The sequence below is a fragment of the Pseudomonas sp. 273 genome (assembly GCF_029201425.1).
GTDB lineage: Bacteria > Pseudomonadota > Gammaproteobacteria > Pseudomonadales > Pseudomonadaceae > Pseudomonas > Pseudomonas delhiensis.
Map to the genome: position 1 here is coordinate 4,167,763 of NZ_CP116775.1, position 913,480 is coordinate 5,081,242.

Here is a 913,480-nt window from a genome sequence, read left to right on the forward strand (position 1 = left end):
CCCTGCCAGGACTTCTCCGTAGCCGGCATGCGCGCCGGCCTGGCCGTGGCCAATCTCTACGCCTACCGCGCAACGGACCCGCGCGAGCTGTGGCGGTGCGCCGATCCGGTCAGTCCGGAAAATGACAGGCACCTGACGGAGCTGGGCGCCGAGTACGGCGACATCGTTTGCGCCTGGGGCTCGCACGCGAGGCCGGAGCGAGTCGCCGCAGTGGTGGGTCTCCTGCTGGCCGCCGGCGCGCGCCTGTGGTGCCTCATCACCAACAGAGACGGCAGCCCGAAGCACCCGCTCTACATCAAGCGTGACCAGCCACTGGTCGAGTGGCAGCCGCCAGCACCGCTCCAGCGCTAACCCCCCATTCAGCACCACCCCCGCCCCTACGGTGAAAACCGCATGGCTGCTGAGCCTGGCCCTCGATAAGGCCGGGTTCGCTCCTACGGCACCACCAGGGTATGCACCTCCTTTCCACCATCGCTGGCCGCCCGCGCCGGCGCGATGAGGTATTGCCCATGGAAAGCGAAATTCTTTCCGATGAGGAACTGGCCGAGATCACCGGCTACAAAGCCATGGCCTGGCAGCGCCGCTGGCTGAAAGAACGAGGCTGGACTTTCGTTGAAAGCCGCGGTCGCCGCCCTCTGGTAGGTCGCCAATATGCACGCATGAAACTGGGCATTCCGCCTGAGACGACCATCATGCAGACGTCGGCACTGCCGGCAACGACCTGGACGCCTGACTTCTCCCGGGTGAGCTAAATACGACCGCGCAACAAGGAAAACCGTGACCTTCCGCCAGGCGTGTACCGGCGGAAGCGCACGCGCAAGAACGGAAAAGTCTGGGTTGGCTACTACTACGAGGATGTGGACGGCAACGAGCGCCCTTTGGGCACCGACCTTGATATGGCCAGGATCAAGTGGGCTGAGCTGGTTGCCAAGGAGAAGCCGGCCGACCTGCGGATCATGGGTGCCATCTTCGACCGCTACATCCGCGACGTGTTGCCAGGCAAGGCGCCCAGGACGCAGAGCGACAACCTGAATGAGATCAAGCAACTCCGGAAGCTGTTCGACGAAGCTCCCATCGACTCCATTACGCCGGCGATGGTCGCGCGTTACCGTGATGCCAGGAAGGCGAAGGTCAGGGCGAACCGGGAAATCGCCACCCTCTCGCATGTCTTCAACATGGCCATCGAATGGGGGCTTACTGGCAATGCAAATCCTTGTCGTGGTGTGCGCAAGAACAAGGAGAAACCGCGCGACTTCTACGCCAGCGATATGATCTGGGACGCGGTCTACCGCAAGGCGGTGCCGGAGTTAAAGGACGCTATGGACCTGGCCTATCTCACCGGCCAGCGGCCGGCGGACGTGCTATCCATGCGCAAGAGCGATATCGATGGCGACTACCTGCTGGTCAAGCAGGCGAAGACCGCGCACAAGGTGCGGATCTTGCTGCGCATCGACGGTGTGGAAACGAGTCTTGGCAGGCTGCTCAAGCAGATTGCCGCCAGGAACGAGCAGTTCAGCAGTCCGTACCTGATCATCAGTGCCCGGGGCAGGCGCGTCGGCGCCTCCATGCTCCGAGATCGCTGGGAAGCAGCCCGTGAGGCGGCCCAGCAAGCGGCCATCGAGGCGGGCGATCCGGAGTTCGGCGCCATCGTCCGGAACTTCCAGTTCAAGGACATCCGGCCGAAAGCGGCAACCGAGATCAACGATCTGAAGGAAGCAAGCCGGCTGCTTGGGCACACAGAGGAGGAGATCACCAAGAAGATCTACATTCGCCGCGGCGCGGTGGCAAGGCCTGCAAAATAGGCGACAGTTTCGGAACTCGTTCCGATTCTTTTCGGAACTCCTGCCATTTTCAGCCCCATCATCGAGCCTTAATGTAGGTCGCCGAAAATGAAAAGGCCCTGAAAAATCAGGGCCTTGAAGATGGCGGAAGTGTAGAGATTCGAACTCTAGGACAGTTGCCCGTCGACGGTTTTCAAGACCGTTGCCTTAAACCACTCGGCCACACTTCCTTTCGGGGGCGCATAGTACCGGATCGCAACACACTGTCAAACTCTGATCCTACGCCTGACAGGCGGGTTTGGTATCATCACTGCAACTATGGTCACGGAATCCCATTCCGCTTACAGGAGTGTCTAGCCATGCAAGAACGGCAATATCTCAACCCCGCCGCGGCGGAGCAACGGGAAGTCAGCGGAGTCCTGCGCAACACCTACGGCCTGCTGGCCATGACCCTGGCCTTCAGCGGCCTGGTCGCCTACGTCTCGCAGCAGCTGCGCCTGCCCTACCCGGGCCTGCTGCTGACCCTGGTCGGCTTCTACGGCCTGTTCTTCGCCACCCTCAAGCTGCGCGACAGCGGCTGGGGCCTGGTAACCACCTTCGCCCTCACCGGCTTCATGGGCTACACCCTCGGCCCGATCCTGAACCTGTACCTGGGCATGGCCAACGGCGCCAACATCATCGCCTCGGCGTTCTTCATGACCGCCCTGGTGTTCTTCGGCCTGTCCGCCTACGTGCTGACCACCCGCAAGGACATGAGCTTCCTGTCCGGCTTCATCACCGCCGGCTTCTTCGTCCTGCTGGGCGCCATCCTGATCTCCTTCTTCGTCCAGATCAGCGGCCTGCAACTGGCGATCAGCGCCGGCTTCGTGCTGTTCTCCTCGGCGGCCATCCTGTTCCAGACCAGCGCCATCATCCACGGTGGCGAGCGCAACTACATCATGGCCACCGTCAGCCTCTACATCTCCATCTACAACATGTTCATCAGCCTGTTGCAGATCTTCGGCATCATGGGCAGCGACGACTGACGCTTCCCGGCAACACCGGAAAAGCCCGCTTCGGCGGGCTTTTTCCTTTTCCGGCGCAGCAAAATCCCCGCACTGGCCTTATCATCGCGTTGTAATCCGCCGACCGGCCCATGCCATGAAATTCGCCATCGCCCTCTTCGCTCCTCCCCACTCGCCCGCCGCCCGGCGCGCCCTGCGCTTCGCCGAGGCGGTGCTCGCCAGCGGCCACGAGATCGTCCGCCTGTTCTTCTACCAGGACGGCGTGCACAGCGCCTCGAGCAACCCGGTGAGCGGCCAGGACGAGCTGGACGTGGCGGCGGCCTGGACGCGCTTCGTCGGCGAGTACCGGCTCGACGCCGTGGTGTGCATCGCCGCCGCCCTGCGCCGTGGCGTGCTCAACGCCGAGGAGGCCGCGCGCTACCAGCGCCCGGCGGCCAACCTGCAGGCGCCCTGGGAGCTGTCCGGCCTCGGCCAGTTGCATGAAGCGGCGCAGTTGGCGGACCGCCTGGTCTGCTTCGGAGGCGACTGATGGCCAAGTCCCTGCTGATCGTCAGCCGCCAGGCCCCGTGGAGCGGCCCCGGCGCCCGCGAGGCGCTGGACATCGCCCTGGCCGGCGGTGCCTTCGACCTGCCCATTGCCTTCCTCTTCCTCGACGATGGGGTATTTCAGCTGGCGCCCGGCCAGGCCCCCGCCAGCCTCGAGCAGAAGGACCTGCAGGCCAACCTGCAGGCCCTGCCGCTGTTCGGCGTCGAAAGGCTCTACGCCGCCGCCCGCAGCCTCGCCGAGCGCGGCCTGCCCAGTGCAGGCCTGAACCTGGCGGTGGAAGTGCTGGACGACCTCGCGCTGCGCCAGCTGACCCAGCAATACGACCAGGTGATCACCCTCTGATGAGCACGCTGCATCTGCTTTCCCACTCCCCGTTCGGCGATGGCCGCTTCGACAGCTGCCTGCAGCTGCTGTCCCACGACGACGGCCTGCTGCTCAGTGGCGATGCCGTCTACGCCCTTGCCGCCGGCAGCGCCCCGCGCCAGCGCCTGGAGCACCTGTCCAACGCCTGCTTCGCCCTCGCCGAGGACCTGCAGGCGCGCGGCCTGCAGGCACAGCTGCCGGCCAACCTGAAGGCGCTGGACTACCCCGCCTTCGTCGAACTCTGCACCCGCTACGACAAGGTCAACGCCTGGCTATGACTACCCTGATGGTGGAAGGGCGCGGCATCGCCCTGGACAAGGACGGCTACCTGCAGTACCTGGACGACTGGTCGGTGCCGGTCGCCGAGGCCCTGGCCCAGCAGGAAGGCCTGCACCTCTCGCCGGAGCACTGGGAAATCCTCCACCTGCTGCGCGAGTTCTATGCGCAGTTCCAGCTGTCGCCGGCCAACCGCCCGCTGATCAAGTACGTAGCCCAGCGCCTGGGCGCGGAAAAGGGCAGCAGCCTGCACCTCAACCTCCTGTTCAAGGGCACCCCGGCCAAGCTTGCCGCCAAGCTCGCCGGCCTGCCGAAGCCGACCAATTGCCTATGACCGCCGCTCCCCTCGTCCTGCAGACACCCGCCGAACACCCCTTCGCGCAGTTCGTGCGCATCCTCGGCAAGGGCAAGCGCGGCGCGCGCAGCCTGACCCGCGAGGAAGCCCGCGAGGCCCTCGGCATGATCCTCGATGGCCAGGTCGAGGAGGCGCAGCTGGGCGCCTTCCTGATGCTGCTGCGGCACAAGGAGGAAAGCGCCGACGAGCTGGCCGGCTTCACCGAGGCCGTGCGCGCCCGCCTGGACGCACCGCGGATCGCCGTCGACCTCGACTGGCCCAGCTATGCCGGCAAGAAGCGCCACCTGCCCTGGTATCTGCTGGCCGCCAAGTGCCTGGCCGGCAGCGGCACGCGCATCCTCCTGCACGGCGGCGGCGCGCACACCGCCGGGCGCCTGTACACCGAGCAGTTGCTGCAGACGCTGGACATCCCGCTGTGCCGCGACTGGAACGCGGTGGGCGAAGCGCTCGACCGCGGCGGCCTGGCCTTCGCCCCGCTGCTGGACTGGATGCCGGTGCTGCAGCGGATGATCGACCTGCGCAACACCCTCGGCTTGCGCTCGCCCATCCACTCCCTGGTGCGCCTGCTCAACCCGCTGGGGGCCACCTGCATCCTGCAGAGCATCTTCCACCCCGGCTACCAGGAGACCCACCGCGAAGGTAGCCGCCTGCTCGGCGACCGCGCCATCGTGATCAAGGGCGAAGGCGGCGAGATCGAGATCAACCCGGACAGCCCGGCGCACCTCTACGGCACCGAGGCGGGCCAGAGCTGGGACGAGGAATGGCCGGCCCTCTCGGCGCTGCGCCACGTCAAGCCGGAGCGGCTGGAGCCGCAGGTGCTGGCGGAGGTCTGGCGCGGCGAACGGGAAGACGCGTACGGCGAACTGGCGGTGGTCGCCACCATCGCCCTGGGCCTGCGCGGGCTGGGCCGCGACCGCGAGGCGGCCTTCGCCGAGGCCCGGCAACGCTGGGCTGCCCGTGACAAATCGATCGGATAGATAGTTTCCACCCTGTTTTTGCAGCGATCCATCGATGGCAAGGGCGTAGACTGGCTCCCATACCCTTTCATGAGGAGCCAGTCATGGGACAGCTCATCGATGGCCGCTGGCATGACCAGTGGTACGACACCAGCAAGGACGGCCACTTCCAGCGCGAGAACGCGCAACGCCGCAACTGGGTCACCGCCGACGGCGGCGCCGGCCCCAGTGGTGAAGGCGGCTTCCGCGCCGAGGCCGGGCGCTACCACCTGTACGTCTCCCTGGCCTGTCCCTGGGCGCACCGCACACTGATCTACCGCCAGCTCAAGGGCCTGGCCGGGCTGATCGACGTCTCGGTGGTCAGTTGGCTGATGCTGGAGAACGGCTGGACCTTCGACCGCAGCCTGGGCTCCACCGGAGACGCCCTGGACGGCCTGGAGTTCCTGCACCAGCGCTACACCCGCGACGACCCGCACTACACCGGCCGCGTTACCGTGCCGGTGCTGTGGGACAAGCAGCGCAAGCGCATCGTCAGCAACGAGTCGGCGGAAATCATCCGCATGTTCAACTCGGCCTTCGACGGCCTGACCGGCAACGATCTGGACCTCTACCCCACGCCGTTGCAGGGCGAGATAGACGCGTTGAACGAGCGCATCTACCCGGCGGTGAACAACGGCGTGTACCGCGCCGGCTTCGCCACCACCCAGGCGGCCTATGAAGAGGCCTTCGTCACCCTGTTCGAGGAACTCGACTGCCTGGAGAAGCGCCTGGGCGAGCGGCGCTACCTGGCCGGCGAGCACCTGACCGAGGCCGACATCCGCCTGTTCACCACGCTGGTCCGCTTCGACGCCGTGTACCACGGGCACTTCAAGTGCAACCTGCGGCGCCTGGCGGATTACCCGAACCTGTCCGGCTGGCTGCGCGAGCTTTACCAGTTGCCGGGGGTGGCGAGCACGGTGAACTTCCAGCACATCAAGAACCACTATTACGGCAGCCACCGCACCATCAACCCGACCGGCATAGTGCCGCTGGGGCCGCAGCAGGACTTCAGCGGGCCGCACGGGCGCGTGCACCTGCCGGGCCAGGGGATTGCGCGCAAGGGTTGAAGGCGCAACGGCCTTGAACCTCGGCGAGGCCCATGCGGCATGGCGATGGGTATCGCTTCGCTCCACCCATCCTACGGAATCGGCGCTTCGGGTTCGGCCACGGCGTTGGCGGCAAGAACGGCAACGGCGTACAACCGCGAACGGTTGTACGCCCTACGGGTGGGCCTGGCGTAGGGCGCCTAACGCCTCCGGCGTTATCCGCCGATTGACCTTGGCCACATTCCGCTCGGTGCCGGGTACGGAGCCGCCGTCGGAGGCGCGCCAGGCTCGACCACGGAGTTGCCGACAAGAAAGGTGTAGCGGCGTACAACCGCGAACGGTTGTACGCCCTACGGGTAGGCCTGGCGTAGGGCGCATAACGCCTCCGGCGTTATCCGCCGTTTGACCTTGGCCGCATTCCGCTCGGTGCCGGGCACGGAGTCGCCGTCGCAGGCGCGCCAGGCTCAACCACGGAGTTACCGACAGGAAAGGTGTAGCGGCGGATAACCGCGAACGGTTATGCGCCCTACGGTCAGGAATTCGGCGCCTCAGAGCGGCTTGTCGATGCCGTCGTAGATCTTCTGCAGGGCGTCCAGGCGTTCCTGGTAGCGTTTCTTCAGGCAGGCCTTGTTGCTGCCGCAGGCGCGGCGCTGGTCCAGCCAGGCCAGCTGGGCGTCGCCCATGTTGCCGCGCATGCCCATGGCGAACAGGCCGCTGAGCAGGCGGTAGGTGGTGGCCATCTGCACGTCCAGCTCGGACAGTTGGCGGTCGGCGCAGATGGCTTTTTCATCGGTGTGGCGCGCCTTCCTGCAGTCGAAGCTGGCGGCGCCGGCCGGCAAGGCCGCGGCAGCCAGGGCGCAGGCCGCGCCCCAGGCCATCGTAGCGCGCCAGGCTTTCATCGCTGACCTTCGAACCAGGCGAGCTTGTCGCGCAGGGTGACCACCTCGCCGACTATCACCAGCGTCGGCGCGTGCACCTCGTGCTCGGCGACCAATTGCGGCAGATTGGCCAGGGTACCGGTGAACACCCGCTGGTGTTCGGTGGTGCCCTGCTGGATCAACGCGGCGGGCGTGTCGGCGGAGCGGCCGTGGCGCACCAGCTCCTCGCAGATCACCGGCAGGCCCACCAGGCCCATGTAGAACACCAGGGTCTGGCCCGGGGCCACCAGGTCGTTCCACGGCAGGTCGCTGGTGCCGTCCTTCAGGTGGCCGGTGACGAAGCGCACCGACTGGGCGTAGTCGCGGTGGGTCAGCGGGATGCCGGCGTAGGCCGCGCAGCCGCTGGCCGCGGTGATGCCCGGCACCACCTGGAAGGGGATGCCGTTGGCCGCCAGCTCGTCGATTTCCTCGCCGCCGCGGCCGAAGATGAACGGGTCGCCGCCCTTCAGGCGCAGCACGCGCTTGCCCTGTTTGGCCAGCTCGACCAGCTTGCGGTTGATCTCGTCCTGGGGCACCGCGTGGTCCGCGCGGCGCTTGCCGACGTACAGGCGGTCGGCGTCGCGGCGGCACAGTTCGAGGATGGCCGGGGCCACCAGGCGGTCGTAGAGCACCACGTCGGCCTGCTGCATCAGGCGCAGGGCGCGGAAGGTCAGCAGGTCCGGGTCGCCGGGGCCTGCGCCGACCAGGTAGACCTCGCCACGAGCTTCGGCCTGGCCTTTTTCCAGCTTGTCCGCCAGCAGGCGCTCGGCTTCCGCCGGCTGGCCGGCGAGCATGCGTTCGGCCACCGGGCCCTGGAACACCTCTTCCCAGAACTGGCGGCGCTGTTGCAGGTCCGGCAGGCGCCGCTTGACCGCTTCGCGGAAGCGGCTGGCCAGCCCGGCCAGCTGGCCGTAGGTGGCGGGGATCCAGGTTTCCAGCCGTGCCCGCAGCAGGCGCGCCAGCACCGGCGCGTCGCCGCCGCTGGAGACGGCCACCAGCAAGGGCGAGCGGTCGACGATGGCGGGGAAGATCACGCTGCACAGCGCCGGCGCGTCCACCACGTTGACCGGTACGCCGCGGGCGTGGGCATCGCGGGAGACCTGGGCGTTCAGCGGCTCGTCGTCGGTGGCGGCGATGGCCAGCACGCAGTCGGCCAGGTCGCCCTCGGCGTAGCGGCGTTCGAGCAGTTCGCCAGCGCCCTGCTCCACCAGTTCGCGCAGCTCGCTGTGGACCTGGGGCGCGACCACCCGCAGCACGGCGCCCGCGCTGTCGAGCAGGCGCGCCTTGCGCAGGGCGACCTCACCGCCGCCGACCAGGAGTGCGCGACGCCCGCGCAGGACGTGGAACAGCGGCAGCGCATCCATCTCAGCCGATCACCTCGATGCCGCCCATGTAGGGCTTGAGCACCTCGGGGACGCGGATGCTGCCGTCGGCCTGCTGGTAGTTCTCCAGCACGGCGACCAGGGTGCGGCCCACCGCCAGGCCGGAGCCGTTGAGGGTGTGCAGCAGTTCCGGCTTGCCGGTTTCCGGGTTGCGGAAGCGCGCCTGCATGCGGCGGGCCTGGAAGTCGCCGCAGTTGGAGCAGGAGGAAATCTCGCGGTACTTGTCCTGGCTCGGCACCCAGACTTCCAGGTCGTAGGTCTTGGCCGCGCTGAAGCCCATGTCGCCGGTGCACAGCGCCAGCACGCGGTACGGCAGCTCCAGGGCCTGCAGCACCTTCTCGGCGTTGCCGACCAGGCTTTCCAGGGCTTCCCAGGACTTGGCCGGGTCGACGATCTGCACCATCTCGACCTTGTCGAACTGGTGCTGGCGGATCATCCCGCGGGTATCGCGGCCCGAGGCGCCGGCTTCGCTGCGGAAGCACGGGGTGTGGGCGACGAACTTCAGCGGCAGCTCCCGGGCGTCGAGGATCTGCCCGGCGACGATGTTGGTCAGGGAGACTTCGGCGGTGGGGATCAGGTACAGGTCGGCCTCGCCATCGCGGCCGATCTTGAACAGGTCTTCCTCGAACTTCGGCAGCTGGCCGGTGCCCTGCAGCGCCGGCGCCTGCACCAGGTACGGGGTGTAGGCCTCCTCGTAGCCGTGCTCGCGGGTGTGCAGGTCGATCATGAACTGCGCCAGGGCGCGGTGCAGGCGGGCGATGGGGCCGCGCATCAGGGCGAAGCGGGCGCCGGACAGCCGCGCGGCGGTCTCGAAGTCCAGCCAGCCGTGCTGCTCGCCGAGGGCGACGTGGTCCTTGATGGCGAAGTCGAAGCTGCGCGGGGTGCCCCAGCGGCGCACTTCAAGGTTGTCTTCCTCGTCCGCGCCCACCGGCACCGACTCGTGGGGCAGGTTGGGGATGGTCAGCAGCAGCGCATCCAGCTCGGCCTGGATCACGTCCAGCTCGCGCTTGCCGGCTTCCAGCTCGTCGGCCATGCGGTTGACCTCAGCCTTGAGCGGCTCGACGTCCTCGCCACGCTTCATGGCCTGGCCGATCGACTTGGAACGCGCGTTGCGCTCGGCCTGCAGGGTCTCGGTGCGGGTCTGCACGGACTTGCGCTGGTTCTCCAGCGCCTCGATGCGCGCCACGTCCAGGGTGAAACCGCGGGCGGCGAGGCGGTCGGCCACTTCCTGCGGCTGGGTGCGTACCAGTTTGGAATCGAGCATGGTCTGTTCTCGTGTCTAGTGTCGGCGGCGCTCGGGCGCCGCTCAGGATTTTCTGCGTTTTCTCGGGCTGGCCCGGTCCAGGACCGCCAGGTGCTTGAGCTTCTCGCCGATCTTCAGTTCCAGGCCACGGGGCACGGGCTGGTAATACTGGCGCGGTTCGAGCCCTTCAGGGAAGTAGTCTTCCCCGGCGGCGTAGGCGTCGGGTTCGTCATGGGCGTAACGATACTCCTCGCCGTAGCCGAGGTTCTTCATCAGTTTGGTCGGTGCGTTGCGCAGGTGCAGCGGCACTTCCAGCGAGCCGTTCTCGGCGACGTCGCGGCGTGCCGTGTTGTAGGCGTTGTAGACCGCGTTGCTCTTCGGCGCGCAGGCCAGGTAGACGATGGCCTGGGCGATGGCCAGTTCGCCTTCCGGGCTGCCCAGGCGCTCCTGCACGTCCCAGGCGTGCAGGCACAGGGTCAGGGCGCGGGGGTCGGCGTTGCCGATGTCCTCGCTGGCCATGCGCACCACGCGGCGGGCGATGTACAGCGGGTCGCAGCCGCCGTCGAGCATGCGCGCGTACCAGTAGAGCGCGCCGTCCGGGCTTGAGCCGCGCACCGACTTGTGCAGGGCGCTGATCTGGTCGTAGAAGGCCTCGCCGCCCTTGTCGAAGCGCCGGCGGCTGTCGCCCAGCAGGTTCTGCAGCAGCTCGGGGCTGATCTCGCCGCCGTCCTCGGCCAGGTCGGAGGCGTTCTCCAGCAGGTTGAGCAGGCGCCGGCCGTCACCGTCGGCGGCGGCCATGAGGATGGCGAAGCTTTCCTCCGGCAGGCTCAGGTGGCGCTTGCCCAGGCCCTTGTCCTCGCTCAGCGCGCGCTGCACCAGCTTGCGCAGGGCGGCCTCGTCCAGGCTTTTCAGCACGTAGACGCGGGCCCGCGAGAGCAGTGCGTTGTTCAGCTCGAACGAGGGGTTCTCGGTGGTGGCGCCGATGAAGATCAGGGTGCCGTCTTCGACGTAGGGCAGGAAGGCGTCCTGCTGGCTCTTGTTGAAGCGGTGCACCTCGTCGACGAAGAGGATGGTGCGGCGGCCGTACTGCGCGGCCTGCTGCTTGGCCATCTCCACCGACTGGCGGATTTCCTTCACCCCGAGAGCACCGCGGAGATGGTCTCGAAGTGGGCGTCGGAGACCTGCGCCAGCAGCTTGGCCAGGGTGGTCTTGCCCACCCCCGGCGGGCCCCAGAAGATCATCGAGTGCAGCGCGCCCTGCTCCAGCGCCTCGCGCAGCGGCTTGCCGCGGGCGAGCAGGTGCTCCTGGCCGACGTATTCGTCCAGGCTGGCGGCGCGCAGGCGCGCGGCCAGGGGCTGGGCTACGGGTTCGGAACGGAACAGGTCCACGCTGCTACCTCACAGGCGCCGGCGGCGCCCGCTCACTCCTGGATGACGTCGACGCCCTTGGGCGCCTCGAAGACGAACTGCTTGGCGTCCACCGGCTGGTTCATCTTCACGTCGAAGAACAGGATGTTGGTGCGCTGGCCGACGCTGTCGATCAGCTGCATGTCGTTGACCACCCCGTTGCGGAAGGAAATCCGCAGGTTGTCGAACAGGGTGTCCTTGTCCTTCGGCTTGAGGATGAAGTCGACCACGTTGCCGCCGTCCTTGCTGGTGATGTCGAAGCTCTCGTGGATCTTCGAGATGTCGCCGGAGAGCAGCAGCGCCGGGGTCTGGGTCAGGCGCTGGTCGAGCTTCTGGATGGTCACCTGCTGCAGGTCCGGGTCGTACAGCCAGATCTTCTCGCCGTTGGAGATCAGCAGTTGCTCCTGGGGCGCGTCGGTGTGCCAGCGGAACAGGCCCGGGCGCTTGAGCGCCAGGTTGCCGGCGGTCTCCTGCAGGCGGGTGCCGCTGCCGTCCAGGGTCAGCTGGGAGAAGCGCGCGCTCAGGGTCTGGGCCTTGCTCAGCATCGCACTCAGGCGCTGGGTGGCGGCATCGTCGGCGTGGGCCTGGATGCCGGCGACGGCCAGCGCGGCAAGCACGAGCATGCGGATCAGTCGCATGGAAATCCTCGATCAGTCGCGGATGGGGGCCGGCGCGGTCACTTCGCGCGAGCCGTTGGAATTCATCGGGGTGACCACACCGGCCATTTCCATCGCCTCGATCATGCGCGCGGCGCGGTTGTAGCCGATCTTCAGCTTGCGCTGCACCGCGGAGATGGAGGCGCGGCGGCTCTCGGTGACGAAGCGTACGGCCTCGTCGTACAGCGGGTCGTCCTCGCTACCCTCGCCACCTTCACCGCCGCCGCCACCTTCGAAGCTGCCGCCACCGCCTTCATCGGCGCCAGCAAGGATGTCCTCGATGTAGTCGGGCGCGCCGCGCAGCTTCCAGGCCTCGACCACGCGGTGCACCTCGTCGTCGGAGACGAAGGCGCCGTGGACGCGGATCGGCAGGCCGGTGCCCGGCGGCAGGTAGAGCATGTCGCCGTGGCCGAGCAGTTGTTCGGCGCCACCCTGATCGAGGATGGTCCGCGAGTCGATCTTGCTCGACACCTGGAAGGCGATGCGGGTCGGGATGTTGGCCTTGATCAGGCCGGTGATCACGTCCACCGAGGGGCGCTGGGTGGCGAGGATCAGGTGGATGCCCGCGGCCCGCGCCTTCTGCGCGATACGGGCGATCAGCTCTTCGACCTTCTTGCCGACGATCATCATCATGTCGGCGAATTCGTCCACCACCACCACTATGGTCGGCAGCGTGTGCAGCAGCGGCGCCTCGTCTTCCATGCTCTCGCGGCGGTACAGCGGGTCGGTCAGCGGCGTGCCGGCCTCCTCGGCGTCCTTCACCTTGCGGTTGAAGCCGGCCAGGTTGCGCACGCCCATGGCGGCCATCAGCTTGTAGCGCCGCTCCATCTCGGCGACGCTCCAGCGCAGGGCGTTGGCCGCCTCCTTCATGTCGGTGACCACCGGGCAGAGCAGGTGCGGGATGCCCTCGTAGATCGACAGTTCGAGCATCTTCGGGTCGATCATGATCAGCCGCGCATCCTGGGGCGTGGACTTGAACAGGATCGACAGCAGCATGGCGTTCACGCCCACCGACTTGCCCGAGCCGGTGGTACCGGCCACCAGCAGGTGCGGCATCTTCGCAAGGTCAGTGATGACCGGGTGGCCACCGATGTCGTGGCCCAGGGCCAGTGGCACGGTGGACTTGTGCTCGTCGTACTCCGGCGACATCAGCACTTCGGAGAAGCGTACCATCTGCCGGTCTTCGTTGGGGATCTCGATGCCCACGGTGGTCTTGCCGGGGATGACCTCGACCACCCGCACGCTGATCACCGCCAGCGAGCGCGCCAGGTCCTTGGCCAGGTTGGAGATGCGGCTGACCTTCACCCCCGCCGCCGGCTGGATTTCGAAACGGGTGATCACCGGGCCCGGATGCACCGACTCGACCACCACCTCGACGCCGAACTCCTTGAGCTTGATCTCCAGCAGGCGCGACATGGCCTCCAGCGACTCCGGGGAGTAGCTGCGCTTCTTCTCGCCGGCCGGGTCGAGGATCGACAGCGGCGGCAGGGTGCCTTCGACGGCGGTGTCGACGAACAGCGGCGCCTGTTTTTCCTTGAGCACGCGCTTGCTGGGCTCGGCGGGCTTGGGCGGCGGCGGCGCGTCGATCTTCGGCGCCGGGCGCTTCTCGCGCTCCTGCACGCTCTTGGCCAGGGCCTCCTCGCGCTCGATCAGGCGTTCCTTGACCTTGGCCTGCTCGCGGCGGTCCGGCACCACGGGCGCGGCCACCTCGGCGACGCGCTCGTCCACCTCGCGCAGTTGCGCGACCAGTTGCCGGTGCTCGCTGCGCGCGCTCCACCAGCGGTTGAAGGCGTTCTGGATCAGCTCGAAGAGGTCCAGGGTGATCTTCCCGGTGACGTCCATCACCTGGAACCAGGACAGGTCGGCGAACACGGTCAGGCCGAACAGGAACAGGGCGATGAACAGCAGGGTGCTGCCCTGCACGTTGAGGGCGTTCAGCGCCAGCTGGCCGAGGCTCTCGCCCACGGCGCCGCCGGCGGAGGCCGGCAGGTGGCCGCCACCGATGTGGAAATGGATGTAGGCCAGCGCCGAGCCGGAGAGGATCAGGAACACCAGGCCGATCAGCCGCCAGGAGAACAGCCAGCCGCTGAACTCCCAGGACATGTGGCGCTTGCGGAAGATCTGCCAGGTCTTGACCCCCAGCAGCAGCGGGAACAGGTAGGCGAAGTAGCCCAGCGCGACGAAGAGGATGTCGGCGCTCAGGGCCCCCAGGCGACCAGCGGCGTTCTGCACCTGCTCGACGTGGCTGGAATGGCTCCAGCCCGGATCGGACGAATCATAGGTGAGCAGCGCCATCCACAGGTAGAGGCAGAGCGCGCCGAGCGCGATCAGGGCCCCTTCCTTCAGGCGAATGTGCAATTGCTGACGCCAGGCTGCGGCGTGGCTAGCGGTGGTCGAGTCCTTCAAAACGCGTCTATTCCTGCGCACTGGGCGCGTCCGAGAGTCATCTGGCGACAAAACGGGCCTATTGTACGGCTTTGGCCGCTCGATGCCACAGGGCCCGCCACGGCGCCTTTTGCCGCCTTTTCCAGGTTCGGTGTAGCATAGCCCACCAAGGTTTCACGGCAGCTCAATTGGAGCATGCATTCTCTTACGTGACAAAGGCTTATGGAGTCTTTTTATGAGTGAAGTCAAGCATTCGCGCCTGATCGTCCTGGGCTCCGGCCCGGCGGGTTACACCGCTGCCGTGTACGCCGCGCGGGCCAACCTCAAGCCTGTTGTCATCACCGGCATCCAGCCCGGCGGCCAGCTCACCACCACCACCGAGGTCGACAACTGGCCCGGCGACGTCGAGGGCCTGACCGGTCCCGCCCTGATGGAGCGCATGGAGCAGCACGCCAAGCGTTTCGATACCGAGATCGTCTACGACCACATCCACACCGCCGAGTTGCAGCAGAAGCCGTTCATCCTCAAGGGTGACAGTGGCACCTACAGCTGCGACGCGCTGATCATCGCCACCGGCGCCTCCGCGCAATACCTGGGCATGGCTTCGGAAGAAGCCTTCATGGGCAAGGGCGTCTCCGCCTGCGCCACCTGCGACGGCTTCTTCTACCGCAACCAGGTGGTCTGCGTGGTCGGCGGCGGCAACACCGCGGTCGAGGAAGCGCTGTACCTGGCCAACATCGCCAAGGAAGTGCACCTGATCCACCGCCGCGACAAGCTGCGCTCGGAGAAGATCCTCCAGGACAAGCTGTTCGAGAAGGCGAAGAATGGCAACGTGCGCCTGCACTGGAACACCACCCTGGACGAAGTCCTGGGCGACGACATGGGCGTGGTCGGCGTGCGCCTGAAGGACGTGAACAGCGGCGAGACCCGCCAGTTGGACCTGGCCGGCGTGTTCATCGCCATCGGCCACAAGCCCAACACCGACCTGTTCACCGGCCAGCTGGAAATGCGCGACGGCTACCTGGTGGTCAAGGGCGGCGGCGAAGGCAATGCCACCGCCACCAGTATCCCCGGCGTGTTCGCCGCCGGCGACGTGGCCGACCACGTCTACCGCCAGGCCATCACCTCGGCGGGCGCCGGCTGCATGGCCGCGCTGGACGCCGAGAAATACCTCGACGACAGCCACTGACAGGCCCGGGGAGGGCCCCGCCCTCCCCTACCCCGCCATGCTCAGCTGGCTTTCCCGCGGCAATTTCGACTTCCCGCCCCTCGACCAGGCCCTGCACGAGCCCAACGGCCTGCTCGCGGCCGGCGGCGACCTCGACCCGCGCCGCCTGGTGGCCGCCTACCGCCACGGCTGCTTCCCCTGGTACCAGGACGACCAGCCGATCCTCTGGTGGTCGCCGGACCCGCGCACCGTGCTCTTCCCCGACGAACTGCACGTCTCCCGCAGCCTGGCCAAGTGCCTGCGCCAGGGCCGCTACCGGGTGACCTTCGATACCGCCTTCGACCAGGTCATCGCCGCCTGCGCCGCCCCGCGCGACTATGCCGACGGCACCTGGATCACCCAGCCGATGCAAGACGCCTATCGCCAGTTGCACCGCCAGGGCATCGCCCATTCGGTGGAAAGCTGGGACGGCGAGCAGCTGGTCGGCGGCCTCTACGGCCTGGCCATGGGCCGGCTGTTCTTCGGCGAGTCCATGTTCAGCCGCGCCGACAACGCCTCCAAGGTGGCATTCGTCACCCTGGTGCAACATCTGCGCGCCGCCGGGTTCGTATTGATCGACTGCCAGATGCCCACCCAGCACCTGCACAGCTTCGGCGCCCGCGCCATCAGCCGCGCCGACTTCGCCAGCCACCTGCGCCGTCATCTCGACGAAACGCCGCTCTGCGACTGGCGTTCGCAAGCGGACTCGCGCGGACTGGCATAAACTTGCCAGAGGGTTATCGCGGGGGTTGACCATGACCGAACTGGCCCGACTGAAGTTCTACGCGACGCAGCCGCACCCATGCAGCTACCTGCCCGAGGAGCAGGCCACCACTCTGTTCCTCGATCCCAGCCAGCCCATGGATGCGCAGCTGTATGCCTCGCTGTCGGAAGTCGGTTTCCGTCGCAGCGGCGAGCACCTCTATCGCCCGCACTGCCAGCACTGCACCGCCTGCATCCCGGCGCGCATCCCCGCCGGCGGCTTCCAGCCCAACCGCCAGCAGAAGCGCATCATCAAGCGCAACGCCGACCTCAAGGTGCTCAAGCGCCGCCCGGCCTTCACCGAGGAGTACTACGCGCTGTACATGCGCTACATCGAGCAGCGCCACGCCGACGGCGACATGTACCCGCCCAGCCGCGACCAGTTCAGCACCTTCCTGGTGCGCGACCTGCCGTTCAGCTGCTTCTACGAGTTCCGCCTGCAGGGCCGCCTGCTCGCCGTGGCGGTCACCGACGTGCTGCCCAACGGCCTGTCGGCGGTCTACACCTTCTACGACCCCGACGAGGAACGCCGCAGCCTGGGGCGCTACGCCATCCTCTGGCAGATCGCCGAGACCGAGCGCCTGGGCCTGTACGCGGTGTACCTGGGCTACTGGATCAAGAACTGCCGGAAGATGAACTACAAGACCCAGTACCGGCCCATCGAACTCTTCGTCAACCAGCGCTGGGTGGCGCTCAGCTGAAGCCGGTGCGCCGCTTCTGGCGTATGACATGGATTTCAGGCACAATACTCGCCTTTTTTCAGGCCACCCAGGCCATTCATAGACACCGAGGGCTCTACTGCATGTCGAAAGAAGACAGCTTCGAAATGGAAGGCACTGTCGTCGACACCCTGCCCAACACCATGTTCCGCGTGGAGTTGGAGAACGGGCACGTCGTTACCGCGCACATCTCCGGCAAGATGCGCAAGAACTACATCCGCATCCTGACCGGCGACAAGGTTCGCGTCGAACTGACTCCCTACGACCTGAGCAAGGGTCGCATCACCTACCGCGCACGCTGAGCGCCGAGCGCAAGGTGAAACCGGGCTCCGGCCCGGACGAATAGCAAAACGCCCGGCATTGCCGGGCGTTTGCGTTTGGGCCGAAAAGCCGACCGTCAGGCCGGCTCCGCGGTGACCACCTCGTACTCGAAGACCAGCTCGCCGTCCTTCAGGTCGATGTGTGCCACGCCGCCGTGCTCAGCCAGTTCGCCGAACAGGATCTGCTCGGCCAGGGGCCGCTTGATCTTGTCCTGGATCAGCCGCGCCATCGGGCGAGCGCCCATCTGCGGGTCGTAGCCCTTCTCCGCCAGCCAGTTGCGCGCCGTGTCGCTGACCTCGAGCTGGACGCGCTTGTCCTCCAGCTGCGCCTGCAGCTCGGTGAGGAACTTGTCGACCACGCTCTTGATCGTCTCGTGGCTGAGCCGGCCGAACTGGATGATGGTGTCCAGGCGGTTGCGGAACTCCGGCGTGAAGCTCTTCTTGATCACTTCCATGGCATCGCTGGTGTGGTCCTGCTGGCTGAAGCCGATGGAGGCCCGTGCCGCGGTTTCCGCGCCGGCGTTGGTGGTCATGATGACGATGACGTTGCGGAAGTCCGCCTTGCGCCCGTTGTTGTCGGTCAGGGTGCCGTGGTCCATCACCTGCAGCAGCAGGTTGAAGACTTCCGGGTGGGCCTTCTCGATCTCGTCCAGCAGCAGCACGCAGTGCGGCGTCTTGGTGATGGCCTCGGTGAGCAGGCCGCCCTGGTCGAAGCCGACGTAGCCCGGCGGGGCGCCGATCAGCCGCGATACCGTGTGCCGCTCCATGTACTCGGACATGTCGAAGCGCACCAGCTCCACGCCCAGCGCCTTGGCCAGCTGGCGGGCGACTTCGGTCTTGCCCACCCCGGTGGGGCCGGCGAAGAGGAAGGAGCCGACCGGCTTGTCCGGCGACTTCAGGCCCGCCCGGGACAGCTTGATGGCGGTGGACAGCGACTCGATGGCCGCGTCCTGGCCGAACACCGTCAGCTTGAGGTCGCGCTCCAGGTTGCGCAGCAGCTCCTTGTCCGAACTGGTGACGTGCTTGGGCGGGATCCGCGCGATCTTCGCCACTATGTCCTCGACCTGGGCCACCTCGATGCGCTTCACGCGCTTCTCTTCCGGCTGCAGGCGCTGGTAGGCGCCAGCCTCGTCGATGACGTCGATGGCCTTGTCCGGCATGTGCCGGTCATTGATGTAGCGTGCGGCCAGCTCGGCGGCGGCGCGCAGGGCCTCGTCGCTGTACTCGACGTGGTGGTGCTGCTCGAAGCGCGGCTTGAGCCCCTTGAGGATGCCCACGGTATCTTCCACCGATGGCTCGGTGACGTCGACCTTCTGGAAGCGCCGCGCCAGGGCGCGGTCCTTCTCGAAGATGCCGCGGAATTCCTGGAAGGTGGTCGAGCCGATGCAGCGGATCTCGCCCGAGGAAAGCAGCGGCTTGAGCAGGTTGGACGCGTCCATCACCCCGCCGGACGCCGCGCCGGCGCCGATGATGGTGTGGATCTCGTCGATGAACAGCACCGCGTGCGGGCGCTTGCGCAACTCGTTGAGCAGCGCCTTGAAGCGCTTCTCGAAGTCGCCGCGGTACTTGGTTCCGGCCAGCAGCGCGCCCAGGTCCAGGGAATAGACCACGCTGTCGGCCAGCAGGTCCGGCACCTGGCCGTCGACGATGCGCTTGGCCAGGCCTTCGGCGATGGCGGTCTTGCCGACGCCGGCCTCGCCCACCAGCAGCGGGTTGTTCTTGCGCCGCCGGGCGAGGATCTGCGCCACGCGCTCCACCTCGGATTCGCGGCCGACCAGCGGGTCGATGCGGCCCTGGCGCGCCAGGTCGTTGAGGTTGCTGGCATAGGCGTCCAGCGGGTGGCTGGAAGTGGAGGACTCGCCGCCCTCCTCGTCCTGCATTTCCTGGTCGCTTTCCTGGTGCTCGGCATGGCCGGGCACCTTGGAGATGCCGTGGGCGATGTAGTTCACCACGTCGATGCGGGCGACGCTCTGCTGCTTGAGCAGGAACACCGCCTGGCTCTCCTGCTCGCTGAAGATGGCCACCAGCACGTTGGCGCCGGTCACTTCGCGCTTGCCGGAACTCTGCACGTGGAACACCGCGCGCTGCAGCACGCGCTGGAAGCCCAGGGTCGGCTGGGTCTCGCGGTCCTCGTCGTGCTGCGGGATCAGCGGCGTGGTGGAATCGATGAATTCCTGCAGATCACGACGCAGCTTGTCCAGGTTCGCCCCGCAGGCGCGCAGCACGGTGGCCGCCGCCTCGTTGTCCAGGAGCGCCAGCAGCAGGTGCTCGACGGTCATGAACTCATGCCGTTTTGCCCGCGCTTCCTTGAAGGCGAGATTGAGGGTGACTTCGAGCTCTCGATTCAACATGGCTTCACCTCGCTCCAAACATCCGCATCAGCTTTCTTTCTCAATCTCACACAACAGTGGATGCTGGCTCTCCCTCGCATACTGATTGACCTGCATGGCCTTGGTCTCGGCGATGTCACGGGTGAACGTGCCGCAGACCGCCTTGCCCTGAGTATGTACGGTCAACATGACCTTGGTCGCCTGCTCCCGGTTCATGTTGAAGTACAGCTCCAGTACCTCTACCACGAAATCCATCGGCGTGTAGTCATCGTTGAACATGATGACCCTGTACATCGGCGGAGGTTTCAGGGCCGGCTTGGATTCCTCGACCGCGAGCCCGGCCCCCTCTTCCTCGAGGGGATCGGGACGGTCCTGATTGAATGTTAGTCGAATCTGGCTACTTGCATGCATGCTGGAATAAATGGGTTCGCAACGTGGGAATTAAAGGCCTGAGTGGAGTTTGACCTGAATCTCAGGCGCGGACGAGAGCGCCTTGACTAACCCCAAAACGGTGTTACAAACAAAGGATACCCCACAGCGGGTATCAGGCGTTCTGCGGCCCTGGAATCTCTAGGGTTGGAGCGGAATCGTAGTGGATGATACTCCAGCGATGGAGTCCTTTGCAGAGGGATATCAGCATGCTCAGCGGTAAGGTCAAGTGGTTCAACAACGCCAAGGGCTATGGGTTCATCCTGGCCGACGGCCGAGATGAGGACCTGTTCGCTCATTACTCGGCGATCCAGATGGATGGCTACAAGACGCTCAAGGCCGGCCAGCCGGTCAGCTTCGAGATCCTGCAAGGTCCGAAGGGTCTGCATGCGGTGAACATCCAGCCGATCGGCGCCAGCGCTCCGGCCAGCACCGCCCAGGCCAGCCCCAGCAGCGAGGTGCAGAGCATCACCGCAGAAGCCTGATCCCCCTGCCCGCCATTACCGGCGAAGCAAATGAAGAAAGGCCGGCGAGCACCGGCCTTTTTTCGTTGTCTCACGCCTGTTACATCTTGGCGATCATGGCCTCGCCGAACTCCGAGCAGGACGCCAGCTTGGCGCCTTCCATCAGCCGCTCGAAGTCGTAGGTCACGGTCTTGGCCGCGATGGCGCCGTTCATCCCCTTGATGATCAGGTCGGCCGCCTCGCTCCAGCCCATGTGCCGCAGCATCATTTCGGCGGAGAGGATCAGCGAGCCCGGGTTGACCTTGTCCTGCCCGGCGTACTTGGGCGCGGTGCCGTGGGTCGCCTCGAACATGGCCACCGAATCCGACAGGTTGGCCCCGGGGGCGATGCCGATGCCGCCCACTTCCGCCGCCAGGGCGTCGGAGAGGTAGTCGCCGTTCAGGTTCAGGGTGGCGATCACGTCGTATTCGGCCGGACGCAGCAGGATCTGCTGCAGCATGGCGTCGGCGATCACGTCCTTGACCACGACGTTGCGCCCGGTCAGCGGATTCTTGAACTGCATCCAGGGGCCGCCGTCCAGCAGTTCGGCGCCGAACTCCTCGCGGGCCAGCTCGTAGCCCCAGTCCTTGAAGGCCCCCTCGGTGAACTTCATGATGTTGCCCTTGTGCACCAGGGTGACCGAGCTGCGGTCGTTGTCCACGGCGTACTGCAGGGCCTTGCGCACCAGGCGCCGGGTGCCTTCCCGGGATACCGGCTTGATGCCGATGCCGCAATCCTCGGTGAAGCGGATCTTCTTGACGCCCATCTCCTCGGTGAGGAACTTGATGATCTTCTGCGCCTCGGGCGAGCCGGCCTTCCACTCGACGCCGGCGTAGATGTCCTCGGAATTCTCGCGGAAGATCACCATGTCCACGTCGCCGGGCTTCTTCACCGGGCTGGGCACGCCCTCGAACCAGCGCACCGGGCGCAGGCAGACGTAGAGGTCGAGCTGCTGGCGCAAGGCCACGTTGAGGGAGCGGATGCCGCCGCCGACGGGGGTGGTCAGCGGCCCCTTGATGGACACCACGTAGTCGCGCACGGCCTCCAGGGTCTCTTCGGGCAGCCAGGTGTCCTGGTCGTAGACCTGGGTGGCCTTCTCGCCGGCATAGACCTCCATCCAGGCGATCTTGCGCTGGCCCTTGTAGGCCTTTTCCACGGCTGCATCGACGACGTCGATCATCACCGGGCTGATGTCCACGCCGATGCCGTCGCCTTCGATGTAGGGAATGATCGGGTTGTTCGGTACATTCAGGGAATTGTCGGCATTGACGGTGATGCGCTCACCTGCGGCCGGCACCTGGATCTTCTGGTATCCCATGCTGAACTCCGTGTTGTGGTTGAACCCTGTTGCAGCCCCTGAGGGTAGCCCAGTTGCCCGCCCCTAACCACAAACTTATGCCTTAGTCTAAAAGCCGCGGGTGCGTCACCCCGCCGCGAGAGTGGTATACTGCGCGCCGTGACTTCACAGTCATCGAGGCCCGGGCCGTCTGGGACCAGACCCCTCCCCTCGCAACGGCCACGTCGCCACCCTGACGCGGTCGTACAACGCTCTACTGGCGCCCCTATATCCCCGCGGCAATTCTCGAATGCCGGCACCTTGCCGTGTCGGACGAAAGCGCCCACCAAGGCGTATCGAGACTCTGTGCGCGCCCAGCAAAGAAGAGAGTCATAGTAGATGTCCAACCGCTCGAAGATCACCTACACCTTCACCGACGAAGCACCCGCCCTCGCCACCTACTCGCTCCTCCCGATCGTCAAGGCCTTCGCCGCCTCCGCCGACATTGACGTCGAAACCCGCGACATCTCTCTTGCAGGACGCATCCTCGCCGCCTTCACCGACAAGCTCGGCGACAAGGCCATCGAAGACGACCTGGCCTACCTGGCCAAGCTGGCCACCGCCCCCGACGCCAACATCATCAAGCTGCCGAACATCAGCGCCTCGGTACCCCAGCTCAAGGGCGCCATCGCCGAGCTGCAGGCCCTGGGCTACGCCGTCCCGGACTTCCCGGAAGACCCGCAGACCGACGAAGAGAAAGACACCCGCGCCCGCTACGCCAAGGTCCTGGGCAGCGCCGTGAACCCGGTCCTGCGCGAAGGCAACTCCGACCGCCGCGCCCCGGCCGCGGTCAAGGCCTACGCCCGCAAGCACCCGCACAGCATGGGCAAGTGGAGCATGGCCTCGCGCTCCCACGCCGACTACATGCGCGGCGGCGACTTCTTCTCCAGCGAGCAGTCGGTCACCATCCCCAAGGCCGGTGAGGTCCGCATCGAGTTCGTCGGCAAGGACGGCAAGGTCGAGCTGAAGAAGACCCTGAAGATGCAGGAAGGCGAAGTCCTCGACAGCATGTTCATGAGCTGCAACAAGCTGCGCGCCTTCTTCGAGAAGACCCTGCAGGATTGCAAGGAAACCGGCGTCATGTGGTCCCTGCACGTCAAGGCGACCATGATGAAGATTTCCCACCCGATCGTCTTCGGCCATGCCGTGACCGTCTACTACAAGGACGTGTTCGACAAGTGGGGCCAACTGTTCGAAGAGCTGGGCGTGAACCCGAACAATGGCATCTCCAGCGTCTACGACAAGATCAAGTCGCTGCCCGCCTCGCAGCAGGAAGAGATCCTCCACGACATCCACGAGGTGTACAGCCACCGTCCGGAAATGGCGATGGTCGACTCGGTCAAGGGCATCACCAACCTGCACATCCCCAGCGACGTGATCGTCGACGCCTCCATGCCGGCGATGATCCGCAACTCCGGCCAGATGTGGGGCAAGGACGGCAAGCAGAAGGACACCAAGGCGGTGATGCCGGAGAGCACCTACGCCCGCATCTACCAGGAGATGATCAACTTCTGCAAGACCAACGGCGCCTTCGACCCGACCACCATGGGCAGCGTGCCGAACGTCGGCCTGATGGCGCAGAAGGCCGAGGAATACGGCTCCCACGACAAGACCTTCGAGATGGAAGCCGACGGCACCATGCGCGTGGTCGACGCCGACGGCAAGGTGCTGATGCAGCACGAAGTCGAAGCCGGCGACATCTGGCGCGCCTGCCAGACCAAGGACGCCCCGATCCGCGACTGGGTCAAGCTGGCCGTCACCCGCGCCCGCCAGTCCAACACCCCGGCCATCTTCTGGCTGGACCCGGAGCGCGCCCACGACAACGAGCTGCGCAAGAAGGTCGAGCTGTACCTGAAGGACCACGACCTGACCGGCCTGGACATCAGCATCAAGGGCTACAACGAAGCCATCCGCACCAGCATGGAGCGCATGATCCGCGGCCAGGACACCATCTCGGTGACCGGCAACGTACTGCGCGACTACCTGACCGACCTGTTCCCGATCATGGAACTGGGCACCTCGGCCAAGATGCTCTCCATCGTTCCGCTGATGGCCGGCGGCGGCATGTACGAGACCGGCGCCGGCGGTTCGGCACCCAAGCACGTGCAGCAACTGGTGGAAGAGAACTACCTGCGCTGGGATTCCCTGGGCGAGTTCCTGGCCCTGGCCGTGTCCCTGGAGGAAGAAGGCATCAAGACCGGCAACGCCAAGGCCAAGGTCCTGGGCAAGACCCTCGACGAAGCCACCGGCAAGCTGCTGGACAACAACAAGTCCCCGGCGCGCAAGGTCGGCGACATCGACAACCGCGGCAGCCACTTCTACCTGGCGCTGTACTGGGCCCAGGCCCTGGCCGCGCAGAACGACGACGCCGAGCTGAAAGCCCACTTCACCCCGCTGGCCAAGACCCTGACCGAACAGGAAGCGACCATCGTCGCCGAACTGAACGGCGCCCAGGGCAAGGCCGTGGACATCGGTGGCTACTACCGCTCCAACCCGGAGAAAACCAGCCAGGTGATGCGCCCCAGCGCCACCTTCAACGCCGCCATCGACTCGCTGAACTGAGCCGACGGCTAGCGTGACCGACGAAAACCCCGGCCTGGTGCCGGGGTTTTTCATTTCAGGGCGTTAGCGCATACGTTTTTCGGCTTTTCGTAGGAGCGAGCTTGCTCGCGAACTGTGCTACCCGGTTGCTTCGGTGCCAAGCAGAACTCCGCTCCCTCTCCCCAACCCTCTCCCTGAAGGGAGAGGGGGCTAGTCCGTGCCGGCTGGGAGCATGGTTTTAGCCGGATACTTCAGGAGCTGCCGGCGAACTCAGGAGTATCCGAGCATACCGATCGGTCCCCTCTCCCTTCAGGGAGAGGGCTAGGGAGAGGGTTGCGGAGTCAACCCAACACACCGCACCCGCCGGGAGGCACTGTTCGCGAGCAAGCTCGCTCCTACAAAAGCCTCCACCCAACACCGCCCCGCCCTCCAGCGTTATCATGTCCATTTCCCCCGGAGGACCACCCATGCGCTGGCAACCGCACATCACAGTCGCCACCATCGTCGAGGACCAGGGCCGTTTCCTGCTGGTGGAGGAAACCTCCCACGGCAAGGCCGTGCTGAACCAGCCCGCCGGCCACCTGGAGGCCGACGAGAGCCTGCTGCAGGCCGCCGTGCGCGAAACCCTCGAGGAAACCGGCTGGGAAGTCGAACTGACCGCGGTCACCGGCATCTACCTCTATACCGCGCCGAGCAACGGCGTCACCTACCAGCGCGTGTGCTTCGCCGCCCGCCCGCTGCGGCACCGCCCGGAGCTGCCGCTGGACGACGGCATCATCGGCCCGCGCTGGCTGACCCGCGAGGAGCTGGAAGCCCGCAGGGACAGCTGGCGCAGCCACCTGGTAGCGCGCTGCATCGACGACTACCTGGCCGGCGGACGCTTCCCCCTGGCGCTGATCCGCGATGCCGAACTGCCCGTGCCGAACCCGGCCTGATAGAATCCCGCTTTTGCACCGAAGCCCGCGATAGCCTGCCATGTCCGATTCCAGCCCCACCTCCCCCGTCCAGCCCGGCAAGGGCCGCGTCATCGTCGGCATGTCCGGCGGCGTGGACTCCTCGGTTTCCGCCCTCCTGCTCAAGGAGCAGGGCTACGAGGTGGAAGGCCTGTTCATGAAGAACTGGGAAGAGGACGACGGCACCGAATACTGCACCGCCATGACCGACCTGGCGGACGCCCAGGCCGTCTGCGACCGCATCGGCATCAGGCTGCACACCGCCAACTTCGCCGCCGAGTACTGGGACCACGTCTTCGAGTACTTCCTCGCCGAATACAAGGCCGGGCGCACGCCGAACCCGGACATCCTGTGCAACCGCGAGATCAAGTTCAAGGCCTTCCTCGACTACGCCCTGGCCCTGGGCGCCGACCTGATCGCCACCGGCCACTACGTGCGCCGCCGCGACATCGACGGCCGCACCGAGCTGCTCAAGGGCCTGGACCCGAACAAGGACCAGAGCTACTTCCTCCACGCCGTGGGCGGCGAGCAGATCGCCCGCACGCTGTTCCCGGTGGGCGAGCTGGAGAAGCCGGAAGTGCGCGCCATCGCCGAGAAATACGGCCTGGCCACGGCGAAGAAGAAGGACTCCACCGGCATCTGCTTCATCGGCGAGCGCCGCTTCAGCGACTTCCTCAAGCAGTACCTGCCGGCCCAGCCGGGCGACATCGAGACCACCGACGGCACCGTCATCGGCCGCCATGCCGGGCTGATGTACCACACCATCGGCCAGCGCCAGGGCCTGGGCATCGGCGGCATGAAGAACGCCGACGACAGTCCCTGGTACGTGCTGGAGAAGGACCTGGCGCGCAACGTGCTGGTCGTCGGCCAGGGCAACGACCACCCCTGGCTGTTCTCCCGCGCCCTGCACGCCTCCGGCATCTTCTGGGTGAACCCGCTGGAGCTGCCCGAGCCACGCGCATTGCGCGCCAAGGTGCGCTACCGCCAGGCCGACCAGGACTGCCTGCTGGAGCGCACCGCCGACGGCTACCGCGCGGTGTTCGACCAGCCGCAGCGCGCCGTCACCCCGGGCCAGTCCGTGGTGTTCTACGACGGCGAGGTGTGCCTGGGCGGTGGCGTGATCGAATCGGCCGAGCCGGCCTACCCCAAGGAGCGTGCATGAGCGAGTTGCGCGACCAACTGATCGCCCTCGCCGGCGTCTTCGAGGCCGCCGCCCTGGTGGACCGCCTGGCCCGCACCGGGCAGATTCCCGAAGCCCCGCTGGGCTGCATGCTCGGCAGCCTGCTGGTGCGCGAGCCGAAGACCACCCTGGACGTGTTCGGCGGCGACATCCACAACCTGCGCGAGGGCTTCCGCGCCCTGGCCAGCGCCCTGGAGCGCGACCCCAACAGCCTGCAGCGCGAACCGCTGCGCTACGCGCTGTCGCTGATCGGCCTGGAGCGCCAGCTGGCCAAGCGCGACGACATGCTCGACCTGATCGGCTCGCGCCTGGACCAGGTGCAGCAGCAGGTGCAGCACTTCGGCCTGGTCCACGAGAACGTCATCGCCTCCTGCGCCGGCCTCTACCAGGACACCCTGAGCACCTTCCGCCAGCGCATCCAGGTGCACGGCGACATGCGCTACCTGCAGATCAACGCCAACGCCGCGCGCATCCGCGCCCTGCTGCTGGCCGGCATCCGCTCGGCGCGCCTGTGGCGGCAGCTGGGCGGCAACCGCTGGCAAATGGTATTCAGCCGGCGCAAGCTGCTGGGCGAACTGCGCCCGATCCTGCGCGGCGCCGACTGAAGCCGCCGGGGCGCCCGCACGGGCGCCTTCCGTATGGCAGCAAGTACGGGCGAAGGCGCGCCCATTCGTGTATGATGTGCGCCCTTTTCGTTGACCGACAGCCACGAGAACGCCCCATGCAGCTTTCCTCCCTTACCGCGGTTTCCCCCGTCGACGGCCGCTACGGCAGCAAGACCAGCGCCCTGCGTCCGATCTTCAGCGAATACGGCCTGATCCGTTTCCGCGTCCTGGTGGAGGTCCGCTGGCTGCAGCGCCTCGCGGCGCACGCCGGCATCCCCGAGGTCGCGCCCTTCTCCGGCGAAGCCAATGCCCTGCTCGACAAGCTGGCCGAGGACTTCCAGCTGGAGCACGCGCAGCGCATCAAGGAAATCGAGCGCACCACCAACCACGACGTCAAGGCCGTGGAGTACCTGCTCAAGGAGCAGGCCGCCAAGCTGCCGGAACTGGCCAAGGTCAGCGAGTTCATCCACTTCGCCTGCACCAGCGAGGACATCAACAACCTGTCCCACGCCCTGATGCTGCGCGAAGGCCGCGACCAGGTGCTGCTGCCGCTGATGCGCCGGATCGCCGAGTCGATCCGCGAGCTGGCGGTCCAGTTCGCCGACGTCCCCATGCTCTCCCGCACCCACGGCCAGCCGGCCTCGCCGACCACCCTGGGCAAGGAACTGGCCAACGTGGTCTACCGCCTGGAGCGGCAGATCAAGCAGGTCGCCGACGTCGAGTTGCTGGGCAAGATCAACGGCGCGGTGGGCAACTACAACGCCCACCTGTCGGCCTACCCGCAGGTGGACTGGGAAGCCAACGCCCGCGAGTTCATCGTCCATGACCTGGGCCTGGCCTGGAACCCCTACACCACCCAGATCGAGCCGCACGACTACATCGCCGAGCTGTTCGACGCCATCGCCCGCTTCAACACCATCCTCATCGACTTCGACCGCGACGTCTGGGGCTACATCTCCCTGGGCTACTTCAAGCAGAAGACCGTGGCCGGCGAGATCGGCTCCTCGACCATGCCGCACAAGGTCAACCCGATCGACTTCGAGAACTCCGAGGGCAACCTGGGCATCGCCAACGCGATCTTCCAGCACCTGGCCAGCAAGCTGCCGATCTCCCGCTGGCAGCGCGACCTGACCGACTCCACCGTGCTGCGCAACCTCGGCGTCGGCTTCGCCCACAGCGTCATCGCCTATGAAGCCAGCCTCAAGGGCATCGGCAAGCTGGAGCTGAACGCCGCGCGCATCGCCGAAGACCTGGACGCCTGCTGGGAAGTCCTGGCCGAGCCGGTGCAGACCGTGATGCGCCGCTACGGCATCGAGAACCCCTACGAGAAGCTCAAGGAGCTGACCCGCGGCAAAGGTATCAGCGCCGAGGCCCTGCAGGTGTTCATCGACGGCCTCGACATGCCCGCCGAAGCCAAGGCCGAGCTGAAGAAGCTGACCCCGGCGAACTACATCGGCAACGCCGCCGCCCAGGCCAAGCGCATCTGACATGCACTGAACATTTGCACGCCCGGCTGTGCCGGGCGTTTTTGTTTCAAGGACTTACATATGAATCCTGCTATTCCTCTTCAGCTCCTGGGCGGCATCAGCGCCGATGAATTCCTCCGCGACTACTGGCAGAAGAAACCCCTGCTGGTGCGCCAGGCCATCCCCGGTTTCGAAAGCCCGCTGGAGGCCGACGAACTGGCCGGCCTGTCCCTGGAAGACAGCGTCGAGTCGCGCATCATCCTCGAACACGGCAAGACGCCCTGGGAAATGCGCCGCGGCCCCTTCAGCGAGGACACCTACAAGGAACTGCCCGAGCGCGACTGGACCCTGCTGGTGCAGGCCGTCGACCAGTTCGTGCCGGAGGTCGCCGAACTGCTGGAGCACTTCAAGTTCCTGCCCAGCTGGCGCATCGACGACGTGATGATCAGCTATGCCGCGCCAGGCGGCGGCGTAGGGCCGCACTTCGACAACTACGACGTGTTCCTGCTGCAGGGCCATGGCCGCCGCCGCTGGAAGATCGGCCAGTTGTGCGATGCCGACAGCCCGATGCTGCAGCATGCCGACCTGCGCATCCTGGCCGACTTCCAGCAGAGCGACGAATGGGTGCTGGAACCCGGCGACATGCTCTACCTGCCGCCGCGCGTGGCCCACTACGGCATCGCCGAGGACGAGTGCATGACCTACTCGGTGGGCTTCCGCGCGCCCAGCGCCGCCGAGGTGCTGACCCACTTCACCGACTTCCTCGCCCAGTTCCTCTCCGACGAGGAGCGCTACACCGATGCCGGCATGGCCGCGGTGAAGAGCGGCGAGGACCAGCACAAGATCCAGCGCGACGCCCTCGACCGCCTGAAGAACCTGCTGCAGGAGCACATGAGCGACGAACGCCTGCTGCTCACCTGGTTCGGCCAGTTCATGACCGAGCCGCGCTACCCGGAACTGGTGGCCGGCGAGGAAATCGACGACACGGACCTGCGCCAGGCCCTCGAGGACGGCGCCGTGCTGGTGCGCAACCCCAGTGCACGCCTGGCCTGGAGCGAAGTGGACGTCGGCCTGCTGCTGTTCTCCAGCGGCCAGAGCGTGGTTCTGCCCAAGACCATGGAGCCGCTGCTCAAACTGGTCTGCTCGGCGGACGCACTGCACAGCGACAACCTCGGCCAATGGCTGGGCGATGAGGATGGGCGTAAGCTGTTGGCAGAATTGGTCAAACAGGGCAGTTTGGAGTTTGCCGATGAGTAACAAGATCAGGGTTCGCCTGGCCGACTGGCAGAAGGACAATGCCGACCTGCGGCGCATCCGCGAAGCGGTCTTCATCGCCGAGCAATCGGTGCCGCCGGAACTGGAATGGGACGCCGAGGATGCGGAAGCCGTGCACTTCCTCGCCTTCGAGGGGGACTACGCGATCGGCACGGCGCGCCTGCTGCCCGACGGCCACATCGGCCGGGTGTCGGTACTCAGGGACTGGCGCGGGCTGAAGGTCGGCGACCTGCTGATGCGCGCCGCCATCGAGGAAGCCGAGCGCCGCCAGCTCAAGCGCCAGCTGCTGACCGCCCAGGTCTACGCCATCCCCTTCTACGAGCGGCTAGGCTTCAAGGTGGCCAGCGGCGAATTCCTCGAAGCCGGCCTGCCCCACGTCGACATGGTGCGCGAAAGCGCCTGAGGAAACCGCGATGAAAGACGCCCCGGAACCTGAAGGCATCGACTTCCATTCCCCGGGGCGTTTTACCGTGCACAACCCGGAACCCGAGCTGCCGGCCTCCCGCCCCTGGGAGCCGGCGCCCTTCCGCCTCGGCGACGACAGCGGCCTGCAGCGTTTCGGCGAACCCGAAGCGGCCCGCGCCCACGCCCTGGCGCTGATGCAGCAGGCCCAGCGCAACCTGTGCCTGTACAGCCCGGACCTGGAAGCCTGGCTGTACAACCACAGCAGCATCCAGCAGGCCTGCACCCGCCTGCTGCTGCGCCACCCGCAGAACCGCCTGCGCATCCTCCTGCGCGACAGCACCCGCCCGGTCAAGGAAGGCCACCGCCTGCTCAACCTCAGCCGGCGCCTGTCCAGCAACCTGCACATCCGCCTGCTCAACCCGGACTACCCCAGCCCGGAACAGGCTTTCCTGCTCGCCGACCAGTTCGGCCTGCTGCTGCGAACCGAACCGGCGCTGCCCGCCGGCCACGCCCACTACAACGACCCCGGCCGCGTCCGCCAGTTGCAGGCGCAGTTCGACCAGGCCTGGGACACCAGCCGGTCCGACCCGAACCTGCGGAGCTTCCTGTTGTGAGCCATCGCCGAACCGCCCTGCTCCTCGCCTGCGCCATCAGCCTGGCCGCCCAGGCCGCGCCGCGCACCGAGATCCTGCCGCTGAGCTACCGCACCGCCGACGAAATACTGCCGGTGGCCCAGCAGGTCCTGGGCAACGAAGGCCGGGTGACCGCCTACGGCAACCAGTTGGTGGTCAACGCCGAGCCGACGAAGATCCGCGAACTGCAGCAGGTGCTGGAGCAACTGGACACCCGCCCCCACCGCCTGCTGATCAGCGTCGACACCAGCGACTCCAGCCAGCGCAGCCGCAGCGGCTACTCGGTGAACGGCTCGGCCAGCGTCGGCAACGTCGAGATCCAGAGCGGCCGCGGCGAGGTCCACGGCCGCGACCAGGTGCGCATCATCGACAGCTCCACCGCCAGCCGCAGCGGCGGCGTGCAGCAGGTCCAGACCACCGAGGGCTCGCCGGCGCTGATCCAGGTCGGCCAGAGCCAGCCGGTGTACAACGTCGGCGTCGGCCCCTACGGCCAGGTCTACAGCCAGACCCAGTACCGCGACGCCAACCGCGGCATGTACGTGACCGCCACCCTCAGCGGCAACATCGTCCACATCGACCTGGACACCCGCAACGACCGCTTCAACAACAGCGCCCCCGGCGCCATGGACACCGCCGGCACCAGCACCCGTCTCAGCGGCCGCCTCGGCGAGTGGATCGAGGTGGGCGGCACCAGCGAAAACAGCCGCAGCGACCAGGGCGGCCTGACGCGCAACTACAGCACCCAGGGGCGCAGCGACAGCAGCCTGCGGGTGAAGGTCGAAGTGCTCGACTGAGCCTTCCGGAGGTGACCGGGGAGTCCTCCTTAGACCTTCGTGTAGTAGTCCAAAAAAAACACTACAAAACGTTTGACGAACGTTTGTTCGAAAGGCATGATGGCCTCGCTCCCGCTAACCAGGGGCCCTGAACCGGGCCTCCGGGCCGAGGCCACAGCCCACTCGTTGTGCCGGTCCGTGTTGTTACAGCCCACAAGGCGAAATGACGAGGTTGCGACTGGCAAGAAGTTGTCCTGAGGGACGGGGAAGCAAAGAACGTATCAGCAAGATGGTCGAATGCAGCCATTCGCCCTCGCCCAACGGCAGCCACGAGCCGGCAAGCGATCCCGGATGCCATCGCTGCGATCATCTACCTGTTCGCCCGCTCCACCCCCTCTCCCTCTGCGTCAATCCTTCCAGTCGTCATTTCGCCATCTGCGGCGAGCAACCCGCTCCACTACCGTGACTACACACAGGTCTGGCGTGGGAAGTCGGTGCTCAACCAACACATTTTTTGAAGGATTGTTGACCATGTCCGCATATCAGAACGACATCAAGGCCGTTGCCGCCCTGAAAGAGAAGTTCGGCAGCAGCTGGAGCGCTATCAACCCCGAGTCCGTCGCCCGTATGCGCGCCCAGAACCGCTTCAAGACTGGGCTGGACATCGCCAAGTACACCGCGGCCATCATGCGCAAGGACATGGCCGAGTACGACGCCGACGCTTCCGTCTACACCCAGTCGCTGGGTTGCTGGCACGGCTTCATCGGTCAGCAGAAGCTGATCTCCATCAAGAAGCACCTGAAGACCACCAACAAGCGCTACCTCTACCTGTCCGGCTGGATGGTCGCCGCGCTGCGTTCGGACTTCGGCCCGCTGCCCGACCAGTCCATGCACGAGAAGACCGCGGTTTCCGGCCTGATCGAAGAGCTCTACACCTTCCTGCGCCAGGCTGACGCCCGCGAACTGGACCTGCTCTTCACCGCCCTGGACGCCGCCCGCGAAGCCGGCGACAAGGCCAAGCAGGAAGAAATCCAGAACCAGATCGACAACTACGAAACCCACGTGGTACCGATCATCGCCGACATCGACGCCGGCTTCGGCAACCCGGAAGCCACCTACCTGCTGGCCAAGAAAATGATCGAGGCCGGTGCCTGCTGCATCCAGATCGAGAACCAGGTTTCCGACGAGAAGCAGTGCGGCCACCAGGACGGTAAAGTGACCGTTCCGCACGAAGATTTCCTCGCCAAGATCAACGCGGTTCGCTACGCCTTCCTCGAGCTGGGCGTGGACGATGGCGTGATCGTCGCCCGTACCGACTCCCTGGGTGCCGGCCTGACCAAGCAGATCGCCGTGACCAAGCAACCGGGCGACCTGGGCGACCAGTACAACTCCTTCCTCGACTGCGACGAAATCAGCGCCGCCGAGCTGCAGAACGGCGACGTGGTGATCAACCGCGGCGGCAAGCTGCTGCGTCCCAAGCGCCTGCCGTCCAACCTGTTCCAGTTCCGCAAGGGCACCGGCGAAGACCGTTGCGTGCTGGACTGCATCACCTCGCTGCAGAACGGCGCCGACCTGCTGTGGATCGAAACCGAGAAGCCGCACGTTGGCCAGATCAAGGGCATGGTTGACCGCATCCGCGAAGTCATCCCGAACGCCAAGCTGGTGTACAACAACAGCCCGTCGTTCAACTGGACCCTGAACTTCCGCCAGCAGGTGTTCGATGCGTTCGTCGCCGAAGGCAAGGACGTTTCCGCCTACGACCGCGCCAAGCTGATGAGCGTCGAGTACGACGAGACCGAGCTGGCCCAGATCGCCGACGAGAAGATCCGCACCTTCCAGCGCGACGGCTCGGCCCACGCCGGCATCTTCCACCACCTGATCACGCTGCCGACCTACCACACCGCGGCCCTGTCCACCGACAACCTGGCCAAGGGCTACTTCGCCGACCAGGGCATGCTGGCCTACGTGAAGGGCGTGCAGCGTCAGGAAATCCGCCAGGGCATCGCCTGCGTCAAGCACCAGAACATGGCCGGCTCCGACATCGGCGACAACCACAAGGAGTACTTCGCTGGCGAAGCCGCTCTGAAGGCCTCGGGCAAAGACAACACCATGAACCAGTTCCACTAAGGACAGGTTCATCCGGTCCCTCGGGGCCGGGATGCGGCCCGGCCGCAAAGGTGTAGCTCCAGAAAAACGCCGTTCCCCCAGGGGAACGGCGTTTTTTCATGTCCTGCGCGCGAAAATCGCGGGCAGGGCCCGCTCCTACAGTTGCCACGCGGCATGGCATCCCCCCTTTTTCCGCAATAGCCGGACGTCCAGGCGCGTTTCGCGGATGAGATCCGCTCCTACGACCGCCCCCGACCGTAGGGCGTATAACCGTTCGCGGTTATCCGCCGCTGGCCGTGCTACCGGGGCGTCTGGCGTGGCCGGTGAATCCAATCGCGGACGGAGTCCGCTCCTACGTCCGTGCTTCCTGGAACTGTAGGAGCGGACTCTGTCCGCGATTTGGCGGATAACGCCGTAGGCGTTATCCGCCCTACGGGTTTCCAGAGAAACAACCGAGCGCACCGGAACGCCCCTTCAGAAGGCCGAGCGAAACCGGCGCTCAGGAGGTCATGCGACATGGATGTCGCGAGAGCCCCGATGGGCTACAGGGACGTACCCTCGGGGCGGGCCTCCGTGGCGGGGGAATTCGCGAGGGTAGCCCGGCTCCATCGGGCCCGTATGCGGGGCAAGCCTTTTTGGTTCCTTTTTGCGGGGGTGGCCTTCCACCGTTTGACAAAAGGGACTCGCCCGAGGGGGCGAAACGAGAGACATCAACGCACTCGGAGCGGCGCGCTACACCCAAACCCGACATCTTTTGGTTCCCGCGTTCGCGGGAATGACGAGATTAGGTTGGGTGCCTAGGCCAAGGTTCGCAAGCAAGCTCGCTCCTACGCCGCCCCCACCCGCACCACATCCTTGTAGGAGCGCGCCCTGCGCGCGAAATCGCGGACGGAGTCCGCTCCTACGGGCCCGCCGTGAGGCACGGCGCGTCCTGCGCGCCATACGCGCCCCACCCCGCAACGGCTCATTGGGAAATTCCCGACGACAATTGACGCCCATAAACCCATAAAACGGCCGACAATAAAAAGTACGACGCCTATATGTAGTAAAGTTACGGATAAACGACACCGCGAATGATAATATTTATCATTTATAGAGCAACAGAAATACTTTCTTCTTATCTGCAAAAGTGCCATTCGACCAAAGCCTCACCCGCGCCAGCCCAGGCGCGGAGCGGCCTGCAGCCGCGGGCCGGACAAAAATGCAAAAGGCTTTTGCCGGATTTGGAAGCATCTGTTTGTGTTAGAAAAATTTACTTGCCGGAGGCTTTGGGCATAAAATTGGAAAGATCACTCGAACCCTTAGCTCGCTATCTTGAGCCCTAGGTTCATGCAGACGGGCAAATGCCCGGAATCCAAGACCACCGCTAATTTTTGTAGGAAGGAGTATCGGCATGCCCAACCCAGCTGAACTTGCAGCTCAACACTGGGGACTCGCCGCCTTCCTTCTAGGCGTGGTCGGCCTGCTGGCCTTCATGCTAGGGGTTTCCTCGCTGCTGGGCAGCAAGGCATTTGGTCGCAGCAAGAACGAGCCCTTCGAATCCGGCATCGTTCCCACCGGCAGCGCACGCCTGCGCCTGTCGGCAAAATTCTATCTGGTCGCGATGCTCTTCGTGATCTTCGACGTCGAAGCCCTCTTCCTCTTCGCCTGGTCCGTGTCCGTCCGTGAAAGCGGTTGGGCCGGTCTGGTCGAGGCCACCATTTTCATTGCAATTCTGTTGGCAGGTCTTGTCTATCTATGGCGGGTCGGCGCGCTCGATTGGGCGCCGGCGGCTCGTCGCGAGCGGCAGGCGAAGCTAAAACAATGAGGCTTTGGCGATGCAATACAAACTTACCCGGATCGACCCCGATGCGGCCAACGATCAGTACCCGATCGGCCAGCGCGAAACGGTAGACGACCCCCTCGTAGAGGGGCAGGTCCACAAGAACATCTTCATGGGCAAGCTCGAGGATGTTCTCAACGGCGCCGTCAACTGGGGTCGCAAGAACTCGCTGTGGCCCTACAACTTCGGCCTGTCCTGCTGCTACGTGGAGATGACCACGGCGTTCACCGCGCCCCACGACATCGCCCGCTTCGGCGCCGAAGTGATTCGTGCGTCGCCGCGCCAGGCGGACTTCATGGTCATCGCCGGCACCTGCTTCATCAAGATGGCCCCGGTCATCCAGCGCCTGTACGAGCAGATGCTGGAACCCAAGTGGGTGATCTCCATGGGCTCGTGCGCCAACTCCGGCGGCATGTACGACATCTACTCGGTGGTCCAGGGGGTCGACAAGTTCCTCCCCGTGGACGTCTACATCCCCGGCTGCCCGCCCCGCCCCGAGGCGTTCCTGCAAGGCCTGATGCTGCTGCAGGAATCCATCGGCCAGGAGCGTCGCCCGTTGTCCTGGGTGGTTGGCGATCAAGGCATCTACCGTGCCGAAATGCCTGCCCAGAAGGACCTCAAGCGCGAACAGCGCATTGCGGTCACCAACCTGCGCAGCCCCGACGAAGTGTGAAGCGGACCTCCACGAGAGGCCCTTCTTCACTCCACCGTTGACCGATAGCGACCGAGACCATGACCGCAGACTCCGCTCTGTACATCCCGCCTTACAAGGCGGACGACCAAGACATAGTCGTCGAACTGAATTCCCGCTTTGGCGCCGAGACCTTCACCGTCCAGGCCACCCGCACCGGCATGCCGGTCCTGTGGGTGAGCCGCGAGAAGCTGATCGACGTCCTCACCTTCCTGCGCAACGTACCCAAGCCCTACGTGATGCTCTACGACCTCCACGGGGTCGACGAGCGCCTGCGCACCCACCGTCGCGGCCTGCCGGGCGCAGACTTCAGCGTGTTCTACCACCTGATGTCGCTCGAGCGTAACAGTGACGTGATGATCAAGGTGGCCTTGTCCGAAGGCGACCTCAACCTGCCCACCGCCACCCGTATCTGGCCGAACGCCAACTGGTACGAGCGTGAGGTCTGGGACATGTACGGCATCCACTTCAACGGCCATCCGCACCTGGTCCGTATGCTGATGCCGCCGACCTGGCAGGGCCACCCGCTGCGCAAGGACTACCCGGCGCGCGCCACCGAGTTCGACCCCTACTCCCTCTCCGTCGCCAAGCAGGAGCTGGAGCAGGAGGCCCTGCGCTTCAAGCCCGAGGACTGGGGCATGAAGCGCCACGGCGAGAACGAGGACTTCATGTTCCTCAACCTCGGCCCGAACCACCCGTCCGCCCACGGTGCCTTCCGCATCATCCTGCAGCTCGACGGCGAGGAAATCCTCGACTGCGTGCCGGAGATCGGCTACCACCACCGCGGCGCCGAGAAGATGGCCGAGCGCCAGTCCTGGCACAGCTTCATCCCCTACACCGACCGCATCGACTACCTCGGCGGGGTGATGAACAACCTGCCGTACGTGCTCTCGGTGGAGAAGCTCGCCGGCATCAAGGTGCCGCAGCGCGTCGACGTCATCCGCATCATGATGTCGGAGTTCTTCCGCATCCTGAACCACCTGCTGTACCTGGGCACCTACATCCAGGACGTGGGCGCCATGACCCCGGTGTTCTTCACCTTCACCGACCGCCAGCGCGCCTACAAGGTGGTCGAGGCCATCACCGGCTTCCGCCTGCACCCGGCCTGGTACCGCATCGGCGGCGTCGCCCACGACCTGCCGCGCGGCTGGGACAAGCTGGTCCGCGAATTCCTCGACTGGATGCCCAAGCGCCTCAACGAGTACGAGAAGGCCGCCCTGCAGAACAGCATCCTGCGCGGCCGTACCATCGGCGTTGCGCAGTACAACACCAAGGAAGCCCTCGAGTGGGGCACCACCGGCGCCGGCCTGCGCGCCACCGGTTGCGACTTCGACCTGCGCAAGGCCCGCCCCTACTCCGGCTACGAGAACTTCGAGTTCGAAGTGCCGCTGGCGGCCAACGGCGACGCCTACGACCGCTGCATGGTCAAGATGGGCGAGATGCGCCAGAGCCTGCGCATCATCGAGCAGTGCCTGAACAACATGCCCGAAGGCCCGTACAAGGCCGACCACCCGCTGACCACGCCGCCGCCCAAAGAGCGCACGCTGCAGCACATCGAGACGCTGATCACCCACTTCCTGCAGGTTTCCTGGGGCCCGGTCATGCCGGCCAACGAAGCCTTCCAGATGGTCGAAGCGACCAAGGGCATCAACAGCTACTACCTGACGAGCGATGGCAGCACCATGAGCTACCGGACCCGCATCCGCACGCCCAGCTTCGCGCACCTGCAACAGATTCCGTCGGTCATCAACGGCAGCATGATCGCCGACCTGATCGCCTATCTGGGCAGCATCGACTTCGTTATGGCTGACGTGGACCGCTGATCATGAGCACCATCATCCAGACTGACCGTTTCGCCCTGAGCGAAACCGAGCGCTCGGCCATCGAGCACGAACTGCACCACTACGAGGACTCCCGCGCGGCGTCCATCGAAGCCCTGAAGATCGTCCAGAAGGAACGTGGCTGGGTGCCGGACGGCGCCATTCCGGCGATCGCCGAGATCCTCGGCATCCCCGACAGCGACGTCGAGGGCGTGGCCACCTTCTACAGCCAGATCTTCCGCCAGCCGGTGGGCCGCCACATCATCCGCGTGTGCGACAGCATGGTCTGCTACATCGGCGGCCACGAGTCCGTGGTCGGCGAAATCCAGAAGCAGCTGGGCATCGGCCTCGGCCAGACCACCGCCGATGGTCGCTTCACCCTGCTGCCGGTGTGCTGCCTGGGCAACTGCGACAAGGCCCCGGCGCTGATGATCGACGACGATACCCACGGCAACCTCGAGCCGTCGGCGGTCGCCAAACTGCTGGAGGCCTACGCATGACCGTCCTCACCTCCTACGGCACGCCCAACCGCACCGCGCGCGCCGCGGAAACCCACCCGCTGACCTGGCGCCTGCGTGACGACGGCGCCCCGGTCTGGCTGGAGGAATACCAGGCCAAGAACGGCTATGCCGCCGCGCGCAAGGCGCTGGCCGAGATGGCCGCCGACGACATCGTCCAGACCGTCAAGGACTCCGGCCTCAAGGGCCGCGGCGGTGCGGGCTTCCCCACCGGCGTGAAGTGGGGCCTGATGCCCAAGGACGAATCCCTCAACATCCGCTACCTGCTGTGCAACGCGGACGAGATGGAGCCCAACACCTGGAAGGACCGCATGCTCATGGAGCAGCTGCCGCACCTGCTGGTGGAAGGCATGCTGATCTCCGCGCGGGCGCTGAAGGCCTACCGCGGCTACATCTTCCTGCGTGGCGAGTACGTCGACGCGGCGCGCAACCTCAACCGCGCCATCGACGAAGCCAAGGCCGCGGGCCTGCTGGGCAAGAACATCCTCGGCAGCGGCTTCGACTTCGAGCTGTTCGTCCACACCGGCGCCGGCCGCTACATCTGCGGTGAAGAAACCGCGCTGATCAACTCCCTGGAAGGCCGCCGCGCCAACCCGCGCTCCAAGCCGCCGTTCCCGGCCGCCGTCGGCGTGTGGGGCAAGCCGACCTGCGTCAACAACGTCGAGACCCTGTGCAACGTCCCGGCCATCGTCGCCAACGGCGTCGAGTGGTACAAGGGCCTGGCGCGCCCGGGCAGCGAAGACATGGGCACCAAGCTCATGGGCTTCTCCGGCAAGGTGCAGAACCCCGGCATCTGGGAACTGCCCTTCGGCATCCCGGTGCGCGAGGTCTTCGAGGACTACGCCGGTGGCATGCGCGAGGGCTACAAGCTCAAGGCCTGGCAGCCCGGCGGCGCCGGCACCGGCTTCCTGCTCCCCGAGCACCTGGACGCCCTGTTCTACGCCGGCGGCATCGCCAAGGTCGGCACCCGCATGGGCACCGGTCTGGCCATGGCGGTGGACGACAGCATCAACATGGTCTCGCTGCTGCGCAACATGGAAGAGTTCTTCGCCCGCGAGTCGTGCGGCTGGTGCACCCCGTGCCGCGACGGCCTGCCGTGGAGCGTGAAGCTCCTGCGCGCGCTGGAACGTGGCGAAGGCCAGCCCGGCGACCTCGAGACCCTCGAGCAGCTGGTCAACTTCCTCGGCCCCGGCAAGACCTTCTGCGCCCACGCACCGGGCGCCGTCGAACCGCTGGGCAGTGCCTTGAAATATTTCCGTCCCGAGTTCGAAGCGGGCGTCTCCCGCCAGGCTCAGGCCGCGCCGCAACCGCAACGCGTCGGCGCGTAAAGCTTTGGATGCCGGGCCCGCGGGCCCGGCGATGTTCCGTCGTAGCGCCGCGGCTCGCCGCCGGCCCGACGGAGCCGTGATTTCCCTTAGCCAAGCCCGCTGACAACGGGCCAACGAAGAACTTGAACCATGGCCACTATCCACGTAGACGGCAAGACGTTAGAAGTCGATGGGGCGGACAACCTGTTGCAGGCCTGCCTGTCCCTCGGACTCGACATCCCCTACTTCTGCTGGCACCCGGCGCTCGGTAGCGTCGGCGCCTGCCGGCAGTGCGCGGTCAAGCAGTACACCGACGAGAACGACAAGCGTGGTCGCCTCGTCATGTCCTGCATGACCCCCGCCACCGACAACACCTGGATCTCCATCGAGGACGAGGAGGCCAAGGCCTTCCGCGAAAGCGTCGTCGAATGGCTGATGACCAACCACCCGCACGACTGCCCGGTGTGCGAGGAAGGCGGCCACTGCCACCTGCAGGACATGACGGTGATGACCGGCCACAACAAGCGCCGGTACCGCTTCACCAAGCGCACCCACCAGAACCAGGAGCTCGGCCCATTCATCGCCCACGAGATGAACCGCTGCATCGCCTGCTACCGCTGCGTGCGCTACTACAAGGACTACGCCGGCGGCACCGACCTGGGCGTCTACGGCGCTCACGACAACGTGTACTTCGGCCGCATCGAGGACGGCGTGCTGGAGAGCGAGTTCTCCGGCAACCTGACCGAGGTCTGCCCGACCGGCGTGTTCACCGACAAGACCCACTCCGAGCGCTACAACCGCAAGTGGGACATGCAGTTCGCCCCGAGCATCTGCCATGGCTGCTCCAGCGGCTGCAACATCAGCCCCGGTGAGCGCTACGGCGAGATCCGCCGCATCGAGAACCGCTACAACGGCTCGGTGAACCACTACTTCCTCTGCGACCGCGGCCGCTTCGGCTACGGCTACGTCAACCGCGAGGACCGCCCGCGCCAACCGATGCTGGTGCTGAGCAAGCAGAAGCTGAGCCTGGACGGCGCCCTCGACCAGGCCGCCGCCCTGCTCAAGGGCCGCAAGGTGATCGGCATCGGCTCGCCGCGCGCCAGCCTGGAAAGCAACTACGCGCTGTCCGAGCTGGTCGGCGCCGGCAACTTCTACAGCGGCATCGCCGCCGACGAGCTGCAGCGCCTGCGCCTGGTGCTCAAGGTCATGCAGGACGGCCCGCTGCCCTCCCCCACCATCCGCGACATGGAAGACCATGACGCGGTCTTCGTGCTCGGCGAGGACCTGACCCAGACCGCCGCCCGCATCGCCCTGGCCCTGCGCCAGTCGGTGAAGGGCAAGGGCGAGGACATGGCCGCCGCGATGAAGATCCAGCCGTGGCTCGACGCCGCGGTGAAGACCATCGCCCAGCACGAGAAGAACCCGCTGTTCATCGCCAGCCTGGCCGAGACCCGCCTGGACGACGTCGCCGCCGAGTGCGTGCACGCCGCCCCCGAGGACCTGGCCCGCCTGGGCTTCGCCGTGGCCCACGCGATCGACCCGAGCGCCCCGGCCGTGGCCGGCCTGGAGCCCGAGGCGCAGGCCCTGGCCCAGCGCATCGCCGACGCCCTGGTGGCCGCCAAGCGCCCGCTGGTGGTATCCGGCGTATCGCTGCGCAGCAACGCCCTGATCGAAGCCGCGGCGAACATCGCCAGCGCCCTGAAGCAGCGCGAGAAGAACGGCTCGCTGAGCCTGGTGGTCCCGGAAGCCAACAGCCTGGGCCTGGCCCTCTTCGGCGGCGAATCCGTCGAAGCCGCGCTGGAACAGCTGACCTCCGGCGCCGCCGACGCCGTGGTGGTGCTGGAGAACGACCTGTACCGCCGCGCCGACGCCGCCAAGGTGGACGCCGCCCTGGCCGCCGCCAAGCTGGTGATCGTCGCCGACCACCAGAGCACCGCGACCGCCGCCAAGGCGCACATCGTCCTGCCGGCCGCCAGCTTCGCCGAGGGCGACGGCACCCTGGTCAGCCAGGAAGGCCGCGCCCAGCGCTTCTTCCAGGTTTTCGACCCGACCTACTACAACGCCGACAACCTGGTCCGCGAAGGCTGGCGCTGGCTGCACGCCCTGCACAGCACCCTCGAGGGCAAGCACGTCGACTGGACGCAGCTGGACCACGTGATCGACGCCGTGGTCGCCGCCAAGCCGCAACTGGCCGGCATCCGCGACGCCGCGCCGAACGCCGCGTTCCGCATCAAGGGCCTGAAGCTGGCGCGCGAGCCGCACCGCTACTCCGGGCGTACCGCCATGCGCGCCAACATCAACGTCAGCGAGCCGCGCACGCCGCAGGACATCGACAGCGCGTTCGCCTTCTCCATGGAAGGCTACTCCGGCAGCACCGAGCCGCGTCAGCAGATTCCCTTCGCCTGGTCCCCGGGCTGGAACTCGCCGCAGGCCTGGAACAAGTTCCAGGACGAGGTCGGCGGCCACCTGCGCGCCGGTGACCCGGGCGTGCGCCTGATCGAGGCCAAGGGCGAGGCCCTGTGGTTCAGCGACGTACCGGCGCCGTTCCACACCCCGGCCAGCCAGTTCAAGGTGGTGCCCTTCTACCACCTGTTCGGCAGCGAGGAGAACAGCTCCCGCGCCGCCCCGGTGCAGGAACGCATCCCGGCGACCTACGTGGCCCTGGGCCGCGAGGAGGCCGAGCGCCTGGGCCTGGCCGAAGGCAAGCTGCTGCGCCTGAAGGTCGCCGGCCACGAGCTGCGCCTGCCGCTGCGCATCAGCGAAGAGCTGGGCGCGGGCCTGGTCGCCCTGCCGGCCGGCCTGGCCGGTATCCCCGCCGGTGTGTTCGGCGGTGTCGCTGAAGGTCTGCAGGAGGCTGCCCAATGAGCTGGCTGACACCCGCCATCGTCGACATCATCATCGAGGTCATCAAGGCCATCGTCATCCTGCTCGCCGTGGTCGTCTGCGGTGCGCTGCTGAGCTGGGTCGAGCGCCGCCTGCTGGGTCTCTGGCAGGACCGCTACGGTCCCAACCGGGTCGGCCCGTTCGGCGCCTTCCAGCTCGGCGCGGACATGATCAAGATGTTCTTCAAGGAAGACTGGACGCCGCCGTTCGCCGACAAGATGATCTTCACCCTCGCCCCGGTCATCGCCATGGGCGCGCTGCTGATCGCCTTCGTGATCATCCCGATCACCCCCACCTGGGGCGTCGCGGACCTGAACATCGGCATCCTGTTCTTCTTCGCCATGGCCGGCCTGACCGTGTACGCGGTGCTCTTCGCCGGCTGGTCGAGCAACAACAAGTTCGCCCTGCTCGGCAGCCTGCGCGCCTCGGCCCAGACCATCTCCTACGAGGTGTTCCTGGCCCTGTCGCTGATGGGCATCGTGGCCCAGGTCGGCTCGTTCAGCATGCGCGACATCGTCGAATACCAGGCCCAGCACCTGTGGTTCATCATTCCGCAGTTCTTCGGCTTCTGCACCTTCATCATCGCCGGCGTCGCCGTGACCCACCGTCACCCGTTCGACCAGCCCGAAGCCGAGCAGGAACTGGCCGACGGCTACCACATCGAGTACGCCGGGATGAAATGGGGCATGTTCTTCGTCGGCGAGTACATCGGCATCGTGCTGATCTCGGCGCTGCTGGTGACGCTGTTCTTCGGTGGCTGGCACGGCCCGTTCGGCCTGCTGCCGCAGATCCCGTTCATCTGGTTCGCCCTGAAGACCTCCTTCTTCATCATGCTGTTCATCCTGATCCGCGCCTCGCTGCCGCGCCCGCGCTATGACCAGGTGATGGCCTTCAGCTGGAAGGTCTGCCTTCCGCTGACCCTGATCAACCTGCTGGTGACCGGCGCCTGTGTGCTGGCCGCGGCCCAGTAAGGAGAACCACCATGATCAAAGAAATCCTGCACATCGTGCATGGCACCTACACCCAGCTGCGCAGCCTGGTGATGATCTTCGGCCATGCCTTCCGCAAGCGTGACACCCTGCAGTACCCGGAAGAGCCCGTGTACCTGCCGCCGCGCTACCGCGGCCGCATCGTCCTCACCCGCGACCCCGACGGCGAGGAACGCTGCGTGGCCTGCAACCTGTGCGCCGTGGCCTGCCCGGTCGGCTGCATCTCGCTGCAGAAGGCCGAGACCGACGACGGCCGCTGGTACCCCGAGTTCTTCCGCATCAACTTCTCCCGCTGCATCTTCTGCGGCCTGTGCGAGGAAGCCTGCCCGACCACCGCGATCCAGCTGACGCCGGATTTCGAGATGGGCGAGTTCAAGCGCCAGGACCTGGTGTACGAGAAGGAAGACCTGCTGATCTCCGGCCCCGGCAAGAACCCGGACTACAACTTCTACCGCGTCGCCGGCATGGCCATCGCCGGCAAGCCCAAGGGCAGCGCGCAGAACGAGGCCGAACCGATCAACGTCAAGAGCCTGCTGCCGTAAGGAGACGTCGCGTGGAATTCGCTTTCTACTTCGCCGCCGGCGTCGCCGTGCTGGCAACCCTGCGGGTCATCACCAACAGCAACCCGGTGCATGCCCTGCTCTACCTCATCGTTTCGCTGCTCGCCGTGTCGATGACCTTCTTCAGCCTCGGCGCCCCGTTCGCCGCGGCCCTGGAGATCATCGTCTACGCCGGCGCGATCATGGTGCTGTTCGTCTTCGTGGTGATGATGCTCAACCTGGGCCCGGCGATCGCCGAGCAGGAGCGCAAGTGGCTCAAGCCCGGGGTCTGGATCGGCCCGGGCGTGCTCTCCGCCGTCCTGCTGGTCGAACTGCTGCTGGTCCTGTCGCGCAACCCCAGCGGTGCCGGCATCGGCCACACCACCGTGGACGCCAAGGCCGTGGGCATCAGCCTGTTCGGCCCCTACCTGCTGGTCGTCGAACTGGCCTCGATGCTGCTGCTGGCGGCACTGGTCGCCGCCTTCCACCTCGGCCGCCACGACGCGAAGGAATAACACCATGAATGCAATCCCCCTGGAACACGGGCTGGCACTCTCCGGCGTGCTGTTCTGCCTCGGGCTGGCCGGCCTGATGGTCCGGCGCAACATCCTGTTCGTTCTGATGAGCCTGGAAGTGATGATGAACGCCGCCGCGCTGGCCTTCGTGGTCGCCGGCAGCCGCTGGGGCCAACCCGACGGCCAGGTGATGTTCATCCTGGTGCTCAGCCTGGCCGCGGCCGAGGCGAGCATCGGTCTGGCGATCCTGCTGCAACTGTATCGCCGCTTCCATACCCTCGATGTCGACGCTGCCAGCGAGATGCGCGGATGAACCTGCTGCCCCTCACCTTCCTGTTCCCCCTGGTCGGCTTCCTGCTGCTGTCTTTCTCCCGCGGCAAGTGGTCGGAAAATCTCTCCGCGCTGGTCGGCGTCGGCTCGGTCGGCCTGTCCGCGCTGTCCGCCTTCTGGGCGATCTGGAGCTTCCACAGCGCCCCGCCGGAAGGCGGCGCCTACACCCTGGTGCTCTGGCAGTGGATGAACGTCGACGGCTTCGCGCCGAACTTCGCCCTGTACCTGGACGGCCTGTCGGTCACCATGCTCGGCGTGGTCACCGGCGTCGGCTTCCTGATCCACCTGTTCGCCAGCTGGTACATGCGCGGTGAAGCCGGCTACTCGCGCTTCTTCGCCTACACCAACCTGTTCATCGCCAGCATGCTGTTCCTGGTGCTGGGCGACAACCTGCTGTTCCTGTACTTCGGCTGGGAAGGCGTGGGCCTGTGCTCCTACCTGCTGATCGGCTTCTACTACAGCCACGTACCGAACGGCAACGCGGCGCTGAAGGCCTTCATCGTCACCCGCGTGGGCGACGTGTTCATGGCCTTCGGCCTGTTCATCCTGTTCCAGCAGCTGGGCACCCTGAACATCCAGGAACTGCTGGTGCTGGCGCCGCAGCACTTCGCCCAGGGCGACCTGTGGGTGAGCCTGGCGGCCCTGGCGCTGCTCGGCGGCGCGGTCGGCAAGTCCGCCCAGCTGCCGCTGCAGACCTGGCTGGCGGATGCGATGGCCGGCCCCACCCCGGTTTCCGCACTGATCCACGCGGCGACCATGGTGACCGCGGGCGTGTACCTGATCGCCCGCTGCCACGGCATCTTCACCCTGGCTCCGAACGTGCTGGAGCTGGTCGGCGTGGTCGGTGCCGTCACCCTGGTCCTGGCCGGCTTCGCCGCCCTGGTGCAGACCGACATCAAGCGCATCCTCGCCTACTCGACCATGAGCCAGATCGGCTACATGTTCCTGGCCCTGGGCGTCGGCGCCTGGGACGCGGCGATCTTCCACCTGATGACCCACGCCTTCTTCAAGGCCCTGCTGTTCCTTGCCTCCGGTGCGGTGATCGTCGCCTGCCACCACGAGCAGAACATCTTCAAGATGGGCGGCCTGTGGAAGAAGCTGCCGCTGGCCTACGCCAGCTTCATCGTCGGTGGTTCGGCCCTGGCCGCCCTGCCGCTGCTGACCGCCGGCTTCTACTCCAAGGACGAGATCCTCTGGGAAGCCTTCGCCAGCGGTCACCAGAACCTGCTGATCGCCGGCCTGGTGGGCGCCTTCCTGACCTCGATCTACACCTTCCGCCTGATCTTCATCGCCTTCCACGGCGAGCAGAAGACCGAGGCCCATGCCGGCCATGGCATCAGCCACTGGCTGCCGCTGTCGGTGCTGATCGTGCTGTCCACCTTCGTCGGCGCGCTGATCACCCCGCCGCTCTCCGGCGTGCTGCCGGAAAGCGCCGGCCATGCCGGCGGCGAAGCCCAGCACAGCCTGGAAATCGCCTCGGGCGCCATCGCCCTGGCCGGTATCCTGCTGGCCGGCCTGCTGTTCCTCGGCAAGCGCCGCTTCGTCAGCGCCCTGGCCAAGAGCGCGCCGGGCCGCTTCTTCGGCACCTGGTGGTACCACGCCTGGGGCTTCGACTGGCTGTACGACAAGCTGTTCGTGAAACCCTACCTGCTGATCTGCCGCCTGCTCGGCCGCGACCCCATCGACCAGACCCTGGTCCTGGTGCCGCTGTCCGCCCGCGGTGGGCACACCCTTCTGAGCCTGACCGAGAACGGCCGCCTGCGCTGGTATGCCGCTTCCCTGGTCGGCGGCGCGGTGCTGCTGCTCGCGCTGCTACTGGCCTAACGCATTCACGAAAGAGATCGAGCCCGTCATGATTCTGCCCTGGCTAATCCTGATCCCCTTCATCGGCGGCTTCCTCTGCTGGATCGCCGAGTACACCAGCAAGACCCTGCCCCGCTGGGTCGCGCTGGGTTCCATGACCCTGACCCTGGCGCTGAGCCTGTGGCTGTGGCACACCGGCGACTTCCACCTGGCGCCCGCGCCGGGTGGCGAGCCGCAGTGGACCGCCCAGTTCCAGCTGCAATGGATCGAGCGCTTCGGCATCAGCGTGCACCTGGCCATCGACGGCCTGTCGCTGCTGATGGTCGCCCTCACCGGCCTGCTCGGCGTGCTGTCCGTACTGTGCTCGTGGAACGAGATCCAGCGCCGCATCGGCTTCTTCCACCTGAACCTGCTGTGGATCCTCGGTGGCGTGATCGGTGTGTTCCTCGCCGTCGACCTGTTCCTGTTCTTCTTCTTCTGGGAAATGATGCTGGTGCCGATGTACTTCCTCATCGCGCTCTGGGGCCATAGCTCGGACGACGGCAAGAAGACGCGCATCTACGCCGCCACCAAGTTCTTCATCTTCACCCAGGCCAGCGGCCTGGTGATGCTGGTGGCGATCCTCGGCCTGGTGTTCGTGCACTACAACAGCACCGGCGTGCTGACCTTCAACTACGCCGACCTGCTGAAGACGCAGATGAGCGAGCACGTCGAGTGGCTGCTGATGCTCGGCTTCTTCGTCGCCTTCGCGGTGAAGATGCCGGTGGTGCCGGTGCACTCCTGGCTGCCGGACGCCCACGCCCAGGCGCCGACCGCCGGTTCCGTGGACCTGGCGGGCATCCTGCTGAAGACCGCCGCCTACGGCCTGATCCGCTTCGCCCTGCCGCTGTTCCCCAACGCTTCGGCGGAGTTCGCCCCGATCGCCATGACGCTCGGCCTGATCGGCATCTTCTACGGCGCCCTGCTGTCCTTCGCGCAGACCGACATCAAGCGCCTGGTGGCCTACTCCAGCGTGTCGCACATGGGCTTCGTGATGATCGGCATCTACTCCGGCAGCCCGCAGGCGCTGCAGGGCGTGGTGGTGCAGATGATCGCCCACGGCCTGTCCGCCGCCGCGCTGTTCATCCTCTGCGGCCAGCTGTACGAGCGCCTGCACACCCGTGACATGCGCAAGATGGGCGGCCTGTGGTCGCGCATCCCGTACCTGCCGGCCGTGGCGCTGTTCTTCGCCACCGCGTCGCTGGGCCTGCCGGGCACCGGCAACTTCGTCGGCGAGTTCCTGATCCTGCTGGGCACCTTCAAGGTGGTGCCGGTGATCATCGTCATCGCCACCTTCGGCCTGGTGTTCGGCTCGGTCTACTCGCTGATCATGATCCACCGCGCCTACTTCGGCCCGTCGAAGGCGGACACGCCGATCGCCGGCCTGAACGCCCGCGAACTGAGCATGGTGCTGGGCCTCGCCGCCCTGCTGGTCCTGCTCGGTGTCTACCCGCAGCCGGTCCTCGATACCTCCGCCGCCACCATGCATGGTGTGCAGCAGTGGTTCGACGCCGCCCTTTCCACCCTTGCCGCACGGTAGCCGCGAAATGACTTTCACGATCCAACACTTCATCGCGCTCCTGCCGCTGCTCGTCACCAGCGCCACCCTGGTGGTGGTGATGCTGGCGGTCGCCTGGAAACGCAATCACCGCCTGATCGCCACCCTCTCGATGATCGGCCTGAACCTGGCGCTGGTCTCGATCCTCTGGGCGATCAAGGCGACACCCATCGTCGTCACCCCGCTGCTGCTGATCGACAACTTCGCGCTGTTCTACTCGGCGCTGATCCTGGTCGCCGCCCTCGCCTGCTCGACCCTCGCCCATGCCTACATGGAGAGCTACCCGGGCAACCGCGAGGAGCTCTACCTGCTCCTGCTGCTGTCCACCGCCGGCGGCCTGGTGCTGGTGGCGGCGCAGAACCTGGCCGGCCTGTTCATCGGCCTGGAACTGCTGTCGGTACCGGTCTACGGCATGGTGGCCTACGCCTTCTTCAACAAGCGCAGCCTGGAAGCCGGCATCAAGTACACCGTGCTGTCCGCCGCGGGCTCGGCCTTCCTGCTGTTCGGCATGGCCATGCTCTACGCCGAAGCCGGCACCCTGGACTTCGCCGGCCTGGGCAGCGCCCTGGCCGAAGGCACCGTGCACAGCCCGCTGCTGACCATCGGCGTGGGCATGATGCTGGTGGGCCTGGGCTTCAAGCTGTCGCTGGCGCCCTTCCACCTGTGGACCCCGGACGTCTACGAAGGCGCCCCGGCCCCGGTGGCGGCGTTCCTCGCCACCGCCGCCAAGGTCGCCGTGTTCGCCGTGCTGCTGCGCCTGTTCCAGATCGCCCCGGCGGCCCTGCACAGCGGCGTGCTGCACGTCGCCCTGGCGGTCATCGCGGTCATCTCGATCCTGGTCGGCAACCTGCTGGCGCTGACCCAGAGCAACCTCAAGCGCCTGCTCGGCTACTCCTCCATCGCCCACCTGGGCTACCTGCTGATCGCCGTGGTGGCCAGCAACGGCCTGGCCGTGGAGACCGTCGGCGTCTACCTGACCACCTACGTGGTCACCACCCTGGGCGCCTTCGGCGTGGTCACCCTGATGTCCACCCCCTACGGCGGCCGCGACGCCGATGCCCTGTTCGAATACCGCGGCCTGTTCTGGCGCCGCCCGGTGCTGACCGCGGTGATGACCGTGATGATGCTGTCCCTGGCCGGCATCCCGCTGACCGCCGGCTTCATCGGCAAGTTCTACGTCATCGCCAGCGGCGTCGAGTCGCACCTGTGGTGGCTGGTCGGCGCCCTGGTCCTGGGCAGCGCCATCGGCCTGTACTACTACCTGCGCGTCATGGTCACCCTGTTCCTGGTCGAGCCGAACATGAAGCGCCACGACGCGCCCCTGGACTGGGCCCAGCGCGCCGGCGGCATCATGCTGGTGGCCATCGCCCTGCTGGCCTTCTTCCTCGGCGTGTACCCGCAGCCGCTGCTGGACATCCTCCAGCACTCCGGCCTGGCGGTCGCCGCCGCCGGCTGATAGCCAGAGCAGCAAAGAAAAACCCCGCCTCGGCGGGGTTTTTTGTTGCCTGCGAAACGCTGTTCGTACGCGCCGGGATTGTTCTTCGTAGGAGCGGATCTTATCCGCGACTCCGCCGGCAAGGTCGGCGCTCATAATTACCGAGCCCTCCCCTACCCCGCCAAATCCTCGGTTTCCTCGCGGCCGGTGAACAGGTCCCAGCTGGCGATGAACAGCGCGGCGATCAGCGGGCCGATGACGAAGCCGTTCAAGCCGAACAGCGACATGCCGCCGAGGGTGGAGATCAGCACCACGTAGTCGGGCATCTTGGTGTCCTTGCCCACCAGGATCGGGCGCAGGATGTTGTCCACCAGGCCGATCACCAGCACGCAGAAGAGGATCAGCACCACGCCCTGCCAGATCGCCCCGGTGAGCAGGAACCAGGCCGCCACCGGCACCCACACCAGCCCCGCGCCTATGGCCGGCAGCAGCGACAGGAAGGCCATCAGCGTGCCCCACAGCAGCGAGCCCTGGATGCCGAGGAACCAGAAGATCAACCCGCCCAGCGCACCCTGGGTGGCGGCCACGGCGATGTTGCCCTTCACCGTGGCGCGCACCACGGTGGTGAACTTGGTGAACAGGTGCTGCTTGTGCTCGTGGTCCAGCGGCACCGCCTGCTTGATCCGCCGGCCCAGGGTGCGGCCGTCGCGCAGCAGGAAGAACAGCAGGTAGAGCATCACGCCGAAGCTGATGACGAAGTCGAAGGTGTTCTGGCCGATGCTGAAGGCCTTGGTGGCGACGAACTGGCTGGCCTGCATGGCGCCGCTGGAGAGCTTCTCCTGCAGGCTCGACAGGTCGCCCAGGTCGAAGCGCTCCAGCCACTGGTGGGCCCACGGCGGCAAGGCGGCAAAGGCCTGCTGCACCAGGCCGGCGGGGTTCAGCTGGCCGGATTTCAGGCTCTGGTAGAGGTTGGCGCCCTCCTGCACCAGCGAGCCGGTGATGAAGATCACCGGCAGGATCACGATGAGGATGCAGGCGCTCAGGGTGATCAGCGCCGCCAGGTTCCTGCGCCCGCCCAGGCGCGCCTGCAACCGGCGGTGCACCGGGGCGAAGATGATGGCCAGGATGGTGCCCCAGAACACCGCGCCGTAGAACGGCAGCAGCAGCCAGGCGAAGGCGATGCTGACCACCGCCAGCAGTATCAGGAACGTCCGGTTTTCCAGTTTCGAATCGAGCATGTGCAATCCCATCTGCCGAGAGTGGCCTGCACATTAGTCAGCAGATGGGTGGCGAAGTGCAACCCGGCGCGAGACTGGCGCTCCAGAGGCCCAGCCGACGGACGGCAGCAATGTCTGTAAAGAAAATCGCACAGCCGCCGATATTTCCGAACACCCCCAAGGTTCCCGCAGAGGACACCCCCATGCCTTTTCGTCGCCTCTCCATCCAGTGGAAGATCACCCTGCTCGCGGGCCTGTGCCTGCTCGGCGTGGTTTCGCTGCTCGCCGGTCTGTCGATCTACCGCATGCAGCACAGCACCGCGCTGGTGAAGGAATCCAGCACCCGCATGCTGGACGACGCCGCCGAGGCCCGCCTGCGCGCCCGCGGCGAGATCCAGGCGATGCGTATCCAGCGCTACTTCAGCGACGCCTACCGCTACGCGCAGAGCTTCGCCCGGCAGGCCCTGGCCATGCGCCAGCTCGCCGCCCAGCGCGGCTTGGACACCCTGGCCCTGCGCGAGGAACTGAACCGGCAGATGCGCGACGCGGTGGCGGCCAACCCCGAGCTGCTCGGCCTGTACCTGGCCTTCGAGCCCGACGCCCTGGACGGCCGCGACGCCCAGGCCGAGGGCCGCACCGAACTCGGCAGCAACGAGAAGGGGCGCTTCTCGCAATACTGGGCCCAGGCCACCCCCGGCCAGCTGGAGGCCGAGCCGATGGACGAGAAGATGCTCGCCGACACCAGCCCCGGCCCCAGCGGCGCGGCCTACAACGCCTGGTACACCTGCCCGAAGGCCGCCGGCAAGACCTGCGTGCTGGAGCCCTACGTCGACGAGGTGGGCAACCGCAAGATCCTCATGACCAGCATCGCCCTGCCCCTGCAGGTCGACGGCAAGCTGGTCGGCGTGCTGGGGGTGGACATCGCCCTCGACCGCCTGCAGGAAATCGCCCGTGAAGGCAGCCAGGAACTCTACGAGGGCCAGAGCCGCGTCGCCATCATCAGCCCCGCCGGCCTGCTCGCCGGCTACAGCGCCGACGCCGGCAAGCTCGGCAAGAAGCTGCAGGAGGTCTACCCCGCCCAGGGCGGGCAGTTGCTGCAACTGCTCGGCGCCGGCCAGCACAAGGTCCTCGAACACGACGGCGAGTTGCGCGCCCTGCAACCGCTGCGCCCGATCCCCGAGGCCGAGGCCTGGGGCGTGCTCATCGACGTGCCGCTGCAGGCCCTGCAGGGCCCGGCGGTGAAGCTGCAGCAGGAGCTGGACCAGCAACGTACCCAGGGCACCGTCGTCGAACTCGGCCTGGGCCTGCTCGCCGCCCTGCTCGGCCTGCTGCTGGTATGGCTGACCGCCCGCGGCGTGACGCGCCCGATCCTCGGCGTGGCCGGCATGCTGCGCGACATCGCCAGCGGCGAGGGCGACCTGACCCAGCGCCTGAAGTACCAGGGCCAGGACGAACTGGGCGAGCTGGCCGGCTGGTTCAACCGCTTCCTCGACAAGCTGCAGCCGATCATCCGCGACGTGAAGGCCTCGGTGCAGGACGCCCGCGCCACCGCCGACCAGTCCGCTGCGCTGTCCACCCAGACCAGCGCCGGCATGCAGCAGCAGTTCCGCGAGATCGAGCAGGTGGCCACCGCCTCCCAGGAAATGAGCGCCACCGCCCACGACGTGGCCAACAGCGCCGCGCAAGCCGCCGATGCCGCCCGCGGCGCCGACGGCGCCACCCGCGACGGCCTGGCGGTGATCGACCAGACCACCCGCGCCATCGACGAACTGGCCCGCGACATGAGCCAGGCCATGACCCAGGTCGAGGGCCTGGCCGCCAGCAGCGAGCAGATCGGCTCGGTGCTGGAGGTGATCCGCGCCATCGCCGAGCAGACCAACCTGCTGGCGCTCAACGCTGCCATCGAGGCGGCCCGCGCCGGCGAGGCCGGCCGTGGCTTCGCGGTGGTGGCCGACGAAGTGCGCAACCTGGCCAAGCGCACCCAGGACTCGGTGGAGGAAATCCGCCAGGTCATCGAAGGCCTGCAGAACGGCACCCGCGAAGTGGTCAGCGCCATGCACAGCAGCCACCAGCAGGCCCAGGGCAGCGTCAGCCAGGTGGAACAGGCGGTGGCCGCGCTGCGCCGCATCGGCGAGGCGGTGGGGGTGATCAACGACATGAACCTGCAGATCGCCAGCGCCGCCGAAGAACAGAGCGCGGTGGCCGAGGAGATCAACCGCAACGTGGCGGGCATCCGCGACGTGACCGAGTCGCTGTCCGGCCAGGCCCAGGAATCGGCGCAGATCAGCCAGTCGCTGAACGACCTGGCCAACCACCAGCAGGGGTTGATGGGGCAGTTCCGGGTGTGATCGGCGGGGACGCCATACCTGTAGGAGCGAGCTTGCTCGCGAACAGGATTTCCCGGCGGCTACGGCGTTGGGTGTAAGAGCGCCCTCTCCCCAACCCTCTCCCTGAAGGGAGAGGGGGCCGTTCGGAGTGGGCGGACGATGCGGCGTCAGCCGGCGAGTTCGTAGGGCGCATAACCGTTCGCGGTTATCCGCCGCTGGCCGGAACCCCAATACCTCGGCCCCACACCCATCCTATGAAGGGCGCCTCGGCACAGGTCGACAAGCCCGCCCGTGTTTTCCTGAAACCAACAAAAAACGCCGTTTCCCATGACGGGAAACGGCGTTCTTCCTCGAACCGCGGGCCATGGGCCCGCCGGCATTACAGGCAGAGCTGGCGGTTGGACGCCTTGAGGAATTCCTGCTTCAGGTCCTCGTAGGTGTGCACCGCCGGGAACTGCGGGAACTCGCGGATCACGTTCTCCGGCGCATGGAACAGGATGCCGGCGTGGGCTTCGCTGAGCATGGTAGTGTCGTTGTACGAGTCGCCGGCGGCGATCACGCGGTAGTACAGGCTCTTGAGGGCGATCACCGACTGGCGCTTGGGGTCCTTCTGGCGCAGCTGGTAGCCGACCACGCGGTCGGTCTCGTCGGTGACCAGCTTGTGGCACAGCAGGGTCGGGAAGCCCAGCTGGCGCATCAGCGGCTGGGAGAACTCGTAGAAGGTGTCGGAGAGGATCACCACCTGGAAGCGCTCGCGCAGCCAGTCCACGAACTCCACCGCGCCTTCCAGGGGCTTCAGGGTGGCGATCACTTCCTGGATGTCGGCCAGCTTCAGGCCGTGCTCGTCGAGGATGCGCAGGCGCTGCTGCATCAGCACGTCGTAGTCGGGGATATCGCGGGTAGTCGCCTTGAGCGCTTCGATACCGGTTTTTTCAGCGAAGGCGATCCAGATTTCCGGGACCAGTACCCCTTCCAGGTCGAGACAGGCGATTTCCACGAACGATTCCCCGCAGGTTTGGACAGAAGGCGGCACTCTAGCGGCTCGTCCGGGCCGGCGCAACGCGGTGCTTATACCCAAAGAATACAGTCGACCTTCCTGATGGTTATTTAGGGGCATATCCCTGCCTTTGTTAAGATCGGCAGTCTTATAGCGCACCGCGCAAGTACAAGTGGAAAACCGCCTGATGAGTCATCCGTTCGACGTCGCCGAAATAGCCGCGACCTATGCCAGCAAGTCCCCCCAGGACGTCCTCAAGTTCGCCTTCGAGCACTTCGGCGACGACCTGTGGATCTCCTTCAGCGGCGCCGAGGACGTGGTGCTGCTGGACATGGCCTGGAAGATCAACAAGAACGTCAAGGTGTTCAGCCTGGACACCGGCCGCCTGCACCCGGAGACCTACCGCTTCATCGAGCAGGTGCGCGAGCACTACGGCATCGCCATCGAGGTCATGACCCCCGATCCGCGCCTGCTGGAACCCTTCGTCAAGGAAAAGGGCCTGTTCAGCTTCTACAAGGACGGCCACGGCGAGTGCTGCGGCATCCGCAAGATCGAGCCGCTCAAGCGCAAGCTCGCCACCGTCAGCGCCTGGGCCACCGGCCAGCGCAAGGACCAGAGCCCGGGCACCCGCAGCCAGGTGGCGGTGGTCGAGGTGGACGGCGCCTTCTCCACCCCGGAAAAGCCGCTGTACAAGTTCAACCCGCTGGCCAACATGAGCAGCGAGGAAGTCTGGGCCTACATCCGCATGCTGGAGATCCCCTACAACAGCCTGCACGAGCGCGGCTTCATCAGCATCGGCTGCGAGCCCTGCACCCGCCCGGTGCTGCCCAACCAGCACGAGCGCGAAGGCCGCTGGTGGTGGGAAGAAGCCACCCAGAAGGAATGCGGCCTGCACGCCGGCAACCTGATCACCAAGGGCTGAGGCCGTCGCCGGCGGGTTTTCCGCCGGCGCTCCAGCGCTTAAGGTAGGCCCTGCCCCTACCGCGAGAGGAAAGCCCCATGCGCATCACCATGGTCAAGAAGGTCCTGGCCGACGGCGAGGACTGCGGCAAGTGCAAGGACGTGCAGCAGCGCCTGGAGAACGGCGGCTACCTGCCGCGCATCGACCGCGTGCTGGTGGCCGACGAACGCAACCCGGGCAGCGCCGGCTGGATGGTCGCCGCCCAGTACGGCGTGGACAGCGCGCCCTTCTTCGTGGTGCGCCACGACGACGGCCGCGAGCAGGTGTTCACCGTGTTCATGAGCTTCCTCCACGAGATCCTCGAAGGCCGCGGCCCGGCCCCGCAGGATTCGCCCGAAGTGCTGGCCGAGCTGGCCCGGCGCGACGACCTCGACCGCCTCTGAGCCCACCCTCTTCATCCCCTCTTAAGCCCGCCTTCAGGCAGCGATGCCTATCGTGGCCCAGCGTGCCCTACTCCAAGAATCGAACATGCCCGACCCACTGCTCCCCGCCCCCGGCATCAGCCTGCTGGAGGCGCTCAACCGCCAGTCGTTCCTCGCCATCAACGCCACCGCGCAGACGCCGGCCTGGCTGATCGAGATCGCCCGCTTCGCCGCCACGGTGCCGCTCTACCTGCTGCCGCTGGCGCTGCTGGCCCTGTGGTGCCGGGGCGACCAGCGCCTGCGCAGCCAACTGCTACGGGCCCTGGGGGTGGCCGTGCTGGCGCTGGCCCTCAGCCTGCTGATCGGGCTGCTCTGGCCGCACCCGCGGCCCTTCGCCATCGGCCTGGGGCACGCCTGGCTGGCCCACGCCGCCAACGCCTCCTTCCCCAGCGACCACCTGACCCTCTTCGCCGCCTGCGCCCTCAGCCTGCTGTTCGACGACGTCTGGCTGCCCGGCGCGCTGATCGGCGCCGTCGGGCTGGCGGTGGGCTACGCGCGGGTCTGCCTGGGCATCCACTACCCGCTGGACATGCTCGGCGCGCTGGCCGTGGCGGCGGTGAGCAACAGCCTGGTCTGGTTGCTCTGGCAACGCCACGGCAGCGTACTCACAGCCCGGGCCGAGGCGCTGTACCGCCGCGCACTGGCACCGGCCATCAGCCGGGGCTGGCTGCGTCACTGAATGCATCAGGCGATCGGCATGGCTTCGCTCGTGAGCCTGGCCTCTCGTCATTCGCACGAACGTAGGGCGCATAACGCCTATGGCGTTATCCGCCGAATCGCGGACAGAGTCCGCTCCTACAGGTGGAATGCCATGCCTCATGGCGAACTGTAGGAGCAGGCCCTGCCTGCGATTCGCGCGCAGGGCGCGCTCCTACATGGGAATAGCGAGGGTGGAGCGGCGGATAACCGCGAACGGTCATGCGCCCCACGCTCCCGCCGGGGCCTGAACGAAAACGCCCGGCCGAAGCCGGGCGTCGCGGGGTGGCGTCGCCTCAGTAGACCGGCAGCTCGATGCCTTCGAACAGCTCGTCCAGCTCGGCCTTGTTGTGGCACTGCACGGCCTTGGCCAGCAGCTCGCGGGTCAGGTGCGGGGCGAACTTCTCGATGAAGTCGCACATGAAGCCGCGCAGGAAGGTGCCGCGGCGGAAGCCGATCTTGGTCACGCTGGACTCGAACAGGTGGCTGGCGTCGAGCATCACCAGGTCGCTGTCCAGCTTCGGGTCCACCGCCATGTGGGCCACGATGCCCACGCCCAGGCCCAGGCGCACGTAGGTCTTGATCACGTCGGCGTCGGCCGCGGTGAACACCACCTTGGGCACCAGGCCGCGCTGGTTGAAGGCCTCGTCCAGCTTGGAGCGGCCGGTGAAGCCGAACACGTAGGTGACGATGGGCTGCTCGGCGAGCAGTTCCAGGGTCAGCTTCGGCACCTTGGTCAGCGGGTGGCCCTGGGGCACGATCACGCAGCGGTTCCAGCGGTAGCAGGGCATCATGATGAGGTCGCCGAACAGCTCCAGGGCCTCGGTGGCGATGGCGAAGTCGACGGTGCCGTCGGCGGCCATCTCGGCGATCTGCATGGGCGTGCCCTGGTGCATGTGCAGGGACACGTCCGGGTACTGCTTGATGAAGCCGCTGATCACGCCCGGCAGCGCGTAGCGCGCCTGGGTGTGGGTGGTGGCGATGGACAGGGTGCCCTTCTTCTCGTTGGAGAATTCCTGGGCGATCTGCTTGATGCTCTCGACCTTGCGCAGGATCTCGCCGGCGGTGTTGATGATGCGCTCGCCGGCCGGAGTGACGCGGGTCAGGTGCTTGCCGCTGCGGGCGAAGACTTCCACGCCCAGCTCGTCCTCCAGCAGGCGGATCTGCTTGCTGATGCCCGGCTGCGAGGTGTACAGGCTCTGCGCAGTGGCGGAAACGTTCAGGTCATGGTGCGCGACTTCCCAGATATAGCGCAGTTGCTGGAGCTTCATGGAGATTCCTCGAAATGGATGTCGCGGCCCGCGACCCGGGCTCTGCTTTTATAACCATATTAATGGTTTGAGGAATAAAGTTAGACGTTTTTTTCGAGCTTGCCTACTACGCCCCCCATGGCGCGCCCCCGGCCACCCCCGGGCGCCGGGAAAAACGCGAGGCAGAGCGCCCCGTCCGTTCGTCGCGCAACCGCCTCAGCTGCGGTGCTGCAGCATGGGCACCAGGTACACCGGCACCTCCGCCAACTGCACCACCCGTGCGGCAGTACGCCCCAGGGGCGTGTTCATACCCTCGCCATGGCTGTGGCTGCCGGCGACTATCAGGTCCACCTGCAGGCGCTGCGCCTCGTCCAGGATCACCTGCGGCGGGTCGCCCTGCAGCACGCGCACCGAACGGATCATGCCCGCCTCCCCGTGCAGCTCGCCGAGCTCGTCGCGAAAGCCCTCCATCACCCGCCGCTCGATATTGCCCATGACGGTGCTCAGGCCGCTGCTGCGCAGCTCGGCGAGGGTGTCGGCATCCAGGTAGGTCTGCAGCACGGAATCGGCGAACAGCCCCATCGGCTCCACGGCGTGCACCACGTGAATCTCGGCGTCGTAGGCGCGGGCGAGGGACATGGCGTGCTGGAGGACGTACGGGGCGTAGAGACCAAGGTCGGTAGCGTAGAGAATCGATCGGATCATGCGGCCTCCTACTGCCTCGGCGGCGGGCCTCTGAGCAGAGTAGCAGCAAGCGGCCGAGGCCGCGCTAGCTGGCCGTCTGCGGCTCGTTGCTCACGCCGTGGGGCACGTGGCCGGTGGCGACCACCTCCCTGGCCCGCTCGCAGTGCCCGGGCTGGTCGTCGAAGAATACGTCGGCGCTGAAGGCCTCGAGGAACGCCGACTTGTCCAGGCCGCCGAGGAACAGCGACTCGTCGAGGCGGATGTCCCATTCGCGCAGGGTGCGGATCACCCGCTCGTGGGCCGGCGCCGAGCGCGCGGTGACCAGGGCCGTGCGGATCGGGCAGGACTCCTGGGGGAAGGCCTGCTGCACGCGGTTCAGCGCCGCCAGGAAGGGCTTGAAGGGGCCGCCGCCCAGTGGCTCGCGGGCGGACTCCTGCTCGCGGGTCTGGAAGGCCTCCAGGCCGCCCTGCTGGAACACCCGCTCGGCCTCGTCGGAGAACAGCACGGCGTCGCCGTCGAAGGCGAAGCGCAGTTCGCCGCCGGTCTCGCGACGGGCCCCGGCGGAGAGGATGGTGGCCGCGGCGAAGCCGTTCTCCAGGGCGCTGCGTACGTCTTCGACGTGGGTGGAGAGGAACAGGTGGCAACCGAACGCCGCCAGGTACGGGTAAGGGCTGCGCCCGCCGACGAAGGCCGCGCGGGAGATGCCCAGGCCGTGCTGCTGGATGGAGTTGAACACCCGCAGCCCGGTGTCGGCGCTGTTGCGCGACACCAGCACCACCTCCACCAGTTGCCGGCCGAGCATCTCGTTGAGGCCCAGCAGCTTCTGCACCAGGGCGAAGGCGTCGCCGGGCTGCAGCACCTCGTCCTCGTGGACGATCTGGTACTGCCGGTAGGCCTCCACGCCCTCGGATTCGTAGATGCGGTGGCTCTCGTCGAGGTCGAACAGCGCCCGCGAGGAGATCGCCACCACCAGCTTGTCGCCCAGCCCCTTGCCCATTGCCCGTTCCCCCGTGGTGAATCAGCGCGCCTGGTTGCGCGCGTCGATGAAGCGTAGCGCCCGTTGCAGCGCCTCGATGCGCGGCATCGCCGCCCCGGCGGCGGCCGCCGCGGCCAGGGGCGCGTCGTAGATGGCCTGCAGCTCCAGCGGCCGGCGCTGGGCGAAGTCGTGGTACATGCTCGGCAGGTAGTCGGGCATGCGCTCGGTCGCGCTCAGCATCGCCGCCGGGTAGCCGGCCGGCAGCTCGTGGCCGCAGGCGGCGGCGCCGGCCATCACCTCGTCCATGATGGCGGCGATCAGCGCGCGGCTGTCGGCATTGGCCATCAGCGCCCGGGTGCCGCTGTCGAGCAGCACCGACAGGCCGTTGTAGGGGATGTTCCACACCAGTTTCTGCCAGCGCGCGTGCTCCAGCGCCGGCATCGCCAGGGAATCCAGCCCGGCCGCGCGGAACAGCGCCGCGCCCTCCTCGGCCAGGGCCTGGCCGGCGGCGGCATCGGCGGCCGGCCCGCTGTGGTAGCCCAGGTGCACCGCGCCCAGGGCCTGGTGCTCGATCACCCCGGGGGCGGAGCGGTGCACGCAGATGTAGCAGAGCCCGCCCAGCAGGTGCAGCGAGTCCGGCAGCAGCGGGCGCAGGCCCTCCTCCACCGCCAGGCCGTTCTGCAGCAGCAGGACCTTGGCCCCCGGCGCCGCGGCGCGGGCGATCAGCGGAGCCAGTTCGGCGTTGCTGGTGGTCTTGGCGCCCACCAGCAGCCAGTCGCACGGCGGCAGCTCGGCGACGTCGTGGTAGGCCTGCACCGGCGCCAGGCTCAGCGCGCCATGCACCTGGCTGTTCAGGCGCAGGCCGTGCCCGGCCACCGCGGCGTATTCGCTGCGCAGCAGGAAGTGCACGTCGAAGCCGGCGCGGGCCAGCATCAGGCCGTAGAAACCGCCGATGGCGCCGGTGCCGATCACGCCGATGCGAACGGGGGAAACAGTCATTCAGGGCAACTCCTCGGGAATGCGCCGGGCCGCGGCACGCAGGGCCTGGGCCAGGGGGCCGGCGCGCAGGGGCGCGTCGAGGCGGCCATGGAAGGCCCCGTTGCGCACCAGGAACAGCGCCGGCAGGTGGAAGACTTCGTAGCGCTCGACCAGGCCGCCGTTGCGCCCGGCATCGACCCAGCACAGGCGCTGCACCGGCAGCCCCATGCCCGGCAGCTGCGCGCGGGCCCAGCGGCAGGAGGCGCAGCCCTCGGCGCTGAACACCAGCAGCGAGTCGCCGGGCAATTCGAGCAACCGGTGATCGGCGTCCAGGTCGGTGAGTTCGAACGACGGCACTATACTTGGCTCGATGCCAACACCAAAAAGATTGCAGTCGGAGCCTTCCGTCATGCGACAGTTCCTGCGTCACCCATGTGATCTACCGGTGGAGCTGGTGGTCCGCAGGCAGCTCTTCCTGCCGCGCCAGCGCCTGTACAATATCAGCCTCGGCGGGGTCGCCTGCAACGCCCCGCGCGGTTTCCGCCGCGGCACCGCGGTCGAGCTGCGCATCCCGCTGCTGGGCGACGCCGCGCGCTACCCCGGGGTGGTGGCCTGGAGCCGCAAGCTCGTCGACGACTACCTGGTGGGCGTGGCCTTCCTCGACGAGGACACCCTGTTCCGCGCGCGCATGGTCGAGCAGGTCTGCCAGATCGAGCACTACCGGCGCCAGCGCGAGCGCGAAAGCGGGCAGGCGCAGCCGCTGGAGGACACGGCGCTGGAGTGGATCGCCTGCAATGCCGCCGACTTCCCCCTGTTCTGCGCCATCTGAAACGGCGCAAAACCCCGTCGTCCGGGCATTTTCCCGGTGCCTGCCCATTGTCGAGCCGGCGTCCGACGCGTTAAGGTTCGACTTCCCCTTAGCGAGATTCATGCCTGCGCCCCATCGCATGGGGGTTCCTGGCGGCCGGCACCCGTGACCTGACTGAGTACCACGATGGCTGATTTACAGATCGACGACCTTAACGTTGCCTCCAACGAGACCCTGATCACGCCGGAGCAGCTCAAGCGCGAAATCCCCCTGACCGAAGCCGCCCGGCAGACCGTCGCCCATGGCCGCCAGGTCGTCCGCGACATCCTCGACGGCAAGGACCACCGCCTGTTCGTGGTGATCGGCCCCTGCTCCATCCACGACGTCAAGGCCGCCCACGAATACGCCGAGCGCCTCAAGGTACTGGCCGCCGAGGTCGCCGACAGCCTGTTCCTGGTGATGCGCGTGTACTTCGAGAAGCCGCGCACCACCGTGGGCTGGAAAGGCCTGATCAACGACCCCTACCTGGACGACTCCTTCAAGATCCAGGACGGCCTGCACATCGGCCGCCAGCTGCTGCGCGACCTGGCCGAGATGGGCCTGCCCACCGCCACCGAGGCGCTCGACCCGATCTCCCCGCAGTACCTGCAGGACCTGATCAGCTGGTCGGCCATCGGCGCGCGCACCACCGAATCCCAGACCCACCGCGAGATGGCCTCCGGCCTGTCCTCCGCGGTCGGCTTCAAGAACGGCACCGACGGCAGCCTGACCGTGGCGATCAACGCCCTGCAGTCGGTCTCCAGCCCGCACCGTTTCCTGGGCATCAACCAGGAAGGCGGCGTGTCCATCGTCACCACCAAGGGCAACCGCTACGGCCACGTGGTGCTGCGCGGCGGCAACGGCAAGCCGAACTACGACTCGGTGAGCGTGGCCCTGTGCGAGCAGGAGCTGACCAAGGCCAAGGTGCCGCTGAACGTGATGGTCGACTGCAGCCACGCCAACTCCAACAAGGACCCGGCCCTGCAGCCGCTGGTGATGGACAACGTCGCCAACCAGATCGCCGAGGGCAACAACTCCATCGTCGGCCTGATGGTGGAAAGCCACCTGGGCTGGGGCAGCCAGCCGATCCCGAAGGACCTCTGCCAGCTGCAGTACGGCGTCTCCATCACCGACGCCTGCATCGACTGGGAGACCACCGAGAAGGCCGTGCGCAGCATGCATGCCAAGCTCAAGGACGTGCTGCCCAAGCGCCAGCGAGGCTGAAGCGCAAGGCAATGAAAAACGCCGGGCATTGCCCGGCGTTTTCATTGGTGCTGGCGGCTCAGGCCATGCGGTCGGCGTGGCGCGGGTGGCGCTCCAGGTAGCGCTCGACGTAGGAGCAGGAGGGAATCACGCTGTAGCCCTTGCGCTCGGCGTACTGCAGCGCGTGCTCGGTGAGCGCCGCAGCGATGCCCCGGCCGCGCAGGCTGTCCGGCACGAAGGTGCGGTAGATGTCCAGCGTCTGCTTGCCCAGATCCATGTAGGCCAGGTAGGCACGATGACCGTCCACCGTCGTGACGAACTGGTGGCTGGACTCATCATGATGGATGGACAACGACTCACTCACTTGCACTCTCCTCTTGCGGGTCTCACAACTCGACCCGCACCTGATTGATCTTGTTCAGGCGGAGGTTCATCTCGGCCGAGCCCGTCCCCATGAGGACCGTGATATAGACTCGTCCGTTCTCCACCTTGTGCAGTACACCCTGGTAATAGGCACCATCGAAGGTGATGAACTGCAGGCGCTTGCCGGTGTACTGGGCAAGGCTGTCGATACTGACGAAGCCATATTGCTGCGTTCTCTTCTCCGACTCAACCGTTTCTTCGGCTGAAATCTTGTGGGCGGCCGAATCGACGGTGATCTTCTGCTTCAGCGGGTCGACCCAGGCGAAGCCGACCGGGCTCACCGCCTGCTGGTTCACCAGCAGCACCGGGCGCAGCATGCCGACCACGTCCTTGGCCTCGAAGAACTGCAGCCCGCCCCAGGTCATGCCCTCGGTGGGGTTGAGCTCCAGGCGCAGCGACTGCGGGTCGGCCAGGTAGCGGGCGTAGGCGTCGAGCAGCGGCGGGTCCAGCGCCACGCGCTGGCTGCGCATGGCCTTGTCGAACTGCGCCAGGGCCTGCTTGAGGTACTCCTCGCGCTTGATGCCCAGGCGCGCGGCACAGAACTCCTGGACCTTGCGCTGGTACTGGTTGTCGTCCAGCTCGACGGTCACCTGGGACACCCGCGGCGGGTTCACGCGCATGTCGCCGGGGCGTTCGGAGACGTTGCTCAGGGACATGCCGACGCGGGTGTCGAGCATGCCGCGGGCGTCCGAGCGCAGGTTGAAGGTCAGCTTCTGCGCGCCGGGTTCGAACAGGTACGAGAACTCGATGTCCGACTCCAGGGTGCGGTAGCCCATCTGCAGCAGCTCGTCGGAGCCGATGTTGCGGATGTTGCCGCAGGCCACCTCGCTCATGGCGGTGAACACGCTGCTCTCCGCCGGCTGCTCGTACAGCGCCTGCATGAACGGGCCGTGCACCTGCAGCTCGACGCCGGTGAGTTCCATGGCCATCTGCTTGGGCAGCTTGCCCTCGGCCAGGCGCTCCTTGAAGCTGAGCAGCTCGCGCAGGCCGTTGAACCTGAGCTGGGCATGGGCCACCTTCAGGCTGTCGCGGGCGGCCGGCACGCGGATCTCCACGTTCTTCAGGCCGACGCGGCCGTCGAAGGAAGAGGAAATCCCGCCGTAGGTGATCTCCACCATCGGCGACAGGCGTGCCACGGCGTCGTCGACGATGCTGCGCACGGACAGCCACAGCGACACCTTGATGATCAGCGCCACGGCCACGATGCCGAGCAGGCCCCACTTGAGCAGTTTCGACATTCGGAAGGACTTCCTTGTATGCGGATTGATACGGACGGCGGTGCTGGCAGCTTAACAGCACGGCCCGCGCGCCTCCATGCGCCGCCCGCCAAATTCGCCGGCTCGCCCGCCGGAGAGTGAAGCCCGTCGCAAAACCGCGGTGACCGGCCGGTCGGACACAGCGCTTTACGGTCGCCGTGGCCGCCAGTATGTTCTGCGCCACGCCCCTTTTCCCGGATGTCCTGCCATGAGTGAACTGATCAGCTATCAACTCGACGACGGCGTCGCCACCCTGACCCTCGCCAACGGCAAGGTGAACGCCATCTCCCCCGCCGTGATCGAGGCCTTCAACCAGGCGCTGGACCGTGCCGAGCAGGACCGCGCGGTGGTCATCCTCACCGGCCAGCCGGGCATCCTCTCCGGCGGCTACGACCTCAAGGTGATGACCTCCGGCCCGGAGAACGCCGTGGCCCTGGTGGCCGCCGGCTCGACCCTGGCCCGGCGCATGCTGGCCCACCCCTTCCCGATCATCGTCGCCTGCCCCGGCCACGCCGTGGCCAAGGGCGCCTTCCTGCTGCTCTCGGCGGACTACCGCATCGGCGTCGACGGCCCCTTCCAGATCGGCCTGAACGAAGTGGCCATCGGCATGACCATGCACCACGTGGGCATCGAGCTGGCCCGCGACCGCCTGCGCAAGTCGGCCTTCAACCGCTCGGTGATCAACGCCGAGATGTTCGCCCCGCAGGAAGCCATGGCCGCCGGCTTCCTCGACAAGGTGGTGAGCCCCGAGGAACTGCTGGACACCGCCCGCGCCGCCGCCCAGCAGCTGAAGAAGCTGAACATGACCGCGCACCGCAACACCAAGCTGAAGGTGCGCCGGCAACTGCTGGAAACCCTGGACCAGGCCATCGAGCAGGACAAGCAGCACCTGGCCTGAGGCAAGCGCCCCAATAGGCGCAACTGCCTTGCCGACAGCGCCGAGGTGCTTCTCGCAGGATGGGTTGAGCCTTGGCGAAACCCATGCGGCCATGGCGATGGGTATCGCTCCGCTCAACCCCTCCTACGCCGCCCCCTTGCAACCCGTAGGGCGCATAACGCCTACGGCGTTATCCGCCGCCGCCGTCGGGCACCGGCGTTCCGGCCGGCGGCGGATAACCGCGAACGGTTATTCGCCCTACGGTCGAGCATGGTCGTAGGACCTTGTCCGCGATAGCCGGACATCCCGGCGCGATTCGCGGATGAGATCCGCTCCTACGCTACCCCACCCACGCCGTTCCCCTGTAGGAGCGCGCCCTGCGCGCGATATCGCGGGCAGGGCCCGCACCTATGGAGCTCCTCGAATAGTTACGAAAAAGGCAAAACTGATTAAGCCCGTTCGGTCTTTTTCAAAAATTATTGCGCGTTAACCTATTGATGAACCCACAGGAAAAGCAACCAACGAGGTGTTCATCATGAAACTGCAACTGATCGCCACTGCCCTCCTCGCCAGCGCCACCCTGCTCGGCGCCCAGGCCGGCTTCGCCGAAGAATCGCCGCTGATGCAGAACCGCATGGTCAACCTGAACCAGGCCGCCCTGCAGCACAAGGCCGAGCAGACCGCCCACCAGCAGCACGACGCCCCGGCCCACCAGGGCTGACCGGCCGCCCGCCGGCACTCCGACGGCCCCGCACGCCCCGCTTCCGGGACGCGCCAGGCCGCCGGCCGCGCCTCAGCCGAGTTTCTCGTCGGCAGCCACGCCCTTGCGATAGACCGCATAGACCAGCACCGGGATGTCCAGATGGCCGAGATACCTGTCCAGCAACGGTCGCACATCCTTCCAGTCCAGCCCGCCGACGCCAGTGGCCAGGCAGGGCAGCGCCAGGCTGCGGACTCCCTCCCCCTCGACGAACTTCGCCAGCTCCCGCAGGCAGTGCCCGACGTTCTCCAGGCTGGCCTTGGCTGGCTTGGCGCTACGCCCGCTGCCCTGCATGTCCTGGGTCAGCAGGTTGACGATGCCGCGGGTCGAACCATCGGCGTCCACCCCCGACCAGGCCCAGATGGAGCCCGGCGCGGGCGCCGAGGCGTGCGCCGCATGACGGTAGTCGCGGACCAGCGACGGCCAGCGCTCGCGCAGGGCCAGGGCCAGGCCGCTGTCGAACGGGTCCTGGGGCGCGATGCCATGGGCGATGACCTGGGCCTTGCTCAGCAGAATGTCGCCTTCAACTTCTCGGATCATGAATCTTTCCTTGCTCGGTGGGGTACCTCGGAAGCCTTGTCTTGCGCTCCCGTCTATCTTCACGTTACGCCTGGCCGCACCGCGGACCTTGACCCGCATCAAGGCCGCATCCCCCTCGCGGCGCGGGGCGAAACATCAATTCCACCGATAGTTGAAAGCAACGAACATCGTTATTCCATCGACGAGACTGCTGGGAAACTGGCCGCAATCCCACTTCCGGCAGCCATCGCCATGCACCGCTCCACCGCCCGTACCCTGCGCAACGGCGCCCTCGCCAGCATCGGCCTGTACAGCATCCTGGTGCTCGTGGCGCTGGCCCTGAGTGGCGGCTTCCAGGGCAGCCGCAACGTCCAGCCGGAAGGCGTGGACAAGAACGCGCTGTTCCAGCGCTTCAACCAGGTGCTGCCCAACGCCCTGGCGGTCCTGCAGCAGAGCCTGCGCCCGCACTCCTGAGCCCCGCGCTGGCGGCCTGCGCCAGCTTGCCCATACTTTGCAGATCGCCGCCGGTGCCCGCCGGCACCGCCCGCCTCCGCCTGCCGGGAGAACGCGCCATGGGTCGAGTCGTCGCATCCGCCGTCTACTGCAAGGGCAAGAAGGTCGCCGATATCCCGCTGGAGGCGGGCTATCGCTGGGCCTGCCAGCCCGACCACTTCGTCTGGACCGGCCTGCAGGAACCCACGCCGGAAGAGCTGATGAACCTGCAGAAGCAGTTCAACCTGCACGAGCTGGCCATCTCCGACGCCCTGGAGAAGCACAGCCGGCCGAAGCTGGAGACCTTCGGCGACGCGCTGTTCATGGTGATCTACTCGCCGGTGCGCGCGGACAGCCGGCTGATGTTCGTGGAAACCCACCTGTTCGCCGGCATCGGCTACATCATCAGCGCCCGCCACGGCTTCTCGCAGTCGTACTCGCAGGTGCGCCAGCGCTGCGAGGCGCGCCCGCTGCTGCTGGCCCACGGCACCGACTTCGTGCTCTACGCCCTGCTCGACTTCGTGGTCGGCAACTACGAACCGGTGGTGGAGGAAATCCGCGGCGAGATCGAGGTGCTGGAGCAGCGCGCCCTGCGCACCTCGCTGAGCCAGGAGGAGATCGAGCGCATCTACGGCCTGCGCCGCGAGGTGCTCAAGCTGCGCCACTACGCGGCGCCCATGGTGGAAATCTGCCAGGAGCTGCAGCGCCTGGACTTCCCCTTCATCGACAAGCAGATGCGCCCGTACTTCCGCGACGTGGCCATCCACGTCAACCGCCTGCTGGAAGACCTCAACTCGCTGCGCGACATCGCCAGCCAGACCATCGAGGTCGGCCTGCTGCTGGAGTCCTCGCGGCAGAGCGTGGTGCAGCGCAAGTTCGCCGCCTGGGCGGCGATCCTCGGCTTGCCCACCGCGGTGGCCGGCATCTACGGGATGAACTTCGAGTACATCCCGGAGCTGCACTGGCACTACGGCTACTTCCTGGTGATGGGCCTGCTGGTGATCGGCTGCATCGGGCTGTACGTCAGCTTCAAGCAGGCGGATTGGCTCTGACCTGCCGGCCGCGCCGAAGCGCTTGCATACCTGTAGGAGCGGATTTATCCGCGATGGGCCTGGCACCGCCGGGTAGCTGGATCGCGGACGGAGTCCGCTCCTACGCTCGAGTTCCGACGTGAATGAAAACGCCGCTCCGGGGAGCGGCGTTGGTGGGGCGCGGCGGACTCAGGCGGCGTTCTGCTCGTCCTTCTTACGGCCCAGCTGGACGAAGCGCATCATCCACTCCGCCACCGTGGCGCCCTGATGCTCGCGGTCGAGGCTGTCGACGCCCTTCTGGTACACCGGTTCGCTGAAGATCTCCCGGCGCAGGTCGAGGATCGCCTGGGAGTAGTCGGCGACGAACTCCGGGTGGCCCTGGAAGCACAGCACCTGGTCGCCGATGGCATAGGCGGCGTTCGGGCAGAAGTCGCTGCTGGCGATGCGCCGGGCGCCCTCGGGCAGCCGGGTGACCTGGTCCTGGTGGCTGACCAGCAGGGTCAGGTCGTCCAGTGCCGGCTGCATCCACTGCGGCTGTTCCTCGATGCGGTAGTCGTGGATGCCCACGCCCCAGCCCTGGTCGGCGCGCTCGGTCTTGCCGCCGAGCAGCAGGGCCAGCAGCTGGTGGCCGAAGCAAACGCCCAGCAGCTTGTCGCCGCGCTCGTAGCGGGTCAGCAGGTAATCCTTGAGCTTGCGGATCCAGGGTTCGTCGCCGAAGGAGTCGTACTTGCTGCCGGTCACCAGGTAGGCGTCGTAGTGCTCGCTGTCGGGCGGGTAATGGCCCTCCACCACGTTGTACACCTTGAACTCGGCGGGCACCGGTTGCTTGGCGAACAGCTGCTGGAACATCCAGCCGTAGCCGGTGTACTGGTCGATCAGCTCGGGACGCAGGATATCGGTTTCCAGAATGCAGATTTGCAGCGACATGTAGTGGTGGGTTCCTGATGTTAAGCGGGCACGAACGCGCGTTTTCTTAACAAACTGCACGCTCCGTGAAAACTACACACTGTTTTTTCACGATACAAGATGGCAAAGCCATTCCATGCGTCGGAATTTCAGGGGAAATACCCGAAAAAACGCCGCGCATCAATGCCGGCGGGAACGATGGCGACCGACTGCTCGGTCGCCCCGCGCCATCGCCTGTGCCTGCGCCGTCTCCAGCACCCAGGCGTACTCGCCCTGCAGGTTGCCCAGGGCCATGGCGTGGACCTGCCCGGCGCTGTGCGCCGCGGTGTTGGGTCGTCGGGCATGGCGGGTCCGGAGGCGATGGGTTTCGCTGCGCTCTACGCCATCCTACGGTGCTTGCCGGCAAGAAAAAACCGGCCGTGGGGGGCGGTTTTGCTGCATTGGCGTTTTTCGTAGGAGCGAGCTTGCTCGCGAACGTGCTACCCGGTGGCTCCGCTGCCAAGCCCACCTCTGTTCCCTCTCCCTAACCCTCTCCCTGAAGGGAGAGGGGACCGTTCGGTGCGGTCTGGTTTTCCCGAGTCAGCCGGCAGCCTCGGTGGTTTCCGGAGGAAACCATTCCTTCTCTCGGCACGGTCTAGCCCCCTCTCCCTTCAGGGAGAGGGCTGGGGAGAGGGGCAGAGTCAATCCAATGCACCATAGCTGCCGGGAAATGCCGTTCGCGAGCAAGCTCGCTCCTACGAAAGTCCCTCAGAAGGCCTCGCCGCGTGCCGCCTTGTCCAGCAACAGCGCCGGCGGCTCGAAGCGCTCGCCGTACTGCTCGGCCAGGTACTGGGCGCGGGCGATGAAGTCCTGCAGGCCGTACTGGTTGATGAACTGCAGCGCGCCGCCGCTCCAGGCGGCGAAGCCGATGCCGAAGATCGAGCCGATGTTGGCGTCGGCGGTGGAGCGCAGCACGCCCTCCTCCACGCAGCGCACCGTCTCGATGGCCTGGACGAAGAGGATGCGGTCGCGCACGTCCTCGGCCGGGATCATCCCGTCGGCCTTTTCGAAGTGCTGCTTCAGTTCCGGCCACAGGTGCTTCCTGCCGTTGGCCGGGTACTCGTAGAAGCCGCCGCCGGCCGCCTTGCCCGGGCGCTTGTACTCGTTGAGCATCAGGTCGACCACGGCGAAGGCCGGGTGCCGCGGCAGGGCCTTGCCCTCGGCTTCCAGGTCCTTGCGGGTCTGCTCGCGGATGTGGCTCATCAGGCTCAGCGAGACTTCGTCGCTGATCGCCAGCGGGCCCACCGGCATGCCGGCCTGGCGCGCCTGGTTCTCTATCATCGCCGCCGGCACGCCTTCGCCGAGCATGGCCAGGCCCTCGTTGGTGAAGGTGCCGAACACCCGCGAGGTGAAGAAGCCGCGGCTGTCGTGGACCACGATCGGGGTCTTCCTGATCTGCAGCACGTAGTCGAAGGCGCGGGCCAGGGTGGCGTCGTCGGTCCTCTCGCCGCGGATGATCTCCACCAGCGGCATCTTGTCCACCGGGCTGAAGAAGTGCAGGCCGATGAACTTCTGCGGCTGCGCCACGGCCTGGGCCAGGCCGGTGATCGGCAGGGTCGAGGTGTTGGAGGCGATCACCGCGTCGGGCAGCGCGGCTGCCTCGGCGGCGGCGGTGACCTTGCCCTTGAGCGCGCGGTCCTCGAACACCGCCTCGATGACCAAGTCGCAGCCCTCGAAGTCGGCGTCACTGGCGCTGGGCTTGATGCGGGCGAGGAAGGCGTCGCGCTTCTCGGCGGTCATCTGGCCCTTGCCGACCTTCTTGTCCAGCAGCGCGGCCGAGTAGGCCTTGCCCTTCTCCGCCGCCTCGATGGAGACGTCCTTGAGCACCACCTCGATGCCGGCGGCGGCCGAGACGTAGGCGATGCCCGCGCCCATCATGCCGGCGCCGAGCACCCCGACCTTCTTCGTCCGGTACTGCGGGTAGCCCTGCGGGCGCGATTTGCCGGCGTTGATCTCGTTGAGCTGGAACCAGAAGGTGCCGATCATGTTCTTCGCCACCTGGCCGGTGGTCAGCTCGGTGAAGTAGCGCGCCTCGATCAGCTGCGCGGTGTCGAAGTCGACCTGGGCGCCCTCGACCGCGGCGCACATGATCTTCTCCGGCGCCGGGAAGCAGCCCTTGGTCTTGTCGCGCAGCACCGAGGGGGCGATGGCCAGCATCTGCGCCACGTTGGGGCTGGACGGGGTGCCGCCGGGAATCTTGTAGCCGGCGCTGTCCCAGGGCTGCTTGGCGTTGGGATTGGCGGCGATCCACTCGCGGGCCTTGGCCAGCATCTCCTCGCGGCTGCCGGCCAGCTGGTGGATCAGCCCGGCCTTGAGCGCCTGCTCCGGGCGCACCTTCCTGCCTTCGGCGAGGTACGGCAGGGCTTTCTCCAGGCCCAGCAGGCGCACCATGCGCACCACCCCGCCGCCGCCGGGCAGCAGGCCCAGGGTGACTTCCGGCAGGCCCAGCTGCACGTGGCTTTCGTCCAGGGCGATGCGGTGGTGGCAGGCCAGGCAGATTTCCCAGCCGCCGCCCAGGGCCGCGCCGTTGATGGCGGCCACCACCGGCTTGCCGAGGGTCTCCAGGCGACGCAGTTGGCCCTTGAGCACCAGGATGCCTTCGTAGAAAGCCTGGGCGTCGGCCTTGGTGACCTTGATCAGTTCGTTGAGGTCGCCGCCGGCGAAGAAGGTCTTCTTCGCCGAAGTGAGGATCACGCCGGCGATGGCGTCCTTCTCGGCCTCCAGGCGGGCGACGGTGGCGGCCATGGCCTCGCGGTAGACCGCGTTCATGGTGTTGGCGCTCTGGCCGGGCATGTCCATGGTCAGGACGACGATGTTGTCCTGGCCCTTCTCGTACTGAAAAGCGTAGCGGATGGCGTCGGTCATTTCTTGTTCTCCGGCCTCAAACCCTTTCGATAATCGTCGCGATACCCATGCCGCCGCCCACGCAGAGGGTGGCCAGGCCGTAGCGCAGGTTGCGCCGCTCCAGTTCGTCGAGCAGGGTGCCGAGGATCATGCAGCCGGTGGCGCCCAGGGGGTGGCCCATGGCGATGGCGCCGCCGTTGACGTTGACCTTGCCCTCGGGCACGCCCATGTCCTTCATGAACTTCATCACCACCGAGGCGAAGGCCTCGTTGACCTCGAACAGGTCGATGTCGTCGACGCGCAGGCCGGCCTTGGCCAGGGCCTTGCGGGTGGCCGGCGCGGGGCCGGTGAGCATGATGGTCGGGTCGGTGCTGGTGACCGCGGTGGCGACGATCCGCGCGCGGGCCTTCAGGCCCAGCTCGCGGCCCTTGGCCTCGGAGCCGATGAGCATGGCGGCGGCGCCGTCGACGATGCCCGAGCTGTTGCCCGGGGTGTGCACGTGCTCGATGCGCTCGACGTAGCTGTACTTGCGCAGGGCGGTGGCGTCGAAGCCCATCTGGCCCATCATCTCGAAGCTCGGCTTGAGCGCGCCGAGGCCTTCCAGGGTGGAGTCGGCGCGGATGAATTCGTCGTGGTCGAGCAGGACGATGCCGTTCTGGTCGGTGACCGGCACCAGGGATTTCGCGAACAGCCCCTCGGCGCGGGCCTTGGCGGCCTTCTGCTGGGAGCGCAGGGCGAAGGCGTCGACGTCGGCGCGGCTGAAGCCTTCCAGGGTGGCGATCAGGTCGGCGCCGATGCCCTGGGGCACGAAGCTGGCGTGCAGGTTGGTTTCCGGGTCCAGCGCCCAGGCGCCGCCGTCCGAGCCCATGGGCACGCGCGACATGGACTCCACGCCGCCTACCAACACCAGGTCCTCGAAGCCCGAGCGCACCTTCATGGCGCCCAGGTTCACGGCTTCCAGGCCCGAGGCGCAGAAGCGGTTGATCTGCACGCCCGCCACCTGCTCGTCCCAGTCGGCCACCAGCGCGACGGTCTTGGCGATGTCGGCGCCCTGGTCGCCCACCGGCGTCACGCAGCCCAGGACGATGTCGTCGACCTGGGCGGTGTCCAGCTGGTTGCGCCGCTGCACCGCGCGCAGCAGGCCTGCCATCAGGTTGACCGGCTTGACGCTGTGCAGCGCGCCGTCCTTCTTGCCCTTGCCGCGGGGCGTGCGCACCGCGTCGTAAATCAATGCTTCGGTCATGGCGTTCTCTCTTGGAGTGCTCTCTTGGCGTAGAGGTCACGCAGGCAGCGTGTCGGCCTACCTTAACCGCGTGGCGACGGCCGGCAATGACCGGATCGCTCAGGCGGATTGACCCCCGCGCTCAGCCCAGGCGACCGGCGGTCGCCTGGCGCACCGCTCTGGGCAGCGCTCCGACGGGCGGTCGGATGGGCGGTCGGGCCGCAGGCCAGAGCCGTCACCGCCTTGTCATATAGATGGAATATGCCTGGAACCATAGGATTTGCTGCCAGATCGTCTAAGCCCGCGCCAGCCGGGGCTTAGACTGAAATTTCGCAGTACCTATGGGACGTCGCTGCCGGGTCTTGCCGGGGCGGCCGGTATGCAAAGCCAAGGTCGCAGCCACCCGCGCCGGGTCGTAACGAGCGCGCGGGGGCGGGCCAACAACAAGAAAGGCGGAAGAACATCATGATGGATCAACAACCGAAGAAATGGCGGCAGGCCAGCCTGATCGTCTTCGTTACCGCAGTGGTGCTCATCATCCCCAACCTCAGTCGCCTGGTCGGCTAGCCAACCGTCCGCCTGCTGCTGCGAAGCCGGCGTCGCCCGAGGGGCCGCGGCCCTCGCAGCACAGGTGGCAGTGCCGTTCGTCGGCATCCTCTGCTATGTTTGCGCAGCCCATCGCTGGAGCCCGCCCATGCGCTTCATCCTGCCGCTGCTGATCCTGCTCTGCCCCACCGTATTCGCCGCCGAACTCACCCTGGAGCTGCCCACCGGCACGCGCACGCTGAGCAGCGCGCAACTGCTGTCCAACGCCCAGGCGCGCAGCATCGAGATCAAGGACGACGTGGCCTACAAGCGCACCATGCACTACCGCGCGGTGCCGCTGGCGGCGCTGCTGGAGGGCGTGGACGGCCGCGCCCACGTGCAGGCCGTGGCGCTGGACGGCTTCGCCGCCGAACTGCCGGCCGCGCCGCTGCTGCAGAAGGAAGGCGCGCGGGCCTGGCTGGCCATCGAGGAAGAGAAGAAACCCTGGCCGCCGCTGGGCCAGGGCAAGCCCTCGGCCGGGCCCTTCTACCTGGTCTGGAGCGACCCGCAGGCCTCGGCCATCGGCCCGGAGCAGTGGCCCTTCCAGGTCAGCACCCTGCGCGTGCTGGACTCGGTGGAAATCCGCTTCCCGGCCCTGCTCCCGGCCAAGGACGCCAGCGCCGACGTGCAGGCCGGCTTCGCCCTGTTCCAGAAGCACTGCCTGGCCTGCCACCGCCTGAACGGCGCCGGCGACGCCCAGTTCGGCCCGGACCTGAACCAGCCCCACAGCCCCACCGAGTATTTCGCCAAGGACTTCCTCCACGCCTACATCCGCGACCCGCAGAGCCTGCGCCGCTGGCCCCAGGCGAAAATGCCCGGCTTCGCCCCGGAAACCCTCAGCGACACCGAGCTGGACCAGCTGATCGACTACCTCGCGCACATGGCGGCGCTGCGCCAGGCGCTGATGTAAGGCCCCGGACGAAAAAAGGCGGACGTCCCCAGGGGGCGTCCGCCTTCTTTTTTTCGCACCCAAGGCAGCGGAAACGCCGCCCCTACCGCCTCACAGCTTGGCGATGGACACCTCGGTGGACTTCACGAAGGCGATCACTTCGCTGCCCACGGCCAGTTCCAGCTCCTTCACCGAGCGGGTGGTGATCACCGAGGTGACGATGCCGGCGGCGGTCTGCACGTCGATTTCCGAGAGCACCGGGCCTTCGATGATTTCCTTCACGGTGCCCTTGAACTGGTTGCGGACGTTGATGGCTTTGATGGTCATGGCGTTTCTCCTATGGGGAATGTCGGTAGTGCACGGATGAACGGTGGATCAGAGCGCCCAGCGCAGTTGCGTGGGCAGTGGGGACACGGGTTCCGGTTCGGGCGGCAGCGGCGGCAGCGCCAGCACGCGGTCGAGCACCTCGGCTTCCAGCGCGGCCAGGCGCGCCGAGCCGCGGGAGCGCGGGCGCGGCAGGTCGACCGTGAGGTCCAGGCCGATCTCGCCCTCCTCGATGAGGATCACCCGGTCGGCGACGGCCACCGCCTCGCTGACGTCATGGGTGACCAGCAGCACGGTGAAGCCATGGCGCTGCCAGAGGTTCTCGATCAGCCGCTGCATCTCGATGCGGGTGAGCGCGTCCAGCGCGCCCAGCGGCTCGTCCAGCAGCAGCAGGCGCGGCCGGTGGATCAGCGCACGGGCCAGGGCCACGCGCTGCTTCTGGCCGCCGGACAGGCTGGCCGGCCATTCCCGGGCGCGGTCGGCCAGGCCCACCGCTTCCAGGGCTTCCAGGGCCTGCTTGCGCCAGTCGCCCTTGAGGCCCAGGCCGACGTTGTCGATCACCCGCTTCCACGGCAGCAGGCGGGCGTCCTGGAACATCAGGCGGGTGCCGTCGCGGGCCTCCTCCAGGGGCGCGGAGCCGGCCAGCAGCTGGCCGTCGCTGGGGGCGTCGAGGCCGGCCAGCAGGCGCAACAGGGTGCTCTTGCCGCAGCCGCTGCGGCCGACGATGGCGACGAACTGGCCGGCGGGGATGCGCAGGTCGATGCCCTTGAGCACCTCGCGCTCGCCGAAGCGCTTGACCACGCCGTCCAGCGCCAGCGGGATGCCCTGCTTGAGGTTCTGCGGTGTGCTGAGCGCATTCATGCCGCACCTCCCTTGGCCTGGTAGGCCGGGTGCCAGCGCAGCCAGACGCGTTCCAGGCCACGGGCGGCGAGGTCGGCGAGCTTGCCCAGCACGGCGTACAGCAGGATCGCCAGGACCACCACGTCGGTCTGCAGGAACTCCCGGGCGTTCATCGCCAGGTAGCCGATGCCGGAGCTGGCGGAGATGGTCTCGGCGACGATCAGCGTCAGCCACATGAAGCCCAGGGCGAAGCGCACGCCGACCAGGATCGACGGCAGCGCGCCGGGCAGGATCACCTGGCGGAACAGGGCGAAGCCGGACAGGCCGTAGCTGCGCGCCATCTCCAGCAGCCCCGGGTCGATGTTGCGGATGCCGTGGTAGGTGTTCAGGTAGATGGGGAACAGGGTGCCGAGGGCGACCAGGAAGATCTTCGCCGACTCGTCGATGCCGAACCACAGGATCACCAGCGGGATCAGCGCCAGGTGCGGCACGTTGCGGATCATCTGCACCGAGCTGTCGAGGAAGCGTTCGCCCCACTTCGACAGGCCGGTGACCAGGCCCAGGGCCAGGCCGATGGAGCCACCGATGACGAAGCCGATGGCGGCGCGCCAGGTGCTGATCGCCAGGTGCTGCCAGAGCTCGCCGCTCTTCACCAGTTGGTAGCCGGCTTCCACCACCGCGCTGGGCGCCGGCAGGATGCGGCTGGAGAGGAAGCCCCCCTCCACCGCCACCTGCCAGACCAGCACCAGGGCCACCGGCAGGGCCCAGGGCGCCAGGCGCTGGGCCACTTGGTTGAGAGTATTTGTCTTCATGTCTTGTGCTTCTCCGGGTTGCTCGCGGGGTTCGCGAGCAAGCTCGCTCCTACAAAGTCGACTTCAGCTCTGCGCGGCCTGCTTGGGCAGGATGTCGTTGGCCACCATCTCGCCGAAGGGGCTGACGTAGCCGCGGGCTTCGGGCTGCTGCGGGCGGGCCAGCTGCAGGTGCGGGAACAGCAGTTCGGCGACGCGGTAGGACTCTTCCAGGTGCGGGTAGCCGGAGAAGATGAAGGTGTCGATGCCGAGGTCGGCGTATTCCTGCACCCGCGCGGCCACGGTCGGGCCGTCGCCGACCAGCGCGGTGCCGGCGCCGCCGCGCACCAGGCCGACGCCGGCCCAGAGGTTCGGCGAGACTTCCAGGTTGTCCTTGCTGCCGCCGTGCAGGGCGGCCATGCGCTGCTGGCCCACCGAGTCGAAGCGGGCCAGCGAGGCCTGGGCGCGGTCGATGGTGTCCTGGTCGAGGTGGCTGATCAGGCGGTCGGCGGCCTGCCAGGCTTCCTCGTTGGTTTCACGCACGATCACGTGCAGGCGGATGCCGAAGCGCACGCTGCGGCCGTGCTTGGCGGCCTTCTCGCGGACCTGGGCGATCTTCTCGGCCACCGCGGCCGGCGGCTCGCCCCAGGTCAGGTACAGCTCGACCTGTTCGGCGGCGAGGTCCTGGGCGGCTTCCGAGGAGCCGCCGAAGTACAGCGGCGGGCGCGGCTGCTGGATCGGCGGGTAGAGCAGCTTGGCACCCTGCACCTGGATGTGCTTGCCGGGGTAGTCCACGGTCTCGCCTTCCAGCACGCGGCGCCAGATGCGGGTGAATTCGACGGAGGCCTCGTAGCGCTCCTCGTGGTTCAGGTGCAGGCCGTCGCCGGCCAGCTCGTCCGGGTCGCCGCCGGTGACCAGGTTGAACAGCGCCCGGCCGCCGGACAGGCGGTCGAGGGTCGCGGCCTGGCGCGCGGCCACGGTCGGCGAGATGATCCCCGGGCGCAGCGCGACCAGGAACTTCAGGCGCTGGGTCACCGGGATCAGCGAGGCGGCGACCAGCCAGGAATCCTCGCAGGAACGCCCGGTGGGGATCAGCACCCCGCCGAAACCGAGGCGGTCGGCGGCCTGGGCCACCTGCTGCAGGTAGCCGTGGTCGACCGCGCGGGCGCCCTCGGCGGTGCCAAGGTAATGGCCGTCGCCGTGGGTGGGAAGGAACCAGAAGATGTTGAGGCTCATCGCTATAACTCCAGAGTGAGCGCGCCGGCGTGGCGTAGCCGCGCGATGATTTGTTTAACGTTCGCAGTTTTTTGTAGGAGCGAGCTTGCTCGCGAACCCGCCCAGCTTCAGAGCGGCAGGGAAATCCGTTCGCGAGCAAGCTCGCTCCTACAGGTTCAGTTGCTGGTGGCTACCTTGGCCGGCGGCGTCCAGACCACGTCCTTGATGCTCAGGGCCTTGGGAATCAGCTTCAGCTGGGTGAAGGTGTCGGCGATCTTCTGCTGCTTGGCCGTCACTTCCGGGGTGATGAACTGCGCGCCGTAGCCCTGGCGCTTGACCGCGGTGAGGGTGATGTCGGCGGGCAGGCCGAGCAGCGGGGCGACCTGTTCGGTGACCTGCTCGGGGTTGTGCTGCGACCACTCGCCCACCGAGCGCACTTCTTCCACCAGGGTGGTCAGCACCTGCGGGTGTTCCTTGGCGTAGGTGCGGGTGGCCAGGTAGAACTGGTGGTTGTCGGCCAGGCCGCGGGCATCGACCAGGGTGCGGGCGTGCAGCTGCTTCTCGGCGGCGGCCTGGTACGGGTCCCAGATCACCCAGGCGTCGACGGCGCCACGCTCGAAAGCGGCACGGGCGTCGGCCGGGGGCAGGTACACCGGCTGGATGTCGCTGTATTTCAAGCCGTTCTCCTCCAGGGCGCGCACCAGCAGGTAGTGCACGTTGGAACCCTTGTTCAGGGCGACCTTCTTGCCCTTGAGCTCGGCCACGGACTTGATGGGGGAATCCTTGGGCAGCAGGATCGCCTCGCTGGTAGGCGCCGGCGGCTCGTTGGCCACGTACACCAGGTCGGCGCCGGCGGCCTGGGCGAACACCGGCGGCGTCTCGCCGGTCACGCCGAAGTCGATGCTGCCGACGTTCAGCCCTTCCAGCAGCTGCGGGCCGCCGGGGAACTCGGTCCACTGCACCTTGATGCCCTGCTCGGCCAGGCGCTTCTCCAGCGTGCCGCGGGCCTTGAGCAGCACCAGGGTGCCGTACTTCTGGTAGCCGATACGCAGGGTACCGGGTTGTTCTTCGGCTTGGGCGCCGTGGGCCAGGGCCGCGATCAGCAGGGCCGCCAGTCCACCACGCAAAGTGAGGTTGCGCATTGCTTGCTCCTTCGTCGTCGTGTGCTCGCCGGACCTGCGCTCCCGTTGGCGGGATGCTGAGGACCTGGTTTCTTGTCGTCTGGCAGTCACGCACCTGCCTATTCGAGGCTCGGTAGCGCTCCACGCTTCTTCTTGCAGCTTGCCGCTTGCAGCCTGCAGCCGCCTCTCTCAAATACTCCAGCGCGCCTTCAGCAGCCGCTCGTTGAGCAGGTTCGGATCGATCGGCCGGGGCCGCCGCGCCAGGGCGCCGTGGAACTGTTCAAGGGATTCCAGCAGGCGCTGTTCCAGCACCGGCGCCAGCTGCGCCGGGCTATCGGCCGTGGCGTAGGCGATCTGCGAATCCTCGGCGAACACGCCGTGCAGCATCTCCTGGGCCTTCAGCGCCGCCAGCACCGGCTTGAGCGCGTAGTCCACGGCGAGCATGTGGGCGCTGCTGCCGCCGGTGGCCAGGGGCAGCACCACCTTGTGGCTCAGGGCGCGCTCGGGCAGCAGGTCCAGCAGCACCTTGAGGGCGCCGGCGATGGAAGCCTTGTACACCGGGGTGGCGATCACCAGGCCGTCGGCCCGCGCCACCTGCTCCAGCAGCTCCAGCACCTGGGGGCTGTCGAAGCGGGCATGCAGCAGGTCCTCGGCGGCGAAGTCGCGCACCTGGTAGGAACGCACCTCCACCCCACGCTCGTGCAGCCACTGCCGGGCAACGTCCAGCAGGACCGCGGAACGGGAACGATGGCTGGGACTGCCGGCGAGGGTGACCACATACATTGCACGCTTCCTTATAACTGAAAGAGCCGGCTTGAAGCCGGCTCGCTAACCAACGTGCATAGACCTTAACAGGGGTTTTTATATTCCAATAAATGTTATTTATTCATTTGCTTATAGCTAAAGGCTACAAGCGGCAGGCTGCAGGCGGTGCTCGCTCCTGCTTTGGCCTGCCGCCTGCCGCCTGCAGCCCTAGATGACGTGGGAATGCTGCAACTCCGTCAGCGCCTCCCCCCTCAGATACGCCAGCTCCACCGCGCGGCGGTCGCGGGGGCGTTGCAGGGGGACCGGGAACTCGCGGCGCAGGCGGCTCGGGGTGCCGCCCAGGAGCAGCACGCGGTCGCCCAGGTAGAAGGCTTCGTCGAGGTCGTGGGTGACCAGCAGGATGCTGATGTCGTATTCCAGCGCCAGGTCCTGGATCAGGTCCTGCAGGCGCAGGCGGGTGAAGGCGTCCACCGCGCTGAAGGGTTCGTCCAACAGCAGCACCTGGGGCCGGCCGTAGAGCCCGCGGGCGATGGCCGCGCGCTGGGCCATGCCGCCGGAGAGCTGTTTGGGCAGCAGGCCGCCCTTGCCTTCCAGGCCGACGTCGTGCAGCAGCCGGGCGATACGCGCATCGTCAGCCAGCCAGCCGTCGGCGAAACCGACGTTCTGCGCCACCGTCAGCCAGGGCAGCAGGCGCGGCTCCTGGAACACCACGCCGATGCCGCCGCCGCGGCCGCTCTCGCCGTCCGGGCCGAAGCCCAGCAGCGGGTTGCGCTGCAGCTGCCCGGCGAAATCGGCGTCCAGGCCGGCGGCGATGCGCAGCAGGGTGCTCTTGCCGCAGCCGCTGGGGCCCAGCAGGCTGACCACTTCCCCCGGCGCCAGCGCCAGGCTGACGTCGTCGAGCACGCGCAGGCCGTTGAAGCTCTTGCGGATGTTGCTCAGTTCCAGCAGCGCGCTCATGCCCTATCCTCCAGCCCTTCGAAGCTGTCGCGCCAGGCCAGGGCGCGCCGCTCCACGGCCTTGAGCAGGCCGTCGCTGAGCTTGCCGAGCACGGCCAGCACCAGGATGGCGGCGATGACGATGTCCGGCCGCGAGGTCTCGCGGCCGTCGCTGAGCAGGTAGCCCAGGCCGCGGGTGGCGGCGATCAGCTCGGCGGCGACGAGGAACATCCAGCTCAGGCTGAGGGCGCCGCGCAGCCCGGTGAACAGGCTCGGCAGCGCCGCCGGCAAGAGGATGCGCCGTGCCAGGGCGAAGCTGGACAGGTGGTACAGCCGGCCCAGCTCCACCCACTTGCGGTCCACCCCGCGCACCCCGGCGACCAGCGCCAGGTACACCGGGAAGAAGGCGCCGAGGGCGATCAGCACCACCTTGGGCGTCTCGTCGATGCCCAGCCAGAGCAGCAGCAAGGGCACCCAGGCCAGGCTGGGGATGGCCCGCAGGGCCTGGAAGCTCGGCTCCAGGTAGGCCTCGGCGCGGCGGCTGAGGCCGACCCAGGTGCCGATCACCAGGGCCGCGAAGGAACCGATGGCGAAGCCGCCGGCCACCCGCGCGAGGCTGGCACCGATGTGCTGCCACAGCTCGCCGTGGGCCAGTTGCCAGAGGGTCAGGGCGACGCTGCTGGGCGCCGGCATCTGGTTTTCCGCCAGCCAGCCGGCGCGCACCGCGATCTCCAGCGCGGCGCACAGCAGCAGCGGCAGCACCCAGGCCCGCCAGCGCAGCGGGCGCGGCCGCAACGACAGCACCAGGCGGCGGCTACGGCCAAGGTCGAGGGGCTGGCTGGGCACGCCCATGGTTCACTGCGCCCTGGCCAGCGGTTGCTTGCCGATGACCTCGCCGGCCAGTTGCGGGTCGATCAGTTGGTCCACCACCTTGGCCACGTCGGTGCCGGGGCGTACCAGTTGCTCATCCACCAGGATGGGCGCGGCGGCCTTGAGCGCGGCGACCTGCTCGGCGCCGGGCAGCGGCTGGCTGAAGTCGGTGCGCGAGAGCTGCAGCCTGGCGACCTCCAGCGGCAGCCTGGCCTCTTCGGCCAGCAGCCTGGCGGTCTCCTCCGGATGCTCGATGGCCCAGTGGCGGGCCCGCTCGTAGGCGCCGATAACCTGCTTGATCAGTTGCGGCTGCTCGCGGGCGAAGCGCTCGGTGACACTGAGCACGCCATAGCTGTTGAAGTCGACGTTGCGGTACAGCAGGCGCGAGCCGGCCTGCAGCTCGCTGGCCGCCATGTGCGGGTCGAGCCCGGCCCAGGCGTCCACCTGGCCGCGTTCCAGCGCGGTACGGCCGTCGGGGTGCTGCAGGTGGACGATCTCCACGTCGCCCTTGCCCAGGCCGGCGCTCTGCAGGCTGCGCAGCAGGAACAGGTAGGGATCGGTGCCCTTTGTGGCGGCCACCTTGCGCCCCTTGAGGTCGGCCAGGGACTTGAGCGGCGAGTCCTTGGGCACCACCAGCGCGGTCCATTCCGGGCGCGAGGCGATGTACACGGTCTTCAGCGGGCTGCCGTTGGCGCGGCTGAGTACCGCGGCCAGCCCCGCGGTGGAGGCGAAGTCCGTGCTGCCGGCGTTGAGGTATTCCAGCGAGCGGTTGCTGCCCTGGCTGAACACCCAGCGCACCTCGGTGCCCTCGGGCTTGAGCGCCTGCTCCAGCCAGCCGAAGTGCTTGAGCACCAGGCTGGTGGGCGCGTAGTAGGCGTAGTCCAGGCGGACTTCCTTCGGGGTTTCGGCGTGAGCGGCGGAAGTGAAGGCACCGAGCGGCAGACACGCCAGGAGAGCGGCGGTCAGGCTGCGGCGCCAGGTGGACGGACCCATGGTCGATCTCCTTGGCGGCGTGGCTGACGTCTTCTCCCCGTGTGGCGGGCAAGTCAGAGCGGAAAGAAAGCGCGGCGCGGGGCCGGGCGGGAACAGAAAAAAAGGCGGCCGGCGAACCGGCCGAATACCCTACTCGTGGTTTGGAACAGGTGCGGCCGCGCGGGGCAGCCGCGGGAAAATCAGCGGTTGGGCTGCGGCGTCAGGCGCAGGTACGGCTTGACCGCGCGGTAGCCTTTGGGGAAGCGCTGGCGGATTTCGTCCTCGTCCTTCAGCGAGGGCACGATGACCACCTCGTCGCCGTCCTGCCAGTTGCCCGGCGTGGCGACCTTGTGGTTGTCGGTCAGTTGCAGCGAGTCCACCACCCGCAGGATTTCGTTGAAGTTGCGCCCGGTGCTGGCCGGGTAGGTGATGATCAGGCGCACCTTCTTGTTCGGGTCGATGACGAACAGCGAACGCACGGTCAGGGTGTCGTTGGCGTTCGGGTGGATCAGGTCGTACAGCTCGGAGACCTTGCGGTCGGCATCGGCGATGATGGGGAAGTTGACCACGGTGTTCTGCGTCTCGTTGATGTCGTCGATCCACTTCACGTGGGACTCCACCGGGTCCACCGACAGCGCGATGACCTTGACGCCGCGCTTGGCGAAGTCGTCCTTGAGCTTGGCGGTCAGGCCCAGCTCGGTGGTGCACACCGGGGTGAAGTCCGCCGGGTGGGAGAAGAGGATGCCCCAGCTGTCGCCAAGCCACTCGTGGAAACGGATGCGGCCTTCGCTGGATTCCTGTTCGAAGTCGGGGGCGATGTCGCCGAGACGCAGACTCATGGGTTGGGCTCCTGGTTCGTGTGGGTTCACTATGCACAAGGCCGGAATTCATTAAAAAGAATATATTTTGATTTTCTTATAACCAAACAGATATATAGTCGACCAGCCTCGTGCCGCTGGCCATTGAGCATAGCCGCCAGGGCCCCCGCCGCCGTCCATTCGTCGCCTGCGCCACGCCGCCGCAGGGCCTGGCTACACTGAAATCATTAACCCGCAGGTGTGGGAGGTGTCTTCATGTTCGGTAAAAGAGTGACTGACGGCGAGCCGGGCACCCACTATCGCAGCGACCGGATCAGCGCGGTCAATGGCCAGTATTTCTTCTCGACCCGCGAGGGCACGCTGGAAGGGCCGTTCTTCACCCGCTTCGATGCGGAACGCGAGGTGATGCAGTACATCAGCCGGATGCAGCAGGCCGCCGGGTTGTATGCGCGGGTGGCGCAGTAGGTGTCGTTCGGTTTTTTAGGCGAGTCATGAACCCCGGCCAGGTGCCGGGGTTTTTCTTTGGGTGTCTTCCGGGGGCAGGTTCTTTTCGTAGAAGCGAGCTTGCTGGCGAACGGAGTCTCCCGGGTGTATTGGTGCATCGGCTGACCTCCCTTCCCTCTCCCCAGCCCTCTCCCTGAAGGGAGAGGGGGCTTGTCCGTGCCGAGAGAAGATTTGGCGTCAGTCGGAAACTTCGCGGCAGCCGGCTAACACCGAAACACCCGAGCACACCGAACGGTCCCCTCTCCCTTCAGGGAGAGGGTTAGGGAGAGGGCGTTCTTCAGGACGCACGCCGAACCTGGCCGGCAGAGCACCATTCGCGAGCAAGAGCTAGGCGCCCCCCTCGCTCCTACGAGAAAAGCCCGCAACGAAAAAAGCCCCGGCATCGCTGCCGGGGCTTCGCTATCGGCCCTCCTGCGTGGGGACGGCCGCCAGGCTCAGCGGACCGCTTCGAACAGGCCGGTGGCGCCCATGCCGCCGCCCACGCACATGGTCACGATGCCGTAGCGCAGGTTGCGCCGCTGCAGTTCGCGCACCAGGTGGCCGACCTGGCGCGAGCCGGTCATGCCGAAGGGGTGGCCGATGGAGATGGAGCCGCCGTTGACGTTGTACTTCTCGTTGTCGATGCCCAGGCGGTTGCGTGCGTACAGGCACTGCGAGGCGAAGGCTTCGTTGAGTTCCCAGAGGTCGATGTCGTCGATCTGCAGGCCGCGGGCCTTGAGCAGTTTCGGCACCGAGAACACCGGGCCGATGCCCATCTCGTCCGGCTCGCAGCCGGCCACGGTGAAGCCGCGGAAGAAGGCCCTGGGCTTGAGGCCCAGCTCCAGCGCCTTATCCAGGCTCATCACCAGGGTCATGGAGGCGCCGTCGGAAAGCTGCGAGGCGTTGCCGGCGGTCACCGAGCCGTCCTCGGCGAACACCGGCTTCAGGGAGTTCAGGCCTTCGAGGGTGGTGTCCGGGCGGTTGCAGTCGTCGCGGTCGACCACGCCTTCGACCACCTTCTTCTCGCCGGTGGCCTTGTCTTCCACGGCGTAGCGCACGTTCATCGGCACGATTTCGTCGTCGAACAGGCCCTCGGCCTGGGCGCGGGCGGTGCGCTGCTGGCTCTGCAGGGCGTAGAGGTCCTGTTCCTCGCGGGTGACGTTGTAGCGGCGGGCGACGATCTCGGCGGTCTGCCCCATGGGGTAGTAGATCCCCGGGAATTCCGCTTCCAGGCGCGGGTTGACGAAGTGGTCGGTGTTGCGCGACTTGGCCGTCAGGGTGATGGACTCGACGCCGCCGGCCACGATGATGTCGCTGCAGCCGGAGGCCACCTGGTTGGCGGCGATGGCGATGGCCTGCAGGCCCGAGGAGCAGTAACGGTTGAGGGTCATGCCGGCGACGTGGATGCCCAGCTTCGACAGCACCGCGGCGTTACGGCCGATGTTGTGGCCCTGGGCGCCCTCGTTGGAGCCGGCGCCGACCACGCAGTCGTCCACCAGCAGCGGGTCCAGCCCGTTGCGCGCCAGCAGCGCGTCGATGCAGTGGGCCACCATGTCGTCGGGCCGGGTCATGTTGAACTTGCCGCGGAAGGACTTGGCCAGGCCGGTACGGACGCTGTCGACGATCACCACTTCACGCATGGGAAACCTCGTTGCTTGTTGTTCGATTGGGGAGGTGCAGTCGGCCAAGCATAGGGCTAGGAAATGGCGGGATGCGACGATCATTCATCGCGGATATGCGCAGCCATCCCCCAGCGGATACGCGACCGCCGCCCTGGGGCGGCGGTCGCGGGCGCCCTTGCGGCGCGGTCAGACGGTGTCCACCTTCACCGCGTGGTCGGTCAGCAGGCCATTGAGCACCGTGTGGGTGTCGCCGCTGGAGACGATGGCGCCGCCGCTGTGGCCGGCGTACTTCGCCACCAGGTCGACGTTGACCAGGTCGATGGTCTGGGTGGTCGCGCCCCCCGTCGCGCCCGTGGGGTTCACCGAGATGGTGGTGGTCGCGGTGGTGGCGTTGACCGAGAAGGTCAGGTACTGCGCCAGCGAATCGGCGGTGGCGTGCTCGCCCTGCAGCAGGTCGGCCAGGTTCAGCGAGTCGCCCTCGCCGATGTTGAAGTCCTTGATCACGTCATGCCCGGTCTCGCCCTTCTGCCAGACGAACTGGTCGGCGCCGGCGCCGCCGGTGAGGATGTCGTCGCCCATGCCGCCGAACAGGATGTCGTTGCCGTCGCCGCCGAGCAGGGTGTCGTTGCCGCCCTGGCCGAACAGCAGGTCGTCGCCCTTGCCGCCTTCGAGGGTGTCGTTGCCGCCGCGGGTATCGCCGGCGACGTTGAGCTCGTAGGCGTGGGCGACGATGTAGTTGGTCAGCTGGCTCTGGGACGGCGCGGCGCCGCCGTTGGCGGCGCTCAGGTAGTCCACCAGGCCCTGGTAGCCGGCGCCGTTGTGGGTGCCGGCGGCATGCCCGGTCCAGCTCAGGGCGTCGGTGTTGATCACGTCGCCGAAGAGGATGTCGTTGCCGTCGCCGCCCACCAGGTGGTCGTGGCCCACCGCCTGCGGCGAGCTGTTGGTGAAGCCTTCCTGCAACGCGGTCTGCAGCTGTTCGGCGGTATTGATGACCTGCGGCTGGCCGACGTTGGCGGTGAGGTCCGGGGTGTTGCCGGTGAAATGCAGGGTGGCGGTGCCCGTGGTGCTGGTGTTGTCGAAGAACTGCAGGATGCCGCTGTTGATGCCGTCGCCGATGCCGATGGCGTTCACCGACACATGGTCGCTGCCGCTGAGCACTCCGCCGCCGTTGAGCATGCTGTTGGCGACGTCCAGCGCGTCCTTGATGTCGTGGTAGTTGGTGACGGTGCCGCTGTTGCTGCTGTCGCCGATGTAGGTGGTCGGGTTGCCGTCGGTGAGGAAGAACGCCAGGTTGATGTAGTCGTGGGCCGCGTTGGCGCCCCCGGCCACGGTGGCGTTGAACCAGTCGACGGTGGACTTCAGCGCCGCCTCGTAGTTGGTCCCGCCCACGGCGCCGAGGCTGTTGATGGCGCTGATCAGGGTGGCGACGTTGGTGCTGTTAAGGCCGTGCACCTGGGTCAGGGTCGAGCCGTCGGCGAAGGACACCAGGGCCAGGTTGATGGTGCCGTCGTGCCCCTTGATCTGGTTCAGCAGGTTGATCAGCGCTGCCTTGGCCAGGGCCATGCGGCTGAGCCCGGCGGTCCCCGAGGCATCGGCCATGCTGCCGGAGGTATCGATGATCAGCGCGATGTTGTAGTTCTTGCCCGGCACCGTGGTGGTGCTCACCCCGCCCACGTCGCCGATCAGCACGTCGTTGCCGAAGCTGCCGGCGATGGTGCCATGGTCCGGCCCGAGCGGGCTGGGCACGGTGTGGGTGGTGGTGGAGCCGTCGACGTCGCTGGCGTTGCTGCCCACCACCAGGATGGGCGCGCCGTATTTCAGGCAGATGTCGAGGTTGGCCGTGGCGGTGTCGCCGTCGCCATCGACGATGGTGTACTGGAACGACTCGCTGATCTGCCCGCTTTCCGGGAAGCTCACCCCGGCCTTGACCGCATAGGTGTAGTCGCCCATGTGGTGGCCGCCGCCGTCCTTCAGGTACAGCGTCAGGGTGCCGCTGTCGGTGCTGATGGTCAGCAGGCCGCTGCTGGCGTTGTAGCTGCCGGTGGCGTGGCTGGCATTGGGGTCGAGGTTGGTGAGGTTGCCGTTGGCATCCACCGCGAAGGTCTCGCCGCCGATGCTCACCTGGGTGATGCGCACGGTGCCGTCGGCGCTGGCCGGCAGGTCGTTGGCCAGCAGGTTGCCGCTGACCGCGTCGAGGTGGCTGAGGTTGACCAGGGTGGCGCCGAGGTCGCCGGGGTCGGTGACGATGACCGGCGTGCCATGGCTGTCCACCCGCACCAGGTCCTGGTCGGTGATGGAGGTGCCGACGCCGACGGCGAAGGCCTCGACGTTGTTACTGGTGCCGTTGTGCGCGGCGAGGAAGTTCTGCCAGTTGTCCAGCGCGGTGTTGGTGCTACCCGTGGTGGGCTCGCCGTCGGAGATGAAGTACACCCGGTTGATGGCCGAGGGGTCGGCCCCCGGCGCGTTCAGGTCGGCGCCGATGCTGGTCTGGGCGCGCTCCAGGGCGGCCTGGTAGTTGGTGTTGCCGCCGGCCTGCAGGTTGTTGATGGCGTTCACCAGGCTGGTGTAGCCACTATCGCCGGCGTCGTCGAAGCTGTAGTGGCTGGCGGCGCTGGCCGAGGAGGCGAAGCTGATCAGCGAGACCTGGACCAGCAGGCCCATGGACGCGTACTCGTGCAGCATGTTGATCAGCGCGGCCTTGGCCTGCGCCAGCTTGCTGCCCTGCATGCTGCCGGAGACGTCGAGCACCAGGGTCAGGTTGACCGCCGGCGGCGGCTGCACCAGCAGGCACGGCGGACGGTCGTCCACCGCGGTGGGGCCGTCGTCGGCGAAGCCGATCTTGTTGCCCAGGTCGAGGGTCTGGCTGCTGCTGGCCTTGTCGCCATCGTAGTCGGTGATGCTGGCGGTGCCTTCCAGGCCGACCAGACCGGTCTTCAGCCAGGCCACCTGGCTGTCGTAGTTGCCGGAAGCCCCCGGCCCGTCGTGCTGGATGGCCGAGTACTGGGTGAGGATCACCTTGCCGCTGTTACCGTCCAGGCGCAGGTCGAACACGGTGTTGGCCGCGGTCACGCCCTGCAGGCTGGTGGCGGTGCTGCCGACGATCTTGCCGCCGACGTCGTACAGGTGGATGCTCGCGTTGCCGCTGCTCAGCCCGCTGTCGGCGCCCTGCCCGGCCAGCAGCTTGAGGCTGTAGCTCCAGCTCACCGCGGAGGCCGGGGCGTCGGCGCCGGCACTCTGCGAGGTGATGACGAAGGCGCCGGTGAAGTCGCCGCTGGCGGTGTCGAAGTTCGCGCCAATGGTGTCGGCATCCTGGGTCTGCACCACCACCGCCTGGCCACCCAGGCCAACGCTGATGGACGGGCCGTCGTCGGCGAAGGCCACCTTGTTGCCCAGGTCGAGGGAGGCCGTGGAGCTGGCCTTGTCGCCATCGTAGTCGGCGATGGTCGCGGTAGCGTCCAGGCTCACCAGGCCGGTGCCGAGGAAAGCCTGCTGCGCAGCATAGTTGCCGGTGGCGCCGGGCAGTGCGTGATCGATCTCGGCGTATTGCGTCAGGGTGACGTTGCCGCTGCCATCCACCTTCAGGCTGAAGATGGTGTTGCTGGCGTTTACCCCGCCTTCACTGCTGGCGGTACTGCCGATGATCTGGCCGTTCTGCTCGTACAGGTAGATCTTCTGTCCGGTGCTGTTCAGGCCTGACTGAGTGCCTTCGGCCACGTCCAGTTTCAGCGCATAGCTCCAGCTCACCGAGGCCGGGGTATCGGCGCCGGCGCTTTGCGAGGTGATGGCGAAGGCGGCGGCGAAGCTGGTGGTCGCAGTGTCGAAGTTGCTGCCGATAGTGTCCGCGTCCTGTGTATGCAGCAGCACCGGAGCTTTGCCGCTCAGGTCGATGCAGATGGAGGGGCCGTCGTCGTCGAAGGCCACCTTGCCGCCCAGGTCGATGCTGGCGCTGGACGAGGCCTTGTCGCCGTCGTAGTCAGTAATGGTGGCGGTAGCGTCCAGGCTCACCAGGCCGGTGCCGAGGAAAGCCTGCTGCGCGGCATAGTTGCCGGTGGCGCCCGGCAGCGCGTGGTCGATCTCGGCGAACTGCGTGAGGGTGACGTTGCCGCTGCCGTCCACTTTGAGACTGAAAATGGTGTTGCTGGCGTTCACACCACCTTCACTGCTGGCGGTGCTGCCAACGATCTGGCCGTTCTGCTCGTACAGGTAGATCTTCTGCCCGGTGCTGTTCAGGCCTGACTGGGTGCCCTCGGCCACGTCCAGTTTCAGCGCATAGCTCCAGCTCACCGAAGCCGGCGTATCAGCACCGGCGCTCTGCGAGGTAATGGCGAAGGCGGCGGCGAAGCTGGTGGTCGCAGTGTCGAAGTTGCTGCCGATAGTGTCCGCGTCCTGTGTATGCAGCAACACCGGGGCTTTGCCGCTCAGGTCAATACAGATGGAGGGGCCGTCGTCGTCGAAGGCGACCTTGTTGCCCAGGTCCAGGGACGCCGTGGAGCTGGCCTTGTCACCATCGTAGTCGGTGATGGTGGCGGTAGCGTCCAGGCTCACCAGACCGGTGCCGAGGAAAGCCTGCTGCGCAGCATAGTTGCTGGTGGCGCCGGGCAGTGCGTGATCGATCTCGGCGAACTGCGTGAGGGTGACGTTGCCGCTGCCATCCACTTTGAGACTGAAAATGGTATTGCTGGCGTTCACCCCGCCTTCACTGCTGGCGGTGCTGCCGATGATCTGGCCGTTCTGCTCGTACAGATAAATCTTCTGTCCGGTGCTGTTCAGGCCTGACTGGGTGCCCTCGGCCACGTCCAGTTTCAGCGCGTAACTCCAGCTCACAGAGGCCGGGGTATCGGCGCCGGCGCTTTGCGAGGTGATGGCGAAAGCTGCGGCGAAGCTGGTGGTCGCAGTGTCGAAGTTACTGCCGATAGTGTCCGCATCCTGGGTATGCAGCAGCACCGGGGCATTGCCACTGAGGCCTACGCTGATGCTCGGGCCGTCGTCATCGAAGGCCACCTTGCCGCCCAGGTCGATGCTGGCGCTGGACGAGGCCTTGTCGCCGTCGTAATCGGTGATGGTGGCGGTGGCCTGCAGGCTCACCAGGCCGGTCCCCAGGGGCGCCTGTTGCGCCGCGTAGTCGCTGGTCGAACCCGGCAGCGCATGGTCGATCTCGGCGTACTGGGTCAGGGTGACGTTGCCGCTGCCGTCGACCTTCAGGCTGAAGATGGTATTGCTGGAATCCACTCCGTCTTCGCTGCTGGCGGTGCTGCCGATGATCTGGCCGTTCTGCTCGTACAGGTAGATTTTCTGCCCGGCGCTGTTCAGGCCTGACTGAGTGCCCTCGGCCACGTCCAGTTTCAGCGCATAGCTCCAGCTCACCGTGGCCGGGCCGTCGGCGCCGGCGTTCTGCGAGGTGATGGCGAAGGCCGCGGCGAAGCTGGTGGTGGCGGTGTCGAAGTTGCTGCCGAGGGTGTCGGCGTCCTGGGTCACCAGGCTGCCGAGCTGCGCGGTGCTGGCGCCGATGCCGATGCTCGGCCCGTCGTCGGCGAAGCCGATCCGGCCGCCCAGGTCCAGGTTCTGGCTGGCGCTGGCCGGGTCGCCGTCGCGGTCGGTGATGGTGACGCTGCCCTGCAGCTGCACCAGGTCGTTGCCGAGGGAGACGTGCTGGCTGTCGAAGCCGCTGGTGTCGCCCGGCAGGGCGTGGTCGATGGCGGCGTACTGGGTCAGGGTGACCTTGCCGCTGGCGGCGTCCACCGCCAGGGTGAAGACGGTGTTGGCGCCGCTCACCGCGCCGGCGCTGGCGGCCGTGGAGCCCACCACCACGCCGCCGATCAGGTAGAGGTGGATGCCCTGGCCGCCGCTGCTGAGCCCCGAGGCCTCGCCCTGGCTGGTGACGTTCAGGCTGTAGTGCCAGGCCACGCTGCCGGCGCCGTCGGCGCCATAGGCCAGGGTGGCCTTGAAGGCGCTGGCGAAGTCCGCCGAGACGCTCTCGGAGGCGCCGCCGCGGGTGCCCTCGTCATGGCTGAGCAGGCTCGGCGCCTCGCCGCCCAGGGCCAGGCCGGCGGTGGGGCTGTCGTCGTTGACGAGGATGGCCAGGCTGCCGCTGGCGGGCGTGCCGTTGCCGTCGGTCAGGGTGTAGGGGACGTTGAGGGCGATGTCGTCCTCGACGCCGTGCTGCGGGTGGTCCAGCGGCTGCTGCAGGACCAGTTCGTAGGTGCCGTTGGCGAGGCTGGTGAGGGTCAGGGTGAAGACCGTCTGGCCATTGGCCGAGGCGGTCAGCACGTGGCCGTCGGGGCTCACGCTGTAGCTCAGGGCCACGCCGCCGGAGGTCAGCGCCGGCAGGCCGGTGGTGCCCCAGGCGAAGCTCCCGGGGCCATCGGGGCCGAAGCTGTAGCCCAGGCTGCCGGAAGCGCTGGCGCCCACGCCGGGCAGGTCGTCGTTGCCCTGGATGCCGCCGGGCAGGCCGTCCTCATCCACCACGGTGGCGGCGTTGCCCGCGCTCGGCACGCCATCGACGGGTGGCGCCGGCGGTTCCGGTGGTGTCGGCGGCTCGGGCGGGGGCGCCGCCTGGGCCTGCTCGGGGCTGGGCACGCCGTCGAACAGCCGCGGGAACAGCGGGCCGCTGGCCAGGGGCCCGGTGGGGAAGCCGATGTCCGGATCGACGCGGCCGCCGGTCTCGGTCAGCAGCACGAAGGAGTGCCCGCCGCCGGCCTTGGCGTTGCCGCCGGCGGAGAACGACGGACCGGCCGCGGTGGCCTCGGCGACCTGGCTCGGGTCCTGCCCGGCGGCGATGGCCGCCTGCAGCGCCTTGACGTCGGTGAGGTCCTGCTGGCTGGGCGTGGCCGGGGCCTGCGCCGGCGCGCTGTCCGCGTACTGGTGGTGGGCGGCGGCGACCAGTTGGCTGCTCATCGGCATCGAACTGTCGCGCCCCAGGGTGAGCTCGCCGCCACCGGCGATCGCCACGGCCACGGCACCTTCGTGCCCGGTCACCAGTTGTTCGCCGACGAACAGCTTGTCGCCCTGGTGCAGGATGCGACGCGAACCATCCGCGGCCACGGCGAAGACCTCGCCCACCGCCTTGCTGACGATACCTACCAAGCTGGCCATGACTGCATCCTCCGCTCACCGCCCGGCGCCGCCTCCGGCGGCACCCAAGACCTCCGAGTTGGCCATGCCGTCGATGGCGCGCAGTGATGCGTAGAGGGAAGCTGAAGCCTGGAGGCGCTTTGGCATCAAAAAGCCAGCGGATGAATCCGCCATTTTTTTGACCACGCTTGCTTCGACACTTCGCGGAACGCCCCGCCCTAGCCGCCTGAAACGTACATGGCTGTATCTGCAAGCCCTATTCGTCCCCATAGCCAAGAAAAATCAGGGTTTGCGGGTTTTACAATGTGCCGGTTTTCATAGGTGGCATAAGATTTTTTCTGAATATGGGATGTGAAAAATTCTTCTGAGCTTCTCGAAAAGTTGTTCTTAGCTCTGATGTTACAGGCGTGAAACGCTTGATATCAAAAATAAGCCAAGTTTTTGGCGAATTGAAAGAGCATCGAAGTCGAGAACACCAGGAGAACGCCATGCGCAGTCGTAACGCGACGCTATGGAGCGGTGTATTTCTGGCGGCCACCTGCGCTCAAGCCCACGCGATGAGCCTGACCCAAGCCATACAGAGCACCCTGCAATATCACCCGGAGATCAGCCAGAGCATGAACAGCCGGCTGACCGCAGACCAGGAACTGAAGATCGCCCGCGGCGGCTACCTGCCCACCGTCGATCTGCTGCTGGGTTACGGCCGCGAAGGCGTCGATAGCCCCTCTACCCGTCAGGAAGGCAACCACAACAAGGAGACGCTCAACCGCGGCGACGCCGAGATCCGCCTGCAGCAGATGCTGTTCGACGGCTTCGGCACGCCCAACGAGGTGGCGCGCAACGAGGCCAACGTCAATTCCAAGGCGTTCCGCGTCCTGGGCACCTCGGAAAACGCCGCGCTGCGCACCGTCGAGGTCTACCTCAGCGTGCTGCAGCACCGCGAGATGGTGACCCTGGCGCGCAACAACCTGCAGGCCCACCAGCGCATCGGCGACCAGATCCACCTACGCAGCCAGCAGGGCGTCGGCAGCACCGCCGACAACGACCAGGCCACCGCGCGCCTGGCCCTGGCGCAGAACAACCTCTACACCGAGGAAGTCGACCTGCGCGACGCCGAGGCCAACTTCTACAGCGCCGTGGGCAAGCAGCCGGACGAGCTGGAGACGCCCTCCACCGTCAAGGCCCTGGTGCCCGCCAGCATCAACCAGGCGCGCCAGGAAGTGCTGAGCAACAACCCGCTGCTCAAGTCGGCCCAGTCCGACGTCAACGCCGCCGAGAAGCAGTACGAGGCGGCCAAGGCACCCTTCTACCCGCGCTTCGACCTGGAACTGTCGAAGGCGGCGAACAACAACGTCGACGGCGAAGTGGGCCACTACAACGACTGGGAAGCCCAGGTGGTGATGCGCTACAACCTGTTCAACGGCATGCGCGACAAGAACCGCCTCGGCGCCACCTCACACCAGATCGACGAGGCCAAGGACATCCGCGACAACGCCCTGCGCCTGCTCAACGAGAACCTCTCGCTGGCCTGGGACGCCATGGAGAACGCCACCAAGCAGACCGGCCCGGCGCGCGAGTACGCCGACTACACCCGCAAGGTCCGCGAGGCCTACCAGCAGCAGTTCACCCTGGGCCAGCGCACGCTGCTCGACCTGCTGGACAGCGAGAACGAACTCTTCACTGCCAACCGCCGCTACACCCAGGTGCGCTACACCGAAGAGTACTCGCGCTACCGGGTGCTGGCCGCCATGGGCGCCCTGCTGCGCTCGCAGAACGTAGTGCCGCCCCACGAGGGCGTGGCGCTGTCCGACGTGAAGACCGAAACACGCCTGCCCGACATGAAATGAGGCCCTGCCCGCCCCCGCCCGACGCCGGCCCCGCCGGCCGGCGGCGTTTGCGGGGCGCGGCGGCCCGCACGGGGCTCGAAGAAGCCCGGGAGAAGTAGCGTGACCATGATCATCCAGGAGCGCGGCAGCCCCGCCGCGGACGATCCCCGGCTGAGCCACGACGACCCCCTGCTCGACGGCCTGCTGATCCTCTGCCGCCTGCACGGCTGCCCGGTCAGCCGCACCAGCCTGAGCGCCGGCCTGCCGCTGCCGCAGCAACGCCTGAACGCCGAGCTGCTGCCCCGCGCCGCGGCCCGCGCCGGCCTGCAGGGGCGCCTGCTGCGCCGCGAGCTGAAGGCCATACCGGCGCTGAACCTGCCGGTCCTGCTGCTGCTCGACGGCGGGCGCAGCGCGGTGCTGCGCCAGTGGGGCGCGGACGGCCAGGCGCTGATCCTGCCCTGCGAGACCGAGGGCGGCGAGCAGTGGGTCAGCACCGAGGAACTGGCCGCGCAATACAGCGGCCTGGCCCTGTTCGCCCGCCCGCGCCATGAACTGGAGGCGGCGCGCCAGCCGCTGGTGCCGCGGGTGGAGGCCTGGTTCCGCGACACCCTCAGGCTGTCGCGCTGGCTGTACACCGACGCCCTGGTGGCCAGCCTGCTGATCAACCTGCTGAGCATGCTGGTGCCGCTGTTCGTCATGCAGACCTACGACCGCGTGGTGCCCAACCAGGCCGTCTCCACCCTCTGGGTGCTGGCCAGCGGGCTGCTGCTAGGCACCCTCTTCGAACTGCTGCTGCGGGTGCTGCGCTCGCACCTGCTGGACATGGCCGGGAAGAAGACCGACGTGGTGCTCTCGGCCACCCTCTTCGAGCGCATCACCGGCATGGCCATGAAGTACCGCCCGGCCACGGTCGGCGGCTTCGCCCAGAGCATCCACGACTTCCAGGGCCTGCGCGAATTCCTCACCGCGCTGACCCTCACCAGCCTGATCGACCTGCCCTTCTCGCTGCTGATGATCCTGGTCATCGGCCTGCTCGGCGGCAGCCTGGTGGCGGTGCCGCTGCTGGCCTTCCCGCTGACCATCGGCTTCGCCTACCTGATCCAGGTGCGCCTGCGCGACACCGTGCAGAAGAGCCTGACCCTCGGCGCCGAGCGCCAGGCCCTGCTGATCGAGACCCTCGGCGGCCTGGAGACGCTCAAGGCGTGCGGCGCCGAGAGCGAGCGGCAGTACCGCTGGGAAGCCACCCACGGCGCCCTCACCCGCCTGGACAACCACGCCCGCTTCCTCGCCACCCTGGCCACCAACGGCACCCTGTTCGTCCAGCAGTTCGCCGGCATGGCCATGATCGTCTGCGGCGTCTACGCCATCCTCGACGGCCAGCTCAGCGTCGGCGCCCTGGTCGCCTGCTACATGCTCAACAGCCGGGTACTGGCGCCGCTGGGGCAGATCGCCGGGCTGATCACCCGCCACCAGCAGGCGCGCCTGACCATGAAGAGCACCGACGCGCTCATGGCCCTGCCCCAGGAACGCCAGGCGAGCCAGCGCCCGCTGGAGCGCACCCAGCTGCACGGCGCGCTGGAGATGCGCCAGGTGGAATTCCGCTACCCCGAGCAGAACGCCCCGGCGCTGAGCCAGATCGGCCTGCGCCTGGCCGCCGGCGAGAAGGTCGGGCTGATCGGCCGCAGCGGCTCGGGCAAGAGCACCCTGGCGCGCCTGCTGCTGGGCTTCTACCAGCCGGACCAGGGGCAGATCCTGCTCGACGGCCTGGACCTGCGGCAGATCGACGTGGCCGACCTGCGCCAGCAGGTGGGCTACGTGGCCCACGACCTGCCGCTGCTGGCCGGCAGCCTGCGCGACAATCTGACCCTCGGCGCCCGCTACGTCAGTGACGCGCGCATGCTGGAGGTGGCCGAGCTGACCGGCGTCAGCGAACTGGCCCGGCAGCACCCGGCCGGCTTCGACCGCCCGGTGGGCGAGCGCGGCCAGCTGCTGTCCGGCGGCCAGCGCCAGGCCGTGCTGATGGCCCGCGCGCTGCTGCTGGACCCGCCGATCCTGGTGCTGGACGAACCCACCAGCGCCATGGACAACAGCAGCGAGGAAGCCCTGCGCCGGCGCCTGCAGGCGTGCTGCGCGGACAAGACGCTGCTGCTGGTCACCCACCGCACCTCGATGCTCGCGCTGGTGGACCGGCTGATCGTCCTCGACGCCGGGCGCATCGTCGCCGACGGGCCGAAGGACGCGGTGATCGAGGCATTGCGCAAGGGCCACGTCGGCCCGGCAGCGGGGTGAAGCCATGAGCAGCATGCAACCGGCGCCGGGCTACCTGGGCGCACGCAGCGACACCGAGTTCATGCCCGAGGTCCAGGGCACGGTGCTGGAGGACTCGCCGCTGGCCGCGCGCATCACCCTCTGGGCGGTGCTCGCGCTGCTGGTCTGCGCGCTGGCCTGGGCGCACTACGCGCACCTGGAGGAAGTCACCAAGGGCGAAGGCAAGGCGATCCCCTCCAGCAAGGTGCAGACCATCCAGAATCTGGAGGGCGGCATCGTCTCGGAAATCTTCGTCCACGAAGGCCAGGTGGTGGACAAGGGCCAGACCCTGCTGCGCCTGGACGACACCCGCTTCGCCTCCAACAAGGGCGAGACCGAGGCCGACCGCAACGCCCTGGAGGCCCGGGTGGAACGCCTGAGCGCCGAGGCCGAGGGCCGCGAGCCGGCCTTCTCCGCCCCCTGAAGCAGACCGCGCCGCAGGTGGTCGACGACCAGCTGCAGCTCTACCACAGCCGCCAGGCGCGCCAGGCCAGCGAGGTGAGCATCCTCCAGGAACAGCTGCGGCAGAAGACCCAGGAACTGCAGGAGTTCCGCGCCAAGGCCCAGCAGTACCGCTCCAGCCTCGGCCTGGTGCAGCAGGAGCTGAACATGTCGACGCCGCTGGTCAAGAGCGGCGCCATCTCCCCGGTGGAACTGCTGCGCCTGCGCCGCAGCGTGGTGGAGATCAACGGCGAGCTGAACGCCACCACCCTGGCCATCCCCCGCGCCGAGGCGGCCATGCAGGAAATCTCGCGGAAGATCGACGAGTCGCGCCAGGGCTTCCGCACCGACGCCCTGAAGGACCTCAACGAGGCCCGCACCGAGCTGAACAAGCTCACCGCCACCAGCCGCGCCATCGACGACAAGGTCAGCCGCACCACCGTGGTGTCGCCGGTGCGCGGCATCGTCAAGCAGCTGAAGATCAACACCATCGGCGGCGTGGTGCAGCCGGGCAGCGACATGGTGGAAATCGTCCCGCTGGAGGACAACCTGCTGGTGGAAGCGAAGATCCGCCCGCAGGACGTCGCCTTCCTCCACCCCGGCCAGCCGGCCACGGTGAAGTTCAGCGCCTACGACTACACCATCTACGGCGGCCTGAAGGCCAAGCTGGAGATGATCAGCGCCGACACCATCACCGACGACAAGGGCAACGCCTTCTACCTGATCCAGGTGCGCACCGACAAGAACCACCTGGGCCCGGACAACAAGCCGCTGCTGATCATCCCCGGGATGGTGGCGACGGTGGACATCATCACCGGCGAGAAGAGCGTGCTGGACTACCTGCTCAAGCCGGTGCTCAAGGCGCGCTGGGAGGCGTTGCGGGAGCGGTGAGGGGGTGCTTTTGCTCTTCGTAGGAGCGAGCTTGCTCGCGAACCGCATGGCACCGCGTTTGTTCGCGAGCAAGCTCGCTCCTACGAAGAGCATCTCGGCGCAGGCTGCAAGACAGTTGCTCCTACGGTTCCAGGAAGCACGGTCGTAGGAGTGGACTCCGTCCGCGATTGGATTCACCGGCCACGCCGGACGCCCGGTGGCACGGCCAACGGCGGATAACCGCGAACGGTTATTCGCCCTACGAGTTTGCCGGCTGACTCTGCGTTATCCGACAGCTCGGGACAGCCCCCTCTCCCTTCAGGGAGAAGGTTGGGGAGAGGGGACGGACTTCGCTCTGGCACTTCTGCCAACCCTGACTCCGCTCCCCCTCCCTAACCCTCCCCCGCAAGCGGGAGAGGGGACCGTTCGGTGTGGCGCGAAACCACGAAGCTCCCGGGTTCCCACGTAGGGCGCATAACGCCTACGGCGTTATCCGCCGAATCGCGGACAAAGTCCGCGCCTACGGTTCCAGGAAGCACGGACGTAGGAGCGGACTCCGTCCGCGATTGCCCCCCGCCACACCAAACCCTCCGGTGGCACAGCCCTCCCCCGCTAGATGTTGTACTCCGGCGGCGGCGCCGGCAGTTGCGCCAGCAGCTCGTGCAGCCCCGCCGACCACTGCTTGCGGATGCTCGCGTAGTAGGCGTCCTCCTCCGTCACCCGGTAGCCCGCCGGGACGATCAGGCTGTCGCGGTGGTACACCAGCAGGTCCAGCGGCATGCCCACCGAGAGGTTGCTGCGGATGGTCGAGTCGAAGGACACCAGCGCGCAGCGCAGGCCTTCGGCCAGGCTGGTGGTGAATTCCAGGTTGCGGTCGAGGATCGGCTTGCCGTACTTGCTCTCGCCCAGCTGCAGGAAGGGCGTGTCTTCCGTGGCCTGGATGAAGTTGCCCTGGGGGTAGATGCTGTACAGCTCCGGCGGGCCGCCGGCGATCTGCCCGCCGACCAGGAAGGAGCAGCTCAGGTCGGTGTTGCCGGCCAGGGGCGCGGCGTCGCGGGCCACCACCTCGCGCACGGTGGCGGCCACCAGGGCGGTGGCCTCGTAGAGGGTCGGCACGCTGTGCAGGTTGGCCTGGGCGGCGTCGCCCAGGCGTTGCTTCAGCAGGTTCACCACCGACTGCGAGGTGGCCAGGTTGCCGGCGCTCTGCAGCACGATCAGGCGCTCGCCGGGCACGCCGAAGGTGAACAGCTTGCGGAAGGTGGCGATGTGGTCGATGCCGGCGTTGGTCCGCGAGTCCGAGGCGAACACCAGGCCCTCGTCCAGGCACATGGCTACGCAATAGGTCATGGGATGGCCTTCTTCTGGGGTGCCCGGGGAATACTAGACCACCGGGCGCCTTCGCCCTGCCCCGTCGGGCTCACTGCTGGCCGCGCAGCAGCGGCGCCACCACCACCCGCGCGTGCATCTGCTCGCCCAGGCCGCTGCCGCGGCGCATGCCGCGCACCGGGCAGGCGTCCAGGTAGTCCAGGCCCACCGCCAGCTTCAGGTGGCGCTCCGGGCGCGCCAGTTCGTTGGTCACGTCGAAGCTGTACCAGGCATCGTCCAGCCAGGCCTCGGCCCAGGCGTGGTTGGCCAGGTCCTGGTCGCTGCCGCGGTACAGGTAGCCGGAGACGAAGCGCGCCGGGATGCCCAGGCTGCGCGCGCAGGCGAGGAAGGCATGGGTGTGGTCCTGGCAGACCCCGGCGCCACCGGCGAAGGCCTCGGCGGCGGTGCTTTCCACCCCGGTGGAGCCCGGCTGGAACGGCATCTGCGCGTGCAGGGCGTGCATCAGCCTGATCAGCGCCGCGCGGTCGCGGGCCTCGCCGCACTGCGCCAGGGCGAAGGCGCGCAGGGCGTCGTCGGGGTGGTCAGGCGGGTGTGGCGCAGGAACGGCAGCGGCGACTGGGCGTCGTGCTCGGCCTCGCGGCTCTCGTCGATCTCCACCAGGCCGCGGGCGCGGATCACCACGGCCTCGTGGGGTTCGTCGATGCTCAGCACGTGCAGCACGTTGCCGTAGGGGTCGCGCTGGGCGCGGGCCGGGCGCGGCAGCGTGAGCTCCCAGCTGAGCACGTGCTGGCGCTCGCTTTCCTGGGGCGTCAGGCGCAGGTACTGGATGCTGGCGCGCACCGGGTCGTCGTAGCGGTAGGTGGTGTCGTGGCTGATGGCGAGTTTCATACGGCCTCCAGATAGGAACTGTGGATTGCCCGGGCCAGTTGGCGGACCAGCAGGATGAAGTCGGTGAGCCAGGCGTGCAGGCCGTCGCCGAGGATCTCGTCGATCGCCGTGTAGCGCAGGCGCGCGGCCAGCTCGGCGGCCAGGCGCTGCGCCGGCCGGCCGTTGTCGCCGGGCAGGGTGGATAGGATGCCGTCCAGTTCCTCCACGCAGGCTTGCAGGGAACGGGGCACCTCGGCACGCAGGAGCAGCAGTTCGGACACGTGGCGGGCATCGGGCGAGCCACGGTAGATCTCGTTGTAGGCTTCGAAGGACGACAGCGCGCGCAGCAGCGCGCTCCACTGGTAGTAGCCGCGCGCCGAGGTGTCGCTGACCTCCTCGGCCTCCTCGCCGAGCAGCTCGTAGCGGGCGTCGAGCAGGCGCAGGGTGTTGTCGGCGCGTTCGATGAAGGTGCCCAGGCGGATGAAGCTGGAGGCCTCGCCGCGCATGATGGTGCCGTAGGTGGCGCCGCGGAACAGGTACGAGCGCTCCTTCACCCATTCGCAGAAGCGGCTGATGCCGTAGCGGCCCAGGCCCTGCTGGGCGATGCTGCGCATCTCCAGCCAGGTGGCGTTGATGTTCTCCCAGATGTCCGCGGTGATCCGCCCGCGCACCGCGTGGGCGTTGCCGCGGGCGGCCTGCAGGCAGCGGTAGATGCTCGCCGGGTTGTCGGCGTCGAGGGCGAAGAAGTGCAGCATGCGCTCGGGCTGCATCTTCCCGTGGCGCTCCAGGTAGTCGTCCATGGTGCCGGTGATCAGCAGCGGCATGGCCAGCTCGTCGGCGCCGCCGCCGCGGTCGTCCGGCGGCATCAGCGACAGCGAGTAGCTCACGTCGAGCATGCGCGCGAGGTTCTCCGCGCGCTCCAGGTAGCGGGACATCCAGTACAGGTCGGCTGCGGTACGGCTCAGCATCTCAGTCCTCCACCACCCAGGTGTCCTTGGTACCGCCACCCTGTGACGAATTGACGACCAGCGAGCCCTCGCGCAGCGCCACGCGGGTCAGCCCGCCGGGCACCAGGCGCGTCTCGCGGCCGGACAGCACGAAGGGCCGCAGGTCGATGTGCCGCGGGGCGATGCCGCTGTCGACGTAGGTCGGGCAGGTCGACAGGCACAGCGTCGGCTGGGCGATGTAGGCGTGCGGGCGGGCCTTGATGCGTTCGCGGAAGGCCTCGATCTCCTGGTTGCTGGCCGCGGGGCCCACCAGCATGCCGTAGCCGCCGGAGCCCTGGGTTTCCTTGACCACCAGTTCCGGCAGGTGCGCCAGCACGTGGGACAGGTCCTGGGGCTTGCGGCACTGCCAGGTGGGTACGTTCTTCAGGATGGGTTCCTCGGACAGGTAGAAGCGCACCATGTCGCCGACGTAGGGGTAGATCGACTTGTCGTCGGCCACCCCGGTGCCGATGGCGTTGGCCAGCACCACGTTGCCGGCGCGGTAGGCCGCCAGCAGGCCGGGCACGCCGAGCATCGACTCGGGGTTGAAGGCCAGGGGGTCGAGGAAGGCGTCGTCCAGGCGCCGGTAGATCACGTCCACCGGGCGCGGGCCGGCGGTGGTGCGCATGTACACGCGCTCGTCGCGGACGAACAGGTCGGCGCCCTCCACCAGCTCCACGCCCATCTCGCGGGCCAGGAAGGCGTGCTCGAAGTAGGCGCTGTTGAAGCGCCCGGGGGTCAGCACCACCACGCTGGGGTTGTCCAGCGGGCTGGAGCTGCGCAGGGTCTCCAGCAGCAGGTTCGGGTAGTGGTCGATGGGAGCGATGCGCTGCGCGGCGAACAGCTCGGGGAACAGCCGCATCATCATCTTGCGGTCCTCGAGCATGTAGCTCACGCCGCTGGGGGTGCGCAGGTTGTCCTCCAGCACGTAGTAGCTGCCGTCGGCGTCGCGCACCAGGTCGACGCCGGCGATATGGGCGTAGAGGTCGCGGTGCAGGTCCAGGCCCTGCATGGCGATCTGGTAGCCCTCGTTGGTCAGCACCTGCTCCGCCGGGACCACCCCGGCCTTGATGATGCGCTGCTCGTGGTAGAGATCGGCGAGGAACATATTCAGCGCCCGCACCCGCTGGATGCAGCCGCGCTCCACCACGCGCCATTCGCTCATGGGAATGCTGCGCGGGATGGTGTCGAACGGGATCAGGCGCTCGGTGCCCTGCTCGTCGCCATAGAGGGTGAAGGTGATGCCGGCGCGGTGGAACAGCAGGTCGGCCTCGCGCCGGCGCTGCTCCAGTGTCTCCGGCGGTGCCGCCGCCAGCCAGCGGGCGAATTCGCGGTAGTGCGCCCGGCACTGGCCATTCGCGTCATACATCTCATCGTAGAAAGTGCGGGACATGCCGAACTCCTTGTCGCCACCAGTACTCTTGCCATCGCAAGCCCCGTGCCATCGAAACAAAGCCTTTTGCTTCAATGACTTGCAAAACACGCCCAGCCCTGGTGCGCCAACTTGGTGCAGCCGGCGCGGGCAACGGGCCGGCACCGCCCCGTTTGGCGCCAACCGGGTCAGTCTAGGCCAGCGGCGGCAACCGGCCCGCCGGACTTGGGCCTATGCTTAGCCGGAACGGCGGCCGTGGGCTTGTAGCCCCCGCAGGGCGCGACTAGGCTGCCAGAGATGTCGATCTGCCATGACATGATGCTGTCGCCCAGGTGCCCCGCCCGCGGTGCGGTACGGCCGCAGAGGCTCCTACCCCCTTACAGGAGTCCGACCATGCCTTCCCCGAAATTCGCCCCCTGGCCTTCGCCGGCGTCTGCGCCCTGGCCAGCGCCGCCTCGCAGGCCGCCCAGAGCGGCGCGCCCGAGGGCGCCCTCGACATCATCGCCTGGCCCGGCTACATCGAGCGCGGTGAGAGCGACAAGAACTACGACTGGGTGACGCCCTTCGAGAAGGAGACCGGCTGCAAGGTCAACGTGAAGACCGCGGCCACCTCCGACGAGATGGTCAGCCTGATGGCCAAGGGCGGCTACGACCTGGTCACCGCCTCCGGCGACGCCTCGCTGCGCCTGGTCTACGGCAAGCGCGTGCAGCCGATCGACGTCAGCCGGATCCCCAACTGGAAGAACGTCGACCCACGCCTGCAGGACGCGCCCTGGCACACCGTCGCCGGCAAGCACTACGGCACGCCCTACCAGTGGGGGCCCAACGTGCTGATGTACAGCACCAAGGTCTTCCCCAAGGCGCCGGAAAGCTGGAGCGTGGTGTTCAAGGAACAGCAGCTGCCCGACGGCAAGAGCAACAAGGGCCGCGTGCAGGCCTACGACGGGCCCATCTACATCGCCGACGCCGCGCTCTACCTCAAGGCCACCGAACCCTCCCTGGGCATCCAGGACCCGTACCAGCTCACCGAGGACCAGTACGCCGCGGTGCTCAAGCTGCTGCGCGCCCAGCACGCGCTGATCCACCGCTACTGGCACGACGCGACCGTGCAGATGAGCGACTTCAAGAACGAGGGCGTGGCCGCCTCCGGCTCCTGGCCCTACCAGGTCAACGCCCTGCAGGGCGAGAAGCAGCCGATCGCCTCGACCATCCCCGCCGAGGGCGTCACCGGCTGGGCCGACACCACCATGCTGCACGTCGACGCCAAGCACCCGAACTGCGCCTACAAGTGGCTGAACTGGTCGCTGGAACCCAAGGTGCAGGGCGACGTCGCCGCCTGGTTCGGCTCGGTGCCGGCGGTGCCGGCCGGCTGCAAGGAAAGCCAGCTGCTCGGCGCCCAGGGTTGCGCCACCAACGGCTACGACCAGTTCGAGCGCATCGCCTTCTGGAAGACGCCGCAGGCCGAGGGCGGGAAGTACGTGCCCTATAGCCGCTGGACGCAGGATTACATCGCGATCATGGGCGGCAGGTAGCGCTCCGGCTTTTCGTAGGAGCGAGCTTGCTCGCGAACGGGGTCTGCCGGTGGCTTCGGCGCCAGGATCAAGAGCACCCTCTCCCCAGCCCTCGGCTGCGCGCCCCGCCCTGAAGGGAGAGGGGGCTTGTCCGTGCCGAGAGGAGGAATGGCTTCAACCTGAAACCACCGGCGTGTCCGGCTAACTCAAGAACATCCGCGCACTCCGAACGGTCCCCTCTCCCTTCAGGGAGAGGGGATCTCGCCTCGCACAGAAGCCCCCGGCAACCGTAGCCTTGGTTACCGGCCCACTCGGGTTCGACCCTGGGTGTAACGGCGTACAACCGCGAACGGTTGTACGCCCTACATCTGGATCCAGCCCGGCGCTGCCCCATGCACTACCCTGTTAGAGCACACCAGCCACGCGGGTAGCGCCATGACCACAGCCGTCCAGTTCACCGAGGTGAGCCGCCACTACGGCGAGGTGAAAGCCGTCGACCGGGTGTCCATCGAGATCCGCGATGGCGAGTTCTTCTCCATGCTCGGCCCCTCGGGTTCCGGCAAGACCACCTGCCTGCGGCTGATCGCCGGGTTCGAGCAGCCCTCCTCCGGCTCCATCCGCATCCATGGCCAGGAAGCCGCCGGGCTGCCGCCCTACGAGCGCGACGTGAACACGGTGTTCCAGGACTACGCGCTGTTCCCGCACATGAACGTGCTGGACAACGTCGCCTATGGGCTGAAGGTCAAGGGCGTGGCCAAGGCAGAGCGCCTGAAGCGTGCCGAAGAGGCCTTGAACATGGTCGCCCTGGCCAACTACGGCAGCCGCAAGCCGGCGCAGCTGTCCGGCGGCCAGCGCCAGCGCGTGGCCCTGGCCCGGGCCCTGGTGAACCGCCCGCGCGTGCTGCTGCTGGACGAGCCCCTGGGCGCGCTGGACCTGAAGCTGCGCGAGCAGATGCAGGTGGAGCTGAAGAAGCTGCAGCGCCAGCTGGGCATCACCTTCATCTTCGTCACCCACGACCAGGGCGAAGCGCTGTCCATGTCCGACCGCGTGGCTGTGTTCAACAAGGGCCGCATCGAGCAGGTGGACACCCCGCGCAACCTGTACATGAAGCCGGCCACGCCCTTCGTCGCCGAGTTCGTCGGCACCGCCAACGTGCTGCGCGGCGACCTCGCCCGGCGCCTGCTCGGCGAGGCCGGGGCCTGGTCGCTGCGGCCGGAGCACGTGCGCTTCGGCCAGGCGCGCGAGGGCGAGCTGCAGGTCGCCGGCACCCTGGTGGACGTGCAGTACCTGGGCGCCGCCAGCCGCTACGAGATCGCCCTGGACGACGGCGGCCGGCTGGTGGCCGCGCTGCCCAACGGCGAGCGCGAGGAGCTGCGCCCGCAGCCCGGCGAGGCGGTCAGCGCCTGCTGGGCGCGCAGCGCGCTGGTGCCACTGCGCGAGGAGCCGCTGCCATGATGCGCGCGGTCTCCAGCTTCCTCTACCGGCGCGGCAACCTCTACCTGCTGATGCTGCTGATCCCGCCGCTGCTGTGGTTCGGGGTGATCTACGTCGGCTCGCTGTTCGCCCTGCTGTGGCAGAGCTTCTACACCTTCGACGACTTCACCATGGCGGTGACGCCGGAGCTGACCCTGGCCAACTACAAGGCGCTGTTCAACCCGGCCAACTACGACATCGTGCTGCGCACCCTGGGCATGGCCGTGGCGGTGTCCCTGGCCAGCGCCGTGCTGGCCTTCCCCATCGCCTACTACATGGCGCGTTTCGCCGGGCCCAAGGAGAAGGCCTTCTTCTATATCGCGGTGATGCTGCCGATGTGGGCCAGCTACATCGTCAAGGCCTACGCCTGGACGGTGATCCTGGCCAAGGGCGGCATCCTCTACTGGATCATCGAGAAGCTGCACCTGCTGGGGCCGCTCAACCTGCTGCTGGACGTGCCCGGCGTGGGCGGCAACACCCTGTCCACCTCGCACCTGGGGCGCTTCTGGGTGTTCACCTACATCTGGCTGCCGTTCATGATCCTGCCGATCCAGGCCGCCCTGGAGCGCCTGCCGCCGTCGCTGCTGCAGGCCAGCGCCGACCTGGGCGCGCGGCCGCGGCAGACCTTCGCGCAGGTGATACTGCCGCTGGCCTTCCCCGGCGTGGTGGCCGGCTCGATCTTCACCTTCAGCCTGACCCTGGGCGACTTCATCATCCCGCAGCTGGTCGGCCCCAGCGGGCTGTTCATCGGCACCATGGTCTACGTGCAGCAGGGCTCCATCGGCAACATGCCGCTGGCCGCGGCGTTCACCCTGGTGCCCATAGTGCTCATCGCCATCTACCTGTCCATCGCCAAGCGGCTGGGGGCCTTCGATGCACTCTGAACGAGCTTCCTGGCCCCTGCGCCTGGCCGCCTGGGGTGGGCTGGTGTTCCTGCACTTCCCGATCCTGGTGATCCTGCTGTACGCCTTCAACACCGAGGAGTCGGCCTACAGCTTCCCGCTGCAGGGCTTCACCCTGCGCTGGTTCGCCGAGGTGGCCCAGCGCGGCGACGTGCTGGAGGCCATCTGGCTGTCGGTGAAGATCGCCTGCGTCGCCACCCTGGTGGCCATGGTCCTCGGCACGCTCGCCGCCGGCGCGCTGTACCGCCGCGACTTCTTCGGCAAGGAAGGCATCTCGCTGATGCTGATCCTGCCCATCGCCCTGCCCGGCATAATCACCGGTATCGCCCTGCTGTCGGCGTTCAAGACGCTGGGGATAGAACCGGGCTTCCTGACCATCGTCATCGGCCACGCCACCTTCTGCGTGGTGATCGTCTACAACAACGTGATAGCGCGCTTCCGCCGCACCTCGTTCAGCCTGATCGAGGCCTCCATGGACCTGGGCGCCGACGGCTGGCAGACCTTCCGCTACGTGGTGCTGCCGAACATCGCCACCGCCCTGCTGGCCGGCGGCATGCTGGCCTTCGCGCTGTCCTTCGACGAGATCATCGTCACCACCTTCACCGCCGGCCACGAGCGCACCCTGCCGCTGTGGCTGCTGAACCAGCTCACCCGCCCGCGCGACGTGCCCATCACCAACGTGGTGGCCATGCTGGTGATGCTGGCGACCATGCTGCCGATCCTCGGTGCCTACTACCTGACCCGCGGCACCAGCGACGTGGCCGGCGGCGGCAAGTGAACAGGCCCCCGCCCGGCGGGGGAGCAGCCACCGAACCAGAGGAGCCCGCCATGCAAAGCAAACTGCTGATCAATGGCCAGTTCGTCGCCGGCGAAGGCGAGAAGCTGGACATCCTCAACCCCTCCACCGGCGAGGTGCTGGGCCGGATAGCCGAGGCCAGCGAGGCCCAGGTGGACGCCGCCGTGCGCGCCGCCGACGCGGCCTTCGACGGCTGGTCGCAGAGCACCCCGAAGGACCGCGCGCTGCTGTTGCTGCGCCTGGCCGACCGGATCGAGGAACACGCCGAGGAACTGGCGCGCCTGGAATCGCAGAACTGCGGCAAGCCCTACGCCGCCGCGCTGAACGACGAGATCCCGGCCATCGCCGACGTGTTCCGCTTCTTCGCCGGCGCCTGCCGCTGCCTGCCCGGCTCGGCGGCCGGCGAGTACCTGCCCGGCTTCACCTCGATGATCCGCCGCGACCCGGTGGGGGTGATCGCCTCCATCGCGCCCTGGAACTACCCGCTGATGATGGCCGCCTGGAAGCTCGGCCCGGCCCTGGCCGCCGGCAACTGCGTGGTGCTCAAGCCCTCGGAGCAGACGCCGCTGACCGCCCTGCGCCTGGCCGAGTTCATCGCCGAGCTGTTCCCCGCCGGGGTGGTCAACCTGGTGTTCGGCCGCGGCCCCACGGTGGGCAGCCCGCTGGTCAGCCACGCGCTGGTGCGCATGGTCTCGCTGACCGGCTCGGTGGGCACCGGCAAGAGCATCATCCGCAGCGCCGCCGACAGCGTGAAGCGCCTGCACATGGAGCTGGGCGGCAAGGCCCCGGTGATCGTCTTCGACGACGCGGACCTGGCCGACGTGGTCGAGGGCATCCGCACCTTCGGCTTCTACAACGCCGGGCAGGACTGCACCGCGGCCTGCCGCATCTACGCCGGCAAGAAGATCTACGACAACTTCGTCGCCGACCTGGCCAGCGCCGTGTCCAGCCTCAAGACCGGCCTGCAGGACGACCCGGCCACCGAGCTGGGCCCGCTGATCACCGCCAGCCAGCGCGAGCGCGTGTCCGGCTTCGTCGAACGGGCCAAGGCCAGCCCGCACATCCGCATCGCCACCGGCGGCAGCGCGGTGGCCGGCCAGGGCTTCTTCTACCAGCCGACGGTGGTGGCCAACGCCCAGCAGGACGACGAGATCGTGCGCAACGAAGTGTTCGGCCCGGTGGTCTCGGTGACCCCGTTCAGCGACGTCGAGCAGGCCATCCGCTGGGCCAACGACTCCGAGTACGGCCTGGCCAGCTCGGTGTGGACCCGCGACGTCGGCCGCGCCTCGCGGGTGGCGGCGCGGCTGCAGTACGGCTGTACCTGGGTCAACACCCACTTCATGCTGTGCAGCGAGATGCCCCACGGCGGCTTCAAGCAGTCCGGCTACGGCAAGGACCTGTCGATGTACGGGCTGGAGGACTACACGGTGGCGCGGCACATCATGATCCGGCATTGAGGCCGGCTATCGCGGACGGGGTCCTACGCCATGCCCCACCTGTAGGAGCGGGCCCTGCCCGCGATTCGCGCGCAGGGCGCGCTCCTACAGGTTGAAGCTGAACTACGCATTCATGCCGGACAGCCCCCTCTCCCGCTTGCGGGAGAGGGTTGGGGAGAGGGGACGGCGTCAATCCGCGGCACGGTGCCGCCGGTGAACGCCCTTCGCGGACGGAGTCCGCTCCTACGCCATGCCCACCTGTAGGAGCGGGCCTTGCCCGCGATTCGCGCGCAGGGCGCGCTCCTACAGGTTGAAGCTGAACTTCGCATTCATGCCGGACAGCCCCCTCTCCCGCTTGCGGGAGAGGGTTGGGGAGAGGGGACGGCGTCAATCCGAAGCACGGTGCCGCCGGTGAACATTATTCGCGGACAAGGTCCGCTCCTACAGGGTCACGATGCAAGGCCAATCCGTAGGAGCGGGCCCTGCCCGCGATTCGCGCGCAAGGCGCGCGTTTCTCGGTGTCAGAGATCGATCACCAGCCGCGGCGTGCGCGAGCGGGAGACGCAGAGCATCAGGCTCTGCTGCGAAGCCTTTTCGTCGTCGCTCAGGTACTGGTCGAAATGCTCCGCCTCGCCTTCGAGGATGGCCGTCTCGCAGGTGCCGCAGACGCCCTCGCGGCACAGGCACTCGACCTTGGCCGCCTTCACGTTCTCGATGGCCTGGAGGATGGTCATGCCCTCCTCCACCCGCAGTTCGCGGCCGGAGCGGGCCAGCACCACGGTGAAGGCGGCGCCTTCGGCCGGGGCGGCGGCGAACTGTTCCCAGTGCACGCGCTCATCGCCGATGCCGGCCGCTTTCGCGCCTGCGATCACCGCGTCGATCAGCGGCTTGGGCCCGCACACGTATACATGTGCATCCTCGGCCAGGCCGGCGAACAGCGCCGCCAGGTCGAGCTTGCGCGCCAGGCTGTCGATGTAGAAGCGCACGTGTTCGGCGTGCGGGCCCTGCTCCAGCTCGGCCTGGAAGGCGCCATGCTCCGGGCTGCGGAACGCGTAGTGCAGCTCGTAGGGCGTAGCGCCGCCTTCCAGGTCGTGCAGCTGGGCCAGGAACGGGGTGATGCCGATGCCGCCGGCGATCAGCACGTGGCGGCCGGCGCCGGGGTCCAGGGCGAACAGGTTGTTCGGGGTGGAGATGGTCAGCCGGGTGCCGACCTCCACCTGCTGGTGCATGAAGGCCGAGCCGCCCCTGGACTGCTCTTCCAGGCGCACGCCAATCTGGTAGTGGCTGAGGTCGCGCGGGTCGCTCATCAGCGAGTAGGCGTTGCTGAAGGTACCACCTTCGGCGTCCTGCACGATCACGTGGCTGCCGCCGCTGAAGGCCGGCATCGGCTGGCCGTCCTCGCGCACCAGGGTGAAGCGCCTGATCAGCGGGGTCGCCTGTTCCACCGCGCTGACGCGGACGCTGAACATCTCGTATTTGTTGGCCATCATTCACCTCGACTGCATCGGCGCGCGGCAGGCCCTGCCGCGCGCCGGAACCCGTTGCCCGCTCAGACGGCGAGGCACAGGTACTTGATTTCCAGATAGTCCTCGATGCCGTACTTCGAGCCTTCGCGGCCCAGGCCGGACTGCTTCACCCCGCCAAACGGCGCCACCTCGTTGGAGATCAGCCCGGTGTTGATGCCCACCATGCCGTACTCCAGGCGCTCGGCGACCTTGAACACGCGGCCGAGGTCGCGGCTGTAGAAGTAGGCGGCCAGGCCGTACTGGGTGGCGTTGGCCAGCTCGATCACCTCGGCGTCGGTGGAGAAGCGCACCAGCGCCGCCACCGGGCCGAAGATTTCCTCTTCCAGCAGCGCCATGCCCGGGCGGATGCCGGCCAGCACCGTGGGCTCGAAGAAGCCGCCGCCCAGTTCGTGGCTGCGGCCGCCCAGCACCAGCTCGGCGCCCTTGCCGACGGCGTCGTCGATCAGGCTGCGCACCTTGGCCACCGCCTTGTCGCTGATCAGCGGGCCGACCTGGGTGCCCTCGGCGCCGCCGTGGCCGACCTTCAGCTCGCGCACGCGCTCGACGAAGCGGGCGGCGAAGCGCTCGTACACCGCGTCGTGCACGTAGAAGCGGTTGACGCACACGCAGGTCTGCCCGGCGTTGCGGTACTTGGCGACCAGCGCGCCTTCCACCGCCGCCTCGATGTCGGCGTCGTCGAAGACGATGAAGGGGGCATTGCCGCCCAGTTCCAGGGAGACCTTCTTGATGGTCTCGGCGCACTGCCCCATCAGCAGGCGGCCCACCGGGGTCGAGCCGGTGAAGGTCAGTTTGCGCACCAGCGGGTGGCCGGTGAGCTGCGCGCCTATGGCCACGGCGTCGCCGGTGACGATGCTCAGCAGCCCCGCCGGCAGCCCGGCGCGCTCGGCCAGCTCGACCAGCGCCAAGGCGCTGAACGGCGTCTCGTTGGCCGGCTTGAGCACCACGCTGCAGCCGGCAGCCAGGGCCGGGGCGACCTTGCGGGTGATCATCGCCGCCGGGAAGTTCCACGGGGTGATGGCCGCGCACACGCCGATGCCCTGCTTGATCACCAGCAGGCGCTTGTCGTTGCTCGGGCTGGGGATGACGTCGCCGTAGATGCGCTTGCCTTCCTCGGCGAACCACTCGACGAAGGAGGCGGCGTAGCGGATCTCGCCCAGGGCCTCGTGCAGCGGCTTGCCCTGCTCGAAGGTCATCAGCCGGGCCAGGTCGTCCTCGTTTTCCAGCAGCAGCTCGAACCAGCGGCGCAGCACCTGGGCGCGCTCCTTGGCGGTCTTCGCGCGCCAGCCTTCCAGGGCGGCGTCGGCGGCCTCGATGGCGCGGACGGCCTCGGCGCCGCCCATCAGCGGCACCTGGCCCAGCAGCTCGCCGGTGGCCGGGTCGGTCACCGCGACGGTGCGGCCGTCGTCGGCGTCGCACCAGGCGCCGGCGATGTAGGCCTGCTGGCGGAACAGTTTCGAATCGTTGAGTTTCACGCAAGTCTCTCCAGGCGCCGCCGCCGGCCGCGCGGGCCGGCGGCGGTCAGCCTCAGGCGTCCAGGTGGGCGACGGCGATCAGGTTGTGGAAGTGGGCGATGCCGTGCTCGCTGATGCCGCTGCGCTGCTTGTCCACCATGATCCGGCCCTGGCCGCGGTAGCCGCGGGACTTCAGGCCCTTCTGCACGCTTTCCACCAGGCGCAGGTCCTCGGGGCGGAACACGTCGCGGTACCACTCCACCAGCACCTTCTGCTCCTCGGTCAGTTCCTTGTTGAGGAAGTAGATGTCGTAGTGCTGCAGGGTGGTCTCGGCGTCCACCGGGAACTCGTAGATCACGGTCATGAAGTTGGCGCCCGGCGGCACGTTGAACATGGTGCAGGGCCAGGCCCAGAAGCCGGCGAAGGACGGGTCGGTGACCGACTCGTCGACCTTGAACGACTGCTCCGAGGACTTGGCGATGCCGTACTGCAGCGACCAGTTGCCGTGCAGGGTATGGCCGTACTGGCCGACGTCCACCGAGTCGGCGAAGCTGGGGTGCGCCGGGCCGCAGTGGTAGCACTCCATGTAGTTGTCGACGATGGACTTCCAGTTGGCCGGGGTGGTGGTGACGAAGCGCGCCGCCAGCTGCAGGTCGTCGATCACCGCGCAGGCCTGGCGCATGCGCGCCTGGAGGCCCGGCAGTTGGTCCTCGACGCTGCCGGCATCGTTGTCCATGTTGATGAAGATGAAGCCGGCGTATTCCTCGACACGCAGCGGCACCAGGCCGTAGTCGCCCTTGTCGAAACCCTGCACGGCGTCGCAGTTGCGCACGTGGGTCAGCTCGCCGTCGAGCTTGAAGGTCCAGGCGTGGTACGGGCAGGCGATGACGTTCTTGGCCTTGCCGCTGCCTTCCAGCAGCTGGTGGCCGCGGTGCGGACAGACGTTGTAGAAGGCCCGCAGCACGCCGTCGCGGCCACGCACGACGATGATGCTTTCGCCGATCACCTCGCGGGTGATGTACGCGTTGTTCTCCGCCACTTCGCTGCGGTGCCCCACGCAGATCCAGCTGCGGGCGAAGATGGCTTCCTTCTCGTGCTCGTACACCGCCTTGCTGGTGTAGAAGTGCGCGGGGATGGTAAAGGCTTCTTCGTGGTTGGTGCAGAAGTCGGCTGGCAGGCGTTGGAAGTCGTTCATCGGTTGGTCTCCGGTGTCGGGCACGGGCGTAGCCGTGCTTTTTACTTATTGGTTAACGGATATCTACTGGTTAACAAGCCGGGCAAAAAAATTTGCCGCAAGGTGCCCGCCTCCGCTCGGGAGGCGGGCCGTATCGCTTACTGCGCGGGCGCCGCGGCGGCCACCGGTTGCGGCTCGGCGTGGGGTTCCTCGCCGGCCAGGCGGGTGGCCTCTTCCTCGATCAGGTGCGCCGGCATCTGGCCGTAGTCCTGCACCATCCACTTGAGGAAGCCGTAGATCTTCACCAGCAGGATCGCCATGAACGGGATCGCGGTGAGCACCACGGCCGTCTTCATGGTCGACAGCGAGGCCTTGGCGAAGAGCATGGCCAGCGGCACCAGGGTCAGGGTCACGCACCAGAACAGCCGGTGGGTCGGCGTCGGGTCGTCGCCTTCCTGCAGGTTGCGGGTGCTGGTGGCGGCCACCGCGTAGGCCGCGGCGTCCATGTGCGAGGCGCAGAACACCGCCATGATGAACAGGTACACGGCGAGGAACGCCTTGCCCATCGGCAGGGCCGCCAGCAGCGCTTCCACCGCGCTCTCGCCGCCGTGCTCGCTGAGGATCTTCGGCACGTCGATGGCGCCGCTGATGAACTGGTGCATGCTGTAGCTTTCCAGCGCGCCGAAGAAGAACCAGCAACCGAAGCTGCCGCCCATCAGCAGGGCGAACACCACTTCCTTGATCTGCCGGCCGCGCGACACGCGGGTCACGAACATGGCCACGCCGGGCGCGTAGGACACCCACCAGAGCCAGTAGAACACCGTCCAGTTGCGGGTGAAGGCGCCATCCCCCGCCGGGTCGGTGAACAGGCTCATGTGCACGTAGTTCTGGATCATCAGGCCGATGGAATTGGCCGTGTTGTTGATGGTGAACTGCGTCGGGCCGACCAGCAGCACCACCGCGGCGAACACCAGGGCGCCGTAGCAGACCATCTTGCTCAGGTGCTGCAGGCCGCCGTCGATGCCGATGTAGGAGCTGAGCGAGAAGAGCACGGCGATCACGCCGATCACCATCAGCTGCACCATGAAGGTGTCGGGCGTGCCGACCAGGCCGGAGAGGCCGCGGGTAAGCGTCGAGGCGGTCAGCGCCAGGGACACGGTGAGCGCGCCCATCATGGTCAGCAGGAAGATCAGGTCCACCGCGCGCCCCACGGGCCCCGTGGCCTTGAAGCCGGTGACGGCCTCGACGATGGAGGCCAGGTTCAGGCCGCTCTTCTTGCGCACGTGGAAGTGGTAGGCCATGGCCAGCGAGGCCAGCGCGTAGATCGACCAGGCGCTGATGCCCCAGTGGAAGAACGAGTAGCTGACGCTGTATTCCAGCGCCTGGGCCGACTCGGGGACCATGTTCAGGCCGGGGGTCTGGTAGTAGTAGGCCCACTCCATCACGCCCCAGTACAGGGTCGAGGAACCCATGCCGGCGCAGATGAACATGAACACCCAGGTGGCGGTGGAGTATTCCGGCTTGCCGCTCCCCAGGCGGATGTTGCCGTACTTGCTGAAGGCCAGGTACAGCACCACCAGGGAACTGCCGAACACCAGCAGCTGCACGCTGGTGCCGAAGGTACGGGTGGAGAGTTCGAACAGGGTGTTGGCCAGCTGCCCGGACTGTTCCGGGAAGGCGGCCAGGCCGACCACGGTGAGCAGCACGGCGACAAGGCTTACGGTTATCAGGAACACATCAATCTTTTTGTTCTTGTGCGACATCAATCGACTCCTGGAGCAATGGAAGTCTCCCCGCCCGCGGGTAGGCAAATCCCGTCTGTGGGAGGGAAGGGTTATTTCGTTCGGCTGGGCTTGTTCTCCTTTCTGTTAACCTTAAGTTAACTAAAATCCAATGGTTAACAGTTTGCCTGTAACTCCTCTTGCCTGCAAGCCTGAGGCGCAGGTCTCACGCGGCTTTCCGGATGATCGGCGGCCCGCGTCCGTCGCGCGGCGGGCCGCCAGGGCGCACTCAGCCGGCGACGCGCGCGGCGATGGCCTCGCCCACTTGCTGGGTGGAGCGCTGGCCGCCCATGTCGCGGGTCACCTCGCCCGCGGCGATGACCTGCTCGATGGCCGCGAGGATGTCGTCGTGGGCGGCGCGGTAGCGCGCGTCGCCCTGGCCGAGGAAGTCCAGCATCAGCGCGCCGGACCAGATCATGGCGATGGGGTTGGCGATGTTCTGGCCGTAGATGTCCGGCGCCGAGCCGTGCACCGGCTCGAACAGCGAGGGGAAGCGGCGCTCGGGGTTGAGGTTGGCCGAGGGCGCGATGCCGATGGTGCCGGCGCAGGCCGGGCCGAGGTCGGAGAGGATGTCGCCGAACAGGTTGGAGGCCACCACCACGTCGAAGCGCTCCGGCTGCAGCACGAAGCGCGCGCAGAGGATGTCGATGTGCTGCTTGTCCCAGGTGATGTCCGGGTACCCGGCAGCCATGGCCGCGGTGCGCTCGTCCCAGTAGGGCATGCTCACGGCCATGCCGTTGGACTTGGTGGCCGAGGTCAGGCGCTTGCGCTCGCGGGTCTGGGCCAGGTCGAAGGCGTACTTGAGGATGCGGTCGACGCCGCGGCGGGTGAACACCGACTCCTGCAGCACGAACTCGTTCTCGGTGCCCTCGAACATGCGCCCGCCCAGGGAGGAATACTCGCCCTCGGTGTTCTCGCGGATCACCACGAAGTCGATGTCGCCGGGCTGCTTGTTGGCCAGCGGGCACGGCACGCCGGGGAACAGGCGCACCGGGCGGATGTTCACGTACTGGTCGAACTCGCGGCGGAACTTCAGCAGCGAGCCCCACAGGGAGATGTGGTCCGGCACCTTGTCCGGCCAGCCGACGGCGCCGAAGTACAGGGCGTCGAAGCCCTTGAGCTGCTCGAACCAGTCGTCGGGCATCATCTTGCCGTGCTGCAGGTAGTAGTCGCAGCTGGCCCACTCGAAGTGCTCGAACTCCAGCGCCAGGCCGTGCCTGGCCGCGGCCGCCTGGACGACGCGCAGGCCTTCGGGGAGGACTTCGTTGCCGATGCCGTCGCCGGCGATGGCGGCGATGCGATAGGTCTTGCTCATGCTGGGCACACTCTTGTTGGTATCAGGGCTGGTTGGTATCAGGGCTTGTTGGGTGTAGGGAAAGCGTGCTGCCCATGCTATAAGCGCCAATAGAAAACATAATCCCGCCATCCATGGATTCTTAAGACACGAATCGTGAACAATCTGCCGAACCTGGAAGACCTCGCCGTCTTCGTCCAGGTCGCCAGGCGCGCGAGCTTCGCCGCCGCCGCCGGCGAGCTGGGCATGTCCACCGCCTTCATCAGCAAGCGTATCCGCCTGCTGGAGCAGAACCTCGGCGTACGCCTGCTGCACCGTACCACCCGGCGGGTGTCGGTGAGCGAGGACGGCGAACGCGTCTACCACTGGGCGCTGCGCATCCTCGACTCGGTGCAGCGCATGGGCGACGAGGTCTCGGCGCTGCACCGCGAACCCAGCGGCCAGCTGCGCATCGCCAGCAGCCTGGGCCTGGGCCGGCGCTTCGTCGCCCCGGCGCTGTCGGAACTGGCGGCGCGCTACCCGCAACTGGACATCCGCCTGGACGTCCACGACCGCCTGGTGGACCTGCTGGCCGAGGGCGTGGACCTGGACATCCGCGTGGGCAACGAGATCGCCGCCAACCTCATCGCCAAGCCCCTGGCGCGCAACCGCCGGGTGCTCTGCGCGGCCCCGGAATACCTGGAAAGACGCGGCACGCCGCGCAGCCTGGCCGAGCTGACCAGCCACGACTGCCTGGTGATCAAGGAGCGCGACCACCCCTTCGGCATCTGGCACCTGGAAGGCCCGAACGGCGAGGAAAGCGTGAAGGTCACCGGGCCGCTGTCGTCCAACCACGGCGAGGTGGTGCACCAGTGGTGCCTGGACGGCCGCGGCGTGCTGCTGCGCTCCTGGTGGGACGTGCACGACAGCCTGGCCGACGGGCGCCTGGTGCAGGTGCTGCCCGAATACCAGCAGGCGGCGGACATCTGGGCGGTGCACGCCTCGCCCCTGGCCAGCTCGGCCAAGGTGCGGGTGGCGGTGGAGTTCTTCCGCCAGTACTTCGCCGAGCGCTACACGCTGCCGGAGGGCTGAGCGCAGCGCGGGTTTCAAGCCGATCGCGGACAGAGTCCGCTCCTACGACCGTGCTTCCCTGGAATTGTAGGAGCGGACTCCGTCCGCGATTGGATTCTCCGGCCACGCCGGACACCCCGATGGCACGGCCAACGGCGGATAACCGCGAACGGTTATTCGCCCTACATTGCCCCTCCACGCGGAACCATCCGGTGGCACGCTCGTAGGGCGCATAACGCCTACGGCGTTATCCGCCATCGGACACCGGTGTTCCCCGGCAGCCCCCTCAAACCTCCGGCAACGCCCAGTCGATCGGCGTCTTGCCGTTCTGCTCGAGGAACTTGTTGGTCCGGCTGAAATGCCCGTTGCCGAGGAAGCCGCGGTAGGCCGACAGCGGCGACGGGTGGGCGGACTTGAGGATCAGGTGCTTGCGCGGGTCGATCAGCTTCTGCTTGCTCTGCGCGTGGGAGCCCCAGAGCAGGAAGACCACGCCGTCGCAGCGCTCGTTGACCACCTCGATCACCCTGTCGGTGAAATGCTGCCAGCCGGCCTGGGCATGGGAGCCGGCGCGGGAGTGCTCCACCGTCAGCGAGGTGTTGAGCAGCAGCACGCCCTGCTCCGCCCAGTGCTGCAGGTAGCCGTGGTTGGGAATGGGGATGTTCAGGTCGCGCTGCAGTTCCTTGTAGATGTTCTGCAGCGACGGCGGCGCCGGCACCCCCGGCTGCACCGAGAAGCACAGGCCGTGGGCCTGGCCGGGACCGTGATAGGGGTCCTGGCCGATGATCACCACCTTGACCTTGTCCAGGGGGGTGGAGTTGAGCGCGTTGAAGATCAGCGGGCCCGGCGGGTAGATCACCTTGCCGGCGGCCTTCTCCCTGCGCAGGAATTCGCCCAGCTCGCGCATGTACGGCTTGTCGAACTCCTCGCGCAGAGCACTCTTCCAGCTCTCTTCCAGTTTGATACGATCGTCGCTCTCGGTCATGGGACACCTGATGGAACATGGCCGCCGCACCCTAAGAAAAGCTCCCGCCCCTTGTCAATGCGGCATAGTCCATGGATCCCTCGGAAAGCTCCCCTGCCATCCCCCTGCCGACGCCGTGCGCTTCGCGCTGTACAACCGTTTCCTCAAGGGCGAGGCCAAGGTGCCGCAGATGCCCGAGGCGCACCTGCGCGTGCGCCGCCTGCTGGGCGATGCACGCACTTCGCTGGAGCAGCTGGCGCGGGTGATCAACGCCGACCCGCCGCTGGCCGCCTACCTCATGCAGTTCGCCGAGAGCCCGCTGCTGCGCGGCGCGCGCCCCTGCGCCTCGCTGCGCGACGTTTTGGCGCGCCTGGGCACCCGGCGCCTGGGCAACCTGGTGCTGGGCTTCTCCCTGCGCAACCTCTACATCGGCAAGGAGCGCATCCTCCAGCAGATGTTCCGCGCGCGCTGGAACGCCGCCCGCGAGCGCGCCGCCTACAGCGCCCTGCTGGCCCAGCACGGCCGGGTGGCCGAGGCCGACGACGCCATCCTCGCCGGCCTGCTGCAGGACGTCGGCAGCCTGCCGCTGCTGGCCGAGCTGGAGCGCTGGCCGGACTACCCGCGTGACGCCGAGTCGCTGCAGCGCCTGTGCGAGCAGCTGTCCGGCGACATCGGCGTGGTCATCATGACCGTCTGGAAGCTGCCCACCCTGACCATCGAGTGCGCCCGCCAGCGCACCCGCTGGACCCGCGAGCACAACGGCCCGGCCGACCTCGCCGACCTGGTGCAGGTGGCCGAGCAGCTGCGCGACCCGGCCCTGGCCGGCGACGCCCTGGCCGAGCTGCCGGCGTTCCGCCGCCTGGCGCAGGCCTGCCCGGCGCTGCAGCAGCCGATCCCCCAGCTGCGCAAGCAATTGGCAGAAGAAGTGAAGCTCTGGCAGCGCCTGCTGGCCGGCCGCTGAGCCGCCCTACCCCTGGTGCAGCGCCCGGTAGTGACTGGGCGCCATCCCCACCACCCGCTTGAACAGCCGCGAGAAGTAATAGGCGTCGGCGTAGCCGAGCTGCTCGGCCACCTGGCGCACTTCCAGGTGGCCCTGGTCGAGCAGGCGGCAGGCGTGGGTCATCTTCAGCCGGATGAAGTCCTGGATCGGCGCCTGGCCGGTCAGGGCGCGGTAGGTCTTGGCGAAATGGAAGCGCGACAGGCGGAACTGCGCGGCCAGCTCGTCGAGGTTGAGGCTGCTGTCCAGGTGCTCGCGCATCAGCGCCTGCACCGCCTCGATGTCCAGCACCGCGCCGGACTTCAGCCGCGCCCGCACCGGGCGCAGCGCCAGGGAGGTCAGCAGGGCCTGCAGCAGGTGCGCGGCATGGATGAAGTGCGGCAGGCTCAGGCCCTGGCGGCGCAGCGCCAGCAGCGCGTCGAACTCCCCGCGCAGGCGCGGCTGCACGCCCACCCGCAGGCGCGGCGAGGAGCCCAGCGGGCGCAGGAACTCCTCGGCCAGGGCGCCGTCCAGGTGCACCCAGTAGATCGACCAGGGCCGCTCGACCGCCGCGCCATAGGCATGCACGCGCCCCCGGGGCAGCACCAGCAGGTCGCCGGCGAGCACCTCGAATCGTCCATCCACCGTCTCCAGCCAGCCCTCCCCGGCGCTGCAGTAGATCAGCAGGTGGTCGTCCGGCGCCTGGCGCTCCATGCGGTGCCCGGCGGCGGCCGGGTAATAGCCCAGCGCCAGCGGGTAGCAGGCCTGGCCCAGCGGGTGCCGCGCCAGGGCGCGGCGCAGGCGCGGCGGGGTGATGAAGCGGACGCCCTGCTGCGGCAGGGGCCAGGCCGAGAGAAGCGGGCTGCCGGACATGCGGACGAGTACCTCGATGAAGTCGATCCAATGCCAAGATCGTCCATCCCCGGGGCAAGATCGTCAATCCACAGCGGGGCCCGGCTCGCGCTATAACCGTGGCAGGCTGTCCCACTTCACAAGAACAAACCGAGGAAGCTCCATGGAATTCGATCTCAGCGAAGAACAGCGCCTGCTGGTGGAAAGCGCCAGGGCCTTCGCCCGCCACGAGTTGGCGCCGCACGCCGCGGACTGGGACCGCGAGCACCACTTCCCGGTGGACGTCATCCGCCGCGCCGCCGAGCAGGGCTACCTGGGCCTCTACATCAGCGAGGACGACGGCGGCCTGGGCCTGTCTCGGCTGTCCGCATCGCTGATCTTCGAGCAACTGGCCGCCGGCTGCGTGGCCACCACCGCCTACATCACCATCCACAACATGGCCACCTGGATGCTCGCCAGCTTCGGCGACGCCGCGCTCAAGGAGCAGTGGCTGCCCGGGCTGATCGGCGGCGAGTCGCTGGCCTCCTACTGCCTCACCGAGCCGGACGCCGGCTCCGACGCCGCCCACCTGCGCACCCGCGCCCGCCGCGACGGCGAGGAGTACGTGCTGGACGGCGCCAAGACCTTCATCTCCGGCGCCGGCTCCACCGACGTGCTGATCGTCATGGCGCGCACCGGCGCGGACGGCGCCAAGGGCATCTCCTGCTTCCTGGTGCCGGCCAACGCCGAGGGCATCCGCTACGGCCGCAACGAGGACAAGATGGGCTGGAAGGCCCAGCCCACCCGCACCATCACCTTCGAGGGCGTGCGCATCCCGGCGGGCAACCGCATCGGCCCCGAGGGCCAGGGCTTCGTCTACGCCATGAAGGGCCTGGACGGCGGCCGCCTGAACATCGCCAGCTGCTCCCTGGGCGCGGCCCAGGCGGCGTTGGAGCAGTCGCTGCGCTACGTCGAGGAACGCAAGCAGTTCGGCAAGGCCCTGGCCGAGTTCCAGGCCCTGCAGTTCAAGCTGGCCGACATGCTCACCGACCTCACCGCCAGCCGCCAGATGGTGCGCCTGGCCGCGCACAAGCTGGACCACAGGGACGCCGAGGCGACGCTGTACTGCGCCATGGCCAAGCGCTTCGCCACCGACCGCTGCTTCGCCCTGTGCAACGAGGCGCTGCAGCTGCACGGCGGCTACGGCTACCTCAACGACTACCCGCTGGAGCGCTGGGTGCGCGACAGCCGCGTGCACCAGATCCTCGAAGGCACCAACGAGATCATGCGGGTGATAGTCGCGCGCCGCCTGCTGGACCAGGGCGGCATGCTCGACCGTTTGCTGTAGCGCCTTTGATCTTCGTAGGAGCGGATTCATCCGCGATCGGCGCCGCGCCGTGGCCATCGCGGACGGAGTCCGCTCCTACGACAAGACGTGCAGCCCCGTAGGATGGGTCGAGCGAAGCGATACCCATGCCACGAAAAGCACCGCGCAGATAAATGGAAAAAACGCCCGGCCACGCGGTCCAATCCGAACGCAACGGACATGGACGCCCAGGCCCGGGCCCCCTAGAGTCCCCGCATACACCGGCGCCGGCCACGGCCCGCGCCCTGCCAAGGAGAACCCCATGAGCACCGCCGTCGAACCCTACAAGCCCGGCCACTTCGACCTGACCCACAAGCTCACCGTGGAGAAGCACGGCCACACCGCGCTCATCACCATCAACCACCCGCCGGCCAACACCTGGGACCGCGACTCGCTGATCGGCCTGCGCCAGCTCATCGAGCACCTCAACCGCGACGACGACATCTACGCCCTGGTGATCACTGGCCAGGGGCCGAAGTTCTTCTCCGCCGGCGCCGACCTGAACATGTTCGCCGACGGCGACAAGGCCCGCGCCCGCGAGATGGCCCGGCGCTTCGGCGAAGCCTTCGAGGCCCTGCGCGACTTCCGCGGCGTGTCCATCGCCGCGGTCAACGGCTACGCCATGGGCGGCGGCCTGGAATGCGCCCTGGCCTGCGACATCCGCATCGCCGAGCGCCACGCCCAGATGGCCCTGCCCGAGGCCGCGGTGGGCCTGCTGCCCTGCGCCGGCGGCACCCAGGCGCTGGCCTGGCTGGTGGGCGAAGGCTGGGCCAAGCGCATGATCCTCTGCGGCGAGCGGGTGGACGCCGACACCGCCCTGCGCATCGGCCTGGTGGAACAGGTGGTGGACAGCGGCGAGGCGCGCGGCACCGCCCTGCTGCTGGCGGCCAAGGTGGCGCGGCAGAGCCCGGTGGCGGTGCGCACCATCAAACCGCTGATCCAGGGCGCCCGCGAGCGCGGCCCGAACACCTGGCTGCCGGAGGAGCGCGAGCGCTTCGTCGACCTGTTCGACGCCGACGACACCCGCGAGGGCGTCAACGCCTTCCTGGAGAAACGCGAACCGAACTGGCGCAACAAGTAAGGACCGCCCCATGAACGTACTTTTCGAGGAACGCCACGGCCTGCACGGCTTTCGCATCGGCATCGCGACGCTGGACGCGGAGAAGAGCCTCAACGCCCTCAGCCTGCCGATGATCGAGGCGCTGCTGCAGCGCCTGAAGATCTGGCGCGACGACCCGCACATCGCCTGCGTGCTGCTGCGCGGCGCGGGCGCCAAGGCCTTCTGCGCCGGCGGCGACGTGCGCAAGCTGGTCGACGCCTGCCGCGAGCACCCCGGCGAGGTGCCGGAGCTGGCGCGGCGCTTCTTCGCCGACGAATACCGCCTCGACCACCTCATCCACACCTACGGCAAGCCGCTGATCTGCTGGGCCCACGGCTACGTCATGGGCGGCGGCATGGGCCTAATGCAGGGCGCCGGGGTGCGCATCGTCACCCCGTCCAGCCGCCTGGCCATGCCGGAGGTGAGCATCGGCCTGTACCCGGACGTCGGCGCCAGCTGGTTCCTCGCCCGCCTGCCGGGGCGCCTGGGGCTGTTCCTCGGCCTGGGCGCCACCCAGATGAACGCCCGCGACGCGCTGGACCTGGACCTGGCCGACCGCTTCCTGCTCGACGGCCAGCAGGAGGTCCTGCTCACCGGCCTGGTCCAGCTGAACTGGCGCGAACAGCCGGAGGTGCAGCTGCACAGCCTGCTCCGCGCCCTGGAGCACGAGGCCCGCGGCGAACTGCCCGAGGCCCAGCTGCTGCCGCGCCGCGAACGCCTGGACCAGTTGCTCGACGTGGCCGACGCCAGCGACGCCTGGCAGGCCCTGGCCGCCGTGCAGAACGACGCCGACCCGCTGCTGGCCAAGGCGGCCAGGACCCTGGCCGGCGGCTGCCCGCTGACCGCCCGGCTGGTCTGGGAACAGATCCGCCGCGCGCGCCATTCGTCGCTCGCCGAAGTGTTCCGCATGGAGTACGCCATGAGCCTGAACTGCTGCCGCCACCCGGAGTTCGCCGAAGGCGTGCGCGCCCGGCTGATCGACAAGGACAACACGCCGCACTGGCACTGGCCGGAGATCGCTGCCATACCTGAGGCTGTGGTGGACGCGCATTTCGAGGCGACCTGGGAGGGCGCGCACCCGCTGGCGGACCTGTAGCCCCCGCCCCCTCCCCGTAGGAGAGCCTCGCGGCGTTCACCCTGGCAACCAGAGGAGAACGCGGATGAAACAGATAGCCTTCATCGGCCTCGGCCACATGGGCGCGCCCATGGCCGCCAACCTGCTCAAGGCCGGTTACCTGCTGCGGGTCTTCGACCTGGTGCAGAGCGCCGTCGACGGCCTGGTGCCGCTGGGCGCCAGCGCCGCGCGCAGCGCCCACGACGCGGTGGACGGCGTCGACGTGGTGATCACCATGCTGCCGGCCAGCCAGCACGTCGAGGGGCTCTACCTCGGCGAGCAGGGCCTGCTGCAGCACATCGCCCCCGGCACCCTGGTGCTGGAATGCTCGACCATCGCCCCGGCCTCGGCGCGCAAGGTCCACCACGCGGCGGCCGAACGCCGCATCCCCATGCTCGACGCACCGGTCTCCGGCGGCGTCGGCGGCGCCGTGGCCGGCACCCTCACCTTCATGGTCGGCGGCGACGCCCAGGTGCTGGAGAAGGCCAGGCCGATCTTCGCCGCCATGGGCCGCAACATCTTCCACGCAGGGCTCGACGGCGCCGGGCAGGTGGCCAAGGTGTGCAACAACCAGCTGCTGGCCATCCTCATGATCGGCACCGCCGAATCCCTTGCCCTGGGCGTGGCCAACGGCCTGGACCCGCTGGTGCTGTCCGAGATCATGCGGCGCAGCTCCGGCGGCAACTGGGCGCTGGAGGTCTACAACCCCTGGCCCGGGGTGATGGAGAACGCCCCGGCCTCGCGCGGCTACGAAGGCGGCTTCCTCAGCGCGCTGATGGCCAAGGACCTCGGCCTGGCCCAGGAGGCCGCGCAACTCACCGGCAACAGCACGCCCCTGGGCAGCCTGGCCACCAGCCTCTACCGCCTGCTGCTCAAGCAGGGCTTCGGCGACAAGGACTTCTCGGTGGTGCAGAAGCTGTTCGACCAGGGATTGTGAAGCGCAGCTTACGAGTGCATGGCGGCCCGGCCGGTTTTTCCCGCGCCGGGCGTGGCCGATCATGGGCGCCTTCCCGCCGTGCTACGGCCTTTCCCACGGAGTCGCAAGATGAAGATCGCCCTGATCGGTGCCACCGGCCACGTCGGCCATTATTTCCTCGAAGAAGCCCTGCGCCGCGGCCACGAGGTGACCGCCCTGGTCCGCGACCCGGCGAAACTGGCCGGCCGCGCCGGCGTCAGCGCCGTGCAGGCGGACGTCTACGACGCCGCGCAGGTGGCCAGGGCCGTCGCCGGCCATGACGTGGTCATCAGCGCCTTCAACGCCGGCTGGGGCAACCCGGACATCCGCGCCGCCCACGCCCGCGGCAGCCGCGCCATCCTCGAAGGCGCCAAGGCCGCCGGGGTGAAGCGCCTGCTGGTGCTCGGCGGCGCCGGCAGCCTGGACATCGTCCCCGGCCAGCGCCTGGTGGACAGCCCGGAGTTCCCGGAAGCCTGGAAACAGGGCGCCCTCGGCGCCGCCGACGCCCTCGACCAACTGCGCGGCGAAAAGGACCTGGACTGGGCCTTCCTCAGCCCGGCCATGCTCCTGGAAGGCGAACAGCGCACCGGCAAGTTCCGCATCGGCGGCGACCAGGTGCTGTTCGACGCCAAAGGCGAAAGCCGCATCTCCCTCCCCGACCTGGCCGTGGCCATGCTCGACGAGGCGCAAACCCCCGCCCACCATCGCCAGCGGTTCACCGTGGCCTATTGAGCGGAACAATGTAGGAGCGGGCCCTGCCCGCGATATCGCGCGCAGGGCGCGCTCCTACAAGGGAACACCGCGGGCGGGGCGGCGTAGGAGCGGATCTTATCCGCGAATCGCGCCGGTGGTTCCGGCCATCGCGGACAAGGTCCGCTCCTACGGGGAAATGCCGTGCCTCACGGCGGACTGTAGGAGCGGGCCCTGCCCGCGATTCGCGCGCAGGGCGCGCTCCTACAAGGGAACACCGCGGGCGGGGCGGCGTAGGAGCGGATCTTATCCGCGAATCGCGCCGGTGGTTCCGGCCATCGCGGACAAGGTCCGCTCCTACGGGGAAATGCCGTGCCTCACGGCGGACTGTAGGAGCGGGCCCTGCCCGCGATTCGCGCGCAGGGTCCGCTCCTACAGGGGAATACCGCGGGTGGGGCGGCGTAGGGCGAATAACCGTTCGCGGTTATCCGCCGCCGGCCGGAACACCGGAGCCCCACGCCGATGCGCCCTTCGTAGGAGCGAGGGGGACGCCTAGTTCTTGCTCGCGAACCGCATGGCACCGCGTTCGTTCGCGAGCAAGCTCGCTCCTACGAAAAGCCACGCGATCACCCCTCGCGCTGCGCCGGCGTGGCGATGTCGAACCAGAAGTCGAAATCGTCCAGCATGCCGAACAGCTTGGCCAGCAGCAGCGGGTTGCCCGAGCTCTTCAGCTTGCCCTGGGCGATCAGCACCAGCGGGTTGACCTCCTTGAGCAGCAGGCGGTTGAGGTCGGCGCGGTCGATGGTCACCGTCTGCCCGGCGTCCTCGCTGCGCACCCCGCGGATGTTGTTCAGGTGCGAGTTCTTCAGCTCCAGCAGGTATTCCTGGCCGATGTCCGGCAGCACCAGGTTGATGGCGAAGTCCTCGCCCTCGGCCTTGCCGGCGTTCAGGCGCACGCCCAGGTAGTCGAACAGCAGGCCGGTGTCCATGGCCGCCAGGGCGTCGGCGCTGGAGGTCTTCAGCGGCGGCAGGTCGCGCGGCACGCCGTGGCGCAGCTCGTCCGCCGCGGCCAGGTAGCTGTTGCGCCAGCCGGCGTTCTCCGCCTGGTAGCCCAGCTGCTCCAGGGCGTCGGCCTGCAGGCGGCGGGCGGCCTGGTTGCCCGGCTCGGCGAAGACCAGCTTGTTGACCACCTCCACCACCCAGCGGTACTCGCCCTGGTCGAAGGACTTCTGCGCCATCTGCAGCACATGTTCGGCGCCGCCCATGAACTCCACGTACTTCTTCGCCGAATCCTCCGGCGCCAGCGGGTTGAGGGTGGCCGGGTTGCCGTCGTAGTAGCCCAGGTACTTGTTCACCACCGCGCGCACGTTGTGGCTGACCGAGCCGTGGTAGCCGCGGTTGTACCACTCGTTGGCCAGCTCCGGCGGCAGCTGGAAGCGCTCGTGGATCTGGTTGATGGTCACGCCCTGGTTGGCCAGGTGCAGGCTCTGGTCGTTGAGGTAGCCGTAGAGGTCGCGCTGCTTCTCCAGGGTGCGGACGATGTCGTCGTGGCCCCAGCGCGGCCAGTTGTGCACGGCGAACATCACCTCGGCCTGGTTGCCGTAGCGGTGCAGCGCCTCGTTGATGTACTTGCTCCAGCCCAGCGCGTCGCGGGTCTCGGCGCCGCGCAGGGTGTAGAGGTTGTGCAGGGTGCCGGTGACGTTCTCGGCCATCAGCAGCGCCTTCTGCTTCGGCAGCCAGACGTTCATCTCCGACGGCGACTCGGTGCCGGGGGTGTTCTGGAAGGCGAGGTCGACGCCGTCGATGCGCAGTTGCTCGTCGGGCTTGTCGATGGTGCGGGTCGGCGCGATCAGGCTCATGGGGCCGTGGGCCACGGCCTTGCCGATGGCCATGTCGACCAGGCCGCGCGGGCCCTGGGGCAGCTGGGTGCCGTACTGGTAGGTGGCGCGGCGCAGCATGGCGTTGCCGGCCAGCACGTTCTCCTTGATCGCCGACTCCATGAAGCCCTTGGGCGCGATGATCTGCACCTCGCCCTTGTCCACCTGCTCCTGGCTCACCAGGCCCTTCACCCCGCCGAAGTGGTCGACGTGGGCATGGCTGTAGATGATCGCCTTGATCGGCTTCTGCCCCAGCTCCTGGCTGACCAGGGCGTAGGCCGCCCTGGAAGTGGCCGGGGTGGTCAGGGTGTCGATGACGATCCAGCCGCTGTCGCCCTGGACGAAGGTGATGTTGGCCAGGTCGAAGCCGCGCACCTGGTAGATGCCGTCGGCGACCTTGTACAGCCCGTACTTGAGGTTGAGCAGGGCCTGGCGCTGCAGGCTGGGGTTGATGCTGTCGATGTCCTGGCCGGCGTCGAGGAAGCCGAAGCCGCCCAGTTGCCAGGCCACGCTGCCGTCCTCGTTGCGGATCACCAGTTGTTCCGGGCGCTTGATCAGGCCCTGCTCGACGCGGGCGAAGTCGGCGCGATCGCTGAACGGCAGCGCCTCGCGCACCTTCTGCTGCAAGGCCACGGTGAAGGCGCTGGGCGGCTTGGGCGCATCGGCGGGGTCGTCGGCGGCCAGCAGGATGGGCGACAGGCCGGCCAGCAGGACGGCGGCGGAAAGGCGCAGCATGGAAGACTCCGGTTCTTGTTATGGGAATGCCTGGCACTATGCCGGCAGGCATGCTCATAATTCCAATGCATTCCTTTATCAATTCCGATGCAAATCAAGCATGACCGACCTGCGCCAGCTCCGCCATTTCGTCGCCCTCGCCGAACACGGCCACTTCGCCCGCGCCGCCGAGGCGGTGAACCTCAGCCAGCCGGCGCTCTCGCGCAGCATCCAGGCCCTGGAAAGCCAGCTCGACTGCCGCCTGCTGGACCGCAACCCGCGCGGCATCAGCCTCACCGCCCACGGCCGGCTGGTGCTGGAGCACGCCCGCCGGCTGCTGGCCGGCAGCCGCGCGCTGGACAACGCGGTGAGCCAGCTGGGCAACCTGGAGGCCGGCGAGCTGCGCCTGGGCGCCGGCCCCTTCCCCGCCGCGCGCCTGCTGCCGCAGACCCTCGCGGCCTTCAGCCGGGCCCACCCGCGGGTCAGCGTGGCGCTGGCCATCGAGAACTGGCAGGTCCTGCACCGGCGCCTGCTGGACGACGAGCTGGAGCTGTTCGTCGCCGACTGCCGCGAACTGCAGGACGACCCGCGCCTGGATATCCACCCGCTGCGGGTGCACGACAGCCTGCTGTTCTGCCGCCCCGGCCACCCGCTGCTGGCCCGCGGGCCACTGGCGATCGACGACCTGCGCGCCTACCCGCTGGCCGGCCCGCGCCTGCCGCGCGACGCCCAGCAGCGCCTGGCGCACACCCTGGGCCACGAACAGCCGCTGGACGTGCAGTGCGACGACGTGCTGATGCTCAAGGAACTGGTGCGCGGCAGCGACGTGCTCTGCCTGGCGGTGGCCGACGTGGTGGCCGCCGACGTCGCCGCCGGGCGCCTGGCCACCCTGGCCTGGCCGCGCCAGGCCGGCGACGCCGCGCTGCGCGGCTCGGCCTACGGCCTGGTGCGCCACGCCAGCCGCAGCCTGTCGCCGGCGGCGCAGGCCTTCGTCGAACGGCTGCTGGAGGTCGACGGCCAGCCCACCGAGGGCCCGGCGCAGAACGACTGACGGCACCCTCGGGTGCCGTCAGCGATGGCATCAGCGACGCCAGTAGTAGCCGGGGGCCGGCGCGTAGCGCGGCGGCGGCGGAGGCGGCGCGTAGTAGCGGTGGCCGCCGCGCCAGCCACCGTGGTCGTGTTCGTAGACCACGCAGCCGGACAGCGGCAGGAACAACATCAGGGCAACGAGAAGACGACGCATGGCTAACTCCTGATCGGCATCCGCTTCGAATCAGCGGCTTATACGATCAGACCCGACGCCCCGGCGGCGGTGCCCGGCCGCAGGGTAAAGCTTATGTAAATCACCTATTTACCTCAGGGCAGGCAGGTGCAGGACGCCGAAGAACAGCACCTGCAGGCGTTCCAGCCAGGGTTGCGGGCGCGCCTTCAGGCGCCGGCCCAGCAGCAGCACCTCGCCGGCGTGCACCACCAGCAGCACGACCGAGAGCAGCAGCAGCGGGCGGTACAGCTCGCCGAAGGGGTACAGCAGGTTGACCGCGGCGGCCAGCCAGAACATGGCCAGCGCGCCCTTGGCGAAGGACAGCAGGTGCGACATGGGCGACTCCGATGGAGTGGATGGTCCGCGCAGTCTGCCGCGGCGCGCACGCCGGCCGACACCGACTTTCGACTGGCGCACCAGGATGTGGCGGCGTGCTTCATCAGGGCGCATGGCGGGGCGGCGAAACCCTCTTCGCGGCGGAGCCGGCCCTTCTGCCATGGGCCCTGCGCGAAGTTGGCACGCCCCTCGCTTTGTCCGCGACGTGCAGGAATCGCCCGCCAACGCGGGCCGGCGGCACCACAATTCGAAATGGATGGCTAGGGTTCCGGCTCGCGCAGCGAGCGACTGGTCCGAGAGCCATCGACCTCCAGCGAGGTTACACGGCGGGACAAAAGCCCGGGAGAAGAGCGCGACATAGCCGCCCGACTCCTGCCCGCCCGACAACCAACCGGAGGTTCCCCATGCGCAAGCCCCGTCTGCCCGCCCTGCTCGCCGCAGCCCTGACAGCCCTAAGCCTCGGCGCCTCCGCCGCGCCCAAGGACAGCTTCAACCTCTGCTGGACCATCTATGCCGGCTGGATGCCCTGGGAATACGCCGCCAGCCACGGCATCGTCGACAAGTGGGCGAAGAAGTACGGCATCCACATCAAGGTCACCCAGCTCAACGACTACATCGAGTCGATCAACCAGTACACCGCCGGCCAGTTCGACGGCTGCACCATGACCAACATGGACGCCCTGACCATCCCCGCCGCCGGCGGCGTGGACTCCACCGCGCTGATCGTCAGCGACTTCTCCAACGGCAACGACGGCATCGTGGTCAAGGGCGAGGGCAAGAGCGTCGCCGACCTCAAGGGCCTGGACATCAACCTGGTGGAGCTGTCGGTGTCCCACTACCTGCTCGCCCGCGCCCTGGAATCCGCCGGGCTGAGCGAGAAGGACATCAAGACCGTCAACACCTCCGACGCCGACATCGCCGCGGCCTTCAACACCGACCAGGTGCAGGCGGTGACCACCTGGAACCCGATGCTCGCCGAAGCCCGCGCCAAGCCCGGCACCAGCGAGGTGTTCGATTCCAGCAAGGTGCCCGGCGAGATCATGGACATGATGGTGGTCAACAGCCAGACGCTGAAGGACAACCCGGCCCTGGGCAAGGCCCTGGCCGGCGCCTGGTTCGAGACGGTGGCGCTGATGAAGGCCGAGGACGCGCAAGGCAAGGCGGCCCTGGAACACATGGCCAAGGCCTCCGGCACCGACCTCGCCGGCTACCAGGCGCAGCTGGCCACCACCAAGCTGTTCGCCACCCCGGCCGAAGCCCTGGCCTTCGCCACCAGCCCGGCGCTGGCGGAAACCATGCAGCGCGTCGCCAGGTTCTCCTTCGCCCACGGCCTGCTCGGCGAGGGCGCCAAGAGCGCCGACGCGGTGGGCATGAGCTTCGCCGGCGGCGCCAGCTACGGCGACGCCGGCAACCTCAAGCTGCGCTTCGACCCGAGCTACGTGCAGCTGGCGGCCGACGGCAAGCTCTGACGCGCCAACGCTCACGCTTTTCGTAGGAGCGAGCTTGCTCGCGAACGCCCCCGCACCCAAGGCATCAAGCGGGTTCGCGAGCAAGCTCGCTCCTACAGGAAGCAACCCCCGACAGACAGGTAGGGAACCATGCGCCTGATCAACCTCCACCCCCAGCGCGGCGGCCGCCTGTTCCTGGTGCTGCTGCCCTTCGCCCTGCTGCTGTTCGCCTACCTCACCGGCTCGGCGACGCGGCTGGCGGAAAACCCCAACGACAAGCTGCTGCCCAGCGCCGCGCAGATGGTCGACGCCGTCGAGCGCCTGGCGTTCAGCGAAGACAAGCGCACCGGCGAAGTGCTGTTCTGGGGCGATACCGGCGCCAGCCTGCAGCGCCTGGCCCTGGGCCTGGGCATCGCTGCCCTGCTCGGCCTGGTGCTGGGCATCGCCGCCGGCAGCGTGCCGCTGTTCGGCGCGCCGCTGTCGCCGCTGCTCACGGTGCTGTCGATGATCCCGCCGCTGGCGATCCTGCCGGTACTGTTCATCGTCTTCGGCCTGGGCGAGCTGTCCAAGGTGGTGCTGATCGTCATCGGCATCGCCCCGTGCATCGCCCGCGACATCGAGCAGCGCGCCCGGGAAATCCCCGGCGAGCTGCTGATCAAGGCGCAGACCCTCGGCGCCAGCACCTGGACGCTGATCCTGCGCGTGGTGCTGCCGCAGCTGCTGCCGCGCCTGCTGGTCTCGCTGCGGCTGATGCTCGGCTCGGCCTGGCTGTTCCTCATCGCCGCCGAGGCCATCGCCGCCACCGACGGCCTGGGCTACCGCATCTTCCTCGTGCGCCGCTACCTGGCCATGGACGTGATCCTGCCCTACGTGCTGTGGATCACCCTGCTCGCCTGGCTGATGGACTGGGCCCTGCGCCTGCTCACCCGGCGCGCCTTCCCCTGGTACGAAGGAGGCAAGGCATGAGCTTCATCGACGTGAGGAACGTCTGGCAGGAGTACGCCGACAACGTCATCCTCGAACGCCTGAACCTGAGCGTCGCCGAGGGCGAGTTCTGCACCCTGGTCGGCGCCTCCGGCTGCGGCAAGTCGACCTTCCTGCGCCTGCTGCTCGGCCAGGAACGCCCCAGCCGCGGCGAACTGCTGCTGGACGGCAAGCGCCTGGCCGCCGAACCCGACCCGAGCCGCGGCGTGGTGTTCCAGCGCTACTCGGTGTTCCCGCACCTGAGCGTGCTCGACAACGTCGCCCTGGGCCTGGAACTGCCACGGGCGAAGCTGCTCGGCCGGCTGTTCGGCGCGGCCAAGCGCCAGGCCCGCGAGGAAGCCGCCGCGCTGCTGCAGAAAGTCGGCCTCGGCCACGCCCTGGACAAATACCCCAGCGCGCTTTCCGGCGGCATGCAGCAGCGCCTGGCCATCGCCCAGGCGCTGGTGATGAAGCCCCGCGTGCTGCTGCTGGACGAACCCTTCGGCGCCCTCGACCCGGGCATCCGCAAGGACATGCACGAGCTGCTGCTGCAGCTCTGGCAGGAAACCCGGCTGACCGTCTTCATGGTCACCCACGACCTCGCCGAGGGCTTCAGCCTGGGCACCCGCCTGCTGGTCTTCGACAAGGTCCGCCACGACCCGCAGGCGCCCAACGCCTACGGCGCGCGCATCACCTACGACATCCCGCTCAACGCCGACCGCCGCCTCGCCCGCAGCCAGCTCCCCGCGCCCCTGGCGGCGCGCCTGGAGCAGCCGGCCGCGCCGGTGATCACCCCGGCCTACTGAGGAACCCCCATGCCCGCATCCCTCGCCCTGCGTCCCACCCTCTACGAAGAAACCGTCCCCGGCGGCGGCCACACCTCCTTCGTCCTCAAGCGCGGCCAGCTGCTGCGCCTGACCGACCTCGAAGGCGGCGGCAACCTCAGCCTGCTGCTGTTCAACGCCCAGGAGAAAAGCGAACGGCTGAACCTGCCCGACAGCCTCAAGGCCCAGCACACCGCCAGGCTGACCGCCGGCCACTGCCTGTACTCGGACATGGGCCGGGTGCTGGCGGCCATCACCGCCGACAGCTGCGGCTGGCACGACAGCTTCGGCGGCGTGCTCAACGCCGCCGAGGTGCTGGAGAAGTACGGCCAGGGCCGCTACCAGGAACTGCGCAACGGCTTCCACCGCAACGGCGTGGACAACCTGCTGGTGGAAATGGGCAAGTGGGACATGCGCCTGCAGGACCTGCTGATGTGCCTGAACCTGTTCAGCCGGGTGGACGTCGACGCCGACGGCTGCTTCCGCTTCGCCGCGGGCAACTCGCAGGCCGGCGACTACGTCGAGCTGTACGCGCCGATGGACACCCTGGTGGTGCTCACCGCCCTGCAGCACCCGCTGGACCCGAACCCGCAATACGCGCCCAAGCCCATCGGCCTGAGCTGGCACAAGGTCGAGTCCGACGGCATCAGCGTGCTCTGCCGCACCTCGCGCGCGGAAAACGGCCGCGGCTTCCACAACACCGAACGCCTGTTCATCTGATTGGAAGAGACAGAGGACACTTGCATGCCCATCACCCACAGCGCCAAGCACCCCGAAGCCGCCGTCTCGCGCACCCCGATCGCCGCCGGCGAACCCAGCCTCACCGAACTCAAGGCCGGTCAGACCCTGCGCATCCTCGACCTGGAAGGCAACCAGGCGGTCGACACCCTGTTCTACAACGCCGGCAACCCGCGCGAGCGCTACGACGTGCAGCGCACCCTGCGCAAACAGGGCAGCGTCTACCTGTCCACCGGCAGCGTGCTCTACTCCAACCTCGGCAACCCGATGCTGACCATCGTCGCCGACACCTGCGGCCGCCACGACACCCTCGGCGGCGCCTGCGCCCAGGAAAGCAACACCGTGCGCTACGCCCTGGACAAGCGCTACATGCACAGCTGCCGCGACAACTTCCTGCGCGCGGCCCTGCACGACGGCCGCCTGGGCAAGGCCGACATCAGCCACAACATCAACTTCTTCATGAACGTGCCGGTCACCGCCGAAGGCGGCCTGACCTTCGAGGACGGCATCTCCGGCGCCGGCAAGTACGTCGAGCTGCTCGCGCACATGGACATCATCGTGCTGATCTCCAACTGCCCGCAGCTGAACAACCCGTGCAACGGCTGGAACCCGACGCCGGCGGAGTTGCTGGTATGGGACTAGGGCGGCGGCAAGCTGCAAGCGGCAGGCTGCAAGCGGTTCGGCGCTGGTTGTGGCTGCTGTGCCAGAGCCGCTCGGGACAATGCAGCCCCGCGCTCCGAACCGCCCTTCGTAGGAGCGAGCTTGCTCGCGAACAAGCTCCCCTGACACCCCGGCGCTAATCCGGTTCGCGAGCAAGCTCGCTCCTACAAAAGCGTCAGCTCCACGGACGACCGTGGTGCACACCGACTGACGGCGGGACGGCCCGCCACCCCATGGGGATTTCCTCATGTTCGACAAGCTCCTGATCGCCAACCGCGGCGCCATCGCCTGCCGCATCCTGCGGACGCTTCGTGAACTGCGCGTAGGCGGCGTGGCGGTCTATGCCGAAGCCGATGCCGCCAGCCTGCACGTGCAGCAGGCCGACGAGGCCTTCGAGCTGGGCGCCGGCCCCGCCGCCGGCACTTACCTCGCGGTCGAGAAAATCCTCGCCGCCGCCCGCGAAAGCGGCGCCACGGCCATCCATCCCGGCTACGGCTTCCTCTCCGAGAACGCCGCCTTCGCCGAAGCCTGCGAGGCCGCCGGCATCGCCTTCGTCGGCCCCACCCCGGAGCAGTTGCGGCTATTCGGCCTGAAGCACACCGCCCGCGCCCTGGCCCGCGAACAGGGCGTGCCGATGCTCGAAGGCACCGACCTGCTGGAAGACCTCGACGCCGCCCTCGCCGCCGGCGAGCAGGTCGGCTACCCGGTGATGCTCAAGAGCACCGCCGGCGGCGGCGGCATCGGCATGCGCGTGTGCCGTTCGGCGCAGGAACTGGTGGACGCCTTCGACGCGGTGAAGCGCCTGGGGCAGAACAACTTCAGCGACGCCGGGGTGTTCATCGAGAAGTACATCCAGCGCGCCCGCCACCTGGAGGTGCAGGTGTTCGGCGATGGCGCCGGCGAGGTCGTCGCCCTCGGCGTGCGCGACTGCTCGGTGCAGCGGCGCAACCAGAAGGTGCTGGAGGAAACCCCGGCGCCGAACCTGCCGGCCGGCATGGCCGACGAACTCTGCGCGGCGGCGATCAAGCTGGCCAGGGCGGTCAGCTACCGCAGCGCCGGCACCGTGGAGTTCGTCTACGACAGCGAGGCCGAGCGCTTCTACTTCCTCGAAGTGAACACCCGCCTGCAGGTGGAGCACGGCGTCACCGAGCAGGTCTGGGGCGTCGACCTGGTGCGCTGGATGATCGAGCTGGCGGCCGGCGAACTGCCGCCGCTGGGCGAACTGGCCGCCGCACTCGAGCCCTCGGGCCATGCCATCCAGGCGCGGCTGTACGCCGAGGACCCGGGCCGCGACTTCCAGCCCAGCCCCGGCCTGCTCACCGCGGTCGCCTTCCCGCCGGCCGACGGCCAGGCCCTGCGCATCGACACCTGGGTCGAGGCCGGCTGCGAGATTCCGCCTTACTTCGACCCGATGATCGCCAAGCTGATCGCCTGGGCGCCCAGCCGCGCCGACGCCAGCACCGCGCTGGACCAGGCCCTGGCCGAAACCCTGCTGTACGGCGTGGAAAGCAACCGCGCCTACCTGCGCCAGATCATCGCCGACGCCCCCTTCGCCAGCGGCTCGCCCTGGACCCGCTGCCTGGAGGGCCTGCGCTACCGCGCCGAGACTCTCGAAGTCCTCTCCGCCGGCACCCAGACCAGCGTCCAGGACTACCCCGGTCGCCTCGGCTACTGGGCCGTGGGCGTGCCGCCCTCGGGGCCGATGGACGACCGCGCGCTGCGCCTGGGCAACCGCCTGCTGGGCAACCCCGAGGGCGCGGCGGCGCTGGAGATCACCCTCAGCGGCCCGACCCTGCGCTTCAACACCGACGCCGTGGTGGCCGTCACCGGCGCGCCCCTCGCCGTGCAGCTGGACGGCCGCGAACAGCCCATGGACACCAGCCTGTTCATCCCCGCCGGCACCACCCTCAGCCTCGGCGCCATCGCCGGCGCCGGAGCGCGCAGCTACCTGTGCCTGCGCGGCGGCCTGCAGCTGCCGGACTACCTCGGCAGCAAGAGCACCTTCACCCTCGGCCAGTTCGGCGGCCACGGCGGCCGCGCCCTGCGCGCCGGCGACGTGCTGCACCTGGCGCCGCTCTCCGACGCCCGCCATGGCCAGAGCCTGCCCGCCGAACTGCGCACCGAGCTGCCGGCGCTGCGGCGCATCCGCGTCATCTACGGCCCCCACGGCGCGCCGGAATACTTCACCCCGGCGTACATCCAGACCTTCTTCGCCACCGCCTGGGAAGTCCACTTCAACTCCAGCCGCACCGGCGTGCGGCTGATCGGGCCGAAACCGGAATGGGTGCGCGACAGCGGCGGCGAGGCCGGCCTGCACCCGTCGAACATCCACGACAACCCCTACGCCATAGGCGCGGTGGACTTCACCGGCGACATGCCGGTGATCCTCGGCCCCGACGGCCCCAGCCTGGGCGGCTTCGTCTGCCCGGTGACGGTGATCGAGGCCGACCTCTGGCAACTCGGCCAGCTCAAGGCTGGCGACAAGGTGCGTTTCGAACCCGTAGACATCCCCACCGCCCGCGCCCTGGCCGCTCTTCGTAGGAGCGAGCTTGCTCGCGAACCCGATGCCGATGCCGAACCGTTCGCGAGCAAGAGCTGGGGCGCCCCCCTCGCTCCTACAAGAGCAGCAGCGCTGACCTCCCCCATCGTCCTCGACCTCGGCCAGGCCGACACCCGCCTGGTCGCCCGCCTCGCCGGCGACACCCACCTGCTGCTGGAGATCGGCCAGCCCGAGCTGGACCTGGTGCTGCGCTTCCGCGCCCACGCGCTGATGCAGGCCCTGGAAGCCCTGGCGCTGCCCGGGGTGATCGACCTCACCCCGGGCATCCGCTCGCTGCAGGTGCACTACCAGCCCGAGACGCTGTCCCTGGCGCAACTGCTGGAAACCGTCGCCGGGCTGTGGGACGAAGTCTGCGCGGCGCGCGACCTCAAGGTACCCTCGCGGATCGTCCACCTGCCGCTGTCCTGGGACGACCCGGCCTGCCAGCTGGCCATCGAGAAATACATGACCACGGTGCGCAAGGACGCGCCCTGGTGCCCGAGCAACCTGGAGTTCATCCGCCGCATCAACGAACTGCCGGACCTGGAGGCGGTGTACCGCACGGTGTTCGAGGCCAGCTACCTGGTCATGGGCCTGGGCGACGTCTACCTGGGCGCCCCGGTGGCCACCCCGCTGGACCCGCGCCACCGCCTGGTGACCACCAAGTACAACCCGGCGCGCACCTGGACCGCCGAGAACTCGGTGGGCATCGGCGGCGCCTACCTCTGCGTGTACGGCATGGAAGGCCCCGGCGGCTACCAGTTCGTCGGCCGCACCCTGCAGATGTGGAACCGCTACCGCGAGGTCGCGGCCTTCGCCGGCAAGCCCTGGCTGCTGCGCTTCTTCGACCAGATCCGCTTCTACCCGGTGAGCGCCGAGGAACTGCTGCGCATCCGCCGCGACTTCCCGCTGGGCCGCTACCCGCTGCGCGTGGAGGAAAGCGAGCTGTGCCTGGCTGACTACCAGGCCTTCCTCGCCGCCGAAGCCGACAGCATCGAAGCCTTCCGCGGCCACCAGCGCGCCGCCTTCGACGCCGAGCGGCAACGCTGGATCGCCTCCGGCCAGGCCCACTTCGACAGCGAGGAGGTCGCCCCCGAACTGGGCGAAGACGCGCCCCTGGGCGCCGGCCAGCACGCCATCGAAAGCCACGTCGCCGGCAACCTCTGGCAGGTGCAGGTGGCCGAGGGCGCCAGCGTCAAGGCCGGCGACACCCTGGTGATCCTCGAGTCGATGAAGATGGAGATCCCCCTGACCGCCCCGCGCGACGGCGTGGTCCGCGAGGTCCGCGTGCAGCCCGGCTCGCCGGTGCGGGCGGGGCAGCGGGTAGTGGTGCTGGAGGAGGCTTGAACAGGCGCGCCAAGCAAGAGCAAAGAGCCCCTCTCCCCAGCCCTCTCCCGCAAGCGGGAGAGGGAGCCGTTCGGAGCGGGGGTGAAGATTCGATTCATCCTGCAACCACGGCCCGGTCCGTGGTTCGAACCCGACACCACGCCGAGCCGCTCTTTCCCCTCTCCCTTCAGGGAGAGGGCCGGGGAGAGGGTTGCCGGCCCAGAACTGGAATCCCGAGCATGCCCCACACCTTCGACCTCCGCCTCGCCACCCTCCGCGCCGCCTACCGCGAAGGCCGCGCCACCCCGCGCCGGCTGATCGCCGAGCTGCGCGACAGGGCCGCCGCGCTGAACCCCGACTACCACCTGTTCATCCACCTGCTCACCCCGGCGGAACTTGAGCCCTACCTGGCCGCGCTGGACGGCCGCTCGCCCGACGAGCTGCCGCTGTACGGCATCCCCTTCGCCATCAAGGACAACATCGACCTGGCCGGCATCCCCACCACCGCCGCCTGCCCGGCCTTCGCCTACGTCCCGGAAGCGTCGGCCAGCCTGGTGCAGCGCCTGGTCGAGCTGGGCGCCGTGCCCCTGGGCAAGACCAACCTCGACCAGTTCGCCACCGGCCTCAACGGCACCCGCTCACCCTACGGCGAATGCCGCAACAGCGTGCTGCCGGACTACCCCTCCGGCGGCTCCAGCGCCGGTTCCTCGCTGGCCGTGGCGCTGGGCGTGGCGAGCTTCGCCCTGGGCACCGACACCGCCGGCTCCGGCCGCGTGCCGGCGGCGCTGAACAACCTGGTGGGGCTCAAGCCGAGCAAGGGCCTGTTGTCCAACCACGGCCTGGTGCCGGCCTGCCGCACCCTGGACTGCATCAGCTACTTCACCGCCACCGCGGCCGAGGCCAGCGAACTGCTCGCCCTGACCGCCCGCCACGACCCGCGGGACGCCTACAGCCGCGCCAACCCGGCGTGGAACGACGGCAGCGCCTTCGGTACGCCCAGGCCCTTCCGCTTCGGCGTACCGCGCGCGCAGGACCTCGAGTTCTTCGGCTGCACGCAAGGCCCGGCGCTCTTCGCCCGGGCCATCGAGCAACTGCGCGGCATCGGCGGCACGCCGCTGGAAGTCGACTTCTCGCCCTTCCTCGAAGCCGCCCGCCTGCTCTACGAAGGCCCCTGGGTGGCGGAGCGCTACAGCGTCGCCGGCGAGCTGATCGAGCGCGATCCCAACGCGGTGCTGCCGGTGATCCGCGCCGTGCTGGAAAAGGCTCCCGGCGCCAGCGCCGTGCAACTGTTCCGCGCGCAGTACCGCCTGCAGGAGCTCAAGGCGCATTGCGACGCGATCATGGCCGAGCTGGACTGCATGCTCACCCCCACCATCGGTCGCCCGGTGCCCCTCGCCGAGCTGCACGCCGAGCCGGTGCTGCGCAACGCCGAACTGGGCTACTACACCAACTTCATGAACCTGCTGGACTACGCCGCCCTGGCCCTGCCCAGCGCCTTCATGGCCAACGGCCTGCCCTGGGGCCTGACGCTGTTCGGCCGGGTGTTCAGCGACCAGTACCTGCTCGGCCTGGGCGACGCCTTGCAGCGCGCCAGCGAGCTGCCCCTGGTCGGTGGCAACACCCTGGCCGGCCCGGCGCCCAAGGCCCCGGCGCGCAACGACCACGCACGCCTGGTGGTGTGCGGCGCGCACCTGGACGGCCTGGCGCTCAACGGGCAGTTGCGCCAGCGCGGCGCGCGCCTGCTGCAGGCCACCCACAGCGCGCCGGCCTACAGGCTGTATGCCCTGGCCGGCGGCCCGCCGCTGCGCCCGGGCATGCTGCGGGTGGCCGAGGGCGGCGTGGCCATCGAGGTGGAAGTCTGGGAGCTGCCCAGCGCCGAGCTGGGCTCCTTCCTCACCGGCATCCCGGCGCCCCTGGGCCTGGGCAAGGTGGAGCTGGCCGACGGCAGCTGGGAGACCGGCTTCATCTGCGACGCCTGGGGCCTGGCCGGCGCCGAGGACATCAGCGCCTGCGGCGGCTGGCGCGCCTGGCTCGCCAGCCGCGGCTGAGCGCCGCAGTGGAGCGCCGCCGTGGGAGTCGCTAGAGTGGAAGAGTGACCGCCCCCACTCCACCGGATGAACGCACTCGCAGGATGGGTTGAGCCTGCGAAACCCATGCTGCCGTGATGATGGGTATCGCTTCGCTCAACCCATCCTACGAAAAGCGATTCGGTGCAGTCGGCAAGACAGTTGCTCCTACGAGGTGCTCCATGCCCACGCTCAGCCATCACGACGCCCAGCAGCGGGTCAATGACATCCACGCCTTCACCCGCGAGCTGCAGCGCCTGGGCGAGGAAGGCGCGCTGAGCCTGGACGCGGCCCAGCGCGAGGGCCTGCAGGCGCACCACCTGCGCCTGCTGGACAGCTATCGCGAACAGTTCGACATCGACCGCGACAGCCAGGACAGCCGCCTGTCCCTGGGCATGCGCATCGCCTCCTTCCTCGGCGCGCTGGCCCTGGCGGCCAGCCTGTTCTTCCTCTTCTACCAGTTCTGGGGCCTGTTCGGCGAAGCCGTGCAGGTGGCCATCCTCATCGGCGCCTCGCTGCTCACCCTGCTGGCCACCTTCTGGCTGCAGCGCCGCGACGCCTCGGGCTACTTCGCCAAGCTGGCGGCCATGCTGGCCTTCGCCGCGCTGGTGCTGAACATCAGCATGCTCGGGCAGATCTTCAACATCACCCCGTCCGAGCGCGCCCTGCTGCCCTGGGCGGCCTACGCCCTGCTGCTGGCCTACCTGTGCGACGCGCGCCTGCTGCTGGCCACCGGGCTGCTCTGCCTGATGGGCTTCATCGCCGCGCGCATCGGCACCTGGAGCGGCGTCTACTGGCTGGACGCGGGCGAGCGCCCGGAGAACTTCTTCCCCGCCGCCGTGCTGGTGTTCCTGGTGCCGCTGGCGTTCGAGCAGCGCCGCTTCGACGGCTTCGCCGCGCTGTACCGGGTGTTCGGCCTGCTGGCGCTGTTCGTCCCCATGCTGGTGCTGGCCAACTGGGGCAACGGCAGCTACCTGCCCTTCGCCCCGCACCGCGTCGAGGGGCTGTACCAGGTGCTCGGCTTCGCCTGCGCCGCCGCGGCCATCTGGCTGGGCGCGCACCGCGAGTGGCCGGAGGTGGTCAACACGGGCCTGGCGTTCTTCGTCATCTTCCTCTTCACCAAGTTCTACGACTGGTGGTGGGAGGTGCTGCCCAAGTACCTGTTCTTCCTCGCCCTGGGCGTGGCGGCGGTGCTGATCCTGCTGTTCCTGCGCTACCTGCGCAACGCCCACGGCCTGCTGGGAGGACGCCTGTGATGAACTTCACCCGCAACCACGGCCTGCTGCTGGGCCTGGGCCTGATCCTGCTGAGCAACGCCGCCGCCCTCGGCGCCGCGGCCTGGAACCGCAGCGGCGAGCCGGACAGCCGCCTGAGCCTCGGCGAGCGCGAGCTGCAGCGCAACAGCGACTGGCACCGCGAGAACAGCGGCGTCAGCCTGCGCCTGCTGTGGCGCATCCCGGGCGACGAGGCCAACGCCGCCTGGGCGCCGCGCATCCCCTGGAGACCATGCGCGCGCTGGGCTTCCAGGTGCCCGGCAAGGTCGACCGCGACAGCGCCCTGGCCTTCGACCGCCAGCAGGCCCGCGACGCCCTGCTGGTGCTGGAGCTGGACGGCCCGCTGTACCAGCGCGAGCTGGGCCTTGCCCGCGAGCGCCTGGCCCAGGCGGAGAAGCGCCTGGCCGCCAGCCCCGACGACGTGCACCTGAAGAGCGAACGCGACTTCCAGCGCAACGCCCTGGACAACGAGGAACAGCGCGCCAGCCGGCTGTTCCTGGCCGACGCCGGCACCGACCTGCAGGCCCTGCGCCAGCGCTACCCGGACCGCCAGCGCTACGCCATCGTCCACGGCCAGGTGCGGCCCATCTCGCTGTACCGCAACCGCGCCTGGGCCCTGGGCGGCAGCGCCAGCACCGAGGGCGTGCGCGCGCTCAACGTGCCGCAGCGCTGGCACGACGAACTGGAGGGCCTGGCCCCGCGCGCCGAGCAGCGCGCGGCCCAGGAGCAGCCACAGCCCTTCGGCGCCGAGGTGGCCTTCGGCCAGCGCCTGGAACCCTGGATCGAGCAGATCCAGGCGCGCTGAGTGGGCCTGGCCAGGTGCCAGCAGGACTTTGGGCCTAATACCTATTGCACATTGCGCCACCGCGCCAGCGGGCTAAGGTGAAACACAGGCCCTGCCGATATCCGCGACGGAGCCCGTGCCAGTTGTAATGTCTCGAGGACTGCTCCCTTCCTCCCAGCCCCGCCACCCGGCGGGGCTTTTCTTCATGGCCTGGCACTCCCCTTGCTAGAGCTTCCCCGGCACGGCCCAACGGCGGGTCCGTCCACCGACACCGGCGTCCCTTCGCCCGCCCGTCGCGGCGCGAAGCGGCGCCTTTTTGCCCAGAGGTAGCGATGACCGACATTACCGCCAAGCTGCACCCACTGGCCTGGGTCGCCGGTTCCGATGCACCAGAAAAGAGCGTGCTCGACCTGGGCTTCATGGCCCTGAGCGACGCCGCCTCGCTGATAGTCGCGGCCACCCAGGGCTTCGCCCAGCCCTACGGGCTGACGCTCAACCTGCACCGCCAGGGCTCCTGGGCCATGCTCCGCGACGGCCTGCTCGGCGGCCAGCTGGATGCCGCCCATTGCCTGTACGGGCTGGTCTACGGCGTGCAACTGGGCATCGGCGGGGTGCCGGCCACCGACATGGCGGTGCTCATGGGCCTGTGCCAGAACGGCCAGGCGATCAACCTCTCCGCCGCCCTGCAGCGCGACGGCGTGACCAGCGCCGATGCCCTGCGCCAGCTGGTCCTGGGCCAGGGCGCGCGGCTGACCCTGGCGCACACCTTCCCCACCGGCACCCACGCCCTGTGGCTCTACTACTGGCTGGCCAGCCTGGGCATCCACCCGCTGCGCGACGTCGACACCCTGGTGGTGCCCCCCACGCAGATGGTCGAGCACCTGCGCGCCGGGCGCATCGACGGCTTCTGCGCCGGCGGGCCCTGGGGCGCCCTGGCCATCGACGAAGGCATGGGCTTCACCGTCGCCACCAGCCAGTCCATCTGGCCGGACCACCCGGAGAAGGTTCTGGGCGCCACCCGCGCCTTCGTCGAGGAATGCCCCAACGCCGCCCGCGCCCTGGTCATGGCCCTGCTCGACGCCAGCCGCTTCATCGAGGCCAGCGAAGAGAACCTGCGCGGCACCGCCCAGCTGATCAGCGGCAGCGACTACCTCGACGCGCCCCTGGCGAGCATCGAGCCACGCCTGCTCGGCCACTACCAGGACGGCCTCGGCCACGCCTGGAAGGACGCCCACCCGCTGCGCTTCCACGACGCCGGGCGGGCCAACCAGCCCTGGCTGTCCGATGGCCTCTGGTTCATCACCCAGTTCCGCCGCTGGGGCCTGCTGCGCGGGGAGCCGGACTACCAGGCCGTCGCCGCGCAGGTGCAGCAGCAGGCGCTGTACCGCGAGGCCGCCCGGGCCCTGGGCATCGACGTGGACGAGCGCGGCCTGCGCAGCTCGACGCTGATCGACGGCAAGCCCTGGAACGGCGAGGATCCGGCCGGCTACGCCCGCGGCTTCGCCCTGCACGCCCTGAACGACGCCTGAGGGAGCTGCGAAGATGCGCATCCTGCTGATCAACGACACCGCGAGCAAGGTCGGGCGCCTGCACGCCGCCCTGGTCGAGGCCGGTTTCGAGGTGCTCGACGAGTCCGGCCTGAGCGTCGACCTGCCGGCGCGGGTCCAGGCCCTGCACCCGGACGTCATCCTCATCGACAGCGCCTCGCCCGGCCGCGACGTGCTGGAGCAGGTGGTGCTGGTGAGCCGCGACCAGCCCCGGCCCATCGTCCTGTTCACCGACGAGCACGACCCCCAGGTGATGCGCCAGGCCATCCGCTCCGGGGTCAGCGCCTACATCGTCGAAGGCATCCAGGCCGCGCGCCTGCAGCCGATCCTCGAAGTGGCCATGGCCCGCTTCGAGAGCGACCAGGCCCTGCGCGCCCAGTTGCAGGCCCGCGAGCAGCAGCTGGCCGAACGCAAGCGCATCGAGCTGGCCAAGGGGCTGCTGATGAAGATGAAGGGCTGCCCCGAGGAAGAGGCCTATACCCTGATGCGCCGCCAGGCCATGAGCCGCCAGCAGAAGCTGGTGCAGGTGGCCGAGCAGATCATCGCGATGCACGAAATGTTGGGGCACTGACACGCGGCCAGTGGCCAGCGGCGGCACCGCGCGATCACCGCGCCAGCGCCGCTGCTGGCCCAGCCCGCGAGCGAAGCGGCCTATGCTGCTGCCGCCCCGCCCCACCGGCGGAGCCAGCATCCGCTTCCGCCGCCTACGCGGAAGCCCGCAGTGGGCGTGCGCGGCCAGGCACCCGGACGCCCATCCGTCAGCGCCGGCGCGCCGGCCCGAAAGAGGCACCCCATGCTCGACATCAGTACCTGGAACCTCAGCGTTCCCACCGACCCCAGGCCCACCGAGGTCACCACCCAGCAGATCGCCCGCGGCTACCAGAGCCACTTCTTCACCCGCAACAGCGCGCGCATGAGCTTCTGGGTGCCGGTCACCGGCTCGCACACCTCCGACAGCGTCTTCCCGCGCAGCGAACTGCGCGAGACGCTGCCCGACGGCTCCATCTACAACTGGTACTACCGCGCCGCCGACAACGAGCTGCGCGCCACCCTGGCGGTGGAGCAGGTGCCGTCGAAGAACAAGGTGATCATCGGCCAGATCCACAGCAAGTCGCCCTACAGCAACGACGGCGAGCCGCTGGTCAAGCTGCAGTACCACTACATCCCCGGCCAGGAAAGCGGCCGCATCGAGGCCCTGGTGCGCAACCACCCCGACGATTCCGCCGTGGTCAACGTGCCCCTGCTCAACGGCGTGCAGCTGGGCGAGCGCATCACCTACAGCCTGCGCGTCACCTCCTCGGGCAACCTGGGCATCCGCGCGCGTAGCGCCGACGGCGCGGAGAACTACTACAGCAAGGCGCTCAGCAGCACCTGGTCGAAGCAGCTGCTGTACTTCAAGGCCGGCGCCTACATCGCCGACAACTACGGCCCCAGCGACGAGGGCGCGCGGGTGACCTTCTACCACATCAACATCGCCCACCGCTGAAATCACCCGCGGGCAGGATGCCCGGGCGGGCCGCCAGGGCCTAGAATCGGCGCCTTCTTCCACCGCTTCGCGCAAGGTACCCATGGCCCGCCTCGACCTGCAGTTCCCCGAGGAACTGTTCTGCTACCAGACCCAGCTGACCGTCCGCGTCACCGACATCAACGGCGCCCGCCACCTGGGCAACGACTCCATGATCTCGATGATCTCCGAGGCCCGCGCCCGCTTCCTGTTCGACTTCGGCATCAGCGAGGGCGTCGGCGCGGACGGCATCGGCATCATCGTCACCGACCTGGCCACCACCTACCGCGCCGAGGCCCATGCCCGCGACCGCCTGCTGTTCGAGGTGGGCGTGATGGACTTCAACAGGTATGGCGGCGACATCATCTTCCGCATCAGCCGCCCGGCCGACGGCACCCTGGTGGCCATGGCCAAGTCCGGCTTCGTGTTCTTCGACTACCGCCAGCGCAAGGTGGTGCCCATGCCCGAAGCCATGCGCACGGCCTTCCCGGCGGTCAACCGGGTGGACTGAGCGCCCCATCGGCGGGCACCGGGCCCGCCCCGGCGCCCCCTTCTGGTTCGCCCGCGCGCCGGGCGGCCGGCCAGGTACCCGATTCCACGCCACTTGCGCGGTTGGCCCGGCCCTTGCTGGAGCCCCTGCGGTGGCGATCAACGGCGATCCCCCATTCACACGACAAAGGCGTCGCATCCGCACCTGCCCCCGGGGTAGTGCGCGGAGCGACGCCTTTTTCGTTTCACCCCGGCGCAGGGGTGTGCGGGACCTGAACGAGACGCGCGACCGCCGCTGATGGCGGCGCCACGACCCCCTCTACCGTTGCTGACGAGGTACCCCCATGAACACCAGCTTCTGGAAAGCCGGCCACGCGCCGACGCTGTTCGCCGCCTTCCTCTACTTCGACCTGAGCTTCATGGTCTGGTACCTGCTCGGCCCGCTGGCCGTGCAGATCGCCGCCGACCTGCAGCTGACCACCCAGCAGCGCGCCCTGATGGTCGCAACGCCGATCCTCTCCGGCGCCCTGCTGCGCTTCGTCATGGGCCTGCTGGCCGACCGCTGGTCGCCCAAGCGCGCCGGCCTGTTCGGCCAGGTGATCGTCATCGCCAGCCTCGCCGGGGCCTGGAGCCTGGGCATCCACAACCTGGAGCAGGCGCTGCTGCTGGGCGTGCTGCTGGGCATGGCCGGCGCCTCCTTCGCCGTGGCCCTGCCGCTGGCCTCGCAGTGGTACCCGCCGCAGCACCAGGGCAAGGCCATGGGCATCGCCGGCGCGGGCAACTCCGGCACCGTGTTCGCCGCGCTGTTCGCCCCGCTGCTGGCCGCCGCCTTCGGCTGGCAGAACGTCTTCGGCTTCGCCCTGATCCCGCTGCTGCTGACCCTGGTGGTGTTCGCCCTGCTCGCCCGCAACGCCCCCGAGCGCCCCGCGCCCAAGGCCCTGGGCGACTACCTCAAGGCCCTGGGCGACCGCGACAGCTGGTGGTTCATGTTCTTCTACAGCGTGACCTTCGGCGGCTTCCTCGGCCTGGCCGCCACCCTGCCCGGCTACTTCCACGACCAGTACGGCCTGGACCCGGTCACCGCCGGCTACTACACCGCCGCCTGCGTCTTCGCCGGCAGCCTGATGCGCCCGCTGGGCGGCGCCCTGGCCGACCGCATCGGCGGCATCCGCAGCCTGCTGGCGATGTACACGGTGGCCTCGGTATGCATCGCCGCGGTCGGCTTCCACCTGCCCAGCGCGGTGGCCGCCCTGGCCCTCTTCGTCGCCGCCATGCTCAGCCTGGGCGCCGGCAACGGCGCGGTGTTCCAGCTGGTGCCGCAGCGCTTCCGCCAGAGCATCGGGGTGATGACCGGGCTGATCGGCATGGCCGGCGGCATCGGCGGCTTCTGCCTGACCGCCGGCCTGGGCGCCGTCAAGCAGGCCAGCGGCGACTACCAGCTGGGCCTGTGGCTGTTCGCCGCCCTCGGCGTGCTGGCCTGGTTCGGCCTGCACGGCGTCAAGCGGCGCTGGCGCACCACCTGGGGTAGCGCTGCGGTGACTGCGGCGCGGGTGTGACAGGCGCGGCCGGTGAATCCAATCGCGGACGGAGTCCGCTCCTACGACCGTGCTTCCTGGAACCGTAGGAGCGGACTCCGTCCGCGATTCGCCGTCGTTGAAAACGGCGGACCGGGAATGACGAGGTGAAAGGATGATGCCGATCCCCCAGGCCACTCCGAACGGCCCCCTCTCCCTCTGGGAGAGGGCTGGGGTGAGGGCTCGGAGTCAACCTGATTCACCGCAGCCCAACCCCCTTCGCGAGCAAGCTCGCTCCTACGAAGAGCACGCACCCCCCATGACCTTGCAACTGACCATCGCCCAGGCCAGCGCCACCGGCCCGCGGGCGGAGAACCAGGACGCCCTGCGGGTGGTGACGCCGCCGGCCGACCTGGCCGCCAGCAAGGGCCACCTGTTCGCCCTCGCCGACGGCGTCAGCCAGTGCGCCGATGGCGGCCTGGCCGCGCGCCTGACCGTGCAGGCGCTGGCCAACGACTACTACGCCACCCCGGAGACCTGGGCCGTCGCCCAGGCCCTGGACCGCCTGCTGCTGTCGCAGAACCGCTGGCTGCAGGCCAACGGCGGCGGCCAGCCGCTGCTCACCACCCTCACCGCGCTGGTGCTGCGCGGGCGGCGCTTCACCCTCGCCCACGTCGGCGACTGCCGGCTGTACCGCTGGCGCGACGGCGCGCTGGAATGCCTGACCGCGGACCACGTCTGGGAGCAGCCGGGCATGCAGCACGTGCTCAAGCGCGCCCTGGGCCTGGACCAGCACCTGGTGGTGGACTACCGCGACGGCGAGCTGCGCGGCGGCGAGAGCTTCCTGCTGGCCAGCGACGGCGTCTGGGCCACCCTGGGCGACACCGGCATCCGCCGCATCCTCGGCGACGCCCGCGAGCCGCGCGGCGCCGCCGAGGCCCTGGTCAAGGCCGCGCACCTGGCCGGCAGCCAGGACAACGCCAGCGCCCTGCTGGTGCGCGTCGACGCCCTGCCCGCCAGCGGCCTGGGCGACACCCTGGCGCAACTGGAGCACTGGCCGCTGCCGCCGGAACTGCGCGCCGGCCAGGCGTTCGAGGGCTGGCAGGTCGAGGGCCGCCTGGCGCAGTCGCGGCAGTCGCTGATCTACCGGGTGCGCGACGCCCAGCAGCGCCCCTGGCTGCTGAAGACGCTGCCGCCGGCGCTGCACGACGACCCGCGGGCCAGCCAGGCGCTGCTGCTGGAGGAATGGTTCCTGCGCCGCGTGCAGGGCCGCCACTTCCCCGAGCTGCACGGCCTGCCGCAGCGCCAGCACCTGTACTACCTGATGCGCGAGTACCCCGGGCAGACCCTGGCCGAGCGCCTGGGCCAGGGGCACCTGCCGCTGGCCGAATGGCTGTGCCTGGCGCCGCGCCTGCTGCGCGCCCTGGGCCAACTGCACCGGCGCAACATCCTGCACCGCGACATCAAGCCGGAGAACCTGCACCTGGGCGAGGACGGCGAGCTGCGCCTGCTGGACTTCGGCCTGGCCTACTGTCCGGGCCTGTCCGGCGACGAGACCCACCAGCTGCCCGGCACGCCCTCCTACCTGGCCCCGGAAAGCTTCCAGGGCGTGGCCCCGGCGCCGTGCCAGGACCTCTACGCCGCCGGCGTGACGCTCTACCGGCTGCTCTGCGAGCGCTACCCCTACGGCGAGATCGAGGCCTTCCAGCACCCGCGCTTCGCCACCCCCACGCCGGCCAGCCGCTACCGTCCCGACCTGCCGGCCTGGCTCGACGCCTGGCTGCTGCGTGCCGTGGCCGCCGACCCGGCGCAGCGCTTCGAGACCGCCGAGGAAGCCCTGCTGGCGCTGGAACAGGGGGAGCGCCAGGCCGGCCTCGGCCAGTGCCCGCGCGCCCTGCTGGCGCGCAACCCGCTGGGCTTCTGGCGCGGCCTGGCGCTGGCCTCGCTGCTGCTCAACCTGCTGTTGCTGGCGTGGCTGCTGCACCGTCCCTGAGCACGCACCAGTTCGAGCCGCCTGCGCCTCATCGCGGTGCAGGAAACCCCCGCCGCAGCCTGGAACCCCCAGGAATTCCGGCCCCCGCTAACCTGGCACGACACCTGCAACGGCACTGGCAACAATCTACAAAAGCGCGTCCCTCAACGAAGAGGCTCGCACTTCCCGATCGATCGGGACTTGGACAAAGGCGTCCTCGCCGGGCAACCGGCGGGACGCCTTTTTTGTTTTCCGCGATTCCTGGAGCCACTCCCATGAAGAAGCTCAAGCTCGTCCTGATCGGCAACGGCATGGCCGGTATCCGCACCCTCGAGGAACTGCTGAAGATCGCGCCGGACCTCTACGAGATCACCGTGTTCGGCGCCGAGCCCCACCCCAACTACAACCGCATCCTGCTCTCGCCGGTGCTGGCCGGGGAGCAGACCTTCGAGGACATCGTCCTCAACGACCTCAACTGGTACGCCGACAACGGCATCCGCCTGCTGCTCGACCGCAAGGTGGTGAAGATCGACCGCCGCCTGCGCAAGGTCTTCGCCGCCGACGGCAGCGAGGCCGAGTACGACCGCCTGGTGATCGCCACCGGCTCCAACCCCTTCATCCTGCCGGTACCGGGCAACCGCCTGGAGGGCGTGATCGGCTATCGCGACATCGCCGACACCCAGGCGATGATCGAGACGGCGAAAACCCACAGCCACGCCGTGGTCATCGGCGGCGGCCTGCTCGGCCTGGAGGCGGCCAACGGTCTCAAGCAGCGCGGCATGGAAGTCACCGTGGTGCACCTGTCCGACTGGCTGCTGGAACGCCAGCTCGACCGCACCGCCGGCAAGCTGCTGCAGTCGGCCCTGGAGGCGCGCGGCATCCGCTTCCGCCTGAACACCGTCACCGACGAGCTGGTGGACAACGGCGACGGCCGCGTCTGCGCCGTGCAGTTCAAGGACGGCGACGTGGTGGCCGCCGACCTGGTGGTGATGGCCGCCGGCATCCGCCCCAACACCGAGCTGGCGGAAAGCGCCGGCATCCCCTGCAACCGCGGCATCCTGGTCAACGACACCCTGCAGACCTACGACCCGCGCATCTACGCCATCGGCGAATGCGCCAGCCACCGCGGCATCGCCTACGGCCTGGTGGCGCCGCTGTTCGAGCAGGCCAAGGTCTGCGCCAACCACCTGGCCCAGTTCGGCTTCGCCAGCTACAAGGGCTCGGTGGTCTCCACCAAGCTCAAGGTCACCGGCATCGACCTGTTCTCCGCCGGCGACTTCATGGGTGGCGAAGGCACCGAGACCATCACCCTCTCCGACCCCATCGGCGGCGTCTACAAGAAGCTGGTGATCAAGGACGACGTGCTGGTCGGCGCCTGCCTGTACGGCGACACCGCCGACGGCGGCTGGTACTTCCGGCAGATCCGCGAGAACCACAACGTGGCGCAGGTCCGCGACCACCTGATGTTCGGCGAGAGCAGCCTGGGCGACGCCGGCCACCAGGGCCAGAGCAGCGCCGCGAGCATGCCCGACAGCGCCGAGGTGTGCGGCTGCAACGGCGTCTGCAAGGGCACCATAGTCAAGGCCATCCAGGAGAACGGCCTATTCAGCGTCGACGAGGTGAAGAAGCACACCAAGGCGGCCAGCAGCTGCGGCTCCTGCGCCGGGCTGGTGGAACAGATCCTGATCAGCACCGTGGGCGGCGCGGCGGACGTCAAGCCCAAGAGCGAGAAGGCCATCTGCGGCTGCAGCGAACTCAACCACGGCCAGGTGCGCAAGGCCATCCGCGAGCACCACCTGACCTCCATGGCCGAGGCCATGCGCTTCATGGACTGGAGCACGCCCAACGGCTGCGCCACCTGCCGCCCGGCGCTGAACTACTACCTGATTTCCACCTGGCCGGGCGAGGCGAAGGACGATCCGCAGTCGCGCCTGATCAACGAGCGCGCCCACGCCAACATCCAGAAGGACGGCACCTACTCGGTGGTGCCGCGCATGTGGGGCGGCGTGACCAACCCGGCCGAGCTGCGGCGCATCGCCGACGTCGCCGACAAGTACCAGGTGCCCATGGTCAAGGTCACCGGCGGCCAGCGCATCGACCTGCTGGGGGTGAGGAAGGAAGACCTGCCGGCGATCTGGAAGGACCTCGACATGCCCTCCGGGCACGCCTACGGCAAGTCCATCCGCACCGTGAAGACCTGCGTGGGCAGCGAGTTCTGCCGCTTCGGCACGCAGAACTCCACCCAGCTGGGCATCGACCTGGAGCACGACCTGTTCAACATGTGGTCGCCGCACAAGGTCAAGCTCGCCGTCTCCGGCTGCCCGCGCAACTGCGCCGAGGCCGGCATCAAGGACATCGGCATCATCGGCGTGGACTCCGGCTGGGAGCTGTACATCGGCGGCAACGGCGGCATCAAGACCGAGGTGGCGGAGTTCTTCGTCAAGCTCAAGAGCGCCGACGAGGTCCGCGAGTACAGCGGCGCCTTCCTCCAGTTGTACCGCGAGGAAGCCTTCTACCTGGAGCGCACCGTGCACTACCTGCAGCGCGTGGGCATGGAGCACATCAGGAAGGCCGTGCTGGAGGACGCCGAGAACCGCAAGGCGCTCAACGCCCGCCTGCAGTACGCCCTGTCGCTGGAACAGGACCCCTGGCAGCAGCGCATCGAGCAGCCGCAGCTGAAGAAGGAATTCGAGCGCATCGCGCTCAAGCAACTGGAAACGGCCTGACCGCCCTCGGGAGAACAGCATGAACTGGCAAGACATCTGCGCCCTGGAAGACATCCAGCCGCTGGGCTCGCGCGTGATCGCCGGCCCCCGCGGCGACATCGCCCTGTTCCGCACCGCCGACGACGAGGTCTTCGCCCTCGACGACCGCTGCCCGCACAAGGGCGGGCCGCTGTCCCAGGGCCTGATCTTCGGCAAGCGGGTGGCCTGCCCGCTGCACAACTGGCAGATCGAGCTGGACAGCGGCAACGCCGTGGCCCCCGACGTCGGCTGCGCCCACCGCCACCCGGTGAAGGTGGAGAACGGCCGCGTACTGCTGGCCCTGAAAGACCTGGCCGCCTGCGCCTGAAGCGGCCGCGACACGGGAGAGCCCCATGAGCGAACGCCAAGTCACCGCCAGCACCTGCTGCTACTGCGGGGTGGGTTGCGGCGTCCTGATCGAGCACGACGGCGAGCGCATCCTCGGCGTGCGCGGCGACCCGCAGCACCCGGCCAACCTCGGCCGCCTGTGCAGCAAGGGCTCCAGCCTGCACCTCACTGGCGACCGCGCGGCCCGCGCACTCTACCCCGAGCTGCGCCTGGGCAAGGCCCTGGCGCGCGCCCGGGTGGACTGGGACAACGCCCTGGAGCACGCCGCCGGGGTGTTCGCCGAGACCATCCGCGAGCACGGCCCGGACAGCGTGGCCTTCTACGTATCCGGGCAACTGCTCAGCGAGGACTACTACGCCTTCAACAAGCTGGCCCGCGCCCTGGTCGGCAGCAACAACATCGACAGCAACTCGCGGCTGTGCATGTCCTCGGCGGTGGTCGGCTACAAGCGCAGCCTCGGCGCCGACGCCCCGCCCTGCTGCTACGAGGACCTGGAACAGAGCGACTGCGTGCTGATCGCCGGCAGCAACATGGCCTACGCCCACCCGGTGCTGTTCCGCCGGCTGGAGGCGGCCAAGGCGGCGCGGCCGCAGATGAAGGTGATCGTCATCGACCCGCGGCGCACCGACACCTGCGAGCTGGCCGACCTGCACCTGGCCATCCAGCCCGGCACCGACGTGGCGCTGTTCCACGGCATCCTCCACCTGCTGCTGTGGGAGGGCTGGGTCGACCGCGCCTACATCGAGGCGCACACCCAGGGCTTCGACGAACTGAAGAACCTGGTGCGCGACTACGGCCCGCTGGCGGTGGCGGAAATCTGCGGCATCGCCGTGGAGGATTTGCAGCGCTGCGCCGAGTGGATCGGCCGCACGCCCAGCTTCCTGTCGCTGTGGTGCATGGGCCTGAACCAGTCCAGCGCCGGCAGCGCCAAGAACAGCGCGCTGATCAACCTGCACCTGGCCACCGGGCAGATCGGCCGCCCCGGCGCCGGGCCCTTCTCCCTCACCGGCCAGCCCAACGCCATGGGCGGCCGCGAGACCGGCAGCCTGGCCAACCTGCTGCCCGGCCACCGCGACGCCGGCGATGCCTCGCACCGCGCCGAGGTGGCGGACTACTGGGGCGTCGAGGCACTGCCGGAAGCCCCCGGGCTGACCGCCGTCGAACTCTTCGAGGCGGTGCGCGCAGGAAGCGTCAAGGCACTGTGGATCGCCTGCACCAACCCCGCGCAGTCCCTGCCGGACCAGCAGCGCGTGCGCGAAGCGCTCCAGGCCTGCCCCTTCGTGGTGGTGCAGGAAGCCTTCGCCACCAGCGAGACCTGCCGCTACGCCGACCTGCTGCTGCCGGCCGCCAGCTGGGGCGAGAAGGAAGGCACCGTGACCAACTCCGAGCGCCGCGTCAGCCACGTGCGCCGCGCCGTGCCGGCCCCCGGCGAGGCCCGCGCCGACTGGTCCATCGCCTGCGACTTCGCCCGCCGCCTGGAGCGCCGGCTGCGCCCCGGCCGGCCGAGCCTGTTCGACTTCGCCGGGCCCCAGGCGCTGTTCGACGAATACCGCCCGCTCACCCGGGGCCGCGACCTCGACATGGGCGGCATCAGCTACGCCCTGCTGGACGCGCGCGGCCCGCAGCAATGGCCGTTGCCCGAGGGCAGCGGCCAGGGCCTCAAGCGCCTGTACGCCGACGGCAACTTCGCCACCGCCAACGGCCGCGCGCGCTTCGTCGCCGAGGCCTACCGCGCGCCGAAGGAGCGCCGCGAAGCGCGCTACCCGCTGACCCTCAACACAGGCCGATTGCGCGACCAGTGGCACGGCATGACCCGCACCGGCACCGCCGCCAGCGCCTTCGGCCACGTCGAGGAAGCCTGCCTGGGCCTGCACCCGGCGGAGCTGCGCCGGCGGCGCCTGGAGGACGGCCAGCTGGTGCGCCTGAGCAGCCGCCGCGGCAGCCTGGTGCTGCCGGTGCAGGCCGACGCCAGCCTGCTGCCCGGCCAGGCGTTCCTGCCCATGCACTGGGGCGAGCGCTTCCTCAAGGGCCTGGGGGTGAACGCCCTGACCCTGCCGGCCTTCGACCCGCTGTCGCGGCAGCCGGAACTCAAGCACGCCGCGGTGGAAGTCGCCGCCGTCGAACTGCCCTGGCAGTTCTATGCCCTGGTGGAAGGCGAGGTGCAGCAGCGCTTCGAGGCCCTGCGCCCGCTGTTCGACGCCCTGGACTACGCCAGCTTCACCCTGGTGGGCCGCGAGCGCCCTGCCCTGCAGGTTCGCGCCGCCCACGCCGAGGCACCGGCGGCCGGCTGGTTGCAGCAGGTCGATGCGCTGCTCGACCTGCTCGACGGCCCGCTGCTGGCCTACGACGACCCGCGCCGCGTCCAGGGCAAGCGGGTGCGCCTGGACAACGGCCGCATCGGCGGCCTGCGCCTGGCCGGCAGCAGCATCGCCAGCGATTGGCTCAAGGCGCTGTGGCTGTCCGGCGAAAGCGACGCCGACCTGCGCCGCAAGCTGCTCGCCCCGCCCGGTGCGCAGACCGCTGCGGCCAGCGACAAGACCCTGTGCAACTGCAGGAACGTGCGCCTGAGCCAGGTGCGCGAAGGCATCGTCCGCGGGCTGGACCTGGACGGCCTGAAGCGCGAGCTGGGCTGCGGCAGCCAATGCGGTTCCTGCGTTCCCGAAATACGGCGGTTGCTGGCCAGCGAAGCCGGCGCCCTGGCCGCCAATGCCTGAGGAGATGAAGATGAGCGGAAAAGTCTGGTTGATCGGCGCCGGCCCCGGCGACCCGGAACTGCTGACGCTGAAGGCCGTTCGCGCGCTGTCCGGCGCGCAGGTGGTGCTGCTCGACGACCTGGTCAACCCACAGCTGCTGGAGCATTGCCCGGCGGCGCGGGTGGTGCGCGTGGGCAAGCGCGGCGGCTGCCGCTCCACGCCCCAGGACTTCATCCAGCGCCTGATGCTGCGCTATGCCCGCCAGGGCTACCGCGTGGTGCGCCTGAAAGGCGGCGACCCCTGCATCTTCGGCCGCGGTGGCGAGGAAGCCGCCTGGCTGGAAGCCCGCGGCATCGCCTGCGAACTGGTCAACGGCATCACTGCCGGGCTGGCCGCCGCCACCACCTGCGGCATTCCCCTGACCCTGCGCGGCATCAGCCGCGGCGTCAGCCTGGTCACCGCGCACACCCAGGACGACAGCGAGCCGAACTGGGCGGCGCTGGCCCGGGCCGGCACCACCCTGGTGGTCTACATGGGCGTGGCGCGCCTGACGGAAGTCCGCGACGGCCTGCTGGCGGGCGGCATGCGCCGGGGCATGCCGGTGGCGATGATCGAGAACGCCTCGCTGCCGCAACAACGCGAATGCCGCAGCAGCCTGGCCGCGATGCTCGACGACGCCGCCGCCTTCGGCCTGCGCAGCCCGGCCATCCTGGTGATCGGCGAGGTGGCCGCCGAGGCCGCCCAGGCGCTGGCGCGCAGCGCCTGAACGCAATGCCGTTCATCGGGATGACGCCTGCGTTCAGCGAAGGCGCCCAAGCCTGGCTCCGCCCCCTCTCCCCAACCCTCCCCCGCAAGCGGGAGAGGGGGCTGTCCTGAGTGGCCGGGAAATAAGGCGCCCTCCTTTCCCTCATCATTCCCACGAACACCGTAGGGCGAATAACCGTTCGCGGTTATCCGCCGTTGGCCGTGCTACCGGGGCGTCCGGCGTGGCCGGTGAATCCAATCGCGGACGGAGTCCGCTCCTACGCCCGTGCGTCCTGGAACCGTAGGAGCGGACTCTGTCCGCGATTCGGCGGATAGCGCCGTAGGCGTTATGCGCCCTACGGGGAGCCCGGGAGCTTCGCGGTTTTGCATCACGCCGAACGGTCCCCTCTCCCGCTTGCGGGGGAGGGTTAGGGAGGGGGGCGGCGTCAGAGTTCGCGAGCAAGCTCGCTCCTACGAAGAGCCGTGCTGCTCTTGCTTTTGGATTTCCAGAGAAACCTCCGAGCGCACCGGAACGCCCCTTCAGAAGGCCGAGCGAAACCGGCGCTCAGGAGGTCATGCGACATGGATGTCGCTAGAGCCCCGATCAGCACAAGGACGTGCTGTCGGGGCGGGCCTCCGTGGCGGGGGAATTCGCGAGGGTAGCCCGGCTCCATCGGGCCCGTATGTCGGGGCAAGCCTTTTTGGTTACTTTTGTGGCGTTTGACAAAAGTGACTCGCCCGAGGGGGCGAAACAAGAGACATCAACGCACTCGGAGCGGCGCGCTACACCAAGCCCCCAAGCCAATTGGGTTCCCACAGGCAAAGAAAAACCCGGCCTAGGCCGGGTTTTTCCTGGAACTCAGACCAATTACTGCTGCTTGGCCTGGGCTTCCACTTCGGCTTCTACGCGACGGTTGACCGCGCGGCCTTCAGCGGTGGCGTTGTCGGCAACCGGACGGCTCTCGCCGTAGCCAACTGCGTTCACGCGGCCGCCTTCCACACCGTACTCGTTGACCAGTACGTCACGAACGGCGTTGGCACGACGCTCGGACAGTTTCTGGTTGTAGGCGTCGGTGCCGACGGAGTCGGTGTGGCCTTCAACGGTGGTGCTGGTGGACGGGTACTGCTTCATGAAGTCAGCCAGGTTCTTGATGTCAGCGTAGCTGTTCTCTTTGACCTTGGACTTGTCGAAGTCGAATTTCACGTCCAGCTGGACGCGGACGACTTCAGCGACGGCCGGGCAGCCGTTGGCGTCAACGGTGACGTTGGCCGGGGTGTTCGGGCACTTGTCGACGTTGTCGCAGACGCCGTCGTGGTCTTCGTCGGAGCAGACTTCGGCAACCGGTTCCGGAGCCGGGGCAGCCTTGCCACCGCCGAAGTTCATGCCGACGCCGACGCCAGCCATCCACTCGCCCTGGTGGCCGTTGTCACGCTTCTCCAGGCCGTACTGGCCGTCGAGGCTGGCCTTGGCGAAGAAGTTCTCGGTGAAGTAGTACTTCAGGCCGGCGCCGATGTTGGCCATGGTCAGGTTCTGACGGCTGCCGTTTTCGCTGTTGACGTTGGTCAGGCTCTGGTGGCCCAGGCCGGCGGACACGTACGGACGCAGGCCAACACCCGGGGTGCCGAAGTGGTAGATGGCGTCCAGGGAGGCCAGGTTGCCATGGACCTTCTTGTTGCCGGACTCGTAGGTGCCACGAATGTCGTGGTACTCACCGTAGGACAGAGCCAGCTCGACGTCGTCGGTCAGGAAGTAGCCGACGGAACCGCCGTACAGGTCGCCGTTCTTCATGTTGCGGGTGCTGTCAGTGAAGTAGCGCTTGCCGAAGGCTTCGGCTTCTACAGCGCCTTGGCCTTGAGCGAAAGCATTCACGGCGGAAGCGGCGATCATGGAGCCGATCACGACGCCCAGGGTGTTCTTCAGTTTCATCCGTTAAATCCCCATCTTGGTGGTCAGTAAGCCGATGACTGCCCACAAAAGGCAGGCCATACAACTTGCGGGCAAGTTTATCAGAACTTGCGAATTAGAGAGACAACATTTGCCCAACTATGTTTCGGATATTCCCGAAAACTTTTCACGGAGCCGATCGAGTGCCCGCTTGTATCGCATCTTGGTCGCACTCAGGCCCATGTGCATGATGTCGGCGATCTCCTGGAATTCCAGCTCTGCGACAAATCGTAGCACCAGGATTTCCCGATCAATGGGGTTGACATATACCAGCCATCGGTCCAGGCCACCCCGCTCCTCGACCTTCGGCGCCTTCTCCTCGGAGGCCTCCTCGATCGGGTCCAGACTCAGCGCATCGAGCAGGCGGCGCTTTCGTCTTTCCTTGCGATATTGGGTAATGCACTCGTTGTAAGTGATGCTATACAACCAAGTTTTGAACTTCGATTTGCCCTCGAAGTTCTTCAGGCCATACAGCACCTTCAGCATCACTTCCTGGCACACGTCATCGGCGTCCCGATCGTTGCCCAGATAGCGCGCGCAGACGTTGAACAGCGTGCGCTGGTATCGGCGCATCAGCTCCTCGTACGCCCGGGTGACGTGGAACAGCTCGTCATGGGCGCGCTCCACCAGCTCCTCGTCGGTCAGCTGGCGCGGGTCGTAGCGCTGGGACAATGGTTGCGGCTTGTTCAAGTCGGGTCGGGCCAGGTCATGTCGGCCGCCGACGCGGCTTTCGCGAAGCGGCGTCGGCGTTGCACGGGATCATCTCAGCGGCTGGTCACACGGCGCTCGAGGAGCACGCGGTTGGCAATGGACACCAACTCGCCCTCATCAGTCATCAGAATAGTCTTGATGGTGCCGATTTCTTCGATGATGCCTTCGACATCGTCCACTTTCACCTCTTGCCCGACCTGGTACAGCTCGCGCACGTAGATGCCGGCGATGATCTGCCCGGCGATCTCCCGGCTGCCCAGGCCCAGGGCCAGGGCGGCGGCGAGGCCGACGGTGATCAGCACGATGGCGATGATGTAGTTGAGCAGGTCGGTCTTGACCTCGAGCTGGCCGATGGCCACCGAGATGCTGATGATGATCACCAGCCACTGGGCCACGCGGCCCAGGCCGCCGGCGTATTCCAGGCCGACGCCTTCGGCGGCGCCGCGCACCACGCTGTTGAGCAGTTGCGCCAGGAGCACGCCGACGATCAGCACCAGGGCCGCGCCGAACACCTTGGGCAGGTACAGGGCGAGCACGTCGAGGGTGGCGGAGACGCGCTGCAGGCCGAGGGACTCGGCGGCGGACACCAGGAACACCAGCAGCACGAACCAGTAGACGATCTTGCCCACCAGGGTCGAGACCGGCACCTGGATGCCCACGCGGGCCATCAGCTTGGTCAGGCCGGTGCCGCCCATCAGGCGGTCCAGGCCGAGCTTGGCCAGCAGCTTGGACAGCAGGGTGTCGAGCAGCTTGGCCACGACGAAGCCCAGCAGTACCACCACCAGGGCGCCGAGCAGGTTCGGGATGAACCCGGCGAGCTTGCCCCACAGGGTGTTCATGGCGGTGAGCAGGCTTTGCGTCCAGATATCGAATTGCATCTTCAGTCGGCCTTGTCAGCGGAAGGGCGGAATTCTGCGTGCGCCGGGACACCGGCGCAAGGTGGGCGGCACCGCGGCTCACGCCCAGGCTCAGGGCTTCCAGCCAGTGGCCCATGAGGCTGAACAGATCGCCGGCGCCGACCTGGCGGTTGGCGGTCTTCAGCACGCGACCCAGGCGCGCGTCGTCCTCCGGCGCCTGGGCCGGCATGCGCAGCAGGTTGCGCAGGGATTCTTCGAACGGGTCGTGCATGCACAGCTCTCCTTCGTGTGCTGCCTTGACGCGGCACAGGCACCGGAAGTCACATCACAGCCAGCGCAGGCGGCGGAAGACCCACCACTGGAAACCGGCCACCCCGACCAGCAGCACGCAGGCGATGGGAAAGCCGTAGGGCGCGCTGGAACCGGGAATACCGCCGACATTGATGCCCAGCAGCCCGGTGATGAAACTCATGGGCAGGAAAAAGCCGGTGATGATACCAAGAATGTACATGGTCTTGTTCATCCGCTCGGTGATCCGCCGGTGCTCGGCCTCCTGGATCAGCGAGATGCGCTCGCGCACCAGCTCCAGTTCTTCGAGGTTGCGCGTCAGGCGGTTGTACAGCTCATTCCAGTAGTCGGCATCGTCGGCCAGCGTCCAGGACAGCTTGATCCGCGTCAGTTGCGCGTAGATGTCACGCTGCGGCGCCAGGTAGCGCCGCAGGCCCGCGGAGCGCCGGCGCAGGGCGCGCAGCTCGGCCTGGTCGGGCACGTTGCGCTCATCTTCCTCGATGGCCTCCTCCATGGCGTCGAGTTCGTCGGCCAGGCCGCCGATCAGGGTATCGATGCGGTCGGTGAGGTAGTGCGCCAGGCTCAGCACCAGTTCCGAGGCGTTCTTCGGGCCGCGCCCGGCGGCCAGGTCGGTGCGCAGGTCGGCCACCGCCTTGAGCGGGCGCAGGCGCAGGGAGATCACCCGCTGCTTCTCGGCGAACACCCGCAGCGAGACCATGTCCTCGGGCACCGCGCCGGGGTTGAGGTTGACGCCGCGCAGGAACAGCAGCAGGCGTTCGGCGCCCAGGTCCAGCAGGCGCGGGCGGGTCGCCTCCTCCAGCAGCAGGTCGCAGGTGAACTCGTTCAAACCGCTGGATTCGCGCAGCCAGGACTGCGCCTCGGGGACGCCGCGGTCCCAGTGCACCCAGAGGCTTTCCTCGGGCTTGAGGTCGATCAGGTGCAGCTCCGCGCGGCTGATCTGCCGGCCACCGCCGCGGCCATCGAGGACGTAGCCATAGATGAGCCCGCGCTCGGTTCCGCTTTCGTATTGCTGCATTACGTGTTCCATGAGGTGCCGGGCGCCGCCGGCAGGTGCGACCATTGACCGGCGAAGGCGCCCGGCGTTCAGCTCACTCGGGCATTTTCAGAGCCTGGGGGAGACGATGATGCCGTTGTTGTCGGCATAGACGAACTCGCCCGGGCGGAAGGTGATGCCGCCGAAGGTCACGGCCACGTTGAGGTCGCCGATGCCGCGCTTATCGGTCTTCATCGGGTGGCTGGCCAGGGCCTGCACGCCCAGGTCGGTCTGCGCGATCACGTCGACGTCGCGGATGCAGCCGTAGACCACGATGCCTTCCCAACCGTTCTTCGCCGCCTTCTCGGCCAGCATGTCGCCCAGCAGCGCGCGGCGCAGGGAACCGCCGCCGTCGACCACCAGCACCTTGCCCTTGCCGTCCTTGTCGACCTGGTCCTTGACCAGGGAGTTGTCCTCGAAGCACTTGATGGTGACGATTTCGCCGCCGAAGGAGTCGCGACCGCCGAAGTTGCTGAACATGGGCTCGACGACCTGGACCAGGTCGGGGTAGGCGTCGCACAGATCAGGGGTGACGTATTGCATGGAGAGACTCCTTGGAGTGTCGGGATGAACGGGCAGCGGACCGGCAAAGCGGCGATGACGCCCGGAATGACCGGAACCTGGCTTGGCGCCACAGTCTAGCGACTGTCACGCCATCCGCCTACGCCCGCCGCCCTGCCCCGCGGCTTTGCGGCCGCCAGGCGGACAAGGTAGGAGCGCGCCCTGCGCGCGAAATCGCGGGCAGGGCCCGCTCCTACAGGCTGCCGGGAAACACGGTATTGCTCCCCCGTAGGAGCGGACCTTGTCCGCGATAGCCGGAGGTTCAGGCGCGATTCGCGGATGAGATCCGCTCCTACGCCACCCCACCCACGCCATTTCCCTGTAGGAGCGCGCCCTGCGCGCGAATCGCGGGCAGGGCCCGCTCCTACAGGCTGCCGTGAGGCATGGCATTTCTCCCGCAGGAGCGGACTCCGTCCGCGATTGGATTCACCGGCCACGCCGGACGCCCCGGCGGCACGGCCAACGGCCCCACCCACGCCATCCCGTAGGGCGCATAACGCCTACGGCGTTATCCGCCGTTTTCGCCGGACACCAATTATCCGCCCTGCGCCGCCCCACCCGCGCCATTCGCCTGCCGGGGCAGCGCCTGGTGTTGCAGCCAGTGCAGGACCTGCGGCCAGACCTCGCGCTGGGCAGCCTTGCTCACCAGCATCTCGACGTGCCCGAAGTTTTCCGAAAAGCCCTGCCGGCGCCCCAAACAGAGGTATTCGCGGACCTCGGAGCCGAACTGCTCGAACAGCTTGCGGCAGGCCCAGGGCGGGTCCTGGCGGTCGCCCTCGGCGCTGACCGCCAGCACCGGCGCCCGCACCTCGGCCAGGCCGGCCCACCAGTCGTTGCCGCGCTCGCCGAAGCGGCCGAACAGGCCGTACCAGCGCAGGGCCTCCAGGGCCAGGCCGATGGGCTCGTCCTCCGGGCCGCGGCGCAGGCGCGGGCCGGGGATCACGCCCATGCGCTTGAGCAGGAAGCGCCCGCTCCAGGCCACCGGCGGCAGCTTCAGTGCCCAGTAGTCGCGGCTGACCTGGCTGCCGAACAGCGCCACGCTGGCGACCTGCTGCGGCGCCAGGTAGCCGCCGCCCAGGGCCGCGGCCAGGCTGGTGCCGCCCAGGGAATGGCCGATCCAGTGCGGCGCCTGGCCGCTCTGCTCGACGACGAAGGCGGCGATGGCCGGCAGGTCGAAGCGCGCGTAGGCGGCGACGCTGTTGCGCGAATAGTCGAGGTTGCGCGGCGACAGGCCGTGGCCGCGCATCTCCGGTATCCATACGTCGAAGCCGGCGCGCGCCAGGTAGGGCCCAAGGCCGATGGCCCTGGGCGAGTACCAGAAGCGCCGGTTGGAGAAGCTGCCGTGCACCAGGATCACCGGCACGCCGCGCTGCTCGCGGTCCGGCAGGCCCAGGCGGGTCAGCGCCAGCTCGACGCTGGGGTCCGGGCTGTTGTTGGGTTTCAGGCGGTAGACGTCCTCGGTGAGGTCGCCACGCAGTTCGGCGCTGACGAGCGCCACGGGGAAGAGTCGGCTACTGCTGTGCATATCGTTGAATGAGCTGGCACGAAAAAGGGCGGGTGCAAGCACCCGCCCTTCCTGAACCCGGAGGTCCGGTTGGCGTCAGGCCTGGCCTTCGGCCAGGAAGAACCAGGTGTCGAGCACCGAGTCGGGGTTCAGCGACACGCTCTCGATGCCCTGTTCCATCAGCCACTTGGCCAGGTCCGGGTGGTCCGAGGGGCCCTGGCCGCAGATGCCGATGTACTTGCCGGCCTTGTTGCACGCCTGGATGGCGTTGGCCAGCAGCTTCTTGACCGCCGGGTTACGCTCGTCGAACAGGTGCGCGACGATGCCGGAGTCGCGGTCCAGGCCCAGGGTCAGCTGGGTCAGGTCGTTGGAACCGATGGAGAAGCCGTCGAAGAACTCGAGGAACTCGTCGGCCAGCAGGGCGTTGGACGGCAGCTCGCACATCATGATGACCTTCAGGCCGTTCTCGCCGCGCTTCAGGCCGTTGGTGGCGAGCAGCTCGACCACCTGGGAGGCCTCGCCGAGGGTACGCACGAAGGGCACCATCAGCTCGACGTTGGTCAGGCCCATCTCGTTGCGGACCTTCTTCATCGCCCGGCATTCCAGCTCGAAGCAGTCGCGGAAGGATTCGCTGATGTAGCGCGAGGCGCCGCGGAAGCCGAGCATCGGGTTCTCTTCTTCCGGCTCGTAGAGCTTGCCGCCGATCAGGTTGGCGTATTCGTTGGACTTGAAGTCCGACAGGCGCACGATGACCTTCTTCGGCCAGAAGGCCGCGGCCAGGGTGCTGACGCCCTCGACCAGCTTCTCGACGTAGAAGCCGACCGGGTCGTCGTAACCGGCGATGCGCTTCTCGACGCTGTCCTTGATGTCCGCCGGCAGGCTGGCGAAGTTCAGCAGCGCCTTGGGGTGCACGCCGATCATGCGGTTGATGATGAATTCCAGGCGGGCCAGGCCCACGCCCTCGTTGGGCAGCTGGGCGAAGTCGAAGGCGCGGTCCGGGTTGCCGACGTTCATCATGATCTTGAACGGCAGCTCGGGCATGGCGTCCACCGAGTTCTGGCGCACGTCGAAGCCCAGTTCGCCTTCGTAGATCAGGCCGGTATCGCCTTCGGCGCAGGACACGGTGACGCGCTGGCCGTCCTTCAGCACCGCGGTGGCGTTGCCGCAGCCGACCACGGCCGGGATGCCCAGTTCACGGGCGATGATCGCCGCGTGGCAGGTACGCCCGCCGCGGTTGGTGACGATGGCGCTGGCGCGCTTCATCACCGGTTCCCAGTCCGGGTCGGTCATGTCGGAGACCAGCACGTCGCCCGGCTGCACCTTGTCCATCTCGGAAACGTCGTGGATCACCTTGACCGGGCCGGCGCCGATGCGCTGGCCGATGGCGCGGCCTTCGACCAGGACCTTGCCCTTCTCTTTCAGCAGGTAGCGTTCCATGACGTTGGCGCTGGAACGGCTCTTCACGGTTTCCGGACGGGCCTGGACGATGTACAGCTTGCCGTCGTCGCCGTCCTTCGCCCACTCGATGTCCATCGGGCGCTGGTAGTGCTTCTCGATGATCAGCGCCTGCTTGGCCAGCTCGGTGACCTCGGCGTCGCTCAGGGCGAAGCGCGCGCGGTCGGCCTTCTCCACGTCGACCACCTTGACCGACTTGCCGGCCTTGGCTTCGTCGCCGTAGATCATCTTGATCGCCTTGCTGCCCAGGTTGCGGCGCAGGATCGCCGGGCGGCCGGCCTCCAGGGTGGGCTTGTGCACGTAGAACTCGTCGGGGTTCACCGCGCCCTGCACCACGGTCTCGCCGAGGCCGTAGGCGCCGGTGATGAACACCACGTCACGGAAGCCGGACTCGGTGTCCAGGGTGAACATCACCCCGGCGGTGCCGGTTTCCGAGCGGACCATGCGCTGTACGCCGGCGGACAGGGCGACCAGCTTGTGGTCGAAGCCCTGGTGCACGCGGTAGGCGATGGCGCGGTCGTTGAACAGGGAGGCGAAGACTTCCTTGGCCGCGCGGATCACGTTGTCCACGCCGCGGATGTTCAGGAAGGTCTCCTGCTGGCCGGCGAAGGAGGCGTCCGGCAGGTCCTCGGCGGTGGCCGAGGAACGCACGGCGACGGCCATGTTGGCGTTGCCGCCGGCCATCTCGGCGAAGGCCTTGCGGATGTCGGCGTCCAGCTGGGCGGGGAACTCGGCGTCCATCACCCACTGGCGGATCTGCGCGCCGGTCTTGGCCAGGGCGTTGACGTCGTCGACGTCGAGGGCGTCCAGGGCGGCGTGAATGCGGTCGTTCAGGCCACTCTGCTCGAGGAAGTCACGGTAGGCCTGGGCGGTGGTGGCGAAGCCACCGGGCACGGAAACCCCAGCACCGGCGAGGTTGCTGATCATTTCGCCCAGGGATGCGTTCTTGCCCCCCACATGTTCGACATCATGGACGCCGAGCTTATCGAGGGAAACTACGTACTCTACCAAGGTGATCTCTCCACTGAATGTTGGAAAAGCTCAAACGGGCCACCGCGACGCTGCCCCTTTTCTGGCCGACGCCAGAAAAATAAGTGACAATGCCCCGGCAGGAGGCCTTGCAAAAGCGCGGCCTATCATACTCAGGATTCTTTCCTACATTAAGGCCCGCAGCGCAATGAAACGTACGGCTTTCTTCATTTCCGACGGAACCGGCATCACCGCCGAAACCCTCGGCCAGAGTCTCCTTGCGCAGTTCGAGAACATCCATTTCCACAAACTGACGCGGCCGTACATCGACACCGAAGAAAAAGCGCGCGTAATGGTACAGCAAATCAACGCGGCTGCGCAGGCGGACGGTGCCCGCCCGATCATCTTCGACACCATCGTCAACCGTGAGATCCGGGCGGTCCTGGCCCAGTCGAACGGCTTCATGATCGACATCTTCTCGACCTTTTTGTCCCCTCTGGAGCAGGAATTATCCGCGGACTCCTCGTATTCCGTCGGAAAATCCCACAGCATCGGCCACAATCCGCACTACATGGAGCGGATCGACGCGGTGAACTTCGCCCTCGACAACGACGACGGCGCCCGCACCCACTACTACGACAAGGCCGACCTGATCCTGGTCGGCGTGTCGCGCTGCGGCAAGACGCCCACCTGCCTCTATATGGCAATGCAATATGGCATTCGTGCGGCGAACTACCCGCTGACCGAGGAGGACATGGAGCGCCTGCAGCTGCCCAACGCCCTCAAGCCCTACAAGGGCAAGCTGTTCGGCCTGACCATCGACCCCGACCGGCTCACCGCCATCCGCAACGAGCGCAAGCCCAACAGCCGCTACGCCAGCTTCGCCCAGTGCGAGTTCGAGGTGCGCGAGGTGGAGAACCTGTTCCGCCGCGAGAACATCGCCTACATCAACTCCACCCATTTCTCGGTGGAGGAGATCGCCGCCAAGATCATGGTGGAGAAAGGCGTCGAGCGCCGCCTGAAGTAGCCCCGCCCGGCCCTGTGACACGGCTCACGCTGCCGCCCGCCGGGGCCCGGCGGGTGTCGTCACACGGGACCTGCGTGCTAGAATCGCGCCCCCGCATCCCTCCTGGGGGCCCACCCGCCCAGCCAAGGATGACTCGCCCGCAGGCCGTGGCGTTTGCCGGATGCCCCCGTTCACTGGCCTACGGCCCCCAGCGCTCAGGACTTATGAGACTCAAGCCCACAGCCCTGCTGCTCCTGCTTTTCCTGGCAGCCTTCGGCGGCCCCGCCGGCGCCGCCGGCAAGACCGTCTACGGGCTCATCGAATACGCCCACGTCGGCCAGCTCGACCAGGTGCTGGCGGCCAAGCTCGACACCGGCGCCAAGACCGCCTCCCTGAGCGCCCGCGACATCAAGCGCTTCAAGCGCGACGGCGAGACCTGGGTGCGCTTCTACCTGGCCACCGACACCGCCGACAGCCAGCCGCTGGAGCGGCCGCTGGCACGCATCAGCAAGATCAAGCGCCGCCACGGCGACTTCGACCCCGACGAGGACAAGGCCTACACCGCCCGCCCGGTCATCGAGCTGGACGTCTGCCTGGGCAGGCTGCGCCGCACCATCGAAGTGAACCTTACCGACCGCAGCGCATTCCAATACCCCCTGCTGATCGGTTCCGACGCGCTCAAGCGCTTCGGCGCCCTGGTCGACCCCAGCCTGAAATACGCCGCCGGCCAGCCCGGCTGCCCCGTTGCGAAACCTGCCGAGTAAAGCCCATGCGCTCCATCAACCTGCACCTGAAGATCCTGATCGCCATCCTGGTGGTCCTGGGCGTTTCCATCACCGCCTACCAGATCTTCATCCTCGGCATACCCATGACCGAGGCGGAAACCGACGACCTGTGGAACATCGACGCCAAGGTCGAGTTCGTCGCCACGCCGAAGACCCCGGTCAAGGTGCAGATGTTCGTGCCGCCGCTGACCCAGGGCTACGTCAGCCTCAACGAGAGCTTCGTCTCGAACAACTACGGGGTGAGCATCAACCGCGCCGACGGCAACCGCAAGGTGACCTGGTCCTCGCGCCGCGCCAACGGCAAGCAGACGCTCTACTACCGCCTGGTGCTGACCAAGCGCTTCAGCGGCGAGCAGCCCAAGGAGAAAGGCCCGATCTTCCGTGACAGCCCGCCCCTGGAAGGCCCGGAGAAGATCGCCGCCGAGGCGCTGATCGCGCCCATCCGCCAGCATTCGGCGGACATCGAGACCTTCGTCAGCGAAACCATCAAGCGCGCCAACAACCTGGCCGACGACAACGTCAAGCTGCTGCTGGCCGGCGACACCAGCCTGGAGAAGCGCTCCTACATCGTCGAGACCCTGCTGGCCCAGGCCCACGTGCCCATGGAGCGCGTGCACACCCTGCGCCTGCTGGCCAACCAGGCGCAGAGCCCGGAACTGTGGCTGCGCAGCTACAACGGCAAGGACTGGCTGTACTTCAACCCGGAAACCGGCGAACGCGGCCTGCCCGCCGACCGCCTGATCTGGTGGCTGGGCGACGAGCCGCTGCTGGCGGTGGAAGGCGGCAAGAAGGCGCTGATCAGCTTCAGCCTGAACAACAGCGAGATGAACGCCATCCGCCTGGCCAAGCTGACCAACGAGAACACCGACGCCTCCTTCCTCGACTACTCGCTGTACGGCCTGCCGCTGTCCACCCAGCAGACCTTCCAGATCATGATCATGATCCCCTTCGGCGTGCTGGTGATCCTGGTCCTGCGCAACCTGATCGGCATCCAGACCCTCGGCACCTTCACCCCGGTGCTGATCGCCCTCGCCTTCCGCGAGACCGGCCTGCAGTGGGGCATCGGCCTGTTCACCGTGATCACCGCCCTGGGCCTGTCGCTGCGCTCGTACCTGGAGCACCTGAAGCTGCAGATGCTGCCGCGGCTGTCGGTGGTGCTGACCTTCGTGGTGGTGATGATCGCCGCCATCAGCCTGCTCAGCCACCGCCTGGGCTTCGAGAGCGGCCTGTCGGTGGCGCTGTTCCCCATGGTGATCCTGACCATGAGCATCGAACGCCTGTCGATCACCTGGGAAGAACGCGGCGCCGCCCACGCCATGAAGGCCGCCATCGGCACCCTGTTCGCCGCGGCCCTGGCGCACATCCTGATGCGCGTGCCGGAGCTGGTGTACTTCGTGTTCACCTTCCCGGCGGTGCTGCTGCTCCTGGTGGCCTTCATGCTGGCAATGGGCCGTTACCGCGGCTACCGCCTGACCGAGCTGTTCCGCTTCAAAGCCTTCCTGAAGGACTGAGCCATGTTCGGCCTGATCAAGCGGTGGAAAGCCCTGGAAGCCAAGGGCATCATGGGCATCAACCGGCGCAACGCGGACTTCGTGCTGAAGTACAACAAGCGCCACCTATACCCGATCGTCGACGACAAGATCATCACCAAGGAGCGCGCCATCGCGGCGGGCATCCACGTGCCGGAGATGTACGGGATCATCTCCACCGAGAAGGAGATCGAGAAGCTCGACAGCATCATCGGCGAGCGCAACGACTTCGTCATCAAGCCGGCGCAGGGCGCGGGCGGCGACGGCATCCTGGTGATCGCCGACCGCTTCGAGGGCAACTTCAAGACCGTCTCCGGGCGCATCATCAGCCGCGAGGAGATCGAGTACCAGCTCTCCAGCATCCTCACCGGCCTGTACTCCCTGGGCGGCCACCGCGACCGCGCGCTGATCGAGTACCGCGTCACCCCCGACCAGATCTTCCGCAGCATCAGCTACGAGGGCGTGCCGGACATCCGCATCATCGTCCTCATGGGCTACCCGGTGATGGCCATGCTGCGCCTGCCGACGCGCCAGTCCAACGGCAAGGCCAACCTGCACCAGGGCGCCATCGGCGTGGGCGTGGACCTGGCCACCGGCATCACCCTGCAAGGCACCTGGCTGAACCGCAAGATCGCCAAGCACCCGGACACCACCAACGCGGTGGACGGCGTGCAGCTGCCGCACTGGGACGGCTTCATGAAGCTGGCCGCCGGCTGCTACGAGCTGTGCGGCCTGGGCTACATCGGCGTGGACATGGTGCTGGACCAGGACAAGGGCCCGCTGATCCTCGAACTCAACGCCCGCCCCGGCCTGAACATCCAGATCGCCAACGACTGCGGCCTGACCGGCCGCGCCCAGGCGGTGGAAGCCCACCTGGTGGAGCTGCAGGCCAAGGGCGTGCAGGAAACCCCGGAAGAGCGCGTGCGCTTCTCCCAGAAGCTGTTCGGGCACGTGCCGACGCGGGAGATCTGACGTAGGGCGAATAACCGTTCGCGGTTATCCGCCGCCATCCGTGCCACCGGGGCGTCCGGCGTGGCCGGTGAATCCGATCGCGGACAAGGTCCGCTCCTACGGGGGAGCAATACCGTGTTTCCCGGCAACCTGTAGGAGCGGGCCCTGCCCGCGAAATCGCGCGCAGGGCGCGCTCCTACATGGGAATGGTGTCGGTGGGACGGCGTAGGAGCGGATCTCATCCGCGAATTGCGCCTGAACCTCCGGCTATCGCGGACAAGGTCCGCTCCTACGGGGGAGAAATACCGTGTTTCCCGGCAATCTGTAGGAGCGGGCCCTGCCCGCGAAATCGCGCGCAGGGCGCGCTCCTACATGGGAATGGTGTCGGTGGGACGGCGTAGGAGCGGATCTCATCCGCGAATCGCGCCTGAACCTCCGGCTATCGCGGACAAGGTCCGCTCCTACGGGGGAGAAATACCGTGTTTCCCGGCAATCTGTAGGAGCGGGCCCTGCCCGCGAAATCGCGCGCAGGGCGCGCTCCTACATGGGAATGGTGTCGGTGGGGCGGCGTAGGAGCGGATCTCATCCGCGAATCGCGCCTGAACCTCCGGCTATCGCGGACAAGGTCCGCTCCTACGGGGGAGAAATACCGTGTTTCCCGGCAATCTGTAGGAGCGGGCCCTGCCCGCGAAATCGCGCGCAGGGCGCGCTCCTACATGGGAATGCTGTCGGTGGGACGGCGTAGGAGCGGACTCTGTCCGCGATTTGGCGGATAACGCCGTAGGCGTTATGCGCCCTACGAACTATCGCGAACGCGGGACCCCAAGCTCGCTCCTACAGTCCCGGGCCAGCCGCGGCGCCCCTCACCGCACCACCGCCAGCTCGAACCCACCCTGGTCCGCGTGCTCGCGCACCTTCATGCCTTCCCCGTTCACCGCCAGGTTTTCCAGCGGCCGCTTGTAGGGCTTGTTGTCCAGGGTCTGCAGGGCGCGGTCCTCGTCGGTGGTCAGCAGCAGCACGTAGCGCTCGCCCTGGTTGGCGCGCACCGGCACCGTGCCTTCGATGAAGGCGTAGCGGTACCAGGTTTCCGGGTTGAGCTTGTACACCGCGTCGCTGACCAGGCGCGTCGGGCGCTTGCGTTCGTCGAGGAACAGCAGCGACGGGTAGACCACCTGGTGGTTGGAGAAACTGCGCACGCGCAGGCCGTAGACCTGCTGCGAGGCCGGCAGCTTCATGGCCACGTAGTAGCTCTTGCCCATGGGGAAGTCGAAGCTGGGGGAGAACTTGTTGAGCTCCTCGTAGCGCGGCTCGTCGGCGTTCAGTTCGGTGAACTCGCCGTCGGCTATCTGCTCGCAGCAGCGCCGCTGCAGGTCCTGGTAGAGGTCGTCGAGGGTCTTGCCGCTGCCCTTGAGCAGGGCCTTCATGGCGTCCGTCTGCTCGCCGCTGCCATCCAGCCCGGGCAGGGCCTGCGGGCGCTGCTTGAACTGCACCTCGCGGCCTTCGGTGAAGGCGATCTGGCTGCGGCGGATGCCGTCGGCGCGGTCCTGGGCGGTGATCGGCGAGTTGTGCATGCGGCCCTGCTCGTCGACCCAGGTGTAGTACGGGTTGCCGTTCTCGCTGCGGACGAAGCCCTTGTCCTCGTAGGCCTCGGCGTCGATGTACTCGGAGGAGTGGTCGCCGTTGGGCAGCACGTAGTCGCCGCGCCCGGCGGGCACCTGGTTGCCGGCGTAGAAGCTGTTCTGCAGGTTGCCCTGGCCATCCACCCAGGTGAAGTAGCGGCGCTTGCTCTCCCCCGCCGGCGCGCTGCCGGGCCAGAGGGTGCCGCCGTCGTCGCGCTGGCGGGCGCGGTCGCTCTGGTCGATGCGCTTGGCCGCCTGGCGCTGCTGCTGGCCGTAGCCGGCGTCGACGAAGGTGTTGTGCACCTGGCCGCTGTCGTCGATCCACGACAGGTAGCGCCCGGCGTCGGCCAGCGCCGGCAGCGGCGCGGCCGCCGTGGCCAGCAGGCAGAGGAGCAGGTGGCGGGAACGCTGCATCCGTCCGGTCCTCAGAAGGTGGTGTTGTAGGTCAGTGCGAAGATATAGGCCTTCACCGTGGTGTGTACATCCATGCCGGCATAGGGGTTGTAGACCAGGTTGTCGATGCCGGTGCAGGTCAGGTTGCAGCTCTGCCCGTTCTTGATGCTCTGCTTGGAGACGAAGTAGTTGAAGCCCAGGTCGATGTTGGTGTCCTTGTCCCAGCGGTAGCCCAGGCCCAGGCCGTACAGGTCGGCGTCGCCGATGGGCACCAGGGCGTCGGCCTTGCTCTTGGGGATCGCCGAGGGCCGGTACTCGTAGCCGGCGCGCAGCTGCAGGCGGTCGTTGACGTCGTACTGCACGCCCATGGCGTAGCTCCAGGTGTCGCGGTAGCCACGGTCGAGGATGATGCTGTGGTCGGTGGCGCCGTTGGGCGCGAAGTTCTTGGCGATGCGCAGCAGGTCCAGTTCCTTGTCGAACTCGATCTCCAGGTTGTTCCAGTCGCTGTAGCCGCTCCACTTCAGATCGAAGTTGAACTGCCAGTCGTCGAACGGGCGCAGCTTGATGCCGGTGGAGAAGTTGTCCGGGTTGGTCATCTTCAGCGTGGCCACGCCGTGCTCCTCGTCGGCGTTGCCGTAGGGGAACAGGGGGCTGAGGAAAGCGCCGAACACCGAGTTCTGCAGGCCGGACCAGAAGCCCTGCCAGTCCTTGGTGTAGTCCACCCGGTACTTGCCCTTGAGCTTCATGCGCGACTCGCTCTGGTACACCGCGCCCCAGGCGAACCAGTCGTTGGGCTCCCAGAGCACGCCGAGGTTGTAGCTGGGCGAGAGGGTCTGCTGCATGTCCAGCTTGAGGTTGGCCAGGGTGTCGTAGGGGCCGATGCGGCCGCCGCAGACGTTGAACACCAGCTCGACGATCTCCTGCGCGCCGGGCACGCAGGTGGTGTCGTGGAGGGTCTGCAGCAGGCCGGTGAGCAGGCCCGGGTTGCGGAAGTCGGTGTCCAGGGCCATGGCCTGGTGCGAGAAGCCGATGGACAGGCCGAACGACAGGCTGTCGTTCATCTGGTAGCCCACCGAGGGCGAGAAGTAGGTCAGCCGCTGCAGCGACACACGGCGGCCGTCGTAGCGTCCCGGGTCGCTGTCCGAGTCACGCGAGTAGCCCAGCGCCTGCGGCGTGTAGACGTTGGTGGCGAAGGTGAACTTGGAGCCCGGCGGGTTGATCGACAGGCCCGCCAGGGGCGCCACCAGCATGGGCACGTCGGTCATGCCGCCCAGGCCGGGCAGGTACATGGTCGGCGTCATGGTGCGGCTGTGGGAGTTGGCCACCGGGTCGTCGCTGACGCCGAAGGTGCTCTCGCCGTAGTTCGGCGGCGCGTGGAAGCCGGCGCGGATGTCCATCACCCCGCTGACCAGCTTCACCGTGGTCTGCCGGCCCTTGAGCTTGGTCAGGGCGGCGGGGTTGTAGTGCACCGCGTCGATGCCGGTGGAATCGGCGGTGACCGCGTTGCCCAGGGCCATCGCCTTGGGGTTGCCGATGGTGATGTCGTTGGCCAGTTGGGCCTGGGCCGGCAGAATCCAGCCAAGCCCCGCCCCTGCCATCGCCAGCAACAGTGGCGAAATGCGCTTCGTCATGGGAACTCCGCTCGCCGTTTAGTCGGGCTTCAGGCCCTTGATATCCAGGGGCAGGGAAACCCCCAGCAAGATATCCGGTGAGTCTTCGGTCAAGCCGAAGCCGGCGTTCACGTTGACGATGTAGTCAGGCGAGGTTCGCAGGCCGAGCGAGAAGTTCATGACCGCGCTGGTCTGCTCGGGAGCCTCTACCGTGCGGGTGTCGAAGTGGTAGCGGCTCTTCATCTGGTAGGCCATCTGGTAGGAGGTGGCCAGGGACACGTCGTAGGACAGCGCGTAGGCCATGCCCATGGCGAAGTTCAGGGTGTCGCCCGGGGTGACCTTGTTCAGCTCCTCGCCATACTGGTTCTGGTGGATGTTGTCCACCTTCAGGTTGTAGGTGTAGCCGAGCGAGCCATAGAGCACGACGGGGTCGATCACGTAGGACATGTTGGCGCCCACGCCCAGGCTGTAGTAGCCGTTGCCGGTGGAGACGTCGTTGTCCGGGTTCATGTCGAACGGGCTGTCGCCGGTGGGCAGGCCGAGGGTGGCGTAGAAGGTGGTGACCGGGCGCCCGCGCATCGCCGCCCAGGGCTGCCAGCGCAGGGTGGCGGAGATGTCGCCGAGGCTGTAGGCGTGGATGTCGCGCTCGGTGTCGTACTTGGCCACGAAGGGCAGGCGCAGGCTGAAGGTCAGGTTGTCCCAGACGCCGTAGTCGAAGGTGAAGGAGTTGGTGAAGGTGTGCTGCGCCTCGCTGGTCGCCAGCACGCTGTAGACGCTCTCGCCGGTGCGCACCTGCTGGATGCGGGTGTCGCGCATCATCGAATAGTCCAGGCCGTAGGTGAGGGTCCGCTCGCCCTTCTTCAGCAGGGTGTAGCTCTTCTCCGCCGCCTGGAACACCTCTTCCAGGGCCTTGGCGCTGTCGGCATCGTCGGCCTTCTTGGCCAGCGCGTCACGCGCCTGGTCGACCGAGCCTTCCTCGGCAGGCGCCGGGCCCGAAGCCAGCAAGGCCAGTATGGCGGCGCACGCATACCCCCTGAATCTCATGATGCAATCCCCTGGTCTTGTTCTTATGGAAGGATGGAAACGCCGCTCACTTGCTGCGTATGAATTGCACGTCGCCCTTGGACGCGGCCTCGATCATCCGGTTGCTGGTGAACTTGCTCATCTCCGGGAACTCGCGGAAGGCCAGCAGGCTCACGGTGCGGTCGTCCACCAGGCGCAGGTCCTGCTCCTTCAGGGCCAGGGCGTTGTGCGGTTCCTGGCCGCCGGGGTAGATGACGAAGAGCACGTTCTGGTCCCAGATGGCCTCGAAGCGGCTGCGGGTGAAGCTGATGTTGCCCAGGGCGGGATCGGCGACGAAGACGTGGTCGTTGTAGACGTCGCGCACCACCACGAAATGCTTGAAGCCGCCGTAGTGGATGGGCACCAGCGCCGGGTGCTCCAGCGAGTCCAGGTCGGCGAACTCGGCGCGGAAGCCGCCGCTCTTGTAGCCCAGCGCGGCCGCGTAGCGCTTCATGTCCAGCAGCGAGAAGCCGCGGCGCTGGACGATCTTGTCGGCCTCGCCGTACTTCAGCAGGCCTTCCATCACCTGGCGTTCCTGCAGGTTGCGGCCCAGGTAGTAGTCCAGCAGGGTGGTCAGCGCCGCCGATCCGCAGCTGTAGTCGTAGGCCTGGCGGATGACATTGCGGAACTGCACCTGGCTCATGGGTTCGAGCTGCACGGACTCGCGGAAGGGGCCGTTGGGCGTGAGCTGCTGGGTGATGTTCACCGTGCCCTGGGATTGCGGTTTGGTGTCCACCGTCTGGGTGAAACCGAACAGGCCGAGCAGGCTTCCCAGCAGTATCTCGAACATCCCCTCTCCTCTCTCCTGGAAAAACCCTTGCCGGCACGGGCCGGCAAGGGGATACGCGTCACACGACCGATGGATCAGTGGCCCCAGATGCGGACCTGGGAACCGGCCATGTTCAGGTTGGAAACGGTCAGCGAACCGATGCTGGCGGCGCTGGTGTCGCCCACCTTGATGGCGCCCACCGAGACGTCGCCGGTCATGCCCGGCAGGCCCAGGGCCAGCTGCTGGGTGTCGGCGGTACCGATCTTGGTGGTGACCACGTCGACGGTCAGCGGGTTGGCGTCGTCGATCTTCAGGGCGGTGCCGCCCGGGCCGGTCAGGGTGATGTTCTCCAGGCGCAGGGAACCGGACTTGGTGTCGTCGATCTTGTCGGTGTAGACCACCGCCCCGATGCTCGCCTTGAAGTCACCGGCGATGCTGATGCCGTCCTGGCCGGTCACGCCGGCGAGTGCGGAGTCGTCCATGGATTTGAGATCGGCATGGGCCAGGAAGGGAGCGGCCAGAACAGCGCTTGCAAGAACCAGTTGTTTGATTTTTTTCATTCTTGTTTCTCTCCAGTGTTCAGGTGGGATTGCCCCAGGGCACTGCAGGAGGCGTCCTGCCCCGCTGCAGGTTGGCCGGCCAAGCCGACCCTCCAGACCCGCGCCGTCTTCCCTAGGTGCCGCGGGCATGGATTCGTGAAGCACCAGGCTTCGCGTCCTGTTTTCCAAGCTACTGGCCAACCCCCCACCTGCCAGCCCATCCAAGGGATGGAGCCGGACGATCCCCGCGCATCAGGCTTCGCTGAGCAATCCCAGGCTCTTGCCCTTGAGTACCGCCTGGGTGCGGCTGCGCACCCCCAGCTTGGCGAACAGGTTGTGCAGGTGCCACTTGATGGTGGCCTCCGACAGGTGCACCGCCTGGGCGATATCGCGGTTCGAAAGCCCTGCCGCCACCAGCCGCAGGATTTCCCGCTCGCGATGGCTAACATCCTGATTTTCCTCGAAACCTGCAGGGTCCACGGACAGCCTGCGGCACTGTTCGCGGAGCAGTTCGGCCACCCCCTGCCAGGCCGCCGCGCGCTTGGGCTCGGCCTCGCGCCAGGCATCCCAGAACGGCAGCAGCCAGACGGCGTCGTCCTGGAACAGCCGGCGGTAGCCCAGGTTCCAGGCTTCCTCGAGGGTGGGGGCGAACAGGGCGAAGGCCTTTTCGCTGTTACCTTTCTGCCAATACGCCACAGAAAGTAACAAGGCCAGGCGCAACCGCCGGTCGCGCTGGTAGGGCGAGGCGTTCGCCGCCAGCGCCGATTCCAGACGCTGCTGGGCGCGCTCGGCGCGCCGTTCCGACAGCGCCACCCGCGCCTCGGCCAGGGCCAGCGCGGCCTGGGCGTCGGCATAGCGTTCGGTGGAGAGGCCCGACAGGTGCCGCGCCAACTGCAGGCAGACGCGCTCGGCCTCGTTCGGCCGGCGCAGCCACAGCAGCAGCTGCACCTTGCAGCCCATGGCCAGCGCATAGACGCGTTCGTAGCCCGGCGACTGCAGGCCGGCCAGCCATTCGTCGAGCTGCGCCAGGCCCTGTTCGGCCTCGCCGGCGAAGAACCGCGCCTTGGCCATCACCAACTGGCCGCGGCTGATCAGCTCCATGGGCGTGGCGACGTCGCGCCAGGTGGTGGCCAGCGGCAGTTCAGCGAGGATGGCGGCATGGCGGTCCTGCTCGTAGAGGATGTCGGCATAGGCCAGGGCCAGCGGCCCGCCCACCCGGCTGCGCCGGCCGAAGACGCGCTCGACGCGGCTGCGCGCGCCCTCGGCGATGGTCCGGCCGCGCTCCAGCTCGCCGCTCTCCTTGCAGATCAGCGCCTCGATCATGCTCGCCACCACCTGCAGGTACTCGCTGTCGGCCATGCGCAGGCACTCGCGGGCCACGCCGATGGCGCCGGCGGCCTCGGCGTAGTCGCCCAGCAACGCGTGGGCGGCGGCGAGGATGCAGGCCAGGCTGGCGCGGAACACCGGCTGGTTGGCCGGCACCAGCGCCAGCCACTGGCGCGACACCTTGAGGCTGGCCTCCAGCTTGTCCTGGTACAGCAGCACCAGGGCCTTGAGCACCTGGGCCACGGCCAGCAGCTCGGCCAGGCCGAAGTTGCGCGCCTTGCCCTGCCCCATCAGCAGGCGGGCGCTGAGTTCCTCGATGAGCGCCTCGGCCTCGGCGAACTTCTGCTCGAAGGCCAGCTGCCAGGCGTAGAAGATCTGGAACACCGGGTGCTCGCGGATCACCTCGGCGGGAATGCCGCCGAGCATGCCGAGGATGCTGTACACCCGGTTGCCGGCGATCAGCCGGGCGCCCTGGCGCTCCAGCAGGTCGGCGGCGAAGGCGTAGTCGCGGGCGCGCAGGGCGTAGCGCACGGCGCGGTCGGCCATGTCGCGGCTTTCGCACCAGCGCGCGGCGGCGTTGAGCAGCGGCGTGGGGTCGGCGCTGCGGGTCAGGCGGCCCTGGAGGAAGTCGGCGAACAGGTGGTGGTAGCGGAACCACTCGCGCGCATCGTCCAGGGGGATGATGAACAGCTGCTCGTTCTGCAGGCGCATGAGCATGTCCAGGCCGTCGCGGCGCCCGGTCAGGGCGTTGCACAGCTCGGCGCAGAACTCGTCGAGCACCGAGGTCTGGTCGAGGAACTGCTGCAGCGCCGGCGGCAGGCTGGCCAGCACGTCCTCGGCGAGGTAGTCGGCGATGTCCCGCTCGGTGCCCGACAGGCTGCGCAGGAAGCCTTCGCGGTCGCTGTGCCGGGCCAGCGCCAGGGCGGCCAGGTGCAGCGCGGTGATCCAGCCCTCGGTGCGCTTGTACAGCAGGCCCAGCTCGGCGTCGTCCAGCTGCAGGCCCTTGAGTTCCAGCAGGTAGGTGTCGGCTTCCTCGCGGGTCAGGCGCAGGTCGGCGCCGTTGAGGCAGAAGGCCCAGGGCGCCAGCGCCGGCTCGTCCACCAGGAAGCGCGGGCGATAGCGGGTGCTGGTGACCAGGCGGACATTGTCCGGCAGGTGCTCGATCAGGTAGCGCGCCCCCGGCTGCAGGGCCGGGTGGCGGATCTGGTGGAAGTCGTCGAGGAACAGGTAGATCGCCCCGTCGATACGCTTGAGGTCGGCGAGGAAGGCATCCAGCAGCCCTTCCAGCGGCAGGGTCATGTCCGACTGCAGCAGGTTCGAGGTGTTGGCGCCGAAGCCGGGGGCGACGCTGCGGATGCTCTCCACCAGGTACTGCAGCAGGCGCTGCGGCTCGCTGTCGCCCTCGTCGCACGACAGCCAGGCGACCAGCGCGCCGCTGGCCAGCAGGCGCTCGCGGAACAGGCTGAGCACGGTGCTCTTGCCGAAGCCGGCCGGCGCGCTGAGGATCAGCGCGCGCTGCTTGCGCGCCGCGAACAGGCGGTCGATGAGCGCGCGCCGCGGCAACAGCAGCGTACCCTCGGTGCGCGGCGGGAACAGCTTGGTGCGCAACAGCGGCAGGGGCGGCTGCTGGGAATTGAGTGTGGTCATGTCAGAGCAGGCTCAGTTCGCGGGCACGGCGAATCGCTTGGGTCCGATTGCGCACCTTGAGTTTCTCGTAGATGTTGTGCAGGTGCCATTTGACGGTGCCCAGGGCCAGCGACAGCTGCTGGCCGATCTCCTCGTTGGAGAGGCCCTGGGCCGCCAGGCACACCACTTCCCGCTCGCGGTCGGTCAGCCCTTCCTCGAGCACGTCCTGTGCCTTGCGCGTTTCCTGGCCGGGCCAGAGCCCCAGCAGGCTGCGGATGAACACCTGCAGCGCCGGCTGGCGCTCGGTGGCCTCCAGTTGCTGGAGCATCAGGCGGATGCCCTCGCCCTCTTCGATGAACAGGCTGCGCACGCCTTCGCGCTCGGCGCCCACCAGGCACTGCCCGAGCAGGCTGTTGGCGCGTTCCTGGTAGCCCAGGCGCTGGTAGCTGAGCGCCGCCAGCAGGTCCAGGCGCAGGCGCTGCAGGCCGTGCCAGTTGGGCTGCAGCAGGCCGCGCAGCTGGGTGATCTCGTGCAGCGCCTCGCTGAAGTGGCCGCGCGCCTGCAGCAGGCGCACGCGGCTCAGGCCGCGCACCCAGAGCACCGGGTTGAACGGCCCCTGGCGGTAGGAGGCGGCGAGCTTCTGCCAGTCGATGCCGTTCAGGCGCTGTTCGGCGCGCTTGCAACGGTCCGCCGCCGGCTCCTGGAGGATCAGGTTGATCTCTTCGCCCACTGCCATGGCGAAGATGCGCCAGGAATGGTTGCGCGAGGCCAGGCTCTGCATCAGCCCGAGAGTCGCCTGGGCCTCCTTGCCGCGCCCCTGCAGGCGCTGCACCCGCGCCAGGCACTGCATGCCCTGGGCATAGAGGTCGATGGGGTTGATCACGTCGACGCGCCCCAGCGCCCAGCGCAGGCGTTCTTCCAGGCCGTCGACGTCCATGCGGTAGTAGGCGGTCAGGCCCTCGGTGATGGCCGGCAGGGCCAGCGCCTGGGAACGCCGGTCGAACAGCGGCACGGCCTGCTGCTTGACGCGCTCCACCAGCAGCTGCGCCTGCTTCACCTGGCCCTGCTCCAGGGCCAGCATCACCTCGATGGTGGACAGCTGCATGTGCAGGTAGCGGCCGTCGAGGAAGTGGTTGCGCTGCTGCGCCAGGCCCATCAGGCGGCGCGCCTGCTCGGGCTGGCCGTGCATGACCTGGGCGAAGGCGGCGACCAGCAGCACGGCGCATTCGAGGAAGGCCGAGTTCTGCCCCAGCTGGCTCTCCACCCGGCGGGCCAGGGCGATGCACTGCTCGAGGTCGTCCTTCTGCAGCGCCAGCACGGCCTTGACCGCCAGCGCCGAGAGGTACTGGTCGCCCATCGGCGTCTGCGGCTTGCCGTCGCTCCAGCGCGCCAGCAGCTCGTCGAGCATGCGGTTGGCCTCGGGCAGGCTCAGCTCGCTGGCGCGGGTCCAGACGTCGCTGAGCACCAGGATGGGGTAGCGCGCGGCGATCTCGTCGGGCACCTGCCGACGCCAGCGCGAGATCAGGTACAGCTGGCCACGGTTGATCAGCTCCAGGCCGTAGCCGTCCACCAGCGCGGCGAGCATCTCCGGGTCCTCGGCCAGGCAGGCGTGCTCGATGGCCAGGGTCGGCATGTGGTGGTTGGTGAACCACAGGCTGGCGTTGAAGTGCAGTTGCTTGAAGCGCTCCGGCTCGCGTTCGCGCAGGTGCGCGCGGAGGAAGTCGGCGAACAACTGGTGGAAGCGGTACCAGTGGCGCTCGCGGTCCAGCGGCATGAGGAACAGCTGCAGGCTGTCCAGGCGCTCCAGCAGGGCCTGGCCGTCCTGGCGTCCGGTCAGGGCGTTGGCCAGCTCGCCATTGAAGCGGCTCGCCACGCTGAGCGTCAGCAGGCTGTCGCGGATGTCCTGGGGCAGGCGTTCGAAGACGCTGCGCAGCAGGTAGTCGCCGACCTCGGCGGGGCCGCCGCCGAGCCCGGCCAGGTCGCGCTGGGCGCCGGCGGGTGGCTGGCGCAGCCACAGGCCGAACAGTTGCACGCCCATCACCCAGCCCTCGGTCCGGGCGTACACGGCCTTCAGGCAGGCCTCGTCGAGCTCCACGCCGCCACCGCTCAGGTATTCGCGGGTCTGCGCCTCGGAAAGCCGCAGCTCTTCCACCCCCACTTCCAGCAGCAGGCCCTTGGCCCGCCAGGTGGCGAGGTTCAGCGGCGGCTGCGAGCGGCTGCCGATGGCCAGGGTCAGGCCCGGCGGGGCGTACTGCACCAGGCGGTTGAGGCCGGCGAAGATGTCCGGGTGGGTGATCCGGTCCAGGTCGTCGAGCACCAGCAGCAGCGGCACGTCGACCCGCAGCAGGTCGCAGAGCAGGCTTTCCATGACCGCCACGGCCGGCACCCGCAGCGTATTGTGCAGGTAGGCGGCGGCATCTGCGCCGACGTCCGGCAGGCTGGCGGCCAGCGCCTCGGTGAGCTTGCCGCAGAAGCGCCCGGGGTCGTCGTCGGAGCCCTCAAGGGAAAGCCATACCACCTTCTGCCCCTGCGCTTCGCGGCGCTCGGCGAGCAGGGCCAGCGCGGCGCTCTTGCCGAACCCGGCGGGGGCGCTGAAGAGCAGGACGCGATGCTGGGTGGAACGCTCCAGGGCAGCCTGGAGCTGGGGGCGGTACTGGTATTCGGCAGGCACCCCGGAGGATGTCGATCTGGTACGCAGAAGGCTGCCGGCTGCGGTTTTTAGCACTACGTCCACGGCCTCTATCCCTGTTTCATTATCGTTGTGGTACGGAGCATGGCTTCCGCGGGATAATCCAATTCTTATCAGAATGCTTACCTTGCGTAAACCGAAGAGAAGGGCTCTAGCATCGACTCTTCGGGCGTGCGCAAGAATGGCTCTCAGCCTAGCCCAGGGTTCCTGTTCCTACCTATGTCCCGCTACTTCGTACACCCGCTCCCCTACCGGGAAGACCCGACGGCGCGCTTCGCCCGTATCGCCGGCGCGCCCGGCGCCGTGCTCCTGGACGCCGGCAGGCCTGGCGCCAGCCGTGGACGCTATGACCTTATGAGCGCCTGGCCATTGGCAGAACTGGCACCGGCCGCCGACGAATCGGCCAAGGCGTTCTTCGCCCGCCTGCGAACGGCGCTGCAGAGCCTCGGACAGGCCGAAGCGGCGGAAGTGCCGGACCTGCCATTCGTCGGCGGGCTGATCGGCTACCTGGGCTACGACCTGGGGCGGCGCATCGAACGCCTGCCGCAGCACAGCCGGGACGACATCGGCCTGCCCGACGCGCGGGTCGGCCTGTACGCCTGGGCGCTGGTCACCGACCACCAGCTCGGCAGCAGCCAGCTGGTGTTCCACCCGCACCTGGAAGCCGCCGAGCGCCAGCGCCTGCTGGCGCTGTTCGAGGCCGACGAGGCGCCGGCGCCGCTGCCGCCCTTCCGCCTGCACGCCGGCTTCCGCCCGGACCTGAGCCGCGAGCAGTACCGCCAGGCCCTGGAGCGGGTGCAAAGCTACATCCTCGCCGGCGACTGCTACCAGGTGAACTACACCCAGCGCTTCCGCGCGCCCTGCAGCGGCGCGCCCTGGCAGGCCTACCTGGCCCTGCGCGCGGCCTGCCCGACGCCCTTCGCCGGCTACCTGGGCCTGGGCGAGGGCGCCATCCTCAGCCTGTCGCCCGAGCGCTTCATCCGCATGCACCGGCGCCAGGTGGAGACGCGCCCGATCAAGGGCACCCGCCCGCGCGGCCGCACGCCCGCGGAGGACGCGGCCAACGCCGAGGAGCTGCTGGCCAGCCCCAAGGACCGCGCCGAGAACCTGATGATCGTCGACCTGCTGCGCAACGACCTGGGGCGCAGCTGCACGCCCGGCACGGTGCGGGTGCCGGAGCTGTTCGCGCTGGAGAGCTACCCCAACGTGCACCACCTGGTCAGCAGCGTGACCGGCGAGCTGGCCGCCGGCAAGGACGCCCTCGACCTGCTGCTGGGCAGCTTCCCCGGCGGCTCCATCACCGGCGCGCCCAAGGTCCGCGCCATGCAGATCATCGACGAGCTGGAGCCGAGCCGCCGCGGCATCTACTGCGGCAGCCTGTTCTACCTGGACGTGCGCGGCGAGCTGGACAGCTCCATCACCATCCGCACCCTGCTGGTGAAGGACGGCCAGGTCAGCTGCTGGGGCGGCGGCGGCATCGTCGCCGATTCGGACTGGGAGGCAGAGTACGCCGAGTCGCTGACCAAGGTGGACGTGCTGCTGCGCACCCTGGAGCGCCTCGGCGACTGAGCGCCGGGCGGCGTGCCCTAGGCCGCGGCCCGCCTCGGCAAGGCCACCCGCACCCGCAGCCCGCCCAGCTCGCTGCCCTCCAGCGCCAGGCTGCCGCCGCAGGCCTCGGCGATGTCGCGGGCGATGCCCAGGCCCAGGCCGTGGCCGGCCACCTGCTCGTCCAGGCGGGTGCCGCGTTCGAGCACGCTGTCGCGCAGTTCCTCGGCGATGCCCGGGCCGTCGTCGTCCACCAGCAGGCGGTAGCCGTCCTCGCCCTTCTCCACCTGCAGGCGCACCTCGCCGGCCGCCCACTTGCAGGCGTTGTCCAGCAGGTTGCCGAGCAGTTCCAGCAGGTCCTCGCGGTCGAACGGCAGGCGCAGGCCGGGCTCCGCCGCGCAGGTGATGCGCAGGTGCTGGCCGTGGATCAGCTGGAGCATCTCGCGCAGGCTGGGCAGCTCGGCGTCGCAGTCGAAGTGCGCGCCGGGCAGCGCCTCGCCCACCAGGCGCGCGCGGCCCAGCTCGCGGGCCAGGCGCTGGTCGATCTGCTCCAGCTGCTCCTGCAGCACCCGCTTCAGCTCCGGGTGCTGCTGCAGTTCCTCGCGCTCGGCCAGGCTGATCAGCACCGCCAGCGGCGTCTTCAGCGCATGGCCGAGGTTGCCCAGGGCGTTGCGCGAGCGGCGCAGGGTTTCCTCGGTGTGCTGCAGCAGGTGGTTGACCTGCTCCACCAGCGGCTCCAGCTCCTGCGGCACCTGGGTGTCCAGTTGGCTGCGCTGGCCGTCCTGCAGCTGGGCGATCTGCTGGCGCACCCGCTCCAGCGGGCGCAGCGCGCGGCGCACCGTCAGGCGCTGGAAGAACAGGATCAGCAGCAGCGCCAGCACCCCGGCGCCCAGGCCGATGTTGCGCAGGCGGTTGAAGCTCTTGAGGATCGGCGTGTAGTCCTGCGCCACGCTGATCCGCAGGGTGCGGCCGTAGCGCTTGTAGTCGCCGCGGAAGACCAGCAGGCGCTGGCCTTCCGGGCCCTTGGCCAGGCCTTCGCGCAGGCCCGGGTGGTCCGGCACCTTCAGCTCGTGGTCCCACAGCGAGCGGGAGCGCCAGTCGGTCTGCTCGAAGTGGATCTGGAAGTAGCGTCCGGAGAACAGCCGCTCGTAGGCGCCGTCGACGCGCTGCGGGTCCAGCTGCAGCCCGGCCGGGCCGCGGATGATCGCCACCAGCAGGCTTTCCGCCTCGTCCTGCAGGCCGCTGGCGAGGTAGCGGCGCAGGCCCTGGTCGAACAGCCAGAGCCCGGCCTGGGCCAGCGCCAGGCCGATCACCAGCAGCACAGCAGCGAGGCCGAAGCCCAGGCGCCGCTGGATCGAGATCAAGCCGCGCCCCCGGCGCTGCCGGCGAAGCGGTAGCCCTGGCCGCGGCGGGTTTCGATGATCTCGCGGCCGAGCTTGCGGCGCAGGTGGTTGATGTGCACCTCGATGACGTTGGAGTCGCGCTCGGTCTCGCCGTCGTAGAGGTGCTCGGCCAGGTGCGACTTGGACAGCAGCTGGCCCGGGTGCAGCATGAAGTAGCGCAGCAGGCGGAACTCGGCGGAAGTCAGGTCGACCTCCCTGTCGCCCTGCAGCACGCACTGGCGCGCCTCGTCCAGGCGCAGGCCGCCGGCCTCCAGCTGGGCCTGGTTGGCCACGCCGTGGGCGCGGCGCAGCAGGGCCTGGATGCGCAGGAAGAGCTCCTCGGGGTGGAAGGGCTTGGTCAGGTAGTCGTCGGCGCCGGCCTTCAGCCCGTCGATGCGCTCGGCCCAGGAACCGCGCGCGGTGAGGATCAGCACCGGGGTGGCCAGGCCCAGGCCGCGCCATTCGCGCAGCACGTCCAGGCCGGGGCGGCCCGGCAGGCCGAGGTCGAGGATGATCAGGTCGTAGGGCTCGCTGGCCCCCTGCACCGCGGCATCGCGGCCGTCGGCCAGCCAGTCCACGGCGTAGCCCTGGCGGGCCAGGCCGGCCAGCAGTTCGTCGGCGAGGGGGACGTGGTCCTCCACCAGCAGCAGACGCATCAGTCGTCTTCCTTATCCTTGAGGATGCGCCCGTCACGGGCATCCAGTTCCAGTTCGCGGACCACGCCACCGGGGGTGAGCAGCTCTATCTCGTAGATGTAGGTGTCGTGCTCCTTCTCAAGCTCCGCCTCGAGCAGGCGCGAGCCGGGGTAGCGCTGCAGCGCCGCCGGCAGTATCGACTCGAAGGGGCGGATCACCCCTTCGCGGGTCAGGCGCAGGGCCTCGTCCTGGCTGAGGTCGTGGGCCAGCGCCGGCCCGGCGACGCACAGTGCGGCGAGCAGGGCGTAACGCAGAGGATAGGTCATCAGTGGTCCTGGCGGTCCTTGAGCACTTCGCCGCTCACCGCGTCCAGCTCGACGTCCCATTTCACCCCCTGGGCGTCCTTGACGTCGACCTTGTACAGGTAGCGGCCGTGCTCCAGTTCAAGCTCGCTATCGTACACGGTTCCGCCGGGGTGCTTGCCCAGCGCGGCCTGGTTGAGGCGCTGGAAGTCCTGGATGGTGCCGGCGTCGCGCAGGCGCAGGGCCTCGTCGGGGCCGATGTCGTGGGCCAGCGCCAGGCTGGAGACGCCGAGCAGGCCGGCGGCGGCGATCAGGCGGGTAAGGGTGTGCATGGGGAAGACTCCTGCGAATTGCCAATGTCCGCAGGCTATCGAATAGCCATTAATCCAAGCTGAATGGGTGCGGGATGGATCATTCACCGGATGAAGGATGCTGCCTAGGAAAATACAGCGCTTATAATCGCCGCCTCGCCGGAGAGAGCCCCATGACCGCCATCCACATCAAGTCCCCTGCCCTCGTCCTCAAGGCCGGTGCCCGCGCCCTGCGGCGCATCCGCGAACGCGGCCTGGCGCCCGCCGACGTCGGCATCCTCCCCGGCGCCGCCGGCGGGCCGAAGGCGCTGGGCATCCAGGGGCTGGACCTGGCGCTGTTCGGCGAATGGCTGCCGCGCGCGCCGCGCGAGCGCTCGCTGATCGGCGCCTCGATCGGCTCCTGGCGCTTCGCCAGCGCCTGCCTGCCGGACGCCGCCGCCGGCATCCGCCGCCTGGGCGAGCTGTACACGCAGCAGCGCTTCTCGCGCAACGCCGACATCGCCGAAGTCTCGGCCAGCTGCACGCGGATGCTCGACGACCTGCTCGCCGGGCAGGACGCCAGCGTGCTGGCCAACCCGCACTACCGCCTCAACGTGGTGGTGGTGAAGAGCCACGGGCGCCTGGCCGACGACGGCAAGCGCACCCTCGGCCTGGGCCTGGGCGCGGTGATCCGCGACAACCTGCTCGGCCGCCGCCACCTGCACCGCCACTTCGAACGGGTGATCCTCCACGACGCGCGCCTGGCCCCGCCGCTGGCGCCGCTGCAGGACTTCCCCTCGCGCTGCCTGCCGCTGGACCAGGGTAACCTGCGCCATGCCCTGCTCGCCTCCGGCTCCATCCCCATGGTCATGCAGGGCGTGCGCGACATCCCCGGCGCGGGCCCAGGCACCTACCGCGACGGCGGCCTGCTCGACTACCACCTGGACCTGCCCTACGAGACCGACGGCGTGGTGCTCTACCCACACTTCACCGACAAGGTCATCCCCGGCTGGTTCGACAAGGGCCTGCCCTGGCGCCGCGGCGACGCCACCCGCCTGCAGGACGTGCTGCTGCTCGCCCCGTCCCGCGAGTACCTGGCCCGCCTGCCCCACGACAAGCTGCCGGACCGCAAGGACTTCAAGCGCTACCTGGGCGACGACGCCGGCCGCGAGCGCTACTGGAACAAGGCCATGGACGAGAGCCGCCGGCTGGGCGACGAATTCCTCGAACTGGCCGACGGCGGCCGCCTGGGAGAAAGGCTGGTCCCCCTGTAGGGCGCATAACGCCTACGGCGTTATCCGCCGTTCGGCCTTGGCCATACGCCGGGCAAGGAGCCGCCGTCAGGTTCAACCATGGAGTGGCTGGCAAGGAGGTGTAGCGGCGGATAACCGCGAACGGTTATTCGCCCTACGTCCATGGTGGGCTTGGCGTAGGGCGAATAACGCGAAGCGTTATCCGCCGTTTGACCGCGGCCCCATCCCGCTCGCTGCCGAGCACGGAGCCGCTGTCCAAGCCGCGCCAGGCTCAACAGGGAAGCACGTACGTAGGAGCAACTATCTTCTGGGCTCCCTCGTTCACGGGGGTGACTGGATCAAAATTCGCGTCTCCCATGTCGCCCCATTGTAGGAGCGGGCCCTGCCCGCGATTCGCGCGCAGGGCGCGCTCCTACAGGGGAATGGCATGGCTCGGGCAGCGTAGGAGCGGACTCCGTCCGCGATGGACCGCGCCCACACCCCACAGGATGACTCCCCTACCCCGGCTGCCCGTCGATCCGAGCCTTCCACAGCATCGGCCCGTAGTACCCGGCGAAGATCAGGAACGCCAGCGACCAGCACAGCGCTGCCAGCTGCAGGCCGCCCAGCGGCAGCCACCACACCACCACCACCCGCGCCAGCACGCCCAGGTTGAGCAGGGCGAAGCCCCAGGCCATCGCCTTCGGCGGCTGCAGCGCGCGGCCGGTGTGGCCCAGGCTGACGCGGGCGATCATCGCCAGGATCAGCCCGCCGACGCCGCCCACGGTCAGCGCGTGCAGCGGCAGGCTGGACGGCAGCGCCGCGCCGGCCGCGGACGCCGCCAGGCCGAACAGCGCCAGGGTCATCCAGGCATACGCCAGGTGCAGCGACCACAGCAGCGGCACGCTCCACAGGTCGCGGTCGTACCAGCGCCACAGGCGCACCAGGTGGCCCAGGCCGAGCAGGCCGAACAGCACCGCCAGCAGCGGCCCCGGTTGCAGGGCCGGGCCAGTGGCGCTGAGCACCGCCAGCAGCGCGCCGCCCAGCAGCAGCGCCCAGTCCAGCCACGGCCAGGCCGGCACCTGGGCGGTACGCCCCAGGCCGCGCTGGGTGAAGAAGGGAATCACCCGCCCGCCGATCAGGCTCATCAGCGCCACCACCAGCCACAGCGCGGCCAGGACGCCGCCACGCTGCCAGGCCTCGTTGCCCAGCGCCTGGCCGGCCATGACCTGGGCATCGGCCAGGGTCAGCAGGACCAGCACCATCAGCACCGGGTAATTGCGCGTCTGCCGCACCTGGTAGAGGCTGCGGCCGACGAACCAGGCCAGCGCCGGCGGGAAGGCCAGCTCCAGCACGGCCGCCAGCCACCAGGGCGCGCCCAGCAGCCAGGCCAGCCGCGCCGCCAGCCAGAGCAACGCCAGGTTGCGCAGCGGCGCGCCGCTGAGGCCCGGGCGGCCGGTCCAGGTCTGCACCGCGGTGAGCAGGAAGCCGGCGATGATCGCCAGGGCGAAGCCGAACACCATCTCGTGGCGGTGCCAGCCCAGCCAGCCGCCCAGCGGCTGCCACCCGGGCAGCCAGCCGGCCAGCGCGGCGAGCCAGAGGAAGATGGCGAGCGCCGCGAACAGCGCCCCGCCGAGGAAGAACGGACGGAAACCCAGCCGCCACAGCGGCGGGATCGCCAAAAGAACCTTGCGATCAACCAACAGCACAACAGACCTCCCAGCCCGGTTGGCGCATCTGCCGCTGGGCGATCAGGCGCAGCACGTAGCCCAGCTTGATGGCGGTCGGCCCGAGGACGGTCAGGGCGTGGGCGGCCACCAGTTGCGGCAGGTTGAGGAAGGCGTCGATGAAATAGGCGCCGAAGATGCCTCCCAGCAGCATAGCGGCACCTGCGCTGAGCAGGGCGTTGGAATGGCCGAGATTGCGTTGCGGACAGGAGAAGAAACCTTTCATCACACACCTCCGGTAGTACAGGGTGGCCGGCCCGCGGGGGCCGGCCGGTCTTGCGTCAGGCCTCCAGCGCGCTGGCGGGGCCGAAGAACTCGTAGTGGCACTGCTTTTCGGGCACGCCCAGCTCGCGCAGGTGGCGCTTCACCTGGGCCATGAACGGCTTGGGCCCGAGGAAGTAGGCGTCCAGGTCGCGCTGCGCCGGCAGCCAGTTGCTCAGCAGCTGCTGGCTGATGAAGCCCTCGGCATCGGCCTGGTCCTGCTCGCGCGGCTCGCTGTAGCAGAAGAAGTGCAGCAGCGTCGGGTGCTTGCGCGCCTGGTTCTCGATGAACTCGCGGAAGGCGTGCACGCCGCCGTGGCGCGCACAGTGGATGAAGTGCACCACGCGGCCGGCGTCCAGCGCCCGCTGCAGCATGGCCAGCGACGGGGTGATGCCGACGCCCGCGGTGATCAGCGCCAGCGGCTTGTCGCTGTCGCCCAGGACGAAGTCCCCGGCCGGCGGGAACAGGTCGATCTCGTCGCCCTCCTGGACCTGGTCATGCAGGTAGCTGGAAACCCTGCCTTCGGGCTCGCGCTTGACGCTGATGCGGTACTCGCGGCCGTTGGCCGGGGCCGACAGCGAATAGTTGCGGCGCACTTCCTCGCCATCCAGCTCCAGGCGCAGGCCGATGTACTGGCCCGGCTCGAAGTCCAGCAGCGCGCCGCCGTCCACCGGTTGCAGGTAGAAGGAGACGATCTCCTCGCTCTCGGCCACCTTGCGCGCCACGCGGAAGCGCCGCGCACCGCGCCAGCCGCCCTCTTCGGCGGCATTGCGGGCGTACACCGACTCCTCGGCGCCGATCAGGATGTCGGCCAGTTGCTGGTAGGCCGCGGCCCAGGCGGCGATCACCTCGTCGGTGGCGATTTCCTCGCCGAGCACCTCGCGGATGGCCCGCAGCAGGCAGGAGCCGACGATGGGATAATGTTCCGGGAGAATCTGCAGCGACACGTGCTTGTTGACGATCTGCCCCACCAGCGGGCCGAGGCGCTCGAGCTCGTCGATGTGGCGGGCGTACATCAGCACGCCGTTGGCCAGGGCCCGTTGCTGGTCGCCGGACGCCTGGTGGGCCTGGTTGAAGAGCGGGCGCACCTGCGGGTACTCGGTCAGCATCAGCTGGTAGAAGTGCCGGGTCAGGGCTTCGCCACCGGTTTCCAGCAGCGGGACGGTCGCCTTGATCAGGGTGCGGTGTTCGTTGGACAGCATGCGGATCTCCTTGGAACGCAAGACAGGGTGGGATCTGCCTGGGATATTTCAGGAAGCATGCCAAGGTCGCAGCCCAGTATTCCCGGGACTTTCGCCGCAACAGAAGTCATAATGACCAGCATTCATTCGAGTCATATGGACTGCCTAGAGGTCAAAATGACCAGAAACCCCTTGCTTGCCACCCTGCTCCCCCTGGTCGACGACCTGTCCCGCGAGTTGCCCGACGAGGAACGTTACCGCCGCCTGCTGGAAGCCCTGCGCGAACTGCTGCCCTGCGATGCCAGCGCCCTGCTGCGCCTGGAAGGCGAGCAACTGGTGCCGCTGGCGGTGGACGGCCTGAGCCCGGACACCCTCGGCCGCCGCTTCAAGATCGCCGAACACCCGCGCCTGCGGGCCCTGCTGGAACGCCCGGGGCCCACCCTGTTCGACGCCAACTGCGGCCTGCCCGACCCCTACGACGGCCTGGTGGAAGGCGTGCACCTGGAAGTGCACGACTGCATGGGCTGTCCGCTGTACCTGGACGAGCAGCCCTGGGGCCTGCTGACCCTCGACGCCCTCGAGCCCGGGCGCTTCTCCAGCGGCGACCTGGACAACCTGCAGGCCTTCGCCAGCCTGGCGGCCGCCACGGTGAAGGCCAGCCAGCGCATGCTCGACCTGGCCCTGCGCGCCGAGCACGAGCAGCAGCGCGCCGACGCCTACCAGCGCGCCGCCGGCGAGGCCCCGCGCGAGCTGGTCGGGCAGAGCCCGGCGCACCGCCAGCTGGTGGACGAAATCAAGCTGGTGGCCGGCAGCGACCTCAGCGTGCTGGTCACCGGCGAGACCGGCGTGGGCAAGGAACTGGTGGCCCAGGCCATCCACCAGCGCTCGCTGCGCCACACCCAGCCGCTGGTCAGCCTGAACTGCGCGGCGCTGCCGGAAACCCTGGTGGAGAGCGAACTCTTCGGCCACGTGCGCGGGGCCTTCTCCGGCGCCGTGGGCGAGCGCCGCGGCAAATTCGAGCTGGCCGACGGCGGCACCCTGTTCCTCGACGAAGTGGGCGAGCTGCCCCTGGCGATCCAGGCCAAGCTGCTGCGCGTGCTGCAGAGCGGCCAGCTGCAGCGCCTGGGCTCGGACCGCGAGCACCGGGTGGACGTGCGCCTGATCGCCGCCACCAACCGCGACCTGGCCGCGGAAGTGCGCGCCGGGCGCTTCCGCGCCGACCTCTACCACCGAATGAGCGTCTACCCACTGCACGTTCCGCCGCTACGCGAGCGCGGCAACGACATCCTGCTGCTGGCCGGCTACTTCCTCGAGCAGAACCGCCCGCGCCTGGGCCTGCGCAGCCTGCGCCTGAGCGCCGAGGCCCAGGCCGCCCTGCTCGGCTACCCCTGGCCGGGCAACGTGCGCGAACTGGAACACCTGATCGGCCGCGCCTCGCTCAAGGCCCTGGCCGCAAGCCCCGAGCGCCCGCGCATCCTCACCCTGGAGCTCGACGACCTCGGCCTCGACCAGGGCCTGCCGCTCCCCGGAGCCGACAAGGCCACGCCCACCCGCGAACTGCCGAAACCCGGCGTCGAACTGCGCACCGCCCTGGACGACTTCCAGCGCCAGCTGGTCGCCGCCAGCCTGCAGCGCCACGCCGGCAACTGGGCGGCGGTGGCCCGCGAACTGGGGGTGGACCGGGCCAACCTGAACCGCCTGGCGCGGCGGCTGGATCTCAAGTGAGCCGCGCCTGAACTATCTTTCCAGGCGCATAGTCCCGCTTCGAGGAGCCCCGCCATGCGCCACCTGCTCGTCGCCCTGCTCGGCCTCGTCCTGGCCGGCTGCATCTCGCCCAACCAGGGCCGGCCGCTGCATTTCGACGAGTTCCCCAGTGCCGAGTACCAGGCGCTGCCGGTCCACGGCAATGGCAGGATCGATGGCCGCGCCTTCCTCCGCACCCGCGCTGGCACCCTGAAGCCGGCGGCCGGCAAGGACGTGGCGCTGATCCCGGCGACGCGCTACATGGCGCCGCTGTACAAGGCCTACCAGGAGCGGCGGCCGCTAGGCGAGCCCGATGCCCGGGCAAAAATTTACACCCGCACGGTGCGCGCCGATGCCGAGGGCCGCTTCAGCTTCGGCCAGGTGCCGGCGGGGCGCTATTACCTGAGCTGCGAGGTGACCTGGGAAACCAGCGGCGCCAATGGCCCAACCACGGTGGGCGCGACCGTCATGGCGCCGCTGACCCTGCGCGAGGGCGAGGAAGTCCAGGTCGAGCTGACGCGCTGACCTGCCGACGGGGGTATGCCCGGCCGCTCGGCAAAGTGGGTACAATAGGCGGTTGCAATTGCCCACTGATGATCTGAAGGCCACCTCTTGGAACTGTTCAAGGAATTCACTTTCGAGTCCGCCCACCGCCTGCCCCATGTCCCGGAGGGCCACAAGTGCGGCCGCCTGCACGGCCATTCGTTCCGCGTGGCGCTGTACATCGAGGGCGAGGTCGACCCGTATACCGGCTGGATCCGCGACTTCTCCGAGATCAAGCAGATCTTCAAGCCGATCTACGAGCAGCTCGACCACAACTACCTGAACGACATCCCCGGCCTGGAGAACCCCACCAGCGAGAATCTCTCGCGCTGGATCTGGCAGCAGGTCAAGCCGCTGTTGCCGGAGCTGTCGCGGGTGCGGGTGCATGAGACCTGCACCAGTGGGTGTGAGTATCGCGGGGACTGAGGTCGCGCGACGCGCTGTAGGAGCGAGCTTGCTCGAGAACCTTGGCCCCCGCACCTCCCTTAACCTTGTCATTCCCGCGAACGCGGTAACCCAGTGGCTTGGGGGCTTGGTGTAGCGCGCCGCTCCGAGTGCGCTGAGATCTCTCGTTTCGCCCCCTCGGGCGAGTCACTTCTTTCAAACGCCAAAGAAGTAACCAAGAAGGCTTGCCCCGACATACGGGCCCGATGGAGCCGGGCTACCCTCCCGAATTCCCCCGCCACGGAGGCCCGCCCCGACAGCACGTCCCTGTGCTGATCGGGGCTCTCGCGACATCCATGTCGCATGACCTCCTGAGCGCCGGTTTCGCTCGGCCTTCTGAAGGGGCGTTCCGGTGCGCTCGGATATTTCTCTGGAAACCCGTAGGGCGCATAACGCCTACGGCGTTATCCGCCATCGTCGTCGGGCATCGGTGTTTGGGCCAACGGCGGATAACCGCGAACGGTTATTCGCCCTACGAGTTTGCCGGCTGACGCTACGTTATCCGCTTGCTCGGGACAGCCCCCTCTCCCTTCAGGGAGAGGGCTGGGGAGAGGGGACGGACTTCGCTCTGGCACCTCTGCCAAACCCTGACTCCGCTCCCCCTCCCTAACCCTCCCCCGCAAGCGGGAGAGGGGACCGTTCGGCGTGATGCGAAACCGCGAAGCTCCCGGGTTCCCACGTAGGGCGCGCCAAATCGCGGACAGAGTCCGCTCCTACGGTTCCAGGTAGCACGGGCGTAGGAGCGGACTCCGTCCGCGATTGGACTCACCAGCCGCGCCGGACATCCCTGTGGCACGGATGGCGGCGGATAACCGCGAACGGTTATTCGCCCTACGTGCACGTCCACGAAAAAGCCCCGCACTCAGCAGGCTGTGTGAAAACCCGAGCGGCTCTTCGAAGAGAGCGTTCCTACGTGAAATCTGAAGAGGCTTGGCTATTCAGCCAATCCAGAATCCGCGTAGAAACGCGAAATCCAGGTTGTTTTTTAACCAGCGGGACCGATCCTGAGGTTTTCACACAGCCTGACTCAGGCGGGGCTTTCTTTCATGGGGCAAGCCTCAGCGCGCCGCGGTGCGGCCGCCCTTCTTCTTGCCGCCGAGCAGGTGCGAGAACACCGCGTGCAGGTCGCCCGAGGCGCTGTCGCCTTCCAGGTTCAGCTTGTCGTCGATGTGCGCCATGTGGTGCATCATCAGGGTCACGGCCTTTTCCTTCTCGCCTTTCTCGATGGCGTCGAGGATTTCGTTGTGCTCGTCGAACGAGCAGTGCGAGCGGCCGCCCGCCTCGTACTGGGCGATGATCAGCGAGGTCTGCGACACCAGGCTGCGCTGGAAGCTGACCAGCGGGGCGTTCCTGGCCATCTCCGCCAGCTTGAGGTGGAACTCGCCGGACAGGCGGATACCCGCGCCACGGTCGCCACGGGCGAAGCTGGCCTGCTCCTGCACCACCATCTCGCGCAGCTCGGCGTTGGCGTTGTCCACCGCCAGCTCGGTGATGGCGCGCTCGACGGTGCGCCGGGCGAAGAGTATCTGCCGGGCCTCGTCGATGCTCGGGCTGGCCACCACTGCGCCGCGGTTGGGGCGCAGCAGCACCACCTGCTCGTGGGCCAGGCGCGACAGGGCGCGGCGGATGATGGTGCGGCTGACGCCGAAGATTTCGCCCAGCGCCTCCTCGCTCAGCTTGGTGCCGGGCGCCAGGCGCTGTTCGAGAATGGCGTCGAAGATGTGCGCGTAGACGATCTCGTCCTGCGTGCCGGTACGGCTCTTGCCGTTGCGCGCCGGCTTCTTGATCTGTTGCAGCGGGTCGGTCATGGATCCTCAACCTTGTTGGGCGGACCGGCGGCCTGGGCAATCCGCTGCCAGGTACGCGGGCGCGACGAAATGATGGCCACCAGTGTACACAAAATGCCCAGCGCCGCGCACCCGGCGCATCCCCCTTGCCCTGCGGCATTCGGCCGTCCCCGCTGTACAAATTCTGCGCAATGTCGGGACGAATTTTCCGATGAATTGTTTGGAAGAAGCCGAGCGATAGGTACGAAACATTATTTGATTTTTTTGTATACAACCTCATAATCGCCGGCGTGACTTCCTGACTCGCAAGTCAAGAACACGCCCTCACAGCCTTCCGCCGAGCCAGGGACGCAGGTGAACCAGCCGACGGCAAGGACCAACAACAAGAGCGTTGAGGAGTACCCGCTGTGGAAAGCACCAAACAAGAACAACAAACCGCTGTCGCCTCCAGCCCACCCGCCACCGGCCTGCTCGAACGCCTGTTCAAGCTCAGCCAGCACGGCACCACGGTGAAGACGGAACTGGCCGCCGGCCTGACCACCTTCATCACCATGGCCTACATCATCTTCGTCAACCCCAACATCATGGCCGACGCCGGCGTCGACCACGGCGCGGCCTTCGTCGCCACCTGCCTGGCCGCCGCGCTGGGCTGCTTCCTCATGGGGCTGTACGCCAACTGGCCGGTGGGCCTGGCGCCGGGCATGGGCCTCAACGCCTTCTTCACCTACACCGTGGTCAAGACCATGGGCTACAGCTGGGAAATCGCCCTGGGCGCGGTGTTCATCTCCGGCGTGCTGTTCATGGTGCTGACCTTCTCGCGCATCCGCGAATGGCTGCTCAACAGCATCCCGCCGAGCCTGCGCTTCGCCATGGGCGCGGGGGTCGGGCTGTTCCTCGGGCTGATCGGCCTGAAGACCGCCGGCATCGTGGTCGCCAGCCCCGCCACCCTGGTGCACCTGGGCGACCTGACCAAGCCCGGCCCGCTGCTGGCGGCGATCTGCTTCCTGATGATCGCCGTGCTGGAGTACCGTCGGGTGTTCGGCGGCATCCTCATCAGCATCCTCACCGTCACCGTGGCCGGCATCGCCCTGGGCCTGGTGCAGTTCGGCGGGGTGTTCTCCATGCCGCCGAGCCTGGCGCCGACCTTCCTGGCCATGGACATCGCCGGTGCCTTCAACGTGACCATGATCAGCGTGATCCTGGCCTTCCTCTTCGTGCACATGTTCGACACCGCCGGCACCCTGATGGGCGTGGCCCAGCGCGCCCACCTGGTGCGCGAGGACGGCCGCATCGAGAACCTGTCCAAGGCGATGAAGGCCGACAGCGCCTCCAGCGTGGTCGGCGCCGTGCTCGGCGTGCCGCCGGTGACCAGCTACGTGGAAAGCGCCGCGGGCGTGGCCGCCGGCGGCCGCACCGGGCTGACCGCGGTGACCGTCGGCGCGCTCTTCGTCGCCGCCATGTTCTTCGCCCCGCTGGCCGGCATGATCCCCGCCTACGCCACTGCCGGCGCGCTGATCTACGTGGCCATGCTGATGATGGGCGGCCTGGCCCACATCGACTGGCAGGAGCACACCGAGACCATCCCGGCCATCGTCACCGTGATCATGATGCCGCTGACCTTCTCGGTGGCGGACGGCATTGCCCTGGGCTTCGTGACCTACGTGGCGATGAAGGTCTTCACCGGCCGCCACAAGGACGTGACCGTCAGCCTGTATGCACTCTGCCTTATATTTGTAGCCAAATTCATCTTCCTGTAATCTGGACGAGCCCCGCCACGGCCCCGGCGCACACACGCCGGGGCCTTTGCATTCGAGAGTCCGCGATGAACCTGGAAACCTGGCTGCTCTACAGCAGCGCCGCCCTGATCGTGATCCTGATTCCCGGCCCGCTGTCGCTGCTGATGGTCAGCAACAGCCTCAACTACGGGCTGCGCCGTTCGCTGCCGGCCTTCCTCGGCGGGGTCAGCGCCTCCATCTGCCTGCTCAGCGCCTCGGCCCTGGGCCTGGGCGCGCTGCTGCTGGCCTCGGAGAAGCTGTTCAGCGTGCTCAAGGTGCTGGGCGCGCTCTACCTGTTCTACCTGGCCTGGCAGAGCTGGAAGGAGTCCCGCGTCGCCGGCCAGCCGCGCGCCGCCGAGGAACTGCCGGTCAACCCGGGCTTCCGCAGCCTGTACTGGAAGGCCTTCGGCCTGGGCGCCAGCAACCCGAAGGACATTCTGTTCTTCGCCGCCTTCCTGCCGCAGTTCCTCAGGGCCGACCACCCGCTGTGGCAGCAGCTGCTGGTGATGATCCTCACCTGGGCGCTGCTCGACTTCGCCTGCAAGCTGTTCTACGGCCTCAGCGCCCGCGGCGCCGCGCGCTTCCTGCGCTCGGGCAAGGGTCAGGCCTGGTTCAACCGCGGCAGCGCCGCGCTCTTCGCCACCGCTGGCGGGGCTTCGTTGCTCAGCCGCTGAGGCCCATAGAACCGTTCGCGAGCAAGCCCGCGCCTACGAAAAGCACTGGCACCTGTAGGAGCGAGCTTGCTCGCGAACAGTGTTTACCGGCAGCAATGATGTTTAGGGTTAACTCCGCCCCCTCTCCTTGGGAGAGGGGGCTGTCCGGCGCGAACGAGAGGTTCGGCATCAACCTGTAGGAGCGGGCCCTGCCCGCGATTTCGCGCGCAGGGCGCGCTCCTACATGGGAACGCGGTGTAGGTGAGGCGGCGTAGGATGGGTGGAACGAAGCTCAACCCATCCTACGAAAAGCACCTCGGCGCAAGGCAACCGGCCCCATGGTACAGGCAAAAAAAGACCCGCCGAGGGCGGGCCGATGGGACTCCACGAAGAGTCGGGGTGGGAAGCCGGGTGGCGGGCTAGCTGCCGCGGTAGGTCGAATAGCTGTACGGCGAGATCAGCAGCGGCACGTGGTAGTGGTCGCTTTCCGAGGCGATGCCGAAGCGCAGCACCACCTGGTCGAGGAAGGCCGGTTGCGGCAGTTGCAGGCCACGGGCGCGGTAGTAGTCGCCGGCGTTGAACAGCAGCTGGTAGACGCCGGGGCGGAAGTCCTCGCCCTGCAGCAGCGGCTCGTCGCAGCGGCCGTCGTCGTTGGTCACGCGGGTGGCGACCAGTTCCAGCTGCTGGCCTTCCACGCGGTAGAGCTCGACCTTGATGCCATGGCCGGGGCAGCCGTGGGCGGAATCCAGTACGTGCGTCGTCAAACGTCCCATGGGCTCTGGGCATCCCCGGCGCGGCCGGCGGACGCCGTCCTCCTTCTCGGTGTGGTGTGGGTTGCACCCCGCAGGCGGCGGCCGGCCGGGTGGGTTGGATGGGACGAAAATACGCCATCACATAAATATTGTATACAAAAAACTTGCTTCCACGCCCCGAAACGGCGCCACCGCCCCAGCATGCGGCATTCCGGTCCGCTGCCGGCACGCTTGAGGCCGGAGGCCGCCGAGCTGACCAGTTGGGCAGGTAATTTGCTTGCTCTGCCTACGGATGCGGATGACGACGGATGGCGAAACTGGGGTGCGGGATTGCATTTACATTCGGCCACACAACTTGTATACAATATCTCGCAACACGGTGGCGCACGCCCTACCGCCCCGCGCCGCCCCCAACAAGAAGGAACACTGCAGTGAGCGCTGACTACCCACGCGACCTGATCGGTTACGCCGACAACCCTCCCCACCCGCACTGGCCGGGCGACGCGCGCATCGCGCTGTCCTTCGTGCTCAACTACGAGGAAGGCGGCGAGCGCTGCATCCTTCATGGCGACAAGGAATCCGAGGCCTTCCTCTCCGAGATGGTCGCCGCCCAGCCGCTGCAGGGCGCGCGCAACATGAGCATGGAGTCCCTCTACGAATACGGCAGCCGCGCCGGCGTCTGGCGCCTGCTCAAGCTGTTCCGCAAGTACGACCTGCCGCTGACCATCTTCGCCGTGGCCATGGCCGCCCAGCGCCACCCGGACGTGATCAGGGCGATGGTCGCCGCCGGCCACGAGATCTGCAGCCACGGCTACCGCTGGATCGACTACCAGTACATGGACGAGGCCCAGGAGCGCGAGCACCTGCTGGAGGCCATCCGCATCCTCACCGAGCTGACCGGCGAGCGCCCGCAGGGCTGGTACACCGGCCGCACCGGCCCGAACACCCGGCGTCTGGTGCGCGAGGAAGGCGGCTTCCTCTACGACTCCGACACCTACGACGACGACCTGCCCTACTGGGACCCGGCCAGCACCGCCGCCAAGCCGCACCTGGTGATCCCCTACACCCTGGACACCAACGACATGCGCTTCACCCAGGTGCAGGGCTTCAACAAGGGCGACGACTTCTTCGAATACCTCAAGGACGCCTTCGACGTGCTCTACGCCGAAGGCACCGAGGGCGCGCCGAAGATGCTCTCCATCGGCATGCACTGCCGCCTGCTGGGCCGCCCGGCGCGCCTGGCCGCGCTGGAACGCTTCATCCAGTACGTGAAGGGCCATGAGAAGGTGTGGGTCGCCCGCCGCGTCGACATCGCCCGCCACTGGTACGAGAAGCACCCGTTCCAAGCCCAGGAGAAACAGGCATGAGCCGCTTCCAGACACTGACCCCGGCCAGCCTCGGCCGCGCCGCCTTCGTCGCCGCCTTCGCCGACATCTACGAACACTCCCCCTGGGTGGCCGAGAAGGCCTACGACCTGGGCGTGGACGAGAGCCTCAACGACATCGAGAGCCTGCAGCAGCGCATGGCCGACATCCTCCTGTCGGCCAGCCATGAGGCCCAGCTGGCACTGATCAATGCCCACCCGGACCTGGCCGGCAAGGCCGCCGTGCGCGGCGAGCTGACCGCCTCCAGCACCTCCGAGCAGGCTGGCGCCGGCATCCACGAATGCACCGCCGAGGAGTTCGCCCGCTTCAACGAGCTCAACGACGCCTACAAGGCCAAGTTCGGCTTCCCCTTCATCAAGGCGGTGAAGGGCAGCGACCGCCACCAGATCCTCGCGGCCTTCGAGCAGCGCATCCACAACACGCCGGAGCAGGAATTCCAGACCGCCCTGGCCGAGATCAACAAGATCGCGATGTTCCGCCTGCAGCAGCTGTGAGCGCGCAGGACCGGACTAACACGTCACCAAGGAGAACAAGATGAGAACCTACAACGCTCCCTTCGAGAAATTCGTCAACCTGGCCGACGAGCGCCTGGGGAGCAAGGTGATCAGCGTCACCGACGAATGGTTCGCCGCTGCCAGCCGCATGCTGCAGCCCACCCCCGCGGTGTGGAAGGAAGGCGTCTTCGACGACAACGGCAAGTGGATGGACGGCTGGGAATCCCGCCGCAAGCGCTTCGAGGGCTACGACCACGCGGTGATCCGCCTGGGCGTGCCGGGCTCGATCAAGGGCGTGGACATCGACACCAGCTTCTTCACCGGCAACTTCCCGCCGTCGGCGTCCCTGGAAGGCTGCTTCGTGGCCGAGGGCGACCCCAGCGACGACACCCAGTGGACCGAGGTGCTGCCCTCCGTCGAGCTGCAGGGCAACAGCCACCACTACCACGAGATCAGCGACGAACGCCCCTACACCCACCTGCGCCTGAACATCTACCCGGACGGCGGCGTGGCGCGCCTGCGCGTGTACGGCATTCCGTTCCGCGACTGGGCCAACCAGAACCCGAACGAGCAGGTCGACCTCGTCGCCGCGCTGAACGGCGGCCGCGCCCTGGCCTGCTCCGACGAACACTTCGGCCGCATGAGCAACATCCTGAACCCCGGCCGCGGCGTGAACATGGGCGACGGCTGGGAAACCGGGCGCCGCCGCACCCCGGGCAACGACTGGGTGATAGTCGCGCTGGGCCACGCCGGCATCGTCGAGAAGATCGTCGTCGACACCCTGCACTTCAAGGGCAACTACCCGGAAAGCTGCAACATCCAGGCGGCCTTCGTGAAGGGCGGCACCGACAGCCAGATCGCCACCCAGAGCCTGTACTGGCGCGAACTGCTGCCGAGCCAGAAGCTGCAGATGCACAACGAGCACACCTTCATCGAGCAGATCAGGGAACTGGGCCCGATCACCCACATCCGCCTGAACATCTTCCCGGACGGTGGCGTCAGCCGTCTGCGCCTGTTCGGCAAGGTGGCCAGGTAAGCGCAACACCTCCCCCGTCATCCCCGCGAACGCGGGGATCCAGAGACACCGGGCTCCCGCGTTCGCGGGAGTGACGCAAGGGAAAGCGGTCCCCGGGCTCGCCCGGGCACAGAACAACGAACACAAGTGACCAGCCATGCGTACCCTGAAGATCGAACCGTTGACCAAGGAAGCCTTCGCCCCGTTCGGTGATGTCATCGAAACCGAAGGCAGCGACTACTTCATGATCAACAACGGTTCCACCCGCCGTTACCACAAGCTCGCCACGGTGGAGACCGCGCAGGCCGAGGACAAGGCGATCATCAGCATCTTCAGCGCCGAAGCACTGGAGATGCCCCTGCGCATCCGCATGCTGGAGCGTCATCCGCTGGGCAGCCAGGCTTTCATCCCGCTGCTCGGCAACCCTTTTCTGGTCGTGGTCGCGCCACTTGGCGACGCACCTGTACCGGGCCTTGTCCGCGCCTTCCTGAGCAACGGAAGGCAGGGCATCAATTACCACCGCGGCGTCTGGCACCACCCGGTGCTGACGATCGAAAAGCGGGATGACTTCCTGGTGGTCGATCGCAGCGGTTCCGGCAACAACTGCGACGAGCATTTCTTCACCGAGGACGAGCAACTGCTCCTCGACCCCCAACTAAACTAATAAGAGAGGCCCGTCCGCCGCGACGCCGGTGGCCGGGCAAGAGGTAATGACTGTGGAAGCACATCTCATCGAATGGGCGAACCTGCTGGTTCGCTGGATTCACATGATCGTCGGCATCGCCTGGATCGGTGCCTCGTTCTACTTCGTCTGGCTGGAAAACAACCTCAACCGCGCCAACCCGCGCGAAGGGCTCTCCGGAGACCTCTGGGCGATCCACGGCGGCGGCATCTACCACCTGGAGAAATACAAGCTGGCACCGCCGAAGATGCCGGACAACCTCCACTGGTTCAAATGGGAGGCCTACTCCACCTGGCTCTCGGGCGTGTGCCTGCTGACCATCGTGTTCTACCTGAACCCCAGCCTGTACCTGGTGGCCCCGGGCAGCGACCTGGCGCCCGCCGCGGCCGTGGCCATCGGCATCGGCTCGCTGATCGCCGGCTGGTTCATCTACTCCACCCTGTGCGACTCGCCGCTGGGCAAGACCCCCGCCCTGCTCGGCGCCATCCTGTTCGCCCTGCTGGTGCTCGCCGCCTACCTGCTCAGCCAGGTGTTCAGCGGCCGCGGCGCCTACCTGCACGTCGGCGCGATCATCGGCACCATCATGGTCGGCAACGTGTTCCGGGTGATCATGCCGGCCCAGCGCGCGCTGGTGAAGGCCATCGAGGAAGGCCGCGAGCCCGACCCGGTGCTGCCGGCCAAGGGCCTGCTGCGTTCGCGGCACAACAACTACTTCACCCTGCCGGTGCTGTTCATCATGATCAGCAACCACTTCCCGAGCACCTACGGCAGCCACTACAACTGGCTGATCCTGGCGTGCATCGCGGCGCTGGCGGTGATAGTGCGGCACTACTTCAACACCCGCCACAACGGCAACGGCATGGCCTGGGCCCTGCCCGCCGGCGCCGTGGGCATGATCGCCCTGGCCTTCGTCACCGGCCCGACGCTGCAGAGCGCCGCACCGACCAGCGCCAGCGCCCCGGCAAAGGTCGAGTACCAGCCGCTGCCGGAAACCGCCATCGGCGGCAAGACCGCCGCCGAGCGCGCCAAGGAAGACAGCGAGAAGGCCGCCGCCCCGGCGCAAGCCCCGGCCCAGGCGCAGGCCAGCAGCGCCGGCGGCAATGGCGACTTCGAGAAGGTTCATCACGTCATCCAGGAACGCTGCACCGTGTGCCACTCGGCCAAGCCGACCAGCCCGCTGTTCAGCGCCGCCCCGGCCGGCGTGATGTTCGACACGCCGCAGCAGATCCAGGCGCAGACCGCGAAGATCCAGGCGCTGGCCGTGGCCTCCCAGGTCATGCCGCTGGGCAACATCACCCAGATGACCCAGGAAGAGCGCAACCTGATCGGCTCCTGGATCGCCAGGGGCGCCCAGACCAACTGAGCCACCGCGGTTCGCCGGAACCAGGAAAACCGCACCTTCGGGTGCGGTTTTTTTATGCCCGCAGGCTTTTCGTAGGAGCGGACTCCGTCCGCGATTCCTCCGGCAAGGCCGGCGCCCGATGTTTCGCCTGCACCGCCCAAGCCATGTAGGAGCACGCCCTGCGCGCGAATCGCGGACAGAGTCCGCTCCTACAGGAACACCGACTCCACGGAATAAAACTGTAGTCCCACCCGACCTACGGCTACATCCCGCCAAGACCACGTAACACGCGGCCTAGAGCGACCCGAAACCCGTCATTCACAAGCCGACTAGCTAGTTGTATACAAAAACATATTGAAGCGAATACACATCGACGCTATAAAGTCCCGCACCGCTTCACCCGCACGGCCCCGGGGGTGTGGCGAGCCAGTACTACCCGGTCGCCGAGCCTGATCGGCGCCCACCAGTGACACAACAATAAAAATCGAGGTGTTGCATGTCCGAGGTAACTGAGCGCCACGCTGCCGGCTCGTCCGCCGACCAGCGTCTGCCGTTGCTGCAACTGCTGCTGGTGGGATTCCAGCACGTGCTCCTGATGTACGGCGGCGCCGTGGCCGTCCCGCTGATCGTCGGCCAGGCCGCCGGCCTGTCCCGCGAGGAAATCGCCTTCCTGATCAACGCCGACCTGCTGGTCGCCGGCATCGCCACCGTGGTGCAGTCGCTGGGCATCGGCCCCGTCGGCATCCGCATGCCGGTGATGATGGGCGCCAGCTTCGCCGCCGTCGGCAGCATGGTGGCCATGGCCGGGATGCCCGGCGTGGGCATCAACGGCATCTTCGGCGCCACCATCGCCGCCGGCCTGTTCGGCATGCTCGTGGCGCCCTTCATGAGCCGCATCGTGCGCTTCTTCCCGCCGCTGGTGACCGGCACCGTGATCACCTCCATCGGCATGTGCCTGTTCCCCGTGGCCATCAACTGGGCTGGCGGCGGCAAGGGCGCGGCCAACTTCGGCGCCCTGGAGTACCTGTTCCTGTCCAGCCTGGTGCTGGCCGCCATCCTGCTGGTCAACCGCTTCCTCAAGGGCTTCTGGACCAACGTCTCGGTGCTCATCGGCATGCTGCTGGGCTACGTCGTCGCCAGCGGCATGGGCATGGTCGACCTGTCCGGCATCGACGCCCGCCCGGCCTTCGAGGTGGTCACCCCGCTGCACTTCGGCGCGCCCAGCTTCCACCTGGCGCCGGTGCTGTCCATGTGCCTGGTGGTGCTGATCATCTTCGTCGAGTCCACCGGCATGTTCCTCGCCCTGGGCAAGATCACCGGCGACGAAATCTGCCCGCGCCGCCTGCGCCGCGGCCTGCTGTGCGACGCCACGGCGTCCTTCTTCGCCGGCTTCATGAACACCTTCACCCACTCCTCCTTCGCCCAGAACATCGGCCTGGTGCAGATGACCGGGGTGCGCAGTCGCTTCGTCACCGTCGCTGCCGGCGGCTTCCTGATCCTCCTGAGCCTGATGCCCAAGGCCGCCTACGTGGTCGCCTCGATCCCGCCGGCGGTGCTGGGCGGGGCCGGCATCGCCATGTTCGGCATGGTCGCCGCCAGCGGCATCCGCATCCTCCACGAGGTGGACATCGTCGACCGGCGCAACCAGCTGCTGGTGGCGGTGAGCATCGGCATGGGCATGGTCCCGGTGGTGCGCCCGGACTTCTTCGCCGCCCTGCCCGCCTGGATGGAGCCGATCACCCACAGCGGCATCGCCATGACCGCGATCTGGGCCGTGCTGCTCAACCTGCTGTTCAACATCCTCGGCGAACGTGGCCGCGACGCCCTCTGCGGGCACCACTGAAGCCGACGCTTTCGGCGGGCCCCTCCCGACGCCTGCCGCTTCCAGCCGCGCCTCACTCCTGCGCGGCTTTTTTCATTCCCCGCCGCACGAAACCATCCGCAGGCACGGTTCGTAGCCATGATCGCGGACAGAGTCTCCTACAGGGAAATGCCACGCCTTCCGGCAACTTGTAGGAGCGAGCTTGCTCGCGAACGGACTCCGCAGCGGGGTTTATTCGCGAGCAAGCTCGCTCCTACGAAGAGCATTTCGGCACGGGCCGCAAGACAGTTGCTCCTACGGTTCCAGGAAGCACGGGCGTAGGAGCGGGCCCTGCCCGCGATTCGCGCGCAGGGCGCGCTCCTACAGGGGAATGGCATGGCACGGTCGTAGGAGCGGACTCCGTCCGCGATTGGACTCACCGGCCACGCCGGACGCCCCGGTGGCACGGCCAACGGCGGATAACCGCGAACGGTTATTCGCCCTACGCCAAACGGCCGGCCGCAAACGAAAAGGCCGCGCATCCTGCGATGCACGGCCTCACCTTCCTTCACCCGGCTTTCACCGGGCCGCTGCAGCCTCCCGCCGCATGGGACTGCGCAGCGCCGACGTCTCGCTCAGCGGCATGCTCTCGGGCCGGTAGCCCAGGCGCAGGCCGCCCCAGTGGCGGCCGTTGACGAAGATCGGCACCGACAGGTCGTGCATCAGCTCGCCGGTATCGCGGCAGTAGGTCTGCAGCAACAGCGCCTGCTGGTGGCTGCCGCAGCGGATCCCGGTGCGGTCGTCGAACAGGCGCTTGCTGCGGCTCTTCAGGCGGTCCACCTCGGGGTTGCCAGTGGGCGGCTGGGCGAAGGCGCGGTTGTGCGTCGGCACGTAGCCCTCGGCGGTGCAGGCGATGGCGAACACCAGGCCTTCGTGGCGCTGCAGCAGGTCTTCCTGGATCTTCGGCAGCACCTCGTCGGTATAGCGGTCGAAGCGCGTGCCGTACTTCTGCGGCTCGGTGCCGGGAATCGGCTGATAGTGGCGGTCGAACAGGTCCTCGACGGTGATCCGGCCGTCGTCGAGGTCGGCGGCGAAGCGCGCCCCTATGCTCGACGCCCCTTCGCGGGCCAGGTCGTAGACGCGCTGGTGGTAGTCGTCCAGGCCGACCTCGGCCAGGCGCTCGCTGATGGCCTCGGCCTGCGCCTCCAGGTGCACGGCGGCGTCGGCCAGGCGGTGGGTCTGCTCGTCGCTGACGCGGATGTCGCCGCGCATGCTCTCCACCGCGGCGAACAGGTTGTCCAGCTGGTGGCGGTTGATCTCGGCGCCCTCGGCGATCTCGGTGATCTGCCGCTCGACGCCGGCGGCCAGTCCGGCGATGCCTTCCAGCTGCCCGCCGGTGCTTTCCACCTGGGCCAGGCCCTCGTCGAGGTCGGCGGCCAGCTGGAGGATCTGCTCGGCGACCTGGGCGGTGCGCTGCTGGATGTCCTCGACCATCTGCCCGACTTCCTCGGTGGCCTCGGCGGTGCGCGCGGCCAGCCCGCGCACCTCGTCGGCGACCACCGCGAAGCCGCGGCCGTGCTCGCCGGCGCGGGCCGCCTCGATGGCGGCGTTGAGCGCCAGCAGGTTGGTCTGGCTGGCGATGGACTGGATCACCTGGGTGACGCGCTGGATGTCCTCGCTGCGCTGGCTCAGCGCCTCGATCAGCGCCCGGCTCTCGCCGGCGCGGCCGCTGAGCTGGTGCATGCGGGCGATCGCCTGCTGCAGCTCGGCACGCCCGGCGTCACTGCCGGCGCGGGCCTGGGTGGCGGCTTCCATGGCCTGGCGCGCCAGGCTGGAGGTGGCGCGCTCGGTGTGGATCATCACCTCGGCGCTGCCGACGATCTGCTCGGCCGCCGCCAGCTGCGACGCCAGGCGCTCCACCAGGCGCTGCACGGAATAGGACACGCCGGCGGCGGACAATGCATTGTGGCTGGTGCTGCGGGACAGGTCGCGGGTCAGCGCGGCCAGCTCCGGCGCCGCGGACGATACGCCGGGCAAGCTGCGGCGCTGGCCGACGAACCAGGGCAGCCAGAGCAGCGCGAAACCGAGCAGCAGGCACAGCGACAGCGGCCAGCCGCCCAGCGACTGGGCGATGAACAGCGCGAGAAGACCGGCAGTCTGCAGGGAAAGAACGAGGAAGATACGCGAACGTGTCGGGTCCATGAGGGCACCTCTCCAGCCACCGCCCGCCCCGTGGAACACCCGGGTTGGCGCAGGCCCTGAATTATTGTTGTCAGGGCCATTAGGCGACCATTTGTCAGCCGCGGCTATCGTCCCTTAGTCGGTAGTGTGGCCGTCATTCCGGGTTGACGCACCTACTGCGATTCGACTCCTGGTGCAGTAGGTGTCATCTGATTCAGAAGCAGGCACGGTCTACCCGCAAGGTGGAATAGCGCCCGAACGAGGACGGAGAGCGGCCTTGGCTGAGGGTGCGGGTGCCGGCCGAAGCCGCCGCGGACTGAGAACGCGCGGCCCGTGGGCCGCGCGAGGTGGCGCTCAGTTGCTCGAACCGGACTGGTAGGTGTTCACCACGCAGCCATTGGCGTCGTAGTTGATGCTGAAGAAGTTCAGGTACTTGTCGTTCCAGTAGGTGCTGCTGCCGGCGCCGTGGGCGCTGGCCTGGTCGCTCGGGGTGCCGAACATGTCCTCGATTTCCTTGCGGCTCATGCCCGGGACGATTTCCTTGCGCACCATGGCGGTCCGCAGGTCGCGCTCGGAAAGCCCGGTGGAGCAACCCGGCCGCTCCTCGGAGCCACCCACCACGGTCACCCGTGTGCCGCCGACCGGCGCCGGGTTGGCCGGTGGCTGCGCCGGATAAGCCCCCGCCGGGGCATAGTCCGCAGGTGGCGCCTGAAGCGCCGGCTGCGCCATCACCGCCCCCTCGCCGCTGCCGCTGGGCCGGCGGTTCTCCACGTTCAACTCGACACCGGCGTTGCCGCCGTTGGGGCAGGCCTGCTTGGTGAAAGTCACCTTGCCCTGCGCATCGACGCACTTGTAGATCGTATCCGCCTGCGCCCAGGCGGCGCAGAACAACAGCGGAACCGCAACGAGAACACCCTTCATACAGCCTCCCTGGCTGATCAGTGGCAGATTGACACCTCAGACCGCCGCCCCGGCAAAAGTTCCAGGACCGATACACGAAATCCTAACCGTATCGCCAGGAACAACCCACATCCCGGCATCTTCGCCCTTTCTGCTAGAATACCCGCCCCTTCACCGATCCCGCGCCGTGCCGGCCCCCGCCGCCGTGGCCGAAGCCCGTACCCAGCATGCCGCAAGACGCCCGCCCGCAACGCCCCGAGCCCTCCCGCCGCTTCTCCGTGGCGCCGATGATGGACTGGACTGACCGCCATTGCAGATTCTTCCTGCGCCAACTGTCGAGCCATGCCCTGCTCTATACCGAAATGGTCACCACCGGGGCCCTGCTGCACGGCGATGCCGCGCGCTTCCTGCGCCACGACCAATGCGAGCACCCGCTGGCCCTGCAACTGGGCGGCAGCGTGCCGGCGGAGCTGGCGGCGGCCGCGCGGCTGGCCGAGGCGGCCGGCTACGACGAGGTGAACCTGAACGTCGGCTGCCCCAGCGACCGGGTGCAGCACAACATGATCGGCGCCTGCCTGATGGCCCACCCGGCGCTGGTTGCCGAGTGCGTCCGGGCCATGCGCGAGGCCGTTTCGATCCCGGTCACGGTCAAGCACCGCATCGGCATCAACGGCCGCGACAGCTACGCCGAGCTGTGCGACTTCATCGGCCAGGTGCGCGAGGCCGGCTGCCACAGCTTCACCGTGCATGCGCGCATCGCCATTCTCGAAGGCCTGTCGCCCAAGGAGAACCGCGAGGTCCCACCGCTGCGCTACGAGGTGGCGGCGCAGCTCAAGCGGGATTTCCCGGACCTGGAGATCGTCCTCAACGGCGGCATCAAGACCCTGGAGGAATGCCAGGCGCACCTGCGCACCTTCGACGGCGTGATGCTCGGCCGCGAGGCCTACCACAACCCCTACCTGCTGGCCCAGGTGGATGCCGCGCTGTACGGCACCACGGCTCCGGCCATCAGCCGCGCCGAGGCGCTGTCGCGGATGCGACCGTACATCGAGCGGCACATCGCCGAGGGCGGCGCCATGCACCATGTGACGCGCCACGTGCTCGGCCTCGGCCAGGGTTTCCCCGGCGCCCGGCGCTTCCGCCAGCTGCTTTCGGTGGACGTGCACAAGGCCGCCGATCCGCTTCGGGTGCTCGACCAGGCCGTCGAACTTCTGGCCGGCCGCTAGGTCCCGTTGAGCGCCGTCCGGGCCTCGGGTAAGGTCATGGCATCGCCACCGGAAGAGTTGCCATGACCTCCAAGCTGGAACAACTGAAGCAGTACACCACTGTCGTCGCCGATACTGGCGATTTCGACGCCATTGCCCGCCTGAAGCCGGTGGATGCCACCACCAACCCTTCCCTGCTGCTCAAGGCCGCCGCCCTGCCCCGCTACGCCGAGCACCTGGCCCGCGCCACCGCGGCCAGCGGCGGTGACGCGGGCCTTGCCTGCGACCGCTTCGCCGTGGCGGTGGGCAAGGACATCCTCGGGGTGATCCCCGGGCGGATCTCCACCGAGGTCGACGCCCGCCTGTCCTTCGCCACCGAGGACACCCTGGCCCGCGCCCGCCGGCTGATCGACCTGTACGACGAACAGGGCATCGGCAAGGACCGCGTGCTGATCAAGATCGCCGCCACCTGGGAAGGCATCCGCGCCGCCGAGCAGCTGGAGCGCGACGGCATCCAGACCAACCTGACGCTGCTGTTCTCCTTCGCCCAGGCCGCCGCCTGCGCCGACGCCGGGGTGTTCCTCATCTCGCCCTTCGTCGGCCGCATCTACGACTGGTACAAGAAGGCCAACGCCCGCGACTACGTCGGCGCCGAGGACCCGGGCGTGCAGTCGGTGTCGCGCATCTACCGCTACTACAAGGCCAACGGCTACCGCACCGTGGTGATGGGCGCGAGCTTCCGCAACCTGGGGCAGATCGAGCAACTGGCCGGCTGCGACCGCCTGACCATCAGCCCGGAACTGCTGCAGCAGCTGGCCGACGCCCAGGGCGAGCTGCCCCGCGCGCTGCAGCCCGGCGAGGGCGAGGCGCGCCAGGTGCTCGACGAGAGCGCCTTCCGCTGGCAGCTGAACGAGGACGCCATGGCCACCGAGAAGCTGGCCGAAGGCATCCGCCTGTTCGCCCGCGACCAGGAAAAGCTGGAAGCCCTGCTCGGCGGCCGCTAGAAACGGCGCGCAGCAAGACCAACCGGCGCCCCAGGGCGCCGGTTTGCGTTCTATCGACGGGCTCCGGCGGATCAGTGGTGCTCGAGGGCACTCACCAGGTCGTGGAAGGCTTCACGGTTGGACTCGTTCAGGCCCATGAGGATGCGGTGGGCCTCCAGCACCTTGCTGCGCACCACTTCCTCGGACTGGTCCTGGGGCGGCAGGTCGGTGAGGCAATCCGTGCAGGGGATGGGCCGGTCGACGATGTTGAACACCTGGTCGAAGCCCATGGACTGCAGCAACCGGGTGATGTCCGGGTTGGTGGTCACCAGGGTCGGCAACAGCCCCACCTTCTGCCGCGAGAGGATGGACAGCTTGGCCAGCAGGCCCAGGGTGGTGCTGTCGATGCTCTGGGTTTCCGTGAGATCGATGATGATCGCCGTGAAATTCAACGCGGCGAAGATTTTTTCAATGGTGGCATCCAGCGCCGAACACAGGGTCAGTCGGACTTCGCCCACGAACTTCAGGACGAATGAGCCATCCTGCTCGGCGAACTGGATTTTACCGGTACTCATGCAAGGTTCCTGCTCAACACCAGCAAGGCGATATCATCCGGCATCTCGGACAACTTGGCCAGCCCGAAGACCTGGCGCAGGCCGTCCAGCGTCCCGCCGGCGGCGACGACCTGCTCGGGCAGGGCCGTCTCCTTTTCTTTCAATGTAGCCCCGGGCAGCACGTCCAGTATGCCGTCGGAGAACAACGACAGGCTGAAGGACCTGGGCAGGTCCATGGTCCGGTCGTCGTAGGTGGCGTCCTCGAACAGGCCCACGGGCAGGCCGCGGCCCTCGAGGTAGCGTGCTTCGCCGTCGACATAGAGTACCGGCAGCGGCAGGTGGCCGCCGATGCTGTAGGTCAGGCGATCGGTTTCCAGGTCGATCACCCCGCCGAGCATGGTCACGTGCTTGCCCAGCCTGGTGTTGATCAACCCGCGGTTGATGTGCCCGAGCACCTCCGAAGGCTTGAACTCGGGCAGCGTGCCCGCCCGCCGCGACTCGTAGAGCAGGCGGGTGGTCATGAACTTCAGCAGCACCGTGACGAAGGCCGAGGACGCGCCATGGCCGGAGACGTCGGCGAGGTAGAAGCCGATGCGCCGCTCGTCGACGCGGAAGTAGTCGACGAAGTCGCCGGACAGGTACAGCGACGGGATGATCTGGTGGGCGAACTTCAGGCCCTCGGCTTCCCAGGGCGTCACCGGCAGCATGTTCATCTGCACCTGGCGCCCGGCGTTCTGGTCTTCCTGCAGCAGGTTCAGGCTGGCCTGCAGCTCGCGGTTGGCGGTTTCCAGCTTCTCCCGGTAGCGGCGGTTCTCCGCACGCAGGTAGGCGCGGTCCAGGGCGCGGCGCACCGAGTGCTCCAGCACCGCCAGGTCTTCCAGGGGCTTGATCAGGTAGTCCGCGGCGCCCAGGCGCAGGGCCTCGACCACGTCGCTCATCACCCCGGCCCCGGAGAGCACGATGACCGGCGTTTCCACCGCCATCTCGCTGACCCGGCGGATCAGCTCCAGGCCGTCCATCTGCGGCATGCGCAGGTCACAGATGACCAGGTCGGGCAGTTCGTGCTGGAAGACCTGCAGGCCCTGCTGGCCGTTGGTCGCCTGCAGGACTTTGAAACCGCTGTCTTCCAGGTAGGCGGCGAGGCTTTCGCGAACGGCCTCGTCGTCGTCGATGATCAGCAGCGTGGCACTGGGTTTGTGCATGGGTTATCCAGGCAAACGGCGCCGGAGGTGGTGGATGTGGGCGCGCATGGCTATGAAAACGGCGCGGGTCGGGTGCGACAAGGCGCAGACACTACTCCCATCCGCCCGAGGGTTCAAGACGGCGGCTCGGCGCGCTTGCGGCAGCCCCGGGGCGGATGGGTGGCGAGTGTGTCAGAAGTCGTCTTCGACCTGGCCGTCCTTGACCTTGAACTCGCGGTTCTGCAGGTAGGCGTTGCGGATGAAGGTGTACTTGTCGCCGGAAATCAGCTTCTCGGACTTCAGCAGGTTGGCGCGGGTGTCCACCACGTCCACGGCGCGGAGGCTGTTGCGCACCGACACGTCGTCGATGTACGGGTACATGCCGGTGTAGGCGTCCGGGATCTTCGACGGCGCATCGCGCAGGGTGCTCGGGCCCAGCAGCGGCAGCATCACGTACGGGCCGCTGCCCAGGCCCCAGTAGCCGAGGGTCTGGCCGAAGTCCTCGTCGTTGCGCTGCAGGCCCATGCGGGTGGCCACGTCGATGAAGCCGGCCAGGCCGAAGGTGGTGTTGAACAGCAGTCGGCTGGTGTCGACCCCGGCGTGCTCGAGCTTGCCCTGCAGCAGGTCGTTGACCAGGTTGCGCACGTCGCCGATGTTGCTGAAGAAGTTGTGGACGCCGTCCTGCACGAAGTTCGGCGTCACCTTCTGGTAGCCCTGCGCCAGCGGTTTCAGCGCATAGGTGTCGAGGGTGTCGTTGAACACGAAGATCGGGCGGTTGACGCTCTCCCAGGGGTCGTCCTCGCTCGCGGCCTGGGCCAGGAAGGGAAGCATGACCAGGCCGGCTCCGGCCAGCAGGCGAGCGGTGCGCTGCATCCATTTGACGCCGTGTGGGCGCATCGGGTTTCTCCTTTGAAAGTCTCATGAGGCCGCCGCCGCGGCCTCGAACCGCTGCGCAGTATATAGTTCCAGATTCGATTTGCAGACATCGGATTGTTTCTAACGCCTTCGCCCCCGGAGCACGGCCGGAAGCGCCGCCCTCCCCTTACGATAGCCAAGAGCCAGCTTTTGTGCCGATGCGATTCGCTTGTCGACTGCGTTGGAAGGTCCTTCGTAGGATCGAGGGGGACGCCTAGTTCTTGCTCGCGAATGGAGTTTCCCGGTGGCTGGGGTGTTGGGGGTAAGAGCACCCTCTCCCCAACCCTCTCCCTGAAGGGAGAGGGGCTGTCCTGAGCGATATGTCAGTCAGGCGCCATCCTCCCACCCTCGTCATTCCCGCGAACGCGGGAACCCAGAGACTTTTGGGTTTGGGCTCGGTGTAGCGCGCCGCTCCGAGTGCGTTGATGTCTCTTGTTTCGCCCCCTCGGGCGAGTCACTTCTTTCAAACGCCAAAGAAGTAACCAAGAAGGCTTGCCCCGCATACGGGCCCGATGAAGCCGGGCTACCCTCGCGAATTCCCCCGCCACGGAGGCCCGCCCCGACAGCACGTCCCTGTGCTGATCGGGGCTCTCGCGACATCCATGTCGCATGACCTCCTGAGCGCCGGTTTCGCTCGGCCTTCTGAAGGGGCGTTCCGGTGCGCTCGGTTGTTTCTCTGGAAGTCCAAACGCCAGAGCAAAAGCGCTTTTGCTTTTCGTAGGAGCGAGCTTGCTCGCGAACCCTGACTCCGTCCCCTCCCTAACCCTCCCCCGCAAGCGGGAGAGGGGACCGTCCGGCGTGAAGCGGAATCACGAAGCTCCCGGCCTCCTCGTAGGGCGCATAACGCCTACGGCGTTATCCGCCGAATCGCGGACAGAGTCCGCTCCTACGGTTCCAGGAAGCACGGGCGTAGGAGCGGACTCCGTCCGCGATTGGATTCACCGGCCATGCCGGACGCCCCGGTGGCACGGACGGCGGCGGATAACCGCGAACGGTCATTCGCCCTACGGCTGGGCAGGGTCGTAGAAGCAACCACTGTTCGCGAGCAAGAACTAGGCGTCCCCCTCGCACCTACGAGAAGCCGTGCTCGCCTCCCCGCGCCCGCGAGTCAGTCCGGATAGCAGGCCTGGATGACGATCTCCAGGGCATCCGGGCGCCAGAACTCCCGGTCCAGCTCCACCACCCGCCCGCCCTCGGCGTAGCTCAGGCGCTCCAGGTACAGCCCCGGCGCGCCCGGCGCCAGTTGCAGCGGCGCGGCCTGGTCCGCGCCCAGGGCGCAGGGGTGCATGGCCAGCTCGCAGCGCTGCGGGCGCTTGCCGAAGCGCTCGCGCAGCACTTGCGTGAGGGAGCCGTCCAGGTCCTCCTCCAGCAACCCCGGGCACCAGGCCGCGTCCAGCAGGATGCGCTCCAGCAGCACCGGGCGCTGGTCGATCCAGCGCCGCCGCTCGATGGCGAACAGCAAGGCGCCCTCCTCCAGGCCCATGCGCCGGGCGGTCGGCGCGTCGGCGGCGCACTCGCGGCAGCTCAGGGTTTCGGTGCGCGGCTGGCGGCCCTGGGCGGCGACGTATTCCATGAAGCCCTGGGTGCGGGTGGGGTTGTAGCGCACCCGAGGCGGCGCGACGAACCAGCCGCGGCGGTTCTCGCGGTACAGCAGGCCCTCGGTCTCCAGCTGCTGCAGGGCCTCGCGCAGGGTCACCCGGGTGCAGCCGAAGCGCTCGGCCAGCTCGCGCTCGCCCGGCAGCTTCGCGGCCAGGCCGCCCTGGCGGATGTCCGTGGCCAGCTGGTCGCGGATGCGCAGGTAATGCAGGGGTCGTTCGGCCGCCATGGTGGGCTCTCCAGCGAAAGGCGCGCCATTATAAAGGCAGCGGGTACGCGCGCAGGCCGGCTTCACCGGATCGTCACAATGGGCGTCTAGTCTGGCCTAGACCATCGTCCAGACCACCGCGCCATGCCCGCCTCGACATCCGCCGACCTACCCCGCTTCACCTCCCTGCTCTTCGGACTCGCCGGCGACCTGGTGGACTTCGGCGCCCGCACCCTGCCCCTCGCCCTGCAGCAGAGCTGCCCGGAGTGCCCGCAGGAGCGCCTCGCCGAAGCCGCCACCCTGGCCCCGCACCAGGCCCTGGGCCACGTGCTCGGCCGCCTGCCCAGCACCGAGGAGATAGCGCGCTTCCGCAAGCGCCTGGCGGAAGCCGCCGACGCCCATGCCGAACCCATCGCCGAAGCCCTGCCAGCCCTCCAGCAACTGAACCGCCAGGGCGTACCCTGCGCCTGGCTGGAGGAGCTGCCGGAGCCGGCCAGCGAACGCCTGGCCGCCGCCCTCGACGGCGCCCTGGACAACGGCATCGCCCACGCCGGCCGCCCCTGGCCGGCGCCGGACGCCTGCTGGCGCGCGCTGATGGAACTGGGCACGCCGCAGCTGGACGGCTGCGTGCTGGTCAGCAGCCAGCCGCGCCTGCTCCAGGCCGGCCTCAACGCCGGGCTGTGGACCATCGGCCTGGCCGCCAGCGGCCCGTTGTGCGGCCTCTCGGTGCGCGACTGGGAGGCGCTGGACAGCCCCCGGCGCGACCTGCGCCGCGCCCAGGCGACCTTCGGCCTGTACCGCCTGGGCGTGCACTCGGTCATCGACCACCTGGGCGAGCTGGATTCCTGCCTGCTGGACATCGCCAGCCGCCGCGCCAAAGGAGAAAAACCATGAACCGCGCCCGCCACGCCTTCCTCGACGAGCTGGCCGAACGCTTCGCCAGCCACGGCGCCGAGCCCTACGGCGAATCCGTGAGCCAGGCCGAGCACGCCCTGCAGTGCGCCACCCTGGCCGAACGCGCCGGCTGTTCCGACAGCCTGGTGATCGCCGCCCTGCTGCACGACATCGGCCACCTCTACGAGAACCCCGACGAGATCGAGGCCTGCGACCTGCGCCACGAGGAAGTCGGCGCCAACCTGCTGCGCGCCCTGCTACCCGAGGCGGTGTGGCAACCGATCCGCCTGCACGTGGCCGCCAAGCGCTACCTGTGCGCGGTGGACGCGGCCTACCACGCCGGCCTGTCGCCGGCTTCGCGGCACAGCCTGGCGCTGCAGGGCGGGCCCTTCGACGAGCGCGGCGCCAGCGCCTTCCTCAGCATCCCCTACGCCCAGGACGCCGTCACCCTGCGGCGCCTGGACGACCTCGGCAAGGACCCGGCCATGCGCACCCCGGAGCTGGCGCACTTCTTCCCGCTGCTGGAACGCCTGCTGCGCATTGACGGGCATCAGACACGGTTGCGTCCGGCGAGTTAAGCTGTGTGGCATGGAGATGGATTTTTCGCCGCCGTGCGGCAGTCCATCCTGGGTAGCCACCGCAGAAGGAAACCACCATGCCCACACGTCAACTGCATGAAGAACTGCAGCGACTGCGCGACCAACTGGAACAGCAGCCGCCGCTGAGCGAAGAACAGCGCGCCGAGTTGCAGACACTGATCCAGGACATCGAACTGCAACTGGCCAACGAGGAAGCGCTGGCCGACGAAAGCCTGCTGGACGGCGTCAACCTCGCGGTGGAGCGCTTCGAGGTCAGCCACCCGACCCTCGCCGGCACCCTGCGCTCGATCATGCAGAGCCTGGCCAACATGGGCATCTGACCCCTTCTCCCGGCGGCCCGCCCCTCCCGGCGCGGGCCGCATCGCCTTTACCAGAGCGGCAATGTGTAACTAATGATGACGCGGGTTTCGTCCACGTCGTTGCCGAAGTCGCTGCGGAAGCTGCCGTTGCGCACCTTGAAGCCCAGGTTCTTCAGCGGCCCGCCCTGCACCACGTAGCCGATGTCGGTGTCGCGCTCCCATTCCTTGCCATTGCCCTGGCCGTTCAGCAGGTCGATGTTGTCGCCGCGCAGGTAGCGCGTCATGAAGGTCAGCCCCGGCAGGCCGATGGCGGCGAAGTCGTAGTCGTAGCGCAGCTGCCAGGAACGCTCGTCCTTGTTGGCGAAGTCGCCGATCTGCACGAAGTTGGTCAGGTAGGGGTCGGTGCCGGACAGATAGGCGTAGCCGGTGTCGCCGGACATGCGCTGGTAGCCCAGTCCGAAGCCGTGGCCGCCCAGGCGGTAGGTGAACAACGCGTTGAGCGCGCGGTTGTCGACGTTGCTGCCACCCTCGTCGGTGGAGCGCGCCCAGCGGATGTCGGACTTCAGCGACTGGTCCTTGGCAATCGGCAGCAGGTGCACCAGGCCCAGGTAGTGCTGGCGGTAGAAGTCCTCCAGGTTGCCGTAGTGGTAGCTGGTGCTCAGGTTGTCGCTCCAGCGGTAGGTGCCGCCGGCTAGGTTGAAGCGGTCGCTGGTGGTGTGCCGCCCGGGCAGGATGTTGCGCTTGTTGCCGCGGGTGATGCTCATGTCCTCGGCGTTGCTCGAATCACGCTGCTTCACCTGGCGCAGCTGGCCGAGCTGCATGGCCAGGCCGTCGATCTCGCCAATTTCCGCCAGGCCGCCCTGGAAGGTCTGCGGGTGCAGGCGGGTGTCGTTGTACTGCACCACCGGCAGCTTGGGTGTCAGGGTGCCGACCTTCAGGGTGCTCTTCGAGGCGCGCAGCTTGGCGGTCAGGCCCAGGTCGGAATAGTCGTCGGCGGCGCGGCGGTCGCTGGCCGAGTACGGCAGCAGGCCGGAGCCGGAGCGGTCGGGGCTGGAGTCCAGTTTCAGCCCGAGCAGGCCCAGGGCATCGACGCCCACGCCGACGGTGCCGTCGGTATAGCCGGATTCGTAGCGCAGCAGGAAGCCCTGTGCCCATTCCTCCGAATACGACTGGCTGGCGCCGGACTGGCGGTAGTCGCGGTTGAAGTAGAAGTTGCGCAGCTCCAGGCTGGCCTTGCTGTCGCCGATGAAGTCGGCCTGGGCGAACAACGGCAGGCAGGCGGCGGCCGAGGCCAGCGCCCGTGCGGGAAGATTTTTCATTGTTGTTGTCTCTTCGTTCGGATGAGGTGAAGCGGCGCCCTCCTGCGGCGCCGCGTGGGGAGTCGCGGTCAGTCGCCGAGCATGCCCTCCAGGCGTTGGCGCACCAGGGCGCGGGCCTGCTCGACGATGCCGCGCAGCAGCTCAGCGCAGCCCGGCTCATCAAAGATCAGGCCCTGGACCATGCCCGCCGACCAGATGCCCAGGTCGGTGTCGCCCTGCTCGTACACGGTGCGCCCGCGCTGGCCGCTGACCAGCGCGGCAATGTCGGCGTAGGTGGCCCCGCCGCGCGCCTCGATCGCCCGCACCTCCTGGCTCACCGCGTTGCGCGCCACCCGCGCGGTGTTGCGCAGGCTGCGCATGATGAGGTCGGTGGAGCGCTCGTCGGCGGCGCGGATGGCCGCCTTCACCTGCGGGTGGATCGGGCATTCGCGGGTGCTGAGGAAGCGCGTGCCCATGTTGATGGCGTCCGCCCCCAGCGCCAGCGCCGCCACCAGCCCGCGGCCGTCGGCGAAGCCGCCGGAGGCGATGATCGGCACCCGCAGGCGGTTGGCCGCCACGGGGATCAGCACCAGCCCGGGGATGTCGTCCTCCCCCGGGTGGCCGGCGCACTCGAAGCCGTCGATGGACACCGCGTCCACGCCCAGCTGCTCGGCCTTGAGCGCGTGGCGCAGCGAGGTGCACTTGTGGATCACCTTGACGCCGTGGCGGCGCAGCTCGGCGATGTGCTCGCCGGGGTTGTTGCCGGCGGTCTCGACGACGCCGATGCCGGCCTCGACGATCACCGCGCGGTACTCGGCGTAGGGCACCTGCTTCTGCGTCGGCAGCAGCGTCAGGTTGACGCCGAAGGGCCTGTCGGTCAGCTCGCGGCAGCGGGCGATCTCGCCGGCCAGCGCTTCCGGCGTCGGCTGCGTCAGCGCCGACAGCGTGGCCAGGCCGCCGGCGTTGGCCACCGCCGCGGCCAGCTCGGCGCGCCCCACCCACTGCATGCCGCCCTGCATGATCGGGTGCTCGACGCCGAAGGTCTCGGTGAAACGGGTCTTGAACACGCTCATGGCTGGCCCCCGCGGCTCAGATCGGGTCCCAGGAGAACACGTCCGGGCTGCGCGCCAGGTCCATGAAGCTGCCGCGCAAGGCCGGCATGCCGTGCTCGGCGATGCTCTGCGGGGTCCAGCCGTGCTCGCTGTGCACGCTGCGCAGCGGGCGGCTCTGGCTCATCAGGAACAGCTCGTGGTTGCGCGCGGCGAACACCTGGCCGTTGACCTCGCGGGCGGCGTCGGAGGCCAGGTACACGGCCAGGGGCGCGTTCTTCTCCGGGGTCATGCGCTGCAGCTTTTCCACCCGCGCCTTCTGCTCCGGGGTCTGGGCCGGGATGGAGTCGGTCATGCGGCTCCAGGCGAAGGGCGCGATGCAGTTGGAGCGCACGTTGTAGCGCTGCATGTCGAGGGCGATGGACTTGGACAGGGCGACGATGCCCAGCTTGGCCGCCGAGTAGTTGGCCTGGCCGAAGTTGCCGATCAGCCCCGAGGTGCTGGTCATGTGCACGAAGGCGCCGCTGCCCTGCTCGCGGAAGCGCTCGGCGGCGGCGCGGCTGACGAAGAAGCTGCCGTTGAGGTGGACGTTGATCACCGACAGCCAATCCTCGGCGCTCATCTTGTGGAAGATGGCGTCGCGCAGGATGCCGGCGTTGTTGACCACGATGTCGAGCCGGCCGAAGGCGTCCAGGGCGCTGGCGACGATGCGCCGGGCGCTGTCCCAGTCCGCCACGCTGTCGGTGTTGATCGCCCCCTCGCCGCCGCGCTGGCGGATCAGCCCGAGGGTCTCCTCGGCCGGAGAGGCGGAGCCACCCTCGCCACCCAGGGACACGCCGATGTCGTTGATCAGCACCTTCGCCCCGCTGTCGGCCAGGGCCAGGGCGATCTCGCGGCCGATGCCGCCACCGGCGCCGGTGACGATCGCTACCTTGCCTTCGTTGAGTCGTTCGGTCATCGCACTTTCCTCTCGTATGGATTCGCTGGGCGGCCCGGCGACGGCCGGGCCGCGCGGGGTTCAGCCCGGCAGGCCGAGCAGGCTCTTGGCCAGGATGTTGCGCTGGATCTCGTTGGTGCCGCCGTAGATGGTGGTGGGCCGCGACTGGATGAAGATGCCCGCCGGGTGCAGCTCGGGGTCGTCGGCGAAGGGCTGCAGCAGCGCCGAGTCGGGACCGGCGATCTCCAGGCCCAGCTCGCTGATGCGCTGGTACAGCTCGGACTGGTGGATCTTCAGCATCGACACGTCCGGCCCCAGGCTCTCGCCGCGCCGCAGGCGCTCGGCGAAGCGCTCGTACAGCGCCTTGTGGCAGTCCAGGTCCATGCTCAGCGCGGCGAAGCGCTGGGCGAACGCCGGGTCGTCCCACAGCCCCTGGTGGCGGGCCAGGCGCACCAGGCGTTCGAGGGCGAAGGTGGCCTGCTTGGGCGAGCCGAGGAAGATGCGCTCGAAGCCCAGCAGCGCCTTGGCCATGCTCCAGCCCTGGTTGACCTCGCCCACCAGGTGGTCGGCCGGCACCCGCACCTCGTTGAAGAACACCTCGCAGAATTCGCCCTGCAGCTCCAGGTTGAGGATCGGCCGCACCTCCACGCCGGGGCTGTCCATGGGCACCAGCAGGAAGCTGATGCCCTGCTGCGGTTTGCCGCCGCGCTCGGTGCGCGCCAGCACGAAGATCCAGTTGGCCTCGCTGCCCATGGTGGTCCAGGTCTTCTGGCCATTGATCACCCAGTGACCGTCCCGCAGCACCGCCTCGGTGCGCAGGCTGGCCAGGTCGGAGCCGGCGTTGGGCTCGCTGTAGCCCTGGCACCAGATGTCCTCGCCGCTGAGGATGCGCGGCAGGAAGCGCCGGCGCTGGGCGTCGCTGCCGTAGCGGATGAGCAGCGGGCCGAGCATGGTGATGCCGCTGTCGGGCAGGCGCGCGCAGCCGTAGCCTTCCATCTCCTCGATCATGATCAGCTGCTTGCCGGCGCTCAGGCCCATGCCGCCGTATTCCACCGGCCAGCCGGGGCACAGCCAGCCCTGGCGCGACAGCGCCTGGTACCACTCCCAGGTGTCGTCGCGGCCCAGGCGGTGGGCCGGGTTGCGGATGCGTTGCGGGTAGTTGGCGGCGATCCAGTCGCGCACCACCAGGCGGAATTCGCCATCGCCCAGGGCGTTGTAGTCGGTCATCTCAGTGTCCTTCGAAGTGGGGGGTGCGCTTGGCCAGGAAGGCCGCCTTGCCTTCGGCATGGTCGGCGCTGAGGAACAGCTGGCTCTGCAGCTCGCCCTCGCGCTCCAGCAGCAGGTCCAGGCCCTCGGCCAGCAGGGCCTTGGTCATGGCCAGCGGCAACGGCGCCTGCTGCTCGACCAGGGCCGCGCGCCGCAGCGCCGTCTCCAGGGCCGCGCCGGGGGCGCAGAGCTGGTCCACCAGGCCGATGCGCAGCGCCTCCTGCGCTTCCAGTACCTCGCCGAACATCAGCAGTTGCCGCGCGCGGCCGTGGCCGATGCGTGCCGGCAGGCTGTGCAGCAGGCCCAGGTCGGCGAGCAGGCCGACCTTGCCGAAGCCGGCGGCGAAGCGCGCCGTGGCGCCGCACACCAGGCTGTCGCAGGCCAGGGCGATGGACAGCCCGGCGCCCACCGCCCAGCCCTCGATGGCGGCCACCAGCGGCTTGCCCATGCGCACCATCTGCCGCACCAGGCGGGCGTTGGCCTGCATCCGCGCGCGGCCGGCGCCGAGGGTTTCCACGCGCATGTCGCCCAGGTCACCGCCGGCGCAGAACACTTCCGCGCTGCCGGTGAGCACCACGCTGCGCACGGCGGCGTCGCGCTCGGCCTCTTCCAGGGCGCCCAGCAGTTCCATGCGCAGCGCCGGCGACAGGGCGTTGCGCCGCGCCGGGTTGTTGAAGCGCAGCAGGCGCACGCTGCCGTGGGTCTCTTGCAGCAGGAGCTCGCTCATCAGGCCACCTCCCCGTGCAGCAGGGCGATGTAGCGCGCGCGGTGGAAGGCCAGCGAACCCTGGGCGTTGAGCAGCACCATGGCGCGGCGCAGGAACAGGCCGATGTCGGCCTCGTCGGTGTAGCCGATGCCGCCGTGCAGCTGGATCGCCTGGCGGGTGACCAGCAGCGCCGCCTCGGCGGCGCGCACCTTGGCGGTGGACACCAGGCGCCGCACCTGGTCGGTTGGCGCGCCGGCGTCGATGGCCGCGGCGGCCTCGGCGACCATGGCGCGGGCCAGTTCGATCTGGATCTTCAGGTCGACCATGCGGTGCTGCAGGGCCTGGAAGCTGCCGATGGCGCGGCCGAACTGGCTGCGCACGCCGAGGTACTCGCGGGTGCGCTCGAAGGCGGCGTCCATCGCCCCCACCAGGTAGGCGGCGCAGGCCAGCGCGGCTTCGTCCAGGGCCGGCGGCGGCGTCTGCAGCAGGCGCGCCGGGGTGCCGTCGAAACGCAGGCGCGCCAGGTGGCCGCCGTCCTGGGTCGGCTCGCTGCGCAGCTCCAGGCCCTCGGCGTAGCTTTCCACCAGCGCCAGGCCCTGGTCGCAGGCCACCAGCCAGGCGTCGGCGGCGGCGCCCAGGTGGACCTGGGCGACCTCGCCGCGCAGCGCGCCATCGCGCCACAGCGGCCGCGCGGCGGCGCCCTCGTAGCCGATGCCGGCCGGCAGGATCAGCCGCTCCCCGGCCAGCAGCGCGTCGCGCTCGGCCTGCGGCAGCAGCGGCGCCACCAGGCTGGCCTCGATCAGCGGCTCGGGCAGCAGGCCGCGGCCCAGTTCCTCCAGCAGCGCGGCGTACTCGGCCATGCCCAGGCCGCTGCCGCCCTGCGCCTCGGCCAGGCGCAGGCCCGGCCAGCCCATGGCGCAGACCTCGGCCCAGGCCGCGCGGTCCACCCCCGGCGCCTGGAAGCGCTGGCGGCGCACGCGGTTCAGGTCGCCATCGCGCGGCATCAGGGAGGCGGCGCTGTCGCGAATCAGCCGCAGGCGCTCCTCGCGCTCGCCGGCCATCTCGGTGTTCTCGGTCATCTCGTCATTCTCGTGTCGGTTGAACGGCTCCGGCCTGGGCGGGCCGGTACTTGAAGCTGCCGGTGGCGGTGGCGACCAGCTCGCCCGCCTCGTCGCGGATCTCCGCGGCGCAGAAGCACAGGGTGCGGGTACGTCGCAGCACCCGGCCGACGGCGTTCAGCTCGCCGCGGGTGCTGCCCATGAAGTGCGTGGCCATGTCGATGGTGACCATCGAGCAGCCCGGCGAGCAGATGCGGATGGCCCCGGCCATGGCGGCGTCGAGCACGCTCATCAGCACGCCGCCGTGGAAGTGCTCGAGGTAGTTCATCAGCTCCGGGCGGTGCCTCAGGCGGATGCGCGCCACCTCGCCCTCGGCCCAGCGCTCCAGGCCGAGGAACTCCTGGAAGGTGAAGCGGCCGGTGGGAAACACGCTCGCGGGCTCGGCCGGGGCGGCCGCCAGGGTCGAATCGTTCATCGCAGGGGCTCCGTCATGGGTTCAGGCCTTGAGCGGCCGCGGCTCGGCGGCGTCGGCGGCGTCGGCGCTCGCCGGGGCGGGCCCGGGCGTGGCGTCGGCATCGCTCGCCGCGCGGTTCGGGTCGTACAGGCGGTCGGGGATGAACAGCGCCGGGATCAGGCCGGTGATCACGTAGGTGATGCCCATCACCAGGAAGCCGGCGCCGATGGAGACGTGCGAGGCCAGCAGGCCGATGGCCGCCGGCGCCACCGCCGCGCCGACGCGGCCGAGGTTGTAGGCGGTGCCCACGGCGGCGCCGCGCACCCGGGTGGAGAAGCTCTCGGTCATGTAGGTGGCCAGCACGCCCACCGGCACGCCGTAGATGAAGCCGAACAGCGCGAGGATCCAGACGATGTTGTCCGGCGTGTGCCAGAACACGATCAGCGGCATGAAGATGGCGCTGCCGATGGCGCCAGCGGCGAAGGTGGCGCGGCGGCCGAAGTAGTCCGAGGCCATCCCGGCGACCACCTTGCCGAGGATCATCGCGGTGTAGGTGCCGACCATGTAGCCGGTCATGGACTTGAAGTTCATGCCCAGCTCGCTTTCCAGGTACGAGGGCATCCAGTTGTTGGTGCCGTAGTAGCCGAACAGCAGGAAGCACGAGGTCAGCGCCCAGAGCAGGAACATGCGGCGCGTGGCCGGCTCGCCCAACAGGCCGCCACCGGCGGCGGGTGCGGCGCGCACGCCGGCCGGTTGCTGGCGGCGCTGGGCCTGGGCCGCCAGCCAGGACGGCGACTCCGGCACCCAGGGCCGCAGCGCCAGGCAGACCAGCGCCGGGGCCAGGGCGGTGAAGAACAGCGCGCGCCAGCCGAAGTCGGGGATGATCTGCCCGGCGAGGATGGTCGCCACCAGGTAGCCCACGGTCCAGCCGGCCTGCATGGTCGCCAGGATGGTGGTGCGGTACTTCGAGGTGACGAACTCGGACATCAGGATGTTGCAGGCGACGAACAGCGAGCCCAGGCCCAGGGAGGACAGGAAGCGGATCAGCGCGAACTGCCAGTAGTTGTGGGTCATGCCCAGCAGCGCGGTGCCGACCGAGAAGATCACGATGGTCCAGGTCACCACCCGCACCCGGCCGAAGCGGTCGCAGCACCAGCCGCCGTAGATGCCGCCGATGGCCATGCCGGCCAGGGTGATGCTGCCCAGCGAGCCGGCCTCGAAGTTGCTCAGGCCGAACTCGGCCTTGAGGCTGTTCAGGCTGTAGGCGAGGAACATCAGGTCGACGCCGTCGGCGAGCAGCCCGAGGAAGCAGAAGAAGAAAGCGATGACCAGCGTACGCCGGGAAAACACGGGGCCCTGGGGAGGGCTCAGGGATGCGTTCATTGTTCTTGTTCTCGCAGGTGGGTTGAGGTGGGGTCGCGCCGTGCCGCCCGGGTCAGTTGCCGGCCTCCGGGGTCAGGCGCACGCGGCCGTTGTCCAGCACCACCACATCGCGCTCGACCACGCGGGTGCGGAAGGAGCCGTCGTTCCAGATTTCCGTGCGCAGGGTCTCGCCCGGGAACACCGGCGCGGAGAAGCGCACCTGCAGTTGCCCGAAACGCTCGGCGCGGTAGTCGGCGAAGCCGCGCAGCAGGGCGTGGAAGGCCACGCCCAGGGTGCACAGGCCATGCAGGATCGGCCTGGGGAAACCGCCGCGCGCCGCGGCCGCCGGGCTGGCGTGGATCGGGTTGTCGTCGCCGTTGAGGCGGTAGTACAGGGCCTGCTCCGGGCGCGTCGGCAGGTCGATGGCCAGGTCCGGCGCGCGCTCGGGCAGGCGGTGCGGCTGGCTCGACGACCGGCCGTCGCCGCCGAAGCCGCCGTCGCCGCGCAGGAAGGTGGTGCCGCGGGCGATGGCCAGCACCGCGCCGCTGGCGGCATCGCTCAGCACCTTCTCGCTGTACAGCAGCGCGCCCTTGCCGGCGCCCTTGTCCACCAGGCCGGTGACGCGGGTGCGGCCGACCACCTCGCCTTCCGGCGGCAGCGGCCTGAGCCATTCCACGCTCTGCTCGCCATGCACCAGGCGCAGGGCGTCGACGCCGGTGTCCGGATTGCCCAGCCAGAAACCGGGGTGGCCCAGCACCACCGCCATGCACGGCAGCGCCTGGATATCGCGGTTGGCGTCGACGAAGGCCAGTTGGTGCTCGTCCATCGGGTCGGCGCCCAGGCCCACGGACAGCGCGTAGAAGGCGCTGTCCTCGCGGCTGTAGCGCTGGCGCACCTCGGGGATGCGGTAGTTCAGCAGGTGCTCAGGATTCAGCGCCATGGGCCACCTCCTCGACTTCCAGCACCGCGTCGGCGGCCCAGGCGCCCTGCCCCTCGGGCATGGCGAACACCGGGTTGAGGTCCACCGAGCGCAACCGCGGGCCGGCCTGGGCGGCGAACCGCGAGAGCCGCGAGAGCACCTGCGCCAGCGCCTTCACGTCGGTCACCGGGCGGCCGCGGGCGCCGAGCAGCAGGGGCGCGCCCTTGATGCTGCGGATCATCGCCTCGGCTTCCGCGGCGTCGAACGGGCAGCGGCGGAACACCACGTCCTTGAGCACCTCGACGAAGATGCCGCCGAGGCCGAACACAGCCACCGGGCCGAACTGCGGGTCGCGCTGGATGCCCATGAAGCACTCCACGCCGCCCTGCAGCTGGCGCGCCACCAGCACGCCATCGATACGCGCCGCGGGCGCGTGTTCGGCGGCGCGGCGCAGCAGCAGGTCGAAGCCCTCGCGTACGGCCTCGGCGCTGTCCACGCCCAGCAGCACGCCGCCGATCTCGGATTTGTGCAGGATGTCCGCCGAGGCGATCTTCAGCACCACCGGGTAGCCGATCGATTCGGCGAAGGCCACCGCGTCCGCGGCGTTGCCCAGCACCCGCTCCGGCGCCGACTCGATGCCGACACGGGCCAGCAGTTGCTTGGCCTCCGCCTCGCCGGGGGTCTGCGCCGGCAGCTCCACGCCGCCGGGCGCCGGCACCTGGCGCAACGGCCGGGCGAAGGCCTCGCCGAGCCGGCCCATGGCCTGGATGGCGTACACCGCGCGGGTGGGATCCTCGAACAGGGCGAAGCCGGCCTTCTCGTAGGGCGCCAGTTCCTCGCCCTCGCCCATCACCGAGACCACGAACAGGCGCTCCGGGTGGTCCGCCTTGATGCGGGCGAACTGCTCGGCCAGGCGCGGGCCAATGGACGCGGCGGTGCCGGCCTGGGTGAAGAAGGCGATCAGCGAGCGGTAGCCGCCGTCCACCACCATGGATTCGGTGAAGTCGTGCACCAGGCTCAGGTCGTTCAGCGCCTGGGCGGTGCAGTCCACCGGGTTGATCGGCGAGGCGAACGACAGCCGCTGCTTCAGCCGCGCCTGGGCCGCCTCGGGCATGGACGGCATGGGCAGGCCGACCTCTTCGGCGGCGTCGCTGACGATGATGCCGGCGCCGCCGCTGACGGTGATCATCCCCAGGCTGTTGTTCACCGGGTAGATGCGCTGGGTGGCGAGGTAGGCGATGTCCATCAGCTCCTCGGTGTTGCGCGCGCGGACCACGGCGTAGTCGGCCAGCACCGCGTCCAGCACCTTGTCGTCGCCGGCCAGCGAGGCGGTGTGGGACATGGCCGCGCGGCCGCCCAGCTCGCTGCGCCCGACCTTGTGCAGGATCACCGGCTTGCCGGCGCGGTGGGCGGCCGCCAGGGCGGCGAGGAAGCTGTCGACGTTGCGGATGGACTCGGCGTAGGCCATGACCACGTCGACCTCCGGCGACTCCACCAGCCAGCCGATGGCGTCGCCCAGGGTGACGTCGGCCTCGTTGCCGGTGGCCACGCAGATCGGCGTGCCCAGCCCGCGCTGCCGCGCCAGCCCCAGCAGGTGCGCGCCATAGGCACCGGACTGGGTGGCGATGCCGACGCGCCCGGCCAGCGGCGTGCCGCGTTCCAGGCTGGTGGAGAAGAAGGCGTAGTAGCCCAGGTTGGCGTTGAACACGCCCAGGGCGTTGGGCCCCAGCAGGCGCATGTTCGCCGCGCGGGCGGCCTCGACCAGGGCCTCCTGCATCTGCTCGCCCTCGCCGCCCACCTCGCTGAAGCCGGAGGAGAACACGATGGCGCTGCGCGCGCCCTTGCGGCCCAGGGCCCGGATGGTCTCCAGCACCTGCGGCGCCGGCAGCGCGACTATGGCCACGTCGGGCGCCTCGGGCAGCGCCTCGACGCTGGCGAAGGCCGGCAGGCCCTGGATCTCGCTGCGGTTGGGGTTGACCGGGAGGATGCGCCCGCCGAAGCCGTTGCGCAGCATGTAGGCGATGGGCCGGCCGCCGATGCGGTGCGGGTCGCTGGAGGCGCCGACCACGGCCACGGAACGGGGTTGCAGCAGGGGCGTGAGGCTGGCGAAGCGCGAGGCGCCGCCGGGGTGTTGCGCGTGACTCACTGACATGACGTTTCCACCTGAACTGTTGACGGTTGCCGGACCGACCGTCCCGGCGCAAGGGCGAGCGCGTCCACGGCAGGCTGCCGAAGCGGCCACCGCTGGGGCGTCGAACCCGGGCTTCAGAGCACCGACTGGGTGCCGAGCAGGGCCGTGACCTGGCTGGACAGGGTGCCGCCGTTGCCGTGCAGCAGGGCGACGTCGGCCTTGCGCAACTGGCGTTCGCCGGCCTGGCGGCGCAACTGCGTCACCGCCTCGATGATCAGGAACATGCCGTACATGCCCGGATGCACGCAGGACAGCCCGCCGCCATTGGTGTTCACCGCCAGCTCGCCGCCGGGGGCGATGCGCCCGCCCTCGACGAAACGCCCGCCCTCGCCCTTCGGGCAGAAGCCGAGGTCTTCGAGGAACAGCAGGGTGTTGATGGTGAAGGCGTCGTAGAGCATCACCAGGTCGATGTCGGCGTGGCTCACCCCGGCCATCGCCATGGCCCGCGGGCCGCTTTCCGAGGCGGCGGTGACGGTCAGGTCGGGCATGGCGACGATGGAGCGGTGCCACTGCGCGCCAGCGGCGCCGAGGAAGTACACCGGTGCGTTGGGCAGGTCGCGGGCGCGGTCGGCGCGGACCAGCACGCAGGCGCCGCCGCCGTCGGTGACCAGGCAGCAGTCGGCCTTGCTCAGCGGGTCGCTGACCATGCGCGCGGCGAGCACGTCCTCGATGCCCAGCGGGCCGCGGGCGAAGGCCTCGGGGTTGAGGTTGGCCCAGCCCCGCGCGGCCACCGCCACTTCCGCCAGCTGCGCGCGGGTGGTGCCGTACTGGTGCATGTGCCGGCTGGCGGCCAGGGCATAGGCGGTGATGGGGTGGCGCGGCCTGTAGGGCGTCTCGTGCCACTGCGGCTCGCTCATCGACACCAGCTTGCCGCCGGCGGTGCGCTGGTTGGAGCCGTAGCAGATCAGCGCCGCGTCGCACAGCCCGGCCTCCAGGGCCAGGGTGGCCTGCAGCAGGTGCAGTTCGAAGCTGGAGCCGCCGATGTTGGTGCCGTCGACGAATTTCGGACGGATGCCCAGGTATTCGCACACCGACAGTGTCGGGAAGGCATGGGAACTGGTGGCGGCGAACACCGCGTCTATGTCCGCCAGCTTCAGCCCGGCGTCGGCGATGGCCTTCACCGAGGCCTGGCCGAGCAGTTCGATGGCGCTGTGGCCGGGGGCCTCGCCGATGCCGGCGCTGCCGATGCCGACGATGGCGGTCTTGCCGCGCAGGACCTGGCTCATGGCTGCACCTCCGCCAGGGGTTGGAACACCACCACGGGTGCGCCTTCCTGTTCGACGATGCGCGCCTTCAGGCGGGTGCCGATGGGCAGTTCGAGGTGGCCCTCGATGCGCGACATCATGCGCACGCCCTCGTCCAGGTCGACCAGGGCGACGTTGTAGTCGCCGCCGCGGGCGCGGTTGACGGTGATCGCATAAAGAGTGCCCAGGCCGCAGGCCGGGACCCATTCCAGGTCCGTCTCGCCGCTGCCGGGCACCAGGTTGCGCGGGTAGAACACGTGCCGCCCGCTGGAACGGCTGCGCTGCAGCATGAAGCGGCCCTCGGCGAGGAAGGCGAGATACTGGGCCTCGGGGCCCGGAACGACGCACTCGGGGAGATCTGCCACGTAGGTCCTCCTTTGTTCTTGTTCGACCTTTGCTGCAAAGTGCAGCGACGTGGACGCACAGCCGGCGGTTTCAAGGCAGCCGTTGTGCGCTCCGTGAAGCCAGCATATATTCACCCCAGTGAATGTCAATCCCAATAGTGAATATGAAAAACAAAGAAACCGTACCGGAAGCCAATACGAAGAGCTCCAGCACCAAGGACGTAGGGGCCGTGGTGAACGCTATTCAGATCCTCCGCCACCTGGCCCACGCCGAAGCCCCCGAAGGCGTGGCCGCCATCGCCCGCGCCACCGGCATCAGCCCCAGCAGCGCCTTCAACATCCTGCGCACGCTGCACAACGAGCAGCTGGCCTCGTTCGACAACGAGACCAAGACCTACCAGCTGGGCCTGGGCCTGTCGGAACTGGCGGTGAGCTTCATCGGCCGCAGCTACGCCGACCTGATCCAGCCGGAACTGGAGCGCCTGAGCCTCAACCACAACATCCTGGTGGCGCTGTGGCAGGTCACCGACGACGCGCACATCCGCGTGGTCGCCCGCGCCGCGCCGCCCATCGCCCACGTCAACGTCGCGCTCGGCACGCGCCTGCCGGAGCTGGTGGGCGCCGCCGGGCGCTGCATCGCCGGCCTCCGCCAGCTACCGGCGGACGAGCTGCGCCGGCGCCTGTCGCGGGTGCGCTGGGAGAACCCGCCGAGCTTCGAGCAGTTCCAGGCCGACGCCGCCGAGGCCCTGGCGCGCGGCTGGAGCATGGACCGCGACCACCTGTACCGCGGCGTGAGCATGGTCGCCAGCGCCGTCACCGACCACGACCACCAGCCGCGCTTCGTCATTTCCGCCATCGGCATCAGCGCCCAGCACCGCCAGGAGGAACTGGAAGGCATCGGCATCAACCTGCACGACACCGCCCGCTTCGTCGGCCGCGCCCTGTTCCCCAGGGCGGGGGTCGAAAGGCGTAGAATCAGAATGCCATTCAGTATTTGGAAAGGTATTCCCGGTTTTCGTAGGGCGCATAACGCCTATGGCGTTATCCGCCGTTACCGTCGGCACCGGCGCTCCGGACAACGGCGGATAACCGCGAACGGTTATCCGCCCTACGACCGTGCGTCCCTGGAACCGTAGGAGCGGACTCCGTCCGCGATGAAGCCGCGCCACGCGTTCGGGGCTAACGTTACTGCCGCACCAGCCGCCGGTTGTCCGGCGTGATCTCCCCGCTGCTGCGGTAGGGGTTGATATCCAGCCCCCGCGGCGCACGTAGCGCGCATAGACCGTCAGGCGGCTGGGCTGCAGCAGGCGCTGCAGGTCCAGGTAGATGCGTTCCACGCACTGCTCGTGGAAGTCCTGGTGCTGGCGGAAGGAAACCACGTAGGCCAGCAGGCTGGCGGGGTCCAGGGCCGGGCCGGCGTAGTCCACCACCAGGGTGCCCCAGTCCGGCTGGCCGGTGACCGGGCAGTTGGACTTCAGCAGGTGGCTGTAGAGCACCTCGTCCACCCGCCGCGCGTCGTCGCAGCGCAGCAGCTCCGGGCGCGGGTGGTCGTAGCCGTCCACGGCGATGTCGAGGTCGTCGATGCACTGGCCGGGCAGAATGGCCACGCCCTCCTCCGCCACTTCGTCCAGGCTGCGCAGGCGCACGCCCACCGGCGCGCCGGCGGCGGCGGACAGGTCGCGCTCCAGCACCGCCCGCAGCGCCTCGCGGCTATCGAAGGCGCTCTGGTTCAGCGAATTGAGGTAGAGCTTGAAGGACTTGGACTCGATGATGTTCGGCGACTGCGCCGGGATGGCGAACTCGCCGATGGCCACCATCGGCTTGCCGCCAGGGGTGAGCCAGGACAGCTCGTAGCAGTTCCAGATGTCCACGCCGCGGTACGGCAGGTTGGCGCCGTCCAGGCCTAGCTCGGCCCACTTGGTGGCGCGGCTGATGGGGAACAGCAGCTCCGGCGCGTAGGTGGAGACGTATTCGCTGGACTTGCCCAGCGGGGAATGTTCGGCGGGGTGCTGCATGGAATGGGCCTGCGGAAATCGTGTCGGCGCCCGCCGGGGTGGCGGGCCGGGCAAGTGTATACAAATGCCCCGGTGGTTTCAGCAGGCGCGGGATGCCTTCGTGACGGCTGGCGACCTCGGAGCGGATCGCGGACGGAGTCCTCCTGCACGCAGGGCGTATAACCGTTCGCGGTTATACGCCGTTGACCGGGACTCCGATGCCCTACGAACAGCCCCCTCTCCCGCAAGCGGGAGAGGGGGCTGTCCTGAGCGGCGTCGAGGCCAGGCGCCATCCTCATACCCCATCATTCCCGCGAACGCGGAAAGCCAATAGACAGTTGCTCCTACGTTGCAGGCGAGCACGGCTTCCCGTAGGAGCGCGCCCTGCGCGCGAATCGCGGGCAGGGCGTGCTCCTACGAGGGCTGATTTATCTCCGATTGCGCCAGCGCTCAGGGCTCGACGGTCAGGCGACCGACCATGCCGGCCTGGTAGTGGCCGGGGATGTTGCAGGCGAACTCCAGCTCCGTGGCCCTGGTGAAGGTCCAGGTCAGCTCGGCGGTCTTGCCCGGCTCCACCAGCACGCTGTTGGGGTCGTCGTGCTTCATCATCTTCGAATGGTCCATGCCGGCCATGCCGTGGCTCATGCCGGTGGGCGTGAGCATGCCCATCGCCTGCATCTGCTGCATTTCCTTCTGGTGCTCGGCGTGCATGGCAGCGTTGCCGAGGTTGAACTCGTGCAGCAGGCTGCCCTTGTTGTGGATGACGAAGCGCACCGTCTCGCCGGCCTTCACCTGCAGCGACTTGGGTTCGAAGTACATCTCGCCCAGGGTGACCTCGACGCTGCGGGTGGCCCGGGTGGCCTCGGCCGGCTTGCCGAAGTCGTACCCGTGACCGTGGCCGGCATCGGCCAGGGCTGGCAGGGCGAAGGCGGCGACGAGGCCGAGGATGGCGGCGTTGAATAGCTGGCGTGTACGCATGATGCGGACCTCTTGCAGATGATTGCCCCCATGTTGCCGCCGGCCACCTGCCGGTTGGCTGTCGGGAAGATTACAGTTGTGTCAGCTTGGCAGCGTCACCGGCAGCGCTGGATACAATGACCGGCATTCCCGCCACGGAGGCCATCCACCTTGAAACTGCTGATCGTCGAAGACGAACCCCGCATCGGCCAGTACCTGCGCCAGGGCCTGAGCGAGGCCGGCTATGCCGTGGACCTCTGCGGCGACGGCGCCGAGGGCGAGCAGCTGGCGCTGTCCGGCGACTACGACCTGGCGATCCTCGACGTCATGCTGCCCGGCCGCGACGGCTGGCAGATCCTCCGCGCCGTGCGCCAGGCCGGCCTGGCCCTGCCGGTGCTGTTCCTCACCGCCCGCGACGCCGTGGAGGACCGCGTGCGCGGCCTGGAACAGGGCGCCGACGACTACCTGGTCAAGCCCTTCGCCTTCGTCGAACTGCTGGCCCGCGTGCGCACCCTGCTGCGCCGCGGTGGCCAGCAGCTGCAGGAGACCGTGCTGCAACTGGCCGACCTGGAGCTGGACCTGCTGCGCCGCCGGGTGCAGCGCGGCGGCAGGCGCATCGAGCTGACCGCCAAGGAGTTCGCCCTGCTGGAACTGCTGTTGCGCCGCCACGGCGAGGTGCTGCCCAAGTCGCTGATCGCCTCCCAGGTCTGGGACATGAACTTCGACAGCGACACCAACGTCATCGAGGTGGCCATCCGCCGCCTGCGCGCCAAGGTCGACGACGACTTCCCGCAGCGCCTGATCCATACCGTGCGCGGCATGGGCTACGTGCTCGAAGAGCGGGCGCCGTGAGCGCCGCCGCGCGGGTTTCGCTGGGCGTCCGCCTGAGCCTGCTGTTCGCCGCCTGCACCGCGGCTGTGTCGCTGATCGCCGGGGTGGTGTTCAGCCGCGCCAGCGAGGCGCACTTCGTCGAGCTGGACCGCCAGGTGATGGCTGGCCGCCTGCCGTTCTTCCGCGAACTGCTCGGCCCGGTGCGCGATCCCTCCGGCCTGACTGCGCAACGCGAAACACTGGAGCACGAACTGACGCGCCACCCGGACCTGGGCCTGCGCCTGGAGGGCGCCGACGGCCAGCGCTGGCTGGACGAGCCGCCGCGCATGAGCAGCGGCATGGAAGGCATGGGCGAACCACCCGCCTACCGCGAGACGCGCGTGCCGCTGGACCCGGCCGAGCCCGCCGGGCGCCAGCTGACCCTGGTGCTGGACATCACCCACCACCAGCACTTCCTCGGCCGCATGCAGCAGCTGATCTGGCTGACCATGGGCCTCTCCGCCCTGGCCACCGCGCTGCTCGGCGCCTGGGCCACCCGCGCCAGCCTGCGCCCGCTGCGGCGCATGCGCGAGGTGGCGGCACAGGTGTCGGCGCAGTCGCTGACCACGCGCCTGGACGCCAGCCGCCTGCCCGCGGAACTGCGCGGCCTGGCCAGCGAGCTGAACGCCATGCTGGCACGCCTGGAAGAAGCCTTCCAGCGCCTGTCGGCGTTCTCCGCAGACATCGCCCACGAGCTGCGCACGCCGCTCACCGCGCTGCTGACGCAGACCCAGGTGGTGCTGTCGCGCCCGCGCGGCGAGGACGACTACCGCGAGGCGCTGCACGGCAACCTGGAGGAACTGCAGCGGCTGACCGCCATGGTCAACGACATGCTGTTGCTGGCCAAGGCCGACCACGGCCTGCTGGCCCCCGGGCGCGACAGCCTGGACCTGGCCGGGGAAGTGGATGCCCTGCTGGAGTTCTATGCGCCACTGGCCGAAGACCAGGGTGTCCGCCTGGAGCGCGAGGGCCAGGCACGTGTACTCGGCGACCGCGGCATGCTGCGCCGGGTGCTGGCCAACCTGCTGGACAACGCCCTGCGCTTCACCCCCGCCGGCGGCGCCATCCGCGTGCGCCTGCGGCCCGGCCAGGTCAGCGTGGAGAACCAGGGCCCGGCCATCCCCGCCGAGCAGCTGCCGCGGCTGTTCGACCGCTTCCACCACCGCGAACCGGCCCAGCGCGAGGGCCAGGGCGTGCACGCCGGGCTCGGCCTGGCGATCTGCCGCTCCATCGTCCAGGCCCACGGCGGCGGCATCCGCGCCGAATCCGACAACGGCTGGACGCGCTTCGTCATCGAATTGCCGGAAGCATAGGGCCACGGCCAGGCGGCGGATAACGCGGAGCGTTATTCGCCCTACGCCAACCCCACCCGCAACGTAGGGCGAATAACCGTTCGCGGTTATCCGCCGTTCCCCCATGGCATGGCGGCGTGCTTCAGATCACCAGCCGCCCGCTCGCCACCAGCCGCGCCTGGCCGGCGATGCGCACGCGGTCGCCCTCCAGCCGGCACCACAGCTCGCCGCCGCGGGCCGAGCACTGGAAGGCGCGCAGCTGCAGCTTGCTCAGGCGCTGCGACCAGTAGGGGATCAGGCAGCAGTGGGCGGCGCCGGTCACCGGGTCCTCGTTGATGCCGATGGCCGGGGCGAAGAAGCGCGAGACGAAATCGTGGTCGCCCTCCCCCGCGCGGTAACGATCACCCCCAGGTACGGCAGCCGGGCCAGGGCGACGAAGTCCGGCTTGCAGGCGCGCACCGCTTCCTCCGACTCCAGCAGCACCATCAGGTGCGCCGTGGTGCTGAGCGCGTCGACCACCGGCAGGCCCAGGGCCTGCTCCAGCTCCACGGTGCTGCCCGCCTCGCGGGGCGGCTGCGCCGGGAAGTCCAGGGCCAGGCGCTGGTCCTCGCGGTACACCCGCAGCGGGCCGGACAGCGAGTTCAGCTCCAGACGCTCGCCCGGCTCGCCGAACACCTCGAACAGCACGTGGGCGCTGGCCAGGGTGGCGTGGCCGCACAGCGGCACCTCGGCCGTCGGGGTGAACCAGCGGATGCGCCAGCCATCGGCCTCGCGGACCAGGAAGGCGGTCTCGGACAGGTTGTGCTCGGCGGCGATGTTCTGCATCAGCTCGTCGGCCAGCCAGGCGTCCAGGCGGTAGACCATCGCCGGGTTGCCGGCGAACGGACGGTGGGTGAAGGCATCGACCTGGTGGAATTCGAGCTGCATGGCGTTCTCCTTTGAGTGGGGTTCCAGCATGCCGCCCCGCACGCTCGGCGCTGCTATACAGTGTGCGACTTTCGCATCGGCACAGTCGCGCCCTCAGGCCCGGCCGATGGCGGCGAAGCTGGCCGCGGTCAGCCCGGCCAGGGTCTCGGCGCTCAGCTCCACCTCCAGGCCGCGGCGTCCGGCGCTGACGTGGATGCTCGGGTACTGCCGGGCGGACTCGTCGATGAAGGTGCGCAGGTGCTTCTTCTGCCCCAGCGGGCTGATGCCGCCGACCAGGTAGCCAGTGGCGCGCTGGGCGGCGCCGGGGTCGGCCATGTCGGCCTTCTTGGCCCCGGCGGCGTGGGCCAGGGCCTTCAGGTCGAGGCTGCCGGCCACCGGCACCACGGCCACCAGCAGCTCGCCCTTCTCGGTGGCGGCGAGCAGCGTCTTGAACACCCGCGCCGGCTCCAGGCCGAGCTTCTCGGCGGCTTCCAGGCCATAGGACGGCGCCTTGGGGTCGTGTTCGTAGCTCAGCACGCGGTGCTCGGCGCGGGCCTTCTTCAGCAGGTCGATGGCGGGGGTCATGACGGTCCGGGGTCTGTCCGTGAACGATGCCCAAGCATAGCAAGGGCCGGCGGCCGAATCCGCCACCGCCGCCTGCGCGCACGGCCCTTCACCCGGCGCGCGGAATGGCCTAAGGTCGCAGACGACCCGGGCTCTGCCGGATGCAGCACAAGGCCAACGTCATGACCGACAGCCAGAACAAGAAATACATCGTCGCCCTCGACCAGGGCACCACCAGCTCCCGCGCCATCATCTTCGACCGCGACGCCAACGTGGTCAGCGTGGCGCAGCGCGAGTTCGCGCAGATCTACCCCCAGGCCGGCTGGGTCGAGCACGACCCCATGGAAATCTGGGCCACCCAGAGCTCCACCCTGGTCGAGGCCCTGGCCCAGGCCAGCATCGGCTTCGGCGAGGTGGCCGCCATCGGCATCACCAACCAGCGCGAGACCACGGTGGTGTGGGACAAGGCCACCGGCCGGCCGATCCACAACGCCATCGTCTGGCAGTGCCGGCGCAGCGCGGGCATCTGCGAGCAGCTGCGCGCCGACGGCCTGGAGCCCTACATCCGCGACACCACCGGGCTGGTCATCGACCCCTACTTCTCCGGCACCAAGCTGAAGTGGATCCTCGACCAGGTCGACGGCGCCCGCGAGCGCGCCCGCCGCGGCGAACTGCTGTTCGGCACCGTGGACAGCTGGCTGGTGTGGAAGCTCACCGAGGGCGAGGTGCACGTCACCGACTACACCAACGCCTCGCGCACCCTGCTGTTCGACATCCACAAGCGCGACTGGGACGACCGCCTGCTGGCCGCCCTGGACATCCCCCGGGCCATGCTGCCGAAGGTCCAGGCTTCCTCCGGGGTGTTCGGCCACGCCAGGGTCGGCGGCCTGGGCGTGCACCGCACGCCCATCGCCGGGATCGCCGGCGACCAGCAGGCCGCGCTGTTCGGCCAGCTCTGCGTGGAGCCCGGCCAGGCGAAGAACACCTACGGCACCGGCTGCTTCCTGCTGATGCACACCGGCGCCAAGGCGGTGAAGTCCACCCACGGCCTGCTCACCACTATCGCCTGCGGGCCCCGCGGCGAGCCGCAGTACGCCCTGGAAGGCGCGGTGTTCAACGGCGGCTCCACGGTGCAGTGGCTGCGCGACGAGCTGAAGGTGATCAACGACGCCCACGATTCCGAGTACTTCGCCAGCAAGGTCAAGGACAGCAACGGCGTCTACCTGGTGCCGGCCTTCACCGGCCTGGGCGCGCCCTACTGGGACCCGTACGCCCGCGGCGCGCTGTTCGGCCTGACCCGCGGGGTCAAGGCCGACCACCTGATCCGCGCCACCCTGGAATCCATCGCCTACCAGACCCGCGACGTGCTCGACGCCATGCAGCAGGACGCCGGCGAACCGCTGCGCGCCCTGCGCGTGGACGGCGGCGCGGTGGCCAACAACTTCCTCATGCAGTTCCAGGCCGACATCCTCGGCACCCCGGTGGAACGCCCGCAGATGCGCGAGACCACGGCCCTGGGCGCCGCCGTGCTGGCGGGGCTGGCCAGCGGCTTCTGGCAGAGCCTGGACGAGCTGAAGGGCAAGGCGGTGATCGAGCGGGTGTTCCAGCCCCACTGCGAGGCGGCCGAGCGCGAGCGGCTGTATGCGGGCTGGAAGAAGGCGGTGGAACGCACCCGGGGGTGGGCGGCGGAGGATTGAAACCGACGTAGGGCGTACAACCGTTCGCGGTTGTACGCCGATGTGCCCGGGTCCGCAGGTCGGGACCGGAGCGCCCGAGACAGGGGCTCCGGGTTCGAAACCGCGGCGCCCCGGGCCAAGGTCAGGCGGCGGATAACCGCGAACGGTTATTCGCCCTACGCCTCAGGGGCTTCCAGTTGTGCCCATAGCGAGGGGGCGCCGGCGGACTTCTCCACTGCGGCGAGGCGCGCGGCGTGCGCCGCCAGTTCCTCTTCGCTGGCGCGGATCACCCGGGTCAGCGCGCGGCCGGCCGCCAGGCGGCGGATCGGGCTGGCCTGCGGGCGGCCGCTGCCGTCACCCTCGGCGCCCTGGCCGGCCAGCGACAGGCTGGTCTGGCCCCCGGTCATCGCCAGGTAGACGTCGGCGAGGATCTCGGCGTCGAGCAGTGCGCCGTGCAGGTCGCGGCCGGAGTTGTCGACGCCGTAGCGCTTGCACAGGGCATCGAGGTTGTTGCGCTGCCCCGGGTGGCGCTCGCGGGCCATCATCAGGGTGTCGAGCACCGAGCAGTAGTCGGCGACGTCGGTGCGCTCGCTCTGCCCCAGCAGGGCGAACTCGTTGTTGATGAAGCCGATGTCGAACGCCGCGTTGTGGATGATCAGCTGGGCGCCTTTGATGAACTCGAAGAACTCGTCGGCCACCTCGCGGAAGCGCGGCTTGTCCTTGAGGTGTTCGTTGGTGATGCCGTGGACCGCGATGGCGCCTTCGTCGATCTCGCGGTCGGGCTGCAGGTAGACGTGGAAGTGGCGGCCGGTGAGGCGGCGGCCTTCCAGCTCGACGCAGCCGATCTCGATGATCCGGTGGCCATCGGTGACCGGCATGCCGGTGGTTTCGGTATCCAGTACGACGCTGCGCATTTCGTGACCTTGTTGCTTTGACCAGGGAGGGCGCCCGCGGGCGCCCGTTGCAATATTCAGCGCGGCAGTTCGGCGACGCCACGGTTGGCGAGCATGTCGGCGCGCTCGTTGCCGGGGTGCCCGGTGTGGCCGCGCACCCACTGCCACTCGACATTATGCCGGTTGACCTGCTCGTCCAGCGCCTGCCACAGGTCGGCATTCTTCACCGGCTGCTTGGCAGCGGTCTTCCAGCCGCGCTTCTTCCAGTTCGGCAGCCATTCCTTGATGCCTTTCATCACGTACTCGGAGTCGGTGACCAGGCGGATCTCGCAGGACCGCTTGAGCGCCGCCAGGGCCATGATGGCCGCCGTCAGTTCCATGCGGTTGTTGGTGGTCTCCGGCTCGCCGCCCCAGAGTTCGCGCTCGGCGCCCTTGTAGAACAGCACAGCGCCCCAGCCACCGCGGCCGGGGTTGCCCTTGCAGGCGCCGTCGGTATAGATGACGACCTTCTCTTCTTCGCTCATATCACCTTCAGTACGGCCCGCGGCGTCCCGCCCCGGGAAGGTGGCACGAGGGACTGGCGAGGGCCGTCGCTAGATTTCGGAATCCCGCCGGCTGACCTTGGCCACCGGCAGCGGCACCAGTTGGCCGCGGGCCTCGCGGCGGGCCTGGCGCAACGGCCGCAGGCCGACCACCAGCTTGCGCGCCACCAGCAGGTAGAAGCCGGCGCCGGCGCCCTTCAGGCCCTTGTCCCAGTTCTCCAGGCGTTGCAGACGCGCCTGCCAGGCAGCCGAGGCAAGCGGCGGACGATAGCACCCGAAGCGGCGTTTCTCCAGCGCGAAGCCCAGCAGGTTGAGCCAGTCGCAGACCCGCCCGGGGGAAATGCAGCGCGCCCGGCCCAGGCCGTCGGAGGCGAAATAGTGCCGCAGGCCCCAGGCGCTGCGCGGGTTGACGCCGATCACCAGCAGGTGCCCGCCGGGCCGCACGCTGCGCGCGGCCTCGCGCAGCAGGCGGTGCGGCGACAGGCAGAAGTCCAGGCCGTGCTGCAGCAGCACCACGTCGGCGGCGTGCTCGCCCAGCGGCCAGGCGCATTCGTCGCAGGCGATCTCCACGCCCGGCAGCGGCGGCCCCAGGCGCACGCCGCGCTGGATGTTGCCGGTGCTCTCCGGCAGCTCGGCGTGCGGGCCGTAGTGCACCAGGTAACCGCCGAAGTAGCGCTGCAGCTCGTCGCAGAGCAGGCGCTGCTCCTCGGCCAGCATCATCGCGCCCAGCGGCCCGGCGAACCAGTCGCGCGCCTCGGCGATCAGCTCCAGCCAGTCGGCATCGGCCTGGGCGAAGGCTTCTCGTTCCATTCTCACCACCCCCTGAAACAGGTTGGCTGCCGCCGCCGGGAAGGCGGGCGACGCCCTTCGGCGAACACAGGACGGCACATTCGCACTACTATGCGCCAACCTATTCCGCTTAGCGACATCCGGCCATGATACAGATCGACGCGCTGCCCGCCTTTTCCGATAACTACATCTGGCTGTTGCAGGATGTGACCACGCAGACCTGCGCGGTGGTCGACCCGGGCGACGCCGCGCCGGTCGAGGCCTGGCTGGCCGCGCACCCGGGCTGGCGCCTGACCGACATCCTGGTCACCCACCACCACCAGGACCACGTCGGCGGCGTGGCGCGCCTGAAACAGGCCAGCGGCGCCCGCGTGCTGGGCCCGGCCGGCGAGCGCATCCCGGCCATCGACCAGGCGCTGCGCGACGGCGACCAGGTCCAGGTGCTGGGCCTGGGCTTCGAGGTGATCGAGGTGCCCGGCCATACCCTCGGGCACATCGCCTACTACCACGCCGACGCCGACGCGCCCCTGCTGTTCTGCGGCGACACCCTGTTCGCCGGCGGCTGCGGCCGCCTGTTCGAGGGCACCCCGGCGCAGATGCACGCTTCCCTGGGCCGCCTCGCCGCGCTGCCGGGCGCCACCGGCGTGTACTGCGCCCACGAATACACCCTGGGCAACCTGCGCTTCGCCCGCGCGGTGGAGCCCAACAACGCCGAGCTGGCCGCGCGCTTCGACGAGGTCAGCGCCTGGCGCGAACAGGGCCGCATCAGCCTGCCCTCCAGCATCGCCCTGGAGCGAGCCACCAACCCCTTCCTGCGCACCTCGGAAAGCAGCGTGAAAAAAGCCGCCGACGAGCGGAACGGCGGGCCGATAGCCAGCCCCGCAGAGGTTTTTGCGGTCATTCGGCAATGGAAAGATAAATTCTAAGGTCTGGCGAAATCTTGACCACGTCCGGTGTGGTTTCTAGAATCCCCGAAATTTTTACCCTGGACAAAGTCATCCGCCAATGCCGCCAAAGACCAGTAAGACCAGCGATCTAGACGCATTGGCCCGTGCCATACGAGTCTCCGTCCTGCTCGGCGCCGGCGCCCTCGCCGGTTGCCAGACCAGCCAGCACGGCACCGGCCAGGACGCCCTGACCTACCGCCCCGCCGCCAGCCGCGCGGTGGACGTACAGTTCAACCCGGCCTACGCCGACAGCGACATCTGGCAGCGCATGCGCCACGGCTTCCAGCTGCAGGCCGACGCCACCGACACCAATCCGCGCATCGAACGCCAGCGCCTGTGGTTCGTCGGCAACCATGCCTTCATCGAGCAGGCCTCCGAGCGCGGCAGCCCCTACATGCACTACGTGGTGGAGCGCCTGGAAGAACGGCAGATGCCGCTGGAACTGGCGCTGCTGCCGATGATCGAGAGCGCCTACAACCCCCTCGCCGTGTCCCGCGCCCAGGCGGTGGGCCTGTGGCAGTTCATCCCCACCACCGGCACCCACTTCAACCTGCGCCAGACCAGCTGGTACGACGGCCGCCGCGACATCAAGGCCTCGACCAACGCGGCGCTGACCTACCTGAACCGCCTGCACGACATGTTCAACGGCGACTGGCTGCTGGCCCTGGCCGCCTACAACGCCGGCGAAGGCACCGTCAGCCGCGCCATCGAGCGCAACCAGAAGCTCGGCCTGCCGACCGACTACTGGAACCTGCCGCTGCCCCAGGAAACCCAGGACTACGTGCCCAAGCTGCTGGCCCTGTCGCAGCTGGTGATGTCGCCGGAAGCCTACGGCATCAACCTCAACCCCATCGCCAACGAATCCTACTTCGCCGCGGTGAAGGTCAAGCCCGGCCTGGACCTGTCGCGCGTCGCGGCGCTGGCCGAACTCGACGAGGACGAGCTGTACCTGCTCAACCCGGCCTTCAAGCGCCGTATCACCATGGACGGCCCGCAGCAGTTGCTGGTGCCCAAGGAGAAGGTCGAGCGGCTCAAGGCCGGCCTCGCCTCCCTGCAGCCCCAGGACCTGGTGAGCTGGAAGCAGTACAAGGTGCGCCGCGGCGACAGCCTGCGCAGCATCGCGGCCAAGCACGGCATCACCGTGGCCGAGCTCAAGAGCAGCAACCGCCTGAGCTCCAACCGCGTGCGCAACGGCCAGGCGCTGCTGATCCCCGCCAAGGGCAGCCGCATGCCGGAACTGGAGCCCGCGCGCCAGGTGGCCAAGGCCGACGCGCCCAAGGCGCCCAGCCTGGCCAACGCCACCCGCAGCTACAAGGTCAAGCGTGGCGACAACCTCTGGCAGATCGCCCGCGCCACCGGCGTCGGCGTCGACGACCTGAAGCGCTGGAACGGCCTGGACAGCCACGGCGTCAAGCCCGGCCAGGTGCTCAAGCTGCAAGGCGCCACCCAGCTGGCGGCCCGCAGCGGCGCCAGCGGCAAGGCCAAGCAGCAGCAGGCGCAGGAAGCGGCGACCTACTACAAGGTCAAGCAGGGCGATTCCATGTACCTGATCGCCAAGCGCTTCAACGTCGAGATGCAGCACATCAAGCGCTGGAACCCGCGCAGCAGCGCCCACGCGCTCAAGCCCGGGCAGACCCTGACGCTCTACCTCGACACCGCCAGCCGTTGATTCCACGGTGTAACGGCGGATAACCGCGAACGGTTATTCGCCCTACGTCCATGCCTTGGCGTAGGGCGCATAACGCCTACGGCGTTATCCGCCGTTTGACCTTGCCCCCTCGGCGCCGAGCACGGAGCCGCCCGCCCCCGGCAACTTTCCCCCCAAAGCACGGCCTAAGCTTCCGGCCCGAGCTTTTTCCCCGCAATACAAGCTGTTACCGTGACCGCCTGGAATGCCTGTCGAAAAGCCGGCGGCGCCGGCGCTCCGCCAGGCTTCCCGGGGCCCGCCCCCTTGCACGGGACGGGCCGCAACCAGTACAAACGATGCCAGCCCGAACGGACCTACGAGCAGACCATGCCCAGACTGTCGACCAGCGCCCCTCGCCCCGCACCCGCTCCCACCACCGGAACGGCGGCGGAGCGCCGTCGATGAAGCTGCGCGCCCTCCTCCTGCTCGGCCTGCTCGGCCTGGGCGCCGGCCTGCAGGCCGCGCCGCAACATGCCATCACCCTCTACGACGAGGCGCCGAAATACCCGGCCGACTACCGCCACTTCGACTTCGTCAACCCCGACGCGCCCAAGGGCGGCACCCTGCGGCTCTCCGACACCGGCGGCTTCGACAGCCTCAACCCGTTCATTCCCAAGGGCAACCCGGCCTCGCAGATCAGCCTGGTCTACGACACCCTGACCTTCCATTCCCTGGACGAGCCCTTCACCGAATACGGCCTGCTCGCCGAGAAGATCGAGAAGGACCCCGAGCAGCGCTTCGTGCGCTTCTACCTGCGCCCGCAGGCACGCTTCCAGGACGGCACGCCGGTCACCGCCGAGGACGTGGTGTTCACCTTCCAGACCCTGGTCAAGCAGGGCGACCCGATGTACCGCAACTACTACGCGGACGTCGACAAGGTGGTGGCCGAGGACAAGCTGCGCGTGCGCTTCGACTTCAAGCGCCCGGGCAACCGCGAGCTGCCGCTGATCCTCGGCCAGCTGCAGATCCTGCCCAAGCACTGGTGGGCCAGCCGCGACTTCGCCAAGACCAGCCTGGAGCCGCCGCTGGGCAGCGGCCCCTACCGCGTCGCCAAGGTCGACCCGGGCCGCTCGATCCGCTACGAGCGGGTCAAGGACTACTGGGCCAGGGACCTGCCGGTGAACCGTGGCTTCAACAACTTCGACGCCGTGGTGGTGGATTCCTACCGCGACCTGACCGTGGCCCTGGAGGCCTTCAAGGCCGGGCAGTTCGACTTCAACGAGGAGCGCATCGCGAAGAACTGGGCCACCGCCTACGACTCGCCGGCGGTGCGCGACGGCCGCATCGTCCGCCAGGAATTGCACAACGACAACCCCTGGGGCATGCAGGGCTTCGCCTTCAACATCCGCCGCCCGGTGTTCCAGGACGCGCGGGTGCGCGAGGCCATCAGCCTGCTGTTCGACTTCGAGTGGACCAACAAGCAGCTGTTCTTCGGCTCCTACAAGCGTGACCGCAGCTTCTTCGAGAACTCCGAGATGGCCGCCCACGAACTGCCCGACGCCCAGGAGCTGGCGATCCTCGAACCGCTGCGCGGCCAGTTGCCGCCGCAGGTCTTCGAGCGCGTCTACGAGCCGCCGGTCAGCGACGGCAGCGGCATCATCCGCGAGCAGAAGCGCAAGGCCTACAAGCTGCTGCTGGAGGCCGGCTACAGGATCGTCGACGACCGCATGGTCGGCCCCGACGGCAAGCCGCTGAGCTTCGAATTCATGCTGGTCCAGGCCGACTTCCTGCGCGTGCTGCTGCCCTACAAGCGCAACCTCGCCGAGCTGGGCATCGACATGCAGATCCGCGTGGTGGACATCTCCCAGTACATCAACCGCCTGCGCTCGCGGGACTTCGACATGATGGTCGCCAGCTGGCCGCAGTCCAACTCGCCGGGCAACGAACAGCGCGAGTTCTGGCATTCGGCCAGCGCCGACAACCCCGGCAGCCGCAACTTCATCGGCCTGCGCGACCCGGCCATCGACGCCCTGGTGGACGGCCTGATCAAGGCCGATTCCCGCGAAGCCCTGGTGCGCCACGCCCGCGCCCTGGACCGCGCCCTGCAGTGGGGCCACTACGTGGTGCCCAACTGGTACCTGGACACCTGGCGCCTGGCCTACTGGAACCGCATCGCCCACCCCGCGAAGCTGCCGCCCTACAGCTACGCGCTGATGACCTGGTGGCAGGCCCGCGGCAAGGCCGAGCCGACCCAGGCCGTGACCCAGGCGCCGGAGACCCCCTGATGCTCGCCTACATCCTGCGCCGCCTGCTGCTGATCGTGCCGACGCTGTTCGGCATCCTGCTGATCAACTTCATCATCATCCAGGCCGCCCCCGGCGGGCCGGTGGACCAGATGATCGCCAAGCTCGAAGGCGTCAACGCCGCCGCCGGCGGGGCCACCGGGCGCATCGCCGGCTCCGGTGGCGAACTGGCCTCCTCCGGCGGCTCGCACTACCGCGGCGGCCAGGGCCTGGACCCGGAGCTGGTCAAGGAGATCGAGCGCATGTACGGCTTCGACAAGCCGGCGCCCGAGCGCTTCTGGATCATGCTCAAGAACTACGTGCACCTGGACTTCGGCAGCAGCTTCTTCCGCGACGCCAAGGTCACCGACCTGATCATCGAGAAGCTGCCGGTGTCCATCTCCCTGGGGCTGTGGAGCACCCTGATCATGTACCTGGTGTCCATCCCCTGGGCATCGCCAAGGCAGTGCGCAGCGGCAGCCAGTTCGACATCTGGACCAGCTCGGCGATCATCATCGGCTACGCCATCCCCGCCTTCCTCTTCGCCATCCTGCTGGTGGTGCTGTTCGCCGGCGGCAGCTACTGGGACTGGTTCCCGTTGCGCGGGCTGACCTCCAACGACTTCGACGAGCTGAGCACCTTCGGCAAGGTCAAGGACTACTTCTGGCACCTGGCCCTGCCGATCACCGCCCTGGTCATCGGCAACTTCGCCACCATCACCCTGCTGACCAAGAACAGCTTCCTCGACGAGATCGGCAAGCAGTACGTGGTCACCGCCCGCGCCAAGGGCCTGACCGAGCGCCAGGTGCTCTACGGCCACGTGTTCCGCAACGCCATGCTGCTGATCATCGCCGGCCTGCCCTCGGCGCTGCTGGGAGTGTTCTTCACCGGCTCGCTGCTGATCGAGGTGATCTTCTCCCTCGACGGCCTGGGCCTGCTCAGCTTCGAGTCGGCGCTCAACCGCGACTACCCGGTGGTGTTCGGCACCCTGTTCATCTTCACGCTGTTCGGCCTGATCATGAAGCTGGTCAGCGACGTCCTCTACACCCTCGTCGATCCGCGCATCGACTTCGAGAACCGGGAGTAAGCGATGCGCCTGTCCCCGATGAACCAGCGCCGCTGGGCGCGCTTCAAGGCCAACAAGCGCGGTTGGTGGTCGCTGTGGCTGTTCCTCGCGCTGTTCGTGCTGAGCCTGGGCGCCGAGCTGATCGCCAACGACAAGCCGCTGGCGGTGCACTACGACGGCCAGTGGTACTTCCCGGTGCTCAAGCGCTACCCGGAAACCGTGTTCGGCGGCGAGTTCCCCCTGGAAGGCAACTACAAGGCGCCCTACATGCGCCAGCAGTTGGCCGAGAAGGACGCCTGGGTGCTCTGGCCGCCGATCACCTACAGCTACGACTCCATCAACTACGACCTGCGCGTGCCGGTGCCCTCGGCGCCGAGCCGGGAGAACCTGCTGGGCACCGACGACCAGGCCCGCGACGTGCTGGCCCGGGTGATCTACGGCTTCCGCGTCTCGGTGCTGTTCGCCCTGGTGCTGACCCTGCTCAGCTCGCTGATCGGCGTGCTGGTGGGCGCCCTGCAGGGCTTCTATGGCGGCTGGGTCGACCTGCTCGGCCAGCGCTTCCTGGAAATCTGGTCGGGCCTGCCGGTGCTCTACCTGCTGATCATCCTCGCCAGCTTCGTGCAGCCGAACTTCTGGTGGCTGCTGGGCATCATGCTGCTGTTCTCCTGGATGAGCCTGGTGGACGTGGTGCGCGCCGAGTTCCTCCGCGGCCGCAACCTGGAGTACGTGCGCGCGGCCCGCGCCCTGGGCATGAAGAACGGCAAGATCATGTTCCGCCACATCCTGCCCAACGCGATGATCTCCACCCTGACCTTCATGCCGTTCATCCTGACCGGCGCCATCGCCACCCTGACCTCCCTGGACTTCCTCGGCTTCGGCCTGCCCGCCGGCTCGCCGTCGCTCGGCGAGCTGGTCGCCCAGGGCAAGTCCAACCTGCAGGCGCCGTGGCTGGGCATCAGCGCCTTCGTGGTGCTGGCGCTGATGCTCAGCCTGCTGGTGTTCATCGGCGAGGCCGCCCGCGATGCCTTCGACCCGAGGAAGTGAGATGAGCCACGACAACCTGGTCGAAGTCCGCGACCTTTCCGTCGACTTCGCCTGCGGCGAGGAATGCGTCCATGCCGTGGACAAGGTCAGCTTCGACATCCGCCGCGGCGAGACCCTCGCCCTGGTCGGCGAAAGCGGCTCGGGCAAGTCGGTGACCGCCAACTCCATCCTGCGCCTGCTGCCCTACCCCACCGCCAGCCACCCCAGCGGCAGCGTGCGCTACGCCGGGCTGGACCTGCTCAAGGCGCCGGAACGCAAGCTGCGCGGCATCCGCGGCAACCGCATCGCCATGGTCTTCCAGGAGCCCATGACCTCGCTCAACCCGCTGCACACCGTGGAGAAGCAGATCGGCGAGGTGCTCACCCTGCACAAGGGCCTGCAGGGCCAGGCGGCGCGCACGCGCATCATCGAGCTGCTCGACCTGGTCGGCATCCCCGACCCGGCCACGCGCCTGAAGGCCTATCCCCACGAGCTTTCCGGCGGCCAGCGGCAGCGGGTGATGATCGCCATGGCCCTGGCCAACGAGCCGGAGCTGCTGATCGCCGACGAGCCGACCACGGCGCTGGACGTCACCGTGCAGCTGAAGATCCTCGACCTGCTGGGCGAGCTGCAGGCGCGCCTGGGCATGGCGCTGCTGCTGATCACCCACGACCTCAACCTGGTGCGGCGCATCGCCCACCGCGTCTGCGTGATGCAGCAGGGCAGGATCGTCGAGCAGGCCGACTGCGAACAATTGTTCGAGGCCCCGCAGCACCCCTACACCCGCGAGCTGCTCGGCGCCGAGCCCAGCGGCGCGCCGGCGGCCAACCCGCCGGGCGCGGAGCTGCTGAGCGTGCAGGACCTGCGCGTGTGGTTCCCGATCAAGAAAGGCGTGTTCCGCCGCACCGTGGACCACATCAAGGCGGTGGATGGCATCGACTTCAGCCTGCCGCGCGGGCACACCCTGGGCATCGTCGGCGAAAGCGGCTCGGGCAAGTCCACCCTGGGCCTGGCCATCCTGCGGCTGATCGACAGCCGCGGCGCCATCCGCTTCGAGGGCAACGCCCTGGACACCCTGAACCAGGCCGAGGTGCGCCCGCTGCGCCGCGAGATGCAGGTGGTCTTCCAGGACCCGTACGGCAGCCTCAGCCCGCGCCTGTCGGTGGGCCAGATCGTCGGCGAGGGCCTGGAGATCCACGGCATCTGCGACGAGAAGGAACAGGAGCAGCGGATCATCGACGCGCTGCTGGAAGTCGGCCTGGACCCGGAGACGCGCCACCGCTACCCCCACGAATTCTCCGGCGGCCAGCGCCAGCGCATCGCCATCGCCCGCGCCCTGGTGCTCAAGCCGGCGCTGATCCTGCTGGACGAGCCGACCTCGGCGCTGGACCGCTCGGTGCAGCGCCAGGTGGTCGACCTGCTGCGCCAGCTGCAGGCCAAGTACAACCTCAGCTACCTGTTCATCAGCCACGACCTGGCGGTGGTCAAGGCGCTCAGCCACCAGCTGATGGTCATCCGCCAGGGCAAGGTGGTGGAACAGGGCCCGGCCGAGGCGATCTTCGCCGCGCCGAGCCACCCCTACACCCAACAGCTGCTGGAAGCCGCGTTCATGGTCCCGGCGGCCACCAGCCAGGCATGACCCGCACGGGAGGCGGAGCACCATGGGCTTTCTCACCGGCAAGCGCGCACTGATCGTCGGCGTCGCCAGCAAACTCTCCATCGCCTCGGGCATCGCCGCGGCGATGCACCGCGAAGGCGCCGAGCTGGCCTTCACCTACCAGAACGACAAGCTCAGGGGCCGCGTCGAGGAATTCGCCGCCGGCTGGGGCTCCGGCCCCGGGCTGTGCTTCCCCTGCGACGTGGCCAGCGACGCCGACATCGAGGCGGTGTTCCGCGAGCTGGGCAGGCACTGGGACGGCCTGGACATCATCGTCCACTCGGTGGGCTTCGCCCCGGGTGACCAGCTCGACGGCGACTTCACCGCCGTCACCAGCCGCGACGGCTTCCGCATCGCCCACGACATCAGCGCCTACAGCTTCGTGGCCCTGGCCAAGGCCGGCCGCGGGATGATGCGGGGCCGCCACGGCGCCCTGCTCACCCTCTCCTACCTGGGCGCCGAGCGCACCCTGCCCAACTACAACGTGATGGGCATGGCCAAGGCCAGCCTGGAGGCCGGCGTGCGCTACCTGGCCGCCAGCCTCGGCCCGGAAGGCACGCGGGTCAACGCGGTATCCGCCGGGCCGATCCGCACCCTGGCGGCCTCCGGCATCAGGAGCTTCCGCCGCATGCTCGCCGCCAGCGAACGGCAGACGCCGCTGCGGCGCAACGTGACCATCGAGGAAGTCGGCAACGCCGCGGCCTTCCTCTGCTCCGACCTGGCCAGCGGCATCAGCGGCGAAATCCTCTACGTCGACGGCGGCTTCAACACCACGGCGATGGGGCCGCTGGAAGAGGACTGAGCAGGCGGCGGGAATGCCACGCCTCACAGCAAACCGTAGGAGCGGGCCCTGCCCGCGATTCGCGCGCAGGGCGCGCTCCTACATGGCAACCACATGGCGTCGAGCTATCGCGGACAAAGTCCGCTCCTACGGGAAATACCGAGCCTCCGGCCTCCGTAGGGCGCATAACGCCTATGGCGTTATCCGCCGTCGAACTTCAGGCATGCCTCGCAGCAAACTGTAGGAGCGGATCTTATCCGCGAATCGCGCGCAGGGCGCGCTCCTACAGGGACCTCGTGGCTGCCCCCAACCACCGCACAAGGAAAAACGCCGCACCCGGTCACCCGACTGCGGCGTTTTCATCGGATCGCGGCGCGTGGCGCGCGGATCAATCCTCGCGGTAGCGGCGCAGGCGCAGGGCCTTGCCGGCGACGCGGGTGTCCTTGAGCTTGCCCAGCAGGCGCTCCAGGCCGTCTTCCGGCAGCTCGATCAGGCTGAAGGTCTCGCGGATCTGGATGCGGCCGATGGCCTCGCGGGACAGGCCGCCCTCGTTGAGGATGGCACCCAGCAGGTTCTTCGCCGCCACGCCGTCGCGCGCGCCCAGGGCGGTGCGGCAGCGGGCCTTGCCTTCGGCCGGGGCGGCCATCGGGCGGCGCTCGCCGGAGCGTTCGCCACGATCGCTGCGCTCACCGCGCTCACCGCGCTCGCTACGTTCGTAACGGTCGCTGCGCTCGCGCGGGGCGGCCGGGGTCAGCGGCTGCTCGCGGCGCACCGACTCCAGGTCCAGGGCCTTGCCTTCGGTGAGCTTGGCCAGCAGCACCGCGGCGAGGGTCTCGACGTCGGTGCCCAGGCGGCGGCACAGCTCGTCGCGCACGGCGCCACGGTTGGCGACCGCGGTTTCCAGCAGCGGCTGCAGGCTGGAGGCCAGGCGCGCCAGGCGCGCTTCCAGCACGGTGTCGGCGTCGGGCAGGCGCACTTCGCCGACCTTCTGCCCGGTGACGCGCTCGATCACCTGCAGCATGCGCCGCTCGCGCGGGGTCACCAGCAGCAGCGCGCGGCCTTCGCGGCCGGCGCGGCCGGTACGGCCGATGCGGTGCACGTAGGACTCGGGGTCGTACGGCATGTCGATGTTCAGCACGTGGGTGATGCGCGACACGTCCAGGCCACGGGCGGCCACGTCGGTGGCGATGACGATGTCCAGCGAGCCGTCTTTCAGCGACTCGATGACGCGCTCGCGCTGGGCCTGCGGCATGTCGCCGTTGAGCGCGGCGGCGCGGTAGCCCTGGCGCTCGAGCAGCTCGGCGATGTCCAGGGTGGCCTGCTTGGTACGCACGAAGCCGATCAGCGCGTCGAACTGCTCGACTTCCAGCAGGCGCAGGATGGAGGCGGGCTTCTGGTCGGCATGGACCATCAGGTGCGCCTGCTCGATGCGCGCCACGGTCTGGGTCTTGGCGGCGATGCGGACGTGCTTGGGTTCCTTCAGGTGGCGCTCGGCGATGCTGCGGATCGAGGCCGGCAGGGTCGCGGAGAACAGCACGGTCTGGCGGCTGGCCGGCATGGCCTCGAAGATCACTTCCAGGTCGTCCATGAAGCCGAGCTTGAGCATCTCGTCGGCCTCGTCCAGCACCAGGCGCTCGACGGTGGCCAGCAGGTTCTCGTCGCGGCGCAGGTGGTCGCACAGGCGGCCGGGGGTGGCCACCAGGACCTGGGCGCCCTGGCGCAGGGCCTTGAGCTGCGGGCCCATGGGCGCGCCACCGTAGACGGCTACCACGCCGACGCCGGGCATCTGCTTGGAGTAGGTTTCGCAGGCGGTGGCCACCTGCAGGGCCAGTTCGCGGGTCGGCACCAGGATCAGCACCTGGGGCTCGCGGCGGGCCGGCTCGATCTGCGACAGCAGCGGCAGGGCGAAGGCGGCGGTCTTGCCGGTGCCGGTCTGGGCCTGGCCGATCATGTCGTGGCCTTCGAGGATCACCGGGATCGACTGGGCCTGGATGGGCGAAGGCTCTTCGTAGCCGACCGCGGCGATGGCCGCCAGAATATTGGGATGAATGCCGAGCGCGGCGAAGCCGCCGGTTTCCTGGGTCATGGGTTTTGCCTCTAAATACATCCGCAAAGACCCAATGGCCGAGCTGCGCATGCCCTGTACGACAGTAGAAGTCACCCAGGCAGCTGGAAGCGGGGATTTGCGAACTGAACTGTTGGAAGAATACGTCAAGGAAGTCCGCGGAAGCGGACGCACAGCCAGAGCGTGCAGGCTCTGAAAGATGCGGTCCCGAACGGGGCCGTAACAGGCCGGCGCGCATCATACCGGAAAAACGCCGTCGATGTGTGGCTTTTCCGCCGCCGCTGGCCGAACGGTCAAGACTTGCACAATCGGCCACCCGCCGTCTATACCGAGCAGGGCCCACCTGCCAGGAGCACGCGCCGTGAACCCTACCAGCGAACCCCGCGTCACCGTCACGCGCCGTGGTCATCTCCTGCTGCTGGGCCTGAACCGGCCGGAAAAGCGCAACGCCTTCGACCAGCGCATGCTCGACGAGCTGATGCTGGCCCTGGGCGGGTACGAACGCGACGACGACCTGCGCTGCGCGCTGATCGTCGCCCACGGCGAGCACTTCAGCGCCGGCCTCGACCTGGCCGACGTCAGCCGGCGCCTGCACGACGGCTGGCAACTGCCGGCCGGCGCGGTCGACCCCTGGGGCACCCTCGGCGGGCCGCGGCTGAGCAAGCCGCTGCTGGTCGCCGTGCAGGGCTACTGCTACACCATCGGCATCGAACTGATGCTGGCGGCGGACATCTGCCTGTGCGCCAGCAACGCCCGCTTCGCCCAGATGGAGGTGCGCCGCGGCCTGCTGCCGCTGGGCGGCGCCACCCTGCGCCTGCCGCAGGTCGCCGGCTGGGGCAACGCCATGCGCTGGCTGCTCAGCGGCGACGAGTTCGACGCCCACGAGGCCTGCCGCCTGGGCCTGGTCCAGGAAATCCACCCGCCCGAGGAGCTGCTGCCCGAGGCCCTGAAGCTGGCCGCGCGCATCGCCCGCCGCGCCCCGCTAGCCGTGCGCGCCACCCTGGCCTCGGCGCGCCGCGCCCAGGAACAGGGCCCGGCGGAGGCCATCCGCGAGCTGCCGCAACAGCTCAAGGCCCTGCTCGCCAGCGAGGACGCCCGGGAAGGCCTGCAGTCGCTGCTGGAAAAGCGCGAAGGCCACTTCTCCGGCAACTAGCCATCGCGCCGCTTCGCGGCGCCGCCCGCGCACGCCTTCGAAGCCCCGGGAAAGCGCTATATCGAAAGTATTAGATTGCAATCAAAAGGCCAGCAATTCTGCTGAAATTTCATTCGAATCAACGGGATGCCTATAACAAACGACTATATACAAGATGCAATTTCGCCCCCTCCCGCAAGTACTGAAACTGTGCCGGCAATCAGTGGAAGTACTCTTGCCGACGGCGGACCGAGGCTTCTCCTGAACACCAGAGCCCTTCAGGGAGGAGCCCCAGATGTCTGGTCCCATTCGTGTATTCGCGTTGTCTCTCCTGGTCGTTGCCATGTCGCTGCAGGGTTGCAGCAGCAAGGGCGGCCATCACAGCAGTGTCGCCAGTTCCGGAAGCGGCTCCGACCAGGGCGCCGGCAACGGCGGCTCGGGTAGCGGCGGCGACGGCAACGGTTCCGGCGGTACCGGCAGCGGTGGCGACGGCGGCACCGGCGGTAATGGTGGAACCGGTGGCAACAATGGTGGCGACGGCGGTAACAACGGCGGAAGCACCGGCGGCACCAACCCCAGCACCACCAGCACCATCCTCAGCAACACCGGCGAAGCGGTCAGCTCGCTGGGCGACACCGTCAACGGCGTCGGCAGCGTGGTCAAGGGCGTGGGCCTGCCGGTGGTCGGCAGCGGCGTGACCGAAGGCGCCGGCAACGTCATCCAGGACGTCGGCCAGGGCGTGAACAGCCTGGGCAGCGGCATCACCAACGGCGTCGGCCAGCTCGGCAGCAACCCCAACGCCCTGGGCACCACGGTGGCCGGCGCCACCGGCACGGTGAGCAGCGTCGGCAATGCGGTCAGCGACCTGGGCGGCACCGTCGCCGCGGTAGGCGCCAACACTCCGCTGAAACCGGTGACCACTGCCCTGGGCGGCGTGGTCGACGGCGTTGGCGGGCAGATCAGCATGCTCGGCGACTCCCTCAGCGGCGCCGTCACCACCGGCCCGCTCAGCCCGCTGACCAAGCAGCTCAGCGGCACCACCGCGGGCCTGGTCGGCCAGGTCGAGGGCGTGACCCAGCAGGTCGGCGCGGCCACCGGCCTGGGCGCCCCGGTGAACAACCTGGTGACCACGGTCGGCGGCCTGGTGGGCCAGGTCGGCACCCAGCTCGGCAGTACCACGCCGGTCCTCGCGCCGGTCGGCAGCGTCGTGACCAACGTCGGCGAGGCCGTGAGCGCGACGGGCGGGCTGGTCAACGCACCGGCCGGCAGCAGCGCCAGCAACCCGATCGGCGGGCTGCTCTCCGGCGTCACCGGCGTACTGGGCGGTGCCACCGGCAGCAGCAACCCGGTCGGCGGCCTGCTCTCCGGCGTCACCGGCACCCTGGGCGGCGCCACCGGTAGCAGCAACCCGGTTGGCGGCCTGCTTTCCGGCGTCACCGGCACCCTGGGCGGCGCCACTGGCGGCAGCAACCCGGTTAGCGGCCTGCTCTCCGGCGTCACCGGCACCCTGGGTGGCGTCACCAGTGGCCTCACCAGCGGAGTCGCGACAGGCGTCGGCAGCAACGGCCTGGCCAGCAACAACGGCCTGCTCGGCGGCACCCTGGGCACCGTGGGTGGCCTGCTCGGCGGCGTGACCGGCAGCCTGGGCGGCAAGTCCGGAAACTGACGGCAAGCCCGCCAAAGCGAACGGCGAAGGGTCGGCAACGGCCCTTCGCCCTTTCATTTAACGGCTTCAGGGAGAAGCCATGCGCAAGCTAGCCGTAGTAACGCTGTTGTTAGCCAGCCCCCTAGCCTGGGCCGACCGCCCCATCCAACTGCCCGGCTCCGACATCGAACAGGGCCTGCCCCGGCCCAACCTGCCCGGCGGCGACGTGCGCCCGCAGGCGCCGCGGGTCAGCACCCCGGCGGCCGCGCAGCCGCAGCAACTGCTCGAACGGCGCATCCGCCTGCGGCGCATCGAGGTCGCCGGCGGCGGCCACTACCCGATCGCCACCTGGAAGCCCCTGCTGGAACCGCTGACCCGTCGCGACATCAGGATCGGCGAGCTGGTGGCGGCGGCCAAGGCCATCACCCGGCGCTACCAGGACGACGGCTTCGTCATTTCCTTCGCCTACGTGCCCAACCAGGACTTCAATGGCGGCGTCGGGCGCATCATGCTGATCGAGGGCCACCTGAGCGAGGTGCGCAGCGCCGGCGACCTCGGCGTGCACCAGGCCCGCGTGGCGCGCTGGATCGAGCGCCTGAAGGCGGAGCGGCCGCTGACCCGCGCCAGCTTCGAGCGCTTCAGCGTACTGATGAGCCGGGTGCCCGGCCTGCAGATGAACATGGTCCTCAACCCGCCGACCACCACCGACGGCGGCGCCGTGCTGGAGATGCTCGGCAAGCACGAGGTCGTCACCACCGGCGCCGACTTCGACTCGCGCCACGGCAACCCGCGCGGGCTGTTCAACGCCACGCTGGCCTCGCTGCTGGGCCGGGGCGAGCAGCTGCAGTTCAGCTACCTCTACCCGCCCGGCGACGACAAGGAGTACTACCGCGCCTGGAACTACAGCCAGTTGCTGGGCGACAACGGCCTGCAGCTGATGGCCGGCTACAGCCACTACAACGCCAGCCTCGAGGACCGCGTGGTGATCGGCCCGCTGCAATACGCGCGCAAGCGCGAGAACGAACGGCTCAGCGCCGGCCTGGGCATCCCCGTGCTGCTGCGCCGCGACCTGACCTGGGACGTCAACCTGCGCGCCTACACGGTGGACGACAGCAGCCGCTACGACCTGGTGGCGCCGGCCACCCCCTATAGCGTGAAGCTGCGCAACAAATTGCGCGTGGTGGGCGTCGACACCCTGGTCCAGCAGTTCGGCGAGAAGCAGGTGCGCGCCGGCAGCCTGGCCCTCTACAAGGGCCTGAACGCCTTCGACGCGCAGAGCACGGCACCGGCGCGCAAGGACTTCACCCGCGTGCTCGGCTTCGGCGCCCAGCAGAACCAGTTCGGCGAGCGGGTGCAGGGCGTGGCCAACGCCAGCTTCCAGTGGGCCCACGACAGCCTGCCGGACTCCGAGCAGGTCACCTACGGCGGCGCCAACTTCGGCCGCGGCTACCCGGACGACCAGGCCACCGGCGACAAGGGCTGGGGCGCCTCCTACGAGGTGAACTACGCCTTCCTCTGGCAAAACCGCTGGATGAACCAGTTGCAGCCCTATCTGGTGGTGGACGGCGCGCGCACCTGGTACAACGCCGACGGCCAGCCCGGCGCCAGGCTCGGCTCCGGCGCCGTCGGGGTGCGCTTCTCCAACCGCAAGCAGTACGTGCTGGGGGTGGAAGTGGCCAAGCCGTTCGCCGACCGCGCCATCGACAACGACGAGCGCAGCCCGCGGCTCAACCTGACGCTCAGCTACCAGATCCCCTGAGCCGGCGCCCCGCCGCTACTGCGCGGGGCGCAGCGCGTCGATGTAGGTGCCCAGGTCGTAGCCCAGGTCGCCCTGCAGGGCCCTGGCGCGTTTCTTCAGCCCGCGCGGCTCCAGGCTCTGCTCGACGTCGGCGGGAACGAAGACGATCACGTTGCCTTCCGGCACCGGGCATTCCAGGTAGTGGCGGTGGAAGCGCCCGCGCAGCAGGGCCGCGCCCAGGGGCCGGCCGTCGTCGGTGCTCCACTGGTTGATGATCAGCCAGCCGCCGGGGCGCAGCTTGTCGCGGCAGGCGCCGAGGAAGTCCCAGCCCAGGTGCGCCGGGGCGGGGCCGGTGTCGGTGTAGAGGTCGAGGAAGATCAGGTCGGCCGGCTCGCAGTCGCCCAGCTCCTCCACCGCGTCGCCGATGCGCAGCCGCAGGCGCGGCTCGTCCACCAGGCCCAGGTGCTCGCGGGCCAGGCGCGGGATCGCCGGGCGCAGCTCGACGGCCTCCGCCTCGTCCAGCGCCAGGTGCTTCAGGCAGGCCTGGGTCAGGCTGCCGGCGCCGAAGCCGAGGAACAGCGCGCGGCGCGGCGCCGGGTGGCACAGCGCGCCCAGCAGCATGGCGCGGGAATAGTCGTACTCCAGCCAGGCCGGGTCGCCGATGCGCACGCAGCTCTGCTCCACCTCCTCGCCGAACTCCAGGTAGCGGTAGCCGCCCTGCTCCACCACGCGGATCACCCCGTAGGCATCGCGCTCCTCGGCTATCAGCAGGTCCTCGCTCATGCCCGGCGCCCCCGGCCATGGCCACGGGCGCCGGCGCTGGGCCGGCGATACGGACGGGGATTCGAAGTCGGGCTCTGGTACACGCGGGGTTCTCCGCAGGGCAAGGACGGCGACGGCCGCGGGCTCATGGAAAGCGAAGGATACCAGCCCGGCCCCGCTGAAGGAGGCCCCGCCCGGTGTTACCATGGGCTGATACCCGCCATTGCCCGCGAGCCCCCGATGAGCCAGACCTGGAGCCCCGACAGCTGGAGAAGCCGCCCCATCCAGCAGCAACCCGCCTACCCCGACGCCGCGCGCCTGCAGCAGGTCGAGCAGACCCTCGCCAGCTACCCGCCGCTGGTGTTCGCCGGCGAGGCCCGCGAGTTGCGCCGGCAGTTCGCCGAGGTCACCGCCGGGCGCGCCTTCCTGCTGCAGGGCGGCGACTGCGCCGAGAGCTTCGCCGAGTTCTCCGCGGCGAAGATCCGCGACACCTTCAAGGTGCTGCTGCAGATGGCGGTGGTCATGACCTTCGCCGCCGGCTGCCCGGTGGTGAAGGTCGGGCGCATGGCCGGGCAGTTCGCCAAGCCGCGCTCCTCCGGCGAGGAAACCGTGGGCGAGATGACCCTGCCGGCCTACCGCGGCGACATCGTCAACGGCATCGGCTTCGACGAGGCCAACCGCGTGCCGGACCCGCAGCGCCTGCTGCAGGCCTACCACCAGTCCACCGCCACCCTCAACCTGCTGCGCGCCTTCGCCCAGGGCGGCTTCGCCGACCTGCACGAGGTGCACCAGTGGAACCTCGACTTCATCGCCAACTCGGCCCTGGCGGAGAAGTACAGCCAGCTCGCCGGGCGCATCGACGAGACCCTCGCCTTCATGCGCGCCTGCGGCCTGGACGGTGCGCCGCAGCTGCGCGAGGTGAGCTTCTTCACCGCCCACGAGGCGCTGCTGCTGAACTACGAGGAAGCCTTCATCCGCCGCGACAGCCTCACCGGCGGCTGGTACGACTGCTCGGCGCACATGCTCTGGATCGGCGACCGCACCCGCCAGCTGGACGGCGCCCACGTCGAGCTGTTGCGCGGGGTGGGCAACCCCATCGGCGTGAAGGTCGGGCCGAGCATGGGCGACGAGGAACTGCTGCGCCTGATCGACATCCTCAACCCGGACAACGACCCCGGCCGCCTCAACCTGATCGTGCGCATGGGCGCCGACAAGGTTGGCGACGGCCTGCCGCGGCTGCTCCGTACCGTGCAGCGCGAAGGCCGCCAGGTGCTGTGGAGCTGCGACCCGATGCACGGCAACACCATCAAGGCCTCCAGCGGCTACAAGACCCGCGACTTCGCGCGCATCCTCGCCGAGGTGCGGCAGTTCTTCGAGGTGCACAGGGCCGAGGGCACCCACCCCGGCGGCATCCACATCGAGATGACCGGGCAGAACGTCACCGAGTGCATCGGCGGCGCGCGGCCGATCACCGAGGCCGGGCTCAGCGACCGCTACCACACCCACTGCGACCCGCGGCTCAACGCCGACCAGTCGCTGGAGCTGGCCTTCCTCATCGCCGAGACGCTGAAGCAGGCGCGGCGCTGAAGCCGACGAACGGCGGGGCCGGGCTCAGACGCGCAGGTCCATGCCCTCGCTGAGGAAGCGCGGGGCGATGTAGCGGTCGTAGTGGGCCTCGGAAAGCAGGAAGAACTCGCGGTCGATGGCGTCGCGCAGCTCCGGCAGCGGCCGCTCGCGGAACTCCGGCAGCAGCGCCACGCCGTAGGCCTCGATGCTCTGGATCAGCCGCGAGCCGCGGGCGATCAGCTGGTAGGCCCAGCAGTACGGCGACTGCTCGGGGACGAAGCGGATCTGCCGCTGCTCCAGCTGGGCGCGCAGGCGCGGCGCATCGAACACCTCGAGCTTGGCCACCATCACCTGCACCAGCAGCACCTCCAGGCGCTTCCACACCGCGCGCTTCTCCTCCTCGCCGTACAGGTTCCAGTTCACCACCTCGTGGTGGAAGCGCTTGCAGCCCCGGCACACGAGGTCGCCGTAGACGGTGGAGCAGAGGCCGACACAGGGGGTCTTGATGCGCTGGGAGGACATGGCGGAACGGCTTCGGGACAACGGGGGACGGGCGTCATCTTAGCCCTTTGTCTAGGCAAGATCACCCTCCGCATCGGCGCAATGGCGCTTACTTTCAGCAATGAATTCCAGTAGAATCGGCCCGCCTTTCACAAGGCGCAATGCCCGTTCGAAGCTGTTTTCAAAGCGTCACGAAGCACAGATTCCGGCAGCCGCGCGGACCGGGCGCCCCCCTCAGGCGCCCAGTCCCTCACGTCCCAGGCCCTCCGGCGTAAAACTTTGAAAACAGCTTCTGTCTGGAGGCTGCCGGTGCCGTCGTAGGTCCGTGGATTACCGTCCACCATGCCTGACGAATGGATCGGCGAGGTCTCCTGGATACGCGTCCCACGGGACCACTGATGAGGGAAATACTGTGCTTGAAGCCTACCGCAAACACGTAGAAGAGCGTGCCGCCCAGGGTGTCGTGCCCCAGCCGCTGAACGCCGAGCAGACCGCTGGTCTGGTCGAACTCCTGAAGAACCCGCCGGCCGGCGAAGAAGAATTCCTCCTCGACCTGATCACCAACCGCGTCCCGCCGGGCGTGGACGAGGCCGCCTACGTCAAGGCCGGCTTCCTCTCCGCCGTCGCCAAGGGCGAAGCCACTTCCCCGCTGATCAGCAAGGCCCGCGCCGTCGAGCTGCTGGGCACCATGCAGGGCGGCTACAACATCGCCACCCTGGTGGAACTGCTGGACAGCGCCGAGCTGGCCGAAGTCGCCGCCGAGCAGCTCAAGCACACCCTGCTGATGTTCGACGCCTTCCACGACGTTTCCGAGCGCGCCAAGAAGGGCAACGCCGCGGCCAAGGCCGTGCTGCAGTCCTGGGCCGACGGCGAGTGGTTCCAGGCCCGCCCGGCGGTCGCCGAGAAGATCACCCTGACCGTGTTCAAGGTGCCCGGCGAAACCAACACCGACGACCTGTCCCCGGCGCCCGACGCCTGGTCGCGCCCGGACATCCCGCTGCACGCCCTGGCCATGCTGAAGATGGCCCGCGACGGCATCGAGCCGGTACAGCCCGGCGCCATCGGCCCGCTGAAGCAGATCGAAGCGGTCAAGGCCAAGGGCTTCCCGGTCGCCTACGTCGGTGACGTGGTCGGCACCGGTTCCTCCCGCAAGTCCGCCACCAACTCGGTGCTGTGGTTCTTCGGCGACGACATCCCCTACGTGCCGAACAAGCGCGCAGGCGGTTTCTGCTTCGGCACCAAGATCGCGCCGATCTTCTACAACACCATGGAAGACGCCGGCGCCCTGCCGATCGAGTTCGACTGCACCAACCTGGCCATGGGCGACGTCATCGACGTGTACCCATACGAAGGCAAGGTCGTGCGCCATGACAGCGGCGAAGTGGTCACCACCTTCGAGCTGAAGACCCCCGTGCTGCTGGACGAAGTCCGCGCCGGCGGCCGCATCCCGCTGATCGTCGGCCGTGGCCTGACCGAGAAGGCCCGCGCCGAACTGGGCCTGGCCCCGTCCACCCTGTTCAAGAAGCCCGAAGCCCCCGCCGACAGCGGCAAGGGCTACACCCTGGCGCAGAAGATGGTCGGTCGCGCCTGCGGCCTGCCGGAAGGCCAAGGCGTGCGCCCGGGCACCTACTGCGAACCGAAGATGACCACCGTCGGTTCCCAGGACACCACCGGCCCGATGACCCGCGACGAGCTGAAGGACCTGGCCTGCCTGGGCTTCTCCGCCGACCTGGTGATGCAGTCCTTCTGCCACACCGCGGCCTATCCCAAGCCCATCGACGTCAAGACCCACCACACCCTGCCCGACTTCATCATGACCCGTGGCGGCGTGTCCCTGCGTCCGGGCGACGGCATCATCCACAGCTGGCTGAACCGCATGCTGCTGCCCGACACCGTCGGCACCGGCGGCGACTCGCACACCCGCTTCCCGATCGGCATCAGCTTCCCGGCCGGCTCGGGCCTGGTGGCCTTCGCCGCTGCCACCGGCGTGATGCCGCTGGACATGCCCGAATCGGTACTGGTGCGCTTCAAGGGCAAGCTGCAACCGGGCATCACCCTGCGTGACCTGGTCCATGCCATCCCCTACTACGCCATCCAGGCCGGCCTGCTGACCGTCGAGAAGAAAGGCAAGAAGAACATCTTCTCCGGCCGCATCCTCGAGATCGAAGGCCTGAACGACCTGACCGTCGAGCAAGCCTTCGAGCTGTCCGACGCCTCGGCCGAACGTTCCGCCGCCGGTTGCACCATCAAGCTGCCGGAAGAGGCCATCGCCGAATACCTGAAGTCCAACATCACCCTGCTGCGCTGGATGATCGGCGAAGGCTACGGCGACGCCCGCACCCTGGAGCGCCGCGCCAAGGCGATGGAAGCCTGGCTGGCCAACCCGCAACTGCTGGAAGCCGACAAGGACGCCGAATACGCCGCGGTCATCGAGATCGACCTGGCCGACGTCAAGGAGCCGGTACTCTGCGCCCCGAACGACCCGGACGACGCCCGCCTGCTGTCCAGCGTGCAAGGCCGCAAGATCGACGAGGTGTTCATCGGTTCGTGCATGACCAACATCGGTCACTTCCGCGCCGCCGGCAAGCTGCTGGACAAGGTCAAGGGTGGCATTCCGACCCGTCTGTGGCTGGCCCCGCCGACCAAGATGGACGCCCACCAGTTGACCGAGGAAGGCTACTACGGCATCTACGGCAAGGCCGGTGCGCGCATGGAAATGCCGGGCTGCTCGCTGTGCATGGGTAACCAGGCTCGCGTACAGACCGGTTCCACCGTGGTCTCGACCTCGACTCGTAACTTCCCGAACCGCCTGGGCGATTCCACCGACGTGTTCCTGGCGTCGGCGGAGCTGGCGGCCGTGGCTTCGATCATCGGCAAGCTGCCGACCGTCGAGGAGTACATGGCCTACGCGAAGGACATCGACAGCATGTCTGCCGATATCTACCGCTACCTGAGCTTCGACCAGATCGCCGAGTTCAAGGAAGCCGCTGCGAACGCCAAGATTCCGGTCGTTCAAGCCTAAGCCTTTCGGCGTGAGGAAAGCCCTGGCCGGTACGGTGGGGCTTTGAAGAGAATGCCGTTTCTTCCCCTGGGGAGAAACGGCATTTTCGTTTGGGATGGGGTATGGCTTTGCTTGCGGGGCTTGGTTCCGCGCTCCGATCTCCCCCTCGTCATTCCCGCGAACGCCGGAACCCAAAAAAGACGTTGGGTTTGGGTGTAGCGCGCCGCTCCGACTGTTCGGATGTCTTTTGTTTCGCCCCCTCGGGCGAGTCACTTTTGTCAAACGCCACAAAAGTAACCAAAAACGCTTGCCCCGCCATACGGGCCCGATGAAGCCGGGCTACCCTCGCGAACTCCCCCGCCACGGAGGCCCGCCCCGAGGGTACGTCCCTGTAGCCCATCGGGGCTCTCGCGACATCCATGTCGCATGACCTCCTGAGCGCCGGTTTCGCTCGGCCTTCTGAAGGGGCGTTCCGGTGCGCTTGGATGTTTCTCTGGAAACCCGTAGGGCGCATAACGCCTACGGCGTTATCCGCCGTTTGCGTCGTGTATCGGCCAACGGCGGATAACCGCGAACGGTTATTCGCCCTACGAATTTGCCGGCTGACGCTGCGTTATCCGCTTGCTCGGGACAGCCCCCTCTCCCTTCAGGGAGAGGGTTGGGGAGAGGGAACGGACTTCGCTCACGCACCTCTGCCAACCCTGACGCCGCCCCCCCTCCCGACCCCTCCCCCGCAAGCGGGAGAGGGGACCGTTCGGCGTGATGCGAAACTGCGAAGCTCCCGGGCTCCCCGTAGGGCGCACAACGCCTACGGCGTTATCCGCCGAATCGCGGACAGAGTCCGCGATTGGACTCACCGCCCACGCCGGACGTCCCGGTGGCACGAATTCCCCTTGCACCCCGGCGCCACCCGCTGCACCCTGTGCAACCAGCGAAGCACCGACCTGCACCATGACCGACACGCCCGATCCCACCCGTTGCCCCCTCTGCGGCCAGCGCAATGCCTGCAGCCAGGCCGACCCGGACGCCGACGGCACGCTCTGCTGGTGCTTCCAGACGCGCATCGACCCCGCCGCCCTGGCCCGTGTCCCGCCGGAGCAGCTCGACCGCGCCTGCCTCTGCCCGCGCTGCGCGCAGGGCCTGCCGCCCGCCGACGAGCCCGCCTGATGCGTCTGGACCGCCTGCTCGCCAACCTGCCCCGCTTCAGCCGCCAGGACGCGCGCCTGCTGCTGGCCGCCGGGCGCCTTAAGGTGGACGGCGCGGTGGTCCGCGACGGCCGCCACGAAGTGCGCGAGTTCAGCCGCGTGGAACTGGACGACGAGGTGCTGCAGGCCGGCCGCCCGGCGCGCTACTTCATGCTGCACAAGCCCGCCGGCTGCGTCAGCGCCACCCGCGACGCCGAGCACCGCACCGTGCTCGACCTGCTGGACGAGCCGGACAAGCACGAGCTGCACATCGGCGGGCGACTGGACTACAACAGCACCGGCCTGCTGCTGATCACCAACGACGGCCAGTGGTCGCGGCGCATGACCCTGCCCGGGCGCAAGCTGCCCAAGGTCTACTACGTGGAGACCGAGCAGCCGATCGAGGCGCACTACGCCGAGGTCTTCGCCCGCGGCCTGTACTTCCGCTACGAGGACCTCACCACCCTCCCCGCGCAGCTGGAGATCCTCGCCCCGCGGGCGGCGCGCCTGACCCTCCACGAAGGCCGCTACCACCAGGTCAAGCGCATGTTCGGGCACTTCCAGAACAAGGTCACCCGCCTGCACCGCGAGCGCATGGGCGGCCTGGCCCTGGACGCGCAGCTGGCGCCGGGCCAGTACCGCGCCCTGAGCGCCGCCGAGCTGGCCGCGCTGGACTGAGAGACTGCCGTCCGGCATCGCGAATTGCAGGGGCGGCACGGCCCCGACTAAGCTGCGAGGACGCCCGCTCATCGAAGGAATACGATGAAGACACTGTCTTTCGCCCTGCTGCTGTTCAGCCTGGTCGCCCTGCCCGCCGTGGCCACTTCCAGCCACAGCTCGCCGCTCAACGACCTGCAGGCGGCGCTGAAGAAGCTCAAGCCCGGGCAGTTCCTCTGGTACCCGGAGATCTCCCCGCAGGGCCCGGTCACGGTGGTGGTCAGCCTCACCGAGCAGCGCGCCTACGTGTACCGCAATGGCATCGCCATCGGCCTGGCCACGGTCAGCACCGGCAAGCGCGGCAAGGAAACCCCCACCGGCGTGTTCACCATCCTGCAGAAGAAGGTGGAGTACCATTCCGACCTGTACGACAGCGCGCCCATGCCCTACATGCAGCGCCTGACCTGGGACGGCATCGCCCTGCACGCCGGCAACCTGCCCGGCTACCCGGCCTCCCACGGCTGCATCCGCCTGCCCATGGCCTTCGCCAAGAAGCTCTACGAGGTCACCGGCTTCAGCAACACCACGGTGATCATCTCCGACGCCAAGAGCTCGCCGGTGGAGGTCTACCACCCCGGACTGCTCGCCCCGCAGGTGACCGAAGGCAAGCCCAGCGGCCCGGCCAGCCCGGCGGTGGAGCCCTACTGGAGCGACCCGGGCGAAGCCGCCGGGCCGATCTCGGTGCTGATCAGCCGCGCCGACCGCCGCGCCTACGTGTACCGCGGCGGCACCCAGATCGGCAGCGCCCCGGTGGCCCTCGACAACCCCGGCGCGCGCACGGGCGTGGCGGCCTTCTCGCTGCTGGAACGGCCCACCCCGGAACAGCTCGCCAGCGCCTCGCCGAACCTGCGCTGGAGCGCCGTGCAGGTGAGCAACCCGCAGGCCGGCCTGACGCCCGCCGAACAGCTCGGCCAGTTCAGCATGGACGCGCACTTCCTGCGCTCGCTGCTGCTGGCCATGGACGTCGGCAGCACCCTGGTCATCACCGACCTGCCGTCCAGCCGCGAGACGCGCAGCAACCCGGACTTCACGGTGATCACCACCAACGACCGACAGGCGGTACCGGCATCGATCAAAAAATAGGCGAGAATCCCCTCAATTTCGCGCACTTGCATGCGCAATCGAAAACAGACCTTAGGAAGTGACAAAGGGGGGAACGGCGCCATGCCGTCCATATCCACCGTCTGGGGGAAACTCCGGCCGCTGTTCGCCGTGGGCGCGCTCTACGCGCTCGGCAGCAGCCTCGCCCAAGCGGCGCTGCCCAGCGCCGAGGAACTCCACCGCCTGGCTCCGGCCACCAACCTGCAGGCCCTGCGCCTGGCGCTCAGCGCCTACCAGTGCGCCAACGCCGCGCAACTGGGCGGGCGTGACGAACTGCTGACCGTCATCGACTACTCCAAGGCCTCGCGCGACAAGCGCCTGTGGGTGTTCGACCTCAAGCGGCGCAAGCTGCTGTTCGAGGAATGGGTGGCCCACGGCAAGAACAGCGGCGACGACCTCGCCACTTCCTTCTCCAACCGCCCCAACAGCTACCAGTCGTCCATCGGCCTGTACCAGACCGGCCAGACCTATAGCGGCAAGCACGGCCGCTCACTGCGCCTGCTGGGCCTGGAGCCGGGCTTCAACGACAACAGCGAAGAGCGCGCCATCGTCATGCACGCGGCCGCCTACGCCGACCCCAGGGTGGTCCCCGGCCTCGGCCGCCTGGGCCGCAGCCAGGGCTGCCCGGCGGTGCGCCCGCAGGTGGCGCAGAAGCTGATCGACACCCTGCAGAAAGGCAGCTACGTGTTCGCCTATTACCCGCAGCAGGAATGGCTGAACAACTCGCAGTTCCTCGCCGGCGCCAGCTGCAGCCTGGCCAAGGCGCAGAACCTGGGGCGCAGCGCGACCCTGGCCAAGCGCTGAGCCCGCAACGCGCCGAAACGCTCTTGGTATCTTCGTAGGAGCGAGCTTGCTCGCGAACCGCAAGGCACCGCGTTTGTTCGCGAGCAAGCTCGCTCCTACGAGAAGCCGTGCCTACCTGCCCCTGGGCAATAGCTGGTGCGGTTCGCGGATGAGATCCGCTCCTACGCTGCCCCACCCGCGCCATCCCTCTGTAGGAGCGCGCCCTGCGCGCGATTTCGCGGGCAGGGCCCGCTCCTACAGGTTGCCGGGAAACACGGTATTCCTCCCTCGTAGGAGCGGACCTTGTCCGCGATAGCCGGACGTCCCGGCGCGGTTCGCGGATGAGATTCGCTCCTACGCTGCCCTACCCACGCCATTCCATGTAGGAGCGCGCCCTGCGCGCGAAATAGCGGGCAGGGCCCGCTCCTACAGGGCCTCCGCCGGGAAAAACGAACGGGGGCCGAAGCCCCCGTTTTTACCTAACGCGCATTGCGCTCACTGCACCGTCGCGCCCTGCTCGTCCACCGCGTCCCGGCTGCCCGGGTTGACAATCACCGTGGTGGTGATGCCCGCCGCCAGCAGCACGCCGTCCGGCACTTCGTCGATGTGGATGCGCACCGGCACGCGCTGGGCCAGGCGCACCCAGTTGAAGGTCGGGTTGACGTCGGCGACCAGCTCGCGGCTTTCCGGGTTGTCGCGGTCGTAGATGGCGCGGGCGATGCTTTCCACGTGGCCCTTCAGGCGCTGGCCGCTCATCAGCTGCAGCTCGGCCGGGTCGCCCACGGCGATGTGCGGCAGCTTGGTTTCCTCGAAGTAGCCGTAGACCCAGTAGGAGTTCTGGTCGACCACCGCCATCTTCGCCTCGCCCGCGCGAGCGTAGTCGCCGCGGTGCACGTTGAGGTTGGTCACGTAGCCGTCCACCGAGGCGCGCACCTGGGTGCGCTCCAGGTTCAGCTTGGCGGCGTCCAGCGCGGCCAGGGCCTGCTGGTAGTCGGCCTCGGCGGCGGCGGCGGTGTTGCTGGCGTCGTCCAGGCTCTCGCGGGACACCACCTCGTTGTCCATGGCCGCGCGGCGCCTGGCGTTGAGCTGGCGCATCTTCAGGGTGGCCAGGCGCGAGGCGACCTGGGCCTCGGCCTGCTTCACGGCGATGCGGTAGTGGTCGGGGTCGATCTGCATCAGCAGGTCGCCCTTCTTCACCTGCTGGTTGTCGCGCACCGGCACCTCGACCACCACCCCGGACACGTCCGGGGCGACGTTGATGATGTCGGCGCGCACGCGGCCGTCGCGGGTCCAGGGGGTGTCCATGTAGTTCACCCAGAGGGTGCGGCCGATGAACACGGCGACCACCAGGATGATCAGGGTCGCCAGCAGGCTGAAGACGGATTTCAAGGTCATGGGTACTGGCTCGTTATCGGTAGACGGTCAGGGACAGGCCGCCGAACAGGCAGGCGAACAGGCACACGCGGAACAGCGCCGGGTGCCAGGTGAAGCGGTACAGGCCGATGGAGGCGAAGATGCGGTCGAGGCCCCAGCAGATCACCGCCGCGACCACGAAGAGCGCGGTGAGGGTCGGCATGTAGACGCCGTGGAAGGCGATTTCCCGCGGCAGGTCGTCAAGCAGCATGGCTGGCGGTTCCTTGGCTGGCATCACGCAGCGGCGACTGCGGGTCGAGCAGCGTGGTGCGGATGAAGTGCAGGTAGCTGACCACCCGGCGCAGGGGCGAACTCTCGAAGTCCGGCGCGCACGGCTCCTCGGTGGCCTTGGTGGTGAGTATGGCGTGCTCCACGGCGGCCAGGGCGCGCTCGCGGTTGGCCTCGCCCGGCTGCATGAACAGGCGGATCAGCGCCCGGCCCATGCTGCGGATGGCCTGGCGCCAAGGCATGGCCTCGGCGTAGCAGGGCTCGTCCGGCAGGCGCTCCTGCTCGTTGCGCAGCTCGATGACAGCATGGCCCACCTCCAGCACCAGGAACATCCAGCGCAGCAGGCCGCGCTGCACGTCCGGGCGGCGGGCGGCGACGCCGTAGGCCTGGTTCATCAGGTCGCGGGTGCCGCTCTCGAAGGTGGCTTCCAGGCCCGCGCCCCTGCCGCTGATGGCCTGCACCACGCGCATGCGCAGGTCCTTCTCCAGGCGCCGCCACAGCCAGGCGCTGGTGGGCGGCAGCAGCACCGCCACCATCAGCGCGGCGCAGCTCTGCGACAGCACCAGGGCGATGTACTCGTTGAGCATGCGCCCGGCGTCGTAGACGGTCATGTTGGCCGGGATGGCGCCGAAGCTGAAGAACACCAGCAGGCCCAGGCCGTAGCCGCCGTAGGCCGGCTTCACCGAGAGGAAGGCGCCCAGGGCGAACACCGGGGCCAGGGCCGCGCACAGCAGCGGGAAGCCGTCCAGGTGGGGGAACACGAAGAAGGTCTCGGCGAAGCCGAAGATGGCCGCGAAGAAGGTGCCCACGGCCATCTGCATGGCCAGCCTGGCCGGGTCCGGCACGGCCGAGACCAGCGCCGCCACCGCCGCAGCGTTGAGCACGAAGGTGCTGCCGCTGGGCCAGGCGGTCTCGATCCAGAACAGGCCGAACACCAGGATCATGATGGTGGTGCGCGCCCCGGCGACCAGCGAGCCGACCATGTTGGCCTTGGGCGAGAAGCCGAACTTCCAGTTCTCCCGTTCGTGGCGGTGGTCGGCCAGGGAGGCGTGGGTCAGGGCGTAGTTGTGCAGGTCGGCCACCAGGCGGTAGAGCAGCTCGGCGGCGGTGTTGAAGTCCAGCCGCTCGCCCACGTCCTCGACCTTCTCGCGCACACTGGCGCGGGCCTCGCGGATGCACTGCATCAGGCGCTGGCGGCGCATTTCCAGCTGCTCGGCCAGGGCCGCGGCGTCGCGGTCCAGCAGCGGCTTGCCCTGCCACGGCCCGAGCACTTCGCGCAGCTCGTCCAGGCACGGCTCCAGGGCTTCCAGCACGCGCTCGCCGCCCTGGCTGCGCAGGCGTTCGAGCAACTGGTGCAGGGCGTGGTAGCGGGTGGTCAGGACCATGAACTCGTTGTTCAGGCGCGCCAGGCGGCCGCTGCGCAGGCGCATGTGCGGGTCCTCGAAGCGCGTGGCGCTGCGCAGCGCCTCCAGGCCCACGGCCTGGGACACGAAGTTGACGTTGGCCGCCTCGAAGCGCTGGCGCTGGCCGCCGCCGAGGTTGTCGAGGACGAACCAGGCGAAGGCGCCGAAGCGCTGGTACAGGGCGTTGCGCATGGCCGCGGCGGAGGTCTGCGGCAGCACCACGGCGCTGACCACGGTCGAGCAGAGGATGCCCAGGCTGATCTCCAGCACCCGCCACACCGCCGACATGAAGGCGGCTTCCGGGTGCAGGGTGGCCGGCAGGCCGATGAGTGTCGCGGTGTAGCCGGCCAGCACGCAGGCGTAGGAGCGGAAGTCGCGGTAGCGCGCGGCGCCGGCGGTGCAGGCGCCGACCCACAGCGCCACCACCAGCAGGAACAGCACCCGCTCCTGGGCGAACACGGCGATCAGCGCCACCATCACCGTCAGCCCGACGAGGGAGCCGAGGATGCGGTAGAAGCTCTTGGCGAACACCTGGCCGCTCTGCGGCTGCATCACGATGAACACGGTGATGGTGGCGGTGCTCGGCTGCGGCAGCTCCAGGCGCATGGCCAGCCACAGGGTGAGCATGGCGGCGGTCAGCACCTTGGCGACGTAGACCCAGGTCACGCCGTCGCTGCGCGCCCACTCGAAGAAGGCGCGGCGCACCTCCTCCAGCGGCGAGCGGGTCTGCAGGGCTTGGCTGTTGGCCATCTCAGCGTTCGCCCAGGGGTTTCACGGAAACGCTCTCGGGGACCATCTGCCGCTCGCCCGGGGCGTCCTTGGGCGCCATCAGGCCGCCGCCGAGGGCCACCACCAGGCCGGCGTGGGTCTCCAGGCGCGCGGCCTGCACCTGCTGCAGCGTCAGCTGCTGCTGGAACAGGCGGGTCTGGGCGTTGAGCACGTTGAGGTAGTCGGTCAGGCCGCCGCGGTAGGCCTTGGTGGCGATGTCGTAGGTCTTCTGCGCGGACGCCACCGCCTGCTCGGCCAGGGTCTGCTGCTTCTCCATCGAATGGGTGCGGATCAGCTGGTCGGAAACGCCCTTGAGCGCCTGCACCAGGGTCTGGTTGTACTGCGCCACGGCGGCATCGTAGCCGGCCGACTCCTGGCCCAGCTGGGCGCGGCGGCGGCCACCGTCGAAGATCGGCAGGGAGATCGCCGGGCCCGCGCTGTAGGTGAACTTGCGCGCGGTGATGAACTCCAGCATGCCGCCGCCGACGGCGCTGTAGCCCAGGCTGGCGATCAGGTCGACGTTGGGATAGAACTCGGCGCGGGCCACGTCCACGCCCTTGGCTTGTGCTGCGACCTTCCAGCGCATGGCGACCACGTCCGGGCGGCGGCCGACCAGTTCCAGCGGCAGCGCGCTGGGCAGGCCCGGCTGCCTGGCCAGGGCCAGCTGCGGCCGCTTGAGCGCGGCACCGGCACCCGGGCCCTTGCCGGCCAGGGCGGCGATCTGGTTGCGCGACAGCGCGATGGCTTCTTCGATGGCGTCGATCTTGCGCTTGGTCTCCGGCAGCGGCACCTCGGCCTCGCTGACCTCGAACTGGGTGCCCAGGCCCCCGGCCAGGCGGCGCTGGGCCAGGGAGAGGATCTGTTGCTGCTGCTCGAGCATGGCCTCGGCGATGTCCAGCTCGGCGTACTGCAGCGACATCTGGATGTAGGCACGGACGACGTTGTTTTCCAGCTCCAGCTGGGCCATGCGCGCCTCGGCGGCGGTCATGTAGGCCACGTTCATGTAGCGCTCGGTGTTGCTGCGCTCGCGGCCCCAGAGGTCGAGGTTGTAGGAGAAGCCCAGCGCGGCGTTGTTGTTCCAGCTGGTGGTGTCGGCCAGGTCGCCCGGGCCGTAGAAGTAGTCGGTGGGCCACCTGTGGCGCAGCAGCGAGGCGTCGCCGTTGACCTGCGGCGCCTCGGCGGACTCGGCCACCCCGGCCATGGACAGCGCCATGCGCACCCGCGCCTCGGCCTCGGAAAGGCTCGGGCTGTTGTCCAGGGCGGTTTGCACCCAGGTGTTCAACTGCGGGTCGCCGAAGGCGCGCCACCACTGCTCGGCCGGCCACTTCGCATCGCGGTTGGCGGACTGGATGGCGGCATCGGTGGCCAGCTGGTCATTGCCCAGGCGCTGTTCCTGCGGGGCGATGCCATGGGTACTGATGCAACCGGCAATTGTTGAGAAAACGACAAAGGAGCCGACGAACGCCAGTCCTTTCACGAGGTGACGCGACACGGTTGAGGGTCCTGGAGGGTGGGCTTGCTGTTTCAGCGTAGAGGATGCCGAAGAAACCATTCGGGCGAGTAAATTCTAGGGAGACGGGGCGAAACGGATAAGACGGCCAATTTGTGAATCTTTATTACCAATAATGAAATAATGTGGCCGGATGTCTCATGTGACAATAGGTCACCCTGTCGTTCCCGAGGGCTCCGAATGGACACTCTGCAAACCATGCGCGCGTTCGTCTGCGTGGCCGAGACCGGCAGCTTCACCGCCGCGGCCCAGCAGCTGGGCACCACCACCGCCTACGTCTCGCGCGCCGTGGCCAACCTGGAAACCCACCTGCGCGCGCGCCTGCTCAACCGCACCACCCGGCGCATCGCCTTGACCGAGGCGGGCCAGCGCTACCTGCTGCGCTGCGAGCAGATCCTCGCCTACGTCGAGGAGGCCGAAGCCGAGGCCGGCGACGCCCACGCCCGCCCCGCCGGGCGCCTGCGTGTGCACTCGATGACCGGCATCGGCCAGCACTACGTCATCCGCGCCATCGCCGGCTACCGCCAGCAGCACCCGGAGGTCAGCTTCGAGCTGACCATGGCCAACCGCGTGCCCGACCTGCTCGACGAAGGCTTCGACGTGGCCATAGTAGTGGCCACCGAGCTGCCCGACTCCGGCCTGGTGTCGCAGCGCATCGGCGAGACCTACAGCATCCTCTGCGCCTCGCCCTCCTACATCGAGGCCCGCGGCGCGCCGCGCACCCCCAGCGACCTGGTCAACCACGACTGCCTGCGCCTGGTCAGCCCGGTGCTGGCCCTGGACAAATGGCTGTTCGACGGCCCCAACGGCCAGGAAATGATCACCGTCGGCCCGCCGACCTTCCAGGTCAACGTCGGCGACGCCATGACCGAGGCCATCCGCTGCGGCATGGGCGTGGGCGCGCTGCCGGTGTATTCGGCGCTGGAGGGCCTGGAAGACGGCTCGCTGGTGCGCGTGCTGCCGCACCACAAGCTGCAGTTGCTCAACGTCTACGCCCTGTACCCCTCGCGCCAGTACCTGGACGCCAAGATCAAGACCTGGGTCGGCTACCTGCGCGAGAACCTGCCCGGCGTGCTGCAGGCCGACGAGGCCGGCATGGCGCGCCCGCACCTGGCGCCGTGAGGCCCGGCGCGGCGCCGGCCGCGCGATAACCGCACCGCATCGCCGCCGCCGGGGCCGCCGGGGCCGCCGGGCTTGCCAAGGGCGGTGGCGGGGATGCTAGGGTTGCGCTCCCGTCTGTCAGTCGTTGCCTTCCCGAACATGAAAAAGAACGTCTTCGTCTTCAGCCGCCTGGCGCCCGAACACCTCGAACGCCTGCGCGGCCAATTCAACGTCAGCGTGCTCGATCCCAAGCAGGGCGAGGTCGACGCCCAGCTCGCCGCCGCCCTGCCCCAGGCCCACGGCATGATCGGCGTCGGCCGCCCGCTGGGCGAGAAGCAGCTGGCCCAGGCCGGGCAGCTGGAAGTCATCTCCAGCGTCTCGGTGGGCTACGACAACTACGACCTGGCCTACCTGAACCAGCGCGGCATCGCCCTGACCAACACCCCGGACGTGCTCACCGAGACCACCGCCGACCTCGGCTTCGCCCTGATCATGGCCACCGCCCGGCGCACCGCCGAGCTGGACGCCTGGACCAAGGCCGGCCACTGGAAGCGCACCGTGGACGCGGCGCAGTTCGGCGTCGACGTGCATGGCAAGAAGCTCGGCATCCTCGGCCTGGGCCGCATCGGCGCGGCCATCGCCCGCCGCGGCCGCTTCGGCTTCGACATGGACATCCTCTACCACGGCAACACCCGCAAGCCGGAGCTGGAGCAGCAACTGGGCGCGCGCTTCTGCGGCTTCGACGAACTGCTCGGCGAGGCCGACTTCGTCTGCGTGGTGGTGCCGCTGTCCGACGCCACCCGCAAGCTGATCGGCAAGCGCGAGCTGGAGCTGATGAAGCCCAGCGCCATCCTGGTCAACATCGCCCGCGGCCAGGTAGTCGACGAGGCGGCGCTGGTGGAGGCGCTGCAGGACAAACGCATCCTCGCCGCCGGCCTGGACGTGTACGAGAAGGAACCCCTGGCCGAATCGCCGCTGTACGCCCTGCCCAACGCGGTGACCCTGCCGCACATCGGCTCGGCCACCCACGAGACGCGCCGCGCCATGGCCGAATGCGCCCTGGCCAACTTCGAGGCGGCGCTGCGCGGCGAACGGCCGAAGAACCTGGTCAACCCGCAGGTGTGGAAGGGCTGATCCGAGCGTAGGGCGTATGACCGTTCGCGGTCATACGCCGATACACCCCACTCCATCGGCAACTTCGTGGCTGACCTTGGCGCTGGCTGGGGCCCATTTCGGCAATACCACGGCACGGTCTGATGCCACGGCTAAGCGGCGTATAACGCAGAGCGTTATACGCCCTACGTCCTTGCCAACCGTGTCGCCGGCTCCGGCTTCGGCTTGCGGAACACCAGCACGTTGCCGGCCATCACCAGCGCCAGCCCGGCCAGGGCCGGCGCGCTCCACTGGTAGCCCTCCATGAACGCCGAAACGTTCAGCGCCACCACCGGGAACAGCACGGTGCAATAGGCCGCGCGCTCCGGCCCCATGCGCCCGACGAGGGTCAGGTAGGCGGTGAAGCCGATCACCGAGCCGGGAATCGCCAGGTACAGCAGCGAACCGACGTAGCGCGCGCTGCCGTCGAAAGTGAAGGGCACGCCCTGCACCAGGCAGATCGCCAGCAGGATCAGCGCGCCGTAGAGCATGCCCCAGGCATTGGTGCTCAGCGGGCGCAGCCCGGCTTTCTGCTGCAGGCTGGACAGCAGGTTGCCGGCGGAGAAGCACAGCGTGCCCAGCAGGGCCAGGCCCAGGCCGTAGAAGGTCTCGCGGCTGGCGGCGTGGCCGGTCAGCTCCGGCCAGAACAGCAGGGCCAGGCCGAGCAGGCCCAGGGCGCCGCCGCCGGCGACGTTCGGGGCGATGCGCTGGCCGAAGAAAAGGCGCGCGTTCAGCGCGTTCCACAGGGTGGCGGTGGAGAACACCACGGCGATCAGCCCGCTGGGGATCCACTGGCTGGCGATGTAGAAGCACAGGAAGTTCACGCAGAACAGGCACACCCCCTGGGCCAGGCACAGCGCCTGGCCGCGCCGGCCCAGCGGTTGCAGGCGGCGGCTGAGCAGGAGGATGGCGAACAGCACCAGGGCCGCCAGGGCGAAGCGGTAGGCGATGGACAGCGGGATGGCCACCGCCCCCACCTGCAGCTTGATGGCGATCCAGGTGGTGCCCCAGATGAGCACCGTGAGCAGGTAGAGCGACAGGTTCATGGCTGGCCTCCGGTCATGGGAGGCCAGTTTCCGCCCTCGGGCAGGGGCGCCGCTTGCAGATTCTTGCGCTTATTGCGACAACCGGGCTGGCAACGCGCGCGGGCGCGGGTAGAGTGATGGCCTAGAGGAGTCGCCCCATGTCCGCCATCGAACAGCTGCAGGTCTTCCAGTCCATGAACAGTTCGCCCAACGCCCGCCTGGAGCGTTGCGCCGAGCTGGGCGACGGCCTGTCCGCGGCCATGTGGAGCAACCGCCACGACGCCCGCGACTACGTCTCGCCGGACCACCACACGCTGTCCTGCTACCTGGACGGCGGCACCGGCACCTTCCGCCGCGGCGCCCCCGGCGCCAAGGGCGCGCCGGACAAGCTGTGCATCATGCCGGCCGGCGAGGAAGCCTCGTGGATCGTCAACGGCGACATCCGCCTGGCGCACCTGTACTTCAGCCCGGAACGCTTCGCCCTGGGCTGCGTGCAGCTGTTCGACCGCGAGCCGCGCGAGCTGCAGCTGCGCGAAAGCACCTTCCTCGACGACCCGCAGCAGGCCGCGCGCTTCCGCCAGCTGGTGCGCCTGGACTGGCGGGAACCGGGCGAGCGCCTGCACACCAGCAGCCTGGCCCAGGCCATCATCGACCACGCCCTGCTCACCCAGGTCGGCCGCCGCGACGGCCTGCGCCTGAAGGGCGGCCTGGCCCCGGCCCTGCGCCGGCGGCTGTGCGAGTACATCGAGCAGAACCTGGCCGAGCCGCTCAGCCTGGGCGAGCTGGCGGCGCTGGCGGCGCTTTCGGAATACCACTTCGCACGCATGTTCCGCGAAAGCTTCGGCATGCCGCCTCACCAGTACGTGCTGGCCCAGCGCCTGGCCCGCGCCTGCGAGCTGCTGCGCCAGGGCAGCCTGGCGCTGAGCGAAGTGGCCCTGGCCTGCGGTTTCTCCAGCGCCAGCCACTTCGGCAACCGCTTCCGCGCGGCGCTGGGGGCCACGCCGGGGGAGTATCGGGTGGCGTTCAGTAGCTGAACGAGGGGCTTTTCGTAGGAGCGAGGGGGACGCCTAGTTCTTGCTCGCGAAGGGGGCTTATCCTGGCGTCATTGGTGTTTGGATGAACTCCGTCCCCTCTCCCCAACCCTCTCCCTGAAGGGAGAGGGGGCTGTCCGTGCCGAGAGAAGGCTAGGTTTCAGCCGGTAGCTTTCGATGCTGCCGGCTAACTCCAGAACATCCATTTCTGCCCAACGGTCCCCTCTCCCTTCAGGGAGAGGGTTAGGGAGAGGGCGCTCTTAACCCCAACACCAGAGCAACCGGGAATACTCCATTCGCGAGCAAGCTCGCTCCTACAAGAGCATCCCCAGCAATCACCCCAATACCGCCAACACCCCACCCACCAGCGGCACCCCCGCCGCCGCCGGCAGCGCCAGGCGTGGCAGCCAGGCCAGCAGGGCCACCAGGGTAATGCTGGCGAGCATCAGCAGGCAGGCCCAGTAGACCAGCCCCAGCTCGATGCCCAGCAGGTGGATGCAATAGGCCACTGCCAGGCCGCCGTCCACCAGCGCCACGCTGCGCAGCAGGCGCACGCGGCCCTCGCTGGGCGCGCTGCCGAACAGCTCGCGGTGGTGGCGGGCGAGCCCCAGGCAGGCGGCGGTCATCGCCAGCAGGTTGAGACCGAAGACCAGCAGCATCAGGCGTACTCCCCTTCCACGCGTTCACGTCGGCGCGCCCTGGTTTCGGGCGCCCGCGGGCGGCCCAGGCGCCAGGCCAGGGCGGCGCACAGCGCTCCGCTGAACAGCAGCGCCAGGTCGACACCGGCGAGCAGCCAGTCGCCGCGGGCCAGGCTGCTGGTCAGGCGGCCCGGCTCGGGGCCGAACAGCCCCAGCAGCGGCAGGCCGAGGGCCAGCACGGCGGCGGCCAGCGCCTGCTCGCGGGCGGTGCGGCCGCTGCCCTGGCGCCACGCCGCGTGCAGCAACGCCAGCAGCCAGACCACCACGAAGGTGCCGGCTTCCCAGCGTTGGCGCTGCAGCAGTTCCACCGGCAGCAGGCGCGAGGCCGCCAGCAGGCCCAGGCTGGCCAGGGGCAGGCCGCCGCAGACCGCGGCATTGAGCGTGCGCACCAGGCCCAGGCCGGCGCTGCCGCGGGCTTCGCGCTTGGCCACCCAGACCTGCAGGCCGCCGAAGATCATCCCGCAGCCGGCCAGGCCCAGCAGCAGGTAGAGGACGCGCACCAGGGGGCCGCCGAACTGCGCCATGTGCAGCCCGGTGAGCCAGGCGTAGGTCTTGTAGCCGTTGCCGTAGGGCGGCTGCACGTGCAGCAGCGCGCCACTGCCGGCATCGAAGGAGACGGTGCGCTGGTCGTTGACCATGCCGCGGTCCACGGCCCTGCGGATCTGCACCATGGAGGAGGCGTCGTTGGGGTGCTCGAGGTTGATCCAGCCCAACCGGCTGTCGTCGCCCCACAGCTCGTGGGCGCGCTCGACCATGCGCGAGATCGGCTTCGGCGGCTTCGCCGGGCGGCCCAGCTCCTCGCGGTCGAAGGCGTGCTGCACCTCGTGCTCGAAGCGCTCGAAATCGCCCTTGTAGGCGACCTTGATGCCGGCCTGCATGTACAGGGTGATGAAGATCACCAGCCCGGTGTAGGCCAGCAACACGTGGAACGGCAGGCCGACCACCCCCAGCACGTTGTGCGCGTCGAGCCAGCTGCGCTGGCGCGCCGCCTTCGGCCGCAGGGTGAAGAAGTCCTTGAAGATGCGCCGGTGGACGATCACCCCGCTGACCATTGCCACCAGCATGAACATCCCGGCGATGCCGACGATGTAGATGCCCGGGGTGCCGGCGTGCAGGCCGTAGTGCAGCTCGAAGAAGAAGCCGCCGCCGACGGTCTTCGGCAGTTCCTCGCCGGTCTGGGCGTCGATCAGGAAGGAGCGGAAGGCGCTGAGGTCGCTGGGCACCCAGCCGGCGGTCCAGTAAGGCCCGCGCTCGGTCGGCGGCAGCATCCAGTAGGCATGGGCCTTGGGCGCGCGCTCGACCAGGGCGGCATGGACCTGGTCCACGCCCACCGCCGGCTGCGGCGCCTGGTGCAGCTGCGGCAGCATCCAGCGCGTCAGCTCCGGCTCGAAGCACGACAGGCTGCCGGAAAAGATCACCACGAACAGCAGCCAGCTGACCAGCAGGCCGCTCCAGGTATGCAGGCCGGACATCGACTGGCGCAGGCTCATGGGCGCACCCCGAAGTCGTGGGGCAGGAACGCGGCCAGCGCCAGCAGCGCGCTCAGCGCCAGCGGCACCAGGCAGGCGCGCCAGGTGCTGCGGGCGGCGAACACGTAGAGGATGGCCACCACCCAGACCATGAAGCAGCCCAGGCTGGCGAAGGCCACGCGGTCGGCGCGGGCCAGCGGCAGGTAGACGCTGAGGAAGGCGGTGCTGGTGTAGGCCAGGGCGTAGCCGCCGAAGAGTGCTGCCAGGATGCGTGCGCTGAGCTGTGCGCCGAAGCGGCCCTTGCTGCTCATGGGCGCACCTGGGGCTGGAACGGCGGGAATCCGGACGGGTGCATGGCTGTGCTCACCTGCTGACAGAAGTTCACCCCGAACAGGGGTAGGCAAAAGCGGAAATTTATATGAAATGCGTTCGCATTTGAAAGAGATACGCAAGAACAGATGTGAATAACTGTGTGCGCCATACGCGCCATCAGGTATTCCAGGCCGTGAAACGGGCGGTTCCGGGTTCGACCTTGGCGTGGCCTGTGGCCAAGGTGAAACGGCGTATAACCGCGAACGGTTATACGCCCTACGTCACGGGAACGCCCGACGTAGGGCGCATAACGCCACAGGCGTTATCCGCCGCTTGGCCTTGGCCCCAGACGCGCACCGATCACCAGCGGTAGGTAGCGCTGCCCAGCACGTTGCGGCCGTTGCCGTAGATGCAGCGAGTGGCGTCGTAGCAGCCGGCGATGTACTCGCGGTCGGTCAGGTTGGTGGCGTTGACGGCGAAGCGCCAGGGGCCGGTGTCGTAGTGCACGGCGGCGTCCAGCAGGGTGTAGCTGGGCACGTTCAGCGAGTTGTCCGGGGCGCCCGGGCTGCGGCCGTTGTAGCGCACCCCGGCGCCGAAGCCCAGGCCCTTGAGTAGCCCGTCATGCAGGGTGTAGTCGGCCCACAGCGAGGCGATGTTGCGCGGCGTGGGGATGCTGATCGGCGTCTTGCCGTCGCTTTCGTCGTTGGCCTTGGTGTTCTTCACGTCCTGGTAGGTGTAGGTGGCGATCAGGTTCAGCTCGCGGCTCAGCGCGCCCACCGCCTCCAGCTCCAGGCCGCGCGAGCGCACTTCGCCGGTCTGCACGTAGCTGTTGACGTGGGTGGGGTCGGTGTCCGGGGTCAGCACGTCGCGCTGGGTGATCTCGAACACCGCCGCGGTCACGCTGCTGTCCGAGCCCTTGGGCTGGAACTTCACGCCCACCTCGTACTGCTTGGCGCGGGTCGGGTCGAAGGGCTTGCCGGCGTAGTCGGTACCGGCGTTGGGGGTGAAGCCCTCGCTGTAGCTGAAGTACGGCGCCAGGCCGTTGTCCGCCAGGTAGACCAGGCCGACGCGGCCGCTGAAGGCCTCGTCCTTCTGGCTGGTGTGGCTGCTGGCGGCGGTGCTCCAGCTGTCGGTGCTGGCGCTGGCCCAGTCGTAGCGGCCGCCCAGGGACAGCACCCAGTGCTCGTCGAAGTGCAACTGGTCCTGCAGGTAGACGCCGGTCTGGCGCGAGGTCTGGTCGCTGTAGGTCCAGTCGTCGGCGGTGAAGGCCGAGGCGTCCACCGGGCCGTAGGACGGGCCGCCGTAGAGGTCCAGCGGAGTGGTCAGCACGTAGGCCTGCGGGTCCCTGGTGTGCTGGCGCTGCCAGTCCAGGCCCAGCAGCAGGGTGTGGCGCAGCCAGCCGGTGGCGAAGTCGGCCTGGGCCTGGTTGTCCAGGGTCCAGCGGCTGTACTCGGGGTTCTCGATGCCGGCATAGCGCAGCAGGGTACGGTCGTCGCCCATGCCCCAGTAGGCCATGGTGCCGACGCCGTAGACCATGTTGTCGTTGAGGTCGAGGTGGGCGTAGCGCAGATTCTGGCGCACCTGCCAGACGTCGTTCAGGCGTTTCTCGAACTCGTAGCCCAGGCTGTACTGCTCCTTCTCGTATTTGGAGAAGTGCTCGTCGCCGGTGAAATAGCTGCGGTGGATCTTGCCGTAGGCACTGTGGTTCAGCGTGCCCGAGGCCGGCAGGAAGTTGTCCTGGGCGTTGCTGTCGTCCTTCAGGTAGCTGGCCAGCAGGGTCAGGCGGGTGTCCTCGTCGGGCTGCCAGCTCAGCGATGGCGCCAGGGCCACGCGGCGGTCTTCCCAGGGGGTGTCGCGGATGTCGCCGTCATGGCCGACCATGACCACGCGGTAGCTCCACACCCCGGCGTCGTCCAGCGGGCCGGTGCTGTCGAGGCCCAGCTGCTTGCGCGCATCGCTGCCGTACTGCACCTGGACCTCGTGCTGGGCCACGGTGCTCGGGCGCTTGGACACCTGGTTGATCACCCCGCCCGGGTCGCCCTGGCCGTAGAGCACGCCGGCCGGGCCGCGCAGCACTTCCACGCGCTCCAGCATGTAGGGGTCGACCATCCAGCTGGCCAGGTTGATGGTGGTGGGCAGTTGCAGGCCGTCCTGGTAGGTGGTCGGCGAGAAGCCGCGGATCACCGTGTACCAGTCCGAGCGGTTGTTGGAGCCGTAGGAGGACACGCCCGGAGTGTAGCGCAGCGCCTCGTTCACCGACTGCACGCCCTGGGCTTCCATGCGCTCGCGGGTGACCACCGAGATGGACTGCGGGGTCTCGTGGATCGGCGTGTCGGTCTTGGTCGCGGTGACGCTGCGCCTGGCCACGTAGCCATGCACCGGGCCCCTGGGGTCTTCCTCGGCCCGGGCGGTGATGGTCTGCGCCTTCATTTCCAGGGCGCCCTCGGTGGCGCTGCGCTGCAGGCGGTAGCTGCCGTCGGCGCTGGATTCGGCGGCCAGGCCGCTGCCCGAGAGCAGCACGGCGAAGCCGGCGTCCACCGGGTAGTCGCCTTCCAGGCCCTGGCTGCGCAGGCCGCGGGTCAGCGCCGGGTCGAAGGTCAGCAGCACGCCGGCCTGGCGCGCATATGCATTGAGCGCATCTTCCAGGCTGCCGGCCGGCACCTTGAAGTGCACCGCGGCCGGGGCGGCCAGGGCGGGTACGGCGACAACCAGCGGCAGGCTGGCGACCAGGCCCAGGGTGGCGATGCGCAGGGCGCGCAGCAGCGGGCGCGGCGACGTGTTGGGGAAGCGGGACATGCTGTGGATTTCCTCGTTCGCACAGGCGGGATTGCACAGAGGCCGAACGACCGTGGAAAACCTGCAGAAGAAAATGAAACTATTTTTCAGCGCCCCCGCCGGGCCTGTTCCATGGCCCGTTCGAGCAGTTGGAAGACCCGCGGAGACTGGCACTGGGCGACGTTGAAGCGCAGGAAGTCCGGCGCGTTCTGGCCCAGGCTGAAGACGTTGCCCGGCGCCAGCACCATGCCCTGCTCCAGCGCCGCGCGGGACACCGCCGCGGCATCCAGCCCGGCCGGCAGCCGCGCCCAGACGAACACCCCGCCGCGCGGCTCCAGCCAGGGCTGCAGGCCCAGGCCGCGCAGGCGCGCCAGGGTGTCGCCCATGGCCTCGGCCAGGCGCGCGCGCAGGCTTTCCATGTGCCGGCGGTAGCCGCCCTTGCGCAGCAGTTCGTGGAGCAGCTCGGCGTTGAACGGGCTGTTGCCGAAGGAGGTGGCCAGCTTCAGGTCCACCAGTTGCTCGCACCACTGCGGGCGCGCCGCGATGTAGCCGCAGCGCACCGAGGCGGACAGCGTCTTGGAGAAGCTGCCGACCTGGATCACCCGCTGCAGGCCGTCGAAGGCGGACAGCCGCGGCGCCTGCTCGTGCTCGAAGTCGGCGAAGATGTCGTCCTCGACTATCAGCAGGTCATGGGCCTCGGCCAGCTTCAGCAGGCGGTGCGCCACCAGCGGCGAGAGCTGCGCGCCGGTGGGGTTGTGGAAGGCCGAGTTGGTGATGTACAGGCGCGGCCGGTGGCGCTGCAGGATTGCGCCGAGGGCCTCGATGTCCGGACCGTGCGACGTGTAGGGCACGCCGATGGCCACCGCGCGGTGGGCGCGCAGCAGGGCCTGGAAGTTGAAGTAGCCGGGGTCGTCCACCAACACCTCGTCGCCGGGCTCCAGCAGGAAGCGGCAGACCAGGTCGATGGCGTGGGTACCCCCGTCGGTGAGCACTATCTGCTGCGCGCCGACCTGCAGGCCATAGTCGCCCAGGCGCCGCGCCAGCTGCTCGCGCAGGCCGGCATGGCCGTAGGGACGGCCGTACTCCAGGAGGCTCGACTGTGGCTCGCGGGCCAACTGGCGCAGGGCGCGGCGCAGCTCGTCCTCCGGCAGCCAGGACGGCGGCAGCCAGCCGCAGCCGGGCTTGAGCGCATCCTCGGCGGCCTCCAGCGACTGCCGGGAGATCCACAGCGGGTCGATGCTGCGGTCCAGCGCCGGGCCGATCTCGGCCAGCGACAGCGGCGGCAGCCGGCCACAGACATAGAAGCCGGAACCGCGCCGGGCGGCGATCAGGCCCTCGGCGGCGAGGCGCTCGTAGGCCTCCACCACGGTGCTCTTGGACACCTCCAGGCTCTGCGCCAGGGCGCGGATCGACGGCAGCCGCTCGCCCGGCACCAGGCTGCGCGCCGCCAGGCGCTCGCGTACCTGGCGCATCACCCCGTCCACCCGCGTCACGGCCATGGCCACCTCGACTGTACCGATAGAAATCCAGGACAGTTTGTTCGAATTGTACTGATCTGTCACTGGCCGCCCGCCCTCCCCCGCGCCACCATCGCCCCATCCCCTCTCGATTGGCGAATGCTCGATGAATGCATCTCTCGGCGGTTGGTTCAGCGGTTTCCTCGGCGTGCTCATCTTCAGCGGCTCGCTGCCGGCCACGCGGGTGGCGGTGGGCAGCTTCGAGCCGACCTTCCTGACCCTGGCCCGGGCCAGCATCGCCGGGCTGCTCGCCGCGGCCATCCTGTTCGTGCTGCGCCAGCGCCGGCCGGCACGCCAGGACATCCCGGCGCTGCTGGTGGTGGCCCTGGGCGTGGTGGTCGGCTTCCCGCTGCTCACCGCCCTGGCCCTGCGCCACGTCAGCTCGGCCCACGCCATCGTCTTCGTCGGCCTGCTGCCGCTGGCCACCGCCACCTTCGCCGTGCTGCGCGCCGGCGAGCGGCCGCGCCCGGCGTTCTGGGCGTTCTCGCTGGCCGGCAGCGCGGTGGTGGCCGGCTACGCCCTGAGCCAGGGCGGCGCCGGCAGCCTGCCGGGCGACCTGCTGATGCTGGCGGCCATCCTCGCCTGCGGCCTGGGCTACGCCGAGGGCGCGCGGCTGTCGCGGCACCTGGGCAGTTGGCAGGTGATCTGCTGGGTGCTGGTGCTGTCGTTGCCGCTGATGCTGCCGCTGACCCTCTGGACCTGGCCGGCCGACCTCGCCGCGGCCAGCCTGCCGGCCTGGCTGAGCCTGGGCTACGTGTCGCTGTTCAGCATGCTCATCGGTTTCTTCTTCTGGTACCACGGCCTGGCCCGCGGCGGCATCGCCGCGGTCGGCCAGCTGCAGCTGCTGCAGCCCTTCTTCGGCCTGGCCCTGGCCGGCCTGCTGCTGCACGAGCAGGTCAGCCCGCTGATGGCCGCCTCGACCCTGGTGGTGGTGGCCTGCGTGGCGGGGGCACGGCGCTTCGCCCGCTGAGCCGCCGGTGGCAGCACACCTCGGGAAATAGCGGTATCATCGGGCGTTTGTGTACTTCCCCGGGCTTGCCGGAAGGAACCTCCGATGACCCCACCCGCCGAGCCGCCGGCGGCGCCCGACGACCTGGCGCCGCGCCCGCGCCTGACCCTGGGCAGCCACGTGCACAGCGGCTTCGACCTGCGCAGCGGGCGCATGCAGAACATCGCCCGGCACCGCGCCGCGCTGGCCTTCCTGTATGCCGGCATGCCCGTCTCGGGGCCGATCAACCCGCGCACCGGCAGCGAGCTGCGGGTGTTCCGTGACGACCGCATCGTCCGCCTCAGCCGCCAGCCCGAGTGCGAGCAGCAGTTGCGCCAGCAGTTGCGCCAGTTCGGCTTCAAGCCGGCGATGCGGCGCAGCGACGCCCTGGAGGAAAGCGCCGGGGAGATGTTCGAGCTGCCCGACGACGCCACCTGGCAGCAGTTCATGCGCGAGGGCCTGCCGCAGCTGCGCGAGCGCGGCTGGGACGTGGACGTGCGCCCGGAGTTCGTCTTCGACCTGACGCCCATCGAGAACTGGTACGCCGAGATCGAGGAGACCGACGACCGCCAGTGGTTCGACCTGGAGCTGGGCATCGAGGTCGACGGCCGGCGCATCAGCCTGCTGCCGGCGCTGATCGAGCTGATCCGGCGCATGCCGGCGCTGCTCGACCCGGTCTCCCTGGCCCGCCACGCCGACGACGAGCAACTGGTGCTGCGCCTGGACGCCGGGCGCAACCCGGTGCACAGCTGGCAGACCGCCTCGGAGCGGCCGCTGCGGGTGGCCCTGCCCTTCGGCAAGCTGAAGCCGCTGCTGGGCACCCTGTCCGAGTTCTACCTGGGCGACCAGGCGCCGGTGCGCCGCCTGCGCATGGGCGCGCCGGACGCCGCGCGGCTCTCCGAGCTGGAAGAGCTGCCGCTGCGCTGGCAGGGCGGCGACGAGCTGCGCGAGATCGCCCTGCGCCTGCGCGACTACCGCGCCCAGCCGGCGCCGCTGCCCACGGGCCTGCGCGCCGAGCTGCGGGCCTACCAGCACGAGGGCCTGAGCTGGATGCAGACGCTGCGCGCGGTGGGCGCCAGCGGCATCCTCGCCGACGACATGGGCCTGGGCAAGACGCTGCAATCCCTGGCCCACGTGCTGCTGGAAAAACAGGCCGGGCGACTCACCGCGCCGGCCCTGGTGGTGATGCCCACCAGCCTGATCCCCAACTGGCTGGACGAGGCCGAGCGCTTCACCCCCGACCTGCGCGTGCTGGCCCTGCACGGCGCCGGCCGGCGCCGCGACTTCGCGAAGATCGAGGAACACGACCTCATCCTCACCACCTACGCCCTGCTCCCTCGCGACGCGGAGAAGCTCGGCAAGCACGCCTACCACCTGCTGATCCTCGACGAGGCGCAGAACATCAAGAACGCCGGCACCAAGGCGGCCCAGGCCGCGCGCCAGCTGAACGCGCGGCACCGCCTGTGCCTGACCGGCACGCCGCTGGAGAACCACCTGGGCGAGCTCTGGTCGCTGTTCCACTTCCTGCTGCCCGGCTGGCTGGGCGACGCCAAGCAGTTCACCCAGCACTACCGCACCCCCATCGAGCGCCACGGCGACCAGGCGCGCCTGGCCCACCTGGCCGCGCGCATCCGCCCCTTCCTGCTGCGCCGCACCAAGGAACAGGTGGCCTCGGAGCTGCCGCCCAAGAGCGAATTCATCCAGCACATCGAACTCAGCGAGGCCCAGCGCGACCTCTACGAGACGGTGCGCCTGGCCCTGGACCGCAAGGTGCGCGACGAGATCGCCCGCCGCGGCCTGGCGCGCAGCCGCATCATCATCCTCGAGGCGCTGCTCAAGCTGCGCCAGGTGTGCTGCGACATCCGCCTGGTGCAGAAGGACGCCCCGCCGGCCACCGGCCGCGCCAAGGCGGTGACCTCGGGCAAGCTGGAATACCTGCTGGACATGCTCGAGGAACTGCTCGCCGAGGGCCGCCGCGTGCTGCTGTTCTCGCAGTTCACCTCGATGCTCGCGCTGGTCGGCGAGGCCCTGCAGCAGCGCGGCATCGACTACGCCCTGCTGACCGGCGACAGCCGCGACCGCCGCCAGCCGGTGGAGGACTTCCAGCAGGGCCGCGTGCCGCTGTTCCTGATCAGCCTGAAAGCCGGCGGCGTGGGCCTGAACCTGACCGCGGCGGACACGGTGATCCACTACGACCCCTGGTGGAACCCGGCCGCCGAGAACCAGGCCAGCGACCGCGCCTACCGCATCGGCCAGGACAAGCCGGTGTTCGTCTACAAGCTGATCGCCCGCGGCACGGTGGAAGAGAAGATCCAGCTGCTGCAACGGGAAAAAGCCGCGCTGGCCGCCGGCATCCTCGAAGGCGCCGGAACGGATTGGCAGTTGGATGATGCCGATATCGACGCGCTGTTCGCGCCTTTGCCGAAGGCGGTTTGAGGTACCGGGGCGTCCGGCGTGGCCGGTGAGTCCAATCGCGGACGGAGTCCTCCTACGTCCGTGCTTCCTGGAACCGTAGGAGCGGACTCTGTCCGCGATTTGGCGCGTTATGCGCCCTACGAACTGGGCTGCCTGTAGGAGCGAGCTTGCTCGCGAATGGGCGTATCCCTTTGGCCACTGTTTTTGAGGCCAACTCCGCTCCCTCTCCCTAACCCTCTCCCTGAAGGGAGAGGGAACCGTTCGGAGCGCTTTGGTATTCCTGAGTCAGCCGGCAACACCTAGGGTTTCCGGCTGAAACCATTCCTTCTCTCGGCACGGACAAGCCCCCTCTCCCTTCAGGGAGAGGGCTGGGGAGAGGGCGCTCTTGAACCCAGCACCTACGCCACCGGCAAACACCAATTCGCGAGCAAGCTCGCTCCTACGAAAACACCTCAGCGCAACGTTAAAGCTGCGCCACGTGCCCCGCCGTCTGGTGCGCCCGCAGGTAGGGCAACACCGCCGCCAGCAGCGGCGCCTTGAAGGCTTCCTGGAAACGATGGGCCATGCCCGGAATGAGCTTCAGCTCGGCGCCGCGGATATGCGCCGCCACATGCACCCCATGCATCACCGGCAACAACGGATCGGCAGTGCCATGGATCACCAGGGTGGGCACGTCCAGGCGGTTGAGCAGGTCGACGCGACTGGGCTCGGCGAGGATCGCCAGCATCTGCCGCTGCACGCCCTCGGGGTTGAAGGCGCGGTCGTAGGACTGCGCCGCCTGGTGCAGCAGTTGCAGGCGGTCGTCCTTCACCTCCGGGCTGCCGAGCGCGGCCAGCAGGTCGGCCTGCTGCTCGATGGCCTGCTCGCGGCTGCCCGCCTCGCGCCGGGCCAGCAGTTTCAGCAGGCTGTCGCTGGGCGCCGGCAGGCCCTCGGCGCCGGAGCTGGTCATCACCAGGGTCAGGCTGAGCACCCGCTGCGGCGCAAGGTCCGCGACGTGCTGGGCGATCATCCCGCCCATGCTCGCGCCCAGCACGTGGGCCTGCTCGATGTGCAGCGCGTCCAGCAGGCGCAGGGCGTCCCAGGCCATGTCGGTGAGGCTGTAGGGCGCGCTGACCGGCAGGCCGAGGCGGTAGCGGATCACCTCGTAGGTGAGGTTGGCGCCGGGAGTGGGTACGCGCCAGGCGCTCAGGCCGACGTCGCGGTTATCGTAGCGGATGACGCGGAAGCCCTGCTGGCAGAGGGTCTGCACCACTTCGTCGGGCCAGTGGATGAGCTGGCCGCCCAGGCCCATGATCAGCAGCAGGGTCGGGTCCTTCGGCGAGCCTATGCTCTGGTAGGCCAGGCGCACGTCGCCCACGTCCAGGGTGTCGGTGGGTACCCGTGGATCGCAACGATCGCCGGCAAAGGCAGTGAGGGGCGCCAGGCACGACAGGGCCAGCGCCAGCAGAAACGCACGCATGTGAAAATCCGGAATGCAGAACCCCAGTGGAACCCGATTCTGATGAATTTCCGTGGAGCGCTCTGCCACACAACCGTGACACTTTGATGAAAGGCGCCGAGCGGTCGCCACCGGGCTGACCGGCGTCATGGCACGGGCGCGGCCGGCCCGGCATGGTGCGAAGGCCGCCGCCGTCCACCCGAGGGGTGCCCATGAGCTATCCGATCCTGCTGGTCCTGCACCTGCTGGCCGCCATCGCCTTCGTCGGCACCGTGTTCTTCGAGGTGCTGATCCTCGAGCGGGTGCGCCGCCACGTGCCGGAGGCCGCCCTGCGCACGGTGGAGCGCGCCCTCGGCCAGCGCCTGCGGCGGGTGATGCCCTGGGTGATCCTGACCCTCTTCGGCAGCGGCCTGGGCATGCTCAAGCTGCGCTACCTGCCGCTGCTGTCCCATCCGCTGGACTCGCCCTTCGCCACCCTGCTGAGCCTGAAGCTGCTGCTGGCCGCCAGCGTGCTCTGCCACTTCCTCTGCGCGATGTACCTGATGCACAGCGGCGGCATGACCGGACGGCGTTCGCGGGCCATCCACTACAGCGTCTTCACCCATGTCCTGGGCATAGTGCTGCTGGCCAAGGGCATGTTCTACCTGAGCTGGTAGGCCGGGTGGGGTACGGACAGGTCGACAGCGGGCTGCGTATGAGACAGACTCAACCCACTCGCGTTGAAATCAAGTTTTCCTCATGTTGGGTGCGGCGCCATGCTCGAGATTCGTCATCTGAAAACCCTCCACGCCCTGCGTGAAGCCGACAGCCTGGTGGAAGCCGCCGAACGCCTGCACCTGACCCAGTCCGCCCTGTCCCACCAGTTCAAGGAACTGGAGGACCGCCTGGGCCTGTCGCTGTTCATCCGCAAGACCAAGCCGGTGCGCTTCACCAGCGCCGGCCTGCGCCTGCTGCAGCTGGCCGACGCCCTGCTGCCGCAGATGCGCACTGCCGAGCGCGACCTGGCGCGCCTGGCCGGCGGCACCGCCGGGCGCCTGCACATGGCCATCGAGTGCCACAGCTGCTTCCAGTGGCTGATGCCGACCATCGACCAGTTCCGCGACGCCTGGCCGGAAGTGGAGCTGGACCTGGCCTCGGGCTTCTCCTTCGCCCCCTGCCGGCCCTGGCCCGCGGCGACCTCGACCTGGTGGTGACCTCCGACCCGGTGGACATCGCCGGCATCACCTACGTGCCGCTGTTCACCTACGAGGCGCTGCTGGCGGTGGACAACCAGCACCCGCTGGCCAGCAAGCCCTACATAGTGCCGGAAGACCTGGCCAACCAGACGCTGATCACCTACCCCATCGAGCGCGACCGCCTGGACATCTTCACCCGCTTCCTCGAACCGGCCGACGTCGAGCCGGCCCAGGTGCGCACCTCGGAGCTGACGGTGATGATGATGCAGCTGGTGGCCTCCGGCCGCGGCGTGTGCAGCCTGCCCAACTGGGCGCTGCACGAATACAGCTCGCGCGGCTACGTCACCGCCCGGCGCCTGGGCGAGAAGGGCCTGTACTGCACCCTGTACGCGGCCATCCGCGCGGACATGCTGGACGCCCCCTTCATGCGCGACTTCCTGCTGACGGCCAAGGACACCTCCTTCGCCACCCTGGAAGGGGTCAGCGCGGCGAAGGGGTAAGACATTGCGTAGGGCGAATAACGCGAAGCGTTATCCGCCGATCGAAATGCACGGATTCGGCCACGGCGCTCGGAACGGCGGCGTATGACCGCGAACGGTTATACGCCCTACCCCAAGGCATGGCATTCCCACCCGTAGGAGCGGACCTTGTCCGCGATAGCCAGAGGTTCCGGCGCGCTTCGCGGATAAGATCCGCTCCTACCGCCGCCCCATCCGCGCCATTCCCTGTAGGCGTGCCCTGCGCGTGAAATCGCGGACAGAGTCCGCTCCTACAGTGCAGGCGAGCATGGCTTCTCGTAGGAGCGAGCTTGCTCGCGAATGGGCCCCGCAGCGGAGTGTGTTCGCGAGCAAGCTCGCTCCTACGAAGAACACCCCGGCACGTCCTGCAAGACAGTTGCTCCTACGGCTTGCCTGCCGCCTTGGCGTGTTCCGCATGCCACTGCGCATCCCGCTCGGCGACCTTGGCGAAGGACGGGCGCGCGGTGACTTTCGCGATGTAGCGCTCGATGGCCGGGGTCTTCGGCACTATGCCGAAATGCGTGGTCCAGGCCAGCGCCGAGCCCCAGAGCACGTCCGCCGCGGTGAAGCGTTCGCCGAGCAGGTAGGGGCCTTTCTCCAGCTGGGCGTCGATGACCTTCATCACCGTCTCGAAATCGCCGTAGGGGCTGCGCGCCGGGGGCGCCGGCTCGCGGCCGAGAGAGCGGTCGGTCACCGCCGGCTCGAAGCTGGAGCCATAGAACACCAGCCAGCGCAGGTAGGGCCCGCGCAGCGGGTCGCCGATGGCCGGCGCCAGCCCGGCTTCCGGGTAGAGGTCGGCGAGGTAGATGTAGACGGCGCCCTGCTCGGTCACCAGCGCCTCGCCATGGCGGATGGCCGGGACCTTGCCCATCGGGTTGATCGCCAGGTACGCCGGCTGGCGCTGCTCGCCGGCCTGCATGTTGATCAACTGCAGGTCATAGTCGGCGCCCAGCTCCTCCAGCAGCGCCAGGGTGCCGGAGGAACGGGTCTGCGGGGAATGGTAGAAGGTGACGCGGCGGTCGCTCATGCTGTTCTCCTTTGCCGATGACGGGCCGGCCCGAAAGCATAGACCACGCCCCGCCCTCTTCCACCGTCAGAACAGCGCCACCTCGTAGCTCAGGTACACCCGGTTCTCGTCCACGTCGCGGCTGAAGCCGGAGCGGTAGGTCGCGTTGCGCCAGGTCAGGCCCAGCCCCTTCAGCGGGCCGCCCTGCAGCACGTAGCGGATGTCGCTGTTGCGCTCCCATTCGCGGCTGCCGCCGCCGGCCGTCGGTTCGGCGCCATGGCCGCTGAAGTAGCGCGTCATGAAGCTCAGGCCGGGCAGGCCCAGGGGCGCGAAGTCGTAGTCGTAGCGCAGCTGCCAGGAGGTTTCCCCGGCCTCGGCGAAGTCGCCGTACTGGCCGAAGTCGATCAGGTAGGGGTCGGTGCCGTCCAGGTAGGGGTAGGCGCTGGCGCCGTCCATCGCCTGGAAGCCCAGGCCGAAGGCGTGGCCGTTGTGCAGGCGGTAGGTGAACAGGCCGTTGAAGGCGCGGTTGTCGATGCGCCCGCCGCGCCCGGCGCCGGCGTCGCGGCTGATGGCCAGGCGCAGGTCGGCCTCCAGGCTGTCGGCGCCGATCGGCGTGCGGCCCTTGAGGCCGAGGAAGTGCTGGTCGTAGACGTCCTCCAGCTGGCCGTAGTGGTAGCTGCCGGTCCAGTTCGCGGTGAAGCGGTAGTCCAGCCCGCCCAGGTAGAAGTGGTCGGCCCGCGCCGCCGCGGCGAAGCGGCCGTTGCGGTTGTACAGCGCCAGGTCGCTGGTGCCGGCCTCGTTGCGCTGGCTCACTTCGTCCAGCCGGCCCAGGTTGAGGGTCAGGCCGTCGAATTCGCTGGAGGTCAGCAGGCCGCCCTGGAACACCTGGGGGAACAGCCGCCCGTAGTTGGGCTGCACCGTGGGCAGCCTGGGCACCAGGGCGCCGAGCTTCAGCTCCGTGCGCGACAGGCGCAGCTTGGCGGTGGGGTCGAGCCGCGCGTAGTCGTCCGCCGCGCGGCCGTCGCCCTGCACCGGCAGCAGGCCGGTGCCGCTGCGCTCGGGGCTGGAGTCGAGCTTGACGCCGAGCTTGCCGAGCACATCCACACCCACGCCCAGGGTGCCGGCGGTGTAGCCCGAGCGATAGTCGAGGAGGAAGCCCTGGGCCCACTCCTCGCTCTTCGAACGCCCGGCGCCGTCGCGGAAGTCGCGGTTCATGTAGAAGTTGCGCAGCCCCAGGCTGGCCTTGCCGTCCTCCAGGAAGCCGTCGGCCAGGGCCGGGCCACTGGCGGCCAGTGTGGTGAGAAGGAAAACAGTGCCTTTGTTGTTCTTGTTCATGCGTTCTCCGAGCGGTTGGCGGGGCGCCGCGGCGCCCCTTCTTCAGGACCTCAGCAGCGCTCCAGCACCATGGCCACGCCCTGGCCGACGCCTACGCACAGGCTGACCACCGCGTAGCGCTGGCCACGTTGCTGCAGGGTGCGGGCGGCGGTCAGCGCCAGGCGTGCGCCGGAGGCGCCGAGGGGGTGACCCACGGCGATGGCGCCGCCGTGGGGGTTGACACGCGGGTCGTCGAAAGCCAGGCCCAGCGCCTTCAGGCAGGCCAGCACCTGGGCGGCGAAGGCCTCGTTGATCTCGATCAGGTCGACCTCCTCCAGGCCCAGCCCGGCGCGCTGCAGGGCGCGGAGGATCGCCTGGTGCGGGCCGATGCCCATGATCCGCGGCTCCACGCCGACGCTGGCGGAAGCCAGGATGCGCGCCAGCGGACGGATGCCGTGGCGCTCGCCGATGGCGCGGTTGCCCAGCAGCAGCACCGCCGCGCCATCGTTGATGCCCGAGGCGTTGCCGGCGCTGACCAGGCCGCCGGGGAACAGCGCCGGCAGCCGGGCCAACGCCGCCAGGTCGGCCTGCGGCCGCGGGTGCTCGTCGTGCGCCACCGTCAGGGTTTCGCCCTTGCGCCCGCCCGGTACCTCCACCGGGAGGATTTCCCCGGCGAAGAAGCCCGCCTCCAGCGCCGCCTGGTAGCGGGCCTGGGACGCGGCGGCGAAACGGTCGGCCGCCTCGCGCCCGATGCCCATCTCGCGGGCCAGGTTGTCGGCGGTCTCCGGCATGCTGTCGTTGCCGTAGCGTTCGACGATGCGGGGGTTGGCGAAGCGCGCGCCTATGGTGCTGTCGAAGACGTTCAGCGCGCGGCTGAAGGCGCTGTCCGCCTTGCCCATGACGAAAGGCGCGCGGGACATGCTTTCGGCGCCGCCGGCCAGGTACAGCTCGCCCTCGCCGCAGGTGATCGCCCGCGCGGCGTCGATCACCGCCGACAGGCCGCTGGCGCACAGGCGGTTGAGCGTCTGCCCCGGCACCTGCCAGGGCAGGCCGGCGGCCAGCAGCGCGTGGCGCGCCAGGTTGCGGCTGTCCTCGCCGGCCTGGTTGGTGCAGCCGAGGATGACATCTTCCAGGTCGTCGCTGGAAAAGCCGGAGGTCTGCATCACCCGGGCCAGCAGCGTGGCGGCCAGGTCGTCCGGGCGCAGCCGCGACAGGGCGCCGGCGTGGCGGCCGAAGGGGCTGCGCAGCCCGGCGTAGAGGTAGGCATCGAGCATGGTGGGGTCTCGTCGGTAGGGTCAGGCCGGCAGCGAGGGTTCCGCCTGGCACAGGGAAAGGCCCAGGCTGGCGCGGCGGCGCAGCCAGGGGCTGGGGCGGTAGCGCGGGTCGCCGCTGAGGCCGTGGAGGCGTTCGAGGATGCGCAGCAGGCGCGCGGCGCCAAGTTCGTCGCCCCAGGCCAGCGGGCCCCGCGGGTAGCCCAGGCCCAGGCGCACCGCCAGGTCGATGTCGGCCGGTTCGGCGATGCGCTGCTGGGCGATCTCGCAGGCCAGGTTGACGATCGACGCCAGGCTGCGCTGGACGATGAAGCCGGCGCTGTCGCGGATCAGCGCCACCACCGCGCCATCGCGGGCGAACAGGGCGTGGGCGGCATCGCGCATGGCATCGGCGGTGACCGGGGTGAGCATCAGGCAGCGCAGGCGCTGCAGGTCGGCCAGGACGTCCAGCGCCACCACCCGCGCCGGGTCCACGGCGAAGCGCTGCGCGGCCTGGCTGGCGTCGTCGCCCAGGGGGGCCAGCAGGCACAGCGCCGCGGCGGAGGGGCGCTGGCCGGTCTCGACCCGCGCGCCGAGGCGTTCCAGCAAGGCCAGCAGCCGCGGGCGCTCCTGCTCGTCGTCGACGCCCAGCCATACCGGCGGCAGGCTCTCGCAGGCCGGCACGGCCGCGGCCACCCCGGCGGCCTGCGGCTGCCCTTCGCGGTAGTGGTAGAAACCCTGGCCGCTCTTGCGCCCCAGGTGCCCGGCCGCGAGCATCTGGCGCAGCAGCGGGTGCGGGCGGAAGCGCGGCTCCTCGTACCACTGCCGGTACACCGACTCCATCACCGGCAGGCTGACGTCCAGGCCGATCAGGTCGAGCAGTTCGAAGGGCCCCATGCGAAAGCCGGCGCCCTCGCGCAGCACCGCGTCGATCACCGGCACGCCGGCCACGCCCTCGCCGAGGATGCGCAGCGCCTCGGTGCCGAAGGCGCGCCCGGCGTGGTTGACGATGAAGCCGGGGGTGTCCCTGGCGCGCACCGGCTGGTGGCCGATGGCGACCACCAGGGCCTGCAGGCGCTCGCCGACCTCGGCGCGGGTGGCCAGGCCGTCGATCACTTCCACCAGGCGCATGCGCGGCACCGGGTTGAAGAAGTGCAGGCCGGCGACGCGCCCGGCGTCGTGGCAGGCCGCGGCGATGGCGGTGATCGACAGCGACGAGGTGTTGCTGGCGAGAATGGCGCCGTCGTCGAGCAGCGCCTCCAGTTGGCGGAACAGCGCCTGCTTGGCCGCCAGGTCCTCGACGATGGCCTCGACCACCAGTTGGCAACCACGCAGTTCGTCCAGGCTGTGCACCACGTGCAGGTTGTGCAGCGTGCGCTGCATGGCCTCGCCGCTCAGCCGGCCCTTCTCCGCCAGCCTGCCGAGGCTTGCCGCGACCTGCTCGCGGGCCTGCTGCGCCGCGCCGGGGCGCAGGTCGAACAGGCGCGTCGCCAGCCCGGCCCGGGCCATGACCTGGGCGATGCCCCGGCCCATGGCGCCAGCGCCGACGATTCCGATGCGGGTGATGTCCGATGCATTCATTGGCCCAGGTACTCCGGCTTGCGTTTCTCCAGGAAGGCACGCATGCCCTCCTTCTGGTCGCGGGAATCGAACAGCAGCTGGAAGGCCTTGCGCTCCAGCGCCAGGGCCTGCTCCAGCGGCATGTCCAGGCCGGCCAGCACCACTTCCTTGATCTGCGCCAGCGCCAGCGGCGGCATGCCGGCGATCTGCACGGCCAGCTCCAGGGCGCGCGGCAGCACCTGCTCGTCGCCCACCACCTCGCTGGCCAGGCCCATCGCCAGCGCCTCGCCGGCGCTCACCCGGCAGCCGGTCAGCAGCATGCGCAGCGCCTGGTACTTGCCCACCGCCCGCAGCAGGCGCTGGGTGCCGCCGGCGCCGGGCATCACGCCGACGCGGATTTCCGGCTGGGCGAAGGTGGCCGAGGCGCCGGCGACGATCAGGTCGCAGTGCATCGCCAGCTCGCAACCGCCGCCCAGGGCGTAGCCGTTGACGGCAGCGATGACCGGCTTGCTGCAGGCGGCAATCGCCTGCCAGTGGCGTTCGACGTGGCGCTGGTAGACCTGCAGCGCCGAGGCCTCGGCCAGCTCGCCGAGGTCGGCGCCGGCGGCGAAGGCCTGCGCATTGCCGGTGATGACGATCACCCGCGTCTCGGCGCAGCCCTCCAATTGCCGGAAGTGCGTGGCCAGCGCCTCGCGCAGGCTCATGTTCAGGGCGTTCAGCTGCGCCGGGCGGTTCAGCCGCAGCAGGGCCACGCCCTCCCGCGGGCGCTCCAGCAGCAGCGTGGCTTCGGGGCGCGCGGCCCCGTGGCTAGCGCTCATGGCGTTCTCCAAGGCGATGGATTCGAAGGGCGGCCGCCGGCCGCCCGGAAGGCTCAACCGCGGACGATGCCGCGCTGGTACAGGGCCTCGATGGTCTCGGGCGCCAGGCCCAGCTCCGCGAGCACCTCGCGGGTGTCGCCGCCCAGGGCCGGCGGCGCGCTGCGGTAGCTGGCCGGGGTGCGCGAGAGCTTCACCGGCGAGGCGATGCCGCGGTAGTCGCCCAGCTGCACCACCAGGCCGCGGTGGCGGGTGTGCGGGTGCTCCACCACGCGGTCCACCGTGGCCACGGCGCCGCAGGGCACGCCCAGGCGGATCAGCCGCTCGGCCAGTTCGCGGCCGTCGTGCACCGCCAGGTGGCCTTCCAGCGCCTGCTTGAGCGCCTCGCGGTTGACCAGGCGCTGGCCGTTGTCGGCGAAGCGCGGGTCCTGCGCCAGCTCGCCGGCGCCCAGGTACTCGCAGAGTTTCGCGAACTGGCGGTCGTTGCCCACCGCGAGGAAGATCGGCTCGGTGCCGGTGCGGTAGCTGTCGTAGGGAGCGATGTTCGGGTGGGCGTTGCCGGTGCGCCGCGGCGTGCTGCCGGAGGCGAAGTGGTTCGGCAGGTGCGGGTGCAGCAGCGAGATGCCGCAGTCGTACAGGGCGATGTCCACCGACTGCCCGCGCCCGCTGCGTTCGCGCTCGTGCAGCGCCAGCAGGATGCCGGCCACGGCGTTCAGCCCGGTGACCATGTCGACGATGGGCAGGCCGATGCGTAGCGGCCCGCCGTCGGCCTCGCCGTTCACGCTCATCAGCCCGGCCATGGCCTGGATAGCGGCGTCGTAGCCGGGCAGCCCGCCGAGCGGGCCGTCGGCGCCGAAGCCGGACACCGCGCAGTGGATCAGCCGCGGGAAGCGCTGGCTGAGCACCTCGGTGTAGCCGATGCCCCAGCGCGCCAGGGTGCCGGGCTTGAAGTTCTCGATCAGCACGTCGGCGCCTTCCAGCAGCTGCAGCAGCAGCTCGATGCCCTCGGGCCGCGACAGGTCGACGGCGATGCCCTTCTTGTTGCGGTTGACGCCGCGGAAGTAGGACGCGGTGTCGCCCTCGAAGGGCGGGCCCCAGCCGCGCGTCTCGTCGCCGCCCGGGGGTTCCAGCTTGATCACTTGCGCGCCGTGGTCGGCCAGGGCCTGGGAGCAGTAGGGGCCGCCCAGCACGCGGCTCAGGTCGATGACTTTCAGGCCACGCAGGGCACCGGTCTCGTGGTTCATGGCAACTCTCTTGTCGATTCTTGTCGGTTCTTGTCGGTTCTTGTCGGTTGCGGGGAATCAGGCGGGCAGCAGCTGCATGGCCTCGTCCAGGCTCAGCTCGCCTTCGTCGAGCAGCCGGGCCAGCACGGCCGGACTGCCCTGCAGGCCCAGCGGGTCGCGCGGCAGCAGCTTGTGCTGCAGCACCAGGTGGGCCAGGGCCAGGCGCCGGCTGTCGCTGGCCTGGCGGCCGGCTTCCCAGGCCATGAAGATGGCGCTGCAGATGTGGTAGAGCGCGCTGCCGGCCTGGCGCACCTGCTCGTCCCGGCGGCCCTCGGCCACTTCGGCCATGAGCGCCACGCTGCGCTCCAGCAGCGCCTCGAAGCGGGCGCGGCTGGCGCCCGGCAGGCCGCTCTCGGCCAGCAGGCCGCGCAGGTAGCGGTGTAGCGGCGCCAGGGCCTGCTCGCGGGTGACGGCGCGGGCGATGTCCAGCGCGACTATGTTGCTGGTGCCTTCCCAGATCGAGCCCAGGTGGGCATCGCGCACCAGGCGCGCATCGCTCCATTCCTCGATGTAGCCGACGCCGCCACGCACCTCCATGGCGTCGCCGGTGACCCGTCGCGCATCGCGGCAGGCGCGGAACTTGATGAGCGGGGTGAGGATGCGCACGCACTTCTGCGCCTCGGCATCACCACCGTCGGCGCGCGGCAGCAGGGTGGCGATCTGCATGAACATGGAGCGCGCCTGCTCGGCCGGCAGCATCAGCTTCAGCAACTGCTTCTGCATCAGCGGCATGTCGACCAGGTGCTTGCCGAACGCGCGGCGGTGGCGGGCGATGAACAGCGCCTCGCTCAACGCCCGGCGCATCAGGCCGGCGGCGCGCACGCCGTTGGACAGGCGCGACATGTTGACCATGTCGGCCATCTGCTGGAAGCCGCGGCCGACCTCGCCGATCAGGTAGGCGCTGGCGCCTTCCAGGCAGATTTCGCCGCTGGCCATGGAGCGGGTGCCCAGCTTGTCCTTCAGGCGCAGGATGCGGTAGGCGTTGCGCGAGCCGTCCGGGCGGTGCCTGGGCAGCAGGAACAGGGTCACGCCCTTCATGCCCTCGGGCGCGCCTTCGGGGCGGGCCAGGACCATGGCCAGGTCGGCGTCGGGGTTGGAGCAGAACCACTTGTCGCCATACAGCTTCCACTCCCCTCCTCCAGCCGCGCCAGGGTGCGGGTACGGGCCACGTCGGAGCCGGCGGCCTGCTCGGTCATGAACATGGCGCCCTGGAACAGGCTGTCGAAGTCACGCGAGGCCAGCGACGGCAGGTAGCGCGCCACCAGCTCGGGCGAGCCGAACTTGCGCAGGGTGCGGGTCAGCGAGTCGGTCATGCTCACCGGGCAGCACAGGCCGAACTCGGCCTGCACGAACAGGTAGGTGAGCGCGTATTTCACCAGCGGCGGCGGGCCGTCGGGGCGGTGGCTCATGGAGGCCAGGCCGAGTTCCGAATAGGCCACGCGCTCCAGGGCGACGTAGTCCGGATGCTTGCGGATGCTCTGCAGGTCCTCGCCGCGGCGGGTGCGCGGGGCCAGCACGGGCGGGTTCCTGTCGGCCGACAGGGCCAGCACGTCCAGCTCGTCGCCGGCGCGGGCGCCGAGGCCTTCGAGGGTGTCCTGCCACTGCGCCAGCACCTCCGGCGGCAGGTAGACCTCGAGCAGGCGTTGCAGCGAGGGGTCGCAGGCGTACAGGTTCATGCCCCGGCTGTCGGGAATGTTCAGGGCGTCTTCGGGGCCTGTCTCGGGCATAGCGGTCATGGCGCGTCTCCGTGTCTTGTTCTGGCGCCGAGACTAGGAGAGCGTGACGATAAGTATCCAATACAATAAAAATCATCCACGATAAGAAAAACAAATCGTAGAAACCCCGGTGCCCTGCCATGGACCTCAAGCAACTGCGCTATTTCATCGCCGTCGCCGAAGAGCTGCACTTCGGCCGCGCCGCCGCGCGCCTGTTCATCTCCCAGCCGGCGCTGAGCTTCGACATCAAGAAGCTGGAGGAGCAGCTGGGCATCCAGCTGCTGGTGCGCAACAACAAGTCGGTGAAGCTGACCAATGCCGGCCAGGTGCTGCTGGACGAGGCGCGCGACCTGCTGCTGCAGGCCGAGAAGGTGAAGCGCCTGACGCGGCTTTCCGCCGAGGGCGCGGTGGGCCAGCTGCGCGTGGGCTTCGTCAACTCCATGCTCTACCGCGGCCTGCCCCGGGCCATGGCGCGCTTCGAGGCGCAGCACCCGAACATGGAGGTGCTGCTGATGGAAATGAACACCTCCGAGCAGGCCCTGGCGCTGCAGCGCGGGCAGATCGACATCGGCTTCGTGCACTGGGCCAGGCTGCCGCCGGGGATCGTCTCCGAGTGCCTGGTCGCCGACCCCTTCCTCTGCTGCCTGCCGGCCGGCCACCGCCTGGCCGGGCAGGCGCGCATCGACCTCGCCGAACTGCGCGACGAGGGTTTCATCCTGTTCCCGCGCAGCCTGTCGCCGCACTACCACGACCTGATCATCGCCCGCTGCGTGGACGCCGGCTTCAGCCCGCACATCCGCCACGAGGCGCGGCTGTGGCAGACCATCGCGGCCATGGTCGGCCTGGGCATGGGCGTGGCGCTGCTGCCCAAGACGCTGTGCCTGGCCTGGAAGAACGACGTGAGCTACCTGGAGATCGAGCAGAGCGGCGCGCGCTCGGAGATCCACGCCATCCTCGCCGCGCAGGATGCGCCGCAGGCGGCCCAGGGCTTCCTGGCCACCCTGCGCGAGTGCCTGGCCGAGGCCGACGCGGGCGTCGATACGGAATCGCTTATCACACCATAAGATTAAAAAACTATTGATCCGCAGGGCCCCCGCATAGACTCCGAGCCAACCCGGGCCAACACCGACGCACGCCAGTCGCCACCCCGCGCCCTCCCCCGGAGGGTGCGGGCGGGGCCTGCGCGTCGGCGACAAAAACAATAAGCAGGATTTGCCCATGCCCCGCACGACTCCCCTCTCCGACGCCGAACAGCACAGGAAGGCCCGCAAGGCCGGTATCGCTTCCTTCATCGGCACCACCATCGAGTGGTACGACTTCTACATCTACGGCCTGGCCGCCGCCCTGGTGTTCGGCAAGGTGTTCTTCCCCGCCGACATGGACCCGGGCCTGGCCACGCTGCTGTCCTTCGTCACCCTCTGGTCCGGCTTCATCGCCCGTCCGCTGGGCGGCATCATCTTCGGCCACCTGGGCGACCGCATCGGCCGCAAGACCACCCTGGTGATCACCCTGATCATGATGGGCATCGCCACCACCTGCATCGGCCTGCTGCCGGTCTACGCGCAGATCGGCGTGTGGGCGCCCATCGCCCTGGTGCTGCTGCGCGTCATCCAGGGCATCGCCGTGGGCGGCGAATGGGGCGGCGCCATCCTCATCGCCAGCGAAAGCGCGCCCAGGGGCAAGGGCATACTCTACGCCGCCTTCGCCCAGCAGGGCTCGCCCACCGGCAACCTGCTGGCGACGCTGGTGTTCTTCGCCCTCAGCGCCCTGCCCACGCCGGAGTTCATCCTCTGGGGCTGGCGCATCCCGTTCCTGATCTCGGCGGTGCTGGTGATCGTCGGCATGGTCATCCGCCTGAAGCTGGAGGAATCGGAGGACATGAAGCGCCTGCTGCAGCAGAACAAGACCGTGAAGCTGCCGCTGGCGGAAGTGCTGCGCAAGCACTGGCTAATCGTGCTGCTGGGCGCCGGGGTGCTGCCGGTGATCCACGTCACCTACTTCAAGAGCACCTTCGCGCTGTCCTGGGCGACCAAGGCCCTCGGCTACAGCCAGGGCACCTTCCTCAGCATCATCGTCATCGCCCTGGTGGTGCAGTTCATCACCCAGCCGCTGGGCGCGCTGCTGACCTCGCGCATCGACATGCGCAAGGCGGTGTGCCTGATGGTGCTGCCGGAGTTCATCCTGATGCCGGCGATGTTCTTCGCCGTGGAAACCAAGGTCTACTGGATAGCTGCCGTGGGCATGTGCCTGGCCACGGTGCCCCACGCGATGTTCTACGGCGCGGTGGGCGGCATCCTCGCCCGCGCCTTCCCGGCCCGGGTGCGCTACACCGGGCTGTCGCTGGCCTACCAGCTGTGCTCGCTGCTGGTGGGCGGCGGCACCCCGGTGCTGGCCCAGTGGATCCTCAACAGCAGCGGCAGCATCGTCGGCGTGGCCATCGCCTCGGGGCTCTACGCCGCGGTTTCGCTGGCCTGCACCCTGGCGCTGCTGCGCATCACCGGCTTCAACGCCAGCGAGCTGTCCAGCGCCGAGCACGCCGACGCCCGCGACCTCGCCGCGGGCGCCGAACCGGAGCCCGTATCAGGCGAGCGCGGCCGGCGCGTGCACGCCGGCCCGCACCCGGCCTGAGTCAGGCTTCCTCGAAGTGCATCTCCGGCGGCTGCTGACGGAAGCCGCCGGTGAGCACGGCCAGGTAGACCACCCCGGCGGTGAGCCAGGCCAGGCCCAGGTAGATGGCCAGGTGGTCGAGGCTGACCATCAGCCACAGGTCGGCGACCAGGCCGATCAGCGGGAATGCCAGGAACAGCACCGCGCCGCGCAGGCCACGTTCGCCGCGGGCGATCCAGTAGTGGAAGATCACCGACAGGTTGACCAGGCTGAAGGCCAGGAAGGCGCCGAAGTTGATGAACGAGGTGGAGGTGGTCACGTCCATCTCCAGCGCCAGCAGGGCCACCACGCCGCACAGCACTATGCTGCCCACCGGGGTGCCGAAGCGCTCGCTCAGGGTGCCGAAGAAGGCCTTGGGCAGCACGCCGTCGCGGCCCATGGCGAACAGCAGGCGCGAGGCGCTGGCCTGGGCCGACAGGCCCGAGGTGAACTGGCCGACGATCAGGCCGATGAGGAAGATGCTGACGAAGAGGTCGCCGCCGATGTTGCGGGCGATCTCGTAGGCCGCCGAGTCGGCGTTCTGGAACTCGGTGGACGGGTGCGCGAGCTGCACGAAGTAGCTGGCGGCGATGAAGATGAAGCCGCCGATCAGGGTGATCAGCAGGATGGCGCGCGGGATGTTCTTGCGCGGCTCGTGGGTTTCCTCGGTCAGGGTGCTGACCGCATCGAAGCCCAGGAACGAATAGCAGGCGATGGCCGCGCCGCTCATGATCAGCGGCAGTTGCACGCCTTCCTTGAAGAACGGCTCCAGCGACCACAGCGGCTTGCTGGCGTCACCCAGCACGTAGTGCACCGCCAGCAGCACGAAGGCCGCCAGCACCAGGAACTGCACCAGCATCAGCACGCCGTTGACGTTCTTCGCCAGGCGCAGGCCGATGACGTTGATGCCGGTGGTCACCCCGATGAAGGCCAGCACCCACAGCGCCTGGGGCACCGCCGGGAAGGCCGAGTGCAGGTAGGCCGCGCCGATCAGCCAGATGGCCATGGGCAGGAACAGGTAGTCCAGCAGCACGCCCCAGCCGGCGAGGAAGCCCAGCTTGGGGCTGATGGATTTGCGCACGTAGGTATAGGCCGAGCCGGCCACCGGGAAGGCGGCGGCCATGCGCCCGTAGCTGAGCGCGGTGAAGAGCATCGCCACCGAGGCCACGAGGTACGCCGCGGGCACCACGCCACCGGTGGTGTCGGCGAGGATGCCGAAGGTGCCGAGGACGATGATGGGGGTCATGTAGGCGATGCCGAACAGCACCACCGCGCCCAGCGAGAGGGTCCGCTTGAGTCGAGCCATTACTGCTTACTCCGAGTTGTGGTTGTTATGGCAGAGTCGAAATCGACGCGTGCAAAGGCGCCTCCCCTCACCCGGGAGACGCAGGCGGAAGGGGCTCCCCCGCCGGTACTGCTTGGGAAGATCGGTCGGCGCGGCCCTGCGCCTTCCGGGGCTCAGCCCGGAATCAGCAGCTCGCGCAGGCCGTCGGCGTGCTCGCGCAACTCGCCGGGCAGCTCGAAGCGACGCTCGGCGAGGTAGCTGTAGTCGTGGCGCGACTGCTGCAGGCGCGCCAGGTCCAGTTCCACGCTCAGCCGGCACTCCTCGCGGCCGGCCTCGCAGAGCAGCTGGCCGTAGGGGTCGACCACCGCGCTGCCGCCGGCGAACACCAGGCCGCCGTCGCCTTCGCCGACGCGGTTCACCATCACCGCGTAGGCCTGGTTCTCCATGGCCCGGCCCATGATCGCGGTGCGGTGGGTGGGGCCGTAGGGGTCCATGTTGCCGTTGGTCACCAGGATCAGCTCGGCGCCCAGCTGGCCGAGGGCGCGGGCGCTTTCCGGGAACTCGATGTCGAAGCAGATCAGGATGCCCACCCGCACGCCCTTGAACAGCGCGGTGGCGTAGCGGTCGCCGGGGGTGAAGATGCCGCGATCGGAGGCCCACAGGTGGGTCTTGCGGTACTTCAGGGCGATGCCTTCGGGGGTGATCAGCAGCGTGGTGTTGTAATGGCGGCCGTCGTCGCCGGCCTCGGCGATGCCCACCACCACGGCGAGGTCGCGCTCCTGCGCGGCCTGCTGCACGGCGCGCACGCTGGGGCCGTCCAGCGGCTCGGCGAGGCGGGCGACGTTGTCCTCGGTGGGGAAGCCCATCAGCTGGGTCTCGGGGAACACCACCAGGTCGGTATCCGCGGCGCAGGCGCGGATGGCCGCCAGGGTACGCCCGAGGTTGTAGGCGGTGTCGCCGTCGCGGCCGGCCAGTTGGACGAGTTCGACCTTCATTGCAGCTCCTGTTGTTCTCGCGCCGGCCTCGATCGCCGCGCTCTGGGTGAATCAGCCGTCCTGGCCAGGGAAACATGACCGCCTGGCGCAAAAGGGTCAGAATGCGCGCCGGGCCGGTGCAAGGCATTCACCGAGTATGCAGTTCGCCATCGCGCCCGGGTAATTACGCCCACGTGGTAACCCAACAGGGGTAGAGGCATGAACCTTACGCTGCAGGACATCGCCTGGCACCGCTCGGTCGGGCAACTGATCGAGACGCTGGACAAGCCCAACTTCTGGCTCGCCCTGGTGCGCCTGCTGGACGAGTATGTGCCTTTCGACAGCTGGGTGGCCCTGCTCTTCAGCAACGGCCGCCCGCAAGTGTTCGCCGAATGCCCCGGCGAGGACGGCGGGCCCGACCCCTTGTTCCAGGACTACCTCAAGGGCCTGTACCTGCTCGACCCCTTCTACATCGCCAGCCGCGAGGCCCCGGGCAGCGGCCTGCTGCGCCTGGCCGACGTGGCCCCGGAATGCTTCGAGCAGACCGACTACTACCAGCGCTACTTCCGCCTCAACGTGGTGGCCGACGAGGTGCAGTTCAACGTGCAGCTCGATGCCGAGCGCACCCTCTGCCTGTCCCTGGGCAGCAAGGGCCGCTTCAGCGCCGAGCAGGTCACCCTGCTCGACCTGCTGCGCCCCTGGGTGGCCGGGCTGATGCGCCAGCGCATGGCCTTCGAGCGCGAACTGCTGGAACAGGCCACGCCCCCGGCGCCACGCTGGCAGAGCCGCCTGGAAGAAACCGTGGAACGCCTGGAAACCCCGCTGACTGCACGCGAGCTGGAAGTGGGCCGGCTAATGCTCAGTGGCTGCTCCAGCAAGGAGATAGCGCGCAAGCTGGCGATTTCGGCGGAGACGGTGAAGGTGCACCGCAAGCACATGTACAGCAAGCTGGGGATCAAGTCGCAGTCGGAGTTGTTTTCGTTGTTCCTGCAGGCGCAGGGGTAAGCCAGGGGCAATTTTTCGTAGGAGCGAGCTTGCTCGCGAACCTTACCCACGCACCTCTCTACCAATCGTCATTCCCGCGAACGCGGGAGCCAGAGACGTCGGATTTGGGTGTAGCGCGCCGCTCCGAGTGCGTTGATGTTTCTTGTTTCGCCCCCTCGGGCGAGTCACTTTTGTCAATCGCCACAAAAGTAACCAAAAAGGCTTGCCCCGACATACGGGCCCGATGGAGCCGGGCTACCCTCGCGAGTTCCCCCGCCACGGAGGCCCGCCCCGACAGCACGTCCCTGTGCTGATCGGGGCTCTCGCGACATCCATGTCGCATGACCTCCTGAGCGCCGGTTTCGCTCGGCCTTCTGAAGGGGCGTTCCGGTGCGCGCGGATGTTTCTCTGGAAGTCCAAAAAACCAGAGCAAGAGCAGGCATGCTCTTCGTAGGATCGAGGGGGACGCCTAGTTCTTGCTCGCGAACCCTGACTCCCCACGCTCGCGATAACTCGTAGGGCGCATAACGCCTACGGCGTTATCCGCCATGATCGCGGACGGGGTCCGCTCCTACGGTTCCAGGAAGCACGGACGTAGGAGCGGACTCCGTCCGCGATTGGATTCGCCGGCCACGCCGGACGCCCCGGTGGCACGGCCAACGGCGGATAACCGCGAACGGTTATTCGCCCTACGAGTTTGCCGGCTGACGCTGCGTTATCCGCTTGCTCGGGACAGCCCCCTCTCCCTTCAGGGAGAGGGCTGGGGAGAGGGGACGGACTTCGCTCTGGCACCTCTGCCAAACCCTGACTCCGCGCCCCCTCCCTAACCCTCCCCCGCAAGCGGGAGAGGGAACCGTTCGGCGTGATGCAAAACTGCGAAGCTCCCGGGCTCCCCGATTGGACTCACCGGCCACGCCGGACGCCCCGGTGGCACGGCCAACGGCGGATAACCGCGAACGGTTATTCGCCCTACGAGTTTGCCGGCTGACGCTGCGTTATCCGCTTGCTCGGGACAGCTCCCTCTCCCTTCAGGGAGAGGGTTGGGGAGAGGGGACGGACTTCGCTCACGCACCTCTGCCAACCCTGACGCCGCCCCCTCCCTAACCCTCCCCCGCAAGCGGGAGAGGGAACCGTTCGGCGTGATGCAAAACTGCGAAGCTCCCGGGCTCCCCGTAGGGCGCATAACGCCTACGGCGTTATCCGCCATGATCGCGGACAGAGTCCGCTCCTACGGTTCCAGGAAGCACCGTCGTAGGAGCGGACTCCGTCCGCGATCGTCTCCACCGGCCACGCTGGACTCCCCGGAAACCCACCCCGCTCCCTCCAATCGACCATCCCCCCAAACAGGTCCATGCTTGAACACAGGAGGAACGCAGCCATGACCCTCAGCGTCTTCGACATGTTCAAGCCCGGCGTCGGCCCGTCCAGCTCGCACACCGTGGGCCCCATGCGCGCCACCCGCGAGTTCGTCGAGCGCCTGCGCGCCGCCGGCCTGCTGACCCGCGTGGCCCGGGTGGAGGTGAACCTCTACGGCTCGCTCAGCGCCACCGGCAAGGGCCACGCCACCGACCGCGCCTGCCTGATCGGCCTGCTCGGCATCGACCCGGCGGACGCCGACCCGGCCGCCCTGGCGCCGCTGGTGGACGCCATCTTCGCCGAGCACAGCCTGGCCCTGGACGGCGAGCACGTCATCGACTTCAGCCCCGGCCGCGACCTGGTGTTCCACGACGGCAGCCTGCCCGCCCACCCCAACGGCATGCGCCTGCGCGCCCTGGACGCCGCCGGCCACGTACTGGCCGAGCGCACCTGTTATTCCGTGGGCGGCGGCTTCGTGGTGGACGAGGCCGACTTCAACACCGACCGCGCCCTGCCCGACAACCCCATGCCCCACCCCTTCCACAGCGCCGAGGAACTGCTGCGGCTGTGCCACGCCCACGGCTTCCGGCGCATCAGCGAGCTGATGTGGGCCAACGAACTGGCGCTGCGCAGCGAGGCGGACATCCACGCCGGCCTGGCGCACATCTGGGCGGAAATGCAGGCTTGCGTGCGCCGCGGCCTGGAGACCGAGGGCACCCTGCCCGGCGGCCTCAAGGTGCGCCGCCGCGCGCCCATGCTCTACCGCCGCCTGAACGAGGCCGGCAGCGGCAACCTGATCGCCAGCACCCTGGGCGCCATGGACTGGGTGGACCTCTGGGCCCTGGCGGTCAACGAGGAGAACGCCGCCGGCGGCCGCGTGGTCACCGCCCCCACCAACGGCGCGGCCGGCATAGTCCCGGCGGTGCTGCACTACTACGCGCACTACCAGAGCGACGCGCCCATGGACGCCATCGAGCGCTACCTGCTCACCGCCGCCGCCATCGGCATCCTGTGCAAGCTCAACGCTTCCATCTCCGGCGCCGAGGTGGGCTGCCAGGGCGAGGTCGGCTCGGCCTGCGCCATGGCCGCGGCGGGGCTGGCGGAAGTGCTCGGCGGCAGCCTGGAACAGGTGGAGAACGCCGCCGAGATCGGCCTGGAGCACAACCTCGGGCTGACCTGCGACCCGGTCGCAGGCCTGGTCCAAGTGCCCTGCATCGAGCGCAACGCCATGGCCTCGCTCAAGGCCATCAACGCCGCCCAGCTGGCCCTGCGCGGCGACGGCCAGCACCTGGTGTCGCTGGACAAGGCCATCGACACCCTGCGCGACACCGGGCGCGACATGATGGACAAGTACAAGGAGACCTCCAAGGGCGGCCTGGCGGTGAACGTGATCGCCTGCTGAGCGCGACCGGCCGGTCGGGAATCGGACGAAATGCCATTAACCATCTAGTTAATTAGCTTGCTAAGGGTATAATTCGCACCCCCACACTGCGAGATTCCCGGCATGAAACAAGCACAGCGCGCCTCCGGCGCCAGCACCTTCATCCTGGTCGGCCTGGGGGCGCTCATCGCCCTGCTCGGCCTCGCCCTGGCCGCCGGCGGTGCACGCCTGGCCAGCCTGGGCGGTTCCTGGTACTTCCTCATCGGCGGTTTGGCCATGGCCCTGGCCGGCATCCTGGTGGCGCTGCGCAAGCCGGCCGGCGCCTGGCTGTTCGGCGCCTTCCTGGCGGGCACCGCCCTCTGGGCCCTGGCCGACGTCGGCCTGCAGTTCTGGCCGCTGGTCTCGCGGCTGTTCATGTTCGGCGCCATCGGCCTGGTGGTGGCGCTGGCCTACCCACTGCTGGTGCGCGCCTCCGGTGGCGCGCCGGGGCGCGGCGCCTACGGCGTGGCGGCGGTGCTCGCCGTGCTGCTGGCGGTGGCCGCCGGCAACATGTTCGTCGCCCACCCCAGCGTGGCCCCCAGCGGCGACGGCCCCGGCCTGACCCCGGTGGACCCGGCCCACGCCCAGAAGGACTGGGCCCACTACGGCAACACCGAGGGCGGCAGCCGCTTCGCCGCGCTGGACCAGATCAACCGCGGCAACGTCGACAAGCTGCACGTAGCCTGGACCTACCACACCGGCGACGTGGCCGAGAGCGACGGCAACGGCGCCGAGGACCAGCTGACCCCGCTGCAGGTGGGCGACAAGGTGTTCATCTGCACCCCGCACAACGACCTGATCGCGCTGGATGCCGACACCGGCAAGCAATTGTGGAAGAACGAGATCAACGCGCAGTCCAAGGTCTGGCAGCGCTGCCGCGGCCTGGCCTATTTCGACGCGACCAGGGCCGTCGTCCAGCCCAGCCAGCCCGACAGCACCCCGGTCACCACCGTCGGCGTGCCGGCCGGCGCCAACTGCCAGCGCCGCCTGCTGACCAACACCATCGACGCCCGCCTGATCGCCGTGGACGCCGACACCGGCGCCTTCTGCCAGGGCTTCGGCGTCAATGGCCAGGTGGACCTCAAGGCCGGCCTGGGTGACGTGCCGGACTCCTACTACCAGCTCAGCTCCGCGCCGCTGATGGCCGGCACCACGGTGGTGGTCGGCGGGCGCGTCGCCGACAACGTCCAGACCGACATGCCCGGCGGCGTGATCCGCGGCTTCGACGTCATCAGCGGGCAGATGCGCTGGGCCTTCGACCCGGGCAACCCGCAGGACCGGCAGGCCCCGGCGGCGGGCGGCACCTATGTGCGCAGCACCCCCAACAGCTGGGCGCCGATGTCCTACGACCCGGCGATGAACACCGTCTTCCTGCCCATGGGCAGCTCCTCCACCGATATCTACGGCGTGGAGCGCACGAAGCTCGACCACACCTACGGTGCCTCGGTGCTGGCCCTGGACGCCACCACCGGCACCCAGAAGTGGGTGTACCAGACCGTGCACAACGACCTCTGGGACTTCGACCTGCCCATGCAGCCGAGCCTGGTGGACTTCCCCATGGCCGACGGCAAGCAGGTGCCGGCCGTGGTGATCGGCACCAAGGCCGGGCAGATCTACGTGCTCGACCGCGCCACCGGCAAGCCGCTGACCCAGGTCGACGAAGTGCCGGTCAAGGCCGCCAACATCCCCAACGAGCCCTACGCGCCGACCCAGCCGAAGTCGGTCGGCATGCCGCAGATAGGCGCGCAGACCCTGACCGAGTCGGACATGTGGGGCGCCACCCCCTATGACCAGTTGCTGTGCCGCATCGACTTCAGGAAGATGCGCTACGACGGCCTGTACACCGCGCCGGGCACCGACCTCTCGCTGAGCTTCCCCGGCTCCCTGGGCGGCATGAACTGGGGCAGCCTGTCCACCGACCCGGTGCACGGCTTCATCTTCGTCAACGACATGCGCCTGGGCCTGTGGGTGCAGATGATCCCCTCGGCCAACAAGGGCCAGGCCGCCGGCGGCGGCGAGGCGCTGAACACCGGCATGGGCGCTGTGCCGCTCAAGGGCACGCCCTACGCGGTGAACAAGAACCGCTTCCTCTCGGTGGCCGGCATCCCCTGCCAGGCGCCGCCCTTCGGCACCCTCAGCGCCATCGACCTGAAGACCCGCAAGATCGCCTGGCAAGTGCCGGTGGGCACCGTGGAAGACACCGGCCCGCTGGGCATCCGCATGCACCTGCCGATCCCCATCGGCCTGCCGACCCTCGGCGGCACCCTGTCCACCCAGGGCGGCCTGGTGTTCATCGCCGGTACCCAGGACTTCTACCTGCGCGCCTTCGACAGCAGCAACGGCAAGGAAATCTGGAAGGCCCGCCTGCCCGTGGGCAGCCAGGGCGGCCCGATGACCTACGTCTCACCGAAGACCGGCAAGCAGTACATCGTGGTCACCGCCGGCGGCGCCCGCCAGTCGCCGGACCGCGGCGACTACGTGCTGGCCTACGCCCTGCCCTGAACCCGACGCCCGCCACCCGGCGGGCGCCTCCTTCCGGCGCGGCCCCGGGCCACGCCCCTCTTCCGGTAAGTGTTCCGTCATGCGATCCCCCTTCACCTCCCCACACCTGCTGCCCCGCCTGCTGCTGGGCGCCGCCTGCCTCACCCCGTCCCTGGCCCTGGCCGACGAGCCGTTCCAGCGTTCGACCCTGACCGGCGACTGGGGCGGCCTGCGCCGCCAGCTGGACGACGAGGGCATCCGCTTCAGCGGCGAATACAGCGGCGAGACCGTCTACAACGCCGACGGCGGCCTGAAGCGCTCGGAGCGCTACTCGCAGAACCTCAAGCTCGGCGTGCAGTTCGACCTGGGCAAGCTCTACGGCCTGGACAACGGCGGCCTGGTGCAACTGACCCTCAACGACCGCCGCGGCAACGACGGCTCCGGCGACCTGGTGGGCAACCGCCTGCCGGTCCAGGAGAACTACGGCGGCCTCTACACCCGCCTCACCGAACTGAGCTACGAGCGCACCCTGTTCACCCCGGCGCTGGACGTGAAGCTCGGCTACATGGCCATGGGCAACGACCTCGGCGGCCTGGACAGCGGCATCCTCTGCAACTTCATGAACGCCGGCTTCTGCGGCCACCCGCTGAACATGTCCGGCGGCAGCGGCTGGGCCAACTACCCCAACGCCCACCTGGGCGTGCGCCTGAAGTACAGCTTCTCGCCGACCTGGCAACTGCGCGTGGCGGCCTTCAACGTCGACCCCGAGAGCAACGGCAACGCCAGCCGCGCCTGGCACCTCACGCCCAAGCACAGCACCGGTACCGTGGTGCCCATCGAACTGGTCCACAAGCGCCTGGGCGAGCTGCCCGGCGAATACAAGCTGGGCTGGTACTACGACAGCTCCGACGCCCAGCGCATCGGCAGCGACGAGGAAGTGGCCGGCCGCGGCGGCCACTACTTCCTCCTGGACCAGGCCGTCTGGCACGCACAGGGCCTGCCGGGGCAGCGCCTGCACCTGTTCGGCCAGGCCTCCGTGGCCAGCTCGGCGGCCTCGCCCTTCACCCGGTGGTACAGCGCCGGCATGGTGCTCTACCAGCCCTTCGCCGAGCGCCCGCGCGACACCCTGGCCCTGGGCTTCGGCCGCGCCGTGCCCAACCCGCGCAGCCGCGAAGTACAGGAAGACAACGCCCTGGCCAACGGCCAGGCCTACCCCGGCCTGGACAACGCCGAGCGCCTGGTCGAACTGAGCTACGGCTACCAGGCCACGCCCTGGCTGCTGCTGCGCCCGGACGTGCAGTACATCATCGAGCCGGGCGCCTTCTCCGGGCAGCGCATCGACAACGCCCTGGTCTTCGGCCTGCAGGTCAAGGCCACGCTCTGATCCGCACCGCCGGCCGCCAGCGAGCGGCGGCCGGCGCGCCAATATTGCAGTTCACGGGACAAGCTTTCTCAGCGACGGAAAATATCGTTAGCTTGCTTTCTTTTTTCCCCGCTTCGGGCTAAGTTCGGCCTCGCAAGCCTTCCACAGCATAAGAATCCGCCCGCAACGCCCAGCCCATTGACCTTCGCCCGAGCGCAGCGGCGCAACGCCTGCCATGCTCAATGGCGGTCCGCTGCGCCATGCCAGCAGCCCACCCCCGTGATCAAGCCCGACGACTGGAGATTCCATGAACCTGTCGCTGCTAAGCCGTTACGCCTTTTTCGCCGCTTGTGTGCTCTTCACCCTGTTCAGCCTGCCCTTCCTCGGGCACGACTGGGTCTGGCCCTTCACCCTGGTGACCCTCGCCCTCAGCCTGCTGGGGGTGTTCGACCTGCTGCAGGCGCCCCACGCGGTGCGGCGCAACTACCCGATCCTCGGCAACATCCGCTACCTGGTCGAAGGCATCCGCCCGGAAATCCGCCAGTACCTGCTCGAAGGCGACCGCGAGGCCCTGCCCTTCTCCCGCGCCCAGCGCGGCCTGGTCTACGCCCGCGCCAAGCAGGAAACCGCCGACAAGCCCTTCGGCACCCTCATCGACGTCTACGAGTCCGGCTTCGAGTTCATCGCCCACTCCATCCGCCCCGCGCCCCTGGCCGACCCCAGCACCTTCCGGGTGATGGTCGGCGGGCCGGAATGCAGGCAGCCCTACTCCATCTCGGTGTTCAACATCTCCGCCATGAGCTTCGGCGCGCTGAGCGCCAACGCCATCCGCGCGCTGAACAAGGGCGCGCGCATGGGCAACTTCATCCACGACACCGGCGAAGGCAGCATCAGCCCCTACCACCGCGAGTACGGCGGCGACCTCACCTGGGAACTGGGCAGCGGCTACTTCGGCTGCCGCACCGACGACGGCCGCTTCGACCCCGAGCGCTTCGCCGCCCAGGCCGCCAGCCCGCAGGTGAAGATGATCGAGATCAAGCTCAGCCAGGGCGCCAAGCCCGGCCACGGCGGCATCCTGCCCAAGCACAAGGTCACCGCTGAAATCGCCGCCACCCGCGGCGTGCCCATGGGCCAGGACTGCATTTCGCCCTCCAGCCACAGCGAATTCAGCACGCCCCGGGAACTGCTGGACTTCATCGTCCGCCTGCGCGAACTCTCCGGCGGCAAGCCGGTGGGCTTCAAGCTGTGCATAGGCCACCCCTGGGAATTCATGGGCATCGCCAAGGCCATGCACGAAACCGGCATCCTCCCCGACTTCATCGTGGTCGACGGCAAGGAAGGCGGCACCGGCGCAGCCCCGGTGGAATTCGTCGACCACATGGGCCTGCCCATGCGCGAAGGCCTGCTGTTCGTGCACAACACCCTGGTCGGCCTGAACCTGCGCGACAAGATCCGCGTCGGCGCCAGCGGCAAGGTGGTCAGCGCCTTCGACATCGCCAGCGTGCTGGCCATGGGCGCCGACTGGGCCAACTCGGCGCGCGGCTTCATGTTCGCCATTGGCTGCATCCAGAGCCAGAGCTGCCACACCAACAAATGCCCCACCGGCGTGGCCACCCAGGACCCACTGCGCCAACGCGCCCTGGTGGTGCCGGACAAGGCCGAACGCGTCTACAACTTCCACCGCAACACCCTGAAAGCCCTGGCCGAAATGCTCGCCGCCGCCGGCCTGCGCCACCCCTCGGAAGTGGAAGCCAAGCACCTGGTGCGCCGCGTCTCCTCCAGCGAAATCCGCCTGTTCGCCCACCTGCACTACTTCCTCAAGCCGGGCGAACTGCTCAGCGGCAATATCGAGGGGGAGTTCTACGAGCGGATGTGGCGCATGGCGCGCAGTGACAGCTTCGAGGCCAATGGGGCCTGATAAGCCTGTGTGTTCGTTTCCGGCCGGTGTTCGCTGCAATGGCGGCGCCGACCGGGATATACGACGAAGGTAAAGTCTGAAGGCGAATTCCTTGTCTGAGGATAAGTCCGAGGGATAGCATCGGGCCATTACCTGCAAGGATGCTCGACGTGCCTGGACCGCTACGCCTCTTCCTCCTCCTCGCCATCGCGCTTGCTGGGCTTTCGCTCCAGGCACATGCCGGCAACAAGCCCTGCTCGGGTAGCAAGGGCGGGATTGCCCGGTGCGATGGCGATCTATTCCTCTGTAATGACGGGTCGATCAGTGGGTCGAAGCGGAGTTGTTCGACCTATCTGGGTGGGGCGAACGGTTCTGGCAGCCAGGCTACGCCGTCCCAGCAGCGCTTTTCGGGTGCCTCCAGCGAATGCGGTTGTGGTTCCGGTAGTTTCTGTACGGGGCCTCGGGGTGGGGTTTATTGCCTGACGCCGGGTGGGCGGAAGAGTTATGTGAGGAGGTGAGTGATTTGCCAAGGCTCGGACTAAAGGGGCAACAGAGCGGACAGGTCGGTGGTTGGCAGCTATCGGCCAAAAGCGGACAGTCTCACTGGGACTGGGCTGGCGCGCCGGCGAGCGTGCTTGAATGCCTTGCTATGTATTCCTTCGCCGAGTAAGCGGGAAGACAAATGGCTTTTCTTGAGTTAAATTTATTTCGTTTAGCTTGTATTTAAACCTAATATCACCACAACTAAATCGTCGAATTAGATCTCTCACTTCAATATCACTTAGCTCGTAGTCCCAGGGCTGAATTATAGAGCCACCTCTAACTTTGTCGAAACCATACTTTTGCCCCAGGGCTACGGTGATAGTATTTTCAATCTCTGTAACCCACAGACAATCGCCAATTGATCTAAAGGCTGCATGTAAATGAGTTGCTTTTCTCTTTCCCGTGAGGCCGCTCTCCATATATTTGAAAGCGCCCTTTTTCTTTAATGTAGAGTAAGGGCTTTTCTTACCATGACTTCGCAGCCTTGATCTCAACCCCTTAGCCGTGCCCACGTACCATGAGTTCAGTTCAAGCTTCAAAATATAAATATACCAATTTCTAATTTCTTCACTCATTTTTCGGAATCAAATTGTGCATAGCGATTAAGCTACTTCGGCTGAGACACTACTCGATTCGCACTGAGCGTGTCTATTGCACATGGATTACGCCGCACGGCAGGAATATGTTTGCTGAGGTCGAAGCGTCTCATGCAGGTGTCTACCGGGGCGAGGGGTAGCCCAAAAACGTCCGCTCTTGGCCGGAACCAGTCTGCCGCGAGTGGCAGCTATCGACCCATAGTGGCCGTTGGCAGATGACTTAGATCAGTCCAGACTGGGCCGCTCATAAATATGCTTGACATGGTTTTGCTCACTAAAAGGAAGGTTTCGCTTCCGACAAGTACGCCCGACCAGAATAAAAATTCAGAGTATTTAATAATTCCCGGCGACATCACCATAAAATACTATGCTAGCGCTCTGTTTTTAATTCTACTGTTTTGAAGATATTTTGACATGCGCTATAGCCTGTATGTCGGCAATTTCATGCTCACTCACAGTTAGCGCGAATATTATTTTCTTTGTGGAATTGCCTGAGGTCCAAGCATAGCCGACGCTATGAATATTGCCAGCGCCATCCAGCTCAGTATTAAAGTCGGTAGTTTTCTTTGCGCTATACAAAGGAGGCGCAGAAGAGACAAATTTTATAAATAGACTCTCGGCTATTTTCGGGTCGGCACGCCGTGCAGTAACATGGCAGGCGTCTTGAGCTTCGGGGATTGAAAGAACAAAGAGGCCTTGTTCATTTGGCACTACCCAAGAACTCCCCGCTCTGAGTCCCAAGTACTTTTTAGCTTGCTCTGGGGGAGGGCTGATGAGTTCTTCAGGCTGGATTTTAAATGATCCAAGTTCTCTATATTTTTAACGCAAAAGTTTACAAATATCTCCTGAAGCGCTTGGGCTTGCATTTCAGGGTTCTCAGCAAAGCAAGTTGACGACGCAAGAATGAGTGGAATTGTCGTGATGGAGCCGATGATTAAATCGAAACACTTTCCCATGGGCAGATCGGTGCGCGGTCGTTTTGAATAACGTTCCTTGTTCATGCTGTAATTGCTCGCTAGTTTGTTGGGTGGGTTGCTTTTCCAGCCATCGCTATACGAAGCTAGGAATAGACGACGTGGTCTGACCGGAAGCGACGCGTGTACGACCGTAATTCCATCTGGTTACGCTCGATTCTAACCGCGTTCTGCCGAGCATAACCAGTTAAAGTCGACTCAGGCGGACGCTCACAAGCATTATTGGGCACTTGTCGAGTTAGCTGGCGATGCGCCTCAGAAGTTGGGAAAAGCGGTAGATAGCCGTGTTGATGTCATCCCTCGTGTCACCGTCCCAATCTTCAATAGTTTCGAGTTCGGCTTTGAGAAACGCTATCCGCTCCCTGATTTCAGCTGCCTCTGCAGCCCCGCATTGTGAGGCAATCGCCGCCCATTTCTCCTCAGGGATTCGCTCCTGAATCGAAAGTCCGGCCTGAGCTTCTGTAATTAGTGCGGCGAGTTTGCTCATCGATTCACGCTCCGAGTAAGACTATGTCAGCGCTATATCTTCCCAGATTTTATATGTCTGCTCCTGGCCGTATGCAGCCCTTCACGAAGGGCTGCTATGAGTTGAACGCAGCCTTCGCAAAAAGCAGCCATCGCTCACAAACAGTCTATAGGAAGACAAACTCCTTTCCCGCAACCCAGCCCTTTCGCTTTTAATCTTCGGCAGCGCCACACAACTGCACCAGCCTCTCGGCAACAGCCCGATTGAAGGCCCACATCCCAGCCTGAATCGCGGCGAGCGAAAGGATGAAGGCGATCAGCGATGGCGAGTTCAGCAGGAACCAAGCCGTTGCGGCAGCACAAAGATGAAGCTGGAACTGCCTGGCGTTACCCTCCGCAGCCTTGGCGTAGGTAGATGAGCGCGCCCCGTCTCTTCGCGCATGCAATGCAGCTCGCTCGACAAGTTTCATTGCATGCCCCTTGCTAGTACAGAGTAGGAAAATAGAGGCCGCACTGTTACTCGACAGCCTCAAACGCCTCATGGTACTGCACGGTGCCGGTCGGCAGTTCACCGGCAAATACCTGCGCCTGGAAGTATTCCCGGGGCACTCCAGGCAGTTCCAAACCCGGGTGGGCCTTGAAGCCAAAGCGGCCATAGTAGCCAGGGTCGCCCAGCACTACGCAGCCAATGCCGCCGAGGCGTTGCAGTTCCGCCAGCGCTGCTTTCATCAAGGCTGATCCAATGCCCTGGCCCTGGCGATCCGGCCATACGGAGATCGGCCCGAGTCCGTACCAGCCACTTGCGCCCGACGAGATTCGAACCGGCGAGATGGCGACATGGCCGATGACCTTGCCCTCTTCTACCGCCACCAGGGAAACGCTGAGTTGCCCGCAGCGGCGCAGGGCGTTGACGATGAATTGCTCGGTATGGCTTGAGTGTTCTTCGTTTTCGAATGCCGCTGTGGTCAGGCGCGTGATGGCGTCGATGTCTTCGGGCCGTTCGTTGCGGATGGTCAGGCGCATGGCGATTTTCCCTTCAGTGCCCTGGTCGATGAGGCGGATGGCTCCCGGGTGTTCCCTGCCGATCACGACTGCAGTGCGATGGCCAAGGCACGTCGGGAACCATGCAGCTCGAGAGGTGGCCGCATCACTGGGATCCGCTGGCGACGAAACACGCATATTACCGCAGCGGCCCCTCCCTGGGCCGCTACTCCGCGGAACGTGGAAAGACCTCAGCCCCGCGCCAGCACCGCCTTGACCGCCCCCAGCAACAGGGCCTCGGCATCCGCCGGCGCCCCTTGCGAACGCCAGGCCACATGCAGGTCCGGCCGCACCAGCAGGCAACCGTCCTCGTCTATCTCGCGCAGGCGCGCCCAGTCGCCGTAACTGTCTTCGTAGTCGAGGCCCAGGCCGATGCGGCGCACCACCAGGTCGATGCCCAGCTCACGGGCCAGCGTCTCGGCGGCCTGGCGCCAGGCGTCGCCGCCGTGGCCGGTGAGCAGGGTCAGGCGGCCCTGGCCGCAGAGGTCGAGGGTGGACAGCTTGCGCCCGGCGGTGTCGTGCAGCCAGGCGTGCGGCAGGTGGGCGCCGGGCCAGGTGGTGGGGTGGTAGTAGAGTTCGCGGTCGCGGGTGTAGGCCGGCTCTTCGCTGCCGTCGGCGAGCACTGCGCCGCTGCGGTAGCGTTGCCCCAGTTCCACCCCGTGGCAGCTGAACTGGTAGTGCTGCAACTGGATGGCCTGTTCCAGGGCGGCGCGGCGTTCGCGGCCCAGCGGGCTGTCGGCGCTCAGTTCGTGCAGGCTGTTCCAGCCCTCGGCCTCGCTCTGGCCCGGCTTGAAGCCCAGGGCGTTGGAGATCGGCAGCATGTTGCGCACGCTTTCCATGGCCCGGTCCACCACCTGGCGGCCGACGGGCTGGCGTTCGGCGGAGTAGCTGTCCAGCAACCCGGGGCCGGCCTGGCCCTTGAGCACCAGGGCCAGCTTCCAGGCCAGGTTGTAGGCGTCCTGCACCGAGGTGTTGGTGCCCAGGCCGTTGGCTGGCGGGTGGCGGTGCACGGCGTCGCCGCAGCAGAACACCCGGCCCTCGGAGTAGCGCTGGGCGACCACGTGGTTGATCTGCCACTTGCTGGTGGCGAGGATCTCCACCGGGATGTCGGCATCGCCGATCACCCGCCGCGCCCGCTCGATCACCGCGGCCTCGCCGAGGTCCGGCTCGCCCTGGGCGGGGTCGTACATGAACAGCATCACCCATTCGTTCCACGGGCGGACGCAGATGAAGGTGCCGCTGCCCACCCAGTAGTCGTTGCCCGGCTGGACCATCCAGTAGAGCACGCCCGGGCGGCTCTCGCAGTAGCGGCGCAGGTCGGCGCGCAGCCAGACGTTCACCGCGCAGCCCAGGCCCATCTCGCCCTCCAGCGGGATGCCGAGCAGCTCCATCACCCGGCTGCGGGCGCCGTCGGCGCCGATCATGTACTGGGCGCGCACGGTGAATTCGCGCCCGGTGCCGCGGTCGAGGATGCGCGCGGTGACGCCCTCCCCGTCCTGGGTGAAGTCCAGCAGTTCGTGGTTGAAGCGCATCTCGCTGCCCGCGCGCAGGGCCTCGTTGGCGAGGATCGGTTCCATCAGGTGCTGGGGGATGTTGCACATGGCCGAGGGGCTGGCCAGCTCGTAGTCGGACTTGCGCTCGATGGCGTTGCCCCAGGTGAGCAGGCGGCCCAGTTCCTGGCCGCTGAAGCTGGTGGCCCAGACGTTGTTGGCCATCAGCTCGTGGGGGCTGGCGGCGGCCACCACCTGCGCCTCGACGCCCGCGTCGCGGAAGACCTCCATGGTGCGCTGGTTGGTGATGTGCGCCCGCGGGCTGTTGGCGGTCCAGCGGTACTTGTTGACCAGCAGGTTGCGGATGCCATAGCGCGACAGCAGCAGCGAGGCCGTGAGGCCGGACGGGCCGCCCCCGACGATCAGGACGGGGACTTCGATGACGTGGGAGGTGTTGTGCGGGTTCATGATCGTACTCCGTACTCTTGTTCTTGAAATCGGAAAGGTGCCCACCAGGGCGGGCGCGGTGGCCCAGCCCCTGCTCACGGATCGCGGGCAAGCCGAACCCGTGCCGCCTGCCATGGCTGCCGGCAAATACGAAAGGAAATGGCTGCCGGGAACGGCGGTGCGCCGATCGGCCAGCGGTCCCGACGTCGAAGCTGAAGCGGCCTGGGGCGGGCCCTCCAGCGCACTCGACGTCGCCGACGAGAAGCACGGTAATTCCGCAACGATACTGCCGGTAGTCCGGCTGAATGGCTCTCAGCGTTCCATTTTCTGAACGCTGGACACCGCCCTGCCGATGGCGGGAACGAGCCCCTTCACATGCGACCGCGCACTGGTCGCTGGAGCCGCGCCCCGCGGGTGGGCAACGGCCGGAGATCGGGCCGATCGACGGACCGACATGCCCGCGGCAGCCTCCCTGGGAGGCCCGGCCTTGAGCTACCGGACGTGTGGCGTTGCGAACTCTTCTCGATTAAATGTAATATTATTACATTACATATAGGAGATACCCCATGAAACCAGGCATCCACCCCGACTACCGTCCCGTGCTGTTCCACGACACCTCCGCCGACGTGTTCTACCTGATCCGCTCCACCGTGCAGACGGACAAGACCTACACCCACACCGACGGCAACACCTACCCCTACATGACCCTGGACGTGTCCAGCGCCTCGCACCCGGTCTATACCGGCGAGCAGCGCAAGACCAAGTCCGAGGGCCGCGTGGCGGGCTTCAACAAGCGTTTCGCCGGCTTCGTCGGCAACAAGGGGGCGTGATGAAGGTCCTCGCCTCCCTGAAGAAAGCCAAGCTGCGCCACCGCGATTGCCAGGTGGTGAAGCGGCGCGGCCGGCTGTACGTGATCTGCAAGTCCAACCCGCGCTTCAAGTGCGTGCAGGGCCGGCCCAAGCCGAAGGTCCGGCGTTGAGCCCCTTCCGGCCAGCGCCCGCTGCAATGGCGGGGCTGGCCGTTCATGGCGGGGAACCCCGAGCGTGAAGGCAACAGGTGCAGGTGCTAATGGAGAGGAGCCTCCCCGCATCAAGCGCCTATTCGCAGCCGAGAACTGAATACCAAGCTCAGGGTCAGCCACAACCTCTTTCCAAAATGCTTCCCGGAAGTCATCAAACCGAGAGAACTCACGCCCCTCTCGTAGGGATCGGCACACCCAGCCCCTCGCCGGCTCCAGCCAACCAGATTCCGAAGACATCCTCACCCGACCCAGTAACTGTCCCAGCATCATGCCGGGCATTCATCACGATGCAGAGCGGTGCAATCCCAGAGCCAACCGGGAACACGAGGATGAAATCCTTGTATTCGGGCGGATAGATCGGATTGACGATGATCGTGTCCGCCTGCTCTACAGGTGGGTAGATCGATATGTATGGGGCTTGGGGAGCCGCCTCCAGGACGAGGATGCCGAGAGTGTCAGCAGGGTTGACGGCGGGCGCCAGATCAGTTCAACACCACCACCGAAATCGGACACAATCTGAGCGATAGCCAAGGCCCCCAGCTATCGCTATCTCGTTTCAGTTAGGTCAGTTGGACTTAAAGCCGGGAAGCCCGTTCGCTGCACGCCACTCTTTCACGGTGCGGGTGATGCCTTCCGGCGAATCGTCAACTCCTGACTCCGGGTAGTAGAGAAGATCTGAGCCTGCTGGATGGCCTGATATCTTGATGAAGTGGCTGAGCAAGCGATCCTCTTCTTTCTCTGGCATGTCACCGGAGCACAACTGCCGAAGCATATCGGTGAATTCCTGCTCCGTATAATCCGAAAGAGTATTTTTCAAATTCACGACCTGCCCTCCTTGTGAATCTCTACATGCCGTTTTGGAGTAGTGATCGAGATGTTATCAATGTCGTATACAGCACCACCATGTTGGATTTGCTCAATATGGTGCAACTCATATCGACGATTTTCGCCATTGTGCTCTGCCATCGGCGCATAGGGCGCCTTGCCATTGCGGACAAGTGATTGGTTCTTGGGATTCAACTGACTCATCAGCGAAGTGTCGCGGCTCACGGACTCCCACAGAGCCTTCCTGAAAGAATCAAAACTATTGAAGCTCCTGCCACGCAGCTTATCAGCAATTCGCGTTGGTATCGGAGTACCAAGGCCCTCGCCGGCCCCAGCTAACCAAATGCCCAACACATCCTCGCCCGCCCCGGTGACTGTCCCCGGATCATGCCGGGCATTCATCACGATATAGAGCGGTGCAATCCCAGAGCCAACCGGGAACACGAGGATGAAATCCTTGTATTCGGGCGGATAGATCGGATTAATGATGATCGTGTCCGCCTGCTCTACAGGTGGGTAGATCGATATGTGTGGGGCTTGGGGAGCCGCCTCAAGGGCGGGAATGCCCAGTGTGTCAGCAGGATTGGCGGCAGGCGTCCAAATCAGCTCAACACCACCGCCGAAATCAGCCACCATCTGATTGCCGGACAAGCCGGCTGGCTTGAATTGAATGACCGGAATCGTTTCCCAGTCGTGGCGGAGCTGAGTGTTGTAACCGTAGCCTTTCAGCGTTCCATCCGGCTTTTCCTCCACCCTGATGCGTACCCGCGTGCGGGCTTGCTTCATCGTGCGAAGCTGCTCCTCGGTGTAGAGAGCACTATCGCCCAAGCTCGACGGCCAGAGCATTGCAACAACCCCCAGCAAAGCACCGCCGGCCACGCCACCAGTAAGGATGCCGCCGCCAACTGCTCGGCCACCTCCCCCGACAATTACACGGCCACCACTGGCAACAGCGCCCCCTGCGGAAGCAACGTCACAAAGCCCACCGCAGGATGCACCAGCACCAGGGGCAAGCCCCCGCAATGCCAATGAACCGAAACCGGCCGGAACAGTCCCGCTGATTCTTTTGAGCTGAAGCTTGCCGCTATTATCGACCTCTCGACCACCCAGCAAAACGAGCCTGCCATAGTCGTTCACGGCATCAACGGGGAAGGTCCCCTGTGTCGTGCTGTAGTCGATCTCCGAGTCAGGCAACTTGCTGCACTTCGCAAATACGCAGGCGGCGCGCATGAGCTTGGCTGGTGCCATCTTCGGCTCAGACAATCGAGCCGCAGCCGGAGGGGGAGTATGTGCTGGGCTTGGAGAGCGTAGAGAATTGCTTGCCGCTTTTGCTGAACCTTCATCAGACCTGTAAGTTGAATTGAAAAAAGACGGAAGCAACTTGGCTCTGCACGGACAGCTGCTGATGCTGTGCAGTGTTCCCGCCACGATCCGTCCGTGACTATTGATGAACGGAACACCACCAAGAATCTTGTATACCTTTCCGTCCTTGCCGCAGGTGACGCGATCTCCCTCGCGAGCATGCGCAATACCAAACATCATGACCCGAGAATCGGCTTCCAGCACCGATCCCCCACACGTAGTTTTGTCGCCCAAGCGTATGAAATAACCAACTGCCATACCCTTTCCTTGGTCGTAGGAATTGAGCGGCAAGCATTGGCACATACCGTCAATCAGTGACTATAAGACTGATCCGAATTTCATGTGGACTCCTGCCTTCTGAGCTATGTCGGCCCATGCCCATCCATGTCTACCAGGCATCTGCCCCGGGTCAGAATCATCAGCACGGTGGATCACAATCACTGGAATTGAGTGTCAGAATCATTGGAATACACAAACAGGCGATAAAAGGTTCGACCGCTGCCGGCCATGACCGGACCACCACGCCCGCACTTGCCGCCCCCTCGCCGCCGGTCTACACCGGCAATAAGCCCTCCCCCGTACGCGACAGCCAGCGAGAAGCACAATGAGCAACGAAGTCCTGGCGGCAATGGTTGCCGCCCTCACCGGTTTCGGCGTTGCCTACCTCACCCTGCGCACGCAGATCAGGCAGGCGCGGATGCAGTTGGCGGCGGCGCACCGGGCCGAGATCATCCGCCGCCAGCTGGACGCCCTGGAGGCCATCTGGAGCATTTTCGCCGCGGCCTCCCGTTCGGGGGGCGAAGGCCGCATGCTGCTGGCCACGGGCGGCGGCCAGGCCATTTCGGTCGAGGAGGCCCGGGCGTTCATCCGCCTGCTGGAAGACACCTTCAATGCCAGGAGCGGGCTCTACCTGTCGCAGAAAGCCCGCCGGGCCCTGTTCGGCTTCCGCGACTACATCCGTGACGAGCTGATCGGGCACAGCAGCACCGGGCTCCTTCCGCTCTCCACCGAGCAGCTCGCCGCATTCCACGAGAAGAGAAGGTTCGTGCGCCTGTGCCTGAGGGCGGAAGTGGGCTCGACCGATCTTCGCGTGGCGCAGGAAGAGCTGCGTCTCTACGAGTCCGGGCACAAGCCCGGGCCTTGAAAAGCAGGGGGTGGACTACTATCTACCGCCATGCCTTTCCTCACAATCCGCCACCCAGGCTAGGTCCAGCGACACGAAGCCGATGTCCTCAGGCCTCTTTGGTGAGTCGAGAAGGTGAATCGATTTATTTAAGCAACCTAATCCCGAGCATGCGGGGAGTCTTATAGTAAGAAATAATATTTTTCGTACCTTTTACCATTCTTTCTCCCACAAGCCTCAAAAGAGAGCCACCAAAGTGTTAAAAACTCTTAACAGCGACCATCTCTTGACGCCAAAACATAGCTATTGACCAAACAATAAATCGTACTAATCTCGAATCATGTCTCCAAGACAAGGAGGTCAACATGAATCGTAGAGCCATACTATCTCTTTTACCTACCCTCTCCCTATTGTACTTAGGTTTCTTGCATAACCGTTGCGCACATGCTGGATGGCCAGGACAGGAAGAGTTCGAAGATAGTCCTACGGGAAGTGACATGCACGAAGAGGCCGGCTGGCCGAGCACATCAACCAACTCAAGAAAAACTGAAGGTCCGCAACTATCTGGTAACTCTGGATGCTCTCTTCATGGTCAAGCATTGAATCAGAGCGATGTTATTTCTATTCTTGCTCCTGACAATATTATCCCTTATCCCCTTTTACAAAAATCGAAAGCATTCCATGAGTCACTAGGTTCAATTTACCAACTAAAACCCGGAATTTCCTTCATCAGGGATGACAACTCACCAAATGCATTCGCAACTCCTGAAAACCTATTTCCAAGCAGCCAAGACGGGACGATATTACTAGGGTTGAATTTGTTCTTATCAGAATACCAAAAGGGTCCAATGACGTGGGAAGGTGCTGCCATCCTTATTCACGCGCATGAGTTCGGCCACATTGCTGAGTACAGCTTTGGCTATACAGGACCGGTTCCTATCATGGAACTGCAGGCAGATGCTCTTGCAGGATGCGTAATGGCTCATCAATTCATTACCGAAAGCATGAGCGCAATGAACATGAACTATATTTTAGCCGCACAACTTGCCTACCAAAGAACAGGGGCATTCATACATGCATCAAACTCAGTTTTCAGCATGGGAAGCTACGACTTCAACAATCCAAACTTCCATGGGACGCCACAGCAAAGATTGAGTGCATTCAGATCGGGCTTTCAGTATGTTGCAACATCAAGCAGACCTCGAAGCATCGAGAACTCAATGAAACAAACCAGGATGTTTGCCGAACAAATTTACACATAGAGACACAAACATGAAACCAATATTAAACCTAATAATCTTAATACTACTACCTCCAGCAATTGCAGAAGCCTCAGTGTGTGAAGATTTAAAATCTGTCACTAATCAGGCTTCTGATGGATTCTCAAGCTGGAAAGGAAGCTACGACTCCGACATGGAGGAATATACCGCCCTACAGCGCCTCCCCGGAGCTAGCGAATGTGTAATAGATGGTGATGAGGAGTTTCCATCCTATACCTGCAGATGGATTCTCGGAAGTGAAAATGAAATGCTAACTAGTTACAGATCCCTAGTAAGCCAAGTTACCAATTGCACCAACTTATTCTCCAGAAAACCCATAATTCGAGCAATGCCATACACCAGCAGAACAACTAGATACTTTTCCTATAAGAACGAGGAAACCACATCGATTGAAGAGCGAAGTGTCGAATTCAGAATAAAGATCAGATCAAAATCAATGACCAACTTGAGAAACCAAGAAAATAAAAATCTCGTGAGCATTACAATAGAGAGAAAATAGAGGTAAACAACACCAATACCGGCACCGGATAATTCACACAACGATCTTGCCCATATAAAGTCAAAACCATCAACTCTAAGAACTCACTAAAACCCAGATCAGTCCGGACAAGGGATCAGAATAGAACTAATATTATGACCAAATACAGCCCACTCTCGGCCATTATCTGACCTAACACTCACAACCTCTTCATGACACCCATCTTTGAATCTTGTCCTATAAGATGAAACCTTATAAATACCCTCAGGATATCCCGGAGGGTTTACTGTAACGCTTCCGCCAATTGGAGAGGAGCGTTCGACAACGTTCCCCAGAGCATAACGACCATTTTCATATACCGCTCGGTAAAGCACCCTATCTGCTGCAATAGTCTTCTTTGCTACATCATCTAGGCTATCCCATGCTTGGTCCAGTTCTCCCCGATCAACCTTCGCCAGAAAATCACGAACAATAGATGTCACGTCAGCCTCAGCTCCAAGCCACTTAGCGTTAAGCTTACCAGCCGAAATAACTATACTTGGCTGATTAATCAAAATAACAACAAAAACCGCAAGCGCCCCTCCTGCTTTAATATACCCTCCACCAAACACCAACCTCCCAGGAAGCACAACAGCAAAACCAGCTCCAGCAAGCGCCATAACAACCACCACAACCCAACAAGCCAAATCAGAGAGATCCTTAACAAATACAACCAATACGAGAAGAACAGATATAAACAGAACTCCAAACACGAACGCCAGAAGAGCATTAAAATTTATTCCACCAATTATTCTGGATTCAGCCATCTCACACACCCTCGCCAAGCGTCTTTACCCATGTCATCAGAAACCATAACTCGCAATCTAACCATAGTAACGCAATAGCTTTCGGACAAGTCCGAAAGCTATTTTTTATACGAAAAAACAAGCCGGCGCGTCTAGCATAGGTATGACACGGAAAAATAGGCTAACCACACTCATGACGTGAGTCATTACGAGCACATCTAAAATTAAAAGCAAAGAAGAGGTTCTAAAAAAGGAAATATTTATTTAAACAATCTAATCCTGACCATAGTGGCAGATTCAGGGTAGAAAAATGAATCTGCCTTTAGTCCTGCCGCCATGCCTTCCCTCCCCCTTCGTAACCAAGGCTAGCCCTGTAGACGGCGAACCGACACCCAACCATTGAAATGAGAATAATTATCAATTATCGTTCGCGCTTCCTGGGTGGGGGGAGTCGGTTTGAGCAAGGATCAGATGGGGTCGTTGTACATGGAGCACAACAGCTGGCTGAAGGGTTGGCTGTACCGTCGCCTGGGCTGCACCAGCCAGGCGGCCGACCTGGCCCAGGACACCTTCCTGCGCCTGCTCCAGGCCCAGCAGAAGACCGGCGAGGCGCTTGACCTGCAGCGCCCGCGCGCCTATCTGGCCACGGTCGGGCGGCGCCTGGTGTACGACCATTTCCGCCGCCACTCCCTCGAACAGGCCTACCTCGACCTGCTCGCCCGCACGCCCGAGGCCTTCGCCCTGTCCGCCGAGGAACTGTGGCTGATGCGCGAGACCCTGCAGCAGCTCGACGCCCTCCTCGACCGCCTGAAACCCGTGGTGCGCAGCGTCTTCCTGCTGTCCCAGCTCGACGGCCTCACCTACCTGCAGATCGCCCGCCAGCTCGGCATCAGCGAACGCACCGTGAAGCGCCACATGGTCAGCGCCTTCGAGGCCTGCATCCTGTTCGAAGGCGACCTCGGATGAGCGACAACGGCGCGCCGATCCGCCCCGAAGTGGCCCGCCAGGCGGCGCACTGGCTGATGCGCATGCACGACAGCGCGGCGGACAACGGCCAGCACCAGGCCTGCAGCCGCTGGCGCGCGGCCGACCCGGAACACGAGCGAGCCTGGCAGCGCGTGCAGCGGGTGCAGGAACGCCTCGGCCTGCTGCCGCGCGACTTGGCCATGGGCACGCTCAACCGCGAACGGCGCCAGGCGATGAAGAAGCTGCTGGTGCTGGCCGCGCTGCTGCCGGCCGGCTACCTCGGCTACCGCCAGGCCCCCTGGACGCGCTGGACCGCGGACTACCAGACCGCCGTGGGCGAGCGCCAGCACCTGCGCCTGGCCGACGGCAGCCTGCTGGACCTGAACACCGATACCGCCGTCGACCTCGACTTCAGCGCCGGGCAACGCCTGATCCGCCTGCTGCGCGGGGAAATCCTCGTCGAGAGCGGCGCGGACAGCGCAAGCCCGGTGCATCGCCCCCTGCGCGTGGCCACCGGGCAAGGCCTGCTGCAGGCGCTGGGCACGCGCTTCAGCGTCCGCCAGCTCGACGGCCTGACGCAACTGCAGGTGCTGCAGGGCAAGGTGCTGGTCATGCCCCGGCAAGGCGACGGGCAGGTCGTCGAGGCGGGCAGCCAGGTGCTTTTCAGCGAACTCGCCGTGGAAAAGCCGCGCGCCACCCAGGCCGACAGCCTGCTCTGGACCCAGGGCCAGCTGGTGGCCGACGACATGCCGCTGGGCGATTTCCTCCGCGAGCTGGGCCGCTACCGCAGCGGCTGGCTGCGCTGCGACGGCGAGGCGGCGCGCCTGCGCATCAGCGGCGGCTTCCAGCTGGACAACACCGACGCCATCCTCGCCGCCCTGCCAGCCACCCTGCCGGTGGAGGTCAGCTACCGCACACGCTACTGGGTCAGCGTCAGCAAACGCTGAAAGATGTTGGCCCCTTTTTCCACGCCGCCAGTCCTTTGATGTGGAACTGCCACACACCAAGGACAACCCATTCATGAAGCACCGCATCACCTCCGCCTCCGGAGCGCACCGCTCCTTCCCCGGCCAGCGCCTGGCCCAGCCGCGCCGCCTGCTCGCGCTCAGCGCGCTGGCCATGGCCCTGCAGTCGGCGATGCCACAGGCCCTGGCCGCGCCAGAAGCCGCCGGGCACGCCTACAGCATCCAGGCCGGCAGCCTCGGCCAGGCGCTGACCCGCTTCGCCGCCCAGGCGCAGATCACCGTGCAATTCTCCCCGGACCTGACCCAGGGCCTGAACTCCAACGGGCTGCGCGGCCACTACAGCGTCGAGGAAGGCCTGGCCGCCCTGCTCCGCGGCACCGGCCTGCAGGCGGTGTTCCGCGGCGACGGCGTCTACGGCCTGGTGCGCAACCCCGACGCGGCGCTGGCGCTGGACGACACCCTGGTGGTCGGCCAGACCCTGGGCAGCATGACCGAGGGCACCGGCTCCTACACCACAGGCGCGGCCAGCATCGGCGGCAAGAGCCCGCAGGCGCTGAAGGACATCCCCCAGTCGGTGTCGATCATCACCCGCCAGCGCATGGAGGACCAGGGCATCACCAACCTGGCCGAGGCGCTCGACCAGACCACCGGCATCACCCTGGTCGGCGGCAACGACGCCAACACCAAGGTGCTGTCCCGCGGCTTCGCCCTCACCAACATCCAGGTCGACGGCGGCACGCCCGGCTTCCGCGAGCAGACCTACGACACCCTGGCGGACACCACCGCCTACGACCACATCGAGGTACTGCGCGGCTCCGACGGCCTGTTCGGCGGCACCGGCGAGCCCTCCGGGGTGATCAACCTGATGCGCAAGCGGGCGCTGTCCGAGGCGCAGACGCAGGTCAACCTGTCCGCCGGGAGCTGGGACAACTACCGCAGCGAAGTCGACGTGACCGGCCCGCTGGCCTTCGACGGCGCGCTGCGCGGGCGCTTCGCCGCGTCCCAGGAAAACAAGCGCTACTTCTACGACGGCGCCGACAGCGACAAGCACGTGCTGTTCGGCGTGCTGGAGGCCGACCTCACCCCGGCCACCCTGATCAGCGTCGGCGGCACCTACGAGTGGCGCGACATGGACGGCTACTGGGAAGGCGGCCTGCCGCGCTACACCACCGGCGACCCGCTGGGCCTGTCGCGCAGCGACAAGCTGAGCGCCGACTGGTCGAGCAACAACTACAAGCGCAGCGAGGGCTTCCTCAAGGTCGAGCACAGCTTCGACGAGGACTGGAAGATCAACTCCAGCTTCACCCGCAGCCGCTACGACACCGAACAGGACATGGGCGTGGTGAGCGGCCCGATCAACCCCGACACCCTCGAAGGCGCCACCTTCCAGCGCATCGTCCGCAACTACAGCATCGACCAGGACCTGTTCGACGCCAACCTGCAGGGCGCCTTCGCCGCCTTCGGCCGGCGCCACGAAGTGCTGATGGGCGTGGACTACTCGGACATCCAGCGCAGCTACGCCGACCACAGCGAGTGGACCTCGCGGCAAGCGGTGGACGTGTTCTCCACCGACATCGGCTCGCTGCCCAAGCCGGCCAGCCCCGCGCTCTACTACGAGTACCCGGACTGGAACATCCGCAAGAGCGGCGCCTACGGCACCCTGCGCCTGGCGCTGGCCGACCCGCTCAAGCTGATCGTCGGCGCGCGCTACTCCGACTATTCCAATACCATCCACGCCCTGGTGCCCTCCTTCGGCACCAACAGCAAGGACGGCGGCCACGACAGCGGCATCGTCACGCCCTTCGGCGGCCTGGTCTACGCCCTCACCCCGCAGTGGTCGGTGTACACCAGCTATGCCGAAATCTACAAACCGCAGCCGGAAATCCTCGACCGCGACTTCAAGCCGCTCAAGGCCATCACCGGCGACACCTACGAGATGGGCGTGAAGGGCGAGCTGTTCGGCGGCCGCCTGAACCTCTCCTCGGCGCTCTACTACACCCGCCAGGAGAACAATGCGATCCAGCTGTTCTACGAAAGCACGCCGACCAACGCCTGCTGCTACGTGGCCGGCGGCAAGATGGTCAGCAAGGGCTTCGACACGGAAATCTCCGGCGAACTGGCGCCGGGCTGGCAGCTCACCGCCGGCTACACCTTCAACATCAACGAGCAGCGCAAGACCGGCGACGACACCGCGGTCGGCAAACCGATCAGCACCCAGACGCCCAAGCACCTGTTCAAGTTCTTCACCACCTACCAGTTGCCCGGCGAGCTGAACCGCTGGAAACTCGGCACCGGCGCCACCCTCCAGAGCAGCAACTACGTCAGCGGCGAAGTCCAGCGGCGCCTGGAAGACGGCTCGCTGAGCCCCAGCACCAACAGCTTCGAATACACCCAGGCCGGCTACGCGCTGTGGAACGCGCTGGTGGAATACCGCATCGACGACCACTGGACCGCCGCGCTCAACGGCAACAACCTGTTCGACAAGAAGTACTACCAGACCGTCGCCAGCAGCGACCAGGGCAACTGGTACGGCGCGCCGCGCAACTTCATGGTCACCTTGCGCGGGAAGTTCTGACGGCGTAGGGCCCTAGCTTGCCCGGATGCCCGCGGTTTGCGGGCATTCGTTTTCTTGTCGTCGAGAGGATGGGGATGGTAGGTGTCAGGAGGGGCTGCTATCGGCCAAAAGCGGACACTGACAGTTAAAGCTTTGCATAACGGCAGGTGAATCCGAGATGCCGCGCTAAGCGGGCTGATTCGCAGCTGCAGCACCTACAAAGGTTAGTCCGCTGGAGTCAGTGAAATTTCGACCAATGGCACTTTGCTCCACCATGGATCTGCCCCTATAGTGCCGCTATACCCCCACCATTCACAGGGATGTTGAGATGAAAAAACGTGATTTCCTGCTGCCCCTTGCTACCCTGACTGCCGCCGTAACCGCTAACCAAGCCTCGGCCTCCGTTGCAGTGCATGGAACCGACAAGGCAGCTGAGAACACTGCCATTGAGAACCAGGGGGCGGCATTGCCAATCGTCAACGTCGGCGAGCAAATGGTCACCGGTCGCCAAGGCGACAACCTCTTCAGCTTCATCCTCAAGCGTGGAGAAGACGGCCAGATGGTCGCTGCCCACTACTCGCATAGCTCGCACGCCTCCCATAGCTCTCACAGCTCGCACTACTCGAGCCGCTGATGGCTGGTCTCGCTGAGCTGACCTTCGACAGTCAGCTGTATGGTGTGGATGCGATCCAGAAGGCGGCATATCGCTCTATGCACGCCTTCACGCTCGATCTAAAGGTCGAAGGCGGGAACATGCTCTGCAAGCTGATCGGCAACATCACGACAGAGCAAGACGCGTTTGAACGCGCTGTCGAAGAGTTCCGCAAAGACGTCCTCGACTATCAGTTGCGGGCACAGCTTCACGCAGAAACCGCCCCCATCCGCAACCTAATCATGGGATTGGCTTTCTCCAATGCCAGGCTGAACTGAAGTGAGTAAATTCCAAGGACTGGATGCTTATATCCGGCGGGACGGGTACGAGCTGCTGCCGTTCAAATTCGACCGCCTCGAAGGTGATGACTATGTCATTACTAACATGACCGGCGAACACCTTGTCGTGCCGATGGAGGAGTTGCGCGCGCTCCTCTCCAAAGATCTTGCCGCTGAACATCCGCTCTATGCGTCGCTGCGTGCCAAGCATTTCATCCGATACGCCGATGAGCAGGCACCGCTGGATCTGCTGGCGCTGAAGCTGCGTACGCGCCTCTCGCGACTGGCAGGCCTCACTAGCCTCCACATCTTCGTTGTGACACTGCGTTGTGACCACAGCTGCCCGTACTGCCAAGTGTCGCGGCAAATGGACGGGGAAGCCTTCGACATGACGCCAGAGATGGCGGACAAGGCTTTAGATTTCGTTTTCCGATCTCCTAACCCAGCGATCAAGATCGAGTTCCAGGGCGGCGAGCCGCTCTTGAATTTCGAGATGGTGCGCTATGTGGTCGAGGCCGCAAAACGGCGTAACCTGGTTGAAAAGCGTGATCTTGAGTTTGTCATCGCCACCACGCTTTCACTGCTCACTGACGAAGTCCTCACGTTCTGCCACGAGCACGACATCATCCTGTCGACCTCGCTCGATGGTCCTGCAGACCTACACAACGCCAATCGCCCACGCGTCGGTCGCGATAGCTTCGAACGCTTCGAAGATGGCTTGGCCAAGGCTCGAAATGTCCTCGGCGTGGACAGAGTCAGCGCCCTCATGACTACCACGGACAAGAGCCTGCCTCGAGTCCGTGAAATCATCGATGAGTACGTTCGACTGGGGTTCAACGGCATTTTTCTTCGGGCTCTTTCTCCGTATGGATTTGCGATCAAAACCCGCAAATTCATGACCTACAATACGGAGCGCTGGCTGGAATTCTACAAGGAAGGCCTCGCGTACATCCTCGAGCTGAACAAGGCAGGCATCCCCTTCGTTGAGCACTATGCATCGTTGATCCTCAAGAAGATGCTGACCAGCAATGACCCGGGCTATGTTGATCTGATGAACCCCGCCGGCGCCGGCATCGCGGCGATCGTCTTCAACTACGACGGCTCGGTCTATGCATCGGACGAGAGTCGGATGCTCGCAGAGATGGGTGATCAGTCCTTCCGGTTGGGCAACATCCTGACTGACAGCTACGAAGACATCATCCTCTCCGATGTGCTGCTCGACGCTTTGGAACAGTCTTTCACGCTTAGTGCGCCGATGTGTTCTGACTGCGCCTTTGAGCCCTATTGCGGTGCCGAGCCGGTCTTCCATCACGCCATTTTCAAAGACGTCTTGGGGCGCAAATCAGAGTCCTCGTTCTGCAAGCGGAACATGACGATCTTCAAACACCTTATCCGCCTGATGCAGTCTGATGCATCCACTCGCCGCCTCTTCATGCAGTGGGCCAACGCATGCTGAAACTCGCTGGGAAAGTCGGTCGAATCCAACTGGTTGAAGTCCAAGATCGCCCATTGCTTCTGCAGGTGAGCACCAACCCGGAGCTGCCGATGGTGCTGCGGACGACTAGAGCATTCCTGGTCTCTTCGCAGGAGCTGCCGGAAGGCTACCAGCACTATCTAATCCCCGAGCCTCTTGAATGGCGCGTTCGAGAGCTGGAAGGAAAGAGCTCGTTCACCTTGCTGCCCAATGACTACAACTACCTGGGCCACAACGACATCATCCGCCTGGACGGCCAGGCGATCCGAGTGCTCTTCAGGGCCAACTCCGGTCACAACTCGCTGCTGGTAACTGAGCAGTGCAACCACTACTGTCTGATGTGTTCTCAGCCTCCCAAGAACATCGACGACAGCTGGATACTCGATGAGCTCGAGGCACTGATTCCCCTGATCCCCAGGGAAACGCCTGAGGTAGGTTTTTCAGGTGGAGAACCGACGCTGGCAGGGAGGCGATTCATCAATCTCATCCGGATGATGAAGTCGTATCTGCCGAGGACAGTCGTCCATGTGCTCTCAAACGGACGCACGTTCGCAGATGAGCATTTTGCTCGACAGTACGCAGAGATTGCGCACCCCGACATCATGATCGGAATCCCACTCTACTCCGATGATCCCGACCTGCATGACTACATTGTTCAAGCGCCGGGAGCATTCCAGGAAACCGTTCAAGGGATCCTCAACCTCAAGCGTCTTGGTCAGAAGGTTGAGATTCGGATCGTGCTGCACAAGCAGTCGATCAGTCGCCTACCGCAACTGTGCGAGTACATCGCGCGGAACCTTCTGTTCGTCGATCACGTGACGCTGATGGGACTGGAAATGATTGGCTTCACGCGCGCCAATTTGGATGCCCTGTGGGTTGACCCCGCAGACTACCGAGACGTCCTGAGTGAAGCTGTAGGCATCTTGGCAGCCTATCGCATGAACGTGTCCGTTTATAACCACCAGTTGTGCTTGGTGAACGATGACGTGCTTCCCTATTACCGTAAGTCCATCAGCGATTGGAAGAACGAGTACGTACCAGAGTGCGACGGCTGCGCCCGCAAATCCCAATGCGGGGGCTTCTTCTCCTCTGGCGTACGCAATGGGTACAGCAGAGCGATCACCCCGTTCCTAATGTGACGCCTGCCCAATGAAAAGCTCAGCTACGTCAGCCCGATGTTGAGCTGTGCCTCATGTTCGAGGCGGCGACTCGACAGGATGCGGCTGAGGTAACCGTAGATATAGATCTTCAGCAGGACGGCCGGGTTATACGCAGGCCGGCCAGGTTCCCGGGCAGCTGCGTGCATTGACCTCAATGCTCGCCTTGGATGAAACGCTTCGCGTATTCAGGCAAGAGAAAACTGCGCTGCTTTGGGTCGGTAGTGGCCTCTCATCAAGGGCTGCAATCGGCCATTAGCTACCTTTCATGACCGGCTGTGCCCGCCACTAATCTACCGTGAGAACTAACAGAAAACGGCCATAAACAGCGCTTGTACTAAAGCCGGATCCTGCAAATCGCTGCTACCTATTGGAGCATCCTGAATCTCGTCCTGACCATTTGCCGCCACACGAACCTTGCGTCGACTATGAAAGGCGATAGTTTCATATGGCCTTGTTTTGTGTTCTTCCGCGCCTTAGGCTGCTTCTCATAGTGCGTTTTGCGGTGCTGATGAAGACAAGGGAGTTAGTGAAGAGAAAGCCTTGGCATGAACGAACAGCCATGCTGGATGCCACCCTCTATTATTAGGGAAAATAAAAAGGAGCAAGAATGCTTGAATCAATTGAGCCAATGGATGCATACAACAAGAACATTAATATATTGATTGGATCAGGCGCTTCAGCAGATTTGTTTCCAACCCTTGCACTGGAAATAAAAAATGCCAAGGGCGAGAAAGAGACGATTGAAACGCTCGCTACCAAGTTTGAATATTGGCCTGAGAAGCGAACCGCATTGTTCATGCACTATTATAATACGTGCATATTTCCAGTTCAGACTTTCACGCCAGGCGCTATCACTTCTAATGAGGGTAAGATCAATCTTGAAAATTATGAGATATTTTTGACGACGCTTTTGGGACTGCTGGATAGGCGCAAGGATCTCAACCGAAAGATCAATATTTTCACGACCAATTACGACGGATGCCTAGCCTACACTGCTGACAACCTTCTCATGAAGGGGTCACATGATTTTGTGGTCAATGATGGTACATCTGGTTTTCACAGAAAACACTTGCACGCCAAGAACTTTAGTACCTTCCAGTGTCAGACCGGGATCTTTGAGAGAACCAACTACGGAATACCTCAACTCAATATCATCCATCTCCATGGCTCAGTCTACTGGTCAAAGAGTGGCGACAAAATTGAAGTTAAGTACGCCAACGACTTCAGCAACCTACTGTCTAAGCAAGCTATTAGCAAGATCAACAAGTTCTCTACCTTTCTTGGCACAAAAGGTGGCCTGAGCGCCTATATCCCATCTGTGCCATTCAGTCGCAAGCAGATGGACAATTTCTGGCGCGAGTATAACAAGCTCCCCATCGTGAACCCCACAAAGTGGAAGTTTCACGAGACGGTATTTGAAGAACACTACTATCAGATGCTCAGACTTTTGAGCTACGAACTTGAGAAGCCAAACTCCATACTCATCACCTTTGGCTTTTCGTTTGCTGATGAACACATTTTGAAGCTTGTCCAGCGCTCCTTGTCAAATCCGCAGCTTCAAACGTTCATTTGTTGCTACAGCCACGGCAGCGCCGAGAGAATGAGAGAGGAATTCAAGCCCTGGAAAAATGTCAAGGTAATTGGGCCGCCTGATGGCGTGAAATTAGACTTCACAAACTTTAATAAGTACATCTTTTCGCTCAAACCCGAAAAGTATGAGCATCCGGTTGAAGTCGAGGATGGGCTATGAGCGTCGTTGTAGGTGAAGTAATTGCAGTCACCGGCGTCCGAATCTCCCTTCGTATCTTTGAAGACTCCAGCCAGGAAACCATTTTCTATGATGGCGTGAAGTACAGAGGTGTTTCACTCAGAGAGCATCTATCCATCCAGCGCGGATTCATAGACATCGTCTGCTTTGTAGAAGGTGAGTACTTGGACGAGAAGAAGCTTGAGGCTGATGCTGAGAAAACACTGTACATCAGAAAAGTTGATGTTCGCCCCATTGGCTACATCGTGGATGACAAATTCTTTGAGGGCGTGAAGTACATGCCGATGATCAGGGACAAGGCATCCCTGCTCAGTGAGCCCATGGTGGGTAAAATCTATGGTGCCGAGGGTAAGACCAATTTTTCCATCGGTTCCATGCTCAAGGAAAATGTGCCCATCAACTTGCCGTGGACACGCATCTTCAACAGCCATCTTGGGATTTTTGGGAATACGGGTAGCGGAAAGTCCAACACGCTGGCAAAACTATACACAAGCCTTTTTAATGAGAAACTCCAAGCCCTCAAGAATAAGAGTCAGTTTGTAATAATTGACTTCAATGGTGAATATACTGAAGGCCAGATCCTGCCTACCAAAGACAAGAAAATAACTGTTCTGGATTCAAAGAAGGGTAAGCACAAGTTTAAGATCGAAGCTGTTCACTTTTGGGATGTTGAAACGCTCAGTCTGCTCTTTCAGGCCACAACCAATACCCAGCAACCATTCCTTCGTCGCGTGCTGTCTGGGAAAGAAAAATTCAAAGATGTGCCACTTAAGGAGTATGTTGCGAAAGTCTTTGAGAAGGCCTTCAGCACAGGTGAGGCCAAGTCAGATGCATTGGACTTGAGCCGGGAAATTGCCAAAATTATTGAATGCGCGCCCTTGCAGGGTCATTTAAAGGGCATCGTCTACTTCAACAAAGACAAGTTCTTCAGGCACAACAACGGCACCTATTACAACTCAAATGGTGCGGGGTTTGAGAATAACATCAAACCCATCATTTATGAGCATGTGAAGCTTGACGGAATCGACCAGTTCAACGAACTCATCTTGAGGTGTTATCTTCAGCTCTGTTCAGATGTCGTCTTTGGCTATGCCCAGTACGAGCACATCCAGCCGGTTCTTGCAAGAGCAAAATCATCTATCACGGCTCTTCGCAATGTTCTTGAAGTCGTGAATGTTCCACCGCTCCCACATCTCTTGCATGTCATTTCACTCAAAAGGTGCAAAAACGAAATCAAGAAAATCTTGCCGTTGCTCATCGCTAAGAATTTCTACACGAATCATAAAGACTCAGAGAGCCTGAAGAGTCCACCAAGCAGGACTCTTCACATCATTATCGACGAGGCTCACAACATCCTATCAGAGCAGTCCACGCGTGAGCATGAGATCTGGAAGGACTATCGGCTCGAACTGTTTGAAGAAATCATCAAAGAGGGGCGCAAGTACGGAGTCTATCTGACTCTCTCCAGTCAGCGACCAGCCGACATCTCGCCCACCATCGTTTCGCAGATTCACAATTTCTTCATCCACCGGCTGGTGAACGAACGCGACCTTATGCTCCTGGACAACACCATCAGCACATTGGATTCCAGTTCCAAGGCGCTGATTCCGACTCTTGCTAAAGGCTGCTGCGTGGTCACGGGGACGGCATTCGACCTACCCATGATCTTGAAGATCGATCCGCTGCTGAAGGAGCATCGGCCCAGCAGTGATGATGTGGACCTTGAAGAGCTTTGGGCATTGCCGCCCGCGTAGGAAGCCCCTGAACACCGACCAAAAGGGGAGCAGATTTATTTTCGCTGCTCTAAACGTCCGCTTCGGGTCGCATTTTACCGGTCACGACGGGCAAAGAACGGCCAAAAGCAGCCGGTTAGAAATAGGCCCCGCCGGTTGACTAATAGGCTGAACTTGCTCCCTCCCTCAAGTAGCTATCTACTTTCCCCGAAGCGCTTTTGGAGTTTGCTGAGATCGCGACCTTTTCCGAATTTACCTTCAATAACCTCGAGATCTTGCTGACTCAAATTAGCAGCGTCGACATCCCGAAGTACCGCCTGGCTGCCTAGCTGAAATGCCAGCTGCGCGAGGTTCGCCTTTATCGCCATTGAGGGGCATTGGGGAAGACAGTTCAGTAAGGCTGTTGCCGAGCGGTAGCGAATGTCCTGATCTGTTATCAGCGAGCACAGCTGCTTCAGATCCTCACTGACGGCGTCGGCTGCCTCCGGCGCAGAGGGCAATACAAGGATATGGGTCGCCAGATTGATCAGCTCTTGGGGGGCTGCACAGTTCTGAGCGACAATAGTTGCCGCCAAAGACGGCGCCTTCCTTGATCGGCAACCTCTGTACTCAGTACCGACTGCTTGAGCACCTCATAGGCTCCCGCACCTAACGATAGCGCCCACAATGTAAGACCTTGATCAGGAAGCTCACTTGTACCTATTGGTCCCTTCGCAACGATTTGAAGTGTTGCTGCTAGTCGTTCTGGCGGACTCTGATTTTTCGCAGCGTTCGCCCAGGCATTTTTCAACCACTCCACTTCATGCGCCTTGCTCCAATGGATAACATCGGGCAGCTTGGCGAGCTGATCCACTGACAGTGCTACGGTGGTGCGTGCGAGGAAACTCTCTGCTTCGGCCGGGTGGTTGTGCCAAATGATGCATGCCACTTCACTCAATGTTGCCCCATTCTCGGCACCTATGAGGCCAGCGCTAAGAATTGACTCGAGCGAGTGCAGCAGTCCGTGCTTGGCCTCCGCAGGGTATTGTCTTACTAGCTGGGCTGCAGCGTCGAAGATGACTTGCGGGTTGTAACCTGACTGAACCGCCTCGCTGGTCGGCCAGGTTCCTGCAAAGTATTGGTGCAGCACGTTGCATTGGGCGGGATAGCTACTGGCATTGGAGAACGTGTTATGCAGACTAGTCCCCACCGTGGCCGGGTCTGCATAGTGGTAAACCTTCGAAAGTCCTGGCAATAGAGATTCCAAGGTAGCCACGGCACTGCTGACTTTTGTATGAAGACCAGCCAACGCCTGGTTCAAATGCGTTTTGAGCTCGCCGGAGCTCCAGCAACTCGCCGGAATTTCTTGAGCTGCCATCGAATACAGCTCATTAAAGGTTTCCGGAGGGGTGGAGGAGGTAAATCCGCTATCGAAGTATGCTGAAATTTTTGCTTTCACCGCCCCAGGCAACCTAGCAAAGGAGCGGTAAAGAGCTGCGCTGCAACTCGCTGTGAGGGTATCTCCGAACATTGAAACCCACTGTGAGCCTACGTCTGATACCAATGCGTCGTCTCGGAGAATGACTCCTTCGTACAAGGCCACAGCGTCGTCTTCGTAACTGGGCCCAGTCGCCAAATTGCTTGCTAGGGCACCAAGTTTAGATTTTGCCTCTGCAGTCAGATCACCAAACCGTGAGGACGCGATATTCAACAACAGCTGGAAACCACGTTTGTAATCCACTTTTGGTTCTGGATGAGTGATTAGGATATCGGAGATGCCAATCAAGCAATCAGATAAAGGCTTCGTGTCGGCGAGTTGCTGTGACTGCTCCAGTAAGGTCAGTGCGCACCCTTGCAGCTCAACTGTTGGTAACGCCAGATACTGCTTCACTAGAGGCCAAAGTGCTGCGCGGCTCTGCTCGCCAGCCTGTGCGAGGCCAGCAAACAATCTATCAATGCGCCGCGCGGCTGCGACAAGGTCGATGTCAGCACCACGCCCTGCCTCAACCTCGGCAGCAAGGAGCAATGCGTAGTCATTACCCAACATGCCCAGGAGCATGTCTTCATAGCTTTTTATCCACTCTTCGAGCTGGCCAAAGCCGAAGTTATAAGTGGTAGTGCCTGCATTGAGATCACGAACCTTGAGCCATTCGATTAGTGCTCGATCTTGCTTGGCCGGCAAGCCACTTTTTTGTCGAACTTTCAAAACAATTGCAGATGCCTGAAGCACAAGATCTTTGGCCTCGTTGAGGTTCGGGCTCTGCATCGTTTCGCGCATGAACTCAATCTTACGATTGGTGGTGAGCAGGTCATCGATCAGCTCCGCCGCTATCTGGCGCTGCTCCTGAGTATTGGCACTTTCCAATACACGATCGATCTTGGGCAGCCCAACCATAGATCTCAGATCGATGGATGTTGCCAATTCAGTGCATAGCGGCCCCAGAATCAAGCGCCGCGTGCGCTCAGGTAGATACTCCAGAAGATTCGCTATGACCCGCAAAGCGTTGTGCCTACGGCTCAGTGTCTCAAGATGCAGGTCGCTAATCATCTGGTGAAGTAGGTGCGCTTGATCCTCACTGAGCACCACTTTATCTGCCCGCGGCGATAGAAACTCAATGACGCCTTTTGCATCTCCAGACATCAACAGACCATGCAGAGCACTGGCGCCTGCACCAAATCTCCGACTGATTGGGTCCTCGGAAAGCAGTAGTAAGCTCTGTAGTGAGTCAGGCCACCGAACACCCACGAGGCTCGCAAGAAACTGCCGCAACTCCCTGCAACCGTCCCGTACTTTTGTCCCCAGATCGTTGTCGTATGTAACATAGCGTTTAAGAAGCAGCGGCTGAGCCTCAACCGGTTGCTCCATCACCGAGTCACCATTAACAAGAATGGCAGTCAGTCTGCTAAGTAGTTGTGGGTCATCCTGAAGATCACGATAGAAGTCAGGGAAGCTCACGCGCGCGGCACTTAGTGCACCTAATGAAATCGGGTGTCCTGTCACAGCATGCTCGTGCAATCCGCCTGGCAGATCTCCAGCGCTTCCTTCCTCTTCGCGACGCTTAGCCAGCCACCACGACTGCGCAAATGCATTCACGATCTGAAGGGCGTTCCGAGGGTCAACAACACCCACATGGATCATTCGATCGATTACTTGCTCAGGACTTGAGCCACGTGCCTTTAAGTCGGCAACGATCTTGTCGAATGATGAAAGATGGGAGAGCGCGAACTTCCGCATATCGCTGCGAGGAGGTGGTGGAATCTCCAAGCGGAACTGAAAGATTCGATCTAGATAGCGGCGCGCATCAGTATGCGTAAACACAGTACCAGGCTGCTCAGGATTTCCTCGGCCATGCGCTAGAGCGTATGCAACCTTGGCTTCATCACACGAAATCACGAAAACAAGCCCAAGACCTAGAGGAAGCTTCTCCGGTGGGATCTCCATAAATGCCCTTACGGCATCCAGGCCTAACACCATTTCCTCTGCAGAAAGCCGATCCAGGTCGTCTACGAAGATAACGAGGCGCTCGCAGGCCTCTGCCCGCTTCAGTAAACCCGCTGGTTGTTTGAAGGTCTTCAACTGCTCAAGCAGCATCTCCTCGTACTGCTCAGTGCTCGCGCTAGGCAGCGATACCTTAGTTATCGACCTGTAACTGTCGACCTTTGAAGGCTTAAGGTGCTTGAGTAGATAGCTGTAGGCCCCAGAGATAGCGAGAACGAAAGCAGACTGTACGTAAGGGGTATCCCAGGGCAGGATTTTTAGCCCGATTACGATCAAGCCAAACAGAAACAGCATCGCAGCTAAAAAGGCCGGAAAAGGCATTGCCCAAGCGCGCCATAATTGGCTTGTGTATTCCTTCAAACCTTTCCACTGCTCCTCCGAACGGGTCACATTTCGGAATAGCCTGTCATGTAGCGCCTGCTCGTTTCCACCCAGTTCCAGAAATACATGCCGAAGAAGTGCACGCTTAATGTCCTGGTCTTTGCCCCCGAAGCGCCAAGCATTAAAAGTGATGCTCTTGAAGCGATGCATCCTAGGCTCACCGCCCGCTGATTTCGATGCATCGTCTTCTAAGCCGCGAATGTATAGCTCTTTGATAGAGCTTTTGCCTGTCCCCCATCCGCCCAGCAGTCCGATACTGAATGGAGGCGTATGGTGCTCAGACTCGACCAAGCTTCGCAGGGCTTGAGCAAAGTGCCTATGGCCAAAGGCATCTTGCTTTTCAGTGGAAATCTGCCGATCAAGCACAGCCGGCATCGAATCACGTGCGTCCTGCATACACCACGCTCCATTCATCTGCGATTTATGGCCGGGGCCACCATTGCTATGAGCCTACTTGATGTAGAGGGTGGATTTCTAGGCGGATTGAGATGGCCCAAAGCGCCTACAGAACCAAATGAAAAGACGAATGCTTCAAGCTAGAAGCCGAGCCACTTACTGGCTACTACGACGGCCCTCGACCGACGGCTAATGGCCGTTTTCTGCCAGCCGTGACCGGCTGCAGTCGGCCAGAAACGGACGTTTGCGCATACAATAAGCGCCTGATCTTTCCGATCATGAACATAGCTACCCGAACAAGGAACTCGCCTCCATGGCCTCCTCAGACAAACAGAAAAAGCGTGCCCAGCGGGCCAAAGCCAAGGCCAAGCAGAACCGCATGGGCAAGCCGAAAGCCAATGTCGTCCATCCGCTTCTGGCCAACCCGCTGATCAACGAGCCGTTCGACGATTTCGAACTCGACCTGAGCACCTTCGACTTCAAGGACATCCAGGAGAACGGCTTCGACTCGGTGTATTTCAGCGATCTGTTCGAGGCCATGAGAGACGCAGAGGACATCAGCCTGCTCGCCATGTGCCTGGTGTTCCTGCAATACCCGGTGTTGCAGTTGGTGGTCGCCGAGGAACCGGAAGAGGCTACGACCGATTTCATAATGGGCCTGCTGGTCACCTATCGCGAGATCTTCCACGATGAAGACGAAGACATGGCAATAGCCTGGATCGAAAGCAACGCCTTCCTGAGCGCCTATAACGAAGCGTCGGCGATCCTGCAGAAGAAGATCGCTCGCGCCTGAAGAGGCCACTTCGTATTTTGGCGATATCGAGCTTACTCAGGCCCGCCAGCGCCTCGGGCACGCGCCTGGCCTGGTGATGTGACTCAGGTGGGCCACAAAGTAGACCGTCGAGAGGGTGAAGCCACTCTATCCTCGCCTCAACCCAGGTCAGTGATCGCTAGAGCTCCCGGGGCGGCCGCCGGGCGCTCGCGATCAGTGCACCCGCCACGCATCACCTGGCCGCTACGCATCTCATCCGTAATCTGCTGACTTTGCCAATTTTTGATAGTAGCGTCGGCGCCATCCACGATACGTTGGGTCGCTAGCCTACGACGCCAGAGCCGGCAAAGACTTCGATAGCGTTACGGGTGCCAATATGAATAACAATCCCTGCGTAGATCGCGACGCTCTGTTTTCCAACTGGCACTCCCAGCCAGAAGCCGCGTGCCAGGTGCAAAGCCATTCCACGACCGACATTGACGACCATGCCTGCAGCATCAGTGGCTGGGACCAGGTATACGACCAGCTGAGCCCCGGCCATTACAGCGGGAGCATCACCGAGTGCTGGATTGACGACGTCCAGGTCATCCGTGAGCGCGCGAATCAATGCGTGCACCAGATGGGGCACGCCTGGAGAGGTGCGCGCACGTTCATCATTCCCATGGCTCAACAAGGCGCTTCGCGTTTCGGCTCCCAAGTCACCGAGGCCAGCGTGCCGGCAACGCTTGGCCCCGGGCAGGAACTGGACTTCCGCACCCCGCCTACGCTCGATGTCATGTCCATTGCGCTGAGCGCGGAATCGGTCTCGCAGCTGTCGATTTCCACTGAAGGTTTCGACCTGGAAACCACGCTCCGGGGAAGCCTCTGCCTGCATGGCGATAACGCAGGGCTTGAGGAGCTGCGCACCCTGCTGGCTTCAGTGTTCCACGTACTCCAGGACACACCCGAGCTGCTCGCCTACGCCGCAGTCCGCAAAGGGCTGCGCCATACGCTGCTGACCTCTTTCTTCTCTCTTTTCTCGAACGTGGACAGCAGCAGTGAGAAGAACCGGCGGACGCTTCTGCACAAACGTGTCGTGGACAAATCCAGAGAATACGTCCTCGAGAACACCGACAGACCGGTAACGATCGCAGAGCTCTGCGGCATAGTCGGAGTAAGCCGCCGTTCCCTGCAAATGTGCTTCCAGGAGATCACGGGTACCAACCCTGTCCAGTACCTGCGGGCCATCCGCCTGAACCAGGTTCGGCGAGAGCTTCGCCAGAACGAAGGGGCGAAGGTCAAGGTCCAGGACGTCGCCTGCAACTGGGGGTTCTGGCATCTCAGCAGCTTCACCGCCGACTACAAGCGAATGTTTGGCGAACTGCCTTCGCAAACCCTGCACAGAACCGCCTCGTAATCCCCTCCCCCAAGGCAGGGGCGACGCTCCTTGCCGCCCCTTCCGCCTTCGTCCTCTGCATGCCCCACACGTCCTGAGCAACCAGGGCTCCCGCGCCCCGGCACGCAAATCTTGCCGATATCTGCTAACGCTCCGCACCGCTCCATTTCCATGATGGAGCCGCTTCCGGAACAGGAAGCTCACTCGCCATTGCGCATCGCAGGCAAGTGCCCCTAATGCCCGACCAGACGCACGGAGAGCAGGCGACTGCCTCTGCGCGGCCGGGGAGGACTGGGCTGCTGCCAATGAAAGGAAAACAAGAGGCAGCAGCAGGATTGCCGAGGCTCCAGGTGGAGCACCGGCAGGATGATTTAGGAGCTCTTGATGTCACTACACAAGAATACGATCGGATGGCCCATCATCGCTGCAATCGGTGTTTCGATTGTGGTCGCCGGGCAGTTTTCCGGGTGGAACTACGGGCTGGCCTACGGTTGGCTCAACATGGCGGTTGCCACTGCGGTCATGTGCGTTTTCTACGCCGGGCTGTTGCAGTGCGTCTCGGAGCTTTCAGCCACCTGGCCAAGCGCCGGAGGCTTGGGCACCTACGTCGCAATGGCATTCGGCGAGCGCCTGGGCGGTTTCGTCAGCGTCGCCATGGCCATTGCCCTGATGGCCTGCGTTGGCGCGGTAGCCACCTTCATCGTGGCCTATGCCGCCTCCATTCTGCCCATCGATCCGCTGCTGCTGAAGGTCATCGTCTTCATCGCGGTGACGCTCCTTCATCTGCGTGGCGCCAGGGATGCCCTCTGGCTGACGCTGGTCGTCGGCCTGATCGCCATAGCGACCTTGCTGGGCTTTTCCGCCGGGGTGATGCCCCGCTTCCAGGCAAGCAACCTCGACATCGAACTGGGCTCGCTCTCCCTGGGCGGCGTTATCCATGCGATGCCGTTCGCGCTCTGGCTGTACGTGGGTGTCGAGCAGGCCATCACCGCTTCGGAAGAAACCAGGATGCCGGGCCGGGATATTTCCCGTGGCCTGGTCATTGCGCTGCTGGTACTGACGCTGACCGCGTTCAGCGTGCTCCTGGCCGCGCCTGGTGCCGGTGGCGTAGAGGCGGTTGCCCAGGCGGGCGACCCGCTGCTCGCCGCGCTTGGCAAAGCCAGTGGCGACAGCGCCGGGTTCTCGATGTGGATCGGGCTTGGCGCGCTTTTCGGCCTTCTCGCCAGCTTCTTCTCGATCACCTATTCGGCGTCTCGGCAAGTCTATGACCTGGCCCGTGGAGGCTTCCTGCCAGCCGGCATGGCGCAGGTGAATACGCGCGGCACACCGGTGTTCGCCGTCCTGGCCGTGGCCGTGGCGGGCTTCGCGACGTCGCTGATCGGACCTGAGCGGGTGCTGCTGGGCGTGGTCCTGCTCTTCACGTCCTCCTACCTGTTGACCATCTGCGCCTTCCTGCGCCTACGCCGCACCCGCTCGCAGGAGCCACGCAGCTACCGGACCATCGGCGGCAACGCCACGGCCTATCTCACCCTCATCCTGTCCCTGACGGTGCTGGCCTGCTCCTTCAAGCTGGATGTGCTCATCCTGGTTCCGATCGTCGTGCTCTTCCTTCTGACCTCGGCCTGCCGTCGCTGGGGACGCCTGAGCGCCAGCCAGTAACCCGCCGCGCCCCCATGACAAGAAAGAGGTACACCCTGTGAACGCTATCAATGAAGTTCTTCATAAAGACTATCTGGCGAGAGTCGCGCGTGAGGCGCTACCGCGCTGGAACATCTCCCAGGATGCAGATCTGCGGCTGATCAGCCTCTCCGAGAACGCCATGTTTCTGGTGGCGACCGAACAGCGCAAATGGGTGCTGCGGGTACACCGGCATGGCTACCACACCCATGACGGTGTCCGCTCGGAGCTGGCCTGGATGCGCGCGCTGCGCGAGGAAGCCGATGTGGAAACCCCCGTCGCGCTGCCGGGCATCGATCACGAACTGGTGCAACACGTAGCCGCCGAGCCGTTCAAGGAAGCCCGGATGGTGGTGCTCTTCGACTTCATCACAGGCACCCAGCCGGAGCCGGACAACCTCTACGACGCCTTCCGCCAGCTGGGCGCGATCACGGCGCGGATGCATCGCCACTCGCGGCAATGGCAGCGCCCCGCTTTCTTCGAGCGCCAGGTCTGGGACTACGAAGGAGCATTCGGCGATACGCCGATCTGGGGCCACTGGCGCGCCGGCTTCAGCAAGCACAAGCCCGGGCTCGGGATCGTCGAACAAGCCGAGGCATTGATGCAACGCCGCCTGGCGCAGTACGGGAAAGGCGCGGACCGCTTCGGCCTCATTCATACCGACTTCCGCCTGGCGAACCTGCTGGTGGACCAGGGCGAGGCAAAGGTTCTCGACTTCGATGACAGCGGCTTTGGCTGGTACCTGTACGACGTCGCCTCTTCGGCAACCTTCATCGAGAACCACCCCGATATCGCCAACATCATCGCCGCCTGGGTCGAGGGCTATCGAAAGGTCGAACCCTTGAGCGAAGAGGATGTAGCCGAAATCCCAACGCTGATGATGTTCAGGCGGCTGATCATCATGGGCTGGGCGGGCTCGCACCCCGGAACGGACCTCGCCCGGGAAATGGGCGACGACTACACGGTCGGCACTGTCGAGCTTGCCAGGAAATACCTCGCAGGCCAGGCCCTTTGCGGGCGCTGACGCGTCCGCCTTTTTATTGCTGGAGATCGTAATGAGCGAAACCCGCGAACTTCTCGCGCGCCGCCACAAGGCAATGGGCGCCTCCCCACTGTTCTACGACGAGCCGCTGCACTTCGTAAGAGGTGAAGGCGTTCACTTGTATGCCGCAGACGGCAGGCGCTACCTGGACTGCTACAACAACATTCCAGTGGTAGGACATTGCCACCCGCACGTTGCCGAGGCCATCACCCGGCAGAACCGGACCCTCAACGTTCACAGCCGCTACCTGAGCCAGAACATCGTCGACTACTCGGAACGGCTGCTTGGCACCTTCTCCTGCGGCCTCGACCAGGTGCTCTACACCTGTTCCGGCTCGGAAGCCAACGAGCAGGCGCTGCGCATCGCCCGCATGCTGGGGCGGGGCCGCGGCATCATCTGCAGCAACTACGCCTACCATGGCAACACGGCGGCGGTGGATCAGGTCTCGCCGCTGATGCACCGGAACAGGCAGTATTTCACCGAAGTGCGCAGCGTCCCGTTCCCGGAAACCTACAGGCCGCTCGACGGCTTGGCCGGTGAGGCACTCATCGAAGCCTACCTCGCCGAAATCCAGGGCGCGATCGATAGCTTCGAGGCGGCGGGTATCGGCTTTGCCGGCATGATCTTCTGCCCGATCTTCGCCAACGAGGGCCTGCCCAACATTCCGTCGGGCCTGCTGCAGCGCGCGGTCGCCCTGGTCAGGAAAGCCGGCGGGCTGATCATCATCGACGAGGTTCAGTCAGGCTTCGGCCGCACAGGCACGCTGTGGGGCCACGACCTGATGGGCATTACGCCCGACATCGTGACCCTGGGAAAACCCATGGGCAACGGCTACCCGGTGGCCGCGCTGGTGAGCAGGGGCGAAATCCTCGACGCCTTCCGCGCCACGGCCTTCTACTTCAACACCTTCGCCGCTTCCCAGACCGCTGCCGCCGCAGCTTCGGCGGTGCTGGACGTGATCGAGGGCGAAAGGCTCCCGGACAACGCACGCACGGTCGGCAACTTCATTCGCCATGGTTTCACCGACCTCGCCAGGCAGCACACGCTGATCGGCGACATTCGCGGTGAAGGCCTGTGGGTCGGCGTGGAACTCGTGCGTGACAGGCTCACGCGGGAACCCGCCGCCTGGGAGACCTGGCAACTGGTCAACGCCCTCAGGCAGCACGGCATCCTGGTCAGTCGTACCGGCCCGTTCGGCAATGTACTGAAGATGCGCCCGCCTCTCGTCTTCAGCCAGGAAAACGCCGAGGAACTGCTCTGCGCGGTCGACTTCGCCTTTGGCTCGCTTGGCAGCGCCGAGGGCAGGCGAGATGCGTTGGTATCCGATATGTCCGGCGTGTCCGTGCGATCGAGCGACCGCTGACGCTTCGTAGTACTCCGGGTGTTGGCTGCCCTGATCATCGCAGCAACACCCTCCCCCACCCGAAGCCAAAAAACAACCAACCCCTTCCCTCGCCCACCCCTTTTACATATAAGATATGATTTCATACTAATTTGACATCACCGCAAGCGACGAGGAGTGGCGAAGCATGTGGTTCGCAAAGGGTGCGAAGGAACTGGCGGGTGAGGTGAGCGAACTGTGCCGGCAGTGGCTGGCGGGCAACTGGCGCAGCCCGGCCGATGCTGCCGTGGTGCGCCGCCACCGGGACCTCGCGCAGGCCCTGCAGGACGTTCAGGACCACTGGCAGCAGGACCGCGCCAGCCTCAAAGGCCAGGCGGAACGCCACGCCCCCGTCGATGAAACCCGGCTGCGGGAACTGCAGGCGTCGCTCGATGCGCGGGAGCGACAGTTGGCCGAGACCGAGCAGGCCCTGAAGCGCGCCGAGGAATGGGCCGCCGCGGTCGAGGCCGAACGCGCGCGGCTTCTGGAGGAGCAGCAGGTCTGGGAGCTGACCAAGCAGACGCTGACCGAGGGTTGCTGGGACCTCAGCGTGGTCGACGGCAACCCCGACCACCCGGCCAACGTGATTCGCTGGTCGGATCAGTTCCGTTCGTTGATCGGCTACAACCGCCAGGAATTTCCCGATGGCTGGGACAGCTATTTCGCCATCACCCAGCCCGAGGACCAGCAGCGGGTCATGCAGGCCTTCGGCGAGATGATGGCCGACCCCACCGGGCAACGCGTGTACGTCGTCGAGTACCGCATGCGCCACAAGACCCGCGGCGATTTGTGGTTCCGCGAGCGCGGCCGCTGCCTGCGCGATGCCAATGGCGTGCTGTTGCGGGTCACCGGCGCCACGCGGGAAATCACCGACGAGAAAGCCGCGCAGGCCCTGCGCGAGCGGGAGCAGGTCAGCATCCAGAACACCTATGCCGAAATCTCCCAGATGGCGGGCGTCATCAAGGGCATCGCCGAGCAGACCAACCTGCTGGCCCTGAACGCGGCCATCGAGGCGGCGCGGGCGGGGGAACAGGGCCGCGGCTTCGCCGTGGTGGCCGACGAAGTGCGCAACCTGGCCAAACGCACCCAGGACTCCGTGCTGCACATCCAGTCGATGCTCAACAAGCAGCATGGCCAGGGCTGATCTCAGCGAAATCGGCCCCTGCCCCATACGAAATCTCCCACCCATATTCGCCCTTGTGAGCCTACAAACCCCGTCGCTAGATTCCGTTCCTGCCACGGTCGATCCCGTGGCCCGGATCGCAGTCCGGAATTGTCTATTTGCGCCAAAAGCGCCAAAGCTCCCAGCACCGGCGCTTTTTCTCGCCTGTTGCTTGAGCAGCCATGGCGGATCGTGCGGGGCAGGTTTCTGCCTGGCCGGGTAAATGCGCACTAGACAACCGGTACTGCGACCCCGCACGGTCCGCCGCCCTTTCCGGGCGGGCGGCTCCTTCCTCCGAACCAGGAGCAACGGAAATGCCTCATCACCCTCTGTTCGTTGTGCGTGCCTTGCCATCCCCCCTGCCCTGCGCCTCCGCCCCGGAGGTGCGCCATGCCTGATCGCAAGCTGGTACCGCTGCAGGCCCAGGCCTATGAAAGCGTGCTGTATGTCGACCTCTCCGCACCGTCGGAGCACCTCTACGAAGTGGCCGAGCGCCGGCTGAACGCGCTGGAGGACCTGCTACGGGTGCTGGAGGTGCACGAAGGCCATGATGTGCTGGTGCATGAAACGGCGCGCGTGGCTTCCGCCCTGGTGCCGCTGGTGGGCGAAGCGCGGCAGTTGTACGAGCTGGCGCGCAGGCGCGCGCTGGAGGCACCCGCCGGCGCCTGACCCACAGCCGCTGCCTTGCCGGGCCGGCGCCCGTTCGACGGGGCCGGCCTTTCTCATCCCGGCTCAGTCCCGGTCGGGCGCCCCCAGCGGGAACAGCGGGCGGTAGGGCCGGGCCTCATCCACCGCCCGGGCGAACGAGGGGCGCGCCAGCAGGCGGGCCCGGTAGGCGCGCAACGTCGGGTAGTTTTCGCCGATGGGGTGCGTCCAGTCGGCGTAGAACAGCGAGGGGGCTGCCGCGCAGTCGGCCAGGGTGAAGGCTTCGCCCGCGGCCCAGGTGCGGCCGGGCAACTGGCCCTCCAGCCAGGCGTAGGCGCGTTCGAGCTTTTCCACCGCGTCGGCCAGGGCTTCCTGGCGCTTGGTCGCATCGCCGGTCAGGGCGCCGCCCACGGCATGCTGCACCGGCGTCATCACGTGCAGGTCGAAGAAGCGGTCGAGAAAGCGCACGTCCAGGGCCGCCAGGGGCTCGTCCGGCAGCCAGCGCACCGGCCCGCCCCGGGTGAGCTGCAGGTATTCGATGATGATGCTGCTCTCGGCGAGGCTGCGCTCGTCGTCCAGCAACACCGGGAACTTGCCCAGCGGCCACAGCCGCAACCACTCCTCCGCGTGCTGCGGCGTGTCGGGGCCGATGCAGCGGAATTCGAAGGGTGTCTGGTTCTCGTACAGCGCCATCAGCACCTTCTGGGTGTACGAGGAAAACGGGTGACCGTAGAGCACGAGCGCCATGGCGGACCGCCTGTTTGTAGTGGATGTGCCAGCGGCAAGTGGTAGCACAGCCCGGCGGAGCGCGCCGCGAATCCGACGGCCGACCCGTCGCGCCGGCCGCGGCTTGCCGCCTGGCCGGTAGCGCTCCGGGGCGGCCGGCCATTTAGGGCCGAAAGCTGCCGGCGGGCCGATCCCGGCGCCTCGTGCGCCAGGCTCGCGAGCATTGGCAGGTAAGGCCGCAACGCGTCCTGCCAGGGGAAGGCGCCCCACGATGCGAAGCGCCTACCAGAGGGGCAGACGTCAGAACGAGCCCTGCAGCGTGACCATGAAGTTACGCGGCTCGCCGTAGAAGTTGCCCCAGGAAACGGCCCCCACGCTCTGGTAGTACTTCTTGTCGAACAGGTTGTTGCCGTTGAGGGCGACCGACCAGTGGTCGTCGATACGGTAGCCCAGGCGGCCGCTCCAGATGGCGTAGCCGGACTGCACCGACTTCACGCTGGACGACGTGACAGAAGTGTCGCTCTGCGTCGTAACGCCGGCGCCCACGCTCCACCGATCCAGTTCGCCAGCCAGTTGGTAGTCGGCCCAGGCGCGGAACAGGTGGCGCGGGAAATAGGTGACCGCGAAGGCCGTTTCCTGCGGGTTGTCGTCCGCGCTCTCAAGGTATTTGGTCTGGGTGTAGGTATAGCCGGCCAGCACCTGCAGCCTGTCGATCACCTCGCCGCTGATTTCCGCTTCGAAGCCCTGCGCCCGTACCTTGCCCGCATCGCTGTAGCAGTAGCCGTCCGAGGAGCCGGGGCAGGTGCTGTCGTAGTTCGCCTCGGCCCGGTGCTCCTCGACCGTGCGGAAGAGGTTGAAGGCCGTATTGACGCGGCCGTCCATCAGCTCGCCCTTGATCCCGACTTCGTAGCTGCCGCCGGTCCTGGGCCGCAGCGGGCTGCCGGATTCGTCGGTGTAGGTGCTCTGGGGCTGGAAGATATCCGCGTAGCTGGTGTACACGGACCATTCCTCGTTCAGGTCGTAGATGAGCGCCGCGAAGGGCGTGACCTGACCGTTTTCCTGGCTCTTGTCGTGCTGCCAGTAATCCCAGGCCTGGGTGTAGGAGTCGCGGTTGTTGCGGTACCAACTGACGCGGGAGCCGAGGACGAAGGTCAAGGGCTCGGCCAGCTTCAGCCGGAGCGTGGCGTAGGTGCCGAACTGCCGGGTGTCGGACTCGGTGGGAACCGGGCCGCCCCGGTAGGAGTTGGGGCGTAGAAGCTGTCCGCCGGCTCGGGCATGTGCGGGTTGGGGTTGAGGGGGTCCTGGGAGACGCCGAGCAGGCTGGTCATGTTGATCAGCGCCCAATGGTCATGGGTCTTCGCGCGGCTGGCGTTGGCGCCGACGGTCAGCTCGTGCTGCAGGCCGAAGGCATCGAATTTCCCGTCCAGGTAGGCATCGAAGCCGTAGTCGGTCTGGTCGTAGTCGAACAGCCCGGAGTAGACCGAGGAAGGCGCCGTGGTGGCGCCCGGGGTAACGCCGCCTGGCGTCTCGGACAGGGCGTACTTGATGTCCTGGTCGTTATGCGTCCAGACACCGGCGAACTTGAAGGCCCAGTCCTCGTTCAACTGGTGGGACAGGTCGGCGAAGACGGTGGTGCGCTCGCTGTCCCAGCTGTTCCAGGACGCCCCCAGGCAGGTCGAGCGGCTGAGCTTCAGGTCCGAGCCGTCGCTGTAGCGCGGCAGGCCATGCCAGCAGGGCCTGGCATCGAGCCGCTCGTAGGCGACGCCCAGCCCGACGGTGGTGTCCGGCGTAACGTCGTAGTCCAGGGCGCCGTAGAGGACCTGGTCCTTGCGCTTGCCCAGATCGTAGAAATACTGCCGGTCCTGCAGCGCCACCACGGTGCGCCCGCGCAGCGTGCCGGACTCGTTGAGCGGGCCGCCGCTGTCCACCTGGCCGCGGTGGTCGTCCCATGAGCCCGCCGAGAGCGTCAGGTGGGTGGTCGGCGTGCTCTGGCCACGCTTGCGCACGAAATTGACCCCGCCGGTGGAACTGCCCGAGCCCTTCATCATGCCCGCCGCCCCCTTGAGCACCTCGACCCGGTCGTAGAAGGCCATGTCCCCGGAGAAGCTGTTGGCCTGGACGTATTCGCCCCCGACATCCAGCGGCACGCCGTCGTACTGGTACTGCCCCTGCATCATGAAGCCGCGGGAGTAGAAGTACTTGCCGCCCATGGGCGACTCGTACACGGTGATGCCCGGGGTCTTTTCCATGGCCTGGTCGATGGTGGTGATGTTGCGGTCGTCCAGGTACTGGCGGGTCAGGACGGTCACCGCCTGCGGCGTTTCGCGCAGCGTATGCGCGCCCTTGCCGATGGTCACCGCGCGGGCCGAATAGGACTGGGTGCCCTCGCTGGTCGGGTCGAGCTGTTGGCTGGAGACGGTCGTGGCGCCCATCTCCAGCACCGCACCGGACTGCGGCGCGGGCACCAGGCCGTAACCGCCGTTGTCCAGGCGACGCACGCTCAGCCGCGTGCCGGAAAGGATGCGGGCGAAGCCGTCCTCGATGCTGTACTCGCCGTTGAGCCCGGCGCTGCGCTTGCCTTCGGTCAGCCCGGCGTTCACCGAGATCGGAATGCCCGCGCGCCGGCCGAATTCGCCCAGCACCTGATCCAGCGGGCCGGCGGGGATGGCGTATTGCTGGGTCCGCGTGGCCGTGGTTTCGGCCTGCGCCGGCAGGGCCGGCAGCAGGGCGAGCGCGGAACAGGAGAGCATGGCCAAACCAAGCGATTGGCGCAGAGCGCGAGCGATGGGGTGAAGCGTCATGGGCAGAGGGTCCGTTTCTCGTTGTGGGCCCGCGTGTGCGAGCAGGGATTTCCCCCTAGGCCAAGCGAGAAACGAAAACCTGCCACTTTCTTGAGAATTATTTTCATCGCCACGCTGGAGGGGGCGCTATCCGCCTCAGCGAGGGCCTACCGTCACCCAGTAGCGGGTACGCCGCTGGACCCTGACCGGCAAGCTGTCCGCCAGCATGGCCAGCACCTGGTCGGTATCGCCCAGCGGGTAGGAACCGCTCAGGCGGATGTCCGCCACCGCCGGGTCGCAACGCAGCAGGCCGGGACGATAGCGATCCAGCTCGGCGAGGAAGTCCGCCAGGCGCATGCGCTCGGCGATCAGGTAGCCATCGACCCAGGCGCCCTGGTTCACGTCCAGCGCCTGTGGCTTGTCCACGCCAGCCGCGCCGATGCGCGCCTGCCAGCCCGCCTCGATCACCGTCGGCGCACCGCCCGCCAGGGAGCTGGCGGCGACGCGCCCCTGGGTGACCGCCAGGAAGGTGCCCTGCCCGTCGTTCTCCCGCCGGACCCGGAAGCGCGTCCCCAGAGGCTGCAGCATCGCCTCCTGGCTGACGACACGGAACGGCCGCCCCGCGGCATCGCCGGCAGTGAGAATCTCGATTTCGCCATGGCGCAGGTACAGCTCGCGCGCACTGTCGGTATAACGCACATCGACTGCCGTGGCGGTATTGAGCCAGAGGCGCGTGCCATCGGGCAGCGCCTGCTGGCGGCGTTCACCGGTGCCGGTGTGGTAGTCGGCCATGGCGCCTTGCACCCAGTGGCTGTCGCGCCCCTGCCAGGCAAGCCCGCCGAGCAGGCCGAAGCCGACCAGCACCTTGAGCGCCTTGCGCCGGTCCAGCTCGCTGTAGTGGCGGCGCCCGGCCAGTTGCCGCGCCAGCGGGTCGGCCAGCGGGCCGGCGTGGCGCTGCAGGCTGAGCGGAATGCTGCTCAGGCGCTGCCAGGCGCGCTCATGCTCGCTGCTCGCCTCGCGCCAGTTCAGCAACTGGCGCTGCTCGACATCGCTCATGCAGCCCGACTGGGCCAGGGTGAACCAGGCGATGGCCTGGTCGCGGATGACCGCGGGGATGGGGCGGGAGTCGGTATCGCGGGGCATGGCACTCACTCGAAGCGGCTGGCGTAGCAGGCGGCGAAGGCCTTGCCCATCGCCTTTTGCACCTGGTTGACGCTCAGGCCCAGGTGCGCGGCGATCTGCGGGTAGGTCAGGCCGTCGAGCTGCGACATCAGGAAGATCTCCCGCACCTGCGCAGCGAGGCCGTGCAGCAGTTCATCCACCTCCACCAGCGCTTCGATCAGCAGCAGGCGCTCTTCTTCGGAAGGCGCCACCCGCTCCGGGCGCGCGGCCAGCGCTTCCAGGTAGGCACGCTCCACCGCCTGGCGTCGCCAACGGTTGACCAGCAGGCTATTGGCGATGGTGGCGAGGTAGGCCAGCGGCTGGCGCAGGTCGGCAAGGGGGCTGCGCGAACGCATCACGCGCACGAAGGTATCCTGAGCCAGGTCCTCGGCATCGGCATGCCCGCCCAGACGGCGCTGCAGCCAGCCCTTCAGCCAGCCGTGGTGGGCAATGTAGAGCCGTTCAACATCCCGTTCGAATGCCTGCTCGCGGTCCATGAACTTCCAGTCTTGTCAAACATGATAATCGTTCTCAACAGTACTGGATTTACCCTGCCCGGCGCAATTCACCGGAGCGCCTGGCCGCTGCAGGACATGTCCTACGGCTCGCGGGAATTCAGGGTACGCGACTGCAATGGCTATCACCTGGCCTTCGCCCAGCAGGCAAGCCCGCCGGCTGGCGCCTAGCGCATGGCCGCCAGCTTGATGCCGAACCCCAGCAGGCAGGCCCCGGCCAGGCGCTCCAGCAGATTGGCGACACGCGGATTGGCCCGCATGCGCTCGGCCAGTTTGTGGGTCAGCAGAACGGCCGCCAGGCCGTAGAGGAAGGTCACCACCGCCACGGTCACCGCCATGAAGGCGAAGGTCACCAGCCCCTGGTGTCTCAGCGGGTCGATGAACAGCGGCAGAAATGCCATGTAGAACACGATCGCCTTGGGGTTCAGCAGCGTGATCAGCATGGTCTGGCGCAGGTAATGGCCGCTTTGCATGCTGCTCTTGCGGGGCGCGCTGCCCGGCTTGCTCAACAGCATCCGCAGCCCCAGCCACGCCAGGTAGGCGGCGCCCAGCCATTGCACCGCATGGAAGGCCGCGGGGTAGGTGGCCAGCAAGGTCGCCACGCCCGCCACCGCCATCCACAACAGCACCTGATCGCCGAGGATCACCCCGCAGGTTGCCGCCAGCCCGGCCTTGATGCCGCCCTTGCCGGTGGCCGTGATCAACGCGAAGTTACCCGGCCCGGGAATGGCCAGCAGAACGAGGAACGCAACGAGGAACGCGCCGTAATCGGTCACTCCGAACATGAATGGATCTCCTTGGCGAGGCAGGGGCGCTGAAACGGTCCAGTCTATCACCGGCGCCGAAGAGCGCTTGGGGGATGCCTGCTCCGGCGCGTTGGCAACGGCTCGCCAGAAGCCGCCCCAATCCTGGCTTCCCCCTCATCACACCCGCAAATGCGAGAACGTAGGGCGCATAACCGTTCGCGGTTATCCGCCGTTGGCCGTACCACCGGGGCGTTCGGCGTGGTCGGTGAATCCCATCGCGGACGGAGTCCGCTCCTACGGGATATATGCCGTGCCCATCGGCAACCTGTAGGAGCAGGCCCTGCCTGCGATTTCGCGCGCAGGGCGCGCTCCTACAGGGGAATGGCATGGGTGGGGCGGCGTAGGAGCGGATCTCATCCGCGAATCGCGCCGGTGGTTCCGGCTATCGCGGACAAGGTCCTCCTACGTTGCAGGCGAGCATGGCTTCTCGTAGGAGCGAGCTTGCTCGCGAACAAACGCGGTGCCATGCGGTTCGCGAGCAAGCTCGCTCCTACGAAGAGCACTTCGGTAGAGCCTGTAAGACAGTTGCTCCTACGTCCGTGTTTCCCTGGAACGTAAGAGCCACTCGTCGAGGCGCTCTTCGTAGGATGAGTTGCTGGCAAGGCCCGCCGTTGGGCTGGCCCATCGCCGGGCCGGGCCGGAAGCCGCCACCCACGAAATCCCCCCGGAAATCGGCTATCGTCCCGAGGTCCTCACATGACCGCAGGGGCCGAACCCACATGCACATCGTCATTCCCGACGACTACCAGCACGCGATCCGGACGCTCGACTGCTTCGCCCGCCTGGCCGGGCACGACGTCAGCCTGTTCCATGACCTGGGCCCGGCATCGCCGGACGAGCTGGCGACACGGTTCGCCGACGCCGACGCCCTGGTGCTCACCCGCGAACGCACACGTATCGATGCCGCGCTGCTCGACAGGCTGCCGAAACTCAAGCTGATCAGCCAGACGGGCAAGGTCTCGGGCCATCTCGACCTCGACGCCTGCACCGAACGCGGCATCGTCGTGACCGAAGGCCGAGGCTCGCCTGTGGCGCCCGCCGAACTGGCCTGGGCGCTCATCCTCGATGCGCGCCGACAACTCGTACCGGCCATCGATGCGTTCAAGGCGGGCCACTGGCAGATCAATGTGGGCCAGGCACTGGCCGGGCAAACGCTGGGAATCTGGGGCTACGGCAAGATAGGCCAGCGCCTGGCGCGCTACGCCCAGGCGTTCGACATGCCGGTGCTGGTCTGGGGCAGCGAAGGCAGCCGGGCGGCCGCCACGGCCGACGGCCATCAGGCAGCGGCCTCTCGCGAAGCCTTCTTCGCCGAAGCGGACATCCTCAGCCTCAACCTGCGCCTGTCCGAGCGCACGCGCCATGGGGTCACCCTCGACGACCTCGCCAGGATGAAAAACAGCGCCCTGCTGGTGAACATCAGCCGCGCCGAGCTGATCGCCCCAGGTGCGTTGCTCCAGGCCCTGGATGCGGGACGCCCCGGCTACGCGGCCGTGGACGTCTACGAGCACGAACCCCTGCTCGCCCCCGACAATCCCCTGCTGAACCACCCGCGCGCGCTCTGCACCCCGCACCTGGGGTACGTGGAGAAGAACGGCTATGAGCTGTACTTCGGCGATGCCTTCGACAACGTGCTGGCCTTCTTCGAAGGCCAGCCGAAGAACGTTGCGAATCCGGAGGCGCTGGCGGTGCCGCGTGGCGAGTAGGTTGGGTGGAACCGGTCCGCTGAAAGGCGAGCCGCGCAACTTCACCCCGCCCCTGCGCGGCACCTTCCGGTAACGGCGAAAGCCCGCCGCACGAGCGGCGGGCTTCTTTCCGTGGGGAAGCAACCGCCCCTAGAAAGCGTATTCCGCCCCCACGGTCAGGCTGCGCCCGTTGCCGCTGAGAAAGGTCGGCTGGCTGGCATCGGCGCGATTGCGGATCACGTAGCTGCTGGCATAGGTCTTGTCCGCCAGGTTGTCGCCCTGCACATACACACTCAGGCCCTCGCGCGCCTTGTAGGCGGCTTTGAGGCCCCAGAGCGCGTAGGCGTCCTGATAGTTGTTGCGCGTGTTGGCGTGGTCGGTCGGGGTATCCTGGGGCAGCCAGCGCAGGTTGGGCCCGACGCTCCACGGCCCGCGCCGGTAGAGCAGCTCGGCCGACCAGAGCTGGCGCGGCACGCCGGCGATCTGGTTGCCCTGGAACTCGCCGCCGCGGAAGCGGAAGTCGCTGAAGGTCCAAGCCACCCGGTAGGCCAGGTCGCCGCCTATGCTGGAGGCAGTCGGCAGCAAGCCGTTCAGCCCCGCTTCGACACCGCGGTGGCGGGTACGCGAGCCGTAGTTGTAGGTTCCCACCTTCACCCCGTAGGCGTCGCTGGTGGAGATCAGCTCGTCTTCCACGTCGCTCTGGTACAGCGTCAGGCTCCAGTCGGCCCCGGCGATGCGACCGGCGCCGCCGATCTCGTAGGTGGTAGCGCGCTGCACGTCGAGGTCGACCAGTTGCGCTTGCGCCGCCGCCGGGGCTGCGGGCGAGACTTCGGCGGAAACGATTTCCCAGAACGTCGGCGCTTCGTGGCTGCGGCTGATGTTGGCGTACCAGCGCAGGTCCGGGCTGGGCGTCCAGTTCAGGCCGATCTTCGGCGTGGCGAAGTTCCAGCCCTGGTCGAGATGGCCGGCACCATCGCGCGAATCCGCATCGCGGCTGACATCGCTCCACTTCACCTCGGTCACCAGGGTCCAGTCCGGCGCCAGGTTCCAGTCCAGGCCGAGCAGCAGATCAAGGTTGGAGGCCGTGAGGTCGAAGTTGCCGAAACGCTGCATGCGGCTTCCGTTCTGGGGGTTGTTGGCGTACAGCTCGCGGGTCATGTCGCTGTAGGACCAACTGGCGCCCAGGCGGTAGCCGAACAGGCGCTGTTCGCCTTCGAGCAGCCATTGCGCACCGAGCGTGTCGCTGTCGGTCAGGGTGTGGCTGAGCGGATCGGTGAAATCGTCCTGGGTGTTCTGCCCGTAGACGCCGAAGCTCTGCTGCCAGCCCGCCCCGCTCCACTGCGTACGGTTGGCCAGTCGCAGTTGCTGGGTATCACGGTGCGGGTCACGCTGGTAGACGTTGAGCAGGCGATCCTGCGGCGTGTTGCCATCGCCCAGCACGCTGCGCGGATCGTCCTTCAGGCGCGCCTTGGTGATGACGTTGGGAATCTCGAAAGTCAGGTCGCTGTAGGACAGGTAGCTGCGATTCTGTACGCCGTTGCCCAGGTCCAGACCGAAGTTGCTCTGCACGAGGGTGCGATGGGAAGCGGAGTGGTGGCGATAGCCGTCGTACTCGTCGTGGCTGACGCTCACCCGTCCATCGTACGCCCCCTCGTCCAGCCCGGCGGCAGCCTGCAGGCCCTGGCGGCCGAAGCTGCCGGCCTCCAGGCGGACGCGTCCGGCTTCGTCGGCGCCGGTCAGCGAGTTGAACTCCAGCTCGCCACCCAGCGCGGTGGCGCCGGGGCTGCCGGCGTTGGCGCCGCGACGGGCACTGATCCACGACGCATTGCGTGGCTCCAGCAGGCCGATGATGAAGGAACCGTCGGCCTCGTTGAGCGGCAGCCCGTCCTGCAACAGCAGCACGCCGCGGTTGACCGGATTGCTCTGGATGCCCGAACCCCGGATGTTCAGGCGCGGCTGGTCGGTGCCACCGAAGAAGTCCTGGATCACCAGGCCGGGCTGGTAGTCCAGCGCATCGCGCAGGGTCGCCAGGCGTGTCTCCTGTTGCGGCTCGGCGAGGTTGGTGCCGCCCGGTACGCGGGCCAGGCGCTGGCGCTCGGCCTGCGCGGACTGGCTGACCGGCGCGAGGCTTTTTTCGCTGATCTGCATCGGCTCCAGCTCGAGGCGGTCCTCCGCCGCCACCGCCAGTGGCAGCAGGCCGAGGGCCAGCAGGGGAAGTGAAAGTTTCGAGGGAAAATGGCGTTTCGGGGAAGGACAACGACTCATGACAAGCTCCGTCTGCACGAAATCTGGCTTACCAGCTCAGGTAGAACATGCCCTTGGCCAGCAGCACGATGCCGACCATGTGGCTGAAGACGCTCAGGTGGATTCGGCGGAAATACGTCGAATTCATGCGCCCGCTGTGGAGGAGGAACATGGCGGTGAAGAAGTGCCCGAGCACGCTCAGGGCGAGCAGGATCTTCAGGCTCAGCAAGGTGCCGAAGGACGATGCCAGCGGGTCCGCCAGCAGCGGCAGGTAACGCGTCCAGACCATGCCCAGGCCGGCGCCGAACAGCACCAGCAGTACCCAGGGCATCAGCCGCCGCGCACGCTTGCCGATGCCCTGCTCCACCTGGCGCATCACCGCGGCCGGCACGTGCTTGCGCACGCTTTCGAAGATCAGCACCTCGAAGAACACCGTGCCGATGAACATCAGCGCGGCGAACAGGTGCAGGGTCAGCAGGATGGGATAGATCATGGCGCGGGTGCCTCCAGGGCCAGCAGGGTCTGATGCAGCACCGTCACCACCTGGTCGGCGGCATACCCGGTGAGGTCGAAAGGCTGCAACGCGCCGTCATTGACCAGCACGAAGCGCTCCACCAGGCCGATCAGCTCGGCCGGATGGTGGCTGACGCAGAGCAGCGCCGCGCCCGAGCTGGCGAGCCAGTCGCGGCAGAGATCGAGCAGGGATTCACGCAGGGCCGGGTCCAGCGCGCTGAATGGCTCGTCGAGCAACAGCAGGTCTGGCTCGATCGAGAACGCGCGCGCCAGGGCAACACGCTGGGCCATGCCGCCGGACAGTTGATGCGGCCAGGCGCGCTCGTGCCCGGCGAGGCCGACGCGCTCCAGCCAGTGGCTGGCCATCCGGCGCGCAGTCGCGCGGTCGAGGCCGCTCGCCTGCAGGGGGATTTCCAGGTTCTCCGCAACCCGGCACCAAGGCAGCAGGCGCGGCTCCTGGAAGGCCAGCACGGGATGGCGGAATCCATTCTCCACCTGCCCCCGACGGGGCTTTAGAAGGCCGGCAGCCAGGCGCAGCAGGCTGCTCTTGCCGGCGCCGCTGGGACCGAGAATGCCGACCCGCTCGCCGGGCAGCAGGCGCAGGGAGGCATCGGCAAACACCCGACGTTCGCCCAGCACCAGATCGACGCCGTGCCACTCAAGCATGGGCGGCCTCCTGCCAACGGCCCATGCGCCGCTGCAGCGGTTGCAGCAGAAGAAATTCCAGCGCGGCGACCAGCAGCAGGATCAGCAGAGTCCAGGCATACAGCCCGGCGCTATCGAAGGTGCTGCGCGCATTGGCCAGCGCGAAACCGGCGCCACTTTCCGCGCCAAGCACTTCGGCCATCACCACCAGGCGCACGCCGCCGCACGTGGCGATCAACAGCGCCGCGCCCAGCGGCGCGGTGAGTGACGGGATATAGAGCCGCCGCAGCTTCTGCCAGGGGCTGAAGCGGTAGACCCGCGCCATCTCCAGCAGGCCGCGGTCGACCATCTGCATGCCCTTGACGGTGTTCACGTACATGCCCGGCGCCAGCATCAGCACACTGATCAGCACCACCATGGCCGAACCGAGACCGACCCAGAGCATCGCCAGCACCACGACCACCACCGGCGGCACCGACATCAGCAGCCAGCGCAGCGGCTCCAGCAGACCGCGCACACGGGCGTCGAGCCCGGCCAGCAGCCCCAGGCAGAAGCCCAGCAGGCAGCCCAGGCCGACGCCCAGGACGATACGCAGCAAGCTGGCGCCGGCGTTAAGGCGGAAGTCAGCCTCGAAAGGCAGGCGGACCATGGCTTGCAGCGTCTGCCATGGCGTCGCCATGAGCAGCGGGCCCAGGCGCAGCGCCAGCAACTGCCAGCCCACCAGCAGAAGCATGCCGCCCAGCAAGGCCCAGCGTCGGGAGGTCATGGGTCTCATCTCAGGGCCCATAGAAACTGGCGGGCGGCAGGGCGCCCCCGATTGCCTGCGGATGGCGCCTTGCGATCAGCCCGAACAGCGCCTCCAGCGGTCCACGCGCCGCGCTGGCGGAAACACTCTCCAGGCGCGTGACGCGGATGGACTCTTCCAGCGCCTCCACCGGCAGGTGCGGCAGGTGCCGATGGACCAGCTCCGCGCAGGCCCGCGAGTGCGCGCTGCACCAACGGGCGGACTCGGCGTAGGCGGTGTCCACCGCACGCGCCAGTTCGCCGTCCTCGGCGCGCTGCGGGCTGCTCATCAGCCCTGCCTGAGGCAGTTCGGCCTGCTGCGGGAAGGCCTGCCTCCAGGCGCTCTCCAGGCTTTGCACGCGGTACAGCGGCGCCCCGCCCCGGCTGCGGTTGCGCCAAAGCAGCAGGGATACCGCCGGCTCCACCAGCAGGGCGTGATCGGCGCGGCCTGCCAGCAGCAGCGCCTGGGCGTCCTGGCCATCACGGACCGGGCGCAGCGTCAGGTCCCTGCCCGGCTTCAGGCCGTGGCTGAGCAGCAGTTCATCGACCAGGATCGCCGGCAGGTCACGCTGGAACGGCAGCACCACCTCCTTGCCGGCCAGGTCGGCGAAACCCTTCACCTGGGGGTCGCGGCTAACCAGCCAGATGATTCCCCACACCGAGACGTTGAGCAGCCGCACGGGTTGCCCGCGCCCGGCCATCAGCGCCGGCAGGTTCACCGGGGCGGCGCTGTAGTCGAGTTCGTTCTTGGCCAGCAGCACGCGCAACTGATCGGGGTTCTGCCAGAGGCGGAACTCGACGTGCTCGGCATACGGCTGCAGAGCACCGCTCTCCACCATGTGCAGCAGCGGGAAGCTCACCACGGCACCGGGGCCGCCCAGCCGCAGCACCGCTTCCCTGGCCGTACCGACAGGTGCCTGCAGGCACGCGCCGGCCGCCAGAACGAAAGAAAGGAGCAGGCGGGGGAGCTGTCGATTGATTGACTTGCGAATAAGACTTATCTTCATTCGCAGATCATTGCAGCCCGCATGCCCGCCACGAATGACAAATGTTAAGTTCTCGCCCAATCGCGGCGAATGCCTGCGATTGCTGGGCGCCATCCCCCTCTTCGCCGACCTGCCGCAGGACCTCGTGGCCAGCCTGTGCGACTCGGCCAGCCTGCTGCGCGCCGAGGGCGGCAAACTGCTGTTCCGCGAAGGCGACCCGGCCGAACACTTCCTGCTGGTGCGGCGTGGCTGCGTGGAAATGCTGCGCTTCACCTGCGACGGCGAAGAGCGTGTCTTCCAGCTGTTCCGCGAAGGTCAGTTGATCGCCGAAGCGGCCATGTTCATGCCCCACGGCCGCTACCCGATGAACGCCCGCAGCCAGGGTAGCGGCGAATTCTTCCGACTGAGCCGCAACGCACTGCACAAGGCCTGCGAGGGCCATCCGCCGCTGGCCATGCGCATGCTGGAAAGCCTCAGCCTGCGTCTCTACCGCCAGGTCAACGAGGTCGACTGGCTGACCGCAAGCTCCGCCTCCCAGCGCCTGGCCGCCTACCTGCTGGGCCTGCACCGTCGCCAGGGCGAAAGCCTGATGCTGCCGATCAGCCAGCGCCAACTCGCCACCCACCTGGGCATTCGCCCGGAATCCCTCAGCCGTCTGCTCTCCGACTGGCAGCAGGCGGGGCGCATCCAGGGCCGGCTCCGGCAATGGCGGCTGTGCGACCTCACCTACCTACAGGAACTGGCCAGCCCGGCGGTACGCTCCTTCTGAGGGGGTCGGCTTGTGCTCGCCGTCCAGCAATAGCGGGAACTTGCCCAGCGGCCACAGCCGCAACCACTGCGCCGCGTGCTGCGGCGTATCGGGGCCGATGCAGCGGAATTCGAAGGGCGTCTGGTTCTCGTACAGCGCCATCAGCACCTTCTGGGTGTACGAGGAAAACGGATGACCGTAGAGCACGAGCGCCATGGCGGACCGCCTGCCGGAGCGCACACACCAGCCCACCGCCGACATCCTGTTCAGTCTCCCGGCTTTACTATCGCAAGTGTATGTAATTACCGTCGCCAAATATCCGCAAAAGTTGAAAATACGGGAGGCGCGTGTCATTCCAGAATTACACATCAAATAACCAAACCCGATAATGAATTCCTACTTAATTTCATTATCGGATCAGCGCTGGAAAACTTCCCGATGGCGTTGGACAGCCCGCTGGGCGAAAGCTAGCTTCTGCCTGAACGCCGGGCCCTCCGGCGCCCTCCAAGCCACCACAGGGAAGTACCGAGATGGCCTTCGATCGCTTCAACTCCCGTATTGCAATCACCCTCGGCCAATTCACCTTGTTGAAACGTGCCGACCTGTTATTCGACCGTTATAGCGAGCCCTATATAGTTTCCCTCGCCATCGACACTTCGAATATTCACAAGGGTGCCCTCACTTTCAACTACATGCCCTTTCCGAAAGTTCGCCAGGGTTCGACGGTGAGCATGCTCGGCGACGGCCACCTGCTGTATGGCCCGGCCAACCCCGGCGAGTACGTCGCGCTGTCGCTGCTGATGATGGAGTCCGACGGCGACCTGCGCGAGGCGGGCGAGCGCATCCGCGACGTCGTCAGCAGCAAGGCCGTCGACCTGGGGCTCAAGGCGGTGATGCTGGCCAACCCCGGCTCCGCCGCCGTGGTCGCCCTGCTCAAGGAGCTGACCGCCTTCACCGCCGGGCGCCTGGCCAGCGATGGCGACGACGAGCTGTTCCGCACCGAGGGTGCCTTCCTGCGCGACCAGCCCAACCCCTACCACGTCAACCGAAGCTACCGGCAGGGCAACGACTTCATCGACCTGGAGCTGCGCATCCTCCCGCTCGACGCCCCCAACGGAGAAGGCTCCGCCCCGCAGGCGCTGCCACTGGCCTGAGCCCTGCCCGCCCCCATTACCGAGGAACGCACCATGGTCACCGGACTGGATCTCTACACGCTCGCCGCCACCAAGAAGGGCCAGAAGTACGCCAACGTGCTGGTCCCCAAGGACAACCCCAACTGGAACGGCCCCTGGGACTGCGCGGAATTCGTGTCCTGGGTGGCCTACCAGAAGCTGAAGAAGCTCTACGGCTGCGTGAACGACCAGGGCAACCCGGCGACCACCGAGGCCTATTCCGGCGCCTGGGTGCACGACGCCAGCAACGGCACCCTCATCCCCACCAACGAGGCCGACGCCATGCTCACCGCCGGCGTGGTCCTGGTGCGCAAGCCGCCGCTGCCCGGGCACATGGGCCACGTCGCCATCACCGACGGCGCCGGCAGGACCATGGAGGCCGCCGGCACCGGCCTGGGCGTGCGCGCCGGCAACGTCACCGGGCGCGTCTGGGACTACTACTGCCGCCTGCCCGGCGTGAGCTACAGCAGCAACCCGGGCACGCCGAAGCTCAAGCCGCCGCCCTCGGTCATCCGCCTGGAGCAGCCGAACGTGAAGGGGCCCAAGGTGACGGAAATCCAGCAGGCCCTGAAGGCGGCCGGCTTCGACCCCGGCAAGCTCGACGGCGCCTACGGCCCGCATACCACCGCGGCCGTATTCGCCTTCCAGACCACCCGCCGCCTGGTCGCCGACGGCGTGGTCGGCCCCGCCACCGCGCGGGCATTGAAGATCCAGTGGCCCTGACAGGGAGATCGAGCATGGAACAGCAACCGATGAAGGCGCCCTTCTACCCCATCGTCTACGTACGCGGCTACGCCATGAGCCGTGGCGAGATCGACGAGACCACCGCCGACCCCTTCTGCGGCTTCAACCTGGGTTCCACGGTGATGCGCGCGGTGGCCACAGCGGGCGCGCCGCCGCGCAAGTTCGTCTTCGAATCGCCGGTGATCCGCCTGGCCAGCCAGTTCGGCTACCGCGACGTGTACGAGGACGGCTACGACGTCCTCGACCCCAACTGGCTGGCGCAGAAGAACAACAAGCTGGCCGCCCGCTCCATCGTCATCTACCGCTACTACGACCCGGCCTCCACCCTGCTGGGCGTCGGCAAGACACCGAGCATGGAGCAGTTCGCCAAGGGCCTGAACGACCTGATCCTGCAGCTGCGCGACCTGGCCTTCGCCAACCCGGCCAACCAGTTGGCGAAGAAGGAAGACTTCCGCTGCCACCTGGTGGCGCACTCCATGGGCGGGCTGGTCTGCCGCACCTTCCTGCAGAACCCGGACTGCGGCTCGGCGGAGGCGCGCGCGGCGGTGGACAAGTTCTTCACCTACGCCACGCCGCACAACGGCATCGACATGGTCGGCATCAACGTCCCGAGCCTGCCGGTGTTCTCGCTGCCGTTCGACATCGAGAACTTCAACCGCGACAAGCGCATGCGCGAATACCTGCGCCTGCCCAGGCTGCCGAAGAACTACGACAAGGTCGACCTGCTGCCCGAAAGCGCCCTGCCCTCCAGCCGCGTGTTCTGCATGGTGGGCACCAACCGCAGCGACTACGAGGTGGCGGCGGGCCTGTCGCGCACCTTCGTCGGCCACGGCAGCGACGGCCTGGTGCGCATCGAGAACGCCACCCTGCACGGCCTGAACGCCGACGGCACGCTCGGCGAGGAATGCGCCAAGGCCTTCGCCTACCGCGCGCATTCCGGCTTCTTCGGCATCGTCAACAGCGAGGAGAGTTTCCAGAACCTGGTGCGCTTCCTGTTCGGCAACGTGCGCGTCGACATCTGGCTGGACGTCGACGAGCTGCGCCTACCCAAGGAAGTGCTCGACGCCGCCGATGGCGCCCCGGTCAACGCGCTCTACCAGATCGAGCTGCTGGCCTCGCCGCGCAGCAAGCCCTGGTATCTGTCGCGGCGCACGGCGGAGGAAGATTCCGCGGCCTGCCTCACCCAGGCTGAGTGGAAGCCGGGCACGCAGCTGTACCTGTCCAGCGTGTTCCTCGCCGAGTTCGGCAAGGTCGACCCCGAACTGCCCGGCCTGGCCTACAGCCTCACCCTCGGCGTGCGGGTGCCGGACTACGAGATCGACAAGCGCTTCTGGCCCAACAGCCACTACGAGGGCAGCTACCTGTACCGCGACACCGTCATCATCCAGCTGGAACGCCCCAGCGACGGCGGCGACCAGTGGACCATCCGCTACGCCTGGCAGAACACCGGGATGAACACCTCGACCATCCCCCTCCAGGCCAGCGAGCTGGACGGCAGCGGCATCCAGGTGCTGCTGCCGATCGACAGCGACGTCCACGGCAACCCCGCCGCCGCCGCCATCAAGGGGCAGGTGCGGCTGATGGTCTCGACCTGGAACCCGGAGGGCACCTGGCCCTGATGGCCGCCTGCACAAATCTTCCAGACGCCGCCCGCCCGCGGGGTATGCTGGACGACTCGCGGGCGCGGCGGAGGCGCGGCATGCACAGCGGCAACTGGATCGACCTGGCGCAGGATGCCGACACCGGCATCGAGACCCTGCGCGCCCATTTCAAGGGCCACGCGTACGATCCGCACTGGCACGACAGCTACCTGATCGGCTTCACCGAAACCGGCGTGCAGCAGTTCCGCTGCCGCCAGGCGCGCAACGTCAGCACGCCGGGCAAGGTGTTCTTCCTCGAACCCGGGGAGATCCACGATGGCGACGCGCCCACCGCCGGCGGCTTCACCTACCGCATGCTCTACCTCGACCCGCAGTGGCTGGAACGCGAGGTGGGCGCGCTGTTCGAGGAAGCCCCGGCAGGCTGCCAGCTGAGCGTGCCCCAGGTGCTGTTCGACGACACGCGCATGGCCGCCGCCATCGACGCCGCCTTCCAGGCCGTGCACGGCCAGGACCTGCGCATCGTGCGCCAGGCCGCCCTGGACGAGCTGCTCGGCGGCCTCACCCAGCGCCTGCACTGGCGCAAGCGCATCGACGCCCCTCCGCGCCTGCCGCTGGTGGCCCTGCGCGCGCGGGACTACCTGCACGCCAACCTGATGCAGGACATCGACCTCGACGACCTCGCCCGCGCCACCGGCTGCGACCGCTTCCGCCTCAGCCGCGCGTTCAAGGAGGCCTTCGGCCTGCCGCCGCACGCCTACCTGATCCAGCTGCGCCTGGCCCGTGCGCGCCAGTTGCTGGGCCGCGGCCTGGCCCCGGCGCAGGTCGCCGCCGACCTCGGCTTCGCCGACCAGAGCCACCTGGGCCGCTGGTTCCGCCGCGCCTATGGCGTTACCCCGGCGTACTACCGGCAGCGCTGCTCAAAGCTTCCAGACTGACGCCCGGCCCGCTGCGAGCATGCCGGCTCCACGTCCCACGGAGCCCACGCCATGATCCAGGCCCTGCAGCAATGGCTGCCCTTCCTTCTGTTCGCCTTCGTCGCCGCCATCACCCCGGGGCCGACCAACCTGCTGATCTTCAGCAACAGCGCCCGCCACGGCTGGGGCGCGGCACTACCCATCGTCCTCGGCGGCTGCGGCGGCGCCGCGCTGGTGGTGCTGGCGGTGGGCAGCGGCCTGGGCGAGCTGCTCGCCGGGCGGCCGCAGGTGCAGGGCATCATGGCCGCCGCCGGGGTGCTGTGGCTGACCTGGCTGGCCTGGCAGATCTGGCGCAGCCCGCCCCCCGGCCTGGAAAGCGCCGCACCGGCGCGGCGCATCGGCCTGCTGGATGCGGCCCTGCTGCAGCTGGTCAACCCGAAGAACTGGACCGTGGCCCTGGCGGTGATCGGCGTCTACGCAGGCCAGGGCGACGACCGCCTGCTGCGCATCCAGCTGATGTCGCTGCTGTTCTTCATGGTCGGCGTGCCCTGCCTGAGCGCCTGGGCCGGGCTCGGCGCCGGCAGCGCACGGCTGTTGCGCTCGCCGCGCGCGCTGCAGCGGCTGAACCGGGGGTTGGCAGTGCTTCTGCTGCTCTCGGCCTGGGCGGGGGTTTTGTAGGAAGGATCGAGCGGAGCGATACCCATCGCCAGGACCGCATGGGTTTCGCTCAACCCATCCTACGAGAAGCACCTCGGCGCGACCTGCAAAACGACCCTGAATGGGCACACTTCGAGACGAATGGTTTTACAAAAATAAAACTCGAAAGGTTATGCTTTTGTAAAACCTCAACAGGAGGCATGTTCATGACCACTCTTGCCCTGCGTAAATCCGGGGGGTCCCTGATCATTTCGGTTCCCGCGGCCTTCGTCGCCCAAAACAAGCTGCACGCCGGTAGTCAGGTTGAGTGCAACATCGTCGAGGGAGCCCTGGTGATCAAACCGATGACGCGCCCGAGCCTGGCACAGCTGATCGCCGAAACGCCCAAAGACTCGCTCGCTCCGGACTGGGACAACATGCAGGCCGTAGGCGCTGAGCAATGGTGAGGCGTCCACCGAGCGTTCCCGACCGCGGTGAGATCTGGCACCTGCAGTTCGATCCCTCGACGGGCCGTGAAATGATCGGCGACCACTTTTGCCTGGTCCTGTCGAAACGCGAATTCAATGAAATAGGCCTGGCCCTGGTCTGCCCCATCTCGCAAGGCACATCCAGTGTGGCGCGCAACCAGGGCTTCCTTGTCACCCTGATGGGCGAAGGCACCGACACCCAGGGCAATGTCCACAGCCACCAGGTGCGGACGCTGGACTGGAGGGCGCGCCGAGCCATGTTCAAGGAAAAAGCCCCCGACTCCGTAACCAACTACGTGCTTTCGCTGGTCGGAGCGATCCTGGAATAACCCCCACCCATCGCCCGCCGGCCCTGCCGGCGGGATCGCGGACGGAGTCCGCTCCTACGGTTCGCGGGGAAGCACGGTATTCCACATTCCGCCGCGATTCGCGGATGAGATCCGCTCCTACGCTGCGCCACCCGCGCCATTCCCCTGTAGGAGCGCGCCCTGCGCGCGAATCGCGGGCAGGGCCCGCTCCTACAATTGTCGTGAGGCCTGGAGTTTTCTCGTGGGACTCTGTCCGCGATTTGGCGGATAACGCCTGCGCCTACGGGAATGGCGTGGGATCGTAGGGCGAATAACCGTTCGCGGTTATCCGCCCTACGGGGAATGGTGCCGGGCACCCGGCCTCTACCAGCGGTAGCGCAGCAGCCGGCCGATGCGCCCCAGGGTGGGCCAGCGTTGCATCAGTTGCACGAACGCGCGTGACGACCAGGCCATCCGCCGGCATTCCTCGGGGGTGTAGGTGAGCCTTTCCTCGACCAGGCGCAGCCCCGGCACCAGCGCCTCCAGTTCCGCGGGGTCGTCCAGCGCCCAGTGCACCTGGGCGCCGCGCGCCCAGAACGGCAGGAACAGCTCCAGCATGCGGATGCCGAAGCGGTTGTAGCCGTCGAAGATCAGCTCGCCGTGGGGGCTGCGCGCCAGCAGCCCGCGCAGCAGCGCGCTCACCTCGGCTTCGCGCAGGTAGGGCATCAGGCCTTCGGCGACGATCAGCAGCGGGCGGCCGCTGGGCAGCGCGTCGAGCCAGGTCGGCTCGCCCATGGCGCCGGGCAGCAGGGTGCAGCCTTCGCGCGCCGGGTACACCTCGCTGCGCAGCGCCAGCACGTCCGGATAGTCCACTTCGAACCAGGCCACGCTGGCCGGCGGGTCGAGGCGGAACACCCGGCTGTCCAGGCCGCAGCCCAGGTGCGCCACGCAGGCGTCGGGGTGGGCGGCGAGGAATTCGGCGGCCCAGCGGTCGAGCTTCCAGGCGCGCAGGGCGATGCCGACGTAGCTGCTGCGGCCCAGGCGAAAGCGCGAGAAGTCGTAGTCCAGGCGCGCCAGCGCGGCGGCCGCGAAGCGGTCCTGCAGCAGCGAATCGGGCAGGCGGCTTTCCATGGCCTTGGCGTAGAAGGTGATCAGCAGGGTCTGCTTGACCCCACCGAGCTGGATGCGTGGCATGGGCGGCTCCCGGGGCGGACGACGGCACCGCCCTCCCCGGCAAGCCTAGGACCGCACCGCCAGGTGCTGCAAGCGCAGCGGCGCCAGCGGCTCAGCGCAGCTGCAGGCGGGCCCAGTCCCGCGGGGCGATCTCGCCGGCCAGTTGCAGGCCGCCGCGGGCGTCGCTGAACAGCACCAGCGAGGTGCCGTAGCCGGGGGTTTCCAGGTCCTGGTGGCTGAGCGTCTGGGCCAGCTGCTCCATGCATTCGCTATGGGTGACGAGGATCAGGTTGCGGTGGCTGGCCTTGTGTTCCAGCACGTGGTTGAGCAGGTCGCCCTTGCAGTCGGCGACCCAGGCCTGGCCCAGGGTGCCGTCGCCGAACATCAGGCTGGCGGTCTGGGTGGTGCGCGTCAGCGGGCTGGCGTAGACGTCGGCGTTGCCCAGGCCGAAGCGGCTGCGGTAGTCCTCGCCCAGGGCCGTGGCCAGCGCCCCGCCGCGCACCGTGATGCCATCCTCGGCGCCCAGGCAGGGGGCGTCGGAGCGGTCGCAGCGCTCGGCGTGGCGCACCAGCACCACCACCTCGCCCAGGCGCCAGTGGTGGGCCAGGTCGTCCGGGCTTGGCAACGGCGGGTGCTGTTGCGCCACGCTGGCCGCGCCGCACAGGGCCATCGCCAGCACGCCGAGCAGCCCGCAGGCCAGGGCCATGATGCGTCGGGGTGGGCGGCCAGCGCCCTGTCGCACGGTTTTCTGCCTCACTTCGCCACGGGCCTCGCAGGGGATGGGTCGGAGCGCACCCGGCACGCTGCCGGATGCTGGCCGCCATCCTGCGTGGACGAAGGTGAAAACTCCGCGAGGCGGATGTGAGGATTTCGTTGAGCGGCGCCCGCCGCCCCCAATGCCGACGAGCTGCCGGGCCGGGGCCGTCGGCGGACCCCGGCCCGGCGGGCGTCAGTCGCTGATGCCCTGGATGTCGTTGAAGGTGGACAGCAGGGTGTTCAGCGCGTCCAGGCTGCGGTCCTTGTCCGGGGCCTTGGCATGCAGCTCCCGCACCGCGCCCTCGACCGCCGCGTTGGCGGCCTTCCAGTCCTCCGGGCTCTTGCGCTTGAGCTCGGCGGCGGCGGCGCGCCACTTGGCCTGCAGGGTGTCGACCTTGGCCCGGGCGGTGGCGAAGTCGCCGGCGCCCACCGCGTCGAGCGACTCCTCGGCCAGGCGGCCGTATTCACCGAGGTCGCCCAGCGGGCCCTGCTGGTCGTCCGCGTCCATGCCGCTGGGCGGCGCGGCGTCCTCGGCCCAGGCCGGGTTGTGTGCGACCGGAACAACAGCAACCAGCAGCGCCGCCAGCGCCGCTGCCCATACCGTCCGCGAGGAAGAACTCATCGTCTGGCTCCTTAGCGTGGCCAATGTAGCTTCGAGGAGTGTAGAGGCTGGGCCGGCAAAATTGCAGCCGACGGTCATGGCGCCGGCAAACCGAGAACTCCCCTGAAAAAAATCTCATCAAGGAATTCCCCTACAACACATAACGCCCAGCTCCCACAGCCCGGATCGCTAGTCTTCCCGGCGTCATGGCGTTTGCCATGACAGGGTGTCGCAACCCAAAGGTCCTCCAGCACAGCAGCAGAACTCAAAGCAAGGCGCCACGTGCGTCACGCTTGCCTTGGTTATGGCTGGCCGTGCAGGGCAGGCTTCCGCCTGGCCGGAACTCTCCTTGGACCTCCGGTTTGCGACCCCTGTACGGCCCGCCGCCCCCGTGTCGCAACGGCAGCGGCGGGTTCCACCCGGTCCAAGGAGCGTAAGGAAATGCACCAGTTCCCTTCCAAGCCCGCGCCCCTCCGCGGCGAGAAAGCCCGGTCGGGCGCCCGGCAAGAGTCTTTCAGGGTTCGTGAATTCAAACCCCTGCCGGAAAGCTCGCAGGCCTTCTGCGAAGTGCTTTACATCGACGCGCTGGCGCCCGCGACGCAGCTGCTCGACACGGCCCTGCAGCGCCTGCGGGCGCTCGGCGGCCTGCTCGATCTGCTCGAAGACCACCCCGCCGCCAGCGCCTCGCAGTGGGACCTGGCGCGCTGGAGCACGACCTTGCGCATGCTCCACGCAGATGCCCAGGCACTGCTCGAAGCCGCGCACCAGCGCACCCTGGAGGAGCTGCCGGGCTAGCCGGCCCCGCCTCAGCGGCTGGTCTGCAGGCGGCGGCGCGCGGCGTGGCGTTCGAGGGCCAGGTCGATCAACCGGCTGACCAGCTCGCTGTAGCTCATGCCGGCGGCCTGCCAGAGCTTGGGGTACATGCTGATGCGGGTGAAGCCGGGCAGCGAGTTGAGTTCGTTGACCAGCACCTCGCCGTCGTCGGTGAGGAACACGTCGACCCGCGCCAGGCCCGAGCAGCCCAGCACCTGGAAGGCCTCCACGGCGAGCTGGCGGATGCGTTCGCTGGCCTGGGCGTCGATGTCCGCCGGCACCACCACCCGGGCGGCGTCTTCGTCGATGTACTTGCTGTCGTAGGAGTAGAAACCGCCGCGCACCACGATCTCGCCACAACCGCTGGCGATGGGCGCGTCGTTGCCGAGCACCGCGCACTCGATCTCGCGGCCCTTCACCGCGGCCTCCACCAGCACCTTGTCGTCGAAGGCCAGGGCCTGCTGCACGGCGGCATCGTAGCCGGCCTCGTCCTCGACCTTGCTGACGCCCACCGAGGAGCCCAGGTTGGCCGGCTTGACGAACAGCGGCAGGCCCAGGCGGCGCTGCGCCTCGGCGAAGGGCATGCGCGCGGCGCTGGCGCGGGTCAGGGTGACGAAGGGGGTGATGGCGATGCCGGCGTCGCGCAGCAGGCGCTTGCTCACGTCCTTGTCCATGCAGATGGCCGAGCCGAGTACGTCGGAACCGACGAAGGGGATGTCGGCCATGCGCAGCAGGCCCTGCAGGCAACCGTCCTCGCCCTGGGTGCCGTGGACGATGGGGAAGATCACGTCGACGTGGTCCAGCAGCTGGCGGCTGCCGGTCTCCACCAGCTGCCGCTCGGCCTTGCCGGGCACCACGGCCAGCTCGCGGTTGGAGCGGTTGAGCGCGATCAGCGCCGGGTTCTCCTGGTTGAGCAGGTAGTCGGAGGCATCGTTGAGGTGCCAGCGGCCTTCCTTGTCGATGCCGATCAGCACCGGCTCGAACCGCGAGCGGTCCAGGGCATCGACTATGTTCTTCGCCGACTGCAGCGACACCTCGTGCTCCGCGGAACGCCCACCGAAAATCACCCCGACACGCAACTTGCCCATGACTGCCTCCAGCTTGCTGATGGGCGCTTCTTATCATGGTGGTGGGGATTTTTACAGGACGGTGGTCGGGTGAGGTGGCTTGCGGAGGGTGTTCTGTCGGTCGGGGTGGTGCCTGTACTGAAGAGCACCCTCTCCCCAGCCCTCTCCCTGAAGGGAGAGGGAGCTTGTCCGTGCCGAGAACAGGCATGGTTTCTGCCGGAAACCTTCGGTGCTGCCGGCTAACTCCAGAATGCCCAGCTCTGCCCAACGGTCCCCTCTCCCTTCAGGGAGAGGGTTAGGGAGAGGGGGCGGAGTCCCCCAAAACACCGCTGCTACAGGTAACTACCGTTCGCGAGCAAGCTCGCTCCTACGAAAAGCGCGAGCCCCCCAGCCTCAGACCACCGCCAGGTGCGTCTTGCGCCTTGGCGGCGGGAAGGCCGCGTCCAGCTTCGCCAGGTCTTCCTCGTCCAGCCGCAGCTGCAGTGCCGCGGCGTTGTCGCGGATGTGCGCGGCCTCCACCGCCTTGGGAATAGCGATCACCCCCTCCTGGCGAATCAACCAGGCCAAGGCCACCCGCGCCGGAGTTGCGCCATGGCGTTCGGCCACTTCGCGCAGGGTGGCGTTGCGCAGCAGGCGGCCGCCCTGGCCCACCGGGCAGTAGGCCATCAGCGGCATGCGCTGTTCCTGGCACCAGGGCAGCAGGTCCCATTCGATGCCGCGTTCTTCCAGGCTGTATTGCACCTGGTTGGTGGCGCAGTGCAGGGCGCCCAGTTCCTGCATGTCGTCGAGGTCGAAGTTGGAGACGCCCCAGCGGCGGATCTTGCCGTCCAGACGCAGGCGCTCGAAGGCCTCGACGGTTTCCTCCAGCGGGTACTGGCCGCGCCAGTGCAGCAGGTAGAGGTCCAGGCAGTCGGTGCCCAGGCGCCGCAGGCTGCGCTCGCAGGCCGCCGGCACGCCGCGGGCGCTGGCGTTGTGCGGATAGACCTTGCTGACCAGGAAGACCTGTTCGCGCAGGCCGTCGATGGCCTCGCCGACCACCTCCTCCGAGCCGCCCTCGCCATACATCTCGGCGGTGTCGATCAGCGTCAGGCCCAGCTCGATGCCTTCGCGCAGGGCCGCCACCTCGCGCTTGCGCGCCGCCCTGTCCTCGCCCAGGCGCCAGGTGCCCTGGCCGATGGCCGGAACGCGCGCGCCATCGGCGAATACCACCTCTTTCATGCCTTGCTCCTTCTTGTTCACTACCAGTCGTTCAATGCCAGGGGTCGTAGGTGCCGAAGCTCCACACGTGCCCCTCGGGGTCGCGGCAGGTGAAGCCCTGGCCACCGTAGTCCTCGTCGCGGATGTCGATGACCATCCGCGCGCCGGCGTCCAGCGCTCGGCGGTACAGGGCCTCGGCGTCGGGCACCACCAGGTACAGGCTCTGGGTGCAGCCGCCGACCTCCTCGGGCCGGCGCATCAGCCGGCCGTATTCATTGTCCACCGCCGAGCCCAGCATCAGCATGCCGCTGCCGTCGGGCAGGCACAGCTGCGCGTGGGCCACGCCGCCCTCGCCGTCGTCCACCACCAACTGGCGGACGAAGCCGAAGGTCGCGCACAGCCAGTCGATGGCCGCCGGCGCGTCGCGGTAGCGCAGGCAGGGGATCAGGCGGGGATGGCTGGCCATGGCGGTCTCCTCGTGGCGATGGGCCCACAGAGCATAGACCGCGGCCCGCTACAGACGCAGGCGCCAGCGCCCGTTGCGGACCAGGCGCAGCACGCCCAGCGGCTCGACGTCGATGGCATTGAACGCCGCCGCGCCGGACTGCAGCACGTGCAACGCGGCCGCGCGCAGCACCGCGGGGTGGCTGACGACGACGAAGTGGCCGTCCTCGTCGAAGGCATCGAGCCAGGCGCCCACGCGCTCGCACAGCTGCACCTGGGACTCGCCGCCGTGGGGTGCGCTGGCGGGGTCCGCCAGCCAGGCGGCCAGCCCGGTCGCCGCGGTTTCCTGCAGGGCCTGGAGGCTCTGCCCGCGCCAAGCGCCGTAGTCGCAGTCGCGCAGGGCCTCCAGCAGCTGTGGCTCGGCCTCCCAGGCGGCGGCGGTCTGCCGGGCGCGCAGCTCGGGGGCGCAGAGCAGCCGCCGCGGCGCCTTGAGCCCGGCGCGGCGCTCGGCCAGGCGTTCGTCCTGGCCCGGCTCCAGCGGCTCGTCGGGCTGGGCGAAGCGGCCCTGGCGCTGGGCGGCGGTGCGCCCGTGGCAGACGAGGCTCAGGCGGCTCGGCATCGAATTCTCTCCCATTCGCAGGCGCCGGGGTTTACACTGCCCGACGCTCTCGTAGCACTTTGTTACCTGGAAGGAAGCCGGTGAAAACCCGGCACGGTCGCGCCACTGTATTCGGTCCTCGGGCCGAGAGTCAGACCCTTCCCTGCAAAAAAACAAATCGCCAACCGTTCAGGACGCGTAATCCTAGGAGGTTTCCATGGCTCATTCAGCCACCCACGCCGATACCGGCGTATCGCTCCCCGTCATCCCCCTTTCCGAACTGCTGCCCTGGGCCATCTTCGGCGGCCTGCTGCTGCTCCTGGCGCTATACTTCGTCGGCGCGGAACAGGGCGCCACCTCGATGTTCAAGGGCATGTACGTGCACGAATTCGTCCACGACGGCCGCCACCTGCTGGGCTTCCCCTGCCACTGACCCCGGGGATTCCCTACATGACTGGAAAACTCCTGCTGCGCGGGATGCTCGTCGGCGTCCTGGCGGGCCTGCTCGTCTTCGCCTTCGCCTTCGTCTTCGGCGAACCCCAGGTGGACCGCGCCATCGCCTTCGAAGAACAGATGTCGGCCCTGCACGAGGCCGCCGAAGCCACCAGCGGCGCCGCCCATGACCACGAGGAAGAGCTGGTCAGCCGCGAGGTCCAGGCCAGCTTCGGCCTGCTCACCGGCGTGGTGGTCTACGGCGCCGCCATGGGCGGCCTGTTCGCCCTGGTGTTCGCCTACGCCCTGGGCCGCACCGGGCGCCTGGGCCCGCGCGCGCTGAGCGCCCTGCTGGCCCTGGCGGCCTTCGTCGCCCTGTACCTGGTGCCGAGCCTGAAGTACCCGGCCAACCCGCCGTCGGTGGGCGACCCGGAGAGCATCCGCCAGCGCACCGCACTGTTCTTCCTGATGATCGCCCTGTCCATCGCCGCCGCCGTCATCGCGCTGAACCTGGCCCGCCGCCTGCTCGCCGAGCACGGCGCCTGGACCGGCGCCATCGCCGGCGTGGCCGTGTACCTGGGCATCTGCGCCGTCGCCGGCCTGCTGTTCCCGGCCGTGCGCGAAGTGCCGGCGGACTTCCCGGCCGACCTGCTGTGGCAGTTCCGCCTGGTGTCCCTGGGCATCCAGGCGATCCTCTGGACCACCGTCGGCCTGGTCTTCGGCTGGTGGATGGAAGCCGTTCCGCTGCATCGGCCGCGACTCGGCAAGGCCTGACCGGCCCCTTCGGCGCGCGGGTCCCGCCCAGGGGCCCGCACGCCCTGCCCCATCCCCCATTTTTCTCGAACACCCTCCCCTATCCGCCTGCTTCATCGCTGTCGCCCCCTGGGAAAATGCCTCTCCCATTTTTCGAGGCCATGACGATGAAGCATGACAGGCTCAGCCACGCCCTAGCCGCCACCCTGCTCACCCTGCCCCTGGGCCAGGCCCTGGCGGCGATCAGCGGCCAGGTGGAGGTTTCCCTCGAGATCGCCAGCGGCTGCCAGGTGAGCCAGGGTAACAGCGCCAGCGGCGTGATCAACCAGTTCGGCCACCTGGACTTCGGCAGGGCCGGCCCGACCTGGAGCAACGCCCTGAGCGCCCAGCTGATCGGCACCGGCGGCGGGGCCCTGCAGGTCACTTGCGACCCGGGCATCGGCGCCTTCGATGTGCAGGTCGACGGCGGCCTGCGCGGCGACCGGACGCTGGAAAACGAGAGCGGCGAGCACATTGCCTACTCGCTGTACGTGGACGCCGGGTACACCCAGGAATACCTGCCCGACCAGATGTACGAATTCGCCATTCCCAGCGACGGCACTCCCGTCGACGTTCCCATCCACGGCGCCATCGCGCCCAATGCCAGGGCCCTGCCCAGCGGCACCTACCGGGACACCCTGACCGTCACCCTGGAATTCTGAGGTCGCGGCCGGCCCATGCCAGCGCCTACCCGGCCGCCCCGCGTGCCTGCCAGGCCACGCCGCCGCGCCCTGGCCGCGCTGCTCCTGCTGCTCGCCCACGCCGGCGCGCAGCAGGCGGACGCCGCGACCCGGGCCAGCTTCCGCGTCTCCGCCAGCGTCACCCAGGGCTGCCTGGTCAACCAGGCGGCGCCGGGCAGTGGCAACGACTTCGGCCGCCTCGACTTCGGCCGGCACCCCTCCAGCACCAGCGGGACGATCAGCGCCCGGCTGCTGCCCAACGACGCCATCAGCCTCAGCTGCACGCCGGGGGTGAAGCTGCGCATGACGGTGGACGGCGGCCAGCACCTGGAGGGCGGCCTGCGCCACCTGGGCGCCGGCCAGGCGCGGCTGGCCTACCGCCTGTACCGCGATGCCGGCCTGAGCCAGGAAATCCCGGTCGGCGCCAGCGTACCCATCGACTACAGCACCCCCGGTGCCATCCAGCTGCCGATCAACGCCGCCCTCCGCCTGCCCGGCAACCAGACCGCCGGGCGCTACCAGGACCGGCTCACCGTGACCCTGTCGTGGTGAGCGAGCCGGAGCCCCCCGATGCCCTTCGCCCTGCTTCTCATACTGCTCGTGCTGCTGCCCGCCACGGCGCGGGCCGGCAGTTCCATCCTCATCTGGCCGATCGACCCGCGCCTGGAGCACGACCAGCGCGCCAGCGCGCTCTGGCTGGAGAACCGCGGCAGCCGGAGCACGCTGCTGCAGGTGCGCATCTTCGCCTGGAGCCAGCGCGACGGCGAAGAGCACTACCAGGCGCAGCGCGAGGTGGTCGGCAGCCCGCCGATGGTCCGCGTCGAGCCGGGCGCCCGCCAGCTGGTGCGCCTGACGCGCCTGGCGCCCAGCGCGGCCGGCACGGAGCACGCCTACCGCATCCTCATCGACGAGGTGCCCACCCCGCAGGACGAGGCGCAAGGGCCGGGGGGCAGCGGCATCCGCTTCCAGATGCGCTACTCGGTGCCGCTGTTCCTCGCCGGCCCCGGCCTGCCGGCCGAGGCGGGCCGCCCGGCGCTGGGCTGGCGCCAGGTCGAGGCTGGCGGCAAGGCCTACCTGGAGATCAGCAACAGCGGGCCACGCCACGCCCGCCTGACGCGGGTGGCCTTCGAGCGGGACGGCGCCAGCCTGGCCATGGACGAGGGCCTGCTCGGCTACGTGCTGCCCGGCAGCCACATGCGCTGGCCACTGCCGCGCCCGCTGGCCGGTGGCGAGCGGCTGTGGGCGGAGGTCAATGGCGAACGCGGCGAGATCGCCGCCGCGCCCCGCTGAACCGCGGCATGGCCCGGCTGCCGCTGCGCCGCTGCCACCTGCTGTTCGCCGGCCTGGCCCTGCTCGACGGCGAGGCCCCGCTGGCCGCACCCCTGCCCCCGCCACCGCGGGATGCGGGCGCGCTGGCCGACAGCGTGCGCCTGTACCTGGAGCTGGTGGTGAACCTGCGGCCCAGCGGCAAGGTGGTGGCCGTGGACCTGCAGCAGGGCCGCCTGCGGATGGACGCGGCCGACCTGCGCACCCTCGGCCTGCCGGTGGCGCAGGCGGGCTGGCTCGACCTCGGCGAGCTGGCGGGGGTGCAGGCGAGCTACGACGCCCAGGGCCAGCGCCTGCTGCTGCAGGTGCCGCCGCACTGGCTGCCACCGCAGCAGCTGGACGCGGCGGCGCGGCGCGCCCGGGTGCCGGCCCGCAGCAGCGTCGGCGCCCTGTTCAACTACCAGCTGTACGCCAGCAGCCCGCAGAACGGCCAGGACACCCGCTCGGCCTGGAGCGACCTGCGCCTGTTCGGCCCCTTCGGCGTATTCAGCCACAGCGGCGTCCACCAGCAGCCCTTCGGCGGCCCGGCGCAGCGCAGCCGCTACCTGCGCTACGACAGCCACTGGCGCTTCGCCGACGAGGAGCGCGCGCTGACCTACGAGGCCGGCGACCTGGTCAGCCGCTCGCAGGCCTGGGCCTCGCCGGTGCGCCTGGGCGGGGTGCAGCTGTCCCGCGACTTCGCCATCCGTCCCGACATCGTCACCTACCCGCTGCCGCGCTTCGCCGGCGAGGCGGCGCTGCCCAGCACCCTGGAGCTGTTCGTCGACGGCTACCGCAACGGCCGCTACGAACTGCAACCCGGCCCCTTCAGCCTCGGCGCCCTGCCCTACGTCAACGGCGCCGGCCAGGCCGTGCTGCAGACCACCGACGCCCTCGGCCGCCAGGTCTCCACCAGCGTGCCCTTCTACGTCAGCAGCGAACTGCTGCGCCCGGGCCTCAGCGACTTCGCCGCGAGCCTGGGCAGCCTGCGCCAGGGCTACGGCCAGGACGATTTCGCCTACGGCAGCGGCGCCGCCAGCGCCTCGCTGCGCCACGGCCTGAGCGACCACTTCACCCTGGAGGCCCAGGCCGAGGGCGCCGCCGGCCTGGCCATGGGCGGGCTGGGCGGCGTGCTGCGCCTGGGCACCCTGGGCGTGCTCAACGCCGCGGCCGGCCATGGCCGGCTGGAGGGCGACGGCGGCCGGCAGTTCAGCTTCGGCTACCAGTACAGCGCCCGCCGCTTCCACTTCTCGGTGCAGCGCAGCCAGCGCGACGCCGACTACGCCGACCTGTCACGCCTGGCCTACGAACGGCAGCGGCGCCGCAACGGCGACGACACTGCGCCGAAGCGCGGCTATTCGCCCACCCGCCGCAGCACCCAGGCCAGCGCCAGCGTGGCATTGGACGGCTGGGGCAGCCTGGGCGCCGGCTATTTCGAGGTGGAGGCCGGCGACGGCGGCCGCACCCGCCTGCTCAACCTGTCCTGGGGTCGCTCGCTGTGGGGCGAGGCCAGCCTGTACCTGTCCGCCAACCGCGAACTCGGCAACGGTCGCTGGAACAGCGCGGTGCAACTGGTGATCCCCTTCGACCTGCGCGGCACCCTCGGCATGGGCATCGAGCGCGGCGCCGACGGCCGCAACAGCCGGCGCGTCGACTACAGCGAGGCGCTGCCCGGCGAAGGCGGCTTCGGCTGGAACCTCGGCCACGCCGACAACGGCGGGGGCGGCGACTGGCACCAGGCCGCGCTGCACTGGCGCGGCCGGAACCTGCAGGCCCGCGGCGGCCTGTACGGCAACGCCGACGACTACACCCGCTGGGCCGACCTCGGCGGTTCGCTGGCCTGGATGGACGGCGCGCTGTTCGCCGCCAACCAGGTGCAGGACGCCTTCGTGCTGGTGAGCACCGACGGCCAGCCCGGCATCCCGGTGCGCTACGAGAACCAGCTGGTCGGCCAGACCGACGCCAACGGCCACCTGCTGGTGCCCTGGAGCAGCGCCTACTACCCCGGCAAGTACGAGATAGACCCGCTCGGCCTGGCCTCCAACGTCGAGGCGCCGGTGGTCGAGCAGCGCGTCGCGGTCAGGGCCGGCAGCGGCTACCTGCTGCGCTTTCCGGTGCAGCGCATGCTGGCCGCCAGCCTGCTGCTGCACGACCGCCACGGCCAGCCGCTGCCGCTGGGCACGCAGGTCGCCGGCGACGACGGCCGGGCCGCCTACGTCGGCTGGGACGGGCTGGTCTACCTGGAGCACCTGCAGGCGCGCAACCGCCTGCGCGCGAGCCTGCCCGACGGCGCCACCTGCAGCGCCACCTTCGAACTGGACCCCGCGGCCGAGGAACTGGCGCAGCTGGGGCCGCTGCCCTGCCTCTGAAGCCCGGAGTCGACGATGAACCCATGGCTACGCCCGCTGCTGCCCTTTTGCTCCTGGCCCCGCTGTCAGCCTGGGCCACCACCGCCCAGCAATGCCGCATGCAGCCCGGCGACAGCAACTTCGGCACCCACAGCTCCCTGGTCATCGCCCGCGAGCCGCTGCAGATCCAGACCCGCGGCGGCATGGCCTGCGACGTGCGCAGCGGCGCGATCATCGGGCAGAACTGGGTGCGCCTACGCCTGGAAAACCTCGACGGCAACGTCCTGCGCAATGCGAAGACCGGCGACAGGATCCCCTTCGACCTGTACGCCGACGCCTCGCTGAAGCAGATGCTGCGGCAGGGCGTGACCTACGACTATGCCAACCTCGTCGGCAGCGGCCACCTGGACCTGCGCACCTTCCCGCTGCATGCCCGGGTGCGCTCGGCCAACGTGGCGGCGGGCACCTACGTCGCCACGCTGCAGTTGCGCTGGTACTGGCGCATCTGCGTCACCGGCCAGGCCCTCGGCGTCTGCGCCTGGCCGGGCTGGGACAACAGCCCCGGGCTGAGCGGCGGCTGCCTGGGCCCGGTCTGCCTGCAGGAGCCGAGCAACTGGGGCAACGGCATGGTCACCCAGGTGCGCCTGGTGCTGAACGTCCGCAACGATTGCCAGCTCAGCGCCCCCGCCCTCGACTTCGGCAGCGCGCCCCTGGTCAGCAGCTTCCTTCCGGTGCAGCAGCGCATCCAGGTGCGCTGCACCAAGGGCGCGCACTACAGCGTCGGCCTCAGCGACGGCAGCCATGCCAGCAACGGCCAGCGCCACATGGCCAGCGGCAACGCGCGCCTGGCCTACGAGCTGTACAAGTCGGCCGGCGGCAACGAACGCTGGGGCGCCCAGGGCGCCGAACGCCGCCCCGACGGCAGCGCCGAGTCGAACCCCGGCCAGCTCGACGGCATCACCGCCCAGGGCTTCGACTACCGCGCGGAAATCCTCCCCGAGCAACCCACCCCGCCCGCCGGGACCTACACCGACAGCGTGGTGGTGGACGTGCGCTTCTGAGCGCTCAGGGGTACAGGGCGGCGGCCAGCTCGCGCGCCGCGCGGCCGCTTTGCGCCCCCGGCACCAACTGGCTGAAGGGCAGCGTCACGAAGCGCCCTTCGCGCACCGCGCGCAGGCGTGACAGCAGCGGGTGCGCGCGCAGGTAGCGGACCTTCTCCGCGGCCGGCGACCAGCGCGCGTCGGCCAGCAGGATCACATCCGGGTCGCCCGCCAGCAGCGCCTCGGGGCTGGCCAGGTAGCCGCGCAGCGCCACCGCCTCGAACAGGTTGCGCGCCCCGGCGGCGCGCAGCAGCTCGCTGACGAAGCCACGCCCGCCCTGGCTGGCCAGGCCGGCGTCGCTGCTGTCGAGGTAGAACACCCGCAGCGGCGCATGGCCGGCGGCCCTGGCGGCGGCCGCGCGCAGGTCGGCCTGTTGGGCATTTATCAGCCGCTGGGCCCGCGCCTCGACGCCGAGCAGCCGGCCCAGGGTGAGCAGGTCGTCACGCACGTTGCCGAAGCCATCTCCCGTGCGTTGCGCGCAGGCCGCCTCCAGCAGGTAGCTGGCGATCCCGGCGGCGCCCAGCTCGGCGCGCCCGCGCCCCGCGTCGAAGGCCGTGGCGAAGCCGCCCACCACCAGGTCCGGGCGCAGCGCGTAGAGCAGCTCGGCGGACGGGTAGCGCGCCGACACCACGGGTACGCCGCGGTAGCGCCCACCCTGCAGGTCCGGCCCCGGGTCGTCCAGGTAAGCCACGCCCACCAGCCGCGGCCCGGCGCCCAGCGCCAGCAGCAGGTCGGCGGCGTGCTGGTTGAGCGCCAGGATGCGCTCGGCCGGGCGCGCCAGGTGCCAGGCCTGGCCGCAGTTGCGGTAGTCCTGGGCAGCCAGGGCCGGTGCTGCCAGCAGCAACCCGAGCAGCAGTGCCAAGCCCTTCATGGCGCCCCCTCGATCAGCAGTTCGGCCACCGGCTCGCCGCCCGCCAGGTGCTGCTCCACCACGCGCAGCACCTGGGCCTCGTCGCGCACGCCGTACCAGCAGCGCTCCGGGTGGACGGTCAGCAGCGGCCCGCGGTTGCAGGGGAACTGGCAGCCGGTGCGGGTCAGCAGCACGCCCTCGGCGGTTTCGATCAGCCCGCGCCGGGCCAGTTCGCGGCGCAGCGTCTTCCACAGCGGCAAGGCGCCGCGGCGCACGCAACGCGGGCCGGTGCAGAGGAAGACCTGGCGCTTGTGCGGCGGCGGCGCCGACCAGTCCGGCTGCTCCGGCACCGGGCCGGCGTGGCGGCAATCCAGCTGCTGGCGGCCGTCGTCGATGGCCGCGCACACCAGCCGGGCATCCAGGCCACGGCGGCCGAGGGCCGAGGCGGTCACCCGCGGGCACGGCGCCCGGGGGTAGTCGCCGGCCAGTTGCGCCACCTCGCCGCGCAGCCAGTCGAGGTAGGCGCCGTCGCTGGCCGGTTCCAGGTCCACCAGCAGCAGCGCCCTGCCCGCCTGCAGGTGGGCGCGGACGGCCGGCCACAGGGCGTCGAAGCCATCGCTGGTGTCGATCGGCTGCAACGCCCCGCGCAGCGCTTGCAGCTCGGCGCGGAAGGCCTCGCCCTGGGCGCCCGCGAGGGGGCCGACGATCAGCACTGCCGGGTCCATGGCCACCTCAGAAGCTGAAGGTGTAGCGCAGCTCGGCGCTGCGCGGGCGGCCCAGGTTGTCCACCTGGCGGATGCCGTTGCTGGTGCGGCTGGTGGCGTAGTCGCGGTCCAGCAGGTTCTCCAGCAGCAGGCTCAGGCGGTGGCGGCGCGCGCCGTCCAGGTAGCGGTAGGCGTCGCCGTCGAGCACCGTGTAGTGGCCATAGTCGTCGCCCTGGGGGCTGACGATGGAGCCGACGTAGCGCACCGCCACGCCGAAGCCCCACGGGGCCTGGTCGTAGCCCAGCCGCGTGCGGGCGAAGAAGTGCGGGATGTTGTTCACCGTCACGCCCTCGCGGGTGTCCACCAGGTTGCGCGTGGCGTCGGCGGCCAACTGCCAATGCTCGCCCAGTTGCCACTGGCCGCTGGCCTCGATGCCGCGCACCTCGATCTCGCCGTCGCCGTTCACCCACTGGTCGCCGGCCAGGGTGATGAGGTCGCTGATCTCGCGGCGGAAGACGGTGACGCTGCCACTCCACGGCTGGCCGAACAGCGCGCCGCTGTAGTCCAGGCCCAGCTCGGCGTTGCGGCTGCGCTCGGGCTTGAGGTCGCGGTTGCCGATCTCGCTGCCCGGCTCGTTGACGAACAGTTGCTCGGCGTTGGGCAGCTTGAAGGCGGTGCCCAGCTGGCCGCGCAGCTTGAGCTGGTCGGTCAGGTCGTACAGCGAGGTGAGCATCCACACGGTGGCGCCCTCGCCGCCGCTCATTTCCTCGCGGCGCACGCCCAGGCTGGGGTGCCAGTTCGGCAGCAGGTCCACCTGCGGGCGCAGTTGCGCGTACAGGGCGTGGGACTCGGCCTTGTCGTTGTCGATGATGAGGACATCGTCCTGGCCCTTGTACCACTGGTTGTCGCTGCCGAAGACCAGTTCGTGGCCGCCGGCCAGGCGCGCCTTGCCCTCCAGCTGCGCACCCCAGTCGGTGAAGCCCCAGTAGTCGTTGTGGTTGAGCACCCGGGTGCCGCCGCCGGCGAGGTTGTAGATGCGCGTGTAGCTTGTGTCCCAGTCGTTCAGGTGGGCCTTGGCGAACCAGCTGAAGTCCTCGCCCAGGTGCTGCTCGAAGGTGGCGGTGGCGATCTGCTGGATGCGGTCGTTGGTGGTGTGGCGGTTGTCGGCCGGGCGGGCGTAGTCCAGGTCGGCGTCGGCGTACTGGTAGAACAGCTCCAGGCGCGAATCGCCGCCGAAGGCCTGGATGGCCTTGGCGCCGAACACGTTGACGTCGTAGGAGCGGCGCTTGTCGCTGACGGTGGCGGTCATGTCCTGCTCGCGGAACGGCTTGTAGCCGTCGGAGCGGTTGTGGCTGACGTAGGCCAGCAGGCCGAGGTCGCCCAGGCCGTTCTCCAGCACCTTCTCCACGCGTGCGTCGCCGCTGCGCCCGCGGAAGCTGTCCAGGCCCAGGTTGGCCTCGCCGGAGGCCTCGCGACTGCGCGCGCTGCGGGTGACGATGTTGATCACCCCGGACACCGCCTGGGTGCCGAACAGCAGGCCCTGGCCGCCCTTGAGCACCTCGATGCGCTCCACCGCGGCGGTCGGCAGGGTGTCCAGGTAGAGGCCGCCGTACAGGCGGTTGTTCAGGCGCACGCCGTCCAGCAGGATCAGGGTGTCGTCGTTGCGCCCGCCCAGCAGCGAGTAGGTGCCGTAGTCGAAGGGGCCGTTCTTCGGCGCCACGAATAGCCCCGGCACGTACATCTGCAGCACGCGGGTGACGTCGGCGCTGGGGCCGGCGCGCTCGATCCGTTCGCGCTCGATGACTTCGAGCCTGCTGCCGTAGCGGGCCATCTCGGCGACGGTGGTGGACTCCACCGAAGGGGCGCTGACGATTTCGTCCTGCAGCCCCAGGGGCGCGGCATGCAGGCAGGGGCTCAGGCACAGGCCGGCCAGCCACAGGGCGCGCCGGGGTACGGATTCAGGGAAGGGGAAATGCAAGGTGATCGCCTCGAAATGGGAATTTCGCAGGCGGCGCAGCGAGTTCCGGCGCGGGCGCGACCGGAATCCGGCTCACGCCCGCCCACCGCGGGTTTGCCAACAACGCTCCAGGCCGGTCTCCGGGCTCGCGAGGATCGTGGAGCATCCGCCTTCCCATGCCGGAGCACAGTGGCCTCGTGGATGCCCCGCTCGCTTACCGTTGCGGGGGCAGCGCCGGACTTGCCGCCAAGGGCGACGCACCGGCTTCCCGTTTCACCTCGCGCACGGCGGCACGAGGCACCTGGAACGGCGGGCATCTGACCACCTGGGCGGCGGAGCGTCAAGGGCGGCCCTTTACAGCATGCTTCCGCGCCGGGGCGCAGCCTGTGATGGCCTCCCTGCCGTCGTGGAAGCTTTCCGCTATCATCGGCGGACCTTCCCGACGCTCGAAAAGGACTGCCCATGTCGGTTTCTTCCCTGGTGCTACTGCTCGTCCTCGCCGTGCTGTTCTTCGGCGCCATCGCCATCTACAACCGCCTGGTGAACCTGCGCGCCCGCTACCGGAACGCCTTCGCGCAGATCGAGGTGCAGCTCAAGCGGCGCTACGACCTGATCCCCAACCTGGTGGAAACTGCCAAGGCCTACCTCAAGCACGAGCGGGAAACCCTGGAAGCGGTGATCGCCGCGCGCAACGCCGCGGTGGCCGGGCTCAAGGCCGCCGCCAGCCAGCCCGGCGCCCCCGCGGCACTGGCCCAGCTGGCCAACGCCGAGGGCGCCCTGGGCGGCGCGCTGGGGCGGCTCAACGTGACCCTGGAAGCCTACCCGGACCTGAAGGCCTCGCAGAACATGCAGCAGCTCACCGAGGAGCTGTCGAGCACCGAGAACAAAGTGGCCTTCGCCCGCCAGGCGTACAACGACGCGGTGATGGAGTACAACGCCTACCGCCAGTCGTTCCCCGCCGTGCTGCTGGCCGCCAACTTCGGCCACAAGGCCGACGCCGCCTCGCTGGAGTTCGCCGACAGCCAGCAGATCCAGGATGCGCCCAAGGTCAGCTTCTAAGCGCTGGCCGGCCCTATGAACTTCTTCCAGCACCAGGACCGCGCCCGCCGCCAGACCGGGCGGCTGATCCTGCTCCTGGCCATGGCGGTGACCTGCCTGGTGACGCTCACCAGCCTGGTCCTGGGCTGGCTCTGGCGCCATATCGGCGAGCCCGCCAGCCACTGGACCTCGCCGCAGCGCCTGCCCGACCTCGAGCTCTACCTGTGGGTGGCCCTGGTGGTGGTCGGCGTGGTGGTGCTCGGCGCCTGGTACAAGCACCGCCAGCTGCGCCTGGGCGGCCGCATCGTGGCCGAGCGCCTGGGCGGCCGGCTGATCAACCTGGACGCCCGCGACGCCGACGAGCGCCGGGTGCTCAACGTGGTCGAGGAAATGGCCATCGCCTCGGGCGCCCCGGTGCCACCGGTGTACCTGCTGGAGGATAGCGGCATCAACGCCTTCGCCGCCGGCCTGACGCCGCGCGATGCGGTCATCGGCGTCACCCGCGGGACCATCGGCCTGCTCAGCCGCGACGAGCTGCAGGGGGTGATCGCCCACGAGTTCAGCCACATCCACCACGGCGACATGCGCCTGAACACCCGCCTGGTGGCGCTGCTGCACGGCATCCTGCTGCTGGGCCTGATCGGCGAGACCATGGTCCGCGGCCTGTGGGACAGCCACACGGCCGACGACGTCGCGCGCATCCGCGTGCAGCGCAGCAACGCCGGCAACGACGCCGGCTCCGGCTCGGCCCTGGGCTTCATCGCGCTGGCCTTCGTCGCCGGCCTCTGCCTGTGGGTGCTGGGTTCGCTCGGCACCTTCTTCGGCAGCCTGATCAAGGCCGCGGTGAACCGCCAGCGCGAGTACCTGGCCGACGCCTCCGCCGTGCAGTTCACCCGCAACCCGGCCAGCATCGCCGGAGCGCTGAAGAAGGTCGGCGGCTACGGCTCGCTGCTCGGCGCCCTGCACCGCGCCGAATTCAGCCACCTGTACTTCAGCGACGGCCTGGCCAGCCACTGGTTCGGCCTGGCCACCCACCCGCCGCTGGAGGCGCGCATCCGCCGCATCGAGCCGGGCTGGGACGGCCGCTACCCGAAGCTGGAGCCACGCCTGGACGTCCCGCTGGTGGACCGCGAGACCTGGAACGCCGCCCTGCGCGGCTACCCCTCGGGCGCGGCGCTGGCATCGGTCGAGGCCATCGGCGAACCCGCCGGGACGCACCTGGAGGAAGCCCGGCATACCCTGCAGCGGCTGGACGACGGCCTGCAGGCGGCGGCCCATGCCGTCGATGGCGCCCAGGCCCTGGTCTACGGCCTGCTGCTGGATGCCGGGGCGACTGCCCGCGAGCAGCAGTTGCAACTGCTCAAGCCGCGCCTGGACCTGGGCGTGGCCTTCCAGCTCGACCGCCTGGAAGAGCGCCTGCGCGCCCTCGACCCGGGCCTGCGCCTGCCCCTGCTGGACCTCGCCATGCCGGCGCTGCGCCAGCTGGATGACAGGCAGTACGAGACCCTGCGCGGCAACATGGCGCTGCTGATCAAGGCCGACCGCCGGGTGAAGCCGCTGGAATGGACGCTGCTGCGCATCGTCGAACGCAACCTGCGCCCCGGCCCGGCGCGCATCGGCAACCTGCCGCTGGCCGAGCTGGGCGACGAGGCGGCCATGCTCCTGGCCTTCCTCGCCGGCCTCGACAACACCGACGCGCTGCACACCGAGCAGGCCTTCGCCCAGGCCTGGGCCGGCCTGCCCTTCGCCCCGCGCCAGCGCCCGCGTGCCGGCACCCTGCGCGAGCTGGAAGTGGCGCTGCGCCGCCTGGTGCAGCTGCGCCCGCTGCAGAAGCCGCAGTTGCTCAAGGCCATGGCCCGCTGCATCGAGTACGACGGCCATATCAGCGTGGCCGAGGCGGAACTGCTGCGCGCGGTGGCGGATATCCTCGATTGCCCGATGCCGCCGTTGCTGGGGAGGGCGTAGGGGTTCGCCCGACGCCGAGACGCTCTTCGTAGGAGCGGACCTTGTCCGCGATGGCCGGACGTTCCGGCTCGATTCGCGGATGAGATCCGCTCCTACGGCTTGCCCCAACGCCGTGCCCATGTAGGAGCGCGCCCTGCGCGCGATTCGCGGGCAGGGCCCGCTCCTACGGTCCGCCGGAAGGCCGTGCATTTCATTTTCTGGCCGCCCAAGAAAAAGGGCCTCCGAACAGACTGTGTGAAAACACGCTGAGAGCAAGGCCAAGCCAACGCCCCGACTGGTTCGGGGCGTTGGCTTTTCTGGGGAACATCAGGCCATCAATTCGATCAAGCGACGAGCACCGAGTACCTGGATCGCACGCTTGAGGTTGTAGGCCTGCACGGCCAGGGCCATTTCCGTGCTGGCGCCCCCTAACTGCCGTAGCAGGAAGCGGCCGTTGCCAAATATCCACTGCTTCAGGTTGCCGAAGGGGTGTTCAACGATGGATCGGCGCTTGGTCATCATGTCCGGTCGGGCCTTCAGGCGTTGCTGCATACGCTCGAAAGCCGATTCATGGGCGTGACGGGTGAGATGACGGCGCTTGCTGTTCGTACAGCGCGACTGCAAAGGGCAAGCGCAGCAATCGCCGCTGATCGCGTAAATCCTCTCCATGCCGCGTACCTGCTTGAGGAGGAGCCACTGGCCTGCCGGGCACTGGTAGCGGTCGTGCTCCGCGTCGTAGGTAAAGACGCTGCGATCGAACAGCTCCATGCCCTTGCCGTGGTTGTTGATACCACGGTTCAGCGGCACATACGCGGTGATGCCCGCCTCTTCGCAAGCATGGAACTGCTCGCCATTGGAGTAACCGGCGTCTGCCGTGACCGTCAGCTGTGCCTGCGCCAGCACCGCTTGGCTGGCTTCGGCCATCGGCTGCAGTTGGCGAGTGTCATTGCCGCCCCGGGTCACCTCGTGGTGCAGCACTAGGCAATGCTTGTCATCGACGGCGCTTTGCACGTTGTAGGCGACCCGCGCCCCCTGCTGGGTTCGCATCAACTGGGCATCGGGCTCGCCGATCACGAATTGCTCCAGCCCCTGGGCCTGCATCAGGACCTGGCAGGTCAGGTTGTCAGCATGCCGAGCCTGCAACTGTTCGAGGGCGGTCTTGACGGCCCCCCGGTCGATCCCTTCGCCGGCTTCGGCGCGGTCGGCTTCATCCAGATCGCTCAGATAACGAGCAATCTCGGCCTCCAGTCTGGCTTGCTGACGCTTGAGCCGCGCCAGGCTCAAGTGCTTGCGTCGTGAAGCCACCGCCTGAAACTTGCTGCCATCGATAGCCACCAACTGACCACCGATCAGCCCGACCTGACGGCAGAACTGCACAAAGGCACGGCAGGTTGCCTGGAACGCCACACCGTTGTCTTTACGGAAATCGGCAATGGTCTTGAAGTCCGGTACCAATTGGCCCAGCAACCACATCACTTCGACATTGCGCTGGCACTCGGCCTCCAGTCGGCGCGAGGAACGGATTCGATGGAAGTAGCCATACAGGTACAGCTTGAGCAAGTCGGCCGGATCATAGGCCGGACGTCCAACCTTGCTAGCTCGCGCCTTGCTGAAGCCCAGTCTGTGCAAATCCAGCCGCGCCACGTAGGCCTCGATCACGCGGACCAGATGTTCTTCGGGGACCAGTTCATCCAGACACACTGGAAACAAGCTGCCCTGATCACGCCCTTCACCGCGGATATAGCCCATAAACGACAATGCCCGTATTGATCGATACGGGCATTGTCTTGGGCTTGCACTCAGACTGCTAGGTTTTCACACAGTCTGCGAAGAGGCCCTTTCTCATTGCGTCACCGCGCTCACGCGCCGCTGGCGACCGCGCCCTGCTCGCCTTTCGGCGCCAGGTCGAACACGCGGTACAGCACCACCAGCAGGACCAGGAAGGCCGGGCCGATGTACAGGGCGATGCGGGTGTCCTCGAAGAACGCCATCAGCGCCACCACCAGCACCAGGAAGGCCATGGCCAGGTAGGAGCTCAGCGGGTACAGCCACATGCGGAACTGCAGCTTGCCGGCCTCGGCCGGGCTCAGGCCGCGGCGGAACTTCAACTGCGCCAGCAGGATCATGGCCCAGGTCCAGATGGCGCCGAAAGTGGCGATGGAGGTCACCCAGGTGAACACTTTTTCCGGCACCAGGTAGTTCAGCAGCACGCCGAACAGCAGGGCGACGATCGACAGGATCAGCGCATTGCGCGGCACGCCGCCCTTGGAGGTCTTGGCGAAGACAGCCGGCGCCTGGCCGTGCTGGGCGAGGCTGTAGAGCATGCGCCCGGTGCTGAAGATGCCGCCGTTGCAGGACGACAGCGCGGCGGTGATCACCACGAAGTTGATGATGCCGGCGGCGGTCTTGATGCCCAGGCGCTCGAAGGTCATCACGAAGGGGCTGCCCTGGGTGCCGATCTCGTTCCACGGGTAGATCGACATGATCACGAAGAGCGCGCCGACGTAGAACAGCAGGATGCGCCAGAACACCGAGTTGATGGCGCCGGGGATGGTCTTCTGCGGGTTCTTCGCCTCGCCGGCGGTGAGGCCGATCATCTCCACGCCCAGGTAGGCGAACATCACCATCTGCAGCGACATCAGCACGCCGGTGATGCCGTGGGGCATGAAGCCGCCGTTGCTCCACAGGTTGGAAATGCCGGTGGCCACGCCGTCGTTGCCCAGGCCGAAGACGATCATGCCGCCGCCCACCAGGATCAGCGCGAGGATGGTGACGACCTTGATCAGGGCGAACCAGAACTCGAACTCGCCGAAGGCGCGCACCGCGATCAGGTTGATGGTGCCCATGCTCGCCAGGGCCGCCAGGGCCCAGATCCAGCGCGGCACCTCGGGGAACCAGATGCCCATGTAGATGGCCACCGCGGTGATCTCCGCGACGCAGGTCACCAGCCACAGGAACCAGTAGTTCCAGCCGGTCAGGTAGCCGGCCAGCGGGCCGAGGTAGTCCTGGGCGTAGCGGGCGAAGGAGCCGGCCACGGGGTTGTGCACGGCCATCTCGCCGAGGGCGCGCATGATGACCAGGATGGCCAGGCCGCCGATGATGTAGGAGAGCATGATGGCCGGGCCGGCCATCTGGATGGCCTTGGCGGAGCCGAGGAACAGGCCGACGCCGATGCAGGCGCCGAGTGCCATGAGACGGATGTGCCGCTCGTTGAGATCCCGTTGGAGATCATGGGACGACATGATGGTGCAACCTCGATTTTGTTGTTGGGTATATCAGCGGCGACTCGAAGCGCGGTCGGGATGAGGAAGGCCCGCGACGGAAAAAGCGCCGCCGCCGCGCCGGTGGGCACGGGGAAGGAGTCGTCTGGGGCCTTCCGGGACTGCACACCGGAAGAGGCTGCCCGTTCTTGTGGAACGGACGTGGGCATTGCGGGAGTGAACCACTGAGGTCGCCGCGGAGTGTTGCACAAGATTGCCGGAGCGTCTGCCCCCTTATGGTGCGAACGAGACCAAAGGCTTATTCGGCCGGCGCGGCCACCAGCAGCAGCGAGCAGGCCTCGCCGGTATCCGGCCGCCGCGGCTCGCGCAGGGCCAGCAGGCGCCAGCCGCAGGCGTGCAGCAGGGCCAGCCAGGACTCGAAGGTACGGAAGTACCAGGGCATGGGCTCGCGGAACTCCTCGCCCAGGGCGCTGAAGGTCTCCAGGCGCCAGCCGTCCTCGTAGGGCTCGTCGCCACAGGCGCTCCAGGGGTGCAGCGTCTGGATCAGCAAGCGCCCGCCCGGCGCCAGGCGCTGTGGCAGGCCACGCAGCAGGGACGCGAGGTCTTCGTCGAACAGGGCGAAGTTGCACACCAGTGCGTCGAACAGTCCCAGGTGCGCACCCGCCTCACCCACCAGCTCGGCCTGGCTGAGCACCTCGTAGCGCCCGCCCCCGGCCTGGCGCGCCGCCTCGATCAGCGCCGCCGAGGCATCGACGCCCACCACCTCGCAGCCCCGGGCCTCCAGCACCCGGCACAGCCAGCCCTCGCCGCAGCCGATGTCCAGCACCCGCCGCGGCGAACCCTCCAGCACGGCGCGGACGATGGCCTCGTCGGTGGCCAGGCGGCGGCTGTCGATGCGCTGCTCGCGCACCGCGCGGGTCCAGGCACTGGCGTTGCTGTCCCAGCTGTGGCGGATGCGGGGGGGTTGTCGGGCATGGTGGGGTCCGGTTTTGGGGGTGTCGACTTCATTCTAGGCAAAGGCTTTTCGTAGGAGCGAGCTTGCTCGCGAACCGTGTTTCCCGGTGGCTGCGGTGCTGGCCCTGAAGAGCGCCCTCTCCCTAACCCTCTCCCTGAAGGGAGAGGGGACCGTTGGGCAGAAACGGAGGCTCTGGAGTTAGCCGGCAACACCGAAAGTTTCCGGCTGAAACCACTCCTTCTCTCGGCACGGACAAGCCCCCTCTCCCTTCAGGGAGAGGGCTGGGGAGAGGGAGCGGTGTCACCCCCAGCACCAAAGCCACCGGGAAACACCGTTCGCGAGCAGGAACTGGGCGCCCCTCTCACAACCCCTTCGGCACCGCCAGCCCCTTGGTCGAAGGCCCCTGCTTCAACGGCTGCCGGCACCCCGCGTCGCTGAACGGCCCGGACAGCTGCGTCCAGCCTTCCCCCGGCGAGGTCTGGCTGCAGGTCAGGTGGCCGTCCAGGCGGCTCTGCCACAGGTAGAACGGCATGGGCGCGGCCTGGGCGGCCAGGCAGGCGATCAACGGCAGGAACAGCAGGAACGGGCGCATCGGACGGGCTTCCAGGTCACTCGTCGGCCATTGTCGCGGGCTGGGCCGGACGAAGGCACGACATTCAGCAGAATTTTCCCCGCCTACTACGCTCAAAGAAAGGGGAGGCCGCTGGCACGGGGGCTTTCGCGGCACCGGGATGGGTGCCGGTCGTCACGTCGGCGGAGACCACTTACTCAGGCTTTCGCAAGCATGGGCAGGTCGTGATATGGCGCATACGGAGCATACCGGTCAACTGCATTCTCAACCGGGCGTGCCGGAGCCTGGCTTTTCCCCGAAGAAACCCAGCCACCACCGTTTTCTGCTGCTGTTTCTCTTCGTCCTGCCCCTGCTGGCGGCGATGGGCGCGGCGCTGCTCTACGAGGCGCGCACTTCCAAGCTGCAGGCCCGCGAACTGGCGCGCCTGGCCGGCGACCTGACCTGGCAGGTCGGCGCCGGCGCCAGCGACCAGGTGGTCTACCCGAAGGACGGCCCCTTCGACCGCCGCCTGGGCTACCTGCAACTGCCGGACTTCCTGCAGCGCCTGCATGACCGCGACTTCGTCACCCTCGACCAGGCGCGCTTCTCCCCTGCCCTGCTGCAGTACGCCGGCTACGGCATGTTCCCGCCCTACGCCGAGAAGGCCCAGGCCGGCGTCGACATCAGTGACTGCCGCGGCCTGCCGATCTACAACTTCCGCTACCCGCAGCGCCTCTACGCCAGCTATGACGCCATCGCCCCGCTGATCGTGCAGAGCCTGCTGTACATCGAGAACCGCGACCTGCTCGACGCCAGCCGCCCCTACCTCAACCCGGCCATCGACTGGAGCCGCTTCACCCAGGCCGCGGTGGCCCAGGCCGGGCGCCTGGTGGGCATGGGCAACCACGCCCCCGGCGGCAGCACCCTGGCCACGCAGATCGAGAAGTACCGCCACTCGGTGGACGGCCGCACCAACTCCATCCGCGACAAGCTGCGGCAGATGGCCTCGGCCAGCGTGCGCGCCTACCAGGGCGGCGCCGAGAACCTGCCGGCGCGGCGCAACGTGGTGCTCACCTACCTCAACTCGGTGCCGCTCTCGGCGCAGCCGGGCTACGGCGAGGTCAGCGGCCTGCCCGACGGCCTGTGGATCTGGTACGGCACCGACTACCAGGAGGTCAACCGCCTGCTCGCCGCGCCCGCCGGCACGGGCGCCGAGCTGGAGGCCCAGGGCCGGGCGCTACGCCAGGTGGTGTCGCTGATGATCGCCCACCGCCGCCCCTCCTACTACCTGTCGCGCGGGCGCAAGCCGCTGGGCGAGCTGACCGACAGCTACCTGCGCCTGCTGGCCCAGGCCGGGGTGATCGAGGCGCCGCTGCGCGATGCCGCGCTGGCCCAGCGCCTGGAGTTCCGCGACCCGCAGAACCAGCCGACGGTGCAGCCGCTGGAGCCGAACAAGGGCGTGAGCCTGGCCCGCACCCGCCTGGCCGGCATGCTCAACGTGCCGCTGTATGACCTGGACCGCCTCGACCTGACCTTCAGCACCACCCTGCAGGACGAGCTGCAGAACAAGGTCAGCGCCTACCTCAAGCAACTGGCCGACGCGGACTTCGCCTCGCAGATCGGCCTGTTCGGCGAGCACCTGCTGTCCAAGGACAAGACCGCCGACGTGCGCTACAGCTTCGTGCTGTTCGAGCGCACCGCCGACGGCAACCGCGTGCGCGTGCAGACCGACAGCACCGACCAGCCCTTCGACATCAACGAGGGCAGCAAGCTGGAACTGGGCTCCACCGCCAAGCTGCGGGTGCTGTCCAACTACCTGGAGCGCGTCGCCGACCTGTACCGCGCCTACACCGGCAAGCCCGCCGCCGAGTTGCGCAAGGTGCCGGTGGAGCCGCTGGACTTCATCACCCGCTGGTCCATCGACTACCTGGTCGCCAACCCCAACGCCGACCTCTCGGCCATGCTCGCCGCGGCCATGCAGCGCAAGTACTCGGCCAGCCCCTACGAGAGCTTCTTCACCGGCGGCGGCGTGCACACCTTCTCCAACTTCCGCCGGGAGGACAACGGGCGCATCCCCACCCTGCTCGAAGCCCTGCGCGAGTCCATCAACCTGCCCTTCGTGCGCCTGCTGCGCGACCTGGTGCGCCACGACATGTACCAGAAGGACGGCAACAAGCTGACCGTGCTGCAGGACGACAAGGACCCGCGCCGGCAGCTGTACCTGGACCGCTTCGTCGACCAGGAGAGCCGCGTCTACCTGCTGCGCTTCTGGCAGAAGTACCGCGGGCAGAACGCCGACGAGCGCCTGGACACCTTCCTCGACGGCCTGCGCCCCTGGCCGGTGCGCCTGGCGGCGATCCACCGCTACCTGCAGCCCCGGGCCGACCAGGCGAGCTTCGCCGCCTTCCTCCAGGACCGCCTGAAGCAGAGCCACTACACCGGCGAGAAGCTCACCGACAAGCGCATCGCCGACCTCTACACCCGCTACGGCCCCGGCGCCTACGACCTCAACGACCAGGGCTACGTGGCCCGCGTGCACCCGCTGGAGCTGTGGCTGCTGGGCTACCTGCAACGCCAGCCGCAAGCCAGCTTCGCCGACGCGGTGGCCGCCAGCAACGCCGAGCGCAAGCAGGTCTACGGCTGGCTGTACAAGTCGCGCTACAAGGCCGCCCGCGACAAGCGCATCCGCATCATGCTGGAGGTGGAGGCCTTCCTCGACATCCACCAGCAATGGAAGCAACTGGGCTACCCCTTCGACCACCTGGTGCCCTCGCTGGCCACCGCCCTGGGCAGCTCCGGCGACCGCCCGGCGGCGCTGGCCGAGCTGATGGGCATCATCCTCAACGACGGCGTGCGCCTGCCGACCCTGCGCATCGACAGCCTGCACTTCGCCGCCGGCACGCCCTACGAGGTGAGCCTGGCGCCGCAGGCCAACGTCGGCACCCGGGTGATGACCTCGGAGGTGGCCAGCACCCTGCGCGACTCGCTGTCCCAGGTGGTCGACCAGGGCACCGCGCGGCGCCTGTCCGGCAGCTTCCGCCGCGACGACGGCAGCGCGCTGGTGATGGGCGGCAAGACCGGCACCGGCGACAACCGCATCGAAAGCTTCACCCGCGGCGGTGCGGTGAAGAGCTCGCGCTCGCTGAACCGCACCGCGACCTTCGTGTTCTACCTCGGCCCGCGGCACTTCGGCACCCTCACCGCCTACGTCGCCGGCAGCGCCTCGAGCAACTTCAAGTTCACCTCGGCGCTGCCGGTACAGGTGCTCAAGGGCATGGCGCCGATGCTGCAGCACTACCTGGAGCCGGGCACCGAGTGCCATGCGCCCCAGGACACCCTGCGGGTGAGCTGGCTATGAGGCCGGCGGCCGGCGCCCAGCGCGCCGCCGCGGCCTGAACCCGGGAAAGGCCAGGGAAGCACGGCGCCAAGGGTTCGGCGCCGGGAGGTCCGGCCGGCCGTCAGCATGACCTGGCGCGGCGCCCCTTGCCGCGCGGGTCCGGGAGCCGGAGGGCACCGCCATGCCGCGCCGCCATGCGAACCTCAGGGACCAGGAACAGGCACTGCTGCGCCAGCGCCGTGCCCAGGCCGGCATCGACGTGCCGAGCGACTTCAGTTGGGGCCTGGCCCTCTCCGGCGGCGGCGTGCGCAGCGCCACCTTCAACTTCGGCCTGCTGCGGGCGCTGGCGAAGAACCACGTGCTCAAGCGCTTCGACTACCTGTCCACGGTCTCCGGCGGCGGCTACGTCGGCGCCATGCTCGGCCGCCTGTACGGCCCCGCCCAGGGCGCCCGCGAGGTGGAGAACGGTCTGGCGGCGGACGATTCGCTGCTGCTCTGGTGGCTGCGCAACAACGGCCGCTACCTGGCCCCGGCCGGCGGCCGCGACCTGCTGATGGCCGGCGCCTCGATGCTGCGCGGCTTCATGGCCACCCAGCTGGAGATCGGCATCCTGCTGCTGTGCATCGGCATGTTCACGGTGCTGCCCCACGTGCTGCTGGCTCTGGTGGGCACGCCGCCGGTGTTCCTCGGCAACCTCTGGTCGCTGTGGTTCCTCGTCGTGCCGCTGTTGCTGCTGGCCGCCGGCGCGCTGTGCTGGGCCTACTGGTTCAGCCGCGACCGCCAGGACCACGCCCTGCGCGACCTGCTCTCGGTGCTGCTGGCCCTGCTCGCCGCGCTGGCCCTGGCGGTGCAGGGCCTGTGGCCGCAGCTGCAGAGCGACATCGAGCTGGGCCCGCGGCTGCTGGCCTACGCCACCCTGGTCGGCGCCCTGCTGATCGCCCCGCTGGGCTGGCTGCTGCGCCTGCCGCTGCGTGCCTGCCCGCCGGACCAGCAGCGCCTGCGCCTGACCCACTGGCTGGGCTGGGTGCTGCTGGGCGGCGCCGGGGTCCTGCTGCTGGGCGCCTGCGAGGCGGCGACCTGGCACTTGGTCGTGCGCCTGCGCGAGAGCGGCAACTTCACCCTGGTCTCCTCTGGCGTGCTGGGCTCCACGGGCCTGGCTGTGGTGCTGTTGCGCGCCCTGCTGCCGACGCTGCTGGAGCGCCTGCGCCAGCAGGGCCTGCCCACGGCCTATGGCAGCCAGCTGGCCAACCTGCTGGGCCTGGCCCTGCTGGCGTTCCTGCTGCTGGCCTGGCTGACGCTGCTGCAGGCCTTCCTCTACCTGGGCGGCAACCTGCTCAGCCCCGGCGCCGCCATGCAGCCCTGGCTGCCGCTGCTGTACTGGGCCCTGGTGCTGGCCGCGCTGGGCTTCTACATCGGCATCAGCGGCGCCAACCTCACCCAGCTGAACCTCGCCTCGCTGCACTACTTCTACCGCTCGCGCCTGGCCCGCACCTACATCGCGGTGGCCAACCACGGCGGCCCCGAGGCGCGCTTCCCGGCCTCGCTGCTGGTGCCGGCCGAGCGCCGGCTGATCGAGGGCATCGAGTCGCTGCGGGAAATCCTCCCCGGCGACGACGTGGCCCTGGGCGACTACCAGCCGCACGCCTACGGCGGGCCGCTGCACCTGATCAACTGCTGCATCAACCAGACCCTCGACGACCGCACCCACAGCTACAACGCCGACCGCAAGGGCGTGGCGCTGACCGTCAGCGCCCTGGGCGTGGAGACCGGCACCCACGGCCCGCGGCCGCCCGAGGGCATGGAGCACGGCAGCCTGGCGCAATGGGCGACCATCTCCGGCGCCGCGCTGAGCACCGGCATGGGCTCGCGCACCAGCACCGGGCTGGCCGCGCTGGTGTTCATGACCGGCCTGCGCCTGGGCTTCTGGCTGCCCAACCCGACCCGCGCCGCCGAAACCGGCTGGCGCGCGCGCCTGGCCAAGTACCTGGCCACCCGCGCCGAGATGCTCGCCCAGTTCCCCGGCCTGCGCGCGCCCTTCTGGTACCTGTCCGACGGCGGCCACTTCGACAACAGCGGCGTCTACGCCCTGCTCAAGCGCGAGGTCGACCTGATCGTCGCCAGCGACTGCGGCGCCGACCCGCGCTACCTGTTCGAGGACCTGGAGAACCTGGTGCGCAAGGCCAAGATCGACTACGACGCCGACATCGAATTCATCGACCCGCAGAGCCTGGCCCGCGTCTCCGGCGACGACACCCGCGCCCTGCTGTTCGGCACCCCGGAGTCCATCTCGCCGGATTGCGGCCGCGAGTACCTGCTGCTGGCGCGCATCACCTACGCCAGCCACAGGCGCGGCACCCTGCTGGTGGTCAAGCCGCACCGCTGCGACTCGCCGCTGCTGGAGCTGCCCTTCGACCTGGTGGGCTACGCCGACCGCAACCCGGCCTTCCCGCAGCAGGGCACCGACGACCAGTTCTTCGACGAAAGCCAGTGGGAGGCCTACCACCAACTGGGCCTGGCCCTGGGCTCGGTGCTCAGCCGCGACCTCCTCCAGCGCCTGCCCGGCTGGACCGACCTGGCCAGCATCGTGACCCTCACCGCGGTCGGCCAGCCGGCCCCGGCCAACGCCCCGAACCGCCGCCAGCGCATCGCCCAGAACGTACGCACCACCCTCGGCGTGGGCCTTTCCGCCAGCCTGGTGGTGGCGCTCTGGCAGGGCCTGGAGCAGTACCGCGGCAGCATCGCCGACAGCGAGTCGAAGTACGCCAGCCAGCTGGAGGCCATCGCCGACCTCTACGCCAAGGGCAACAAGGTCAGCGACGCCCTGCGCACGCGTATCGGCCACCTGGAGAACTTCGCCAGCCGCAACGGCCTGTCGGTGGAGTTCGCCAGCGACATGCGCACCCTGTTCGAGCGCGCCAGCACGGCCTGCGCCAACGGCACCGAGTCGGCCGACTGCGACTACCTGCGCCAGCTCACCAGCGACCCGCACCCCAACAGCCCGGTGCAGCAATACTGGTTCGGCTTCACCCCGCTGCCGGAAGACAACCCGGCGCTGGCCAGCGCCCCGCCGCCCCTCCGCCACCACCACCCGCGGCGCCGGCATCGGCGCCGCCGGTCGCCGCCGAGATGGCGCCACCACCGGCCATGACCGCCGGCGCCGAACCCGCGACGGAGCCGGCGAACAACCCCTGCGTACGCGAAGGGCGGCGGCCGGTGGTGCTCTACACGCAGATCTACTCGTCCGACGAGCAGCGCCCGGCGCGGGACTTCCTCAAGCTGCTGGAAGGCAGCGGCATCAGCACCCCGGGCATCGAGAACGTGGTCAGCGCCGCCACCCGCCGCGGCTCGCCCCCGCCGCTGCCCTGGCCGCGGCCGACCTTCATCTACCACGCCCGCCGCGACGGCGAATGCGCACGCTGGCTGGCGCAGAAGTTCAGCGACAAGGCCGTGGCCCTGCCCCTGGCGGCAAGCCTGCAGGCCTCGCCCGGGGTGATCGAGTTCTGGCTGCCGGCGCAGGCGAAGCCCAACTGAGGTGACACCGAAATGCTCCTACGAAAAGCCATGCGCCCCGGTATGGTAGGAGCGCGCCCTGCGCGCGATTTCGCGGGCAGGGCCCGCTCCTACAGGTTGCCGGGAGACACGGTATTCCTCCCCGTAGGAGCGGACCTTGTCCGCGATAGCCGGCCATCCCGGCGCGATTCGCGGATGAGATCCGCTCCTACGCTGCCCCACCCACGCCATTCCCATGTAGGAGCGCGCCCTGCGCGCGATTTCGCGGGCAGGGCCCGCTCCTACAGGTTGCCGGGAGACACGGTATTCCTCCCCCGTAGGAGCGGACCTTGTCCGCGATAGCCGGCCATCCCGGCGCGATTCGCGGATGAGATCCGCTCCTACGCTGCCCCACCCACGCCATTCCCATGTAGGAGCGCGCCCTGCGCGCGATTTCGCGGGCAGGGCCCGCTCCTACAGGTTGCCGGGAAACACGGTATTCCTCCCCCGTAGGAGCGGACCTTGTCCGCGATAGCCGGCCATCCCGGCGCGATTCGCGGATGAGATCCGCTCCTACGCTGCCCCACCCACGCCATTCCCATGTAGGAGCGCGCCCTGCGCGCGATTTCGCGGGCAGGGCCCGCTCCCACAGGTTGCCGGGGTATCGGTCACGCCGGACCATCCGCTCGACCCTTCCCGCGCACCATCTGCACGTAGAGCTTCTCCACCTGCTCCCGCGCCCAGGGCGTGCGGCGCAGGAAGGTCAGGCTGGACTTGATGCTGGGCTCGCTCTTGAAGCAGCGGATGTCGATGCGCTTGGCCAATCCCTCCCAGCCGTACTGCTCCAGCAGGCGTTCGAGGATGGCCTGCAGGGTGATGCCGTGCAGCGGGTCCTTGGGTGTTTCGCTCATGGTCGGGCTTCGTCGATGCGGGAAATGCGCGCACCTTAGCAGCAAGCCGCCAGGCGCGCAGCCCAGGCGCAGACAGGCGCCCGGCGCGCGGCGTAGAATGGCCGCCGCGACCGCCGCATCCCCCATACCTACAACGACTCCTCTTCGCCCGCCCGCGCCCGGCCCCTCGACGCCGGGGCATCGCGCGTGGCCGGGGGTTCGGCCTGAGCCCCACCCCCACTCAGGATTCCCATGCACAACCGGCAAGACACCCGCACCGGCAGTTGGCTGAACGTCATCGCCCTGGCCATCGCCGCCTTCATCTTCAACACCACCGAGTTCGTCCCGGTAGGCCTGCTCAGCGACATCGGCCGCAGCTTCGACATGCGCCCCGAGCAGGCCGGGCTGATGCTCACCCTGTACGCCTGGGTGGTGTCGCTCACCTCGCTACCGCTGATGCTGGCCACGCGCAACATGGAGCGACGGCGCCTGCTGGTGGCGATCTTCTGCCTGTTCATCGGCAGCCACCTACTCTCCGGCGTCGCCTGGAGCTTCACCACGCTGATGCTCAGCCGCTTCGGCATCGCCTTCGCCCACGCGGTGTTCTGGTCGATCACCGCCTCCCTGGCGGTGCGCGTGGCGCCGCCCGGCCAGCAGGCGAAAGCCCTGGGCCTGCTGGCCACCGGCACCATCCTGGCGATGGTCCTGGGCATCCCCCTGGGCCGCGTGCTGGGCGAGGCCATGGGCTGGCGCGCGACCTTCCTGGCCATCGCCGGCGTGTCGCTGCTGGTGGTGCTCTGGCTGGCCCGTGCGCTGCCGCTGCTGCCCAGCCAGAACTCCGGCTCGCTGCGCAGCCTGCCGGTGCTGCTGCGGCGCCCGGCGCTGGTGTCGCTGTACGTGCTCACCGTGCTGGTGATCACCGCGCAGTTCACCGCCTACAGCTACATCGAGCCCTTCGCCCGCGAGGTGGCCGCGCTGGACAGCCAGCGCACCACCCTGCTGCTCCTGCTGTTCGGCGGCGCCGGGCTGTTCGGCTCGATCCTCTTCAGCCGCTACAGCGAGCGCTTCCCGCGGGCCTTCCCGTGCATCGCCATCGCGGTGCTGGGCAGTTGCCTGCTGCTGCTCCTGCCGCTGGCCCGCGAGCCCCTGGCGCTGCTCGGCCTGAGCCTGTTCTGGGGCGCCGCCATCCTCTGCTTCGGCCTGGCCCTGCAGGCCAAGGTGCTGATGCTGGCCCACGACGCCACCGACGTGGCCATGGCCATGTTCTCCGGGCTGTACAACGTCGGCATCGGCGGCGGCGCGCTGCTGGGCAGCCGGGTGGTCGGCGGCATCGGCCTGGCGCAGATCGGCAACGTCGGCGGCGCCGTGGCCATGGCGGGCCTGGCGCTGTGCCTGTTCGCCTGCTGGCGTTATGCCCAGGCGCTGCGCGGCGGGCACCCATGAAAAAGGCCGCGGCCCCTTGCGGGACCGCGGCCTTGGGTACAGCTCAGCGGATCAGCGGCCGGTGGCTGGGGCCGAGGCCGGCAGGTGGGCCTCGCCGTACTCCGCTTCGGCTTCGTCGAAGCGCTGCTGCATGGCCCTGGACGGGGCCGGGCCGAGCAGGCTGAAGGCCACGATGGCGATGCTGGAGAACAGGAAGCCGGGGATGATCTCGTACAGGCCGAGCCAGCCGAACTGCTTCCAGACGATCACGGTGACCGCGCCGACCAGCATGCCGGCCAGGGCGCCGTTGCGGTTCATGCGCTTCCACAGCACCGAGAACAGCACCAGCGGGCCGAAGGCGGCGCCGAAGCCGGCCCAGGCGTAGGACACCAGGCCCAGCACGCGGTTTTCCGGGTTGGCCGCCAGGGCGATGGCGATCAGCGCCACCAGCAGCACCATGGCGCGGCCGACCCAGACCAGCTCGAGCTGGCTGGCGTTCTTGCGCAGGAAGGCCTTGTAGAAGTCCTCGGTCAGCGCCGAGGAGCATACCAGCAGCTGGCAGCTCAGGGTGCTCATCACCGCGGCGAGGATGGCCGACAGCAGCACGCCGGCGATCCACGGGTTGAAGAGGATCTTCGCCAGCTCGATGAACACCCGCTCATGGTTCTCGGTGACCGCGCCGGCCTGTTCCGGGTTGGCCTGGAAGTAGGCGATGCCGAAGAAGCCCACGGCCACGGCGCCGCCCAGGCAGAGGATCATCCAGGTCATGGAGATGCGGCGCGCGGCCGGGATCGACTTCACCGAGTCGGCGGCCATGAAGCGCGCCAGGATATGCGGCTGGCCGAAGTAGCCCAGGCCCCAGGCCATCAGCGAGATCACGCCGATGAAGGAGGCGCCCTTGAGCATGTCGAAGTTGGCCGCGTCCTTCAGCTCGATGGCGGCGAAGGTCGGTTCCACGCCGCCGGTGGCGAACAGCACGATGATCGGGGTGAGGATCAGCGCGAAGATCATCAGCGAGGCCTGCACGGTGTCGGTCCAGCTCACCGCCAGGAAGCCGCCGACGAAGGTGTAGGCGATGGTCGCGGCGGCGCCGGCCCACAGGGCGGTCTCGTAGGACATGCCGAAGGTGCTTTCGAACAGGCGGGCGCCGGCGACGATGCCCGAGGCGCAGTAGATGGTGAAGAACACCAGGATGACCACCGCCGAGAGCACGCGCAGGATGCGGCTGTTGTCCTCGAAGCGGTTGGTGAAGTAGTCGGGGAGCGTCAGGGCGTTGCCGTTGTGCTCGGTGTGCACGCGCAGGCGGCCGGCGACGAACAGCCAGTTCAGGTAGGCGCCGACGATCAGGCCGATGGCGATCCAGCTTTCGGAGATGCCGGAGAGGTAGATCGCCCCCGGCAGGCCCATCAGCAACCAGCCGCTCATGTCCGAGGCGCCGGCCGAAAGGGCCGTGACGAAGCTGCCGAGGCTGCGGCCGCCGAGGATGTAGTCGGAGAAGTTGTTGGTGGAACGGTAGGCGGCGAGTCCGATCAGGACCATGGCCGCGATGTAGATCACGAACGTGACCAGTGTTGGCGTGTTGACGCTCATGGGGGCTCCCCTAACGCTTGTTTTTATCCAGGCCCGGTGGGTAACCCGGGCCCTTGCTCGTCGGGGCTGGCGCTGTTGGCGCCGGTCCCCCTGCCGTGCCGTTCGGCACGACGGGGTGGCAGCGGTCTTGCGCAAGCGCCGCTGCCACCCCTGTCGCCATCCGTCGCGGTTGCACCACGCGGGCGGCTGATTCTTCGGCGCCCCCTCACCAGTCCCGGGGCGGCCTTCGCACAGTGCCCGGCGCACGTCCGGGGACGCGCGCGGGCGGCGGATTCTAGCGCAAGGAAAAGCCCTTGTTGCACCGAATCGCCGAACGGTTGCACTCAGGTGCAACCCGCACAAGCGAATGGCGGAATCTAGTGGCACCCTGCCCCGGCATTCTTGCGAAAAGCTCTGGACTTCTTGCGAAAAACTCCACGGCACGCTGCCGATGAACCTGGCTTGAGCCTTGCCGCTAGCACTTTCGGGTCTTAAGACACTTGATTTTCAAACCCCATGAAATGTTATGTTATAACAAACCGTTTTAAAGCCGCCCCACCGAGCGGCCCGCCAAGCCCCGACCTTGAGCCTTCGCACAACCCGAACCGGCACGGGAGGGGCGCGTTCTGCCCGCAAAAAACCAAGGAGCCCACCGATGTCCCCGTCCCGCCCCCTGCCCCGCTGGCCACTGGCGCCACTGACCCTCGCCCTGTTCGCCGTTCCCGCCCTGGCCGACACCCGCCCCGCCGCCCTGCCGGACCAGGTGATCACCGCCAACCCGCTGGGCGAGGTGCAACCCGCCGCCCCAGCAGCGTGCTGCAGGGCGATGAGCTGACGCTGCGCCAGAAAGGCAGCCTGGGCGAGACGCTCGATGGCCTGCCGGGGGTGTCCTCCACCTGGTTCGGGCCCGGCGCCAGCCGGCCGATCATCCGCGGCATGGACGGCGACCGCATCCGCGTGCTGCGCAACGGCGTGGGCGCGCTGGACGCCTCGTCGCTGTCCTACGACCACGCCGTGCCGGAGGACCCCAACGTAGTCGAGCGCATCGAGGTGGTCCGCGGCCCGGCCGCCCTGCTCTACGGCGGCAACGCCATCGGCGGGGTGGTCAACAGCTTCGACAACCGCATCCCCAGCGAACCGGTGGACGGCGTGCACGGCCAGGGCGAGCTGCGCTACGGCGGCGCCGACACCACCCGCAGCGCGGCCGGCGCGCTGGAGGCCGGCGACGGCAACTTCGCCCTGCACCTGGACGCCGGCTCCCGCGAGTTCAACGACCTGCGCATTCCCGGCTACGCCCACTCCAGCCGCCAGCGCGCCCTCGACGGCGACGACGCCAGGCACCGCGTCGAGAACAGCGACGGCCGCCAGGACAGCGGCGCCATCGGCGGCAGCTACCACTGGGAGCACGGCTACGCCGGCCTGTCCTACAGCGGCTACGACAGCAACTACGGTTCCCCGGCCGAGGACGACGTGCGCCTGAAGATGCAGCAGGACCGCTACGCCTTCGCCTCGGAAATCCGCGACCTCGAAGGCCCGTTCAGCTCGGTGAAGCTGGATGCCGCCTACACCGAGTACCAGCACAAGGAGATCGAGGACGGCGAGACCGGCACCACCTTCAAGAACGACGGCTACGAGGCGCGCATCGAGGCCCGCCACAAGCCTATCGGCTCGCTGCAGGGGGTGGTCGGCGCGCAGGTGGCCAACAGCCGCTTCTCGGCCCTGGGCGAAGAGGCCTTCGTGCCGCACACCGAGACCGACAGCGCGGCGCTGTTCTTCCTGGAGAACTGGCAGGCCACCGAGCGTCTGGCGCTGAGCTTCGGCGGCCGCGTCGAACACAGCCGCATCGACCCGGACGCCAAGGGCAACGAACGCTTCGCCGAAAACGACGGCGGCCGCAGCTTCACCGCCGGCAGCCTGTCCTCCGGCGCGGTGTACCAGCTGACGCCGATCTGGGCCCTGGCCGCCACCCTCAGCTACACCGAGCGCGCGCCGACCTTCTACGAGCTGTACGCCAACGGCCCCCACGCCGCCACCGGCACCTTCGAGGTGGGCGACGCCGACGCGGACAAGGAGAAGGCGGTTTCCACCGACCTGGCCCTGCGCTTCGACAACGGCGTGCACAAGGGCAGCGTCGGCGTGTTCTACAGCCGCTTCTCCAACTACATCGGCCTGCTCGCCAGCGGCCGCTACCGCGACGAGGAAGGCGAAGTGGTCGCCGCCGACAGCGACGAGGCCCTGCCGGAATACCTCTACAGCGGCGTGCGCGCAGAGTTCTACGGCGTCGAGGCGCAGGACCGCATCCACCTGCTGGAAAGCCCCTACGGCAACTTCGACCTGGAACTGTCCGGCGACTACACCCGGGCGAAGAACCGCGACACCGGCCAGCCGCTGCCGCGCATCGCCCCGCTGCGCCTGAACAGCGCGCTGATCTGGGACCTGCAGCAATGGCAGGCGCGCCTGGACGTGGAACACGCCGCCTCGCAGCACCGGGTGCCGGACGAGGAATTCGCCACCGACGGCTACACCACCCTGGGCGCCAGCGTCGGCTACAAATTCGACGTGGGTGGCAGCCAGTGGCTGGCCTTCGTCAAGGGCGAGAACCTGACCAACCAGACGGTGCGCTACGCCAGCTCCATCCTGCGCGACAGCGTGCCGGCGCCGGGGCGCGGCATCGAGGCGGGGGTGAAGGTGGCGTTCTGAAGAACGTAGGGCGAATAACGCCCCGCGTTATCCGCCGTTTGGCCTTGGCCTCATCCCGCTCGCTGCCGAGCACGGAGCCGCCGTCAAAGCCGCGCCAGGCTCAACCACGCAATGGCCGGCAAGGAAGGTGTAGCGGCGGATAACCGCGAACGGTTATTCGCCCTACGTCCATGGTCGGCCTGGCGTAGGGCGCATAACGCCTACGGCGTTATCCGCCGTTTGGCCTTGGCCTCACCCCGCTCGCTGCCGAGCACGGAGCCGCCGTCAAAGCCGTGCCAGGCTCAACCACGCAATGGCCGGCAAGGAAGGTGTAGCGGCGGATAACCGCGAACGGTTATTCGCCCTACGTCCATGGCGGGCCTGGCGTAGGGCGAATAACGCTCCGCGTTATCCGCCGCTTGGCCTTGGCCTCACCCCGCTCGCTGCCGAGCACGGAGCCGCCGCTACTGCCGCATCCCCCGCCCGCTCACCAGCAGGCGTATGCAGAAGAAGTAGAGGATCACCGTCGCCACCAGCATGAACACCAGCGCCGTGCCGATCGGGATGTCCGACACCCCGAGGATGCCGAAGCGGAAGGCGTTGACCATGTGCAGGATGGGGTTGGCCAGCGACACCGTCTGCCAGAACGCCGGCAGCATGTGGATGGAGTAGAACACCCCGCCCAGGTAGGTCAGCGGCGTCAGCACGAAGGTCGGGATGATCGAGATGTCGTCGAAGTTGCGGGCGAACACCGCGTTGACGAAGCCGCCCATGGAGAAGATGGTGGCCGTCAGCACCACCACCAGCACGGTGATGCCCAGGTGGTGCACCTGCAGCTTGGTGAAGAACAGCGACAGCACCGTGACGATGATGCCCACCGCCAGCCCGCGCAACACACCGCCCACGGTGTAGCCGAGGAGGATGGTGTGCGGCGACACCGGCGACACCAGCAGTTCCTCGATGGAGCGCTGGAACTTGCTGCCGAAGAAGCTCGACACCACGTTGCCGTAGGCGTTGGTGATCACCGACATCATGATCAGCCCCGGCACTATGTACTGCATGTAGCTGAAGCCGCCCATGCCGCCGATCTGCCGGCCGATCAGGTTGCCGAAGATGACGAAGTACAGAACCATGGTGATCGCCGGGGGCAGCAGGGTCTGCGGCCAGATGCGGGTGAAACGGCGGACTTCGCGGTAGACGATGGTGTTCAGGGCCACCCAGTTGGCGCGCAGCTCGCTCATACCGCCACCTTCGACAGGTTTTTCTCGACCAGCGACACGAACAGCTCCTCCAGACGGTTGGTCTTGTTGCGCAGGCTCAGCACCTCGATGCCCTGCGCGTTGAGCGCGGCGAACAGGCCGTTGATGCCGGCCGCCTTGTCCACCTGCACCTCCAAGGTGTGGTCGTCCAGCAGCCGCGCCGGGTAGCCGGGCAGTTGCGGGAGCTGGGCCACGGCGCCCTTGAGGTCGAGCACGAAGGTCTCCACGTGCAGCTGGGTCAGCAGCTTGCGCATGCTGGTGTTCTCGACGATGGTGCCGTGGTCGATGATGGCGATGTTGCGGCAGAGCTGCTCGGCCTCCTCCAGGTAGTGGGTGGTGAGGATGATGCTGATGCCCTTCTGGTTCAGTTCGGTGAGGAAGTTCCACATCGAGCGGCGCAGCTCTATGTCCACCCCGGCGGTGGGTTCGTCGAGGATCAGCAGGCGCGGCTCGTGGATCAGCGCGCGGGCGATCATCAGCCGGCGCTTCATGCCGCCGGACAGCTCCCGCGAGGCCGAGTTGCGCTTGTCCCACAGGCCCAGCTGGTTGAGGTACTTCTCGGCGCGTTCCTTGGCGATCTTCGCCGGGATGCCGTAGTAACCCGCCTGGGTCACGACGATGTCGAAGACCTTCTCGAACTGGTTGAAGTTGAACTCCTGGGGCACCACGCCCAGGCAGCGCTTGACCTTCAGCGGCTCGCGGTCGAGGTCGTGGCCGAACACCGTGACCGTGCCGCTGGTCTTGTTCACCAGGGTCGAGAGGATGCCGATGGTGGTGGACTTGCCGGCGCCGTTGGGGCCGAGCAGGGCGAAGAAATCGCCCTCGGCGACGTCCAGGTCGATCCCCTTGAGGGCCTGGAAACCGTTGCCGTAGGTTTTCGTCAGTTGACGGAGGGTAAGCGCGGAACTCATGGAATTTCCCGTGGCTGGGCGGCGCAGAAAATGGAACAGCTAGATAAGGGCCGGCGCCGGCAAATGCAACCTTCGCCGGCGTCGCGGGCGGCTCAGGTCAGCGCGGTCATCACCGCCGCGCGGTAGGCCGGGCGCTCGCGCAGGCGGGCGTACCAGGCCTCCAGGTGCGGCATCGGCGGGCGCTGGATGGGCATCTCGAACCAGGCGTAGATGAAGCTGCCCAGGGGGATGTCGCCCATGCCGAAGCGCTCGCCGGACAAGTATGGCTGGCGCGCCAGGGCCTGCTCGGGCACCGCCAGGGCCTCCACGCAGGCCTCGATGCCGGCGGCGATGGCGGCCTGGTCACGCAGCTCCGGCGGGGTGCGCAGGGTACCCCAGAACACCGTGCGGAAGGGCCCGGCGAAGGTCGAGGTGGTCCAGTCCATCCACTTCTCGGCGCTGGCGCGCTGCTGCAGGTCCTGCAGGTAGAGGCTGCCCGCGGCGTATTTGGCCGCCAGGTAGCGGACGATGGCGTTGGACTCCCAGAGCACGAAGTCGCCATCCTCGAGGGTCGGCACCACGCCGTTGGGGTTGAGCGCGCGGTAGGCCGGCTCGTTCACCACGCCGAAAGCGCCGCCGGCGTCGATGCGCTGGTAGGCCACCCCGGCCTCCTCGGCGCACCACAGCGCCTTGCGCACGTTGGACGAATTCTTGCGGCCCCAGATCTTCAGCATGGCGTTCAGCCTCTTCTTGTTCGGCGGGTGGGCGCGGCCGAGGCAGGTCGGCCGGTGGATGCGAGCACCCTACCGGTCGGCGCGGCAAGAAGAAAGGCATGCGGACTGATGATGACTATCGATTGCCTTCATGCTTCGGCGCTTCGGCCTGCATGTCGCCGGACAACGGCGTGGGGCCGGCGTCGAACAGGTGCGGGTAGCAGGCCCGCAGGTGGCTGAAGAAGAACGCCTCGGGGATGTCGGCGAACTGGCCATGGTCGCACAGGTACTCCATGTGCCGCCGGCCGCCCTGGTCGAATTCGTGGAAGACGCTGTCCTGGCGCCCGTCGAACTCCAGCGGCAGAACGCCGAAGGCTTCGCACAGCTCGCGGTTGAAGGCCGGCGTGGCCTTCACCCAGCGGCCGTCCAGGTACAGCTCGGTGTAGCCGTGCATGGCGAACGTCTCGCTGCGCAGCAGCTCCACCATGCGCCCGCTGGCCAGGTGGTTCTTCACGTCGGCCAGGCCGATGCGCGCGGGGATGCCGCACAGGCGCGCGCAAGCCGCCAGCAGCGCGGCCTTGGGCACGCAGTAGGACTGCCCGGCCTGCAGCGCGTGGCTGGCCTTGAGCGTCTGCGCATCGAGGCTGAACACGTAGGGGTTGTAGCGGATGCCGTCGCGCACCGCGTAGTACAGCGCCACCGCCTGCTCGCGCGGCTGCGTCGAGGCGCCGCGGTGCCGGCGGGCGAACTCGACCACCGCGGGGTGGTCACTATCCAGGTAGCGGCCGGGTTCGAGGTAAGCCTGCATGGGGGAATCTCCTTCACGGTTCCGGCCAGTCTAAACAGCCCGTCCGCACGCCGTGGAGGACGATCCGGCCAAGCTCGCCGAGGAAGGCGCCAACACCCGGCTAAGCTCAAGGGGATCGTCCTGTCGTTCGTCATGGAGGAAAGCGCATGTTGTTGCTCTGGTTGATCGTTCTCGTGCTCGGCGTCGCCTGGCTCGCCCACCGCCGCGTGGCGCCGGCCCCGGCGCTGGGCATCGTCGCCGTGTACCTGGTCTTCATGGGCCTGTTCAGCCACGCCCACGGCTGGATGGTCCTGCTCTGGCTGCCGTGGCTGGCGGTGGCCGCCGCCCTGGCCCTGCCCGAACTGCGCCGCAAGCTGTTCAGCGGCCCGCTGTACGCCTGGTTCAAGCAGGTGCTGCCGCCGATGTCCGACACCGAGCGCGAGGCCATCGAGGCCGGCACCGTGTGGTGGGACGGCGACCTGTTCAGCGGCCGCCCGGACTGGAGCAAGCTGCTGGGCGCCCCGGCGCCGCAGCTGAGCGAGGAGGAACAGGCCTTCATCGACGGCCCCACCGAACAGCTCTGCGCCATGGTCGACGACTGGGACATTTCCCGGCGCATGGACCTGCCGCCCGAGGCCTGGGCCTTCATCAAGGAACAGGGCTTCTTCGGCCTGATCATTCCCAGGGAGTATGGCGGCAAGGGCTTCTCCGCCTTCGCCCACTCCCAGGTGGTGATGAAGCTGGCCAGCCGCAGCGGCGACCTGGCCTCCACCGTGATGGTGCCCAACTCCCTGGGCCCGGCCGAGCTGCTGCTGCACTACGGCACCGACGAGCAGCGCCAGCGCTACCTGCCGGGCCTGGCGCGCGGCGAGGAAATCCCCTGCTTCGGCCTGACCAGCCCGCAGGCCGGCTCCGACGCCGGCGGCATGACCGACATCGGCATCGTCTGCAAGGGCCAGTGGCAGGGAGAGGAAGTGCTCGGCCTGCGCCTGACCTGGGAGAAGCGCTACATCACCCTGGGCCCGGTGGCCACACTGCTGGGCCTGGCCTTCAAGTGCCATGACCCGGACCACCTGCTGGGCGGCGAGGAAGACCTGGGCATCACCCTGGCCCTGGTGCCCACCGACACCCCCGGGGTGGAGATCGGCCGGCGCCACGTGCCGCTGGGCGCGGCCTTCATGAACGGACCGAATTCTGGCAAGGACGTGTTCCTGCCGCTGGACTGCATCATCGGCGGCCAGGCCATGATCGGCAAAGGCTGGATGATGCTGATGAACTGCCTGTCGGTGGGCCGCTCCATCTCCCTGCCGGCGGTGGGCACCAGCGCGGCCAAGGGCTGCAGCTACAGCAGCGGGCGCTACGCGCAGATCCGCGAGCAGTTCAACGTGCCCATCGGCGCCTTCGAAGGCATCCAGGAGGCCCTCGGGCGCATCGGCGGCAACGCCTGGATGATGGACTGCGCGCGCATCCTCACCGCCCACGCGGTGGACCTGGGCGAGAAGCCCTCGGTGCTCTCGGCCATCCTCAAGTACCACCTCACCGAGCGCGGCCGCGAGTGCATCAGCCACGCCATGGACATCCACGGCGGCAAGGGCATCATCCTCGGCCCGCGCAACTACCTGGGCCGCGCCTGGCAGACGGCGCCGATCTTCATCACCGTGGAAGGCGCCAACATCCTCTCGCGCAACCTGATGATCTTCGGCCAGGGCGCCATCCGCTGCCATCCCTTCGTGCTCAGGGAAATGGCCCTGGCCCAGCAGGAGGACCAGGGCCACGCCGCCCACGAGTTCGACCGCCTGCTGCTCAGGCACATCGGCTTCGCGGTGAGCAACGCCGCCAGCAGCCTGCTGCTGGGCCTGGGCTTCGGCCGCTTCGACCACGTGCCCGGCGACCGCGTGGCGCGCCCCTACTTCCGCGCGGTGAACCGCCTGGCGGCCAGCTTCGCCATGCTCGCCGACTTCAGCATGATGCTGCTGGGCGGCGAACTGAAGCGCAAGGAACGCCTCTCGGCGCGCCTGGGCGACGCCCTCAGCCACCTCTACCTGGCCTCGGCGGCGCTCAAGCGCTACCACGACCTGAACCACGCCGAACACCTGCAACCGCTGCTGCGCTGGGCCCTGGAGGAAAACCTGGCGAAAGCCGAGGAGGCCCTGGCCGCGCTGCTGGAGAACTTCCCCAACCGCATCGCCGGCTGCCTGCTCAAGCTCCTGGTGTTCCCCCTGGGCCGCCGCCACAAGGGCCCGGGCGACGCGCTGGACGCGGAGATCGCCGGCATCCTCGGCCGCCCGCTGGAAGACCCGGCGCTGCAGGCGATCCTCTACGGCGCCTTCCTGCCCACCGCCGAGGGCGACCCGCTGGCCGACCTGGAGCGCGCCCTCACCGCCCTGCGCGAGGCGGCGCCCTTGCAGAAGCAGCTGCACAAGGCGCTCAAGGAAGGCAGGCTGCGGCCCGCGCCCGGCCAGTCGCCGATCGACGCCGCGGTGGCCGCGCGGGTGCTGGACGAAGCCCAGGGCCAGCAGCTGCACGCCGCGGAAGCGGCCCGGCGCCAGGTGATCGACGTCGACGACTTCGCCAAGGAGGAACTCGGCCAGCCGGGCAAGGTCTGACCTCGCAGAACCCTTCCCTACCCCATGAAGGGAGCAGTACGCCAAGGGCGCCGACACGGCGCCCTTGGCGTTTTCGGCCTGCGGGGCTGCCAGGGCCGGCGGATGGGTGCACACTGGCAGGGAATGGCAACCGGGAGAACGCCCATGCGCATCCTGACCATCCTTCTCCTCGGCCTGGCCGTGGCGGCCACGGCCCAGGCCGACTCCTGGCTCTACCCCAGCCGCAACAGCCCGCCGCCGGCGCCGCTGGTCGACCTGGACGCGCAACAGCAGCAGATCGACAGCCTGCAGCGCCAGGCCGAGCAGCGCCGCGCCCAGCAGCAGGACCAGCGCCTGCAGTACGAGGACCAGCGCCTGCAGCTCAAGCAGCAACAGCTCAAGGACCAGCAGCAGTCCCTGGACCGCCAGCGCCAGCAACAGCGCCTGCAGGACCAGACGATCGAGCGCCAGCGCACCGACCTGCAACAGTTCCGCCTGCAGCAGCAACAGCAGCAGCTCGACATGCAGCGGCGGATGATCGACAACCAGCGCCGGCAGACCCAGTCGCGGCCGCTCCGTTGAACGGCGGCGCGCGGCGGGGCGGCGAAACCCGATATACTCCGCCCCCGTTTCAGCCGTTTCCGCAGAGGACCCCACCATGGCCAGCGCCTACCTTGACCACCACCTCGCCCTACTGCAGCACCTGCGCATGATCCTTGGCGCCCTGGGCGAAGCCGAGCAGGTCCCGGAGGAGAACCACGGCCTGTTCCTCGAGCGCTTCGACGAACTGCTGGAGGAACTGCCGCGCGACCCGGTGGGCGCCCAGTACCTGGGCCAGGACCTGATTGCCCAGACCTTCCATCGCTACCCACAGATCGCCCACCTGGTGCCGCGCGACCTGCTGTGGTTCTTCGGCGGCGACTGCCTGCACTTCATGCCCGACGAAGAAATCGACATGTACCAGCAGCTGGACGAACGCCGCTTCGCCGCCGAGGAAAACGGCGTGCCCTTCGACTGGAACAAGGAAAAGGCCCTGCTGGCGCTGCCGGAAGACGCGCCCAAGCATTGAGCCGACACCGGGGCGCCACGTAGGGCGAATAACGCGAAGCGTTATCCGCCGATCGCGGACAGAGTCCGCTCCTACGCCGCCCCACCCACGCCATTTCCATTGTAGGAGCGCGCCCTGCGCGCGAAATCGCGGGCAGGGCCCGCTCCTACAGGTTGCTGGCAGGCACGGCATACCGTCTTCCCGCAGGAGCGGACTCCGTCCGCGATCCAGCCATCAGGCCGCCCTACCCCTCTTCCGGCACCCGTATCCGGTGGCAATCCTTGATCTCCCGCAGCGCCAGGGTCGACTGGATCGAGGCGATCCCCGGCTGCTTGCGCAGCACCTTCTCGACGAACTCCGCGTAGGCGTCCAGGTCCTTCTCCAGCACCTGCAGGAGGAAGTCCGCGTCGCCGGTGATCTTGTGGCACGCCAGCACCTCCGGCAGCTCGCGCACGGTCGCCTCGAAGCGGTCCGAGGCGTCGTCGGAATGGGCGGCGAAGCGCACGTGGACGAAGGCCAGGATGTCCAGGCCCAGGCGCCGGCGGTCGAGGTTGGCCTGGTAGTCGCGGATGTAGCCCTCCTCCTCCAGGCGCTTGCGCCGCCGCCAGCAGGGCGTGACGCTCAGCGCCAGGCGCTCGCTCAGCTCGGCGTTGGACAGGCTGGCGTCCTCCTGCAGCAGGCGCAGCATCGCCAGGTCGGTGGCATCCAGGCCGGCCAGGCTGGAATTTCTTTTCTTCATTCCCTTCATCCTGAGTCTGTCTTTGCGCAGAAGACTAGCCCATGCAGTCGGAAAGCACAGTTATTCCTGGCCAGCGGCATAGACTGACCCCAAGGCGCCCGATGAACGCGCGGCGCTCCCACTCAGGAGGATGGCAGCATGACCCGTTATCTGGATGTGCAGGACGTTGGCCGACTGCTCGGCGAGATCGGCCCGGGCGCGGCGATCCGCGCGATGGCCGGCTACATCGAGGCGGACTACCGACGCTGGGACGAATTCACCAAGTGCGCCCGCGTCGCCAACCATTCCGCCCTCGGCGTGATCGAGCTGATGCCCGCCGACGACGGCAAGCTGTATGCCTTCAAGTACGTCAACGGCCACCCGAAGAACCATCGCGTCGAGCTGCCCACGGTAATGGCCTTCGGCGTGCTGGCCAGGGTGGATACCGGCTACCCCCTGCTGCTCGGCGAACTGACCCTGACCACCGCCGTGCGCACCGCCGCCACCTCGGCGCTGTTCGCCGGCTTCCTCGCCCGGCCCGACGCCCGCAGCATGGCGCTGATCGGCAACGGCGCGCAGAGCGAGTTCCAGGCCATCGCCTTCCATGAACTGCTGGGCATCGAGGAAATCCGCCTGTTCGACATCGACCCGGCGGCCACCGCCAAGCTGCAGCGCAACCTCGCCGGCCTGCCCGGCCTGAAGCTGGTGGTGGCGGGCTCCGTGCGCGACGCGGTGCGCGGCGCAGACATCGTCACCACGGTCACCGCCGACAAGACCAACGCCACCATCCTCACGGCCGACATGCTCGAGCCGGGCATGCACATCAACGCCGTGGGCGGCGACTGCCCGGGCAAGACCGAGCTGCAGGCCGAAGTGCTGGAACGCGCGCGGGTGATAGTCGAGTTCGAACCGCAGACACGCATCGAGGGCGACATCCAGCAGATGCCGGCGGACTTCCCGGTGATCGAGTTCCAGCGCATCCTCGCAGGCAGCACCGAGGGCCGGCAGAACGCCGAGCAGATCACCGTGTTCGACTCGGTGGGCTTCGCCCTGGAAGACTTCTCCGCCCTGCGCTGGCTGCACGACGCGGCGCGCGAACGCGGCATCGGCCGCGACATCGAGCTGGTGCCGCGGCCACAGGACCCGAAGGACCTGTTCCAGTTACTGCAAGCCCCTCAGCCAGCAGCACGGGCAATTGGCTGAAGGCCGCAGAAACTTAAAAGCGGCACGATACAGGGAAGACCATCGACCGCCGGGGCAACAAACGCTCAGGGTAACTGGATGCCCGCTGGTCCAAGGCAACAACGGCTCTCACCATGAACAATACCGGGCTGACTGGCCATTGATGGAGGTTCCCGCCTCATACGCCCGTCGAAGAGACAGGCGTATGAGATTGCGAAGCCATCGCTAAGTCAGACAAGCCGATCCAACGTATTAGCACGTGTACGCTTGGCCTCATGCTTCAGGCCATGGATACCTGCCACCTCGCCCTGACAGCCAGCATCCCTGAAAGCGATACCAGCAACAGGACGAAAAACACGCCGGCAATCGCCAGGTTCGACTCCAGCGGCAGGGTACTGACGACACCCGAGGTCAACGCCCCGAACACCAGCATAAGGCAACCCTGCAGACTCGCCGCCACCCCTGCGCGGTCGGGGAACAACGACATGGAGCGCGCCATGGCATTAGAGAAGATGAAGCCCTGGCCGAAGGCAATGAGCATGATGCCACCGAGGATGTTCGTCAGACTCAACGCATCCGGCACTGCAGCGATGCTGATGATGCCCAGCAAGAACAGCCCCAGGCCCGTCCACATCAGCGTCTCCGGAAAGACGACGCGGATCAGAACACGATTGAGCAGGGTTCCTGCCAGATAGCAGCTGCCCACCCCCAGTGCCGTGGTACCGAAGTATTGGGCGCTATGGCCCAGGCGCTCCTGGACGATATGCGGGCCAAACACGTTCCACAACAGGAAGGCCGAAAAGCTCGAGCCGAGAATGATCACAGAGGCGCAGAAACGGCTGTCAACGAGGATGAAGCGATACCCTCCAACGATCTGCAGCACACTACGCCGGGCAACTGGAGCGAGGGATTCCTTCAGCCCGGCCAGTACGAACGCCAGCACAATCACGGCATAGGCCGCATACAGGACGAAGTTGTAGCGCCAGCCCAGGTGCACCTCGATCACCCCCCCACGTACGGCGCGACGACCGGTCCCAGGCCGAAGGCCAGGCTCAGGTAAATGATCGCCACATAGAAGCGAGGCCCCTTGACGACGTCCACCAGCAAGGCCCGGGCAACCACCTGGCATGCACCGATGGCAAAGCCTTGCAGGGCCCGGGCCAGTAACAGCATGTCGATGGAGGTCGCGACCGTGGCCAGCAAGCTACCCGCCAGGAACACGGAAAGCCCCAGCAGCACAGCCGGCCTGCGGCCTCGAGCATCGGCCATGATGCCGAAGAACAGTTGGCCGATGGCATAGAACAATAAGGTGATGGTAATGGTGTTCTGCATGAGCGAGGGGCCAGCCCCCAACTCACGGCCCATGGAAGGAATGCTGGGCGCATACAGGTCGATGGCGATACCACCGAGGCTGTTAATCAGCGGCGCCAAAAAGACGATGAAATTCTCGTAACGCTTGTTCGCGTTCATGGCTATCTCCGGAATTCCGGGCGTGGGTATGCCCGGAATGGGATGTGGTTAGGCAAATTTCCGACTGGCGAAATGAGACTGGGCTACTGGTTGCGTGGGCGCCGTGAGCCACGCGATGGGGGATGACAAACGAGCGGCTACTACCCGTGGTGCCTGATCGTAATAGGTGCCCCAATTGACACCTGGGTCCTTGACACGACTGCGCTCGGCACCGCCGAGGTCATCGAGGTTGTCAACAATCGGCGCCAGGAGTTGGCGTACCTGCGCTGTCGCGGTCAGTACCACCAGCCCAAAATTGCGTAGCGCCAAGGCCTTGATGACATTGTCGAGCAGGTACTTGCCTGCCCCGCTGCCGCTTTGGAACGAAGAGAAAGCACCGATTTCGGCAATGCGTGCACGGTCGATCGCATAACGCTCGTCCAGCTCCTCGTCCAGGTAGTACTCGCTGAACAACTTGCCGGAATCACCGTAGCTAACGCCTGCACAGGCATAGCCCGGAGCGCCGCCATTCGAGTTGGTCAGGCAGACGAACACGTCGGGCCGGGGCTCCGGTGTCGCGCCGTAGTGCTTGAGGTAATGGGCGCGCACCGCCTCCTGCAGACAACGGTAGCCGGGGCAGCCCTTGTAGAAATTACGCACGAGATACATGGCCATCCCCCTAAACATACATCTGGTCGATGAAATGGGCCTCTATCTCGGCGCGCCGTGGCCGACCGGTGACGGTGTAGAACTGGTCACGGAAGCTGGCGATATCGTCGATAACGCGGATACGCCTTACCCGGGCGAAATCGGCAAGCCGGTGCTCCAGGCGGGCCATCTCCTCGCGCACCCGTTCCTGGTCAGAAGTGCTGAGCACAACGGCACATGGCTCGTCCCGTCCTTCGCCCATGACGATTATGTCGTCCACCACCGGGCTTTCCTTGTAGACGCTCTCCACCCATTCCGGAGAAATGTTGCGAGCAGTGGAAAGGATGATCACATGCTTCTTGCGCCCGGTGATGTAGAGGTAGCCGTCGCGCAACTCGGCAATATCACCGGTGTGCAGATAACCGTCGGACAGATCGCAGGCGGTGTCGTCGGCGTTGTAGTACCCCGCGCATAGCGTCGGCGTCTTCACCAGTAACTCGCCATCGACCAGCTTGGGCTCGATGCCGTCGAGCAACTTGCCTGCCGATCCTATGCGACGCTCAACGGGCGAGTTCAGCGAGATGATCGAAGAGTTCTCGCTCAGGCCATACGCCTCGAACACCTGCACGCCTCGAGCGTCCAGGACTTCCAGCACGCTGACCGGAATCTTCGCACCACCTGTGATGATGTGCGGGCGCAGCGGGCCGAACAGTTCCTCCACCGAACAGTGCTCGAGCAACAGGTTGGCCTCCTCCAACAGCTTTGGCGGCAGATAGAGAAAGTTGGGTTGGTTAGGCGCAATCAGCTCCAGGTACTGCCTGGCATTTCCACTCGCGGCGCCATATTCGGCCACGCCTTCGGGCATGAGTGTCAGGGTGCCGCCAGACAGAACCGGAATGAACACCCCCAGCACCTGCTCGATCAGAAGGCTCATTGGCACGATCGAGAAATAATGCAGTGGTTGCTGTGGCAGGCGCGCCATTACATTGTCGACCAGCAACCCGACCGCCTCGTCCCGGATCATCACCCCCTTGGGGCGGGAAGTGGTGCCGGAGGTATGGATGATCGACACGATGCCCGCCGGGATCAACTCATCTTGCTGACACCATGCCTCGCCGACCTCCTCGTTCATCAAGCGCTTGGGAATGAAGCAAGACTTGCCCGGGAAAATGTTGTGCAAGCGGCTGGCAGTCCTTTCATCGCTCACAAACACCGCTGTAGCCTTGCCCAGCAGACTGCCGATCTGGTCATCGGAGAACTCGATAGGTACGGGCAGCAGCACACCGCCAACCTGCTGAATCGCCAACAGGGTGTAGATCCACTCATAGCAGGAACGCATGGCGATCCCGAACACTTTGCGTTCGCAATGCCCCACACGACCTTCCAAGGCGCATGCCAGGCGCATTACGTCCCGACGCAACTCCTGCAGCCTATAAGCACGGCCATTCATTTCCCGAATCACCACACGGTCGGGTGCGCTCGCCAAATAATCTTGCATTTTCCTGCTGATCATTGGCTGTTCCCCCCATGCCGATAGCTCTGGGCACCAAAGATCCGGCGGGAAGTATCGTCCAGCCGACGGCGACCGTGCATAACACGGGTGTTGTCAATGACAACGATGTCGCCCTTTTTCCAAAAATGGCTGTAAGTGTTGCGCGCAGTTATTTCCTTGATCTCGTCCCAGATATCCAGCGAAATATCTTTACCATCGGCCCATGTAATGAGTGGAGGCTCGTAGTTGACACTGGGCCCAAGCATGGAATTGCAAAAAGCTTTCCTGCCGCTAAAGCGGCTTATTTCCAATGCAGAGACAACAAACTCCGAAGAAATAAGATTTTGATCAATGCGTTGATAAGCCTGACCTTTCACATGTTCGTTAACCTGGTATAAATGCTCATCCGTAATATCTTCGATCGGCAGGTTCAACTCGATACTGAGGAAGCGCTTTACATTTGCCCAGGGAATACGCCGGACATAACGGATATCGCGAGTTTCGAAGTGCTTGCGGGTTTTCGCCGAAAGCTCAAACAGTACTCGCCAGCCGTCGCACATCGTCGTTTCGGATCCTACCAGCGCAGGCTCCAGGCAATAGAACCACTGCAGATCGGGATTAAATGGTAGGTTGCCGTTCTCACGATGCAGGCCCATCTCGTACACGCCCGCTTCGATTTCCGCAGTGTTCGAAGTCGCGGCCTTGCGCGCCGGGTCGAAGGTGACACGTGATGAATGCGCACTGACGAGGTTGTTGAAATCCTCGAGCGTATCGGCAAAGTCACGATAGATCACTGCACCGCTATGAGCGAGATCGCCATAGAGTGTTTCGCTGTTGATCGAGTCGGAAACACGCAGTCCCGACTCGACAGCATAGACACATTCGAATCCATAGCAGGGCACAGGCTGCCGATAAAATGGAAAAACTACCGACTGGACTTTATTTAGCATCTTCAATTCCTCTTCCTATTGTGAGCAGGCAGTAGTCTTGACCACCTGGGCAAATACACAATAAGTTAGTTTTCGAAGATACTGGTTTTAAGAAATCTAAATGCCTGTAGAAAATTTAAAAGTACATTCTCAGCGTTCTATCAGCATCCCCCGGCCACGTCGTGAACCAGCTTGCGCAGACTGGAAATGTCCTTGCTCTGTCCACGACTCCGAGCCCAAACCATGTCTAATGTGAAGGAGGGGAAGCCCATCGGCGGTTGGCAGACCTTCAGTTCCTGCGGAATGCGTAAATACGGCAGAAGACGCGCGGGCATCGCTACGGTCGAAGGCACCGCAGCAACGATGTTGACGCAAGCCTGATAACCATTCGCCCGTACCAGAACATTGCGCGAACGGCCGACCTTTTCCAGCCAACTGTCAACCATGTTCTTCTCCGAGATCCACGGTGTCGGAAACACCTGAGGCGAAGCGCAGAATTCATCCAGGCTCATGGCCTCTTCGCTGGTGAGTGACGCTTGGCTGGTCAAGCACACAAACTCATCGTTGAGCACCGGCTGCCATTGCAACTCCGGATGCATCTGGTGATAACCAGGCCCGAAGCCAATGGCGATATCGATGTCGCCAGAGATCAGCCGATCTACCGGCAGGTCACGGCTCAATCGTTCAAGGTGCAGAGAAGTATTCGAAGCATGGGCGCTTGATAGCACGGCCAACGCCTGAGACAGAAACAACAGCTCGAAATACTCGGGGGCGCATAGCTTCCAGATCTTGCGCTCCGTCAGGGGCGAAGCTTCACCAATGCCCTCTGCGCAGCGGTTGACCGACTCGACCACCATCCGCAGGTAAGGCGCGATCTTTTCCGCCTTGGTGGTAGGTTTCAGTCCCCCTTGCGACGAAGCAAACAATGCGTCGTCGAAGCAACTGCGCAAGCGCTTGAGGCAGTAGCTAACAGTGGGCTGACTGACGTTCATGAGCTCGGCGGTACGCTTGGCGCTACGCTGCTCCAACAGGTTGAGGAACACCACGATGTCCTGCAAATCCAGCTGCTTCAGATAATTGCTGTGAAGCATGAAAATTCCTCCTGAACTTTCTGGCTCATTCGGCTGTGCAAATCCTCGGTGGGATGGGCAGCAAACATCTGCTTCAACAGCTTCAACAATCGACAAAAACCTCTAGTCGATCAACAGCTTATCCTGCGTGATCAGAGCAACTGATAAGCTGCATTCGGTGCAGTCGTCAGCAATAGGTTCAACCATGGCCATACGATCGAGCCTGGCAAGATGGCCTATCATGCCCCTGCAGCGATAGGCGGCTCGGTCAGTGCGAGCAGATGGCTGGCTCTTGCACTGCCCTTCCTCAGGAACAACAAGACTCTGCCGCTGAGCTGGACCAAACATTGAGGATTCATCCTATCCCCGGTCAATGCAAAGTAAGTGAGGCACTGAGATATAAGAGACTCCTTAAAGGGATGACCATCGGAACAAGCCTATATTCCCGTATGTATTTTCCTGCCATGTGTGGGAATGCGATCTAACACCCTCATCATTACTCACCATCTCACGACGACCCAATACCCGCACCAACAAGATGCAGCTCTAGCACAGCGGCAAGTTGGTGGCCGACTTCCCGGCGAGTTGCCCACCGACTAGGCGTGCTACTAGTTGCAGCCCCCAATGGCAAGCCACCGAGCCCAGCAGTACTACTTTCCGACAATAGCTGCTGGCTACCACTGGTGGTGGCCTAGGCAGCCACTAGCCGATCCGGCATCGGGAAGCCCGGATCGGCCGGCCTCTCGATCACTCCAGCACGTTGAACTGGATGCGCTGGTTGCGTGCCCTGCCCGCCTCGGTGGCGTTGCTGAACAGCGGCTGGCTGCGCCCGTAGCCCCTGGCCTGCAGGCGGTCGGGCGTCACGCCCAGCTCCACCAGGCGCGCCACCACGGCCTCGGCGCGGGCATGGGAGGCCTGTTGGCTGCTTTGCGAATCGCCGCTGTCGTCGGTGTGCCCGCCGACTTCCACGCGGGTGCCCGGCGGCGCCTGGCGGATGGCTTCGGCGGCCTCGGCCAGTACCTCGTCGCTGTCGCGGCTGATGGTGATCGACTGGTTGTCGAAACGGATGCCCAGCTGGTTCAGGGCATCCGCCAGCTGCTGGGCGCCGGAACCCGGCGGCAGGCCGCTGAGGGCGGCCAGGGTGCGGTTCCACAGCCCCAGGAACTCGAAGCCGCCGAAGGTCTCGCGCAGCTTCTGCGACAGCTCGATGCGCTCCGCCTGGGTCAGCAGGGTGGAATCCATGCGGATGCGCTCGCCGTTGAAGCCCAGCTTCAGCCCTTCCACCTTCAGTTCCGGCAGCAGCTCCAGCAGGCCATCGAGCCAGGCCGCCGGCGCGGTTTCCCGCTTGACGCGGATGTCGCCCCTCAGGTGCTCCGCGCCGAAGACCTCCTTCAGGCGCCCCAGCAGCGAGGCGCGCTCGTCGATGCTGGCGAGCTGGCCGTTGATGCGGACCTTGCCCTCGCGCAGTTCGAGCATGAAGCGCGGGGTCTCCGTGACCACGCTGGCCTCGGGCTGCGGCGCCATCTCCACGGCGGCGGCCACCCGTTCCTGGGCCACAGGCATGGGCGAGCACTGGCGAAGCGACAGGCCCGCGGTGAGCAGCGACAGCACCAGCACCCCGCCGAGCCATGGCGCCAATAGCAGCCGCCGCCCATTGTGCCGCGGCTGCACCGGCTCGGGGGCCGGTGCCTGCAACGCCGGCAGAAGCTCCGCGGTGTCGGCCATCAGCACCGTCAGGCCGGAGGCCCCGGCGTCGGCCTGCCCACCCGCAGCGTCGATGCCGGCCAGCAGCTCCGGCAGGCAGGCGGCGACCGCCTCGGCCAGCTGCTCGTCGGGCAGCCCCAGGTGACGGGCGAAGCGGCCCAGGGTCGTGGCATCGAACACCTGCTCCAGTTGGGCGCGGTCGAGCCCCCGGGACGGGTCGCCCTCGAGCCAGGCCCCCAGCCCCTGCCGCTGCAGGTGCTGGACGAAGCCATGCCAGCCGCCACGCTGCTCGTCGAGCACCCGGTGGGCCAGCAGGCCCAGGAGCTTGCCGGCGCTGTCCGGCGCCATGCCGAAACGGCGGACGAGCGCCTCCAGGAGCCGCCCAATGAAATCGTCATGCATAGAAGAACCACTCGAAATATCGATCGACCCGTGCGGGGTCTTGCGGCCGCACGGTCCTGCGCTGCCGCCCGGGCGAGGGTGCGCGCCGGGCAAGCCTGGCTATCACAGCAAATCCCCCGGCGGACCAAATAAGGGCAATCCGAATTCACCCGCCGGCGCCCGCATTGCCAGGGGCGCGAGGAAACGTCTCACCGCTGGCCGCGCCCGCGCCTTATTCCACCGGCCGGGCAAGCCTTGCCAAGCTGGCGGAACACTTCGCCCAGGCGCTCTCGCAGGACACCCCAGATGCCCCACCTCCCTCCGATGACCACCGGCCATGGCGACCTGCGGCTGCGCTCGGGCAGCGTCCTCGTCCTGCTGCTGGTGCTGCTGGCGGGCCTGGCGCCCAGTAGCCAGGGACAGGGCGGCCAGCGCACGGCGAAGGGCGAGGTGGAAAGCTTCGTGCGCCGGCTGTATGGCGACGAGGGCCCGGGGGCGTTCTCCGCCGATAGCGGCGAGGCGCGGGCCCGGCGCTGGCTGAGCCCCGCACTGGCGCAGGCGCTGGCGGCCTACCGTTCGGCCCGCCACGCGGGGCCGGGGCTGCTGGAGAAGGACCCGCTATGCCTCTGCCGGCGCTCGCGGGCGCTGGAGCTCGAGCAACTGGACGTCAGCCTGGCCGGCGACGGCCGGGCCACGGCCCGGGTGGTCCTGGTGCACGAGCAGTGGCGGCGCGGCGTGCGGCTGCACCTGGTCAGGCGGGGGAAGGCCTGGCGCCTGGACGACCTCGCGCAGCCGGCCCTGCCGAGCCTGCGCCGGGCGCTGGAGCGCGCAACGCGGGGCACGCCGGCCAGCGGGGGGCCGCCTGCCGATGGAGGAAGGGGGCGCGGAAACGAAAAAAGGCTGCCCTGAGGCAGCCTTTTTTGCGTGGATCACCGCGAGGGCGATCCGGATTGGAGCGGGAAACGAGACTCGAACTCGCGACCCCGACCTTGGCAAGGTCGTGCTCTACCAACTGAGCTATTCCCGCATCAACTTGTTGCAACCTCCAGCTTCTGGCCGGAGGGTAACGCCATTTCGCTTTCCGTTCACCGCCGGGGCGATGACCGAGAATCTGGAGCGGGAAACGAGACTCGAACTCGCGACCCCGACCTTGGCAAGGTCGTGCTCTACCAACTGAGCTATTCCCGCAATGGCGTCCCCTAGGGGACTCGAACCCCTGTTACCGCCGTGAAAGGGCGGTGTCCTAGGCCACTAGACGAAGGGGACGCGGCCCGGAACTTACAACATTCTTTCCGGCTTCTTCGCTTTGCCTTTCGGCTTTCGCGTCGAAGTGGCGCGCATTCTATGGAGCCTTTGGAGGGGCGTCAACCCTTCCGGAAAAAATTTTTTAAATCAAAGACTTCTGGTCAAATTTCGATCCGCCGCTATGAGCAGTGTCAGCGAGCCATTACACTCGGGAAAAATCCTTCAGGGAGTTTCCAAGGTGTCGCCACTCGTCATCACCGCCCTGGTCGTCGCCGGCATCGTCATTCTGATCGCCATCGTCTTCATCAACCAGCAGCTGGAAAACCGCAAGCTGGAGAAGGCCCGGGAGAAAGCCGACCTGCAGGATCGCTTCCGCCGCTGCGGCGCCATCGCCGAGAGCCTGCCCGGCCAGTTCATCTCCGCGGACCTCAAGCTGCTGCTCAGCCGTTTCGAACTCAGCCTGGGCGAACGCCTGCTCAAGCTGGAAAAGACGCCCCAGGTGGCCGAGCGCGTCGCCGAGCTCAACCGCCTGGTGGGCCAGGGCAGCGCCATCGAGGTGCGCAACGCCCCGCAGCTGATCCTCACCGAGGCCAAGGCCAAGGAAGTGCGCTTCCTCTTCGAGGGCCTGCACGCCCAGGTCAACCGCTTCGCCCAGGACGGCCTGCTGCCGCGCAACGACGCCCAGCGCTGGCTGAAGGAAATCCGCCACCTGCTCACCCAGCTGCATATAGAGTTCTTCACCAACATCGGCCAGCAGGCGCTGCAGCAGAACCAGCCCCGCCAGGCCCGCCTGGCCTTCGAGCGCGGCGTACAGTACCTGCAGAAGCAGGCCGACCTGGGCCGCTACCAGGCCCAGCTGAAGCAGCTGGAACAGCAGCTCGAGCGCGCCAATGCCCTGGTCCTGGAAAGCAGCCAGCCCTCCCCCGAGGAAAACACCGAGCTGACCGAAGGCCTGAAGGCGCTGGACGAAGACGACATTTGGAAGAAGAAGAATCTCTACGACTGAGGAGACCCGCATGAGCCTGACCCTCTACGGCGCCGCCCTATCCCCCTTCGTCCGCAAGGTCCGCCTGTGCCTGGCGGAGAAGGGCCTGGACTACCAGTTGGAGAACGTCGACCCGTTCAACCCGCCGGACTGGTACGCCGACCTCAACCCGCTGCGACGCATCCCCGCCCTGCGCGACGGCGACATCACCCTGGCCGACTCCAGCGTCATCTGCCACTACCTGGAAGACCGCGATCCCCAGGCCACGCCCCTGTGCGGCGGCAGCGCCGTGGCCCGCGCGCGGATCAGCTGGCTGGAAAAATACGCCGACTACGAAGTGGCGCCCCTGGCCACCTTCACCGTGTTCCGCAACCGCGTGCTCAAGCCGCTGATGGGCAAGCCGTGCGACGAGTCGGCGGTGGAAGGTGCGCTGCAGGAACGGCTGCCGCAGCACTTCGACTACCTGGAAGGCTGCCTGGGCGATGCCGACTACTTCGTCGACGACCGCTTCAGCCTGGCGGACATCGCCGTGGCCTGCCAACTGGTGAACATGCGCCACGGCGGCGAAAGCCTGGATGCCGGGCGCTGGCCGCGCCTGGCCGCGCACTTCGAACGCATGCTGCAGCGCCCTGCCCTGCAGACGGTTCTCGAAGGCGAGGGGCGCATCATCGACAAGATCCGCGCCCGCATTGCCCAGGCGCCGGCCTGAATATAAAGACGCCGAGCCATTCCCTTGTAGGAGCGCGCCCTGCGCGCGAAATCGCGGGCAGGGCCCGCTCCTACAGGTGCGGGGGCAACGCCGTGCCTCACGAAGCGCATATAGGAGCACGGAATCGAGCGAGCAGGCCTGCGGCCCCCTCACCCTAACCCTCTCCCGGAGGGAGAGGGAACCGTTCGGAGTACATGGGCGTTTCGGCGTTAGCCGGCTAGCACAGGGATCCCCAGTTGAAACCAGGCCTCTTCTCGGCACGGACTAGCTCCCTCTCCCCCGGGAGAGGGCTGGGGTGAGGGGAAAGCCCGAGCGCCGATGCCATTCCCCTGTAGGAGCGCGCCCTGCGCGCGATTTCGCGGGCAGGGCCCTCTCCTACAATCCGCGGCTCAGCAATCGGTCAGGCGCAGGAAGATCCCGGCCAGGTGCTCGATGCCGGCCTGGTCCTCGGCGCTGAAGCGGCCGACGCTCGGGCTGTCCAGGTCGAGCACGCCGATCAGCCGGCCGTCCTTGACCAGCGGCACCACCAGCTCGCTGTTGGAGGCGCTGTCGCAGGCGATGTGGCCCGGGAAGGCGTGCACGTCCTCGACCCGCTGCGTCTGGCGGGTACGCGCCGCGGCGCCGCACACGCCCTTGGCGAAGGGGATGCGCACACAGGCCACCTTGCCCTGGAACGGGCCCAGCACCAGTTCCTCGTCCCTGTTCAGGTAGAAGCCGGCCCAGTTCAGGTCGCCCAGCTCATGGAACAGCAGGGCGGCGAACTGCGAGGCGTTGGCGATGAAGTCGCGCTCGTCGGCGAACAGCGCCTCGGCCTGCGCCGCCAGCAGCGCGTAGCCACCCAGCCCGGCGCCGGTCTGTTGCAGGTCGATCATGGTTCTTCTCCTTCGAGCAGTTGGCGGCCCACCCAGTAGCGGGCGAATTGATAGGCACAGCGGCCGTTGCGGTTGCCGCGCCCGAGGGCCCAGCGGATGGCTTCCTTCTCCAGCGGTTCGTCCCAGGTGAAGGCCAGCGCGGACCTGCCGGCCAGCACCTCCACCCAGTGCCGTACCACCTCCAGGAAATGTTCCTGGGTGAAGGGATAGAACGACAGCCACAGGCCGAAACGGTCGGACAGGGCGATCTTGTCCTCCACCGCCTCGCTGGGGTGCAGTTCGCCGTCGACCATCTTCCAGTTCTCGTTGTCGCTCTGCTTTTCCGAGACCAAGTGGCGGCGGTTGGAGGTGGCGTACAGCAGGACGTTCTCCGGGGCCTGCTCCAGCGAGCCGTCGAGCACGCTCTTGAGCACCCGGTAGTCGCCCTCGCCGGCGTCGAACGAAAGGTCGTCGCAGAACAGCACGAAGCGTTGCGGCAGGCCCTGCAGTTGCTCCACCACCCGCGGCAGGTCGGCCAGGTGGTCGCGCTCGATCTCGATCAGGCGCAGCCCGTCGTGGGCCAGCGCGGCCAGCAGCGCGCGCACCAGCGACGACTTGCCGGTGCCGCGGGCACCCCACAGCAGGGCGTGGTTGGCCGGCTTGCCGGCGACGAACTGGCGGGTGTTGCGGGCCAGCTGCTCGCGCTGCTTGTCCACGCCCAGCAGGTCGTCCAGGCGCAGGTCGAGGTTCACCTGCAGCGCCTGCAGGTAACCGCTGCGGCCATCGCGGTGCCAGCGGGCGGCCAGGCAGCGCTGCCAGTCGATGGGCTCGCGCAGCGCCGGGAGCAACGGCTCCAGCCGGGCCAGCACGTTTTCCGCGCGGGCCAGGAAATCATTCAGACGGGAATCCACGGCTTTCTCCCAGGAATCTTCAGCGTACCGACGCTGGTATTCGGTCATGTCACAGAGATGGCATCGCCTCTGCCGACAGCCTATCGGCTTGGGCTATGCTAGGCGCCAGAAAAGCACTCTCGAGGCGAAGTCCCGCACCTCATGGATATTGCGCTTACCCATCGCCTCTCGTTCAAGCAGGCCAGCCTGACAGTGCTGGTCGCCTTCATCCTCGGCACCCTGCTCAGCCTCATCCAGGTGGGCGTCGATTATGCCAGCCAGGACGCCTCCATCAACCGCGAAGTACGCGCCCTGCTGGACGTCAGCCACAACCCGGCGGCGCGCATCGCCTACAACATAGACGCCGAACTGGCCCAGGAACTGGTGGTGGGCCTGCTGCGCTCGCCGGCGGTGATCCGCGCGGAGATCATCGACAGCGCCGACGTCGCCCTGGCCAGCGCCGGCCGGCCGCCGGCGGAGAGCCGCCTGCGCCCGCTCAGCGACTTCCTCTTCGGGCACATGCGCGTCTACGAGGAGCCGCTTTATATAGAACACCAGCCCAGGGAATCCCTCGGCGTGCTGCGCCTGGAGATCGACACCTTCGTCTTCGGCAACGACTTCCTGCGCCGCGCCGGCATGACGCTGATCTCCGGCTTCGTCCGCAGCCTGCTGCTGTCGCTGATCCTCCTGGTGCTGTTCTACGGCCTGCTGACCAAGCCGCTGGTGAGCCTGATCGAGGTCCTCGCCCGCCACGACCCGCGCTCGCCCACGCGCCTGCGCCTGCCCTGCCCCCACGGCCACGAGCGCGACGAGATCGGCGTGCTGGTGGAGGTGACCAACCGCCAGCTCAGCCATATCGCCGTGGAGATGGAACAGCGCCGCGAGGCCGAGGACCGCCTGACCCGCTACCTGGCCGAGCTGGAGAACATAGTGGCGGCGCGCACCGCCGAGCTGAAGGCGGCCAACGCCCGGCTGACGCAGTCCAACCAGCAACTGGAAAGCGCTCGACTCAACGCCCTGGACATGGCCCAGGCCCGCGCCACCTTCCTGGCCAACATGAGCCACGAGATCCGCACCCCGCTCAACGGCCTGCTGGGCATGCTCGGCCTGGCCCTGGACGGCCCGCTGAGCCCGGAGCAACGCCAGCAGCTGTCCATCGCCCACGACTCGGGCAAGGTGCTGGTGGACCTGCTCAACGACGTGCTCGACCTGTCCAAGTTCGAGTCCGGCCAGCTGGAGCTGGAGAAGATTCCCTTCGACCTCGCCACCCTGGTGGAAGACACCGCCAGCCTGCTGTCGCAGAACGCCGCCCCGGCGGTGGAGCTGACCTGCCTGGTCAGCCCCGAACTGCCGGCGCAGCTGGAGGGCGACCCGACGCGGGTGCGGCAGATCGTCAGCAACCTGCTGTCCAATGCCCTCAAGTTCACCCGCCTGGGCCGCGTCGACCTGCGCGTCGAACCCTGGGAGGACGGTGTGCGCATCAGCGTCCGCGACACCGGCATCGGCATCGCCCCCGACGCCCTGCAGCGCATCTTCCAGCCCTTCACCCAGGCCGACGCCGGCATTACCCGCCAGTTCGGCGGCACCGGCCTGGGCCTGGCGCTGACGCGCAAGCTCTGCGAGGCCATGCAAGGCGAGCTGAGCGTCAGCTCGCAACCGGGCCTGGGCAGCGAGTTCGCCGCGACCCTGCCGCTGCCCGCCCTGAGCCCCGCGCAGGCGCTGGAGCCCCTGAGCGGCAAGGTGATTGCACAGTGCCCGGCCAATAGCGGCCTGGCCGAGCTGTTGCAGGCCTGGCTGCCGCGCTGGGGCCTGGACTACCGGCGCCTGGACATCGACGCCAACCTGGTGGGCGTGGAGCTAGACGTGCTGCTGTCCGACTGCCCGGACTGCCTGGTCGGCCTGCGCCGGCACCTCAAGGAGCGCCCGGTGCTGCTGGTCACCGCCTACGGCAGCTTCGTCGAGGCCGAGCTGGCGCAGCAGCTGGCGCCCCTGCGCCAGCTGGCCCGCCCGCTCAGCCGCACCACCCTGCACCAGGCACTGGAGCAGGCCCTGCGGCGCCAGGCACTGCAAGCCCAGCGGCAGGCGCCGGGCAAGGCCCCGGAGCAGTTCGCCGCGCGCGTGCTGCTGGTGGAGGACAACCCGGTCAACCAACTGGTGGCCAGGGGCCTGCTGCAGAAGCTCGGCTGCCGGGTGCGGGTCGCCGCCGACGGCGAGGAGGCCCTGGCCGCCCTGGCCCAGGAAGACTTCGAGCTGGTACTGATGGACTGCAACATGCCGGTGATGGACGGCTACGAGGCGACCCGCCTGATCCGCCAGGAGCCGCGCTGGAAGGACCTGCCGGTGATCGCCCTGACCGCCAACGCGCTGCCCGACGAGCGCGAGCGCTGCCGCCTGGCCGGCATGGACGACTACCTGGCCAAGCCCTTCCACCGCGACGAGATGGCGGCGATGCTGGAACGCTGGGCCCAACCCCGGCTGAATGCCTGAGGCCGGCGGCGCCTCAGGGTTCCAGCGCCAGCAGTTGCCCGAGCAGGTCGTCCAGGCGAACGCGCAACTCGCCCATGGCGTCGAGGTCCAGGCCGCTGGCGCACAGCAGCGCCTCGCGCAGCGGCGCCACCTTCTCGCGCAGGGCGATGCCCTCCCCGCTCAGGCCCAGGTGCACCTCGCGCTCGTCCTGCCGCGCCCGGCGGCGCTGTACCAGGCCGAGCTGCTCCAAGCGCTTGAGCAGCGGCGTGAGGGTGCCGGAGTCGAGCAGCAGGCGCTCGCCCAGGGCCTTCACGGTCGGCTGCGCGGGCGGGCGCTCCTGCCATTCCCACAGCACCAGCATCACCAGGTACTGCGGGTAGGTCAGGCCGAGGGCGTCGAGCATCGGCCGGTAGCCGCGGATGATCGCCCGCGAGGCGGCATACAGGCGGAAGCACAGCTGATTATCCAGCAGCAGCGCCTGTTCCGGTTCGCGGCGGCTCATCGCAGCAGCGCTTCGATCTCGGCGGCGAGTTCCTCCGGCTTGGTCAGCGGGGCGAAGCGCTTGACCCGGCTGCCGTCGCCGCTGACCAGGAACTTGGTGAAGTTCCACTTGATGCCCTGGCTGCCCAGCACGCCCGGCGCGCGCTTCTTCAACTGCACGTAGAGCGGGTGGGCGTCGGCGCCGTTGACGTCGATCTTCCTGAACAGCGGGAAGCTGACGCCGAAGTTCAGCTCGCAGAACTGCGAGATCTCGCCCTCGTCGCCCGGCTCCTGCTTGCCGAACTGGTTGCAGGGGAAGCCCAGCACCATCAGGCCCTTGTCGCGGTACTGCTCCCACAGTGCCTCCAGGCCCTTGTACTGTGGGGTGAAACCGCACTTGCTGGCGGTGTTCACCACCAGCAGCGCCTTGCCGCCGAAATCGGCCAGGGTCTTCTGCTCGCCCTTGATGGTCGTGCAGGGGATGTCCAGCAGTACGTCGCTCATGGAAATGGCTCCGGAGAAGTGGGGGTGCGAGCAAGATAGCGCCCAATTAAATTGCACACAATTTATTTCTGCCGAAAAAAGGCCCGCTGGTGACCAGCGGGCCTCGCGCCACTCAGGCCCCGTCGCGCGGCACCAGCTTCAGCGACGCCGAGTTGATGCAGTAGCGCAACCCGGTCGGCCGCGGCCCGTCGGGGAAGACGTGGCCCAGGTGGGCTTCGCAGGCGGCGCAGCGCACCTCGATGCGGTGCATGCCGTGGCTGAAGTCCTCCAACTCGGCGATGGCCTGCTTCGACACCGGCTGGAAGTAGCTCGGCCAGCCGCTGCCGGAATCGTACTTGGCGTCCGAGTCGAACAGCGCCGCGCCGCAGCACACGCAGTGGTAGATGCCGGGGGTCTTGGTCGCGTAGTACTCGCCGGTGAAGGCGCGCTCGGTGCCGCCCAGGCGGCAGACGTGGAACTGCTGTTCATCGAGCTCCTCGCGCCAGCTTTCCAGGGGCTTCTCGATCTTTTCCATCGTTGTACCTCGCAAGCTCGAAAAAAGCCCGTCCGCGCCCTTTCGCGGAAAACGGGCCGCACGTATGATGCGTGACGTCATCGCCGGATGCAGAATCTGCCGCGCAAGGGATCATCGACGATAAAAAAGCCTTTTTATGGGCTTTTTTTCGTTCGTTTCTCCGTCAACCAGGCGTTTTTTCAGTTTCAGCGCCAGGAAGCGCGACATTCCGCAACCTCGTATAGACGCCAGTCTGTCACCCGCGTTACAGCCTGCCAAGCCAGGGCCGGAGCGCGGGAACCTTCATTTCGGGAACGCCACATCATGCAGGTCAGCAAATCGAACAAGCTCGCCAACGTCTGCTACGACATCCGCGGGCCGGTGCTCAAGCACGCCAAACGCCTGGAAGAGGAAGGCCATCGCATCCTCAAGCTGAACATCGGCAACCCGGCGCCGTTCGGTTTCGAGGCCCCCGACGAAATCCTCCAGGACGTCATCCGCAACCTGCCCACGGCGCAGGGCTACAGCGACTCCAAGGGCCTGTTCAGCGCGCGCAAGGCGGTGATGCAGTACTACCAGCAGAAGCAGGTGGAAGGCGTCGGCATCGAGGACATCTACCTGGGCAACGGCGTCTCCGAGCTGATCGTCATGGCCCTGCAGGCGTTGCTCAACAACGGCGACGAGGTGCTGATCCCGGCGCCCGACTACCCGCTGTGGACCGCCTCGGTGTCGCTGGCCGGCGGCAAGCCGGTGCACTACCTGTGCGACGAGCAGGCCGGCTGGTTCCCCGACATCGCCGACATGCGGGCCAAGATCACCAGCAACACCAAGGCCCTGGTGCTGATCAACCCGAACAACCCCACCGGCGCGGTCTATTCCAGGGAAGTGCTGCTGGACATCGTCGAACTGGCGCGCCAGCACAACCTGGTGATCTTCTCCGACGAGATCTACGACAAGATCCTCTACGACGACGCCGTGCACATCTCCACCGCCTCCCTGGCGCCGGACGTGCTCTGCCTGACCTTCAACGGCCTGTCCAAGGCCTACCGGGTGGCCGGCTTCCGCTCCGGCTGGATCGCCATCTCCGGGCCCAAGCACAAGGCCCAGAGCTACATCGAGGGCCTGGACATCCTGGCCAACATGCGCCTGTGCGCCAACGTGCCCAGCCAGCACGCCATCCAGACCGCCCTGGGCGGCTACCAGAGCATCAACGACCTGGTGCTGCCCGGCGGCCGCCTGCTGGAACAGCGCAACCGCGCCTGGGAGCTGCTCAACGACATCCCCGGGGTCAGCTGCGTCAAGCCGATGGGCGCGCTCTACGCCTTCCCGCGCATCGACCCCAAGGTCTGCCCGATCCACAACGACGAGAAGTTCGTCCTCGACCTGCTGCTGTCCGAGAAGCTGCTGATCGTCCAGGGCACCGCCTTCAACTGGCCGTGGCCGGACCATTTCCGCGTGGTCACCCTGCCCCGCGTCGACGACCTGGAACAGGCCATCGGGCGCATCGGCAGCTTCCTCGGGAGCTACCGCCAGTAACCATGGACCTGCAGATAGACGACTTCTACAAGGACGCCGCCGCCGGGATGCTCCTGCTCTACCAGGCCTTCCCGCGCAAGGTCGCCCTGTACGTGGAAGACCTCATCGGCCGCGAGGAGCACGACGAGTTCGGCCTGCCCAGCAAGCGCCACCAGGCCTGCCTGGGCGCGCTGCTGTGGCTGGCCGAGGAAGGCTACCTGCGCTACGACGGCTGCATCCGCCACGAAGCCCTGGACCAGGCCGTGCTCAGCGAAAAGGGCTTCCTGCGCCTGAGCCGCGCCCTGCCCCGCGGCAGCGCCGACGATCCGCAGCTGCCCGCCAGCGTGCGCCGCCAGCAGGCCACCCTCGCGCAGCAATTGCGCGACGCGCTGGCCGATGGGCACGGCGAGCGCATCTCGCGCCTGGCCCGGCTACTCTTCGAGTACGCTGGCGTGGAAAAAGAGACATAGTTTGAAATAGTCCCCACGTTGAATCGCCTAGGGGCCGACCGCATATACCCCGCATAATCCAGCCCGGCCCCGGAGCGCGCACGCCCGGGGCATCGGCGCGCCCCTGCGCGCCGTGCGCCCAAGTCGCGAGGAGAAGTCTTACCCATGATGCGCATCCTGCTGTTCCTGGCCACCAACCTGGCGGTCGTGCTCGTCGCCAGCATCACCCTGAGCCTGCTCGGCTTCAACGGGGTCATGGCCGCCAACGGCATCGACCTCAACCTGCAAGCGCTGCTGGTCTACTGTGCCGTCTTCGGCTTCGCCGGCTCGATCATCTCGCTGTTCCTGTCCAAGTGGATGGCCAAGACCACCACCGGCACGGAAATCATCAGCCAGCCGCGCACCCGCCACGAGCAGTGGCTGCTGCAGACCGTCGAGCAGCTCTCGCGCGAAGCCGGCATCAAGATGCCCGAGGTGGGGATCTTCCCGGCCTACGAGGCCAACGCCTTCGCCACCGGCTGGAACCGCAACGACGCCCTGGTGGCCGTCAGCCAGGGCCTGCTCGAGCGCTTCTCGCCGGATGAAGTGCGCGCGGTGCTCGCCCACGAGATCGGCCACGTGGCCAACGGCGACATGGTCACCCTGGCCCTGGTGCAGGGCGTGGTGAACACCTTCGTCATGTTCTTCGCGCGCATCTTCGGCAACTTCGTCGACAAGGCGGTGTTCAAGACCGAGGAAGGCCGCGGCCCGGCCTACTACATCGCGACCATAGTCGCGGAGCTGGTGCTGGGCATCCTCGCCAGCATCATCGTCATGTGGTTCTCGCGCCGCCGCGAGTTCCGCGCCGACGCCGCCGGCGCCCACCTGGCCGGCAGCAACGCGATGATCGCCGCGCTGCAGCGCCTGCGCGCCGAACAGGGCGTGCCGGTGCACATGCCCGACAGCCTGACCGCCTTCGGTATCAACGGCGGGCTCAAGCATGGCCTCGCCGGCCTGTTCATGAGCCACCCGCCGCTGGAAGAACGCATCGAGGCGCTGCGCAACGCGCGCTGATCGCGCCGATACAGCAGGAGGGCGGCCCCGGGGCCGCCCTTCTGCTTTTCAGTCCCGGTGCAAGCGGAACACCACTTCTTCCAGGCGCTTCACCCCGCGGTCGAGGAACTTCCAGTTCTCGCCCAGCACGTCCAGGCGCTCCAGCTCCACGACCTGCCACTGCGCGAAGCGCGTCCTCACTTCATCCGCCAGCACCGCGAACGGCGGCCCGGACATCTGCTCCTGGGGGTATTCCAGGGTGACGAGCAGGCCCTCCAGCGGCCGCGGCAGGATGGCGGCCAGGTGCCGCGCGTAGTCCTCGCGCATGTCCGGCGGCAGGGCGATGAGCGCGGCCCGGTCGTAGAGCGCCTGGCAATCGGCCAGGTGTTCGGCCGCCAGGTCGAAGAAGTCGCCCTGGAGGATCTCGACGTTGCCATGCCGATAACTGCGCAGCGCACCCCGCTGCTCCACCTCGGGCTGCCAGCCCTGCTCGGCGAAGAAGTCCTTCACCGCGCGCTCGGCCAGCTCCACCCCCAGCACCCGGTAGCCCTGCTCCGCCAGCCAGACCAGGTCGCGCGACTTGCCGCACAGCGGCACCAGCACCCGCGCGCCCCGCGGCAGGGCCAGCATCGGCCAGTGGCGAACGAGGTAGGGGTTGACCTCGGCGAGGTGGAAACCGATTTCGTTGCGCGACCAGCGCGCCTGCCAGAAGTCTTCGTGCATGGGCTCCATTCCTGCTGCGGTGCAGGCCGGATTGCCTGCACGGAATCGACGGAGCGGCTCCGCCGGGTGCCCATGATCGCCCAGCGGGGCGTCTGCCGCTAGCGACCGCGCAGCAACGCCGGCCGCAGCGGCCAGTGCAGCCAGCCGTGGCGCACGGCCGGCTCATGCCGCTCGACCACCCCCAGGCTCACCCGCCCCGAGCGGATGCGGCGAACGATGAGCTCGGTACCGTCGGCGAGCACGAGACGGTCGCCTTCCCGGAGGATCAGCTCTTGCCTGAAGGTTTGCATGGATGGGACCTCGAACGCTGGAAACGACGACTGCATCGCGGGGCGCGCAGTATCTCCGCCCCCACCCCTCAGTCAAAGAGAAGCAGGCCGCAACTTGCTGTAGCTCTTTTCAGAGGATAGATGGCTTTGCGACGCAGCCTGCAAAACCACCTCGGCAACCGTCTTCGCCGAAGGCAGACAGTGGCTTGGAGCGGCCACTGGCCATCCAGGTTCAACCCGATCGTCGCCTCGGGCACAGCCTGGCAGCATCGAATTAACGGATGGTTATGGTCGAAAACCCATACTGGATTTCGATCTATCGCAGCGGGAACATAACGCCATCACTTTGGAGGTGTTCCATGCTCCCTACCCTGTTCATATCCCACGGCTCCCCCATGCTGGCGCTGGAACCCGGCGCCAGCGCGGCGCCGCTCAAGCGCCTGGCCGACGAACTGCCCCGGCCGAAGGCGATCCTGGTGGTATCGGCGCACTGGGAAACGCCGGACCTGCGCATCACCGCCAGCCCGCGGCCGGAGACCTGGCATGACTTCTACGGCTTCCCCCGCGCCCTCTACGAGGTCCAGTACCCCGCCCCCGGCGCGCCCGAGCTGGCCCGGCGGGTCGTCGAACTGCTGGCCAGCCGGCAGATCCCGGCCAGCCTCGACGCCGAGCGCCCCCTGGACCACGGCGCCTGGGTCCCACTGAGCCTGATGTACCCGGCCGCGGACATCCCGGTGCTGCAGCTGTCGCTGCCCAGCCGCCTCGGCCCGCGCCTGCAGGACCACGTCGGCAAGGCTCTGCGCCAACTGCGCGAAGAGGGCTTCCTGCTGATCGGTTCGGGCAGCATCACCCACAACCTGGGCGAACTGGACTGGCACGCCGGCCCCGACGTGGTCGAGCCCTGGGCCCAGGCCTTCCGCGACTGGATCGTCGAGAAGCTCGCGAGCGACGACGAGGCCGCGCTTTTCGACTATCGCCAGCAGGCGCCGTCGGCAGCGCGCAACCACCCCAGCGACGAACACCTGCTGCCGCTGTACTTCGCCCGCGGCGCCGGCGGCCCCGCCATGCGCGTCGAGCACGCCGGCTTCACCCTGGGGGCGCTCGGGATGGATATCTACCGTTTCGGTTGAGTGCCCCCACAAGGGCACCGCAAGCGGATAACGCTTCGCCGGGAGGCACGGCGCGAGGAGAACCGTAGGGCGCATAACCGTTCGCGGTTATCCGCCGCTGGCCCGCGCTCCATGGCCATGAAGGTGCCAGGTGAGCGCCCCGATCGGCGGATAACGCTTCGCGTTATTCGCCCTACGCGCCCGCAGGGAGGCACGGCATGAGGGGAACCGTAGGGCGCATAACCGTTCGCGGTTATCCGCCGTTGGCCCGCGCGCCATGGCCATGAAGGTGCCAGGTGAACGCCCCGATCGGCGGATAACGCTTCGCGTTATTCGCCCTACGCGCCCGCCGGGAGGCACGGCGTGAGGGGAACCGTAGGGCGCATAACCGTTCGCGGTTATCCGCCGCTGGCCCGCGTGCCATGGCCATGAAGGTGCCAGATGAGGCCTCCGATCGGCGGATAACGCTTCGCGTTATTCGCCCTACGCGCCCGCCGGGAGGCACGGCATTTCCCTTCGCGGATGAACGGCACCCCAATGAAAAAGGCGGAGCAGGTCACCCTGCTCCGCCTTTTTTCACACCAGGTGGATCAGTACTTCTCCACCTTGGCCTGGTCGTTCAACTGGCGACGGAAAGCGGCGAAGTCTTCCTGGCCGCTGCGCGAGGCGAGGAACTGGCGGTACATGGCCTTCTCCTGGTCGCTCAGGGTGGCGCCCGGCTCGCTGACGCCGTTCAGGCGCACCAGCACGTAGTCGCCATTGCCCAGGGTCACACCGGCGAAGGTCGGTTGCCCGGCCTTGGCCGGACGCGCCATGCGGAACACTTCCTGGAGCAGCAGCGGGTCGACGCCCTCCTGGCCACGGGAAGCGGCTTCCACCACTTTCCAGGTCTGGCCGTTCTGGGCCTGGGCCAGCGGCGTCTTGCCATCGCGCAGGCCTGCCAGCAGGGCTTCGCCCTGAGCCTTGGCGGCGTCGGCGGCATGCTGGCGCTGCAGCACTTCGCGGATGGAAGCGGTGACTTCCTCCAGGGTCTGCTGCTGCGGCTTATGGTGCTCCTTGACGCGCAGCACAACCACGGTCTCCGGGTCCAGCTCGATGGCGCCGCTGTTGGCGCCGTCTTCCAGCACCTCGGTGCTGAAGGCAGCCTGGATGACCTGGCGGTTGGCGGCGACGCCCTCGCCGCCTTCGCGGCCGAAGGGCTTGCTGGTCTCGACCTTCAGGCCCAGTTCCTGGGCCGGCTGGGCCAGGTCGGAGGCCTCGTAGGCGGAGCTTTCCAGCTGCTTGGTGGCGTCGACGAAGCGCTGCTCCACCAGTTGGCTCTTCAGGTCCTGTTCCAGCTTGGGCTTCAGGCTGGCGAAGCTCGGGACTTCCGGCGCCTGCACGCCGAGCAGCTTGACCAGGTGCCAGCCGTACTGGGTACGCACCGGCTCGGACACGTCGCCCTTGGCCTTCAGGCCATAGAGCGCATCCTCGAAGGCCGGGTCGTAGACGCCACGGCCGGCGTAACCCAGGTCACCGCCATTGCCGGCGGAGCCGATGTCGTTGGACTGCTCCTTGGCCAGCTTGGCGAAGTCCTCGCCCTTGGCCAGGCGCGCCTTGATCTCCTCGATCTTGGCCTTGGCCTGGGCATCGCTCTGCTTGGCGTTGACCTCGATGAGGATGTGCGCGGCGTCGCGCTGCTCGGAGAGGCCGGCGACTTCCTTCTGGTACTGGGCCTGCAGGTCCTCGTCCTTGGCGACGACCTGGTTGAAGAAGGACGACTTCTTCAGCTCGATGTAGTCGATCACCACCTGGTCCGGGCTCATGAACTCGGCCTTGTGGGCGTCGTAGTAGGCCTTGATGTCGGCGTCCTCGACCTTGGCCTTGGACGGATCGGCCTTGAAGGTCAGGGTTGCGAAGTCGCGGGTCTGCTTCTCCAGGCGGGCGAAGGCCTGCAGTTCGTTGTCGGTGACGAAGCCGGAACCGGCGATGCCGGCACGCAGTTGGCCGATGAGCATTTCCTGCTCGAGCATCTGGCGGAACTGCATGCGGGTGTAGCCGTTCTGGCGCAGTGCCTGGTCGAACTTGTCGGAGTTGAACTTGCCGTCGAGCTGGAACTCGGGGGTCAGCAGGATCAGTTGGTCGACCTGCTGCTGGGTGAAGGAGAACTTGTCGTTCTGTGCAGCCTGGAGCAACAGCTTGCGCTCGATCAGGCCCTTGAGTGCGGCGTCCTTGAGCAGCTTGTCGTCCAGGGTCGAGGCATCGAAGTCCTTGCCCAGGCGCTGCTGCAGCTGGCGGCGCTGCATTTCCTGAGCCTGCTGCAGCTCGGGGATGCTGATGTCGTCGCCATTGACCTTGGCAGCGACATTCTCGTGATGGGTAGCCCGGATGATGGCATCGAAACCGGTCAGCGCCATCAGCACGACGATGACACCGATGATGGTCTTGGCGATCCAGCCCTGGGAATTGTCCCTGATGTTTTGCAGCATGCGGCCCCCAAAAGCGGCCACGCACCTGCCGTCAGTGGCGGCGAGGCGTGGGTATTTAATATGCGGATATGAGAAAGGCGCATCCGAGGATGCGCCTTCTCGTAACGGGCGGAGCTAGCGAGCCTTGGCCCGCGACCCCCGGCGATGCGGGATGGTAACCCATCCCGAGCGCCGCTCCGCGGCCGATCCGACGCTAGGTCGGACCGGACAGGTCAAGACCGGAAAGACGCTTAGTTGACAGCATCCTTCAGGGCTTTACCGGCTTTGAAGCCCGGGATCTTAGCGGCAGCGATCTTGATCGGCTTGCCGGTTTGCGGGTTGCGACCGGTGCGGGCAGCACGCTCTTTGACAGCGAAGGTGCCGAAGCCAACCAGTACGACGGAGTCACCCGCCTTCAGGGCGCCAGTGACGGACTCGATTACCGCGTCCAGAGCGCGACCGGCAACAGCTTTCGGGATATCAGCAGATGCGGCAATTGCATCGATCAGTTCCGACTTGTTCACTCTAAGTCCCCTTATTTCTGTTGAGTATGTTTCTATGTGTTAGGTGTAAGCAAAAGCAGGTGCTGGTTTGCCAACTGACAAAGCAAGTGCCGCTTTATAACAAGGGCCCAAAAACAGTGTCAAGAAAGCCCCCCGGCTAATGCGTGCTGATTCGCTCCTTGGAATCAGACTCGCGTTTTTCATCCTTTGCAACCATCTCGGGAGCCGCATCGGGCAAGGGCTCCGGCGTGTATTGCAGCGCAATTTGCAGGACCTCGTCAATCCATTTAACCGGTTTAATAACGAGATCTGCCTTAATGTTATCCGGAATTTCCTTGAGATCACGGACATTTTCTTCCGGGATGATCACGGTTTTGATTCCCCCGCGGTGGGCCGCCAGAAGTTTTTCCTTGAGCCCGCCGATGGCCAGCACCTGGCCGCGCAGGGTGATCTCGCCGGTCATGGCGACGTCCGCGCGCACCGGGATCTGGGTGATCGCCGAGACCAGCGCGGTGCACATGCCGATGCCGGCGCTGGGGCCGTCCTTGGGCGTGGCGCCTTCCGGGACGTGGATGTGGATATCGTGTTTTTCGTGGAAGTCCGCCGGAATTCCCAGACTTTTCGCACGACTACGAACGACGGTCAGCGCAGCGGTAATGGACTCCGCCATCACGTCGCCCAGCGAACCGGTCTTGGTCAGCGCGCCCTTGCCGGGGACGATGGCCGACTCGATGGTGAGCAGCTCGCCGCCCACCTGGGTCCAGGCCAGCCCGGTGACCTGGCCGATCTGGTCCTGCTGCTCGGCCAGGCCGTAGCGGAACTTGCGCACGCCCAGGTAGTTCTCGAGGGTCTCGGTAGTCACCTTGGCCTCGATGCGCCGGGCCTTGGTCCCCTCCTTCACCGCCTTGCGGCAGACCTTGGCGATCTGCCGCTCCAGGCTGCGCACGCCCGCCTCGCGGGTGTAGTAGCGGATGATGTCGCGGATGGCCGCCTCGTCGAAGGTCAGCTCGCCCTTCTTGAGACCATTGGCCGCAGTCTGCTTCGACACAAGATATTTCGAGGCGATGTTGACCTTCTCGTCCTCGGTGTAGCCCGGCAGGCGGATGACTTCCATGCGGTCCAGCAGCGGGGCCGGGATGTTCATGGAGTTGGCCGTGCAGAGGAACATCACGTCCGAAAGGTCGTAGTCCACTTCCAGGTAGTGGTCGTTGAAATTGTGGTTCTGCTCCGGGTCCAGCACTTCCAGCAGGGCCGAGGCCGGGTCGCCGCGCATGTCGCTGCCCATCTTGTCGATCTCGTCGAGCAGGAACAGCGGGTTGCGCACGCCCACCTTGGTCATCTTCTGGATCAGGCGGCCGGGCATGGAGCCGATGTAGGTGCGGCGGTGGCCGCGGATCTCGGCCTCGTCACGCACGCCACCCAGGGCCATGCGCACGAACTTGCGGTTGGTGGCGCGGGCGATGGACTCGGCCAGCGAGGTCTTGCCCACGCCGGGTGGGCCGACCAGGCAGAGCACCGGGCCCTTGACCTTCTTCACGCGCTTCTGCACGGCGAGGTACTCGAGGATGCGCTCCTTGACCTCGTCCAGCCCGTAGTGGTCGGCATCGAGGATGTCCTCGGCCTTGGCCAGGTCGTGGCGCACCTTGCTCTCGGCCTTCCACGGCACGTTCACCAGCCAGTCGATGTACGAGCGCACCACAGTGGCCTCGGCGGACATCGGCGACATCTGCTTGAGCTTGTTCAGCTCGGCGTTGGCCTTGGCCAGCGCCTCCTTGGTCAGGCCGGCGGCGTCGATGCGCTTCTTCAGTTCCTCGACCTCGTTGTGGCCCTCGTCGATGTCACCCAGTTCCTTCTGGATGGCCTTCATCTGCTCGTTCAGGTAGTACTCGCGCTGGCTGCGCTCCATCTGCTTCTTCACCCGGCCGCGGATGCGCTTCTCGACCTGCAGCAGGTCGATCTCGGCATCCAGCATGGCCAGCACGTGCTCGACGCGGGCGGCCAGCTCGGTGATCTCGAGGATTTCCTGCTTCTGCTCGATCTTCAGGGCCATGTGCGCGGCCATGGTGTCGACCAGGCGGCCCGGCTCGTCGATGCTGTTCAGCGACGACAGCACTTCGGCCGGAACCTTCTTGCCCAGTTGCACGTACTGCTCGAACTGGCTCAGCAGGCTGCGGATGAAGACCTCGGACTCGCGCTCGCCGACCGGCGCCTCGTCGATGATCGACACTTCGGCGCGGCAATGGGCGTCCTCGTCGATGAAACGCTCGACATGGCCACGCTGCTCGCCCTCCACCAGGACCTTCACGGTGCCGTCGGGCAGCTTCAGCAGCTGCAGCACGGTGGCCACGGTGCCCATGCGGTACAGGCCGTCTTCGCCCGGGTCGTCGTCGGCGGGGTTCTTCTGCGCCAGCAGGAGGATCTGCTTGTCGCTGGTCATCGCGGCCTCCAGGGCCTCGATGGATTTCTCGCGCCCCACGAACAGGGGAATGACCATGTGCGGATAGACCACTACGTCACGCAGGGGAAGCAGGGGCAACTCGACGAGTGTTTTCATGATATTCGGCTCTACAGCGGCACTTGGCCAAAAAAGATGGGTTAGACCCTTGGGCCTAAGATGGGGTTAGGCCAGGGAAAAAACAAGCGCGGTAGACGGGAAGGAAAAAGGGGGCCCGAAGGCCCCCTTTTCTTTTATGCCTCAGGCGCAGCCTTGGCAGGCTGCTCGCTGTTCTCGTAGATCAGCAGGGGCTGGGACGAGCCGTCGATGACGCTCTCGTCGATGACCACCTTGCTGACCTCGGTCTGCGAGGGGATTTCGTACATGGTGTCGAGCAGGATGCCTTCGAGGATCGAGCGCAGGCCACGGGCGCCGGTCTTGCGCTCCAGGGCCCTGCGGGCTACGGCCTTGAGGGCGTCCGGGCGGAACTCCAGGTCCACGCCTTCCATCTCGAACAAGCGGGCGTACTGCTTGGTGAGGGCGTTCTTCGGCTCGGTGAGGATCTGCATCAGCGCCGCCTCGTCGAGTTCGTCGAGGGTGGCGATGATCGGCAGGCGGCCGACGAATTCCGGGATCAGGCCGAACTTGACCAGGTCTTCCGGCTCCACCTCGCGCAGCGCCTCGCCGACCTTCTTGCCCATGTCCTGGCTGCGAACCTCGGCACTGAAGCCGATGCCGCCCTTGGTGGAGCGGTTCTGGATGACCTTCTCCAGGCCGGCGAACGCGCCACCGCAGATGAACAGGATGTTGCGGGTATCGACCTGCAGGAACTCCTGCTGCGGGTGCTTGCGGCCACCCTGGGGCGGAACCGAGGCGACGGTGCCCTCGATCAGCTTCAGCAGGGCCTGCTGCACGCCTTCGCCGGACACGTCACGGGTGATGGACGGGTTGTCCGACTTGCGCGAGATCTTGTCGATCTCGTCGATGTAGACGATGCCCATCTGGGCCTTCTCTACGTCGTAGTCGCACTTCTGCAGCAGCTTCTGGATGATGTTCTCGACGTCCTCGCCCACGTAACCGGCTTCGGTCAGGGTGGTGGCGTCGGCGATGGTGAAAGGCACGTTCAGCAGGCGCGCGAGGGTCTCGGCGAGCAGGGTCTTGCCCGAGCCGGTCGGCCCGATCAGCAGGATGTTGCTCTTGCCCAGCTCGACGTCGTCCTTGCGGTCGCGCTGATTCAGGCGCTTGTAGTGGTTGTAGACCGCTACCGCCAGGGTTTTCTTCGCACGTTCCTGGCCGATCACGTACTGATCGAGGATGGAACGGATCTCTTTCGGCGCCGGAAGCTTGTGCGCGCTACTCTCCGCCTGTGCTTCCTGCACCTCCTCGCGGATGATGTCGTTGCACAGGTCGACGCACTCGTCGCAGATAAAGACCGAGGGGCCGGCAATCAACTTGCGCACTTCGTGCTGGCTCTTGCCGCAGAAGGAGCAATACAGCAGCTTGCCGTTGTCCTCGCCGTTGCGGGTGTCAGTCATTAGATCGTTCCAGTCGGATAGGCTTGAAACACAAGATGAAGGCAAATGCGGGCATTTTCAAGCCCGCGAAACGGCCGGTCGCCCGGCCGTGTTCGAGCGGAAAGACTCAGGCGGCCGAAGGGCGCTGAGTGTAAACCTGATCGATCAGACCATACTGCACCGCTTCCTCGCCGCTCATGAAGCGGTCGCGGTCGGTGTCGCGGGCGATCACGTCCAGCGGCTGGCCGGTATGGTGCGCCAGCACCTGGTTCAGGCGTTCCTTGATGAAGAGGATTTCCTTGGCGTGGATCTCGATATCCGAGGCCTGGCCCTGGAAGCCGCCCAGCGGCTGGTGGATCATCATCCGCGAGTGCGGCAGGCAGTAGCGCTTGCCGGCGGCGCCGCCCGCGAGGAGCAGCGCGCCCATGCTGCAGGCCTGGCCGACGCAGATGGTCGACACGTCCGGCTTGATGAACTGCATGGTGTCGTAGATGGACATGCCGGCAGTCACCGAACCGCCCGGCGAGTTGATGTACAGGTGGATGTCCTTGTCCGGGTTCTCGGCTTCGAGGAACAGCAGCTGGGCCACCACCAGGTTGGCCATGTAGTCCTCGACCTGGCCGACCAGGAAGATGATCCGCTCCTTCAGCAGGCGCGAATAGATGTCGTAGGAACGCTCACCGCGGGCGGACTGCTCCACCACCATCGGCACCAGGCCACCGGCGGCCTGGATGTTCGGAACTTGCGGCATGAAGGTATTCGGCATGTCCGACGATCACTCCCTAATGAAATAGATATGTCTCAAAGACATAAGCCAGCCCGAGGGCTGGCTTATGACGATCGAACGAAGGGTTGGATCAGGCCGCTACAGGAGCTTCAGCAGGCTTGACCGCGTCTTCGTAGGATACCTGCTTATCGGTCACTTTGGCCTTCTGCAGGACAGTATCTACAACTTGTTCTTCCAGTACAACCGAGCGCACTTCGTTCAGCTGCTGGTCGTTCTTGTAGTACCAGGCGACCACTTGCTCGGGCTCCTGGTAGGCCGAAGCCATCTCTTCGATCATCTCGCGAACGCGGGCTTCGTCGGCCTTCAGCTCGTGCTGCTTGACCAGCTCGGCGACGATCAGGCCCAGGACCACGCGACGCTTGGCCTGCTCTTCGAACAGCTCGGCCGGCAGTTGCTCGGGCTTGATGTTGCCGCCGAACTGCTGGACGGCCTGCACGCGCAGACGGTTCACTTCGTTGCCGATCAGGGCCTTGGGCACGTCGATCGGGTTGGCGGTCACCAGACCTTCCATCACCTGGTTCTTCACCTTGGACTTGATGGCCTGGCGCAGCTCGCGCTCCATGTTCTTGCGGACTTCGGCGCGGAAGCCTTCCAGGGTGCTTTCCTTGATGCCGAACAGGGCGAAGAACTCTTCGGTCAGCTCCGGCAGCTTGGGCTCGCTGACGCTGTTCACGGTGACGCTGAACTCGGCGGCCTTGCCGGCCAGGTCGAGGTTCTGGTAGTCCTCGGGGAAGTTCAGGGTGAGCACGCGCTCTTCACCGGCCTTGGCGCCGACCAGGCCTTCTTCGAAGCCCGGGATCATGCGGCCGGAGCCCAGCACCAGCAGGGTGCCCTTGGCCGAACCGCCGGCGAAGGCTTCGCCGTCGATCTTGCCGACGAAGTCGATGTTCAACTGGTCGTCGTTCTGCGCGGCGCGCTCGACGGCCTCGAAGCGGGTGTTCTGCTTGCGCAGGATTTCCAGCATGTTGTCGACGTCGGCGTCGGCCACGTCGGCCTGCAGGCGCTCGACCTCGATGCCGTCGAAGCCGGCGACCTGGAATTCCGGGAAGACTTCGAAGGTGGCCACGTATTCCAGGCCCTTCTCCTTCTCGAATACCTTCGGCTCCACCGACGGGGCGCCGGCCGGGTTCAGCTTCTGCTCGACCACGGCTTCGTAGAAGGTTTCCTGGATCAGGTCACCGAGGGCTTCCTGACGAGCGGCGGCTTCGTAGCGCTGGCGGATCACGCTCATCGGCACCTTGCCGGGACGGAAGCCGGGAACCTTGGCGCGACGAGCGGTCTGCTGCAGACGCTTGTTGACTTCGGTCTCGATGCGCTCGGCCGGCACGCCAACGGTCATGCGGCGCTCAAGAGCGGAGGTGCTTTCAACGGAAACTTGCATGGATATTCCTCGTGGCACAGACGTAAGCCGGTCCTTCCGGCTCCCAGAATCAAGGGCAAGCATTCTAGTCACAAGAAATGCAGAAGTCACCCAGGCTGAAAGCGGCGGAAATACTCGGGCTGCGAGAGCTTCTGGAAAGAATGGTGCGGACGGAGAGACTCGAACTCTCACAGCTTGCGCCACCGGAACCTAAATCCGGCGTGTCTACCAATTTCACCACGTCCGCAGGGAACCGCAGAAACGAAAACGCCAGGCTCTAGGCCTGGCGCTTCGGAATATGGGGTGGACGATGGGAATCGAACCCACGACACCAGGAGCCACAATCCTGTGCTCTACCAACTGAGCTACGCCCACCATATTACACGCTTTACCGCACGCCATAATGGCGCACCCGGCAGGACTCGAACCTGCGACCATCCGCTTAGAAGGCGGATGCTCTATCCAGCTGAGCTACGGGCGCTTTAGTGGCTGCAACCCTTGCTAAGCAGATCAGTGGAAACCACTGAACCGGTTTGCACCGCCTGCTGTTCTTGCTTCAGGCTGTGCTCGGCAAGCGGGGCGCATGTTAGCGACGAGCCCTACCCTCGTCAACGGTTTTTTCAAAAAAATTTCAAAGAGATAAAGGAGTTACGGCAAATCAGCGGACACCCGCCTTTGCCTTATGTGGGCGGCGTGCGAAAATGCGCGTCCTTTTTTCCCCGTCTCTATGGTTGCTCCTCCGACATGACCGCAAAACTGATCGACGGCAAAGCGATCGCCGCCAGCCTCCGCCAGCAGATAGCCCAACGCGTCGCCGAGCGCCGCCAGCAAGGGCTGCGCATCCCCGGCCTGGCGGTGATCCTGGTCGGCAGCGATCCGGCATCCCAAGTCTACGTCGCGCACAAGCGCAAGGATTGCGAGGAAGTGGGCTTCCTGTCCCAGGCCTACGACCTGCCGGAAAGCACCACCCAGGAAGAACTGCTGGCCCTGATCGACCGACTGAACGCCGACCCGGCGATCGACGGCATCCTGGTGCAGCTGCCCCTGCCCGCCCACCTGGACGCCTCGCAGCTGTTGGAGCGCATCAACCCGGACAAGGACGTGGACGGCTTCCACCCGTTCAACGTCGGCCGCCTGGCCCAGCGCATCCCGCTGCTGCGCCCCTGCACCCCGAAGGGCATCATGACCCTGCTGCAGAGCACCGGCGCCGACCTGTACGGCATGGACGCGGTGATCGTCGGCGCCTCCAACATCGTCGGCCGCCCCATGGCCCTGGAGCTGCTGCTGGCCGGTTGCACCGTGACCGTCACCCACCGCTTCACCCGCGACCTGGCCGAGCACGTGCGCCGCGCCGACCTGGTAGTGGTGGCCGCCGGCAAGCCGGGCCTGGTCAAGGGCGAGTGGATCAAGGAAGGCGCCATCGTCATCGACGTCGGCATCAACCGCCAGGCCGACGGTCGGCTGGTGGGCGACGTGGAATACGAGGTGGCGGCCGAGCGCGCCAGCTGGATCACCCCGGTGCCGGGCGGCGTAGGCCCCATGACCCGCGCCTGCCTGCTGGAGAACACCCTGTACGCCGCGGAAGAGCTGCACAAGTAACCAGCCCTGCCCCGACGCAGAAAAGGCCGCATCAGCGGCCTTTTTTCATGGCGAAACCATTGCCTCCCGGCAACCTGTAGGAGCAGGCCCTGCCTGCGATTCGCGCGCAGAGCGCGCTCCTACAGGGGATAGCGCGCCGGAACGCCCGGCCATCGCGGACAAGGTCCGCTCCTACGCTGCGGGCGGGCGCGGCTTCTCGTAGGAGCGAGCTTGCTCGCGAATGAGCCCCGCAGCGGAGTCCGTTCGCGAGCAAGCTCGCTCCTACGAAGAGCATCTCGGCGCGGCCGGCGAGGCAGAAAAAAGGCCGCATCAGCGGCCTTCCTTCATTTCAACGGCGGCTCACTCGGCCAGGCGCCAGGTGGTGCCGCCCTTGCCGTCTTCAAGGACCACGCCCATGGCGGTCAGCTCGTCGCGGATGCGGTCGGACTCGGCCCAGTTCTTCGCCGCGCGGGCTTCCAGGCGGGCCTGGATCAGCGCTTCCACCTGGGCGGCGTCGACCTTGCCGGCGGCGCCGGCCTGGAGGAAGGCATCCGGCTCAAGCTGCAGTACGCCCAGCAGGCCGGCCAGCTCGCGCAGCTTCGCCGCCAGGGCCGCCGCGCCCTGCAGGTCGGCCTCGCGCAGGCGGTTGACCTCGCGGGCCATCTCGAACAGCACGGCGACGGCCTCGGGGGTGTTGAAGTCGTCGTCCATGGCCGCGGCGAAACGCTCGGCGAAGGCTTCGCCGCCGGCCGCCTCGGCCTCGGGCAGGCCGCGCAGCGCGGTGTAGAAGCGTTCCAGCGCGCCCTTGGCTTCCTTGAGGTTGTCCTCGGAATAGTTGATCGGGCTGCGGTAGTGGCTGGACACCAGCAGGAAGCGCACCACCTCGGGGTGGTACTTCTCCAGCACCTCGCGGATGGTGAAGAAGTTGCCCAGGGACTTGGACATCTTCTCGCCGTCCACGCGCACCGCGCCGGCGTGCATCCAGGTGGCCGCGTAGGGCTTGCCGGTGGCCGCCTCGCTCTGGGCGATCTCGTTCTCGTGGTGCGGGAACACCAGGTCCGGGCCGCCGCCGTGGATGTCGAAGGTCTCGCCCAGGCAGCAGGTGGACATCACCGAGCACTCGATGTGCCAGCCCGGACGCCCGGCCCCCCAGGGCGACGCCCAGCTCGGCTCGCCCGGCTTGGCGGCCTTCCACAGGACGAAGTCCAGCGGGTCTTCCTTGGATTCGTCGACCTCGATGCGCGCGCCGATGCGCAGGTCCTCGATCTTCTTGCGCGACAGCTTGCCGTAGCCGACGAACTTGCCGACGCGGTAGTAGACGTCGCCGTTGCCCGGCGCGTAGGCGAAGCCCTTGTCGATCAGCGTCTGGATCATCGCGTGCATGCCGGCGATGTGGCCGGTGGCGCGCGGCTCGATGTCCGGGCGCAGCACCGACAGGCGCGCCTCGTCCTCGTGCATGGCGGCGATCATGCGCTCGGTCAGGGCGTCGAAGGGCTCGCCGTTCTCCTGGGCACGACGGATGATCTTGTCGTCGATGTCGGTGATGTTGCGCACGTAGGTCAGCTCATAGCCGCGCTGGCGCAGCCAGCGGGCGATGACGTCGAAGGCGACCATGACGCGGGCGTGGCCGATGTGGCAGAAGTCGTACACGGTCATGCCGCACACGTACATGCGCACCTGGTTGCCCACCAGCGGCTGGAAGGGTTCCTTGACCTTGCTCAGGGTGTTGTAGACGGAAAGCGCCATTTACTGCCCCCAGGAATCGCGCAGGGTCACGGTGCGGTTGAAGACCAGGGCGCCGGCCTTGGAATCCTTGCTGTCGGCGCAGAAGTAGCCTTCGCGCTCGAACTGGAAGCGCTCCTCGGCGCTGGCGCTGGCCAGCGACGGCTCGGCGCGGCAACCCTTGAGCACCACCAGCGAATCCGGGTTGATGTTGTCGAGGAAGCTGCCGCCCTCTTCCGCTTTTTCCGGGTTGGCCGAGCGGAACAGGCGGTCGTACAAGCGCACTTCGCACTCCACGCTCTCGGCGGCCGGCACCCAGTGGATCACGCCCTTGACCTTGCGGCCTTCCGGGTTCTTGCCCAGGGTGTTCTCGTCGTAGCTGCAGCGCAGTTCGACGATGTTGCCGGCGGCGTCCTTGACGGCTTCGTCGGCGCGGATCACGTAGCTGCCGCGCAGGCGCACCTCGCCACCGGGGACCAGGCGCTTGTAGCCGGCCGGCGGGACTTCCTCGAAGTCACCGGCGTCGATGTAGATCTCGCGGCCGAACGGCAGCACGCGCACGCCCATGTCCTGCTTCGGGTGGCGCGACAGCTCGAGGTTCTCGACCTTGCCCTCGGGGTAGTTGGTGATCACCACCTTCAGCGGCTTGAGCACGCACATGGCGCGGGCGGCGTTGGCGTCCAGGTCCTCGCGGATGGCGAATTCCAGCATGCCGATATCCACCACGCCGCCGGCGCGGTTCACGCCGATCATGTCGCAGAAGTTGCGGATCGAGGCCGGGGTATAGCCGCGGCGGCGGTATCCCGAGAGGGTCGACATGCGCGGGTCGTCCCAGCCGCTCACATGGCCTTCGTCGACCAGTTGCTTGAGCTTGCGCTTGCTGGTGATGGTGTAGTTCAGGTTCAGCCGGGCGAATTCGTACTGGCGCGGCTGGGCCGGCACCGGCAGGTTGGCCAGGAACCACTCGTACAGCGGGCGATGGTCCTCGAACTCCAGGGTGCAGATGGAGTGGGTGATGCCCTCGATAGCGTCCGACTGGCCATGGGTGAAGTCGTAGCTGGGGTAGATGCACCACTTGTCGCCGGTCTGGTGGTGATGGGCGTGGCGGATGCGGTAGAGGATCGGGTCGCGCAGGTTGATGTTCGGCGAGGCCATGTCGATCTTCGCCCGCAGCGACTTGGCGCCGTCGGGGAACTCGCCGGCCTTCATGCGCGCGAACAGGTCGAGGTTCTCCTCCACCGAGCGCTCGCGGTAGGGGCTGTTCCTGCCCGGCTCGGTCAGGCTGCCGCGGTACTGGCGCATCTCCTCGGCGTTGAGGTCGCAGACGAAGGCCTTGCCGGCCTCGATCAGGTCCACCGCCCAGGCGTGCAGCTGGTCGAAATAGTTGGAGGCATAGCGCACCTCGCCGGCCCACTGGAAGCCCAGCCACTTCACGTCGGCCTCGATGGCGTCGATGTATTCCTGGTCTTCCTTCGCCGGGTTGGTGTCGTCGAAGCGCAGGTGGCAGTCGCCGCCGAAGTCACGGGCCAGGCCGAAGTTCAGGCAGATCGACTTCGCGTGGCCGATGTGCAGGTAGCCGTTGGGCTCCGGCGGGAAGCGGGTGACGATCTTCTGGTGCTTGCCGCTGTCCAGGTCTGCCTGGACGATGGGGCGCAGGAAGTTGGCGGCGACAGTGGCTTCTTTCGAATCGGCGGTGGGCTTGCTCATGGTGTCCTTGATCGTTACTGACGTTCAGCCAGGGTAGGCCGGCCAAACCAAAGCGCTTATCATAGCCGAAGCTGTCAACCCCCTGACAGGCCTTCGATTTTCCCGACAGAGTGGAATCCCCTCATGATCAAGCTGCACACCAACCATGGCGTCATCACCCTGGAACTCTTCGAAGACAAGGCCCCGGAGACCGTGGCCAACTTCAAGGAGTACGTGAAGAGCGGTCATTACGACAACACCATCTTCCACCGCGTGATCAACAACTTCATGATCCAGGGCGGCGGTTTCGAGCCGGGCATGAAGCAGAAGAGCACCCGCGCCCCGATCAAGAACGAAGCCAACAACGGCGTCGGCAACAAGGTCGGCACCGTCGCCATGGCCCGCACCATGGAGCCGCACTCGGCCAGCGCGCAGTTCTTCATCAACGTCGCCGACAACGACTTCCTCAACCACAGCGCGCCGACCGTGCAGGGCTGGGGCTACTGCGTGTTCGGCCAGGTCGTGGACGGCATGGACGTGGTCGACAAGATCAAGGGCGTGGCCACCACCATGCGCGCCGGTCACCAGGACGTGCCCAGCGAAGACGTGATCATCGAGAAGGCCGAGATCGTCGAGTGAGTCGATGAGCGTCCTGTTCATCTCGGACCTGCATCTGGAAGCGGAACGCCCGGACATCACCCGGGCGTTCTTGCATTTCCTCCGCACCCGCGCCAGCCAGGCCGAAGCCCTCTACATCCTGGGCGACTTCTTCGAGGCCTGGATCGGCGACGACGGCATGGACGGGTTCCAGCACTCCATCGCCCGCGCCCTGCGCGAGGTGGCCGACGGCGGCACGCGCATCTACCTGATGCACGGCAACCGCGACTTCCTCATCGGCAAGGCGTTCTGCCGCGAGGCCGGCTGCACCCTGCTGCGCGATCCCAGCGTCATCGCCCTGAACGGCGAGAAGGTGCTGCTGATGCACGGCGACAGCCTGTGCACCCTGGACGCCGGCTACATGAAGCTGCGCCGCTGGCTGCGCAACCCGGTCTCGCTGTTCATCCTGCGCAACCTGCCGCTGTCGAAACGCCACCAGTTGGCGCGCAAGCTGCGCAAGGAAAGCCGCGCGCAAACGCGGATGAAGGCCAGCGAGATCGTCGACGTGACGCCGGAAGAGGTGCTGAAGGTCATGCGCGAGCATGGCGTGCGCACCCTGATCCACGGCCACACCCATCGCCCGGCGGTGCACGAACTGCAGCTCGACGGCCAGCGCGCACGGCGCATCGTCCTCGGCGACTGGGACCGCCAGGGCTGGGCCCTGCAGGCCGATGCCAACGGCCTGGAACAGGCGCCTTTCCCCCTCGACGCAGAGCCGTCCGACCACTGACGCGAATCAAGTTCATGGCCCCGGGCCAGCAGCTATGCTCAAGCTATCCATAGCCAAACCGCCCGGGACCACCATGAAAAGACACCTGCTGCTCGCCGCTTGCCTGCTCGCCCTCGCCGGTTGCTCCAGCGAGTACATCATCAGCACCGCCGATGGCCAGATGATCACCACCGACAACAAGCCGAAGCTGGACAAGGCCAGCGGCATGATCCGCTTCGAGGACGCCGAGGGCCGGGAACAGATGATCCCGCAGTCGCAGATCCGGCAGATCATCGAGCGCTGAAGGCGCACGGGGCACGGGCGTCATCCGCCTATCGCGGACGGAGTCCGCTCCTACACCGCCCCACCCACATCATTCCCCTGTAGGAGCGCGCCCTGCGCGCGAATCGCGGGCAGGGCCCGCTCCTACAGTTCCAGGGGGGCACGATCGTAGGAGCAACTGTCTTGCGCCCCGCGCCGAAATGCTCTTCGTAGGAGCGAGCTTGCTCGCGAATAAACCCCGCTGCGGAGTCCGTTCGCGAGCAAGCTCGCTCCTACAGGTTGCCGGAAGGCGTGGCATTTCCCTGTAGGAGCGGACTTTGTCCGCGATCGGGTTCGTCAACAGGGAAGGCCTCAAGCCACCTGCGGCACACCGCTGTGGAAGCGGAACTCCCCGTCCGGCGAGCGGATGAGCCCCGCCTCCACCTCCCGGATGTCCGCCACCCGCCGCTGGATATCGGCCTCGTCGCCATAGCGCCGGGCCAGCGCCAGGTAGCCCTGGAAATGCCGCGCCTCGGATTTCAGCAGCGAGCCGTAGAACTTCGCCAGGTCGGCATCCAGGTGATCCACCAGCGCGGCGAAGCGCTCGCAGCTACGGCACTCGATGAAGGCGCCGACGATCAGGGTGTCGACCAGCTTGTGCGGCTCGTGGTTGCGCACCACCGCGCGCAGGCCCGAGGCATAGCGGCCGGCGGAGATCGGCCGCAGGGCGATGCCGCGCTTCTTGAGGATCGCCAGCACCTGCTCGTGGTGGCGCAGTTCCTCGCGTGCCAGGCGCGACATGAAGTTCACCAGCTCCTCGTGGGCGCTGTACTTGGCGATCAGCGCCAGGGCCGTGCTGGCGGCCTTGAACTCGTTGTTCTTGTGGTCGATCAGCAGCACTTCCTGGTCCCGCAGTGCGGCCTCGACCCAGGCGTCGGGCGTGGCGCAACCAAGGAATTCGCGGATTTCGGACAACATGACGGGCTCCAGTCGCTCATCGCCGCAGCGCAAAAGGGTTCGCCGGCGGCCAAAGGCGGAGCATTATACGAATGCGGCGGCGCACGGCCAGCGCCACACTTGACGCACCTCAAGAAGCACGCGGCCGGATCGCGTCTACAGTTGCTGCAAAGCAACGGCAAGTGCCAAGGGAGACGACCATGCAAGCCATCCGCAGCATTCTCGTAGTAGTGGCCCCCGACCAGCCCGACGGCCTGGCGCTCAAGCGCGCCAAGCTGATCGCCAGCGTCACTCAATCCCACCTGCACCTGCTGGCCTGCAGCAAGCAAGGCGACGCCGGCGCCCGGCTCGAGGAACTGACCGCCAGCCTGCGCGAGGAAGGCTACAGCAGCAGTTGCCGGCAGGCCTGGCACGACAGCCTGCACGCCACCATCATCGCCGAGCAGCAGGCCGAGGGCTGTGGGCTGGTGGTCAAGCAGCACCACCCCGACAGCCCGCTGAAGAAGGCCCTGCTCACCCCCGACGACTGGAAGCTGCTGCGCTACTGCCCCGCCCCCGTGCTGCTGGTGAAGAGCGCCACGCCCTGGGCCGGGCGCAACATCCTCGCCGCGGTCGACGTCGGCAACAACGACGCCGAGCACCACGCGCTGCATGCCAACATCGTCAGCCACGCCTACGACATCGCCGGGCTGACCCACGGCCCGCTGCACGTGATCAGCGCCCACCCCTCGCCGATGCTGTCCGCCGCCGACCCAACCTTCCAGCTCAGCGAAACCATCGAGGCCCGCTACCGCGAGGCCTGCAAGGCCTTCCAGGCCGAGTACGGGGTGGACGACCAGCACCTGCACATCGAGGAAGGCCCGGCCGACGTGCTCATCCCGCGCACCGCGCACCAGCTGGACGCGGCGGTGACGGTGATCGGCACCGTGGCGCGCACCGGCTTCTCCGGCGCGCTGATCGGCAACACCGCCGAGGTGGTGCTCGATGCCCTGGAAAGCGACGTGCTGGTGCTCAAGCCGGACGAAGTCATCGCCCACCTCGAGGAACTGGCCGCCAAGGCCTGACCGCCGCTAGGCGGCCGCCCCGGCCTCCAGCATCGCCCGCAGGCGGACGCCCTCCGCCTTGCGGCAGCCCACGTGCACCTCCTCCAGGCCCAGCCAGGCGGCCATCTCGCGCAACCGCCCGGCCAGCGCCAGCATCCCCTCCTCGCCCAGCGGCCGCTGTTCCTCGTGCACGGCATGGACCGCCAGGCGCCCCGCCGCCCGCTCGGCGCGCAGGTCGATGCGCGCCGCCAGGCGTTCGTCGAACAGGAAGGGCAGCACGTAGTAGCCGTAGACCCGCTTGTGCTGCGGGGTATAGATCTCCAGGCGGTAGCGGAAGTCGAACAGCCGCTCGGTGCGGGCGCGCTCCCACACCAGGGAATCGAAGGGCGACAGCAGCGCGCTGGCCGTCACCTTGCGCGGAATGACCGGCTCGCCGGCGACGTAGGCCGCCTGCGACCAGCCCTGCACGCGCACCTGGCGCAAGGCGCCGGCTTCCACCAGCTCGGCCAGGCGCGCCTTGCTGTCGGCCGGCTCCAGGCGGAAGTAGTCGCGCAGGTCGGTCTCGCTGGCCACGCCCAGGGCGTTGGCGGCATGCAGCAGCAGGCCGCGCTGGGCCTCCTCGGCGCCCGGCTCCGGCAGCGCCAGCAAGGATGCCGGCAGCACCCGCTCGGGCAGGTCGTAGAGCCGCTCGAAGCCGCGGCGCCCGGCCACCGTCACCTCGCCGGCGGCGAACAGCCATTCCAGGGCGTGCTTCTCGTCGCTCCAGTCCCACCAGGGGCCGGCGCGCTCGCTGCGGGTGGTCAGGCTGCCGGCGCCCAGGGCGCCCTGCTCGCGCACCGCCTGCAGCACCCGTTCGATCACCTCGCGGCGATCCTCGCCGAAGCGCGCCAGCTGCTTGTAGATGCCCTGCCCCACGGCCGCGCGGCGCATGCGCCAGCGCATCAGCGGGTAGAGCTCCAGCGGCAGCAGGGAAGCCTCGTGCCCCCAGTACTCGAACATCCGCCGGTGGCGCCCGGCGCTCCAGGCCGCCTCGTCCAGCAGCGCCTGCGGGTAGCTGCCCAGGCGCGAGAACAGCGGCAGGTAGTGCGAGCGGGTCAGGGCATTGACCGAATCGATCTGCAGCACGCCCAGGCGTTCCAGCACCTGCTGCAGGTGCCGGCGCTGCACCCGGGCGAGCGGCCGGCGGCTGGCGAAACCCTGGGCCGCCAGGGCCAGGCGGCGGGCTTGCTTGAGGGACAGGCTGTCGGTCATGGGCGCTTCCTGCTGGGCGGATCGGGGCTCTCGATCCTACGCCAAAGCCGCCAGCGCCGACATCAGGCCGGCAGGGCTTCCATGCTGGGCGCGGGGAACGGCCGGGCGATGCTGAAGGCCTCGGCGCTCGGCCCCCTTTCGGCCAGGCTGCGCAGGGCCGCGCGGGCCTGGGCCAGGCTTGGCAATTGCCCGGCCGGCAACCACCAGAGCGCCAGGGTCGGCCCCGGCAGCTTCTCCATCCAGTCCCGGCGCCGACGCAGCACGGCGAGGTGCTCGCCGCCATAGACGTAGTCGCGCAGGGCCTCCAGGGACTCCCACAGCGACAGGTTGACGATGATCCGCGGGTCGTCGAAGGCCTGGACGCCGGTGGCGTCGCCCGCCTCGTCCTGCAAACGCCAGACGAAACCGCGGCTGGCCTCGGCCAGGGCGTTGACGGGCGCCAGCTGGTCGACGAAATCCCGCATCAGCGGGTGATCGAGCGGGGCCCTGGCCCGGGCGATGTTGACCTGGGCCAGGTGGTAGGGTTGCGACATGGGCCTTTCCTTGTGCACGTCAGGCGGGGTTCAGCGACGCAGGTGGTCGATCCAGAAGGGTTTCTCCGCTTCCTGGAGAATGTCCGCGCGGCTCAGGCCGATGTCCTTGAGCGCCGCGTCGCTGAGGCTGGCCAGCTGTTCGCGCTGCCGCGCCAGCTCCCGCCAGCGGCGGATGCGGCCCAGCAGGCCATGCCAGAAGACAGCGGCGGAGTGCCGCTGGGCAAGCACCGAGGGTGCCATCACGAAACCGAATTGCGCTTTCATCGTGCCGTCCTCCCTGTGGGGTTGGCACCAGTCTCGCGCCGGGCATAAGATCAATCCAACGAATCATTCTTATGCATCCCATCTCGGAGTTTGATGTATGAGCAGCTTCCCCAGCATCGACAGCGAACTGCTGCGCACCTTCGTCGCCATCGCCGACCACGGTGGTTTCACCCGCGCCGCCGAAGTGGTCAACCGCACCCAGTCGGCGGTGAGCATGCAGATGAAACGCCTGGAGGACGACGTGCTGGAACGCACCCTGTTCGAACGCGACGGCCGCCAGGTGCGCCTGACGCCCGAGGGCCAGGTGCTGCTGGGCTACGCGCGGCGCATCCTGCGGCTGCAGGGCGAGGTGTTCAACACCCTGCGCCAGCCGCACATGGTCGGCGCGGTGCGCATCGGCACGCCGGACGACTACGTGATGCGCTTCCTCCCGGACATCCTCTCGCGCTTCGCCCAGGCCTACCCGCTGGTACAGGTGGAAGTGCACTGCGAGACCTCCTCGCAGTTGCTCACCCGCAAGGACCTGGACCTGACCATCGTCACCCGCGAGCCGGGCACCGAGATCGGCCAGTTGCTGCGCCAGGAGCCCTTCGTCTGGATGGCCGCGGAAAGCTTCTGTCCGCAGGAGCAGCGCCCGCTGCCGCTGGCGATGTTCAACACCACCTGCTTCTGCCGCGCCTGGGCCTGCAATGCCCTGGAAGCGATGGAGATCGACTACCGCATCGCCTACAGCAGCCCCAGCCTCTCGGCGCTGTTCGCCGTGGCCAGCGCGGGCCTGGCGGTCACCGCCCAGCTGCGCAGCCTGCTCACCGGCAACCTGCGCATCATCGGCGAGGAGGAAGGCCTGCCGACCCTGCCCTCGGCGAGCATCGTGCTGCTGCGCAACCCGCCGCGGCAGTCGCCGGTCACCGACAAGCTGGCCGACTACATCGTCGAAGGCTTCGCCGCCGCCTGAGCCGCCTCACTGGCGCAGCAGGAGCAGCGCGCAGGCCACCAGGAACAGGCTGAAGGCGAAGCGCAGGGCGCGCTCGGGCAGCGCGTGGGCCAGCCTCACGCCCCAGGAGATGCTCAGCAGGCCGCCGGCCGCGAGACAGGCACCCATGCGCCAGTCGACATGGCCGTGCAGCGCATAGGTGCCCAGCGCCACCGCCGTGCTCGGCGCCGCCAATGCCAGGGCCAGCCCCTGGGCCACCACCTGGCTGAAGCCGAACAGCGAGGTCAGCACCGGCGTGGCCAGCACGCCGCCGCCCACCCCGAACAGCCCGCCCAGGGAACCCGCCCCAGGCCCAGTGCGGCGAACCAGGGCAGCCCCGGCGCGGCCTCCCGCGGTTGCGCCTCGCCGCGCTGGCGCAGCAGCAGGTAGCCGGCCAGGGCCAGCAGGAACACCACGAAGGCCGTGCGCATGTGCGCCGCGTCGATGCGCAGCGCCAGGCTGGAGGCGAGGAAGGCGCAGAGCAGCCCGGTCACCGCCAGCACCGCCGCCTGGCCGGGATCGATGCGATTGCGCTGGTGATAACGGCGCAGCGCCAGCAGCACGTTGGGCACCACCATCACCAGGGCCGTGCCCTGCGCCAGTTGCTGGTCGAGGCCGAACAGCACGCCCAGCGCCGGGATCGCCAGCAGCCCGCCGCCGATCCCGAAAAGCCCGCCCAGGCAACCCAGGACCAGCCCCAGAAGAAAGTCCAAGCCCATGTCCAGCATCGCTACCTCCTACCCTTCGGCGCCATGCTAGAAGACCGCTGCTGGATGGGAAACGCAAAGCCGAGCACAATGGCTTGGCGTTTTCTGCAAAGGCAGCCGCCATGACCCCCAGCGCCCTGGAAGACCAGTTGGACCTGTTCCTCGACGTGCTCGACAGCGGCAGCTTCTCCGCCGCCGCGCGCCTGCGCCAGCTCACGCCCTCGGCGGTGGCGCGGCGCATGGACGCCCTCGAGCGCGGCCTGGGCAGCCCCCTGCTGACCCGCAGCACCCACCTGGTGCGCGCCACCCCGGCCGGCCTGGCGTTCGCCGAGCGGGCCCGGCGCATCGTCGAGGAACTGCGCCAGGCCCGCGCCGAAGCGGTATCGCTGAGCACCGCGCCCGAGGGCCTGATCCGCATCGACGCGCCCGTGCCCTTCGGCCGCCGCCACCTGGCGCCGGCCCTGGCCGACTTCCTCAAGGCCAACCCCGGCCTGGACGTGCAGCTGCGCCTGATCGACAGCTTCACCGACCTGCAGGGCGACAACCTCGGCCAGGTCGACCTGGTGCTGCGCATCGGCCCGTTGCCGGACAGCCGCCTGGTGGCCACGCCGCTGGCGCCCATGCGCCGCATCGTCTGCGCCAGCGCCGACTACCTGGCCCGCCACGGCCGGCCTGCCTCGCCGCTGCAGCTACCCGGGCACGTCGGCCTGGACTGGGAAGGCCTGGCCCCGCCGCTGGCCTGGCGCTTCGCCGTCGACGGGCGCCTGCAGCACCTGCGCCCGCGGCGCCTGCGGCTGACCGCCAACAATGCGGAAACCCTGGTCGAAGGCGCCTTGCAGGGGCTCGGCCTGGCCCACCTGCCGACCTGGCTGTGCAGCGAATACCTGGTGCGCGGCGAGCTGCAGCCGTTGTTCTGCGAGCAGGGCCTGCCGGAGCCCGAGCCGGGCGGCATCCACGCCCTGCGCCTGGAACGCGGCACACACCCGCGCAGCCAGCGGCTGCTGGCCTTCCTCGTCGAACGCTTCGGCTTCCCGCCGCCCTGGGACAGCGCCCTCGCCGGACACCTGGCGAGCGACGAACTGGCGAAAAAATAGCCAGCGCGCTAAATTAAGGCGCAATCATCTATTCGGAGGCCCGTCATGAGCCAACCCAAGGACGCCTGCGAATCGCTCAAGCTCGACAACCAGCTGTGCTTCGCCCTCTATTCCACCTCGCTGCAGATGACCAAGGTCTACAAGCCGCTACTCCAGGAACTGGGCCTGACCTACCCGCAGTACATCGCCATGCTGGTGCTCTGGGAGCGGGACGGCATCACCGTCGGCGAGATCAGCGCGCGCATGCTCACCGACCCCGGCTCCCTCACCCCGCTGCTCAAGCGCCTGGAAGGCGAAGGCCTGATCACCCGCAAGCGCAGCGCCAGCGACGAGCGGGTGGTCGAGCTGCGCCTGACCGACAAGGGCCGCGCCCTGCAGCGCCAGGCTGAACGCATCCCCGGCTGCATCCTCGCCGCCAGCGGCCTGGACCTGGAACAGCTGGGCAAGCTGAAGGACGAGCTGGTGGACCTGCGCGGCAGCCTGCAAGGCGCGGACTAGCGCCTTATTCCCGATTCAGGGAGTGCTTATCGCGAATTCTTCCGATAAATATCTTGCGCGCAAAATAACTCAGGACTAAATTCTGCCTCACGCACTTAATTAGCGCGCAAAATTTTAACGAACAAACCAGACCCGGAGACACCACCATGCAAACCATCAAGGCCCTCTACACCGCTACCGCCACTGCCACCGGAGGCCGCGACGGCCGCGCCGTCTCCTCCGACGGCAACCTCGACGTGAAACTGACCACCCCGCGCGAACTGGGCGGCCAGGGCGGCAACGCCACCAACCCCGAGCAACTCTTCGCCGCCGGCTACTCGGCCTGCTTCATCGGCGCACTGAAATTCGTCGCCAGCCAGAGCAAACGGCAGCTCCCCGCCGACGCCTCCATCACCGGCAAGGTCGGCATCGGCCAGATCCCCGGCGGCTTCGGCCTGGAAGTGGAACTGAACATCGATCTGCCCGGCCTGGAGCGCGCCGTCGCCGAGGAACTGGTCGCCGCGGCCCACCAGGTCTGCCCGTACTCCAACGCCACCCGCGGCAACATCGAAGTCCGCCTGAACGTCGCCGTCTGACCCCTACCGCCCAAGGAGAACCCGAACATGAAAGCGCTCAGCAAGACTCTCGCCGGCGGCCTGCTCGCCCTGGCCATCGGCAACGCCTTCGCCGCCGGCAGCCCCGGCGTGCAGCACGACACCCAGGCCTTCCTCGAGGCCCTGCAGGCCGGCGGCGGCAAGCCCCTGGAAACCCTGGCGCCGAAAGATGCCCGCGCGGTACTGAGCGGCGCCCAGGCCTCGGTGAAGGTCGACCTTTCCGGCACCTGTGTCAGCGAGAAGACCATCCAGGCCGATGGCCAGCGCATCAAGCTGACCATCGTCCGCCCGGCCGGCGCCAAGGGCAGCCTGCCCGCCTTCATGTTCTTCCACGGCGGCGGCTGGGTGCTGGGCGACTACCCGACCCACGCCCGGCTGATCCACGACCTGGTGGTCAGCTCCGGCGCTGCGGCGGTGTACGTCGACTACACGCCCTCCCCCGAGGCCCATTACCCGGTGGCCATCAACCAGGCCTACGCCGCCACGAAGTGGGTGGCCGAGCACGGCAAGGAACTGGACGTCGACGGCTCGCGCCTGGCGGTGGCCGGCAACAGCGTCGGCGGCAACATGGCCGCGGTGGTCGCGCTGATGGCCAAGGACAAGGGCACTCCGAAGCTGCGCTTCCAGGCCCTGCTGTGGCCGGTGACCGACGCCAGCTTCGAGACGGCCTCGTACGACCGGTTCGCCCAGGGGCACTTCCTCACCAAGCCGATGATGCAGTGGTTCTGGGACAGCTACACCACCGATGCGAAGCAGCGCGCGGAGATCTACGCCTCGCCGCTGCGCGCCACCCTCGACCAGTTGAAGGGCCTGCCGCCGGCGCTGGTGCAGACCGCCGAGTTCGACGTGCTGCGCGACGAAGGCGAAGCCTACGCCCGCAAGCTGGACGCCGCCGGCGTGGCGGTCACCGCCGTGCGCTACAACGGCATGATCCACGACTACGGCCTGCTCAACCCGCTGGCTGGCGTACCCGCCGTGCAGGCCGCCCTGCGCCAGGCCGGCGAGGAGCTGAAGGTGCACCTGAAATAACCTGTGCCAGAAACGAAAAAGCCCGGCAGATCAGGCTGTGTGAAAACCTCAGGATCGGTCCCACTGGTTAAAAAACAACCTGGATTTCGCGTTTCTACGTGGATTCTGGATTGGCTGAATAGCCAAGCCTCTTCAGATTTCACGTAGGAACGCGCTCTTCGAAGAGCCGCTCGGTTTTTCACACAGCCTGAGATGCCGGGCATTTTCAGGTCACGCGAAGGCTCAGGCCTTGACGCGGGACTTGTACTCGCCGGTGCGGGTATCGATCTCGATGGAGTCGCCGATTTCGCAGAACGCGGAAACCTGCAGCTCGGCACCGTTCTTCAGGCGGGCAGTCTTCATGACCTTGCCGGAGGTGTCGCCGCGGACAGCCGGCTCGGTGTAGACGATTTCACGAACGATGGTGGTCGGCAGTTCGACGGAGATCACCTTGTCGTTGTAGAAAACCGCTTCGCAGACGTCGGTCATGCCGTCTTCGATGAAGGTCAGCACGCCTTCCAGGTCGCCCTTCTCGATCTCGTACTGGTTGAACTCGTTGTCCATGAAGACGTACAGCGGGTCCGCGAAGTAGGAGTAGGTCACTTCCTTGCGGTCGAGGATGATCGGTTCCAGCTTGTCATCGGCCTTGAACACGGTCTCGGTGCCGGCGCCGGTCAGCAGGTTCTTCAGCTTCATCTTGACGACGGCGCTGTTACGGCCGGACTTGTTGAACTCGGCCTTCTGGATGACCCAGGGGGCGCCGTTGATGTTGGCAACCTGGCCTGCGCGGAACTCTTGAGCGGTTTTCATACGAATATCCGATTTGGATTGGAGACAAAAAACAGGGGACGTATCATAGCCAATTTGTATAAAAACGCACCAGCCCCGCGGCGAGATCCGGCTGTGCGGCATGCTTTTCGCTCCAGCGCAGCGCCCATTCCCGCCAGTCTCCGGCCCGCTGCTGCAGCGCCATCCAGGCCGTCGCCGCGTCGCCGAGGCCGTTCCAGGCGTGCCAGTAGGCCAACAGGGCAGCCTCGAGCCCAGGCTCCATGCCTTCGCTGTATAGAGAGAGGAAGGCGTCCAGCTTCTCCAGGTGCACGCCCTCCTCCTGCTCATAGATGTGCCAGACGAACGGCCGCCCCGCCCAGAGCGCGCGGACGAAGGAATCCTCGCCGCGCACCGCGTTGACATCGCAGCTCCACAGCAGCAGGTCGTAGTCCTCCTGGCGGACGAACGGCAGTACCTGCACCCGCAGGCTAGCGCGCCGGTGGCGGTCGCCCGGCGCCAGCCCGGGCAGGCCCAGCCAGGCGGCGACATCGCCCAGCACGCGCCCTTCCGGCACCAGCAACAGCGTGGGTCGCGATCCCTGCGCCAGCGCATCCAGCCAGGACGCCAGCGCCGGGTTCTCGTAGGCGAACAGGGAAATCAGGCATTCCTCACCCTGCACCTCCACGTCGAGGCTGGCCAGGAACCTCCGTCGGCAGGCGTCATCCGCCTGGAACGCCCGGCGCCGCTCCAGCAACCCCGCCTCGCGCAGCAGGCCGCCGACGCCAGCCTGGAAGCCGGGAAAATAGAAATACTTCTGCAGGCCGTTGGCCTGCAGCGAAGGCAGGCCATGACAGGAAGCCACCCAGCCCTCGGCGCTCAGGTATTCCAGGTTCAGCCACAGCGGCGGCACGGCGCGCCCGCGCATGGCCTCCACGTAGGCCGGCGGCAGCGGGCAGGCGAACGCCTCGATGACCACGTCGGCGGCCGGCGTGTCCTCCCACAGCGCCGGCCAGTGGCGGACCTCGACGCCCGCCAGGCGCTGGCCGGGCAGCGCCGGATCGGCCCCGGGGCACAGCCGCGCGAACGCCTTGAGGTCGTCCACCCACAGGCGCACCGCCTGGCCATGCTCGCCGGCGAGCTGGCGGGCCAGGCGCCAGGTCACGCCGATGTCGCCGTAGTTGTCCACCACGCAGCAGAAGAGATCCCAGCTCGCCATCGCACTCGCCTTTCCAAGGAAGCCGCCAGTTTAACAAGGCGGGCCGCCGCGGTTTCCCCTCGATCACCTTAAGCCGATGAATCCGTTGAAAAAACATTTGCGTTTGGGAAAACCTTTGAGTAAAGTGCGCGCCTCGACAGACAACGCGCTGTCGAAACCCTGGTGAGGTGTCCGAGCGGTTGAAGGAGCACGCCTGGAAAGTGTGTATACGGGAAACCGTATCGAGGGTTCGAATCCCTCCCTCACCGCCAGATCAAAAGCCCGGCTGACTGATGAAGTTAGCCGGGCTTTTTCATTCCAGCCGGTTGCATCCAATGCACCGGCAATTGGCGACCACAGTTACTCGCCGTTAGTTCCCACCAGACTTTCGTCCTATCGCGAATTAGCATTAGTTCGGGGCGCTATACTCGAACACTTGGCCCGTGCTTCACGACATTGCAACAGCCCCACTGTAGGGCAGCCGGGCGTATCTGCACATTTTTTGCACAACATGCCGGGGTAATAAGAGTTCAACCCCGCGTAGCATGAAAAAAAAGTGCCCTACTTGCGTTCAGTCAGTTTACTTACTACAAGTAATGAGTACTATGTAGTCCGGCTAATTTCCCAGTCCCATGGGGAATTGCTTTAATGGAAATGTCCACCTTAAGGGGAACACGATGAACAACGTTCTGAAATTCTCTGCTCTGGCTCTGGCTGCTGTTCTGGCCACCGGTTGCAGCAGCCACTCGAAAGAAACCGAAGCCCGTCTGACCGCTACTGAAGACGCCGCTGCCCGTGCCCAAGCCCGCGCTGACGAAGCCTACCGTCACGCTGACGAAGCTCTGGCCGCTGCTCAGAAAGCCCAGCAGACCGCTGACGAGGCTAACGAGCGCGCCCTGCGTATGCTGGACAAAGCCAGCCGCAAGTAATAGATCCTCGGATCTGTTCGAAAAGCCGACCTCTCGAGGTCGGCTTTTTTATTGCCCGGCGTTTTCCACTGGCAGCAAAAAGCCCGCGGACCTTGCGGTCGGCGGGCTCCTGGGGCAGGCCCCGGGCGTCAGGGCATCTGCACCGTCGTGTTCTCGCTGGCGGCCACCGAGGTACCGGGCTGCTGCGGCTGGGCGATGGCCACCGGCAGGCCGTCTTCGGCCGCCACCACTTCGCGCACCACGTTCCAGTCCATCTGCATCTGGTTGGCGATGTCTTCACGCTTGAGCAGCGCGTTGATCACCGCGGTGTGCTTGTCCACGACCGAAGGGTTGCCATGGTCGTCGATCGGCGTGTGCGCCTCCAGGTAGATCTTGCCTTCGCTGCGGCCGAACTTGTACGGCTCGTTGATGATGCGCACCGAAGTGCCCACCGGCACCATGGGGAAGAGCTCGGTCACGTCGCCGTTGTACATGCGGAAGCAACCGTGGCTGGTGCGGGTGCCGATGCCGAACTTCTTGTTCGAACCGTGGATCAGGTAGCCGGGAACGCCCAGCGACATCTTGTACGGGCCCAGCGGGTTGTCCGGGCCCGGCGGCACCACGGTCGGCAGCGGGTCGCCGTCGGCGGCGTGCTCGGCGCGGATCGACGCCGGCGGGTACCAGGCCGGGTCCTTGGTCTTGGCGACGATGTTGGTGTGGGCGATGGGCGAGCCCCAGCCCTCGCGGCCAATACCCAGCGGGTAGGTGTAGACCACGTTCTTGCCTTTCGGGAAGTAGTACAGGCGGTACTCGGCGATGTTGATCACGATGCCTTCGCGCGGGCCCGGCGGCAGGATGAAGCGGGTCGGGATGATGACCTCGGTGCCCACGCCGGGCAGCCAGGCGTCGACGCCCGGGTTGGCGGCGAGCATCTCCTGGTAGCCCAGGTCATAGGTCTGGCCGAGGTCGGCGAAGGTGTCTTCGTACTTGGCCTTGATGACCTGCACCTGGCCGACGATATCCTCGCCGGGCGCCGGCAACGGCAGCTCGAGGGCGGAAACGGGGCCGGCCGAGAGCAGCGCGGCAAAAGACAGCGAGCAGGCGGCGATAACACGCGACAACATCCGGAGATCCTTGGCGAGAGCACAGTTGACAGAGGGGGCGTTAGTGTACCACTCAGACCCTGTTTTCCGGGAGAGTTCACAATAGCCAGGAAAATCGTTGCCCGCGCTTTTCCTGTTCCAGGCGTTTCAGGCACTCCGGGCACAGCCGCCGGTCGCGCAGCTGCGGCCGCTGAGCCTCGCGCCAGAGCGGTTGCGCCGGCAACAGGCCACCGCACAGGGTGCGGTCCGCTGGGGAGCCCAGCTCCAGCTGCCGGGCGACGAGATGCACGCGCACCTCGCGGCAGGCGAACAGATCGAGCTGGGAATCGGGTTCGATCAGCTGGTAGGCGAAGAGGGTCCAGGCGGGGCGGGACATGGCGGCTCCTGAAGGGTGCGCAAACATAGCGGAAAGCCCCGCGCGGGGAAGCCTTCCGACGACCCGGCGATCAGAGCAACGGCTTGAGCTGCGGCCAGACGTTATCCAGCAGGCGCGGTTGCGCCACCACGGCCGGGTGGATGCCGTCCGCCTGCATCATCTGCGGCACCCCGCCCACGCCGTCGAGGAAGAACGGCACCAGCGGCACCTTGCCCTGCTCGGCGACCTGCTGGAACACCCGGGCGAAGGCCTGGGTATAGCGTTCGCCATAGTTGGGCGGCAGGCGCATGCCCAGCAGCAGCACCTTGGCCCCGGCCTGGCGCGAGGCCGCGACCATCGAAGCAAGATTCTGTTGCAATTGTTGCGGCGCCTGCCCGCGCAGGCCGTCGTTGCCGCCCAGCTCGATCACCACGACGCTCGGCTTCTCCCCGGAAAGCAGCGCCGGCAGGCGCGCCAGGCCGCCGGCGCTGGTGTCGCCGCTGACCGAGGCGTTGACCACCCGGTATTCGAAACCCTCGTCCTTCAGCCGCTGCTCCAGCAGGCTGACCCAGCCGCGGCCGGTATCCACCCCCAAACCGGCGCTGATACTATCGCCGACGACCAGCAGCGTCTGCGCCGCGGCTTGCTGGGCGACCAGCAGCAACGCCAGGCAGACGCTCGATAGCCATGCACGCATCGGACCCTCCATGAGCGAAAGCATTCTCACCGCGCGCAACCTTAGCAAGGTCGTCCCCAGCGCGGAAGGCGAGCTGACCATCCTCCACGACCTCTCCCTGGCCCTGCAGCGCGGCGACAGCCTGGCCATCGTCGGCAGCTCCGGCTCCGGCAAGTCCACCCTGCTCGGCCTGCTGGCCGGGCTGGACCAGCCCAGCGGCGGCAGCGTCGAACTGGCCGGACACCGCCTGGCGGAGCTGGACGAGGACCAGCGCGCGCGGGTGCGCGCCGCCCATGTCGGCTTCGTCTTCCAGTCGTTCCAGCTGCTCGACAGCCTCGACGCGCTGGAGAACGTGATGCTGCCCCTGGAGCTGGAAGGCCGCGGCGACGCCCGCGAGCGCGCCCGTGTCCTGCTCGAGCGCGTCGGCCTGGGCCAGCGCCTGACCCACTACCCGCGCCAGCTCTCCGGCGGCGAGCAGCAGCGCGTCGCCATCGCCCGCGCCTTCGCCGCCGAGCCCGACGTGCTGTTCGCCGACGAGCCCACCGGCAACCTCGACAGCGCCACCGGCGAGCGCATCAGCGACCTGCTCTTCGAGCTCAACCGCGAGCGCCGCACCACCCTGGTCCTGGTCACCCACGACGAACGCCTGGCGCACCGCTGCCAACGGCAGATCCGCCTGGAAAGCGGCCACCTGATCGACCACGCGGAGCCCTGAGCCGATGAAATCGCTGCCGCTGTCGCGCCTGTTCGGCCTGGCCCTGCGCCAACTGCTGCGCGAGTGGAGCAGCGGCGAACTGCGCGTGCTCTTCTTCGCCCTGCTGGTGGCGGTGGCCGCCAGCTCCGCCATCGGCTACTTCAGCGCGCGGCTGAACGGCGCCATGCTGGTGCGCGCCTCGGAATTCCTCGGCGCCGACCTGGTCCTGAGCGGCACCCAGCCGGCCGCGCCGCAACAGGTCGACAGCGGCAACCGCCTGGGCCTGAAGCACGCCTACAGCGTCGAGTTCTCCAGCGTCATCGCCACCGACCAGGGCATCCAGCTGAGCAGCGTCAAGGCGGTGGACGACAGCTACCCCCTGCGCGGCGAGCTGAAGAGCGCGGCGGCGCCCCTGGAGCCGGAACGCGCCGGCGGGCGCCCGCAGCCCGGCGAGGTGTGGGTGGAGGCACGCCTGCTCACCAGCCTCGACCTGAAGGTCGGCGACAGCATCGAGATCGGCCGCCAGGGCCTGCGCATCGCCCGCGTGCTGACCTACGAGCCGGACCGCGCCGGCGACTTCTACAGCCTTACCCCGCGGGTGCTGATGAACCTGCGCGACCTGGACGCCACCGGCGTGGTCCAGCCCGGCAGCCGGGTGCGCTACCGCGACCTCTGGGAAGGCGACGGCGAAGCCCTGCAGGCCTACCGCCGCGCGATGGAACCGGGGCTGGCGGCGAACCAGCAGTTGCTCGACGCGCACCACGGCAACCGCCAGATCGGCGACGCCCTGGAACGCGCCGAGCGCTACCTGAACCTCGCCAGCCTGGCGGCCATCCTCCTCGCCGGCGTGGCGGTGGCGCTCTCGGCCAACCGCTTCGCCGCCCGCCGCTTCGACGCCAGCGCCCTGCTCCGCTGCCTGGGCCTGAGCCGTCGCGAAGCCCTGCTTCTCTATGGGCTGCAGCTATTCAGCCTGGGCCTGGCCGCCAGCCTGCTGGGCGCGCTGCTCGGCTACCTGGCGCAGCTCGGCCTGGTGACACTGCTGGGCGACCTGCTGCCGCCGCAGATTCCGCCGGCCGGGCCGGTACCGGCGCTGGCCGGCGTCGCCACCGGCCTGGTCGCCCTCGCCGGCTTCGCCCTGCCGCCTCTGGCGGCCCTGGGCCGGGTGCCGCCGCTGCGGGTACTGCGCAGCGACCTGCTGCCGGTGCCCATGCGCAGCTGGCTGGCCTACGGCTGCGCGCTGCTGGCGCTGGGCCTGATCATGTGGCGGCTGAGCCTGGACCTGCGCCTGACCCTGGCCCTGCTGGGCGGCGGGGTGGTCGCCGCGGCCCTGCTCGGCGGCCTGCTGCTGTTCGCCCTGAACAGCCTGCGCCGCCTGCTCGCGCGCGCCAGCCTGCCCTGGCGCCTGGGCCTGGGCCAGCTGCTGCGCCACCCGCTGGCCGCCGCCGGGCAGAGCCTGGCCTTCGGCCTGATCCTGCTGGCCATGGCGCTGATCGCCCTGCTGCGCGGCGAGCTGCTGGACACCTGGCACGCCCAGTTGCCGGCCAACGCGCCCAACTACTTCGCCCTGAACATCCTGCCGGCCGAGAAGGACGCCTTCGAGGCCCGCGTGCGCAAGGTCTCGCCCAACGCCGAAGGGCTGTTCCCCATGGTCCCCGGCCGCCTGGTGGCGGTGAACGGCCAGCCGGTGCAGGCGCTCAGCGAGGACGTGCGCAGCGAGCGCGCCCTGCAGCGCGACCTCGGCCTGACCTGGTCGCAGCAGCTGCCCGCCGGCAACCAGCTGGTGGCCGGGCGCTGGTGGGGCGATGCCGCGGCGGGCGGACTGCCCGGCGTCTCGGTGGAGGAGAAGCTCGCCGGCAACCTCGGCATCAAGCTGGGCGACCGCCTGGGCTTCAGCGTCGCCGGGCAGACCCGCGAGGTGCAGGTGCAGAGCCTGCGCTCGGTGAAGTGGGACAACTTCCAGCCGAACTTCTTCATGGTCTTCCAGCCCGGCACCCTCGCCGACCTGCCGGTGACCTACCTGACCAGCTTCTACCTGCCCGCCAGCGACCAGCGCAGCGCCATCGAACTGGCCCGCGCCTTCCCCACCGTCACCCTGCTGCCGGTGGACGTGCTGCTGAGCCAGCTGCGCAGCATCCTCGACCAGGTCACCCTGGCGGTGGAATACGTGCTGCTGTTCGTCCTCGCCGCCGGCTTCGTGGTGCTCTTCGCCGGCCTGCAGGCCACCCTCGACGAGCGCCTGCGCCAGGGCGCCCTGCTGCGTGCCCTGGGCGCCGAGCGCGAGCTGCTGCAGCGCACCCGGCGCAGCGAGTTCGCCCTGCTCGGCGCGGTGAGCGGCGTGCTGGCGGCCCTGGGCTGCGAGCTGATCAGCTACCTGCTCTACAGCCTGGTGTTCCAGTTGCCCTGGCGGCCGCACCCCTGGCTGCTCGGCCTGCCGCTGCTGGGCGCATTGCTGGTGGGCGGCGCCGGGCTGTTCGGCACGCGCCGGGCGCTGACCCTGAGCCCGCTGCGCCTGCTGCGCGAAGGCTGATAGACTCCCTGGCCTGCCCAGCCACAGCCGGAACCCCATGAGCCGCTATCGCCCGCCGCGCACCGCCGGAACCCCGTTGATCACCCCCGAAGGCGAGGCGCGCCTGCGCGCCGAACTGCACGAACTGTGGAACGTGCGCCGCCCCAGGTGACCCAGGCGGTGAGCGAGGCGGCCGCGCTCGGCGACCGCTCGGAGAACGCCGAGTACATCTACGGCAAGAAGATGCTGCGCGAGATCGACAGCCGCGTGCGCTTCCTGCGCAAGCGCCTGGAGAACCTCAAGGTGGTGCGCGACCGCCCGGGCGACCCGAACAAGGTCTACTTCGGCGCCTGGGTGACACTGGAGGACGAGGACGGCGAACAGGCCCGCTACCGCATCGTCGGGCCGGACGAGCTGGACCTGCGCAGCAACCAGATCAGCATCGACTCGCCCCTGGCCCGCGCCCTGGTGGGCAAGGAGCTGGACGCCGAGGTGCTGGTGCGCACGCCGGCGGGCGAGAAGCTCTGGTTCGTGGTCGAGATCGACTATCCCTGAGCGAGGCCCTGTGCTGCGCCTGCCGGCGCAATCGCGGACAAGGTCCGCTCCTACAGGGAAATGCCGTACCTCCCGGCAGCGGGCCCTGCCCGCGAATCGCGCGCAGGGCGCGCTCCTACATGGGAATGGCGTGGGCGGGGCAGCGTAGGAGCAGATCTCATCCGCGAACCGCGCCGGTGGTTCCGGCTATCGCGGCCTCAGAACGCCGGCGGCCGGCGGGTGATCAGCCCCTGGCGGGCGACGCGGGTCAGCTCGTGGACCAGCGGCTGCAGTTCCTCGGCGCGCGGCGACTGGACCACGGCGAAGTCGAAATGATCGCGGGGGAAACGGGCGATTTCCGCGAGGTCGCCGGCGAACTGGATGAGGAAGGTGCGCGAGCCCTGCCAGCGCTTCGGCCAGCCTTCCAGGTAGCGGACCAGGGTGGGCTGGTGGTGGCCACACAGGAGGATGCGCGGGTTGCGCCGCAGCAGGCCGGTGGTGATGGGGGCCAGGCGCACCTGGGGATTGGGACAGGTCATGGTGTCATGTCTCCGCCTCTGGGGTCCTGCTGGACGCGGCGAGAGGCACACCGAACCAGCGCTTTAGCGGTATTTCGATGCCCCAGGGGCACCAGCGCCCCGCAAGTTGCTACTTAAATCGGCGCTGTGCGGCATCCTAGAGAAGCCCCGGCGATACTGTCAAGGCGACTTCCGGCCAACGAGAGAGCCCTGATGAGCACCCCACCCCTGCGCCTGTTCTTCGCCCTGCCCTGCCCGGAAGAAATCCGTGCGCCCCTGGCCGCCTGGCGCGACGGCCTGGCCATCGACGGCCAGCCGGTGACGGCGGCCAACCTGCACCTCACCCTGGCCTTCCTCGGCGCGGTGCCGCGGGCCCGCAAGGCCGAGCTGCTGGCCCTGGGCGCGAGCCTGCCGCGCACGCCCTTCGAACTGTTCCTGGACCGCCTGGAACGCTGGCGCAACGGCATCCTGCACCTGGCGCCGACGAGCATTCCAGCAGCGCTGCCCAGCCTGGTCCAGGCCCTGCAGGACGCCCTGCAGGTCGGCGGCTTCGAGACCGAACGCCGGCCCTTCCGCCCGCACCTGACCCTCGCCCGCCACTGCCGCCGGACGCCCGAGGCCACGGCGCGGTTCGCCTGGCCGGCCCGCGAGCTGGTGCTGTACAGCTCGGAGAACGGCCCCCACGGCGTGCACTACCGGGCCATCGGGCGCTGGCCGCTGGACGGCGAGCCGCTCAGGAACGATTGAGCGCCGCCCAGCCTTCGGCGAAATCGAGGAAGCGGCGCAGGCCCGCGGTGGGGTACTTGTCCACGTGCAGGGCGCGGAAGAAGGTGCGCCGCAGCGGCCCCAGGGGGTTGTCCAAGGCCACCAGCTCGCCGCGCGCCAGCTCGTCCGCGACCACCCGCCGCGACAGGCAGCTGATGCCCGCGCCGCTGGCCACCAGGTGCTTGATCGCCTCGGCATTGCTCACCTCCAGCGGCGCCGCCAGGCTGCCCAGGCGCGGCAGCACCTGCTGCTCGAAGGTCACCCGGGTGCCGGAGCCGGCCTCGCGGAGGATCCAGCGTGTCGCCGCCAGTTGCCCGGGGCTCACCTGCGCCAGGTGCGCCAGGGGGTGGTCGGGCGCGGCGACCAGCAACAGCTCGTCCTCGACCCAGGGCAGCAACTGCACCTGGGGATGCTGGATGGGTGCCTCGATGTAGGCCACGTCCAGGCGGAACTCGCAGAGCGCGGCGAGAATCTCGCGGCTGTTGGCCACCTGCAGCTGCAGGCGGCTGTCCGGCAGCTCGGCGAGGAACCCCGCCATCACCTGCGGCAGCAGGTAGCCGCCGATGCTGCGGCTGGCGCCCAGGGCCAGTTGCACCGGCGCATGCTGGAACAGCGTCTCCAGTTCGGCGCCCTGGGCCAGCAGCGCGCAGGCCCGGGGGTACAGGGCGCGGCCGTTGTCGTTGAGCGCCAGGCGCTTGCCGCTGCGGTCGAACAGGCGCGTCTGCAGGGTGCGCTCCAGCTCCTGCAGGGCCTGGCTGGCCGCCGACTGCGAGAGTGCGATGGCGGCGGCCGCCTGGGTGACGTTGCCGTGTTCGGCGATGGCGGTGAAGGTGGCGAGCTGGCGCAGGGTGATTCGCGGGCCCATATCGATAAAACCGTTTGATCCAATAAGAACAATCCGTTTTTACACTAAGCGCCCGCCGCGCACCATGGCAGCACCTTACACAAGGAGCCCGCCATGCCTACCCTGCTGCGCCGCACGCCCTACCTGGTCCCCGGCGCCCTGCTCTGCCTGCTGATCGCCGGCGCCGCCAACCTGCTGGTGCGCATCCCCGCCATCCAGCACCTCGGCCTCGGCAGCCTGACCCTGGCCATCCTCCTCGGCCTGCTGCTGGGCAACCTCGGCCTGGCCCGCTTCGGCGGCCTGCGTCCCGGCGTCGACCTGTCGCGCCAGCAACTGCTGCGCCTGGGCGTGGTGCTCTACGGCCTGCGCCTGACCTTCCAGGACATCGCCGCGCTCGGCCCGGCGGCCCTGGTGATCGACGTACTGATGGTCGCCAGCACCCTGCTGGTGGCCGCCTGGGTCGGCGTGCGCTGGCTCAAGCTGCCGCGCGAGAGCGCCCTGCTGATCGGCGCCGGCAGCGCCATCTGCGGCGCCGCCGCGGTCATGGCGAGCAGCCCGGTGCTGCGCGCCCGCGCCGAGCACACCGCCGTGGCGGTGGCCACCGTGGTGCTGTTCGGCACCCTGGCCATGCTCCTGCACCCACTGCTGTTCGCCCACCTGCCGAACCTGTTCGGCAGCGCCAAGGCCTTCGGCATCTTCAGCGGCTCGACCATCCACGAGGTGGCCCAGGTGGTCGCCGCCGGGCGCGCCATGGACCCGGCCGCCGCCGACGCCGCGCTGATCAGCAAGATGCTCCGCGTGCTGTTGCTGGCCCCGGCCCTGCTCTGCCTGGGGCGCTTCGCCGCCAGCGACGAGGCCGGCGAAGGCAGGCGCCGCCTGCACATCCCCGGCTTCGCCGTGGCCTTCCTGCTGGTCACCGGCCTGCGCTCGCTGGGCCTGGTGCCGCACGCCTGGCTGGCGCCGCTGCAGCAACTGGACGACGTCATGCTGGGCATGGCCATGGCCGCCCTCGGCCTGACCACCCGCCTCGGCGACCTGCGCCGCGAAGGTCCCAAACCGCTGCTGCTGGGCGCCGGTCTGTTCGTCTTCCTGCTGGTCGGCGGCGGCCTGATCAACAGCGGCGTGCAGCACCTGCTGGGCTGAAGCGCAAAGAAAAAGGCGGATGCCGGTGGGCATCCGCCTTTTTCATGGCTGCCGGGTCGCTCAGCTGGAGAGCTTGCGGTCCAGGGAGAAGGGACCGGCGCCGCTGATGAGCAGGGCCACGCTGATCATGATCAGGGTGAAGGCGTACTCGAAGCCATTGTTGGTGATGAAGAAGCCGTTGGCGATGTGCACGCTGAACACGGCCACCAGCATGGCGACGATCAGCGGGATGCTGGCCAGGCGCACCAGCAGGCCGAGCACCAGGAACAGGCCGCCGAAGAACTCCGCGCTGCCCGCCAGGGTGGCCATCAGGTAGCCGGGGGTCACGCCGAGGGACTCGAGCCACTGGGCCATGCCCGACAGGCCCGGGCCGCCGAACAGGCCGAAGAGCTTCTGCGAACCGTGGGCCATGAAGGTCAGGCCGGTGGTGATGCGCAGCACGGCCAGGCCGGCGCCGGCGTTGGTGGACAGGACGGATTTGACGAGAGCGTTCATGGGGCATCCTTGTGCAGAGGGAGTGGGTAGGGGCAACCGTCGTTGCTTGAGGCGCAATATAAATCATCAATTCGATATAGAAAGCGCAAAAACACGCTCAAACATATCGATCTGATCGATCAAATCACTTCTGGACGGAAGCTACCCGCTGCCGGGATTCCAACCCATCGCGCTCCCGCTGATAGGCAAGATAGTACTTGTTGACGCTGCTGACGTAGTTCACCACGCCCATCCCCACTTCCTCGGCCGCCACGCGCTCCACCTGGAAGAACCAGCGGTCCGGGTTCAGGCCCTGGCGGCGCGCCTGGGCGCGCAGGCCCTGGACGCGCTCGGCGCCGACGTTGTAGGCGGCGAGGATGAAGCCCAGGCGCTCGTGCTCGTCCATGCGCGGGCTGTTGAAGTAGTCGCGACGCAGCATGGCCAGGTACTTGCTGGCGGCCTGCACGTTGTTCTCCTTGCCCTCCACCGAGCTGAGGCCGACGCTGCGCGCCGCCGCCGGGGTGACCTGCATCAGCCCGGTGGCGCCGGACGCGCCGCGGGCGCCCGGGGTGAGGTTGGATTCCTTGTAGGCCACCGCGGCCAGGGCCAGCCAGTCGAGGCGGTACTGCTCGGCGAAGCGCTGCAGGGTCGGGCGCACCGCCTCCAGTTTCTTGCGGTCGCCCTTCTCCAGCGGGTTGCGCACCTGGTAGGCATGGCGGTAGAGGCGCTGGAAGTTGCCGTCCTGCTCCGCCGGGGCGCGGTAGTCCTTGAGGAAGCGGTCGACGCTGGCGTGCAGCATGGAGGCGTCGCGGCGCACGTACCAGGTCATGTTCTGGCGGTTGTCCAGCACCAGGTGGCGGTCGATGCGGAGCTTCTTGAACACCTTGGCCCAGCGCTCGGCGATCGGCTGCTCCACCACGGTGCAGGGGTAGATGCCGGCCTGGACCATCTCCAGCACGTCTTCCACCGCCAGGGACGGGTCCACCCAGTCGATGCCGATGGGCGCCAGGCGGCGTTGCGCGAGGCGTTCGTTGACCTGCCCGATGGCCTCGCCGGCGGCGCTGCCGGGGGCCAGGGCGATGCGCTTGCCGGCCAGTTGCTCCAGGCGCGCGTAGCGCCTGTTGCCCTGACGCGAGACCAGCACCAGCGGCACTTCCTGGCGCCACGGCAGGCTGGCGGCGACGTCCTGGCCGTCGCGGGCGACCAGCACCTCGCCGGGCGCGACCAGGTCGCCCTCGCCACGCAGCAGCGCGGCCAGCAACTGGTCCTTGGCCTTGGGAATGAACTTCAGGGTGAGCGGCTTGCGCCCGGGGGCGTTGTCGTTGAGGTATTGCTCGAAGGCGCGCAGGCGGTTGTATTCGACGCCGATGGGCTCGCCCTTGATCTCGCCGGAGCTGTTGCGGCTCTGGTTGACCAGCACGCGCAGCACGCCGCTGCTGCGGATGGTGGCCAGGTCGCGGGTACCGGCGCTCTCGTGCTGCCAGTTGTCCGGCTGGCTGGTCAGGCGCGCGGCGGCCGGCTGCGGCAGCCATGCCAGCAAGCAGAGAGTGAGCAGCAACAGTCGCGTCATCCAGGTCTCCAAGGAGTGGTCATTCGCCGGCGGTCCTGAGAAACCGGCGTCCTCCACAAGTTCCCGGCCTCGAAAAAGGGGCGCGAGCGTCTCACAGGTGGAGATCGATGCCAATCCAAAATTCCCGAAGCACTTTCACAAGTGCATTCAACAGGCTGTTTTTTAAGACTTTCTTAAGAAAACAGGGGATTCTGCTATGCTGCTCGCCCGAATCCACAGGGGTCTGAAGATGTTTGATCACGACCGCGACGGCGCCTGTTTTTGTGCGGGACTAGGCGCGAGGAGAGCGGTTTGGCATTCCAAATAAACGACGAGTAACGACGTACCGCACAAAAACAGGCCCGTCCCTTCGGGTTGCGCGGCAAATGGCGCCATGCGTCGTTGCGGGACTTGGCAAGGGGGCACCATTCCCGGCGTCCCGCGCCTAACCTGGCGCCATTTGACGCAGCAACGCGGTTCGTGATCAAACATCTTCAGACCCCGGTGAACCATGCAACTGATCGACATTGGCGTCAACCTCACTCACCCGACTTTCGCCAACCGGTTGCCGGCGGTCATCGAGCAAGCCATCGACGCCGGCGTGGCGCAGATGGTGCTGACCGGCACCAGCCTCGACGAAAGCGAAGCCGCCCTGCGCCTGTGCCGCGAACGCGACGAAGGCGGCCAGCGGCTGTTCTGCACCGCCGGCGTCCACCCCCACGACGCCAGCCACTGGAACAGCGCCAGCGCCGCCGTCCTGCGCAGCCTGCTGGCGGAGGACAGGGTACGCGCGGTGGGCGAATGCGGCCTTGACTTCAATCGGGATTTCTCGCCGCGGCCGCAACAGGAAAAGGCCTTCGAGGAACAGTTGGCCCTGGCCGTGGAGTTGCAGCGCCCGGTGTTCATCCACGAGCGCGACGCCGGCGAGCGCCTGCTGGCCATCCTCAAGGGCTTCCGCGACCCGTTGCCGGCCGCCGTGGTGCATTGTTTCACCGGCGAGCGGCGCACGCTCTACAACTATCTCGATCTCGACCTGCACATCGGCATCACCGGCTGGATCTGCGACGAGCGCCGCGGCACCCACCTGCAGGAGCTGGTGCGGGAAATCCCCCGCGGCCGCCTGATGCTGGAGAGCGACGCGCCCTACCTGCTGCCGCGCAGCCTGCGGCCGAAGCCCAGGCACGGGCAGAACGAGCCGGCCTTCCTCCCCGAGGTGCTGCGCGTCACCGCCCTGCATCGCGGCGAGACGGAAGACGACCTGGCCGCCCATACCACGGCCTGCGCCCGGCGTTTCTTCGGCCTGCCGGAAATTGTCGAACAAGGCTGACGAATACCCCTCAAGAATGTCCGGGAAGCGACGCTAACCTGGGAGGCGAAGCTGTCTTGACCCCCATCAAGGCAGACTTCTTCTCTTCAACGAGAATGAAGGCCAAAAGCCATCATTCCCACTACAAGAAGCATCCCATGGGCGCCTGGATCCGCGATATCTCACTGAAGTACAAGTTCTGGGCCGTGAACGCGGTCGCCTTCTTCACCACCTTGCTGCTCGTGCTGTTCGCCATGCACCAGGAAGTGGACGCGCACAACCAGGCCGCCCGACAGGGCGCCGAGGCCCAGGCCCGGCTGCTGCAGGGCTGGCCGGCCGGCACGGCGCTACCCGCGGCCGACAACCTGCTGAGCTTCGCCAGCGGCAGCGCCCCGCAGTTGCCCGGCGTCGATACCCAGGCCCTGGCCCGCGGCAACGGCTGGGTCGAGCTGAACGGCGTTTCCGGCCGCCTCGGCCCGCTGGCCGGCGCCTGGGTGCAGGACGCGGGCGACGGCCAGCGCATCGCGGTGCTGGCCCCCGGGGCCGACCTCTGGAAGGTGTTCAGCGAACGCGCCCTGGCCTACGCCGGCGCGGTGCTGGCGCTGATGCTGGCCCTGCTGGCCGCCTCGCAGTTGCTGATCCGCTTCATCCTCACCCACCTGCTGAAGCTGCGCGACGTGATGCTCCACGTCGAGCGCAGCGGCGACCTCTCGGCCCGCGTGCAGTTGGACAGCCACGACGAGGTGGGCCAGATGGCCACCGCCTTCAACGCCATGCAGGCCGGCTACCAGCGCGTGGTCGGTACCGTGGCGCAAGCCGCCGGGCGCCTCGACGAAGGCGCGCGCAGCCTCGCCCAGAGCATGGGCCAGGTGCGCCAGGGCATGCTCGGCCAGCAGAGCGAGACCGACCAGGCCGCCACCGCGATCAACGAAATGTCCACCACCGTGCACCACATCGCCCAGCACGCCGCCGACACCCGCGACCAGTCGCAGGAAGCCGACCGCCTGGCCGGCGCCGGCCAGCAGGTGGTCGGCCGCGTCGGCCAGTCCATCGCCGGGCTGTCCCAGGGCGTGCAGCAGACCGCGCAGATGATCCAGCAACTGGCCGAGGACAGCCAGAAGATCAGCAGCGTGGTCAGCGTCATCCACGGCATCGCCGAGCAGACCAACCTGCTCGCCCTCAACGCCGCCATCGAGGCCGCCCGTGCCGGCGAGATGGGCCGTGGCTTCGCCGTGGTGGCCGACGAGGTGCGCAACCTGGCCAAGCGCGTGCAGGACTCCACCGACGAGATCACCCAGATGATCAACGCGCTGCAGTCCGGCACCCGCGACGCCGTGGAGTTCATGCAGGAAAGCTCGATCAAGGCCGACGGCTGCGTCGAGCAGGCCCAGGAGGCCGGCGAGGCGCTGGCGGCCATCGCCGGGGCGGTGGCGCTGATGCGCGAGAGCAACACGCAGATCGCCGTGGCCGCCGAGCAGCAGAGCCAGGTGGCCGAGGAAATGACGCGCTCGGTGGTAGGCATCCGCGACGTCACCGAGCTGACCGTGCAGCAGACGGTGGATTCGGCCGGCACCAGCCACGAGCTGGCCGATCTGGCTGGCGAGCTGAGCCGGGCAATCCGCCAACTGCGCCTGTGAAGCCCCCATCCCCACGCGGCCCGGCATTGCCCGGGCCGCGTCGTTTCAGGCTATCGAAACCATAGGCGATAGTCATTCGCCGCCCACCCGCTGCGGACCTAGACTGCGTGCAAAGGCCCGTGAAAACGGGCAAGACCGGAAAAGGAGTCCGCATATGGGCAAGCGTCATCCCAACCTGTTCGCCTGGCAATGGCAGGGCTACGCCGCCAACCACCGCAACCCGACCAACCTGGCCCTGCACCTGGTCGCGGTACCGCTGTTCATCGTTGCCGCCCTGGTGCTGCTGGGCGGGTTGTTCAAGCTGAGCCTGGGCAGCATCCTGCTGGGCATCATCGGCATGGTCGCGGCGCTGGCCATCCAGGGCCGCGGGCACAAGCTGGAGGAACAGGCCCCCGAGCCCTTCAGCGACCGCAAGGACGCCGTGGGCCGCCTGCTCGCCGAGCAGTTCATACCTTCCCGCGCTTCGTCCTCAGCGGCGCCTGGTGGCGCGCCTGGCGCAACCGCCGGCGCTGAGCCCTAGCCGAAGATGGTCGCGGTCTGCCGCGAGATCGCCAGCAGCTGGCCGTCCGCCGTCCAGCACTGGGCGGCGATGTGCCCGTAGCCGTCACGGGCGTGCTCGATGGTCGCCAGGTACTGGCACCAGCCATTGGCCGGCAGGGCCGGCTGCGGCTGGACGAACTCGATGGTCCAGGTCAGCGAGCTGGACGGCGCCGGCGCCTTGAGCATCGGCAGGGTGGCCGGCGGCCAGGCGTCGATCAGCGCCAGCAGGTGGCTGACCTCCATGGGCTCCTCGCCCACCCCGTCACCGCGGAAACGCATCCAGCCGCCCATATCCCGTGAAGCGCTCGACGAAAAGGGCATGCCGCCCACGGCCCAGCGCATGGCGATATGCCGGGTGAACTCGGGCATCAGCTTGCGGATGAAAGGCAGTTCCTGGCACGCGTCGGCCGCCTTGAAAGCCGGCGCCGGCAGGCCCTCGACCTGTACCACCGACTCGCGCGGCAGGCCGAAGCTGGCCTGGGCCAGGGTCAGCACCTGGCCGTTCTGCAGCGCCCGGCAGAACACCTGGCTGACCGCCTTGCCCTCGCGCAGCACCTCGGCCTCGAAACTCACCGGCACCTCCGGCTCCACCGGGCCGACGAAGGTCACCGCCAGCGAGCGCAACGGCCGCCCGGCTTCGGCGACGGCCGCCATCGCCTCGTAGGCCATGGCCGCCACCAGGCCGCCGAAACTGGCGCGCCCCTGCCCCCACTGCGCCGGGATCACTACGTTTCCGGGCGCATTGCGCACCGCCTGGATGAGTTCGGGAAAGGTCATCGTCGCCTCCTGCTGACTGGTTCAGGCGGCATCTTAGGGGGAAAGGCGGCGGGGCTGGCAACCATCCTTAGGGATGAACGCGGGTCCACTCAAGGGGCGAATGTCTGTTCATAGATGGGAGTGAGGCATAACCGTTCGCGGTTATCCACCGATGCACCCACGCCACGAGCCGCGCCAAGGCTGAACCCGGCGCGGCCGGATGCCATGGTCAAACGGCGGATAACGCCGTAGGCGTTATCCGCCCTACGCCAAAGTCAGGCCTGGCGTAGGGCGCATAACCGTTCGCGGTTATACGCCGTCGGCCGTGCCACCGGGGCGTCCGGCGTGGTTGATGAACCAATCGCGGACGGAGTCCGCTCCTACGATCGTGCTTCCCTGAACCGTATTATCCGTCGCTGAAAACGGCGGATGGCGCTCACCCCAATGCCTTGAGCAACCGCTCCAGGCTCTCGTCGGCATCCCGTTCGGCCAGGTCGTGCAGGGCGTTCCAGTGCGGCTGCAGGGGCATCAGGTCGAGTTCGCGCTCGCTGCGGATCAGCCACTGCTCGTAGTCGTGCCAGGTGCCCAGGGTGGACTGGGCTTCCTTCAACGGCACCAGCAGCTTCTGCGGCAAGGGCGAATCCTTCGGGTAGGCCTCCAGGGAATAGCGCATGCGCTTGATCAGCAGGCGCAGGCGATGGCGGTCGTGGGCCGGGTCCTTCAGGGCGATGCGCAGCTTGTGCCACTGCTTGGCCAGGCGCTTGCGCACCTGGGCATGCAGGCCTTCGAGCACGCCGTGGCGTTCGGCGGTGCGCCAGAGCATCGGCCAGCCGTCGAGCAGGCGCATCAGCCGGTCCCACTGCGGGCTGGCCAGCAGCGCCACGTAGCCCGAGGTCAGTGCCGGCCGGCGCAGCGCGGCGGCCTTCTCCAGGCCTTCGGCCTCCAGCACCGGCAGCAGCACCTCGAGGTCGCGCAGCGGCCCGCTCAGGCGGCCCAGCTCGCCCAGCGCCGCCTCGATCTCGTCGATGCCGGGCATGCCCTGGGCCGGGTGCAACAGGCTGCGCAGGCGCCGCACGGCGATGCGCAGGTCGTGCAGGGCCTCGCTGTCGGAGCGCGCGCGCAGGCGTTCGGAGGCGGCGAACAGGGCCACTTCCTGCTCGATCACGTGGGAAACCAGATAGTCGCTGAAGGATGACACGGCGAACTCCGTCCGTCTGGGCCTGGAATCTATGAGGTTAGCTGGCAGCGCAACGGCGGCAAGCTGCCACCCGTGGCCGATGGTCGCAAGGCGTTTCAGCGGCCACGCCGGGGCAGCCGCCAGGGCAGTTGCCGGCGCAGCCGCGCCAGGTGCGCGCGCAACTCCTGCGGGGCGGAGCCGGCGCCGGCGTAGCGTTGGCGCTCGAACGCCGCCAGGTAGGCCTGGATGCCCGCGGCCTGGGCCGGCAGCGCGGCCATCGCCCGCTCGGCGAAGGCTCGCGGCCCTTCGCCGGCGTGGCGCCGCAGGCCCTGGCCGGCCAGCAGTTGCTCGAAGCGTTCGAAGCTGCGCACCTGCGCATCCCGCGTCCGCCGCCAGGGCTTGAACAGCAGCAGCGCCAGCAGGCCCAGCGACAGGGCGCCACCGCCCACCAGCAGCACGCCGACCCACAGGCTGTCGCGGTCGCCGAACCAGGCCTGGAACAGCCCCGCCTGCTGCTCGCCCTGGTAGCCCAGCACCCAGCGCTGCCAGTCGTAGTTGAGGTTGTCCCAGCTCAGGCGCAGCTGGCTGAGCATGCCCAGGCCACCGTAGCGCAGGCGCGCGAAGGGCGAATCGGCGAGGAAGCTGCCCTCCTCCGCCAGCGCCGCCTGCAGGCCGCGCTCGATGCGCGAGGGGGCCACCTGGAAGGTCGGGTCGACGCTGCGCCAGCCCGCGCCCGGCGACCAGTACTCGACCCAGGCGTGGGCGTCGAACTGGTGCACCAGCAGGTAGTCGCCGGCCGGGTTCAGCTCGCCGCCCTGGTAGCCGGTGACCACCCGCGCCGGGATGCCGGCCGCGCGCAGGACGAAGGTCATGGCCCCGGCGTAGTGCTCGCAGAAGCCGCGCCGGGTGTCGAACAGGAAGCCGTCGATGCGCTCGTCGCCGGTGGCCGGCGGGCGCAGGGTGTAGGCGTAGGGCTGGTCGTGGAAGTGGCGCAACACCGCCTGCACCAGCGCCTCGGGTTGCGGGTGATGCTCGCGCAACTGCGCCGCCCAGGCCCGCGTACGCGGGTTGCCACGGGCCGGCAGCTGCAGGTCGCGGCGCAACGTCGTGGCGCTGCTGTCCGGCTCGCGCAGGGCCTGGGGCCAGGAGGTGGCGCGGTACATCAGCACGTCCTGCACCGGGCGCCGCCGCTCCAGGCGGAAGTCGCTCATCAGGCGCGCATCGTCCGGGCCGCCCTCGGCCACGTCGAGGGTGAACAGCCAGGGCCGCGCGCTGGGCTGCATGATCACCTGGTAGCCCAGCACCGGCCCCCGCTTGCGCCAGTCCGGCGCCGGTCCGCCACGGCCCTGCCAGGACTGCGTCCAGCGCTGGCCGTCGAAGTTCTCCAGGGTCAGGGCGCGCCAGTAGAGCTGTTCCTGGGGTGGCGCGGCGCCGTCGAATTTGACACGGAAGGCCAGTTCGGTGGACTGGCTCAGCTCGACGAAGTCGCCGGGCATCATCGAGTCGCTGAGGCCGGTGGTGGCCTGGCCGCCGGGCAGTGGCAGCGACCACAGCGGGCCCAGCCGCGGGAACAGCAGGAACAGCAGCAGCATCAGAGGCAGCGCCTGCAGCAGCAGGCCGCCGGCCAGGCGCAGGGTGCGCCAGGGGCCCTCGGCGAAGCTGCTCTGCTGCAGGCCGATCAGCGCCGCCAGCAGGGCGGTGACCGGCAGCAGGCTGAAGGCCGCGGCCAGCAGGCTGGCGTCGAACAGGTAGCTGGTGGCCACGGCGAAGAAGCCGAGCAGGATCAGCACCAGGGCGTCGCGGCGCGTCTTCAGTTCCACCAGCTTGATGACGAAGGCGGCGATCAGCAGCACCACGCCGGCGTCCAGGCCGATCAGCGAGCCGCGCGACAGCCACACGCCGATGCCGGCGGCGACCACCAGGGCCAGCTTGGCCAGGCCGTTGGGGTAGCGCGCGCGCATGCGGTAGACCTGCACGCGCCAGGCCGCGCAGCCGAGCCAGAAGCCCACCACCCAGAACGGCAGGTGCGCCAGGTGCGGCAGTATCACCAGGGCCTGGGCCACCAGCAGCCAGGTCAGGGCGATCCGCGGGATCGGCTGCTGGCTCACGGCCGCGCCCCGAACAGCGCCAGTTCGCGCAGGCAGGCGGCGCGGTGGGCGTCGCCACTCGCCAGCGGCAACTGCACGCCGGGCAGGCGCAGGCCGAAGCTCTGGCCACGCAGGGACAGCTGCAGCACCCAGTGGCAGAGGCAGGACAGCCGCGTCTCGACGTCGCCGCCGAGCAGCTCGAAGTCCAGCCAGAGGTCGCGCCCGCTGAGCGCGGCGAAGTCCTTCACCAGCAGGCCCTGGCCGCGGGAGTAGGCCTTCCAGTGCAGGCGCCGGCGCGAGTCGCCGCTCTGGTAGGGGCGCAGGCCCTGGAAGTCGTCGGCACCGCTGCCGCTGGCGCGCAGGCCCTCGTCGTGCTCGTCGGCGCGGCCGCCCTCCAGGGGCAGGTCGGCGGGCAGCGGGCGCGGGTAGACCAGGGCGGCCTGGTCCAGGTCGAGCCAGCTCCAGGCCACCAGCAGGCCCAGGGGGAAGCGGCTCTCCACCCGCAGGCGGCCCGGGCGCAGCCAGCCGCGGCGCTGCGCTGGCAGCGTCAGCAGCAGTTCCTCGGCGCCGCTGGCGCGCACGTCGGCGTGCAGCAGCTCCTGCTCCGACCAGCCCAGGCCGATGGCCCGCCGTTCGCGGCCCTCGCCTTCCAGGCGCACGCGGAAGCAGACCTGCTCGCCGACGAACACCGGCAGCGCGCCCAGCGCGGTCAGGCGCAGGCCGCCGAGGTTACGGTAGGTATGCAGGATGGCGACGATGAACAGCGACAGCAGCAGGAAGGTCAGGCCGTAGGCCAGGCTGTTCTGGTAGTTGATGGCGGTGAGCAGCAGCAGGACCACGGCGACGCCGAAGGCCACGCCCTGCCCCGAGGGGATGATGAAGATGCGCCGCTGGTTAAGCTGCAGCGACGGCGAGGGCGGGATGCGCCGGGCGATCCAGCTCTGCCACAGCGGGCGGACCTTCACCAGCATGGCCGGGCCCCGCTCACAGCGCCGGGACTTCGCGCTGCAGCCACTGCACCAGGGCGCCGCCGCCGTGGCCGGAGGGGTCGGCCTGGTCGCGCAGGCGGTGCCCGGCCACCGAAGGCAGCACCGCCTGGACGTCCTCGGGGATGGCGTAGTCGCGCCCGGCGAGCAGCGCCCAGGCCCGCGCCGCGGCCAGCAGCGCCAGGCTGCCGCGCGGCGACAGGCCGAGGGCGAAGGCCGGCTGGCTGCGGGTGGCCTCGGCCAGGCGCAGCACGTAGTCGACCAGGGCGTCGCTGACGTGGACCTTGGGCACCTCGGCCTGCAGCGCCGCCAGCTCGGCGGGGGTGAGGATCGGCTCCAGGCGCGGCAGCAGGTCGCGGCGCGCCTCGCCCAGCAGCAGGGCCTTCTCCGCGGCGCGCCCGGGGTAGCCCAGGGACAGGCGCATGAGGAAGCGGTCGAGCTGGGATTCCGGCAGGGCGAAGGTGCCGCCCTGGGTCACCGGGTTCTGCGTGGCGATGACGAAGAAGGGCTCGGGCAGCGGCCGGGTGGCGCCCTCGATGGTCACCTGGCCCTCCTCCATGGCCTCCAGCAATGCGCTCTGCGCCTTGGGCGTGGCGCGGTTGATCTCGTCGGCCAGCACCAGCTCGGCGAAGATCGGCCCGGGGTGGAAGACGAACTGCCCGGTCTCCTTGTCGAACACCGAGGTGCCGAGCACGTCGCCGGGCAGCAGGTCGGAGGTGAACTGGATGCGCTGGAAGCTCAGCCCCAGCACCCGCGCCAGGGCGTGGCTGAGGGTGGTCTTGCCCATCCCCGGGAGGTCTTCGATCAGCAGGTGCCCGCGGGCCAGCAGGCAGGTCATGGCCAGGCGCACCTGGACTTGCTTGCCCAGCAGGATCCGGTCCACCGCTTCCAGGCATTGCTCCAGCTTGCCGCGCATCCTCACCTCGTGCCGTGCCATCGAAAGAATCCGATCCTACTGGCCCACCGCCACAGCGAACAGGTCACTTCGCCACAAACTGTGACGGGGCCGGCTCAACTGGCCAGCAGGCGTTCCACCAGCCAGCGCGCCGCCGGGCCCAGGCTGCGCTGCCGCGACCAGACCACGTCGACCGCCACGCTGCGCGGCCAGCCGGGCACCTGCAGCGGGTGCAGGCGGCCGTTGGCGAAGCGCTGGTTCATCCAGGTGGGCAGCTCCACCCAGCCGAAGCCGAGCACCGCCATGTCCAGCAGCAACAGGTAGGTCGGCGCCGACCAGCAGCGCCCGCCCAGGGGTGGCTCGGCGTCGTCGATGAAGGTGTTCAGGCGCAGGTTGCGGTGGGCCAGCAGGTCGCTGCGTTCCACCTTCTCCAGTTGCGCCAGGGGGTGCTCGCGGCTGACGAACAGGCCGAACTCGGCGCATTCGCCCAGGGTGGCCGAGCCGATGTCCGGCGGGTAGTTCGGCTGCGCGGCGAGCAGGCCGAGGGACGCGCGGCCCTGGCCGACCAGGTCGATGACGTCGCCGTGCTCGGCGATCAGCCATTCGAACTCGAGGTCGGGGAAGTGCCGGTCGATTTCCGCCAGGCGCTTCTCGAAGGGTTCGGACTGGTAGGTGTCGGACATCGCCAGGGTCAGCCGCGGCTCCATCCCCGCCGAGAGCTGCCCGGCCAGCTGGCCGAGGCGGTCGTTGGCCATCAGCACCTCCTCCACGCGCCCGAGCAGGGCCTTGCCGGCCTCGGTCAGCTTCGGCTGGCGCGCGCTGCGGTCGAACAGCTCCAGGCCCAGGTCGATCTCCAGCCGCGCGATGGCCTCGCTGACGGTGGACTGGCTCTTGCCCAGCTTGCGCGCGGCGGCGCTGAAGGAGCCCAGGCAGGCGGCCTCGGCAAAGGCCTGGAGGGATTCGGGTGAGTATTGCATGGCGCCTCGTCCATCGGTTTTCCCGATGCTAGCCAACTTCGAAACGACCCTTCAACCGATGAGAATAGCTGCAACTCGGCCCCGAGAGGCCCGTTTTCACCCTGGAGAAACACCCATGAGCATGCAAAAGACGCTGAAGGAAAGGCTGTTCCACGCCCTGCTCTTCGAATTCATCGCCCTGGCCATCTGCGCCCCGACCCTGGCCTGGCTGATGGACCAGCCGCTGGGCCACATGGGCGCCCTGACGCTGATGTTCTCGTTGATCGCCACACTGTGGAACATGGTCTACAACGCCCTGTTCGACCGCGCCCAGCGGCGCCTGCAGTTCGCCCGCACGCTGCCGGTGCGCGTGCTGCACGCCTCGCTGTTCGAGCTGGGCCTGATCTTCATGCTGGTGCCGCTGGCGGCCTGGTGGCTGGGCATCGGCCTGGTGGAGGCGTTCGTCCTGGATATCGGCCTGATCCTGTTCTTCCTGCCCTACACCATCGCCTTCAACTGGGTGTACGACGCGCTGCGCGAGCGCTGGGTGGAGCGGCCGCGGGAGGTGCTGGCGCGTTAGGCGGGGGCTTGTAGGAGCGAGCTTGCTCGCGAACCACACGGCACCACATCCGGTCGGAACACCTTTCGCGAGCAAGCTCGCTCCTACGAAGAACACTCCATGCAGCCTGCCGGAGCGTTGCGTAGGGCGAATAACCGTTCGCGGTTATCCGCCGTTGGCCGGAACGCTGGTGCCCGAGGACATCGGCGGATAACGCCTTGGGCGTTATCCGCCCTACGAATGAAAAAGGCGGAGCAGGTTTGGCCTGCTCCGCCTTTTTCATGCCCCTGCCGTTCAGGCCAGGGAGGCGACTATCGAGGCCAGGGCCGCGGCCGGGTCGGCGGCCTGGCTGATCGGGCGGCCGATCACCAGGTAGTCGGCGCCGGCGTCCAGGGCCTGGCGCGGGGTGAGGATGCGGCGCTGGTCGTCCTGGGCGCTGCCGGCCGGGCGGATGCCCGGGGTGACCAGTTGCAGGGCCGGGTGCGCGGCCTTCAGCGCCGGGGCTTCCTGGGCCGAGCAGACCAGGCCGTCCAGGCCGGCCTTCTCGGCCAGGGCGGCCAGGCGCAGGACCTGCTCCTGGGGCTCGACGTCCAGGCCGATGCCGGCCAGGTCCTCGCGCTCCATGCTGGTCAGCACGGTCACGCCGATCAGCAGCGGCTTCGGGCCGTTGAAGGCGTCGAGGGTCTCGCGGCAGGCCGCCATCATGCGCAGGCCGCCGGAGCAGTGCACGTTGACCATCCACACGCCCATCTCGGCGGCGGCGCGCACGGCCATCGCGGTGGTGTTGGGGATGTCGTGGAACTTGAGGTCGAGGAACACCTCGAAGCCGCGGCCGTTCAAGGTCTCGACGATGCCCGCGGCGCAGCTGGTGAAGAGTTCCTTGCCCACCTTCACCCGGCACAGTTTCGGGTCGAGCTGGTCGGCCAGCGCCAGGGCGGCCTCACGGGTGGGGAAATCCAGGGCGACGATGATCGGGGTCTGGCAGACGGACATGGGCTCTCTCGCGGGGGAATCTGAAAAACGCCGCGCATTGTCGCAGAAAGCGCCGCCGCCGGCAGCCTCCGGCGACGCGCTGCCCGCCTCACACGCTCAGGCGCTCGCGCAGGCGGCCGAGCATGCCCAGCAGGCTGCCGACCTTCTCCCGCTCGCGTTCCTCGCGCGGCGCCTCGGCCTGGCGCGGCACCGCCAGTTGCGGTTGGCTGCGCCACAGCTGGGCCTGCTCGGCGGCGGCCTTCAGGCCCTTCTCGAACAGGCCGCGGCGGATCGGCTTGGGCAGGTAGCGGAAGATCTGCGCCTGGTTGATCAGCGCCAGCAGGTCCTGGGTGTCGCGGAACGGCGTGACCACCAGGCTGAGCAGGCGCGGGTGGGCCTGAGCCAGGGACTTGAGCAGCGGCGCGGTGTCCTCGCCGGCGAGCTTCAGGTCGCTGACCAGGATGTCGATGGGCTCGGCGTTGAGCCGCAGCAGCGCCTCGGCCAGGTTGCGCGCGCGGTGCAGCTGGTGGTTGCCGGCGGCGCAGAAGTCGCCGACGCAGGCCAGGGCGTCGGCGTCGTCGTCCAGCAGCAGCACGTTGAGCGGCGCGGCCAGCCGGCTGATGGCCTGCAGGTCGGGCGCGGCGCCCGCCTGGCGCCCGGCGATCTCCGCCGCCTGGCGCAGGGTGAAGGCCATTTCCTGCGGGTCCCAGGGCTTGGTCAGGTAGCGGAAGATGCCGCCGTCGTTCAGCGCCTCCACCGCCGCGTCCAGGTCGGAGTAGCCGGTGAGCAGGATGCGCAGGCAGTCCGGGGCGATCTCGCGGGCCCGGGCCAGCAGCTCGGCGCCGCTCATCTGCGGCATGCGCTGGTCGCTGACGAGGATCTGCACCGGCTCGCTGCGCAGGCGTTCCAGGGCGCGCCGCGGGTCGCTCTCGGTGAGCACCTCGTAGTGCCGGCGGAACTGCATGGCCAGGCTGCGCAGGATACGTTCCTCGTCGTCGACGAAGAGGATGCGGGTCAGGCCGGTGGGCCGGGCCTGGCCGGACTGCGGCAGGGCCTTGAGCGGCTGGGTCATGTCAGGCACTCCGTTTCAGGTCGCTGGCCTGCGCGCGTGGCAGGCGGATGAGGAATCGTGTGCCGCGCCCCGGCTCGGAGGCGACGCGGATGCTGCCGCCGTGGTCCTGGACGATCTTGTAGCTGATCGACAGGCCCAGGCCGGTGCCCTGGCCCGGCGGCTTGGTGGTGAAGAAGGGGTCGAAGATGCGCGCCATCACCTCGGCGGGCATGCCCTTGCCGTTGTCCTGCACCGAGACGTACACCGCCGCCTCGTCGGCCCAGGTCCTGACATGGATGTGGCCGTAGCCGTCCATGGCCTGGGCGGCGTTGGTGAACAGGTTGAGCAGCACCTGGTTGATCTGCGAGGGCGCGCAGGCGATGCGCGGCAGCTCGCCGAGCTGGCGGATGATCTCGGCCTTGTCCTTGATGCTGTTGCGGGCGATCAGCAGCGCGCTCTTCACGCACTCGTTGAGGTCCACCTCCTCGCTCATGGCGCGGTCCAGGCGGGCGAAGTCCTTGAGCCCGCCGACCAGCTCGCCGATCTGCGCCAGGCCGTAGGTGGTGTCGCCGAACAACTGGTCGAGGTCCCCAGCAATTGCTCCAGGGCGGCTTCCCCGCGCACCCGCCCGGCGGCCTGCAGGGCCCGGGCCAGACGCGCCTCGTCGCAGGCCGCATCGCCCAGGCAGTCCACCAGTTCGGCCTGGCTCTCGGCCAGTTGCAGCAGCGGCAGGAGTTGCTCGCGGATCAGCTCGAGGTTGTTGCGCACGTAGCCCAGCGGGGTGTTCAGCTCGTGGGCGACACCGGCGACCATCTGGCCCAGGGAGGCCATCTTCTCCGACTGCACCAGTTGCGCCTGGGACTCCCTGAGATCGACCAGGGCCTTGTGCAGCACGCGGTTGCGCTGGGCGATACGCGCCTCCATGGCCTTGAGCAGGTCGAGCACGGTGCCCAGGCCCAGGTAGGCGCCCGCGCCGTCGACCAGGATGAAGTCCTCGGTGATGGGGTACCTGAGCTGGGCGGTGACCTGCTGCGCCGCCTGCTCCAGGCTCCACTCGATGTCCACCCGCAGCGGGCTGGCGTTCATCATCTCGCTGACCGGGCGGCGGCCCCAGAGGTCGCGGCCGAAGCGCTGCATGAAGATGTCCTGCAGCGTGTAGCGGCTGATCAGCCCCAGCGGGCGGCCCTGCGCGTCCACCACCGGCAGCGAGAGGAAGGCGCGGTGCTCGGCGGTGAGCAGGCGGTCGGCGACGTCGCTTAAGCTCATCTGCGCCTGCAGCGGCTCCACGGCTCGCAGCAGTTCATGCAGGGCGCTGGTGGTCATCGGCGGACTCCGCTGGCTGAAATGCACGCCAGTCAATCAGGTCCAGATTGCCATCATGTGACAGCGGTCGCGCGCCACGCATCCTTCACCGCGGCGTCATACGCCGGCAACAAGCACGCTCACTGACAAGCCGACCGCGCGGGGTTATGGTGGAAGCCTGCATCCCCAAGGAGAACACCATGCCCTGGTACGCCTGGTTGATCATCGTCCTCGCCCTGGGCTCCATCCTCGGCGGCCTGTTGCTGCTGCGCGACAGCGCCCGCAAGCTGCCGCTGACCGAGGAGCAGCTCAAGCGCATCCACCAGCGCAATGCCGAGATGGACGCCCAGGACGCCCGCGACGACAAGCGCTGAGCGCCGGTAGCCGTTGCCGACAGCCCCCGCGCCCGGGGCATTTCCGCCATTCCCCGCCGCGGGCATGGATCAGGCTGGGCGAATTGCCTAGACTGCGGCCGGTGGATGGAGGACACGATGCTCAGGAAGCTACTCCCGCTGCTGCCAGGGTTGCTCCTGCTCGGCGGTTTCGCCCTCGGATTCGTCCAACCCCTGGGGCTATTGATAGGCGCGGTCTTCGTCGCCTGGACACTCTATGGCGAACAGCGCCTGCCCTGGCTGCTCTGGTGGCCGCTGTGCCTGCTGGCGAGCTTCGCCCTCGCCGCGCACCTGCTGCCCGGCACCCAGTCGTGGACGCTGTGGCCGCCGCGGCAACTTTCCGCCGATGCACCGGCCTACGCGCTGCGCCTGTCCTGGGACAAGGCGCTGGTGGGCGTCACCCTGCTGGCCTGGTGGCTGCGCCGCCCGCCCCTGGCGGGCGCTTCGCCGGACTATGCCGGCATCGCCGTGGTCGCCACCCTGTTCGCCGTGCCGCTGCTGGCGACCGCCTCGGGCCTGGTGGTGTGGCGGCCGAAATGGCCGGACGGCCTGTGGATCTGGCTGCTGGTGAATTTCGCGGTGATCGCCCTGACCGAGGAACTGATCTTCCGCGGCCTGCTGCAGACCTCGCTGGTGGAGCGCCTGGGCGCGCCCGCCGGGATCCTCCTCGCCAGCCTGCTGTTCGGCCTGGCGCACCTGCCCTTCAGCGGCCAGTTCGCCGTGGTGGCCGGCATCGCCGGGCTCGGCTACGGCCTGGCGCTGCACTTCAGCGGGCGCATGCTGGTGCCCATCCTGCTGCACGGGGTGGTCAACAGCGTGCACCTGTTGCTGCTGAGCTACCCGCTGCACCTGGGCCTGGGCTGATCAGGCGGCCTTGTAGACCAGCAGCAGGGCCTGCTCGGCCAGGTCGTCGAGGGTCATGCTGCCGTCCTGGCGGAACCAGGTCATGGTCCAGGACAGCGCGCCGGTGAGGAAACGCCGCAGGATGAACGGGTCGCCCTCGCAGAAGCCGGCCGCGCGCGCCTCGCCGAGCACGTCCAGCCACATCTGCTCGTAGATGTCGCGCAGGCCGAGGATGTAGGCCTGGCCCTCCGGCGACAGCGAGCGCCATTCGTAGACCAGCACCGCCATGGCCTCGCCGGTGCCGCCCATGATCGATTGCAGCTCGCAGCGGATCAGCGCCAGCAGGCGCTCGCGCAGGTCCTCGGCGTCGGCCAGGGCGGCGCGCATCAGCGCGGTGTTGTAGAGGATGGTTTCCTCCATCACCGAGCGCAGGATCTCGTCCTTGCTCTTGAAGTGGTGGAAGATGCTGCCGGACTGGATGCCCACGGCGCCGGCCAGGTCGCGCACCGTGGTGCGCTCGTAGCCCTTGGCGCGGAATAGGTGGGCGGCGGTCTGCAGCAGCTTGCCGCGGGCGCTCTCCGGGTCCGTCACCTGCCCGTTCGCCACCAACTCCAGCATCACTTCGCGCGCTTTCTGGTCATCCACGCTCTGCTCTCCCCTCGTCCGCCATCCGGCCACCGCTGTTCAGGGCGATTTCATGATCGCCACGCAAGTACTTGTGCATACAGGTGAAATGTATGCCTGCGAGGGCAACCAAGCAAGCGCTTGGCCATCACTTGGTTGGGTTGTCTGGCGGTTACGCCCTCTTTTCAACCAAGCGCTTGCTTGGTAATGTCGGAACATCTCTCGACCGTTACGGGCAGAACAATGACCAAGACCGTACGCATCGGCTGCGCCTCGGCTTTCTGGGGCGACACCTGCAGCGCCGCCGCCCAGTTGGTGAAGGGCGCGGAGCTGGACTACCTGGTGTTCGACTACCTGGCTGAAATCACCCTGTCGATCATGGCCGGGGCGCGCCTGAAGAACCCCGAGGCGGGCTACGCCACCGACTTCGTCGATGTGCTGGCGCCGCTGCTGGGGGAGATCGCCGGCAAGCGCATCCGCGTCATCAGCAATGCCGGCGGGGTCAACCCGCAGGCCTGTGCCAGGGCGTTGCAGGCCGCCTGCGAGAAAGCCGGGGTGGACCTGAAGATCGCCGTGCTGGAAGGCGACAACCTGCTGCCCCAGGCCGGCGCACTGGCCAAGGCCGGCACCGTGGAAATGTTCAGCGGCACCCCGCTGCCGCCCCTGTGCGTGTCGATGAACGCCTACCTGGGCGCGCCCGGCATAGTCGAGGCGCTGGCCCGGGGCGCGGACATCGTGATCACCGGCCGCGTGGTGGACAGCGCGGTGGTCAGCGCCGCCCTGGTGCACGAGTTCGGCTGGGCCTGGAACGACTTCGACAGGCTGGCCCAGGCCGCCCTGGCCGGGCACATCATCGAATGCGGCGCGCAGTGCACCGGCGGCAACTTCACCGACTGGGAAAGCGTGCCGGACTACGAGCACATCGGCTTCCCCATCGTCGAAGTGCAGGCCAGCGGCGACTTCGTCGTCACCAAGCCGCAGGGCACGGGCGGCCTGGTCACGCCGCTCAGCGTCGGCGAGCAGGTGCTCTACGAGATCGGCGACCCGCGCGCCTACCTGCTGCCGGACGTGGTCTGCGACTTCACCCGGGTGCGCCTGCAACAGGCCGGCCCCGACCGCGTCGCCGTCAGCGGCGCCCGCGGCCTGCCGCCCACCGGCCAGTACAAGGTCAGCGCCACCTACCCCGACGGCTTCCGCTGCACCGCCAGTTGCCTGATCGCCGGCATCGACGCGGTGAAGAAGGCCGAGCGGGTGAGCCGGGCGATCATCGCCAGGACCGAGGAGATGTTCGCCGAACGCGGCTGGGGCCCCTACCGCGAAACCAGCATCGAGCTGCTGGGCAGCGAGGCCACCTATGGCCCCCACGGCCGGCGCCAGGACAGCCGCGAGATCGTCGTGAAGCTCGCCGTGCGCCACGCCCGCAAGGAGGCGCTGGCGCTGTTCTCCCGCGAGATCGCCCAGGCCGCCACCGGCATGGCCCCGGGCCTGACCGGCATCGTCGGCGGGCGGCCCACGGTGTACCCGGTGATCCGCCTGTTCTCCTTCCTGGTGGACAAGGCCCGCTGCCAACTGGCGGTGCACATTGGCGAGGCCAGCCACGCCGTGGCCCTGCCGCAACTGGAACACTTCGACCCGGCGAACCTGGCCGAAGCCGCGCAGGCCCCCGCCGCCAGCGGCCAGGCCACGGCCAGCGTGGCGCTGGTGAAGCTGGCGGTGGCGCGCTCCGGCGACAAGGGCGACCACAGCAACATCGGCGTGATGGCGCGCCAGCCCGAATACCTGCCGTGGATCGCCGAGGCCCTGAGCGAAGGCGCGGTGGCCGAGTGGATGCAGCACGTGCTGGACCCGCAGCTGGGCCGCGTCAGCCGCTGGTACCTGCCCGGCACGCACAGCCTGAACTTCCTGCTGGAGCACGCCCTGGGCGGCGGCGGCGTGGCCAGCCTGCGCATCGACCCGCAGGGCAAGGCCTTCGCCCAGCAACTGCTGGAATTCCCGGTGGCAGTGCCGCAGCACATCGCCGATGAACTCAGCTCTTCTACGAAAAGAACGAACGCTTGAGCAGGACGACAAAAACAATGGCATACGACTCGATCTTCAAGCCCGGCCTGTTCGCCGGCCAGACTGCAATCGTCACTGGTGGCGGCAGCGGCATCGGCCGTTGCACCGCCCATGAACTGGCGGCCCTGGGCGCCCATGTGGTGCTGGTCGGGCGCAAGGCCGAGAAGCTGGAGAAGACCGCCGGCGAGATCGCCGAGGACGGCGGCAGCGCCAGCTGGCACAGCTGCGACATCCGCGACGAGGAGGCGGTGAAGGCGCTGGTGGCGCTGGTGCTCGCCGAGCGCGGGCCGATCCACCACCTGGTCAACAACGCCGGCGGCCAGTACCCCGCGCCGCTCGCCTCGATCAACCTCAAGGGCTTCGAGGCGGTGGTGCGCACCAACCTGGTGGGCGGCTTCCTAATGGCCCGCGAGGTGTTCAACCAGAGCATGAGCAAGACCGGCGGCGGCATCGTCAACATGCTCGCCGACATGTGGGGCGGCATGCCCGGCATGGGCCACTCCGGCGCCGCCCGCGCGGGCATGGAGAACTTCACCAAGACCGCCGCCGTGGAGTGGGGCCACGCCGGGGTGCGGGTCAACGCCGTGGCGCCGGGCTGGATCGCCTCCAGCGGCATGGACACCTACGAGGGCGCCTTCAAGGCGGTGATCCCGACCCTGCGCGAACACGTGCCGCTCAAGCGCATCGGCACCGAATCGGAAGTGGCCTCGGCCATCGTCTTCCTGCTCTCCCCCGGCGCCGCCTTCATCAGCGGCAACACCATCCGCATCGACGGCGCCGCCAGCCAGGGCAGCCGCGCCTTCCCGCTGGCCAAGGGCAAGCCGGGGCAGAGCCGTTCCTACAACGGCTTCCACCGCGCCTACCTGCCCGACGTGCTGAAGGACCAGGAGTAAGCCATGCCGGTGATCCAGTCGGAAATCGACACCCAGGGCGAGGACTTCGCCCGCAACCGCCAGGCCATGCTGGCCGCCGTGGCCAGCTTCCGCGACCTGGAGCAGCAGGTGCTGGACAAGGCCGCCGAGGCCAGGCCGAAGTTCGACAAGCGCGGCCAGCTGCTGCCGCGCGAGCGCCTGAACCTGCTGCTCGACCCCGGCGCGCCCTTCCTCGAACTCTGCTCCCTGGCCGGCTACAAGCTGCACGACGACAAGGACGGCACCCAGGCCGGCGGCGGCATCATCTCCGGCATCGGCTACGTCGCCGGGGTGCGCTGCCTGGTCAGCGCCAGCAACAGCGCGATCAAGGGCGGCACCATCTCCCCCACCGGGCTGAAGAAGACCCTGCGCCTGCAGCAGGTGGCGCTGGAGAACAAGCTGCCGCTCATCGCCCTGACCGAGAGCGGCGGCGCCAACCTCAACTACGCGGCGGACATCTTCGTCGAGGGCGCCCGCGGCTTCGCCAACCAGGCGCGGCTGTCGGCCGCCGGCATCCCGCAGGTCACGGTCGTGCACGGCTCCAGCACCGCCGGCGGCGCCTACCAGCCGGGGTTGTCGGACTACGTGGTGGTGGTGCGCGGCAAGGCCAAGATGTTCCTCGCCGGCCCGCCGCTGCTCAAGGCCGCCACCGGCGAAATAGCCACCGACGAGGAACTGGGCGGCGCCGAACTGCACGCCCAGGTCGCCGGCACCGCCGAGTACCTGGCGGAGAACGACGCCGACGGCGTGCGCCTGGCTCGCGAGATCCTCGCCGCACTGCCGTGGAACGCCCAGCTGCCGGCCCGCGCGGCGCGGCACTGGGACGAGCCGCTGTACCCGGCCGAGGAACTGCTGGGCGTGGTCCCGGCCGACGCCAGGAAGCCCTACGACGTGCGCGAGATCGTCGCGCGCATCGCCGACGGTTCGCGCTTCCTCGACTTCAAGAACGAATTCGACGCCCAGACGGTGTGCGGCCACCTGCACATCGAGGGCCACGCCTGCGGCCTGATCGGCAACAACGGCCCCATCACCCCGCAGGGCGCGGCCAAGGCGGCGCAGTTCATCCAGCTGTGCGAGCAGAGCAACACGCCCATCCTGTTCCTGCACAACACCACCGGCTTCATGGTCGGCACCGAGTCCGAGCGCCTGGGGGTGATCAAGCATGGCTCGAAGATGATCCAGGCGGTGGCCAACGCCACCGTGCCCAAGCTCACCCTGGTGGTCGGCGGTTCCTACGGCGCCGGCAACTACGCCATGTGCGGCCGCGGCCTGGACCCGCGCTTCATCTTCGCCTGGCCCAACAGCCGCACCGCGGTCATGGGCGGCGCCCAGGCCGGCAAGGTGCTGCGCATTGTCACCGAGGAAAAGCACGCCAAGGAGGGCAAGCAGGCCGACGCGAAGATGCTCGACATGCTCGAACAGATGACCGCGCAGAAGCTCGACGCCCAGTCCACCGCACTGTACGGCACCGCCAGCCTGTGGGACGACGGGTTGATCGACCCGCGCGACAGCCGCCGGCTGCTGGGCTACCTGCTGGACATCTGCGCGGAGGCGGCGGTACGGCCGCTCAAGGGCAACAGTTTCGGGGTAGCGAGGTTCTGACCTGATAGGGGCTCCCTCTCCCGCTTGCGGGAGAGGGAGCCAAAGCGATCCGGCGTAAAGCGAACTTCCCGCCCGCTCCGAACAGCCCCCTCTCCCTTCAGGGAGAGGGTTGGGGAGAGGGAAAGGGGAAGTGAACACCCAAGGCTCAGGAGGAAAACAACAAATGCTCTTCACCCAGGAACACGAAGAACTCCGCCGCACCGTCCGCAACTTCGTCGACAAGGAGATCAACCCCTACGTCGACCAGTGGGAGAAGGACGGCCGCTTCCCCATCCATGAAGTGTTCAAAAAGGCCGGCGCGCTGGGCCTGCTGGGCATCTCCAAGCCGGAGAAGTTCGGCGGCATGGGCCTGGACTACAGCTACTCGGTGGTCGCCGCCGAGGAGTTCGGCACCATCCACTGCGGCGGCGTGCCCATGTCCATCGGCGTGCAGACCGACATGTGCACCCCGGCCCTCGCCCGCTTCGGCTCCGACGAGCTGCGCGAGGAATTCCTGCGCCCGGCCATCGCCGGCGAGATGGTCGGCTGCATCGGCGTCTCCGAGGTCGGCGCCGGCTCCGACGTGGCGGGGCTGAAGACCACCGCGCGCAAGGACGACGACGACTACGTGATCAACGGCAGCAAGATGTGGATCACCAACTCGCCCTCGGCCGACTTCATCTGCCTGCTGGCCAACACCTCCGACGACAAGCCCCACGTCAACAAGTCGCTGATCATGGTGCCGATGAAGAGCAAGGGCATCAGCGTCAGCCCGCACCTGGACAAGCTCGGCATGCGCAGTTCGGAGACCGCCCAGGTGTTCTTCGACGACGTGCGCGTGCCGCAGCGCTACCGCATCGGCGCCGAGGGCGCGGGCTTCATGATGCAGATGCTGCAGTTCCAGGAAGAACGCCTGTTCGGCGCCGCCAGCGGGATCAAGGGCCTGGAGTACTGCGTCAACGCCACCATCGACTACTGCAAGCAGCGCAAGACCTTCGGCCAGGCGCTGATCGACAACCAGGTCATCCACTTCCGCATGGCCGAGCTGATGACCGAGATCGAGTGCCTGCGCGCCCTCACCTACCAGGCCACCGAGCAGTACATCCGCGGCAAGGACGTCACCCGCCTGGCCTCCATGGCCAAGCTCAAGGTCGGCCGCCTGGCCCGCGAGGTCACCGACGCCTGCCTGCAGTACTGGGGCGGCCAGGGCTTCATGTGGGAGAACCCGGTCTCCCGCGCCTACCGCGACACCCGCCTGGTGTCCATCGGCGGCGGTGCCGACGAGATCATGCTCGGCATCATCTGCAAGCTGATGGGTACTCTGCCGGGCAAGAAAAAGGGCTAAGAGCTGTTGCCTTTGTAGGAGCGAGCTTGCTCGCGAACCAGCCCCGCAGCGGAAGCGTTCGCGAGCAAACTCGCTCCTACGAAAAGACGACGAATAGACGAGGAATCCGGCATGAGCGAATTGCCGAACTGCGAAACCCTGCTGCTGGAGCGCGATGGCGGCGTGCTGCACGTCACCCTCGACCGCCCGGACAGTCGCAACGCCATGAGCCTGGCCATGGTCGGGGAACTGCGCGCGGTGCTGGCCGCCGTGCGCGACGACCGCGAGGTGCGCGCCGTCGTCCTGCGCGGCGCCGGCGGGCACTTCTGCGCCGGTGGCGACATCAAGGACATGGCCGGCGCCCGCGCCACCGGGCCCGATGCCTACGCTGCGCTGAACCGCGCCTTCGGCGCCCTGCTGGAGGAAGCCCAGGCACAGCCGCAGGTGCTGGTGGCGGTGCTGGAAGGCGCGGTGCTCGGCGGCGGCTTCGGCCTGGCCTGCGTGTCGGACATCGCCCTCGCCGCTGACGGCGCCCAATTCGGCCTGCCGGAAACCAGCCTCGGCGTGCTGCCGGCGCAGATCGCGCCCTTCGTGGTCAAGCGCATCGGCCTGACCCAGGCCCGCCGCCTGGCGCTCACCGCCGCCCGCTTCGACGGCCGCGAGGCGCTGCGCCTGGGCCTGGTGCACTTCAGCGAGGCCGACGCCGACGCCCTCGGCCAGCGCCTGGCGCAATGCCTGGAACAGGTGCGCCGCTGCGCCCCCGGCGCCAACGCGCAGACCAAGGCGCTGCTGCTGGCCACCGAGACCCAGGCCCTGGGCCCGCTGCTGGACGACGCCGCAAGACAGTTCGCCGCCGCCGTGACCGGCGCGGAAGGCGCCGAAGGCACCATGGCCTTCGTGCAGAAACGCAAACCGCAGTGGGCGCAGTAGCCGCCGGCCGCAGCAGACAGCCCCTTCTCCCTTCAGGGAGAGGGTTGGGGAGAGGGAAACCAGCATGCCCAGCTTCGACAAGATCCTCATCGCCAACCGTGGCGAGATCGCCTGCCGGGTGATCCGCACCGCCCAGGCCCTGGGCTACCGCACGGTGGCGGTGTACAGCGAGGCCGACGCCGAGGCGCGCCACGTGCAACTGGCCGACGAGGCCCTGTGCATCGGCCCGGCGCCGGTCGGCCAGTCCTACCTGAAGGCCGCGGCCATCCTCGACGCCGCGCGGCGCACTGGCGCCGACGCGGTGCACCCCGGCTACGGCTTCCTCTCGGAGAACGCCGAGTTCGCCCGCGCCTGCGAGGCCGCCGGCATCGTCTTCATCGGCCCGAGCGTCGAGGCCATCCACCTGATGGGCAGCAAGCGCCTGTCCAAGCTGGCCATGCTCGAAGCCGGCGTGCCCTGCATCCCCGGCTACGAGGGCGCCGAGCAGGACGACGCGAGCCTGGCCCGCGAGGCCGGGCGCATCGGCTACCCGCTGATGATCAAGGCCAGCGCCGGCGGCGGCGGCCGCGGCATGCGCCTGGTGCAGGCGGCCGACGAGCTGGCCGCGCAACTGCGCACCGCGCGCTCGGAAGCGCTGAACGCCTTCGGCAGCGACGAACTGATCCTGGAGAAGGCGGTGATCCGCCCGCGCCACGTGGAAATCCAGGTGTTCGGCGACCACCACGGCAACCTGGTCCACCTCGGCGAGCGCGACTGCTCGGTGCAGCGCCGCCACCAGAAGGTCATCGAGGAAGCGCCCTGCCCGGTGCTCACCCCGGAGCTGCGCCAGGCCATGGGCGAGGCGGCGGTGAAGGCGGCGGCGCGGGTGAACTACGTCGGCGCCGGCACCGTGGAGTTCCTGCTGGACACCAGCGGCGCTTTCTACTTCCTGGAAATGAACACCCGCCTGCAGGTCGAGCACCCGGTCACCGAACTGGTCACCGGCCAGGACCTGGTGGCCTGGCAGATCCGCGTGGCCGAAGGCCAGCCGCTGCCGCTGAAGCAGGAGGACATCGCGCTGCGCGGCCACGCCATCGAGGTGCGCCTGTACGCCGAGGACGCCGGCAACGGCTTCCTGCCGCAAACCGGCGAGGTGCTGCGCTGGGAGCCGCAGGTGCAGGACGGCATCCGCATCGACCACGGCCTGGTGGAGGGCCGGGCGGTGACGCCCTTCTACGACCCCATGCTGGCCAAGGTGATCGCCTACGGCGCCACCCGCGACGAGGCCCGGCGCAAGCTGGTGCGCGCCGTGGAGGACTGCGTGCTGCTGGGCGTGAAGGCCAACCAGCGCTTCCTCGCCAACCTGCTCAAACACCCGGAGTTCGCCGCCGGCAACGCCACCACCGCGTTCATCGGCGAGCACTTCGCCAACGACCCGAGCCTGCGCCCGCAAGCGCCACAACCCGGCGAACTGGCCCTGGCCGCCGCCCTGCTCTACCAGGCCTCGGCCAGCGCCCGCGCGCACCAGGGCGGCCTGGCCGGCTGGCGCAACGCCGGCAACGAGCCCTGGCGCTACCAGCTGCACGACGGCGAGCAGAAGCACGGGGTGGAGCTGGAGGTGCTGGAGCCCGGTACGCAGCCCAGGCTGCTGGCCTGCATCGGCGACTCGGTGGTGGCGCTGTGGCTGATCGCCATGGACGCGCGCTGGGTGGTGGCGGAGATCAACGGCATCCGCCGGCGCATCGCCCACCACCGCCAGGGCGAACGCGTCTGGCTGTATGGCACGGGCGGCAACCTGGAGCTGCGCGACGTCACCCACGAGCCCGCCGGCGCCCAGGGCGGCGCGGCCTCCGGCACGGTCAAGGCGCCGATGGACGGCGCCATCGTCGACGTGCTGGTCAGCGAGGGCGCGCGGGTCAGCAAGGGCCAGCTGTTGCTCGTGCTGGAGGCGATGAAGATGGAACATCCGCTCAAGGCCGGGGTCGACGGCATTATCCGCCGCATCCAGGTGAGCAAGGGCGAACAGGTCAAGAGCCGCCAGTTGCTGGTGGAGGTCGAGGCCGAGGAGGCCTGAAACGTTTTTCGTAGGAGCGAGCTTGCTCGCGAATGGAGTATCCCGGTAGCTACAGTGTTTTCGATGGACTCAGTACCCTCTCCCCAGCCCTCGGCTGCGCGCCCCGCCCTGAAGGGAGAGAGAGCTTGTCCGTGCCGAGAGAAGGTATGGTTTCAGTCGGTAATCACTGCGCTAGCCGGCTAACGCCGAACTATCAGCATCTGCCCAACGGTCCCCTCTCCCTTCAGGGAGAGGGTTAGGGAGAGGGCGCTCTTCAGGCCCAGCACCAGAACCGCCGGGAAACCCCATTCGCGAGCAAGCTCGCTCCTACAGCTGTAGTCCGAACACAACAAGAACACGGAGCCAAGCATGTCCCTGAACGCCAAGACCCTCTTCATCACCGGCGCCAGCCGCGGCATCGGCCGCGAGATCGCCCTGCGCGCCGCGCGCGACGGCGCCAACGTCGTGATCGCCGCCAAGAGCGCCGAACCCCATCCGAAACTGGCCGGCACCATCTTCAGCGTCGCCGCGGAAGTCGAGGCCGCCGGCGGCAAGGCCCTGGCCCTGCAACTGGACGTGCGCGACGAGAACGCCGTGCGCGAGGCCATGGCCCGCGCCGCCGAGCACTTCGGTGGCATCGATGTGCTGGTCAACAACGCCGGCGCCATCAAGCTGGTGGGCGTGGAACGCCTGGAACCCAAGCGCTTCGACCTGATGTACCAGATCAACACCCGCGCGGTGATGGTCTGCAGCCAAGCCGCCCTGCCTTACCTGAAGCAGAGTCAGGGCCACATCCTCAGCCTGTCGCCGCCGCTGAACCTGGCCGGGAAATGGTTCGCCCAGCACGGCCCCTACACCGTCACCAAGTACGGCATGAGCATGCTCACCCTCGGCATGCACGAGGAGTTCAAAAAGTACGGCATCAGCGTCAACGCCCTGTGGCCGAAGACCATGATCGCCACCGCCGCCATCGAATTCGAACTGGGCAGCCGCGACGCCTTCAAGCGCGCCCGCACCCCGGCGATCATGGCCGACGCCGCCCACGCCATCCTCGCCAGCGGCGGCCGCAGCATCAGCGGTCGCCTGCTGATAGACGAAGACATCCTCCGCGAACAGGGCGTAAGCGACTTCGAACAGTACCGCTACGACCCCCAGGGCGGGCCGCTGGTGCCCGATCTGTTTCTGGATTGAGGCGACAGGCTACAGGCGGCAGGCTGCAGGCAAAAGCCAAGAGCGAGCGGTTCTGGCCTGTAGCCTGCCGCCTGCAGCCTGCCGCCCATTTGCCCAACTGCCCGGCGCCGCGCGCGCCAGAGTCATAGCCCGCGGGCCGCTGGCGGCCTAGAGTCGGGCGGGCGTGCACACGCCACGGACAACAACGACAACAAGGGCAGCGTCAATGAGCCATGCCGATCTGATCACCCCCACCCGCTTCATCGCCCACCTGCCCGCCACCCTCGGGCGCGTGCCGCGCATGCTGCGCGGGCTCTACTACACCGGCATCCGCAACCGCGAGAAGAACCTGTCCCTGGGCTGGGCCCTGGAGCGCGCGGCGCGCCTGTACCCGGACGCCCCGGCGCTGCTGGAAGGCCAGCGGCGCCTGTCCTACGCGCTGTTCAACGGCTGGGCCAACCGCCTGGCGCGCAGCTTCCAGGCCGAGGGCGTGAAGCACGGCAGCGTGGTCGCGGTGATGCTGGAGAACCGCGCCGAACTGCTGGTCATCCTCGCCGCCCTGGCCAAGCTCGGCGCCGTGGGCGCGCTGATCAACACCACCCAGCGCGGCCAGGTACTGGCCCACAGCCTGAACCTGGTCAGCCCCGGCCACTTCGTGGTCGGCGAGGAACTGCGCGAAGCCTTCGACGAAGTACGTGCCAGCCTGCAGGGCGGCGCCGAGCGCCTGTACTGGGTGGCCGACGACGACACCCTGCGCGACCCCGGCCAGGCCCCCGACGGCTGGGCCAACCTGATGCGCCTGGCCCAGGCCCAGGGCTCCGACAACCTGGCGGAAACCGCCCAGGTACGCCTGAAGGACGCCTGCTTCTTCATCTACACCTCCGGCACCACCGGCCTGCCCAAGGCCTCGATCATGAGCCACGGGCGCTGGATCAAGGCCTATGGCGGCTTCGGCCACTCCGGCCTGGGCCTGTCCCGCGACGACGTGCTCTACCTGACCCTGCCCTGCTACCACAACAACGCCGTCACCGTGTGCTGGAGCGCGGTGCTGGCCGGCGGCGCGGCCATCGCCCTGCGCCGCAGGTTCTCGGCCAAGGCGTTCTGGAAGGACGTGCGCCATTACAATGCCACCTGTTTCGGCTACATCGGCGAACTGTGCCGCTACCTGCTCAACCAGCCGGCGTGCGAGGAAGAGCGCGACAACAGCCTGACCTGCATGATCGGCAACGGCCTGCGCCCGTCGATCTGGGGCGAGTTCAAGGCGCGCTTCGGCATCGAGCGGATCACCGAGTTCTACGCCGCCAGCGAAGGCAACATCGGCTTCACCAACGTGTTCAACTTCGACAACACCGTGGGCTTCTCGCCGGCCACCTACGCCATCGTCCGCTACGACCTGGAGAACGACCGCCCGCTGCGCGACGCCAAGGGCTTCATGGAGAAGGTCGGCAAGGGCGAGTCGGGCCTGCTGATCAGCGAGATCAGCGACAAGTGGCCGTTCGACGGCTACACCGACCCGGCCAAGACCCAGGCGGTGATCTACCGCGACGTGTTCAAGAAGGGCGACGCCTGGTTCAACACCGGCGACCTGATGCGCGACCTGGGCTTCAAGCACACCCAGTTCGTCGACCGCCTGGGCGACACCTTCCGCTGGAAGGGCGAGAACGTCTCCACCACCGAGGTGGAGAACGTCCTCGGCGCCTTCCCCGGCGTGGAGGATGCGGTGGTCTACGGCGTGGAGATCCCCGGCACCGACGGCCGCTGCGGCATGGCCGCGCTGCGCCTGGCGCCCGGCCAGGCAGTGGACGGCAAGGCCCTGGCCGAACACCTCGACCGCGAACTGCCGGCCTACGCCGTGCCGCTGTTCCTGCGCCTGCTGCAGCAGGTGGAGACCACGGGCACCTTCAAGTACAAGAAGGCCGACCTGAAGAACGCCGCCTTCGATCCCCGGCAGGTCGGCGAGGCGCTGTTCGTGCGGTTGCCGGGCGAGGTGGATTACCGGCCGCTGGATGAGGGGGTGTTCGGGGCTATCCAGCGCGGGGAACATCGGTTCTGACAGGTTTTTCGTAGGAGCGAGCTTGCTCGCGAAGGGGGTTCTGCTGGTGGCTTCGGTGCAGAGCCTGAAGAGCGCCCTCTCCCTAACCCTCTCCCTGAAGGGAGAGGGGACCGTTCGGAGTGCTTGGATATTCCTGAGTCAGCCGGACGTTATGGCATCCGGCTGAAACCATACCTTCAGCCGGCACGGACAAGCCCCTCTCCCTTCAGGGCGGGGCGCGCAGCCGAGGGCTGGGGAGAGGGTACGGAGTCCAGCGAAAGCACCGCAGCTACAGGGAAACTCCATTCGCGAGCAAGCTCGCTCCTACGAAAAGCCCCCCAACTCAATTCCGAAACTGAAACTGCAACTCCGCCCCGCGAATATCCGAATGCCAGCTGTCGTCGCCGGGATCGGTGCGCTCGCCGCGTTCGCGCTGGATCAGCCGGCCGCCGACCTGGAACGGGCTCTCCTTCTCCTCGAACAGCGGTGGCAGCAGCGGCTTGTCCAGGTTCTCGCGCAGGGCGTTGCCCGGCTCCAGGCCGTGCAGCACGTCCCTGGGCAGGCGCAGGTCGAGCTTGGTGGGCGGCAGCGGCTTGTTCACGCTGGGTTCGGGGGCCTTCTTCGGCTTCGCATCGGCCACCGGCAGGCGCTCGGGGGCCATGGGCTTGCCCAGTTCCGCCTTGGGCGTGGCCGGCTTGGCCGGCGCCTTCACGACGCTGGCGGCGGGCGCCAGCGCGGGTTCGGGCGCCGGGGCCTTCTGCGCCGTGGCGGCAGGCGCCGCCGTGGGTGCCTGGGCCTTGGCCGGCGGCGCCTTGTCGGCATCACCGCAGGCGGTCAGCAACAGCGGCAGGAGGGTCAGCAGAAGGATGCGTTGCAACATCACGGAGCGGGCAAATGGCCAGGGGCGCGCCATCCTCGCCTTAGTTGATCTGTAAGACAAGAGCCTCGGACAAAGCCGAAAACAATTCCGACAAACGCGCTCAGGCGCTCAAGGCCGGGCCTCCAGGCGCCGCAGTTCGGCGTTGATGTCCAGCCGCGGGTAGCGCCGCTGCAGGTCCTCGCGCAGGGCCGTCGCGGCCGCCTGGTCGCCCTGTCGGCGCAGCTCGACCAGTTGCCGCAGGCTGGCCTCCGGCTCCAGCGCGGCCGGCTCGTCGCTGCGCTTGGCCATGGGCGCGGCTTCGTCGGCGGCCATCGCGCTTTCCGCCATCTGCTTGCGCTGCTCCAGCTGCGGAGCCGGCGCCGCGGCGGGGACGGCAGGCGCCGAGTACAGCGCCGGGGCGGCCTGCCGGGCGGAGCGGGCCATGGATTCGGCCTTGGGCGCCGGGGCCACGGCCGGCGCGGCGGCATCGAAGCGAGGCGCCTCCTCGAAGGTGCGCAAGGCCAGGCTGACGCCGATGCCGAGGGTCGCCACCCCGGCCAGGGCCACCGACCAGCGCTGCGGCCGGCCGAACAGCCAGCGGCCCAGGCGCTGCCAGGCATTCGCGCGCGGCTGCACGGCGGCGCGAGCCGCGGCCAGGATGCGGGCGTCCAGTTGCGCCGACGGCTGCTCGCCGCCGTGCCGGCGGAAATGCTCGAGCAATTCGGCCTCTTCGGCGTCCGGCCGCTGCGGGTGGCGATTCATGGGGACACCTCCTGGGTCGCCGCCGGGTCGGCGAGCAACCGGCGCAGTTTCTGCAACGCATACCGCAGGCGGCTCTTCACCGTCTCGGCGGGCGTGCGGGTCAGTTCGGCGATCTCCTGCAGTTCCAGGTCGCCATGGGCGCGCAGCAGGAACACCTCGCGCTGCTCGCCCGGCAGCGCCTGCAGGGCCTGCTGCAGGCGCTCGCGGTCGCGGCTCAGGCTCAGCTGCCGCAGCGGGTCCTCGGCCTCGCCGGGCAGCGATTCGCCGTGCAGTTGCTCGTCGAAGGCCTCGTGCTGCGCCTGGCGCCGGCCGTTGCGCCGCCAGTGATCGATCAGCCGGTTGCGGGCGATCTGGTACAGCCAGGTGCGGAAGCTGGCCCGGCCCTGGGGCTCGCTGTCGCTGCGGATCAGGCTCAGCCAGGTTTCCTGGAACGCTTCCTCGGCCTGCGCGGCGTCGCCGCCCAGGCCGCAGAGGAAGCGGTAGAGGCCCAGGCGGTGGCGCGCGTAGAGCGTGGCGAAGGCCTCGGCATCGCCCTTGCGGTAACGCCGCAGCAGCGCGGCGTCGTCTTCGTCCGTGGTCAAGTCAGGGGTTCCGTGCCAAAGGGGTTTGCAGGCTGCGCGCCAGTTCGACGAGCTGGAGGAACTCGCCGCGCAGGCCGAACGGGTCCTCGCCGCGCGCGCTCCTGGCCAGGGCCAGAGTATCGCTCATGTCGAAGCCGCCGGTGTAGCGCGCGCCATCGAGCTGCTGGGCGAAGGCCGCCACCGCCGCGGCGAAGCGCAGGTCATCGCTGGCATGGGCCAGGTCGCCGGCGCCGCTGCTGGCGATGGGGCGCTCGACCAGGCGGCTGGGGCCGCCCTCCGGGGCCTGCCAGCGCACCCGCAGCCAGGCCAGTTCGTCGCCCTTGCCGGCGGGCCTGGCCTCGGCCTGGTAGCGCAGCGGCTCGAGCCAGCCCTTCTGCCCTTTCGGGACTATCTCGTAGAGCGCGGTGACGGTATGCCCGGCGCCGATCTCGCCGGCGTCGACCTGGTCGTTGTTGAAGTCCTCGCGCTTCAGCGCGCGGTTCTCGTAGCCCAGCAGGCGGTACTCGCTGACCTGCGCGGGGTTGAACTCGAGCTGGAGCTTGACGTTCTTCGCCAGTACCGCGAGGGTCGAGCTGAGCTGTTCCACCAGCACCTTGCGCGCCTCGCGCAGGTTGTCGATGTAGGCGTAGTTGCCGTCGCCGGCGTCGGCCAGCTGTTCCATCAGCCGCTCGTTGTAGTTGTCCACGCCGAAGCCCAGGGTGGTCAACGACACCCCGCTGCGGCGCTTCTCGGCAGCCATCGCCTTGAGGCTGTCGAAGTCGCTGACGCCGACGTTGAAGTCGCCATCGGTGGCCAGCAGGATGCGGTTGATGCCCTTGTCGATGAAACCTTGCTGCGCCATGCGGTAGGCCAGCTCGATGCCCGCAGCACCAGCGGTGGAGCCGCCGGCCTGGAGCTGGTCGATGGCGGCGCGGATCTTCGCCTTGTCCTTGCCCGGGGTGGGCTCCAGCACCACCCGCGAATCGCCGGCGTAGACCACCAGCGACACCTTGTCCTGCGGCCGCAGCTGGTCCACCAGCAGCTTGAGGGTGCCCTTCACCAGCGGCAGGCCCTCGCGGCGGTCCATGGAGCCGGAGACGTCCACCAGGAACACCAGGTTGGCCGGCGGCAGTTGCGCCACGCCACGCTCGGCGGCCTTGATGCCGATGCGCAGCAGGCGGGTGTGCGGGTTCCACGGCGAAGGCGCCAGCTCGGTGGTGATGCCGAAGGGGCTGTCGTCGGCCGGCGGCGCATAGGCGTAGGGGAAGTAGTTGAGCATCTCTTCCAGGCGCACCGCGCCCTGGGGCGGCAGGCGGCCCTCGTTGAGCAGGCGGCGGACGTTGGCGTAGCTGCCGGTGTCCACGTCGATGCTGAAGGTGGAGACCGGAGCCTCGGCGACGCTGTGCACCGGGTTCTGCGCCAGCTTCTGGTACTGCTCGCGGTCCTGGTCGCGGTAGCCCGCCGACAGCGGCTCGGGCGCTGCTGGCAGCGCGTAGCTTTCCAGCATGGGCGCGGCAGCCGGCATGGCGCGGCGGGTCTCGGCCTTGGCGGCGACATCGGCGACCACCGGTGGCGTCACCACCGGCGCCTGGGCGGCGGTTTCCGGCTGTTGCTGGGTGGATTGGCCGCAGCCGCCGACGGCCAGCAACAGGCCGATGGCGAAACCCTGGGCGACGGGACGAAGGGAGGTGACGGGAAGCGACATGGCGGCGGCCTCGGTGAAGGAGTCAAACCTTCAGACGAGGTCGTCGGCCAAAACGGGTTAAACCGCTTTTTGTAGGAGCGGGCCCTGCCCGCGATTCGCGCGCAGGGCGCGCTCCTACAGGGGAATGGCAGAGGTGGGGCCGCGTAGGAGCGGACTCCGTCCGCGATGGCCCGGCGCCGCGAGCGGAATCGCGGACGGAGTCCGCTCCTACAGTGGGGCCCCGGCGGGAACGCGTCAGGCAGCGATCTGCTCCTCCTGGCACAGCTGGCAAGCCAGCATGCCGAGGGTCATGATCGCCCGCTCCGCCTCGCGGTTCCACGGGATGCCGCAGGTCAGGCGCAGGCAGTTGTTGAACTGCTCGGTGTTGCTGAAGATCAGCCCCGGGGCGATGCTGATGCCCTGCTCCAGCGCCCGCACGTGCAGTTCCTTGGTGTTCACCTTGGCCGGCAGGCTGACCCAGAGGATGAAGCCGCCCTTGGGCCGGGTCATCTGCGTGCCTTCGGGGAAGTACTGCTGCACCGCCAGCTGGTAGGCGGTCATGTTCTTGCGGTACTCCTGGCGGATGTAGCGCAGGTGGCGGTCGTAGCCGCCGTTCTCCAGGTACGCGGCCACGCCCATCTGCGTCACCGTGCACGCCGAGTGCGTGGTGAAGGTCTGCAGGCGGCGGATTTCCTCCTGGTAGCGCTCGGCGATGATCCAGCCGATGCGCACCCCCGGCGAGATGGTCTTGGAGAAGCTCGAGCAGTACACCACCCGGCCCTCGCGGTCGTGGGCCTTGAGTGACTTGGTCTGGCCCTCGTCGAACATCAGCTCGCCATAGATGTCGTCCTCGATCACCCCGATGTTGTGCTCGGCGGTGAGCTTGAGCAGTTGCTTCTGGCGCTCCTCGGGAATGGTCCCACCCAGCGGGTTGGACAGCCGCGCGGTCAGCACCAGGGCCTTGATCGGCCATTGGTTGGCGGCCAGCTGCAGGGCCTCCAGGCTGATGCCGGTGAGCGGGTCGCTGGGGATCTCGATGACCTTCAGGCCGAGGATGTCGGCCAGTTGCAGCAGGCCGTAGTAGCTCGGCGACTCGGTGGCGATCAGGTCGCCGGGGCGGGTCATCACCCGCAGCGCCATGTGGATGGCGTCCACGCAGCCGTGGGTGATGGTCACCTGGCTGGGGTCGACCACCACGCCGGCGTCGCGCATGCGGATCGCCACCTGGCGGCGCAGCGGCTCGTAGCCGGGGCTGAACATGTAGCTGAAGGCCCGCGGGCTGGAGAAGCGGGTGACCTTGGCCAGTTGCTGGTGCAGAGCGCGCACCGGCAGGTAATCCACGTGCGGCACCGCCGCGCCCAGGGGGAACACGCCCTCGCGGCGGGCCTCGGCGAGCACCTGGTTGATGATGCTGCTGCGGGTGACCAGGCCGGGGCGCTCGACCCGCGCGATGTCCGGGGTCGAGGCGGTCAGCGCCGGGGTGTGGTGCACGTAGAAGCCGGACTGCGGGCGCGCGCGGATCAACCCCTGGTCCTCCAGGGTGGCGTAGGCCTGCAGCACGGTGGCGTGGCTGACGTTGAGCTGGGTGCTCAGCTTGCGCACCGAGGGCACGCGCTCGCCCGGCTGGTAGACGCCGCGGCGGATGTCCTCGGCGAGTTGCTGGGCGATACGTTGGTACAGAAGCAGATTGCTCATGGCGGCGATCCCTCGGGCATTGGACCGAAACAGTAGCCAAAAACTCGAAACTGTTCCAGAACAGTAGCAGGGAAACATGCCGATACAGCCCGCCGCCGATGGTCGGCGCAGCCCGCGCGCCAGAGCGCCTCAGAGTTCGCCGAGCCAGTCCAGCATGCCGGCGATCACCAGTTGCGCGTCGTTGGTCACGCCCAGCTTCTGCATGGCGTTGCGCTTGTGGGTGCTGATGGTGGAGACGCTGCGGTTGGTGCGCTCGGCGATCTCGCCGACGGTGGCGCCATGGGACAGCCGGCGCAGGATGTCGATCTCCGTGGGGCTCAGCGGCCGCCCGGTGTGGCGCTGCGGGCGCAGGTTGGGGTCGATGTAGGTCTGCCCCTGGCGGATGCGCTCCAGGGCCTCGTCCAGGGCGCCCAGCGGGCTGCGTTTGCAGATGTAGGCGCTGGCCCCGCACTTGATCGTGGCCCGGGCCATCAGCGGCGCGCCCATCACCGAGTAGACCAGCACCTTCAGCCGCGGGTGGTTGCGCTGCAGCCACTCGATCATGTGCACGCCATCGCGGCCACGGGAGCCGGGCAGCGCCATCTCGAGGATCAGCAGGTCGGTCTCGGGGTGCTGTTCGAGCCGCTGCAGCAGCGAGTCGGTGTCGTTCACCCAGTCCAGCACCTCGGCCCGGCAGTGCTCGGCCAGGTAGTGCTGCAGCCCCCAGCCGGTCAGCGGCTGGGCATCGGCGACCAGGACCTTGAGGGTTTCCTGTTTCAATGGCATGTGCGGTTCCTGCTGGCGGACGCCCCGGTGCGGGGTGGTCCCATGGCCCTATTTTCGCCAAGGTCGGCCTCGAAAATTTTCGAGATGGCCTGCCAGCAGGTTAGCAGCACCGGGCCTGCCCGCCCGGCACCGGGGGCTCAGCGCTGGGCGCCGAGCTGGCCCTTGTCGTCGGAGAAGACGATTTCCACGCGGCGGTTCTGCGCACGGCCCAGGGAGGAGGCGTTGTCCGCCACCGGGTAGGCCTCGCCGAAGCCCTGCACCTGGATGCGCCTGGCGTCGACACCGAGGTCGGTGAGCACGTCGGCCACCGCCTGGGCGCGGTCCCGGGACAGTTGCTGGTTCTCCTGCTCGTCGCCCTGGTTGTCGGTGTAGCCTTCGATGCGGATCACCCGCCGCGGGTTGAGCTGGAGGAACTGCACCAGCTTGAGCACGGTGCGGTTGGCGGCCGGCTTGAGGTCGGACTCGCCGCTGTCGAACAGCACGTCGCCCAGGGTCAGCACCAGGCCGCGCTCGGTCTGGTCGGTGGCCAGGCTGACCATCTGCTCCTCCAGCCACTTGCTCTGCTCCTGCACGCTGGCCAGCTTGGCCTCGCGCAGGGCCAGCTGCAGGCGCTCGCGGTCGAGCTGCTGGCGGGCCAGGCGCTCCTGGTTCAGCGTCAGGTTGCTGCGCTCGCGGGCGATCTCGCTGTAGCGCTGGCTGAGGTAGGCGTATTGCAGCACGTCGTCGTTGCTGCCCCAGTAGCTGGACAGGCGCTCGGCGCGGGCCAGGGACTCGCCGGCGCGGATGACGTCGCGCGGCGCGCTGTGCAGCACGCCGGTATCGTCCCTGACCGCCTGGAACTCGCTGCGCGCGCGCTCCAGGGACTGTTCGGCGAGCTGGCCGTGGGAGCAGCCCGCCAGGGCCAGGGCGGCGGCCACCAGGCCGAGCGGCAGCAGTGGGCGCAGGCTCATTTCACCTCCCCCAGTTGGCGGCGCAGGCGCTGGATGCTCTTGCCCTGCTCGGCCAGTTGCGCGGCGCTCTTGCCGGTCAGCACCTTGGCCTCGGCCAGGCGCGCATCCAGCTCGGCCTGCTCGGCGAGCTGCCGGGCGCGCTTGTTGGCGGCGCCGGCCATGGCCTCGCGGGCGGCCTGGTACTTGTCCTCGGCCAGCTTGAACTCGGCCACCTCGTCCGTGGCGCCGACCGCCCGGGCCTGGTCCAGGGCCTGCTCGGTCAGGCGCATCTGCTCGTTGGGAAGCGGGTCGTTGGCGCATCCCGCCAGGGCGCACAGCAACAGGCCCGTGAGGGTCATGCTTGGCTTGCTCACGAAATCTTCTCTACTGCGTGGAAGAAGCGGCGGACCGCGCTTGCTCGGCCTGCCAGCGCTGCAGGTTGCGCTGCAACAGGCGCTGCGGTACGCCGGCGGCGACCAATTCTGTCATTTTTTCCTGCAGTTGTCCGCGCAGTTCCGGGCCGTAGCAGGGCGAAGCGTGGGCCAGGGTCAGGTACAGCCCTTCGCTGGAGATCGGCGGCTCCAGCGGCTGCAGGCGCTGCTGCAGGCCCAGCCGGGCCGCCGTGGCCAGGCCGGGGAAGCGCTCGTAGAGCACGTAGTCGGTGCGCCCCAGGGCCAGCTTCTGGAAGGCCTGGGCCACGCTCGGCACCTCCTCCAGGGTCAGCTGCGCCTCGGCGAAGTCGTCGAAGGCGGCGCCGAAGCTGTTGTTCACCAGGGTGCCGCCCTTGTGGCCGCGCAGGTCTTCCCAGCGGGCGTAGGGGAAGCCATCGCCCTTGTGCACCCAGACCACGTTGTCGGTGCTGAGGAAGGCCGGGCGGATGTAATCCATCACCTCCTCGCGCTCGGGCGTCAGGAAGGCGCCGGCGAGCAGGTCGACACGGCCCAGGCGCGCCTCTTCCTGGGCGCGGGCCCAGGAGCCGGTGTAGCGCACGCGGATGCTCACGCCCATGGCCTTGCCCAGTTGCTCCAGCAGCTCGGCGCTGGCCCCGACCAGACGCTCCGGCTGGGCCGGGTCGCGCCAGAGGAACGGCGGGTACTCCGGGTTGCCGCTGGCCACCAGCACCGAGCACTGGCTGCTCTGGGCGTGGGCGTGCAGCACCAGCAGGCCGACCATGGCCAGCAGGGCGCGGCTGCGCCCGATCATGCGCGGTCCTCGCGAACCGGCGAAAGGGAGGGCGGTGCGTATGACGACGGCATGCTAGCTTCTGTAAGAAAAAGTTCTGAACAAAGGGTCAGACTAGGCGAATTCGGACGCCAGTGCAGCATGTCACTGTTCGGGTGGATACGCCAAGCCGAGAACCGCCGCGTTCCCTTCCCGACCCTCGATTTCCGCTACCCCGGTCACAAGGATCACCGATGAAGAAAGTCCTGCTCGCCTTCGCCCTGCTGCTGGCCGCCGGCGCCGGCGTGCTCTACGCCCTCCCCTCCAGCCTGCTGGCCAGCGCCCAGTTCGTCGAACGCACCCGCGCCGGCCTGAGCGAGCAGAGCGTACGCGTCGACGGCCTGGACATCCGCTACTACGAGGGCGGCCCGCGCGAGGCGGAGACCGTCCTGCTGGTCCACGGCTTCGGCGCCGACAAGGACAACTGGCCGCGCTTCGCCCGCTTCCTGACCGACCGCTACCACGTGCTCATCCCCGACCTGCCCGGCTTCGGCGAAAGCAGCCAGCCCCGGGCCATCAGCTACGACGTCGGCACCCAGGCCGAGCGCCTGGTGGACTTCGCCAAGGCCCTGGGCATCGGCCGCCTGCACCTGGTGGGCAACTCCATGGGCGGGCAGATAGTCGCGCTGATGGCCGCGCGGCACCCGGACATGGCCTTCTCCGTGGGCCTGTTCGACAACGCCGGGATCGACGCGCCGCAGCAGAGCGAACTGTTCCGGCGCCTGCAGGGTGGCCAGCCCAACCCGCTGGTGCTGGGCCGCCCCGAGGACTTCTCCGGGCTGATGGACTTCGTCTTCTACCAGCGCCCGCCGATGCCCGAACGCCTGCAACTGTACCTGGGCGAACGCGGCGTGCAGCGCAGCCAGCTCAATGCCTACATCTTCGGCCAGCTGCGCGAGCGCTACATCCCGCTGGAGCCGGAGCTGCCGAAGATCACCGCGCCCACCCTGCTGCTGTGGGGCGACCGCGACCGGGTGCTGGACGTGTCCAGCGTCGAGGTGATGAAGCCGCTGCTCAAGCACCCCAGCGTGGCCATCCTGCGCGACTGCGGCCACGTGCCGATGATCGAGCGCCCGGAAGAGACCGCCGGCCACTACCTGGACTTCCTCGAACAGGCCAAAGCGCAGCGCACCGCGGCTCGCTGAGGCCGGAATGCAGAACCGGCGCCTGGGCGCCGGTTCTGCTGGAGCGAAGATCAGCTTTTACAGCTGGATCAGACCGGGAATCTGCACGTCCGGATTGACGTCCTGCTCGTAGTCCACCCCGGCGATCTCGAAGCCGAACAGGCGCAGGAACTCGGTCTTGTAGCCGGTGAAGTCGGTCAGCTGGTACAGGTTCTCGTTGGTCACCTGGTTCCACAGTTCCTTCACCTTGTCCTGCACGTCCGGCTGCAGCTCCTTGTAGTCGGCGCGCAGGCGGCCGTCGGCGTCCAGGTGCGGCTGGCTGCCGTAGAGGCTGTCGCGGAACAGGCCGTCGACCTGCTCGATGCAGCCCTCGTGGGTGCCCTTCTCCTTCATCACCTTGAACAGCAGCGACAGGTACAGCGGCATCATCGGGATGGCCGAGCTGGCCTGGGTGACCACCGCCTTGAGCACCGACACGCGGGCGTCACCGCCGTTGGCGGCCAGCTTCTCGCGAATGCCCAGGACCTTCTGGTCCAGGTCCTTCTTGGCGGCGCCGATGGAGCCGTTCCAGTACAGATCGTGGGTGATCTCTTCGCCCAGGTAGGTGAAGGCGGTGGTCTTCACGCCGTCGGCCAGCACCCCGGCTTCCTGCAACGCGTCCATCCACATCTGCCAGTCTTCGCCGCCCATCACCGCGACGGTGTTGGCGATCTCCTCGGCGGTCGCCGGCTCCATCACGCTTTCCTTGATCACTTCCTTGTCGGTGTCCAGGCCGCGGAAGTTGACGGCCTTGCCCACCGGCTTGAGCACCGAGTTGAAGACTTCGCCGGTCTTCGGATGGGTACGGCGCGGGGCGGCCAGGCTGTAGACCACCAGGTCGACCTTGCCCAGGTCCTGCTTGATGGTCTCGATGGTGACTTTCTTCACCTCGTCGGAGAAGGCGTCGCCGTTGATGCTGCGGGCGTACAGGCCCTTGGCCTTGGCGAATTTCTCGAAGGCCGCCGAGTTGTACCAGCCGGCGGTGCCGGCCTTGGTCTCGCTGCCCGGGCGCTCGAAGAACACGCCCAGGGTGGCGGCGCCGGCGCCGAAGGCGGCGCTGATACGCGCGGCCAGGCCGTAGCCGGTGGACGAGCCGATCACCAGGACCTTCTTCGGACCGTTGGCGATGGGGCCATGCGCCTCGACGTACTCGATCTGTTCCTTGACGTTGGCTTCGCAGCCGGTCGGGTGGGTAGTGACGCAGATGAAGCCACGCACGCGCGGTTTGATGATCATGAAAACCTCGTTTGCCAGGTGCCGTTAGAACAGGTTCAGGTACTGAAGACGTCGCGCATTGTAGATGAGACACCTTCTCTTGGGCGCAACCGGGAGAAGATTCGTGACCAATGGGTCGTCCCCTGCGGCGAACACGGGAAACCAGGGGCCCGAAATGAAAGAACCCGCTCCTGGGAGCGGGTTCCTTCGTCAGCGGGTCAGGCTCAGACGGCCTTTTCCAGCTCCGGCACGAGCTCGAACAGATCGCCAACCAGGCCGTAGTCGGCGACCTGGAAGATCGGCGCCTCTTCGTCCTTGTTGATGGCCACGATGACTTTCGAGTCCTTCATGCCCGCCAGGTGCTGGATGGCACCGGAGATACCCACGGCGATGTACAGCTGCGGCGCGACGATCTTGCCGGTCTGGCCGACCTGCATGTCGTTCGGCACGAAGCCGGCGTCGACCGCGGCGCGGGAAGCACCGACGGCGGCGCCCAACTTGTCGGCCAGGGCGTAGAGGATCTTGAAGTTGTCGCCGTTGCCCATGCCGCGGCCACCGGAGACCACGATCTTGGCGGCGGTCAGTTCCGGACGGTCGGACTTGGCCAGCTCTTCGCCGACGAAGGCGGACTTGCCGGCATCGGCCGGGCCGGAAACCTGCTCGACGGCAGCCGAACCGCCTTCGGCGGCGACGGCGTCGAAGCCGGTGGTGCGCACGGTGATGACCTTGATCGGCGCCGAGGACTGCACGGTGGCGATGGCGTTGCCGGCATAGATCGGGCGCTTGAAGGTGTCGGCGCTGACCACGTCGATGATCTCGGAGATCTGGTCGACGTCCAGCAGCGCGGCGACGCGCGGCAGGTAGTTCTTGCCGTTGGTGGTGGCGGCGGCCAGGATGTGGCTGTAGCCCTTGCCCAGTTCGGCCACCAGCGGAGCGACGTTCTCCGGCAGTTGGTGGGCGTAGGCGGCGTTGTCGGCGACCAGCACCTTGGCAACGCCTGCGATCTTGGCGGCGGCTTCGGCCACGGCACCGACGTTCTGGCCGGCGACCAGCACGGCGACATCGCCACCGATCTTCTGTGCGGCAGCGACGGTGTTCAGGGTGGCAGCGCCCAGGACGCCGTTGTTGTGCTCAGCGATTACCAGGATAGCCATCAGATTACTTTCGCCTCGTTCTTCAGTTTCTCGACCAGTTCAGCCACGGACTTGACCTTGATGCCGGCGCTGCGGGCAGCCGGGGCTTCCACTTTCAGGGTCTTCACGGTGGAAGCGGTGGAAACGCCGAGGGCGTCCGGGGTCACCACGTCCAGCGGCTTCTTCTTCGCTTTCATGATGTTCGGCAGCGACGCGTAGCGCGGCTCGTTCAGGCGCAGGTCGGTGGTGACGATCGCCGGCAGCTCCAGCGCAACGGTCTGCAGGCCGCCATCGATTTCGCGAGTGACCTTGACCTGACCGCCAGCCACTTCGACCTTGGAGGCGAAGGTGCCCTGGGCGTAGCCGGTCAGCGCGGCCAGCATCTGGCCGGTCTGGTTGTTGTCGCTGTCGATGGCCTGCTTGCCGAGGATGACCAGCTGCGGCTGCTCTTTGTCGACCACGGCCTTCAGGGCCTTGGCGATGGCCAGGGAATTCAGTTCTTCGTTGGTCTCGACCAGGATGGCGCGGTCGGCGCCCAGGGCCAGGGCGGTGCGCAGTTGTTCCTGGGCCGCGGTCGGGCCGACGGAGACGGCGACGATTTCAGTGGCGACGCCCTTTTCCTTCAGACGCACGGCCTCTTCCACGGCGATTTCGCAGAAGGGGTTCATGGACATTTTCACGTTGGCGAGATCGACGCCGGAGTTGTCCGCCTTGACGCGGACCTTGACGTTATAGTCAACCACTCGTTTGACAGCTACAAGAACCTTCATGGATTCCTCGTTTTTCTCCGGTGAATAGGAAGTCGCCAGACAGGCCTGGCCGGTAGTGCACGCTATCTGCGACTACACGCAGCAAGACCGCGACCGCAAAACCGTGGCTATCTTGACCGCATCGCCCTGTCGGGTCAATACGCGTGAATGCCCGTTCATAAGGCGCGGAAGCCGATTCTATCAGGCTTCCGCGCATTTCAAACAAACGTTTGTATTGCCCAAAACGGGGGGTATAACTATGCTGGGCCCTGTCGCTATAATTGCGCCCCGCTCTGTCCGGGGTAGCGCCCCCGGCCCCATACCAACAAATAGCCTGTAGAGCCTTGAGTTAGGAGAGATCGAGAAGTGGAACGCGAATACATGGAATTCGACGTCGTCATCGTCGGCGCCGGCCCTGCCGGTCTGTCCGCCGCATGCCGACTGAAGCAGAAGGCCGCCGACGCGGGTCAGGAGATCAGCGTCTGTGTGGTCGAGAAGGGTTCCGAAGTAGGCGCCCACATTCTTTCCGGGGCCGTGTTCGAGCCGCGCGCGCTGAACGAGCTGTTCCCCAACTGGAAGGAACTCGAAGCCCCGCTGAACACCCCGGTCAAGCGCGACGACATCTACGTCCTGAAGAACGACCAGGCCGCCACCAGGGTGCCGAACTTCTTCGTGCCCAAGACCATGCACAACGAGGGCAACTACATCATCTCCCTGGGCAACCTGTGCCGCTGGCTGGCCCAGCAGGCCGAAGGCCTGGGCGTGGAGATCTACCCGGGCTTCGCCGCCCAGGAAGCCCTGATCGACGAGAACGGCGTGGTCCGCGGCATCGTCACCGGTGACCTGGGCGTCGACCGCGAAGGCAATCCGAAAGAAGGGTACTACACCCCCGGTATGGAGCTGCGCGCCAAGTACACCCTGTTCGCCGAAGGCTGCCGTGGCCACATCGGCAAGCAGCTGATCAGGAAGTACAAGCTCGACAGCGACGCCGACGCCCAGCACTACGGCATCGGCATCAAGGAAATCTGGGACATCGACCCGGCCAAGCACGAGCAGGGCCTGGTGGTGCACACCGCCGGCTGGCCGCTGAACGACGACAACCCGGGCGGCTCCTTCCTCTATCACCTGGAGAACAACCAGGTGGTCGTGGGCCTGATCATCGACCTGTCCTACAGCAACCCGCACCTGTCGCCCTTCGACGAGTTCCAGCGCTACAAGCACCACCCGGTGATCAAGCAGTACCTGGAAGGCGGCAAGCGCGTGGCCTACGGCGCCCGCGCCATCTGCAAGGGCGGCTACAACTCGCTGCCGAAGATGGTCTTCCCCGGCGGCGCGCTGATCGGCTGCGACCTGGGCACCCTGAACTTCGCCAAGATCAAGGGCAGCCACACCGCCATGAAGTCCGGCATGCTGGCCGCCGAGGCCATCGCCGAGGCCCTGGCCGCCGGCCGCGAGGGCGGCGACGAGTTGACCAACTACGTGGACGCGTTCAAGGCCAGCTGGCTGTACGACGAACTGTTCCGCAGCCGCAACTTCGGCGCGGCCATCCACAAGTTTGGCGCCATCGGTGGCGGTGCGTTCAACTTCATCGACCAGAACTTCTTCGGCGGCAAGATCCCGGTCACCCTGCACGACACCACCCCGGACTACGCCAGCCTGAAGAAGGCCAGCGAAGCGCCGAAGATCGACTACCCGAAACCCGACGGCAAGCTGAGCTTCGACAAGCTGTCCTCGGTGTTCCTCTCCAACACCAACCACGAGGAAGACCAGCCGATCCACCTCAAGCTGGCCGACCCGAGCGTGCCCATCGCCAAGAACCTGCCGCTCTACGACGAACCGGCGCAGCGCTACTGCCCGGCCGGCGTGTACGAAGTGGTGAGCAACGACGACGGCAGCAAGCGCTTCCAGATCAACGCGCAGAACTGCGTGCACTGCAAGACCTGCGACATCAAGGACCCGGCGCAGAACATCACCTGGGTCGCCCCGGAAGGCACCGGCGGGCCGAACTACCCCAACATGTAAGGCCGCCGTGTAATGAAGAACGCCGTTTCCCTCACAGGAAACGGCGTTTTTTTGTGCCTGTCGTAAGAGCAAACCTGGCGCGGCCGGCAAGACAGTTGCTGGACTGTAGGAGCGGGCCCTGCCCGCGAATCGCGCGCAGGGCGCGCTCCTATGTATGGACTCACCCCCACCGTCAACCCGCTTTTGAACAGAGGAACCCGATTGCATCTATGTATTAGGCCTGTTCGAGGAAGCCACGTCGGGCTTCTGGCCAACATTGGGTAAGCCCGCGGAATGCCGATTACAAGGAGGCCTCGAGGGCCAGTAGGAGCGTAGGCATCAATCCGCGACGGTCTGACCAGGGGTCAATGTTCTTCAGCAGGGGTTGGAGCGGCTTGGCGCCCCGGTGGCGGGAACTCGTTGGATCAGTGACTCATCTCAATCTCCTGGCAAGCGTTCGGCTTGCGCTGGTAGGTCTGCTCGCTGCGCAACAGTACCCAGGCGATCCGCAGGTTGCGGTTGGCCAGTCGCACGGCCGCCCCCTTGCGCCCCAGGCGCTGTAGCCAGCGTTGCAGGCGACGGTCGTCCGGGTGCTCGGAATCCGGCCGCAGTTGCTTCAATACCGCATGCGCGCCCACGACCATCAGGCTGCGCACATAGGCGTCGCCTCGTTTGTTCATCTTGCCCAGCCGCACCTTCTGCCCGCTGCTGTGCTGGTCCGGCACGATACCGAAGTAGGCGGCGAACTGGCGCGCAGTGGCGAAACGTTCCGGTTCGGTCTGCTTGGCCAGCAGTGCCGTGGCAGTGATCGGACCAATGCCACGCACCGTCATCAGCCGTTTCGCGGCCTGGTCCGCATTGGCACATTCTTCCAGACTCTCGGTCAGCGCTGCAATGCGCTCGCCCAGCCGCTTCCACTCGCTCAGCATCTCGTCGATCAGCTCACGCAGCAGATCCGGCAAGGGCTGGCTGGCGTCCTCCAGTACCCGGGGGACACCCTGGCTCAGGGCCGCCTCCCCCTGGGCCAGGGCGATACCCTGCTCCAGCAGTAGCCCGCGTATCTGATTACCCGTGGCCGTACGCCGCCGCACATAGCCACGCCGGATCCGGTGGCAGGCCTGCATCGCCAGCGCCGCGATACTCTTCACCGGCACCGCCGCAATGCTGCAATCCCGCCCCGCTCGCAGAATGGCGTGGGCGTCATTGCGATCATTCTTTGCCCCGCTGCGGTGCTCGGCCACACGCTGGGCCGGCAGGATACGCACCGGGTTGCCCTGCGCCTGCAGCATCCGGGCCCAGGCTTGCGCACCCGGACCGGTTTCCATCAGCACCGTCACGCCCGTCGGCAGCTTCTGCAGGAACACCTGAAACGCTTCACGCGACTTGATCCGCTGTTCGTACACCAGTTGGCCCTGGGCCTCTTCCCCGGCCACCTGGAAGACCTGCTTCGCCAAATCCACGGCGATTGTCGTGCAAACCGACACATCGACTGCAGACATGGGCTTCTTCGTCGTCGTATGCTTTTTCATGGCCTCACCCTCACTGTCGCTGGCCTCTTAGAATGCCACCGTGGCGCCTCGACGCCTCGGTGAGGGTGAGTCCATCCAATTACAAGGAGTACGGGCGCAGGGGCTTGAGGCCCCAACCGCTGTAGCGGCACCTTTGGCGGACTACCGGCCACCTCGGGACCTGCCGGTCACGGCTGCGGGCCGATGGCGAAGAACTCGCCGCCGCTCCATACGCCCAGCCACTGCTGGCCATCGATCAGGCGCGGCACGGCCAGCTCGACCAGTTGGTAGAACACGTTGCGGTGGATCAGCGCCTCCAGGTTGCTGCGCACCAGCACGTAGGGCGCCGGCTCCTGGGTCTGCGGGTCGATGTCGACGCGGATCGGGTGGTCGGCGCCGGCGACGAACTCGTCCTCGACGTTGCTGGTGAAGCGCAGTTGCTGGGCCTCGCCCTGCCCTTCCACGCCCAGGGTCACGGCGACGAAGGGCGCGTCGTCGACGCGGATGCCGCACTTCTCCACCGGGGTGACCAGGAAGTAGTCGTCGCCATCGCGGCGGATGATGCTGGAGAACAGCTTGACCATCGGCTTGCGCCCGATGGGCGTGCCCAGGTAGTACCAGGTGCCGTCGCGGGCGATGCGCATGTCGATGTCGCCGCAGAACGGCGGGTTCCACAGGTGCACGGGCGGCAGGCCCTTGCTGGCGGGAATCTGCGCCAGCAGGTCGCCGGCCTTGCCTGTATCGGTCATTGGAACTCCTCGGTCGCCCTCACCCCCAGCAGGCTGCGGGCGTACTCTTCCAGCGGCGGCCCGATCAGGTCCTCGGGCCGGGCGTCGTAGAACGTCAGGAAACCGCCGCGGCTGCGGATGGTGGCGCTGTCCAGCAGGAAGCGGTTGCCGGTGTCGATCAGCATCACCTGGATCACGCTGCGGTCGCGTCCGACGTCGTTGTCGGTGTCTTCGTACTCTTCCCAGTTTCCCACATTGTCCTCGCCGCGGGCGAAGCGCGTGTACAGCAGGTAGTCGGCGCCGGCCGCCCGCGCCTCCTGCATGGCCTCGTCCAGGCCCTCCGGGGCCTTGGCCCGGCGCACCTGCGGGAAGTATTCGACGAAGCCCCTGAAGGCTTCCTCGGCCACCACGTTGGGCCGCGCATAGGCATGCCCCGGCGGCACGAAGTGCCCCTGGGCGATGTAGATGAAGGAGTCCGCCTGCAGCCGCCAGTTCCCCGTGCGGCGGGTCTGGCTGTGGTCGAGGAAGCCGGCGTCGCCCATGTAGTAGCCGGTGCGTTCGGCCATGTCGCTGGGCTTCATGCAGCCGGCCAGCGCAGCCAGGGCCAGGGTCAACAACAGGTAGCGCATTCGATCTCTCCGCGGCCGGCGTCGAAAAACCGGCGTTGGCCGGACGGATGCAGCTTCCGCGCCATCACAGGCCGCGCTGCCATTCCTGGCGCAGCTTCGCCTGCTGCGGCCGCTCGATGGCCTCGCGCACCTGGGCCAGCAGGCGCGGCTTGTCGGCGCCGAGCACGCCCTTGAGCACCAGGTAGTTGGAGGCATGGTCGCTGCGGAACACGGTGTCGCGCAGCTCCAGGCCCTGCAGCAGGCGCTCGACCTCGGCGAACAGCTGGGCCCGGTCCAGCGGCTGGAAGTCCGGGAAGCCCGCCCGGAAGCGCTGTTCGCCGGTGGGGAAGCTGACCACCAGGGTGGAGAGGAACTCCGGCTGCGCGGCGTTCATCAGGCGCGCCGAGTTGTCCGCGTGCTGCTCGCTCAGGCCCTGGCCGCCGAGGCCGTTGAGGATCATCAGCGAACGCTGGATGCCGGCCTGGCCGAGCTTGTCCAGGGCGTCGAGGGTCGAGGCGTAGGTCTCGCCCTTGTTCACCCGCGCCAGCACCTCGTCGTCGCCGGACTCGGCGCCGACATAGGCCATGCCCAGCCCGGCGTCGGCCAGTTCCTTCAGTTCCTCCACCGACTTCTTGCGCAGGTTGCGCGGCAGGCAGTAGCTGGACACCCGCCGCACCTCCGGCAGGTGCTCGCGGATCGCCCGCAGGATGTTCAACAGGCGCCGCGTCGGCAGCACCAGGGCATCGCCGTCGGCGAGGAACACGCGCTGGACGATCAGGCGCTCGCCGCAGCGGCGGATCTCCTCCAGCACCTCGGCCTCGTCGCGGGCGCGGAATTTCTTCTGCGGCCGGGTGTACATCTCGCAGAAGCCGCACTGGTTCCAGGAGCAGCCGTTGGTCACCGGCAGGATCAGCGAATGCGCCTCGCTCGGCGGGCGGAACACCGGTTCGATATAGGAAATGGGGAAGTCGTGCATGGATCGCCTGGCTTGGGGATGTCGGGTTTCAGCCGCCGATGATCTTCATCACCGTGGCGCCACCGGAGAAGGCCACTTCCTGCTTGTCCGCCAGGGCCTTCACCAGCAGCCGCTGCAAGGCCGGCAGGGCCTGGTGGCGCGGCTTGTCGAGCAGGTCGCCGACGTAGTGGCGGTTGCTGGAGGACAGGCAGCCGTGCAGCCAGCCGGTGGAGGACAGGCGCAGCCGCGAGCAGGTGCGGCAGAAGGGCACGCTCTCGTTGGCGATCACGCCGAAGAAGCCCCGCCCCGGCACTTCGTAGCGCAGGGCGGTGGCGTCCACCGGCGCGTTGGCCTGGACGTAGGGATGGTCGCGGCCGATCAGCCCGAGCAGTTCCTGCAGGCCGACGAACTGGCTGGCGAAGGCATTGCCGTCGCGGGCCAGGTGGCCCATGCGCATCAGCTCGATGAAGCGCAGCTCGAAGCCGCGCTCCAGGCAGTAGTCCAGCAGCGGCACCACCTGGTCGAGGTTGCTCCCGCGCAGCGGCACCATGTTGACCTTGACCTTCATGCCCGCGGCGCTGGCCTCGTCCAGCCCCTTGAGCACCGTGGCCAGGTCGCCGCCACGGGCGATGCCGCGGAAGGCCGCGGAGTCCAGGGTATCCAGGGAGATGTTCAGCCGGCGGATGCCGCAATCGAGCAGCAGCGGCAGCTTGCGCGACAGCAGCTGGCCGTTGCTGGTCAGGCTGATGTCCTTGAGCCCGAGGCCGCTGACGCCATGGAGGAAGGCATCCAGCTTGGGGCTGACCAGCGGCTCGCCGCCGGTGACGCGCAGCCGTTCGATGCCGGCGGCTTCGATCAGGTAGGCCACCCCGCGCACCAGGCTCTGCGCGGAAAGCTCGTCCTGCGCGGCGACCAGCCGCTTGCCGTCCGGCACGCAGTAGGTGCAGGCGTAGTTGCAGGCGGCGGTAAGGCTGACGCGCAGGTTGCGGAAGCGCCTGCCCTGGCGGTCGACGATCATCGATCGGCTCCGGCGGAGAGTGTCCTGTCAGTATATCCCCGCCATGGCCGCGGCGGCTGCCCGAAAGCGCCGCCGGCATTGGCTCAGGCGGCGGGGGTGTCGCCGTCGCGCTTGCGCTTGTTGCCCATGCGCACGCCGATGTCCATGAGGAACTGGAAGAAGCCCTCCTGGTCCTCCAGCACCTCGCGCCAGAACGGCGAGTGGTACAGCGCCACGGCGCCGTGCACCAGGGCCCAGGCCGCGCAGTAGTGGAAGTACGCGGGCACGTCTTCCAGCTTGCCGGCGGCGATGCGCTCCTTGATCAGCTGGCTGAGGCGCTCGAAGTTGGATTCGCGGATCTTGTGCAGTTCCTCGACCATCTCCGGCACCTGGCTGTTCTTCACGACCTTCTCTTCCAGGCGGTCGAACAGGCGGTAGCGCTGCGGGTCGCGCATGCGGAACTCGAAGTAGGCGCGCGACAGGCGTTCCTTGTCGCGGGCGACGTCCTCCGAATGGAACAGCGCCGCCAGGTCGCGCTCGTAGTCGAGCATCAGGCGCAGGTAGATTTCCGCCTTCGACTTGAAGTGCTTGTAGATGGTGCCTTTGCCGATACCCACGGCATCGGCGATCATCTCGACCGTGACACTGTCCTCGCCCTGCTCCAGGAACAGCTTGAGGGCGGTGTCGAGGATCTCCTGTTCGCGACGACGGAATTCGCGAACCTTGCGTGGCTCTTTCTGCATAAAAAGACTGTTCGGTCAAAAATAGTCAAAATCCGGAGCCGCGTATTATGCCTATTCAGCGCCAAAATGCACGGAACATCCGCCATGAATCCGCTTTCTTTCGAGTTTCCCCAGGAACCCGGCCTACGTTACCTGAACCATGCGGCCGTGGCGCCCTGGCCCAGGCGTAGCGCCGATGCCGTCGCCGCCTTCGCCAGCGAGAACATCCGCCTGGGCGCGCGCGACTATCCGCAGTGGCTGCAGGTGGAGAACCGCCTGCGCCAGCGCCTTGCGCACCTGGTCGGCGCCGCCACCACGGGCGACGTCGCCCTGGTGAAGAATACGTCCGAAGCCCTTTCCTTCGTGGCTTTCGGACTCGACTGGCGCGCCGGCGACCAGGTGGTGATCAGCGACCAGGAATTCCCCTCCAACCGTGTCGTCTGGGAAGCCCTGAAGCCCCGCGGGGTGGAAGTCATCCAGGTGAGCCTGGCCGGCGCCGACCCGGAAGCCGACCTGCTGGCCGCCTGCGGGCCGCGCACCCGCCTGTTGTCGATCAGCGCCGTGCAGTACGCCAGCGGCCTGCGCATGGACCTGGAACGCCTGGGCGCCGGCTGCCGCCAGCGCGGGGTGCTGTTCTGCATCGACGCCATCCAGCAGCTCGGCGCCCTGCCCTTCGACGCCCAGGCCTACGACTGCGCCTTCGCCATGGCCGACGGCCACAAGTGGATGCTCGGCCCCGAGGGCCTGGGCGTGTTCTACTGCCGCGCCGCCGAGCGCGACCTGCTGTCCCTGCAGGAATACGGCTGGCACATGCTGGAGAACGCCGGCAACTACAACCAGGCCGACTGGCAGCCGGCGCGCAGCGCACGGCGCTTCGAGTGCGGCAGCCCGAACATGCTCGGCGCCGTGGCGCTGGACGCCAGCCTGGGGCTGCTGGAAGAAGTCGGCATGCCGGCGGTCGGCACAGCCCTGGCCGAACGGGTACAGGCCTTGCAGGATGGCCTGCAACGCATCCCCGGGGCGCGCCTGCACAGCCCGCTGCAACCCGAACGCCGGGCCGGCATCCTGACCTTCAGCCTGGACGGCTGGGACAACGCCCGCCTGCACGAGCGGCTCAAGGCCGAGCAGGTGGTGTGCATCCAGCGCGGCGCCGGGGTGCGCTTCTCTCCGCACTTCTACACGCCGGAAAACGTGATAGAGGACACACTGGCCATCATCGCCGCCCTGGCCCGGGAATAAGCCGCAACCCGCGAGCCAGGGGGCCTGGCCCCGCGGGCAAGCGGCAAATGGCGGGCCATGGGCTGTGCAGTATTCCAAATCCGTTTAAAAAACCGCCGGGCGGATGTGGAAGCTCCGCGAACTTGGCCAATACTTGAAGTTACTGGTGTGCGGCATCTCCCCCAAGTGCCCCGCCAGTGAAGGTACCGAGGATCGCGTACCTTATTGTTACACTCCTAATGGTCTTGACCCGGATTCATCCCCCAGAACCCGGGTTTTTTTTATGCGCGTGAAAGAGTGCCGGCCTGAAGGCCCTGTAGGAGCGAGCTTGCTCGCGAACCTTGGGCCTGTGCTCCGATCTCCATCCCTCGTCATTGAAAAGACGTCGGGCTTGGGTGTAGCGCGCCGCTCCGAGTGCGTTGATGTCTCTTGTTTCGCCCCCTCGGGCGAGTCCCTTTTGTCAAACGCCACAAAAGGAACCAAAAAGGCTTGCCCCGCCATACGGGCCCGATAAAGCCGGGCTACCCTCACGAATTCCCCCGCCACGGAGGCCCGCCCCGAGGGTACGTCCCTGTAGCCCATCGGGGCTCTCGCGACATCCATGTCGCATGACCTCCTGAGCGCCGGTTTCGCTCGGCCTTCTGAAGGGGCGTTCCGGTGCGCTTGGATGTTTCTCTGGAAATCCAAAATCAAGAGCGGCACAGCTCTTCGTAGGAGCGAGCTTGCTCGCGAACCCTGGCTCCCCACGTTCGCGATAGTTCGTAGGGCGCATAACGCCTACGGCGTTATCCGCCAAATCGCGGACAAGGTCCGCTCCTACGGTTCCAGGAGGCACGGTCGTAGGAGCGGACTCCGTCCGCGATTGGACTCACCGCCCACGCCGGACGCCCCGGTGGCATGGCCAACGGCGGATAACCGCGAACGGTTATTCGCCCTACGATGGGCGCGAATCGCAAACGAAGGTGCCAGGGAAGCACAGTCGTAGGAGCGGACTCCATCCGCGAACCATCAAACAGGCATCACGCCGCCAGCGGGAACAGCCGCTTGAAATTGGCGGTGGTCTGCTCCGCCAGGGTCTCTAAGCTCACCCCGCGCAGCACCGCCAGGTACTCGGCGACCTCGCGCACGTACTCCGGCAGGTTCGGCTTGCCGCGGTGCGGCACCGGCGCGAGGTACGGCGAGTCGGTTTCCACCAGCAGGCGGTCGGCCGGCACCTGGCGGGCCACTTCGCGCAGTGCCTCGGCGTTGCGGAAGGTGACTATGCCCGACAGCGAGATGTAGAAGCCGATGTCCAGGGCCGCCCTGGCCATTTCCCAGTTTTCGGTGAAGCAGTGCAGCACGCCGGCCTGGGGCAGCGCCGCCTCGCGCAGCAGCGCCAGGGTGTCGGCGCGGGCCTCGCGGGTGTGGACGATGACCGGCTTGCCGGTGAGCTTCGCCGCCTCCAGGTGCAGGCGGAAGGCTTCCTGCTGCAGTTCGGCGGCCTCGGGTTCGTAGTGGTAGTCCAGGCCGGTCTCGCCGATGGCCACCACCCGCGGGTGGTTCAGTTCGGCCAGCAGCCAGTCCAGGGCCGGGGCGGCGCCGGGTTCCAGGTCCAGCGGGTGGACGCCCACCGAGCAGTGCACGTCGGCGTAGCGCTCGGCCAGGTCCTTGACCGCCCGGGCGTTGTCGGCGCTGACGCCGATGCACAGGAACTGCCCGACACCCCGGGCGCGTGCGGCGTCCAGGGCGGCGTCGAGCGAGCCGCCGTGGGCGGCCAGGTCGAGGCGGTCGAGGTGGCAATGGGAATCGACGAGCATGGAAAGGCTACTCCGGAAATGACGAAGCGCCCCTTCGGGCGCCTCCTGCGTTCGACGGTACGTCTGCCGCGGATTACATGGTGTGGGTCGGCCTGTCGGACTTCAGCGCCCCGGCCAGGTAGGTCTCGATCTTGTTGCGCGCGGTGTTGTCGCCGTCGTTGAACTGCACGCCGATACCCGCGGCGCGGTTGCCCTGGGCGCCCTTGGGGGTGATCCAGACCACCTTGCCGGCCACCGGGATCTTCTCCGGCTCGTCCATCAGGTTGAGCAGCATGAAGACCTCGTCGCCCAGCTTGTAGGTCTTGTTGGTCGGGATGAACAGCCCGCCGTTGCGAATGAACGGCATGTAGGCGGCATAGAGTACGGACTTGTCCTTGATGGTCAGGGACAGGATACCGTTACGCGGTCCCAGGTTCGGTGGCAAGCTCATGCGGCTGTCCTAGCGATGATCCGATTGGCCCGATTCTAGCCCGCTCCCGGCAGGCTTGCCCACTGCGCCAGCAAGGCTTCGAGAAGCAGGGCACGGTTGAGGTTGGCCTTGTTCAGGACTTTCTGCCGGTGCTCCAGCAGCCAGTCCTGGATCGCCATGACCTTGGGCTGGGTGGATTTCTCCGCCAGGTACTGCAGCACCTTGCGCATGTCCGCCAGGCCCAGGCCCGCCTCGTCGCGGGTCAGCTGGTAGCGCAGGATGCCCAGCGCCCAGTCGCAGAACCAGTCGAACAGCAGCGGCAGCGGCACGGCGTTCCAGCTCTCGGCCAACTGGCCGGGGGCGATCTGCTGCTTGAGCAGCTTCTTCACCCCCTCCACCACCAGCGCGCGCTGCTCGCGCACGCCCTGGCCGTGCAGGCGCAGCGCGGTCAGCGGCGAACCGCCGGCCAGCACCAGCAGCTCGTCGATGGCCTCCGGCGTCTCGTCCGGCAGTGCGGCGGCGAGGAAGGCGCGGCTCTGCCCGGCGCTCGGCAGCGGGCAGGCCTGCTGCACGCAGCGGCTCTTGATGGTCGGCAGCAGGCGGCTGGGCTGGTGGCTGATGAGGATCAGCACGGTGTCGCCGGAGGGCTCCTCCAGGCTCTTGAGCAGGGCATTGGCGGAGTTGAGGTTCATCGCCTCGGCCGGCTCCAGCAGCACCACCTTGCGCCCGCCCAGTTGCGCGGTCTGCACCACGAAGGCCACCAGCTCGCGGACCTGGTCGACGCGGATCGGCTTCTCCGGCTCCTCGGGCTCGAGCAGGAAGAAGTCCGGATGGGTGCCGGCGGCGAGCAATTGGCAGCCCTTGCACTGGCCGCAGGCGCGACCGTTGGCCGGGTGCTGGCAGAGCAGCAGGGCCACCAGGTTGTCGGCCAGGGCGCGCTTGCCGATGCCGGCCGGGCCGTGCAGCAGGTAGGCGTGGGCATGCCGCGGGCGGCCGCTGAGTTGCTGCCAGAGCGTGGCCTGCCAGGGGTAGATTTCAGCCATGCAGGCGCTCCAGCAGGTTCGGCAGCAGGCTCGCGATATCGGCCTGCACGCGCTCCAGCGGCTGCGCGGCGTCGAGCACCTGGTAGCGCTGCGGCTCGGCGGCGGCGCGGCGCAGGTATGTCTGGCGCACCGCCTCGAAGAAGTCGCGGCCTTCCTGCTCGAAGCGGTCCAGGCGGCCGCGGGCGGCGGCGCGGGCCAGGCCGATTTCCACCGGCAGGTCGAAGACCAGGGTCAGGTCCGGGCGCAGGTCGCCCTGGACGAAGCGTTCCAGTTCGGCAATGCGCGCCTCCGGCAAGCCGCGGCCGCCGCCCTGGTAGGCGTAGGTCGCGTCGGTGAAGCGGTCGCAGAGCACCACCGCGCCGCGGGCCAGGGCCGGGCGGATGACCTGGGCGATGTGCTGGGCGCGGGCGGCGAACATCAGCAGCAGCTCGGTATCCACCGCCATCGGCTCGTCACTGGGGGCCAGCAGCAAGTCGCGGATGCGCTCGGCCAGCGGCGTGCCGCCGGGCTCGCGGGTCAGCTGCACTTCCACGCCGCGTTCGCGCAGGCGCTCGGCCAGGTACTCACGGTTGGTGGTCTTGCCCGCGCCTTCGGGGCCTTCCAGGGTGACGAACAGGCCGCTCACTCGGCTCTCCTTCTGTCTGTGCTACTGCTGCGCCGGCGGCGCCTCGGGGCTCGCTTCCGGCGCCGGCGCGGGAGCCGGGGCGGGGCTGGACCGGTAGTCCGCGCGCCGCTTCAGCTGGTACTCCTGCACCGCCTTGTTGTGGTCGTCGAGGTTGTCGGAAAACACGTGGCTGCCATCGCCACGGGCGACGAAATACAGGCTCTGGCCATCGGCCGGGTTGAGCGCGGCGTGGATCGCCTCGCGCCCGGGCATGGCGATCGGCGTCGGCGGCAGGCCGGCGATCAGGTAGGTGTTGTAGGGGGTGGGCTCGCGCAGGTCGGCGCGGCTGATCTTGCCGTTGTAGCGCTCGCCCATGCCGTAGATCACGGTCGGGTCGGTCTGCAGCAGCATGTTCTTCTGCAGGCGGCGCACGAAGACCCCGGCGATCTGCTGGCGCTCCTGGGGCACGCCGGTTTCCTTCTCGATCAGCGAGGCCATGATCAGCGCCTGGTACGGGTCCTTGTAGGGCAGGTCGCCGCTGCGGGCCTGCCATTCCTGGTCGAGGATGCGCTCCATGCGCTGGTAGGCCAGCTTGAGCAGGTCGATGTCGCGCATGCCGCGGACGTAGCGGTAGGTGTCCGGGAAGAAGTGCCCCTCGGGCACGACGCCGGCCTTGCCCAGGCGCTTCATCACCTCTTCGTCGCCGAGGCCGGCCAGGGTGGCCTCCAGCTTGGGCTGGCGCGCCAGCAGTTCGCGGAACTGGTGGAAGGTCCAGCCCTCGACCAGGGTCAGGCTGTACTGCACCACGTCGCCTTCGCGCCACAGTTCCAGCAGGTCGTCGCCGCGCATCCCCGGCTTGAGCCGGTATTCGCCGCTGTGCAGGGCCTGCCCGGCCAGGTTGAAGCGCCAGTACAGGCGCAGCCAGAACGCGCCGTGCAGCACTTCCTCGTCCTGCAGGCGGCTCAGCAGCGCCCCCGGCGTGGCGCCGGAAGGGACATCCAGCAGGCGTTCTTCGGTGAGCTGCAGCGGCTGCTGCAGGGCCCGGCGCTGCTCCCAGCCGGCCAGGCCGAGCAACAGCCCGGCCAGCAGCAGGCCGCTTTCCAGCAGCACCAGCAATTTGCGCATCACAGGTCAGGAATCCAGGCGTTCGCGGAAGTGGGCTTGCAGTTTACGGGTGATCGCCCCGACCGGCCAGGCATGGGCTTCGAGTCGACGCACCGGCCAGATACCGTAGAGGCTGTTGCAAAGGAAGACCTCATCGGCGTGCAACAGTTCGTCGTAGGCAACATCCCGAATCACGGTCGCAATGCCCTGCCCCGCCGCCCACTCCAGCATCTCGGCGCGCATCACCCCGGCGACTCCGCAACGGCTCAGCGCCGGGGTGAGCAGTTCACCGCCGCGGACCAGGAACAGGTTGCTGAAGACGCCCTCGACCACCCTTCCGCCCTGGTCGCGCATCAGCCCCTCGGCAAAGGCCGGATCGCTCCATTCGCTGCGGGCCAGGACCTGCTCCAGGCGGTTGAGGTGCTTGAGGCCGGCCAGCAGCGGCTGCTCGGCCAGGCGGGTGGCGCAGGGGAAAAGGGCGATGCCCTCGTCGAAATTGGCCGCCGGATAGGCCGGCGCCGGCGAGCCGATCAGGATGCGCCGCACCTGGGCGTCGGCCGGCGCGGCATAACCGCGCAGGCCTTCGCCGCGGGTCAGCATCAGCTTGGCCACGCCTTCGCCCAGTTGCGCGGCGAAGGTCAGCAGCTCCTGCTCCACCTGGTCCAGCGGCGCCGGCAGGCGCAGACGCCGCGTACCCTCCTCCAGGCGCGCCAGGTGCCGCGCCAGCAGGCGCGGCCGGCCGGCACGCACGGCGATGGTCTCGAACAGGCCATCGCCGTAGGCCAGCCCGCGATCGCGCACGGACAGGGCCTCGGCGGGCCGGCCGTCGACCCAGGCGGGCATCAGCCGTTGAACCGGCGGAACACCAGGGAACCGTTGGTGCCGCCGAAGCCGAAGGAGTTGGACACCGCCACCTCGATGCTGCGCTCCTTGAGCTGGTTCGCCACCAGGTCGAGGTCGCAGCCTTCGTCCGGGTTCTCCAGGTTGATGGTCGGCGGCGCCACCTGGTCGCGCAGCGCCAGGACGCAGAAGATGGCTTCCACGGCGCCGGCGGCACCGAGCAGGTGGCCGGTCATGGACTTGGTCGAGCTCATCGACAGCTTGTAGGCGTGCTCGCCGAAGATCGACTTCACCGCGGCGATCTCGGCGATGTCGCCGGCCGGGGTGGAGGTGCCGTGGGCGTTGATGTAGTCGACCTGCTCCGGGTTCAGGCCGGCGTCGCGCAGGGCGTTCTTCATGCAACGGGCGGCGCCCGCGCCATCTTCCGGCGGCGCGGTCATGTGGAAGGCGTCGCCGCTCATGCCGAAGCCGACCAGCTCGGCGTAGATCCGCGCGCCACGGGCCTTGGCGTGCTCCAGCTCTTCCAGCACCACGGCGCCGGCGCCGTCGGAGAGCACGAAGCCGTCGCGGTCCCTGTCCCACGGGCGGCTGGCGCGGGCCGGCTCGTCGTTGCGGGTGGACAGCGCGCGGGCCGCGCCGAAGCCGCCGATACCCAGGCCGCAGGTGGCCATTTCGGAACCGCCGGCGACCATCACGTCAGCCTCGCCGTAGGCGATGTTGCGCGCGGCCATGCCGATGTTGTGGGTGCCGGTGGTGCAGGCGGTGGTGATGGCGTAGTTGGGGCCCTGCAGACCGAGGTTGATCGACAGGAACCCGGAAACCATATTGATGACCGAGCCGGGCACGAAGAACGGCGAAATGCGCCGCGGCCCCTGCTCGAACATGGAACGGCAGGTATTCTCGATGTTGGTCAGGCCGCCGATGCCGGAACCGATGGCGACGCCGATGCGCTCGCGGTTGGCGTCGGTGACTTCCAGACCGGAATCGCGCACCGCCTGGTAACTGGCGGCCAGGCCGTACTGGATGAACAGGTCGAGTTTGCGGGCTTCCTTGGCGGACATGTACTGCTCGACGTCGAACCCCCTCACCGAACCGCCGAAGCGGGTGGAGAAGGCGGAAAGGTCCATGTGCTCGATCGGGGCGATACCGCTGCGGCCGGCCAGGATACCCTGCCAGGAACTCGGCACGTCCACGCCCAGGGGCGAGAGCATACCCATGCCAGTGATGACGACGCGTCTGCGCGACACTACGACTTCCTCATTTTGCGAATACACGGCATAGGCGCCGGACCGCGACCAGGGCTGTCCAGCGCTACGCTAAAGAAAAGCCGCACGCCTTTGCAGGCCGTGCGGCTTCTTCCGTCGGAAACGGCTACTTATTGCTGGTGGGCAACGATGTAGTCGATGGCTTCCTGGACGGTGGTGATCTTTTCGGCTTGCTCGTCGGGGATTTCGGTCTCGAATTCCTCTTCCAGAGCCATCACCAGCTCAACGGTGTCAAGGGAGTCCGCGCCCAAGTCTTCGACGAAGGAAGCGCTGTTGGTGACTTCTTCTTCCTTAACGCCGAGTTGCTCAGCAACGATCTTCTTGACGCGTTCTTCGATGGTGCTCATACCTTGTTTTCACTCCTATGGACAATCCGTACAGCTGGGCTGCGGGTAAGTGTATAGAAAGGGTTTTCTGCTTTTCAAGCTGAACGCCGACACCCCTTCGCGACCACCACGATGTTCTGTCTATAACCCAGTTGCATCTATATAACGGATTTTAGACAGCGCATATGACACATCCGCGAAGAGTAAGGTCACAATCAGCTCATGTACATTCCGCCATTCACCGGTACCGTGGCGCCGGTCACATAGGCGGCACCATCGGAGGCGAGGAATCCTACCACCTTGGCGATCTCTTCGGCTTGGCCGAGACGCCCCAGCGGAATCTGGCCGAGCAGCGCTTCGCGCTGGGCTTCGGGCAGTTCACGGGTCATGTCGGTGTCGATGAAGCCCGGGGCCACCGCGTTGACGGTGATGGCACGGGAGCCCACTTCGCGCGCCAGGGCGCGGGTGAAGCCCTCTAGACCGGCCTTCGCCGCGGCGTAGTTGGTCTGCCCGGCATTGCCCATGGCGCCGACCACCGAACCGATGTTGATGATGCGACCCCAGCGCGCCTTGGTCATGCCGCGCAGCACGGCTTTCGACAGACGGTAGAGGCTGTTGAGGTTGGTGTTGACCACGTCGAACCACTCGTCGTCCTTCATCCGCATCAGCAGGTTGTCGCGGGTGATGCCGGCGTTGTTGACCACGACCAGCGGCTGGCCGAGGTGCTGCTGGATGTGCTCGAGGGTGGAGGCGACGGATTCGTCGCTGGAAACGTCCAGGACCAGGCCGGCGCCTTCGATGCCATTGGCCTTGAGGTACTCGGCGATCTTCTCGGCGCCAGAAGCGCTGGTGGCGGTGCCGATGACGATGGCGCCCAGGCGACCCAGCTCCAGGGCGATGGCCTGGCCGATGCCACGGCTCGCGCCGGTGACCAGGGCAACCTTACCTTGCAGACTCATGCTCTTATCTCCTGTTCAAGCCAGAGCCGCACGAGCCGCCGCGAAGGCGTCCGCCGAATCCAGATTGTGGGTGTTCACGCCCTTGGCGCAACGCTTGTTCAGGCCGGCCAGGACCTTGCCAGGGCCGCACTCTACCAGATCGGTGACGCCCTTGGCGGCGAGCAGTTGCACGGTCTCGACCCAGCGCACCGGGCTGTACAGCTGCGCCAGCAGGTCGCGCTTGAGGGTGGCGAGGTCCGCCGGCACCTGGGCGCTGACGTTCTGCACCAGGGCGATGCCCGGGGCCTGCCAGGCGATGGCTTCCACCGCCTCGGCGAAGCGCTCGGCGGCCGGGCGCATCAGCGCGCAGTGCGACGGCACGCTGACCGGCAGCGCCACGGCGCGCTTGGCGCCGCGGGCCTTGCAGGCCTCGATGGCGCGCTCGACCGCGGCGGCGGCACCGGCGACCACCACCTGGCCGGGGGCGTTGAAGTTCACCGCGCTGACCACGTCACCCTGGGCGGCTTCGGCGCAGGCGGCCAGCACGTCGGCATCTTCCAGGCCGAGGATCGCGGCCATGCCGCCGGTCCCGGCGGGCACCGCTTCCTGCATCAATTGGCCGCGGCGCTCGACCAGCTTCACCGCATCGGCGAAGCCCAGGCTGCCGGCGGCGACCAGGGCCGAGTACTCACCGAGGCTGTGGCCGGCGACGTAGGCCGGCGCGGCGCCGCCCTCGGCCTGCCACAGGCGCCACAGGGCGATGGAGGCGGCGAGGATGGCCGGCTGGGTCTTGTCGGTCTGGTTCAGGCGCTCTTCCGGGCCTTCCTGCACCAGCGCCCAGAGGTCGTAGCCCAGGGCCGAGGAGGCTTCGGCGAAGGTGTCACGCACCAGTGCGTGCTGCGCGCCCAGCTCGGCCAGCATGCCGAGGGATTGCGAGCCCTGGCCGGGGAAAACGAATGCGAGGGATGCGGACATTGCAACGGGTCCCTTGTGTCTGTTTCGTCGAAGGGTAACGCCAGCAGCAGCCTGGCGCATGGAACTGACAGTTGGATGACGGCCTCGACCGCGCGGTCACATCGCCAGGGCGGGGATTACATCTCGCCGGGCGACCTTGCGAGCGCGGTGCGCAAGCATACTTCCATTACCGCCAGAAATCTCTATTTCCTTTCTATTCAGCCACTTAGAGAAGGCTTTCAAGCCGCCCGTGGAGCCGCTGCGGCAGGTTCTCGCGGATTTCCGCCAGGGCCCGGCGCAGCGCGCTCTGGATGCCCTCCTCGGCCGCGCTGCCGTGGCTCTTCACCACGATGCCCTGCAGCCCCAGGAAACTCGCGCCATTGTGCCGGGCCGGCGTCAGGTCGCTGCGCAGGCGGCGCAGCAGCGGCATGGCCACCAGGCCAATGGCCTTCGCCGACAGGCTGGACGCGAACAGTTGCTCCAGGCGGCTGACCACCATGGCCGCCAGCCCCTCGCTGGCCTTGAGCAGGATGTTGCCGACGAAGCCGTCGCACACCACCACGTCGGCCAGGCCGCGGTACAGGCCGTCGCCCTCTATGTAGCCGATGTAGTTGATGCCGCGGGCCTGCTCCAGCAGGGTCGAGGCCAGCTTGACCTGCTGGTTGCCCTTGATTTCCTCGGTGCCGACATTGAGCAGCGCCACCTTCGGGTTGGCCTTGCCCAACGCCTCGGCCGCCACCGCGCCCATCACGGCGAACTGGTAGAGGTGCTCGGCGCTGCAATCGACGTTCGCCCCCAGGTCCAGCAGGTGGCAATGCCCGGCCTGGGTCGGCACGGCGGTGACCATGGCCGGCCGGTCGATGCCCGGCAGGGTCTTGAGCAGGTAGCGCGACAGGGCCATTAGCGCCCCGGTGTTGCCGGCGCTGACGCAGGCGTGGGCCGCACCGTCGCGGACCAGTTCCAGGGCGACGCGCATGGAGGAGTCGGGCTTGCTGCGCAGGGCCTGGGACGGGCGTTCGTCCATGCCGATGACTTCGCTGGCGTGCTGGATGTGCAGGCGCGGGCGGTCGACCGCGGAAACGCGGGCGCAGAGTTCTTCGAGGAGGGGGGCCTGGCCGACGAGGACCAGTTGCAGGGCGGGGTTTTCGGCCAGGAAGGAAATGCTGGCCGGAACAATGCAGTGGGGACCGAAGTCCCCACCCATTGCATCAATCGCGATGATTGGTGCGGACAAGGATTACTCGTCAGAGCCCTTGTCTACGACCTTGCGGCCGCGATAGAAGCCGTCCGGGGAGACGTGGTGACGCAGGTGAACTTCACCGGTGCTCTTTTCCACGGACAGAGCGTTCGCATCGAGCGCATCGTGGGAACGACGCATGTCACGAGCGGAACGGGATTTTTTGTTCTGCTGAACAGCCATGATTGATTAACTCCTAAACGTTTGGGTCACGCTTCAACTGCGCCAGTACGCTGAACGGGTTGGGACGCTCTTCCACGTTCTCGCTCGGCTCGGGCGCTGCTGCAAATCCCGCCGGATGCTGGCATTCCTCAGGGTCATGGGCCGGAACGATGGGCAAGGCGAGCAACAGCTCGTCCTCGACCAGAGGCGGCAGGTCGAGGGGTTCCTCCCCCACTTCCAGCGCATCGTACCCCTTCGGCAGCCCTTCGGCAGACTGGCCTTCCCAGAGGATGGCGAAGTCGGACTCGCTGGTGACCTGGAAAGTCGCCGGCTCGAGGCAGCGTTGGCATACCATGCTCACCTGCGCGTCGACTTCGACATGCATGACCGCCAGCTTCTGCTCGTCGCGGTGGAAGAAGAACTTCGCCCGGACGTTGCCATCGCTGCTGGTCAGCTGTTCGCAAACCCGCGGCATGCTGGCGAGCGGCAGCACACCCTCGAGGGTGGCTTCGCGCTCTACCAGTTTGCGCGGATCGACGTGAGGTGGTATCGGCCCATTCAACATAAGCGCGCCATTATAGGGATGCCCCCGTCCCTGTCAAAGGAAATTAGGCATAAACCGCTGTATGGACAGCCTTTTCGCTAGAATCGCGGACTTCGCCCAGGAGACCTCCGATGCGCCCACTGATTCTCGCCTCAAGCTCGCCCTACCGCCGCGAACTGCTGCAACGCCTGCGCCTGCCCTTCGAATGCGCAAGCCCGGATATAGATGAAAGCCCTCTGGCCGGCGAAAGCGCCGAACAGCTGGTGCGCCGCCTCGCCGAAGCCAAGGCGCGAGTGCTGGCGGCGCGCTTTCCCCAGCACCTGATCATCGGCTCGGACCAGGCCGCCGTCCAGGGCCAGGCGATCCTCGGCAAGCCGCACACCCTGGAACGGGCCGTGGAACAATTGAAGGCTTCCAGTGGCAACAGCGTCAGCTTCCTCACCGGCCTCGCCCTGCTGGACAGCGCCAGCGGCCGCTGCCAGGTGGACTGCATCCCCTTCCGCGTGCACTTCCGCGAACTGGACGAGGCGCGCATCCGCCGCTACCTGGAGGCCGAGCGCCCCTTCGACTGCGCCGGCAGCTTCAAGGCCGAGGGCCTGGGCGTCAGCCTGTTCCGCGCGACCGAGGGCGAGGACGGCACCAGCCTGGTCGGCCTGCCGCTGATCCGCCTGGTGGACATGCTGCTGGCCGAAGGGGTGCAGGTTCCCTGACCATCGCGGACGGAGTCCTCCTACAATCGACGCCTTCCGGAACATGTAGGAGCGCGCCCTGCGCGCGAATCGCGGGCAGGGCCCGCTCCTACAGGGGAATGGCACGGGCGGGCGGCGTAGGAGCGGAGGCCGACAAGGCCCGCCCCAGGAACGAAAAAGCCGCTGCCTTCCTATATAAAGGCAGCGGCCCGTTTCGAGCAGCGGGACCTCAGCGCAGCGCCGGCCCCTGCCAGCCCATCCACAGCGCCAGGCGCTCGGCGACGCTGGTGCCGAGCTTCTTGGCGAAGCGGTCGAACGGCGTTTCCTGCACGGTGTAGTCGACGATCTCCTTTTCCTTGATGACGTCGCGCGCCACGTAGCTGGTGCTGCCCAGGCCATCGATCAGGCCGAGTTGCAGCGCCTGCTCGCCGGACCAGATCAGCCCGGAGAACAGCTCGGGATGGTCCTTGTCCTTCAGGCGGTCGCCACGCCCTTTCTTCACGCTGTCGATGAACTGCTTGTGGGTGGTGTCCAGCACCCCCTGCCAGAACTGCGTCTCTTCGGCCTTGGGCGGCTGGAAGGGATCGAGGAAGGCCTTGTGCTCGCCGGAGGTGTAGACGCGGCGATCGACGCCAAGCTTCTCCATGGTGCCGACGAAGCCGAAGGTGGCGGCGGTAACGCCGATGGAGCCGACCAGGCTGGCCTTGTCGGCGTAGATTTCGTCGGCGGCGCTGGCGATGTAGTAGGCGCCGGACGCCCCCAGGTCGCTGATCACCGCGTAGACCTTCACGTCCGGATGCAGGCCGCGCTGGCGCTTGATCTCGTCATAGATGTAGCCGGACTGTACCGGGCTGCCGCCTGGGCTGTTGATGCGCAGGACGATGCCCTTGGTGCCGGCATCCTCGAAGGCCGCCTTCAATGCCCCCACGACGTTGTCGGCGCTGGCCGGCTCGTCGTCGGCGATCATGCCCTTCACCTCGATCAGGGCGGTATGGCTGCCGCTGCGCGAGGCCGACTTGGACAGGCCACTGAAGGGGGTGAACAGCGCCAGGGCGAGGAACAGGTAGGCGAAGGTCAGCAGCTTGAAGAAAATGCCCCAGCGACGGGCCCGGCGCTGCTCCTGCACGCCGGCCAGCACCGCCTTCTCCAGCAGCTTCCAGCTCTTCGCATCCGACGGGCCGGACTCCTCGGCCTTCCACTCATCCGACATGCTCGCTCACCTCGATCCGTGGGTCCTGCGCCCGGCCATCCAGCCAGGCGCGCAATTCGTTGAAATGCCCGATCTCCAGGCGCGGGCCGTATTCGCGCAACACCGACAGCGGCTGCGCCCCGTAGGACACCGCCACCGAGTCCATGCCCGCGCGGCGCGCCATCTCCAGGTCGAAGGGCGCATCCCCGACCATCACCGCACGCCGCGGCTCGACCCGGCAATGCGCGAGGATCTCATGCAGCATGCGCGGGTCGGGCTTGCTCGCCGACTCGTCGGCGGCGCGGGTGATATCGAAGAAACCTTCCCAGCCCTGCCCCTTCAGCACCCGGTCCAGGCCACGGCGGCTCTTGCCGGTGGCGACCGCCAGACGGTAGCCGGACTGGCGGAAATGCTCCAGCGCATCGGCCACGCCCGGGAACAAAGGAGAAGGCTCGACCTCCAGCATCAGATAATGCTCGGCGTAGTCGCCACGAAAGACTGTCAGCGCAGCCTCGTCGTCGACCTCCGGGTACAGCGTCTGGATCGCCTCAGGCAAGCCCAGGCCGATGATGCCTTTTATGGCCTCGTCGCTGCGCTGCGGCAGCCCGGAGCGCTCGGCCGCCACCCGCATCGACTCGACGATGCGGCCGACGGAGTCGACCAAAGTGCCGTCCCAGTCGAAGACCAGCAGCGCGTAATCAGGCATCCAGGCGTTCCAGCGTGCTGCGCCACATGTCGTCCACCTCGGCGTCCAGCTCCAGGGTGGAGCCGTCGGGCATGGGCACGCGCAACTGCGCGGAATGCAGGAACAGGCGCTTGCCGCCCAGCTCGCGGATCTCGCGGGAGAACTCGTCGTCGCCGTACTTGGCGTCGCCAGCGATGGAATGCCCGGCATGCTTGGCGTGCACGCGGATCTGGTGGGTGCGCCCGGTGATCGGCCGCGCCTCCACCAGGGTGGCGAAGTCGCCGAAGCGGCGCAGCACCTTGAACTCGGTGAGCGCATCCTTGCCTTCGACGTTGACCTCCACCATGCGCTCGCCGGAGCGCAGGTTGTTCTTCATCAGCGGCGCGCGGATCTGCTTCTTCGCCGCCGGCCAGCTGCCGCGCACCAGGGCGTGGTAGCGCTTGTCCACCACGTGCTCGTTGCGCAGGGCGTCGTGCAGATGGCGCAGCATGCTGCGCTTCTTGGCGATCATCAGCAGGCCGGAGGTGTCGCGATCCAGGCGGTGCACCAGCTCCAGGTCCTTGGCCTCCGGGCGCAGCTGGCGGAAGGCCTCGATCACCCCGTAGCTGAGGCCGCTGCCGCCATGCACGGCGATGCCGGCGGGCTTGTTGATCACGATCAGCGCCTTGTCTTCATAGACGATAGCGGCCTCCAGGCGCTCGAGCAGCCCCTGGGCCAGCGGCGCCGGCTCGTCGCGCTCGGCCAGGCGCAGCGGCGGCACGCGTACCACGTCCCCGGCCTGCAGCTTGTACTCGGGCTTGATCCGCCCCTTGTTCACCCGCACCTCGCCCTTGCGCAGGATGCGGTAGATCAAGGTCTTGGGTACGCCTTTGAGCTGGGTTCTGAGGAAATTGTCGATGCGCTGGCCGGCATATTCCGGCGAGACTTCAAGCAGCTGGACGCCGGAAGTCGGAGGGGTGGGAGTCGTCATCCGCTCATCATAGCAATTTTTCATTCAATTGAAGCACTTAATCATTGCTGCTATATTCGGGAGGCCGCCAAAAGTGGCCGGGCCCGCGGATGTCAGCGAAATCGCCATCCCCGCTGCCTGCAAGCACATTGAACGGACGTGAGGCAGTCCTGCGAAGCGTTGCCGTGGCGGATTAGCGAATCCCTCGACGCAACGACTCGGAACCCGAGCCTTGAGACATGACGCACGGCTGCCTCGGTAGCCGTGAAAAGCCAACCCGCTCCCGGATTCTGCGAGCGGCACCCGCTTCTTCAATAGGAAACGTGCAGGGTGGAGATGCACAACTGTCGGACCGCGTAGCTTGCATAGCCTTGTTTCAGACGCACTCTTTCGTCCGCCTCCGATAGTTGATTCCTCCTCCTGTTGATTGCTTGTTCGCAGGACAAGCAGGAGACGTAGTCGCGACCCGGCCCGTTGCTAGCCGGACGTCGCTGGACACGGGAATGGTCCGCCATTCCTGAGTACGCGCCTGAGCACCGACCGTGAGAGTCGTGGGTGCCGATTGCCGTTTCCGGTGGCCCCGGAAACCATTGGTACTACATGAAAAGAATGCTGATCAACGCAACTCAACCCGAAGAGTTGCGTGTAGCGCTGGTAGATGGCCAGCGTCTGTTCGACCTGGACATCGAGTCCGGCGCGCGCGAACAGAAGAAGGCCAACATCTACAAGGGCCGCATCACCCGCGTCGAGCCCAGCCTGGAAGCCGCCTTCGTCGACTTCGGCGCCGAGCGCCACGGTTTCCTCCCCCTCAAGGAAATTTCCCGCGAGTACTTCAAGAAGAACCCCGAAGGGCGCATCAACATCAAGGATGTGCTCAGCGAAGGCCAGGAAGTCATCGTCCAGGTCGAGAAGGAAGAACGCGGCAACAAGGGCGCAGCCCTGACCACCTTCATCAGCCTGGCCGGTCGCTACCTGGTGCTGATGCCGAACAATCCCCGCGCCGGCGGCATCTCCCGCCGCATCGAGGGCGAGGAGCGCAACGAACTGCGCGAAGCCCTGAACGGCCTCAACGCCCCCGCCGACATGGGCCTGATCGTCCGCACCGCGGGCCTTGGCCGCAGCTCCGAAGAGCTGCAATGGGACCTGGACTACCTGCTGCAACTGTGGGGCGCCATCAAGGAAGCCTCCGGCGAGCGCGGCGCGCCCTTCCTGATCTACCAGGAAAGCAACGTCATCATCCGCGCCATCCGCGACTACCTGCGCCAGGACATCGGCGAAGTGCTGATCGACAGCATCGACGCCCAGGAAGAAGCCCTGAACTTCATCCGCCAGGTGATGCCGCAGTACGCCAGCAAGGTCAAGCTGTACCAGGACAGCGTTCCGCTGTTCAACCGCTTCCAGATCGAAAGCCAGATCGAGACCGCCTTCCAGCGCGAAGTGAAGCTGCCCTCCGGCGGCTCCATCGTCATCGACCCGACCGAGGCCCTGGTCTCCATCGACATCAACTCGGCGCGCGCCACCAAAGGCGGCGACATCGAGGAAACCGCCCTGCAGACCAACCTGGAAGCGGCCGAGGAAATCGCCCGCCAGTTGCGCCTGCGTGACATCGGCGGCCTGATCGTCATCGACTTCATCGACATGACCCCGGCGAAGAACCAGCGCGCCGTGGAAGAGCGCGTGCGCGAGGCCCTCGAGGCCGACCGTGCACGCGTCCAGGTCGGCCGCATCTCGCGCTTCGGCCTGCTGGAGATGTCCCGCCAGCGCCTGCGCCCGTCCCTCGGCGAGACCAGCGGCATCGTCTGCCCGCGTTGCAACGGCCAGGGCATCATCCGCGACGTGGAATCCCTGTCGCTGGCCATCCTGCGCCTGATCGAGGAAGAAGCGCTGAAGGACCGCACCGCGGAAGTCCGCGCCCGCGTACCCTTCCAGGTCGCCGCCTTCCTGCTCAACGAGAAGCGCAACGCCATCACCAAGATCGAGCTGCGCACCCGCGCGCGCATCTTCATCCTGCCCGACGAGCACCTGGAAACCCCGCACTTCGAAGTGCAGCGCCTGCGTGACGACAACCCGGACCTGCTGGTCGGCCACACCAGCTACGAGATGGCCCTGGTCGAGCACGAGGAAGTCCAGCCGGTCAGCGCCACCCGCACCCTGGTCCGCCAGGAAGCCGCGGTGAAGACCGTTTCCCCGCAGACCCCCGCCCCGCAGCAGGCCGAGCAGGCCGCCGCGCCGCAGCCGGTGGAAGCCACCAAGCCGATGCCGCAGCCGAGCCTGTTCCAGGGCCTGGTCAAGTCGCTGGTGAGCCTGTTCGCCGGCAAGGAAGAAGAGGCCAAGCCGGCCGTCAGCGCCGAGAAGCCCGCCAGCGAGCGCAGTTCGACCCCGGACGAGCGCCGCAACGGCCGCCAGCAGAACCGTCGCCGTGACGGCGGCCGTCGCGACGACGAGCGCAAGCCCCGCGAAGAGCGTGGCGAACGCAACGAGCGCCGCCGCGAAGAACGTGCCGAGCGTCCGGCCCGCGAAGAGCGCCAGCCGCGTGAAGAACGCGCCGAACGCCAGCCCCGCGAGGAGCGTCAGCCGCGCGAAGAACGCGCCGAGCGCCAGCCCCGCGAGGAACGCCAGCCGCGTGAAGAGCGCGCCGAGCGTCAACCCCGCGAGGAGCGCCAGCCGCGCGAAGAGCGTGCCGAACGTCAGCCCCGCGAGGAACGCCAACCGCGCGAAGAACGCGCCGAGCGTCAACCGCGCGAGGAACGCCAGCCGCGTGAAGAACGTGCCGAGCGCCAGCCCCGCGAGGAGCGTCAGCCGCGCGAAGAACGTGCCGAGCGCCAGCCGGGCGAAGAGCGTCAGCCCCGCGAGGAACGCCAGCCGCGCGAAGAGCGTGGTGAGCGTCGCGAACGTGGCGAACGCCAGCCCCGCGAGGAACGCCAGGCCCGCGAAGCCGCACTGGAAGCCGAAGAGCTGCCGAACAGCGAGGAGCTGCTGGAGCAGGACGACCAGGAAGGTGGCGATGACGAGCGTCCGCGCCGCCGTTCCCGTGGCCAGCGTCGCCGCAGCAACCGCCGCGAGCGTCAGCGCGAAGTCGGCGTGGACGGCCTGGAGGCCGGCGAGCAGCCGGAAGGTAGCGAGTCGCCGTCCGCCCCGGCTCTGGTCGCAACCGGCGCCGCCGCGGTAGCCGTGGTCGCCGAGCAGGTCGCCGAGCAGGTCGTCGAAGCTGCCAGCGAGCAGGCCGTCGAGCCGATCGCTGCCGTCGAGGCCAGCGCCGAGTCCGTGGTGGTCTCCGAGACCCACGAGGAAAGCGCCGGCGAGCAGATCGTCGAGTTCAGCCTGCAGCCGAGCGAATCCGCCCCGGCCGCCGTCGAACCGGCCGAGCAGCCTGCCGCGGAAGCCGTGGTCGAGGCCGCTCCGGTCGTCGAAAGCGCCCCCGTCGAATCCCAGGTGGTCGAAGCCCCGGCCGTCCAGGCCGAGCCCGCTGTCGCCGCAGCGAGCCAGGACGACGCACAGCTGTCGGCCAACGCCACCGGCCGCGCCCTGAACGACCCGCGCGAGCGTCGTCGCCTGCAGCGCGAAGCCGAGCGCCTGGCCCGTGAAGCCGCGGAAGCTGCCGCTGCCGCTCCGGCCGTCGTGGAAACCGCTGTCGTCGAACAGGCCGCCGAGGTGGAAGTCGTCGCCGAGCAGCAAGTCGAGGCCGCGGAAGAAAGCGTCGTGGAAGCGGCCCAGGAAGCCGTTGAGGCACCTGCTGCCGAAGCTGCCGAAGCTGCCGAAGCTGCCGAAGCTGCCGAAGGCGAGCAGGCCATCCAGGCCGTCGAGGAGCAAGTCGAAGCCGACAAGGCCGAGCAGCACCGCGAAGAAGTGGAAAAGCACCACGGCTGATCGCCCGCGTGCTGAAAAAAGGGGATGCCTAGGCATCCCCTTTTTTTATGATTCCAGGATTGCGTAGGACGGATAGAGCCTCCTACCGGGAAACGCCATGCCTCACGACACCTGTAGGAGCGGGCCCTGCCCGCGATTTCGCGCGCAGGGCGCGCTCCTACAGGGGAATGGTGCGGTAGGGCGGCGTAGGAGCGGATCTCATCCGCGAATCGCGCCGGAACGTCCGGTGATCGCGGACAAGGTCCGCTCCTACACCCATACTGGTGGGCATGGCTCGCTCCTACGAAGAGCACCACGGACAAAAAAGGCGCTTGCCGGCAACGGCAAGCGCCTTTTTCCAACCCGCACACCTCAGTAGAGGTTGGGCTCCATCTCCAGCTCGACGCCGAAGCGCTGGCGGATGTCCTCGCGGATGCGCTCGGCCAGCGCCTGGATCTGCGCCCCGCTGGCGCCGCCGTAGTTGACCAGCACCAGCGCCTGCTGGGCATGCACGCCGGCGGCGCCGTCGCGGAAGCCCTTCCAGCCGGCCTTGTCGATCAGCCAGCCGGCGGCCAGCTTGACCTGGCCATCGGCCTGGGGATAGGCCACCAGGTCCGGGAATTCGCCACGCAGGCGCTCGGCCAGCGCGGCGGACACCAGCGGGTTCTTGAAGAAGCTGCCGGCATTGCCCAGCACCGCCGGGTCGGGCAGCTTCTCGCGGCGGATGGCGCAGATCACCCGTGCCACATCGGTGGGAGTGGGTGCGTCTATACCCTCCTCCGCCAGACGCTGGCGCACCGGACCATAGTCCAGGTGCAGGCTGGCCTTGCGCGCGAGCCTCAGGCGCACGCGCAGGATCACCCAGCGCCCCGGCTCGCGCTTGAACAGGCTCTCGCGGTAGGCGAAGGCGCAATCGTCCAGGTGGAACTCGCGCAGGCCGCCGCTGTGGCGGTCCAGCGCCACCAGGCTGTCGAACACGTCCTTCAGCTCCACGCCGTAGGCGCCGATGTTCTGCATGGGCGCGGCGCCCACGGTGCCGGGGATCAGGCTGAGGTTCTCCAGACCGGCGAAACCCTGCTCCAGGCTCCAGCGCACCAGGTCGTCCCAGACCTCGCCGGCCTCGGCCTCGATGCGCACCTGGTCGCCGTCGTCCTCGAGGATGCGCACGCCGCGGCTGGCCATGCGCAGCACCAGGGCCTCGACATCGCGGCTCAGCAGCAGGTTGCTGCCGCCGCCGAGCACCAGCAGCGGCAGGTCGTGCTCCACCGCCAGGGCGAGGCCCCGCATCACGTCCTGGTCGTCGCGGGCCTCGGCGAACAGCCGCGCCCGCGCCTCGATGCCGAAGGTATTGAAGGCTTTCAGGGATACGTCTTTGTGCAGGACCAGGCTCACAGGCGCCCCTTCACTTCCAGCAGCAGGGCGTCGCAGGCCAGCTCGATCAGGTCCAGCACCTGCTCGAAACCGGCCTCGCCGCCGTAATAGGGATCGGGCACCTCGTCCAGCGCGCCGGCGTAGCGGCGCAGGAACAGGTCCAGTTCGGCGGGGCCGTTGCCCCGCAGGCGTTCGAGGTGGGCCAGGTTGCTCAGGTCCATGGCCAGGATCAGGTCGAAGTCGGCGAAATCAGCGGCGCCGACCTGCCGCGCACGCAGTGCCGAGAGGTCGTAGCCACGGCGCATGGCGGCGACGCGGGTACGGGCGTCCGGCGCCTTGCCCACATGCCAGTCGCCGGTGCCAGCGGAGTCGACGGTCACCCGCGACTCCAGCCCGGCCTCGCGCAGCTTGTGGCGGAACACGCCCTCGGCGGTGGGCGAACGGCAGATGTTGCCCAGGCAGACGAAGAGAACCCGCATCAGCCCCCCAGGATGCGCCTGACGCGCTCCAGGTCCTCGGCGGTGTCCACCCCGGCCTGCGGCGCCTCCAGGGCGTCGGCCACGTGGATGCGCACACCGTGCCAGAGCGCCCGCAGCTGCTCCAGGCACTCGCTGTCCTCCAGCCAGCACGGGCCCCAGGCGACGAAATCGCGGAGGAAGCGCGCGCGGTAGGCGTAGATGCCGATGTGGCGGCGGAACGGAACGCCCGCCGGCAGGCTGTCCGGCGCCTTGGCGAAGGCGTCGCGGGCCCAGGGCAGCGGCGCGCGGCTGAAGGTCAGGGCCAGGCCGTCCAGGTCGGTCACCACCTTCACCACGTTGGGGTTGAACAGCGCGGCCAGCTCGTGGATCGGCTCGGCCAGGGTGGCGATGCCGGCTTCCGGGTGGGCCGCCAGGTTGGCCGCCACCTGGTCGATGATGGCCGGCGGGATCAGCGGCTCGTCGCCCTGCACGTTGACCACGATGGCGTCGTCGGCCAGGCCCAGGGCGTCGGCCACCTCGGCCAGGCGGTCGGTGCCGGAGTTGTGGTCGACGCGGGTCAGCAGCGCCTCGGCGCCGAAGACGTTGGCCGCCTCGAGGATGCGCGCATCGTCGGTGGCGATCACCACGCGGTTGGCGCCGCTCTTGCGCGCCTGCTCCCAGACGTGCTGGACCATGGGCTTGCCGCAGATGTCCTGCAGCGGCTTGCCGGGCAGGCGGGTGGAGGCGAAACGGGCCGGGATGACGACGGTGAAGGCCTGGCTCATCTCGGTCACTTGTCCAGGCGTTCGTCGACGTTCAGGGTGCGGGCCTCGCCCTCGAGCATCACCGGGATGCCGTCGCGCACCGGGTAGGCCAGGCCGTCGGCCTTGCAGATCAGTTCGGACTTGTCGTCGGTGAGCTTCAGCGGCCCCTTGCACAGCGGGCAGGCGAGGATGTCGAGGAGTTTCGGGTCCATGGCGGAATCCTTGGAAAGCAGGGGTGGCGGGGCCACCCGTCAGCGCGCGATCAGACGCTCGAGCCGGGCGTCGAACCAGGCGACGAAGGCCGGGGATGGCTGCGCGTCGACGGCGAGGTACCACCAGTCGGCGGCGGCGAAGGCCCGGCATTTCACCGCGTCCTTCTCGGTCATCAGCAGCGGCAGCGGCGGGCTGAATTGCAACTGCCCGGCGCTGTAGGCCGCGTGGTCCGGGAAGGCGTGCGGAACAGGCCGCCAGTGTAGCGCCTCGAGCGTCGCGAAGAAACGCCGGGGGTTGCCGATGCCGGCCAGGGCGTGGACCTGCTGGCCCGGCGGGAAGTGCGTCAGGTCGGCGCGCTCGCCGCTGCGCAGGTTGACCAGCGCGCTCGGCTGCAGGACGAAGGAAAAGGCGCCGGCCGGGTCGCTGCTGGCGCCGTTGTAGAGCACCGCGTCCACCGAATCCAGGCGCTCGGCCGGCTCGCGCAGGGGGCCGGCCGGCAGGCAGCGGCGGTTGCCCAGGCCGCGGGCGGCGTCGATCAGCACCAGCTCCAGGTCGCGGGCCAGGCGGTAGTGCTGCAGGCCGTCGTCGCAGAGGATCAGGTCAACCGGCTCCTCGGCCAGCAGCGCGCGCACCGCTGCCGGGCGGTCCGGATCGATGACCAGGGGCACGCCACTGCGCTGGACGATCATCAGCGGCTCGTCGCCGGCCTGCTCCGCGCGCTGTTCGGCGCGCACCCGCCAGGGCAGGCTCGGCGGCCTGGCGCCATAGCCGCGGCTGACCACGCCGACCGCAAGGCCGCGGGCGCGGCAGCGCTCGATCAGCCAGAGGATCATCGGCGTCTTGCCGGTGCCGCCGACGGTGATGTTGCCGACCACGATGACCGGCACCGGGGCGCGGTAGGCCTGGCGGCGGCCTTCCAGGTAGTCGGCGCGCTTGCGCAGGGCGATGCGCCGGTACAGCGCCTCCAGCGGGCGCAGCAGGCCGAGGGCCGGGTGGCCCTGGTACCAGGCCTGCAGCAGGCGCTCGGAAAACGCCATCAGGGCTTGGCCGCCGGCTGCGCCTCGACGGTGGTGATGCGCAGGTGGCTGAAGCCGAGCTTGCCGGCGGCGTCCATGGCGGTGACCACCGACTGGTGGGTGGCCTTGCCGTCGGCGGTGATCACCACCGGCAGGCTGCTGTCGCCGGCGGATTCCTTCTGCATCGCCGCCATCAGGGTGGCGATGTCGCCGTTGACCAGGTTCTGGCCGTTCAGCGCGTAGTGGCCGGCGGCGTCGATGTCCAGTTCCAGCGGCTTGATGTCGGTGGCTTCCGGCGGGGTGCCGCTGACCGCCTCGGGCAGCTCGACCTTCAGCTGCGTCGGCCGGCTGAAGGTGGTGGTGACCACGAAGAACAGCAGCAGGACGAAGATCACGTCGATCAGCGACGCCAGGTTGATGAACACGTCATCGCGGGCGGCGCTGCCGTTTCTGCGGCGGAATTTCACGCTTTGCCATCCTCGGAGAGGTCGACCTCGCGGTCGCCCTGGACCATTTCCACCAGCTTGATCGCTTCCTGCTCCATGGCCACCACCAGTTCATCGACGCGGCGCAGCAGGTAGCGATGGAAGAACACGGCCGGGATGGCCACGATCAGGCCGGAAGCGGTGGTCACCAGGGCCTTGGAGATGCCGCCGGCGAGCTGCGGGGCATTGGCCATGCCGTCGCCCATGAAGGCGCTGAAGATCTGGATCATGCCGAACACGGTGCCCAGCAGGCCGAGCAGCGGGGCCATGGCGGCGATGGTGCCGAGGGCGTTGAGGTAGCGCTCCATCTCGTGGATCACCCGGCCGGCGGCTTCCTCGATGCATTCCTTCATGATCTCGCGGCCATGCTTGGAGTTGACCAGGCCGGCGGCGAGCACCTCACCCAGCGGGGAAGACGCCTTGAGTTCCTTGAGCGCCTGGCTGTTCAGCTTCTTGTCCTTGATCTGCTTCCACACCTGGCCCAGCAACTGCGGCGGGGCGATGCGGCTGCGGCGCAGGGTCCAGAGTCGTTCGGCGACGATGGCGGTGGCGGCGATGGAGCTCAGAATGATCGGCAGCATCATCCAGCCGCCGGCTTTGACCAGTTCCCACACAGTGGCGAATCCCCTGAAAAAAAGTGGCGACACTCTAGCACAGGGCCCCTGCCCCGCCGACCGTCGCCGTTCTCATTTTTCCCTCCAGAATCCGGCGTTTTCGCGCGCGCCCCGCACCTCTCCATGCTGGCCCAGGAGCAGGCGCAGGGCGCCCGCGACAGCCACATCGTGAACCCTGACACTCCGTTCGGCGAAGCGCTGCAGCACCTCCTCGGACGGATGGCCATGGGCGTTGTGGCGGGAGCGGGAAACCAGCGCGGCGCGGGGCGCCAGTTGCCTCACGAAGGCCGCCGAGGAAGCGCTGCGGCTGCCGTGGTGGCCGGCCACCAGCCAGTCGGCCCGGGCCCCGGGATGGCTGGCCAGCCAGGCCGCCTCGCCGGCGGCCGGCAGGTCGCCGGTGAGCAGCAGGCTTTCGCCCCGCGCCTCGATGTGCAGCACGCAGGAGCGGCCGTTGCTGTCGGCAGCCTGGTCCCAGTACCAGGTCGAGAAACGCACGCCGTCCAGCCACCAGGTTTCGGCGCGGCAGGGCTCGGCGGCCAGGGGCGCGGGCAGGCGCCGCGGCTCGCCGCTGATCAGCCGCGCCGCCGGCAAGGCTTCCAGCACGGCGCGGGCGCCGCCGGCATGGTCGTTGTCGCCATGGCTGAGCAGCAGCACGTCCAGGCGCCGGACACCCAGGCCGCGCAGGGTCGGCAGCACCGCCACCTCGCCGAGGTCGAACTCGCCCCGGCGCGGCCCGGCGTCGTACAGCCAGGCATGGTTGCGGGTGCGGACCAGCACCGAGAGCCCCTGCCCCACGTCGAGCACGCGCACCTCGGCGTAGCCGTGGGCCGGCGCGCTGGCGTGCGGCCAGAACATCGGCAGCAGCAGCGCCAGGCCCAGCGGCCGCAGCGGCAGCCCGGCCGGCGCCAGGCACAGCAGCGTCCCGAGCAGGGCCAGCAGGATGCTCCAGGCTGGCGGCGCCATGGGATGCCAGGCCGGGGAATACCACGACAGGCGCGCGAGCACGCCGAGCAGGCCGTCGAGCACGGCGCCAGCCAGCCACAGCAGCCCCTCGCCGGCCACTGGCAGCCACAGCAGCAGGCTGCCGGCCAGCGCCAGCGGCACCACCAGCAACTCGATGCAGGGCACCGCCAGCAGGTTCGCCAGGGCGCCGGACGGGCTCAGCGGCAGGCCCAGGGCCAGCAGCAGCGGGGCCAGCCCCAGGGCCATGAGCCCTTGCGCGCGGCCCCAGGCCAGCCACACCGGCCAGCGCCCCAGGCGCCCGGCGAAGCCGTAGACGAGCAGCGCCACCGCGGCGAAGGACAGCCAGAAGCCGGGGCTCAGGCTGACCAGCGGATCGACCAGCAGGACCACCACCAGGGCGCCGAGCAACGGCCACCAGACGCCCTGGCGGCGGAACCGCAGGCGCCACAGCAGGACCATGCTGAGCATCAGGCAGGCCCGCAGCGCCGGCACCTCCAGCCCGGCGACCCAGCCGTAGCCCCAGGCGCCGGCGACCGCGGCGGCACAGGCGCAGGGCAGCCAGGGCAGGCGCGCCGGCCAGGCCCCAGGCGCGCCAGGCCGGCCACCAGGGCATAGAGCAGACCGCCCAGCAGGGAAATGTGCGAACCGGAGATCACCATCAGGTGCAGGGTGCCGGTGTCCTGCAGCATGTCCCAGTCCGCCCGGCCCAGGCCGCTACCATCGCCCAGGACCAGCGCCACCAGGTAGGCGTTGCGGCCCCGGGCGTCCACGGCCAGCAGCCGTTCCTTCCAGGCCTCGCGCCAGGCCATGGGGCCCGCGGCCCCGGCAAGGCGCTGGCCATCCTTGACGCTGCCGGTGGCGCCTATGCCGTCGGCCGCCAGCCAGGCCTCGTAGTCGAAGCCGAAGTCGTTGGCCAGGCCATGGGGGCGGCGCAGGGTCACGGCCAGGCGCCAGCGCTCCCCCGCGCGCAGCTGCGGGCCGCCGTACCAGGACAGGCGCAGGCGCTGGGGCAAGGCCAGGCGGGCCTGGACGTCCTCCAGCTCGAAGCGGACGATGCCCTCCGCGGCAGCCGGCAGGCCGGTGACCTGCCCTTCCAGCCACAGCGTCCGCCCATCCAGCTCAGGAGCCAGGCGCCCTTCCCAGGCGTGGTGGGCGTACAGGCAGGCCCAGGCGAAGCCGAGCAGGAAGAGCGCCACCGCGAGGTGGCGCCGATACAGGCACAGCAGCGCCATTCCGACCAACGGCAGCAAGGCCGCCAGGGGCGGCAACTGGGGCAGGAAACGTAGCAGCAACAGGCCGCAGGCCAGCGCCATCATCCCTGTACGCACGGGTTGCCTCCCTGGCAGCGGGTCCGGTGCACCACGGCCGGTTACACATGGACATAGTTGATGAACGGAAGCCGTCATCCAGCTAGGCATAATGGCCGGTGTTCGTCTGCCAGAGATTTCCCCATGCCGCGCCGACTTTTCCAGCGCTACATGCCGGACCCCGAGCTGATCAGGAACCACAAGTCCCTGCGCTGCTTCGGGCCCCTGTTGCACTCGCCCAACCTCTGGCACCTGAATCGAAGGTCGGTATCCCGCGCCATGGGCATGGGCCTGTTCGCCGCCTTCGTGCCCATTCCGCTGCAGATGCTGCTGGCCGCCACCCTGGCGGTCTGGGTGCGCGCCAACCTGCCGATCTCGGTGGGCCTGGTCTGGCTGACCAACCCCATCACCATGCCGCCGGTGTTCTACTGCACCTACAAGATGGGCGCCTGGGTCATGGGCGTGCCGGCCCGCACCCTGCCGGAGAACCTCACCTGGGAATGGATCAGCGGCGAACTGTCGCTGCTCTGGCAGCCCTTCCTGCTGGGTTCGATCATCTGCGGCCTGCTGGTGGGCCTGCTCGGCTACCTGGCCACCCAGGCCTACTGGCGCTGGTGGATCGGCCGCAGCTGGCGGCGGCGCCAGGCATTGCGCAACCTGCAGCGGGGGTTGTGAGCCCCTTGCAGGAGCGGACCTTGTCCGCGATAGCCGGAGCTATCGGCGCGGTTCGCGGATGAGATCCGCTCCTACGCTGCCCCACCCACGCCATTCCCCTGTAGGAGCGCGCCCTGCGCGCGAATCGCGAGCAGGGCCCGCTCCTACACCCCACCATGCGGCATGGGGCGCCTGTAGGAGCGGACCTTGTCCGCGATAGCCGGAGGTATCGGCGCGGTTCGCGGATGAGATCCGCTCCTACGCCGCCCCACCCATGCCATCCCCCTGTAGGAGCGCGCCCTGCGCGCGATTTCGCGGGCAGGGCCCGCTCCTACAGTCTGCCGGGAGGTACGGCATTTCCCTGTAGGAGCAACTTTGTCCGCGATAGGCCGGGTCCGGGCACGGACTATCGCGATAGGCTCGCTGCGAAACCCGCCCCATCACGAAGAAGCCGCCCCGGGGGGCGGCTTCGTTCATTCGTAGCGCAGCGCTTCGGCCGGCTGGGTCCTGGCGGCGCGCCAGGCCGGGTAGAGCGTGGCGAGGAAGCTCATCAGCAGGGCCGCGCTGCACACCAGCAGCACGTCCGTCACCTGCACGTCGGAGGGCAGGTAGTTGATGAAGTAGACGTCGGAGCTGAACACGTGGGTGCCCAGGGCCTTCTCCATCGCCGAGACGATGGCGGTGACGTTGAACGCCGCCAGCACGCCCAGGGTGCCGCCGACCAGGGTGCCGATCACCCCGATCACCGTGCCCTGGACCATGAAGATGGTCATGATCTGCCCCGGCGTCGCGCCCAGGGTGCGGAGGATGGCGATGTCGGTGCGCTTGTCGGCCACCACCATGATCAGCGTGGCGATGATGTTGAAGGCCGCCACCGCCACGATCAGCAGCAGCAGCAGGCCGATCATGGTCTTCTCCATCTTCATGGCGCCGAACAGGCTGCCCTGGGTGTGCGTCCAGTCCACCGAACGGAAGCCCTGGCCCAGCTCCGCGGCGATGCGCTGCCCCACTTCCGGCGCCTGGAACAGGTCCTTCAGGGCGATGCGCACGCTCTGCACCTGGCCCGGTTCCCAGCGCAGCAGGTGCGCGGCGTCGTCGACGTGGACCAGCGCCAGGGTGCCGTCCAGCTCGGCGCCGACCTTGAACACCCCGACCACGTTCAGCCGCTGCATGCGCGGCGTCACGCCACCGGCCGCGGAGGTGGACTCGGGGACGATCAGCAGCAGGCTGTCGCCGACGTTGACGCGGAAGCGCCGCGCGGTGATCTCGCCGATCACCACCCCGGACTCGCCGGACTTCAGCGCGGCCAGGCTGCCCTGGACCATGTGCGAGCCGATGATCGAGACCTTCGGTTCCAGGACCGGGTCGATGCCATCCACCTCGATCGGCTGCATCATGCCCTTGAACGAGAGCATGCCGTCCAGCTCGGTGTAGGGCACCGCGCCGACCACCTCGCGGTGCTTCGAGGCCGCGGCGGCCACCGCCTGCCAGTCGGCCAGCGGCTTACCGTCGGCGTTCTGCAGCACGGCATGGGGCACCATGCCGAGGATGCGCGAGCGCATCTCCTTCTGGAACCCGTTCATCACCGAGAGCACCACGATCATCGCCAGCACCCCGAGGGTCAGGCCGATCATCGAGGTCAGGGAGATGAAGGAGATGTAGTGGTTGCGCTTCTTGGCCCGGGTGTAGCGGGTGCCGACGAAGATCGATAGGGGTCTGAACATGGCGTCTGCGGCTCGATCAGGCAGCGATCAGGCGGCCGTCCTCCAGGCGCAGCACGCGGTCCATCTGCTGCGCCAGGTGCGGGTCGTGGGTCACCACCAGGAAGGCCGTCTGCAGCGACTGCGACAGTTCGAGCATCAGCTCCTGGATGGAATGCGCGGTGTGCTGGTCGAGGTTGCCGGTGGGCTCGTCGAGCAGCACCAGCTGCGGGCGGTTGACCAGGGCGCGGGCGATGGCCACGCGCTGGCGCTCGCCGCCGGACAGCTCCGAGGGCTTGTGCTGCAGGCGCGGCTTCAGGCCCACCCGCTCCAGCAGCGCGCTGGCGCGCTCGCGGGCCTCGGGGATCGGCGTGCGGCCGATCAGCAGCGGCATGCAGACGTTCTCCAGGGCGGTGAACTCCGGCAGCAGGTGGTGGAACTGGTAGACGAAGCCCAGCGCGCGGTTGCGCAGCAGGCCGCGCTGCTTCTCGTTGAGCGCCGACAGCTCCTCGCCGGCCAGCCAGACGCTGCCGCTGCTGGGGATGTCGAGGCCGCCGAGCATGTTCAGCAGGGTGCTCTTGCCGGAGCCGGAGCTGCCGACGATGGCCACGCGCTCGCCGGGGAACAGCTCCAGCTGCACGTCGACCAGCACCTCGACCGACTGCGGGCCCTCCTCGTAGCTCTTGCGCAGGTTGCGGCAGCTCAGGACGGTCTTGTCACTCATAACGCAGGGCCTCCGCGGGCTGGGTGCGGGCGGCACGCCAGGCCGGATACAGGGTGGCGAAGAAACTCAGGATCAGCGCGGCGGCGCACACCAGGATCACGTCCTCGCGCATCAGCTGCGAGGGCAGGTAATCGATGAAGTAGACGTCCGAGCTGAGGAACTTGTGGCCGATCAGCCTTTCCAGCAGGGCGATGGCGTCGCTCACCCTGAGCGCCGCGAGCACGCCGAGCAGGCCGCCGATGAAGGTGCCGATCACGCCGATCACGCTGCCCTGGACCATGAAGATGGCCATGATCTGCCCCGGCGTGGCGCCCAGGGTGCGGAGGATGGCGATGTCCGACTTCTTGTCGGTGACCACCATGACCAGGGTGGAGATGATGTTGAAGGCGGCCACCGCGACTATCAGCAGCAGCAGCAGGCCGATCATGGATTTCTCCATCTGGATGGCCTGGTAGAGGTTGCCGTGGGTGCGCGTCCAGTCGCGGGCGTAGAAGTCGTTGCCCTTGAGGTCATGGGCGATTTCCCAGGCGGTGCGCGGCGCCTGGAACAGGTCGTCGAGCTTCAGGCGCAGGCCCTGCACCTCGCCGTCCTTGTAGCGCTGCATGCGCGCGGCGTCCTCGACGTGGGCCATGGCCACGTAGCCGTCCAGCTCGCCGGCGCCGACGTGGAAGATGCCGGCCACGGTGAAGCGCTTCATGCGCGGGAAGATGCCGGCGGGGGTCACCGAGACCTCGGGGGCGACGAAGGTGACCTTGTCGCCGACCTTCACCCCCAGGTTGGCCGCGGCCTTGTCGCCGATGATGATGCCGAACTCGCCGGGCCTGAGGCTGGCCAGGCTGCCCTGCCTGAAGAAGTCGCCGATGATCGAGACCTTGCCTTCCTCGGCCGGGTCCACGGCGTTGATCAGCACCTTCTGTACCACGCCGTTGTTGCTCAGCAGGCCCTGCATCTGGATGAAGGGCGCCACTTCCAGCACGTTGCGGTGCCGCGCCTTGATCTGCCCGGCCAGGCCTCGCCAGTCGTCGATCGGCTGGTAGGCCTCGACGGTGGCGTGGGGCACCATGCCCAGCACCCGGGTGCGCATCTCGTGGTCGAAGCCGTTCATCACCGAGAGCACCACGATCATCACCATGACGCCGAGGGCCAGGCCGATCATGGAGGTCAGGGAGATGAAGGAAACGAAGTGGCTGCGGCGCTTGGCGCGGGTGTAGCGCGTCCCGATATAGACGGAAAGAGGTCTGAACATGTGGGGCCGTTGTCAGGGGATTGGGGCGTCGGTCCGGCCGGCATCCGCTGCCGCGGAGGGATTGCGGAGGCCATTGTGGCGAGCTGCGGCGGGCGGCTTTACACTCAGACCATTACTGCCGCCGTGGGTTCGCCATGTCCACTCCAGACGCGGATGACCGCCGCGAATACTACCGTATCGAGGACCGCCTCGCACTGGAATTTCGCCCGATTCCGGAGGACGCGGAGCAGGCGGCGCAAGCGTTGCAGGATGATTCGCCGCTGTTCAACCTGCTCGGCGACCTGCACCTGCTGGAAGTGGAGGCGCAGCACCTGCTGCGGCAGATCGCCGAGCGCGACCGCCCCCTGGCCAGCTACCTGAAGCTGCTCGACAAGCGCCTGGACCTGGTCGCCGGCGCCCTCGCCCGCGGGCTGCTGGAGCAGGTCGGCCCGGCGCAGCCGGTGGTCCTTTCCGAGGGCGGCATCGCCTTCCTCGCCCCCGAGCCCCTGCTCGCCGGCCAGCTGCTGGCGCTGAAGCTGGTGCTGCTGCCCCAGGCCCTGGGCCTGAGCCTGCGCGCGCGGGTCACCCACTGCGAGTCGCGCGGGCTTGGCGAATACGAGATCGGCACCCTGTTCGAGAACCTCGAGGAGCCGCAGCGCCAGCTGCTGGCCCGGCACATCCTGCAGAAACAGGCGGCCGAACGGCGCCAGGCGAAGGACCGCGACGACTCATGAAGGCCCTGCACACCCCCTTCCTGCTGCTGTGCCTGGGCATGGCCCTGCCGGCCGCGGCAGACACCCTGGAAATCCCCATCGGCGCCCAGGGCGACGCCCGTATCGCCCTGCCCGCCCGCGGCGAGAGCCGGCGCGCCGTGCTGGAGCGCTTCGGCCTGCCCGACGAGGAGCACCCCGCCGTGGGCAGCCCGCCGATCACCCGCTGGGACTACCGCGAATTCAGTGTCTATTTCGAATACGATCACGTGGTCGACGCGGTTCGCGCGCATCGTCCGCAGAACCCGATCCTTCCCTCTCCCAAGGAGCCCCAGTGACTCTCATCTATGGCCATCGCGGCGCCAAAGGCGAAGCGCCGGAAAACACCCTGACCAGCTTCCAGCGCTGCCTGGAGCATGGCGTGACGCGTTGCGAGCTGGACCTGCACCTGTCCCGCGACGGCGAGCTGATGGTGATCCACGACCCCACCCTCAAGCGCACCACCGGGCGCCGCGGCAAGGTGTCCGAGCAACTGGCCGAGGACCTGGTCACCTACGACGCGCGCCAGGGCGGGCCGGGCTGGGTGCGCCCCTGCCCCATCCCGCGGCTGGCCGAGCTGTTCGAGCGCTGCGAGTTCGAGCACTGGCAGCTGGAGGTCAAGAGCGCCTCGCGCGAGCGCGCGGCGCGCACCGTGCAGGCCATCCACCAGTTGGTGGGGCGCTTCGGCCTGCGCGAGCGCATCACCGTGACGTCCAGCTCGCGCACCGTGCTGCGCGCGCTGCAGCAACTGACGCCGGACCTGGCGCGCGGGCTGGTGGCCGAATACGCCTGGCTCGACCCGCTGAAGGTGGCGGCGAACTACGGTTGCGAGCTGCTGGCGCTGAACTGGACGCTGTGCACCCCCGAGCGGCTGCTCAAGGCGCAGAAGCAGGGGCTGCACGTGTCGGTGTGGACGGTCAACGAACCGGCGCTGATGCGCCGGCTCGCCGACTTCGGCGTGGACAGCCTGATTACAGACTTTCCCGGTTTGGCCACTGCCACGCTCGGGAATCGCTGAGCGGGTCGCCCCCGGCCGGCTCAGGCCGCCGGTCGGGGTACTTCAGAAAAGCCGGTTGAGGCCGTCGAACGCCGCTACGCGGTAGGCTTCGGCCATGGTCGGGTAGTTGAAGGTGGTGTTGACGAAGTACTTCAGGGTGTTCAGCTCGCCCGGCTGGTTCATGATCGCCTGGCCGATGTGAACGATCTCCGAGGCCTGGTCGCCGAAGCAATGCACGCCGAGGATCTCCAGTGTCTCGCGGTGGAACAGGATCTTCAGCATGCCCACCGGCTCGTTGGAGATCTGCGCGCGGGCCATGCCCTTGAAGAATGCCTTGCCCACTTCGTAGGGAATCTTCGCCGCGGTCAGCTCGTGCTCGTTCTTGCCGATGGAGCTGATCTCCGGGATGGTGTAGATACCGGTGGGCACGTCGTTGACGAAGCGCCAGCTGTCCTGCTCGACGATGTTGCCGGCGGCCGAGCGGCCCTGGTCGTAGGCGGCGCTGGCCAGGCTCGGCCAGCCGATCACGTCGCCCGCGGCGTAGATGTTCGACACCGAGGTGCGGTAGTTCTCGTCCACCTCGATCTGGCCGCGGCTGTTGACCTTGATGCCGATGTTCTCCAGGCCCAGGCGGTCGGTGTTGCCGGTACGGCCGTTGCACCACAGCAGGGCGTCGGCCTTGATCTTCTTGCCCGACTTCAGGTGCAGGATCACGCCGTTGTCCAGGCCCTCGACGCGCTCGTACTCCTCGTTGTGGCGCACCAGCACGTTGTTGTTGCGCAGGTGGTAGCTCAGGGCGTCGGAGATTTCGTCGTCGAGGAAGCTCAGCAACTGGTCGCGGGTGTCGATCAGGTCGACCAGCACGCCCAGGCCGCTGAAGATCGAGGCGTATTCGCAGCCGATCACCCCGGCTCCGTAGATGATCAGCCGGCGCGGGGTGTGGCTCAGCGAGAGGATGGTGTCGCTGTCGTAGACCCGCGGGTGGTTGAAGTTGATGTCCGCCGGGCGGTACGGGCGCGAGCCGGTGGCGATGACGAACTGGTCGGCGACCAGGCGCTCCACCGCGCCGCTGGGGGTCACCACCTCGACGGTGCGCTCGTCGACGAAGCTGGCGGTGCCGTTGAACATGTCGATGCGGTTGCGCGCGTAGTAGCCGGTGCGCGAGGCCACCTGCTTGTTGATCACCTTTTCGGCGCTCTTGAGCACGTCGGGGAAGGAGAACCAGCGCGGCTCGCCGATCTGGCGGAACATCGGGTTGGTGTTGAACTCGATGATCTGCTTCACCGAGTGACGCAGCGCCTTGGACGGGATGGTGCCCAGGTGCGTGCAGTTGCCGCCGACCACGCGACGGCTGTCCACCACCGCCAGCTTGCGCCCGTACTTGGAGGCGTTCATCGCCGCCCCCTCGCCCGCCGGGCCCGTGCCGAGAATCACCACGTCGTAGTTGTAGACAGCCATGCGTACTCCTTCAGAACAGGCCGGGGCGCCCCTGCGGCGCGTCCGGCGAAGTCCCGGCGCGCTCGCCGGGGACGATCGATCGTTGCTGGCAGCTTAGCCTCGCCGCAAAGCGCTGCACATTAGCGCTTGGTCGGTCGGTAGGCGAGTTTTGCCATCACTACATTTCCTGCGGCCTTCACCGCCACACCGGCTCCGGGAAGAGTTCGGCGAAGCGCGTGCTGGCGCGCGTGGCGAAACCCTGCCCCTGGTGCACGACGAACCAGGCGGCCAGCCCGTGCTGCTCGGCGTAGCGGTAGCCCTCGTCCGGGCCCAGCACCATCAGCAGCGTCGACAGGCCGTCGGCGTGCAGCGTGGAGCGGTCGACCACGGTCACCGCCGCCAGTGTGTGCCGCACCGGCGTGCCGGTGCGCGCATCGAAGGTGTGCGAGTAACGCTGCCCACCTTCCTCGAAATAGTTGCGGTAGTCGCCCGAGGTCGAGACCCCGTAGCCGTCCACCGCCAGCGAGCGCGCCACGGTGCGCTCGCGTTCGCCGCTGGGCACCTCCAGCGCCACCCGCCAGGGCGAGCCGTCGGGCTTGTGGCCCATGGCCTTGAGCTCGCCGGTGATCTCCACCAGGTAGTCCTTCACGCCCAGCTCGGCCAGGCGCTGGCCGACGCGGTCCACCGCGTAGCCGGCGACGATGCTGTCGAAATCCAGCTGCGCCGCCACGTCCTTGCACACCAGGCTGCCGTCCACCCGCACGTGGCGGTAGCCGACGCGCGCCCGCTCACGCTCCAGCGCCGCGGCCGCCGGCACCTGCTCGCCGCGGGACTGCGGGCCGAAGCCCCAGAGGTTCATCAGCGGCTCGACGGTGAGGTCGAAGGCGCCGGTGCTGGTCTCGGACAGCTCGTTGCCGTAGCGCAGCAGCTCCACCAGCTCGGTCGGCATGGCCTGGCAGGCGCCGGCCGGCAAGGCATTGAAGCGGGAGACCTCGGAGTCGTCGCGGTAGGTGGAGAACTGCCGGTCGAGTTCGCCGAGAATGCCCTCGACCTCCGCCTGCAGGCGCTGCGGCGCGGGGCTCTGCGCCGTGGGCAGGTACTGCACGGAATAGCTGCTGCCCATGGTCGGGCCGCCGAAGCGCTCGACGCGCTCGCCGCAACCGGCCAACGCCAATAGCCCCAAGCACAACCAGATGCCACGCAACACGCCACCTCCATTCCCCTGCCCCGGCACGGGCGGCGCACATTCTACCGGAAACGGCAGGCGTTACTGTTGCCCAGGCGGTAAAGGTTCGTTGTCCGAACCGCCATCCCCCAGCGGCGCGCCGCCGCCCAGGGCCTTGTACAGCGCCATCAGGTCCAGGCGCAGCTGGCCGTCGCTGTCGACCAGGTCGCGGCGCGCCTGCAGGTAGTTGCGCTGGGCGTCCAGTTCCACCAGGAAGTCGGTGAGGCCGCCGGCATAGCGCGCCCTGGCCATGTCGTAGGCCTGCCCGGCGCTGCCCAGCCGCGCCTGCAGCTGGGCGTTGCGCCGGCGCTCGGCGCCGTAGCCGCTCAAGGCGTCGTCCACTTCCTGCCAGGCCTTGAGCACGGTCTGCTGGTAGTTCACCGCCGCTTCCTGCTGCTCCAGCTTGCGCAGGGTCACCTGGGAGCGGCGCCGGCCGTTGTCGAAGATCGGCACGCTCAGGCTCGGCCCCACCGCCCACTGGCGGCTGCCCCAGTCGGAGACGTCGCCGCTTTCGAAGGAGGAATAGCCGAAGCTGGCGCCCAGGCGGATGCTCGGGTACAGCTCGGCCACCGCCACCCCGATGTTGGCCGTGGCCGCGTGCAGCTGGGCCTCGGCGGCGCGGATGTCCGGGCGCCGGCGCGCCACTTCCGAGGGCAGGCCGGGGCTGAGGTCGGGCAGGGCCGCGGGCCGCGCCGGCGGCGCCTTCAGCTGGGCCTGCAGCTCGCCCGGCTGCGCGCCGACCAGCACGCCGAGCTGGTTGATCGCCTGGCCCTCCGCCGCCTGCAGTTGCGGCAGGCGCGAACGCAGTTCTTCCAGTTGGCTGCGCTGGCGCACCAGGTCGAAGTCGTCCACCAGGCCGCCGTCGGCGCGGGCCTGCACCAGCGCCAGGGACTCCTCGGTGGCGCGCAGGTCCTCCTGGGTCACGGCGATCTGCTGCTGCACCCGGCGCAGCTCGAAGTAGCCGCGCGCCACTTCGCTGGCGACCACCAGGCGCGCCTGCTCCAGCAGTGCGCGCTGCTGCTCGACGCGGGCGTCGGCGGCCTCGATGGAGCGGCGCACGCGGCCCCAGAAGTCGATTTCCCAGGAGGCGTCGAAGCCGGCTTCGTAGAGGGTGAAGGGCTCGGCCAGGGTCTTCACCAGCTCGTCGCTGTTGCCCGGCGCCAGGCTGGAGATCATCCGTGCGCTGGCGCCGCGCTCGCTCTGGCGCTGGCGCTGCACGTCGGCGTTGCCGTCGACGTTCACCCCGCGCTGGGCAGCGACCATCTGCCGCTGCATGCGCGCCTGGGCGAAGCGCAGCGCGGCGCTGCGCAGGTCCGGGCTGGCCGCGGTGGCGCGGCGTTGCAGGTAGTCCAGCGCCGGGTCGGCGAACTGCGTCCACCACTGCGCCAGGATGGCCTGGCCACCCTGCCCCGCGGGCAGCAGCGCGGCCTCGCCGGCATGGGCGGCGCGCCAGTCGGCCGGGGCCTTCGGCTGCGGCGCCTGGTAGTCCGGCCCCACCGCGCAGGCGCCCAGCGCCAGCAGCAGCGGCAAGAGGAGGTAGGGAACGGGCGACGACGGCATGGCGGCCTCCGGTCAGGCGAGTCGATGGCGGAACAGCCAGGCGGACAGCGGCAGGGTCACGCTCGCCACCGCCAGCATCGGCAACAGGTCATGGGCCACTGCGAACAGGCTGGCGCCTTCCAGGTAGATGCGCTGGATCAGGTCGATGGCGAAGCGCAGCGGGTTGATGTACGTGGCCATCTGCAGCGCCTCGGGCATGTTGCGCACCGGCGTGGCCAGGCCCGAGAGCAGCATGATCGGCATGATCAGCACGAAGGTGTAGAGCATCGCCTGCTGCATGTTCAGCGACACCGCCGAGATCGACAGGCCCAGGCCGACGCAGGAGACCATGAACACCAGCAGCCCGCCGTAGAAGTCCAGCAGCGAGCCGGCCATGGGGATGCGGAACCAGTACAGCGCCATCAGCAGCACCAGCGACGCCTGCACCAGGCCGATGAGGATCGGCGGCAGGGCCTTGCCGAGCATGATCTCCAGGGGCGAATAGGGCGTGACCAGCAGTTGGTCGAAGGTGCCCTGCTCGCGCTCGCGGGCTACCGAGAGCGCGCTGAGCATCAGCGTCTGCAGCATGCTCAGCGAGGCGATCAGCGCCGGGATCAGCGGCCAGCGCGTCTCCAGGTTGGGGTTGTACCAGGCGCGGGTGACCACGCTGACCGGCGCCTGGGCCAGGCCGCGCTCGCGGTTGAAGTCGTTGACCACGCTGGCCAGTCCGGCCGCCGCGGCGCCGGCGGTGGTAGAGTTGCGCCCGTCGAGGATCACCTGCAGCGGCGCCGGTTCGCCGCGGGTCAGGCGCGTCTCGAAGTCGGCGGGGACCTGGATCACCAGCAGGGCCTTCTCGGCGTCGATCACGCTGGCGATGTCGCGGGGCGCGCGCAGGGTCGCCACGCGATGGAAGATGCCGCTGCCGTCCAGGCGGTTGGCCAGGCGCTGGGACGACTCGCTGTGGCTCTGGTCCAGCAGCGCGTAGGGCGCGTCGTTGAGGTCGAAGGTCACCGCGTAGCCGAACAGCAGGCTCTGCATCAGCACCGGCGCCAGCAGCACGATGCGGTTGGCCGGGTCCTTGAGGATCACCAGCAGTTCCTTGCGCCAGAGGTTGGCCAGGCGGCGCAGCAGTTCGGCGAAGGCGCCCATCTCAGTCCAGCCTCTTGCGCGTGGCCAGCCGCGCCAGGCCCAGCAGGACCACGGCGTAGCCGGCGAGGATCAGGCAGTTGCGCAGGATCAGCGGCCAGAAGTCGCCGGCCAGGAACAGCGACTTCACCAGTTCCATGAAGTAGGTGGCCGGCAGCAGGTTGCCGATCACCCGCACGGCGGTGGGCACGTTGCGCAGGTCGAAGATGAAGCCCGAGAGCATCATCGCCGGGAGGAAGCTGGCGAGCAGGGAAATCTGGCTGGCGAGGAACTGGTTCTTGGTCACCGCCGAGATCAGCAGGCCGATGCCCAGGGCGACGAACAGGTAGAGCATGGAGCTGACCAGCAGCGCCAGCAGCGAGCCGTACATGGGCACGTGGAACAGGAAGCGCGCCGCCAGCAGGCACAGCGCCAGGCCCAGCAGGCCGACCAGGAAGCAGGGGATGATCTTCGCCAGGAGGATCTCCACCGAGCGCACCGGGGTGACGAACAGCGCCTCCAGGGTGCCGCGCTCCCACTCGCGGGCCATCACCAGGGCGGTGAGGAAAGCGCCCACCAGCGTCATGATCAGCACGATCAGCCCCGGCACCAGGTACCAGGTGCTGGTGTTGGCGGCGTTGAACCACATGCGCTGCTCGATGCGCACGCCGCCGGCCTGCAGCCCGGCGTTGCGCGCCGCCTGCTTCTCGCCCCACAGCGCCAGGGCCTGGTTCAGGTAGTTGCTCACCCCCGAGGCGCGGGTGGCGTCGGAGCCCTGCACCAGCACCAGCACCTGGGCGTTGCCGTCCTGCAGGCGGCGGCTGAAGTCGCCAGGCAGGTAGACCAGGGCGTCGGCCTGGCGCGATTCCAGCATCCGCCGGCCTTCCTCGAAGGACTTCAGCGGCAGCGGCTGCAGGTACTCCGAGCGGCTGATGCTGGCCAGCAGGTCGCGAGCCTGGGGCGCCGGGTCGTCCTGCACCACCGCCACCAGGCTGTGGCGCACGTCCAGCGACAGGCCGTAGCCGAAGATCAGGATCAGCGCGATGGGCAGGCCGATGCCGATCATCAGGTTGCTGCGGTCGCGCAGCAGCTGGCGCACCTCCTTGCGCGTCAGCGAGAGGAGCCGGCGCCAGAACGAACCATTCGCCGCATCGCTCATGCGCGGGCCTCCCGGGCGTGCTGGCGGGCCTGCTCGACGATCTCGATGAAGGCCTGCTCCATGTTCGCCTGGCCGCCGGCCTGCTCGCGCACCTGCTGCGGCGTGCCCATGGCGAGGATGCGCCCGGCGTCCTGGATGACGATGCGGTCGCAGTACTCGGCCTCTTCCATGAAGTGGGTGGTGATGATGATGGTGGTGCCGCCGGCCGCCAGCGCCGTGATGCGCTGCCAGAAGCCGCGCCGGGCCAGGGGGTCGGCGCCGCTGGTGGGTTCGTCGAGGAAGAGGATTTCCGGCTCGTGGAGCAGGCCCACGGCCATGGCCAGGCGCTGCTTGTAGCCGCCGGGCAGCTGGCCGCTGGGCTCGCCCTCGTGGCCGGAGAGGTCGAACTGCCGCGACACCTCGTCCATGCGCCGGCCCAGCTGCTTGCCGGACAGGCCGTAGGCGCCGCCGAAGAACTGCAGGTTCTCGCGCACCGAGAGGTTGCCGTACAGCGAGAACTTCTGCGACACGTAGCCGATGCGCCGGCGCGCCTGGGCGCGGGCGTGGCGCAGGTTGACGCCGGCCACCTGCAGGCTGCCGGAGGACGCCGGCAGCAGCCCGCAGAGCATGCGGAAGGTGGTGGTCTTGCCGGCGCCGTTGGGCCCCAGCAGGCCGAATATCTCGCCGCGGGCCACGCTGAAGCTGGTGCGGTCCACGGCGGTGAAGTCGCCGAACCTGCGCACCAGGTCCTTCACCTCGATCACCGCCTCGCCGTTGTCGGACGTGCTGCCCGGCGCGGCGGCCTTGAGCGCCTCGATGTCCACCTGCTCGGCGCCGCTCCTGGCCCGCAGCAGGACCATGAAGCCGTCCTCCAGGCGCGCTTCCACCTCGCGCACCGGGGCGCCGTCGAGCAGTTCGTCCAGGCGCTTTTCATCGGCATCGCGCTGGCGGATGAAACGCACCTCGCCGCCCTGGGGCACCGCGTCGATGATCACCTGCGGGTCATCCAGCAGCCGCGCCTGCAGCTTGCGCGCCGGCTGGCCGGCCGGCGGCACGGCGATGCGGCAGAGGCCGTCGGCATGCCGGCGGATGTCCTCGGGCAGGCCCTGGGCCAGCAATTGGCCCTGGTGCAGCAGGTACACCTCGGAACAGCGCTCGGCTTCGTCCATGTATGAGGTGGTCAGCAGCACGCTCAGGCTCTCCTCCTCCACCAGTTGCTGGACGATCTCCCACAGCTCGCGGCGCGACAGCGGGTCGACGCCCACGGTCGGCTCGTCCAGCAGCAACAGTTGCGGCGAGCGCACCAGGGTGCAGGCCAGCCCGAGCTTCTGCTTCATGCCGCCGGACAGCTTGCCTGCCGGGCGGTCGGTGAAGTGCGCCAGGTCGGTCATCGCCAGCAGGCGCTCGAAGCGCTGGCGGCGCTGCTGCGCGCCGACGCCGTGGAGGTCGGCGTAGAGGTCGAGGTTCTCCTGCACGCTCAGGTCCTCGTAGAGGCCGAAGCGCTGCGGCATGTAGCTGATCAGGTCCTGCACCCGCTGCGGCTGCGCCCTGACGTCGACGCCGAGCACCTCCAGCTCGCCGCCGTCGGCCCGCAGCAGCCCGGCCACCAGGCGCAGGAAGGTGGTCTTGCCGGCGCCGTCCGGGCCCACCAGGGCGGTCAGCGCGCCCTTGCGCACCTGCAGGTCGAGGCCGTGCAGGGCCTGCACGGTCTGCCCGGACTCCTTGACCAGGAAGCGCTTGGCGACGCCGCGGGCGTCTATCACCCGCTCCATCAATCGGCCTTCCCGTCGCGCACCTGGTCGCCCTCGGCGATGCGCACCGTGGCCGGCATGCCCAGGCGCAGGCGGTTGTCCCTGTCCTCGACCACCACCCGCACCTCGTAGACCAGCGCGGTGCGCAATTCCTCGGTCTGCACGGCCTTGGGGGTGAACTCGGCGACGTCGGAGATGAAGCCGACGTGCCCCTGCACCGGCTGGTCCGGATGGCTGTCGGTGGTCACGCTGGCGCGCATGCCGGGCTTGATGTGGCCGAGCTGGGTCTCGTTGACGTACACCCGCACCCATTTCGGGTCGGTGATGGCCAGGGCATAGACCGCGCGCTGCGGCGAGGCCATGTCGCCCGGCTCCAGCAGGCGCGAGCGCACCGTGGCGTCCTGCGGGGCGCGCAGCTGGGTCTCGTCGAGGTTGTGCTGCAGCAGCGCGAGCTGGGCGCGGGCGCCCTGCAGTTGGGCCTCGGCCTGGGCGATGTCCTCGGCGCGCGGGCCGATCCTCGCCAGGCGCAGGGCCTTCTGCGCATCCTCCAGTTGGGCCTGGTTGACCTTCAGCTGGGCGGCGGCGTTGTCCAGGTCCTGCTGGCTGACCGCGCGCCCGCCGGGGCTGTTGGCGCGGATGCCCTGCAGGCGGCGCAGCTGGATGCCGGCCAGTTCGACCTGGGCCTTGGCCGCGTCGACCTGGGCCTTGGCGCGGTCGATGTCCTCGGGGCGCGAGCCGTTGTGCAGGCGCAGCACGTTGGCTTCCTGGGCGGCGATCTGCGCCCTGGCCTGGTCGATCTGCAGCTTCAGGGTGCGGCTGTCGAGGCTGGCCAGGACCTGCCCGGCCCTGACCGCGTCGCCCTCCTCCACGCGCATCTCGGCGATGCGCTCGCTGCCGGTGAAGGCCAGGGACACCTGGCGGATGTCGACATTGCCGTAGAGCACCAGGTCGCCGCCCTGCTCGGCCTTCGAGTGGAAGTAGTACCAGGCCCCCAGGCCTGCTACGGCGAGCAATGCCAGGACAACGATGAGCTTCTTGCGCATGATGACGACCCGCTAGCCAGTGGCGACGAGAAACAAGCATACAAGCATAGACCAGTAATTCAAATTTGAATTTGATCTATACAGGCTTTAGTCTGCTACACCTGATCCAGCAGGGTGCAGTCATGCCTAGCTCTCCCTCCAAGCCCCGCCAAGCGCCGCAACGCGCCCCCCGCCAGGACGGCGAAGCCACCCGCCGGCGCATTCTCCTGGCGGCCGGCGAACTGTTCGCCGAGCGTGGCTACGCCGACACCACCAGCAAGGCCATCTGCCAGCGCGCGCAGTGCAACATGGCCGCGGTGAACTACCACTTCGGCAGCCGCGACGGGCTCTACCGCGCGGTGCTGCAGGACATGCACAAGCACCTGATCGGCTACGACCAGCTCGAACAGCTGACCCGCAACGAGCGCCCGCCCCGCGACAAGCTCGCCGGCCTGATCGGGGCGCTGACCCTCAACGTCGCCAACGGCCAGCGCTGGCAGGCGCGCCTGTGGGCCCGCGAGCTGCTGACGCCGTCGCCCTTCCTCTCCGAACTCATCGACCAGGAGGCCATGCCCAAGGTGCGCCTGGTGATGGCCCTGCTGGGCGAACTCACCGGCATCCCCGCCCAGGAACCGGCGCTGCTGCGCTGCCTGTTCAGCGTGATAGCGCCCTACCTGACGCTGCAGGTCATCAGCCGGGAAATCCCCACGCCGCTGACCGGACTGTTCGAGCAACCGGCGGAAGACCTCGCCCGCCACCTGCAACTGTTCGCCCTGGCCGGGCTGGAGGCGGTGGCGCGGGATTACCACGACGGGCGGCTGTAGTGCGGCACAGGCAGTGCTACAGCACAGCCGGTGGCGCCGATCGCGGACGGAGTCCTACGACCCGTAGGGCGAATAACCGTTCGCGGTTATCCGCCGTTGGCCATGCTACCGGAGCGTCCGGCGTGGCCGGTGAATCCAATCGCGGACGGAGTCCTACGTCCGTGCTGCCTGGAACCGTAGGAGCAACTGTCTCGCGGCCTGCGCCTAGTTGCTCTTCGTAGGAGCGAGCTTGCTCGCGAACCGCATGGCACCGCGTTTGTTCGCGAGCAAGCTCGCTCCTACGAGAAGCCACGCTCGCCTGGAACCGTAGGAGCGGACTCTGTCCGCGATTTGACGGATAACGCCGTAGGCGTTATGCGCCCTACGAACTATCGCGAACGCGGAAACCCAGGGTTCGCGAGCAAGCTCGCGCCTACAAGAGCGTTTTCCAGCGAAACATCGGTGCGTAGGGCGCATAACCGTTCGCGGTTATCCGCCGTTGCAAACAAAAAGGCCGCCCCCCGGTAGGAGTGCGGCCCTTTCTCGTCCAGCGCCGGCGGGATCAGGCGGTAGCCCGGGCCTCGCCCTTGCGCTTGACCAGGTAGCACAGGCCCATCAGCACCACCCACACCGGGATGGCATACACCGACACGTCGATGCCCGGGATCTGCAGCATGATGCCGAGGATGAACACCACGAAGGCCAGGCACAGCCAGTTGCTGAACGGATAGAACAGCGAACGGAACGAGGTCTTCACGCCCTCACGGTCCTTGGCGCGGCGGAACATCAGGTGGGCCAGGCTGATCATCGCCCAGTTGATCACCAGCGCCGCCACCACCAGGGACATCAGCAGCTCCAGCGCCTGGTGCGGGATCACGTAGTTGACCACCACGCAAGCCAGGGTGATGAAGGCCGAGACGCCGATGGCCAGCAGCGGCACGCCGCGGTCGTCGACCTTGGCGAAGGCGCGCGGGGCGTCGCCCTGCTCGGCCAGGCCGAAGAGCATGCGGCTGTTGCAGTACACGCAGCTGTTGTAGACCGACAGCGCCGCGGTCAGCACCACGAAGTTCAGCACGTTGGCCGCCACGTCGCTGCCCAGCAGCGAGAACACCTTCACGAAGGGGCTGCCGCTGTAGGGGTCGCCGGAGCTGTTGATACTCTGCAGCAGCGCGTCCCACGGGTACAGCGAGAGCAGCACGGCCAGGGCGCCGATGTAGAAGATCAGGATGCGGTAGATCACCTGGTTGATCGCCTTGGGGATCACCTTCTTCGGTTCCGCGGCCTCGGCCGCGGTGATGCCCACCAGCTCCAGGCCGCCGAAGGAGAACATGATGATCGCCAGGACCATCACCAGGCCGGAAATGCCGTTGGGGAAGAAGCCGCCGTGGCTCCACAGGTTGCTCACCGAGGCCTGCGGGCCGCCGTGGCCGCTGGCCAGCAGCCAGATGCCGAGCAGGATCATGCCGATGATGGCGGCGACCTTGATGATGGCGAACCAGAACTCGGTCTCGCCGAAGGCCTTCACGTTGAACAGGTTGATGGCGTTGATCAGCACGAAGAAGATCGCCGCGGTGGCCCAGGTGGGGAAGTCCGGCCACCAGAACTGGATGTACTTGCCGACCGCCGTCAGTTCCGACATGCCGACCAGGATGTACAGCACCCAGTAGTTCCAGCCGGACATGAAGCCGGCGAAGCCGCCCCAGTACTTGTGGGCGAAGTGGCTGAAGGAGCCGGCGACCGGCTCCTCGACGATCATCTCGCCGAGCTGGCGCATGATCAGGAAGGCGATGAAACCGCCGATGGCGTAGCCGAGGATCATCGACGGGCCGGCGGATTGCAGGACACCGGCCGAGCCCAGGAACAGGCCGGTACCGATGGCGCCACCCAGGGCGATCAGCTGGATGTGGCGGTTCTTCAGGCCGCGCTTGAGCGAGCCTTCGTGCAGATGGGGGTGTCCATCCATTGCGGGGTTCCTCGGTAGAGGGGTTGGCTTTCTTTTTATGCTTATGGGTCGCGGGGTACGCGGAAGACTAACGAAAAACGGGAGCCCGAGAGCTCCCGTTTTCCATTTTCAGACCTGGCTTAGCGCGGGAAGGCCGGCGGGTTGACCCCTGCCATCTCTTCCATCACGCGGATCACCTGGCAGCTGTAGCCGAACTCGTTGTCGTACCACACGTACAGCACGACGCGGTTGTCGTTGCAGATGGTGGCTTCGGCATCGACCACGCCGGCGTGGCGGGAGCCGACGAAGTCGGTGGAGACCACTTCCTGGGAGCTGACGAAGTCGATCTGCTTCTGCAGGTCCGAGTGCATGGCCATCTGGCGCAGGTACTCGTTGATCTCCTCGCGGGAGGTCGACTTGTTCAGGTTCAGGTTGAGGATGGCCATGGACACGTTCGGGGTGGGAACGCGGATGGCGTTGCCGGTCAGCTTGCCCTTCAGTACCGGCAGGGCCTTGGCGGCGGCGGTGGCGGCACCGGTCTCGGTGATCACCATGTTCAGCGGAGCGCTGCGGCCGCGGCGGCTGCCCTTGTGGAAGTTGTCGATCAGGTTCTGGTCGTTGGTGTACGAGTGAACGGTCTCGACGTGGCCGTTGACGATGCCGTACTGGTCATCGACAGCCTTCAGCACCGGCACGATGGCGTTGGTGGTGCAGGAAGCGGCGGAGACGATCTTGTCGTCGGCGGTGATGTCGCCATGGTTGATGCCATGGACGATGTTCTTCAGCGCGCCCTTGCCCGGGGCAGTGAGGATCACGCGGTCGACGCCCGGGCACTTCAGGTGCTGGCCCAGGCCCTCGGCGTCGCGCCACTTGCCGGTGTTGTCCACCAGCAGGGCGTTCTTGATGCCGTACTGGGTGTAGTCCACCGAGGACGGATCGTTGGAGTAGATCACCTGGATCAGGTTGCCGTTGGCGGTGATGGTGTTGCTGGCCTCATCGATGGTGATGGTGCCGTTGAACTTGCCATGCACGGAATCGCGGCGCAGCAGGCTGGCGCGCTTGACCAGGTCGTTCTCGGCGCCCTTGCGCACGACGATGGCGCGCAGGCGCAGGCCGTCGCCGCCACCGGTCTTCTCGATCAGGACGCGCGCCAGCAGGCGGCCGATGCGGCCGAAGCCGTACAGCACGACGTCGGTGCCTTCGCGGGCGGCGCCGTTCTGCTTGCCGACCACGTCGGCCAGCTCGTCCTTGGTGAACTGCTCGATGCTGCGGCCGTTACCCTCGGCCTTGAACTTGGCGACCATCTTGCCCAGGTCGACGGAAGCTGCGCCGAGCTTCAGGTCGCTCATGGTCTTGAGGATGGGGAAGGTGTCGTGGACCGACAGCTCGGCTTCGCCGGCCAGGCGGTGGCGGGCGAAACGGTGAGCCTTGAGGATGTCGATCACCGAACGGTTGATCAGGCCACGGCCGTAGATCGAGGTCACCACGTTGTTGTTGCGGTAGAGCTGGCCGATCAGCGGAATCATGGCTTCCGCGAGGGCTTCACGATCGATCCACTCACCGAGACACTGGTCGGGCTTCTGATTCACGGGCATTACCTTCCACATGTAGGAGAAGAAAAAAGGGGCTACATTATGACGGTGCAGGCCATCGTCGGCAATCTGCACCGCTGCAAAGACTGACAGCCGTCAATCGGGATAGTTACAATCCACCCGGTCAAATTTCCGACCGGAGCCCGCTACGCCCGTGTCCGTATTGCGTATTCCCGCCCTGCCGGCCGCGGCCGGCAAGCAAGCCTGGGGCAACCTGCCCGGCGCCGCCCTGAGCCTGGCGATCGCCGAAGCCGCCGCCCCGGCGAAACGATTCACCCTGTTGCTCACCGCCGACAGCCAGAGCGCCGAACGGCTGGAGCAGGAGCTGCATTTCTTCGCCCCGGATTTGCCGGTGCTGCAGCTGCCGGACTGGGAAACCCTGCCCTACGACGTGTTTTCACCGCACCAGGACATCATTTCCCAGCGCGTCGCCGCCCTCTACCAACTGCCCGGCCTCAAGCACGGCGTGCTGGTGGTGCCGATCAGCACCGCCCTGCACCGCCTGGCGCCGGCCAGGTTCCTGCTCGGCAGCAGCCTGGTGCTGGACGTCGGCCAGAAGCTCGACGTCGAGCAGATGCGCCTGCGCCTGGAAGCCGCCGGCTACCGCTGCGTGGACACCGTCTACGAACACGGCGAGTTCGCCGTGCGCGGCGCGCTCATCGACCTGTTCCCGATGGGCAGCGAGCTGCCCTACCGCATCGACCTGTTCGACGACGAGATCGAGACGCTGCGCACCTTCGACCCGGAGAACCAGCGCTCCATCGACAAGGTGCAGAGCATCCGCCTGCTGCCGGCGCGCGAATTCCCGCTGCGCAAGGAAGCGGTCACCGGCTTCCGCAACCGCTTCCGCGAGCGCTTCGACGTCGACTACCGGCGCTGCCCGATCTACCAGGACCTGGCCAGCGGCCTGACCCCGGCCGGCATCGAGTACTACCTGCCGCTGTTCTTCGAGGACGGCGAGACCTCGACCCTGTTCGACTACCTGCCGCAAGACACCCAGGTGTTCTCCCTGCCGGGCATCGAGCAGGCCGCCGAGCAGTTCTGGAACGACGTGCGCAGCCGCTACGAGGACCGCCGCTACGACCCCGAGCGGCCGCTGTTGCCACCGGCCGAGGTGTTCCTGCCGGTGGAAGACTGCTTCGCCCGCCTGAAGCACTGGCCGCGCGTGGTGGTCAGCGCCGAGGCCATCGAACCGGGCGTCGGCCGCGAGAGCTTCCCCGCCGAACCGCTGCCGGACCTGGCCATCGAGGCCAAGGCCAGCGAACCGCTGGCGCGCCTGCGCCGCTTCATCGAGGAATTCCCCGGGCGCATCCTGTTCAGCGCCGAATCCGCCGGGCGCCGCGAGGTGCTGCTGGAACTGCTGGCGCGGCTGAAGCTGCGGCCCAGCGAGGTCGACGGCTGGCCGGCCTTCCTCGAACACCCGGAACGCCTGGCCATCACCATCGCCCCGCTGGACGACGGCCTGCTGCTGCAGGACGGCGCCCAGGGCGTGGCGCTGATCGCCGAGAGCCCGCTGTTCGGCCAGCGCGTGATGCAGCGCCGGCGCCGCGAGAAGACCCGCGACGGCGGCGAGAACGTCATCAAGAACCTCACCGAGCTGCGCGAAGGCGCGCCGGTGGTGCACATCGACCACGGCGTCGGCCGCTACATGGGCCTGATCACCCTGGAGATCGACGGGCAGAGCGCCGAGTTCCTGGCCCTGGAGTACGCCGACGAGGCCAAGCTCTACGTGCCGGTGGCCAACCTGCACCTGATCGCCCGCTACACCGGCAGCGACGACGCCCTGGCGCCGCTGCACAAGCTCGGCTCCGAGGCCTGGCAGAAGGCCAAGCGCAAGGCCGCCGAGCAGGTCCGCGACGTCGCCGCCGAGCTGCTCGACATCTACGCCCGCCGCGCCGCGCGCAAGGGCTACGCGTTCAAGGACCCGCAGGCCGACTACGCGACCTTCTCCGCCGGCTTCCCCTTCGAGGAAACCCCGGACCAGCAATCGGCCATCGACGCGGTGGTCGCCGACATGCTCGCCGACAAGCCGATGGACCGCCTGGTCTGCGGCGACGTCGGCTTCGGCAAGACCGAGGTGGCCATGCGCGCCGCCTTCGTCGCGGTGCACAGCGGCAAGCAGGTGGCGGTGCTGGTGCCCACCACCCTGCTCGCCCAGCAGCACTACAACAGCTTCCGCGACCGCTTCGCCGACTGGCCGGTGAACGTCGAGGTGATGAGCCGCTTCAAGTCCGCCAAGGAAGTCGAAGGCGCGGTCGGGCAACTGGCCGAGGGCAAGCTGGACATCGTCATCGGCACCCACAAGCTGCTGCAGGGCGACGTCAAGTTCCAGAACCTCGGCCTGGTGATCATCGACGAGGAGCACCGCTTCGGCGTGCGCCAGAAGGAACAGCTCAAGGCCCTGCGCAGCGAGGTGGACATCCTCACCCTCACCGCCACGCCGATCCCGCGCACCCTGAACATGGCGGTGGCCGGCATGCGCGACCTGTCGATCATCGCCACGCCGCCGGCACGCCGCCTGTCGGTGCGCACCTTCGTCATGGAAGAGCAGAACGCGGTGATCAAGGAAGCGCTGCTGCGCGAGCTGCTGCGCGGCGGCCAGGTCTACTACCTGCACAACGAGGTGAAGACCATCGAGAAGTGCGCCCGCGACCTGGCCGAGCTGGTCCCGGAAGCGCGCATCGGCATCGGCCACGGGCAGATGCACGAGCGCGACCTGGAACGGGTGATGAGCGACTTCTACCACAAGCGCTTCAACGTGCTGGTGGCCTCGACCATCATCGAGACCGGCATCGACGTGCCCAGCGCCAACACCATCCTCATCGAGCGCGCCGACAAGTTCGGCCTGGCCCAGTTGCACCAGCTGCGCGGGCGCGTCGGCCGCAGCCACCACCAGGCCTACGCCTACCTGCTCACCCCGCCGCGCAAGCAGATGACGCCCGACGCCGAGAAGCGCCTGGAAGCCATCGCCAACGCCCAGGACCTGGGCGCCGGCTTCGTCCTGGCCACCCACGACCTGGAGATCCGCGGCGCCGGCGAGCTGCTCGGCGAAGGCCAGAGCGGGCAGATCCAGGCGGTGGGCTTCACCCTCTACATGGAAATGCTCGAACGCGCGGTCAAGGCCATCCGCAAGGGCGAGCAGCCGAACCTGGAGCAGCCCCTGGGCGGCGGCCCGGACATCAACCTGCGGGTGCCGGCCTTGATTCCCGAGGACTACCTGCCCGACGTGCACGCCCGGCTGATCCTCTACAAGCGCATCGCCAACCAGGTGGACGAGGACGGCCTGCGCGAGCTGCAGGTGGAAATGATCGACCGCTTCGGCCTGCTGCCCGACCCGGTGAAGAACCTGGTGCGTCTGACACTCCTGAAACTGCAGGCCCAGAAGCTCGGCATCGTCAAGGTGGATGCCGGACCGCAGGGAGGCCGGGTAGAATTCGCCGCCGATACCTGCGTCGACCCGCTGGTGCTGATCAAGCTGATCCAGAGCCAGCCGAACCGCTACAGGTTCGAAGGCGCGACCCTGTTCAAGTTCCAGGTGCCCATGGAGCGCCCGGAAGAACGCTTCAACACCCTCGAGGCGCTGTTCGAGCGCCTCGCGCCCAACGCATCCTAAAGGACCAGTATGTTCCGCTACCTGCCGCTGCTGCTTGCCCTTATCGCCCCGGCGAGCTTCGCCGACGACCTCTACCAGGTCGAACTGATCCTGTTCCAGCAGGAAGGCGACGTCGTCTATTCCAGCCAGCCGGCCCCCGATGACTGGGCCAAGGGCGCCCAGCCGCTGGGCGAGGACGCCCGCCGCCCGACGGCGATGGACGCCCAGGCCAACAAGCTGGCCCAGGCCCAGGGATACCACGTGCTGATGCACAAGGCCTGGAAGCAGGCCATCGGCGAGGCGCCGGTGAAGATCGCCCTCGACGAGGGCCGCCAGCAGGACGGCCACTTCCCGGTGGAAGGCACCCTGACCCTGCGCCAGCAGCGCTTCGTCGACACCCAGGTGGACTTCTGGATCAACCAGTTCGGCGGCGACGGCCTGCTCGCCGGCAGCCAGCACATGGTCCAGGACGTCAGCCTGAAGAATGACGTGCTGGCCTACCTCGACCATCCCAGCCTGGGCATGCTGATCCGCGTCAGCCCGCTCAACGCCAAACCCACCACCCCGCCGCCGGCGGAGATGCAGGAAGAGGCGCCGGCCGGCCAGCCGCAGCAGAACGCGCCGGAAGCCCCGGCCAACGGCGGCTTCGACGCCCCGCCGGCGAGCGAGCCCGACCAGCAGTAACCACGAAGGCCGCGCCATGGTCCCCTTTGTCGAGCACCTGCGACGCCTCCCCTGGCGCCGCCTGTTCCCCGCCGTCACCCTGGTCCGCGGCGAAGCCTATGCCCGCGAGGGCCGGGTGCAGATCATCCGCCTGACCGAGCGCACGCTGGATAGCCTGTGCGATGGCTCGGGCAGCAATCGCTACCGCCAGCACATCAGCCTTTCCGCCAGCGGCGATACCCTCGACTGCGACTGCGATTGCCCGGTCGGCTTCGACTGCAAGCATTGCGCGGCGGCGCTGTCGCACCTGCTGGAAGGAGCGAATGCCCCGACCTCCCCGGCGCCTGAGCCAGCCGTCCGCCCGCCCCACAGGGTGGCCACCGAGCTGTCCCCCGACCTGCAGCACTGGCTGAGGAAGCTGCCCAGCGCCCTCAAGGAGCAGCCGCCCAGCGCGGCGAAGCACCAGTCCCCCCTGTACTACCGCCTGACCAAGAGCGGCCGGATAATGATCCACACGGCCGCCCACACGGCAGACGGCAAGTTCCAGGGCTACCTGCGCATCGCCTCGATAGCCCTGAGCCTGCCCCACGTGGATGCCGTGGACCAGCAGATCCTGGCCCTCGCGCTGGATACCTCGGGCACCCAGCCCCACGTCAACGAAGTAGCGCCCAAGGGCCGCAAGGGCGCCGAACTGCTGGAGCTGATCCTGCGCAGCGGGCGCCTGTTCCTCGAACTGGGCCCACCGGCCAGCCAACTGCTCCCAGGCCCGGAGTTGCCCGCACGGCTCGCCTGGCGCAGGGACGAGTACGGAGACTACAGGGTCGCCTGGGATACCGACGCCGAACCCCGGCCGCAACTGCTGACGCAACTGGCGCCACCCTGGTACCTCGACCGCAGGAACCTGCGCGTGGGCCCGCTGCACCACGGCCTGCCCGAGGCCCTGGCCAGCTACCTGCCGAGCGCCCCGCCGGTGAGCGAGGAAGAAGCCATGCTGTTCGCCCTGCAACTGAAGGAACTGGCGCCCCAGGCGCCCCTGCCGGTGAGCCACGAGGAACGGCGCCTGGAAGACGTCCACCCCGTTCCCCACTTGTACCTGACCAGCCGGACGCAGCGTTCCTACAACATGGAACGCTATGGATTCGTCGACGAACTGCACCACCTGGCTGCGCTGAACTTCGTCTACCAGGGGCAGCAGGTGCACGGCCCGGCGCGCAAGGGCGAACCGATCCGCTACCACGCCGATGGCACCTTCGTCACCATCGAGCGCCAACCCAAGGTCGAGCAGGCCTTGCGCAAGGCCCTGCAGAAGCTGGGCCTGGAGAAACTCGGCAAACACGACGCCCCCAGCTCACTGAGCTACAAGCACGAAGTCTTCTCGGCGGATGCCGACCTCTGGCCCACCATCCTGCGCGGCCTGCCCAAGCTGCGCGAACAGGGCTGGGTGGTCGAGATGGCCGACGACTTCCTCCTCGACCTCAGCGAGATCGAGGACTGGTACGTCCACATAGAAGAAGAGCCCGGCAACGCCTGGTTCGACCTGGAGCTGGGCATCCGCGTCGACGGCCAGGAGGTCAGCCTGCTGCAACCGCTGCTGGAACTGCTCCGCCAGCGCCCCGAGGTGCTGCGCAATGGCAGCGCCACCGAGCTGCCCCTACAGCTCGACGCGCATCGCCAGGCCGACGGCAAGCCGCTGAAGGTCAGCCTGCCATTGGAACGGGTCAAGGCGATACTGCACGTCCTGGAAGGGTTGTTCCTCGCCAGCCCGGAAAACGACAGCAACAGCCTGCGCCTGTCGCGCGCCGATGCCGGCCTGCTCGCCCAGCTCGACGAACACTCCCTGCAGTGGCAGGGCGGCGAACGCCTGCTGCGCTTCGCCCGCCGCCTGCGCGACCACCCGCAGCAGCCCTGCCGGGCCCCGAGGGCCTGCGCGCCGAGCTGCGCCCCTACCAGCTGCAGGGCCTGGCCTGGATGCAGGCGCTGCGCGAACTGGAAGTGGGCGGCATCCTCGGCGACGACATGGGCCTGGGCAAGACGCTGCAGGTGCTGGCGCACATCCTCGCGGAAAAGCGCGCCGGGCGCCTGGACCGCCCGGCCCTGGTGGTGATGCCCACCAGCCTGGTGGCCAACTGGCAGGACGAGGCCGCGCGCTTCGCCCCGGAGCTGCGCGTGCTCACCCTGCACGGCAGCGACCGCCACAAGGGCTTCGACGAACTCGGCCAGCACGACCTGCTGCTCAGCACCTACGCCCTGCTGCCGCGGGACATCGGGGCCCTGGGCCGGCAACCGCTGCACCTGGCGGTGTTCGACGAGGCGCAGTACCTGAAGAACGCCAGCAGCAAGTCGGCCCAGGCCGCGGCGAAGCTCGACGCCCGGCAGCGCCTGTGCCTGACCGGCACGCCCCTGGAGAACCACCTGGGCGAGCTCTGGGCGCTGTTCGACCTGGTGATGCCCGGCTGGCTGGGCGATGCGCGCAGCTTCGCCCGCCTGTACCGCAACCCCATCGAAAAGGCTGGCGACAGCCAGCGCCTAAACCACCTCAATGCCCGCATCCGGCCCTTCCTGCTGCGCCGCCGGAAGGACCAGGTGGCCGGCGAGCTGCCGCCCAAGAGCGAGATCACCCACTGGGTGGAGCTCAGCGACGCCCAGCGCGACCTCTACGAGACCGTGCGCCTGGCCATGGACAGCAAGGTCCGCGCGGAAATCCAGCGCAAGGGCCTGGCGCGCAGCCATATCGTGGTGCTGGAGGCCCTGCTCAAGCTGCGCCAGGTCTGCTGCGACCCGCGCCTGCTGGGCGAGGCCGTGCCGACGGCGGCCTCGGGCAAGCTCGGCGGCCTGCTGGAGATGCTCGACGAACTGCTCGACGAAGGCCGCCGGGTGCTGCTGTTCTCGCAGTTCACCTCGATGCTCGAACTGATCCAGGCGGAACTGGACGCGCGCGGCATCCGCTACGCCCTGCTCACCGGCGACACCCGCGACCGCCGCGGGCCGGTGGAGGACTTCCAGCAGGGCCGCGTGCCATTGTTCCTGATCAGCCTGAAAGCCGGCGGCACGGGCCTCAACCTCACCGCCGCCGACACCGTGATCCACTACGACCCCTGGTGGAACCCGGCGGTGGAACAGCAGGCCACCGACCGCGCCTACCGCATCGGCCAGGACAAGCCGGTGTTCGTCTACAAGCTGATCGCCCGCGGCACCCTGGAAGAGAAGATCCAGCAGTTGCAGGCGAAGAAGGCGGCCCTGGCGGCCGGCGTGCTGGAGGAAGGCAAGGACAGCGGCCTGCAGCTGCAGGACAGCGACATAGACGCGCTCTTCGCGCCACTGCCGTAGGAGCGCGCCCTGCGCGCGAAATCGCGGACGGAATCCTACGGTCGCACCCAACCGTAGGGCGAATAACCGTTCGCGGTTATCCGCCGCCATTCGTGCCGCCGGGGTGTCCGGTGTGGCCGGTGAGTCCAATCGCGGACGGAGTCCGCTCCTACGCGGGCCGAGCCATGCCATTCCCCTGTAGGAGCGCGCCCTGCGCGCGAATCGCGGGCAGGGCCCGCTCCTACAATGGGGCGACATGGGAGACGCGAATTTTGATCCAGTCACCCCTGCGAACGAGGGAGCCCAGAAGACAGTTGCTCCTCCGACCGTGCTTCCTGGAACCGTAGGAGCGGACTCTGTCCGCGATAACCGAACGCCCCGGCGCGATTCGCGGCGGCAGGCCCGTCAGCCCGCCAGCACCCGCGCCAGCGCCTCGCGCACCTTGCCGATGCCTTCATGCAGGGCCTGCTCGATCTCGGCCATGGTGATGATGCCGCTGGACTTGCCGGCCGCCGGGTTGACCACCAGCGACAGGCAGGCATAGGGCAGGTCCAGCTCGCGGGCCAGGGCGGCTTCCGGCATGCCGGTCATGCCGACGATGTCGCAGCCGTCGCGCTCCAGCCTGGCGATTTCCGCCACGGTTTCCAGGCGCGGGCCCTGGGTCGCGGCGTAGACGCCGTGGCTGCTGTGCGGGTGGCCCAGCGCCTGCAGCGCCGCCACCAGCTTCTGCCGCAGGCCCTCGTCGTAGGGATGGCTGAAGTCGATGTGGGTGACGTGGTCGATGTCGCCGGCGAAGTAGGTGTGCTCGCGACCGTAGGTGTAGTCGATGATCTGGTGCGGCACGCAGAGGTGGCCGCTGCCCATGGCGGCGTGGATGCCGCCCACGGCGTTGACCGCCAGCACCGCCTGGGCGCCGGCCTGCTGCAGCGCCCAGAGGTTGGCGCGGTAGTTCACCTGGTGCGGCGGGACGCGGTGCGGGTGGCCGTGGCGGGCCAGGAACAGCACCTCGCGGCCGGCGTACTCGCCGCGCTGGATGGGCGCCGAGGGCGCGCCGTAGGGCGTGTCCAGGTTCAGCGAGTCCTTCAGGGTCAGGCCTTCCAGCTGGGTCAGGCCGGTGCCGCCGATGATGGCGTAGACGGTCATGGCGAATCCTCAGTCGATCAGTTGTGCCGCGCGCAGTTCGCCCACGGCCTGCTGCCAGCGCGGCAGCTGCTTGTACTCGATGCCCGGCCAGGCCTTGGCGCGCATCCGCGCCAGGCGCTCGGGCGCTTTCGCCTTCAGGCGCTGCAACGCGCCCAGGGCCAGCTCGGCGGCGCCACGGTCGTTGCACACCAGGCCCATGTCGCAGCCGGCCTTGAGCGCGGCCTGGATGCGGCTGGCGGCGTCGCCCACCACGTGGGCGCCGGCCATGGACAGGTCGTCGCTGAAGATCACCCCGTCGAAGCCCAGCTCGCCGCGCAGGATGTCCTGCAGCCAGCGCCGCGAGAAACCGGCGGGGCCGGCATCCACCTGCGGGTAGATGACGTGGGCGGGCATCACCGCGTCCAGCTCGCCGGCCAGGCGCTGGAAGGGCACCAGGTCGCTGCGGCGGATCTCGTCGAGGCTGCGCTCGTCTTCGGGAATGCCCACGTGGGAATCCACCTCGGCCCAGCCGTGGCCGGGGAAGTGCTTGCCGGTGGCGGCCATGCCGGCGGCGTGCATGCCGCGGATGAAGGCGCCGGCCAGGCGCGTGGCCCGCTCGGGGTCGCCCTCGAAGGCGCGGCTGCCGACCACGGCGCTGCGCTGGTGGTCCAGGTCCAGCACCGGGGCGAAGCTCAGGTCCAGGCCCACCGCCAGCACCTCGGTGGCCATCAGCCAGCCGCACTGCTCGGCCAGGCGCTCGGCATTGGCGTTGTCGGCGATGGCGCGCATCGCCGGCAGGCGCAGGAAGCCCTGGCGCAGGCGCTGCACCCGGCCGCCCTCCTGGTCCACCGCCAGCAGCAGGTCCGGGCGCAGGGCGCGGATGGCCGCGCAGAGTTCGCGCACCTGGCGCGGGTTTTCGATGTTGCGGGCAAAGATGATCAGCCCGCCCACTTCGGGGTGGCGCAGGATCCGGCGGTCCTCGGCGGTGAGCCAGGTGCCGCCGATGTCGAGCATCAGGGAGCCTTGCATGGGGAAATCCTTAACAGGGTTCGGCCGTGCGCCACTGCGGCTGCGGCGCTTCGTCGAGAAGCACGCGGCAGTGCAGCGGCACGCGCGGGAAAAGTTGCAGCAGGTCGGCGTTGCGCAGCCGCACGCAGCCATGGGACAGCGGCACGCCCATGGGTTCGCAGTCCGGCGTGCCGTGCAGGTAGATGTAGCGACGGAAGGTATCCACTTCGCCCAGGCGGTTGACGCCGGGCTCGCAGCCGCTCAGCCAGAGGATGCGGGTGAGGATCCAGTCGCGCCCGGGGAACGCCTCGTGCAGCGCCTGGCTCCAGACCTCGCCGGTCCAGCGCCGGCCGCGCAGCACCGCGCCGCACGGCAGGCCCTCGCCGATCTTCGCCCGCACCTGGTGCAGGCCGCGGGGCGTGCAGCCGGAGCCCTGGCGCTCGCCGGCGCCGTTGCGCGCGGTGGAGACCGGCAGGCGCAGCACCAGGCGCTGCGCGGCGAAGCCGTAGAGCGTCTGGTCGGCAAGGGAAATGTGCAGCAGGTCGAGATCGGGCATCGTCCGCCAGCGACAGCAGGAATGGCCCGCTACTTTAGCCGATCGGCCGGGGCAGGCCCAGCGCGGTCAGACCTTGGCCGGCGCCGGGACCTTGCTGCGCGGCTTGAGCTGGGCGCCGGCCAGGGACGGGTCGCTCACCCCGCTGTCGGCGCGCATGCCGGCAGCGAGGAAGGGCACCATCAGGCGCATCACCTGCTCGATGGAGGTGTTCACCCCGAAGTCGGTCTCGGCCATGGCGCGCAGCGCCTTGATCCCCGACATGCTGAAGGCGGCGGCGCCGAGCATGAAGTGCACGCGCCAGAACAGCTCGATGGGCGGCAGCCGCGGCGCGGCCTCGTTCACCAGCTGCATGTAGCGGCGGAACACCTTGCCGTAGACTTCCTCGAGGTACTTGCGCAGGTGCCCCTGGCTCTGGCTGAAGGCCAGGCCCAGCAGGCGCATGAAGATAGACAGGTCGTTGCCGCTGCGCGGCTTCACCGCCATGGCCTGCACCACCAGCAGTTCGAGCAGTTCCTCGAGGCTGGCGCGTGGCCCGTCGGGCTTGGCCTGGCGACGGTCCAGTTCCTTTTCCAGGCTGGCGCAGAAGGGCCCGAGGAAGCGCGAGAAGACCGCCTGGATCAGCGCCTTCTTCGAGCCGAAGTGGTAGTTCACCGCCGCCAGGTTGACCCCGGCCTTGCTGGTGATCAGACGCAACGAGGTCTCGGCGAAGCCTTTTTCCGCGAACAGCTGCTCCGCAGCATCGAGGATACGTTCGACGGTTTCCGACTGGGCCATGGATGAATCCACCTGACAAACACTTGTTTGAAACTTACGTTTCACAGCAATCCATTGTCAAGCCTGGCACGGGGGATTGTTGCGGATTTTCAGGCAATACGACGAACGATACCAGCGGGACGTTGGCCGAATCCGCCGAATTACCACCCCGCCCGACGAAATAATTCGTTGCCAGCGGCCGACCACTGTATATAATTCCAGCAACTGTACAAAAAGACAGAGTAGGGACATGCAGAAGCTGACGCCGCGCCAAGCCGAGATCCTCGCCTTCATCAAGCGTTGCCTGGAAGACAACGGCTACCCGCCCACGCGCGCCGAGATCGCCCAGGAGCTCGGCTTCAAGTCGCCCAACGCCGCCGAGGAGCACCTCAAGGCCCTGGCCCGCAAGGGCGCCATCGAGATGACCCCGGGCGCCTCGCGCGGCATCCGCATTCCCGGCTTCGAACCCAAGGCCGCGGCCAACGAGGACGAGCTGCCGATCATCGGCCGCGTCGCCGCCGGCGCGCCGATCCTCGCCGAGCAGAACGTCGAGGACGCCTGCCGCATCAACCCCACCTTCTTCAACCCGCGCGCCGACTACCTGCTGCGCGTACGCGGGCAGAGCATGAAGGACGTCGGCATCCTCGACGGCGACCTGCTCGCCGTGCACGTCACCCGCGAGGCGCGCAACGGCCAGATCGTCGTCGCCCGCCTCGGCGAGGAAGTCACGGTGAAGCGCTTCAAGCGCGAGGGCAGCAAGGTCTGGCTGCTCGCCGAGAACCCCGAGTTCGCCCCCATCGAGGTCGACCTCGAGGAACAGGAACTGATCATCGAAGGCTTGAGCGTCGGCGTCATCCGCCGCTGACAGGAGGCACCATGCAGTATCCCCAGCCGCTGGACCTGCCCCAACTGCCGCTGTTCCAGGAGGCGCTCTGGGCCAACGCCGAAGAGCCCCTGCTGGCCCAGCTGGCGGAACCGGACACCACCGAGGACGAAGCCTTCAGCGAACTGTCGCTGCGCGGCCTGCCGGGCCACTGCCAAAGCCTGCTGGCGCCCATCCTGCGCGAACTCAGCGAAGAACAGGATGCCCGCTGGCTGACGCTGATCGCCCCGCCGGCCAGCCTCACCCACGACTGGCTGCGCAAGGCCGGGCTGAACCGCGAGCGCATCCTGCTGCTGCCGGCCCGCGACCAGGCGTCCGCCCTGAGCCTGGCCTGCGAGGCGCTGCGCCTGGGCCACAGCCACACGGTGGTCAGTTGGCTGCCGGCGCTCAACGGCCGGACGCGCGCGCAACTGTCCCGCGCGGCACTCGCCGGGCAGGCGCAGAGCCTGAATATCCGTCTGGGGTAGAAAAGAAGGGAATCAGTGCAGGACGCGCGGGCCGTCCTGCTCGACCTCGCCGCCTTCGGCGAGGCGGCCGGCCAGTTGCACGCCGACGTTGAACATCGCCTTGGCGATCTCGATGTGCTGGCCCTGCAGGAAGCCCTTGGCGTCGTTGGAGAACTCCAGGGTCACCAGCGCCTCCTCGTCCTCCGCGCGGCGCAGTACGATGCGGCCATCGGGCAGTTCAACGATTTCCAGGAATGAGGTCGGCATGGCTAGGTTCTCTCACAGCAGAACGGCCATTGTAACAGCGATGACCGCCCTACCCTAGCCCGCCGACTTACGGCTTGCATCAGAGTTCGGTCAGTGCCCCGCGGAAACGCAGCACCATTTCCTTCAGCGACTTGCGCCAGGCTTCCAGCTCGGCATTGCCCAGGGCCTGCGGCGCCTCGTCGTCCAGACTGACGGCCTGGATCAGCGGCTGGGTCGGGTCGACCTTGGCCTTGCGCGGCTCGCGCGGCGGCTGGAACAGCTCGGCGTAGGCGGCCAGCAATTGCGCCAGCCAGGTTTCCGGCTGCTGCGCCAGTTCCACCAGCTCGGCCAGTTCCGGGCTCGGCGAGGCCGCCAGCACCTCGGCGTTGAGCAGCAGCTCGACGCGCGGCGCATTGGCCTCGGGCAGGCGGTAGTAGCCGGCGATCTCGTGGGCCACGCCCAGCACCGCGCCGTACAGGTGGAACAGCGCCGCCTCGCGCTCGGCCTGGACCTGCGCCTGGGCGTTCATCGGCCGCACCTCTTCCGCCTTGCGCCAGGCTTCCAGGGCCAGGCCGGCGAAATACAGCTTCTGGTTGGTGCGGGTGTAGAGTTCCTGAGCCATCAGCGCGCCCTCATGCGGTCACTCGGCAGTATATGCGCGCCCCGCCTGCGCGGGGCGCGCCGCCCATCAGCGCTTGTCCTCGACCTTCCACTTGCCGCCGTCGAAGAAGGCGCGCCAGCCGGTGGGCTTGCCGTCCACCTCGGACTGCACGTACTGCTCCTTGGTCTTGCGGCTGAAGCGGATCACCGCCGGGCGGCCGTCCGGGTCCTTCTGCGGCGCGGCGAGCAGGAAGTGGTACTTCGGATCCAGCTCGTCCTTGTGCGGCACCAGTTCGCTCACCAGGGGCGCGCGGGTCTCGCGGTTCTTGGGGAACTGGCTGGCGGCCAGGAACAGGCCGGAAGCGCCGTCGCGCAGCACGTAGACGTCGTCGACCTTCTCGCACTTGAGCTCGGGCATGCGGATGGCGTCCATCTTCGGCGGTGCCGGCTCGCCATTCTTCAGCAGCTTGCGGGTGTTCTTGCAGGTCGGGTTGGTGCAGCCGAAGAACTTGCCGAAGCGGCCGGTCTTGAGCTGCATCTGGCTGCCGCACTTGTCGCATTCCAGGCTCGGGCCCTCGTAGCCCTTGATGCGGTACTGGCCTTCCTCGATCTCGTAGCCCGGGCAATCCGGGTTGTTGCCGCAGATGTGCAGCTTGTGCTTCTCGTCCAGCAGGTAGGCGTCCATCGCCGTGCTGCAGATCGGGCAGCGGTGCTTGCCGCGCAGCACGCGGGACTCGGACTCGCCCTCGTCGTCCGCGGCGATCTCGTCACCGGGGATGAGGTTGATGGTCGCCTTGCAGCGCTCCTTCGGCGGCAGGCTGTAGCCGGAGCAGCCGAGGAACACGCCGGTGGAGGCGGTGCGGATCATCATCGGCCGGCCGCACTCGCGGCAGGGGATGCTGGTCAGGGTCGGCTGGTTGGCGCGCATGCCCTTGTCGCTGACCTCGGCCACCTCGAGCTTCTTCTTGAAGTCGCCGTAGAACTCGTCGAGCAGGTGCTTCCAGTCGCGCTCGCCCTGGGCCACGTCATCGAGGTGCTCTTCCATGCCGGCGGTGAAGCCGTAGTCCATCAGGTTGGAGAAGCTCTCGTTGAGGCGGTCGGTGACGATGTCGCCCATCTTCTCGGCGTAGAAGCGGCGGTTGTGGGTGGTGACGTAGCCGCGTTCCTGGATGGTCGAAATGATCGCCGCGTAGGTCGATGGGCGGCCGATGCCGCGCTTCTCCAGCTCCTTGACCAGGCTGGCTTCGGAATAACGCGCCGGCGGCTTGGTGAAGTGCTGGCTGGGGTCGAGCTTGAGCAGCTTCATCGCCTCGCCCTGGGCCATGTCCGGCAGCACGTCGTCCTCGCCCGGCTTGTTCTGCTGCGGCAGCACCCTGGTGTAGCCGTCGAACTTGAGGATGCGGCCCTTGGCGCGCAGCTCGAAGTCACCAGCGGCGACGCTGACGGTGGTGGACAGGTATTCGGCCGGCGGCATCTGGCAGGCCACGAACTGGCGCCAGATCAGGTCGTAGAGGCGCTCGGCGTCGCGCTCCATGCCCGACAGCTGGGTCGGGCGCAGGTTGACGTCGGACGGACGAATCGCTTCGTGCGCCTCCTGGGCGCCTTCCTTGCTGGAATAGAAGTTCGGCTTGGCCGGCAGGTATTTCTTGCCGAACTCGCCATCGATGAAGCCGCGCACCATGTCGATGGCGTCGGCCGACAGGTTGGTCGAGTCGGTACGCATGTAGGTGATGTAGCCGGCCTCGTAGAGGCGCTGGGCCATCATCATGGTCTTCTTCACACCGAAGCCCAGGCGGTTGCTCGCAGCCTGCTGCAGGGTCGAGGTGATGAAGGGCGCCGAGGGCCGGCTGGAGGTCGGCTTGTCCTCGCGCTTGGCCACGCTGTAGCTGGAGGCCTTGAGCTTCTCCAGGGCGGCCATGGCCTGGGCTTCGTTCAGCGGCTTGAAGGCTTCGCCCTTCTCGCGCACCACTTCGAAGCGGGCCTTCTCGCCGCGCGGGGTGTTCAGGTCGGCGTGGATTTCCCAGTATTCCTCGGGGACGAAGGCGCGGATCTCGCGCTCACGCTCCACCACCAGCTTCACCGCCACCGACTGCACGCGGCCGGCGGACAGGCCGCGAGCGATCTTGGACCACAGCAGCGGCGAGACCATGTAGCCCACCACGCGGTCGAGGAAGCGCCGCGCCTGCTGGGCGTTGACGCGGTTGATGTCCAGCTCGCCGGGCTGCGAGAAGGCCTCCTGGATGGCCTTCTTGGTGATCTCGTTGAAGACCACGCGCTTGTAGCGGCTGTCGTCGCCGCCGATGGCCTCGCGCAGGTGCCAGGCGATGGCCTCCCCTTCGCGGTCCAAGTCGGTTGCGAGGTAGATGGTGTCGGCATCCTTGGCCAGGCGGCGCAGTTCGTCGATCACCTTCTCCTTGCCGGGCAGGATCTCGTACTTGGCCTTCCAGCCATGCTCCGGGTCCACGCCCATGCGGGTGAACAGCTGGCGCTTGGCCTTTTCCTTCGGCGACAGCGCAGGGGCTTCGGCGGCGCTCTTGCGAGCCTTGGCCGCGGCCGGCTCCTTGGCACTGGACGATCCGCTGGTGGGCAGGTCGCGAATGTGGCCGATGCTCGACTTCACCACGTACTGGTTGCCCAGGTACTTGTTGATGGTCTTGGCCTTGGCCGGTGATTCCACGATGACCAGCGATTTACCCATGGATCGGAAGATTCCTGCTTCGAGAAGGTGAATATAAGGAGGGAGGCGCCCGGAACGGCACCGCTATATATAGTGGCGGTCCGTCCAAGGTCAAGCTCAGGATTCCCTGGAACCGACCTGGGTCAATCCCAGCGGGTCGCTTTCGGGCGTTACCAGAGCAAAGCGCGGAACCAGCTCGCCGTCCACCTCCACCGCTTCGGTGAACATGCCCAGCGGGCGTACCCACAGGCCGAATTCGCCGTACAGCGCCTGGTAGACCACCAGGGTCTCCTCGCTCTCCGAATGCCGCGCCACGCCCAGCACGCGGTAGTGCTGGCCCTTGTAGTGACGGTACAGGCCGGTCTGCAGTTCCATACGCTGCCCTCCTCGACGAAAAAAGCCGCGATTCTCCGGTGCCGGGGCGCGCCAGGCAATCCCCCGTTCCGGAAAAACGAAAGCCGGGGCACAGGGCCCCGGCTCGTCCACCTGCGAAAGCTTAGAATCTGTTCACGATCTCGCGAGCTAGCGCAGAACAAGGCGCAACGACCAACGGGAGTAACAGCCGAAGGCTGGCCCGAAGGGCGAGCGCAGCGAGTCAAACAGGCGAGGAAGCGCAGTTTAGTCCACTAAATGAGCATTGCTCGCCTGTTTTTAACGCAGTTATGCCGACGCGCAGCAGATCGTGGGCAGGTTCTTAGACGCGTTCGAAGATGGTGGTGATACCCTGGCCGAGGCCCACGCACATGGTGGACACGCCCAGGGTGCCGCCGTTCTGCTTCATCACGTTCAGCAGGGTGCCGGAAATACGCGCACCGGAGCAGCCGAACGGGTGGCCCAGGGCGATGGCGCCGCCATGCAGGTTGACCTTCTCGTCCATCTTGTCGAGCAGCTTGAGGTCCTTCAGCACCGGCAGGGCCTGGGCGGCGAAGGCTTCGTTGAGCTCGACGAAGTCGATGTCGGCGATGGTCAGGCCGGCGCGCTTGAGCGCCTTGTTGGTCGACGGAACCGGGCCATAGCCCATGATCGCCGGATCGACGCCCGCCACGGCCATGGCGCGGACCACGGCCATCGGCTGGATGCCCAGGTCCTTGGCGCGCTGGGCGCTCATGACGATCATGCAGGAAGCGCCGTCGGTGATCTGCGAGGAAGTGCCCGCGGTCACGGTGCCGCCTTTCGGGTTGAACGCCGGCTTCAGCGAGGCCAGGCCTTCCAGGGTGGTTTCCGGACGAATGGTCTCGTCGAAGTCGAAGACCTTCAGGAAGCCGTTCTCGTCATACCCTTCCATCGGGATGATCTCGTCCTTGAACTTGCCTTCCTGGGTGGCCTTCCACGCCAGCTGGTGCGAACGCACGCCGAACTTGTCCTGGGCCTCGCGGGTGATGCCGTGCATCTTGCCGAGCATCTCCGCGGTCAGGCCCATCATGCCGGAGGCCTTGGCGGCGTACAGCGACAGGTGCGGGTTCGGGTCGACGCCGTGCATCATGCCGACGTGGCCCATGTGCTCCACGCCGCCGATGACGAAGACGTCGCCGTTGCCGGTCTGGATCGCCTGCACGGCGGTGTGCAGGGCGCTCATGGAGGAACCGCACAGGCGGCTGACGGTCTGGCCGGCGCTGGTGTGTGGGATCTGGGTCATCAGCGAGGCCATGCGGGCGATGTTCCAGCCCTGCTCCAGGGTCTGGTTGACGCAGCCCCAGATCACGTCCTCGACTTCCGCCGGGTCGACCAGCGGGTTGCGCTCCAGCACCTTGCTGATCAGGTTCGCGGACAGGGTCTCCGCGCGGGTGTTGCGGTGCATGCCGCCCTTGGAACGCCCCATCGGGGTGCGGCCGAAGTCGACAATGACAGCGTCTCTCGGATTCAGGCTCATAAATTCACTCTCGCTCTATTCGTTGCGCACTCAACCGAAGAACTGCTGGCCGTTCTTGGCCATTTCACGCAGCTTCGCGGTCGGGTGGTACAGCGGGCCAAGGTCGGCGTACTTGTCGGCCAGGGCGACGAATTCGGCCACGCCGATGGAGTCGATGTAGCGCAGCGCACCGCCACGGAAGGGCGGGAAGCCGATGCCGTAGATCAGGCCCATGTCGGCCTCGGCAGCGCTCTCGACGATGCCGTCTTCCAGACAGCGTACGGTTTCCAGGCACAGCGGGATCATCATGTAGTTGATGATGTCCTCGTCGGACAGCTCACGCTGCTCGCTGACGATCGACTTGAGCAGTTCGTAGGCCTGCGGGTCGCTGACCTTCTTCGGCTTGCCGCGCTTGTCGGTCTCGTAGGCGTAGAAGCCCTTGCCGTTCTTCTGGCCCAGGCGGTTGGCCTCGTACATGACGTCGACCGCGGTGCGGCCCTCGACCGCCATGCGGTCCGGGAAGCCTTCGGCCATCACGTCGCGGCCATGGTGGCCGGTGTCGATGCCGACCACGTCGGACAGGTAGGCCGGGCCCATGGGCCAGCCGAACTTCTCCATGACCTTGTCGATGCGCGCGAAGTCGACGCCGAAGCCCAGCAGCTTGGAGAAGCCGCCGAAGTACGGGAACAGCACGCGGTTGACCAGGAAGCCGGGGCAGTCATTCACCACGATGGGGTTCTTGCCCATCTTCTTGGCATAGGCCACGGTGGTGGCGACGGCGACGTCACCGGACTTCTCGCCACGGATGACCTCGACCAGCGGCATCATGTGCACCGGGTTGAAGAAGTGCATGCCGACGAAGTTTTCCGGGCGCTTCAGGGCCTTGGCCAGCAGGCTGATGGAGATGGTCGAGGTGTTGGAGGCGAGGATCGCGTCCTCCTTGACCACGCCTTCCACCTCGGCCAGCACGATCTGCTTGACCTTCGGGTTCTCGACCACGGCTTCGACGACGATGTCGACGTTGCCGAAGTCGCCGTAGGACATGGTCGGGCGAATGGCGTTGAGTGCCTCAGCCATCTTGGCCGGGGTCAGGCGGCCCTTCTCAACGCGCTTGCCGAGCAGCTTGGAGGCCTCGGCCAGGCCCATCTGGATACCCTCTTCGCGGATATCCTTCATCAGGATCGGGGTGCCCTTGACCGCCGACTGGTAGGCGATGCCGCCGCCCATGATGCCGGCGCCGAGCACGGCAGCCAGTTTCACGTCCCTGGCGACTTTGTCGTACTGCTTGGCTTTCTTCTTCAGTTCCTGGTCGTTCAGGAACAGGCCGATCAGGCTTTCGGCAACCGAGGTCTTGGCCAGCTTGACGAAGCCCTGGGCCTCGACTTCCAGCGCCTTGTCACGGCCGAAGTTGGCAGCTTTCTGGATCGACTTGATGGCTTCCACCGGGGCCGGGTAGTTCGGGCCGGCCTGGCCGGCGACGAAGCCCTTGGCGGTCTCGAAGGCCATCATCTGCTCGATGGCGTTGAGCTTGATCTTTTCCAGCTTGGGCTGGCGGCGGGCCTTGTGGTCCAGCTCGCCGGCGATGGCGCGCTTGACCAGGTCGAGGGCCGCGGCCTGCAGCTGCTCGGGGGCGACCACGGCGTCGACGGCGCCGACTTTCAGGGCGTCCTCGGCACGGTTTTCCTTGCCCGAGGCGATCCACTCCACGGCGTTGTCCACGCCGATCACGCGCGGCAGGCGCACGGTGCCGCCGAAGCCCGGGTAGATGCCCAGCTTGACTTCCGGCAGGCCGATCTTGGCGGTCGCGCTCATCACGCGGAAGTCCGCGGCCAGGCACATTTCCAGGCCGCCGCCCAGGGCGATGCCGTTGATCGCGGCGACGGTCGGGACCTCGAGGTCCTCGAAGGCGCTGAAGATCTTGTTGGCTTCGAGGTTGCCGGCCAGCAGCTCTTCGTCGGGCAGCTTGAAGTTGTCGACGAATTCGGTGATGTCGGCGCCGACGATGAACACGCCCTTGCCGCTGGTCACGATCACGCCCTTGACGGACGCATCGGCCTTGATCGCATCGACTGCTTCACGCAGTTCGTTCAGGGTGAGCCGGTTGAACTTGTTGACGGACTCGCCCTTGAGGTCGAAATTCAGCTCGACGATGCCGCTCTCAAGAGCCTTAACCGTGATGGCTTTACCTTGGTAAATCATCAACTGATCTCCACGCTAGGGAAGCTTGAACTCACGCATCGGACGCCGTGTATCGGGACCCTTCCGCAGTCGCGGAGCATAGTCCCAAAGCCTGCGGCACACCCGCCGATGCGATAGTCGGGGCCTTTGTTCGACCGTTCGTACGCAGCAAACGCTCGATTCATACGCCCGTTTGATTCGGGTGTGCACACCTTCTTCGAAAAGCCTGCGCTTGTCAATCGCGGAGAACCGTCCGAAAGGCCTCTGGTTCGCCGCATTCAGCGGCGTTCTCGCGCAACATTCACTAAAACCATGGCGTGCCGCGCCGCTGGCTGGCCTGGGGCCAGCCCCGCCGTTGGCAAAACGCCCGGACGCGGGTTAGAGTCCGGCGAATCGCTTGTCGCCGAGCATCGCGAAGAACAAGAAGAAGCCCCACGGCCCCAAGGAGACGCGCCCATGCCATGCCGACCGCTGGCCCGCCTGTTGTCCCTGTTCGTACTGTCCGCCCTGCCCCTGCTGGCCCACGCCGAGCCCGCCGGCGACCTGCTGGCGCTGCACCAGATGCGCCTGGCCGCCCAGCGCAGCCTGAGCGACCTGTTCCTGCTCAACGCCATGGCCGGCGACCCGCGCTACGCGGGCCTGGTGGCCAGCTCGACGGCCGACGCCGGCGCCGCCCTGGAACGCCTGGGGCAGATGCCCGGCAGCGCCTCGGCGCAGCTCAGGAGCAAGCTGCAGGAACAATGGGACGGCTACCGCCAGGCCCTGCAGCAGCAACTGCAGGCGCAGAAGCAGAACGGCTACAACGACTTCCAGCCCCTGGGCGACCTGGCCAGCCGCAACAGCCAGTTGCTGGATACCGCCGAACAACTCTACGACGGCATCCAGAAGGACAGCGGCCAGCAGGTGCCGCCGCTCACCCAGCAGAGCCGCGAGCAGAGCCTGCTGATGCAGTCGATCACCTGGAACTACGTGTCGCGCAACGCCTCGGTGGGCGCCAACCCGGTGCGCAGCGAGGACCAGCAGGCCCTGGACGACCTGACCAACCGCTTCGCCATCAACCTGCTGCAGTTGCAGCAGGCGCCGCAGACCAGCCCGGAGATCGGCCGCGAGCTGCGGGCCATCTCCACCAAGTGGCGGTTCATCGAGAAATCGCTGCAGAGCGCGGCGCAGAGCAACGTGCCCTTCCTCATCGACAAGTACTCCGACGGCATCATCGCCGACCTGGAGCAGGTCTCGGGCCTGTATGCCGCGGCGCAGCTCTGAATGAGGGCAGCGCTACGGCGCTCAGGCGCGCCGGGAAAGGAACTCGGCGATGCGCTGCAGGTGGCTGGCGTCGCCGCGCTCGCCCCAGTACAGGGCGATGAACTGCGCCGAAGCCTCGGCCATGTACACGTCGCCCGGCAGCGTCGCCAGGTCAGCGAGCAGCTGCGCATCGCCGCAGGGCTCGCGCCAGCGGTCCAGCCAGACGCCCGGCGCGCTCTGCCAGTAGCGCCACTCGTCCGTACGCCCGCGGCTGCGCCCGCGGTGGTACTGCGCGCAGCTCTGCGGCGGCTGCCGCTCCAGCCAGTGCGGCCACTCCTGGCGCGCCATCTGCATGGCCAGCCCCAGGCGCCGCGCCTGCAGGCGCAGGTCCATCTGCCCGCGCTGCCCGCGCGAGGGCATCAGCCAGGCCAGCGGGCTGAGCACCAGCGCCAGGAGCAGGATCGACCACCAGACTGTCATATCAGGTATACCTCGGCCCGAAGGGCCATACTTGCATTCATAACTGTCCCCGGAGGAGACGCTCATGCCCTACCAACACATCCTGGTCGCCGTGGACCTCACCGACGAATGCGACCCGGTGATGAAGCGCGCCGTGGCGCTGGCCTCCAGCACCCAGGCGCAGCTCTCCACCGTGCATGTGGTCGAGCCCATGGCCATGGCCTTCGGTGGTGACGTGCCGATGGACCTGTCGATGCTGCAGCAACAGCAGTTCGACCAGGCCAAGGAGCGCATGCACCAGTTCACCCTCTGCTACCCGCAGGTGTCCATCGCCCAGAGCCACCTGGTCTACGGCCAGCCGCGCCAGGAAATCCACCGCCTGGCCAAGGAACAGGGCTGCGACCTGATCATCGTCGGCAGCCATGGCCGCCACGGCCTGGCCCTGCTGCTGGGCTCCACCGCCAACGACGTGCTGCACGGCGCGCCCTGCGACGTGCTGGCGGTGCGCCTGCAGAAGACCGAGTGAGACAGCCCGGGCGCCCGCCGCGGCGGGCGCCCGGGTTCAGAACACTTCCCCCCCGCTCATCAACGCCGGGCGGACCTTCTGCAGCTGCGCCTCCAGCGAGTAGCTCATGCTCGAGGACATGGAGAAGAAGCTGAGGAATGCCTTGAGGTTGGAGTCGCCCACGCAGGTGTCGTGGATGCGCTGCCAGAACGCCTGGTTGACCAGCTGCAGCTGCTGGTACAGGCGCACCAGCCCCTTCAGTTCCCAGTCGGCGTGCCGCCCCTCGCGGTAGTTGAAGTACTGGCGCATCAGGTACAGCGACACCGCGCGGGTGATGAACTCCTGGTTGCTGGCGAACGGCAGGTGCTGCTGGGCCATCGGCTTGAGCCGCCCGAGCAGCGGGCAGGCGCTGGTGGCCATGATCACCCCCAGCAGCGCCCGCAGGCCCTCCTCCAGGCCGACCTGCTTGCGGTACTCGCGCTCGGGGGTGCGCACCAGCACCTCCACCTTCTTCAGCGCCGGCAGGCCGCGGAAGTCCTCGATCACCCGGTGCAGGTCCACCGCCGCCGGGCAGTAGCGGTGCTGCTCGCGGGACAGCGGGCAGTTGCTGCACTGGTTGTGCCCCAGGCGCGTCCACGCCGGCGCCCCGGCGGCCCGCTCGCCGTCGAAGCCGCGCTCCAGCTCGATGCGGTAGCTGAAGCCCTGCTCGTCATCCAGATTGATGCGGTACTCGATTGTCATGCCCTTCCCCAACTCGCCGATCGCCGCCACGGCGGCAGCCCCCGGGCACCTTCCCGACGGGGCGGGTCACTCTTCCAGTTCGGCCCAGCGCTCGATCAGCCGGTCCAGTTCGGCCTGCAGGCTGTCCAGGCGCTCCAGCGCCACGCGGGTCTCCTCCGGCGGACGCTGGTAGAAGCTGGGCGCCGAGATTTCCGCCTGCACGCCGGCCAGCTCGGCCTCCAGGGCGTCGATCTGCCCGGGGATGGCCTCCAGCTCGCGCTGCAGCTTGTAGCTGAGCTTCTTCTTCGCCGCCTCCGGCGCCGCGGCCGGTGCCGCCGCGGCCTGCGGGGCGGGCTCGGCGGGCTTCGCCGCCTTCTCCTCGCCCACGCCCAGCAGGCGCGGCGAACCGCCCTGGCGCAGCCAGTCGTTGTAGCCGCCGACGAACTCGCGCACGCGGCCCTCGCCTTCGAACACCAGGGTGCTGGTCACCACGTTGTCGAGGAACTCCCGGTCGTGGCTGACCATCAGCACGGTGCCGTCGAAGCCCAGCAGCACCTCTTCCAGCAGTTCCAGGGTTTCCACGTCCAGGTCGTTGGTCGGTTCGTCCAGCACCAGCAGGTTGGCCGGCTTGCTGAACAGCTTGGCCAGCAACAGCCGTGCCCGTTCGCCGCCGGACAGCGCCTTGACCGGGGTTCGGGCGCGCTGCGGGGAGAACAGGAAGTCGCCCAGGTAGCTCAGCACGTGGCGGTTCTGGCCGTTGATGGTGATGAACTCGCGGCCTTCGGCGATGTTGTCGATGACGGTCTTTTCCGGCTCCAGCTGGTGACGCAACTGGTCGAAATAGGCCACTTCCAGGCGCGTGCCTTCCTTGATGCTGCCGCTGGTGGGCTGCAGGTCGCCCAGCAGCAGCTTGAGCAGCGTGGTCTTGCCGGTACCGTTGGCGCCCAGCAGGCCGATGCGGTCGCCGCGCTGCAGCACCAGGGAGAAATCGCGGATCAGCGGCTCGCCGCCGGGGTGGGCGAAACCGACCTTCTCGGCGACTATCACCTGCTTGCCGGACTTCTCCGCCGCCTCCATCTGGAAACTGGCCTTGCCGGTGCGCTCGCGGCGCTCGGCGCGCTCGTTGCGCATGGCCTTGAGCGCGCGCACGCGGCCCTCGTTCCGGGTGCGCCGGGCCTTGATGCCCTGGCGGATCCACACTTCCTCCTGGGCCAGGCGCTTGTCGAACAGCGTGTTGGCCGCCTCTTCGGCCGCCAGCTGCTGCTCCTTGTGCACCAGGAAGCTGGCGTAGTCGCCCTTCCAGTCGATCAGGTGGCCGCGGTCCAGTTCGAGGATGCGGTTGGCCACGGCCTGCAGGAAGGCGCGGTCGTGGGTGATGAACAGCACCGCGCCCTGGAAGCCGGACAGCGCCTCTTCCAGCCAGGCGATGGCGCCGATGTCCAGGTGGTTGGTCGGCTCGTCCAGCAGCAGCAGGTCCGGCTCGGCCACCAGCGCCTGGGCCAGCAGCACGCGGCGGCGCCAGCCGCCGGAAAGCTCGGCGAGGGTCTTGTCGGCCGGCAGCTGCAGGCGCGTGAGGGTGGTTTCCACCAGCTGCTGCAGGCGCCAGCCGTCGCGGGCCTCCAGGGCCTGCTGGACGCGCGCCAGCTGGGTCAGGTCGTCCTCGCTCTGGATGTGCAGGCTCAGGTGGTGGTAGCGGCTGAGCAGCTCGCCGACCTCGGCCAGTCCCTCGGCGACCACGTCGTAGACCGTGCGCTCGTCGGCCACCGGCAGCTCCTGGGGCAGCTCGCCGATCTTCAGCGCCGGGGCGCGCCAGATGGCGCCGTCGTCGGGCATCTGCTCGCCCTTGACCAGCTTGAGCATGCTCGACTTGCCGGTGCCGTTGCGACCGATGATGCAGACCCGCTCGCCCTTCTCGATCTGCCAGGACACCTTGTCCAGGAGCGGCGTGGTGCCAAAGGCGAGGGATACATCGGTGAACTTCAGCAGGGTCATGGGGCATCTCCGGAAACTGGGGCCGCAGTGTAAGGGAAACTCGAAAAAAGTCAGAGCCTTGCGCGGACGCCGCGGCTGACATCTTTTGTGCCCGACGGTAGCCCCGCGACGCTTCCGCCGCCGCCGCGCAACAGGCTAAGCTTGTGCCTATAGGCGCCGATCAGACTGCGCCACGAATCACCATTGCGGAACAGTCATGCGCGGTCGCCTTTCACTTTTGTTCTCCTGCCTGATCCTCACCCTGACCAGCGCTGCGCCGGCGCATGCCGCCCCGCTGCAGCAGCAGCGGCAGATGTACGACGAGGCCAAGGCCGCCCTGGCGCGCAACGACAACGGCCCCTACCTGCGCTACCGCCAGGCCCTGGCGGATTATCCGCTGGAACCCTACCTGGGCTACGACGACCTGACCAACCGCCTGAAAAGCGCCAGCGACGCCGAGATCGAGGGCTTCCTCACCGAGCACGGCGACCTGCCGCAGATCAACTGGCTGAAACTGCGCTGGCTGCGCCAGCTGGCCGACCGCCAGGACTGGAAGACCTTCCTCGACTATTACGACCCGAAGATGAACTTCACCGAGCTGGACTGCCTGTACGGCCAGTACCAGCTCACCCACGGGCAGAAGGCCGCCGGCTACGAGACCGCGCAGAAGCTGTGGCTGGTGGGCAAGTCGCAACCCGACGCCTGCGACACCCTGTTCGACCTCTGGCAGGCCGACGGCCAGCTCACCGAGGACATGGTCTGGAAGCGCCTGAAGCTGGCGGCCGAGAAAGGCAACTACGGCCTGGCCACCACCCTCGCCAAGCGCCTGCCGACCCTCGGCAGCCTCGGCGAGCTGATGGTCAAGGTCGCGCAGAACCCCTCCCAACTGAGCCAGACCGAACGCTTCAGCCTGCGTACCCACGCCATGGCCGACGTCGTCGGCCTGGGCCTGCGGCGCCTGGCCAAGCAGGACCCGGAGCGCGCCCTGGGCCTGCTCGACGGCTACGAGAGCAGCCTGCCGTTCACCAGCGAAGAGAAGGTCAACATCGCCCGGCAGATCGGCCTGGGCCTGGCCCGCCGCTACGACCCGCGCGCCCTGCCGCTGATGACCCGCTACGACCCCGAGCTGCGCGACAACACCGTCAGCGAATGGCGCCTGCGCCTGCTGATGCGCCTGGGCCGCTGGGAAGACGCCTACCAGTTGACCCGCCAGTTGCCCAAGGACCTCGCCGAGACCAACCGCTGGCGCTACTGGCAGGCGCGCACCCTGCAGTTGGCCCAGCCGCAGAACCCACAGGCCATGGCGCTGTACCAGCCGCTGGCGCGCGAGCGCGACTTCTACGGCTTCCTCGCCGCCGACCGGATCAACGCGCCCTACCAGTTGAACAACCGCCCGGTGAGCATCAGCCCGCAGGTGATGCAGCGCGTGCGCAACGCCGCCAGCACCCGCCGCGCCCTGGAGTTCTACGCCCGCGGCGACGTGATCAGCGCCCGCCGCGAGTGGTACTACGCCGCACGGGTGTTCAACCGCGACGAACTGCTGGCCCAGGCCCGCATGGCCTACGACATGCAGTGGTACTTCCCGGCCATCCGCGCCATCAGCCAGGCGCAGTACTGGGACGACCTCGACATCCGCTTCCCGGTGGCGCACCGCGACAGCCTGCTGCGCGAGGCGCGCAACCGCGACCTGCACCCCAGCTGGGTGTTCGCCATCACCCGCCAGGAAAGCGCCTTCATGTCCGATGCGCGCTCCGGCGTCGGCGCCACCGGCCTGATGCAGCTGATGCCGGCCACCGCCAAGGAGACCTCGAAGAAATTCGGCATCCCCCTGGCCGGGCCGCAGCAGCTGATAGTGCCGGACCTCAACATCCGCCTCGGCGCCGCCTACCTCAGCCAGGTGCAGGGCCAGTTCAACGGCAACCGCGTGCTCGCCACCGCCGCCTACAACGCAGGCCCGGGGCGCGTGCGCCAGTGGCTGAAGGACGCCCGCCACCTGTCCTTCGACGTCTGGGTGGAGAGCATTCCCTTCGACGAGACCCGCCAGTACGTGCAGAACGTGCTGTCCTACTCGGTCATCTATGGGCAGAAGATAGGCGTGCCGCAGCCACTGGTGGACTGGCACGAGCGCTTCTTCGACGAGCTCTGAGCCACCCCGCCACCACGGCAAGCCGCATCCTCCCTCACGGATTTCCACCGGGCGCCTATGCTTGCAGGGGCGCCCGAGCATCCCGCTCCGGCCAGTGATTTCCGCCGTCTTGCGGGAGATGCGCCATGCGTCCAGTCCGTACAGCCCTGACCTTCGCGGTGCTGGCTCTCGCCAGTCTGTCCCTGCAACCGGCCTGCGCGGCCGACCCTGGTGCCCCGGCGGACAACCCGCCAGCGCCGGAGCAGATAGCACCGCCGCCTGCGCCCCTGCCAGCCGCAGCGCCAGCGCCGGTCGAAGCCGTCTTCAACGCGGAACAGCTGGAACAGATGCTCGCGCCCATCGCGCTCTATCCCGACTCGCTGCTGGCCCAGGTGCTGATGGCTGCGACCTACCCCGGCAACGTCGCCGACGCCGTGGCCTGGTCCAAGGCCCACCCCGGCGTCGAGGGCGACGACGCGGTGCGCCAGGTCGGCGACCAGCCCTGGGACCCCAGCGTGCAATCGCTGGTGGCCTTCCCCGCCGTGCTGCACCTGATGGGCCAGGACCCGGCCTGGGTGCAGCGCGTCGGCGACGCCTTCCTGGCCCAGCCCGACGACGTGATGCAGAGCGTGCAGAAGCTGCGCCAGCGCGCCCAGGCGGCCGGCACCCTGGCGTCCAACCAGCAGCAGAAGGTCTCGGTGAAGGAGGCCGCGCCAAGTGCCACGACGCAAGCGGCGGCGCCGGCGCAGACCATCATCATCGAGCCCGCCGACCCGCAGGTGGTCTACGTGCCCAGCTACGACCCCAACGTGGTCTACGGCCAGTGGCCGGCGCCGGCCTATCCGCCGACCTACTACCCGCCGCCACCGCAGTACCCCATCGCCACCGGCCTTGCGACCGGGCTGGCGTTCGGCGTGGGCGTGGCGGCCATCGCCTCGCTGTGGGGCGATTGCGACTGGGACCACGGCGACGTCGATATCGACGTGAACCGCTACAACAACATCAACGTCAACCGCCGCATCGACGCCAGCCAGCGTACCTGGCAGCACAACCCGAGCTATCGCCAGGGCGTGCCCTACCGCGGCCAGGCCGCCCAGCAGCGCTACGACCGCCGCCTGGCCGGCGCCGACCAGCGCGCCGCCCTGCGCGGCCAGGACCCGCGCGCCGCCGAGCGTGACCGTGCGCGGCAGAGCCTGGCCAAGCACGGCGTGGAAGCCCCGGCCACCAGCAACCGCCAGGCCCGCGAGCGCGCCCAGAGCGCCAGCCGCGAGATGCGCCAGGAGCCGGGGCTGCGCCAGGACAACAAGCTGCGGCAACGCGAACAGGCCAGTTCGCGCCCCCGCGAGCGCGCGCCGGACAACCTGAAGTCCCAGCGCCAGGCCCGCGAGCGCTTCGCCGGCAGCCAGGGGCCGCGCAACAACGCCTTCGCCGACGCCCGCAACCCGCGCCAGGCACGCGCCAGCAGCGAACGCGGCCAGCTCAGCCGGGCCAGCTCGCGCAACAGCATCGGCGCCGGCCGGGCGCAGGCCCAGCATGTCGGGCGCCCGGTGCAACGCTCTGCCCCCGCGCTGTCGCGCGGCGGCCGTTCCAGACGCTGAGAGGAGCACCGCCATGTCCCGTATCCCGCGCATAGCCCTGCTCTCGCTGCTACCGCTGCTCGTCCCGCTGGCCCAAGCGCAGCAAATGTTCAAGACCCCGGACGAGGCCGCCGCGGCCTTCGTCGCCGCGCTCGGCACCCAGCACGCCGACGCCGGGCGCCTCGCCGCGCTGCTCGGCGACGACTGGCGCACCTACATCCCGGCCAGGAACATCGAGCGCAAGGACGTCGACGCCTTCCTCGCTCTGTACAAGCAGAAGCACGTCATCCACGACGATGGCGACGACCGCGCCCACCTGGTGGTCGGCGACGACGGCTGGACCCTGCCGCTGTCGCTGCAGCACGGCAAGCAGGGCTGGGCCTTCGACGCCAAGGGCAGCGTCGAGGAGATTCGCGACCGCCGTATCGGCCGCAACGAGCTGGCGACCATCCAGGCGGTGCAGGCCTACCACGACGCGCAACTGGACTATGCGTCGGTCGACCGCAACGGCGACGGCCTGCTCGAATACGCGCAGAAGTTCCAGAGCAGCGACGGCAAGTTCGACGGCCTGTACTGGGCCGAACAGCCCGGCGTCGAGCAAAGCCCGCTCGGCCCGCTGTTCGGCGACGCCAAGCCCGGGGGCGAATGGCACGGCTACCACTACCGCATCCTCACCGCCCAGGGGCCCTCGGCGCCCGGCGGCGCCTACGACTACCGGATCGGCGGCCACATGACCCGCGGCTTCGCCCTCGTCGCCTGGCCGGCGCGCTACGGCGACAGCGGGGTGATGTCGTTCATGATCAGCCACGACGGCGAGGTCTTCGAGAAAGACATGGGGCCGGACAGCGCCAGGCTCGCCCTGGCGATGAAACGCTTCGACCCGGACAGCAGCTGGACCGAGGTGAAGGACGCCGCCAACCCCTGAGGCCCGCGCCGGGCCGGGCCCGGGTTTACTCGAGCACTTCCACCGGCATGCCCACGCGCAGCTCGCCGCGGCCGACGGGGATCAGGTTCTGCCCGAACAGCGCCTCGCCATCCACCTGGCGGTACTTGAGCAGGGTCGCCAGGGGTTCGCGGTTCGGGTCGCGCTCGCCGGTGTGCGGGTCGATGGTGGTGAGGATGCAGCGGCCGCAGGGCTTGGCCACGTGGAACTCGATATCGCCGATGCGGATGCGCTTCCAGCCATCCTCGGCGTAGGGCTCGCTGCCCGCCACCACCAGGTTGGGGCGGAAGCGCAGCATCTCCAGGGGCTGGCCGACGCGGGCGGCCAGGTCGTCCACCGAAGCCTGGCTCATCAGCAGCAGCGGGAAACCGTCGGCGAAGTGCACCTTCTCGCCCGGCTCGGCATAGGCGGTATCCACCTGCCGGGCGCGCTGCTCGGGAATCTCCACCAGCCGGCAGGGGCGGCCGAGGAAGCGGCTCAGCCAGTCCGCCGCGGCATCGCCGGCGTCCGGCACCTGCAGGCTGTCGCGCCAGATGGTCACGCCGCGCAGCGCATCGTCCACGCCCGGCACCGCCACCCGCAGGTCCTCCATCCCCGGCGCGCGCAGGCGCAGGGCCTGGCCACCGTCCTGCCAGCGCGCCTCGATGCGGCCCAGTTGCGGCAGCAGGCGCTGGGTGAGAAAGCGCCCGTTGGCAGCCTCCACCACCATCCAGCGGCGATCGCCCTGCAGGCCGAGGGCGTCCAGCCCGATGCTGTCCAGAGGCTCGAACCGGCCGGACTTGAGCGGGTAACGGTAGAGGGCGCTGAGGGTGACCATGCTGGCGGCTTCCTTGTTGCGGGCAAAGAAGCCGTTATACGGGGCGGGCCGGCGCCTAGCAATCGGGCATCGTGGACGGAGTCCGCTCCTACGGCGATGCGTCCTGGAACCGTAGTAGGACTCTGTCCGCCCTACGGGTCAGGATGACTCCTGATTCTCCAGCCAGCTCAGGACAGCCCCCTCTCCCTTCAGGGAGAGGGTTGGGGAGAGGGGCGGAGTCAACCCCAGGCGCCGTGGCCGCCGGGAAACGCCATTCGCGAGCAAGCTCGCTCCTACGAAGAGCACGCCCGCTCTTGCTCTGGTTTTTTGGACTTCCAGAGAAACGTCCAAGCGCACCGGAACGCCCCTTCAGAAGGCCGAGCGAAACCGGCGCTCAGGAGGTCATGCGACATGGATGTCGCGAGAGCCCCGATGGGCTACAGGGACGTACCCTCGGGGCGGGCCTCCGTGGCGGGGGAATTCGCGAGGGTAGCCCGGCTCCATCGGGCCCGTATGCGGGGCAAGCCTTTTTGGTTCCTTTTGTGGCGTTTGACAAAAGGGACTCGCCCGAGGGGGCGAAACGAGAGACATCCGAACACTCGGAGCGGCGCGCTACACCCAAACCCGACGTCTTTGGGCTCCCGCGTTCGCGGGAATGACGATGGGTAGAGCGGCCACGCCGGACGCCTCGGTGCCCCGGCCAATGGCGGATAACCGCGAACGGTTATTCGCCCTACGGTTGGACAGGGTCGCGGCTCAGGCCGGCAGCTTCTCCAGGCGCCGGCGGATCACGTCCACCAGCAGGTCCGGCTGGAACTTGGAGAGGAAGTCGTCGCAGCCCACCTTGCGCACCATGGCCTCGTTGAAGCTGCCCGACAGCGAGGTGTGCAGCACCACGTAGAGCCCGGCCAGGCGCGGGTCGTTGCGGATCTCGGTGGTCAGGCGGTAGCCATCCATCTCCGGCATCTCGGCGTCGGTGAAGACCATCAGCAGCTTCTCCTCCACGTCCTCGCCGGCGTTGGCCCAGGCCTGCAGCTGGCGCAGCGCGCGCAGGCCGTCGGTGGCCACGTGCAGTTTCAGGCCGAGCTGGCCGAGGGTGTCGCGCAACTGGGCCACGGCGACGCTGGAGTCGTCCACCACCAGCACCTCGCGGCCACTGGTCTGCGCCAGCAGGTCGTGGTCCAGGCGCTCGGCGGAGACGCGGGTGTTCATCGGCACTATCTCGGCCAGCACCTTCTCCACGTCGATGATTTCCACCAGGCGCTCGTCGACGCGGGTGATGGCGGTCAGGTAGTGCTGGCGCCCGGCGCCCCCGGGCGGCGGCTGCACCGCCTCCCAGTTGAGGTTGAGGATGCGCTCCACGCCGCCGACCAGGAAGGCCTGCACCGAGCGGTTGTACTCGGTGACGATGATGGTGCTGCGCTCCTCGGGGCGCAGCGGGCGCATGCCGATGGCGTGGGACAGGTCGATCACCGGCAGGGTCTGGCCGCGCAGGTTGATCACCCCGCAGATCATCGGGTGGCGCTGCGGGATCAGCGTCAGGCGCGGCAGTTGCAGCACCTCCTGGACCTTGAACACGTTGATGGCGAACTGCTGCCGGCCGGCCAGGCGGAACACCAGGATCTCCAGGCGGTTCTGCCCCACCAGTCGGGTGCGTTGATCGACGCTGTCGAGAATGCCGGCCATGGGGGCTCCTGAAATCGGGATGAATAGCGTAGGGCTATCGGCCAGAATTCCGGCGACGAAATACTGGCGCTACGCCATCATGCCTTAGAAGCCCGTCCCGGGCCAGCCCCGGCGATCAGCCGCCGAGCAGCGACGAATCCGCCGGCAGGTGCAGGCGCAGCGCCGCCGGGCGTACCTCGAAGCGCGCCCGGCGGGCTTCCAGGGGCTCGCCGTCGAGGTTGATCGCCAGGCCCTCGCCGGCCTCCAGTTCGAGCCACGGCAGGCGCGCGCGGACGAACAGTTCCTGCAGCCCGCCACCACTGCCGAGCAGCGTCCCCAGGGCCGACAGCATGTCGCCCGGCGCCGGCAGGATGCTGACGTCCAGCAGCCCGTCGTCGGCCAGGGCCTGGGCGCACAGCGGGTGGCCGCCGCCGGCCTGGCGGCCGTTGCCGATGCCCAGGGCGAGGAACTCGCCCTGCCAGTCGAAGCCCGGGCCGCGGAAACGGCCCTGGGCCGAGTGCACCTCGGAGAAGCGGCTGATCCCGGTCAGCAGGTAGGCCGCGCCGCCCAGGGCCTTCTTCAGGTCCTCGGAGGTGTTGGCGGTGACCGTGGAGCCGAAGCCGCCGGTGGCCATGTTGAGGAAGATGCGCCCCTGGACCTCGCCCAGGTCGATGGGCCGCGCCGCTTCCTCCAGCAGCCCCATGGCCGCGTCCGGCTCCAGCGGGATGCCGGCGGCGCGGGCGAAGTCGTTGGCCGTGCCCAACGGCAGCAACGCCAGGCTCGCCGCTGCGCCGGCGCGGTACAACGCCTCGGCCACGGCCCGCGCGGTGCCGTCGCCACCGCCGGCGACCAGCGTCGGGTAGCCGGCCGCCAGCGCCTCGCCGACCAGGCGCTCGGCGTCACCCTCCTCCCAGGTCACCCGCACGTCCAGCCGCCAGCCGGCCTCGCGGCGCGCCAGCACCGCCGCGCGCACGGCGTCGTTGGCCGCCTGCTTGCCATGCAGGATGAGCATTGCCTCGGGTTTCGCCATGGTCCCTCTCCCCTTCTCGAAATCCATTCACTATGGACCAACCAACCGGGGAGCGAAGTTCAGGCCGGGTAGCCGGTGATCTCGCGGATGCTCCGGTACAGCGGCCGGAGTTGCCGGTACATGCGCTGGTAGACCTCGCGGTACAGCCGCTCGTAGGTGCGCTGCGCCTGCGGGCGCGGCTGGAATACCTGGCCGACGCGGGTCATGGCGGCGATGGCGCTGGCGAAGTCGGGGTACAGCCCCAGGCCCACCGCGCAGTCGATGGCCGCGCCCAGGCCGGAGGCCTCGTAGACGTGCGGGCGCTCCGCCGGCAGGCCGAAGATGTCGGCGGTCAGCTGCATGGCGGCGTCGCTCTGGGAGCCGCCGCCGGCCATGCGCAGGCGCTCGATGCGGGTGCCGGAGCGCTTCTCGATGCGCTCCTTGCCCTGGCGCAGGGCGTAGGCCAGGCCTTCGAGGATGGCGCGGTAGATGTGCGCACGGGTGTGCACGTCGCCGAAACCGATGATCGCGCCCTTGGCCTCCAGCCCCGGCTCGCGGATGCCCGGCGTCCAGTAGGGCTGCAGCATCAGGCCCATGGAGCCGGGCGGCACCTGCTCGACCAGTTCGTCGAACAGCTTCTCCGGTTCCACGCCCAGCTCGGCGGCTCGCTGCATCTCGCGCAGGCCGAACTCGCGCTTGAACCAGCTGACCATCCAGAAGCCGCGGTAGATCATCACCTCGGTGTTGAAGTGGTCGGGGATCGCCGCCGGGTACGGCGGGATCAGCGGGATGGTCTCCAGGTAGCGCGAGCGGGTGGTGTTGATGGTCGCGGTGGTGCCATAGGACAGGCAGGCCACGCTGGGCTCGATGGCCCCGGCGCCGAGCACCTCGCAGGCCTTGTCGGCGCCGGCGGCGATCAGCGGCAGGCCCTCGGGGATGCCGGTGTGGCGGCTGGCCTCGGCGCTGATCTCGCCGAGCTTTTCGCCAGGCTTGAACAGCTGCGGCAACTGCTCCTGGCGCACCTTCACCGCCTGCCATTTCCAGTCGCGCGGGGCGGCCCACTTCAGGCGTTTGTAGTCGAACGGCAGGTAGGCCACGCTGCACGCCAGGGAATCGACGAAGCGCCCGCACAGGCGGTGAGTGAGAAAACCCGACAGCAACAGCACCTTGTGCGTGGCCGCGTGCAGCTGCGGCTGCTGCTGCGCCACCCAGTTGACCTCGGCCTGGCTGCGGAAGTAGTCCACCGCGCCCTCGGCGCCAGCCAGCTTGAACAACCAGCCCCAGGGCCCCTTGATGCGCCCCTCGACCTCGGCGCGGCGCTGGTCCAGCCAGAGGATCGCCGGGCGCAGCGGCTTGCCCTGCTCGTCCACGTGGATCACGGTGCCGCGCTGGGTGGTCAGCGACACGCCGCGGATCAGGCTGCGGTCGACGCCGGTCTGCGCCCAGAGCAGCTGGCAGGCCTCGCCGAGCCTGGCCCAGTAGTACTCCGGGTCCTGCTCGGCCCAGCCGGGCTGGGTCGAATAGTAGGCCTCCAGCTCCACCTTGCCCTTGCCCACCAGGTTGCCGGCGAGGTCGAAGAGCAGCACGCGCACGCTCTGGGTGCCGTTGTCGATGGCCAGCAGGTAGCTCTTGTCGTTATCCATTGCGCGCTCTCGGTCTTCTTGTGGCTTGCCGCTCGTGGCTCTCAGCTACCCGCCGGGGCCGGCAGGCTGTAGCAGCGCCGCCAGAGGTCCAGGTAGGCACGTTCTTCTTCGCTCCAGCGGGCGTCGTCCCAGCCCAGGCGCGCCTGGCACAGCGCGCGGATGGCCGGCAGCTCGGCGGCACCGCCGTGCGCCAGCAGCAGGCCCAGGCGCGTGCGGCGCAGCAGCAGGTCGTCCAGGTGCAGCACCAGTTCGCCTTCGGCGGCCCAGGCCAGCTCGGCCCACAGGCAGTCGCTGTCGCCCACCCGGCCGTTGCCGACTTGCGCCAGCAGCCCGGCCAGCTGCGCCAGGTTGCGCCCGTGGCGGCCGGCCAGGCGCCGCCGTTGCTGCGGCCCCAGGCCCGGCAGGTCGACTTCGGGGGCTGCTGCGAAGATCGGCTCGGGGCTGTCTTCCAGCGTCTTGCCGAGCATGGGCGCGCAGGCCCGCAGCACTTCCAGGGCCAGCAGGCGGAAGGTGGTGAGCTTGCCGCCGGCCAGGGTCACGCAGCCGGGTTCGCTCCACAGGGCGTGCTCGCGCTTCTCGTCCGAGGGCTTCTTCTGCTGCGCGGCGCCGCTGGCGACCACCGGGCGCACGCCGGCCCAGGTCGAGCGCACGTCGGCCTCGCCGATGCGGGCGGCGGGAAACTGCTGCGCGCAGGCCTCCAGCAGGTAGTCCAGCTCCGCGCGGCTGATGCGGGCGTCGCCGTCCAGGCCGTCGCCATGGTCCAGGTCGGTGGTGCCGACCACGGTGGCGCCTTCCCAGGGGAAGACGAACACCGGGCGCTTGTCCGCCCGGTGCATGAAGCTGAAGGCATGGGCCACCGGCAGGCGCCAGGCCGGCAGCAGCAGGTGGCTGCCGCGCAGGGGCGGATGTGCTCGTCGCCCTCCATCCGGCGCAACCGGTCGGCCCAGGCGCCGGTGGCCAGCGCCACCGCGCCGGCGCGGAAGGCGAAGCGCCCCGCGCCTTCGCGGTCCTCCGCCAGCAGGCCGGTGACCCGCCCGCCGTCGCGGTGCAGCTCCAGCACGCGCAGGCCGTTGAGGGACTCGCCGCCGTCGGCGCGGGCCTCGTCCAGCACGCGCATGACCAGCCGGGCGTCGTCCACCACCGCATCGGCGAAGCGCGTGCCGCCCAGCAGGCCTTCCTCCTTCAGCCCCGGCGCCAGGTAGCGCAGTTGCTGCAGCGGGTAGTAGAGGTGGTTGCGCTTGCCGGCCAGGGCGTCGTACACGGCCAGCAGGCCGCCGAACACCTTCGGCCCGGGGAAACCGCCACGGTAGTGCGGCATGATGAAGCTCAGCGGCTCCACCAGCCCTGGCGCCTCGCCGAGCAGGCGCTGGCGCTCGCGCACCGAGTCGCGGGTCAGGCCGACCTGGCCCTTGGCGATGTAGCGCAGGCCGCCGTGGACCATCTTCGAGGAACGGCTGGAGGTGCCCCAGGCGAAGTCGCGCTGTTCCAGCAACAGGCAGCGCCAGCCGCGCCGCGCGGCCTCGCGGAGGATGCCGGCGCCGGTTATACCGCCGCCGACCACGATCAGGTCCCAGTCGCGCCCGGCCAGTTCGGCCAGCGCCTGCCTGCGCCAGGCGGCGTTCCACATGGCGTCAGTCCTGCAGCAGGCTGCCGGGGTTGAGCCGGCCGGCGGGGTCGAAATGGCTGGCCAGGGCCCGCAGGGTGGCCATGCCCAGCTCGCCCTTCTCCACCGCCAGGTAGGGCGCGTGGTCGCGGCCCACGCCGTGCTGGTGGCTGATGGTGCCGCGGTTGTCGACGATCGTCCGGCTGGCGGCGTCCTTGAGCCGGCGCCAGCGCTCGAGGGTGGCGGCGTAGCTGGCCGCGGGGCGGAACACGTAGGTGGTGTAGATGCTGGAGCCTTCGCCGTAGACGTGGGACAGGTGGGTGAACACGTGCACCCGCTCGCCTTCCGCCGCCAGGCCGTCGCGCAGGCTGGCCTCGATGCGCTGCATCAGGTTGTCGACGTTGCTCCAGTCGGTGGCGGTCTCCAGGGTGTCCACCACGTAGCCGGCCTGCCAGAGCGTTTCGCGCAAATAGGGCGAGCGGAAGCGGCTGGCCTCCCACTTGCGCCCCAGCAGGGTACCGGTGAACACCCCGCCGAAAGCCTTCAGCAGGCGCCGCGCAAGCTTCAGCGAGGCGGCGTTCTGCGCGCGGCTGCCAGTGACGCCGAAGGTCAGCATGCACTTGCCCTCGCCCGCCCCGCGCCACTTCAGGTAGCGCTCCAGCCAGGCGATCTGCCCGGGGTGCCCGGCGAGGGTCAGCTGGGTGCGGGTTTCCACGGCATTGGACAGGCGCAGCATGGACAGTTGCACCCGTGCCTGGGCCAGGTCGCGGATGGCCGCCAGGCCCTGTTCCCAGGACGGCAGGAAGACCACGTAGAAGCGTTCCTGCTCGGCCAGCCGCGAGACGCGCACCTTCACCGAGGAGAGGATGCCGAAGCGGCCTTCCGAGCCCAGCACCAGCTCGCGCAGGTCGGGGCCGGCGGACGAGGCCGGGAAGGTGGGGATGTCCAGCGGCCCAGCGAAGGTCTCCAGGGTGCCGCCGGCGAACAACTGCTCGATGCGCCCGTAGCGCAGCGACTGCTGGCCGCTGGAGCGGCTGGCCACCCAGCCGCCGAGGGTCGAGAGCTCCCAGGACTGCGGGAAGTGGCCGAGGGTGTAGCCGCGGGCGCGCAGCTGGCTTTCCACCTGCGGGCCGTTGGCGCCGGGGCCGAAGGTGGCCACCAGGCTCTCCTCGTCCAGCTCCAGCAGACGGTTCATGTGCGCCAGGGAGACGGTCAGCACCGGCTTGTCGGCGGCCGGCGGGTTGATGTGCCCGGCCACCGAGGTGCCGCCGCCGTAGGGGATCAGCAGGCAGTCGGTGGCCTGGGCATGGCGCAGCAGTTCGCGGATCTGCTCGGCGCTCTGCGGGTAGGCCACGCCGTCGGGGAAGCGGCCGAACTCGCCCTCGCGCATGGCCAGCCAGTCGGCCAGGCTCTGGCCGCGGGCGTGCAGCAGGCGATCCATGGGCTCGCGCAGCACCAGCGGGTGCTCGGCCAGGCGCGAGGCCGGCACCCTGGCCAGCACGCTGTCGAGGCTGGCGTCGGGCAGCGCGAGGCCAGGGCCGATCTGCTCGGCGAGAAAGGCGCGGCCCGAGCCGGGCAGCTCCATCGAAGTGCTTTCCTCACCCCAGCCATTCCAGCGTCGCATGCCTGCCGTGCTCCTGTTCCGATCGCTTGCAATGGCTGCCTATACTAGTGCGCCGCCCGAGCCTGTCACTGTCGGATCGGGCCAGCGCCTGTCGCCAATAGAGCCACCAGAACAAGAGCGCCCCATGCACGCCCTCGGCTACACCTCCGTACCCGCCCTGCTCAAGTACCTGCGCCAGGCCGAGCACCTCGGCCTGGACGTCGACGCCGGCCTGCAGGCCGCCGGCCTCACCCGCGCGCAGCTGGCCGACAACAGCCAGCGCCTGCCCAGCGAGGCCCACGAGCGCCTGCTGGGGCATTTCTGCGAACACGCCGACGACCCGCTGTTCGGCCTGCACGCCGCGCGCTTCGTGCAGCCGGGCTCGTGGAGCGTGCTCGGCTACATCACCATGAACTGCGCCACCCTGGGCGAGGCGATGAACCGCATCATCCCCTACGAGAAGCTGGTGGGGGACATGGGCGTGAGCCGCGTCGAGCCGGGCGACGGTCACGTGCGCCTGGTCTGGAGCTGCCGCCACCAGGCCGCCGACATCCGCCGCCACATGGTGGAGAACGTGCTGGCCTCCTGGCTGCTGTACGCGCGCTGGATCGCCGACTTCGAAGGCTCGCCCGAGGAGGTCTGGTTCGAACACCCGCAGCCGGCCGGCACCGACCTGGCCGAATACGAGCGGCTGTTTGGCTGCCCGGTGCGCTTCGAAAAGCCCTGCAGCGCCCTGCTGGTGCCCCTGCCGCTGCTGGCCTTCCCGCTGCGCCAGGCCGACGCCAACCTGCTGCGCACCCTGGAAGAGCACGCCCTGGCCATGATGGCCGAGCTGGACGACGACGAGCCGTTGCCGCTGCGGGTGAAGAACGCCCTGCGCCTGCTGATGAAGGACGGCCTGCCGCGCAAGGAGCGCGTCGCCGAGCGCTTCGAGATGACCGTGCGCACCCTGCAGCGCCACCTGCAGCAGGCCGGCACCAGCTACCAGCAGATACTCGACACGCTGCGCCAGGAACTGGCCGAGCACTACCTGCTGCACAGCGACCTGCAGATCCAGGACATCGCCCAGTACCTGGGCTTCACCGAGTCGCGCTCCTTCCACCGCAGCTTCAAGGGCTGGACCGGGGAAACGCCGGGGGAATACCGCCAGCGCCATCGGCCGGCGGCGGGGTGAGCGGCTTCGCCCTACGTCATGGGTAGGCCCGGCGTAGGGCGCATAACGCCTACGGCGTTATCCGCCGCTTGGCCGTGATCCTCCGCGGCTCCGAGGCGGACCTGGGCATTGGCCGTGGCCCCGGTGCATCGGCGGATAACCGCGAACGGTTATTCGCCCTACGTCACGGGTAGGCCTGTCGTAGGGCGCACAACGCCTACGGCGTTATCCGCCGCTTGGCCGTGCCCCTGGCGGCTCCAAGGTTGACCTGGGCATTGGCTGTGGCCTCGGCGCATCGGCGGATAACCGCGAACGGTTATTCGCCCTACGTCACGGGTAGGCCTGGCGTAGGGCGCATAACGCCTACGGCGTTATCCGCCGCTTGGCCGTGATCCTCCGCGGCTCCGAGGTTGACCTGGGCATTGGCCGTGGCCCCGGTGCATCGACGGATAACCGCGAACGGTTATTCGCCCTACGTCACGGGTAGGCCCGGCGTAGGGCGCATAACGCCTACGGCGTTATCCGCCGCTTGGCCGTGCCCCCGGCGGCTCCGAGGCTGACCTGGGCATTGGCCGTGGCCTCGGCGCATCGGCGGATAACCGCGAACGGTTATTCGCCCTACAACAGCACTTCGCTGAGCGGGATGAAGGGCACCGTCTCGCCCTCTTCCAGCGTCCGCCCCTCGCGCACTTCCACCAGGCCGTCGGCCCAGGCGGCGCTGCGCAGCACGCCGGAGCTCTGGTTCGGGTAGATCAGCGCACGGCCGTTCTCCAGCCGCGCGCGCAGGTATTCGCGGCGGTTGCCGGCGTGCTTCCAGGCGAAGCCGGCGGGCACCTCGAAGCGCAGCGGCATCACCGCCTCCACACCCAGGCGACGCAGCAGGTAGGGGCGCGCCAGCAGGGCGAAGGTGACCAGGGTAGAGGCCGGGTTGCCCGGCAGGCCGATCACCGGGGTCCCCTGGTAGTGGCCCACGGTCAGCGGCTTGCCCGGCTTGATCGCCAGCTTCCACAGCGCCAGCTCGCCGGCCTCGCGCAGGGCCGCGCCGAGGAAGTCGGCCTCGCCCACGGAAACGCCGCCGGTGGTCAGGATCAGGTCGGCGTCGCCCAAGGAGCCGAGCACTTCGCGGGTCTTCGCCAGGTCGTCGGGGAGGATGCCGGCATCCCGCACCTCACAGCCGGAACGCAGCAGCCAGGCCTTCAGCACGGCGCGGTTGCTGTTGTAGATCTGCCCGGTGCGCAGCGGCTGGCCCGGCTCCACCAGCTCGTCGCCGGTGGACAGCAGCGCCACCCGCGGCTTGCGCCGCACGTTCAGCACGGCCTGGCCAAGCGAGGCGGCCAGGCCCAGCTCGATGGCGCCCAGGCGCGTGCCGGCCGGCAGCACCTGGTCGCCCTGGCGGGTCTCCTGGCCCTGCGGGCGGATGTGCTGGCCGAAGCGCAGCGCTTCGAGGAAGCGCACGCGGCCGTCTTCCAGCACCTCGACGTTTTCCTGCATCTCCACGCAATCCGCGCCATGGGGCACGGGCGCGCCGGTGAAGATGCGCGCGCAGGTGCCTGCCTGCAGCGGCTCGGGGGCGACGCCGGCAAAAATCTTCTGGCTCACCACCAGGGGCTCGCCCTGCCAGTCGGCCAGGCGCAGCGCGTAGCCGTCCATGGCGCTGTTGTCCCAGGGCGGCAGGTCGAAACCGGACAGCAGCGGCGCTGCCAGCACGCGGCCCTCGGCCTCGGCCAGGGGAACCTGCTCGATTTCCTCGATCGGCGCCTGGGCCGCCAGCGCCATCAGTTGCGCCAGGGCCTCCTCGACCGGCAGCAAGCCGGGCTTGTCGCAGCAGCTCATCCGCGGCTCTCGCAGGGCGCGGCCTGCTTCAGGTGCGGCACGAAGTTGCACGGGCGGTGGCGGGCGTCCAGCTGCTCGGCGAGGATGCCGTCCCAGGCGGTGCGGCAGGCATTGGTGGAGCCCGGCAGGCAGCACACCAGGGTGCCGTTGGCCAGCCCGGCCAGGGCGCGGGACTGCACGGTGGAAGTGCCGATGTCGGCCACCGAGATCTGCCGGAACAGCTCGCCGAAGCCGTCCACCACCTTGTCCAGCAGGCAGGTCACCGCTTCCGGGGTGCTGTCGCGGCCGGTGAAGCCGGTGCCGCCGGTGACCAGCACCACCTGCACCTGCTCCTCGGCGATCCAGGTGGCGACCTGGGCGCGGATGCGGTAGAGGTCGTCCTTCAGCAACACCCGCGCGGCCAGGTTGTGGCCGGCGGCGCTCAGACGGTCGACGAACAGCTGGCCGGAGGTGTCGGTCTCAAGGGTGCGAGTGTCGCTGACGGTGAGCACGGCGATGTTCAGCGGGACGAATTCGGGCGTGGCCAGGTGGCTCATGGACGGTGTCCTTGCTTGAGAGACGGGGATGCCGGTGTTATATCACAGGCCCGTTCCGGAGACCTCGCCATGCCTGACACCACCCTGCCGCCCTGTTCCGTCCTGCTGCTCGCCGGGGGCCGCGGCCAGCGCATGGGGGGCGCGACAAGGGCCTGCTGGAATGGCGCGGGCGCCCGTTGATCAGCTACCTGCACGAACGCGTGCGCCCGCTGAGCGACGACCTGATCGTCTCCTGCAACCGCAACGCCGACATCTACCGTGCCTACGCCGACCAGCTGGTGCACGACGACACCCCGGACTACCCCGGTCCGCTCGCCGGCATCCGCGCCGGCCTGCAGGCCGCCCGTCACCCCTGGCTGCTGGTGCTGCCCTGCGACGCCCCGCTGTTCGACGAGGAACTCATCGAGCGCCTGCGCCAGGCCGCCGCCGCGCGACCCGAAGTACCGCACATGCTGCACGACGGCGAGCACTGGGAGCCGCTGTTCTGCATCCTGCCCAAGGCCCTGGCGCCCCAGCTGGAAGCCGCCTGGCAACGCGGCGAGCGCAGCCCGCGCCAGGTCCTGCTGCCCCTGGGGGCGTGCCCGGTGGCCTGCGCCAGGGACGACCCGCGCCTGGCCAACCTGAACTCCCCCGAGCTGCTGAACAGCCCGGGCTAGACGCTCGATCCAGGGTCTTTCGAGAAATGACGGGGAACTTTGCCACTACTCTCCCAGTCGGAAACTCCGAACAAACCTCGATTCGTACAGGAGATATACGAATGATCAATCGCGCGCTCCCAGCTTTCCTGCTCGTCCTGGGCCTTGGCGCACTCGCTGGCTGCTCCAGCCCCAGCGTCATCACCCTGAACGACGGCCGCGAGATCCAGTCCGTCGACACGCCCAAGTACGACGACGACACCGGTTTCTATGAATTCGAACAACTGGACGGCAAACGCGTACGCGTGAACAAGGACCAGGTGCGTACCGTCAAGGATCTCTGATCCCCGACCGCCAGCACCCGGGCGCCCCGCCGGACTCCGAGTCCCGCGGGGCGTCGGCTTTTTCGGGGGGAAGAAAATATTTCTGAAAAAATTTTCGCTAACCCCTTGTGCATCAAAAGTTTTTCGGTAGAATGCGCGCCATCAAACGGAGCGTAGCGCAGCTTGGTAGCGCGTCTCGTTCGGGACGAGAAGGTCGCTGGTTCGAATCCAGTCGCTCCGACCAATTCCCGAAAAACCCGCCTTAACCGGCGGGTTTTTTATTGCCTGCGATTTTTCCTCGGAAGGCATCCCGCCGTCTGTGTAGGAGCGGGCCCTGCCCGCGAATCGCGCGCAGGGCGCGCTCCTACATGCTGTCCGGGAGAGCGTAGGAGCGGATTTATCCGCGATTCCGCCGGCAAGACCGGCGTTCATACCATCGCGGACGGAGTCCGCTCCTACACGTGCCTGGCTTCAGGCCTGCCCCGAACGGCGCAACGCCACCTGCGCCAGTGCCGCCCAATCCCGCTCGCCGTCGCCCTGGGCCACCGCTTCCAGCAGGTTGTCGCGCAGCACGCTGGCGAACGGCAGCGGCACGTGGCGGCTCTGCCCCGCCGCCAGGGCCAGGCCCACGTCCTTCAGGCCGAGCACCAGGCGAAATGCCGCCGGCTCGTAGCGCTGCTCGGCGATCAGCGCGCCGTAGTTGCGGTACACCGGCGCGTTGAACAGGGTGCTGCCCATGATCTCCAGCAGTTGCGCCGGCTCCACGCCGAAGCCCTTGGCCAGGGCCGAGGCCTCGCCCATGGCCTCGATGGCGCTGGCGATCATGAAGTTGCCGGCGATCTTCACCGCCGCCGCGCTCAGGGGGTCGTCGCCCAGCGGCCAGGTCTTCTGGCCCATCAGGTCGAGCAGCGGCTGCACTTCGGCGATGGCCTCGGCGGGGCCCGCGGCGAGAATGTTGAGCTTGCCGGCCTCGGCCACGTCGGTGCGGCCGAACACCGGCGCGGCGATGAAGGCCAGGTCACGCTGGCGGTGGCGCTCGGCCAGCTCGCCGATCAGGGCCACCGACAGCGTGGCCATGCTCAGGTGGATCAGCCCCGGCCGCGCCGAGTCCAGGGCGCCGCTGTCGAGGAGCACCGCGCGGGTCGCGGTGTCGTCGGCGAGCATGGAAATCACCACGTCGGCATCGAAGGCCGCCACCGGGTCGGCCGCCGCCAGGCCGCCCAGGGCCAGCAGCGGCTCCAGCGCCGCCGGCGAGCGGTTCCACAGGTGCACCTGGTGGCCGCCGCGGATGAGGTTCGCGGCCATGCCGGCGCCCATGCCGCCAAGGCCGAGGAATCCGATTTTCATAGTGCTGTCTCCAACGAGGGGGTTAGACAGCACAAGACTGACACAGAGCGGCGCCGGGCGCAGAGGCGTCGCAGGAACGATCAGCCGCTGAGGAAGGCGGCCACCTGTTCGGCGTCGAACGGCCAGTTCAGCTCCGCCCCAGTGTCGCAACGGCGCAGCACCGGGATGCTGAGGCCGTAGCGCTCGACCCACTCCTCGCGGTCGGCGATGTCGACCAGTTCCACCAGCAGGCCGTGCTCGACGAAAGGCATCAGCAGCGCCTCAGCCACCTCGCACAGGTGGCAACCCAGGGTTCCGAACAGCTGGCATTCAGGGCCCATCGCATCCTCCCCCGTCAATGGCCGGCCTGGCGCAGCAAGGCTTCCGCCACCTCGCGCGCTTCCAGGGCCTGGTCGGCCGGACCGTGCATGTGCGCCATGACCAGCACCCCTTCCAGCAAATATTGCAGCTGCCGCGCCAGCTTGCCCGGCTCATGCACGCCCAGCGCCTCCAGTTGGCGACGGAAGAACGCCTCGATGAAGCCCTTGTGCTCGGCGGCCTGGCGGTGGATCGGGTGCCCGCGGTCATGGAACTCGGCGGCCGCGTGGATGAAGGCGCAACCGCTGAAGCCGTCCTCGTGCAGGTAGCCGTGCAGGTTGTCGAAGACCGCCAGTATGGCCTCGCGCGGAGCCAGGCGCGAGCCGTCGCGGAAGCGGCGCAGGGTGCGCGCGTGGCGTTCCTCCAGGGCAGCCATGATCAGCTCGTCCTTGGACTTGAAGTGCTTGTACAGGGTCATCTTGGCCACCCCGGACTCGGCCAGGATGCGGTCGATGCCCGTGGCGTGGTAGCCCTCGCGGTAGAACAGGTCGAGGGCGGTATTGAGCAACTGCTCGCGCTTGCTGGAAGCCTTGCTGGACGTCATGGGCACCTCCTGGGCGGTCATTATGCGCGAGGCGCCGGCGCTCTTGAACTGGCGAGCACCGGGAGAGGCGTATTTCGAGCTTGAACTATACAGACTTGTCTGTCTACTATCTGCCGGAGCCGTTCCCGACAACAACACCCAGCAGGAACACCGCCATGAAACTGCACGACATCCCGCTCTCCGGAAATGCCTACAAGGTCCGCCTGTTCCTCAGCCTGATCGGCCAGAGCGCCGACCTGGTCAACGTCGACCTGCGCAGCGGCGTGCACAAGCGCCCGGCCTTCCTCGCCATCAACCCGCGTGGCCAGGTGCCGGCCCTGGAAGACGGCGACTTCGGCCTGGGCGACTCCCAGGCCATCCTGGTCTACCTGGCGCGCCGCTATGCCGAGCCGTCCTGGTACCCGCTGGACGCCGAGCCCCAGGGGCGCATCGCCCACTGGCTGAGCTTCGCCGCCAACGAGATCCAGCACGGCCCGGCCCAGGCGCGGGTGATCCAGCTGTTCAAGCGCCCCGGCGACCTCGGCGCGGCCCAGGCCAAGGCGCGCCAGGCCCTGGAACTGCTCGACGGGGAACTCTCGCGCCAGCCCTGGCTGGCCCGCACGGCCGGGCCGAGCATCGCCGACATCGCGGTCTATCCCTACGTGGCCCTGGCGCCCGAGGGTGGCCTGGAGACCACCGGCTACCCCCACGTGCAGGCCTGGCAGGAACGCATCCGCGCCCTCCCCGGCTACCTCCCCCTGCCCACCCTCTGAGCCTACGGACCAGGATGCCCGCCATGCGCCTCGCCAGACTCTTCCTCGCCCTGCTGCTGGGGTTCGCCAGCCTGCCCGGCCACGCCGACGGGCTGCGCTTCGCCCTGGTGCGCACCTCCGGGCTCACCACCCTCGACGCCCTGACCCTCGCCGGCGGCGACTGGACGCGCCAGGTGCGCGTCAACCACACCGCGCTGCTCATCCAGCACCACGCGGCCACGCTGCTGTTCGACACCGGCCTGGGCAGCCAGGCACAGGCGCAGTTCGAGCAGGACATGCCCTGGTGGGACAAGCCGCTGTTCCGCTTCGGCGAGGTGCACCCGGTGCGCGAGCAACTGGCCGGCAGCGGCATCCGCATCGACCGCATCTACCTGTCCCACGCCCACTGGGACCACGCCTCGGCCCTGGTGGACTTCCCCGAGGTGCCGGTGTGGGCGCCCTATGCGGAAATCGACTACGCCCACGTCGCCACGCCGCCGGCGGTGTTCCCCAGCGAGTTCAGCGCGGCGACGCCCTGGCGGCCCTACGTGTTCTCGCCCACGCCCTTCCTGGCCTTCGACGAGAGCCTGGACCTGTTCGGCGACGGCAGCCTGGTGCTGGTGCCCATGCCCGGCCATACACCCGGCTCGGTCGGCCTGTTCCTCACCCTGGGCGACGGCCGCCGCTTCTTCTTCAGCGGCGACACCAGCTGGCGCCTGGAAGGCTTCAGCGGCCCGCGGCAGAAGTTCTGGGTCAGCAGCCGCCTGGTGGACCGCGACCGCGAACAGACCCTGGCGCAGCTGGCGAAGGTCCACGAAATGCTCCTGGCGCACCCGGAAATCACCGTGGTCCCGGCGCACGACGCCCAGGTGCAGGACCGCCTCGGCTACTACCCGCAATGGGTGCAGTGAAAGTCCTTCGGTCAACTCCAGGCAAATCAGCGGGATACCCCGGGCAACAGCGACTAAGGTCTAAGAGTCGGAAAAAGCCTGTAATGATTTAGTAGGCAGGCTGTAACAGATCGACATGCCGGCGTAGTCCAGGCATCACCGAACTGCTCAAAGCGCTCGAGGAGACAATAACAATGAGCAAGACTCCGATCGCCCGTGCCGTGGCCATGGCCACGCTGGGTTCCAGCTGCATCATCCCTGCCCTGGCTCACGCCGATTTCATCTCGGACAGCAAGGCCAGCGTCGAACTGCGCAACTTCTACTTCAACCGCGATTTCCGCACCTCCACCCCGGCCCAGCAGAACAAGGCCGAGGAATGGGCGCAGGGCTTCATCCTGCGCTACGAGTCCGGCTACACCGAGGGCACCATTGGCGTGGGGGTAGACGCCATCGGCATGCTCGGCCTGAAGCTGGATTCCAGTGCGGACCGTACCGGCTCCGGCCTGCTGCCCAAGACCGCCAGCGGCGACGCCGCCGACGACTACAGCAAGCTGGGCATGACCGCCAAGCTGCGCTACGAGAAGAACACCCTGAAGGTCGGCACCCTGATCCCGAAACTGCCGGTCATCATGCCCAACGACAGCCGCCTGCTGCCGCAGGTGTTCCTGGGCGGCGCCTTCAACTCCACCCAGCTCGACGGCCTGACCTTCGACGCCGGCCGCCTGAACCAGACCAACCTGCGTGACTCCTCCGACTACCAGGAGATGACCATCACCGGCGGCGGCAAGAAGAACATCAGCTTCCGCACCGGCACCACCACCAACGAGTTCGACTTCGCCGGCGGCACCTACGCCTGGACCAAGAACTTCAGCACCGGCTACCACTACGGCCAGCTGGAGGACTTCTACAAGCAGCACTTCCTGACCGCGACCTACCTGCTGCCGATCACCGAGGGCCAGTCGCTGAAGACCGACCTGCGCTGGGCCAAGTCCACCGACGACGGCAGCAGCAACGTCGACAACAAGGCGCTCAACGCCATGTTCACCTACAACCTGGGCTACCACGCCTTCGGCGTCGGCTACCAGAAGATGAGCGGCGACACCGGCTTCGCCTACATCAACGGCGCCGACCCCTACCTGGTGAACTTCGTCCAGATCAACGACTTCGCCAACAAGGACGAGAAGTCCTGGCAGGCCCGCTACGACTACAACTTCGCCGGCATCGGCATCCCCGGCCTGACCTTCATGACCCGCTACATCAAGGGCGACAACATCGACCTGCTGACCACCAGCGGGGAAGGCAAGGAATGGGAACGCGACACCGACGTCGCCTACGTCTTCCAGGACGGCGCGCTCAAGGGCTTCGGCGTGAAATGGCGTAACGCGACCACCCGCAGCAACTTCAGCCGCAATACCGCCGCCAGCAACGCCGCGGACGAGAACCGCCTGATCCTCAGCTACACCATGCCGCTGTGGTGACAGTGCGCTGAAGGAAGACACCGCTCCTATGGTTTGAGCCCCGCCACCCGGCGGGGCTTTTTTATGGTTCATCGCGCTTTCCCGGGGAAGGCGGCCTTGATTTTCAGGAAGAAGTAGGCGGAGTCCCTGAAGCCATAGGCCATGCGCTTGATCACCTTGATGCGATTGTTTACCCCTTCCAGCAGGCTGGTGTGCATGGGGAAGCGAGCGCTGGCCAGGATGCCTCGGGCGTATTTGCGCAGATTGCGAGCGAAGCGTTGCAGCGGGGCCAGGCCACTGTCCCTGGCGTGGCGCAACCAGTCCCGCCAGCGGCGCCAACCCTCCCGCACGCTGGGGGCGTACCAGATTTCCTTGAGCGCATCCTTGAGCACGTAGACCGTGGCCAGTGGCTGGTTGGCCTCGAGGATTTCCTGCAACTGCACGGCTTGCTGATCCTTGAGGTTTTCGCGATTGCGCAGCAGCAACCAACGACTCTGCTTGATTACCTTGCGTGCCGCTTTGTCCTGGCGTAGCGCGTTGGCCTGATCGACACGGATGCGGTCGATCACCTCCCGGCCATAGCGAGCCACCACGTGGAATAGGTCGTAGACCACTTCGGCACGGGGGCAATGCTGTTTTACTTCCAGATCGAAGGCGGTGTTCATGTCCATCGCCACGGCCTCGATTTGCTGGCAGCGCTCACCGAGCAGTTCGAAGAACGGCTGAATCGCCTCGCGGCTGTTGCCATGCCCGACCCACAGCACGCGTGTCCGCTGCGCATCCATGATCACGGTGGCGTAACGATGTCCTTTGTGAAGAGCGAACTCGTCCATCACCAGGCGGCGAACGTCACCCGGCTCGAAAGCACCGACTGCGGCCTCTAGACGACGTTTGTCGAGCTGCTTGAGCGTGTGCCAATGCAGACCGACGAGGCGACTGACGTGACTGATGGGCAGTAATTGCAGCAAAGCCTCGAGCCAGATGCGCAAGCGCTGGGTCAAGCGCGACGCTGGCTCCAGCCAGTCGATCCGCTCGGTCACCCGACCACAGCGCAGGCAGTCGACGCGGCGCACCGGCAGTTGGAGCAGGACGCGCTGGTCGAACAGATCGCGATCACGCACCCGGCGAATCCGCCGTTCGTGGATTAATGGACTGGCCTGACCGCAGCGCCCGCATTTGGGGACAGCGCTGGCGTGAGGCTTGAGCTCGATCAGCAGGGTGCTGTCGGCAGATGGGTGGCAGGCGATGACTTCGTAGCCTGGCCAGAAAGCAGCAAGATCAATAGGATGCACGGCGACAGCAGGGGGTGGGGGTTGGTTCGTTTGGCGACTGCCAATCTACCCGCTTCCCTGACTGTCAATCCGCTCTTTCCCCAGACTCCGCGAAGAACCTTTTTTATGCCCACGGAACGCCGGCTCGACGCAGGGCGGATGGCGCCCCAGGCGTTATCCGCCTGATCGCGGACAGAGTCCGCTCCTACAGTTCCCGGCAAGCACGGTCGTAGGAGCAACTGTCTCGCGCCCGCGCCGAGATGCTCTTCGTAGGATCGAGGGGGGGCGCCTAGCTCTTGCTCGCGAACCTTACCTACGCACCTCTCTACCAATCGTCATTCCCGCGAACGCGCACTACTGTCCGGCACTTTTCATGCTATTAACAGCTGCCCTTGCCGTTGGTTAATCTCCTGTAGTCGCTCCCGTCGTCGTCGGGAGCGTTCGGCCTCCAGGCCAGGGCGCTGAAACAGCGTCGCCTGTACCTCCACCATCAGCATCCACAGGCTTTGCCGGGCTCCGGTCCGACGTTGGTAAAGACTCAGCAGCAGGTAGCTGATCAACGCACAGAGAATCTGGATGCGCACGGCATTCTCGCTGCGCCCCAGGAAGCGCTTGATCTTCAGGTGCTGCTTGATCCATTTGAAAAACAGTTCGATTCGCCAGCGATCCCGGTAGCGCTCCGCAATCTCGGTCGCTGGGCTGGTCAGGTCATTAGTCGCCAGGCTCAGCGGAGGCTCACCGCCCGGGCGATTCACCAGGATTCGTCGCAGCGGCTTGGTGTAGTGATTGCGCCGTCTGCCACCGGGGGAACGATTGGAAAAACGCACCTCGGCGTCCTGCAGGATCGTTTCCCGGTCCTGCACGGGCACTTCGCGCTGGGCCAGGACCTTGAGCGCCACATTGGACTTGAAACGCGTGACGAAGCGGGCCTGCTGGGCATCCAGGCTCGCCCACCAATTGAAGTCGTAATAGCCCTTGTCGAACACGTAGGTGGCCCGCGGCTCGATGCTCAGCGTCTTGCCTTCGTCGACATCATTGACGTTGGCGGCAGTGAAACTGCAATGCACCGGCGCGGCGGCCTGCTCGGCATACAGCACATGGACTTTCAGCCCCTGGGTGCGGGTTCGGTTGCTCAACGTCCACTCGTCGAAGCCTGGGCCCTTGAGGGTGATCGACGTGGAGTCCAGCAGGTACAGCAATTCTTTCCCGTCGCGGCGCAGTTGGCGGCAGGCGCCGGTCATCAGGTATTGCGCCGCCAGGGCGAAGACCTGGGCATTACGGCGCTCGTTGGCGTCGGCCAGGGTCGAGCGCCGGATCGGGCCCGCACCGAGGTGATAGTGATGATTGGACTGGCTGTTGAAGCTGGTTTCCAACGCACGCAGGCTGCTTACGCTGGCCAGATGGGCATACACCATGGCGACCAGGTGATGCCAGCTGCCAAAGCGCTTGCTGTGCTTGTCGGCGCCCTGTTCGGCGACCAGTCGATCGAAGACTCCGCGGGGCAGAGCTTTTAGAACATCGTGAAAACGGCTTATTCTGAACATCTTGCGGGGGCTGGGGTTGAGTTGGCGCTCAACGGTTTAATCCGTGCCTTCAGCCCCCGCAAGCCCTCCAGGCTTTTCCTCGCAAAATTTATTCCGGACAGTAGTGCGCGAACGCGGGAACCCAATTGGCTTGGGGGCTTGGTGTAGCGCGCCGCTCCGAGTGCGCTGAGATCTCTCGTTTCGCCCCCTCGGGCGAGTCCCTTTTGTCAAACGCCACAAAAGGAACCAAAAAGGCTTGCCCCGCATACGGGCCCGATGAAGCCGGGCTACCCTCACGAACTCCCCCGCCACGGAGGCCCGCCCCGAGGGTACGTCCCTGTAGCCCATCGGGGCTCTCGCGACATCCATGTCGCATGACCTCCTGAGCGCCGGTTTCGCTCGGCCTTCTGAAGGGGCGTTCCGGTGCGCTCGGTTGTTTCTCTGGAAACCCGTAGGGCGCATAACGCCTACGGCGTTATCCGCCATCGTCGTCGGGCATCGGTGTTTGGGCTAACGGCGGATAACCGCGAACGGTTATTCGCCCTACGAGTTTGCCGGCTGACGCTGCGTTATCCGCTTGCTCGGGACAGCCCCCTATCCCTTCAGGGAGAGCGTGATGCAAAACCACAAAGCTCCCGGGCTCCCCGTAGGGCGCATAACGCCTACGGCGTTATCCGCCATGATCGCGGACAAGGTCCTCCTACGGTTCCAGGAGGCACGGGCGTAGGAGCGGACTCCGTCCGCGATTGGACTCACCGGCCGCGCAGGACGCCGCGGTGGCACGAACGGCGCTCAATCGTGGTTGATCGCCCCGATCTTGTGGATCGACAGGTCGGCGCCGTAGTACTCCTCTTCCTGGCTCAGGCGGATGCCCACCACCGCCTTGATCCCGCCGTAGACCAGCAGCCCGCCGGCGAAGGCGATGACAATGCCCAGCAGGGTGCCCAGCACCTGGCTCGCCAGGCTCACCCCGCCCAGGCCGCCCAGGGCCTGCTGGCCGAAGATGCCGCAGGCGATGCCGCCCCAGGCGCCGCACAGGCCGTGCAGCGGCCATACGCCGAGCACGTCGTCGAGCTTCCAGCGCGTCTGCGCCGCAGTGAACACCCAGACGAACAGCGCGCCGGCCACCAGGCCCGTGGCCAGTGCACCGACCGGGTGCATCAGGTCGGAGCCGGCGCACACCGCCACCAGGCCGGCCAGCGGGCCGTTGTGCAGGAAGCCGGGGTCGTTGCGCCCCACCAGCAGCGAGGCGATGGTGCCACCGACCATGGCCAGCAGCGAGTTCACCGCCACCAGGCCGCTGGCGTGGTCCAGGGTCTGCGCGCTCATCACGTTGAAGCCGAACCAGCCGACCACCAGGATCCAGGCGCCCAGGGCCAGGAAGGGGATGTTCGACGGCGCGAAGGCCACCAGCCGGCCCTCGCGGTAACGGCCGTTGCGCGGGCCCAGCAGCAGCACCGCGGCCAGCGCCAGCCAGCCGCCGAAGGCGTGCACCACCACGGAGCCGGCGAAGTCATGGAAGGGCGCGCCGAACTTCAGGGCCAGCCAGGCCTGCAGGCCGTGGTTGCCGTTCCACGCCATGCCCTCGAAGAAGGGGTAGACGAAGGCCACGATCAGCGCCGTGGCGCACAGCTGCGGGGCGAACCGGGCGCGCTCGGCGATGCCCCCGGAAATGATCGCGGGGATGGCGGCGGCGAAGGTCAGCAGGAAGAAGAACTTGACCAGCGCATAGCCGTTCTCCGCGCTCAGCTCGCTGGCCGGCTTGAGGAAATCCACGCCGTAGGCGATCCAGTAGCCGATGAAGAAGTACGCAAGGCAGGACACGGCGAAGTCCGAGAGGATCTTCGACAAGGCGTTGACCTGGTTCTTCAGGCGCACCGTGCCGACCTCGAGGAAGGCGAAGCCGGCATGCATGGCCAGCACCATCACGGCGCCCAGCAGGATGAACAGGGTATTGGAACCGTGGATCAGGGTTTCCACGGCACTGTTGAGGTTTTCCATGAATCAGGCAGCCCCGGATCAGACCGAAAAAGCACCAAAACAGCTCATCGCCCCAGCGCACCGCACCAGCATGAAGCGCAGGCGCACCGATAAGGTCCAGCCCCCTGCTCCACACGGCACACGAGGGCGCGGAGGGGCACCTCTGTTTTTTTGATTTTTCTTTTGTCTTTCAGTTGGTTAATGGATTTTCCGGCGGTCTTCGGACGTCCCTGAACGCCCCTGTCTGGGGCACTCGCACCGGATGACGCACCACGGCGTTGCAAGCGGCATACCATGCGCCCGACGGGCGAAGCGGCGCAGACTGGTCTTCACTGAACGGGCCTGAGTCCTGCTCTACGTCGCCGCTTCGCCGTCGATTTATGGGAAACTTCCCAACGCCCTGGGGCTCAGAAACCAGTGAACCCCTCGCAAACACAAGGAGCCTCACAATGCCCCGCAAGAGCACCGCGAATACCACCAAGGACGAGCTGCTGGCCGAGTTCCAGGCCCTGGTGGCCGACACCGAGAAACTCCTGCAGACCTCCGCGGAACTGGCCGGCGAGGAAGCCGATGCCCTGCGCGAACAGCTGCGCTCCGGGCTGGGCCGGGCCCGCGAACGCATCGACGCCGCGCAGAGCGCCGTGCGCGACCAGGGCCGCGCCGCGGTGGACGCCACCGAGGACTATGTCGGCGAGCATCCCTGGCAGGCCGTGGGCCTGGCCGCGGGCGTCGGCTTCCTGCTCGGCCTGCTGGTCGGGCGGCGCTGACCGATGAGCGACGCCAAGGACGCCCCGCCACACCAGGGCCCTTCCGTGCGGCGCTTCGGCGCCGCACTGCTGGGCCTGCTGCATGGCCATGTCGAACTCTTCGGCCTGGAGCTGCAGGAGCAGAAGAGCCGTACCCTGGCGCTGCTGCTGTTCGCCGGGCTGGCGTTGCTGTTCGCCCTGCTGCTGATACTGGGCCTGTCGCTGCTGGTGCTGGTGCTGTTCTGGGACAGCGACCGGCTGGCCGCCGTGCTCGGCCTGTGCGCCTTCTATGCGCTGGGCGGCGGGCTGTGCGCCTGGCGCCTGTACCAGCTGGTGGACGACGACAGTTCGCCATTCAGCGCCACCCTGGAAGAACTGGCCCGTGACCGGGAGCAACTGCTGCCATGAGTGAACTGCCGCAACTCTCCCCCCGCCCCACGCGGCAGGAACTGCGCAAGGCCGTGCTGCGCCTGCGCCTGGAAGTCCAGCGCCAGCAGTTGCGCCAGGAAAGCGAGAAGCTCCTGCAGCCGCTGCGCCAGGCCCGCGACCTGGGCCAGGGCGTGCGCCAGCAACTGCGCGGCGGCGCCTCGCTGTGGGCCGCCGGCGGCGCGGCGGCCGCGGCCGCCCTGATGCTGCGCCGCAAACGCGGCCTGGTGCGCCTGCTGCGCCTGGCCATCGTGCTCGCGCCGCTGCTGCTGAAGCTGCGCCAGCCGGCCGCGGGCAGCCCGGAGAAGCCGCCGGCGGGCCAGGGCGACTGAGCGCCCTGGCTACATTCTTGCTAGGAGGCAATCCCGGGCCGGCGGCAACGCCCTCCCTTCCCCTTCACTAAGGATGTGTCCCTTGATCGACGGGCAACCGGTCGCCTGCTTCCAGCCTTTCATCGATACCGCCACCGGCCTGATCGCCGGGGTCGAGGCCCTCGGCCGGATGCGCCAGGCCGACGGCCAGCTGCTCTCGGTGGGCCCGCTGTTCGTCGATCCGAAGATTCCCCCGGCGACCTTGCGCCGCCTCGACCGGCAGATCCGCGACGACGCCCTGGCGCGCCTGCCAGAAGCGCCCGCGGACTGGTTCCTCAGCCTGAACATCTCGCCGCGCTGGATCAGCCGGCTGCGCCCCAACCAGCCGCTGCCCAGCCTCAAGCAACTGCAGCAGCACGGCGTCGACCCGCACCGGGTGGTCTTCGAGATCACCGAACTGGGCGGCGGCAACCAGCGCCTGCCCGAGGTGGTGGCGCGCTACCGCGAGGCCGGGGCGCGCATCGCCATCGACGACTTCGGCGCCGGCTACTCCCAGCTCGACCGCGTCCTGGCGCTGCAGCCGGACATCCTCAAGCTGGACATGCGCCTGTTCCAGCAGGCGGCCCGTGGCGGCCCCAGCGGCGAGGTGGTCAAGGCCCTGGCGCAGATGGCCGAGAAGACCGGCTGCTGGATCATCGCCGAAGGGGTGGAGACCGAGGCGGAACTGGACTTCGCCCTGGAGTGCGGCGCGCGCTTCGTCCAGGGCTACCTGTTCGCCCGCCCGGCCCTGGACTTCCCCGCCAGCGACACCTACCTCGACGCCTTCGGCCAGTGGCGCGACCGCTACGTACAGCGCAAGCTGCAAGAGCGCGCCCGGCTGGTGCAGCTGCGCCAGCAACTGGCCGAACTGGTCGCCAGCCTGCGCCCCTGGGCCGAGGGCGGCGCGCGCCTGGCCAGCCTGCCCACCCCCGACGCCTTCCCGCGCCTGCTGCGGGTGTACCAGTGCGACCGCCACGGCACGCAGATCTCGCCCAACCTGGAATGGAACGGCCTGTTCTGGAAGGAAGACCGGCGTTACGTCGGCCACAACTGGTCCTGGCGCCCCTACTTCTACCAGTTGCTCGCCGAGGGCTGGGAAGAACGCCGGCTGACGCTGTCCAACACCTACCGCGACGCCACCACCAACCAGTACTGCATGACCGCCGGGCAGTTCATCGACCAGGGCCGCCGCCTGCTGCTGATCGACATCGACGCCGAAGGCCTGTGACAGGCCGCGATTGAGATTGCCGCGGGCAAGGGGTAGCGTTGGCCCCACCACGAGCAATCGGACGAGCGAATGGACTGGCATACCCTGCTCCCCCGCGAGCGCCTCGGCAAACCCGTGCACAGCAGCGCGGAACTGGGCCGCAGCGCCTTCCACAAGGACCATGACCGCATCATCTTCTCCGGCGCCTTCCGCCGCCTGGGGCGCAAGACCCAGGTCCACCCGGTGTCGAGCAACGACCACATCCACACGCGCCTGACCCACTCCCTGGAGGTCGGCTGCGTCGGCCGCTCCCTGGGCATGCGCGTCGGCGAGATGCTGCGCGGCGAGCTGCCGGAATGGTGCGACCCCAGCGACCTCGGGGTGATCGTGCAGTCGGCCTGCCTGGCCCACGACATCGGCAACCCGCCCTTCGGCCACTCCGGCGAGGACGCCATCCGCCACTGGTTCCAGCAGGCCGCCGCGCGCGGCTGGCTCGACGCCATGGATGCCGACGAGCGCGCCGACTTCCTCAATTTCGAGGGCAACGCCCAGGGCTTCCGGGTGCTCACCCAGCTGGAGTACCACCAGTTCGACGGCGGCATGCGCCTGACCTACGCCACCCTCGGCAGCTACCTGAAGTACCCCTGGACCGCGCGCCACGCCGACTCCCTCGGCTACAAGAAGCACAAGTTCGGCTGCTACCAGAGCGAGTTGCCGCTGCTGGAGCAGATCACCGAGAAGCTGGGCATGCCCAAGCTCGACGACGAGCGCTGGGCGCGCCACCCGCTGGTCTACCTGATGGAGGCGGCGGACGACATCTGCTACGGCCTGATCGACCTGGAAGACGGCCTGGAGATGGAGCTGCTCGACTACCCCGAGGTGGAGGCCCTGTTGCTGGACCTGGTCGGCGACGACATTCCCGAGACCTATCGCCAGCTCGGCCCCAGCGACTCCCGCCGGCGGCGCCTGGCGATCCTCCGCGGCAAGGCCATCGAGCACCTGAGCAACGCCGCCGCGCGGGCCTTCGTCGAGCAGAAGCGGGCCCTGCTGGAGGGCGGCCTGGGCGGCGACCTGGTGGAGCACATGAGCGGCCCGGCCAAGCGCTGCGTGCAGCAGGCCAAGGCCCTGGCGCGGCAGAAGATCTTCCAGGACAAGCGCAAGACGCTGCACGAGATCGGCGCCTACACCACCCTGGAAATCCTGCTCAATTCCTTCTGCGGCGCGGCCCTGGAACAGCATGGCGGCCGCAGCCCGTCGTTCAAGAACCAGCGCATCCTCGACCTGCTCGGGCACAACGCCCCCGACCCCGACTGGCCGCTGCACAAGGCCTTCCTGCGGGTCATCGACTTCATCGCCGGGATGACCGACAGCTATGCCACCGAAATGGCGCGGGAGATGACCGGGCGCTCCAGCCCGGTGTGAGGCGTCGAGGTTGCGCCGCGCCCACGGGGAAGCCCGGCCCTAGGCCGGGTCGTTCTCGGTGGCCGACGGCGCCGGCCGGATGCAGCCTTCCTCGTCCAGCTGCTTCAGGTGGCCATGCAGGCTGGCCTGCAGCGCATCCAGCGCCCTGCGCAGCTGCTCCACGGCACTGCGCAGGGTCGAGAACTCGGCGCGCTCGGCGCAGGCTTTCTCCAGCTCCGCGCAGCGGTCATGCAGGGCCATGGCGCCCACCAGCCGCGCCGCGCCCTTGATGCGGTGGGCCAGCTCGGCCAGGCGCCGCCGGTCCTGCTCGTGCAACAGGGGTTCGAGCTGTTCGGCGTCCGCCTCGTTGCTGGACATCAGCTCGGCCATCAGGTTGCGCGTCAGCTGGGCGTTGCCGCCGGTCATCTCCAGCAGCGCGCCGATGTCCAGGTCGCCCTCCTCCTGCGGTGCCTCTTCCGGAGCCGCCGCCGGCGGCATCATCTCGCCGCGCTGCAGTTGCTCCAGCTGGTCGCGCAATTGCTCGATGCTGATCGGTTTGAACAGGCAATCGTCCATGCCGGCCTCCTTGCAGCGCGCGATCTCGTCGGGCTGGGCATTGGCCGTGAAGCCGAGGATGGGGGAATGCGCCGCGCCGGTCTCCCGCTCGATCTCGCGGACTCGCCTGGCCAGGCTGTAGCCGCTGAGCACCGGCATGTTGCAGTCGGTGATCATCAGGTCAAACTCGCCGGGCCGCCATAGCTGCAGGGCTTCGCCGCCATCCGTGGCCATGGCCACGGTGTGCCCCAGGTGCTCCAGTTGCTGCGCCAGCAGCAGGCGGTTGACCGGGTGGTCGTCGACCACCAGCACGTGCAATGTCCGCTGCTCCACCGGGCGGCGCAGGATGATCGAATCCTCTTCCGGCGCGAGGGGCTCCAGCACCTGCAGCACCAGCCTGACGTGCACCTTGGTGCCCACGCCGGCCACGCTCTCCAGGCGCACCGAGCCGCCCATCATTTCCGCCAGCTTGCGGCAGATGGTCAGCCCCAGCCCCGTGCCGCCGTGGTTGGCGCGCCCTTCGCGCTGCACCTGGCTGAAGGGTTCGAAGAGCTGCTTCTGGTCTTCCTCGGCGATGCCGATGCCGCTGTCCTCGACGCACACCTCCAGTGCCAGCCGCTCGTTGGGCAGCGGCTCGCCCGAGACCCGCACCCAGACGCTGCCCTGGTCGGTGAACTTGATGGCGTTGCTCACCAGGTTGGAGAGGATCTGCTTGAAGCGCAGCGGGTCGATGAGCACGTCGCAGGCGGCCTCGGTCTCGATCTCCAGCTTCAGCAGCAGGCCCTTCTGCCTGGCCAGGCCGTCGAAGACGCGGGCCACCGACTCGATCAGCTCGCGCAGGCGCGCCCGTTCGGGCAGCAGCGTCAGGCGGCCGGACTCGATCTTGGCGACGTCGAGGATGTCGCCGATCAGCAGCAGCAGCGACTTGGCCGACTCGTAGGCCACCTCGATGGGCCCCTGCTCGCCGCAACCGCTGCAACGGTTGCGCGTCAGCGCCAGTTCGAGCATGCCGATCACCGCATTCATCGGCGTGCGGATCTCGTGGCTCATGGTCGCCAGGAAGGTGCTCTTCGCCCGGCTGGCTTCCTCGGCCTGCTCCTTGGCGATCTCCAGCTGCTGGTGCAGGCGCTCGCGCTCGGTGACGTCGACCCAGCCGGAGACCAGGCCGCGAACCTTGCCGGACGCGCTCCGGTAGGGCGTGAGCCAATGGTGCACCTGGCGCGGCTCGCCGTTGATCTCCAGCACCCGGTCGACGGCGACCGGTTCGCCGCTGGCCATCACCTGGAGGTATTCCCGGTGCAGGCCCTCGGCCTGTTCGGCGGAGAGCCAGATGCAGTCCCGCAGCAGCGACCCCGCCGCCGTCTCCTCCGACAGCCCGGTGGCCTCGCGGAAGGCCCGGTTGCAGGTGATCAGGCGCCCTTCGGCGTCGCGTACCGAGACCGGCTGGGGAATGCCGTCGATCAGCGCGCGCTTGAATGCCAGGCGGTCCTGCAGTTCCTGCTCGGCGTGCTGGCGCGCGCGCACCCTGAACAGCAGGTAGCAGTTCCACAGCAGGATCAGCCCGAGCAGCACCAGGCCGCCCCACAGCAACCAGTAGAACTGCGAGCGGTAGCCTTCCCAGATGCTGTCCGGCGAGGCGCCGCTGGTGGACCAGCGGCTGATGATGCTGGCCATGTCCTCCGGCGAGATCGCCAGCAGGGCCTTGTTGAGGATGCTCAGCAGCTCCGGGTCGGCCCGCGAGACCCCCAGGGATATCTGCGCCGGCTCCAGGTCCAGGGTCGCGGCGATGCGCAGGTCGCGGTAGTAGCGGTTGACCAGGAAGGTGGCGGTGAGCATCGGCTGCAGGGCGGCGTCCACCCGCCCTTCCTCCAGCAGCGGCAGGGCGTCGCTGTAGTTGTCCACCTCCACCAGCTTCACCTGCGGGAAGTGCTCGCGCACGTAGGCCCCCACCACGCTGCCATGGGGCGCCGCCACACGCTTGCCGTCGAGGTCCGCGAGGTCCTGGCGGGTGTCGTCCTTGCGCGAGAGCAGCACGAAGGAGGTGCTCAGGTAGGGCCGGGTGAAGTCCACCTGCGCCTCGCGCTCGACGGTGGGCGTCATGGTCGCCAGGGCGTCGACCTGGCCCCGGCGCACCTGGGTGAACATGCCGGGGATGGACGAAGTCGGCAGCACCTCGAACTGCAGGCCGGTGCGCGTGCGGATCAGGTCCAGCAGGTCGGCGACTATGCCGCGGAAATTGCCCTGGGAGTCGAAGAAGGTCAGCGGCGCCAGCGACTGGTCGATGCCCAGCCGCGGCCGCGGGTTGCGCTCCAGCCAGCGCAGCTCCTGGGGCGTGAGGTTCAGCCGGTGGTTGGAGATGGAGAACACCCCGCCCACGCTCCAGCGCCGCTGGATCGACAGCTGCTGCTGGGCGCTGACGCTCTGCAGCGCCTCGTTGACGCTGTAGAGCAGCGGGCTGCCGTCCTTGCGCGCGGCGAAGGAGAAGCCGATGCCGTTGAAGTTGGCGAAGTTCAGCAGCTTGAGGTTGACCAGGTAGCCCTGGCTGATCAGGTACTGCGCGCTCAGGGCGTCGCCGACGTAGGCGTCCACCTGCCCGAGGGCGACGGACTCCAGGGCGCGGCGCAGCGAGTCGAAATGCACGACCTCGGCATCGGGGAAATGCTCGACCAGCTCCTGCGGCGAGAAGTAGTCGCCCACCACCGCGAGCCGCTTGCCGGTCAGCTGCAGGTCGCCTTCCAGGCGCATGTCCTGCGGCCCGACGATCACCGGCTGGTTCAGGGAATAGGGGCGCGACAGCAACAGCTCGGGGATTTCCGCCTCGAAGCCGGTGGCGCGGCCGATCAGGTCGATCTCGCCGTCCACCAGCGCCTGGATGGTCTGGCGCCTGGACGGGTAGCGGCGCATCTCGATGCGCACGTTGAGCGCTTCGCCGATCAGCCCGAGGTAGTCGGCGGTGACGCCCTCCAGCTCGCTGCCGCTGACGGTGACGATCAGCGGCGGGTAGTCCGGCGCGGCCACCCCCACCACCAGCGTGCGCTTCTCGCGCAGCCACTGCCAGTCCGACTCCGGCAGCTCGACCCGCGGTCTCTCGGGAAGCGCCGCCGTGCGGGCCAGCAACGCGAGCTGCGTCCAGGGCGCGGGGGCCTGGGCCTCGTCGGCCCAGGCCCCCATCGCCAGCATCGCACCGAGAACGGCACCCAGCAGCGCCCTGCACCTCGACCCCATGGCGGACATCTCAGACCAGTGCGTTGCGCTTGGCGAACTCGATCAGGTCGACCAGCGAATGGGCATTGAGCTTCAGCAGCAGGCGCGTCTTGTAGGTACTGACGGTCTTGTTGCTGATGAACATCTGCTCGGAGATGTCCTTGTTCGAATAACCATTGGCCAGGTATTGCAATACCGACATTTCCCGGTCGGAAAGCCGCTGGATGAGTTCATGGTCGTCCATGCTGCCGTTGTTCTTGCGCGCCGGGCGCACGGCGGTGCTGGGGAAATAATTGTACCCGGCGATCACCGCGTTGACCGCGCTGATCAGTTCGGCCAGCCCGCCCTGCTTGCAGACGAACCCCGATGCCCCGGCCTGCATGCAGCGCATGGCATAGAGCGAGGCGCTCTGGCCGGTCAGCACGAGAATTTTCAGGGGCAGGTTGAACGCGGTGAGGCGGCTGATGACCTCGAGCCCGTCCAGCTTGGGGATGCCGATGTCCAGCACCACCAGCTCCGGCAGCAGATCCTTCACCAGGGACAGGGCGTCCACGCCGTTATCGGTCTCCCCGATGATGGTGTGACCTTCCTTTTCCAGCAGGACGCGCATTGCCATCCGTATTACCGGATGGTCATCGACGATAAGAACCTTGCTCAATTTTCAATCTCCGACAGACTTCCCAAGAGTGCGCCGTAAGATATCGTCTAGGGAATCGGTGTCGAGATTAACTGGGGCCACTTTTAACATCTTAAGTAAATTCCCATACATCAAAGGATAAATTCCTACACAAACTTGATTGGGCAACTTCCCCTAACTTTCCGATCGGTCTTTTTCAACATTCCCTGATGCAAATTCCCACAAGAAAAATGGAAGTTCTTTAAATAAATGGCGCCCGCCAGCCGGCACACTTCGCCCGTTATCCAATTCGGTACGCGCGACCATGAACAGATCGATCCCATCCAGCCTGCTGGTGCTGGAGGACCATGCATTTCTGCGCGAGGCGACCGTGCACGGCCTGCGGGTCCTCGGCTACGAGCAGGTCCTGGCCGCCGGCGACGGGGACAGCGCCATCGAGCTGCTGAGGCGGGAAGGCGGAGTCGACATCTGCATCTGCGACGTGCTCCCGCCGGGCATGGACCTGCTCGGGTTCCTGCGCCTGGCGGCCCAGGAGAAGCTGCTGCGGGCGATCATCGTGGTCAGCGAGATTCCCGCCGACCTGCGCCGGGCCATCGCCCACATCGCCACGCTGTACGGCCTGTCGGTGCTCGGCGAGCTGACCAAGCCGCTGCAGATGTCCAGCCTGCAGGCGCGTCTGCGCCACTACAGCGCCACGCCCGCCGCCGCCCCGCCGCTACCGCGGCCGACGCCCTCGGCGCTGGAGGTCTGGCAGGCCATGCGCAACCGCGAACTGAAGGCCTACTACCAGCCCAAGGTCGACCTCGACACCCTGCAGGAGGTCGGCGCCGAGGTGCTGGTGCGCTGGGACCACCCGGTCCACGGGCTGTTGCGCCCGGCCTACTTCCTCGCCGCGATCCGCCGGATGAAACTGCTGCCCGACCTCTTCGACCTGATCCTGGACCAGGCCCTGGACTTCGCCCGCCGCGAACTGCGCCAGGGCACCCAGCGGGCGCTGTCGATCAACATCGACCTGGAGGTGCTGCAGCAGCGCGACCTGGCCACCCACCTGAAGGAAAAGCTGCGGCAGACCGGCATCGATCCCGCCAGCCTGACCATAGAGATCATCGAAGGGGGGCTGGCGACCACGCCCCTGGCCAGCCTGGAGAACCTCACCCGCCTGCGCCTGCTCGGCTGCAACGTCGCCATCGACGACTTCGGCACCGGCTACTCCTCGCTGCAGCGCCTTTGCGACCTGCCCTGCAACGAGATCAAGCTGGACGCTTCCTTCATCCGCGACATGCAGCACAACCCGCGCACCCACGAGTCGGTCGCCAGCACCCTGGTGCTGGCGCGCCACCTGCAGCTGCGGGTGATCGCCGAGGGCATCGAGACCTGCCAGCAGCTGCAGCGCATGCGCGAACTGGGCTGCCGCTTCGGCCAGGGCTTCCTGTTCTCGCAGCCGATGTCGGAGGACGACTATCGCCGCTGGGCGGGCGTCGACCTGCCGGCGCCCGCGCCGGAGGCCGGCGCCGAACTGGAACTGGAAGGCGCGCACACCCCGCCGGGCTGAGCCGCGGGGCGTATGCCAGGCCCGCCCTCAGACAGGCTGGTGAATGGGCTGCTCCGGATACCAGGCGTCCTGCAGTGGGCTGACCGAACTGCCGCCCAGCTCGCCCTGCTGCTTCAGCCAGTCCTCCACGGCCTTGCGCTGCGCCTCGGTGACCGAGCCGCGGCGCGCCAGGCAGACGAAGCCGAAGTCGTCGCAACCGGTGTAGGCCAGGCCATTGGCGGTGATGGCCTGCTCCACGAAGCGCTTGAGGAAGGCCTGCAATTGCTCCGCGGGGAGCCCTTCGCGGTAGTCGAGCGACAGCTCGAACCCCAGCTCCTGGAACTCATCGACGCAGAGCTTCTTGCGCAGACGACGGGAACGGTTGCTGGCCATGGGGCGGATCTCCTCGATTGATGACGGCATGCGGGGCACGGCGGGCGCCGCCCCGCACAGACTCTAGCAGCTCGAAGGTGGCACTCACACGCGCATCGCGTGCAAACCCCAGCGCATCCGACAACGGCTTGCGGCATAATGCGCCGGCGCGTTGCCGCGCCACTGGCGCAATCGTCTATCGTCAGTGTCTGCTTTCGTCACCTTAGTCATGTCTATGCCCTGAACCGGGATTTCACTTCAACTATGTTCAAGTCACTGCGTGTTCTCGCCTTCGCTACCCTGCTGCCCTTCGCCCTGCCCACCCTGGCCGCCCCGATCAAGTCCGTCCTGCCCGAACGGGTGGAGAAGGCCCTCAAGGCCAGCAAGCTGACCAACGACGCCCTGTCGCTGGTGATGATCCCCCTGGACGGCCCGGGTACGCCGACCTACTTCAACGCCGACGTCTCGGTGAACCCGGCCTCGACCATGAAGCTGTTCACCACCTATGCCGCCCTGGAGCTGCTGGGCCCCACCTACCAGTGGAAGACCGAGTTCTACACCGACGGCAAGCTGCAGGACGGCGTGCTCAACGGCAACCTCTACCTCAAGGGCGGCGGCGACCCCAAGCTGAACCTGGAGAAGCTCTGGCTGATGATGCGCGACCTGCGCGCCAACGGCGTGCTCAAGGTCAACGGCGACCTGGTGCTGGACCGCAGCTACTTCAACCAGCCGCAGCTGCCGGTGTTCAACGATGACGGCGGCGACGACAACAAGCCGTTCCTGGTCGGCCCCGACGCCGCCATGGTCAACCTCAAGAGCGTGCGCCTGGTGGTGCGCAGCGAAGGCAACCAGGCCTCGGTGATGATGGACCCGCCGCTGGCCAACGTGCGCCTGGAGAACCAGATCAAGGTCAGCGGCCCGGCCAACTGCCCGGCCTGGCCGAAGCTGCGCTTCGTGCCGGAGACCCGCGCCGAGGGCACCGTGCTGGTCGCCGCCGGCGAGATTCCCCGCGGCTGCAGCGCGCAGACCTACATGTCGCTGCTCGACCACCCGGGCTACACCGCCGGCGCCATCCGCGGCATCTGGCAGGAACTGGGCGGCAGCATCAGCGGCGCCGACCGCCAGGGCAGCGTGCCGAAGAACGCCACCCTGCTGGCCCGCGCGCTGTCGCCGGACACCGTGGACATCATCCGCGACATCAACAAGTACAGTAACAACACCATGGCCCGCCAGGTGTTCCTCAGCATCGGCGCGCAGAACCGCACCAGCGCGGACGCCAACGACGGCCTGGCGGCGCAGCGGGTGATTCGCCAGTGGCTGGCGCGCAAGGGCATCACCGCCTCGCACCTGGTGATGGAGAACGGCTCGGGCCTGTCCCGTGACGAGCGCGTCAGCGCCCGCGAGATGGCCGCCATGCTGCAGGCCGCCTGGCACAGCCCCTACGCCTCGGAGTACATCTCCTCGCTGCCGATCGTCGGCGTCGACGGCACCATGCGCAAGCGCCTGCGCCACACCCCCATGACCGGCGAGGCCCACGTCAAGACCGGCACCCTCAACACCGTCCGCGCCCTGGCCGGGTTCAGCCGCGACGCCCGCGGCAACAACTGGGTGGTGGTGGCCATCCTCAACAGCAACCGGCCGTGGGGCGCCTCGTCCATCCTCGACCAGGTGCTGCTGGACCTCCACGCCTCCACCCGCGGCCAGTGATGCTGGCCGCGGGGGCCTGGCGAATCAGCGTGCGCTGATGCGCCAGGCCCGATGGATCTTCGGATTGCGCACGAAGTCCGGGTCCAGGGTCTGGGCGCTGATGTCCTCGACCTGGTAGCGCGCCGCCAGGCCCGGGTCCAGTTCGAACTTGCGGAAGTTGTTGGAGAAGTACAGCACGCCGCCCTTGGCCAGGCGCGTCATGGCCAGGTCGATCAGCTCGACCTGGTCGCGCTGCACGTCGAACACCCCCTCCATGCGCTTGGAGTTGGAGAAGGTCGGCGGGTCGATGAAGATCAGGTCGTACTCGCCGCGGTCCGCCCGCAGCCATTCCATGACGTCGCTCTGCACCAGTTTCTGCTTGTCGGAGAAACCGTTGAGCGACAGGTTGCGCCGCGCCCAGTCCAGGTAGGTCTTCGACAGGTCGACGCTGGTGGTGCTGCGCGCGCCGCCCCTGGCCGCATGCACGGTGGCCGTGGCGGTGTAGCAGAACAGGTTGAGGAAGCGCTTGCCGGCGGCCTCGCGCTGCAGGCGCAGGCGCATCGGCCGGTGGTCGAGGAACAGCCCGGTGTCCAGGTAGTCGGTCAGGTTGACCAGCAAGCGCACGCCGCCCTCCTCCACTTCCATGAACCGGCCTTCGCTGTTCTGCCGCTCGTACTGGCGCTTGCCGCCCTGGCGTTCGCGGCGCTTGATGACGATGCGTTCGCTGGGGATGCCCAGGGCCTGGGGCAGCGCCGCCAGGGCATCGAGCAGGCGCACCTGGGCCTTGGCCGGGTCGATGGACTTGGGCGCGGCGTACTCCTGCACGTGCACCCAGTCGCGGTACAGGTCCACGGCCAGGGCGTACTCGGGCATGTCGGCGTCATACAGGCGGTAGCATTCGATCTTCTCGCGCCTGGCCCACTTGCCCAACTGCTTGAGGTTTTTCTGCAGGCGGTTGGCGAACATCTGCCCGCCTTCGCTCAAGCGCGCCTGCTCGACGACCGGGGCCGGGGCCCCGGCGGACGCCTGGCGGGGTTCGGCGCCACGCTCGCCGGTGACGAACTGCCGCGGCTCCACCTCGAACATCAGCAGCTTGCACGGCAGCGCGCCGTTCCAGAAGGCGTACTGCTTGTGGCTGCGGATGCCCATGCGCTTGCCCAGCCCGGGCGCGCCGGTGAAGACCGCGGCGTTCCAGCCCAGGCAGGCCTGGCGCAGGCGCTCGCCCAGGTGCTGGTAGAGGTACAGCAGGCTGGCCTCGTCGCCCAGGCGCTCGCCGTAGGGCGGGTTGCAGACCAGCAGGCCGCGCTGGCCCTTGTCCGGGCGCGGCTCGAAGGTGGCCAGCTCGCCCTGGTAGACCTTCACCCACTCGCCCAGCCCGGCGCGCTCGATGTTGTTGCGCGCCGGCTGGATCAGCCGCGGGTCCGCCTCGTAGCCGCGGATCCACAGCGGCGTGCGCGCAAGGCCGGCGGCGGCGCGCTGCTCGGCCTCGGCCAGCAGCTTGCGCCACAGCGCCGGGACGTGGCCCAGCCACTTGTCGAAGCCCCAGTGCTCGCGCCTGAGGTTGGGGGCGATGTCGGCGGCCATCAGGCCGGCCTCGATGAGGAAGGTGCCGACGCCGCACATGGGGTCGGACAGCGCCCCGCCCTCGGCGGCCAGCTGCGGCCAGCCGGCGCGGATCAGGATGGCCGCGGCGAGGTTTTCCTTCAGCGGCGCGGCGCCCTGCTGCAGGCGGTAGCCGCGCTGGTGCAGGCTGTGCCCGGAGAGGTCCAGGGACAGCACCGCCTGGCCGCGGTCCAGGTGCAGGTGGACGCGGATGTCCGGGTTGACCTTGTCCACCGTCGGCCGCCGGCCGAACTCGGCGCGCAGGTTGTCGACGATGGCGTCCTTGACCTTGAGCGCGCCGAAGTGGGTGTTGTCGATGCCCGAGCCCTTGCCGCTGAACTCCACCGCCAGGCTGCCGCCGGGGTCGAGGTGGTCGCTCCAGTTGACCGCGTTCACGCCCAGGTACAGCTCCTCGGCGTTGGCCACCGGGAAGCGCGCCAGCACCAGCAGCACGCGGTTGGCCAGGCGCGACCAGAGGCACAGCCGGTAGGCCGTCTCCAGGTCGCCGCGGCCGCGCACGGCGGACACCTGCGCCCGCGCCTCGATCAGACCCAGCGCCTGCGCCTCGTCCAGCAGCAGGCCGTCGAGGCCCTTGGGACAAGTGAGGAAGAGTTCGTAGTGTTCCGACATCGCGATTCCCGGGCCGAAGCCCTTTCCAGGGGGCCTTGGCCCCCGGTACCGGATACCGCGCCAGACGCCGGCACCCGGCCATGATTCATTTCAAGAGGTTTCACCAACCCGCGACCCGAGGTCGCAGGCACTGGCCCGCTCGTCGGGATGAGAGAACCTCTCAATTTCCTGGCAGCTTGCCAGCTTCCGTTGCACAAGCCCCTGAACATGCGGTTTCGGGCAATTTGCCCGAGCCGCCTGCGGGGAAAACTTATGGCCTGAGCCCATAAGAGTTAAGTCTTTATGACAAATTGGTTGTTCACAGGCTCGAAGCCCATGGTTTAGAACTCAGCTTAACCCGTCGCCGCAAAGGTGTCGGGCGGGGTCTGTCACGCCGGCAACGGACCCCTTTTGGCGGAATTGTCCGCCAGGCCTCCCCAGGGGGCCAACGGGACATAACAGTCAACAAGTGAGGGCAACACCCTATGAGAAGACTCAAGCGTGATCCGTTGGAAAGAGCCTTTATGCGCGGTTACCAGTACGGCCTCAGTGGCAAGTCTCGCGATCTCTGTCCTTTCACCCATCCCACCACCCGGCAGTCCTGGCTCAATGGCTGGCGCGAGGGTCGCGGCGACAACTGGGATGGCCTCACCGGCACTGCCGGCCTGCAACGTCTGAACCAGATGCAACACGCCACTAGCTGACCAAGGATCACACCGATTTCCCCAAGGCCGTCCCATCCGGGCGGCAGGGCGCAAGCCCGAGGGCTCCGAAAGGAGCCCTTTTTTATTTGTCCTCAGCGCTCGGTGCGCTGCGCCTGGGCGATGGCGTCCACCGCCTCGCGGATCAGCGCCGGCCCCTTGTAGATGAAGCCCGAGTAGATCTGCACCAGGCTCGCCCCGGCGGCGATCTTCTCCGCCGCGTGAGCACCCTCGGTGATGCCGCCGGCGGCGATGATCGGCAGGCGCCCGCCCAGCTCGCCAGCCAGGACCTTGACCGTGTGGGTGCTCTTCTCGCGCACCGGCGCGCCCGACAGGCCGCCGGCCTCGTCGCCGAACGGCAGCCCCTCGACGCCTTCGCGGCCCAGGGTGGTGTTGGTGGCGATCACCGCGTCCATCCCCGCCTCCACCAGCGCCACGGCGACCATGGCGGTCTCCTCGTCGGTCATGTCCGGGGCGATCTTGATCGCCAGCGGCACGCGCCGGCCATGCTGCTCGGCCAGGTCCTCCTGGCGCTGGCGCAAGGCTTCCAGCAACTGCTTGAGCGAGTCGCCGAACTGCAGGCTGCGCAGGCCCGGGGTGTTGGGCGAGCTGACGTTGACCGTGACGTAGCTGGCGTGGGCGTAGACCTTGTCCAGGCAGATCAGGTAGTCGTCCACCGCGCGCTCGACCGGGGTGTCGAAGTTCTTGCCGATGTTGATGCCCAGCACGCCGCGGTACTTCGCGGCCTTGACCCGCTCCACCAGGTGGTCGACGCCCAGGTTGTTGAAGCCCATGCGGTTGATGATGGCGGTGGCCTGCGGCAGGCGGAACAGCCGCGGCTTGGGGTTGCCCGGCTGCGGGCGCGGGGTGACGGTGCCGATCTCGACGAAGCCGAAGCCCAGCTGGGCGAAGCCGTCGATGGCGTCGCCGTTCTTGTCCAGGCCGGCGGCCAGGCCCACCGGGTTGGGGAAGTCGATGCCCATGACCTGCACCGGCAGGCTGGCCGGCTTCGGGCAGAACAGGCCGTTGAGCCCCAGGCGGCCGCCGGCGCCGATCAGGTCGATGGACAGCTCGTGGGAGGTTTCCGGGGAGAGTTTGAACAGCAGCTCGCGGGCCAGGCTATACATGGTCGGGCATCGGTCGGCAAAATGGGGCGCTAGTATAGCCGGCCGGCCAGCCCCTAGGCGAGGCGCGGCCGCCGCGGTCGAGCCCGCGCCCGCGTGGCGCTCGCCATCGAAGGAAGGAAGCAAGATTTGTCACTGCCCGGACGCACAAGCGCCACTGGCTTACCTATGCTTAAGGCTGTCCGCCGGGCATCGGGAGTTTGCCGTCGACCATGAATCCACCCCGCAACATGGCCCAGCGCCTCGCGGCCATCGCCCAGCGCCTGGGGCTGGGCGGCACCGACCAGCACAAGGTCGCGCAGCGTACCCGTTCCCTGGCGCTGAGCTTCAGCGCCCCGGCGAGCCCGCCCGGCGGCATCGGCTGGCAGTCCGGCGCGCCGCTCTACCGCCTGGTCGACCTGCCGCGCGGCGCCTTGTCCGGGCCGGTGCAGGAAGACAAGGCGCGCGCCCATGCCGCACTGAAGAAGCTGGTCGGCTCGCGCCTGCTGGAACTCGAAGAAGTCGACCTGCGCGCGGTGGACGGCCTGTACACCCGCGGCCCCTGGCGAATTCCGCGCTGCCCGACTTCGAGGCGCTGGCGGCCAGCGATGCCGGGCGCCAGGTGCGGATCATCAGCTACCGCGACTTCGGCAAGGCGCTCGGGCAGGCCCTGCCCGGCTTCGAGCGTGGCATCGAGCTGCAGTTGCGGCGGGCCGACTGGCATGGCCAGCGGCTGTTCCTGGAGCTGGACAACCACATCGAAGCCTTCGCCTGCGCGGTGGCCTATGCGCGCCGCCGCGGCCTCGAACTGCGCCTGCCGGCCCGGGTGCGCCAGTTCAGCCTGCAGGGCAGCGCCCTGGACGACCTGGAGCGGCGCTACCACGTGCTGGCGATGCCGACCCAGGCCTGGAGCGACGCCGGGTTCATGGGCCTGCTGCTGGACACCGGCCTGCCCTATGCGCGCTTCGGCCTGTTCAACAGCGAAACGCCGGAAACCCTGCTGCTGCCCAAGGACCACCCGCAAGCCGATGAATTCGGCAACGGCCTGCGCAGCATCGGCGCCCCCGACCTGCTGGGCTACCTGCGCGGCTGCGCCGCCTAGTCGCGCGCCTCTTCGTCGTCGGGGCCGTCTTCGGGGTCGTCGTCGGTTTCCTCGCAGATTTCCCGCCCCGGCTCCTGGCGAAGGCGTTCGAGCACGTCGTGGTGGCGGCTGCGCCACTCCTCCAGGCTGAGATTGCTGCTGGCCAGCAGCGAGGGGTTCTGCTCCACCAGGTAGACGGCGGCGGACTGCGCCGAATCGGCGATTTCCCAGGCCACGGATACCGGGTCGATGGGCCCTTCGTAGGTGATCCAGCGGGCGAAATCCGGATAGACGCTGCAGACCTTCTCGAAATCCTCGTCGCGCATGCGCTGGCGGCCGAACTCGATGTTCTCCACGGTCTTGGCCTTCATGCCGACGATCCTGGCGAATTCCGGGCGCTTGAGCCCGGTCAGCTCACGCAGGCCACGCAGTCTTTCCCCAGCGGTAAAAAGGAAACGTTTCTTCACGATCTGTAATCCATTTCCGGACATTCGAAGCACCATACAAAAACACTAATATTTAGTGTATTGTCGCCGGGAGATCCGTATCGCCTCTCTCCCAACAGCGCTGGTCATGGTGCAGGACACCACATGAAAGTGGAAGAACCCTTCTCCCCCGCTCCCGAGGATGAAACCTACTACCTGAGCCTCGAGCGTTTCGCCGAATGGCTCGGGATGTCCGATCAGCCGGAGGTTCTGGAGGCCTGGATCGCCAGCGGCAAGCTGCCCATGCGGGAGATCGCCGGACATCGCCTGGTTGACCTCAGAGCATTCCTACGCGCGGAAGGGAAACCCAAACCCTGAACACGCCAGGGCTCCCACGAACGCGAGCCGCTCGCCGCCCCGCGGCACGGCCGTCCGCCGTGCCGGCAAGGGCGCCTTCATTCGACAGGGGGTTGCTGGAAGCGCGTCCGAGGGGCGTCAGTCTTCCCGGCTGGCCTCGACCAGGCGCTCGTAGGCCGGTGCCGCCGGAATGCCGATCTCCAGGCACAGGGCCATGACCCTTTCCAGGTCGCAGCCATACACCAGCACCGCCTGCAGCTCGTCGTCCAGCGGCTCGCTGAAGTCCAGCAGCACATAGCCGCCCTTTTCCGGATAGAGCGCGCCCAGCTGCACCTGGATGCGCTTCAGCGCGGTGAGCGGGTCGGCCTTCTGCAACTGCTTGGCCTGCAGCACGAAGTTCACGCTCGCATCGAACGAGGCGCGGATGCCCTCGAACAGTTCCTTGTAGTCGTCGGCCTGGAACAGCACGATGTCCGGCAGGCTGCCGACCACCACCCATTCGCCCAGCGGGATGGGGAAGCTGTCGTCGTAGTTGATGTCCGGGTTGGCGGCGAGGAAGGCCTCGGGGTCGGCGTAGGCCGCGGCGGCCTCCTCGGCGATCCGGCGGATTTCCTCCTCGCCCATGCAGCCCGAGCTGATCAGGGTGAGGAGTTCGGCGAGCTGCTCTTTCATGGCGCGGTCCCGGGAGATTGCGAAAGCCGCGAAGGATACCCCGAATCCGCCCGGCCTGCTGGGCTGCCGGAACCTATGGCGGCCCCGGGTGTCGGAACTCGGCCCGGGCGATAGCGACTATCGACCGGGATGATTTCCCTGGATGCCGGGCCCTCGATAGCCTTTGTCCACCCCCACTTTCCACGCCCCGGGTGAACCCGCCATGTTCCGATCCCTTTCCAGCCTGGTGCTGGCCGTCCCCGTGCTGGTGGGCTGCGCCGCGCAACCGCCCGCCAGCGAGCCCCAGCGGGCGTACAGCGACGCCGAGGTCAAGGCCTTCGCGCTGAAGATCCTCAGCGCCAGCAACATGGACAGCGACCTCTATGCGCGCTACCGCCGCGCCCTCACCGAGCCGCGCCATGCGCGCAACGAGGACAGCGGCAGCTGAGGCCGCTCAGGGCGCCTCGACTTCCATTTCCGCCGGGTTCTCCACCCACACCAGGTTGCCGTGCTCGTCGTTGTGCAGGGTCACCACCTGGGCGCCATGCAGGCGGGCCAGGGTATCGCCACTGATGTTGAAGCTGCGCGACAGCGCCTGGCGCGACAGGTCGGGCATGCGCGAGCGCCGCTCGTAGCGCGCCGCGCGCAGCTGGTTGTAGCGGGCCCAGGAAACCAGCAGCGCGGCGATCAGGGCGCTGCACAGCACGTAGACCATCAGCGTGTCGAGGGTCTGCAGCAGCTTGCCGCCCCAGTCCAGGCGCGGCCCCTGCCAGCCGCTGGCGAGCAGGGCCGTCATGCCGCGCACCATCAGCCAGGCGAAGACCGTCCAGGCGCACAGCGTCAGCAGTACGTCCAAGGTGCGGGGCAGCCAGTGCTGCGGTGTCTTGATCAGTTCCATCACGTACTCCTCTTGATGCCGCGGTCGGGGCTGGTCCAGCGCGCGCGGCCCTGGCGCGCCCTGAGCATGACCTTGGGGAAGCTCACCAGGGTGGTCAGCAGGGTGACCAGCCAGAAGGCGAAGGGGTACCAGATCACCCAGAACAGCGAACTGGCCAGGTGGCGCTCGTAGCGCCGCTCGATCAGCAGGCTCAGGGCGAACTGCAGCAGGCACACGCAGGCCAGCAGCAGCCCGGTGAAGGCCGGTGGCACTATGTCGGCGACGCGCAGGCTGGGCGGCAGCTCGACCACCAGGCCCAGCGCCCAGAGCAGGATCGACAGCAGGAAGGTGAAGGCCCAGGCCGCCGACAGGCTGAACTCGATGAGCAGCGGCCACATGTAGCGGTAGCGCCAGGTCCAGATGCTGCGGATGTTCTTCAGCAGCACCTCCGCCCCGCCCTGCGCCCAGCGCAGGCGCTGCTTCCACAGCCCGCGCAGGGTCTCGGGCATGAGGATCCAGCACAGCGCGCGGGGCTCGTAGAAGATCGACCAGTGGTCCAGCTGCAGCTTCCAGCTGATGTCGATGTCCTCGGTGATCATGTCCGTGCTCCAGTAGTCCACCCGCGCCAGGGCGGTGCGGCGGAACGCGGCGACCACGCCGGAGACGGTGAAGACCCGCCCGTAGACGCGCTGGGTACGCTTGATCAGGCCGATGATGGAGGAGAACTCGCCGACCTGGACGCGGCCGATCAGCGTCGAGCGCGTGCGGATGCGCGGGTTGCCGGTCACCGCGCCGACCCGCGGGTTGTCGATCAGCGGGGCCACCAGGTAGGCCGCGGCGTCGGGGTCGAGCAGCGCGTCGCCGTCGATGCACACCAGGTACTCGCTGCGTGCGGCCAGCGCCCCCATGCGCAGGGCCACGGCCTTGCCCTGGTTCTGCGCCAGGTGCAGCACGCGCAGCCGCGGCTCGCCCTCGGCCAGGGCATCGAGCACCTGCGCGGTGTTGTCCGAGGAGCCGTCGTTGATGGCGATGACCTCGATGTTCGGGTAGTGCTGCGCCAGGGCGGCGCCGATGGTGTCGGCGGCGTTGTCGCCCTCGTTGAAGCAGGGGATGAGGATCGACACCAGCGGCTCGCCCTCCAGGCGCGGGACGTCCTGCCGCCAGGCCCAGTGGCGCTCCCAGTGCAGCCAGAAGTAGGCGCCGCCGGCCATCCACAGGGCCGACATGAACAGCGGATAGAAGAACACGAAGTTCAGCAGTATCTCGCCGGTGAGGACTATGGCTACGCCGATCGGGCCGCCGAGCAACAGCAGCAGGACCAGCAGGGCAACGATGCGATCGATCATGGCTCGGGGTACCAGGCGTTGGAGATGGCCGGACGCAGCGCCTCGAGCGGGGGCTGGTCGTTGACGAAATCGTCCGGGTAGTAGCCGAAGCTGCGCACGCCCTCCCACTGCAGGCGGTGCATCCAGCGCCGCAGCTGGGCGGCGTCGACGGGCGCCTCGCGCCCTTCGCGCCAGTCGCGCGCCTGCAGCTCGAAGACGGTGCGCTGCAGCGCACCGGGGCGCTTGGCCACCTCGCGCACCAGGCGCTGCAGCCAGGCCTCGGACTGCTCCGCGGGCACGCCCTCCATCAGCGGCATGGCCATGGGCGCGGTCCAGTCGTAGGCGGCCAGGAAGTCGTCCAGGTTCTGCGCGAACCAGGCCTCGCTCTGCGGCTCGAGGATCGGCAGCGCATAGAGGTTGCGCGCCGTCTGCACCTGCGGGCCACGGATGGCGCGCACGCGCTCGGCGAGCTGGCGGGTGAAGTCCACCAGGTAGCGGCTCTTGAAGCGCGTCCAGCGCTGCAGCGTCTGCGCATCGCCGCGCAGGCCGGCGATGTCGCCCGGCAGGCCGGCCGCGCGGTAGGCCGCCAGCGCCTGGGGCCCGGCGTCCTCGAAGTCGGAGAGCAGCGCATCGTCGTGGAACAGCAGGCCGGCGAAGGCGGCGTGCCCGGCCAGGTCCTCGTAGATCTCGGTGATCTGCCGGCGCACCTCGGGGTCGAACGGCGACAGCCGCCGGTACTGCTGCGGGTCGATCTCCAGGCGCCCGCTGCGCGGGTCCCAGCGCTGCACCCGCGGCAGCTGCGGCGACAGGTCGAAGGCCAGCACCGGCATCCAGGCGAACACTTCCACGCCGGCGCGGGTACGCAGCTGCCAGGCGGCGCGGTTGAACAGGTCGGCGCGCATCGGCAGGTGGCGGTTGGGGAAGTACAGCGCTTTCACCGTGCCATCGCCTACCGGGTCGGCATAGGCCTGGAGGAACACGGTGTTGATGCGCAGGTCGGCGATACGCTGCACCAGTTGCCCGAGGTTGGCCTCCATTTGCCGCGGGTCGGGATCGTAGACGTAGTCCAGGTCGACGTGGGCGACGCGCAGGTTGTCCTGCGCCTGGACGCGGCTGATGGCCGAGGTGAAGCGGTGCAGGTCGGGGTCGCCGTTGAGCAGGAAGCGCGGCAGGTTGTCCAGGTGGTCGATGCTGCCCAGGCCGTCCTCGAGGGTCAGGGCCAGGGCGTAGCCGTCGTCGCCGACCACCTGCAGGGCGGTACCGCTGGCCGCGCCATAGGGCCATACCCACACCCGTGGCGGCTTGCCGGTGATGCTCTGCAGGGTGCGGCTGATGCGCTTGACGTCGATGCCCACGCGGTTGCGGTATTCGGCCTCGGTTTCATAGCGCCCGGCATTGGCCAGGTACAGGCGGTTGGCCGCCGCCGGCAGCTGGCTGCCCTGCGGGTTGCCGGGGCCGCCGAAGTGCAGGGCCTCGGTGTGCGCGCCTATTTCCACCAGGCCGGACTTGGCGATTTCCGCCAGTTGCTGGCGGGTGAGGAAGCGCCGGCGCTCCACCGCCAGGCCGCCGAAGTCCACGCGCTGCTGGTCCGGGGTATCCAGCCAGACGCCCACCGGCGCCATGATCGCCGGCCAGTCGTAGGCCTTCAGGATCGGCAGCACGCGCTGGTAGAAGCTGCTGTAGCCGTCGTCGAAGCTCAGCAGCAGCGGTTTCTCCGGCAGGCTGCCGCGGCCGGCGCGGGCGGCCAGCAACTGGTCCACGGAGATCGCCTGGAAGCCCTGCTCGTGCAGCCAGGCCAGCTGGTCCACCAGGTTGGCGGTGCGCACGCTCATGAAGGCCTGGTCGGCGTCGCGGTCGGCGACCTCGTGGTAGGCCAGGGTCAGGATGCGCCCCGGCGGCCAGGGCTTCTCGTTGGCGGCAAGGGTGCGCTGCGCCGGCTCGACGAAGGGGGCGCCTCGCTGGCGCAAGCCCCGAGCAGCAGCGCCAGCCCCAGCAGCAGGAAATGGTAGGTGGCTCTCATGTTCGGGTCCTAGAAGCGGTAGCTGAGGTCGAAGACCAGGCGGTAGTCCAGTTCGCGGTCGCCGTCGTAGGGGCGGCTGACGGCGGACAGGGCGAGGCCTGCGTCGAAGCGGTCGTCCAGGCTCAGGCGCTGGCCGTAGCCGATCAGGCCGACGGCGCCGGTGCCGTGGTGCTGCTGGCTGTAGCTGCCGGCGCCGAGCTGGCCCTGCTGGGTCCAGCGTGTCTGGTAGCGGCGGTAGAGGGTGTGCTCCAGGTTCAGGCTGGGCAGCAGCAGCAGGTCCGACTTCGGGTTGAAATAGGGGACGTCCTCCGACTTGCTGTTGCGGCTGCCGGACACCTCCAGGCCGAGGTCCGCCACCAGGTAGGGCGAGCTGTAGAAGCGCTGGCTGCCGGTGAGGACCAGTTCGTGGCGCATGTTGCCGTCGCTGAAGTGCGAGGGCGCGTAGGCCAGGCGCCATTCGCGCTGCTCGCTCTGGCGCCAGCGCAGGAAGCCGTCCAGGCGGTCGGCGCGGATGCCGCTGTTGAGCGCCCGCAGCGGCGTCTCCCGGGACAGGCGCGCGGCGCTCCAGCCGTACTGCCATTGGTCGTCGATGTCGTGGACGCCGGACAGCCTCAGGCCCAGCTTGTCGCCATCGCCGTAGTCGTTGTGCGACACCTCCGCCTCCAGCGTGGTGTTGCGCCCGGTCCACTCGGTGCCCACGCGCTGCCAGCGGTAGTGGCCGGTGCCTTCCTCGAAGTCGCCGGTGGCGTAGCCGGCGCCGCCGAACAGGCGCCAGTGGTCGGCGATGGGCGGGCTGTAGAGCACGCTGTCGAAGCCCAGGTCGCGGCTGCCGTTGACCTCGCCGCCATTGGCATGGCCGCCGTAGGCGCTGATGCGAAGCTCGGCCATGTGGTGCACCTGGCGCAGGTAGTCCAGGCGCTGGGCCTGCAGTTGTTCGGGGAAGCGCTGGATGACGTCGTCGGCCAGCAGGTCCAGCTGCCGCCATTCCTGCAGCTCGCGCGCCACCATGCCCTGTTCGGTTTCCAGGGCCACGCCGCGCGGGTCGGTGCTTTCGGCGATCTTCAGCTGGTCTTCCGCGCGCCGCGGCCAGCCGCGGGACAGGTAGGTGCTGGCCAGGCCGGTGCGCAGCCGCGAGTTGTCCGGCGCGCTCGCCACCAGGCTTTCGTAGTCCTGCTGCGTCGCCGGCAGGTCGTTGCGGTACAGCCGGCCGTTGGCCTGCAGCAGGCGGGCCTCCAGCCAGTCGTCGTTGGGCACGGCCACGCCCATGCCCGGCGGATGCAGGCGCACCGGCTGCTGCGCCACCAGGCCATCGGCCAGGGTGGGCAGCTCGTCGAGCCGTTCGCTTTCCACCAGGGCGTAGAACAGCCCCTGGTGGTCGTCCATCCAGTCGCTGTCCTTGGCGTTCTCGCTGGCGATCACCTGGCGGTACAGCTCGGCGGCCCGCTCCGGCTGGCGCTGGTACAGGCTGGCGCCGGCGACCCAGCGCAGGGCGTAGGGCGGCAGCTCCGCGCCCTCGGCATGCAGGCGCTCGTATTCCTCGACCACCTCGGCCATGCGCGCCCGGGCATAGAGGCCGCCCAGGCGGTCGACGCGCACCCGGCGCACCTCCTGCGCCGCGGCCGGATCGCCAGCCCATTGCGCGAGCAACCGGTCCGCCTCGGCGATGGCCCGGTCGGCGACCACGAAGCGCTCGCTGTCGCGCAGCGGCGACACTTCCGCCAGGCGCACCAGCTCGGCGACGCGGTCGGCCTGCAGGCTGCGCTGCTGCGCCGCCGACAGCACGCCGGGGTGGCGCTCGCCGAAAGCCAGGGCCTGGCGCGGCAGGCCGGCGGCCTGCAGGGCATCGACGTATTCGCTCAGCACACGGCTTTGCCGCGGGGCCAGTTGGCGGGCCTGGTCCACCTGGAACAGTGCCGCGTAGGGCTCGCCCATCTGCTGGTGGACGTAGGCCAGGGCCAGGCGCCGCTCGGCGTCGCGCGGCGCGGCGGCGACCAGGGCCGCGGCCTTCTGCAGTGCCTCGGGGCCGCGGCCGGCATCCACCAGGGTCATCGCCTGGCCCTGTTGCAGGGCCGGGTCGCCGGGATGGGCAGCCAGGCCGCGGCGGTAGGCCTCAAGCGCCTGGGGCCAGCGCTTGAGGTTGCGATAGGCCCGCGCCACCGCGGCCCAGGCGCCGCTGGACAGCCGGGCCTGGGGGTGGCGCTGGTAGGTCTGCAGCACTTCCTCGTCCAGCCCCGCCCAGCCGGCGATGACCAGGTGGTCGTCCAGGTGCGCGAGGTCGTCGGGGTTCTGCCGCAGGCGCTGCAAGGCCGGCTGGTAGTTGCCGGCGCGGGCTTCGCGCACGAGCTGGTCGTAGTCTTCCGCGGCCTGGGCCCAGGCGCTGCCGAGCAGCAGCACGGCCAGGCAGCCGCCCATGGGCAGCCGCCGCTGGAAAAGCTGCGAAGCGAGAAAGGACAAGGGGGTCTTGGACAGCACGAGCAATCATCCCTAACTGCATGGAAGCCGCGCGAAAGCCGACACTCTGTCGAAAACTGACGCAGCCGCCGCATGCCGGTTTATTGACATTCAAGGCGAGAAGAAAAGCTTTCCGTCAGAATTTAGTCAACTGCCGTTCGTGAAAAAACGCTGACGTCCTACGACTAATGGCTGATTTCACGCCAATAAAAGCCAGGAAATTGACGAACAAAGGCAAAAGCTGGGGAAGCGATTTTTTGACGGAAGCGGGCGATGGCGGGGCCAGCCAGGCCATTCGGGACCTTAAATACCGATAAATATCGATATCTATTCTTGCCTTCCGGAAAAATCGTCGAGAGATGGCTAATAGCCATTGACCATAGCCGCTCCTTCTGAAAGCGCGAACAGAAATGTAACCAAACATTTCGAAATCGACCGTAACGCGAAAGGATCTCAAGGGGGGTTCGTTGGGGGATGTGCGGGGAGTTTCCCTGTAGGCGCGGATTTATCCACCCCACGTCGGGCCCGACCATGACGTAGGGCGAATAACCGTTCGCGGTTATCCGCCGATGCGCCGAGGCCGCGGCCGATGCCCAGGTCAACCTCGGAGCCGCCGAGAATCACGGTCAAACGGCGGATAACGCCGTAGGCGTTATGCGCCCTACGCCAGGCCTACCCGTGACGTAGGGCGAATAACCGTTCGCGGTTATCCGCCGATACGCCGAGGCCACGGCCAACGCCCAGGTCAACCCCGGAGCCGCCGAGAATCATGGCCAAACGGCGGATAACGCCGTAGGCGTTATTCGCCCTACGCCAGGCCCGACCATGACGTAGGGCGAATAACCGTTCGCGGTTATCCGCCGATGCGCCGAGGCCACGGCGCGCCATGGCCACGTGCGATGAAAAAAAGCCCCGCACAAGGCGGGGCTCAGTATCGACAATGGGCTCAGCCAGCAGGCATCAGGCGACGCTCGTGGCGTGCTGGCTGCTCTGCGCCAGGTCCAGCAGTTCGCGGTTGGCCACCGCGTACATGGCGTAGTCGGTGCTGGTGGAGGCGCGCAGCTCCACCAGCATGGCGCGCCAGCGCTCGGCCATTTCGCGGTGCTGCTCGATCCACAGGGCCACGCGCTCGCCCATGTCCTGCGGGCCGTCCTGCATCTGCAGGACCGAGACGGTGATCGCCCGCTGCTGCCAGTCGAGGTCGTCGCGGAAGGCTTCGCGGGCCAGCGCCTGCCAGTTGTTCTCCACCGGCAGGTTGCTGATCTGCTGCAGGTACCAGGTCAGCTCCAGCTCGCTGCCGATGGCGAAGTAGGCGCGCGCCACCTCGGCCGGGTCGCGGCCGGTGACGTCCGCCGCCTCGACGATCGGCAGCAGGGTATAGAGGTGGCTGGTGCCGGCGACCATGCGCGCCAGCAGTTCCGGCACGCCGGCATCGACGTAGGCCTGGTAGCGCGCCTGCCACAGCTCGCGGGTCGGGCCTTCGAGCAGCTCGTTGAGCTTCAGCCCCAGGGCCGCGATGCGCGGGCCGAAGTGGGCCACGTCGCGGGCAGCGTCCTGCTCGTTGCGGCGGCTGCGCAGGAACCAGCGGGTGGCGCGGCGGCCCAGGCGCATCAGTTCGTCCATCAGGGTCAGCTGGACTTCCGCCGGCACCTGGTAGTCGAGCTGCTCGATCTGGCGGAACCAGTGCGGCAGGTGGAACACGTCGCGGACGATCACGTAGGCGCCGGCGACGTTCGCCGGGGTCATGCCGGTGGATTCCTTCAGGCGCTGCACGAAGGTGATGCCCATATGGTTGACCAGGTCGTTGGCGATCTGGGTGCTGACGATCTCGCGCTTCAGCCGGTGCCTGCGCATGGCGCTGCCGAACTTGGCCACCAGGGTCTGCGGGAAGGCCGTCTCCATGTCGCGGGTGAGGTAGTCGTCGTCCGGCACCTGGGACTTGAGCAGCGACTCCTTGAGGTCGATTTTGCTGTAGGAGATCAGCACCGACAGCTCGGCGCGGGTCAGCCCCTGGCCGGCGGCGATGCGTTCGGCCAGGCCGTCGTCGGTGGGCAGGAACTCCAGGGCGCGGTCGAGCTTGCCGCGGGCCTCCAGGTCGTTCATCAGCCGCTTGTACTCGGCGATGCGCTCGCGGGCGCGGCGTTCGGCCAGGCTCAGCGCCTGGGTCTGCTTGTAGTTGTTGCCCAGCACCAGGTCGCCGACCTGCTCGGTCATCTCGGCGAGCAGGCTGTTGCGCTGCTTGCCGGTCATGTCGCCGGCGGCCACCACCTCGTTGAGCAGGATCTTGATGTTGACCTCGTGGTCGGAGCAGTCCACGCCACCGGCATTGTCGATGAAGTCGGTGTTGCAGGCGCCGCCGTTCAGGCCGAACTCGACGCGACCCAGCTGGGTCACGCCCAGGTTGCCGCCCTCGCCCACCACCTTCACGCGCAGCTCGCGGCCGTCCACGCGCAGGGCGTCGTTGGCCTTGTCGCCGACGTCGGCATGGCTCTCCTTGCTGGACTTGACGTAGGTGCCGATGCCGCCGTTCCACAGCAGGTCCACCGGCGCCTTGAGCAGCGCGTTGATCAGCTCGGTGGGGGTCAGGCGCTCGGCCTGGATGTCGAAGCGCGCGCGCACCTCGGGGCTCAGGGTAATGCTCTTGGCGCTGCGCGGGAAGACGCCGCCGCCGGCGGAGATCAGCGCGGCGTCGTAGTCCGACCAGGCCGAGCGCGGCAGGTTGAACAGGCGCTGGCGCTCGACGAAGCTCAGCGCCGGGTCCGGGTTGGGGTCGAGGAAGATGTGCAGGTGGTTGAAGGCGGCCACCAGTTGCAGCTTGTCGGACATCAGCAGGCCGTTGCCGAACACGTCGCCGGCCATGTCGCCGATGCCGATGACGGTGATGTTGTCCCTCTGCACGTCGATGCCGCGCTCGCGGAAGTGCCGTTGCACCGAGACCCAGGCGCCGCGGGCGGTGATGCCCATGCCCTTGTGGTCGTAGCCGGCCGAGCCGCCGGAGGCGAAGGCGTCGCCCAGCCAGAAGCCGTACTCGGCGGCGATGCCGTTGGCGATGTCGGAGAAGGTCGCGGTGCCCTTGTCGGCGGCCACCACCAGGTAGGGGTCGTCCTCGTCGTGGCGCACCACGTTGGCCGGCGGCACCACCTCGCCTTCCTTCAGGTTGTCGGTGATGTCCAGCAGGCCGGAGATGAAGATGCGGTAGCAGGCGATGGCCTCGGCCTGGATCTCGTCACGGCTGCCGCCCACCGGCAGGCGCCGCGGGATGAAGCCGCCCTTGGCGCCCACCGGGACGATCACCGCGTTCTTCACCTGCTGGGCCTTGACCAGGCCGAGCACCTCGGTGCGGTAGTCCTCCTCGCGGTCGGACCAGCGCAGGCCGCCGCGGGCGACCTTGCCTCCGCGCAAATGAACGCCCTCGACGCGCGGGCAGTAGACGAAGATTTCGTACTTGGGCACCGGCTTGGGCAGTTCGGGGATCGCCTTGGGGTTGAACTTGAAGCTGAAGTAGCTCTTGTTCTGGCCGGCGGCGTCGGGCTGGTAGAAGTTGGTGCGCAGGGTGGCCTTGATCAGGTCCAGGTAGCGCCGCAGGATGCGGTCCTCGTTGAGCACCTGGACGTTGTCCAGGGCCGCGAGAATGGCCTGCTCCAGCTTCTGCTGCTTGTCTTCCAGGTCCTCGGCGGCGAGCTTGCGGGCCAGGTAGAAGCGCGTCTTGAACAGCCGCACCAGCTCGCGGGCGATGTCCACGTGGGCGTTCAGTGCGCTGGCGATGTAGCCCAGGTCGAAGCCCAGGCGGATCTGCTTGAGGTAGCGCGCGTAGGCGCGCAGCAGGGCGACGTCGCGCCACGGCAGGCTGGCGGTCAGCACCAGGCGGTTGAAGGCGTCGTTCTCGGCGTCGCCGTTGACGATGTGGACGAAGGCGTCCTGGAGGACCTCGTTGAGCTGCTGGATGTCCACGTCCAGGCCTTCGGCGTAGGTGAAGGCGAAGTCGTGGATCCAGTACTCGCGGCCGTTGGCGTGGCGCAGGCGGTAGGGGAACTCGCCGAGCACGCGCAGGCCGAGGTTCTCCAGGATCGGCAGCACGTCGGACAGCGCCAGGGGCGCGTCGGCGTGGTACAGCTTGCAGTGCAGCTGCTGCTCGCTCTGCGCCAGCGGCTGGTAGAAGCTCATCACCAGCGGGCGGGCCTCGGACAGGCTGAGCAGGTGCTGCAGGTCGACCACCGCGAAGTGCGGGGCGAAGCGCTCGCGGTAGCCGGCCGGGAAACCCTTGGGGAAGTCCTCGAGGAGGTTGGTGCCCTGCCCTTCGCCGAAGTTCTCCACCACCAGCGCGGCGTAGTCGTCCTGCCAGGAACGGCAGGCCTGGATGGCCTCTTCCTCGAGCAGCTTGGTGTCGATGTCGATGCGCGTCTTCGGGTCCACCCGCAGGATGAACTGCACCCGCGCCAGGGTGGATTCGGAGAAGAAGGTCCAGAACTCGCAGTCGCTGGCCTTCAGGCGCTCGCGCAGGACCTGCTCGATCTTGATCCGCGTCTCGGTGGAATAGATGTCGCGCGGCACGTAGGCCAGGCAGTAGGCGAAGCGGCCGTACGGGTCCTTGCGCAGGAACAGGCGGATCTTGTTGCGCTCCTGGATCTGCACGATGGCCATGGCGGTGCTGAACAGCTCGTCCACCGGGGTCTGGAACAGGTCGTCGCGCGGCAGCACCTCCAGCACCTGGGCCAGTTCCTTGCCCAGGTGGCCGTTGGCGTCGAAGCCGGAGCGGCGCTCGACCTCGGCGACCTTGCCGCGGATCGAGGGGATGTGGTTGACGCTCTCGTTGTACACCGAGGAGGTAAACAGGCCCATGAAGCGGAACTCGCGCAACACCTTGCCCTTGGCGTCGATCTCGCGGATGGACACGTAGTCCGGGTAGGCCGGGCGGTGCACGCGGCTGGGGTGCGAGGCCTTGGCGAAGGACAGCAGCAGCGGCTCGCGCAGGTAGGCCACCGCGTAGTCCTCGATGTGCAGTTCTTCCTTGCTCAGGCCGGTGCGCAGCAGCTTGGTCACGCCGAGGAAGGACTTCTCGTCGTAGTTCACCCGGCCGCCGTCGCCCTCGTCGACCACGGTGAACTCCTCGTAGCCGAGGAAGGTGAAGTGGTTGTCCAGCAGCCATTCGAGGAAGGCGCGGACCTCCGCGGTCTCCTCGGCGCGGGCCTTGGCCTTCGACTTGCCGAGCCAGGCCAGCAGTTCCTCGGCCTTGCCGCGCATGGCCGGGAAGTCGGCCACCGCCAGGCGCACCTCGCCCAGCACCTCCAGCAGGCTCTTCTCCAGGGTGCGCAGCTCGCCGACGTGGGAGGCGCGGTCGATCTCCAGGTACATCAGCGACTCATGGCCCACGTCCTTGCCCTGGCTGTTCTTCGGCAGCACTTCCAGCAGCTCGCCCTTGGCGTTGCGGCGCACGCTGACCACGGTGGTCTGCAGGGTGTGGATGCTGTAGCCGCGGCGGTTCAGCTCCATGCGCACCGAGTCGACCAGGAACGGCTGGTCCGGGTGCAGCACCTGCACGGCGGTGTGCGTGGACTGCCAGCCGTGCTTCTCGTAGTCGGGGTTGTACACGCGCACTTCCGGCTCGGCCGGGTCGAAGCGCTCCAGCAGGCGCCAGGAGGACAGGGTGCAGCCGACCAGGTCGGACAGGCGGCGCTGGGTCAATTCGTCGAGGGAGATGAGGCTGAAGAACTGTTCGGCGAACAGGGCTACTTGTGGCAGCACCTTTTCGCCGACGTGCTGCGCCAGCGCCGATTGCAGTTGCTGCTGGAAATCGGCTTTGCTGGCCGCGGTGAAGAACGCCATGGTCAATGCTCCGCTTGGCTTGTCATTGGGTGAAGCAAGGGCTTTCTCGAGCTGCGAATCGCCCCGGGGGCGGCGCCGGGCCGCCGTCTTCCGATGAAGTTCAGCAGATGCTGGGCATTAATCCAGGCAGGGGAAGCATCCAGGATGGCGGCCGGACCGCCCGGTCACGATTCACTTGCGGAGCTTAACGAGACGGCGGGGCGATGGGATTACCACGCCGCGACATATTCGTTCATGCAGGGGTAGCGGCGGCCCTGCCCGGAGGCGTGCCGGCCGGCGGCCGGCACGCCCGTCGCCGGCTCAGCGCTCCCAGTCGGGCTTCTGCAGGCGCAGGCCGTGGAGGCCGTCGTAGGCCGCGCGCTGCGGCGGCTGCCAGCCTTCGAGCAGGGCCGGCTCGACGCGGTAGATCTCCACCCCAGCGGGCGGCAGACACTCAGCGGGTCCTGGGCCTCGGGGCCCCACATCGGCAGCGACAGGTCGCCGCCCGGGCAGGTGGACAGCGCGCAGAGCACGTCGATCTCGGCGAAGAACTCCAGGTAGTCGCCCTGCTTCGCCGGGCAGGCCTTCATGAAGTACATGTCGTCGTGGTTCAGGCCGGTGCACTGGAAGATGTTCAGCACGTCGTGCACGTCGAACTCGGTCAGCCCGTGGGGCAGCACCGCGCGGGTCAGGTTCGAGTGGCAGTGGTGGTGGAAGTCCTCGCCGGTGAGCATCTTGTTGACGTAGGGGTCGCAGCGGGTGCCGAGCAGGTCGTGGAGGCGCCCGCCGTGCTCGTCGATGCCGTAGGCGGCCAGGCTGTCGTCGGTGATGGTCAGCAGCGGGCGCAGGAACGGCAGGTTGGACCACAGGCGGTCGTAGGTGGTCACGTGGGCGCCCTGCAGCTGGCGGGTGCGCGCGGCCCACATGCGCTCGCGCGGGTCGTTGGCGTTCCACACGTTGAAGTCGCCGACCTGCGGGCCCACCGGGGTGGTGACGCGGAACAGGTGCCCGGCCGGCACCTTCCAGGCGCGGCCGGTGCGGATCGGCACCTCGAACTGCTCGATCAGGGTGCGCGCGCCCTTGTCCTCGCGCAGGCGGTCGTAGAACGCCTTGTCCACCTGCAGGGCGGAACCCTTGTTGGCCTGGTAGGCGGCGGGATAGTCCTTGTACATGTTCGGTATCTCCTGGTTCAGAGGCAGTGGGGTGCGCTGAGCAGGTCCAGCAGCGCGTTTTCGGAATCCTCGAGGTAGCTGGCCATGGCCTCCGCAGCCTCGTGCTTGCGACCGGCGCCAAGCAGGTCGTGGATGTGCCGGTCGCGGTCGATCCAGGGGCGCTGGAAGTTCTCCTCGTTGGGGGCGAGGGAGAACACCAGGCGCATCTGCGCCGCGACGTTGGCGAAGAACTCGTCGAACAGCGGGCTGCGCATCAGCCCGACGATGTGCTGGTGGAAGTGCAGGCTGTGGGTGCCGAAGGCCTGCCAGTCCTCGCGGTCCTGGGCCAACTCGGCGGCTTCTATGGCCTCGAGCATGCGGTCGGACTGGTACTCGCGCAGCGGCTTGCTGGCGAGGATCGCCTGCAGCTCCAGGGTGCGCCGCACCAGGAAGATGTCGCGCACCTCGGCCAGGCCCAGGCGGCGCACCATCACCCCTTGTTGCGCACGTAGGTGGCCAGGCCCTCGCGGCCGAGCTGGTGCAGGGCCTCGCGGATGGTGTTGCGCGAGGCGTTGTAGGCCTTGACCAGCTCGCTCTCGACCAGCGCCATGCCCGGCAGCAGGCGCCCGCCGATGATGTCCTCGCGCAGTTCGTTGGCCACCTGGGCCGACAGCGACAGGCCGCCGGCGTCTTTGCTTTTCATCTACGGCCCTCCTCAGGCCAGCTGGACGTCCTTGAGGAAGCGCCCCATGCGCTCGCTGCGCTGCTCCAGCAGCTCACGCGGCGGCCCGGCCTGGACGATGCGCCCGGCCTCCATGAACACCACGCGGTCGGACAGGCGGAAGGCGAAGTTCATCTCGTGGGTGACGATGACCATGGTCATGCCCTCCTTCGCCAGCTCCTCGATCACCGCCAGCACGTCGCCGACCAGCTCCGGGTCCAAGGCCGAGGTCGGCTCGTCGAACAGCATCACCGCCGGGCGCATGGCCAGCGCGCGGGCGATGGCCACGCGCTGCTGCTGGCCGCCGGAGAGCTGGTGCGGGTACTTGCCGGCGTGCGCCAGCATGCCCACCTTGTTCAGCAGCGCCAGGCTCAGCTGGCGCAGTTCGGCGGCATTGGCGTGGCTGTGGTGGTGCGGGGCGAGCATGACGTTCTCCAGCACCGTCTTGTGCGGGAACAGGTTGAAGCCCTGGAACACCATGCCGACCTGCACGATGCCCTGCATGTGCACCTTGTTGCCCAACGGCCCGCCCGGTTCGCGCGCGCCGCGCAGGAACGGCTTGCCGCAGAGGGTCACCTCGCCCTGGTCGAGCGCTTCCAGGCCGTTGAGGGTGCGGATCAGGGTGGTCTTGCCGGAGCCCGAGGGGCCGATGATCGACACCACCTCGCCCCAGCGCACGTCCAGGTCGATGCCCTTGAGCACTTCCAGCTCGCCGTAGTGCTTGCGCGCGCCACGCACCTGCAGGGCGAAGGCGCCCTGCCCCGCGGCGCCCTCGTTGCGCCGCGGCAGCACCGCCGGCAGGTCGCCCACCGGCACCGGGCGCGGCTGGCGGCGGGTGACGTCGAGGTGGTTCTCCAGGCGCCGCAGCAGGTAGCTGAACAGGGTGACGATGAGCACGTAGTAGAAGGCCACCGCCAGCATGGTCTCCATCACCAGGAAGTTCTGCGTGTAGAGCTGCTGGCCGACCAGCAGGATCTCGCTGAGGGAGATCACCGAGACCAGCGAGGTCAGCTTGACGATGGTGATGTATTCGTTTGCCAGGGTCGGCAGCGCCACGCGCAGCGCCTGGGGGATCACGATCAGCCACTGCACGCCGCGGTAGCCGATGCCCAGCGCCTTGCCCGCCTCCAGCTGGCCCTTGGCGACCGCCAGCAGGCCGCCGCGATGGATCTCGGCGATGTAGGCCGTCTCGCTCAGGACCATGGCGATCAGCCCGGCGCCGTAGGGGTTGGACAGCAGCGCGCTGGTGCCGGGGAACACCTGCGGCAGGTTGTAGACGAAGATCAGCAGCACCAGCAGCGGCAGGCTGCGGAAGAACCAGATGTACAGCGCCGCCGCGTCGCGCAGGTAGCGCCGCGAGGATTGCCGGGCCAGGGCCACCAGGAAGCCGAGGGCGATGCCCAGCAGCCAGGTCTCCAGGCTAAGCTCCACCACGGTGCCCACCGCGCGCCAGAAATCGGCGTTCCACAGCAGGCCCAGGGCATAGTGCCAGTCGAAATGCATGTTCGTGCTCCGTGTCGCTCGGCCGGCCGGCTGGCCGGCCGTCGGTTCAGTTGCCCAGCGCCTGGGCGACGTCCGCCGCGGTCGGCTCGGCGAGGTTGTAGCGTTGCAGCAGGGCCTGGTATTCGCCGTCCTGCTTCATGGCCTCGAAGCCCTGGCGCAGGCCGTCGAGCAGCTCGCCATTGCCCTTGCGCACGGCCAGGCCGATGACCACCGGGTAGATCAGCTCGCGGGAGGCGATCTGCAGGCGGCCCTGCAGCTTCTCGGCGGTGATCTTGGCCACCGCGGCGTTCTCGAACTGCACGTCCACCGCCTTGGCCAGCAGGGCCTGGGCGGCTTCCGGCGAGGTGGGGAACTCGCGCGACTGGATCGCCGGCTTGCCCTGGGCCACGCAGTAGTCGCGCGAGACCTCCAGCAGCCGGGGAATCCACGAGCCGCCCTTGATCGAGGCCACGCGCTTGCCGCACAGGTCCTCGGCGCGCTGCGGGCGGAAGTCGTCGTCGTTGCGCACCAGCAGCGAGGCGCCGCTCTTCAGGTAGGGCAGGAAGTCCACCTGGCGGGCGCGCTCCGGGGTGACGTAGAGCGCCGAGGCGACCACGTCGAAGCGCCGCGCGTTAACGCCCATCACCAGGTTGGCGAAGCGGGTGTCGCGGAACTCCGTCTGCAGCTTCAGGTGCTCGCCCAGGCCCTTCATGAACTCCGGGTCGAAGCCCGCGGGCTGGCTCTGTTCGAGGTAGGCATAGGGTGGGTAGGTGAGGTCCGAGCCGACGCTCAGCCGCCCCTCCTCCAGGGTGCCGGTGACCGCCGCCATGGCCGGCGCGGCCAGCGCCAGCACGCCGGGCAACGCCAGTGCCGCCAGCCAGCCCGCCTTCCTGCCCACAATTCGCTGTTTCATGGTGATGCCCTCGCAGAGTTATTGTTCAACAATCTTTCCGTTACGAGTAATCAAATTTAATGCCAACTCAGAAAAAGGCCGCCTGAAAATGGCCTTCGGCAGGAAAAAATCCGTTCTCTCGGAGGAGGTTCCCGCGTCCACGTGCGCTGTTACGGGGCAGGCGTTACCAAATGGAGCAGCGTGCTATCGAAAGGCTACCCAGCGCCCCGGCGGGAACAGCGGCAAGCCAGGCTGCACGGCCGAAGAAGATCGGTAACACCACGGGGATGTCGCTCAGCCGCGGCCAGCGTCGATGGCCTGGCGCAGCGCCTGAGCGGATGCAGGAGTGGCGGGGTGGCCTGACAGCAGGGCACTCCCCGCTACCGGCGTGCTGGGCGAGGGACTCAGAGTTGGCCGTAGAGCAGGTCGCTGACCAGCATGCAGCCCGGCGCATGGGTGATGAACAGCTCCGGCTCGGCCTCGGCCAGCACCGCCTGCGGGGTAACGCCACAGGCCCAGAACACCGGCAACTCGTCGGCGGCCAGGTCCACCGGCTCTCCGTAGTCCGGCGCCCGCAGGTCGGAGATACCGATCAACCCCGGGTCGCCGATGTGCACCGGGGCGCCGTGGGTCAGCGGGAAACGTCCGGTGATCTGGCTGGCGCGTACCGCGTCGGCGGCCTTCAGCGGGCGCATCGACACCACCATGCTGCCGGCCAGGCGCCCGGCGGGGGTATTGGCGAGATTGGTGCGGTACATGGCCACGTTGCGCCCCTGCTCGATGTGCCGCAGGGCGATGCCCTCGTCCTGCAGCGCCTGCTCGAAGGAAAACGAGCAACCAATGGCGAAGGCGACGAAATCGGCCTCCCACAGTTCGCCGATGTCGCTCGTTTCGCGGTGGGGCTGGCCGCGGCGGTACACGCGGTACAGCGGCACGTCGCTACGCACGTCGATGTCGACGCCGAGCTTGTGGAAGCGCGGCGAGCCGGGCTCGGTGACGTCCAGCAGCGGGCAGGCACGCGGGTTGAGCACGCAGAAGCGGAGGAACTCGTCGGCCCAGGCGCGCTGCAGGATGACGATGTTGGCCTGCAGGTGGCGCTGGCCCAGGCCGCTGGTGTGCCCGGCGTAGTCGCCACGGCGGATCAGCCGGCGCAGCTCCAGGGGGCTGAGGGAGGCAAGGTCGTGGGGCGGTGTCATCGGCGGCTTCCTCGTGCGGGGCGGAACCGACCTTTTAGGCGGCCGGGCGCCACAGCGTCCAACAAATAGTTTCCGGGGCCGGGCATAAGGAAAGTTGATTCAGGCGTCGGTCACCGGCGGCAGCAGGACGAAGTGCGCCGGGCCGACCCGCTCCGCGTAGGCCGCCAGTACCGCGCGGCCCATCCCCAGCACCTGCTCCACCAGTTCCAGGCCGCTGCCGCCTCGCCAGGACGCCACCAGCGGCAGGTCCGGCGGCGGCGGCTCGACGCGCAGCACGCGGAGCTCGCCGCGCTCCAGCTCCTGGGTCACCAGCGCCGGCGGCAGCGCGCCTATGCCGAAACCATCGCGCACCAGGCGGGTCATGGCCGCCACCGAGTTCACGCAGTTCAGCCGCGGCACGCTGATGCCTCGGGCCTGGAGCAGGGTGAGCAGGTCCAGGTGCGGCCGCGAGTGCTTGGAGAAGGTCACCACGCGCTCGCTGGCCAGTTCCTCCAGGCTCGCGTAGTCGCGGGCGTAGGACGAGCCGCTGGCCACCACCCAGCGCAGCGGGTAGCTGCCCAGCTCCAGGTTGAGCACCGACTCGTGGCGGATCGGGTCGGTCTGGAAGACCAGGTCCAGGTAGCCCTTGCGCAACTGCTCCGCAAGGTTGATCGCGGTATCGGCCGTCAGCTCGACCTCCAGTTCCGGGAAGCGCTCCATGCCCCGCGCCACCAGCGGGCTGAGCCAGGTGTGGACGACCGTGTCCATGGCGCCGATGCGGATGCGCCCCTGGCTGACGCGCCCCGCATCGATCGCCTGGTGCAGCTCGTGCAGGGTGTCGAGCATGCGCTCGGCGTATTCCAGCACCTGATGGCCCTCGGGCGTCAGGGTCACGCCGCGCGAATCGCGGACGAACAGCTTCACCCCCAGCTCGCCTTCGAGCACGGCGATGCGACTGGAAATGGCGGCCTGGGTGCTGAACAGCTTCTCGGCGGTGAGGCGGAAGCTTTTCAGGCGAGCGACCCAGACGAAGGTCTCGAGGAATTTCAGGTTCATGGGCGGTACCGGGAGCGGACGGGCAAGCATACCCCCGGCCGCCGGCGCGGCGACCTGGGCGCACGCCGGCGGCCATCGGAATTTCTTGTCACCGGCGACCGTTTTTATTAGCTGGACGACCGCCGCCGGGCCTCGAAGAATCTTCCCCCAGGTGACGCTATCCGGCCACCGAACAAATCCAATAACGATGATCGGAGAATCCCATGGAAAAGCAGGCGACCGCCGTGGGCGGCCTCGAGGTGCGCAGTAGCGGCCATTTCGGCTGGTACCGCGACCTCAGCAAGCAGGAGCGGCGCACCTTCTGGAGCTGCAAGATAGGCTACGGCCTGGATGGCATGGACACCCAGATGCTCAGCTTCGTCATTCCCACGCTGATCGCCCTGTGGGGCATCGGCACCGGCGAGGCGGGGCTGATCCACACCTTCACGCTACTCGCCTCGGCCCTCGGCGGCTGGATCGCGGGCATCCTCTCCGATCGCATCGGCCGTGTGCTGACGCTGCAACTGACGGTACTCTGGTTCGCCTTCTTCACCTTCCTCTGCGGTCTGGCGCAGAACTACGAGCAATTGCTGCTCGCCCGCACTCTGATGGGCTTCGGCTTCGGCGGCGAGTGGACCGCGGGCGCGGTGCTGATCGGCGAGGTGATCCGCAGCAGCGACCGCGGCAAGGCGGTGGGCCTGGTCCAGTCCGGCTGGGCCCTCGGCTGGGGCGCCACCGCCCTGCTCTACGCCTTGCTGTTCAGCCTGCTGCCGCCGGAGTACGCCTGGCGCGCGCTGTTCCTCCTCGGCCTGCTGCCGGCGCTGTTCGTGCTCTTCGTCCGCCGCCTGGTCAAGGAACCGGAGGTCTACCAGCGCGCCAAGGCCCGCGAGAGCGGCGAAAAGATCAATTTCCACGAAATCTTCGCCCCCGGCATGCTCAGCATCACTCTGCGCGCCTCGCTCCTCACCACCGGTGCCCTCGGCGGCTACTACGCCATCACCTCCTGGCTGCCGACCTACCTCAAGACCGAGCGCCACCTCAGCGTGCTCGGCACCGGCGGCTACCTGGCCATGGTCATCCTCGGCTCCTACGTCGGCTACGTGGTCAGCGCCTTCCTCACCGACCTGCTGGGGCGCAAGAAGAACTTCATCCTCTTCGCCGTCGGCTCCTTCATCGTGGTGCTGCTCTACACCCGGCTCCCCATCGGCAACTCGGCGATGCTCTGGCTGGGCTTCCCCCTGGGCTTCTTCGCCTCGGGCATCTTCAGCGGCATGGGCGCCTTCCTCACCGAACTCTTCCCCACCCGCATCCGCGGCTCGGGCCAGGGCTTCTGCTACAACGCCGGGCGCGCCATCGCGGCGCTCTTCCCCATGCTGATCGGCATGCTCAGCCAGCACGTGCCGCTGGGGCTGGGCATCGGCGGCTTCGCCGCGGTGTCCTACGGCGTGGTGATCCTCGCCGCCCTGAGCCTGCCGGAAACCCGCGGCCGCCAACTGGAACCCTGAGACGTACAGCGAGGACGACCATGCACCTTCCCCTGCTCAACTGCGACATCGGCGAAAGCTTCGGCGCCTGGAAGATGGGCCTGGACGCCGAGGTCATGCCGCACATCGACTGCGCCAACATCGCCTGCGGCTACCACGCCGGCGACCCCGGCAGCATGCGCCGCACCGTGGCCCTGGCGCTGGAACACGGCGTGCGCATCGGCGCCCATCCCGGCTACCCCGACCTGCTCGGCTTCGGCCGCCGCTCCCTGGAGTGCAGCGCGCAGGAGGTCGAGGACATGCTGCACTACCAGGTCGGCGCCCTCGACGGCATCTGCCGCGCCCAGGGCGCCCGCGTGAGCTACGTCAAGCCGCACGGCGCGCTGTACAACGACATGATGCGCAAGCCCGAGCAACTGCGCGCGGTGATGCGCGCGGTCGCGGCCTACGACCGCGAGCTGCCGCTGATGCTGCTGTCCACCCGCGACAACCAGGGCGCCCTGGCCATGGCCGCCGAGTTCGGCCTGCGCCTGTGGTTCGAGACCTTCGCCGACCGCGCCTACACCCCCGAGGGCCACCTGGTGTCGCGCCAGTTGCCCGGCGCGGTGCACCACGACAGCCGCCAGGTGATCGCCCAGGCGCTGACCCTGGCCCGCGGCGAGGCGCTCACCGCCAGCGACGGCAGCGCGCTGCGCCTGCGCGCCGACACCCTCTGCGTGCACGGCGACAACCCCGGCTCGGTGGAGGCCGTGCGCCAGCTGCGCGCGGCCCTGGACGCCCTGGTGCCGGCATGAGGCCGCGCCTGGAAGTGGTCGCCCTGGACAGCTACATGCTGCGCCTGTTCGACGCCATCGACGAAGCCAACATGCCCTGGCTGCTGGCCGCCACGCGGCGCCTGGGCGAGGTCTTCGGCGACGAGCTGCTGGAGCTGGTGCCCTCCTACACCACCCTGATGCTGCGCTTCGACCCGTTGCGGCTGGAGCCGCTGGCGCTCCGCGAACGCCTGTTCGCCGCCCTCGACGGCCTGCAGCCGCTGCCCGGCGAGAACAGCCGCGAGCAGGTGCTGCCGGTGTGGTACGACCCCGGCGTCGGCCCCGACCTGGCCCGCCTGGCGCGGCACAGCGGGCTGGATGCGGCCGAGGTGATCCGCCGCCACAGCGGCCGCGCCTACCAGGTGTTCGCCCTCGGCTTCGCTCCGGGCTTCGCCTTCATGGGCCTGGTCGAACCGGCCCTGGCCTGCCCGCGCCTGGCCACCCCGCGGCAACGGGTGGCGGCCGGCAGCGTCGGCATCGCCGAGCGCCAGACCGCCGCCTACCCGCTGGCCTCCCCCGGCGGCTGGAACCTCATCGGGCGCACCCCGGCGCGCCTGTTCGACCGCGAACGCGACGGCTACAGCCTGCTGCAACCCGGCGACCGGGTGCGCTTCGAGGCCATCGACCGCGCTGAATTCATCCGCCTGGGCGGCGACGACACGCCCATGCCCGCCGAGGAGGGCCTGGCATGACCGTGCTGCACGTGGAAAAGAGCACCCCGCTGGCCCAGCTGCAGGACGGCGGCCGCTTCGGCGTGCGCCACCTGGGCGTGACCCAGGGCGGCGCCCTGGACTGGGAAGCCCAGGCCTGGGCCAACTGGCTGCTGGGCAACCGCCTGGACGCGGCAGTGCTGGAGATTCCCCTGGGCGGCGTGGTCCTGCGCGCCAACGCCGACACACAGCTGGCCCTGGCCGGCGCCGACCTGGCCGCCGAACTCGACGGCCAGCCGCTGGCCCCTGGCAGGCCTTCGCCATGCGCGCCGGCCAGCGCCTGGGCTTCCACCAGCCGCGCAGCGGCGCCCGCGCCTACCTGGCGGCCCCCGGCGGCTTCCTCGGCGAGGCGGTGCTGGGCAGCTGCGCCACCGTGGTCCGCGAAGGGCTCGGCGGCCTCGACGGCCAGGGCAAGCCGCTGGCGGCCGGGGACGCGCTGCGCGCCGCCGGCGGAACGCCCCCGCAACGCCACATGCAGGCCCACCAGCGGCCGTGCTACGACGGCCCGGCGCACCTGGAACTGATCCTCGGCGCCCAGGCCGGCGACTTCGCCGGGCAGAGCCTGTTCGACGCCTTCGACGCCACCTGGAGCCTCGACCAGCGCGCCGACCGCATGGGCATGCGCCTGCTCGGCCCGCCGCTGTACTACCTGGGCAAGCCGATGATCTCCGAGGGCATCCCCCTGGGCGCCGTGCAGGTGCCCCCGGACGGCCAGCCGATCGTGCTGCTCAACGACCGCCAGACCATCGGCGGCTACCCGCGCCTGGGCGCCCTCAGCCCCAGGGCCCTGGCGCGCCTGGCGCAATGCCTGCCGGGCGCCGAGCTGCGCCTGCGGCCCAGCGTGCAGCCCGCGGCGCTGGAAGCGCACCGGCGCCTGTTGGCGCAATGGCGACAGGTCGACTGAAGCCGGCGAGCAGCAATGGCACAATGGCATCCTCCAGACATCACGGAGGATGCCATGCAAGCCGCCCCACCGCTGAACCGCCCGCTGCTGCGCCACCTCGCCAACCTGCTGGTCACCGCCCTGGGCCTGGTGCTGCTGGGCCTGGCCTGGCTGCTGCAGCCGCTGCTGGTGCAGTACCTGCTGGCCGGCGCGCTGCCGGTGTACCTGGGCGTGCTGCTGCCGCAACTGGTGGGCCGCCGCGAGCGCCTGCGGCGCATCCGTGCCGCGCGGGCGGCCTCGGTGGAGCGCTGGGGCTTCTGCAGCCGCGACCGCCCCGGGCCCTGGGTCAACTACATCGACTTCCCGCTCACGGTGGCCTGCGAGGAAGCCCGTGGCTGCTTCTTCTATAGCGAATGGCTGGTGGTCCACGACGGGCGCATCATCGTCAACCCCGGGCACAGCGAGGTCGACCTGGCGCACGGCGAGGTGCGCTACCACTTCGACCGGCCGCGCACCTACGCCTGGGACGGCTGCTCACCGAAGGTGCCCTTCTACTGGCTGGCGATCTTCGGCACCCCGGACTGGTGGGAGCACCTGGAGGACCTGGCCTGCATCCGCGACGGCGAGGTCCGCCGCAAGCAGGTGTTCTGGCCCCTGGCGCACCATGCCAGCCTGGTGCACGACGCGCTCTACCAGTTCCTCAACGTCTCGCCGCTGGACAAGGCCTGCGCCGACCGCCTGTTCCTGCGGATGCTGCTGGACGCCGGCATGCCGCGGCCGCTGGCGTACCTCTATTACCTGGCGGTGGTGCTCGGCGGCGCGCCGAAGATGCGCCGGGTGCGCAACGGCAACAGCCCGTTGCGCTGCCTGACGCCCATCCCCGGCGCATCGGGCACCCCGGCCCGGGAGGCCCGGCTCGGGGTGCCTGATGCGGTTCATTTGGGCAAGGACTAAGCGTCCCTTTCCGGGGACGTAGGTGCTGGGTTTCAGAGCGCCCTCTCCCCAACCCTCTCCCGCAAGCGGGAGAGGGGGCTGTCCGTGCCACCGGAACGTCTGGCGTGGTCGGTTAGTCCAATCGCGGACGGAGTCCGCTCCTACGCCCGTGCTTTTCTGGAACCGTAGGAGCGGACTCTGTCCGCGATTCGGCGGATAACGCCGCAGGCGTTATGCGCCCTACGGGTTTCCCGAGAGCTTTAGGTGCCGGGTTCAAGAGCGCCCCTTTCCCCAACCCTCGCCTACGCGGCCCGCCCAGAAGGGAGAGGGGGCTGTCCCGAGCAAGCGAATAACACAGCGTCAGCCGGCAAGGCCGTAGGGCGAATAACCGTTCGCGGTTATCCGCCGTTGACCGTGCCACCGGGGCGTCCGGCGTGGCCGGTGAATCCAATCGCGGACGGAGTCCGCTCCTACGCCCGTGATTCCTGGAACCGTAGGAGCGGACCTTGTCCGCGATTTGGCGGATAACGCCGTAGGCGTTATGCGCCCTACGAGTTATCGCGAACGTGGGGAGTCAGGGTTCGCGAGCAAGCTCGCTCCTACGAAGAGCAGTGCCGCTCTTGATTTTGGACTTCCAGAGAAACCACCGAGCGCACCGGAACGCCCCTTCAGAAGGCCGAGCGAAACCGGCGCTCAGGAGGTCATGCGACATGGATGTCGCTAGAGCCCCGATCAGCACAGGGACGTGCTGTCGGGGCGGGCCTCCGTGGCGGGGGAGTTCGCGAGGGTAGCCCGGCTCCATCGGGCCCGTATGTCGGGGCAAGCCTTTTTGGTTCCTTTTGTGGCGTTTGACAAAAGGGACTCGCCCGAGGGGGCGAAACAAGAAACATCAACGCACTCGGAGCGGCGCGCTACACCGAGCAAGAAGGCAGCTGGGTTATTCCCCTTCGGGCCAGCGCAAGCGCTGTTCGCGATGGAGCCGCGTCCCGCGTTCGCGGGAATGACGGGGGTTAGGTTGGATACAAGGGGCCAAACCGCAAGCAATCCATGACCCAACCCACATGAAAATGCCGTTTCCCCATAAAAGAGAAACGGCATTCTTTCTCAAGTGAACAGCATCAGGCCCGCAGCGCCGGCCTAGAGCGTCCACTTCCAGGGAATATGCGACTCGACGTCGCCGTTACTGAAGATATCCCCTTCATCCTCCAGGCTGCCCACGTCCAGGTAGAGCTCGGAGCCGCTGCCCAGCACCCCGTGGTTGACCAGGCGTTCGGCATTCACCCAGAACTCGTCGTAGGCGAGGATGGCGCCGTGGTTGATGAGCTCGCCGCGGATGTCGAGCCTGGCGTACAGGCCGCTGATCAGGCTGCCGCCCTGCTCTATCTCCATGGATTCGGCGCTGAGCCGGAGGTCGTCCTGGCTGATCAGCCGGCCGCTGCCGCTGTAGCGCCCGCTCAGCTCCAGGTGCAGCTCGGACTCGCTGCCGATCACCCCGGCATTGCGCCAGTCGCGGCCCGTTCCCCGCACGCCCAGCGCGCCGTTCAGCCGGCCGCTGGTGCCCTGCTCCAGCTCGACCACGTCGAGGATCAGCTCGCGAGCCTGCAGGCTGCTGTTGTTGAACCAGTGGTCGCGCTTGATGTGCAGCACGGAGCGGGTGACGAAGCGGCCGCCGGCCAGGCCCAGCTGCGCCAGGTCGATGCCGAAGCGGCCGTTGCCGTTGTGCCCCACCCAGCCGCCGTCGTTGAGCAGGCCCGCGCTGCGCAGGTCGAGGTCGCGGGCATTGGTCTCCAGGGTGCCGTTGCGGTTGTCCAGCACGCCGCCGATGGCGATCTCGGTAGTCCCCTGCCAGCCCCGGGCGCGGATCCGTCCGCGGTCGTTGACCAGGCCGGCGGCGTACAGGCGCAGGCTGCCGCGGCTTTCGATCAGGCCCCGGCTGTTGTCCAGGGCACCGCCCAGGCTGAAGTCCATGTCCTGGGCGCGCAGCTCGCCGCCGCGATTGTCCAGGCCGCCGCCCAGGCGCAGGAGCAGGCGGCCGGCGCTGTCCAGCCGGCCCTGGTTGACCAGGTTCCCGGCGGCCCACAGCTCTGTGTCGCCGCCGGCGCTGACCGGCCCGGCCAGGTGCAGGTCGCCGGCCTTCAGGCGCAGGTTCCCGGCGCTGTGCAGGCGCGCCAGCTGCAGGCGGCCATCGGCGTCGATGTGGATGTCGCCGGCGCTGGCGGCCAGTTCCCCGGCCAGCCTCACACCCACGCCCCGCTCGGTGCCGACCAGGCGGATGGCGTTGGCGTACATGCCGCCCAGGGCCGAGCTGTCGATGGCCAGGCGCGGCCGCTGGCGGCCGTCGTCGGCCTTGGCGCTGGCCGCCAGGCTCTCGCCGTCCACGCGGTTGCGCCCGGCAACCAGGTCGAGCTGCCGGGCGTGCAGCGCGGCGTTGAGCGAGGCGCTGCGGGTGATCAGCTCGAAGCGCCCCACCTGGCGGGCATCGAGCCCGGCGCCCTCGATACCGATGTGCCCGTCGTCGACGTCGTAGCCCGCCAGACGGTCGCCGTCGAACAGCGGCTTGCCGGTGGTCAGGGTGGCCCGCGGCATGTTGATGAAACCGCAGCCGTTGCAGGTCACCCCATAGGGGTTGGCGAGGATGAAGTGCGCGCCCGGCCCGGCGATCTCGATGGCGCCCAGCAGCTGCGAGGGGCTGCCGCCGGTGACCTCGCCGAGGATCTTGCGCGCCGCGCCATCGTGCAGGTTGGGATTGCCGCCGATGGCGCCGCCCAGTTGCGACTGCGCCGCGCCCGGCGAGTTGTTGAGGATCAGGCCCTCGCGGCCGACGTTGAAGTGGCCGAACCTGTTGTGCGACAGGCCATTGGCGTTGGGGGTGGCGATGTTGACCACGGGCACGCCGTTGCCGGCGGAACCCAGGCTGGCGTTGCCGGCGCCGGGGTCCAGGGTCAGCGGGGCGGCCGCGGCGTGCGGGTGGCTGAAGAACAGCAGGCCGGCCAGGACGACCGGGAAATGCAAGGCATTGCGTTCCATGTCCATCGACTCCACGTTTTCCATGAGGAGCCTCCCACGTTAGAGGCAGTGCGCTTCGGAAACGCGTCCTTGTCCCGTGGGAAGCGTCCCCCTCGGCCGGCGGAACCGACGACCACGCCGCGCCGCCACGCCACCCTGCACGCACCTGCGCCGATGCAGTAAAGTAATGCCCCCGGCGGCCGCGCCACGCCGCCCTCCCCATTCCAGGAACCCGCATTCGATGGAACACCGTGAGTCGCTCCTCGCGTTGCGACATTTCCTCTCCAGCCAGATCCTCGGCCAGGAAAAGCTCGTCGAGCGCCTGCTCATCGCCCTGCTCGCCGACGGCCACCTGCTGGTGGAAGGCGCGCCCGGGCTGGCCAAGACCAAGGCCATCAAGGACCTCGCCGAAGGCCTGGAGGCCGAGTTCCATCGCATCCAGTTCACCCCCGACCTGCTCCCGGCGGACATCACCGGCACCGAGATCTATCGCCCGGAAAACGGCACCTTCTGCTTCCAGCAGGGGCCGATCTTCCACCACCTGGTGCTGGCCGACGAGATCAACCGCGCCCCGGCCAAGGTGCAGTCGGCGCTGCTGGAGGCCATGGCCGAGCGCCAGGTCAGCATCGGCCGCAGCACCTACGACCTGCCGCCGCTGTTCCTGGTGATGGCCACCCAGAACCCCATCGAGCAGGAGGGCACCTACCCGCTGCCCGAGGCCCAGCTCGACCGCTTCCTGATGCACGTTAAGATCGGCTACCCGGAAGCCTCGGTGGAGCGCCGCATCCTCCAGCAGGCCCGTGGCGAGGCGCTCAACGGCGAGGCGCGGCCGGAGCGCCAGGTGACCCAGGAATCGATCTTCGCCGCGCGCAAGGAAATCCTCGGCCTGTACATGGCCGACGCGGTGGAGGAATACCTGGTGCAGCTGGTCATGGCCACCCGCACCCCGGCCAAGTACGACACCGAGCTGGCCGAGTGGATCGCCTACGGCGCCAGCCCGCGCGGCTCCATCGCCCTCGACCGCTGCGCCCGGGCCCACGCCTGGCTGGGCGGGCGCGACTTCGTCAGCCCCGAGGACATCCAGGCGGTGCTGTTCGACGTGATGCGCCACCGCCTGATCCTCTCCTTCGAGGCGGAAGCCGCGGGGATCGACCAGGACCGCGTGGTCCAGCGCATCCTCGACGTGGTCGCCGTGGCCTGATGCTGGACACCGCCAGCAACGGCGTGACGGTCAGCCTGCAAGAGCTGATCGACATGCGCCATCGCCTGCGCGAGGTGCAGCTGTTCTCCACCCCGGCCCGGCGCAGCCCGCTGATCGGCCTGCACCACTCGCGCCTGCGCGGGCGCGGCGTGGACTTCGACCAGGTGCGCGTGTACCAGCCCGGCGACGACGTGCGCACCATCGACTGGCGTGTCACCGCGCGCAGCCAGGAGCCGCACACCAAGCTGTTCCACGAGGAGCGCGAGCGCCCGGTGTTCGTCCTCGTCGAGCAGAGCCGGCGGACCTTCTTCGGCTCCGGCCTGTGCCTGAAGTCGGTGCTGGCCGCCCGCGCCGCCGCCCTCCTCGGCTGGGCCGCGCTGGCCCACAACGACCGCATCGGCGGCCTGGTGCTGAGCGACCACGACACCCACGAGATCAAGCCGCGGCGCAGCAAGCAGAGCCAGCTGCAGTTGCTCAACCTGATGGTGCGGGCCAACCACGCGCTGCTCGTCGACGCGCCGGCGCCCGCCTCCGGCGACGGCTTCGGCCTGGCCCTGCGCCGCGCCCGCGAGGTGCTGCGGCCGGGCAGCCTGGTGATGGTCGTCTGCGACGAACGCGCCCTCGGCAACGCGCCCCAGGGCGACCTGGCCGAGCAGCAGCTGGGCCTGCTGGCGCGGCACACCGACCTGGTCCTGCTGCCGGTGTCCGACCCGCTGGACCACGCCCTGCCGGCCGCCGGGCTGATGCGCTTCGCCGAAGGCCAGGCCATGCTCGAGGTGGACACCCACGTCGACGAACAACGCCTGGCCTACCGCGCCCTGGGCGAGGCGCGCCGCGAGCGCTGGGCGCGGGTCAGCCAGCGCCTGGGCGTGCCGCTGCTGCCGCTGAGCACCCAGCTGGACCTGGTGGAGCAATTGCGCGACCACCTCGAACAACCCGCCGCGGGGAAGCGCCCGTGACGCCCCTCGACGCCCTGGAACCGCTGCTCCAGCCCGCCGCCGTGCCCTGGTGGCCGCCGGCGCCGGGCTGGTGGCTGCTGGCCGCGCTGCTGCCGCCGCTGGCCTGGGCGGCGTGGCGCTGGCGCCACCGCCTGCTGCCGCGCCGCCGCGCGACGGCCCCGGCGGAAGCGCCGCTGGAACCGATCCGCGTCGCCGCCCTGGAAGAGCTGGCGCGCCTGCCGCGCCCCTACGGCGGCGCCCCCGCCGGCCCCTGGCTGCAGGCGCAGAACGCCCTGCTCAAGCGCCTGTCGCGGGTGCGCTGGCCGGACGACAACTGCCACACCCTGAGCGGCCGCGCCTGGCTGGCGTTCCTCGACAACCGCTGCCCGGCAGCCGGCCTGACGCGCTGGATGATCCTGGTGGAAGGCGGCTACCGCGCCGAGTGCAAGCTCGACGACAAGGCCATCGACGGCCTCGCCGCCGCCGTGGAAACCTGGGTGCGCAAGCATGTTTGAGTTCGCCTGGCCCTGGGCCTTCCTGCTCGCCCCGCTGCCCTGGCTGCTGCGCATGCTGCTGCCGCCGGCCGACAGCGGCGAGGCGGCGCTGAAGGTCAGCTTCCTCGCCGAACTCGAGGGCCTGGCCGGCCGCCGCGCCCGCGCGCAACTGCCGGCCTGGCGCCTGCAGGCGCCCTTCGTGCTGCTCTGGCTGCTGTTGCTGCTGGCGGCGGCGCGCCCGCAATGGGTCGGCGAACCGCTGCCGATCCCCGCCAGCGGCCGCGACCTGCTGCTGGCGGTGGACGTCTCCGGCTCCATGGACACCGCCGACCTCACCTGGCAGGGCAGCGAGATCAGCCGCCTGAACCTGGTGCAGAAGCTCTTCGGCAACTTCATCGAGGCGCGCCGCGGCGACCGCGTCGGCCTCATCCTGTTCGGCAGCAAGGCCTACCTGCAGGCGCCGCTGACCTTCGACCGCCACAGCGTGCGCGTCTGGCTGGACGAGGCGCTGATCGGCATCGCCGGCAAGGACACCGCCCTGGGCGACGCCATTGGCCTTGCGCTCAAGCGCCTGCGCCAGCGCCCGGCGCAAAGCCGCGTGCTGGTGCTGATCACCGACGGCGCCAACACCGCCGGCGAGATCCCGCCGCTGACCGCCGCGCGCCTGGCCGCCGAGGAGAGCGTGAAGATCTACACCATCGGCATCGGCGCCGACCCGCAGCCCGGCGGCGTGCTCGGCGCGCTCGGCCTCAACCCCGGCCTGGACCTGGACGAAGGCACCCTGAAGGCGATCGCCGGCCTCACCGGCGGCGAATACTTCCGCGCCCGCGACGGCGCCGAGCTGGAGGCCATCTCCAGCACCCTCGACAGCCTCGAGCCGGTGACCCAGAAGCCCACCCAGGCGCGCCCGGCCCTGGCCCTCTACCACTGGCCGCTGGCCGCCGCGCTGCTGCTGAGCCTGCTGCTGGTGGCCGGCGAACTCTGGCCGCCGCAGCAATGGCGCTGGCCGTGGAGGCGCCCATGAACCTCTGGCCGCACCTGCTGCGCCCCTGGTGGCTGCTGCTGTTGCCGCTGCTGGCCTGGCTGCTGTGGAAGCTGCTGCACCGCCAGCGCCGCGCCGGGCGCTGGCAGTTGCTGCTGCCGGCGGCCTTCCACCCCTGGCTGCTCAAGGGCGGCAGCGGCCGCGCCGACCGCCGCCCCTGGCTGTACCTGGGCCTGGCCTGGCTGCTGGCGGTGCTGGCGTTGCTCGGGCCGAGCTGGGAACGCATCGAGCAACCGGCCATGCAGCGCAGCGACCCGCTGGTGGTGATCCTCGAGCTGACGCCGCGGATGCTCGCCGGCGACCTGCCACCCAGCCGCCTGGAGCAGGCCCGGCGCAAACTCCTCGACCTGCTGCGCGCGCGCCCCGACGCGCAGACCGCCATCGTCGTCTACGCCGGCAGCGCCCACACCCTGGTGCCGCTGTCCAACGACCTGTTCACCGCGCGCAACCTGCTCGATGCGCTCAAGCCGTCGATCATGCCCGAGCCCGGGCAGCGCGCCGACCTCGCCGTGCAGCTGGCGCGCCGCCTGCTCGACCAGGGCGCCCAGGGCAACGGGCGCCTGCTGCTGCTCACCGGCGGCCTGGACGAAAGCGAGCAGCAGGGCATCGGCAAGGCGCTGCACGGCCACGGCCGGGACTTCGCCATCCTCGCCGTGGGCAGCGCCAGCGGCGCGCCCATCCCGCAGGAGGACGGCACCTACCTGAAGGACGACCAGGGCGGCATCCTCCTGCCGCGCCTGGACGAGGCCGGGCTGCGCCAGTTCGCCGCCGGCCTGGACGCCGGCTACCAGCGCCTGGACGCCGGCGACCGCGACCTCAAGGCCCTCGGCCTGCTGGACGCCAACCGCGGCCTGGAAGCCGCCGGCAACGACGCCGTGCTGCGCCTGCAACGCTGGGCCGACCAGGGCTACTGGCTGCTCCTGCCGCTGCTGCTGCTGGCCGCCTGCGCCGGCCGCCGCGGCTGGCTGTTCAGCCTGCCCCTGCTGCTGCCGCTGTGGCTGGGCGCGCCGCGACCGGCCCTGGCCTTCGAGTTCGCCGACCTCTGGCTGCGCCCCGACCAGCAGGGCCAGCGCCTGCTCGCCGAGCAGCGCCCGGCCGACGCCGCCCGGCACTTCGCCGACTTCCGCTGGCGCGGCCTGGCCCTCTACCAGGCCGGCGACTACGACGGCGCGGCCCGCGCCTTCGCCCAGGGCGACACCGCCGCCGACCACTACAACCGCGGCAACGCCCTGGCCCGCGCGGAGCAGTACGAGGCCGCCATCGACGCCTACGAGCGGGCGCTGGAACTGCAGCCGGACCTGCAGCAGGCCCAGCGCAACAAGGCGCTGCTGGAAGAGCTGCTGCGCCAGCGCGAGCAGGACGCCGCCCAGCAGCGCGCCAACGCCTCGCAGGCCCTGCGCAGCGGCGAGGCCGAGTCGTCGCCGACGGCACCGGCCAGGCCCTCGGGCCAGCAGGACCAGGAAGAACGGCCGGCGCGCCCTTCCGCGGCCCTGCAGAACCGCCAGCAGGCCAACGCCGAGCGCCTGCAGGCCACCGACCCGGACGACGAGCCGCCCACCGATGCGACGGAACTCCCGGCCCCTCGGCGGACGAAGAGGAACTCAGCGACGAAAGCCGCCAGGCCCTGGAACAATGGTTGCGGCAGATTCCCGACGAACCCTCCGAACTGCTGCGCCGCAAGTTCTGGTACCAACAGCAGCAGCACCAGGAAAACATGCCATGAAAGGGTTGATCTGCCTGATCCTGCTCAGCCTCCTCGCCTTCCAGGCGCAGGCCAGCTTCACCGCCAGCGTCGACCGCGCACGCCTGACCGAGGGCGAGAGCCTCGACCTGACCCTGGAGTCCGACGACCCCACGCAGTTCGGCAAGCCGGACCTCACGCCCCTGGGCGAGGCCTTCGAGATCCTCGGCACCCGCCAGGTCAACCGCCTGACCACCCTCGACGGCCAGGCCCAGGCCACCACGCGCTGGATCATCACCCTGCGCCCCACCCGCACCGGCGCCCTGCAGATACCGGCGCTGCGCATGGGCAACAGCCAGACCCAGCCGATCGGCCTGCAGGTGCTCAAGGCCGAGGACGCGGCCGGGCAACAGAAGCTCTCGCCGGTGTTCATCGACGCCAGCCTCGACCACGAAACGGTCTACGTGCAGGCCCAGGCCATCCTCACCCTGCGCATCTACCACTCGGTCTCGCTGTACGACGACAGCAGCCTCAGCCCGCTGCAGATCGACGACGCCAAGGTCGAGCAGCTCGGCCAGCCGCGCACCTACGAGAAGGAAATCAACGGCGTGCGCCACGGCGTCATCGAGGTGCGCTTCGCGATCTTCCCGCAGCACAGCGGCGAGCTGACCATCCCCGCGCTGAACTTCAGCGCCACCCAGGTGGCGCGCAACAACCCCGGCGACACCTTCGGCGTGCTGCCCGGCAAGCGCCTGCGGGTGAGCTCGCCGGAGATTCCCCTGGAAGTGAAGCCCAAGCCCGTCGACTACCCGGCCGACGCGCCCTGGCTGCCGGCCCGCGCCGTCGCCCTCAGCGAGAGCTGGGCGCCGCAGCCGGACCAGGCGAAGGCCGGCGAGGCCCTGACGCGCAACCTGATGCTGCGCGTCGAGGGGCTTTCCAGCGCCCAGTTGCCGCCGCTGCCCCAGGCCCTGCCGGCCGGGTTGCGGCACTACCCCGACCAGCCGCAGCTGGCCGAGGAACAGGGCGACCAGGGCGTGATCGGCAGCCGCGAGGAACGCCAGGCCCTGGTGCCGGACCAGGCCGGCCAGCTGAGCCTGCCGGACATCGAGATCACCTGGTGGAACACCCAGGAAGACCGCCTGGAGCACACCACCCTGCCCGGCCGCACCCTGGACGTCGGCGCCAACCCGCAGCTGGCGGCCCAGCCCCCGGCGGCGCTGGAAGGCGCCATGGGCACCGGCGGCCAGCCTCTGTGGCCGTGGCAGCTGGCGACCCTGCTGCTGGCCCTGACCAGCCTGCTCGGCTTCGGCCTCTGGTGGCGCGCCCGGCGCCAGCCGGCCATCGTCCGCGCCGCGGCCAACGCGCCCAGCGCCCGCACCCTGCTCGACGAACTGCGCCGCTGCTGCCAGGCCAACGACCCCACGCCACCCGCCAGGCCCTCGACGCCTGGGCCCGGCAGCAGCCGGAAACCCTGGCCGACATGGCGGCGCGCTTCGTGCCGCTGTCCGACGCCATGGACGGCCTCAACGGCGCGCTCTACAGCGACAGCGAGGGTGGCCACAACTGGGAGGGCGAGGACCTCTGGCGGGCGATCCGCACCCTGCCCGCCGCGGAAGGCGGCGGCGCGGCGACGGCCGAGGGCAACAGCCTGCCGCCGCTCTACCCGCGCTGAGCCGGGCCGGCGCCCCGCCGGGGCATCGATGGCGTCGATAGTCACCAGCAGGCGGATTCAATTCCCTTCGCCGCGCCCGGGCGCGAGCATGCTCCCATGGCCCCGCGAACCCAGGGGCCGCGAGGCGGCCTGAGCGTGCATACCCCGGAACGCCCCGCTGACCACGAGGCTGACGGAGGAACGCAGCATGCAGGCCGCACTGGATATTCTGCTCATCATCGGCTCCCTGGCGGAGCTGCTGCTCTATGTCGCGCTGGCCGCCATCGGCCTGGCCGTGACCCTGCTGCTGGCCGCCATCGGCGTGCTCACCCTGCGCTCGCCCGGCGAGCCCATCCGCATCGACGAGCCGCCGCGCCGCCGCGTGCGCGGCTGAAGCCCGCCCACCGGCCGGGCGCAAGCGGCCCGGCCATGGCGCCCGCTCAGGGCTTGCCCACGCCCCGGTCCTCCAGTTGGTCGGCCTCGAACAGCGTCTCCAGCTCCCGGCGCGCCTCGCGGGCGGTCTGGATCACCGCCGCGGCATCGTCGTAGACCTTGTACTGGGCCATCAGCACTTCCTCGTCGTGGCGGCGGAAGCGGCGGATGCGCGCCAGCGCCTGTTCCTCGGAAAGGCCCATCTCCACCAGCACCCGCCGGCTCATTTCCAGGCTGGAATGGAACAGCTCGCGCACCGGGCTGGCCCCGGCGTCGAGCAGGTGGTAGACGTGCTGGCGGTTGCGCGCCCGGGCGATGATCTTCACGTGCGGGTAGAGCTTGCGCACCAGGCGCGCGGTGTCGATGTTGGTCTGCGGGTCGTCGGTGGCGACGACGAAGAACTCGGCCTTGTCCACCTGGGCCGCGCGGAGGATTTCCGGGCGCAGCGGGTCGCCATAGAAGATCGGGATGCTGCCGTAGCTGCGGCTCAGCTCGATGGTGTCCACCGAGGTGTCCAGGGCGATGAAGGGCACGCGCTGGGCGCGCATGATCCGCGCGACCACCTGGCCCATGCGGCCCATGCCGGCGATCACCACCCGCGGCGCGTCGCCCTCGATGCGCGTGTATTCCTCCGGCGCCTCGCGCACCGGCTCCGGCTTGGGCTTCACCAGGCGCGCGGCCAGCAGCACCAGCAGCGGCGTCACCGCCATCGACAGGGTGATGCAGAGCACCAGCAGGCTGTGCAGGTTGGCGTCCAGCAGGCCTTCGGCGCGGGCCAGCTTGAACACCACGAAGGCGAATTCGCCGCCGGCCGCCAGGACGATGCCCAGGCGCAGCGCCGAATGGCCGTCGAGGCCGCCGGTGAGGCGCCCGAGCAGGTACAGCAGCGGCAGCTTCAGGGCGATCAGCAGCACCGTCAGGCCCAGCACCAGCAGCGGCGAATGCAGCAGCAGGCCGAGGTCGGCGCTCATCCCCACGCTGATGAAGAACAGCCCCAGCAGCAGGCCCTTGAAGGGCTCGATCTGCGATTCGAGTTCATGACGGTATTCCGAGTCGGCCAGCAGCAGGCCGGCGAGGAAGGCGCCCAGGCCCATGGACACCCCGGCCAGCTCCATCAGCCAGGCGGTGCCCACCACCACCAGCAGCGCGGTGGCGGTGGACAGGTCGGCCATGCCGGTGCGCGCCACCGTGCGGAACACCGGGCGCAGCAGGTAGCGCCCGCCGACCACCACCACGGCGATGCTGCCCACGACCTCCAGGAAGTGGCGCCAGTCGCCGCCCGGCGCGGCCTCGTCGGCACGCGCGCCGAGCAGCGACACCGCGGCGATCAGCGGGATGGCGGCGATGTCCTGGAACAGCAGGATGGCGAAGGCCAGGCGGCCGTGGGGGCTGGCCAGTTCCTTGCGCTCGGCGAGGATCTGCAGGCCGAAGGCGGTGGACGACAGCGCCAGGCCGCCGCCGAGCACCACCGAGGTGTTCAGCGGCAGCTCGAAGGCCAGGTGCGCCAGCGCGCCTATCACCAGCGCGGTGAGCAGCACCTGGGCCAGGCCGATGCCGAACACCGCCTTGCGCATCACCCACAGGCGCTTGGGCGACAGCTCCAGGCCGATGATGAACAGCAGCAGCACCACGCCCAGCTCGGACAGGCTGGCGACGCTCTCGGGGTCGTCGATCAGGCGCAGCACCGAGGGGCCGATCAGCACCCCGGCCAGCAGGTAGCCGAGCACCGCGCCCAGCTGCAGGCGCTTGGCCAGCGGCACCATGAAGACGGTGGCGATGAGGAAGACCACCGCCGATTGCAGATAGTTGGAACCATGCTCCATGCCGGAACGCTCCTTGGCAGGATGAGGCCCGGCGCGCGGCCGGGCGGCTGGAACGGAAAAGGTGTGGGTCAGGCCGGCGGCGGCAGGCCTTCGCGGGCCAGGTGGCGCTGGAACTGCCCGGCCAGGGCTTCGACCTGCGACCAGGGCTGGGCGTGCCGTTCCTCCAGGGCCACGTGGCTGTCGGCGCGGATGACGGCCGGCAGCTCGACGGCGCGGTAGAAGGCGTTGACCACCTCGGCCATGGCCGCGCGCTGGTTCTCCAGCAGGATGGCGCCATGGGCCAGCACCACGTAGCGCCCGTCGCTCTGCCGGCGGCGCCAGCGCTGGGCGGTGCCGACCAGCTTGCGCCCGCCCAGGTTGACGTTGTAGCGGCCGTCGCAGAAGGCGCCCTCCACCTCGCCCAGGCCGGCCTCCAGGCCCAGGGCGGCGAGCCAGTCGCAGAGCGGCTGGCAGAGGCGCTGGTAGGCGGTGTCGATGCGCGTCTGCTCGTTGTCGCCGTCGGGTACCGCATAGCACAGGGCGACATTGAGCACCGCCGGCGACTGCGGCACCGGCTCGCCGCCGGTGTCGCGCAGGGCGATCGGCCAGCCGAGTTCGGCGCAGCGCGCCTCGGCCTCGGCGAAACCGGCCAGCCGGCTGAGCCGGCGCGGCATCACCAGCGCCTGCTGCAGCGGGCGCCAGAACAGCAGGCGGCTGTCGCCCTGGCCGCTGAAGACCTGGTCCAGGGCGGCGCGTTCGGCATCCAGGCCGTCTTCCGCGGAAAACCGCAATACCCGTTCGCCCATGTCCTTCTCCTTTCGCCGTGCTGCCTGACAGGTAGCGGACTATGCCCAGCCGCCACGCCAGGCTGCAAGCGAAAAGCCCGGCAATCCCCCGGCGGGCGGCGGGACAGCCTGGCGGCATCTGGCTATGCTCATAGCCGGATGCCATCGCGCACAGGACCTGCCCCCGTGTCCCAGCCGTTCCCGCAACGCCTTCGCCAGCAATTCAGGCTCGCCCGTTCCCTGGCGCGGCCGGTGGCCACGGAAAACCTCAGGCGCCTGGCCTGGCTGGCGCTGCTGGCCGTGCCCTTCGACCTGGTGCACATCCTGGTGTTCTGGCTCAACCTGCAGGGCAGCCTGCCGGCGTACGACGGCTGGCGCCAGCACATCATCCTCACCCACGCGGTGGCGGCCGTGCTGCTGCTCGGCCTCGGCCTGCTGGCCTGGCAGGCCCGCCAGCGCCCGCAGGCGCCGCCGCCGTGGTACTGCGAGCTGCTGGCGCTGCTGGGCGCCGCCGTGCTGCTGGGCTTCGGCCTGGTCATCACCGCCTTCGACCAGCAGGTGACCAGCAGCATCACGCCCTTCCTCATGGGCGCGGTGGCCACGGCGCTGATCCTGCTGCTGCGCCCGCTGTTCGCCACGCTGCTCTACGTGCTGCTGTTCATCGCCTTCGAACTGGCCATGGAAACGGCCCAGCCGGACCCGCAACTGCGCCTGTCCAACCAGATGGGCGGCCTGACCATCTGCGGCATCGGCCTGCTGCTGTCGCAGATCCTCTGGTTCAGCCACCTGCGCAACCTGCGCCAGCGCCAGCACCTGCGCCGGCAGCGCAAGGAACTGGAGGAGAAGAACCGCCAGCTGGAATACCTGGCCGGCCACGACCCGCTGACCGGGCTGTTCAACCGCCGCCAGTTCGACCAGTTGGTGAAGCAGGAGCTGGCCCGCTGCGACCGCCAGCCGATGCCGGTGAGCCTGCTGATGATCGACCTGGACCACTTCAAGTTCATCAACGACCGCTACGGCCACCCGCTGGGCGACGAGGTGATCCGCCACACCGCCACCCTGCTGCGCAAGCACACCCGCAGCAGCGACAGCGTGGCGCGCCTGGGCGGCGAGGAATTCCTCCTGCTATTGCCGGACACCGCCGCGGTCCAGGCCCGGGTGATCGCCGAGAAGCTGCGCAAGCTGCTGGAGGACACCCCGCTGCCGATGAAGGAAGGCCTGCTCTACCTCACCGCCAGCTTCGGCATCGCCGGCCTGGCCAGCGGCGTGTCCAGCACCTACGAAAGGCTCTACAGCACCGCCGACCAGGCCCTGTACCGGGCCAAGGCCAGCGGCCGCAACCGCGTGGAAGTGATGGATGCGGCGCCCCACGGGACGTTGGAGTGAGGATGGGGAACGCTTCTGTGTAGGAGCGAGCTTGCTCTCGAATGGCGTTTCCAGGCGGCTACGGTGTTTTGGGTTGACGCCGTTCCCTCTCCCCAACCCTCTCCCTGAAGGGAGAGGGGGCCGTTCGGAGCGAGCGGTAAATCCAGAGTTATCCTGACACTCCTAATCTCCATTTCCGTGTTCACGGAAATGACGAGGGAGAAGGACGGCGCCTGACTTCCAGGCCGCTCGGGACAGCCCCCTCTCCCTTCAGGGCGGGCCGCGTAGGCGAGGGTTGGGGAGAGGGCGCTCTTACGCCCAACAATCTAAGCCGCCGGGAAGCACCATTCGCGAGCAAGCTCGCTCCTACGAAAATCCCCTAACCTCAGGGCTGCGCGTAACGCCGGTTCAACCCCGGCGGCACGCCGCTGGCGTCGGTGGCCGTCCACGGGCCCTGCGGGCTGACGCCCCAGTACCAGGCGCCGTCCCAGTGGTAGTAGGTGCGCTGGCGGTAGTACAGGTCCTTCTGGCCCTGGATCACGTAGACGCCCAGGTTCGGGTCCCAGCGGCCCTTGCCGCCCGGCGGCGGGGCGAACTGGGTGTGGGTGCTGCGCGGTTTGTTCGAGGGGTTCTGCGGGTTGGGCGTGATGGCCGTGCGCGGCGCCGGCTTGTTCGACGGCATGGCCGCCGGCGGCTGGCCGCTGGCGCCGGGCTGCGGGGCCGGCGCCGGGGCTTGCGAGTGGGGCTGCTGGCCGGCGCAACCGGCCAGGGCGAGCAGGGCCGCGAGGGCGAGGATTCGGCCTTTCACGGACGTACCTCCGGGAGTTTGTCGGTCAATGCTGGTCCGGGCTGTCGATGGTCACCGCCTGATCGCCCGCGCCGGCAGTAGACAACGGCTGGCTGCGTCCGATCCATTCGCCGCTGATGGCATTGCCGGCGCGCGACACCCGCGCCACCAGCTCCACCTGCGGGAAGGCCGACAGCTTCAGTTGCGGCATCATGGCGTCGGCATCGCTGAGCGACACCTCGTCCGGCAGGTCGGCCACCTTCAGGCGCTTGACCGCCAGCGGCATCGGCGGGCCGTTCACCGCGCGGGCGAAGACGAACACGCTGTCGTCCGGCTTGACCTGGCCCTTCACCGCGTCGCTGAGGTCCACCCGGACCTTCAGCGTCAGGCCGGCGCTGGCCGCCGCGGCCGGCGCTTCCGGCAGCTTCTCGCCGCGTTCGACCAGGTGCTGGCGGGCACGCTCGATGCCGCTCTGGATGGCTGCGCGCGACGGATCGTCGGCCGGCAGCGCGGCGACCAGGCGCTGCCAGTAGCTGGCGGCGTCGGCGTAGCGTTGCTCCTCGAAGGCGGAGATGCCCATCAGGCCGAGGGTGGTGACCTCCTCCGGGTTCTGCTTGAGCGCCTCGTCGGCCAGGGCCTGGGCGGCGCCGGCCATCTTCTTGCCATTGGCGAAGTACAGCGCCTGGGCCCACTGGCCGAGCACCTCGGACTGGCGTCCGGACAGGTTGGCGGCGCGCTCGAAGGCCTTGGCGGCGTCCTCGAAGCGCTCCTGGGTCATGTAGGTGCGGCCGAGGAAGTACCAGCCCTCGGCGGAATCCGGCTGGGCCTGCACGGCCTTCTCCAGGCGCGCGGTCATCTCTTCCATGGAATGCGGCGGCTCGGCGAACTCGCGGGACAGGGCCAGCTTGTCGCTGGCGCCCCAGTGCAGGTACAGGCCCAGGCCCAGCAGCGGCAGCAGCACGGCCACCGCCAGCGGCGCGGCGCGGCCCAGGCGCGAGCGGCGTTCGCCCTCGCCTTCGGTGTCGGCCAGCAGTTCGCGGCCGGCCTCGGTGCGCCCGGCCTGCAGCTGGGCGTCGTCGAGGGTGCCGGCGGCGTGCTGGGCATCCAGCTCGGCGAGGCGCTCCTGGTACAGGGCGACGTTGAGGGCGGTGCGGTCTTCCTCGGCCTGGGCGCGGCGGCCACGCAGCAGCGGAATCAGCAGGAAAGCCATGGCCACCAGCGCGAGCAGGCCGGCGGCGAGCCAGAAGTCGATCATTTGTCTTGGTTATCCAGCAATTGATTCAGGCGGGCCTGTTCCTCGGCGGACAGGCTGGCGGAGGGGCCGCTAGCGACGCGGCGGCGGCGCGCCACCAGCACGCCGACCACCAGCACGCCCAGGCCCAGCAGGGCCGCCGGGCCGAACCAGAGCAGCCAGGTGCGGGAATTGACCGGCGGCTTGTAGCGCACGAAGTCGCCGTAGCGGTCGACCATGTAGTCGACGATCTGCTCGTCGCTCTTGCCCTGCTGCAGCTGTTCGTAGATCTGCTTGCGCAGGTCGGCGGCGATGGGCGCGTTGGAGTCGGCGATGTCCTGGTTCTGGCACTTGGGGCAGCGCAGCTCGGTGGTCAGGTCGCGGAAGCGCTGGCGCTCGGCCTCGTTGGGGAATTCGTAGGTGTCGATGGCGGCGTACACCGCGCCGCTCAGGGTCAGGCCCAGCAGGGCCGCGCTCAGGAGTCGCTTCATTTGCCCCCCGCCTCGTCCACCAGGCGCTGGTAGATCGGCGCCAGCTGTTCGCGCCAGACCTTCTCGTCGACGGCGCCGACCAGCTTGTGGCGGATGATGCCGTCCTTGTCGATCACGTAGGTCTCCGGCGCGCCGTACACGCCCAGGTCCAGGCCCAGGGTGCCCTGGGCATCGGCGATGTTCAGCACGTAGGGGTCGTGCAGGTCCTGCAGCCACTTCTGCGCGGCGGCGTTGTCGTCCTTGTAGTTGATGCCGACGATCACCACACCCTGCTCGGCCAGCTTGGCCAGCACCGGGTGCTCGAAGCGGCAGGTCGGGCACCAGGTGCCCCAGACGTTGACCAGCGCCGGGCGGCCCTTGAGGTCGGCCAGGGTGTAGGTCTTGTTCGGCTCCAGCACGCCCGGCAGGGAAAACGCCGGGAACGGCTTGTCGATCAGCGCCGAGGGCAGCTCGCTGGGGTCGAGCCACAGGCCGCGGAAGAGGAATACCGCGACGATTAGGAAGATCGCCAGCGGCAACAGCAGGATCGCACGCTTCACACTCAGGCTCCCTGTCCGGCGGCAAGGCCCAGCGCCTCGCGCACCTTGGTTTTGACTTTCAGCCGGTAGCGCCTGTCCAGCGCCGCCAGCACGCCGCCCAGGGCGGTGAGCAGGCCGCCGAGCCAGATGAAGCGGACGAACGGCTTGATGTGCAGGCGCACGGCCCAGGCGCCGTTGTCCAGCGGCTCGCCCAGGGCGACGTAGAGGTCGCGGGTCAGGCTGCCATGGATGCCGGCCTCGGTCATCATCGAGCTCTGCACGCGGTACAGGCGCTTCTCCGGGTGCAGCACCGCCACTTCGCTACCGTCGCGGGTGACGCGGATGGTGCCCTTGTCGGAGGTGAAGTTCGGGCCCTCGAAGTGATGGGTGCCTTCGAAGGCGAACTGGTAGCCGGCCAGCTCCACGCTCTCGCCCGGGGCCATGCGCAGGTCGCGCTGGGCGCTGAACTGGCTGGTGAGGACCACGCCGATGGCGCACACGGCGATGCCCAGGTGGGCCACCTGCATGCCCCAGTAGCTGCGGTTGAGGCTGGCGGCACCGGCCACCAGGCCCTTGTGGCGGACCTTGTCGAGGAAGTCGCGGACGCCGCCGAGGATCACCCAGAAGGCCAGCAGGAACACCGCCAGCACCGGCCAGTGCAGGTCGCCGTAGAGGAAGGTGGCGACGCCGCCGAGCACCACGGCGCCGATCAGCACCGGGGTCAGCATGCGCAGCAGCCACTGCGTCGGGGTGTCCTTCCAGCGCACCAGCACGCCCACCGTCAGGGCCAGCATCAGCACCGCCATCAGCGGCATGAACAGGGCATTGAAGTACGGCGGGCCGACCGACAGCTTGGCGCCGCTGATGGCGTCGAGCACCAGCGGGTAGAGGGTGCCGAGCAGGATCATCGCGGCGGTCACCACCAGCACCACGTTGTTCAGCAGCAGCAGGGTCTCGCGGGACCACAGGGCGAAGCCGACCTGGCTCTTGACCACAGGCGCGCGCAGGGCGAACAGCGTCAGCGAGCCACCGACCACCACCAGCAGGAAGGCCAGGATGAACACCCCGCGCTCGGGGTCCGAGGCGAAGGCGTGCACCGAGGTCAGCACCCCGGAGCGGACCAGGAAGGTGCCCAGCAGGCTGAGGGAGAAGGCGGCGATGGCCAGCAGCACCGTCCAGCTCTTGAACACCCCGCGCTTCTCGGTCACCGCCAGCGAGTGGATCAGCGCGGTGCCCACCAGCCAGGGCATGAAGGAGGCGTTCTCCACCGGGTCCCAGAACCACCAGCCGCCCCAGCCCAGCTCGTAGTAGGCCCACCAGGAGCCGAGCACGATGCCGATGCCGAGGAAGGTCCAGGCCACCAGGGTCCAGGGCCGCGACCAGCGCGCCCAGGCCGCGTCGAGGCGGCCGCCGAGCAGCGCGGCGATGGCGAAGGCGAAGGCCACCGAGAAGCCGACGTAGCCCATGTAGAGCATCGGCGGGTGGATGATCAGGCCCGGGTCCTGCAGCAGCGGGTTGAGGTCGTTGCCGTCGGCCGGCACCTGCGGCAGCAGGCGGCTGAAGGGGTTGGAGGTGATGATCAGGAACAGCAGGAAACCGGTGCTGATCATCCCCATCACCGCCAGCACCCGCGCCAGCATGGGCTCGGGCAGCTCGCGGGAGAAGATCGACACGGCGAAGGTCCAGCCGCCGAGGATCAGCGCCCAGAGCAGCAGCGAGCCCTCGTGGGCGCCCCACACGGCGCTGGCCTTGTAGTACCAGGGCAGCGCGCTGTTGGAGTTGCTGGCCACGTAGGCCACGGAGAAGTCGTCGTGGAGGAAGGCCCAGGTCAGGCAGGCGAAGGCGAACGCCAGGAAGGCGAACTGCCCCCAGGCCGCCGGGCGCGCCAGGCTCATCCACTGGCGGTCGCCGCGCCAGGCGCCGACCAGGGGGAAGAAGGACATCACCAGCGCCATGCACAGCGCCAGGATCAACGACAGGTGGCCGAGTTCCGGGATCATCGTCAGTTGCTCCCCTGCACCGCGGCGCCGGGCTGGCCGCCCTGCTGGTATTCACCGAGCTTGCCGCTGTCCTTCAGCGCCTTGGTGACTTCCGGCGGCATGTATTTCTCGTCGTGCTTGGCCAGCACCTCGTCGGCGGTCAGCACGCCGTTCTCGTCGAGCTTGCCGAGGGCGACTATGCCCTGCCCCTCGCGGAACAGGTCCGGCAGGATGCCGCGGTACTTCACCGTGACCTCCCTGGCGAAGTCGGTGACCACGAACTCCACGTCCAGGGAGTCGGCCGAGCGCTTCAGCGAGCCCTTCTCGACCATGCCGCCGGCGCGGATGCGGGTGTCGTGCGGCGCTTCGCCGTTGGCGATCTGCGTCGGCGTGTAGAACAGGTTGATGTTCTGCTGCAGCGCGGACAGCGCCAGGGCCACCGCGACGCCGACGCCGGCGACGATGGCGAGGACGATGTACAGGCGTTTCTTGCGAACCGGATTCACTTGCTGGCCTCCCGGCGCAGACGGCGCGCCTCTTCTTGCAGGTAACGCCTGCGCGCCAGGATGGGCGCGGCGACGTTGATCGCCAGCACCACCAGGCTGATGGCGTAGGCCGACCACACGTAGGGGCCGTGGTGGCCCATGGCGAGGAATTCGCCGAAGGAATGGAAACTCATAGCGCGCGCTCCACCTCAGCTTTGACCCAGGACGCGCGGGCTTCGCGCTTGAGCACTTCCAGGCGCATGCGCATCAGCAGCACGGCGGCGAAGAAGCAGTAGAAGCCGAGCACCATCAGCAGCAGCGGGATCCACATCTCCGGCGGCATCGGCGGCTTCTCGGTGAGGGTGAAGGTGGCCGGCTGGTGCAGGGTGTTCCACCACTCCACCGAGAACTTGATGATCGGGATGTTGACCACCCCGACGATGGCCAGCACGGCGCTGGCCTTGGCCGCGCTGTCGCGGTTGCCGATGGCCTGGCCGAGGGCGATGACGCCGAAATAGAGGAACAGCAGGATCAGCATCGAGGTCAGGCGCGCGTCCCACACCCACCAGGCGCCCCAGGTCGGCTTGCCCCAGATGGCCCCGGTGACCAGGGCGACGAAGGTCATCCAGGCGCCGATGGGCGCGGCGCACTGCACGGCGACGTCGGCGATCTTCATCTTCCAGATCAGGCCGATGGCGCCGGCCACCGCCAGCATCACATAGCACGACTGGGCGAGGAAGGCCGCCGGCACGTGGATGTAGATGATCCGGAAGCTGTTGCCCTGCTGGTAGTCCGGCGGCGCGAAGGCCAGCCCCCAGACGAGGCCGACGGCCATCAGCAACGCCGCGGCGACGGCGAACCAGGGCAGCCAGCGTCCGCTGATCTCGTAGAACCACTTGGGCGACCCAAGCTTGTGAAACCAAGTCCAGTTCATCATCAGGCTCTGTGTGTCAGGGCACTTTTTTCTAGTGCCGGCCCCGCTCCAGCGGCGCCGGCAGGCGTCATTCGCCCACGCTGATCTTCAGGCCGGCAGCGATGGCGAAGGGCGTCAACGTCAATGCTAACGCCGTCAGGCTGGCCAACCAGAGCAGGTGCCCGGCGGTCGGCAGCCCCTGCAGCGAGGCCTGGAGGGCACCGCTGCCAAGGATCAGTACGGGGATGTAGAGCGGCAGGATCAGCAGCGCCAGCAGCAGCCCCCCGCGCTTGAGGCCCACGGTCAGCGCCGCGCCGACCGCGCCGAGCAGGCTGAGCACCGGGGTGCCGAGCAGCAGCGAGAGCAGCAATACCGGCAGGCAGCGTACCGGCAAACCCAGCATCAGGGCCAGCAGCGGCGACAGCAGGACCAGGGCCAGCCCCGAAACGAGCCAGTGTGCCAGCACCTTGGCCAGGACCAGAAGAGGCAGGGGGTGCGACGAAAGGACCCACTGTTCCAGGGAACCGTCCTCGAAATCGCTGCGGAACAGGCCGTCCAGCGACAGCAGCACCGCCAGCAGCGCCGCCACCCACACCAGGCCCGGCGAGAGGTTCTGCAGCATCTGGCTTTCCGGGCCGACGGCCAGGGGGAACAGGGCGATGACGATGGCGAAGAACACCAGCGGGTTGGCCAGCTCCGCCGGGCGGCGGAACTGCAGGCGCGCCTCGCGCGCCAGGAGCAGGCCGAAGACGTTGCTCATGCGCCCTCCCCCGCCATCTCGCGGGCGTGCTGGCCGAGGTCCAGGGCACGGTAGCCGGCGGGCATGCGCGCCAGCGTGTGGTGGGTGGTGAGCACCACCAGGCCGTCGTTCTCGCAATGCCGCGCCAGGTGCTCCTCGAGCTGGGCCACGCCCTGCTTGTCGAGGGCGGTGAAGGGTTCGTCGAGAATCCACAGCGGCGGCGCGTCCAGGTACAGGCGCGCCAGGGCCACGCGGCGCTGCTGGCCGGCGGACAGGGTGTGGCAGGGCACGTCCTCGAAGCCGCGCAGGCCGACCGCCTCCAGGGCGCGCCAGATCGCCGCGTGGTCCGCCGGCTGATGCAGGGCGCAGAGCCAGGCGAGGTTCTCCTCGGCGCTGAGCAGGCCCTTGATGCCGGCGGCATGGCCGATCCACAGCAGGTTGCGCGCCAGCTCGCCGCGCTGTTCCTCCAGCGGCCGGCCGTTCAGGCGCACCTGCCCGGCGGTGGGCTGCATCAGCCCGCAGAGCAGGCGCAGCAGGCTGGTCTTGCCGCTGCCGTTGGGGCCGACCACCTGCAGCATCTCGCCGGCGGCCAGGCGCAGGTCCAGGCGCTCGAAGAGCATGCGCCAGTCCCGCTCGCAGGCGAGCGCCACGGTTTCGAGAAGCGGGCTGGTCAAGGCATCGGCACCCATCGGGAAAATCGAAATCAGGCTAAAGTCGGTGCATCGCAGGCCGCTATAGTGGCCACGGGCGGCGCATTATACACGCCCGCTTCCGGCCCCGGCGCCGGCAATTTCGACAGCTTGTTAAGGCTTCCCAGGCTTTCGCCGCCCCCGCGACGATGCGCCGCAAGCCCCGAAGGACGCAGATGCCGAGCGAGATTGGCGCTTCCCGCCCGCTCCCCATGCCCCTGGCCAGCCGCGCCGTGCAGAACGCCGGGGAGCTGTCGCTCAGGCTCGCCCGCAGCCTGGGCGACCTGCTGCCGCCGGGGCAGAGCGCCCAGGCCGAGGTGCTGGGCGTCAAGCAGGCGGCTGTCAGCTTCCAGTTGCTGCTGCGCCTGACCCTGGCCGGCGGCCAGCAGACGCTGGTCACCGCCGAGAGCCCGCAGGCCCTGCCCCAGGGCAGCACCCTGAACGTTTCCGCCCTCGGCGCCACCAGCCTGGTTGCCACCCTGCTGTCCGGCGCCCAGCAAGCGCTGGGCGACCTGCCGCCGCTGGACAGCCTCGACCTGGAACAGCTGCCGGTGGGCAGCCTGCTGCAGGGCAAGGTGCTGTCCAGCTCGCCCCAGGGCGGCACCCCGGCGCAACCGGCCAGCTACCGGGTGCTGCTCAGCCTGCTCGGCGGCCCCCTGGCCGGGCGCCTGCTGGACATCGACTCGGCCCGCCCGCTGAAGGCCGGCAGCCTGCTCAGCGCCCAGGTCCAGGACAGCCGCGCCCTGCTCTTCCTGCCGCTGGCCGGGCGCCTGGACCGCCTCGAATTGAACAACCAGCTGGGCACCCAGCAGGTCCGCCAATCCTCCACCGAGGGGCTGCTGGACGCGCTGCAGGCGCTCAAGCCCGGCGACCTGCCCCCTGCCCTGCGCGGCGCCGTGGACCGCCTGCTCGCCGGGCTACCCGGCGTGCAGCAGCTCAGCGACGCCAAGGGCCTGGCCCAGGCCCTGCAACAGAGCGGCGGCTTCCTCGAGGCGCGCCTGCTGCAGGGCCTGCCGCCGCTGCCGGGCGACTTCAAGGCCAACGTCCTGCGCCTGCTCGGCCAACTGCTGCCCGCCGAGCAAGGCAGTGCCGCCCCCAACCTGCTGGCGAACCTCGCCAACAGCACCGCCGCCAACCTGGCCAGCAGCCTGCCGGCCTTCGTCCGCAACGCCCTGGGCGCGCTCAACCAGAACGGCAGCCCGCGCCTGCAGCAGGCGGACTTCCCGCTGCCCTCGCGCACGCTGCAGAAGCTGGAAGAGGAAGGCGACCTGGAATCCCTGCTGAAACTGGCCGCGGCCGCCGTGGCGCGGCTGCAGACGCACCAGCTGAGCAGCCTGGTGCAGAGCGAGCCGCTGCGCGGCGGCGGCCAGTTGCAGACCTGGCAGATGGAAGTACCCATGCGCACCGAGGATGCGCTGGTGCCGCTGCAGGTCCGCATCCAGCACGAGGACAGGCGCGAATCCCAGGACAGCGAACAGCCGCGGGAAAGCCTGTGGCGCATCGACCTGGCCTTCGACCTCGACCCGCTGGGGCCGCTGCAGGTCCAGGCGACCCTCGCGCCCCTGGGCCTGAGCAGCCAGTTCTGGGCCGAGCGCGAAAGCACCGCGAGCCTGCTGGAACGCGAACTCGGCCACCTGCGCGAGCGCCTTCAGGACGCCGGCTTCACCGTGCGCGAACTGTGCTGCCACCAGGGCCGGGCACCGCAAGGCCGGCGCACCGCACTGGAACAACGCTGGGTGGATGAAAAGGCATGAACAAACAGACAGCGCCGCGCCAGGCCATCGCCCTCAACTACGACGGCCAGAACACCCCCACCCTCAGCGCCAAGGGCGACGCCGAACTGGCCGAGGCCATCCTGGCCATCGCCCGCCAGCACGAAGTGCCGATCTACGAGAACGGCGAACTGGTACGCCTGCTGGCCCGCCTGGAACTGGGCGACGCCATCCCCGAGCAGCTGTACCGCACCCTGGCGGAAATCATCGCCTTCGCCTGGTACCTCAAGGGCAAGAGCCCGGCCCCACGAGCGCCGCAAGATGCGGCGAAGGCCTTGATGTTGAGGCCTTAGGAGGTAGCGGCCTTAGCAGAGGAAAAATTTATACCGTTCTTGGCCCCATGAAGTGCGAAGCCGCGAGAACATTCCCCCATCTAAAGCACGCAACCTCTAATGTATCTTTACCCGACAGCATCAGGGCTTACCACCTCCATCTCCTCCGGATTTGATATACTTATCTTTATCTTGAAACCTGCACTTGACTCTGCCACCAGAGCATTAGCTCCGCCCTCCTTAATATCGATAAATGGGTTGGAGCTCTCAGAGTAAACCACCCATTCAAGGAGCTTATGATTATTCTCATAAGCTATAAACCCTTCTGAACCATAGCTACCCTCCCCACATAACAACACGCACCGCCTTTCAATACTACCCTCTTAGTAACATCTATAGATGTTACTTCCTCTTGATTCCCCTTGAAATATTCTTCGAAATCAAACCAACCTCGAGAACATATGTGAGGTGCAGGATATGCCAAAATTGAAATTGAAAATGATTTACCATTAGAAAAATACACCCCATCTTTTATTGGGAGTTCTTCATTACTCCAAAGTTCGATAATATTTTTCATTTTTATCAGCATACCGTTGGTCTTGTTCTAACACCTTGACGAGGGACCGGACCACCTGCCCTTATATTTCTTCGATCATTAAATCTCTGCTGAAACTTTTCCTTCCAAGTCTTTCCTGTTGCCGAATCCGGATGCGGGGCATCAGGACTCTCCTTGATAATCGAAACTTTCTTCAAGTCAGCCTCTAAGGCAGCATCCAACCGCCTATTATCATAAGAAACCAACTGACCATCAACATCAACAACATGCAATGGAGATCTTTCCCAATCCCATCCCCCGCTCTTCATAATTTCAGCATAGTTATTTCTAGAAATGGTACGCTGAGAAAAATTTATCGTCCTTGGATCGACCCACTCCATAGTCAAGCCTAAAGGATCGATCCACATATATGGATTTGGCGAGAACCTGAACAGATTTATTCCGCCATATAATCCAATCGGATCTTGCGTCAGGAACCGCCCCACCACCGGATCGTAGTAGCGGAAGGTGTTGTAGTGCAGCCCCGTCTCCGCGTCGAAGTACTGCCCCTGGAACCTCAGGTTCTGCTCGATCTCTTCTGCCGCATAGCGTTCCACTTCCCCCAGGCCTTGTAGGTGGCCTGCCATACCGGCTTGCCGTCCTCGTCGGTGACGTCCAGTGGCGTGCCGATCTGGTCGGTGTGGAAGTAGTAGGTGCGCTCTTCGTCGCCTTCCCGGTCGACGCGGGCCAGGGGGGCGTAGCTGTCGGGTTCGTAGAGGTACAGGCTGTCGCCGTTGGCCCGGTGTTCCTGGAGCAGGCGCAGGCCTTGCCAGAGGAACCCGGTGCTTTTCGTCGTGCCGTCGTGTTCCACGGCCTTGGCCACCCGGCGCCCCAGGCTGTCGTAGCGGTAGCGGCCTTCGCTGAGCAGGTTGCCGTCGCGGTAGGTGCGGGCGCGGGTCAGGCGGTTTTCGCAGTCGTATTCGAAGTGTTGTTCCAGGTGGGCGCCGCGCTTGCGCACCACCATGTTGCCCCAGGGGTCGTAGTCGTAGCGCTGGTCTTGCCAGGTGCGCAGGCGGTTGTCCCGGATCTGGCCGTGGTGGCTGTCGCCCTCGGGGTTGACCAGGTTGGCGGCGGCGTCGTAGACGAAGCGTTCGCGGCTGGCCAGGTCCGGGGCGCTGCGGCCGAGTAGTTGGCCGTTGGCCTCGTAGGCGTACTGGGTGTCGCCGCGCAGCTTGTCCTGGGTGCGCACCAGTTCGCCGGCGGCGTCGTACTGGTAGCGGCGCTGGATCGGGTTGTCGCGGTGCAGCAGCAGGTCGGCGGGGACGATGCCCGGGTTGTGCAGGCTGGAGAGTTTCTCCGCCGGTAGCCCCGAGGCGAATTGCCAGGCCTTGCGGCCCAGGGCGTCGTAGCCGAAGCGGCTGGTCAGGCGGCCCTGGGTGCGCAGCACTTCGCGGTGCAGGTCGTCGCGCTCGAAGTCGCTGATGACGCGGCCGTCGAGGTTGAGTTGGTGCAGGTGGCCGCTGCCGTAGTACAGGTGGTTGAGGTGGCGGCCGTCCGGCAGTTGCAGGCTGAGCAGGTTGCCCAGGGCGTCGTACTGGTAGCCCAGTTCGCCCAGCGGGGTGCTTTCGCCGAGCAGGCGGCCGTTGGCATCGTAGGCGAAGGCCAGGCGTTCGGCCTGCAGGCCCTGGCGTTTGCCCCGTTCGCTGGGCAGGCGGTCGATGCCTTGCAGGCGGTCGCCGGCGTCGTACTGGTAGTCGTAGCGGGCGTCGTCGGTGAGCTTGGCCAGCAGCCGGCCGAGGGCGTCGCGTTCGAACCGGGTGTACCGCGTGGGGCGTTCGCCCTGCTGGCCGTAGCCGGTTTCCTCGACTTCCACCAGGTGGCCGCCGGCGTTGTAGCGGAACCGGCGGGTGAGGTTGTCGATGCGCTGCTCTTCCACCAGGCGATCGCTGGCGTCGTAGGCGAAGCGGTAGGCCGCGCCGTTCTCGTTGACCAGCGCGGCCAGGCGCAGGGCGCGGTCGTATTCGTAGCGGACGATCTGCCCCTTGGCGTCCTGGCGGCTCTGCGGCAGGCCGCGGGCGGTGCGGATCAGGCGGGTGCTCTGGCCCTTGCCGTCGGTGTGCCCGAGCAGTTGGCCGAGGGCGTTGTAGCTGAAGGCCTCGCGGCTGCCGTCGGCGTGCTCGATGGCCAGCACTTCGCCGTTGGGCTTGCGCTGCAGGCGGGTGGTCTGGCCGAGGGCATCGGTGATGGCCACCAGGTGCTGGCGGTCGTCGTATGCGTAGCGGGTCTGCTGGCCGGAGCAGTCCTGGTAGCGCTCCACCTGGGCCTGGCCGTTCCACCACAGGTGCTTGCGCTTGCGCAGGGCGTCGACGATGGTGTGCGGCAAGCCGTCTTCGCCGTTGAAGTATTCGGTGCTGTGGCCTTCGGCGTCGGTTTCCTCGATGAGGCTGCCCCGGGCGTCGTAGCGGGCCTTCCAGGTGCTGCCGTCGGGGTAGGCCACTTCGCTCACGAGGTTCGTCGCGAGGTGGTGCCGGTAGCGGATGCTGCGGCCCAGCGGGTCGATTTCCTCGACCAGGCGCGAGTACTCGTCGTACTTGAGCTGCACGCGGTTGCCGTCGGGCAGTTGCAGGCCGGTCATGTTGCCGGCGTCGTCCAGCTCGATGCGGTATTCCTCGCCGCCGAAGTCGCGGCTGGCCACCACCCGGTGGTCGGCGTTGTAGTGGATGCGCGCCTCGCGCTGCAGGGCGTCGCTGACCGTGGTGACGCGGGCCTGGAGGTCGTAGTGGAAGTGGTAGTGCTCGCCGTCGCTGGTCCAGTGCTCGACCACCCGTGGACGTCCGCCGAGGTTTTCCCAGCGGTATTCGCAGCGCAGCCCCAGGGCGTTCTCGTGGCGCACCATCAGGCCGTCCTGGTAGGCGAAGCGGCGGCTGGTGTCGCCGTTGCGGTTGTGCACTTCGCTGAGCTGGCCCTGCGCGTCGTAGCGGTAGCGCACCAGGCTTTCCACTGCCTGGTCGCCGACTACCCGCACCACCTCGGTGAGGCGCTGCAGCGGGTGGTCGTAGTGCAGGTGCAGGCGCAGCCCGCCGCTGGCGGTGATGTCCAGCAGGCGGCCGTCGGCGCCGCGGTTGAAGTGCAGGTAGTGGCCCAGGGCGTTCTCGAGGCGTTGCAGCGGGGCGGGGCTGCCGTCCGCGGGCAGTTCGCCGAAGTAGAAAAATTGGTTGTCGAGGCTCTGCAGCAGGTAGTGGCCGCCCTGGCTGCGCACCAGGTAGACCTGCTCGTTGGCGGCGAACACCCGCTCGCCCGGTTCCAGGGCGACGAAGGGCACGCTGCGGCCCTGGTTGTCGCTCAGGTAGACGAACTCGCCGGCCTGGCGCAGGCTCTGGTCCCAGGGCAGCACCCAGCCGCGGCCGAGCACGCTGTCCGCGTCCAGGTCGCTGGCGTAGAAGCGCGACCACTGGATGGGCATCAGCCCGGGCAGGCTGAAGTCGGTTTCCCCCGCCTCGGTGAGCAGCTTGCGCCCCGTGGTGGCGTCCACCGGGTTGCCGAACAGGCCGCCCAGCACCCGTTCGGCGACCGGGGCGATGATCATCCGGCCGACCACCTCGCTGATCGCGAAGCCGGCCGCGAAGCGCAGGGCGCATGGCATGGCGGCCTTGAGCCCGGATTGCAGCCCCAGCCTGGCCAGGGACACCAGGCCCCGCCCGAGCCCGGCCACGACCAGCAGCACCTCCACCGTCACCCGCAGCCAGTGGGGCACCTCGTCGTCCACCGGCAGGTACTGCACGGTGCCGCCGCCGATGAAGACGTCGGATGAGCCGCCATCGATGGTGGCGCCGCAGGTGAGCTTGTCGCCCTTGCGCGCGGCGGCGACGTCGTTGATGAAGACGTTGCTGGAGCCTTCGGCCACCTGGATCAGCGGCGGATGCTTGTCGCAGATGGCGGTGCTGCGCGCGACGTGGGCGGCATTGCGCTGGTTGATGAAGACGTCCGGGGAGCCTGTTTCGATGATGCCCGCCGGCGAGCTGAACAGCCGGCCGACGCTTTCCCCGAGTGAGGCGAGCCAACCGCCCATGACGGCAGCCCCTCCTGTCATCAGCCCGGCCAGCAGACAGGCAGCGAGGCCGCCTGTGAAGGGAAAGAAGACGGTGGCCGCGGCCACCAGGGCAATCCCCAGCACCGCCCCGACCAGGAAGCCGGTGAGTGCATTGCTGTGGGCGATTTCATCGTGCAGGCGAGCGGCTTCGTACATGGCGGCTCACCCCTGCCAGGGGATGCGACTGGCGCATCCGGCTGCCGGAGACTCGCGGCCGCGCCTGGCTGCAACTGCCAAGGGGTTCCGCAATGGGCAACGGGGACGATGCGAAGGGCGACGGCAACCCTGCCGCCTGGGCGAACGAAATCCATTTCCGGCATCCTGCGCCAACTCCATTGCCCTGTGAAAGGGCGAAAGAAACTACCCTCGCCCCTCACTGTCAAGTCGCCACTTTTGCCGAAAAATAGCAGCAATTAGCCACTATACGAGGCATTTTCCCTCTCTCCCGTCCTCCTCGCCCAGCGCCCCGCCACCCCCAGGCGCCAGGGATTCCGGGACGAGCAAGGTCGTTCCGCGCTCCTGCTAGCTGCGCGCAGGCCACTCCGGCATGCCGGTGGCCGGCCTGGGTGGTAGGGCTTCGCTGGGAAGCAGCGGATGGGCTCCCGGGAAGCTTCCCTGCTCGGCTTCGGAATAATCGACAATGCTGGCGACGGCCGAGCGCAGCTGGCCCAGGCTGAAGGGCCGTTCCAGCACCTGCAGCAGCGGCACGTGCTGGCGCCAGGCCCAGTCCAGCAGTTCGCGGCGCTGCGCCTCGCTGAAGCTGCCGACCAGCAGGAACTGCTGGATGCCCGGGTTGCGGCTCAGGTGCAGGAGGGTCGCGAGGTCGTCCTCGCAAAGGCTGAACTTGTCGTAGATGAACAGGTTGTAGTGCTCCCCGCCAGCCAGCGCCTGGTCAACCTCGGCCAGGTTCACGCACAGGCTCAGGTGGTAGACCTCCAGGCGGTTCAGCAGGATGCCGTACTGCTGCAGGCAGCCGGGATGCGGGCAGAAGACCAGGGTGCGGCGCGACAGCGGCAACATGGCGATTTCCTCGAAAAAAAAAGCGACGCGAACCACTCTATAGGCGTGCTTCGAGGAAAAAGATCGGACAAATCCGAAAAGGCCCTAAGGGTATACCGAGGGGCAGCCGGGCTTCAGTCCTGGGGCTTGTGGCCGCTGTGCAGGCGGGTGATCAGCTCCGCCTCGGCCTGGGACAACCCGCAGGCCTGGGCCAGGTCGGAGGCCGAGGCGCCCATCCCGGCCAGGCGCGCGGCCTGGCTGAAGGACAGGCTGGTGGGGTCGCGCTGCTCCAGGCGCGCCAGGCGCTCGGGCAGGTTGGCCAGTTGCTTGCGCAACTCGCCCAGTTCCTCGCCCATGCGCACGTTGACACGCTGGTAGGCCTCGCTGCGCTTGGCCAGCTCCTTCAGGCGCTGTTCCAGGGTGGCATGGCGCGCGGCCTGCTCGGTCAGTTGCGCGGCCAGGCGGCGCTGCCCCTGCAACAGCCAGGCGCAGAAGCCGATCAGCCCGAGGCAGACGACGGCGAGCAGGACGACGAGTTCGAGCACCTCAGATGCTCTCCAGCTCCGACCACTCTTCCTCGGTCATCATCTTGTCCAGCTCGACCAGGATCAGCAGCTCGCCGTTCTTGTTGCACACGCCCTGGATGAACTTGGCCGACTCGTCGTTGCCGACGTTGGGCGCGGTCTCGATCTCGGACTGGCGCAGGTAGACCACCTCGGCGACGCTGTCGACCAGGATGCCCACCACCTGCTTGTCCGCCTCGATGATGACGATGCGGGTGTTGTCCGAGACCGACGCCGAGTCCAGGCCGAAGCGCTGGCGGGTGTCGATCACGGTGACCACGTTGCCGCGCAGGTTGATGATCCCCAGCACGTAGCTGGGCGCGCCCGGCACCGGGGCGATCTCGGTATAGCGCAGCACTTCCTGGACCTGCATCACGTTGATGCCGTAGGTCTCGTTGTCCAGGCGGAAGGTGACCCACTGCAGAATCGGATCTTCGGCACCTTGCGCAGACGTCTTGTTCATATCCCTAGCCTCTCGTGTTCGGCCACGCCCCAAGGGTAGCGCAGCGGTTGTCGTTCAATTGCCTCGCCGGCCCGTCAGTGGCGGGCCTGGCTGCGGAGCGCGCCGCTGTCGATCAGCCCGGCCAGGGCCGAGACGTCGAGCAGCGCGCACATCTGTTCGATCACCGTGCCGGCCAGCCACGGGCGTTGCTGGCGCTGGCTGCGCCATTTCACCTCGGACGGGTCCAGGCGCACGGAGCGGCTGACCTGGTGCACCGCCAGGCCCCATTCGTAGCCCTGCACGGAAATCACGTACTGCAGGCCTTCGCGGTAGTCGTCGCGGTAGCGCTCGGGCATCACCCAGCGCGCGGTATCCAGCACCTTCAGGTTGCCCGACTGGCTGGGCAGGATGCCGAGGAACCAGTCCGGCTGGCCGAACAGCGGCGTCAGTTCCTTGCCGGCCAGCGGGTAGATGGAGCCCAGGCATACCAGCGGCACGGCCAGGGTCAGCCCGGCGACGTCGAACAGCAGGCACTCGAAGGGCTCGGCGGCCCACACCGGGCGGCCGTCGTCGAGCAGCGCCAGCGGCGCCGGGGGCATCTGCGCGCTGCCCGGGCGGTGCAGGTCGATCACCTCGTCGGCGGCTTCCTCCGGCGCTGCGGCCTCGGCCACCGGCGGCTCGACGGGCTGTGGCGCCTCGGCCACCGGCGCAGTGGCGCGCGCGACCAGGCGCGCATCGCGCACCTGCTCCTCGAGCACCGCGGCCTCGAACTCGTCGAGGCTGACGCTGCTGCTGGGCTCGGGCTCGGGCTCGGCGACCGGCGCCACCAGCGCTGCGGGCGCAGGCACCGCAGTCAGCACCGGGGCGGCCGGCGCAGGGGCCGGCGCCTGGGCCTCGAAATCGTCGAATGTGGCCTCCTGCAGCAGCGCGTCCAGGTAGGACTGCAGCGCGAGCTGGGGGCGTGTGGCGGTAGCGGAACGGCTCATGCAGAAAATCCGCGCAAAGGGTTCACCCAGCCTATCGGCCGGACCGGGCCCAGACTTGAAGGCACCCGTCGGAAAAACATCGCTCAGGCCACCTGGCTCGCCGGCACCTGGCCGAGCAGGTGCTTGAGCAGTGCGCGGTAGGCGATGACCCCGCGGCTGTTGGCGTCGTGGCGCGAGGGCACCACGCCGTGGCGGCTGGCGTCGCGCAGGCGGGTGTCGATCGGGATGAACGCCGGCCACAGGGTGTCCGGATAGGTGTCGCGCAGCATGCGCAGGGCACCGATGGAGGCCTGGGTACGGCGGTCGAACAGCGTCGGCACTATGGTGAAGGGCAGCGCCTGGCGCCGCGAGCGGTTGACCATGTTGAGGGTGTTGACCATGCGTTCCAGGCCCTTCAGCGCCAGGAACTCGGTCTGCACCGGGATCACCAGGTGCTGGCTGGCGGCCATGGCGTTGACCATCAGCACGCCCAGCAGCGGCGGGCTGTCGATGATGGCGTGGTCGAAGTCCTGCCACAGCTGCGCCAGGGCCTTGGAGATCACCAGGCCCAGGCCGTTCTGCCCGGGCGACTGGCGCTCCAGGGTGGCCAGGGCGGTGCTCGACGGCAGCAGGGCGATCTTCTCGTGGCTGGTGGGCAGCAGCAGTTGCTGCGGCAGCCCCTCGGGCACGGCGCCCTGGTGCTGGAACAGGTCGAAGACACTGTGCTCCAGGGTGTCCGGGTCGTGCCCGAAGTAGCTGGTCATGGAGCCGTGGGGGTCGAGGTCGACCACCACCACGCGCTTGCCGGCGTCGGCCAGCAGGCCGGCCAGGGCGATGGACGAGGTGGTCTTGCCGACGCCACCCTTCTGGTTGGCTACCGCCCAGACTTTCATGCTGCTCTCCCCGGTCCGTGTGCTCGGTTCATGTCTTTCATCGTTCTCAGCTTCCAGGAGCCGGCGCCGGCGGCGGGGAATTGACGCTGCCGGCCGCAGGCGCATCACTGGCAGCCACCGGTGCAGGTTGCGTGCCAGCCTGCCGCAGGGCGCCATCCGGCTGCGCCTTGGCGCTGCCCACGCCGCTGACGCTGCGGCGCACTTCCAGGTTGCGGGAGATCACCAGCACCACCCGGCGGTTGCGCGCGCGGCCCTCGGCGCTGGCGTTGTCCGCCACCGGCTGGAACTCGCCGTAGCCCACCGCCGCCATGCGCGAGGGGGAAACGCCGTCCTGGGCCAGCAGGCGGACTATGCTCGCCGCCCGCGCCGCCGACAACTCCCAGTTGGTGGGGTACTGGGCGTTGTGAATGGGGACGTTGTCGGTGAAGCCCTCGACATGGATGGGGTTCTGGTAGGGCGCCAGAATCCCGGCGACCTTCTCGACGATGCCGAAGGCGGCATCCGCCGGCATGGCGTCGCCGCTGGGGAACAGCAGGCTGGAATTGAGGGTGATCTCGATCCACAGCTCGTTGCCGCGCACGCTCAACTGGTCGCTGCCGATCAGGTCGCCGAACTGCGCGCGCACGGCGTCGGCTATCTGCGTCAGCGGGTCGCCGTCGACGTTGTCGTCGCCGCCCTGCTGCATGGCGTCGTTGGGCTGCTGGGTGGTGCGCGGGCGGTCGTCGCCCACCGGGATCGGCTTGATCGAGCGGTCCGGCTGGTTGAACACGCCGGTGAGGGTCTCGGAGAGGATCTTGTACTTGCCCTCGTTGATCGAGGAGATGGAGTACATCACCACGAAGAAGGCGAACAACAGGGTGATGAAGTCCGCGTAGGACACCAGCCAGCGTTCGTGGTTCTCGTGCTCCTCGCGGGGCGGGCGGCGGGCCATGGCGCAGCGCCCCTCAGCCGACGAAGCCTTGCAGCTTCAGTTCGATGGAGCGCGGGTTCTCGCCCTCGGCGATGGACAGCAGGCCTTCCATGAGCATTTCCCGGTAGCTGGACTGGCGCAGCACCAGGCTCTTGAGCTTGTTGCCCACCGGCAGCAGCAGCAGGTTGGCCATGCCCACGCCGTAGATGGTGGCGACGAAGGCCACGGCGATGCCGTTGCCCAGCTGGCTGGGGTCGGCCAGGTTGCCCATCACGTGGATCAGGCCCATGACCGCGCCGATGATGCCGATGGTCGGCGCGTAGCCGCCCATGGCCTCGAATACCTTGGCGGCCTGCAGGTCGCGGCCTTCCTGGTTGAACAGGTCGACTTCGAGGATGCTGCGGATGGCTTCGGGCTCCACGCCGTCCACCAGCAGCTGCAGGCCCTTGCGCGCGTAGGGGTCGCGCTCGGCATCGGCGACGGTTTCCAGGCCCAGCAGGCCTTCCTTGCGCGCGGTCATGCTCCAGCCCACCACGCGGTTGATGCCGCCGGCCAGGTCGATCTTCGGCGGCAGGACGATCCAGCGCAGCAGGCTCAGGGCGCGCTTGAGCACCAGCACCGGGGTCTGCACCAGGGCCGCGGCCAGGGTGCCGCCGACCACGATGAGCGCCGCCGGGCCGTTGGCCAGGGCGCTGATGTGCCCGCCCTCGAGGAAGTTGCCGCCGATGATGGCGACCAGCGCGAGGATCAGGCCGACGAGGCTCAGTACATCCATCAGCCACAGGCCTCGGAGAGGTGCCGGCCGATGTCGTCGAGGCTGTACACGGCGTCGGCCAGGCCGGCCTTGGCGATGGCCATGGGCATGCCGTAGATCACGCAGCTGGCCTCGTCCTGGGCCCACACCTGGCTGCCGCTCTGCTTGAGCATGCGCGCGCCCTCGCGGCCGTCGGCGCCCATGCCGGTGAGGACCACCGCCAGGACCTTGTCGCCGTAGGCCTTGGACGCCGAGCCGAAGGTGACGTCGACGCAGGGCTTGTAGTTCAGGCGCTCGTCGCCGGGGAGGATGCGCACCACCCCGCGCGAGTCGATCATCATCTGCTTGCCGCCGGGCGCCAGCAGGGCCAGGCCGGGGCGCAGGTGGTCGCCGTCCTCGGCTTCCTTGACGCTGATCTTGCAGAGCTTGTCCAGGCGCTCGGCGAAGGCCTTGGTGAAGGCCGCCGGCATGTGCTGGATCAGCACCAGGGGCGCGGGGAAGTTGGCCGGCAGCTGGGTCAGCACCCGCTGCAAGGCTACCGGCCCACCGGTGGAGGTACCGATGGCGACCAGCCGGTAGGGCTTACGCTTTGGCGAGGCGGAGGCCGCCGGGGCTGTGGCAGGGGCTGGCTGCGCCGAGGCGCGCGGCGCGGCGCTGGCCGGCGCCGGGGTACTGGCACCGCTGCCGGGGGAACTCAGGAAGGACGCATAGCGGCGGTTGGCACGGGCGATGCTGTGGACCTTCTCGCAGAGCAACTGGCGCACCTTCTCGGGGGTGCGCGAGATGTCCTCGAAGTTCTTCGGCAGGTAGTCCACCGCGCCGGCGTCCAGGGCGTCGAGGGTGACGCGGGCGCCTTCGTGGGTCAGCGAAGAGAACATCAGGACCGGCGTCGGGCAGCGCTGCATGATGTTGCGCACCGCGGTGATGCCGTCCATCAGCGGCATCTCGTAGTCCATGGTGATGACGTCGGGCTTGAGCGCCAGCGCCTGCTCGATCGCCTCGCGGCCGTTGGTGGCCGTGCCGACCACCTGAATCTGCGGGTCGGCGGAGAGGATCTCCGAGACGCGGCGGCGGAAGAATCCCGAATCGTCCACTACCAGGACTTTGACAGCCATAAACACTCCTGATTGAAGCCTTGCGGGCGCGCGGGCGTCCCCGCGCGCCGGGTCAGATACGCCGCGCGTAGCGCTTGAGCATGCTCGGCACATCGAGGATCAGGGCGATGCGCCCGTCGCCGGTGATGGTCGCCCCGGCCATGCCGGGGGTACCCTGGAGCATCTTGCCCAGGGGCTTGATCACCACCTCTTCCTGGCCCACCAGCTGGTCGACCACGAAACCGATGCGCTGGGTGCCCACCGAGATGATCACCACGTGGCCCTCGCTGGATTCGTCGCACTGCGCGCCCGGCACCAGCCAGCGCTTGAGGTAGAACAGCGGCAGGGCCTTGTCGCGGACGATCACCACTTCCTGGCCGTCGACCACGTTGGTGCGCGACAGGTCCAGGTGGAAGATCTCGTTGACGTTGACCAGCGGGAAGGCGAAGGCCTGGTCGCCGAGCATCACCATCAGCGTCGGCATGATCGCCAGGGTCAGCGGCACCTTGATGACGATCTTCGAGCCCTGGCCCTTGGCCGAGTAGATGTTGATGATGCCGTTGAGCTGGGAAATCTTGGTCTTCACCACGTCCATGCCGACGCCGCGGCCGGACACGTCGGAAATCTCGGTCTTGGTCGAGAAGCCCGGGGCGAAGATCAGGTTGTAGCAGTCCGACTCGCTCAGGCGCTCGGCGGCGTCCTTGTCCAGCAGGCCCTTCTCCACCGCCTTGGCGCGGAGGATGTCCGGGTCCATGCCCTTGCCGTCGTCGGAGATCGACAGCAGGATGTGGTCGCCCTCCTGCTCGGCGGACAGCACCACCCGGCCGCCGCGCGCCTTGCCGGCGGCCTCGCGCTCCTCGGGCGACTCGATGCCGTGGTCCACGGCGTTGCGCACCAGGTGCACCAGCGGGTCGGCCAGGGCCTCGACCAGGTTCTTGTCCAGGTCGGTCTCCTCGCCCACCAGCTCGAGGTTGATCTCTTTCTTCAGGTTGCGCGCCAGGTCGCGCACCAGCCGCGGGAAGCGTCCGAAGACCTTCTTGATCGGCTGCATGCGCGTCTTCATCACCGACATCTGCAGGTCGGCGGTGACCACGTCGAGGTTGGCCACGGCCTTGGCCATGGCCTCGTCGCCGCTGTTGCTGCCCAGGCGCACCAGGCGGTTACGCACCAGCACCAGCTCGCCGACCATGTTCATGATCTCGTCCAGGCGCGCGGTGTCCACGCGCACCGTGGTCTCCGCCTCGCTGGCGCTCTTCTCGTGGGCCGGCGCGGGAACGGCGGCCGGGCGCGGGCTGTCCGCGGGCTTGGCGGCCGGCTTGGGCGCGGGCTTGGGCTTGGCCACGGCGGCCGGCTCGGCGGCCTTGGCCGGCGCGGGGGCGGCTGACGGGGCCGGCGTGGCGGCAGCGTCGGCGCTGAACTTGCCCTTGCCGTGCAGTTGGTCCAGCAACGCCTCGAATTCGTCGTCGGTGATGTTGTCGCCGCCGGCGGCGGGCGCCTCGGCTTCGGCCGGCGCAGCGGAGGCGACAGGCGCAGCGGGTTCTTCCGTCGCACCGCCGAACTTGCCTTTGCCGTGCAACTGGTCGAGCAGCGCCTCGAACTCGTCGTCGGTGATCTCGTCGCCAGCGGCCGGCGCTTCGGCCGGAGCGGGCGCAGCGGCCGACTCTTCCGGCAGGCTGCTGGCGCCGCTGAACTGGCCCTTGCCGTGCAACTGGTCGAGCAGGGCCTCGAATTCGTCGTCGGTGATCTCGTCGCCGGCGCCGGCGGCCCCGGCCTGCGGCGGCTGTTCGGCCTGCGGCGCCTGGTCGCCCGGCTGCAGGGCGTCGAGCAGTTGCTCGAACTCGGCGTCGGTGATGTCGCCATAGGCGGCCGGCTCGGCGGCGGGTTCCGGCGCGGCGGCTTCTTCCTGGGGCGCGGCTTCGACGGCGTCGTCGTCGCCCGGTTCGGCCAGGCGCGCCAGCGCGGCGAGCAGCTCGGGGGTGGCCGGGGTCGGCTCTTCCTGGTCGCGGACCTGGGCGAACATGACGTTGACCGTGTCCAGCGCCTGCAGGACCACGTCCATCAGCTCGGAGGTGACGCGGCGTTCACCCTTGCGCAGGATGTCGAAGACGTTCTCCGCCACGTGGCAGCATTCCACCAGGGCGTTCAGCTGGAGGAAGCCGGCGCCGCCCTTGACGGTGTGGAAACCACGGAAAATGGCATTGAGCAGGTCCATGTCGTCCGGCCGGCTTTCCAGCTCGACCAGTTGCTCGGACAGTTGCTCGAGAATCTCGCCGGCCTCCACCAGAAAGTCCTGGAGGATCTCGTCATCGGCGTCGAAGCTCATTCGGTGCTCCCCACGGTGTGTTCACACACCTCAAAAACCAAGGCTGGACAACAGGTCATCGACATCGTCCTGACCGGATACGACGTCCATTCTCTTATCGGCAGCAACCTGCGGACCTTCACCCTTGGACGATCTTTCTTTTTCGACGGCCGTGCGCAGGCCCTCGTGGTCGTGCTCGATACCGGCGTAGCGATCCACCTGCCCGGCCATCCAGACCAGCTTGACCAGGTTGCTCTCCACCTCGGTGACCAGCCGGGTGACGCGCTTGATCACCTGCCCGGTGAGGTCCTGGAAGTCCTGCGCCAGCAGGATGTCGTTCAGGTGCGCAGAGAGCTTGCGGCTGTCCTGGGCGCTGCTGTAGAGGAAGGCCTCGACGCGCTTGGCCAGCTCGCGGAAGGCCTCAGGGCCCAGCTCGCGGCGCATGAAGCGCGACCACTGTTCCTGCAGCTCCTTGGCCTCGCCCTCGATGTGGCCGACCAGCGGCGTGCACTCTTCCACCAGGTCCATGGTGCGGTTGGCCGCCTTCTCGGTCATCTGCACCACGTACGACAGGCGGTCGGTGGCGTCGGCGATCTGCGACATTTCCTCGGCGTGGCGCGAGCGCGGGTCGATCTGGAAATTGACGATGGCGTTGTGCAGCTCGCGGGTGAGCTTGCCGACCTCCTGGTAGAGGCCGCGGTCACGGGCCTGGTTGAGCTCCTGGATGAGCTGCACGGCCTGCTGCACTTCGCCGCGCTCCAGGCTCTCGACCAATTCGCGCGCGTGTTTCTTCAGGGTCGACTCGAAGTCGCCCCCCTTGGATTCGTTGACGAGATCCATGACGCCCTCTTGGTCGGCTTCAGCCGCCGACCCGCTCGAATATCTTCTCGATCTTCTCTTTCAGCACCTGGGCGGTGAAAGGCTTGACCACGTAGCCGTTGACCCCGGCCTGGGCCGCTTCGATGATCTGGTCGCGCTTGGCCTCGGCGGTGACCATCAGCACCGGCAGGTGCTTCAGGCGCTCGTCGGCGCGTACCGCGCGCAGCAGGTCGATGCCGGTCATGCCGGGCATGTTCCAGTCGGTGACGAGGAAGTCGAAGTTGCCGCTGTGCAGCATCGGCAGCGCGGTGGTGCCGTCATCGGCTTCCGCGGTGTTGGTGAACCCCAGGTCGCGCAGGAGGTTCTTGATGATGCGCCTCATCGTGGAGAAGTCGTCCACGATGAGAATTTTCATGTTCTTGTCCAAACCTGCCTCCGTCCAGTCCCGGCGCGCAGTGGCGGGCGCGCCTTGAATACCCTTGGGCGGGCGCCCTGGCGGCGCCTGCCGTGTTGCTTGTCCGCGGCGGAGCGGGCTGCCGGCGCCTGCCGTCCCCTCCCCGCACGCTCGCCGGCCTTCATGGCGAAGGGCCAGCACCTATCGCGCCGACGGGATTCTATACGCCCCGCCGGAAAATTCCGTTACTTCCTTGTGTCCACCGGTCGATCAGTGCGCACGCCACTCCGACAGCCGGGCCCGCAGGCGCGCGGCGCACTGGCTGTGCAGCTGGCTGACCCGCGACTCGCTCACCCCGAGCACCTCGCCGATCTCCTTGAGGTTCAGCTCCTCGTCGTAGTACAGCGCCAGCACCAGGCGCTCGCGCTCGGGCAGCTTGGTGATGGCGTCGGCCAGCGCCTGCTGGAAACGCTCGTCCTCCAGGCCGTGGGAGGGCTCGTTGTCCAGGTGCGTGGTGTCTTCCGCCGGGCCCTGGGCGCCTTCCTGCAGCAGGTCGTCGAAACTGTAAAGGCGGCTGCCCTGGGTGTCGCTTAAGATCGCGTAGTAATCGTCGAGGCTCATATTGAGTTCGGCAGCGACTTCCTGATCTTTAGCGTCGCGTCCGGTTCGCGCCTCGATGGTGCGGATCGCGTCGCTGACCAGGCGGGTGTTGCGGTGCACCGAACGCGGCGCCCAGTCGCCCTTGCGCACCTCGTCGAGCATGGCCCCGCGGATGCGGATGCCGGCGTAGGTCTCGAAACTGGCTCCCTTGCCCTGGTCGTACTTCTTCGCCGCCTCGAGCAGGCCGATCATCCCGGCCTGCATCAGGTCCTCCACCTGCACGCTGGCCGGCAGCCGGCCCAGCAGGTGGTAGGCGATACGCTTGACCAGCGGCGCATAGCGCTGGATCAGTTCTTCCTGGGAATTGCGCGCCTGCGTCTTGCTGTACATAAGCGCTCCGGAGCCGCTCATCATACGGTCGAACCCGTGGTCGGATGCTGCACCAGGCGTTCGACGAAGAACTCCAGGTGCCCGCGCGGGTTGGCCGGCAGCGGCCAGCTGTCGACTTTCTGGGCGATGGCGCGGAAGGCCAGCGAGGCCTTGCTGCGCGGGAAGGCTTCATACACCGAGCGCTGCTTCTGCACGGCCTTGCGCACCGACTCGTCGTAGGGGATGGCGCCGACGTACTGCAGCGCCACGTCGAGGAAGCGGTCGGTGACCTTGGTCAGCTTGGCGAACAGGTTGCGCCCTTCCTGCGGGCTGTGCGCCATGTTCGCCAGCACGCGGAAGCGCGTCATGCCGTAGTCGCGGTTCAGCAGCTTGATCAGTGCGTAGGCATCGGTGATCGAGGTCGGTTCGTCGCAGACCACCAGCAGCACTTCCTGGGCCGCGCGGACGAAGCTGACCACCGAATCGCCGATGCCGGCGGCAGTGTCCACCAGCAGCACGTCGATGTTCTCGCTGATGTCGCTGAAGGCCTGGATCAGCCCGGCGTGCTGCATGGGCGAGAGCTGCACCATGCTCTGCGTGCCCGAGGCCGCCGGGACGATGCGGATGCCGCCGGGGCCCTGGAGGATCACGTCACGCAGGTCGCATTCGCCTTCGATGACGTCGGCCAGGGTGCGCTTGGGCGAAAGCCCCAGCAGCACGTCGACGTTGGCCAGGCCGAGGTCGGCGTCCAGCAGCATGACGCGGCGGCCGAGGTCGGCCAGCGCCATCGCCAGGTTCACCGAGACGTTGGTCTTGCCGACGCCACCCTTGCCACCGGTGACCGCGATTACCTGAACGGGATGCATACCCATAGTCTTACCTTGTCTCTTCATCGTCCCCGGCGCGGTGGGCGCCTGGGTCTGCCGGTCGCGGTGCTCTCCCGCCACCAGCGCTTACGGATCTGCTCGAGCATCCGTATCCGCCTGGAACCCCCGCGTGCGGGGGCGCCCCTGGAATCCGTCAGCCGACGTGTCGCGCCGGCTGCTGATAGAGGCCGGCGAACATGCCGGCCATGGTGTCCTCGCATGGCTCCTCGGGAGCCTGCAGGCTGACCGCGCGGCTGACCAACTGGTGCGCGCGCGCCACCTGCAGATCATCCGGAATTCGCGGCCCGTCCGCCAGATAGGCAACCGGCATGCGTTGTGCTATCACCAGCGCCAGGGCCTCGCCCAGGCTGCCCGCCTCGTCCAGCTTGGTCAGTATGCAACCGGCCAGGCCGCAGCTGCGATAGGCGTGCCAGGCGGCCTTGAGCACCTGGCTCTGGCTGGTCGCGGCCAGCACCAGGTAATTCTTCACGTTCAGGCTCTGCGCCGCCAGGGCCTCGAGCTGCATGCGCAGCGCCGGGTCGCTGGCCGGCAGGCCGGCGGTGTCGATCAGCACCAGGCGCTTGCCCGCCAGCGGCGCCATGGCCTGCAGCAGCGACTGGCCGGGGTCGACCAGGGTCACCGGCACGTTGAGGATGCGGCCCAGGGACTTGATCTGCTCCTGGGCGCCCAGGCGGAAGCTGTCCATGCTGACCAGCGCCAGGTTGTGCGCACCGTACTTGAGGACGTAGCGCGCCGCCAGCTTGGCCAGGGTGGTGGTCTTGCCCATGCCGGCCGGGCCGACCAGGGCGATCACCCCGCCCTGCTCCAGCAGGTCGGCGTCGGGGGTGCGGATCGAGCGCGCCAGGTGGGCCAGGAGCATGCGCCAGGCCTGCTTGGGGTCGGCGATCGAGGCCACGCGCTCGAGCAGTTGGCGGCCCAGGTCCGCCGGCATGCCCATGCGCTGCAGGCGGCGCCACAGGCCGGCCTGCTTCGGGCGCTGGTGCTGCAGCTGGCTCCAGGCGATGGAGCCCAGCTGCACTTCGAGCAGCTCGCGCAGGCCGTTGAGTTCGAAGCGCATGGCGTCCAGTGCCTGCTGGCTGACGGCGGCCGGCGCGGCGGCGGGCGCCGGGGCGGCCATGGCCTCGGCCAGGCTCGGGCGTTTGGCCGGCTCGGCGCCGTACAATTGACGGTCCTTGCGCGCGGTGGCGGCGGCGCGCACCGGGCTGTCCAGCTCGGCGCGGGCCTGGGCGATGCGCTGCTGGGTCTGGCGCAGCTCGGCCTCCAGCGCCGGGTTCGGCTTGCTGGCCGCTGCCGGCGGCTGGTAGTCCAGCGCCGCGGTCAGCTCGACACCGCCGGCGACCCGGCGGTTGCCGATGATGGCGGCATCCGCGCCCAGCTCGTCACGGACCAGTTTCATGGCCTGACGCATATCGGCGGCGAAGAAGCGTTTAACCTGCATGGCGCTGTCCTTCAGTTCTGTCCAACGGTGGCGACGATGGTGACTTGCTTGTTATCCGGAATTTCCTGGTAGGCCAGCACGCTCATGCTCGGCACCGCCATCCGCGCGAAACGCGACATCATCGCGCGGATCGGCCCGGCCACCAGCAGGATCGCCGGCTTGCCGAGCATTTCCTGGCGCTGTGCGGTCTCGACCAGCGAGCGCTGCAGTTTTTCCGCCATGCCCGGCTCCAGCAGAATGCCGTCTTCCGAACCTTGCCCGGCCTTCTGCATGCTGTTCAGCAAGATCTGTTCCAACCTGGGCTCCAGGGTGATCACAGGCAGCTCCGGCTCTAGTCCCACAATGCCTTGGACGATTGCGCGGCTCAGCGCCACCCGTACCGCGGCCACCATGGCGGCGGGATCTTGACTCTTGGCGGCAACGTTGGCGATGGCCTCGGCGATGGTGCGGATGTCGCGCACCGGCACCTGCTCCTGCAGCAGGTTCTGCAGGACCTTGAGCAGGGTGGACAGGGAAATCAGCCCCGGAACCAGTTCTTCCGCCAGCTTCGGCGAGGTCTTGGCCAGCAGCTGCAGCAGTTGCTGGACTTCCTCGTGGCCGAGCAGCTCATGGGCATGCTTGTGCAGCACCTGGTTGAGGTGGGTGGCGACCACGGTGCTGGCGTCCACCACGGTGTAGCCCAGGGACTGCGCCTGGTCGCGCTGGCCGGGCTCGATCCACACGGCTTCCAGGCCGAAGGCCGGGTCCTTGCCGGCGATGCCGTTGAGGGTGCCGAAGACCTGGCCGGGGTTGATCGCCAGCTCGCGGTCCGGGTAGATCTCCGCTTCCGCCACGCTGACGCCCATGAGCGTCAAGCGATAGGCGTTGGGCAGCAGGTCGAGGTTGTCGCGGATGTGCACCGAGGGCATCAGGAAGCCCATGTCCTGGGACAGCTTCTTGCGCACGCCCTTGATCCGCGCCAGCAGCTGGCCGCCCTGGTTGCGGTCCACCAGCGGGATCAGCCGGTAGCCGACCTCCAGGCCGACCATGTCCACCGGGGTCACGTCGTCCCAGCCCAGCTCCTTGGTTTCCTGGGCGCGCTGGGCCGGCAGCAGCTCCTGCTGGCGCTGGGTTTCCTGGACCTCGGCCTGGGCCGCCTTGCGCTGGCGCTGGACGATCAGCCAGGCGCCGCCGGCGGCCACCGAGCCGAGGCCGATGAAGGAGACGTGGGGCATGCCCGGGACCAGGCCCATGGCGATGAGGATGGCGGCGGAGATGGCCAGGGCCTTGGGCGAGGCGAACATCTGCCGGTTGACCTGCTGGCCCATGTCCTCGGAACTGGAGACGCGGGTCACCATGATCGCCGCCGCGGTGGACAGCAGCAGCGACGGCAGCTGCGCCACCAGGCCGTCGCCGATGGTCAGCAGGGCGTAGACCTTGCCGGCGTCGCCGAAGGACATGGAATGCTGGATCACGCCGATGGCGACGCCACCGATCAGGTTGATGAAGAGGATCAGCAGGCCGGCGACGGCATCGCCGCGGACGAACTTGCTGGCACCGTCCATGGAGCCGTAGAAGTCGGCCTCCTGGGCCACCTCGGCGCGGCGCTTCTTGGCCTCGGCCTGCTCGATGAGGCCGGCGTTGAGGTCGGCGTCGATGGCCATCTGCTTGCCGGGCATGGCGTCCAGGGTGAAACGCGCGCTCACTTCGGAGATGCGCCCGGCGCCCTTGGTGACCACCACGAAGTTGATGATCATGAGGATCGCGAAGACCACGATGCCGACCACGTAGTTGCCGCCGATCACCACCTCGCCGAAGGCCTGGATCACCTTGCCGGCGGCGGCGTGGCCGTCGTGGCCGTGGAGCAGCACCACGCGGGTGGAGGCGACGTTCAGCGCCAGGCGCAGCAGGGTGGCGACCAGCAGGATGGTCGGGAAAACGGCGAAGTCCAGCGGGCGCAGGGCGTACACGCAGACCAGCAGGACGACGATGGACAGGGCGATGTTGAAGGTGAACAGCACGTCCAGCAGGAACGGCGGGATCGGCAGGGTCATCATGCCCAGCATCGCCAGCAGCAGCAGCGGCACACCCAGGTTGCCGCGGCCCAGGCCGGCCAGGTTGCTGCGCACTGTTCCGATCAATTGCGTACGATCCACCCCGAACTCCCCTGCCCTGGTACAACAAACTTTTGACGCCGACGGTGCCGGCGCAAGGGTATCTGCAGGAAGCGTTCCAACTTTCTCGGAGCCAGGTGTGGCGCGGATTTCCGACGAAATCCCGGGGGGCGGCCAAGGCCAACGGCGGATAACCGCGAACGGTTATTCGCCCTACGGTGGGAGTAGCGACGTAGCCAGGAGTATCAGGATGGCTGCGGATTTTCCGGCCGCTCAGGACAGCCCCCTCTCCCGCTTGCGGGAGAGGGGGCTCTTGAGCCCAACACCTACGCCGTTCACGAGCAAGCTCGCTCCTATAGCGCAGGCAAAATGCTGACGGTGAAGCGCAGCGCTTCCTTGTAGGAGCGCGCCCTGCGCGCGATTCGCGGGCAGGGCCCGCTCCTACACTTCCGGGTAGCCGGGGTGATGGGTTCGTCGCCCCGACAAGCAAAAAAACCGCGGCCGAAGCCGCGGTCTTTCACAGCAGTCCCCTGGATCAGTGGACCAGGATCGAGGCCTTCTTCGCCCGCACCTTCTCCGGGTTGATCAGGAAGCGGGCCAGGGCCGGCAGCAGCCAGAGCGCGCCGAACATGTTCCACAGCAACATGAAGGTCAGCATCAGGCCCATGTCGGCCTGGAACTTGATGGCCGAGAAGATCCAGGTGGCCACGCCGATGGCCAGGCACAGGCCGGTGAACAGCACGGCCTTGCCGGTGGACTTCAGGGTCTCGTAGTAGGCCTCCTGCAGCGACAGGCCCTGGCGCAGGAAGGACTCCAGGCGGGTGTAGATGTAGATCCCGTAGTCCACGCCGATGCCCACGCCGAGCGCGATCACCGGCAGCGTCGCCACCTTGACGCCGATGCCGAGGGTGGCCATCAGCGCGTTGCCCAGCACCGAGGTGAGGATCAGCGGCAGGACGATGCAGAGGGTCGCGGCGAAGGAGCGGAAGGTGATCATGCACATGACCGCCACGCAGATGTAGACCAGCACCAGGATGATCAGCTCGGACTGCTTGATCACCTCGTTGGTGGCCGCCTCGATGCCGGCGTTGCCCGCGGCCAGCTTGAACTTCAGGTCATCCTTCTCGTGCTCGGCGGCGAATTCCTGCACGGCATGCACGGCGCGGTCGAGGGTCTCGGCCTTGTGGTCGTTGAGGAACACCAGCAGGGGCGCCAGCGAGCAGCTGCTGTTGTACAGGCCGTCGGCGCGGCTGATGGAATTGTTCAGCACGTCCTTGTTGCGCGACAGGGTCTCCCACTTCAGGTTGCCCTCGTTCATGCCCTTGATCACCTGCTTGGACACGGTGACCAGGGAGATGGCCGACTGCACGCCCTCGGTGTTCTCCAGCTTCCACGACAGCTCGTCGATGGCCTGCAGCGTCTGGTGCGCGGAGCAACCCTCGGCCGCCGACTCGACCATCACCACCAGCACGTCGGAGCTGGTGGAGTAGTTGCGGATGATGAAGTCGTTGTCCTGGTTGTAGCGCGAGTCCGGGCGCAGCTCCGGGGCGCCCTGGTCGAGGTCGCCGATCTTCAGGTGATGGCCCTGCCAGAGGCCGCCGGCGAACATCACCAGGGCGATCAGGATGGAGATGGGCGCCACCTTGGAACTGGCGAAGTTGGACAGCAGGCGCCAGAACGGATGCTCGCGCACCGCGTCCTTCTTGCTGCGTTCCACCGCGCGCTTGCTGATGCCGATGTAGGAGATCGCCACCGGCAGCAGGATCAGGTTGGTGAAGACGATCACCGCCACGCCGATGGAAGCGCCGATAGCCAGCTCGCGGATCACCCCGATGTCGATCACCAGCAGGGTGATGAAGCCCACGGCGTCGGCCAGGATGGCGATCATGCCCGGCAGGAACAGCTGGCGGAAGGTGCGCCGCGCGGCCAGCAGCGGGGTTTCCGCGTCACTGGACTGCAGGGCGATACCGTTGATCTTCTGCACCCCGTGGGAGATGCCGATGGCGAAGATCAGGAACGGCACCAGCATCGAGTACGGGTCCAGCCCGAAGCCGATGCTGTGCAGCAGGCCGAGCTGCCAGATCACCGCCACCAGGGTGGTGGACAGCACGGCGATGGTCGAGCGCACGCACTTGGTGAACCACAGCAGCAGCACCAGGGTGATGACGAAGCAGATGCCGAAGAAGCCGACCACCATCACCAGGCCGTCGATCAGGTCGCCGACCTTCTTGGCGAAGCCGACGATGTGGATCTTCACGTTGGGGTTCTGCGCCTGGTACTTGTCGCGGATCTTCTCTTCCAGCTCATGGGAGAACTGCCGGTAGTCCAGCTTCAGCAGCTTGCTCTGGTCCTTGGCGTCGGGGTAGACCTCCAGCAGCGGCACGTCGACGATGCTGGACTTGAAGTTGTTCGCCACCAGGCGGCCGATCTGCCCGGACTTGAGCACGTTGTCGCGCAGCTTCTCCAGGGCCTTGGCCGAACCGTCGTAGGTCTGCGGGATGACCTCGCCGCCGGCGAAGCCTTCCTCGGTCACCTCGGTCCAGCGCACGCTGGGGCTCCACAGCGACTTCAGGCCGGAACGGTCGACGCCGGGGATGTAGAACACCTCGTCATGGATCTGCCGCAGGGTGTCCATGTACTCCTTGGTGAAGATGTCGCCGTTCACCGCCTCCACCGAGATGCGCACGGTGTTGCCCAGGTTGGACAGGTCGTTGATGTGGCTCAGCATGTTCTGGATGAACGGGTGCTTGAGCGGGATCATCTTCTCGAAGCTGGTGGACGGCCGCACCTGGGTCGCCTGGAAGGCGAGGAACAGGGTCACCAGCAGGCAGATGAAGATCACGATCGGGCGGTTGTTGAAGATCAGGCGCTCGAGCAGGGTCGCCTTGTCCTGGTGATGCGAATTGACTGCGTTCATGGGGCTTCCCCGGCTCATTGTTGTTCTGTCAGCTCGGCGCCGGTCGCCGAAGCCAGGTGGATGCCGCCCTGGCCGACCAGCACCAGGTTGCCGTCGCCGGCGGCGCCGACCCCGGCCAGCGCCAGGCGGTCGGGCCGGTTGAAGATGTTGAAGGTGCGGCCGTCGTCCTTGCTCACCAGTACGCTGCCGCTGTTGCCGACCACGGCGATGCTGCCGTCGGGCAGCAGCGAGCCTTCGGCCAGGCCGAACTCCAGGGTGCCGTCACCGGCGATGGGCAGCGCCACCTGTTCCCAGGTGTCGCCGAAGTCGGTGGAGCGGAACAGGTGCCCACGCAGGCCGTAGATCAGCACGGTGCCGGCCTGGGCGGTGCCGACGGCGCCGAACAGCGAGCCCTCGTAGGGGCCCTGCAGTTTCTCCCAGGTCTGGCCCCAGTCCTTCGAGCGGAACAGGCTGCCGGATTCGCCCACCACCAGCAGGCCGGAATCCTTCACCGCGGCGATGCCGTTGAGGTGGAACTGGTCCTCGTTGTCCAGGCGCTCGCTGACGTCTTCCCAGTTCTTGCCGCCGTCGTGGGTTTCCAGCATGGCGCCGTAGGCGCCCACGGCCAGGCCGTGGCTCTCGTCCTGGAACCACACGTCCAGCAGCGGCGCCTCGCGCTTGAGGTCCTCGAACTGGCGCGTCCAGGTGGCGCCGGCGTCCTCGCTGACGAGGATCTGCGCGTCGTGGCCGACCGCCCAGCCCTTCTTGTCGTTGACGAAGAACACCGCGGTCAGCAGCTGGCGGGTGGGCACCTTGGCCTGGACCCAGCGCTTGCCGTTATCGTCGGAATAGAGGATGTGCCCGCGATCGCCGACCGCCACCAGGCGCTTGCCGGCGTGGCTGACGCTCAGCAGCAGGCTGCTGGGGGCCTTGGCCGAGGCGATGGCATAGCCATCGGTGTCGCTGGCCGGCGCATCCGTCGCGCTGGCGTGCAGCGGAACGGCCGCCAGCCACAGCAGCGAGAACGCGCCGAGCAGCGAAAGCGATTTGCGCAGGGGGACGGGGAAGCGGAAACCGAGGGCCCGGACGAACGCACGGACAGCTCGCCGGTGGCGTGCCGCAGATGCTCACGCATATAGCCTTACCTCTTTGTTTTTATTGCAGGCGGATAGGGAGTGGTCGTTATATGCCAGCCTTTCTGCAGCCTGACAATTAAAGGCACGTTATCTTTTGTTAAGCGCAGCGGGACTCATCCAAAAGGACTAGGGAAAGCTGCAGCCCAGTCGCCACGCGGCTTCCAGCGGACACGAAAAAAGATACCGACGGTAACACTCCGGGTATTTGCGGGTACCTGGATGCGTCCGGGGAAACACTCGGGAACCTGCGGTGCGGATATGTGCAGGAGCGGGCCCTGCCCGCGATTTCGCGCGCAGGGCGCGCTCCTACAGGGGAATGGCGCGGGTGGGGCGGCGTAGGAGCGGATCTCATCCGCGATCCGCGCCGGAATCTCCGGCTATCGCGGACAAGGTCCGCTCCTACGGCCGTGCCCGAGCGTAGGGCGAATAACCGTTCGCGGTTATCCGCCGCCGGCCGGAACACCGGTGCCCGGGACAATTGGCGGATAACGCCGTAGGCGTTATGCGCCCTACGTTGGAAGGGGTGGCGCAGGATGGGTTGAGCGAAGCGATACCCATTCTGCGAAGAGCACCTCGACGCAAATCCACGGGCGAAAAAAAGTGTTACCGGCAGGGCCGATAACACTTTTTCCGCCAGCTGCGCGCAGCGTCAGGCGAGGCTCTTGCTCACCACCTCGTAGACGTCGCTGGACAGCTCGCCCGAGGCCAGGATGCGCTCCAGCTCGGCGCGCATCAGGCCCTGGCGCGCCGGGGCGTACTTGCGCCAGCGGGTCAGCGGCGCCAGCAGGCGCGAGGCGATCTGCGGGTTGAGCGCGTTGAGGGTGATCACCTGGTCGGCCAGGAAGCGGTAGCCGGCCCCGTCGGCGCGGTGGAAGTTGACCAGGTTCTGGTTGGCGAAGGCGCCGATCAGGGCACGGATCTTGTTCGGGTTCTTCAGGGTGAAGGCCGGGTGGCCCATCAGCGCCTGCACGCGCTCCAGCCCGCCGGGCAGGGTGCAGCCGGCCTGCACGCTGAACCACTGGTCCATCACCAGCGGGTTGTCCTTGAAGTAGTCGGCGAACATTTCCAGGCCCTTGGCCTTCTCGTCGTCGTACGGCGAGTTGACCAGCACCGCCAGGGCGGTCAGGCGTTCGGTCATGTTGTCGCAGGACTCGTACTGCTCCAGGCAGGCCGCCAGCACCTCGTCGCCGCCCACCAGCATCAGGTAGGACAGCGCGATGTTCTGCAGGCTGCGCCGGGCGATGTGCTCGGCCTCGGCCACGTACGGGGTCTTGCGCGAGGTCTCGCGGTTGGCCTGGTAACGCTGCCACAGCGGCTCGCGCAGGGCCTCGGCGATGCGCTTGCGGGCGAACTCGCGGGCGGCGTGGATGGCCTCGACGTCGGCCACCTCGCTCAGCTCGGTGAGGTAGGCCTCGCTGGGCAGCGAGAGCATCTCGGCGACCATCGCCTGGTCCAGGGCGTTGTCCTGCAGCAGGGTGTGGAAGGCAGTGATCAGGCGCTCGTCGAGCACCAGTGGCTCGCCGCGCTGGTGCTGGCCGATCAGCTCCTGGAGCACCTGCACCGAGAGCTGCTGGCTGGCCTCCCAGCGGTTGAAGCCGTCCTCGTCGTACTGCATGAGGAACATCAGCTGGTCGCGGTCGTAGGGGAAGCTCAGCTTCACCGGCGCGGAGAAGCCGCGCAGCAGCGAGGGCAGCGGCTTCTCCGCCAGGCCGACGAAGGTGAAGGACTGCTCCGCCTCGGTCACCTGCAGCACGCGGTTGCTGCCGTGGGCATGCTCCTCGCCGGCCAGGCGCAGCGGCAGCGGGTTGCCCAGGGCGTCGAGCAGGCCCATTTCCACCGGGATGACGAAGGGCTGCTTGACCTGCTGGCCCGGGGACGGCGGGCAGCTCTGGCGGAAGGTCAGAGTGTAGCTCTGCGCCGCCGCGTCGTAGCTTTCCTCCACCGCCAGGCGCGGGGTGCCGGACTGGCTGTACCAGCGCTTGAACTGCGTCAGGTCGACGCCGTTGGCGTCTTCCATGGCCTTGACGAAGTCGTCGCAGGTCACCGCCTGGCCGTCATGGCGCTCGAAGTACAGGTCGGTGCCCTTGCGGAAGCCCTCGGCGCCGAGCAGGGTGTGGATCATGCGCACCACTTCCGAGCCCTTCTCGTAGACGGTCAGGGTGTAGAAGTTGGAAATCTCGATGAACGAGTCCGGGCGTACCGGGTGGGCCATGGGGCCGGCGTCCTCGGCGAACTGGTTGGTGCGCAGGAAGGCCACGTCCTCCACGCGCTTGACGGTGCGCGAGTTCATGTCGGCGGAGAACTCGCTGTCGCGGAACACGGTGAAGCCTTCCTTGAGCGACAGCTGGAACCAGTCGCGGCAGGTCACGCGGTTGCCCGACCAGTTGTGGAAGTACTCGTGGGCCACCACGCCCTCGACGCGCTGGTGCGCGGCGTCGGTGGCGGTCTCGGCCCTGGCCAGCACGCAGCTGGAGTTGAAGATGTTGAGCCCCTTGTTCTCCATGGCGCCCATGTTGAAGTCGTTGACCGCGACGATCATGAAGATGTCCAGGTCGTACTCGCGGCCGTAGACCTTCTCGTCCCAGCGCATGGCCTTCTTCAGGCTGTCCATGGCGTGCTGGCACTTGTCGATGTTCTCCGGCTCGACGTAGATGCGCAGGGCGACCTCGCGCTCGCTCAGCGTGGTGTAGGTGTCTTCCACCGCCCAGAGGTCGCCGGCGACCAGGGCGAACAGGTAGGCCGGCTTCCTGAACGGGTCCTGCCAGGTGGCCCAGTGCCGCCCGTCCTCTTCCGAGCCGCTGGCCACCGGGTTGCCGTTGGACAGCAGCACCGGGTACCTGTGCTGCTCGGCCGAGACGGTGGTGGTGAAGCTGCTCATCACGTCCGGGCGGTCGAGGTAGTAGGTGATCTTGCGGAAGCCCTCGGCCTCGCACTGGGTGCAGAACATCTTGCCGGACTTGTACAGGCCTTCCAGCGCGGTGTTGCTCTCCGGGTGGATGCGCACCGTGCTGTCGACGGTGAACTGCCGGGCGGTGGGCTGCAGAGTCAGGTGGTTCTCGTCCAGCTGGTAGTCGCCCTCCTCCAGCACCCGGTCGTCCAGGGCCACCCACTGCAGCTCCAGCTGCTGGCCGTCGAGCACCAGCGGCGGCAGGCCCTCGCCGCGCTCGGGGTTGCGGCGCATGACCAGTTGCGCGTGGACCAGGGTGTGGTCCTCGTACAGCTCGAAGGTCAGGTTGGTCTCGTCGATCAGGTACTCGGGCGCCTGGTAATCCTTGAGGTAGATGACTTTCGGTTGATCAGTGCGCATGGTGGCCCTCCGGGCAGCTGCAAGCTCCAGGCTTCACGCTGCAGGTTCGTTGTTCGCCGGCTCAGCTTGCCGCTTGAGGCTCATAGCTGATAGCCAGCTGATAAGCTGTGTACTTACGGATATTGATGACGCCGGTGTCGAAGATCAGGTACTGGCCCTTGATGCCTTGCAGGGTACCCTCCACCACCGGCGTCTTGTCCAGATCGAAGCTGGTGATCTTGGCCAGATAGGCCTCCACCGGGTAGCGGATCTCGATCGGTTCGAGGTCGGTCACCGGCTGGATCGCCTGCAGGCCGAAGCGCTGTTGCAGCTCGCGCAAGCCCTCGGCGCAATGGTCGAACAGCTGCTCGCGGATGGCCGCCAGGTCCAGCGGCTCGGCCTCGCCCTTGAGCAGGGCGCGCCAGTTGGTGCGGTCGGCCACCTGGCTGCGCAGCAGGTCCTCGACCAGCCCGGACTGCTGGCGCGTGGCCACGCGCAGGATCGGCAGCGCCTGGCGCGCGCCCTGGTCGATCCAGCGGGTCGGCACCTGGGTGGCGCGGGTGATGCCCACCTTCACCCCCGAGGAGTTGGCCAGGTAGACCACGTGGTCGGTCATGCAGAAGCGCTCGCCCCACTCTGGCTCGCGGCAGGTGCCATCGTCATAGTGGCACTTTTCCGGGCTGACGATGCAGCTGTCGCATTGCGCCAGCTTGGTGAAGCAGGGGTAGCAGTAGCCCTGGCTGAAGCTTTTCTTCGTCTTGCGCCCGCAATGGCAGCAGAAGATCGCGCCCAGGTACTCCAGGCGCACCGTCCTGCCGATCAGCGGGTTGACCGCCAGCTCCTCGTCGCCGAGGCGGAAGGCGTACTGCACGGGGCTTTCCAGGCGCGCCGACATCTTGCTCAGGGCGCCGCGTCCAAGCTCAACCATCAGTGCAGCGAATTGGACGAGAAGAGGATGTTGGGGATCGGCTCGGCGTGGGACTCGCACGCCTGCGGGCCCATGTAGCCGGTGCGCTGGTCCTCGGGCAGGTTCTGCAGCTCCCAGGCGATCATCGCCTGCAGGCACAGTTCCTTCTGTTCCTGGGTGAGCTTGCGGCCGTCCGGCCACTTGCCGATCTCCACGGCGAGCTTGAGGCCCTCGTAGATTTCCGGGGTGATGTTCTCGATGGTTTCGGCGAAGGACGACATGGGGCCGGCTCCTGCTGGGGGCAAAACCGGCATTCTACCGGGCCCGGCGCTTCGGCGCACGGGCACAGGTCAGGTGGTGGGTTCGCGAGCAAGCTCGCTCCTACGAAAAGCGGTGCTCCCTGCAGGAGCGAGCTTGCTCGCGAACCTCTAGGCGCCGCGCCCGCGCGCCAGCAGCCCGCCCAGCGCGCCGGTCAGGCAGCCGATCACCAGCCCGCCGACGTGGGCGCCGTTGGCGATGGAGCCGAAGCCCAGCAGGTCGATGACGCCGGACAGGCACACCAACAGCCAGATCAGCATCATCGCCACTACGCCCCTGGGCAGGCGGTAGGCCGGGGTCGGCGCCAGCAGCTGGAAGATCCAGCAGTGCCCGAGCAGGCCGTAGAGCACCCCGGACAGGCCGCCGAACAGGCTCGGCCCGGAAGCCAGGTACTGCACGACGTTGGACACCAGGCCGAAGCCCAGGCTCAGGCCCAGCAGCAGGATGCCGCCCTGGCGGTACTCGATGCGCCGGCCCAGCTCCCAGTACCACATGGCGTTCATCGCCAGGTGCAGCCAGCCGAAGTGGATCAGCATGGGCGTGAACAGGCGCCACCACTGCCCCGCCGCCAGGCCGTCGGCCAGCGGCTGGAACATCACCCGGTCGGTGCCGACCAGCTGGAAGTCCTGGAAGGTGAACCAGCGCAGGGTGTCCGGGTTGCCGCCAAGCAGCGTCAGGGCGGCGACCACGAAGGTCACCAGCAGCACCGCGGCGGTCACCTTGCTGGCCCGGACCTGGGCCAGGAAACCCGGCCCGCGGCGCCGCGGCTGGGCCGTGGCGGCCAGCTCGGGGTCGCCCTGGGGGTAGCGCCGGTAGAGGTCGCGCACCTGCTCGGCGAGGCTTTCGTCCGGCACCCATAGCACCTGTTCGCCGGCCTCCTCGCTGACCCGGAAGGGTACGTTCAGGCGCTGCAGCAGGCCGACGAAACCGGCGAGGTCCGCCGCCAGGGGCAGGCGCATGGCTACTACCGCACTCACTCATCCTCTCCCGGACGCTTCACGTCCACCCAGACGAACTTGTCGCGCTGCAGGCGCGTCTCCTGGTCCAGCCGGTAGGCCACCAGCTTGCCGTACATGACCGCGCTGTAGTCCAGGCAGGCCAGGTTCGGGCGGATCGGCGCCGGCGTGCCGCTGCGCCAGTAGTGGCCGACGAACAGCAGCGGCTGGTCGGCGCCGTAGCTCAGCAGGCTGGACTTCTGCTCGGCGCTCAGGCGCTCGGCGGCCACCTCGTCGGGCAGCGCGTCGGGCTGGAAGACGATATCGCCGTAGGTCTCCGGCTCGCGGTCCTCCTCCCAGAACTTGGTGCGGAAGAAGGCCCGGGTGAAGCCGTCGCTGCCGGTCAGCGTCATGCCGTGGGGCAGGCGCATGTCGGTGCCGCGCAGCAGCCGGTTGCACACCTGGTAGGCGAAGCTGCCGTGCGCGGCGGAAGCCTGGACGAAGGCCTCGTCGATGCGCCCGTCGGGGAACTGCCGGCGCAGCGAGTCGATCAGCCCGTTGTCCCAGCAGGCATGGACCATGCGGAAGCGCCCGGCGTCGAGGAACAGCGGCAGCTGCTGGAACCAGCCGAGGAAATCGCGCCAGTCGCCGGGGTGGCCCTCGAACTGGTCGAGGGTCTCCTGGATCAGCCGCGCGTGCCGCGGGGTGTGCTCGCGCACGTACTGGCGGCCGCTGCCCGGCGCCGCCGGGGTGGACCAGCCGAGCAGGTTGAATTCGTGGTTGCCCATGATGCACAGGGCCTCGCCGGCGGCGACCATGTCGTGCACCCGGTGCAGGGCCTCGCGGATGCGCGGGCCGCGGTCGACGATGTCGCCGAGGAACAGCGCCTGGCGCCTTGGGTGGCGCCACACGCCGCCGTGCAACTGGTAGCCCAGCTGCTCCAGCAGGCGGTCGAGGGTGTGCGCACAGCCGTGGACGTCGCCGATCAGGTCGTAGCCACGGCCCGGGTCGAGTTCGCTCACTCGGCGCTCCCCAGGCGGCTGCCCCAGCCGAGCTTGGTCCGGCAGACCTCGTAGTAGTTGTGGTCGATCGGGTGGATCAGGCGCAGCTTCTGCGGCTTCTTGCTCACCGTGACCATGTCGCCCGGCGCGCAGGTGAAGTGGTTCTGCCCGTCGCAGGAGACCTGCGGGTAGATCTGCATGTTCGGCGACACCACGATCTTCAGCTCGCTGTTGCCGTCGACCACGATGGGCCGGCTGGACAGGGTGTGCGGGTACATGGGCACGATGACGATGGCGTCCAGCTTCGGGTGCATGATCGGCCCGCCGGCGGACAGCGAGTAGGCGGTGGAGCCGGTGGGCGTGGCGACGATCAGGCCGTCGGCCTTCTGGCTGCAGACGAACTGGCCGTCGATGTGCAGTTCGAACTCGATCATCCGCGTCGACTTGCCGGGGTGCAGCACCACGTCGTTGAGCGCGTCGCCCTGGCCGATGGACTCGCCGTGGCGGCGCACCTGGGCGTCCAGCAGGAAGCGGCTCTCGACGATGTACTGGCCGCCGAGCACCTCGGCCACCTTGGTCTCCAGCTCGTCCGGGCGGATGTCGGTGAGGAAGCCCAGGCTGCCGCGGTTGATGCCCAGCACCGGCACCTTGTGCCGGGCCAGCGCGCGCGCCGCGCCGAGCATGCTGCCGTCGCCGCCGACGACGATCACCAGGTCGCAGATCTCGCCCATGATCTTCCGCGAGCAGGTCTGCAGGCCGTGGCCGGGCAGCACTTCGGCGATGGTGTCCTCGAGGATCACGTGCAGGTGCCGCTCGGTCAGGAAGCGCTTCAGCCGACGGATGGTTTCCAGCACCTGGGTGCTGCCGAGGCGGCCGATGATGCCGATATTGCGAAAGGATTCCATGAGACTCCAGGCGGCGGTGCGAGCGGGAATGACGGAATTATGGGGGAAACCCCCGAACAGCGGCAAACCCGCGCGGCAGCGCGGGCGTTCGGCTAGGCTGCACAAATGAAGCCGACCGCCCATCTGCTCGAAGAGCTGCTAGCCGAACTGCGCCAACCCGCGGTGCGCGACCTCGCCTGGACCCTGCTCGCCGAACCCCTGCTGGATGCCGGCCCCCTGCCCCTGCGCCATCCGCTGGCGGCGAGCCGCTGGCTGGCCGAGCCACAGCGCCTGGGCGACTGGCTGCGCGCGCAGGAAAGCGACAGCGAGGCGCTGCGGGCCTGGCTGCAGCGCTCGCCGCAGCAGCGCCTGGGGCGCTACTACGAGCGCCTCTGGCAGTTCGCCCTGCAGCAGGCCCCCGACCTGCGCCTGCTCGGCGCCAACCTGGCGGTGCGCGACAACGGCCACACCCTGGGCGAGCTGGACCTGCTGCTGGAGGACGACGACGGCCTGCACCATTTCGAACTGGCCATCAAGCTCTACCTGGGCCCCAGCCGCGAAGGCCCGGAGGACTGGCTGGGCCCCGGCGCCGAGGACCGCCTGGCGAACAAGCTGCGCCACCTGCACGAGCATCAGCTGCCGCTCTCCTCCAGCCCGCACGGCCGCGCGCTGGTCGCCGGTTTCAGCCAGGCCCCGGTGCAAGCCGCGCTCTGGCTGGGCGGCTACCTGTTCTACCCCTGGCCCGGCGAGTGCCCGGCGCCGGAAGGCGCCAACCCCGAGCACCTCGGCGGTTCCTGGCTGCACCGCCGCCACTGGCCCCTGTACCGCGCCCAGGGCGCGGGCCGCTGGCAGCCGCTGCCACGCAGCGAATGGCTGGCCCCGGCGTGCAAGACCGACGACGAAAGCTGGGCGCCGGAACGCTTCGACGCCTGGCTGGCGCAGCTGCCGGCGGACGCCTTCCCCCAGTTGCTGGTGCGCCTGGAGCAAAGCCGGGACGAATGGCACGAGGCCGAGCGGCTGTTCCTGGTCGGGGACCAGTGGCCAAGAGTGCATAACGGGTATTCCCATTGAGAGGAGCATGGCTCGCTCCTACGAAGAGCACCGCGGCGCGGTCGGCAAGACAGTCGCGCCTACGTCCGTGCCCTCCAGAAACCGTAGGGCGCATAACCGTTCGCGGTTATCCGCCGTCGGTCCGAGCGCCATGGCCACATGGGTGCCAGATGAGCCGTCCAATCGGCGGATAACGCTTCGCGTTATTCGCCCTACGTGTTCGCCGTGGGGTACGGCATATACCTGTAGGAGCGGGCCCTGCCCGCGATTTCGCGCGCAGGGCGCGCTCCTACAGGGGAATGGCGTGGGTGGGGCGGCGAGCGGCTGGCGCGCACGAATGCCCTACGGCAATCGCCGCAAGCGCTCCTCCATCGCCCGCCGCCCCTGCAGGCCACCGCTGTGCACGGCGATCAACCGGCTGCCAGGAGGCACACGGCCAGCACATACCTCGTCATGAAGGGCCAGCAGCAGCTTGCCGGTGTACAGCGGCTCCAGCGGCACGCCGGTCGCCGCCTCGAAGTCGGCCATGAACCGCGCCAGCCCGGCGTCCACCTTGCCGAAACCGCCGCGGCTGGCGTCCAGCAGGCGATAGCCGGCGTCTTCGCGCCCCGCCTCGGCCAGCAGGCGCGGCAGCATGGCTTCCACGCCATGGCCGGGCGGCACCGCCAGGGCGCCGGTCACCGGGTGCGCACCCTGCTCGCCCAGCACCAGCCCGGCCAGGGTGGTGCCGGTGCCACAGGCGGCCCAGAGCTGGTCGTAGCCGTTCCAGCCGATGCCCGGCAGTTGCCCGGGCAACTGCGCCACCAGCGGCGCGCAGCCCAGCGCGCCAGGCAAGCCGCCGCCGCCCTCGTCCACCGCCAGCAGGCGTGGGTAGCGTTCGCGCCAGGTATCCCAGAAGCCTTCGGCATGGCGCTCGCGGTAGCCGGCGTAGCCGAGCCAGTGCAGTTGCATGCCCCAGGCGCGCAGGTCGCGCACCGTGGGCGTGTCCTGCTCGTTGCCGCGCAGCAGGCCGACGCTGGCGAAGCCGAAGCGCTGGCCGGCGGCGGCCAGGGCGTGCAGGTGGTTGGAATGGGCGCCGCCGAGGCTGATCAGGCCGTCCAGGCCCTGCTCGGCGGCCTGGCGCAGGTAGGGCGCCAGCTTGAACCACTTGTTGCCGGACACCCGCTCGTCGACCTGGTCCAGGCGCAACAGGGCCAGCTCGACGCCGGCCCGCTCCAGCCAGTCGAGGCGCACCTGTTGCAGCGGGGGTAACGGGCGCCAGTCGGGAAATCGCAGGGCGGCCACCTAGCCCGCGGTCACGCCGCGCAGACCGCCGCTGGTCTTGTGCCGGGCGCAGCAGTTGCTGTCGCCGTCGACGAAACGGCCGGGGGTATCCACCCGGTCGACCGGCAGCGCGCAACGTTCGCCGTTGGACAGGTGGCCGTCGCAGGTCGGCTGCTGGTAGTGGGCCAGCCACTGGCGATACTGGGCTTCGGAGACGAAGCATTTGGCGGCGGCGTAGGCCATGGGGTTTTCCTGGTAGCGCGGGATGTCCTGCAGGGGAATGGTCAGGTGCCCGGCGCCGGGATGATAGACGACGAAGATCACCCCGAGCGAGGTCAGCTTCTCCAGCAGCGCATCGCTCTCCGCCCGCGCCGCCTGGGCGGCCAGCTCGCGGCGCAGGGCCTCGTTGTCCTGCTGCAGCTGGCGGTCCAGCTCGCTGCGGTAGCTCAGCTCGGCGTCGCGCACCGCCAGCTGTTCCTTGTACTGGGCGATCACCGCCGCGACCTTGGCATCGGCCTCGCCTTCGAATTGCGCGCGCAGCTCCTCCAGCTCCACGCGCCCCTGCTGCTCGATGCTGCGCAGTTGCGCGGTCAGCTCCTCGCGGCCGCGCTGGAAGCCGTCCACCCGCTCGTCCAGCTCGCGGCGCAGGCCGGCGTTGATCTCTTCCTCGCGCTTGAGCCCCTCGCGCAGCGCAGCCAGCTCGGCCTGCAGCACCTTGACCTGTTCCTCGGCGCCCAGGCGCAGGCGCTGCAGTTCCTGCTCGTGCTGCTGGCTCAGGCTGGACAGGCGCGAGGCCTGCTGGCCGAGCAGCTCGGCGGTCTTCTGCCGCTGTTCCTCGAGCATCGCCTGGGCCAGCTTCTCGGCCTGCTCCCGCGGGTCTTCCGCCGGCGCCGCGTACCACTGGTGCTCGGCGGCGACCTTCAGGCGCTGCGGCTCGACGGCGACGGGCTCTTCCTCGACCAGCAGGCCGAGGTGGTTGCGGCGGATGGCGTCGCGCAACATCACCAGGTGGTTGTTGCCCGTCACCAGGCTCGGGTCCCACAGGTGCATCTGGTGCCAGGACACCGGGCACTGGCTGCGGCAGGCCAGGCGGATGGGCCCGGCGCCCATGTCCGGGCCGCGCCCGGCGCGGTCGGCGAGCTGGCGCAGCGGCAGGTTCCAGCCGCGGTCGGCCTCGCCGTTGTCGTCGAAATCCAGGTAGAAGAACACCGCCGCCTTGACCTGCAGGCGCGCGTTGATCAGCACGTAGGCCAGGCGCATCTGCCGGTCGGCGTATTCGTGCATCTGCACGACGTTGTCGAGCAGGGCCTCGAATTCGGGATAGAGCATCTGCTTGCAGATGCCTCGCTCATCGAAGAAGGCCACGGCCTCGACCATCTGAGGCTTCTTCTGCAGGCTCATGACGGGACCTCTGGACTGTCGCGAACAGGGTTGGGCCCGCAGAGGGGCCGGCGGCCGGGCCTCGAGCGCACCGGTGCCGGGGCAAGTCTAGGGGAAATGGTGACGCAGGCAATGTGACTGGGTTGGCAGTCGCTCGGCCGTTCGTAAGAAAGCGACGTACGACAGACGGAAAACTGTGACGGGTTCCGCCCTTTGCCGCCCGGACAGCGCGTCCGGGCGGCAGGGACGGTGGATCAGAGTTCTGCGGCCAGGCGCGAGCCCTGGTTGATGGCGCGCTTGGCGTCCAGCTCGGCGGCCACGTCGGCGCCGCCGATCAGGTGCACCTTCTGCCCGGCGGCGACCAGGCCGTCGTGCAGCTCGCGCAGCGGCTCCTGGCCGGCGCAGACGACCACGGTATCCACCGGCAGCACCTGCGGCTCGCCTTCTTCGCCGATGCGGATGTGCAGGCCGGCGTCATCGACCTTGAGGTACTCGACGCTGTTGAGCATCTGCACCCGCTTGTTCTTCAGCCCGGTGCGGTGGATCCAGCCGGTGGTCTTGCCCAGGCCGTCGCCGACCTTGGACTTCTTGCGCTGCAGCAGGAACACCTGGCGCGCCGCGGCATGCGGGTGCGGCTGGATGCCGGCGACGCCGCCGCGGGCCTCCAGGGCCTCGTCGATGCCCCACTCCTTCCAGAAGGCATGGCGGTCCAGGCTGGTGGACTCGCCGTCGTGGGTGATGTACTCGGAAACGTCGAAGCCGATGCCGCCGGCGCCGATCACCGCCACCTTCCGCCCCACCGGCTTGCGTTCGAGGATGGCGTCCAGGTAGCTGATCACCTTCGGGCTGTCGATGCCGGGGATGGCCGGGGTGCGCGGGACGATGCCGGTGGCCAGGAGGATCTCGTCGAAGCCGCCCTTGGCCAGGTCGTCGACCGACACGCGGGTGTTCAGGCGCACGTCGACGCCGGTGGTCTCCAGCTTGCGCTTGAAGTAGCGCAGGGTCTCGTAGAACTCTTCCTTGCCCGGCACGCGCTTGGCCACGTTGAACTGCCCGCCGATCTCGCCGGCGGCGTCGAACAGGGTCACCTGGTGGCCACGCTCGGCGGCCACGGTGGCGGCGGCCAGGCCGGCCGGGCCGGCGCCCACCACGGCGATCTTCTTCACGTGGGTGGTGGGGATGTAGTTCAGCTCGGTCTCGTGGCAGGCGCGCGGGTTGACCAGGCAGCTGGTCAGCTTGCCGCCGAAGGTGTGGTCCAGGCACGCCTGGTTGCAGCCGATGCAGGTGTTGATCTCGTCCGCGCGGCCTTCGGCGGCCTTGTTGACGAAGTCCGGGTCGGCGAGGAACGGCCGGGCCATGGAGACCATGTCGGCGTCGCCCTCGGCCAGCACCTGCTCGGCTACCTCCGGGGTATTGATGCGGTTGGTGGTGCACAGCGGGATACCCACCTCGCCGCGCAGCTTGGCGGTGACCTTGGTGAAGGCTGCGCGCGGCACCTTGGTGGCGATGGTCGGGATGCGCGCCTCGTGCCAGCCGATGCCGGTATTGATGATGGTCGCGCCGGCCTTTTCGATGGCCTTGGCCAGCAGGACGATCTCGTCCCAGGTGCTGCCGCCCTCCACCAGGTCGAGCATCGACAGGCGGTAGATGATGATGAAGTTCGGCCCCACCGCCTCGCGCACGCGGCGGACGATCTCCACCGGCAAGCGCATGCGGTTCTCGTAGCTGCCGCCCCAGCGGTCGGTGCGCTGGTTGGTGTGGGCGACCAGGAACTGGTTGATGAAGTAGCCTTCCGAACCCATGATCTCGACGCCGTCGTACCCGGCCTGCTGGGCCAGCACGGAGCAGGTGACGAAGTCCTGGATCTGCTTCTGGATGCCTTCCTCGTCCAGCTCGCGCGGCTTGAACGGGTTGATCGGCGCCTGGATGGCGCTGGGCGCCACGGATTTCGGACTGTAGGCGTAGCGCCCGGCGTGGAGGATCTGCATGCAGATCTTGCCGCCGGCCTCGTGCACCGCCTGGGTGACGACCTTGTGCTTCTCGGCTTCCTCGACGGTGGTCAGCTTGGCCGCGCCGGCGTACACGCCGCCTTCCTCGTTCGGGCCGATGCCGCCGGTGACCATCAGGCCGACGCCGCCGCGGGCGCGCTCGGCGAAGTAGGCGGCCATGCGCTCGAAGCCGTTCGGCTTCTCTTCCAGGCCGGTGTGCATCGAGCCCATCAGGGTGCGGTTGCGCAGGGTGGTGAAGCCCAGGTCCAGGGGCGCGAGCAGGTGCGGGTAGCGGGCGGCGGTCATGATTCCTCCACATCGGGCATGGTTGCCGGGGCCTCGGACGGGCCACGGTCGGTATGGGGCAGACTCTAAGCAGCGCCCGGGGCGCGCTCAATGACCGGAAATGACAACTTACTGATCGAAGATGACAGCACGGCTTGGCAAGCCGGCGCCGCTCCCCTACCCTGGCAGCCAGTCCCGGAGCCCTGCATGCGCAAGCTGACATTCCTCATCCTGGTCACCCTCTTCGCCGCCTACGCCGGCTGGGCCGAGCGCCGCCCGGTGGGCCACTACCTGTCCGACCTGCGCAGCCAGGTGGTGCTGAACCAGGGCGCGCCCTCCGAACGCGGCAACCTGCTCGGCGTGCAGCCGGAGCTCTACGCCGCCGACTACCAGAACGTCGAGCGCCTGCGCCTGAAGCTTGCGGCCTACCTGGAGAAGGCCCGCAGCGAGGGCCTGCTCGGCCCGCGCACGGTGGTGGTGTTCCCCGAGCACATCGGCACCTGGCTGGTGGCCGCCGGCGAGAAACCCGAGGTCTACCAGGCGCAGCACCTGGCCGAGGCCATGAAGTGGATGGCCGTCAGCAACCCGGTGAAGCTGGCCCGCGGCTGGCTCATCGCCAAGGGTCGCGACCGCTTCACCGACGCCCTGTTCCGCATGAAGGCGGTGGACATGGCCCACGACTACCAGACGCTGTTCGGCGGCCTGGCCCGGCAGTTCGGCGTGACCCTGGTGGCCGGCTCCATCGTCCTGCCCAACCCCAAGGTGGAGGACGGCGTGCTGGTCACCGGCAACGGCAGCCTGTACAACGCCAGCCTGGTGTTCGGCAGCGACGGCAAGCCCCTGGGCCAGCCGCAGCGCAAGGTCTTCCCCATCGACGACGAGAAGCCTTTCATCCGCGCCGGCCACAGCGACAACCTGCAGGTGCTGCAGACCCCCGCCGGGCGCCTGGGCGTGCTGATCTGCGCCGACGCCTGGTACCCGATCAACTACGCGGTGCTGGCCTCGGAAAAGGTCGAGCTGCTGGCGGTGCCCGCCTTCCTCACCGGCAACGGCCAGTGGCAGCGGCCCTGGCGCGGCTACAACGGCGCGCGCACGCCTTCCGACGTGCAGCTCAAGCCCGGCGCGCTGAGCGAAGGCGAGGCCTGGCAGCAGTTGGCCCTCGGCGGACGCCTGGCCGCCAGCGGCGCCCAGGCCGGCATCGCGGTGTTCCTGCGCGGGCAGTTGTGGGACCTGGGCAGCTCCGGCCCCGGCCTGGTGGTCGACCGCGGCGGCCAGCAGCTCGCCGAGGACGGCCCGGGCGCGCGCCTGATCAACCTCTGGCTGTGACCATGAAGCAACCGGGCATGCGGCTGGGCGACCTCTCCATAGGTTTCGTCCACGGCCTGGCCGACGCCCTGGAAGAGCGCGGCGTGCCGGCGCAGCCCCTGCTGCTGCAGTACGGCCTGGACGCGGCGCGCCTGGCCGAGCCCGGCGGGCGCCTGTCGATCCCGCGCTACATGCGCCTGGGCCATGCCGCCATCCAGCTCAGCGGCGACCCCGCGCTGGGCCTGCGCATGGGCCAGTTCAGCCGCATCCAGCAGCTGGGCCTGGCCGGCGTCAGCGCCGCCCTGGCCCCCGACCTGCGCGCCGCCAGCCGCGCGCTGATCCGCTTCGAGCCGCTCTACGCGCAGAACTACCGCGGCCGCTCGAGCCTCGCCGAGGACGCCGGCGGCGCCTGGCTGAGCTTCTACTCCATCAGCCCCTACAACGCCTACAACCGCTTCGTGGTGGATTCGGTGCTGGCCGGCTGGCTCAGCTACCTCGGCCGCATCGCCGGGCAGGCGGTGCGCCCGCTGCGGGTGGAGATCGAGTACCCGGCGCCGGACTACGCGGCACGCTACGAGGAATTCTTCAGCTGCCCGGTGGAGTTCGGCGCCGGCGCCAACCGCTTCCGCCTCGACCAGGCCACGCTCTCCCTCGGCAACCGCGAACATTGCCCGAGCACCTGGCGCCAGCTGCTGGAACTCTGCGAGAAGGAACTGGAGCAGTTGACGCGCACCCGCAGCCTGCGCGAACGCGTGGTGCAACTGCTGGGGCCGCTGCTCAACGGCCGCGAGCCGGACCTGGAGGAAGTCGCTGCGCGCCTCAAGCTGCCGACCTGGACGCTGCGTCGCAAGCTGGCCGAGGAAGGCACGCAGTTCCGCAGCATCCTCAACGAGACGCGCCGCGACCTGGCGATGATCTATATCCGCGACACGGACCTGGCCTTCGGCGAGATCGCCTACCTGCTCGGCTTCGCCTCGGCCGAGGCCTTCCAGCGCGCCTTCAAGCGCTGGAGCGGCCAGCCGCCGGGGGAATACCGCCGCACGCAGCGGCAGGCCGGCTGATCACATCTCGGTGGCGTCGTCCGTCGGCTCCGGCGGATCGCACTCGGCGCGGCGTGCTTCGAGCAGTTCTTCCTGGGTCGTCCATTGAAGGCAATGGGTCCAGCCTGGACGGCCCGGATGACCTCCGCATGACCGCGGGTTTTCCCGGCGCAACGAAAAAGCCCCCAGGCATGACTGCCTGAGGGCTTTGAATATGGCGCAGCGGACGGGACTCGAACCCGCGACCCCCGGCGTGACAGGCCGGTATTCTAACCGACTGAACTACCGCTGCGCGTCGGCTGGACTTGCGTCCAAGGGTGTTGCAGCCTTCCATCCTGCCTGTCGCTACGGAGCTTGCGCTCTACGTGGCGGCGAGTTCGGGGTAGTGAACTCCAGGAGGGGGAAGATGGCGCAGCGGACGGGACTCGAACCCGCGACCCCCGGCGTGACAGGCCGGTATTCTAACCGACTGAACTACCGCTGCGCGTAACTTGCGAGATGGTGGGTGATGACGGGATCGAACCGCCGACCCTCTGCTTGTAAGGCAGATGCTCTCCCAGCTGAGCTAATCACCCTTCGTCTCGAAGTGGGGCGCATTCTACCGGGGACGAATCCTAAGTCAATGCCCTGATTGAATTTTTTTTGGAATTTCGCGTTCGCAGAAACGCGAATGCACGGATCCCTGCGTAGGGCGCATGACGCCCACGGCGTTATCCGCCGTTTTTGTGTCGGGTTTCGGTAGCGGACAATCGCGGACAGAGTCCGCTCCTACGCCGCCCCGCCTCCCGCGCTCCTACAGTTCCAGGGAAGCTCGGACGTAGGAGCAACTGTCTCGCGGCCTGCGCCTAGTTGCTCTTCGTAGGAGCGAGCTTGCTCGCGAACCGCATGGCACCGCGTTTGTTCGCGAGCAAGCTCGCTCCTACGAGAAGCCACGCTCGCCTGGAACGTAGGACTCCGTCCGCGATCCGGCCGCCGGGCCCAAACGAAAAAGGGCGGCCCCCGGGCCGCCCTCCTCCGTCACCGTCCCGGCCTCAGTCGAGATAGATCATCTTGCGCGTCATGCCGCCGTCGACGACGAACTCCTGGCCGCTGACGAAGCCGGCGTTGTCGCCCAGCAGCCAGGCCACCAGCGCGGCGACGTCTTCCACCGTGCCGACGCGGCCGACCGGGTGCTGGTCGTGATCCAGCTCGGTGAGCGGCACCGCTTCGCGCTCGTGGCGATCGCGGGCGTCGATCCAGCCGGGGCTGACCGCGTTGACGCGGATTTCCGGGCCCAGGCTCATGGCCAGCGCGTGGGTCAGCGCCAGGAGGCCGCCCTTGCTCGCCGCGTAGGCTTCGGAGCTGCGTTCGGACTGGTGCGCGCGGGTCGAGGCGATGTTGACGATGCTGCCCTGGTGCGCCCGCAGGTAGGGCGCGCAGTGCTTGGCCAGCAGCATCGGGCCGCTGAGGTTCACCGCCAGGGTGCGGTTCCACTCGTTGAGCGTCAGGCTCTCCAGGGGCGTGATGCCCGGGCGGGCGATGGCCGCGTTGCACACCACGGCGTCGAGGCGGCCGAACTGCCCGAGCACCTCGGCCACGGTCTGCGCCACCTGGCTCTCCTGGGACACGTCCAGGGCGATGAACCAAGCCTTGTCGCCCAGCGCCTCGGCGACCTTGGCGCCGCGCTCGCGGTCCTGGTCGACCAGCACCACCTGCCAGCCCTCGGCGATCAGCCAGGCGCCGATCCCCAGGCCGATGCCCCGCGCCGCGCCGGTGACCAGCGCGACCTTGCCGTTTCCGATGATCGATGCCAGGTCGCTCACAGTGCCGCCAGGCCTCGTGCCAGGTCCTTCTTGATGTCGTCGACGTCTTCCAGGCCCACTGCGACGCGGATCAGGTTGTCGCGGATGCCGGCGTTCGCGCGCTCCTGCGGCGACAGGCGGCCGTGGGAGGTGGTCGCCGGGTGGGCGATGGTGGTCTTGGTGTCACCCAGGTTGGTGGTGATGGAGATCATCCGGGTGGCGTCGATGAAGCGCCAGGCCGCGGCCTTGTCGCCCTTCACCTCGAAGCTGACCACCGCGCCGAAGCCCTTCTGCTGCCGCTTGGCCAGCTCATGCTGCGGGTGGCTGGCAAGGCCGGCGTAGTAGACGCGCTCGATGCCCGGCTGCTGTTCCAGCCACTCGGCCACGTCCTGGGCCGCGGCGCAATGCGCCTGCATGCGCACGCGCAGGGTTTCCAGACCCTTGGTGAAGATCCAGGCGTTGAACGGGCTGAGGGTCGGGCCCGCGGTGCGCAGGAAGCCGACCACGCCTTCCATCAGCTTGCGGCTGCCGGCGACCACGCCGCCCATGCTGCGGCCCTGGCCGTCGATGTACTTGGTCGCCGAGTGGATCACCACGTCGGCGCCGAGCTTCAGTGGCTGCTGCAGCGCCGGGGTGCAGAAGCAGTTGTCCACCGCCAGCAGCGCGCCATGGGCGTGGGCGATCTCGGCCAGGGCGGCGATGTCCACCAGCTCGGCCAGGGGGTTGGACGGCGACTCGACGAACAGCAGCCGGGTGTTCGGCTTGATGGCCGCTTCCCAGGCCTTGAGGTCGCTCAGCGGCGGGTAGTCCACCTGCACGCCGAAGCGCTTGAAGTACTTCTCGAACAGGCTGATGGTCGAGCCGAATACGCTGCGCGAGACCAGCACGTGGTCGCCGGCGCTGCAGTGGGTCATCACCAGCGAGAGGATGGCCGACATACCAGTGGAGGTGGCCACCGCCTGCTCCGCGCCTTCCAGGGCGGCGATGCGCTCCTCGAAGGTGCGCACGGTCGGGTTGGTGTAGCGCGAGTAGACGTTGCCCGGCACCTCGCCGGCGAAGCGCGCGGCGGCGTCGGCGGCGCTGCGGAATACGTAGCTGGAGGTGGGGAACAGGGCTTCGCCGTGTTCCGCCTCCGGGGTGCGTTGCTGCCCGGCGCGTACCGCCAGGGTGTCGAAGGCCGCGCCTTCCAGGTCACTGTCCAGGCGACCGGCTTCCCATTCCTGTGCCATCCCCTGATCTCCTTCAGTCGTTGTACAGGTCGATGATGGCGCTGACCGCGTTGGCCTTGGCCTTGGTCGCGTCGTTGCGCGCCTGCTCGATCCGGTTCAGATAGGCTTCGTTGACGTCGCCGGTCACGTACTGGCCATCGAAGACCGCGCAGTCGAAGTGCTCGATCTTGATCTTGCCGCCGCCGACCGCGTCGATCAGGTCCGACAGGTCCTGGTAGACCAGCCAGTCGGCGCCGAGCAGCTCGCACACCTCTTCGGTGCTGCGGTCGTGGGCGATCAGTTCGTGGGCGCTCGGCATGTCGATGCCGTAGACGTTGGGGTAGCGCACGGCCGGCGCGGCAGAGCAGAAGTAGACCTTCTTCGCCCCGGCCTCGCGGGCCATCTGGATGATCTGCTTGCTGGTGGTGCCGCGGACGATGGAGTCGTCCACCAGCATCACGTTCTTGCCGCGGAACTCCAGCTCGATGGCGTTGAGCTTCTGGCGTACCGACTTCTTGCGCGCGGCCTGGCCGGGCATGATGAAGGTGCGGCCGATGTAGCGGTTCTTGACGAAGCCCTCGCGGAACTTCACGCCCAGGCGGTTGGCCAGTTCCAGGGCGGAGGTGCGGCTGGTGTCCGGGATCGGGATGACCACGTCGATGTCGTGCTCCGGGCGCTCGCGGAGGATCTTCTCGGCCAGCTTCTCGCCCATGCGCAGGCGCGCCTTGTACACCGAGATGCCGTCCATCAGCGAATCCGGGCGGGCCAGGTAGACGTGCTCGAAGATGCACGGCGAGTACTTCGGGTTGGCCGCGCACTGGCGGGTGAACAGCTTGCCTTCCTCGGTGATGTACACCGCCTCGCCCGGGGCCAGGTCGCGGATCAGGGTGAAGCCGAGCACGTCCAGGGCCACGCTTTCCGAGGCGATCATGTATTCCACGCCGTTCTCGGTGTGGCGCTGGCCGAAGACGATCGGGCGGATCGCGTTGGGGTCGCGGAAGCCGACGATGCCGTAGCCGGTGATCATCGCCACCACGGCGTAGCCGCCGACGCAGCGGGCGTGCACGCCGGCCACCGCGGCGAAGACGTCTTCCTCGGTGGGCTGCAGCTTGTTGCGCACCGCCAGCTCATGGGCGAAGACGTTGAGCAGCACTTCCGAGTCGGAGTTGGTGTTGACGTGGCGCAGGTCGGACTCGTAGATCTCCTTGGCCAGTTGCTCGACGTTGGTCAGGTTGCCGTTGTGCGCCAGGGTGATGCCGTAGGGCGAGTTGACGTAGAACGGCTGGGCCTCGGCCGAGCTGGAGCTGCCGGCGGTCGGGTAGCGCACGTGGCCGATGCCGACCTTGCCCACCAGGTGCTGCATGTGGCGCTGCTGGAAGACGTCACGGACCAGGCCGTTGTCCTTGCGCAGGTAGAGCCTGTCGTCCTGACAGGTGACAATGCCGGCAGCGTCCTGGCCGCGATGCTGGAGAACGGTGAGCGCGTCATACAACGCCTGATTGACGTTCGACTTGCCCACGATACCGACGATGCCACACATGCGACGCAACCCCTAGTTGGTTTACAGGCTAAAAAATCCGTTCCCGCCGCCCCATCGGGGCCGGCGTCGGGCGGCGCCTCGGCGCCACCCTGGCCCGGCCATCACTGGCCGGGCAGCATACTCCCCATCCCGACCGGCGGTGCCAGCTGGCCACTGGCGAACCAGTGCCCGGCCAGGTTGAGGACGATGTTCTTCGACCAGTCGGCGACCAGCAGGAAGTGCGGCAGCAGCACCGACTGCTGCCACCACGGGTCCTGTTGCACCGGCGCCAGGCTTAGCAGGCCGACCAGCAGCACCACCAGCAGCACGCCACGGGCGCCGCCGAAGGCCATGCCGAGCACGCGGTCGGTGCCGGACATGCCGGTCACCCGCACCAGTTCGCTGATGAGGAAATTGACCAGCGCCCCCAGCAGCAGGGTGACCACGAAAAGCAGCGCGCAGGCGGCGATGATGCGGCCGGACGGCAGCTGGATGTAAGGCGCGAGATGCTCGGCCAGTGCGCCGCCGAACATCCAGGCGACCGCACCCGCGACAATCCAGGTGAGCAGGGACAGGGCTTCCTTGACGAAGCCGCGGCTCAGACTGATCAGGCTGGAAATGACGACGATGCCGACCATCGTCCAATCGACCCAGGTAAATGCCACGTTGCGGCCCAGAAACGAAAAAGGCCCCGCATTTTAGCAGAGCCCCGGGCTTTAGCGGAGCCCCCGATGCATCGGGAGCCGCTCATCGGTGTCAGCCGCGTTCGGGCTGGAAGCGCACCACGAAGCCGTTGAGCTTCTGCTGCTTGCTCAGTTGCTCCTTCAGGCGGTCGGCCTCGGCGCGCTCGATCACCGGCCCGACGAAGACCCGGTTCATGCCGTCGAAGCTGCGCACGTAAGCGTTGTAGCCCTGGCTGCGGAGGGACTTCTGCAGTTCCTCGGCGCGGGCGCGGTTGGACAGGCTGGCCAGTTGCACCGACCAGCTCACCGCCAGCTTGTCGGCATCCAGGCGCTGGGCCGGGGCAGCGGGCGCACTGGCCTGGGCCGGCGGCGTGGCCGGTTGCTGGGCCGGCGCGGCCGGGCGCGGCGCCGGGGCGGCGGGCTGCTGGGCCAGTGCCTGCGGCAGGCTGGCGATAGGTGTCGAGGGCGCGGTGGCCGGCACGGCCGGGGCGGGGCTGATCACCGGCGCCTCGACCTGGGCCTGGGCGGCGGGCGCCTGCGAGGCTTCAGCCACCGGGGCCTGGGGCTCCGGCACCGCGGTCGGCTGCACGTCTACCGGGGGCATGGCCGGCGTCTTCGGCATCGCCGGGGCGTCGACCGTCACCTGGCGCACCTCGTCCTGGCGGCTGAACAGCATCGGCAGGAAGATCACCGCCAGCGCCAGCAACACCAGCGCACCGACGATCCGCTGCTTGAGCCCCTTATCCAGCAAAGCCATTGCCACTCCCCCGTTTCTTGACCGCTTGTCAGTCCTGGTTGCCGTCCAGCCAGCTCAGGGCATCCGCCACGCTGTAGAAGGAGCCGAACACCAGGATCTCGTCGTCCGCCGTCGCCTTGGCGCACTGTGCCTCGAGCGCCGTGGCGATGTCCTCATGCACACTGGCCTGCGCGCCACGCGCAAGCAAGGCTGCCGCCAGCTCGCCGGCCGGGCGCGAGCGCGGCGTGGGCAAGGGGGCGACGGCCCAATCCTGCACCAAGCCGAGCAAGGGTTCCAGCACCCCGCCCAGATCCTTGTCCGAAAGCAGGCCGAAAACCGCCAGGCGACGCCCCTTCGGCGGCCGCGCGGCAAGGCGGCGGGCCAGGTAGTCGGCGGCATGGGGGTTGTGCCCGACGTCCAGCAGCAGGTGCCGCGGCTGCCCCTGGCGGTGCGCCACGCGGCGGTCCAGGCGGCCGCTCACGCGGGTCCGCTGCAGGGCCGCGAGCAGGCGCTCGGGCTGCCAGGGCAGGTCCAGCAGCGCATAGACCTGCAGCGCCAGGGCGGCATTCTCCATGGGCAGGTCGAGCAGGCTCAGGTGGTGCAGGCGCAGCGGGGTGCCGTCGGCGCCACGGCCGTGCCAGTGCCAGTCGTGCTCGCCGATGGCCAGGTCGAAGTCGCGGCCGCGCAGCAGCAGCGGCGTACCCAGGGCGCGGGCCTGGTCCAGCAGCGGCTGCGGTGGTTCCAGGTCGCCGCACACGGCCGGCTTGCCGGCGCGGAAGATGCCGGCCTTCTCGAAGGCCACGCTGTCGCGGGTGTCGCCCAGCCATTCGGCATGGTCGAGGCCGATGCTGGTGACCACGGCGACGTCGGCGTCCACCAGGTTGACCGCGTCCAGCCGGCCGCCAAGACCGACTTCCAGGACCACGGCATCGAGACCGGCGCGCTCGAACAGCCAGAAGGCCGCCAGGGTGCCCATCTCGAAGTAGGTCAGGGAGGTTTCGCCGCGCGCTGCCTCGACCGCGGCGAAGGCCTCGCAGAGCGCCTCGTCGGAAGCCTCGCGGCCCTCGATGAGCACTCGCTCGTTGTAGCGCAGCAGGTGCGGCGAGGCGTACACGCCGACCTTCAGGCCCTGCTCGCCGAGCAACTCGGCGAGGAAGGCGCAGGTGGAACCCTTGCCATTGGTGCCGGTGACGGTCACCACGCGCGGCGCCGGGCGCCCCAGGCCGAGGCGGGCGGCCACCTCGCGGGAGCGCTCCAGGCCCATGTCGATGGCCGAGGGATGCAGCTGTTCGAGGTAGCCGAGCCAGTCGGCCAGGGAACGCTGGCTCATCCTGCGAGGGCGGGGCTGGGAGCGTGGGTGAACTTGGCCAGCAGGCTGGCCAGGCGGTCGCGCATCTGCGCACGGTGCACGATCATGTCGATGGCGCCGTGCTCGAGGAGGAACTCGCTGCGCTGGAAGCCTTCCGGCAGCTTCTCGCGCACGGTCTGCTCGATCACCCGCGGGCCGGCGAAGCCGACCAGGGCCTTGGGCTCGCCGACGATCACGTCGCCGAGCATGGCCAGGCTTGCGGAAACGCCGCCGTAGACCGGGTCGGTCAGCACCGAGACGAACGGGATGCCTTCCTCGCGCAGGCGCGCCAGGGCGGCGGAGGTCTTGGCCATCTGCATCAGCGAGATCAGCGCTTCCTGCATGCGCGCGCCGCCCGAGGCGGAGAAGCAGATCATCGGGCAGCGGTGCTCCAGGGCGTAGTTGGCGGCGCGCACGAAGCGCTCACCGACGATGGAGCCCATGGAGCCGCCCATGAACGAGAACTCGAAGGCCGCGGCCACCACCGGCATGCCGTGCAGCTTGCCGCTCATGGCGATCAGCGCGTCCTTCTCGCCGGTGTCCTTCTGCGCGGCGGCCAGGCGGTCCTTGTACTTCTTGGTGTCGCGGAACTTCAGGCGGTCCACCGGCTCGAGCTCGGCGCCCAGTTCCTCGCGGCCTTCCTCGTCGAGGAAGATGTCCAGGCGGGTGCGCGCGCCGATGCGCATGTGGTGGTCGCACTTGGGGCAGACGTCCAGGGTCTTTTCCAGCTCCGGCCGATACAGCACGGCGTCGCAGGACGGGCACTTGTGCCACAGGCCTTCCGGTACCGAGCTCTTCTTCGCCTCGGAACGCATGATGGAAGGGATCAGCTTGTCTACCAGCCAGTTGCTCATGCTCTGTTCTCCAATGCGGGGCCAGTGCGCTCAGCGGCCCGAAGCCTTGCGCCTGCCCGTGAGCAGAAAAAATCACCATCGGCGCCGCGGCTCGGCCACGGCCCCTCGAAATCGCGGCGCGCCCTGGGCGGCGCCTTCGCCAGGCCGACACGGGTCGGCGCTGGCGTGACAAAAACGTCAACAGCTCCTAATGACGGCGGCAGACCGCCCGCCGTCACATGCACCTCACCGCGAATCCGCCTCGCGGCACTGGCGGATGAAGGCGCGGATCTTCCCGGCGTCCTTGATCCCCTTGCCCGCCTCCACCCCGCCGCTGACGTCCACGGCGTAGGGGCGCACCTGGCGGATCGCCGCGGCGACGTTGCCGGCGTTCAGGCCGCCGGCCAGCACCAGCGGGCGCGGCAGGGCCTCGGGAATCAGGGACCAGTCGAAGGCCGCGCCGGTTCCGCCGGGAACGCCCTCGACGTAGGTGTCCAGCAGGATGCCGGCGGCCCCCGGGTAGCGCGCGGCCTGCGCGGCGATGTCGTCGCCGGCCTTGACGCGCAGCGCCTTCAGGTAGGGCTTGTGGTAACCCTCGCAGTCCGCGGCGCTCTCGTCGCCGTGGAACTGCAGCATGTCCAGCGGCACCGCATCGAGGATCTCGCCCAGTTCGCAGCGGCTGGCGTTGACGAACAGGCCCACGCTGGTGACGAAGGGCGGCAGCGCCGCGACTATGGCGCGCGCCTGCTGCACGCTGACCGCGCGCGGGCTCCTGGCGTAGAACACCATGCCGATGGCGTCGGCGCCCGCCTCGGCCGCGGCCAGGGCGTCCTCGACACGGGTAATGCCACAGATTTTGATGCGAACGGCGGACAAGATGCGGCGACCTTCCTTCAAAGCAATCCGTCGATGGTAGCAAATGCCCCGGACAGCGTCAGCCGAGCGTATCGGGCAAAGATGAAAGGAAATGTGGCCCCAGGTAGCGCTGCGGCAGCTCGAAGGCCTCGGGGTACTCCACCCGCACCAGGTAAAGCCCGAAGGGGTGCGCGGTCACTCCGCCGGCGCGGCGGTCGCGCGCCGCCAGCACCTCGTCGACCCACTCCGGCTCGCGTTCGCCCGCCCCCACCGTCATCAGCACCCCGGCGAAGTTGCGCACCATGTGGTGGAGGAAGGCGTTGGCGCGCACGTCCAGCACGATGAAGCGGCCGTGCTCCAGCACCTGCAGGTGGTGCACCGTCTTGATCGGCGACTTGGCCTGGCACTGCACGGCGCGGAACGAGGTGAAGTCATGGGTGCCGACCAGCTTCGCCGCCGCCGCGCGCATGCGCGCGACGTCCAGCGGCCGGTGGTTCCAGGTGACTTCCTCGGCCAGGTGCGCCGGGCGGATCGGGTCGTTGTAGATGACGTAGCGGTAGCGCCGCGCCATCGCCGAGAAGCGCGCATGGAAGTCCGCCGGCATGACCTTGGCCCAGGTCACGCTGATGTCCGCCGGCAGGTTGGCGTTGCTGCCCATCACCCAGGCCTTCAGCGGCCGCTCGACGCGGGTGTCGAAGTGCACCACCTGGCCGCTGCCGTGCACCGCGGCGTCGGTGCGGCCGGCGCACATCACCCCGATCGGCTCTGCCGCGACCTTGGACAGGGCCCGCTCCAGCGCTCCCTGCACCGACGGCACGCCGTCCTCCTGGCGCTGCCAGCCGCGGTAGCGCGCGCCCTTGTATTCGACGCCCAGGGCGATCCTGGTGACGTCAGCGGTGGCGACCTCACCCACCGCGCTCTCGAACTCGTTCAACTGCTCAGGCCATCCCGAAAAGGCAATCCAGCGCGCTATTCTGCCTGGATTGCCGCGCCCGGGCGATGCGCCTCGACCGGCGCGCCACCGGGCGCAGCATTTGCGCCCCGCCGAAACGACGATGGCAGCCCGGAGGCTGCCATCGTTTCACCCGCACCGCGCTCAGGACAGGCGTTCGAGCAGCTCGCGGGCTTCCTTCTGCTGCTGGTCGCTGCCTTCGCTGATGACCTCGTCGAGGATGTCGCGGGCACCCTCGGCGTCGCCCATGTCAATGTAGGCGCGGGCCAGGTCGAGCTTGGTGGCGGCCTCGTCGGCGCCGGAGAGGAAGTCGAACTCGTCGTCCAGCGCGTCCTCATCCAGCGAGGACGCGTCCAGCGAAGCGGCCTCCAGCGACGGCTCGGCCTCGATCTCGTCTTCCAGCGGCGCCGCCGGGCTGGCCGGCCGCTCGAGGTCGCTGGCGAGCTTGTCCAGCTCGGCGCTGACCTGGTCCAGCTGCGCCGCGAAGCTGTCGTCGGCCGGCAGCTCCTGCGGGGCCTCTTCGGGCAGCGACAGGTCGAAGTCGTCCGCCAGGCCCTCGACCGGCTTGGCCTCAGGCTCGGGCCCCAGGTCGAAGCTGAAGTCGTCGTCGGCGCTCGCGGCGAGCCCGGCGCCTTCCTCACCCAGGTCGAAGAGGAAGTCCTCGTCCTTGGCCGCGGGGGCCGCCGGCTCGTCCGGCAGGTCCAGGGTGAAGTCGTCCAGCGCGTCGCTGGCCGTGGGCGCCACGGGGGCGGCCTTCGCCAGGTCGTCGTCGAGGTCGAGGTCGAAGGCGAAGTCGTCGTCCGGCTGGGCCGGCTGGGCCGCCGCGGCGGGCGCATCCAGGCCCAGGTCGGCTTCCAGGTCGAAGTCCTCGAGGGTCAGCTCGTCGGCCTTGGCTTGCGGCTCGGTGGCGGGGTGCGGCTGGTCGTCGTCCAGCTGCAGGTCGTCCAGGCCCAGGTCGAAGGCGTCGTCCAGGTCACCGGCCGCCGCCGCGACAGGCTCGGCGGGCGCGGCGTGGTCCTGGGTCAGGTCGAGGTCGTCGAGACTGAAGTGTTCCAGTTCGTCGCTGCTGGCGGCGGCCGCGGCCAGGCCACCGGCCACGGCAGCCGCCGCGACCATGCCCGGGTAGCGCGATTTCAGCTGCTCCACCTGCGGCTCGGCGCCACCCAGTTCGCGCAGTTCGTTTTCCTGGCGGGCGAAGCCCTCGCGGTCGCCGATCTCGGCCAGGACTTCCATCAGCTTCAGGCGCAGGTCGGCGCGCTGCGGTTCGTCGTAGATGGCGCCCTGCAGCAGTTCGGCGGCCTGGTTGAAACGGCCGTAGGCGATGTAGATGTCGGCCTCGCCCAGCGGGTCGCCGGTCTGCGCGGCGACCTTCTCGCCGACGGCCGGCGTGCTGGCCGGGGTCACGTCCTCGTCGGCCAGGCTCAGGCTGTCGAATTCGCCGGCAGCCAGTTCCAGCGGCTCGTCCGTCCCGCTCGGGCCGCTCACCGCGGGCTCGACCTTGGCGGCCTCGGCCTGGGCCGCGCGGCGGCGCAGCAGGAGCAGCACCAGCAGCAGGACCAGCACCAGGCTGCCGCCGATGGCAGCCAGCAGGGTCGGGTTGGCCAGCAGTTCCTCGATCAGCCCCGGCTGGTTCTCGGCGGCCGGGGCCGGTGCGGCAGGCTTGGGCGCCGCCGGCTTGGGTTCGGCCGGCCTGGCGGCCGTCGGCGGTGCCGGTTGAGCGGGGGCGGCAGGCGCGGCATCGGGCTGCGCAGCCGGAGCCGGCACGGCAGGGGCTTCGGCAGCGGGCGCCGGCGGCTGGCCACCCGGCGCGGCCGGCTGCGGCGGAGTCGCCAGCTCGCCCTGGAGCTTAGCCAGCTGCGCGTCCTTCAGCTGGATCAGCTTCTGCAGCTTGTCCAGCTGGCTCTGCAGGTCGGTCATGCGGCCCTGCAGTTCGTCGTTCTCGCGGCGGGTGCTGTCCAGGCTTTCCTGGGTCACGGCCAGTTTGTCGGAAAGCGCCTTGCCGTTCTTCGCCCCCTTGTCGGAACCCTTGTTCTTGCCGGCTTCGCCGGAGACCAGGCGCAGGTTGTCCTTGCTCTCGGCCTGCTCGGGCGCCGCACCGGCATTGGCGCGGCGGGTGGCGTCCAGCTGGCGGGAGGAACCGGCCAGGCTGCGGCCCTCGCGCCAGGCGCTGCGCTGCTCGCGCACCTGCACGTCGGCATCGCCGGCGGAGCGGCTGCGGATCTGTTCGGCATCTGGCAGGCGCAGCACCTGGCCGCTCTTCAGGCGGTTGATGTTGCCGTCGATGAAGGCGTCGGGGTTGAGGTCCTGGATGGCCAGCATGGTCTGGTTGACGGTCACGCTGCCATCCGGACGCGCGCGGGAAGCGATTTCCCACAGGGTGTCGCGGGAACCGGTGCGGTACTCGTTACCGTCCAGGCGGGCCTGGCGCGGCGCGCTGGCCGCGGGGGCCGGCTCCACGGCGCGGGGTGCGGCCGGGGCGGCGGCCACGGGCTGGCGCGCGATGGGTGCGGGCGCCGCAACCGGGGCACGCGGCGCGGCGGCGGCAGCCACCTGCGGCGAGTACAGCGGCGGGTCGAGCAGCACGGTGTATTCGCGCAGCACCCGGCCACTGGGCCAGAGCACCTCCACGAGGAAGTTCAGGTAGGGCTCCTGCACCGGCTTGTCGGAGGTCACATGGATGACGCTCTTGCCGTTGGGCTGGACCACCGCGGTGAACTTGAGCCCGGTGAGGAAGAAGTTGCGATCGACGCCGGACTTGCTGAAGTCCTCCGGCGAAGCCAGCTTGGGAATGATCTCGCCGGCTGACAGGTCGCGGACGTCCGTCACGTCGATATCGGCATTCAGCGGCTGGTTCAGCGCCGAGTGCAGGTGGATGTCCCCCAACCCCAGCGCGTGAGCCATGCCGGTGGTCAACGCAGAAGCAGCCGCAATTGCCTGCACCAGTTTACGAAGCCGGACCATAATCTAATCCCTTGTTTTAACAGCTTTCTTCTGGATTCGTGCGTTTCGGACCGAGCGCCTGGCGCCTGCGATCGCGGCGTCGAAAACACCGTGATCTCCCCCCGCCAGGGCCGTCCAAGCCAGTATTGCCAAGCTAGAATGCTTCTTCAAATATTCGATAAGTATCTTTTACAGATAGTGTTTTATCAATAATGCAGCCAGGCCCGCAGCATTCAGCCCCAGGCCTTTTCGCACATTATCAGACGCAATCCACAAATTGAGGTTGCAGGGGCCAGCGGCCCCCTGACGCACCCGCCCGACCTGGATGGCATCCTGGCCCAGGGCATCGCCGATCACCGTCGGGTAATCGTCCTCGACCAGCTCGATGCCTTCGGCGGCCTCCAGAGCGGCCCGCACCTGCGACAAGGCTATCGGCACGGCGCTGCGCAAGTTGAGGTTCAGGGCGTCGCCGAAGAACACCGGGGCCAGCAGGCAATCCGCCTGCACCCTGCCCTGCAGCTCCGGCAGCAGTTCGTTCAGCTCGGCGTTCAGGCGCCGCTCGATGGCGCTGTAGCCCGAGGCGTCGGCCGCACCGACCTGGCCCAGCAGGTTGAAGGCGTACTGGCGGTCGACGAGGCGCGGCTCCACGGGGCGCGCATTGAGCAGTTCGGCGGTCTGCCGCGCCAGTTCCTGCACGCCTTCGCGGCCCAGCTGCGAGGCGGACAGACAGGCGGTCAGCGACAGCTCCTGCAACTCGACGCAGCCGCGCAGGGCGGCGACCACTTCGGCCACCTCGGCGGCCGGGGCGCAGGGCACGCGCAGCAGCGCCGGGAAGCTGAGCTCGCCCAGGCGGGCCGGGTTCAGCGCAGGCAGCACCAGGGCGCCTTCCACGCTGCCGCTCAGGTCGATCACCGTGCAGCCCTGGGCCAGGGCGCGCGCGGCGTGCTCGCCGGCCACCTCGGCCGAAGTGGCGAACAGCGCCAGCTTCACCTGGGCGAAGGAGAAACCGTCCAGCTCGCGCACCCGCAGGTTGCGGCCACGGAAGGGCACGCTCTTGCCGGCGGACTCGCCGCTGGCCAGCAGGTGCAGCTCGGCCACGGGGCAGTCCAGCTCCTCCAGCAACTCGACCAGCGCTTCGCCAACCAGACCGGTGGCCCCTACTACAGCAACATCGACGGACATCGAAAATCCCATGGGCTAGAAGGAAACAAGACGCAGCACTTTACTGCCCCCTTCCCCGCCCAGGCAATCGCGCCCGCGGCCGTCGATCGCCGTTCGCCCTCACCCTATCGGGCCGTCTCCTGCGCGGCAGCCGGCGCCGCCTGCGGCGTTGGGGTGCCCGCCACGGCGACCGGCGGCTCGGCCGCGGCCTGTTGCCGCGACTGCGCCGCCAGGCGCGCCACCAGGGTGGCGATCTGCGCGTCCTTGAGTTCGATGAGCTTGTTCAGCTTGTCCAACTGGCTCTGCAGGTCGCCGATCCGGCTGGTCAGCTCCTCGCCCTGGCGGCGCGCGCTGTCCAGGTCTTCCTGCAGCAGCGCCAGGCGCTCCGCGGCGGCCTTCGCCTGAGGCTGCTTCGAGGCCTGCCCGGAAAGCAGACGCAGGTTGTCACGAACCTCCGCCACGGCCGGCGCGGCGCCGGGCGCCGCCTTGCGGGTGGCGTCCAGTGCGCGGGGGCGTTCGCGCCAGCGGGCTTCCTGGGCTTGGAAGTGGCTCACCGCCGCGGCGTGCCCCTGGGCACGGACCTGGCTGGCGTCGGGCAGGCGCAGCACGGCGCCGACCCGCGGCCGGTTGGCGTTGCCGTCGAGGAAGGCCTGCGGGTTGAGCGCCTGGATCGCCCGCATGGTCTGCATCACCGAGGCATCCCCGGCCGGCCGGTGGCGGGAGGCGATGGCCCAGAGGGTATCGCCGGCAGCGATGCGGTGGCCGCCCGAAGGCTCCGGCGCGGCACTGACGGGCACCTGCTGCGCCGGCGGTGCGATAGCCGCCGACGGTACGGCGGATACGACCGGCGCGCTGGGCGCCTGGGCGACGGCCTGGTAGTTCGGCGGGTCCAGCAGCAGGGTGTATTCGCGCATGGCCCGCCCTTGCGGCCAGACCACCTGCAGCACGAAGTTGACGTAGGGCTCGCGCACCGGGGCGCTGGACCGCACGCGGATCACCCCGCGGCCGTTGCGCCCGACTTCCGGAGTGAAGCGCAACCCGGAAAGGAAGACGTAGTTGGGCTCCATGCCCAGCCGCTCGGCCTCCTGCTGCGGCACCAGGCTGACCTTGAGGTCCTCGCTGCCCAGGTCGCCCATGCCGCGTAGCTCGATCCGTGCATCCAGCGTCTGGCCCAGCGCGGCCTGCGAAGCGATATCCCCCAGTTCCAGCGCGCTGGCGCGCGCCGGCAGGAAAGCGGCCGCGACGGCGGCGGCCAGAAACAAATGCGCGAAGCGGAACATCCCCATCCCCTGCTGTCGATGACTCCCTCCGGCGGCCCCTGCCCGCCGGCCGGCCCCAACGGGCCGGGCAGCGAGGATAATCACAGGGCGCCGGGCGCCAGCCCGCGCTCCGTCACAGAAAACGACGCCGGCGCCGGCGACTTCGCCGTTCTGTCGAGTGATCGACTTTTTCCGCCTGTACAAAGCAAGACGCCGGCACTGGGCCGGCGTCTTCGGGGCGGGAGGCGATCAGCGCTCCAGCAGGATGCGCAGCATGCGCCGCAGCGGCTCGGCCGCGCCCCACAGCAGTTGGTCGCCGACGGTGAAGGCGCCGAGGTACTGCGAGCCCATGTTGAGCTTGCGCAGGCGGCCCACCGGGACGCTCAGGGTGCCGGTGACGGCGGCCGGGGTCAGCTCGCGCATGCTGATCTCGCGCTGGTTGGGGATCAGCTTGACCCAGGGGTTGTGCTGGCTGATCAGGCCATCGATATCGGTCAGCGGCACGTCCTTGTTCAGCTTGATGGTCAGCGCCTGGCTGTGGCAGCGCATGGCGCCGATGCGCACGCAGATGCCGTCCACCGGGATCGGGTTCTTGAAGCGGCCGAGGATCTTGTTGGTCTCCGCCTGGCCCTTCCATTCCTCGCGGCTCTGACCGTTGGGCAGTTCCTTGTCGATCCAGGGGATCAGGCTGCCGGCCAGGGGCGCGCCGAAGTGCTCGGTGGGCAGGGCTTCGCTGCGGATGGCCTCGGCGACCTTGCGGTCGATGTCGAGGATGGCGCTGGCCGGGTTGGCCAGGTCGTCGGCCACGGCGGCGTTAATCGCGCCCATCTGCTTGATCAGCTCGCGCATGTTCTGCGCACCGGCGCCGGAGGCGGCCTGGTAGGTCATGGCGCTCATCCACTCGACCAGGCCGGCTTCGAACAGGCCGCCCAGGGCCATCAGCATCAGGCTGACGGTGCAGTTGCCGCCGATGTAGTTCTTGGCGCCGGCGTCCAGCGACTGGTCGATGACGCGGCGGTTCACCGGGTCGAGGACGATCACCGCGTCGTCCTGCATGCGCAGGCTGGAGGCGGCGTCGATCCAGTAGCCCTGCCAGCCGGCTTCGCGCAGCTTGGGGAAGACTTCGTTGGTGTAGTCGCCGCCCTGGCAGGTCAGGATGACGTCGAGGGTCTTGAGTTCCTCGATGCTGTAGGCGTCCTTGAGGGTGGCGATGTCCTTGCCGATGGACGGACCTTCGCCACCGACGTTGGAGGTGGTGAAGAACACCGGCTCGATCAGGTCGAAGTCCCGCTCTTCCAGCATCCGCTGCATGAGCACCGACCCCACCATGCCACGCCAACCGATCAGACCTACACGCTTCATCGCTACTACACCTTCGAATAAGTGGTGGACCGCCGCCCCTGCCCGTTCTTTGCGGGAGCCCAGGGGCGGGCGAACCGGAGAGATTACAGATTCCGCAGCGCGGCGACTACCGCATCGCCCATTTCGCGGGTCCCGACCTTCTGGCAGCCTTCGGACCAGATGTCGCCGGTGCGCAGGCCCTGGTCGAGGACCTGGCTCACCGCCTGCTCGATGGCGCTCGCCGCGGCGCCCTGGTTGAAGCTGTAGCGCAGCATCATGGACACCGAGAGGATGGTCGCCAGCGGGTTGGCGATGCCTTTGCCGGCGATGTCCGGCGCCGAGCCGTGGCACGGCTCGTACATGCCCTTGTTGTTGGCGTCCAGGGACGCAGAAGGCAGCATGCCGATGGAACCGGTGAGCATGGAAGCCTCATCCGACAGGATGTCGCCGAACATGTTGTCGGTGACCATCACGTCGAACTGCTTGGGCGCGCGCACCAGTTGCATGGCGGCGTTGTCGACGTACATGTGGCTCAGCTCGACGTCCGGGTAGTCCTTGGCCACTTCTTCGACGATCTCGCGCCACAGCTGGCTGGAGGCCAGGACGTTGGCCTTGTCCACCGAGCACAGTTTCTTGCCGCGCACGCGGGCCATGTCGAAGCCGACGCGGGCGATGCGGCGGATCTCGCTTTCGCTGTACGGCAGGGTGTCGTAGGACTGGCGCTCGCCGTTGTCCAGCTCGCGGGTGCCGCGCGGGGCGCCGAAGTAGATGCCGCCGGTCAGCTCGCGGACGATGAGGATGTCCAGGCCGGCGACGATTTCCGGCTTCAGGCTGGAGGCGTCGGCCAGTTGCGGGTAGAGGATGGCCGGGCGCAGGTTGGCGAACAGGCCCAGTTGCGAACGGATCTTCAGCAGGCCGCGCTCGGGGCGGATGTCACGCTCGATCCTGTCCCACTTCGGCCCGCCCACGGCGCCCAGCAGCACGGCGTCGGCCGCGCGGGCGCGCTCCAGGGTCTCGTCGGCCAGCGGCACGCCGTGCTTGTCGATGGCGGCGCCGCCGATGACGTCCTCGGTCAGCTCGAAGCCCAGCTGGAACTTGTCGTTGGCCAGTTCGAGAACCTTGACCGCCTCGGCCATGATTTCCGGGCCGATGCCGTCGCCGGGGAGAACCAGAATCTGTTTGCTCATCAATTTTTTCCTTCGAAAAGAGGCTACAGGCTGCAGGCCACAGGCTTCAGGCTTTTTCCTGCCGCCTATAGCCTGCCGCCTGCAGCCGTTATTTTGTCGCCCAGAGCACCAGCACGTCGGTGCTGAAGGAACCCTCGGCGTCGATCTCGAAATACTCGCGCACCTCGTCGCCCACGGAAAGCTGCAGGGCGCGGATGGCCTGGCGCATCACTTCCGGCGTGCGCATGCGCTCGACCCAGGAAGTGAACTCCAGGCGCAGGCGCTGGCGCGTGCAGGCGCTGACCGCCAGCCCCGCCTCGCCGACCAGGCGCGCCCACTCGGACGGCGAATAGTCGCGCACGTGGCTGGTGTCGCGCAGCACTTCCACCGCCTGCAGGTGGGTGTCCAGCAACGGCAGCCCGGGGGCTGCCACGTCGATGAAGCAGGCCGTGCCGCCCGGCTTCAGCACCCGGCGCACTTCGCGCAGGGCCTGGCCGACGTCGCGCCAGTGGTGGGCCGAGTAGCGGCTGAAGACGAAGTCGAACTCGCCGTCCTCGAACGGCAGCTGCTCGGCCACGCCCTGGTGCGTAAGGATGTTGCCCAGGCCGCGCTCGGCAGCGGCCGAGGCCACCACGGCGAGCATCTGCTCGGAGAGGTCGTAGGCCACCACTTCGCCGGCCAGCGGCGCGACATGGAAGCTCACGTGCCCCGCCCCGCAACCCAGGTCCAGCACGCGGGCGCCGCGGGTCGCCGACAGTCGCTCGCGCAGTTGGGCGAACTCCTCGCCCTGGGCGTGCACGGCGCTGTTCAGGTACGCGTTGGCCTGGGCGCCGAACTGGCGCTCGACCACGGCTTCATGGCGACTCTGGGTCATGGTTTTCTCCTCGTGGTGCGACGCCATTCAGGCGTCGCGGAACAACCAGGGCTGGCGCTGCTTGTAGCCGGTCTCGAAGTCGCGGATGGCGTCCGCGGCCTGGAGGGTCAGGCCGATGTCGTCCAGGCCGTTGAGCAGGCAGTGCTTGCGGAAGGCATCCACTTCGAAGTGGTACTGCTTGCCGTCCGGGCGGGTCACGGTCTGCGCGGCGAGGTCGACGGTCAGTTGGTAGCCCTCGGTGGCCTCGCACTGCTGGAAGAGTTCGTCGACTTCCTCGTCCTTCAGGATGATCGGCAGCAGGCCGTTCTTGAAGCTGTTGTTGAAGAAGATGTCGGCGAAGCTCGGCGCGATCACGGTGCGGAAACCGTACTCGTCCAGCGCCCAGGGCGCGTGCTCGCGGGAGGAGCCGCAACCGAAGTTCTCGCGGGCCAGGAGCACGCTGGCGCCCTGGTAGCGCGGGAAGTTCAGCACGAAGTCCTGGTTGATCGGGCGCCTGGAGTTGTCCTGGTTCGGCTGGCCGACGTCCAGGTAGCGCCACTCGTCGAACAGGTTGGGGCCGAAGCCGGTGCGCTTGATCGACTTGAGGAATTGCTTGGGAATGATCTGGTCGGTATCGACGTTGGCGCGGTCGAGCGGCGCGACGAGACCGGTGTGCTGGGTAAAGGCTTTCATGTTCGGTCTCCTCAGGCCTGCATCAATTCACGGACGTCGATGAAGCGGCCGGTCACCGCGGCGGCGGCGGCCATCGCCGGGCTCACCAGGTGGGTGCGGCCACCGGCGCCCTGGCGGCCCTCGAAGTTGCGGTTGGAGGTGGACGCGCAATGCTCGCCGCTCTCCAGGCGGTCCGGGTTCATCGCCAGGCACATGGAGCAGCCCGGTTCACGCCATTCGAAGCCGGCTTCGAGGAAGATCTTGTCCAGGCCTTCCTGTTCGGCCTGCGCCTTGACCAGGCCGGAGCCCGGCACCACCAGCGCCTGCTTGACGGTGGCGGCGACCTTGCGGCCCTTGGCCACGGCGGCGGCGGCGCGCAGGTCTTCGATCCGCGAGTTGGTGCAGGAGCCGATGAACACCCGGTCGAGCTGGATGTCGGTGATCGCCTGGTTGGCGCTCAGGCCCATGTACTTGAGGGCGCGGACGATGGAGTCGCGCTTGACCGGGTCGGCTTCGACGGCCGGGTCCGGCACGTTCTGGTCGACGGCCAGGACCATTTCCGGAGAGGTGCCCCAACTGACCTGCGGCTTGATGTCCTCGGCGCGCAGCTCGACGATGGTGTCGAAGTGGGCGTCGGCGTCGGAGACCAGGTCGCTCCAGGCTTCCACGGCCTTGTCCCAGTCGGCGCCCTGCGGGGCGAACGGCCGGCCTTTCACGTAGGCGATGGTCTTCTCGTCGCAGGCCACCATGCCGACGCGGGCACCGGCCTCGATGGACATGTTGCAGATGGTCATGCGGCCTTCCATGGACAGCTCGCGAATGGCGCTGCCGGCGAACTCCAGGGCATGGCCGTTGCCGCCGGCGGTGCCGATCTTGCCGATCACCGCGAGGACGATGTCCTTGGCGGTCACGCCGAAGGGCAGCTTGCCCTCCACGCGCACCTGCATGTTCTTCATCTTCTTGGCCACCAGGCACTGGGTGGCGAGCACGTGCTCGACCTCGGAGGTGCCGATGCCGTGGGCCAGCGCACCGAAGGCGCCGTGGGTGGAGGTGTGCGAGTCGCCGCAGACCACGGTCATGCCCGGCAGGGTCGCGCCCTGCTCCGGGCCGACCACGTGGACGATGCCCTGGCGCACGTCGTTCATCTTGAATTCGAGGATGCCGAAGTCGTCGCAGTTCTCGTCCAGGGTCATGACCTGGATGCGCGAGACTTCGTCGGCGATGGCTTGCAGGCCGCCCTTGCGCTCGGCCTGGGTGGTCGGCACGTTGTGGTCCGGGGTGGCGATGTTGGCGTCGATGCGCCACGGCTTGCGGCCGGCCAGGCGCAGGCCTTCGAAGGCCTGCGGCGAGGTCACTTCGTGGAGGATGTGGCGGTCGATGTAGATCAGCGACGAACCATCATCGCGGCGCTTCACCTCGTGCAGTTCCCAGAGTTTGTCGTAGAGCGTCTTGCCGGCCATCAGAGATTCCTCATCAGCGTATTTCTATGCCCCTTGGGCTTGTGGGGATGATGCTATGGTCTGTCGACGAATAACTCAAATTCATATTTTTCATCCGAAGGATTCCCAAATGGAATCCATCCAGCTATAAGCTTCAAGCCACAAGCTGCAAGCGAACGCCGCAGCTTTTCTTGAAGCTTGCGGCTTGCCGCTTGGAGCTCCAAAAAATGGACCTGACCAGCCTCAACACCTTCCTCGCCATCGCCGAGTCCGGCAGCTTTTCCGAGGCCGGCGAGCGCCTGCACCTGACGCAGCCGGCGGTGAGCAAGCGCATCGCCGCCCTGGAGAGCCAGCTGGGCGTACGTCTGTTCGACCGCGTCGGCCGCGAGGTGAGCCTGACCGAAGCCGGCCGCGCCCTGCTGCCGCGTGCCTACCAGATACTCAACGTGCTGGACGACACTCGCCGCGCACTGACCAACCTCAGTGGCGAGGTCAGCGGCCGCCTGGTGCTCGCCACCAGCCACCACATCGGCCTGCACCGCCTGCCGACGCTGCTGCGCGCCTTCACCCGGGCGCACCCGCAGGTGGCGCTGGATATCCAGTTCTGTGACTCGGAAGTGGCCTACGAGGAAATCCTCCACGGCCGCGCCGAGCTGGCGGTGATCACCCTGGCCCCGGAAACCGCCGAGCCGGTGCGCGCGGTGCCGGTGTGGGACGACCCGCTGGACTTCGTCGCCGCCCCCGAGCACCCGCTGGCCATGCAGGGCCCGGTGTTCCTCGCCGACGTGGCGCGGCACCCGGCGGTGTTCCCCGGCGGCAACACCTTCACCCACCATATCGTGCGGCGCATGTTCGAGGCCGAGGGGCTGACGCCGAACATCGGCATGAGCACCAACTATATGGAGACCATCAAGATGATGGTTTCCATCGGCCTGGCCTGGAGCGTGCTGCCGCGCACCATGCTCGACGAGACCGTGGTGCGCCTGCCGCTGCAGGACATCCAGCTCAGCCGCCAGCTGGGCTACATCCTGCACACCGAGCGCACCCTGTCCAACGCCGCGCGCGCCTTCATGGCGCTGCTCGACGCCCAGGCGGTGGCACCCATGGCCTGCGTGGTCTGAAACGGCGGAAAAGAAAAAGGCGCCTTCCGGCGCCTTTTTCATGGCTGGACCATCAACCCTCCAGCGCGGGACGCTGGCCGTTGATGGCAATCCGCTTGGGCTTGGCTTCCTCGGGAACGATGCGTACCAGTTCGATGCTCAGCAGGCCGTTCTTCAGCGATGCGCCCTGGACCTCGATATGGTCGGCGAGGCGGAAGGACAGCTTGAAGGCGCGCTGGGCGATACCCTGGTGCAGGTAGGTGACACCCTCGGAAGCTTTCTCGCGCTTGCCACCGGTGACGGTCAGCACGCCACGCTCCACTTGCAGCTCCAGGTCCTCTTCCTGCAGGCCGGCGGCGGCGACCACGATGCGGTACTGGTCGTCACCATGCTTCTCGACGTTGTAGGGCGGGTAGGAACTGCCGCTTTCGCTGCGCAGGGCGGACTCGAACAAATCATTGAAACGATCGAAACCGACGGACTGGCGGAACAGCGGTGCGAGAGAAAGTACGTTGCTCATGCGAATCTCCTGAATAATTCAGCAAGGTCATCTATGGAGCCTGTCTGCAGGACTCCGGGAGCGGGACCCGGTTTCGGCCTCCCGCACGAATACAGATAGGGGCGCAACGGCGCCTTTCAAGCCCCCTAGCAGAAGGAACCGCCACATGCGCAAAGTCATGCTGATCACCGGCGCCAGCCGCGGCATCGGTGCCGCCACTGCGCTGCTCGCCGCGGAACGCGGCTATGCCGTTGCCATCAACTACCGCCAACGCGGTGAAGCGGCCGAAGCCCTGGTCCGGCGCATTCGCGAGGCCGGCGGCCGGGCCGAGGCCTTCGCCGCGGACGTCGCCGAGGAGGCCGAGGTGGTGCGGCTGTTCCTGGCCGTCGACAAGGCCTTCGGCCGCCTCGACGCGCTGGTGAACAACGCCGGCATGCTGGAGCGCCAGATGCGCCTGGAGGAGATGGACGCGGCGCGCCTGCAGCGGGTGTTCGCGGTGAACGTCACCGGCAGCTTCCTCTGCGCCCGCGAGGCGGTGCGGCGCATGGCCAGGTCCCATGGTGGCGCGGGCGGCAGCATCGTCAACGTGTCCTCCATGGCCTCGCGCCTGGGCTCGCCCAACGAGTACATCGACTACGCCGCGGCCAAGGGCGCCATCGACAGCATGACCATCGGCCTGGCCAAGGAAGTGGCGGCCGAGGGCATTCGCGTCAACGCCGTGCGCCCGGGACTGATCGACACGGAAATCCACGCCAGCGGCGGCGAGCCGGGGCGCGTGGAACGGCTGAAGAGCGCCATTCCGCTGGGCCGCGGCGGCCAGGCGGAGGAAGTGGCGCGGGCGATCCTGTTCCTGGCCGGGGACGAGTCGAGCTACAGCACCGGGAGCTTCATCGATGTCAGTGGTGGGCGGTAGCGGGGAAACGCCCATGCCTCACGGCGAACTGTAGGAGCGGATTTATCCGCGATTGCGCTGCCCGGGATCGACATATCGCGGACGGAGTCCGCTCCTACAAGGAACACCTCGCAGGATGGCGTTGAGCGAAGCGATACCCATCGCCATGGCCTATCGGGCTCCCGCGTAGGGCGCATAACGCCTATGGCGTTATCCGCCGCTCGGCAGACATCGGCGCCCCAGCCAACGGCGGATAACCGCGAACGGTTATCCGCCCTACGAAAGGCACCCGTCGTAGGACCTTGTCCGCGATAGCCGGGGTTCCGGCACGGTTCGCGGATGAGATCCCCCCATACACCGTACCCTTGTAGGAGCGCGCCCTGCGCGCGAATCGCGGGCAGGGCCCGCTCCTACAGGTTGGCGCCGAATTCCCCACCTATGCCGGACAACCCGCTCGCCACTACCGGAAACGCCTCGGCTACGCGGCCTCTTCCACCTCGACCTGCAGCAGCCGGTCGATCAGCTCGCAGTCGCTCTCGCGGCGAATCTGCGCAAACAGTTCCAGCGCCTCGGGATAGCTGCGGGTGAGCATGCCCAGCCACTGCTTCAGGCGCCCCGGCGCGTAGCGTGGCGCCAGCTTGAGCCGGGCCTGGCGCCAGAAGTCGTCGAGCAGCACGCGCACTTCGTGCCAGGGCATCGGCTGCACGTCCCTGCCCTCGCGCCAGGCGGCTATCTGCCGGGCCAGGTCGGGGCGCGAGACCAGGCCGCGGCCGAGCATGATGTCGTCGACGCCGCTGATGGCGCGGCAGCGCAGGTAGTCATCGAGGGTCCAGACCTCGCCGTTGGCGAACACCGGCACCTTCACCGCGTCCGCCACCTTCGCCACCCATTCCCAGTGCGCCGGCGGCTTGTAGCCATCGGTCTTGGTCCGCGCGTGGACCACCACGTGGGCGGAACCGCCGTCGGCCAGGGCGCGGGCGCAATCCAGCGCGCCGTCGGGGGCCTCGTAGCCCAGGCGCATCTTCGAGGTCACCGGGATGTGCGCCGGCACCGCGCGGCGCACGGCCTCGACGATGGCGAACATCAGCTCCGGCTCCTTGAGCAGGACGGCGCCGCCGCGGGACTTGTTCACCGTCTTCGCCGGGCAGCCGAAGTTCAGGTCGATCACCGGCGCGCCCAGCTCGCAGGCGTAGGCGGCGTTTTCCGCCAGGCATTGCGGGTCGGAGCCGAGGAACTGCACGCGCATCGGCGTGCCGGCGCGGGTGCGGCTGCCGTGCAGCAGTTCCGGCGCCAGCTTCTCGTAGGTGGCGAGCGGGTGCAGGCGGTCGGTGACGCGGATGAACTCGGTGACGCACCAGTCGATGCCGCCGACGCGGGTCAGCACGTCGCGGAGGATTTCGTCGACCAGCCCCTCCATCGGGGCCAGGGCAATTTGCACGGCAGGGAACCTTTAGTATCGAAGGCGGCGAATTCTAGGGGCAGTCACCGCCCGCGCAAAGCGCCGTCAGGCCGGCGTGGCGCCGAGCAGCGCGCGACCATAGCCTTCGATGAACTCGGCCGGCATGCGCTTGGGCCTGCCGCTGGAGAGCTCGATGCAGACGAAGGTGGTGCGGGCGCGCAGCAGGGTCACGCCGTCGGCCGGGCGCACCAGCTGGAAGCGGCGGTCCATGCGCAGCTTCTGGTCGGACTCGACGATCCAGGTGCCCATCTGCAGTTCCTCGCCCTCATAGGCGGCGGCGAGGTAGTCGATTTCGTGGCGCACCACCGCCATGGCGCGGTCGAGGCGGCGGTATTCGGCCAGGTCCAGGCCCAGGCGCTGCGAGTGGCGCCAGGCGCAGCGCTCCAGCCAGCTGACGTAGACGGCGTTGTTGGCGTGGCCGAGGCCGTCGATGTCCTCGGCGCCCACGCTGATGTCGATGACGAAGGGTTCGGGCAGGTCCCAGGCCATGCGCTTGCTCCATTCCGGGGCCGGGTCCGGGGACCCGGCCGCATGATCGAAGCCGGCAGTTTACAGGGCTCGGCGGCGTCCTGCCCCTCCCCTGTCGTCAGGAGGCCAGCGCCAGGGGCAGCAGGTGCTGCTCTTCCTGGCCCTCCAGCAGCGCCAGCACGGCGTCGCTCAGGCGCGGGTCGGCCAGCACGCGCTGGTGGCCGCCGCCTTCCAGGCGCAGCAGGCGGCTGCGTGGCCAGGCCGCATGGATGTCCTGGGCGTCTTCCACCGGCACCTGCGGATCGTCTTCGGCGTGCACCACCAGGCCGGGCATGCCCAGCGTGTAGCGGCTTACGTCCAGCTGCGCCGCCGGCATGCCGGTGTAGGCCTCGACCTGACGGATGAAGCGATACCGCGCCTCGGTCGGCAACCCCATGAAGCTGCCGAAGCGGCGCAACACGGAAATGACCCGGCTCGGCGCGGCTATGCTGACCAGCGCCTCGGTGCGCAGCCCCATCTGGGTGGCCAGCAAGGCACTGGCGCCGCCCATGGAGTGACCGATCACCGCGCGCAGCGGCGGCAGCTCGCTGGCGGCCTCCAGCAAGGCGCGGGCGAACAGCAGCGGATGGGCTTCGCGCCCCGGCGAACGGCCATGGGCCGGGCCATCCAGCGCCACCACGGCATAACCGGCGCCGACCAACTCGCGGATCAGGTGGGCGAACTGTGTCGGCCGCCCCTCCCAACCGTGCATCAGCAGCACCGCCGGGCCTTCGCCCCAGCGCAGCGCGGAGAGGCCGAAGCGCAGGGTGATGCGCTCGGAACTGGCCAGCAGCGGCAGCTCCCAGTCGCGCGGCGGCAGCGCCCGCGGGCTCATGAAGATTTCACGCATGCGCCGCGCCGCCCATTCCGGCGCCACACGCCCCAGGGTGGCGTTGACGCCACGGATCCAGGTCAAGCTGCTCATTGCCAGGTCCTCCTTAGAGGTCTCAATTCACCGCTTTCTTGGCGGCACGCAGGACACGGTCGGACAGGTCGCCCGGGCCCAGGGCCCGCGCCAATGCCAGTCCGCCCACCATCAGGGCGATGTCGGCGAGCACGGTGTCGGCGTCCTCGGGACGCTCGGCCAGCTCGGCGACCATGAGTTCGAGATGTTCGGCCAGGGCTTCGTGGAAGCTCTCCGGCAATTGCGCCATGTCGCCCAGGGAACTGGGGATGGGGCAGCCCGGCTCCTCGCTGTCGCGGTGCCTGCGCGACAGGTAGAAGGCCGCGACCAGTTGCCGGCGCTCGCTGAACGGCATGTCCGGGTCGAAGTGCTTCAGCTTGGCCCGGCGCGTCGACAGCAGGTGGCGGAAGGCCTCCAGCATCAGCGCGTCCTTGCTCTGGAAGTGCGCGTAGAAGCCGCCGACGGTCAGCCCGGCGGCGCCCATCACTTCGCTGACGCTGGGCTCCAGCGGCCCACGGCGGACCAGGGCGTCGGCCGCGGCGCAGAGGATGCGCTCGCGGGTCTGGGCCTTCTTCTCACTTACGGCCTTTTCACTGCTGGCGGTCTTGCGGCTCATGGCGGCCTCCAAAAATATTATGAGTGAAATATTATGCTTATAATAAAAATCGGCAAGCGGCGAAGACGACCGTCGGTCGGGCAGCAAGGTTTTCGGAAGGGGAAAAACAAAAGGGCCACTCGAAAATTGAGTGACCCTATAGGCCCCGCAGAGCGGGAAAATTGGCGTCCCCTAGGGGACTCGAACCCCTGTTACCGCCGTGAAAGGGCGGTGTCCTAGGCCACTAGACGAAGGGGACGTAACCTTCGAGGAAATCCGCACTTGGCGAACCCTGGCGATTTGGTGGAGCTAGACGGGATCGAACCGTCGACCTCTTGCATGCCATGCAAGCGCTCTCCCAGCTGAGCTATAGCCCCAGATGACTCTGGCGGACGACGCGAACGCATCGTCGCTGGAATAAGTGGCGTCCCCTAGGGGACTCGAACCCCTGTTACCGCCGTGAAAGGGCGGTGTCCTAGGCCACTAGACGAAGGGGACGCAAACCTTCGATTTTCGGCTCCGCCGCGAAGTGGCGAAACCTACTGGTAATTTGGTGGAGCTAGACGGGATCGAACCGTCGACCTCTTGCATGCCATGCAAGCGCTCTCCCAGCTGAGCTATAGCCCCAAAGTACCGCTACATCTACGTTCCCGCTTCGCCCTGTGGTTCAGTTCGTCGCTGGAACGGGGCGCATCTTAAGAGTGAGGCGTAACCCTGTCAACAAGAATTTTCGACTTTTTTAAATTTTTTCTCCCAAAGAACAATCACTTAGGAAAGCCCCCAGGTTTCCCCCGCCCTTCGCCCGGTACTTCGGGCCCCGCGCATGGCGGATTCGCCCCCGGATTATGGACATGAAAAAGGCCGGGCGCCCGGAGGCGGCCGGCCTTTTGTCAGGAGGCTTCCGTCAGCCGGCGATGGCGTCGCGGATCTTCTCCCACTCCTTGGCTTCCTTCTTCGACGCCCCGCCCAGCAGCTCCAGGGCCTGGCGCAGGCGATAGCGCGACAGGTCGGCGCCGAGGATCTCCATGGCGTCGAGCACCGACACCGAGCTGGCATGGCCGGTGATGGCCGGGAACATCAGCGGCATGACGTCACGCAACTTAAGGCCCAGGTGCTCGGCCACCGCCTGGATGCAGGCGGTGATCCTGTCCTTCTCCCACTGGCGCAACGCTTCCAGCTTCCACAGCACCAGTTGCAGGACCTGGCGCACCTGGGTGGCGTCGAGCTTCTTGTGCTCGAACAACCTGGCGTCCAGCGGCACGCCGCCGCTGAAGAAGAAGCCGGCCAGCGGGGCGATCTGGCTGAAGTTCTCCACCCGGCCCTGGACGTGGGGGGCGATCTTCATCAGGTACCCGGGGTTGAGCGCCCACTTCTGCACTTCCCGGGCGAACTCCTCCACCGACTGCTCGCGGATCCACTGGCCGTTCAGCCAGGACAGCTTCTCCATGTCGAAGATCGGCCCGCCGAGGGACACGCGGGACAGGTCGAAGTTGTCGATCATCTCCTGCAGGCTGAACTTCTCGCGCTCGTCGGGCATCGACCAGCCCATGCGGCCCAGGTAGTTCAGCAGCGCCTGGGGCAGGAAGCCCATGCGCTCGTAGAAGGTGATGGAGGTGGGGTTCTTGCGCTTGGACAGCTTGCTCTTGTCCGGGTTGCGCAGCAGCGGCATGTAGCAGAGCACCGGCTGCTCCCAGCCGAAGTACTCGTACAGCTTGATCAGCTTGGGCGCCGAGGGCAGCCACTCTTCGCCGCGCAGCACGTGGGTGATGCCCATCAGGTGGTCGTCGACCACGTTGGCCAGGAAGTAGGTGGGCAGGCCGTCGGCTTTCATCAGCACCTGCATGTCCATGCGGTCCCACGGGATCTCGACGTCGCCGCGGAGCATGTCCGGGACCACGCAGACGCCTTCGGTCGGCACCTTCATGCGCACCACGTGGGACTCGCCGGCGGCGATGCGGCGCTGCGACTCTTCCTTCGGCAGGTGCATGCAGTGGCCGTCGTAGCGCGGGGTTTCCTTGCGCGCCTGCTGCTCGGCGCGGATGGCGTCGAGGCGCTCGGAGGAGCAGAAGCAGGGGAAGGCGTGGCCCTTCTCCACCAGCTCATCGCTGTACTGCTTGTAGATGGCGCCCCGCTCGCTCTGCCGGTACGGGCCATGGGGGCCGCCGACGTCCGGGCCTTCGTCCCACTCGATGCCCAGCCAGCGCAGGGCGTCGAAGATCTGCTGTTCCGACTCGCGGGTGGAGCGTACCTGGTCGGTGTCCTCGATGCGCAGGATGAACTTGCCGCCGTGCTGACGGGCGAAGCACAGGTTGAACAGCGCGATGTAGGCGGTGCCGACGTGCGGGTCGCCGGTGGGGGACGGCGCGATGCGGGTGCGGACAGTGGTCATGAAAGCTCTCGTGAAAACCGGAATGAAAGATGCGGGCAATAGCCTGCATTCATGGGGGCGATGTTATCAGGCGCGCCGCCCCCGGCTCCAGCCGATGGGCCTCGTCGATGGGCAGGCGGTGGATCAGGTAGTCGAGGAAGGTCTTCACCTTCATGGCCTGGAAGCGCCGCGAGGGGTAGACCGCATAGAGCTCGCCGATCGGCAGTTGCACCTCCGGCAGCAGGCGTTCCAGGCGGCCGCTTTCCAGTGCCGCGTCGACGATCAGCTCCGGCAGCGAGGCGATGCCCGCCCCGGCCAGCACCGCCTCGCGGGCGAAGGAGATATTGTTGCAGGACAGCACCCGCTGGCAGGGCACGCTCTCGTTCAGCAGCGGCCAGTAGCGCTGCGAGTCCTGGGCCAGCAGCACCGCGCGATGCCGCGCCAGGTCCTCGACGTGCAGCGGCCGCCCGTGCTGCTCCAGGTAGCCGGGGCTGGCGCACAGGCAGCGGCTGGTCACCAGCAGGCGGCGGGCGATCAGCGTCGAGTCCTCCGGCTGGCCGACGGTGATGGCGATGTCCATGCCCTCCTCCAGCGGGTCGACGGTGCGCGAGCTGAGCTCCACCTCGGCGGTGATCTGCGGATAGAGGCGCATGAAGTCGCCGAGCACCTCGCCCAGGTACATCTGGCCGAACTCGATGGGCGCGGTGATGCGCAGCAGGCCGGACGGTTCTTGCTGCAGCTGCATCACCGCCTGCTCGGCCTCGGCGAAGTCGAGCATGATCTGCCGGCAACGGTCGTAGTAGGCCTGCCCCACCTCGGTCAGGCGCAGCTTGCGCGTGGTGCGATTGAGCAGGCGCACGCCCAGGCGCTCTTCCAGCAACGCGATGCGCCGGCTCACCGTGGACTTCTGCATGCCCAGGCTGTGGGCGGCCTGGGTGAAACTGTGGAACTCCACGACCCGGGTGAAGATCAGCGCATCATCCAGCCCCATTATTGTTCCCTATAAACAACAAAGTTTCCGAATTGTAGCGACTGCGCCCCGGCCGGGAACACTGTTACATTGGCGGAAAAATTCCGCCAAACAAACGCTCGTTTATCATGCCTGCACAATTGAAACGCCGCCTGAGCATCTTCTTCGCCCTCTTCTGCCTGGTCGCCCTGGCCTTCCTGGCGCGCTGGTACTTCATCGGCCGCTTCCAGGAAACCACCGACAACGCCTACGTCCAGGGCGAGATCACCCGCATCGCCAGCCAGTTGGGCGCGCGCATCGACCAGGTGCTGGTCACCGACAACCAGCACGTGGAAAAGGGCCAACTGCTGGTCAAGCTGGAGGACGCCGACTTCCGCCTGGCCCTGGACCGCGCCAGGGCCGCCCTGGCCACCCACGAGGCGGAGCTGGCCCAGGCGCGCAGCAAGCTGAAGGGCCAGGGCAGCACGATCGCCGCCAGCGAGGCCGACCTGAACGCCACCCAGGCCACCTTCGGCCGCACCCAGATCGACCTCAACCGCGCCCAGACCCTGCGCAAGCCCGGCTACGTTTCCGAGGAACGCGTCACCACCCTGACCGCCGACTCCCACGTCGCCCGCTCGCAAGTGGCCAAGGCCCAGGCCGACCTGCAGGCCCAGCGCATCCAGGTCGACGCCCTGAACGCCGACATCAAGCGCCTGCAGGCACAGATCGACGCCTCCCGGGCGGAGATCGCCCAGGCCGAGATCAACCTGGCGCGCACCGAGATCCGCGCCCCGGTGGCCGGCCTGGTCGGCCAGCGCGGCGCGCGGGTGGGGCAGTACGTGCAGGTCGGCAGCCAGTTGCTGGCGCTGGTGCCCGATGAAGGCATCTGGGTGCAGGCCAACTTCAAGGAGACCCAGGTCGGCCACATGCGCCCGGGGCAGAAGGCCCGGCTGATCCTCGACAGCTTCCCCGACACGCCCATCGAAGGCTGCGTGGACAGCCTCTTCGCCGCCTCCGGCGCCCAGTTCAGCCTGCTGCCGCCGGACAACGCCACCGGCAACTTCACCAAGGTGGTGCAACGCATCCCGGTGAAGATCACCTTCGCCGCCGACAACCCGCTCAAGGGCCTGATCCGCCCGGGCATGTCGGTCGAGGCCGAGGTGCAGATCGGTGAGCGCTGACCCGCTCCTGCGCCCCGCCGGCGAACCTACGCGGCGCGACTGGATCGCGGTACTGGCGGCCATGCTCGGCGCGTTCATGGCGGTGCTCGACATCCAGATCACCAACTCCTCGCTGAAGGACATCCAGGGCGCGCTGGCCGCGACCCTGGAGGAAGGCTCGTGGATCTCCACCTCCTACCTGGTCGCGGAGATCATCATGATCCCGCTCACCGCGTGGCTGGTGCAGCTGCTCTCGGCGCGGCGCCTGGCGGTGATGGTGTCGATCGGCTTCCTGTTCTCCTCGCTGCTCTGCTCCTTCGCCTGGAACCTGGAGAGCATGATCGTGTTCCGCGCCATGCAGGGCTTCACCGGCGGCGCGCTGATTCCCCTGGCCTTCACCCTGAGCCTGATCAAGCTGCCGGAACACCACCGGCCCAAGGGCATGGCGCTGTTCGCCATCACCGCCACCTTCGCCCCGTCGATCGGCCCGACCCTGGGCGGCTGGCTGACCGAGAACTTCGGCTGGGAATACATCTTCTACATCAACATCCCGCCGGGCCTGCTGATGATCGCCGGGCTGCTCTACGGCCTGGAGAAGAAGCCGCCGCACTGGGAGCTGCTGAAGAGCACCGACTACGCCGGCATCGTCAGCATGGCCATCGGCCTGGGCTGCCTGCAGGTGTTCCTCGAGGAGGGCCACCGCAAGGACTGGCTGGAGTCCAACCTGATCGTCAGCCTGGGCAGCATCGCCCTGGTCAGCCTGATCCTGTTCATCATCCTGCAGACCTCGCGGCCCAACCCGCTGATCAACCTGGGCATCCTGCGCAACCGCAACTTCGGCCTGTCGAGCATCTCCAGCGTCGGCCTGGGCATGGGCCTGTACGGCTCGATCTACGTGCTGCCACTGTACCTGGCGCAGATCCAGGGCTACAACGCCATGCAGATCGGCGAGGTGATCATGTGGATGGGCGTGCCGCAGCTGTTCCTGATCCCGCTGATCCCCAAGCTGATGAAGATCATCGAGCCACGCCTGCTGTGCGCCATCGGCTTCGGCCTGTTCGGCCTGGCGAGTTTCTGCTCGGGGGTGCTCAACCCGGACTTCGCCGGCCCGCAGTTCAACCAGATCCAGCTGCTGCGCGCCCTCGGCCAGCCGATGGTGATGGTGACCATTTCGCTGATCGCCACCATCTACCTGCAGCCGCAAGACGCCGGCTCCGCCTCGAGCCTGTTCAACATCCTGCGCAACCTCGGCGGCGCCATCGGCATCGCCCTGCTGGCGACGCTGCTGGATAGCCGCGCCAAGGTCTACTACGACTACCTGCGCGAAGCGGTGGTGCCGGTCAACGGCGCGGTGGACGAGCGCCTCGCGCAGTTGACCGCGCAACTCGGCAGCCAGCAGGCGGCGCTGGGGGAAATCAGCGTGATCGTCCACCAACAGGCGGCGATCATGGCCTACAACGACGCCTTCCACGCCATCGGCATCGTCCTCGCCATCAGCATGATCGCCGTGCTGCTGACCCGCCCGCTGCCGAAGGGCTTCGGCGCCCAGGCCAGCGCTGCCGCGCACTGACCCAAGCGCGGGTGGAGGTCAGCCGACCTCCACCAGGCGTTCGCGCAGCTTGTGGATCTCGTCGCGCACCGCGGCGGCGGCTTCGAACTCCAGGTCGCGGGCCAGCTGGTACATCTTCTCCTCGAGCTGGCGGATGCGCTTGCTGATCTCGTTCGGCGAGCGCAGTTCGCCCTCGTAGCGCCCGCTCTCCTCCGCCACCTTGGCCACGCCGCGGCGCTTGCCCTTGGCGCCCGGCACGCTGGCGCCCTCGAGGATGTCCTTGATGTCCTTCTTCACACCCTTGGGCACGATGCCGTTGGCTTCGTTGAAGGCGATCTGCTTGTTGCGCCGCCGCTCGGTCTCGTCCATGGCTCGCTGCATCGAGCCGGTGACGTTGTCGGCATAGAGGATCGCCTTGCCGTTGAGGTTGCGCGCGGCGCGGCCGATGGTCTGGATCAGCGAGCGCTCGGAACGCAGGAAACCTTCCTTGTCGGCGTCGAGGATGGCCACCAGGGACACCTCGGGCATGTCCAGGCCCTCGCGCAGCAGGTTGATGCCCACCAGCACGTCGAAGGCGCCGGTGCGCAGGTCGCGGATGATCTCCATGCGCTCGACGGTGTCGATGTCCGAGTGCAGGTAGCGCACGCGCACGTCGTGGTCGCCGAGGTAGTCGGTGAGGTCCTCGGCCATGCGCTTGGTCAGGGTGGTGACCAGCACGCGTTCCTCGCTGGCCACGCGCCGGCGGATTTCCGAGAGCAGGTCGTCCACCTGGGTCGAGGCCGGGCGCACTTCGATCTGCGGGTCGACCAGGCCGGTGGGCCGCACCACCTGCTCGATCACGCGCCCGGCGTGCTGCTCTTCATAGGGGCCGGGGGTGGCGGAGACGAAGATGGTCTGCGGGCTGATCGCCTCCCACTCCTCGAAGCGCAGCGGCCGGTTGTCCAGCGCCGAGGGCAGGCGGAAGCCGTATTCCACCAGGGTTTCCTTGCGCGAACGGTCGCCCTTGTACATGGCGCCGACCTGGGGAACGCTGACGTGGGATTCGTCGATCACCAGCAGCGAGTTGGCCGGCAGGTAGTCGTAGAGGGTCGGCGGCGGCTCGCCGGGGCCGCGCCCGGAGAGGAAGCGCGAGTAGTTCTCGATGCCGTTGCAGTAGCCCAGCTCGAGGATCATCTCCAGGTCGAAGCGGGTGCGCTGCTCCAGGCGCTGGGCTTCCACCAGCTTGTTGTCGTTGCGCAGGTAGTCCAGGCGCACCTTGAGCTCTTCCTTGATCTGCTCCACCGCCTCCATCAGGGTTTCCCGCGGCGTCACGTAGTGGCTCTTGGGGTAGAAGGTGAAGCGCGGCAGCTTGCGGATCACCTCGCCGGTCAGCGGGTCGAAGGCGGAGATGTTCTCCACTTCGTCGTCGAACAGCTCGACGCGGATGGCCTCAAGCTCCGATTCCGCCGGGAAGATGTCGATGACGTCGCCGCGCACGCGGAAGCTGGCGCGGGCGAAGTCCATGTCGTTGCGGGTGTACTGCAGGCTGGTCAGGCGGCGCAGCAACTCGCGCTGGTCCATGCGGTCGCCGCGGTCCAGGTGCAGGACCATCTTCAGGTAGGACGCCGGATCGCCCAGGCCGTAGATGGACGACACGGTGCAGACGATGATCGCGTCCTCACGCTCCAGCAGGGCCTTGGTCGCCGACAGGCGCATCTGCTCGATGTGGTCGTTGATCGACGAATCCTTCTCGATATAGGTGTCGGAGGACGGGACGTAGGCCTCCGGCTGGTAGTAGTCGTAGTAGGAGACGAAGTATTCCACCGCGTTGTGCGGGAAGAAGGTCTTGAACTCGCCGTAGAGCTGCGCGGCCAGGGTCTTGTTCGGCGCCAGGACCATGGTCGGGCGCTGCACCTGGGCGATGACGTTGGCGATGCTGAAGGTCTTGCCGGAGCCGGTCACCCCCAGCAGGGTCTGGTGCGACAGTCCGGCCTCCAGCCCCTCCACCATTTGTCGGATCGCTTCGGGCTGGTCGCCCGCCGGCTTGAAGCGCGAATCCAGTTGGAAAATCGACATGGGAACCTCGCTGTGGGGTGTGACGCGGGCAGAATTGCGGCGTCAAACCAGGCGAAAGCATGCGCGATCAACTCGCAGCGTGCCATAGAGGCCTATATAATACCGGCCCGTCGACGCATCCCCCAGCGCCGTGCGCGGGGGTTGCATTTGCATTCTCACTCCCGCCTTAGAGCTGCTGCCAAAATGAGTCTGTTCTCCGCTGTCGAAATGGCCCCCCGCGACCCCATCCTGGGCCTGAACGAAGCCTTCAACGCCGACACCCGCCCCGGCAAGATCAACCTGGGCGTCGGCGTGTACTACAACGAGGAGGGTCGCCTCCCGTTGCTGCGTGCCGTACAGGCCGCGGAGAAAGCCCGCATCGAAGCCCACGCCCCGCGCGGCTACCTGCCGATCGAAGGCATCGCCGCCTACGACCAGGGCGTGCAGAAGCTGCTGTTCGGCGCCGACTCCGAGCTGCTGGCCGAAGGCCGCGTGGTCACCACCCAGGCGGTGGGCGGTACCGGCGCGCTGAAGACCGGCGCCGACTTCCTCAAGCGCCTGCTGCCCAACGCCACCGTGGCCATCAGCGACCCGAGCTGGGAAAACCATCGCGCGCTGTTCGAGGCCGCCGGCTTCCCGGTGCAGAACTACCGCTACTACGACGCCGCCAGCCACGGCGTGAACCGCGCCGGCCTGCTGGAGGACCTCAACGCCCTGCCCTCGCAGTCCATCGTGGTGCTGCACGCCTGCTGCCACAACCCGACCGGCGTCGACCTGAGCCTGGACGACTGGAAACAGGTCCTGGAGGTGCTCAAGGCCAAGGGCCACGTGCCCTTCCTCGACATCGCCTACCAGGGCTTCGGTGACGGCATCGACGAAGACGCCGCCGCCGTGCGCCTGTTCGCCCGGTCCGGCCTGAACTTCTTCGTTTCCAGCTCCTTCTCCAAGTCGTTCTCGCTGTACGGCGAGCGCGTCGGCGCGCTGTCGGTGGTCACCAACAGCCGCGAGGAGTCCGCCCGCGTCCTGTCCCAGGTCAAGCGGGTGATCCGCACCAACTACTCCAACCCGCCGACCCACGGCGCCAGCGTCGTCTCCGCCGTGCTCAACAGCCCGGAACTGCGCACCCTGTGGGAAGAGGAACTGGGCGAAATGCGCAGCCGCATCCGTAACATGCGCGTGGCCATGGTCGAGCAACTGGCCGCCCAGGGCGCCAAGCGCGACTTCGGCTTCGTCGCCCAGCAGCGCGGCATGTTCTCCTACTCCGGCCTGACCGCCGAGCAGGTGGAGCGCCTGAAGAACGAGTTCGGCATCTACGCCGTCGGCACCGGCCGCATCTGCGTCGCCGCGCTGAACAACGGCAACCTGGAAACCGTCACCCGCGCCATCGTCCAGGTGCTCTGAAAAAAATCGGGGAAGTCATCGGTAGAATGTTGACTTCCCCTTTTTAATCAGTAAGATACGCCCCGTTGTTCCGCGATAGCTCAGTCGGTAGAGCAAATGACTGTTAATCATTGGGTCCCTGGTTCGAGTCCAGGTCGCGGAGCCAAATTCAAAAGCCCTCGGCACATGCCGGGGGCTTTTTCTTGGTTCATCGCGCTTTCCCGGGGAAGGCGGCCTTGATTTTCAGGAAGAAGTAGGCGGAGTCCCTGAAGCCATAGGCCATGCGCTTGATCACCTTGATGCGGTTGTTTACCCCTTCCAGCAGGCTGGTGTGCATGGGGAAGCGAGCGCTGGCCAGGATGCCTCGGGCGTATTTGCGCAGATTGCGAGCGAAGCGTTGCAGCGGGGCCAGGCCACTGTCCCTGGCGTGGCGCAACCAGTCCCGCCAGCGGCGCCAACCCTCCCGCACGCTGGGGGCGTACCAGATTTCCTTGAGCGCATCCTTGAGCACGTAGACCGTGGCCAGTGGCTGGTTGGCCTCGAGGATTTCCTGCAACTGCACGGCTTGCTGATCCTTGAGGTTTTCGCGATTGCGCAGCAGCAACCAACGACTCTGCTTGATTACCTTGCGTGCCGCTTTGTCCTGGCGTAGCGCGTTGGCCTGATCGACACGGATGCGGTCGATCACCTCCCGGCCATAGCGAGCCACCACGTGGAATAGGTCGTAGACCACTTCGGCACGGGGGCAATGCTGTTTTACTTCCAGATCGAAGGCGGTGTTCATGTCCATCGCCACGGCCTCGATTTGCTGGCAGCGCTCACCGAGCAGTTCGAAGAACGGCTGAATCGCCTCGCGGCTGTTGCCATGCCCGACCCACAGCACGCGTGTCCGCTGCGCATCCATGATCACGGTGGCGTAACGATGTCCTTTGTGAAGAGCGAACTCGTCCATCACCAGGCGGCGAACGTCACCCGGCTCGAAAGCACCGACTGCGGCCTCTAGACGACGTTTGTCGAGTTGCTTGAGCGTGTGCCAATGCAGACCGACGAGGCGACTGACGTGACTGATGGGCAGTAATTGCAGCAAAGCCTCGAGCCAGATGCGCAAGCGCTGGGTCAAGCGCGACGCTGGCTCCAGCCAGTCGATCCGCTCGGTCACCCGACCACAGCGCAGGCAGTCGACGCGGCGCACCGGCAGTTGGAGCAGGACGCGCTGGTCGAACAGATCACGATCACGCACCCGGCGAATCCGCCGTTCGTGGATTAATGGACTGGCCTGACCGCAGCGCCCGCATTTGGGGACAGCGCTGGCGTGAGGCTTGAGCTCGATCAGCAGGGTGCTGTCGGCAGATGGGTGGCAGGCGATGACTTCGTAGCCTGGCCAGAAAGCAGCAAGATCAATAGGATGCACGGCGACAGCAGGGGGTGGGGGTTGGTTCGTTTGGCGACTGCCAATCTACCCGCTTCCCTGACTGTCAATCCGCTCTTTCCCCAGACTCCGCGAAGAACCTTTTTCTTTGTAAGGGCCCCGGACCGTCGAGTCCAGGTCGCGGGGCCCAACACCCTTCAATAGCTTCCCAGGCCCAGCACGCCTACCCTCAACGAACCATGGCAGAACGCCGGAGCCAGACTAGGCAGCCCCGGCCAGCAGGCTCTCATAGGGGATATTCAAGCCATCATGCAGGCGCTTGATCATCGCCAGGCTGAGGCCACGCTTGCGATTCAGCACCTCTGAGACACGGCCGCTGCTGCCGATAAAGGGTTCCAGGTCGCGCGGGGTCAGCCCTCGTTGCTCCATGCTGAACTTGATGGCCTCGACGGGATCGGCCGGGCCTATCGGGTAGTGCTTGTTCTCATACGCCTCGATCAGCGTCACCAGCACTTCCATTTCGTCAGCCTCAGCCGTGCCCTCCTCCGCTTGGAAGATGGACTCCAGGCGCTGGAAGGCCGAGCGCAGGTCCTCGTCGTTTCGGATGGGCTTAATATTCATTCACCGTCTCCACGTCTATCTGGTCGTACCGGGCATGGGTGCCGATGAACTTCACCCAGGCGATGCCGCAGCGGTACTGCATTTCCACAATCAGGCGGTACTTGTTGCCGCCGATGTTGAACACCACGCGGTTGTTGCCGCAGATGCTCGCGCTGCCGAATTGATTCTTCACGTCCTGTGGAGTCTTCCATTCAGCGTTGGTCGCCGCGTCGTACCAACTCTCCAAAGGAGCCTTGGCGTCCTCCTGGCCAGGAATCTCCCAGAACTTCACCAACGTGCTCTTTGCAATGACTCGCATCCGTCCCGAATCTCCCATTACGGGAGATTCTAGATCGAGAGTCGGTCGCCTGCCAAGGGCGGCCTCCTCCCATCCCTCTCCCGCCAGACATCAATCCTGAGCCCGCCGGTGCAGGCCCTCCACTTTGCCTTGAGAACGGCGCAGGTTCGTCGCTCAGGCGACCCAACGCCTGCTCCATCTCCTCGGTCACCATCTCGGCCTGTCCTTCCAAGGTAATCGCCCCATGCTCGCTGCTGGCCATGGTCAAGCATCACCCCACCAACGCAACAATGAAAAAGGCCGGTCGCCCGGACCGGCCTTTCCATCGCGGAGCGCCTCAGTCGAGGCTGATCGCCTCCCGGTTGCTCTCCAGGATCGCCTTGCCGATGCCCTTCACTTCCAGCAACTGATCCAGGCTGGTGAAGGGGCCATTGGCCTGCCGGTAGGCCACGATGGCTTCGGCCTTGGCCTTGCCGATTCCCTTGAGCCGCTTTTGCAGCATCTCTGCGTCGGCGGTGTTGAGGCTGACTAGCCCTTCCTTCTCGTCGTGCATGGTGACCGTCGCCGGCGTCAGCTTCTCCGGCGCAGAGGCGGCGGCAGCCATGCCCGAGAGGGAAAGGGAAGAAAGCACGACCAGCAGTAGCGCGAATGCCTTATGCATGAATAACTCCTTTTAATCACTGGGTATGGCGAGCCAGAACGGGCTCGCCATTCACCTTTAGCGACAGGAGTGGGGCAAGGGGAAGAAGGGAAAATCACACTTTGAATGAATCAGGGGCTTCCTCGCCGATTGGACGAAGAGCCCCTCCTGCAACAAGGCAGCGTCCGACCGAGTGCCGGCCTTGATCTGTCAGGGTTCCATACGGCGCTGCTGGTGGACCAGGTCGACGATGTCGCCATCCGGGCAGTAGCCGTTGACCGAATCGCGCAGCAGCATGCGCACCTGGGCGTAGTCACCCCGCTCCACCGCCTTCAGCAGCGAGCCCAGCACCGCCTTGAACGCATCCCAGGGCAGCATTTCCTCGTTTGCCTTCATGATCATCGGGTGCTCGGTAGTGCCCACGTCGTCACCGATCAGCAGCTCCTCGTAGAGCTTCTCACCCGGGCGCAGGCCACTGAACTCGATGGCGATGTCGCCATGGGGCGTGCTCTCCGAGCGCACGCTGAGCCCCGACAGGTGGATCATGCGCTGGGCCAGCTCGAGGATCCTCACCGGCTGCCCCATGTCCAGCACGAAGACATCGCCGCCGCGCCCCATGGAGCCCGCCTGGATCACCAGTTGCGCGGCCTCGGGTATGGTCATGAAGTAGCGGGTGATCGCCGGATGGGTGACGGTCACCGGGCCGCCGCGCTTGATCTGCTCGCGGAACAGCGGAATGACCGAGCCGGATGAACCCAGGACGTTGCCGAAGCGCACCATGGTGAAACGGGTCTTGTTCACATGGTGCACGCCGGCCTTGTCGCCGAAGAGCACCGGCGCCGGCTCCTGGCTGAGCGCCTGCAGGATCATCTCGGCCAGGCGCTTGGTGCCGCCCATGACATTGGTCGGGCGCACCGCCTTGTCGGTGGAGATCAGCACGAAGTTCTGCACTCCGGCCTGGATCGAAGCCTGGGCCGCCTGCAACGTGCCCAGCACGTTGTTGAGCACGCCCTCGGAAATGTTGTGCTCGACGATCGGCACGTGCTTGTAGGCGGCCGCATGGTAGACGGTGTTGATCTTCCAGCTGCCCAGCACCTCCAGCAGGCGCTCGGCGCTGCGCACCGAGCCCAGGATGGGCACCAGCTGCACCGGCAGGGACTCGCGGCGGATGCGCTGCTCCAGTTCCTGGTGGATGCGGTAGAGGTTGAACTCGCAGTGCTCGAACAGCACCATCACCGTCGGGCCGCAGCTCAGGATCTGCCGGCACAATTCCGAGCCGATGGAGCCGCCCGCCCCTGTGACCATCACCGCCTGGCCGCGGATGCAGTGCTCCAGCAGCTCCCTGCGCGGAGCCACCGGGTCGCGACCCAGCAGGTCGGCGATGTCCACTTCCTGGATGTCGTCCACCCTCACCCGGCCGTTGGCCAGGTCGATGATGCCGGGCACGCTGCGCACGTGCAGCGGATAGGGTTCCAGCAGCCCGAGGATCTCGCGGCGGCGCGCCCGCGAGGCCGAGGGAATCGCCAGGAGGACCTCCTGGGCGCCGGTCTCCTCGATCATCTGCTGGATATGCTTGGGCTTGAATACCCGCAAGCCGGCGATCACCCGGTTGGCGATCTCGTCGTCGTCATCGATGAACGCCACCGGGCGCATCGCCCGCCCCAGGCGCAGGGCGGCCACCAGCTGGTTGCCCGCGGTACCCGCGCCGTAGACCGCGACCTTGGTCAGGCCATCGTCCTGCTTGAAGAAGGGCACGACCTGGACTGCGCTGTACCAGTCGCCCATGAAGTATTGGCGCATGGCCAGGCGAAGGCCGCCGACCATCAGCAGGCTCAGCCACCAGTAGTTGAGCACCAGGGAACGCGGCACCGCCTCGACGACCGAGCGGTTCCAGTAGACCACCAGCGAAAGCACCAGGGCCGAGATGGTCACCGCCTTCCAGATGGCGATCAGCGCATCGTTGCCCAGGTAGCGCATGACCGCCCGGTACATGCCGAAGCGGATGAACAGCGGTATCGCGATCAGGGGCGCGGCGATGAACAGCCAGGCATGCACGCGGAAGGGGTAGGTCAGGTCGTCCGTACCCAGGCGCACCACGAAAGAAAGCCACAGGGCCAGCCACACCAGGAACACGTCCGTGACCACCTGCAGCATTCGCTTGTAACGTCGGGGCAACCTCAGCAGGCGCTCTCGCAGCATATCCATTCGTCCTTCCCAGTCCGGGAGCGCAGTCTCCCGTTACATTGACCACCATTTCCCATGGAGTTCACTTCGGTTGGCCGTTTTCAGGCCCACCGGCACCCAGCACTGCCACGACCAGCACCAATGGAGCATAGGCAAGAATCAGTCCGGTCACGCCGTCGATCCAGCCCAACGCCACGAAAACGGCGATCGGCGACAGCCATATCAGATTAATCGCAGCCACGGACAGACTGATGGCGCGATGCTGGCCCAGACGCCGCGAAGCACGCTGGTAGGCATGGCTGCGGTGCGCTTCATGCACCCGCTCGCCACGCAGCAAGCGGCGCGCCAGGGTCCAGGTGGCGTCGACCACGAAGGCGCCCAACAGGATCAGCCACGACCAGAACAGCTGCGGAGCCTGCCAAGCCGCCTGCAAGGACAACCCTCCCAGGACGATGCCGAGGAAGCCGCTGCCGGCGTCGCCCATGAAGATTCGCGCAGGCGGGTAGTTCCAGGCCAGGAACCCCGCGGTGGCCGCGGCTAACAGCAGCGGCAGCCAGGCGGCCGAGCCCACCCCTGCCAGCCAGCAACAGAGCGCCGCACCGACGCAGACGGTGATCGCCTCCAGGCTGGCGATGCCATCGATGCCGTCCATGAAGTTGTAGAGGTTCAGCAGCCACACCAGGTAGAACAGCGCCAGCAGCGAACCGAACAGGCCCAGGTCCCAATGGCTGCCGGCGAACGGCAGGGCCGGCACGCCACCCAGCATGTAGAGCAGGAACCCCGCCCCCAGGAAGTGGCCGAGCAGGCGCCAGCGGGCCGGGACGTGGCGATGGTCGTCGACGAAGCCCACCAGGGCGATCCAGCCGCCCGACAGCAGCAGGGCAAGCATGCCGCGCGTATCGGTCAGGCCCATTCCCCAGGACAGCAGCAGCACCAGAAGGAAGCTCAGGACTATCGCCACCCCACCGCCCCTGGGCGTCGGGACACTGTGGGAGCTGCGCTCGTTGGGCACGTCCATCACACTGCGCGCGAGGGCGTAGTGGCGAACCCCGGCGGTGCCGGCCCAGGCCAGCAGCAGGGCGAGAAACGGCAACAGGAAGATCATCGCCGGGCCTCCCGGTACCAGCGAGCCGTCGCCGCCAGCGCCTGGTCGACGCCCACCGGCGGGCGCCAGCCCAGCAGCTCGCGGGTCTTGCCGATATCCACCTGCAACGAGCCCAGCACGCGCTGCGCCTGGGCTCCCCGCCCGAACAACACGGCCAGCCCCTGCAGCAAGGCGACCGGCACCGGCAGCAGCCGCGAACGTACGCCCAGTGCCGCGGCCAGGCGGCGGCACAGCTCGGCGCTGGAAAGGTCCTGGTCGTCGCTGACCAGGAAGACCTGGTTGGCGGCACGCTCGTGCCCCAGGCAGACCCGCAGCAGGTCGACCAGGTTGTCCCTGGCCACCAGGCTCCGCCGGTTGCGCACCCGCGCGAACGGCAAGGGCAATTGCCGCTGCACCGCACGCATCAGGCTGGCGAAGTTGGCCCCCACACCCGGGCCATAGATCAGCGGCGGGCGGATGACCACCCATTCCATTGCACAGTCTTCGGCCAGGCGCGACAGCGCCTGCTCCGCTTCCAGCTTCGACTGGCCGTAGGGGTCGGCCGGCGCCGGCACGTCCTCGGCACGGAACGGCCGGCCGGGCGGCGTCGATTCGCCATTGACCTTGACCGAGCTGATGAAGATGAAGCGCCGCACCCCTGCCGCGGCGGCCTGGCGTGCCAGGTTGAGGGTGCCCTCGACATTGACCGCGCGGAACTCGGCCAGGGGATCGTCCGCGGTTTCGCACATGACATGCACCCGGGCCGCGGCATGGACCACGACGTCCACGCCGGCCAGTGCACCGCTCCAGTCCTGGGTGGCGCTCAGGCCATCGATGGAGTGGACCTCCACGCCGGGGAACTCGCCAGGCAAACGGGAACGCACCGCCACCGCCAGGCGCAACTCCGGTATCGCGGCAAAGGCTTCGAGAACGCCACGCCCGACAAAACCGGTGGCACCGGTCAGAAGTACTTTCAACACCACTCCTAGAGATTCAAGGCGCCGGGGCACCGTCCATGATTTCGGGTACCGGCATCACTGCTGGGGAGCAGCGATCGGCCTGAGCGTATTCCACGCGTGGCAGCCCGGGCATTGCCAGTGCAGCTCGCGCCCGGCGAAACCGCAATTGCCGCAGCGATAGTGCGGCATCGATCGATACAGGCCGAGGATGATCGGCTGCATGTGGGTGAACAGCTCCTGGTCCGCCCTACCGCCGCCCAGCGTACCGAGCATGTCCAGCAACCCTCGCCAGGAAGGTTGTTGCTGGACCTTGGCCAGCAACCGGCCGCGCCAGCCCTGCCCGTCCGCGTCGAGCTGGGCCAGGATCGCCAGCAGCGCCGGCGACGCATCCGGCGCCTCGGCAAGACGGCGCAGGCAGGCGAGGATCTCCGGCTCGGCGCAACACTCGCGGCGCCGCAGCATGGGCAGCAACTCACCGAGAAAACCGGCATCAGCCGCGCAGAGTTCGGTGATGGAAGCATCGGCAGCCTGGAAGTTGCGCTGCCACAGCTCGCAATCCAGGCGCATCAGCAAGGCGCGTACGCACTGGGGGTCGACCCGCCGGGCCTCCTTGAGAAGCTCGCAGGCGCTGTCGCGGTCCCCCCCACGGATGCGCTCCTGGGCCTGCTCGCAATAATAGTTGGCCAGCACCGTCTTCAACTGGGGCCGCCGCCCCACCAGGCGCGCTGCAAGCTCCACTGCACGCGCCCAGTCCTTCTCGCGCTCGGCGATGCGACGCAGTTCGTCCAGCGCCTCCAGCGAGGTGGCCTGGCCGTCACGCCGCATCAGCTCGTCCAGCAACTGCTCGGCGCTGCCAAGCAACCCGCCGGCGATGTAGTCACGGGCGAGTTCGAGGCTGATCTGCGCGGACAGCTCGGTGTTGGCGGACGCCTTGCCCAGCAATTCCTGGTGGATCTGGATGGCCTTCTCGATATCCCCACGGCGGCGGAACAGGTTGCCGACATGAACGTGGCTTTCGAGCGTCTCTTCGTTCAGCGAAAGGCCCTGGGAAAGGCGCTCCAGTGCGTCGTCGGAATGCCGGTCGAGCAGGTTGTGCATGTTGCGCACCCGCTCGCGCAACGCCTCGTCAGCAGAAGCCGGCCGAGACCCCGGGCGCAACGAGCGGCGCCCCAGCCACCAACCGACGGCCAGGGCCAGGACGAACAGCAGCATCGCTACAACGCTGGACATCCCGGATCACTGGGTCTTCAGCGACTGGTCGCGCAGGGCCTGGTTTTCCTTGCGGAAGCGCGATACCTCGGAACGCAGCCCCGAGAGATGCAGGCGCGTGCGCGCCCGGAACGGAATGCTCAGCAGCAGGCCGATGACGCCACCCAGGACGAAGGACAGGGTGATGAAGACCACCAGCGGCCACTCCGGCGTCTGCCAGCCGAGGAAGGCCAGCTGGACCTTCTGCAGGTTCTCCAGGACGAAGACGACGATCACTGCGCATAGCAGGATGGCAGCCAGGAAGGCCAGAAAGCGTTTGAGCCGAAGCATGAAAAATCCTCGATCGTTCTCTAGCCGGCTACACGGGCTCGTTCACCCGATCGCGCAATTCCTTGCCCGGCTTGAAGTGCGGAACGAATTTACCATCCAGGCGCACCGATTCGCCGGTCTTCGGATTCCGGCCGACGCGCGGTGCACGGTAATGCAGAGAGAAACTGCCGAACCCACGGATCTCGATGCGATCGCCGGTCGCCAGAGCCTGGGACATCTGCTCAAGCATGGTCTTGATCGCCAACTCCACGTCCTTTGCGGAAAGCTGCCCCTGATGGGTGACGATTCTCTCGATCAACTCCGACTTGGTCATGGTTTTCCCTTCTTTTTCAAGCGGCTAGATCAGCTCTAGGTTCTTTTAGCACGCAGCTCAAGCTTTGAACAGCCTAAAGGAGGGAAAACGAAAAAGGGCGACCGAAGTCGCCCTTTTTCTTGGAAGAATCAGGACTTAGCCCTGGTTCTCCATTTGCGCACGAATCAGATCACCAATGGTGGTCGGACCGGTGCTTTCTACTTCCTGCTTGCTACGCAGCTCTTTCATCGCATCCTTCTCGTCATCGACGTCCTTGGACTTGATGGAGAGGCTGATGACGCGGCTCTTGCGGTCGATGCTGATGATCTTGGCTTCGACTTCTTCGCCTTCCTTCAGCACGTTGCGGGCGTCTTCGACGCGGTCGCGGCTGATTTCGGAGGCTTTCAGGATGCCTTCGATGTCGTCGCCCAGGCTGATGACAGCGCCCTTGGCGTCAACTTCCTTGACGATACCGCGGACGATGCTGCCCTTCTCATGCTGGCCGGCGTAGCTGGAGAACGGATCGTCTTCCAGTTGCTTGATGCCCAGGGAGATGCGCTCGCGCTCCGGATCGACGGAGAGGATGACGGTTTCCAGCTCGTCGCCCTTCTTGAAGCGACGCACGGCTTCTTCACCGGCTTCGTTCCAGGAGATGTCGGACAGGTGAACCAGACCGTCGATGCCGCCTTCCAGGCCGATGAAGATACCGAAATCGGTGATCGACTTGATGGTGCCGGAGATCTTGTCGCCCTTGTTGAAGCGGCTGGAGAAATCTTCCCACGGGTTGGACTTGCACTGCTTGATGCCCAGGGAGATACGACGACGCTCTTCGTCGATGTCCAGAACCTGAACTTCCACTTCGTCGCCAACCTGAACGACTTTCGACGGGTGGATGTTCTTGTTGGTCCAGTCCATTTCGGAGACGTGTACCAGGCCTTCCACGCCCTCTTCCAGCTCGGCGAAGCAGCCGTAGTCGGTGAGGTTGGTGACGCGGGCCATGACGCGGGTGCCTTCCGGGTAACGAGCCTTGATGGCAACCCACGGGTCTTCGCCCAGTTGCTTCAGGCCCAGGGATACGCGGTTGCGCTCGCGGTCGAACTTCAGAACCTTGACATCGATCTCGTCGCCGACGTTGACGATTTCCGACGGGTGCTTGATGCGCTTCCAAGCCATGTCGGTGATGTGCAGCAGGCCGTCTACGCCGCCCAGGTCCACGAATGCGCCGTAGTCGGTGAGGTTCTTGACGATACCCTTGACTTGCTGGCCTTCCTGCAGGGATTCCAGCAGGGCTTCGCGCTCGGCGCTGTTCTCGGCTTCCAGGACGCTACGACGGGAAACGACAACGTTGTTGCGCTTCTGGTCCAGCTTGATGACCTTGAACTCGAGCTCTTTGCCTTCCAGGTGGGTGGTATCACGCACCGGACGGACATCGACCAGGGAACCCGGCAGGAACGCGCGGATGCCGCTGACGTCGACGGTGAAGCCACCCTTGACCTTGCCGTTGATAACGCCCTTGACCACTTCATCAGCGTTGAAGGCAGCTTCCAGAACCAGCCAGGATTCGGCACGCTTGGCTTTCTCGCGGGACAGCTTGGTTTCACCGAAGCCATCTTCAACCGCGTCCAGCGCAACGTGGACTTCGTCACCCACCTTGATGGTCAGCTCGCCCTGTTCGTTGTAGAACTGCTCGACCGGGATGACGCCCTCGGACTTCAGGCCGGCATGCACGGTGACCCAGTCACCGTCGATGTCGACCACGATGCCGGTGATGATGGCACCCGGCTGCATGTCGAGGGATTTCAGACTTTCTTCAAAGAGTTCTGCGAAGCTTTCGCTCATGTTTATACCTGTAGTCAAAGGCCTGTAGGCCCGGCTCCGCGCCACCAGCGAACGCGGTCAAGTGATGAAAAAGAAGCCAGCAGGATCGAGACTGGTATCCTGCCGGCCCCTGGCCGCGCCCGGCCGAAGCCGGGCACTCCATATTCAGTTTTTACGGGTTGCTCCGCCAGATAGGGACGAAAGCCTCCCAATACAAGGTCTGGAATGGTAGCAACCGCCACCCATCACGTCAATCGGCGGGCGCCGCGCGACAGCGTTCCAGCAGTCGCCGTATCCAGCGCAGCGGCGCGGTGACACGCCAGGAAGAACTGTCGTACAGTGCCTGCACCTCGCGCTGGGCAGCCAAGGTTTCTTGTCTCGCCTGGTTGGCCAGACGGAATGCCGTGGAGACATCCTCGCGCCCGACAGCAAGCTGCCGACTCGCCTCACCGAGTGCCTCTCCCATCGCCGCCAGGCGCTCTTCCAGCGCACGGCCGTAGTCTTGCTTTTCTTCGAGTTGCCGCTCGAACCATACCTTCTCCTTGAGCCGCACCGCCTCGCTTTCCTGCACAGAGGCCTCCAGCGTGGCGATCCAAGCCCCCAATTCGGCTTCACGGGCGGCGAAGTAGCTCTTATCCCGTTGCAGGCACTCCCCGTCAGCGACTTCCTGGCGGCCGCAATGGCGTATCAACGGCCAAAGCTCAGAGAAATCGCGCTCCACCGCGCGGAACAGCCGGGAGAATTCCTCGTCGCCAGGCTGTAACTCATCCCGCGCCAGCTTGCCCAGCAACTGGTACAGCCGTAGCAGGGCCGGAAAGCCATCCTCATGGGCGCGCAAGGCTGCGTCATCGAAATGGCCATGGCGCAAGTCCTGGGTGAGTACCTGCTCGCCGAACTCGGTATAGGTCCGCTCGTCAAAACCCAGTCCGAGCCGCTCGGCCATTCGCCGCAGCGTTGCGCGTGGTCCATCCACTAGGCAGTCATAGTCGACGACCAGCATATGCCGGGAGCTGGCGAAGTACAGGGCCCGGTAACTGTATTCGTACCAGAGCAACAGGCCCTTGCTGAGCGAGAAGGCATCCCGTCGCAATAGCGATGTAGCCACACTGAGGGGGTTGCGTACGGGCAGAACGAACGACAACTCGACGTCCAGCTCCTCCAGTACCGGCGCCCAGACGTCCATCAGGCGCGGCAGGCGTGGGTCCTTTATGCCGAACTGCGCATGGCTGCCCAGGCGCGCGTCCAGCAGCTCGACCAACGCCTGGCGTACCTCGGGATAGCCTGCAGCCGCCAACAAGCGTTGCACCTCGAAGCCCGGCGAGGAAGACGGCCCCCTACCAGGGCATGAAGGCGCTCGTTCAACTCGACGATTTGCCAATCCTCCCAGAAGCCCTTGGGATTGTCGTTCCGGGGGGCCAAGAGGAAGTTGCCGAACTCCACGCCCAGGCATTCCAGAGCAGCAGACATGACGCTGGTCCCGGAACGATGCATACCCAGAACGACGATGACACGCTTTTTCATTCGATGTTTTTCCATTTTCATTCAATGCCTCAATTGCGCCGCTCCTTCACGCGCAACAGCGCCGAGCCATGGATACCGACGTATAGCGTCGCCTTGACGAACGTTGTCAGCAGTCGCTGCAAGCGGCCCTGCCGGAAAAGCCCGCAGCGCGCCAACAGGCGCCGGCAGCGCCACTGCCAGCGCAAGCGGGCGAGTGCCAGCGAGCGCTGCCTCGCCGATTGCCGCCCCGCTCGGGGCACGGGTAGCTGGACGGCCTGTTCCAGCAAGGTGAGTAGACGCTGGCCGAAGGCCCGCGCATCGAAGTGCCGGAGCACGCGTTCCCGGGCCCGCGCGCCCATGTCGCGCAACAACAACGGATCCTTCAGCAAGCGACCCAGGGCTGCCGCGTAGTCGCTCGCCGGGTCCCGGCTCCGCGGCCCGATCAGGCAGCCACAGGTGGCGTCCACCAGTTCCGCCTGCCCCCCACGTTCGAGGCCACCACAGGCAGCGCGCAGGCCATGGCCTCATACAACACCAGGGCGATGCCTTCCGCCTCCGAGGGCAGGAAGAGCAGGTCCGACGCCTGCAAGGCGCGTCGCAAGCCGTCCTCGTCGAGCCAGCCCAGCCAGCGGACCCGCTCCTCCAGGTGCAGGTGCTGCAGGTCACGCCGCAGGTCGGCCGCCAGTTCGCCATCGCCGATCACCAGGGCCAGGAACTCCTGGCCGCTGTCGGCCAGCTTGCGCAGGCTCGCCGCGAACAGGTCCGGGCGCTTCTGCCGGCAGAGCCGGCCGGCGTAGACGATGACCGGGGTTCGCCGGGCTATCCCGAAGGCCTGGCGAAACTGCCGCCGGGCCTGCGTATCGGGGCGCCAGCGCTGCGCATCGGCGAACCAGTGCAGCACTTCCACCCGCTGTGCGGCGACCCCCCGCGCCAGCATCCACTGTCGCAGATGCCGCGAAACTACCCAGTGGCGAAGCATTTCGGCGTCATGCCGCACCGCCAACCCCGGATAGCCGCCGGCGCCCCAGCCCTCCTCCATATGGTTCAGGTCGATCACCGGCAGCTGGGGCATTTGGCCGCGCAGTGTCGGAAGCAGGTCGTAACCGAGGCGACAGTTGGACAGCAACAGCAGGTCCGGCATGCGGCTTTCCAGTAGGTGAAGCAGGAATTCCTTGACGCTGGCGGCGGCGAGGAAGCGAGGCAGCACCAGCACGTCGTCGCTCAGTTCGCGGAATCGCGGCGCCCAGGCATGGGCCGCCTCCAGCGTGGCAACGACGCTGAGCGTCCAGCCCTGCCCGAGCAGTTGGCGAGCAATATCCAGATTGCAGCGGTCGGCTCCACCCGGCTCCAGCCAGGGCAACAACATCAGCAGGTGCCGGCCACCGGGCGGACCAGCGGTTACCGGCGGCGCTTCGACGCCGGCTGCACCACGCAGCCAGCAGGGCTGCCTCGCGGGCGGGTGGCGCCGGGCCGACAGCCGGGCATCGGCTCCGGGCGATCCGTCGTAGACCACGCACCTTGCTCGTGGATGACCACGCAGAAACCACCAGAGCTGCTCGAAGGCCCGCGGCACAAGCCAGGGCTCAGGTTCATCCAGGCGTATCCAGGCCACGCAGGCGGGGCTCTGGGTCCACAGCCGCACCTGCTCCTCGCTTGCCAGCAAGCGGATGCGTGCCTCCTGGCGCAGATCCCACGGAAGCTTTACGCCGACAACCAGCCACTGCCAGGCGGCGAGCGACTGGCTACGGAGCTGCACCGCCATGTTCTGCAGCACAGAATCGCCGCACGGTGCGCGGGTGACTACGACCAGCATCGGAGCGCAGCCTCCCGGCGCGCCCTCCCCGGCGACTCTCATGGTCGAACCTCGGGGAACACCGCGACAACCTTGCGGGTGGCATGGAAATTCGCGACGAAAGCCGGCCATTGGCAGGGCTCCAACAGAGCTGGCAGGCGATAGATGATTTCTGCCCGCCGCTGCAGCCAGAGAGGCACCGGTGCTTCATGCTCGACGATCAGTTGCAGCGAGAACGTCTCCAGGCGTGATCCCAGGCGGCAGCGTTCGGCATCGTCGAGATCGCGCAGGTGGACCAGGATCACAGCCGGGAACTCCCGGTACTGCTCGGGGCGCGCGAGGTTGCAAAAGGGATCGGCCACAACCTGCTGGCGGTAACTCTCGATCAGCCGCCTGCGCCTGGCAGGCGTCTCGAAGAAGTCCAGGTGAGCCCGGCGCAATGCGCGGTACGCGCGCAGAGGCCGGCGGTTGATCAGCGACAGACGGCTGCCTGCATGCCGGCGATAGAAGAACAGGGGCTCGCCGATGACCCGCCCACGCACACCCGCATCGGCCAGGCGCAACCAGTAATCCCAGTCCTCATGCAGGCCACGTTCTCGGGTGAAGCCATCCACCGTGAGCCAGTCCTCGCGATGGAATACAGCGGAAATCCCGAGGTGATTGACGTAGCGGAGCAGATCGGGGTCCAGGTCGCGGGTCTTGACCAGGCGCTCTTCGTCACCGCACACCTGCATCCAACTGTGCGCCAGCCGCGTTCCTGCCTCCCCTTCCAGCAGAACGACGCACTTCTCCAGGTAGTCGGGCGCCAGCCAGTCGTCAGCGTCCAGGCAACACACATAGCGCCCCCTGGCTTGCGCCACGCCGGCATTGCGCGCAGCCCCGGGGCCGGCATTGTCCTGCTGCAGCAGCTTCAACCCCGTCCAGCGCTGCAGGCGGGCCAGCAGACGAAGCGTGTGGCGTTCGTCGGAGCCGTCGTCGACGACTATCACCTCGACATCCTGCAGCGTCTGCTCCCGCAGACTGCGCAAGGCCCGGAGCAGGTAGACACCATAGTTGAAGCAGGGAATCACCACGCTGAGCAGCGGCCGCTGCGACGACCAAGGCCGCGCCGGACAAATCTGGCGCACCAGCCCTTCGCGTGAACGGCGCCGACCGAGCAATGCATACAGCGCCCGCCGGCCAGGCTCCCCAGCCAATCGGACGAGCCCCGGTCGCAGGAGGAAGACCAGGCAGTCGCCCAGGAGGCACAATCGCCGCAAGAACAGGCTCCCGCTCATCGGCTCACCCCATAGCGCCAGGCCGTGGCAAATAACCCGGCAGCGCCATCACTCTGCGCTCGAACGCCGTCCAACTGTGGCGCTCACGCAGTCGCGCCTGGGCGGTCGCCACCTTGTCGGCGGCGGCGGCGGGGTCATCGAGTACGGCCCGTATGGCTTGCACATAGGCCTGGCTCCCCGCACCGGGCTCCAGTGGATAACCGCTACGCTCGTCCAGCAACTCGGCGATGCCCCCACGGTTTCGGCAACGATCGGCAAACCAACTGCGCTGGCCTCCAGCAAGACGTTTGGCAAGCCGTCGTACAAGGAGGTATAGAGGAACAGGTCATAGGCCCCGCCACCGGCCAGTTCGGCGAAGCTGTCGAAGCGACCGCCCAGGTGCAGGTTGGGCAAGGCCCTCAGCTCGCGCAGCAGCGTCGATGGGCAACTGCCGTCAGCATCGCCATGGACCTCGAACGATACCTCGGGCATGGCCCTGGCGATCTCCAGGAGCAACTCCGGACGTTTCTGTGCCGCGAGGCGGCTGGCCCACAGTACCCGTTGCCCTCCCGTCGGCGCGTGCGCCCGTAGCGCGGACAAGGTGCAGGGAAAATATAAGGCATGCATGCGCTCGGCGGGCAGGCCGTCGCGGCGCTGGATTTCATCAAGGAAGGTCTGATTGTCCGACAGTATTCCACTTAGGACGCCCCAGGCCTTGGGCAGATAGTCGGTGGCATAACTGCAGCGGATGCCATGACGGTCGAAATCGTCGCAATAGACACTGGCGAATAGTCGTTTGCCAAGCACGACCAGTTGCCTGCCAAAGCGTTCGACGACCTGCCAGCCGAGCTCGGAGTTAATCAGATGGAAAGAACGAGCCGGCGTCTGCAGCAACAGACGCAATAGTATCTGGCGGCGGTCGTCGTCACTGGCATGGCGGGTCAACTGGCCGAATTCGACCACCCTGACCTGCTCCGGCAGGAGTTTGATCCAGGGCGAGGAGACATCGCGGGTGAGCACCACTGTCACCCGTAGCCCATGCTCGATGCACAACCGGACATGGTGCGACAAGCCGAGATCCGCGCCGCCACGCATGACGTGAGGTGCCAGAAAGACCATGTGGGGCGCCCAGCCGACAAGATCATCGAACATTTCCCGATACAACATTGCCGGGTAAGGATCGGCGGGCGGCTGCCAGTGCCGATATCCGGCCAGGCGCTCCACGCTGGGATAAAGCGCCGGCTCGATAGAAGCCAACGCCTGCATTTCTTCGATGATCCACTCCGGCAACACGGTGCCGTCCCCACTGGCCTGCTGCTGGGATGTCTCCGCAGGCAAGGTCAGGTACCGGTATTTCAGCCTGTCGCACAGGCGAATGATCAGCTGAACCTGACGCTCGCTCATGTGCCGCCGAAGCAGCGGCATACAACGATGGAAACTCCTGCGCGCACAACGCTCGACCAGCAGCTTGAACTTCACCTTTACGAGCATTGCAACCTCTCGGCAACGGACGACACCGATACCAGCCCCACTACCCAGCCGGACTTTCTTGGAATTGCCATTTGCCACTTTCCTCCCTGACTCAATAGAGCTCGAAGCTGCAGTTCTCGAAGAAGCGACTTGGGCGCAATACCGCCTGCCTGGCATTCATGTCCACCAGCATCGAATCCTGCTTGCGCCGGTAGAAAAGGGCTGTCCGCTCCGCCACCGTGTGGAGGCGGCCAGAGGCAATGACCTCGAGCCCCCAATGCCAGTCCTCGTAGCCAAAACCGGTCTCCCGGAACCGGGTTGGCTGGTAAGGAATGGCCCGGAACACTGCCTTGCTGGCGAATACCACTGCCGTCCAGGGATGGCACTTGAAGCAGTTGGCGATGCTGTAGTTATCGCGCAACTGGTCGACGGCCCGCCCCAGAGTCTGGATGGCACCATGGCTGACGGTGTACTCGGGATGCACCACCGCCCGATCGCCGTTGGCCCGGGCGACGGCCAGCGCGGCCGTCAACCAGTTGCTGCTGCAGTAGTCGTCGCCATCCAGGAATCCGAGGTAGTCCCCGGCGGCGCATGCCACCCCGAAATTACGTGCCAGCCCGAGATCACCGAACTCAACTTCCTGCACTTGGTCGCCCACGCACAGTACGGGGTGCCCCTGGACGATTCGCCGGGTGTCGTCATCCGCGCAGTCGAGCACCGCTATCAATTGCACACTGATACCGGCGCTTTCCGCCTGCCGGCGCATACGCTGGAACCCCCACAGGCTCCACTGGGCCAACACGCCTTCGGCATGAAAGTTCATCACCAGACTCAGATCACACACGTCTTTCACACCCATAGTTCCATTCCCGCGTTCCGCGGCCCGGCCGACCCCGTGCTACAGGACATACCGAAATTTCTCCGCGACCTCGGCCACCACAGTGGCGATGAGCTCGCGCTCCTCCTGATCCATGGCTACCTGCCAGCGCACCGGCTCCAATGCCGGCAGGGGCCCATCCGCCACTAGGCACTCGGCCCGCTCCCGCGGCGCACCCAGCAGATCCTCGTAACGCAACCAGCGCAGCGCGTCGCCAGCATCCAGCAGTTGCCAAGCAAGGTAGCGCCACCACAGCGCTCGGCGTAGCGGCAGGCATTGGGTTCGGGTTATCTCGAGCAGCGCCTTGCGCTGCCAGCCAGTCAACCCCGGATCGTCCGGATGCCCCAACGGCTGTTCTTGCACTGCGGCGTTGCGCAGGTGCTCGAAGGTTCGCGCCCAGGAGTCCAGGCAGTCATAGGGATGACGGATCAGGGCGACGCAACGGACCCAAGGCATCACCTGCCGGATCGCCGAGAGGCGTGCGAGATACGCCAGGGTGTTCTTGGTACCGAGGGTGAATGCGGGGCTGCATGCCTGCGCGCGATAGGCGGTGGCCTGGTCATATCCCCGTGCGGTATCGTCGAGCAGGCGGCCGTCCCGATGCTTGTTCGGCACCGCCCGGCCGGCCAGCAACTCTCGGCGCATCTCGGCGTAGAGCCGGGGAATGCCCCAGGGCCGGGGATTTTCCAACAGTGCCGGAAAGATTGCCGCCGGCTCGTTGATGATCACGGTGTCTTCGCGCTCGGAAAGCAAGCGGCAGAAGTAGCTGGTACCGCTGCGTGGCAACCCGGTGATGAGCAGGTCCACGGCGGTCCGCGGTGGCTCGACGACCGGACGCCTTTGCAGCAGCGCCGTCCAGCGCGGGTCCTGGCGCAGCACCTCGCCGAGCGACGGCCAGTCCTGCAGCAGCGCCTGCAGGTCGTCCAGCAGGGACGGCTCGCGCAGCAACGAGGCAGGGTCGTGGTAATGGCAGAACAGCGGCTGGTTTCCCGCCGACCAGGGTTTCAGGTGCAAGGGGAAGTTGTAGCGCTCGGTGAGCACCCGTGGACGATAGCCCAGTTGCTGGAGCGCCAGGGGCAAGGCCAGTTGATCGAGCCATGGCCATTTGTGCTCGACCCCTGCGGTTACCTGTATCCGCTCGGCGAGCGCCAGCCAGCGCTCGGCCAGGCGCGGAGCATTGCGCACCCAGATGAAACCGGCATTGTAGTAAGGCGGCATTACCTCTTCGCTGCAACTGGTCAGCACCTTGGCCGCCGGCAGCTCGAGCTCCGCCAGTTCGTACAGGGGCCTCCAATAGTCCACATCGCTCGGTACCAGTGCCATGTCGGCGGGCTTGAGCGCAGCATCGAAGCGGCTTAGATCATCGAAGTCTGGCGTCGCCAGACAATACATGTCGCTATCGAGGAACAGGGTATGGCCCTGCTCCTCACCCAATGCCAGGGCGGCGAACTTGTTGCCGATGGGATAAGAGGCGCCAAACGGATTGTCGATTTCCCGCAACTCGATATTCAGCTGGTGGTACAGCCGATACGATGCCGCGCTCAACTCTCCCCACTGGGCAGCCGGGCGGGCCAGCGCGGCGACGAGCCTGGCCTGCGGACCAAGCCTGGCACGCAAGGATACCGCCAGCATGGCTGCCTTGAATTCCAGCTCACCGCCATGCACGACGAAAACTACAGTGCAAGGCACGTCAGGCACCGCCGGGGAATCTCTATCAGTCATGAACGGGCAGTGCCTCGAAATGGCCGCGCAGGTTGACCACCGCATCGAAGCGCTTGTGCGCACTGAGAATGCGCAAAATGGCAGCATTTACCTGTTTGTCGAGCAGTTCGCAGAGGCTATCCGAACGAGCATCGTCCAACCGCAGCGTCAGTGAGTAATCGCCGGCCTGCAAATCGCCGGTGAAACTGATGCAGGCACGCAGTCGCCCGTCCTCATGCACCGGAAGCTCGACCCCCTGATGCGAGTTACTGAGTGCATAGAGGTTGTAACCGCGCAGATCCCGCAGAATCAGGGTGAGCCTGGGACGCTTCACCGGCTGGAACAATTGCGCCGACACCTCGACGACGATGAGTTCCCCGCTTTCGAAACAATGCCGTGCCTCCCCTGTCCCATTGAGCCGCAGTCCCAGGATTCGTCCCTTGCCGTTACCGAACGCCAACCCTGCGCCACCGAGTACAGGGGCGGCCTGTTGCCCGTCCTCGTCTCCTATGCCGGAAGCAATCAAGCCGTCGCGCTGGTAGAGCTCGCAAGCCGTCTCGCAATCGCCGTCGAATGCAACCCGGCCTTCTTTCAGGTAGATCGCTCGACTGCAATAGTTTTTGATCAACTGCGCATCATGGGAGACCAGCAAGATGGTCACGCCCCTGGCCAACAACTCGTCCAGCCTGCTCAGGCATTTGAACTGGAAGGCGGCGTCGCCAACCGCAAGGGCCTCGTCGACGATCAGCAGGTCGGCGTCGACATGGGCATTCAGGGCGAAAGCCAGGCGGACGTACATCCCGCTCGAGTAGGTTTTGACTGGTTGGTCGATAAAGGGGCCTATGTCGGCGAACGCGATGATCTCTTCCAGTTTTCCGGCGATTTCCTCACGGCTCATGCCGAGCAGCATGGCGTTGAAGATCACGTTGTCCCGCCCGCTATGCTCGGGGTCGAACCCCATCCCCAGTTCCAGCAGTGCGGCTACCCGACCATGGACCTGCGCCTTGCCCCGGGACGCGCGCAAGGTCCCCGCGATGATCTGCAGCAGGGTCGACTTTCCTGAGCCATTCCGACCGATGATGCCCACCACCTCACCTGCCGACACCTGGAGCGAAACCTCACGCAAGGCCCAGAACTCGCGGTGAAAGCTGAAACGCTTGCCGAACAGCGCCTGTAGGAAACGCTTGCCGGGGCTGTCGAACAGATGGAAACACTTCCCAAGTCCGTCAACCTGGATCATGGGGTATCGCTCAACACTCATCTCGTTACCATTGGCCGGCGACTACATGCTCGCCAGCACTTTCCTGTTGATTTCACGAACGTCGTAACGCGCTTCGGCAATCCGCCGGCTCTCCCTTCCCATCCGCAGAATGAGTCCGGGGTCATGGATGAAACGAGCCATCACCTGCTTCAGGGCCGCAGGGCTGCGGATCGGCACCAGAAAGCCGTTGACGCCGTCGACGATGCTTTCCCGGCAGCCCACCCAGTCCGTGGTGATCACGGGCCGCCCCAGTGCCATTGCCTCCTGGATGCACCGCGGAATGCCCTCGCGGTAATAGGAGGGCAGCACCAGGACGCTGGACTCGTTCAGCCAGCCCCGCACATCCCTCACCCAGCCCACCCAACGCACGGAGCCCTCCTCGCTCCAGCGGAGGATTTCCTCCCGCCGGATGGAGTCCGGGTTCACATCCGTGTCGCCAAGGACGATGCATTCGATCTCGGGGTGCTCCGCCTTCAGGGCACGGGCAGCCTCGACGAAGTCCTGGATACCCTTTTGCTGCAGAAGGCGACCGACGAAGATGAAGACGACCGGGCTCACCGGCGGACGCGATGGAAGGAAATGCGTCAGGTCGAGGCCGATGCCCGGCAGCAGCACGACCTTTTCCGCCGCTACCAGGCCGCCATGCACGAAAAGCGCGTAGTCATCGGCATTCAGCAGAAAAACGCATCGGGATGACTTCAGGGTAATGCGGTAAAGCTGGCGCACGAGACTGCGCAACAATCCTCTGGCCGGGCTCGATGCGTCGACTTCCGAGAAGACGTAGCCAGCCCCCTCGATCATCGAATAGACGATACGAACCCCGGCCAACCTGGCGGCCAGGCCGCCGAGGATCACCGGCATGGGGAAGTAGCTGAACACGGCATCCACCCGGCAGGAACGTAGCTGCCATGCGGTTTTCACGACTGCCCACAGCGCCGTGAGCGGATTCATGCCGCTGCGCCCGATGCAACCCCGCACCGGCGTCGCCCCCAGTTGGCGAAGCTGCCTTCTGGTGTGCTCGTCGTGATCGGGCGCAAAGGCGTATACCTCCACGCCCCTGGCAACCATGTCGCGAATCAGCTCGCCGCGAAAGTTGACGATCGAGAAGGCCTGGTTCGAAACCAGCGCCAACCGTCGGAAGCCGAGGTCGCCCGCGTCGGACCGGCCTGAAAGCGTCATACATGCATGCCCGACGTCTGCCAGCGCCAGACATCGGCCACTATCTGCCCGATGTCCTTGCGGGATTTCCAACCCAGTTCCCGCTCCACCTTGGCGACATCCGCCCAGCTTTCCGCAATGTCCCCCGGGCGACGGTCGCGAACCTCATAAGGTATCGGTTTGCCGCATGCCGATTCGAATGCCTCGAGGACCTCCAGAACCGAGTATCCACGGCCCACGCCCATGTTCCAGACATGTGCGCCGGCGTGCCGGAAAAGAAAGTCCAGGGCCTGCACATGCCCCTGGGCCAGGTCGCAGACATGCACGTAGTCGCGTACCCCCGTACCGTCGGCCGTGGGGTAGTCGTTTCCATATACCCCCACGGTCGGCTGCTGGCCTACGGCGACACGGCCAACGATGGGCAGCAGGTTGTTCGGCTGGCCTTTGGGGTCTTCGCCAATCAGGCCGCTGGCGTGGGCACCCGCGGGGTTGAAATAGCGCAGTATCGCTACCGCCCAGCCTGGGTCGGTCGCAGCGAAGTCCCTGATCACTTCCTCGGCGAAGAACTTGCTTCGGCCATAGGGATTGACCGCCCGCCCTGCCGCATGCGTTTCAGCAACGGGGACGCTTTCAGGATCGCCATAGACGGTGGCGGACGAACTGAAGACAAGGCGACGGGTTCCCGCCTCCTCCATCGCCTCCAGCAACGTCAGGATGCCGCCGACGTTGGTGGAGTAGTAGTCCAGTGGCAGCCTTACGCTTTCCTCCACGGACTTCAGCCCCGCCAGGTGGATGACGGCATCGATGGAGTGCTCGGCGAAAAGCTCCCGAAGCAATGAGAGATCTCGAACGTCCCCCTTCACGAAACGCAGGGACCTGCCGGTCAGGGCCTCTATTGTATCGAGGGTGGCCAGGGAACTGTTGGCCAGGCTATCCAGCACAACGACATCGGCCCCCCATTCCAGCAAGTGCACGACCACGTGGGAGCCAATGAAGCCCGCTCCGCCTGTCACCAACACATTCATCGCTACACCAGTGAAAACATCGCGCATCGAAAAAAGTGGAGAGGCGATTCGCATCGCCTCTCCACGACCTCATGGCATAAGCCGGAGATCAGTTGCGGTTGTTGCCACCGCGATGGTTGACAGTGGTGGACGGACCGGAATCGCCGTTGAAGTTGCCCTGGGTGGTGGAAGTCATGTTCACCAGGGTGCCATTCGGCGTACGGATCAGACCGAGCGCCTCGCAGGTGGGGAACTCGCCTTCGATCACCAGGCGGGCACGGCCACCTACGCCATTCCAGTCGTTACCATTGACACCGAAGGCGGAAGCGACCTGCTCCACGCTGTAAACGCCGGTTTCGTGGGCCTGGAGGACTTCCTTGCCGCTCTGGTCGACGATGTAGGCACTGCCGACTTCCGGGTAGCGCTTGCCGTTCTGGTCGAACAGTACGCCGCGGACCTTGCCGGAACGACCGCTGTCGCTGGTGTTGGTCAGACGGATGAAGAACGCATCGGCGTTGTTGGCGGCCGGCAGGTTGAACAGGCTGGCGACGCAGCTGCTCTTCCAGAAGTGGTCGATTTCACCACCGTTGATCACCCGGTCGACGTAGCGGACGTTACCGAAGTCGATGCTCAGCGGACCTACGGCGAAGCTCTGCTGGGCAACCATCGCGTCGACGCCATTGGACTTCACGCAGACGTTGTAGGTCTGATTGACGTCGCCATTCACCAGGCTCAGCGGCAGCCTGGCTACGCCATTGGCCCCCGTGTTCGCCAGGATATCGGCAGCGCTCCAGGAGTGAGCGGCAGCGGCGCTACCATCGGCAAACCCCTGGCAGGTGCCGGCAGTCAGCCCCACCGAGTCGATGCCGCTGAAGTTGCCGCTGACGTAGCTGGACAGCTTGTCACTGCCGTTGAAGCCGAACACGTTGCGGCCGTCTTCGTTCAGCACGTCCTGGTTGACACCCAGGCGCACACTGCCCAGACGAGCGTAATTGACGCCGTAGTTGGTGGGATCGGTCAGTTCCGGCTGGGCGGAAACGCTGGTGTCGAAGCTCTTGTCCTGGTTGGCCAGGTCCAGCGAGTGGAGAACCTGGTACTGCCCCCATGCGTTGACATTAAGGACATCCCAATAGACCGCCGGCAGGGAGGTGAATACCATCAGCGGCGGAGCGGAGTCGTTGTTCTTCGCGTCGCCGCCGTTCGGGCCGGTGGTGGTGTCCAGCTGGGCGGAAACGGTGACGTTGAAGCGGCGCTCGTTCAGCGGATCGTCCAGCATGTCGACGTTGGACTGGCTCAGGAAGGTCGCGTCCCCCTGCAGGGCGGCACGCAGGCGATCGACCCGCGCAGGCTGCTCGTTGGAGGTGTTGTTGGTGCGGAAGTTGAAGTGAACGATGGAACTCTCGGCCACCGCTTTCGCGATTTCCGCGGCGCCGGCGCTGTCCAGCGTGAGGCTGAGGGTGTTGACCCCGGTGCCGCTGGTGATGGCGAAGCCTTCGCCGGCCGGCAGCGTACCGATCTGGATCTGGTTGGGGGTGATCGTGTTGGCGAACTGCGCCACGGTACGATCCAGGGTCAGCTTGACGGTATGGCCGACGGCGACCTTGTCCGCCTTGGCCAGGTCGATGGCGTATTTGAGATCGGGCAAGTCGAATTGGGTGGTTTCGGAAAGGTTGCCGAAGACTTCCTGCGCGATGGTGATGTTTGCGGCGCGGCTGACGTAGTTCGCACCGGTCTCGATACTCACGCCCTCCTTGTAGTTGGCTTGGCCCGGAGCATATTGATCATCGGCCCCCGGAGAGTTCTGGAGAATGGTCCCGTTGGAACTCTGACCAACGACGATGCTGACGACGCCGGCATTGGCCGCACCGGCGAACATGGCAGAGACGATAGCCGCGCTCAGCAGTGTTCTTTTCAACATTATTTCAAGCTCCTAACTTTTCTGGAATTTCCATTCAGCCGGTCGACTGGGTCGCCGACGACAAATTACATACGGACCTTATTTTCGTACCTGAAGCGGAAATGACACCCTGAGCTCCGCGCCGGGCAAGGCTCGCCGAATACCACCCAGCCAATTCCGACCGGGCAGAACAAGGAAAACGCAATACGGCCATATGATTTATTTCGCGCCCTTCCACAACTTACAGCCATGCCTGACTGAATGTGGGAACAGCGCAAGCCAACACCAAGACAGCACTAGCTTCAGGCAGCTTTATATATTCGGGTTTTCCTCAAAACAACGGACAAAGCCCTGCAAACACCCAAATACCAAAAATATGGAAAATACCTACATAGCAAGGAATCAAAGTCCTAAGAAAAGCCGAAGAAAAGTCTCGGAAAGTTCAACGACTCTCAGAGCCAAATGAAGTATTTCTGAACGAAAAGCACCTCCAGCCCGCCGCGAGCCATGTACTCGCCCATGTAGCGGAACTTCGTGTGATAGAAGGAAAGGATGCAGCAGCCCACCCAGGCATCGACGTCTCTGCGGCGGAGCCCGCCGAAAGCGGATCAGACCGGAAAGACGGGCGACTTCACGGACAGCACCCCCTGCGCGCATGAAGCCGCCGTACGGACAGTGCCCCGCTGCACTCGGGGCGACCATTCACAAGCTACGACATTCCGCCAGCGGCCTGTCGCAGCCGATCGCAGGTTCGATCATCCGCCGCAGCTTCTCGGTGATCTCCCTGGCGTCTTCCGTCCCATCGATGACATAGGGCTGGATCAGCATCACCACCTCGTCCTTGGACGTCGTCCGGGACTGCTTGCCGAACAGGTAGCCCAGGACCGGCAGGTCCTTGAACCACGGTACGCCTGCGTTGCTGTCCACATGGTTTTCGTTGATCAAGCCGCCCATGAAGATGGAGCCGCCGCTCTGCAGGGTCAGCGAAGTTTCCAGCGACGTCCGCTTGATCGGCGGAGAGGAAATGTCGCCGCCCTCGCCCCCGCTGGACCCTGCGGCGCCGCCATCGCTGACCTCCTGGCTGACCGTCAGGTCCACCCGGTTGTTCGAGTAGACGACCGGGGAAACATTGAGGATGACGCCAGTGGAACGATAGGAGATCGATTGCAGCAGGTTGGAGTTTCCGCCGGTGTTGCTGCCATCGGTCTGCCGACCGGTCACGATGGGAATGTCGGTACCGACGTTGATGTTGGCCTGTTCGCCGCTTTTCACGAGGATGCGTGGCGTAGCCAGGATCCGTGTACGGGAATCGTTGGCCTGCGCCGTCAGTTCCGCCTTGGCGCCACCGGCGGTATTGATCAGGTATTTGAAGCCCCCGGCTCCTCCTGATATTTCACGGCTGAACCTGGAATCGGTATTTGCCGCGCCTCCAAGGAAGGACCATTCCAGGCCTGCGTTCTGGTTAGCACCCAGGGTCACGCTGGCGATCGTCACCTCGATCAGCACCTGGCGCGCCGGCTTGTCCAGTTGCCGCAGCAGCGGCTGCATCTGCTGCCAGACCCTGGCTGGGCCACGGAACAGGATGGCGTTGCGGTTCTGGTCTTCGACGATGGTGCCGCCGCCCGATATGCCAGCCGCCAGGCTATCCATCAGGCTATTACCGCCGCCGGACAACAGGGCCTGGGCGCCGGCGAGGCGGACGAGCGGCGCGACTCCGGGCGGGCCACCGCCCATGTCGCCAGCACCGCGACCGGGCACCGGGCTTGTCGGTGCGGCATTGCTGCCAGAGGCGGCCGCAGCGCGGCTCGAGGCACTGTTGCCCAGGCCCGGCGTCAGTCCGTAGGCGCCGCTGCCCCCCAGGCCGGAGACCAATGCCCGCAGCGAGCGGGCCACTTCGGTGGCGCGGGTGTTACGCACTTCGTAGAAGAACAGCCCTTCGCTTTCCGCCCCCGCCCCTGCGGAATCCACCGCGCTGGCCAGCGGCACCCGGTCCACCTGTCCGGCCCAGTCGCGGGCCAGGTCCAGCAAGGGACGCTGGTTGGAGAACACGATCAGGCCATTGGAGCTTTCCAGCGGTACCAGCACGACGCTTCCGGAAGCCTCGCCGATGCCGACGCTGTAGCCCTGGGCCTCGAGCAGGGTCTTCAGTTGCTTGGCCATCTCCGCCGAGGTGATGAATGCCGGGTCGATGCGCAGGCTGTGCTGCCCACGCATGAACGGCTGGTCGAGCAGCCGCACGGCCTGCGCCGCCTGTTTGACCAGGGAGGCCATGCCCTTGAGCATCAGCCCGCCGCGCGGGTTGTCCGCGGTGGCCGACAGCCCGGACTTGTCGTATGCATTGTTCAGCCAGGGAATCACGTCCTTGGGATCGACGTTGTGCAGGGGGATGAACTGGAACACGGGCCGGTAGGCATTGGGCACGTCCGGAAGCGCTTCGCCGCTGACGAGGATCGGCGGCTCCTCGGGGCTCAGGCCGATCTGCTTGATCTGGAAGCGCAGTATGTCGCCCTGCTTGACGATCTCGATGCCGTAATTGGCCATGACCTGCGAGGCGATGTCGTAGACCGTCTGCCGGGTCTGCGCCTGCTCCAGGCGCAGGGTGACCCTGTCGTTGCGCTTCTTCAGGCTGTCGTCGATCTCGAACGACAGCCCCAGCAGGTTGCCGAAGACTTCGTTGATGAAGCTCGGCAGGGCAGTGTCCTCGACGCTCACCTGCAGGTCGGCATTCTTGTCGTCCAGCACCAGGCGATCGGCCTTGTCCACCAGCCCGCCAACGGGCCCGGCCGGCGGCGCCGGCGTCGGGCCTACCAGCGGCCCCGTGGATTGCCGCGGACGCTGCGAAGGCCCTGCGGCCGCATCCTGCGGCTGGCTCTCCTCCCGCGCCTGGCTTTGCTCCAGCAAGGGCGCGGGCAACTGCAGCGGTGCCGTGCTGCAGCCACCCAGCAACCCCAGGCAGATCGCGAGCAGCAGGGGGCGCCGGGGAAAGCCTGCGAGGGCGTCATTCGAGGGGGGCATAGAGTTTCCTTTCAAAGTCCTGGGTGGCGCCATCCTCGGACAGCGAGAAACGAATGCCCTGCCCTTCGATCCGCTCGAGGCGCTCGTCTCCCGGCAGCAGGTCGCCGGGCGCATAGCGCAACAGAGGTGCAGCGGCGTCCTTGGCGATCAGGGCGAAGCGCTGCTCGCCCTCGGCAACCACCCCACGGAACAGCCACTGGACCTTGACCCGGGCCACGCCCTTCTCGTCCACGCTGATGCGCGCCGAGCGCGGTTGTTCGGCCGCCTTCCCGGCGCTACCCCACCAGGACATGCCGGCGATCTGCGCGGGAACGCCGGCGTTGCGGGAGACCGCTCGGACCTCCGGTAGCCGCCACTGCGCAGCCTCGACCGGGGCCTCCGGAACCTCTGCCGGTGGCTGCCAGAGCAGCGCCAGCAGGATGCCGCTGGCAAGCGCTGCCCCGGCCAATCGGAAGTGGGAGGAAGTCATAGGAAACCGATGAATCGATACCGCGAAGGAAAGGGTGCATTCGAAGCATGTTGAGCGCGGAATTCTGTCACTACGGAAATGCTGCCTTTGCCGTTTTCCATGAAGGAAGTTTCCCAACCAGGGAATACGAACGATTGGCGGTGCCGGCATGGCCTGAGCATTCGCCCTAATCCGATCAAGGGGGCGTTCCGTCCGGACGAAAATGGAAAGTGAGCTGCAGGTTCACCGACGGCGAACCGCGGTCGTTCAACTCGAGTGCGACGATACTCACCCAGTGCTCCGCGCTTTCCAGCGCATGCAGCAAGCGGCCGAAACTCTTCGGCTCGAAGCGTCCGCGCAACTGCGCCTGAACCCGCGCGCCGACATCCTCCTTGTCGAAGTCCAGGGGCGGCAATACCGAGATGCGCGCATCCTGCAGGCCGCTCTGCCTGGCCTGGGCATCCAGCCAGGCCTGTACGTCGGCCCGGGCCAACGAGGGGTTCCGCGCCTGCCACAGGCGCTTTCGTAAGGCGCTGCGCACGTCTTCGGCCTGGACGGCGCGGTCCGGCCAATCCCCCTGGCTGGCCAGCGCACGCATCTGCGCCAGGCGCCTGGCCGATTCCTCGAACGCCTGGCGGCGGGCATCGCGCCAGTCGCTGCCCAGCAACAGCAGGTGGGCGGCCAGCAGCGCCAGGACCAGCCAGCCCGCCAGGCGCAGGCGGGGCTGCTCCCGCCACTGCTCGCGCAGCCGGGCCCAGTGGGGCAATGCGTCTTTCAAGCGAACGTCCATCTATTCCCCCTGGCGAATGCTCATGGCCAACTGCAAGCCGTCGGCCCTGGGCGACGGTTCCACCCTGACGTCCTGGAACCTGCCGCCCTCCTGGAGACGCTGGACGAAGAACCGCGGGTCGGCCCGGCGGGTATCGATGAGCAGCTCCAGGGTGTTTTCCCGATAACGCCAGCTCAGCAAGCGGCTATCCTCTGGCAGCAACCCCGCCACCGTGCGCAGCAGCTCGACCTGCGACGGCGCATCCTGCAAGCGCAGCAGGGCCTGGATTTCGCTTTCGGCCTGCATGGCGCGGGTGCGCGCCGCCAGCACCGGCTCGACCTGCTGGGCCAGTGCGGCCTGCTGCCCCGCCACACCACGCTCGGCCCACCACCACTGCGCCCCCTGCATCAGGTTGAAAGCGCTGCCCGCCAGCAGGGTGGCCGCCATGCCATAGGGCAGCCAGCGCTCCCAGTCCCGCCCCGCCAGGCTGGCGCCGGAAGCCCAGGGACGTTCCAGGCTGGGTACCACTTCTGCCTCCAGTCGCTCGGGCACATGCACGCCGGGAACCCCTCGCAGCGCCTGCCAGGCGCCAATGGACAGCGGCAGGCCATCCTGGAAGACGCTCGCCCGCAGCACGCCGGCCCGCCAGACCTGCAGGTCCACGCCCCCTGGACGCACACCAGGCGAACGACGGATTCCGGAGTCGTTGCCGGCGGCACCTGCAGCAGCGTTTCCGGCAAACAGAGGCAGCCGGACGTGGCCTCCTGCGAAGCGGCAAGCCCCTGGCGCTGCTGTTCGTCCCAGAGCCACAGCTGTACCCAGCCGTCACGCCAGACCGCGTAGTGCCCCGGCAAGCGGAACGGCGACAGGCCGGCGAGCTTCAGGGCCAGGGCCTGGGCCCTCCCGCTGGACGGCACATGGGACAGGTCCAGGCAGCGGTACAGGCATTGCGAACGCTCGATGACCCATTGCGGGCGGAGCATCCGCCCCAGGCCACGGGGCTGGCGCCGCCATTCCAGGCATGGCGAGCCGTCCTCGTCACGGCCTTGCCACAAGCGGGGCGGCAAGCAGTCCAGGCGCCTCATGATGGATGGACGCGGTGTCGGTATCGGGGACATTGCGCGGCAGGGACCTCCGTTGCAGGAATTGCCAGGGCGACCCTTGCAGGTCGTCGCTCTCGAGTCGCAGTTGGTATTCGTAGCGCGCCGCGGCATCCACGGGGCGCAGGTGGATGAAGAGGGTGGCGCTGGCCAGGCGCGACCAGTTCTCCGCAGGCAATTGCTGCAGGTAGATGCCCAGCACCCCCGCGAGGTCGCCCATGCCCTGCAGCGGCCGTTCGCGGCGCGCGGCGAGCAACAGCGCCAGGTTGTCTTCCGGCAGCCTCCAGGCCAGGCGCAGGAGCTGCCCGCTGGCGGTATTCACGTTCAGGGCCGGTTCGCCGACGGTCACCAGGTCATCCCAGCCCGCGGCCCGCAGCCTGGCCTCCCAGGGCTGCCAGCTATCGAGGACGAACACTTCCTGCGGGGCGTGCAGATTGCGCACCACGGCGCGCCCCGGCTGGCTGCGCAGGTAGCCGGCGAGTTCCGCCAGCATGGGCGCTATCCTTTCCGGCGCCACCCCCAGCCCTTCCAGTACCAAGGCCAGCGTCACCGGTGGCGCCTGCTCCAGGCCGAGGCGCGAGGCGCGATCGATGAGCGCAAAGCACCAGCCATTGGCCAGGCAGTATTCGCGGCCATCAAGGGCCAGCTCGGCCCCCACCGGGAGGGTCGATAGGTCCATGTCGGCGAGGCTTGGCGCCGGGCTGTCGGGCGTGGTCAGGCCGGCCAGGGTCAGGCGCTGGGTCGATGCCAGCCACGTCAGCCGGCTGAGCAGGGAGCGTTCCGCCATGTCGCGCAGCAGCCCCTGGCGTTCCTGCTCGATGCCATCCAGCGAGCGTTCGATCCAGGTCACGGCCGAGGCCACCACCAGGGTCATGACGGCGAGAAACCAGATGACGCCGACCAGCACGAAGCCGCGCTGGTTTCCGGCGCCACGCCGGCCACCGCGCTCAGTACGCATCCACGCTCACCTGGCGAAGCGGCGTCGCTACCCTGGCCAGGCGGAACAGGCGCTCGGCCGGCGCGTTCAACGCCACCGCCGCGGGAAGGCTGTCGGCCAGTGCCGGCAGGGGCGGCCAGTTGTCGTGCCACCCCCCGATTCGTCGCGATAGAGGAAGTGCGCCCCACCCTGCAGTTCCAGCAGTGGCCAGCGGCTGGCCTGCAGCCGGCGCACGTAGATCAGCCCGGTCCGCTCCCGGCCTTGTTCGCCTAGCCTTTCCAGGCGAAAGGCGAAGGGCACCGGGACACCCTCGATACGCTCGGCGCTGGCCAGGGTGACGCCTTCGAAACTGAGCGCATCGCCCCTGAAACGGGCCGCCGCCTCGCCCTTGGCCGGCGCCGCCAATTGCGACACCGAATCGCCGAACCAGCCGAACGCCAGGACGCGCAACTGGCGCGACTCGCCCTGGCGCAGGAAGCTGTCGTTGGCCCGCGAGACATAATCCATCCCTTGCATCAGCAGGGTGGTGACCATCGTCGCCAGCAACAGGACCACGATGAGCTCCAGCAGCGTGAAGCCCCGCTGTCGCCGCCCCGCAAAGCGCCGGCTCATGGCTCGCTCCCCTGGGCACCGTCGGCCGGGCGGGCCAACCGGTACCCCGCCAGCTCCAGGCTGACGGGCAGCGGTGGCAGGTCTTCGCCGAGCACGCGCGCCTGGACCCGGTACAAGGCACTGTCGAAAGGACCGGGATGGCCGTTGTAGCGGCTGACGACAGGCCGCGGGGCGGCAAGCAGATGGCTTTCCCAGTCCAGCCGGTAGCTTCCCAGCGTGACGCTGCCGCTGGGCTGGAGCATCGGGTTGAGGCCCTCCAGGTAGGCCAGGCCGGTGCGGGTCGCATCGAGGCGGCGCTGGACGTCGTTCATGCGCTCCAGGGTTCTGAAGCCCGTCCCCAGCCACGCCAGCAGGGCGCTTCCCACCACCGCCAGGAGCGTCAGGGCGACCACCGCCTCGAGCAGCGTGAAACCGGCTTGCCGCCCCCGCTTCACCCGTCGAACTCCGGCAGGCATTGCGGCGGCTCCAGGCGTAGCTCCCGGATGGCCTCTTCCCTTCGCAGTTGCAGCAGCCCACCCAGGCAGGCGCCATTGGCCAGGTAGATGACCGGCACGCCTGCGCTCAACACCCAGCCATCCGGCAGCCTGAGCATCCGCGGCGGCTCGACGCCGGCGGGGCCGATGAGGGTCTGCTGGGCCTCCAGCCGGGCCCGATAGCCCAGCGTCTGCAACTGGTTGGTGATGTCCTGCAGTTCGACACGACGGCGCCAGGCCTCCTGCATGTTCAGCAGGCTGGGCATGACGATGGCGCCCAGCGCGGCGACCAGGGCCAGCACCACCAGCAGTTCGAGCAGGGTGAAACCGCCGCTGCGCTCACTGCCTGGGCAGGTAGCCGATGTCCGCATTCTCCCCTTCCCCGCCGGGCTGCCCGTCGGCGCCCAGGCTGTACAGCGAGAACGGCTGTTCGGCGCTGGGCGCGTTGCTGTACATGTATGCGCGGTTCCAGGGATCGAGCGGCACCCCGCCGTCCAGGTAGGGACCTTTCCAGAAGGCCTTGATCCGCTCGTCCGCCGGCGCCGCGTTGAGCAGCGCCAGCCCCTCCTGCTCGCTGGGCAGGCGGCCGATGTCCAGGCGCATGGTCATCAGCGCGCCCTTGAGCATCTTCACCTGGGTATCGGCGGTCTGCACCTTGGCCTTGTCGGCCTGGCTGAACAGGCGTGGCCCGACCAGACCCATGAGCAACCCGATGATCACCAGCACCACGATCATTTCCAGCAGGGTGAAGCCGCGTTCGCCGCGGCTGCCCCCATGGCCGACGGCTTGTGCCTCCCTTGCCGGGGCCGCCCGCCCTTCTGCCCGTCGTCCATTCTCTTCCCCTTCGTTCAGAACACGATGTCGTTGGCGCTGGTGATGGCCAGCACTACGCCGGTGATGATCACGCCGAACAGCGCACCGATCAGCAGGATCGCCAGCGGCTCGATCAGCGCCAGGACCTTGCGCATGCGCGAGCGCCCCAGTTCCTCGTAGAGCCCGGCGAGGCTGTCGAGCATCTCGGCCAGGCGGCCGGACCGCTCCCCGACCCGCACCAGGTTGCCGCCCGTGGCCGTGATCGCCCTGCGCAGCTCCAGCGCCTCGGACAGGGCGGTTCCTCCCCTCACGTCCTGGGTCACCCTTTCCAGCAGGTCGCGCTGGTGGCCGATGCGCACGCCCGCGCTGGCCAGGCGCAGGGCCTCGACCAGCGCCACGCGATTGCCCAGCAGGGTGCCGAGGACCTTGGCCCACTGGGCGATCTCCGCCTGCAGCAGCCAGTCGCCGAGCAACGGCAGGCGCAGCAGGGCGTTCAGGGCCCGGCCGCGAACCTTCTCGCTCCTGGCCAGGGGCAGCCCCAGGGCCCCCAGCAGCAGGCCGGCGAGCAGCAGCGGCAAGGCATTGGCCTTGCTCCAGACGCCGGTGCTGAGCACCGCCCAGGCCAGCCACGGCAACTTGTCGGCGTGCTCCAGCAGGTTGGCGAACTTGGGCACGACGAAGACGAACATCACCATGACCGCCCCGACGCCGCTGAGCACCAGCACGCTCGGGTAGATCAGGGCATTGCGCACTTCCTCGCGGGTACGCCGCTCGTACTCCATCTGCGTCACGCAATCCCGTAGCGCCGCCGCCAGGTTGCCGGTCAACTCCCCTGCCGCCACCAACTGGTAGGCGTAACGCGGCAGCGGCAGGCCGGCACTCTCCAGCACCTGGGGGAAGGAACGGCCCTGGCGCAGGCCTTCGCTCATGCTCCGCAGCGCCGCGGCAATGCGCGGATGGCTGCTCGAACGCTCCTGGGCGGAAACCGCGTCGGCCAGGGCCACACCAGCCGCCAGCAGGGTCGCCAGCTCGTGCAGCGCCATGTTCAGCTCTTCCGCGCGCAGCCGCCGGCGTCCGGGTTGCGGCGCCCGTTGGCCCGACTCCAGGCTCAGGGGGGTCATGCCCTGTGCCTCCAGCTGGCGAAGCGCGTCACCGCGGGAGCCGGCATCGAGGTCGCCGCTGCAACGCCGGCCCTGCCGGTCCACTGCCTGGTATTCGAAGCGCATGGCGTTAACCGCTGGTGACCCGATGTACCTCGTCCAGCGAGGTCAGGCCCAGCCAGGCCTTGATGAAGCCGTCCTCGCGCATGCTGCGGAACCCCTGGCCGGCCGCCAGCCGGCGCATCTGATCGAGGGGCGCCTGCTGCAGGATGAGCGTCTGCAATTCGGGGCTGACATCCACCATTTCGTAGATCCCCAGGCGCCCGTGGTAGCCCGTGCCCTGGCACAGCTCGCAACCCTTGGCGCGATGCCAGTTCGGGGCCTGCCCCGGGTAGAGGCGCAGGATCGCCGCGTCGAGCGCGGCCTGGTCTTCGGCCGCCAGGCTCGGCTCATGGGGCTCCGCGCAATGCCGGCACAGGGTTCGCACCAGGCGCTGGGCCTGGACACCGCGCACCGGGGAGGCCACCAGGAAAGGCTCGATGCCCATGTCGATGAGGCGGGTGAAGGCGCTGAGCGAATCGTTGGTGTGCAGCGTCGAGAAGACCAGGTGCCCGGTCAGGGAGGACTGCACGGCGATCTCCGCCGTTTCCAGGTCGCGGATCTCGCCGATCATGATCACGTCCGGGTCCTGGCGCAGGATCGAGCGCAGGGCGGCGGCGAAGGTCAGGCCGATATCGGCATGGGCCTGGACCTGGGTGATGTTCGGTACCTGGTACTCGACCGGGTCCTCCACCGTGATGATCTTGCGAATGCCATCGTTGATGGCTTCGAGCGTGCCGTAGAGGGTCGTCGACTTGCCGGAGCCGGTCGGCCCGGTGACCAGCACGATGCCGTGCGGCTCGCCGATCCAGGCGCGCATCAGCTCCAGGTGGTCCGCCAGCATCCCCAGGCGGTCCAGGCGCAGGCCCTCGCGGGCCTTGGGCAACAGGCGCATCACCACCGACTCGCCGTGCACCCCGGGCAGGGTGGAAACCCGGATGTCCATGTCCTGCCCGCCGACCCTCGTGCTCATCCGCCCATCCTGGGGCAGGCGCCGTTCGGCGATGTCGATGGCGGAAATCAGCTTGATCCGCGACACCACCGCGGCGAAGCGCTCCCGCGGCAGGCTCAGTTGCGATTGCAGGACGCCATCGATGCGGAAGCGGATGTGGAAATTGAACTCGCGCGGCTCGATGTGGATGTCCGAGGCGCGTTTTTCCACCGCCTGGCTCATGACGTTGTTGACCAGCTCGACGATGGGCGCTTCCTCCGCCATCTCCCGCAGCTGTCGGATGTCATCGGAGGCGAAGCGCAGTTCCTCGCGGCTTTCCTGCTGCAGGCGCTCCTTGAGCAGCTCCAGCCAGGCGTCGAGGTCCTGGGAGCGGCACAGCACCGTGCACGACGGCTGGCCGGGATGGAAATAGCGCAGGACCTCCAGGACGAAGGGCGCCAGCGGGTCACGGGAAGCGATCAGCAGCGTCCCCCGGGCATCGCCCCAGACGACCACCTGCTCGGCGACGAACCATTCCACGCCGAGGGAGGTCGCCTCGAGAAAGGCCAGAAGCTCGGCGTTGCCCGGGGCCTCCAGGTCCGTTCCCACCAGGGGCATGCGCAGCTGTTCGGCGAGCACCTCCAGCAGCGCCGCCTCCGAAACGCCTCCCGAGCGCAGCAGTATCGCCCCCAGGCGCCCGCCGATCCGGGCCTGCAGTTCCAGCGCCCGCTCCAGTTCCTGGGCGCTGCACAAGCCGCGCCCGACGAGCATCTGCCCCAGCGGGCGGGCCTCGGCGACCACCGCCGGCGCGGTATCGGCGAGCCGTTCAGAGGACATCGGCGAAGCCATCCTTCATGCGCCGGAACCACAGCCACCCCAGCACCGCCAACAGGCAGGCGATGCCGGCATACCCCAGCTGGACGCCCGCCGGCGGCATGGGCATGCCGAACAGGCTGGCCCTCACCGCCTCCACCGGGACGCTCAGCGGATTGAGCAGCAGGTAGGGACGCAGGGCTTCCGGCAAGGCGCTCACGGGATAGAACACCGGGCTGAGGAACAGCAGCAGCACCAGCAGGAACTGGATGAACTGGCTGGTATCGCGGAAATAGGTGCCGAACACGGCGATGATCCAGCTGAGGCCGCACACGCACAGCAGGAAGGGCAACAGCGCCAGCGGCAGGTAGAGGATGCTCCAGCCCAGCGGTTGCCCGAGCCAGGGCATCAGCAGGAGCAGCACGAGAAAGCCGATGACGGCGTTCGACAGGGCGGAAAGGGCCAGCGACAGCGGCAGGATTTCCAGCGGGAAGACCAGCTTCTTCACCTGGTTGCGGTGGTTGTGCATCACCGTGACCGCGCGCGACAGGCTGTCCGCCAGCATGCTATGGAGCAGCAGCCCGGCGAAGAGCGTCAAGGCGAAGGAGCCCGTGCTCTGCCCAGTCCCCAGCGCGACTTGAGCACATGGCCGAATACGAAGGTGTAGACCGCCAGCAGCAGGAACGGCGACAGCAGCAGCCACAGCCGCCCGAACAGGGCGCCCTGGTAGCGCGCCAGGATTTCCCGCCGGGTCAGTGCGAGCAACAACTGGACCCACGCGCCCTGCGAAGCGTGCAGTGCGGCGGGTACGGGATGGTCGGACAAGGGGCCTCCACGCTGTTCCCGGCCCGCTCAGGGGGAGCGGGCGCTATTGGACAGCGCGGAATTTTGGCAGCCCGGGCAAGACGTCTCTAGAAGAAACGTCCTCAGCATCAGGAGGAAACATCCTCAGAAATCTCTTCAACCACGTCGTGCCGAAAACGGCCGTGGCTGAAGGATTCCCAGGGTTCAGTCGGTCAGACCGAGCCTCTCGACTTCGGCCAGGATGCTGTCCACCACCGCCTCGATGCTCATGCTGGTGGAGTCGACCACGATGGCGCCTTCGGCCGGCTTCAGCGGGGCTACGCTGCGCTGGCTGTCGCGTTCGTCGCGGGCGCGGATTTCCTCGGTGAGCGCGGCCATGTCGCAGTCCACCCCCTTGCCCTTGAGCTGCAGGTAGCGGCGGCGGGCGCGCTCCTCGGCCGAGGCGGTGAGGAAGATCTTCAGCGGCGCGCCGGGGAACACCACGGTGCCCATGTCGCGGCCGTCGGCCACCAGGCCCGGGGCTTCGAGGAAGGCGCGCTGGCGCTGCAGCAGGGCGTCGCGCACCGCCGGCAGCGCGGCGACCTGGGAGGCGCCGGCGCCGACCTGCTCGGTGCGGATGGTGTCGGTGACGTCTTCGCCTTCGAGGATGATGTGCTGGCCCTCGCCGCCCTTGGCGTGGGTGAACTGCACGTCCAGGTGCGCGGCCAGGACCTTGAGGGCTTCCTCGTTGGTCAGGTCGATGCCGTGGTTGCCGGCGGCGAACGCCAGCAGGCGGTAGAGCGCGCCGGAGTCCAGCAGGTTCCAGCCCAGGCGCTTGGCCAGGATGCCGGCCACGGTGCCCTTGCCGGAGCCGCTGGGGCCGTCGATGGCGACCACCGGCCAGGCCGCGGCGAAGTCGGAGGCGGCCATCAGTTGCCCTCCTCCGCCACGCGGATGCCGGCGCCCGCGGCCAGGCCGAGGAAGTTCGGGAAGGAGGTGGCGACGTTGGCGCAGTCGTGGATGCGGATCGGCGCCGAGGCGCGCAGCGAGGCGACGCTGAAGGACATGGCGATGCGGTGGTCGCCGTGGCTCCAGACTTCGCCGCCGCCGTAGGGGCCGCCGTCGATGATGATGCCGTCCGGGGTCGGCTCGCACTTCACGCCCAGGGCCAGCAGGCCGTCGGCCATGACCTGGATGCGGTCGGATTCCTTCACCCGCAGCTCTTCGGCGCCGCGCAGCACGGTGCGGCCTTCGGCATTGGCGGCAGCGACGAACAGCACCGGGAATTCGTCGATGGCCAGCGGCACCAGGTCTTCCGGGATGTCGATGCCCTTCAGCTTGGCCGAGCGCACGCGCAGGTCGGCCACCGGCTCGCCGCCGACTTCGCGCTGGTTCTCCAGGGTGATGTCGGCGCCCATCAGCTTGAGGATGTCGATGACGCCGGTGCGGGTCGGGTTGATGCCGACGTGTTCGAGGACGATCTCCGAGCCTTCGGCGATGCTCGCCGCAACCAGGAAGAAGGCCGCGGAGGAGATGTCCGCCGGCACCTCGATGCTGGTGGCGCTGAGCTTGTGACCGCTTTCGACCTTGGCGGTGCTGCCTTCGACGTCCACCGGGTAGCCGAAGCCGCGCAGCATGCGCTCGGTGTGGTCGCGGGTCGGCGCCGGCTCGGTCACCGAGGTTTCGCCGGCGGCGTAGAGGCCGGCGAGCAGCAGGCAGGACTTCACCTGGGCGCTGGCCATGGGCATGTCGTAGTGCATGCCGGTCAGCTTCTGGCCGCCCCTGATGGTCAGCGGCGGACGCCCTTCAGGAGCGGTCTCGATCACCGCGCCCATCTCCCGCAGCGGCTTGGCCACGCGGTTCATCGGGCGCTTGGACAGCGACGCATCGCCGGTCAGCACGCTGTCGAACGGCTGCGCCGCCAGCAGGCCGCTGAGCAGGCGCATGGAGGTGCCGGAGTTGCCCAGGTAGATGGGCCCCGGCGCCTGCTTCAGGCCATGCAGGCCGACGCCGTGCACGGTGACGCGGCCATGGTGCGGGCCTTCGATGACCACGCCCATGTCGCGGAACGCCTGAATGGTGGCCAGGGCGTCCTCGCCCTCGAGGAAGCCGGCCACCTCGGTGGTGCCTTTGGCCAGGGAGCCGAGCATGATCGAGCGGTGGGAGATGGACTTGTCGCCCGGAACGCGTACGCGCCCGGACAGGCGGCCACCCGGCTGGGCCAGGTAAATCAGGTCGTTGTTGTGCATGGCGTCCACATAGGCCCGGCGGGCCAGGATTTTGCTGAAATGTTCACGGGCGACGCGGGCGCGGGTGAAGACGCCCATCAGTTGCTGCCCGTCCCCTGCATCGACGGCCTCGCGCAGGGCGTCGAGGTCGTCGCGGAAAACGTCGAGGATGCGCAGCACCGCCTTGCGGTTGGCAAGGAAGATGTCGTGCCACATCGTCGGGTCGCTGCCGGCGATCCGCGTGAAATCACGGAAGCCGCCGGCGGCATAACGGAAGATTTCCAGATTTTCGCTGCGCTTGGCCAGCGAGTCGACCAGCGTGAAGGCCAGCAGGTGCGGCAGGTGGCTGGTGGCGGCGAGCACTTCGTCGTGGTGCTCGACTTCCATCAGCTCGACGTCCGCGCCCAGCTCGCGCCACAGCGCCTCGACGCACTGGACCGCGTCCGCATCGGCATTATCCAGCGGCGTGAGGATGACTTTATGACGGCGGAACAGTTTGCCGTTGGCCGCTTCCACCCCGCTCTGCTCGGAACCGGCGATGGGATGGCCGGGAACGAAGCGCGCCGGCATCTCGCCGAAGGCGGCCTTCGCCGCGCGAACCACGTTGCCCTTGGCGCTGCCGACGTCGGTGAGCACCGCATGGCCGAGGTCGAAGGTGGCGAGTTCCGCCAGCACCTTCTCCATGGCCAGGATGGGCACGGCGAGCTGGATCACGTCGGCGTCGCGGCAGCCTTCGCGCAGGCTTTCCTCGCAACGGTCGACCACGCCCAGCTGCACCGCCAGGCGGCGGGTCTGCGGGTCGCGGTCGACGCCGACCACTTCCTCGAACAGGCCCTTCTCGCGCAGCCCCTTGGCGAAGGAGCCGCCGATCAGGCCCAGCCCCACCACCACCAGGCGGCGGAGCTTGTGCGGCATCACCTCAGGCACGGGCGAGCACCTTGGCCAGGGCTTCGAGGAAGCGCGCGTTCTCTTCCGGCAGGCCGATGGAGATGCGCAGGTGCTGCGGCATGCCGTAGCCGCCCACCGGACGGACGATCACACCTTCCGCCAGCAAGGCCTGGTAGACCGGGCCGGCGTCGCGCTGCAGGTCGACGGCGAGGAAGTTGCCCTTCGACGGAATCCAGGTGAGGTTCAGGGCGCGCAGGCCGTCCTGCAGCTGCTGCATGCCGGCGTCGTTGATGCGCTTGCCTTCGGCCAGGTACTCGGCGTCGTCCAGCGCGGCGCAGGCGGCGGCCAGGGCCAGGCTGTTGACGTTGAATGGCTGGCGCACACGGTTCAGCACGTCGGCGATCTGCGCCGAGGAGATGGCGTAGCCGACGCGCAGCGAGGCCAGGCCGTAGGCCTTGGAGAAGGTGCGCGAGACCAGCAGGTTCGGATAGCGGGCCAGGCAGGCCAGGCCGTCGGGCAGTTCGTCGCCCTCGGCGTATTCGATGTAGGCCTCGTCCAGCACCACCAGGACGTTTTCCGGTACGCGGGCGAGGAAGCGCTCCAGGGCGTCCGGGCCGAACCAGGTGCCGGTGGGGTTGTTCGGGTTGGCGATGAACACCACGCGGGTATCGGCGTCGATGGCCGCCAGCATGGCTTCCAGGTCATGGCCCCAGTCCCTGGCCGGCACCGCCCTGCCCTCGGCGCCGACGGCCTGGGTGGAGATCGGGTAGACGGCGAAGGCGTACTGGCTGAACACCGCGTTCAGGCCCGGCGCCAGGTAGGCGCGGGCGACCAGGTCGAGGATGTCGTTGGAACCGTTGCCCAGGGTCACCTGGGCGGTGGTCACTGCGCAGCGCTGCGCCAGCTTGCTCTTCAGTTCGAAGCCGTTGCCGTCGGGATAGCGGGTCATTTCCGCCAGTCCGCCGCGGATCGCTTCCAGCACCTTGGCGCTGGGGCCCAGCGGGTTCTCGTTGCTGGCCAGCTTGATGATCTTCGCCGGGTCCAGGTTCAGCTCGCGGGCCAGTTCGTCGACCGGCTTGCCCGGCACGTAGGGCGAGAGTTTCTGTACGCCCGGCTGGGCCAGGGCGAGGAAGTCGCAAGACATATCTGAGGCCTCAGGCTGCAGGCCCCAGGCCCCAGGCATAGACGCTCTTCACCGCCTGTAGCCTGCCGCCTGCCGCCTGCCGCCGCAGTTAAAGTACCGCTTTGGGATAGGAGCCCAGCACCTTCAGCGCCACGGCTTCGCTGTTGATCTTCTCCAGCACGTCCTTGATCAGCGGGTCCTGGTGGTGGCCGACGAAGTCGATGAAGAACACGTAGGTCCACTTGCCGCTGCGCGAGGGGCGGGTCTCGATGCGGGTCAGGTCGATGCCGTTGGTGTGGAACGGCACCAGCAGCTCGTGCAGCGCGCCGGGCTTGTTGCGCATGGAGACGATGATCGAGGTCTTGTCGTCGCCGGTCGGCGGCACTTCCTGGTTGCCGATGATGAGGAAACGCGTGGAGTTGTCCGGGCGGTCCTCGATCTTCTCGAACAGCTTGTCCAGGCCGTACAGGCTGGCCGCCATGTCGCCGGCGATGGCCGCGCTGTTCCACTCGCTCTTCACCCGCTTGGCGGCGTCGGCGTTGCTCGGCACGGCCACGCGCTCGACATTCGGGTAGTGCGCGTCCAGCCACTTGCGGCACTGGGCCAGGGACTGGGCGTGGGAATAGATGCGGGTGATGCTGTCGGTCTTGGTGTTCTCGCCCACCAGCAGGTGGTGGTGGATGCGCAGCTCGACCTCGCCGCAGATCACCATGTCGTGCTCGAGGAAGCTGTCCAGGGTGTGGTTGACCGCGCCCTCGGTGGAGTTTTCCACCGGCACCACGCCGAAGTTCACCGCACCGGCGGCGACCTCGCGGAACACCTCGTCGATCGCCGTCATCGGCGTGCTGATCACCGCGTGGCCGAAGTGCTTGAGCGCGGCGGCCTGGGTGAAGGTGCCCTCGGGGCCGAGGTAGGCGACCTTGAGCGGCTGCTCCAGGGCCAGGCAGGAGGACATGATCTCGCGGAACAGCCGCGCCACTTCCTCGTTGTCCAGCGGGCCCTTGTTCAGTTCCATGATGTGCTTGAGCACCCAGGCCTCGCGCTCGGGCCGGTAGAACACCGGCTTCTCGCCCGCGGGCAGGGACTGCATCTTCACCCGCGCCACGTCGGTGGCGCAGCGGGCGCGTTCGCTGATCAGCTCGAGGATCTTCTCGTCGAGGCTGTCGATGCGTACGCGCAAAGCCTTGAGCTGGTCGGCGTCGCTCATCAGCCGTGCTCCTTCTCGAACTCGGCCATGTAGGCCACCAGGGCCTCGATGGCATCCAGGCCCAGGGCGTTGTAGATGGAGGCGCGCATGCCGCCCACCGAGCGGTGGCCCTTGAGGTTGAGCAGGCCACGGGCATCGGCGCCGGCGAGGAAGGCCTTGTCGAGCTTCTCGTCGGCCAGGCGGAAGGGCACGTTCATCCAGGAACGGGCGCTGGGCTGGATCGGGTTGGTGTAGAAATCGCTGGCATCGATGAAGGAGTACAGCAGGTCCTTCTTCGCGCGGTTGCGCTTCTCCATGGCCTCGACGCCGCCCTGTTCCTTCAGCCACTGGAAGACCAGGCCGGAGAGGTACCAGGAGTAGGTGGCCGGGGTGTTGTACATGGAGCCGTTGTCGGCCGCGACCTTGTAGTTGAGCATGGTCGGGCAGATGCTGCGGGCGCGGCCCAGCAGGTCTTCGCGGACGATGACCACCACCAGGCCCGACGGGCCGATGTTCTTCTGCGCGCCGGCGTAGATCAGGCCGAACTTCGACACGTCGGCGGGGCGCGAGAGGATGTCCGAGGACATGTCCACCACCAGCGGCACGTCGCCCACTTCCGGCACCCAGTCGAACTCCAGGCCGCCGATGGTCTCGTTGGACGCGTAGTGCAGGTAGGCGGCGCCCGGGCTCAGGTTCCACTCGTTCTGCCCGGGAATGGCGAAGTAGTCGTACTTCGAGGCGCTGGCGACCACGTTGACGTTGCCGAAGCGGCGCGCTTCCTCGATGGCCTTCTTCGACCAGATGCCGGTTTCCACGTAGTCGGCCACGCCGTCCTCGGGCAGCAGGTTCAGCGGAATCTCGGCGAACTGCTGGCTGGCGCCGCCCTGCAGGAACAGCACCTTGTAGTTCGACGGCACGCCCATCAGGTCGCGCAGGTCCTGCTCGGCCTTCTCGGCGATGGCCACGTAGTCGTCGCTGCGGTGGCTCATCTCCATGACCGACAGGCCCTTGCCCTGCCAGTCGAGCAGCTCTTCGCGGGCGCGCTCCAGCACCTCGGTGGGAAGCGCAGCGGGACCTGCGCAGAAGTTATAGGCTCGCTTGCTCACATCCACTCTCGCTAGTCAGTCTTCGCTGGCCTGCGGCGCTTCCTCGGCCGCGGCTTCGTCTGCTTCCGGGTTCTCGTCGAACTGCTCGTCGTCCACGACTTCGCCCTCGACGACGGTCGGCTCCTGCACCCGCTCCAGGCCCACCAATGTCTCGTCGGCGGCCAGCTTGATGAGGATCACGCCCTGGGTATTCCGGCCTGCGCCGCGGACTTCGTCGACGCGGGTACGGACCAGGGTGCCCTGGTCGGAAATCAGCATGATCTCCTCGCCGTCCAGCACCTGCACGGCGCCCACCAGCTTGCCGTTGCGCTCGTTGATGACCATGGCGATCACGCCCTGGCCGCCACGGCCGCGGCGCGGGTAGTCGGCCAGCGGAGTCCGCTTGCCGTAACCGCGCTCGGAAGCGGTGAGGATCTGCGCCTCGCGGCATTCCGGGATCAGCATGGAGATGATGCGCTGCTCTTCGGCCAGGCGCATGCCGCGCACGCCACGGGCGTTGCGGCCCATGATGCGCACCTTGCTTTCCTTGAAGCGGATCACCTTGCCGGCGTCGGAGAACATCATCACGTCCTTCGAACCGTCGGTGATGGCGGCGGCGATCAGCGAGTCGCCCTCCTCCAGCTTCAGCGCGATCAGGCCGTTGGAGCGCGGCTTGGTGAACTGGATCAGCGGGGTCTTCTTCACGGTGCCTTTCATGGTGGCCATGAAGATGTACGCGCCGGTCGGCTCGTCCTGGCTGAAGTCGGCATCGTCGCCCTCTTCGGCCTCTTCGGCTTCCACCACCTCGGCAATCTGCTCGGCGACCACGTCGTCGTCATCGCCCTCGTCGCCGGCGAACTGGGCGCGCACGGCTTCCAGGTCGATCTGCAGCATGGCGGTGATGCGCTCGCCCTCGTCCAGCGGCAGCAGGTTGACCAGCGGACGGCCGCGCGCGGTACGCGAGGCTTCCGGAATCTCGAAGGTACGCAGCCAGTAGACCTTGCCCTTGCTGGAGAACAGCAGCAGGGTGGCGTGGCTGTTGGCCACCAGCAGGTGTTCGATGTAGTCCTCGTCCTTCACCCCGCTCGCCGACTTGCCCTTGCCACCGCGACGCTGGGCCTCGTAGGCGGCCAGCGGCTGGGACTTGGCGTAGCCGCCGTGGGAGATGGTCACCACGCGCTCTTCCTCGGTGATGAGGTCGGCAATGGTCAGGTCCACCTGGGACGCGACTATCTCGGTGCGGCGGGCGTCGCCGAACTCGGCCTTGACCTTCTCCAGCTCCTCGCGGATGACTTCCATCAGGCGCTGCGGGTTGGTCAGGATGCGGATCAGCTCGCCGATCAGGGCGAGGATTTCCTGATATTCGGACAGGAGCTTCTCGTGCTCCAGGCCGGTCAGGCGGTGCAGGCGCAGTTCCAGGATGGCCTGGGCCTGTTCCGGCGACAGGAAGTACTTGCCGTCGCGCAGGCCGTATTGCGGGTCGAGGTCTTCCGGGCGGCAGGCGTCGGCGCCGGCGCGCTCGACCATGACTTCCACGGCGCTGGATTCCCAGGGCGTGGCGATCAGGCGTTCCTTGGCCTCGGCCGGGGTCGGCGAGTTCTTGATCAGCTCGATCACCGGGTCGATGTTCGACAGGGCGACCGCCTGGCCTTCGAGGATGTGCCCGCGCTCGCGGGCCTTGCGCAGCTCGTACACGGTCCGCCGGGTCACCACTTCGCGGCGGTGGCGGACGAACACTTCGAGCATGTCCTTGAGGTTCAGCGTGCGCGGCTGGCCGTCGACCAGGGCCACCACGTTGATGCCGAACACGCTCTGCAGCTGGGTCTGGGCGTAGAGGTTGTTCAGCACCACCTCGCCGACTTCGCCGCGGCGCAGCTCGATGACCACGCGCATGCCGTCCTTGTCGGACTCGTCGCGCAGCTCGGTGATGCCCTCGATCTTCTTCTCTTTCACCAGCTCGGCGATCTTCTCGATCAGCCGCGCCTTGTTCAGTTGGTAGGGCAGCTCGGTGATGATGATCTGCTGGCGGTTGCCGCCCTTCTCCATGTCCTCGATGTCGGCGCGGGCACGGATGTAGATGCGCCCGCGGCCGGTACGGTAGGCCTCGATGATGCCGGCGCGACCGTTGATGATGCCGGCGGTCGGGAAGTCCGGACCGGGGATGTACTGCATCAGCTCGTCGACGGTCAGCTCGGGGTTGTCCATCAGCGCCAGGCAGCCGTCGATCACCTCGCCGAGGTTGTGCGGCGGGATGTTGGTCGCCATGCCCACGGCGATGCCGCTGGAGCCGTTGACCAGCAGGTTGGGGATCTTGGTCGGCATGACCGCCGGGATCTGCTCGGTGCCGTCGTAGTTGGGCACCCAGTCGACGGTTTCCTTGTCCAGGTCGGCCAGCAGCTCGTGGGCCAGCTTGGCCATGCGCACTTCGGTGTATCGCATGGCCGCGGCGTTGTCGCCGTCCACCGAACCGAAGTTGCCCTGGCCGTCCACCAGCATGTAGCGCAGCGAGAACGGCTGGGCCATGCGCACGATGGTGTCGTACACCGCGGTGTCGCCGTGCGGGTGGTATTTACCGATCACGTCGCCGACCACACGGGCGGATTTCTTGTAGGGCTTGTTCCAGTCGTTGCCCAGTTCGCTCATGGCGTACAGGACGCGGCGGTGCACGGGCTTGAGGCCATCGCGTGCATCGGGCAGGGCACGACCGACGATCACGCTCATGGCGTAATCGAGGTAGGACTGTCGGAGTTCGTCTTCGATGTTGACCGGGAGGATTTCTTTGGCCAGTTCGCCCATGAGAAGCCTGGTTCCTTTTGCAGATGGAACTCCGCCTCGCCCATCCCGAGCCCGGCGGAGTGCGACGGCGCCATCAGAACGCCATCGACTCACAACAAATCAACGACTTAGGTCAATGATCCGCGCAATCGACGGGGCCCCAAAAAGGCCCCACTGAGAACCGTCGGAGCTTACCACAAGCCAGGGGGAACACCTATCCCCGCCCGGCGCCCTCAATGCAGGCGCTTGCGGCTCATCAACTGGGCCATGCGCTCGGCATCGGGGCGCTCGACGACGCCGCGCTCGGTCACGATGGCATCGATCAGGTCCGCCGGGGTCACGTCGAACACCGGATTGTAGGCATCCACCTCGGCCGCCACCCGCTTGCCGCCGATCTCCAGGAGTTCACGGCCGTCGCGCTCCTCGATCGGGATGTCCTCGCCGCTCTCCAGGTTCATGTCGATGGTCGAGCTGGGCGCCACCACCATGAAGCGCACGCCGTGGTGCATGGCGTTGACCGCCAGCTGGTAGGTGCCGATCTTGTTCGCCACGTCGCCGTTGGCGGTGATGCGGTCGGCGCCGACGATGACCCAGGTGATGCTCTCGGTCTTCATCAGGTGCGCCGCCGCGGCATCGACGTTGAGCGTCACCGGCACGCCCTCGTTGGCCAGCTCCCAGGCGGTCAGGCGCGCGCCCTGCAGCCAGGGGCGCGTCTCGTCGGCGTAGATGCGCTCGACCAGGCCCTCCAGGTGCGCCGCGCGGATCACCCCCAGGGCGGTGCCGAAGCCACCAGTGGCCAGGGCGCCGGTGTTGCAGTGGGTGAGGATCTTCTGCGGGCCGGCGTGCTGCTTGCGGATCAGCTCGACGCCGAGCTGGGCCATGGTCAGGTTGGCCTCGCGGTCGCTCTCGTGGATGGCGATGGCCTCGGCCTCCAGCACCTGCAGCGGGTCGTCGCCCGGCTTCAGGCGGTCGAGGCGCTCGCGCATGCGGTTCAGCGCCCAGAACAGGTTGACCGCGGTGGGCCGCGACTCGGCCAGCACGCGGAAGTCGTCCTCCAGGGCCTCGCGCCAGGCACCGCCGTTGTTCAGGCGGGCCTGCAGGCCCAGTACCAGGCCATAGGCCGCGGCGATGCCGATGGCCGGGGCGCCGCGCACCACCATCTGGCGGATGGCCTCGGCGACGCCGGCGGCGCTGTCGTAGCTCAGCCAGGTTTCCTCCAGCGGCAGCAGGCGCTGGTCGAGCAGACGGAGGGTGCCCTTGCGCCAATCAATGGCCGTGACCCGCTCGGCCGCCAACAGTCGCTCACGCATGGAACACCTCTTTCTTCTATCAGGTCCGGGCGCGCCGGGCGGCACGCCGATATCGAGCCCGGCCAGGGCCGGGAAAACCCGCGAGTATAACGAGCCGCAGGCCAAGGCGCTCGGGTATACTGCCGAACACCCGTTCCCGCGCCGCAGGAAGCGCCCCATGCCCGACGCCAAAGCCCCTCTCGACCTGCTTCTGCTGCCGACCTGGATCGTCCCGGTGGAACCCGCCGGCGTGGTCCTGCGCGATCATGCGCTGGGCGTCCGCGACGGCCGCATCGCCCTGCTCGCCCCGCGCGCCGAGGCCCTGCGCCATCCGGCGGCGGAAACCCGCGAGCTGCCGGGCATGCTGCTCGCCCCGGGCCTGGTCAACGCCCACGGCCACGCCGCCATGAGCCTGTTCCGCGGCCTGGCCGACGACCTGCCGCTGATGACCTGGCTGCAGGAGCACATCTGGCCGGCCGAGGCGAAATGGGTGGACGAGGACTTCGTGCGCACCGGCAGCGAGCTGGCCATCGCCGAGCAGATCAGGGGCGGCATCAGCTGCTTCTCGGACATGTACTTCCACCCGCGGGTGACCTGCGAGGCGGTCCACGACAGCGGCATCCGCGCCCAGGTGTGCGTGCCGGTGCTGGACTTCCCCATGCCCGGCGCCCGCGACGCCGAGGAGGCGATCCGCCAGGGCGTGGCCCTGCACGACGACCTCAAGCACCACCCGCGCATCCGCGTGGCCTTCGGCCCGCACGCGCCCTACACGGTCGGCGACGACAAGCTGGAGAACGTGCTGATGCTGGCCGAGGAACTCGACGCCGGCATCCAGATGCACGTCCACGAGACCGCCTTCGAGGTCCAGCAGGCCCTGGAGAAGCACGCCGAGCGCCCGTTGGCCCGGCTGCACCGCCTGGGCCTGCTGGGGCCGCGCTTCCAGGCCGTGCACATGACCCAGGTGAGCGACGAGGATCTGGAGCTGCTGGTGGAGACCAACAGCTCGGTTATCCACTGCCCCGAGTCCAACCTCAAGCTGGCCAGCGGCTTCTGCCCGGTGGAACGCCTCTGGCAGGCCGGGGTCAACGTGGCCATCGGCACCGACGGCGCGGCCAGCAACAACGACCTCGACCTGCTCGGCGAAACCCGCACCGCCGCCCTGCTGGCCAAGGCCGTGGCCGGCCAGGCCACCGCCCTGGACGCTCACCGCGCGCTGCGCATGGCCACCCTGAACGGCGCCCGCGCCCTGGGCCTGGAGCAGGAGATCGGCTCGCTGGAGCTGGGCAAGTCCGCCGACCTGGTGGCCTTCGACCTCTCCGGGCTGGCCCAGCAGCCGGTCTACGAGCCGGTTTCGCAACTGATCTACGCCAGCGGCCGCGACTGCGTGCGCCACCTCTGGGTCAGCGGCAAGCAGTTGCTGGACGTCGGCCGCCTGACGCGCCTGGACGAGGGCCGCCTGGCCGCCGAGGTCGGCGCCTGGGGCCGGCGCATCGCCGGCGCCTGAACACCGCCGGGCGCGGCTGCGACAATCTGTCATGCCGCGCCCATCCGCCGCGCGAAGCTGGCATCATAGTCGGCCTGCGCGCCACGATTTCCCATGATTTGCAACGAAGGTACGCCATGAGCAACGTCGACCACGCCGAGATCGCCAAATTCGAGGCACTGGCCCATCGCTGGTGGGACCGCGAGAGCGAGTTCAAGCCGCTGCACGACATCAACCCGCTGCGCATCAACTGGATCGACGAGCGCGCCAGCCTGGCCGGCAAGAAGGTGCTGGACGTCGGCTGCGGCGGCGGCATCCTCAGCGAGGCCATGGCCCAGCGCGGCGCCACCGTGATGGGCATCGACATGGGCGAGGCGCCGCTGGCGGTGGCCCAGCTGCACCAGCTGGAATCCGGCGTGCCGGTGGAATACCGGCGCACCACCGCCGAGCAGCTGGCCGAGGAGATGCCCGGGCAGTTCGACGTGGTCACCTGCCTGGAGATGCTCGAGCACGTGCCCGACCCGGCTTCGGTGATCCGCGCCTGCCACAGGATGGTCAAGCCCGGCGGCCAGGTGTTCTTCTCCACCATCAACCGCAACCCCAAGGCCTACCTGTTCGCCATCGTCGGCGCCGAGTACGTCATGCGCCTGCTGCCGCGCGGCACCCACGACTTCAAGAAGTTCATCCGCCCCTCCGAGCTGGGCGCCTGGTCGCGCGATGCGGGTCTTGCGGTCAAGGACATCATCGGCCTGACCTACAACCCGCTGACCAAGCACTACAAGCTGGCCGACGACGTCGACGTCAACTACATGATCCAGACCCTGCGCGAGGAATGACGCCGATGCAGCTCAGAGCGGTTCTCTTCGACATGGACGGCACCCTGCTGGACACCGCGCCGGACTTCATCGCCGTGTGCCAGGCCATGCTCGCCGCCCACGGCCGCGCCCCGATCGACGAGCAGCGCATCGCCGACGTGGTCTCCGGCGGCGCCCGGGCCATGGTCGCCGCGACCTTCGACATGGACCCCGAGGCCCCCGGCTTCGAGACGCTGCGCCAGGAATTCCTCGACCGCTACCAGGACCACTGCGCGGTCTACAGCCGCCTGTACGACGGCATGCCGGAGCTGCTGGAAAGCATCGAGCGGGCCAACCTGATCTGGGGCGTGGTGACCAACAAGCCGGTGCGCTTCGCCGAACCGATCATGCGGCAGCTGGGCCTGGCCGAGCGCTCGGCGGTGCTGGTCTGCCCGGACCACGTGAGCAACAGCAAGCCCGACCCGGAGCCGCTGCTGCTGGCCTGCAGCCAGTTGGGCATCGACCCGGCCCAGGTACTGTTCATCGGCGACGACCTGCGCGACATCGAGTCCGGCCGCGCCGCCGGCACCAAGACCGCGGCGGTGCGCTACGGCTACATCCACCCCGAGGACAACCCCGCGCACTGGGGCGCCGACGTCATCGTCGACCACCCCCGCGACCTGCTGGCGGTGCTCGACCGCGCGCTCTGTTCCTGCTGATAAAGCAGCTACAAGCTTCAAGCTGCAGGCCTCAAGCTCAAAGCGCAGGCCCTTGCAGCTCGTAGCTTGCGGCTTGAAGCTCGCCGAAGGAGATTCCATGTTCCAATATTCCGCCCGCCCCGACCTGCTCAAGGACCGGGTGATCCTGGTCACCGGCGCTGGCCGCGGCATCGGCGCCGCCGCCGCGCGGGCCTACGCCGCCCACGGCGCCACCGTGCTGCTGCTGGGCAAGAGCGAGGAAAACCTCAACCAGACCTACGACCAGATCGAGGCCGCCGGCCACCCGCAGCCGGTGGTCATCCCCTTCAACCTGGAAACCGCCCAGCCGCACCAGTACGACGAGCTGGCGGCGACCATCGAGAAGGAATGCGGCAAGCTCGACGGCCTGCTGCACAACGCCTCCATCCTCGGCCTGCGCTCGCCCATCGAGCAGATTTCCGGGGAAAACTTCATGCGCGTCATGCAGGTCAACGTCAACGCGGTGTTCATGTTGACCCACGCCATGCTGCCGTTGCTCAAGCTGGCCAGCGACGCCTCGGTGATCTTCACCTCCAGCGGCGTCGGGCGTAAGGGCCGCGCCTACTGGGGCGCCTACGCGGTGTCCAAGTTCGCCACCGAGGGCCTGATGCAGGTGATGGCCGACGAGTGCGACGGCACCAACGCGGTCCGCGCCAACAGCGTCAACCCCGGCGCCACCCGCACCAGCATGCGCGCCATGGCCTACCCGGGCGAGAACCCGGCGAACAACCCGGCGCCCGACGAGATCATGCCAGTCTACCTGTACCTGATGGGCCCGGACAGCATCGGCGTCAACGGCCAGGCCTTCGACGCCCAGGCCTGACCGGCACGGGGCGGCGCAACGGCCGCCCCGCCGGTTTTCCGGCTCCACCCGAGGGAAGGACCAGCGACCACCCCGGCAAAGTCGCCATCATTTTGACATCCCTCTCCACGACATCCCCCCGCCCGCGGAACCAAAGCCCGCGCCAGACGGTCCCTTGAGCCGTCAGAACAGAACTTTCCGCGGGTTGGCACGAAAATAGCTCAGCCCTCACTGTCGCCGTTTTTGCGCCAGAGGTCGCCACGCGTCATGGCCCCGCACAAGCAGTCCAACACCATCGATTTCGACACCGCCAAGCTCCAGCGCCTGGGCCTTGGCGAGAACAGCCGCCCGCGCGGCCGGCGCCCGGCCAGCCTGGCGGATGTGCGCCGGCAACTCGCCGTGCAGCTGCAGACCAGCCTTGAGACCGAACGCGTCCTGGGCCTGTTCTTCCAGGAGATCCAGGCGCTGCTGCCGCTGGATTACCTGAGCTACCAGAACGGCAGCGCCGACCTGCGCCTGGAGTTCGGCGAAGTGGCCAGCCACGGCGCCACCTACCACCTCAACCATGCCGGGGAATACCTGGGCGAGCTGGCCTTCCGCCGCCGCCACCCCTTCGACGAGGCCGAGCTGGGCCAGCTGGAAAGCCTGATCGCCAGCCTGCTCTACCCGCTGCGCAACGCCCTGCTCTACCGCGCGGCCATCCAGGCTGCCCTGCGCGACGCGCTGACCGGCACCGGCAACCGCATCGCCATGGACCAGGCCCTGGGCCGCGAGGTCGAGCTGGCGCGGCGCAGCCTGCAGCCGCTGTCGGTGCTGATGCTCGACCTGGACCACTTCAAGCGCATCAACGACCAGCACGGCCACAGCCACGGCGACGAGGCCCTGCGCTGCGTGGCCCGGGCCATCAAGGCCAGCCTGCGCAACGTCGACATGGTCTTCCGCTTCGGCGGCGAGGAGTTCCTCGTGCTGCTGTCCAACACCCCGGGCAGCAGCGCCGCCCAGGTCGGCGAGAGGCTGCGGCAGGCCATCCAGGAGCTGGACTTTGCCGTCGACGGCCAGCACGTGCCGCTGTCCATCAGCCTCGGCTGCGCCACCCTGATCGCCGGCGAGCGCGTCGACGACCTGCTGCACCGGGCCGACGCCGCGCTCTACGCGGCCAAGCGCAACGGCCGCAACCGCCTGGCCTGCGCCGGCTGAGCGGACATTTGCGCAGGCGAAGAAAAGGGCTCCGAGGAGCCCTTTTTTCATGCCTGGCGCTTAGCGCTTGAAGCCCGGGCGCATGCCGTCGCCGGCCGGCTGCGGGCGGCGCTTGTTCAGCGGCTTGCGCACCACCGGCTTGGACGGGCGCTCGTCACGCTCGGCGCTCGGCTTGGCCGGACGCGAACGCGGTGCCTCGCCGGCCGGCGCCTTGCCACGGCCTTCCGGTCGCGGCGCGCGGGCCGGACGGTCGGAGTCCTGACGCGGACCACGGGCCGGACGATCGGAGTCCTTGCGCGGACCGCGGGCGGGACGATCGGAGTCCTGGCGCGGACCGCGGGCCGGACGATCGGTATCCTGGCGCGGACCACGGGCCGGGCGGTCGGAGTCCTGGCGCGGACCGCGGGCCGGACGCTCGGAGTCCTGGCGGGGGCCACGGGCCGGGCGGTCGGAGTCCTGGCGCGGACCGCGGGCCGGACGCTCGGAGTCCTGGCGGGGGCCACGGGCCGGGCGGTCGGCGTCCTGGCGCGGACCGCGGGCCGGGCGGTCGGAATCCTGGCGCGGACCACGGGCCGGGCGGTCGGCCGCCGGACGCTGGCCACGGGCCGGACGCTCGCCCTCGAAGGACGCCTTGCGTTGGCGGTTGCCACGACCGGCATCCGGGCGCTCGCTGCGCGCCAGCGGTTTGGCCAGCTTGCGCTGCTGGCGTTCGAGCTTGTCCTTGGCCTTGGTGGTCATCTCCGGCAGTTTCACCGGCTTCAGGCCGACTTCCTCGCTGAGGATGTCCAGTTCGCGCTGGTCCATCTCGCGGTAGCGGCCCATGGTCAGTTCGGAGGTGAGGAACACCGGGCCGAAGCGCACGCGCTTCAGGCGGCTCACCACCACGCCCTGGGATTCCCACAGGCGGCGCACCTCGCGGTTGCGGCCTTCCATCACCACCACGTGGTACCAGTGGTTGAAGCCTTCGCCGCCCGGCGCCTGCTGGATGTCGCTGAACTTGGCCGGGCCGTCTTCCAGCATCACGCCGGCTTTCAGGCGCTCGATCATCTCTTCGTCGACTTCACCGCGCACGCGCACGGCGTACTCGCGATCCATCTCGTAGGACGGGTGCATCAGGCGGTTGGCCAGCTCGCCGTCGGTGGTGAACAGCAGCAGGCCGGTGGTGTTGATGTCCAGGCGGCCGACGTTGATCCAGCGGCCGCTGCGCAGGCGCGGCAGGCGGTCGAACACGGTGGGGCGGCCTTCCGGGTCGTCGCGGGTGCAGACCTCGCCCTCGGGCTTGTTGTAGATCAGCACGCGGCGTACGTGCTCTTCGGCCTGCTCGCGGCGGATCAGGTGCTCGTCGACGGCGATGGCGTCGTGGCCCTCCACACGCTGGCCGAGGCTGGCGACCACGCCGTTGACCTTGACCCGGCCTTCCTCGATCCAGGCCTCGACGTCACGGCGCGAGCCGACGCCCAGACGGGCCAGGACCTTCTGCAGCTTCTCGCCGGCGGGGGAAATTTCTGGGGTTTCGTGCGTGTCGTTCATCTGGGCACCTCCCGGTGTGTCATGCAACGAAGAAAAAGGTCGCGCATCATACGCGCTTGGGCGCGGCAAAGCACCGTCCGTGATCGGGAAAGCCTAGCCGCTTTTGGCATTCGCGCCGTTTTCAGGGGGAAAACCGGGTTGAACGACGAATCTGCCTTCACCGGCGCCAAGCTGGCGCTGTTCCACGATGGCCTCCTGGTGGTCTACCGCCGCGACGAAAAGCCCGGCATCCCCTTCCCCGGCTGCTGGGACTTTCCCGGCGGCGGCCGCGAAGGCGCGGAAACGCCAGCCGAATGCGCGCTGCGCGAGCTGGAGGAGGAATTCTCCATCCGCCTGGGCCAGGAGCGTATCGAATGGCAGCGCCGCTACCGCGCCACCCACGGCCCGGCGCCCTGGGCCTGGTTCCTGGTGGCGCGGCTGCGGGCAGCGGAGTTCACGGCGATCCGCTTCGGCGACGAGGGGCAGTACTGGCGGCTGATGGCGGTGGAGGAGTACCTCGGATTGGATGAGGGGGAGGCTGTGCCCTATCTGCAGGAGCGGTTGCGGGATTATCTGGAAGGTTTTTTTCGTAGGAGCGAGCTTGCTCGCGAACGGAGTTTCCCGGTGGCGTAGGTGCCGGGTTCAAGAGCCCCTCTCCCCAGCCCTCTCCCTGAAGGGAGAGGGGCTAGTCCGTGCCGAGAACAGGCGTGGCTTCAGCCGAAGACCATCGCGCTTGCCGGCTGACTCGGGAAAACCAGACCGCTCCGAACGGTCCCCTCTCCCTTCAGGGAGAGGGTTAGGGAGAGGGCGTTCTTCAGGGCAAGCACCGAAGCCACCGGCAGATCCCCGTTCGCGAGCAAGCTCGCTCCTACGAAGAGCAGCCCCCGCACGCATAAAAAAACCCGGCACAAGGCCGGGCACGTCCGATCGTGGGACAGCTCAGTGTGATTCGAGCAGCGCCAGGGCCTCGCGCGACAGGCGCTCGACCGTGGCCCAGTCACCGCTGGCGACGGCGGCCTTGGGCAGCATCCAGGTGCCCCCCACGCACATCACGTTGTCCAGGCGGTAGTAGTCGTTCAGGTTGTCCGGCCCTACCCCGCCGGTGGGGCAGAAGCGCACCTCCGGGAAGGGGCCGGCGAAGGCCTTGAGCGCCTCGACGCCGCCGCACACCTTGGCCGGGAACAGCTTGAAGCGGCGCAGGCCGTGGCGGTAGGCGGCCATGATCTCGGAGGCGGTGGCTACGCCGGGCAGCAGCGGCACCGGGCGGCTCACCGCGTGCTGCAGCAGTTCCTCGGTGCAGCCGGGGGTGACGATGAACTGCGCGCCGGCCTCTTCCGCCTGGCGGAAGGTTTGCGGGTCCAGCACGGTGCCGGCGCCCACGCACAGTTGCGGGCGCTGCGCGGCCAGGGTGCGGATGGCGGTCAGGCCCAGCGGGGTGCGCAGGGTCACTTCCAGCACCGTGATGCCGCCGGCGGCCAGGGCGTCGGCCATGGGCAGGATGTCCTGCTCGCGCTCGATGGTGATCACCGGCAGGATGCGGGCGCGCTCGGCGAGGGCGTCGATGCGCTGGATGTGGGAATCAAGGCTCATGTTGCGGTAACTCCGTGCCTCAGGGGCACCAGTGGATCGACAGGGGAGCGCGGAGGAAGGCGCTCACCGGCATGCTTGCTTCGTCTTCGACGGCCAGCGCGGCCTTCAGGGTGGCCAGCTTGGCCTCGCCCTGGATCGCCAGCAGTTGCACCCGCGCGGCGGCCAGCAGCGCGCGGCTGAGGGTCAGGCGCTGGTGCGGCACGCTCGGCGCCCAGGCCGGCAGGCAATGGCGCGCGCCGGCGGGGTCGAGGGCCTCGGCCAGGCCCGGGCTGGCCGGGAACAACGAGGCGGTGTGGCCGTCGTCGCCCATGCCCAGCACCAGCACATCGATGGGCAGGGCCAGCTCGGCGACCTGGCGGTCGGCGATGGCTGCCGCCTCTTCCAGGCTCGGAGCCGAGTGGTACAGGCCGCAGAACAGCGCCCTGGCCGCCGCGCCCTTGAGCAGGTGGCGGCGCACCAGGCCGGCGTTGCTGTCCGGATGGACCTCCGGCACCCAGCGCTCGTCGGCGAGGGTCACGGTCACCTTGCCCCAGTCGAGGACTTCGCAGCTCAAGGCTTCGAGAAAGGCCACCGGGCTGCGCCCGCCGGACACCGCCAGCAGCGCGCGGCCACGCTCGGCGATGGCCCCGCGCAGTTGCTCGGCCACGCTGGCGGCCAGGCCACGGGCCTGCGCCATCGGGCTTTCCCAGGCCGTCCAGCGCACGCCGGCCGGCAGATTCGGATCAATGGTCGCCATACCAGTCCTTCCCGTCTCTCGCGATCAGCGCCACGGCCGCCTGGGGTCCCCAGGTGCCCGCGGCATAGGGTTTGGGGGCATCGCCCAGGCGTTCCCAGCCGGCGATCAGGTGGTCGCACCACTTCCAGGCGAACTCCACCTCGTCCTTGCGCACGAACAGGTACTGGTTGCCCTGCATCACCTCCAGCAGCAGCCGTTCGTAGGCATCCGGCACACGCGCGGCCTGGTACGCCTCGGAGAAGCTCAGCTGCAGCGGCCCGGTGCGCAGTTGCATGCCCTTGCCCAGGCCCTGGTCCTTGGTCATCACCTGCAGGGAGATGCCCTCGTCCGGCTGCAGGCGGATGATCAGGCGGTTGCTGATCAGCGAGCGCTGCTCCGGGGCGAAGATATAGTGCGGCGGGTTCTTGAAGTGGATGACGATCTGCGACAGCTTCTGCGGCATGCGCTTGCCGGTGCGCAGGTAGAAGGGCACGCCGGACCAGCGCCAGTTGCGGATGTCCACGCGCAGGGCGACGAAGGTCTCGGCGCCGCTCATGCGGTTGGCGTGTTCCTCTTCCAGGTAGCCGGGCACCGCCTTGCCGTCGATGAAGCCGGCGGTGTACTGGCCGCGCACCACGCGGCTGGCCAGTTGTTCCGGCGGGATCGGCTCCAGGGCGCGCAGCACCTTGACCTTCTCGTCGCGGATGCTGTCGGCGGAGAGGTCGCTGGGCGGGTCCATGGCGATCAGGCAGAGCAGCTGCAGCAGGTGGTTCTGCACCATGTCGCGCAGCTGGCCGGCCTGATCGAAGTAGCCCCAGCGGCCCTCGATACCGACCTTCTCGGCCACGGTGATCTCCACGTGGGAGATGTGGTTCTGGTTCCACTGCGTCTCGAACAGGCTGTTGGCGAAGCGCAGGGCGATGAGGTTCTGTACGGTTTCCTTGCCCAGGTAGTGGTCGATCCGGTAGATGCGGTTCTCCGGGAAGAATTTCGCCACCGCCTCGTTGACCGCGCGGGAGGACGCCAGGTCGTGGCCGATGGGTTTCTCCAGCACCACCCGGGTGCGTTCGGCCAGGCCGAGGGCGGCGAGGTTCTCGCAGATACCGCCGTAGACCGCCGCCGGGGTGGCGAAGTAGGCCACCAGCGGCAGGCCGGCCGGTACCGCGTCGCGCAACGCCGGGTAGGAAGCGGCGTCGAGGAAGTCCATGCTCAGGTAGCTGAGGCGCTGCTGGAAGCGCACCCACACGGCGTCGTCCCATTCGCGCGCCGGCACGGCCAGACGCAGGCGCTTCTCGAGGGTGGCCAGGTGGGCGGTGGGGTCGCCGTCCTCGCGGGCCAGGGCGAGGATGCGGGTGTCGCCGTGCAGCAGGCCTTCGCGGTCGAGCTGGTAGAGGGCGGGGATCAGCTTGCGCAGGGCGAGGTCGCCCAGCGCGCCGAACAGCGCCAGGGTGCAAGGCAGAACGCGGACATCAGGCATTTGTTGTTACCAAACAGATTTTGAGGAACATTTGCCGAATACACCGCGCCATTAAGGCAAAAATGTAGTAATTAAACAACATATTTTTCCCAAGGCACGGTCCGGTTGGTCGTCTGCCGACCTGACGTTAGGATAGCGCCGCTGGCCGCGGGCACGTCCCCGGCCGTCGATTGCCCCACAGGGGCCACCAAGGAGAACGGATGAAGAACCTGCTGGAGCAGATCCAGACGCGCCTGGAAGACTTGAACAAGGCCGAACGCAAGGTCGCCGAGGTGATCCTGCAGAACCCGCAGCAGGCCACCCGCTTCAGCATCGCCGCGCTGGCCCAGGCCGCGAGCGTCAGCGAACCGACGGTGAACCGCTTCTGCCGCTCCTTCGGCATGAGCGGCTACCCGGAGCTGAAGATCCAGTTGGCGCAGAGCCTGGCCAGCGGCGCGGCCTTCGTCACCCAGGCGGTGGCCGCGGACGACGGCCCCGAGGCGTACACGCGGAAGATCTTCGGCAGCACCATCGCCTCGCTGGACGCCGCCTACAAGCTGATCGACGCACGCGCCGTGGACCGCGCCGTGGACCTGCTGATCCAGGCCCGGCAGATCCACTTCTTCGGCCTCGGCGCCTCCAGCTCGGTGGCGCTGGATGCGCAGCACAAGTTCTTCCGCTTCAACCTGGCGGTGTCGGCGCAGAGCGACGTGCTGATGCAGCGGATGACCGCCTCGGTGGCGCACACCGGCGACCTGTTCGTGGTGATCTCCTACACCGGCCGCACCCGCGAGCTGGTGGACGTGGCGCGCCTGGCGCGGGACAACGGCGCCTCGGTGCTCGGCCTGACCGCGGCCGACTCGCCGCTGGCCAAGGTCTGCACCCTCACCCTGGACATCCCGCTGCCGGAAGACACCGACATCTACATGCCGATGACCTCGCGGATCATCCAGCTGACGGTGCTCGACGTGCTGGCCACCGGCGTGACCCTGCGCCGCGGCGTGGACTTCCAGCCGCACCTGCGCAAGATCAAGGAGAGCCTGGTGCCGACGCGGTACCAGCTGGACGAGGAAGACTGACGCCCCGGCGCGGTTGTTTCGCAGAGGCGGATTTATCCGCGATTTCGGCGCCTGGGATCGGCCGATCGCGGACGGAGTCCGCTCCTACGCCGCATCATCCGCACCATTTCGATGTAGGAGCGCGCCCTGCGCGCGAATCGCGGGCAGGGCCCGCTCCTACAGCTCCAGGGAGGCACGATCGTAGGAGCGGACTCCGTCCGCGATTGCTCGAACCCGTGCAGCGGAAATCGTCAGACCAACCCGGCCTTCAGCCGCAGGCGCATGCGCTCGCCCTGGGCCAGGATCAGCCCGCCGGGGCGGTAGCCGGCGGCGCCGATGCACAGGAAACGGTCGGCCTCGCCCGGCTCCACCTGCTCCACTGCGCGGCTGCCGGGGTGCCAGATGACGCTGCCGGCGGCGGCGTTCTTGTCGATGCGCAGGCGGCGCTGCCAGCCAGCGTCCTCCAGCACCAGCGAACCGGTGTTGTACAGCACCTGCTTGACCGCGCCCCGCGGCGTCCAGGTATTGGGCAGCGGCGGCGCCGGGCGCTGGGCACCCTCCAGTTCCATGCCGTGGACCACGCTGCGGCGCAGCGAGCCGATGCGCCAGTAGGGCTGCAGGGCGAAGCTGAACAGGCAGTCGCTGTCGTCCTCGTGGTAGCTGGACAGCTCCATCTCCAGCTCGCGGCCCAGGCGTGCGTCCAGGCGCACGTGCCAGTCCTCGATGTCCAGTTGCCAGCTCACCTGCACCAGGCTCTCGTCGGCATGGGCGTCGAGCAGGCGCCATTCACGCTGGCGGGCCCAGCCGTGAGGCGGCCAGTCGGGCTCGCTGGGGTGGCTGCCGAACCACGGCCAGCACACCGGGATGCCGCCGCGGATGGGCGCCGTGCTCAGGGCCGGCCACTGGCTGGCGCACCACAGCATGGAGCGCTCGCCCTGGGGGCGGAAGTGCAGCAGTTGCGCGCCCTGGCGGCTGAAGACCGCCTGGCACAGGGGGTGATCGATCAGCAGCAGGTCGCGGCGCTGGAAGCGCACCCAGTCGAAGGGGCGCTTGGCACGCATGGAATGGAAGAAGCGCTGCAGCGGATGCTCGAGCATTGTCCGGAGGTCCTGAATCAATCCCTTCCCGGACACTCCCGGGGCATGACATCTATGTAGTTTTACTACACGTTGGTGAAAAAAGCGCAGATTCTACCTGAAAAGCATAGAACCCCAGTCACATGTGCGGATTTTTTCGTCCCGGGGCGCAATAGCCCCTGTAGAGGTAATGAGGGCGCCAGCCACGTAGGGCGCATAACGCCCCAAGCGTTATCCGCCGTTTAGCCTCGGTGCCCGGTGGCTCCGAGGTTGACCTGGGCGTTGGCTGTGACGCCGGCGTATCGGCGGATAACCGCGAACGGTTATCCACCCTACGAACAAAAAGCCCGCCCCGATGATGGCGGGCGGGCCAAGTACAGCAGCACCTCAGGAGCGGGTCGATGCGCGCGTCAGAAGCTGGACTGGATCTTCAGCCCGGCGACCAGGGCGTTGTCCACCTCGTAGACGCCGCCGGGATGCTTGATGTACTGCAGGTTCGGCCGCACGGTCAGCCAGTTGGTGACGTGCACGCCGTAGTACAGCTCGGCGTCGTACTCGCTGTGCTGCACCGGCTGGAACAGCGGGTTGTCGTAGTCGTCGATGCCGGAGACTTCGTTGATCTGTTTCTGGTGCCTGGTCACATCGTCGTTGATGTGGATGCGCGCCACCGCCAGGCCGATGTCGTCCTTGGGACGGGCGTCGAACAGGCCTTTGTAGACGGCGCCGACCTGCTGGTAGTTGTCCACCGTGTTGGTCGCCTGGTCATGCACGGTGAAGTTGGCGAACAGGCTCAGGCCGCGCGAGGCGTCGCCGTCGTGGGCGGTCACCTGCTGCTGCGCCACCACCCACCAGCCGTGCTTGCTGCCGTGGGACTTGAAGGCGTCGCCGGTCAGCGCCTGGGGCTGGCCATTCACGTCCTCGTAGATGTCGTCGGCCTTGGCGGTGCTGTAGTAGTAGCCCAGGCGGTATTCGCCCGGCAGTTGCTGCGGGCCCACCTTCGGCGACCACACCAGTTCCACCGGCAGGATCGCGCCCTGGGTGCCGCTGCCGCTGAGCTTGAAGCCGTTGCCGGTCTCCAGGTTCGAGGGGTTCTGCTCGTAGGCACCGACCTGCACGAAGAACTCGGGGCTGAGGTTGTACTTCACCCGCAGCGCCCACTGGCTCACCGGCCAGTTGTACCAGATGCCGCCCACCCAGTTGCCCACCTGCGAGCCGCAGAACGCCAGGTTCTGGAAGTCGCAGGGGAAGCTGTTGAAGTCCTCGCCCTCGCCGAAGCGGCCGAACTTCACGTCCAGGGCGTCGTCGAGGAAGGTCTGCTTGTACCACATCTGCGTCAGCCGCCAGGTCTGGCCGCGGCCCCAGACTTCCTGCACCGAGCTGAGCTGGCCGGCGCGCGGGTCGCTGATGCGGTCGTTGGACAGGTTGTTGCCGCTGCGCTCGGTGATGGTCAACTGGAACTCGGCGCCGTGCCAGCCGAGGATCTTCTGCAGGTCCAGGTGGCTGCCCAGCGCCCACTGGTCGGTGTAGCGCGCGGTCTTGTCGTCGTTGTAGCCGCCGTGCAGGTTGCCCGCGGCCTCGCCGACGTAGTCCAGCTTGAAGTCGTAGCCCTTCTCCAGCAGTTCGCTGCGGGTACCGCCCCAGTCCCCCAGGCCCCATTTCGAATCGGCGGAGAAGGCCTCGTCGGCGCAGGCCAGGCCATTCAGGCCGACGGCGCCCAGGGCGAGCAGGCAGCCCAGGGCGGGCCGGATCTTGTTGTTCTTATGCATTGCTGACGTCCTCGTTGATGGAATGCCTTGCGGCGTTCAGTGCTTGTGCCGGGCCAGCGGGGTGACCTTGGCCTCCCCCGCCCCGCCCGGCGCCTTGCGCAGGCGCTCGCCGCTCTGCGCGTCGAACAGCAGTACCCGCGCCGGGTCCAGGCGCAGCTTCAGCGTCGAGCCAAGGGCCGGCGCCGCGTCCGGGGCCAGGCGGCAGCAGACCTTGGCGCCGTTGAGGGTGACGAAGGCCAGGGTGTCCGGGCCGGTGGGCTCCAGCACCTCGACCTCGGCACGCACGTCCACCAGGCCGTTGCCCGTCTCGGCCACGCCGATCTGTTCCGGGCGCACGCCGAGGATCAGCTCGCGGCCCTCGACGCCTTCGGCGCCCAGCGCCAGGGGCAACTCGCAGCGATCCTGGCCGCTGTCCAGCAGGCCGACCAGTTGGCCACCCTGGCGCTGCACGCGCAGGGGGATGAAGTTCATCGGCGGCGAGCCGATGAAGCTGGCGACGAACAGGTTGGCCGGGTCGTTGTAGATCTGCTGCGGGGTGCCGAACTGCTGGACGATGCCGTCCCGCATCACCGCCACCTTGTCGCCGAGGGTCATGGCCTCGATCTGGTCGTGGGTGACGTAGACCGTGGTGGTCTTCAGCCGCTGGTGCATCAGCTTGATCTCGGTGCGCATCTCCACGCGCAGCTTGGCGTCGAGGTTCGACAGCGGCTCGTCGAACAGGTAGATCTTCGGCCGCCGCGCCAGCGCCCGGCCCATGGCCACCCGCTGCTGCTGGCCGCCGGAAAGCTGCGAGGGCTTGCGCTGCAGCAGGTGCTCGATCTGCAGCAACTTGGCGACCCGCGCCACCTCCTCGTCGATGGCGGCCTGGGGCATCTTGCGGATCTTCAGGCCGAAGGCGATGTTCTCGCGCACCGTCATGGTCGGGTACAGCGCGTAGGACTGGAACACCATGGCGATGTCGCGGTCCTTCGGGCTCATGCCGCTGATGTCCTGGCCGTCCACCAGGATGGCGCCGCCGCTGATGTCCTCCAGGCCAGCGATGCAGTTCATCAGCGTGGACTTGCCGCAGCCGGACGGGCCGACCAGGATCAGGAACTCGCCGGACTCGATCGCCAGGTCGATGGACTTCAGGGTGTCCGCCAGGCCGCTGCCGTAGGACTTGTGCAGGTTGCGCAGTTCGAGTGTTGCCATGTCCGATTACCCCTTGACCGCGCCGGCGGTCAGGCCGCGCACGAAATACTTTCCAGCCAGTACGTAGACGATCAGCGTCGGCAGCGCGGCGATCATCGCCGCGGCCATGTCGACGTTGTATTCCTTGACCCCGGTGCTGATGTTCACCAGGTTGTTCAGCGCCACAGTGATCGGCTGGGCGTCGCCGCTGGCGAACACCACGCCGAAGAGGAAGTCGTTCCAGATCTGGGTGAACTGCCAGATCAGGCAGACCATCACGATGGGCGTGGACATCGGCATGAGGATGCGCGTGAAGATGGTGAAGAAGCCGGCGCCGTCGAGCCGCGCGGCCTTCACCAGGGCATCGGGGATGGCCACGAAGTAGTTGCGGAAGAACAGCGTGGTGAAGGCCAGGCCGTAGATGCAGTGGACGATCACCAGGCCCGTGGTGGTGTTGGCCAGGCCGAGCTTGCCGAGGGTGAAGGACATTGGCAGGAGGATCACCTGGAACGGCAGGAAGCAGCCGAACAGCAGCGCGCCGAAGAACAGCTGCGAGCCGCGGAAGCGCCACATCGACAGCACGTAGCCGTTCAGTGCGCCGATGAAGGTGGAGATGAGCACGCCGGGGACGGTGATCTTCACCGAGTTCCAGAAGAAGTCACCCACCGCGCCCCAGGCCTTCACCCAGCCGATCACGGTGAACACCTCCGGCAGCGCCAGCAGGTTGCTGTTGCGGATGTCCTCGGGGCTCTTGAAGCTGGTCAGCAGCATCACCAGCAGCGGGATCAGGTACAGCGCCACGGCGCCCCAGAGGGTGGCGTGGACCGCCAGGCGGCCGAGGCTGAACCTCGGCCTGAAGGTCGCGTCACGCATGGCGCTTGCCTCGCAGTTCGGAATACAGGTAGGGCACGACTATGGCCAGCACGGCGCCGAGCATCAGCATCGCGCTGGCCGCGCCCAGGCCCATCTGGCCGCGGGTGAAGGTGTGGGCGTACATGAACATCGCCGGCAGGTCGGAGGAATAGCCGGGGCCGCCGGCGGTCATCGCGGCGACCAGGTCGAAGCTCTTGATGGCGATATGCGCGAGGATCATCAGCGCGCTGAAGAACACCGGGCGCAGGCTCGGCAGGACGATGCGCAGGTAGATGGCCGGCAGGCTCGCGCCGTCCACCTGGGCGGCGCGCACGATGGCCGGGTCGACGCCGCGCAGGCCGGCGAGGAACAGCGCCATGACGAAGCCCGAGGCCTGCCACACGGCGGCGATCACCAGGCAGTAGACCACGCGGTCCGGATCCACCAGCCAGTCGAAGCGGAAGCCCGTCCAGCCCCAGTCGCGCAGCAGCTTGTCCAGGCCCAGGCCGGGGTTGAGCAGCCACTTCCAGGCGGTGCCGGTGACGATCATCGACAGCGCCATGGGGTACAGGTAGACGGTGCGGATGAAGCCCTCGCGGCGGATGCGCTGGTCCAGCAGCACGGCGAGAAACACCCCGAGCACCAGGCAGATGGCGATGAACAGGCCGCCGAACAGCAGCAGGTTGCGGCTCGCCACCCACCAGCGGTCGTTGTCCCACAGCCGCAGGTACTGGTTGAGCCCCGCCCAGCCGTAGCTGGGCATGAAGCGCGAGTTGCTGAAGGACAGCAGCAGCGTCCAGCCGATGTAGCCGTACACGCAGACCAGCACCACGAGCATGCTCGGGGCCAGCACCAGTTTCGGCAGCCAGCGCTGCAGGCCGTCGAGCAGCGAGGCGCGCGGAGCTGCCGGATTCAGGGTCGGAGTTGAGGTCGCCATGGGGTTTCTCGAGTGCGAGTGGGGCCGTCCGGAGCGCCAGGCTGCTCCGGAGTGGGTCGGCTGGGAATCAGGCGGCGCCCGGCGAAAGGCGCCGCTCGCGGCTTACTGTGCGGCCGCCTCGATCGCCGCGTAGAGCTGCTGGGCAGCCTTCTGCGGGTCCGCGGAGGCGTCGTTGAAGAAGTTGGTCACCACGTCGAAGATGGCGCCCTGCACGTAGCTGGAGGCGGCCATGCTGTGGGCCATGCTCGGCACCAGGGTGCCGGCCGCGGAAGCCGCCTTGAAGTCCTTCATCGACTGCTGGGCGCAGGCGTCGAAGGGCGCCATGTCGGCGTCCAGGCGTACCGGGATGGAGCCCTTGGCCAGGTTGAAGTCCTTCTGGAACGCCGGGTCGAGCACCGCACGGGCCAGGTCTTCCTGGGCCTTGCGATTCTCGGCGTTGCTCAGCTTGAACATCACCAGGGAGTCGATGTTGTAGTCGAAGTCCTGCTGCGTGCCGGGGAACGGCAGGCACTGGTAGTCCTTGCCGGCGACCTTGTTGGCGGCGGTGAACTCGCTCTTGGCCCAGTCGCCCATGATCTGCATGCCGGCCTTGCCGTTGATGACCATGCTGGTGGCGACGTTCCACTCGCGCCCGGCGGCGTCGGCGTCGATGTAGCCGCGCAGCTTCTTCAGCGCGGTGAACACCTCGACCATCTGCGGCCCGGTGAGGGTCGCCTTGTCCTGCTCGACGAAGGCCTTGCGGTAGCCCTCGGGCCCCATCTTGCTGAGCACCAGGTTCTCGAACAGGGTGCCGTCCTGCCAGGGCTGGCTGCCGTGGGCCAGGGCGACGAAGCCGGCGGCCTTGAGCTTGTCGGCGGCGGCGAAGAATTCGTCGAGGGTGGTCGGAGGGGTGGCGCCGGCCTTCCTGAAGACCTCGGGGTTGATGTACAGCCAGTTCACCCGGTGCACGTTGACCGGCACGGCGACGTAGTCGCCCTGGTACTTCATGACCTGCGCCACCTGCGGCGGCAGCAACTGGTCCCACTTGCCCTCGGCGGCGACCTGGTTGAGGTCGGCGAGCAGGCCGAGCTGGCCCCACTCCTGGATGTCCGGCCCCTTGATTTGCGCGGCGGCCGGCGGGTTGCCGGACACGGCGCGGGTCTTCAGCACGGTCATGGCGGCCTCGCCGCCACCGCCGGCGACGGCGAAGTCCTTCCAGGTGTGGCCCTTGGCCTGGACCAGCTTCTTCAGGGTTTCCGCGGCGCGCGCTTCGCCGGGGGAAGTCCACCAGTGCAGGACTTCGACCTCGCCGGCGTGGGCCAGGGGGGAGAGACAGAAGGAAGAAAGACAGACAGCGACGGAAAGGCGGCGGAGCGCATTCATGGAGGAAGACCTGTTCTTGTTATTCGGGGCAAGTCTGCGCTTGCGGTAGTCCGAGTCTATCCAAGGCATTTCCTGCTCCGGGTAACGAAGCGATCTTCGATTGTCACGAGGTGGTGACATTGGGGGTCCTTGTTGGGGTTGTGGTGTGAGGGTTGAAGAGCCAAGAGCCCCTCTCCCCAGCCCTCTCCCGCAAGCGGGAGAGGGAGCCGTTCGGTGTGCGTTGATAATATGGTGTTAGCCGGCAGCTCCTGAGTTTCAGGCTGACGCCGGACCTGTCGCCGCTCAGGACAAGCCCCCTCTCCCTTCAGGGAGAGGGCTGGGGAGAGGGTTGCGGACTCGAATCGAGCGCCAGGCGTATCGCCTCGAGTACCGAGTCCATCCTCAGCAGCACGTCATGGTTCCAGAACCGTAGCACCTGGAAACCTCGGGCGCTGAGCCAGGCGTCTCGCTCCAGGTCGGAAGCAGAGCCCAGGTGCTGACCGCCGTCCAATTCGATCACCAGCATTCTTTCCAGGCAGATGAAGTCGACTATGTAGTGGCCTACGACTTTCTGGCGCTTGAACTTCAAATCCATGAAGCGGTAGGCACGGAGCTGTTGCCAGAGAGCCCGCTCAGCGTCGGTCTGGTCCTTGCGGAGCTTGCGGGAAAAGTCTCGGTATGAGGGGGACATCCTTGATCTCCTTTTCTTGTGAGATCAGGGAAATTACTAGGCTCGGGATTAAGAGCCCCTCTCCCCAACCCTCTCCCTGAAGGGAGAGGGGGCTGTCCTCTGCAGGATGCGATTACGGAGTACGCCGGCGACATCGGAGTCGAATGGAAGAACACTCCTTACTCGACAACCAGCCTCGGCAACCGCAACGTCACCCGCAGCCCCCCTTCCCGCCTGTTCTGCAGACTCACCTCCCCGCCATGGGTATGCGCGATATTCCTCGCGATGCCCAACCCCAAGCCATACCCCTGCCCCCGCTGCGACAAGCGCACCCGCGGTTCGAACACCTGCTCCAGCCGCTGCTCCGGCACCCCGGGCCCCTCGTCGTCGACGTGCACGAGTAGCGCTTCGGTGCCGTCCTCGACGTGCAGTTGCGCGCGTTGGCCGTACTTCAGGGCGTTGTCCAGCAGGTTGCCGATGCAGCGGCGCAGGGCCAGGGGCTTGCCGGGGTATGGTTCCTGCGCCTCGCCCAGCAGTCGTACCCGGCCGTCCGCCAGGTAGGGGCCGGCGACGTGCTGCAGCAACTGGTTGATGTCCACCGGCTCGATGTTCTCGTGGATGTCGGTGTCCTTCACGCACTGCAGGGCGCCCTTGACCAGCAGTTCCAGCTCGTCGAGGTCCTGGTTCAGCTTGGCGCGCTGCGGCTCGTCTTCCAGCAGTTCGACGCGCAGGCGCAGGCGGGTGATGGGGGTGCGCAGGTCGTGGGAGATGGCGCTGAACAGCTGGCCGCGCTCGCTGAGGTAGCGGTCGATGCTCTCGCGCATGGTGTTGAAGGCGCGGCTGACCTCCACCAGCTCGCGGGCGCCGCGCTCTTCCAGCGGTGCCGCCGGGCTGCCCAGGGCCACTTCGCGGGCGGCGCGGGCCAGGCGTTTCAGCGGGCGGCTCTGCTGGTGCACCAGCAGGCCGGCGAACAGCAGCAGCAACAGGCTGGTCAGGCCGATGGAAAGGATCTGCTGCGGCTGCAGCGCCTCGGGCTCCAGGCTGACGTAGGGGGCCGGCATCAGGCTGGCGATGTAGAGCCATTCGTTCTCGCCGATGCGGATCTGCGTCACCAGCACCGGCGGGTTCACCGGCTCCAGGGTCAGCGCGTAGTGGGCCCAGGAGCGCGGCAGCTCCTCCAGCTTCAGCTGGCTGTTGAACAGGCGCAGGTCATCCGGGGCGACGAATTCCACCTCCAGCTCCACGTCCTTGCCCAGCTTCTGGTGCAGCACGTCGCTGACGATATCCAGCACCGCCTGTTTGTTCGGCGTGTCCGGCAGGCTCTGCATCTGCAGTGGGCGCTCGTTGAGCGAGACGAAGAAGCGCGTGCCACCCATGCTGCGCAGCTGGTCCAGCACCAGCGGGCGGTAGCCGATGGGCAGCGAGCGGAAGTAGCTGACGCTGGCGGCCATGGAATAGGCCAGGCTGCGCGAGCTGGTGAGCAGGCCCTCGCGCTGGCTGGAGCGCAGGTGCGAGAGCCAGAACAGGCTCGACAGGCCCTGGGCGACGAGGATCGCCAGCAGCGTCAGCAGCAGCATGCGCCCCAGCAGCGAGCGCGGGACGAGCGACCAGCGCCGCCGTTCAGTCATTGCCCAGCCGATGCGGGCGGACCTGGGCCGCCAGCAGGTAGCCGCTGCCGCGCACGGTCTGGATCAGCCGCGGCGCCTTGCCGGTGTCGCGCAGGCGCTGGCGCAGGCGGCTCACCGCCATGTCGACGATGCGCTCCAGCGGCCCGACCTCGCGGCCGCGGGTGGCATTGCCGATGGTGTCGCGGTCGAGAATCTGTTGCGGGTGGTCGAGGAACAGCTTGAGCAGGGCGAAGTCGGCGCCGCTGAGGAAGAACTCCTCGCCGTCCTCGTGGAACAGCCGGTGGCTGACCGTGTCCAGGCGCCAGTCGTCGAAGGCCAGCACCTCGCCGCCGCGCACCTGGGTGAACTGCGCGCGGCGCAGCAGGGCCTTGATCCGCGCCAGCAGCTCGCGCGGGCTGAAGGGCTTGCCCAGGTAGTCGTCGGCGCCCAGTTCCAGGCCGATCACCCGGTCGGCCTCGTCGGAGCTGGCGGTGAGCATGATCACCGGCATGCAGGCCAGGCGCTGGTGCGAGCGGATCCAGCGGCACAGGCTGAAACCGTCCTCGTCGGGCAGCATCACGTCGAGGATGGCCAGGGCGGCCTCCTCTTCCAGCAGCGCCTGGCGGAAGGCCGTGCCGTCGGCGGCGCTGCGCACCTGGAAGCCGGCGCGGCTCAGGTAGGCCTCCAGCAGCTCGCGGATTTCCTGGTCGTCATCCACCAGCAGGATGGATTTGGCGGGTGCGTTCACGGGGCATCCCTTGTTGTTGTTCTGGTTGTTGCCGTTGCTCGTTCAGGCTTTTGCCAGCAGCGCCTGCTCCAGGGCCACGCCGGCGCCGAACAGGCCCGGGTGGCTGGCGGTCATCACCCACACCGGCACGCGGCTCAGGTAGGGGCCGCTGGTCTTGCCGCGGGTGCAGAAGGCGTCGGCGAAGCCGCTGCGCTGAAAGCGTTCGAGGAAGCGCGGGACTATCCCGCCGGTGATGTACACGCCGCCCAGGGCGCCGACCGTCATCACCGCGTTGCCGGCGACCCGCGCCAGCCACACGAAGAAATGCTCCAGCACCGCGTCGCAGTAGGCGTCGCCGGCCAGGGCGCGCTCGCCGATCTGCGCCGCGGACAGCGCCAGCGGCTCGATGCCGTCGACCTTGCAGCTGGCCTGGTAGATGTTTTCCAGGCCGCTGCCGGAGAGCGCGCGCTCGGCCGAAACGTGGCCGTACTTCTCGCGCAGCTGCTGCCAGATGGCGAAGTCGCGCTCGCCGGTCACCGGCAGGTCGACGTGGCCACCCTCGCAGGGCAGCACGTCCCAGCCGCCACCGGGCGTCGGCACCAGGCTGCCGACCCCCAGGCCGGTGCCGGGGCCGATGATCAGCTTGGCGCGGCCCGGCAGGGCCTCGCCGGCGCGCACCTGCACCAGGTCCTCGTCACCCAGGCGCGAGGCGGCCCAGGCCATGGTGCTGAAGTCGTTGACCAGCAGCAGGTGGCTCAGGCCCAGCTCGGCGCGGAAGGCGTCGCGCCTGATGACCCAATGGTTGTTGGTGAAGCGGAAGTCCGCCTCGCCCACCGGGCCGGCGCAGGCCAGGCAGACGCTGTGGATGGCGCCGAGCGGCTGGCCGACGCGCTGCAGGTATTCGCGCACGGCGTCTTCCGGGCGCGGGTAGTCGGCGCAGGCCAGCACTTCGATGGCCTCCAGGCGCTGCTCGCGCCAGAGGGCGAAACGGGCGTTGGTCCCGCCGATGTCGCCGACCAGCGCGATGCCGGCCGGTGCTTGGGGTTTATTGTTGGAATTCATCGCAAGCTCGGGCAGCTGAAAGGTTTGAGCGGACTCCAGGAGGCGAATGCTCCGCCAAGCATAGCCCCTACCGCAAGCGCTCCAGCTCGGCGGTGAAGGCGCAGGCGCCCTGCTCCGCGGAACTGAACGACTGGCGCATGAAGGCGAACAGCTCGCGGCCCATGCCGCTACCGTCGTCCTCGGGCAGCGGCGCCAGCGGGCGGGCCTGCCACTCGGCGGCATCGACCAGCACGCGCAGCTCGCCGGTGGTGCCGTCCACCCGCACCAGGTCGCCGTCGCGCAGGCGCGCCAGCGGGCCGCCGGCACTGGCTTCCGGGGACAGGTGGATGGCCGCCGGCACCTTGCCGGAGGCGCCGGACATGCGCCCGTCGGTGACCAGCGCCACCTTGAAGCCACGGTCCTGCAGCACGCCCAGGAAGGGCGTGAGCTTGTGCAGCTCGGGCATGCCGTTGAAGCGCGGGCCCTGGAAGCGCACCACGGCGACCAGGTCGCGCTCCAGCTCGCCGGCCTTGAAGGCCGCGGCCAGGCTGGCCTGGTCGTGGAAGATACGTACCGGCGCCTCGACCACCTGGTGCTCGGGGCCACCGCGGAGACCTTCATCACGCCGCGGCCGAGGTTGCCCTCCATCAGGCGCAGGCCGCCCTCGGCGGAGAACGGGCGCGACAGCGGGCGCAGGATGTCCTCGTCCAGGCTGTCGACCGGGCCTTCGCGCCAGACCAGCTTGCCGCCGTCGAGGAAGGGCTCCTGCAGGTAGCGGCGCAGGCCCTTGCCGACCACGGTCTGCACGTCTTCGTGGAGCAGCCCGCCGTCGAGCAGCTGGCGGATCAGGAAGGACATGCCGCCGGCGGCCTGGAAGTGGTTGATGTCGGCCTGGCCATTGGGGTAGATGCGCGCCAGCAGCGGCACCACTTCCGACAGCTCGGCCATGTCCTGCCAGGTCAGCTGGATGCCGGCGGCCTGGGCGATGGCCAGCAGGTGCAGGGTGTGGTTGGTGGAACCGCCGGTGGCCAGCAGGGCCACCACCGAGTTGACGATGGCGCGCTCGTCGATGACCTCGGCCATGGGCACGTACTGGCCGTTCTCCGGGGCCAGGCGGCTGGCCTGGCGCGCGGCCTCGCGGGTCAGCTCGTCGCGCAGCGGGGTGTTCGGGTTGATGAAGGAAGCGCCCGGCAGGTGCAGGCCCATCACTTCCACCAGCAGTTGGTTGGTGTTGGCGGTGCCGTAGAAGGTGCAGGTGCCCGGCGCGTGGTAGGAGGCCATCTCCGAGGCCAGCAGTTCGTCGCGGGTGGCCTTGCCTTCGGCGTAGAGCTGGCGCACCGCGGCCTTCTCCTTGTTGGAGATGCCGGTGGGCATGGGCCCGGCGGGGACGAACACCACCGGCAGGTGGCCGAAGCGCAGCGCGCCGATCAGCAGGCCGGGGACGATCTTGTCGCACACGCCCAGGCACAGCGCAGCGTCGAACATGTTGTGGGACAGGGCGATGGCGGTGCCCATGGCGATCACGTCGCGGCTGGCCAGGGACAGTTCCATGCCCGGCTCGCCCTGGGTCACGCCGTCGCACATGGCCGGCACGCCGCCGGCGAACTGGCCCACCGAGCCGATCTCGCGCAGGGCGTCCTTGATCAGCGCCGGGAAGCGCTCCAGCGGCTGGTGCGCCGAGAGCATATCGTTATAGGCAGAGACGATGCCGACGTTGGCCTGGTTCATCAGGCGCAGGGCCTGCTTGTCGTGCTCGCCGCAAGCGGCCACGCCGTGGGCCAGGTTGCCGCAGGGCAGCGTGCCGCGATGCGGCCCCTTGGTGGCGGCGGCCTTGATCATGGCGAGGTAGCGCTGGCGGGTGGCGGCGCTGCGTTCCTGGATGCGACGGGTGACTTCGAGCACGCGCGGGTGCATGGCAGCATTCTCCTGCAGACTAACGATTGTTGTTTTTACAACATAATCATCGGTTAAAGGATATTTACTTTTGTTTGACGAAAAAATTTAATGGTTTTTACCACAAAAACACAAAAGAGACGACCTCCATGACCATTCGCCTGGCGATCAACGGGTTCGGCCGCATCGGCCGCAACGTCCTCCGCGCCCTTTATACTGCCGACTACCGCCAACAGCTCGAAGTGGTGGCCATCAACGACCTCGGCGACGCCGCCATCAACGCCCACCTGCTGCAGTACGACAGCGTCCACGGGCGCTTCCCCGGGCAGGTCGAGCACGACGACGACAGCCTCACGGTGAACGGCGACCGCATCGCCGTCACCGCCCTGCGCGACCCGGCGCAATTGCCCTGGAAAGGCCTGGACGTCGATATCGTCCTGGAGTGCAGCGGGCATTTCACCAGCCGCGACAAAGCCGCCGCGCACCTCGCCGCCGGGGCGCGCAAGGTGATCATTTCGGCGCCCGGGGCCGGCGTCGACGCCACCATCGTCCATGGCGTCAACCACGAGCTGCTGCGCGCCTCGCACCAGGTCATCTCCAACGCCTCCTGCACCACCAACTGCCTGGCCCCGGTGGCCCAGGTGCTGCACCGCGAGCTGGGCATCGAGCAGGGCCTGATGACCACCATACACGCCTACACCAACGACCAGAGCCTGTCCGACGTGTACCACGGCGATGTCTACCGCGCCCGCTCGGCCACCCAGTCGATGATCCCCACCCGCACCGGCGCCGCCGAGGCGGTAGGCCTGGTGCTGCCGGAGCTGGCCGGCAAGCTCACGGGCCTGGCGGTGCGGGTGCCGGTGATCAACGTGTCGCTGGTGGACCTGACCGTGCAGGTCGCCCGCGACACCACGGTCGAGGAGGTCAACCAGTTGTTCAGGATAGCCAGCCAGGGCTCGCGCATCCTCGGCTACAACAGCCAGCCACTGGTGTCGGTGGACTTCAACCACGACCCGCGCTCGGCCATCTTCGACGCCAACCACACGAAGGTCAGCGGCCGGCTGCTGAAGGTGATGGCCTGGTACGACAACGAATGGGGCTTCTCCAACCGCATGCTGGACAACGCCCTGGCGCTGTGGCGCGCGCCGGCCTGAAACAGGCCGGCGATGTAGGCGGCAGGGCCTTGCACCCTGCCGCCACGGGGCTCAGGCGAAGAACTCCACCTCGCCGCCGCTCAGGTGGTAGAGCGCCCCGGCCAGCTTGATCCGCCCTTCCTGCTCCAGTTTGGCCAGCACCGGGCTGTCCTGGCGGATGCGTTCCAACCCCAGGCGCACGTGGGTGCGCGCCACGGCATCGACGAACCCGGCATCCTTCGCGCTGCGCTCGCCGCCGTACTCGGTGGCCGCCACCGCCGGCTCGAGCTTTTTCAGCAGGCCGCTCAGGTGCCCCAGCCGCGCCCCGTCGATGGCCCCCTTGATCGCCCCGCAGCCGGTATGGCCCATGACCAGCACCAGCTTGGCGCCGGCCACCGCGCAGGAGAACTCCAGGCTGCCGAGCAGGTCGTCGTTGACCACGTTGCCGGCCACCCGGGCGTTGAAGGTGTCGGCGATGCCGAGGTCGAAGAGGATTTCCGCCGGCGCGCGGGAGTCGATGCAGCTGAGGATCACCGCCGCCGGGTACTGGCCGTCGCGGCTGGCGCGCTTCTGCGCCAGGTAGTCATGCTGCAGCGTCTCGCCGCTGCGGAAGCGCTGGTTGCCCTGGCGCAGGCGCTCGATGACCTGGTCGGGGCTCAGGGCGTCGCGCTCGGCCTTGCCCAGGGCGGCGGCGTAGGCCCGGCCCGGCGCGCCCAGCCAGCCGGCGGCGCCGGCCAGGCCGAGGGCCGCGAGCCCGGCACCGCCCTTGAGCAGCGATCGGCGCCGGGGGTTGTCGGGGCTGCAGTGCACGCAATGGCATGGGCCTTTCATGGAGATCACCTTGGACGTCGTTGGAAGTGGCACCACTTAACGACGACGCCAGGCCGCCCAGAAGACCTCGGAATCCGCGAAAGCCGTCGGAGGCTTCCCAACTGCATCCCATTCGTAGGGCGCATAACGCCTACGGCTCCAGGAAGCACGGATGTAGGAGCGGACTCCGTCCGCGATTGACCTAACGGAATTTACGCCGGCCGCGCGCCTCCAGCACCAGCAGGCGCATGTCGGCCTCGGCCAGCACGGCCTGGCGTTCGGGCTTGTCCAGCTTCTTCCAGGCCTTGATCTCGGCGCGGCTGCGCCCGCAGCCGCGGCAGATGCCGTCGTCGAATTCGCAGACCTTGATGCAGGGATCTTTCACGTGGCCTCCCGATGCGTCTGGCACACCTCCACCATGGCGGTGCGCCGGGCCTACTTGAAGGCACAGGCGACGAAAGGTCCAACGCAGAAAAGGCATCGCCCCGATTGGCCGGGCCAATCGGGGCGATGCCGTGGGCGGAATGCCGGCTCAGAACAGGGTGAACTGGCTTTCCTTCACGTCATCCGAGTCCAGGCCGATCATCACCTTGAACTCGCCCGGCTCCGAGGCGTAGCGCAGGTTGCTGTCGTAGAAGCGCAGGTCTTCCTCGCGGATCGGGAATTCCACCACCCTCGACTCGCCCGGCTGCAGCATGACCTTGCGGAAGCCCTTGAGCTCCTTCACCGGGCGGCTGATGGAGGCCACCTCGTCGCGCAGGTACAGCTGCACCACGGTCTCGCCGGCGCGCTTGCCGGTGTTCTTCACCGTCACCCGCGCCTTGAGGGTGTCGCCCTTGTGCAGCCTGGTGCTGGACAGCTGCACGTCGGAGACGCTGAAGCGGGTGTAGCTCAGGCCGTAGCCGAAGGGGTACAGCGGGCCGTTCTGCGAGTCGAAGTAGCGCGAGGTGTACTTGTTCGGGTGCTCGTGGTCGAACGGGCGGCCGGTGTTGAGGTGGTTGTAGTAGATCGGGATCTGCCCCACCGAGCGCGGGAAGGTCATCGGCAGCTTGCCCGAGGGGTTGTAGCCGCCGAACAGCACGTCGGCGATGGCGTTGCCGCCCTCGGTGCCGCTGAACCAGGTCTCCAGCACCGCGTCGGCGTTCGCGGCCTCCCAGCGCAGGTCCAGCGGGCGGCCGTTCATCAGCACCAGCACCAGCGGCTTGCCGGTGGCCTTCAGCGCCTTGAGCAGGTCGTACTGGCTCTGGGCGATGTGCAGGTTGGTCTTGCTCGACGCCTCGTGGGCCATGCCCTGGGCCTCGCCGATCGCCGCCACTATCACGTCGGCCTGCTTGGCCTTGGCCACCGCCTCGTCGATCATTTCCTGCGGGCTGCGCGGGTCGATCTTCACGTCCTCGCTGTACTCGTTGAGGTACTTGATGATCTCTTCGTCGTTGCTGACGTTGGCGCCCTTGGCATAGAGCAGCGCGGCCTTGCCGCGGGTGGCGTGGCCCATGCCCTCGAGCAGGGTCACCGCCTGGAAGGCCTTGCCGGCGGCGGACCAGCTGCCCATCACGTCGCGCTTGCTGTCGGCCAGCGGGCCGATCAGGGCGATGGTGCCGCCGCGCTTGAGCGGCAGCACGTCGCCCTGGTTCTTCAGCAGCACCATGCCGCGGCGCGCCACCTCGCGGGCCTCGGCGCGGTGCAGGCGGCTTTCGGCGTCGGTGTCGACCGGGTCGGCGCCCTGCAGGTAGCGGTACGGGTCCTTGAACAGGCCCATGTCCCACTTGGCCGCCAGCACGTCGCGGCAGGCGCGGTCGATGTCGGCCTGGGTGATGGCGCCGGCCTTGAGCAGCACCGGCAGCTCCTTGCCGTAGAGGTCGTCGTTCATGTTCATCTCGACGCCCGCGGTCATCGCCAGGCGCGCGGCCTCGCGCGGCTCGCCGGCGACGCCGTGCTTGATCAGCTCCATGACCGCGCCGTGGTCGCTGAGCAGCACGCCCTTGTAGCCCCACTGCTTGCGCAGCACGTCCTGCAGCAGCCACTTGTTGGCGGTGGCCGGCACGCCGTTGACGCTGTTCAGCGACACCATCACCGCGCCGGCGCCGGCGTCGATGGCCGCGCGGTACGGCGGCAGGTAGTCCTGGAACATGCGCGGCAGGCTCATGTCCACGGTGTTGTAGTCGCGGCCGCCCTCGCCCGCGCCATACAGGGCGAAGTGCTTGACCCCGGCCATGATGGTGCCGGGCTGCTCCAGGCCCTTGCCCTGGTAGGCGCGGACCACGGTCTCGGCGATGCGGCTGACCAGGTAGGTGTCCTCGCCGAAGCCTTCGGACATGCGGCCCCAGCGCGGGTCGCGGGCAATGTCGACGGTGGGCGAGTAGGTCAGGTTGAGGCCGTCGGCGCTGGCCTCCAGGGCGGCGATGCGCGCGCTGCTGGCGATGGCGTCCAGGTCCCAGCTGGAAGCCAGGCCCAGGCCGATGGGGAACACGGTGCGGTGGCCATGGACCACGTCGTAGGCGAAGAACAGCGGGATCTTCAGGCGGCTGCGCATGGCCGCGTCCTGCAGGTCGCGGATGCCCGGGCGGACCACGGTGTTGAAGATGGCGCCGGTGGTGCCGGCCTTGATCTCTTCCAGCAGCACCGGCTTGGGATGGTCGGGGCCGACGCTGACCAGGCGCAGCTGGCCGATCTTCTCTTCCTGCGTCATCTGCTGCATCAGTTGGCTGATGAAGGCGTCCTTGGACTGCCCCGGCAGCGGAACCGCCGGCCCTCGGCAGCGAGCAGGGAAATGCTGTTCAGCCCCAGCAACAGGCCGAGGCAGAGTTGGGTTTTTCTCATTATGCGCACTCAGCCGCTCGGGCCGGGGCGCCGGGCGACTGTTGAATGTTGGAAGATTCGATGACTGCCATGCACGGGCCGATTCCGGCGGTTCCCCCAGGTGCTACCGCCGGCGCCCGTGCGGCGCGGCACATAAGGTCGTCCCGCGCGCGGCGGAAGTCAACGGTTGAAAGCTTTCAGGGGTGGTGCCCCCGACTTTCGGACGCGCGGATCAGTGGTCGCGTTCCCTGGCCATGGCCTCGAGTTCCTCGCGCATGGCCTCGGCCAGGGCGCGCTCCTCGTCGTATTCCTCGGCCTGCGGTGCCGGCGCGGCAGGCTCTGCGGCGGGCTCCGGGGCCTGCTCGACGGTATCGTCGGGCGCCGCCGGCGGGGCTTCCGCGCCGGCCGCCGGGTCGTCCACGGCATCCGCCTCGGCGACCGGCGGCGGTTCGAGCAGGTCGTCGAAGTCGGTCTTCAGCCCCTGCTCCATCTCGTCCAGCTCGGCCAGCAGGCTGCGGAAGCTGGTTTCCTCGGGCTTCTCCTCCGGCGGCGCGGCTTCGGGCTCCTCGCCGGCCTCGCGCAGCGCCTGGTCGGCCAGAGCCTGGATCGACGCCGGCACGTAGTCCTCGTCGAGGACGGGGCTGGGCAGGTGGACCGGCACCAGTTGCACGTCCTCCGGCTCGGCCTCCATCTCGCGCAGCTCGGCCAGCGGCGGCAACTCTTCCAGGCTCTTGAGGTTGAAGTAGTCGAGGAAGGTGCGGGTGGTGGCGAGCATCGCCGGGCGCCCCGGCACCTCGCGGTAGCCGACGATGCGGATCCACTCGCGCTCCATCAGCGTCTTGATGATCTGGGTGTTCACCGCCACGCCGCGGATTTCCTCGATCTCGCCGCGGGTGATGGGCTGGCGGTAGGCGATCAGCGCCAGGGTTTCCAGCAGCGCACGGGAGTAGCGCTGCGGGCGCTCCTCCCACAGCCGGCCGACCCAGGGCGAGAGCGGCTCGCGGATCTGCAGGCGGTAGCCGGTGGCCACTTCCTTGAGCTCGAAGGCGCGCCCGGCGCAGGACAACGTCAGGATCGCCAGGGCATCGCGCAGTTGCTGCGGCTCCGGGCGCTCGGCCTCCTCGAACAGCTCGCCCAGGCGCTCCAGCGAAAGCGGCCGGCCTGAGGCCAGCAGGATGCCTTCGAGCAGGGTCGCCAGTTCGTGGGGGTCGGAGAGGTTCATCGGGTCGCTCGGTTCGGGGTTGCGGGAATCGCCGGTCTGGCGGGAAAACTACTCAATGCGCGGCGCCAGGGCAACGCCGGCGGCTCAGAGCGGCTCTTCGTCGAAGTCCTCGGCGTCCGCCGTCTCGTCGAAACCGCCCTCCTCGAAGGTCGGCGCCGGCGCCGGCGCCTCGACCGGCTCGAAGACGCCCTCGTCGCCCTCTTCCAGCACCTCGACCGGCGCCGCGCCCTCCTCCGCCTCGATCCGGGCACGCACGTGGATGGGCGCGAAGGCCTGGTTCTGCACCAGCTCCACCAGCTGCTCCTTGACCAGCTCCAGCACCGCCATGAAGGTCACCACCACGCCCAGGCGGCCCTCCTCGATGCGGAACAGCTCGATGAAGGGCACGAAACCGGCGTCCCTCAGGCGTTCGAGGATCTCGCTCATGCGCTCGCGGGTGGAGAGCATCTCGCGGGTCACCTGGTGGCTTTCGAACAGGTCGGCGCGGCGCAGCACCTCGGCCATGCACAGCATCAGCTCCTGCATGTCCACCTGGGGCAGCAGCTTGCGCGCCTTGGCCTCCGGCGCCGCAACCGTCGGCACCACGTAGTCGCGACCCTGGCGCGGCAGGTTGTCGAGGTCCTCGGCGGCCTGCTTGAAGCGTTCGTATTCCTGCAGGCGGCGGATCAGCTCGGCGCGCGGGTCTTCCTCGTCCTCCTCGGCCTCGGCCGAGCGCGGCAGCAGCATGCGCGACTTGATCTCGGCGAGCATGGCGGCCATCACCAGGTATTCGGCGGCCAGCTCCAGGCGCACCGACTTCATCAGCTCGACGTAGGTCATGTACTGGCGGGTGATTTCCGCCACCGGAATGTCGAGGACGTCGATGTTCTGCTTGCGGATCAGGTACAGCAGCAGGTCGAGCGGGCCCTCGAAGGCTTCGAGGAAGACCTCCAGGGCGTCCGGCGGGATGTACAGGTCCTGGGGCAGCTCGGTGACCGCCTCGCCATAGACGAGCGCCAGCTGCACCGGTTCGCGGTATTCGGCGGGGCTGGGAGGGGTTTGCGGCTCGTTCAGGTCGCTCATCGGCCTCTCGTCGGGCGGGGCGGGCTCAAGGCGGCATTATCCCTGCTTTTCACCGGCGATGGTGAGGGAATTGGACGGAAAGGCGCCCACCCACGCCATTCCCTGTAGGAACGCGCCCTGCGCGCGAAATCGCGGACGGAGTCCGCTCCTACGGTCTGCCGGGCGGCACGGTATTCCTCCCCCGTAGGAGCGGACCTTGTCCGCGATAGCCGGAACCACCCACGCCATTCCCCTGTAGGAGCGAGCTTGCTCGCGAACCGCATGGCATCGCGTTTGTTCGCGAGCAAGCTCGCTCCTACGAAAAGCCATGCTCGCCTGCAACGCAGGGTTTGTCCGCAATGCCGGACCGCCTAGCGGTACACCAGCCCCATGGCCTGGCGCACTTCCACCAGGGTTTCCCGCGCCGCCTCGCGGGCGTGTTCGGCGCCCTCGGCGAGGATGCTGCGCACCAGTTCGGGGTTGTCCTCGTAGTCCTGGGCGCGTTCGCGGATCGGCGCCAGTTCCTGGTTGATCGACTCGATCAGCGGCCGCTTGCAGTCCAGGCAGCCGATGCCGGCGCTGCGGCAGCCCTCCTGCACCCACTGGCGGCAGGCGTCGTCGGAGTAGATCAGGTGCCACTGCCACACCGGGCAGCGCTGCGGGTCGCCCGGGTCGTTGCGCCGTACCCGCGCCGGGTCGGTGGGCATGCGCGCGATCTTCTCCTCCACCTCCGCCGGGCTCTCGCGCAGGCCGATGGTGTTGTCGTGGGCGTTGGACATCCTCTGCCCGTCCAGCCCGGGCATGCGCACGGTGCTGCCGACCAGCGTCTGCGGCTCGGGCAGCAGCACCCGGCTGTTGCCTTCCAGGTAGCCGAGCAGCCGCTCGCGGTCGCCGAGGGTCAGGTTCTGCTGCTCCTTGAGCAGCGCCTGCGCGGTTTCCAGGGCATCCTCGTCGCCCTGTTCCTGCCAGGCCTTGCGCAGGCTGCTGTAGAGCCTGGAGGTCTTCTTGCCCAGGCGCGTGACGGCGGCCTGGGCCTTGTCCTCGAAGTCCACTTCGCCGCCGTACAAGTGGTTGAAGCGCCGCGCCACCTCGCGGGCGAACTCGACGTGGGCCAGCTGGTCCGAGCCCACCGGCACCAGCCCGGCGCGGTAGACCAGGATGTCCGCCGCCTGCAGCAGCGGGTAGCCGAGGAAGCCGTACGTCGACAGGTCCTTGTGGCCGAGCTTTTCCTGCAGCTCCTTGTAGGTCGGCACCCGCTCCAGCCAGGGCAGCGGGCAGATCATCGACAGCAGCAGGTGCAGTTCGGCGTGCTCGGGCACCTGGGACTGGATGAACAGGGTCGCGGCGCTGGGGCTGACGCCCACCGCCAGCCAGTCCACGGCCATGCCGCGGACGTGCTGGCGGATCTGCCCGACGTCATCGTACTCGGTGGTCAGGGCGTGCCAGTCGACGATGGAGAAGAAGCATTCGTACTCGTGCTGCAGGCGCACCCAGTTCTGCAGCACGCCGTGCAGGTGGCCCAGGTGCAGGCGCCCGGTGGGGCGCATGCCGGACAGCACACGGCGCTGGGATTCGACCTTGCTCAAGCGCAGGACCTCAGGCGGACAGTCAAGGGCGGCAGTATGGAAGCGCGTTTCAGGCGTAGGCCTCGAAGGGGGCCGGGTCGCCGCAACCGACGCGCACCACCTCCGGCTCCTCGCCGGTGAGGTTGATCACGGTGGAAGCCTCGACGCCGCCGTGGCCGCCGTCCAGCACCAGGTCCACCTGGTGTTCCAGCGCACTGCGCATTTCATAGGGATCGCTCAGCGGCTCGCTCTCGCCGGGCAGGATCAGGCTCACGCTCATCAGTGGCTCGCCCAGCTCCTGCAGCAGCGCCTGGGCGATCGGGCAGGCCGGCACGCGCAGGCCGATGGTGCGGCGCTTGGGGTGCAGCAGCATGCGCGGCACCTCGCGGGTGGCGTCGAGGATGAAGGTGTAGGGCCCGGGCGTGTGGGCCTTGAGCAGGCGGAACAGGCGGGTGTCGACCTTGGCGTACAGGCCCAGTTCTGACAGGTCGCGGCACACCAGGGTGAAGTTGTGCTTGTCGTCGAGCCTGCGCAGCCGGCGGATGCGCTCCACCGCGCCCTTCTCGCCCAGGCGGCAGCCCAGGGCGTAGGAGGAGTCGGTGGGATAGGCGATCACCCCGCCCTGGCGGACGATCTCCACCGCCTGCTTGATCAGCCGCGGCTGGGGGTTTTCCGGGTGGACCTGGAAGAACTGGCTCATGAAATCTCCTCAAGGGCCCGTGCGGCGCCGGCGAAGCGCGTCCACAAGGGCGGAAGGTCGTCCGGCACGGGCCGGTACAGACCCAGCTCCGACCAGTCGCTGGGGCCGTGGAAATCGCTGCCGGCGCTGACCAGCAGGCCGAATTCACGGGCCAGGATGCTCAGCACGCCGACCTGCTCGGCCGGCTGCAGGCCGTTGACCACTTCGATGGCGTGGCCGCCGGCGTCGATGAAGTCGGCGATCAGCTTGCGCCGCTTGGTGCGGGTGAAATCGTACTGGTAGGGGTGTGCCAGGCTGACCCAGGCGCCGGCCGCGCGCAGGGTGCCGACCGCCTCGGCCAGGCTCGGCCAGTGCTGCTTGACGTCGCCCAGCTTGCCGGCGCCCAGCCACTTGCGGAAGGCCTCGGCGCGCTCGGCGACATGGCCGGCGCGCACCAGGAACTCGGCGAAGTGCGGCCGCGCCGGGGCGTTGCCGCTGTCGCCCAGCTCGCGCTGGATGGCCCGCGCGCCCTCGAAGGCGCCGGGCATGCCCTTGGCCTCCAGGCGCCGGCCGATCTCCTCGGCGCGCGCCCAGCGCCCGCGGTGCAGCGCGTCGAGGGCGCGAACCAGCGGCTCGGCGTCGCTGTCGAAGGCATAACCCAGGACGTGGATGGTCGCCCCGCCCCAGGTGCAGGACAGTTCCACGCCGTTGACCAGGGTCACCCCCAGCGCCTCGGCGGCGGCGCGCGCCTCGGGCAGGCCCTCCAGGGTGTCGTGGTCGCTCAGGGCGAGCAGGCGCACGCCGCGCTGGTGCGCGCGGGCCACCACGGCGGCGGGCGGCAGCTGGCCGTCGGAGGCGGTGCTATGGCAATGCAGGTCGACACGCATGGGCATACCGGGACGGGTTTTACTTCTGTATAGACGCTGCGCGGCGGCGATTCACGGCAAGCCGGCGCAACGGCACGAGACGGGTGACTATTTCAGTTCTTCCGCAGGTTGGTATTATGCCGCCACAACTGGGCTCTGGCTGCCGTAATGAAGCAATTCATCGATTTCATCCCCCTCATCCTGTTCTTCATCGTCTACAAGCTGGACCCGCGCACGGTCGAACTCGCCGGACACTCCTTCAGCCTGGGCGGCATCTACAGCGCCACCGCGGTGCTGATCGCCTCCTCGGTGGTGGTCTACGGCGCGCTGCTGCTCAAGCAGCGCAAGCTGGACAAGGGCCAGTGGCTGACCCTGGCCGCCTGCCTGGTGTTCGGCGGCATGACCCTGGCCTTCCACAGCGAGACCTTCCTCAAGTGGAAGGCGCCGGTGGTGAACTGGCTGTTCGCCCTGGGCTTCCTCGGCAGCACCCTGGTGGGCGACCGCCGGCCGCTGATCCAGCGCATCATGGGCCACGCCGTGCAGCTGCCGGAGCCGATCTGGCAGCGCCTGAACCTGGCCTGGGTGCTGTTCTTCGTGTTCTGCGGCTGCATCCAGCTGTTCGTCGCCTTCACCTTCGAGCGTTTCTGGGTGGACTTCAAGGTCTTCGGCAGCCTGGGCATGACCCTGCTCTTCCTGATCGGCCAGGGCGTGTTCCTGGCCCGCCACATGCACGACGCCCCAACCGGCGAAAAGCCCAAGGACTGACATGCTCTACGCAATCATCGCCCGCGACATCACCGCCTCCCAAGAACGCCGCCTGGCCGCGCGCCCGGCGCACCTGGCCCGCCTCGAGCTGTTGAAGGACGAGGGCCGCCTGGTCCTGGCCGGGCCGCACCCGGCGATCGACAGCCCCGACCCGGGCGCTGCCGGCTTCACCGGCAGCCTGATCGTCGCCGAGTTCGAGTCGCTGGCCGCCGCCCAGGCCTGGGCCGATGCCGACCCGTACCGCGCCGCCGGCGTCTATGCCGAGGTCGTGGTCAAGCCGTTCAAGAAAGTCCTGCCGTAGACCGGCAGGCGGCGGCGCACGGACGGCGCCGCATGGCCGGGCACTCAAGGCCCGGCCCCGCGACCGGACAGCGCCCGGACCGCGGTGCCCGGCGGCTCATCAGCATACAAGGAGTTCCGATGTCCCGACGTCATCTGCTGCCCCTGCTGTTCTGCCTGAGCCTGCCGCTCGCCGCCCTCGGCGAGGAGCCCACCGCCACCCCCGGCGCCACCCCGGCCAGCGACGACCTCGCCCAGCTGCAACAGCGCCTGGACGAGAGCGAGAAGCTGCGCGCCGACCTCGCCGCCCAGCTGCAGGGGGCGGAAAGCGCCGTGGTGGGCCGCCTGCGCCAGGAAAACCAGCGCCTGAAGCTGCAACTGCGCGAGCTGCAGGCCCAACAACCGCCACGCCTGCTCAGCGACGAGCAGACCTGGTTCGCGACCGGGGGCGCCGTCGCCCTCGTCGCCTTCGTCCTCGGCGCCCTGAGCCGCGGCCGTCGCCGCCGGCGGCGTGAATGGATCAACTGAAAGAAGCCCGAGCAATGAGTGAGCTGCTGCTGATCGACGACGACCGTGAACTGTGCGAACTGCTGTGCACCTGGCTGACCCAGGAAGGCTTCAGCGTGCGTGCCAGCCACGATGGCGGCGCGGCCCGTAGCGCCCTGGCCAGCCGCACGCCGGACGCCGTGGTGCTGGACGTGATGCTGCCCGACGGCAGCGGCCTGGAGCTGCTCAAGCAATTGCGCAGCGAGCACCCCGACCTGCCGGTGCTGATGCTCTCCGCCCGCGGCGAGCCGCTGGACCGCATCCTCGGCCTGGAGCTGGGCGCCGACGACTACCTGGCCAAGCCGTGCGATCCGCGCGAGCTGACCGCGCGCCTGCGCGCCGTGCTGCGGCGCAGCCACCCGGCCCAGCCCAGCGCCCAGGTCGACCTCGGCGACCTGAGCCTGAACCTGGCCCGCGGCGTGGCCAGCATCGGCGGCCAGGACGTCAGCCTGACGCTGTCCGAGAGCCGCATCCTCGAGGCGCTGCTGCGCCAGCCGGGCGAGCCGCTGGACAAGCAGGCCCTGGCGCAGATCGCCCTGGGCCGCAAGCTGACCCTCTACGACCGCAGCCTGGACATGCACGTGAGCAACCTGCGCAAGAAGCTCGGCGCGCACCCGGACGGGCGCCCGCGCATCCTCGCCCTGCGCGGGCGCGGTTACTTCTACGCGCCCTGAGCGGCAGGCCGGGAACCCCGTCCCAGAGCGGTAGACGCAATCTTTACCGAAGCTTTACCCGGCCCTGACCGCCCTTGACCTTGCCATCCCTAGACTGGGCACATCCGGTTCAGAAACCGGTCCACGAAAGGAGAATATTCATGCGCAAGACCCTCACCGCCCTGATGCTCGCCGCCACCCTGCCGACCCTGGCCATGGCCGCCACCCCCGCCGCGACCGACACCCCGCCGCCGCCGCACATGATGGGCGACCACATGAAGGACGGCCACGGCCCGCGCGGCGGCTGGCACGGCCCCTTCAAGGCCCTGAACCTGAGCCCCGAGCAGCGCCAGCAGGTCGGCAAGCTGATGGGCGACTCGATGAAGAACCGCCACGACATCACCGAGAAGTACCTGAGCAAGCTGCCGGCGGCCGACCGCAAGGCCATGCAGGACGAGCTGAAGGCCAGTCACGACAAGACCCAGCAGGACATCCGCGCGCTGCTGACGCCCGAACAGCAGAAGAAGTTCGACGAGCTGAAGAAAGAGCGCGAGCAGCGCAAGGCCGAATGGACCGAGTTCCAGCAATGGAAAGCGCAGAAGGATGGCAAGACCAACTGATAGCGCCAGCCACGCGGGCGCCGGGCTCACCCCCGGCGCCTCGCCGTGCCCGCGCCCCTGACCCGAAACGGACATGCGACTGAACCGAAAGACCATGCGCTCGCTCTTCTGGCGAATCCTCGCCGCCTTCTGGCTCGCCCTGCTGCTGGTCGCCGGCCTGTCCATCCTGCTCGGCCGCGCGCTGAACCAGGACACCTGGATCATCGCCCGCTACCCCGGCATGCACGATCTCGCCAAGCAGTGGACCCAGCTCTACGAGAACCAGGGCCCCGCCGCCGCCCAGCAACTGCTGGAGCAACGCCGCCGCGACTACGACCTGTCGGTGCAGGTGCTCGACGAAAGCGGCCAGCGCCTGGTCGACGGCACCTACCTGCCGCGCCCGCCGCGGCGCAACCAGGAAGGCTTCGACCGCCGCAACCTGCCGCGCTTCCCCTGGCGCCAGCTCAGCCAGGAATACACCAGCACGGAGAGCGACCACACCTACCTGTTCATCTACCGCATTCCCCACGGCGCGCTGGAAGCCTGGCACCGCGGCAGCCTGCTGTGGCCGCTCAGCGCGCTGGGCATCGCCCTGGTGGTGCTGACCATCTTCAGCCTGCTGGTGACCCTCTCCATCACCCGCCCGCTCAACCGCCTGCGCCGCGCCGTGCACGACCTCGGGCAGACCGCCTACCAGCAGGACAGCCTGGCGCGCCTGGCCCACCGCGGCGACGAACTCGGCGTGCTGGCCCGCGACTTCAACCGCATGGGCGCCCGCCTGCAAAGCCTGATCGGCAGCCAGCGCCAGTTGCTGCGCGACGTCTCCCACGAACTGCGCTCGCCGCTGGCGCGCCTGCGCATCGCCCTGGCCCTGGCCGAGCGCGCCACGCCCGAACAGCGCGCCAGCATGTGGCCGCGCCTGGAGCAGGAATGCGACCGCCTGGAAGCGCTGATCGCCGAGATCCTCGCCCTCGCCCGCCTGGACGCCGAGCCCGGGCCGAGCAGCCGCGTCGAACTGCTGCCGCTGCTCGAACGCCTGCGCGAGGATGCCCAGTTGCTCGCCCCGGAACAGCACATCCAGCTGAAGGTGCCCACCGGCCTGGCCCTGGACGGCTGGCCCGACATGCTCGAACGGGCGCTGGACAACCTGCTGCGCAACGCCCTGCGCTTCAACCCGGCGGGCAAGCCGCTCGAGGTGGATGCCGACAGCGACGGCGCGGTGCTGCGCGTGCGCGTGCGCGACCATGGCCCGGGGGCCGACGCCGAGCACCTGGCTCAACTGGGCGAGCCCTTCTTCCGCGCCCCCAACCAGGACAGCCCCGGCCACGGCCTGGGCCTGGCCATCGCCCGCCGCGCGGTGGAGCGCCATGCCGGCCGCCTGCGCCTGGCCAATCACCCCGACGGCGGTTTCGTCGCCACCCTGGAAATACCGCTGGCGCGCCACGCCGCCTGACCCCGGAGCCCGATCATGAGCCTTGCCGCCGAATACCTGCCCTCCCCCAGCCCGGCCCTGCCGCCGGCGGCCGCCAGCCTGCCGCGGGAGCGCCCGCGGGACGAGCCGCAGAGCCTGGTGCTGGCGGTGGAGCTGGGCCTGCTGGCGCAGCGCTGGCGGCGCCGCTGGCCGGAACTGCGCCTGAGCCTGCCGCGCGGCGGCACCTGGCCGTTGCACAGTTGGCCGCAGGCGCTGCACGAAGCCCTGGATGAAGTGCTGGACACCGCGGTGGAATGGCAGCAGGACGCCGCCATCGTGCTGGAACCGCGCCTGGAGCGCGGCCTGCTGCGCCTGGACCTCGGCGGCACCGACGCACAGGCCCGGCGCTGGCTGCCCCGGGCCCTGCGCGCCGCCCAGCGCCTGGCCGCCTGGCAGGGCGGCCGGCTGCTCTGGCGTGCCGGCGGGGCGCGCTGGAAAGTCCGCCTGAGCCTGCCGCTCAGCCCCGCCAGGCGCTGACGAAGGCCGCCGGGTCCAGCGGCGCCGGCTGGCGCAGCTCACCCATGGGCGTGCCCAGGTAGATGAAACCGACGATCCGCTCGTTGGCCGCCAGGCCCAGGCCCTGCCGTACCAGCGGGTCGAAAGCCATGGCGCCGGTGCGCCACATGGCCCCCAGCCCCTCGACGAACGCCGCCTGGACGATGCCGTAGGCGGCACAGCCGGCGGCCAGCATCTGCTCGATCTCCGGCACCTTGGGGTGCTCCTGCAGGCGCGCGATGGCCACCACCAGGGTCGGCGCGCGCAGCGGCATGGCGCGCGCCTTGGCCAGCGCCTCGGGGCTGGCGCCGGGTTGCTCGGCGCTCAGCGCGCGGGCGAACAGCTCACCCAGTTGCTGGCGTGCCTCGCCTTCCACCGTGAGGAAGCGCCACGGGCGCAGTTGCCCATGGTCCGGCGCGCGCAGGGCGACGCGGAACAGCCGCTCGAGCTGTCCGGCGCTGGGTGCCGGCTCGCCCAGGCGGGCATGGGATACACGGTTGACCAGCGCTTCGTAGGCCTCCATGGGCTACCTCCTGTACACACAAGGACGGCCATTGTAATCGCAAAGGCTTCTCATCTGTCTGCTGAGGTGCGATCAGGGTGCTGCGTATCCGTGTAGGAGCGAGCTTGCTCGCGAAGGGGGCTCATCGGCGAACGCTGGTGTTCGTCCTGAGAGCGCCCTCTCCCTAACCCTCTCCCTGAAGGGAGAGGGGACCGTTCGGTGCGTTTTGGCAGTCCTGAGTCAGCCGGCAATTCCGAAGGCCTCCGGCTGAAACCATTCCTTCTCTCGGCACGGACAAACCCCCTCTCCCTTCAGGGAGAGGGCTGGGGAGAGGGAGCGGAGTCAATCTGAAACACGGGAGTCGCCGGCAAGCGCCGTTCGCGAGCAAGCTCGCTCCTACAGGGAGTCCAGCGATGCGCCCATCGTCAAGCCACCCGCTCCGGCGACGGCGTGACGATCGGCTGCAGGGGTGGCATCAGCGGCGGCAGGCCGTAGGCCGCCCGGGCCGCGTCGCAGTTGGGGTTGTGCTGGCCGTCGAGCCAGGAGGCCTCGAACTCGCGGCAGGTGCTGGAGCGGTGCTCGTAGACCGTGCAGCGCACGCCGCAGCCGACCTCGCCGAGCAACCCCACGCAGCGCACCGGCCTGGCCTCGGTGCCACGCATGGCGGCGTGGTGCGGGCTGACCTGCACCACCAGTTCGTCGGGCACGCTGCCGCCGGCGGAACGGCACTCGCCCCAGTAGAAGGACACACGGAAATGCGCGCAGCAGGCGCCACAGTTCAAACACGGATTGTCGATGGACATGATGTGCGAATGCACCAGAAGAAACCGGCGAGCGCCGGCGGGCTGCGCAGGATTCTAGCGATTCCGCCGCCGTTGTGAAGAGCCCTCCGGCGCGCTGCGCATCGCGCCGGGGGCAGGTACAATGGAGGGTTCATGTCCATCGAGTCCGCTTCATGGCGCTGCCGACACTACGCACCCTCGGATACATCATCGGCCTGTTCCTCATCACCCTGGCGGTGGCCATGCTGGTGCCCATGGCCACCCTGCTCTACTACCACCGCCCGCAGGAGCTCTCGCCCTACATCTGGTCGAGCCTGATCACCTTCAGCGCGGGCCTGGGGCTGGTCCTGCCGGGCCGGCCGGAGCAGGCCCACCTGCGCCCGCGGGACATGTACATGCTCACGGTCTCCAGCTGGGTGATCGTCTGCTTCTTCTCCGCCCTGCCCTTCATCATCGCCCGCCACATGAGCGTCACCGACGCCTTCTTCGAGAGCATGTCGGGCATCACCGCCACCGGCTCGACGGTGCTTTCCGGGCTGGACAGGATGTCGCCGGGCATCCTCATCTGGCGCTCGATGCTGCACTGGCTGGGCGGCATCGGCTTCATCGGCATGGCGGTGGCGATCCTGCCGATGCTGCGCATCGGCGGCATGCGCCTGTTCCAGACCGAATCCTCGGACCGCAGCGACAAGGTCATGCCGCGCTCGCACATGGTCGCCAAGTACATAGTCGCGGTGTACGTCGGCATCACCATCCTCGGCACCCTGGGCCTGTGGTGGGCCGGCATGGGCCTGTTCGACGCGCTCAACCATGCCATGTCGGCGATCTCCACCGGCGGCTTCTCCACCTCCGACCAGTCCCTGGCCAAGTGGCACCAGCCGGCGGTGCACTGGGTGGCGGTGGTGGTGATGATCCTCGGCAGCCTGCCCTTCGCCCTCTACGTCGCCACCCTGCGCGGCCACCGCAAGGCGCTGCTCAGGGACAGCCAGGTGCACGGCTTCATCGGCCTGCTGGTGTTCACCTGGCTGGTGATGGGCACCTGGTACGCCTTCAATTCCGACCTGTCCTGGCAGGACGCCTTGCGCATCGTCGCGGTGAACGTCACCTCGGTGGTCACCACCACCGGCTTCGCCCTGGGCGACTACAGCCTGTGGGGCCACTTCTCGATCATGGTGTTCTTCTACCTGGGCTTCATCGGCGGCTGCTCCGGCTCCACCGCCGGCGGCCTGAAGATCTTCCGCTTCCAGGTCGCCTACATCCTGCTCAAGGCCAGCCTGTACCAGCTCATCCACCCGCGCGCGGTGCTGCGCCAGAGCTACAACGGGCACCGCCTGGACGAGGAGATCGTGCGTTCGATCCTGACCTTCTCGTTCTTCTTCGGCGCCACCGTCGGCGGCCTGGGCCTGGCCCTGACCTTCCTCGGCCTGGACTGGATGACCGCGCTGACCGGCGCCGCCAGCACCGTCTCCGGCGTCGGCCCGGGCATGGGCCCGGTGATCGGCCCCTCGGGCAACTTCTCGTCCCTGCCGGACGCCGCCAAGTGGCTGCTGTGCGCCGGCATGCTCGCCGGGCGCCTGGAGATCCTCACCGTGCTGGTGCTGTTCACCCCGGCCTTCTGGCGCCACTGAGGCCCGTCAGCCGACGATGCCGGCGGCGATGTTGATGCTCAGGCCGAGGATCGCGGTGTTGTACAGGAAGCAGATGATCGACTGCGCCAGGGCCACCCGGCGCAGCCCTGGCGAGGCGATGGCCACGTCCGAGGTCTGCACGGCGACGCTGAGGGTGAAGGAGAAGTAGGCGAAGTCCCAGTAGTCCGGCTGCCGCTCGCGGTCGGGGAACTGCAGCGGCGGCTGCGCGGCCGTGTAGTACATGCGCGCATAGTGCATGGCGAAGATGGTACCGATGAGGAACCAGGAACCCAGTACCGTGCTGCCGGTGAAGGCATAGCGCAGCAGCTTCTCGCCGCCCTGCAGGTCGCGGGCGCCGGCCAGTTCGAAGACGATCGCCACCAGGCTGGCGATGGCCGCGGCGCTGACCAGCATCAGCACGGCCTCGGCGTTCTCGTCCTCGATGTCGGCCAGCCCGCGCACCTGCTCCGCCGTGGCGCCGTGCGCCAGCAGGGCGATCAGCGCCACGTACAGCCAGGCACAGGCATTCCAGCCGACCAGGATGCGCATCAGCGGCGTCAGCCCGACGCAGGCCAGGGCCGCCAGCACGCCACAGAGGATGGCGACGATCAGCCGCGGATGGGTGCGTAGCAGGGTGAATTTCAGAGGCATGCGGGGCTCCGGGTGCTCAGCTGGCTGCAGCCTAGCATGGCGCCCGCGCTTCAGTAGGGCGGCGGCCGCAGGCGCTGGGCGAACTCGTCGAGCTGCTTCTGTTCCTGCTTGTCGGCCAGCAGGCGCGCCTCTTCGCGGTAGCGCTCCACCAGCTTGCGCAGGCCTTCCAGGCGCGCGTACTTCTCGGCCCAGGTGGCGCGCGCCTTCTCCACCACGTCCTGGTGCCAGGCCAGGCTGCGGTTCTGCTGTTCCACGGCGCTTTCCAGCTGCGCCAGGAAGCGCTGGTAGTCCAGCAGCCACTGGCCGCTGACGCCCTGGCGGCCGCGGTCGATCCACTGCTGCTGATAGTCGGCGCGGAAGCGCTCCAGCTCGGCCAGCTTGCGCTGCGCCTGGAGCAGCTGGCCCTGGGCCACGCCCAGTTGGCGCGCGGCCTCGCGCTCGGCCTTCAGGGCCATCTCCACCACCGGGGCCAGGCGGTCGGCGCGGCGGTTCATGGCAAGCGGACCTCAGGCATCATCCGCCGCACTCAACCGGCCTTGCCGGACAGCACGGCGTCCAGCAGCTGGGCGCTGTCCTCCAGGCTCTGGCTTTCGTTCAGGCCCTGGCGGAGGAACTGGCGCATCACCGGGAAGCGCTGAATGGCCAGGTCGGTCTCGGCGTCGCCACCGGCGATGTAGGCGCCGACGCTGATCAGGTCGCGGCTCTGCTGGTAGCGCGACCACAACTGCTTGAAGCGCTGGGCGTGCTGCAACTGCTCGGGGCTGACCACCTGGGGCATCACCCGGCTGATCGAGGCCTCGATGTCGATGGCCGGGTAATGGCCTTCCTCGGCCAGCCGGCGCGACAGCACGAAGTGGCCGTCGAGCACGCCGCGGGCGGAGTCGGCGATCGGGTCCTGCTGGTCGTCGCCCTCGCTGAGCACGGTGTAGAAGGCGGTGATGGAGCCGCCGCCCTTCTCGCCGTTGCCGGCACGCTCCACCAGGCGCGGCAGCCTGGCGAACACCGACGGCGGGTAGCCCTTGGTCGCCGGCGGCTCGCCGATGGCCAGGGCGATCTCGCGCTGGGCCTGGGCGAAGCGCGTCAGCGAGTCCATCAGCAACAGGACGTTCTTGCCCTTGTCGCGGAAGTATTCGGCGATGCGCGTGCAGTACATGGCCGCGCGCAGGCGCATCAGCGGCGCGTCGTCGGCGGGCGAGGCCACCACCACCGAGCGCTTGAGGCCCTCCTCGCCGAGGATGTGCTCGATGAACTCCTTCACCTCGCGGCCCCGCTCGCCGATCAGGCCGACCACGATGATGTCGGCCTTGGTGTACTTGGTCATCATGCCCAGCAGCACCGACTTGCCCACGCCGGTGCCGGCGAACAGGCCCAGGCGCTGGCCGCGGCCGACGGTGAGCAGCGAGTTGATCGAGCGGATGCCGACGTCCATGGGTTCGTGGATCGGCTCGCGCTTGAGCGGGTTGATGGTCGGGCCGTCCATGGGCACCCAGTCCTCGGCGCGCATTCCGCCCTTGCCGTCCAGGGCCCGGCCGACGCCGTCGAGCACCCGGCCGAGCATGGACATGCCCATGGGCAGGCGGCCGCTGTCGGGCAGCGGCACCACGCGGGCGCCGGGGGCGATGCCGGCCAGGCTGCCGACCGGCATGAGGAAGATCTTGTTGCCGGAGAAGCCCATGACTTCGGCTTCCACCTGCACCGAGTGGTAGCCGCTGTCGTTGATCACCGTGCAGCGGCTGCCCACCGCCGCCTGCAGGCCCTCGGCCTCCAGGGTCAGGCCGACCATGCGCAGCAGGCGGCCTTCCACCACCGGCTGCGCCGGCAGTTTGGCGGCTTCCAGGTAGCCCTCCAGGCGTTTGGCGAAACTCACCCGGTCAAGGCGCATCGGGCTTGTCCAGGTCGATGTGCAGGTCCGGCTCCAGCGCGTGGGTGGCCTGCTCGCGCTGCTGTTCGAAGAGCTGCTTGGTGATCTGCGCCAGGCGCGTCTCGATGCTGGCGTCGATGCGCGAATGCTCGGTCTCGATGCGGCAACCACCGGGCAGCAGTTGCTCGTCCTCGAGGATGCGCCAGCTTTCCTCGTGGCGGTCGCGCAGCGCCTTGACCAGTTCGAAGTCCTGCGGGTTGACGTGGATGCGCACGTTCTCGCTGCCCATCGGCAGTTGCTTGAGCGCCTCGCGCAGCACCTGGCGCAGCTGGCTGGAGTCGCCCTCCAGCTCGCGCTGGATGACCTGGTGCGCCACCTGGCCGACCAGCCTGACCAGCATCTGCTCGATCAGCAGGTCCTGCTCGGCGATGGGCTCGAACAGCTGGCCCATCAGCGTCTCCAGGCCGGCCAGGCGCTCCTGCAGCGCCGCCTCGGCCTCCTGCCGGGCCTTGAGCTGGCCGGCGTGGAAGCCATCCTTCTCGCCGGTGGCGAAGCCTTCGTTGTAGGCGTCCTGGCGGATCGCCTCCAGTTCCTCGAGCGTCAGCGGTTTGACTTCCTCGACGGGGACTTCCTCCACCGCCGGGGTTGCCGGCTCTTCCGGCTCCGGCTCGGGCTCCGGCGGCCGCGCCACTACCGGGTCGAAGCTGGGCAGCGCCCAGCGGTCGAAGCCGGCGACGTCGCGCGCGCGGATCAGGCCATCGTGTTCTTCCTTGGATTTCGCGGGACCGCTCACTTAGATCATCTCCTCGCCACCCTTGCCGCCGAGGGCGATCTCGCCGGACTCGGCCATGCGCCGGGCGATGGTGAGGATTTCCTTCTGCGCGCCCTCCACTTCGCTGACGCGCACCGGGCCGCGGGCCTCCAGGTCGTCGCGCAGCAGTTCGGCGGCACGCTTGGACATGTTGCGGAAGATCTTCTCGCGGATGCCCTCGTCCGAGCCCTTGAGGGCCAGCACCAGCACGTCCGAGGACACCTCGCGCAGCAGCGCCTGGATGCCGCGGTCGTCGACGTCGGCGAGGTTGTCGAAGACGAACATGAGGTCCTCGATCTGCCCGGAGAGGTCTTCGTCCACGTCGCGGATGGCGTCCATCAGGGCACCCTCCACCGAGCTGTCGAGGTAGTTCATGATGTCCGCCGCGCGCTTCACCCCGCCCATGGTGGTGCGGGTGGCGTTGGCGTTGCCGGCGAACTGCTTCTCGAGGATCAGGTTGAGTTCCTTCAGCGCCGAGGGCTGCACGGTATTCAGCGAGGACACGCGCAGGACGATGTCCAGGCGCACCTTGTGGTCGAAGTGGCTGAGCACCTCGGCGGCCTGGTCCGGGTCCAGGTAGGCGACGACGATGGCCTGGATCTGCGGGTGCTCGTAGCGGATGACGTCGGCCACGGCGCGCGGCTCCATCCACTTCAGGCTGTCCAGGCCACTGGTGTTGCCGCCCAGCAGGATGCGGTCGATGAGGTTGTTGGCCTTGTCCTCGCCCAGGGCCTGGGTGAGCATCTTGCGGATGTAGCCGTCGGCGCCGACGCCCAGGCTGGTCTGGTCGCCGACCACCTCGACGAACTCGCTCATCACCTGCTCGACCTGCTCGCGATGCACGTTGCGCATCTGCGCCATGGCCACGCCGACCCTCTGCACTTCCTTCGGGCCCATGTGCCGCAGCACCTGCGCCGCGTCGGTCTCGCCGAGGGACAGCAGGAGAATGGCGGCCTTGTCGACCTTGGTCAGTTTGGCGTTCAACCGGGTCTCGCTCATACCGCATCACTCATCGGAGTTGATCCAATCCTTCACTACCTGGGCCACGCGGCCCGGGTCCTGAGCCACCAGGCTCTTGATCGCGTTCAGCTGCGCATCGTACCCCTCGCTGGGGCTGGGCAACAGGATGCTCGGCGGGCCGCCCAGGCTGACACGGTCCTCGGCCAGTTCGCCGTCCAGGCCAGCCATCTCGCCCAGGGCCATGTCGCCGCCGGCGCCGGCCACCAGGGCCTTGCTCTTGTTGCCGGCGAGGTTGTTCAGCACCGGGCGCAGCACGCCGAACACCAGCACCAGGATGAAGACGATGCCCAGCACCTGCTTGACGATGTCCCAGAACCAGGGCTGCGAGTAGAACGGCGGCGAGGCGATCTCCAGGTTCTGCTCCGGGGCGAAGGGCGCGTTGATCACGCTGACGCTGTCGCCACGGCTGGCGTCGTAGCCCACCGCGTCCTGCACCAGGCGGGTGAAGCGCGCCAGTTCGTCGGCGCTCCAGGGCTTGTGGCTGACCTCGCCGGTCTTGGGGTCGGCGACCATGTGGTCGTCCAGCACCACGGCGACGGAAAGCCGGCGCAGGCGGCCCTGCTGCTGCTTGGTGTAGCTGATGGAGCGGTCCAGTTCGTAGTTGCGGGTGTTCTGCTCGCGCTTGTCGGTGGGGTACGGCGCCAGCACCGGACGGCCGGTCTTCGGATCGATGATGGTCTGGCCGTTGGCGTCCTTCAGCGGCTGGCCCGGTGCGACGAAATCGGCGCCGGCGCTCTTGCCGGTCTGCTGCGGCGCGCTGGCCGGGCCCGGCGGCTGGTTCGACAGCGCCCCGGGCACACCCTGCGGGCCGCTGCCGTTCTGGCGTTCCTCGTTGTTCACCTGCTCGCTGCGCAGGGCCGGCTGGTCCGGGTTGTAGGACTCGGCGGTGGATTCCACGGCGCTGAAGTCGACGTCGGCGGACACCTCGGCCTTGTAGCGGCCATCGCCCAGCACCGGCTGCAGGATGCTGTGCACGCGCTGGGTGAACATGCCTTCCATGCGCCGGCTGTAGTCGAACTGCTTGCCGGCCATGGTCAGTTCGGAAAGCTCCTGCTGGTCGGAGAGCAGGTTGCCCTTCTGGTCGACCACGGTGACCTGGGACTTGTCCAGTTCCGGCACGCTGGTGGCCACCAGGTTGACGATCGCCAGCACCTGGCTGGGCTCCAGGCTGCGCCCCGGGTACAGCTCGACCAGCACCGAGGCGGTGGGCTTGCGCTCGTCGCGGACGAACACCGAGCTCTTCGGGATGGCCAGGTGCACGCGCGCGCCCTTGACGTTGTTCAGGCTGGAGATGGTGCGCGCCAGCTCGCCTTCCAGGCCGCGACGGTAGTTGGTCGCTTCCATGAACTGGCTGGTGCCCAGGGCCTGTTCCTTGTCGAGGATCTCGAAGCCGACGTTGCTGTCGGTGGGCGTGAGGCCGGCACCGGCCACCTTGATGCGGGCGCGGCCGAGGTCGTCGGCCTTGACCAGCAGGGCGCCGGAATTGGGGTCGACCTTGTAGCCGATGTCGGCGGCGTTCAGCGTCTCGATCACCTTGTTGGCATCGACGCCGTTGAGGCTGCCGTACAGCGGCTTGTAGTCCGGCTGCTGCGACCACAGCACCATGCCGAAGCCGATGGCGATGCTCGCCGCCAACCCGACCAGCAGGCCGACCTGGCGCAGCACCGGCATCTCGGCGAGGTTCTCGAGGAACTGCAGGCCCATCAGCGGCTTCTTCAGCATTTCGGTTGCGCCGGCTTTGGCGGGGACCTGGTTGTCTACAGTGGCTTCGGCCATGAACTATCTACCTACCCCGTGGCTCAGATGGGCATCTGCATGATGTCCTGGTAGGCCTGGACCAGTTTGTTGCGCACCTGGGTCATGGCCTGGAAGGACACGCTGGCCTTCTGCGAAGCGATCATCACGTCGGTCAGGTCGACGTTGCTCTGGCCCACCTCGAAGGCATTGGCCAGCGCAGTGGCGGCCTGCTGGGTGGAGTTCACCTTGTTCACCGCCTGGCCGAGCATGTCCGAGAAGCTCGGCGCACCCTCCACGGCCGCCGGCGCCGACGTCGCCGGCTTGGCCTTGGCCATGGCGTCCATCTGCATGGAGCGCATTTCCAGCAGCAGGCGATTGAACTCGATACCCTGACTCATTTGCTTTCCCTCTGACTACGGGCCGTGGCTTTTTTGACGCCGCGGCGCTTTGGCATAGGGGATTGCAACAAGGGTGCCAGGTTTCAGGGGGGACTTGCAGGGTATGGCTATTGGGGTCAAGAGCCCCTCACCCCAGCCCTCTCCCGGAGGGAGAGGGGGCCGTTCGGCGCGGCGATAGGTAATGGTTTTCTCCTGACGCACAGGGTGTGGCCGGCACCCATGTTTCAGGCTGAATGCCTTCATTCGCACGGCAGAGGAGGAGCCCCCTCTCCCTCTGGGAGAGGGCTGGGGTGAGGGTGCTTCAACCAGACTCCAGCACCAACAGAATCGCCTCCAACACCCCTTCCGTCCGCACCAGCACATCATGATTCCAGAACCGCAGCACCTGCAGCCCCTGGGCCTTCAACCAGGCGTCCCGCTCGATATCCGCGACGCATCCCAGGTGCTGCCCACCATCCAGCTCCACCACCAACCGCCGCTCATGGCAGTAGAAATCCACGATGTATCGCTCCAGTGGCACCTGACGCCTGAATTTCCAGCCGAGTAGCCGACGGTCCCGCAGACGACTCCACAACAACCGCTCCGCGTCGGTTTGCCGACGCCGCAGTTCCCGGGCAAATTCCGCTGGCTTCGACATGCCCTGCCCCTTCCTCCAGGGAAAAGCAGAACCCTGCGCCACCCACTGCCGTCACGACTGCCGGCAAGCGCTGAAACCACCTCGGGAATCCCCTTGCGACACAAAGAAAAGGCCCGCGAACAGCGGGCCCGAACAGGGGAAACCGGCGCCACTCAACTGGCGTACAAGTAGGCCTCCACATCCATCCCCGCATCGCGCATCTGCGCCAGCTTGTAGCGCAGGGTGCGCGGGCTGATGCCCAGGCGTTCGGCGGCTTCCTTGCGGCGGCCGCGTTCGCTGCGCAGGGTGTCGATGATCATCTGGAACTCGCGGCGGCGCAGGTCTTCGCCCAGGCCGCCGGCGGTGTCCGCCGCCGCTGTCGGAATTCCGGCGCTGCTGGCGGCCGCCACGGGGGCGGGCTGCACCAGGGGGATCACGGGTGCTGCGGGCGCCATGCCGATGGGGGCGTTCAGGCACAGGTCCAGGGCGCGGACCTGGCCGCCCTGCTGCAGGATCAGCGCGCGCTGGATCGCATTGTCCAGCTCGCGCACGTTGCCCGGCCAGGGGTGCGTCAGCAGGGCGTCACGGGCGTCGGCGGCCAGGCTCAGCGTGCCCAGGTTCATCTTCTTCACGTACTTGGCCAGCAGGCGCTCGGCCAGCGGCAGGATGTCCGCCGGGCGCTCGCGCAGGGCGCGCCAGGCCAGGGGAAGACCGACAGGCGATAGTACAGGTCCTCGCGGAAGCGCCCCGCCGCTACCTCGCCGAGCAGGTCGCGGTTGGTGGTGGCCAGCACGCGGATGTCCAGCTCGATCGGCTTGCGCGCGCCCACCCGCTCCACCTCGCGTTCCTGCAGCACGCGCAGCAGCTTGGCCTGCAGCGCCAGGGGCATCTCGGAAATCTCGTCGAGCAGGATGGTGCCGCCGTCGGCCAGCTCGAACTTGCCCGGCTGCGCGGCGATGGCGCCGGTGAAGGCGCCCTTCTCGTGGCCGAACAGGGTGGCCTCGAGCATGTTGTCGGGAATGGCCGCGCAGTTGATGGCGATGAAGGGCTTGTTGGCGCGCGGCGACTGCTGGTGGATGTAGCGCGCCAGCACCTCCTTGCCGGTGCCGGACTCGCCGGAGATCAGCACGGTGGAATCGCTGCGCGCCACCCGTGCGGCCAGTTCCAGCAACTGGCGGCTGGCCGGTTCCACGGCCACCGGGCCCTCGCCTTCGGCGACGGGGACCTGGCCCTGGGCGTGGCGGGCCACCAGTTCCAGCAGCACCTTGGGTTCGAAGGGTTTCACCAGGTAGTCGGCGGCGCCTTGACGCATGGCGTCGACGGCACGCTCGACGGCGCCGAAGGCGGTCATCAGCAGTACCGGCAGTTGCGGGTAGCGGGCGCGGATCAGGCCGAGCAACTGGTGACCGTCCATGCCGGGCATGTTGACGTCGCTCACCACCAGGCCGAAGGCCTCGCGCTGCAGGGCGACCAGGGCCGCCTCGGCGCTGTCCACGGCGGTGAACTCGCAGCCGCCGATCAGCAGGGTATCGGAGAGGGCTTCGCGCAGGGCGCGGTCGTCTTCGACGAGCAGGATTCGGGCAGGCATGGGGTTATTCCTTGTGTTCACGGACGGGGGCCGCGATCAGCGGCAGGACCAGGCTGGCGCAGGTGCCGCGGCCCGGGCGCGAGTGCAGGCGCAGTTCGCCGTGGTGCGCCTTGGCCACGGCCTTGACCACCGCCAGGCCGAGGCCGGTACCGGTGGTCTTGGTGGTGAAGAAGGGCTCGCCAAGGCGCGCCAGGGTGGCGGCGTCCATGCCCGGGCCGCTGTCGCTGATGGCCAGGCGCAGGCTGTCGCCGCGGGCGTAGAGGTGGACTTTCAGGCGCACGTCCTGGCCGCCGGCCTGGATGGCGTTGTGCAGCAGGTTGAGGACGCTGCCGACCAGGGTGTCGCGGTTGCACAGCAGTTCGCCGCCGCGCACGTCGCACTGCCAGCGCAGCTGCAGGCCGGCGACATGGGCCTCGGCGGCGGCGCGCAGGCTGGCGAAGAGTTCCGCCGGGCTCAGGCGGTCCGGCAGCGGCAGCTCGCCACGGGCGAACACCAGCATGTCGCGTACCTGGTTCTCCAGCTCCTGCAGGCGCTCCTTGAGTCGCCCGGCGAAGCGTTGCTGCTGTTCCAGCGGCAGCGCCTGCTCGCTCAGGTGGCCGGCATAGAGCATGGCCGCGGACAGCGGCGTGCGGATCTGGTGGGCCAGGGAGGCGACCATCCGGCCCAGGGCCGAGAGCCGCTCGTGGCGGGCCAACTGGTCCTGCAGGCGGCGGGTCTCGGTGAGGTCGTTGAGCAGCACCAGTTGCCCAGGCTCGCCGTTCAGCGAGCGGGTGGCGATGGACAGGCGGCGCCCGTCGCGCAGGGAAATCTCGTGGCCGTCGTCCTTGCGCGGCGCGAAGCAGCGGGCGATGACCTGGCGCCACAGCATGCCCACCAGGGGCTGGCCGAGCAGGCCGCGGGCCGCCGGGTTGGCTTCGCGCACCACGCCCTGGCCGTCGATGACGATGACGCCGCCGGGCAGCAGGTCCAGCAGGCTCTGCAGGCGGTTGGCCAGGCGTTCCTTCTCCGCCAGCTCCTGCATGCGCTGGGCGCTGACCAGGGCCAGCTGTCCCTTCAGTTCGCTGACCCGCGCCTCCAGCATGCTGTACGACTGGTTCAGCTGGGTGGACATCTGGTTGAACAGGGCGAAGGCCTGGTCGAGGCCGGCGCGGCCGTTCTCCTCCAGGTGTTCGCTGGAGTCCGGCTGGGGCTGCTGGGGTACGGCTGGCATCATGCTGTCTCTCTTCCATCCGACGTCGTGAAAGCGTCGGCTGGCAGAGTCTTAGCAATCTGCGTGCCTAAAAATTAGTCCTTTATTTTCAGGTACTTGCAAAAAGCCCAAGGCAAGTGGCGTCAATCCTCCGCCACTTCCTCCTCGCGACGGCTCATGCCGTACTTGCGCATCTTCTCCACCAGGGTGGTGCGGCGGATGCGCAGGCGCTCGGCGGCGCGGGCGACCACGCCGTTGGCGTCGTCCAGGGCCTGCTGGATCAGCCCCTGCTCGAGGTTGGCCAGGTAGTCCTTGAGGTCGATGCCCTCGGCCGGCAGCATCGCCGGCGAGTCCAGGCCCGGCAGCCCGGCGGTGATGGCGGCGCGCTCTTCCAGTTCCTCGCGCAGGCTGCTGGCGAGTTGCTCGTCCTCGTCGTCGACGTGGCGGAATTTCTTCGGCAGCTCGCCGACGCCGATCACCCCGTAGGGGTGCATGATCGCCAGGCGCTCGACCAGGTTGGCCAGTTCGCGCACGTTGCCCGGCCAATCGTGGCGGCACAGCGACATGATGGCGGCGGAGTTGAAGCGGATGGAGCCGCGCTTCTCGTGCTCCATGCGCGAGATGAGTTCGTTCATCAAGAGCGGGATGTCTTCCACCCGCTCGCGCAGCGGCGCCATCTCGATGGGGAAGACGTTGAGGCGGTAGTACAGGTCTTCGCGGAAGCCACCGTCCTCGATCATCTTCTCGAGGTTCTTGTGGGTGGCGGCGATGATGCGCACGTCGACGTTCTGCGTCTTGTTGCTGCCCACGCGCTCGAAGGTGCGCTCCTGCAGCACGCGCAGCAGCTTGACCTGCATCGGCAGCGGCATGTCGCCGATCTCGTCGAGGAACAGGGTGCCGCCGTTGGCCAGTTCGAAACGCCCGGCGCGGCTGGTGATGGCGCCGGTGAAGGCGCCCTTCTCGTGGCCGAACAGTTCGCTTTCCAGCAGCTCGGCGGGGATCGCCCCGCAGTTCACCGGCACGAAGGGCGCGTCGCGGCGCTTGGAGTGGTAGTGCAGGTTGCGCGCCACCACTTCCTTGCCGGTGCCAGATTCACCGAGGATCAGCACGCTGGCGTCGGTGTCGGCGACCTGCTGCATCATCTGCCGCACCTGCTGGATGGCGCGGCTGGTGCCGACCAGGCTGCGGAACAGGTTGGGCTCGCGCTGGCGGCCGCGCTCGCGGGCCTGGTCGTACATCTCGCGGTAGACCTGGGCGCGGTGCAGGGAATCGAGCAGCTTGTTGTAGCTGGGCGGCATCTCCAGGCTGGCCAGCACGCGGCGGCGCAGCTCTTCCGGCCAGTCGTTGGGCGCCGGTTCGCCGATCAGCAGCACCGGCAGGTATTCGTCCCAGGCCGCGAGCTGCTTGAGCAGCTCCAGGGCGCCAGCCTTGTGCTCGACGCTGCCGAGCAGCACGCAAAGCACGCCGCGGCTGCCGTTGGGCAGGTCGTCCACCGCCAGGCGCCAGTCGCGGCTGCGGCAGGACAGCTGGTCCTCGCCGAGGAAGTTGAGGATGGTGGAGAGTTCGCGGCAACGCTCCAGGTCGTCGTCAATCAGCAGAATCTTGGTTTCACGCCACATATTGCTCTTGTCTTCCGAAGGCATGTGGGCCGGCGAACGGCAACGGAGAGGGGCGGAAACAGGCCGCCATCATTTAGCCACCAAGTAAAGTCAAAATTGTGGCAGGAGTCAAATTTATGGCGTGATTTATTCGTTGTTTCCGACGGAAGAACTTACCTGCTGGAACGAACGGCGGCAATGCCGGAAACGGGGGGTCGCGCCGAACGGGCGACCCGCGGGGCTCAGCCGAAAAGCTGATAGACCTTGGCGCCCTTGTGCGACCGATTGACGCGGATGATCTCCTCGGCCACGCCCTGGCGCTGGCGGGTGACTTCCTGGACCAGTTCGCGGTACAGCATGAGCAGCCCTTCGAGGCTGCGCTTGAGCTCGCTGTCGTCGTCCAGCGGCTCGTGCATGGCGGCATCCACGTGCTGGCGGCACTCCAGGTCCAGCCGGGCGATGGCTTCCCAGTCCTGCTCCGCCAGGGCGGTTCCCAGGGCGGTGCGGGTTCGTTCGATACGCTCGACGGCGAGGGTCATGCTTCGTGTCTCCTGGTGGGGCGGTATTACTGCGGGATACCGTCCCAGCCTTCCTTGATGCTGCGAAGCAGGTTGGCCACTTCGTCGAGCATATGTTCGTCGTTCTGCCGGTTGGCCTCAAGCAGGCGGCGGCCCATGTAGATGTACAGGGCGTTCAGGCGCTCGGCATAGTCGCCGCCGGCCTCGAGGTTCAGCCCGTCGCGCAGGCCGCCGATGATGGCCACGGCCTTGCCGATCAGCTGGCCCTTCTCCGCCATCTGGCCGCGCTGCATGGCGCCACGGGCCTGGGCGATGCGGCTCAGGCCGCCTTCCATGAGCATCTGGATCAAACGGTGCGGGCTCGCCTCGTGGAGCTGTGCCTGGACACCCACGTTCTGGTATTGGCGAAGCGCTGCCATCGCATTCATTTCGAGATCCCCTGGTGTGGAAGGTTTCATATCCGATGTCCAGGGTATCGGCGCGGCGGCGCCAGACTTTAATCGCGAATTGCGTCTACCTCGGCCGCTGCCGGGCGGCTGAGCGCCGCCGGCATCAGTCGTCGGAGCTCTTGTTCAGCGCATTCAGCGTGGTCATCACGCTGCTGCTGGTGGCGTTGAGCTGGGCGACCAGGCTGTCCATGGCGTTGTACTTGGCGTACAGGATGTCGGTCAGTTTGGCGGTGCGGTCGTCCAGGTCGGTCTGCTGCTTCTTCAGGCTGCTGATGGTGGAGTTGATCGAGTCGGTCTGCTGGTCGAGGATGCCGTTGGTCTTGGCATAGCTGTCGACGGCGTTGTACATGCGCTTGAGGAAGCCGTCGCTGCCGGTGAAGAAACTCTGGATGTTGCCCGAATAGGTCTCCAGCCCCTTGCTCAGCTTGCTGCTGTCGACGCTCAGGGTGCCATCCTTCTGACTGGTGATGCCGAGCTGCGACAGCACCTGCAGAGTACCGCTGCTGCTGGACAGGTTGACGAACTCGTTGCGCAGACTGTTGAGCAGGGTGCGGGTGGTGGCGTCACTGGACAACGGCCCCGCACTGGTACTGGTGGTACCGTCCTCGTTGGTGGTGGTGGTGATGTCCGTCAGACTGGAGATCGACTTGATCATCGTGTTGTAGGCGTCGACGAACTTCTGGATGTTGGCGGTCAGGTCGTCGGTGTTGGTCGCCACCGTCACGGTGGAGCTGCCGGTCGTCAGCAGGTTGAAGGTCACGCCGCTGACGGCCTTGTCCAGGGTATTGCTGGAACTGGTCATCGACAGGCCGTCGAGCTTGAACTCGGCATCGCCGGCCTGAACCAGATAGCCGCCGGTAGAGCTGCTGTAGGCTGCCGAGCCGTCGATCGCCAGCTTGCCCAGGGTGCTGTCGCCCGAGGCCTTGACGCTGATATCGGTGCCGGCGCCGGTGGTGGTGGAGCTGAGCACCAGGCGCGAGCCGCTGGAGTCGGTGACGATGTTGGCGGAGATGCCGCTGGTGGAACTGAGCTTGTTGATGTTGTCGCGGATGGTCGACAACGAATCGCCAGCGGACACCGTCACGTAATAGTTGCTGCTGCCTTGGCTGAGGGTAAGACGACCGGCGCCGAACTTGTCGGAGCTACCGACGTACTGGCTGGCCACCTTGGAGGCGGTCGCCAGCTTGTCGACTTCCAGGGTGTAGGTACCGGCGGTGGCCGAAGCGCTGGCGGTGGCAGTCGCTTTCGTGTCGTCCGACGAAGTCGCCTTGAGCCCGGAGAAGGAGTCGGCGGTGTTGAGCGTTGCCACGGCCAGCTGGAAGGTCGAGAGCGCGCTCTTGAGCGAGCCCACGGCGGACAGCTGGGTGGTGCTCGACTTGGTGAGGTTGGTGATCTGCGTCTGCTTGGCACTGGTCTGTGCCTTCACCAGGGCGCTGACGATCGAGTCGATGTCCAGGCCGGACCCCAGGCCGGTAGAGGCGATGCTGCCCGACGAGGAAGAACTGATCGTAGTCATTGCCGCGCTCCTTTAAACGGTTTCTTGACGCAATTGCTCGTGCCAGAGCCTTCGAGCAAGAAGCAGGCCAGCTTCTAGGCCTGCTCCCGGAACAGCAGGTTGCCGGCTTCCTTGATGCTCTCCGCCAGCTTCACCGCGACCTCCGAAGGAATCTGCCGGATCACGTCGCCACTGGTGCTGTCCACCACCTTGACCACGGTGATGCCCGACTCCTGGTCGACCGAGAACTCCAGGTTGCGGTGGATGACCTGGGCATTGCTGCGCAGGCTGTCCAGCGCACGGTCCAGGGTAGCCTTGTCCGGCGCAGCCTGGGTGCTGCCGGTGGACGGCGAGCCCTTGCCGTCGACGGCAAGGGTTTTGCCGCTGGCCGCGATGGGCGTGGCCGCCTGGGCCTGGTCCGCCCTGGCGGGGGCGCCCAGTCCGATCGTAGAGAAAGTCACGCTCATCATCGACTCCTCATTATTCTGGACAAATGCAGGAAGGGCGCAGTGCGCCCTTCCTTCGTATCAACCGCCGATGACCTTACTGCAGCAGCTTGAGTACGGCAGAGGGCAGCTGGTTGGCCTGGGCCAGTACAGCGGTGGCTGCCGACTGCAGGGTCTGCTGCTTGGTCATCTCCGCCGTTTCCGCGGCGAAGTCGGCATCCTGGATCGTACTGCGTGCCGAGGTGGCGTTCTCCGCGATGTTCTGCAGGTTGGAGATGGTGCTGTCCAGACGGTTCTGTACCGCACCCAGGGCCGAACGCTGGGTGTCGATCTGCTTCAGGGCATCGTCGATCACCTGGATCGCGGCCTGGGCCTTGTCGGCGGTGCCGATGTTCAGCGACTGCACGGTCTGGCCGGAAGCCACGGTGGCGGTGCCGCCGGTCAGGGTGCCGCCCGCGGTGACGGTGATGTCGTCCTGCGAGGTGACCTTGATGCTGCTGCCGCTGGCGACCGCGGTGATGCCGCTGACGTTGGTGTTGATCGAGGCGACGATGTCGTTGAGGCTGGCGCCCTTGGCGTAGTCGACTTCGACACCGTTGACGGTGATGCTGCCCGAGGCAGCGGCGGTGGTGGTGTCGTTGACGCCGGTGACCGCGATGGTGCCGCTGGCCAGGGTGTAGCTACCGTTCAGGGCTTTGGCGCTCATGTCGTTCAGGGTGAAGCTGACGGTTTCGTTGGCGTTGGCGCCGACCTGGAAGGTCATGGTGCCGTTGGTGCCAGCCTTGCCGTTGAGCAGGGTCACCGCGGTGCTGCCGCCACCGAAGGTGGTGGTTTCGGAGATACGGGTCAGTTCGGCGGTCAGCGACTTGAACTCCTGGTTCAGCGAGGTGCGGTCGTCTTCGCTGTTGGAGCCGTTGGCGGACTGCACGGCCAGGACACGCATGCGTTGCAGGATGTTGGTGGATTCCTGCAGGGCGCCTTCAGCGGTCTGGGCGATGGAGATGGCGTCGTTGGCGTTGTCCACTGCCTTGTTCAGGCCGTTGATCTGGCTGCTCAGGCGGTTGGAAATCTGCAGACCGGCGGCGTCGTCCTTGGCGCTGTTGATGCGCAGGCCGGTGGAGAGCCGGGTCATGGCAGTGTTCAGGTTTTTCGAGGCGTTGTTCAGGTTCTTCTGAACGGTCAGCGAAGAGATGTTGGTATTTACGGTAAGGGCCATGACGAGATCCTCGTGGATAGGCGACTGCTTTCAGTTGGTTCCTGGCCCTTGGCTAGTGCCGCCCGGTATGGCCTGGAGAACCTTCGTTAGGGTTATCGTCCGTGGCGGATTTTGCTTTAGGGCGATTTTCGATTTTTTTTCAAGCCCCTCTTGCATCTTGCCCCAGGAAAATGCTGAAAACCCCGCTTGGCGGGGCTTTCAGCATTCAGGCAGCGGTACCCGGGCGCTCAGTCCGGCTGCCAGGCGCGATGCCAGGCCTGTAGGTTGTCGCCCTGCAGCATCCAGTCGCTGCGCACCTTCTCGCGCAGGCTGTCGCCCATGCGGGCGGTGGCGTCGAGGTCGTCCAGGTGCATGCGGATCGCCTCCACCCAGTCGCGGAAACGGTTCTTCACCCGGGTGGCCGGCAGGTCGCCGGCATAGGCGCGGTTGTCGCTGCACACCACCGGGAAGCCGCAGGCGCCGTACTCCAGCAGGCGCAGGTTGCTCTTGCACTGGTTGAACAGGTTGTCTTCCAGCGGCGCCAGGGCAAGGTCCAGGTCCAGGCTGGCGAGCTTGGCCGGATACAGGTGTATCGGCAGGCCCGAGTGGAACTCATGCACGTACGGGCGAATCTGCTCCGGGCACATGCCGAAGAAGACCCACTCGACCTCGTTGGCCAGCTCCTTGACCACGTCGGCGATCAGTTCGAGGTCACCGGTGTGGCTGACGCCACCCGCCCAGCCTACCCGCGGCTTCGCCGAACGCCGCCGCTGGCTCGGCTGCAGGCCGCCCCACCAGCCGGGAGCCAGGCGGTTATAGGCGACACGGATATCCGGATGCAGGTCGGAGAAGGCCTCGGCCAGCGCCTCGGTGGAAACCACGAAGCGGTCGACGTAGCCCAGGCCGCGGCGCAGGGAGCGGAGAATGTCCTTGGGCATGTGCTCGCGGTGCTGGTTCTTCAACGGCAGGTTCGGCAGGTAGTCGTCGAGTTCGTAGACCTTGAAGGCACGGGAGAAGGCCTTCATGCGGCGCATGGCATCCAGGCGCTCGTCGCCGATCTGGCGCTGCAGCAGCACCACGTCCGGGGAGAAGCGCTCCAGGTCGGCGACGTGCAGCAGGCCGTGGGTCACCACGCCTTCGATCAACCCCTGCTCGCGCTGCGCCAGGAACGGCTGGATGACCCGGTAGTGGCCGCAACCGAAGGTGTCGGCAAAATGTGCCAGTACCGTCGGCAGCGGTTGCCAGGCCAGGGGGCGGAAGGTCAGTTGGGTGTCGGTGAGGACGAAGCCCCCACGGGCGCGGACCAGGGAGAAGTTCGGGTTGTATGCGGGGTCGCGAGCCAGACGTGGCAGCCAGCGAGCGTAGAAGGCGTCCTGCAGTTCCGTCGGCTCGGCTTCCAGGGCCTGGTTGTGCAACAGGGTTGCGTGGGGCGTCCAGACGATCAGGTAACCGGAGGCACCGGTGCGCAGGCAGAGGTCGACATCGGCGCCACGCTCGGCGAAGTCGCCCTCATCGAGGCCACCCAGTTCGTCGAACAGTGCCTTGCGGATCATCAGGCAGCCATCGGAGACCGCACTGTAGTTCTGTGCCACCTGCAGGCGGTTCATGTAGCCGGTGGCGTTCATGTCCTCGCCGATGAAGGCGTGCCCGGCGATGCCGCGCAGGCCCAGCACCAGCCCGGCATGGGTGATGCGCCCCTCGCCATCGACCGTGCGCGCGCCGACGATCCCCACTTCGGGACGCTGCGCCTGGTTGACCAGTTCGCCCAGCCAGTCACCCTGGAAGACCGCGGCCTCCGGGCGCAGCAACAATAGGTAGTCGCCACGCGCATGAGCGGCAGCCAGGTTCTTCAGCCGCGCGTCGGCCAGCGGCTCGCCCGAGCGCAGCACACGGACGCGCTCGGCGGCCATCTGCTCGACGCCCTCCAGCCACTGGCGGGTGGCCGGGTTCTCGCTGGCGTTGTCCACCAGCAGGATTTCGTAGTTGGGGTAGGCCGTGTGTTCGAGGAGGCTCATCACGCAACGCTGCACGGCGGCGAGCTGGTCGCGCAGGACGATGAGGATGGACACCGGCGGCTGCCCGGCATGGCCATAGTCGATCTGGTAGCGGCCCGGCAGCGGGCTCAGTACCCGTGCCCGTTCGTAGCCACGCGCGAGCAGGTGACGCTGCAGGGTGCGTTCCTCGTCGGGGTTGGCCTGCAGGCGCGCGGCCGGGGTGCTGAGCAACGGTTCGGAAAGATGCGCCAGGCCATCCAGCCCGCCCTGCTCCACCAGGCGCAGCAACAGGTCGAGTTCCAGGGCCTGCGGATAGCCCGCGTCGAAGCCGCCCATTTCGAGGAGGGCTTCGCGGTTGTACAGGCAGTGACGCGCCTGGGACGCCGGGAAGCTGATCAGCAGGTCGAGGTTGAAGTCCGGGCGCAGCGCCGGTCCCTGGGAACCGTCCTCGCCACGCATCACCAGGTCGGTGGAGACCGCACGGCACCCCGCCGCCGTCATCAGCTCGAGGCCGGCGATCATCAAGCCGGAGGCGGTGAAGACGTCGCCGGCATCAGCCAGCAGAACCCAGTCCGCCGTGCTGCTGTGCAGCGCGGCATTGAGCGCCACGCCAAGGCCATCGGCATCCAGTGGCTGGTGCCGCAGGCGAAGCCCACTGTCCACTTGCGGAGGCTGGTCGGCCAGCAGCGTCACACTGACATTCGGGTAGAGCCCGGCGGCCGCCTCCAAGCTGTCGAGCGTTGCCTGCAGCGCCGCGGCATCCTCACCCACCGGCAGCAGCACCTCGATGTGCACGCCCATGCCGTTGGCCTGCAGGTGCTCGTCGATCAGGCGTTTCTGCACCGGGCTCGGCTTGCGGGCCTCCATCCACTCGTCGAAGCGCTCGATCATCTCGCCCAGGGCATGGGCCCGGCGCAGGGCGGCGAGCAGGTCGACGCGCTCGGGCGCTTGCTGCCGATGCAGCGGCGAGACATCGACCAATTGGTCGCCGTCCTCGATATACCAGCCCAGGTCGCGCACGGCCTGGCGGAAGTCCTGGTGCCCCTTGTCGCCGATGCCCGGCTTGTCGCGGCCGATCTGGCTGAACTGCTCGCGGGAGACGCGGAAGTCCACCAGGGGGCGGACAGGAACGCCAGATCGCCCTTTTGCAGTAGCTTGACATAGAGCGCCAGGTCGCCCACCCAGCGGATGGGTACGCCATTGAGCGCCATGACCTGGTCGCCGAACGCAGCCACCGCCTCCCGTCGGCACAACACGGTGCTGGGCTCACCGATGAAGTTCACCGTGTGTTCGGCCAGGAACGACGTCAGGCCGATGCCATCGACCAGCGCATCCTCCACGAACGGCAATGCGGTGGCCAGGATGTCCGGCAACTGCCGTCCCTGTTCGTCGATGCGCCGCCGCCGCGAACTGACCAGTTCAATCCCCGGCCGCTCGCGCATGGCGTCGACCATGCGTTCGACGCACTCCGGATGCAAGACGTCGTCGTCATACAGGAACTTCAGGTATTCGCCGCTGGCCAGGCTGACGCACTTGGCCAGGTTTTTCGATTCGTGCAAGCGTGTCTCGTTGTACGAGTAGTGCACGGGAAAATCGAGAATGCCGCGGTACTCGTCCACGACCGCCCGGACTTCGTCCGTCCGGCAGTCATCGCAGATCACCAGTTCCAGGGGGCGATAGGTCTGATCCTGCAGGCTCTGCAGGGCCTCCTTGAGGTAGGCCGCCTTGTAGGCCGGCATTACGACGCTGACCAGCGGGTTGATATCGTTGGGTTGGTTCACCATCACACCTCAACTTGGCTTCAGGCAATCCGCGGGCACCATGCCCACGGCTTGCGAATTGAACTCGTCAGAACAGCAGGTCCATCGCATCCACATCGAATACGGGAATGCCATGGCGTCGGGATACGTCCAGACGTTCGGGAAAATGGTTGTCGATGAAGATCGCCGGCGCGCGCACATGGTCGGACTTGGGCTCGCCTTCACGCAGATGGACGATCCGTTCGAACATCGTCAACGGGATATGCGCGGCCTCCAGGGTGGCCGTCAGATCACCGGCATGGCGCGTGAGCAGCACCAGCCGCTTGTCCAGTTGCAGCAACCGGTAGGCAAGGCGCATCGCCTGTGGGTTGGCGCGGCCGGCGCACACCAAGGTGTCGTCCAGATCCAGGTAGCAGGTATCGAAGTCGTAATCGAGCACCGCCTTGTTCTCCAGGCGGCGCTCGACCAGTTGCAGGCGCGGCTCAGGCAACAGCAGCAAGTCTCGCCCGAGGTAGTCCTGCACAGCCAGCAATGGCAGGTTGACGCCAAGGGCGCGCGCCACGACCGAGCCGGTGGACAAGCGACTGCTGAACTCCAGCAGTTTCCAGTCGCCCTGGCGGTCCCGGCGAACCTGGAAGAACCAGGGCCCACGCAGGGCGAGCCGGGCGTTGAGCGTGGTGGCGATGTCGTTCAGTTGCGTATCGGTGGGCCGGGGCCCCGAGCGCATGGCGATGCCGCCTACCACACGCTCGCGGGAGCGCGCCCCGACGTGCAGCAGTTGACCACGATGACTGGTGAAGCAATCCACGGTCAGCTCTTCGCCCGGCAGGTACTCGCAGACCAGCGGTTGCTGCACGACAGCCAGCGCCACGGCCAGCTCATCGGCATCGGCAACCAGGGTCACCCCCTGCCCGCCCTGCCCCTGGTCGGGCTTCACCACCACGGGCCAGGCCTCCACGGCCACGGCATTGGCATATCGACGCGGAACCCACGGCGTATCGTCCAGCAACTCATAGGTCAACGATTTGCGCCGGGCGATACGCGCCGTTCGAGCATCGCCGTTGACCAGTTGCACGCCAAGGCCTTCGACACGGGGCGCCAGGTAGTCCTGCACGCTGTCGTGGGTGGCGAACACCAGGTCGATGTTCCACTGCGCCAGCAAGTGCGCGAAGCACTCATCGAAGGTCGCATCGGCAATGTTGGGCAGGTGTGCGTGCCGGACATAGGCCTGCTCGCCGTGGTCGACACGGCTGGAGGCGCCGTGCAGCTCGACGTGCAGCGAGTGCTCCAGGGCACGGGCGATCTCCAGCCCCACTTCGGTGCCGCAGGGAAACACCAATACCCGGACCTTGCTCATTCCGACGGCGCCAGGTGATGGTCGGCGAAGTATTGGGAAATGCACTCGCCGATAGCCGGATCGCGGTAGAAGAACACGTAGCGCTTGCGCGGGCCGCCAGTACTCATCTTCAGCGCGATGGCGGGGGTGCGGAAATCAACCTTCACGCCGAAGCGCCTGCCGATCTCGATGAGCGAGCGACCGGAATAATAGGAGGTGTGCCCTTCTTCGAACGGATAGGTGACAGTCTCCAGCGGCAGGCCATCGCGCAGGTTGGTACTGGCGATGACCAGCCCGCTATCGCGCACTTTGTGCAGCAGGTTGGCGAAGTCCTCGTCCAGGTCGGTGAAATGCTCCACCACCTCGCAGGCGACCATCAGGTCGAATTCTGCCTCGCGTGAATCGAAGGGGACGAAATCCAGCGCTTCCTGGAAATTGCCCAGGTCGGATACGGCGACCCTGGAGACCGGCAACTGCTGCTGGATCAACGCATGGTCCTGCGACAAGCCGGCGCCATAGACCACCACATCGGGAGCGAAGGCTTCGCCGAAGTGATTCCGCAGGATTTCGAGCCCCATCTCCGCCATGCGGTACTCACGGCGCGGCGTGACCCCATCGCCGGCCCGTACGCTGGTCTCGGGCTGGCTGCCGGGGTCGAAGGGAGCGCTACGGTAGTCATGGGTATTGCCCGGATTGCCTGCATAGCCGCAGCAGCCGCAGATCACGAAGTCGCAGGTCTTGCCCAGCCACTTCTGGATGGTGCAGGTAACGGTTTCGAAGGAAAGCTCGGTGCTTCCGCACGCGTTGCATTGTGGAGTGGTCATGATTCTGATCCTTACGCTTCTGGCAACCTGTTTCGCTTATGGCAGGGGGCGGCGCAACTCGGCCGAGTGCCCGACGGGCAACTTGGGCGGGCGCTGCAGTATCGGTAGGCTGGTGATGACGTAGAGCAATGCCAGCCAGCGCGGCGAACGAGCCAGGGACGTATCCAGCGACTGGGACCTGATCGGCTCCCCCCGCAGGTTGCGCACGATGTCCGCCAGCGTGAGCGCAGGCGAGTACTCGGTGTTGCTTCCATGGCTGTACATGGAGTCGGTCAGGTGGGAAATCTCCTTGACCACCTCGGGGTTGAATCTGTTGCGGGCGAAGTGATCGATCGACCAGTCGAACAATGTGCGCATGGCGTCGACTTCGTCCTGCAGCGGCAGCCGGCAGAGTTCGCGGGCGAACTTCGGCAGTTCGCGCTCCATGGCCTCATGCAATGCCATGTCGCAGTCGCGCGGCGGAATCACCGGCATGAAGTCTCCGTCACGCTGCTCATAGCCGCTGGTGCTCGCATAGGGCAGGTTGGCGAAGAGGGTCTCCACGAACAGTAGCGATGCCCTGCTCACCGTCAGGTTGTACCGTGCCCTGCCGGGCTGGCTGCGGTAGATGCTTCGCGCGTAGTAAAAATCGGCAGGCACGGGACTGCCCGCGGCCAACTCCAGGAGCCGCGCCAGGCAATCCTGGGTATAGCCCCGCCCCCAGTACTCGACGAAAGCGAAGCGTTGATCGAAGTCGATCTGCGAACGCAGGTAACCAATCGCCGTGGGGCGCTCCCGGTTCCCCACCTCCAGCAAGTGCCGACGGTATCGCTCGGCGTTCTTCGCTTCGTGCACCACCAGGGTGACGAAGGTCGTCGGCAGATCATCCCGCCTGGCAGGCACGCTCAGGTCGGGGAAGAACTCCGCGAACTGGCCGGCGTCAAGCCGCAGCCCTTCCAGCAGGCCGTCGAAGGAAATCGCACCCGTGTAGGCGAGAATGCTGGCGAAGAACTCCGGATCAATCTCATCGACATAGGACGCCACCCACCAGGCCTGGCGCGAGCCGTAGAGATAGCGGGTCTGCAACGACAAACCGCACTCCTCGATGATCGCATCGGCGATTCGCTTGAGATGGTGGCCATCGCGGGCGACGAAGTACAGGCACTCGATACCGCGCGCCAGCGCATCGCGCACCACCCACATCGCATAGCAAACCAGATACAGGGAGGCCCGGGTGTAGGCATAGCAGGCCTTGCCATCCTGATTCCGATGGCGGAAGCGAGCCATGAGCGCAGCGACGCAATAGGCGTCATAGCTGCCCAGGCTCTCGACGATCTCCCGCTCGAATGCATCGAACTGCGGTAGTTCATGCAGTACCGGAGAGATTCCCAGCGCAGCGGCACTCTTGCCGTCGGCGTTGGGGTTGTCGCCATAGTGGACCCATCTGGAGAAACGATATCCCGCCTCCCGGAACGCATCCAGATAAAGGGTACGGGTGCTTTTCTGGGTGCCTCGCGTGGACGAAAGGAACAGCGGCAGCTCGGCCAGGCGCGGCTCGGCCTTGGCCAGCAAACGCCGGATGAAGTCCTCGGGCAGGTACATGTCGGACAGCAGGATCACCCGTTCGCCGCGCTGCAAGAGCTCGAGAGCGTCAGCGATCTTGTCCGGGCATGGCTGGCAGGAGACGAACTCGCTTTCCAGCTCCTGCTCGCGCAAGAACGCCGCCTGCTCCGGCGTCAGCCCATAGACATCGGCCAGGCGCTCGATGATTTCGTCAAAGGTGATTTCCAACAAGTCGCTGCCACGCTGAAGCTTCGTGGCGCTGTACATGTAGCGAACATTGGATTCGGCGCCCATGCGCGCTTTCGGGTAATCGGACAGCAGCGAGTGAGGGAAGCCCAGACCCGAATCGCGCATCGCCCGCTGCACCCGGAAGAACACCCCCGCGGGCTCCAGCGTCGTACGCTGAATCAGGGTATCGAACACGTCGAACGAATACAGGGTAGGAGACACCAGGGCCGGCGTGCGGAAGGCGCGTGCCGACTCGATCAGGTATTCATTGTTGTCTTTCCGGGAGTACGACCAGAACAGCTCGGAAATGGCCGCACGCCCATGATCAGGCTGCTCACGGTAGCACCCAAGCGCCAGCAGAAGCTGGTCGAAATCATCACATTCGATACCGCAGGTCATTTCCCGGCAGTCGTAGACGAAATCGCGGCAATTGCCATTGGTGCCGTAGTCGAAGAAATAACGGATGAAATACGGAACCCCCGCTGCCAACAAGTCGTAGAAGATCGACGAATAATCGACGATCGCCCCATCGACTTGGTCCATGACCTCGTAGAAGTCCTCGTGGTTGTCCCAGAACAGCAGGCGAGGCTGGTCGGCATAGCGCTGCTTGAGCGCCTTGTACTTCTGATACCCCTCGATCATCGGATGGACCTTGAGGATGAACAGCAACCCCTGCTCTTCCAGCGTGCCGAGCAGCCTATCCATGTCCGGCAGGGCACGATTGAAGAAGTCGTTATGCGACTTTTCCCGGTAGGTGGGGCAATAGGCGACGATCCGGGTGTCCGGCGGCAGGTTCCTGCGTCCCAGCAGGTCGTGATCGAAGGTCTTGACCGAGACCTTCTCATGGCAGCGGGGATAGGCGCCCCGCAGTATCGAATGAGGCTCCAGAGCGCACTGCTCGATGAAGTGCTTCTCCATCAGCGGCGAGGTGGTCAGAAACAGTTGGTGATTGCGATAGGTTTCGTGATGGACGATGTGCTTCTTGACGATCCTTTCATGCAGGAAGCCGCTATTGACGCCCCGCTCGACCGTCTTGCAGCCCACGCCGTGCCACAGGTTGAGGAGAGTGGCCCCGCGCAGCTCCTCCTGGATGACTTCCTTGAAGTTCTCCACCACATAGACGCCGGCCTGCCGCATGATCCGGCGTGCAGCTGGCGAGTCGTAGCGATGGGCGCTCCAGCCCTGCCGACGGACCAACGCAATGGTCTCGTCGTCATCGCATAGCCAGTGCGCCTGGATATCGGGTCGCTTGTACTGGATATAGGCAAACAACCACTTCGGATTGCCGGCGAAGTTCATCCCGGCATTGAACACCCAGATGCTGTCGTTTCTGCTGTTCTGAGACATGGTGCGGTCCATTGGTCAGCTTGTTGCGGGCGCACATGCGCCATCGGCGAAATTCAAGGAGGCCAGGGCTATGCGATGGCCGGAGTGGCGCCGTTCCAGTGGGGGCAGTTGCCGGAAGTCGCCGTAGATGCTGGTGAGGTAGGCCTGGGTCTGTTCAGGCGCGTTGAAGCTGCGCCCCTCGAATACGACCGAGGCGCCCTTGCCGAACACTTGCGCAGGCACCACCTCGCGGTCGCCATACAGACCATAGAGATTCCCCACCAGGCCATCGCTGGAGGCCGGCAACGAAGACACCACCCGGTCATACAGGGCGAAAAGCAAGGCACGGGGCACCAGGCTCGTCGCCAGCGCCACCAGCGCGAAGCGCCAGCGCTGGGCCGGGGGACGGGTCGCAGGTAGTAGCCCTTCTGTTTGTTCATGGTCATCGAGCGCAGCAGCGCGATGGACTTGCGCAGCAGCCGGCGACGCATGCCGGGGGGCGGAACGCCGTCCAACGGGAATACGTCCACCCCGATGCCCCGGTCGAACGGGTGCGCGTAGTCCACCACCCAACGCGAATGGCGATCGCTCACCACCAGGAACGGATAAGGCGTATGGGCGTCGATGGACGGGTGGATCGCCCGCAACGTCGGCGGCAATCGATCCAGCAGGCCGAGCAGGCGGCGGTAATCCTTGCGCGGCACCACGATGTCGATGTCGTCGTCCCAGGGAATGAAGCCGCCATGGCGCACAGCGCCCAACAGCGTTCCGCCGACCAGGTAGTAGTCGATGGCATGGGCCTGGAAGAAGTCGACTAGCGCGCCCAGCACGGCAAAGGCCCGTTGCTGGATCCGTGCCAGCGGAACGCCGGCGACCATCGCGGCCCCCTCCTCAACCATGGCGGCGCACATCGAACACCATACCTGTCAGGGTCGAGCCCAGCGCCTGCAGGGTAGCGAGCGCCACTGCCGAGGGATCCAGCAGGCTCTCGACCGGTTCGGCACCGAAGTTCCGCGTACGCATGGGCGTGCGGGTCCGTTCGGGATTGATGCAGACCACGCGGATTCCTTCGCTCGCCCATTCCTCGGCCAGTGCCTGGGTGAGGTTGACCACCGCAGCCTTGGTGGCGCTGTAGGCGGCATAGAATGCACGCCCCCGGGTGTAGGAGCTGGAGGCGAAGTTCACCAGGCAACCGCGGCTTTCGCGCAGGTACCCATGGGCAGCCTGGGCCAGGTGGATGGTGCCGGTGAGGTTGGTGGCGATGAGTTGCTCCACCTCGGATTCGCTGAGCAGGGCCAATGGCTTGTGCAGCAGCATGCCGGCGGTATTGACCACCGCATCTATTCGTCCTTCACGCTGCGCCACCTCGGCGAGGAAGCGCTCCACGTCGCTGCGGCGGGAAATATCGATGTTGCCCTCGCCACGGCTGGCGCCATGTACGCGAGCGCCATGGGCCCTGGCCAGCTCGGCCACCGAAGCGCCAATGCCGTAGCTTGCGCCGATCACCACCACCACGCGGTCACGCAACAGGTCCTGCAGGCCATCATCCTGCGCAGCCTGGGTGCTGCGGATCTGGATCAGCTTTTCGGCGATATACAGGTCCACCCCGTCGGTGATTTTCAGATTGGAGGGCGAGCCGGCTACGGTAGCGATGGTCACCTCGGGCATTTCCCGGCGCAGCACGCCACAATCGCAGGTCACGCCCTCCAGCCCTCTGCGTTCGGCGAGTCGATAGGCCTCACGCAGGATACCAAGGCGGAACCCCTGCGGCGTCTGTCCACGGCGTAGCCGGCTGCGGTCAGGGATGTCGCGAATATGCCCCTCCCCCGCCACCTCGACGATGGTGTCGCTGGCGGGCACCACCACATCCACTGCGTCGTACCGCTCCAGCGCGTCCAGGCAGCGGACGATGGTCGGCTGGTCCAGCAGCGGGCGCGCCGCATCATGAATGAGTATCCGAGCCTGCTCCGGCTGCCCGTCCAGAGCGGCGATTGCCGAAGCGGTGGAGTCGGCACGGTCCCGGCCACCGGCGACGATCTTCGCCACCTTGCGCCAGCCATTGCGGGTGGCCGCCTCCCAGAGCACGCTTTCGTAGCCGCCAGGCACCACCAGCACGATCTGCTCCACTGCCGGCGAGTGCTCGAAGACTTCGACGGTATGCTCGATGACCATGCGCCCGGCCAACTTGACGAACTGCTTGGGCAGCTCGCTGCCGAAGCGCAGGCCACGCCCTCCAGCGAGCACTACGGCGATGACCGGGGATTCGACTGCACGGGTAGTCATGCGACCTCCTCCAACTCGCCCATCGACAGCATCCGCTCGACGGTCTCGGGCGGGTTGTGCATCAGCACGTCGATCATCGACAGGCCTGGCATGAAGTTCTCCACTTTCTGTTGCTGGTAGGCTGGAAAGCAGCCATGTACGAAACGCAGTTGCACGTGCTGTTCACGAAACGCGGTGGCGCTGTATAGCGAACGGCCACCGCTGGCGTTGTGGTAGGCGTCGGCCCCGAAGAGCCGGCAAAGCTCCAGAATGCGTTCCTGCCCCTGAAGCGAGCTGGGCATCTGCGAGGCGAAGGAAACCGAAAGCGGCCTGCCGAGGTAGGCGAAGACCGCCTGGACGGAAGCGGCGCAGACGCGAGCGACATTCTGCTCGGGCATCCGGCAGATGGACTCGAGCAGGGCGAAAACCACGTCGAAGAATGGAGCCCGCCGGTAGGCATGGCGTATCAGTTGGAGAAACTTGTCGTGATCGCCAACGAAATGGTGCTGGTCGATCCGCAGGTTCTGGCTGGCCCCTTCCACCGGCAGCGTGAAGCGGAATGGCTGACCATCGAGCAGGATGCTGTTGCGGTGGATGAACCCCCGGCGAATGAAAGCCACATCGTCCAGGAAGACGAAGTGGTCCACGCTCCCCGCCAACTGGAAATAGCCCAGGTAAGGGAAGAAGTAGGGTTGCATGACCGCGAGAATCACGCCCGGACTCCCGCACTGATGACCAGGTCGCAGATACGCTCGACATCCTCGTCGGCCAGGTCCGGGTAGATCGGCAGGCACAGCACCTGGCTCGCCACCTGGCGGGCGACCGGCAGGTTGCTCGGGTCGGCCGACGGCAGGCCGCGGTACATCGGGAAGTCGCTGATCAGCGGGTAGAAGTAGCGGCGCACCACGATGCCCTGCTCGCGCAACAGCTCGTACAGCCGGTCGCGCTCCACGGCGAAATCCTCGTCGATCAGCACGGGGAAATAGGCGTGGTTGGACACGCACCCGGTACGGAACTCGATGAAGTTCAGCCCCGGCAAGCCGACCAGGCGCTCACGGTAGAGGTTATCGATTTCCTTGCGCCGCGCCAGCGCACGGTCGATGTGCCGCAGCTGCAACAGGCCGAAGGCGGCGTTGATCTCGCTCATCTTGCCGTTGATGCCGGGGGCCACCACCGTGGTTTCATTGACGAAGCCGAAGTTCTTCAGATGGCCGATGCGCCGGTAGGTTTTCTCGTCGGGGCAGATGATCGCCCCGCCCTCGAAGGTGTTGAACACCTTGGTGGCGTGGAAGCTGAGCACGCTCAGGTCGCCGTGGCGCAGGATGCTGCCGCCGGCGTCGCGCACCGAGAAGGCATGGGCCGCGTCGTAGATCACCCGCAGGTTGTAGTTGTCGGCGATGGCCTGGATGGCCTCGACGTCGCTGGGGTTGCCGTAGCAGTGCACCGGCATGATCGCGGTGGTCTGCGGGGTGATCGCCGCCTCGATCTTCGCCGGGTCCAGGCTGAGCGTCTGCGGGTCGATGTCGACGAACACCGGGCGGATACCGTTCCACAGCAGCGAATGGCCGGTGGCGACGAAGGAATAGGGCGTGGTGATCACTTCCCCGGTGATGCGCAGCGCCTGCAGGGCGGTGACCAGCGCCAGCGTGCCGTTGGCGAACAGGGCGATGTGCTCGACGCCAAGGTATTCGCACAGCGCCTTCTCCAGGGCACGGTGCATGTCGCCGCCATTGGTGAGGATGCCGCTGGCCCAGACCTGTTCCAGGTAGGGCAGGAACTCGTTCAGCGGAGGAAGCAGGGGCCGGGTGACCGGGATGCTCTTTGTCATGGCTGCCACCCGCCAACCGACATCGGGCACACGCAGCGACGGGAATGCGACAGGGGGAAGTCGAGCTTCCTCCCGCGCATGAGGCGGAGGTTCGAAGTCACCTGGCCGATACCGGACCTGGCCGGGGCTCCGTAGGGAATGATCGTGTTCAACATGCTGCATCTCTCCCCGCCTGCCGCTACGGCAAGGTCTGGCGAAGGTTCCTAAAGCACTGGCGGTTGGACTCTTGTCCGGAATTCAGCCAGTGGGCAGGGCGTCAATTTGCTGACTGGAAAAACCGCCCCGACAGGACCTCAGCAAATTGAATGCCATCTTCCCCACGGGTGCGCGGGGCCTGGCATGCGGGGGAATGAGGAAGGCTTGAAGCGCCGGCCGGAGGCGCCGGGAGGCAGCGGCAAGGGATTGCCGCCGAAAGAAACGCCGCACGCCCTCCGACGGAAGACGCACGGCGATCGAGTAGGCTCAGAGCTTGTTGAACAGACTCAACTGGCTGACCCGGGCAAACGCCGCCTGGGCCGCCTCGAGCATGGTTTGCTGCAGGACCAGCTTGGAGGTGGCCTCGGCCATGTCGGTGTCGCGGATCGACGACTGGGTGGTGCTGTTGGTCAGGCTCAGGCTCTGGTTTTCCTGGCTGAGCACGTCGATGGTGTTCAACCGCGAGCCCACCGACGACTGCACGTTCATCACCTGGTTCATGCCGTTGTCGATGTTGGTCAGCGCCGAGGCCACCATGTTGCGGATGTTCAGCTGGGCCTGCGGATCGTTGGCGGTGGAGGCGCTCAGCGCGGTGCGCAGGTCGCCGATGGTGTTGAGGATGTTCTGCCGCTCCGGCGAGCTGGTGGTGACGCTGAACTGGTCGCCGGTCGCCGGCGAGGCGCTGATCGAGAGGTCGACGCCGGCCACGCTGATGGTCTGCGGGAAGGTGCCGCCGAGGGTACCGCTGGAGATCGGAGTGGCGCCCTGGGTGGCTGGCAGCGCGTAGACCTCGTAGTCGGTGGCGCTGGTGAACTTCAGCTGCACGCCGTTGGCCGGGAACTGGGTGGTGTAGGCGGTCTGGTTGCTGACCGTGCCGCTGGTGATCTGCGCGCCCGAGGCGTTGCTGGCGCTGCGCTTGATCGAAACGTCGTCGGCCGCCACGCCGAAGCTGAAGCTGTAGCCGCCGACCAGGCTGTCCATGTCGCTGGCATCGTCGCTGCTGGGCAGCGAGACGTCGAGCTGGAACTGCGCGCCGCGGAAGCTGATGGCGTTGCTGTCCGCCGAGGTGGCGTCGTAGGTGCCGTTGGTGTTGACCTCGCTGGTGACGTCGTTGCCGTCCTTGTCGAGGATCTGGTACTGGGTGCCGCTGAGCACGTTCAGGGTGTAGGGCGCGCCATCGCGGAAGCTGGCGTTGTAGGTGCTGTCGCTGGTCACCGTGCCCTGGGAGAGGAACGCCCGCTGCACGCCGTCGGTGTTCGGGTCGCTGCCCAGCGAACTGGTGGTGCGGCTGGCGTTGGCCGCCATCTCGAAGATGCTCCAGCCGTTGTCGCTGGTCGGCAGCAGCAGGTTGTCGGCGATCTGCAGGTTCAGCGAACTCTGGTCGCCCTGGTAGCTGTAGGTGCCGTCGGCGTTCTGGATGAACGGCTGCACCGTGCTCTTGCTGCCGGAGAACAGGTAGTTGCCGCTGGCGTCCTTGCTGTTCATCAGCGTCAGCAGCTGCTGCTGGATCTGCCCGAGCTGGTCGGCCAGGGCCTTGCGGTCGTCGTCGGTGAGGGAGCCGTCACCGGCCCGTACCGCGACCTCGCGAGCCTGCTGCAGCACGTTGGTGATGGAGGACAGCACGCTCTCTTCCTGGTTCAGGGCGTTCTGCGCGGTAGTCATGTTGCTGCTGTACTGGGTCAGCAACGCCTGCTGCTGTTGCAACTGCAGCAGGCGCGCGGCGCCGACGGGGTCGTCGGCGGGGGTCTGGATGCGCACGCCGCTGGAGATCTGCTCCTGGGTCTTGGCCAGGCTGGCGTAGCCGCGGTTGTAGTTGTCGATGTTGGAACTGAAGATCTGCGGGGTGGAAATACGCATCACGGCCGCCTCAGATGTTGTTGATCAGGGTGTCGAAGAGCGTCTGCGCGGTCTTGATGATCTGCGCGGAGGCCGTGTAGTACTGCTGGAACTTCACCAGGTTGGCCGCCTCTTCGTCGAGGTTGACCGCCGACAGCGAGTCGCGGGTGTTCTGCGCCTGGGTCAGCACCGCGTCGGTGGCGGTGGCGTCCAGCTTGGCCTGGTTGGCCTGGGCGCCGACGGTCTCGGTCAGGCTGCTGTAGGCGCCGGTGAGGCTCATGCCGCTGCCACTGCCGATACCGCTGCCGACGGTCTTGGCGCTCTGCAGGTCGATGAGCTTCTGCGCGTTGCCGTTGTCGGCATCGCCATCGGAATTGAAGCCGACAGTGAAGCTGTCGCCCTTGCCGGGGTAACCGCCGATGCTGGTCTGGAAGCTGAATGACGGCGTGCCGGGCACGGTGATGCTGATGTCGTTGCTCTGCCCCGGCACTATGCTGCCGGTGCCCAGCGAATTGCCGGCGGAATCGTAGAGGGTGTAGCCCTGGGTGCCGTCGCTGGCGGCGGCGTCGAACACCAGCTTGACCGGCGTGCCGGCCTTGATCGCCGCCGACAGATCGGCGCTGTTGCTGGAGTCGAGCTGGGTGGTCAGGCTGGTGCCGCTGATGGTGCCGCTGCCGATGTTGCCGGTGGTGGCGGTGGAGACCAGCGGCGAAGCCAGCGCCAGGCGGTTGGAGTCGGTCATCGCCACGGAGATGTCCGCCGCGGCGGTGCGCGTCGGGATCACCGTGAAGCGGTCGCCGGCCTGGATGGTGCCGACGCTCTGCTGGCTGAGGCTGAAGCCGTCGAACTCCTTGGGCGGGTCGTCCGTGAGATCGCCGCTGCCCATCACCTCGCCATCTGACAGGCGCCTGACGGTGTAGCCGGTGGCCGAGGTGAAGGTCACCTCGTAGTCGCTGGTGGTCAGCGCGCTGCTGTCGTCGATGCTGACGTTGAGGTTGCCGGTGCCGGTGTTGTGGCCGTTGGCCAGGCTGCGGTTGCCGATCACGCTGGCGTCGTTGATGTCCTTGAACAGCTGGGCACCGAAGTTGCCGTTGAGGTCCAGGCCCTGGGCCAACTGGCTGTTGAAGGTGTCGGCGAGGACGATGGCCATGCGCCCCAGTTCGTTCTGGGTGGTGTTCAGCACCTCGCTGCGGTAACGCAGCAGGCCGCCCATCTGGCCGCCAGTGACCACCGAAGTGACGTCCATGGCCACGCCGCTGGAACTGGAGTTCAGCGACAGGCTGTACTGCGACGGGTTGCTGGCGCTGGGGCTGGCAGTCAGTGTCGAGGCGTTGCTGCCCACCACCAGCGGCTGGCCGGAGCCCAGGTAGAGGTTGTAGCTGCTGCCCTGCTTGACCACGCTGACGCCGATCATGTCCGACAGCTGCACCACCGCCTGGTCGCGCTTGTCCTGCAGGTCGTTGGCGCTGGCGCCGGCGGACTCGGCAGCAGTGATCGCCTGGTTGTACTGGGCGATGGTCTTGGCCAGGTCGGTGACCTGCCCGGCCAGGCTGCTCATCTGGGTGTTGACGTAGCTGTTCTGGGTGCCCAGCTGGGTGGAGATGGAGTTGAAGCGCTGCGCCAGGTTGCTCGCCTGGGTCAGCACCAGCTGACGCGAGGCGGCGTCGGTCGGGGTGCCGGCCGCGGTCTGCAGCGAGGCGAAGAAGTTCTGCATCACCGAGGACAGGCCGGTGGTGCTGTCCGACAGCAGCGAGTCGACCTGGTTGACCTGGCTCAGGTAGGTCTGCGCATCGCTGTTCACCGCCGTCGCGCCGCGCAGCTGGTTGGCCAGGAACTCGCTGTACATCCGGCGCACGTCCTGCACCGTGGTGCCGGTGCCCACGTAGTAGCGGCCGGAGAACTGCGCGGCCGAACTGACCTGCATCGACTGCTGGCGGGTGTAGCCGGCGGTGTCGACGTTGGTGATGTTGTTGCCGGTGGTGCTCAGCGCCGTTTGCGAGGCGTTGAGGCCGGACAGTCCTATGGATAACAGGCTCATGGGCTTTCCTTAGAGCGTTCCATTCAAAGCGTACGGGTCGGGCCGTCGGCCATGGCCACGGTCTGGTAGACCTGCATCTGCCTGGCGATCTGCGACACCTTGCGCGCGTACTGCGGGTCGGTGGCGTAGCCGGCGCGCTGCAGTTCCTTCATGAACTGCTCGGGGCGCGCGGTGGAGTCCAGGGCGTCCTGGTAGCGGTCGTTGTTCTGCAGGAAGCTGACGTAGTCCTGGAAGCTCTGCTCGAAGGAGTTATAGGCACGGAACGAGGCCACTTCCTTCACCTGCCTGCCGTTCTCGTACTCGCTGGTGACCGCGCGCGCCGAGTCGCCCTTCCAGCTCGAACCGCTCTTGATGCCGAACAGGTTGTGGCTGCTGCTGCCGTCGCGCTGGGCGATCATCTTCTTGCCCCAGCCGGTTTCCAGCGCGGCCTGGGCCACCAGGTAGCGCGGGTCGACACCGATGCGCCTGGCGGCGCGCTCGGCCATCGGCAGCATGGTGGCGACGAAGTCGTCGGCCGAGGCGAACATGGACTTGCCCGGCTTGGTCGAAATGGCCGAGGCATCGGCGACGGCAGCGCTGCTCGTGGCGCTGTCGTCCTGGCGGGTGTAGCCCCTGCCGTTGCGCCAGTCGCTGCTGGCCAGTTGCGTCGGCTGGCTGGCGCTGGTGGCATTGGCGTCCGGCACTATGCCGGCGGCGATGCGCTGGGCCAGCTTGCCCGGCAGGGCCAGGCGCCGCGCATTCAGCGCCTGGCGGTCGTCGCGGCCGGGCTCGGGCTGCGGCAGCGGCTTGCCGCTGGCGGACCACAGGCTCTTCGCCCGCTGCCGGTCCTGCCCCGCCACCGCCTGGGTGGCCTGGGTGTCGGCCTGCGCCTGGACCTGGGCGAAGGGGTTGTCGCCGGTGTGGCGCACACCCTGCATCTTCTCCATCTGCTTGACCAGCACGTCGGCCAGGCCGACGCCGTGTCCCTCGCGCGCCAGGGACACCGACAACTGGTGGTCGTACATGTCCTGGTACTGCTTGGCGGTCTCGCTGTTGAGCGGGTTGTCCTTGGCGAACACCTCGTTGGCCGAGCGCATCGACTTGAGCATCTCGTTGAGGAACAGCGACTCGAACTCCTGGGCCACCTTGCGGATGTTGCCCTGGCTGTTGCGGTCGCCGCTCTTCAGCTGGCTGAGGCGGTTGAGGTCGGTGTAGGCCTGGCTGTCGCTGGCGCTGGTGCCGGAATTGAGCAGTCGTGCGTCCATGGCGGCGTCCTCAGATGACGATCAGCTCGGCCTGCAACGCGCCGGCCTGCTTGAGGGCTTCGAGGATGGCCATCAGGTCGCTGGGCGCCGCGCCCACCTGGTTCACCGCGCGGACGATCTCGTCCAGGGTGGTGCCCGGGCCGAACTTGAACATCGGCTTGGCTTCCTGCTCGGCGTTCACCCGCGAGCGCGGCACCACCGCGGTCTGGCCGTTGGAGAGCGGGCCGGGCTGGCTGACGATCGGATCCTCGGTGATGGTCACGGTGAGGCTGCCGTGGGTCACGGCGGCCGGCGACACGCGGACGTTCTGGCCAATGACGATGGTGCCGGTGCGCGAGTTGATGATGACCTTGGCCACCGCCTCGCCGGACTGGATCTCCAGGTTCTCCAGCACCGACATGTAGTCCACCCGCTGGTTCGGGTCCAGCGGCGCGCTGACGCGCACCGAGCCGCCGTCGATGGCCTGGGCCACGCCCGGGCCGAGCATGTCGTTGATGCGGTCGACGATGTGCTTGGCGGTGGTGAAGTCGGGGCGGTTGAGGTTCAGCGTCAGGCTGTTGCCCTGGTCGAAGCCGCTCGGCACCGCGCGCTCGACGGTGGCGCCGGAGGGGATGCGGCCGGCCGAGGGCACGTTGACAGTGATCTTCGAGCCGTCGCGGCCCTCGGCGTCGAAGCCGCCCACCACCAGGTTGCCCTGGGCGATGGCGTAGGTCTGGCCGTCGATGCCCTTGAGCTGGGTCATCAGCAGGCTGCCGCCGCGCAGGCTCTTGGCGTTGCCGATGGAGGAGATGGTCACGTCGATGGCCTGGCCCGGCTTGGCGAAGGGCGGCAGGTCGGCGTGCACCGACACCGCGGCGACGTTCTTCAACTGCACGTTACCGCTGCCGGCCGGCACCTTGATGCCGAACTGCGCCAGCATGTTGTTGAAGGTCTGCAGGGTGAAGGGCGTCTGCGTGGTCTGGTCGCCGGTACCGTTGAGGCCGACCACCAGGCCGTAGCCGATCAGTTGGTTGCTGCGCACGCCCTGGATGCTGGCGATGTCCTTCAGGCGCTCGGCCTGGGCGGCGAGCGCCACGCAGGACAGGCCAAGCACCATGAGCAGGCGGGAGAAGATCGACATCTCAGTTCACCTGCTCAGAACGGCCACAGCGGGCTGAGGAAGAAGCGGTCCAGCCAACCGGGCTGGCTGGCGTCGGCGAAGGCGCCGGTGCCCGAGTAGGTGATGCGCGCATCCGCCACGCGGGTCGAGGACACGGTGTTGTCGGTGGCGATGTCGTCGGCGCGGATCAGCCCGGCGATGCGCACCAGCTCGTTGCCGGTGTTCAGCGTCATCCATTTCTCGCCGCGCACGGCGAGGATGCCGTTGGGCATGACTTCGGCCACGGTCACGGTGATCGAGCCGGTCAGGCTGTTGCTCTGCCCCGCCGCGCTGTCGCCCTTGGTCTCGCGGTTGCCGCTGTACTCGGCGCTGAGGCTCAGGTCGCCGCTGCCGAAGGGGTTGTTGGTGGTGGCGCTGCCGCCGAACAGCGAGGTCAGGCCCATCTTGTTGCTGCTGTCCTTGGAGATGTCCGAGTTGGCCTTCTTGCTCGCCTGGGTCTTCTCGTTGAGGGTGATGGTGATGATGTCACCGATACGGAAGGCCTTGCGGTCGCCGTAGAGGTTGTTGTCGAACCCGGACTGGTAGATGGAACCGTTGTTCTGTGCCGCGGGCATGGGCGTGCGTGGCATGACCGGCGCGTAGTACGGGTCGTCCGGCTTCGGCGGAGGACTGACGCAACCGGCCAGCGCGGCGAGCGCCAGCAGCGGGAGAAGATGGGAACGGTTCATTGCAACTACCTCTCGGGGAGAGCCACTAACTCGCGGGCCACGGGGCCCGCGTCATGCATCAAAGGTTCTGGGTGATGAAGGACAGCATCTGGTCGGCGGTGGAGATCACCTTGGAGTTCATCTCGTAGGCGCGCTGGGTGGTGATCATGTTGACCATCTCCTCCACCACGCTGACGTTGGAGTTCTCCAGGGTGTTCTGCTGCACGGTGCCCAGGCCGTTCAGGCCCGGGGTGCCGACCTGGGGCGCGCCGCTGGCGGCGGTTTCCAGGAACAGGTTGTTGCCGGTCGCCTGCAGGCCCGCCGGGTTGATGAAGTCGGCGGTCTGGATGTTGCCGATGATCTGCGGCTGCGAGTTGCCGGCCACGGTCACCGACACGGTGCCGTCGTTGCCGACGGTGAAGGTCTGGGTTTCCGCCGGGACCACGATGGCCGGCTCCAGGGCGTTGCCGTTGGAGGTGACGATCTGGCCGTCGGAGTTCAGGTGGAAGCTGCCGTCGCGGGTGTAGGCGACGGTGCCGTCCGGGGTCAGCACCTGGAAGAAGCCACGGCCGTTGACCGCCATGTCCAGCGGGTTGTCGGTGGTCTGCAGGCTGCCGGCGGTGAAGTTCTTCTGGGTGCCGACGATGCGCACGCCGGTACCCAGCTGCAGGCCCGAGGGCAGCTGGCTGTCCTGGGTCGACTGGGCGCCGGGCTGGCGCTTGATCTGGTACAGCAGGTCCTGGAACTCCGCGCGGTCGCGCTTGAAGCCGGTGGTGGAGACGTTCGCCAGGTTGTTGGAAATGGTGGTCAGGTTCATGTCCTGGGCGGACAGGCCGGTCTTGCTGACCCACAGTGCCGGAAGCATATCGATTCTCCTCGGGCGTCGGATTCATGACGCCTCGATCTGGTGATTAGCTAAATTGCAAAACCCGCGCCATGGCCTGGGAATCGTCCTCGGCGGTACGCATCATCTTCACGTGCAGCTCGAACTGGCGGGACAGCGCCAGGATCGAGGTCATTTCTTCCACCGCGTTGACGTTGCTCGCCTCCAGGAAACCCGACTGCACGCTGGCGTTGGCGTCGGCCTGCGGCGCCGGCTGGCCCTGCTTCATGCGGATCATGCCGTCGGTGCCCTTCTCCAGCTGCTTCGGGTCCGGAGTGACCAGCCTGATGCGGTCGACGGTGGCCAGCGCGTTGGGATTGTTGCCCTGGCCGCGGACGGTGATGGTGCCGTCCTCGCCGATCTCGACCTTCTCTTCCGGCGGAATGGCGATGGGCCCGCCATTGCCGAGCACCGGCAAGCCGTCGCCGGTGCGCAGTTGGCCGAGGGCGTCGATTTCCAGGCTGCCGGTGCGCACGTAGGCTTCGCCGCCATCCGGGGCCTGCACGGCGATCCAGGCGTCGCCCTTGGCGGCGACGTCCAGGTCACGCCCGGTTTCCTGCAGGGCGCCGGCGGTGAAATCGGTGGCCGGGCGTTCGCTCATGGCGAATACGCGCGCCGGAAAGCTGTCGCCGAAGACCGGCATGGCCCGCGCCTGTTCGAAGTCGCGACGGAAACCGGTCGTGGAAATGTTCGCCAGGTTGTTGGCGTGAGCCTGCATGGCCTGCGTGTTCTGGCTCGCGCCGCTCATGGCGACATACAGCATTCTGTCCAAGGCATTCCTCCAGTGCCGGGTCGGATTCCCGGCGGTGCTGAAGGGACCTCAGCAAGGGCTGTGCCAGAATTGAAAAATCAGCGCAAGGCGCTGATTCGAAAGGAGGAATCAAAAAGAAAAGGCTCCCGGAGGAGCCTTGGTGGCCGTCAGGCGGCGACGGACTGCCGCCTGCGGCAAGCGGCCTTTGCCGCCATCAACGCAGGTTGATGATGGTGTCGGAGATGGTGCTTTCGGTCTGCACGGTCTTGGCGTTGGCCTGGTAGTTGCGCTGGGCGACTATCAGGTTGACCAGTTGCGCGGTCAGGTCGACGTTGGACTCTTCCAGCGAGCCGGAACCCACCGAGCCCAGGGTGCCCGAGGTGGGCGTGCCGATCACCGCCTCGCCCGAGGCCAGCGACTGTTTCCAGGCGGTGCTGCCCACCGGGGTCAGACCCTGGGTGTTGGCGAAGTTGGCCAGCACCATCTGGCCGATCACCTTCGACTGGCCGTTGGTGTAGGTGGCGTACATCTGCCCGTCCACGTCCACCGCCAGGCCGGACATCTGGCCGGTGGCGTAGCCGTCCTGGGTCACCGCGGTGACCGCGAAGGCGGCGTTGGTCTGGGTGGTCTTGGTCAGGTCGAGGTTGATGCCGGCGGCGGCCCCGGCCGCGCCATTGGGCCCCCAGGTCACCGGGTCGGTGGTGGAGTCGGCGACCGCCGCCGGCACCCAGCCGGTGAGGGTCATGGTGTTGTCCGCATTGACCGTCATGCCGGTGGAGGTGATGCCGGTCAACTGGCCGGCGCTGTTGAAGCTCAGCTGGCTATCCAGCGGCGTGGTGCTGGTCGGGTCGGTCGGCGAGCGGCCGTCGACCAGGGTGTGCATGGTCCAGTTGTTGCTGCTGTCCTTGACGAAGTAGTTCGTCATGGTATGCGAGTTGCCCTGGGAGTCGTAGATGTCCACCGAGGTCGACCAGTTGTAGCTGTCGGAATCGGCGGGGTCGAAGGTGGCGTTCGTCGGCGTGCTGGCCGCCGAGTTCAGGCTCAGGGTCGAGGTGATCTTCGAGGTCGGGCTCGGCGGCTGGTTGGAGGTGTCCACCTTCAGGTCGGTGATCACGCCGTTGACGACCGAGCCGTTGCCGTTGACGCCATAGCCCTGCAGGCGGTTGCCCGAGCCATCGACGATGAAGCCGTTGGCATCGGTGTTGAAGGAGCCGTTGCGGGTGTACAGGCGGCTGCCGTTGTCGCTGACCATGAAGAAGCCGTTGCCGCTGATGGCGAGGTCCAGGCTGCGGCCGGTGGAGGTCAGGTTGCCCTGGGTGAACTGTTGCGAAACCGACTGGGTGATCACGCCACTGCCAACGGCATTGCGCCCGGTGCCGAGCATCGAGGCGGCGTACAGGTCGGCGAACTCGGTGCGCGACGACTTGAAGCCGGTGGTCCCGACGTTGGCGATGTTGTTGCCGGTCACGTTCAGGTCCGTGCTAGCGGCGTTCAAACCACTCAGGGCGGTATTGAAAGACATGGTCAGCTCCCGTGCCGAAGGACGGCGTTATTTTCCGATGGTCTGAATGCTGGAGGCGGAGACACTGCCGATGCCAGCGAGATTGAGGGTCATTTCCCCGCCGCTCTGGCCCAGCGTGACGCTGTTGACCGTGGCCGGCAGGTAGGTGGTCAGCGCGGTGCTGGTGCCATCCAGGGTGGCGCTGGCCTTGACGGTGTAGGTGCCGGAGGCCACCTGCTCGCCGCTGTCGTCCTTGCCATCCCAGGTGAAGTCGATGTTGCCGCTCTTCTGGCTGCCCATGTCGATGGTGCGCACCAGCTCGCCGTCGTCGTCATAGATTTTCAGGGTCACGCCATCGCCGTTGGACGGCATCACCAGCGAGCCCTGCACGCCGGCGCTGGGGTCGTCGACCTGGACCTTGCTCGAGTTGACGATCACCGAGCGGCCGACCAGGGACGAGGCCTGCAGCGCCTGGGACGACTGGAACGAGGAATAGAAGTTGCCCAGGGTGGTATCCAGGTTCTCCATGCTCTCCAGGCTGCTGAACTGGGCGAGCTGGGAAACGAACTGGGTGTTGTCCTGCGGGTCCAGCGGGTTCTGGTTGTTCAGCTGGGTGACCAGCAGTTGCAGGAACGAGTCCTTGCCCAGCGCACTGGTGCCGGTTTCCGAGGCGGAAGACGAGGAACTCGACCCGGCGTTGAGCGACGAGAGGATCGAGTTCGAGGTGCTGCTGGTGTTGTCGATGCTCATGGGGCGTCCTCTGCGCTTACTGACCCAGGGTCAGGACCTTCTGCATCATCTGCTTGGCGGTGTTCATCATTTCCGCGTTGCTCTGGAAGGAACGGCTGGCGGACATCATGTCGGCCATCTCCTCCACCACGTTGACGTTGGGGTAGTACACGTAGCCATTGGCGTCGGCGGCCGGGTGGTTCGGCTCGTAGCGCGGCACCAGCGGGCTCTGGTCCTCGACCACGCCCAGCACCTGCACGCCGGTGCCGGCCTGGTCGGTGTCCTGGAACAGCGAGCCCTGGCCGTTCTGCGCCTGCTGGAACATGGCGGAGAACACCGGGTGGCGGGCGCGGTAGGTCTGGTCGATGCTCGAGGACACGCTCTCGGCGTTGGCGATGTTCGAGGCGGTGGTGTTCAGACGGGTGGTCTGGGCACTCATGCCGCTACCGGCGATGTTGAAGACACTGGCAAGGGACATGGCTATCACTCTCCGCGCAGGGCGCCCATCAGGCCTTTGAACTTGCTGTTGAGGAAGGTGAAGCTGGCCTGGAACTGCACGGCGTTCTGCGCGTAGTTGGCCTGCTCGACCTGCTCGTCGACAGTGTTCTGGTCGATGGAGGGGTGGGTCGGGATACGGTACTTCAGCGAGTCGTCGCCCATGGCCGCGCCATCGGCCTCGATGTGCCGGGCGTTGGTGACGGCGGTGCTGAAGGTGCCGCTCTTGGCCTTGTCGGCCTGGGCCGCGAGCACCGAAGCGAAGTCCAGGTCGCGCGCCTTGTAGTTGGGGGTGTCGGCGTTGGCCAGGTTATTGGCCAGCACCTCGGCGCGCTGCGAGCGGAAGCTGAGGGCTTGTGCGTGGATGCCGAGGGCGGAGTCGAAGCTGATGCTCATGGTCACGAACCTGTTTGCCGGTGTGGGCTTGCCAGCACTTCAGCAAGGTGCGTGCCAAAACGTTAAATCCTTATAGATCAATGAATTGCCGATGATCCGCGAGCGGCAAAGGGCGGCAAACCGCGGCAAGCGGCAAGGCTTTACCGCCCGGCGGCAAAGCGTTCTGCCCATTCGAAGTGGTTGCCGGTGACGTAGGTATTGGGCTCAAGAGCCCCCTCTCCCCGGCCCTCTCCCGCAAGCGGGAGAGGGGGCTGTCCGTGCCACCGGGGCGTCCGGCGTGGCCGGTGAATCCAATCGCGGACAAAGTCCGCCTACCCCGCCACCGCTGTCCCACCTGTAGGAGCGCGCCCTGCGCGCGATTCGCGGGCAGGGCCCGCTCCTACGGTCCGTGCTCGACCGTAGGGCGAATAACCGTTCGCGGTTATCCGCCGTTGGCCGGAACGCCGGTGCCCGACGGCCGCGGCGGATAACGCCGTAGGCGTTATGCGCCCTACGCAGAGCCGCGCTCAGGAGGTCGTGCAACATGGATGTCGCGAGAGCCCAGCGGGCTACAGGGACGTGCGCCCGGCGTAACGCCTGGCTACTTGGCCTTGTAGATGATCCCCGGATTGCACTGCACCATCTGGTAATGCTCCGGCAGCCCGTTGAGCGCCTCGGAGGCGCCGAGGAACAGGTAGCCGCCGGGCTTGAGCTGGGCGTGCATGCGCAGCAGGATGTCGCGCTTGACCTCGGCGGAGAAATAGATGAGCACGTTGCGGCAGAAGATCAGGTCGAACTTGCCCAGGGTGGCGTAGCTCTCCAGCAGGTTCAGCGCGCGGAACTCGACGCGGCCCTTGATCGCCGGCTTCACCGCCCAGCGGCCCGGCCCCTTGGCGTCGAAGTAGCGCTGCAGGCGCTCCTGGGACAGCCCGCGGCCGATGGCCAGGCTGTCGTACTCGCCGGCCTTGGCGGCGTTGAGCATGGAGCCGGAGAGGTCGGTGGCGACGATCTGCACGCCGGCCTTGAGCTGGCCGAGGTTGGTCTTCTCGAACTCGTCGATGGCCATCGACAGCGAGTAGGGCTCCTGCCCCGAGGAGCAGGCCGCCGACCAGATGCGCAGGCGCTGGCCCGGGCTGGCCTTGATCATTTCAGCGAGGATGCGGTTCTTCAGCACCTCGAAGGGATAGGTGTCGCGAAACCAGAGGGTCTCGTTGGTGGTCATGGCATCCACCACCTGCTCGCGCAACTGGCTGCGGACCTGGATCTTCTGCACCAGCTCGCCCAGGCTCCTGATGCCCTGCTGCTCCATCAGCTTGTTCAGGCGGCTGGCGACCAGGTACTGCTTGTTGGCACCCAGGACGATGCCGCAGGCCTTCTCCAGGAAATCCCGGAACAGCTCGAATTCCATGTTGGTCGATGTCACCGATCACGCCTCTTTCCAGTTGGCCCGGCGCCGGTCCGGACGCCAGGCGGCCGGGGTCGCCCCCGGCCGTTGCAGACTACCCCGAAGTGCCCTCCTCAGCGTGCGTCCGCCGCCTTGATGCGCTCGACGACACGCGCCGCCAGGTCATCGGGCCGGAACTTGGCGAGGAAGTCGTTGGCCCCGACCTTCCGCACCATCGCCTGGTTGAACACCCCGGACAGCGAAGTATGCAGGAGAATGTGCAGGTCCTGCAGCCGCGGATCGTGGCGAATCTCCGCGGTCAGGGTGTAGCCATCCATTTCCGGCATCTCGATGTCGGAGATCACCATCAGCAATTCCTGGCCCGGATTGCCAGCAGCGGCAAGCATCTGTTGAAGGTAGTCCAGCGCCTGGCGTCCGTCATTGAGCGCGAGCACTTCCACGCCCACGGTCTCCAGGCAGCGGATCAGCTGCTTGCGCGCCACCGAGGAATCGTCCACCACCAGCACCCGCTTGCTCACCGCCTGGGCCTGGGTGTCGGCGTCGATCACGCCTTCGGAGATGTCCTCGCTGGTGGGCGCGACCTCGGCGAGGATCTTCTCCACGTCGATGATCTCCACCAGTTGCTTGTCCACCCGCGTCACCGCCGTCAGGTAGTGCTCGCGGCCGGTGCCCTTGGGTGGCGGATGGATCTCCTCCCAGTTCATGTTGACGATGCGCTCCACCGAATGCACCAGGAAGCCCTGCACCTTGGTGTTGTACTCGGTGATGATCACGAAGCTGTTGTTGATCTCGCGCAGGCCGCGACGGCCGGTGGCCATCGACAGGTCGAGGATCGGGATGGTGCCGCCGCGGATGTTCGCCACCCCGCGCACCACCGGGCTGGACTTGGGCATCACGGTCAGGCGCGGGCACTGCAGTACCTCCTTCACCTTGAACACGTTGATGCCGTACAACTGGCTGCCATCCAGCCGGAACAGCAGCAGTTCGAGACGATTCTGCCCAACCAGCTGCGTCCGCTGGTTGACCGAATCCATGACTCCGGCCATTGCGCCCCCTTCGTATCCGCCGTGCCGCGCATGGCGACAATCGGCACGAGCCTTGCTTGAAGTCGTGGCATGAAACTGCCAACGACGTTTTTCCGACGGCCCCGAGCCCATGTCCGGTCACTCTGTGGAGTGCTGTGCATGCTGGGCGCATTCGCCCCGGGTCCGACCTGGGCCGACGACTTTACCGCGCCCGAGATTCTTATCGGCTCCACCCAGGGCTTTCTTGAGTTCAAGGTGGAAGATTATCTGCAACGCAGCGGTATCGACGCGCGCTACGAGATAGAAGTGGCACGCATCGACCCGCGCCTGCGCCTGGCGGCCTGCGACAAGGACCTGACGCAGTCACTGGAAAGCCCCGCGCAGCCCGTGGGACGCGTCTCGGTGCTGGTGCGCTGCGACGGTTCCTCGCCCTGGTCGGTGTACGTGCCGGCCCAGGTCAAGCTGTTCCGCCAGGTGCTGGTGACCACCCTGCCGCTCAAGCGCGACCACGTGCTGGAGCCGGGCGACATCAGCCTGGTGGAGCGCGACATCGGCCTGCTCAGCCAGGGCTACCTGACCGACCCGCAGCAGGCCGTCGGGCAGAAGCTCAAGCGACCGACGGTCAGCGACCAGATCCTCGCCCCGGTGTTCCTCGAACAGGCCGCGGCAGTGCGCAAGGGCGACCAGGTGGTGATCCGCGCGCAAACCGGCACGGTCAACGTGGTGATGCCCGGCGAAGCCATGGCCGACGGGGTGCCCGGCGAGCAGATACGCGTGCGCAACCTGCGTTCGCAGCGCATCATCAGGGCCCGGGTGGTGGAACCAGGCGCGGTGCAGGTCACGCTCTAGCGGCGGAAGTCTGGCGCTGGCGCGCCCGCCTTCACTAAACTGTGCGAAGGTGCACGAAAAACCGCCCTAAAGTTTTCTGGATGTCAGCCGAAACCTACAGGCAAGCGTCCTAAACCCGCAGAGGTTCACTACCATGGTCATCGACTTCAACCGGCTGAACAATGCCAGCGCGCCGGTCTCCACCGGCAGCACCGGCAAGCCCCAGGCCGGCCGTGGCGAAGCCGCCGGCAGCGAAAGCGCCGGCAGCGCGCAGGCCACTGGCAGCGGTGAGTCCGTGCAACTGAGCAGCACCGCCCAGCAATTGCAGAAAGCCAGCGACCAGCTGAAAGACCAACCCGTCGTCGACTCGGAAAAGGTCGCGCGGCTCAAGCAGGCCATCGCCGATGGCAGCTACCAGGTCGACAGCCAGAAAGTCGCCGGCAAACTGCTCGACTTCGAATCCCAGCGCTGAGCGCGGGGTTTTCCAAGGACGCCCTGAACGCCGAGCCGCCATGCCGAACGCCAGCCTGCTCCACCTGATCACCGAGGATATCGGCGCCGCCGAGGCTCTTCTGCAGCTGATCGAGGATGAATTCCACGCCCTCGAGGCGCGTGACCTGGAGCGCCTGCAGGGCCTGCTCGAAAGCAAGCTGCCGCTGCTCCAGCAGCTGGAGCGCAATGGCCGCCAGCGCAGCGAGGCACTGCGCCAGGCCGGCGTCAGCAGCGACCGCGCCGGCCTCGCCGCGCTGGCCGCCCAGGGCAAGGTGGCGCCGACCACCGTCGAACTCAGCGAGCGCCTGGCGGCGCTGCTGGAACAGTGCCAGCAGGCCAACTTGCGCAACGGCCGCGTCATCCGCAACGACCAGCACGCCACCGGGCGCCTGCTGGACATCCTCCGCGGCCAGGACACGCCCAGCCTCTACGACCGCCGCGGCGGCGCGACCCAGGGCAACCGCCAACGTCCCCTCAGCCAGGCCTGAGCCCTGGCGCCCGGCCAGGCGATGCGGCAGAATGCCATCGCCTTGCAAAAGAAAATTCCCACAATAAATACATCTGGAGATCGTAGGACCGTGGCAAGCCCGTTCGCCGAGGAAAATGGCCCGCAACCGCCGAAGACGCTCAAGGCGGCCGTGGAGATCCAGGCCAACCTGCGAATCCTGATGGACAGCCATGACCCGCTGGTGATCAGCTTCGCCGAGCGCAACCAGCGTTTCCAGAGCTTCGTCGTCGCGGTAGACCGCGAGCGCAACCGCGTGGCCCTCGACGAACTGATTCCCAATGACGGGGAACGTTTCCTGCAGAACGGCGAGAGCTTCCGCATCGAAGCCTTTCACGAAGGCGTGCGGATCGCCTGGGAATGCCAGCAGGGCGCGCAGTTCAGCGAACTCGACGGCGCCCGCTGCTACTGGCTGCCGATGCCGCCGGAAATGCTCTACCACCAGCGCCGCAACGCCTACCGCGCCACCCTCAAGCAGACCCAGCCGGTCACCGTGGAACTGGCCGGCGACAAGCTCAAGGCCGCCCTGACCGGCAACCTGCTGGACATCTCCGCCACCGGCTGCAAGGTGCGCTTCGCCGGCGACGTGCACGAGCGCCTGCAACCCGGCCAGCTCTACGAGCGCTTCACCGCCCGCCTGCCGTTCGGCGCCATCACCGTGGAAGTGGAACTGCGCCACGTGCACTTCGACGAGAAGGTCAACACGAGCTTCGCCGGGCTGCGCTTCAACCGCATGAGCGGCCTGGAGCAGCGCCACATCGAACGCTTCGTCTACCAGCTGCAGCGCGAAGCGCGGCGCTTCGAGAAAGACGAGCTGTTCTAGCGCCCGCCAGCCAGCGGGCGCTTCCCTTCCCCTGCCCTACCCCGGCCGGCTCTCCTCTTCCTCCTCGGCCACGGCAGGCGCCTCGGGCTCCGCCGGCGCCGGAGCGGTCTTCATCTGCTCCGTCACCGTCTCGTCGGCCACCCGCGGGTCGAGCGCCGCCGACAGTGGCGAGGTGGCCAGGCTGTCCGGCGTGGGCACGTGCTTGACCGGCGCCTCGTCGACGCGGTGCAGGCCGCTGACCTTCTCCGGGCGCACGCGCCAGATGACGATCAGCGCACAGGTCGCGGCGAAGGCATAGAGCATGTTCGGCCCGAAGGCGCGCATCAGCGCGCCGGTCGCCAGCGGGCCGATGCAGGCGCCGACGCCGAAGGTGACCAGCAGCATGGCGGTCAGCGATACCCGCCGTTCACCCTCGACGTGGTCGTTGGAGAAGGCCACCGCCAGCGGGTAAAGGGTGAACTGCACCAGGCAGACCATGAAGCCCATGGGCACCATGGCCTCCATCGGCAGCGACGGCAGCGCCGCCAGCGGCAAGGCGAACACCAGCAGCAGGATGCCGGCGTTGCGGATCAGCAGCGCGCGGTCGTAGCGGTCCGACAGCCAGCCCAGCGGCCACTGCACCAGCAGCCCGGCGAAGATGCATACGCCCATGAACACGCCGATCTGCTCGACGCTCAGGCCCTGCTCGGTGGCGTACAGTGGCGCCAGGCCGTAGAAGGAACCGATCACCAGCCCGGAGACCAGCACCGTGGTCAGCGACTGCGGCACCCGCTGGATGAAGAAACGCGGCTCCAGCGGTGCCGGGCGCAACGGCGCGGGGTGGACCTTGTGGGTGATGGACACCGGGATCAGCGACAGGGCGAAGGCCAGCGCGATCATCATCGGCAGGTCCGGCCCCAGCCCCGGGTGCACCACCAGGATCAGCTGGCCGGCCACCAGCCCCAGGTAGGAGGCCACCATGTAGCCGGCGAACACCGCGCCGCGCTGGCGCGCCTCGGCCTGCTCGTTGAGCCAGCTCTCGATGACCATGTACTGGCACATCATGCCCAGGCCGATGAGCGTTCGCAGCAGCAGCCAGATCGCCGGCCAGCTGGTCAGGCCGATGCCCAGCACCGCCGCGGTGACCAGGCCGCCGCAGGCCACGTAGGCACGGATGTGGCCGACCCGGGCGATCAGCCGGTGGCCGATCTTGCCGCCCAGCACCAGGCCCAGGTAGTAGGCCGCCATCATGGCGCCGATCCACAGGCCGTCGACCTTCTCGGCAGCCAGGCGCAGGCCCAGGTAGGTACTCAGCAGGCCGGAGCCGGTCAGCAGGGTGAGGGTGGCGAAGTAAAGCGCACGGAAGGCAGTGAAAATCCGCATCGGACCTCCGGTCCAAGACGGGCGGCAGGGCGCCGCCGTACTACACAAAGCCGCCCGCGCGAAGGCGGGCGTTCGCTACCAGCCTAGAGCCTGGCGCGAGGCGCGTCGAGCCCCATGACGGGTACGCGGTGGAAGGCGTCGTCCACGGCAAAGCCGGTGGTCGGGACCCGCCGTGGCGGGCCCCGCGCAGGTCACGCCTGGGCAGCGAGAACGCGCCGCTCCCAGGGGCTGATCTCGTCGAAGAAGCTGGTCAGCTCCATCTCCTTGCTGGCCGCATAGCCATCGACGAATTCGGCGCCGAACATCCGCCGCGCCAGCTCGCTGCGCTTCAGGCGGCGCAATGCGTCGTACATCGTGCAGGGCAGCAGCAGCTCGTCCGGCACCTCGAACTCGCCCTGGATGGCCGTGTCGGGCTCCAGCTCGTTCTCGATGCCGTGCAGGCCGGCGGCCAGGCTGGCGGCGATGGCCAGGTAGGGGTTGGCGTCGGCGCCCGGCAGGCGGTTCTCCACCCGCCGCGCCACCGGCGGGCTGGCCGGGATGCGCAGGCCGGCGGCCCGGTTGTCGTGGGACCAGCAGGCGTTGTTCGGCGAGGCGTAGGGGTGGCACAGGCGCTGGAACGAATTGACGTTGGGCGCGAACAGCAGGGTGAAATCGGCCAGGCAGGCCTGAAGGCCGCCGATGAAATGACGGAAAGCCGGGGTGGCCTCGCCATCGGCGTCGCTGAAGATGTTGCGGCCCTCGCCGTCCACCACGCTCTGGTGGATGTGCATGGAGCTGCCCGGGGTGTGCGCCAGCGGCTTGGCCATGCAGACCACCAGCAGGCCGTGCTTGAGCGCCACCTCCTTGAGCAGGTGCTTGAACAGGAAGGTCTGGTCGGCCAGCAGCACGGGGTCGCCGTGCAGGAAGTTGATCTCGAACTGGCTGGTGCCCATCTCGTGCATGAAGGTGTCGCGCTCCAGCCCCACCGCGGCCATGCAGCGGTAGACGTCCTCGAAGAACGGGCGCAGGCCGTTGTTGGATGAAACGCTGAACGCCGAGTGGCCCATCTCGCGGCGGCCATCCAGGCCCAGCGGCGGCTGGAACGGCTGGTGCGGGTCCGGGTTGGGGGCGAAGACGAAGAATTCCAGCTCGGTGGCCACCACCGGCTGCCAGCCATGCTCGGCGTAGCGCGCCACCACCTGCTTGAGCAGGCCGCGGCTGGACAGGCCGGAGGGCTGGCCGTCCAGCTCCACCGCATCGCAGATGGCCAGGGCACGCGGGGTGTCGCTCCAGGGCAGGCGGTGCACCTGGGTGGGCTCGGCGACCAGGGCCAGGTCGCCGTCGTCGCTGCCGTAGAAGCGCGCCGGCGGGTAGCCGCCCATGATGCACTGCAGCAGCACGCCGCGGGCCAGCTGCAGGCGCCGCCCGGAGAGGAAGCCCTCGCCGGTCATCACCTTGCCGCGCGGCACCCCGTTGAGGTCGGGGGTGACGCATTCGATCTCTTCGACTCCAGCCAGGTGCTCGGCGAGCGGGCTGCGTCCTTCGCTAGTCATGACTTCTTATCCTTGTAATACGGCCGCACAGGCTGTGCGACCCGTACAAAATACGCACCGGTCGTTCGATATTTCAAGCAGGCAAAGGGGATGTTTCTGTTCGCGAGCAAGCTCGCTCCTACGAAGAGCGCGGCCCCATCCTGTAGGAGCGCGCTTGCTCGCGAACCGCCTCTGGTTTCCCCCGCAGCTCCATCGCGAACAGTGGAGGTGATGGGTATCGCTTCGCTCAACCCATCCTACGGGGCTGCCCCGCCCGCACCATTCCCATGTAGGAGCGCGCCCTGCGCGCGATATCGCGGGCAGGGCCCGCTCCTACGGGTTACGCCACACACCGCACCCATGAACGAAAACGCCGCCCCGAGGGGCGGCGCTTCGAAACGGGCGGTCCGTCACAACAACCGGGTGAACAGCCAGTACAGCGAGGCGGACAGCACGATGGCCGCCGGCAGCGTCAGCACCCAGGCCATCAGCAGGTTGCGGATGGTGCGCATCTGCAGGCCCGAGCCGTTGGCCGCCATGGTGCCGGCCACGCCGGAGGACAGCACGTGGGTGGTGGACACCGGCAGGCCGTACATGTCGGCCGCGCCGATGGTGAGCATCGCCACCACCTCGGCCGAGGCGCCCTGGGCATAGGTCAGGTGGCTCTTGCCGATCTTCTCGCCGACGGTCACCACGATGCGCTTCCAGCCGACCATGGTGCCCAGGCCCAGGGCGATGGCCACGGCGATCTTCACCCACAGCGGGATGAAGCGGGTGGCGTCGTCGATCTTGCCCTTGAACGCCTGCAGGCGCGCCTGGGTGTCGGCGTCGAAGCCGCCGACCTTGTCCTTGTCCATCACGCGGATGGTCTCGGAGGCCAGGTACATGTCGTTGCGCACGTTGGCCATGGCCTCGGCGGGCACCTTGGCCAGGCTGCCGTAGTTCTTCACCTCGGCGCCTATGCTGCCGGTCAGCGCGGCCAGCGAGGGCACCAGGGCCGGCTTCAGCTCATGGCTGCGGATGTATTCCGAGAGCACCGGGCGCGGGTCGGCCGGCGCCGTGGCCTGGGTGCTGCGCAGCAGGCCCTGCTGGGTGGCCTCGGCGAGTACCACGAAGGCGGTGGTCTGGTCGGCCGGGATGGTGCGGTTCAGCGCGTAGGCCATGGGTACGGTGCCGATCAGGATCAGCATTATCAGGCCCATGCCCTTCTGCCCGTCGTTGGAGCCGTGGGCGAAGGACACCCCGGTGCAGGTCAGCACCAGCAGGCCGCGGATCCACCACGGCGGCGGCGCCTTGGCCTTGGGTGCCTTGTATAGCGCACGGTTCTTCACCAGCAGGCGCAGGGCCAGCAGCAACAGCGCCGAGCAGACGAAACCGATCAGCGGCGAGAGCAGCAGCGAGTAGCCGACCTTGCTCGCCTGCGCCCAGTCCACGCCGCTGGTGCCGTCACGCCCGTGCATCAGCGCGTTGGCCACGCCGACGCCGATGATCGAGCCGATCAGGGTGTGCGAGGACGACGCCGGCAGGCCCAGCCACCAGGTGCCGAGGTTCCACAGGATGGCGGCGATCAGCAGGGCGAAGACCATGGCGAAGCCGGCAGAGGAGCCGACTTGCAGGATCAGCTCCACCGGCAGCAGGGCGATGATGCCGAAGGCCACCGCGCCGCTGGAGAGCAGCACGCCGAGGAAGTTGAAGCAGCCGGACCAGACCACCGCGAAGTGCGGCGGCAGCGAATGGGTATAGATGACGGTGGCCACGGCGTTGGCGGTGTCGTGGAAGCCGTTGACGAACTCGAACCCGAGGGCGATCAGCAGGGCCACGCCCAGCAGCAGGAAAGGCGTCCAGGTGGTGACCGCGCTGGCCACCTCGTCGACGTCGTGGACCAGGCTCCAGGCGGAGAACAGCAGGCCGACGGCCAGCAACGCATAGAACGCCAGGGCGGTGAGGCGGCCGGGCTTGCCGTCCAGGTGCGGGCGGCCTTCGACGACGGCGGCGCTGGCCAGGGTTTCGCTAGTCATGCGGGAAAATCCGGTTGCGGGGGATGACCGCGCCAGCATGACGGGCAAGTGTGACAATTTATGTCTGGCGAGCCACGAGCGCCCGGCAAGCCAGGCCAAGCGGCGACCCCGCGCAAAGGTCGCCCTGGTGTAGGGCGTATAACCGTTCGCGGTTATACGCCGCCTCACCTTGCTCATCGACCCTGCCTCGGTCGAGCCGGGGAAATGCGTGACCAGCGCCAAGCCCGGAACCGAGCGGGCCGGTAACCAAGGTCAAACGGCGGATAACGCCTGGGGCGTTATTCGCCCTACGCCGCGCCCGGCCCTTGGCGCGGACTCAATACCGCTCAGGCACCACCATCTCCCCCGGCGTCGGAATCCGCACGTAGTCGGCATGGCGCTGGCGCATCGGCAGCTCGACGTGCAGGTGCGCCACCTCCTCGTAGGGCACCTGGCCCAGCAGGTGGTGGATGCAGTTCAGCCGCGCGCGCTTCTTGTCGTCGGCCTGCACCACCCACCAGGGTGCCTCGGCGATGTGGGTGCGCTCGATCATGATTTCCTTGGCCTTGGTGTAGGCCTCCCAGCGCCGCCGCGACTCCAGGTCCATGGGGCTGAGCTTCCACTGCTTGAGCGGGTCGTGGATGCGGCTCAAGAAGCGCATGTGCTGTTCCTCGTCGGTGATCGAGAACCAGTACTTGATCAGCTGGATGCCCGAGCGCGCCAGCATGCGCTCGAACTCCGGCACGCTGCGGAAGAATTCCTCGTACTGCTCGTCGTTGCAGAAGCCCATCACCCGTTCGACGCCGGCGCGGTTGTACCAGCTGCGGTCGAACAGCACGATCTCCCCCGCCGCCGGCAGGTGCGAGACGTAGCGCTGGAAGTACCACTGGGTGCGCTCGCGGTCGTTCGGCGCCGGCAGCGCGGCCACCCGGCACACCCGCGGGTTGAGGCGCTGGGTGATGCGCTTGATCACCCCGCCCTTGCCCGCTGCGTCGCGCCCCTCGAAGAGGATCACCAGCTTGTGCCCGGTCTTCACCACCCAGCTCTGCAGCTTCACCAGTTCGCCCTGCAGGCGGAACAGCTCGCTGAAGTAGCGGCGGCGGGCGATCTTTTCCTCGTCGCCATCGGGAATGTGATCGTCGAACAGCTCGTCGAGGTTGTGCACGTCCTCCAGCAGTTCCAGCTCCAGCTCCTCGTCGCTGTGGTCGAGCAGCTCGCGGTGGATGCGGCGGATCAGGTTGTCGTTGCTCAGTGGCATGGCCGGGACCTCGCTGGCGGGATGCGTGTCGCGCCAGCCTATGTCGCGCCGGTGTCAGCCGCGTGACAGCTCAACCGTCGTTGCGCTTGCGGAAGGCCCAGCGCCAGGCCAGCAGGGTGAAGCTGGCCACCAGCATCACCAGCAGCCAGAAGCCGTGGGGGTTCTCCGCCAGGGGAATGCCGCCGACGTTCATGCCGAAGAAGCCGGCGACTATGTTGATCGGCAGCGCCAGCACCGTGACCACCGTCAGGGTGAACAGGGTACGGTTGCTCTGTTCGTTGAGCTGCGCGGCTATCTCTTCCTGCAGCAACTTGATGCGCTCGCCCAGGGAAGTGAGGTCGCTGATCACCAGGGAGAATTCCTCGGTGGCCTCGCGCAGGTCGCGCACGTCGGCCTCCTGCAGCCAGTCCGGCGGGCGGTTGAGCAACCGCAGCAGCGAGCCCGGCTCCAGCGCCAGCAGGCGTTGCAGGCGCACCAGCACGCGGCGCATGGCGCCCAGGTCGGCGCGGTTGTCGGAGAGGTTCTGCGACAGCAGGCGGTCCTCGATGCGGTCCACGCCCACGGTGGTCTCGCGGACGATCTGGGTAAGGATGTCGCCCTGGTCGCGCAGCAGGTGCACCAGCAGCTCCAGCGGCGAGCGGAAGCACTCGCCATGCTTGACCGAGGAACGCAGGCGGTCCACCGAGCGCAGCGGCTGCATGCGCGCGGTGACCAGCAGGCGGCGGCGCGCGCAGACCCACAGGGTGGCCACGTCCGAGGACACGCTGCCGAAGTTGAACACCACGTCGTTGACCACCGCCAGCAGAGCCGCGTCGACATGCTCGATGCGCGTGGAGCGCGAGCCTTCGCGCAAGGTCTCGAAGAAGGTCTCGGGCAGCTCCAGGTGGCCCTTCATCCAGCGCTCGCAGGCGGCGTGGGCCAGGTTCAGGTGCAGCCAGACGAAGTCCTCGCCCTCACCCGGCGCCTCCAGCCAGCGCAGGGCGGCGCTGGAATCCAGTTCCTGGCCGCGCTGCCCGGGGTGGAAGCGGAAGCCGTAGAGCAGCCCGAACAGGTCGGAATCCCAGGGGTCCTGGGTGAAACGTTGGTTCATGCGCGCTCGCTGAAGGTGGTATAGCCCTGGGCCGGGCCGGCGACCTTCCTGCTTAGCAGGCCAGCGTGACGGTCCGGTTACAGGGCGATGACGGGCGCCTCAGCCGAACAGCCCGGCGATGGTCCGCTCGCCCAGCGCCGGCCCCACGCTCATGCCCACGCCGGTGTGCATCAGCACCGCGCTGATTCCCGCTTCCACCTGCAGCACCGAGAACGGCGCCGGGCCGCGTGCGCCGTACACGCCCTGCCAGCGCTCGACCACCTCGACGCGCATGCCCAGGGTGTCCTCGGCCAGGTCGAGCAGCAGGCGGTCCACCGCCTCGGCGTTGAAGGGTGCGGCATCGCTGCCGTAGTCGTGGGAATCGCCGATGATCAGCTCGCCATGGGGCGTCGGGCTGATCAACAGGTGGATGCCATAGGTCTCCAGCGCCGGTGCCTCGCGGCGGATCTGCCGATGGATGGCCTCGGCCTCCGGCAGGTCGGCGAAGGCGCCGTAGTGCACGCAGCTCAACCCGGTGAGCAGCGCGTGGCCCAGGCCCAGGTCGCGCTCGGGGCGGGCGCGCAGCATCTGCAGGCGGCAGACCTGCGGCTTCAGCGCGGCCAACTGATCGGCCAGGAGGGTCTGGTAGTCGTGCCCGGAGCAGACCAGGATCTGCCCGGCGCGGAACTCGCCGGCGGTGGTGCGCAGCAGGCCCGGCTCGATGTCGCGGACCAGGGTGGAGAAATGGAACTCCACCTTCAGCTCGCGGCGCAGCCAGTCGATCAACGTCGGCAGCGCCTCACGGGAGTACAGCTGCTGGTCGTCGAGGCTGTGCAGGGCCGCGCGGTGCTGGCTGAACGCGCCGTCGTAGAGGTCGTCCAGGGCCTTGCCGCGGAGCAGTTCGGCGCGGTAGCCGTGTTCCTTGGCGCGGCCGGTGCAGAAGGCTTCCAGCAGCGCTTCCTCGGCCTCGGTGCGGGCGAACAGCAGCGAGCCGTTGCGGCGGATGGCGAAGCCGGCGCGCTCTGCCCACTCGGCCCACAGCGGGCGGCTGGCACGGGCCAGGTCGAGCATGACGCCCGGCGGCTGGCCGCCGACCAGGGCCTGGCCGAAGTTGCGGATGGAGGCGCCGAGCGGCGTGGCGGTGCGTTCGAACACGCGTACGCGCAGGCCACGGCGGGCGGCGGCGTAGGCATGGGACAGGCCGAGGATGCCGGCGCCGATGATGGCGATGTCGGTGTGGTGGTTGTGCATGGGTGTGTTCCTGGGATCGAAGAGCCCCTCTCCCCAACCCTCTCCCTTCAGGGAGAGGGTTGGGGAGAGGGGCTCTCCTCTGCCTCGCGCTTACTGCTGCGCCACCTTCTCCGACTTGCCGTCATAGCGTTTGCGCCATTCGGCCAGGATGGCGTCGCGGTTCTTCGAGGCCCAGGCGAAGTCGTTCTTGATCAGGCGCTGCTCGTAGTCCGCCGGCAGCTCGGTCTGCGGCTTGGCGATGCCCGGCTGGGCCAGCACGGCGAAGTTTTCCTTGTACAGCTCCATGGCGGCGGGGCTGGCGGAGAAGTCGGCAAGCTTCTTCGCCGCGTCCAGGTGCTGGGTGCCCTTGACGATGCCGGTGGCCTCGATCTCCCAGCCCAGGCCTTCCTTGGGCAGGACGATGTCCAGCGGCGCGCCCTGGCGCTTGAGCTGCACGGCCGGGTACTCGAAGGAGATGCCGATGGGGAACTCGCCGGCGGCGGCCAGCTTGCACGGCTTGGAACCGGAGTGGACGTACTGGCCGATGTTCTCGTGCAGTTGGTCCATGTAGGCCCAGCCCTGCTTCTCGCCAAAGGTCTGCAGCCAGGCGGAAACGTCGAGGAAACCGGTGCCGGAGGACGCCGGGTTGGGCATGACGATCTTGCCCTTGTACTCGGGCTTGGTCAGGTCCTGCCAACTGATGGGCTTCGACAGGCCCTGCTTCTCGGCCTCCACGCTGTTGAAGCAGATGGTCGCGGCCCACACGTCCATGCCCACCCAGGCCGGCGGGTTGGCCGGGTCGCGGTAGTTCTTGCCGATCGCCGCCAGGTCCTTGGGCGCGTACTGCTCGAGCATGCCCTGCTGGTCGAGGATGGCCAGGCTGGAGGCGGCCAGGCCCCAGACCACGTCGGCCTGCGGGCGGTCCTTCTCGGCCAGCAGCTTGGCGGTGACGATGCCGGTGGAGTCGCGCACCCACTTGATCTCGACGTCCGGGTTCTGCTTCTCGAAGGCTTCCTTGTAGGCCTTCAGCTGTTCCGGCTCCAGCGCGGTGTAGACGGTCAGTTCGGTGGCGGCGCTGGCGTGCAGGCTGATGCCGGCCAGTACGGCGGCGGCGAGGGCGAGGCGTTTGAACATGGTGCGCTCCTTCTGTTTATTGGGCCCCCGCGTTCGCGGGGGTGACGGTCAGGTGCAACGTGGGTCGTGGGAATTCAGTGCCCGCCCCGGCGCCAGGCCTGGGACCGGCGCAGCAGGCCGCGCGAGGCCAGGGCCAGGAGGATCGAGGCGGCGGCAGAGGTGAGCAGGATCTGCGTGGACATGGCGGCGGCGCCGCCGACGTTGCCGGCGTCGTCCATGTTCAGCACCGCCACGGCGGCGAGGATGCTGTCCGGGCTGTAGAGGAAGATTGCCGCCGAGACGGTGGTCATCGCCGAGACGAACAGGTAGCGGACGATGTCCAGCAGCGCCGGCAGGCAGATCGGCAGGGTCACCTTCAGGTAGTGGCGCCACAGCGGCATCTTCAGCGACAGCGCGGCGGCCTCGAACTCGCCGTCGAGCTGGCGCAGCGCGGTGGTGGCGGTCATCTGCGCGGTGGTCAGGTAGTGCGCGATGGTGCACACCACCAGCAGGGTCAGGCTGCCGTAGAACACGTGCAGCGGGTTGCCCGGCAGGTTGAAGAAGAACACGTAGCCCAGGCCCAGGACCAACCCCGGCACCGCCATGGGCACGAAGCTGAGCATGCGCAGCAGCTGGTTCAGCCAGGCCTGCTCGCGGGTCTTCTCGATCAGGTAGGCGCCGCTGAAGATCAGCAGGCCGCCGAACAGCGCGGTGCAGGTGGCCAGGGTCAGGCTGTTGCGGTAGGCCAGCCAACCGCCGCCGGCGGTTTCCTCGAAGGCGTAGTGGCGCAGCGACAGCGACAGGTTGTACGGCCAGAACTTCACCAGCGAGGAATACACGGCCATGCCCAGCACGCCGAGGATCACCGCGCTGACCAGCAGCACCAGCGCCAGGTAGGCGCCGTCGCGGCGGCGCGAGGGCTTGGGCTGGAACACCTGGGCGCGGCCGCTCATGGCGTCGCCCTGGCGGCGGCGCAGCCAGGCGTCCACCGCGAAGCTGAACAGCGCCGGCAACAGCAGGAGCATGCCGATCTGCGCGCCACGGCCGAACTGCTGCTGGCCGACCACCGCCTTGTAGGCCTCCAGGGCCAGCACCTGGTAGTCGCCGCCCACCACCACGGGCACGCCGAAGTCGGTGATGGTCAGGGTGAACACCAGGCAGAAGGCGGCGAACACGCCCTGCCGCGAGGCCGGCCAGGTGATGCTGCGGAAGGCCTTCCAGGGGCTGGCGCCCATGCTGGAGGCGGCGTCGAACAGCCGCGCGTCGGCCAGTGACAGCGCCGAAAGCAGGATCATCAGCGCGTGGGGGAAGGTGTAGATGGCCTCGCCGAGGACGATGCCCCAGTAGCCGTAGATGTTGTCCGGCACCCAGGCGCGCAGCAGGCCCTGGTTGCCGAACAGGTAGATCAGCGCGATGCCCGGGAGCATCGACGGCGCCAGCAGCGGCAGCAGGGAAATGCCGCGCCACAGGCCCTTGGCCGGGATCAGGGTGCGTTGCAGCGCATAGGCGAAGCCGTAGGCCAGCGGCACCACGATAGCCGCCACGCTCAGCGAGACCTTGAGGCTGTTGCCCAGCAGCCAGTGGAAGTTGGCGCTGGCCAGCAGCTCGGCCATGGCCGCCAGGCCTCCGCCCTGCCCCGCCTCGCCGCTGAAGCCGCGCCAGAAGATCGCCAGCAGCGGCAGCAGCACGGCCAGGGCCAGCAGGGCGAGCAGCAGCAGCTTGCCGCCGAGGATGAACAGGCGGTCGCCGAGGTCGCCGCGGGCCCGGCCGGCGGCCAGGGTCTGGTCGAGTTTCATCACCGCATCCATCTCAGGCGAACACCTGCAGGCTCTGCGGCGGCAGCGACACCCAGATGTCCGCACTGCCCAGGCGCGGCATCTGCTCCGGGGCCAGCTCGGCCAGCAGCGCGTGGCCGGGCAGCTCGCGCAGCTCGAAGCTCATGCGGCAGCGGTTGCCGAGGAAGGTGATCTCACGGACCTGGGCGCGGAACAGGTTCTCCTGGTGCACCATCGGGTTGATGCCGATCGCCTCCGGGCGGCAGAACAGCCGCCCACGCGTGGCATTGGCACGCTCGCCGTGCAGGCGCAGGCTCAGCCCGCCGACCCGCGCCAAACCATCGGCGCCACGTTCGAAGGGCAACCAGTTGCCCTGGCCGACGAACTCGGCGACGAAGGGCGTGGCCGGGGCGCCGTAGATCTCCTGGGCGCTGCCGTACTGCTCGACCTTGCCGTGGTTCACCACCGCGATGCGGTCGGCCATCAGCATGGCCTCGTCCTGGTTGTGGGTGACCATCAGGGTGGTGATGCCCAGGTTCTTCTGCAGTTGGCGCAGCTCGCCGCACAGGTGCTCGCGCACCCGGGCGTCCAGCGCCGACATGGGCTCGTCGAGCAGCAGCAGCGACGGCGCCGGGGCCAGCGCGCGGGCCATGGCCACGCGCTGCTGCTGGCCGCCGGAGAGCTGGCCGGGGTACTTCTTCTCGCTGCCGGCCAGGCCCACCAGTTCGAGCATCTCGGCCACGCGCCGGCGCGCTTCCTCGCGGCTGGCGCCGGTCAGGCCGTAGGCGACGTTCTGCTCGACGCTGAGGTTGGGGAACAGCGCGTAGGACTGGAACAGGATGCCGTAGTCGCGGGCCTGGGGCGGCAGGCGCGAGACGTCGCGCGCGCCGATGTGGATGGCGCCGCCGTCCTGGCGCTCCAGGCCGGCGATGCAGCGCAGCAGCGTGGTCTTGCCGCAGCCGGACGGACCGAGCAGGCAGACCAGCTCGCCGCCCTTGACGTCCAGCGACACGCCATCGAGGGCGGCGAACTGGCCGAAGCGCTTGTGCATGTCGCGCACCTGCAGTGGCGTGCCGGTGGGAAGGGAATCGTGCATGGCGGAACCTCTTGCAGCTGGCCCGCGGCGAAAGACCGCGGGGCTCGATGGAGGGCCATGCTAGGGAAGGAATGCGAAGGCTCTGTTGCGGTGGGCACAACTGTACCGATAGCGGTATAGGCAGATTTGCGATGCCGAGGGGCTTTTCGTGGGGCGAATAACCGTTCGCGGTTATCCGCCGTTGGCCGGCACATCGGTGCCGGGCGTGGTTCCGCTCCCTCTCCCCAGCCCTCTCCCGCAAGCGGGAGAGGGAGCCGTCCGGAGCTGCCGGGAAATCCGGCGTCATCCTGAAAGCCAATCGCGGACAGAGTCCGCTCCTACGGTTCCAGGAAGCACGGTCGTAGGAGCGGATTCATCCGCGATTGCGCCGGCAAGGCCGGCGCGCATGGCATCGCGGGCGGAGCCCTACGAGATGGGCGCCACCCCTTCGGCGAACTCCCGCGCCAGGGCCAGGAAAGCACTGGTCAGGCGCGCCTGGCGGCGTTCCTTCAGGCAGAACAGGTACTCGTCGATCAGCGGTGCGCCCTGCAGCTCCAGCACGCGCAGCTCGGGGTTATCGGGTACTTCCTGGCGGGCGATGATGCTCACCCCGAGGTTGCGGATCACCGCCTCGCGGATCGACTCGCGGCTGCCGATCTCCAGCATAGAGGCCGGCGCCACGCCGGCTTCGCGCAACAGCTTCTCGGTCAGCTCGCGGGTGGTCGAGCCGGCCTCGCGCATCAGCAGGCAGTGGTTGCGCAGCTCGCCCAGGGCCACCGCGCGCTGCGCCGCCAGCGGGTGGCTGCGGTGCACCGCCAGCACCAGCGGGTCGCGGCCGAGCACCAGGTGGATCAGCCGCGCGTCCTCCACCGGCTGCGACGAGGCCGCCAGGTCTACCCGGCATTCACAGAGGGCCTCCAGCACCTGCTGCGAGTTGCCGATTTCCACCGACACCTCGATCTGCGGGTAGCGCTCGCGGAAGGCCTTGATCAGCCCGAGCACGTAGTAGGGAGAGGTGGCGCCGATGCGCAGGCTGCCCTGCATCTGCCCGCAGTTGCGCAGGAAGAACTCGATGTCCGCTTCCTGCTGCAGCAGCGCCTGGACCATGGGCAGCAGGCGCGCGCCTTCGTCGGTGAGGGTCAGGCGGCGGCCGCCGCGGTAGAACAGCTCTACGGCGTACTGGCCTTCCAGGCTGCGGATCTGCGTGGTCACCGTCGGCTGGCTGAGGCCGAGCTTCTTCGCCGCCTGGGTGATGCTGCCCAGGCGCGCCACCATGTAGAAGGCCTTGAGTTCGGCGCTCAGCATCGCTCGGGCTGCTCCGGGAAGGGGTGGCGTCCCCAACTGGATTCGAACCAGTATCTAGCCCTTAGGAGGGGCTTATTCTATCCCTTGAACTATGGGGACACGCCTGGGTCCGCGGCTGCCGCCGGGACCGGGTGGGCATGTTAACCAGCGTCGAGGCATTTGTCATGCCACGGCGTGGATTTCACACCAGCAGCGGAGGCCCGCATGAGCGAGCAGCACAATGTCCACACCCTGATCCCCGATTCGCCCTTCGCCACCTTCGAGGTGCGCGTCGCCAGCGCCGCCGATGCCGCCGCCCTGGCGCCCTTGCTGCAGCAGCTCGACGCGGACGAGCCGGCGCCGGACGTCGCCCTGCTCGCCCTGCGCCTGGAAACGCCGGAGCCCAGGCGCGTGGTCCTGGTCGCCGAGCGCGAGGGGCGCCTGCTGGGCACCTGCACCCTCAACCTGATCGAGCACCTCGCCCACGGCTTCGCCCGCTCCGCGGTCCTGGAAGACATGGTGGTGGACAGCCGCGCCCGCGGCCAGGGCATCGGCCAGGCGCTGATCGGCAGGGCCGCGCAGCGGGCCCGTGAGTGGGGTTGCTACAAGCTGGCGCTGTCCAGCCACCTGGATCGCGAAGCCGCGCACCGCTTCTACGCCGCCATGGGCTTCGCCGCCCACGGCGTCAGCCTGGCGTTGCCGCTGCACTGACCGCGGCTTCGTCCACCAGCGCCAGCAGGCCACGCACGCAGGTGTCCAGGCTGCTGGAGTTGTCCAGCACCCGCAGCGGCGGCGCCAGGCCCGCGGCGAAGGCGGCATTGCGCGCCAGGCGCGCCTCGATCTGCGCCGGCGTTTCCCGCCCGCGGGCGACCAGGCGCTGGCGCAGCACCTCGGGGGCGACCTGCAGCAGCACCGCGAGCAGGCCGGGGTAGCGACGCCGCGCCTGCTCCAGGTGCCCGCGCGAACCGTTGACCAGCACCACGTGGCCGCGGGCCAGCCAGTCGTCGATCTGCCGCGGGATGCCATAGCACAGGCCGTTGGCCCGCCAGCTCATGGCGAAGGCGCCATTGCGCTCCAGGTGCTCGAAGACTTCGGGGGTCACCGCTTCGGCGTCCTCGCCGCGGGCCTCGGCGGAACGGGTGATCACCCGCCGCACCACGTGCCCGCCCCGCCCGGCCAGCGGCGCCGCCGCGGCCTGGAGCAGGCTGTCCTTGCCCGAGCCCGAGGGGCCCATCAGATAGATCAACTTGCCGCTCATGCTCGTCTCTGCACCGCGCCACCCGGGGCGCGGACGCTGCGTATGATACCCGCGCGGCGGCGGCGCGGAAGGACGAAAGTCGCCGCCCCGGCCCTGCGCAACGGGCGCAGCTGTGCCATCATCCGCGCCCCCGTGAACCATCGCCCGTGCTGGTGGTCGGATGATGGCGCAATGGCAGCCGGGGGCCAGGGACTTGAGCTAATCTGAGGCAATAGGTCCCATGGGCCACGTGCCAATCGAAAGAAAGTATGCAGATCGACTCGCATTTCGGACGATTGGTGCTGGCATTTAGCCTCCATGCAACGCAGAATACGTCGCAGAATTGACGTCAAGTAATTGGTCGGCCACCTGATTACTGCCCTTGCGCTGAACGGCCAACGGATTTCGCTGTCATAGGGACTCGAACACAGACCCCTTGGCACCGTTTCCCTGACTTACAGGTTTAATGTATGCGCCCATTGAAACAGGCAACCCCAAGCTACTCCAGTCGCACCGCCGACAAGTTCGTCGTCCGTCTGCCCGAAGGCATGCGCGAGCGTATCGCCGAGGTCGCCCGCAATCACCACCGCAGCATGAACTCGGAAATCATCGCCCGCCTGGAGCAGAGCCTGCTGCAAGAGGGCGCCCTGCAGGACAACCTCGGCATCCGCCTGGACAGCCCCGAGCTGAGCCTGCACGAGCGCGAGCTGCTGCAGCGCTTCCGCCAGCTGACCCACCGCCAGCAGAATGCGCTGATCG

General features: G+C 67.7%; 766 protein-coding genes, 18 tRNA genes, 43 pseudogenes and 3 riboswitches (2 of these 830 running past the window's edge). Of the genes and pseudogenes, 320 read left to right on the forward strand and 507 right to left on the reverse strand.

Annotation, left to right across the window (positions count from 1 at the left end):
- The 4 genes and pseudogenes from PKO50_RS18970 to PKO50_RS18985 all read left to right on the forward strand — a co-directional run.
- Positions 1-42 (forward strand): annotated as a pseudogene (locus tag PKO50_RS18970) (DNA cytosine methyltransferase) (its annotated part extends 225 nt beyond the left edge of the window); the annotation flags it as partial.
- Between the two features lie 3 nt (positions 43-45).
- A pseudogene (locus tag PKO50_RS18975) lies at positions 46-351 on the forward strand (DUF1643 domain-containing protein); the annotation flags it as partial.
- A 158-nt stretch (positions 352-509) separates the two neighbouring features.
- The gene (locus PKO50_RS18980; protein ID WP_109935862.1) at positions 510-752 is read left to right on the forward strand and encodes a DUF4224 domain-containing protein; all 243 of its coding nucleotides are present in this window, start codon (positions 510-512) and stop codon (positions 750-752) included.
- Complete coding sequence (locus PKO50_RS18985) at positions 753-1,802, forward strand: tyrosine-type recombinase/integrase (protein WP_109935861.1); 1,050 nt, start codon at positions 753-755, stop codon at positions 1,800-1,802.
- A gap of 121 nt (positions 1,803-1,923) precedes the next feature.
- On the opposite strand, the gene PKO50_RS18990 is transcribed toward PKO50_RS18985, so the two are convergent.
- A tRNA-Ser gene (locus PKO50_RS18990) sits at positions 1,924-2,011 on the reverse strand.
- A gap of 129 nt (positions 2,012-2,140) precedes the next feature.
- Here PKO50_RS18990 and PKO50_RS18995 point away from each other — a divergent pair.
- From PKO50_RS18995 to PKO50_RS19025, 7 genes are all read left to right on the forward strand, one after another.
- Positions 2,141-2,806: a Bax inhibitor-1/YccA family protein gene (locus PKO50_RS18995; protein ID WP_109935860.1), complete on the forward strand. Its 666-nt coding sequence runs from the start codon at positions 2,141-2,143 to the stop codon at positions 2,804-2,806.
- A 115-nt stretch (positions 2,807-2,921) separates the two neighbouring features.
- On the forward strand, positions 2,922-3,314 hold the full coding sequence (gene tusD / locus PKO50_RS19000; protein ID WP_109935859.1) for a sulfurtransferase complex subunit TusD: 393 nt from the start codon (positions 2,922-2,924) through the stop codon (positions 3,312-3,314).
- The gene (tusC, locus tag PKO50_RS19005) at positions 3,314-3,673 is read left to right on the forward strand and encodes a sulfurtransferase complex subunit TusC (RefSeq protein WP_109935858.1); all 360 of its coding nucleotides are present in this window, start codon (positions 3,314-3,316) and stop codon (positions 3,671-3,673) included. The genes tusD and tusC overlap by 1 nt, the downstream gene beginning before the upstream one ends.
- On the forward strand, positions 3,673-3,972 hold the full coding sequence (tusB, locus tag PKO50_RS19010; protein WP_109935857.1) for a sulfurtransferase complex subunit TusB: 300 nt from the start codon (positions 3,673-3,675) through the stop codon (positions 3,970-3,972). The genes tusC and tusB overlap by 1 nt, the downstream gene beginning before the upstream one ends.
- A complete protein-coding gene (locus tag PKO50_RS19015) occupies positions 3,969-4,304 on the forward strand; it encodes a TusE/DsrC/DsvC family sulfur relay protein (RefSeq protein ID WP_109935856.1) in 336 nt (111 codons plus the stop codon). The genes tusB and PKO50_RS19015 overlap by 4 nt, the downstream gene beginning before the upstream one ends.
- Positions 4,301-5,302 carry a glycosyl transferase family protein gene (locus tag PKO50_RS19020; RefSeq protein WP_275626925.1) on the forward strand — a complete coding sequence of 334 codons (1,002 nt, stop codon included), beginning with the start codon at positions 4,301-4,303 and terminating at the stop codon, positions 5,300-5,302. The genes PKO50_RS19015 and PKO50_RS19020 overlap by 4 nt, the downstream gene beginning before the upstream one ends.
- An 83-nt stretch (positions 5,303-5,385) precedes the next feature.
- The gene (locus tag PKO50_RS19025) at positions 5,386-6,387 is read left to right on the forward strand and encodes a glutathione S-transferase family protein (protein ID WP_275626926.1); all 1,002 of its coding nucleotides are present in this window, start codon (positions 5,386-5,388) and stop codon (positions 6,385-6,387) included.
- A 527-nt stretch (positions 6,388-6,914) separates the two neighbouring features.
- Here the strand turns inward: PKO50_RS19025 and PKO50_RS19030 are convergent.
- The 6 genes and pseudogenes from PKO50_RS19030 to ftsK form a co-directional block, all read right to left on the reverse strand.
- Positions 6,915-7,265, reverse strand: coding sequence for a lysozyme inhibitor LprI family protein (locus PKO50_RS19030; protein ID WP_275626927.1), 351 nt, complete (start codon positions 7,263-7,265; stop codon positions 6,915-6,917).
- Positions 7,262-8,647: a siroheme synthase CysG gene (gene cysG / locus PKO50_RS19035; RefSeq protein ID WP_275626928.1), complete on the reverse strand. Its 1,386-nt coding sequence runs from the start codon at positions 8,645-8,647 to the stop codon at positions 7,262-7,264. Before cysG ends, PKO50_RS19030 begins: the two co-directional genes overlap by 4 nt.
- Position 8,648: 1 nt before the next feature.
- Positions 8,649-9,929 carry a serine--tRNA ligase gene (gene serS / locus PKO50_RS19040; RefSeq protein WP_275626929.1) on the reverse strand — a complete coding sequence of 427 codons (1,281 nt, stop codon included), beginning with the start codon at positions 9,927-9,929 and terminating at the stop codon, positions 8,649-8,651.
- A gap of 42 nt (positions 9,930-9,971) precedes the next feature.
- Positions 9,972-11,296: pseudogene (locus PKO50_RS19045) on the reverse strand (replication-associated recombination protein A).
- 32 nt (positions 11,297-11,328) lie between these two features.
- On the reverse strand, positions 11,329-11,952 hold the full coding sequence (lolA, locus tag PKO50_RS19050) for an outer membrane lipoprotein chaperone LolA (protein ID WP_089394866.1): 624 nt from the start codon (positions 11,950-11,952) through the stop codon (positions 11,329-11,331).
- Between the two features lie 12 nt (positions 11,953-11,964).
- Complete coding sequence (gene ftsK, locus PKO50_RS19055; protein ID WP_275626930.1) at positions 11,965-14,397, reverse strand: DNA translocase FtsK; 2,433 nt, start codon at positions 14,395-14,397, stop codon at positions 11,965-11,967.
- Between the two features lie 193 nt (positions 14,398-14,590).
- Between ftsK and trxB the strand changes: the two genes are divergently transcribed.
- From trxB to infA, 4 genes are all read left to right on the forward strand, one after another.
- Positions 14,591-15,544, forward strand: coding sequence for a thioredoxin-disulfide reductase (gene trxB, locus PKO50_RS19060; protein ID WP_275626931.1), 954 nt, complete (start codon positions 14,591-14,593; stop codon positions 15,542-15,544).
- 37 nt (positions 15,545-15,581) lie between these two features.
- The gene (gene aat / locus PKO50_RS19065; RefSeq protein ID WP_089394869.1) at positions 15,582-16,286 is read left to right on the forward strand and encodes a leucyl/phenylalanyl-tRNA--protein transferase; all 705 of its coding nucleotides are present in this window, start codon (positions 15,582-15,584) and stop codon (positions 16,284-16,286) included.
- 31 nt (positions 16,287-16,317) lie between these two features.
- Positions 16,318-17,025 carry an arginyltransferase gene (locus PKO50_RS19070; protein ID WP_089394870.1) on the forward strand — a complete coding sequence of 236 codons (708 nt, stop codon included), beginning with the start codon at positions 16,318-16,320 and terminating at the stop codon, positions 17,023-17,025.
- Between the two features lie 101 nt (positions 17,026-17,126).
- On the forward strand, positions 17,127-17,345 hold the full coding sequence (gene infA, locus PKO50_RS19075; protein ID WP_002553999.1) for a translation initiation factor IF-1: 219 nt from the start codon (positions 17,127-17,129) through the stop codon (positions 17,343-17,345).
- Between the two features lie 95 nt (positions 17,346-17,440).
- Here infA and clpA read toward each other — a convergent pair whose 3' ends face one another.
- Positions 17,441-19,714 carry an ATP-dependent Clp protease ATP-binding subunit ClpA gene (gene clpA, locus PKO50_RS19080; protein ID WP_275626932.1) on the reverse strand — a complete coding sequence of 758 codons (2,274 nt, stop codon included), beginning with the start codon at positions 19,712-19,714 and terminating at the stop codon, positions 17,441-17,443.
- A 27-nt stretch (positions 19,715-19,741) separates the two neighbouring features.
- Complete coding sequence (clpS, locus tag PKO50_RS19085) at positions 19,742-20,104, reverse strand: ATP-dependent Clp protease adapter ClpS (RefSeq protein WP_024128657.1); 363 nt, start codon at positions 20,102-20,104, stop codon at positions 19,742-19,744.
- Between the two features lie 227 nt (positions 20,105-20,331).
- On the opposite strand from clpS, the gene cspD reads away from it, so the two are divergent.
- Complete coding sequence (gene cspD, locus PKO50_RS19090; protein WP_275626933.1) at positions 20,332-20,607, forward strand: cold shock domain-containing protein CspD; 276 nt, start codon at positions 20,332-20,334, stop codon at positions 20,605-20,607.
- Between the two features lie 79 nt (positions 20,608-20,686).
- Here cspD and icd read toward each other — a convergent pair whose 3' ends face one another.
- Positions 20,687-21,943, reverse strand: a complete 1,257-nt coding sequence (gene icd / locus PKO50_RS19095) for an NADP-dependent isocitrate dehydrogenase (RefSeq protein ID WP_109933561.1) — start codon at positions 21,941-21,943, stop codon at positions 20,687-20,689.
- Between the two features lie 357 nt (positions 21,944-22,300).
- Between icd and PKO50_RS19100 the strand changes: the two genes are divergently transcribed.
- The 23 genes from PKO50_RS19100 (at position 22,301) to nuoN (ending at position 50,167) form a co-directional block, all read left to right on the forward strand.
- Positions 22,301-24,523, forward strand: a complete 2,223-nt coding sequence (locus PKO50_RS19100; RefSeq protein WP_275626934.1) for an NADP-dependent isocitrate dehydrogenase — start codon at positions 22,301-22,303, stop codon at positions 24,521-24,523.
- A gap of 446 nt (positions 24,524-24,969) precedes the next feature.
- Entirely contained in the window at positions 24,970-25,437 is a 468-nt protein-coding gene (locus tag PKO50_RS19105; RefSeq protein ID WP_089394792.1) for an NUDIX hydrolase, read from the forward strand.
- Between the two features lie 40 nt (positions 25,438-25,477).
- A complete protein-coding gene (gene mnmA / locus PKO50_RS19110; RefSeq protein WP_275626935.1) occupies positions 25,478-26,617 on the forward strand; it encodes a tRNA 2-thiouridine(34) synthase MnmA in 1,140 nt (379 codons plus the stop codon).
- Positions 26,614-27,240 carry a high frequency lysogenization protein HflD gene (hflD, locus tag PKO50_RS19115; RefSeq protein WP_089394794.1) on the forward strand — a complete coding sequence of 209 codons (627 nt, stop codon included), beginning with the start codon at positions 26,614-26,616 and terminating at the stop codon, positions 27,238-27,240. The genes mnmA and hflD overlap by 4 nt, the downstream gene beginning before the upstream one ends.
- A 116-nt stretch (positions 27,241-27,356) precedes the next feature.
- Positions 27,357-28,727: an adenylosuccinate lyase gene (gene purB / locus PKO50_RS19120; RefSeq protein WP_109933556.1), complete on the forward strand. Its 1,371-nt coding sequence runs from the start codon at positions 27,357-27,359 to the stop codon at positions 28,725-28,727.
- Positions 28,728-28,787: 60 nt separating this feature from the next.
- Entirely contained in the window at positions 28,788-29,963 is a 1,176-nt protein-coding gene (locus tag PKO50_RS19125; protein ID WP_109933555.1) for a cupin domain-containing protein, read from the forward strand.
- Positions 29,956-30,384, forward strand: coding sequence for a GNAT family N-acetyltransferase (locus tag PKO50_RS19130; protein ID WP_109933554.1), 429 nt, complete (start codon positions 29,956-29,958; stop codon positions 30,382-30,384). The genes PKO50_RS19125 and PKO50_RS19130 overlap by 8 nt, the downstream gene beginning before the upstream one ends.
- Positions 30,385-30,394: 10 nt before the next feature.
- Positions 30,395-31,000 (forward strand): histone acetyltransferase HPA2, encoded by a 606-nt coding sequence (locus PKO50_RS19135; protein ID WP_275626936.1) that lies wholly within the window; start codon positions 30,395-30,397, stop codon positions 30,998-31,000.
- Positions 30,997-31,812 (forward strand): secretin N-terminal domain-containing protein, encoded by an 816-nt coding sequence (locus PKO50_RS19140; protein WP_275626937.1) that lies wholly within the window; start codon positions 30,997-30,999, stop codon positions 31,810-31,812. The genes PKO50_RS19135 and PKO50_RS19140 overlap by 4 nt, the downstream gene beginning before the upstream one ends.
- A 510-nt stretch (positions 31,813-32,322) precedes the next feature.
- Entirely contained in the window at positions 32,323-33,918 is a 1,596-nt protein-coding gene (locus tag PKO50_RS19145) for an isocitrate lyase (RefSeq protein WP_275626938.1), read from the forward strand.
- 1,372 nt (positions 33,919-35,290) lie between these two features.
- Positions 35,291-35,704 (forward strand): NADH-quinone oxidoreductase subunit A, encoded by a 414-nt coding sequence (locus PKO50_RS19150; RefSeq protein ID WP_009623254.1) that lies wholly within the window; start codon positions 35,291-35,293, stop codon positions 35,702-35,704.
- A 10-nt stretch (positions 35,705-35,714) separates the two neighbouring features.
- A complete protein-coding gene (locus PKO50_RS19155) occupies positions 35,715-36,392 on the forward strand; it encodes an NADH-quinone oxidoreductase subunit B (protein WP_089394801.1) in 678 nt (225 codons plus the stop codon).
- 59 nt (positions 36,393-36,451) lie between these two features.
- Positions 36,452-38,233 (forward strand): NADH-quinone oxidoreductase subunit C/D, encoded by a 1,782-nt coding sequence (nuoC, locus tag PKO50_RS19160; RefSeq protein ID WP_109932209.1) that lies wholly within the window; start codon positions 36,452-36,454, stop codon positions 38,231-38,233.
- The gene (gene nuoE, locus PKO50_RS19165; RefSeq protein ID WP_174672438.1) at positions 38,230-38,730 is read left to right on the forward strand and encodes an NADH-quinone oxidoreductase subunit NuoE; all 501 of its coding nucleotides are present in this window, start codon (positions 38,230-38,232) and stop codon (positions 38,728-38,730) included. The genes nuoC and nuoE overlap by 4 nt, the downstream gene beginning before the upstream one ends.
- Positions 38,727-40,076, forward strand: a complete 1,350-nt coding sequence (nuoF, locus tag PKO50_RS19170) for an NADH-quinone oxidoreductase subunit NuoF (RefSeq protein WP_109932205.1) — start codon at positions 38,727-38,729, stop codon at positions 40,074-40,076. Before nuoE ends, nuoF begins: the two co-directional genes overlap by 4 nt.
- A 129-nt stretch (positions 40,077-40,205) precedes the next feature.
- Entirely contained in the window at positions 40,206-42,920 is a 2,715-nt protein-coding gene (gene nuoG, locus PKO50_RS19175; RefSeq protein WP_275626939.1) for an NADH-quinone oxidoreductase subunit NuoG, read from the forward strand.
- A complete protein-coding gene (gene nuoH / locus PKO50_RS19180) occupies positions 42,917-43,909 on the forward strand; it encodes an NADH-quinone oxidoreductase subunit NuoH (RefSeq protein ID WP_109932201.1) in 993 nt (330 codons plus the stop codon). Before nuoG ends, nuoH begins: the two co-directional genes overlap by 4 nt.
- 11 nt (positions 43,910-43,920) lie before the next feature.
- Positions 43,921-44,469, forward strand: a complete 549-nt coding sequence (gene nuoI / locus PKO50_RS19185; RefSeq protein ID WP_089394807.1) for an NADH-quinone oxidoreductase subunit NuoI — start codon at positions 43,921-43,923, stop codon at positions 44,467-44,469.
- Between the two features lie 11 nt (positions 44,470-44,480).
- On the forward strand, positions 44,481-44,981 hold the full coding sequence (gene nuoJ, locus PKO50_RS19190) for an NADH-quinone oxidoreductase subunit J (RefSeq protein ID WP_089394808.1): 501 nt from the start codon (positions 44,481-44,483) through the stop codon (positions 44,979-44,981).
- 4 nt (positions 44,982-44,985) lie between these two features.
- Positions 44,986-45,294: an NADH-quinone oxidoreductase subunit NuoK gene (gene nuoK / locus PKO50_RS19195; RefSeq protein WP_043253249.1), complete on the forward strand. Its 309-nt coding sequence runs from the start codon at positions 44,986-44,988 to the stop codon at positions 45,292-45,294.
- Positions 45,291-47,135: an NADH-quinone oxidoreductase subunit L gene (gene nuoL, locus PKO50_RS19200; RefSeq protein WP_275626940.1), complete on the forward strand. Its 1,845-nt coding sequence runs from the start codon at positions 45,291-45,293 to the stop codon at positions 47,133-47,135. Before nuoK ends, nuoL begins: the two co-directional genes overlap by 4 nt.
- A 28-nt stretch (positions 47,136-47,163) precedes the next feature.
- Entirely contained in the window at positions 47,164-48,693 is a 1,530-nt protein-coding gene (nuoM, locus tag PKO50_RS19205; protein WP_109936477.1) for an NADH-quinone oxidoreductase subunit M, read from the forward strand.
- 7 nt (positions 48,694-48,700) lie between these two features.
- The gene (gene nuoN, locus PKO50_RS19210) at positions 48,701-50,167 is read left to right on the forward strand and encodes an NADH-quinone oxidoreductase subunit NuoN (RefSeq protein ID WP_275626941.1); all 1,467 of its coding nucleotides are present in this window, start codon (positions 48,701-48,703) and stop codon (positions 50,165-50,167) included.
- A gap of 152 nt (positions 50,168-50,319) precedes the next feature.
- On the opposite strand, the gene PKO50_RS19215 is transcribed toward nuoN, so the two are convergent.
- On the reverse strand, positions 50,320-51,384 hold the full coding sequence (locus tag PKO50_RS19215) for an AI-2E family transporter (RefSeq protein WP_275626942.1): 1,065 nt from the start codon (positions 51,382-51,384) through the stop codon (positions 50,320-50,322).
- A 182-nt stretch (positions 51,385-51,566) separates the two neighbouring features.
- Here PKO50_RS19215 and PKO50_RS19220 point away from each other — a divergent pair, with 182 nt between their 5' ends.
- Positions 51,567-53,711, forward strand: a complete 2,145-nt coding sequence (locus tag PKO50_RS19220) for a methyl-accepting chemotaxis protein (protein WP_275626943.1) — start codon at positions 51,567-51,569, stop codon at positions 53,709-53,711.
- Between the two features lie 358 nt (positions 53,712-54,069).
- Here the strand turns inward: PKO50_RS19220 and thrH are convergent, their stop codons facing one another.
- Positions 54,070-54,687 carry a bifunctional phosphoserine phosphatase/homoserine phosphotransferase ThrH gene (gene thrH / locus PKO50_RS19225; RefSeq protein ID WP_275626944.1) on the reverse strand — a complete coding sequence of 206 codons (618 nt, stop codon included), beginning with the start codon at positions 54,685-54,687 and terminating at the stop codon, positions 54,070-54,072.
- A 187-nt stretch (positions 54,688-54,874) separates the two neighbouring features.
- On the opposite strand from thrH, the gene PKO50_RS19230 reads away from it, so the two are divergent.
- From PKO50_RS19230 to PKO50_RS19240, 3 genes are all read left to right on the forward strand, one after another.
- On the forward strand, positions 54,875-55,609 hold the full coding sequence (locus tag PKO50_RS19230; RefSeq protein WP_109932155.1) for a phosphoadenylyl-sulfate reductase: 735 nt from the start codon (positions 54,875-54,877) through the stop codon (positions 55,607-55,609).
- A gap of 77 nt (positions 55,610-55,686) precedes the next feature.
- Entirely contained in the window at positions 55,687-56,031 is a 345-nt protein-coding gene (locus PKO50_RS19235; RefSeq protein ID WP_109932157.1) for a hypothetical protein, read from the forward strand.
- An 85-nt stretch (positions 56,032-56,116) separates the two neighbouring features.
- A complete protein-coding gene (locus PKO50_RS19240) occupies positions 56,117-56,749 on the forward strand; it encodes a phosphatase PAP2 family protein (protein ID WP_275626945.1) in 633 nt (210 codons plus the stop codon).
- Positions 56,750-57,062: 313 nt separating this feature from the next.
- On the opposite strand, the gene cysB is transcribed toward PKO50_RS19240, so the two are convergent.
- The 5 genes from cysB to PKO50_RS19265 form a co-directional block, all read right to left on the reverse strand.
- On the reverse strand, positions 57,063-58,037 hold the full coding sequence (gene cysB, locus PKO50_RS19245; RefSeq protein ID WP_074980682.1) for an HTH-type transcriptional regulator CysB: 975 nt from the start codon (positions 58,035-58,037) through the stop codon (positions 57,063-57,065).
- Positions 58,038-58,232: 195 nt separating this feature from the next.
- On the reverse strand, positions 58,233-58,721 hold the full coding sequence (locus PKO50_RS19250) for a universal stress protein (protein WP_109937100.1): 489 nt from the start codon (positions 58,719-58,721) through the stop codon (positions 58,233-58,235).
- A gap of 64 nt (positions 58,722-58,785) precedes the next feature.
- A complete protein-coding gene (locus PKO50_RS19255; protein ID WP_275626946.1) occupies positions 58,786-59,697 on the reverse strand; it encodes a 5'-nucleotidase in 912 nt (303 codons plus the stop codon).
- Positions 59,698-59,718: 21 nt separating this feature from the next.
- Positions 59,719-60,675, reverse strand: coding sequence for a putative 2-dehydropantoate 2-reductase (locus tag PKO50_RS19260; RefSeq protein WP_275626947.1), 957 nt, complete (start codon positions 60,673-60,675; stop codon positions 59,719-59,721).
- Positions 60,676-61,065: a thioredoxin gene (locus PKO50_RS19265; protein WP_109937098.1), complete on the reverse strand. Its 390-nt coding sequence runs from the start codon at positions 61,063-61,065 to the stop codon at positions 60,676-60,678. It lies immediately after the preceding gene.
- On the opposite strand from PKO50_RS19265, the gene PKO50_RS19270 reads away from it, so the two are divergent.
- Both PKO50_RS19270 and PKO50_RS19275 read left to right on the forward strand, forming a co-directional pair.
- Positions 61,064-61,483 carry a PilZ domain-containing protein gene (locus PKO50_RS19270; protein WP_275626948.1) on the forward strand — a complete coding sequence of 140 codons (420 nt, stop codon included), beginning with the start codon at positions 61,064-61,066 and terminating at the stop codon, positions 61,481-61,483. The two genes, PKO50_RS19265 and PKO50_RS19270, sit on opposite strands and share 2 nt — an antisense overlap.
- Before the next feature lie 165 nt (positions 61,484-61,648).
- The gene (locus PKO50_RS19275; protein ID WP_109937096.1) at positions 61,649-62,725 is read left to right on the forward strand and encodes a 3-deoxy-7-phosphoheptulonate synthase; all 1,077 of its coding nucleotides are present in this window, start codon (positions 61,649-61,651) and stop codon (positions 62,723-62,725) included.
- Between the two features lie 58 nt (positions 62,726-62,783).
- On the opposite strand, the gene PKO50_RS19280 is transcribed toward PKO50_RS19275, so the two are convergent.
- Together PKO50_RS19280 and PKO50_RS19285 are read right to left on the reverse strand one after the other, a co-directional pair.
- Entirely contained in the window at positions 62,784-63,068 is a 285-nt protein-coding gene (locus tag PKO50_RS19280; protein ID WP_009623398.1) for a GNAT family N-acetyltransferase, read from the reverse strand.
- A 22-nt stretch (positions 63,069-63,090) separates the two neighbouring features.
- The gene (locus PKO50_RS19285; RefSeq protein ID WP_109937095.1) at positions 63,091-64,365 is read right to left on the reverse strand and encodes a hypothetical protein; all 1,275 of its coding nucleotides are present in this window, start codon (positions 64,363-64,365) and stop codon (positions 63,091-63,093) included.
- Between the two features lie 226 nt (positions 64,366-64,591).
- On the opposite strand from PKO50_RS19285, the gene PKO50_RS19290 reads away from it, so the two are divergent.
- Entirely contained in the window at positions 64,592-65,281 is a 690-nt protein-coding gene (locus PKO50_RS19290; RefSeq protein ID WP_275626949.1) for a crotonase/enoyl-CoA hydratase family protein, read from the forward strand.
- A gap of 514 nt (positions 65,282-65,795) precedes the next feature.
- Positions 65,796-65,981, forward strand: coding sequence for a hypothetical protein (locus PKO50_RS19295; protein WP_109937378.1), 186 nt, complete (start codon positions 65,796-65,798; stop codon positions 65,979-65,981).
- 72 nt (positions 65,982-66,053) lie between these two features.
- Here the strand turns inward: PKO50_RS19295 and PKO50_RS19300 are convergent, their stop codons facing one another.
- A complete protein-coding gene (locus PKO50_RS19300; protein WP_109937094.1) occupies positions 66,054-66,560 on the reverse strand; it encodes a macro domain-containing protein in 507 nt (168 codons plus the stop codon).
- Positions 66,561-66,791: 231 nt separating this feature from the next.
- Here PKO50_RS19300 and PKO50_RS19305 point away from each other — a divergent pair, with 231 nt between their 5' ends.
- Complete coding sequence (locus PKO50_RS19305) at positions 66,792-67,013, forward strand: hypothetical protein (protein WP_109937093.1); 222 nt, start codon at positions 66,792-66,794, stop codon at positions 67,011-67,013.
- A gap of 98 nt (positions 67,014-67,111) precedes the next feature.
- Positions 67,112-68,083: a magnesium and cobalt transport protein CorA gene (locus PKO50_RS19310; RefSeq protein WP_109937092.1), complete on the forward strand. Its 972-nt coding sequence runs from the start codon at positions 67,112-67,114 to the stop codon at positions 68,081-68,083.
- 168 nt (positions 68,084-68,251) lie between these two features.
- Here PKO50_RS19310 and PKO50_RS19315 read toward each other — a convergent pair whose 3' ends face one another.
- Positions 68,252-68,989, reverse strand: coding sequence for an amidotransferase (locus PKO50_RS19315; RefSeq protein ID WP_089394644.1), 738 nt, complete (start codon positions 68,987-68,989; stop codon positions 68,252-68,254).
- Positions 68,990-69,088: 99 nt separating this feature from the next.
- Here PKO50_RS19315 and PKO50_RS19320 point away from each other — a divergent pair, with 99 nt between their 5' ends.
- Positions 69,089-69,424 (forward strand): hypothetical protein, encoded by a 336-nt coding sequence (locus PKO50_RS19320; protein WP_275626950.1) that lies wholly within the window; start codon positions 69,089-69,091, stop codon positions 69,422-69,424.
- A gap of 291 nt (positions 69,425-69,715) precedes the next feature.
- Here PKO50_RS19320 and PKO50_RS19325 read toward each other — a convergent pair whose 3' ends face one another.
- Positions 69,716-71,872 (reverse strand): 3-hydroxyacyl-CoA dehydrogenase NAD-binding domain-containing protein, encoded by a 2,157-nt coding sequence (locus PKO50_RS19325; protein ID WP_275626951.1) that lies wholly within the window; start codon positions 71,870-71,872, stop codon positions 69,716-69,718.
- 16 nt (positions 71,873-71,888) lie between these two features.
- Positions 71,889-73,094, reverse strand: a complete 1,206-nt coding sequence (locus PKO50_RS19330) for an acetyl-CoA C-acetyltransferase (RefSeq protein WP_109937090.1) — start codon at positions 73,092-73,094, stop codon at positions 71,889-71,891.
- A gap of 673 nt (positions 73,095-73,767) precedes the next feature.
- On the opposite strand from PKO50_RS19330, the gene PKO50_RS19335 reads away from it, so the two are divergent.
- On the forward strand, positions 73,768-74,568 hold the full coding sequence (locus tag PKO50_RS19335) for a cytochrome c (RefSeq protein ID WP_109937089.1): 801 nt from the start codon (positions 73,768-73,770) through the stop codon (positions 74,566-74,568).
- Between the two features lie 90 nt (positions 74,569-74,658).
- On the opposite strand, the gene PKO50_RS19340 is transcribed toward PKO50_RS19335, so the two are convergent.
- From PKO50_RS19340 to PKO50_RS19385, 10 genes are all read right to left on the reverse strand, one after another.
- Entirely contained in the window at positions 74,659-74,874 is a 216-nt protein-coding gene (locus PKO50_RS19340; protein WP_089394640.1) for a molybdopterin-binding protein, read from the reverse strand.
- 48 nt (positions 74,875-74,922) lie between these two features.
- Positions 74,923-75,732 carry an aliphatic sulfonates ABC transporter ATP-binding protein gene (gene ssuB / locus PKO50_RS19345; RefSeq protein ID WP_109937088.1) on the reverse strand — a complete coding sequence of 270 codons (810 nt, stop codon included), beginning with the start codon at positions 75,730-75,732 and terminating at the stop codon, positions 74,923-74,925.
- Positions 75,729-76,523, reverse strand: coding sequence for an aliphatic sulfonate ABC transporter permease SsuC (ssuC, locus tag PKO50_RS19350; RefSeq protein ID WP_043272099.1), 795 nt, complete (start codon positions 76,521-76,523; stop codon positions 75,729-75,731). Before ssuC ends, ssuB begins: the two co-directional genes overlap by 4 nt.
- A 63-nt stretch (positions 76,524-76,586) precedes the next feature.
- Positions 76,587-77,735: an FMNH2-dependent alkanesulfonate monooxygenase gene (gene ssuD, locus PKO50_RS19355; protein ID WP_109937087.1), complete on the reverse strand. Its 1,149-nt coding sequence runs from the start codon at positions 77,733-77,735 to the stop codon at positions 76,587-76,589.
- A 155-nt stretch (positions 77,736-77,890) separates the two neighbouring features.
- A complete protein-coding gene (locus PKO50_RS19360; protein WP_275626952.1) occupies positions 77,891-78,856 on the reverse strand; it encodes a sulfonate ABC transporter substrate-binding protein in 966 nt (321 codons plus the stop codon).
- A gap of 168 nt (positions 78,857-79,024) precedes the next feature.
- Positions 79,025-79,618, reverse strand: a complete 594-nt coding sequence (gene ssuE, locus PKO50_RS19365; RefSeq protein WP_275626953.1) for an NADPH-dependent FMN reductase — start codon at positions 79,616-79,618, stop codon at positions 79,025-79,027.
- 189 nt (positions 79,619-79,807) lie between these two features.
- Positions 79,808-80,557, reverse strand: a complete 750-nt coding sequence (locus PKO50_RS19370; RefSeq protein ID WP_275626954.1) for an ABC transporter ATP-binding protein — start codon at positions 80,555-80,557, stop codon at positions 79,808-79,810.
- Positions 80,554-81,381: an ABC transporter permease gene (locus tag PKO50_RS19375; RefSeq protein WP_275630500.1), complete on the reverse strand. Its 828-nt coding sequence runs from the start codon at positions 81,379-81,381 to the stop codon at positions 80,554-80,556. The genes PKO50_RS19370 and PKO50_RS19375 overlap by 4 nt, the downstream gene beginning before the upstream one ends.
- 9 nt (positions 81,382-81,390) lie before the next feature.
- Positions 81,391-82,398: an aliphatic sulfonate ABC transporter substrate-binding protein gene (locus tag PKO50_RS19380; protein ID WP_275626955.1), complete on the reverse strand. Its 1,008-nt coding sequence runs from the start codon at positions 82,396-82,398 to the stop codon at positions 81,391-81,393.
- 179 nt (positions 82,399-82,577) lie between these two features.
- On the reverse strand, positions 82,578-83,216 hold the full coding sequence (locus PKO50_RS19385; protein WP_275626956.1) for a peroxiredoxin: 639 nt from the start codon (positions 83,214-83,216) through the stop codon (positions 82,578-82,580).
- Positions 83,217-83,450: 234 nt separating this feature from the next.
- Between PKO50_RS19385 and PKO50_RS19390 the strand changes: the two genes are divergently transcribed.
- Positions 83,451-83,660, forward strand: a complete 210-nt coding sequence (locus PKO50_RS19390; protein ID WP_009618794.1) for a DUF6316 family protein — start codon at positions 83,451-83,453, stop codon at positions 83,658-83,660.
- Positions 83,661-84,133: 473 nt separating this feature from the next.
- Here the strand turns inward: PKO50_RS19390 and PKO50_RS19395 are convergent, their stop codons facing one another.
- Both PKO50_RS19395 and PKO50_RS19400 read right to left on the reverse strand, forming a co-directional pair.
- Positions 84,134-85,318: a thiolase family protein gene (locus tag PKO50_RS19395; protein ID WP_275626957.1), complete on the reverse strand. Its 1,185-nt coding sequence runs from the start codon at positions 85,316-85,318 to the stop codon at positions 84,134-84,136.
- Positions 85,319-85,486: 168 nt separating this feature from the next.
- Entirely contained in the window at positions 85,487-92,392 is a 6,906-nt protein-coding gene (locus PKO50_RS19400) for a retention module-containing protein (protein ID WP_275626958.1), read from the reverse strand.
- 467 nt (positions 92,393-92,859) lie between these two features.
- On the opposite strand from PKO50_RS19400, the gene PKO50_RS19405 reads away from it, so the two are divergent.
- From PKO50_RS19405 to PKO50_RS19415, 3 genes and pseudogenes are all read left to right on the forward strand, one after another.
- The gene (locus tag PKO50_RS19405) at positions 92,860-94,218 is read left to right on the forward strand and encodes a TolC family outer membrane protein (RefSeq protein ID WP_275626959.1); all 1,359 of its coding nucleotides are present in this window, start codon (positions 92,860-92,862) and stop codon (positions 94,216-94,218) included.
- 105 nt (positions 94,219-94,323) lie between these two features.
- A complete protein-coding gene (locus tag PKO50_RS19410; protein WP_275630501.1) occupies positions 94,324-96,486 on the forward strand; it encodes a type I secretion system permease/ATPase in 2,163 nt (720 codons plus the stop codon).
- Between the two features lie 4 nt (positions 96,487-96,490).
- A pseudogene (locus PKO50_RS19415) lies at positions 96,491-97,836 on the forward strand (HlyD family type I secretion periplasmic adaptor subunit).
- A gap of 591 nt (positions 97,837-98,427) precedes the next feature.
- On the opposite strand, the gene PKO50_RS19420 reads toward PKO50_RS19415, so the two are convergent.
- The 4 genes and pseudogenes from PKO50_RS19420 to PKO50_RS19435 all read right to left on the reverse strand — a co-directional run bounded on the left by PKO50_RS19420 (position 98,428) and on the right by PKO50_RS19435 (position 102,387).
- Positions 98,428-99,162, reverse strand: a complete 735-nt coding sequence (locus tag PKO50_RS19420) for a proteasome-type protease (protein WP_109935122.1) — start codon at positions 99,160-99,162, stop codon at positions 98,428-98,430.
- Positions 99,163-99,232: 70 nt separating this feature from the next.
- Positions 99,233-100,029, reverse strand: a pseudogene (locus tag PKO50_RS19425) (transglutaminase family protein).
- A complete protein-coding gene (locus PKO50_RS19430) occupies positions 100,026-100,976 on the reverse strand; it encodes an alpha-E domain-containing protein (RefSeq protein ID WP_089391910.1) in 951 nt (316 codons plus the stop codon). Before PKO50_RS19430 ends, PKO50_RS19425 begins: the two are co-directional and overlap by 4 nt.
- Before the next feature lies 1 nt (position 100,977).
- A complete protein-coding gene (locus PKO50_RS19435) occupies positions 100,978-102,387 on the reverse strand; it encodes a circularly permuted type 2 ATP-grasp protein (RefSeq protein ID WP_109935124.1) in 1,410 nt (469 codons plus the stop codon).
- Between the two features lie 395 nt (positions 102,388-102,782).
- Between PKO50_RS19435 and ydcS the strand changes: the two genes are divergently transcribed.
- From ydcS to PKO50_RS19460, 5 genes are all read left to right on the forward strand, one after another.
- Complete coding sequence (gene ydcS, locus PKO50_RS19440; protein ID WP_275630502.1) at positions 102,783-103,898, forward strand: putative ABC transporter substrate-binding protein YdcS; 1,116 nt, start codon at positions 102,783-102,785, stop codon at positions 103,896-103,898.
- 414 nt (positions 103,899-104,312) lie between these two features.
- The gene (locus PKO50_RS19445; RefSeq protein WP_275626960.1) at positions 104,313-105,332 is read left to right on the forward strand and encodes an ABC transporter ATP-binding protein; all 1,020 of its coding nucleotides are present in this window, start codon (positions 104,313-104,315) and stop codon (positions 105,330-105,332) included.
- The gene (locus tag PKO50_RS19450) at positions 105,329-106,234 is read left to right on the forward strand and encodes an ABC transporter permease (protein ID WP_089391914.1); all 906 of its coding nucleotides are present in this window, start codon (positions 105,329-105,331) and stop codon (positions 106,232-106,234) included. Before PKO50_RS19445 ends, PKO50_RS19450 begins: the two co-directional genes overlap by 4 nt.
- Positions 106,224-107,030 carry an ABC transporter permease gene (locus tag PKO50_RS19455; protein WP_275626961.1) on the forward strand — a complete coding sequence of 269 codons (807 nt, stop codon included), beginning with the start codon at positions 106,224-106,226 and terminating at the stop codon, positions 107,028-107,030. Before PKO50_RS19450 ends, PKO50_RS19455 begins: the two co-directional genes overlap by 11 nt.
- Before the next feature lie 50 nt (positions 107,031-107,080).
- Complete coding sequence (locus tag PKO50_RS19460) at positions 107,081-108,505, forward strand: gamma-aminobutyraldehyde dehydrogenase (RefSeq protein ID WP_109935249.1); 1,425 nt, start codon at positions 107,081-107,083, stop codon at positions 108,503-108,505.
- A 500-nt stretch (positions 108,506-109,005) separates the two neighbouring features.
- Here PKO50_RS19460 and PKO50_RS19465 read toward each other — a convergent pair whose 3' ends face one another.
- The 5 genes from PKO50_RS19465 to PKO50_RS19485 all read right to left on the reverse strand — a co-directional run bounded on the left by PKO50_RS19465 (position 109,006) and on the right by PKO50_RS19485 (position 115,731).
- Positions 109,006-109,971, reverse strand: coding sequence for a PDR/VanB family oxidoreductase (locus tag PKO50_RS19465; RefSeq protein WP_275630503.1), 966 nt, complete (start codon positions 109,969-109,971; stop codon positions 109,006-109,008).
- A 62-nt stretch (positions 109,972-110,033) separates the two neighbouring features.
- Positions 110,034-111,482, reverse strand: coding sequence for an NAD-dependent succinate-semialdehyde dehydrogenase (locus tag PKO50_RS19470; RefSeq protein WP_275626962.1), 1,449 nt, complete (start codon positions 111,480-111,482; stop codon positions 110,034-110,036).
- A 52-nt stretch (positions 111,483-111,534) separates the two neighbouring features.
- Positions 111,535-112,656, reverse strand: a complete 1,122-nt coding sequence (locus PKO50_RS19475) for a ring-hydroxylating oxygenase subunit alpha (protein WP_275626963.1) — start codon at positions 112,654-112,656, stop codon at positions 111,535-111,537.
- A gap of 137 nt (positions 112,657-112,793) precedes the next feature.
- Positions 112,794-114,398 carry a BCCT family transporter gene (locus PKO50_RS19480; RefSeq protein ID WP_109935252.1) on the reverse strand — a complete coding sequence of 535 codons (1,605 nt, stop codon included), beginning with the start codon at positions 114,396-114,398 and terminating at the stop codon, positions 112,794-112,796.
- Between the two features lie 247 nt (positions 114,399-114,645).
- Entirely contained in the window at positions 114,646-115,731 is a 1,086-nt protein-coding gene (locus PKO50_RS19485; RefSeq protein ID WP_275626964.1) for a tartrate dehydrogenase, read from the reverse strand.
- A 135-nt stretch (positions 115,732-115,866) separates the two neighbouring features.
- On the opposite strand from PKO50_RS19485, the gene PKO50_RS19490 reads away from it, so the two are divergent.
- A complete protein-coding gene (locus tag PKO50_RS19490; protein ID WP_109935253.1) occupies positions 115,867-116,781 on the forward strand; it encodes a LysR substrate-binding domain-containing protein in 915 nt (304 codons plus the stop codon).
- A 265-nt stretch (positions 116,782-117,046) separates the two neighbouring features.
- Here the strand turns inward: PKO50_RS19490 and ung are convergent, their stop codons facing one another.
- Positions 117,047-117,742 carry a uracil-DNA glycosylase gene (ung, locus tag PKO50_RS19495; RefSeq protein WP_109935254.1) on the reverse strand — a complete coding sequence of 232 codons (696 nt, stop codon included), beginning with the start codon at positions 117,740-117,742 and terminating at the stop codon, positions 117,047-117,049.
- Between the two features lie 115 nt (positions 117,743-117,857).
- On the opposite strand from ung, the gene PKO50_RS19500 reads away from it, so the two are divergent.
- Positions 117,858-118,682, forward strand: coding sequence for an HDOD domain-containing protein (locus tag PKO50_RS19500; protein WP_275626965.1), 825 nt, complete (start codon positions 117,858-117,860; stop codon positions 118,680-118,682).
- Positions 118,683-118,688: 6 nt separating this feature from the next.
- Here PKO50_RS19500 and PKO50_RS19505 read toward each other — a convergent pair whose 3' ends face one another.
- Positions 118,689-119,570: an AraC family transcriptional regulator gene (locus tag PKO50_RS19505; RefSeq protein WP_275626966.1), complete on the reverse strand. Its 882-nt coding sequence runs from the start codon at positions 119,568-119,570 to the stop codon at positions 118,689-118,691.
- 142 nt (positions 119,571-119,712) lie between these two features.
- Here PKO50_RS19505 and PKO50_RS19510 point away from each other — a divergent pair, with 142 nt between their 5' ends.
- The 5 genes from PKO50_RS19510 (at position 119,713) to PKO50_RS19530 (ending at position 124,794) form a co-directional block, all read left to right on the forward strand.
- A complete protein-coding gene (locus tag PKO50_RS19510) occupies positions 119,713-120,876 on the forward strand; it encodes an isobutyryl-CoA dehydrogenase (RefSeq protein WP_275626967.1) in 1,164 nt (387 codons plus the stop codon).
- Positions 120,877-121,156: 280 nt separating this feature from the next.
- Complete coding sequence (locus PKO50_RS19515; protein ID WP_109935257.1) at positions 121,157-121,975, forward strand: enoyl-CoA hydratase; 819 nt, start codon at positions 121,157-121,159, stop codon at positions 121,973-121,975.
- A 10-nt stretch (positions 121,976-121,985) separates the two neighbouring features.
- On the forward strand, positions 121,986-123,089 hold the full coding sequence (locus PKO50_RS19520; RefSeq protein ID WP_275626968.1) for an enoyl-CoA hydratase/isomerase family protein: 1,104 nt from the start codon (positions 121,986-121,988) through the stop codon (positions 123,087-123,089).
- A 64-nt stretch (positions 123,090-123,153) separates the two neighbouring features.
- Positions 123,154-124,044 (forward strand): 3-hydroxyisobutyrate dehydrogenase, encoded by an 891-nt coding sequence (gene mmsB / locus PKO50_RS19525; RefSeq protein ID WP_275626969.1) that lies wholly within the window; start codon positions 123,154-123,156, stop codon positions 124,042-124,044.
- Between the two features lie 108 nt (positions 124,045-124,152).
- The gene (locus PKO50_RS19530; RefSeq protein WP_275626970.1) at positions 124,153-124,794 is read left to right on the forward strand and encodes an NAD(P)-dependent oxidoreductase; all 642 of its coding nucleotides are present in this window, start codon (positions 124,153-124,155) and stop codon (positions 124,792-124,794) included.
- A 584-nt stretch (positions 124,795-125,378) separates the two neighbouring features.
- On the opposite strand, the gene PKO50_RS19535 is transcribed toward PKO50_RS19530, so the two are convergent.
- Positions 125,379-127,364 (reverse strand): alkyl sulfatase dimerization domain-containing protein, encoded by a 1,986-nt coding sequence (locus tag PKO50_RS19535; RefSeq protein ID WP_275626971.1) that lies wholly within the window; start codon positions 127,362-127,364, stop codon positions 125,379-125,381.
- Between the two features lie 100 nt (positions 127,365-127,464).
- On the opposite strand from PKO50_RS19535, the gene PKO50_RS19540 reads away from it, so the two are divergent.
- On the forward strand, positions 127,465-128,394 hold the full coding sequence (locus tag PKO50_RS19540; RefSeq protein WP_275626972.1) for a LysR family transcriptional regulator: 930 nt from the start codon (positions 127,465-127,467) through the stop codon (positions 128,392-128,394).
- 30 nt (positions 128,395-128,424) lie between these two features.
- Here the strand turns inward: PKO50_RS19540 and PKO50_RS19545 are convergent, their stop codons facing one another.
- Both PKO50_RS19545 and PKO50_RS19550 read right to left on the reverse strand, forming a co-directional pair.
- Complete coding sequence (locus PKO50_RS19545) at positions 128,425-128,586, reverse strand: hypothetical protein (RefSeq protein WP_177412063.1); 162 nt, start codon at positions 128,584-128,586, stop codon at positions 128,425-128,427.
- A gap of 108 nt (positions 128,587-128,694) precedes the next feature.
- A complete protein-coding gene (locus PKO50_RS19550) occupies positions 128,695-128,940 on the reverse strand; it encodes a DUF1145 domain-containing protein (RefSeq protein WP_109934302.1) in 246 nt (81 codons plus the stop codon).
- Positions 128,941-129,189: 249 nt separating this feature from the next.
- A riboswitch (guanidine-I (ykkC/yxkD leader) is annotated at positions 129,190-129,288 on the forward strand.
- Between the two features lie 56 nt (positions 129,289-129,344).
- Between PKO50_RS19550 and PKO50_RS19555 the strand changes: the two genes are divergently transcribed.
- The 20 genes and pseudogenes from PKO50_RS19555 to cobA all read left to right on the forward strand — a co-directional run bounded on the left by PKO50_RS19555 (position 129,345) and on the right by cobA (position 155,139).
- Complete coding sequence (locus PKO50_RS19555) at positions 129,345-130,409, forward strand: putative urea ABC transporter substrate-binding protein (RefSeq protein WP_275626973.1); 1,065 nt, start codon at positions 129,345-129,347, stop codon at positions 130,407-130,409.
- Between the two features lie 129 nt (positions 130,410-130,538).
- Positions 130,539-131,354: an ABC transporter permease gene (locus tag PKO50_RS19560; RefSeq protein ID WP_275626974.1), complete on the forward strand. Its 816-nt coding sequence runs from the start codon at positions 130,539-130,541 to the stop codon at positions 131,352-131,354.
- Positions 131,351-132,157, forward strand: coding sequence for an ABC transporter ATP-binding protein (locus PKO50_RS19565; protein WP_109934305.1), 807 nt, complete (start codon positions 131,351-131,353; stop codon positions 132,155-132,157). The genes PKO50_RS19560 and PKO50_RS19565 overlap by 4 nt, the downstream gene beginning before the upstream one ends.
- A 9-nt stretch (positions 132,158-132,166) precedes the next feature.
- A complete protein-coding gene (locus PKO50_RS19570) occupies positions 132,167-132,895 on the forward strand; it encodes an urea amidolyase associated protein UAAP1 (protein ID WP_109934306.1) in 729 nt (242 codons plus the stop codon).
- Between the two features lie 24 nt (positions 132,896-132,919).
- Positions 132,920-133,555, forward strand: a complete 636-nt coding sequence (locus PKO50_RS19575; protein WP_109934307.1) for an urea amidolyase associated protein UAAP2 — start codon at positions 132,920-132,922, stop codon at positions 133,553-133,555.
- Between the two features lie 265 nt (positions 133,556-133,820).
- Entirely contained in the window at positions 133,821-137,459 is a 3,639-nt protein-coding gene (gene uca, locus PKO50_RS19580) for an urea carboxylase (protein ID WP_109934308.1), read from the forward strand.
- 218 nt (positions 137,460-137,677) lie between these two features.
- The gene (gene atzF / locus PKO50_RS19585) at positions 137,678-139,486 is read left to right on the forward strand and encodes an allophanate hydrolase (protein WP_109934309.1); all 1,809 of its coding nucleotides are present in this window, start codon (positions 137,678-137,680) and stop codon (positions 139,484-139,486) included.
- Between the two features lie 200 nt (positions 139,487-139,686).
- On the forward strand, positions 139,687-140,760 hold the full coding sequence (locus tag PKO50_RS19590; RefSeq protein WP_275626975.1) for a DUF2157 domain-containing protein: 1,074 nt from the start codon (positions 139,687-139,689) through the stop codon (positions 140,758-140,760).
- Positions 140,760-140,927: pseudogene (locus PKO50_RS19595) on the forward strand (DUF4824 family protein); the annotation flags it as partial. The gene PKO50_RS19590 and the pseudogene PKO50_RS19595, both read left to right, overlap by 1 nt.
- Before the next feature lie 83 nt (positions 140,928-141,010).
- Entirely contained in the window at positions 141,011-141,583 is a 573-nt protein-coding gene (locus PKO50_RS19600) for a DUF4824 family protein (protein WP_275626976.1), read from the forward strand.
- A 311-nt stretch (positions 141,584-141,894) separates the two neighbouring features.
- Positions 141,895-143,091, forward strand: a complete 1,197-nt coding sequence (locus tag PKO50_RS19605) for a CmpA/NrtA family ABC transporter substrate-binding protein (protein WP_275626977.1) — start codon at positions 141,895-141,897, stop codon at positions 143,089-143,091.
- A 13-nt stretch (positions 143,092-143,104) separates the two neighbouring features.
- Entirely contained in the window at positions 143,105-143,680 is a 576-nt protein-coding gene (locus PKO50_RS19610) for an ANTAR domain-containing protein (protein ID WP_275626978.1), read from the forward strand.
- A gap of 222 nt (positions 143,681-143,902) precedes the next feature.
- Positions 143,903-144,595, forward strand: a complete 693-nt coding sequence (locus PKO50_RS19615; protein ID WP_089391936.1) for a polysaccharide lyase family 7 protein — start codon at positions 143,903-143,905, stop codon at positions 144,593-144,595.
- 82 nt (positions 144,596-144,677) lie between these two features.
- Positions 144,678-145,124 carry a thioesterase family protein gene (locus PKO50_RS19620; RefSeq protein WP_109934313.1) on the forward strand — a complete coding sequence of 149 codons (447 nt, stop codon included), beginning with the start codon at positions 144,678-144,680 and terminating at the stop codon, positions 145,122-145,124.
- A gap of 322 nt (positions 145,125-145,446) precedes the next feature.
- A complete protein-coding gene (locus tag PKO50_RS19625; RefSeq protein WP_109934314.1) occupies positions 145,447-146,658 on the forward strand; it encodes a nitrate/nitrite transporter in 1,212 nt (403 codons plus the stop codon).
- A gap of 277 nt (positions 146,659-146,935) precedes the next feature.
- Positions 146,936-148,609 (forward strand): bifunctional protein-serine/threonine kinase/phosphatase, encoded by a 1,674-nt coding sequence (locus PKO50_RS19630; RefSeq protein ID WP_275626979.1) that lies wholly within the window; start codon positions 146,936-146,938, stop codon positions 148,607-148,609.
- Positions 148,610-148,863: 254 nt separating this feature from the next.
- On the forward strand, positions 148,864-151,314 hold the full coding sequence (gene nirB, locus PKO50_RS19635) for a nitrite reductase large subunit NirB (protein ID WP_275626980.1): 2,451 nt from the start codon (positions 148,864-148,866) through the stop codon (positions 151,312-151,314).
- Positions 151,315-151,333: 19 nt separating this feature from the next.
- Positions 151,334-151,660: a nitrite reductase small subunit NirD gene (gene nirD / locus PKO50_RS19640; RefSeq protein WP_089391941.1), complete on the forward strand. Its 327-nt coding sequence runs from the start codon at positions 151,334-151,336 to the stop codon at positions 151,658-151,660.
- A gap of 25 nt (positions 151,661-151,685) precedes the next feature.
- Positions 151,686-154,394: a nitrate reductase gene (locus PKO50_RS19645; protein WP_275626981.1), complete on the forward strand. Its 2,709-nt coding sequence runs from the start codon at positions 151,686-151,688 to the stop codon at positions 154,392-154,394.
- 10 nt (positions 154,395-154,404) lie between these two features.
- Positions 154,405-155,139, forward strand: coding sequence for a uroporphyrinogen-III C-methyltransferase (gene cobA, locus PKO50_RS19650; RefSeq protein ID WP_275626982.1), 735 nt, complete (start codon positions 154,405-154,407; stop codon positions 155,137-155,139).
- Between the two features lie 846 nt (positions 155,140-155,985).
- On the opposite strand, the gene PKO50_RS19655 is transcribed toward cobA, so the two are convergent.
- The 8 genes and pseudogenes from PKO50_RS19655 to ppsA all read right to left on the reverse strand — a co-directional run bounded on the left by PKO50_RS19655 (position 155,986) and on the right by ppsA (position 164,449).
- Entirely contained in the window at positions 155,986-157,044 is a 1,059-nt protein-coding gene (locus tag PKO50_RS19655; protein ID WP_275626983.1) for an OmpA family protein, read from the reverse strand.
- Between the two features lie 117 nt (positions 157,045-157,161).
- Complete coding sequence (gene sigX, locus PKO50_RS19660; protein WP_109934051.1) at positions 157,162-157,752, reverse strand: RNA polymerase sigma factor SigX; 591 nt, start codon at positions 157,750-157,752, stop codon at positions 157,162-157,164.
- Between the two features lie 74 nt (positions 157,753-157,826).
- On the reverse strand, positions 157,827-158,651 hold the full coding sequence (locus PKO50_RS19665) for a mechanosensitive ion channel domain-containing protein (RefSeq protein WP_109934052.1): 825 nt from the start codon (positions 158,649-158,651) through the stop codon (positions 157,827-157,829).
- A 43-nt stretch (positions 158,652-158,694) separates the two neighbouring features.
- Positions 158,695-158,907 (reverse strand): annotated as a pseudogene (locus tag PKO50_RS19670) (CrfX protein); the annotation flags it as partial.
- 48 nt (positions 158,908-158,955) lie between these two features.
- Entirely contained in the window at positions 158,956-159,954 is a 999-nt protein-coding gene (locus PKO50_RS19675; protein ID WP_109934054.1) for a zinc transporter ZntB, read from the reverse strand.
- A gap of 87 nt (positions 159,955-160,041) precedes the next feature.
- A complete protein-coding gene (rraA, locus tag PKO50_RS19680; protein ID WP_275626984.1) occupies positions 160,042-160,515 on the reverse strand; it encodes a ribonuclease E activity regulator RraA in 474 nt (157 codons plus the stop codon).
- Between the two features lie 553 nt (positions 160,516-161,068).
- On the reverse strand, positions 161,069-162,058 hold the full coding sequence (locus PKO50_RS19685) for an alpha/beta fold hydrolase (protein ID WP_275626985.1): 990 nt from the start codon (positions 162,056-162,058) through the stop codon (positions 161,069-161,071).
- A gap of 75 nt (positions 162,059-162,133) precedes the next feature.
- Positions 162,134-164,449 (reverse strand): phosphoenolpyruvate synthase, encoded by a 2,316-nt coding sequence (gene ppsA / locus PKO50_RS19690; protein WP_275626986.1) that lies wholly within the window; start codon positions 164,447-164,449, stop codon positions 162,134-162,136.
- Positions 164,450-164,669: 220 nt separating this feature from the next.
- Here ppsA and PKO50_RS19695 point away from each other — a divergent pair, with 220 nt between their 5' ends.
- From PKO50_RS19695 to PKO50_RS19710, 4 genes are all read left to right on the forward strand, one after another.
- The gene (locus PKO50_RS19695; protein ID WP_009618715.1) at positions 164,670-165,488 is read left to right on the forward strand and encodes a pyruvate, water dikinase regulatory protein; all 819 of its coding nucleotides are present in this window, start codon (positions 164,670-164,672) and stop codon (positions 165,486-165,488) included.
- Between the two features lie 203 nt (positions 165,489-165,691).
- Complete coding sequence (locus PKO50_RS19700) at positions 165,692-166,231, forward strand: ATP-dependent zinc protease (protein WP_275626987.1); 540 nt, start codon at positions 165,692-165,694, stop codon at positions 166,229-166,231.
- A gap of 5 nt (positions 166,232-166,236) precedes the next feature.
- Positions 166,237-167,763, forward strand: coding sequence for an inactive transglutaminase family protein (locus PKO50_RS19705; protein WP_109935460.1), 1,527 nt, complete (start codon positions 166,237-166,239; stop codon positions 167,761-167,763).
- Between the two features lie 3 nt (positions 167,764-167,766).
- Positions 167,767-168,753 carry an alpha-L-glutamate ligase-like protein gene (locus PKO50_RS19710; RefSeq protein WP_009618710.1) on the forward strand — a complete coding sequence of 329 codons (987 nt, stop codon included), beginning with the start codon at positions 167,767-167,769 and terminating at the stop codon, positions 168,751-168,753.
- 842 nt (positions 168,754-169,595) lie between these two features.
- On the opposite strand, the gene PKO50_RS19715 is transcribed toward PKO50_RS19710, so the two are convergent.
- The 7 genes from PKO50_RS19715 to PKO50_RS19745 all read right to left on the reverse strand — a co-directional run bounded on the left by PKO50_RS19715 (position 169,596) and on the right by PKO50_RS19745 (position 180,410).
- On the reverse strand, positions 169,596-170,765 hold the full coding sequence (locus PKO50_RS19715; protein ID WP_275626988.1) for a MalM family protein: 1,170 nt from the start codon (positions 170,763-170,765) through the stop codon (positions 169,596-169,598).
- Between the two features lie 11 nt (positions 170,766-170,776).
- A complete protein-coding gene (locus PKO50_RS19720; protein WP_109933332.1) occupies positions 170,777-172,375 on the reverse strand; it encodes an outer membrane protein transport protein in 1,599 nt (532 codons plus the stop codon).
- A gap of 18 nt (positions 172,376-172,393) precedes the next feature.
- A complete protein-coding gene (locus PKO50_RS19725; RefSeq protein ID WP_275626989.1) occupies positions 172,394-173,398 on the reverse strand; it encodes a transporter in 1,005 nt (334 codons plus the stop codon).
- A gap of 46 nt (positions 173,399-173,444) precedes the next feature.
- Positions 173,445-174,206 carry a C39 family peptidase gene (locus PKO50_RS19730; RefSeq protein ID WP_089391957.1) on the reverse strand — a complete coding sequence of 254 codons (762 nt, stop codon included), beginning with the start codon at positions 174,204-174,206 and terminating at the stop codon, positions 173,445-173,447.
- Positions 174,207-174,280: 74 nt separating this feature from the next.
- Positions 174,281-174,745, reverse strand: coding sequence for a DUF6160 family protein (locus PKO50_RS19735; RefSeq protein WP_009618705.1), 465 nt, complete (start codon positions 174,743-174,745; stop codon positions 174,281-174,283).
- Between the two features lie 231 nt (positions 174,746-174,976).
- Positions 174,977-177,697 (reverse strand): helix-turn-helix transcriptional regulator, encoded by a 2,721-nt coding sequence (locus PKO50_RS19740; RefSeq protein WP_275626990.1) that lies wholly within the window; start codon positions 177,695-177,697, stop codon positions 174,977-174,979.
- A gap of 1 nt (position 177,698) precedes the next feature.
- On the reverse strand, positions 177,699-180,410 hold the full coding sequence (locus PKO50_RS19745; RefSeq protein ID WP_275626991.1) for a LuxR C-terminal-related transcriptional regulator: 2,712 nt from the start codon (positions 180,408-180,410) through the stop codon (positions 177,699-177,701).
- Positions 180,411-180,584: 174 nt separating this feature from the next.
- On the opposite strand from PKO50_RS19745, the gene pabB reads away from it, so the two are divergent.
- A complete protein-coding gene (gene pabB / locus PKO50_RS19750) occupies positions 180,585-181,934 on the forward strand; it encodes an aminodeoxychorismate synthase component I (RefSeq protein ID WP_275626992.1) in 1,350 nt (449 codons plus the stop codon).
- A gap of 17 nt (positions 181,935-181,951) precedes the next feature.
- On the opposite strand, the gene PKO50_RS19755 is transcribed toward pabB, so the two are convergent.
- Genes PKO50_RS19755 through PKO50_RS19770 form a run of 4 tightly spaced genes read right to left on the reverse strand, consistent with a single transcriptional unit; the run spans position 181,952 to position 184,561 of the window.
- On the reverse strand, positions 181,952-183,274 hold the full coding sequence (locus tag PKO50_RS19755) for a sensor histidine kinase (protein WP_275626993.1): 1,323 nt from the start codon (positions 183,272-183,274) through the stop codon (positions 181,952-181,954).
- Positions 183,271-183,948, reverse strand: coding sequence for a response regulator transcription factor (locus PKO50_RS19760; protein ID WP_109933339.1), 678 nt, complete (start codon positions 183,946-183,948; stop codon positions 183,271-183,273). Before PKO50_RS19760 ends, PKO50_RS19755 begins: the two co-directional genes overlap by 4 nt.
- Positions 183,948-184,253: a PepSY domain-containing protein gene (locus tag PKO50_RS19765; RefSeq protein ID WP_089391963.1), complete on the reverse strand. Its 306-nt coding sequence runs from the start codon at positions 184,251-184,253 to the stop codon at positions 183,948-183,950. Before PKO50_RS19765 ends, PKO50_RS19760 begins: the two co-directional genes overlap by 1 nt.
- Positions 184,253-184,561, reverse strand: a complete 309-nt coding sequence (locus PKO50_RS19770; protein ID WP_275626994.1) for a PepSY domain-containing protein — start codon at positions 184,559-184,561, stop codon at positions 184,253-184,255. The genes PKO50_RS19765 and PKO50_RS19770 overlap by 1 nt, the downstream gene beginning before the upstream one ends.
- Before the next feature lie 152 nt (positions 184,562-184,713).
- Between PKO50_RS19770 and PKO50_RS19775 the strand changes: the two genes are divergently transcribed.
- Positions 184,714-185,793, forward strand: coding sequence for a patatin-like phospholipase family protein (locus PKO50_RS19775; RefSeq protein WP_275626995.1), 1,080 nt, complete (start codon positions 184,714-184,716; stop codon positions 185,791-185,793).
- A gap of 476 nt (positions 185,794-186,269) precedes the next feature.
- On the opposite strand, the gene PKO50_RS19780 is transcribed toward PKO50_RS19775, so the two are convergent.
- Genes PKO50_RS19780 through hmpA form a run of 3 tightly spaced genes read right to left on the reverse strand, consistent with a single transcriptional unit; the run spans position 186,270 to position 188,941 of the window.
- Positions 186,270-187,460, reverse strand: coding sequence for an NnrS family protein (locus PKO50_RS19780; RefSeq protein WP_275626996.1), 1,191 nt, complete (start codon positions 187,458-187,460; stop codon positions 186,270-186,272).
- Positions 187,447-187,704 (reverse strand): transmembrane sensor/regulator PpyR, encoded by a 258-nt coding sequence (locus PKO50_RS19785; RefSeq protein ID WP_089391967.1) that lies wholly within the window; start codon positions 187,702-187,704, stop codon positions 187,447-187,449. The genes PKO50_RS19780 and PKO50_RS19785 overlap by 14 nt, the downstream gene beginning before the upstream one ends.
- Before the next feature lie 55 nt (positions 187,705-187,759).
- Positions 187,760-188,941: an NO-inducible flavohemoprotein gene (hmpA, locus tag PKO50_RS19790; protein ID WP_275626997.1), complete on the reverse strand. Its 1,182-nt coding sequence runs from the start codon at positions 188,939-188,941 to the stop codon at positions 187,760-187,762.
- A 156-nt stretch (positions 188,942-189,097) separates the two neighbouring features.
- Between hmpA and norR the strand changes: the two genes are divergently transcribed.
- The 3 genes from norR (at position 189,098) to queD (ending at position 191,632) form a co-directional block, all read left to right on the forward strand.
- Positions 189,098-190,645: a nitric oxide reductase transcriptional regulator NorR gene (gene norR / locus PKO50_RS19795; protein WP_109937249.1), complete on the forward strand. Its 1,548-nt coding sequence runs from the start codon at positions 189,098-189,100 to the stop codon at positions 190,643-190,645.
- A gap of 54 nt (positions 190,646-190,699) precedes the next feature.
- On the forward strand, positions 190,700-191,188 hold the full coding sequence (locus PKO50_RS19800; protein WP_275626998.1) for a carboxypeptidase-like regulatory domain-containing protein: 489 nt from the start codon (positions 190,700-190,702) through the stop codon (positions 191,186-191,188).
- Between the two features lie 87 nt (positions 191,189-191,275).
- The gene (gene queD / locus PKO50_RS19805) at positions 191,276-191,632 is read left to right on the forward strand and encodes a 6-carboxytetrahydropterin synthase QueD (RefSeq protein ID WP_089391973.1); all 357 of its coding nucleotides are present in this window, start codon (positions 191,276-191,278) and stop codon (positions 191,630-191,632) included.
- Positions 191,633-192,708: 1,076 nt separating this feature from the next.
- Here queD and PKO50_RS19810 read toward each other — a convergent pair.
- Positions 192,709-193,458 carry a GntR family transcriptional regulator gene (locus PKO50_RS19810; RefSeq protein WP_275626999.1) on the reverse strand — a complete coding sequence of 250 codons (750 nt, stop codon included), beginning with the start codon at positions 193,456-193,458 and terminating at the stop codon, positions 192,709-192,711.
- Between the two features lie 386 nt (positions 193,459-193,844).
- Here PKO50_RS19810 and PKO50_RS19815 point away from each other — a divergent pair, with 386 nt between their 5' ends.
- The gene (locus PKO50_RS19815) at positions 193,845-195,194 is read left to right on the forward strand and encodes an NCS2 family permease (protein WP_275627000.1); all 1,350 of its coding nucleotides are present in this window, start codon (positions 193,845-193,847) and stop codon (positions 195,192-195,194) included.
- A gap of 65 nt (positions 195,195-195,259) precedes the next feature.
- Positions 195,260-195,886 carry a LysE family translocator gene (locus PKO50_RS19820; RefSeq protein ID WP_275627001.1) on the forward strand — a complete coding sequence of 209 codons (627 nt, stop codon included), beginning with the start codon at positions 195,260-195,262 and terminating at the stop codon, positions 195,884-195,886.
- A 398-nt stretch (positions 195,887-196,284) separates the two neighbouring features.
- Here the strand turns inward: PKO50_RS19820 and uraH are convergent, their stop codons facing one another.
- A complete protein-coding gene (uraH, locus tag PKO50_RS19825) occupies positions 196,285-196,638 on the reverse strand; it encodes a hydroxyisourate hydrolase (RefSeq protein WP_275627002.1) in 354 nt (117 codons plus the stop codon).
- A gap of 410 nt (positions 196,639-197,048) precedes the next feature.
- On the opposite strand from uraH, the gene puuE reads away from it, so the two are divergent.
- The 6 genes from puuE to PKO50_RS19855 all read left to right on the forward strand — a co-directional run bounded on the left by puuE (position 197,049) and on the right by PKO50_RS19855 (position 203,378).
- On the forward strand, positions 197,049-197,984 hold the full coding sequence (gene puuE, locus PKO50_RS19830; RefSeq protein WP_275627003.1) for an allantoinase PuuE: 936 nt from the start codon (positions 197,049-197,051) through the stop codon (positions 197,982-197,984).
- Entirely contained in the window at positions 197,981-198,496 is a 516-nt protein-coding gene (uraD, locus tag PKO50_RS19835; RefSeq protein ID WP_275627004.1) for a 2-oxo-4-hydroxy-4-carboxy-5-ureidoimidazoline decarboxylase, read from the forward strand. The genes puuE and uraD overlap by 4 nt, the downstream gene beginning before the upstream one ends.
- Before the next feature lie 40 nt (positions 198,497-198,536).
- Positions 198,537-199,532 (forward strand): allantoicase, encoded by a 996-nt coding sequence (alc, locus tag PKO50_RS19840; RefSeq protein WP_109935398.1) that lies wholly within the window; start codon positions 198,537-198,539, stop codon positions 199,530-199,532.
- A gap of 136 nt (positions 199,533-199,668) precedes the next feature.
- Positions 199,669-200,175 (forward strand): ureidoglycolate lyase, encoded by a 507-nt coding sequence (locus PKO50_RS19845; protein WP_275627005.1) that lies wholly within the window; start codon positions 199,669-199,671, stop codon positions 200,173-200,175.
- Between the two features lie 52 nt (positions 200,176-200,227).
- Complete coding sequence (locus PKO50_RS19850) at positions 200,228-201,556, forward strand: urate hydroxylase PuuD (RefSeq protein ID WP_275627006.1); 1,329 nt, start codon at positions 200,228-200,230, stop codon at positions 201,554-201,556.
- A 475-nt stretch (positions 201,557-202,031) separates the two neighbouring features.
- Positions 202,032-203,378 (forward strand): nucleobase:cation symporter-2 family protein, encoded by a 1,347-nt coding sequence (locus tag PKO50_RS19855; protein ID WP_275627007.1) that lies wholly within the window; start codon positions 202,032-202,034, stop codon positions 203,376-203,378.
- 537 nt (positions 203,379-203,915) lie between these two features.
- Here the strand turns inward: PKO50_RS19855 and PKO50_RS19860 are convergent.
- On the reverse strand, positions 203,916-205,538 hold the full coding sequence (locus PKO50_RS19860) for a methyl-accepting chemotaxis protein (protein ID WP_275627008.1): 1,623 nt from the start codon (positions 205,536-205,538) through the stop codon (positions 203,916-203,918).
- Positions 205,539-205,871: 333 nt separating this feature from the next.
- Complete coding sequence (locus PKO50_RS19865; RefSeq protein WP_109935403.1) at positions 205,872-206,438, reverse strand: DUF4124 domain-containing protein; 567 nt, start codon at positions 206,436-206,438, stop codon at positions 205,872-205,874.
- Positions 206,439-206,644: 206 nt separating this feature from the next.
- Here PKO50_RS19865 and dusA point away from each other — a divergent pair, with 206 nt between their 5' ends.
- Complete coding sequence (gene dusA, locus PKO50_RS19870) at positions 206,645-207,643, forward strand: tRNA dihydrouridine(20/20a) synthase DusA (protein WP_275627009.1); 999 nt, start codon at positions 206,645-206,647, stop codon at positions 207,641-207,643.
- Between the two features lie 62 nt (positions 207,644-207,705).
- Positions 207,706-208,626 carry a transaldolase gene (tal, locus tag PKO50_RS19875; protein WP_275627010.1) on the forward strand — a complete coding sequence of 307 codons (921 nt, stop codon included), beginning with the start codon at positions 207,706-207,708 and terminating at the stop codon, positions 208,624-208,626.
- A gap of 71 nt (positions 208,627-208,697) precedes the next feature.
- On the opposite strand, the gene rssC is transcribed toward tal, so the two are convergent.
- From rssC to PKO50_RS19895, 4 genes are all read right to left on the reverse strand, one after another.
- Positions 208,698-209,180 carry an anti-sigma factor antagonist RssC gene (gene rssC / locus PKO50_RS19880; RefSeq protein ID WP_043266908.1) on the reverse strand — a complete coding sequence of 161 codons (483 nt, stop codon included), beginning with the start codon at positions 209,178-209,180 and terminating at the stop codon, positions 208,698-208,700.
- The gene (gene rssB / locus PKO50_RS19885; protein WP_275627011.1) at positions 209,177-210,361 is read right to left on the reverse strand and encodes a two-component system response regulator RssB; all 1,185 of its coding nucleotides are present in this window, start codon (positions 210,359-210,361) and stop codon (positions 209,177-209,179) included. The genes rssC and rssB overlap by 4 nt, the downstream gene beginning before the upstream one ends.
- A 171-nt stretch (positions 210,362-210,532) precedes the next feature.
- The gene (locus tag PKO50_RS19890; RefSeq protein ID WP_109935017.1) at positions 210,533-211,237 is read right to left on the reverse strand and encodes a VacJ family lipoprotein; all 705 of its coding nucleotides are present in this window, start codon (positions 211,235-211,237) and stop codon (positions 210,533-210,535) included.
- A 1,126-nt stretch (positions 211,238-212,363) separates the two neighbouring features.
- Positions 212,364-213,080, reverse strand: a complete 717-nt coding sequence (locus PKO50_RS19895) for a UTRA domain-containing protein (protein WP_275627012.1) — start codon at positions 213,078-213,080, stop codon at positions 212,364-212,366.
- Between the two features lie 123 nt (positions 213,081-213,203).
- Between PKO50_RS19895 and PKO50_RS19900 the strand changes: the two genes are divergently transcribed.
- The 3 genes from PKO50_RS19900 (at position 213,204) to PKO50_RS19910 (ending at position 214,872) form a co-directional block, all read left to right on the forward strand.
- Positions 213,204-213,953 carry an HAD family phosphatase gene (locus PKO50_RS19900; protein ID WP_275627013.1) on the forward strand — a complete coding sequence of 250 codons (750 nt, stop codon included), beginning with the start codon at positions 213,204-213,206 and terminating at the stop codon, positions 213,951-213,953.
- Positions 213,950-214,531, forward strand: coding sequence for a phosphonate degradation HD-domain oxygenase (locus tag PKO50_RS19905; RefSeq protein WP_275627014.1), 582 nt, complete (start codon positions 213,950-213,952; stop codon positions 214,529-214,531). The genes PKO50_RS19900 and PKO50_RS19905 overlap by 4 nt, the downstream gene beginning before the upstream one ends.
- Positions 214,532-214,608: 77 nt before the next feature.
- Positions 214,609-214,872, forward strand: a complete 264-nt coding sequence (locus PKO50_RS19910) for a DUF4404 family protein (protein ID WP_275627015.1) — start codon at positions 214,609-214,611, stop codon at positions 214,870-214,872.
- Positions 214,873-214,919: 47 nt separating this feature from the next.
- On the opposite strand, the gene PKO50_RS19915 is transcribed toward PKO50_RS19910, so the two are convergent.
- From PKO50_RS19915 to PKO50_RS19970, 12 genes are all read right to left on the reverse strand, one after another.
- Positions 214,920-216,170: an OprD family porin gene (locus tag PKO50_RS19915; protein WP_275627016.1), complete on the reverse strand. Its 1,251-nt coding sequence runs from the start codon at positions 216,168-216,170 to the stop codon at positions 214,920-214,922.
- A gap of 68 nt (positions 216,171-216,238) precedes the next feature.
- Positions 216,239-217,222: an NADH:ubiquinone reductase gene (locus tag PKO50_RS19920; protein WP_275627017.1), complete on the reverse strand. Its 984-nt coding sequence runs from the start codon at positions 217,220-217,222 to the stop codon at positions 216,239-216,241.
- 16 nt (positions 217,223-217,238) lie between these two features.
- Positions 217,239-218,156 carry an SDR family NAD(P)-dependent oxidoreductase gene (locus PKO50_RS19925; protein WP_109936822.1) on the reverse strand — a complete coding sequence of 306 codons (918 nt, stop codon included), beginning with the start codon at positions 218,154-218,156 and terminating at the stop codon, positions 217,239-217,241.
- Between the two features lie 60 nt (positions 218,157-218,216).
- Positions 218,217-219,362 (reverse strand): acyl-CoA dehydrogenase family protein, encoded by a 1,146-nt coding sequence (locus PKO50_RS19930; RefSeq protein ID WP_275627018.1) that lies wholly within the window; start codon positions 219,360-219,362, stop codon positions 218,217-218,219.
- 1 nt (position 219,363) lies between these two features.
- Entirely contained in the window at positions 219,364-220,128 is a 765-nt protein-coding gene (locus PKO50_RS19935) for an enoyl-CoA hydratase/isomerase family protein (RefSeq protein ID WP_275627019.1), read from the reverse strand.
- Complete coding sequence (locus PKO50_RS19940; RefSeq protein ID WP_275627020.1) at positions 220,128-221,186, reverse strand: acyl-CoA dehydrogenase family protein; 1,059 nt, start codon at positions 221,184-221,186, stop codon at positions 220,128-220,130. Before PKO50_RS19940 ends, PKO50_RS19935 begins: the two co-directional genes overlap by 1 nt.
- Positions 221,187-221,190: 4 nt before the next feature.
- On the reverse strand, positions 221,191-221,640 hold the full coding sequence (locus PKO50_RS19945; protein WP_109936826.1) for a PaaI family thioesterase: 450 nt from the start codon (positions 221,638-221,640) through the stop codon (positions 221,191-221,193).
- Between the two features lie 21 nt (positions 221,641-221,661).
- Positions 221,662-223,002 carry an MFS transporter gene (locus tag PKO50_RS19950; protein ID WP_275627021.1) on the reverse strand — a complete coding sequence of 447 codons (1,341 nt, stop codon included), beginning with the start codon at positions 223,000-223,002 and terminating at the stop codon, positions 221,662-221,664.
- Between the two features lie 52 nt (positions 223,003-223,054).
- A complete protein-coding gene (locus PKO50_RS19955; RefSeq protein WP_275627022.1) occupies positions 223,055-223,921 on the reverse strand; it encodes a MaoC/PaaZ C-terminal domain-containing protein in 867 nt (288 codons plus the stop codon).
- Positions 223,905-226,052 (reverse strand): acetate--CoA ligase family protein, encoded by a 2,148-nt coding sequence (locus PKO50_RS19960; RefSeq protein WP_275627023.1) that lies wholly within the window; start codon positions 226,050-226,052, stop codon positions 223,905-223,907. The genes PKO50_RS19955 and PKO50_RS19960 overlap by 17 nt, the downstream gene beginning before the upstream one ends.
- Before the next feature lie 113 nt (positions 226,053-226,165).
- Entirely contained in the window at positions 226,166-227,317 is a 1,152-nt protein-coding gene (locus tag PKO50_RS19965; RefSeq protein ID WP_275627024.1) for a thiolase, read from the reverse strand.
- A complete protein-coding gene (locus PKO50_RS19970) occupies positions 227,314-227,700 on the reverse strand; it encodes an OB-fold domain-containing protein (protein ID WP_109936830.1) in 387 nt (128 codons plus the stop codon). Before PKO50_RS19970 ends, PKO50_RS19965 begins: the two co-directional genes overlap by 4 nt.
- 143 nt (positions 227,701-227,843) lie before the next feature.
- Here PKO50_RS19970 and PKO50_RS19975 point away from each other — a divergent pair.
- A pseudogene (locus PKO50_RS19975) lies at positions 227,844-228,632 on the forward strand (IclR family transcriptional regulator); the annotation flags it as partial.
- A 232-nt stretch (positions 228,633-228,864) separates the two neighbouring features.
- On the opposite strand, the pseudogene queF reads toward PKO50_RS19975, so the two are convergent.
- Positions 228,865-229,694 (reverse strand): annotated as a pseudogene (gene queF / locus PKO50_RS19980) (NADPH-dependent 7-cyano-7-deazaguanine reductase QueF).
- Between the two features lie 429 nt (positions 229,695-230,123).
- Positions 230,124-230,651: a cupredoxin family protein gene (locus tag PKO50_RS19985; protein ID WP_275627025.1), complete on the reverse strand. Its 528-nt coding sequence runs from the start codon at positions 230,649-230,651 to the stop codon at positions 230,124-230,126.
- A 150-nt stretch (positions 230,652-230,801) separates the two neighbouring features.
- Between PKO50_RS19985 and PKO50_RS19990 the strand changes: the two genes are divergently transcribed.
- Together PKO50_RS19990 and PKO50_RS19995 are read left to right on the forward strand one after the other, a co-directional pair.
- The gene (locus tag PKO50_RS19990; protein WP_089392016.1) at positions 230,802-231,482 is read left to right on the forward strand and encodes a heavy metal response regulator transcription factor; all 681 of its coding nucleotides are present in this window, start codon (positions 230,802-230,804) and stop codon (positions 231,480-231,482) included.
- Complete coding sequence (locus PKO50_RS19995; RefSeq protein WP_275627026.1) at positions 231,479-232,813, forward strand: heavy metal sensor histidine kinase; 1,335 nt, start codon at positions 231,479-231,481, stop codon at positions 232,811-232,813. The genes PKO50_RS19990 and PKO50_RS19995 overlap by 4 nt, the downstream gene beginning before the upstream one ends.
- A 121-nt stretch (positions 232,814-232,934) precedes the next feature.
- On the opposite strand, the pseudogene PKO50_RS20000 reads toward PKO50_RS19995, so the two are convergent.
- Together PKO50_RS20000 and ybaK are read right to left on the reverse strand one after the other, a co-directional pair.
- Positions 232,935-233,719, reverse strand: a pseudogene (locus tag PKO50_RS20000) (PhzF family phenazine biosynthesis protein).
- A gap of 93 nt (positions 233,720-233,812) precedes the next feature.
- Positions 233,813-234,283, reverse strand: a complete 471-nt coding sequence (gene ybaK, locus PKO50_RS20005; protein WP_275627027.1) for a Cys-tRNA(Pro) deacylase — start codon at positions 234,281-234,283, stop codon at positions 233,813-233,815.
- A 161-nt stretch (positions 234,284-234,444) separates the two neighbouring features.
- Between ybaK and glpK the strand changes: the two genes are divergently transcribed.
- The gene (gene glpK / locus PKO50_RS20010) at positions 234,445-235,959 is read left to right on the forward strand and encodes a glycerol kinase GlpK (protein WP_275630504.1); all 1,515 of its coding nucleotides are present in this window, start codon (positions 234,445-234,447) and stop codon (positions 235,957-235,959) included.
- Positions 235,960-236,114: 155 nt separating this feature from the next.
- On the opposite strand, the gene dnaQ is transcribed toward glpK, so the two are convergent.
- The 3 genes from dnaQ to PKO50_RS20025 all read right to left on the reverse strand — a co-directional run bounded on the left by dnaQ (position 236,115) and on the right by PKO50_RS20025 (position 238,183).
- The gene (gene dnaQ, locus PKO50_RS20015) at positions 236,115-236,852 is read right to left on the reverse strand and encodes a DNA polymerase III subunit epsilon (protein ID WP_275627028.1); all 738 of its coding nucleotides are present in this window, start codon (positions 236,850-236,852) and stop codon (positions 236,115-236,117) included.
- A gap of 56 nt (positions 236,853-236,908) precedes the next feature.
- Positions 236,909-237,355 (reverse strand): ribonuclease HI, encoded by a 447-nt coding sequence (gene rnhA, locus PKO50_RS20020; RefSeq protein WP_109937217.1) that lies wholly within the window; start codon positions 237,353-237,355, stop codon positions 236,909-236,911.
- A gap of 69 nt (positions 237,356-237,424) precedes the next feature.
- Positions 237,425-238,183: a methyltransferase domain-containing protein gene (locus tag PKO50_RS20025; protein ID WP_109937218.1), complete on the reverse strand. Its 759-nt coding sequence runs from the start codon at positions 238,181-238,183 to the stop codon at positions 237,425-237,427.
- 125 nt (positions 238,184-238,308) lie between these two features.
- On the opposite strand from PKO50_RS20025, the gene gloB reads away from it, so the two are divergent.
- The 7 genes and pseudogenes from gloB to fabI all read left to right on the forward strand — a co-directional run bounded on the left by gloB (position 238,309) and on the right by fabI (position 247,566).
- The gene (gene gloB, locus PKO50_RS20030) at positions 238,309-239,088 is read left to right on the forward strand and encodes a hydroxyacylglutathione hydrolase (RefSeq protein ID WP_275627029.1); all 780 of its coding nucleotides are present in this window, start codon (positions 238,309-238,311) and stop codon (positions 239,086-239,088) included.
- Between the two features lie 79 nt (positions 239,089-239,167).
- Positions 239,168-240,778 (forward strand): LysM peptidoglycan-binding domain-containing protein, encoded by a 1,611-nt coding sequence (locus PKO50_RS20035; protein WP_109937220.1) that lies wholly within the window; start codon positions 239,168-239,170, stop codon positions 240,776-240,778.
- Positions 240,779-241,197: 419 nt separating this feature from the next.
- Complete coding sequence (locus PKO50_RS20040) at positions 241,198-243,021, forward strand: extracellular solute-binding protein (protein WP_218281433.1); 1,824 nt, start codon at positions 241,198-241,200, stop codon at positions 243,019-243,021.
- Positions 243,021-244,105, forward strand: a pseudogene (locus PKO50_RS20045) (microcin C ABC transporter permease YejB). The gene PKO50_RS20040 and the pseudogene PKO50_RS20045 overlap by 1 nt, the downstream one beginning before the upstream one ends.
- Before the next feature lie 3 nt (positions 244,106-244,108).
- Complete coding sequence (locus PKO50_RS20050) at positions 244,109-245,128, forward strand: ABC transporter permease (RefSeq protein WP_109935487.1); 1,020 nt, start codon at positions 244,109-244,111, stop codon at positions 245,126-245,128.
- Position 245,129: 1 nt separating this feature from the next.
- Entirely contained in the window at positions 245,130-246,746 is a 1,617-nt protein-coding gene (locus PKO50_RS20055) for an ABC transporter ATP-binding protein (protein ID WP_275627030.1), read from the forward strand.
- Positions 246,747-246,768: 22 nt separating this feature from the next.
- Entirely contained in the window at positions 246,769-247,566 is a 798-nt protein-coding gene (gene fabI, locus PKO50_RS20060; protein WP_275627031.1) for an enoyl-ACP reductase FabI, read from the forward strand.
- Positions 247,567-247,933: 367 nt separating this feature from the next.
- Here the strand turns inward: fabI and PKO50_RS20065 are convergent.
- A pseudogene (locus PKO50_RS20065) lies at positions 247,934-249,666 on the reverse strand (DEAD/DEAH box helicase).
- Between the two features lie 305 nt (positions 249,667-249,971).
- On the opposite strand from PKO50_RS20065, the gene PKO50_RS20070 reads away from it, so the two are divergent.
- The 3 genes from PKO50_RS20070 to PKO50_RS20080 all read left to right on the forward strand — a co-directional run bounded on the left by PKO50_RS20070 (position 249,972) and on the right by PKO50_RS20080 (position 254,146).
- Positions 249,972-250,763, forward strand: coding sequence for a crotonase/enoyl-CoA hydratase family protein (locus PKO50_RS20070; protein ID WP_109935490.1), 792 nt, complete (start codon positions 249,972-249,974; stop codon positions 250,761-250,763).
- A gap of 274 nt (positions 250,764-251,037) precedes the next feature.
- Positions 251,038-252,408 (forward strand): collagen-like triple helix repeat-containing protein, encoded by a 1,371-nt coding sequence (locus tag PKO50_RS20075; protein ID WP_275627032.1) that lies wholly within the window; start codon positions 251,038-251,040, stop codon positions 252,406-252,408.
- Positions 252,409-252,487: 79 nt separating this feature from the next.
- Complete coding sequence (locus PKO50_RS20080; RefSeq protein ID WP_275627033.1) at positions 252,488-254,146, forward strand: POTRA domain-containing protein; 1,659 nt, start codon at positions 252,488-252,490, stop codon at positions 254,144-254,146.
- A 15-nt stretch (positions 254,147-254,161) separates the two neighbouring features.
- Here the strand turns inward: PKO50_RS20080 and PKO50_RS20085 are convergent, their stop codons facing one another.
- A complete protein-coding gene (locus tag PKO50_RS20085; protein WP_275627034.1) occupies positions 254,162-254,908 on the reverse strand; it encodes a spermidine synthase in 747 nt (248 codons plus the stop codon).
- Positions 254,909-255,127: 219 nt separating this feature from the next.
- Between PKO50_RS20085 and PKO50_RS20090 the strand changes: the two genes are divergently transcribed.
- Complete coding sequence (locus PKO50_RS20090; protein ID WP_089392035.1) at positions 255,128-256,474, forward strand: 3-deoxy-7-phosphoheptulonate synthase class II; 1,347 nt, start codon at positions 255,128-255,130, stop codon at positions 256,472-256,474.
- A gap of 24 nt (positions 256,475-256,498) precedes the next feature.
- Here the strand turns inward: PKO50_RS20090 and PKO50_RS20095 are convergent, their stop codons facing one another.
- On the reverse strand, positions 256,499-256,975 hold the full coding sequence (locus PKO50_RS20095; protein ID WP_089392036.1) for a DUF1289 domain-containing protein: 477 nt from the start codon (positions 256,973-256,975) through the stop codon (positions 256,499-256,501).
- 391 nt (positions 256,976-257,366) lie between these two features.
- Between PKO50_RS20095 and acnB the strand changes: the two genes are divergently transcribed.
- The 5 genes from acnB (at position 257,367) to PKO50_RS20120 (ending at position 263,761) form a co-directional block, all read left to right on the forward strand.
- A complete protein-coding gene (gene acnB, locus PKO50_RS20100) occupies positions 257,367-259,976 on the forward strand; it encodes a bifunctional aconitate hydratase 2/2-methylisocitrate dehydratase (protein ID WP_275627035.1) in 2,610 nt (869 codons plus the stop codon).
- Positions 259,977-260,906: 930 nt separating this feature from the next.
- Positions 260,907-261,122 carry a cysteine-rich CWC family protein gene (locus PKO50_RS20105; protein WP_275627036.1) on the forward strand — a complete coding sequence of 72 codons (216 nt, stop codon included), beginning with the start codon at positions 260,907-260,909 and terminating at the stop codon, positions 261,120-261,122.
- Positions 261,122-261,817, forward strand: a complete 696-nt coding sequence (locus tag PKO50_RS20110) for a pseudouridine synthase (RefSeq protein ID WP_109933568.1) — start codon at positions 261,122-261,124, stop codon at positions 261,815-261,817. Before PKO50_RS20105 ends, PKO50_RS20110 begins: the two co-directional genes overlap by 1 nt.
- 84 nt (positions 261,818-261,901) lie before the next feature.
- Positions 261,902-262,939 (forward strand): L,D-transpeptidase, encoded by a 1,038-nt coding sequence (locus PKO50_RS20115; protein ID WP_109933569.1) that lies wholly within the window; start codon positions 261,902-261,904, stop codon positions 262,937-262,939.
- An 81-nt stretch (positions 262,940-263,020) separates the two neighbouring features.
- The gene (locus PKO50_RS20120; protein ID WP_275627037.1) at positions 263,021-263,761 is read left to right on the forward strand and encodes a murein L,D-transpeptidase catalytic domain family protein; all 741 of its coding nucleotides are present in this window, start codon (positions 263,021-263,023) and stop codon (positions 263,759-263,761) included.
- Positions 263,762-264,235: 474 nt separating this feature from the next.
- Here PKO50_RS20120 and PKO50_RS20125 read toward each other — a convergent pair whose 3' ends face one another.
- From PKO50_RS20125 to PKO50_RS20140, 4 genes are read right to left on the reverse strand one after another with little or no spacing between them, the layout of a single operon-like run.
- A complete protein-coding gene (locus PKO50_RS20125; RefSeq protein WP_275627038.1) occupies positions 264,236-265,135 on the reverse strand; it encodes an HlyD family secretion protein in 900 nt (299 codons plus the stop codon).
- Positions 265,136-265,148: 13 nt separating this feature from the next.
- Positions 265,149-265,349, reverse strand: coding sequence for a DUF1656 domain-containing protein (locus PKO50_RS20130; RefSeq protein WP_109933968.1), 201 nt, complete (start codon positions 265,347-265,349; stop codon positions 265,149-265,151).
- A gap of 4 nt (positions 265,350-265,353) precedes the next feature.
- Entirely contained in the window at positions 265,354-267,534 is a 2,181-nt protein-coding gene (locus tag PKO50_RS20135; RefSeq protein WP_109933572.1) for an FUSC family protein, read from the reverse strand.
- 1 nt (position 267,535) lies between these two features.
- Positions 267,536-269,029: an efflux transporter outer membrane subunit gene (locus tag PKO50_RS20140; RefSeq protein ID WP_256595853.1), complete on the reverse strand. Its 1,494-nt coding sequence runs from the start codon at positions 269,027-269,029 to the stop codon at positions 267,536-267,538.
- Between the two features lie 213 nt (positions 269,030-269,242).
- On the opposite strand from PKO50_RS20140, the gene PKO50_RS20145 reads away from it, so the two are divergent.
- The gene (locus PKO50_RS20145) at positions 269,243-270,184 is read left to right on the forward strand and encodes a LysR family transcriptional regulator (RefSeq protein WP_109933574.1); all 942 of its coding nucleotides are present in this window, start codon (positions 269,243-269,245) and stop codon (positions 270,182-270,184) included.
- Positions 270,185-270,322: 138 nt separating this feature from the next.
- Positions 270,323-271,297: a D-glycerate dehydrogenase gene (locus PKO50_RS20150; RefSeq protein WP_275627039.1), complete on the forward strand. Its 975-nt coding sequence runs from the start codon at positions 270,323-270,325 to the stop codon at positions 271,295-271,297.
- 164 nt (positions 271,298-271,461) lie between these two features.
- On the opposite strand, the gene PKO50_RS20155 is transcribed toward PKO50_RS20150, so the two are convergent.
- Positions 271,462-272,361, reverse strand: a complete 900-nt coding sequence (locus PKO50_RS20155) for a DMT family transporter (RefSeq protein WP_275627040.1) — start codon at positions 272,359-272,361, stop codon at positions 271,462-271,464.
- Between the two features lie 137 nt (positions 272,362-272,498).
- Between PKO50_RS20155 and PKO50_RS20160 the strand changes: the two genes are divergently transcribed.
- Complete coding sequence (locus PKO50_RS20160) at positions 272,499-273,374, forward strand: AraC family transcriptional regulator (RefSeq protein ID WP_109933577.1); 876 nt, start codon at positions 272,499-272,501, stop codon at positions 273,372-273,374.
- Between the two features lie 332 nt (positions 273,375-273,706).
- On the opposite strand, the gene PKO50_RS20165 is transcribed toward PKO50_RS20160, so the two are convergent.
- The 5 genes from PKO50_RS20165 to PKO50_RS20185 all read right to left on the reverse strand — a co-directional run bounded on the left by PKO50_RS20165 (position 273,707) and on the right by PKO50_RS20185 (position 280,124).
- The gene (locus PKO50_RS20165) at positions 273,707-274,030 is read right to left on the reverse strand and encodes a DUF3325 domain-containing protein (protein ID WP_275627041.1); all 324 of its coding nucleotides are present in this window, start codon (positions 274,028-274,030) and stop codon (positions 273,707-273,709) included.
- Positions 274,030-275,559: a PepSY-associated TM helix domain-containing protein gene (locus tag PKO50_RS20170; protein ID WP_275627042.1), complete on the reverse strand. Its 1,530-nt coding sequence runs from the start codon at positions 275,557-275,559 to the stop codon at positions 274,030-274,032. Before PKO50_RS20170 ends, PKO50_RS20165 begins: the two co-directional genes overlap by 1 nt.
- Positions 275,556-275,849, reverse strand: coding sequence for a DUF3649 domain-containing protein (locus tag PKO50_RS20175; protein ID WP_009619068.1), 294 nt, complete (start codon positions 275,847-275,849; stop codon positions 275,556-275,558). The genes PKO50_RS20170 and PKO50_RS20175 overlap by 4 nt, the downstream gene beginning before the upstream one ends.
- A 361-nt stretch (positions 275,850-276,210) precedes the next feature.
- Complete coding sequence (locus PKO50_RS20180) at positions 276,211-278,646, reverse strand: TonB-dependent siderophore receptor (RefSeq protein ID WP_275627043.1); 2,436 nt, start codon at positions 278,644-278,646, stop codon at positions 276,211-276,213.
- A gap of 86 nt (positions 278,647-278,732) precedes the next feature.
- Complete coding sequence (locus PKO50_RS20185; RefSeq protein ID WP_275627044.1) at positions 278,733-280,124, reverse strand: PLP-dependent aminotransferase family protein; 1,392 nt, start codon at positions 280,122-280,124, stop codon at positions 278,733-278,735.
- A gap of 124 nt (positions 280,125-280,248) precedes the next feature.
- Between PKO50_RS20185 and PKO50_RS20190 the strand changes: the two genes are divergently transcribed.
- Together PKO50_RS20190 and PKO50_RS20195 are read left to right on the forward strand one after the other, a co-directional pair.
- Positions 280,249-281,112: a DMT family transporter gene (locus PKO50_RS20190; protein WP_275627045.1), complete on the forward strand. Its 864-nt coding sequence runs from the start codon at positions 280,249-280,251 to the stop codon at positions 281,110-281,112.
- A 426-nt stretch (positions 281,113-281,538) separates the two neighbouring features.
- The gene (locus tag PKO50_RS20195; RefSeq protein WP_109935814.1) at positions 281,539-283,566 is read left to right on the forward strand and encodes a DEAD/DEAH box helicase; all 2,028 of its coding nucleotides are present in this window, start codon (positions 281,539-281,541) and stop codon (positions 283,564-283,566) included.
- Between the two features lie 442 nt (positions 283,567-284,008).
- On the opposite strand, the gene PKO50_RS20200 is transcribed toward PKO50_RS20195, so the two are convergent.
- Positions 284,009-285,004, reverse strand: a complete 996-nt coding sequence (locus tag PKO50_RS20200; protein ID WP_275627046.1) for an alpha/beta hydrolase — start codon at positions 285,002-285,004, stop codon at positions 284,009-284,011.
- A 191-nt stretch (positions 285,005-285,195) separates the two neighbouring features.
- On the opposite strand from PKO50_RS20200, the gene PKO50_RS20205 reads away from it, so the two are divergent.
- Together PKO50_RS20205 and metR are read left to right on the forward strand one after the other, a co-directional pair.
- Positions 285,196-285,639 carry a hypothetical protein gene (locus tag PKO50_RS20205; RefSeq protein ID WP_275627047.1) on the forward strand — a complete coding sequence of 148 codons (444 nt, stop codon included), beginning with the start codon at positions 285,196-285,198 and terminating at the stop codon, positions 285,637-285,639.
- Positions 285,640-285,738: 99 nt separating this feature from the next.
- Positions 285,739-286,658 (forward strand): annotated as a pseudogene (metR, locus tag PKO50_RS20210) (transcriptional regulator MetR).
- A gap of 400 nt (positions 286,659-287,058) precedes the next feature.
- On the opposite strand, the gene PKO50_RS20215 reads toward metR, so the two are convergent.
- From PKO50_RS20215 to PKO50_RS20245, 7 genes and pseudogenes are all read right to left on the reverse strand, one after another.
- Positions 287,059-287,703, reverse strand: a complete 645-nt coding sequence (locus PKO50_RS20215) for a glutathione S-transferase family protein (protein ID WP_275627048.1) — start codon at positions 287,701-287,703, stop codon at positions 287,059-287,061.
- Between the two features lie 66 nt (positions 287,704-287,769).
- Positions 287,770-289,017 carry an OprD family porin gene (locus tag PKO50_RS20220; RefSeq protein WP_275627049.1) on the reverse strand — a complete coding sequence of 416 codons (1,248 nt, stop codon included), beginning with the start codon at positions 289,015-289,017 and terminating at the stop codon, positions 287,770-287,772.
- Positions 289,018-289,067: 50 nt separating this feature from the next.
- The gene (locus tag PKO50_RS20225; protein WP_275627050.1) at positions 289,068-290,270 is read right to left on the reverse strand and encodes a 3-oxoadipyl-CoA thiolase; all 1,203 of its coding nucleotides are present in this window, start codon (positions 290,268-290,270) and stop codon (positions 289,068-289,070) included.
- A 21-nt stretch (positions 290,271-290,291) separates the two neighbouring features.
- Positions 290,292-291,827, reverse strand: coding sequence for a 3-hydroxyacyl-CoA dehydrogenase (locus tag PKO50_RS20230; RefSeq protein WP_275627051.1), 1,536 nt, complete (start codon positions 291,825-291,827; stop codon positions 290,292-290,294).
- On the reverse strand, positions 291,824-292,624 hold the full coding sequence (locus PKO50_RS20235; RefSeq protein ID WP_275627052.1) for an enoyl-CoA hydratase: 801 nt from the start codon (positions 292,622-292,624) through the stop codon (positions 291,824-291,826). The genes PKO50_RS20230 and PKO50_RS20235 overlap by 4 nt, the downstream gene beginning before the upstream one ends.
- A 53-nt stretch (positions 292,625-292,677) precedes the next feature.
- On the reverse strand, positions 292,678-293,865 hold the full coding sequence (locus PKO50_RS20240) for a CaiB/BaiF CoA-transferase family protein (protein ID WP_275627053.1): 1,188 nt from the start codon (positions 293,863-293,865) through the stop codon (positions 292,678-292,680).
- Between the two features lie 57 nt (positions 293,866-293,922).
- Positions 293,923-295,640, reverse strand: a pseudogene (locus PKO50_RS20245) (acyl-CoA dehydrogenase family protein).
- A gap of 119 nt (positions 295,641-295,759) precedes the next feature.
- Between PKO50_RS20245 and PKO50_RS20250 the strand changes: the two are divergent.
- Positions 295,760-296,683, forward strand: coding sequence for a LysR substrate-binding domain-containing protein (locus tag PKO50_RS20250; protein WP_275627054.1), 924 nt, complete (start codon positions 295,760-295,762; stop codon positions 296,681-296,683).
- A gap of 154 nt (positions 296,684-296,837) precedes the next feature.
- Complete coding sequence (locus PKO50_RS20255) at positions 296,838-298,247, forward strand: MFS transporter (RefSeq protein WP_275627055.1); 1,410 nt, start codon at positions 296,838-296,840, stop codon at positions 298,245-298,247.
- 1 nt (position 298,248) lies between these two features.
- Here PKO50_RS20255 and PKO50_RS20260 read toward each other — a convergent pair whose 3' ends face one another.
- Both PKO50_RS20260 and PKO50_RS20265 read right to left on the reverse strand, forming a co-directional pair.
- Positions 298,249-299,571 carry an APC family permease gene (locus PKO50_RS20260; RefSeq protein WP_275627056.1) on the reverse strand — a complete coding sequence of 441 codons (1,323 nt, stop codon included), beginning with the start codon at positions 299,569-299,571 and terminating at the stop codon, positions 298,249-298,251.
- A 152-nt stretch (positions 299,572-299,723) separates the two neighbouring features.
- A complete protein-coding gene (locus tag PKO50_RS20265; RefSeq protein WP_109933747.1) occupies positions 299,724-300,545 on the reverse strand; it encodes a carbon-nitrogen hydrolase family protein in 822 nt (273 codons plus the stop codon).
- 198 nt (positions 300,546-300,743) lie between these two features.
- On the opposite strand from PKO50_RS20265, the gene PKO50_RS20270 reads away from it, so the two are divergent.
- From PKO50_RS20270 to PKO50_RS20295, 6 genes are all read left to right on the forward strand, one after another.
- On the forward strand, positions 300,744-301,529 hold the full coding sequence (locus tag PKO50_RS20270; RefSeq protein ID WP_275627057.1) for a LuxR family transcriptional regulator: 786 nt from the start codon (positions 300,744-300,746) through the stop codon (positions 301,527-301,529).
- 1,357 nt (positions 301,530-302,886) lie between these two features.
- Complete coding sequence (locus PKO50_RS20275) at positions 302,887-304,266, forward strand: L-serine ammonia-lyase (RefSeq protein ID WP_089391603.1); 1,380 nt, start codon at positions 302,887-302,889, stop codon at positions 304,264-304,266.
- 102 nt (positions 304,267-304,368) lie between these two features.
- Positions 304,369-306,786 (forward strand): glucose/quinate/shikimate family membrane-bound PQQ-dependent dehydrogenase, encoded by a 2,418-nt coding sequence (locus tag PKO50_RS20280; protein WP_275627058.1) that lies wholly within the window; start codon positions 304,369-304,371, stop codon positions 306,784-306,786.
- Positions 306,787-306,865: 79 nt separating this feature from the next.
- Positions 306,866-308,149 (forward strand): carbohydrate porin, encoded by a 1,284-nt coding sequence (locus tag PKO50_RS20285; RefSeq protein WP_275627059.1) that lies wholly within the window; start codon positions 306,866-306,868, stop codon positions 308,147-308,149.
- 286 nt (positions 308,150-308,435) lie between these two features.
- Positions 308,436-310,046: an FMN-binding glutamate synthase family protein gene (locus tag PKO50_RS20290; RefSeq protein WP_089391605.1), complete on the forward strand. Its 1,611-nt coding sequence runs from the start codon at positions 308,436-308,438 to the stop codon at positions 310,044-310,046.
- A 140-nt stretch (positions 310,047-310,186) separates the two neighbouring features.
- A complete protein-coding gene (locus tag PKO50_RS20295; protein WP_275627060.1) occupies positions 310,187-310,543 on the forward strand; it encodes a hypothetical protein in 357 nt (118 codons plus the stop codon).
- Positions 310,544-310,672: 129 nt separating this feature from the next.
- Here PKO50_RS20295 and PKO50_RS20300 read toward each other — a convergent pair whose 3' ends face one another.
- From PKO50_RS20300 to PKO50_RS20330, 7 genes are all read right to left on the reverse strand, one after another.
- Positions 310,673-311,143 (reverse strand): GIY-YIG nuclease family protein, encoded by a 471-nt coding sequence (locus tag PKO50_RS20300; protein ID WP_275627061.1) that lies wholly within the window; start codon positions 311,141-311,143, stop codon positions 310,673-310,675.
- A 411-nt stretch (positions 311,144-311,554) separates the two neighbouring features.
- Positions 311,555-311,875 (reverse strand): hypothetical protein, encoded by a 321-nt coding sequence (locus tag PKO50_RS20305; protein ID WP_275627062.1) that lies wholly within the window; start codon positions 311,873-311,875, stop codon positions 311,555-311,557.
- Entirely contained in the window at positions 311,875-312,165 is a 291-nt protein-coding gene (locus PKO50_RS20310) for a hypothetical protein (protein WP_275627063.1), read from the reverse strand. Before PKO50_RS20310 ends, PKO50_RS20305 begins: the two co-directional genes overlap by 1 nt.
- A 211-nt stretch (positions 312,166-312,376) precedes the next feature.
- Positions 312,377-312,625, reverse strand: a complete 249-nt coding sequence (locus PKO50_RS20315; RefSeq protein WP_275627064.1) for a hypothetical protein — start codon at positions 312,623-312,625, stop codon at positions 312,377-312,379.
- A gap of 190 nt (positions 312,626-312,815) precedes the next feature.
- Positions 312,816-313,073: a hypothetical protein gene (locus PKO50_RS20320; RefSeq protein WP_275627065.1), complete on the reverse strand. Its 258-nt coding sequence runs from the start codon at positions 313,071-313,073 to the stop codon at positions 312,816-312,818.
- A gap of 46 nt (positions 313,074-313,119) precedes the next feature.
- On the reverse strand, positions 313,120-313,626 hold the full coding sequence (locus PKO50_RS20325; protein ID WP_275627066.1) for an N-acetyltransferase: 507 nt from the start codon (positions 313,624-313,626) through the stop codon (positions 313,120-313,122).
- A 209-nt stretch (positions 313,627-313,835) separates the two neighbouring features.
- Positions 313,836-315,602 (reverse strand): FAD-dependent monooxygenase, encoded by a 1,767-nt coding sequence (locus PKO50_RS20330; RefSeq protein ID WP_275627067.1) that lies wholly within the window; start codon positions 315,600-315,602, stop codon positions 313,836-313,838.
- Here PKO50_RS20330 and PKO50_RS20335 point away from each other — a divergent pair.
- The 3 genes from PKO50_RS20335 to ykgO all read left to right on the forward strand — a co-directional run bounded on the left by PKO50_RS20335 (position 315,601) and on the right by ykgO (position 316,560).
- A complete protein-coding gene (locus PKO50_RS20335; protein ID WP_275627068.1) occupies positions 315,601-315,912 on the forward strand; it encodes a hypothetical protein in 312 nt (103 codons plus the stop codon). The genes PKO50_RS20330 and PKO50_RS20335 overlap by 2 nt on opposite strands.
- A gap of 235 nt (positions 315,913-316,147) precedes the next feature.
- Positions 316,148-316,411 (forward strand): type B 50S ribosomal protein L31, encoded by a 264-nt coding sequence (locus tag PKO50_RS20340; RefSeq protein WP_275627069.1) that lies wholly within the window; start codon positions 316,148-316,150, stop codon positions 316,409-316,411.
- Positions 316,411-316,560, forward strand: coding sequence for a type B 50S ribosomal protein L36 (ykgO, locus tag PKO50_RS20345; RefSeq protein WP_009619020.1), 150 nt, complete (start codon positions 316,411-316,413; stop codon positions 316,558-316,560). Before PKO50_RS20340 ends, ykgO begins: the two co-directional genes overlap by 1 nt.
- A gap of 90 nt (positions 316,561-316,650) precedes the next feature.
- Here the strand turns inward: ykgO and PKO50_RS20350 are convergent.
- From PKO50_RS20350 to PKO50_RS20360, 3 genes and pseudogenes are all read right to left on the reverse strand, one after another.
- Positions 316,651-317,121: pseudogene (locus PKO50_RS20350) on the reverse strand (S-type pyocin domain-containing protein); the annotation flags it as partial.
- Between the two features lie 46 nt (positions 317,122-317,167).
- Positions 317,168-317,419 carry a bacteriocin immunity protein gene (locus tag PKO50_RS20355; protein ID WP_275630505.1) on the reverse strand — a complete coding sequence of 84 codons (252 nt, stop codon included), beginning with the start codon at positions 317,417-317,419 and terminating at the stop codon, positions 317,168-317,170.
- Positions 317,420-317,421: 2 nt separating this feature from the next.
- Positions 317,422-319,047, reverse strand: a complete 1,626-nt coding sequence (locus PKO50_RS20360) for an S-type pyocin domain-containing protein (protein ID WP_275627070.1) — start codon at positions 319,045-319,047, stop codon at positions 317,422-317,424.
- A 346-nt stretch (positions 319,048-319,393) separates the two neighbouring features.
- Here PKO50_RS20360 and PKO50_RS20365 point away from each other — a divergent pair, with 346 nt between their 5' ends.
- The 3 genes from PKO50_RS20365 to PKO50_RS20375 all read left to right on the forward strand — a co-directional run bounded on the left by PKO50_RS20365 (position 319,394) and on the right by PKO50_RS20375 (position 321,691).
- Entirely contained in the window at positions 319,394-319,933 is a 540-nt protein-coding gene (locus PKO50_RS20365) for a hypothetical protein (RefSeq protein ID WP_275627071.1), read from the forward strand.
- 344 nt (positions 319,934-320,277) lie between these two features.
- Entirely contained in the window at positions 320,278-321,174 is an 897-nt protein-coding gene (locus tag PKO50_RS20370; RefSeq protein ID WP_275627072.1) for a hypothetical protein, read from the forward strand.
- Positions 321,175-321,184: 10 nt separating this feature from the next.
- Positions 321,185-321,691: a hypothetical protein gene (locus PKO50_RS20375; RefSeq protein WP_275627073.1), complete on the forward strand. Its 507-nt coding sequence runs from the start codon at positions 321,185-321,187 to the stop codon at positions 321,689-321,691.
- A 98-nt stretch (positions 321,692-321,789) separates the two neighbouring features.
- On the opposite strand, the gene PKO50_RS20380 is transcribed toward PKO50_RS20375, so the two are convergent.
- Positions 321,790-322,476 (reverse strand): DUF4019 domain-containing protein, encoded by a 687-nt coding sequence (locus PKO50_RS20380; protein ID WP_275627074.1) that lies wholly within the window; start codon positions 322,474-322,476, stop codon positions 321,790-321,792.
- Positions 322,477-322,926: 450 nt separating this feature from the next.
- Here PKO50_RS20380 and PKO50_RS20385 point away from each other — a divergent pair, with 450 nt between their 5' ends.
- The 7 genes from PKO50_RS20385 (at position 322,927) to hxsC (ending at position 330,483) form a co-directional block, all read left to right on the forward strand.
- Complete coding sequence (locus PKO50_RS20385; RefSeq protein WP_109937282.1) at positions 322,927-323,421, forward strand: sigma-70 family RNA polymerase sigma factor; 495 nt, start codon at positions 322,927-322,929, stop codon at positions 323,419-323,421.
- Positions 323,418-324,368 carry a FecR domain-containing protein gene (locus PKO50_RS20390; RefSeq protein WP_275627075.1) on the forward strand — a complete coding sequence of 317 codons (951 nt, stop codon included), beginning with the start codon at positions 323,418-323,420 and terminating at the stop codon, positions 324,366-324,368. The genes PKO50_RS20385 and PKO50_RS20390 overlap by 4 nt, the downstream gene beginning before the upstream one ends.
- 73 nt (positions 324,369-324,441) lie before the next feature.
- Complete coding sequence (locus PKO50_RS20395) at positions 324,442-326,961, forward strand: TonB-dependent siderophore receptor (RefSeq protein ID WP_275627076.1); 2,520 nt, start codon at positions 324,442-324,444, stop codon at positions 326,959-326,961.
- A 307-nt stretch (positions 326,962-327,268) separates the two neighbouring features.
- On the forward strand, positions 327,269-327,574 hold the full coding sequence (hxsA2, locus tag PKO50_RS20400; protein ID WP_034076276.1) for a His-Xaa-Ser repeat protein HxsA2: 306 nt from the start codon (positions 327,269-327,271) through the stop codon (positions 327,572-327,574).
- Positions 327,574-327,870 (forward strand): His-Xaa-Ser system protein HxsD, encoded by a 297-nt coding sequence (gene hxsD / locus PKO50_RS20405; RefSeq protein WP_034076274.1) that lies wholly within the window; start codon positions 327,574-327,576, stop codon positions 327,868-327,870. Before hxsA2 ends, hxsD begins: the two co-directional genes overlap by 1 nt.
- Before the next feature lies 1 nt (position 327,871).
- On the forward strand, positions 327,872-329,326 hold the full coding sequence (hxsB, locus tag PKO50_RS20410; protein ID WP_034076272.1) for a His-Xaa-Ser system radical SAM maturase HxsB: 1,455 nt from the start codon (positions 327,872-327,874) through the stop codon (positions 329,324-329,326).
- On the forward strand, positions 329,320-330,483 hold the full coding sequence (hxsC, locus tag PKO50_RS20415) for a His-Xaa-Ser system radical SAM maturase HxsC (RefSeq protein WP_034076271.1): 1,164 nt from the start codon (positions 329,320-329,322) through the stop codon (positions 330,481-330,483). Before hxsB ends, hxsC begins: the two co-directional genes overlap by 7 nt.
- Positions 330,484-330,509: 26 nt before the next feature.
- Here the strand turns inward: hxsC and PKO50_RS20420 are convergent.
- Positions 330,510-330,640, reverse strand: a pseudogene (locus PKO50_RS20420) (transposase); the annotation flags it as partial.
- 471 nt (positions 330,641-331,111) lie between these two features.
- Between PKO50_RS20420 and PKO50_RS20425 the strand changes: the two are divergent.
- Positions 331,112-332,254, forward strand: coding sequence for an SIR2 family protein (locus tag PKO50_RS20425; protein ID WP_275627077.1), 1,143 nt, complete (start codon positions 331,112-331,114; stop codon positions 332,252-332,254).
- Positions 332,251-334,026, forward strand: a complete 1,776-nt coding sequence (locus PKO50_RS20430) for an ATP-binding protein (RefSeq protein WP_275627078.1) — start codon at positions 332,251-332,253, stop codon at positions 334,024-334,026. Before PKO50_RS20425 ends, PKO50_RS20430 begins: the two co-directional genes overlap by 4 nt.
- Positions 334,027-334,199: 173 nt before the next feature.
- Here the strand turns inward: PKO50_RS20430 and PKO50_RS20435 are convergent, their stop codons facing one another.
- Positions 334,200-334,580, reverse strand: coding sequence for a hypothetical protein (locus PKO50_RS20435; protein WP_275627079.1), 381 nt, complete (start codon positions 334,578-334,580; stop codon positions 334,200-334,202).
- Complete coding sequence (locus PKO50_RS20440) at positions 334,532-338,260, reverse strand: P-loop NTPase fold protein (RefSeq protein WP_275627080.1); 3,729 nt, start codon at positions 338,258-338,260, stop codon at positions 334,532-334,534. The genes PKO50_RS20435 and PKO50_RS20440 overlap by 49 nt, the downstream gene beginning before the upstream one ends.
- A gap of 313 nt (positions 338,261-338,573) precedes the next feature.
- Here PKO50_RS20440 and PKO50_RS20445 point away from each other — a divergent pair, with 313 nt between their 5' ends.
- The 8 genes and pseudogenes from PKO50_RS20445 (at position 338,574) to PKO50_RS20480 (ending at position 346,338) form a co-directional block, all read left to right on the forward strand.
- Complete coding sequence (locus tag PKO50_RS20445) at positions 338,574-339,053, forward strand: hypothetical protein (protein ID WP_275627081.1); 480 nt, start codon at positions 338,574-338,576, stop codon at positions 339,051-339,053.
- A gap of 355 nt (positions 339,054-339,408) precedes the next feature.
- A complete protein-coding gene (locus PKO50_RS20450) occupies positions 339,409-340,428 on the forward strand; it encodes a helix-turn-helix domain-containing protein (RefSeq protein ID WP_275627082.1) in 1,020 nt (339 codons plus the stop codon).
- Positions 340,429-340,791: 363 nt separating this feature from the next.
- Positions 340,792-342,066: an amino acid permease gene (locus PKO50_RS20455; protein ID WP_275627083.1), complete on the forward strand. Its 1,275-nt coding sequence runs from the start codon at positions 340,792-340,794 to the stop codon at positions 342,064-342,066.
- 37 nt (positions 342,067-342,103) lie between these two features.
- Positions 342,104-343,108 (forward strand): phosphotransferase, encoded by a 1,005-nt coding sequence (locus tag PKO50_RS20460; RefSeq protein ID WP_275627084.1) that lies wholly within the window; start codon positions 342,104-342,106, stop codon positions 343,106-343,108.
- A 31-nt stretch (positions 343,109-343,139) separates the two neighbouring features.
- Complete coding sequence (locus PKO50_RS20465) at positions 343,140-344,489, forward strand: aspartate aminotransferase family protein (protein ID WP_275627085.1); 1,350 nt, start codon at positions 343,140-343,142, stop codon at positions 344,487-344,489.
- A gap of 166 nt (positions 344,490-344,655) precedes the next feature.
- A pseudogene (locus tag PKO50_RS20470) lies at positions 344,656-345,387 on the forward strand (PAS domain-containing protein); the annotation flags it as partial.
- Between the two features lie 54 nt (positions 345,388-345,441).
- Positions 345,442-345,597 (forward strand): annotated as a pseudogene (locus PKO50_RS20475) (methyl-accepting chemotaxis protein); the annotation flags it as partial.
- A gap of 462 nt (positions 345,598-346,059) precedes the next feature.
- Positions 346,060-346,338 (forward strand): hypothetical protein, encoded by a 279-nt coding sequence (locus PKO50_RS20480; protein ID WP_109936440.1) that lies wholly within the window; start codon positions 346,060-346,062, stop codon positions 346,336-346,338.
- Positions 346,339-346,401: 63 nt separating this feature from the next.
- On the opposite strand, the gene PKO50_RS20485 is transcribed toward PKO50_RS20480, so the two are convergent.
- The 5 genes and pseudogenes from PKO50_RS20485 to PKO50_RS20505 form a co-directional block, all read right to left on the reverse strand.
- On the reverse strand, positions 346,402-347,061 hold the full coding sequence (locus PKO50_RS20485) for a glutathione S-transferase family protein (protein ID WP_275627086.1): 660 nt from the start codon (positions 347,059-347,061) through the stop codon (positions 346,402-346,404).
- A 279-nt stretch (positions 347,062-347,340) separates the two neighbouring features.
- A pseudogene (locus PKO50_RS20490) lies at positions 347,341-349,841 on the reverse strand (TonB-dependent siderophore receptor).
- A gap of 135 nt (positions 349,842-349,976) precedes the next feature.
- Positions 349,977-350,963 (reverse strand): FecR domain-containing protein, encoded by a 987-nt coding sequence (locus tag PKO50_RS20495; protein ID WP_275627087.1) that lies wholly within the window; start codon positions 350,961-350,963, stop codon positions 349,977-349,979.
- 5 nt (positions 350,964-350,968) lie between these two features.
- The gene (locus tag PKO50_RS20500; protein WP_043267035.1) at positions 350,969-351,478 is read right to left on the reverse strand and encodes a sigma-70 family RNA polymerase sigma factor; all 510 of its coding nucleotides are present in this window, start codon (positions 351,476-351,478) and stop codon (positions 350,969-350,971) included.
- Between the two features lie 185 nt (positions 351,479-351,663).
- Entirely contained in the window at positions 351,664-352,281 is a 618-nt protein-coding gene (locus PKO50_RS20505) for a LysE family transporter (RefSeq protein ID WP_275627088.1), read from the reverse strand.
- A gap of 740 nt (positions 352,282-353,021) precedes the next feature.
- Between PKO50_RS20505 and PKO50_RS20510 the strand changes: the two genes are divergently transcribed.
- Positions 353,022-354,005, forward strand: a complete 984-nt coding sequence (locus PKO50_RS20510; RefSeq protein ID WP_275627089.1) for a D-2-hydroxyacid dehydrogenase family protein — start codon at positions 353,022-353,024, stop codon at positions 354,003-354,005.
- A 129-nt stretch (positions 354,006-354,134) separates the two neighbouring features.
- Here PKO50_RS20510 and PKO50_RS20515 read toward each other — a convergent pair whose 3' ends face one another.
- Genes PKO50_RS20515 through PKO50_RS20535 form a run of 5 tightly spaced genes read right to left on the reverse strand, consistent with a single transcriptional unit; the run spans position 354,135 to position 359,029 of the window.
- Entirely contained in the window at positions 354,135-356,249 is a 2,115-nt protein-coding gene (locus PKO50_RS20515; protein ID WP_275627090.1) for a TonB-dependent receptor, read from the reverse strand.
- 28 nt (positions 356,250-356,277) lie between these two features.
- Entirely contained in the window at positions 356,278-356,721 is a 444-nt protein-coding gene (locus PKO50_RS20520; RefSeq protein WP_109934808.1) for a hypothetical protein, read from the reverse strand.
- Positions 356,718-357,407, reverse strand: coding sequence for an ATP-binding cassette domain-containing protein (locus PKO50_RS20525; RefSeq protein WP_275627091.1), 690 nt, complete (start codon positions 357,405-357,407; stop codon positions 356,718-356,720). The genes PKO50_RS20520 and PKO50_RS20525 overlap by 4 nt, the downstream gene beginning before the upstream one ends.
- A complete protein-coding gene (locus PKO50_RS20530) occupies positions 357,400-358,152 on the reverse strand; it encodes an ABC transporter permease subunit (RefSeq protein ID WP_275627092.1) in 753 nt (250 codons plus the stop codon). Before PKO50_RS20530 ends, PKO50_RS20525 begins: the two co-directional genes overlap by 8 nt.
- 10 nt (positions 358,153-358,162) lie before the next feature.
- Entirely contained in the window at positions 358,163-359,029 is an 867-nt protein-coding gene (locus PKO50_RS20535; RefSeq protein ID WP_275627093.1) for an ABC transporter substrate-binding protein, read from the reverse strand.
- Positions 359,030-359,210: 181 nt separating this feature from the next.
- Here PKO50_RS20535 and PKO50_RS20540 point away from each other — a divergent pair, with 181 nt between their 5' ends.
- Entirely contained in the window at positions 359,211-359,924 is a 714-nt protein-coding gene (locus PKO50_RS20540) for a Crp/Fnr family transcriptional regulator (protein ID WP_109934812.1), read from the forward strand.
- Here PKO50_RS20540 and PKO50_RS20545 read toward each other — a convergent pair.
- Positions 359,886-360,119 carry a glutathione S-transferase family protein gene (locus tag PKO50_RS20545; protein ID WP_275627094.1) on the reverse strand — a complete coding sequence of 78 codons (234 nt, stop codon included), beginning with the start codon at positions 360,117-360,119 and terminating at the stop codon, positions 359,886-359,888. The genes PKO50_RS20540 and PKO50_RS20545 overlap by 39 nt on opposite strands.
- A gap of 314 nt (positions 360,120-360,433) precedes the next feature.
- Here PKO50_RS20545 and PKO50_RS20550 point away from each other — a divergent pair, with 314 nt between their 5' ends.
- The 7 genes from PKO50_RS20550 to PKO50_RS20580 all read left to right on the forward strand — a co-directional run bounded on the left by PKO50_RS20550 (position 360,434) and on the right by PKO50_RS20580 (position 365,787).
- The gene (locus tag PKO50_RS20550) at positions 360,434-361,057 is read left to right on the forward strand and encodes a hypothetical protein (RefSeq protein ID WP_275627095.1); all 624 of its coding nucleotides are present in this window, start codon (positions 360,434-360,436) and stop codon (positions 361,055-361,057) included.
- A gap of 33 nt (positions 361,058-361,090) precedes the next feature.
- A complete protein-coding gene (locus tag PKO50_RS20555; protein ID WP_256595899.1) occupies positions 361,091-361,798 on the forward strand; it encodes a peptidoglycan-binding domain-containing protein in 708 nt (235 codons plus the stop codon).
- A 14-nt stretch (positions 361,799-361,812) separates the two neighbouring features.
- On the forward strand, positions 361,813-363,438 hold the full coding sequence (locus tag PKO50_RS20560) for a hypothetical protein (RefSeq protein WP_275627096.1): 1,626 nt from the start codon (positions 361,813-361,815) through the stop codon (positions 363,436-363,438).
- A gap of 80 nt (positions 363,439-363,518) precedes the next feature.
- Positions 363,519-364,355 (forward strand): AraC family transcriptional regulator, encoded by an 837-nt coding sequence (locus PKO50_RS20565; protein WP_275627097.1) that lies wholly within the window; start codon positions 363,519-363,521, stop codon positions 364,353-364,355.
- Between the two features lie 51 nt (positions 364,356-364,406).
- Entirely contained in the window at positions 364,407-365,012 is a 606-nt protein-coding gene (locus tag PKO50_RS20570; protein WP_275627098.1) for a LysE family translocator, read from the forward strand.
- A 185-nt stretch (positions 365,013-365,197) separates the two neighbouring features.
- Positions 365,198-365,437 (forward strand): AbrB/MazE/SpoVT family DNA-binding domain-containing protein, encoded by a 240-nt coding sequence (locus tag PKO50_RS20575; RefSeq protein WP_139210225.1) that lies wholly within the window; start codon positions 365,198-365,200, stop codon positions 365,435-365,437.
- The gene (locus tag PKO50_RS20580; protein ID WP_089391624.1) at positions 365,431-365,787 is read left to right on the forward strand and encodes a type II toxin-antitoxin system PemK/MazF family toxin; all 357 of its coding nucleotides are present in this window, start codon (positions 365,431-365,433) and stop codon (positions 365,785-365,787) included. The genes PKO50_RS20575 and PKO50_RS20580 overlap by 7 nt, the downstream gene beginning before the upstream one ends.
- Before the next feature lie 342 nt (positions 365,788-366,129).
- Here PKO50_RS20580 and PKO50_RS20585 read toward each other — a convergent pair whose 3' ends face one another.
- From PKO50_RS20585 to PKO50_RS20595, 3 genes are all read right to left on the reverse strand, one after another.
- Positions 366,130-366,939: a class I SAM-dependent methyltransferase gene (locus PKO50_RS20585; protein WP_275627099.1), complete on the reverse strand. Its 810-nt coding sequence runs from the start codon at positions 366,937-366,939 to the stop codon at positions 366,130-366,132.
- A gap of 91 nt (positions 366,940-367,030) precedes the next feature.
- The gene (locus tag PKO50_RS20590) at positions 367,031-367,624 is read right to left on the reverse strand and encodes a histidine phosphatase family protein (protein ID WP_275627100.1); all 594 of its coding nucleotides are present in this window, start codon (positions 367,622-367,624) and stop codon (positions 367,031-367,033) included.
- Positions 367,625-367,867: 243 nt separating this feature from the next.
- Entirely contained in the window at positions 367,868-368,296 is a 429-nt protein-coding gene (locus tag PKO50_RS20595) for a hypothetical protein (protein WP_146219614.1), read from the reverse strand.
- A 420-nt stretch (positions 368,297-368,716) separates the two neighbouring features.
- On the opposite strand from PKO50_RS20595, the gene PKO50_RS20600 reads away from it, so the two are divergent.
- Positions 368,717-369,070, forward strand: coding sequence for a hypothetical protein (locus PKO50_RS20600; RefSeq protein WP_275627101.1), 354 nt, complete (start codon positions 368,717-368,719; stop codon positions 369,068-369,070).
- Between the two features lie 11 nt (positions 369,071-369,081).
- On the opposite strand, the gene ddlA is transcribed toward PKO50_RS20600, so the two are convergent.
- The 4 genes from ddlA to PKO50_RS20620 all read right to left on the reverse strand — a co-directional run bounded on the left by ddlA (position 369,082) and on the right by PKO50_RS20620 (position 372,415).
- A complete protein-coding gene (gene ddlA, locus PKO50_RS20605; RefSeq protein ID WP_275627102.1) occupies positions 369,082-370,176 on the reverse strand; it encodes a D-alanine--D-alanine ligase in 1,095 nt (364 codons plus the stop codon).
- Between the two features lie 372 nt (positions 370,177-370,548).
- A complete protein-coding gene (locus PKO50_RS20610) occupies positions 370,549-371,373 on the reverse strand; it encodes an aldo/keto reductase (protein ID WP_275627103.1) in 825 nt (274 codons plus the stop codon).
- A 31-nt stretch (positions 371,374-371,404) separates the two neighbouring features.
- Positions 371,405-371,818 carry a VOC family protein gene (locus PKO50_RS20615; RefSeq protein WP_089391631.1) on the reverse strand — a complete coding sequence of 138 codons (414 nt, stop codon included), beginning with the start codon at positions 371,816-371,818 and terminating at the stop codon, positions 371,405-371,407.
- A gap of 48 nt (positions 371,819-371,866) precedes the next feature.
- Positions 371,867-372,415 (reverse strand): histidine phosphatase family protein, encoded by a 549-nt coding sequence (locus PKO50_RS20620; protein WP_109934823.1) that lies wholly within the window; start codon positions 372,413-372,415, stop codon positions 371,867-371,869.
- Positions 372,416-372,487: 72 nt separating this feature from the next.
- Positions 372,488-372,551, forward strand: a riboswitch (cobalamin riboswitch).
- 60 nt (positions 372,552-372,611) lie between these two features.
- Between PKO50_RS20620 and PKO50_RS20625 the strand changes: the two genes are divergently transcribed.
- The 7 genes from PKO50_RS20625 (at position 372,612) to PKO50_RS20655 (ending at position 379,012) form a co-directional block, all read left to right on the forward strand.
- The gene (locus PKO50_RS20625) at positions 372,612-372,827 is read left to right on the forward strand and encodes a CbtB-domain containing protein (RefSeq protein ID WP_061561196.1); all 216 of its coding nucleotides are present in this window, start codon (positions 372,612-372,614) and stop codon (positions 372,825-372,827) included.
- 17 nt (positions 372,828-372,844) lie between these two features.
- Positions 372,845-373,600 (forward strand): CbtA family protein, encoded by a 756-nt coding sequence (locus PKO50_RS20630; protein WP_275627104.1) that lies wholly within the window; start codon positions 372,845-372,847, stop codon positions 373,598-373,600.
- Between the two features lie 146 nt (positions 373,601-373,746).
- Complete coding sequence (locus tag PKO50_RS20635; RefSeq protein ID WP_158546413.1) at positions 373,747-374,280, forward strand: spore coat U domain-containing protein; 534 nt, start codon at positions 373,747-373,749, stop codon at positions 374,278-374,280.
- Positions 374,281-374,322: 42 nt separating this feature from the next.
- Complete coding sequence (locus tag PKO50_RS20640; RefSeq protein WP_158546412.1) at positions 374,323-374,850, forward strand: spore coat U domain-containing protein; 528 nt, start codon at positions 374,323-374,325, stop codon at positions 374,848-374,850.
- A gap of 18 nt (positions 374,851-374,868) precedes the next feature.
- A complete protein-coding gene (locus PKO50_RS20645; RefSeq protein ID WP_275627105.1) occupies positions 374,869-375,588 on the forward strand; it encodes a molecular chaperone in 720 nt (239 codons plus the stop codon).
- A gap of 8 nt (positions 375,589-375,596) precedes the next feature.
- A complete protein-coding gene (locus PKO50_RS20650; protein ID WP_275627106.1) occupies positions 375,597-377,972 on the forward strand; it encodes a fimbria/pilus outer membrane usher protein in 2,376 nt (791 codons plus the stop codon).
- A 23-nt stretch (positions 377,973-377,995) separates the two neighbouring features.
- Positions 377,996-379,012, forward strand: a complete 1,017-nt coding sequence (locus PKO50_RS20655; RefSeq protein WP_275627107.1) for a spore coat U domain-containing protein — start codon at positions 377,996-377,998, stop codon at positions 379,010-379,012.
- 4 nt (positions 379,013-379,016) lie between these two features.
- Here the strand turns inward: PKO50_RS20655 and PKO50_RS20660 are convergent, their stop codons facing one another.
- From PKO50_RS20660 to PKO50_RS20670, 3 genes are read right to left on the reverse strand one after another with little or no spacing between them, the layout of a single operon-like run.
- Positions 379,017-379,922: an ABC transporter substrate-binding protein gene (locus PKO50_RS20660; RefSeq protein WP_275627108.1), complete on the reverse strand. Its 906-nt coding sequence runs from the start codon at positions 379,920-379,922 to the stop codon at positions 379,017-379,019.
- Positions 379,919-380,626: a (2Fe-2S) ferredoxin domain-containing protein gene (locus PKO50_RS20665; protein ID WP_275627109.1), complete on the reverse strand. Its 708-nt coding sequence runs from the start codon at positions 380,624-380,626 to the stop codon at positions 379,919-379,921. The genes PKO50_RS20660 and PKO50_RS20665 overlap by 4 nt, the downstream gene beginning before the upstream one ends.
- Positions 380,627-380,633: 7 nt before the next feature.
- Positions 380,634-382,529 (reverse strand): TonB-dependent receptor, encoded by a 1,896-nt coding sequence (locus tag PKO50_RS20670; RefSeq protein ID WP_275630506.1) that lies wholly within the window; start codon positions 382,527-382,529, stop codon positions 380,634-380,636.
- A gap of 146 nt (positions 382,530-382,675) precedes the next feature.
- Positions 382,676-382,882, reverse strand: a riboswitch (cobalamin riboswitch).
- A gap of 142 nt (positions 382,883-383,024) precedes the next feature.
- On the opposite strand from PKO50_RS20670, the gene PKO50_RS20675 reads away from it, so the two are divergent.
- Entirely contained in the window at positions 383,025-383,621 is a 597-nt protein-coding gene (locus PKO50_RS20675) for a LemA family protein (RefSeq protein WP_109933485.1), read from the forward strand.
- A gap of 15 nt (positions 383,622-383,636) precedes the next feature.
- On the forward strand, positions 383,637-385,565 hold the full coding sequence (locus PKO50_RS20680; protein ID WP_275627110.1) for a M48 family metallopeptidase: 1,929 nt from the start codon (positions 383,637-383,639) through the stop codon (positions 385,563-385,565).
- 306 nt (positions 385,566-385,871) lie between these two features.
- Here the strand turns inward: PKO50_RS20680 and PKO50_RS20685 are convergent, their stop codons facing one another.
- The 4 genes from PKO50_RS20685 to PKO50_RS20700 form a co-directional block, all read right to left on the reverse strand.
- A complete protein-coding gene (locus PKO50_RS20685) occupies positions 385,872-387,293 on the reverse strand; it encodes an IS1182 family transposase (protein WP_275627111.1) in 1,422 nt (473 codons plus the stop codon).
- 110 nt (positions 387,294-387,403) lie between these two features.
- The gene (locus PKO50_RS20690) at positions 387,404-388,786 is read right to left on the reverse strand and encodes an amino acid permease (protein ID WP_275627112.1); all 1,383 of its coding nucleotides are present in this window, start codon (positions 388,784-388,786) and stop codon (positions 387,404-387,406) included.
- 277 nt (positions 388,787-389,063) lie between these two features.
- The gene (locus PKO50_RS20695; RefSeq protein WP_275627113.1) at positions 389,064-389,675 is read right to left on the reverse strand and encodes a class I SAM-dependent methyltransferase; all 612 of its coding nucleotides are present in this window, start codon (positions 389,673-389,675) and stop codon (positions 389,064-389,066) included.
- A gap of 406 nt (positions 389,676-390,081) precedes the next feature.
- Positions 390,082-390,312, reverse strand: a complete 231-nt coding sequence (locus tag PKO50_RS20700; RefSeq protein ID WP_109933481.1) for a hypothetical protein — start codon at positions 390,310-390,312, stop codon at positions 390,082-390,084.
- 304 nt (positions 390,313-390,616) lie between these two features.
- Between PKO50_RS20700 and PKO50_RS20705 the strand changes: the two genes are divergently transcribed.
- The 3 genes from PKO50_RS20705 (at position 390,617) to PKO50_RS20715 (ending at position 397,138) form a co-directional block, all read left to right on the forward strand.
- Positions 390,617-393,628, forward strand: a complete 3,012-nt coding sequence (locus PKO50_RS20705; protein ID WP_275630507.1) for a transglycosylase domain-containing protein — start codon at positions 390,617-390,619, stop codon at positions 393,626-393,628.
- Between the two features lie 160 nt (positions 393,629-393,788).
- Positions 393,789-396,755, forward strand: coding sequence for a patatin-like phospholipase family protein (locus PKO50_RS20710; RefSeq protein ID WP_275627114.1), 2,967 nt, complete (start codon positions 393,789-393,791; stop codon positions 396,753-396,755).
- On the forward strand, positions 396,734-397,138 hold the full coding sequence (locus PKO50_RS20715) for a hypothetical protein (RefSeq protein ID WP_275627115.1): 405 nt from the start codon (positions 396,734-396,736) through the stop codon (positions 397,136-397,138). Before PKO50_RS20710 ends, PKO50_RS20715 begins: the two co-directional genes overlap by 22 nt.
- A 626-nt stretch (positions 397,139-397,764) precedes the next feature.
- Here the strand turns inward: PKO50_RS20715 and PKO50_RS20720 are convergent.
- Positions 397,765-398,007, reverse strand: a complete 243-nt coding sequence (locus PKO50_RS20720) for a VF530 family protein (protein ID WP_109933127.1) — start codon at positions 398,005-398,007, stop codon at positions 397,765-397,767.
- Between the two features lie 231 nt (positions 398,008-398,238).
- Between PKO50_RS20720 and PKO50_RS20725 the strand changes: the two genes are divergently transcribed.
- A complete protein-coding gene (locus PKO50_RS20725) occupies positions 398,239-399,429 on the forward strand; it encodes a sugar transporter (protein WP_275627116.1) in 1,191 nt (396 codons plus the stop codon).
- 51 nt (positions 399,430-399,480) lie between these two features.
- Here the strand turns inward: PKO50_RS20725 and putP are convergent, their stop codons facing one another.
- Positions 399,481-400,998: a sodium/proline symporter PutP gene (gene putP / locus PKO50_RS20730; RefSeq protein WP_109933129.1), complete on the reverse strand. Its 1,518-nt coding sequence runs from the start codon at positions 400,996-400,998 to the stop codon at positions 399,481-399,483.
- Between the two features lie 634 nt (positions 400,999-401,632).
- On the opposite strand from putP, the pseudogene PKO50_RS20735 reads away from it, so the two are divergent.
- Positions 401,633-403,677, forward strand: a pseudogene (locus PKO50_RS20735) (TonB-dependent receptor).
- A gap of 443 nt (positions 403,678-404,120) precedes the next feature.
- On the opposite strand, the gene PKO50_RS20740 reads toward PKO50_RS20735, so the two are convergent.
- The 4 genes from PKO50_RS20740 to PKO50_RS20755 form a co-directional block, all read right to left on the reverse strand.
- Positions 404,121-404,897 (reverse strand): ABC transporter permease, encoded by a 777-nt coding sequence (locus tag PKO50_RS20740; RefSeq protein WP_109936359.1) that lies wholly within the window; start codon positions 404,895-404,897, stop codon positions 404,121-404,123.
- Positions 404,894-405,826, reverse strand: a complete 933-nt coding sequence (locus PKO50_RS20745; RefSeq protein ID WP_109936358.1) for an ABC transporter ATP-binding protein — start codon at positions 405,824-405,826, stop codon at positions 404,894-404,896. The genes PKO50_RS20740 and PKO50_RS20745 overlap by 4 nt, the downstream gene beginning before the upstream one ends.
- A gap of 92 nt (positions 405,827-405,918) precedes the next feature.
- A complete protein-coding gene (locus PKO50_RS20750) occupies positions 405,919-406,539 on the reverse strand; it encodes a glutathione S-transferase (protein WP_275627117.1) in 621 nt (206 codons plus the stop codon).
- A gap of 115 nt (positions 406,540-406,654) precedes the next feature.
- Positions 406,655-407,326 carry a transglutaminase family protein gene (locus PKO50_RS20755; RefSeq protein ID WP_089391654.1) on the reverse strand — a complete coding sequence of 224 codons (672 nt, stop codon included), beginning with the start codon at positions 407,324-407,326 and terminating at the stop codon, positions 406,655-406,657.
- A gap of 146 nt (positions 407,327-407,472) precedes the next feature.
- Between PKO50_RS20755 and PKO50_RS20760 the strand changes: the two genes are divergently transcribed.
- The 3 genes from PKO50_RS20760 (at position 407,473) to PKO50_RS20770 (ending at position 410,959) form a co-directional block, all read left to right on the forward strand.
- Positions 407,473-409,911, forward strand: a complete 2,439-nt coding sequence (locus PKO50_RS20760) for an acyl-CoA dehydrogenase (protein ID WP_275627118.1) — start codon at positions 407,473-407,475, stop codon at positions 409,909-409,911.
- Positions 409,912-410,055: 144 nt separating this feature from the next.
- Positions 410,056-410,472, forward strand: coding sequence for a PA2816 family glutamine-rich protein (locus PKO50_RS20765; protein ID WP_275627119.1), 417 nt, complete (start codon positions 410,056-410,058; stop codon positions 410,470-410,472).
- A 76-nt stretch (positions 410,473-410,548) separates the two neighbouring features.
- The gene (locus tag PKO50_RS20770; RefSeq protein WP_275627120.1) at positions 410,549-410,959 is read left to right on the forward strand and encodes a PA2817 family protein; all 411 of its coding nucleotides are present in this window, start codon (positions 410,549-410,551) and stop codon (positions 410,957-410,959) included.
- A 223-nt stretch (positions 410,960-411,182) separates the two neighbouring features.
- On the opposite strand, the gene PKO50_RS20775 is transcribed toward PKO50_RS20770, so the two are convergent.
- On the reverse strand, positions 411,183-411,677 hold the full coding sequence (locus tag PKO50_RS20775; protein ID WP_275627121.1) for an Lrp/AsnC family transcriptional regulator: 495 nt from the start codon (positions 411,675-411,677) through the stop codon (positions 411,183-411,185).
- A gap of 138 nt (positions 411,678-411,815) precedes the next feature.
- Here PKO50_RS20775 and PKO50_RS20780 point away from each other — a divergent pair, with 138 nt between their 5' ends.
- Complete coding sequence (locus PKO50_RS20780) at positions 411,816-412,859, forward strand: ornithine cyclodeaminase (RefSeq protein ID WP_109936353.1); 1,044 nt, start codon at positions 411,816-411,818, stop codon at positions 412,857-412,859.
- 259 nt (positions 412,860-413,118) lie between these two features.
- Here the strand turns inward: PKO50_RS20780 and PKO50_RS20785 are convergent, their stop codons facing one another.
- The 7 genes from PKO50_RS20785 to PKO50_RS20815 all read right to left on the reverse strand — a co-directional run bounded on the left by PKO50_RS20785 (position 413,119) and on the right by PKO50_RS20815 (position 420,532).
- Positions 413,119-413,844, reverse strand: coding sequence for an MFS transporter (locus PKO50_RS20785; protein WP_275627122.1), 726 nt, complete (start codon positions 413,842-413,844; stop codon positions 413,119-413,121).
- Positions 413,841-414,308 (reverse strand): MFS transporter, encoded by a 468-nt coding sequence (locus tag PKO50_RS20790; protein WP_275627123.1) that lies wholly within the window; start codon positions 414,306-414,308, stop codon positions 413,841-413,843. Before PKO50_RS20790 ends, PKO50_RS20785 begins: the two co-directional genes overlap by 4 nt.
- 48 nt (positions 414,309-414,356) lie before the next feature.
- Complete coding sequence (locus PKO50_RS20795) at positions 414,357-414,956, reverse strand: thermostable hemolysin (RefSeq protein WP_275627124.1); 600 nt, start codon at positions 414,954-414,956, stop codon at positions 414,357-414,359.
- Positions 414,957-414,966: 10 nt separating this feature from the next.
- Positions 414,967-416,448: an AMP-binding protein gene (locus PKO50_RS20800; protein WP_109936351.1), complete on the reverse strand. Its 1,482-nt coding sequence runs from the start codon at positions 416,446-416,448 to the stop codon at positions 414,967-414,969.
- Positions 416,445-417,377, reverse strand: coding sequence for a TauD/TfdA family dioxygenase (locus PKO50_RS20805; protein WP_275627125.1), 933 nt, complete (start codon positions 417,375-417,377; stop codon positions 416,445-416,447). Before PKO50_RS20805 ends, PKO50_RS20800 begins: the two co-directional genes overlap by 4 nt.
- A gap of 140 nt (positions 417,378-417,517) precedes the next feature.
- Complete coding sequence (locus PKO50_RS20810; RefSeq protein ID WP_275627126.1) at positions 417,518-418,447, reverse strand: LysR family transcriptional regulator; 930 nt, start codon at positions 418,445-418,447, stop codon at positions 417,518-417,520.
- Positions 418,448-419,173: 726 nt separating this feature from the next.
- Complete coding sequence (locus PKO50_RS20815; RefSeq protein WP_275627127.1) at positions 419,174-420,532, reverse strand: OmpA family protein; 1,359 nt, start codon at positions 420,530-420,532, stop codon at positions 419,174-419,176.
- Positions 420,533-420,817: 285 nt separating this feature from the next.
- Between PKO50_RS20815 and PKO50_RS20820 the strand changes: the two genes are divergently transcribed.
- Entirely contained in the window at positions 420,818-421,420 is a 603-nt protein-coding gene (locus PKO50_RS20820; RefSeq protein ID WP_275627128.1) for a hypothetical protein, read from the forward strand.
- Between the two features lie 42 nt (positions 421,421-421,462).
- On the opposite strand, the gene PKO50_RS20825 is transcribed toward PKO50_RS20820, so the two are convergent.
- From PKO50_RS20825 to PKO50_RS20835, 3 genes are all read right to left on the reverse strand, one after another.
- Positions 421,463-421,538: transfer RNA gene (locus PKO50_RS20825), tRNA-Gly, on the reverse strand.
- 85 nt (positions 421,539-421,623) lie between these two features.
- A tRNA-Gly gene (locus PKO50_RS20830) sits at positions 421,624-421,699 on the reverse strand.
- A 2-nt stretch (positions 421,700-421,701) separates the two neighbouring features.
- Positions 421,702-421,777 (reverse strand) — tRNA-Glu (locus PKO50_RS20835).
- A 217-nt stretch (positions 421,778-421,994) separates the two neighbouring features.
- Here PKO50_RS20835 and PKO50_RS20840 point away from each other — a divergent pair.
- Both PKO50_RS20840 and PKO50_RS20845 read left to right on the forward strand, forming a co-directional pair.
- Entirely contained in the window at positions 421,995-422,762 is a 768-nt protein-coding gene (locus tag PKO50_RS20840; RefSeq protein ID WP_109936346.1) for a hypothetical protein, read from the forward strand.
- 10 nt (positions 422,763-422,772) lie between these two features.
- Positions 422,773-423,450: a glutathione S-transferase family protein gene (locus tag PKO50_RS20845; protein WP_275627129.1), complete on the forward strand. Its 678-nt coding sequence runs from the start codon at positions 422,773-422,775 to the stop codon at positions 423,448-423,450.
- Between the two features lie 389 nt (positions 423,451-423,839).
- Here PKO50_RS20845 and PKO50_RS20850 read toward each other — a convergent pair whose 3' ends face one another.
- Entirely contained in the window at positions 423,840-424,322 is a 483-nt protein-coding gene (locus PKO50_RS20850; RefSeq protein WP_275627130.1) for a GAF domain-containing protein, read from the reverse strand.
- Positions 424,319-425,212: an ATP-binding protein gene (locus tag PKO50_RS20855; protein WP_275627131.1), complete on the reverse strand. Its 894-nt coding sequence runs from the start codon at positions 425,210-425,212 to the stop codon at positions 424,319-424,321. The genes PKO50_RS20850 and PKO50_RS20855 overlap by 4 nt, the downstream gene beginning before the upstream one ends.
- Positions 425,213-425,307: 95 nt before the next feature.
- On the opposite strand from PKO50_RS20855, the pseudogene PKO50_RS20860 reads away from it, so the two are divergent.
- Positions 425,308-427,678: pseudogene (locus tag PKO50_RS20860) on the forward strand (ATP-binding protein).
- A gap of 13 nt (positions 427,679-427,691) precedes the next feature.
- Here the strand turns inward: PKO50_RS20860 and PKO50_RS20865 are convergent.
- The 3 genes from PKO50_RS20865 to msrB all read right to left on the reverse strand — a co-directional run bounded on the left by PKO50_RS20865 (position 427,692) and on the right by msrB (position 429,155).
- Positions 427,692-428,159 (reverse strand): MarR family transcriptional regulator, encoded by a 468-nt coding sequence (locus tag PKO50_RS20865; RefSeq protein ID WP_109936343.1) that lies wholly within the window; start codon positions 428,157-428,159, stop codon positions 427,692-427,694.
- Positions 428,156-428,641 carry a glutathione peroxidase gene (locus PKO50_RS20870; protein ID WP_275627132.1) on the reverse strand — a complete coding sequence of 162 codons (486 nt, stop codon included), beginning with the start codon at positions 428,639-428,641 and terminating at the stop codon, positions 428,156-428,158. The genes PKO50_RS20865 and PKO50_RS20870 overlap by 4 nt, the downstream gene beginning before the upstream one ends.
- A 112-nt stretch (positions 428,642-428,753) precedes the next feature.
- Entirely contained in the window at positions 428,754-429,155 is a 402-nt protein-coding gene (gene msrB, locus PKO50_RS20875) for a peptide-methionine (R)-S-oxide reductase MsrB (protein ID WP_109936341.1), read from the reverse strand.
- Positions 429,156-429,458: 303 nt separating this feature from the next.
- Between msrB and PKO50_RS20880 the strand changes: the two genes are divergently transcribed.
- From PKO50_RS20880 to htpX, 3 genes are all read left to right on the forward strand, one after another.
- Positions 429,459-430,670, forward strand: coding sequence for a pyridoxal phosphate-dependent aminotransferase (locus tag PKO50_RS20880; protein ID WP_089391675.1), 1,212 nt, complete (start codon positions 429,459-429,461; stop codon positions 430,668-430,670).
- Positions 430,671-430,672: 2 nt separating this feature from the next.
- On the forward strand, positions 430,673-431,119 hold the full coding sequence (locus PKO50_RS20885) for a hypothetical protein (protein WP_275627133.1): 447 nt from the start codon (positions 430,673-430,675) through the stop codon (positions 431,117-431,119).
- A 144-nt stretch (positions 431,120-431,263) separates the two neighbouring features.
- Complete coding sequence (gene htpX, locus PKO50_RS20890; RefSeq protein ID WP_089391677.1) at positions 431,264-432,151, forward strand: protease HtpX; 888 nt, start codon at positions 431,264-431,266, stop codon at positions 432,149-432,151.
- Between the two features lie 48 nt (positions 432,152-432,199).
- On the opposite strand, the gene PKO50_RS20895 is transcribed toward htpX, so the two are convergent.
- Positions 432,200-432,853, reverse strand: a complete 654-nt coding sequence (locus PKO50_RS20895) for a thiopurine S-methyltransferase (protein ID WP_275627134.1) — start codon at positions 432,851-432,853, stop codon at positions 432,200-432,202.
- A gap of 98 nt (positions 432,854-432,951) precedes the next feature.
- Positions 432,952-433,143, reverse strand: coding sequence for a hypothetical protein (locus tag PKO50_RS20900; protein ID WP_146219654.1), 192 nt, complete (start codon positions 433,141-433,143; stop codon positions 432,952-432,954).
- A gap of 338 nt (positions 433,144-433,481) precedes the next feature.
- Here PKO50_RS20900 and PKO50_RS20905 point away from each other — a divergent pair, with 338 nt between their 5' ends.
- Positions 433,482-434,252 carry a class III extradiol ring-cleavage dioxygenase gene (locus tag PKO50_RS20905; protein WP_275627135.1) on the forward strand — a complete coding sequence of 257 codons (771 nt, stop codon included), beginning with the start codon at positions 433,482-433,484 and terminating at the stop codon, positions 434,250-434,252.
- 569 nt (positions 434,253-434,821) lie between these two features.
- Here PKO50_RS20905 and PKO50_RS20910 read toward each other — a convergent pair.
- The 9 genes from PKO50_RS20910 to PKO50_RS20950 all read right to left on the reverse strand — a co-directional run bounded on the left by PKO50_RS20910 (position 434,822) and on the right by PKO50_RS20950 (position 443,757).
- Positions 434,822-436,699: a SurA N-terminal domain-containing protein gene (locus PKO50_RS20910; RefSeq protein WP_275627136.1), complete on the reverse strand. Its 1,878-nt coding sequence runs from the start codon at positions 436,697-436,699 to the stop codon at positions 434,822-434,824.
- 230 nt (positions 436,700-436,929) lie between these two features.
- The gene (gene hupB, locus PKO50_RS20915; RefSeq protein WP_003087931.1) at positions 436,930-437,202 is read right to left on the reverse strand and encodes a nucleoid-associated protein HU-beta; all 273 of its coding nucleotides are present in this window, start codon (positions 437,200-437,202) and stop codon (positions 436,930-436,932) included.
- A gap of 136 nt (positions 437,203-437,338) precedes the next feature.
- The gene (lon, locus tag PKO50_RS20920) at positions 437,339-439,735 is read right to left on the reverse strand and encodes an endopeptidase La (protein ID WP_109936334.1); all 2,397 of its coding nucleotides are present in this window, start codon (positions 439,733-439,735) and stop codon (positions 437,339-437,341) included.
- 134 nt (positions 439,736-439,869) lie between these two features.
- Entirely contained in the window at positions 439,870-441,150 is a 1,281-nt protein-coding gene (gene clpX / locus PKO50_RS20925) for an ATP-dependent Clp protease ATP-binding subunit ClpX (RefSeq protein WP_109936333.1), read from the reverse strand.
- A gap of 106 nt (positions 441,151-441,256) precedes the next feature.
- Complete coding sequence (gene clpP, locus PKO50_RS20930) at positions 441,257-441,895, reverse strand: ATP-dependent Clp endopeptidase proteolytic subunit ClpP (protein ID WP_009623460.1); 639 nt, start codon at positions 441,893-441,895, stop codon at positions 441,257-441,259.
- A 91-nt stretch (positions 441,896-441,986) separates the two neighbouring features.
- Positions 441,987-443,297 (reverse strand): trigger factor, encoded by a 1,311-nt coding sequence (gene tig, locus PKO50_RS20935; protein WP_275627137.1) that lies wholly within the window; start codon positions 443,295-443,297, stop codon positions 441,987-441,989.
- A gap of 141 nt (positions 443,298-443,438) precedes the next feature.
- Positions 443,439-443,523: transfer RNA gene (locus PKO50_RS20940), tRNA-Leu, on the reverse strand.
- Positions 443,524-443,575: 52 nt separating this feature from the next.
- Positions 443,576-443,651: transfer RNA gene (locus PKO50_RS20945), tRNA-His, on the reverse strand.
- A 29-nt stretch (positions 443,652-443,680) separates the two neighbouring features.
- A tRNA-Arg gene (locus PKO50_RS20950) sits at positions 443,681-443,757 on the reverse strand.
- 263 nt (positions 443,758-444,020) lie between these two features.
- Here PKO50_RS20950 and folD point away from each other — a divergent pair.
- Positions 444,021-444,875: a bifunctional methylenetetrahydrofolate dehydrogenase/methenyltetrahydrofolate cyclohydrolase FolD gene (gene folD / locus PKO50_RS20955; RefSeq protein ID WP_109936331.1), complete on the forward strand. Its 855-nt coding sequence runs from the start codon at positions 444,021-444,023 to the stop codon at positions 444,873-444,875.
- Positions 444,876-445,214: 339 nt separating this feature from the next.
- On the opposite strand, the gene cysS is transcribed toward folD, so the two are convergent.
- Both cysS and PKO50_RS20965 read right to left on the reverse strand, forming a co-directional pair.
- Positions 445,215-446,600: a cysteine--tRNA ligase gene (cysS, locus tag PKO50_RS20960; protein ID WP_109936330.1), complete on the reverse strand. Its 1,386-nt coding sequence runs from the start codon at positions 446,598-446,600 to the stop codon at positions 445,215-445,217.
- Positions 446,601-448,283 (reverse strand): glutamine--tRNA ligase/YqeY domain fusion protein, encoded by a 1,683-nt coding sequence (locus PKO50_RS20965; RefSeq protein WP_109936329.1) that lies wholly within the window; start codon positions 448,281-448,283, stop codon positions 446,601-446,603.
- Between the two features lie 123 nt (positions 448,284-448,406).
- On the opposite strand from PKO50_RS20965, the gene PKO50_RS20970 reads away from it, so the two are divergent.
- The 3 genes from PKO50_RS20970 to PKO50_RS20980 all read left to right on the forward strand — a co-directional run bounded on the left by PKO50_RS20970 (position 448,407) and on the right by PKO50_RS20980 (position 449,932).
- Positions 448,407-448,901, forward strand: coding sequence for a peptidylprolyl isomerase (locus PKO50_RS20970; protein WP_089391687.1), 495 nt, complete (start codon positions 448,407-448,409; stop codon positions 448,899-448,901).
- A gap of 4 nt (positions 448,902-448,905) precedes the next feature.
- A complete protein-coding gene (gene lpxH / locus PKO50_RS20975; protein ID WP_275627138.1) occupies positions 448,906-449,649 on the forward strand; it encodes a UDP-2,3-diacylglucosamine diphosphatase in 744 nt (247 codons plus the stop codon).
- Positions 449,650-449,722: 73 nt separating this feature from the next.
- Positions 449,723-449,932, forward strand: a complete 210-nt coding sequence (locus PKO50_RS20980) for a YgdI/YgdR family lipoprotein (RefSeq protein ID WP_089391689.1) — start codon at positions 449,723-449,725, stop codon at positions 449,930-449,932.
- A 329-nt stretch (positions 449,933-450,261) separates the two neighbouring features.
- On the opposite strand, the gene miaE is transcribed toward PKO50_RS20980, so the two are convergent.
- Complete coding sequence (gene miaE / locus PKO50_RS20985) at positions 450,262-450,867, reverse strand: tRNA isopentenyl-2-thiomethyl-A-37 hydroxylase MiaE (protein ID WP_275627139.1); 606 nt, start codon at positions 450,865-450,867, stop codon at positions 450,262-450,264.
- Positions 450,868-451,046: 179 nt separating this feature from the next.
- Between miaE and PKO50_RS20990 the strand changes: the two genes are divergently transcribed.
- Positions 451,047-451,910, forward strand: a complete 864-nt coding sequence (locus PKO50_RS20990; protein ID WP_109936015.1) for a universal stress protein — start codon at positions 451,047-451,049, stop codon at positions 451,908-451,910.
- Between the two features lie 6 nt (positions 451,911-451,916).
- On the opposite strand, the gene PKO50_RS20995 is transcribed toward PKO50_RS20990, so the two are convergent.
- From PKO50_RS20995 to PKO50_RS21005, 3 genes are all read right to left on the reverse strand, one after another.
- Complete coding sequence (locus PKO50_RS20995; protein ID WP_275627140.1) at positions 451,917-453,140, reverse strand: winged helix-turn-helix domain-containing protein; 1,224 nt, start codon at positions 453,138-453,140, stop codon at positions 451,917-451,919.
- A gap of 62 nt (positions 453,141-453,202) precedes the next feature.
- Positions 453,203-453,673, reverse strand: coding sequence for a DUF3291 domain-containing protein (locus PKO50_RS21000; RefSeq protein WP_275627141.1), 471 nt, complete (start codon positions 453,671-453,673; stop codon positions 453,203-453,205).
- Between the two features lie 30 nt (positions 453,674-453,703).
- Positions 453,704-453,937 (reverse strand): DUF1127 domain-containing protein, encoded by a 234-nt coding sequence (locus PKO50_RS21005; protein ID WP_109936012.1) that lies wholly within the window; start codon positions 453,935-453,937, stop codon positions 453,704-453,706.
- Between the two features lie 97 nt (positions 453,938-454,034).
- Here PKO50_RS21005 and PKO50_RS21010 point away from each other — a divergent pair, with 97 nt between their 5' ends.
- The gene (locus tag PKO50_RS21010) at positions 454,035-454,892 is read left to right on the forward strand and encodes a LysR substrate-binding domain-containing protein (RefSeq protein ID WP_109936011.1); all 858 of its coding nucleotides are present in this window, start codon (positions 454,035-454,037) and stop codon (positions 454,890-454,892) included.
- 6 nt (positions 454,893-454,898) lie between these two features.
- Here PKO50_RS21010 and PKO50_RS21015 read toward each other — a convergent pair.
- A pseudogene (locus PKO50_RS21015) lies at positions 454,899-455,638 on the reverse strand (sulfite exporter TauE/SafE family protein).
- Between the two features lie 101 nt (positions 455,639-455,739).
- On the opposite strand from PKO50_RS21015, the gene PKO50_RS21020 reads away from it, so the two are divergent.
- The 4 genes from PKO50_RS21020 to PKO50_RS21035 all read left to right on the forward strand — a co-directional run bounded on the left by PKO50_RS21020 (position 455,740) and on the right by PKO50_RS21035 (position 458,831).
- Positions 455,740-456,711 carry a LysR family transcriptional regulator gene (locus PKO50_RS21020; RefSeq protein ID WP_275627142.1) on the forward strand — a complete coding sequence of 324 codons (972 nt, stop codon included), beginning with the start codon at positions 455,740-455,742 and terminating at the stop codon, positions 456,709-456,711.
- Between the two features lie 45 nt (positions 456,712-456,756).
- Positions 456,757-457,209 carry a MarR family transcriptional regulator gene (locus tag PKO50_RS21025; protein ID WP_109935381.1) on the forward strand — a complete coding sequence of 151 codons (453 nt, stop codon included), beginning with the start codon at positions 456,757-456,759 and terminating at the stop codon, positions 457,207-457,209.
- Between the two features lie 146 nt (positions 457,210-457,355).
- Positions 457,356-457,784, forward strand: coding sequence for an organic hydroperoxide resistance protein (locus tag PKO50_RS21030; RefSeq protein WP_109935380.1), 429 nt, complete (start codon positions 457,356-457,358; stop codon positions 457,782-457,784).
- A gap of 27 nt (positions 457,785-457,811) precedes the next feature.
- Positions 457,812-458,831: an alpha/beta hydrolase fold domain-containing protein gene (locus PKO50_RS21035; RefSeq protein WP_275627143.1), complete on the forward strand. Its 1,020-nt coding sequence runs from the start codon at positions 457,812-457,814 to the stop codon at positions 458,829-458,831.
- Between the two features lie 222 nt (positions 458,832-459,053).
- Here the strand turns inward: PKO50_RS21035 and efp are convergent, their stop codons facing one another.
- Together efp and earP are read right to left on the reverse strand one after the other, a co-directional pair.
- A complete protein-coding gene (gene efp / locus PKO50_RS21040; protein ID WP_009623501.1) occupies positions 459,054-459,620 on the reverse strand; it encodes an elongation factor P in 567 nt (188 codons plus the stop codon).
- A 43-nt stretch (positions 459,621-459,663) separates the two neighbouring features.
- Entirely contained in the window at positions 459,664-460,794 is a 1,131-nt protein-coding gene (earP, locus tag PKO50_RS21045) for an elongation factor P maturation arginine rhamnosyltransferase EarP (protein ID WP_275627144.1), read from the reverse strand.
- A gap of 161 nt (positions 460,795-460,955) precedes the next feature.
- Between earP and PKO50_RS21050 the strand changes: the two genes are divergently transcribed.
- Both PKO50_RS21050 and oprI read left to right on the forward strand, forming a co-directional pair.
- Positions 460,956-461,045, forward strand: a tRNA-Ser gene (locus tag PKO50_RS21050).
- Between the two features lie 405 nt (positions 461,046-461,450).
- On the forward strand, positions 461,451-461,702 hold the full coding sequence (gene oprI / locus PKO50_RS21055) for an outer membrane lipoprotei OprI (protein WP_024128796.1): 252 nt from the start codon (positions 461,451-461,453) through the stop codon (positions 461,700-461,702).
- 128 nt (positions 461,703-461,830) lie between these two features.
- On the opposite strand, the gene PKO50_RS21060 is transcribed toward oprI, so the two are convergent.
- The 3 genes from PKO50_RS21060 to PKO50_RS21070 all read right to left on the reverse strand — a co-directional run bounded on the left by PKO50_RS21060 (position 461,831) and on the right by PKO50_RS21070 (position 463,836).
- A complete protein-coding gene (locus PKO50_RS21060) occupies positions 461,831-462,805 on the reverse strand; it encodes a L,D-transpeptidase family protein (protein WP_109933150.1) in 975 nt (324 codons plus the stop codon).
- Between the two features lie 76 nt (positions 462,806-462,881).
- On the reverse strand, positions 462,882-463,160 hold the full coding sequence (locus tag PKO50_RS21065; protein WP_109933151.1) for a hypothetical protein: 279 nt from the start codon (positions 463,158-463,160) through the stop codon (positions 462,882-462,884).
- Positions 463,161-463,230: 70 nt separating this feature from the next.
- Entirely contained in the window at positions 463,231-463,836 is a 606-nt protein-coding gene (locus tag PKO50_RS21070; protein WP_275627145.1) for an arylesterase, read from the reverse strand.
- A 10-nt stretch (positions 463,837-463,846) separates the two neighbouring features.
- Between PKO50_RS21070 and PKO50_RS21075 the strand changes: the two genes are divergently transcribed.
- From PKO50_RS21075 to greB, 3 genes and pseudogenes are all read left to right on the forward strand, one after another.
- Positions 463,847-464,530: an ABC transporter ATP-binding protein gene (locus tag PKO50_RS21075; protein ID WP_109933153.1), complete on the forward strand. Its 684-nt coding sequence runs from the start codon at positions 463,847-463,849 to the stop codon at positions 464,528-464,530.
- Between the two features lie 13 nt (positions 464,531-464,543).
- Positions 464,544-467,036 carry an ABC transporter permease gene (locus tag PKO50_RS21080; protein ID WP_275630508.1) on the forward strand — a complete coding sequence of 831 codons (2,493 nt, stop codon included), beginning with the start codon at positions 464,544-464,546 and terminating at the stop codon, positions 467,034-467,036.
- Between the two features lie 37 nt (positions 467,037-467,073).
- Positions 467,074-467,570, forward strand: a pseudogene (gene greB / locus PKO50_RS21085) (transcription elongation factor GreB).
- Positions 467,571-467,767: 197 nt separating this feature from the next.
- Here the strand turns inward: greB and PKO50_RS21090 are convergent.
- Positions 467,768-468,088: a hypothetical protein gene (locus PKO50_RS21090; protein WP_109933154.1), complete on the reverse strand. Its 321-nt coding sequence runs from the start codon at positions 468,086-468,088 to the stop codon at positions 467,768-467,770.
- Between the two features lie 192 nt (positions 468,089-468,280).
- Here PKO50_RS21090 and thpR point away from each other — a divergent pair, with 192 nt between their 5' ends.
- Entirely contained in the window at positions 468,281-468,814 is a 534-nt protein-coding gene (gene thpR, locus PKO50_RS21095; RefSeq protein WP_275627146.1) for an RNA 2',3'-cyclic phosphodiesterase, read from the forward strand.
- Here thpR and PKO50_RS21100 read toward each other — a convergent pair.
- Positions 468,801-469,697, reverse strand: a complete 897-nt coding sequence (locus PKO50_RS21100; RefSeq protein WP_109933156.1) for a LysR family transcriptional regulator — start codon at positions 469,695-469,697, stop codon at positions 468,801-468,803. The two genes, thpR and PKO50_RS21100, sit on opposite strands and share 14 nt — an antisense overlap.
- A 93-nt stretch (positions 469,698-469,790) precedes the next feature.
- Here PKO50_RS21100 and PKO50_RS21105 point away from each other — a divergent pair, with 93 nt between their 5' ends.
- A complete protein-coding gene (locus PKO50_RS21105) occupies positions 469,791-470,819 on the forward strand; it encodes a YeiH family protein (RefSeq protein WP_275627147.1) in 1,029 nt (342 codons plus the stop codon).
- Between the two features lie 60 nt (positions 470,820-470,879).
- Here PKO50_RS21105 and PKO50_RS21110 read toward each other — a convergent pair whose 3' ends face one another.
- Positions 470,880-471,314 carry a DoxX family protein gene (locus PKO50_RS21110; RefSeq protein WP_089391711.1) on the reverse strand — a complete coding sequence of 145 codons (435 nt, stop codon included), beginning with the start codon at positions 471,312-471,314 and terminating at the stop codon, positions 470,880-470,882.
- 124 nt (positions 471,315-471,438) lie between these two features.
- Positions 471,439-472,863, reverse strand: a complete 1,425-nt coding sequence (locus PKO50_RS21115; RefSeq protein WP_109933158.1) for a transglycosylase SLT domain-containing protein — start codon at positions 472,861-472,863, stop codon at positions 471,439-471,441.
- Between the two features lie 490 nt (positions 472,864-473,353).
- On the opposite strand from PKO50_RS21115, the gene PKO50_RS21120 reads away from it, so the two are divergent.
- From PKO50_RS21120 to PKO50_RS21130, 3 genes and pseudogenes are all read left to right on the forward strand, one after another.
- On the forward strand, positions 473,354-474,169 hold the full coding sequence (locus PKO50_RS21120) for a TatD family hydrolase (RefSeq protein ID WP_275627148.1): 816 nt from the start codon (positions 473,354-473,356) through the stop codon (positions 474,167-474,169).
- A gap of 137 nt (positions 474,170-474,306) precedes the next feature.
- On the forward strand, positions 474,307-475,785 hold the full coding sequence (locus PKO50_RS21125) for a methyl-accepting chemotaxis protein (protein ID WP_275627149.1): 1,479 nt from the start codon (positions 474,307-474,309) through the stop codon (positions 475,783-475,785).
- Positions 475,786-475,939: 154 nt separating this feature from the next.
- Positions 475,940-476,298: pseudogene (locus PKO50_RS21130) on the forward strand (Mpo1-like protein).
- A gap of 3 nt (positions 476,299-476,301) precedes the next feature.
- Here the strand turns inward: PKO50_RS21130 and PKO50_RS21135 are convergent.
- From PKO50_RS21135 to PKO50_RS21160, 6 genes are all read right to left on the reverse strand, one after another.
- Positions 476,302-477,102, reverse strand: coding sequence for an acyl-CoA thioesterase domain-containing protein (locus PKO50_RS21135; RefSeq protein WP_109933162.1), 801 nt, complete (start codon positions 477,100-477,102; stop codon positions 476,302-476,304).
- Between the two features lie 415 nt (positions 477,103-477,517).
- Positions 477,518-478,279, reverse strand: coding sequence for a CHAD domain-containing protein (locus PKO50_RS21140; RefSeq protein ID WP_109933163.1), 762 nt, complete (start codon positions 478,277-478,279; stop codon positions 477,518-477,520).
- A 95-nt stretch (positions 478,280-478,374) separates the two neighbouring features.
- Positions 478,375-480,366: a DUF3488 and transglutaminase-like domain-containing protein gene (locus tag PKO50_RS21145; RefSeq protein ID WP_275627150.1), complete on the reverse strand. Its 1,992-nt coding sequence runs from the start codon at positions 480,364-480,366 to the stop codon at positions 478,375-478,377.
- Positions 480,363-481,316, reverse strand: a complete 954-nt coding sequence (locus PKO50_RS21150; RefSeq protein WP_275627151.1) for a DUF58 domain-containing protein — start codon at positions 481,314-481,316, stop codon at positions 480,363-480,365. Before PKO50_RS21150 ends, PKO50_RS21145 begins: the two co-directional genes overlap by 4 nt.
- A 13-nt stretch (positions 481,317-481,329) precedes the next feature.
- Positions 481,330-482,247: an AAA family ATPase gene (locus PKO50_RS21155; protein ID WP_089391720.1), complete on the reverse strand. Its 918-nt coding sequence runs from the start codon at positions 482,245-482,247 to the stop codon at positions 481,330-481,332.
- Between the two features lie 95 nt (positions 482,248-482,342).
- Positions 482,343-483,203 carry a LysR family transcriptional regulator gene (locus tag PKO50_RS21160; RefSeq protein ID WP_089391721.1) on the reverse strand — a complete coding sequence of 287 codons (861 nt, stop codon included), beginning with the start codon at positions 483,201-483,203 and terminating at the stop codon, positions 482,343-482,345.
- 115 nt (positions 483,204-483,318) lie between these two features.
- On the opposite strand from PKO50_RS21160, the gene PKO50_RS21165 reads away from it, so the two are divergent.
- The gene (locus PKO50_RS21165; RefSeq protein ID WP_109933166.1) at positions 483,319-483,762 is read left to right on the forward strand and encodes a multidrug/biocide efflux PACE transporter; all 444 of its coding nucleotides are present in this window, start codon (positions 483,319-483,321) and stop codon (positions 483,760-483,762) included.
- 273 nt (positions 483,763-484,035) lie between these two features.
- Here PKO50_RS21165 and pyrF read toward each other — a convergent pair whose 3' ends face one another.
- The 3 genes and pseudogenes from pyrF to PKO50_RS21180 form a co-directional block, all read right to left on the reverse strand.
- Entirely contained in the window at positions 484,036-484,734 is a 699-nt protein-coding gene (pyrF, locus tag PKO50_RS21170; RefSeq protein WP_109933167.1) for an orotidine-5'-phosphate decarboxylase, read from the reverse strand.
- 88 nt (positions 484,735-484,822) lie between these two features.
- A complete protein-coding gene (locus PKO50_RS21175) occupies positions 484,823-485,785 on the reverse strand; it encodes a response regulator (RefSeq protein ID WP_109933168.1) in 963 nt (320 codons plus the stop codon).
- Position 485,786: 1 nt separating this feature from the next.
- Positions 485,787-487,087, reverse strand: a pseudogene (locus PKO50_RS21180) (ATP-binding protein).
- 179 nt (positions 487,088-487,266) lie between these two features.
- Here PKO50_RS21180 and PKO50_RS21185 point away from each other — a divergent pair.
- Together PKO50_RS21185 and PKO50_RS21190 are read left to right on the forward strand one after the other, a co-directional pair.
- A complete protein-coding gene (locus tag PKO50_RS21185) occupies positions 487,267-487,440 on the forward strand; it encodes a DUF2897 family protein (protein WP_074979780.1) in 174 nt (57 codons plus the stop codon).
- A 117-nt stretch (positions 487,441-487,557) separates the two neighbouring features.
- The gene (locus tag PKO50_RS21190; protein ID WP_089391724.1) at positions 487,558-488,322 is read left to right on the forward strand and encodes a CPBP family intramembrane glutamic endopeptidase; all 765 of its coding nucleotides are present in this window, start codon (positions 487,558-487,560) and stop codon (positions 488,320-488,322) included.
- Here the strand turns inward: PKO50_RS21190 and PKO50_RS21195 are convergent, their stop codons facing one another.
- Entirely contained in the window at positions 488,323-488,946 is a 624-nt protein-coding gene (locus tag PKO50_RS21195; RefSeq protein WP_208604351.1) for a TetR/AcrR family transcriptional regulator, read from the reverse strand. It abuts the gene before it with no gap.
- 222 nt (positions 488,947-489,168) lie between these two features.
- On the opposite strand from PKO50_RS21195, the gene PKO50_RS21200 reads away from it, so the two are divergent.
- From PKO50_RS21200 to PKO50_RS21235, 8 genes are all read left to right on the forward strand, one after another.
- Positions 489,169-490,983 carry an acyclic terpene utilization AtuA family protein gene (locus PKO50_RS21200; protein WP_275627152.1) on the forward strand — a complete coding sequence of 605 codons (1,815 nt, stop codon included), beginning with the start codon at positions 489,169-489,171 and terminating at the stop codon, positions 490,981-490,983.
- 17 nt (positions 490,984-491,000) lie between these two features.
- Positions 491,001-491,876, forward strand: a complete 876-nt coding sequence (locus PKO50_RS21205; RefSeq protein WP_275627153.1) for an SDR family oxidoreductase — start codon at positions 491,001-491,003, stop codon at positions 491,874-491,876.
- Between the two features lie 3 nt (positions 491,877-491,879).
- On the forward strand, positions 491,880-493,496 hold the full coding sequence (gene atuC, locus PKO50_RS21210; RefSeq protein ID WP_275627154.1) for a geranyl-CoA carboxylase subunit beta: 1,617 nt from the start codon (positions 491,880-491,882) through the stop codon (positions 493,494-493,496).
- 163 nt (positions 493,497-493,659) lie between these two features.
- On the forward strand, positions 493,660-494,820 hold the full coding sequence (atuD, locus tag PKO50_RS21215; RefSeq protein ID WP_275627155.1) for a citronellyl-CoA dehydrogenase: 1,161 nt from the start codon (positions 493,660-493,662) through the stop codon (positions 494,818-494,820).
- Positions 494,821-494,931: 111 nt separating this feature from the next.
- Complete coding sequence (gene atuE, locus PKO50_RS21220) at positions 494,932-495,729, forward strand: isohexenylglutaconyl-CoA hydratase (protein ID WP_275627156.1); 798 nt, start codon at positions 494,932-494,934, stop codon at positions 495,727-495,729.
- A 64-nt stretch (positions 495,730-495,793) separates the two neighbouring features.
- Complete coding sequence (atuF, locus tag PKO50_RS21225; RefSeq protein ID WP_275627157.1) at positions 495,794-497,782, forward strand: geranyl-CoA carboxylase subunit apha; 1,989 nt, start codon at positions 495,794-495,796, stop codon at positions 497,780-497,782.
- Between the two features lie 348 nt (positions 497,783-498,130).
- Positions 498,131-498,952, forward strand: coding sequence for an NAD(P)-dependent oxidoreductase (locus PKO50_RS21230; protein ID WP_275627158.1), 822 nt, complete (start codon positions 498,131-498,133; stop codon positions 498,950-498,952).
- Positions 498,953-499,157: 205 nt separating this feature from the next.
- Positions 499,158-500,984, forward strand: a complete 1,827-nt coding sequence (locus PKO50_RS21235) for a long-chain-acyl-CoA synthetase (RefSeq protein ID WP_275627159.1) — start codon at positions 499,158-499,160, stop codon at positions 500,982-500,984.
- Positions 500,985-501,306: 322 nt separating this feature from the next.
- Here PKO50_RS21235 and PKO50_RS21240 read toward each other — a convergent pair whose 3' ends face one another.
- The 9 genes from PKO50_RS21240 to PKO50_RS21280 all read right to left on the reverse strand — a co-directional run bounded on the left by PKO50_RS21240 (position 501,307) and on the right by PKO50_RS21280 (position 509,420).
- Positions 501,307-501,843 carry a hypothetical protein gene (locus PKO50_RS21240; RefSeq protein ID WP_275627160.1) on the reverse strand — a complete coding sequence of 179 codons (537 nt, stop codon included), beginning with the start codon at positions 501,841-501,843 and terminating at the stop codon, positions 501,307-501,309.
- A 108-nt stretch (positions 501,844-501,951) separates the two neighbouring features.
- The gene (locus tag PKO50_RS21245; RefSeq protein WP_275627161.1) at positions 501,952-502,584 is read right to left on the reverse strand and encodes a hypothetical protein; all 633 of its coding nucleotides are present in this window, start codon (positions 502,582-502,584) and stop codon (positions 501,952-501,954) included.
- Positions 502,581-503,165: an RNA polymerase sigma factor gene (locus tag PKO50_RS21250; protein ID WP_275627162.1), complete on the reverse strand. Its 585-nt coding sequence runs from the start codon at positions 503,163-503,165 to the stop codon at positions 502,581-502,583. Before PKO50_RS21250 ends, PKO50_RS21245 begins: the two co-directional genes overlap by 4 nt.
- Position 503,166: 1 nt before the next feature.
- Positions 503,167-504,849, reverse strand: a complete 1,683-nt coding sequence (locus tag PKO50_RS21255) for a VWA domain-containing protein (protein WP_275627163.1) — start codon at positions 504,847-504,849, stop codon at positions 503,167-503,169.
- A gap of 234 nt (positions 504,850-505,083) precedes the next feature.
- Positions 505,084-506,523, reverse strand: a complete 1,440-nt coding sequence (locus PKO50_RS21260) for a PLP-dependent aminotransferase family protein (protein ID WP_058071001.1) — start codon at positions 506,521-506,523, stop codon at positions 505,084-505,086.
- Positions 506,524-506,652: 129 nt separating this feature from the next.
- Complete coding sequence (locus PKO50_RS21265; protein ID WP_109933182.1) at positions 506,653-507,288, reverse strand: response regulator transcription factor; 636 nt, start codon at positions 507,286-507,288, stop codon at positions 506,653-506,655.
- A gap of 137 nt (positions 507,289-507,425) precedes the next feature.
- The gene (locus PKO50_RS21270) at positions 507,426-508,238 is read right to left on the reverse strand and encodes an OmpA family protein (RefSeq protein WP_109933183.1); all 813 of its coding nucleotides are present in this window, start codon (positions 508,236-508,238) and stop codon (positions 507,426-507,428) included.
- Entirely contained in the window at positions 508,235-508,576 is a 342-nt protein-coding gene (locus PKO50_RS21275; protein ID WP_109933184.1) for a DUF4398 domain-containing protein, read from the reverse strand. Before PKO50_RS21275 ends, PKO50_RS21270 begins: the two co-directional genes overlap by 4 nt.
- A gap of 25 nt (positions 508,577-508,601) precedes the next feature.
- The gene (locus PKO50_RS21280; RefSeq protein WP_275627164.1) at positions 508,602-509,420 is read right to left on the reverse strand and encodes a transporter substrate-binding domain-containing protein; all 819 of its coding nucleotides are present in this window, start codon (positions 509,418-509,420) and stop codon (positions 508,602-508,604) included.
- Positions 509,421-509,632: 212 nt separating this feature from the next.
- On the opposite strand from PKO50_RS21280, the gene PKO50_RS21285 reads away from it, so the two are divergent.
- Positions 509,633-510,583, forward strand: a complete 951-nt coding sequence (locus PKO50_RS21285) for an alpha/beta fold hydrolase (protein WP_275627165.1) — start codon at positions 509,633-509,635, stop codon at positions 510,581-510,583.
- 57 nt (positions 510,584-510,640) lie between these two features.
- Here the strand turns inward: PKO50_RS21285 and fabV are convergent, their stop codons facing one another.
- The 3 genes from fabV to PKO50_RS21300 all read right to left on the reverse strand — a co-directional run bounded on the left by fabV (position 510,641) and on the right by PKO50_RS21300 (position 513,719).
- On the reverse strand, positions 510,641-511,837 hold the full coding sequence (gene fabV / locus PKO50_RS21290; RefSeq protein ID WP_109933186.1) for an enoyl-ACP reductase FabV: 1,197 nt from the start codon (positions 511,835-511,837) through the stop codon (positions 510,641-510,643).
- A 203-nt stretch (positions 511,838-512,040) separates the two neighbouring features.
- The gene (locus PKO50_RS21295; RefSeq protein WP_275627166.1) at positions 512,041-512,970 is read right to left on the reverse strand and encodes an FAD-binding protein; all 930 of its coding nucleotides are present in this window, start codon (positions 512,968-512,970) and stop codon (positions 512,041-512,043) included.
- On the reverse strand, positions 512,970-513,719 hold the full coding sequence (locus tag PKO50_RS21300) for an electron transfer flavoprotein subunit beta/FixA family protein (protein ID WP_275627167.1): 750 nt from the start codon (positions 513,717-513,719) through the stop codon (positions 512,970-512,972). The genes PKO50_RS21295 and PKO50_RS21300 overlap by 1 nt, the downstream gene beginning before the upstream one ends.
- Before the next feature lie 345 nt (positions 513,720-514,064).
- Between PKO50_RS21300 and PKO50_RS21305 the strand changes: the two genes are divergently transcribed.
- Positions 514,065-515,720, forward strand: coding sequence for an electron transfer flavoprotein-ubiquinone oxidoreductase (locus PKO50_RS21305; protein WP_275627168.1), 1,656 nt, complete (start codon positions 514,065-514,067; stop codon positions 515,718-515,720).
- 404 nt (positions 515,721-516,124) lie between these two features.
- On the opposite strand, the gene PKO50_RS21310 is transcribed toward PKO50_RS21305, so the two are convergent.
- The 6 genes from PKO50_RS21310 to PKO50_RS21335 all read right to left on the reverse strand — a co-directional run bounded on the left by PKO50_RS21310 (position 516,125) and on the right by PKO50_RS21335 (position 521,238).
- Positions 516,125-517,183, reverse strand: a complete 1,059-nt coding sequence (locus PKO50_RS21310; protein ID WP_275630509.1) for an IS110 family transposase — start codon at positions 517,181-517,183, stop codon at positions 516,125-516,127.
- A 212-nt stretch (positions 517,184-517,395) separates the two neighbouring features.
- Positions 517,396-517,956, reverse strand: a complete 561-nt coding sequence (locus tag PKO50_RS21315) for a DUF1285 domain-containing protein (protein ID WP_275627169.1) — start codon at positions 517,954-517,956, stop codon at positions 517,396-517,398.
- Positions 517,953-518,564: a DUF4823 domain-containing protein gene (locus PKO50_RS21320; protein WP_275627170.1), complete on the reverse strand. Its 612-nt coding sequence runs from the start codon at positions 518,562-518,564 to the stop codon at positions 517,953-517,955. The genes PKO50_RS21315 and PKO50_RS21320 overlap by 4 nt, the downstream gene beginning before the upstream one ends.
- Before the next feature lie 64 nt (positions 518,565-518,628).
- Positions 518,629-519,519 carry a radical SAM protein gene (locus PKO50_RS21325; protein WP_275627171.1) on the reverse strand — a complete coding sequence of 297 codons (891 nt, stop codon included), beginning with the start codon at positions 519,517-519,519 and terminating at the stop codon, positions 518,629-518,631.
- Positions 519,520-519,547: 28 nt separating this feature from the next.
- On the reverse strand, positions 519,548-520,516 hold the full coding sequence (locus PKO50_RS21330) for a radical SAM protein (RefSeq protein WP_275627172.1): 969 nt from the start codon (positions 520,514-520,516) through the stop codon (positions 519,548-519,550).
- Between the two features lie 83 nt (positions 520,517-520,599).
- Entirely contained in the window at positions 520,600-521,238 is a 639-nt protein-coding gene (locus PKO50_RS21335) for a TetR/AcrR family transcriptional regulator (RefSeq protein ID WP_009621451.1), read from the reverse strand.
- An 84-nt stretch (positions 521,239-521,322) separates the two neighbouring features.
- On the opposite strand from PKO50_RS21335, the gene PKO50_RS21340 reads away from it, so the two are divergent.
- Positions 521,323-522,456 carry an aminotransferase class V-fold PLP-dependent enzyme gene (locus PKO50_RS21340; RefSeq protein WP_109935552.1) on the forward strand — a complete coding sequence of 378 codons (1,134 nt, stop codon included), beginning with the start codon at positions 521,323-521,325 and terminating at the stop codon, positions 522,454-522,456.
- A 998-nt stretch (positions 522,457-523,454) separates the two neighbouring features.
- On the opposite strand, the gene PKO50_RS21345 is transcribed toward PKO50_RS21340, so the two are convergent.
- The 13 genes from PKO50_RS21345 to PKO50_RS21405 all read right to left on the reverse strand — a co-directional run bounded on the left by PKO50_RS21345 (position 523,455) and on the right by PKO50_RS21405 (position 533,678).
- Positions 523,455-524,231 carry a TatD family hydrolase gene (locus PKO50_RS21345; RefSeq protein WP_275627173.1) on the reverse strand — a complete coding sequence of 259 codons (777 nt, stop codon included), beginning with the start codon at positions 524,229-524,231 and terminating at the stop codon, positions 523,455-523,457.
- 73 nt (positions 524,232-524,304) lie between these two features.
- A complete protein-coding gene (locus PKO50_RS21350; RefSeq protein WP_009621447.1) occupies positions 524,305-524,661 on the reverse strand; it encodes a PilZ domain-containing protein in 357 nt (118 codons plus the stop codon).
- 35 nt (positions 524,662-524,696) lie between these two features.
- Positions 524,697-525,683 carry a DNA polymerase III subunit delta' gene (locus PKO50_RS21355; protein WP_109934048.1) on the reverse strand — a complete coding sequence of 329 codons (987 nt, stop codon included), beginning with the start codon at positions 525,681-525,683 and terminating at the stop codon, positions 524,697-524,699.
- The gene (tmk, locus tag PKO50_RS21360; RefSeq protein WP_109934047.1) at positions 525,676-526,308 is read right to left on the reverse strand and encodes a dTMP kinase; all 633 of its coding nucleotides are present in this window, start codon (positions 526,306-526,308) and stop codon (positions 525,676-525,678) included. The genes PKO50_RS21355 and tmk overlap by 8 nt, the downstream gene beginning before the upstream one ends.
- A 21-nt stretch (positions 526,309-526,329) precedes the next feature.
- Positions 526,330-527,412, reverse strand: a complete 1,083-nt coding sequence (mltG, locus tag PKO50_RS21365) for an endolytic transglycosylase MltG (protein ID WP_109934046.1) — start codon at positions 527,410-527,412, stop codon at positions 526,330-526,332.
- Positions 527,413-527,418: 6 nt separating this feature from the next.
- Complete coding sequence (pabC, locus tag PKO50_RS21370; protein WP_275627174.1) at positions 527,419-528,234, reverse strand: aminodeoxychorismate lyase; 816 nt, start codon at positions 528,232-528,234, stop codon at positions 527,419-527,421.
- The gene (gene fabF / locus PKO50_RS21375; RefSeq protein ID WP_275627175.1) at positions 528,234-529,478 is read right to left on the reverse strand and encodes a beta-ketoacyl-ACP synthase II; all 1,245 of its coding nucleotides are present in this window, start codon (positions 529,476-529,478) and stop codon (positions 528,234-528,236) included. Before fabF ends, pabC begins: the two co-directional genes overlap by 1 nt.
- A gap of 128 nt (positions 529,479-529,606) precedes the next feature.
- Complete coding sequence (gene acpP / locus PKO50_RS21380; RefSeq protein ID WP_007160597.1) at positions 529,607-529,843, reverse strand: acyl carrier protein; 237 nt, start codon at positions 529,841-529,843, stop codon at positions 529,607-529,609.
- Positions 529,844-530,037: 194 nt separating this feature from the next.
- Positions 530,038-530,781 (reverse strand): 3-oxoacyl-ACP reductase FabG, encoded by a 744-nt coding sequence (fabG, locus tag PKO50_RS21385; protein WP_109934043.1) that lies wholly within the window; start codon positions 530,779-530,781, stop codon positions 530,038-530,040.
- Positions 530,782-530,796: 15 nt separating this feature from the next.
- On the reverse strand, positions 530,797-531,735 hold the full coding sequence (fabD, locus tag PKO50_RS21390) for an ACP S-malonyltransferase (RefSeq protein WP_275627176.1): 939 nt from the start codon (positions 531,733-531,735) through the stop codon (positions 530,797-530,799).
- Between the two features lie 205 nt (positions 531,736-531,940).
- Positions 531,941-532,948 carry a phosphate acyltransferase PlsX gene (plsX, locus tag PKO50_RS21395; RefSeq protein ID WP_109934041.1) on the reverse strand — a complete coding sequence of 336 codons (1,008 nt, stop codon included), beginning with the start codon at positions 532,946-532,948 and terminating at the stop codon, positions 531,941-531,943.
- Between the two features lie 3 nt (positions 532,949-532,951).
- A complete protein-coding gene (rpmF, locus tag PKO50_RS21400) occupies positions 532,952-533,134 on the reverse strand; it encodes a 50S ribosomal protein L32 (protein ID WP_009621425.1) in 183 nt (60 codons plus the stop codon).
- A gap of 13 nt (positions 533,135-533,147) precedes the next feature.
- Positions 533,148-533,678, reverse strand: a complete 531-nt coding sequence (locus PKO50_RS21405; protein WP_009621422.1) for a YceD family protein — start codon at positions 533,676-533,678, stop codon at positions 533,148-533,150.
- Between the two features lie 110 nt (positions 533,679-533,788).
- Here PKO50_RS21405 and PKO50_RS21410 point away from each other — a divergent pair, with 110 nt between their 5' ends.
- Positions 533,789-534,367, forward strand: a complete 579-nt coding sequence (locus PKO50_RS21410; protein WP_109934040.1) for a nucleoside triphosphate pyrophosphatase — start codon at positions 533,789-533,791, stop codon at positions 534,365-534,367.
- Between the two features lie 208 nt (positions 534,368-534,575).
- Here the strand turns inward: PKO50_RS21410 and sppA are convergent, their stop codons facing one another.
- The 3 genes from sppA to rluC are packed head-to-tail and all read right to left on the reverse strand — an operon-like array spanning position 534,576 to position 537,190.
- Positions 534,576-535,556: a signal peptide peptidase SppA gene (gene sppA, locus PKO50_RS21415; protein ID WP_109934039.1), complete on the reverse strand. Its 981-nt coding sequence runs from the start codon at positions 535,554-535,556 to the stop codon at positions 534,576-534,578.
- Positions 535,546-536,241 carry an HAD-IIIA family hydrolase gene (locus PKO50_RS21420; protein WP_109934038.1) on the reverse strand — a complete coding sequence of 232 codons (696 nt, stop codon included), beginning with the start codon at positions 536,239-536,241 and terminating at the stop codon, positions 535,546-535,548. The genes sppA and PKO50_RS21420 overlap by 11 nt, the downstream gene beginning before the upstream one ends.
- Positions 536,234-537,190, reverse strand: a complete 957-nt coding sequence (gene rluC / locus PKO50_RS21425; protein WP_109934037.1) for a 23S rRNA pseudouridine(955/2504/2580) synthase RluC — start codon at positions 537,188-537,190, stop codon at positions 536,234-536,236. Before rluC ends, PKO50_RS21420 begins: the two co-directional genes overlap by 8 nt.
- A gap of 579 nt (positions 537,191-537,769) precedes the next feature.
- On the opposite strand from rluC, the gene rne reads away from it, so the two are divergent.
- On the forward strand, positions 537,770-541,036 hold the full coding sequence (gene rne / locus PKO50_RS21430) for a ribonuclease E (RefSeq protein WP_275627177.1): 3,267 nt from the start codon (positions 537,770-537,772) through the stop codon (positions 541,034-541,036).
- A 351-nt stretch (positions 541,037-541,387) separates the two neighbouring features.
- On the opposite strand, the gene murB is transcribed toward rne, so the two are convergent.
- The 8 genes and pseudogenes from murB to PKO50_RS21470 form a co-directional block, all read right to left on the reverse strand.
- Complete coding sequence (murB, locus tag PKO50_RS21435; protein WP_275627178.1) at positions 541,388-542,407, reverse strand: UDP-N-acetylmuramate dehydrogenase; 1,020 nt, start codon at positions 542,405-542,407, stop codon at positions 541,388-541,390.
- Entirely contained in the window at positions 542,404-542,865 is a 462-nt protein-coding gene (locus PKO50_RS21440) for a low molecular weight protein-tyrosine-phosphatase (RefSeq protein WP_275627179.1), read from the reverse strand. Before PKO50_RS21440 ends, murB begins: the two co-directional genes overlap by 4 nt.
- On the reverse strand, positions 542,865-543,629 hold the full coding sequence (kdsB, locus tag PKO50_RS21445) for a 3-deoxy-manno-octulosonate cytidylyltransferase (RefSeq protein ID WP_109934033.1): 765 nt from the start codon (positions 543,627-543,629) through the stop codon (positions 542,865-542,867). Before kdsB ends, PKO50_RS21440 begins: the two co-directional genes overlap by 1 nt.
- A 5-nt stretch (positions 543,630-543,634) precedes the next feature.
- On the reverse strand, positions 543,635-543,820 hold the full coding sequence (locus PKO50_RS21450; protein WP_009621404.1) for a Trm112 family protein: 186 nt from the start codon (positions 543,818-543,820) through the stop codon (positions 543,635-543,637).
- A 39-nt stretch (positions 543,821-543,859) separates the two neighbouring features.
- Positions 543,860-544,858, reverse strand: coding sequence for a tetraacyldisaccharide 4'-kinase (lpxK, locus tag PKO50_RS21455; protein ID WP_275627180.1), 999 nt, complete (start codon positions 544,856-544,858; stop codon positions 543,860-543,862).
- Positions 544,858-545,304 (reverse strand): biopolymer transporter ExbD, encoded by a 447-nt coding sequence (locus tag PKO50_RS21460; RefSeq protein ID WP_275627181.1) that lies wholly within the window; start codon positions 545,302-545,304, stop codon positions 544,858-544,860. The genes lpxK and PKO50_RS21460 overlap by 1 nt, the downstream gene beginning before the upstream one ends.
- Positions 545,301-545,936, reverse strand: a complete 636-nt coding sequence (locus tag PKO50_RS21465) for a MotA/TolQ/ExbB proton channel family protein (protein WP_009621398.1) — start codon at positions 545,934-545,936, stop codon at positions 545,301-545,303. Before PKO50_RS21465 ends, PKO50_RS21460 begins: the two co-directional genes overlap by 4 nt.
- Before the next feature lie 72 nt (positions 545,937-546,008).
- A pseudogene (locus PKO50_RS21470) lies at positions 546,009-548,227 on the reverse strand (DNA internalization-related competence protein ComEC/Rec2).
- A 123-nt stretch (positions 548,228-548,350) separates the two neighbouring features.
- Here PKO50_RS21470 and PKO50_RS21475 point away from each other — a divergent pair.
- On the forward strand, positions 548,351-548,881 hold the full coding sequence (locus PKO50_RS21475) for a DUF2062 domain-containing protein (protein WP_089392606.1): 531 nt from the start codon (positions 548,351-548,353) through the stop codon (positions 548,879-548,881).
- A gap of 452 nt (positions 548,882-549,333) precedes the next feature.
- Here PKO50_RS21475 and PKO50_RS21480 read toward each other — a convergent pair whose 3' ends face one another.
- From PKO50_RS21480 to PKO50_RS21490, 3 genes are read right to left on the reverse strand one after another with little or no spacing between them, the layout of a single operon-like run.
- Positions 549,334-550,584, reverse strand: a complete 1,251-nt coding sequence (locus PKO50_RS21480; protein ID WP_275627182.1) for a lipoprotein-releasing ABC transporter permease subunit — start codon at positions 550,582-550,584, stop codon at positions 549,334-549,336.
- 16 nt (positions 550,585-550,600) lie between these two features.
- On the reverse strand, positions 550,601-551,284 hold the full coding sequence (lolD, locus tag PKO50_RS21485; RefSeq protein WP_109936815.1) for a lipoprotein-releasing ABC transporter ATP-binding protein LolD: 684 nt from the start codon (positions 551,282-551,284) through the stop codon (positions 550,601-550,603).
- The gene (locus PKO50_RS21490; protein WP_275627183.1) at positions 551,277-552,530 is read right to left on the reverse strand and encodes a lipoprotein-releasing ABC transporter permease subunit; all 1,254 of its coding nucleotides are present in this window, start codon (positions 552,528-552,530) and stop codon (positions 551,277-551,279) included. The genes lolD and PKO50_RS21490 overlap by 8 nt, the downstream gene beginning before the upstream one ends.
- 134 nt (positions 552,531-552,664) lie before the next feature.
- Here PKO50_RS21490 and PKO50_RS21495 point away from each other — a divergent pair, with 134 nt between their 5' ends.
- From PKO50_RS21495 to PKO50_RS21505, 3 genes are read left to right on the forward strand one after another with little or no spacing between them, the layout of a single operon-like run.
- On the forward strand, positions 552,665-553,243 hold the full coding sequence (locus PKO50_RS21495) for a PilZ domain-containing protein (RefSeq protein ID WP_109936813.1): 579 nt from the start codon (positions 552,665-552,667) through the stop codon (positions 553,241-553,243).
- Entirely contained in the window at positions 553,240-553,557 is a 318-nt protein-coding gene (locus tag PKO50_RS21500) for a phosphodiesterase (RefSeq protein WP_275627184.1), read from the forward strand. Before PKO50_RS21495 ends, PKO50_RS21500 begins: the two co-directional genes overlap by 4 nt.
- Entirely contained in the window at positions 553,554-554,276 is a 723-nt protein-coding gene (locus PKO50_RS21505; RefSeq protein ID WP_089392612.1) for a glycerophosphodiester phosphodiesterase, read from the forward strand. The genes PKO50_RS21500 and PKO50_RS21505 overlap by 4 nt, the downstream gene beginning before the upstream one ends.
- 42 nt (positions 554,277-554,318) lie before the next feature.
- Here the strand turns inward: PKO50_RS21505 and sthA are convergent, their stop codons facing one another.
- The 7 genes from sthA to PKO50_RS21540 form a co-directional block, all read right to left on the reverse strand.
- Positions 554,319-555,713, reverse strand: a complete 1,395-nt coding sequence (sthA, locus tag PKO50_RS21510) for a Si-specific NAD(P)(+) transhydrogenase (protein WP_109936811.1) — start codon at positions 555,711-555,713, stop codon at positions 554,319-554,321.
- A 175-nt stretch (positions 555,714-555,888) separates the two neighbouring features.
- On the reverse strand, positions 555,889-556,896 hold the full coding sequence (locus PKO50_RS21515) for an FAD:protein FMN transferase (protein WP_275630510.1): 1,008 nt from the start codon (positions 556,894-556,896) through the stop codon (positions 555,889-555,891).
- A gap of 63 nt (positions 556,897-556,959) precedes the next feature.
- Entirely contained in the window at positions 556,960-558,477 is a 1,518-nt protein-coding gene (locus PKO50_RS21520) for an efflux transporter outer membrane subunit (protein ID WP_275627185.1), read from the reverse strand.
- A gap of 12 nt (positions 558,478-558,489) precedes the next feature.
- Positions 558,490-559,605 (reverse strand): ABC transporter permease, encoded by a 1,116-nt coding sequence (locus tag PKO50_RS21525; RefSeq protein ID WP_275627186.1) that lies wholly within the window; start codon positions 559,603-559,605, stop codon positions 558,490-558,492.
- A 1-nt stretch (position 559,606) separates the two neighbouring features.
- Positions 559,607-560,740: an ABC transporter permease gene (locus tag PKO50_RS21530; protein WP_109936807.1), complete on the reverse strand. Its 1,134-nt coding sequence runs from the start codon at positions 560,738-560,740 to the stop codon at positions 559,607-559,609.
- Positions 560,737-562,491, reverse strand: coding sequence for an ATP-binding cassette domain-containing protein (locus tag PKO50_RS21535; protein WP_275627187.1), 1,755 nt, complete (start codon positions 562,489-562,491; stop codon positions 560,737-560,739). Before PKO50_RS21535 ends, PKO50_RS21530 begins: the two co-directional genes overlap by 4 nt.
- Positions 562,491-563,513 (reverse strand): efflux RND transporter periplasmic adaptor subunit, encoded by a 1,023-nt coding sequence (locus PKO50_RS21540; RefSeq protein ID WP_109936805.1) that lies wholly within the window; start codon positions 563,511-563,513, stop codon positions 562,491-562,493. Before PKO50_RS21540 ends, PKO50_RS21535 begins: the two co-directional genes overlap by 1 nt.
- A 122-nt stretch (positions 563,514-563,635) precedes the next feature.
- Between PKO50_RS21540 and PKO50_RS21545 the strand changes: the two genes are divergently transcribed.
- Positions 563,636-564,316 (forward strand): CerR family C-terminal domain-containing protein, encoded by a 681-nt coding sequence (locus PKO50_RS21545; protein WP_109936804.1) that lies wholly within the window; start codon positions 563,636-563,638, stop codon positions 564,314-564,316.
- A 541-nt stretch (positions 564,317-564,857) separates the two neighbouring features.
- On the opposite strand, the gene PKO50_RS21550 is transcribed toward PKO50_RS21545, so the two are convergent.
- Positions 564,858-566,258 carry an amino acid permease gene (locus PKO50_RS21550; protein WP_109933470.1) on the reverse strand — a complete coding sequence of 467 codons (1,401 nt, stop codon included), beginning with the start codon at positions 566,256-566,258 and terminating at the stop codon, positions 564,858-564,860.
- 119 nt (positions 566,259-566,377) lie between these two features.
- The gene (locus PKO50_RS21555; protein WP_275627188.1) at positions 566,378-567,844 is read right to left on the reverse strand and encodes a glyceraldehyde-3-phosphate dehydrogenase; all 1,467 of its coding nucleotides are present in this window, start codon (positions 567,842-567,844) and stop codon (positions 566,378-566,380) included.
- Between the two features lie 139 nt (positions 567,845-567,983).
- Here PKO50_RS21555 and mfd point away from each other — a divergent pair, with 139 nt between their 5' ends.
- From mfd to PKO50_RS21570, 3 genes and pseudogenes are all read left to right on the forward strand, one after another.
- Positions 567,984-571,442, forward strand: coding sequence for a transcription-repair coupling factor (mfd, locus tag PKO50_RS21560; RefSeq protein ID WP_275627189.1), 3,459 nt, complete (start codon positions 567,984-567,986; stop codon positions 571,440-571,442).
- 9 nt (positions 571,443-571,451) lie between these two features.
- A complete protein-coding gene (locus tag PKO50_RS21565; protein WP_089392624.1) occupies positions 571,452-572,105 on the forward strand; it encodes a CsiV family protein in 654 nt (217 codons plus the stop codon).
- A 16-nt stretch (positions 572,106-572,121) separates the two neighbouring features.
- Positions 572,122-575,411 (forward strand): annotated as a pseudogene (locus PKO50_RS21570) (DEAD/DEAH box helicase).
- A 384-nt stretch (positions 575,412-575,795) separates the two neighbouring features.
- Here PKO50_RS21570 and PKO50_RS21575 read toward each other — a convergent pair.
- From PKO50_RS21575 to PKO50_RS21590, 4 genes are all read right to left on the reverse strand, one after another.
- On the reverse strand, positions 575,796-576,533 hold the full coding sequence (locus tag PKO50_RS21575; protein ID WP_275627190.1) for an S-methyl-5'-thioinosine phosphorylase: 738 nt from the start codon (positions 576,531-576,533) through the stop codon (positions 575,796-575,798).
- Positions 576,534-576,542: 9 nt separating this feature from the next.
- Complete coding sequence (gene nagZ / locus PKO50_RS21580; RefSeq protein WP_275627191.1) at positions 576,543-577,541, reverse strand: beta-N-acetylhexosaminidase; 999 nt, start codon at positions 577,539-577,541, stop codon at positions 576,543-576,545.
- Between the two features lie 10 nt (positions 577,542-577,551).
- Positions 577,552-578,076, reverse strand: coding sequence for a L,D-transpeptidase (locus PKO50_RS21585; protein ID WP_275627192.1), 525 nt, complete (start codon positions 578,074-578,076; stop codon positions 577,552-577,554).
- Positions 578,077-578,142: 66 nt separating this feature from the next.
- Positions 578,143-578,850, reverse strand: coding sequence for a TetR/AcrR family transcriptional regulator (locus PKO50_RS21590; protein ID WP_275627193.1), 708 nt, complete (start codon positions 578,848-578,850; stop codon positions 578,143-578,145).
- 229 nt (positions 578,851-579,079) lie between these two features.
- On the opposite strand from PKO50_RS21590, the gene lexA reads away from it, so the two are divergent.
- Positions 579,080-579,694: a transcriptional repressor LexA gene (lexA, locus tag PKO50_RS21595; protein WP_109936837.1), complete on the forward strand. Its 615-nt coding sequence runs from the start codon at positions 579,080-579,082 to the stop codon at positions 579,692-579,694.
- 11 nt (positions 579,695-579,705) lie between these two features.
- Positions 579,706-580,179: an SOS-induced cell division inhibitor SulA gene (gene sulA / locus PKO50_RS21600; protein ID WP_275627194.1), complete on the forward strand. Its 474-nt coding sequence runs from the start codon at positions 579,706-579,708 to the stop codon at positions 580,177-580,179.
- A gap of 12 nt (positions 580,180-580,191) precedes the next feature.
- Here sulA and PKO50_RS21605 read toward each other — a convergent pair whose 3' ends face one another.
- The 6 genes from PKO50_RS21605 to fadB all read right to left on the reverse strand — a co-directional run bounded on the left by PKO50_RS21605 (position 580,192) and on the right by fadB (position 587,729).
- Positions 580,192-580,425: a hypothetical protein gene (locus PKO50_RS21605; protein ID WP_009621357.1), complete on the reverse strand. Its 234-nt coding sequence runs from the start codon at positions 580,423-580,425 to the stop codon at positions 580,192-580,194.
- 79 nt (positions 580,426-580,504) lie between these two features.
- The gene (locus PKO50_RS21610; RefSeq protein ID WP_275627195.1) at positions 580,505-581,026 is read right to left on the reverse strand and encodes a DUF6586 family protein; all 522 of its coding nucleotides are present in this window, start codon (positions 581,024-581,026) and stop codon (positions 580,505-580,507) included.
- Positions 581,027-581,092: 66 nt separating this feature from the next.
- Positions 581,093-583,702, reverse strand: coding sequence for a type I DNA topoisomerase (gene topA, locus PKO50_RS21615; RefSeq protein WP_109936839.1), 2,610 nt, complete (start codon positions 583,700-583,702; stop codon positions 581,093-581,095).
- 96 nt (positions 583,703-583,798) lie between these two features.
- Positions 583,799-584,056, reverse strand: coding sequence for a DUF1653 domain-containing protein (locus PKO50_RS21620; RefSeq protein ID WP_177412120.1), 258 nt, complete (start codon positions 584,054-584,056; stop codon positions 583,799-583,801).
- 319 nt (positions 584,057-584,375) lie between these two features.
- The gene (fadA, locus tag PKO50_RS21625; protein ID WP_109936840.1) at positions 584,376-585,551 is read right to left on the reverse strand and encodes an acetyl-CoA C-acyltransferase FadA; all 1,176 of its coding nucleotides are present in this window, start codon (positions 585,549-585,551) and stop codon (positions 584,376-584,378) included.
- Between the two features lie 30 nt (positions 585,552-585,581).
- Positions 585,582-587,729, reverse strand: coding sequence for a fatty acid oxidation complex subunit alpha FadB (gene fadB / locus PKO50_RS21630; protein ID WP_275627196.1), 2,148 nt, complete (start codon positions 587,727-587,729; stop codon positions 585,582-585,584).
- A gap of 435 nt (positions 587,730-588,164) precedes the next feature.
- On the opposite strand from fadB, the gene PKO50_RS21635 reads away from it, so the two are divergent.
- On the forward strand, positions 588,165-588,971 hold the full coding sequence (locus PKO50_RS21635; protein ID WP_275627197.1) for a hypothetical protein: 807 nt from the start codon (positions 588,165-588,167) through the stop codon (positions 588,969-588,971).
- A gap of 21 nt (positions 588,972-588,992) precedes the next feature.
- Here the strand turns inward: PKO50_RS21635 and PKO50_RS21640 are convergent, their stop codons facing one another.
- Entirely contained in the window at positions 588,993-589,430 is a 438-nt protein-coding gene (locus PKO50_RS21640) for a hypothetical protein (protein WP_275627198.1), read from the reverse strand.
- Positions 589,431-589,494: 64 nt separating this feature from the next.
- Here PKO50_RS21640 and PKO50_RS21645 point away from each other — a divergent pair, with 64 nt between their 5' ends.
- On the forward strand, positions 589,495-589,935 hold the full coding sequence (locus PKO50_RS21645; protein ID WP_043267328.1) for a universal stress protein: 441 nt from the start codon (positions 589,495-589,497) through the stop codon (positions 589,933-589,935).
- A 36-nt stretch (positions 589,936-589,971) separates the two neighbouring features.
- Here PKO50_RS21645 and PKO50_RS21650 read toward each other — a convergent pair whose 3' ends face one another.
- Positions 589,972-590,655, reverse strand: a complete 684-nt coding sequence (locus PKO50_RS21650) for a hypothetical protein (protein ID WP_089392638.1) — start codon at positions 590,653-590,655, stop codon at positions 589,972-589,974.
- A 66-nt stretch (positions 590,656-590,721) separates the two neighbouring features.
- Complete coding sequence (locus PKO50_RS21655) at positions 590,722-592,626, reverse strand: ATP-binding cassette domain-containing protein (protein ID WP_275627199.1); 1,905 nt, start codon at positions 592,624-592,626, stop codon at positions 590,722-590,724.
- A 196-nt stretch (positions 592,627-592,822) separates the two neighbouring features.
- Between PKO50_RS21655 and PKO50_RS21660 the strand changes: the two genes are divergently transcribed.
- The 3 genes from PKO50_RS21660 to PKO50_RS21670 all read left to right on the forward strand — a co-directional run bounded on the left by PKO50_RS21660 (position 592,823) and on the right by PKO50_RS21670 (position 597,232).
- Complete coding sequence (locus PKO50_RS21660) at positions 592,823-594,751, forward strand: transglycosylase SLT domain-containing protein (protein WP_275627200.1); 1,929 nt, start codon at positions 592,823-592,825, stop codon at positions 594,749-594,751.
- Positions 594,752-594,876: 125 nt separating this feature from the next.
- Positions 594,877-596,328 (forward strand): DUF3300 domain-containing protein, encoded by a 1,452-nt coding sequence (locus PKO50_RS21665; protein WP_275627201.1) that lies wholly within the window; start codon positions 594,877-594,879, stop codon positions 596,326-596,328.
- 13 nt (positions 596,329-596,341) lie between these two features.
- On the forward strand, positions 596,342-597,232 hold the full coding sequence (locus tag PKO50_RS21670) for a DUF2950 domain-containing protein (protein WP_275627202.1): 891 nt from the start codon (positions 596,342-596,344) through the stop codon (positions 597,230-597,232).
- A gap of 25 nt (positions 597,233-597,257) precedes the next feature.
- On the opposite strand, the gene PKO50_RS21675 is transcribed toward PKO50_RS21670, so the two are convergent.
- From PKO50_RS21675 to PKO50_RS21700, 6 genes and pseudogenes are all read right to left on the reverse strand, one after another.
- The gene (locus PKO50_RS21675; RefSeq protein ID WP_275627203.1) at positions 597,258-598,067 is read right to left on the reverse strand and encodes an MOSC domain-containing protein; all 810 of its coding nucleotides are present in this window, start codon (positions 598,065-598,067) and stop codon (positions 597,258-597,260) included.
- A 735-nt stretch (positions 598,068-598,802) separates the two neighbouring features.
- On the reverse strand, positions 598,803-599,732 hold the full coding sequence (locus tag PKO50_RS21680; protein ID WP_275627204.1) for a chemotaxis protein CheV: 930 nt from the start codon (positions 599,730-599,732) through the stop codon (positions 598,803-598,805).
- A gap of 115 nt (positions 599,733-599,847) precedes the next feature.
- Positions 599,848-600,741 carry a lipid kinase YegS gene (yegS, locus tag PKO50_RS21685; protein WP_275627205.1) on the reverse strand — a complete coding sequence of 298 codons (894 nt, stop codon included), beginning with the start codon at positions 600,739-600,741 and terminating at the stop codon, positions 599,848-599,850.
- A gap of 59 nt (positions 600,742-600,800) precedes the next feature.
- Positions 600,801-602,363 (reverse strand): FGGY-family carbohydrate kinase, encoded by a 1,563-nt coding sequence (locus PKO50_RS21690; protein ID WP_275627206.1) that lies wholly within the window; start codon positions 602,361-602,363, stop codon positions 600,801-600,803.
- Positions 602,364-602,404: 41 nt separating this feature from the next.
- Positions 602,405-603,990, reverse strand: a pseudogene (locus tag PKO50_RS21695) (glycerol-3-phosphate dehydrogenase/oxidase).
- Positions 603,991-603,994: 4 nt separating this feature from the next.
- The gene (locus PKO50_RS21700) at positions 603,995-605,590 is read right to left on the reverse strand and encodes an FAD-binding oxidoreductase (protein WP_275627207.1); all 1,596 of its coding nucleotides are present in this window, start codon (positions 605,588-605,590) and stop codon (positions 603,995-603,997) included.
- A gap of 124 nt (positions 605,591-605,714) precedes the next feature.
- On the opposite strand from PKO50_RS21700, the gene PKO50_RS21705 reads away from it, so the two are divergent.
- Positions 605,715-606,743: an AraC family transcriptional regulator gene (locus tag PKO50_RS21705; RefSeq protein WP_109934294.1), complete on the forward strand. Its 1,029-nt coding sequence runs from the start codon at positions 605,715-605,717 to the stop codon at positions 606,741-606,743.
- Positions 606,744-607,340: 597 nt separating this feature from the next.
- Here PKO50_RS21705 and glp read toward each other — a convergent pair.
- Both glp and moaB read right to left on the reverse strand, forming a co-directional pair.
- On the reverse strand, positions 607,341-608,555 hold the full coding sequence (glp, locus tag PKO50_RS21710; RefSeq protein WP_109934293.1) for a gephyrin-like molybdotransferase Glp: 1,215 nt from the start codon (positions 608,553-608,555) through the stop codon (positions 607,341-607,343).
- Positions 608,552-609,091, reverse strand: coding sequence for a molybdenum cofactor biosynthesis protein B (gene moaB, locus PKO50_RS21715; RefSeq protein ID WP_275627208.1), 540 nt, complete (start codon positions 609,089-609,091; stop codon positions 608,552-608,554). The genes glp and moaB overlap by 4 nt, the downstream gene beginning before the upstream one ends.
- 69 nt (positions 609,092-609,160) lie before the next feature.
- On the opposite strand from moaB, the pseudogene mobA reads away from it, so the two are divergent.
- The 3 genes and pseudogenes from mobA (at position 609,161) to PKO50_RS21730 (ending at position 610,293) form a co-directional block, all read left to right on the forward strand.
- Positions 609,161-609,747 (forward strand): annotated as a pseudogene (mobA, locus tag PKO50_RS21720) (molybdenum cofactor guanylyltransferase MobA).
- A 101-nt stretch (positions 609,748-609,848) separates the two neighbouring features.
- Entirely contained in the window at positions 609,849-610,070 is a 222-nt protein-coding gene (locus tag PKO50_RS21725; RefSeq protein ID WP_009621327.1) for a YgdI/YgdR family lipoprotein, read from the forward strand.
- 146 nt (positions 610,071-610,216) lie between these two features.
- Positions 610,217-610,293 (forward strand) — tRNA-Pro (locus PKO50_RS21730).
- Between the two features lie 227 nt (positions 610,294-610,520).
- On the opposite strand, the gene PKO50_RS21735 is transcribed toward PKO50_RS21730, so the two are convergent.
- The 3 genes from PKO50_RS21735 to PKO50_RS21745 form a co-directional block, all read right to left on the reverse strand.
- Positions 610,521-611,396, reverse strand: coding sequence for an NAD(P)-dependent oxidoreductase (locus PKO50_RS21735; RefSeq protein ID WP_109934290.1), 876 nt, complete (start codon positions 611,394-611,396; stop codon positions 610,521-610,523).
- Between the two features lie 80 nt (positions 611,397-611,476).
- Entirely contained in the window at positions 611,477-611,716 is a 240-nt protein-coding gene (locus PKO50_RS21740) for a glutaredoxin family protein (protein ID WP_275627209.1), read from the reverse strand.
- A 14-nt stretch (positions 611,717-611,730) separates the two neighbouring features.
- Positions 611,731-612,297: a TetR/AcrR family transcriptional regulator gene (locus PKO50_RS21745; protein WP_109934288.1), complete on the reverse strand. Its 567-nt coding sequence runs from the start codon at positions 612,295-612,297 to the stop codon at positions 611,731-611,733.
- A 155-nt stretch (positions 612,298-612,452) separates the two neighbouring features.
- Here PKO50_RS21745 and PKO50_RS21750 point away from each other — a divergent pair, with 155 nt between their 5' ends.
- From PKO50_RS21750 to PKO50_RS21760, 3 genes are all read left to right on the forward strand, one after another.
- On the forward strand, positions 612,453-613,049 hold the full coding sequence (locus PKO50_RS21750) for a glutathione S-transferase family protein (RefSeq protein ID WP_275627210.1): 597 nt from the start codon (positions 612,453-612,455) through the stop codon (positions 613,047-613,049).
- 14 nt (positions 613,050-613,063) lie between these two features.
- Positions 613,064-613,939, forward strand: coding sequence for an MBL fold metallo-hydrolase (locus PKO50_RS21755; RefSeq protein ID WP_275627211.1), 876 nt, complete (start codon positions 613,064-613,066; stop codon positions 613,937-613,939).
- A 173-nt stretch (positions 613,940-614,112) separates the two neighbouring features.
- Positions 614,113-615,396, forward strand: a complete 1,284-nt coding sequence (locus PKO50_RS21760; protein ID WP_109934285.1) for an OprD family porin — start codon at positions 614,113-614,115, stop codon at positions 615,394-615,396.
- 68 nt (positions 615,397-615,464) lie between these two features.
- On the opposite strand, the gene PKO50_RS21765 is transcribed toward PKO50_RS21760, so the two are convergent.
- From PKO50_RS21765 to PKO50_RS21775, 3 genes are all read right to left on the reverse strand, one after another.
- Positions 615,465-616,667, reverse strand: coding sequence for an ISL3 family transposase (locus PKO50_RS21765; protein WP_275627212.1), 1,203 nt, complete (start codon positions 616,665-616,667; stop codon positions 615,465-615,467).
- A 350-nt stretch (positions 616,668-617,017) separates the two neighbouring features.
- Complete coding sequence (locus tag PKO50_RS21770) at positions 617,018-618,190, reverse strand: IS4 family transposase (RefSeq protein WP_275627213.1); 1,173 nt, start codon at positions 618,188-618,190, stop codon at positions 617,018-617,020.
- Between the two features lie 771 nt (positions 618,191-618,961).
- The gene (locus PKO50_RS21775) at positions 618,962-620,170 is read right to left on the reverse strand and encodes an ammonium transporter (RefSeq protein WP_109934766.1); all 1,209 of its coding nucleotides are present in this window, start codon (positions 620,168-620,170) and stop codon (positions 618,962-618,964) included.
- Between the two features lie 428 nt (positions 620,171-620,598).
- Here PKO50_RS21775 and PKO50_RS21780 point away from each other — a divergent pair, with 428 nt between their 5' ends.
- The 5 genes from PKO50_RS21780 to PKO50_RS21800 all read left to right on the forward strand — a co-directional run bounded on the left by PKO50_RS21780 (position 620,599) and on the right by PKO50_RS21800 (position 624,300).
- The gene (locus tag PKO50_RS21780; RefSeq protein ID WP_089392657.1) at positions 620,599-620,916 is read left to right on the forward strand and encodes a YqjD family protein; all 318 of its coding nucleotides are present in this window, start codon (positions 620,599-620,601) and stop codon (positions 620,914-620,916) included.
- 3 nt (positions 620,917-620,919) lie between these two features.
- On the forward strand, positions 620,920-621,303 hold the full coding sequence (locus tag PKO50_RS21785) for a phage holin family protein (RefSeq protein ID WP_089392658.1): 384 nt from the start codon (positions 620,920-620,922) through the stop codon (positions 621,301-621,303).
- Positions 621,300-621,653, forward strand: coding sequence for a hypothetical protein (locus PKO50_RS21790; RefSeq protein ID WP_275627214.1), 354 nt, complete (start codon positions 621,300-621,302; stop codon positions 621,651-621,653). The genes PKO50_RS21785 and PKO50_RS21790 overlap by 4 nt, the downstream gene beginning before the upstream one ends.
- Before the next feature lie 82 nt (positions 621,654-621,735).
- Positions 621,736-622,899, forward strand: coding sequence for an EAL domain-containing protein (locus PKO50_RS21795; protein WP_275627215.1), 1,164 nt, complete (start codon positions 621,736-621,738; stop codon positions 622,897-622,899).
- A 69-nt stretch (positions 622,900-622,968) separates the two neighbouring features.
- Positions 622,969-624,300, forward strand: a complete 1,332-nt coding sequence (locus tag PKO50_RS21800; protein WP_109934763.1) for a deoxyguanosinetriphosphate triphosphohydrolase — start codon at positions 622,969-622,971, stop codon at positions 624,298-624,300.
- 39 nt (positions 624,301-624,339) lie between these two features.
- Here the strand turns inward: PKO50_RS21800 and PKO50_RS21805 are convergent, their stop codons facing one another.
- Both PKO50_RS21805 and PKO50_RS21810 read right to left on the reverse strand, forming a co-directional pair.
- Complete coding sequence (locus PKO50_RS21805; RefSeq protein ID WP_275627216.1) at positions 624,340-628,005, reverse strand: transporter substrate-binding domain-containing protein; 3,666 nt, start codon at positions 628,003-628,005, stop codon at positions 624,340-624,342.
- 64 nt (positions 628,006-628,069) lie between these two features.
- Positions 628,070-628,696, reverse strand: a complete 627-nt coding sequence (locus PKO50_RS21810; RefSeq protein ID WP_024128782.1) for a response regulator transcription factor — start codon at positions 628,694-628,696, stop codon at positions 628,070-628,072.
- 283 nt (positions 628,697-628,979) lie between these two features.
- Here PKO50_RS21810 and PKO50_RS21815 point away from each other — a divergent pair, with 283 nt between their 5' ends.
- Positions 628,980-630,227, forward strand: a complete 1,248-nt coding sequence (locus PKO50_RS21815; RefSeq protein WP_109934762.1) for an EAL domain-containing response regulator — start codon at positions 628,980-628,982, stop codon at positions 630,225-630,227.
- Between the two features lie 27 nt (positions 630,228-630,254).
- Here PKO50_RS21815 and PKO50_RS21820 read toward each other — a convergent pair whose 3' ends face one another.
- On the reverse strand, positions 630,255-630,599 hold the full coding sequence (locus PKO50_RS21820; protein WP_109934761.1) for a 50S ribosome-binding protein YggL: 345 nt from the start codon (positions 630,597-630,599) through the stop codon (positions 630,255-630,257).
- A 243-nt stretch (positions 630,600-630,842) separates the two neighbouring features.
- Here PKO50_RS21820 and dacB point away from each other — a divergent pair, with 243 nt between their 5' ends.
- Complete coding sequence (gene dacB, locus PKO50_RS21825) at positions 630,843-632,285, forward strand: D-alanyl-D-alanine carboxypeptidase/D-alanyl-D-alanine-endopeptidase (protein ID WP_109934760.1); 1,443 nt, start codon at positions 630,843-630,845, stop codon at positions 632,283-632,285.
- A 24-nt stretch (positions 632,286-632,309) separates the two neighbouring features.
- On the opposite strand, the gene rlmKL is transcribed toward dacB, so the two are convergent.
- Positions 632,310-634,496, reverse strand: a complete 2,187-nt coding sequence (gene rlmKL, locus PKO50_RS21830; RefSeq protein ID WP_275627217.1) for a bifunctional 23S rRNA (guanine(2069)-N(7))-methyltransferase RlmK/23S rRNA (guanine(2445)-N(2))-methyltransferase RlmL — start codon at positions 634,494-634,496, stop codon at positions 632,310-632,312.
- Between the two features lie 464 nt (positions 634,497-634,960).
- Between rlmKL and rmf the strand changes: the two genes are divergently transcribed.
- On the forward strand, positions 634,961-635,179 hold the full coding sequence (gene rmf / locus PKO50_RS21835; RefSeq protein WP_109934758.1) for a ribosome modulation factor: 219 nt from the start codon (positions 634,961-634,963) through the stop codon (positions 635,177-635,179).
- A 92-nt stretch (positions 635,180-635,271) separates the two neighbouring features.
- Here rmf and PKO50_RS21840 read toward each other — a convergent pair whose 3' ends face one another.
- On the reverse strand, positions 635,272-636,303 hold the full coding sequence (locus PKO50_RS21840) for a quinone-dependent dihydroorotate dehydrogenase (protein ID WP_275627218.1): 1,032 nt from the start codon (positions 636,301-636,303) through the stop codon (positions 635,272-635,274).
- Between the two features lie 227 nt (positions 636,304-636,530).
- Here PKO50_RS21840 and PKO50_RS21845 point away from each other — a divergent pair.
- A pseudogene (locus PKO50_RS21845) lies at positions 636,531-637,381 on the forward strand (DUF6685 family protein).
- Here PKO50_RS21845 and PKO50_RS21850 read toward each other — a convergent pair.
- Positions 637,378-637,827 carry a helix-turn-helix transcriptional regulator gene (locus tag PKO50_RS21850; RefSeq protein WP_275627219.1) on the reverse strand — a complete coding sequence of 150 codons (450 nt, stop codon included), beginning with the start codon at positions 637,825-637,827 and terminating at the stop codon, positions 637,378-637,380. The pseudogene PKO50_RS21845 and the gene PKO50_RS21850 overlap by 4 nt on opposite strands.
- Positions 637,828-637,950: 123 nt before the next feature.
- Between PKO50_RS21850 and PKO50_RS21855 the strand changes: the two genes are divergently transcribed.
- Entirely contained in the window at positions 637,951-638,163 is a 213-nt protein-coding gene (locus PKO50_RS21855) for a DNA-binding protein (protein WP_109934754.1), read from the forward strand.
- Between the two features lie 117 nt (positions 638,164-638,280).
- Here PKO50_RS21855 and PKO50_RS21860 read toward each other — a convergent pair whose 3' ends face one another.
- Complete coding sequence (locus PKO50_RS21860) at positions 638,281-638,814, reverse strand: hypothetical protein (RefSeq protein WP_109934753.1); 534 nt, start codon at positions 638,812-638,814, stop codon at positions 638,281-638,283.
- A gap of 202 nt (positions 638,815-639,016) precedes the next feature.
- Here PKO50_RS21860 and PKO50_RS21865 point away from each other — a divergent pair, with 202 nt between their 5' ends.
- Positions 639,017-639,241 (forward strand): hypothetical protein, encoded by a 225-nt coding sequence (locus tag PKO50_RS21865; RefSeq protein WP_089392671.1) that lies wholly within the window; start codon positions 639,017-639,019, stop codon positions 639,239-639,241.
- Between the two features lie 6 nt (positions 639,242-639,247).
- Here PKO50_RS21865 and pgaD read toward each other — a convergent pair whose 3' ends face one another.
- From pgaD to PKO50_RS21925, 12 genes and pseudogenes are all read right to left on the reverse strand, one after another.
- Positions 639,248-639,691: a poly-beta-1,6-N-acetyl-D-glucosamine biosynthesis protein PgaD gene (pgaD, locus tag PKO50_RS21870; protein WP_109934752.1), complete on the reverse strand. Its 444-nt coding sequence runs from the start codon at positions 639,689-639,691 to the stop codon at positions 639,248-639,250.
- A complete protein-coding gene (gene pgaC / locus PKO50_RS21875; RefSeq protein ID WP_109934751.1) occupies positions 639,691-641,016 on the reverse strand; it encodes a poly-beta-1,6-N-acetyl-D-glucosamine synthase in 1,326 nt (441 codons plus the stop codon). The genes pgaD and pgaC overlap by 1 nt, the downstream gene beginning before the upstream one ends.
- Positions 641,013-643,015 (reverse strand): annotated as a pseudogene (gene pgaB, locus PKO50_RS21880) (poly-beta-1,6-N-acetyl-D-glucosamine N-deacetylase PgaB). The gene pgaC and the pseudogene pgaB overlap by 4 nt, the downstream one beginning before the upstream one ends.
- A gap of 9 nt (positions 643,016-643,024) precedes the next feature.
- Positions 643,025-645,487 (reverse strand): poly-beta-1,6 N-acetyl-D-glucosamine export porin PgaA, encoded by a 2,463-nt coding sequence (gene pgaA, locus PKO50_RS21885; protein ID WP_275627220.1) that lies wholly within the window; start codon positions 645,485-645,487, stop codon positions 643,025-643,027.
- A gap of 164 nt (positions 645,488-645,651) precedes the next feature.
- Entirely contained in the window at positions 645,652-645,840 is a 189-nt protein-coding gene (locus PKO50_RS21890; protein ID WP_275627221.1) for a hypothetical protein, read from the reverse strand.
- 586 nt (positions 645,841-646,426) lie between these two features.
- On the reverse strand, positions 646,427-651,289 hold the full coding sequence (locus tag PKO50_RS21895; protein ID WP_275627222.1) for an NAD-glutamate dehydrogenase: 4,863 nt from the start codon (positions 651,287-651,289) through the stop codon (positions 646,427-646,429).
- 300 nt (positions 651,290-651,589) lie between these two features.
- Positions 651,590-652,440, reverse strand: a pseudogene (locus PKO50_RS21900) (DUF1989 domain-containing protein).
- Between the two features lie 17 nt (positions 652,441-652,457).
- Positions 652,458-653,122 (reverse strand): annotated as a pseudogene (locus PKO50_RS21905) (GntR family transcriptional regulator).
- A gap of 12 nt (positions 653,123-653,134) precedes the next feature.
- Positions 653,135-654,643: an amino acid ABC transporter permease/ATP-binding protein gene (locus tag PKO50_RS21910; protein ID WP_109934745.1), complete on the reverse strand. Its 1,509-nt coding sequence runs from the start codon at positions 654,641-654,643 to the stop codon at positions 653,135-653,137.
- 46 nt (positions 654,644-654,689) lie between these two features.
- Positions 654,690-655,535, reverse strand: coding sequence for an ABC transporter substrate-binding protein (locus PKO50_RS21915; RefSeq protein ID WP_275627223.1), 846 nt, complete (start codon positions 655,533-655,535; stop codon positions 654,690-654,692).
- A 383-nt stretch (positions 655,536-655,918) separates the two neighbouring features.
- A complete protein-coding gene (locus tag PKO50_RS21920; RefSeq protein ID WP_275627224.1) occupies positions 655,919-656,710 on the reverse strand; it encodes a putative hydro-lyase in 792 nt (263 codons plus the stop codon).
- 99 nt (positions 656,711-656,809) lie between these two features.
- Positions 656,810-657,745 (reverse strand): LysR family transcriptional regulator, encoded by a 936-nt coding sequence (locus PKO50_RS21925; RefSeq protein WP_275627225.1) that lies wholly within the window; start codon positions 657,743-657,745, stop codon positions 656,810-656,812.
- A 203-nt stretch (positions 657,746-657,948) separates the two neighbouring features.
- On the opposite strand from PKO50_RS21925, the gene PKO50_RS21930 reads away from it, so the two are divergent.
- The 5 genes and pseudogenes from PKO50_RS21930 to PKO50_RS21950 all read left to right on the forward strand — a co-directional run bounded on the left by PKO50_RS21930 (position 657,949) and on the right by PKO50_RS21950 (position 662,567).
- Positions 657,949-659,229: an MFS transporter gene (locus PKO50_RS21930; protein WP_275627226.1), complete on the forward strand. Its 1,281-nt coding sequence runs from the start codon at positions 657,949-657,951 to the stop codon at positions 659,227-659,229.
- A 20-nt stretch (positions 659,230-659,249) separates the two neighbouring features.
- A complete protein-coding gene (locus PKO50_RS21935) occupies positions 659,250-660,002 on the forward strand; it encodes a 5-oxoprolinase subunit PxpA (protein WP_275627227.1) in 753 nt (250 codons plus the stop codon).
- A complete protein-coding gene (gene pxpB / locus PKO50_RS21940; RefSeq protein WP_275627228.1) occupies positions 659,999-660,712 on the forward strand; it encodes a 5-oxoprolinase subunit PxpB in 714 nt (237 codons plus the stop codon). The genes PKO50_RS21935 and pxpB overlap by 4 nt, the downstream gene beginning before the upstream one ends.
- Positions 660,709-661,634 (forward strand): annotated as a pseudogene (locus tag PKO50_RS21945) (biotin-dependent carboxyltransferase family protein). The gene pxpB and the pseudogene PKO50_RS21945 overlap by 4 nt, the downstream one beginning before the upstream one ends.
- A gap of 54 nt (positions 661,635-661,688) precedes the next feature.
- The gene (locus PKO50_RS21950) at positions 661,689-662,567 is read left to right on the forward strand and encodes a DUF1353 domain-containing protein (RefSeq protein ID WP_275627229.1); all 879 of its coding nucleotides are present in this window, start codon (positions 661,689-661,691) and stop codon (positions 662,565-662,567) included.
- Between the two features lie 1,116 nt (positions 662,568-663,683).
- On the opposite strand, the gene PKO50_RS21955 is transcribed toward PKO50_RS21950, so the two are convergent.
- On the reverse strand, positions 663,684-665,573 hold the full coding sequence (locus PKO50_RS21955) for a filamentous hemagglutinin N-terminal domain-containing protein (protein ID WP_275627230.1): 1,890 nt from the start codon (positions 665,571-665,573) through the stop codon (positions 663,684-663,686).
- Positions 665,574-665,793: 220 nt separating this feature from the next.
- Here PKO50_RS21955 and PKO50_RS21960 point away from each other — a divergent pair, with 220 nt between their 5' ends.
- The 7 genes and pseudogenes from PKO50_RS21960 (at position 665,794) to PKO50_RS21990 (ending at position 672,953) form a co-directional block, all read left to right on the forward strand.
- Positions 665,794-666,753, forward strand: coding sequence for a MoxR family ATPase (locus tag PKO50_RS21960; protein ID WP_089392689.1), 960 nt, complete (start codon positions 665,794-665,796; stop codon positions 666,751-666,753).
- A 2-nt stretch (positions 666,754-666,755) separates the two neighbouring features.
- Entirely contained in the window at positions 666,756-667,712 is a 957-nt protein-coding gene (locus PKO50_RS21965) for a DUF58 domain-containing protein (RefSeq protein WP_275630511.1), read from the forward strand.
- Positions 667,709-668,206, forward strand: a complete 498-nt coding sequence (locus PKO50_RS21970; protein ID WP_275627231.1) for a DUF4381 domain-containing protein — start codon at positions 667,709-667,711, stop codon at positions 668,204-668,206. The genes PKO50_RS21965 and PKO50_RS21970 overlap by 4 nt, the downstream gene beginning before the upstream one ends.
- Positions 668,199-669,209, forward strand: a complete 1,011-nt coding sequence (locus PKO50_RS21975) for a VWA domain-containing protein (RefSeq protein ID WP_275627232.1) — start codon at positions 668,199-668,201, stop codon at positions 669,207-669,209. Before PKO50_RS21970 ends, PKO50_RS21975 begins: the two co-directional genes overlap by 8 nt.
- Positions 669,206-670,950 (forward strand): annotated as a pseudogene (locus PKO50_RS21980) (VWA domain-containing protein). The gene PKO50_RS21975 and the pseudogene PKO50_RS21980 overlap by 4 nt, the downstream one beginning before the upstream one ends.
- Positions 670,947-672,580 (forward strand): annotated as a pseudogene (locus PKO50_RS21985) (BatD family protein). The pseudogenes PKO50_RS21980 and PKO50_RS21985 overlap by 4 nt, the downstream one beginning before the upstream one ends.
- 187 nt (positions 672,581-672,767) lie before the next feature.
- Positions 672,768-672,953, forward strand: a complete 186-nt coding sequence (locus PKO50_RS21990; RefSeq protein ID WP_089392694.1) for a hypothetical protein — start codon at positions 672,768-672,770, stop codon at positions 672,951-672,953.
- 46 nt (positions 672,954-672,999) lie between these two features.
- Here the strand turns inward: PKO50_RS21990 and PKO50_RS21995 are convergent, their stop codons facing one another.
- Entirely contained in the window at positions 673,000-674,814 is a 1,815-nt protein-coding gene (locus PKO50_RS21995; protein WP_275627233.1) for a monovalent cation:proton antiporter-2 (CPA2) family protein, read from the reverse strand.
- Between the two features lie 68 nt (positions 674,815-674,882).
- Complete coding sequence (locus PKO50_RS22000; protein WP_275627234.1) at positions 674,883-675,599, reverse strand: lipoate--protein ligase family protein; 717 nt, start codon at positions 675,597-675,599, stop codon at positions 674,883-674,885.
- A 165-nt stretch (positions 675,600-675,764) separates the two neighbouring features.
- Here PKO50_RS22000 and PKO50_RS22005 point away from each other — a divergent pair, with 165 nt between their 5' ends.
- Complete coding sequence (locus tag PKO50_RS22005; protein ID WP_109933761.1) at positions 675,765-676,964, forward strand: GGDEF domain-containing protein; 1,200 nt, start codon at positions 675,765-675,767, stop codon at positions 676,962-676,964.
- Between the two features lie 364 nt (positions 676,965-677,328).
- Here PKO50_RS22005 and PKO50_RS22010 read toward each other — a convergent pair whose 3' ends face one another.
- From PKO50_RS22010 to ccmA, 10 genes are all read right to left on the reverse strand, one after another.
- Positions 677,329-677,751, reverse strand: a complete 423-nt coding sequence (locus PKO50_RS22010; RefSeq protein WP_275627235.1) for a hypothetical protein — start codon at positions 677,749-677,751, stop codon at positions 677,329-677,331.
- Positions 677,752-677,776: 25 nt separating this feature from the next.
- Positions 677,777-678,985, reverse strand: a complete 1,209-nt coding sequence (gene ccmI, locus PKO50_RS22015; RefSeq protein ID WP_109933763.1) for a c-type cytochrome biogenesis protein CcmI — start codon at positions 678,983-678,985, stop codon at positions 677,777-677,779.
- Complete coding sequence (locus PKO50_RS22020; RefSeq protein ID WP_109933764.1) at positions 678,982-679,452, reverse strand: cytochrome c-type biogenesis protein; 471 nt, start codon at positions 679,450-679,452, stop codon at positions 678,982-678,984. The genes ccmI and PKO50_RS22020 overlap by 4 nt, the downstream gene beginning before the upstream one ends.
- Positions 679,449-679,991 carry a thiol:disulfide interchange protein DsbE gene (gene dsbE / locus PKO50_RS22025; RefSeq protein ID WP_275627236.1) on the reverse strand — a complete coding sequence of 181 codons (543 nt, stop codon included), beginning with the start codon at positions 679,989-679,991 and terminating at the stop codon, positions 679,449-679,451. The genes PKO50_RS22020 and dsbE overlap by 4 nt, the downstream gene beginning before the upstream one ends.
- 2 nt (positions 679,992-679,993) lie before the next feature.
- Complete coding sequence (locus PKO50_RS22030) at positions 679,994-681,970, reverse strand: heme lyase CcmF/NrfE family subunit (protein WP_109933766.1); 1,977 nt, start codon at positions 681,968-681,970, stop codon at positions 679,994-679,996.
- 2 nt (positions 681,971-681,972) lie between these two features.
- Positions 681,973-682,455 carry a cytochrome c maturation protein CcmE gene (ccmE, locus tag PKO50_RS22035; RefSeq protein ID WP_109933767.1) on the reverse strand — a complete coding sequence of 161 codons (483 nt, stop codon included), beginning with the start codon at positions 682,453-682,455 and terminating at the stop codon, positions 681,973-681,975.
- Complete coding sequence (ccmD, locus tag PKO50_RS22040; RefSeq protein WP_109933768.1) at positions 682,452-682,628, reverse strand: heme exporter protein CcmD; 177 nt, start codon at positions 682,626-682,628, stop codon at positions 682,452-682,454. Before ccmD ends, ccmE begins: the two co-directional genes overlap by 4 nt.
- Entirely contained in the window at positions 682,625-683,371 is a 747-nt protein-coding gene (locus tag PKO50_RS22045; protein WP_275627237.1) for a heme ABC transporter permease, read from the reverse strand. The genes ccmD and PKO50_RS22045 overlap by 4 nt, the downstream gene beginning before the upstream one ends.
- Positions 683,372-683,435: 64 nt before the next feature.
- The gene (gene ccmB, locus PKO50_RS22050; RefSeq protein WP_089392706.1) at positions 683,436-684,107 is read right to left on the reverse strand and encodes a heme exporter protein CcmB; all 672 of its coding nucleotides are present in this window, start codon (positions 684,105-684,107) and stop codon (positions 683,436-683,438) included.
- A complete protein-coding gene (ccmA, locus tag PKO50_RS22055; protein WP_109933770.1) occupies positions 684,104-684,775 on the reverse strand; it encodes a cytochrome c biogenesis heme-transporting ATPase CcmA in 672 nt (223 codons plus the stop codon). The genes ccmB and ccmA overlap by 4 nt, the downstream gene beginning before the upstream one ends.
- A gap of 176 nt (positions 684,776-684,951) precedes the next feature.
- Between ccmA and PKO50_RS22060 the strand changes: the two genes are divergently transcribed.
- Positions 684,952-686,529: a flagellar hook-length control protein FliK gene (locus PKO50_RS22060; RefSeq protein WP_275627238.1), complete on the forward strand. Its 1,578-nt coding sequence runs from the start codon at positions 684,952-684,954 to the stop codon at positions 686,527-686,529.
- The gene (locus PKO50_RS22065; protein ID WP_089392709.1) at positions 686,526-686,840 is read left to right on the forward strand and encodes an EscU/YscU/HrcU family type III secretion system export apparatus switch protein; all 315 of its coding nucleotides are present in this window, start codon (positions 686,526-686,528) and stop codon (positions 686,838-686,840) included. Before PKO50_RS22060 ends, PKO50_RS22065 begins: the two co-directional genes overlap by 4 nt.
- A gap of 292 nt (positions 686,841-687,132) precedes the next feature.
- On the opposite strand, the gene PKO50_RS22070 is transcribed toward PKO50_RS22065, so the two are convergent.
- The 25 genes and pseudogenes from PKO50_RS22070 to PKO50_RS22190 all read right to left on the reverse strand — a co-directional run bounded on the left by PKO50_RS22070 (position 687,133) and on the right by PKO50_RS22190 (position 718,350).
- On the reverse strand, positions 687,133-687,408 hold the full coding sequence (locus PKO50_RS22070) for a hypothetical protein (RefSeq protein WP_275627239.1): 276 nt from the start codon (positions 687,406-687,408) through the stop codon (positions 687,133-687,135).
- Positions 687,409-687,758: 350 nt separating this feature from the next.
- Positions 687,759-691,600: pseudogene (locus PKO50_RS22075) on the reverse strand (RHS repeat-associated core domain-containing protein); the annotation flags it as partial.
- Positions 691,601-691,966: 366 nt separating this feature from the next.
- Positions 691,967-692,464: a hypothetical protein gene (locus PKO50_RS22080; protein WP_109933497.1), complete on the reverse strand. Its 498-nt coding sequence runs from the start codon at positions 692,462-692,464 to the stop codon at positions 691,967-691,969.
- Between the two features lie 113 nt (positions 692,465-692,577).
- Entirely contained in the window at positions 692,578-692,988 is a 411-nt protein-coding gene (locus tag PKO50_RS22085) for a DUF2802 domain-containing protein (RefSeq protein WP_275627240.1), read from the reverse strand.
- A gap of 1 nt (position 692,989) precedes the next feature.
- Positions 692,990-693,469, reverse strand: a complete 480-nt coding sequence (locus PKO50_RS22090) for a chemotaxis protein CheW (protein WP_089392712.1) — start codon at positions 693,467-693,469, stop codon at positions 692,990-692,992.
- Between the two features lie 74 nt (positions 693,470-693,543).
- On the reverse strand, positions 693,544-694,434 hold the full coding sequence (locus PKO50_RS22095; RefSeq protein ID WP_275627241.1) for a CheW domain-containing protein: 891 nt from the start codon (positions 694,432-694,434) through the stop codon (positions 693,544-693,546).
- Positions 694,435-694,517: 83 nt separating this feature from the next.
- On the reverse strand, positions 694,518-695,306 hold the full coding sequence (locus PKO50_RS22100; RefSeq protein ID WP_109933500.1) for a ParA family protein: 789 nt from the start codon (positions 695,304-695,306) through the stop codon (positions 694,518-694,520).
- 46 nt (positions 695,307-695,352) lie between these two features.
- Positions 695,353-696,237 carry a flagellar motor protein MotD gene (gene motD / locus PKO50_RS22105; protein WP_275627242.1) on the reverse strand — a complete coding sequence of 295 codons (885 nt, stop codon included), beginning with the start codon at positions 696,235-696,237 and terminating at the stop codon, positions 695,353-695,355.
- Positions 696,238-696,250: 13 nt separating this feature from the next.
- Positions 696,251-696,991 carry a flagellar motor protein gene (locus tag PKO50_RS22110; protein WP_275627243.1) on the reverse strand — a complete coding sequence of 247 codons (741 nt, stop codon included), beginning with the start codon at positions 696,989-696,991 and terminating at the stop codon, positions 696,251-696,253.
- Positions 696,991-698,085, reverse strand: coding sequence for a chemotaxis response regulator protein-glutamate methylesterase (locus PKO50_RS22115; RefSeq protein WP_109933502.1), 1,095 nt, complete (start codon positions 698,083-698,085; stop codon positions 696,991-696,993). Before PKO50_RS22115 ends, PKO50_RS22110 begins: the two co-directional genes overlap by 1 nt.
- Before the next feature lie 52 nt (positions 698,086-698,137).
- Positions 698,138-700,387, reverse strand: a complete 2,250-nt coding sequence (locus PKO50_RS22120; RefSeq protein WP_109933503.1) for a chemotaxis protein CheA — start codon at positions 700,385-700,387, stop codon at positions 698,138-698,140.
- A gap of 30 nt (positions 700,388-700,417) precedes the next feature.
- Positions 700,418-701,206, reverse strand: coding sequence for a protein phosphatase CheZ (locus PKO50_RS22125; protein ID WP_089392719.1), 789 nt, complete (start codon positions 701,204-701,206; stop codon positions 700,418-700,420).
- Positions 701,207-701,225: 19 nt separating this feature from the next.
- Positions 701,226-701,600, reverse strand: a complete 375-nt coding sequence (locus PKO50_RS22130) for a chemotaxis response regulator CheY (protein ID WP_009621098.1) — start codon at positions 701,598-701,600, stop codon at positions 701,226-701,228.
- A 249-nt stretch (positions 701,601-701,849) separates the two neighbouring features.
- Complete coding sequence (fliA, locus tag PKO50_RS22135) at positions 701,850-702,593, reverse strand: RNA polymerase sigma factor FliA (protein ID WP_074984740.1); 744 nt, start codon at positions 702,591-702,593, stop codon at positions 701,850-701,852.
- Positions 702,590-703,420 carry a flagellar synthesis regulator FleN gene (gene fleN, locus PKO50_RS22140; RefSeq protein WP_009621094.1) on the reverse strand — a complete coding sequence of 277 codons (831 nt, stop codon included), beginning with the start codon at positions 703,418-703,420 and terminating at the stop codon, positions 702,590-702,592. The genes fliA and fleN overlap by 4 nt, the downstream gene beginning before the upstream one ends.
- A 148-nt stretch (positions 703,421-703,568) precedes the next feature.
- On the reverse strand, positions 703,569-704,873 hold the full coding sequence (flhF, locus tag PKO50_RS22145) for a flagellar biosynthesis protein FlhF (RefSeq protein ID WP_109933506.1): 1,305 nt from the start codon (positions 704,871-704,873) through the stop codon (positions 703,569-703,571).
- An 11-nt stretch (positions 704,874-704,884) separates the two neighbouring features.
- Positions 704,885-707,008, reverse strand: coding sequence for a flagellar biosynthesis protein FlhA (gene flhA / locus PKO50_RS22150; protein WP_109933507.1), 2,124 nt, complete (start codon positions 707,006-707,008; stop codon positions 704,885-704,887).
- 493 nt (positions 707,009-707,501) lie between these two features.
- A complete protein-coding gene (locus PKO50_RS22155; RefSeq protein WP_109933508.1) occupies positions 707,502-709,883 on the reverse strand; it encodes an RND family transporter in 2,382 nt (793 codons plus the stop codon).
- 14 nt (positions 709,884-709,897) lie between these two features.
- On the reverse strand, positions 709,898-710,917 hold the full coding sequence (locus PKO50_RS22160; RefSeq protein WP_275630512.1) for a YCF48-related protein: 1,020 nt from the start codon (positions 710,915-710,917) through the stop codon (positions 709,898-709,900).
- A 730-nt stretch (positions 710,918-711,647) separates the two neighbouring features.
- A complete protein-coding gene (pepN, locus tag PKO50_RS22165; protein ID WP_275627244.1) occupies positions 711,648-714,305 on the reverse strand; it encodes an aminopeptidase N in 2,658 nt (885 codons plus the stop codon).
- 61 nt (positions 714,306-714,366) lie between these two features.
- Positions 714,367-715,212: a DUF2797 domain-containing protein gene (locus PKO50_RS22170; protein ID WP_275627245.1), complete on the reverse strand. Its 846-nt coding sequence runs from the start codon at positions 715,210-715,212 to the stop codon at positions 714,367-714,369.
- Positions 715,212-715,472 carry a DUF1315 family protein gene (locus tag PKO50_RS22175; protein ID WP_109933512.1) on the reverse strand — a complete coding sequence of 87 codons (261 nt, stop codon included), beginning with the start codon at positions 715,470-715,472 and terminating at the stop codon, positions 715,212-715,214. Before PKO50_RS22175 ends, PKO50_RS22170 begins: the two co-directional genes overlap by 1 nt.
- Positions 715,473-715,619: 147 nt before the next feature.
- The gene (locus tag PKO50_RS22180) at positions 715,620-716,486 is read right to left on the reverse strand and encodes a rhomboid family intramembrane serine protease (protein WP_275627246.1); all 867 of its coding nucleotides are present in this window, start codon (positions 716,484-716,486) and stop codon (positions 715,620-715,622) included.
- Positions 716,483-717,466, reverse strand: a complete 984-nt coding sequence (locus PKO50_RS22185; RefSeq protein ID WP_109933514.1) for a metallophosphoesterase — start codon at positions 717,464-717,466, stop codon at positions 716,483-716,485. The genes PKO50_RS22180 and PKO50_RS22185 overlap by 4 nt, the downstream gene beginning before the upstream one ends.
- Positions 717,463-718,350 carry an NAD(+) kinase gene (locus tag PKO50_RS22190; RefSeq protein ID WP_089393754.1) on the reverse strand — a complete coding sequence of 296 codons (888 nt, stop codon included), beginning with the start codon at positions 718,348-718,350 and terminating at the stop codon, positions 717,463-717,465. The genes PKO50_RS22185 and PKO50_RS22190 overlap by 4 nt, the downstream gene beginning before the upstream one ends.
- Positions 718,351-718,455: 105 nt before the next feature.
- On the opposite strand from PKO50_RS22190, the gene PKO50_RS22195 reads away from it, so the two are divergent.
- Complete coding sequence (locus PKO50_RS22195; protein WP_275627247.1) at positions 718,456-719,400, forward strand: DUF1853 family protein; 945 nt, start codon at positions 718,456-718,458, stop codon at positions 719,398-719,400.
- Positions 719,401-719,721: 321 nt separating this feature from the next.
- Here PKO50_RS22195 and PKO50_RS22200 read toward each other — a convergent pair whose 3' ends face one another.
- The 3 genes from PKO50_RS22200 to PKO50_RS22210 form a co-directional block, all read right to left on the reverse strand.
- Positions 719,722-720,621, reverse strand: a complete 900-nt coding sequence (locus PKO50_RS22200; RefSeq protein WP_275630513.1) for a pyridoxal-phosphate dependent enzyme — start codon at positions 720,619-720,621, stop codon at positions 719,722-719,724.
- 42 nt (positions 720,622-720,663) lie between these two features.
- A complete protein-coding gene (locus PKO50_RS22205; RefSeq protein ID WP_109933516.1) occupies positions 720,664-722,043 on the reverse strand; it encodes a chromosome partitioning protein ParA in 1,380 nt (459 codons plus the stop codon).
- Positions 722,044-722,276: 233 nt separating this feature from the next.
- Positions 722,277-724,316 (reverse strand): NADPH-dependent 2,4-dienoyl-CoA reductase, encoded by a 2,040-nt coding sequence (locus tag PKO50_RS22210; RefSeq protein WP_109933517.1) that lies wholly within the window; start codon positions 724,314-724,316, stop codon positions 722,277-722,279.
- A gap of 186 nt (positions 724,317-724,502) precedes the next feature.
- Here PKO50_RS22210 and PKO50_RS22215 point away from each other — a divergent pair, with 186 nt between their 5' ends.
- Both PKO50_RS22215 and PKO50_RS22220 read left to right on the forward strand, forming a co-directional pair.
- Positions 724,503-725,621, forward strand: a complete 1,119-nt coding sequence (locus PKO50_RS22215) for a carbon-nitrogen hydrolase family protein (RefSeq protein ID WP_109933518.1) — start codon at positions 724,503-724,505, stop codon at positions 725,619-725,621.
- A 2-nt stretch (positions 725,622-725,623) separates the two neighbouring features.
- Positions 725,624-726,661: an AraC family transcriptional regulator gene (locus tag PKO50_RS22220; protein ID WP_109933519.1), complete on the forward strand. Its 1,038-nt coding sequence runs from the start codon at positions 725,624-725,626 to the stop codon at positions 726,659-726,661.
- 194 nt (positions 726,662-726,855) lie between these two features.
- On the opposite strand, the gene PKO50_RS22225 is transcribed toward PKO50_RS22220, so the two are convergent.
- From PKO50_RS22225 to leuC, 20 genes are all read right to left on the reverse strand, one after another.
- Positions 726,856-726,932, reverse strand: a tRNA-Asp gene (locus PKO50_RS22225).
- A 115-nt stretch (positions 726,933-727,047) separates the two neighbouring features.
- A tRNA-Asp gene (locus tag PKO50_RS22230) sits at positions 727,048-727,124 on the reverse strand.
- Positions 727,125-727,139: 15 nt separating this feature from the next.
- Positions 727,140-727,215: transfer RNA gene (locus tag PKO50_RS22235), tRNA-Val, on the reverse strand.
- A gap of 456 nt (positions 727,216-727,671) precedes the next feature.
- Positions 727,672-728,433 (reverse strand): SDR family oxidoreductase, encoded by a 762-nt coding sequence (locus PKO50_RS22240; protein ID WP_089393829.1) that lies wholly within the window; start codon positions 728,431-728,433, stop codon positions 727,672-727,674.
- A gap of 5 nt (positions 728,434-728,438) precedes the next feature.
- Positions 728,439-729,650: an O-succinylhomoserine sulfhydrylase gene (locus PKO50_RS22245; RefSeq protein WP_109933249.1), complete on the reverse strand. Its 1,212-nt coding sequence runs from the start codon at positions 729,648-729,650 to the stop codon at positions 728,439-728,441.
- 13 nt (positions 729,651-729,663) lie between these two features.
- Positions 729,664-731,169: an amidophosphoribosyltransferase gene (gene purF, locus PKO50_RS22250; RefSeq protein ID WP_109933250.1), complete on the reverse strand. Its 1,506-nt coding sequence runs from the start codon at positions 731,167-731,169 to the stop codon at positions 729,664-729,666.
- Between the two features lie 101 nt (positions 731,170-731,270).
- Positions 731,271-731,813 (reverse strand): CvpA family protein, encoded by a 543-nt coding sequence (locus PKO50_RS22255; RefSeq protein WP_109933251.1) that lies wholly within the window; start codon positions 731,811-731,813, stop codon positions 731,271-731,273.
- 91 nt (positions 731,814-731,904) lie between these two features.
- Complete coding sequence (locus tag PKO50_RS22260) at positions 731,905-732,588, reverse strand: SPOR domain-containing protein (RefSeq protein WP_275627248.1); 684 nt, start codon at positions 732,586-732,588, stop codon at positions 731,905-731,907.
- Positions 732,589-732,616: 28 nt separating this feature from the next.
- Complete coding sequence (folC, locus tag PKO50_RS22265; RefSeq protein ID WP_275627249.1) at positions 732,617-733,897, reverse strand: bifunctional tetrahydrofolate synthase/dihydrofolate synthase; 1,281 nt, start codon at positions 733,895-733,897, stop codon at positions 732,617-732,619.
- Positions 733,894-734,769 carry an acetyl-CoA carboxylase, carboxyltransferase subunit beta gene (gene accD / locus PKO50_RS22270; protein ID WP_089393764.1) on the reverse strand — a complete coding sequence of 292 codons (876 nt, stop codon included), beginning with the start codon at positions 734,767-734,769 and terminating at the stop codon, positions 733,894-733,896. Before accD ends, folC begins: the two co-directional genes overlap by 4 nt.
- A 225-nt stretch (positions 734,770-734,994) precedes the next feature.
- The gene (locus tag PKO50_RS22275; protein WP_109933254.1) at positions 734,995-735,624 is read right to left on the reverse strand and encodes a phosphoribosylanthranilate isomerase; all 630 of its coding nucleotides are present in this window, start codon (positions 735,622-735,624) and stop codon (positions 734,995-734,997) included.
- A gap of 58 nt (positions 735,625-735,682) precedes the next feature.
- The gene (truA, locus tag PKO50_RS22280) at positions 735,683-736,537 is read right to left on the reverse strand and encodes a tRNA pseudouridine(38-40) synthase TruA (RefSeq protein ID WP_109933255.1); all 855 of its coding nucleotides are present in this window, start codon (positions 736,535-736,537) and stop codon (positions 735,683-735,685) included.
- Between the two features lie 162 nt (positions 736,538-736,699).
- Entirely contained in the window at positions 736,700-739,516 is a 2,817-nt protein-coding gene (locus PKO50_RS22285) for a FimV/HubP family polar landmark protein (RefSeq protein WP_275627250.1), read from the reverse strand.
- Positions 739,517-739,684: 168 nt separating this feature from the next.
- Positions 739,685-740,677: an aspartate-semialdehyde dehydrogenase gene (locus PKO50_RS22290; protein ID WP_109933257.1), complete on the reverse strand. Its 993-nt coding sequence runs from the start codon at positions 740,675-740,677 to the stop codon at positions 739,685-739,687.
- Between the two features lie 104 nt (positions 740,678-740,781).
- Positions 740,782-741,936 (reverse strand): FimV/HubP family polar landmark protein, encoded by a 1,155-nt coding sequence (locus PKO50_RS22295; protein WP_256595823.1) that lies wholly within the window; start codon positions 741,934-741,936, stop codon positions 740,782-740,784.
- Between the two features lie 228 nt (positions 741,937-742,164).
- Entirely contained in the window at positions 742,165-743,277 is a 1,113-nt protein-coding gene (gene asd, locus PKO50_RS22300) for an aspartate-semialdehyde dehydrogenase (protein WP_109933258.1), read from the reverse strand.
- 83 nt (positions 743,278-743,360) lie between these two features.
- On the reverse strand, positions 743,361-744,443 hold the full coding sequence (gene leuB, locus PKO50_RS22305) for a 3-isopropylmalate dehydrogenase (protein WP_109933259.1): 1,083 nt from the start codon (positions 744,441-744,443) through the stop codon (positions 743,361-743,363).
- Between the two features lie 88 nt (positions 744,444-744,531).
- Positions 744,532-745,296, reverse strand: a complete 765-nt coding sequence (locus tag PKO50_RS22310) for a class I SAM-dependent methyltransferase (RefSeq protein WP_109933260.1) — start codon at positions 745,294-745,296, stop codon at positions 744,532-744,534.
- A gap of 27 nt (positions 745,297-745,323) precedes the next feature.
- Positions 745,324-745,968, reverse strand: coding sequence for a 3-isopropylmalate dehydratase small subunit (gene leuD / locus PKO50_RS22315; protein ID WP_109933261.1), 645 nt, complete (start codon positions 745,966-745,968; stop codon positions 745,324-745,326).
- 11 nt (positions 745,969-745,979) lie between these two features.
- Positions 745,980-747,407: a 3-isopropylmalate dehydratase large subunit gene (gene leuC / locus PKO50_RS22320; RefSeq protein ID WP_109933262.1), complete on the reverse strand. Its 1,428-nt coding sequence runs from the start codon at positions 747,405-747,407 to the stop codon at positions 745,980-745,982.
- Between the two features lie 206 nt (positions 747,408-747,613).
- Between leuC and PKO50_RS22325 the strand changes: the two genes are divergently transcribed.
- A complete protein-coding gene (locus PKO50_RS22325; protein ID WP_074984799.1) occupies positions 747,614-748,507 on the forward strand; it encodes a LysR family transcriptional regulator in 894 nt (297 codons plus the stop codon).
- A 52-nt stretch (positions 748,508-748,559) separates the two neighbouring features.
- On the opposite strand, the gene PKO50_RS22330 is transcribed toward PKO50_RS22325, so the two are convergent.
- The gene (locus PKO50_RS22330; RefSeq protein WP_109933263.1) at positions 748,560-749,006 is read right to left on the reverse strand and encodes an Hsp20 family protein; all 447 of its coding nucleotides are present in this window, start codon (positions 749,004-749,006) and stop codon (positions 748,560-748,562) included.
- Between the two features lie 145 nt (positions 749,007-749,151).
- Here PKO50_RS22330 and PKO50_RS22335 point away from each other — a divergent pair, with 145 nt between their 5' ends.
- Positions 749,152-749,898, forward strand: coding sequence for an SDR family oxidoreductase (locus PKO50_RS22335; RefSeq protein ID WP_275627251.1), 747 nt, complete (start codon positions 749,152-749,154; stop codon positions 749,896-749,898).
- A gap of 457 nt (positions 749,899-750,355) precedes the next feature.
- Here PKO50_RS22335 and PKO50_RS22340 read toward each other — a convergent pair whose 3' ends face one another.
- The 10 genes from PKO50_RS22340 to PKO50_RS22385 form a co-directional block, all read right to left on the reverse strand.
- Positions 750,356-751,315 carry a tRNA-dihydrouridine synthase gene (locus PKO50_RS22340; protein ID WP_275627252.1) on the reverse strand — a complete coding sequence of 320 codons (960 nt, stop codon included), beginning with the start codon at positions 751,313-751,315 and terminating at the stop codon, positions 750,356-750,358.
- 66 nt (positions 751,316-751,381) lie between these two features.
- Entirely contained in the window at positions 751,382-751,825 is a 444-nt protein-coding gene (locus PKO50_RS22345; protein ID WP_089393777.1) for a thioesterase family protein, read from the reverse strand.
- Positions 751,826-751,922: 97 nt separating this feature from the next.
- On the reverse strand, positions 751,923-752,768 hold the full coding sequence (locus PKO50_RS22350) for an alpha/beta fold hydrolase (protein WP_109933266.1): 846 nt from the start codon (positions 752,766-752,768) through the stop codon (positions 751,923-751,925).
- A 22-nt stretch (positions 752,769-752,790) separates the two neighbouring features.
- The gene (locus PKO50_RS22355) at positions 752,791-753,363 is read right to left on the reverse strand and encodes a TetR/AcrR family transcriptional regulator (protein ID WP_275627253.1); all 573 of its coding nucleotides are present in this window, start codon (positions 753,361-753,363) and stop codon (positions 752,791-752,793) included.
- A 162-nt stretch (positions 753,364-753,525) separates the two neighbouring features.
- Positions 753,526-753,601, reverse strand: a tRNA-Glu gene (locus PKO50_RS22360).
- Between the two features lie 42 nt (positions 753,602-753,643).
- Positions 753,644-753,719 (reverse strand) — tRNA-Ala (locus tag PKO50_RS22365).
- Positions 753,720-753,764: 45 nt separating this feature from the next.
- Positions 753,765-753,840: transfer RNA gene (locus tag PKO50_RS22370), tRNA-Glu, on the reverse strand.
- A 53-nt stretch (positions 753,841-753,893) separates the two neighbouring features.
- A tRNA-Ala gene (locus PKO50_RS22375) sits at positions 753,894-753,969 on the reverse strand.
- 277 nt (positions 753,970-754,246) lie between these two features.
- Positions 754,247-755,731 carry a glutamate--tRNA ligase gene (gene gltX / locus PKO50_RS22380; protein ID WP_275627254.1) on the reverse strand — a complete coding sequence of 495 codons (1,485 nt, stop codon included), beginning with the start codon at positions 755,729-755,731 and terminating at the stop codon, positions 754,247-754,249.
- Positions 755,732-755,780: 49 nt separating this feature from the next.
- A complete protein-coding gene (locus PKO50_RS22385) occupies positions 755,781-756,701 on the reverse strand; it encodes a LysR family transcriptional regulator (RefSeq protein WP_275627255.1) in 921 nt (306 codons plus the stop codon).
- 107 nt (positions 756,702-756,808) lie between these two features.
- Here PKO50_RS22385 and PKO50_RS22390 point away from each other — a divergent pair, with 107 nt between their 5' ends.
- Complete coding sequence (locus PKO50_RS22390) at positions 756,809-757,843, forward strand: HlyD family secretion protein (RefSeq protein ID WP_109933269.1); 1,035 nt, start codon at positions 756,809-756,811, stop codon at positions 757,841-757,843.
- A 43-nt stretch (positions 757,844-757,886) separates the two neighbouring features.
- Positions 757,887-759,392: an MDR family MFS transporter gene (locus tag PKO50_RS22395; protein WP_275630514.1), complete on the forward strand. Its 1,506-nt coding sequence runs from the start codon at positions 757,887-757,889 to the stop codon at positions 759,390-759,392.
- 18 nt (positions 759,393-759,410) lie between these two features.
- Here the strand turns inward: PKO50_RS22395 and uvrB are convergent, their stop codons facing one another.
- Positions 759,411-761,426, reverse strand: coding sequence for an excinuclease ABC subunit UvrB (uvrB, locus tag PKO50_RS22400; RefSeq protein WP_109933270.1), 2,016 nt, complete (start codon positions 761,424-761,426; stop codon positions 759,411-759,413).
- 183 nt (positions 761,427-761,609) lie between these two features.
- Between uvrB and PKO50_RS22405 the strand changes: the two genes are divergently transcribed.
- Both PKO50_RS22405 and PKO50_RS22410 read left to right on the forward strand, forming a co-directional pair.
- A complete protein-coding gene (locus tag PKO50_RS22405) occupies positions 761,610-762,806 on the forward strand; it encodes an amino acid aminotransferase (protein ID WP_275627256.1) in 1,197 nt (398 codons plus the stop codon).
- A 69-nt stretch (positions 762,807-762,875) separates the two neighbouring features.
- Positions 762,876-762,951 (forward strand) — tRNA-Asn (locus PKO50_RS22410).
- Positions 762,952-762,993: 42 nt separating this feature from the next.
- Here the strand turns inward: PKO50_RS22410 and PKO50_RS22415 are convergent.
- From PKO50_RS22415 to mtnA, 41 genes and pseudogenes are all read right to left on the reverse strand, one after another.
- The gene (locus tag PKO50_RS22415; RefSeq protein ID WP_275627212.1) at positions 762,994-764,196 is read right to left on the reverse strand and encodes an ISL3 family transposase; all 1,203 of its coding nucleotides are present in this window, start codon (positions 764,194-764,196) and stop codon (positions 762,994-762,996) included.
- Between the two features lie 219 nt (positions 764,197-764,415).
- Complete coding sequence (locus tag PKO50_RS22420; protein ID WP_275627257.1) at positions 764,416-764,775, reverse strand: transcriptional regulator; 360 nt, start codon at positions 764,773-764,775, stop codon at positions 764,416-764,418.
- Positions 764,765-765,073 (reverse strand): type II toxin-antitoxin system HigB family toxin, encoded by a 309-nt coding sequence (locus PKO50_RS22425; RefSeq protein WP_275627258.1) that lies wholly within the window; start codon positions 765,071-765,073, stop codon positions 764,765-764,767. Before PKO50_RS22425 ends, PKO50_RS22420 begins: the two co-directional genes overlap by 11 nt.
- Positions 765,074-765,389: 316 nt before the next feature.
- Positions 765,390-765,713: a helix-hairpin-helix domain-containing protein gene (locus PKO50_RS22430; protein ID WP_275627259.1), complete on the reverse strand. Its 324-nt coding sequence runs from the start codon at positions 765,711-765,713 to the stop codon at positions 765,390-765,392.
- Between the two features lie 189 nt (positions 765,714-765,902).
- On the reverse strand, positions 765,903-767,897 hold the full coding sequence (locus PKO50_RS22435) for a nucleoside-diphosphate sugar epimerase/dehydratase (protein ID WP_275627260.1): 1,995 nt from the start codon (positions 767,895-767,897) through the stop codon (positions 765,903-765,905).
- A 61-nt stretch (positions 767,898-767,958) separates the two neighbouring features.
- Entirely contained in the window at positions 767,959-768,981 is a 1,023-nt protein-coding gene (locus PKO50_RS22440; RefSeq protein ID WP_109933276.1) for a glycosyltransferase family 4 protein, read from the reverse strand.
- Positions 768,978-769,937, reverse strand: a complete 960-nt coding sequence (locus PKO50_RS22445; RefSeq protein WP_275627261.1) for an SDR family oxidoreductase — start codon at positions 769,935-769,937, stop codon at positions 768,978-768,980. The genes PKO50_RS22440 and PKO50_RS22445 overlap by 4 nt, the downstream gene beginning before the upstream one ends.
- Before the next feature lie 57 nt (positions 769,938-769,994).
- Positions 769,995-771,149, reverse strand: a complete 1,155-nt coding sequence (locus tag PKO50_RS22450) for a tetratricopeptide repeat protein (protein WP_275627262.1) — start codon at positions 771,147-771,149, stop codon at positions 769,995-769,997.
- Between the two features lie 6 nt (positions 771,150-771,155).
- On the reverse strand, positions 771,156-771,458 hold the full coding sequence (locus PKO50_RS22455; RefSeq protein WP_089393788.1) for a LapA family protein: 303 nt from the start codon (positions 771,456-771,458) through the stop codon (positions 771,156-771,158).
- 28 nt (positions 771,459-771,486) lie between these two features.
- Complete coding sequence (gene ihfB, locus PKO50_RS22460) at positions 771,487-771,771, reverse strand: integration host factor subunit beta (protein WP_009621012.1); 285 nt, start codon at positions 771,769-771,771, stop codon at positions 771,487-771,489.
- Positions 771,772-771,906: 135 nt separating this feature from the next.
- Complete coding sequence (rpsA, locus tag PKO50_RS22465; protein ID WP_109933278.1) at positions 771,907-773,589, reverse strand: 30S ribosomal protein S1; 1,683 nt, start codon at positions 773,587-773,589, stop codon at positions 771,907-771,909.
- Positions 773,590-773,818: 229 nt separating this feature from the next.
- Complete coding sequence (locus PKO50_RS22470; RefSeq protein ID WP_275627263.1) at positions 773,819-774,826, reverse strand: hypothetical protein; 1,008 nt, start codon at positions 774,824-774,826, stop codon at positions 773,819-773,821.
- A gap of 292 nt (positions 774,827-775,118) precedes the next feature.
- The gene (locus tag PKO50_RS22475) at positions 775,119-775,535 is read right to left on the reverse strand and encodes a hypothetical protein (protein ID WP_275627264.1); all 417 of its coding nucleotides are present in this window, start codon (positions 775,533-775,535) and stop codon (positions 775,119-775,121) included.
- The gene (locus PKO50_RS22480) at positions 775,511-776,881 is read right to left on the reverse strand and encodes a glycosyltransferase family 4 protein (RefSeq protein ID WP_275627265.1); all 1,371 of its coding nucleotides are present in this window, start codon (positions 776,879-776,881) and stop codon (positions 775,511-775,513) included. Before PKO50_RS22480 ends, PKO50_RS22475 begins: the two co-directional genes overlap by 25 nt.
- 38 nt (positions 776,882-776,919) lie before the next feature.
- A complete protein-coding gene (locus tag PKO50_RS22485; protein ID WP_275627266.1) occupies positions 776,920-778,137 on the reverse strand; it encodes a glycosyltransferase family A protein in 1,218 nt (405 codons plus the stop codon).
- Positions 778,138-778,185: 48 nt separating this feature from the next.
- On the reverse strand, positions 778,186-779,607 hold the full coding sequence (locus tag PKO50_RS22490) for a glycosyltransferase (protein WP_275627267.1): 1,422 nt from the start codon (positions 779,605-779,607) through the stop codon (positions 778,186-778,188).
- A 91-nt stretch (positions 779,608-779,698) separates the two neighbouring features.
- Entirely contained in the window at positions 779,699-780,445 is a 747-nt protein-coding gene (locus PKO50_RS22495; RefSeq protein ID WP_275627268.1) for a glycosyltransferase family 2 protein, read from the reverse strand.
- Positions 780,446-780,484: 39 nt separating this feature from the next.
- On the reverse strand, positions 780,485-782,185 hold the full coding sequence (locus PKO50_RS22500; RefSeq protein WP_275627269.1) for a sulfotransferase: 1,701 nt from the start codon (positions 782,183-782,185) through the stop codon (positions 780,485-780,487).
- A complete protein-coding gene (locus PKO50_RS22505; protein ID WP_275627270.1) occupies positions 782,178-783,404 on the reverse strand; it encodes an ABC transporter ATP-binding protein in 1,227 nt (408 codons plus the stop codon). Before PKO50_RS22505 ends, PKO50_RS22500 begins: the two co-directional genes overlap by 8 nt.
- A gap of 42 nt (positions 783,405-783,446) precedes the next feature.
- Positions 783,447-784,604 (reverse strand): glycosyltransferase family 4 protein, encoded by a 1,158-nt coding sequence (locus PKO50_RS22510; RefSeq protein ID WP_275627271.1) that lies wholly within the window; start codon positions 784,602-784,604, stop codon positions 783,447-783,449.
- Positions 784,601-785,608 (reverse strand): UDP-glucose 4-epimerase GalE, encoded by a 1,008-nt coding sequence (gene galE / locus PKO50_RS22515; protein ID WP_275630515.1) that lies wholly within the window; start codon positions 785,606-785,608, stop codon positions 784,601-784,603. The genes PKO50_RS22510 and galE overlap by 4 nt, the downstream gene beginning before the upstream one ends.
- Before the next feature lie 88 nt (positions 785,609-785,696).
- A complete protein-coding gene (locus PKO50_RS22520; RefSeq protein ID WP_109933286.1) occupies positions 785,697-787,505 on the reverse strand; it encodes a hypothetical protein in 1,809 nt (602 codons plus the stop codon).
- 681 nt (positions 787,506-788,186) lie between these two features.
- Positions 788,187-790,499 carry a type II secretion system protein GspD gene (locus PKO50_RS22525; RefSeq protein WP_275627272.1) on the reverse strand — a complete coding sequence of 771 codons (2,313 nt, stop codon included), beginning with the start codon at positions 790,497-790,499 and terminating at the stop codon, positions 788,187-788,189.
- On the reverse strand, positions 790,483-790,968 hold the full coding sequence (locus PKO50_RS22530; RefSeq protein WP_275627273.1) for a hypothetical protein: 486 nt from the start codon (positions 790,966-790,968) through the stop codon (positions 790,483-790,485). The genes PKO50_RS22525 and PKO50_RS22530 overlap by 17 nt, the downstream gene beginning before the upstream one ends.
- A gap of 175 nt (positions 790,969-791,143) precedes the next feature.
- Positions 791,144-791,725, reverse strand: a complete 582-nt coding sequence (locus tag PKO50_RS22535; protein ID WP_275627274.1) for a hypothetical protein — start codon at positions 791,723-791,725, stop codon at positions 791,144-791,146.
- A gap of 12 nt (positions 791,726-791,737) precedes the next feature.
- Positions 791,738-792,394 (reverse strand): hypothetical protein, encoded by a 657-nt coding sequence (locus tag PKO50_RS22540; protein ID WP_275627275.1) that lies wholly within the window; start codon positions 792,392-792,394, stop codon positions 791,738-791,740.
- 360 nt (positions 792,395-792,754) lie between these two features.
- Positions 792,755-793,774 carry a hypothetical protein gene (locus PKO50_RS22545; protein ID WP_275627276.1) on the reverse strand — a complete coding sequence of 340 codons (1,020 nt, stop codon included), beginning with the start codon at positions 793,772-793,774 and terminating at the stop codon, positions 792,755-792,757.
- 66 nt (positions 793,775-793,840) lie between these two features.
- The gene (locus PKO50_RS22550; protein ID WP_275627277.1) at positions 793,841-794,365 is read right to left on the reverse strand and encodes a prepilin-type N-terminal cleavage/methylation domain-containing protein; all 525 of its coding nucleotides are present in this window, start codon (positions 794,363-794,365) and stop codon (positions 793,841-793,843) included.
- Positions 794,362-794,820 (reverse strand): prepilin-type N-terminal cleavage/methylation domain-containing protein, encoded by a 459-nt coding sequence (locus PKO50_RS22555; protein WP_275627278.1) that lies wholly within the window; start codon positions 794,818-794,820, stop codon positions 794,362-794,364. Before PKO50_RS22555 ends, PKO50_RS22550 begins: the two co-directional genes overlap by 4 nt.
- The gene (locus tag PKO50_RS22560) at positions 794,796-795,209 is read right to left on the reverse strand and encodes a prepilin-type N-terminal cleavage/methylation domain-containing protein (protein WP_275627279.1); all 414 of its coding nucleotides are present in this window, start codon (positions 795,207-795,209) and stop codon (positions 794,796-794,798) included. Before PKO50_RS22560 ends, PKO50_RS22555 begins: the two co-directional genes overlap by 25 nt.
- Positions 795,178-795,573, reverse strand: a complete 396-nt coding sequence (gene gspG / locus PKO50_RS22565) for a type II secretion system major pseudopilin GspG (protein ID WP_275627280.1) — start codon at positions 795,571-795,573, stop codon at positions 795,178-795,180. Before gspG ends, PKO50_RS22560 begins: the two co-directional genes overlap by 32 nt.
- Before the next feature lie 113 nt (positions 795,574-795,686).
- Positions 795,687-796,877 carry a type II secretion system F family protein gene (locus tag PKO50_RS22570; protein ID WP_275627281.1) on the reverse strand — a complete coding sequence of 397 codons (1,191 nt, stop codon included), beginning with the start codon at positions 796,875-796,877 and terminating at the stop codon, positions 795,687-795,689.
- Positions 796,878-796,881: 4 nt separating this feature from the next.
- Positions 796,882-798,618: a GspE/PulE family protein gene (locus PKO50_RS22575; protein ID WP_109933295.1), complete on the reverse strand. Its 1,737-nt coding sequence runs from the start codon at positions 798,616-798,618 to the stop codon at positions 796,882-796,884.
- A pseudogene (locus tag PKO50_RS22580) lies at positions 798,608-799,419 on the reverse strand (ABC transporter permease). The gene PKO50_RS22575 and the pseudogene PKO50_RS22580 overlap by 11 nt, the downstream one beginning before the upstream one ends.
- Positions 799,420-799,602: 183 nt before the next feature.
- The gene (cmk, locus tag PKO50_RS22590; RefSeq protein ID WP_109933297.1) at positions 799,603-800,307 is read right to left on the reverse strand and encodes a (d)CMP kinase; all 705 of its coding nucleotides are present in this window, start codon (positions 800,305-800,307) and stop codon (positions 799,603-799,605) included.
- The gene (locus PKO50_RS22595) at positions 800,307-802,520 is read right to left on the reverse strand and encodes a bifunctional prephenate dehydrogenase/3-phosphoshikimate 1-carboxyvinyltransferase (protein ID WP_275630516.1); all 2,214 of its coding nucleotides are present in this window, start codon (positions 802,518-802,520) and stop codon (positions 800,307-800,309) included. The genes cmk and PKO50_RS22595 overlap by 1 nt, the downstream gene beginning before the upstream one ends.
- Positions 802,521-802,524: 4 nt before the next feature.
- The gene (gene hisC / locus PKO50_RS22600; RefSeq protein WP_275627284.1) at positions 802,525-803,637 is read right to left on the reverse strand and encodes a histidinol-phosphate transaminase; all 1,113 of its coding nucleotides are present in this window, start codon (positions 803,635-803,637) and stop codon (positions 802,525-802,527) included.
- 88 nt (positions 803,638-803,725) lie between these two features.
- Positions 803,726-804,823, reverse strand: a complete 1,098-nt coding sequence (gene pheA, locus PKO50_RS22605; RefSeq protein WP_109933299.1) for a prephenate dehydratase — start codon at positions 804,821-804,823, stop codon at positions 803,726-803,728.
- Positions 804,823-805,908 carry a 3-phosphoserine/phosphohydroxythreonine transaminase gene (gene serC, locus PKO50_RS22610; RefSeq protein WP_275627285.1) on the reverse strand — a complete coding sequence of 362 codons (1,086 nt, stop codon included), beginning with the start codon at positions 805,906-805,908 and terminating at the stop codon, positions 804,823-804,825. The genes pheA and serC overlap by 1 nt, the downstream gene beginning before the upstream one ends.
- A 15-nt stretch (positions 805,909-805,923) precedes the next feature.
- Positions 805,924-808,683: a DNA gyrase subunit A gene (gene gyrA, locus PKO50_RS22615; protein WP_109933300.1), complete on the reverse strand. Its 2,760-nt coding sequence runs from the start codon at positions 808,681-808,683 to the stop codon at positions 805,924-805,926.
- A 212-nt stretch (positions 808,684-808,895) separates the two neighbouring features.
- A complete protein-coding gene (mtnA, locus tag PKO50_RS22620) occupies positions 808,896-809,972 on the reverse strand; it encodes an S-methyl-5-thioribose-1-phosphate isomerase (protein ID WP_109933301.1) in 1,077 nt (358 codons plus the stop codon).
- Between the two features lie 157 nt (positions 809,973-810,129).
- Between mtnA and PKO50_RS22625 the strand changes: the two genes are divergently transcribed.
- The 5 genes from PKO50_RS22625 to PKO50_RS22645 all read left to right on the forward strand — a co-directional run bounded on the left by PKO50_RS22625 (position 810,130) and on the right by PKO50_RS22645 (position 814,964).
- A complete protein-coding gene (locus PKO50_RS22625; RefSeq protein WP_275627286.1) occupies positions 810,130-811,455 on the forward strand; it encodes a TRZ/ATZ family hydrolase in 1,326 nt (441 codons plus the stop codon).
- Between the two features lie 116 nt (positions 811,456-811,571).
- Complete coding sequence (gene ubiG, locus PKO50_RS22630; RefSeq protein ID WP_275627287.1) at positions 811,572-812,270, forward strand: bifunctional 2-polyprenyl-6-hydroxyphenol methylase/3-demethylubiquinol 3-O-methyltransferase UbiG; 699 nt, start codon at positions 811,572-811,574, stop codon at positions 812,268-812,270.
- Complete coding sequence (mupP, locus tag PKO50_RS22635) at positions 812,267-812,947, forward strand: N-acetylmuramic acid 6-phosphate phosphatase MupP (RefSeq protein ID WP_275627288.1); 681 nt, start codon at positions 812,267-812,269, stop codon at positions 812,945-812,947. Before ubiG ends, mupP begins: the two co-directional genes overlap by 4 nt.
- Before the next feature lie 97 nt (positions 812,948-813,044).
- The gene (locus tag PKO50_RS22640) at positions 813,045-813,788 is read left to right on the forward strand and encodes a YciK family oxidoreductase (protein ID WP_074976243.1); all 744 of its coding nucleotides are present in this window, start codon (positions 813,045-813,047) and stop codon (positions 813,786-813,788) included.
- Positions 813,789-814,034: 246 nt separating this feature from the next.
- Entirely contained in the window at positions 814,035-814,964 is a 930-nt protein-coding gene (locus PKO50_RS22645; RefSeq protein WP_275627289.1) for a GGDEF domain-containing protein, read from the forward strand.
- A gap of 405 nt (positions 814,965-815,369) precedes the next feature.
- Here the strand turns inward: PKO50_RS22645 and rluB are convergent.
- Positions 815,370-816,494, reverse strand: a pseudogene (rluB, locus tag PKO50_RS22650) (23S rRNA pseudouridine(2605) synthase RluB); the annotation flags it as partial.
- A 138-nt stretch (positions 816,495-816,632) separates the two neighbouring features.
- On the opposite strand from rluB, the gene PKO50_RS22655 reads away from it, so the two are divergent.
- Positions 816,633-817,106, forward strand: coding sequence for an NUDIX hydrolase (locus PKO50_RS22655; RefSeq protein WP_275630517.1), 474 nt, complete (start codon positions 816,633-816,635; stop codon positions 817,104-817,106).
- A 306-nt stretch (positions 817,107-817,412) separates the two neighbouring features.
- Here PKO50_RS22655 and PKO50_RS22660 read toward each other — a convergent pair whose 3' ends face one another.
- Genes PKO50_RS22660 through zwf form a run of 3 tightly spaced genes read right to left on the reverse strand, consistent with a single transcriptional unit; the run spans position 817,413 to position 820,255 of the window.
- A complete protein-coding gene (locus PKO50_RS22660; RefSeq protein ID WP_109933308.1) occupies positions 817,413-818,063 on the reverse strand; it encodes a bifunctional 4-hydroxy-2-oxoglutarate aldolase/2-dehydro-3-deoxy-phosphogluconate aldolase in 651 nt (216 codons plus the stop codon).
- A gap of 19 nt (positions 818,064-818,082) precedes the next feature.
- Positions 818,083-818,799, reverse strand: coding sequence for a 6-phosphogluconolactonase (gene pgl, locus PKO50_RS22665; RefSeq protein ID WP_275627290.1), 717 nt, complete (start codon positions 818,797-818,799; stop codon positions 818,083-818,085).
- Positions 818,786-820,255, reverse strand: a complete 1,470-nt coding sequence (gene zwf, locus PKO50_RS22670) for a glucose-6-phosphate dehydrogenase (RefSeq protein WP_275627291.1) — start codon at positions 820,253-820,255, stop codon at positions 818,786-818,788. Before zwf ends, pgl begins: the two co-directional genes overlap by 14 nt.
- Before the next feature lie 200 nt (positions 820,256-820,455).
- Here zwf and PKO50_RS22675 point away from each other — a divergent pair, with 200 nt between their 5' ends.
- A complete protein-coding gene (locus PKO50_RS22675; RefSeq protein ID WP_275627292.1) occupies positions 820,456-821,313 on the forward strand; it encodes a MurR/RpiR family transcriptional regulator in 858 nt (285 codons plus the stop codon).
- A gap of 230 nt (positions 821,314-821,543) precedes the next feature.
- Here PKO50_RS22675 and PKO50_RS22680 read toward each other — a convergent pair whose 3' ends face one another.
- From PKO50_RS22680 to edd, 11 genes and pseudogenes are all read right to left on the reverse strand, one after another.
- Entirely contained in the window at positions 821,544-822,389 is an 846-nt protein-coding gene (locus PKO50_RS22680; protein ID WP_275627293.1) for a D-hexose-6-phosphate mutarotase, read from the reverse strand.
- Between the two features lie 389 nt (positions 822,390-822,778).
- A complete protein-coding gene (locus PKO50_RS22685; RefSeq protein WP_275627294.1) occupies positions 822,779-824,134 on the reverse strand; it encodes a carbohydrate porin in 1,356 nt (451 codons plus the stop codon).
- A gap of 36 nt (positions 824,135-824,170) precedes the next feature.
- Positions 824,171-825,325 carry a sn-glycerol-3-phosphate ABC transporter ATP-binding protein UgpC gene (gene ugpC / locus PKO50_RS22690; RefSeq protein WP_275627295.1) on the reverse strand — a complete coding sequence of 385 codons (1,155 nt, stop codon included), beginning with the start codon at positions 825,323-825,325 and terminating at the stop codon, positions 824,171-824,173.
- A 6-nt stretch (positions 825,326-825,331) separates the two neighbouring features.
- The gene (locus PKO50_RS22695; RefSeq protein WP_275627296.1) at positions 825,332-826,177 is read right to left on the reverse strand and encodes a carbohydrate ABC transporter permease; all 846 of its coding nucleotides are present in this window, start codon (positions 826,175-826,177) and stop codon (positions 825,332-825,334) included.
- Positions 826,170-827,093: a sugar ABC transporter permease gene (locus PKO50_RS22700; protein WP_275627297.1), complete on the reverse strand. Its 924-nt coding sequence runs from the start codon at positions 827,091-827,093 to the stop codon at positions 826,170-826,172. The genes PKO50_RS22695 and PKO50_RS22700 overlap by 8 nt, the downstream gene beginning before the upstream one ends.
- Positions 827,094-827,195: 102 nt before the next feature.
- A complete protein-coding gene (locus PKO50_RS22705) occupies positions 827,196-828,455 on the reverse strand; it encodes an ABC transporter substrate-binding protein (RefSeq protein WP_275627298.1) in 1,260 nt (419 codons plus the stop codon).
- Between the two features lie 304 nt (positions 828,456-828,759).
- On the reverse strand, positions 828,760-829,125 hold the full coding sequence (locus PKO50_RS22710; RefSeq protein ID WP_275627299.1) for a DUF559 domain-containing protein: 366 nt from the start codon (positions 829,123-829,125) through the stop codon (positions 828,760-828,762).
- 158 nt (positions 829,126-829,283) lie between these two features.
- Positions 829,284-830,732 (reverse strand): ATP-binding protein, encoded by a 1,449-nt coding sequence (locus PKO50_RS22715; RefSeq protein WP_109933117.1) that lies wholly within the window; start codon positions 830,730-830,732, stop codon positions 829,284-829,286.
- A complete protein-coding gene (locus tag PKO50_RS22720; protein WP_109933116.1) occupies positions 830,725-831,459 on the reverse strand; it encodes a response regulator in 735 nt (244 codons plus the stop codon). Before PKO50_RS22720 ends, PKO50_RS22715 begins: the two co-directional genes overlap by 8 nt.
- 42 nt (positions 831,460-831,501) lie before the next feature.
- Entirely contained in the window at positions 831,502-832,500 is a 999-nt protein-coding gene (locus PKO50_RS22725; protein WP_275627300.1) for a glucokinase, read from the reverse strand.
- Between the two features lie 67 nt (positions 832,501-832,567).
- Positions 832,568-834,393, reverse strand: a pseudogene (gene edd, locus PKO50_RS22730) (phosphogluconate dehydratase).
- Positions 834,394-834,521: 128 nt separating this feature from the next.
- Here edd and gap point away from each other — a divergent pair.
- A complete protein-coding gene (gap, locus tag PKO50_RS22735) occupies positions 834,522-835,526 on the forward strand; it encodes a type I glyceraldehyde-3-phosphate dehydrogenase (protein ID WP_275627301.1) in 1,005 nt (334 codons plus the stop codon).
- A gap of 51 nt (positions 835,527-835,577) precedes the next feature.
- Here the strand turns inward: gap and PKO50_RS22740 are convergent, their stop codons facing one another.
- The 8 genes and pseudogenes from PKO50_RS22740 to PKO50_RS22775 all read right to left on the reverse strand — a co-directional run bounded on the left by PKO50_RS22740 (position 835,578) and on the right by PKO50_RS22775 (position 844,508).
- Positions 835,578-836,336, reverse strand: coding sequence for a carbonic anhydrase family protein (locus PKO50_RS22740; RefSeq protein ID WP_275627302.1), 759 nt, complete (start codon positions 836,334-836,336; stop codon positions 835,578-835,580).
- Positions 836,337-836,517: 181 nt separating this feature from the next.
- The gene (locus PKO50_RS22745) at positions 836,518-836,700 is read right to left on the reverse strand and encodes a DUF1289 domain-containing protein (RefSeq protein WP_275627303.1); all 183 of its coding nucleotides are present in this window, start codon (positions 836,698-836,700) and stop codon (positions 836,518-836,520) included.
- Between the two features lie 147 nt (positions 836,701-836,847).
- A pseudogene (gene bglX, locus PKO50_RS22750) lies at positions 836,848-839,135 on the reverse strand (beta-glucosidase BglX).
- A 211-nt stretch (positions 839,136-839,346) separates the two neighbouring features.
- Positions 839,347-840,336, reverse strand: a complete 990-nt coding sequence (scpB, locus tag PKO50_RS22755) for an SMC-Scp complex subunit ScpB (protein WP_275627304.1) — start codon at positions 840,334-840,336, stop codon at positions 839,347-839,349.
- A gap of 84 nt (positions 840,337-840,420) precedes the next feature.
- A complete protein-coding gene (locus PKO50_RS22760) occupies positions 840,421-841,269 on the reverse strand; it encodes a ScpA family protein (RefSeq protein ID WP_275630518.1) in 849 nt (282 codons plus the stop codon).
- Between the two features lie 479 nt (positions 841,270-841,748).
- On the reverse strand, positions 841,749-842,963 hold the full coding sequence (locus tag PKO50_RS22765; RefSeq protein WP_275627305.1) for a tryptophan--tRNA ligase: 1,215 nt from the start codon (positions 842,961-842,963) through the stop codon (positions 841,749-841,751).
- A 49-nt stretch (positions 842,964-843,012) separates the two neighbouring features.
- Positions 843,013-843,642 carry an L-threonylcarbamoyladenylate synthase gene (locus PKO50_RS22770; RefSeq protein WP_109933106.1) on the reverse strand — a complete coding sequence of 210 codons (630 nt, stop codon included), beginning with the start codon at positions 843,640-843,642 and terminating at the stop codon, positions 843,013-843,015.
- Positions 843,639-844,508, reverse strand: coding sequence for a PHP domain-containing protein (locus PKO50_RS22775; RefSeq protein ID WP_089391899.1), 870 nt, complete (start codon positions 844,506-844,508; stop codon positions 843,639-843,641). The genes PKO50_RS22770 and PKO50_RS22775 overlap by 4 nt, the downstream gene beginning before the upstream one ends.
- A 147-nt stretch (positions 844,509-844,655) precedes the next feature.
- Between PKO50_RS22775 and PKO50_RS22780 the strand changes: the two genes are divergently transcribed.
- The 7 genes from PKO50_RS22780 to PKO50_RS22810 all read left to right on the forward strand — a co-directional run bounded on the left by PKO50_RS22780 (position 844,656) and on the right by PKO50_RS22810 (position 849,277).
- The gene (locus tag PKO50_RS22780; protein ID WP_089391768.1) at positions 844,656-845,252 is read left to right on the forward strand and encodes a septation protein A; all 597 of its coding nucleotides are present in this window, start codon (positions 844,656-844,658) and stop codon (positions 845,250-845,252) included.
- Between the two features lies 1 nt (position 845,253).
- The gene (locus PKO50_RS22785; RefSeq protein WP_009620898.1) at positions 845,254-845,553 is read left to right on the forward strand and encodes a YciI family protein; all 300 of its coding nucleotides are present in this window, start codon (positions 845,254-845,256) and stop codon (positions 845,551-845,553) included.
- 119 nt (positions 845,554-845,672) lie between these two features.
- Complete coding sequence (locus tag PKO50_RS22790) at positions 845,673-846,059, forward strand: translation initiation factor 2 (IF-2, GTPase) (protein ID WP_089391769.1); 387 nt, start codon at positions 845,673-845,675, stop codon at positions 846,057-846,059.
- Between the two features lie 14 nt (positions 846,060-846,073).
- Positions 846,074-846,751, forward strand: coding sequence for a response regulator transcription factor (locus PKO50_RS22795; RefSeq protein WP_089391770.1), 678 nt, complete (start codon positions 846,074-846,076; stop codon positions 846,749-846,751).
- A gap of 140 nt (positions 846,752-846,891) precedes the next feature.
- Complete coding sequence (locus tag PKO50_RS22800; protein ID WP_089391771.1) at positions 846,892-847,350, forward strand: Spy/CpxP family protein refolding chaperone; 459 nt, start codon at positions 846,892-846,894, stop codon at positions 847,348-847,350.
- A gap of 94 nt (positions 847,351-847,444) precedes the next feature.
- A complete protein-coding gene (locus tag PKO50_RS22805; RefSeq protein WP_275630519.1) occupies positions 847,445-848,782 on the forward strand; it encodes a HAMP domain-containing sensor histidine kinase in 1,338 nt (445 codons plus the stop codon).
- 15 nt (positions 848,783-848,797) lie between these two features.
- A complete protein-coding gene (locus tag PKO50_RS22810) occupies positions 848,798-849,277 on the forward strand; it encodes a hypothetical protein (protein ID WP_089391773.1) in 480 nt (159 codons plus the stop codon).
- Here PKO50_RS22810 and PKO50_RS22815 read toward each other — a convergent pair.
- Complete coding sequence (locus tag PKO50_RS22815; protein WP_089391774.1) at positions 849,258-849,818, reverse strand: nitroreductase family protein; 561 nt, start codon at positions 849,816-849,818, stop codon at positions 849,258-849,260. The two genes, PKO50_RS22810 and PKO50_RS22815, sit on opposite strands and share 20 nt — an antisense overlap.
- Before the next feature lie 404 nt (positions 849,819-850,222).
- Entirely contained in the window at positions 850,223-850,600 is a 378-nt protein-coding gene (locus PKO50_RS22820) for a YkgJ family cysteine cluster protein (RefSeq protein ID WP_089391775.1), read from the reverse strand.
- Positions 850,601-850,752: 152 nt separating this feature from the next.
- On the opposite strand from PKO50_RS22820, the gene PKO50_RS22825 reads away from it, so the two are divergent.
- Positions 850,753-852,207, forward strand: a complete 1,455-nt coding sequence (locus PKO50_RS22825; RefSeq protein ID WP_275627306.1) for a TrkH family potassium uptake protein — start codon at positions 850,753-850,755, stop codon at positions 852,205-852,207.
- 6 nt (positions 852,208-852,213) lie between these two features.
- Here PKO50_RS22825 and PKO50_RS22830 read toward each other — a convergent pair whose 3' ends face one another.
- The 21 genes and pseudogenes from PKO50_RS22830 to PKO50_RS22930 form a co-directional block, all read right to left on the reverse strand.
- The gene (locus tag PKO50_RS22830; RefSeq protein ID WP_109933099.1) at positions 852,214-852,858 is read right to left on the reverse strand and encodes a DUF1345 domain-containing protein; all 645 of its coding nucleotides are present in this window, start codon (positions 852,856-852,858) and stop codon (positions 852,214-852,216) included.
- Between the two features lie 50 nt (positions 852,859-852,908).
- The gene (gene fliJ / locus PKO50_RS22835) at positions 852,909-853,352 is read right to left on the reverse strand and encodes a flagellar export protein FliJ (protein WP_109933098.1); all 444 of its coding nucleotides are present in this window, start codon (positions 853,350-853,352) and stop codon (positions 852,909-852,911) included.
- A 32-nt stretch (positions 853,353-853,384) separates the two neighbouring features.
- Positions 853,385-854,740: a flagellar protein export ATPase FliI gene (fliI, locus tag PKO50_RS22840; RefSeq protein WP_275627307.1), complete on the reverse strand. Its 1,356-nt coding sequence runs from the start codon at positions 854,738-854,740 to the stop codon at positions 853,385-853,387.
- The gene (fliH, locus tag PKO50_RS22845; protein WP_275627308.1) at positions 854,730-855,512 is read right to left on the reverse strand and encodes a flagellar assembly protein FliH; all 783 of its coding nucleotides are present in this window, start codon (positions 855,510-855,512) and stop codon (positions 854,730-854,732) included. Before fliH ends, fliI begins: the two co-directional genes overlap by 11 nt.
- Positions 855,513-856,529: a flagellar motor switch protein FliG gene (gene fliG, locus PKO50_RS22850; protein WP_275627309.1), complete on the reverse strand. Its 1,017-nt coding sequence runs from the start codon at positions 856,527-856,529 to the stop codon at positions 855,513-855,515.
- Positions 856,530-856,535: 6 nt separating this feature from the next.
- A complete protein-coding gene (fliF, locus tag PKO50_RS22855) occupies positions 856,536-858,326 on the reverse strand; it encodes a flagellar basal-body MS-ring/collar protein FliF (RefSeq protein WP_275627310.1) in 1,791 nt (596 codons plus the stop codon).
- Between the two features lie 23 nt (positions 858,327-858,349).
- Positions 858,350-858,685, reverse strand: coding sequence for a flagellar hook-basal body complex protein FliE (gene fliE / locus PKO50_RS22860; RefSeq protein WP_109933093.1), 336 nt, complete (start codon positions 858,683-858,685; stop codon positions 858,350-858,352).
- A gap of 301 nt (positions 858,686-858,986) precedes the next feature.
- Positions 858,987-859,322: a DUF559 domain-containing protein gene (locus PKO50_RS22865; RefSeq protein WP_328565858.1), complete on the reverse strand. Its 336-nt coding sequence runs from the start codon at positions 859,320-859,322 to the stop codon at positions 858,987-858,989.
- A gap of 152 nt (positions 859,323-859,474) precedes the next feature.
- A pseudogene (gene fleR, locus PKO50_RS22870) lies at positions 859,475-860,889 on the reverse strand (sigma-54-dependent response regulator transcription factor FleR).
- A gap of 4 nt (positions 860,890-860,893) precedes the next feature.
- Positions 860,894-862,099: an ATP-binding protein gene (locus PKO50_RS22875; protein WP_089391900.1), complete on the reverse strand. Its 1,206-nt coding sequence runs from the start codon at positions 862,097-862,099 to the stop codon at positions 860,894-860,896.
- Positions 862,100-862,221: 122 nt separating this feature from the next.
- Positions 862,222-863,697: a sigma-54 dependent transcriptional regulator gene (locus PKO50_RS22880; protein ID WP_089391784.1), complete on the reverse strand. Its 1,476-nt coding sequence runs from the start codon at positions 863,695-863,697 to the stop codon at positions 862,222-862,224.
- Between the two features lie 221 nt (positions 863,698-863,918).
- Positions 863,919-864,215, reverse strand: a complete 297-nt coding sequence (locus PKO50_RS22885) for a flagellar protein FliT (RefSeq protein ID WP_275627311.1) — start codon at positions 864,213-864,215, stop codon at positions 863,919-863,921.
- A gap of 26 nt (positions 864,216-864,241) precedes the next feature.
- A complete protein-coding gene (fliS, locus tag PKO50_RS22890) occupies positions 864,242-864,622 on the reverse strand; it encodes a flagellar export chaperone FliS (protein ID WP_009620865.1) in 381 nt (126 codons plus the stop codon).
- A gap of 124 nt (positions 864,623-864,746) precedes the next feature.
- Complete coding sequence (gene fliD, locus PKO50_RS22895) at positions 864,747-866,159, reverse strand: flagellar filament capping protein FliD (RefSeq protein ID WP_275627312.1); 1,413 nt, start codon at positions 866,157-866,159, stop codon at positions 864,747-864,749.
- A gap of 74 nt (positions 866,160-866,233) precedes the next feature.
- A complete protein-coding gene (locus PKO50_RS22900) occupies positions 866,234-866,605 on the reverse strand; it encodes a flagellar protein FlaG (protein WP_275627313.1) in 372 nt (123 codons plus the stop codon).
- A gap of 76 nt (positions 866,606-866,681) precedes the next feature.
- A complete protein-coding gene (locus PKO50_RS22905; protein WP_109933452.1) occupies positions 866,682-867,800 on the reverse strand; it encodes a flagellin in 1,119 nt (372 codons plus the stop codon).
- A 227-nt stretch (positions 867,801-868,027) separates the two neighbouring features.
- Positions 868,028-871,557: pseudogene (locus PKO50_RS22910) on the reverse strand (glycosyltransferase).
- A 64-nt stretch (positions 871,558-871,621) separates the two neighbouring features.
- Positions 871,622-872,890, reverse strand: coding sequence for an ATP-grasp domain-containing protein (locus tag PKO50_RS22915; protein ID WP_275627314.1), 1,269 nt, complete (start codon positions 872,888-872,890; stop codon positions 871,622-871,624).
- Complete coding sequence (locus PKO50_RS22920; RefSeq protein WP_109933455.1) at positions 872,887-873,693, reverse strand: methyltransferase domain-containing protein; 807 nt, start codon at positions 873,691-873,693, stop codon at positions 872,887-872,889. The genes PKO50_RS22915 and PKO50_RS22920 overlap by 4 nt, the downstream gene beginning before the upstream one ends.
- Before the next feature lie 36 nt (positions 873,694-873,729).
- The gene (locus PKO50_RS22925) at positions 873,730-876,810 is read right to left on the reverse strand and encodes a CDP-glycerol glycerophosphotransferase family protein (RefSeq protein WP_275627315.1); all 3,081 of its coding nucleotides are present in this window, start codon (positions 876,808-876,810) and stop codon (positions 873,730-873,732) included.
- A gap of 15 nt (positions 876,811-876,825) precedes the next feature.
- Positions 876,826-877,131: a LicD family protein gene (locus PKO50_RS22930; RefSeq protein ID WP_275627316.1), complete on the reverse strand. Its 306-nt coding sequence runs from the start codon at positions 877,129-877,131 to the stop codon at positions 876,826-876,828.
- 272 nt (positions 877,132-877,403) lie between these two features.
- Here PKO50_RS22930 and PKO50_RS22935 point away from each other — a divergent pair, with 272 nt between their 5' ends.
- Positions 877,404-877,607, forward strand: coding sequence for a hypothetical protein (locus PKO50_RS22935; protein WP_275627317.1), 204 nt, complete (start codon positions 877,404-877,406; stop codon positions 877,605-877,607).
- A 73-nt stretch (positions 877,608-877,680) separates the two neighbouring features.
- Here the strand turns inward: PKO50_RS22935 and PKO50_RS22940 are convergent, their stop codons facing one another.
- The 16 genes from PKO50_RS22940 to PKO50_RS23015 form a co-directional block, all read right to left on the reverse strand.
- The gene (locus PKO50_RS22940; RefSeq protein WP_109933458.1) at positions 877,681-879,072 is read right to left on the reverse strand and encodes a bifunctional cytidylyltransferase/SDR family oxidoreductase; all 1,392 of its coding nucleotides are present in this window, start codon (positions 879,070-879,072) and stop codon (positions 877,681-877,683) included.
- The gene (locus PKO50_RS22945) at positions 879,069-879,764 is read right to left on the reverse strand and encodes a WbqC family protein (protein WP_275627318.1); all 696 of its coding nucleotides are present in this window, start codon (positions 879,762-879,764) and stop codon (positions 879,069-879,071) included. Before PKO50_RS22945 ends, PKO50_RS22940 begins: the two co-directional genes overlap by 4 nt.
- A complete protein-coding gene (locus tag PKO50_RS22950; RefSeq protein ID WP_275627319.1) occupies positions 879,761-880,879 on the reverse strand; it encodes a DegT/DnrJ/EryC1/StrS family aminotransferase in 1,119 nt (372 codons plus the stop codon). The genes PKO50_RS22945 and PKO50_RS22950 overlap by 4 nt, the downstream gene beginning before the upstream one ends.
- A 462-nt stretch (positions 880,880-881,341) precedes the next feature.
- Positions 881,342-882,931, reverse strand: a complete 1,590-nt coding sequence (locus PKO50_RS22955; RefSeq protein ID WP_275627320.1) for a flagellar hook-associated protein 3 — start codon at positions 882,929-882,931, stop codon at positions 881,342-881,344.
- Positions 882,932-882,941: 10 nt separating this feature from the next.
- Positions 882,942-884,948, reverse strand: a complete 2,007-nt coding sequence (gene flgK, locus PKO50_RS22960; RefSeq protein WP_275627321.1) for a flagellar hook-associated protein FlgK — start codon at positions 884,946-884,948, stop codon at positions 882,942-882,944.
- 23 nt (positions 884,949-884,971) lie between these two features.
- On the reverse strand, positions 884,972-886,192 hold the full coding sequence (flgJ, locus tag PKO50_RS22965) for a flagellar assembly peptidoglycan hydrolase FlgJ (protein WP_109933462.1): 1,221 nt from the start codon (positions 886,190-886,192) through the stop codon (positions 884,972-884,974).
- A 10-nt stretch (positions 886,193-886,202) separates the two neighbouring features.
- Positions 886,203-887,312 carry a flagellar basal body P-ring protein FlgI gene (locus PKO50_RS22970; protein ID WP_275627322.1) on the reverse strand — a complete coding sequence of 370 codons (1,110 nt, stop codon included), beginning with the start codon at positions 887,310-887,312 and terminating at the stop codon, positions 886,203-886,205.
- A 14-nt stretch (positions 887,313-887,326) separates the two neighbouring features.
- A complete protein-coding gene (gene flgH / locus PKO50_RS22975; protein ID WP_275627323.1) occupies positions 887,327-888,019 on the reverse strand; it encodes a flagellar basal body L-ring protein FlgH in 693 nt (230 codons plus the stop codon).
- 58 nt (positions 888,020-888,077) lie between these two features.
- A complete protein-coding gene (gene flgG, locus PKO50_RS22980) occupies positions 888,078-888,863 on the reverse strand; it encodes a flagellar basal-body rod protein FlgG (RefSeq protein WP_074976357.1) in 786 nt (261 codons plus the stop codon).
- Between the two features lie 46 nt (positions 888,864-888,909).
- Positions 888,910-889,653 (reverse strand): flagellar basal-body rod protein FlgF, encoded by a 744-nt coding sequence (flgF, locus tag PKO50_RS22985; protein WP_089391799.1) that lies wholly within the window; start codon positions 889,651-889,653, stop codon positions 888,910-888,912.
- A gap of 193 nt (positions 889,654-889,846) precedes the next feature.
- A complete protein-coding gene (flgE, locus tag PKO50_RS22990) occupies positions 889,847-891,154 on the reverse strand; it encodes a flagellar hook protein FlgE (protein WP_275627324.1) in 1,308 nt (435 codons plus the stop codon).
- A 27-nt stretch (positions 891,155-891,181) separates the two neighbouring features.
- Positions 891,182-891,883 carry a flagellar hook assembly protein FlgD gene (flgD, locus tag PKO50_RS22995; protein WP_275627325.1) on the reverse strand — a complete coding sequence of 234 codons (702 nt, stop codon included), beginning with the start codon at positions 891,881-891,883 and terminating at the stop codon, positions 891,182-891,184.
- 16 nt (positions 891,884-891,899) lie between these two features.
- Positions 891,900-892,340, reverse strand: coding sequence for a flagellar basal body rod protein FlgC (gene flgC / locus PKO50_RS23000; RefSeq protein WP_089391802.1), 441 nt, complete (start codon positions 892,338-892,340; stop codon positions 891,900-891,902).
- 5 nt (positions 892,341-892,345) lie between these two features.
- Entirely contained in the window at positions 892,346-892,753 is a 408-nt protein-coding gene (gene flgB / locus PKO50_RS23005; RefSeq protein ID WP_089391803.1) for a flagellar basal body rod protein FlgB, read from the reverse strand.
- Between the two features lie 580 nt (positions 892,754-893,333).
- The gene (cheR, locus tag PKO50_RS23010; RefSeq protein WP_275627326.1) at positions 893,334-894,155 is read right to left on the reverse strand and encodes a protein-glutamate O-methyltransferase CheR; all 822 of its coding nucleotides are present in this window, start codon (positions 894,153-894,155) and stop codon (positions 893,334-893,336) included.
- A 95-nt stretch (positions 894,156-894,250) separates the two neighbouring features.
- The gene (locus PKO50_RS23015; RefSeq protein WP_275627327.1) at positions 894,251-895,183 is read right to left on the reverse strand and encodes a chemotaxis protein CheV; all 933 of its coding nucleotides are present in this window, start codon (positions 895,181-895,183) and stop codon (positions 894,251-894,253) included.
- Positions 895,184-895,321: 138 nt separating this feature from the next.
- Between PKO50_RS23015 and flgA the strand changes: the two genes are divergently transcribed.
- The 4 genes from flgA (at position 895,322) to PKO50_RS23035 (ending at position 897,810) form a co-directional block, all read left to right on the forward strand.
- Positions 895,322-896,011, forward strand: a complete 690-nt coding sequence (gene flgA / locus PKO50_RS23020; RefSeq protein ID WP_109934151.1) for a flagellar basal body P-ring formation chaperone FlgA — start codon at positions 895,322-895,324, stop codon at positions 896,009-896,011.
- A 133-nt stretch (positions 896,012-896,144) separates the two neighbouring features.
- The gene (gene flgM / locus PKO50_RS23025; RefSeq protein ID WP_275627328.1) at positions 896,145-896,462 is read left to right on the forward strand and encodes a flagellar biosynthesis anti-sigma factor FlgM; all 318 of its coding nucleotides are present in this window, start codon (positions 896,145-896,147) and stop codon (positions 896,460-896,462) included.
- Positions 896,463-896,502: 40 nt separating this feature from the next.
- Positions 896,503-896,970 (forward strand): flagellar export chaperone FlgN, encoded by a 468-nt coding sequence (flgN, locus tag PKO50_RS23030; RefSeq protein WP_089391808.1) that lies wholly within the window; start codon positions 896,503-896,505, stop codon positions 896,968-896,970.
- Positions 896,971-897,060: 90 nt separating this feature from the next.
- Positions 897,061-897,810 carry a flagellar brake protein gene (locus tag PKO50_RS23035; RefSeq protein WP_109934149.1) on the forward strand — a complete coding sequence of 250 codons (750 nt, stop codon included), beginning with the start codon at positions 897,061-897,063 and terminating at the stop codon, positions 897,808-897,810.
- A 36-nt stretch (positions 897,811-897,846) separates the two neighbouring features.
- Here the strand turns inward: PKO50_RS23035 and PKO50_RS23040 are convergent, their stop codons facing one another.
- The 11 genes from PKO50_RS23040 to PKO50_RS23090 all read right to left on the reverse strand — a co-directional run bounded on the left by PKO50_RS23040 (position 897,847) and on the right by PKO50_RS23090 (position 911,604).
- Positions 897,847-899,172 carry an MFS transporter gene (locus PKO50_RS23040; RefSeq protein ID WP_109934148.1) on the reverse strand — a complete coding sequence of 442 codons (1,326 nt, stop codon included), beginning with the start codon at positions 899,170-899,172 and terminating at the stop codon, positions 897,847-897,849.
- A 191-nt stretch (positions 899,173-899,363) separates the two neighbouring features.
- Complete coding sequence (locus tag PKO50_RS23045; protein WP_275630520.1) at positions 899,364-900,602, reverse strand: glutamine synthetase family protein; 1,239 nt, start codon at positions 900,600-900,602, stop codon at positions 899,364-899,366.
- A gap of 491 nt (positions 900,603-901,093) precedes the next feature.
- Positions 901,094-902,701 carry an inorganic phosphate transporter gene (locus PKO50_RS23050; RefSeq protein ID WP_275627329.1) on the reverse strand — a complete coding sequence of 536 codons (1,608 nt, stop codon included), beginning with the start codon at positions 902,699-902,701 and terminating at the stop codon, positions 901,094-901,096.
- 316 nt (positions 902,702-903,017) lie between these two features.
- On the reverse strand, positions 903,018-903,938 hold the full coding sequence (gene ppk2 / locus PKO50_RS23055; RefSeq protein WP_275627330.1) for a polyphosphate kinase 2: 921 nt from the start codon (positions 903,936-903,938) through the stop codon (positions 903,018-903,020).
- Between the two features lie 70 nt (positions 903,939-904,008).
- Positions 904,009-905,028 (reverse strand): transporter, encoded by a 1,020-nt coding sequence (locus tag PKO50_RS23060; RefSeq protein WP_275627331.1) that lies wholly within the window; start codon positions 905,026-905,028, stop codon positions 904,009-904,011.
- Positions 905,029-905,127: 99 nt separating this feature from the next.
- Complete coding sequence (locus PKO50_RS23065; RefSeq protein ID WP_275627332.1) at positions 905,128-906,258, reverse strand: TIGR03364 family FAD-dependent oxidoreductase; 1,131 nt, start codon at positions 906,256-906,258, stop codon at positions 905,128-905,130.
- Between the two features lie 90 nt (positions 906,259-906,348).
- Positions 906,349-907,371 carry a putative 2-aminoethylphosphonate ABC transporter substrate-binding protein gene (locus PKO50_RS23070; protein ID WP_275627333.1) on the reverse strand — a complete coding sequence of 341 codons (1,023 nt, stop codon included), beginning with the start codon at positions 907,369-907,371 and terminating at the stop codon, positions 906,349-906,351.
- A gap of 74 nt (positions 907,372-907,445) precedes the next feature.
- A complete protein-coding gene (locus PKO50_RS23075; protein WP_275627334.1) occupies positions 907,446-909,158 on the reverse strand; it encodes a putative 2-aminoethylphosphonate ABC transporter permease subunit in 1,713 nt (570 codons plus the stop codon).
- 1 nt (position 909,159) lies between these two features.
- Entirely contained in the window at positions 909,160-910,221 is a 1,062-nt protein-coding gene (locus tag PKO50_RS23080; RefSeq protein WP_275627335.1) for a putative 2-aminoethylphosphonate ABC transporter ATP-binding protein, read from the reverse strand.
- Positions 910,222-910,626: 405 nt separating this feature from the next.
- Positions 910,627-911,505, reverse strand: a complete 879-nt coding sequence (locus PKO50_RS23085; protein ID WP_275627336.1) for a LysR substrate-binding domain-containing protein — start codon at positions 911,503-911,505, stop codon at positions 910,627-910,629.
- Positions 911,506-911,529: 24 nt separating this feature from the next.
- A tRNA-Arg gene (locus tag PKO50_RS23090) sits at positions 911,530-911,604 on the reverse strand.
- Positions 911,605-911,709: 105 nt separating this feature from the next.
- On the opposite strand from PKO50_RS23090, the gene PKO50_RS23095 reads away from it, so the two are divergent.
- Positions 911,710-912,195, forward strand: a complete 486-nt coding sequence (locus PKO50_RS23095) for a GNAT family N-acetyltransferase (protein ID WP_109934138.1) — start codon at positions 911,710-911,712, stop codon at positions 912,193-912,195.
- Here the strand turns inward: PKO50_RS23095 and phnN are convergent.
- Positions 912,170-912,742, reverse strand: a complete 573-nt coding sequence (gene phnN, locus PKO50_RS23100) for a phosphonate metabolism protein/1,5-bisphosphokinase (PRPP-forming) PhnN (RefSeq protein ID WP_275627337.1) — start codon at positions 912,740-912,742, stop codon at positions 912,170-912,172. The two genes, PKO50_RS23095 and phnN, sit on opposite strands and share 26 nt — an antisense overlap.
- 449 nt (positions 912,743-913,191) lie before the next feature.
- Here phnN and amrZ point away from each other — a divergent pair, with 449 nt between their 5' ends.
- Positions 913,192-913,480, forward strand: partial view of a transcriptional regulator AmrZ gene (gene amrZ, locus PKO50_RS23105; protein ID WP_009620783.1) — the 5' portion only. It continues 41 nt past the right edge of the window; the window shows 289 of its 330 coding nt (coding positions 1-289); its start codon is at positions 913,192-913,194; its stop codon lies beyond the right edge, outside the window.

Excerpts from the sequence above, each read along its gene's own strand:
- clpP (WP_009623460.1), bottom strand. The coding sequence starts at position 441,895 with ATGCCGAATACCTTCATGCCGCAAGTTCCGAACATCCAGGCCGCCGGT.
- nuoL (WP_275626940.1), top strand. The coding sequence starts at position 45,291 with ATGAACCTGCTGCCCCTCACCTTCCTGTTCCCCCTGGTCGGCTTCCTG.
- PKO50_RS21070 (WP_275627145.1), bottom strand. The coding sequence starts at position 463,836 with ATGCGTGCATGGCTATCGAGCGTCTGCCTGGCGTTGCTGCTGGTCGCC.
- PKO50_RS20150 (WP_275627039.1), top strand. The coding sequence starts at position 270,323 with ATGAAAAAGAACGTCTTCGTCTTCAGCCGCCTGGCGCCCGAACACCTC.
- PKO50_RS22310 (WP_109933260.1), bottom strand. The coding sequence starts at position 745,296 with ATGACCCAGAGTCGCCATGAAGCCGTGGTCGAGCGCCAGTTCGGCGCC.
- ccmD (WP_109933768.1), bottom strand. The coding sequence starts at position 682,628 with ATGAGTTTCCATTCCTTCGGCGAATTCCTCGCCATGGGCCACCACGGC.
- PKO50_RS20450 (WP_275627082.1), top strand. The coding sequence starts at position 339,409 with ATGAATAACAATCCCTGCGTAGATCGCGACGCTCTGTTTTCCAACTGG.
- PKO50_RS22450 (WP_275627262.1), bottom strand. The coding sequence starts at position 771,149 with ATGTCCAGCGTTGTAGCGATGCTGCTGTTCGTCCTGGCCCTGGCCGTC.
- PKO50_RS20125 (WP_275627038.1), bottom strand. The coding sequence starts at position 265,135 with ATGACCTTGAAATCCGTCTTCAGCCTGCTGGCGACCCTGATCATCCTG.
- PKO50_RS22695 (WP_275627296.1), bottom strand. The coding sequence starts at position 826,177 with ATGCGTGACGCGACCTTCAGGCCGAGGTTCAGCCTCGGCCGCCTGGCG.
- PKO50_RS21640 (WP_275627198.1), bottom strand. The coding sequence starts at position 589,430 with ATGACAGTCTGGTGGTCGATCCTGCTCCTGGCGCTGGTGCTCAGCCCG.
- PKO50_RS22725 (WP_275627300.1), bottom strand. The coding sequence starts at position 832,500 with ATGAATTCCAACAATAAACCCCAAGCACCGGCCGGCATCGCGCTGGTC.
- PKO50_RS20375 (WP_275627073.1), top strand. The coding sequence starts at position 321,185 with ATGAAACCAATATTAAACCTAATAATCTTAATACTACTACCTCCAGCA.
- flgJ (WP_109933462.1), bottom strand. The coding sequence starts at position 886,192 with ATGGACGCACGACTGCTCAATTCCGGCACCAGCGCCAGCGACAGCCAG.
- PKO50_RS19235 (WP_109932157.1), top strand. The coding sequence starts at position 55,687 with ATGCGCATCACCATGGTCAAGAAGGTCCTGGCCGACGGCGAGGACTGC.
- PKO50_RS20285 (WP_275627059.1), top strand. The coding sequence starts at position 306,866 with ATGCGATCCCCCTTCACCTCCCCACACCTGCTGCCCCGCCTGCTGCTG.
- PKO50_RS19515 (WP_109935257.1), top strand. The coding sequence starts at position 121,157 with ATGAGCACCGCCGTCGAACCCTACAAGCCCGGCCACTTCGACCTGACC.
- PKO50_RS20095 (WP_089392036.1), bottom strand. The coding sequence starts at position 256,975 with ATGTCCTCCCAGCGCATCAAGACCCCCTGTGTCGGCCTCTGCTCCACC.
- PKO50_RS19100 (WP_275626934.1), top strand. The coding sequence starts at position 22,301 with ATGTCCAACCGCTCGAAGATCACCTACACCTTCACCGACGAAGCACCC.
- fabG (WP_109934043.1), bottom strand. The coding sequence starts at position 530,781 with ATGAGTCTGCAAGGTAAGGTTGCCCTGGTCACCGGCGCGAGCCGTGGC.
- PKO50_RS20845 (WP_275627129.1), top strand. The coding sequence starts at position 422,773 with ATGAGCCTGACCCTCTACGGCGCCGCCCTATCCCCCTTCGTCCGCAAG.
- PKO50_RS22645 (WP_275627289.1), top strand. The coding sequence starts at position 814,035 with ATGGCCCCGCACAAGCAGTCCAACACCATCGATTTCGACACCGCCAAG.
- glp (WP_109934293.1), bottom strand. The coding sequence starts at position 608,555 with ATGAGCTGCTGCGACAAGCCCGGCTTGCTGCCGGTCGAGGAGGCCCTG.
- PKO50_RS20805 (WP_275627125.1), bottom strand. The coding sequence starts at position 417,377 with ATGCTAAATAAAGTCCAGTCGGTAGTTTTTCCATTTTATCGGCAGCCT.
- PKO50_RS20690 (WP_275627112.1), bottom strand. The coding sequence starts at position 388,786 with ATGTCGTCCCATGATCTCCAACGGGATCTCAACGAGCGGCACATCCGT.
- PKO50_RS19480 (WP_109935252.1), bottom strand. The coding sequence starts at position 114,398 with ATGTCGCACAAGAACAAAAAGATTGATGTGTTCCTGATAACCGTAAGC.
- PKO50_RS20600 (WP_275627101.1), top strand. The coding sequence starts at position 368,717 with ATGCACCAGTTCCCTTCCAAGCCCGCGCCCCTCCGCGGCGAGAAAGCC.
- PKO50_RS19905 (WP_275627014.1), top strand. The coding sequence starts at position 213,950 with ATGAACCGCGCCCGCCACGCCTTCCTCGACGAGCTGGCCGAACGCTTC.
- PKO50_RS20550 (WP_275627095.1), top strand. The coding sequence starts at position 360,434 with ATGGCCTTCGATCGCTTCAACTCCCGTATTGCAATCACCCTCGGCCAA.
- PKO50_RS20090 (WP_089392035.1), top strand. The coding sequence starts at position 255,128 with ATGAGCCAGACCTGGAGCCCCGACAGCTGGAGAAGCCGCCCCATCCAG.
- ccmB (WP_089392706.1), bottom strand. The coding sequence starts at position 684,107 with ATGAGCAACGTCTTCGGCCTGCTCCTGGCGCGCGAGGCGCGCCTGCAG.
- lolD (WP_109936815.1), bottom strand. The coding sequence starts at position 551,284 with ATGAGTGACAAGACCGTCCTGAGCTGCCGCAACCTGCGCAAGAGCTAC.
- PKO50_RS21675 (WP_275627203.1), bottom strand. The coding sequence starts at position 598,067 with ATGGTCACCCTCAGCGCCCTCTACCGTTACCCGCTCAAGTCCGGCCGG.
- PKO50_RS22430 (WP_275627259.1), bottom strand. The coding sequence starts at position 765,713 with ATGCATAAGGCATTCGCGCTACTGCTGGTCGTGCTTTCTTCCCTTTCC.
- icd (WP_109933561.1), bottom strand. The coding sequence starts at position 21,943 with ATGGGATACCAGAAGATCCAGGTGCCGGCCGCAGGTGAGCGCATCACC.
- PKO50_RS19950 (WP_275627021.1), bottom strand. The coding sequence starts at position 223,002 with ATGAACGCATCCCTGAGCCCTCCCCAGGGCCCCGTGTTTTCCCGGCGT.
- PKO50_RS21815 (WP_109934762.1), top strand. The coding sequence starts at position 628,980 with ATGAACAGATCGATCCCATCCAGCCTGCTGGTGCTGGAGGACCATGCA.
- PKO50_RS21440 (WP_275627179.1), bottom strand. The coding sequence starts at position 542,865 with ATGCGGGTTCTCTTCGTCTGCCTGGGCAACATCTGCCGTTCGCCCACC.
- PKO50_RS20110 (WP_109933568.1), top strand. The coding sequence starts at position 261,122 with ATGCGTCTGGACCGCCTGCTCGCCAACCTGCCCCGCTTCAGCCGCCAG.
- hflD (WP_089394794.1), top strand. The coding sequence starts at position 26,614 with ATGAGCGAGTTGCGCGACCAACTGATCGCCCTCGCCGGCGTCTTCGAG.
- dnaQ (WP_275627028.1), bottom strand. The coding sequence starts at position 236,852 with ATGCGCAGCGTCGTACTGGATACCGAAACCACCGGCATGCCGGTCACC.
- PKO50_RS21855 (WP_109934754.1), top strand. The coding sequence starts at position 637,951 with ATGAAAGTGGAAGAACCCTTCTCCCCCGCTCCCGAGGATGAAACCTAC.
- PKO50_RS21245 (WP_275627161.1), bottom strand. The coding sequence starts at position 502,584 with ATGAATCGCCACCCGCAGCGGCCGGACGCCGAAGAGGCCGAATTGCTC.
- dacB (WP_109934760.1), top strand. The coding sequence starts at position 630,843 with ATGTTCAAGTCACTGCGTGTTCTCGCCTTCGCTACCCTGCTGCCCTTC.
- PKO50_RS20515 (WP_275627090.1), bottom strand. The coding sequence starts at position 356,249 with ATGAGTCGTTGTCCTTCCCCGAAACGCCATTTTCCCTCGAAACTTTCA.
- PKO50_RS20990 (WP_109936015.1), top strand. The coding sequence starts at position 451,047 with ATGCAAGCCATCCGCAGCATTCTCGTAGTAGTGGCCCCCGACCAGCCC.
- PKO50_RS20775 (WP_275627121.1), bottom strand. The coding sequence starts at position 411,677 with ATGAAGAAAAGAAATTCCAGCCTGGCCGGCCTGGATGCCACCGACCTG.
- PKO50_RS19540 (WP_275626972.1), top strand. The coding sequence starts at position 127,465 with ATGACCGACCTGCGCCAGCTCCGCCATTTCGTCGCCCTCGCCGAACAC.
- rssC (WP_043266908.1), bottom strand. The coding sequence starts at position 209,180 with ATGAGTACCGGTAAAATCCAGTTCGCCGAGCAGGATGGCTCATTCGTC.
- fliJ (WP_109933098.1), bottom strand. The coding sequence starts at position 853,352 with ATGAACCGCCGCGCCGACCGCCTGGCCCCGGTGGTGGAGATGGCCCTG.
- fabV (WP_109933186.1), bottom strand. The coding sequence starts at position 511,837 with ATGATCATCAAACCGCGCGTGCGTGGCTTCATCTGCGTCACTACCCAC.
- PKO50_RS22885 (WP_275627311.1), bottom strand. The coding sequence starts at position 864,215 with ATGACCCTCGCCGTCGAGCGTATCGAACGAACCCGCACCGCCCTGGGA.
- PKO50_RS23045 (WP_275630520.1), bottom strand. The coding sequence starts at position 900,602 with ATGACCGGCGAGGGCTTCCTCTCCGGGCGGCGCCTGCAGCTGGCCCGC.
- PKO50_RS22000 (WP_275627234.1), bottom strand. The coding sequence starts at position 675,599 with ATGGGCGAACGGGTATTGCGGTTTTCCGCGGAAGACGGCCTGGATGCC.
- lexA (WP_109936837.1), top strand. The coding sequence starts at position 579,080 with ATGCAGAAGCTGACGCCGCGCCAAGCCGAGATCCTCGCCTTCATCAAG.
- PKO50_RS19800 (WP_275626998.1), top strand. The coding sequence starts at position 190,700 with ATGCGCCACCTGCTCGTCGCCCTGCTCGGCCTCGTCCTGGCCGGCTGC.
- PKO50_RS20815 (WP_275627127.1), bottom strand. The coding sequence starts at position 420,532 with ATGCATGACGATTTCATTGGGCGGCTCCTGGAGGCGCTCGTCCGCCGT.
- PKO50_RS22925 (WP_275627315.1), bottom strand. The coding sequence starts at position 876,810 with ATGTCTCAGAACAGCAGAAACGACAGCATCTGGGTGTTCAATGCCGGG.
- PKO50_RS20215 (WP_275627048.1), bottom strand. The coding sequence starts at position 287,703 with ATGAGCGACCGCCGCGTCACCTTCTACCATTCCCCGCAGACCCGTTCC.
- PKO50_RS22820 (WP_089391775.1), bottom strand. The coding sequence starts at position 850,600 with ATGTCCATCGACAATCCGTGTTTGAACTGTGGCGCCTGCTGCGCGCAT.
- PKO50_RS22715 (WP_109933117.1), bottom strand. The coding sequence starts at position 830,732 with ATGACTGAACGGCGGCGCTGGTCGCTCGTCCCGCGCTCGCTGCTGGGG.
- PKO50_RS21680 (WP_275627204.1), bottom strand. The coding sequence starts at position 599,732 with ATGGCCGGCATTCTCGACAGCGTCGATCAACGCACCCGACTGGTGGGG.
- PKO50_RS22625 (WP_275627286.1), top strand. The coding sequence starts at position 810,130 with ATGCCCGACGCCAAAGCCCCTCTCGACCTGCTTCTGCTGCCGACCTGG.
- PKO50_RS21300 (WP_275627167.1), bottom strand. The coding sequence starts at position 513,719 with ATGAAGGTTCTTGTAGCTGTCAAACGAGTGGTTGACTATAACGTCAAG.
- PKO50_RS21330 (WP_275627172.1), bottom strand. The coding sequence starts at position 520,516 with ATGATCGTCGACCGCCAGGGCAGGCGCTTCCGCAACCTGCGCGTCAGC.
- PKO50_RS22800 (WP_089391771.1), top strand. The coding sequence starts at position 846,892 with ATGCGCAAGACCCTCACCGCCCTGATGCTCGCCGCCACCCTGCCGACC.
- fliF (WP_275627310.1), bottom strand. The coding sequence starts at position 858,326 with ATGGCCGAAGCCACTGTAGACAACCAGGTCCCCGCCAAAGCCGGCGCA.
- fliG (WP_275627309.1), bottom strand. The coding sequence starts at position 856,529 with ATGAGCGAGACCCGGTTGAACGCCAAACTGACCAAGGTCGACAAGGCC.
- PKO50_RS19715 (WP_275626988.1), bottom strand. The coding sequence starts at position 170,765 with ATGCAGCGTTCCCGCCACCTGCTCCTCTGCCTGCTGGCCACGGCGGCC.
- PKO50_RS19275 (WP_109937096.1), top strand. The coding sequence starts at position 61,649 with ATGGCTGATTTACAGATCGACGACCTTAACGTTGCCTCCAACGAGACC.
- atuF (WP_275627157.1), top strand. The coding sequence starts at position 495,794 with ATGCCCAGCTTCGACAAGATCCTCATCGCCAACCGTGGCGAGATCGCC.
- ugpC (WP_275627295.1), bottom strand. The coding sequence starts at position 825,325 with ATGGCAACACTCGAACTGCGCAACCTGCACAAGTCCTACGGCAGCGGC.
- ssuC (WP_043272099.1), bottom strand. The coding sequence starts at position 76,523 with ATGAAGACAAATACTCTCAACCAAGTGGCCCAGCGCCTGGCGCCCTGG.
- flgD (WP_275627325.1), bottom strand. The coding sequence starts at position 891,883 with ATGAGCATCGACAACACCAGCAGCACCTCGAACTCGATCCTCTCGTCG.
- rmf (WP_109934758.1), top strand. The coding sequence starts at position 634,961 with ATGAGAAGACTCAAGCGTGATCCGTTGGAAAGAGCCTTTATGCGCGGT.
- galE (WP_275630515.1), bottom strand. The coding sequence starts at position 785,608 with ATGAATGTGTTGGTGACAGGCGGAGCGGGCTTCATTGGCTCCCACGTG.
- mmsB (WP_275626969.1), top strand. The coding sequence starts at position 123,154 with ATGAAACAGATAGCCTTCATCGGCCTCGGCCACATGGGCGCGCCCATG.
- PKO50_RS22325 (WP_074984799.1), top strand. The coding sequence starts at position 747,614 with ATGGACCTGACCAGCCTCAACACCTTCCTCGCCATCGCCGAGTCCGGC.
- PKO50_RS20225 (WP_275627050.1), bottom strand. The coding sequence starts at position 290,270 with ATGCTCGATGCCTACCTCTACGCCGGGCTGCGCAGCCCCTTCGGCCGC.
- PKO50_RS19220 (WP_275626943.1), top strand. The coding sequence starts at position 51,567 with ATGCCTTTTCGTCGCCTCTCCATCCAGTGGAAGATCACCCTGCTCGCG.
- PKO50_RS20165 (WP_275627041.1), bottom strand. The coding sequence starts at position 274,030 with ATGCTGCTGGTCTTCGGTCTCAACCTGCTGGCGATGACCGCCGCCTGC.
- PKO50_RS22595 (WP_275630516.1), bottom strand. The coding sequence starts at position 802,520 with ATGCCGCACAAGCTCCGCCGCCTGGTGGTGGTGGGGCTGGGCCTGATC.
- PKO50_RS19390 (WP_009618794.1), top strand. The coding sequence starts at position 83,451 with ATGTTCGGTAAAAGAGTGACTGACGGCGAGCCGGGCACCCACTATCGC.
- PKO50_RS22530 (WP_275627273.1), bottom strand. The coding sequence starts at position 790,968 with ATGACTTCCTCCCACTTCCGATTGGCCGGGGCAGCGCTTGCCAGCGGC.
- asd (WP_109933258.1), bottom strand. The coding sequence starts at position 743,277 with ATGAAGCGTGTAGGTCTGATCGGTTGGCGTGGCATGGTGGGGTCGGTG.
- PKO50_RS21350 (WP_009621447.1), bottom strand. The coding sequence starts at position 524,661 with ATGAGCTTGCCACCGAACCTGGGACCGCGTAACGGTATCCTGTCCCTG.
- rpsA (WP_109933278.1), bottom strand. The coding sequence starts at position 773,589 with ATGAGCGAAAGCTTCGCAGAACTCTTTGAAGAAAGTCTGAAATCCCTC.
- PKO50_RS20795 (WP_275627124.1), bottom strand. The coding sequence starts at position 414,956 with ATGTATCTCGTGCGTAATTTCTACAAGGGCTGCCCCGGCTACCGTTGT.
- PKO50_RS20585 (WP_275627099.1), bottom strand. The coding sequence starts at position 366,939 with ATGCCACGCATCCAGCTCGGTGGGGTCAAGCAGACCCTGCTGATCACC.
- PKO50_RS20980 (WP_089391689.1), top strand. The coding sequence starts at position 449,723 with ATGAAAAGACACCTGCTGCTCGCCGCTTGCCTGCTCGCCCTCGCCGGT.
- clpX (WP_109936333.1), bottom strand. The coding sequence starts at position 441,150 with ATGACTGACACCCGCAACGGCGAGGACAACGGCAAGCTGCTGTATTGC.
- nirB (WP_275626980.1), top strand. The coding sequence starts at position 148,864 with ATGAAGAAGCTCAAGCTCGTCCTGATCGGCAACGGCATGGCCGGTATC.
- PKO50_RS19785 (WP_089391967.1), bottom strand. The coding sequence starts at position 187,704 with ATGAAAGGTTTCTTCTCCTGTCCGCAACGCAATCTCGGCCATTCCAAC.
- PKO50_RS22830 (WP_109933099.1), bottom strand. The coding sequence starts at position 852,858 with ATGCCTCTGAAATTCACCCTGCTACGCACCCATCCGCGGCTGATCGTC.
- PKO50_RS19955 (WP_275627022.1), bottom strand. The coding sequence starts at position 223,921 with ATGGCGCTGAATCCTGAGCACCTGCTGAACTACCGCATCCCCGAGGTG.
- dusA (WP_275627009.1), top strand. The coding sequence starts at position 206,645 with ATGCCGCAAGACGCCCGCCCGCAACGCCCCGAGCCCTCCCGCCGCTTC.
- PKO50_RS20080 (WP_275627033.1), top strand. The coding sequence starts at position 252,488 with ATGCGCAAGCTAGCCGTAGTAACGCTGTTGTTAGCCAGCCCCCTAGCC.
- flgM (WP_275627328.1), top strand. The coding sequence starts at position 896,145 with ATGGTCATCGACTTCAACCGGCTGAACAATGCCAGCGCGCCGGTCTCC.
- infA (WP_002553999.1), top strand. The coding sequence starts at position 17,127 with ATGTCGAAAGAAGACAGCTTCGAAATGGAAGGCACTGTCGTCGACACC.
- uraD (WP_275627004.1), top strand. The coding sequence starts at position 197,981 with ATGAGCCGCTTCCAGACACTGACCCCGGCCAGCCTCGGCCGCGCCGCC.
- PKO50_RS20340 (WP_275627069.1), top strand. The coding sequence starts at position 316,148 with ATGAAACCAGGCATCCACCCCGACTACCGTCCCGTGCTGTTCCACGAC.
- ybaK (WP_275627027.1), bottom strand. The coding sequence starts at position 234,283 with ATGACCCCCGCCATCGACCTGCTGAAGAAGGCCCGCGCCGAGCACCGC.
- gltX (WP_275627254.1), bottom strand. The coding sequence starts at position 755,731 with ATGACCACTGTCCGCACCCGCATCGCGCCGTCCCCCACCGGCGACCCG.
- PKO50_RS21670 (WP_275627202.1), top strand. The coding sequence starts at position 596,342 with ATGTCCCGTATCCCGCGCATAGCCCTGCTCTCGCTGCTACCGCTGCTC.
- PKO50_RS19630 (WP_275626979.1), top strand. The coding sequence starts at position 146,936 with ATGACCTTGCAACTGACCATCGCCCAGGCCAGCGCCACCGGCCCGCGG.
- PKO50_RS19810 (WP_275626999.1), bottom strand. The coding sequence starts at position 193,458 with ATGACCGACCCGCTGCAACAGATCAAGAAGCCGGCGCGCAACGGCAAG.
- fliD (WP_275627312.1), bottom strand. The coding sequence starts at position 866,159 with ATGACTACGATCAGTTCTTCCTCGTCGGGCAGCATCGCCTCTACCGGC.
- PKO50_RS21530 (WP_109936807.1), bottom strand. The coding sequence starts at position 560,740 with ATGAGCGATGCGGCGAATGGTTCGTTCTGGCGCCGGCTCCTCTCGCTG.
- PKO50_RS21120 (WP_275627148.1), top strand. The coding sequence starts at position 473,354 with ATGCAACTGATCGACATTGGCGTCAACCTCACTCACCCGACTTTCGCC.
- PKO50_RS21275 (WP_109933184.1), bottom strand. The coding sequence starts at position 508,576 with ATGACCCTCACGGGCCTGTTGCTGTGCGCCCTGGCGGGATGCGCCAAC.
- PKO50_RS20750 (WP_275627117.1), bottom strand. The coding sequence starts at position 406,539 with ATGCTGAAGATCTGGGGCCGCAAGAATTCGTCCAACGTGCGCAAGGCG.
- PKO50_RS21780 (WP_089392657.1), top strand. The coding sequence starts at position 620,599 with ATGCCCCGCAAGAGCACCGCGAATACCACCAAGGACGAGCTGCTGGCC.
- flgC (WP_089391802.1), bottom strand. The coding sequence starts at position 892,340 with ATGTCCCTTGCCAGTGTCTTCAACATCGCCGGTAGCGGCATGAGTGCC.
- PKO50_RS19320 (WP_275626950.1), top strand. The coding sequence starts at position 69,089 with ATGGCAAAGCCATTCCATGCGTCGGAATTTCAGGGGAAATACCCGAAA.
- efp (WP_009623501.1), bottom strand. The coding sequence starts at position 459,620 with ATGAAAACCGCTCAAGAGTTCCGCGCAGGCCAGGTTGCCAACATCAAC.
- PKO50_RS19960 (WP_275627023.1), bottom strand. The coding sequence starts at position 226,052 with ATGTCAGTGAGTCACGCGCAACACCCCGGCGGCGCCTCGCGCTTCGCC.
- alc (WP_109935398.1), top strand. The coding sequence starts at position 198,537 with ATGAGAACCTACAACGCTCCCTTCGAGAAATTCGTCAACCTGGCCGAC.
- PKO50_RS22100 (WP_109933500.1), bottom strand. The coding sequence starts at position 695,306 with ATGAAAGTCTGGGCGGTAGCCAACCAGAAGGGTGGCGTCGGCAAGACC.
- PKO50_RS19025 (WP_275626926.1), top strand. The coding sequence starts at position 5,386 with ATGGGACAGCTCATCGATGGCCGCTGGCATGACCAGTGGTACGACACC.
- PKO50_RS20760 (WP_275627118.1), top strand. The coding sequence starts at position 407,473 with ATGTTGTTGCTCTGGTTGATCGTTCTCGTGCTCGGCGTCGCCTGGCTC.
- PKO50_RS19760 (WP_109933339.1), bottom strand. The coding sequence starts at position 183,948 with ATGCGTCTGCTGCTGGTGGAGGACCACGTCCCCCTCGCCGACGAACTG.
- PKO50_RS19560 (WP_275626974.1), top strand. The coding sequence starts at position 130,539 with ATGCGCCTGATCAACCTCCACCCCCAGCGCGGCGGCCGCCTGTTCCTG.
- pgaD (WP_109934752.1), bottom strand. The coding sequence starts at position 639,691 with ATGGAACTGATCAAGACACCGCAGCACTGGCTGCCCCGCACCTTGGAC.
- PKO50_RS21065 (WP_109933151.1), bottom strand. The coding sequence starts at position 463,160 with ATGTCCCGCCCCGCCTGGACCCTCTTCGCCTACCAGCTGATCGAACCC.
- PKO50_RS20500 (WP_043267035.1), bottom strand. The coding sequence starts at position 351,478 with ATGGACCGCGAGCAGGCATTCGAACGGGATGTTGAACGGCTCTACATT.
- PKO50_RS20495 (WP_275627087.1), bottom strand. The coding sequence starts at position 350,963 with ATGCCCCGCGATACCGACTCCCGCCCCATCCCCGCGGTCATCCGCGAC.
- PKO50_RS19255 (WP_275626946.1), bottom strand. The coding sequence starts at position 59,697 with ATGGGCAAGGGGCTGGGCGACAAGCTGGTGGTGGCGATCTCCTCGCGG.
- sulA (WP_275627194.1), top strand. The coding sequence starts at position 579,706 with ATGCAGTATCCCCAGCCGCTGGACCTGCCCCAACTGCCGCTGTTCCAG.
- PKO50_RS22155 (WP_109933508.1), bottom strand. The coding sequence starts at position 709,883 with ATGAACGCAGTCAATTCGCATCACCAGGACAAGGCGACCCTGCTCGAG.
- rssB (WP_275627011.1), bottom strand. The coding sequence starts at position 210,361 with ATGCACAAACCCAGTGCCACGCTGCTGATCATCGACGACGACGAGGCC.
- tusC (WP_109935858.1), top strand. The coding sequence starts at position 3,314 with ATGGCCAAGTCCCTGCTGATCGTCAGCCGCCAGGCCCCGTGGAGCGGC.
- PKO50_RS21200 (WP_275627152.1), top strand. The coding sequence starts at position 489,169 with ATGACCAAGACCGTACGCATCGGCTGCGCCTCGGCTTTCTGGGGCGAC.
- PKO50_RS22660 (WP_109933308.1), bottom strand. The coding sequence starts at position 818,063 with ATGAGCCTTGATTCCCACATCCAGCGCATCGACGCCCTCGCCGAGCGC.
- PKO50_RS19460 (WP_109935249.1), top strand. The coding sequence starts at position 107,081 with ATGCAAAGCAAACTGCTGATCAATGGCCAGTTCGTCGCCGGCGAAGGC.
- glpK (WP_275630504.1), top strand. The coding sequence starts at position 234,445 with ATGACCGACAGCCAGAACAAGAAATACATCGTCGCCCTCGACCAGGGC.
- PKO50_RS21545 (WP_109936804.1), top strand. The coding sequence starts at position 563,636 with ATGCCTAGCTCTCCCTCCAAGCCCCGCCAAGCGCCGCAACGCGCCCCC.
- rnhA (WP_109937217.1), bottom strand. The coding sequence starts at position 237,355 with ATGAGCGAAGAAGAGAAGGTCGTCATCTATACCGACGGCGCCTGCAAG.
- PKO50_RS21000 (WP_275627141.1), bottom strand. The coding sequence starts at position 453,673 with ATGTCGCAACCCTACCACCTGGCCCAGGTCAACATCGCCCGGGCCAGG.
- PKO50_RS21150 (WP_275627151.1), bottom strand. The coding sequence starts at position 481,316 with ATGCTGGTGAAGGTCCGCCCGCTGTGGCAGAGCTGGATCGCCCGGCGC.
- PKO50_RS20220 (WP_275627049.1), bottom strand. The coding sequence starts at position 289,017 with ATGAACAAGAACAACAAAGGCACTGTTTTCCTTCTCACCACACTGGCC.
- PKO50_RS22815 (WP_089391774.1), bottom strand. The coding sequence starts at position 849,818 with ATGGAGGCCTACGAAGCGCTGGTCAACCGTGTATCCCATGCCCGCCTG.
- hmpA (WP_275626997.1), bottom strand. The coding sequence starts at position 188,941 with ATGCTGTCCAACGAACACCGCACCCTGATCAAGGCGACCGTCCCGCTG.
- PKO50_RS20910 (WP_275627136.1), bottom strand. The coding sequence starts at position 436,699 with ATGCTGCAAAACATCAGGGACAATTCCCAGGGCTGGATCGCCAAGACC.
- PKO50_RS21610 (WP_275627195.1), bottom strand. The coding sequence starts at position 581,026 with ATGGCTCAGGAACTCTACACCCGCACCAACCAGAAGCTGTATTTCGCC.
- ykgO (WP_009619020.1), top strand. The coding sequence starts at position 316,411 with ATGAAGGTCCTCGCCTCCCTGAAGAAAGCCAAGCTGCGCCACCGCGAT.
- tusD (WP_109935859.1), top strand. The coding sequence starts at position 2,922 with ATGAAATTCGCCATCGCCCTCTTCGCTCCTCCCCACTCGCCCGCCGCC.
- PKO50_RS22455 (WP_089393788.1), bottom strand. The coding sequence starts at position 771,458 with ATGCTTCGGCTCAAACGCTTTCTGGCCTTCCTGGCTGCCATCCTGCTA.
- PKO50_RS22810 (WP_089391773.1), top strand. The coding sequence starts at position 848,798 with ATGAGCCTTGCCGCCGAATACCTGCCCTCCCCCAGCCCGGCCCTGCCG.
- PKO50_RS21725 (WP_009621327.1), top strand. The coding sequence starts at position 609,849 with ATGATCAATCGCGCGCTCCCAGCTTTCCTGCTCGTCCTGGGCCTTGGC.
- PKO50_RS20700 (WP_109933481.1), bottom strand. The coding sequence starts at position 390,312 with ATGCGCCCGTTCCTGCTGTTCCTGCCGTTGATCGCCTGCCTGGCCGCC.
- PKO50_RS21555 (WP_275627188.1), bottom strand. The coding sequence starts at position 567,844 with ATGTGGAAGGTAATGCCCGTGAATCAGAAGCCCGACCAGTGTCTCGGT.
- fliS (WP_009620865.1), bottom strand. The coding sequence starts at position 864,622 with ATGAATGCGATGGCAGCGCTTCGCCAATACCAGAACGTGGGTGTCCAG.
- pgl (WP_275627290.1), bottom strand. The coding sequence starts at position 818,799 with ATGGCGACCATTGATCCGAATCTGCCGGCCGGCGTGCGCTGGACGGCC.
- nuoI (WP_089394807.1), top strand. The coding sequence starts at position 43,921 with ATGATCAAAGAAATCCTGCACATCGTGCATGGCACCTACACCCAGCTG.
- gloB (WP_275627029.1), top strand. The coding sequence starts at position 238,309 with ATGATACAGATCGACGCGCTGCCCGCCTTTTCCGATAACTACATCTGG.
- PKO50_RS22260 (WP_275627248.1), bottom strand. The coding sequence starts at position 732,588 with ATGGCTTTGCTGGATAAGGGGCTCAAGCAGCGGATCGTCGGTGCGCTG.
- PKO50_RS21190 (WP_089391724.1), top strand. The coding sequence starts at position 487,558 with ATGCTCAGGAAGCTACTCCCGCTGCTGCCAGGGTTGCTCCTGCTCGGC.
- PKO50_RS19910 (WP_275627015.1), top strand. The coding sequence starts at position 214,609 with ATGCCCACACGTCAACTGCATGAAGAACTGCAGCGACTGCGCGACCAA.
- PKO50_RS21865 (WP_089392671.1), top strand. The coding sequence starts at position 639,017 with ATGTTCCGATCCCTTTCCAGCCTGGTGCTGGCCGTCCCCGTGCTGGTG.
- PKO50_RS21745 (WP_109934288.1), bottom strand. The coding sequence starts at position 612,297 with ATGACGTCCAGCAAGGCTTCCAGCAAGCGCGAGCAGTTGCTCAATACC.
- PKO50_RS20525 (WP_275627091.1), bottom strand. The coding sequence starts at position 357,407 with ATGCTTGAGTGGCACGGCGTCGATCTGGTGCTGGGCGAACGTCGGGTG.
- PKO50_RS21155 (WP_089391720.1), bottom strand. The coding sequence starts at position 482,247 with ATGCGCGGCAAGCTGGAGCAATGCCTGGAAGCGGTGGACCGGATCCTG.
- PKO50_RS19570 (WP_109934306.1), top strand. The coding sequence starts at position 132,167 with ATGCCCGCATCCCTCGCCCTGCGTCCCACCCTCTACGAAGAAACCGTC.
- atuD (WP_275627155.1), top strand. The coding sequence starts at position 493,660 with ATGCTCTTCACCCAGGAACACGAAGAACTCCGCCGCACCGTCCGCAAC.
- PKO50_RS21495 (WP_109936813.1), top strand. The coding sequence starts at position 552,665 with ATGTCCACTCCAGACGCGGATGACCGCCGCGAATACTACCGTATCGAG.
- zwf (WP_275627291.1), bottom strand. The coding sequence starts at position 820,255 with ATGCCTGATGTCCGCGTTCTGCCTTGCACCCTGGCGCTGTTCGGCGCG.
- PKO50_RS19335 (WP_109937089.1), top strand. The coding sequence starts at position 73,768 with ATGCGCTTCATCCTGCCGCTGCTGATCCTGCTCTGCCCCACCGTATTC.
- PKO50_RS20260 (WP_275627056.1), bottom strand. The coding sequence starts at position 299,571 with ATGGCTCGACTCAAGCGGACCCTCTCGCTGGGCGCGGTGGTGCTGTTC.
- PKO50_RS19070 (WP_089394870.1), top strand. The coding sequence starts at position 16,318 with ATGACCGAACTGGCCCGACTGAAGTTCTACGCGACGCAGCCGCACCCA.
- yegS (WP_275627205.1), bottom strand. The coding sequence starts at position 600,741 with ATGGCGAAACCCGAGGCAATGCTCATCCTGCATGGCAAGCAGGCGGCC.
- PKO50_RS19535 (WP_275626971.1), bottom strand. The coding sequence starts at position 127,364 with ATGCTGCGCCTTTCCGCCGCCGTCCTGCTGGCCGGCCTGTCGCCCATC.
- nuoF (WP_109932205.1), top strand. The coding sequence starts at position 38,727 with ATGACCGTCCTCACCTCCTACGGCACGCCCAACCGCACCGCGCGCGCC.
- PKO50_RS22510 (WP_275627271.1), bottom strand. The coding sequence starts at position 784,604 with ATGACGCTTTCAGGCCGGTCCGACGCGGGCGACCTCGGCTTCCGACGG.
- cysG (WP_275626928.1), bottom strand. The coding sequence starts at position 8,647 with ATGGATGCGCTGCCGCTGTTCCACGTCCTGCGCGGGCGTCGCGCACTC.
- lon (WP_109936334.1), bottom strand. The coding sequence starts at position 439,735 with ATGAAAACACTCGTCGAGTTGCCCCTGCTTCCCCTGCGTGACGTAGTG.
- PKO50_RS19240 (WP_275626945.1), top strand. The coding sequence starts at position 56,117 with ATGCCCGACCCACTGCTCCCCGCCCCCGGCATCAGCCTGCTGGAGGCG.
- lpxK (WP_275627180.1), bottom strand. The coding sequence starts at position 544,858 with ATGGCGTTTTCCGAGCGCCTGCTGCAGGCCTGGTACCAGGGCCACCCG.
- nirD (WP_089391941.1), top strand. The coding sequence starts at position 151,334 with ATGAACTGGCAAGACATCTGCGCCCTGGAAGACATCCAGCCGCTGGGC.
- PKO50_RS21520 (WP_275627185.1), bottom strand. The coding sequence starts at position 558,477 with ATGCCGTCGTCGCCCGTTCCCTACCTCCTCTTGCCGCTGCTGCTGGCG.
- PKO50_RS21110 (WP_089391711.1), bottom strand. The coding sequence starts at position 471,314 with ATGAACGCTCTCGTCAAATCCGTCCTGTCCACCAACGCCGGCGCCGGC.
- ddlA (WP_275627102.1), bottom strand. The coding sequence starts at position 370,176 with ATGGGCAAGTTGCGTGTCGGGGTGATTTTCGGTGGGCGTTCCGCGGAG.
- PKO50_RS22770 (WP_109933106.1), bottom strand. The coding sequence starts at position 843,642 with ATGAGCCAGTTCTTCCAGGTCCACCCGGAAAACCCCCAGCCGCGGCTG.
- PKO50_RS22920 (WP_109933455.1), bottom strand. The coding sequence starts at position 873,693 with ATGACCACTCCACAATGCAACGCGTGCGGAAGCACCGAGCTTTCCTTC.
- ppk2 (WP_275627330.1), bottom strand. The coding sequence starts at position 903,938 with ATGCCACTGAGCAACGACAACCTGATCCGCCGCATCCACCGCGAGCTG.
- flgK (WP_275627321.1), bottom strand. The coding sequence starts at position 884,948 with ATGAGCCTGTTATCCATAGGACTGTCCGGCCTCAACGCCTCGCAAACG.
- PKO50_RS20530 (WP_275627092.1), bottom strand. The coding sequence starts at position 358,152 with ATGACCTCCCGACGCTGGGCCTTGCTGGGCGGCATGCTTCTGCTGGTG.
- PKO50_RS21345 (WP_275627173.1), bottom strand. The coding sequence starts at position 524,231 with ATGCTCGTCGATTCCCATTGCCACCTCGACCGCCTCGACCTGGCCGCC.
- PKO50_RS20905 (WP_275627135.1), top strand. The coding sequence starts at position 433,482 with ATGCTCCCTACCCTGTTCATATCCCACGGCTCCCCCATGCTGGCGCTG.
- PKO50_RS20135 (WP_109933572.1), bottom strand. The coding sequence starts at position 267,534 with ATGGCCAACAGCCAAGCCCTGCAGACCCGCTCGCCGCTGGAGGAGGTG.
- PKO50_RS20885 (WP_275627133.1), top strand. The coding sequence starts at position 430,673 with ATGGACCTGCAGATAGACGACTTCTACAAGGACGCCGCCGCCGGGATG.
- lpxH (WP_275627138.1), top strand. The coding sequence starts at position 448,906 with ATGAGCGTCCTGTTCATCTCGGACCTGCATCTGGAAGCGGAACGCCCG.
- putP (WP_109933129.1), bottom strand. The coding sequence starts at position 400,998 with ATGAGCGTCAACACGCCAACACTGGTCACGTTCGTGATCTACATCGCG.
- PKO50_RS20645 (WP_275627105.1), top strand. The coding sequence starts at position 374,869 with ATGCCCTTCGCCCTGCTTCTCATACTGCTCGTGCTGCTGCCCGCCACG.
- PKO50_RS20330 (WP_275627067.1), bottom strand. The coding sequence starts at position 315,602 with ATGAACCCGCACAACACCTCCCACGTCATCGAAGTCCCCGTCCTGATC.
- PKO50_RS21650 (WP_089392638.1), bottom strand. The coding sequence starts at position 590,655 with ATGACAATCGAGTACCGCATCAATCTGGATGACGAGCAGGGCTTCAGC.
- PKO50_RS21790 (WP_275627214.1), top strand. The coding sequence starts at position 621,300 with ATGAGTGAACTGCCGCAACTCTCCCCCCGCCCCACGCGGCAGGAACTG.
- norR (WP_109937249.1), top strand. The coding sequence starts at position 189,098 with ATGACCAGAAACCCCTTGCTTGCCACCCTGCTCCCCCTGGTCGACGAC.
- PKO50_RS19270 (WP_275626948.1), top strand. The coding sequence starts at position 61,064 with ATGCGACAGTTCCTGCGTCACCCATGTGATCTACCGGTGGAGCTGGTG.
- PKO50_RS19865 (WP_109935403.1), bottom strand. The coding sequence starts at position 206,438 with ATGAAGGGTGTTCTCGTTGCGGTTCCGCTGTTGTTCTGCGCCGCCTGG.
- PKO50_RS19725 (WP_275626989.1), bottom strand. The coding sequence starts at position 173,398 with ATGAGATTCAGGGGGTATGCGTGCGCCGCCATACTGGCCTTGCTGGCT.
- clpS (WP_024128657.1), bottom strand. The coding sequence starts at position 20,104 with ATGCATGCAAGTAGCCAGATTCGACTAACATTCAATCAGGACCGTCCC.
- PKO50_RS22080 (WP_109933497.1), bottom strand. The coding sequence starts at position 692,464 with ATGTTGCCGCTGTCGCGCCGCACCCTGGTCTTCTGCCCGCATCCCGGC.
- PKO50_RS22425 (WP_275627258.1), bottom strand. The coding sequence starts at position 765,073 with ATGCGAGTCATTGCAAAGAGCACGTTGGTGAAGTTCTGGGAGATTCCT.
- PKO50_RS20445 (WP_275627081.1), top strand. The coding sequence starts at position 338,574 with ATGGCCTCCTCAGACAAACAGAAAAAGCGTGCCCAGCGGGCCAAAGCC.
- PKO50_RS19600 (WP_275626976.1), top strand. The coding sequence starts at position 141,011 with ATGCGCGCGCTGGGCTTCCAGGTGCCCGGCAAGGTCGACCGCGACAGC.
- PKO50_RS21920 (WP_275627224.1), bottom strand. The coding sequence starts at position 656,710 with ATGACACCGCCCCACGACCTTGCCTCCCTCAGCCCCCTGGAGCTGCGC.
- PKO50_RS20315 (WP_275627064.1), bottom strand. The coding sequence starts at position 312,625 with ATGAGCAAACTCGCCGCACTAATTACAGAAGCTCAGGCCGGACTTTCG.
- PKO50_RS21035 (WP_275627143.1), top strand. The coding sequence starts at position 457,812 with ATGAAAGCGCTCAGCAAGACTCTCGCCGGCGGCCTGCTCGCCCTGGCC.
- nuoM (WP_109936477.1), top strand. The coding sequence starts at position 47,164 with ATGATTCTGCCCTGGCTAATCCTGATCCCCTTCATCGGCGGCTTCCTC.
- PKO50_RS21525 (WP_275627186.1), bottom strand. The coding sequence starts at position 559,605 with ATGGGCGCCTTCGCCGAACTGCTGCGCCGCCTGGCCAACCTCTGGCGC.
- PKO50_RS20485 (WP_275627086.1), bottom strand. The coding sequence starts at position 347,061 with ATGGCGCTCGTGCTCTACGGTCACCCGTTTTCCTCGTACACCCAGAAG.
- PKO50_RS21750 (WP_275627210.1), top strand. The coding sequence starts at position 612,453 with ATGAAACTGCACGACATCCCGCTCTCCGGAAATGCCTACAAGGTCCGC.
- nuoC (WP_109932209.1), top strand. The coding sequence starts at position 36,452 with ATGACCGCAGACTCCGCTCTGTACATCCCGCCTTACAAGGCGGACGAC.
- PKO50_RS21550 (WP_109933470.1), bottom strand. The coding sequence starts at position 566,258 with ATGGATGGACACCCCCATCTGCACGAAGGCTCGCTCAAGCGCGGCCTG.
- PKO50_RS20510 (WP_275627089.1), top strand. The coding sequence starts at position 353,022 with ATGCACATCGTCATTCCCGACGACTACCAGCACGCGATCCGGACGCTC.
- leuD (WP_109933261.1), bottom strand. The coding sequence starts at position 745,968 with ATGAAAGCCTTTACCCAGCACACCGGTCTCGTCGCGCCGCTCGACCGC.
- PKO50_RS21590 (WP_275627193.1), bottom strand. The coding sequence starts at position 578,850 with ATGGCCCAGTCGGAAACCGTCGAACGTATCCTCGATGCTGCGGAGCAG.
- PKO50_RS20275 (WP_089391603.1), top strand. The coding sequence starts at position 302,887 with ATGACCCTCAGCGTCTTCGACATGTTCAAGCCCGGCGTCGGCCCGTCC.
- PKO50_RS19545 (WP_177412063.1), bottom strand. The coding sequence starts at position 128,586 with ATGCGTCGTCTTCTCGTTGCCCTGATGTTGTTCCTGCCGCTGTCCGGC.
- ssuD (WP_109937087.1), bottom strand. The coding sequence starts at position 77,735 with ATGAGCCTCAACATCTTCTGGTTCCTTCCCACCCACGGCGACGGCCAT.
- folC (WP_275627249.1), bottom strand. The coding sequence starts at position 733,897 with ATGAGCCAGCGTTCCCTGGCCGACTGGCTCGGCTACCTCGAACAGCTG.
- PKO50_RS23075 (WP_275627334.1), bottom strand. The coding sequence starts at position 909,158 with ATGGATGCGGTGATGAAACTCGACCAGACCCTGGCCGCCGGCCGGGCC.
- PKO50_RS22935 (WP_275627317.1), top strand. The coding sequence starts at position 877,404 with ATGGGCGTCGATGGACGGGTGGATCGCCCGCAACGTCGGCGGCAATCG.
- PKO50_RS20380 (WP_275627074.1), bottom strand. The coding sequence starts at position 322,476 with ATGGCTGAATCCAGAATAATTGGTGGAATAAATTTTAATGCTCTTCTG.
- PKO50_RS19125 (WP_109933555.1), top strand. The coding sequence starts at position 28,788 with ATGAATCCTGCTATTCCTCTTCAGCTCCTGGGCGGCATCAGCGCCGAT.
- PKO50_RS22520 (WP_109933286.1), bottom strand. The coding sequence starts at position 787,505 with ATGTTGAAAAGAACACTGCTGAGCGCGGCTATCGTCTCTGCCATGTTC.
- PKO50_RS21295 (WP_275627166.1), bottom strand. The coding sequence starts at position 512,970 with ATGGCTATCCTGGTAATCGCTGAGCACAACAACGGCGTCCTGGGCGCT.
- PKO50_RS19265 (WP_109937098.1), bottom strand. The coding sequence starts at position 61,065 with ATGACGGAAGGCTCCGACTGCAATCTTTTTGGTGTTGGCATCGAGCCA.
- mnmA (WP_275626935.1), top strand. The coding sequence starts at position 25,478 with ATGTCCGATTCCAGCCCCACCTCCCCCGTCCAGCCCGGCAAGGGCCGC.
- PKO50_RS21185 (WP_074979780.1), top strand. The coding sequence starts at position 487,267 with ATGCCCTGGTACGCCTGGTTGATCATCGTCCTCGCCCTGGGCTCCATC.
- PKO50_RS22295 (WP_256595823.1), bottom strand. The coding sequence starts at position 741,936 with ATGTTCCGCTTCGCGCATTTGTTTCTGGCCGCCGCCGTCGCGGCCGCT.
- PKO50_RS19890 (WP_109935017.1), bottom strand. The coding sequence starts at position 211,237 with ATGCGCCCACACGGCGTCAAATGGATGCAGCGCACCGCTCGCCTGCTG.
- PKO50_RS21775 (WP_109934766.1), bottom strand. The coding sequence starts at position 620,170 with ATGGAAAACCTCAACAGTGCCGTGGAAACCCTGATCCACGGTTCCAAT.
- PKO50_RS21235 (WP_275627159.1), top strand. The coding sequence starts at position 499,158 with ATGAGCCATGCCGATCTGATCACCCCCACCCGCTTCATCGCCCACCTG.
- PKO50_RS22355 (WP_275627253.1), bottom strand. The coding sequence starts at position 753,363 with ATGAGCCGCAAGACCGCCAGCAGTGAAAAGGCCGTAAGTGAGAAGAAG.
- PKO50_RS22640 (WP_074976243.1), top strand. The coding sequence starts at position 813,045 with ATGTTCCAATATTCCGCCCGCCCCGACCTGCTCAAGGACCGGGTGATC.
- PKO50_RS19130 (WP_109933554.1), top strand. The coding sequence starts at position 29,956 with ATGAGTAACAAGATCAGGGTTCGCCTGGCCGACTGGCAGAAGGACAAT.
- PKO50_RS22780 (WP_089391768.1), top strand. The coding sequence starts at position 844,656 with ATGAAGCAATTCATCGATTTCATCCCCCTCATCCTGTTCTTCATCGTC.
- PKO50_RS20560 (WP_275627096.1), top strand. The coding sequence starts at position 361,813 with ATGGAACAGCAACCGATGAAGGCGCCCTTCTACCCCATCGTCTACGTA.
- PKO50_RS20685 (WP_275627111.1), bottom strand. The coding sequence starts at position 387,293 with ATGGGCTATATCCGCGGTGAAGGGCGTGATCAGGGCAGCTTGTTTCCA.
- PKO50_RS18980 (WP_109935862.1), top strand. The coding sequence starts at position 510 with ATGGAAAGCGAAATTCTTTCCGATGAGGAACTGGCCGAGATCACCGGC.
- PKO50_RS19465 (WP_275630503.1), bottom strand. The coding sequence starts at position 109,971 with ATGGCCAACAAATACGAGATGTTCAGCGTCCGCGTCAGCGCGGTGGAA.
- PKO50_RS20075 (WP_275627032.1), top strand. The coding sequence starts at position 251,038 with ATGTCTGGTCCCATTCGTGTATTCGCGTTGTCTCTCCTGGTCGTTGCC.
- fliA (WP_074984740.1), bottom strand. The coding sequence starts at position 702,593 with ATGATGAGCGGCTCCGGAGCGCTTATGTACAGCAAGACGCAGGCGCGC.
- PKO50_RS22495 (WP_275627268.1), bottom strand. The coding sequence starts at position 780,445 with ATGGGTGTGAAAGACGTGTGTGATCTGAGTCTGGTGATGAACTTTCAT.
- fliI (WP_275627307.1), bottom strand. The coding sequence starts at position 854,740 with ATGCGCCTTGACCGGGTGAGTTTCGCCAAACGCCTGGAGGGCTACCTG.
- PKO50_RS19935 (WP_275627019.1), bottom strand. The coding sequence starts at position 220,128 with ATGAGCGAGCTCCTGCTGCAAGAGACCCACGGCAGCGTGCGCCTGCTG.
- fadB (WP_275627196.1), bottom strand. The coding sequence starts at position 587,729 with ATGATTTACCAAGGTAAAGCCATCACGGTTAAGGCTCTTGAGAGCGGC.
- PKO50_RS22205 (WP_109933516.1), bottom strand. The coding sequence starts at position 722,043 with ATGAGCCTGCAGAAGAAGCCTCAGATGGTCGAGGCCGTGGCCTTCTTC.
- PKO50_RS22740 (WP_275627302.1), bottom strand. The coding sequence starts at position 836,336 with ATGAAAGGCCCATGCCATTGCGTGCACTGCAGCCCCGACAACCCCCGG.
- PKO50_RS19775 (WP_275626995.1), top strand. The coding sequence starts at position 184,714 with ATGACCGCCATCCACATCAAGTCCCCTGCCCTCGTCCTCAAGGCCGGT.
- PKO50_RS22390 (WP_109933269.1), top strand. The coding sequence starts at position 756,809 with ATGCCTGCACAATTGAAACGCCGCCTGAGCATCTTCTTCGCCCTCTTC.
- PKO50_RS20710 (WP_275627114.1), top strand. The coding sequence starts at position 393,789 with ATGCCGCGCCGCCATGCGAACCTCAGGGACCAGGAACAGGCACTGCTG.
- PKO50_RS23095 (WP_109934138.1), top strand. The coding sequence starts at position 911,710 with ATGAGCGAGCAGCACAATGTCCACACCCTGATCCCCGATTCGCCCTTC.
- PKO50_RS19285 (WP_109937095.1), bottom strand. The coding sequence starts at position 64,365 with ATGTCGAAACTGCTCAAGTGGGGCCTGCTCGGCATCGTGGCCGTGGCG.
- ssuE (WP_275626953.1), bottom strand. The coding sequence starts at position 79,618 with ATGTATGTGGTCACCCTCGCCGGCAGTCCCAGCCATCGTTCCCGTTCC.
- PKO50_RS20170 (WP_275627042.1), bottom strand. The coding sequence starts at position 275,559 with ATGAGCCTGCGCCAGTCGATGTCCGGCCTGCATACCTGGAGCGGCCTG.
- pheA (WP_109933299.1), bottom strand. The coding sequence starts at position 804,823 with ATGAGCGACGCCGACCAGCTCAAGGCTTTGCGCGTACGCATCGACAGC.
- PKO50_RS19565 (WP_109934305.1), top strand. The coding sequence starts at position 131,351 with ATGAGCTTCATCGACGTGAGGAACGTCTGGCAGGAGTACGCCGACAAC.
- PKO50_RS21270 (WP_109933183.1), bottom strand. The coding sequence starts at position 508,238 with ATGAGCCTGCGCCCACTGCTGCCGCTCGGCCTGGTGGCCGCCGCCCTG.
- PKO50_RS19740 (WP_275626990.1), bottom strand. The coding sequence starts at position 177,697 with ATGACCACACTCAATTCCCAGCAGCCGCCCCTGCCGCTGTTGCGCACC.
- PKO50_RS20145 (WP_109933574.1), top strand. The coding sequence starts at position 269,243 with ATGGACACTCTGCAAACCATGCGCGCGTTCGTCTGCGTGGCCGAGACC.
- PKO50_RS22095 (WP_275627241.1), bottom strand. The coding sequence starts at position 694,434 with ATGAGCCGTTCCGCTACCGCCACACGCCCCCAGCTCGCGCTGCAGTCC.
- cmk (WP_109933297.1), bottom strand. The coding sequence starts at position 800,307 with ATGGCCGCCTCCGACTTCGCCGCGGCCTGGCCGGTGGTCGCCATCGAC.
- atzF (WP_109934309.1), top strand. The coding sequence starts at position 137,678 with ATGCCCCACACCTTCGACCTCCGCCTCGCCACCCTCCGCGCCGCCTAC.
- PKO50_RS22245 (WP_109933249.1), bottom strand. The coding sequence starts at position 729,650 with ATGGCACAGGAATGGGAAGCCGGTCGCCTGGACAGTGACCTGGAAGGC.
- PKO50_RS19555 (WP_275626973.1), top strand. The coding sequence starts at position 129,345 with ATGCGCAAGCCCCGTCTGCCCGCCCTGCTCGCCGCAGCCCTGACAGCC.
- PKO50_RS19325 (WP_275626951.1), bottom strand. The coding sequence starts at position 71,872 with ATGACCGACGCCATCCGCTACGCTTTTCAGTACGAGAAGGGCCAGGAC.
- PKO50_RS21740 (WP_275627209.1), bottom strand. The coding sequence starts at position 611,716 with ATGGGCCCTGAATGCCAGCTGTTCGGAACCCTGGGTTGCCACCTGTGC.
- PKO50_RS19665 (WP_109934052.1), bottom strand. The coding sequence starts at position 158,651 with ATGCAATTCGATATCTGGACGCAAAGCCTGCTCACCGCCATGAACACC.
- PKO50_RS20850 (WP_275627130.1), bottom strand. The coding sequence starts at position 424,322 with ATGATCGACCTGCAACAGACCGGCGCCGGGCTGGGTGGCTACGCGCTG.
- PKO50_RS22915 (WP_275627314.1), bottom strand. The coding sequence starts at position 872,890 with ATGAGCAAGGTCCGGGTATTGGTGTTTCCCTGCGGCACCGAAGTGGGG.
- gap (WP_275627301.1), top strand. The coding sequence starts at position 834,522 with ATGACCATTCGCCTGGCGATCAACGGGTTCGGCCGCATCGGCCGCAAC.
- oprI (WP_024128796.1), top strand. The coding sequence starts at position 461,451 with ATGAACAACGTTCTGAAATTCTCTGCTCTGGCTCTGGCTGCTGTTCTG.
- leuB (WP_109933259.1), bottom strand. The coding sequence starts at position 744,443 with ATGAGCAAACAGATTCTGGTTCTCCCCGGCGACGGCATCGGCCCGGAA.
- PKO50_RS21060 (WP_109933150.1), bottom strand. The coding sequence starts at position 462,805 with ATGTTGTCGCGTGTTATCGCCGCCTGCTCGCTGTCTTTTGCCGCGCTG.
- cysS (WP_109936330.1), bottom strand. The coding sequence starts at position 446,600 with ATGGCGCTTTCCGTCTACAACACCCTGAGCAAGGTCAAGGAACCCTTC.
- purB (WP_109933556.1), top strand. The coding sequence starts at position 27,357 with ATGCAGCTTTCCTCCCTTACCGCGGTTTCCCCCGTCGACGGCCGCTAC.
- PKO50_RS20465 (WP_275627085.1), top strand. The coding sequence starts at position 343,140 with ATGAGCGAAACCCGCGAACTTCTCGCGCGCCGCCACAAGGCAATGGGC.
- PKO50_RS20655 (WP_275627107.1), top strand. The coding sequence starts at position 377,996 with ATGGCTACGCCCGCTGCTGCCCTTTTGCTCCTGGCCCCGCTGTCAGCC.
- PKO50_RS21005 (WP_109936012.1), bottom strand. The coding sequence starts at position 453,937 with ATGAAAGCGCAATTCGGTTTCGTGATGGCACCCTCGGTGCTTGCCCAG.
- aat (WP_089394869.1), top strand. The coding sequence starts at position 15,582 with ATGCTCAGCTGGCTTTCCCGCGGCAATTTCGACTTCCCGCCCCTCGAC.
- PKO50_RS19520 (WP_275626968.1), top strand. The coding sequence starts at position 121,986 with ATGAACGTACTTTTCGAGGAACGCCACGGCCTGCACGGCTTTCGCATC.
- msrB (WP_109936341.1), bottom strand. The coding sequence starts at position 429,155 with ATGGAAAAGATCGAGAAGCCCCTGGAAAGCTGGCGCGAGGAGCTCGAT.
- PKO50_RS20965 (WP_109936329.1), bottom strand. The coding sequence starts at position 448,283 with ATGAGCAAGCCCACCGCCGATTCGAAAGAAGCCACTGTCGCCGCCAAC.
- PKO50_RS19315 (WP_089394644.1), bottom strand. The coding sequence starts at position 68,989 with ATGTCGCTGCAAATCTGCATTCTGGAAACCGATATCCTGCGTCCCGAG.
- acpP (WP_007160597.1), bottom strand. The coding sequence starts at position 529,843 with ATGAGCACCATCGAAGAACGCGTCAAGAAGATCGTTGCTGAGCAACTC.
- PKO50_RS19340 (WP_089394640.1), bottom strand. The coding sequence starts at position 74,874 with ATGACCATCAAAGCCATCAACGTCCGCAACCAGTTCAAGGGCACCGTG.
- PKO50_RS20865 (WP_109936343.1), bottom strand. The coding sequence starts at position 428,159 with ATGAGCCGCCGCGAACCGGAACAGGCGCTGCTGCTGGATAATCAGCTG.
- PKO50_RS20055 (WP_275627030.1), top strand. The coding sequence starts at position 245,130 with ATGAGCCACGACAACCTGGTCGAAGTCCGCGACCTTTCCGTCGACTTC.
- PKO50_RS19310 (WP_109937092.1), top strand. The coding sequence starts at position 67,112 with ATGGGTCGAGTCGTCGCATCCGCCGTCTACTGCAAGGGCAAGAAGGTC.
- PKO50_RS20180 (WP_275627043.1), bottom strand. The coding sequence starts at position 278,646 with ATGTCCCGCTTCCCCAACACGTCGCCGCGCCCGCTGCTGCGCGCCCTG.
- PKO50_RS20255 (WP_275627055.1), top strand. The coding sequence starts at position 296,838 with ATGCCCCGCACGACTCCCCTCTCCGACGCCGAACAGCACAGGAAGGCC.
- PKO50_RS22505 (WP_275627270.1), bottom strand. The coding sequence starts at position 783,404 with ATGATCCAGGTTGACGGACTTGGGAAGTGTTTCCATCTGTTCGACAGC.
- PKO50_RS19150 (WP_009623254.1), top strand. The coding sequence starts at position 35,291 with ATGCCCAACCCAGCTGAACTTGCAGCTCAACACTGGGGACTCGCCGCC.
- PKO50_RS21105 (WP_275627147.1), top strand. The coding sequence starts at position 469,791 with ATGCCTACCCTGCTGCGCCGCACGCCCTACCTGGTCCCCGGCGCCCTG.
- PKO50_RS21100 (WP_109933156.1), bottom strand. The coding sequence starts at position 469,697 with ATGGGCCCGCGAATCACCCTGCGCCAGCTCGCCACCTTCACCGCCATC.
- PKO50_RS19370 (WP_275626954.1), bottom strand. The coding sequence starts at position 80,557 with ATGAGCGCGCTGCTGGAACTGAGCAACATCCGCAAGAGCTTCAACGGC.
- PKO50_RS21320 (WP_275627170.1), bottom strand. The coding sequence starts at position 518,564 with ATGCGCTACCTGTTGTTGACCCTGGCCCTGGCTGCGCTGGCCGGCTGC.
- PKO50_RS21660 (WP_275627200.1), top strand. The coding sequence starts at position 592,823 with ATGCGCGGTCGCCTTTCACTTTTGTTCTCCTGCCTGATCCTCACCCTG.
- PKO50_RS21770 (WP_275627213.1), bottom strand. The coding sequence starts at position 618,190 with ATGTTCAGAATAAGCCGTTTTCACGATGTTCTAAAAGCTCTGCCCCGC.
- PKO50_RS20715 (WP_275627115.1), top strand. The coding sequence starts at position 396,734 with ATGGCGCCACCACCGGCCATGACCGCCGGCGCCGAACCCGCGACGGAG.
- PKO50_RS21760 (WP_109934285.1), top strand. The coding sequence starts at position 614,113 with ATGAGCAAGACTCCGATCGCCCGTGCCGTGGCCATGGCCACGCTGGGT.
- PKO50_RS19550 (WP_109934302.1), bottom strand. The coding sequence starts at position 128,940 with ATGTCGCACCTGCTGTCCTTCGCCAAGGGCGCGCTGGCCATGTTCTGG.
- PKO50_RS19405 (WP_275626959.1), top strand. The coding sequence starts at position 92,860 with ATGCGCAGTCGTAACGCGACGCTATGGAGCGGTGTATTTCTGGCGGCC.
- PKO50_RS19215 (WP_275626942.1), bottom strand. The coding sequence starts at position 51,384 with ATGCTCGATTCGAAACTGGAAAACCGGACGTTCCTGATACTGCTGGCG.
- htpX (WP_089391677.1), top strand. The coding sequence starts at position 431,264 with ATGATGCGCATCCTGCTGTTCCTGGCCACCAACCTGGCGGTCGTGCTC.
- PKO50_RS19605 (WP_275626977.1), top strand. The coding sequence starts at position 141,895 with ATGACCGACATTACCGCCAAGCTGCACCCACTGGCCTGGGTCGCCGGT.
- PKO50_RS21925 (WP_275627225.1), bottom strand. The coding sequence starts at position 657,745 with ATGAACCTGAAATTCCTCGAGACCTTCGTCTGGGTCGCTCGCCTGAAA.
- PKO50_RS21020 (WP_275627142.1), top strand. The coding sequence starts at position 455,740 with ATGACCCCCAGCGCCCTGGAAGACCAGTTGGACCTGTTCCTCGACGTG.
- PKO50_RS21620 (WP_177412120.1), bottom strand. The coding sequence starts at position 584,056 with ATGGAACTGCAGACCGGCCTGTACCGTCACTACAAGGGCCAGCACTAC.
- PKO50_RS22290 (WP_109933257.1), bottom strand. The coding sequence starts at position 740,677 with ATGTCCGTCGATGTTGCTGTAGTAGGGGCCACCGGTCTGGTTGGCGAA.
- uraH (WP_275627002.1), bottom strand. The coding sequence starts at position 196,638 with ATGGGACGTTTGACGACGCACGTACTGGATTCCGCCCACGGCTGCCCC.
- cspD (WP_275626933.1), top strand. The coding sequence starts at position 20,332 with ATGCTCAGCGGTAAGGTCAAGTGGTTCAACAACGCCAAGGGCTATGGG.
- PKO50_RS22785 (WP_009620898.1), top strand. The coding sequence starts at position 845,254 with ATGCTCTACGCAATCATCGCCCGCGACATCACCGCCTCCCAAGAACGC.
- PKO50_RS19590 (WP_275626975.1), top strand. The coding sequence starts at position 139,687 with ATGCCCACGCTCAGCCATCACGACGCCCAGCAGCGGGTCAATGACATC.
- PKO50_RS22420 (WP_275627257.1), bottom strand. The coding sequence starts at position 764,775 with ATGAATATTAAGCCCATCCGAAACGACGAGGACCTGCGCTCGGCCTTC.
- PKO50_RS21645 (WP_043267328.1), top strand. The coding sequence starts at position 589,495 with ATGCCCTACCAACACATCCTGGTCGCCGTGGACCTCACCGACGAATGC.
- PKO50_RS22480 (WP_275627265.1), bottom strand. The coding sequence starts at position 776,881 with ATGCTGGTCGTAGTCACCCGCGCACCGTGCGGCGATTCTGTGCTGCAG.
- PKO50_RS20425 (WP_275627077.1), top strand. The coding sequence starts at position 331,112 with ATGCTTGAATCAATTGAGCCAATGGATGCATACAACAAGAACATTAAT.
- PKO50_RS20155 (WP_275627040.1), bottom strand. The coding sequence starts at position 272,361 with ATGAACCTGTCGCTCTACCTGCTCACGGTGCTCATCTGGGGCACCACC.
- PKO50_RS22825 (WP_275627306.1), top strand. The coding sequence starts at position 850,753 with ATGGCGCTGCCGACACTACGCACCCTCGGATACATCATCGGCCTGTTC.
- ubiG (WP_275627287.1), top strand. The coding sequence starts at position 811,572 with ATGAGCAACGTCGACCACGCCGAGATCGCCAAATTCGAGGCACTGGCC.
- PKO50_RS20035 (WP_109937220.1), top strand. The coding sequence starts at position 239,168 with ATGCCGCCAAAGACCAGTAAGACCAGCGATCTAGACGCATTGGCCCGT.
- PKO50_RS20820 (WP_275627128.1), top strand. The coding sequence starts at position 420,818 with ATGCCCCACCTCCCTCCGATGACCACCGGCCATGGCGACCTGCGGCTG.
- PKO50_RS21230 (WP_275627158.1), top strand. The coding sequence starts at position 498,131 with ATGTCCCTGAACGCCAAGACCCTCTTCATCACCGGCGCCAGCCGCGGC.
- PKO50_RS21010 (WP_109936011.1), top strand. The coding sequence starts at position 454,035 with ATGAGCAGCTTCCCCAGCATCGACAGCGAACTGCTGCGCACCTTCGTC.
- PKO50_RS21135 (WP_109933162.1), bottom strand. The coding sequence starts at position 477,102 with ATGACCTTTCCCGAACTCATCCAGGCGGTGCGCAATGCGCCCGGAAAC.
- PKO50_RS20310 (WP_275627063.1), bottom strand. The coding sequence starts at position 312,165 with ATGAACAAGGAACGTTATTCAAAACGACCGCGCACCGATCTGCCCATG.
- PKO50_RS20620 (WP_109934823.1), bottom strand. The coding sequence starts at position 372,415 with ATGCCGAGCCGCCTGAGCCTCGTCTGCCACGGGCGCACCGCCGCCCAG.
- PKO50_RS20050 (WP_109935487.1), top strand. The coding sequence starts at position 244,109 with ATGCGCCTGTCCCCGATGAACCAGCGCCGCTGGGCGCGCTTCAAGGCC.
- PKO50_RS19940 (WP_275627020.1), bottom strand. The coding sequence starts at position 221,186 with ATGACCGAGAACACCGAGATGGCCGGCGAGCGCGAGGAGCGCCTGCGG.
- ccmA (WP_109933770.1), bottom strand. The coding sequence starts at position 684,775 with ATGGGTGCCGATGCCTTGACCAGCCCGCTTCTCGAAACCGTGGCGCTC.
- PKO50_RS21025 (WP_109935381.1), top strand. The coding sequence starts at position 456,757 with ATGAGCCAACCCAAGGACGCCTGCGAATCGCTCAAGCTCGACAACCAG.
- PKO50_RS19015 (WP_109935856.1), top strand. The coding sequence starts at position 3,969 with ATGACTACCCTGATGGTGGAAGGGCGCGGCATCGCCCTGGACAAGGAC.
- PKO50_RS22485 (WP_275627266.1), bottom strand. The coding sequence starts at position 778,137 with ATGAGCGGGAGCCTGTTCTTGCGGCGATTGTGCCTCCTGGGCGACTGC.
- PKO50_RS22940 (WP_109933458.1), bottom strand. The coding sequence starts at position 879,072 with ATGACTACCCGTGCAGTCGAATCCCCGGTCATCGCCGTAGTGCTCGCT.
- PKO50_RS22405 (WP_275627256.1), top strand. The coding sequence starts at position 761,610 with ATGAGTCTGTTCTCCGCTGTCGAAATGGCCCCCCGCGACCCCATCCTG.
- pgaC (WP_109934751.1), bottom strand. The coding sequence starts at position 641,016 with ATGATCGATCGCATCGTTGCCCTGCTGGTCCTGCTGCTGTTGCTCGGC.
- flgH (WP_275627323.1), bottom strand. The coding sequence starts at position 888,019 with ATGAACCGTTCCCATCTTCTCCCGCTGCTGGCGCTCGCCGCGCTGGCC.
- PKO50_RS21665 (WP_275627201.1), top strand. The coding sequence starts at position 594,877 with ATGCGTCCAGTCCGTACAGCCCTGACCTTCGCGGTGCTGGCTCTCGCC.
- PKO50_RS21315 (WP_275627169.1), bottom strand. The coding sequence starts at position 517,956 with ATGACCGATACAGGCAAGGCCGGCGACCTGCTGGCGCAGATTCCCGCC.
- rluC (WP_109934037.1), bottom strand. The coding sequence starts at position 537,190 with ATGACGACTCCCACCCCTCCGACTTCCGGCGTCCAGCTGCTTGAAGTC.
- PKO50_RS22880 (WP_089391784.1), bottom strand. The coding sequence starts at position 863,697 with ATGTGGCGTGAAACCAAGATTCTGCTGATTGACGACGACCTGGAGCGT.
- PKO50_RS19360 (WP_275626952.1), bottom strand. The coding sequence starts at position 78,856 with ATGCGCAACCTCACTTTGCGTGGTGGACTGGCGGCCCTGCTGATCGCG.
- rlmKL (WP_275627217.1), bottom strand. The coding sequence starts at position 634,496 with ATGTCGGAACACTACGAACTCTTCCTCACTTGTCCCAAGGGCCTCGAC.
- PKO50_RS23050 (WP_275627329.1), bottom strand. The coding sequence starts at position 902,701 with ATGACTAGCGAAACCCTGGCCAGCGCCGCCGTCGTCGAAGGCCGCCCG.
- PKO50_RS19575 (WP_109934307.1), top strand. The coding sequence starts at position 132,920 with ATGCCCATCACCCACAGCGCCAAGCACCCCGAAGCCGCCGTCTCGCGC.
- PKO50_RS19685 (WP_275626985.1), bottom strand. The coding sequence starts at position 162,058 with ATGCACAGCAGTAGCCGACTCTTCCCCGTGGCGCTCGTCAGCGCCGAA.
- PKO50_RS19020 (WP_275626925.1), top strand. The coding sequence starts at position 4,301 with ATGACCGCCGCTCCCCTCGTCCTGCAGACACCCGCCGAACACCCCTTC.
- PKO50_RS19295 (WP_109937378.1), top strand. The coding sequence starts at position 65,796 with ATGAAACTGCAACTGATCGCCACTGCCCTCCTCGCCAGCGCCACCCTG.
- PKO50_RS20205 (WP_275627047.1), top strand. The coding sequence starts at position 285,196 with ATGAGCTATCCGATCCTGCTGGTCCTGCACCTGCTGGCCGCCATCGCC.
- uca (WP_109934308.1), top strand. The coding sequence starts at position 133,821 with ATGTTCGACAAGCTCCTGATCGCCAACCGCGGCGCCATCGCCTGCCGC.
- PKO50_RS19710 (WP_009618710.1), top strand. The coding sequence starts at position 167,767 with ATGTTCGGCCTGATCAAGCGGTGGAAAGCCCTGGAAGCCAAGGGCATC.
- PKO50_RS21205 (WP_275627153.1), top strand. The coding sequence starts at position 491,001 with ATGGCATACGACTCGATCTTCAAGCCCGGCCTGTTCGCCGGCCAGACT.
- PKO50_RS20650 (WP_275627106.1), top strand. The coding sequence starts at position 375,597 with ATGGCCCGGCTGCCGCTGCGCCGCTGCCACCTGCTGTTCGCCGGCCTG.
- PKO50_RS20675 (WP_109933485.1), top strand. The coding sequence starts at position 383,025 with ATGTCGGTTTCTTCCCTGGTGCTACTGCTCGTCCTCGCCGTGCTGTTC.
- PKO50_RS19305 (WP_109937093.1), top strand. The coding sequence starts at position 66,792 with ATGCACCGCTCCACCGCCCGTACCCTGCGCAACGGCGCCCTCGCCAGC.
- flgN (WP_089391808.1), top strand. The coding sequence starts at position 896,503 with ATGCCGAACGCCAGCCTGCTCCACCTGATCACCGAGGATATCGGCGCC.
- moaB (WP_275627208.1), bottom strand. The coding sequence starts at position 609,091 with ATGAGCCACCTGGCCACGCCCGAATTCGTCCCGCTGAACATCGCCGTG.
- PKO50_RS21355 (WP_109934048.1), bottom strand. The coding sequence starts at position 525,683 with ATGGCTGAAATCTACCCCTGGCAGGCCACGCTCTGGCAGCAACTCAGC.
- topA (WP_109936839.1), bottom strand. The coding sequence starts at position 583,702 with ATGGGTAAATCGCTGGTCATCGTGGAATCACCGGCCAAGGCCAAGACC.
- PKO50_RS21090 (WP_109933154.1), bottom strand. The coding sequence starts at position 468,088 with ATGACCTGTCCCAATCCCCAGGTGCGCCTGGCCCCCATCACCACCGGC.
- PKO50_RS22115 (WP_109933502.1), bottom strand. The coding sequence starts at position 698,085 with ATGGCTGTCAAAGTCCTGGTAGTGGACGATTCGGGATTCTTCCGCCGC.
- PKO50_RS20555 (WP_256595899.1), top strand. The coding sequence starts at position 361,091 with ATGGTCACCGGACTGGATCTCTACACGCTCGCCGCCACCAAGAAGGGC.
- PKO50_RS21260 (WP_058071001.1), bottom strand. The coding sequence starts at position 506,523 with ATGAGCAATCTGCTTCTGTACCAACGTATCGCCCAGCAACTCGCCGAG.
- PKO50_RS22045 (WP_275627237.1), bottom strand. The coding sequence starts at position 683,371 with ATGATGAACTGGACTTGGTTTCACAAGCTTGGGTCGCCCAAGTGGTTC.
- mltG (WP_109934046.1), bottom strand. The coding sequence starts at position 527,412 with ATGCGCAAATTGCTGGTGCTGCTGGAAAGCGGCCTGCTGCTGGCCGGG.
- flgG (WP_074976357.1), bottom strand. The coding sequence starts at position 888,863 with ATGCTTCCGGCACTGTGGGTCAGCAAGACCGGCCTGTCCGCCCAGGAC.
- PKO50_RS19925 (WP_109936822.1), bottom strand. The coding sequence starts at position 218,156 with ATGACCGAACGACTCAACGAAGGCAAGGTAGCGATCGTCACCGGCGCC.
- PKO50_RS20895 (WP_275627134.1), bottom strand. The coding sequence starts at position 432,853 with ATGCACGAAGACTTCTGGCAGGCGCGCTGGTCGCGCAACGAAATCGGT.
- PKO50_RS19475 (WP_275626963.1), bottom strand. The coding sequence starts at position 112,656 with ATGAACGACTTCCAACGCCTGCCAGCCGACTTCTGCACCAACCACGAA.
- PKO50_RS20595 (WP_146219614.1), bottom strand. The coding sequence starts at position 368,296 with ATGAGTTCTTCCTCGCGGACGGTATGGGCAGCGGCGCTGGCGGCGCTG.
- PKO50_RS21840 (WP_275627218.1), bottom strand. The coding sequence starts at position 636,303 with ATGTATAGCCTGGCCCGCGAGCTGCTGTTCAAACTCTCCCCGGAAACC.
- PKO50_RS19705 (WP_109935460.1), top strand. The coding sequence starts at position 166,237 with ATGCGCTCCATCAACCTGCACCTGAAGATCCTGATCGCCATCCTGGTG.
- tig (WP_275627137.1), bottom strand. The coding sequence starts at position 443,297 with ATGCAAGTTTCCGTTGAAAGCACCTCCGCTCTTGAGCGCCGCATGACC.
- PKO50_RS21935 (WP_275627227.1), top strand. The coding sequence starts at position 659,250 with ATGCACCTTCCCCTGCTCAACTGCGACATCGGCGAAAGCTTCGGCGCC.
- PKO50_RS20040 (WP_218281433.1), top strand. The coding sequence starts at position 241,198 with ATGAAGCTGCGCGCCCTCCTCCTGCTCGGCCTGCTCGGCCTGGGCGCC.
- PKO50_RS20250 (WP_275627054.1), top strand. The coding sequence starts at position 295,760 with ATGGACCTCAAGCAACTGCGCTATTTCATCGCCGTCGCCGAAGAGCTG.
- fleN (WP_009621094.1), bottom strand. The coding sequence starts at position 703,420 with ATGGGTATGCATCCCGTTCAGGTAATCGCGGTCACCGGTGGCAAGGGT.
- PKO50_RS19845 (WP_275627005.1), top strand. The coding sequence starts at position 199,669 with ATGCGTACCCTGAAGATCGAACCGTTGACCAAGGAAGCCTTCGCCCCG.
- PKO50_RS20590 (WP_275627100.1), bottom strand. The coding sequence starts at position 367,624 with ATGGCCCTGGCCTGCGGGCTGCTCGGCGTGCTGGCGATGGCCCTGTGC.
- folD (WP_109936331.1), top strand. The coding sequence starts at position 444,021 with ATGACCGCAAAACTGATCGACGGCAAAGCGATCGCCGCCAGCCTCCGC.
- PKO50_RS21735 (WP_109934290.1), bottom strand. The coding sequence starts at position 611,396 with ATGAAAATCGGATTCCTCGGCCTTGGCGGCATGGGCGCCGGCATGGCC.
- atuC (WP_275627154.1), top strand. The coding sequence starts at position 491,880 with ATGCCGGTGATCCAGTCGGAAATCGACACCCAGGGCGAGGACTTCGCC.
- PKO50_RS19300 (WP_109937094.1), bottom strand. The coding sequence starts at position 66,560 with ATGATCCGAGAAGTTGAAGGCGACATTCTGCTGAGCAAGGCCCAGGTC.
- nuoG (WP_275626939.1), top strand. The coding sequence starts at position 40,206 with ATGGCCACTATCCACGTAGACGGCAAGACGTTAGAAGTCGATGGGGCG.
- PKO50_RS21805 (WP_275627216.1), bottom strand. The coding sequence starts at position 628,005 with ATGGGGGCCTGGGCCGACGAGGCCCAGGCCCCCGCGCCCTGGACGCAG.
- PKO50_RS22385 (WP_275627255.1), bottom strand. The coding sequence starts at position 756,701 with ATGGGGCTGGATGATGCGCTGATCTTCACCCGGGTCGTGGAGTTCCAC.
- PKO50_RS21910 (WP_109934745.1), bottom strand. The coding sequence starts at position 654,643 with ATGCATTTCGACTGGCACTATGCCCTGGGCCTGCTGTGGAACGCCGAT.
- PKO50_RS19945 (WP_109936826.1), bottom strand. The coding sequence starts at position 221,640 with ATGAACGATTCGACCCTGGCGGCCGCCCCGGCCGAGCCCGCGAGCGTG.
- PKO50_RS19155 (WP_089394801.1), top strand. The coding sequence starts at position 35,715 with ATGCAATACAAACTTACCCGGATCGACCCCGATGCGGCCAACGATCAG.
- PKO50_RS19930 (WP_275627018.1), bottom strand. The coding sequence starts at position 219,362 with ATGACCGACTACAACGCCCTGGGCGATGGCGAATTCCGCCTGGTGGTG.
- PKO50_RS20540 (WP_109934812.1), top strand. The coding sequence starts at position 359,211 with ATGACAAATGTTAAGTTCTCGCCCAATCGCGGCGAATGCCTGCGATTG.
- PKO50_RS21890 (WP_275627221.1), bottom strand. The coding sequence starts at position 645,840 with ATGGCTATTAGCCATCTCTCGACGATTTTTCCGGAAGGCAAGAATAGA.
- PKO50_RS21160 (WP_089391721.1), bottom strand. The coding sequence starts at position 483,203 with ATGCAATACTCACCCGAATCCCTCCAGGCCTTTGCCGAGGCCGCCTGC.
- PKO50_RS20790 (WP_275627123.1), bottom strand. The coding sequence starts at position 414,308 with ATGAACGCGAACAAGCGTTACGAGAATTTCATCGTCTTTTTGGCGCCG.
- PKO50_RS21480 (WP_275627182.1), bottom strand. The coding sequence starts at position 550,584 with ATGTTCAGACCCCTATCGATCTTCGTCGGCACCCGCTACACCCGGGCC.
- PKO50_RS20290 (WP_089391605.1), top strand. The coding sequence starts at position 308,436 with ATGAACCTGTCGCTGCTAAGCCGTTACGCCTTTTTCGCCGCTTGTGTG.
- PKO50_RS20870 (WP_275627132.1), bottom strand. The coding sequence starts at position 428,641 with ATGAGCGACGTACTGCTGGACATCCCCTGCACGACCATCAAGGGCGAG.
- PKO50_RS20300 (WP_275627061.1), bottom strand. The coding sequence starts at position 311,143 with ATGAGTGAAGAAATTAGAAATTGGTATATTTATATTTTGAAGCTTGAA.
- PKO50_RS19920 (WP_275627017.1), bottom strand. The coding sequence starts at position 217,222 with ATGAGCGTGTTCAAGACCCGTTTCACCGAGACCTTCGGCGTCGAGCAC.
- thpR (WP_275627146.1), top strand. The coding sequence starts at position 468,281 with ATGAGCACCCCACCCCTGCGCCTGTTCTTCGCCCTGCCCTGCCCGGAA.
- PKO50_RS19820 (WP_275627001.1), top strand. The coding sequence starts at position 195,260 with ATGAACCTGGAAACCTGGCTGCTCTACAGCAGCGCCGCCCTGATCGTG.
- PKO50_RS20580 (WP_089391624.1), top strand. The coding sequence starts at position 365,431 with ATGGTGAGGCGTCCACCGAGCGTTCCCGACCGCGGTGAGATCTGGCAC.
- PKO50_RS22125 (WP_089392719.1), bottom strand. The coding sequence starts at position 701,206 with ATGGATCTCGTCAACGAATCCAAGGGGGGCGACTTCGAGTCGACCCTG.
- PKO50_RS22220 (WP_109933519.1), top strand. The coding sequence starts at position 725,624 with ATGAAGCAACCGGGCATGCGGCTGGGCGACCTCTCCATAGGTTTCGTC.
- tusB (WP_109935857.1), top strand. The coding sequence starts at position 3,673 with ATGAGCACGCTGCATCTGCTTTCCCACTCCCCGTTCGGCGATGGCCGC.
- PKO50_RS20115 (WP_109933569.1), top strand. The coding sequence starts at position 261,902 with ATGAAGACACTGTCTTTCGCCCTGCTGCTGTTCAGCCTGGTCGCCCTG.
- PKO50_RS21960 (WP_089392689.1), top strand. The coding sequence starts at position 665,794 with ATGGAACACCGTGAGTCGCTCCTCGCGTTGCGACATTTCCTCTCCAGC.
- PKO50_RS19615 (WP_089391936.1), top strand. The coding sequence starts at position 143,903 with ATGCTCGACATCAGTACCTGGAACCTCAGCGTTCCCACCGACCCCAGG.
- pepN (WP_275627244.1), bottom strand. The coding sequence starts at position 714,305 with ATGCGCACTGATCAACCGAAAGTCATCTACCTCAAGGATTACCAGGCG.
- pxpB (WP_275627228.1), top strand. The coding sequence starts at position 659,999 with ATGAGGCCGCGCCTGGAAGTGGTCGCCCTGGACAGCTACATGCTGCGC.
- PKO50_RS19530 (WP_275626970.1), top strand. The coding sequence starts at position 124,153 with ATGAAGATCGCCCTGATCGGTGCCACCGGCCACGTCGGCCATTATTTC.
- PKO50_RS19860 (WP_275627008.1), bottom strand. The coding sequence starts at position 205,538 with ATGGACCCGACACGTTCGCGTATCTTCCTCGTTCTTTCCCTGCAGACT.
- PKO50_RS20025 (WP_109937218.1), bottom strand. The coding sequence starts at position 238,183 with ATGGAACGAGAAGCCTTCGCCCAGGCCGATGCCGACTGGCTGGAGCTG.
- nagZ (WP_275627191.1), bottom strand. The coding sequence starts at position 577,541 with ATGCAAGGCTCCCTGATGCTCGACATCGGCGGCACCTGGCTCACCGCC.
- clpA (WP_275626932.1), bottom strand. The coding sequence starts at position 19,714 with ATGTTGAATCGAGAGCTCGAAGTCACCCTCAATCTCGCCTTCAAGGAA.
- PKO50_RS22330 (WP_109933263.1), bottom strand. The coding sequence starts at position 749,006 with ATGAGCAACGTACTTTCTCTCGCACCGCTGTTCCGCCAGTCCGTCGGT.
- PKO50_RS20660 (WP_275627108.1), bottom strand. The coding sequence starts at position 379,922 with ATGAAGGGCTTGGCACTGCTGCTCGGGTTGCTGCTGGCAGCACCGGCC.
- PKO50_RS20105 (WP_275627036.1), top strand. The coding sequence starts at position 260,907 with ATGACCGACACGCCCGATCCCACCCGTTGCCCCCTCTGCGGCCAGCGC.
- PKO50_RS23060 (WP_275627331.1), bottom strand. The coding sequence starts at position 905,028 with ATGAACCAACGTTTCACCCAGGACCCCTGGGATTCCGACCTGTTCGGG.
- PKO50_RS19720 (WP_109933332.1), bottom strand. The coding sequence starts at position 172,375 with ATGACGAAGCGCATTTCGCCACTGTTGCTGGCGATGGCAGGGGCGGGG.
- PKO50_RS22070 (WP_275627239.1), bottom strand. The coding sequence starts at position 687,408 with ATGCTGATAAAAATGAAAAATATTATCGAACTTTGGAGTAATGAAGAA.
- purF (WP_109933250.1), bottom strand. The coding sequence starts at position 731,169 with ATGTGTGGCATCGTCGGTATCGTGGGCAAGTCGAACGTCAATCAGGCG.
- PKO50_RS20635 (WP_158546413.1), top strand. The coding sequence starts at position 373,747 with ATGAAGCATGACAGGCTCAGCCACGCCCTAGCCGCCACCCTGCTCACC.
- PKO50_RS19030 (WP_275626927.1), bottom strand. The coding sequence starts at position 7,265 with ATGAAAGCCTGGCGCGCTACGATGGCCTGGGGCGCGGCCTGCGCCCTG.
- PKO50_RS20295 (WP_275627060.1), top strand. The coding sequence starts at position 310,187 with ATGCTCGACGTGCCTGGACCGCTACGCCTCTTCCTCCTCCTCGCCATC.
- PKO50_RS20765 (WP_275627119.1), top strand. The coding sequence starts at position 410,056 with ATGCGCATCCTGACCATCCTTCTCCTCGGCCTGGCCGTGGCGGCCACG.
- PKO50_RS21165 (WP_109933166.1), top strand. The coding sequence starts at position 483,319 with ATGAGCATGCAAAAGACGCTGAAGGAAAGGCTGTTCCACGCCCTGCTC.
- PKO50_RS22775 (WP_089391899.1), bottom strand. The coding sequence starts at position 844,508 with ATGCGTGTCGACCTGCATTGCCATAGCACCGCCTCCGACGGCCAGCTG.
- PKO50_RS20680 (WP_275627110.1), top strand. The coding sequence starts at position 383,637 with ATGAACTTCTTCCAGCACCAGGACCGCGCCCGCCGCCAGACCGGGCGG.
- scpB (WP_275627304.1), bottom strand. The coding sequence starts at position 840,336 with ATGAACCTCTCCGACCCCCACGAACTGGCGACCCTGCTCGAAGGCATC.
- PKO50_RS19420 (WP_109935122.1), bottom strand. The coding sequence starts at position 99,162 with ATGACCTATTGCGTAGCCATGTGCCTGGACGAGGGCCTGGTGTTCGCC.
- PKO50_RS19330 (WP_109937090.1), bottom strand. The coding sequence starts at position 73,094 with ATGACCGAAGCATTGATTTACGACGCGGTGCGCACGCCCCGCGGCAAG.
- PKO50_RS21690 (WP_275627206.1), bottom strand. The coding sequence starts at position 602,363 with ATGGATAACGACAAGAGCTACCTGCTGGCCATCGACAACGGCACCCAG.
- lolA (WP_089394866.1), bottom strand. The coding sequence starts at position 11,952 with ATGCGACTGATCCGCATGCTCGTGCTTGCCGCGCTGGCCGTCGCCGGC.
- pyrF (WP_109933167.1), bottom strand. The coding sequence starts at position 484,734 with ATGTCCGTCTGCCAGACCCCGATCATCGTCGCCCTGGATTTCCCCACC.
- PKO50_RS23070 (WP_275627333.1), bottom strand. The coding sequence starts at position 907,371 with ATGTTCAAACGCCTCGCCCTCGCCGCCGCCGTACTGGCCGGCATCAGC.
- PKO50_RS22020 (WP_109933764.1), bottom strand. The coding sequence starts at position 679,452 with ATGAAGCGACTCCTGAGCGCGGCCCTGCTGGGCCTGACCCTGAGCGGC.
- PKO50_RS20390 (WP_275627075.1), top strand. The coding sequence starts at position 323,418 with ATGAGCGACAACGGCGCGCCGATCCGCCCCGAAGTGGCCCGCCAGGCG.
- PKO50_RS19700 (WP_275626987.1), top strand. The coding sequence starts at position 165,692 with ATGAGACTCAAGCCCACAGCCCTGCTGCTCCTGCTTTTCCTGGCAGCC.
- PKO50_RS19965 (WP_275627024.1), bottom strand. The coding sequence starts at position 227,317 with ATGAGCCAGGTCCTGCGCGGCAAGACCGCCATCGTCGGCATCGGCAGC.
- PKO50_RS22350 (WP_109933266.1), bottom strand. The coding sequence starts at position 752,768 with ATGAGCAGCTTGACCTGGATCCGTGGCGTCAACGCCACCCTGGGGCGT.
- PKO50_RS21535 (WP_275627187.1), bottom strand. The coding sequence starts at position 562,491 with ATGGAGCGGGTGATAGACGCCCGCGGCGTCGCCAAGCGCTTCCTGGTC.
- PKO50_RS21075 (WP_109933153.1), top strand. The coding sequence starts at position 463,847 with ATGAGCGAAAGCATTCTCACCGCGCGCAACCTTAGCAAGGTCGTCCCC.
- PKO50_RS20200 (WP_275627046.1), bottom strand. The coding sequence starts at position 285,004 with ATGCGTGCGTTTCTGCTGGCGCTGGCCCTGTCGTGCCTGGCGCCCCTC.
- sthA (WP_109936811.1), bottom strand. The coding sequence starts at position 555,713 with ATGGCTGTCTACAACTACGACGTGGTGATTCTCGGCACGGGCCCGGCG.
- PKO50_RS21340 (WP_109935552.1), top strand. The coding sequence starts at position 521,323 with ATGAATCCGCTTTCTTTCGAGTTTCCCCAGGAACCCGGCCTACGTTAC.
- PKO50_RS21990 (WP_089392694.1), top strand. The coding sequence starts at position 672,768 with ATGCAGGCCGCACTGGATATTCTGCTCATCATCGGCTCCCTGGCGGAG.
- PKO50_RS19770 (WP_275626994.1), bottom strand. The coding sequence starts at position 184,561 with ATGCACACCCTTACCCGCCTGATCGCCGCCGCCGGCCTGCTCGGCGTC.
- PKO50_RS19675 (WP_109934054.1), bottom strand. The coding sequence starts at position 159,954 with ATGCAGCAATACGAAAGCGGAACCGAGCGCGGGCTCATCTATGGCTAC.
- PKO50_RS19510 (WP_275626967.1), top strand. The coding sequence starts at position 119,713 with ATGGAATTCGATCTCAGCGAAGAACAGCGCCTGCTGGTGGAAAGCGCC.
- PKO50_RS22545 (WP_275627276.1), bottom strand. The coding sequence starts at position 793,774 with ATGCGTACTGAGCGCGGTGGCCGGCGTGGCGCCGGAAACCAGCGCGGC.
- PKO50_RS22575 (WP_109933295.1), bottom strand. The coding sequence starts at position 798,618 with ATGTCCTCTGAACGGCTCGCCGATACCGCGCCGGCGGTGGTCGCCGAG.
- PKO50_RS22060 (WP_275627238.1), top strand. The coding sequence starts at position 684,952 with ATGCCGAGCGAGATTGGCGCTTCCCGCCCGCTCCCCATGCCCCTGGCC.
- PKO50_RS19730 (WP_089391957.1), bottom strand. The coding sequence starts at position 174,206 with ATGTTCGAGATACTGCTGGGAAGCCTGCTCGGCCTGTTCGGTTTCACC.
- fadA (WP_109936840.1), bottom strand. The coding sequence starts at position 585,551 with ATGAGCCTGAATCCGAGAGACGCTGTCATTGTCGACTTCGGCCGCACC.
- motD (WP_275627242.1), bottom strand. The coding sequence starts at position 696,237 with ATGGCCCGCCGCCCGCCCCGCGAGGAGCACGAGAACCACGAACGCTGG.
- PKO50_RS22805 (WP_275630519.1), top strand. The coding sequence starts at position 847,445 with ATGCGCTCGCTCTTCTGGCGAATCCTCGCCGCCTTCTGGCTCGCCCTG.
- PKO50_RS19765 (WP_089391963.1), bottom strand. The coding sequence starts at position 184,253 with ATGACCTATCCTCTGCGTTACGCCCTGCTCGCCGCACTGTGCGTCGCC.
- PKO50_RS21605 (WP_009621357.1), bottom strand. The coding sequence starts at position 580,425 with ATGCCGACCTCATTCCTGGAAATCGTTGAACTGCCCGATGGCCGCATC.
- PKO50_RS19620 (WP_109934313.1), top strand. The coding sequence starts at position 144,678 with ATGGCCCGCCTCGACCTGCAGTTCCCCGAGGAACTGTTCTGCTACCAG.
- PKO50_RS21915 (WP_275627223.1), bottom strand. The coding sequence starts at position 655,535 with ATGAAACAGCGAATTGTGGGCAGGAAGGCGGGCTGGCTGGCGGCACTG.
- PKO50_RS22710 (WP_275627299.1), bottom strand. The coding sequence starts at position 829,125 with ATGTCCCCCTCATACCGAGACTTTTCCCGCAAGCTCCGCAAGGACCAG.
- PKO50_RS21930 (WP_275627226.1), top strand. The coding sequence starts at position 657,949 with ATGGAAAAGCAGGCGACCGCCGTGGGCGGCCTCGAGGTGCGCAGTAGC.
- nuoN (WP_275626941.1), top strand. The coding sequence starts at position 48,701 with ATGACTTTCACGATCCAACACTTCATCGCGCTCCTGCCGCTGCTCGTC.
- rne (WP_275627177.1), top strand. The coding sequence starts at position 537,770 with ATGAAAAGAATGCTGATCAACGCAACTCAACCCGAAGAGTTGCGTGTA.
- fabI (WP_275627031.1), top strand. The coding sequence starts at position 246,769 with ATGGGCTTTCTCACCGGCAAGCGCGCACTGATCGTCGGCGTCGCCAGC.
- PKO50_RS22560 (WP_275627279.1), bottom strand. The coding sequence starts at position 795,209 with ATGCGGACATCGGCTACCTGCCCAGGCAGTGAGCGCAGCGGCGGTTTC.
- PKO50_RS20175 (WP_009619068.1), bottom strand. The coding sequence starts at position 275,849 with ATGAGCAGCAAGGGCCGCTTCGGCGCACAGCTCAGCGCACGCATCCTG.
- serS (WP_275626929.1), bottom strand. The coding sequence starts at position 9,929 with ATGCTCGATTCCAAACTGGTACGCACCCAGCCGCAGGAAGTGGCCGAC.
- PKO50_RS22555 (WP_275627278.1), bottom strand. The coding sequence starts at position 794,820 with ATGCCTGCCGGAGTTCGACGGGTGAAGCGGGGGCGGCAAGCCGGTTTC.
- PKO50_RS21950 (WP_275627229.1), top strand. The coding sequence starts at position 661,689 with ATGCAAGCCGCCCCACCGCTGAACCGCCCGCTGCTGCGCCACCTCGCC.
- ssuB (WP_109937088.1), bottom strand. The coding sequence starts at position 75,732 with ATGAATGCGCTCAGCACACCGCAGAACCTCAAGCAGGGCATCCCGCTG.
- PKO50_RS20625 (WP_061561196.1), top strand. The coding sequence starts at position 372,612 with ATGGCTCATTCAGCCACCCACGCCGATACCGGCGTATCGCTCCCCGTC.
- PKO50_RS22950 (WP_275627319.1), bottom strand. The coding sequence starts at position 880,879 with ATGACAAAGAGCATCCCGGTCACCCGGCCCCTGCTTCCTCCGCTGAAC.
- PKO50_RS21335 (WP_009621451.1), bottom strand. The coding sequence starts at position 521,238 with ATGCAGAAAGAGCCACGCAAGGTTCGCGAATTCCGTCGTCGCGAACAG.
- PKO50_RS19895 (WP_275627012.1), bottom strand. The coding sequence starts at position 213,080 with ATGGCGGCCGAACGACCCCTGCATTACCTGCGCATCCGCGACCAGCTG.
- PKO50_RS21240 (WP_275627160.1), bottom strand. The coding sequence starts at position 501,843 with ATGTTGCAACGCATCCTTCTGCTGACCCTCCTGCCGCTGTTGCTGACC.
- PKO50_RS21655 (WP_275627199.1), bottom strand. The coding sequence starts at position 592,626 with ATGACCCTGCTGAAGTTCACCGATGTATCCCTCGCCTTTGGCACCACG.
- ung (WP_109935254.1), bottom strand. The coding sequence starts at position 117,742 with ATGACCGAGAGCGACGATCGTATCAAACTGGAAGAGAGCTGGAAGAGT.
- flhF (WP_109933506.1), bottom strand. The coding sequence starts at position 704,873 with ATGCAGGTTAAACGCTTCTTCGCCGCCGATATGCGTCAGGCCATGAAA.
- PKO50_RS21500 (WP_275627184.1), top strand. The coding sequence starts at position 553,240 with ATGAAGGCCCTGCACACCCCCTTCCTGCTGCTGTGCCTGGGCATGGCC.
- PKO50_RS22490 (WP_275627267.1), bottom strand. The coding sequence starts at position 779,607 with ATGCTCGTAAAGGTGAAGTTCAAGCTGCTGGTCGAGCGTTGTGCGCGC.
- PKO50_RS21700 (WP_275627207.1), bottom strand. The coding sequence starts at position 605,590 with ATGCGACGCTGGAATGGCTGGGGTGAGGAAAGCACTTCGATGGAGCTG.
- PKO50_RS19290 (WP_275626949.1), top strand. The coding sequence starts at position 64,592 with ATGAGTGAACTGATCAGCTATCAACTCGACGACGGCGTCGCCACCCTG.
- PKO50_RS23085 (WP_275627336.1), bottom strand. The coding sequence starts at position 911,505 with ATGCTGAGCGCCGAACTCAAGGCCTTCTACATGGTGGCGCGCCTGGGC.
- PKO50_RS20120 (WP_275627037.1), top strand. The coding sequence starts at position 263,021 with ATGCCGTCCATATCCACCGTCTGGGGGAAACTCCGGCCGCTGTTCGCC.
- PKO50_RS19855 (WP_275627007.1), top strand. The coding sequence starts at position 202,032 with ATGTCCGAGGTAACTGAGCGCCACGCTGCCGGCTCGTCCGCCGACCAG.
- PKO50_RS19145 (WP_275626938.1), top strand. The coding sequence starts at position 32,323 with ATGTCCGCATATCAGAACGACATCAAGGCCGTTGCCGCCCTGAAAGAG.
- PKO50_RS21490 (WP_275627183.1), bottom strand. The coding sequence starts at position 552,530 with ATGTTCAGACCTCTTTCCGTCTATATCGGGACGCGCTACACCCGCGCC.
- PKO50_RS20385 (WP_109937282.1), top strand. The coding sequence starts at position 322,927 with ATGGGGTCGTTGTACATGGAGCACAACAGCTGGCTGAAGGGTTGGCTG.
- PKO50_RS22900 (WP_275627313.1), bottom strand. The coding sequence starts at position 866,605 with ATGAGCGTGACTTTCTCTACGATCGGACTGGGCGCCCCCGCCAGGGCG.
- PKO50_RS19610 (WP_275626978.1), top strand. The coding sequence starts at position 143,105 with ATGCGCATCCTGCTGATCAACGACACCGCGAGCAAGGTCGGGCGCCTG.
- PKO50_RS21565 (WP_089392624.1), top strand. The coding sequence starts at position 571,452 with ATGTTCCGCTACCTGCCGCTGCTGCTTGCCCTTATCGCCCCGGCGAGC.
- PKO50_RS22065 (WP_089392709.1), top strand. The coding sequence starts at position 686,526 with ATGAACAAACAGACAGCGCCGCGCCAGGCCATCGCCCTCAACTACGAC.
- PKO50_RS20665 (WP_275627109.1), bottom strand. The coding sequence starts at position 380,626 with ATGGACCCGGCAGTGCTGATCGTCGGCCCCCTCGCGGGCGCCCAGGGC.
- PKO50_RS22675 (WP_275627292.1), top strand. The coding sequence starts at position 820,456 with ATGAAGAACCTGCTGGAGCAGATCCAGACGCGCCTGGAAGACTTGAAC.
- ihfB (WP_009621012.1), bottom strand. The coding sequence starts at position 771,771 with ATGACCAAGTCGGAGTTGATCGAGAGAATCGTCACCCATCAGGGGCAG.
- PKO50_RS23065 (WP_275627332.1), bottom strand. The coding sequence starts at position 906,258 with ATGCACAACCACCACACCGACATCGCCATCATCGGCGCCGGCATCCTC.
- PKO50_RS19735 (WP_009618705.1), bottom strand. The coding sequence starts at position 174,745 with ATGAAAAAAATCAAACAACTGGTTCTTGCAAGCGCTGTTCTGGCCGCT.
- PKO50_RS19655 (WP_275626983.1), bottom strand. The coding sequence starts at position 157,044 with ATGAAACTGAAGAACACCCTGGGCGTCGTGATCGGCTCCATGATCGCC.
- nuoH (WP_109932201.1), top strand. The coding sequence starts at position 42,917 with ATGAGCTGGCTGACACCCGCCATCGTCGACATCATCATCGAGGTCATC.
- PKO50_RS22130 (WP_009621098.1), bottom strand. The coding sequence starts at position 701,600 with ATGAAAATTCTCATCGTGGACGACTTCTCCACGATGAGGCGCATCATC.
- PKO50_RS22215 (WP_109933518.1), top strand. The coding sequence starts at position 724,503 with ATGCGCAAGCTGACATTCCTCATCCTGGTCACCCTCTTCGCCGCCTAC.
- PKO50_RS21475 (WP_089392606.1), top strand. The coding sequence starts at position 548,351 with ATGCCGCGCCGACTTTTCCAGCGCTACATGCCGGACCCCGAGCTGATC.
- PKO50_RS20725 (WP_275627116.1), top strand. The coding sequence starts at position 398,239 with ATGCACAACCGGCAAGACACCCGCACCGGCAGTTGGCTGAACGTCATC.
- hxsD (WP_034076274.1), top strand. The coding sequence starts at position 327,574 with ATGGCTGGTCTCGCTGAGCTGACCTTCGACAGTCAGCTGTATGGTGTG.
- tal (WP_275627010.1), top strand. The coding sequence starts at position 207,706 with ATGACCTCCAAGCTGGAACAACTGAAGCAGTACACCACTGTCGTCGCC.
- PKO50_RS21635 (WP_275627197.1), top strand. The coding sequence starts at position 588,165 with ATGCCATGCCGACCGCTGGCCCGCCTGTTGTCCCTGTTCGTACTGTCC.
- PKO50_RS20900 (WP_146219654.1), bottom strand. The coding sequence starts at position 433,143 with ATGCAAACCTTCAGGCAAGAGCTGATCCTCCGGGAAGGCGACCGTCTC.
- PKO50_RS20230 (WP_275627051.1), bottom strand. The coding sequence starts at position 291,827 with ATGAATGCATCGGACATCACCCGCATCGGAATCGTCGGCGCTGGCGCC.
- PKO50_RS20480 (WP_109936440.1), top strand. The coding sequence starts at position 346,060 with ATGCCTGATCGCAAGCTGGTACCGCTGCAGGCCCAGGCCTATGAAAGC.
- PKO50_RS19410 (WP_275630501.1), top strand. The coding sequence starts at position 94,324 with ATGATCATCCAGGAGCGCGGCAGCCCCGCCGCGGACGATCCCCGGCTG.
- rpmF (WP_009621425.1), bottom strand. The coding sequence starts at position 533,134 with ATGGCTGTTCAGCAGAACAAAAAATCCCGTTCCGCTCGTGACATGCGT.
- flgB (WP_089391803.1), bottom strand. The coding sequence starts at position 892,753 with ATGAGCATCAGCTTCGACTCCGCCCTCGGCATCCACGCACAAGCCCTC.
- kdsB (WP_109934033.1), bottom strand. The coding sequence starts at position 543,629 with ATGAGCCAGGCCTTCACCGTCGTCATCCCGGCCCGTTTCGCCTCCACC.
- PKO50_RS19250 (WP_109937100.1), bottom strand. The coding sequence starts at position 58,721 with ATGATCCGATCGATTCTCTACGCTACCGACCTTGGTCTCTACGCCCCG.
- PKO50_RS22905 (WP_109933452.1), bottom strand. The coding sequence starts at position 867,800 with ATGGCCCTTACCGTAAATACCAACATCTCTTCGCTGACCGTTCAGAAG.
- PKO50_RS22030 (WP_109933766.1), bottom strand. The coding sequence starts at position 681,970 with ATGATCCCGGAACTCGGCCACCTGTCGTTGATCCTGGCGCTGTGCATG.
- cysB (WP_074980682.1), bottom strand. The coding sequence starts at position 58,037 with ATGAAGCTCCAGCAACTGCGCTATATCTGGGAAGTCGCGCACCATGAC.
- PKO50_RS22435 (WP_275627260.1), bottom strand. The coding sequence starts at position 767,897 with ATGGATATGCTGCGAGAGCGCCTGCTGAGGTTGCCCCGACGTTACAAG.
- PKO50_RS21575 (WP_275627190.1), bottom strand. The coding sequence starts at position 576,533 with ATGACCGTCTACGCCATCATCGGCGGCACCGGCCTGACCCAGCTGGAA.
- PKO50_RS21115 (WP_109933158.1), bottom strand. The coding sequence starts at position 472,863 with ATGACGCGACTGTTGCTGCTCACTCTCTGCTTGCTGGCATGGCTGCCG.
- PKO50_RS22120 (WP_109933503.1), bottom strand. The coding sequence starts at position 700,387 with ATGAGCTTCGACGCCGATGACGAGATCCTCCAGGACTTTCTGGTGGAG.
- PKO50_RS23080 (WP_275627335.1), bottom strand. The coding sequence starts at position 910,221 with ATGCACGATTCCCTTCCCACCGGCACGCCACTGCAGGTGCGCGACATG.
- PKO50_RS22550 (WP_275627277.1), bottom strand. The coding sequence starts at position 794,365 with ATGAGCCGGCGCTTTGCGGGGCGGCGACAGCGGGGCTTCACGCTGCTG.
- PKO50_RS20365 (WP_275627071.1), top strand. The coding sequence starts at position 319,394 with ATGAGCAACGAAGTCCTGGCGGCAATGGTTGCCGCCCTCACCGGTTTC.
- PKO50_RS20240 (WP_275627053.1), bottom strand. The coding sequence starts at position 293,865 with ATGAACCACGAGACCGGTGCCCTGCGTGGCCTGAAAGTCATCGACCTG.
- PKO50_RS21705 (WP_109934294.1), top strand. The coding sequence starts at position 605,715 with ATGCACGCCCTCGGCTACACCTCCGTACCCGCCCTGCTCAAGTACCTG.
- PKO50_RS22345 (WP_089393777.1), bottom strand. The coding sequence starts at position 751,825 with ATGGCCTGGGACCTGCCCGAACCCTTCGTCATCGACATCAGCGTGGGC.
- PKO50_RS21895 (WP_275627222.1), bottom strand. The coding sequence starts at position 651,289 with ATGGCGTTCTTCACCGCGGCCAGCAAAGCCGATTTCCAGCAGCAACTG.
- PKO50_RS20190 (WP_275627045.1), top strand. The coding sequence starts at position 280,249 with ATGAATGCATCTCTCGGCGGTTGGTTCAGCGGTTTCCTCGGCGTGCTC.
- PKO50_RS21800 (WP_109934763.1), top strand. The coding sequence starts at position 622,969 with ATGGACTGGCATACCCTGCTCCCCCGCGAGCGCCTCGGCAAACCCGTG.
- PKO50_RS20440 (WP_275627080.1), bottom strand. The coding sequence starts at position 338,260 with ATGCAGGACGCACGTGATTCGATGCCGGCTGTGCTTGATCGGCAGATT.
- PKO50_RS21030 (WP_109935380.1), top strand. The coding sequence starts at position 457,356 with ATGCAAACCATCAAGGCCCTCTACACCGCTACCGCCACTGCCACCGGA.
- PKO50_RS20325 (WP_275627066.1), bottom strand. The coding sequence starts at position 313,626 with ATGCGCCTGACCATCCGCAACGAACGGCCCGAAGACATCGACGCCATC.
- trxB (WP_275626931.1), top strand. The coding sequence starts at position 14,591 with ATGAGTGAAGTCAAGCATTCGCGCCTGATCGTCCTGGGCTCCGGCCCG.
- hxsC (WP_034076271.1), top strand. The coding sequence starts at position 329,320 with ATGCTGAAACTCGCTGGGAAAGTCGGTCGAATCCAACTGGTTGAAGTC.
- PKO50_RS19430 (WP_089391910.1), bottom strand. The coding sequence starts at position 100,976 with ATGCTGAGCCGTACCGCAGCCGACCTGTACTGGATGTCCCGCTACCTG.
- cobA (WP_275626982.1), top strand. The coding sequence starts at position 154,405 with ATGAGCGGAAAAGTCTGGTTGATCGGCGCCGGCCCCGGCGACCCGGAA.
- PKO50_RS21820 (WP_109934761.1), bottom strand. The coding sequence starts at position 630,599 with ATGGCCAGCAACCGTTCCCGTCGTCTGCGCAAGAAGCTCTGCGTCGAT.
- PKO50_RS20745 (WP_109936358.1), bottom strand. The coding sequence starts at position 405,826 with ATGAGTTCCGCGCTTACCCTCCGTCAACTGACGAAAACCTACGGCAAC.
- PKO50_RS19260 (WP_275626947.1), bottom strand. The coding sequence starts at position 60,675 with ATGACTGTTTCCCCCGTTCGCATCGGCGTGATCGGCACCGGCGCCATC.
- PKO50_RS22175 (WP_109933512.1), bottom strand. The coding sequence starts at position 715,472 with ATGTCGTCCTTCGCCGAAACCATCGAGAACATCACCCCGGAAATCTAC.
- PKO50_RS21860 (WP_109934753.1), bottom strand. The coding sequence starts at position 638,814 with ATGAAAGAGCAGCTCGCCGAACTCCTCACCCTGATCAGCTCGGGCTGC.
- PKO50_RS19900 (WP_275627013.1), top strand. The coding sequence starts at position 213,204 with ATGCCCGCCTCGACATCCGCCGACCTACCCCGCTTCACCTCCCTGCTC.
- PKO50_RS20810 (WP_275627126.1), bottom strand. The coding sequence starts at position 418,447 with ATGCTTCACAGCAATTATCTGAAGCAGCTGGATTTGCAGGACATCGTG.
- PKO50_RS19135 (WP_275626936.1), top strand. The coding sequence starts at position 30,395 with ATGAAAGACGCCCCGGAACCTGAAGGCATCGACTTCCATTCCCCGGGG.
- PKO50_RS22970 (WP_275627322.1), bottom strand. The coding sequence starts at position 887,312 with ATGTCGATCTTCTCCCGCCTGCTCATGGTGCTTGGCCTGTCCTGCGTG.
- PKO50_RS23015 (WP_275627327.1), bottom strand. The coding sequence starts at position 895,183 with ATGGCCGGAGTCATGGATTCGGTCAACCAGCGGACGCAGCTGGTTGGG.
- PKO50_RS23040 (WP_109934148.1), bottom strand. The coding sequence starts at position 899,172 with ATGCGGATTTTCACTGCCTTCCGTGCGCTTTACTTCGCCACCCTCACC.
- PKO50_RS20320 (WP_275627065.1), bottom strand. The coding sequence starts at position 313,073 with ATGAAACTTGTCGAGCGAGCTGCATTGCATGCGCGAAGAGACGGGGCG.
- PKO50_RS22195 (WP_275627247.1), top strand. The coding sequence starts at position 718,456 with ATGAAGCCGACCGCCCATCTGCTCGAAGAGCTGCTAGCCGAACTGCGC.
- PKO50_RS19695 (WP_009618715.1), top strand. The coding sequence starts at position 164,670 with ATGAAACGTACGGCTTTCTTCATTTCCGACGGAACCGGCATCACCGCC.
- PKO50_RS21755 (WP_275627211.1), top strand. The coding sequence starts at position 613,064 with ATGCCCGCCATGCGCCTCGCCAGACTCTTCCTCGCCCTGCTGCTGGGG.
- PKO50_RS21325 (WP_275627171.1), bottom strand. The coding sequence starts at position 519,519 with ATGCACGACTTCCCCATTTCCTATATCGAACCGGTGTTCCGCCCGCCG.
- PKO50_RS20720 (WP_109933127.1), bottom strand. The coding sequence starts at position 398,007 with ATGAGCGAAACACCCAAGGACCCGCTGCACGGCATCACCCTGCAGGCC.
- PKO50_RS20565 (WP_275627097.1), top strand. The coding sequence starts at position 363,519 with ATGCACAGCGGCAACTGGATCGACCTGGCGCAGGATGCCGACACCGGC.
- PKO50_RS22110 (WP_275627243.1), bottom strand. The coding sequence starts at position 696,991 with ATGGATGTACTGAGCCTCGTCGGCCTGATCCTCGCGCTGGTCGCCATC.
- PKO50_RS19445 (WP_275626960.1), top strand. The coding sequence starts at position 104,313 with ATGACCACAGCCGTCCAGTTCACCGAGGTGAGCCGCCACTACGGCGAG.
- PKO50_RS19485 (WP_275626964.1), bottom strand. The coding sequence starts at position 115,731 with ATGAGCAAGACCTATCGCATCGCCGCCATCGCCGGCGACGGCATCGGC.
- hisC (WP_275627284.1), bottom strand. The coding sequence starts at position 803,637 with ATGTCTTGCGACTTCCTCGCCCTGGCCCAGCCGGGCGTACAGAAACTC.
- flgA (WP_109934151.1), top strand. The coding sequence starts at position 895,322 with ATGCTGGGCGCATTCGCCCCGGGTCCGACCTGGGCCGACGACTTTACC.
- PKO50_RS21175 (WP_109933168.1), bottom strand. The coding sequence starts at position 485,785 with ATGACCCAGCCGCTCAAGGCCCTGCCGCAGTCCGGCCAGGCCCGGCCC.
- PKO50_RS20430 (WP_275627078.1), top strand. The coding sequence starts at position 332,251 with ATGAGCGTCGTTGTAGGTGAAGTAATTGCAGTCACCGGCGTCCGAATC.
- PKO50_RS20545 (WP_275627094.1), bottom strand. The coding sequence starts at position 360,119 with ATGGCGCTCGTGCTCTACGGTCATCCGTTTTCCTCGTACACCCAGAAG.
- PKO50_RS20995 (WP_275627140.1), bottom strand. The coding sequence starts at position 453,140 with ATGACCGACAGCCTGTCCCTCAAGCAAGCCCGCCGCCTGGCCCTGGCG.
- accD (WP_089393764.1), bottom strand. The coding sequence starts at position 734,769 with ATGAGCAACTGGCTGGTAGACAAGCTGATCCCTTCCATCATGCGTTCC.
- PKO50_RS20195 (WP_109935814.1), top strand. The coding sequence starts at position 281,539 with ATGTTCGAGCTGCCCGACGACGCCACCTGGCAGCAGTTCATGCGCGAG.
- PKO50_RS20455 (WP_275627083.1), top strand. The coding sequence starts at position 340,792 with ATGTCACTACACAAGAATACGATCGGATGGCCCATCATCGCTGCAATC.
- PKO50_RS19435 (WP_109935124.1), bottom strand. The coding sequence starts at position 102,387 with ATGTCCCGCACTTTCTACGATGAGATGTATGACGCGAATGGCCAGTGC.
- phnN (WP_275627337.1), bottom strand. The coding sequence starts at position 912,742 with ATGAGCGGCAAGTTGATCTATCTGATGGGCCCCTCGGGCTCGGGCAAG.
- PKO50_RS20770 (WP_275627120.1), top strand. The coding sequence starts at position 410,549 with ATGGCCAGCGCCTACCTTGACCACCACCTCGCCCTACTGCAGCACCTG.
- PKO50_RS19505 (WP_275626966.1), bottom strand. The coding sequence starts at position 119,570 with ATGTCCGGCAGCCCGCTTCTCTCGGCCTGGCCCCTGCCGCAGCAGGGC.
- PKO50_RS22570 (WP_275627281.1), bottom strand. The coding sequence starts at position 796,877 with ATGCGCTTCGAATACCAGGCAGTGGACCGGCAGGGCCGGCGTTGCAGC.
- rraA (WP_275626984.1), bottom strand. The coding sequence starts at position 160,515 with ATGCAATACGTCACCCCTGATCTGTGCGACGCCTACCCCGACCTGGTC.
- sppA (WP_109934039.1), bottom strand. The coding sequence starts at position 535,556 with ATGTCGGATGAGTGGAAGGCCGAGGAGTCCGGCCCGTCGGATGCGAAG.
- PKO50_RS22865 (WP_328565858.1), bottom strand. The coding sequence starts at position 859,322 with ATGTCGAAGCCAGCGGAATTTGCCCGGGAACTGCGGCGTCGGCAAACC.
- PKO50_RS20570 (WP_275627098.1), top strand. The coding sequence starts at position 364,407 with ATGATCCAGGCCCTGCAGCAATGGCTGCCCTTCCTTCTGTTCGCCTTC.
- PKO50_RS21955 (WP_275627230.1), bottom strand. The coding sequence starts at position 665,573 with ATGGAACGCAATGCCTTGCATTTCCCGGTCGTCCTGGCCGGCCTGCTG.
- PKO50_RS21255 (WP_275627163.1), bottom strand. The coding sequence starts at position 504,849 with ATGTCGCTTCCCGTCACCTCCCTTCGTCCCGTCGCCCAGGGTTTCGCC.
- PKO50_RS22875 (WP_089391900.1), bottom strand. The coding sequence starts at position 862,099 with ATGCCAGCCGTACCCCAGCAGCCCCAGCCGGACTCCAGCGAACACCTG.
- PKO50_RS19985 (WP_275627025.1), bottom strand. The coding sequence starts at position 230,651 with ATGCGTACACGCCAGCTATTCAACGCCGCCATCCTCGGCCTCGTCGCC.
- pabB (WP_275626992.1), top strand. The coding sequence starts at position 180,585 with ATGTCCCGCTACTTCGTACACCCGCTCCCCTACCGGGAAGACCCGACG.
- PKO50_RS20280 (WP_275627058.1), top strand. The coding sequence starts at position 304,369 with ATGAAACAAGCACAGCGCGCCTCCGGCGCCAGCACCTTCATCCTGGTC.
- PKO50_RS22440 (WP_109933276.1), bottom strand. The coding sequence starts at position 768,981 with ATGATCTTCCTGTTGCCGTTTCTCGCCCTGCTGCTGGCCTGGGCCGGC.
- ccmI (WP_109933763.1), bottom strand. The coding sequence starts at position 678,985 with ATGATCGACTTCTGGCTCGCCGCCGGCCTGCTCGCGCTGGTGGCCATG.
- PKO50_RS21280 (WP_275627164.1), bottom strand. The coding sequence starts at position 509,420 with ATGATCGGGCGCAGCCGCGCCCTGCTGGCCATGGTCGGCCTGCTGGTG.
- PKO50_RS21410 (WP_109934040.1), top strand. The coding sequence starts at position 533,789 with ATGCGCCCACTGATTCTCGCCTCAAGCTCGCCCTACCGCCGCGAACTG.
- PKO50_RS19380 (WP_275626955.1), bottom strand. The coding sequence starts at position 82,398 with ATGGGTCCGTCCACCTGGCGCCGCAGCCTGACCGCCGCTCTCCTGGCG.
- uvrB (WP_109933270.1), bottom strand. The coding sequence starts at position 761,426 with ATGTCGATTTTCCAACTGGATTCGCGCTTCAAGCCGGCGGGCGACCAG.
- PKO50_RS20265 (WP_109933747.1), bottom strand. The coding sequence starts at position 300,545 with ATGAAGGTCGAACTCGTCCAACTGGCCGGCCGCGACGGCGACACCGCC.
- PKO50_RS20185 (WP_275627044.1), bottom strand. The coding sequence starts at position 280,124 with ATGGCCGTGACGCGGGTGGACGGGGTGATGCGCCAGGTACGCGAGCGC.
- PKO50_RS20235 (WP_275627052.1), bottom strand. The coding sequence starts at position 292,624 with ATGAGCGCTAGCCACGGGGCCGCGCGCCCCGAAGCCACGCTGCTGCTG.
- PKO50_RS18995 (WP_109935860.1), top strand. The coding sequence starts at position 2,141 with ATGCAAGAACGGCAATATCTCAACCCCGCCGCGGCGGAGCAACGGGAA.
- leuC (WP_109933262.1), bottom strand. The coding sequence starts at position 747,407 with ATGGCCGGCAAGACGCTCTACGACAAACTCTGGGAACTGCACGAGGTG.
- PKO50_RS21420 (WP_109934038.1), bottom strand. The coding sequence starts at position 536,241 with ATGCCTGATTACGCGCTGCTGGTCTTCGACTGGGACGGCACTTTGGTC.
- PKO50_RS19625 (WP_109934314.1), top strand. The coding sequence starts at position 145,447 with ATGAACACCAGCTTCTGGAAAGCCGGCCACGCGCCGACGCTGTTCGCC.
- PKO50_RS21585 (WP_275627192.1), bottom strand. The coding sequence starts at position 578,076 with ATGCCCGATCTCGACCTGCTGCACATTTCCCTTGCCGACCAGACGCTC.
- PKO50_RS20395 (WP_275627076.1), top strand. The coding sequence starts at position 324,442 with ATGAAGCACCGCATCACCTCCGCCTCCGGAGCGCACCGCTCCTTCCCC.
- PKO50_RS22795 (WP_089391770.1), top strand. The coding sequence starts at position 846,074 with ATGAGTGAGCTGCTGCTGATCGACGACGACCGTGAACTGTGCGAACTG.
- PKO50_RS20780 (WP_109936353.1), top strand. The coding sequence starts at position 411,816 with ATGACCCGTTATCTGGATGTGCAGGACGTTGGCCGACTGCTCGGCGAG.
- mupP (WP_275627288.1), top strand. The coding sequence starts at position 812,267 with ATGACGCCGATGCAGCTCAGAGCGGTTCTCTTCGACATGGACGGCACC.
- PKO50_RS20610 (WP_275627103.1), bottom strand. The coding sequence starts at position 371,373 with ATGAAAGAGGTGGTATTCGCCGATGGCGCGCGCGTTCCGGCCATCGGC.
- PKO50_RS20755 (WP_089391654.1), bottom strand. The coding sequence starts at position 407,326 with ATGCAGGCTTACCTCGAACCCGGCCGCTACCTGGATAGTGACCACCCC.
- PKO50_RS20615 (WP_089391631.1), bottom strand. The coding sequence starts at position 371,818 with ATGGCCAGCCATCCCCGCCTGATCCCCTGCCTGCGCTACCGCGACGCG.
- PKO50_RS22170 (WP_275627245.1), bottom strand. The coding sequence starts at position 715,212 with ATGGTTGAGCTTGGACGCGGCGCCCTGAGCAAGATGTCGGCGCGCCTG.
- PKO50_RS22955 (WP_275627320.1), bottom strand. The coding sequence starts at position 882,931 with ATGCGTATTTCCACCCCGCAGATCTTCAGTTCCAACATCGACAACTAC.
- pabC (WP_275627174.1), bottom strand. The coding sequence starts at position 528,234 with ATGCCCGCCTGGGTCGACGGCCGGCCCGCCGAGGCCCTGTCCGTGCGC.
- PKO50_RS22790 (WP_089391769.1), top strand. The coding sequence starts at position 845,673 with ATGTCCCGACGTCATCTGCTGCCCCTGCTGTTCTGCCTGAGCCTGCCG.
- PKO50_RS22680 (WP_275627293.1), bottom strand. The coding sequence starts at position 822,389 with ATGCTCGAGCATCCGCTGCAGCGCTTCTTCCATTCCATGCGTGCCAAG.
- nuoK (WP_043253249.1), top strand. The coding sequence starts at position 44,986 with ATGAATGCAATCCCCCTGGAACACGGGCTGGCACTCTCCGGCGTGCTG.
- PKO50_RS20880 (WP_089391675.1), top strand. The coding sequence starts at position 429,459 with ATGCAGGTCAGCAAATCGAACAAGCTCGCCAACGTCTGCTACGACATC.
- PKO50_RS19230 (WP_109932155.1), top strand. The coding sequence starts at position 54,875 with ATGAGTCATCCGTTCGACGTCGCCGAAATAGCCGCGACCTATGCCAGC.
- PKO50_RS21265 (WP_109933182.1), bottom strand. The coding sequence starts at position 507,288 with ATGCCATTGAAACAGGAAACCCTCAAGGTCCTGGTCGCCGATGCCCAG.
- gyrA (WP_109933300.1), bottom strand. The coding sequence starts at position 808,683 with ATGGGCGAACTGGCCAAAGAAATCCTCCCGGTCAACATCGAAGACGAA.
- PKO50_RS20085 (WP_275627034.1), bottom strand. The coding sequence starts at position 254,908 with ATGAGCGAGGACCTGCTGATAGCCGAGGAGCGCGATGCCTACGGGGTG.
- PKO50_RS20335 (WP_275627068.1), top strand. The coding sequence starts at position 315,601 with ATGATCGTACTCCGTACTCTTGTTCTTGAAATCGGAAAGGTGCCCACC.
- PKO50_RS22525 (WP_275627272.1), bottom strand. The coding sequence starts at position 790,499 with ATGCCCCCCTCGAATGACGCCCTCGCAGGCTTTCCCCGGCGCCCCCTG.
- PKO50_RS19385 (WP_275626956.1), bottom strand. The coding sequence starts at position 83,216 with ATGAGTCTGCGTCTCGGCGACATCGCCCCCGACTTCGAACAGGAATCC.
- PKO50_RS22500 (WP_275627269.1), bottom strand. The coding sequence starts at position 782,185 with ATGACTGATAGAGATTCCCCGGCGGTGCCTGACGTGCCTTGCACTGTA.
- PKO50_RS22190 (WP_089393754.1), bottom strand. The coding sequence starts at position 718,350 with ATGGAATCCTTTCGCAATATCGGCATCATCGGCCGCCTCGGCAGCACC.
- PKO50_RS20270 (WP_275627057.1), top strand. The coding sequence starts at position 300,744 with ATGAACCTTACGCTGCAGGACATCGCCTGGCACCGCTCGGTCGGGCAA.
- fliE (WP_109933093.1), bottom strand. The coding sequence starts at position 858,685 with ATGAGTCAGGGTATCGAGTTCAATCGCCTGCTGCTGGAAATGCGCTCC.
- PKO50_RS22210 (WP_109933517.1), bottom strand. The coding sequence starts at position 724,316 with ATGACCGCCGCCCGCTACCCGCACCTGCTCGCGCCCCTGGACCTGGGC.
- PKO50_RS21405 (WP_009621422.1), bottom strand. The coding sequence starts at position 533,678 with ATGTTGAATGGGCCGATACCACCTCACGTCGATCCGCGCAAACTGGTA.
- PKO50_RS19455 (WP_275626961.1), top strand. The coding sequence starts at position 106,224 with ATGCACTCTGAACGAGCTTCCTGGCCCCTGCGCCTGGCCGCCTGGGGT.
- PKO50_RS21975 (WP_275627232.1), top strand. The coding sequence starts at position 668,199 with ATGTTTGAGTTCGCCTGGCCCTGGGCCTTCCTGCTCGCCCCGCTGCCC.
- PKO50_RS20800 (WP_109936351.1), bottom strand. The coding sequence starts at position 416,448 with ATGATCAGCAGGAAAATGCAAGATTATTTGGCGAGCGCACCCGACCGT.
- PKO50_RS21540 (WP_109936805.1), bottom strand. The coding sequence starts at position 563,513 with ATGCGCAAGAAGCTCATCGTTGTCCTGGCATTGCTCGCCGTAGCAGGC.
- hxsA2 (WP_034076276.1), top strand. The coding sequence starts at position 327,269 with ATGAAAAAACGTGATTTCCTGCTGCCCCTTGCTACCCTGACTGCCGCC.
- PKO50_RS20160 (WP_109933577.1), top strand. The coding sequence starts at position 272,499 with ATGTCCGCCATCGAACAGCTGCAGGTCTTCCAGTCCATGAACAGTTCG.
- PKO50_RS22705 (WP_275627298.1), bottom strand. The coding sequence starts at position 828,455 with ATGAATGCGCTCCGCCGCCTTTCCGTCGCTGTCTGTCTTTCTTCCTTC.
- mtnA (WP_109933301.1), bottom strand. The coding sequence starts at position 809,972 with ATGCGTGAGCGACTGTTGGCGGCCGAGCGGGTCACGGCCATTGATTGG.
- PKO50_RS19395 (WP_275626957.1), bottom strand. The coding sequence starts at position 85,318 with ATGCGTGAAGTGGTGATCGTCGACAGCGTCCGTACCGGCCTGGCCAAG.
- PKO50_RS19450 (WP_089391914.1), top strand. The coding sequence starts at position 105,329 with ATGATGCGCGCGGTCTCCAGCTTCCTCTACCGGCGCGGCAACCTCTAC.
- fabD (WP_275627176.1), bottom strand. The coding sequence starts at position 531,735 with ATGTCCGCATCCCTCGCATTCGTTTTCCCCGGCCAGGGCTCGCAATCC.
- PKO50_RS21995 (WP_275627233.1), bottom strand. The coding sequence starts at position 674,814 with ATGGAGCATGGTTCCAACTATCTGCAATCGGCGGTGGTCTTCCTCATC.
- atuE (WP_275627156.1), top strand. The coding sequence starts at position 494,932 with ATGAGCGAATTGCCGAACTGCGAAACCCTGCTGCTGGAGCGCGATGGC.
- PKO50_RS19105 (WP_089394792.1), top strand. The coding sequence starts at position 24,970 with ATGCGCTGGCAACCGCACATCACAGTCGCCACCATCGTCGAGGACCAG.
- miaE (WP_275627139.1), bottom strand. The coding sequence starts at position 450,867 with ATGTTGTCCGAAATCCGCGAATTCCTTGGTTGCGCCACGCCCGACGCC.
- PKO50_RS21785 (WP_089392658.1), top strand. The coding sequence starts at position 620,920 with ATGAGCGACGCCAAGGACGCCCCGCCACACCAGGGCCCTTCCGTGCGG.
- flgE (WP_275627324.1), bottom strand. The coding sequence starts at position 891,154 with ATGTCTTTCAATACCGCCCTGAGTGGTTTGAACGCCGCTAGCACGGAC.
- PKO50_RS22335 (WP_275627251.1), top strand. The coding sequence starts at position 749,152 with ATGCGCAAAGTCATGCTGATCACCGGCGCCAGCCGCGGCATCGGTGCC.
- PKO50_RS19915 (WP_275627016.1), bottom strand. The coding sequence starts at position 216,170 with ATGAAAAATCTTCCCGCACGGGCGCTGGCCTCGGCCGCCGCCTGCCTG.
- PKO50_RS22090 (WP_089392712.1), bottom strand. The coding sequence starts at position 693,469 with ATGAACAAGACGTCTGCGCAAGGTGCCGAAGATCCGATTCTGCAGTGG.
- PKO50_RS20370 (WP_275627072.1), top strand. The coding sequence starts at position 320,278 with ATGAATCGTAGAGCCATACTATCTCTTTTACCTACCCTCTCCCTATTG.
- PKO50_RS21285 (WP_275627165.1), top strand. The coding sequence starts at position 509,633 with ATGAAGAAAGTCCTGCTCGCCTTCGCCCTGCTGCTGGCCGCCGGCGCC.
- PKO50_RS20740 (WP_109936359.1), bottom strand. The coding sequence starts at position 404,897 with ATGAGCGAGCTGCGCGCCAACTGGGTGGCCCTGAACACCATCGTCTAC.
- earP (WP_275627144.1), bottom strand. The coding sequence starts at position 460,794 with ATGGCGAGCTGGGATCTCTTCTGCTGCGTGGTGGACAACTACGGCGAC.
- PKO50_RS22700 (WP_275627297.1), bottom strand. The coding sequence starts at position 827,093 with ATGGCGACCTCAACTCCGACCCTGAATCCGGCAGCTCCGCGCGCCTCG.
- PKO50_RS21450 (WP_009621404.1), bottom strand. The coding sequence starts at position 543,820 with ATGGACCCGAAACTCCTCGACATCCTCGCCTGCCCGCTGTGCAAGGGG.
- PKO50_RS20630 (WP_275627104.1), top strand. The coding sequence starts at position 372,845 with ATGACTGGAAAACTCCTGCTGCGCGGGATGCTCGTCGGCGTCCTGGCG.
- PKO50_RS19645 (WP_275626981.1), top strand. The coding sequence starts at position 151,686 with ATGAGCGAACGCCAAGTCACCGCCAGCACCTGCTGCTACTGCGGGGTG.
- PKO50_RS22685 (WP_275627294.1), bottom strand. The coding sequence starts at position 824,134 with ATGCATAAGAACAACAAGATCCGGCCCGCCCTGGGCTGCCTGCTCGCC.
- PKO50_RS20575 (WP_139210225.1), top strand. The coding sequence starts at position 365,198 with ATGACCACTCTTGCCCTGCGTAAATCCGGGGGGTCCCTGATCATTTCG.
- PKO50_RS19400 (WP_275626958.1), bottom strand. The coding sequence starts at position 92,392 with ATGGCCAGCTTGGTAGGTATCGTCAGCAAGGCGGTGGGCGAGGTCTTC.
- PKO50_RS20505 (WP_275627088.1), bottom strand. The coding sequence starts at position 352,281 with ATGTTCGGAGTGACCGATTACGGCGCGTTCCTCGTTGCGTTCCTCGTT.
- PKO50_RS20360 (WP_275627070.1), bottom strand. The coding sequence starts at position 319,047 with ATGGCAGTTGGTTATTTCATACGCTTGGGCGACAAAACTACGTGTGGG.
- PKO50_RS20970 (WP_089391687.1), top strand. The coding sequence starts at position 448,407 with ATGATCAAGCTGCACACCAACCATGGCGTCATCACCCTGGAACTCTTC.
- gspG (WP_275627280.1), bottom strand. The coding sequence starts at position 795,573 with ATGATCGTGGTGCTGGTGATCATCGGGTTGCTCATGGGTCTGGTCGGG.
- PKO50_RS20520 (WP_109934808.1), bottom strand. The coding sequence starts at position 356,721 with ATGATCTATCCCATCCTGCTGACCCTGCACCTGTTCGCCGCGCTGATG.
- PKO50_RS21125 (WP_275627149.1), top strand. The coding sequence starts at position 474,307 with ATGGGCGCCTGGATCCGCGATATCTCACTGAAGTACAAGTTCTGGGCC.
- PKO50_RS22285 (WP_275627250.1), bottom strand. The coding sequence starts at position 739,516 with ATGGTCCGGCTTCGTAAACTGGTGCAGGCAATTGCGGCTGCTTCTGCG.